This window comes from Rhodococcus sp. WS1, from assembly GCF_003797745.1.
GTDB classification, from domain to species: Bacteria; Actinomycetota; Actinomycetes; order Mycobacteriales; family Mycobacteriaceae; genus Rhodococcus_F; species Rhodococcus_F erythropolis.
This window is the reverse complement of sequence record NZ_RKLZ01000001.1, coordinates 1,150,399-2,073,144: the sequence shown is the minus strand read 5'-3', so window position 1 is coordinate 2,073,144 and position 922,746 is coordinate 1,150,399. Positions and strand designations below refer to the sequence as shown.

The 922,746-nt window shown below is 62.2% G+C and carries 856 protein-coding genes, 5 tRNA genes, 2 pseudogenes and 6 riboswitches (2 of these 869 cut by a window edge); of the genes and pseudogenes, 529 read left to right on the top strand and 334 right to left on the bottom strand.

Going from position 1 to position 922,746, the window contains the following annotated elements:
• On the top strand, positions 1–51 hold the final stretch of the coding sequence (locus EEB12_RS09600) for a DUF4235 domain-containing protein (RefSeq protein ID WP_007734706.1). The gene continues 219 nt to the left of window position 1, outside the view; only the last 51 of its 270 coding nucleotides appear in the window; its start codon lies beyond the left edge, outside the window; its stop codon occupies positions 49–51.
• A gap of 22 nt (positions 52–73) precedes the next feature.
• Here the strand turns inward: EEB12_RS09600 and EEB12_RS09595 are convergent, their stop codons facing one another.
• Complete coding sequence (locus tag EEB12_RS09595) at positions 74–481, bottom strand: RidA family protein (RefSeq protein ID WP_019747226.1); 408 nt, start codon at positions 479–481, stop codon at positions 74–76.
• Positions 482–592: 111 nt separating this feature from the next.
• Between EEB12_RS09595 and EEB12_RS09590 the strand changes: the two genes are divergently transcribed.
• Positions 593–808: a BldC family transcriptional regulator gene (locus EEB12_RS09590; protein WP_021333209.1), complete on the top strand. Its 216-nt coding sequence runs from the start codon at positions 593–595 to the stop codon at positions 806–808.
• A 72-nt stretch (positions 809–880) separates the two neighbouring features.
• Here the strand turns inward: EEB12_RS09590 and EEB12_RS09585 are convergent, their stop codons facing one another.
• From EEB12_RS09585 to EEB12_RS09575, 3 genes are read right to left on the bottom strand one after another with little or no spacing between them, the layout of a single operon-like run.
• Complete coding sequence (locus EEB12_RS09585) at positions 881–2,080, bottom strand: acetyl-CoA C-acetyltransferase (RefSeq protein ID WP_141487686.1); 1,200 nt, start codon at positions 2,078–2,080, stop codon at positions 881–883.
• Positions 2,077–2,739 carry a 3-oxoacid CoA-transferase subunit B gene (locus EEB12_RS09580; RefSeq protein WP_020906493.1) on the bottom strand — a complete coding sequence of 221 codons (663 nt, stop codon included), beginning with the start codon at positions 2,737–2,739 and terminating at the stop codon, positions 2,077–2,079. Before EEB12_RS09580 ends, EEB12_RS09585 begins: the two co-directional genes overlap by 4 nt.
• Positions 2,736–3,503 (bottom strand): CoA transferase subunit A, encoded by a 768-nt coding sequence (locus tag EEB12_RS09575; RefSeq protein WP_153211317.1) that lies wholly within the window; start codon positions 3,501–3,503, stop codon positions 2,736–2,738. Before EEB12_RS09575 ends, EEB12_RS09580 begins: the two co-directional genes overlap by 4 nt.
• Positions 3,504–3,670: 167 nt before the next feature.
• On the opposite strand from EEB12_RS09575, the gene EEB12_RS09570 reads away from it, so the two are divergent.
• A complete protein-coding gene (locus tag EEB12_RS09570) occupies positions 3,671–4,450 on the top strand; it encodes an IclR family transcriptional regulator (RefSeq protein WP_141487685.1) in 780 nt (259 codons plus the stop codon).
• Here EEB12_RS09570 and EEB12_RS09565 read toward each other — a convergent pair.
• The gene (locus tag EEB12_RS09565) at positions 4,447–5,049 is read right to left on the bottom strand and encodes a helix-turn-helix domain-containing protein (RefSeq protein ID WP_019747537.1); all 603 of its coding nucleotides are present in this window, start codon (positions 5,047–5,049) and stop codon (positions 4,447–4,449) included. The genes EEB12_RS09570 and EEB12_RS09565 overlap by 4 nt on opposite strands.
• 110 nt (positions 5,050–5,159) lie before the next feature.
• Between EEB12_RS09565 and EEB12_RS09560 the strand changes: the two genes are divergently transcribed.
• From EEB12_RS09560 to EEB12_RS09515, 10 genes are all read left to right on the top strand, one after another.
• Positions 5,160–6,566, top strand: coding sequence for an MFS transporter (locus EEB12_RS09560; RefSeq protein ID WP_141487684.1), 1,407 nt, complete (start codon positions 5,160–5,162; stop codon positions 6,564–6,566).
• Positions 6,567–6,662: 96 nt separating this feature from the next.
• Complete coding sequence (locus EEB12_RS09555; protein ID WP_141487683.1) at positions 6,663–8,570, top strand: alkyl/aryl-sulfatase; 1,908 nt, start codon at positions 6,663–6,665, stop codon at positions 8,568–8,570.
• A gap of 17 nt (positions 8,571–8,587) precedes the next feature.
• Positions 8,588–9,568: a linear amide C-N hydrolase gene (locus EEB12_RS09550; RefSeq protein WP_141487682.1), complete on the top strand. Its 981-nt coding sequence runs from the start codon at positions 8,588–8,590 to the stop codon at positions 9,566–9,568.
• A 104-nt stretch (positions 9,569–9,672) separates the two neighbouring features.
• Complete coding sequence (locus EEB12_RS09545; RefSeq protein WP_019747533.1) at positions 9,673–11,004, top strand: MFS transporter; 1,332 nt, start codon at positions 9,673–9,675, stop codon at positions 11,002–11,004.
• 46 nt (positions 11,005–11,050) lie between these two features.
• Positions 11,051–12,244, top strand: a complete 1,194-nt coding sequence (locus EEB12_RS09540; protein ID WP_020906499.1) for an anhydro-N-acetylmuramic acid kinase — start codon at positions 11,051–11,053, stop codon at positions 12,242–12,244.
• The gene (locus tag EEB12_RS09535; RefSeq protein ID WP_019747531.1) at positions 12,241–13,116 is read left to right on the top strand and encodes a MurR/RpiR family transcriptional regulator; all 876 of its coding nucleotides are present in this window, start codon (positions 12,241–12,243) and stop codon (positions 13,114–13,116) included. The genes EEB12_RS09540 and EEB12_RS09535 overlap by 4 nt, the downstream gene beginning before the upstream one ends.
• Before the next feature lie 71 nt (positions 13,117–13,187).
• Positions 13,188–14,105 (top strand): N-acetylmuramic acid 6-phosphate etherase, encoded by a 918-nt coding sequence (murQ, locus tag EEB12_RS09530; RefSeq protein ID WP_181447618.1) that lies wholly within the window; start codon positions 13,188–13,190, stop codon positions 14,103–14,105.
• Positions 14,106–14,885 carry a glucosamine-6-phosphate deaminase gene (nagB, locus tag EEB12_RS09525; protein WP_141487680.1) on the top strand — a complete coding sequence of 260 codons (780 nt, stop codon included), beginning with the start codon at positions 14,106–14,108 and terminating at the stop codon, positions 14,883–14,885.
• Positions 14,886–14,961: 76 nt separating this feature from the next.
• Positions 14,962–16,377 (top strand): FAD-dependent oxidoreductase, encoded by a 1,416-nt coding sequence (locus EEB12_RS09520; protein WP_141487679.1) that lies wholly within the window; start codon positions 14,962–14,964, stop codon positions 16,375–16,377.
• Positions 16,378–16,461: 84 nt separating this feature from the next.
• Positions 16,462–18,759: a serine/threonine-protein kinase gene (locus EEB12_RS09515; protein ID WP_141487678.1), complete on the top strand. Its 2,298-nt coding sequence runs from the start codon at positions 16,462–16,464 to the stop codon at positions 18,757–18,759.
• A gap of 27 nt (positions 18,760–18,786) precedes the next feature.
• Here EEB12_RS09515 and EEB12_RS09510 read toward each other — a convergent pair whose 3' ends face one another.
• A complete protein-coding gene (locus tag EEB12_RS09510; RefSeq protein ID WP_141487677.1) occupies positions 18,787–19,095 on the bottom strand; it encodes an amphi-Trp domain-containing protein in 309 nt (102 codons plus the stop codon).
• Positions 19,096–19,168: 73 nt separating this feature from the next.
• Here EEB12_RS09510 and EEB12_RS09505 point away from each other — a divergent pair, with 73 nt between their 5' ends.
• From EEB12_RS09505 to EEB12_RS09490, 4 genes are all read left to right on the top strand, one after another.
• A complete protein-coding gene (locus EEB12_RS09505) occupies positions 19,169–19,501 on the top strand; it encodes a hypothetical protein (RefSeq protein ID WP_181447617.1) in 333 nt (110 codons plus the stop codon).
• Positions 19,502–19,617: 116 nt separating this feature from the next.
• Complete coding sequence (locus tag EEB12_RS09500; protein WP_020906505.1) at positions 19,618–20,061, top strand: Fur family transcriptional regulator; 444 nt, start codon at positions 19,618–19,620, stop codon at positions 20,059–20,061.
• A 36-nt stretch (positions 20,062–20,097) separates the two neighbouring features.
• The gene (gene katG, locus EEB12_RS09495; protein WP_141487675.1) at positions 20,098–22,320 is read left to right on the top strand and encodes a catalase/peroxidase HPI; all 2,223 of its coding nucleotides are present in this window, start codon (positions 20,098–20,100) and stop codon (positions 22,318–22,320) included.
• A 79-nt stretch (positions 22,321–22,399) separates the two neighbouring features.
• Complete coding sequence (locus EEB12_RS09490; protein ID WP_020906507.1) at positions 22,400–22,873, top strand: NUDIX domain-containing protein; 474 nt, start codon at positions 22,400–22,402, stop codon at positions 22,871–22,873.
• A gap of 17 nt (positions 22,874–22,890) precedes the next feature.
• On the opposite strand, the gene EEB12_RS09485 is transcribed toward EEB12_RS09490, so the two are convergent.
• On the bottom strand, positions 22,891–23,742 hold the full coding sequence (locus EEB12_RS09485; RefSeq protein WP_046378072.1) for a universal stress protein: 852 nt from the start codon (positions 23,740–23,742) through the stop codon (positions 22,891–22,893).
• Positions 23,743–23,975: 233 nt separating this feature from the next.
• A complete protein-coding gene (gene ctaD / locus EEB12_RS09475) occupies positions 23,976–25,718 on the bottom strand; it encodes a cytochrome c oxidase subunit I (RefSeq protein WP_020906509.1) in 1,743 nt (580 codons plus the stop codon).
• A gap of 198 nt (positions 25,719–25,916) precedes the next feature.
• Between ctaD and EEB12_RS09470 the strand changes: the two genes are divergently transcribed.
• Positions 25,917–26,297, top strand: coding sequence for a VOC family protein (locus EEB12_RS09470; protein ID WP_020906510.1), 381 nt, complete (start codon positions 25,917–25,919; stop codon positions 26,295–26,297).
• Between the two features lie 3 nt (positions 26,298–26,300).
• Here the strand turns inward: EEB12_RS09470 and EEB12_RS09465 are convergent, their stop codons facing one another.
• The 3 genes from EEB12_RS09465 to EEB12_RS09455 all read right to left on the bottom strand — a co-directional run bounded on the left by EEB12_RS09465 (position 26,301) and on the right by EEB12_RS09455 (position 29,301).
• A complete protein-coding gene (locus EEB12_RS09465; RefSeq protein WP_046378073.1) occupies positions 26,301–28,001 on the bottom strand; it encodes a GAF domain-containing protein in 1,701 nt (566 codons plus the stop codon).
• Positions 27,991–28,722 (bottom strand): response regulator transcription factor, encoded by a 732-nt coding sequence (locus EEB12_RS09460; protein ID WP_141487674.1) that lies wholly within the window; start codon positions 28,720–28,722, stop codon positions 27,991–27,993. Before EEB12_RS09460 ends, EEB12_RS09465 begins: the two co-directional genes overlap by 11 nt.
• Before the next feature lie 234 nt (positions 28,723–28,956).
• Positions 28,957–29,301 (bottom strand): nitroreductase/quinone reductase family protein, encoded by a 345-nt coding sequence (locus tag EEB12_RS09455; protein ID WP_019747516.1) that lies wholly within the window; start codon positions 29,299–29,301, stop codon positions 28,957–28,959.
• On the opposite strand from EEB12_RS09455, the gene EEB12_RS31035 reads away from it, so the two are divergent.
• On the top strand, positions 29,198–29,761 hold the full coding sequence (locus tag EEB12_RS31035; protein ID WP_306305299.1) for an RGCVC family protein: 564 nt from the start codon (positions 29,198–29,200) through the stop codon (positions 29,759–29,761). The genes EEB12_RS09455 and EEB12_RS31035 overlap by 104 nt on opposite strands.
• A 122-nt stretch (positions 29,762–29,883) precedes the next feature.
• Complete coding sequence (locus EEB12_RS09445) at positions 29,884–31,497, top strand: amidohydrolase (protein WP_141487673.1); 1,614 nt, start codon at positions 29,884–29,886, stop codon at positions 31,495–31,497.
• A gap of 23 nt (positions 31,498–31,520) precedes the next feature.
• Here EEB12_RS09445 and EEB12_RS09440 read toward each other — a convergent pair whose 3' ends face one another.
• Positions 31,521–32,141 carry a TetR/AcrR family transcriptional regulator gene (locus tag EEB12_RS09440; protein ID WP_029254655.1) on the bottom strand — a complete coding sequence of 207 codons (621 nt, stop codon included), beginning with the start codon at positions 32,139–32,141 and terminating at the stop codon, positions 31,521–31,523.
• Between the two features lie 156 nt (positions 32,142–32,297).
• Between EEB12_RS09440 and EEB12_RS09435 the strand changes: the two genes are divergently transcribed.
• On the top strand, positions 32,298–33,749 hold the full coding sequence (locus tag EEB12_RS09435) for an APC family permease (RefSeq protein ID WP_141487672.1): 1,452 nt from the start codon (positions 32,298–32,300) through the stop codon (positions 33,747–33,749).
• Positions 33,750–33,779: 30 nt separating this feature from the next.
• On the opposite strand, the gene EEB12_RS09430 is transcribed toward EEB12_RS09435, so the two are convergent.
• The 10 genes from EEB12_RS09430 to EEB12_RS09385 form a co-directional block, all read right to left on the bottom strand.
• A complete protein-coding gene (locus tag EEB12_RS09430) occupies positions 33,780–34,757 on the bottom strand; it encodes an ABC transporter substrate-binding protein (RefSeq protein WP_141487671.1) in 978 nt (325 codons plus the stop codon).
• A gap of 59 nt (positions 34,758–34,816) precedes the next feature.
• Positions 34,817–36,427 carry an ABC transporter substrate-binding protein gene (locus tag EEB12_RS09425; protein ID WP_181447616.1) on the bottom strand — a complete coding sequence of 537 codons (1,611 nt, stop codon included), beginning with the start codon at positions 36,425–36,427 and terminating at the stop codon, positions 34,817–34,819.
• A 14-nt stretch (positions 36,428–36,441) separates the two neighbouring features.
• Positions 36,442–37,746: an NtaA/DmoA family FMN-dependent monooxygenase gene (locus EEB12_RS09420; protein WP_141487669.1), complete on the bottom strand. Its 1,305-nt coding sequence runs from the start codon at positions 37,744–37,746 to the stop codon at positions 36,442–36,444.
• Complete coding sequence (locus EEB12_RS09415) at positions 37,743–38,573, bottom strand: sulfurtransferase (protein ID WP_141487668.1); 831 nt, start codon at positions 38,571–38,573, stop codon at positions 37,743–37,745. Before EEB12_RS09415 ends, EEB12_RS09420 begins: the two co-directional genes overlap by 4 nt.
• 61 nt (positions 38,574–38,634) lie before the next feature.
• A complete protein-coding gene (locus tag EEB12_RS09410) occupies positions 38,635–40,602 on the bottom strand; it encodes an acetyl/propionyl/methylcrotonyl-CoA carboxylase subunit alpha (protein WP_029254660.1) in 1,968 nt (655 codons plus the stop codon).
• Between the two features lie 4 nt (positions 40,603–40,606).
• Positions 40,607–42,208 (bottom strand): carboxyl transferase domain-containing protein, encoded by a 1,602-nt coding sequence (locus EEB12_RS09405; RefSeq protein ID WP_029254661.1) that lies wholly within the window; start codon positions 42,206–42,208, stop codon positions 40,607–40,609.
• Positions 42,195–43,394, bottom strand: a complete 1,200-nt coding sequence (locus tag EEB12_RS09400) for an MFS transporter (protein ID WP_029254662.1) — start codon at positions 43,392–43,394, stop codon at positions 42,195–42,197. The genes EEB12_RS09405 and EEB12_RS09400 overlap by 14 nt, the downstream gene beginning before the upstream one ends.
• Positions 43,391–44,617, bottom strand: a complete 1,227-nt coding sequence (locus EEB12_RS09395) for an aminotransferase class I/II-fold pyridoxal phosphate-dependent enzyme (RefSeq protein WP_141487881.1) — start codon at positions 44,615–44,617, stop codon at positions 43,391–43,393. The genes EEB12_RS09400 and EEB12_RS09395 overlap by 4 nt, the downstream gene beginning before the upstream one ends.
• Before the next feature lie 493 nt (positions 44,618–45,110).
• Complete coding sequence (locus EEB12_RS09390) at positions 45,111–45,713, bottom strand: hypothetical protein (protein ID WP_113682254.1); 603 nt, start codon at positions 45,711–45,713, stop codon at positions 45,111–45,113.
• 23 nt (positions 45,714–45,736) lie between these two features.
• Positions 45,737–46,186, bottom strand: coding sequence for a winged helix-turn-helix transcriptional regulator (locus EEB12_RS09385; RefSeq protein ID WP_020968694.1), 450 nt, complete (start codon positions 46,184–46,186; stop codon positions 45,737–45,739).
• Between the two features lie 49 nt (positions 46,187–46,235).
• Here EEB12_RS09385 and EEB12_RS09380 point away from each other — a divergent pair.
• Positions 46,236–47,420 (top strand): annotated as a pseudogene (locus tag EEB12_RS09380) (MFS transporter); the annotation flags it as partial.
• A 57-nt stretch (positions 47,421–47,477) separates the two neighbouring features.
• Here EEB12_RS09380 and EEB12_RS09375 read toward each other — a convergent pair.
• From EEB12_RS09375 to EEB12_RS09355, 5 genes are all read right to left on the bottom strand, one after another.
• Positions 47,478–48,728 (bottom strand): amidohydrolase, encoded by a 1,251-nt coding sequence (locus EEB12_RS09375; RefSeq protein ID WP_141487667.1) that lies wholly within the window; start codon positions 48,726–48,728, stop codon positions 47,478–47,480.
• 98 nt (positions 48,729–48,826) lie between these two features.
• Positions 48,827–49,249, bottom strand: a complete 423-nt coding sequence (locus tag EEB12_RS09370; RefSeq protein ID WP_029537826.1) for a hypothetical protein — start codon at positions 49,247–49,249, stop codon at positions 48,827–48,829.
• A gap of 164 nt (positions 49,250–49,413) precedes the next feature.
• Complete coding sequence (locus tag EEB12_RS09365) at positions 49,414–50,808, bottom strand: FAD-binding oxidoreductase (RefSeq protein WP_020906518.1); 1,395 nt, start codon at positions 50,806–50,808, stop codon at positions 49,414–49,416.
• Positions 50,809–50,930: 122 nt separating this feature from the next.
• Positions 50,931–51,479: a hypothetical protein gene (locus EEB12_RS09360; protein WP_020968698.1), complete on the bottom strand. Its 549-nt coding sequence runs from the start codon at positions 51,477–51,479 to the stop codon at positions 50,931–50,933.
• Between the two features lie 15 nt (positions 51,480–51,494).
• Positions 51,495–51,887 (bottom strand): hypothetical protein, encoded by a 393-nt coding sequence (locus EEB12_RS09355; protein WP_020968699.1) that lies wholly within the window; start codon positions 51,885–51,887, stop codon positions 51,495–51,497.
• A gap of 187 nt (positions 51,888–52,074) precedes the next feature.
• Between EEB12_RS09355 and EEB12_RS09350 the strand changes: the two genes are divergently transcribed.
• From EEB12_RS09350 to EEB12_RS09335, 4 genes are all read left to right on the top strand, one after another.
• A complete protein-coding gene (locus tag EEB12_RS09350) occupies positions 52,075–53,772 on the top strand; it encodes a 3-ketosteroid-delta-1-dehydrogenase (protein ID WP_020906521.1) in 1,698 nt (565 codons plus the stop codon).
• Between the two features lie 697 nt (positions 53,773–54,469).
• Positions 54,470–55,288, top strand: coding sequence for a peptidoglycan DD-metalloendopeptidase family protein (locus EEB12_RS09345; RefSeq protein WP_225320302.1), 819 nt, complete (start codon positions 54,470–54,472; stop codon positions 55,286–55,288).
• A 243-nt stretch (positions 55,289–55,531) separates the two neighbouring features.
• Positions 55,532–56,293: a pentapeptide repeat-containing protein gene (locus EEB12_RS09340; RefSeq protein ID WP_021333876.1), complete on the top strand. Its 762-nt coding sequence runs from the start codon at positions 55,532–55,534 to the stop codon at positions 56,291–56,293.
• Between the two features lie 13 nt (positions 56,294–56,306).
• Entirely contained in the window at positions 56,307–56,723 is a 417-nt protein-coding gene (locus tag EEB12_RS09335; RefSeq protein ID WP_030535916.1) for a hypothetical protein, read from the top strand.
• A 77-nt stretch (positions 56,724–56,800) separates the two neighbouring features.
• On the opposite strand, the gene EEB12_RS09330 is transcribed toward EEB12_RS09335, so the two are convergent.
• The 4 genes from EEB12_RS09330 to EEB12_RS09315 form a co-directional block, all read right to left on the bottom strand.
• Positions 56,801–57,142, bottom strand: coding sequence for a hypothetical protein (locus tag EEB12_RS09330; RefSeq protein WP_019747502.1), 342 nt, complete (start codon positions 57,140–57,142; stop codon positions 56,801–56,803).
• Positions 57,139–58,290: an alkane 1-monooxygenase gene (locus EEB12_RS09325; RefSeq protein ID WP_070385366.1), complete on the bottom strand. Its 1,152-nt coding sequence runs from the start codon at positions 58,288–58,290 to the stop codon at positions 57,139–57,141. The genes EEB12_RS09330 and EEB12_RS09325 overlap by 4 nt, the downstream gene beginning before the upstream one ends.
• A 95-nt stretch (positions 58,291–58,385) precedes the next feature.
• Complete coding sequence (locus EEB12_RS09320; RefSeq protein WP_019747500.1) at positions 58,386–59,039, bottom strand: class F sortase; 654 nt, start codon at positions 59,037–59,039, stop codon at positions 58,386–58,388.
• On the bottom strand, positions 59,040–60,338 hold the full coding sequence (locus tag EEB12_RS09315) for an ice-binding family protein (RefSeq protein ID WP_029537823.1): 1,299 nt from the start codon (positions 60,336–60,338) through the stop codon (positions 59,040–59,042).
• Between the two features lie 224 nt (positions 60,339–60,562).
• On the opposite strand from EEB12_RS09315, the gene EEB12_RS09310 reads away from it, so the two are divergent.
• The gene (locus tag EEB12_RS09310) at positions 60,563–61,279 is read left to right on the top strand and encodes a TetR/AcrR family transcriptional regulator (protein ID WP_019747499.1); all 717 of its coding nucleotides are present in this window, start codon (positions 60,563–60,565) and stop codon (positions 61,277–61,279) included.
• A gap of 361 nt (positions 61,280–61,640) precedes the next feature.
• On the opposite strand, the gene EEB12_RS30445 is transcribed toward EEB12_RS09310, so the two are convergent.
• From EEB12_RS30445 to EEB12_RS09295, 4 genes are all read right to left on the bottom strand, one after another.
• On the bottom strand, positions 61,641–61,784 hold the full coding sequence (locus EEB12_RS30445; RefSeq protein WP_175413820.1) for a hypothetical protein: 144 nt from the start codon (positions 61,782–61,784) through the stop codon (positions 61,641–61,643).
• Positions 61,785–61,842: 58 nt separating this feature from the next.
• Entirely contained in the window at positions 61,843–62,304 is a 462-nt protein-coding gene (locus EEB12_RS09305; protein ID WP_069146275.1) for an Hsp20/alpha crystallin family protein, read from the bottom strand.
• Positions 62,305–62,584: 280 nt separating this feature from the next.
• Entirely contained in the window at positions 62,585–63,862 is a 1,278-nt protein-coding gene (locus tag EEB12_RS09300; RefSeq protein ID WP_069146113.1) for a wax ester/triacylglycerol synthase domain-containing protein, read from the bottom strand.
• A 46-nt stretch (positions 63,863–63,908) separates the two neighbouring features.
• A complete protein-coding gene (locus EEB12_RS09295) occupies positions 63,909–65,573 on the bottom strand; it encodes a hypothetical protein (protein ID WP_019747495.1) in 1,665 nt (554 codons plus the stop codon).
• A gap of 182 nt (positions 65,574–65,755) precedes the next feature.
• Here EEB12_RS09295 and EEB12_RS09290 point away from each other — a divergent pair, with 182 nt between their 5' ends.
• Together EEB12_RS09290 and EEB12_RS09285 are read left to right on the top strand one after the other, a co-directional pair.
• Positions 65,756–66,373 carry a hypothetical protein gene (locus EEB12_RS09290; RefSeq protein WP_029537817.1) on the top strand — a complete coding sequence of 206 codons (618 nt, stop codon included), beginning with the start codon at positions 65,756–65,758 and terminating at the stop codon, positions 66,371–66,373.
• A 225-nt stretch (positions 66,374–66,598) separates the two neighbouring features.
• Positions 66,599–67,090 (top strand): FBP domain-containing protein, encoded by a 492-nt coding sequence (locus EEB12_RS09285; protein WP_019747493.1) that lies wholly within the window; start codon positions 66,599–66,601, stop codon positions 67,088–67,090.
• Positions 67,091–67,232: 142 nt separating this feature from the next.
• Here EEB12_RS09285 and EEB12_RS09280 read toward each other — a convergent pair whose 3' ends face one another.
• The 4 genes from EEB12_RS09280 to EEB12_RS09260 form a co-directional block, all read right to left on the bottom strand.
• On the bottom strand, positions 67,233–67,973 hold the full coding sequence (locus tag EEB12_RS09280; RefSeq protein ID WP_141487666.1) for an ABC transporter permease: 741 nt from the start codon (positions 67,971–67,973) through the stop codon (positions 67,233–67,235).
• Entirely contained in the window at positions 67,970–68,905 is a 936-nt protein-coding gene (locus tag EEB12_RS09275; RefSeq protein WP_141487665.1) for an ABC transporter ATP-binding protein, read from the bottom strand. The genes EEB12_RS09280 and EEB12_RS09275 overlap by 4 nt, the downstream gene beginning before the upstream one ends.
• On the bottom strand, positions 68,902–69,264 hold the full coding sequence (locus EEB12_RS09270) for a GntR family transcriptional regulator (RefSeq protein WP_019747490.1): 363 nt from the start codon (positions 69,262–69,264) through the stop codon (positions 68,902–68,904). The genes EEB12_RS09275 and EEB12_RS09270 overlap by 4 nt, the downstream gene beginning before the upstream one ends.
• Before the next feature lie 2,266 nt (positions 69,265–71,530).
• A tRNA-Gly gene (locus tag EEB12_RS09260) sits at positions 71,531–71,604 on the bottom strand.
• Between the two features lie 305 nt (positions 71,605–71,909).
• On the opposite strand from EEB12_RS09260, the gene dcd reads away from it, so the two are divergent.
• The 4 genes from dcd (at position 71,910) to EEB12_RS09240 (ending at position 74,641) form a co-directional block, all read left to right on the top strand.
• On the top strand, positions 71,910–72,479 hold the full coding sequence (gene dcd, locus EEB12_RS09255) for a dCTP deaminase (protein WP_019747488.1): 570 nt from the start codon (positions 71,910–71,912) through the stop codon (positions 72,477–72,479).
• 25 nt (positions 72,480–72,504) lie between these two features.
• A complete protein-coding gene (locus EEB12_RS09250) occupies positions 72,505–72,789 on the top strand; it encodes a hypothetical protein (RefSeq protein WP_019747487.1) in 285 nt (94 codons plus the stop codon).
• Positions 72,790–72,880: 91 nt separating this feature from the next.
• Entirely contained in the window at positions 72,881–73,087 is a 207-nt protein-coding gene (locus tag EEB12_RS09245) for a hypothetical protein (protein WP_019747486.1), read from the top strand.
• Positions 73,088–73,117: 30 nt separating this feature from the next.
• Positions 73,118–74,641, top strand: coding sequence for a hypothetical protein (locus EEB12_RS09240; RefSeq protein WP_141487664.1), 1,524 nt, complete (start codon positions 73,118–73,120; stop codon positions 74,639–74,641).
• Positions 74,642–74,644: 3 nt separating this feature from the next.
• Here EEB12_RS09240 and EEB12_RS09235 read toward each other — a convergent pair whose 3' ends face one another.
• Together EEB12_RS09235 and EEB12_RS09230 are read right to left on the bottom strand one after the other, a co-directional pair.
• A complete protein-coding gene (locus EEB12_RS09235) occupies positions 74,645–75,397 on the bottom strand; it encodes an IclR family transcriptional regulator (RefSeq protein WP_021333867.1) in 753 nt (250 codons plus the stop codon).
• Positions 75,397–76,908 carry an APC family permease gene (locus EEB12_RS09230; protein WP_141487663.1) on the bottom strand — a complete coding sequence of 504 codons (1,512 nt, stop codon included), beginning with the start codon at positions 76,906–76,908 and terminating at the stop codon, positions 75,397–75,399. The genes EEB12_RS09235 and EEB12_RS09230 overlap by 1 nt, the downstream gene beginning before the upstream one ends.
• A gap of 238 nt (positions 76,909–77,146) precedes the next feature.
• On the opposite strand from EEB12_RS09230, the gene EEB12_RS09225 reads away from it, so the two are divergent.
• Genes EEB12_RS09225 through tatA form a run of 3 tightly spaced genes read left to right on the top strand, consistent with a single transcriptional unit; the run spans position 77,147 to position 79,614 of the window.
• Positions 77,147–78,727, top strand: coding sequence for a flavin monoamine oxidase family protein (locus EEB12_RS09225; protein WP_041814722.1), 1,581 nt, complete (start codon positions 77,147–77,149; stop codon positions 78,725–78,727).
• 39 nt (positions 78,728–78,766) lie between these two features.
• A complete protein-coding gene (locus tag EEB12_RS09220; RefSeq protein WP_020968713.1) occupies positions 78,767–79,438 on the top strand; it encodes a Rid family hydrolase in 672 nt (223 codons plus the stop codon).
• Positions 79,438–79,614: a Sec-independent protein translocase subunit TatA gene (gene tatA, locus EEB12_RS09215; RefSeq protein ID WP_019747480.1), complete on the top strand. Its 177-nt coding sequence runs from the start codon at positions 79,438–79,440 to the stop codon at positions 79,612–79,614. Before EEB12_RS09220 ends, tatA begins: the two co-directional genes overlap by 1 nt.
• Positions 79,615–79,666: 52 nt before the next feature.
• Here tatA and EEB12_RS09210 read toward each other — a convergent pair whose 3' ends face one another.
• The 5 genes from EEB12_RS09210 to EEB12_RS09190 all read right to left on the bottom strand — a co-directional run bounded on the left by EEB12_RS09210 (position 79,667) and on the right by EEB12_RS09190 (position 83,670).
• The gene (locus tag EEB12_RS09210) at positions 79,667–80,281 is read right to left on the bottom strand and encodes a class I SAM-dependent methyltransferase (RefSeq protein WP_141487662.1); all 615 of its coding nucleotides are present in this window, start codon (positions 80,279–80,281) and stop codon (positions 79,667–79,669) included.
• Positions 80,278–81,036: a PIG-L deacetylase family protein gene (locus EEB12_RS09205; protein ID WP_030535919.1), complete on the bottom strand. Its 759-nt coding sequence runs from the start codon at positions 81,034–81,036 to the stop codon at positions 80,278–80,280. Before EEB12_RS09205 ends, EEB12_RS09210 begins: the two co-directional genes overlap by 4 nt.
• Positions 81,030–81,968 carry an acyl-CoA dehydrogenase gene (locus EEB12_RS09200; RefSeq protein WP_019747477.1) on the bottom strand — a complete coding sequence of 313 codons (939 nt, stop codon included), beginning with the start codon at positions 81,966–81,968 and terminating at the stop codon, positions 81,030–81,032. The genes EEB12_RS09205 and EEB12_RS09200 overlap by 7 nt, the downstream gene beginning before the upstream one ends.
• Entirely contained in the window at positions 81,965–82,669 is a 705-nt protein-coding gene (locus EEB12_RS09195; RefSeq protein WP_021343174.1) for a glycosyltransferase, read from the bottom strand. Before EEB12_RS09195 ends, EEB12_RS09200 begins: the two co-directional genes overlap by 4 nt.
• A 233-nt stretch (positions 82,670–82,902) precedes the next feature.
• On the bottom strand, positions 82,903–83,670 hold the full coding sequence (locus EEB12_RS09190; protein ID WP_020906539.1) for a GAF and ANTAR domain-containing protein: 768 nt from the start codon (positions 83,668–83,670) through the stop codon (positions 82,903–82,905).
• A 110-nt stretch (positions 83,671–83,780) separates the two neighbouring features.
• Here EEB12_RS09190 and EEB12_RS09185 point away from each other — a divergent pair, with 110 nt between their 5' ends.
• The gene (locus EEB12_RS09185) at positions 83,781–84,479 is read left to right on the top strand and encodes a HemK2/MTQ2 family protein methyltransferase (protein ID WP_037277350.1); all 699 of its coding nucleotides are present in this window, start codon (positions 83,781–83,783) and stop codon (positions 84,477–84,479) included.
• On the opposite strand, the gene EEB12_RS09180 is transcribed toward EEB12_RS09185, so the two are convergent.
• Positions 84,436–85,485 (bottom strand): iron-containing redox enzyme family protein, encoded by a 1,050-nt coding sequence (locus tag EEB12_RS09180; RefSeq protein ID WP_020968719.1) that lies wholly within the window; start codon positions 85,483–85,485, stop codon positions 84,436–84,438. The genes EEB12_RS09185 and EEB12_RS09180 overlap by 44 nt on opposite strands.
• On the opposite strand from EEB12_RS09180, the gene EEB12_RS09175 reads away from it, so the two are divergent.
• On the top strand, positions 85,486–85,725 hold the full coding sequence (locus EEB12_RS09175) for a CDGSH iron-sulfur domain-containing protein (protein WP_019747472.1): 240 nt from the start codon (positions 85,486–85,488) through the stop codon (positions 85,723–85,725).
• Between the two features lie 128 nt (positions 85,726–85,853).
• Here EEB12_RS09175 and EEB12_RS09170 read toward each other — a convergent pair whose 3' ends face one another.
• From EEB12_RS09170 to EEB12_RS09160, 3 genes are all read right to left on the bottom strand, one after another.
• Complete coding sequence (locus EEB12_RS09170; protein ID WP_003943666.1) at positions 85,854–86,057, bottom strand: cold-shock protein; 204 nt, start codon at positions 86,055–86,057, stop codon at positions 85,854–85,856.
• A 316-nt stretch (positions 86,058–86,373) separates the two neighbouring features.
• A complete protein-coding gene (locus tag EEB12_RS09165) occupies positions 86,374–87,351 on the bottom strand; it encodes a YihY/virulence factor BrkB family protein (RefSeq protein ID WP_020968720.1) in 978 nt (325 codons plus the stop codon).
• Positions 87,352–87,437: 86 nt separating this feature from the next.
• Positions 87,438–87,875: an STAS domain-containing protein gene (locus EEB12_RS09160; RefSeq protein WP_141487661.1), complete on the bottom strand. Its 438-nt coding sequence runs from the start codon at positions 87,873–87,875 to the stop codon at positions 87,438–87,440.
• Between the two features lie 317 nt (positions 87,876–88,192).
• Here EEB12_RS09160 and EEB12_RS09155 point away from each other — a divergent pair, with 317 nt between their 5' ends.
• Positions 88,193–88,441 (top strand): hypothetical protein, encoded by a 249-nt coding sequence (locus EEB12_RS09155; RefSeq protein ID WP_020968722.1) that lies wholly within the window; start codon positions 88,193–88,195, stop codon positions 88,439–88,441.
• A gap of 15 nt (positions 88,442–88,456) precedes the next feature.
• On the opposite strand, the gene EEB12_RS09150 is transcribed toward EEB12_RS09155, so the two are convergent.
• Positions 88,457–89,176, bottom strand: coding sequence for a SigB/SigF/SigG family RNA polymerase sigma factor (locus EEB12_RS09150; protein WP_223258034.1), 720 nt, complete (start codon positions 89,174–89,176; stop codon positions 88,457–88,459).
• A 95-nt stretch (positions 89,177–89,271) separates the two neighbouring features.
• Positions 89,272–89,706 (bottom strand): ATP-binding protein, encoded by a 435-nt coding sequence (locus EEB12_RS09145; RefSeq protein ID WP_141487660.1) that lies wholly within the window; start codon positions 89,704–89,706, stop codon positions 89,272–89,274.
• 236 nt (positions 89,707–89,942) lie between these two features.
• Here EEB12_RS09145 and EEB12_RS09140 point away from each other — a divergent pair, with 236 nt between their 5' ends.
• On the top strand, positions 89,943–90,380 hold the full coding sequence (locus tag EEB12_RS09140; protein ID WP_029254688.1) for a hypothetical protein: 438 nt from the start codon (positions 89,943–89,945) through the stop codon (positions 90,378–90,380).
• A 9-nt stretch (positions 90,381–90,389) separates the two neighbouring features.
• Here the strand turns inward: EEB12_RS09140 and EEB12_RS09135 are convergent, their stop codons facing one another.
• From EEB12_RS09135 to EEB12_RS30440, 5 genes are all read right to left on the bottom strand, one after another.
• Positions 90,390–90,701, bottom strand: coding sequence for a WhiB family transcriptional regulator (locus EEB12_RS09135; protein WP_037120154.1), 312 nt, complete (start codon positions 90,699–90,701; stop codon positions 90,390–90,392).
• 191 nt (positions 90,702–90,892) lie between these two features.
• Entirely contained in the window at positions 90,893–91,564 is a 672-nt protein-coding gene (locus EEB12_RS09130; RefSeq protein WP_020968724.1) for an ANTAR domain-containing protein, read from the bottom strand.
• Positions 91,565–91,612: 48 nt separating this feature from the next.
• Complete coding sequence (locus EEB12_RS30795; RefSeq protein ID WP_020968725.1) at positions 91,613–91,747, bottom strand: hypothetical protein; 135 nt, start codon at positions 91,745–91,747, stop codon at positions 91,613–91,615.
• Positions 91,748–91,820: 73 nt separating this feature from the next.
• Positions 91,821–92,366, bottom strand: a complete 546-nt coding sequence (locus tag EEB12_RS09120) for a Dps family protein (RefSeq protein WP_019747464.1) — start codon at positions 92,364–92,366, stop codon at positions 91,821–91,823.
• 84 nt (positions 92,367–92,450) lie between these two features.
• Positions 92,451–92,609, bottom strand: coding sequence for a hypothetical protein (locus EEB12_RS30440; RefSeq protein ID WP_003943664.1), 159 nt, complete (start codon positions 92,607–92,609; stop codon positions 92,451–92,453).
• A gap of 358 nt (positions 92,610–92,967) precedes the next feature.
• Between EEB12_RS30440 and EEB12_RS09115 the strand changes: the two genes are divergently transcribed.
• The gene (locus EEB12_RS09115) at positions 92,968–93,270 is read left to right on the top strand and encodes a MerR family transcriptional regulator (protein WP_084325759.1); all 303 of its coding nucleotides are present in this window, start codon (positions 92,968–92,970) and stop codon (positions 93,268–93,270) included.
• A gap of 24 nt (positions 93,271–93,294) precedes the next feature.
• Here the strand turns inward: EEB12_RS09115 and EEB12_RS09110 are convergent, their stop codons facing one another.
• The 4 genes from EEB12_RS09110 to EEB12_RS09095 form a co-directional block, all read right to left on the bottom strand.
• Positions 93,295–93,672, bottom strand: coding sequence for a hypothetical protein (locus EEB12_RS09110; protein ID WP_084325758.1), 378 nt, complete (start codon positions 93,670–93,672; stop codon positions 93,295–93,297).
• A 136-nt stretch (positions 93,673–93,808) separates the two neighbouring features.
• Complete coding sequence (locus EEB12_RS09105) at positions 93,809–95,296, bottom strand: trehalose-6-phosphate synthase (protein ID WP_019747461.1); 1,488 nt, start codon at positions 95,294–95,296, stop codon at positions 93,809–93,811.
• Positions 95,293–95,712, bottom strand: a complete 420-nt coding sequence (locus EEB12_RS09100; RefSeq protein ID WP_019747460.1) for an STAS domain-containing protein — start codon at positions 95,710–95,712, stop codon at positions 95,293–95,295. The genes EEB12_RS09105 and EEB12_RS09100 overlap by 4 nt, the downstream gene beginning before the upstream one ends.
• 259 nt (positions 95,713–95,971) lie before the next feature.
• On the bottom strand, positions 95,972–96,160 hold the full coding sequence (locus EEB12_RS09095; protein ID WP_258537466.1) for a PI-type proteinase: 189 nt from the start codon (positions 96,158–96,160) through the stop codon (positions 95,972–95,974).
• Between the two features lie 165 nt (positions 96,161–96,325).
• Between EEB12_RS09095 and EEB12_RS09090 the strand changes: the two genes are divergently transcribed.
• Complete coding sequence (locus EEB12_RS09090) at positions 96,326–96,574, top strand: hypothetical protein (RefSeq protein ID WP_019747457.1); 249 nt, start codon at positions 96,326–96,328, stop codon at positions 96,572–96,574.
• A 220-nt stretch (positions 96,575–96,794) separates the two neighbouring features.
• Here EEB12_RS09090 and EEB12_RS09080 read toward each other — a convergent pair whose 3' ends face one another.
• Together EEB12_RS09080 and EEB12_RS09075 are read right to left on the bottom strand one after the other, a co-directional pair.
• A complete protein-coding gene (locus EEB12_RS09080) occupies positions 96,795–97,286 on the bottom strand; it encodes a hypothetical protein (protein ID WP_225989303.1) in 492 nt (163 codons plus the stop codon).
• Positions 97,283–97,861, bottom strand: coding sequence for an RNA polymerase sigma factor (locus EEB12_RS09075; RefSeq protein ID WP_141487658.1), 579 nt, complete (start codon positions 97,859–97,861; stop codon positions 97,283–97,285). The genes EEB12_RS09080 and EEB12_RS09075 overlap by 4 nt, the downstream gene beginning before the upstream one ends.
• A gap of 186 nt (positions 97,862–98,047) precedes the next feature.
• Here EEB12_RS09075 and EEB12_RS09070 point away from each other — a divergent pair, with 186 nt between their 5' ends.
• From EEB12_RS09070 to EEB12_RS09030, 9 genes are all read left to right on the top strand, one after another.
• Complete coding sequence (locus EEB12_RS09070; RefSeq protein ID WP_003943699.1) at positions 98,048–98,512, top strand: Asp23/Gls24 family envelope stress response protein; 465 nt, start codon at positions 98,048–98,050, stop codon at positions 98,510–98,512.
• Positions 98,509–98,793, top strand: a complete 285-nt coding sequence (locus EEB12_RS09065; RefSeq protein ID WP_141487657.1) for a hypothetical protein — start codon at positions 98,509–98,511, stop codon at positions 98,791–98,793. Before EEB12_RS09070 ends, EEB12_RS09065 begins: the two co-directional genes overlap by 4 nt.
• Before the next feature lie 70 nt (positions 98,794–98,863).
• Positions 98,864–99,052, top strand: a complete 189-nt coding sequence (locus EEB12_RS09060; RefSeq protein WP_223258031.1) for a hypothetical protein — start codon at positions 98,864–98,866, stop codon at positions 99,050–99,052.
• 38 nt (positions 99,053–99,090) lie between these two features.
• On the top strand, positions 99,091–99,270 hold the full coding sequence (locus tag EEB12_RS09055; RefSeq protein WP_003943629.1) for a hypothetical protein: 180 nt from the start codon (positions 99,091–99,093) through the stop codon (positions 99,268–99,270).
• A complete protein-coding gene (locus tag EEB12_RS09050; RefSeq protein WP_019747452.1) occupies positions 99,263–99,655 on the top strand; it encodes an Asp23/Gls24 family envelope stress response protein in 393 nt (130 codons plus the stop codon). The genes EEB12_RS09055 and EEB12_RS09050 overlap by 8 nt, the downstream gene beginning before the upstream one ends.
• On the top strand, positions 99,652–100,221 hold the full coding sequence (locus EEB12_RS09045) for a DUF6286 domain-containing protein (protein ID WP_020968731.1): 570 nt from the start codon (positions 99,652–99,654) through the stop codon (positions 100,219–100,221). The genes EEB12_RS09050 and EEB12_RS09045 overlap by 4 nt, the downstream gene beginning before the upstream one ends.
• Positions 100,218–100,802 carry a hypothetical protein gene (locus tag EEB12_RS09040; protein ID WP_141487656.1) on the top strand — a complete coding sequence of 195 codons (585 nt, stop codon included), beginning with the start codon at positions 100,218–100,220 and terminating at the stop codon, positions 100,800–100,802. The genes EEB12_RS09045 and EEB12_RS09040 overlap by 4 nt, the downstream gene beginning before the upstream one ends.
• A 406-nt stretch (positions 100,803–101,208) precedes the next feature.
• Positions 101,209–101,472 carry a GlsB/YeaQ/YmgE family stress response membrane protein gene (locus tag EEB12_RS09035; protein WP_047890188.1) on the top strand — a complete coding sequence of 88 codons (264 nt, stop codon included), beginning with the start codon at positions 101,209–101,211 and terminating at the stop codon, positions 101,470–101,472.
• A 113-nt stretch (positions 101,473–101,585) separates the two neighbouring features.
• Positions 101,586–101,783, top strand: coding sequence for a CsbD family protein (locus tag EEB12_RS09030; RefSeq protein ID WP_019747449.1), 198 nt, complete (start codon positions 101,586–101,588; stop codon positions 101,781–101,783).
• Positions 101,784–101,816: 33 nt separating this feature from the next.
• Here the strand turns inward: EEB12_RS09030 and EEB12_RS09025 are convergent, their stop codons facing one another.
• Entirely contained in the window at positions 101,817–102,539 is a 723-nt protein-coding gene (locus EEB12_RS09025) for a hypothetical protein (RefSeq protein ID WP_084325756.1), read from the bottom strand.
• Positions 102,540–102,845: 306 nt separating this feature from the next.
• Here EEB12_RS09025 and EEB12_RS09020 point away from each other — a divergent pair, with 306 nt between their 5' ends.
• From EEB12_RS09020 to EEB12_RS09005, 4 genes are all read left to right on the top strand, one after another.
• Positions 102,846–104,807, top strand: a complete 1,962-nt coding sequence (locus EEB12_RS09020; RefSeq protein ID WP_141487655.1) for a hypothetical protein — start codon at positions 102,846–102,848, stop codon at positions 104,805–104,807.
• Complete coding sequence (locus EEB12_RS09015) at positions 104,804–106,537, top strand: glycosyltransferase family 39 protein (RefSeq protein ID WP_046378102.1); 1,734 nt, start codon at positions 104,804–104,806, stop codon at positions 106,535–106,537. Before EEB12_RS09020 ends, EEB12_RS09015 begins: the two co-directional genes overlap by 4 nt.
• Positions 106,538–106,583: 46 nt before the next feature.
• Positions 106,584–107,732, top strand: a complete 1,149-nt coding sequence (locus tag EEB12_RS09010) for a beta-mannosidase (protein WP_141487654.1) — start codon at positions 106,584–106,586, stop codon at positions 107,730–107,732.
• Positions 107,733–108,303: 571 nt separating this feature from the next.
• Positions 108,304–109,227 carry a UTP--glucose-1-phosphate uridylyltransferase gene (locus EEB12_RS09005; protein WP_019747444.1) on the top strand — a complete coding sequence of 308 codons (924 nt, stop codon included), beginning with the start codon at positions 108,304–108,306 and terminating at the stop codon, positions 109,225–109,227.
• Here the strand turns inward: EEB12_RS09005 and EEB12_RS09000 are convergent.
• The 3 genes from EEB12_RS09000 to EEB12_RS08990 all read right to left on the bottom strand — a co-directional run bounded on the left by EEB12_RS09000 (position 109,221) and on the right by EEB12_RS08990 (position 112,745).
• A complete protein-coding gene (locus EEB12_RS09000) occupies positions 109,221–109,547 on the bottom strand; it encodes a helix-turn-helix domain-containing protein (protein ID WP_223258030.1) in 327 nt (108 codons plus the stop codon). The genes EEB12_RS09005 and EEB12_RS09000 overlap by 7 nt on opposite strands.
• Before the next feature lie 262 nt (positions 109,548–109,809).
• A complete protein-coding gene (locus EEB12_RS08995; RefSeq protein ID WP_141487653.1) occupies positions 109,810–111,282 on the bottom strand; it encodes a glycosyltransferase in 1,473 nt (490 codons plus the stop codon).
• Positions 111,276–112,745, bottom strand: a complete 1,470-nt coding sequence (locus tag EEB12_RS08990; protein WP_258537465.1) for a hypothetical protein — start codon at positions 112,743–112,745, stop codon at positions 111,276–111,278. Before EEB12_RS08990 ends, EEB12_RS08995 begins: the two co-directional genes overlap by 7 nt.
• Before the next feature lie 872 nt (positions 112,746–113,617).
• Between EEB12_RS08990 and EEB12_RS08985 the strand changes: the two genes are divergently transcribed.
• The 20 genes from EEB12_RS08985 (at position 113,618) to EEB12_RS08890 (ending at position 139,319) form a co-directional block, all read left to right on the top strand.
• The gene (locus tag EEB12_RS08985) at positions 113,618–115,138 is read left to right on the top strand and encodes a sugar transferase (protein WP_020906564.1); all 1,521 of its coding nucleotides are present in this window, start codon (positions 113,618–113,620) and stop codon (positions 115,136–115,138) included.
• Positions 115,139–115,226: 88 nt separating this feature from the next.
• Entirely contained in the window at positions 115,227–116,519 is a 1,293-nt protein-coding gene (locus EEB12_RS08980) for an O-antigen ligase family protein (RefSeq protein WP_020906565.1), read from the top strand.
• Positions 116,520–117,275, top strand: coding sequence for a WecB/TagA/CpsF family glycosyltransferase (locus EEB12_RS08975; protein ID WP_020906566.1), 756 nt, complete (start codon positions 116,520–116,522; stop codon positions 117,273–117,275).
• Positions 117,272–118,168, top strand: coding sequence for a glycosyltransferase family 2 protein (locus EEB12_RS08970; RefSeq protein WP_020906567.1), 897 nt, complete (start codon positions 117,272–117,274; stop codon positions 118,166–118,168). Before EEB12_RS08975 ends, EEB12_RS08970 begins: the two co-directional genes overlap by 4 nt.
• Entirely contained in the window at positions 118,165–119,256 is a 1,092-nt protein-coding gene (locus tag EEB12_RS08965) for a glycosyltransferase (RefSeq protein WP_141487651.1), read from the top strand. Before EEB12_RS08970 ends, EEB12_RS08965 begins: the two co-directional genes overlap by 4 nt.
• Before the next feature lie 37 nt (positions 119,257–119,293).
• On the top strand, positions 119,294–120,037 hold the full coding sequence (locus EEB12_RS08960) for a polysaccharide pyruvyl transferase family protein (RefSeq protein WP_047890205.1): 744 nt from the start codon (positions 119,294–119,296) through the stop codon (positions 120,035–120,037).
• Between the two features lie 9 nt (positions 120,038–120,046).
• Positions 120,047–121,489: a lipopolysaccharide biosynthesis protein gene (locus EEB12_RS08955; protein WP_141487650.1), complete on the top strand. Its 1,443-nt coding sequence runs from the start codon at positions 120,047–120,049 to the stop codon at positions 121,487–121,489.
• A 99-nt stretch (positions 121,490–121,588) separates the two neighbouring features.
• Positions 121,589–122,941, top strand: coding sequence for a UDP-glucose dehydrogenase family protein (locus tag EEB12_RS08950; protein ID WP_020906571.1), 1,353 nt, complete (start codon positions 121,589–121,591; stop codon positions 122,939–122,941).
• Positions 122,942–123,653: 712 nt separating this feature from the next.
• Entirely contained in the window at positions 123,654–125,099 is a 1,446-nt protein-coding gene (locus tag EEB12_RS08945; protein WP_020906572.1) for a polysaccharide biosynthesis tyrosine autokinase, read from the top strand.
• Between the two features lie 1,091 nt (positions 125,100–126,190).
• Positions 126,191–127,714 (top strand): sugar transferase, encoded by a 1,524-nt coding sequence (locus EEB12_RS08940; protein ID WP_047890204.1) that lies wholly within the window; start codon positions 126,191–126,193, stop codon positions 127,712–127,714.
• Complete coding sequence (locus tag EEB12_RS08935) at positions 127,701–129,011, top strand: O-antigen ligase family protein (RefSeq protein ID WP_021343202.1); 1,311 nt, start codon at positions 127,701–127,703, stop codon at positions 129,009–129,011. The genes EEB12_RS08940 and EEB12_RS08935 overlap by 14 nt, the downstream gene beginning before the upstream one ends.
• Before the next feature lies 1 nt (position 129,012).
• A complete protein-coding gene (locus EEB12_RS08930) occupies positions 129,013–130,224 on the top strand; it encodes a glycosyltransferase family 4 protein (protein WP_047890203.1) in 1,212 nt (403 codons plus the stop codon).
• Positions 130,221–131,432 carry a membrane protein gene (locus EEB12_RS08925; RefSeq protein ID WP_047890184.1) on the top strand — a complete coding sequence of 404 codons (1,212 nt, stop codon included), beginning with the start codon at positions 130,221–130,223 and terminating at the stop codon, positions 131,430–131,432. The genes EEB12_RS08930 and EEB12_RS08925 overlap by 4 nt, the downstream gene beginning before the upstream one ends.
• Positions 131,429–132,325 carry a glycosyltransferase family 2 protein gene (locus EEB12_RS08920; protein ID WP_141487648.1) on the top strand — a complete coding sequence of 299 codons (897 nt, stop codon included), beginning with the start codon at positions 131,429–131,431 and terminating at the stop codon, positions 132,323–132,325. The genes EEB12_RS08925 and EEB12_RS08920 overlap by 4 nt, the downstream gene beginning before the upstream one ends.
• Positions 132,322–133,488, top strand: a complete 1,167-nt coding sequence (locus EEB12_RS08915; protein ID WP_021343206.1) for a glycosyltransferase family 4 protein — start codon at positions 132,322–132,324, stop codon at positions 133,486–133,488. Before EEB12_RS08920 ends, EEB12_RS08915 begins: the two co-directional genes overlap by 4 nt.
• 5 nt (positions 133,489–133,493) lie before the next feature.
• Positions 133,494–134,291 carry a WecB/TagA/CpsF family glycosyltransferase gene (locus tag EEB12_RS08910; RefSeq protein WP_019747422.1) on the top strand — a complete coding sequence of 266 codons (798 nt, stop codon included), beginning with the start codon at positions 133,494–133,496 and terminating at the stop codon, positions 134,289–134,291.
• 97 nt (positions 134,292–134,388) lie between these two features.
• Entirely contained in the window at positions 134,389–135,420 is a 1,032-nt protein-coding gene (gene gmd, locus EEB12_RS08905) for a GDP-mannose 4,6-dehydratase (protein WP_019747421.1), read from the top strand.
• A complete protein-coding gene (locus EEB12_RS08900) occupies positions 135,417–136,385 on the top strand; it encodes a GDP-L-fucose synthase family protein (protein WP_181447615.1) in 969 nt (322 codons plus the stop codon). Before gmd ends, EEB12_RS08900 begins: the two co-directional genes overlap by 4 nt.
• A gap of 53 nt (positions 136,386–136,438) precedes the next feature.
• Complete coding sequence (locus EEB12_RS08895) at positions 136,439–137,764, top strand: UDP-glucose dehydrogenase family protein (RefSeq protein ID WP_020968758.1); 1,326 nt, start codon at positions 136,439–136,441, stop codon at positions 137,762–137,764.
• A 130-nt stretch (positions 137,765–137,894) separates the two neighbouring features.
• Positions 137,895–139,319: a polysaccharide biosynthesis tyrosine autokinase gene (locus EEB12_RS08890; RefSeq protein WP_021333832.1), complete on the top strand. Its 1,425-nt coding sequence runs from the start codon at positions 137,895–137,897 to the stop codon at positions 139,317–139,319.
• Here EEB12_RS08890 and EEB12_RS08885 read toward each other — a convergent pair.
• A complete protein-coding gene (locus EEB12_RS08885) occupies positions 139,291–139,815 on the bottom strand; it encodes a protein-tyrosine-phosphatase (RefSeq protein ID WP_029254712.1) in 525 nt (174 codons plus the stop codon). The genes EEB12_RS08890 and EEB12_RS08885 overlap by 29 nt on opposite strands.
• Positions 139,816–139,923: 108 nt before the next feature.
• Here EEB12_RS08885 and EEB12_RS08880 point away from each other — a divergent pair, with 108 nt between their 5' ends.
• A complete protein-coding gene (locus EEB12_RS08880; protein WP_019747416.1) occupies positions 139,924–141,243 on the top strand; it encodes a UDP-glucose dehydrogenase family protein in 1,320 nt (439 codons plus the stop codon).
• Between the two features lie 149 nt (positions 141,244–141,392).
• Entirely contained in the window at positions 141,393–143,069 is a 1,677-nt protein-coding gene (locus tag EEB12_RS08875) for an Hsp70 family protein (protein WP_256064925.1), read from the top strand.
• 9 nt (positions 143,070–143,078) lie between these two features.
• Here EEB12_RS08875 and EEB12_RS08870 read toward each other — a convergent pair whose 3' ends face one another.
• Complete coding sequence (locus EEB12_RS08870) at positions 143,079–144,341, bottom strand: YibE/F family protein (protein WP_019747414.1); 1,263 nt, start codon at positions 144,339–144,341, stop codon at positions 143,079–143,081.
• Between the two features lie 488 nt (positions 144,342–144,829).
• Positions 144,830–146,083, bottom strand: coding sequence for a pyridoxal phosphate-dependent aminotransferase (locus EEB12_RS08865; RefSeq protein WP_019747413.1), 1,254 nt, complete (start codon positions 146,081–146,083; stop codon positions 144,830–144,832).
• 76 nt (positions 146,084–146,159) lie between these two features.
• On the opposite strand from EEB12_RS08865, the gene EEB12_RS08860 reads away from it, so the two are divergent.
• Entirely contained in the window at positions 146,160–148,100 is a 1,941-nt protein-coding gene (locus EEB12_RS08860; protein ID WP_141487645.1) for a prolyl oligopeptidase family serine peptidase, read from the top strand.
• On the opposite strand, the gene EEB12_RS08855 is transcribed toward EEB12_RS08860, so the two are convergent.
• Positions 148,090–149,022, bottom strand: coding sequence for a hypothetical protein (locus EEB12_RS08855; RefSeq protein WP_141487644.1), 933 nt, complete (start codon positions 149,020–149,022; stop codon positions 148,090–148,092). The genes EEB12_RS08860 and EEB12_RS08855 overlap by 11 nt on opposite strands.
• 245 nt (positions 149,023–149,267) lie before the next feature.
• On the opposite strand from EEB12_RS08855, the gene EEB12_RS08850 reads away from it, so the two are divergent.
• A complete protein-coding gene (locus EEB12_RS08850; protein ID WP_141487643.1) occupies positions 149,268–150,560 on the top strand; it encodes a DUF6745 domain-containing protein in 1,293 nt (430 codons plus the stop codon).
• Between the two features lie 60 nt (positions 150,561–150,620).
• Positions 150,621–151,076, top strand: coding sequence for a hypothetical protein (locus EEB12_RS08845; protein ID WP_141487642.1), 456 nt, complete (start codon positions 150,621–150,623; stop codon positions 151,074–151,076).
• 177 nt (positions 151,077–151,253) lie between these two features.
• On the opposite strand, the gene EEB12_RS08840 is transcribed toward EEB12_RS08845, so the two are convergent.
• Positions 151,254–154,436: a (Fe-S)-binding protein gene (locus EEB12_RS08840; RefSeq protein WP_141487641.1), complete on the bottom strand. Its 3,183-nt coding sequence runs from the start codon at positions 154,434–154,436 to the stop codon at positions 151,254–151,256.
• Between the two features lie 359 nt (positions 154,437–154,795).
• Here EEB12_RS08840 and EEB12_RS08835 point away from each other — a divergent pair, with 359 nt between their 5' ends.
• Positions 154,796–155,446 (top strand): glycine zipper family protein, encoded by a 651-nt coding sequence (locus EEB12_RS08835; protein WP_020968768.1) that lies wholly within the window; start codon positions 154,796–154,798, stop codon positions 155,444–155,446.
• A gap of 95 nt (positions 155,447–155,541) precedes the next feature.
• Here EEB12_RS08835 and EEB12_RS08830 read toward each other — a convergent pair whose 3' ends face one another.
• The 5 genes from EEB12_RS08830 to EEB12_RS08810 form a co-directional block, all read right to left on the bottom strand.
• On the bottom strand, positions 155,542–156,852 hold the full coding sequence (locus tag EEB12_RS08830; protein ID WP_029538548.1) for a S1 family peptidase: 1,311 nt from the start codon (positions 156,850–156,852) through the stop codon (positions 155,542–155,544).
• 223 nt (positions 156,853–157,075) lie between these two features.
• The gene (locus EEB12_RS08825; protein ID WP_141487640.1) at positions 157,076–158,416 is read right to left on the bottom strand and encodes a S1 family peptidase; all 1,341 of its coding nucleotides are present in this window, start codon (positions 158,414–158,416) and stop codon (positions 157,076–157,078) included.
• A gap of 109 nt (positions 158,417–158,525) precedes the next feature.
• Positions 158,526–159,773, bottom strand: a complete 1,248-nt coding sequence (locus EEB12_RS08820) for a hypothetical protein (RefSeq protein ID WP_141487639.1) — start codon at positions 159,771–159,773, stop codon at positions 158,526–158,528.
• 111 nt (positions 159,774–159,884) lie between these two features.
• Positions 159,885–162,320 carry a LuxR C-terminal-related transcriptional regulator gene (locus EEB12_RS08815; protein WP_141487638.1) on the bottom strand — a complete coding sequence of 812 codons (2,436 nt, stop codon included), beginning with the start codon at positions 162,318–162,320 and terminating at the stop codon, positions 159,885–159,887.
• A gap of 14 nt (positions 162,321–162,334) precedes the next feature.
• Positions 162,335–164,062 (bottom strand): Hsp70 family protein, encoded by a 1,728-nt coding sequence (locus EEB12_RS08810; RefSeq protein ID WP_141487637.1) that lies wholly within the window; start codon positions 164,060–164,062, stop codon positions 162,335–162,337.
• Positions 164,063–164,397: 335 nt separating this feature from the next.
• Between EEB12_RS08810 and EEB12_RS08805 the strand changes: the two genes are divergently transcribed.
• The 5 genes from EEB12_RS08805 to EEB12_RS08785 all read left to right on the top strand — a co-directional run bounded on the left by EEB12_RS08805 (position 164,398) and on the right by EEB12_RS08785 (position 172,488).
• Complete coding sequence (locus EEB12_RS08805) at positions 164,398–166,659, top strand: IniB N-terminal domain-containing protein (RefSeq protein ID WP_141487636.1); 2,262 nt, start codon at positions 164,398–164,400, stop codon at positions 166,657–166,659.
• 123 nt (positions 166,660–166,782) lie between these two features.
• The gene (locus EEB12_RS08800) at positions 166,783–168,651 is read left to right on the top strand and encodes a dynamin family protein (RefSeq protein WP_069146139.1); all 1,869 of its coding nucleotides are present in this window, start codon (positions 166,783–166,785) and stop codon (positions 168,649–168,651) included.
• The gene (locus EEB12_RS08795) at positions 168,648–170,132 is read left to right on the top strand and encodes a dynamin family protein (RefSeq protein WP_141487635.1); all 1,485 of its coding nucleotides are present in this window, start codon (positions 168,648–168,650) and stop codon (positions 170,130–170,132) included. The genes EEB12_RS08800 and EEB12_RS08795 overlap by 4 nt, the downstream gene beginning before the upstream one ends.
• A 104-nt stretch (positions 170,133–170,236) precedes the next feature.
• Positions 170,237–171,820 carry an MFS transporter gene (locus EEB12_RS08790; RefSeq protein WP_141487634.1) on the top strand — a complete coding sequence of 528 codons (1,584 nt, stop codon included), beginning with the start codon at positions 170,237–170,239 and terminating at the stop codon, positions 171,818–171,820.
• Positions 171,821–171,843: 23 nt separating this feature from the next.
• Complete coding sequence (locus EEB12_RS08785; protein ID WP_019749381.1) at positions 171,844–172,488, top strand: FMN-dependent NADH-azoreductase; 645 nt, start codon at positions 171,844–171,846, stop codon at positions 172,486–172,488.
• Positions 172,489–172,507: 19 nt separating this feature from the next.
• On the opposite strand, the gene EEB12_RS08780 is transcribed toward EEB12_RS08785, so the two are convergent.
• Positions 172,508–173,512 carry a TIGR03617 family F420-dependent LLM class oxidoreductase gene (locus EEB12_RS08780; RefSeq protein ID WP_019749382.1) on the bottom strand — a complete coding sequence of 335 codons (1,005 nt, stop codon included), beginning with the start codon at positions 173,510–173,512 and terminating at the stop codon, positions 172,508–172,510.
• Entirely contained in the window at positions 173,509–174,090 is a 582-nt protein-coding gene (locus EEB12_RS08775; protein ID WP_257209884.1) for a hypothetical protein, read from the bottom strand. Before EEB12_RS08775 ends, EEB12_RS08780 begins: the two co-directional genes overlap by 4 nt.
• Positions 174,091–174,352: 262 nt before the next feature.
• Here EEB12_RS08775 and dnaK point away from each other — a divergent pair, with 262 nt between their 5' ends.
• From dnaK to EEB12_RS08730, 9 genes are all read left to right on the top strand, one after another.
• Positions 174,353–176,206: a molecular chaperone DnaK gene (gene dnaK, locus EEB12_RS08770; RefSeq protein ID WP_141487633.1), complete on the top strand. Its 1,854-nt coding sequence runs from the start codon at positions 174,353–174,355 to the stop codon at positions 176,204–176,206.
• Positions 176,203–176,799 carry a nucleotide exchange factor GrpE gene (gene grpE / locus EEB12_RS08765; RefSeq protein WP_019749385.1) on the top strand — a complete coding sequence of 199 codons (597 nt, stop codon included), beginning with the start codon at positions 176,203–176,205 and terminating at the stop codon, positions 176,797–176,799. Before dnaK ends, grpE begins: the two co-directional genes overlap by 4 nt.
• A 22-nt stretch (positions 176,800–176,821) precedes the next feature.
• On the top strand, positions 176,822–177,994 hold the full coding sequence (dnaJ, locus tag EEB12_RS08760; protein WP_141487632.1) for a molecular chaperone DnaJ: 1,173 nt from the start codon (positions 176,822–176,824) through the stop codon (positions 177,992–177,994).
• Complete coding sequence (locus EEB12_RS08755) at positions 177,991–178,401, top strand: heat shock protein transcriptional repressor HspR (protein ID WP_003944355.1); 411 nt, start codon at positions 177,991–177,993, stop codon at positions 178,399–178,401. The genes dnaJ and EEB12_RS08755 overlap by 4 nt, the downstream gene beginning before the upstream one ends.
• Before the next feature lie 334 nt (positions 178,402–178,735).
• The gene (locus tag EEB12_RS08750) at positions 178,736–179,950 is read left to right on the top strand and encodes an ABC transporter substrate-binding protein (protein WP_019749387.1); all 1,215 of its coding nucleotides are present in this window, start codon (positions 178,736–178,738) and stop codon (positions 179,948–179,950) included.
• Positions 179,947–180,804 (top strand): branched-chain amino acid ABC transporter permease, encoded by an 858-nt coding sequence (locus EEB12_RS08745; RefSeq protein ID WP_019749388.1) that lies wholly within the window; start codon positions 179,947–179,949, stop codon positions 180,802–180,804. Before EEB12_RS08750 ends, EEB12_RS08745 begins: the two co-directional genes overlap by 4 nt.
• Position 180,805: 1 nt before the next feature.
• Positions 180,806–182,656 (top strand): ABC transporter permease subunit, encoded by a 1,851-nt coding sequence (locus EEB12_RS08740; RefSeq protein ID WP_019749389.1) that lies wholly within the window; start codon positions 180,806–180,808, stop codon positions 182,654–182,656.
• Positions 182,656–183,375: an ABC transporter ATP-binding protein gene (locus EEB12_RS08735; RefSeq protein WP_020723665.1), complete on the top strand. Its 720-nt coding sequence runs from the start codon at positions 182,656–182,658 to the stop codon at positions 183,373–183,375. The genes EEB12_RS08740 and EEB12_RS08735 overlap by 1 nt, the downstream gene beginning before the upstream one ends.
• 132 nt (positions 183,376–183,507) lie before the next feature.
• Positions 183,508–184,683 (top strand): NADH:flavin oxidoreductase, encoded by a 1,176-nt coding sequence (locus EEB12_RS08730; protein WP_024487410.1) that lies wholly within the window; start codon positions 183,508–183,510, stop codon positions 184,681–184,683.
• A 91-nt stretch (positions 184,684–184,774) separates the two neighbouring features.
• Here the strand turns inward: EEB12_RS08730 and EEB12_RS08725 are convergent, their stop codons facing one another.
• A complete protein-coding gene (locus EEB12_RS08725) occupies positions 184,775–185,236 on the bottom strand; it encodes a hypothetical protein (protein ID WP_019749392.1) in 462 nt (153 codons plus the stop codon).
• 176 nt (positions 185,237–185,412) lie between these two features.
• On the opposite strand from EEB12_RS08725, the gene EEB12_RS08720 reads away from it, so the two are divergent.
• A complete protein-coding gene (locus EEB12_RS08720) occupies positions 185,413–186,072 on the top strand; it encodes a response regulator (RefSeq protein WP_019749393.1) in 660 nt (219 codons plus the stop codon).
• A 7-nt stretch (positions 186,073–186,079) separates the two neighbouring features.
• On the opposite strand, the gene EEB12_RS08715 is transcribed toward EEB12_RS08720, so the two are convergent.
• Entirely contained in the window at positions 186,080–186,520 is a 441-nt protein-coding gene (locus EEB12_RS08715) for a hypothetical protein (RefSeq protein ID WP_019749394.1), read from the bottom strand.
• Between the two features lie 212 nt (positions 186,521–186,732).
• On the opposite strand from EEB12_RS08715, the gene EEB12_RS08710 reads away from it, so the two are divergent.
• The 4 genes from EEB12_RS08710 to EEB12_RS08695 all read left to right on the top strand — a co-directional run bounded on the left by EEB12_RS08710 (position 186,733) and on the right by EEB12_RS08695 (position 190,372).
• Positions 186,733–188,358, top strand: a complete 1,626-nt coding sequence (locus EEB12_RS08710; RefSeq protein WP_031332015.1) for a flavin-containing monooxygenase — start codon at positions 186,733–186,735, stop codon at positions 188,356–188,358.
• Positions 188,355–189,152 carry a mycofactocin-coupled SDR family oxidoreductase gene (locus EEB12_RS08705; RefSeq protein WP_141487631.1) on the top strand — a complete coding sequence of 266 codons (798 nt, stop codon included), beginning with the start codon at positions 188,355–188,357 and terminating at the stop codon, positions 189,150–189,152. Before EEB12_RS08710 ends, EEB12_RS08705 begins: the two co-directional genes overlap by 4 nt.
• Before the next feature lie 4 nt (positions 189,153–189,156).
• A complete protein-coding gene (locus tag EEB12_RS08700) occupies positions 189,157–189,987 on the top strand; it encodes a mycofactocin-coupled SDR family oxidoreductase (RefSeq protein ID WP_030535958.1) in 831 nt (276 codons plus the stop codon).
• 82 nt (positions 189,988–190,069) lie between these two features.
• Positions 190,070–190,372: a hypothetical protein gene (locus EEB12_RS08695; protein ID WP_060939123.1), complete on the top strand. Its 303-nt coding sequence runs from the start codon at positions 190,070–190,072 to the stop codon at positions 190,370–190,372.
• A 1-nt stretch (position 190,373) separates the two neighbouring features.
• On the opposite strand, the gene EEB12_RS08690 is transcribed toward EEB12_RS08695, so the two are convergent.
• From EEB12_RS08690 to EEB12_RS08675, 3 genes are all read right to left on the bottom strand, one after another.
• Positions 190,374–191,816: an FAD-dependent oxidoreductase gene (locus tag EEB12_RS08690; protein WP_141487630.1), complete on the bottom strand. Its 1,443-nt coding sequence runs from the start codon at positions 191,814–191,816 to the stop codon at positions 190,374–190,376.
• Between the two features lie 404 nt (positions 191,817–192,220).
• A complete protein-coding gene (locus EEB12_RS08680; protein ID WP_141487629.1) occupies positions 192,221–192,832 on the bottom strand; it encodes an AAA family ATPase in 612 nt (203 codons plus the stop codon).
• Entirely contained in the window at positions 192,829–193,263 is a 435-nt protein-coding gene (locus EEB12_RS08675) for a nucleotidyltransferase domain-containing protein (RefSeq protein WP_141487628.1), read from the bottom strand. Before EEB12_RS08675 ends, EEB12_RS08680 begins: the two co-directional genes overlap by 4 nt.
• Before the next feature lie 92 nt (positions 193,264–193,355).
• Here EEB12_RS08675 and EEB12_RS08670 point away from each other — a divergent pair, with 92 nt between their 5' ends.
• Positions 193,356–193,556, top strand: a complete 201-nt coding sequence (locus tag EEB12_RS08670; RefSeq protein ID WP_020968788.1) for a hypothetical protein — start codon at positions 193,356–193,358, stop codon at positions 193,554–193,556.
• Positions 193,553–194,038, top strand: coding sequence for a flavodoxin family protein (locus EEB12_RS08665; protein WP_020906614.1), 486 nt, complete (start codon positions 193,553–193,555; stop codon positions 194,036–194,038). Before EEB12_RS08670 ends, EEB12_RS08665 begins: the two co-directional genes overlap by 4 nt.
• Here EEB12_RS08665 and EEB12_RS08660 read toward each other — a convergent pair.
• From EEB12_RS08660 to EEB12_RS08650, 3 genes are all read right to left on the bottom strand, one after another.
• Positions 194,011–194,256, bottom strand: coding sequence for a hypothetical protein (locus EEB12_RS08660; RefSeq protein WP_020906615.1), 246 nt, complete (start codon positions 194,254–194,256; stop codon positions 194,011–194,013). The genes EEB12_RS08665 and EEB12_RS08660 overlap by 28 nt on opposite strands.
• Positions 194,256–194,642, bottom strand: coding sequence for a nuclear transport factor 2 family protein (locus tag EEB12_RS08655; RefSeq protein WP_020906616.1), 387 nt, complete (start codon positions 194,640–194,642; stop codon positions 194,256–194,258). The genes EEB12_RS08660 and EEB12_RS08655 overlap by 1 nt, the downstream gene beginning before the upstream one ends.
• A 115-nt stretch (positions 194,643–194,757) precedes the next feature.
• On the bottom strand, positions 194,758–195,258 hold the full coding sequence (locus EEB12_RS08650) for a flavin reductase family protein (RefSeq protein WP_020906617.1): 501 nt from the start codon (positions 195,256–195,258) through the stop codon (positions 194,758–194,760).
• Between the two features lie 239 nt (positions 195,259–195,497).
• Between EEB12_RS08650 and EEB12_RS08645 the strand changes: the two genes are divergently transcribed.
• Positions 195,498–196,199, top strand: coding sequence for a PadR family transcriptional regulator (locus EEB12_RS08645; RefSeq protein WP_020968789.1), 702 nt, complete (start codon positions 195,498–195,500; stop codon positions 196,197–196,199).
• 1 nt (position 196,200) lies between these two features.
• Here EEB12_RS08645 and EEB12_RS08640 read toward each other — a convergent pair whose 3' ends face one another.
• From EEB12_RS08640 to EEB12_RS08620, 5 genes are all read right to left on the bottom strand, one after another.
• Entirely contained in the window at positions 196,201–196,983 is a 783-nt protein-coding gene (locus EEB12_RS08640; protein WP_020968790.1) for an IclR family transcriptional regulator, read from the bottom strand.
• 210 nt (positions 196,984–197,193) lie between these two features.
• Positions 197,194–198,105, bottom strand: coding sequence for a biphenyl-2,3-diol 1,2-dioxygenase (gene bphC, locus EEB12_RS08635; protein ID WP_020968791.1), 912 nt, complete (start codon positions 198,103–198,105; stop codon positions 197,194–197,196).
• 39 nt (positions 198,106–198,144) lie between these two features.
• The gene (locus EEB12_RS08630; protein WP_019749417.1) at positions 198,145–199,326 is read right to left on the bottom strand and encodes an acyl-CoA dehydrogenase family protein; all 1,182 of its coding nucleotides are present in this window, start codon (positions 199,324–199,326) and stop codon (positions 198,145–198,147) included.
• Between the two features lie 51 nt (positions 199,327–199,377).
• The gene (locus EEB12_RS08625) at positions 199,378–200,574 is read right to left on the bottom strand and encodes a Rieske 2Fe-2S domain-containing protein (RefSeq protein ID WP_141487627.1); all 1,197 of its coding nucleotides are present in this window, start codon (positions 200,572–200,574) and stop codon (positions 199,378–199,380) included.
• A 126-nt stretch (positions 200,575–200,700) separates the two neighbouring features.
• Positions 200,701–201,246, bottom strand: coding sequence for a hypothetical protein (locus EEB12_RS08620; protein ID WP_141487626.1), 546 nt, complete (start codon positions 201,244–201,246; stop codon positions 200,701–200,703).
• A gap of 222 nt (positions 201,247–201,468) precedes the next feature.
• On the opposite strand from EEB12_RS08620, the gene EEB12_RS08615 reads away from it, so the two are divergent.
• Complete coding sequence (locus tag EEB12_RS08615) at positions 201,469–203,043, top strand: AMP-binding protein (protein ID WP_141487880.1); 1,575 nt, start codon at positions 201,469–201,471, stop codon at positions 203,041–203,043.
• 24 nt (positions 203,044–203,067) lie between these two features.
• Here the strand turns inward: EEB12_RS08615 and EEB12_RS08610 are convergent, their stop codons facing one another.
• Both EEB12_RS08610 and EEB12_RS08605 read right to left on the bottom strand, forming a co-directional pair.
• Positions 203,068–203,751: a response regulator gene (locus tag EEB12_RS08610; RefSeq protein WP_021343236.1), complete on the bottom strand. Its 684-nt coding sequence runs from the start codon at positions 203,749–203,751 to the stop codon at positions 203,068–203,070.
• On the bottom strand, positions 203,748–205,400 hold the full coding sequence (locus tag EEB12_RS08605) for a sensor histidine kinase (protein WP_258537464.1): 1,653 nt from the start codon (positions 205,398–205,400) through the stop codon (positions 203,748–203,750). The genes EEB12_RS08610 and EEB12_RS08605 overlap by 4 nt, the downstream gene beginning before the upstream one ends.
• A gap of 190 nt (positions 205,401–205,590) precedes the next feature.
• On the opposite strand from EEB12_RS08605, the gene EEB12_RS08600 reads away from it, so the two are divergent.
• On the top strand, positions 205,591–206,598 hold the full coding sequence (locus tag EEB12_RS08600) for a Bug family tripartite tricarboxylate transporter substrate binding protein (RefSeq protein ID WP_258537463.1): 1,008 nt from the start codon (positions 205,591–205,593) through the stop codon (positions 206,596–206,598).
• Between the two features lie 93 nt (positions 206,599–206,691).
• Positions 206,692–208,077 (top strand): CitMHS family transporter, encoded by a 1,386-nt coding sequence (locus tag EEB12_RS08595; protein ID WP_003944372.1) that lies wholly within the window; start codon positions 206,692–206,694, stop codon positions 208,075–208,077.
• A gap of 6 nt (positions 208,078–208,083) precedes the next feature.
• Here EEB12_RS08595 and EEB12_RS08590 read toward each other — a convergent pair whose 3' ends face one another.
• Complete coding sequence (locus EEB12_RS08590; protein WP_020906627.1) at positions 208,084–209,271, bottom strand: nitric oxide synthase oxygenase; 1,188 nt, start codon at positions 209,269–209,271, stop codon at positions 208,084–208,086.
• 235 nt (positions 209,272–209,506) lie between these two features.
• Between EEB12_RS08590 and EEB12_RS08585 the strand changes: the two genes are divergently transcribed.
• The gene (locus EEB12_RS08585; protein WP_029254742.1) at positions 209,507–210,667 is read left to right on the top strand and encodes a globin domain-containing protein; all 1,161 of its coding nucleotides are present in this window, start codon (positions 209,507–209,509) and stop codon (positions 210,665–210,667) included.
• Positions 210,668–210,670: 3 nt separating this feature from the next.
• Here EEB12_RS08585 and EEB12_RS08580 read toward each other — a convergent pair whose 3' ends face one another.
• Entirely contained in the window at positions 210,671–211,417 is a 747-nt protein-coding gene (locus EEB12_RS08580; protein WP_003944435.1) for an FAD-binding oxidoreductase, read from the bottom strand.
• Between the two features lie 16 nt (positions 211,418–211,433).
• Positions 211,434–212,630 (bottom strand): FAD-binding oxidoreductase, encoded by a 1,197-nt coding sequence (locus tag EEB12_RS08575; RefSeq protein WP_046379818.1) that lies wholly within the window; start codon positions 212,628–212,630, stop codon positions 211,434–211,436.
• A gap of 182 nt (positions 212,631–212,812) precedes the next feature.
• Here EEB12_RS08575 and clpB point away from each other — a divergent pair, with 182 nt between their 5' ends.
• The 5 genes from clpB (at position 212,813) to pyrE (ending at position 218,924) form a co-directional block, all read left to right on the top strand.
• Positions 212,813–215,365 carry an ATP-dependent chaperone ClpB gene (gene clpB, locus EEB12_RS08570; protein WP_020906630.1) on the top strand — a complete coding sequence of 851 codons (2,553 nt, stop codon included), beginning with the start codon at positions 212,813–212,815 and terminating at the stop codon, positions 215,363–215,365.
• Positions 215,366–215,523: 158 nt separating this feature from the next.
• Positions 215,524–216,495 (top strand): hypothetical protein, encoded by a 972-nt coding sequence (locus tag EEB12_RS08565; RefSeq protein ID WP_029254744.1) that lies wholly within the window; start codon positions 215,524–215,526, stop codon positions 216,493–216,495.
• An 86-nt stretch (positions 216,496–216,581) separates the two neighbouring features.
• The gene (locus tag EEB12_RS08560; protein ID WP_020968800.1) at positions 216,582–217,469 is read left to right on the top strand and encodes a hypothetical protein; all 888 of its coding nucleotides are present in this window, start codon (positions 216,582–216,584) and stop codon (positions 217,467–217,469) included.
• Between the two features lie 46 nt (positions 217,470–217,515).
• The gene (locus tag EEB12_RS08555; protein WP_029254745.1) at positions 217,516–218,316 is read left to right on the top strand and encodes an SDR family NAD(P)-dependent oxidoreductase; all 801 of its coding nucleotides are present in this window, start codon (positions 217,516–217,518) and stop codon (positions 218,314–218,316) included.
• Positions 218,317–218,390: 74 nt separating this feature from the next.
• Entirely contained in the window at positions 218,391–218,924 is a 534-nt protein-coding gene (gene pyrE / locus EEB12_RS08550; RefSeq protein WP_019749433.1) for an orotate phosphoribosyltransferase, read from the top strand.
• A 51-nt stretch (positions 218,925–218,975) separates the two neighbouring features.
• Here pyrE and EEB12_RS08545 read toward each other — a convergent pair whose 3' ends face one another.
• From EEB12_RS08545 to EEB12_RS08535, 3 genes are read right to left on the bottom strand one after another with little or no spacing between them, the layout of a single operon-like run.
• Positions 218,976–220,232, bottom strand: a complete 1,257-nt coding sequence (locus EEB12_RS08545) for an MFS transporter (RefSeq protein WP_020906634.1) — start codon at positions 220,230–220,232, stop codon at positions 218,976–218,978.
• Positions 220,233–220,255: 23 nt separating this feature from the next.
• Complete coding sequence (locus tag EEB12_RS08540; RefSeq protein WP_020906635.1) at positions 220,256–220,699, bottom strand: MarR family winged helix-turn-helix transcriptional regulator; 444 nt, start codon at positions 220,697–220,699, stop codon at positions 220,256–220,258.
• Positions 220,700–220,732: 33 nt separating this feature from the next.
• On the bottom strand, positions 220,733–221,296 hold the full coding sequence (locus EEB12_RS08535) for a TetR/AcrR family transcriptional regulator (RefSeq protein WP_020968802.1): 564 nt from the start codon (positions 221,294–221,296) through the stop codon (positions 220,733–220,735).
• Positions 221,297–221,359: 63 nt separating this feature from the next.
• On the opposite strand from EEB12_RS08535, the gene EEB12_RS08530 reads away from it, so the two are divergent.
• Both EEB12_RS08530 and EEB12_RS08525 read left to right on the top strand, forming a co-directional pair.
• Positions 221,360–222,040, top strand: a complete 681-nt coding sequence (locus tag EEB12_RS08530; RefSeq protein ID WP_019749437.1) for a lysophospholipid acyltransferase family protein — start codon at positions 221,360–221,362, stop codon at positions 222,038–222,040.
• A 49-nt stretch (positions 222,041–222,089) separates the two neighbouring features.
• Positions 222,090–222,803: a lysoplasmalogenase gene (locus tag EEB12_RS08525; RefSeq protein WP_020968803.1), complete on the top strand. Its 714-nt coding sequence runs from the start codon at positions 222,090–222,092 to the stop codon at positions 222,801–222,803.
• Positions 222,804–222,807: 4 nt separating this feature from the next.
• Here the strand turns inward: EEB12_RS08525 and EEB12_RS08520 are convergent, their stop codons facing one another.
• Positions 222,808–223,251, bottom strand: coding sequence for a hypothetical protein (locus tag EEB12_RS08520; RefSeq protein ID WP_020906637.1), 444 nt, complete (start codon positions 223,249–223,251; stop codon positions 222,808–222,810).
• A gap of 34 nt (positions 223,252–223,285) precedes the next feature.
• Here EEB12_RS08520 and EEB12_RS08515 point away from each other — a divergent pair, with 34 nt between their 5' ends.
• From EEB12_RS08515 to EEB12_RS08495, 5 genes are all read left to right on the top strand, one after another.
• Entirely contained in the window at positions 223,286–224,068 is a 783-nt protein-coding gene (locus EEB12_RS08515) for an SDR family oxidoreductase (RefSeq protein ID WP_020906638.1), read from the top strand.
• A gap of 67 nt (positions 224,069–224,135) precedes the next feature.
• Positions 224,136–224,735 (top strand): DUF6636 domain-containing protein, encoded by a 600-nt coding sequence (locus EEB12_RS08510; protein ID WP_031332000.1) that lies wholly within the window; start codon positions 224,136–224,138, stop codon positions 224,733–224,735.
• A complete protein-coding gene (locus tag EEB12_RS08505; RefSeq protein ID WP_133728359.1) occupies positions 224,735–225,427 on the top strand; it encodes a TrmH family RNA methyltransferase in 693 nt (230 codons plus the stop codon). Before EEB12_RS08510 ends, EEB12_RS08505 begins: the two co-directional genes overlap by 1 nt.
• 57 nt (positions 225,428–225,484) lie before the next feature.
• The gene (locus EEB12_RS08500) at positions 225,485–226,606 is read left to right on the top strand and encodes a glycoside hydrolase family 76 protein (protein WP_003944321.1); all 1,122 of its coding nucleotides are present in this window, start codon (positions 225,485–225,487) and stop codon (positions 226,604–226,606) included.
• An 11-nt stretch (positions 226,607–226,617) separates the two neighbouring features.
• Positions 226,618–227,325, top strand: coding sequence for an alpha/beta fold hydrolase (locus EEB12_RS08495; protein WP_020968806.1), 708 nt, complete (start codon positions 226,618–226,620; stop codon positions 227,323–227,325).
• Here the strand turns inward: EEB12_RS08495 and EEB12_RS08490 are convergent.
• Complete coding sequence (locus EEB12_RS08490) at positions 227,288–228,286, bottom strand: GNAT family N-acetyltransferase (protein WP_258537462.1); 999 nt, start codon at positions 228,284–228,286, stop codon at positions 227,288–227,290. The genes EEB12_RS08495 and EEB12_RS08490 overlap by 38 nt on opposite strands.
• 91 nt (positions 228,287–228,377) lie before the next feature.
• Between EEB12_RS08490 and EEB12_RS08485 the strand changes: the two genes are divergently transcribed.
• Entirely contained in the window at positions 228,378–229,730 is a 1,353-nt protein-coding gene (locus EEB12_RS08485) for an LLM class flavin-dependent oxidoreductase (protein WP_141487623.1), read from the top strand.
• 44 nt (positions 229,731–229,774) lie between these two features.
• Positions 229,775–230,902 (top strand): GTP-binding protein, encoded by a 1,128-nt coding sequence (locus tag EEB12_RS08480; protein ID WP_141487622.1) that lies wholly within the window; start codon positions 229,775–229,777, stop codon positions 230,900–230,902.
• A gap of 11 nt (positions 230,903–230,913) precedes the next feature.
• On the opposite strand, the gene EEB12_RS08475 is transcribed toward EEB12_RS08480, so the two are convergent.
• The gene (locus EEB12_RS08475; protein ID WP_019749448.1) at positions 230,914–231,576 is read right to left on the bottom strand and encodes a DedA family protein; all 663 of its coding nucleotides are present in this window, start codon (positions 231,574–231,576) and stop codon (positions 230,914–230,916) included.
• 29 nt (positions 231,577–231,605) lie between these two features.
• Positions 231,606–232,343, bottom strand: coding sequence for a VTT domain-containing protein (locus tag EEB12_RS08470; protein WP_029254751.1), 738 nt, complete (start codon positions 232,341–232,343; stop codon positions 231,606–231,608).
• A 180-nt stretch (positions 232,344–232,523) separates the two neighbouring features.
• On the opposite strand from EEB12_RS08470, the gene fbaA reads away from it, so the two are divergent.
• Positions 232,524–233,561 carry a class II fructose-bisphosphate aldolase gene (fbaA, locus tag EEB12_RS08465; protein WP_021343256.1) on the top strand — a complete coding sequence of 346 codons (1,038 nt, stop codon included), beginning with the start codon at positions 232,524–232,526 and terminating at the stop codon, positions 233,559–233,561.
• Positions 233,562–233,640: 79 nt separating this feature from the next.
• On the opposite strand, the gene EEB12_RS08460 is transcribed toward fbaA, so the two are convergent.
• Positions 233,641–234,546 (bottom strand): nuclear transport factor 2 family protein, encoded by a 906-nt coding sequence (locus tag EEB12_RS08460; RefSeq protein WP_141487621.1) that lies wholly within the window; start codon positions 234,544–234,546, stop codon positions 233,641–233,643.
• 125 nt (positions 234,547–234,671) lie between these two features.
• Between EEB12_RS08460 and EEB12_RS08455 the strand changes: the two genes are divergently transcribed.
• The 3 genes from EEB12_RS08455 (at position 234,672) to EEB12_RS08445 (ending at position 237,241) form a co-directional block, all read left to right on the top strand.
• Positions 234,672–235,088, top strand: coding sequence for a DUF3151 domain-containing protein (locus EEB12_RS08455; RefSeq protein WP_003944361.1), 417 nt, complete (start codon positions 234,672–234,674; stop codon positions 235,086–235,088).
• Positions 235,075–236,220, top strand: coding sequence for an FUSC family protein (locus tag EEB12_RS08450; protein ID WP_019749453.1), 1,146 nt, complete (start codon positions 235,075–235,077; stop codon positions 236,218–236,220). Before EEB12_RS08455 ends, EEB12_RS08450 begins: the two co-directional genes overlap by 14 nt.
• 91 nt (positions 236,221–236,311) lie before the next feature.
• Positions 236,312–237,241 (top strand): cation diffusion facilitator family transporter, encoded by a 930-nt coding sequence (locus EEB12_RS08445; protein ID WP_019749454.1) that lies wholly within the window; start codon positions 236,312–236,314, stop codon positions 237,239–237,241.
• On the opposite strand, the gene EEB12_RS08440 is transcribed toward EEB12_RS08445, so the two are convergent.
• Entirely contained in the window at positions 237,231–237,695 is a 465-nt protein-coding gene (locus EEB12_RS08440; protein WP_029538588.1) for a pyridoxamine 5'-phosphate oxidase family protein, read from the bottom strand. The genes EEB12_RS08445 and EEB12_RS08440 overlap by 11 nt on opposite strands.
• Positions 237,696–237,759: 64 nt before the next feature.
• On the opposite strand from EEB12_RS08440, the gene EEB12_RS08435 reads away from it, so the two are divergent.
• Complete coding sequence (locus EEB12_RS08435; protein ID WP_029538591.1) at positions 237,760–238,710, top strand: helix-turn-helix transcriptional regulator; 951 nt, start codon at positions 237,760–237,762, stop codon at positions 238,708–238,710.
• Here the strand turns inward: EEB12_RS08435 and EEB12_RS08430 are convergent, their stop codons facing one another.
• Complete coding sequence (locus EEB12_RS08430) at positions 238,711–239,652, bottom strand: DUF808 domain-containing protein (RefSeq protein ID WP_020968812.1); 942 nt, start codon at positions 239,650–239,652, stop codon at positions 238,711–238,713.
• Positions 239,653–239,892: 240 nt separating this feature from the next.
• On the opposite strand from EEB12_RS08430, the gene EEB12_RS08425 reads away from it, so the two are divergent.
• Entirely contained in the window at positions 239,893–240,549 is a 657-nt protein-coding gene (locus tag EEB12_RS08425; RefSeq protein WP_003944335.1) for a class I SAM-dependent methyltransferase, read from the top strand.
• Positions 240,550–240,577: 28 nt separating this feature from the next.
• On the opposite strand, the gene EEB12_RS08420 is transcribed toward EEB12_RS08425, so the two are convergent.
• The gene (locus EEB12_RS08420; RefSeq protein ID WP_099697972.1) at positions 240,578–241,747 is read right to left on the bottom strand and encodes a thiolase family protein; all 1,170 of its coding nucleotides are present in this window, start codon (positions 241,745–241,747) and stop codon (positions 240,578–240,580) included.
• Positions 241,744–243,159, bottom strand: a complete 1,416-nt coding sequence (locus tag EEB12_RS08415) for an MFS transporter (protein ID WP_029254758.1) — start codon at positions 243,157–243,159, stop codon at positions 241,744–241,746. Before EEB12_RS08415 ends, EEB12_RS08420 begins: the two co-directional genes overlap by 4 nt.
• A gap of 58 nt (positions 243,160–243,217) precedes the next feature.
• Between EEB12_RS08415 and EEB12_RS08410 the strand changes: the two genes are divergently transcribed.
• The gene (locus EEB12_RS08410) at positions 243,218–243,715 is read left to right on the top strand and encodes a winged helix-turn-helix transcriptional regulator (protein WP_031333093.1); all 498 of its coding nucleotides are present in this window, start codon (positions 243,218–243,220) and stop codon (positions 243,713–243,715) included.
• A 92-nt stretch (positions 243,716–243,807) separates the two neighbouring features.
• Positions 243,808–245,046: an HNH endonuclease signature motif containing protein gene (locus tag EEB12_RS08405; RefSeq protein WP_141487620.1), complete on the top strand. Its 1,239-nt coding sequence runs from the start codon at positions 243,808–243,810 to the stop codon at positions 245,044–245,046.
• Positions 245,047–245,143: 97 nt separating this feature from the next.
• On the opposite strand, the gene EEB12_RS08400 is transcribed toward EEB12_RS08405, so the two are convergent.
• The 3 genes from EEB12_RS08400 to EEB12_RS08390 form a co-directional block, all read right to left on the bottom strand.
• A complete protein-coding gene (locus tag EEB12_RS08400; RefSeq protein ID WP_007726792.1) occupies positions 245,144–245,632 on the bottom strand; it encodes a GNAT family N-acetyltransferase in 489 nt (162 codons plus the stop codon).
• A 70-nt stretch (positions 245,633–245,702) separates the two neighbouring features.
• On the bottom strand, positions 245,703–246,473 hold the full coding sequence (locus EEB12_RS08395; RefSeq protein WP_141487619.1) for a site-2 protease family protein: 771 nt from the start codon (positions 246,471–246,473) through the stop codon (positions 245,703–245,705).
• Positions 246,470–247,144 carry a hypothetical protein gene (locus tag EEB12_RS08390; RefSeq protein WP_081341462.1) on the bottom strand — a complete coding sequence of 225 codons (675 nt, stop codon included), beginning with the start codon at positions 247,142–247,144 and terminating at the stop codon, positions 246,470–246,472. The genes EEB12_RS08395 and EEB12_RS08390 overlap by 4 nt, the downstream gene beginning before the upstream one ends.
• 283 nt (positions 247,145–247,427) lie before the next feature.
• Here EEB12_RS08390 and EEB12_RS08385 point away from each other — a divergent pair, with 283 nt between their 5' ends.
• Complete coding sequence (locus tag EEB12_RS08385) at positions 247,428–248,717, top strand: adenylosuccinate synthase (protein WP_003944351.1); 1,290 nt, start codon at positions 247,428–247,430, stop codon at positions 248,715–248,717.
• A gap of 51 nt (positions 248,718–248,768) precedes the next feature.
• Here EEB12_RS08385 and EEB12_RS08380 read toward each other — a convergent pair whose 3' ends face one another.
• Positions 248,769–249,239: a 5' nucleotidase, NT5C type gene (locus tag EEB12_RS08380; protein ID WP_019749470.1), complete on the bottom strand. Its 471-nt coding sequence runs from the start codon at positions 249,237–249,239 to the stop codon at positions 248,769–248,771.
• A gap of 45 nt (positions 249,240–249,284) precedes the next feature.
• Complete coding sequence (locus EEB12_RS08375; protein WP_003944349.1) at positions 249,285–249,515, bottom strand: hypothetical protein; 231 nt, start codon at positions 249,513–249,515, stop codon at positions 249,285–249,287.
• 61 nt (positions 249,516–249,576) lie between these two features.
• On the opposite strand from EEB12_RS08375, the gene EEB12_RS08370 reads away from it, so the two are divergent.
• Entirely contained in the window at positions 249,577–251,052 is a 1,476-nt protein-coding gene (locus tag EEB12_RS08370; protein ID WP_141487618.1) for a PLP-dependent aminotransferase family protein, read from the top strand.
• A gap of 47 nt (positions 251,053–251,099) precedes the next feature.
• Positions 251,100–252,203 carry a class I SAM-dependent methyltransferase gene (locus EEB12_RS08365; protein ID WP_141487617.1) on the top strand — a complete coding sequence of 368 codons (1,104 nt, stop codon included), beginning with the start codon at positions 251,100–251,102 and terminating at the stop codon, positions 252,201–252,203.
• A 59-nt stretch (positions 252,204–252,262) separates the two neighbouring features.
• Here EEB12_RS08365 and EEB12_RS08360 read toward each other — a convergent pair whose 3' ends face one another.
• The 3 genes from EEB12_RS08360 to EEB12_RS08350 all read right to left on the bottom strand — a co-directional run bounded on the left by EEB12_RS08360 (position 252,263) and on the right by EEB12_RS08350 (position 257,267).
• On the bottom strand, positions 252,263–253,363 hold the full coding sequence (locus EEB12_RS08360) for a CaiB/BaiF CoA transferase family protein (protein ID WP_080910225.1): 1,101 nt from the start codon (positions 253,361–253,363) through the stop codon (positions 252,263–252,265).
• A 107-nt stretch (positions 253,364–253,470) separates the two neighbouring features.
• Positions 253,471–255,537, bottom strand: a complete 2,067-nt coding sequence (locus EEB12_RS08355) for an ABC transporter ATP-binding protein (protein WP_019749474.1) — start codon at positions 255,535–255,537, stop codon at positions 253,471–253,473.
• A complete protein-coding gene (locus EEB12_RS08350; RefSeq protein ID WP_141487616.1) occupies positions 255,534–257,267 on the bottom strand; it encodes an ABC transporter ATP-binding protein in 1,734 nt (577 codons plus the stop codon). Before EEB12_RS08350 ends, EEB12_RS08355 begins: the two co-directional genes overlap by 4 nt.
• Positions 257,268–257,587: 320 nt before the next feature.
• On the opposite strand from EEB12_RS08350, the gene EEB12_RS30790 reads away from it, so the two are divergent.
• The 6 genes from EEB12_RS30790 to EEB12_RS08330 all read left to right on the top strand — a co-directional run bounded on the left by EEB12_RS30790 (position 257,588) and on the right by EEB12_RS08330 (position 262,053).
• Positions 257,588–257,710, top strand: a complete 123-nt coding sequence (locus EEB12_RS30790; protein ID WP_003944443.1) for a hypothetical protein — start codon at positions 257,588–257,590, stop codon at positions 257,708–257,710.
• A gap of 210 nt (positions 257,711–257,920) precedes the next feature.
• On the top strand, positions 257,921–258,043 hold the full coding sequence (locus tag EEB12_RS30785; RefSeq protein ID WP_258537339.1) for a hypothetical protein: 123 nt from the start codon (positions 257,921–257,923) through the stop codon (positions 258,041–258,043).
• A gap of 362 nt (positions 258,044–258,405) precedes the next feature.
• Positions 258,406–258,552 (top strand): hypothetical protein, encoded by a 147-nt coding sequence (locus tag EEB12_RS08345; protein ID WP_003944356.1) that lies wholly within the window; start codon positions 258,406–258,408, stop codon positions 258,550–258,552.
• 240 nt (positions 258,553–258,792) lie between these two features.
• Positions 258,793–260,298 carry a GGDEF domain-containing protein gene (locus tag EEB12_RS08340; RefSeq protein ID WP_020906657.1) on the top strand — a complete coding sequence of 502 codons (1,506 nt, stop codon included), beginning with the start codon at positions 258,793–258,795 and terminating at the stop codon, positions 260,296–260,298.
• 40 nt (positions 260,299–260,338) lie between these two features.
• Positions 260,339–261,574: a formate-dependent phosphoribosylglycinamide formyltransferase gene (purT, locus tag EEB12_RS08335; RefSeq protein ID WP_020906658.1), complete on the top strand. Its 1,236-nt coding sequence runs from the start codon at positions 260,339–260,341 to the stop codon at positions 261,572–261,574.
• Complete coding sequence (locus tag EEB12_RS08330) at positions 261,571–262,053, top strand: DUF456 domain-containing protein (protein WP_019749482.1); 483 nt, start codon at positions 261,571–261,573, stop codon at positions 262,051–262,053. The genes purT and EEB12_RS08330 overlap by 4 nt, the downstream gene beginning before the upstream one ends.
• On the opposite strand, the gene EEB12_RS08325 is transcribed toward EEB12_RS08330, so the two are convergent.
• Both EEB12_RS08325 and EEB12_RS08320 read right to left on the bottom strand, forming a co-directional pair.
• Positions 261,957–262,796 carry an amidohydrolase family protein gene (locus tag EEB12_RS08325; protein WP_024487914.1) on the bottom strand — a complete coding sequence of 280 codons (840 nt, stop codon included), beginning with the start codon at positions 262,794–262,796 and terminating at the stop codon, positions 261,957–261,959. The genes EEB12_RS08330 and EEB12_RS08325 overlap by 97 nt on opposite strands.
• A 109-nt stretch (positions 262,797–262,905) precedes the next feature.
• Positions 262,906–264,303, bottom strand: a complete 1,398-nt coding sequence (locus EEB12_RS08320; protein ID WP_019749484.1) for an FAD-dependent oxidoreductase — start codon at positions 264,301–264,303, stop codon at positions 262,906–262,908.
• 230 nt (positions 264,304–264,533) lie between these two features.
• Here EEB12_RS08320 and EEB12_RS08315 point away from each other — a divergent pair, with 230 nt between their 5' ends.
• Genes EEB12_RS08315 through EEB12_RS08305 form a run of 3 tightly spaced genes read left to right on the top strand, consistent with a single transcriptional unit; the run spans position 264,534 to position 266,654 of the window.
• Positions 264,534–264,959, top strand: coding sequence for a hypothetical protein (locus tag EEB12_RS08315; RefSeq protein WP_080910202.1), 426 nt, complete (start codon positions 264,534–264,536; stop codon positions 264,957–264,959).
• Positions 264,960–265,005: 46 nt separating this feature from the next.
• Positions 265,006–265,434, top strand: a complete 429-nt coding sequence (locus EEB12_RS08310) for a rhodanese-like domain-containing protein (protein WP_007726822.1) — start codon at positions 265,006–265,008, stop codon at positions 265,432–265,434.
• Positions 265,431–266,654: an O-succinylhomoserine sulfhydrylase gene (locus EEB12_RS08305; protein ID WP_172436668.1), complete on the top strand. Its 1,224-nt coding sequence runs from the start codon at positions 265,431–265,433 to the stop codon at positions 266,652–266,654. The genes EEB12_RS08310 and EEB12_RS08305 overlap by 4 nt, the downstream gene beginning before the upstream one ends.
• A gap of 43 nt (positions 266,655–266,697) precedes the next feature.
• Here the strand turns inward: EEB12_RS08305 and EEB12_RS08300 are convergent, their stop codons facing one another.
• Positions 266,698–267,294: an alternate-type signal peptide domain-containing protein gene (locus tag EEB12_RS08300; protein WP_141487614.1), complete on the bottom strand. Its 597-nt coding sequence runs from the start codon at positions 267,292–267,294 to the stop codon at positions 266,698–266,700.
• On the bottom strand, positions 267,294–267,452 hold the full coding sequence (locus EEB12_RS30780; protein WP_258537377.1) for a hypothetical protein: 159 nt from the start codon (positions 267,450–267,452) through the stop codon (positions 267,294–267,296). The genes EEB12_RS08300 and EEB12_RS30780 overlap by 1 nt, the downstream gene beginning before the upstream one ends.
• A gap of 19 nt (positions 267,453–267,471) precedes the next feature.
• Between EEB12_RS30780 and EEB12_RS30775 the strand changes: the two genes are divergently transcribed.
• Positions 267,472–267,894, top strand: a complete 423-nt coding sequence (locus EEB12_RS30775; RefSeq protein WP_258537378.1) for a hypothetical protein — start codon at positions 267,472–267,474, stop codon at positions 267,892–267,894.
• Between the two features lie 677 nt (positions 267,895–268,571).
• Here EEB12_RS30775 and EEB12_RS30770 read toward each other — a convergent pair.
• The 7 genes and pseudogenes from EEB12_RS30770 to EEB12_RS08265 all read right to left on the bottom strand — a co-directional run.
• A pseudogene (locus tag EEB12_RS30770) lies at positions 268,572–268,718 on the bottom strand (S24/S26 family peptidase); the annotation flags it as partial.
• Positions 268,719–268,888: 170 nt separating this feature from the next.
• Entirely contained in the window at positions 268,889–269,500 is a 612-nt protein-coding gene (locus tag EEB12_RS08290) for a SipW-dependent-type signal peptide-containing protein (RefSeq protein ID WP_051720827.1), read from the bottom strand.
• Positions 269,484–270,125, bottom strand: a complete 642-nt coding sequence (locus EEB12_RS08285; RefSeq protein ID WP_141487612.1) for a signal peptidase I — start codon at positions 270,123–270,125, stop codon at positions 269,484–269,486. The genes EEB12_RS08290 and EEB12_RS08285 overlap by 17 nt, the downstream gene beginning before the upstream one ends.
• On the bottom strand, positions 270,122–270,691 hold the full coding sequence (locus tag EEB12_RS08280) for a hypothetical protein (protein WP_070386601.1): 570 nt from the start codon (positions 270,689–270,691) through the stop codon (positions 270,122–270,124). Before EEB12_RS08280 ends, EEB12_RS08285 begins: the two co-directional genes overlap by 4 nt.
• 4 nt (positions 270,692–270,695) lie before the next feature.
• The gene (locus tag EEB12_RS08275; protein WP_020968830.1) at positions 270,696–271,253 is read right to left on the bottom strand and encodes an alternate-type signal peptide domain-containing protein; all 558 of its coding nucleotides are present in this window, start codon (positions 271,251–271,253) and stop codon (positions 270,696–270,698) included.
• A gap of 287 nt (positions 271,254–271,540) precedes the next feature.
• Positions 271,541–272,356, bottom strand: coding sequence for an HAD-IIA family hydrolase (locus EEB12_RS08270; RefSeq protein ID WP_020906668.1), 816 nt, complete (start codon positions 272,354–272,356; stop codon positions 271,541–271,543).
• A 37-nt stretch (positions 272,357–272,393) separates the two neighbouring features.
• On the bottom strand, positions 272,394–273,161 hold the full coding sequence (locus EEB12_RS08265; RefSeq protein ID WP_003944404.1) for a sulfite exporter TauE/SafE family protein: 768 nt from the start codon (positions 273,159–273,161) through the stop codon (positions 272,394–272,396).
• A 199-nt stretch (positions 273,162–273,360) separates the two neighbouring features.
• Positions 273,361–273,455: riboswitch (SAM riboswitch) on the top strand.
• 191 nt (positions 273,456–273,646) lie between these two features.
• On the opposite strand from EEB12_RS08265, the gene EEB12_RS08255 reads away from it, so the two are divergent.
• From EEB12_RS08255 to EEB12_RS08190, 15 genes are all read left to right on the top strand, one after another.
• A complete protein-coding gene (locus EEB12_RS08255) occupies positions 273,647–274,621 on the top strand; it encodes an amino acid ABC transporter permease (protein WP_020906669.1) in 975 nt (324 codons plus the stop codon).
• Positions 274,618–275,403, top strand: a complete 786-nt coding sequence (locus EEB12_RS08250) for an amino acid ABC transporter ATP-binding protein (RefSeq protein WP_046378154.1) — start codon at positions 274,618–274,620, stop codon at positions 275,401–275,403. Before EEB12_RS08255 ends, EEB12_RS08250 begins: the two co-directional genes overlap by 4 nt.
• Before the next feature lie 34 nt (positions 275,404–275,437).
• A complete protein-coding gene (locus EEB12_RS08245) occupies positions 275,438–276,409 on the top strand; it encodes an ABC transporter substrate-binding protein (protein WP_020968834.1) in 972 nt (323 codons plus the stop codon).
• A 10-nt stretch (positions 276,410–276,419) separates the two neighbouring features.
• Positions 276,420–277,529 carry an FAD-dependent oxidoreductase gene (locus EEB12_RS08240; protein WP_141487611.1) on the top strand — a complete coding sequence of 370 codons (1,110 nt, stop codon included), beginning with the start codon at positions 276,420–276,422 and terminating at the stop codon, positions 277,527–277,529.
• An 8-nt stretch (positions 277,530–277,537) separates the two neighbouring features.
• Positions 277,538–278,128, top strand: a complete 591-nt coding sequence (locus tag EEB12_RS08235) for a GNAT family N-acetyltransferase (protein WP_019749497.1) — start codon at positions 277,538–277,540, stop codon at positions 278,126–278,128.
• 17 nt (positions 278,129–278,145) lie between these two features.
• A riboswitch (SAM riboswitch) is annotated at positions 278,146–278,240 on the top strand.
• Positions 278,234–278,338, top strand: a complete 105-nt coding sequence (locus EEB12_RS31130; protein ID WP_019749498.1) for a putative leader peptide — start codon at positions 278,234–278,236, stop codon at positions 278,336–278,338. Its footprint overlaps the riboswitch before it by 7 nt.
• 137 nt (positions 278,339–278,475) lie before the next feature.
• Positions 278,476–280,113, top strand: coding sequence for an ABC transporter substrate-binding protein (locus EEB12_RS08230; protein WP_003944291.1), 1,638 nt, complete (start codon positions 278,476–278,478; stop codon positions 280,111–280,113).
• 2 nt (positions 280,114–280,115) lie between these two features.
• The gene (locus tag EEB12_RS08225) at positions 280,116–281,114 is read left to right on the top strand and encodes an ABC transporter permease (RefSeq protein WP_003944382.1); all 999 of its coding nucleotides are present in this window, start codon (positions 280,116–280,118) and stop codon (positions 281,112–281,114) included.
• A complete protein-coding gene (locus EEB12_RS08220; RefSeq protein WP_007726838.1) occupies positions 281,107–281,997 on the top strand; it encodes an ABC transporter permease in 891 nt (296 codons plus the stop codon). The genes EEB12_RS08225 and EEB12_RS08220 overlap by 8 nt, the downstream gene beginning before the upstream one ends.
• Entirely contained in the window at positions 281,994–283,616 is a 1,623-nt protein-coding gene (locus tag EEB12_RS08215) for a dipeptide ABC transporter ATP-binding protein (protein WP_113682317.1), read from the top strand. Before EEB12_RS08220 ends, EEB12_RS08215 begins: the two co-directional genes overlap by 4 nt.
• Positions 283,603–284,721, top strand: coding sequence for an LLM class flavin-dependent oxidoreductase (locus EEB12_RS08210; protein WP_019749502.1), 1,119 nt, complete (start codon positions 283,603–283,605; stop codon positions 284,719–284,721). The genes EEB12_RS08215 and EEB12_RS08210 overlap by 14 nt, the downstream gene beginning before the upstream one ends.
• Positions 284,722–284,745: 24 nt before the next feature.
• Complete coding sequence (locus tag EEB12_RS08205; RefSeq protein WP_092765801.1) at positions 284,746–286,116, top strand: NtaA/DmoA family FMN-dependent monooxygenase; 1,371 nt, start codon at positions 284,746–284,748, stop codon at positions 286,114–286,116.
• Positions 286,113–286,937, top strand: a complete 825-nt coding sequence (locus EEB12_RS08200) for a DUF1684 domain-containing protein (RefSeq protein WP_019749504.1) — start codon at positions 286,113–286,115, stop codon at positions 286,935–286,937. Before EEB12_RS08205 ends, EEB12_RS08200 begins: the two co-directional genes overlap by 4 nt.
• Positions 286,934–288,076: an LLM class flavin-dependent oxidoreductase gene (locus EEB12_RS08195; protein WP_141487610.1), complete on the top strand. Its 1,143-nt coding sequence runs from the start codon at positions 286,934–286,936 to the stop codon at positions 288,074–288,076. Before EEB12_RS08200 ends, EEB12_RS08195 begins: the two co-directional genes overlap by 4 nt.
• Positions 288,077–288,104: 28 nt before the next feature.
• Entirely contained in the window at positions 288,105–288,602 is a 498-nt protein-coding gene (locus tag EEB12_RS08190; protein WP_181447575.1) for a nucleoside deaminase, read from the top strand.
• 30 nt (positions 288,603–288,632) lie between these two features.
• Here the strand turns inward: EEB12_RS08190 and EEB12_RS08185 are convergent, their stop codons facing one another.
• A complete protein-coding gene (locus tag EEB12_RS08185) occupies positions 288,633–289,574 on the bottom strand; it encodes an alpha/beta hydrolase (protein ID WP_029538606.1) in 942 nt (313 codons plus the stop codon).
• Between the two features lie 115 nt (positions 289,575–289,689).
• On the opposite strand from EEB12_RS08185, the gene EEB12_RS08180 reads away from it, so the two are divergent.
• The 6 genes from EEB12_RS08180 to EEB12_RS08155 all read left to right on the top strand — a co-directional run bounded on the left by EEB12_RS08180 (position 289,690) and on the right by EEB12_RS08155 (position 295,763).
• A complete protein-coding gene (locus tag EEB12_RS08180; RefSeq protein ID WP_019749508.1) occupies positions 289,690–290,397 on the top strand; it encodes a hypothetical protein in 708 nt (235 codons plus the stop codon).
• The gene (locus EEB12_RS08175; protein ID WP_019749509.1) at positions 290,397–290,870 is read left to right on the top strand and encodes an RDD family protein; all 474 of its coding nucleotides are present in this window, start codon (positions 290,397–290,399) and stop codon (positions 290,868–290,870) included. Before EEB12_RS08180 ends, EEB12_RS08175 begins: the two co-directional genes overlap by 1 nt.
• Positions 290,867–291,214, top strand: a complete 348-nt coding sequence (locus EEB12_RS08170) for a YidH family protein (protein ID WP_019749510.1) — start codon at positions 290,867–290,869, stop codon at positions 291,212–291,214. The genes EEB12_RS08175 and EEB12_RS08170 overlap by 4 nt, the downstream gene beginning before the upstream one ends.
• Positions 291,215–291,322: 108 nt before the next feature.
• The gene (gene fgd, locus EEB12_RS08165; protein WP_003944371.1) at positions 291,323–292,336 is read left to right on the top strand and encodes a glucose-6-phosphate dehydrogenase (coenzyme-F420); all 1,014 of its coding nucleotides are present in this window, start codon (positions 291,323–291,325) and stop codon (positions 292,334–292,336) included.
• A 146-nt stretch (positions 292,337–292,482) separates the two neighbouring features.
• On the top strand, positions 292,483–294,561 hold the full coding sequence (gene pta / locus EEB12_RS08160) for a phosphate acetyltransferase (RefSeq protein WP_141487608.1): 2,079 nt from the start codon (positions 292,483–292,485) through the stop codon (positions 294,559–294,561).
• Positions 294,562–294,563: 2 nt separating this feature from the next.
• Positions 294,564–295,763, top strand: a complete 1,200-nt coding sequence (locus EEB12_RS08155; protein WP_019749511.1) for an acetate kinase — start codon at positions 294,564–294,566, stop codon at positions 295,761–295,763.
• Between the two features lie 15 nt (positions 295,764–295,778).
• Here the strand turns inward: EEB12_RS08155 and EEB12_RS08150 are convergent, their stop codons facing one another.
• Genes EEB12_RS08150 through EEB12_RS08140 form a run of 3 tightly spaced genes read right to left on the bottom strand, consistent with a single transcriptional unit; the run spans position 295,779 to position 300,500 of the window.
• Positions 295,779–298,130 carry a serine/threonine-protein kinase gene (locus EEB12_RS08150; RefSeq protein WP_141487607.1) on the bottom strand — a complete coding sequence of 784 codons (2,352 nt, stop codon included), beginning with the start codon at positions 298,128–298,130 and terminating at the stop codon, positions 295,779–295,781.
• 7 nt (positions 298,131–298,137) lie between these two features.
• Positions 298,138–299,124 (bottom strand): glutamate ABC transporter substrate-binding protein, encoded by a 987-nt coding sequence (locus EEB12_RS08145; RefSeq protein ID WP_020968847.1) that lies wholly within the window; start codon positions 299,122–299,124, stop codon positions 298,138–298,140.
• A gap of 14 nt (positions 299,125–299,138) precedes the next feature.
• Positions 299,139–300,500: a hypothetical protein gene (locus tag EEB12_RS08140; RefSeq protein WP_029254777.1), complete on the bottom strand. Its 1,362-nt coding sequence runs from the start codon at positions 300,498–300,500 to the stop codon at positions 299,139–299,141.
• Between the two features lie 158 nt (positions 300,501–300,658).
• Between EEB12_RS08140 and EEB12_RS08135 the strand changes: the two genes are divergently transcribed.
• Positions 300,659–301,348, top strand: a complete 690-nt coding sequence (locus EEB12_RS08135; protein ID WP_141487606.1) for an NUDIX hydrolase — start codon at positions 300,659–300,661, stop codon at positions 301,346–301,348.
• 79 nt (positions 301,349–301,427) lie between these two features.
• Here EEB12_RS08135 and EEB12_RS30765 read toward each other — a convergent pair whose 3' ends face one another.
• Both EEB12_RS30765 and thiE read right to left on the bottom strand, forming a co-directional pair.
• Positions 301,428–301,559: a hypothetical protein gene (locus tag EEB12_RS30765; protein ID WP_003944354.1), complete on the bottom strand. Its 132-nt coding sequence runs from the start codon at positions 301,557–301,559 to the stop codon at positions 301,428–301,430.
• Positions 301,560–301,807: 248 nt separating this feature from the next.
• Positions 301,808–302,503, bottom strand: a complete 696-nt coding sequence (gene thiE, locus EEB12_RS08130; protein WP_019749516.1) for a thiamine phosphate synthase — start codon at positions 302,501–302,503, stop codon at positions 301,808–301,810.
• 26 nt (positions 302,504–302,529) lie between these two features.
• Positions 302,530–302,676: riboswitch (TPP riboswitch) on the top strand.
• Here thiE and thiO point away from each other — a divergent pair.
• From thiO to EEB12_RS08095, 7 genes are all read left to right on the top strand, one after another.
• Positions 302,676–303,755, top strand: coding sequence for a glycine oxidase ThiO (gene thiO / locus EEB12_RS08125; protein WP_141487605.1), 1,080 nt, complete (start codon positions 302,676–302,678; stop codon positions 303,753–303,755). Its footprint overlaps the riboswitch before it by 1 nt.
• Positions 303,752–303,967 (top strand): sulfur carrier protein ThiS, encoded by a 216-nt coding sequence (thiS, locus tag EEB12_RS08120; protein ID WP_003944402.1) that lies wholly within the window; start codon positions 303,752–303,754, stop codon positions 303,965–303,967. Before thiO ends, thiS begins: the two co-directional genes overlap by 4 nt.
• Entirely contained in the window at positions 303,960–304,712 is a 753-nt protein-coding gene (locus EEB12_RS08115; protein WP_007726857.1) for a thiazole synthase, read from the top strand. Before thiS ends, EEB12_RS08115 begins: the two co-directional genes overlap by 8 nt.
• A 129-nt stretch (positions 304,713–304,841) precedes the next feature.
• Positions 304,842–305,831: an ABC transporter ATP-binding protein gene (locus EEB12_RS08110; protein ID WP_141487604.1), complete on the top strand. Its 990-nt coding sequence runs from the start codon at positions 304,842–304,844 to the stop codon at positions 305,829–305,831.
• Positions 305,831–306,601 (top strand): ABC transporter permease, encoded by a 771-nt coding sequence (locus EEB12_RS08105; protein WP_019744508.1) that lies wholly within the window; start codon positions 305,831–305,833, stop codon positions 306,599–306,601. The genes EEB12_RS08110 and EEB12_RS08105 overlap by 1 nt, the downstream gene beginning before the upstream one ends.
• Before the next feature lie 132 nt (positions 306,602–306,733).
• Positions 306,734–308,188, top strand: coding sequence for a M20/M25/M40 family metallo-hydrolase (locus EEB12_RS08100; protein ID WP_019744507.1), 1,455 nt, complete (start codon positions 306,734–306,736; stop codon positions 308,186–308,188).
• A 97-nt stretch (positions 308,189–308,285) separates the two neighbouring features.
• Entirely contained in the window at positions 308,286–309,137 is an 852-nt protein-coding gene (locus EEB12_RS08095; protein ID WP_019744506.1) for an adenylate/guanylate cyclase domain-containing protein, read from the top strand.
• A 4-nt stretch (positions 309,138–309,141) separates the two neighbouring features.
• On the opposite strand, the gene thiD is transcribed toward EEB12_RS08095, so the two are convergent.
• A complete protein-coding gene (gene thiD / locus EEB12_RS08090; RefSeq protein ID WP_141487603.1) occupies positions 309,142–309,984 on the bottom strand; it encodes a bifunctional hydroxymethylpyrimidine kinase/phosphomethylpyrimidine kinase in 843 nt (280 codons plus the stop codon).
• Complete coding sequence (gene thiC, locus EEB12_RS08085; RefSeq protein WP_019744505.1) at positions 309,981–311,612, bottom strand: phosphomethylpyrimidine synthase ThiC; 1,632 nt, start codon at positions 311,610–311,612, stop codon at positions 309,981–309,983. The genes thiD and thiC overlap by 4 nt, the downstream gene beginning before the upstream one ends.
• A riboswitch (TPP riboswitch) is annotated at positions 311,603–311,711 on the bottom strand. It overlaps the preceding gene by 10 nt.
• Positions 311,712–311,860: 149 nt before the next feature.
• On the opposite strand from thiC, the gene EEB12_RS08080 reads away from it, so the two are divergent.
• Positions 311,861–312,292, top strand: a complete 432-nt coding sequence (locus tag EEB12_RS08080; protein WP_223257849.1) for a GNAT family N-acetyltransferase — start codon at positions 311,861–311,863, stop codon at positions 312,290–312,292.
• Positions 312,293–312,336: 44 nt separating this feature from the next.
• Here the strand turns inward: EEB12_RS08080 and EEB12_RS08075 are convergent, their stop codons facing one another.
• The 3 genes from EEB12_RS08075 to EEB12_RS08065 are packed head-to-tail and all read right to left on the bottom strand — an operon-like array spanning position 312,337 to position 314,705.
• On the bottom strand, positions 312,337–313,137 hold the full coding sequence (locus EEB12_RS08075; protein ID WP_019744503.1) for an exodeoxyribonuclease III: 801 nt from the start codon (positions 313,135–313,137) through the stop codon (positions 312,337–312,339).
• Positions 313,138–313,153: 16 nt separating this feature from the next.
• Positions 313,154–314,065 (bottom strand): GNAT family N-acetyltransferase, encoded by a 912-nt coding sequence (locus EEB12_RS08070; protein WP_080712835.1) that lies wholly within the window; start codon positions 314,063–314,065, stop codon positions 313,154–313,156.
• 40 nt (positions 314,066–314,105) lie between these two features.
• A complete protein-coding gene (locus EEB12_RS08065) occupies positions 314,106–314,705 on the bottom strand; it encodes a peptide deformylase (protein WP_019744501.1) in 600 nt (199 codons plus the stop codon).
• 244 nt (positions 314,706–314,949) lie between these two features.
• On the opposite strand from EEB12_RS08065, the gene EEB12_RS08060 reads away from it, so the two are divergent.
• From EEB12_RS08060 to EEB12_RS08040, 5 genes are all read left to right on the top strand, one after another.
• Complete coding sequence (locus tag EEB12_RS08060) at positions 314,950–315,300, top strand: DUF3263 domain-containing protein (RefSeq protein WP_007730120.1); 351 nt, start codon at positions 314,950–314,952, stop codon at positions 315,298–315,300.
• A 53-nt stretch (positions 315,301–315,353) separates the two neighbouring features.
• Positions 315,354–315,950 carry a LytR C-terminal domain-containing protein gene (locus tag EEB12_RS08055; RefSeq protein ID WP_021333972.1) on the top strand — a complete coding sequence of 199 codons (597 nt, stop codon included), beginning with the start codon at positions 315,354–315,356 and terminating at the stop codon, positions 315,948–315,950.
• 95 nt (positions 315,951–316,045) lie between these two features.
• Entirely contained in the window at positions 316,046–316,747 is a 702-nt protein-coding gene (sodC, locus tag EEB12_RS08050) for a superoxide dismutase[Cu-Zn] (RefSeq protein WP_007730117.1), read from the top strand.
• A 90-nt stretch (positions 316,748–316,837) separates the two neighbouring features.
• A complete protein-coding gene (locus EEB12_RS08045; RefSeq protein WP_003945034.1) occupies positions 316,838–317,962 on the top strand; it encodes a glutamate--cysteine ligase in 1,125 nt (374 codons plus the stop codon).
• 105 nt (positions 317,963–318,067) lie between these two features.
• The gene (locus EEB12_RS08040; RefSeq protein ID WP_021333973.1) at positions 318,068–319,435 is read left to right on the top strand and encodes a phosphatase PAP2 family protein; all 1,368 of its coding nucleotides are present in this window, start codon (positions 318,068–318,070) and stop codon (positions 319,433–319,435) included.
• On the opposite strand, the gene mnhG is transcribed toward EEB12_RS08040, so the two are convergent.
• From mnhG to EEB12_RS08010, 6 genes are read right to left on the bottom strand one after another with little or no spacing between them, the layout of a single operon-like run.
• On the bottom strand, positions 319,401–319,745 hold the full coding sequence (mnhG, locus tag EEB12_RS08035; protein WP_003945045.1) for a monovalent cation/H(+) antiporter subunit G: 345 nt from the start codon (positions 319,743–319,745) through the stop codon (positions 319,401–319,403). The two genes, EEB12_RS08040 and mnhG, sit on opposite strands and share 35 nt — an antisense overlap.
• Complete coding sequence (locus tag EEB12_RS08030) at positions 319,742–320,011, bottom strand: monovalent cation/H+ antiporter complex subunit F (protein ID WP_003945061.1); 270 nt, start codon at positions 320,009–320,011, stop codon at positions 319,742–319,744. The genes mnhG and EEB12_RS08030 overlap by 4 nt, the downstream gene beginning before the upstream one ends.
• The gene (locus tag EEB12_RS08025) at positions 320,008–320,580 is read right to left on the bottom strand and encodes a Na+/H+ antiporter subunit E (protein ID WP_003945063.1); all 573 of its coding nucleotides are present in this window, start codon (positions 320,578–320,580) and stop codon (positions 320,008–320,010) included. The genes EEB12_RS08030 and EEB12_RS08025 overlap by 4 nt, the downstream gene beginning before the upstream one ends.
• The gene (locus EEB12_RS08020; RefSeq protein WP_019744496.1) at positions 320,577–322,292 is read right to left on the bottom strand and encodes a Na+/H+ antiporter subunit D; all 1,716 of its coding nucleotides are present in this window, start codon (positions 322,290–322,292) and stop codon (positions 320,577–320,579) included. Before EEB12_RS08020 ends, EEB12_RS08025 begins: the two co-directional genes overlap by 4 nt.
• Complete coding sequence (locus EEB12_RS08015) at positions 322,289–322,921, bottom strand: Na(+)/H(+) antiporter subunit C (RefSeq protein ID WP_019744495.1); 633 nt, start codon at positions 322,919–322,921, stop codon at positions 322,289–322,291. The genes EEB12_RS08020 and EEB12_RS08015 overlap by 4 nt, the downstream gene beginning before the upstream one ends.
• The gene (locus EEB12_RS08010) at positions 322,918–325,755 is read right to left on the bottom strand and encodes a Na+/H+ antiporter subunit A (RefSeq protein ID WP_141487602.1); all 2,838 of its coding nucleotides are present in this window, start codon (positions 325,753–325,755) and stop codon (positions 322,918–322,920) included. The genes EEB12_RS08015 and EEB12_RS08010 overlap by 4 nt, the downstream gene beginning before the upstream one ends.
• Positions 325,756–325,945: 190 nt before the next feature.
• Here EEB12_RS08010 and EEB12_RS08005 point away from each other — a divergent pair, with 190 nt between their 5' ends.
• A complete protein-coding gene (locus EEB12_RS08005) occupies positions 325,946–326,371 on the top strand; it encodes an NUDIX hydrolase (protein ID WP_007730102.1) in 426 nt (141 codons plus the stop codon).
• Here EEB12_RS08005 and EEB12_RS08000 read toward each other — a convergent pair.
• From EEB12_RS08000 to EEB12_RS07980, 4 genes are read right to left on the bottom strand one after another with little or no spacing between them, the layout of a single operon-like run.
• Positions 326,328–327,707: a hypothetical protein gene (locus EEB12_RS08000; RefSeq protein ID WP_258537342.1), complete on the bottom strand. Its 1,380-nt coding sequence runs from the start codon at positions 327,705–327,707 to the stop codon at positions 326,328–326,330. The genes EEB12_RS08005 and EEB12_RS08000 overlap by 44 nt on opposite strands.
• Positions 327,708–327,755: 48 nt before the next feature.
• A complete protein-coding gene (locus EEB12_RS07990) occupies positions 327,756–329,168 on the bottom strand; it encodes a hypothetical protein (RefSeq protein WP_141487600.1) in 1,413 nt (470 codons plus the stop codon).
• Between the two features lie 13 nt (positions 329,169–329,181).
• Positions 329,182–330,594, bottom strand: coding sequence for a hypothetical protein (locus EEB12_RS07985; RefSeq protein ID WP_141487599.1), 1,413 nt, complete (start codon positions 330,592–330,594; stop codon positions 329,182–329,184).
• A gap of 9 nt (positions 330,595–330,603) precedes the next feature.
• A complete protein-coding gene (locus EEB12_RS07980; RefSeq protein ID WP_020968862.1) occupies positions 330,604–331,239 on the bottom strand; it encodes a TetR/AcrR family transcriptional regulator in 636 nt (211 codons plus the stop codon).
• Positions 331,240–331,367: 128 nt separating this feature from the next.
• On the opposite strand from EEB12_RS07980, the gene EEB12_RS07975 reads away from it, so the two are divergent.
• Genes EEB12_RS07975 through EEB12_RS07965 form a run of 3 tightly spaced genes read left to right on the top strand, consistent with a single transcriptional unit; the run spans position 331,368 to position 334,457 of the window.
• On the top strand, positions 331,368–332,636 hold the full coding sequence (locus EEB12_RS07975; RefSeq protein ID WP_019744488.1) for a cytochrome P450: 1,269 nt from the start codon (positions 331,368–331,370) through the stop codon (positions 332,634–332,636).
• Between the two features lie 46 nt (positions 332,637–332,682).
• Positions 332,683–333,435: an isocitrate lyase/phosphoenolpyruvate mutase family protein gene (locus tag EEB12_RS07970; protein ID WP_141487598.1), complete on the top strand. Its 753-nt coding sequence runs from the start codon at positions 332,683–332,685 to the stop codon at positions 333,433–333,435.
• 2 nt (positions 333,436–333,437) lie between these two features.
• On the top strand, positions 333,438–334,457 hold the full coding sequence (locus EEB12_RS07965) for a DUF2804 domain-containing protein (protein ID WP_141487597.1): 1,020 nt from the start codon (positions 333,438–333,440) through the stop codon (positions 334,455–334,457).
• A gap of 88 nt (positions 334,458–334,545) precedes the next feature.
• Here EEB12_RS07965 and EEB12_RS07960 read toward each other — a convergent pair whose 3' ends face one another.
• Entirely contained in the window at positions 334,546–335,784 is a 1,239-nt protein-coding gene (locus EEB12_RS07960; RefSeq protein WP_141487596.1) for an HNH endonuclease signature motif containing protein, read from the bottom strand.
• Positions 335,785–336,056: 272 nt separating this feature from the next.
• On the opposite strand from EEB12_RS07960, the gene EEB12_RS07955 reads away from it, so the two are divergent.
• Positions 336,057–336,944 (top strand): aminoglycoside phosphotransferase family protein, encoded by an 888-nt coding sequence (locus tag EEB12_RS07955; RefSeq protein WP_187326676.1) that lies wholly within the window; start codon positions 336,057–336,059, stop codon positions 336,942–336,944.
• Between the two features lie 90 nt (positions 336,945–337,034).
• Here EEB12_RS07955 and EEB12_RS07950 read toward each other — a convergent pair whose 3' ends face one another.
• The 7 genes from EEB12_RS07950 to EEB12_RS07920 form a co-directional block, all read right to left on the bottom strand.
• Complete coding sequence (locus EEB12_RS07950; protein WP_141487594.1) at positions 337,035–338,657, bottom strand: amidohydrolase; 1,623 nt, start codon at positions 338,655–338,657, stop codon at positions 337,035–337,037.
• 9 nt (positions 338,658–338,666) lie between these two features.
• Positions 338,667–340,844, bottom strand: a complete 2,178-nt coding sequence (locus EEB12_RS07945; protein ID WP_141487593.1) for an AAA family ATPase — start codon at positions 340,842–340,844, stop codon at positions 338,667–338,669.
• A gap of 21 nt (positions 340,845–340,865) precedes the next feature.
• Positions 340,866–341,696 carry a CDP-alcohol phosphatidyltransferase family protein gene (locus tag EEB12_RS07940; RefSeq protein WP_029254795.1) on the bottom strand — a complete coding sequence of 277 codons (831 nt, stop codon included), beginning with the start codon at positions 341,694–341,696 and terminating at the stop codon, positions 340,866–340,868.
• Between the two features lie 59 nt (positions 341,697–341,755).
• Positions 341,756–342,469 (bottom strand): phosphatidylserine decarboxylase, encoded by a 714-nt coding sequence (locus tag EEB12_RS07935; RefSeq protein WP_003941540.1) that lies wholly within the window; start codon positions 342,467–342,469, stop codon positions 341,756–341,758.
• 72 nt (positions 342,470–342,541) lie between these two features.
• Positions 342,542–343,561 (bottom strand): MerR family DNA-binding transcriptional regulator, encoded by a 1,020-nt coding sequence (locus EEB12_RS07930; RefSeq protein ID WP_021333984.1) that lies wholly within the window; start codon positions 343,559–343,561, stop codon positions 342,542–342,544.
• The gene (locus tag EEB12_RS07925; RefSeq protein ID WP_019744481.1) at positions 343,551–344,003 is read right to left on the bottom strand and encodes a hypothetical protein; all 453 of its coding nucleotides are present in this window, start codon (positions 344,001–344,003) and stop codon (positions 343,551–343,553) included. Before EEB12_RS07925 ends, EEB12_RS07930 begins: the two co-directional genes overlap by 11 nt.
• A gap of 34 nt (positions 344,004–344,037) precedes the next feature.
• A complete protein-coding gene (locus EEB12_RS07920) occupies positions 344,038–344,508 on the bottom strand; it encodes an SRPBCC family protein (RefSeq protein WP_003941500.1) in 471 nt (156 codons plus the stop codon).
• 189 nt (positions 344,509–344,697) lie between these two features.
• On the opposite strand from EEB12_RS07920, the gene EEB12_RS07915 reads away from it, so the two are divergent.
• A complete protein-coding gene (locus tag EEB12_RS07915; protein WP_019744479.1) occupies positions 344,698–346,089 on the top strand; it encodes an amino acid permease in 1,392 nt (463 codons plus the stop codon).
• Here EEB12_RS07915 and EEB12_RS07910 read toward each other — a convergent pair.
• Together EEB12_RS07910 and EEB12_RS07905 are read right to left on the bottom strand one after the other, a co-directional pair.
• Positions 346,061–347,314, bottom strand: coding sequence for an NAD(P)/FAD-dependent oxidoreductase (locus EEB12_RS07910; RefSeq protein ID WP_007733715.1), 1,254 nt, complete (start codon positions 347,312–347,314; stop codon positions 346,061–346,063). The genes EEB12_RS07915 and EEB12_RS07910 overlap by 29 nt on opposite strands.
• A gap of 156 nt (positions 347,315–347,470) precedes the next feature.
• Positions 347,471–348,616, bottom strand: a complete 1,146-nt coding sequence (locus EEB12_RS07905; RefSeq protein WP_019744477.1) for a PucR family transcriptional regulator — start codon at positions 348,614–348,616, stop codon at positions 347,471–347,473.
• Positions 348,617–348,698: 82 nt separating this feature from the next.
• Between EEB12_RS07905 and EEB12_RS07900 the strand changes: the two genes are divergently transcribed.
• From EEB12_RS07900 to EEB12_RS30435, 9 genes are all read left to right on the top strand, one after another.
• A complete protein-coding gene (locus tag EEB12_RS07900; protein ID WP_019744476.1) occupies positions 348,699–349,484 on the top strand; it encodes an HAD-IIA family hydrolase in 786 nt (261 codons plus the stop codon).
• A gap of 81 nt (positions 349,485–349,565) precedes the next feature.
• On the top strand, positions 349,566–350,123 hold the full coding sequence (locus EEB12_RS07895) for a DUF6764 family protein (protein WP_019744475.1): 558 nt from the start codon (positions 349,566–349,568) through the stop codon (positions 350,121–350,123).
• A 273-nt stretch (positions 350,124–350,396) separates the two neighbouring features.
• Positions 350,397–352,022: a chaperonin GroEL gene (gene groL / locus EEB12_RS07890; RefSeq protein ID WP_003941476.1), complete on the top strand. Its 1,626-nt coding sequence runs from the start codon at positions 350,397–350,399 to the stop codon at positions 352,020–352,022.
• 744 nt (positions 352,023–352,766) lie between these two features.
• Positions 352,767–353,465, top strand: coding sequence for a hypothetical protein (locus EEB12_RS07885; RefSeq protein WP_042951134.1), 699 nt, complete (start codon positions 352,767–352,769; stop codon positions 353,463–353,465).
• Positions 353,466–354,179: 714 nt separating this feature from the next.
• Positions 354,180–354,311 (top strand): hypothetical protein, encoded by a 132-nt coding sequence (locus EEB12_RS30760; protein WP_255246887.1) that lies wholly within the window; start codon positions 354,180–354,182, stop codon positions 354,309–354,311.
• 867 nt (positions 354,312–355,178) lie between these two features.
• Positions 355,179–356,639: a wax ester/triacylglycerol synthase domain-containing protein gene (locus EEB12_RS07875; protein ID WP_141487592.1), complete on the top strand. Its 1,461-nt coding sequence runs from the start codon at positions 355,179–355,181 to the stop codon at positions 356,637–356,639.
• Positions 356,640–356,775: 136 nt separating this feature from the next.
• On the top strand, positions 356,776–358,221 hold the full coding sequence (locus EEB12_RS07870) for a wax ester/triacylglycerol synthase domain-containing protein (RefSeq protein ID WP_141487591.1): 1,446 nt from the start codon (positions 356,776–356,778) through the stop codon (positions 358,219–358,221).
• Positions 358,222–358,433: 212 nt separating this feature from the next.
• Positions 358,434–358,619, top strand: a complete 186-nt coding sequence (locus EEB12_RS07865) for a hypothetical protein (RefSeq protein WP_223304379.1) — start codon at positions 358,434–358,436, stop codon at positions 358,617–358,619.
• 63 nt (positions 358,620–358,682) lie between these two features.
• Positions 358,683–358,826 carry a hypothetical protein gene (locus EEB12_RS30435; protein WP_003941503.1) on the top strand — a complete coding sequence of 48 codons (144 nt, stop codon included), beginning with the start codon at positions 358,683–358,685 and terminating at the stop codon, positions 358,824–358,826.
• Positions 358,827–358,919: 93 nt separating this feature from the next.
• Here the strand turns inward: EEB12_RS30435 and EEB12_RS07860 are convergent, their stop codons facing one another.
• A complete protein-coding gene (locus tag EEB12_RS07860) occupies positions 358,920–359,123 on the bottom strand; it encodes a PspC domain-containing protein (RefSeq protein WP_003941534.1) in 204 nt (67 codons plus the stop codon).
• Between the two features lie 145 nt (positions 359,124–359,268).
• Between EEB12_RS07860 and ppk2 the strand changes: the two genes are divergently transcribed.
• On the top strand, positions 359,269–360,183 hold the full coding sequence (ppk2, locus tag EEB12_RS07855; RefSeq protein ID WP_037129644.1) for a polyphosphate kinase 2: 915 nt from the start codon (positions 359,269–359,271) through the stop codon (positions 360,181–360,183).
• A 51-nt stretch (positions 360,184–360,234) separates the two neighbouring features.
• Positions 360,235–361,068 carry an alpha/beta fold hydrolase gene (locus EEB12_RS07850; RefSeq protein ID WP_020906717.1) on the top strand — a complete coding sequence of 278 codons (834 nt, stop codon included), beginning with the start codon at positions 360,235–360,237 and terminating at the stop codon, positions 361,066–361,068.
• Between the two features lie 4 nt (positions 361,069–361,072).
• On the opposite strand, the gene EEB12_RS07845 is transcribed toward EEB12_RS07850, so the two are convergent.
• The 3 genes from EEB12_RS07845 to EEB12_RS07835 all read right to left on the bottom strand — a co-directional run bounded on the left by EEB12_RS07845 (position 361,073) and on the right by EEB12_RS07835 (position 365,530).
• On the bottom strand, positions 361,073–363,124 hold the full coding sequence (locus tag EEB12_RS07845) for a prolyl oligopeptidase family serine peptidase (protein WP_141487590.1): 2,052 nt from the start codon (positions 363,122–363,124) through the stop codon (positions 361,073–361,075).
• A gap of 84 nt (positions 363,125–363,208) precedes the next feature.
• The gene (locus EEB12_RS07840; protein ID WP_046378180.1) at positions 363,209–364,225 is read right to left on the bottom strand and encodes an alpha/beta hydrolase; all 1,017 of its coding nucleotides are present in this window, start codon (positions 364,223–364,225) and stop codon (positions 363,209–363,211) included.
• Between the two features lie 255 nt (positions 364,226–364,480).
• Positions 364,481–365,530 (bottom strand): alpha/beta hydrolase, encoded by a 1,050-nt coding sequence (locus tag EEB12_RS07835; RefSeq protein ID WP_021343370.1) that lies wholly within the window; start codon positions 365,528–365,530, stop codon positions 364,481–364,483.
• 233 nt (positions 365,531–365,763) lie between these two features.
• Between EEB12_RS07835 and EEB12_RS07830 the strand changes: the two genes are divergently transcribed.
• The 3 genes from EEB12_RS07830 (at position 365,764) to EEB12_RS07820 (ending at position 369,379) form a co-directional block, all read left to right on the top strand.
• Positions 365,764–366,750 carry a dipeptidase gene (locus EEB12_RS07830; protein WP_141487589.1) on the top strand — a complete coding sequence of 329 codons (987 nt, stop codon included), beginning with the start codon at positions 365,764–365,766 and terminating at the stop codon, positions 366,748–366,750.
• Positions 366,751–366,799: 49 nt separating this feature from the next.
• Positions 366,800–368,203, top strand: coding sequence for a dihydrolipoyl dehydrogenase (gene lpdA, locus EEB12_RS07825; protein ID WP_141487588.1), 1,404 nt, complete (start codon positions 366,800–366,802; stop codon positions 368,201–368,203).
• 183 nt (positions 368,204–368,386) lie between these two features.
• Positions 368,387–369,379: an iron-siderophore ABC transporter substrate-binding protein gene (locus EEB12_RS07820; protein ID WP_019744462.1), complete on the top strand. Its 993-nt coding sequence runs from the start codon at positions 368,387–368,389 to the stop codon at positions 369,377–369,379.
• Here the strand turns inward: EEB12_RS07820 and EEB12_RS07815 are convergent.
• Positions 369,355–369,804 (bottom strand): winged helix-turn-helix transcriptional regulator, encoded by a 450-nt coding sequence (locus EEB12_RS07815; protein ID WP_007735410.1) that lies wholly within the window; start codon positions 369,802–369,804, stop codon positions 369,355–369,357. The genes EEB12_RS07820 and EEB12_RS07815 overlap by 25 nt on opposite strands.
• 118 nt (positions 369,805–369,922) lie before the next feature.
• Here EEB12_RS07815 and EEB12_RS07810 point away from each other — a divergent pair, with 118 nt between their 5' ends.
• Positions 369,923–370,774: an SDR family oxidoreductase gene (locus EEB12_RS07810; protein ID WP_141487587.1), complete on the top strand. Its 852-nt coding sequence runs from the start codon at positions 369,923–369,925 to the stop codon at positions 370,772–370,774.
• A 52-nt stretch (positions 370,775–370,826) separates the two neighbouring features.
• Here EEB12_RS07810 and EEB12_RS07805 read toward each other — a convergent pair whose 3' ends face one another.
• On the bottom strand, positions 370,827–372,428 hold the full coding sequence (locus EEB12_RS07805) for an MFS transporter (RefSeq protein ID WP_003941517.1): 1,602 nt from the start codon (positions 372,426–372,428) through the stop codon (positions 370,827–370,829).
• A 68-nt stretch (positions 372,429–372,496) separates the two neighbouring features.
• On the opposite strand from EEB12_RS07805, the gene EEB12_RS07800 reads away from it, so the two are divergent.
• A complete protein-coding gene (locus EEB12_RS07800; RefSeq protein ID WP_019744460.1) occupies positions 372,497–373,072 on the top strand; it encodes a TetR family transcriptional regulator in 576 nt (191 codons plus the stop codon).
• Positions 373,073–373,075: 3 nt separating this feature from the next.
• Here EEB12_RS07800 and atzF read toward each other — a convergent pair whose 3' ends face one another.
• From atzF to EEB12_RS07770, 6 genes are all read right to left on the bottom strand, one after another.
• The gene (atzF, locus tag EEB12_RS07795; RefSeq protein WP_141487586.1) at positions 373,076–374,785 is read right to left on the bottom strand and encodes an allophanate hydrolase; all 1,710 of its coding nucleotides are present in this window, start codon (positions 374,783–374,785) and stop codon (positions 373,076–373,078) included.
• Positions 374,786–374,802: 17 nt separating this feature from the next.
• Positions 374,803–375,504 carry a GntR family transcriptional regulator gene (locus EEB12_RS07790; protein WP_024487732.1) on the bottom strand — a complete coding sequence of 234 codons (702 nt, stop codon included), beginning with the start codon at positions 375,502–375,504 and terminating at the stop codon, positions 374,803–374,805.
• 76 nt (positions 375,505–375,580) lie between these two features.
• A complete protein-coding gene (locus tag EEB12_RS07785; protein ID WP_019744457.1) occupies positions 375,581–376,114 on the bottom strand; it encodes a carboxymuconolactone decarboxylase family protein in 534 nt (177 codons plus the stop codon).
• Positions 376,111–376,917 carry an SDR family NAD(P)-dependent oxidoreductase gene (locus tag EEB12_RS07780; RefSeq protein ID WP_069146196.1) on the bottom strand — a complete coding sequence of 269 codons (807 nt, stop codon included), beginning with the start codon at positions 376,915–376,917 and terminating at the stop codon, positions 376,111–376,113. The genes EEB12_RS07785 and EEB12_RS07780 overlap by 4 nt, the downstream gene beginning before the upstream one ends.
• Positions 376,918–377,014: 97 nt before the next feature.
• A complete protein-coding gene (locus EEB12_RS07775) occupies positions 377,015–378,211 on the bottom strand; it encodes an MFS transporter (protein ID WP_141487585.1) in 1,197 nt (398 codons plus the stop codon).
• A 9-nt stretch (positions 378,212–378,220) separates the two neighbouring features.
• Positions 378,221–379,210, bottom strand: coding sequence for an LLM class flavin-dependent oxidoreductase (locus tag EEB12_RS07770; RefSeq protein ID WP_020906723.1), 990 nt, complete (start codon positions 379,208–379,210; stop codon positions 378,221–378,223).
• 227 nt (positions 379,211–379,437) lie between these two features.
• Between EEB12_RS07770 and EEB12_RS07765 the strand changes: the two genes are divergently transcribed.
• Genes EEB12_RS07765 through EEB12_RS30430 form a run of 4 tightly spaced genes read left to right on the top strand, consistent with a single transcriptional unit; the run spans position 379,438 to position 382,705 of the window.
• Positions 379,438–380,067, top strand: a complete 630-nt coding sequence (locus EEB12_RS07765) for a SipW-dependent-type signal peptide-containing protein (protein WP_141487584.1) — start codon at positions 379,438–379,440, stop codon at positions 380,065–380,067.
• Between the two features lie 7 nt (positions 380,068–380,074).
• Entirely contained in the window at positions 380,075–380,692 is a 618-nt protein-coding gene (locus EEB12_RS07760; RefSeq protein WP_020906724.1) for a hypothetical protein, read from the top strand.
• Positions 380,693–380,702: 10 nt separating this feature from the next.
• Positions 380,703–381,311 carry a signal peptidase I gene (locus EEB12_RS07755; protein WP_030535532.1) on the top strand — a complete coding sequence of 203 codons (609 nt, stop codon included), beginning with the start codon at positions 380,703–380,705 and terminating at the stop codon, positions 381,309–381,311.
• On the top strand, positions 381,308–382,705 hold the full coding sequence (locus tag EEB12_RS30430; RefSeq protein ID WP_181447576.1) for a hypothetical protein: 1,398 nt from the start codon (positions 381,308–381,310) through the stop codon (positions 382,703–382,705). The genes EEB12_RS07755 and EEB12_RS30430 overlap by 4 nt, the downstream gene beginning before the upstream one ends.
• Here EEB12_RS30430 and EEB12_RS07745 read toward each other — a convergent pair whose 3' ends face one another.
• Genes EEB12_RS07745 through urtA form a run of 6 tightly spaced genes read right to left on the bottom strand, consistent with a single transcriptional unit; the run spans position 382,706 to position 388,224 of the window.
• Complete coding sequence (locus EEB12_RS07745; RefSeq protein WP_141487583.1) at positions 382,706–383,395, bottom strand: GntR family transcriptional regulator; 690 nt, start codon at positions 383,393–383,395, stop codon at positions 382,706–382,708.
• A gap of 1 nt (position 383,396) precedes the next feature.
• On the bottom strand, positions 383,397–384,089 hold the full coding sequence (urtE, locus tag EEB12_RS07740) for an urea ABC transporter ATP-binding subunit UrtE (RefSeq protein ID WP_003941544.1): 693 nt from the start codon (positions 384,087–384,089) through the stop codon (positions 383,397–383,399).
• 3 nt (positions 384,090–384,092) lie between these two features.
• Positions 384,093–384,929, bottom strand: a complete 837-nt coding sequence (gene urtD, locus EEB12_RS07735) for an urea ABC transporter ATP-binding protein UrtD (protein WP_019744448.1) — start codon at positions 384,927–384,929, stop codon at positions 384,093–384,095.
• Positions 384,926–386,032 carry an urea ABC transporter permease subunit UrtC gene (gene urtC, locus EEB12_RS07730; RefSeq protein WP_021333894.1) on the bottom strand — a complete coding sequence of 369 codons (1,107 nt, stop codon included), beginning with the start codon at positions 386,030–386,032 and terminating at the stop codon, positions 384,926–384,928. Before urtC ends, urtD begins: the two co-directional genes overlap by 4 nt.
• On the bottom strand, positions 386,029–386,913 hold the full coding sequence (urtB, locus tag EEB12_RS07725) for an urea ABC transporter permease subunit UrtB (protein ID WP_003941514.1): 885 nt from the start codon (positions 386,911–386,913) through the stop codon (positions 386,029–386,031). The genes urtC and urtB overlap by 4 nt, the downstream gene beginning before the upstream one ends.
• 54 nt (positions 386,914–386,967) lie before the next feature.
• Entirely contained in the window at positions 386,968–388,224 is a 1,257-nt protein-coding gene (gene urtA / locus EEB12_RS07720) for an urea ABC transporter substrate-binding protein (RefSeq protein WP_030535530.1), read from the bottom strand.
• Between the two features lie 267 nt (positions 388,225–388,491).
• Between urtA and EEB12_RS07715 the strand changes: the two genes are divergently transcribed.
• From EEB12_RS07715 to EEB12_RS07675, 9 genes are all read left to right on the top strand, one after another.
• Complete coding sequence (locus EEB12_RS07715; RefSeq protein WP_141487582.1) at positions 388,492–389,259, top strand: TetR/AcrR family transcriptional regulator; 768 nt, start codon at positions 388,492–388,494, stop codon at positions 389,257–389,259.
• Between the two features lie 126 nt (positions 389,260–389,385).
• A complete protein-coding gene (locus EEB12_RS07710) occupies positions 389,386–390,570 on the top strand; it encodes an ABC transporter substrate-binding protein (RefSeq protein ID WP_019744444.1) in 1,185 nt (394 codons plus the stop codon).
• Between the two features lie 15 nt (positions 390,571–390,585).
• Positions 390,586–391,461 carry a branched-chain amino acid ABC transporter permease gene (locus EEB12_RS07705; protein ID WP_021333897.1) on the top strand — a complete coding sequence of 292 codons (876 nt, stop codon included), beginning with the start codon at positions 390,586–390,588 and terminating at the stop codon, positions 391,459–391,461.
• The gene (locus EEB12_RS07700; RefSeq protein ID WP_021333898.1) at positions 391,461–392,489 is read left to right on the top strand and encodes a branched-chain amino acid ABC transporter permease; all 1,029 of its coding nucleotides are present in this window, start codon (positions 391,461–391,463) and stop codon (positions 392,487–392,489) included. Before EEB12_RS07705 ends, EEB12_RS07700 begins: the two co-directional genes overlap by 1 nt.
• Complete coding sequence (locus EEB12_RS07695; protein ID WP_029254813.1) at positions 392,486–393,259, top strand: ABC transporter ATP-binding protein; 774 nt, start codon at positions 392,486–392,488, stop codon at positions 393,257–393,259. Before EEB12_RS07700 ends, EEB12_RS07695 begins: the two co-directional genes overlap by 4 nt.
• Before the next feature lies 1 nt (position 393,260).
• A complete protein-coding gene (locus EEB12_RS07690) occupies positions 393,261–393,965 on the top strand; it encodes an ABC transporter ATP-binding protein (protein WP_042951161.1) in 705 nt (234 codons plus the stop codon).
• 9 nt (positions 393,966–393,974) lie between these two features.
• Positions 393,975–395,615 (top strand): class I adenylate-forming enzyme family protein, encoded by a 1,641-nt coding sequence (locus EEB12_RS07685; RefSeq protein ID WP_141487581.1) that lies wholly within the window; start codon positions 393,975–393,977, stop codon positions 395,613–395,615.
• Positions 395,616–395,683: 68 nt separating this feature from the next.
• Positions 395,684–396,703, top strand: coding sequence for an alpha/beta hydrolase (locus EEB12_RS07680; protein ID WP_084325135.1), 1,020 nt, complete (start codon positions 395,684–395,686; stop codon positions 396,701–396,703).
• Positions 396,704–396,834: 131 nt separating this feature from the next.
• The gene (locus EEB12_RS07675; RefSeq protein WP_070796602.1) at positions 396,835–397,857 is read left to right on the top strand and encodes an alpha/beta hydrolase; all 1,023 of its coding nucleotides are present in this window, start codon (positions 396,835–396,837) and stop codon (positions 397,855–397,857) included.
• 5 nt (positions 397,858–397,862) lie between these two features.
• On the opposite strand, the gene ramB is transcribed toward EEB12_RS07675, so the two are convergent.
• The 4 genes from ramB to EEB12_RS07655 form a co-directional block, all read right to left on the bottom strand.
• Positions 397,863–399,275 carry an acetate metabolism transcriptional regulator RamB gene (gene ramB, locus EEB12_RS07670; RefSeq protein ID WP_019744436.1) on the bottom strand — a complete coding sequence of 471 codons (1,413 nt, stop codon included), beginning with the start codon at positions 399,273–399,275 and terminating at the stop codon, positions 397,863–397,865.
• A gap of 121 nt (positions 399,276–399,396) precedes the next feature.
• A complete protein-coding gene (fmdA, locus tag EEB12_RS07665) occupies positions 399,397–400,656 on the bottom strand; it encodes a formamidase (RefSeq protein WP_019744435.1) in 1,260 nt (419 codons plus the stop codon).
• Positions 400,657–400,750: 94 nt separating this feature from the next.
• Positions 400,751–401,038: an FmdB family zinc ribbon protein gene (locus EEB12_RS07660; RefSeq protein ID WP_019744434.1), complete on the bottom strand. Its 288-nt coding sequence runs from the start codon at positions 401,036–401,038 to the stop codon at positions 400,751–400,753.
• Positions 401,039–401,117: 79 nt separating this feature from the next.
• A complete protein-coding gene (locus EEB12_RS07655; protein WP_020906738.1) occupies positions 401,118–401,741 on the bottom strand; it encodes a hypothetical protein in 624 nt (207 codons plus the stop codon).
• 504 nt (positions 401,742–402,245) lie between these two features.
• Here EEB12_RS07655 and aceA point away from each other — a divergent pair.
• The 4 genes from aceA (at position 402,246) to EEB12_RS07630 (ending at position 408,127) form a co-directional block, all read left to right on the top strand.
• Entirely contained in the window at positions 402,246–403,535 is a 1,290-nt protein-coding gene (aceA, locus tag EEB12_RS07645; protein WP_003941533.1) for an isocitrate lyase, read from the top strand.
• Positions 403,536–403,719: 184 nt separating this feature from the next.
• Positions 403,720–404,616: a 3-hydroxybutyryl-CoA dehydrogenase gene (locus EEB12_RS07640; RefSeq protein ID WP_003941541.1), complete on the top strand. Its 897-nt coding sequence runs from the start codon at positions 403,720–403,722 to the stop codon at positions 404,614–404,616.
• Between the two features lie 91 nt (positions 404,617–404,707).
• Positions 404,708–407,014 carry a 5-methyltetrahydropteroyltriglutamate--homocysteine S-methyltransferase gene (gene metE / locus EEB12_RS07635; protein WP_019744430.1) on the top strand — a complete coding sequence of 769 codons (2,307 nt, stop codon included), beginning with the start codon at positions 404,708–404,710 and terminating at the stop codon, positions 407,012–407,014.
• Between the two features lie 72 nt (positions 407,015–407,086).
• On the top strand, positions 407,087–408,127 hold the full coding sequence (locus EEB12_RS07630) for an NAD(P)-dependent alcohol dehydrogenase (RefSeq protein WP_019744429.1): 1,041 nt from the start codon (positions 407,087–407,089) through the stop codon (positions 408,125–408,127).
• Positions 408,128–408,142: 15 nt separating this feature from the next.
• On the opposite strand, the gene EEB12_RS07625 is transcribed toward EEB12_RS07630, so the two are convergent.
• Both EEB12_RS07625 and EEB12_RS07620 read right to left on the bottom strand, forming a co-directional pair.
• Positions 408,143–408,937 carry an RNA polymerase sigma factor SigF gene (locus EEB12_RS07625; RefSeq protein ID WP_020906739.1) on the bottom strand — a complete coding sequence of 265 codons (795 nt, stop codon included), beginning with the start codon at positions 408,935–408,937 and terminating at the stop codon, positions 408,143–408,145.
• Positions 408,934–409,365: an ATP-binding protein gene (locus EEB12_RS07620; RefSeq protein WP_020968899.1), complete on the bottom strand. Its 432-nt coding sequence runs from the start codon at positions 409,363–409,365 to the stop codon at positions 408,934–408,936. Before EEB12_RS07620 ends, EEB12_RS07625 begins: the two co-directional genes overlap by 4 nt.
• Positions 409,366–409,756: 391 nt before the next feature.
• On the opposite strand from EEB12_RS07620, the gene EEB12_RS07610 reads away from it, so the two are divergent.
• Positions 409,757–410,200: an STAS domain-containing protein gene (locus tag EEB12_RS07610; RefSeq protein WP_020968900.1), complete on the top strand. Its 444-nt coding sequence runs from the start codon at positions 409,757–409,759 to the stop codon at positions 410,198–410,200.
• Between the two features lie 81 nt (positions 410,201–410,281).
• Here the strand turns inward: EEB12_RS07610 and EEB12_RS07605 are convergent, their stop codons facing one another.
• Positions 410,282–411,559, bottom strand: a complete 1,278-nt coding sequence (locus EEB12_RS07605) for a glycosyltransferase (RefSeq protein WP_141487580.1) — start codon at positions 411,557–411,559, stop codon at positions 410,282–410,284.
• Positions 411,560–411,679: 120 nt separating this feature from the next.
• Between EEB12_RS07605 and EEB12_RS07600 the strand changes: the two genes are divergently transcribed.
• Positions 411,680–412,093 (top strand): DUF6292 family protein, encoded by a 414-nt coding sequence (locus EEB12_RS07600; protein WP_003941464.1) that lies wholly within the window; start codon positions 411,680–411,682, stop codon positions 412,091–412,093.
• A 22-nt stretch (positions 412,094–412,115) separates the two neighbouring features.
• On the opposite strand, the gene EEB12_RS07595 is transcribed toward EEB12_RS07600, so the two are convergent.
• Positions 412,116–412,685, bottom strand: coding sequence for a DUF2231 domain-containing protein (locus EEB12_RS07595; protein WP_020968903.1), 570 nt, complete (start codon positions 412,683–412,685; stop codon positions 412,116–412,118).
• Between the two features lie 114 nt (positions 412,686–412,799).
• Here EEB12_RS07595 and EEB12_RS07590 point away from each other — a divergent pair, with 114 nt between their 5' ends.
• Complete coding sequence (locus EEB12_RS07590) at positions 412,800–413,021, top strand: hypothetical protein (RefSeq protein ID WP_020968904.1); 222 nt, start codon at positions 412,800–412,802, stop codon at positions 413,019–413,021.
• 16 nt (positions 413,022–413,037) lie between these two features.
• On the opposite strand, the gene EEB12_RS07585 is transcribed toward EEB12_RS07590, so the two are convergent.
• Both EEB12_RS07585 and EEB12_RS07580 read right to left on the bottom strand, forming a co-directional pair.
• Entirely contained in the window at positions 413,038–413,892 is an 855-nt protein-coding gene (locus EEB12_RS07585; protein WP_019744420.1) for a polyphosphate kinase 2 family protein, read from the bottom strand.
• A gap of 57 nt (positions 413,893–413,949) precedes the next feature.
• A complete protein-coding gene (locus EEB12_RS07580; RefSeq protein WP_003941527.1) occupies positions 413,950–414,684 on the bottom strand; it encodes a TetR/AcrR family transcriptional regulator in 735 nt (244 codons plus the stop codon).
• Positions 414,685–414,854: 170 nt separating this feature from the next.
• Here EEB12_RS07580 and EEB12_RS07575 point away from each other — a divergent pair, with 170 nt between their 5' ends.
• The 5 genes from EEB12_RS07575 (at position 414,855) to EEB12_RS07555 (ending at position 419,173) form a co-directional block, all read left to right on the top strand.
• Positions 414,855–416,135, top strand: coding sequence for a DUF445 domain-containing protein (locus tag EEB12_RS07575; RefSeq protein WP_046378191.1), 1,281 nt, complete (start codon positions 414,855–414,857; stop codon positions 416,133–416,135).
• Positions 416,136–416,238: 103 nt separating this feature from the next.
• Positions 416,239–416,745, top strand: coding sequence for a helix-turn-helix domain-containing protein (locus EEB12_RS07570; RefSeq protein WP_141487579.1), 507 nt, complete (start codon positions 416,239–416,241; stop codon positions 416,743–416,745).
• Positions 416,738–417,580 (top strand): heparin-binding hemagglutinin, encoded by an 843-nt coding sequence (locus EEB12_RS07565; protein WP_141487578.1) that lies wholly within the window; start codon positions 416,738–416,740, stop codon positions 417,578–417,580. The genes EEB12_RS07570 and EEB12_RS07565 overlap by 8 nt, the downstream gene beginning before the upstream one ends.
• A gap of 96 nt (positions 417,581–417,676) precedes the next feature.
• The gene (locus EEB12_RS07560) at positions 417,677–417,973 is read left to right on the top strand and encodes a DUF2516 family protein (protein ID WP_003941505.1); all 297 of its coding nucleotides are present in this window, start codon (positions 417,677–417,679) and stop codon (positions 417,971–417,973) included.
• A gap of 168 nt (positions 417,974–418,141) precedes the next feature.
• Positions 418,142–419,173, top strand: coding sequence for an alpha/beta fold hydrolase (locus EEB12_RS07555; protein WP_021333908.1), 1,032 nt, complete (start codon positions 418,142–418,144; stop codon positions 419,171–419,173).
• 12 nt (positions 419,174–419,185) lie between these two features.
• Here the strand turns inward: EEB12_RS07555 and purU are convergent, their stop codons facing one another.
• The gene (gene purU, locus EEB12_RS07550; protein ID WP_003941509.1) at positions 419,186–420,073 is read right to left on the bottom strand and encodes a formyltetrahydrofolate deformylase; all 888 of its coding nucleotides are present in this window, start codon (positions 420,071–420,073) and stop codon (positions 419,186–419,188) included.
• A gap of 63 nt (positions 420,074–420,136) precedes the next feature.
• Between purU and deoC the strand changes: the two genes are divergently transcribed.
• On the top strand, positions 420,137–420,802 hold the full coding sequence (gene deoC, locus EEB12_RS07545; protein WP_020906748.1) for a deoxyribose-phosphate aldolase: 666 nt from the start codon (positions 420,137–420,139) through the stop codon (positions 420,800–420,802).
• On the opposite strand, the gene EEB12_RS07540 is transcribed toward deoC, so the two are convergent.
• On the bottom strand, positions 420,799–421,569 hold the full coding sequence (locus EEB12_RS07540; protein WP_141487577.1) for a DUF2993 domain-containing protein: 771 nt from the start codon (positions 421,567–421,569) through the stop codon (positions 420,799–420,801). The two genes, deoC and EEB12_RS07540, sit on opposite strands and share 4 nt — an antisense overlap.
• Before the next feature lie 127 nt (positions 421,570–421,696).
• Between EEB12_RS07540 and EEB12_RS07535 the strand changes: the two genes are divergently transcribed.
• The 3 genes from EEB12_RS07535 (at position 421,697) to EEB12_RS07525 (ending at position 426,141) form a co-directional block, all read left to right on the top strand.
• Entirely contained in the window at positions 421,697–422,275 is a 579-nt protein-coding gene (locus EEB12_RS07535) for a hypothetical protein (RefSeq protein WP_020906750.1), read from the top strand.
• A gap of 311 nt (positions 422,276–422,586) precedes the next feature.
• On the top strand, positions 422,587–424,017 hold the full coding sequence (locus tag EEB12_RS07530; RefSeq protein WP_258537345.1) for an Ig-like domain-containing protein: 1,431 nt from the start codon (positions 422,587–422,589) through the stop codon (positions 424,015–424,017).
• Between the two features lie 81 nt (positions 424,018–424,098).
• A complete protein-coding gene (locus EEB12_RS07525; RefSeq protein WP_141487575.1) occupies positions 424,099–426,141 on the top strand; it encodes an Ig-like domain-containing protein in 2,043 nt (680 codons plus the stop codon).
• Positions 426,142–426,211: 70 nt separating this feature from the next.
• On the opposite strand, the gene EEB12_RS07520 is transcribed toward EEB12_RS07525, so the two are convergent.
• From EEB12_RS07520 to EEB12_RS07510, 3 genes are all read right to left on the bottom strand, one after another.
• Positions 426,212–427,000 (bottom strand): hypothetical protein, encoded by a 789-nt coding sequence (locus EEB12_RS07520; RefSeq protein WP_020968914.1) that lies wholly within the window; start codon positions 426,998–427,000, stop codon positions 426,212–426,214.
• Positions 427,001–427,007: 7 nt separating this feature from the next.
• Positions 427,008–427,508 (bottom strand): DUF2505 domain-containing protein, encoded by a 501-nt coding sequence (locus EEB12_RS07515; RefSeq protein WP_019744409.1) that lies wholly within the window; start codon positions 427,506–427,508, stop codon positions 427,008–427,010.
• Positions 427,509–427,584: 76 nt separating this feature from the next.
• Positions 427,585–428,082 (bottom strand): DUF2505 domain-containing protein, encoded by a 498-nt coding sequence (locus tag EEB12_RS07510; RefSeq protein ID WP_019744408.1) that lies wholly within the window; start codon positions 428,080–428,082, stop codon positions 427,585–427,587.
• A gap of 74 nt (positions 428,083–428,156) precedes the next feature.
• Here EEB12_RS07510 and EEB12_RS07505 point away from each other — a divergent pair, with 74 nt between their 5' ends.
• The 4 genes from EEB12_RS07505 to EEB12_RS07490 all read left to right on the top strand — a co-directional run bounded on the left by EEB12_RS07505 (position 428,157) and on the right by EEB12_RS07490 (position 432,850).
• Entirely contained in the window at positions 428,157–429,200 is a 1,044-nt protein-coding gene (locus EEB12_RS07505; RefSeq protein WP_020906754.1) for a UDP-N-acetylmuramate dehydrogenase, read from the top strand.
• Positions 429,201–429,232: 32 nt separating this feature from the next.
• Positions 429,233–430,429 carry an Ig-like domain-containing protein gene (locus EEB12_RS07500; RefSeq protein ID WP_021333914.1) on the top strand — a complete coding sequence of 399 codons (1,197 nt, stop codon included), beginning with the start codon at positions 429,233–429,235 and terminating at the stop codon, positions 430,427–430,429.
• Positions 430,430–430,556: 127 nt separating this feature from the next.
• Positions 430,557–432,092: a hypothetical protein gene (locus EEB12_RS07495; RefSeq protein ID WP_141487574.1), complete on the top strand. Its 1,536-nt coding sequence runs from the start codon at positions 430,557–430,559 to the stop codon at positions 432,090–432,092.
• On the top strand, positions 432,089–432,850 hold the full coding sequence (locus EEB12_RS07490) for an ESX secretion-associated protein EspG (RefSeq protein WP_029254829.1): 762 nt from the start codon (positions 432,089–432,091) through the stop codon (positions 432,848–432,850). The genes EEB12_RS07495 and EEB12_RS07490 overlap by 4 nt, the downstream gene beginning before the upstream one ends.
• Positions 432,851–432,869: 19 nt before the next feature.
• Here EEB12_RS07490 and EEB12_RS07485 read toward each other — a convergent pair whose 3' ends face one another.
• The 3 genes from EEB12_RS07485 to EEB12_RS07475 are packed head-to-tail and all read right to left on the bottom strand — an operon-like array spanning position 432,870 to position 436,948.
• Positions 432,870–433,619 carry an SDR family NAD(P)-dependent oxidoreductase gene (locus EEB12_RS07485; protein WP_003942076.1) on the bottom strand — a complete coding sequence of 250 codons (750 nt, stop codon included), beginning with the start codon at positions 433,617–433,619 and terminating at the stop codon, positions 432,870–432,872.
• Between the two features lie 15 nt (positions 433,620–433,634).
• Entirely contained in the window at positions 433,635–435,956 is a 2,322-nt protein-coding gene (locus EEB12_RS07480; protein ID WP_141487573.1) for an arylsulfatase, read from the bottom strand.
• The gene (locus EEB12_RS07475; protein WP_141487572.1) at positions 435,953–436,948 is read right to left on the bottom strand and encodes a TauD/TfdA dioxygenase family protein; all 996 of its coding nucleotides are present in this window, start codon (positions 436,946–436,948) and stop codon (positions 435,953–435,955) included. Before EEB12_RS07475 ends, EEB12_RS07480 begins: the two co-directional genes overlap by 4 nt.
• Positions 436,949–437,290: 342 nt before the next feature.
• Between EEB12_RS07475 and EEB12_RS07470 the strand changes: the two genes are divergently transcribed.
• A complete protein-coding gene (locus EEB12_RS07470; RefSeq protein ID WP_020906761.1) occupies positions 437,291–438,562 on the top strand; it encodes an ROK family transcriptional regulator in 1,272 nt (423 codons plus the stop codon).
• Positions 438,563–438,577: 15 nt separating this feature from the next.
• On the opposite strand, the gene EEB12_RS07465 is transcribed toward EEB12_RS07470, so the two are convergent.
• On the bottom strand, positions 438,578–438,937 hold the full coding sequence (locus tag EEB12_RS07465) for a YybH family protein (RefSeq protein WP_020968921.1): 360 nt from the start codon (positions 438,935–438,937) through the stop codon (positions 438,578–438,580).
• 70 nt (positions 438,938–439,007) lie between these two features.
• Here EEB12_RS07465 and EEB12_RS07460 point away from each other — a divergent pair, with 70 nt between their 5' ends.
• Positions 439,008–439,877 (top strand): LysR family transcriptional regulator, encoded by an 870-nt coding sequence (locus tag EEB12_RS07460; protein WP_141487571.1) that lies wholly within the window; start codon positions 439,008–439,010, stop codon positions 439,875–439,877.
• On the opposite strand, the gene EEB12_RS07455 is transcribed toward EEB12_RS07460, so the two are convergent.
• The 3 genes from EEB12_RS07455 to EEB12_RS07445 all read right to left on the bottom strand — a co-directional run bounded on the left by EEB12_RS07455 (position 439,843) and on the right by EEB12_RS07445 (position 442,075).
• The gene (locus EEB12_RS07455) at positions 439,843–440,847 is read right to left on the bottom strand and encodes a tocopherol cyclase family protein (protein WP_019744398.1); all 1,005 of its coding nucleotides are present in this window, start codon (positions 440,845–440,847) and stop codon (positions 439,843–439,845) included. The genes EEB12_RS07460 and EEB12_RS07455 overlap by 35 nt on opposite strands.
• Positions 440,844–441,236, bottom strand: coding sequence for a PaaI family thioesterase (locus tag EEB12_RS07450; protein ID WP_003942017.1), 393 nt, complete (start codon positions 441,234–441,236; stop codon positions 440,844–440,846). The genes EEB12_RS07455 and EEB12_RS07450 overlap by 4 nt, the downstream gene beginning before the upstream one ends.
• A gap of 65 nt (positions 441,237–441,301) precedes the next feature.
• Entirely contained in the window at positions 441,302–442,075 is a 774-nt protein-coding gene (locus EEB12_RS07445; protein WP_019744397.1) for a PIG-L family deacetylase, read from the bottom strand.
• Positions 442,076–442,186: 111 nt separating this feature from the next.
• On the opposite strand from EEB12_RS07445, the gene EEB12_RS07440 reads away from it, so the two are divergent.
• The 8 genes from EEB12_RS07440 to EEB12_RS07405 all read left to right on the top strand — a co-directional run bounded on the left by EEB12_RS07440 (position 442,187) and on the right by EEB12_RS07405 (position 450,678).
• Positions 442,187–443,413: an MFS transporter gene (locus tag EEB12_RS07440; protein WP_020968925.1), complete on the top strand. Its 1,227-nt coding sequence runs from the start codon at positions 442,187–442,189 to the stop codon at positions 443,411–443,413.
• Complete coding sequence (locus EEB12_RS07435) at positions 443,359–444,186, top strand: alpha/beta fold hydrolase (RefSeq protein ID WP_258537346.1); 828 nt, start codon at positions 443,359–443,361, stop codon at positions 444,184–444,186. The genes EEB12_RS07440 and EEB12_RS07435 overlap by 55 nt, the downstream gene beginning before the upstream one ends.
• A 42-nt stretch (positions 444,187–444,228) precedes the next feature.
• Entirely contained in the window at positions 444,229–445,557 is a 1,329-nt protein-coding gene (mshA, locus tag EEB12_RS07430) for a D-inositol-3-phosphate glycosyltransferase (RefSeq protein WP_020906764.1), read from the top strand.
• Positions 445,554–446,051 carry a YbjN domain-containing protein gene (locus EEB12_RS07425; RefSeq protein WP_003941943.1) on the top strand — a complete coding sequence of 166 codons (498 nt, stop codon included), beginning with the start codon at positions 445,554–445,556 and terminating at the stop codon, positions 446,049–446,051. Before mshA ends, EEB12_RS07425 begins: the two co-directional genes overlap by 4 nt.
• A gap of 139 nt (positions 446,052–446,190) precedes the next feature.
• Positions 446,191–447,792 (top strand): AMP-binding protein, encoded by a 1,602-nt coding sequence (locus tag EEB12_RS07420; protein WP_029254834.1) that lies wholly within the window; start codon positions 446,191–446,193, stop codon positions 447,790–447,792.
• Between the two features lie 46 nt (positions 447,793–447,838).
• Positions 447,839–448,594, top strand: coding sequence for a phosphoglyceromutase (locus EEB12_RS07415; RefSeq protein ID WP_003941992.1), 756 nt, complete (start codon positions 447,839–447,841; stop codon positions 448,592–448,594).
• A 162-nt stretch (positions 448,595–448,756) separates the two neighbouring features.
• Complete coding sequence (locus EEB12_RS07410) at positions 448,757–449,992, top strand: sensor histidine kinase (RefSeq protein WP_019744391.1); 1,236 nt, start codon at positions 448,757–448,759, stop codon at positions 449,990–449,992.
• Positions 449,989–450,678 carry a response regulator transcription factor gene (locus EEB12_RS07405; RefSeq protein WP_003942020.1) on the top strand — a complete coding sequence of 230 codons (690 nt, stop codon included), beginning with the start codon at positions 449,989–449,991 and terminating at the stop codon, positions 450,676–450,678. Before EEB12_RS07410 ends, EEB12_RS07405 begins: the two co-directional genes overlap by 4 nt.
• Positions 450,679–450,749: 71 nt before the next feature.
• Here the strand turns inward: EEB12_RS07405 and EEB12_RS07400 are convergent, their stop codons facing one another.
• Complete coding sequence (locus tag EEB12_RS07400) at positions 450,750–451,535, bottom strand: hypothetical protein (protein ID WP_003941928.1); 786 nt, start codon at positions 451,533–451,535, stop codon at positions 450,750–450,752.
• A 66-nt stretch (positions 451,536–451,601) separates the two neighbouring features.
• Here EEB12_RS07400 and EEB12_RS07395 point away from each other — a divergent pair, with 66 nt between their 5' ends.
• The 3 genes from EEB12_RS07395 to EEB12_RS07385 are packed head-to-tail and all read left to right on the top strand — an operon-like array spanning position 451,602 to position 454,562.
• Entirely contained in the window at positions 451,602–452,552 is a 951-nt protein-coding gene (locus tag EEB12_RS07395) for a Ppx/GppA phosphatase family protein (RefSeq protein ID WP_003941975.1), read from the top strand.
• Positions 452,552–453,670, top strand: a complete 1,119-nt coding sequence (locus tag EEB12_RS07390) for a hypothetical protein (protein ID WP_042951192.1) — start codon at positions 452,552–452,554, stop codon at positions 453,668–453,670. Before EEB12_RS07395 ends, EEB12_RS07390 begins: the two co-directional genes overlap by 1 nt.
• A 7-nt stretch (positions 453,671–453,677) precedes the next feature.
• Positions 453,678–454,562, top strand: a complete 885-nt coding sequence (locus EEB12_RS07385) for a sugar phosphate isomerase/epimerase family protein (RefSeq protein WP_019744388.1) — start codon at positions 453,678–453,680, stop codon at positions 454,560–454,562.
• Here EEB12_RS07385 and EEB12_RS07380 read toward each other — a convergent pair.
• The 4 genes from EEB12_RS07380 to EEB12_RS07365 form a co-directional block, all read right to left on the bottom strand.
• Positions 454,542–455,975, bottom strand: coding sequence for an HAD-IB family hydrolase (locus tag EEB12_RS07380; protein WP_141487570.1), 1,434 nt, complete (start codon positions 455,973–455,975; stop codon positions 454,542–454,544). The genes EEB12_RS07385 and EEB12_RS07380 overlap by 21 nt on opposite strands.
• Positions 455,972–458,308 (bottom strand): glycerol-3-phosphate 1-O-acyltransferase, encoded by a 2,337-nt coding sequence (locus EEB12_RS07375; RefSeq protein WP_019744386.1) that lies wholly within the window; start codon positions 458,306–458,308, stop codon positions 455,972–455,974. Before EEB12_RS07375 ends, EEB12_RS07380 begins: the two co-directional genes overlap by 4 nt.
• Before the next feature lie 3 nt (positions 458,309–458,311).
• Entirely contained in the window at positions 458,312–459,778 is a 1,467-nt protein-coding gene (locus EEB12_RS07370) for a wax ester/triacylglycerol synthase domain-containing protein (protein WP_030535507.1), read from the bottom strand.
• Between the two features lie 159 nt (positions 459,779–459,937).
• Complete coding sequence (locus tag EEB12_RS07365) at positions 459,938–460,561, bottom strand: TetR/AcrR family transcriptional regulator (RefSeq protein WP_019744384.1); 624 nt, start codon at positions 460,559–460,561, stop codon at positions 459,938–459,940.
• A gap of 150 nt (positions 460,562–460,711) precedes the next feature.
• Here EEB12_RS07365 and EEB12_RS07360 point away from each other — a divergent pair, with 150 nt between their 5' ends.
• The 7 genes from EEB12_RS07360 to EEB12_RS07330 all read left to right on the top strand — a co-directional run bounded on the left by EEB12_RS07360 (position 460,712) and on the right by EEB12_RS07330 (position 466,186).
• Positions 460,712–461,380 (top strand): MerR family transcriptional regulator, encoded by a 669-nt coding sequence (locus EEB12_RS07360; RefSeq protein ID WP_141487569.1) that lies wholly within the window; start codon positions 460,712–460,714, stop codon positions 461,378–461,380.
• Positions 461,377–462,222 (top strand): thioesterase family protein, encoded by an 846-nt coding sequence (locus tag EEB12_RS07355; protein WP_042951191.1) that lies wholly within the window; start codon positions 461,377–461,379, stop codon positions 462,220–462,222. The genes EEB12_RS07360 and EEB12_RS07355 overlap by 4 nt, the downstream gene beginning before the upstream one ends.
• A 34-nt stretch (positions 462,223–462,256) precedes the next feature.
• Positions 462,257–463,072 carry a pyrroline-5-carboxylate reductase gene (gene proC, locus EEB12_RS07350; RefSeq protein ID WP_019744381.1) on the top strand — a complete coding sequence of 272 codons (816 nt, stop codon included), beginning with the start codon at positions 462,257–462,259 and terminating at the stop codon, positions 463,070–463,072.
• Between the two features lie 126 nt (positions 463,073–463,198).
• Complete coding sequence (locus tag EEB12_RS07345) at positions 463,199–463,435, top strand: helix-turn-helix domain-containing protein (protein ID WP_003941845.1); 237 nt, start codon at positions 463,199–463,201, stop codon at positions 463,433–463,435.
• Between the two features lie 244 nt (positions 463,436–463,679).
• Positions 463,680–463,781, top strand: coding sequence for a 30S ribosomal protein bS22 (locus tag EEB12_RS07340; RefSeq protein WP_003402602.1), 102 nt, complete (start codon positions 463,680–463,682; stop codon positions 463,779–463,781).
• A 237-nt stretch (positions 463,782–464,018) separates the two neighbouring features.
• Complete coding sequence (locus tag EEB12_RS07335; protein WP_020906773.1) at positions 464,019–465,152, top strand: NAD-dependent epimerase/dehydratase family protein; 1,134 nt, start codon at positions 464,019–464,021, stop codon at positions 465,150–465,152.
• Positions 465,149–466,186, top strand: a complete 1,038-nt coding sequence (locus EEB12_RS07330) for a lysophospholipid acyltransferase family protein (protein ID WP_029254841.1) — start codon at positions 465,149–465,151, stop codon at positions 466,184–466,186. The genes EEB12_RS07335 and EEB12_RS07330 overlap by 4 nt, the downstream gene beginning before the upstream one ends.
• A gap of 39 nt (positions 466,187–466,225) precedes the next feature.
• Here EEB12_RS07330 and EEB12_RS07325 read toward each other — a convergent pair whose 3' ends face one another.
• Positions 466,226–467,221, bottom strand: coding sequence for an HAD family hydrolase (locus tag EEB12_RS07325; protein ID WP_020968932.1), 996 nt, complete (start codon positions 467,219–467,221; stop codon positions 466,226–466,228).
• A gap of 200 nt (positions 467,222–467,421) precedes the next feature.
• On the opposite strand from EEB12_RS07325, the gene EEB12_RS07320 reads away from it, so the two are divergent.
• From EEB12_RS07320 to EEB12_RS07270, 12 genes are all read left to right on the top strand, one after another.
• Positions 467,422–467,682 carry a glutaredoxin family protein gene (locus tag EEB12_RS07320; protein ID WP_003941953.1) on the top strand — a complete coding sequence of 87 codons (261 nt, stop codon included), beginning with the start codon at positions 467,422–467,424 and terminating at the stop codon, positions 467,680–467,682.
• 140 nt (positions 467,683–467,822) lie between these two features.
• Positions 467,823–468,686 carry a redox-sensing transcriptional repressor Rex gene (locus tag EEB12_RS07315; RefSeq protein WP_019744376.1) on the top strand — a complete coding sequence of 288 codons (864 nt, stop codon included), beginning with the start codon at positions 467,823–467,825 and terminating at the stop codon, positions 468,684–468,686.
• Complete coding sequence (locus EEB12_RS07310) at positions 468,683–470,044, top strand: glutamyl-tRNA reductase (RefSeq protein ID WP_141487568.1); 1,362 nt, start codon at positions 468,683–468,685, stop codon at positions 470,042–470,044. The genes EEB12_RS07315 and EEB12_RS07310 overlap by 4 nt, the downstream gene beginning before the upstream one ends.
• Positions 470,041–471,015, top strand: coding sequence for a hydroxymethylbilane synthase (gene hemC, locus EEB12_RS07305; RefSeq protein ID WP_019744374.1), 975 nt, complete (start codon positions 470,041–470,043; stop codon positions 471,013–471,015). The genes EEB12_RS07310 and hemC overlap by 4 nt, the downstream gene beginning before the upstream one ends.
• Positions 471,016–471,075: 60 nt before the next feature.
• Positions 471,076–472,638, top strand: coding sequence for a uroporphyrinogen-III synthase (locus tag EEB12_RS07300; protein ID WP_003941969.1), 1,563 nt, complete (start codon positions 471,076–471,078; stop codon positions 472,636–472,638).
• A 75-nt stretch (positions 472,639–472,713) separates the two neighbouring features.
• Positions 472,714–473,688, top strand: a complete 975-nt coding sequence (gene hemB, locus EEB12_RS07295) for a porphobilinogen synthase (protein WP_020968934.1) — start codon at positions 472,714–472,716, stop codon at positions 473,686–473,688.
• Between the two features lie 49 nt (positions 473,689–473,737).
• Entirely contained in the window at positions 473,738–474,400 is a 663-nt protein-coding gene (locus EEB12_RS07290) for a hypothetical protein (protein ID WP_141487567.1), read from the top strand.
• Between the two features lie 57 nt (positions 474,401–474,457).
• Complete coding sequence (locus tag EEB12_RS30425) at positions 474,458–474,613, top strand: hypothetical protein (protein WP_019744371.1); 156 nt, start codon at positions 474,458–474,460, stop codon at positions 474,611–474,613.
• Between the two features lie 15 nt (positions 474,614–474,628).
• Positions 474,629–475,066, top strand: coding sequence for a hypothetical protein (locus tag EEB12_RS07285; RefSeq protein ID WP_019744370.1), 438 nt, complete (start codon positions 474,629–474,631; stop codon positions 475,064–475,066).
• Positions 475,059–475,574 (top strand): hypothetical protein, encoded by a 516-nt coding sequence (locus EEB12_RS07280; RefSeq protein WP_019744369.1) that lies wholly within the window; start codon positions 475,059–475,061, stop codon positions 475,572–475,574. The genes EEB12_RS07285 and EEB12_RS07280 overlap by 8 nt, the downstream gene beginning before the upstream one ends.
• Positions 475,567–475,839: a hypothetical protein gene (locus EEB12_RS07275; RefSeq protein ID WP_141487566.1), complete on the top strand. Its 273-nt coding sequence runs from the start codon at positions 475,567–475,569 to the stop codon at positions 475,837–475,839. The genes EEB12_RS07280 and EEB12_RS07275 overlap by 8 nt, the downstream gene beginning before the upstream one ends.
• A 31-nt stretch (positions 475,840–475,870) precedes the next feature.
• Entirely contained in the window at positions 475,871–476,152 is a 282-nt protein-coding gene (locus EEB12_RS07270; RefSeq protein WP_003942012.1) for a metal-sensitive transcriptional regulator, read from the top strand.
• Positions 476,153–476,164: 12 nt separating this feature from the next.
• Here the strand turns inward: EEB12_RS07270 and EEB12_RS07265 are convergent, their stop codons facing one another.
• On the bottom strand, positions 476,165–476,776 hold the full coding sequence (locus tag EEB12_RS07265; protein ID WP_141487565.1) for a TetR/AcrR family transcriptional regulator: 612 nt from the start codon (positions 476,774–476,776) through the stop codon (positions 476,165–476,167).
• 254 nt (positions 476,777–477,030) lie between these two features.
• On the opposite strand from EEB12_RS07265, the gene EEB12_RS07260 reads away from it, so the two are divergent.
• The 9 genes from EEB12_RS07260 (at position 477,031) to EEB12_RS07220 (ending at position 486,622) form a co-directional block, all read left to right on the top strand.
• Positions 477,031–477,777: a 3'(2'),5'-bisphosphate nucleotidase CysQ gene (locus tag EEB12_RS07260; RefSeq protein ID WP_141487564.1), complete on the top strand. Its 747-nt coding sequence runs from the start codon at positions 477,031–477,033 to the stop codon at positions 477,775–477,777.
• The gene (cysD, locus tag EEB12_RS07255) at positions 477,774–478,679 is read left to right on the top strand and encodes a sulfate adenylyltransferase subunit CysD (RefSeq protein ID WP_020906780.1); all 906 of its coding nucleotides are present in this window, start codon (positions 477,774–477,776) and stop codon (positions 478,677–478,679) included. The genes EEB12_RS07260 and cysD overlap by 4 nt, the downstream gene beginning before the upstream one ends.
• Entirely contained in the window at positions 478,679–480,580 is a 1,902-nt protein-coding gene (cysN, locus tag EEB12_RS07250) for a sulfate adenylyltransferase subunit CysN (protein WP_141487563.1), read from the top strand. The genes cysD and cysN overlap by 1 nt, the downstream gene beginning before the upstream one ends.
• A gap of 24 nt (positions 480,581–480,604) precedes the next feature.
• On the top strand, positions 480,605–480,964 hold the full coding sequence (locus EEB12_RS07245; protein WP_021333930.1) for a nuclear transport factor 2 family protein: 360 nt from the start codon (positions 480,605–480,607) through the stop codon (positions 480,962–480,964).
• Positions 480,958–481,749: an SDR family oxidoreductase gene (locus EEB12_RS07240; RefSeq protein ID WP_070384599.1), complete on the top strand. Its 792-nt coding sequence runs from the start codon at positions 480,958–480,960 to the stop codon at positions 481,747–481,749. The genes EEB12_RS07245 and EEB12_RS07240 overlap by 7 nt, the downstream gene beginning before the upstream one ends.
• A 22-nt stretch (positions 481,750–481,771) precedes the next feature.
• Positions 481,772–482,917 (top strand): sulfotransferase family protein, encoded by a 1,146-nt coding sequence (locus EEB12_RS07235; protein ID WP_060939072.1) that lies wholly within the window; start codon positions 481,772–481,774, stop codon positions 482,915–482,917.
• 88 nt (positions 482,918–483,005) lie between these two features.
• Complete coding sequence (locus EEB12_RS07230) at positions 483,006–484,067, top strand: DUF1214 domain-containing protein (protein WP_021333931.1); 1,062 nt, start codon at positions 483,006–483,008, stop codon at positions 484,065–484,067.
• 24 nt (positions 484,068–484,091) lie between these two features.
• Positions 484,092–485,750 carry an ABC transporter substrate-binding protein gene (locus EEB12_RS07225; protein WP_141487562.1) on the top strand — a complete coding sequence of 553 codons (1,659 nt, stop codon included), beginning with the start codon at positions 484,092–484,094 and terminating at the stop codon, positions 485,748–485,750.
• On the top strand, positions 485,747–486,622 hold the full coding sequence (locus tag EEB12_RS07220; RefSeq protein ID WP_141487561.1) for a TIGR03619 family F420-dependent LLM class oxidoreductase: 876 nt from the start codon (positions 485,747–485,749) through the stop codon (positions 486,620–486,622). The genes EEB12_RS07225 and EEB12_RS07220 overlap by 4 nt, the downstream gene beginning before the upstream one ends.
• On the opposite strand, the gene EEB12_RS07215 is transcribed toward EEB12_RS07220, so the two are convergent.
• Positions 486,613–487,173, bottom strand: coding sequence for a TetR family transcriptional regulator (locus tag EEB12_RS07215; RefSeq protein ID WP_020968944.1), 561 nt, complete (start codon positions 487,171–487,173; stop codon positions 486,613–486,615). The two genes, EEB12_RS07220 and EEB12_RS07215, sit on opposite strands and share 10 nt — an antisense overlap.
• Positions 487,174–487,304: 131 nt before the next feature.
• Between EEB12_RS07215 and EEB12_RS07210 the strand changes: the two genes are divergently transcribed.
• The gene (locus tag EEB12_RS07210; protein ID WP_141487560.1) at positions 487,305–488,321 is read left to right on the top strand and encodes an ABC transporter permease; all 1,017 of its coding nucleotides are present in this window, start codon (positions 487,305–487,307) and stop codon (positions 488,319–488,321) included.
• A 40-nt stretch (positions 488,322–488,361) separates the two neighbouring features.
• On the opposite strand, the gene EEB12_RS07205 is transcribed toward EEB12_RS07210, so the two are convergent.
• A complete protein-coding gene (locus EEB12_RS07205) occupies positions 488,362–490,293 on the bottom strand; it encodes an acyl-CoA dehydrogenase (RefSeq protein ID WP_024487810.1) in 1,932 nt (643 codons plus the stop codon).
• Between the two features lie 59 nt (positions 490,294–490,352).
• Complete coding sequence (locus EEB12_RS07200; protein WP_141487559.1) at positions 490,353–490,700, bottom strand: hypothetical protein; 348 nt, start codon at positions 490,698–490,700, stop codon at positions 490,353–490,355.
• A 110-nt stretch (positions 490,701–490,810) separates the two neighbouring features.
• Here EEB12_RS07200 and hemL point away from each other — a divergent pair, with 110 nt between their 5' ends.
• The 7 genes from hemL (at position 490,811) to EEB12_RS07165 (ending at position 498,752) form a co-directional block, all read left to right on the top strand.
• A complete protein-coding gene (gene hemL, locus EEB12_RS07195) occupies positions 490,811–492,136 on the top strand; it encodes a glutamate-1-semialdehyde 2,1-aminomutase (protein ID WP_141487558.1) in 1,326 nt (441 codons plus the stop codon).
• A 67-nt stretch (positions 492,137–492,203) separates the two neighbouring features.
• Positions 492,204–492,863 (top strand): histidine phosphatase family protein, encoded by a 660-nt coding sequence (locus tag EEB12_RS07190; protein ID WP_003941868.1) that lies wholly within the window; start codon positions 492,204–492,206, stop codon positions 492,861–492,863.
• A complete protein-coding gene (locus EEB12_RS07185; RefSeq protein WP_141487557.1) occupies positions 492,860–493,465 on the top strand; it encodes a TlpA disulfide reductase family protein in 606 nt (201 codons plus the stop codon). The genes EEB12_RS07190 and EEB12_RS07185 overlap by 4 nt, the downstream gene beginning before the upstream one ends.
• Positions 493,466–493,467: 2 nt before the next feature.
• Positions 493,468–494,316, top strand: coding sequence for a cytochrome c biogenesis CcdA family protein (locus tag EEB12_RS07180; protein ID WP_003941906.1), 849 nt, complete (start codon positions 493,468–493,470; stop codon positions 494,314–494,316).
• The gene (locus EEB12_RS07175; RefSeq protein WP_021333939.1) at positions 494,313–495,977 is read left to right on the top strand and encodes a cytochrome c biogenesis protein ResB; all 1,665 of its coding nucleotides are present in this window, start codon (positions 494,313–494,315) and stop codon (positions 495,975–495,977) included. The genes EEB12_RS07180 and EEB12_RS07175 overlap by 4 nt, the downstream gene beginning before the upstream one ends.
• Complete coding sequence (gene ccsB, locus EEB12_RS07170; RefSeq protein ID WP_019744351.1) at positions 495,974–496,936, top strand: c-type cytochrome biogenesis protein CcsB; 963 nt, start codon at positions 495,974–495,976, stop codon at positions 496,934–496,936. Before EEB12_RS07175 ends, ccsB begins: the two co-directional genes overlap by 4 nt.
• Before the next feature lie 472 nt (positions 496,937–497,408).
• The gene (locus EEB12_RS07165) at positions 497,409–498,752 is read left to right on the top strand and encodes an AAA family ATPase (protein ID WP_410055706.1); all 1,344 of its coding nucleotides are present in this window, start codon (positions 497,409–497,411) and stop codon (positions 498,750–498,752) included.
• Between the two features lie 25 nt (positions 498,753–498,777).
• Here the strand turns inward: EEB12_RS07165 and EEB12_RS07160 are convergent, their stop codons facing one another.
• Together EEB12_RS07160 and EEB12_RS07155 are read right to left on the bottom strand one after the other, a co-directional pair.
• Positions 498,778–498,984 carry a hypothetical protein gene (locus EEB12_RS07160; protein ID WP_019744349.1) on the bottom strand — a complete coding sequence of 69 codons (207 nt, stop codon included), beginning with the start codon at positions 498,982–498,984 and terminating at the stop codon, positions 498,778–498,780.
• Positions 498,985–499,148: 164 nt separating this feature from the next.
• Positions 499,149–499,361, bottom strand: coding sequence for a BldC family transcriptional regulator (locus EEB12_RS07155; protein ID WP_003942029.1), 213 nt, complete (start codon positions 499,359–499,361; stop codon positions 499,149–499,151).
• 291 nt (positions 499,362–499,652) lie between these two features.
• Here EEB12_RS07155 and EEB12_RS07150 point away from each other — a divergent pair, with 291 nt between their 5' ends.
• Both EEB12_RS07150 and EEB12_RS07145 read left to right on the top strand, forming a co-directional pair.
• Positions 499,653–500,039, top strand: coding sequence for a DUF4229 domain-containing protein (locus EEB12_RS07150; protein WP_019744347.1), 387 nt, complete (start codon positions 499,653–499,655; stop codon positions 500,037–500,039).
• A complete protein-coding gene (locus EEB12_RS07145) occupies positions 500,036–501,139 on the top strand; it encodes a PLP-dependent cysteine synthase family protein (protein WP_019744346.1) in 1,104 nt (367 codons plus the stop codon). The genes EEB12_RS07150 and EEB12_RS07145 overlap by 4 nt, the downstream gene beginning before the upstream one ends.
• Here EEB12_RS07145 and EEB12_RS07140 read toward each other — a convergent pair.
• Positions 501,037–501,660 carry a GNAT family N-acetyltransferase gene (locus EEB12_RS07140; protein WP_019744345.1) on the bottom strand — a complete coding sequence of 208 codons (624 nt, stop codon included), beginning with the start codon at positions 501,658–501,660 and terminating at the stop codon, positions 501,037–501,039. The genes EEB12_RS07145 and EEB12_RS07140 overlap by 103 nt on opposite strands.
• Before the next feature lie 122 nt (positions 501,661–501,782).
• On the opposite strand from EEB12_RS07140, the gene EEB12_RS07135 reads away from it, so the two are divergent.
• The 4 genes from EEB12_RS07135 to EEB12_RS07120 are packed head-to-tail and all read left to right on the top strand — an operon-like array spanning position 501,783 to position 503,828.
• Positions 501,783–502,520 (top strand): lysophospholipid acyltransferase family protein, encoded by a 738-nt coding sequence (locus EEB12_RS07135; RefSeq protein ID WP_003941959.1) that lies wholly within the window; start codon positions 501,783–501,785, stop codon positions 502,518–502,520.
• Between the two features lie 54 nt (positions 502,521–502,574).
• On the top strand, positions 502,575–502,826 hold the full coding sequence (locus tag EEB12_RS07130; RefSeq protein ID WP_003941869.1) for an HTH domain-containing protein: 252 nt from the start codon (positions 502,575–502,577) through the stop codon (positions 502,824–502,826).
• Positions 502,827–502,831: 5 nt separating this feature from the next.
• A complete protein-coding gene (locus tag EEB12_RS07125; protein ID WP_020906798.1) occupies positions 502,832–503,398 on the top strand; it encodes a Clp protease N-terminal domain-containing protein in 567 nt (188 codons plus the stop codon).
• Between the two features lie 49 nt (positions 503,399–503,447).
• Positions 503,448–503,828: a phage holin family protein gene (locus EEB12_RS07120; protein ID WP_003941998.1), complete on the top strand. Its 381-nt coding sequence runs from the start codon at positions 503,448–503,450 to the stop codon at positions 503,826–503,828.
• A 12-nt stretch (positions 503,829–503,840) separates the two neighbouring features.
• Here EEB12_RS07120 and EEB12_RS07115 read toward each other — a convergent pair whose 3' ends face one another.
• Positions 503,841–504,710, bottom strand: coding sequence for a 1,4-dihydroxy-2-naphthoate polyprenyltransferase (locus tag EEB12_RS07115; protein ID WP_019744341.1), 870 nt, complete (start codon positions 504,708–504,710; stop codon positions 503,841–503,843).
• 49 nt (positions 504,711–504,759) lie between these two features.
• On the opposite strand from EEB12_RS07115, the gene EEB12_RS07110 reads away from it, so the two are divergent.
• The gene (locus EEB12_RS07110) at positions 504,760–508,008 is read left to right on the top strand and encodes a BTAD domain-containing putative transcriptional regulator (protein ID WP_141487555.1); all 3,249 of its coding nucleotides are present in this window, start codon (positions 504,760–504,762) and stop codon (positions 508,006–508,008) included.
• A 21-nt stretch (positions 508,009–508,029) separates the two neighbouring features.
• On the opposite strand, the gene EEB12_RS07105 is transcribed toward EEB12_RS07110, so the two are convergent.
• A complete protein-coding gene (locus tag EEB12_RS07105; RefSeq protein WP_003941848.1) occupies positions 508,030–508,857 on the bottom strand; it encodes an ABC transporter permease in 828 nt (275 codons plus the stop codon).
• Positions 508,854–509,861 (bottom strand): daunorubicin resistance protein DrrA family ABC transporter ATP-binding protein, encoded by a 1,008-nt coding sequence (locus EEB12_RS07100; protein ID WP_003941960.1) that lies wholly within the window; start codon positions 509,859–509,861, stop codon positions 508,854–508,856. The genes EEB12_RS07105 and EEB12_RS07100 overlap by 4 nt, the downstream gene beginning before the upstream one ends.
• 154 nt (positions 509,862–510,015) lie before the next feature.
• Between EEB12_RS07100 and EEB12_RS07095 the strand changes: the two genes are divergently transcribed.
• Complete coding sequence (locus EEB12_RS07095) at positions 510,016–510,909, top strand: hypothetical protein (RefSeq protein WP_220095786.1); 894 nt, start codon at positions 510,016–510,018, stop codon at positions 510,907–510,909.
• 54 nt (positions 510,910–510,963) lie between these two features.
• On the opposite strand, the gene menE is transcribed toward EEB12_RS07095, so the two are convergent.
• The 5 genes from menE to EEB12_RS07070 are packed head-to-tail and all read right to left on the bottom strand — an operon-like array spanning position 510,964 to position 514,275.
• On the bottom strand, positions 510,964–512,103 hold the full coding sequence (menE, locus tag EEB12_RS07090) for an o-succinylbenzoate--CoA ligase (RefSeq protein ID WP_141487554.1): 1,140 nt from the start codon (positions 512,101–512,103) through the stop codon (positions 510,964–510,966).
• Entirely contained in the window at positions 512,100–512,402 is a 303-nt protein-coding gene (locus EEB12_RS07085; protein ID WP_019744336.1) for a DUF3349 domain-containing protein, read from the bottom strand. The genes menE and EEB12_RS07085 overlap by 4 nt, the downstream gene beginning before the upstream one ends.
• Positions 512,403–512,406: 4 nt before the next feature.
• On the bottom strand, positions 512,407–512,742 hold the full coding sequence (locus EEB12_RS07080) for a DUF3349 domain-containing protein (RefSeq protein ID WP_019744335.1): 336 nt from the start codon (positions 512,740–512,742) through the stop codon (positions 512,407–512,409).
• Positions 512,743–512,796: 54 nt separating this feature from the next.
• Entirely contained in the window at positions 512,797–513,060 is a 264-nt protein-coding gene (locus EEB12_RS07075) for a membrane protein (protein WP_019744334.1), read from the bottom strand.
• Positions 513,061–513,075: 15 nt separating this feature from the next.
• Positions 513,076–514,275, bottom strand: a complete 1,200-nt coding sequence (locus tag EEB12_RS07070) for an inorganic phosphate transporter (protein ID WP_141487553.1) — start codon at positions 514,273–514,275, stop codon at positions 513,076–513,078.
• 284 nt (positions 514,276–514,559) lie between these two features.
• On the opposite strand from EEB12_RS07070, the gene EEB12_RS07065 reads away from it, so the two are divergent.
• Genes EEB12_RS07065 through EEB12_RS07045 form a run of 5 tightly spaced genes read left to right on the top strand, consistent with a single transcriptional unit; the run spans position 514,560 to position 520,156 of the window.
• Positions 514,560–515,984 (top strand): ABC transporter substrate-binding protein, encoded by a 1,425-nt coding sequence (locus EEB12_RS07065; RefSeq protein WP_020968953.1) that lies wholly within the window; start codon positions 514,560–514,562, stop codon positions 515,982–515,984.
• A 60-nt stretch (positions 515,985–516,044) separates the two neighbouring features.
• Positions 516,045–518,303: an ABC transporter permease gene (locus tag EEB12_RS07060; RefSeq protein ID WP_141487552.1), complete on the top strand. Its 2,259-nt coding sequence runs from the start codon at positions 516,045–516,047 to the stop codon at positions 518,301–518,303.
• The gene (locus EEB12_RS07055; protein WP_020968954.1) at positions 518,296–519,039 is read left to right on the top strand and encodes an ABC transporter ATP-binding protein; all 744 of its coding nucleotides are present in this window, start codon (positions 518,296–518,298) and stop codon (positions 519,037–519,039) included. The genes EEB12_RS07060 and EEB12_RS07055 overlap by 8 nt, the downstream gene beginning before the upstream one ends.
• Positions 519,036–519,794 carry an ABC transporter ATP-binding protein gene (locus EEB12_RS07050; protein ID WP_141487551.1) on the top strand — a complete coding sequence of 253 codons (759 nt, stop codon included), beginning with the start codon at positions 519,036–519,038 and terminating at the stop codon, positions 519,792–519,794. The genes EEB12_RS07055 and EEB12_RS07050 overlap by 4 nt, the downstream gene beginning before the upstream one ends.
• Positions 519,795–519,796: 2 nt before the next feature.
• The gene (locus EEB12_RS07045) at positions 519,797–520,156 is read left to right on the top strand and encodes a hypothetical protein (protein ID WP_003942018.1); all 360 of its coding nucleotides are present in this window, start codon (positions 519,797–519,799) and stop codon (positions 520,154–520,156) included.
• A gap of 80 nt (positions 520,157–520,236) precedes the next feature.
• Here EEB12_RS07045 and EEB12_RS07040 read toward each other — a convergent pair whose 3' ends face one another.
• Together EEB12_RS07040 and EEB12_RS07035 are read right to left on the bottom strand one after the other, a co-directional pair.
• Positions 520,237–520,626, bottom strand: a complete 390-nt coding sequence (locus EEB12_RS07040; protein WP_019744328.1) for a VOC family protein — start codon at positions 520,624–520,626, stop codon at positions 520,237–520,239.
• 28 nt (positions 520,627–520,654) lie between these two features.
• Positions 520,655–521,548 carry a 1,4-dihydroxy-2-naphthoyl-CoA synthase gene (locus tag EEB12_RS07035; RefSeq protein ID WP_029536747.1) on the bottom strand — a complete coding sequence of 298 codons (894 nt, stop codon included), beginning with the start codon at positions 521,546–521,548 and terminating at the stop codon, positions 520,655–520,657.
• 83 nt (positions 521,549–521,631) lie between these two features.
• On the opposite strand from EEB12_RS07035, the gene EEB12_RS07030 reads away from it, so the two are divergent.
• From EEB12_RS07030 to EEB12_RS07020, 3 genes are read left to right on the top strand one after another with little or no spacing between them, the layout of a single operon-like run.
• Entirely contained in the window at positions 521,632–522,276 is a 645-nt protein-coding gene (locus EEB12_RS07030; RefSeq protein WP_024487302.1) for a PaaI family thioesterase, read from the top strand.
• 1 nt (position 522,277) lies between these two features.
• Positions 522,278–523,273 (top strand): o-succinylbenzoate synthase, encoded by a 996-nt coding sequence (locus tag EEB12_RS07025; RefSeq protein WP_084325108.1) that lies wholly within the window; start codon positions 522,278–522,280, stop codon positions 523,271–523,273.
• 48 nt (positions 523,274–523,321) lie between these two features.
• Positions 523,322–523,768, top strand: a complete 447-nt coding sequence (locus tag EEB12_RS07020) for a DUF6918 family protein (RefSeq protein ID WP_003941973.1) — start codon at positions 523,322–523,324, stop codon at positions 523,766–523,768.
• A gap of 66 nt (positions 523,769–523,834) precedes the next feature.
• Here the strand turns inward: EEB12_RS07020 and EEB12_RS07015 are convergent, their stop codons facing one another.
• The gene (locus EEB12_RS07015; RefSeq protein ID WP_070796627.1) at positions 523,835–524,662 is read right to left on the bottom strand and encodes a siderophore-interacting protein; all 828 of its coding nucleotides are present in this window, start codon (positions 524,660–524,662) and stop codon (positions 523,835–523,837) included.
• Positions 524,663–524,720: 58 nt separating this feature from the next.
• Positions 524,721–525,323, bottom strand: a complete 603-nt coding sequence (locus EEB12_RS07010; RefSeq protein WP_021343457.1) for a flavin reductase family protein — start codon at positions 525,321–525,323, stop codon at positions 524,721–524,723.
• Between the two features lie 68 nt (positions 525,324–525,391).
• On the opposite strand from EEB12_RS07010, the gene menD reads away from it, so the two are divergent.
• The 4 genes from menD to EEB12_RS06990 all read left to right on the top strand — a co-directional run bounded on the left by menD (position 525,392) and on the right by EEB12_RS06990 (position 529,395).
• The gene (menD, locus tag EEB12_RS07005; RefSeq protein ID WP_099697445.1) at positions 525,392–527,005 is read left to right on the top strand and encodes a 2-succinyl-5-enolpyruvyl-6-hydroxy-3-cyclohexene-1-carboxylic-acid synthase; all 1,614 of its coding nucleotides are present in this window, start codon (positions 525,392–525,394) and stop codon (positions 527,003–527,005) included.
• A complete protein-coding gene (locus tag EEB12_RS07000; RefSeq protein WP_019744321.1) occupies positions 527,002–527,445 on the top strand; it encodes a DUF3592 domain-containing protein in 444 nt (147 codons plus the stop codon). The genes menD and EEB12_RS07000 overlap by 4 nt, the downstream gene beginning before the upstream one ends.
• A gap of 68 nt (positions 527,446–527,513) precedes the next feature.
• A complete protein-coding gene (locus tag EEB12_RS06995) occupies positions 527,514–528,659 on the top strand; it encodes a glycosyltransferase family 4 protein (protein ID WP_029536746.1) in 1,146 nt (381 codons plus the stop codon).
• Between the two features lie 37 nt (positions 528,660–528,696).
• Complete coding sequence (locus EEB12_RS06990; RefSeq protein ID WP_003941879.1) at positions 528,697–529,395, top strand: demethylmenaquinone methyltransferase; 699 nt, start codon at positions 528,697–528,699, stop codon at positions 529,393–529,395.
• A gap of 56 nt (positions 529,396–529,451) precedes the next feature.
• Here the strand turns inward: EEB12_RS06990 and EEB12_RS06985 are convergent, their stop codons facing one another.
• A complete protein-coding gene (locus EEB12_RS06985; RefSeq protein WP_410055705.1) occupies positions 529,452–530,714 on the bottom strand; it encodes a geranylgeranyl reductase family protein in 1,263 nt (420 codons plus the stop codon).
• Between the two features lie 104 nt (positions 530,715–530,818).
• On the opposite strand from EEB12_RS06985, the gene EEB12_RS06980 reads away from it, so the two are divergent.
• Together EEB12_RS06980 and htpX are read left to right on the top strand one after the other, a co-directional pair.
• Complete coding sequence (locus tag EEB12_RS06980) at positions 530,819–531,868, top strand: polyprenyl synthetase family protein (RefSeq protein WP_024487304.1); 1,050 nt, start codon at positions 530,819–530,821, stop codon at positions 531,866–531,868.
• Between the two features lie 135 nt (positions 531,869–532,003).
• Positions 532,004–532,867, top strand: coding sequence for a zinc metalloprotease HtpX (gene htpX, locus EEB12_RS06975; RefSeq protein WP_029254860.1), 864 nt, complete (start codon positions 532,004–532,006; stop codon positions 532,865–532,867).
• A 70-nt stretch (positions 532,868–532,937) separates the two neighbouring features.
• Here the strand turns inward: htpX and EEB12_RS06970 are convergent, their stop codons facing one another.
• Complete coding sequence (locus EEB12_RS06970) at positions 532,938–533,429, bottom strand: YajQ family cyclic di-GMP-binding protein (protein WP_003941854.1); 492 nt, start codon at positions 533,427–533,429, stop codon at positions 532,938–532,940.
• A gap of 224 nt (positions 533,430–533,653) precedes the next feature.
• On the opposite strand from EEB12_RS06970, the gene EEB12_RS06965 reads away from it, so the two are divergent.
• The 27 genes from EEB12_RS06965 to EEB12_RS06835 all read left to right on the top strand — a co-directional run bounded on the left by EEB12_RS06965 (position 533,654) and on the right by EEB12_RS06835 (position 560,897).
• Positions 533,654–533,736 (top strand) — tRNA-Tyr (locus EEB12_RS06965).
• A gap of 312 nt (positions 533,737–534,048) precedes the next feature.
• Positions 534,049–534,121 (top strand) — tRNA-Thr (locus tag EEB12_RS06960).
• A gap of 45 nt (positions 534,122–534,166) precedes the next feature.
• Positions 534,167–534,239, top strand: a tRNA-Met gene (locus EEB12_RS06955).
• A 61-nt stretch (positions 534,240–534,300) separates the two neighbouring features.
• Complete coding sequence (rpmG, locus tag EEB12_RS06950; RefSeq protein ID WP_003941903.1) at positions 534,301–534,468, top strand: 50S ribosomal protein L33; 168 nt, start codon at positions 534,301–534,303, stop codon at positions 534,466–534,468.
• 86 nt (positions 534,469–534,554) lie between these two features.
• Positions 534,555–535,109, top strand: coding sequence for a (3R)-hydroxyacyl-ACP dehydratase subunit HadA (hadA, locus tag EEB12_RS06945; protein ID WP_019744315.1), 555 nt, complete (start codon positions 534,555–534,557; stop codon positions 535,107–535,109).
• Positions 535,096–535,521 carry a (3R)-hydroxyacyl-ACP dehydratase subunit HadB gene (gene hadB / locus EEB12_RS06940; RefSeq protein WP_003941909.1) on the top strand — a complete coding sequence of 142 codons (426 nt, stop codon included), beginning with the start codon at positions 535,096–535,098 and terminating at the stop codon, positions 535,519–535,521. The genes hadA and hadB overlap by 14 nt, the downstream gene beginning before the upstream one ends.
• Before the next feature lie 173 nt (positions 535,522–535,694).
• A tRNA-Trp gene (locus EEB12_RS06935) sits at positions 535,695–535,767 on the top strand.
• Positions 535,768–535,798: 31 nt separating this feature from the next.
• On the top strand, positions 535,799–536,302 hold the full coding sequence (gene secE, locus EEB12_RS06930; RefSeq protein ID WP_003942030.1) for a preprotein translocase subunit SecE: 504 nt from the start codon (positions 535,799–535,801) through the stop codon (positions 536,300–536,302).
• Positions 536,303–536,386: 84 nt separating this feature from the next.
• Positions 536,387–537,223 (top strand): transcription termination/antitermination protein NusG, encoded by an 837-nt coding sequence (gene nusG / locus EEB12_RS06925; RefSeq protein WP_141487549.1) that lies wholly within the window; start codon positions 536,387–536,389, stop codon positions 537,221–537,223.
• A 66-nt stretch (positions 537,224–537,289) separates the two neighbouring features.
• Positions 537,290–537,724 (top strand): 50S ribosomal protein L11, encoded by a 435-nt coding sequence (rplK, locus tag EEB12_RS06920; RefSeq protein ID WP_003941896.1) that lies wholly within the window; start codon positions 537,290–537,292, stop codon positions 537,722–537,724.
• A gap of 109 nt (positions 537,725–537,833) precedes the next feature.
• Complete coding sequence (gene rplA / locus EEB12_RS06915; RefSeq protein WP_003941982.1) at positions 537,834–538,553, top strand: 50S ribosomal protein L1; 720 nt, start codon at positions 537,834–537,836, stop codon at positions 538,551–538,553.
• Between the two features lie 151 nt (positions 538,554–538,704).
• Positions 538,705–539,397, top strand: a complete 693-nt coding sequence (locus EEB12_RS06910; RefSeq protein ID WP_042453090.1) for a hypothetical protein — start codon at positions 538,705–538,707, stop codon at positions 539,395–539,397.
• Positions 539,398–539,816: 419 nt separating this feature from the next.
• Complete coding sequence (rplJ, locus tag EEB12_RS06905; protein ID WP_003942074.1) at positions 539,817–540,401, top strand: 50S ribosomal protein L10; 585 nt, start codon at positions 539,817–539,819, stop codon at positions 540,399–540,401.
• Between the two features lie 78 nt (positions 540,402–540,479).
• On the top strand, positions 540,480–540,866 hold the full coding sequence (rplL, locus tag EEB12_RS06900) for a 50S ribosomal protein L7/L12 (RefSeq protein ID WP_003941857.1): 387 nt from the start codon (positions 540,480–540,482) through the stop codon (positions 540,864–540,866).
• A 259-nt stretch (positions 540,867–541,125) separates the two neighbouring features.
• Positions 541,126–542,247 (top strand): ABC transporter ATP-binding protein, encoded by a 1,122-nt coding sequence (locus EEB12_RS06895; RefSeq protein WP_024487305.1) that lies wholly within the window; start codon positions 541,126–541,128, stop codon positions 542,245–542,247.
• 9 nt (positions 542,248–542,256) lie between these two features.
• Positions 542,257–543,051 carry an MlaE family ABC transporter permease gene (locus EEB12_RS06890; RefSeq protein WP_003942038.1) on the top strand — a complete coding sequence of 265 codons (795 nt, stop codon included), beginning with the start codon at positions 542,257–542,259 and terminating at the stop codon, positions 543,049–543,051.
• Between the two features lie 5 nt (positions 543,052–543,056).
• On the top strand, positions 543,057–543,917 hold the full coding sequence (locus EEB12_RS06885) for an MlaE family ABC transporter permease (RefSeq protein WP_003941894.1): 861 nt from the start codon (positions 543,057–543,059) through the stop codon (positions 543,915–543,917).
• On the top strand, positions 543,914–545,275 hold the full coding sequence (locus tag EEB12_RS06880; protein WP_133728542.1) for an MCE family protein: 1,362 nt from the start codon (positions 543,914–543,916) through the stop codon (positions 545,273–545,275). Before EEB12_RS06885 ends, EEB12_RS06880 begins: the two co-directional genes overlap by 4 nt.
• Complete coding sequence (locus tag EEB12_RS06875) at positions 545,272–546,351, top strand: MCE family protein (protein ID WP_019744310.1); 1,080 nt, start codon at positions 545,272–545,274, stop codon at positions 546,349–546,351. The genes EEB12_RS06880 and EEB12_RS06875 overlap by 4 nt, the downstream gene beginning before the upstream one ends.
• Positions 546,348–547,343, top strand: a complete 996-nt coding sequence (locus EEB12_RS06870) for an MCE family protein (protein WP_069146240.1) — start codon at positions 546,348–546,350, stop codon at positions 547,341–547,343. Before EEB12_RS06875 ends, EEB12_RS06870 begins: the two co-directional genes overlap by 4 nt.
• The gene (locus tag EEB12_RS06865) at positions 547,343–548,596 is read left to right on the top strand and encodes an MCE family protein (protein ID WP_003941941.1); all 1,254 of its coding nucleotides are present in this window, start codon (positions 547,343–547,345) and stop codon (positions 548,594–548,596) included. Before EEB12_RS06870 ends, EEB12_RS06865 begins: the two co-directional genes overlap by 1 nt.
• The gene (locus EEB12_RS06860; RefSeq protein ID WP_020906821.1) at positions 548,593–549,870 is read left to right on the top strand and encodes an MCE family protein; all 1,278 of its coding nucleotides are present in this window, start codon (positions 548,593–548,595) and stop codon (positions 549,868–549,870) included. Before EEB12_RS06865 ends, EEB12_RS06860 begins: the two co-directional genes overlap by 4 nt.
• Positions 549,867–551,114 carry an MCE family protein gene (locus EEB12_RS06855; RefSeq protein ID WP_019744308.1) on the top strand — a complete coding sequence of 416 codons (1,248 nt, stop codon included), beginning with the start codon at positions 549,867–549,869 and terminating at the stop codon, positions 551,112–551,114. The genes EEB12_RS06860 and EEB12_RS06855 overlap by 4 nt, the downstream gene beginning before the upstream one ends.
• Before the next feature lie 99 nt (positions 551,115–551,213).
• A complete protein-coding gene (locus EEB12_RS06850) occupies positions 551,214–551,942 on the top strand; it encodes a hypothetical protein (RefSeq protein ID WP_019744307.1) in 729 nt (242 codons plus the stop codon).
• Between the two features lie 45 nt (positions 551,943–551,987).
• Entirely contained in the window at positions 551,988–552,866 is an 879-nt protein-coding gene (locus EEB12_RS06845) for a hypothetical protein (RefSeq protein WP_069146241.1), read from the top strand.
• A 450-nt stretch (positions 552,867–553,316) separates the two neighbouring features.
• Complete coding sequence (gene rpoB, locus EEB12_RS06840) at positions 553,317–556,823, top strand: DNA-directed RNA polymerase subunit beta (RefSeq protein WP_019744305.1); 3,507 nt, start codon at positions 553,317–553,319, stop codon at positions 556,821–556,823.
• A gap of 117 nt (positions 556,824–556,940) precedes the next feature.
• Positions 556,941–560,897: a DNA-directed RNA polymerase subunit beta' gene (locus EEB12_RS06835; RefSeq protein WP_019744304.1), complete on the top strand. Its 3,957-nt coding sequence runs from the start codon at positions 556,941–556,943 to the stop codon at positions 560,895–560,897.
• Positions 560,898–560,961: 64 nt separating this feature from the next.
• On the opposite strand, the gene EEB12_RS06830 is transcribed toward EEB12_RS06835, so the two are convergent.
• Entirely contained in the window at positions 560,962–561,348 is a 387-nt protein-coding gene (locus EEB12_RS06830) for a glyoxalase superfamily protein (RefSeq protein WP_003942070.1), read from the bottom strand.
• Between the two features lie 88 nt (positions 561,349–561,436).
• Here EEB12_RS06830 and EEB12_RS06825 point away from each other — a divergent pair, with 88 nt between their 5' ends.
• A complete protein-coding gene (locus EEB12_RS06825) occupies positions 561,437–562,444 on the top strand; it encodes an LLM class flavin-dependent oxidoreductase (RefSeq protein ID WP_141487548.1) in 1,008 nt (335 codons plus the stop codon).
• A gap of 13 nt (positions 562,445–562,457) precedes the next feature.
• Here EEB12_RS06825 and EEB12_RS06820 read toward each other — a convergent pair whose 3' ends face one another.
• The gene (locus EEB12_RS06820; protein ID WP_141487547.1) at positions 562,458–562,955 is read right to left on the bottom strand and encodes a SixA phosphatase family protein; all 498 of its coding nucleotides are present in this window, start codon (positions 562,953–562,955) and stop codon (positions 562,458–562,460) included.
• A gap of 73 nt (positions 562,956–563,028) precedes the next feature.
• On the opposite strand from EEB12_RS06820, the gene EEB12_RS06815 reads away from it, so the two are divergent.
• Entirely contained in the window at positions 563,029–563,229 is a 201-nt protein-coding gene (locus EEB12_RS06815; RefSeq protein ID WP_003941897.1) for a hypothetical protein, read from the top strand.
• On the opposite strand, the gene EEB12_RS06810 is transcribed toward EEB12_RS06815, so the two are convergent.
• Positions 563,226–563,984, bottom strand: a complete 759-nt coding sequence (locus tag EEB12_RS06810; RefSeq protein ID WP_020906825.1) for an acyl-[acyl-carrier-protein] thioesterase — start codon at positions 563,982–563,984, stop codon at positions 563,226–563,228. The genes EEB12_RS06815 and EEB12_RS06810 overlap by 4 nt on opposite strands.
• A 44-nt stretch (positions 563,985–564,028) precedes the next feature.
• Positions 564,029–565,018, bottom strand: coding sequence for an NAD(P)-dependent alcohol dehydrogenase (locus EEB12_RS06805; RefSeq protein ID WP_141487546.1), 990 nt, complete (start codon positions 565,016–565,018; stop codon positions 564,029–564,031).
• 65 nt (positions 565,019–565,083) lie between these two features.
• On the opposite strand from EEB12_RS06805, the gene EEB12_RS06800 reads away from it, so the two are divergent.
• From EEB12_RS06800 to EEB12_RS06770, 7 genes are all read left to right on the top strand, one after another.
• Positions 565,084–565,740, top strand: a complete 657-nt coding sequence (locus EEB12_RS06800) for a TetR/AcrR family transcriptional regulator (protein WP_019744300.1) — start codon at positions 565,084–565,086, stop codon at positions 565,738–565,740.
• A 79-nt stretch (positions 565,741–565,819) separates the two neighbouring features.
• Complete coding sequence (locus EEB12_RS06795; RefSeq protein WP_019744299.1) at positions 565,820–566,785, top strand: NADPH:quinone oxidoreductase family protein; 966 nt, start codon at positions 565,820–565,822, stop codon at positions 566,783–566,785.
• A gap of 89 nt (positions 566,786–566,874) precedes the next feature.
• Entirely contained in the window at positions 566,875–567,345 is a 471-nt protein-coding gene (locus tag EEB12_RS06790) for a MarR family winged helix-turn-helix transcriptional regulator (protein WP_003941890.1), read from the top strand.
• Positions 567,342–568,874, top strand: coding sequence for a DHA2 family efflux MFS transporter permease subunit (locus EEB12_RS06785; protein WP_003942006.1), 1,533 nt, complete (start codon positions 567,342–567,344; stop codon positions 568,872–568,874). Before EEB12_RS06790 ends, EEB12_RS06785 begins: the two co-directional genes overlap by 4 nt.
• Before the next feature lie 147 nt (positions 568,875–569,021).
• Positions 569,022–570,116, top strand: coding sequence for an LLM class flavin-dependent oxidoreductase (locus EEB12_RS06780; protein WP_020906827.1), 1,095 nt, complete (start codon positions 569,022–569,024; stop codon positions 570,114–570,116).
• On the top strand, positions 570,103–570,576 hold the full coding sequence (locus EEB12_RS06775; RefSeq protein WP_019744297.1) for a MarR family winged helix-turn-helix transcriptional regulator: 474 nt from the start codon (positions 570,103–570,105) through the stop codon (positions 570,574–570,576). The genes EEB12_RS06780 and EEB12_RS06775 overlap by 14 nt, the downstream gene beginning before the upstream one ends.
• 20 nt (positions 570,577–570,596) lie before the next feature.
• Positions 570,597–571,583, top strand: coding sequence for a pirin family protein (locus EEB12_RS06770; protein WP_029254865.1), 987 nt, complete (start codon positions 570,597–570,599; stop codon positions 571,581–571,583).
• A 40-nt stretch (positions 571,584–571,623) separates the two neighbouring features.
• On the opposite strand, the gene EEB12_RS06765 is transcribed toward EEB12_RS06770, so the two are convergent.
• From EEB12_RS06765 to EEB12_RS06755, 3 genes are read right to left on the bottom strand one after another with little or no spacing between them, the layout of a single operon-like run.
• The gene (locus EEB12_RS06765) at positions 571,624–572,151 is read right to left on the bottom strand and encodes a gamma carbonic anhydrase family protein (RefSeq protein WP_003941993.1); all 528 of its coding nucleotides are present in this window, start codon (positions 572,149–572,151) and stop codon (positions 571,624–571,626) included.
• 44 nt (positions 572,152–572,195) lie between these two features.
• Positions 572,196–573,056 carry an EamA family transporter gene (locus EEB12_RS06760; protein WP_099697442.1) on the bottom strand — a complete coding sequence of 287 codons (861 nt, stop codon included), beginning with the start codon at positions 573,054–573,056 and terminating at the stop codon, positions 572,196–572,198.
• Positions 573,053–573,853 (bottom strand): crotonase/enoyl-CoA hydratase family protein, encoded by an 801-nt coding sequence (locus EEB12_RS06755; protein ID WP_020906831.1) that lies wholly within the window; start codon positions 573,851–573,853, stop codon positions 573,053–573,055. The genes EEB12_RS06760 and EEB12_RS06755 overlap by 4 nt, the downstream gene beginning before the upstream one ends.
• Before the next feature lie 109 nt (positions 573,854–573,962).
• On the opposite strand from EEB12_RS06755, the gene EEB12_RS06750 reads away from it, so the two are divergent.
• From EEB12_RS06750 to tuf, 14 genes are all read left to right on the top strand, one after another.
• Positions 573,963–574,763 (top strand): TIGR03084 family metal-binding protein, encoded by an 801-nt coding sequence (locus EEB12_RS06750; protein ID WP_031331858.1) that lies wholly within the window; start codon positions 573,963–573,965, stop codon positions 574,761–574,763.
• Entirely contained in the window at positions 574,760–576,481 is a 1,722-nt protein-coding gene (locus EEB12_RS06745; RefSeq protein WP_060939053.1) for an acyclic terpene utilization AtuA family protein, read from the top strand. Before EEB12_RS06750 ends, EEB12_RS06745 begins: the two co-directional genes overlap by 4 nt.
• A complete protein-coding gene (locus EEB12_RS06740) occupies positions 576,478–577,626 on the top strand; it encodes an acyl-CoA dehydrogenase family protein (protein ID WP_084326722.1) in 1,149 nt (382 codons plus the stop codon). Before EEB12_RS06745 ends, EEB12_RS06740 begins: the two co-directional genes overlap by 4 nt.
• On the top strand, positions 577,623–579,221 hold the full coding sequence (locus EEB12_RS06735; RefSeq protein ID WP_019744291.1) for an acyl-CoA carboxylase subunit beta: 1,599 nt from the start codon (positions 577,623–577,625) through the stop codon (positions 579,219–579,221). Before EEB12_RS06740 ends, EEB12_RS06735 begins: the two co-directional genes overlap by 4 nt.
• A gap of 8 nt (positions 579,222–579,229) precedes the next feature.
• Complete coding sequence (locus EEB12_RS06730; protein ID WP_141487545.1) at positions 579,230–581,215, top strand: biotin carboxylase N-terminal domain-containing protein; 1,986 nt, start codon at positions 579,230–579,232, stop codon at positions 581,213–581,215.
• The gene (locus EEB12_RS06725) at positions 581,215–582,375 is read left to right on the top strand and encodes an acyl-CoA dehydrogenase family protein (RefSeq protein WP_031333072.1); all 1,161 of its coding nucleotides are present in this window, start codon (positions 581,215–581,217) and stop codon (positions 582,373–582,375) included. Before EEB12_RS06730 ends, EEB12_RS06725 begins: the two co-directional genes overlap by 1 nt.
• Before the next feature lie 24 nt (positions 582,376–582,399).
• Positions 582,400–583,185 (top strand): enoyl-CoA hydratase family protein, encoded by a 786-nt coding sequence (locus tag EEB12_RS06720; RefSeq protein ID WP_020906835.1) that lies wholly within the window; start codon positions 582,400–582,402, stop codon positions 583,183–583,185.
• Positions 583,186–583,227: 42 nt separating this feature from the next.
• Complete coding sequence (locus EEB12_RS06715) at positions 583,228–583,839, top strand: TetR/AcrR family transcriptional regulator (protein WP_019744287.1); 612 nt, start codon at positions 583,228–583,230, stop codon at positions 583,837–583,839.
• An 83-nt stretch (positions 583,840–583,922) separates the two neighbouring features.
• On the top strand, positions 583,923–584,471 hold the full coding sequence (locus EEB12_RS06710) for a DUF3558 domain-containing protein (protein ID WP_021334054.1): 549 nt from the start codon (positions 583,923–583,925) through the stop codon (positions 584,469–584,471).
• Positions 584,468–585,013: a DUF3558 domain-containing protein gene (locus EEB12_RS06705; RefSeq protein WP_141487544.1), complete on the top strand. Its 546-nt coding sequence runs from the start codon at positions 584,468–584,470 to the stop codon at positions 585,011–585,013. The genes EEB12_RS06710 and EEB12_RS06705 overlap by 4 nt, the downstream gene beginning before the upstream one ends.
• Positions 585,014–585,422: 409 nt before the next feature.
• A complete protein-coding gene (rpsL, locus tag EEB12_RS06700) occupies positions 585,423–585,797 on the top strand; it encodes a 30S ribosomal protein S12 (RefSeq protein ID WP_003941908.1) in 375 nt (124 codons plus the stop codon).
• Complete coding sequence (rpsG, locus tag EEB12_RS06695) at positions 585,797–586,267, top strand: 30S ribosomal protein S7 (protein WP_003941856.1); 471 nt, start codon at positions 585,797–585,799, stop codon at positions 586,265–586,267. The genes rpsL and rpsG overlap by 1 nt, the downstream gene beginning before the upstream one ends.
• A gap of 201 nt (positions 586,268–586,468) precedes the next feature.
• Positions 586,469–588,571, top strand: a complete 2,103-nt coding sequence (gene fusA, locus EEB12_RS06690) for an elongation factor G (RefSeq protein ID WP_003942073.1) — start codon at positions 586,469–586,471, stop codon at positions 588,569–588,571.
• 125 nt (positions 588,572–588,696) lie between these two features.
• Positions 588,697–589,887 carry an elongation factor Tu gene (tuf, locus tag EEB12_RS06685; RefSeq protein WP_019744283.1) on the top strand — a complete coding sequence of 397 codons (1,191 nt, stop codon included), beginning with the start codon at positions 588,697–588,699 and terminating at the stop codon, positions 589,885–589,887.
• 118 nt (positions 589,888–590,005) lie between these two features.
• Here the strand turns inward: tuf and EEB12_RS06680 are convergent, their stop codons facing one another.
• The 5 genes from EEB12_RS06680 to EEB12_RS06660 are packed head-to-tail and all read right to left on the bottom strand — an operon-like array spanning position 590,006 to position 592,549.
• A complete protein-coding gene (locus EEB12_RS06680) occupies positions 590,006–590,569 on the bottom strand; it encodes a hypothetical protein (protein WP_021334053.1) in 564 nt (187 codons plus the stop codon).
• Positions 590,566–591,540 (bottom strand): DUF6286 domain-containing Asp23/Gls24 family envelope stress response protein, encoded by a 975-nt coding sequence (locus EEB12_RS06675; RefSeq protein ID WP_134999288.1) that lies wholly within the window; start codon positions 591,538–591,540, stop codon positions 590,566–590,568. The genes EEB12_RS06680 and EEB12_RS06675 overlap by 4 nt, the downstream gene beginning before the upstream one ends.
• A complete protein-coding gene (locus EEB12_RS06670) occupies positions 591,527–591,706 on the bottom strand; it encodes a hypothetical protein (RefSeq protein WP_003942043.1) in 180 nt (59 codons plus the stop codon). The genes EEB12_RS06675 and EEB12_RS06670 overlap by 14 nt, the downstream gene beginning before the upstream one ends.
• A 1-nt stretch (position 591,707) precedes the next feature.
• A complete protein-coding gene (locus tag EEB12_RS06665; protein WP_020906840.1) occupies positions 591,708–592,085 on the bottom strand; it encodes a hypothetical protein in 378 nt (125 codons plus the stop codon).
• A complete protein-coding gene (locus EEB12_RS06660; RefSeq protein ID WP_003941912.1) occupies positions 592,082–592,549 on the bottom strand; it encodes an Asp23/Gls24 family envelope stress response protein in 468 nt (155 codons plus the stop codon). The genes EEB12_RS06665 and EEB12_RS06660 overlap by 4 nt, the downstream gene beginning before the upstream one ends.
• Positions 592,550–592,745: 196 nt before the next feature.
• Here EEB12_RS06660 and EEB12_RS06655 point away from each other — a divergent pair, with 196 nt between their 5' ends.
• Positions 592,746–593,912: an NAD(P)/FAD-dependent oxidoreductase gene (locus tag EEB12_RS06655; RefSeq protein WP_047889737.1), complete on the top strand. Its 1,167-nt coding sequence runs from the start codon at positions 592,746–592,748 to the stop codon at positions 593,910–593,912.
• A 42-nt stretch (positions 593,913–593,954) separates the two neighbouring features.
• Positions 593,955–594,719, top strand: coding sequence for a glutamate racemase (locus tag EEB12_RS06650; RefSeq protein ID WP_029254872.1), 765 nt, complete (start codon positions 593,955–593,957; stop codon positions 594,717–594,719).
• A 71-nt stretch (positions 594,720–594,790) separates the two neighbouring features.
• On the opposite strand, the gene EEB12_RS06645 is transcribed toward EEB12_RS06650, so the two are convergent.
• The gene (locus EEB12_RS06645; protein ID WP_029254873.1) at positions 594,791–595,159 is read right to left on the bottom strand and encodes an SPW repeat protein; all 369 of its coding nucleotides are present in this window, start codon (positions 595,157–595,159) and stop codon (positions 594,791–594,793) included.
• A gap of 361 nt (positions 595,160–595,520) precedes the next feature.
• On the opposite strand from EEB12_RS06645, the gene EEB12_RS06640 reads away from it, so the two are divergent.
• The gene (locus EEB12_RS06640; protein ID WP_097387635.1) at positions 595,521–596,258 is read left to right on the top strand and encodes a DNA alkylation repair protein; all 738 of its coding nucleotides are present in this window, start codon (positions 595,521–595,523) and stop codon (positions 596,256–596,258) included.
• 38 nt (positions 596,259–596,296) lie between these two features.
• A complete protein-coding gene (locus EEB12_RS06635) occupies positions 596,297–597,616 on the top strand; it encodes a glycosyltransferase 87 family protein (RefSeq protein WP_141487543.1) in 1,320 nt (439 codons plus the stop codon).
• On the opposite strand, the gene EEB12_RS06630 is transcribed toward EEB12_RS06635, so the two are convergent.
• Positions 597,588–598,643, bottom strand: coding sequence for a ferredoxin--NADP reductase (locus EEB12_RS06630; protein ID WP_020906844.1), 1,056 nt, complete (start codon positions 598,641–598,643; stop codon positions 597,588–597,590). The genes EEB12_RS06635 and EEB12_RS06630 overlap by 29 nt on opposite strands.
• 361 nt (positions 598,644–599,004) lie before the next feature.
• Between EEB12_RS06630 and mdo the strand changes: the two genes are divergently transcribed.
• The 4 genes from mdo to EEB12_RS06605 all read left to right on the top strand — a co-directional run bounded on the left by mdo (position 599,005) and on the right by EEB12_RS06605 (position 603,372).
• A complete protein-coding gene (gene mdo / locus EEB12_RS06620) occupies positions 599,005–600,279 on the top strand; it encodes an NDMA-dependent methanol dehydrogenase (RefSeq protein ID WP_003942095.1) in 1,275 nt (424 codons plus the stop codon).
• Between the two features lie 86 nt (positions 600,280–600,365).
• Complete coding sequence (locus EEB12_RS06615; RefSeq protein WP_029254875.1) at positions 600,366–601,448, top strand: MadB family AAA-type ATPase; 1,083 nt, start codon at positions 600,366–600,368, stop codon at positions 601,446–601,448.
• The gene (gene madC / locus EEB12_RS06610; RefSeq protein ID WP_141487541.1) at positions 601,445–602,968 is read left to right on the top strand and encodes a MadC family VWA domain-containing protein; all 1,524 of its coding nucleotides are present in this window, start codon (positions 601,445–601,447) and stop codon (positions 602,966–602,968) included. The genes EEB12_RS06615 and madC overlap by 4 nt, the downstream gene beginning before the upstream one ends.
• 56 nt (positions 602,969–603,024) lie before the next feature.
• Complete coding sequence (locus EEB12_RS06605; RefSeq protein ID WP_020968992.1) at positions 603,025–603,372, top strand: hypothetical protein; 348 nt, start codon at positions 603,025–603,027, stop codon at positions 603,370–603,372.
• Here EEB12_RS06605 and EEB12_RS06600 read toward each other — a convergent pair.
• On the bottom strand, positions 603,361–603,780 hold the full coding sequence (locus tag EEB12_RS06600) for an RNHCP domain-containing protein (protein WP_113682390.1): 420 nt from the start codon (positions 603,778–603,780) through the stop codon (positions 603,361–603,363). The genes EEB12_RS06605 and EEB12_RS06600 overlap by 12 nt on opposite strands.
• Positions 603,781–603,795: 15 nt before the next feature.
• Entirely contained in the window at positions 603,796–604,158 is a 363-nt protein-coding gene (locus tag EEB12_RS06595; protein WP_020906849.1) for an RNHCP domain-containing protein, read from the bottom strand.
• Between the two features lie 420 nt (positions 604,159–604,578).
• Between EEB12_RS06595 and EEB12_RS06590 the strand changes: the two genes are divergently transcribed.
• Genes EEB12_RS06590 through EEB12_RS06580 form a run of 3 tightly spaced genes read left to right on the top strand, consistent with a single transcriptional unit; the run spans position 604,579 to position 607,914 of the window.
• Positions 604,579–605,784: an iron-containing alcohol dehydrogenase gene (locus tag EEB12_RS06590; protein ID WP_020968994.1), complete on the top strand. Its 1,206-nt coding sequence runs from the start codon at positions 604,579–604,581 to the stop codon at positions 605,782–605,784.
• Between the two features lie 58 nt (positions 605,785–605,842).
• Positions 605,843–607,234, top strand: a complete 1,392-nt coding sequence (locus EEB12_RS06585; protein WP_037249337.1) for a MadS family sensor histidine kinase — start codon at positions 605,843–605,845, stop codon at positions 607,232–607,234.
• Positions 607,231–607,914: a MadR family response regulator transcription factor gene (locus EEB12_RS06580; RefSeq protein ID WP_019744264.1), complete on the top strand. Its 684-nt coding sequence runs from the start codon at positions 607,231–607,233 to the stop codon at positions 607,912–607,914. The genes EEB12_RS06585 and EEB12_RS06580 overlap by 4 nt, the downstream gene beginning before the upstream one ends.
• Here the strand turns inward: EEB12_RS06580 and EEB12_RS06575 are convergent.
• Together EEB12_RS06575 and EEB12_RS06570 are read right to left on the bottom strand one after the other, a co-directional pair.
• The gene (locus EEB12_RS06575) at positions 607,911–608,450 is read right to left on the bottom strand and encodes an RNA polymerase subunit sigma (RefSeq protein ID WP_031333086.1); all 540 of its coding nucleotides are present in this window, start codon (positions 608,448–608,450) and stop codon (positions 607,911–607,913) included. The genes EEB12_RS06580 and EEB12_RS06575 overlap by 4 nt on opposite strands.
• 83 nt (positions 608,451–608,533) lie before the next feature.
• Positions 608,534–609,028, bottom strand: coding sequence for a GbsR/MarR family transcriptional regulator (locus EEB12_RS06570; RefSeq protein WP_021343498.1), 495 nt, complete (start codon positions 609,026–609,028; stop codon positions 608,534–608,536).
• 68 nt (positions 609,029–609,096) lie between these two features.
• Here EEB12_RS06570 and EEB12_RS06565 point away from each other — a divergent pair, with 68 nt between their 5' ends.
• Entirely contained in the window at positions 609,097–610,032 is a 936-nt protein-coding gene (locus tag EEB12_RS06565) for an ATP-binding cassette domain-containing protein (RefSeq protein ID WP_021343499.1), read from the top strand.
• The gene (locus EEB12_RS06560; protein ID WP_070796644.1) at positions 610,029–611,699 is read left to right on the top strand and encodes an ABC transporter permease; all 1,671 of its coding nucleotides are present in this window, start codon (positions 610,029–610,031) and stop codon (positions 611,697–611,699) included. Before EEB12_RS06565 ends, EEB12_RS06560 begins: the two co-directional genes overlap by 4 nt.
• Positions 611,700–611,722: 23 nt before the next feature.
• Here EEB12_RS06560 and EEB12_RS06555 read toward each other — a convergent pair whose 3' ends face one another.
• Together EEB12_RS06555 and EEB12_RS06550 are read right to left on the bottom strand one after the other, a co-directional pair.
• Positions 611,723–612,511 (bottom strand): thioesterase family protein, encoded by a 789-nt coding sequence (locus tag EEB12_RS06555; protein WP_141487540.1) that lies wholly within the window; start codon positions 612,509–612,511, stop codon positions 611,723–611,725.
• Positions 612,512–612,744: 233 nt separating this feature from the next.
• Positions 612,745–613,221, bottom strand: coding sequence for a MaoC/PaaZ C-terminal domain-containing protein (locus tag EEB12_RS06550; protein ID WP_020906857.1), 477 nt, complete (start codon positions 613,219–613,221; stop codon positions 612,745–612,747).
• Between the two features lie 104 nt (positions 613,222–613,325).
• Between EEB12_RS06550 and EEB12_RS06545 the strand changes: the two genes are divergently transcribed.
• A complete protein-coding gene (locus tag EEB12_RS06545) occupies positions 613,326–613,751 on the top strand; it encodes a DUF6314 family protein (RefSeq protein WP_019744256.1) in 426 nt (141 codons plus the stop codon).
• A 16-nt stretch (positions 613,752–613,767) separates the two neighbouring features.
• On the opposite strand, the gene EEB12_RS06540 is transcribed toward EEB12_RS06545, so the two are convergent.
• Entirely contained in the window at positions 613,768–613,980 is a 213-nt protein-coding gene (locus EEB12_RS06540; RefSeq protein WP_003942061.1) for a molybdopterin-binding protein, read from the bottom strand.
• A 142-nt stretch (positions 613,981–614,122) separates the two neighbouring features.
• Between EEB12_RS06540 and EEB12_RS06535 the strand changes: the two genes are divergently transcribed.
• Complete coding sequence (locus tag EEB12_RS06535) at positions 614,123–614,326, top strand: DUF4287 domain-containing protein (RefSeq protein ID WP_141487539.1); 204 nt, start codon at positions 614,123–614,125, stop codon at positions 614,324–614,326.
• 6 nt (positions 614,327–614,332) lie between these two features.
• Here EEB12_RS06535 and mftM read toward each other — a convergent pair whose 3' ends face one another.
• Both mftM and mftR read right to left on the bottom strand, forming a co-directional pair.
• A complete protein-coding gene (mftM, locus tag EEB12_RS06530; protein WP_141487538.1) occupies positions 614,333–615,166 on the bottom strand; it encodes a mycofactocin oligosaccharide methyltransferase MftM in 834 nt (277 codons plus the stop codon).
• 11 nt (positions 615,167–615,177) lie between these two features.
• Positions 615,178–615,777 carry a mycofactocin system transcriptional regulator gene (gene mftR, locus EEB12_RS06525; RefSeq protein WP_019744253.1) on the bottom strand — a complete coding sequence of 200 codons (600 nt, stop codon included), beginning with the start codon at positions 615,775–615,777 and terminating at the stop codon, positions 615,178–615,180.
• A gap of 150 nt (positions 615,778–615,927) precedes the next feature.
• On the opposite strand from mftR, the gene mftA reads away from it, so the two are divergent.
• The 24 genes from mftA to EEB12_RS06405 all read left to right on the top strand — a co-directional run bounded on the left by mftA (position 615,928) and on the right by EEB12_RS06405 (position 646,133).
• Complete coding sequence (mftA, locus tag EEB12_RS06520; RefSeq protein ID WP_063836238.1) at positions 615,928–616,023, top strand: mycofactocin precursor MftA; 96 nt, start codon at positions 615,928–615,930, stop codon at positions 616,021–616,023.
• Positions 616,008–616,295, top strand: a complete 288-nt coding sequence (mftB, locus tag EEB12_RS06515) for a mycofactocin biosynthesis chaperone MftB (RefSeq protein ID WP_007728309.1) — start codon at positions 616,008–616,010, stop codon at positions 616,293–616,295. The genes mftA and mftB overlap by 16 nt, the downstream gene beginning before the upstream one ends.
• 76 nt (positions 616,296–616,371) lie before the next feature.
• Entirely contained in the window at positions 616,372–617,589 is a 1,218-nt protein-coding gene (gene mftC, locus EEB12_RS06510) for a mycofactocin radical SAM maturase (RefSeq protein WP_003942089.1), read from the top strand.
• A 55-nt stretch (positions 617,590–617,644) separates the two neighbouring features.
• Positions 617,645–618,823 (top strand): pre-mycofactocin synthase MftD, encoded by a 1,179-nt coding sequence (gene mftD, locus EEB12_RS06505; RefSeq protein WP_020906858.1) that lies wholly within the window; start codon positions 617,645–617,647, stop codon positions 618,821–618,823.
• Between the two features lie 26 nt (positions 618,824–618,849).
• Entirely contained in the window at positions 618,850–620,781 is a 1,932-nt protein-coding gene (locus EEB12_RS06500) for a mycofactocin system FadH/OYE family oxidoreductase 1 (RefSeq protein WP_141487537.1), read from the top strand.
• Positions 620,778–621,605 (top strand): mycofactocin-coupled SDR family oxidoreductase, encoded by an 828-nt coding sequence (locus EEB12_RS06495; RefSeq protein ID WP_003941966.1) that lies wholly within the window; start codon positions 620,778–620,780, stop codon positions 621,603–621,605. Before EEB12_RS06500 ends, EEB12_RS06495 begins: the two co-directional genes overlap by 4 nt.
• Positions 621,605–623,554 carry a mycofactocin system FadH/OYE family oxidoreductase 2 gene (locus EEB12_RS06490; RefSeq protein ID WP_029254886.1) on the top strand — a complete coding sequence of 650 codons (1,950 nt, stop codon included), beginning with the start codon at positions 621,605–621,607 and terminating at the stop codon, positions 623,552–623,554. Before EEB12_RS06495 ends, EEB12_RS06490 begins: the two co-directional genes overlap by 1 nt.
• Before the next feature lie 52 nt (positions 623,555–623,606).
• Entirely contained in the window at positions 623,607–624,845 is a 1,239-nt protein-coding gene (locus EEB12_RS06485) for an HNH endonuclease signature motif containing protein (protein ID WP_141487536.1), read from the top strand.
• A 100-nt stretch (positions 624,846–624,945) separates the two neighbouring features.
• Entirely contained in the window at positions 624,946–625,638 is a 693-nt protein-coding gene (gene mftE / locus EEB12_RS06480; protein WP_141487535.1) for a mycofactocin biosynthesis peptidyl-dipeptidase MftE, read from the top strand.
• 97 nt (positions 625,639–625,735) lie between these two features.
• Positions 625,736–627,133 carry a mycofactocin biosynthesis glycosyltransferase MftF gene (gene mftF, locus EEB12_RS06475; protein WP_141487534.1) on the top strand — a complete coding sequence of 466 codons (1,398 nt, stop codon included), beginning with the start codon at positions 625,736–625,738 and terminating at the stop codon, positions 627,131–627,133.
• On the top strand, positions 627,130–628,611 hold the full coding sequence (gene mftG, locus EEB12_RS06470; RefSeq protein WP_141487533.1) for a mycofactocin system GMC family oxidoreductase MftG: 1,482 nt from the start codon (positions 627,130–627,132) through the stop codon (positions 628,609–628,611). Before mftF ends, mftG begins: the two co-directional genes overlap by 4 nt.
• Positions 628,612–628,716: 105 nt before the next feature.
• Positions 628,717–630,030, top strand: a complete 1,314-nt coding sequence (locus EEB12_RS06465) for a helix-turn-helix domain-containing protein (RefSeq protein WP_019744245.1) — start codon at positions 628,717–628,719, stop codon at positions 630,028–630,030.
• A 143-nt stretch (positions 630,031–630,173) separates the two neighbouring features.
• Complete coding sequence (gene adh / locus EEB12_RS06460) at positions 630,174–631,697, top strand: aldehyde dehydrogenase (protein WP_007730158.1); 1,524 nt, start codon at positions 630,174–630,176, stop codon at positions 631,695–631,697.
• Positions 631,698–631,788: 91 nt separating this feature from the next.
• Positions 631,789–632,349 (top strand): DUF779 domain-containing protein, encoded by a 561-nt coding sequence (locus EEB12_RS06455; protein ID WP_099698337.1) that lies wholly within the window; start codon positions 631,789–631,791, stop codon positions 632,347–632,349.
• Positions 632,350–632,514: 165 nt separating this feature from the next.
• A complete protein-coding gene (gene eat / locus EEB12_RS06450; RefSeq protein WP_003941913.1) occupies positions 632,515–633,987 on the top strand; it encodes an ethanolamine permease in 1,473 nt (490 codons plus the stop codon).
• Positions 633,984–635,408 (top strand): ethanolamine ammonia-lyase subunit EutB, encoded by a 1,425-nt coding sequence (locus EEB12_RS06445; RefSeq protein WP_019744243.1) that lies wholly within the window; start codon positions 633,984–633,986, stop codon positions 635,406–635,408. The genes eat and EEB12_RS06445 overlap by 4 nt, the downstream gene beginning before the upstream one ends.
• Positions 635,405–636,178 carry an ethanolamine ammonia-lyase subunit EutC gene (gene eutC, locus EEB12_RS06440; protein ID WP_141487532.1) on the top strand — a complete coding sequence of 258 codons (774 nt, stop codon included), beginning with the start codon at positions 635,405–635,407 and terminating at the stop codon, positions 636,176–636,178. The genes EEB12_RS06445 and eutC overlap by 4 nt, the downstream gene beginning before the upstream one ends.
• A gap of 82 nt (positions 636,179–636,260) precedes the next feature.
• Positions 636,261–637,559, top strand: a complete 1,299-nt coding sequence (locus EEB12_RS06435) for an HAD-IB family phosphatase (RefSeq protein ID WP_141487531.1) — start codon at positions 636,261–636,263, stop codon at positions 637,557–637,559.
• Between the two features lie 142 nt (positions 637,560–637,701).
• Positions 637,702–638,241: a hypothetical protein gene (locus EEB12_RS06430; RefSeq protein ID WP_019744240.1), complete on the top strand. Its 540-nt coding sequence runs from the start codon at positions 637,702–637,704 to the stop codon at positions 638,239–638,241.
• Positions 638,242–638,476: 235 nt separating this feature from the next.
• Positions 638,477–639,847, top strand: a complete 1,371-nt coding sequence (locus EEB12_RS06425; RefSeq protein WP_019744239.1) for an MFS transporter — start codon at positions 638,477–638,479, stop codon at positions 639,845–639,847.
• Positions 639,848–640,054: 207 nt separating this feature from the next.
• A complete protein-coding gene (locus EEB12_RS06420; RefSeq protein ID WP_020969014.1) occupies positions 640,055–641,692 on the top strand; it encodes an AMP-binding protein in 1,638 nt (545 codons plus the stop codon).
• A 4-nt stretch (positions 641,693–641,696) separates the two neighbouring features.
• On the top strand, positions 641,697–643,364 hold the full coding sequence (locus tag EEB12_RS06415) for a sigma-54-dependent Fis family transcriptional regulator (protein WP_020969015.1): 1,668 nt from the start codon (positions 641,697–641,699) through the stop codon (positions 643,362–643,364).
• 108 nt (positions 643,365–643,472) lie between these two features.
• Entirely contained in the window at positions 643,473–644,972 is a 1,500-nt protein-coding gene (locus EEB12_RS06410; RefSeq protein ID WP_019744236.1) for an aldehyde dehydrogenase family protein, read from the top strand.
• 48 nt (positions 644,973–645,020) lie between these two features.
• A complete protein-coding gene (locus EEB12_RS06405; RefSeq protein ID WP_019744235.1) occupies positions 645,021–646,133 on the top strand; it encodes an NDMA-dependent alcohol dehydrogenase in 1,113 nt (370 codons plus the stop codon).
• A gap of 54 nt (positions 646,134–646,187) precedes the next feature.
• Here EEB12_RS06405 and EEB12_RS06400 read toward each other — a convergent pair whose 3' ends face one another.
• Positions 646,188–647,636 carry a hypothetical protein gene (locus tag EEB12_RS06400; protein WP_141487530.1) on the bottom strand — a complete coding sequence of 483 codons (1,449 nt, stop codon included), beginning with the start codon at positions 647,634–647,636 and terminating at the stop codon, positions 646,188–646,190.
• 224 nt (positions 647,637–647,860) lie between these two features.
• On the opposite strand from EEB12_RS06400, the gene EEB12_RS06395 reads away from it, so the two are divergent.
• The 3 genes from EEB12_RS06395 (at position 647,861) to EEB12_RS06385 (ending at position 653,043) form a co-directional block, all read left to right on the top strand.
• Entirely contained in the window at positions 647,861–650,107 is a 2,247-nt protein-coding gene (locus EEB12_RS06395) for an MMPL family transporter (protein WP_070387076.1), read from the top strand.
• A gap of 183 nt (positions 650,108–650,290) precedes the next feature.
• A complete protein-coding gene (locus tag EEB12_RS06390) occupies positions 650,291–651,682 on the top strand; it encodes a hypothetical protein (RefSeq protein ID WP_020969018.1) in 1,392 nt (463 codons plus the stop codon).
• A complete protein-coding gene (locus tag EEB12_RS06385) occupies positions 651,679–653,043 on the top strand; it encodes a PQQ-binding-like beta-propeller repeat protein (RefSeq protein WP_021343539.1) in 1,365 nt (454 codons plus the stop codon). The genes EEB12_RS06390 and EEB12_RS06385 overlap by 4 nt, the downstream gene beginning before the upstream one ends.
• A 45-nt stretch (positions 653,044–653,088) precedes the next feature.
• Here the strand turns inward: EEB12_RS06385 and EEB12_RS06380 are convergent, their stop codons facing one another.
• Positions 653,089–653,943 carry a glycosyltransferase gene (locus EEB12_RS06380; RefSeq protein ID WP_024487831.1) on the bottom strand — a complete coding sequence of 285 codons (855 nt, stop codon included), beginning with the start codon at positions 653,941–653,943 and terminating at the stop codon, positions 653,089–653,091.
• Between the two features lie 550 nt (positions 653,944–654,493).
• Complete coding sequence (dctA, locus tag EEB12_RS06375) at positions 654,494–655,891, bottom strand: C4-dicarboxylate transporter DctA (protein WP_021343541.1); 1,398 nt, start codon at positions 655,889–655,891, stop codon at positions 654,494–654,496.
• Positions 655,892–656,079: 188 nt separating this feature from the next.
• On the opposite strand from dctA, the gene EEB12_RS06370 reads away from it, so the two are divergent.
• Complete coding sequence (locus tag EEB12_RS06370) at positions 656,080–656,340, top strand: GlsB/YeaQ/YmgE family stress response membrane protein (protein WP_019744228.1); 261 nt, start codon at positions 656,080–656,082, stop codon at positions 656,338–656,340.
• Between the two features lie 158 nt (positions 656,341–656,498).
• On the opposite strand, the gene EEB12_RS06365 is transcribed toward EEB12_RS06370, so the two are convergent.
• Positions 656,499–657,245, bottom strand: coding sequence for a GTP pyrophosphokinase family protein (locus EEB12_RS06365; RefSeq protein WP_019744227.1), 747 nt, complete (start codon positions 657,243–657,245; stop codon positions 656,499–656,501).
• 48 nt (positions 657,246–657,293) lie between these two features.
• On the bottom strand, positions 657,294–657,893 hold the full coding sequence (locus tag EEB12_RS06360; RefSeq protein ID WP_003941968.1) for a TetR/AcrR family transcriptional regulator: 600 nt from the start codon (positions 657,891–657,893) through the stop codon (positions 657,294–657,296).
• Positions 657,894–657,991: 98 nt separating this feature from the next.
• Here EEB12_RS06360 and EEB12_RS06355 point away from each other — a divergent pair, with 98 nt between their 5' ends.
• From EEB12_RS06355 to EEB12_RS06305, 11 genes are all read left to right on the top strand, one after another.
• Positions 657,992–659,581, top strand: a complete 1,590-nt coding sequence (locus tag EEB12_RS06355; RefSeq protein WP_021334316.1) for a carboxyl transferase domain-containing protein — start codon at positions 657,992–657,994, stop codon at positions 659,579–659,581.
• A gap of 5 nt (positions 659,582–659,586) precedes the next feature.
• Positions 659,587–661,626: an acetyl/propionyl/methylcrotonyl-CoA carboxylase subunit alpha gene (locus EEB12_RS06350; protein WP_031332055.1), complete on the top strand. Its 2,040-nt coding sequence runs from the start codon at positions 659,587–659,589 to the stop codon at positions 661,624–661,626.
• Positions 661,626–662,789 (top strand): acyl-CoA dehydrogenase family protein, encoded by a 1,164-nt coding sequence (locus tag EEB12_RS06345; protein WP_020906879.1) that lies wholly within the window; start codon positions 661,626–661,628, stop codon positions 662,787–662,789. Before EEB12_RS06350 ends, EEB12_RS06345 begins: the two co-directional genes overlap by 1 nt.
• A complete protein-coding gene (locus EEB12_RS06340) occupies positions 662,786–663,274 on the top strand; it encodes a MaoC family dehydratase (RefSeq protein WP_020969025.1) in 489 nt (162 codons plus the stop codon). The genes EEB12_RS06345 and EEB12_RS06340 overlap by 4 nt, the downstream gene beginning before the upstream one ends.
• Positions 663,271–664,098, top strand: coding sequence for an HpcH/HpaI aldolase/citrate lyase family protein (locus tag EEB12_RS06335; protein WP_020969026.1), 828 nt, complete (start codon positions 663,271–663,273; stop codon positions 664,096–664,098). Before EEB12_RS06340 ends, EEB12_RS06335 begins: the two co-directional genes overlap by 4 nt.
• Before the next feature lie 3 nt (positions 664,099–664,101).
• Complete coding sequence (locus EEB12_RS06330) at positions 664,102–664,857, top strand: CoA transferase subunit A (protein ID WP_141487529.1); 756 nt, start codon at positions 664,102–664,104, stop codon at positions 664,855–664,857.
• A gap of 41 nt (positions 664,858–664,898) precedes the next feature.
• Positions 664,899–665,504, top strand: a complete 606-nt coding sequence (locus EEB12_RS06325) for a 3-oxoacid CoA-transferase subunit B (protein ID WP_174531772.1) — start codon at positions 664,899–664,901, stop codon at positions 665,502–665,504.
• 459 nt (positions 665,505–665,963) lie between these two features.
• Positions 665,964–694,709 carry a non-ribosomal peptide synthase/polyketide synthase gene (locus tag EEB12_RS06320; RefSeq protein ID WP_141487528.1) on the top strand — a complete coding sequence of 9,582 codons (28,746 nt, stop codon included), beginning with the start codon at positions 665,964–665,966 and terminating at the stop codon, positions 694,707–694,709.
• A 93-nt stretch (positions 694,710–694,802) separates the two neighbouring features.
• Positions 694,803–708,710 carry a non-ribosomal peptide synthetase gene (locus tag EEB12_RS06315; RefSeq protein ID WP_141487527.1) on the top strand — a complete coding sequence of 4,636 codons (13,908 nt, stop codon included), beginning with the start codon at positions 694,803–694,805 and terminating at the stop codon, positions 708,708–708,710.
• Between the two features lie 273 nt (positions 708,711–708,983).
• Positions 708,984–721,163: a non-ribosomal peptide synthetase gene (locus EEB12_RS06310; RefSeq protein ID WP_141487526.1), complete on the top strand. Its 12,180-nt coding sequence runs from the start codon at positions 708,984–708,986 to the stop codon at positions 721,161–721,163.
• Positions 721,147–724,407 carry a non-ribosomal peptide synthetase gene (locus EEB12_RS06305; RefSeq protein ID WP_261989818.1) on the top strand — a complete coding sequence of 1,087 codons (3,261 nt, stop codon included), beginning with the start codon at positions 721,147–721,149 and terminating at the stop codon, positions 724,405–724,407. Before EEB12_RS06310 ends, EEB12_RS06305 begins: the two co-directional genes overlap by 17 nt.
• Before the next feature lie 173 nt (positions 724,408–724,580).
• On the opposite strand, the gene EEB12_RS06300 is transcribed toward EEB12_RS06305, so the two are convergent.
• The 5 genes from EEB12_RS06300 to EEB12_RS06280 all read right to left on the bottom strand — a co-directional run bounded on the left by EEB12_RS06300 (position 724,581) and on the right by EEB12_RS06280 (position 729,416).
• Entirely contained in the window at positions 724,581–725,324 is a 744-nt protein-coding gene (locus tag EEB12_RS06300) for an esterase/lipase family protein (RefSeq protein ID WP_258537511.1), read from the bottom strand.
• A 247-nt stretch (positions 725,325–725,571) separates the two neighbouring features.
• On the bottom strand, positions 725,572–726,609 hold the full coding sequence (locus EEB12_RS06295) for an alpha/beta hydrolase (protein ID WP_256063626.1): 1,038 nt from the start codon (positions 726,607–726,609) through the stop codon (positions 725,572–725,574).
• Positions 726,610–726,727: 118 nt separating this feature from the next.
• Positions 726,728–727,588: an ABC transporter permease gene (locus tag EEB12_RS06290; protein WP_141487525.1), complete on the bottom strand. Its 861-nt coding sequence runs from the start codon at positions 727,586–727,588 to the stop codon at positions 726,728–726,730.
• Positions 727,585–728,448, bottom strand: coding sequence for an ABC transporter permease (locus EEB12_RS06285; RefSeq protein ID WP_141487524.1), 864 nt, complete (start codon positions 728,446–728,448; stop codon positions 727,585–727,587). Before EEB12_RS06285 ends, EEB12_RS06290 begins: the two co-directional genes overlap by 4 nt.
• On the bottom strand, positions 728,445–729,416 hold the full coding sequence (locus EEB12_RS06280; RefSeq protein WP_029254910.1) for an ATP-binding cassette domain-containing protein: 972 nt from the start codon (positions 729,414–729,416) through the stop codon (positions 728,445–728,447). Before EEB12_RS06280 ends, EEB12_RS06285 begins: the two co-directional genes overlap by 4 nt.
• Positions 729,417–729,820: 404 nt before the next feature.
• On the opposite strand from EEB12_RS06280, the gene EEB12_RS06275 reads away from it, so the two are divergent.
• Positions 729,821–730,678 carry a glycosyltransferase gene (locus EEB12_RS06275; RefSeq protein ID WP_141487523.1) on the top strand — a complete coding sequence of 286 codons (858 nt, stop codon included), beginning with the start codon at positions 729,821–729,823 and terminating at the stop codon, positions 730,676–730,678.
• 121 nt (positions 730,679–730,799) lie between these two features.
• Here the strand turns inward: EEB12_RS06275 and EEB12_RS06270 are convergent, their stop codons facing one another.
• The 5 genes from EEB12_RS06270 to EEB12_RS06250 all read right to left on the bottom strand — a co-directional run bounded on the left by EEB12_RS06270 (position 730,800) and on the right by EEB12_RS06250 (position 735,838).
• The gene (locus tag EEB12_RS06270; protein WP_029254911.1) at positions 730,800–731,777 is read right to left on the bottom strand and encodes a diiron oxygenase; all 978 of its coding nucleotides are present in this window, start codon (positions 731,775–731,777) and stop codon (positions 730,800–730,802) included.
• A 6-nt stretch (positions 731,778–731,783) separates the two neighbouring features.
• Positions 731,784–732,662, bottom strand: coding sequence for a prephenate dehydrogenase dimerization domain-containing protein (locus tag EEB12_RS06265; RefSeq protein WP_141487522.1), 879 nt, complete (start codon positions 732,660–732,662; stop codon positions 731,784–731,786).
• An 8-nt stretch (positions 732,663–732,670) separates the two neighbouring features.
• The gene (gene pabB, locus EEB12_RS06260; protein WP_141487521.1) at positions 732,671–734,755 is read right to left on the bottom strand and encodes an aminodeoxychorismate synthase component I; all 2,085 of its coding nucleotides are present in this window, start codon (positions 734,753–734,755) and stop codon (positions 732,671–732,673) included.
• On the bottom strand, positions 734,752–735,276 hold the full coding sequence (locus EEB12_RS06255) for a chorismate mutase family protein (RefSeq protein ID WP_141487520.1): 525 nt from the start codon (positions 735,274–735,276) through the stop codon (positions 734,752–734,754). The genes pabB and EEB12_RS06255 overlap by 4 nt, the downstream gene beginning before the upstream one ends.
• 85 nt (positions 735,277–735,361) lie before the next feature.
• Positions 735,362–735,838: a hotdog fold domain-containing protein gene (locus EEB12_RS06250; protein WP_003940943.1), complete on the bottom strand. Its 477-nt coding sequence runs from the start codon at positions 735,836–735,838 to the stop codon at positions 735,362–735,364.
• 575 nt (positions 735,839–736,413) lie between these two features.
• Between EEB12_RS06250 and rpsJ the strand changes: the two genes are divergently transcribed.
• From rpsJ to truA, 32 genes are all read left to right on the top strand, one after another.
• Positions 736,414–736,719: a 30S ribosomal protein S10 gene (gene rpsJ, locus EEB12_RS06245; RefSeq protein ID WP_003938093.1), complete on the top strand. Its 306-nt coding sequence runs from the start codon at positions 736,414–736,416 to the stop codon at positions 736,717–736,719.
• Between the two features lie 17 nt (positions 736,720–736,736).
• Positions 736,737–737,393, top strand: a complete 657-nt coding sequence (rplC, locus tag EEB12_RS06240; RefSeq protein WP_003940826.1) for a 50S ribosomal protein L3 — start codon at positions 736,737–736,739, stop codon at positions 737,391–737,393.
• On the top strand, positions 737,390–738,064 hold the full coding sequence (gene rplD / locus EEB12_RS06235; RefSeq protein WP_003940723.1) for a 50S ribosomal protein L4: 675 nt from the start codon (positions 737,390–737,392) through the stop codon (positions 738,062–738,064). The genes rplC and rplD overlap by 4 nt, the downstream gene beginning before the upstream one ends.
• Complete coding sequence (gene rplW / locus EEB12_RS06230; RefSeq protein WP_003940990.1) at positions 738,061–738,366, top strand: 50S ribosomal protein L23; 306 nt, start codon at positions 738,061–738,063, stop codon at positions 738,364–738,366. The genes rplD and rplW overlap by 4 nt, the downstream gene beginning before the upstream one ends.
• Before the next feature lie 39 nt (positions 738,367–738,405).
• Positions 738,406–739,242, top strand: a complete 837-nt coding sequence (gene rplB / locus EEB12_RS06225; RefSeq protein WP_003940895.1) for a 50S ribosomal protein L2 — start codon at positions 738,406–738,408, stop codon at positions 739,240–739,242.
• 13 nt (positions 739,243–739,255) lie between these two features.
• On the top strand, positions 739,256–739,537 hold the full coding sequence (gene rpsS / locus EEB12_RS06220) for a 30S ribosomal protein S19 (RefSeq protein WP_003940820.1): 282 nt from the start codon (positions 739,256–739,258) through the stop codon (positions 739,535–739,537).
• Positions 739,534–739,938 (top strand): 50S ribosomal protein L22, encoded by a 405-nt coding sequence (rplV, locus tag EEB12_RS06215; RefSeq protein ID WP_003940717.1) that lies wholly within the window; start codon positions 739,534–739,536, stop codon positions 739,936–739,938. The genes rpsS and rplV overlap by 4 nt, the downstream gene beginning before the upstream one ends.
• Positions 739,938–740,744 (top strand): 30S ribosomal protein S3, encoded by an 807-nt coding sequence (gene rpsC, locus EEB12_RS06210; RefSeq protein WP_003941003.1) that lies wholly within the window; start codon positions 739,938–739,940, stop codon positions 740,742–740,744. The genes rplV and rpsC overlap by 1 nt, the downstream gene beginning before the upstream one ends.
• Positions 740,745–740,747: 3 nt before the next feature.
• Positions 740,748–741,164, top strand: coding sequence for a 50S ribosomal protein L16 (rplP, locus tag EEB12_RS06205; RefSeq protein WP_003940899.1), 417 nt, complete (start codon positions 740,748–740,750; stop codon positions 741,162–741,164).
• Complete coding sequence (gene rpmC / locus EEB12_RS06200; protein WP_003940734.1) at positions 741,164–741,400, top strand: 50S ribosomal protein L29; 237 nt, start codon at positions 741,164–741,166, stop codon at positions 741,398–741,400. The genes rplP and rpmC overlap by 1 nt, the downstream gene beginning before the upstream one ends.
• A complete protein-coding gene (rpsQ, locus tag EEB12_RS06195) occupies positions 741,397–741,678 on the top strand; it encodes a 30S ribosomal protein S17 (RefSeq protein WP_003941020.1) in 282 nt (93 codons plus the stop codon). The genes rpmC and rpsQ overlap by 4 nt, the downstream gene beginning before the upstream one ends.
• Positions 741,679–742,035: 357 nt before the next feature.
• Positions 742,036–742,404 carry a 50S ribosomal protein L14 gene (gene rplN, locus EEB12_RS06190; protein WP_003940951.1) on the top strand — a complete coding sequence of 123 codons (369 nt, stop codon included), beginning with the start codon at positions 742,036–742,038 and terminating at the stop codon, positions 742,402–742,404.
• Positions 742,404–742,721, top strand: a complete 318-nt coding sequence (gene rplX / locus EEB12_RS06185; RefSeq protein WP_003941019.1) for a 50S ribosomal protein L24 — start codon at positions 742,404–742,406, stop codon at positions 742,719–742,721. The genes rplN and rplX overlap by 1 nt, the downstream gene beginning before the upstream one ends.
• A gap of 1 nt (position 742,722) precedes the next feature.
• Positions 742,723–743,289, top strand: a complete 567-nt coding sequence (rplE, locus tag EEB12_RS06180) for a 50S ribosomal protein L5 (RefSeq protein WP_003940924.1) — start codon at positions 742,723–742,725, stop codon at positions 743,287–743,289.
• Between the two features lie 4 nt (positions 743,290–743,293).
• Positions 743,294–743,479, top strand: a complete 186-nt coding sequence (locus tag EEB12_RS06175) for a type Z 30S ribosomal protein S14 (RefSeq protein ID WP_003940698.1) — start codon at positions 743,294–743,296, stop codon at positions 743,477–743,479.
• A gap of 452 nt (positions 743,480–743,931) precedes the next feature.
• Complete coding sequence (gene rpsH, locus EEB12_RS06170; RefSeq protein WP_003940873.1) at positions 743,932–744,330, top strand: 30S ribosomal protein S8; 399 nt, start codon at positions 743,932–743,934, stop codon at positions 744,328–744,330.
• A 14-nt stretch (positions 744,331–744,344) separates the two neighbouring features.
• Positions 744,345–744,884 carry a 50S ribosomal protein L6 gene (gene rplF / locus EEB12_RS06165; protein WP_003940970.1) on the top strand — a complete coding sequence of 180 codons (540 nt, stop codon included), beginning with the start codon at positions 744,345–744,347 and terminating at the stop codon, positions 744,882–744,884.
• A 1-nt stretch (position 744,885) separates the two neighbouring features.
• Positions 744,886–745,293 carry a 50S ribosomal protein L18 gene (gene rplR, locus EEB12_RS06160; protein ID WP_003940996.1) on the top strand — a complete coding sequence of 136 codons (408 nt, stop codon included), beginning with the start codon at positions 744,886–744,888 and terminating at the stop codon, positions 745,291–745,293.
• A 31-nt stretch (positions 745,294–745,324) separates the two neighbouring features.
• Positions 745,325–745,996: a 30S ribosomal protein S5 gene (rpsE, locus tag EEB12_RS06155; protein WP_003940718.1), complete on the top strand. Its 672-nt coding sequence runs from the start codon at positions 745,325–745,327 to the stop codon at positions 745,994–745,996.
• A complete protein-coding gene (rpmD, locus tag EEB12_RS06150) occupies positions 745,996–746,175 on the top strand; it encodes a 50S ribosomal protein L30 (RefSeq protein WP_003940751.1) in 180 nt (59 codons plus the stop codon). The genes rpsE and rpmD overlap by 1 nt, the downstream gene beginning before the upstream one ends.
• A 2-nt stretch (positions 746,176–746,177) precedes the next feature.
• Positions 746,178–746,621, top strand: a complete 444-nt coding sequence (gene rplO, locus EEB12_RS06145) for a 50S ribosomal protein L15 (protein ID WP_019747555.1) — start codon at positions 746,178–746,180, stop codon at positions 746,619–746,621.
• Between the two features lie 257 nt (positions 746,622–746,878).
• On the top strand, positions 746,879–748,198 hold the full coding sequence (gene secY, locus EEB12_RS06140) for a preprotein translocase subunit SecY (RefSeq protein ID WP_020906895.1): 1,320 nt from the start codon (positions 746,879–746,881) through the stop codon (positions 748,196–748,198).
• Entirely contained in the window at positions 748,195–748,740 is a 546-nt protein-coding gene (locus EEB12_RS06135; protein ID WP_003940868.1) for an adenylate kinase, read from the top strand. Before secY ends, EEB12_RS06135 begins: the two co-directional genes overlap by 4 nt.
• Positions 748,740–749,537, top strand: coding sequence for a type I methionyl aminopeptidase (gene map / locus EEB12_RS06130; RefSeq protein WP_003940806.1), 798 nt, complete (start codon positions 748,740–748,742; stop codon positions 749,535–749,537). Before EEB12_RS06135 ends, map begins: the two co-directional genes overlap by 1 nt.
• A gap of 313 nt (positions 749,538–749,850) precedes the next feature.
• Positions 749,851–750,072, top strand: a complete 222-nt coding sequence (gene infA, locus EEB12_RS06125; protein ID WP_003418601.1) for a translation initiation factor IF-1 — start codon at positions 749,851–749,853, stop codon at positions 750,070–750,072.
• Between the two features lie 90 nt (positions 750,073–750,162).
• Positions 750,163–750,276, top strand: coding sequence for a 50S ribosomal protein L36 (gene rpmJ / locus EEB12_RS06120; RefSeq protein WP_003938068.1), 114 nt, complete (start codon positions 750,163–750,165; stop codon positions 750,274–750,276).
• 250 nt (positions 750,277–750,526) lie between these two features.
• Positions 750,527–750,901: a 30S ribosomal protein S13 gene (rpsM, locus tag EEB12_RS06115; protein WP_003940834.1), complete on the top strand. Its 375-nt coding sequence runs from the start codon at positions 750,527–750,529 to the stop codon at positions 750,899–750,901.
• Positions 750,901–751,314 (top strand): 30S ribosomal protein S11, encoded by a 414-nt coding sequence (rpsK, locus tag EEB12_RS06110; protein WP_003940683.1) that lies wholly within the window; start codon positions 750,901–750,903, stop codon positions 751,312–751,314. Before rpsM ends, rpsK begins: the two co-directional genes overlap by 1 nt.
• Positions 751,315–751,336: 22 nt before the next feature.
• A complete protein-coding gene (gene rpsD / locus EEB12_RS06105) occupies positions 751,337–751,942 on the top strand; it encodes a 30S ribosomal protein S4 (RefSeq protein ID WP_003940769.1) in 606 nt (201 codons plus the stop codon).
• A gap of 120 nt (positions 751,943–752,062) precedes the next feature.
• Positions 752,063–753,124, top strand: a complete 1,062-nt coding sequence (locus EEB12_RS06100; RefSeq protein WP_003941016.1) for a DNA-directed RNA polymerase subunit alpha — start codon at positions 752,063–752,065, stop codon at positions 753,122–753,124.
• A gap of 29 nt (positions 753,125–753,153) precedes the next feature.
• Complete coding sequence (gene rplQ, locus EEB12_RS06095; RefSeq protein ID WP_020906897.1) at positions 753,154–753,711, top strand: 50S ribosomal protein L17; 558 nt, start codon at positions 753,154–753,156, stop codon at positions 753,709–753,711.
• 6 nt (positions 753,712–753,717) lie between these two features.
• Complete coding sequence (gene truA, locus EEB12_RS06090; RefSeq protein WP_020969044.1) at positions 753,718–754,602, top strand: tRNA pseudouridine(38-40) synthase TruA; 885 nt, start codon at positions 753,718–753,720, stop codon at positions 754,600–754,602.
• A 57-nt stretch (positions 754,603–754,659) separates the two neighbouring features.
• On the opposite strand, the gene EEB12_RS06085 is transcribed toward truA, so the two are convergent.
• Positions 754,660–755,802, bottom strand: coding sequence for an acyl-CoA dehydrogenase family protein (locus EEB12_RS06085; protein ID WP_020906899.1), 1,143 nt, complete (start codon positions 755,800–755,802; stop codon positions 754,660–754,662).
• Between the two features lie 57 nt (positions 755,803–755,859).
• Between EEB12_RS06085 and EEB12_RS06080 the strand changes: the two genes are divergently transcribed.
• Positions 755,860–756,438, top strand: coding sequence for a TetR/AcrR family transcriptional regulator (locus tag EEB12_RS06080; RefSeq protein WP_141487519.1), 579 nt, complete (start codon positions 755,860–755,862; stop codon positions 756,436–756,438).
• Between the two features lie 22 nt (positions 756,439–756,460).
• Positions 756,461–757,018, top strand: coding sequence for an NADPH-dependent FMN reductase (locus EEB12_RS06075; protein WP_020906901.1), 558 nt, complete (start codon positions 756,461–756,463; stop codon positions 757,016–757,018).
• 16 nt (positions 757,019–757,034) lie between these two features.
• Here EEB12_RS06075 and eccE read toward each other — a convergent pair whose 3' ends face one another.
• Positions 757,035–758,675, bottom strand: coding sequence for a type VII secretion protein EccE (eccE, locus tag EEB12_RS06070; RefSeq protein WP_092763847.1), 1,641 nt, complete (start codon positions 758,673–758,675; stop codon positions 757,035–757,037).
• Positions 758,676–758,772: 97 nt separating this feature from the next.
• On the opposite strand from eccE, the gene eccB reads away from it, so the two are divergent.
• The gene (gene eccB, locus EEB12_RS06065; protein ID WP_092763845.1) at positions 758,773–760,239 is read left to right on the top strand and encodes a type VII secretion protein EccB; all 1,467 of its coding nucleotides are present in this window, start codon (positions 758,773–758,775) and stop codon (positions 760,237–760,239) included.
• Between the two features lie 14 nt (positions 760,240–760,253).
• On the opposite strand, the gene mycP is transcribed toward eccB, so the two are convergent.
• Both mycP and eccD read right to left on the bottom strand, forming a co-directional pair.
• Positions 760,254–761,666 carry a type VII secretion-associated serine protease mycosin gene (gene mycP, locus EEB12_RS06060; protein WP_020906904.1) on the bottom strand — a complete coding sequence of 471 codons (1,413 nt, stop codon included), beginning with the start codon at positions 761,664–761,666 and terminating at the stop codon, positions 760,254–760,256.
• A gap of 14 nt (positions 761,667–761,680) precedes the next feature.
• The gene (gene eccD / locus EEB12_RS06055) at positions 761,681–763,147 is read right to left on the bottom strand and encodes a type VII secretion integral membrane protein EccD (protein WP_030535145.1); all 1,467 of its coding nucleotides are present in this window, start codon (positions 763,145–763,147) and stop codon (positions 761,681–761,683) included.
• Positions 763,148–763,371: 224 nt separating this feature from the next.
• Between eccD and eccCa the strand changes: the two genes are divergently transcribed.
• The 9 genes from eccCa to EEB12_RS06010 all read left to right on the top strand — a co-directional run bounded on the left by eccCa (position 763,372) and on the right by EEB12_RS06010 (position 774,055).
• Positions 763,372–767,391, top strand: coding sequence for a type VII secretion protein EccCa (eccCa, locus tag EEB12_RS06050; protein WP_258537539.1), 4,020 nt, complete (start codon positions 763,372–763,374; stop codon positions 767,389–767,391).
• Positions 767,388–768,890 carry a type VII secretion-associated protein gene (locus EEB12_RS06045; protein WP_092763920.1) on the top strand — a complete coding sequence of 501 codons (1,503 nt, stop codon included), beginning with the start codon at positions 767,388–767,390 and terminating at the stop codon, positions 768,888–768,890. Before eccCa ends, EEB12_RS06045 begins: the two co-directional genes overlap by 4 nt.
• 182 nt (positions 768,891–769,072) lie before the next feature.
• Entirely contained in the window at positions 769,073–769,378 is a 306-nt protein-coding gene (locus EEB12_RS06040) for a WXG100 family type VII secretion target (protein ID WP_003940986.1), read from the top strand.
• Between the two features lie 87 nt (positions 769,379–769,465).
• The gene (locus EEB12_RS06035; protein WP_003940975.1) at positions 769,466–769,759 is read left to right on the top strand and encodes a WXG100 family type VII secretion target; all 294 of its coding nucleotides are present in this window, start codon (positions 769,466–769,468) and stop codon (positions 769,757–769,759) included.
• A gap of 289 nt (positions 769,760–770,048) precedes the next feature.
• Positions 770,049–770,492 carry a 50S ribosomal protein L13 gene (rplM, locus tag EEB12_RS06030; RefSeq protein WP_019747566.1) on the top strand — a complete coding sequence of 148 codons (444 nt, stop codon included), beginning with the start codon at positions 770,049–770,051 and terminating at the stop codon, positions 770,490–770,492.
• Positions 770,489–771,001 (top strand): 30S ribosomal protein S9, encoded by a 513-nt coding sequence (gene rpsI / locus EEB12_RS06025; RefSeq protein WP_019747567.1) that lies wholly within the window; start codon positions 770,489–770,491, stop codon positions 770,999–771,001. Before rplM ends, rpsI begins: the two co-directional genes overlap by 4 nt.
• A 154-nt stretch (positions 771,002–771,155) precedes the next feature.
• Positions 771,156–772,493: a phosphoglucosamine mutase gene (glmM, locus tag EEB12_RS06020; RefSeq protein ID WP_020906918.1), complete on the top strand. Its 1,338-nt coding sequence runs from the start codon at positions 771,156–771,158 to the stop codon at positions 772,491–772,493.
• A gap of 111 nt (positions 772,494–772,604) precedes the next feature.
• Entirely contained in the window at positions 772,605–772,910 is a 306-nt protein-coding gene (locus EEB12_RS06015; RefSeq protein ID WP_019747569.1) for a hypothetical protein, read from the top strand.
• Positions 772,911–773,086: 176 nt separating this feature from the next.
• A complete protein-coding gene (locus tag EEB12_RS06010; protein ID WP_258537534.1) occupies positions 773,087–774,055 on the top strand; it encodes a hypothetical protein in 969 nt (322 codons plus the stop codon).
• A 46-nt stretch (positions 774,056–774,101) separates the two neighbouring features.
• Here EEB12_RS06010 and EEB12_RS30420 read toward each other — a convergent pair whose 3' ends face one another.
• Positions 774,102–774,296 (bottom strand): hypothetical protein, encoded by a 195-nt coding sequence (locus EEB12_RS30420; protein ID WP_181447636.1) that lies wholly within the window; start codon positions 774,294–774,296, stop codon positions 774,102–774,104.
• Between the two features lie 6 nt (positions 774,297–774,302).
• The gene (locus EEB12_RS06000; RefSeq protein ID WP_019747572.1) at positions 774,303–775,142 is read right to left on the bottom strand and encodes a chlorophyllase/cutinase-like alpha/beta fold protein; all 840 of its coding nucleotides are present in this window, start codon (positions 775,140–775,142) and stop codon (positions 774,303–774,305) included.
• Between the two features lie 122 nt (positions 775,143–775,264).
• Between EEB12_RS06000 and glmS the strand changes: the two genes are divergently transcribed.
• The gene (gene glmS / locus EEB12_RS05995) at positions 775,265–777,127 is read left to right on the top strand and encodes a glutamine--fructose-6-phosphate transaminase (isomerizing) (protein ID WP_092763811.1); all 1,863 of its coding nucleotides are present in this window, start codon (positions 775,265–775,267) and stop codon (positions 777,125–777,127) included.
• Positions 777,128–777,181: 54 nt separating this feature from the next.
• Here glmS and EEB12_RS05990 read toward each other — a convergent pair whose 3' ends face one another.
• Positions 777,182–777,553: a cupredoxin family copper-binding protein gene (locus tag EEB12_RS05990; RefSeq protein WP_019747573.1), complete on the bottom strand. Its 372-nt coding sequence runs from the start codon at positions 777,551–777,553 to the stop codon at positions 777,182–777,184.
• A 38-nt stretch (positions 777,554–777,591) separates the two neighbouring features.
• Here EEB12_RS05990 and EEB12_RS05985 point away from each other — a divergent pair, with 38 nt between their 5' ends.
• The 7 genes from EEB12_RS05985 to tsaD all read left to right on the top strand — a co-directional run bounded on the left by EEB12_RS05985 (position 777,592) and on the right by tsaD (position 784,186).
• A complete protein-coding gene (locus EEB12_RS05985; RefSeq protein ID WP_141487516.1) occupies positions 777,592–779,025 on the top strand; it encodes an NAD(P)H-hydrate dehydratase in 1,434 nt (477 codons plus the stop codon).
• Between the two features lie 55 nt (positions 779,026–779,080).
• Positions 779,081–780,283 (top strand): alanine racemase, encoded by a 1,203-nt coding sequence (gene alr, locus EEB12_RS05980; protein ID WP_019747575.1) that lies wholly within the window; start codon positions 779,081–779,083, stop codon positions 780,281–780,283.
• Positions 780,280–781,332: an alpha/beta fold hydrolase gene (locus EEB12_RS05975; protein ID WP_003940782.1), complete on the top strand. Its 1,053-nt coding sequence runs from the start codon at positions 780,280–780,282 to the stop codon at positions 781,330–781,332. The genes alr and EEB12_RS05975 overlap by 4 nt, the downstream gene beginning before the upstream one ends.
• Positions 781,322–781,813, top strand: coding sequence for a tRNA (adenosine(37)-N6)-threonylcarbamoyltransferase complex ATPase subunit type 1 TsaE (gene tsaE / locus EEB12_RS05970; protein ID WP_019747576.1), 492 nt, complete (start codon positions 781,322–781,324; stop codon positions 781,811–781,813). The genes EEB12_RS05975 and tsaE overlap by 11 nt, the downstream gene beginning before the upstream one ends.
• A gap of 135 nt (positions 781,814–781,948) precedes the next feature.
• On the top strand, positions 781,949–782,647 hold the full coding sequence (tsaB, locus tag EEB12_RS05965) for a tRNA (adenosine(37)-N6)-threonylcarbamoyltransferase complex dimerization subunit type 1 TsaB (RefSeq protein WP_141487515.1): 699 nt from the start codon (positions 781,949–781,951) through the stop codon (positions 782,645–782,647).
• A gap of 10 nt (positions 782,648–782,657) precedes the next feature.
• On the top strand, positions 782,658–783,152 hold the full coding sequence (gene rimI / locus EEB12_RS05960) for a ribosomal protein S18-alanine N-acetyltransferase (protein ID WP_047888624.1): 495 nt from the start codon (positions 782,658–782,660) through the stop codon (positions 783,150–783,152).
• Positions 783,149–784,186, top strand: coding sequence for a tRNA (adenosine(37)-N6)-threonylcarbamoyltransferase complex transferase subunit TsaD (gene tsaD, locus EEB12_RS05955; RefSeq protein WP_029254929.1), 1,038 nt, complete (start codon positions 783,149–783,151; stop codon positions 784,184–784,186). Before rimI ends, tsaD begins: the two co-directional genes overlap by 4 nt.
• An 18-nt stretch (positions 784,187–784,204) precedes the next feature.
• Here the strand turns inward: tsaD and EEB12_RS05950 are convergent, their stop codons facing one another.
• Entirely contained in the window at positions 784,205–785,791 is a 1,587-nt protein-coding gene (locus tag EEB12_RS05950) for an Hsp70 family protein (RefSeq protein WP_141487514.1), read from the bottom strand.
• Positions 785,792–785,952: 161 nt separating this feature from the next.
• On the opposite strand from EEB12_RS05950, the gene EEB12_RS05945 reads away from it, so the two are divergent.
• A complete protein-coding gene (locus EEB12_RS05945; RefSeq protein ID WP_024487371.1) occupies positions 785,953–786,513 on the top strand; it encodes a potassium channel family protein in 561 nt (186 codons plus the stop codon).
• Between the two features lie 19 nt (positions 786,514–786,532).
• Here the strand turns inward: EEB12_RS05945 and EEB12_RS05940 are convergent, their stop codons facing one another.
• Positions 786,533–788,248 carry a TIGR03767 family metallophosphoesterase gene (locus EEB12_RS05940; protein ID WP_019747582.1) on the bottom strand — a complete coding sequence of 572 codons (1,716 nt, stop codon included), beginning with the start codon at positions 788,246–788,248 and terminating at the stop codon, positions 786,533–786,535.
• Positions 788,249–788,481: 233 nt separating this feature from the next.
• On the opposite strand from EEB12_RS05940, the gene groES reads away from it, so the two are divergent.
• On the top strand, positions 788,482–788,781 hold the full coding sequence (gene groES, locus EEB12_RS05935) for a co-chaperone GroES (RefSeq protein WP_003940763.1): 300 nt from the start codon (positions 788,482–788,484) through the stop codon (positions 788,779–788,781).
• 86 nt (positions 788,782–788,867) lie between these two features.
• Positions 788,868–790,478 carry a chaperonin GroEL gene (groL, locus tag EEB12_RS05930; RefSeq protein WP_019747583.1) on the top strand — a complete coding sequence of 537 codons (1,611 nt, stop codon included), beginning with the start codon at positions 788,868–788,870 and terminating at the stop codon, positions 790,476–790,478.
• A gap of 76 nt (positions 790,479–790,554) precedes the next feature.
• Here the strand turns inward: groL (EEB12_RS05930) and EEB12_RS05925 are convergent, their stop codons facing one another.
• The 4 genes from EEB12_RS05925 to EEB12_RS05910 all read right to left on the bottom strand — a co-directional run bounded on the left by EEB12_RS05925 (position 790,555) and on the right by EEB12_RS05910 (position 793,178).
• Positions 790,555–791,292: an anti-sigma factor domain-containing protein gene (locus EEB12_RS05925; RefSeq protein WP_141487513.1), complete on the bottom strand. Its 738-nt coding sequence runs from the start codon at positions 791,290–791,292 to the stop codon at positions 790,555–790,557.
• Position 791,293: 1 nt separating this feature from the next.
• Positions 791,294–791,962: a sigma-70 family RNA polymerase sigma factor gene (locus tag EEB12_RS05920; protein ID WP_007728615.1), complete on the bottom strand. Its 669-nt coding sequence runs from the start codon at positions 791,960–791,962 to the stop codon at positions 791,294–791,296.
• Positions 791,963–792,050: 88 nt separating this feature from the next.
• Positions 792,051–792,716: a fasciclin domain-containing protein gene (locus EEB12_RS05915; protein WP_007728616.1), complete on the bottom strand. Its 666-nt coding sequence runs from the start codon at positions 792,714–792,716 to the stop codon at positions 792,051–792,053.
• A gap of 165 nt (positions 792,717–792,881) precedes the next feature.
• Positions 792,882–793,178 (bottom strand): WhiB family transcriptional regulator, encoded by a 297-nt coding sequence (locus EEB12_RS05910; RefSeq protein WP_003940939.1) that lies wholly within the window; start codon positions 793,176–793,178, stop codon positions 792,882–792,884.
• Between the two features lie 755 nt (positions 793,179–793,933).
• On the opposite strand from EEB12_RS05910, the gene EEB12_RS05905 reads away from it, so the two are divergent.
• From EEB12_RS05905 to EEB12_RS05895, 3 genes are all read left to right on the top strand, one after another.
• A complete protein-coding gene (locus EEB12_RS05905) occupies positions 793,934–794,632 on the top strand; it encodes a hypothetical protein (RefSeq protein ID WP_029537856.1) in 699 nt (232 codons plus the stop codon).
• Positions 794,633–794,808: 176 nt separating this feature from the next.
• A complete protein-coding gene (locus tag EEB12_RS05900) occupies positions 794,809–795,387 on the top strand; it encodes a sigma-70 family RNA polymerase sigma factor (RefSeq protein ID WP_003940953.1) in 579 nt (192 codons plus the stop codon).
• Positions 795,371–796,309 (top strand): anti-sigma-D factor RsdA, encoded by a 939-nt coding sequence (locus tag EEB12_RS05895; RefSeq protein WP_306461784.1) that lies wholly within the window; start codon positions 795,371–795,373, stop codon positions 796,307–796,309. The genes EEB12_RS05900 and EEB12_RS05895 overlap by 17 nt, the downstream gene beginning before the upstream one ends.
• A gap of 89 nt (positions 796,310–796,398) precedes the next feature.
• Here EEB12_RS05895 and EEB12_RS05890 read toward each other — a convergent pair whose 3' ends face one another.
• Entirely contained in the window at positions 796,399–796,803 is a 405-nt protein-coding gene (locus tag EEB12_RS05890; RefSeq protein WP_003940777.1) for a DUF5319 domain-containing protein, read from the bottom strand.
• A gap of 243 nt (positions 796,804–797,046) precedes the next feature.
• Here EEB12_RS05890 and guaB point away from each other — a divergent pair, with 243 nt between their 5' ends.
• From guaB to EEB12_RS05875, 3 genes are all read left to right on the top strand, one after another.
• Positions 797,047–798,570: an IMP dehydrogenase gene (guaB, locus tag EEB12_RS05885; RefSeq protein WP_020723641.1), complete on the top strand. Its 1,524-nt coding sequence runs from the start codon at positions 797,047–797,049 to the stop codon at positions 798,568–798,570.
• A 27-nt stretch (positions 798,571–798,597) separates the two neighbouring features.
• Complete coding sequence (locus EEB12_RS05880; RefSeq protein WP_003940976.1) at positions 798,598–799,737, top strand: GuaB3 family IMP dehydrogenase-related protein; 1,140 nt, start codon at positions 798,598–798,600, stop codon at positions 799,735–799,737.
• Between the two features lie 173 nt (positions 799,738–799,910).
• Complete coding sequence (locus EEB12_RS05875; protein WP_020906934.1) at positions 799,911–801,665, top strand: GMC oxidoreductase; 1,755 nt, start codon at positions 799,911–799,913, stop codon at positions 801,663–801,665.
• 83 nt (positions 801,666–801,748) lie between these two features.
• Here EEB12_RS05875 and EEB12_RS05870 read toward each other — a convergent pair whose 3' ends face one another.
• Together EEB12_RS05870 and EEB12_RS05865 are read right to left on the bottom strand one after the other, a co-directional pair.
• Positions 801,749–803,506 (bottom strand): Ig-like domain-containing protein, encoded by a 1,758-nt coding sequence (locus tag EEB12_RS05870; protein WP_021332463.1) that lies wholly within the window; start codon positions 803,504–803,506, stop codon positions 801,749–801,751.
• Positions 803,507–803,557: 51 nt separating this feature from the next.
• Complete coding sequence (locus tag EEB12_RS05865) at positions 803,558–805,327, bottom strand: Ig-like domain-containing protein (protein ID WP_141487512.1); 1,770 nt, start codon at positions 805,325–805,327, stop codon at positions 803,558–803,560.
• 367 nt (positions 805,328–805,694) lie between these two features.
• Between EEB12_RS05865 and guaA the strand changes: the two genes are divergently transcribed.
• Positions 805,695–807,266 (top strand): glutamine-hydrolyzing GMP synthase, encoded by a 1,572-nt coding sequence (gene guaA, locus EEB12_RS05860; RefSeq protein ID WP_019747593.1) that lies wholly within the window; start codon positions 805,695–805,697, stop codon positions 807,264–807,266.
• Positions 807,267–807,322: 56 nt separating this feature from the next.
• On the opposite strand, the gene EEB12_RS05855 is transcribed toward guaA, so the two are convergent.
• Positions 807,323–807,556 carry a hypothetical protein gene (locus EEB12_RS05855; RefSeq protein ID WP_020906937.1) on the bottom strand — a complete coding sequence of 78 codons (234 nt, stop codon included), beginning with the start codon at positions 807,554–807,556 and terminating at the stop codon, positions 807,323–807,325.
• Positions 807,553–808,947 carry a PspC domain-containing protein gene (locus EEB12_RS05850; RefSeq protein ID WP_141487511.1) on the bottom strand — a complete coding sequence of 465 codons (1,395 nt, stop codon included), beginning with the start codon at positions 808,945–808,947 and terminating at the stop codon, positions 807,553–807,555. The genes EEB12_RS05855 and EEB12_RS05850 overlap by 4 nt, the downstream gene beginning before the upstream one ends.
• Positions 808,948–809,183: 236 nt before the next feature.
• Here EEB12_RS05850 and EEB12_RS05845 point away from each other — a divergent pair, with 236 nt between their 5' ends.
• Genes EEB12_RS05845 through EEB12_RS05835 form a run of 3 tightly spaced genes read left to right on the top strand, consistent with a single transcriptional unit; the run spans position 809,184 to position 812,624 of the window.
• A complete protein-coding gene (locus EEB12_RS05845) occupies positions 809,184–810,464 on the top strand; it encodes an ATP-binding protein (RefSeq protein ID WP_037136870.1) in 1,281 nt (426 codons plus the stop codon).
• Positions 810,461–811,120 (top strand): response regulator, encoded by a 660-nt coding sequence (locus EEB12_RS05840; RefSeq protein ID WP_020969075.1) that lies wholly within the window; start codon positions 810,461–810,463, stop codon positions 811,118–811,120. Before EEB12_RS05845 ends, EEB12_RS05840 begins: the two co-directional genes overlap by 4 nt.
• A gap of 49 nt (positions 811,121–811,169) precedes the next feature.
• Positions 811,170–812,624, top strand: coding sequence for an MFS transporter (locus EEB12_RS05835; RefSeq protein WP_020906941.1), 1,455 nt, complete (start codon positions 811,170–811,172; stop codon positions 812,622–812,624).
• On the opposite strand, the gene EEB12_RS05830 is transcribed toward EEB12_RS05835, so the two are convergent.
• The 6 genes from EEB12_RS05830 to EEB12_RS05805 all read right to left on the bottom strand — a co-directional run bounded on the left by EEB12_RS05830 (position 812,621) and on the right by EEB12_RS05805 (position 818,199).
• On the bottom strand, positions 812,621–813,829 hold the full coding sequence (locus tag EEB12_RS05830) for an MFS transporter (protein WP_020906942.1): 1,209 nt from the start codon (positions 813,827–813,829) through the stop codon (positions 812,621–812,623). The genes EEB12_RS05835 and EEB12_RS05830 overlap by 4 nt on opposite strands.
• 188 nt (positions 813,830–814,017) lie before the next feature.
• On the bottom strand, positions 814,018–815,412 hold the full coding sequence (locus EEB12_RS05825) for a sensor histidine kinase (protein ID WP_042951320.1): 1,395 nt from the start codon (positions 815,410–815,412) through the stop codon (positions 814,018–814,020).
• Positions 815,409–816,107: a response regulator transcription factor gene (locus EEB12_RS05820; protein WP_020969076.1), complete on the bottom strand. Its 699-nt coding sequence runs from the start codon at positions 816,105–816,107 to the stop codon at positions 815,409–815,411. Before EEB12_RS05820 ends, EEB12_RS05825 begins: the two co-directional genes overlap by 4 nt.
• Before the next feature lie 75 nt (positions 816,108–816,182).
• On the bottom strand, positions 816,183–816,824 hold the full coding sequence (locus tag EEB12_RS05815) for a phosphatase PAP2 family protein (RefSeq protein WP_019747602.1): 642 nt from the start codon (positions 816,822–816,824) through the stop codon (positions 816,183–816,185).
• A gap of 2 nt (positions 816,825–816,826) precedes the next feature.
• A complete protein-coding gene (locus tag EEB12_RS05810) occupies positions 816,827–817,411 on the bottom strand; it encodes a M15 family metallopeptidase (protein ID WP_019747603.1) in 585 nt (194 codons plus the stop codon).
• A 110-nt stretch (positions 817,412–817,521) separates the two neighbouring features.
• Positions 817,522–818,199 (bottom strand): winged helix-turn-helix transcriptional regulator, encoded by a 678-nt coding sequence (locus EEB12_RS05805; protein ID WP_141487510.1) that lies wholly within the window; start codon positions 818,197–818,199, stop codon positions 817,522–817,524.
• A 151-nt stretch (positions 818,200–818,350) separates the two neighbouring features.
• Here EEB12_RS05805 and EEB12_RS05800 point away from each other — a divergent pair, with 151 nt between their 5' ends.
• Both EEB12_RS05800 and EEB12_RS05795 read left to right on the top strand, forming a co-directional pair.
• Positions 818,351–819,187 carry a class I SAM-dependent methyltransferase gene (locus EEB12_RS05800; protein ID WP_021343600.1) on the top strand — a complete coding sequence of 279 codons (837 nt, stop codon included), beginning with the start codon at positions 818,351–818,353 and terminating at the stop codon, positions 819,185–819,187.
• Positions 819,187–820,575, top strand: coding sequence for an FAD-binding oxidoreductase (locus EEB12_RS05795; protein WP_021343601.1), 1,389 nt, complete (start codon positions 819,187–819,189; stop codon positions 820,573–820,575). Before EEB12_RS05800 ends, EEB12_RS05795 begins: the two co-directional genes overlap by 1 nt.
• A gap of 27 nt (positions 820,576–820,602) precedes the next feature.
• Here EEB12_RS05795 and EEB12_RS05790 read toward each other — a convergent pair whose 3' ends face one another.
• Complete coding sequence (locus tag EEB12_RS05790) at positions 820,603–821,802, bottom strand: serine/threonine-protein kinase (protein ID WP_020906948.1); 1,200 nt, start codon at positions 821,800–821,802, stop codon at positions 820,603–820,605.
• Positions 821,803–822,029: 227 nt separating this feature from the next.
• Between EEB12_RS05790 and EEB12_RS05785 the strand changes: the two genes are divergently transcribed.
• The 7 genes from EEB12_RS05785 (at position 822,030) to EEB12_RS05755 (ending at position 829,373) form a co-directional block, all read left to right on the top strand.
• Entirely contained in the window at positions 822,030–822,935 is a 906-nt protein-coding gene (locus EEB12_RS05785) for a hypothetical protein (protein ID WP_099697294.1), read from the top strand.
• Positions 822,932–824,485 (top strand): DNA polymerase Y family protein, encoded by a 1,554-nt coding sequence (locus EEB12_RS05780; RefSeq protein ID WP_141487509.1) that lies wholly within the window; start codon positions 822,932–822,934, stop codon positions 824,483–824,485. Before EEB12_RS05785 ends, EEB12_RS05780 begins: the two co-directional genes overlap by 4 nt.
• Before the next feature lie 164 nt (positions 824,486–824,649).
• Complete coding sequence (locus tag EEB12_RS05775; RefSeq protein WP_141487508.1) at positions 824,650–825,495, top strand: alpha/beta hydrolase; 846 nt, start codon at positions 824,650–824,652, stop codon at positions 825,493–825,495.
• Positions 825,482–826,237 (top strand): alpha/beta fold hydrolase, encoded by a 756-nt coding sequence (locus EEB12_RS05770; RefSeq protein WP_020906952.1) that lies wholly within the window; start codon positions 825,482–825,484, stop codon positions 826,235–826,237. The genes EEB12_RS05775 and EEB12_RS05770 overlap by 14 nt, the downstream gene beginning before the upstream one ends.
• Positions 826,238–826,304: 67 nt before the next feature.
• A complete protein-coding gene (locus EEB12_RS05765; RefSeq protein ID WP_020906953.1) occupies positions 826,305–826,646 on the top strand; it encodes a DUF6292 family protein in 342 nt (113 codons plus the stop codon).
• A 45-nt stretch (positions 826,647–826,691) separates the two neighbouring features.
• The gene (locus EEB12_RS05760) at positions 826,692–828,329 is read left to right on the top strand and encodes a sulfatase-like hydrolase/transferase (protein WP_141487507.1); all 1,638 of its coding nucleotides are present in this window, start codon (positions 826,692–826,694) and stop codon (positions 828,327–828,329) included.
• 87 nt (positions 828,330–828,416) lie between these two features.
• A complete protein-coding gene (locus tag EEB12_RS05755) occupies positions 828,417–829,373 on the top strand; it encodes a R2-like ligand-binding oxidase (protein WP_019747614.1) in 957 nt (318 codons plus the stop codon).
• Positions 829,374–829,382: 9 nt separating this feature from the next.
• Here EEB12_RS05755 and EEB12_RS05750 read toward each other — a convergent pair whose 3' ends face one another.
• Complete coding sequence (locus tag EEB12_RS05750) at positions 829,383–830,021, bottom strand: HD domain-containing protein (protein ID WP_019747615.1); 639 nt, start codon at positions 830,019–830,021, stop codon at positions 829,383–829,385.
• Positions 830,022–830,147: 126 nt separating this feature from the next.
• Between EEB12_RS05750 and EEB12_RS05745 the strand changes: the two genes are divergently transcribed.
• Positions 830,148–831,104, top strand: coding sequence for a GlxA family transcriptional regulator (locus EEB12_RS05745; protein WP_024487375.1), 957 nt, complete (start codon positions 830,148–830,150; stop codon positions 831,102–831,104).
• Here EEB12_RS05745 and EEB12_RS05740 read toward each other — a convergent pair.
• Entirely contained in the window at positions 831,101–831,934 is an 834-nt protein-coding gene (locus tag EEB12_RS05740) for an alpha/beta hydrolase (protein WP_019747617.1), read from the bottom strand. The two genes, EEB12_RS05745 and EEB12_RS05740, sit on opposite strands and share 4 nt — an antisense overlap.
• Positions 831,935–832,061: 127 nt before the next feature.
• On the opposite strand from EEB12_RS05740, the gene EEB12_RS05735 reads away from it, so the two are divergent.
• From EEB12_RS05735 to EEB12_RS05715, 4 genes are all read left to right on the top strand, one after another.
• Positions 832,062–832,565 carry a hypothetical protein gene (locus EEB12_RS05735; RefSeq protein ID WP_141487506.1) on the top strand — a complete coding sequence of 168 codons (504 nt, stop codon included), beginning with the start codon at positions 832,062–832,064 and terminating at the stop codon, positions 832,563–832,565.
• A gap of 9 nt (positions 832,566–832,574) precedes the next feature.
• A complete protein-coding gene (locus EEB12_RS05730; protein WP_070796130.1) occupies positions 832,575–833,147 on the top strand; it encodes a YdeI/OmpD-associated family protein in 573 nt (190 codons plus the stop codon).
• Between the two features lie 30 nt (positions 833,148–833,177).
• Positions 833,178–834,080 carry a sucrase ferredoxin gene (locus EEB12_RS05725; protein ID WP_372436777.1) on the top strand — a complete coding sequence of 301 codons (903 nt, stop codon included), beginning with the start codon at positions 833,178–833,180 and terminating at the stop codon, positions 834,078–834,080.
• Between the two features lie 184 nt (positions 834,081–834,264).
• A complete protein-coding gene (locus EEB12_RS05715; RefSeq protein ID WP_021332472.1) occupies positions 834,265–834,846 on the top strand; it encodes a GNAT family N-acetyltransferase in 582 nt (193 codons plus the stop codon).
• 14 nt (positions 834,847–834,860) lie between these two features.
• On the opposite strand, the gene EEB12_RS05710 is transcribed toward EEB12_RS05715, so the two are convergent.
• Positions 834,861–835,475, bottom strand: a complete 615-nt coding sequence (locus EEB12_RS05710) for an NAD(P)H-dependent oxidoreductase (protein WP_141487504.1) — start codon at positions 835,473–835,475, stop codon at positions 834,861–834,863.
• A 77-nt stretch (positions 835,476–835,552) separates the two neighbouring features.
• On the opposite strand from EEB12_RS05710, the gene EEB12_RS05705 reads away from it, so the two are divergent.
• The gene (locus tag EEB12_RS05705) at positions 835,553–836,137 is read left to right on the top strand and encodes a TetR/AcrR family transcriptional regulator (RefSeq protein ID WP_141487503.1); all 585 of its coding nucleotides are present in this window, start codon (positions 835,553–835,555) and stop codon (positions 836,135–836,137) included.
• A 25-nt stretch (positions 836,138–836,162) separates the two neighbouring features.
• On the opposite strand, the gene EEB12_RS05700 is transcribed toward EEB12_RS05705, so the two are convergent.
• Complete coding sequence (locus tag EEB12_RS05700) at positions 836,163–837,077, bottom strand: LysR family transcriptional regulator (RefSeq protein ID WP_141487502.1); 915 nt, start codon at positions 837,075–837,077, stop codon at positions 836,163–836,165.
• Between the two features lie 81 nt (positions 837,078–837,158).
• Between EEB12_RS05700 and EEB12_RS05695 the strand changes: the two genes are divergently transcribed.
• Positions 837,159–838,148, top strand: coding sequence for a threonine/serine dehydratase (locus EEB12_RS05695; RefSeq protein WP_181447637.1), 990 nt, complete (start codon positions 837,159–837,161; stop codon positions 838,146–838,148).
• A 380-nt stretch (positions 838,149–838,528) separates the two neighbouring features.
• Here the strand turns inward: EEB12_RS05695 and EEB12_RS05690 are convergent, their stop codons facing one another.
• From EEB12_RS05690 to EEB12_RS05680, 4 genes are all read right to left on the bottom strand, one after another.
• Positions 838,529–838,852, bottom strand: coding sequence for a hypothetical protein (locus EEB12_RS05690; protein WP_019747627.1), 324 nt, complete (start codon positions 838,850–838,852; stop codon positions 838,529–838,531).
• 169 nt (positions 838,853–839,021) lie between these two features.
• Positions 839,022–841,016 carry an SDR family oxidoreductase gene (locus EEB12_RS05685; protein ID WP_141487501.1) on the bottom strand — a complete coding sequence of 665 codons (1,995 nt, stop codon included), beginning with the start codon at positions 841,014–841,016 and terminating at the stop codon, positions 839,022–839,024.
• 50 nt (positions 841,017–841,066) lie between these two features.
• The gene (locus EEB12_RS30755; protein ID WP_019747629.1) at positions 841,067–841,189 is read right to left on the bottom strand and encodes a hypothetical protein; all 123 of its coding nucleotides are present in this window, start codon (positions 841,187–841,189) and stop codon (positions 841,067–841,069) included.
• 129 nt (positions 841,190–841,318) lie between these two features.
• The gene (locus EEB12_RS05680; RefSeq protein ID WP_019747630.1) at positions 841,319–843,439 is read right to left on the bottom strand and encodes an MMPL family transporter; all 2,121 of its coding nucleotides are present in this window, start codon (positions 843,437–843,439) and stop codon (positions 841,319–841,321) included.
• Between the two features lie 71 nt (positions 843,440–843,510).
• Positions 843,511–843,657, top strand: a riboswitch (cobalamin riboswitch).
• 115 nt (positions 843,658–843,772) lie between these two features.
• Between EEB12_RS05680 and EEB12_RS05675 the strand changes: the two genes are divergently transcribed.
• Genes EEB12_RS05675 through EEB12_RS05660 form a run of 4 tightly spaced genes read left to right on the top strand, consistent with a single transcriptional unit; the run spans position 843,773 to position 847,420 of the window.
• The gene (locus tag EEB12_RS05675) at positions 843,773–844,768 is read left to right on the top strand and encodes an ABC transporter substrate-binding protein (protein WP_141487874.1); all 996 of its coding nucleotides are present in this window, start codon (positions 843,773–843,775) and stop codon (positions 844,766–844,768) included.
• On the top strand, positions 844,765–845,805 hold the full coding sequence (locus tag EEB12_RS05670) for a FecCD family ABC transporter permease (RefSeq protein WP_020969106.1): 1,041 nt from the start codon (positions 844,765–844,767) through the stop codon (positions 845,803–845,805). Before EEB12_RS05675 ends, EEB12_RS05670 begins: the two co-directional genes overlap by 4 nt.
• Before the next feature lie 50 nt (positions 845,806–845,855).
• A complete protein-coding gene (locus EEB12_RS05665) occupies positions 845,856–846,653 on the top strand; it encodes an ABC transporter ATP-binding protein (protein ID WP_181447638.1) in 798 nt (265 codons plus the stop codon).
• Complete coding sequence (locus EEB12_RS05660) at positions 846,650–847,420, top strand: (2Fe-2S)-binding protein (protein ID WP_141487500.1); 771 nt, start codon at positions 846,650–846,652, stop codon at positions 847,418–847,420. The genes EEB12_RS05665 and EEB12_RS05660 overlap by 4 nt, the downstream gene beginning before the upstream one ends.
• Positions 847,421–847,457: 37 nt before the next feature.
• On the opposite strand, the gene phoA is transcribed toward EEB12_RS05660, so the two are convergent.
• A complete protein-coding gene (gene phoA, locus EEB12_RS05655) occupies positions 847,458–848,990 on the bottom strand; it encodes an alkaline phosphatase (protein WP_021343627.1) in 1,533 nt (510 codons plus the stop codon).
• Positions 848,991–849,259: 269 nt separating this feature from the next.
• Between phoA and EEB12_RS05650 the strand changes: the two genes are divergently transcribed.
• From EEB12_RS05650 to EEB12_RS05635, 4 genes are all read left to right on the top strand, one after another.
• A complete protein-coding gene (locus EEB12_RS05650) occupies positions 849,260–852,547 on the top strand; it encodes an error-prone DNA polymerase (RefSeq protein ID WP_141487499.1) in 3,288 nt (1,095 codons plus the stop codon).
• Positions 852,548–852,763: 216 nt separating this feature from the next.
• Entirely contained in the window at positions 852,764–853,111 is a 348-nt protein-coding gene (locus EEB12_RS05645) for a hypothetical protein (protein ID WP_007727425.1), read from the top strand.
• A 14-nt stretch (positions 853,112–853,125) separates the two neighbouring features.
• Complete coding sequence (locus EEB12_RS05640; RefSeq protein ID WP_141487498.1) at positions 853,126–853,896, top strand: glucose 1-dehydrogenase; 771 nt, start codon at positions 853,126–853,128, stop codon at positions 853,894–853,896.
• 58 nt (positions 853,897–853,954) lie between these two features.
• On the top strand, positions 853,955–854,962 hold the full coding sequence (locus tag EEB12_RS05635; protein ID WP_047888593.1) for a zinc-dependent alcohol dehydrogenase family protein: 1,008 nt from the start codon (positions 853,955–853,957) through the stop codon (positions 854,960–854,962).
• On the opposite strand, the gene EEB12_RS05630 is transcribed toward EEB12_RS05635, so the two are convergent.
• Together EEB12_RS05630 and EEB12_RS05625 are read right to left on the bottom strand one after the other, a co-directional pair.
• Positions 854,949–855,839 (bottom strand): alpha/beta hydrolase, encoded by an 891-nt coding sequence (locus EEB12_RS05630; RefSeq protein WP_060938826.1) that lies wholly within the window; start codon positions 855,837–855,839, stop codon positions 854,949–854,951. The two genes, EEB12_RS05635 and EEB12_RS05630, sit on opposite strands and share 14 nt — an antisense overlap.
• Before the next feature lie 33 nt (positions 855,840–855,872).
• The gene (locus EEB12_RS05625) at positions 855,873–856,712 is read right to left on the bottom strand and encodes a CPBP family intramembrane glutamic endopeptidase (RefSeq protein ID WP_031330946.1); all 840 of its coding nucleotides are present in this window, start codon (positions 856,710–856,712) and stop codon (positions 855,873–855,875) included.
• 85 nt (positions 856,713–856,797) lie between these two features.
• On the opposite strand from EEB12_RS05625, the gene EEB12_RS05620 reads away from it, so the two are divergent.
• A complete protein-coding gene (locus EEB12_RS05620) occupies positions 856,798–857,106 on the top strand; it encodes a rhodanese-like domain-containing protein (protein WP_141487497.1) in 309 nt (102 codons plus the stop codon).
• A 49-nt stretch (positions 857,107–857,155) separates the two neighbouring features.
• Here EEB12_RS05620 and EEB12_RS05615 read toward each other — a convergent pair whose 3' ends face one another.
• Complete coding sequence (locus EEB12_RS05615) at positions 857,156–857,797, bottom strand: dihydrofolate reductase family protein (protein WP_029254966.1); 642 nt, start codon at positions 857,795–857,797, stop codon at positions 857,156–857,158.
• Positions 857,798–857,871: 74 nt separating this feature from the next.
• Entirely contained in the window at positions 857,872–858,957 is a 1,086-nt protein-coding gene (locus EEB12_RS05610) for a TDT family transporter (protein ID WP_044480105.1), read from the bottom strand.
• A gap of 90 nt (positions 858,958–859,047) precedes the next feature.
• On the opposite strand from EEB12_RS05610, the gene EEB12_RS05605 reads away from it, so the two are divergent.
• The gene (locus EEB12_RS05605) at positions 859,048–859,959 is read left to right on the top strand and encodes a LysR family transcriptional regulator (protein WP_019747644.1); all 912 of its coding nucleotides are present in this window, start codon (positions 859,048–859,050) and stop codon (positions 859,957–859,959) included.
• A 25-nt stretch (positions 859,960–859,984) separates the two neighbouring features.
• On the opposite strand, the gene EEB12_RS05600 is transcribed toward EEB12_RS05605, so the two are convergent.
• Entirely contained in the window at positions 859,985–860,665 is a 681-nt protein-coding gene (locus tag EEB12_RS05600) for a TetR/AcrR family transcriptional regulator (protein ID WP_141487872.1), read from the bottom strand.
• Between the two features lie 75 nt (positions 860,666–860,740).
• Here EEB12_RS05600 and EEB12_RS05595 point away from each other — a divergent pair, with 75 nt between their 5' ends.
• From EEB12_RS05595 to EEB12_RS05585, 3 genes are all read left to right on the top strand, one after another.
• Positions 860,741–861,904, top strand: coding sequence for an FAD-dependent oxidoreductase (locus tag EEB12_RS05595; RefSeq protein WP_141487496.1), 1,164 nt, complete (start codon positions 860,741–860,743; stop codon positions 861,902–861,904).
• Positions 861,905–861,911: 7 nt separating this feature from the next.
• A complete protein-coding gene (locus EEB12_RS05590; protein ID WP_141487495.1) occupies positions 861,912–862,745 on the top strand; it encodes a DUF3626 domain-containing protein in 834 nt (277 codons plus the stop codon).
• Positions 862,746–862,925: 180 nt separating this feature from the next.
• Positions 862,926–867,110 carry a bifunctional nitrate reductase/sulfite reductase flavoprotein subunit alpha gene (locus EEB12_RS05585; protein WP_141487494.1) on the top strand — a complete coding sequence of 1,395 codons (4,185 nt, stop codon included), beginning with the start codon at positions 862,926–862,928 and terminating at the stop codon, positions 867,108–867,110.
• A 6-nt stretch (positions 867,111–867,116) separates the two neighbouring features.
• Here the strand turns inward: EEB12_RS05585 and EEB12_RS05580 are convergent, their stop codons facing one another.
• Positions 867,117–867,581: a tRNA (cytidine(34)-2'-O)-methyltransferase gene (locus tag EEB12_RS05580; RefSeq protein WP_019747649.1), complete on the bottom strand. Its 465-nt coding sequence runs from the start codon at positions 867,579–867,581 to the stop codon at positions 867,117–867,119.
• A 136-nt stretch (positions 867,582–867,717) separates the two neighbouring features.
• Between EEB12_RS05580 and EEB12_RS05575 the strand changes: the two genes are divergently transcribed.
• Positions 867,718–868,395 (top strand): excalibur calcium-binding domain-containing protein, encoded by a 678-nt coding sequence (locus EEB12_RS05575; RefSeq protein ID WP_060938829.1) that lies wholly within the window; start codon positions 867,718–867,720, stop codon positions 868,393–868,395.
• A gap of 33 nt (positions 868,396–868,428) precedes the next feature.
• Positions 868,429–869,049, top strand: a complete 621-nt coding sequence (locus EEB12_RS05570; protein ID WP_003940770.1) for a pentapeptide repeat-containing protein — start codon at positions 868,429–868,431, stop codon at positions 869,047–869,049.
• Positions 869,050–869,055: 6 nt separating this feature from the next.
• On the opposite strand, the gene EEB12_RS05565 is transcribed toward EEB12_RS05570, so the two are convergent.
• Entirely contained in the window at positions 869,056–869,331 is a 276-nt protein-coding gene (locus tag EEB12_RS05565) for a DUF1905 domain-containing protein (RefSeq protein WP_020969121.1), read from the bottom strand.
• A gap of 31 nt (positions 869,332–869,362) precedes the next feature.
• Complete coding sequence (locus EEB12_RS05560; protein WP_081328952.1) at positions 869,363–869,842, bottom strand: GNAT family N-acetyltransferase; 480 nt, start codon at positions 869,840–869,842, stop codon at positions 869,363–869,365.
• 64 nt (positions 869,843–869,906) lie between these two features.
• Here EEB12_RS05560 and EEB12_RS05555 point away from each other — a divergent pair, with 64 nt between their 5' ends.
• Both EEB12_RS05555 and EEB12_RS05550 read left to right on the top strand, forming a co-directional pair.
• Positions 869,907–870,764: a bifunctional methylenetetrahydrofolate dehydrogenase/methenyltetrahydrofolate cyclohydrolase gene (locus EEB12_RS05555; protein ID WP_007727401.1), complete on the top strand. Its 858-nt coding sequence runs from the start codon at positions 869,907–869,909 to the stop codon at positions 870,762–870,764.
• Positions 870,765–870,769: 5 nt separating this feature from the next.
• The gene (locus tag EEB12_RS05550) at positions 870,770–871,054 is read left to right on the top strand and encodes a DUF3017 domain-containing protein (protein ID WP_003940740.1); all 285 of its coding nucleotides are present in this window, start codon (positions 870,770–870,772) and stop codon (positions 871,052–871,054) included.
• Between the two features lie 5 nt (positions 871,055–871,059).
• Here the strand turns inward: EEB12_RS05550 and EEB12_RS30750 are convergent, their stop codons facing one another.
• The 5 genes from EEB12_RS30750 to EEB12_RS05530 form a co-directional block, all read right to left on the bottom strand.
• Positions 871,060–871,398: an SWIM zinc finger family protein gene (locus EEB12_RS30750; RefSeq protein ID WP_258537536.1), complete on the bottom strand. Its 339-nt coding sequence runs from the start codon at positions 871,396–871,398 to the stop codon at positions 871,060–871,062.
• The gene (locus EEB12_RS30745) at positions 871,395–871,634 is read right to left on the bottom strand and encodes a hypothetical protein (RefSeq protein WP_258537537.1); all 240 of its coding nucleotides are present in this window, start codon (positions 871,632–871,634) and stop codon (positions 871,395–871,397) included. The genes EEB12_RS30750 and EEB12_RS30745 overlap by 4 nt, the downstream gene beginning before the upstream one ends.
• The gene (locus EEB12_RS05540; RefSeq protein WP_141487871.1) at positions 871,634–873,412 is read right to left on the bottom strand and encodes a DEAD/DEAH box helicase; all 1,779 of its coding nucleotides are present in this window, start codon (positions 873,410–873,412) and stop codon (positions 871,634–871,636) included. The genes EEB12_RS30745 and EEB12_RS05540 overlap by 1 nt, the downstream gene beginning before the upstream one ends.
• Before the next feature lie 169 nt (positions 873,413–873,581).
• Complete coding sequence (locus EEB12_RS05535; protein ID WP_020969125.1) at positions 873,582–874,718, bottom strand: homoserine O-acetyltransferase; 1,137 nt, start codon at positions 874,716–874,718, stop codon at positions 873,582–873,584.
• Complete coding sequence (locus EEB12_RS05530; protein WP_080909702.1) at positions 874,715–876,040, bottom strand: bifunctional o-acetylhomoserine/o-acetylserine sulfhydrylase; 1,326 nt, start codon at positions 876,038–876,040, stop codon at positions 874,715–874,717. Before EEB12_RS05530 ends, EEB12_RS05535 begins: the two co-directional genes overlap by 4 nt.
• A gap of 143 nt (positions 876,041–876,183) precedes the next feature.
• Positions 876,184–876,324: riboswitch (SAM riboswitch) on the bottom strand.
• A gap of 305 nt (positions 876,325–876,629) precedes the next feature.
• On the opposite strand from EEB12_RS05530, the gene EEB12_RS05525 reads away from it, so the two are divergent.
• From EEB12_RS05525 to yhjD, 7 genes are all read left to right on the top strand, one after another.
• Positions 876,630–877,853: an NADP-dependent isocitrate dehydrogenase gene (locus EEB12_RS05525; protein WP_019747659.1), complete on the top strand. Its 1,224-nt coding sequence runs from the start codon at positions 876,630–876,632 to the stop codon at positions 877,851–877,853.
• 129 nt (positions 877,854–877,982) lie between these two features.
• Positions 877,983–879,191 (top strand): MFS transporter, encoded by a 1,209-nt coding sequence (locus EEB12_RS05520; protein WP_021332495.1) that lies wholly within the window; start codon positions 877,983–877,985, stop codon positions 879,189–879,191.
• 36 nt (positions 879,192–879,227) lie between these two features.
• On the top strand, positions 879,228–880,073 hold the full coding sequence (locus tag EEB12_RS05515; protein WP_141487869.1) for an exodeoxyribonuclease III: 846 nt from the start codon (positions 879,228–879,230) through the stop codon (positions 880,071–880,073).
• Positions 880,074–880,099: 26 nt separating this feature from the next.
• Positions 880,100–880,639, top strand: a complete 540-nt coding sequence (locus EEB12_RS05510; RefSeq protein ID WP_141487870.1) for a ribonuclease domain-containing protein — start codon at positions 880,100–880,102, stop codon at positions 880,637–880,639.
• Positions 880,639–881,133 (top strand): barstar family protein, encoded by a 495-nt coding sequence (locus EEB12_RS05505; protein ID WP_092763762.1) that lies wholly within the window; start codon positions 880,639–880,641, stop codon positions 881,131–881,133. The genes EEB12_RS05510 and EEB12_RS05505 overlap by 1 nt, the downstream gene beginning before the upstream one ends.
• Positions 881,134–881,159: 26 nt before the next feature.
• Positions 881,160–882,194, top strand: a complete 1,035-nt coding sequence (gene trpS, locus EEB12_RS05500) for a tryptophan--tRNA ligase (RefSeq protein ID WP_141487493.1) — start codon at positions 881,160–881,162, stop codon at positions 882,192–882,194.
• Between the two features lie 51 nt (positions 882,195–882,245).
• Positions 882,246–883,280, top strand: a complete 1,035-nt coding sequence (gene yhjD / locus EEB12_RS05495; protein ID WP_020969131.1) for an inner membrane protein YhjD — start codon at positions 882,246–882,248, stop codon at positions 883,278–883,280.
• Here the strand turns inward: yhjD and EEB12_RS05490 are convergent.
• The gene (locus EEB12_RS05490) at positions 883,277–884,596 is read right to left on the bottom strand and encodes a D-alanyl-D-alanine carboxypeptidase family protein (RefSeq protein WP_187326675.1); all 1,320 of its coding nucleotides are present in this window, start codon (positions 884,594–884,596) and stop codon (positions 883,277–883,279) included. The genes yhjD and EEB12_RS05490 overlap by 4 nt on opposite strands.
• 103 nt (positions 884,597–884,699) lie before the next feature.
• Between EEB12_RS05490 and EEB12_RS05485 the strand changes: the two genes are divergently transcribed.
• Together EEB12_RS05485 and EEB12_RS05480 are read left to right on the top strand one after the other, a co-directional pair.
• Complete coding sequence (locus EEB12_RS05485; protein WP_141487491.1) at positions 884,700–885,098, top strand: hypothetical protein; 399 nt, start codon at positions 884,700–884,702, stop codon at positions 885,096–885,098.
• Between the two features lie 121 nt (positions 885,099–885,219).
• Positions 885,220–885,792 carry a dihydrofolate reductase family protein gene (locus EEB12_RS05480; RefSeq protein ID WP_029254981.1) on the top strand — a complete coding sequence of 191 codons (573 nt, stop codon included), beginning with the start codon at positions 885,220–885,222 and terminating at the stop codon, positions 885,790–885,792.
• A 62-nt stretch (positions 885,793–885,854) separates the two neighbouring features.
• Here the strand turns inward: EEB12_RS05480 and EEB12_RS05475 are convergent, their stop codons facing one another.
• Genes EEB12_RS05475 through iolC form a run of 8 tightly spaced genes read right to left on the bottom strand, consistent with a single transcriptional unit; the run spans position 885,855 to position 895,057 of the window.
• Entirely contained in the window at positions 885,855–887,360 is a 1,506-nt protein-coding gene (locus EEB12_RS05475; protein ID WP_019747667.1) for a CoA-acylating methylmalonate-semialdehyde dehydrogenase, read from the bottom strand.
• Between the two features lie 24 nt (positions 887,361–887,384).
• The gene (locus EEB12_RS05470; RefSeq protein WP_097387573.1) at positions 887,385–888,269 is read right to left on the bottom strand and encodes a sugar phosphate isomerase/epimerase family protein; all 885 of its coding nucleotides are present in this window, start codon (positions 888,267–888,269) and stop codon (positions 887,385–887,387) included.
• A 2-nt stretch (positions 888,270–888,271) separates the two neighbouring features.
• Positions 888,272–889,312, bottom strand: a complete 1,041-nt coding sequence (locus EEB12_RS05465) for a Gfo/Idh/MocA family protein (protein ID WP_019747669.1) — start codon at positions 889,310–889,312, stop codon at positions 888,272–888,274.
• Positions 889,313–889,338: 26 nt separating this feature from the next.
• On the bottom strand, positions 889,339–890,244 hold the full coding sequence (locus EEB12_RS05460) for a sugar phosphate isomerase/epimerase family protein (protein ID WP_019747670.1): 906 nt from the start codon (positions 890,242–890,244) through the stop codon (positions 889,339–889,341).
• Between the two features lie 52 nt (positions 890,245–890,296).
• Complete coding sequence (gene iolD, locus EEB12_RS05455) at positions 890,297–892,252, bottom strand: 3D-(3,5/4)-trihydroxycyclohexane-1,2-dione acylhydrolase (decyclizing) (protein WP_141487490.1); 1,956 nt, start codon at positions 892,250–892,252, stop codon at positions 890,297–890,299.
• A 14-nt stretch (positions 892,253–892,266) separates the two neighbouring features.
• Positions 892,267–893,139, bottom strand: a complete 873-nt coding sequence (gene iolB, locus EEB12_RS05450; RefSeq protein WP_134998745.1) for a 5-deoxy-glucuronate isomerase — start codon at positions 893,137–893,139, stop codon at positions 892,267–892,269.
• Between the two features lie 21 nt (positions 893,140–893,160).
• The gene (locus tag EEB12_RS05445) at positions 893,161–894,060 is read right to left on the bottom strand and encodes an aldolase (RefSeq protein ID WP_141487489.1); all 900 of its coding nucleotides are present in this window, start codon (positions 894,058–894,060) and stop codon (positions 893,161–893,163) included.
• Complete coding sequence (iolC, locus tag EEB12_RS05440) at positions 894,053–895,057, bottom strand: 5-dehydro-2-deoxygluconokinase (RefSeq protein ID WP_174531769.1); 1,005 nt, start codon at positions 895,055–895,057, stop codon at positions 894,053–894,055. The genes EEB12_RS05445 and iolC overlap by 8 nt, the downstream gene beginning before the upstream one ends.
• A 199-nt stretch (positions 895,058–895,256) precedes the next feature.
• On the opposite strand from iolC, the gene EEB12_RS05435 reads away from it, so the two are divergent.
• The 5 genes from EEB12_RS05435 to EEB12_RS05415 all read left to right on the top strand — a co-directional run bounded on the left by EEB12_RS05435 (position 895,257) and on the right by EEB12_RS05415 (position 900,707).
• Positions 895,257–895,994 carry a GntR family transcriptional regulator gene (locus EEB12_RS05435; RefSeq protein WP_060938836.1) on the top strand — a complete coding sequence of 246 codons (738 nt, stop codon included), beginning with the start codon at positions 895,257–895,259 and terminating at the stop codon, positions 895,992–895,994.
• Positions 895,995–896,100: 106 nt separating this feature from the next.
• Positions 896,101–897,249 carry a Gfo/Idh/MocA family protein gene (locus tag EEB12_RS05430; protein WP_141487488.1) on the top strand — a complete coding sequence of 383 codons (1,149 nt, stop codon included), beginning with the start codon at positions 896,101–896,103 and terminating at the stop codon, positions 897,247–897,249.
• A 30-nt stretch (positions 897,250–897,279) separates the two neighbouring features.
• Positions 897,280–898,665: an MFS transporter gene (locus EEB12_RS05425; protein ID WP_141487487.1), complete on the top strand. Its 1,386-nt coding sequence runs from the start codon at positions 897,280–897,282 to the stop codon at positions 898,663–898,665.
• A 121-nt stretch (positions 898,666–898,786) separates the two neighbouring features.
• Positions 898,787–900,223 carry a rifampin monooxygenase Iri gene (iri, locus tag EEB12_RS05420; RefSeq protein ID WP_141487486.1) on the top strand — a complete coding sequence of 479 codons (1,437 nt, stop codon included), beginning with the start codon at positions 898,787–898,789 and terminating at the stop codon, positions 900,221–900,223.
• Positions 900,224–900,281: 58 nt separating this feature from the next.
• The gene (locus tag EEB12_RS05415) at positions 900,282–900,707 is read left to right on the top strand and encodes a hypothetical protein (protein WP_029254990.1); all 426 of its coding nucleotides are present in this window, start codon (positions 900,282–900,284) and stop codon (positions 900,705–900,707) included.
• Between the two features lie 98 nt (positions 900,708–900,805).
• On the opposite strand, the gene EEB12_RS05410 is transcribed toward EEB12_RS05415, so the two are convergent.
• From EEB12_RS05410 to EEB12_RS05400, 3 genes are all read right to left on the bottom strand, one after another.
• Positions 900,806–901,117: a hypothetical protein gene (locus EEB12_RS05410; protein WP_258537541.1), complete on the bottom strand. Its 312-nt coding sequence runs from the start codon at positions 901,115–901,117 to the stop codon at positions 900,806–900,808.
• 66 nt (positions 901,118–901,183) lie between these two features.
• Entirely contained in the window at positions 901,184–902,368 is a 1,185-nt protein-coding gene (locus tag EEB12_RS05405) for a phytanoyl-CoA dioxygenase family protein (protein WP_141487485.1), read from the bottom strand.
• Positions 902,369–902,463: 95 nt separating this feature from the next.
• Positions 902,464–903,459 (bottom strand): Gfo/Idh/MocA family oxidoreductase, encoded by a 996-nt coding sequence (locus EEB12_RS05400; RefSeq protein WP_141487484.1) that lies wholly within the window; start codon positions 903,457–903,459, stop codon positions 902,464–902,466.
• Between the two features lie 80 nt (positions 903,460–903,539).
• Between EEB12_RS05400 and EEB12_RS05395 the strand changes: the two genes are divergently transcribed.
• Positions 903,540–904,580 (top strand): Gfo/Idh/MocA family protein, encoded by a 1,041-nt coding sequence (locus EEB12_RS05395; RefSeq protein WP_141487483.1) that lies wholly within the window; start codon positions 903,540–903,542, stop codon positions 904,578–904,580.
• Here EEB12_RS05395 and EEB12_RS05390 read toward each other — a convergent pair.
• Entirely contained in the window at positions 904,577–905,353 is a 777-nt protein-coding gene (locus EEB12_RS05390; protein WP_081098366.1) for a TIM barrel protein, read from the bottom strand. The two genes, EEB12_RS05395 and EEB12_RS05390, sit on opposite strands and share 4 nt — an antisense overlap.
• A complete protein-coding gene (locus EEB12_RS05385) occupies positions 905,350–906,375 on the bottom strand; it encodes a Gfo/Idh/MocA family oxidoreductase (RefSeq protein ID WP_141487482.1) in 1,026 nt (341 codons plus the stop codon). Before EEB12_RS05385 ends, EEB12_RS05390 begins: the two co-directional genes overlap by 4 nt.
• Before the next feature lie 116 nt (positions 906,376–906,491).
• On the opposite strand from EEB12_RS05385, the gene EEB12_RS05380 reads away from it, so the two are divergent.
• From EEB12_RS05380 to EEB12_RS05365, 4 genes are all read left to right on the top strand, one after another.
• A complete protein-coding gene (locus EEB12_RS05380; RefSeq protein ID WP_019747686.1) occupies positions 906,492–907,493 on the top strand; it encodes a LacI family DNA-binding transcriptional regulator in 1,002 nt (333 codons plus the stop codon).
• Positions 907,494–907,653: 160 nt separating this feature from the next.
• Positions 907,654–908,655 (top strand): substrate-binding domain-containing protein, encoded by a 1,002-nt coding sequence (locus EEB12_RS05375; protein WP_141487481.1) that lies wholly within the window; start codon positions 907,654–907,656, stop codon positions 908,653–908,655.
• Between the two features lie 63 nt (positions 908,656–908,718).
• Positions 908,719–909,777, top strand: a complete 1,059-nt coding sequence (locus EEB12_RS05370) for an ABC transporter permease (RefSeq protein WP_003940759.1) — start codon at positions 908,719–908,721, stop codon at positions 909,775–909,777.
• Between the two features lie 3 nt (positions 909,778–909,780).
• On the top strand, positions 909,781–910,593 hold the full coding sequence (locus EEB12_RS05365; RefSeq protein WP_007727336.1) for an ATP-binding cassette domain-containing protein: 813 nt from the start codon (positions 909,781–909,783) through the stop codon (positions 910,591–910,593).
• 58 nt (positions 910,594–910,651) lie between these two features.
• Here EEB12_RS05365 and EEB12_RS05360 read toward each other — a convergent pair whose 3' ends face one another.
• From EEB12_RS05360 to EEB12_RS05345, 4 genes are read right to left on the bottom strand one after another with little or no spacing between them, the layout of a single operon-like run.
• Complete coding sequence (locus tag EEB12_RS05360; protein WP_141487480.1) at positions 910,652–911,653, bottom strand: Gfo/Idh/MocA family protein; 1,002 nt, start codon at positions 911,651–911,653, stop codon at positions 910,652–910,654.
• Positions 911,650–912,516, bottom strand: a complete 867-nt coding sequence (locus EEB12_RS05355) for a TIM barrel protein (protein ID WP_141487479.1) — start codon at positions 912,514–912,516, stop codon at positions 911,650–911,652. The genes EEB12_RS05360 and EEB12_RS05355 overlap by 4 nt, the downstream gene beginning before the upstream one ends.
• Positions 912,513–913,553 carry a Gfo/Idh/MocA family oxidoreductase gene (locus EEB12_RS05350; protein WP_080909718.1) on the bottom strand — a complete coding sequence of 347 codons (1,041 nt, stop codon included), beginning with the start codon at positions 913,551–913,553 and terminating at the stop codon, positions 912,513–912,515. The genes EEB12_RS05355 and EEB12_RS05350 overlap by 4 nt, the downstream gene beginning before the upstream one ends.
• Positions 913,553–914,344 (bottom strand): SDR family oxidoreductase, encoded by a 792-nt coding sequence (locus EEB12_RS05345; protein ID WP_141487478.1) that lies wholly within the window; start codon positions 914,342–914,344, stop codon positions 913,553–913,555. The genes EEB12_RS05350 and EEB12_RS05345 overlap by 1 nt, the downstream gene beginning before the upstream one ends.
• 75 nt (positions 914,345–914,419) lie before the next feature.
• Here EEB12_RS05345 and EEB12_RS05340 point away from each other — a divergent pair, with 75 nt between their 5' ends.
• Positions 914,420–915,442: a LacI family DNA-binding transcriptional regulator gene (locus EEB12_RS05340; RefSeq protein WP_064443402.1), complete on the top strand. Its 1,023-nt coding sequence runs from the start codon at positions 914,420–914,422 to the stop codon at positions 915,440–915,442.
• 58 nt (positions 915,443–915,500) lie between these two features.
• On the opposite strand, the gene EEB12_RS05335 is transcribed toward EEB12_RS05340, so the two are convergent.
• The 4 genes from EEB12_RS05335 to sdhC are packed head-to-tail and all read right to left on the bottom strand — an operon-like array spanning position 915,501 to position 918,896.
• Positions 915,501–916,268 (bottom strand): succinate dehydrogenase iron-sulfur subunit, encoded by a 768-nt coding sequence (locus EEB12_RS05335; RefSeq protein WP_003940925.1) that lies wholly within the window; start codon positions 916,266–916,268, stop codon positions 915,501–915,503.
• Positions 916,268–918,019 (bottom strand): succinate dehydrogenase flavoprotein subunit, encoded by a 1,752-nt coding sequence (sdhA, locus tag EEB12_RS05330; RefSeq protein ID WP_019747692.1) that lies wholly within the window; start codon positions 918,017–918,019, stop codon positions 916,268–916,270. Before sdhA ends, EEB12_RS05335 begins: the two co-directional genes overlap by 1 nt.
• A gap of 15 nt (positions 918,020–918,034) precedes the next feature.
• Positions 918,035–918,490: a succinate dehydrogenase hydrophobic membrane anchor subunit gene (locus EEB12_RS05325; RefSeq protein WP_003940699.1), complete on the bottom strand. Its 456-nt coding sequence runs from the start codon at positions 918,488–918,490 to the stop codon at positions 918,035–918,037.
• 1 nt (position 918,491) lies between these two features.
• Complete coding sequence (gene sdhC / locus EEB12_RS05320) at positions 918,492–918,896, bottom strand: succinate dehydrogenase, cytochrome b556 subunit (RefSeq protein WP_020969155.1); 405 nt, start codon at positions 918,894–918,896, stop codon at positions 918,492–918,494.
• A 253-nt stretch (positions 918,897–919,149) separates the two neighbouring features.
• Here sdhC and EEB12_RS05315 point away from each other — a divergent pair, with 253 nt between their 5' ends.
• From EEB12_RS05315 to EEB12_RS05305, 3 genes are read left to right on the top strand one after another with little or no spacing between them, the layout of a single operon-like run.
• A complete protein-coding gene (locus EEB12_RS05315) occupies positions 919,150–919,554 on the top strand; it encodes a cytidine deaminase (RefSeq protein WP_019747693.1) in 405 nt (134 codons plus the stop codon).
• Complete coding sequence (locus tag EEB12_RS05310; protein ID WP_019747694.1) at positions 919,547–920,842, top strand: thymidine phosphorylase; 1,296 nt, start codon at positions 919,547–919,549, stop codon at positions 920,840–920,842. The genes EEB12_RS05315 and EEB12_RS05310 overlap by 8 nt, the downstream gene beginning before the upstream one ends.
• 9 nt (positions 920,843–920,851) lie before the next feature.
• Complete coding sequence (locus EEB12_RS05305; protein WP_020907018.1) at positions 920,852–921,937, top strand: adenosine deaminase; 1,086 nt, start codon at positions 920,852–920,854, stop codon at positions 921,935–921,937.
• 15 nt (positions 921,938–921,952) lie between these two features.
• On the opposite strand, the gene EEB12_RS05300 is transcribed toward EEB12_RS05305, so the two are convergent.
• A protein-coding gene (locus EEB12_RS05300; RefSeq protein ID WP_020969158.1) for a hypothetical protein crosses the window boundary here: on the bottom strand, positions 921,953–922,746 show its 3' portion. The gene runs 445 nt beyond the window's last position; the window shows 794 of its 1,239 coding nt (coding positions 446–1,239); the start codon falls outside the window, past its right edge — the gene reads right to left on this strand; the stop codon is at positions 921,953–921,955.

Sequence of the window (922,746 nt, the reverse complement as noted above, 5' to 3'; positions counted from 1 at the left end):
CGTGCGGGGGCAAAGGGCTACCAGGCCCTTGCTCACGAAGATCCCCGGTAGGAACGCCCGGTTCGGTTCGAGTTCAGTCGACGACGGCCGCGATTGCCTCGATCTCGACCAGTTGATCGTCGTAACCGAGAACGGTCACACCCATCAGAGTGCTTGGGGCGTCGTGATCACCGAACGCGTCGCGGACTACCTCCCACGCCGCAACGAGGTCGGCTTGATTGCTCGACGCCACCAGGACGCGGGTGTTGATCACGTCGGTGATGGACGCGCCCGCGTCCGAGAGAGCTGTTCTCAGGTTGTCGACGGCCTTGGCTGCCTGTCCTGCGTAGTCGCCGATGGCGGCAGTGGAGCCGTCCTCGTTCAACGGGCAGGATCCGGCCAGGAAGATCAGTCGAGCCTCGGCGGGAGCCGTTGCTGCATAGGCGTATTCAGCGACCGATGAGAGTGATGTGGAACGGATCAGAGTTACCGACTTCGACATATTTTCCCCAAGGAATAGTAAAGTTTTGCAGCGAGTCTTTCACAGCGCGCCAGGGGTTGCCAATTCATTGTCGGACCCATCCATCCACGCTACGGCTACGAATCACTGTCAATGAGCCGAGAAGAAGAGCACGCAGCATCTGTCGACGAATGGCTGACAACCAAACAGGTTGCCGCACTGTTCCATGTCGACAGGACCACGGTGTCCAGGTGGGCGAGGGAGGGCAAGGTCGGCACTCTGAGAACGCTTGGCGGACATCGGAGATACCGAAGATCGGAGATCGAGAAGTTGTTGCGCAACCGTTTGACGACGCTTGATCCGAACTAGCCTCCGACATGAAACAGACAGGTCGCCGAGCACGATGAGGGCTCGGCGACCTGTCTGGTCAGGATGAAGTAATTACGCCTTGGGGACGCGGATGATGAGTGCGTCGCCTTGTCCGCCGCCGCCGCAGAGTGCGGCTGCGCCGATACCGCCGCCGCGGCGTTGCAGTTCGAGGGCGAGGTGCAGGGCGATGCGGGCGCCGGACATGCCGAGGGGGTGTCCGACGGCGATGGCGCCGCCGTTGACGTTGACCTTGGCGGGGTCGAGGCCGAGTTCGCGGGTGGAGGCGATCCCGACGGCGGCGAACGCTTCGTTGATTTCGACGAGGTCGAGGTCGGTGGGGTCGATGCCTTCCTTCGCGCAGGCCTTGGCGATGGCGCGGGCGGGTTGGGACTGGAGGGTGGAGTCGGGTCCGGCGACGACGCCGTGGGCGCCGATTTCCGCGATCCAGGTCAGGCCGAGTTCTTCGGCTTTGGTTTTGCTCATCACGATCACGGCGGCGGCGCCGTCGGAGATCGGGGAGGCGGAGCCGGCGGTGATGGTGCCGTCCTTGCTGAACGCGGGACGCAGTTTGCCGAGGGATTCGGTGGTGGTGTCGGCGCGGATGCCTTCGTCCTGCGCGAAGACGATCGGGTCGCCCTTGCGTTGGGGGATGGAGACGGGGACTACTTCGTTGTCGAAGTAGCCGTCTTTCCAGGCGCGGGCCGCGTTCTGGTGTGAGGCGGCGGCGAAGGCGTCCTGCTCGGCGCGGGTGATGTGGGCGGTTTCTTGTTGGTTGACTTGTTCGGTGAGCAGGCCCATGGCCTGGTCGGTGAAGATGTCGTGGAGGCCGTCGTAGGCCATGTGGTCGCGGAGGGTGACGTCGCCGTATTTGAAGCCTTCGCGGCTTTTTTCGAGCATGTGGGGTGCGCGGGACATCGATTCCTGCCCGCCGGCGACGACGATGTCGAATTCGCCGGCGCGGATGAGTTGGTCGGCGAGGGCGATGGCGTCGATGCCGGAGAGGCACACTTTGTTGATGCTCAGGGCGGGGACGTTCATGGGGAGGCCGGCGGCGACGGCGGCTTGGCGGGCGGGCATCTGGCCGGCGCCGGCGGTGAGGACCTGTCCCATGATGACGTAGTCGACTTGTTCGGGGGCGACTCCGGACTTGTCGAGGGCGCCTTTGATGGCGATGCCGCCGAGGTCGGACCCGGAGAGGTCTTTCAACGATCCGAGGAGTCGACCCATCGGGGTACGAGCTCCCGCAACAATCACAGTGGTCGTGTCGGTCATGCCAGTTCAACTTTCAGTTCGGTGCCGGTCGCGGCGACAACGTCTTCGACGCTGACATCGGGGGCGAGTTCACGCAGGACGAGTGGGCCTTCGTCGCTCACATCGATGACGGCGAGGTTGGTGATGATCCGATTCACCACGCCCTGGCCGGTCAGGGGCAGGGTGCATGCGTCGACGATCTTGGGGTTGCCGTCGCGGTCGTTGTGCTCCATGACGACGATGACACGCCGGGCACCGTGGACGAGGTCCATTGCGCCGCCCATGCCCTTGACCATCTTGCCGGGGACCATCCAGTTTGCGAGGTCACCCGTCTTCGACACCTGCATGCCGCCGAGAACGGCGGTGTCGATGTGGCCGCCGCGGATCATCCCGAACGAGAGGGCCGAATCAAAATATGCCGCACCGGGATTGACGGTCACGGTCTCCTTGCCGGCGTTGATGAGGTCAGGATCGACGTTGTCCTCGGTGGGATACGGTCCGGTACCGAGAATTCCGTTCTCCGAGTGCAGGACCACACGAACGTCCGACCCCAGGTATCCGGGAATCAGTGTGGGAAGACCGATTCCGAGATTGACGTACTCGCCGTCGATCATCTCTGCAGCCGCCCGCGCTGCCATCTGCTGGCGCGTCCAACCCGTCACTGTCACTGGTGCGGTCATCGTGAGGTTCCTTCCGAAGCGCTGACGGTTCGCTTTTCGATTCGCTTGTTCTGAGGGCCGGTGTGCACAATTCTCTGTACGAAGACTCCGGGCAGGTGTACCGATGCCGGGTCGATTTCACCGGGCTCGACCAGACGTTCCACCTGAGCAATGGTGACCCGTCCCGCCATCGCGGCGAGCGGGTTGAAGTTCATCGCGGTCTTGTCGAACACGAGGTTGCCGTCGGTGTCACCGAGAACAGCGTGCACGAGTGCGTAGTCGGCGTTGATCGCCTCTTCCATCACGTAACGCTTGGTTCCGAAGACGCGAGTCTCCTTCGGAGGCGATGCAATAGCGATCGAGCCGTCGGCGTCGTAGCGCCAGGGCATTCCGCCGTCGGAGATGGGGCTACCCACTCCGGCCGGTGTGAAGAATGCGGGGATTCCGGTTCCGCCGGCGCGCAGACGCTCGGCGAGCGTGCCCTGCGGCGTCAGTTCCACTTCGAGTTCGCCGGCCAGATACTGCCGGGCGAACTCCTTGTTCTCACCGACGTACGACGCTGTCACCCGTCGGATACGTCCGGCGCTCAGCAAGATTCCGAGACCGTGATCGTCGACGCCGCAGTTGTTGGAGAACACCTCGAGGTCGGTTGCACTCGTTGCTGCGATCGCGTCGATCAATACGTCGGGGATGCCGCACAAACCGAATCCGCCGACGGCCAGCGTTGCTCCGTCGACGATGTCGGCGACCGCGTCCGCCGCGGACTCGTACACCTTTGCTGTCATGTTTTCTCCCTGCCAAGCGTTCATTGAGTAGACACTCACTCACTTCGCTATCCAGTGAACTATCTCCAGTTCACAGGTTCAAGGGATCTTGAATATCAACACAGAACTGATCGACTGCTGACCATCTGAAGAAAATTCGTTCACTGAATGGACGCTAGGATGAACTCATGCCTACTCACGAGCAGTCACCGGCCATGGTCGCGCGGGTGGCGGCACTTCTGCGAGCCCTCGGCGCCTCTGAGCCAACGGGCATTTCCACCACGGAATTGGGCAAGGTCACCGGCCTCGCTCGGCCCACCGCGCACCGACTGCTCACGTCTTTGGCTGCCGAAGGACTGGTCGACCGTGACGCACGAACCGGTCGGTGGTCTCTCGGCCCGGAGTTGTACCTCCTGGGCGCCGCGGCCGGAAATCGGTACGACATCACCGACCGCGCTCGCGACATCGTCGACGACCTCGCCCGGGTCACGGGGGAGAGTGCATTCCTCTCGGCACGTCGCGGCGACGAGACCGTCTGCATCTTGAGTCAGGAAGGCAGTTTTCCGCTGCGATCTCACGTGCTGCACGAGGGGAAGCGATTCCCGTTGGGGGTCGCGTCGGCGGGGCTTGCCATCTTGAGCCACCTGCCGACGCGGGACGTCGACGACTATTTCGCCCGAGTGAATCTGGAGTCGGAGTGGGGTGAGATCCACAGTGAGGTATCAATCCGCGAGCGAATCGAGTCGACGCGTGTCACCGGCTATGCCGTCAATCCAGCCCTCATCGTCGAGGGAAGCTGGGGGATGGGTGCCGCGGTGTTCGATCGCAACGGGCGCCCGGACTGGGCGCTGAGCCTGACCGGAGTGGAAACCCGCTTTCGGCCCACACGTCATGCCGAGTTGGGAACGCTACTTCTCCAGTACGCTCATACGCTGTCGAACCGACTGAAAACGCATGCAGTGATCTAACTTTCGGGTACCGGTTCGTGCGCAGTAGTAGTTTTTGCCTTCGTGCGTACGTGCGCCTTTTCGCCCTGCGGGCCGAACAGATGCAAGATCTCCACGACCTGTTCATCGGCGGGCCCGAACCAATGGGGCTCGGCGGTGTCGAATTCCGCGACTTCACCGGGGTGCAGGACAACCTCGTTCGTACCCAGAATGAGACGCAGATCCCCAGCGAGCACGTAGAGCCATTCGTAGCCGGCGTGGGTGACGAGCTTCGGTGGACGTGGACCGATCACCTGTTTGAACACCTGCACCCGGCCCGGATAGCGCGTCAACGGAACGACGGCACTGCCGTTCTTGCGTCGGCTCGGGGTGAGATGGACCCGAGGATCGCCCGTGGCGGGAGCGCCGACGAGTTGGTCCAGCGCGACCCGGTGAGCACGCGCGAGCGGTAACAGCAGATCGAGGGTGGGACGACGCTTACCCGATTCGAGTCGCGACAGTGCGCTGACGGAGATGCCGGTGGCGTCGGACAGGGCCTCGAGGGTCAAATCGCGATCCCGACGAAGCGTTCGCAGTCTCGGCCCGATATCGGTAAGCAACTGCTCGAGTTCGGCGTCCATGCGCTCATCTTTGCAGTTTCTGCAAATTTCTTACCGGCTTCGCGGGCCGGGTTGCGACGATCCTTTCGACTGGCGAGCACGGCAGAACACTTCGAGAGATGGAGTCCGACATGAAACCTTCGAGCGGGATCGACGAACCGCAAGTGATCGGACTTGACGCACGCCGCCGGTGGGGCATTCTGGCCATCTGCTGCACGAGCTTGTTCGTTGTCGGGTTGGACACGACCATCGTCAACGTCGCTCTCCCCGCGATCGGGGAGGGATTCGGCGTCGGAACCGTTGGTCTCGAATGGATCGTCAACGCGTACACACTCGTCTTGGCGAGCTTGCTGATCTCGTCCGGCGCCCTGGCCGACAGGTTCGGTAGAAGGCGGATCTTCCAGATCGGACTGGTCGTTTTCGGGGTGGCGTCGATCGTCTGCGCGCTGGCCCCGTCGGTGGGAGTTCTGATTGCGGCGAGGATCGCGCAGGGAGTCGGTGGGTCGATGCTCAGTCCGGTGGCCCTGGCGATCGTCGTCAACGTGATGACCGACCCGAAGGAGCGAGCCAAGGCGATCGGCGTGTGGGCTGCGGTCTTCGGTCTGAGCATGGCAGCAGGACCGATAGTCGGCGGAGTCCTCATCGAGAGCTTCGGCTGGCGATCCGTTTTCTGGATCAACGTGCCCGTCATCGCAGTCGTTCTCGTGCTGACCGCGGTGTTCGTGCCGCAGTCCCGGGCTGAACAACCTCGACGTCTCGACTTACCGGGGCAGGTGCTTCTGATGGTCGTCGTGGGCGGATCCGTGGCTCTGCTCATCGAAGGCCCACGAATCGGGTGGCTGGCCTCCGGTGCAATCGCGGGTTACGTCGCCGTCGCTGCCGCGCTGGCAGCGTTCGTCCGGGTCGAATCGCGAAAGAGCGAGCCGCTCATGGACCCTTCGCTGTTTCGGCACCGACCGTTCACCGGGGCCGTACTCGGCGCGATCGTGGTGTTCGTGGCACTCAACGCGACGCTGCTTCTGGGCACCTTCTACCTTCAACAGGCGCGTGAAATGACTCCCGCTGCCGCGGGCGCGATGACCCTTCCGATGGCTGTCGCCGCAACCATCTGTGCGCCGTTGTCGGGGATTCTCGTCGGACGCTTCGGTGCACGACTGCCGTTGCTGATCGCCGGAAGCTTCACCGCGCTCGGCGGACTGTGCCTGGTCTCTCTCGACAACAGCACAGGCGCTGCGACGTTGCTCGTCGCGTACCTGTTCCTCGGTATCGGCTTCGGCTTCTCGAATGCTCCGATCACCAACACCGCCGTCAACGGACTACCGAGATCGCAGGCAGGACTTGCCGGCGGGATCACCTCGAGTGCAAGGCAGTTCGGCGCTGCTCTCGGTGTGGCGCTGGCCGGCGGCATGATCGCCGGCAGCGCACAATCAGACATCGCCGAGGCATCGAGAGCGGGTTGGATCCTTGTCGTCGCGTGCGGGCTCGTGGTTCTTGTCATCGCCCTGGCGTCGGGAGGTTCCGAGAAGACGAAGGGGTGAGGAGTGTGAGTTCACCCTGCGCGGGTGATTCCAACGCCGCTGCCGCCGGATAGAGATTATGGGGTATCTGATCGTCGTATCCGAGCGGGGAGAGCCATGTGCCAGACACCTAAGGACGCAACACCGGCCACCGTGGCGGTGAACCGCGAATCAGTCGCGCGGTACGCCATGGATGACCGGCAAGATTTTGTCGACGCGGATCGTGGCTTGATCGCACCGTTGCCTGGCAATGTTCTCGGCGACGACGGGCATGTGGTCTTCGACCCCGAGGCATTGGCGTACATCGGTGACGACGTTGCGGCGCCGGACACCGTCAATCCCAGTTTGTGGCGCCAGAGTCAGGTAATTCGCCGGGGTGGGCTCTACCAGGTGACGGATCGCCTCTACCAGGTGAGAAACAACGACATCGCAAACCTGACGGTCGTCGAGGGTGACGAAGGCCTGATCATCATCGACTGCATGGCGGGAGTCGAATCAGCGCGCCAGGGCATGAAGATGATTCGCGAGCACGTCAGCGACAAGCCGGTTGCAGCGATCATCTACACGCACACCCATATCGACCACTACGGCGGAGTCAAAGGCATCATCGACGTCGAGGACGTTGCGTCTGGAAAGGTGCCGATCATCGCGCCGGGGACGATCGCATCGTTCGACAAGTTCGCAATCGGCGAGAATGTTGTCGCCGGCAATGCCATGGCGAGGCGGTCGTTCTATGCCTTCGGCGGATTGCTCGACCTCGGTCCGAAAGGGGCGGTCTCGTGCGGGATCGGCGTGCTCAGCACCAAAGGCCCTCAGATCTCGTATATTTCCCCCACCGACGGCATCACCGAAACCGGAACGAAGCGAGAAATTGCGGGTCTGGAGTTCGAATTCCTCTATGCACCCGATACCGAGGCTCCGGAGGAGATGCACATCTGGATCCCCGAACTCGCCGCACTGACGTGTGCGGAGAACGCCAATCATTCACTCCACAACATCCAGACCCTGCGCGGTGCGCGTACCCGCGATGCCCGCAATTTCGCGCGATACCTGGACGAGACTTTGGAACGGTGGGGCGACGACGCGGCGGTTCACTACGGACCGCACACCTGGCCGGTGTGGGGCAACGAGAATCTGGTTCCCTTCCTCGAATCGCAGAGGGACACATACAAGTACATTCACGACCAGGCGCTGCGCCTGGCCAACAAGGGATACACACCGCTCGAAGCCGCCGAGGTGATCGAGCTACCCGAGGAACTCGGCCGCAAGTGGCACAACCGCGGGTACCACGGAACTCTGCATCATGACGTGCGTGCCGTGTACACCAAGGAACTGGGAATGTGGGACGGCGATCCGGTGACGCTTCATCCACATCCACCGGTCGAGTCGGCGAAGAGGTTCGTCGACCTCCTTGGGGCGCAGAAGATTCTGGACGAAGGCAAGCGGGCTTTCGATGCCGCTGACTATCGTTGGGCTGCCGAAATCCTGCACAAGCTGGTGTTCGCGCAACCGGAGAACACCGAGGCGAAGAACCTTCAGGCTGACGTCTACGAGCAGATGGGATATCAAGCCGAGGGGCCTCAGTGGCGAGGAATCTACCTGACGGCGGCCCTGGAATTGCGAGAAGGATCGCAACCCCCGCCGTACATCACTGCGAGCGAAGACAGCGTCCTCGCAATGCCCATCGATATCTTGTTCGACTTCGTTGCAATACATCTCATCGGAGACAAGGCAACTGACGTCGACCTCCACATCGATTTCGTGTTCACCGATCACGACGACGAGACATGGACGGCGTGGGTCAAGCGCGGTGTCCTCAATGCCCGACGGGGAGCGGCGTCGAACACGCAACTGACGGTGTCCGGGCCGAAAGCTGCACTGATCGGCGCGCTTCTGCAACCGGGCGCAGCGTCCCAACTGGCTGGTGCGGGGAAGATTTCGCTCACCGGAGACGAATCGGCGCTGGAGACACTGGGAGGGTTGCTGGATACCTTCGATCCCAGTTTCAATATCGTCACGCCGTGAGGAAGGGATAGTTTTCGATGTGTACAAGGTTGGTCTACCTGGGGCCCAACGACACTGTGATCACTGCTCGATCGATGGATTGGAAGGTCGATCTCGGAACCAATCTCTGGGCATTTCCGCGGGGTATGACGCGAGAGGGTTGCGCGGGTCCGAACTCGATTCAGTGGACGTCGAAATACGGAAGTGTTGTCGCAACGGCCTACGACATGTGCACAACCGATGGGGTCAACGAGGCAGGACTGTCTGCAAATCTCTTGTGGTTGGTCGAGTCGGAGTACCCGGCATACGACGGCTCGACGCCGGGTCTGTCCATCGCAGCGTGGGCGCAGTATGTTCTGGATTGTTTTGCGACAGTTCAGGAAGCAGTCGAGGTGTTGGCAGCGGAACCGTTCACCGTCGTGACTGCCGCTGTTCCCGGTGAAGACCGTCTCGCTACCCTTCACATGTCACTCTCGGACGCCAGGGGAGACAGTGCGATCATCGAATACGTCGGTGGACGCGCGACTATTCATCACAGTCGTGAGTACCAGGTGATGACAAATTCCCCGATCTTCGATCAGCAACTCGCGGTCAACGAGTACTGGAAGCAGATCAACGGGACTATGATGCTGCCCGGAACGAACCGTGCCGCTGACAGATTCGCCCGCGCGTCATTTTACGTGGATGCGATACCGCAGACTGACGATCCGCGGTCCGCGTTGGCGTCGACGTTCAGTGTTATTCGCAATGTCTCCGTGCCGCTGGGTATTTCGACTCCAGACGAGCCCAACATCTCGTCGACCCGCTGGCGTACGGTGGTCGATCACAAACGCACGCTCTATTTCTTCGAGTCCGCGATGACCCCGAATACGTTCTGGGTGGATGTGGCGTCGATGGATCTCGGGGAGGGGACGCCCGTCCGCAAGCTCGGGCTGGGCCCGAACGAGAGCACGGTCTACTCCGGAGACTCCACCGACCAGTTCGAACGGGCGGAGGCGTTCACGTTCGCAGGAGCGTAGGGATTCGGGGACCCACGAAAACCCAATTGTGAAACTTCTTGACATTTCTACTCCGTTCAGATGAAACTTTGTTGCATATTCGGGTTTCGTCAACGGAGGACGGCATGGGCATCACAGTGCAGACACGGAACGATGGTGCGCAGCTCAAACGGCGCAGGGCGCTCGTCGCCGGCTCCGTCGGAAATTTCATCGAGTGGTACGAGTTCGGTGTGTACGGGTTCTTCGCGACGATCATCGCGTCGAACTTCTTCAGCGCCGACGGCTCCGGCGACCTCGAAAGCCTGATCAAGACCTACGCGTCGTTTGCGCTGGCCTTCTTCTTCCGGCCAGTGGGGGCCGCACTCTTCGGTCGACTCGGTGACCGCATCGGCCGACGCCCCACCTTGGTGATCGTTCTTCTGCTGATGTCGGGTGCGACGACCCTGATCGGTGTGCTCCCCACCTACGAGAGTGTCGGAATTCTGGCACCGCTGCTCTTGACGGTCCTTCGGATCCTCCAGGGATTGTCGGCCGGAGGCGAGTTCGGCGGCGCGGTGTCGGTGATGACCGAGTTTGCGCCCCCGGGACGACGCGGACTGTACGGGTCGTGGCAATCGTTCACGGTCGCGCTCGGATTGCTCGCCGGTGCCGGAATCGCGGCGCTCCTCGCGACAGTTCTCGACTCCGGTCAGCTCAACGACTGGGGCTGGCGCATCCCGTTCCTCCTTGCACTTCCGATGGGCCTGGTCGCCCTGTGGCTCAGGCTCCGACTCGAAGAAACGCCGTCGTTCGAGCGTGCCCGCGCAGTCCAGTCCGAACCGACAGTTGATGCAGCGACGCCGGTAGTGCAGCCGACTGTCGGCGAGACCGCCAGGGCGATCCTGCTCGGCATCGGTCGGTTGATGGGTTGGTCTGCGGCGGGTTACACGTTCCTCGTCGTGATGCCGACTTATCTTCAGAGTTCACTGAACGCGACATTCCATCAGGCACTGGTTGCTTCGGTACTTGCCAATGCCGGCTTCGCAGTGACGATTCCGCTTGCGGGCGGGCTCAGTGATCGCATCGGGAGACGCGCGGTCATGCTCACCGGCACCGTTTTGATCTTGGTCCTTGCGTTGCCGCTGCTCAACGTCCTGCAGAACGAGCAGACGTCTCTGACAGCCAAGGGATTTGCAGTGTTTGCCGCCGGCGCCGCAGTAGGACTTGTTGCCGGACCCGGACCCGCCATGCTCTCCGAGATGTTCCCCACCTCGGTCCGGTACACCGGATTGGGACTCGCATACTCCCTGTCCAACGCGGTCTTTTCGGGCTGCGCCGGTCTGATAATCACATGGCTGATCAAGGAAACTTCCAATCTCGATATTCCGGCCTACTTCGTGATGGCAACGTGCGCCGTCAGCGCGATCGCTTTGAGTACCTTGCGAGGAAATGCCCACAAGCGGGCACTCGTCGACTGACCGCAGCTTGCCCGAATGCCGAAACGATCCGAGTAAGGGAAATTTCATGAGAGTCATCGGCCTGATGTCCGGTACTTCGTACGACGCTATCGATGCTGCCGCAGCAGATATCCGGATCGACGGGGACACTCTTGTGCTGACCCCACTGGGAATGGTCAGCGAACCATATTCCGGTGAGTTGCGGGCAGCGGTGGCCGCTGCGGTACCGCCTGCGTCCACCACTGTCGGTCAGATCTGCCAACTCGACACCGAGATCGGGCAGGCATTCGCGGCCGTGGCTGCGCGGGCGAACGCGGAACTGTGCGGCGGCAGTGCGGAATTGATCTCCTCACATGGGCAGACGATGTTCCACTGGGTCGAAGGAGCGCAAGTAAAGGGCACTCTCCAACTCGGGCAGCCGGCCTGGATAGCCGAGAAGACCGGATGCACCGTCGTGTCAGACCTGCGCTCTCGCGACGTGGCGACGGGTGGTCAGGGTGCACCATTGGTCAGCGCGTTCGACGTATTGTGGCTCAACGGAAGAACTTCGGGTTCCGTCGCGCTCAATCTCGGTGGCATCGCGAACGTCACTGCTCCGGGTGGCGGCGGTACGACGGCAGATGGTCCCGCAGTACCGATTGCCTTCGACACCGGCCCGGCAAATGCGCTGATCGACGCGGCGGTAAGCGAATTCACTGCGGGGGAGCAGTGGTTCGACCTCGGTGGCGCTCTGGGTGCAGCCGGCACGCCGAACGTCGATCTGCTCGCACATCTACTGAGCGAACCGTATTACACGCAGCCCGCTCCCAAGAGCACGGGCAAAGAATTGTTTCATCGGGACTATCTGCTCGCCGCTCTGCGGGGCTACGAGTCGTTGTCTCTGGCAGACATCGTCGCGACTCTGACTGCACTTACGGCCCGGACCGTCGCCGATTCCGTCAAAGCACTCGCGGCCACCGAAGTGGTGGTGTCAGGTGGTGGCACCAAGAATCCGACATTGATGGCGATGCTCCGTGACGAACTGGGCGACATCGCGCTTGTCTCTTCGGACGAACTCGGAGTCACCTCCGACATCAAGGAAGCATTGGCTTTCGCGGTTCTCGGCTTCCTCACCGCACACGGATTGCCCGGCAGTATTGCGTCGTGCACCGGTGCGCGTCACGCCAGTGTGCTCGGATCTTTGACGCCAGGAAGCCGTGGGCTGCCTAGAATCACATCGGTGCCGTCAGCTCCGAAAACGATGCGAATCGAGGCGTTATGACTTTGGACCGGAGTGCTCCGGCGTCCGTCGACCTGCTTGCTCGTATTCGCGCATCACTGAGCAGCCTCTCACCTGCCGAGCTGCGGATCGCCGAAATCATCGAAGCCGACCCCAGCCTGGCGTCCACACTGACGGTCAACGATCTTGCCGAACGAGCGTCGACAAGCACGGCGACAGTGGTCCGCACAGCCAAAAGGCTCGGATTCGAGGGGTATCCCCAGCTTCGTCTGGCATTGGCGGCCATCAGCGGTTCCGCGTCAAGTGATTCGATTCCACTCGGTGTGGACATCGTTGCCGCCGACTCTGCCAGTGAAGTCATGGCCAAACTCGCCGAGTTCGAATCCGAACAACTCAAGGGCACAGCACAATTGACTGACCCTGTTGCACTCGAAGCAGTGGTGTCGCGGATTCGATCCGCCCGCCGGGTCGAGGTGTACGGCATCGGCGCGTCAGGCATCGTCGCGCAAGACCTCACGTTGAAGCTCTCGCGTATCGACGTCAACTGCCGGGTTCATCTCGACCGAGACGCGGCGATGGTCAGCGCCAGTTTGCTCGGACCGGACGACATAGCAGTGGGAATCTCGCATTCCGGCGAGACTTCTGATGTGGTCGAACCGCTTGCCCTTGCCCGTCGTACCGGGGCGTCGACGGCCGCGATCACCGGCGGGGCGCGGTCGACGCTCGCTGTGCAGTCACACCACGTTCTACTCACTGCCGGTAGAGAATTCGGTTTCCGGTCGGCAGCAATGGCAAGCCGCACCGGCCAGCTGTTGGTAGTCGACACAATTTTTGCGATGGTCGCGCACTCGCTGCCGAGCGCCCTGTCTGCGCTGCAACGAAGTCATGATGCCATTGCTTCGAAGCGTCACTGACGAGGAGTCGTCGCTGTGATTACTGACGAGGAGTCGTCGTAGTGAAATTTGATCGAGGAGGACTCGCCACAATGCAATTGGACATGCTGTCTACCGAGAGACCGAACCCTCTCACCCGCGATCTCGACGTCATGTCGGTGTCGGATCTGCTGACGGTGATGAACCAGCAGGACGCAATCGTGGCCGACGCGGTCGCGGCGGTGTTACCGGCCATCGAAGCCGCAGTCGATTCGATCGTCAACGCTCGGGCACAAGGTGGTCGGCTGATCTACCTGGGAGCTGGGACCAGTGGGCGTCTGGGAGTGCTCGACGCGGTGGAATGCCCTCCGACTTTCGGGACCGATCCAGGCGAGGTGATCGGAATCATCGCCGGTGGCCCGGGAGCGTTTCTCAACGCCGTCGAGGGAGCAGAGGACGATCCGCGAGCGGCTGGGGCCGACCTCGACGCAATCTCGTTGAACGCCACGGACGTCGTGGTGGGTCTGGCGGCGAGTGGTCGTACTCCCTATGTCATCGGGGGACTCGACCATGCCCGCGCACTCGGCGCCGCAACAGTGGCAGTCTCGTGCAACCGAAATGCGGCAATGAGTTCGCACGCCGGAGTGGCCATCGAAGTGGAGACCGGCCCCGAGATCCTCACCGGATCGACGAGGCTCAAGGCCGGGACTGCACAGAAGATGGTGTGCAACATGCTTTCGACGGCAAGCATGGTCCGTTCCGGCAAGGCGTTTCACAACCTGATGGTCGACCTTCGGCCTACCAACGCCAAACTGGTCGATCGTGCAAACCGGATCGTCGCGGCAGCCACCGGAGTGGATACCGAGATCGCTTCGGAGACCATCGAGAATGCCGACGGTCATGTGAAGGCAGCGGTCGTCATGTTGTTGGCCGAATGCGACTTCGCCGAAGCAACCGAATTGTTGGATCGCGCTTCGGGTTCCGTACGCGAGGCCATCGTCGGAGCCGGCAAGAGCAGAGAGGAAGCCTGAATGGAAATCGTCATAGTTCCCAGCCCGAAAGACGGCGGGCGAATCGCTGCCGACATCGTTTGCGGCGCAATCGAAAAAGGAGCCCGGACGCTCGGCCTCGCGACGGGATCGTCACCGCTGCACACGTATCGGGAGCTGATCAAGCGGCATCGAGAATCGGGAGTGTCGTTCGCGGCGATGAGCGCGTATCTTCTCGACGAGTACGTAGGTCTCACGCCCGATCAGCCGCAGTCCTACGCGCACACCATCCGCACGGAACTCGTCGATCACCTCGACATCGACAATGCGCGAGTGTTCAGCCCCGATGGGGGAGCCGCGGATCCCAGTGAAGCTGCACGGCGTTACGACGCTGCCATCGTCGACAACGGTCCCATCGACGTGCAGATTCTCGGCATCGGTCTCAACGGGCACATCGGCTTCAACGAGCCGTCCTCCTCACTCACATCGCGTACCCGAGTGAAGACCTTGACCGAGAGGACCCGCGCCGACAACGCGCGGTTCTTCGCAGATCCAGCCGATGTGCCGCATCACGTGATCACGCAGGGTCTCGGAACCATCAGTGATGCAAAGCATCTTGTGCTGATTGCGGAGGGGGCGCGCAAAGCCCCCGCGGTCCGGGCTGCGATTGAAGGTCCGGTGTCGGCGTTCTGCCCGGCATCGGTACTTCAGTTGCATCCGCACGTGACGGTCGTCGTCGACGAGGCAGCGGCCGGTGAACTCCAACTAGCGGACTTCTACCGCTACACAACCGAGCACAAGCCGGCCGAGCAGGGCTACTGAAAAGCGGGTTACTGAAAAGCGGGCTACTGAAAAGCGGACTTGATCTCCAGCGCAGTTGAGGTCCTAGCCTCGGGGCATGATCAACGCTAGAGGTTCAGCGGTATCCCCGCCGGCGGCGCCCCGGATTTTCTCACCACCGCTCAGGGTCGCGATCGTCGGAGCAGGGCCGGCGGGAATCCACGCTGCCGGCGCTCTCGCTGAACTGGCTCCTGGCACCAACATAGACATGTTCGAGCGTCTACCGACGCCGTACGGACTCGTGCGCTACGGTCTCGCCCCAGGGCACGCCGAGTCCGAAAAGTTCGTCGATTCTCTGCACACCGTGCTGGTCGCCAGTGACTTCCGGCTGTTCTGCAACGTAGAGATCGGAAAGGACCTTTCCGTCGAGGACCTACGTTCTTCCTACGACGCGGTGATCATTGCAACCGGTGCGCCGCGGGATGCACTACTCGAAATTCCAGGCGTCGAGCTTCCCGGTTCATTCGGGGCCGCCGATTTTGTCGGTTGGTACAACGATCACCCCGACGCCCCGCAACATTGGCCCCTGCACGCCGAGTCGGTGGCAGTGATCGGCGGCGGCAATGTCGCGCTCGATGTCACGCGGATGCTCCTCGTAGAGGCGCAATCGCTGCAGGCCACGGACGTCTCCGACGAAGTTCGGGAAGGGATCGCAGGCAGTCGCGTTCGTGAAGTACACATCTTTGTCCGGCGCGGACCCGCCGACGCTCGATTCTCCCCGAACGAGTTGCGCGCTCTCGGTGAACTACCCGGCGTAGATGTTGTCGTCGATGCTGCCGATGTCGCGCCGGACCGGCATATCGAGCGGATGACAAAACAGTTGGTGCACGCCCGACTGGCAGTCGAGACACTCCGTGGTTTCGCGGACACTGCACCTGCCGACCGAACTGCCCAGCGTCGAGTTCACCTGCACTTCTACCGACAGCCCGTGGAGATTCTCGGTAACGGGAAAGTCGAGGCACTCCGCGTCGAGCGGACTGACCCCGACGGCTACGGTCACGTCACCGCTTCGGGTGTCTGTACCGACTATCCGGTTCAAGCTGTGTACCGGGCAATCGGATTCCTCGGCACGCCACTTGCCGGGGTGCCCTTCGATCACGGGCGCGGCATAGTTTCGCACCGGAGCGGCGCGGTGGTCGACGAGAGCGGTCTACCGATCGCGGGCTTGTTCGTGACCGGTTGGATGAAGCGCGGTGCCGCGGGGCTGATCGGTGCGGCGCGGCCAGACGCCCGCCAAACAGTCGAAACGATGCTGCGCCAACTTGATTCGTTCGGCGGGCGCCGAGCAGATCGCAGCCGGATCGAGGAGGTCCTCGCGGCCGGCGATCTGTTTCCCGTCGATTGGGAAGGATGGCTTCGTATCGATGCCGCCGAAAAGGACCTCGGTGTCGAGCACGGACGTCCACGCGTCAAGATCGGTGACCGCGAAGAACTCATTCGTATCGGCACGAAGTCGGCAGTTCACGCCGAATAGATTCGCTGGGGTCAGAGGTACCGCCGGGGTTACGCTGAAATGAGTCGCCTCGATTCATCGTGCTCGAGGTGCGGAGCAGAACTCATGAATGAACGTGGTGCGCAGGCCAGTGACGCGACAGTCGCGAGCGGGCCCCTGACCGAACGGGGCACCGTCACCGAGTTGCGCCTGTCCGCACTGCCAGTAGTACGCGGCGAATCGAACGATGCCGACGGTCTCGGGCGCCTGGTCGGGGACTGGGAGGCGGGACGAACGCCGTCCGACCTGAGTGAATATCTGCCCGATCCAGCCAAGATTCGTCGGGGCGCGCTGATCGAACTGGTCGGAATCGACATGGAGTACCGCTGGCTGAAGAATGACGGTCCGAAACGACTCACGGAGTATTGCGCCGAGTACCCGGAATTGCTCGAAGAGCCACTACCGGCCGAGCTTCTGTACGAGGAGTTCCGGCTGCGGAAGCAGGGCGGGGAGGACGTCGTAGCGGCCGAGTACCTCAGCGAGTTCCCTTTGCAGGCAGAGGGTTTCGAGCGGTTGTTCGACCGTGATTCGATGGCCGGCCGCGAAGACGTGATGATGTTGGGGCTCTCGGGTTTCGACGAGTTCGAGATCGGGCAGCGCCTCGATGATTTCGAACTGGTGTTGGAACTCGGGCACGGTGCATTCGCCCGAGTGTTCCTGGCACGGCAACTGTCGATGCAGCGGTGGGTTGCGTTGAAAATCTCGCGCAACGTCGGGGTCGAGCCGCAGACTCTCGCCCAACTCGACCATCCCAACATCGTTCGTGTCTTCGATCAACGGCTGCTCGAGGAACGCGCACTGCGAGTTCTGTTCATGGAATACGTGCCAGGCGGGACCTTGCTCGACGTGGTCAAACTTGTCCGCGTGACACCGCAGGCTCAGCGGTCCGGACAACTACTTCTCGACGCCATCGATCAGACCCTGGCGAAGAAGGGGGAGATGAAACCGAGCGAGACGAGTTTACGGAGCGAGATCGCAGCGATGTCGTGGCCGGAGACCGTGGCCTGGATGGGAATGAGACTGGCCGACGCCCTCGAGTACGCGCGTGAGCACGGCGTACTACATCGGGACATCAAGCCGGCGAACGTACTTCTCAGTGTCGAAGGCATTCCCAAACTCGCCGATTTCAACGTCAGTTCGAGCGAGGAGGTTTCGACCGAGGATGCTGCCTGCTTTGTCGGAGGCTCGCTTGCCTACATGTCTCCAGAGCAGTTGGAGGCCTGTGCCGTGGGGGCTCCCGGCACACTCGACACCCGTAGCGACATCTATGCACTCGGCGTGATGCTGTGGGAACTCCTAACCGGGAGTAGGCCTTTCACGGACGACGGCACGGGGGAGAACCCACCGTCGCCCAAGAAGGCGCTCGAGGCACGTCGGCGTGGGGTGGATCCCGCGGCCGAGGCCCGGTTACCGGACGACTGTCCGCCGGCGCTGCGCCGAGTGCTGGTGAAGTCTCTTTCGCCCGAGAGGGACGGAAGGTGGTCTGGCGGACGAAAGCTTGCCCGTCAGTTCGCACTGTGTCTGGACCGGTCTGCCCGGAACCTGGTGGACCCGCCGGAAGGGAGCCCGCGTTCGACGTTGTGGAAATGGGCACTGCCGATTCTTCTGGCCGCGATCGGAATTCCGAATCTCCTGGCGGCAGGCTACAACTACTACTACAACAAGATGCTGATCATCTCGGGACTCTCGCCCCAGGCTCAGCAGCACCTCGAGCAGGTTCATCTGGTCATCGGGGTGGCCGCGTTCTCGCTCGGTGCCGCGGCGATCCTGTATTGGTGCCGGCTTGCGCTCACTGTGCCTCACGGACTGCGTCACGGTCAGACGTACAGCGCGGAGGTCTTGAACAAAGCGCGTACCGCGACGCTGAACGTCGGACACCGCGCGGTGGTGATCGCATTCGGTCTGTGGGTCCTGGCCGGTATCGCATATCCAGTTGCGTTGCAGATTGCCGCCGGAGGTATTCCGCAACGAGCATACGTGCACCTGATGTCGTCGCTGGCGGTGTGCGGCGCCGTCGCAGTCGCGTATCCGTTCTTCATTCTGACGTACTACTCGGTTCGATGTCTGTATCCGATCTTGTTGTCACACGGCGAGTTACGAAGCGACGACGGACGCGATATTCGCTCGTTGGGTCGGAGCAGCACGCGTTACCTCGCAGTCGCGGCGTCGGTTCCGCTGGTGGGAATCGCGGGACTCAGTTTTGTCGGTTCCGGGGCCGGGGAGGAACTCAACGCAACCGTCCGTGCGCTGTGTCTGGGCGGGATCGCGGGCTTCATCGTTGTGTATCAACTGTTTCGACGGATCGAAAGTGATCTTCGAGCACTGCTGCGCGTTGTGTCTCTCGAGGTGTCGGCGTCTCCGTAATTGCCTGACAACCGCATCCGGGTTGGCCTATTTGGCAGTGCTCTTGCGCGGTCGGCTGCGACGCACTGCTTTGGTGGGCGGCGGGGACTTCTCTTCTGATTCTTCCTGAGGGTCGTCGCGCCAGTGAATCTCGATTTCTACCTCGACCTCGTTGCCGTCGACTTCGATCTCGAGTTCCCACCGAACCTGTTCCGGAACACTGATTTCGATCGAGTCCCCACCCGACCCCAGTTCCACTTCCGATCCACTGGCGAGGGCCTGGCCGAGGGCGATGAGTCGGTCGGCGACTTCCTGCCGTGAGAGTTGTGACTTCCTCTTGATCTCCAATTTGGGCACGATCACTCCTGACCTCGGCGGATTCTCCCCTTCACCGTAGTTGGAACAAACGGAAGATTGTTACCTTTGGACGATGTCGACCTGCTACCACGTCACCTCCGCCTTGAACCGTGCGTCGATCCAGCGGTATGGATTGGACTGGCGCCGAATGGGCTCAGCTCGCGGAATCGCAGGAAGTCTACGAGCAGAGCAGGAGGGATGCTTCCTCGCCAGCGACGGGGGCGAACGGGACTGGTTTGTCAGAATGAACAACACCGGCGGCGCGGTTGACGTATGGGAAGTCGACGGTATCGACGCTGCATCTCTTGTTCAGTCGCCGGAGGGGCACTACTACTTCCCCGGCGTCATCGCCGCCGCTGAACTGCGACTGGCGCAACAAGACCTACCCCCAGTTCATCTCCCATGATTCCCGGGCCCGTTCGTCCTGTTCGGAGCGCTGACGAATCGGTCGGCAAATCCGCGTAGGCGAGGATTTTCGCGAAAGTCTGGGTTCAGTCCAGAAGATTGCGCAATAGTGGAAAGGTGCCTTCGACGCCGGATTATGCAGCCCAACTGCGTAACGCTGAGCTTCGCGTGACTCGTCCCAGAGTCACGGTGCTCGAGGTTGTGCATGCACGCCCACACGCAGCCACCGAGACTGTCTTCGATGCTGTGCGGGCTGTTCTGCCAGGGGTGTCGCGGCAGGCGGTCTACGACGTGTTGCACGCTCTCACCGACGCCGGGCTGATCAGGCGGATCCAACCGTCCGGATCGGTGGCGCTGTACGAGTCTCGCGTCGGTGACAACCACCATCACGTCGTCTGCCGGTCCTGCGGGGTCGTTGCAGATGTCGACTGTGCAGTCGGAGAGGCACCGTGCTTGACGCCGTCGGCGCACAACGGCTTCGTCCTCGATGAAGCTGAGGTCATCTACTGGGGCCTGTGTGCCGACTGTTCGACAACTCAGAGTTTGCGATCACACCCGTGATCGAAGTCCGTTCTACTCGCTCATGGAGGGATTACCGTGTCCGATAGTTGCCCGGTTGCTCACGATGGAAACACCGCGAGCACCAGCGAAAGTGAAAACCCCGCGATCCCGTCTCCGACACCGTCCGGGAATCGTCCGAGAACCAACCGGGACTGGTGGCCGAATCAGCCGGATCTCTCTGTCTTGCATTCACATTCGTCGAAGTCGAATCCCATGGGTGCCGACTTCGACTACGCCCAGGAATTCGCCAAACTCGATGTCGAGGCGCTCAAGCGCGACGTCATCGCGCTGATGACGGCGTCGCAGGATTGGTGGCCGGCCGACTACGGACACTACGGCGGACTCTTCGTGCGTATGAGCTGGCATGCTGCCGGCACCTATCGCATCGCAGACGGCCGTGGCGGTGGCGGTCAGGGCGCTCAGCGTTTCGCCCCGCTCAACAGTTGGCCGGACAACGCCAGCCTCGACAAGGCACGTCGCCTGCTCTGGCCGGTCAAGCAGAAGTATGGAAAGCAGGTTTCCTGGGCCGACCTGCTGGTGTTCGCAGGCAACTGCGCTCTGGAGTCGATGGGGTTCACGACCTTCGGCTTCGGCTTCGGCCGAGAAGACATCTGGGAGCCCGAGGAGATCTACTGGGGTCCTGAGGACACCTGGCTCGGCGACGAGCGCTACAGCGGAGACCGTGAGCTGTCCGGACCGCTCGGCGCAGTTCAGATGGGCCTGATCTACGTCAATCCCGAAGGACCCAACGGACAACCGGACCCGGTAGCGGCCGCCCGCGACATCCGAGAAACCTTCGCTCGCATGGCGATGAACGACGTGGAAACGGCCGCGCTGATCGCCGGCGGCCACACCTTCGGCAAGACACACGGTGCCGGTCCGGCCGACCTCGTCGGACCCGAACCGGAAGGCGCACCCGTCGAGCAACAGGGACTGGGCTGGAAGAGCGCCTTCGGTACGGGCGTGGGTAAGGACGCGATCACCAGTGGTCTCGAGGTCGTGTGGACTCCCACTCCGACGAAGTGGGACAACACTTTCCTGGAGATTCTGTACGGATACGACTGGGAGCTGACCAAGAGCCCGGCGGGTGCGTGGCAGTGGATCCCGAAGGATGGCGCGGGGGCCGGCACGATCCCGGATCCGTTCGATTCGTCGGCCGGACGTACTCCGACGATGCTGACCACCGACCTCTCCCTACGCCTGGATCCGACGTACGAGAAAATCACACGGCGTTGGCTCGATCATCCTGAAGAATTCGCTGAAGAGTTCGCCAAGGCTTGGTACAAGCTCCTGCATCGCGACATGGGACCGGTCACGCGCTACCTGGGACCGTGGGTTCCCGAACCGCAGTTGTGGCAGGACCCGGTTCCCTCGGCCGATGATCACCTGATCGGGGACGCGGACATCGCGATCCTCAAGAGTCGACTTCTCGATTCCGGGCTGTCCGTCTCACAGTTGGTGTCGACCGCGTGGGCGTCGGCCGCGAGCTTCCGCAGCACTGACATGCGCGGCGGCGCCAACGGTGCTCGAATTCGCCTGGAGCCGCAGAAGAACTGGGAAGTCAACGAGCCCGCAGCCCTCTCCGCGGTGCTTCAGACCCTCGAGCGAGTTCAGCAGGAATTCAACCAGGCTGGTGGAGCCAAGGTTTCACTTGCCGACCTGATCGTTCTGGGTGGTACAGCGGCAGTCGAGCAGGCCGCGAAGAACGCCGGACAAGACATCACGGTCTCGTTCACGCCGGGACGTACGGATGCGACTCAGGAGCAGACAGACGTCGATTCGTTCGAGGTACTCGAACCCCGGGCCGACGGATTCCGGAACTACCTCAAGGGAGGGGAGAAGATTCCGGCAGAGATTCTGTTGGTCGACCGCGCGTACATGCTGTCGCTGACCCCGCCCGAGGTGACAGTTCTGGTCGGCGGACTTCGCGCGCTGAACGCGAACTTCGGCAAGACCGGCCACGGGGTGTTCACCGACCGTCCCGAGACGTTGACCAACGATTTCTTCGTCAACCTTCTCGACATGGGTACCGAGTGGAAGCCGTCGAAGACGGAAGAGAACGTCTACGACGGGGTTGATCGGGCGACTGGAGATCCGAAGTACACGGCAACTGCGGTCGACCTTGCTTTCGGATCGAATTCGCAACTGCGCGCACTCTCCGAGGTGTACGCCAGCGAAGACGCGAAGCAGAAGTTCGCCGAGGACTTCGCTGCCGCCTGGACCAAGGTGATGGACCTCGACAGGTTCGACGTCAACTGATTCAGCAGATTAGCCGACGGCGCCCCGCGAGCTTTGTTCTCGCGGGGCGCCGCCGTTTCCCGCACGATAGCGTGGTCATGTGGCCGATCAATTTGCGCTGGTACCAGCGGTGTACGTGATGTTTCGTCGAAGCAACCCGGCGCAACGGCCGGAGGTGCTGTTGCAGTTGCGTGAGGGCACCGGTTTCATGGACGGATACTGGGCTCACGCTGCTGCGGGACACGTCGAACTGGGGGAGTCGGCACTCGATGCGGCTGTCAGGGAGGCCGCGGAAGAACTTGGCGTGGAGCTGCTTTCCTCGGAACTGAAGCCACTCACCGTGTTGCATCGCCGACATGCGGAAGGGGTCGACCCGGTGGATCATCGAGTGGACTTCTTCTACGAATGCCGCACGTGGTCGGGTGAACCACGCCGGATGGAGCCGTTGAAATCTGCAGATCTGCGGTGGTGGCCGGTTGACGAACTCCCGGAGAAGTTGGTCGACCACGAGCGTTTCGTGATCGAAGCCCACCACGCCGGTCAGCTCGCACCCATCCACAGTTACGGGTTCTGACCGAGCGAGGATCCAATTCAGGCTTCGCTCGCAACGATGACCGGGCAGTGAGCTTTTCGAATCATTGCACTGCTCGTGGTGCCGAGAGCGGTGTCGTCGAACGAACCTCGGCCGCGCCGGCCCACGACGAGAAGCCGTGCCTCGGTGGAGAGTTGTTCCAGAATGGCAACCGAAGGGCCGTCGTACTCGATCTGTCGGATGGTGACGCCTGGGTAGAGCGTGGCCCAACCTGACAGTTGCCACGTCAGCGGCGTCGAATGCTGGGGCGCGTGCCCGGCTGCGAAGTTTCGACTCAGCTCGGCCTCCGGCGGGGCAGCGTGCACGACGACCAGTTCGGTGCTCGCCGCCTCGGCTTCCTTGAATGCAATGGCCAAAGCGCTTTCGCTGTAGGCGCTTCCGTCCAAACCGACGACAACGGGAAGATCAGCCGTAGCCTGGCTTTCACACGAAGTTCCGACTGTTGCGAATGAACATGCCGGGGCGGGTGCAGTGAGATCGTCCTGTGGTGTGACGATCAGCGGGTTGACGATCAAGGCAGCCTCGGACGTCAACGCGGTGAGAATTGCGGTGTTCTCCCCGGAGATCAGATCGGTCCGGATCCGAAGATCTGGCGACACCGACTCTGCGATCTGAATGGCTTCCATGAACAGGCCGGTCGGTGATGCCGAGGTATTCGGATCGCCGGTGTTCGGATCTGCGGAGTTCGGAGCTACGAAAACTATTCGCATCCAGAGACTGTGGCGATGCGCGAACTCGGCCGCCCACGTGATCACGTCGGTGCGCAGCGGGGATCCATCGATGCACACGACGACCGCTCCGTCTGCGGACCACTCCGAGGTGAAGACGTCAGTCGAAAGTTGGGAGGTCATTCCGAGCTCCTCGCGTTATGTCTGTCGAAGGTTCTGTTGAATGCGAACTGGCTTGCAGGACAGTGCCGAACAGCAATCCTGCAACCACCATCGAGCAAGCGGCAGTTGTCAGAGGCAACCACACGAGCGTCGTGACTGCGAACATGAGGACGAGCAACGGCATCAGGAGATGGCCGGGTTTCGCTCGGCGTTCAACTTGCTGACTTTCTGCCCAAGCTCGATACTTCGTGCCGTCATTCATGTCGTTTCACCTCTGTGCTTACCGTGGAAACCGGCTTGTGGCCAAGCAGTCCGACGTGCGCCTCGTCGCGCATCCTCTCGACCATGTGGGGGTAGTGCAGTTCGAATGCCGGCCGTTCACTGCGGATTCGGGGGAGTTCGGTGAAGTTGTGTCGTGGTGGAGGGCAGGACGTCGCCCATTCGAGTGAGTTTCCGAATCCCCAGGGATCGTCGACCGTCACGATCCGTCCGTACCGATAGCTCTTGAAAACGTTCCAGATGAACGGAATCGTCGAGGCTCCGAGCACAAACGCGCCGACGGTCGAGATCGTGTTGAGAAGAGTGAAATTGTCCGACGGCAGGTAATCCGCGTACCGCCGAGGCATACCCTGAGCGCCGAGCCAATGCTGGACGAGAAATGTCGCGTGAAAGCCGATCAGAGTCAACCAGAAATGGATCTTGGCGAGCTTCTCGTCCAACATCCGGCCGGTCATTTTCGGGAACCAGAAATAAATTCCGGCGTATGTCGCGAACGCGATTGTTCCGAAGAGGACGTAGTGGAAATGCGCGACAACAAAGTACGAGTCGGTGACATGAAAGTCCAGGGGCGGGCTTGCGAGAATTACGCCGGAGAGTCCGCCGAACAGGAATGTGACCAGGAAGCCGACGGAGAACAGCATCGGCGATTCGAAAGTCAACTGCCCCTTCCACATCGTGCCGATCCAGTTGAAGAACTTGACTCCGGTGGGAACTGCGATCAAGAAGGTCATGAACGAGAAGTAGGGGAGGAGAACGGCGCCGGTTGCGTACATGTGGTGCGCCCACACAGCGATCGACAGAGCTGCAATTCCCAGTGTTGCGTAGACCAATCCGGTGTATCCGAAGATCGGCTTGCGGCTGAAGACAGGGAAGATCTCGGAGACTATGCCAAAGAACGGAAGCGCCAGAATGTAGACCTCGGGATGGCCGAAGAACCAGAACAGGTGCTGCCACAACATGACTCCACCTGTCGCGGGGTCGAACAAATGCGCTCCCAGGTGCCGGTCCACCCACAGCCCGATCAAGGCAGCAGCGAGCAGCGGAAAAACGAGGAGGATCAGCATGCTGGCGACCAGCGCATTCCACGTGAAGATCGGCATGCGGAACATCGTCATCCCGGGGGCCCGTAGGCAGACGATCGTCGAAACGATGTTGACTGCGCCGAGGATGGTGCCGACGCCGCCGAGAGTAAGCCCGATGATCCACAGGTCGGCACCCATACCGGGGGAGTGGAGTTCGCTGGTGAGTGGCACGTAAGCGGTCCAGCCGAAATCTGCTGCACCACCGGGTGTTACGAACCCGGCGGAGGCGATCAGGCCGCCGAAGAGATACAACCAGTAGCTGAACGCATTGAGCCGCGGGAAACACACGTCCGGCGAGCCGATCTGCAGCGGCATGAGGTAGTTGGCGAATCCGAAGAAGACCGGGGTCGCGTACAGCAAGAGCATGATCGTGCCGTGCATGGTGAACAACTGGTTGTACTGCTCGTTTGACAGGAATTGCATTCCCGGGACAGTCAATTCCATGCGCATGAGCAGCGCCATCAGTCCGCCGATCAGGAAGAAGGCAAACGATGTCACGATGTACATCAGCCCGATCATCTTGTGATCGGTGGTCCTCAGGATCTCGACCAGTTTCGAACCCTTCGGAGCGGTCCGGGGAGTTGCGCCGACGTGGATATCGACCTCGTCGACCGGCCGGGGCGCGAGATCAACCACGACGGCCGCCTGTGCGCATCGACGTGACGAAATACCGAGAATTCTTGGGACTGTGGAACATAAACGCAATGATCGCGGCGGCCACGACCTCGGACGAGGGGAAAAGGTCCCGAGGATCGGACAGGGCGGCATGGCGTAGATCACGTGGTCCGGTACGGTCGAAAGACAATTGTCCTTGCGGATGGAAAGCGAGTTGTCATGGCATGTCGTATCAGTGAATTGGTGCTCGGTTGCCGGGATCCTGAGGTTCTGGGGCGGTTCTGGTGCGAGGTCCTGGACTTCGTCGTGCTCGATCGAATGCACGACGGTTCTCTGGAGATCGGCCCGCGCGAAGGGTTCGGCGGTCCGCAGCCGACGATCATCCTCAGTCGCAGAGACGAACCGGAGAAGGGTAAGCCCCGCCTGCATATCGACGTCAACGCCACCGACCGCGATCAGGAAGCCGAACTGGAACGCCTATTGGGTCTTGGTGCGCGGCCGGCCGACATCGGCCAGACGGGGCAGGAACAATGGCATGTCCTGGCCGATCCAGAAGGTAACGAGTTCTGCCTGCTCAAGGCCCAACTGGATCCGCTCTGACGCTCAACCGTGCTGGATTGACAACGGACTTCGCCTGGGGCTCAGCGGAACTCGCCACACCAATTCGGTGACGCCGTTCTCGCTGGTGATGTTGCTCGAGCCGCCGCACTGACGAGCGCGGGTCGCCAGGTTGTCGAGACCGTGGATTCTGGTTGCCTGGTCGATTCCCACACCGTCGTCGACGATGCTGATGACAAGATCTTCCGTTGCCCGGATGGTGACGTCGATGGCGTTGGCATGGGCGTGCCGCAGAGCATTGCTCAACCCTTCTCGCACAACGGCTTCGGCGTGCGGGGCGAGTCGAGCCGGGACGGAACTGTCGATGGTCCCCTCGAAAGTGACGCTGGGAGTGATCGACGAGTGACCGGACAGACCGTTGACGGCGTCGAGTAATCGGCGTCGCAGGCTTGTGGGAGTCGACATCTCACTCGTGTGGAGGTCGAAGACTGCGGTGCGGATTTCGCGGACCGTTCGATCGAGTTGATCAACGGAGTTGTCCAACACCGTGCGAATGGTTTCCTCGTCGCCGGGACGTTGCAATGCCCCCTGCAAACTCAATCCGGTGGCGAACAACTGCTGAATGACGTGGTCGTGAAGATCACGCGCGATTCGGTCTCGATCTTCGAGGACGTCGACCAGTCGCTCTTTTCGTTGCTGTTCGGCGAATTCGACAGTGACAGCGGCGATGTCGGCCATTGCCGTCAGCTGCTCGATCTCGTCGACGCCCCACGGACGATCGCTGCGGCGTGACGCGAAGAGGACGCCGCCGCCGAACGAGGTTCCCGACAATGGGAGTGCGACGACGGATTCCTCGCTGGAAACATGCAGTGCCGGAACAGCACTGGCGCTGGGGGCGGAAATCGTTCGCCGGCTGCGGGCAGCTTCGTCGATCACGGTTCCGGAAAGATCGAGAACTGTGCCGTCCGAGACGGTCATCCCGCGAGTCCGGGATTCTGCGACGTGAACACCCGGCCCTTCGCCGAGGTCGTAGCGAACTATGCACACCAGATTGCCGTCGGTGAGACGGCGCGTCGTGCGAACCAGTTCGGCCAGTGTCTCGTCGCGAGATCCTCCACTGAGCAGGCGTGCGTTTACGGCGGCGACGGCCTTGAGCCACGCTTCCCGCGTTTGGGATTCCTCGAACAGACGCGCATTGTCGATGGCGATGCTCGCAGCGTTTGCCAGAATCTGGAGTACGGCCTCGTCACGGTCGTCGAATGCAGTCCGTTCCGAGCTGTCCGCGAGGTAGATGCTGCCGAACACCTCGCCCCTGACGAAGATCGGAACACCGAGAAACGTGTCCATCGGTGGGTGATTGGTTGGAAACCCCGCCGAGGACGGGTGTGAGGCGATTCGGTCGGTTCGAACCGGACAAGGTTCTTGAACGACCAGGCCCAGCAGTCCGTGACCTTCGGGAAGATGCCCGATCTTGGCAACCTGCCCCTGATTCAAACCGGAATGGATGAAGCGGGACAAGCGGCCGTCGGGAGACTTCACGCCGAGCGCACCGTAGTCCGCTTCGAGCACATGTCTTGCGACGTCGACTATCTGTTGCAGCGTTTCGTCGAGTTGGAGGGTGGACCCGACAGTCAATACGGCACTGAGCAGCTTGGGAATTGCAGTCGGGTTTAGGGCAGTCAGCTCTGCGCTTCCGGCGATGTCGCCGAAAAGGCTGAGCATGAGCGCGTCGCGGCTACCTGGCATGGTGTGTGCCTGTAGTGGCGGAGAATGGTGAACCGGACGGCGTCAGTAGGTGTGTGGTCGCCTGTCCTGACGGATCCGGGTAAGCAGTGCCCGCACGAAGCTTTGTCGCCAGTACTGCAGCCTGCGTTCGACGTTCGAGACCTAATTTTTCGAGGATGCGTGAGACGTAGTTCTTGACTGTTTTCTCCGAGAGTTCCGCGTGCGTGCTGATCTCTCGATTGCTCAGCCCCTTGCCGATCAACTCGAAGATCAACAGTTCCTGATCGGTCAACAGTGCTGCCGCAGTGCCCGACTCCTGCTCGGATCGGATGCGCCGGACCAAACCGACCACCGCCTGAGTGTTCAACAGCGATTTGCCGGTGGCGACCGTATGGATCGCGGATACCAGGTCGTGGCCGCGGATGTTCTTGAGGACGAATCCGCGTGCGCCGGCGATCAGGGCGTCGAGTAGGGCGTCGTCGTCGGAGTACGACGTGAGCATCAACGTGGCCGCTTCCGGACAGGTCGACGCCAGTTCCCGGCACAGTTCCACACCGTTGCCGTCGGGAAGTCTGACGTCCATGACGACCACGTCGGGTCGGCATTCGGGTATTCCGTCCGAAGCTTCGCGAACACACGACGCCTCGCCCACAACGTTGAATCCCGATACCTGATTCAACAGGTCTGCCAATCCACGACGGACGATCTCGTGGTCGTCGACCAGATAGATGCCGATCGTCACGGTGGTCACCTCTTCCAGCTCGCGCCTGCCATCGATGTTACCGGACGGTAATGTACTGGCAAGGACGGGTTGTTCGTCAAACGGTCGACAAAAAACCCGCGTCGAACGGTGCGAGACCGAGTGTCGATTGCACAGAGTCAAAGGTCCCGATCGCGACGAGATATGGATCACCGAGGTACGGCTCGGCGATCAGCGAGGAGTGAATGTGATTGCGCCGGTGCCGTTTCGATCGTTTCAGTCTGTAGGCGCGAGTTCGACCGAAACGTAAACTCCCTTGCCTTTTCGATGTGCGAGGGCTTCGCCAGGACGATCGATACCGTCCAGTTGGAGAACGATGGGGCCTTGTTCCGGATAGAAATTGCGCCACCAGCTTTTCTTGTCCGGCATGGCAACTCCGATCGTCACATGGTCGCCTTTTCTTTTGTAGGACACGGGCGCGCTGAAGGTACGTCCCGATTTGCGGCCGACGTAGGTGATGACGGTCATTGAACGGCCGAGTAATTTGCCCACGATCGGAGCGCCGATCAGTGGTTGGACCACTACGTTGACGGCGGCGGATACACGTTGGAAAGTGTTCACAAGAAGCCCTTTCGCTTCGGATGCTGCACGGATTCGAACGCTGCACGGAAATGGTGCGTGCTGTAGTTCTATCCTGCTCGACGGTGATTGTCGCGTGGCAGAAATTGGTACAAACCGGTGCGCCGAAGCGAGTAGCGTGGGGGTACGTCGAGGGTCATTCGTATATGCGCGGTCAAGCCATGTCGTCCTCGACGCCAACCCGGTCTGTGGTCGAACGGCCGAGAACTGGAGCGCCTGTATGGCGTCGAACCCGTCCGATGTGTCGAATGCACCAGGGCAAGCCGAGTCGACAGACGCGGATCAGAAAACGCCGTCCATCTGCCCTGCGTGTCAGCACAGTATGGAATCCCACGATCCGCTCGGCGTTCGGTTCTGCGCAGTGACAGCCGACCGCGGTCTCGATCGAAAGTGCATCTGCGCTGCCGATCGTGAGGAGATGCAGCACTATTCGCGATACTGAGCTTTCGGGCTGAACAGCGCCCGAGATCCTTCAATTCGCAACGCCTGAACCGCTATTGACGGCGGTACAAACGCGGTCTAGATTAATCGAATCAAATTCGATTAATTGCGGAGGTGCTGGAAGTGGAGGCCGAACTTCTGTTCGTCGGAGGCACGATTCGTACGGGGGATTCGGCCCGCGGTGTCAGTGACGCATTGGCCGTTGCAGGCGGCAGAGTTGTTGCTTTGAGGGATGCGGCCAGGGCGTTGGAGTCGGCCCGTACGGAAGTTGTCGACTTGGCAGGGGGAGTGCTTCTACCGTCGTTCGGCGACGGCCATGTTCACCCGTTGATGGCTGGCCTGGAAATGCGCGGCGCCAAGATTCGTGATTGCGACAGCATCGACGAGGTAGTGCGGGAAGTGCGTCGCTGGGCGGACGCGAATCCGGACGCCGAGTGCATCTTCGGAGAGGGCGTCTCTCCCACTCTGGCGCCGGGCGGACTGTTCGACGCCCACTGGCTCGACGATGTAGTGCAGGACAGGCCCGTCGTCTTGCGCACGATGGACTATCACACCGCGTGGGTCAACAGCGCCGCGCTTCGGAGCGCCGGTCTGACGCGCGATACCCCGGATCCGGTCGGCGGGGAAATTGTGCGAACAGCTGACGGCGAGTTGCTGGGGACGCTGCGTGAATGGGGAGCGATCAACCCGGTACTGGCTCTTCTTCCCGAAGTAACACTTCACGACGGAGTCGATTCGCTTGCTGCGGCATCGAAAATGCTTGCGGCAGCGGGTATCACTTGGGTTCAGGATGCATGGACCGAGTTGGACGATGTCGAGATCTGGCTGGCCACCGCTGAAAGCGGGCGCCTGTCGACGCGAGTGAATCTGGCCTTCCGAGCAACACCCGAGAGCTGGAAAGCCGACCTACCGGCGTTTGTCGAGGCTCGGCAGAAAGTTGCAGAACGGGGCGGCGACACAGTCAGAGCCGAAACGGTGAAATTCTTCGCCGACGGTGTCATCGAGGCCGGCACGGCAGCGCTCCTTGCGCCGTACTCGGACTGCCCGCATTCGCACGGAATCAGTAACTGGACGACGGATGAACTCGGTCGGGTTGCAGCTGAAGTGGACCGGTTGGGCTTTCAGATCCATATCCATGCCATCGGTGATGCAGGTGTACGCATGGCGCTCGACGCGATCGAATACGTCGATCGATGTAATGGCCCGCGTGATCGGCGCGCCACGATCGCGCATCTGCAATTGGTTGACGGCGACGACCTTGACCGGTTCGAATCATTGGGCGTGATTGCCAATTTCCAGCCGCTCTGGGCTCAGCTCGATCCTCTGATGACGGAACTGACCATTCCGCGTATCGGCGTCGACCGCGGTGAGCTGCAATATCGCATCGGAAGTCTCGCCGAGCGAGGCGCGCGAGTGGCATTCGGCAGCGATTGGCCCATCACGGCCCACGAACCGATCAAGGGAATTGCCACCGCAATTCACCGCCAGACGTCTACAGGAGTTCCGAGCGAAGGATGGCTGCCTCGTGAACGCGTCGGCCTCGACTGGGCCCTCGCGACATATTCGGCCGGTATCGCCTATCAAGGGTTCGAAGAGAACTCGTGGGGTCGCCTCCTTCCGGGCATGCGAGCCGACATGATCCAGCTGCCCGTCGATCCCCGCCACCTTGCTTCGTCCAAGGAGCTCAGTGACCTGGTCGTGTCCCGAACCTGGTTGGCGGGTAAGCGCGTTCATTGACCTCCCGGCCGGATTCGCGACGGCTACTCGTGCACCTCATGCAAGAGGCGTCGAAAACCTGAAAGCAATGCCGTCCAGCCGAGTTCGAAGGCTTGCTCGGCCCTGGCCGGTCCCCTCGGTGCCGCGGCAAGTGCCCGAGTCAGGGCGTCGTCGGGTGTTGTCGCGTCCGCTTCGATCATGACCTCCGGTGCGGCCGCATCCAGTGCCGCTCCGAGCAGAAAATTCTCCGATGCAGTGATGACGGCCAAGATGTGGTCGTCCGGGAATCCCGCCTCGCACAGACCCGCAGCGGGAGCGCGGTACACCGACAGTGACGTGGGGTCGCGCACCGTCTCCGTGGCGAGGAGGCGGATGGAAGTGGGGTGGCGACTGAACGCGGCTCGATACGACCTCGCCCACTCGGAGAACGCTTCGTCCCATGGCAAGCGCTCAAACGACGACCCGTCGATTTCACGTACGACGCGATCACGAACCAGGTCTACGACCGCGGCGCGGCCCTTGGCGTGGTGATAGATCGACGAGACTTGAACATTCAGGTGTTTCGCCAGGTCAGGCATCGTGAAGTCGCCGTCGCGGTCGACTAGTTCCAGTGCAGCCTTTGCGATCCGTTCGCGGTCCAGGCGTGCGATACGAGGTCTACCCACGGTCCCACCTCTCTAATCGAAGTTGATTCGATTATGCCCTTGTGGCGCCGGTCACAAGGATCTATCATAATCGAAACTGATTCGATTAATCCGGTCGGTGATTCCCGTTCCTGTTTTCTCCTCGTCATGCCCCTTCCTTCACTGGAGAAGTGCCTCATGAAGAAATCTGAAACCTCGCCCACCGTGCAGCTGCAAGGAGGCGTCCTGGGCACTGCCGGGATCGTCTTCTTCGTCGTGGCCGCCGCGGCTCCATTGCTGGTGATGGCAGGGGTCGCGCCGCTGGCCTTGAACATTGCAGGCATCGGGGCTCCGGGCGGATACATCTTGGCGGGGCTCGCGTTGGGAGTGTTCGCAATCGGTTTCACTGCGATGAGCAAGTACATCCACAATGCAGGCGCCTTCTACGCCTACATTTCAGTTGGACTCGGGCCTCGCTGGGGGCTCGACGCAGCAGTACTCGCGTTGGTGTCCTACAACGCTCTCGAGATCGGAATCTTCGGGGCTCTAGGATATTTCGCCCAAACCACTATGGCGGACCTGGTCGGGGTAGATCTGCCGTGGGGATTGTGGTCGCTGTTGGGTGTTGGAGTGGTGTGGTTCCTCGGATCTCGATCGGTACACCTCGGGGCGCGATTTTTGATCCTTTTGCTGACCGCGGAGACAGGGATTCTGGTTCTGCTCGCAGGAGCGGTCCTCTTTCAAGGCGGAGCCGTCGGAATCGATGTCGAATCCTTTGCTCCTTCCAATGTTTTCAGTCCAGGCCTCGGCGGGGTGTTGACTCTGGCCTTCGCTGCGTTCATCGGATTCGAAGCCACCGCCCTGTATCGGGAGGAAGCTAAAGATCCCGCTCGGACGGTTCCGCGGGCAACGTACATTGCCGTCGCGTTCCTCGGACTCTTCTACGCATTCATGGTGTGGATCATCATTCAGGCGTACGGCCCGGATCAGGCTCTCGCGCTTGCTGCTTCCGATCCCGCCGGCATGTACTTCAACGCGATCGAGCAGTACGTCGGCGGTTGGGCGAGCACCTTGATGGAACTGTTGATCATCACGAGCATTCTCGCCAGTCTGCTCGCGTTCCACAACGCGATCACCCGCTACGTCTTTGCGCTCTCGCGTGAACGCGTGCTGCCCCGAGCGTTGGGCAAACTACATCCGGTCTACAAGTCGCCCTACGTTGCCAGCGCAGTCCAGAGTTTCCTCGCGATGGTGGTGATCGTCGTGTTCGTGATCATCGGCGCAGACCCGTACCTCGAACTCCTGCTGTGGGTGAACTCGCCAGGCATTGTCGGCATCGTCGTGCTTCAGGTCATGGCGGCCGCGGCTGTCATCGCTTTCTTCTGGAAAGATCGCCGTGGGCATTCGGTGTGGAGAGTCTTGATCGCGCCCGCATCCGCTCTCCTGATGTTGGTCTACGCAACGTATTTGATCGTTGATCAGATGGAGCTGATCACTGCCGCCGGCACGGCAGTGAACGTGGTGCTCGTTGCCGTCACACCGGTCAGCTTGGCTGTCGGCTGGCTACTCGGCTCCCGACTCGAACGACGTGACCCGGCGCAGTTCGCCCGGCTGGGAACTACCGACGTCGACGCCGGTCCTTCGGCCTGACTCGGCTTTTACTCCACCAGTGGTGTTCTCCTATTTGTTCGTCTTCGGGAGGCCAGGGGGATTGACCAGCGACTTGTCGACTGCCTCGTTGGTGATCTTCCATCGCTCGAGAACTTGCTCGTATGTGCCGTTTTCGATGAGATGATCTATCGCTTCGCTGATCGGTTGTACCAAGCCGTTGTCTTTCTTGACCAGTACACCGATCTGGCCCAACGCGGCCTCACCGGCCCCGGAGAACTGGCCGATCACTTCGCTCTCGCCAGTCTGTGCAGCGTGAAACTGCGATGACGGGTTGGGGCCGAAGTAAGCATCGATTCGACCGGAAGACAGCGGCAGGTAGTAGTCAGTGGTCTTCTGGTACACGGTGATTTCAGCGGGAGCACGCCCGGCCGCGACGTTGTCCTCGTTCCACTTCACAAGCAATGCCTCCTGATTGGTGGCAGCGCCGACTCCGATCTTCAGTCCGGCGATGTCTTCCGGCTTCTCGAGTGAGAGATTCTTGTCCCTTCTGACTTCGAATGCGAGAGTGTCGAGGCGGTACGTCGCGAAGTCGTACTTCTCTTTACGCTCTTCGGTGACCGTCACGTTGGAGATGAACGCATCTGCATCTCCCGAATCGATCCGCACTGAATTCTGCGCCCAATCCGCGACCTGAAGGTCGATTTTCAACCCGAGCACCTCTGCAATCAAATACGCGAAGTCGGTCTCGGAACCGATGACCGTCTTGTCGTCGTCGGCATAGAAGCGCAACGGCGGCGCGGTTCCAGCGTTGCCGGTGATTCGGATCGTGCCCCGGTCGCGGAACTCCTGAGGGACCTTCGCTGCGATCGAATCAACCTTGTCGGTACTGATGCGGTTCTGCTCGGCCGACAAGTTGATACCGGATGTTGTTGCACCGGAGTGTTGCTCGGTCGATTCTTCATCTGGGCTTCCGCAAGCGGTACCAAGGAGGGCAACTGTGGCCAGGGCAGAGATCAGAAGCGTCGCGGTGCGAGGACGGGTGAACATCGGGTTCCTTCCGAGAAAAGGGTTTGTCGAAGCAGGTTGTCGAGTTGAGGAAGTGTGAACTAGCTCTTCCACGCATCCACGAAGTCCACCGAGTAGAGATCGGCTTGGATGCGCAGGTCGTGAACCGCGGGAGTCGTCGCGTAGATCAACGAAGAGGCGTGCAACGGGATCGCCAGTGCCTGATCGGCAATCAGCTCCTGAATCTCCTTCAACACTTCGTTTCTCGCATCGATGTCAACGGTCTGAGATTGTTTGACCAGCAACGCATTCAGCTCGGGAGTCGAGGCGATGCCTTTGGTCGAGCCGAGAGTGGGACTGAACACCAGCAGTACGTCACCGTCGGCGCGCAAGCTCTGGAAGTAGATCGATTCCCACGTGCCGTCGGTTCTCGCGGCGTTGTCCTCGGCAGTCGAGCGAGGTTGCAAGTTCACCGCGACTCCGATGTCGCGCAGCTGAGATTGGATCAGTTCGAACTGCGATTGTGGGAGGTGGTTGCGGTAGGCCAATTCAACGGTCAGTTTCTCACCATCCTTGGTTCGGAATCCGTCACCGCCGACTGTCCATCCACTGGCGTCCAGCAGTGACTTCGCACCCGACGGATCATAGGTGTACTCGGACGAGAGATCGGTGTAGCCGGGCGCTTTCACAGACAGGATGCTGCGTGCTTTCTCGTCACTCGGTGTGTAGGTGGTATCGATGATCTGTTGGGTATCGATGCCCTTCACCAAGGCACGCCGCACGTTCAGGTCCGCAAGTACCGGCGCGAACGTGGGGTTGAGCAAGAGCGAGTCGTTGATGCCGGCAGCAATGGACGGGATGACAGTGAGTCCGGCGCTTTGTGCGCGGTCGACGTCTGTGCTCGGAATGTCGATCGCGGCGTCCAGTTGTCCTGACGTCAAACCGCCGATTCGCACCGAGGATTCGGGGACCACCAAAAAGGTGATCGAATCCAGATATGCCTCTCCCTTGTTCTTGTTGAGTGAGGATCCCCAGTGGTACCCGTCCCGACGGGCGAGTACGACCTTCGCGTTGGTCTCCAGTTCTTTCTGTACGAATGGACCTGAAGCGATAACGCCCTGGGCGCAGCGTTCTTCGGGCGTCTTCTTCAAGGATTCCGGTGCGATGATGGCGAGCGTGTCGGAGCGGGCGGCTTGAAGGAATCCTGCCGATGGTTCCGAGAAATCGAGTGCGACGGTCGAGGGGTCGAGTACCTCGGCCCCGATGAAGGTCGCGAGATGAGATTTCGCAGTGGTTGCGAAACCGCTGTCTCCCAGTCTTTTCTGGCTCTCGAAGTTATCTGCCACGACCTGTGCATCCAGACGTTCGCCGTTGCTGAAGGTAACTCCGTCCTGGAGAGTGAAGACGAATCGTCGACCGTCGTTCTGGACCTCCCAGGACGTCGCCAACCAAGGAACGATCTCCCCGGTGTCGAGATTCTGGTCGACGAGTTTGTCGTAGAGGGGATGGAACGCCGTAGCGGTTTGACCGTTCAGGGTCTTGTCGATGCACGGTGGAAACGTATTGATGGCAAAGGTCAGATCGCCCCCGGACGCGGGCTCGGAGTCCGCGCTGGCAGATGGTGTTGCAGTGCTGCAACCAGCCGCAACTGCAAGCGTCGACGCCAGGATGGCGACTCGGATCGGTGTGGATGAAAGCCGCGACGTCGTCATGGACTGAGTTCCGTTCATCGTGTGGAAGTGCGAGTGGAATCGAAGATGTTGGACCGCAAGGTCGTTCCGGTGTATTCGCGCCGGAACACGCCCCGATCTTGCAGAAGTGGCACAACGGAACTGGCGAAGTCGTCGAGCCCCCTGGGGAAGTGGGTAGCCGTCAGGATGAAACCGTCAGTTGCTCCCGATTCGAAGAGATGTGTCAACTCGTCCGCTACCTCTTGCGGCGAGCCGACAATCTCGGGAGTGAGATCGTTACGCGCGAACAACTGTGCGGCTTCGGCGATAGTGAGATCCTGGGCGTCGATCAGCCGCGCCAGACGACGCGACGGACCTTTTCCCTGATCGACGACGTCGTTGATCGGAGTTGTCGGGTCGAACTGCGACAGATCGAGTCCGGCGGAGTGGGAGACCCACTCGATTGCTGCATCCGGATGGATCAGGGATCGCAGATACTCCTGCCGTTCCTTCGCGATGCTCGTCGTCTCGCCGACTATCGGTTGCACGGCGGCGACGAGGCGCACCGAATCAGGGTCGCGTCCAGCCTCTTCCGCGTAGCCGCGAATTGCCTGGCGCTTCGCTCGAAGATCTTCCTCCAACGGGTCGATCGCAAAGACCAGATCTGCCCACCGCCCACCGAACTCGCGCCCTCGCGCCGATTCACCTGCCTGGATGAAGACCGGGCGGCCCTGAGGTGATTGTGGCAAGGTGAGTGGACCCTGCACCGACAAGTATTTGCCCTTGTAGTCGGCCGCGTGAATCTTGCTTGTGTCTGCGTATATTCCGCTGTCGCGATCGGCCAATACGGCGTCGCCGTCCCACGATGACCAGAGTGCGGTGGTCGCTTCGAGAACCTCGTCGCCGCGCTCGTACAGTTCTTCTCTCGGAAGCCGATCGACTTCGGGAAAGTTGTCGTTTGCCGGACCGGGCGCCGTCATCACGATGTTCCAGGCCGCGCGCCCACCGCTGAGTATGTCGAGGCTGCCCAGAGTTCGCGCCAGGTTGTACGGGCTGTTGAAGCTTGCCGAAAGGGTTACGCCGAGACCGATACGATTTGTTACGCCGGCCACCACTGCAGCCAACTGCGTCGGATCATGTTGAAAGCCGGTCAGCAGACCGTATTTGGTGTGGCCGTCGACGTAGTGCACACGCTCAGGTATCAGTATCAGGTCGAATTTCGCTCGTTCCGCGGCTTGCGCGTATCGCTCGTAGAGCACTCTGTCCTCGAAGGCATTCTCCGAGTACGAATGTCGCCACATTCCCGCACTGTGCATACTCGGAAACACCATGTAGGCGCCGAGGATCATCTGTCGTGTCATCGCTGGTCCGGATTCCTTGGTGTGTGATGGATGTCAGTGGAGACGGGTCGTTCGGGGTCGGCGCTCCACCCCGACCACGACGCGACGTAGACCGCGGAGCTGATGCCGACCGCTGCAAGCGCCAGTGCGTTGTGCGACGCGGCAACTCCGCCGCCGCAATAGGACACGACGGTGCCACCACGCTCTATTCCGAACTGGTGGAAGTATTCTCGTAACTCGCGGTCGGGAAGTAGGAAGCCGTTGTCGTCGAGTAGGTCAGTTGCCGGCGCTGAGATAGATCCGGGGATGTGGCCGGCGCGGAAACTGCTCGATCCTCGGGCGTCGAGCAATCTGCCGGCCGATGCCGCGCGCAGGGCGCCTTCTGCGTCGGCGAGAGTCGTGCTAGCGGTGGAAGGTGGTACGGGCATCGAATCGTTTGTCGATATGGGTTTTCGGGATGAAGCCCATGCGGACGATCCGCCGTCCAAGTACCGCACTGAACGTCCCGCCCAGCGAAGCGTGAACCACGCGCGGGCCGCAAGCAGGGGGCTGTCCGAACTGTAGACCACGATGTGAGCATCGGCGGATACTTTCAGATCGTTCAGTGTTCTTCCGAATGCGTCGAGATCGGGCAGTGGTCGATTCCCTTCAGTCCCGCCACCACTGCTTTGAAAGTCGTTGATCGACAATGTGATGGACTGCGGCGCAGTAATGATTCCGGCTCCGCCCTCGCTGTTGTCTCGTACCACGTTGACGACGACGAGCGTCCGATCGAAACGAATGAGTTCGCGGAGTTCGGTTGCGGAAACAATGACTGCGCGACGCTCGATTCCCCCTGCTTCTGGCATGAAAGATATTGTGTAACAATTGCTTCAGTCAAGAAAGAGATAAGATCGAGGCAATCTTTACTCATGGCGCCACGGCTGCCAGCACTTGTCCGGCATCGATGACATCTCCCACCGTTACTGTCACCGCCGAGACGATTCCGGGTGAGGAAGCACGAAGGGCAGTCTCCATCTTCATGGCTTCTACGACCGCGACGACATCACCTTCCGACACCCGCGTTCCAGTCTGCAGCACTGCCAGCACGGTTCCCGGCATCTTCGATGTGATCTCTCCGTCGCTGAGATCGGAATCCTTTGCTGTATAGACTTTCTCGATCACCTTCACGGTCCAGCCACCAACGCACACCCATGTACCGGTGCCGACTCCGAGGCGTCCAGCGGTGGTTGTCAAACCATCGGCGACCAGGCTGAGTGTCACTTCGTCGGTTCCGCCCCTGACGACCACCGAAATGTTCCGGCCGTCGGCGGCGACAATCCAGTGGTTGCTTCGTTGTGAGATGACCGTTGTCGGCACGACGCGGCCGTCGGCAATGAGTTCGCGTCCGATCGGGTCGGATCCCACCTTGCGCAATGTCTCTCGATGTAGTCCGTGGGGGCCGGTCCATGACGACCCGGTGACCGGCGATTGTTCCTCGACGGAAGTCCACACCATCGCAACAGCAGCGGCGGTGGCCTGGAGCTCTGCAGAATCCGGGATCAACCGAGTGAGGTGCTCGTCGACAAAGGAAGTGTGAATGTCATCCGCGCGCACAGCCGGTGTCGCCAAGAGCAGTCGGAGGAAACCGATATTCGAGGTTCCACCGAAGTAACTGGAGTCGGCCAAAGCTCGGTCCAATGATTCCAGTGCGGTTGACCGCGTCGGACCGCTTGCTATGACCTTTGCGATCATCGGATCGTAGAACGGCGCAATGCTGCCGGCACCCTCGAAAGCACTGTCGATGCGAACCGTCGACGGCCAGGCTACGTCCACGGAATGTGAAGGTGCGGGCCGAAATCCGTTCGACGGATCCTCGGCGTAGATTCTGGCTTGCACCGCGAAACCCCGCAGCGCGATATCGCGCTGCTGTAACGGCAAACGGGCGCCGAGGGCGATGTCGAGTTGCAGTTCGACGAGATCGACGCCGGTCACTTCCTCGGTGACCGTGTGTTCGACTTGCAGGCGCGTGTTGACTTCGAGGAAGTAGTAGCGGTTTTCGGCGTCAACCAGAAATTCGACGGTTGCCGCATTCACGTAGCCGACGCCTCCGAGTAGTCGCAGAGCGTCGTGCTGCATGGCTCCCAGGACCGATTCGGGGACAGAACTTGCCGGTGCCTGCTCGATGATCTTCTGGTGCCGACGCTGTAGGGAGCATTCACGGGTGAAGAAGTGAACTCCTGTACCGAAGGAATCGAAGAGGACCTGAACTTCGATGTGACGCGGACGCTCCACCAGCGTTTCGATCATCAGGTCGCCGCGGCCGAAGTTCCTTTCGTTCAAACCGATTGCAGAGGTGATGACCTCTCGTGCGTCATCACCCGGATGTAGTCGAACCATCCCCTTGCCGCCGCCCCCGAACACCGGTTTCAGCAGCACCGGCACGTCGAGAGATCGAACGTGACCGAGGACGGTATCGGGATCGGCGCTTGCCTCGCCCCACGCGGTGAGAGTCGGGATGCCGGCGTCAGCGGCGGCCTTCTTCGCTCTTGCCTTGTCTCCGAGTAGAGCGATGGATTCAGCGGCCGGACCGACGAATGTCAGACCTGCAGCGACGACGGCTTCAGCGAAATCGGAGTCTTCGGAGAGGAATCCGTAACCCGGGTGCACGGCATCGCAATCCGCGGCCAGCGCGGCCGCAATGATTTGATCCGAATTGGTGTAGGACTCCGAGGGGATGTCTCCGTCCAGAACCACGGTGTGATCGGCGAGGCGATGCCACTGTGCGTGTGAATCGACGGGGGAGGAGATCGTCACTACCGACATGCCGAGACGACGGGCCGTGCGCGCGATGCGCGTGACGATTTCACCCCGATTGGCGATGAGAAGTCGAGTCATGTTCTCACATCCTGAAGACGCCGAAGCGCGTTGTTCCGTGATTGCGGGGAAGCATGGACAGCGCGAGTGAAACCCAGGATCGCGTGTCGACCGGGTCGACGATCGCGTCCACCCACAGCCTGGATGCGACGTACACCGACTCGCCCTGCCGGTCGTAACCTTCGCGTATCGGCCGTTTGATTTCCTCGATTTCCTCTTCCGTGAGCGGAGTTCCGCGTGTGCGCGCAGATTCGATCTTCATCAATGCCATCACCGACGCTGCTTGCTCGGAGCCGACCACGGTGGTCTTCGCGTTCGGCCACACGGCCATGAAGTCAGGACCTATCGAGCGTCCGCACATCGCGAGGTTTCCCGCCCCATAGCTTCCGCCGATGACGATGCTGAGCTTGGGAACCCTGGCGCAGGCAACGGCATTGACCAGTTTCGCTCCGTGTTTGGCGATACCTTCCGCTTCGTACTGCTTCCCGACCATGAATCCGTTGACGTTGTGCAGGAACAACAATGGGATGTCTCGTTGTGAGCACAGTTCGACGAAGTTCGCGGCCTTGAGGGAGTCCTCCGAAAAGAGCACACCGTCGTTCATGATGACCCCGACGGTGTACCCCTCGATGTGGCCGGTCCCGCAGACGATGGTTCGGCCGTAATTCGCTCGGTACTCGACTAATTCGCTGGCATCGAGCAGGTGGGCCAGAACGTCGCGCGCGACGATCGGGGTTTTCGAGGAAGCCGGGATCACCGTGTCGAGCGATTCGGGGGAGTGAAGAGGTGGTCGCGGAGATCGTGACGGCGCCCGTACCTCTCGTCGATCACCGCGGGCGACGATGTCGGCGATCATGCTCAGAGCCTCGATGTCGTCGTTGGCGATGTGATCGACGACGCCGCTGATCACCCCGTGCACGTCGGCGCCGCCGAGCTCTTGCGGTTCGACGTCGACACCGGTTGCAGCCTTGACCAACTGAGGGCCGCCCAGATAGACGGTGCCGGTACCGCGGACGATGACGGTCTCGTCGCACATCGCTGGGATGTATGCACCTCCAGCCGTGCAGGAACCCATGACCGCTGCGATCTGAACGATGCCGTCCGCCGACATTTCGGCGATGTTCTTGAACATCTCGCCGAAATGGTGCTCGTCGGGGAAGATCTCGTCCTGCATCGGAAGGAAAACACCTCCGGAATCGACGAGATAGACACACGGCAGCCTCAGCCGACGAGCGACGGATTGCAATCGCAGTTGCTTCTTGACGGTCAGCGGGTAGTAGGTGCCGCCCTTGACGGTGGCGTCGTTCGCGAAGATGGCGCAGAGTGAGCCGCGGATGAGCCCTACGCCCGTGACCAGACCAGCCGACGGGAGTTGCTCCTCGTACACCTCGAATCCGGCCAGTTGTCCGATCTCGAAGAACGGGGACTGCACGTCGAGAAGAGCATCGATGCGTTCGCGAGCGGGCAATTTGCCGCGAGCCCGGTGCTTGGCGACCGACCGCTCGGGTGCCCCGTGAACGGACAAGTGTTGCGCGTCCGCAACTCGATCGCGAATTTGCTTGTATGCCAGTAAGTTCTGCTCGCGGGTACCGGGGTCGAGTTGTGCGGTGCGTTCAATGACGGGCATGGGACGTACCTACTGTCGGTTCGGAGGAAGCTGTGCGGAGGGAGAATACGAGCGCAGTCGCTGCTGCAGTGATCAGTGCGACGATTGCCGACCACACGCGTTCATCGGATGCGAGAGGTCCGACTACAGAGGCGATGCCGGCAATCCCCTGCTGTACGAGTCCGCAGTACGCGACGGCGATGGCTCCGCCTTCAGCAAAATGCGTCACTGCTGATGCTGCCGAGTTCGGGAAGAGAAGTGATTGCCCAAATGTCAGTGCGATGTATCCGAGCAGGAAGACCGCGAGCAACGGCGTGGAACCGAGTGGGGGATACCAGCAGAGCATGAGGACGAGGCCGGCAAGCAGCATGCACAGCGCACCTCGACGCATCAACTTCTCTGAACCGACGGTTGTGGCCCTTCGATTGACGTAAAGCGCGCCGCTGAAGTAGGCGGTTCCGTAGAGGATTCCGAAGGCTCCGAATGCCCACGGTTGCAGGTCGAATCGATCGCTGAACAGGAAGGGACTCGATTGCTGCACCAGCACTATCGCGCCGAAACCCAGGCCCCCCGCAATGGCTGGTTTGTAGAACTGGGGTGTCAGGACTATGGCATTCCACCGAACAACGCGTTCGTTGTTGTCGCGGACTGTGGTGTTCTCGGTCCTCAGTGCCACCGCAGCGAGTGCTGCTCCGAGTACTCCGAGCACGCCGAAGCCGGTTCGCCACGAGGTGAACGACGCGAGAGCGCCGCCGATCAGTTGGCCACCGCCCAGTGCCACCACAAATGCCATCGACAACAGCGACAATCGACTAGCCAACTCCGAACCGGTGAACTTGTCCTTCACCATCATTCGCACGATGATGGCCGCACCCCCTGCTCCGATGCCTTGAACGATCCGGCCGATCAGTAGTACGGCGGCGCTCTGGACCAAAGCCAATGCAACGCAGGCGATCACGAACAATACCAAGCTGGACAACAGTGCCGTCCTGCGTCCGAGTCGATCTGCCAACCGCCCCCACACGACCACTGGAAGTGCGGCACTGATCACGAAGAGTGTCACAGACCACTTCACCACGGAATCTTCGATGCCCAGATCCGTCGCGATCTTCGGCAGTGAAGGGAGGTAGATGGTCGTGGCCATTTGTGCTGTCAACACGACGGCACAAGCCAGAGGTGTCACTGCGACAGTGCGGTCGTCGCTCATTCCGTGACTCTTCGTAGGACGTCGGCGAAGCGCTCGATCGTTGCATGTGGAAGGTCCGCCCGAAGCATCAGTCTCAGCCCGGCTTTGCCCCGGCCGATGACAGGGAAGAAGACCGCCGATGTGTAGAAACCGCTAGCCAGCAGTTTCTGTGCTGCGGTGATGGTTTGTTCTTCCTCGTGGAGCGTGACGAAGCGGATCGGGAGTCCATCGCCCGATGCCGGCGTGTCGACGAGCGAATCGAACAGTTCGACAACCGTGCGGAGTTGCCGCTGCCGCTTGTCGACCTCTCCGCTGCGGTGGAGCTCCACGGACGCCGCAATAGCACCCAGCCCGGCTACGTTCACACGCTGCGACCACGTCAACGGGCCGCCGTAGCGAAGTGCGAGATCACGATTTCGACTGCCCCCGTTCCGACCGAGTGCGATCGCGCCGCCGGAAGCACCGAATCCCTTGTTCAGTGATGTCAGCAAGAATGTTCGATCATTGAGGCTGCCGATGAGATCCAGGACCGCGCCACGCCCGTTGTGTCCGATGGCCGAGGTGCTGTGCGCCTCGTCGAGAACGAGAATCAGTCCGTATTTGGCCTGTAATGCAAACAGTTCGTTCAGCGGCGCCTTCCCGCCTGTGCTGTAGACGGTGTCCGCCACGTATGCCACCTGAGAATTTGTTCGGCAAAGACTTTCGAGTTCATCGACGTCGTCGTGCCGAATGGTCACGATCGTCGTTTCGTCGGCGACGCTCGCCTTCATGGCATTGAGGCAGAAGTGTGCGTTCTTGTCGAACACCATGAGGGGAGGTTCACCGCCGGTGAGCAACCCGGACGCGACGAGGGGGAGCAAACTCCACGCAGCGTTTGCGGCGGATCCGAGGGTGAGCACATGTGCGTCAAGCAGTTCGCTCAACGCGGCCTCTGTGTCGTCGAGAAGGCTGGAGTGGACTCTCATCCGCGAGATGGAACTGTTCAACGTTCGTTCGCGCTCGAGAGCGGCGATCGCACCCGAACGAATTCGGTCGTCGGTGTCGAGCCCCAGATACGAGTACGTGGAGAAGTTCTCGAATTCGTATCCTTGGATCGTCCGGTGTTCGAAACCTGCGACGCGATCGGCGGTGATATCGGCCAGACCCTCACTGACTGCGCGATCCCAGAATGGGTTGCTCAAATCAGCAGCACGCCTGAGGTTGGAGTACAGATTCCTATCTTTCAAGCTCTCGGCAACCGTCATTTCGCGGCTGGTCCCTTCACTGGATTCGATAGCGGAATTACTGCGTTGATGCACTGAGATGCATCATCGTCAGTTGACATCGCTCATTGAGAACGAAAGACAATTCGATGTCAAGCATTACGGAATCGAGACGCCGAGAAAAAGGAAGAAACCCCATGGTTTGGAACTAGTTGAATCTGTAACTTAAGGCGTTGTTGCAGTTCAGTGACGGTGATGATTTATCACGATTTCCCGTGATAAATCGGATAATGCCGTGAGTCACAGACTTGTGTGCGCTTCCGCGTGATGTTCGAAGAATATTATGATCCGCATGCGTCAAAGGGTTGGCACGGAAGCGATAAGGCTTCTGTCTCATATTTTTCGAGGATCTCGTGGAGGTTCGGCAATCAGGCGATCCTGTTTCTGGAATCGATTTTCTTCTTAGTGAATTTCAAAACGTGTTAGGCCCGCTTATCGAATTCTTTACTCGTTGTATGGATGATCCGGCAATGATTCATCCTCGTCGTGACCACTTGCCGCGCAGAAGCATCAGTGCGGTAAGGGTGAGGCCCCATCCGATCGTGGACAGTGCGACGCCCACGCCTGCCTGTCCGGTGACATCAGTACTGGCGTCGATACTGAATGCTGTGGTGAATCCCGCAGCCGTGCCGGCAGCTGCAGTCAGGCCGCCTGCCTTCATCCATCGCGACCGATGTGCGGAAACGAAACACGCGAGGATCACCGTTAATCCGCAGGCAAACACCTGCCAGGGAGGAAACTGCGTCGGGGCAGGCAGGCCGGGGCCGCGGAATCCGCCTTTGTAGTCGGCTGACCAGCTGAGCCAGCCCACACAAGACAGAAAGCCCAGCGCAAAGGCCAACAGACCGGTGCGCCACAGTCCGAGTGGGCCCGATCCCGTGCGCCCGGCGTCGAGGGCGGTCGTGGAGTGCTCCACGCCAGTTCGTTCCGAACGCCAGATTGTCCAGATGATGCTTGCGCCGATAGTTGTGGGTACGCCGACGAAGATGAATGCAATCCAGAGAAACTGCGGCCAGGAAAACTCGAGATCGACAGTCATGATCGGAGTATGCGCGAACTTCGAATCCTGTGCGCCCATCTACCGATCTGGCGAGTTGCGGGTCAACCTTCCTCGACCTTCTCCACATGTGTACTTGCCGGGTCCAGGTCGATATTCCGTGCGTTGATCAGTCGAAGCCTGGGCACCGGATCGCCCGTGGTGTCGTCGATCAAGATCGAGTGTGGCTCACCGTCATCGAAGGCGTGGCGCTCTCCCCATTGCCGCAGGCTCGTGATCACGATGAACAGATCCATACCGCGTCCGGTCAAGACGTACTCGTTGCGGGTCCCTTGTTCGTTCGGTCGGACTTCGAAAATTCCTTGCTCGACAAGGGTTTTCAGCCTGTCCGTCAAGATATTCTTTGCGATGCCCAGGTTTCGCTGAAACTGACTGAACCTCGACGACCCGTCGAAGGCGTCTCGCACGATCAACAGCGACCATCTGTCGCCGATGATGTCGGCCGCTCGGGCCGTCGGGCAGTGTGGGTCCGTCCATTGCGTGCGATCAGGCATCGGGTTCCTCATTGGTTGCGTTTTGAAACTGTATTGACATAGTCTTCAAATGGTATCAAAACGCAACCAAATTGAGGTGGAAGTGACTGCACGTCAATCTGTCGAGAACGCACGGGACAAGTTCAAAATGCCGCGTGGACTTCGCCTGTTGCTCGCGGTGCTCTGCGGTGTCTCGGTAGCCAATATCTACTACGCACAGCCGCTCCTCGGGCAAATCGGTTCAGATCTTTCCATCCCTCCGGCCGGCCTCGGCTTCGTAGTCGCGCTCGCCCAAATGGGTTACGTGGTGGGGTTGATCGTGTTGGTGCCACTGAGCGATCTCGTGAATCGCAAAAAATTGATCGCAATCCAGATCGTCTCTGCTGCAACAGGAACGATGCTTGTTGCTGTGGCCGCCACGAATCTGCAACTGCTGATCGGGATGGCCGTCGCAGGCACCTTCTCGGTCGTCGTTCAAGTCGTAGTCGCCTACGCTGCGGCAATCAGCGACCCAGATGAGCGCGGCGCAAACATCGGTGTGATCACCAGCGGCGTTGTCGTCGGCATCATCCTCGCTCGAACTGTCGCCGGCGCAGTTGCGGATCTGGCAGGCTGGCGGGCGGTCTACGCCGGATCCACCTTGATTTCGGTCCTCATCGCGGCTCTCGCGTTGACGATGCTGCCGAAAGACCTTCGTTCGCAATCGGATCGGGGTTCGTATGCGCGTGCCATGGGATCGGTCGTGACATTGACTCTTACGAACCGACTATTTCGCACGAGGGCTCTGATCACCCTGTTCCTGTTCGCGTCCTTCGGTGCGCTCTGGAGCGGTATGGCATTACCACTGAGCGAGGAGCCATGGCGATTGTCGACCACACAGATCGGGCTCTTCGGAATCGCCGGATTGGTCGGAGCATTGGGCGCGGTCGGTGCCGGACGTTGGGCCGATCAAGGCAAAGCCCAACGCGTCACCGGGGCGTCGTTGGTCGTTCTCTTGCTGTCGTGGGTTTTCAACGCGCAGGCGACGCACTCGCTGGTGTTACTCGTAGTCGGTGTTGTTGCTTTGGACTTCGCCGTGCAGGCTGTTCATGTCTCGAGCCAGAACCTGATCGTCGCGGATGAACCGGAATCGGCCGGGCGGACCATCGGTAGTTACATGGTGTTCTATTCGTTGGGCAGCGCGGCTGGGGCGGTTTCCACCACTATGGTTTTCGACGCGGCAGGGTGGGGCGCTGCAAGTATTCTCGGCGGCGCCTACGCGTTTGCAGCCTTGATCGTGTGGACGGTCGATCGATTGCGGACCCGCAACACCCTAGGGAGCTGGGAGCCACGTCCTGGCCGCGACGACCAAGGCGTTCACACCGATGGTCAGGGTCGGCTCGATCACGGGAGCGTAGTGCGGGGAGTGGTTCGACGGCACGGTTCGCAAAGCCGGATCGGTCATGTCACCTGTCGTGAACAGTGAAGGGTCGGTACCGCCCAACAACCAGTATGAGAGTGGCGCACCGGCACTGGTCGCGAGAATGCCGACGTCTTCACTACCTGCTCCCGCACCGGGATCGAGAATCTTGTTCGTCCCCAACCATTCGGCGAAGGCATCGAGTGTCTTGTCCAGCGCCGCCGGGTCATTGACGACGATCGGAAAGTGCTCCGTCTCGGTGATGGTCGGTGGGGTGGGAGCGCCGGCGGTGGCCGCTTCGCCCTGGACGATGCGGTCGACGCTATCCAGGATGCGCTGACGCACAACTGCGTCGTAGCTGCGGATGTTGAGTTGCAGTTCTGCTTCGCCGGGAATGACGTTGGCGGCATCTCCAGCATGGATGGAGCCGACGGTGAGGACAGCTGTTGCAGTACTCGGGACCTCGCGTGAGATGACAGTTTGCAAACGCAACACGGTTTCGGCCGCCATGACCACGGGATCGACCGAGTTCTCCGGCATAGATCCGTGGGCGCCCTTTCCGACCAGTCTCACACGAAGTGAGTCCGATCCCGCATACGAGGGGCCGGCGTGCCCGGCGATCGTGCCTGCCGGTAGCGGCGATACGTGTTGGCCGAGAACGATGTCGGGCTTCGGGAATCGCTCGAACAGTCCGTCGTCGACCATGGCTTGCGCACCCGCGCCAAGTTCCTCCGCCGGTTGGAAGACGAGGACAAGAGTGCCGGACCAGGTCGTCGTGTCCTGCGAGAGGATCCGGGCTGCACCGAGTAAGCAGGTCGTATGCAGGTCATGGCCGCACGCGTGGCTGACCGAGACGGTCTTCCCCTGGTCGTCGGTCGTTGTCACGGTGCTGGCGTAGTCCAATCCGGTTTCTTCCCGAACCGGGAGGGCGTCCATGTCCGCACGCAGCAGCGCTGTGGGGCCCGCTCCGTTCTTCAGGACTCCGACGACTCCGGTTGTCCCGACGCCGGTAGTCGTGTCGAATCCCAGTGCTGTCAAATGTCCTTCCACCAGACTGGATGTTCGATGCTCGTGAAATCCAAGTTCCGGGTTGCCGTGGAGGTCTTTGTACAGGTCGATCAAATCCAGATCCACTGCGATCGTTTCGTGCACTGACGAGGTCATGAGAGTCCTCTCGGTAGCGTCTTTTCAGGCTAACCGGGATGACGGGTCGGTAAACAGGACCTTAGGCCCCACCACGTCCGCGATGCGGAGTTCTGGTGCTACGGCACGTAGAACGATGCGACACCTGGGGTGATGATGGATCCGGCCACAGACGTCACGGCGACAGCGACTTGACCGGTCCCGGTCTGCACGATCGCCCCTGCCGGGACTCCGTTCAGACCGTCCGAGAGACGAGCGGAGCCGGAGACCCCGGTCGAAAGGTTCAGCCAGCGCACTTCGGACGAGAGCAGGCATCCCCAGCGGTCTTCCTTGCCCCCGGTGATCGTCACCGTGCCGGGTAGTTCGCCGACTACAGCTACGCAGCGGACCGCCGGCGCATCGAAGCTGCCGTTCGGGTTGCCGTACGGCGCAGGGTTGATCTGGAATGGAATGGTCACCGCAGCGGATGCGAGCGCTACCGACGTCAGAGCCGACGTGATCACGACGGATGTGCAGACGCTCAGTCGGCGAACGAGATTCATCACGGAGGCCTCCAGCCATATCCAGGCGATTTGCTTATTCCCCGACATAACGTCTTGGTCGTAACTTCCCTTCTTGCACCGCCGCATTGAAGACGACAGCCTCACCATATCCGGTTGCACAGGAGAATTCAGGTACTCGTCGCTATTCGATACCTGTAGCGGCCTCAGATGCCGTCCGTCGAACCGCTCGAGGGGATCAGAACGCGCGGATTCAAGATGTTGTTGGGGTCGACAGCGTTCTTGATGGTCCTGTTCAGTTTGCTGACGACGGGATCGAGCGAGTTCGACAAGCGATCTCGTTTATCTTGTCCTACACCATATTCTGTTGCTGCGAATCCGCCCAGAGTGCTCACGAGTTGATAGATTTCTTGTCGTGCCGCGGAGGCGGATTCAGCGGCGGCCACGTCTCCGATGGGGTAGTTGAGGACTGGGTGCGTGAGCTCGTCGGCTGCGTGGGTGTAGCTGACGATGGTGGTGCTGTAGCGCTTCGCGATGTCGGCTATACCGTCGGTGAGCTCGGGCAGTCTGTCGATGGGTACCGCGACGTCGTCGCCGATGACCACCCCTTTCTGCTCGAAGGCTTCGTAAACGGCATAGCGGGGGCGGATGAACAGTTCGCCTTCGTGAGGGTCGTCGGTAGCGTATGTAGCTGTGGCTCGATGCTTTTCGCAGAGAGTGCTCATCAAATTCATCTCTGTCTCTGCGCCGTTACCGGCGTCGGATCGCCCGATCAGGAGTGCTCCGGCATCGGTGTCCAGTTCCATGTTGAGGAATTCTTCCGCCACCTTGATGGCTGCGTTGTCGAGGATTTCGAGTTCTGAAGGGCGTATAGAACTTGTGATATCTCGGGCAGCGGCAACTGCGTCGGCCATGAGTGGAAAGAAGGCCACCAATGTGTGGGGAGTCGGAGGCTGAGGGATGAGTCGCAGCGACAGTTCGGTTATCACACCGAGCGTTCCTTCACTGCCGACGAATAGCTTGGTCAACGCAAGCCCTGGGGTGTCTTTGATCCGTTTTCCGCCCAGTTCGGCGACGGATCCATCAGGCAGCACAACCGTCATACCCAGGATGTAATCACTGGTGACGCCGTATTTTATGCAGCACGGTCCGCCTGCGTTGGTGGCGGCATTACCGCCGATGGAACAGATTTCATAAGACGACGGGTCTGGTGGATAGTACAAACCTTCGCGCGCGGCAACAGCCTTGACGTCATTGGTGATTGCCCCTGATTCGACGATCGCGGTTCGTGACGAGACGTCCACTCGAATAGATTTCATTCGCTCGAGGCTGAGGGTGATAGCGCCGTCGACGGCGGTGGATCCGCCGACGACGCTCGTGCCGGCGCCCCGTGGAATGACCGGGACATTGTGACTGTTGGCGAAGCGCAAGGTCTCCTGGACATCTGCCGTCGTCGAAGCACGTACGACGGCGATCGGAGTGCCGGCTGCGGGATCAAAACTCCAGTCCTGCCGATAGGACTGGAGTAGATCTGGATCTGTGATCATCGCACCCGGCGACAATCGTCGGGCGAGCGTGTTCAAAGCGTCGACATTGACCATGATCTGGCTTCAGCCTTCCGATCCGAGATGTGAAACTCATTGTGTCCAGGGCATGTCCGTGGACCTAAGAGTTGAAAGTTAGTATCTCGAGTGCGGTTGAGATCCACCGAATGTGGCGTACGTCATATGTTGCTGAGGTCGGTCAGTACCTGATCGAAGGCACCGGTACGTCCAGGTGTCACTACCTTCTGAAACAGTGTCAGGACACATTCGTCAAGGGCGTCGGTTGCCGTGAGGGTTCTTCTGGTGACGATACTTCTACCGGACCATCGCCCACGTTCCATGTGTGCCAATACGATTCCGTCACGCCGGGCTGTTGCCTTTCGGCCCGAGGAATGAACGAAGAGGTATCTTCTGCCCGCGATATCGACTTCGCACAGCTTGTTCTTGCGGCGCATGGCCTTGGGTCTCTGGTCGATCAGAGTCCCGATCGTTCCGTCGGACAACCGAAGTGATGCAGGTCGGCCTTTGCGGAATGTGAGCCTTGGTCGATCCTGCTCGGCTGTTGACGATTTCCTCTTCCGCCCGCCGGAAACGCTTACTAATTCGTCGTCTGGTGCGGGAATCAGTTCGCCTTGGACGCTCCCCGACGGATCGAATATCGATACGGCCGAACCACCTTCGGCAAGGTTCACGAACCAGCCGGTCTCTGTAGGGGTGTTCCATTTCATGTAGATGATTATTCTTCATCGGTGCCGAGGAACGTCAGCAGATAGTCCGAGACGAGGATCGCAGTTGTCGGGAAAGACCTCGACGGACTCGAGCACCAAATCGCGCAGTGCATCGATCACTTCGCCTCGTGACGGAGCTTCTTCGCTGAATTCGTTGACAATCGCTTCGACGGCCAGACGATGAAGAGCCTGGTGCTGGTCGACGACGTGGCGTAGGCGGGGAAGCATGCCGCGTACGGTGTCAGGCTCGAGTGAGTGGGCGATAAATCCGACGGCTCGCCCGTCGAGGTTGCAGGTCAGGCTGTAGTAGTCGTCGTCCAATCGCTCACCGTCGGACAAGATGTAGTGCCCGCGGACAAGGGTGCCGAGCGCTTCGTCAGTGATGCCGAAGCCGGAGTCTGTCGTCACGAGAGCAGCCTAAAGGTCGACGAGGGCAAGGCGTAGTTCTGCTGAGACGGCCACAACGTCCGAACCGTGGCAGGAGCTGTTTTTCGCCAATCCACTCGCAATGTCCCGCTGACTGGGCATCCGGAACCTTCTGCGCCGCGACTGCCTTAGCGTTCTACGTCGATAACCACGTGAAGGGATTTGTTCAATGGCTAAGAATCAGGCACCCCCCGCGACACAAGCCAAGGACATCGTTGTCGATCTATTGGTGATCGGGTCCGGTACCGGCATGGCTGCCGCCCTCACCGCGAACGAACTCGGCTTGTCCACGCTGATCGTGGAGAAGACGCAGTACGTCGGCGGTTCGACGGCGCGGTCCGGTGGGGCGTTCTGGATGCCTGCCAACCCGATCTTGGCGAAAGCCGGTGCGGGCGACACCGTTGAGCGAGCGAAGACATACGTGCGTTCGGTGGTCGGTGATACTGCCCCTGCCCAACGAGGAGAAGCATTCGTCGACAACGGTGCGGCCACTGTCGACATGCTCTACCGCACGACGCCCATGAAGTTCTTCTGGGCCAAGGAATACTCCGATTACCACCCCGAACTGCCGGGCGGTAGCGCCGCCGGACGTACCTGCGAGTGCCTGCCGTTCGACGCGTCGGTACTGGGAGCGGAACGCGGTCGCCTGCGCCCCGGTTTGATGGAAGCCGGACTGCCGATGCCGGTGACGGGTGCGGATTACAAGTGGATGAACCTGATGGTGAAGAAGCCGAGCAAGGCTTTTCCCCGCATCATCCGCCGCCTGGCGCAAGGCGTTTACGGCAAGTACGTCCTCAAGCGTGAATACATCGCGGGCGGTCAGGCGCTCGCCGCCGGACTGTTCGCCGGTGTGGTCCAGGCCGGTATCCCGGTGTGGACGGAAACGTCGTTGGTTCGGCTCATCACCGAAGATGGCCGCGTAACGGGTGCAGTTGTGGTGCAAGACGGACGTGAAGTGACGGTGACCGCTCGGCGCGGTGTCGTCCTGGCAGCCGGCGGGTTCGACCACAACATGGAGTGGCGCCACAAGTACCAGTCGGAGAGCCTCGGTGAGCATGAGAGCCTGGGCGCAGAGGGCAACACCGGCGAAGCGATCGAGGCAGCACAAGAGCTCGGTGCAGGTATCGGATCGATGGATCAGTCCTGGTGGTTCCCCGCGGTGGCAAGCATCAAGGGCCGCCCGCCGATGGTGATGCTCGCAGAGCGTGCGCTGCCCGGCTCTTTCATCGTCGACCAGACCGGTCGTCGATTCGTGAACGAGGCGACGGACTACATGTCGTTCGGCCAGCGCGTGCTCGAACGGGAAAAGGCTGGCGATCCGGCCGAGTCGATGTGGTTTGTTTTCGACCAGGAGTACCGCAACAGCTACGTGTTCGCAGGCGGTATCTTCCCCCGCCAGCCGCTTCCGCAGGCGTTCTTCGAGTCGGGCATCGCGCACCAGGCGAGCAGTCCGGCCGAACTCGCCCGAAAGGTCGGTCTCCCCGAGGATGCGTTTGCCGAGTCCTTCCAGAAGTTCAACGAGGCCGCTGCTGCAGGTAGCGATGCGGAGTTCGGTCGCGGCGGCAGTGCATACGATCGGTACTACGGCGACCCGACAGTGTCTCCGAACCCGAATCTGCGCCAGCTCGACAAGAGCGCCCTCTATGCGGTGAAGATGACGCTCAGCGACCTGGGCACCTGCGGCGGTGTGCAGGCGGACGAGCATGCACGCGTGCTTCGTGAGGACGGCAGCGTCATCGACGGCCTGTACGCGATCGGCAATACCGCGGCCAACGCATTCGGTCACACCTACCCAGGCGCCGGCGCGACGATCGGCCAGGGGCTGGTTTACGGATACATCGCGGCCCATCACGCAGCAGAGAAGTAGCTCAAACCGTAGATGCACTAGCTAGTAGATCGACCTGACGGGAGATCAGCGCGCGTTTCCGATGCCGGACGTGCACTGGTCTCCCGTTCGGCGTGTAGCAGCAATGCCAGCTGTATGTCCCATCTCGGTAACGCTGACGTGCCGGGTGACCGAGGCGCGGTATCGTCTCCAGAAGTGATGTGAGGCACTGATTTTTTCACCAGATGCCGTGGAATGAAGTGGCGCCTGATATCGACCGGTCGGGTCGAAAGCGCAAAAACAGGTACGTACCCAGGTAATTCAACCGTGGCGTGGAGCGTCGTGAAGCGACAGCGTATGAGGTGATTCCTCATCCGCAACGCAAGGATCTCCATGTTCCACCCCATTTCCGACCATCCGGGTAGACACCCACCCTGTCGATCTTCGAACGAAATGCCCTCAGTTCGGTCCGGCATTCGTAGTCCTCGATCAACGATCGATTCAGGCACTGCCTCGATGTAAAACCCGTATCTCCTGTGCTGTCACCAGGAGATACAGACCTGCGGGTCTATGCGCGCGATCGCGTTCGAGAGTGGTCACCGTACTTCTCTCCATGGCGCAATCCGAAAATTTCACTCCAACGGAGTCTCGGTGCGATGCACCGCGTAGCTCAGCACGTACTGAGTGCTGTCTGGCGGTAGAGCCTGCGCCGGCTCCGAGCACATCAGTCAAGGAAAATATGAGTAAGCACAGAAAACACAAGCCTTCCAGCACAAAACGATTCATCGCCGTAACTGCAGGACTGGGCGCCCTTGTGGGGGCCGGAGCAGTTGTCAATGCAGGTACCGCCGGTGCGCAGGGCTGGTCGGCGAGTTGCAGTTGGGAGTGGCCGGTAAGCGGATCACTTTCGCAGGGGTACCACGCGGGACATGACGGAGTCGACTTCGCTGTCAACGTCGGCACCGCGCTTCACGCGCCGACATCGGGCACGATTTCTGTTGCCGGACCCAATGATCCGGGTGGATACGGAACGTACATCCAGTTGGAAGCGGACAGTGGCGAGCAGATTCAGATGGGCCACCTCTCCGAAACCTGGGTCGGTGTGGGGCAGCACGTCGAGGTAGGCGACCAGATCGGGGCAACGGGTAACACCGGTAGCTCCACCGGTCCACATCTGCACCTCCGCATTCACAGTGGTGGCGCCGTCGATCCCATGTCCTTCCTGAGTTCGATCGGGGCGTGCGATACCGGGTCGAGTATCGTGCCCGCACCCGCACCCGCACCCGCACCCGTGCCGGCACCGGAAGTAGCACCCGAATCCGCACCGGAACCGGCGCCAGTTCCCGTTGTCTACTCTGAGGCAGCCGAATCTGCACCGGTAGAGAGCATTCCGGAGTCGAAGGCTCCAGTGTCTGGCGAAGAGGTAGTCGTTGCGGCCGGTGATACGTTGTTCGACCTCGCTGCAGAGCGAGGTCTCACCTGGCAGCAGCTGTGGGACATCAATCCACAGATCGCCGATCCCGACCAGATCTTTGTGGGCGACGTAATCAATCTGTGAGAGTGGATAATTCGATACTGATCCTGGGATGAGTCAACGATTCGTATACGACCGGTTCCAGTACCCGAGTTAACTCCGAGTTCCAGTTGGTGCGCGTGAGCGCTGCAGCCGGGCCGTGCATTTCACGGTCCGGCTGTTTGCGCGCTCCGAGAAGTGATTCCTACCGAAGTGCTGATGCGTGGCGGTTCGCTTCTTGGGCAGCCACGGCCAATCGCGGGGGATCTTGCCGATACTATTGAGCCCGTGAACCGGTCCGCGATCACCTCCCTACGTCGACGTTGGTCAGATGAGGGCGTCGACAATTTACGGGCGCAGCTGCTCGATCAGTCGCGGATCGTCAAGCCGCCCCACACTCTCGTCTCCCCATGGGCGGAGACCGATGACGGGCTGATCGACGTGCGTGGCCTGACAGCGGGTAGCGGTGGATTGGACATCCGGTATCTCACGTTGGAACGGATTGATCTGAGTTTCGCTCGGGGTGCGATCTCCGTCTTCGAATCCGAACTATTCGACTGCCGTTTCGATTTCGTTGCACTGACCGGACAACCCCGTTTCAATCGCCGATTCGAACGGTGCAGTTTCCGGGGTGCCACGCTCTCGCGTCTGGCGCTCGGACCGAGGGTGGTCGATTGCGATTTCACTGGAGCCAAAGCACGCGGGCTCCGCTCCGTGCCCAATACTGTGTTCGAACGATGTGCATTCGACGACACAGACCTGCCTGGTGCGCAGTTCGCCGATACCTCTTTCGTGGAGTGCACTTTCGGCGGCGCACGATTCTCGGCGGCCACGAGTTTTGTGCGGTGTTCCTTCACCCGGACCGCTGTCGAGTTCTCCGAGGCGCGAGTGTCGCGAACAACATGTGACGGCACCGCGATTCCGGATCAATGGGCAGGTGAGGCTGATTCAGCAGTCGCACTGGAGCGGTATGCCGGTCGATATGCCCGAGCACTCGGCGTGGGGGACACAGAGGGTATGGCCCTCGATCCTGAAATGGATGATTCGTAAAGGGGGCAGATCGATGACTCGCGGGGTCACGTTCAGAACAGTATTCGGTGGACCGTCGGTGCCGCTCGACTTCATTGAGGAGTTGACTCGGCTCAGACACCGGCTGAGGGGCATCGCGATGCAGTACGACTTCGATCTGTTTGTTGTCGTTGGTGGCGACATCACCGTGGTGACCGATCCGACCGGGATCCGGCTTCCACGTGTGTTTCTGGGCAGGCGTACCGCTACGGCGCAGGTTCAGATGAACACTGACGACGTGATGGGGGTGTCCGATCCCCGCACATTTCTGTACACGACGATCCATGCGGCACTGACGGAACTGATCGCGCGTGTCTCAGACCGCGACAACGTCTTCGATGCGGACGGGGAGCGGGCGAAGATCGAGTTCTTGATCCTCGATGACAGTGGCGAGTGCGAATCAAAGCTGTGAAGGCAATGACAAATGCTGCGCTCCCAAATTCGTCAGGCTGTTGTCACTTTCTGGCATCAAACACTGCGGTGACCACTTCACAGAAAATCGCCGGGTGCCGGTAATGGACGAACCTCACTATGAGTTCTGCGGTGCGCGGTAGCGGTGACAAGTAGGTAGCGTTCAGCTGCGGCGTAGTCGGTGATCCGTGTGCCGTCGGGCCCGGAGGTCTGGGTGATCAGATCGAGGTATCGGCGGCGATAGAGGTATGCGTCGGGCTGGGTCAAAAGGTACTCCGCGGCGGCGACGACGTCCGGGCTCGGTGCAGCTCGCATGAGTCGGGTATGCGCCGGCTGGTACTCGGTTCTGGTGTGCTGGGCCGGTCCGATGGCTGTGTAGCGCCCGTCGTTGCGATCGTCATTTCGGGCAGTGCTATTCATATGATGGCCTTGGTGTGAATGAGCTCGACGTTGCCGTTGTAGTAGCCGAGGACACGGTGATCCATGATCCGCCGCCACAGTGGTGGTACGGCAGCGCAGACGATCATCACCGCGTATCCGGCAGGGAGTTGCGGAGCGGTTGGAGCGCTGCGCAGAGATTGGTAGCGCAGACGCGGATTCGCGTGATGGTCACTGTGTCGTTGTAATTGGTACAGGAACAAATTGGACACGAGATGATCACTGTTCCAACTGTCTTCGGGCCGGGCTTTGACAAAGCTGCCGTCTTGTCTTCGCACACGGAGCAATCCGTAGTGTTCGAGGTAGTTTGCGGCCTCGAGGAACGTGATCCCGGCCAAGGTTTGCAGGAGCAGCCAGGGCAGTATCTGCCACCCGAATAGGGTGATCAACGTCCCGAACAGTGCGGCGCTCAGCGACCATGCCTGCACGATGTTGTTTCGAGGCGACAGTGCGGGTGAACCCTGTCGGCGCAGGCGTGCTGATTCGATCCGCCAGCCCGATTTCAGACCTCCGAATACGCTGCGGGGCAAGAATATCCAGAACGATTCCCCGAAACGAGCACTGGCGGGATCACGCGGTGTCGCAACGTTGACGTGGTGCCCGTAATTGTGCTCGATGTAGAAGTGCCCGTAGAACGATTGAGCGAGCACAATTTTTGCCAACCGCCGCTCGAGGCGGCTGCTCTTGTGGCCTAGTTCGTGTGCGGCATTGATACCGACTCCCGCAACGACGCCGACGGTCATCGCCAGTGCGATCTTCTCTCCGGTTGCCATCGGGGCGTACACCCAACACCATGCGGCGAAGACGAGGCCAGCGTATTGAAGTGGCACGAACAGGTAGGTACACCATCGGTAGTAGCGGTCGTCCTGCAATGCCGCGATCACGTTGTCGGGTGGGCTGCGGCCGTCTGCGCCGACTGCGACGTCGACGATCGGGATGACGAGAATCAGGATCCAGGCACCGGTCGCCCAGAACAGGCCGAGGTGCAAATATTCGACCAGCAGCCAGGACAGGAAGGGACTCAGCGGGATCAGCAATCCCAACGGCCACCAGTAACGCTTCCGATCCCGCCATGCAGGAGCGTCGACACCTGCTTCGGCGCTCGCTCGAATGTCGTCGGTGTCTGTCATCGAAACTTCTCGAGCACGGGAAAGTGGAATACGGTCATTGCTCTCCAACGGTTCGTGCGGACTTTCGAAGTGGTGTGCTGCGGCGTCTCAGGCGGTTAGGCCAGGTCGGCGAATGCGATGATGTTGTCGTTGTAACTGCGTGCGGTTTCGTCGAAGGATCCACCGCACGTGATGATCCGGAGTCCAGGGTGGTCGATGTCGCCATATACGACCTCGGTGGGAAAGTCCTCTTTGGGGAAGTGTTCGACACTGGTAGCGGTGAACACTGCGCGACTTCCGTCTTCGCGGGTGACGATGATGTCGGCTCCTGTTTCGAGATTCCGCAGATCGAAGAAGACCCCGTCGGTGCCTTGCCAGTCGACGTGGCCGGCGATGATTGCCGGTCCGACCTCACCGGGGGCGGGAGCGCCGGTGTACCACCCTGCGTCCTTCCCATCCGGTGGGACCTCGAGTGCTCCATCGGTATCGAGTCCGAGATCGATGATGTCGGTATCGACGCCGATGGACGGGATTTCGAGTCGAGCGGGGCGGTGGTCAGCAGTTACCGGTGCCCTTTCGGGCAGTGCAGAGTCAGTGGCGCGCGGCGCGGATGTGGTGTCTTGTCGAAGCGACGAGTGTGGTTGTGAATTTCCGCTGTCGGATTGTCCACCGGCGCATCCGACCACCGTTACGAGTACTGAAACAGTGAGGGCGAGAGCCGTGATGGCTCGGCGAGATCGCGGAGCCATCACGGAGTTCTTGTCTTTCATCTATCGACTTGTCCGACGGATGACGAGGGCCGATATAGCCACGACGCCGAAGGTGGCGACCAGCAAGGCTGTCCACGCTCCACCCGACTGGCCGGAACGTTGGGATTGTGTGCTTCCGTCACCGGTGTCGACCGACCCTCGTGGTACCTGCTGCACCTGAGGGGCTCGAACATTCGGGGATTCCGGGACTGTCGGTTGAGTGGTCGGGGCACCCGTTCGAGAAGCCGACGTCGTCGGCACCTGAGACGGGACGGTTACCGTCCCGGGCACGGTGGGAGGTATTACCGGCAGTGTTGGGAGACCGGGAATCTCGGGTATGGACGGAATGTTTCGGCTGGTCGTGATGATCGGCGGTACGCCCGCAGTGGTTGTAGTCGTGCCGTTCGGCCCTGGTGTGGTGGTCGTCGCTTCCACCGGTGTACCAGTCGTGGTTGTAGTCACCTCCGGCGGGACGACCGTCGTGGTTGTAGTCACCACCGGCGGGACCACAGTCGTGGTGGTAGTTATCGCGGTGTCAGGCGGGACGGTCGTCGTCGTAGTGGTCGGGGTCGTAGTCGTGACAGGAGGCGCACAGGTCGGGATCGTAACGGTGTTCGTATCCAGAGTGACTGCGCCATTGATCGCCAACAGTCGACCCTCGACGGTTGCCTCGGTTGTGGCAGTAATGTCTGTCAGCGCCAAGAGGTTTCCTCGGAAGACGGAGTTGGTGCCGAGGGTGGCGGAACTTCCAACCTGCCAGAAAACATTGCATGCCTGCGTTCCGTTGATCAGTGCGACGGTGCTCGAAGACGATGTGATCAGCGTTGATCCCGCTTGGAAGACGAAGACTGCATCGGGGTCACCTTGCGCGTCGAGGGTGACGGTTCCCGACAGCGCGATCGACGAACCGGAGTTGTAGACACCCGAAACCAGTGTCCGACCGGTCAAGTCGGCTCCGGTCGGTTGTGTGGGTCCCTGACCGGCGAGAGTGTTGTACGCAGTCAACACATCGGGCTTCGCTCCCTGCGATACCGCGTCGCCGCCATGGTTGGTGCCGGTAATCGTCAGATCCGATACACCGGTGATGGTAGGCGTCGGATATGTGCCGATGTCGCCGCCGAGCGTCGTCGGCCCAGTGTTGGTGATTCCTGCTCCGGCAAGGACTGCAAAGGGCTCAGCGGTACCGAGTCCGACGGCAGTCGCTTCGGCGCCCGCAGTGCCGGCCGGCAGGACGAGAATGCCGACTGAGAATACGGAAATCGTTGCAATGCCGGAAAATTGAAAGAACCGCGAGCGTCGTGTTGCGGTGGGTGCTGTCATGTTCTGTTCATCTTCGATCCTTTGAAGAAGGGACTCATGCGACGAAAGTGAGTCCGTACGTTCCGCGCCGGCTTCGGCGCCAGGGACGTATCGATGAGCGCCCAATGAATCCGGACATTCCGGCTATACGATGTGTGTATACGTTGTATAGGTAGGGCGTCCCCGAACAGTAAACCAGCCGTGCGGTTCTGTCAATGCGTAGGCATACGATGTATGTTCTGTGAATGACCGGACACTCGCGAGATCGCAATGATGGTTTGGTTCCAGTCGCGGACCGCGAGGAACCTCTCACCAGGGCGCTCGTGCTTTCGACGGCATTGGCGATCATCGACGAGGAAGGCGCCGAAGGCCTTTCCATGCGGCGGCTGGGGAAAGCGCTCGATAGAAATCCGATGACCCTCTACAGATATGCGGCAAACAAGGCGGCGCTGTTGGACGGGGTCGTAGAGACCGTGCTCGAACAACTGGCCGTCGATCCGTCCGATCGCGACTGGAGAGGGCAACTGCACGCGGTTGCCTACGGGTATCGCCGACTCGCACTCGAGCACCCTAACGTGGTTCCTTTGCTGGTCACTCGGCCGTTGTCGACGCCGCTCGGATTGCGTCCCCCGGGAACGCTGCGCTACCTCGAGGCGATACTCGAACTGCTGATACGCGCCGGTTTCACCTCTGAAGACGCATTGCACATCTACCGGGCGGTGTTCGGTTTCCTCAATGGGCACATTCTCAACGAGCTTCAGGAAATAGTCGAAAATCCGGAGGAGACCGACGATCTCCTGCGACTCGGCCTGCATCGGCTTCCGCTTGCCGAGTTCCCCAGACTGCGATCGATGGCTACGATCATGGCTCACTACGACGGGCAGGACGAACTCGAGCGCGGTCTGGCAATTCTTCTGGAGGGCCTGGCGACAGCTTCCCCGCCCTCGAGTGCAGAAGGCTGACCACTTTCAGGTTGGGCATCGAGATGAGACGACCTCGACGGCCACACAATTCAGGGGACCGACGAGGCCGGTAAACATCAGTGGGGTCACTGATCGTTTACATTTTAACCGTACGTGTCACGGGTGGCCGGTGTCGGCGCGCTTCGTCCTTGTTGTGTGAGTGTTTCGTCCCGCTCCGCCCATTTCGGGCGATTCTTCATCTAGCTGAGGTTGGTGAATCTTCGGCTTGCGTCGTGGAACGATCCTCAGGCTTCGCCCGGGCTTGACGACTGAATACGGCCTTCCGTCCGCCCGAATAGGCGGACGGAAGACCTCAATTCAGTTGCGGGTGAACGCACTCGGCGATCGCGATCGGGTCTTGTCAGGGTTGAAATTCGTCGTTGGATGAATTCTCCGGCGAGCCGGCCGCGAGTATGCGCGTCCACCACCTTTGTCGCTGCGGATCTTCGTTCCAGACGACCGGTTCAGCCAGAGCTGCGGTGGGGGCCATGATTGGCGCGGGCATAGTGGACCTCCTGGATGAAAGGTTCTTGTACAGTCGATTTCGTGCCAAGCCGTTCAGGTCAGGCTTCGATCTGTCCATGAGTTTCTGCCTCGGAGTTGGCAGTGCTGGACGGCGGCCCCGACGAGATTTCGATCCGCCGCGGTTTCGCCTTCTCTGCGATCGGCAAGCTCACGGTCAACACGCCGTTGTCGTACGAGGCGACGATCCGCTCGGAGTCGATGTCCTCACTGATGGACAGCTGCCTTCTATACGTTCCCGTGAAACGCTCACTGGCCAGCCACGTCACTCCATCTTCGGAGAGAGCACTGCGGTGCGCGGTCAAGGTCAGGGTCGAGCCATCTACCTGTACGTCCACCGATCCCGGGTCGACGCCGGGAAGATCGGCGTGAAGGACGTAGTGATCATCGATCTTGTAGAGGTCCATCGGCATGAAACGTGGACTTCGGTTGCTGCCGGTTCCGGTAGCAAGCAAGGACTTGGTGATCGCGTCGATGTCGGTGAAGGGATCGAAACGAAGCACAGCAACACACCTCCCGTATCGTCTAAGAAAGGCCACCGTCACCTCGACGGCGACCGAACTCACTGTGCGAGAACATGATAACCAACCGATCTGGCACTCTGCAACCTTGAGTGCCAGATTCTTCGACTGAACTTCGGCTAGATTTTCGGGAGCATCTGGGGGGCGTGGCTGTTCGGTGATCACGCGATCACTCGAGTCCTGCTGGATCAGGACACCTGGGTTCAAGAATCCGCAGATGCCTCGGTTCGATCCGCCTCGAACGAGTGTGATGAAGTACCAGTCAGCTTGTGGTGCTAGCTATTTCGTCGAGAGCTCGTTCTACGGCTTGTGCGATCTTGCTTGCCGGAGGGAGATGCTCGGCATCGGTCTGGATTCCGATCCAGAATTTGTCGTTGTAGGACGCTGCTGTGAAGCCGATTCGAACATTGCCCGCCAACGGGCCGAGCGGCCAGAGTTGGACGAGCGCTGCCCCGTCGAGCGTGAGCGGACCGCGTGGTCCGTGAACATTGGACACCACTGCACCGATCATGTGCTGTCGCTTCGCGAATTTGTCGAAGATGCCGGCTACACGCGGCGACCGAAATGTTGTTCCTGCCGCACGTGCGGACGGTTTTGCGGCCGCAGTTTGCTTCGCGACGATTGCGACGGCACGTTCCAGGTCTGTTTCTTGAAGTGGGAGGTCGATGATCATGAATCCGACGGCGTTGCGTGCGTCTCCGATTGCTGTGACTGCGACGGGGACCGATACGGCGATCGTTTTCGGAATGGACTCGCCACGATCTTCGAGGATGAATCGCAGTCCGGTGCTCGCTGCAACGAGGTAGGCATCGTTCAATGTGCCTCCCACACTTTGCGCACCGCGCACGACCGGAGCGGTCCGGGTGCTGACGGAAGCGATGGATCTCGTGGTGCCGATTGTGCCGAGCAGTACCCGTGATCGGATCGGCCGATGTAGGAACGTCCCGATTCGAAATCGGAGGAGGTCCAGGGAACTGGCCTTCTGGGGGATGTGTGGCTCGGGGGAGTGGCCGGTTTTCGCCGTTGGTGGCGCCCCTGGGTCGGGTTTTTTCGAATCAGGCGAGGCGAACAAGCGCTCGAAAAGGTCGCTGGCACCGGCGCCGTCGAGAACCGCATGATGCACTCGAATGACGATGCCGCACTGACCAGTTCGAGCTACAGGAATCAATGCGATGTGCCACAACGGTCGGGTGGTGTCAAGGGGTTGCATCACAAGTCGACCACAAACCGCTTCGAAGTCGGGTTCGGTGGGACCGCGTTCCTCCAGTGAGACATGGAGGTCGACCTCTATGTTGCTTTCCGTCCACCACCATGACCCATGCCGCACAATCGGTCGTTGCCGCAACAACGGTTCCTGCGCGATCTGCGCGGCGAGTGTTCGGTGAAGATGCGCTAGATCCGGTCGACCGTCGCTGTCGACAAAGCCGCCCGGAGAGAGCAGACCGGCAATAGTGACCAGGTACGGCTGGACATCCACACCGAGCTGGAAGCTCGCAGCGTCGACGGGTGATATCGGCACGTCGGGTGTGGTGTCGACCATCTGCTGAGCCTAATCGAGGCGACACGGTGGACGGCGCTGGTTTCGGCTAGCGGATCACCAAGTCGTGGTCGGTGGCGCTGAGCGTGATCGCGGCAATGTGGTTTCCGCGCATCCAGTCCTGCACGAACGCGTTCAGAGCGGGGTTCGATGCCCGATCCGCGTACGCGTCCGACGGGATCTCGATTGCCCCGACGAGGTGGCGCGGATCGGCATCGAGGCCGGATGCGCGGGGAGTCATCCGTAGTCCGTCGGCGGTGTGCAGGACGACCGGAAGAACCGTGCCATCCGGTGCAGTCACGGTCGCGGTCCGGGTGGTGGCGACCGGGTCGAAATGGTCCACGTCCAGTCGGTATCCGGACGGTTGTGCGTACTGGCCGATCGCGTCGAGCATGCGCGGATCCACCACAGAGTACGGAAACCCGATGTCGATCAGAGTCTGGCCGTCGATGGCGCCGTCGCGGGCGGGCAAGGTCGTGGACAAGTGCCAGGGGGCAGCGGGGGACAGGGTATCCGTCGACCGGTCTGTCGGCGCGTTTTCGATCAGTGTGCCGAGGAGGGACGCGCCAGTCGGCGTGAACTCCCAAGCATCCCCGACGAGATCCTTGTGCCAGAAACCGGATTCGGCGCCGCGGCGGCCCTCGACACGCAACTCCCGCCGGTTCGGGCCGGGGCCGAGTGAGTGCACACTGATCGCGGATGTGACTTCACCGGGAATCTTGGGCTGGTGCACCCAGTCCGGTGCCGGAAGTTGGATCGCGGCGGTGCTGCGGTCCAGCGTTTCGGCCACGAGGTTGGGTGCCGACGGCTTGTCCGACTGATCTTCCCAGCTGTAGCGGAAGAAGATCGAGTCCGATCCCGAAGAATCGAAATCAAATGTGCGGGTGTACATGTCGCCGTACTTGTTCATCACGAAAGTGGTTGATCCGGCCGCCGACAGCGAGTCCGCCTGGAATCGCCCGCCGAGCGGGCCGCCGATCTCGTAGCTGTCGTCGTTGGGCAGCCACGGGTCTGCGTAAGTTATTCGGCTGCCGTCCGCGGTCAGCGTGGGGATCATCGTCATCTTGGCGAGTCCGACGAAGTGAATCCGTCCTGCGATGTCGGTGAAAGTTTGATTGTCCCAAGGCGACGAGACGCTCAGCGCCCACCCGTTCGGCCGGTCTCCCGGAAGTTGTCGGCCTGGACCACTCCAGAGGGGCGCGCCCCACGCGGAAGTCCAGTTCCACACGAGCGGGTCCTGGGAGGCGTTGTCCATCGTGTAAACCCAGCCGTTGTCGTCGACTGCGACGAGTTCGTCGTCGTCCAGTGATATCCCGACCAGTCGTCCACGTAGGCATTCGGGCATCGGCACGAAACGCCATGGCTCGGTCGTTGGTTCGCCGGGTGCCCGCGGACGAGCGAGTAAGTCGTGGTCGACCAGTGCAAAGTCCCAGAATCGATTGAATTGGGTTGTTGGCGTGCGCATCTCGATGGAAGACGGGGTGGCCGTGCCGTTGAACAACGGAAGGTTTTCCAACCCGACTCGTCCGCCTCCCGAGGGTGCGCCGGGTGGCAGTTGGGCGGTTCCGAATGGTACGCAACTGGCCGGCCCGGTTTCGGTGGGCGTGGCTGCGGAGAGGGGAGTGGACCACAGCAGGCCGGCGGCGAAGAGGATGCCGACGGTCGACAGTCGCGATCGGTACGGGTGCGAAACTCCACTCGCGGTCTCGTTCACCGTCCGATTGTCGCATGATCGGCACGTTGAATCTGCGGATTGTGAGGTTTGTCCATCTGTGTCGGTTGCGGCGAGAGTGCCGATCGCTGCGTTGGTTGTTGTGAGTGGAACGAGAGTGCTTGTACTGCAAAAGTATTCGCCGTGTATCTGAGTTTGCCATGACCTGCAGATACGGTGGGGTGATGAGAAGGCCGAAGTCGCTGGGTGAATGGTTGGTAGCTGACCCTCCGGAGTCGTCCAAGCCACCGGGGCCGATTCTTTTGGCGTTCACCGTTGTTCCGCTTATTGCGTTGGTCTGCCGGCATTACGGATGGTGGCCTTCGCCATTCGGTGACTTCAGGTGGTTCGATCCTCTCCTCGTCAGCGCTGCGGCTCTGCTCACCTTGATCGTTGTTGGTCTGGTGTGGGCGGTTCGTACGCTCTACGTTCTCGGCCAGGACCGACGGTGGTCGTGGTGGATCCTGCCCTCTCCGGTTGCCGTTATCGCCGCGGTCGCTGCGGTGTTGTTGATGCCGCCGGCAACTTTCCTCGACAAGAGCGGAGAGTTCGAGACCATCGCGATTGCTCTCCTGGAGCAGCCTGGATCGACTGTGGAAGAGCTCGAGATCGGCCAGTTCGAGATCAGCAGTGCCCATGTCGTACGTCCCGATGAGGTCTACTTCATCGACAACGACAGCATGTTCACCACCACGAGTGGATGGGTGTACTCGCCCAGCGGCGCACCTACGGGGTTCGACGATTTCTCCGCAAAGCACCTCGGCGGACCTTGGTACGAGTTCACGGCGGTCTGGCGTGACTGATTCGCGCCATTTCACGCATGAAGTGCGTCGATAAATCGAGTGGCCCGTGTCGAGGACCTGTGGCTACCATCGGGGTGTGGACATCGTGATGCCCCATGGGCGTGAGGGGGTTGTCGGCGTCGTCTTCGCCGGCAGCAGATAGCGCATTTCGGACCCGACAGCACTAGGTGCTGGTCGGGCCATGAGCTGTACCCACCTTCACCGATCCACGATTGGCATACACCCATGATCATTTTGACCGATACATCTACCCGTTCCAGCCTCGTCAACGCGAGCCGTAAGGAGAAGACTGATCTCACGTTGCCGGATGGCTTCGACACCATCGACTTCGACGCTCTCGACTATCTGGGCTGGCGAGATCCCAAAATGGGCCGACGCGCCTACGCGATCGTCCCGACACTCGACGGGGAGATCATCGGAGTCTTGCTCGTTCAAGCGCAAGCCACTCCACGGTCGCGCGCCCAGTGTTCCTGGTGCCGTGACACGCGCCTTCCCAACGAGGTCGTCTTCTACGGCGCCAAGTTGGCCGGCCCGGCCGGTCGACGCGGCAGCACAGTCGGAACACTGATCTGCCGAGATTTCCAGTGCTCGGCCAATGTTCGTAACGACCCCCCGCTCCCATACGCCGGCTACGATGCCGCCGCTGCGCGCCAGGACCGGAAAGATGAACTGGTGCTGCGTGCTTCGAGTTTTGTCGAGCGAGTGGCTCGGCAGTAGAGGGGACCCCGGGGACGCGATATCCCTGTTGTGAAGTTCGGCCCCTCCCTGGGCTGAGGAAGGGGCCGAACTGCCTGGACGGTGTCGATCCGAGGGGCACTCGGACACGGTGCGACATCTGGCGTCGCACATGATTACTCGGTCAGGGCGTTGCTCGACGTAAAGTGACCCAGGCTCCGGCTATGCAGGCGATGGCCAGGGCCAATGGAAGTAGTGCCATCGGCACCACTCGGGAAGTATCGGCAAACCACGAACCGATCGCCGGCCACCAGCTGGCCCAGGTGATTACGATCGCTGACAGGCCGAGCACACCGAAGAGACCGGTGAGAGAGGCGAGCAGACCGGTGGTCCTCCATCGCTGGTAGATCGCACCTGTCAGCATTGCGATCGAACTGGTCAGCAGCAGCGTCGCGAACAGCGCGAGCAACTGAACGGCTGCGCTGTCGGTGAAATAGCGTGCGATGCCGAACATGCGCATGTGCACACCCCAGCCGTTGGTGGCGGACTCCACCACTGACAGCAGTTGTAGCGCGATTGCGAAGATTGCGGACTGTGTCAACGCCATTATCGTGGTGGCAGTGAAGAACTCGCGGCGAGTCACGCTCAGCCCGAGCGCGAACGGGAACGTCTGGGTCATCGACTGGAGGTAGAACGCCAGCACGAAACCGTAAACGGAGAACACACTGCCGGTGAATCCCTCACCCTGCTCGTTTCCGACGATCGCGTAGATGGTGAAGCTGATGAGGAAAGAGATCCAAAGGATGCCCACCGGCCAGGCGATCAGCAACGGCCACGCGACCGTGTGCAGTTGGAGGACGGAACCGATCCTGGACCGGGTGGGCGCCTTCGGGACCGTCCGGGGCGCTGTCGTTGCGATGCTCATGCGGTGATCTCCTTGCGCTGCGTCGAAGTCGCGATGACAAGTTCCTGCAAAGATGCCGGTTCCACTTGGACTCCCGCCTCCCGCAGTCGGATTCGCTCGGTCTCGGTCACATCGGCCTGCAACATGATTCGGCTGTGGGAGCCTAGTGTCTCCCGGCGCAGGACCCTGCCGGACGCGGCAACAGCATCCACCGCATCAAGGGGGCCGGATACCACTACGGCGCGACCTCGCAGTGCGTCTGCGTCCTCGTCGACGACAATCCGGCCGCTGTCTACGACGATCACGTGCTCGAGCAGATTGGCTACCTCGTCGATAAGGTGAGTCGAAAGCACTACAGTGCGAGGATGTTCGGCATAATCGGCAAGCAGACGATCGTAGAAGAGTTGGCGTGCAACGGCATCGAGGCCGAGATACGGCTCGTCGAAGAGCGTGAGCGGTGCACGGGAGGCAAGTCCGATGATCACTCCCAACGCTGACCGCATGCCGCGCGAGAGCTTCTTCACCTTGCGGCACAGTGGAAGTTGGAAATCGTCGAGCAGTGTCTCGGCGAACGCGTGGTCCCAATTCGGGAGCAGATGGCCGGCGGCGACGAGTACATGCTTGACCTTGAGGTCCTCGGGGTACGTCTGGCTTTCCTTGACGAAGCACACGTTCGCCAAGACGTCGGCATTTTCGAAAGGGGCAGCGCCGAATACCTCGACGTCGCCGCTGGTGTGCAGGTCCTGTCCGGTCAGTATCTGCATGATCGTGGTCTTGCCTGCGCCGTTACGTCCGAGCAGGCCGTAGATTTTGTTCTGGCCGATCTCGAACGAGACGTCCGAGAGCGCATCGACGTCCCCGTAGCTTCTGTTCACTGCTCGCATCGAGGCGACGAGTTCAGTTTCGTCGAAACGCCTGACGTGCGACATGGTCGTTGTCGTGCTTGAGTTCATCGGTCCGCCTTCCTGTCGTCCAGCATGGATTTGAGTTCGTCGAGGGAAATCTGAAGGCGGTCGGCCTCCATGACCAACGGCTCGATGTATTGGCGCGCGAACGCTTCTCGTCGTCTGAACCTGAGTGCGTCGCGGGCGCCGACGGTGACGAACATTCCGATTCCCCGTTTCTTGTAGAGGAGCCCCTCGCCTACGAGTTGATTGAGGCCCTTGGCTGCCGTCGCCGGATTGATTCGGTGGAACGCCGCCAGTTCGTTGGTTGAGGGCACCTGCCCGTCTTCCGGCAGTGAGCCGTCGATGATCGAGCCTTCGATCTGCTCGGCGATCTGCTGGAACAGTGGTCGTCCGTCGTCGATCACGATGATCGACGCCCGGTGTTCACTGGTTCATTACTCATGTAATGAACCATAGAACGTCGTGGGGCATGTTGGCAATGAGATCGCGGAATCTGGCACCGATGCCTTGGGTCTCCGAGCGCTACCCATCGGGATATTCATCGCAGAGGCTGATGGAACAGCTTGGATGCAGACCAGCTACGACTCCCAGATCCCCGGGGCGCTGCGCACAGGCATTGAGCTTCTGCGGAACCGTGGAACCGCCGATCTAGGTGGTCGACCACGGGACGGGGTTGACCGAAACACCCGTCAGCATCGGCAATTCGCCACCCAACGTGAACAGACGAAACCGCGGCCTCGGCTTCGGGGCGTAACCCGGAGTCGTAGAACAGAAGCCGGACCGCACGCCGCGGTCGGGCTGTTTTTCGTCAACCCAAAGACGGAATCGCATCCACCGCAAGTAGGGACTTAGCGCCTCGTTTTGGTGTTTCTGTACTGATTCGCGATCCCGATACGTACGCTTCCGGCCAGGGAATCGGACACTCGACCAACAGGGGTATCAATGCCGAATGTGACAGTGAAGTTCGGGGGTTCAGACCCGGAAACAGCAGACCTCGCACGCCGGGCACTGCAACCAGTACTCGACAGCATCTACCGCACATACCGCAGGAAACCGCTCCCATTCGTCGAAGCCGCACTGAAACGCGCAGGCCGAGGGAGCTTCTCACAAGCAGGAATTGAGCGATTCGCCAATTACATTTCAAGAGGCGACCGACCGATTCTCACCAAATAGTGCGGCCGCCCGTGATCAGGCCGAAGACCGAAGCGCTTCCACCGGCTACCTGGTCGACGACTTAAAGTGGTCTGTGCCAACTAGGTTCTGTGCCAACTAGGTACAGGTCCATCGTGGTCAACATCGGAGACAGCTCCCGCTCGCGTCCGAGATCGGTAGCTGCCTCACCGTGGCATGGGACCTGTCAAACACAATCTCCCCTTCCTGGACAGGTAGGGGAGATTGTGTTTGTGACCACCGCACGATCCACGCATCTGCTGATATGCAGGTTTCAGGCAGAGCTGAAACTGTCATTCACATGCGGTCGGCCGATCTTCTCTACAAGTCGGGTGCGGTTAGTGGCCCTGCGCCTTCTAATGAGAAGGGGATCGTGGAACCGTTCGCCATCGCCACGATCACGTTGACGATAGCAAAGAGGACGTTATTCATTTCAAATTCACCTCCTCTCTCCGTCTAGAGCCCGGCAGCATTCGCTATTGCATACAGGGCAGAGGCCCTGCTATCGAAATTGGGACTGCAATGTAAGCGGGCGAGCCTGGACCGAATGAGGTGACTGTCCTGATATATCCGAGGCCATTCGAGGAGTTGTAGTCCACCAACCAAGGTCCACCAGAATCGCCTCCGCCAAAGTTGCCCGGTTTGGGAGTTGCGTGAGAAGCCGTAGCTCCGAACGTCATAACCAGGGAAGGCGCCGCAATGCTTGCGAGGAATAAGGTTTCGACTCTGGACACCTACGGCCCTCTATCGAATTGGGGCCAACCTGCCGGTTTTTTAAGATCTTCGGGAAGGTAGCGCGACGCTAAGGTGACAGTCCTCCAAACTGGGGTATTTCTTCGAGATTTATCCGGCTCTTCCGGATCCGGAGTGTATGAGTCGAACCACGGATGATCCGAGCAGGCACAAGATGTAGGTCGGTGAGGGTTTTTAATGTGCAGACCGATGGTCGTGCATTGGGACTTACGGTTAGGGCTGTCCGATACTGAGGAAGAATACGTACTTGATGCTTTTCGAAGGTGATTTTTGACGGACTTGGGTATTTTCACAGTTGTGATTGTGAGAAGACCTGCATTCTTGCGTGAGTTGTGGTCCCCGGTGTCCGGGTGCGCTACGGCAGATCGGTTTTAAAAACTGATAAGCGCGCGGTGCCCGAGCAGAGACAGTTTCCAACCCCATCGGTTGGTAGTCGCGCTCGAATCACTGATGGACGGCAAACGAACCGAGGTACCGGCGACCATCGGCTTCGAGGTCGACAGCACTCTCCTGACAGTGCGCGCAATGGACACCGATTTAGGCCGGGGCACGACCAGTCGGACGGCATCGATGAACTGCAGAATTCCGAGATCCGGTCCTCTAGCACCCCCATTTGCGTTGGATACACGTTAACTGATCACTGAATGGAGGAGGTTGTGTACCTGCCGTGTACCTGTCACAGGATTTGGGACCCAAACAAGCGAAGTTCGTCTGCCCCAAAAAGGACTCTGAACTGCGGAGAATCTGTGGAGCCGATGACGGGAATCGAACCCGCGTATTCAGCTTGGGAAGCTGATGTTCTACCATTGAACTACATCGGCGTCGCAGCCGACCGGACGTGTTTTCACCGCCGATCAACGTGCTTTCCGAACATTATCAGACGAGCATTCGAGCAGACGTATCACTGGCCGTCGTTGAAGAGAAGGCGCGTGTCGAAGTCGGCACAATTGGTGGATCTTCGTCTAAAAGTTATGCGCGGGAAAGCCTGTCGGGATGGAGAACTCGCGACATGTGGGGCTGGGCTCTGCCGTGGGAGTCCAGAACCCGCGCATCGTGTTCGGTAGCCACAGTGTGATCGCACCCATCGATGGGTCGGTACTGCCCGCAGAACCGGTAACCTCTACCTGTGCTGCTCTCCGATCGTGACATCCGTGCCGAAATCTCCGTTGGACGTCTGGGTATCGACCCTTTCGACGATTCCATGGTGCAACCGTCGAGCGTCGACGTGCGCCTGGATGGTCTGTTTCGGGTGTTCAACAACACGCGGTACACGCACATCGACCCGGCACTGCGCCAGGACGAGCTGACCAGCCTGGTCGAACCAGCAGAGGGCGAGCCGTTTGTGCTTCATCCCGGCGAGTTCGTTCTCGGTTCGACTCTCGAAGTGTGCTCACTGCCGAACGACCTGGCCGGCCGCCTCGAAGGTAAGTCGAGCCTCGGGCGCCTGGGCCTTTTGACGCACTCCACTGCCGGCTTCATCGACCCGGGTTTCAGTGGCCACATCACACTGGAGCTGTCCAACGTCGCAAACCTGCCGATCACGCTGTGGCCGGGAATGAAGATCGGGCAGCTCTGCCTGCTCAAGCTGTCGAGCGCTGCAGAGTTCCCCTACGGAAGCTCCGAGGCCGGATCCAAGTACCAGGGTCAGCGCGGCCCGACTCCGTCGAAGGCGTACCTGAACTTCAACCGCAGCTGAACGAACCAACTTCGGGGGGAGTCGCATGATCGGAATTTTCTACGGTCTGGTGTTCATGAACTTGTTGTTCGTGACCAGCACCGTGTGCTTGATGAAGCCGTCGAAGGCCAGTGTTGTTGCGACCGTCTGCGCAGGAGTGGCGTGGCTCTTCTTCAACGGCCCGCTGGAAGGTCAGGTCTTGTGGTCGTTGAATCGAGAACACGGTCTGACGGTCTCGGATCTGATGTCGCTTGTTGCCTTCGGCATCGCCGCTCGTGGTTGGAATCAGGTCCGTAAGGTCCGCGAAACCGTCGACGCCGATCGTTACTGACCTGCGAGCTCACCTCAATTGAACGCCACGATTCGGGCAGAAGTTTCGACCTGGAGCACAACGGTCGGCGAATCGGGCACAATTACTGAGTATGTGGTGGATTGTCGGAGGCGTACTACTCGTATGGGTCGTGTGTTCCATTCCGATTGCCATCCTGGTCGGACGCGGTATCGCGCGCCGGGACCGCGCAGAATTCGACGGCCGAAATCAACAGTGGGCCGACGAGGTTGTCAGGTCGATAGAGAAGCAATCGGATCAGGACAATGCCGATCGGCGTAAGCCACCACTGATCAGCTGACCAGCTGAACTTTTCCGGAGGTGAGTGGGCGTGGAACTTCCATCCGATACTCCCGACGACGTCGTGGCCGCAGCCGCCGGAGGACCCAGGATTCCGCAGTTCGATCCCACAGTCGGGATTCCGGTAGTTCCGCCTGCGGGAGATGCTCCACACCGGTTGGTGGTCATCGGCGACTCGCTGTCGCAGGGATTTCAGAGCGGGGCGGTCTTCAATACCGATCTGTCGTATCCGTCGATCATTGCTCACCAGTTGGGCTGGCTCGAGCGGTTCCGCTTTCCCCGATACGGCGGTCCGGGCGGGCTCCCACTCAACATCGAACTGCTGCTCCGCACCCTCGAAGAGCGCTTCGGCCCACGGCTCGACCTCTGGGAGGTTCCGCTCGCACTCTTTGCTGCACGCGGGTTCATGGATCAGGTGGAGGACTACTGGGAGCGTGGGCCGGGCAGCGTGGCGCCGACGTTCTCGGCGATCAATCACAACCTTTCGGTCTACGGGTGGGATCTTCGTGACGCTCTGACCAAGACCGCGCATGGGTGTGAGGCAGCCCTGCACGAACCGCACGACGACCTGATCAGCCAGATCGTCGAGAACAACGGCGAACGCGCCGCACTGAGAGTTCTGCCGCGAGGCTCCGAGGCAGAGAAGCGCATGACGGCGTTCGACGCGGCAGCGGAACTGGGCAAGGAAGGCATCGAAACTCTGATCGTCTTTCTCGGGGCCAACAATGCGCTCCGCACCGTCACCGAACTCCGAGTCGAGTGGAGCGGCAACAACTTCCGTGACCCGGACGGCAAGCGCGAATACACGGTGTGGCAGCCCGAGCACTTCGCGTCGGAGTACGCCGAGGTGCTGGCCGCGATCCGCAAGATCAACGCCCAGCACGTCATCCTCTGCACCGTCCCACACGTGACCATCGCACCGATCGCCCACGGGCTCGGCGGCAAGATCGAAATCGGATCCCGCTATTTCCCGTACTACGCGCGACCGTGGGTGCGCGACACAGACTTCGACCCACAGCGCGATCAACACATCACCGGCGCGCAGGCGTGGGCCGTCGATACCGCAATCGATGTGTACAACGACGGAATCGAGCAAGCCGTCGCGAATGCCCGTCGGGTGGGGAAGGACTGGTACCTCTGCGATATTGCCGGGTTGCTCGAGCGCGTGGCCTCACGGCGCTACGTCACCGACGTCAATGCGCGGCCGTCATGGTGGACGCCGTACCCCCTCCCCAAAGCACTGACCGACTTGCAACCCGTGCCGGACTCGCTGTTCCTCTCCGCCGACGGTCGCGGCGGCCGCGCATCGGGCGGCCTCTTCTCGCTCGACGGCGTTCATCCCACGACAGTCGCGTACGGGGTGATGGCGCAAGAACTGGCGAACATCATGGTCACGGCCGGGGTCCAGTTCGACCGCGCCCAGGTCGATTTCGACCGACTCGTCCGACGCGACACCTTGGTGCGCACTCCGCCGCAGAATCTCGATTCCACGCTCGGCGTCATCGGCTGGGCCGACGAGCATCTCGGCTTTGCCAAACGTGTGTTCGGCCTCTGATTTTCAGCTTGCCTTCGACATCGTCGGTGCAACGATGCGTTCCGCGTACTCCCGCAACAGCACGACCAGGTCTACGTCGTCGACGGAAAGTCTGCCGGTCGGACCTATCGCAGCCAAGGCACCGACGACACACCTTTCCGCGTCGTGGATCGGGACGGCGACGGCGGAGCGTCCGACACGAATCTCGTCGACCTCACGGGCGGGCTCGCCGCGCCGGATCCGAGAGAGTTCGAGTTCCAACTGGTCGCCGTCGGTGATGGTGTGTGCAGTGACCTTTCGCAATGGGGCCTCGGCCAATTCGGGTCGGCTGGCGAGGAGCAGCTTCCCGATAGCCGACGCGTGAACGGCTGTGACCAGCGTCCGTTCGCCGCTGAGCTCGTGGTCTGGATCGCGATCGACCAGTCGAATTCTGTTTTCTGCAAACGACGCGAGGTAGACGCCGAACCGTAGCTGTTCGCGAAGTTCTTCGAGGAGCACCGAATTGTCGACGGGGGTGGGTTCGGCGGCAGCCCCGGCCAATTCACGGGTGCGTCGGCCCAGCGCGAAGCCGGAGAGGTCGGCGATCCGAACCAGGTAACCGTCGGCGACAAGGATGTTGAGCAACCGATACGCAGTGGCAGGTGGGATGTCGGCCAGGGCTGCAATGTCTTTGGCGGTGGCTCCCGATCCGAGCCTGGCCGCCGACTCGAGGAGGGCAAGGGCGCGCTGAACCGCTCGGGGTTCGTGCCCACCGAGGTCGCGTGGTCGGCCCACCATCAGCGGGCGCCGGCAGTCGGCTCGCCCACCAGCACGATGTTTCCGGCTGCGTCGGTGGCGAACACCCCAGCTCCTGGTAGTACGTCCTCGGTTTCGGGACTGTCGAACGCGCCGACGTGCAGCAGGCTCTTGGGGCTTCGGCGTCGCAGGTAGAACTGCCAGAGCGTGCCCGAGGTCAGGATCACGAGCACAGCGATCGGTGCAACGTACGCATGGTCGATCGTGTTGGCGTAAACGAGGTAACCGAGAACTATCGCACCGGCACCACTTCCACACGACGCGGCTGCGAGAACGCCGGGAGTGTGCTCTCCGATACGCGTCAGGAAGACAACCGATGCGATCGCCACCAGTGCATAGGCAACGATGACGGCACCGCGAACCGTCAGTCGAACGTCGTCGAAAATCTCTCCGCGCCCGAGAACGGCAAAGGTTCCGCCGCCCAGCAGGACGGTGCAGACCACGGTAGTCAATGCGAAGTAGGGCGTACGGAAGGCACTGTGAACCGAGGCGAACCGGCGGGGGAGTAGGCGTTCGACGCCGAACGAGTAGACCAGTCGCGACGCAGCATTGGACGACGCCATCGACGACGCCAGCCACGAGCACCCCAGACCGACGTTGAGCGCGATGACGACACCTGGACTCACACCCGTCGCTGTTCCGTGGAGATAGGCGTTGACGAGGGTGTCGCTACGTCCCGACCAAGCGGCCCAGCCCGCAAAGATGAAGAGCGATCCACAGATGATCGGGGTGAGAAGGACTGTGCGGGTGACGGTTACCAGCGGACGACGAGCTTCGGGGCCGAAGAAGGCCGCGCTCTCGAATCCGGCGAGAGCGAACACGGCAGCCAGGGCGGTGAGTAACAGCCCGTGGCCGGAGGTGGGCGGAACGATCTGTGCTTGTTGGCTTCCGGAACCGCCTAGAATCATGAGCCCGACGATGAACAGAAGTGAACAGCTTTCGACGACGAGGATCGCGAGAGCAGCAAATCTGACACTTCGAACGAGGGCACCGAGAATCAGCAGGGCTATCCCCAGATAGAGCGCGATGACGTGAAAAGTCCTGTCCACGTGCACACCCGCGAAGCCGAGCAAAGCGATTGCGGCCTGTCCTCCGTGATAGAGCGTCATCACCGCGCTGCCGACGTACTTGACCAGCATGGCGATGCCGGTGGTCAATGCTGCCCGGGTGCCCAGGCCACGAAAGACGAAGCTGTGCAGCCCGCCCGATGCTGCCATTCGGCGCGTGAACTGCGAAACGCAGAAAGCGATGAGCGTCACCAGCACGGTGGCCGCGATGATGGTGATCATCCCGCTCAACAATCGGCCGTGTGTCAGCATGGTGACGGGCAGAACGACCATCGACACAGCAGGGGCGGTGGTTGCCACCGACTGGGCCAGCACTTCGGCGCCCGAGAGTTGCCGACGGCCCAACGCGCGCAGCGGTGATCGCGCCGGGGGCTGCTTCTCGCGCGTGGTGAAGGACCGCGCGATAGCTTCGGTGAGAGCGGACATGTCGCGTCACGCTAGTCCGGTTCTGTAACGCGGATATTGCGGACATGCTTCCGCTGATCGCACTCGGGTGAGAGAGCCCGATGCTGATGCTCGCAGGTTTCTCACTCGGTCCCCACTGACTGTTTCCTGCGCGTCAAGTTCCGGACCCAACGCTCCTGAAGTCTGTGTTCAACACCAACCACCCGGGTCACCGGGAGCACACTGGGGAGCTCGAATGCCATACACACGTAGATCTTTCATGCGCAGTCTGGGAATCACCGGCGGCGCCGGCCTGGCACTCGGTGCTATGTCGTCCATCGGCCTGGCGCCGGCGGTGGCGTCGACGCCGAGGCGATTTCAGGCACCTGCCGCGGGTGACCTGATCGGAAAGGTCAAGGGAAATCACTCCGTCGTGATCCTCGGCGGTGGACCGTCCGGTCTGTGCTCCGCCTACGAACTGCAGAAGGCCGGATACAAGGTCACTGTCCTCGAAGCGCGCAACCGGCCGGGTGGTCGGGTGTGGTCGATCCGCAACGGCACCGAAGAAACCGACCTGAACGGTGAGACACAGACCTGTACGTTCTCCGAGGGGCACTTCTACAACCTCGGTGCGACGCGTATTCCGCAAAATCACAACACCATCGACTACTGCCGCGAACTGGGCGTCGAACTGCAGATGTTCGGAAACCAGAATGCGAACACCTTCGTCAACTACACCGGCAACAAGCCGCTGGCGAATCAGTCGATCACCTACCGAGCAGCCAAAGCCGACACCTACGGATACATGTCCGAGCTGCTGCAGAAGGCCACCAATCAGGGCGCTCTCGACCAGGTCTTGAGCAAGGAAGACAAAGAAGCACTCTCGTCCTTCCTCACCGACTTCGGTGATCTCTCCAGCGACGGCCGCTACGTCGGATCCTCGCGTCGAGGACACTCCGCCGAGCCGGGCGCCGGCCTCAACTTCGGAACCGAGATCGAACCATTCGGGATGAGCGATGTCATCCAGGGCGGCATCGGACGTGCATTCTCCTTCGAGTTCGGTTACGACCAGGCCATGACGATGATGACCCCCGTCGGCGGCATGGACCGGATCTACTACAAGTTCCAGGACGCGATCGGGATGGACAACATCGAGTTCGGCGCCGAGGTCAGCGGCATGAAGAACGTGCCGGAAGGCGTCACCGTCGACTACGTCGTCGATGGCAAAACCAAGTCGATCACCGCCGACTACGCAATCTGCACGATCCCACCGCACCTGATCAAGCGGCTGAACAACAACCTGCCCTCCGACATCCTGCTCGCGTTGGATGCAGCCAAGCCGTCGTCGTCGGGCAAGCTCGGTATCGAATACTCGCGTCGGTGGTGGGAGACGGAGGACCGCATCTACGGAGGCGCGTCGAACACCGACCGCGACATCTCCCAGATCATGTTCCCCTACGACCACTACAACTCCGACCGCGGCGTCGTGGTCGCGTACTACAGCTCGGGTAAGCGTCAACAGGCTTTCGAATCGCTCACCCACCGTCAGCGGCTGGCAAAGGCCATCGCCGAAGGCGCAGAAATCCACGGCGACAAATACACTCGCGACATCTCGTCGTCCTTCTCCGGAAGCTGGCGTCGCACCAAGTATTCGGAATCCGCCTGGGCATCATGGGCCGGCGCGGGAGATTCCCACGGCGGCATGGCAACTCCCGAGTACACCAAGCTGCTCGAACCCGTCGACCGGATCTACTTCGCCGGCGATCACCTCTCCAACGCCATCGCCTGGCAGCACGGGGCCTTCACGTCCGCGCAGGACGTCGTCACCCATCTGCATCAGCGTGTTGCGCAAACTGCCTGACGTGCTTCGTTTTCCATCACTTTCTCTGGAGGTCACATCATGAAATCTCGCAGCACCAAGGTCCTTGCAGCGGCATTCGCCGCCACCGCGCTACTGGGCTTCGCCACGGCCTGCTCGTCCGATGAGGCGGACGCCGAGACCACATCGAGTTCGTTCGTCTCCAAATCGATTCTCGAAGCGGGGCAGGCAAACCCGATGATCGCTCAGGGTGTCGCGATCGGCGGCGACACCGCGATCTACAAGACCAGCGGCATCGGCCCGTCGGCAGGAAACAAGGCGGCGCCGGAAGGTTCGCCGGAGTCGTACATCGACGGCCAGTTCTCCGGCGGAGTTCTGCCTGCCGGGGTCACCGTCACCGAGGCGCAGGGCATCAACGTACTCAAGAAGATCCGCGACAACCTCGAAGCCCAGGGATTGAGTCTCGAAGACGTCGTGACGATGCGCGTCTTCCTGGACAACGCGCCGGGGTCGGACAAGGCCGACTACACAGGATGGAATCGCGCGTACCGTCAGTTCTTCGCCAATACCAATCTCGACACCGGTGATACGGAGCTGGTGCCGATGGGCACTGCCGAGCCGATCGCTCCGATCGAGCGCAACAGCGCTCGGCCCACCCGCTTCGCCCTCGAGGTTGCCGGACTGCCCGTTGCCGGTTGGCTCGTCGAGGTAGAGGTCGACGCGGTGTACCCCGATGGCAAGGAACCCGCCTGATGGGCGCGCTCAGCCCGACCCACTGGGCAATCGTCGCAGTAGTGCTCGTGGTGCTGTTCGGTTCGAAGAAGCTGCCCGACGCGGCCCGCGGCCTTGGCAGGTCGATGCGGATCCTCAAGACCGAAGTCGGTGAACTGCACTCGGATACGGACCTCGCGTTGGAGAAGCGAGACTGACCCCTGTGCGCGGTTGAGGAGTCCCCACACTCCTCAACCGCGCACAGGTCTTCTAGATCAGACCTTCGGAACGCGCTACCGATGGTGGTGACGGCGGACCCTTCACGAAGACATCGATCAGCACGTCCTCGTCCTGGTACGACGCGAACTGCGCCAACCCCGGTGTCTGGCGCACAGCCGAATGAACGGCGTCACCGTTCTGCGGATACTCCGGTACGACGTGACGCCAATGGGCGCACAGCAGCGTTCCACCAGTCTCGAGATGCTCGACGACGTGCAGCATTGCCTCGATCAGCTTTTCGAAGGTCAGGTAGTAGCCGACCTCGCTGATGACGACGAGGTCGAAAGTCTCGTCGGGCCAGTCGTCACCCAACGCCCACAGACGAAATTCGGCATCACGTCCGGTAAGCCGCGCACGGGCGCTCTCGAGTGCGGCCGGGACGATGTCGGTGGCGAGAACGCTGTCGCAGCGCTCTGCCAACTTCTCGGTGAGAACCCCGATCGAGCATCCTGGTTCGAATGCGCGACGGTATCGAGGTTTGGGGAGCATCGCGGCGCTGAGCGCGTACTTTCGCTGCTCGTACCACCGGGATTCGAAGTCCCACGGATCGGATTGCGCCGCATACATCTTGGCGAAGTAGTCCGCGGGAAGCTCACGATCGGTCATACGAACACCGTTTCGTACGGTCGCAGTAGTCGTTCCATCGCATGTCGGGGGAGGATGGGTGCATCCGCGGGATGGTCGGAAAGCGGGGCGATCTGTGAAGTGAACTCATTGGCAGCAGCGGATTTTGCAGCCTGAACGTCGGAGGGCAAGGCCACTCTTCTGGCCCTTTCCCACGGGACTGCTGCATGATCCGGCTCAGCCCAATGCCACGCCCAGATGGGGTACTCGATCAATCGTGATCCAGTGTCCGCGCAGGCCTTCGCCGCTGCCTCCCCGGTGGCTTCATGGTCGGGGTGGCCGTCCCCGCGCCATGTCGAGGCGCACCAGGTACCCGTCGAGGAATCACCGAGAATCGAGCTGAGACGGTCGGTCAACTCCTGTCGGTTCTCCCTGATCTTCCCGTCGGGAAGGCTCAATCGAACCGGTGCGGGAATTCCGAGTACACGCGCTGCTCGATCCGACTCGGACCGCCTGAGATGTTCCATCTCAGGCTGAGTCACTGTTGGTGAATCGGGATGTGAGGCTCCACCGTCGGTGACAGACACCACGTGAACGTCGATGCCGGAAAGCGTTGCGAGAAGAGCAGTTCCACCCAGTCCGAGTATTTCGTCGTCGGGATGGGGAGCGACGACGATCAATCGCGAGCACCCGGTGAGATCCAGTTCCGGAAAGCTGCGTCCCCACTCCTGCCATGTCGATTCGGGAGTGCCGCCATCGTCGACAGGCTTCTGCGCGAACAGTTTCGAGTTCACCACGGCCGTTTCCCCTTGGCCGCAATCCGGCCCAGTTCGGCGAGATCCTTCTCGGCGTGGCTCTGCCGCAAGTAGACGGTGAGGTCGGCTACCCGCGCGGCATGCTCGGCGTCCATGCAGAGCGGTGCGGCGCCGAGAGCGCGTCCCACCCGATCCAGGGTCTCGGTGGCGGCGCGCTCGACAATTGCCCGCACACGGAGTGCCCGCTGCATGGCCTCGGCATTTTCGTCGAAAGGATCGGCGTCGATCTCCGCCGCCGCGACTGCGAGCGCGTTGCGCGCTGCGGCCAGCGCCGCATCGACCGCGCCGAGGTGGGCGAGTAGGTAGGGATCGTCGCTGCTTGCAGCCTTGTCGTACAACGGATCTGCAACGCCGCAGGCACCGCCGTACCAACATGCAGCCACGCCTATCGCGCCGTGCCAGAACCCCGGCCTACTCAGGTAGTCGCCTGCCGTCCCGACCGGTATCGCCGGAACCATGTCGAAGTCGACCGCGCTGGAGTCGCTTTCGGCCATACCGACGGCCTTCCACGAATCGGGAACGGGATGCACCCCAGGTAGTCCGAGCTCAACTGCGAAGAGTGAGGGTACTCCGTCGACCAAGGCGGTGATCAGTGCATGCGTGCAGGTGTTGGCACCGGAACACCACAATTTGCGGCCGGTGAGCGTCCAGATCCCTACGTGCTCAGACGCATTCACCACAGGTTCGGGTGGCTCGGCCGCCCACACTCCCCACAGCTGCCCGGGTTCGGGATCCGGCCCGTCGAGTTCGGTGAGTATCGCGACGGCATCGGTGTGAGCCTCAGCCATCCGCCCGAGAACCACATTCTCGCGCGTGAGCTCTGCCAGGGAGGTCCACCGCGCGGCTGTCGCGCCGCCGCCGGGAAGCGGCAAGTACAGTCCACCTGCGTCCAGGAGTGTGTGTAGTCGTTTCATCGTGCCAGCTCCGCTTCTTCGTTATCGGCGGTCGTACAACCCAGGTTACGGATATGACCGGCAAAGCCGCCCGGAGTTCGGCCGTCGAGACGCGCAGACGTGGTGACCGCAATGTCCTCTGCCCACGCGATACAGGCGCCAGCCTCGCTCAACCGCCGGACGAGATCGACGTCCTCGTCTTCTTCGAGATCGGAGAATCCTCCGACGCTCCAGTACATATCCGCGCGGACACCGAGGTTGGCCCCGTGGACGTGACCGTGTCGACCATATGGATGTGCGTGGTACATACGTTCGTATCGTTCACGAACGGAGTGTGGATGGCCTTCCCAATCCGCGATGCGTACGGTTCCCGCGACGACGTCCGCAGTACGCGCATACTCCAATTGGCGCGCAATCCAGGTGGGGCCGACCACCGAATCTGCATCGGTGGTGGTGAACCACGCCGAAGCTCCCAACTCTCGGCCGAACTCGGAAAAGCCCGTCGCTCGCGAACGTCCGACGTTCTGGTGCTCGACGCGGAGTACTTCGACCCCGTCGGGGATGACACCGGCGGTTCCGTCCGAACAGTTGTCGAGGACGGCAACCAGTCGGACGGGGACAACGCAAGCCGACGCCGCTGTTGCGAGTGCGCGAAGGCAATTGGGGAGGTCTTCGGCTTCGTTGTGGGCGGGAACTACGACAAGAACCTGGTCGATTGGCACAGTGACGATCCTTTCCTCACCCTGGTACGGTCGGGTCTTCTTTCGTCCCGGTTCTCAACAGATAACCACATTTCGGACGAGTGCCGCCGCTCGACCGCCAGCAGTCACGCAGGTCGAAAACTGTTTCGGTGAAACATCTCTGGATGCGTTTGGGAACTGTGACTTCGGGGTACAAGACGAGGTTTTGCGACTGTGCTTTAAGGTGCAAAACGGGGTTTTGCACCGAAGAATCTTCAGAGCCGGCGGTGGCGCACCGAATCGATGAGCATCCGGGCAACCTCGTGCAGTTTCACGTTGGTGTTCTGCGATTGCTGCACAAGACGGCTGAATGCTTCCTCGGCGTCGATGCCGTGGACGGCGATCAGGACACCTTTGGCTTGTTCGATCTCGGCCCGAGATTCCATGGCGCAGTGCAACTGTTCGATGTGCTCGTGTGCTTGACGCCAGCGTCGTGAATCTGCGATCGCCGCGCCCGCACCGGCGGTGAACAATTTCATCAACTCTTCGTCGAAGGCCTTGAACTCTGTCGAGGCGAATCCGTAGACGTTGAAAGCACCGAGCAGTTCGGTGTTCCCTTCGCCCATGGTGATCGGCACGGACAAGTAGGACCGGACGCCTTGTTTGCGGGCTTCGTCGGTGAATTCCGGCCATTCGTCGACGTGATCACCCACCTTTGCCCGAACCGAGGACACCGTGCGCGCGGCGTCAACGCACGGACCACGATCAGCGGAGTGCTGGGCGTCATCTATCTCGGAAAGGTAGTCCGCGGTGGACGCAGCAGTTCGTGGGCCATCGGTGGACAACACAGTCACGCTGACAGCATCGGCGTCAGGCAGTGCTTTGACCGCGGTCTCGGCCAGACGTTGGAGCATGGAGTCGAGATGCTCGTCCGTGTTCAGATTGGACCGGAGTCCGGCAATCGCTTCGGCGAGTGTGTCGAGCGAATCTGCCGCGGAAGCAAACGCCGCGGCTACCTGAGGAGCGTCCGCATTGCCTGTCATGACTCAGGTCTACTCCGCAATCTGCGACGATGTAACCGTTCCGGGCAGTCGATGCTGCGATGTTCGCATGAAATCCGAGGTTCCTGGGTAGCCGCACGCAGCGATGTGCGATGTCGCCTGAAAAAGAGGAGCCGATGATGATCCTGCGTCTACCTGGTGTGTATCGACCGCAACACGACACGTCGTTACTGGCGGATGCGTTGCTGTTCGAGCACCTCACCGCTCGCAGCCGGGTCCTGGATCTGTGCACGGGGACCGGCGCCCTCGCCGTCGCGGCATCGGCGGCTGGTGCAGGCCACGTCGTCGCGGTCGACATATCTCGCCGAGCGTGCGCCAATGCTCGTCTCAACGGAATCCTCAACGGAACCCTTATCGATTCCCGTCGCGGCGACCTCACCGAGGCGGTACACGGCGAACTCTTCGATCTGGTGATCTCCAACCCGCCGTACGTCCCTGCACTGGCAGACGATCTACCTACCACTGGAATCGAACGGGCTTGGGACGCAGGCAAGGACGGACGCGCCCTCATCGACAGGATCGCGGCCACCGTTCACGAAGTACTCGTCCCCGGCGGCACACTACTTCTTCTGCAGTCGGTACTGTGTGGGGTCGACAAGACCGAGGCGATACTCGAGGAACACGGTATGGCCGTGGAGATCTCGGCCCGGAAGTACATTCCCTTCGGGCCCGTGATGCGCGAGAGGCGCACCATGCTCGAGGCACGAGGGTTGATCACCACCGGTCAGGAAATCGAACAACTCGTGATCATTCGCGCAACGAAGTCTCGCCCTTCTCCCAACTCGATGTGAGGTGATCGCCGAGAAGGTCGTCGAACGCGAGGCATGTTGCAGCGCCGAACAAGATGTCATCGGTGCGGTGCGGCTGCGAAGAAGCAAGACCGCCGGCAAGTTCCCGAACGGCGATCTGTTCGTGAACGGAATCCGCTTCCACGTGCTCGTCGTAGAACAGTGTCGCGTCCGAACCGAATCCGAGTCGGCGCAAGCCGGCACTGTACCGTTTGCTCGGCAGCGCCGACGTGGTCTCGACGGCGCACAGGTGCCCGACCAGCGCTCCGAGATGTCGGCGATGAAAACCGAAGAGCGAGAGAGCATTCAACGACGCCAAGGTTACCGCGGGAACTGCGTCGATGTAGTGGCCGTAGCGGTCCGAAAGGCCGACAGCCCGCATGGTGTCGGCAAAAAGACGCGAATGCATTCGCTCTGCGCTGCCCCCTCCGTACTCGTCGCTCTGCACTTCGACGAGGGCTGCTTTGACGGCACCGGAGAGGCGCGAAATTCCAAGGGTGTGCACATCCGCTTCGCGCAGCTGATTGAGCGAACGGTGAATCAGCACCTCCGCGAACTGATCGATTGTGGCGTCCTTCGCCATAAAGGACGCCAGCCCGGGGCCTGCACTGGGAGCCGTCATCGCCCACAAATCGGCTACGACGTCACCGGACGACGGAACCTTTCCCACGAGTTCCACGATGGCGGCCTCGAAATGCGTCTCGAGACGCGACCTCGCCGCGAGCAGGTCCAGATTCCACTCCCACGCGTCCGAGACGTTCTCGATTCCCTGCAAATGAAGCTCGTAGAGGAGCGTCAGAGTCAACTGAGCGTCGTCGTCTCGAAGAATGTCGTAGGTGGGGTCGATGGACTGTGCAACCTCGTACGCGTCAGCGGCAGCCGTAAGCTCCCTCGGATCGGCCGAGGAGCGCAGAATGGAAACGAGAGTGGCGCTCAGTGGGCCGCGAGCCTGTGGAACAGGCATGGAAGTGGGCACGCCAGTGGCCGAATCGAGAAGTGAAGAGGACATATGACCGCGTTTCCCGAATCGTCATCTGCCGAAACACCGAGTGTTGCCGGTAACAACACCACCATAACCGCCTGCTCGGACGGCCCGCTGCTGGTGCGTGGTGACTTCGAGTTGCTCCGTGACGACGGCACTCCGATAGAGAACAAGCGCTCTACGGTTGCTTTGTGTCGATGCGGGCGGACCGGCATTGCGCCGTTCTGCGACAGCTCCCACAAGAAGAAGCGGGCGCGAGCGACGTAACCGGGGCCAACTCGGAACGAGCCGGACCCGTAAACCAAGACGGCCCTGAAACCAAGAAAAGGCTGGATGCCGGCACCGTGCGGTGCAGCGTCCAGCCTTTTCAGTCTGAAGTCAGACTGGGATCGAACTCAGATGGCGCGAACGTTCTGAGCCTGGGGGCCCTTCTGGCCCTGTCCGATCTCGAACTCGACCTTCTGGCCCTCGTCGAGGGACTTGTAGCCGCTGCCCTGGATCTCCGAGTAGTGAACGAACACATCCGGTCCGCCACCTTCCTGCTCGATGAATCCGAAGCCCTTTTCACCGTTGAACCACTTGACACTGCCCTGAGCCATAACCAAATTCTCCTGGATCCATCGAGCCGAGCCCTCCCATCGAGAGTCCGGTCTCACACCTGATCCTGCCATGCTCTTCTTTTTCTGTCTCCAATTACATGCATGGCGAGTTGCAGTATTTGACGGGTTTGTCCCGTTCCGGGACCACGTCGGAAGCAGGTGATTGTTCAACTATGCGCGTTTACCTGCTGTGATGTATTCGTCGCTTCGATGTAGCGCGAAATGACAACACCTGTGTTAAATCTGGATTCGCGGCGCAGAATGCCACCCCGATACCCAGGAGGGGACCAAATACCCAACTCGATCGGGGTCGAGATCAGTCCGAATCGTCGGGTTTGGTGTGCCCGTCGAACGTCACATGGATGTTCTCGTGGGGAACCGCGCGTTGGGCTTTTGCTTGATCGGCGAAGGTACGCCGATCGCCTTCGATGAGTTCGGTGTTGTCGGTGAACGGAGCCAACAACGCCCGCGGATGGAGTTTGTCGACTCGCACGACGTTGATTTCCGCGCACATGACGATCGCGGCGGCAGCGAGGAACAAGAAGGCCAACAAACCCAGAACGATGGCAAAGACGCCATTGGTGGTCGAGGCACCCCGCACCACGGAGGTCACGTAGAGGGCACCGAAGGACTGAAGTGCTTGCCAGAGAACAGCAGCGGCGATCGCTCCAGGCGCCACATCGGCTACCGAGAGCGGGCGGGCGCAGGTGAGCCGGAAAGCGACGATGAAGATGCCTGCATTCAAGACGACTACCGCAAGGGTCAACAGGAAGCTGAACGAACCGCCCAGATGAAGCGCACCGCCGATGTTGGAGACAGCGGTGGTCCCCAAGATCGCGAGACCGATGGTGCCCAGGAGCAGTAACCCTTGAAGACGCCCGCGGATGGGATCCGGTCGCATGTTTCGGGGCACCGACCACACCGTGTTCATCGCATTCTGGCAAGCCAGAGCGACACCGAGGCCACCGTAGAGACCACCGACGATTCCGATCACCAGCCCTGTGACACCGCCGCCGATCTGTTGCGCATTGCCCAGATCGTCACCGATCACCGGAAACTGATGCAGAGCGGAGTCCAAGATCTGTTGCTGAAGCTCGGGGTTGCCAGAGAGCACGAAGCCGAGAATGGTCGAGAGCAACAGAAGAAGAGGGAAGAGCGAGACGAAGCCGTAGTACGCGATCAGCGCGGCGAGATAAACACCTTGATCGTCGAGGAACTTGTAGAGGACCGCTATCGGGAACCCCAGGGCCGGATGCTTCTGTTGCAAGGCATCGAGGCGCTTGGCGATTGTCATTCTCGGTCTCTCTCAGCTCGTCGGACAGCCCGACGAACCTTAGTCGCTGCGAGCGCGCGGCGCTCGACGCCGGTGCAGGCTTGGCGTCAGGAGGCTTCGAGTGACTTTTCTGCTTCGGCGAGCGCGCGCATTGCTCCCTCGACAGAGTTGGCGACCGGAAATTCCTCTTCCGCCCGTGCGGCCCGAAGCAAGCGTCGAAGCGGGTGTGACCCGATGACGGACCACTGGAAGTCGTGCGCTCGTGAACGGGAGTTCAGTTCGGCGAACAGTTCGAGACAGACCGCACCGACGAACAGTGAGTTGGACAGGTCGAGAATGACGCGGGACCACTCCGCAGCGTACGAGTTGAGAAGTTCTCTCAGTTCTGGGGCGGACAGTTTATCGAGGTCGACGTCGACCTGGATCAGGACTGTCGAGGGTGCTATCCGCCAGGCCGCGAAGCCTTGTGTGTCCACGATCGGACCCAATTGTGTTGAGGGATCGACGAAATCGATCGCTGTGTGGTCGAGTTCATTCAGATTCATGGCAGATCCGGTCTGTGTGCTTTTCGTCGAAAGGCTGACGACCGACCTGGCGGCACGGAAAGTGGAAGAGTCCAGGTGTGGAAAGCATTGAGCCCAATGGATGTACGCAGGAAGTTGTGACCTGAATCCAGAGTCCTGATGCGAACCGAGCGCCAGCGGCTTCAGCCCCGGCTGTATTCTCAACCTCGGTATCGCTCAGTGTAGCTCGAGGGCTTGGATCGGTCCAGGCTTGTAGTCGAACATTAAGCGGTGCAATGTTTTTGGCTCGACACTTCGGTATGGTTGGGGATCAGCGCCACCTGACGAAGGGATTTCAGATGAACGACCGCGATGCACTCACGGCCATCTCGACCAAGCTCGACACACTGATCGGCGCGGAGACCAACGGTCTGCAGGACGAGGTTCCGCCCGGTTCCAGTGTTCAGCGCACCGAGCAGGACGGCGAGCACGGCCGGTGGGGGCACGATTACCGCCTCGCCAACAAGTATCTCGAGGCTCTCGACATCGGCCAGCCCGGGCTCATTGACCGAGACGAGATGGAACGTCTTGCGCAGGAATACATCTGATCCTGGGGACCTACTTCAGAAGATTTCACCCATCTCGGTGCGCAGCTGCTTCAGTGTCTGAGTGAGGATTCTGGATACATGCATCTGAGAGATGCCGATCTTTTCGGCAATCTGGGACTGGGTGAGATGACCGAAGAATCTGAGAACCACGATCGTGCGCTCGCGCTCCGGTAGTGCAAGGAGCGCGGGTCGCAGGGTTTCGTGATTGTCGATCCGACTGATCGCTTCGTCGTACTGTCCCAAAGTATCGATCAGAGTCAGTCCGCTCCCGTCGCCGGCTGACGCGGTGTCGAGCGGTGTGGTTCGATATGAATTTCCGGCGGTCAACCCCTGTTCGACCTCGTCCGGCTCGATGTCGAGCTCCGTCGCAAGTTCCGCTACCGTCGGTGCACGGCCGAGCGTCTGCGACAACGACGTGAGCGCCCGGTTGAGGGCGAGATGCCGTTCCTGAAGGCTGCGAGGTACGCGTACGGACCAGCCGTGATCGCGAAAATGCTTGCGCACCTCACCCATTACGGTGGGGACTGCGAACGACAGGAAATCCGATCCTTTGTCTACGTCGAATCGCTGCACAGCCTGTACCAACCCCACGCGCGCAACTTGTTCCAAGTCCTCGAAAGGCTGGCCGCGCCCCTGGTAGCGACGTGCAACGTGGGTGGCGAGCGGTAGGCACAGTTCGATGATCGAGTTGGTGATCTTTTCTCGGGTCGGGTCATCCGGCGGAAGCGAGGCCATCGAGACGAACAATTCGACAGCTAGTTCGTACTGGTCCTTCTTGTCCGGTGGTACAGCCTTGTCCGGTGGGACAGTATCGTCCGGTGGGACAGCGGTCACGCACGCTCCTGGAGCAAGCCCTTTTCAAGCGTCATCGTCAGGGTGATGTGACCGTCCGCGTCGATTTCCGATTGCTCCAAACGGACCGAGTCGACCAGTGCTTCGAGAACGAACCATCCGAAGCTGTGGAACTTGTCGGGTATTTCGGAGTGCGCGATCACCGACACGACGATCCGAAGAGTGCGACCGTAGGTCTCGAATCGGCAGGTCAAGTCGCTGGACGGTATCGCATGGCCGATGAGGATGCTCGCGACTTCGTCCATCGCCAGAGCAAGGTCGGCTGTCCCGTCGACGTCCAATCCGGTGTTGTTGGCAACCGTGCGGGTGATTCCGCGCAGAGTCGGCAGTTGGGAGTACGACGCTCGGACGCGGAGCGAGGCAATGGAGTCGTGAGTAAGTTCGGCTTCGGTCGGACTCGACAGAGGAATCAAGGGGCTTCCTGTAGGTAGATGTGGCGTAATTCCGGCGGACCGAGGCAAGGAACGGTACCGGCCATGCGTGCCAGCCATCTCTACCCCGGAAGTATTCATGGCCTTCGATTACCCTTCGCCCGGCGAAGTAATCCTCTTTACCCGAACTAGAGGATGAATTGTGAGACACATCACCTGTGGTGCGCTCGTACCGAATCCCATCTTTCATTTGTGACCCGTTCGGGTACGTCCGTTTCATGGGCACTCAGGCGGACAGGCAAATCCCCGTACACGCACGACCGGAAGGCGTCACGGACGACGAGGTGAAGGCAGCGGGGGTGTTGTCGAACGCCCTCGAAACGGTGGAGCGGGCGCGAGGCGCTCTGTACGACTTCCATCAGCTGATCGGACATGCAGATCTGATGCTCGACGAGGTCGTAGAGCTACTGCGAACCAGCGGTAACGACGAGCTGGCCGATCAGGTCGAGAAAGAGTTGATGGGCCGGAACGTGGTCGAAGGGCGCTGGACCTTCCAGCTGGTCGAGGAGTTCGACGAAAACTACTGGTCCTTCTTTCGCGAATGCGAACAGGTGGTGCGTGACAAGCTGGCCGGTGGAGTGCCGCACCTCTTCGAAGCCGAGATGAAGGAGCGACGCCGCACGCACGGTTTACGACATCACGAGGCCAGGCCCTGAGGTTGCCACCTACTCCGGTGAGTTCGCAGCGGCACTGATCAGTGGTTCAGTTCGACCTTTACGCAACGATTCTCGTTCGGTCGCGGTCATGCCGCCCCAGATACCGTGGGGTTCCCCGGTCTGGATGGCGTGCACGAGGCATCTCTGAACGACAGGACACCTGGCGCACACCAGCTTCGCCGAACTCTCGCGTTTCGCTCGCCTGGAGCCGCGCTCGTTCGTGTCGTCGTAGAACAGGGCGGGGTCGGTGTCGCGGCAGGTGCCGGACAGCTGCCAATCCCACTCGTCGGCAAGGGGCCTGGGAGATGTGTAGGAGCGCATGAACATGGACGTTCCCTTCGCTGCGTGACGAACTCGACTCGGATCGGGGATCCAGGTCGGGTACTAAGGCAAAGCTCGGTCCCGCCGGCCTGAACCGGCGGGACCTTCGAGGCTCCTCCCTCGAGGGGGAAGATTTCGGGGGTACCTCTGGTCGGTCATTACCCAGCCGTACAACCTTTGAATCCCGGTCGTCAGGAATTCTTTTGATCGACGGCACGTCTCTCTGCTGCGGCGACAAGACCACCGGCGATGTCGCGCACCTTGACGTTCCATTCCTGCGACATCTCGACCAGAAGGTCGAAGGCTTGGTCGGCCGAGCACTCGCGCTCGGCCATCAGTAATCCCTTGGCCTGCTCGATCACGGGCCGAGAATCCAAAGCTCTTCTCAGTTCGTCGTTTTCCGCGCGAAGGCGGGTGAGGACGTCTGACGCTGAACTGGACTGCTGAGCCTGGGGTCGTTGAACCTCGTACACACGATGAAGCACTCCGATCACCCTGCCGTCATCATCGGTGACGGCGGAATTGACCGTATTCCAATAGCGCGTGACAAACAGCCCACTACCTCGCTCATCGCGCACGTCGTAACGCTGAGTCGGCAGTGCGTCCCGAGTTCTGGAGTGCATCGTGCGCTCGAATGACGCTGTCAACGAGAAGATTCCGTCGGCAAACGAGTCGTCGGGATTGTCGGGGAAGGCTTCGAACACTTCCACTCCGTGCAACTGATCGAGGCTGCGGCCGGACACGGCAAGGTATTCGTCGTTTGCGCCCTGGATACGGAAATCGCTGTCCACGAGCAGAAGAGAAGAAGTGCTTGCCGCAAATCGATCGCTTCGAACGATCGAGCGGAGAGTGCTCGAACTCATGATTGTGTCGTTTCTGTCCTGTCTTCGACGGCTGCGGCCCCTGATATTTCAGAAGTAATTGATCGCGAGAACTCCAAGGGCGGTGCCTGCCACGATCGATCCGAACAACAAACGCTGTTGCAACACGAACATCTGATACTCGCGACGCGTTTGTGCCGACGTGCCGCGCGAGTCCGCAGACATGCTCTTGCCCTTTCCTGTTGTGGGGATCGCGATTTCGGCCGACCCCCGATCGGCCGAAATCGCGGACGGAGCGTCAGTTCTGACGCGCCTCGTTTGCGGCATCCTGCTCGGTGGACGCGCCTTCGTGTACGAGGCTGCCGCCGGAGTTCTCGAGGTGCGCACGAACGAACCACTGGAACTTCTCCAACTGTGCCGTTTGGCCGATCAGCATGTCTTCTGTGATCGGATCGATCTTGCCGACGTTGTCGATTGCAGTGCGGCTGTCGGTGATGACCCCGGTGTAGACGAGGTCGAGCGCAGCCAGATGGGCGCGAGCGTCGTCGCGGCCGACGGAGTAGTCGTCCCAAGTCCGATCGCGCTCGATCGCTCCCGCTGTGCCCTTGGGGGAGTTGCCCAGTGCCGCGATACGTTCCGCCACATCATCGGCGTAGCCGCGAACCAGCTCTACCTGTGGGTCGATCATCTCGTGCACGCCGATGAAGTTGGGTCCGACGACGTTCCAGTGGACGTGCTTGAGCGTCAGATGAAGGTCGTTGTAGGCGCTGAGGCGTTCCTGCAGAATATCGGCGACGGACGAACCGTCTGCGCTGCTCAGTCCCGGTACGGTGAACTCGGACATATGTTTTCCTCTCGTCTTGATGGGGATCGCCCGCGAACGGGGCGGTCTCGCGCCATCGTCAATCGGATCGCGTGTCGGTCAGGTTCAGTGCGCGAGTGCTACTGGCTCCTCTGTCACCGGGTCGCCGTACATCATCGCGATTCGGCGCTTGACCTCTTCGGTTGTCAAAGTCGCGCTTGCAACAGTGATTCCGATGCCGGTGGTGCTCTCGCCCTGTGTGGGCGGGATGTCGATCGTCGTCATCTTGCTCCCGGTGAAGAGTGTGCCGTGAGGGAGTCGGCTGAACCACCGACTCCGACGTCTGGGTGTTCTACACCTTCGAGTGCCGGTTATGGCGCTTTCAAGTGCTACAAAATCTATATCAGCCGATGTAGATAATTGGCAAGGCTACTTCGATTCGACAGCTAAAGGAAGCTCGCTGTGCGATCTTGTCGAAATCGGCTTTGATCTGCCATTACATGCCTTCTCGGCTCGACGATTTTTGTCATGAGTGGCCCTGGACACGCTTGAATCTATGTCCTGGGCGTCAGATTCACTGCGTGATGATGCTAAGGTCGGATGACGCCGATTGAGACAGCCGACACCGAACTAGGAGGTTCCAGTGACGTCGGAATCCCAGACCCGGGCGCTGCGCGGCGTATACGGGATCTCAGTGATGTCAGAACTGTCCGGGGTAGGACCTCAGACGCTGCGCCTTTACGAGCGAAGGGGCCTGCTCACACCAACCCGCACGGATGGCGGTACACGCCGGTACAGCGAGGCCGACCTGGATACGCTCGGACGAATCACCGCGCTGATCGACGACGGAGTCAATCTTGTCGGTATCCGTCTGATTCTGTCCCTGGAGGCCGAGAATGCAGTCTTAGCGGCTCGAATCAGCCAGTTGACCGACGAGGGTGACTAGTAGCGTTGCTCCATACGATGCCGTTCAGGATGGAGTTTCGGTACGGGTAGGGTCGCCGAAGTCCGCGTCGGCGGAGATCTTGTTGCCTGCCGCTTCGATCTGTTCGAGCACGGCGTCCAAAGCATCGACCAACCATTGATGCGACGCTTCCGCGAGGAGGCGATCCGGTGTGTCGGTGTTTTCGGATTGGAAGAACCGCACCAGCCACGATTCTCCGTTGTCGGGTCGATCGGAGAGTCCGGCCGCGGTATTGGTCGCCAGAAGATAACGGTTGTATTCGAGATCGACACGAATGGCGTACTCGCCGAACAGGTTCACCACATTGGCCGGCCGATGAGTAGCAGCAGCGAGCGCGATGAGAGCGTCGTTGTAGGTTTCGGAGTACTTCACCGTGAGGGGCATGGTCGGCCTGTCTTTCTGGGCCGATGCAGCATTGCACGGCTATGTTGAGGAGATCAGTTCGCAGCCGCTGCTTGACGATGAACTGAAACCAATCCTAGCTCGAGTCTCCGCTCACCCTTGACGCAAGCCCACGGGGTCAGTTGTTGCGTGCAAAGTCAGACTCGCGCTCCGTGACGAACTGATTGTCCGGGCGCGGTTCGGGCGGCGAAAGTGCAGTCAGGAACGACTCGGCCCACTGATGCACATCATGCGTCATGACCTGGCGATGCAGCGCAGCCATACGGCGACGGCCCTCTTTCGGATCCTGATGAACTGCGGTCAGGATTGTATTCTTCACGCCGTCCAAATCGTGCGGGTTGACCAGGTATGACTGTCGTAATTCCATTGCAGCACCGGTGAACTCGCTGAGAACGAGAGCGCCTCCGAGGTCGCCTCGGCAGGCCACGTACTCCTTGGCCACCAGATTCATCCCGTCACGCATCGGCGTCACGAGCATGACGTCGGCAGCGACGAACAGTGCGATCAGTTCTTCGCGGTCGACCGGCTGATACAGGTAGTGAACTACGGGGCGGCCGATCTGACTGTGGTCGCCGTTGATGCGGCCCACCTGTTCCTCGATGACACTGCGAAGGTCGATATAGTGTTGCACGCGTTCACGACTGGGCGTGGCGAGCTGCACCATCGTGTACTTCTCCGGATCCAAGCGGCCCTCGTCGAGGAGTTCCTTGAGGGCTTGCAGTCGCAGGTCGATGCCCTTGGTGTAGTCCAGGCGGTCGACTCCCAGCAGGATTTTTTCGGGATTTCCGAGCTCTTCCTTCAATTCGCGTGCGCGGCGCAGGACCGATTCGCTCTTCGACTGGCGCTCCAGCTCGGCCGAATCGACGGAGATGGGAAATGCCCCCACCTTGACGACGCGAGAGTCGAAATCCACATGCCCGAGCGCACTTCGAACACCGACGCCCGCGGTCGTTGTCTTGAGTCCGAGTAGTTTTCGGGCCAAAAACAGGAAATTGTTTGCGCCACCAGGCAAGTGGAAGCCGATCAGATCGGCGCCCAGCATTCCCTTGACGATCTCCTTGCGCCACGGAAGCTGCATGAAGAGCTCGACCGGAGGAAACGGAATGTGAAGGAAGAACCCGATCGTCAGGTCCGGGCGCAGTTCGCGCAGCATTGCCGGCACGAGTTGCAATTGATAGTCCTGCACCCAGACGGTGGCTCCGTCCGCGGCGCAACGGGCGGTTTCCTCGGCGAACCGCTGGTTGACCGCGACGTACGTGTGCCACCACGACCGTTCGAACGTCGGTGCCACCAGGACGTCGTGGTAGAGCGGCCACAGCGTGTCGTTGGAGAACCCCTCGTAGTACTCGGCGAGGTCCTGAGAGGTCAGCTCGACGGGAAACAGACGAAGGCCGTCAACCACTATGGGATCTACCTTCTCGTCCGCGACGCCCGGCCAGCCGACCCAAGCGCCGTCTCGCTGTCGCAGGATGGGTTCGAGAGCAGTGACGAGTCCACCCGGACTTCGCTTCCAGTTCTTGCCACCGTCCTCGTCGGTTTCGAGATCGACGGGTAGTCGGTTTGCGACGACGACGAATTCGGAGAGCTTTTCGAGATCGGTACTCACGCCGACATCGGCTCCGCCAGGGTCTCGTCCAGCACGGTGGTCGAGGACAGGTATGTGACCGCCTCGGCTGTCGAGTCGGTGAACACGATGTCTGCGTCCATCTTCAGAAGAGACAGCGGGCGCCTGACGGGGTGCGCTGCGACGAGCGTCCAAGGAACGCCGAGCCTTCGTGCCTTGGCCGACAGAGTCTCGATGATGGAAAGACCTCCGACGGAGATGAACTGGACGTCCGAGCAGTCGAGTACGAACGGGTGACGCTCACCGATCAGGTCGTCGACGCAGGCAGCGAAATCAGCTCGGGACCGGACGTCGATCTCGCCGCTGACCACGAGTGATTGAATGTTTTCCGCACACGTCGTGGTGAATGTGGGGGGACTGTCCGTACGCTCATCTGTAGTTCTCGAAAACTCGTTCATCGAAACTCCTGACGGATTGCTCGAAACGGTTCGTTCGAACGGTCTGGTTCGAAACGGTTTCGTTCGAAACCGGGAAACGGCACGGGAAGCAACGCACGAACCGTGCTCGTCTTCAACGGCTGGGTACTCAACCGTGCTGAGTGCCTACCTTACCGCATCGCGAAAACCCAGGTGAAAAGCGTTAGATCCGTAAGGATTTCAAGGACCCGTGAGCGTCGGCCCACGGGACCTTGGTCCCGATGACTGAGCTCTTGCGCGATCAGTCGGTGTCGGTTGCCGGGCCGGTACTCGAGGCTCCACCCTCGTCGGCCCACGTACGCTCGCCCGACGGATCGGTCTGAACGTCCTTGTGTGCGGCATCGGCCCCGGTTCCGGGACCGTGGTCGGTGCCGGTGGTCTGCGGCTCGTCCGTCTGATCAGTGCGGTCGGTGGAATTTCGTTCAGTCATGGTGGCTGCGTCTCTCTGAAGGTTGGTGTTCATGTACTTGTCGTTTCTTGCTCACCCGCGAGGGGTACTCAATAGGGGTAGTACGTCACGTCGAGTCAGTACGTCACGTCGAGCCATACCGGCAAAGTCAGCTGTCACCGAAGCAGGAGATTTCACGTGAACCATATGACCGTGACGACCGAACACCTGCGTGCACTGCTGGGCAGCGGGCCCCATTCGGAATTGGTAGCGGTTGGGGGTGAGATCGAGATCTACGTCCCCGATGAAGAAGGGTTCGGCCTCGATGGTATCTCGCTTGTCACTCGCGAGCAGTTGGCCGAGCGCCTACCGTCCTCGCCCGACAACCCCGACGAAGGTGAACTACGTATCGCCGCAGAATCGTTGAGCGAGATGATCGCCGAACTCGGCGGCTGAAGTCTGAAGTTCGGGGCAGCTGACTTCAGATCTGCGGGATCGGATCCGGGGGATACGGGTTCGGTGGCGTCGGAGTCGGTGGCACGGGCGGGGGATTCAGCGGATCGGGTGGTGCCGGCGCGGGTGGTGTCGGCGACCCCGGGTCGGGGACGGGGCCCGGATCCGGTGGTGGGGGCGTGGTCATGAGTGCCGGGTTCCCAAACACTTGCCGAACAAACACCTAGTGCTCGGAGTGGCTTTTGGTGTTCTCCTCGGCAGGTAGATCATCCACGATGTCGACTACGGCGATGTGGACGCTCTCTGCAGAGACGGGTGGGTCCATGTCACCGAGGATCAGGTGAACGACATCGACGACGGTGAATCGAACCCGGTCCGACAGTTCGGCCAGATCCACTCCGTATGGCGCTGCCAGTTCGATACGTAGTGAACGTATTTCGTGGCCGTCGACGAAGAACTCGATACTGCTCGGCGAGCAGTGGTGTCGAGAACGTATCTCGGCGGCCAAATGGGTGCGGAGTACGTGATCGCTCACCGACACCGTGCCTAGACGTGGACCTTCGGACGCGTGTGCGTCGAGCGGCCAACCGGACGCCGAGGTCGACCGTAGCGCCCGGATCACCTTGTCGCTGATTCGATCCCAGCCTGGCTCGGGAGCGTTCCGCAGGACGTCGGATGCGTGCGCCATCAATGCGTCGGTTCGTGATTCAGTCATCGCCACCTCGTCATTCGTTCACTCAGGTTAGCCCGTGCACGATGGTGATGCCCTCGCACTGCATCCGGAGTGAGTCTCAGAATCTTGCCGATTTGAACGAACGTGAGCATCTCCACCTCTCGCAGCGTCCAGGCCGCACGCTGGCGATAAGGCAATTCACCCAACGCTTCTTCCAGTGCCTCCAGGAACGCGGCGTTCGAGGTCGTGTCGAACGGGCCGGCCTCGGGAGACGGCACGAGAGGATCCAGCAGCTTGTCGTCGATCGGTTGCGCTCTCTTGATTCGATAGCTGTCCACGATCTTTCGGGAACAGATCGCGAAAAGCCATGTTCGCATCGACGATTCGCCACGAAATGAATCGAGTCGGCGCCACGCGGCCACGAAGGTGTCCTGGACTACCTCGAGAATGTCGCCTTCATCTGCGAGCATTCGACGCGAATAGCGGTGAAGTGCAGGTCCGTAGTAGTGCACCAGTGACTCGAATGCTTCTCGGTCGCCGAGTATCGCAGCGTCCACCGTTGCGGTGTCCAAGCCGTCAGGTGCTTCGGTGAGCCCCTGTGTGTGCGGTAACGCCACAGTCGCTCCTCTCGCGGAAATGCGGAAAACTCGGCTGCGTTCGAAGATTGTTCGCCCGGCCGGGGCGTTGAATGTTACGGACAGTAACTAACAAGTGTCAGTGATGCACGTCACCTGACTGGGGCATTCGGTTTTGCCTTCGAGTGACGACTACACAGGTAGATCGATCAACAGGAGGAGATGACAATGGTCAGCACACAGGTTGCGACAGCATCTACGAAGGATGTTGCATCATCGAACGACTCGGCTCTCGTGAGCTCTCAAGGAAAGACGTCGATCGCCGACACCGTTGTCTCGAAGATTGCCGGCATCGCCACGCGAGAGGTGAGCGGTGTGTACGACGTCGGCGGCGGAGCGTCCCGGGTTGTCGGGGCACTGCGCGAGCGGATCCCCGGCGCGAGTGTCAACCACTCCCAGGGAGTATCGGTCGAGGTCGGCGAAAAGCAGGCAGCGGTCGACATCGACATCGTGGCCGAGTACGGCGTATCGCTCGCCGATCTGGCCACCGGCATTCGCCGCAACGTCATTGCGGCGCTCGAACGGATGACGGGTCTCGAAGTGACCGAGGTGAACATCACAGTTCACGACGTCCACCTCGACGAGGGCAGCGACGACGAAACCGGCGAGCCCAAGACTGCACGGGTGCAGTGAGTTCCGAAATCGCTGACACCATCGCGGCGGCTGTGACGGGGGTACCTGGGGTCGCCTCGCTTCATGCCGGAATGTTCGGCGAGGTTGGCACGTACCTCCCCGGTCGCCGCGTCGTCGGCGTGCGGATGACGGAGTCGTCGACAGACATCCATGTGTGCATCTTCGCCGACGCCGCCGTTCGAGACACGGCTTTACGTATCCGCCAAGCGGTTTCAGGACTCGTTACAGGCCCCGTGAACGTGACAGTGGAAGACGTAGTCGGTCGTGGACGCGATGCCTGAGCACTCTCGGGGTTCAGTTCCCGATCGACGATCCGCACGCCGAGAGGCGATCAGGAACTACCACCCCGACGTGGGCGGATCTGCCGACGCGCTCAATCGAGCACTCGAACGCGTCGACCGGGACTTCGCATCCCCGATCGGTGTGGTTGTGCGCACGTCGCTGCGCGGCACGATGCGACAGATAGCCAAACCCGTTCGGGCCCAGTACACGCGGGTGCGCGCTCGGTTTCCGGGTGCAAAGACCTACACCGAGATCTGACAGGCACCATCGAACATCATCCACAACGGAGGATTCACATGACCACCTCGACTGTCGGCCTACTGGCAGGACTACTTCTCGGAGTCGCAGCTGCTGCAGGCGGTTTCACCGGATTCCTCATCGCTCTGGTTCTCGGTGTGATCGGATACCTCGTCGGTGGTCAGCGTGACGGCGAGTTCGATCTCGGTGTGATGCTGAAGGGTCGCGGACGTGGCTGAGACAGCTCGACCGGAGTCGTCTGTGCTTGGTGAGCCGGGCGATCGCGGAACCCTGACGATTCGAGACAGAGTCGCGCAGAAGTTGGTTCTCGAGGCGACGCGCGGAACCCCGGGGGTGCGCCATCACGCCGCCGGCATGGACAAACTGACCGGGCGCGAATTGCCGAGGGCGCGAGTGCTGGTATCCGGCAAGCGGGTACGGGCCAAGGTGGACATCGCGATCGAGTGGCCCGGATCCTTGTCGGTCATCGGTACCGCGGTGCGAGAGAACGTGACAACCCAGTTGCAGTCTGTATCGGGCCTGGACGTAGACGGCGTGGACGTGGCGATCGTGAGCGTTCTCCCGGCATCGACCAAGCGTGACGCGGGAAGGAAAGTGCGATGACCGCCGACAAGGTCGCACCACCCACTGCCTCGAGGGCTGCTGCTCCTGTTCCCCTTGCGGCGCCCGGATCGGCCGTCACGGGATTCCTCATCGCCGCGGCGCTACTTGCGCTCGGCGTGGTCGGCGTCCGCGACGCACTGGTGGACACCGGCGTGATCACCGGGTCGCAGTGGATACCAAGTGCTGCCGCATATGTGGACGGGCTCGCGTACCAGGGTTGGATGTTGCCGGCGGGGATCGCAGCCGTCGTTCTCGGCCTGTGGTTCGTCATCCTCGGACTCAAACCGCGCCGAAAGACTGCCAATGCCTTGGTCGGAGTCGCGAATACATGGATCGATCCCGCCGATGTAGCGGCGATAGCGTCTGTTCGCGTCGAGTCACTGGCCCAGGTTCGATCCGCTTCGTCACACGCGACCCGGCGCAAGCTGGAAGTGAAGGCCTCGGTCACGCCCGATGGAGCCGCGACCGCTGAATCGGAGATCCGTGCGGTGCTGGGGGACTTGGCCGGGTCGCTGTCACCATCGCCGCGAATCAAGGTTCGTATCCAGACGGGATCGATGTCATGACTCGGACGGCGACGGCGATGGATCGCGTGGCGACATGCGTGGTGGGGATGCTCGCGGTAGCGCTGGGAGTTGCAGCGATCCTGTGGAATCTCGACGCGATCAAGGATTTCCCGGCGCGTATCGAGATCCCGTGGGCTGAAGATCTTGTCGATCACTCGTGGTGGCCATGGGCTGTCGGAGCTGGGGGAGTATTGCTAGTCCTCCTCGCGTTGCGGTGGTTGATCGCGCATGTGCCGCTGCGTCGGGTGAAGGAGATCACGGTCCCTGGGTCGAACTCACACAATTCCATCACCGCGGATCTGGGTGCGGTGGCGGAAGGGGCGAGCGCATCACTGGAGGACTTCGACGAAGTGTCGCGTGTCCGAGGAAAAGCGTTGCTCGATCGTGGAGTTCGCACGATCGATTTGCGAGTGACATTGAGACGTAGCGTCGTATCCGGATCGGAAACGTTGTCCGAGTTGATTTCTCGCGTCACTGACACGGGGGATCAAGTCGAGTCGATGTTCGGTGATCCATCCGTCGCGACCAGAACTCATATCGCCGTGGAAAGCGCGAAACGCGATGAGCCGAGAACTCTCTGATCAATCGAGGTTTGAGCCTCCCGGTGACCGGGTATTGGTAGACCTCCCGATCGTGCACAGAGTCATGGATGTTGCTGTGGCACTGTGTGTCACGGTGCTCCTTGCGACCGTCACTTCGATGGCGATCGCGATCGTAGTGACGCTGATCATGTGCGCGTCGGTGAGTGTCGTTTCTCGTATGTGGTGAATCGCCAGTCATTTTGGTTCTGTCGTGAACACCTGATAGAAAGGTAAGCAGACAATGTGGCTGCTACTGAGTGCACGATCCCCCGCGTCGTGCGGCGGAGAGTCCGGTTGTGTGCAAACACAACCCGCGATCACGGTCTAGTTGCGCGGGCCGATCGCTCGGAACTCTCCCTTCACCGGCAGTCTCTCATTGCGCCGTCCCTTACCTCAAGGAGTCACAATGCTCTCACTCGGAATCATCGCCTGGATCATCATCGGTGGACTAGCGGGTTGGATCGGCAGCAAGATCATGAAAACCGATGCGCAGCAGGGGATCTTCCTCAACATCGTTGTCGGTGTGATCGGCGGCCTGATCGGTGGTTTCCTGCTTCGAGTTTTCGGCGTCGATGTCGAGGGTGCAGGCTGGATCTTCAGCTTCCTCACTTGCCTCCTCGGCGCCGTCATCTTGCTGTTCCTGGTCAAGGCAGTCACCGGAAAACGCTGACACATTTGTCCACGCAGTTCGAGTTCGACTGAATCCCACGGCCGAATCCCACGGCCGAATCCCACGGCCGAACGCACGACCGAATCCACACCGAATTCAAGAAGGAGAAACACATGTCTGACTTCATCGACAAGGCAAAGCACCGCGCTGAGGATCTCATCGGCGAAGCCAAGGAAAAGATCGGAAATGCCACGGGCAATGACGATCTGGCTGCCGAAGGTGTTGCCGATCAGGGTGAGGCAAAGGTCAAGAAGGCCGGAGACACTGTCAGTGACAAGGTCTCGGATATCAAGGACAAGTTCACAAGCTGAATGAGTTTCGGCGCGGTTGACCGGCATGTCCGGTCAACCGCGCTTTTGTGTGTCTCCTCGGCCGTTGCGGCTACCGCGATACGCGAACTTGCGCGTTTCCGCGAGCCACTCCGGAAGCATGCGCATGTGGGCCGGCCTGTTCAGAACCGGATCGAAGGACGGCTGGAGGCAATCCGGGTGGTCCTCGACCTCGTCGAGACAGAGATGCCCGATCGGTATCAACTGAAGTTGAATTCTCGCGAGGTACACGGAGAAGTGCAGAGGGGAATGATCGACCGCCGTTTTCAATGCCGACAAAGAAGTGCCGGTCGGGTGGACGCCGCGCGGTGTCACGATCAGCCACGCCGCGGCCCCGCCCGCGCGTGAGTAAGGGACCAGTGTGCTGTATCTCGCGCCGTTCCACGAGAAAGCCGGAGCTGGAAACATTTTCGAGAAGGTAGAAAGTCCTGATGTTGCGAGAAGAATGTCCCACGGGTTTTCATCTGCGCCGACATCGTGCAACCGAAGCGCCAGGCCAAGTATGTCGGGTAGGTCTCCCGGAATTCCGAGTGCTTTCGACATTCGAGCGGTGACGGTAATCGTCGACGACTCCGTTACCGGCCACCATGGGGTGGCCGGCTTCAATGTTCCCTTCAGTTCGATCCCGTGCGGGTGAAAAACCCTGGCCATGCGCAGCGATGATGCGAAGTGGAATGGTGCGCCGACCAGCTTTCCGATCGCGCTCTTGCCGGCGGGGATGATCGAATTGAGCGTCACAGCTTCCTTATCTGAGAATTCTCCGCCCCCCGAAGCGCCCAGACTGGACGGACGTTCAGGCGTGTTGACGGGCTTGCGGACGGTTTCTTTCGGCTTCCCAGCGGCAGCGATTGCTAATCATGTGACGCGCCGTAACAAAAGTCTCGCCGGTCGGGATAATTAGCCAAACGCACAAATTGGTCGTTATGGTTCGTTTGTCCGTAACGGTGCGATCGGACCTGCGACCGTCGCGAACTGGCGAGATTGCTACTCGTGATTTGTGTTTGGTGATTGCGCGGAAACAAGAAATGTCGAGGAGACACGCTGATGGGCCACTCTCGAACCTGGCTGACGCGCGCGCTGGCAATGCCGGTGGCTGTCGCGGTGACTTTGTTGCTTCCTCTCGGCAGTGTCGCGTCGGCCCAGGATTTCGAGGACGACGCAGATACTTCGGTGGTCGCCGCAGCCACAACTCCGATCTCCTTCACCGAACTCGGCCGAGGAACGGACATCGTGTTCTCTTCCGATGACGCACCAGTGTTGGTGACCGTGCCGGTGCCGGACGGACTCACCGCAACAGCCGTGACCGGAATCCTGACCGCCCCGACCGACTTCAGTAGGGGCTGGCTCGAAGTGACTTCGGACGGCAGATTGGTGAGCCGCGTCGACTTCGACGCCGGGCAGGCCGGGACCGGGTTACCGATTTCGGTTCCCTTGCAAGGTCTCGAAGTGGTCGACCGTAGCGTGACCGTGTCGATGATCGCTCACCTCGTTCCCGTCGACGACCGCTGCTACGACCGAACGAGATACCAGCCCCTCGCGCTCCGGGATGCCTTTGTCGCCTACGACGGTGCAGAGCGGCAGCCCACAACTGTTGCAACCTTCTTCCCGCCGATTTTGAGGAAGGCAACCATCTACGTCACGGATGGTTCGTCAGGGGCGCAGCAGAGTGCGGCTTTGCAACTGAGTGCAGCGATTGTCAACAAGTACGGAAGTCAGCCTGATGTCGTGGTGGTGGAGCAGCTGCCGAACGGTCAGAGTCTGCCCTCCGCTGAGCCGGGACTGTTCGAGAGAGCTGTAGTGCTCGGTAACAGTGGGGACGCCGGCATCGATCTCGCGACGGCGCCGAATGGTTCACCCGTGCTGCGGATTTCAGGGGATGACAAGACTCTCGTTCCTCAGGTCAGTCTCTTGGCGGCGAACTTCGACGGCTACTGGGCGGCGAGCAGAGCGCTGGCGTCACCGGACAACACGGTTGCCCAGATTTCCCAGGACGCCATCACCGTCGGTGAGCTCAAGCTCGGAACGCTGACGACTTCCGGTCTCAATCACATCGAGGTCGACGTCCCGTTCAGTCAGTCGCAACTGGGGCGCCCGATGAAGGATGTCTCGGTGCGAATGATTGGTTCCTATGTCCCGCTACCGAATTCGCGTAACGGAGAACTGTCGATCTCACTCGGGGATAGACGACTCGCCTCGCAGACGGTTAACGAGACAGGGCGCTTCGACATCGGCGTCGATGTTCCGAACGAACTCCTGCGTCGCGACTTGACGTTCGAGGTCTCGATGGATGTGACCGGCGACTTCCAGTGCGGCACCAGTAGCCCTTCTTCGCTCACTGTCGATCCGGCCAGCACCATCACGTCCACTACCGGATTCCCGCCGACGCCTGGAGGATTCCAGTCATTGCCTCAGTCGATGCTGCCCACACTCGATGTCGGTTTGAGTCACGGTGATTTCGCAGATCTCGTTCGAGCCCAGCGCCTCGTTGTCGCGATGCAGCGGTTGAGCTATCTGCCGCTGCAACCGCGCGTGCTCCCGTTCGGCGACGCGGCGACCAGTTCGCTGCCGGCGTTGTTGATCGCAGCGGACGGGACGCTGCCCACTCCGGTGGCTCTACCCATGGACACGGCAGATCAAGGACTCCTGCGCTTGCAGGGTCTGGAATTCGGTGGACAATACGGTGCCTTGCAGGTGGTTTCGGGTTCGCACAACGAAGTAGTGGCGCTGACGTCTGAGGGTGATGCGGCCGATGCCGACGGTCTGCTCAACTGGTTGGAAGGTGGGAAAGACCGGTTCGCAGAACTGACCGGCGATCTACTGGTCGCACCTCGCGGAGGTGAGCCGTTCGACGTCGGAGTCGACGTCGCCCCGTTGGGCACTGCGACCTCGGCCGAAGAAGAGACCGGACTGAGCGCGGTCACGATCGGCTGGATCGGATTCGGGACCGTGGTTCTGATCGCTGTTGCCGTCGGTGGTGTGCTCGTGGCTCGGCGTCGCGGACAGTGACCGTCACCGATCGCCCGGCCCTGTCCGTCGCGGTCCACGATCTACCGGGCCGGAAGCCATGGCGGATGTTCGTCGTGCTCTTCGCGATCTACACCGCGTTGGGCGTGTGGATGAACGCGGGTATCGGGTTCATCTTCACCGATTCGCTCAGTCGTGTCGCCGCGGTGTCGGCGATGCTGCTCAGCCGTGATCCGCACTTCGCGGCGATCGGATTCGTGTTCACCCCGTTGACGGCGGCAGTCCAGATTCCGATGGGCCTGATGGGTCACTGGTGGCCGGATCTGCTGCGGTGGAACATCACTGCGGTCGTGATGTCCGCGGCCTTCATGGCTGGCGCGGTGATTCAGATACGCGGGATCAGCCGCGACCGTGGGTGTCCGCGATGGGTCACCGTCGTCCTTACCGTGCTGTTCGCTGTCAATCCGATGATCGTCATGTACGCGGCGAGCGGAATGAGCGAAGCTCCGTTCCTCTTCTTCGTTCTGTGGGCGACACGTCGACTGATTCGGTGGATGCGCAGCGACGACGTACACGACCTCATCGGTGCGGGCCTCGCGTTCGCTCTGGCGTACCTCACTCGATACGACGCATTGGCACCTCTGTCTGTCGCGGTGGTGCTGGTGACCGTGGTGAGTTGGCTTCGTTTTCAACCGACAGCGGAGGAGCGGGGCGAGGGCGCGGGACCTGGCTTGCGGCTCTGGGCAGCGGCGCTCGACGGCGCCGTCGTGCTGATGCCGGGTTTCCTTGCCTTCGCCTTGTGGTCGTTTGCCAGTTGGCTCATCACGGGTCAAGCGTTCCAACAGTTCTCGTCGGTGTACGGGAACAGTTCCATCCTGGAACAGGCTGGTGCCGGAACCGACTCACCGGTTGCCCGCCTTGCGTTCTCGATTACCGAAATGGCCGTACTCGGGCCGGCGCTCCCGGTGTTCGTGGTTCTGGCAGTCATCTACGCACTTCGGCGGCGCGACACCGAAGTGGTGGTGCCTCTTGTGCTGTTCGGCGCCATCCTTGGAGCGCAGACGTTGCTCTACCTGATGGGATCGACGTTTCCTCTTCTGCGCTTCTACATTTCGATCATTCCGCTGTGTTTCGTATTGGTCGTCCTGATCGCTCCTCGCGGAGCGCCGGTCATCACGCGTCGACCAGGGGCTGCTGCGTCGCGCTCGGTGTCGACGTACCCCGAGCAGGCGGGACCGTCTCTACCTCTTGTGATCTCCCTGTGCTTGCTGGTCGGGTCGACGCTGGTCACGTTTGTCGCGATGGGTAGTGCGCGGATCGCAGTGCTCGAGCATTCCATTGCCAGCGCGATCATTCCGGGCCGCCAGAACCTGGAGGAGCAGACGAATCTACGCACGTTTGCGGCCGAGCGTCGCATCGCCAGGTACCTGGACGACTTGGCTCTGCCGGAGGGGTCGGTTCTGCTCGACACCGTGCAGAGCTATGCCGTCGTGGCGTCGTCGAACAACCCTCGGCAATTCGTCGTGCCTTCCGATGCGGACTTCGTGCGCGTACTGAACAACCCGGCCGAACATCACGTCGAGTACATCCTGTCGGTTCCGAACACCGGTCGCGGTGTGTCGGACGCGGTCAATCGGCGTTATCCGACGATGTACGACACCGGTGCCGGCGGTGTGGGAGCACTGGTGCTCGAGGTGCCCAACGACGGCGGCATGGACCCTTCGGCCTGGCGTTTGTATCGCGTGACCGGTGAACGTCAAACGGGTCGATGAGGGAATTCGTGTGGGAGGATTGTCCGTATGACGTGGATGGTTGTAGATGTCTTCTGAAGAAGCGCGTCCGCGTGTGCGTGGCACAGTGCGTCGCCGTATCGCTGCCGCTGTAGTCAGCTTTGCAACCGTCGCGGTCGTGACAGGAATGTTCACGACGCCGGTGGTTGCCGATTCGCCCAAGACGGTTCGGGTCGGAGCGTCGTCGAGCGGACTGACACTCGACGGACAGCCGTGGTGGCCCACCGGGCTCAATGCTTATCAACTGGCCACTGATTGGTCGGTGAACTTCGGCTGTGGCGCGATGGTCGATCTCGATGCCTACTTCGGTTCTCTGCCACCGAATTCCGTCACGCGTTTCAACGCCTTCCAAGCGCTCGCGGTGAACAAGGTGTCCGGGCAGATGGATTTCGGACCGATGGACGCGGTGTTCGACGCTGCGGCGCGACACAACCAGTTCACGATTCCGGTGCTCTCACCACAGGACAGCGGGTGTGATGACGGGCTGTTCAAATCCAGGGACTGGTACACCGACGACTGGAAGGTTGCGAACCTGATCCCAGGTCGAGCCACCATGAGCTTTCAGGACTGGATGCACACCGCCGTCGGCCGTTGGAAGAACGAGCCTTCCGTCGCGGCGTGGGAATTGGTGGGGGAGCCGGAACCGAGCCTGTGTACCGACGCCGCCTGCAATTGGTGGACAAGAACGTGCCCGTCTGATTCCGCGCAGGTGTTGCGGGAGTTCTTCGACACGGCAGGCGCCGAACTTCGGGCGATCGATCCGAACACCCCGATCACGGCCGGATACGTCGGGGGCGGTCAGTGCGGCACTGCTGGTGACGACTACCAATACGTGAGCGAGTCCGACTTCGTCGACATTCTGCAGTATCACGACTACGGAGCAGACGGGGTTCCGCTTCCGGGCGACCAGTGGAACGGACTGGCGCGTCGCATCGAACAGGCCACGAACGTCTCGAAGCCGTTGTTGGTCGCTGAGACAGGCGAATTGGCGGGCAGTTGTGAATCATTGGCAACCCGAGCCACGAATATCGAGACGAAGCTGACGGGGCAGAAGGCGGCCGGCACGGCCGGAGCTCTCCTGTGGGCCTTCGTACCGGATCCGCGGCCGAACGAGTGCACAATGGACATCGGGCCCGACGATCCACTCTTCGACGTGATCGCTTCACTGGCAAGTTAGGACACTGCTGGTAGTCCACTAGGAGTTCCGCCCAGTGGGAGTATGGTCACGATCTGATAACAACCTGAACCTGGCGTTGTGACGTGATGACCGTATTTCGTTTGCATCCAATGGTATTCAGTGGCATTCACCTGCGGATAACCGAACTTGAAGGCTTGTGGAGTCGCACGGGACCATCGATGCGACGCCTCCAGGACCTACGTCCGGGTCGGCTGGGGACGGTCCGGTTGAGGTCCTGAGTTCGGAAGTTGTGTCGTACCTGTCTCTTTGGCCAGTTGCTACGTCCCGCCGTGGTCAACGTCGAAAAAGGATCTCAACCGTTCGCTGCGGTAACGGGTAGTGCGCGGAGTGCCGTGTGCCCTTCGTGGAAGTGACATCGAGGGGTGCTGTGTAGCTCTCGCGCGCAACGAATTCCGAGTTCGGGTCAACTTGCGACGGCGTCGGTCGCCCGGTAGACCTTGTGCGCAGGCTGTACATGCGGTGTGAGCTTCGGTCGTCGGAATGAGGGGACGATCGCTGCATGCGCGTAACGGTAATTGTGTAAAACATCGCGTGAGCGGAGAGGTGAACGATGACTGGGTGCGCTGAACGGGCTTTCAAGACTGCTGTGGTGCCGGCTGCCGGGATGGGGACTCGCTTCCTCCCGGCCACCAAGACGGTTCCGAAAGAGTTGCTCCCCGTGGTCGATACACCCGGGATCGAGCTGGTCGCAAGCGAAGCGGCGCAAGCAGGCGCGGAACGTCTGGTGATCGTCACTGCGCCGGGCAAGGCATCGGTCGTCGGGCATTTCGTCGAGGATCTGGTGCTCGAGGGCAAGCTCGCCGCCAGCGGGAAGCATCATCTACTCGAGCGTGTGCGTCGGGCTCCAGGCCTGATCTCGGTGGAGCCGGTTGTGCAGGAGTCTCCGCTGGGATTGGGACACGCTGTCGGTCTTGTCGAATCGGTGCTGGATGCGGACGAGGACTCGTTCGCGGTGCTGCTTCCGGACGATCTGGTCCACCCCTGCGGTGTTCTCGACGCGATGGCGAAGGTGCGTGCCGAGCGAGGCGGTTCCGTGTTGTGCGCGTTCGACGTCGCGCCGGATCGTGTTGGTGCTTACGGAGTATTCGACGTCCAAGCGCCTGTGGAGGGCGGTGATCCCGATGTGCTTGCCGTCGTCGGCATGGTCGAGAAGCCCGCACCAGCGGATGCTCCATCCACTCTCGCTGCGGCCGGACGCTACCTTCTCGATCGCGCCGTGTTCGACGCGCTCAGACGAATCTCGCCAGGGCAGGGTGGCGAGCTGCAACTGACGGATGCGATAGCGCTGCTGATTGCAGAGGGGCATCCGGTTCATGTCGTCGTCCATCACGGAACGCGTCACGATCTGGGAAACCCGGGCGGATTTTTGCGGGCCTCTCTCGATCATGCGCTCAGTCGCACCGAGTACGGACCGGAATTGAGAGTCTGGCTCAAGGAACGACTGGATCAGCCGGATCCGCAGCTGACCTACTGACTTGCGAGGCTATGCGACGCGGAGCGTCTCGCCAGTTCATCGAGGAGATCTCGGGTGCTGAGTGACGACAGTGAAATCGGCTTGTCGTCCAGACCCGACTCGTCGGGTGTCATGTAGCCCGCCGCGACAAGAATTTCCTGTACGTGGACGTCGAAGACGCGGCAAGCAGTTCTGATCGTGTCCTGCGTGGGAGGGCGTTTCGCGGACAGCCACCGACCGAGCTCGGAGGGGCGTATTCCCAGCGCACGCGCAGCATCGGCTACGTCTGTTTCTTGGCGAAGTTCCAGTTGATGCTTCACCCATTCCGAAAAACCGCTCATACCGGTCATAGTGCCTGAGTGCTGCCCGGTAAGCCAGTGCCGTCTCGGCACTTAAGGCGCTCGACGGCCGATCTGTGATCATTCGGCAACCAATCACCGCGGTTCTCGCGTACCGGTAGTTAAGTTTTGTGACTGGATTGTGTGTTTACCGCGACCATCTAGCTGTGTGTTTTCCGTTGAAACCCGAAATCGGGTGAAATTGTGGGTGAGGCGGACCAGTAGACATAACTCACACCTGTGTAGAACGTGAAGGATCGCGTTGTCACGTGTTCAGACCGTGGAAGGTTTTTTCCCAGTAGGACGGGTTGCGAATCAATTGGTAGGTCCCCTTGATCGCCGCGATGCTCATCAGCACCCAGTACAACGGAGCAGTCAGGCAGGCGAGGAGGAGCATCGCGTTTCGCGTTTCTCGGCACGCCACGAGGTTCATGTAGAGAACAGCGGCGTTACCGAATGCCAGAGAGATCAACGCGGGGAAATAGACGTAGTTGGGGAAGACCTGGTGGATCACTTCAGGTTGTCCGAGAATCCAGTCCAGACTGATGAGCCAGAACACCATGTTCAAAGTGGCGACCAAAGGTGTGCCGGCCATGAGAATCGTGAAGCGGAGAAATCCGATCGGGCCCAATCTTCGCCATAATTTCACGGGTTGGCGCATATGGACGAGCCACGTCTGCAAATAGCCCTTGTACCAACGCGAGCGCTGTCTGATCCAGTTGATCGTGTCACTGTTGGCTTCTTCGAGCGTGGTGGAATTCAACACCGCGGTGCGGTAGCCGCTCTCGGCAATCCGTACCCCGAGGTCCGCATCCTCCGTGACATTGAAGGGATCCCACGCACCGATCTCGTCGAGGACGCTACGTCGTAGGTGATTCGAGGTACCGCCGAGAGGAATCGGTGAATTGCTCCGCATCAATCCAGGGAGGATGAAGTTGAACCACAGCGCGTAATCGGCGGTGAACCACGCGGTCAACAGGTTCTGAGTTCCGTTGTGGAATGCAAGTTTGGCCTGAACACAAGCAGTGTTCTCGGGAAGTTTCGCGAAAGTTGCAACTACTCGCCGTAATTGGAGTGGGTCGGGGGAATCCTCGGCGTCGTAGATCGTGACGATCTCGCCCGTCGAGAAATGCAGACCGTAGTTGCATGCTTTCGGTTTGGTTCGTGGATCGGCCGCGGGCACCTTCAGAATGCTGACGACCTCGTCCACGCCGGCGGCAAGAGCGGCTTCGATAGTGACGGCGTCATCTTCCTCCAATAGGAGAAGGACTTGCATCTTGTCTTCCGGATAATCGATCGCTCGCATGGCTGCGATGAGGTCGCCGACGACTTCAGGCTCGTTGTATGCGGGGACCAGAATGGTGTACGTGGGAAGGTCGTCGTATGAAAGAGCCAGTGCCTCTTCGTCACTGATCGTCATGATCGAGGACGCATCGAGACCCCTCGTGAACAAGATCAGACGGTCGACCATCGCCCAGATGTATCCAATGGTGCAGATCAGTGTCAGCGCGATGAGAGTTGGGACGAGGAAGAACACGAGGCTGACGACGACTAGTGCGAAGCCTGCCAACAACGTATTTCGCTGCCACGGATAGAAGGCCACGGAGGCGGACGAGATCGGATGGCGCTCGCGTAGACCGTTCACTGCATCGTGCAGGGCGGCCTCGCGGTACTCCGCTGTATCCGGGTCGCCGCTGACCACAACACTGTTGGACTGGCTTCGGTTTTCGTTCACCACGTCTGAGCCTCCACGAGTAGTCGAGCGAGTGCTTCGAGCATGTCCAGGTCCTTGTACTCGGATTCGGTGTCTTCGGTCGAGGTTTCACCACGCAGTAGAACGGCGAGGGTATTGCTACCGTTGGACGCCATCGACGGCTTCGGTTCGGGGAAGTAGGCGTCGGGGTCGTGATTGTCGACGCTGATCAGGCTGACTCGCTGCGCGGCTCCGTCGCCCCGCGTCCAGACGAAATTGAGATTGCTCCATGTGAGAAGGAGAGCGTCGTCGACGATCGTGTACATCTCGGCGACGATCCCGTGCGGCAACTCCACCGTGACCGTCGGGCTGACTCTCGCGTTCTCCAGGTCGTAGGTGGTCTTGCTGGGGTACACGGCGAGCGTGGAGGGCCGCCGGGCCTGGACGACGTCAAGCTGTACCGTGCGAGGCCGCATCTGCGCGTCCCAAGCGGGATTCGGAGTGTCGGCCCGAATTGTCTGACGGCTCAGTTCGGAGGTGCTGCCGAAGTACCGACGGGGCCAGTCGTATTCGGATGCTGCAATCTGATGCCAGCCCAGTGGAACGACAAGTCGAGGATCGGCCGTAGCCGGAGGCGGACCGACGTTGACGGTCAAACTTGTCGGTGGCAGCGGTGTGAAGAACATCAGCACTGCGGCGGCAAACACCGCAAGGATGGTCCAGTTGCTCGTGGCTGTCGAAGGCTTTCGGAGTGGTCGATCGAACGGTTTGAGCGACTTTCCCCGGCGTTCGTACAGATAGAAGGCGCCACCGACGACGATTGCGGTTCCGAGCGCCGGAAACAACTGCACGGCGAAAAGCGGAGCAGTGGGATACTTCTGAATCGTGACGTAGAGAACCACCACACCGAGCACCGTTGCGGCGACAAAGGCGATCGCCCCTCGCCTCCACGTTCTACTGACGGCGATCGTGGTCGCGGCAGACGCGACCAGCACCATGAGGACGCTGTAGTCGAAACGGGTCCCGCCCATTTCGGTCGCGATGGCGCGGTAATGTAGCGGCGCCAAGATGACCGGGACCACCCAGATTGCCCAATACCGGTTGACCGGACGGAGGCCGAACATCAGAACCGCTGCGCTCCAGACGAATACCCACGCTGCGATCACGTCGATATGCATCAATTCGTAGGTCTCGGCAAAACGCGGCAGCAGGAGCGCTTGGAGTCCCAATGCGACGAAGAGGCCGATGCAGCCGACTATCTTGTCGGTCTCGCGATCGTGAATAGGAAGCTCCGGGCCGCGCCTCAAGTCTGTTCCGACGGCGGCAACCAAACACAAGAGCGGTAGAGCGAAGACGTAGCCGATGGCAGTTCCGCTGGCCGTGCTCTGCCAAAGCTTGGTCCAGGTGGGCCAGAATGCAAAGATCGTGGCGAGCGCGATCATCAACCACCGCACTGCGAGTCGAGGAATGATCCCGGACTCGGAGCGGATCTCACGAATCTTCAACATTTCCAGTTCCATTCGCTTGCTACCCGACATCTGCGTGCGATTCGAGGCTGCGCACCGCTAGGGACTGCCGACCATCGCCGTCGGTCCGGCGCCACATGCAGACATTACTTGATCAAGACATATCGCCCTCGCCACGTCGAGGCGCCGGTCTCTGAGCAGTCCGGCCGGAGGTCTCACGCGCTCGAATCTCACATAGTGGGAAGTTTGAAATCTTTTTTTCGCTTCCCAGTGCGGGCCTTGGCCGGCCGGATGGCATGACAAGATTTTCGGTCTGCCGAATTACTCCGTATCGAAGGGTAATTCACTTTCGGATTGCAGAAAGTTCAATCAAGTTCCGCGGATTCGACCTACGGGGACATAGGTCCCCAGCGTGCAGGGACGGTTCTCGGTTGCGTGGATGTGGGTCCAGTTACCCATGCGAAAGAACTGTGGTCAGCAGTGAGAGGCAATGTCCGCTTTGTGAGCTATTGCGGTCGTCGGGACCTAAGCCCTGGAGGTTTCCGTGCATTCGCTGAATAGCTGAATTATAGCTACCAATTGGTAACTACATCGCAAATGGCACCGTGGCTTTACGGCGATCGAACGTGAACGATCGTCCAACATTCTTCGGGTGTCTGCTGGGAAGAAGAATTGCCGGTTAGAGTCTTGACCTGCAACATTATTCGAATTGAACTCCGGCCTTCGAGATGTTCTCATAGTACTCACGCGGCACGTGCAATGCCTCCGGATTATCGAGTTGCAACGTTGCCGACACCTAAGCGGAACATTTGCTCTTCTCCATCTTTTTAGTTGCGCCTGGGGCTTTCGGGTGCAAACCGGAATTCCGAAGAACGGTCGGGGCCTGGCGGCTCGCAAACGGGAAGGTTGGTCAGATGTCGGCATTGGACATGTCCATGGCGCCGTCGCTCGGGTATCGGCGTCCGCGCATCGTGCCGGACTCCCGTGCGGAGTTTTCCTCGCGTGCAGCGTGGCAGCATCGATACATACGTGCTCTGACAGTGACGGATTCGCTGATTGTCGTTGGTGCGGTTTCGGCCGCTCAGTGGCTTCGATTCGGCGCAGCGCCGACCGCCGTCGACGCTCGTGAGCTCGGGCAGTTCAGCTACACCGGTTTGTCCATCGGTGTGGTGGTCGCGTGGCTGGCGACGTTGCAGATATTCAGGACGAGATCTGCGAGTGTGATCGGAAGCGGTCCGGAGGAGTATCGACGAATCCTGGTGTCCGCGATGAGATTGTTCGGCGTCATTGCGATCGTAAGCCTTCTGCTCCGTCTCGATATCGCCCGGCTTTACCTTGCATTCGCGTTTCCTGTCGGCCTTCTCGCGCTGCTATTGAGCCGTTGGCTCTGGCGCGGGGTGATCGTGCGGAGGCGTACTCGTGGTGAGTGCCTCACATCTGTACTGGTGGTGGGCAGCAAGGATGCCGGCGCTGAACTCGCACGAAACTTCGAGCGAGGTAGCGCAGACGGTTTCCGTGTGGTCGGAGTGTGTGTGCCGGGGTTCCTTCGGCGCGCGGACGAGTCCATCGCGGTCGACGGGCGTGACATACCGCTCCTCGGCGGTGAGACATCGGTAGTCGAAGCGCTGGAACTTGTCGGCGCAGACACCGTTGCCGTGACGGCAACCGAGCATCTCGGCTCGGATGGCATCCGTGCGCTCGCCTGGGATCTGGAATCGCGGGACGTAGATCTGGTCGTTGCGCCCAGCATCGTCGATGTGTCGGGGCCGCGCCTGTCGATGCGGCCGGTGGCTGGTCAGCCTCTGATACGCGTCGAGCGTCCGAAATATCATGGTGCGCAACGCTTTGCGAAATCATCGTTCGATGTGATTTTTGCTTCGCTTATCTTGGTCGCCATCGCACCTGTTCTCCTGGTGGCAGCTGTGGCGGTCAAGATCTCGAGCCCGGGCCCGGTGTTGTATCGAGCGGAACGAATGGGGCTGGACGGGAAACCGTTCCCGATGCTCAAGTTCCGTTCGATGGTCCAGAACGCAGACTCGCAGGTGGCATCGTTGATGGCCCAGAACGACGGCGCGGGTGTGCTCTTCAAGATGCGCGACGACCCGCGCGTTACACCGGTCGGGCGCTTCTTGCGCCGTTACTCGATTGACGAGCTGCCCCAGTTCGTCAATGTTCTTCGGCGCGAGATGAGCGTTGTCGGCCCCAGGCCGCCGCTGCGTCGCGAGGTCGAGGCCTACGACGGAACTGTCAGTCGCCGACTTCTTGTCAAGCCGGGGATCACAGGGCTGTGGCAGGTCAGTGGGCGCTCGGACCTTTCTTGGGAAGAGACTGTACGACTGGATCTTTCGTACGTCGACAACTGGTCGCTCATGGGTGATGTCTTGATCGTCGGCAAAACGTTGAAAGCGGTATTGGCCAGTGACGGCGCCTACTAGTTTCCCGCTTACCGATGCCCGCAACGAAATGACTGGCGCGTCGGCGCTTCGCGCTCCGAGCGAATCGACGAACGATCACAGCCGGAAGATGTCGAGCGCCTCCTGGGTAGGCATCGTTGCCGGTGCTGCCGCGGCTCTTACCGGAGTTTCTCTGCCTGGCCTGCCCTCGACGGTCAATGCATCACTGCCAGTCGCAGCGCTGGCTCTGGTCATTGCATGCCTGGCATCGCCGCGGGGAAGCATGGTTCGGTTTCGCTTGCGGGCGTTGGATGCATTCCTCCTGCTGTACGTGACGGCCATCGCGTTGGTCGAGTATTTCGACGTAACCTATTCGGACGCCGCCTTTTCGCTGTCGACGATCCTGAACCTGGTCGGTGTGCTTGCTGTGTACTTCGCGTGCCGACTGGTCGTGACGAGCGCAAACGACGGTCTCCGTGTGCTCCAGGGCGTGTTCATTGCAGCGATTCCGGTTGCAGTGCTGGGAATCTCCCAGATGCTCGGCGGCCGTCAGGTCAGCGAACTTCTGGTGAGATTCACCATTGCACCGGGATTGCAGGGCAGGCTTGATCTCGGATGGCCATTGCGCGCCACGAGCACCCTTGGCCACTGGACGGCGCTGGGTGGATACCTGGCCATCGCAATCGCCATCGGCTGTTATCTGATTGTAGAGAAATCGGGTTCGCAGCTGATCCCCAAGCCTTTGGTTCTCGGCGTTGGCATCCTCTTCGTCGCTCAAGTGTCGACATTCACGTTTGCGCCGATCTTGGTCGCGATCGTGACGATGCTCTACACGGCAGTGCAGGTCAAGATTCGATTCATCGGCCTTCTCTCTCTGGTCAGTATCGGGGGCGCGGCATATTTGCTGTTCGACGAGCAAGTTGGCGATCGACTGACCTCGCAACTGAGCAGCCCGTCCAAAGATGGTCTCCCTCCCTGGATTCCAGAGACCATCAGATACCGCGTCGGGATCTGGAATAACGAGACCGTCCCGGCCATCCTGGACAGTCCGCTGTTCGGGCACGGGGCGAATGTCTACAACCGCATTTCCACAGGGACGGCACCTTCGACGTTGCGATGGCCGTCTCCTGAATCCGAGTGGATGAGAACGGCTGTTGCCAGTGGTGTTGTGTTGGCTGTGCTGGAGGTGGCACTTCTCGTCTACGCCGTCCGTAAGGTATGGACGGCCTCGGACCTACTGGGCGTCACCAGTTTTCGCACAATCGGAATCGCACTCGTCGGGATTCTCGTCATTTCTTCCTTTCATTCGCATTTCAGTAGCGGGTCGGTGGCGATGATGTTCTGGATGGTCGTCGCCGTTGTTCTGAGTACGCAGGATTCTTTGACTATGTCGGGCAAGAACAACTATGGGCGGGTCAGTTGAATGGATACCATCGATCTGTGGGGAATACGCGTGAAACCCTGTGCGCCCGATGATGTCATCGAATGGATCAGGAACAATCAGGGTGAAAAGAAGGTCTTGCTGAACCATAATCTGCACAGCACGTATCTCCACCTCACGAATGAAAAGTTTCGCAGTCTCTATTCCAGTTCGGATCTGACTCTGATCGACGGGATGCCGATACTGGCGGCCTTGGCAATTCGCAGATTTCGGAGACAACAACCGTCGCTGAGCGTGTCGCAACGCTGTGGTTCGACGGACTGGATTCCGCTGGTCGGTGACATCGACGATGGGATTCGTATCGCGGTCATCGGTGCCAGCCCGAGTTCCAATTCATCTGCTGTGGATGCGATTTCAAGAATGGCGGAGCATGGCGAAGTTCGAGGGTGGAGCGGATACGCGGGCAAGGAAGCGCTGATTTCCGAAGGCTTCGAGTCCCTGCGCACATTTCGACCAGATCTCGTATTGATCGGATTGGGTATGCCGATCCAAGAAGAGTTCTTGCTCGATCACTGGGATGCATTGCCCACCGCCGTTTTTGCAACTGTAGGCGGGGCCATAGATCAACTGTCCGGACAGCAGCGCCTGGCTCCTCGGTGGACAGGCAAGTTGGGTATCGAATGGCTGTGGAGGCTGGCTTCGGACCCGAAGAGGCTTGCGTCGAGGTATCTGGTGGAGCCTTTCAAGCTGATGCGTGTGACTGTCGAGTTTCAGTTCGAGAGACGAGGAATTCTGTGACCGATGGAGTAAACGACCAACTGGTCACCGTCGTAATTCCGTCGCTGGGGCGGAGTGAACTGGTTCGCACGATCGAGAGTGTTCGGAACCAGACGCACCGCGATATCGAAATCATCGTCGTGCTGGATACCGCCATGGACGAGGGTGGCACTGCAACCGGTGCGGACATCGTGCTGACCACCGGGGGCGGTCGAGGTGCAGCAGTGGGAAGAAACATGGGAGTCGCAGCGGCTTCCGGACGCTTCGTCGCGTTTCTCGACGACGACGACTGGTGGGAAGCAACCAAGATCGAGAAGCAGATCGCCAGTATGACTCGACAATCAACCGAGTTCTCCTACACCGCAACCTACTTCCACTCAGGAAACACAGTGCGTACTCTTCCGATCACTCGGTACGGTGCGGGCTCGTCGATGGGCGACTACCTGGTCTTGCGGCCTGGGTTGCGGCACGGGCACGGATACGTGCAGTCGAGTTCGATCATGCTGACTCGTCGACTCGCCCAGCACGTCGCCTGGGACGAATCACTTTCCAAGCATCAGGATTGGGACCTGGTGGTTCGGCTCGAGGAAGAAGTAGGCGAGAAGGTGTCGTATGTGGACGAGCCTCTCGTTCACGTCCAGCAGGCCAGCAAGAGTTCAATTTCGACTGTGCGGAATTGGAGGCGAAGCGTCCCGTTCTACGACAAGCACGCATCGTCGTTGGGGAAGACGGCGAGGGGCGACTTCATCGCCACGCAAATACTGAGATCTGCACTGGCTGCCGGCGACGGACAGGGAATCGTGTACGCAGCATCCGGGCTTTCGAAGGCCCGTGTTCATCCGGCGGCACTGATCGTCTCGCTCTACGGTGCGGTCGAGTTCGGGAAGCGACTTCGTCAGCGGGTGGCGTCGTGAGTCGGAAAATCGTGGTGTGGGATCCCAATCCCTTCAATCCCTACGGGGTGGAAGTCGCCCGAGTGATTGCGGATACGCATGAGTCGGTGCTTCGCTTCGGCCGGCGCGGTCAGGGGATCACTCACGATCTGGTCAGATCCGTCGGTCTGCTCCCTCCGCCTGCAGCAGGCTCTCGCAACATCTGGGTGCTGGTGCAGTACCTGGCGGGGCTTGCGGCATTTGTCGTATACGGAATCGTTCGACGGCCACTCGTTGTGGTCTGTTGGATGAATTCCGAATTGGAACGACGAATCATTCGTGGGCTTCAGTTTTCGGGATGCCGGACGCTCGTAGTAGTGCACAATCCCGTCAAGAGTCGGGACGATGCGGACGATCACCCGATCATCCGTTCCATTCGTTCGGGCGCGAGCGGCTTGTTGGTTCACGACTCTTCGCTCCGTGCGGGAGTCGGAGAGTATGCGAACGTCCTGGTCGCCGCGCACCCCGCCTACCTTGCGTGGTCGGAGTCCACGGAAGGAGCGATGCGCCTTCCTCGAGATAGTTCGTCGGCAGCCCTCTATCTCGGAAGTGCTCGCGCAGACAAGGGATTCGACGTGTTGCCGAAGCTGGCGGAGGATCTGGCGCATCTGAACATCAGGCTGCAGTGTGCAATCGGAAGGCTGACATCTGGGGAGAACGACCTTCTCCGTCGATCCGAGAACATCGATGTTCTGGCCGAACCGTCTACACATATGTCGGATGTGGACGTACGCCGATACATGGAGTCCTCATCCGTGTTGGTGGCGCCATACCGGGATGTCACTGCATCCGGAACCATCTTGATGGCACTCACAGTGGGATTGCCCGTGGCCGCCTTCACATCGGACGTTCTCCTGGAAACTCTTTCCACCGACAGCCTCGCAGATACCGGAGACACGAAGATGCTCGCTGATTGTGCTGTCCGCGCAAGCGAGGCGGACCGCGCTGTTGTTGCAGAAAGCGCTCGCAATCATGACATCCGCGCGACGAGGGAGTGGGCGCTTGCCGTCCGCGCGGTGCTCGACGAGACGATTCCTCATGTTCCCTCGACTAGGGTCGCGAATGTCTGAGGTCGAGGTTGTCAACTGGAATCCCAGGAACCAAGTCGTGATCCCAGGTATTTCGCGAAAGCTGCGAATCGGGCGACGAATCAACAACTTCGGCGACCTTCTAGGTCCGGTCGTGGTCGCATGGATGTCGAAGCAGAGTGCCAGACGGGCGCGCAGCAAACGCGACCAGCGGCTGCTGGCGGTCGGGTCCATCATGCACATGGCGAGAACTGGAGACTGCATCTGGGGAACGGGGGTCAACGGCAAGATAACTCCGGACGAGTATCGCTTCGATGCGCTCGACGTCCGGGCAGTTCGTGGACCGCTTTCGCGTGAGTTCCTGGAAATGCGGGGAATTCACACTCCGCCTACGTACGGCGACCCGGGATTGCTCATTCCTTCCGTCTTTCCTGATCTTGTCGAACTCACGAAGAACCCTTCGCGCGACGTCGTAGTCGTTCCGAATCTGAACGACCTGCCGCGGTGGTTCGACACACCGTCGGTTCTCGACCCAACCGAGGATTTGCAGACTTGCCTCCGAACTATTGCGAGCAGTCGACTCGTCGTCGGCAGTTCGCTTCACGCCGTGATCGTTGCCGACGCGCTGGGCGTTCCAGCGCGATTGATTCCCTCAGGTTCGGAAGCGGAATTCAAGTATGCGGACTACTACCTCGGCACCGGCCGCGAATTGTCCACCGCACCAACTGTGAAAGCTGCTATTTCAATGGGTGGCGCGCCGGGCCTGGCGTGGAATGACGGACCGCTTCGCGAAGCGTTTCCCCACGATCTCTTCGGAAAGTAGGCGCACGCGGTGGGATTGGGTACAACCGCTGCACGCGGCTCCGCAATCACGTTGGGGGGACAATGGGTCAAGTTTCTCATTCAGTTCACCTCGATCGCCGTACTTGCGAGGGTCCTGAGCCCGGACGACTTCGGCAAGATGGCGATGGTCATGGCGGTGGTCGGAGCTGCAACGGTGATCGGCGATTTCGGGCTTTCCCTTGCCTCCGTACAAGCGTCGGAGATATCGGAGAGTCAGCGTTCGAATCTCTTCTGGATCAACACGGCAATAGGATTGCTGCTGACGCTCCTGGTCTTCGCCGCAGCGCCATTGTTCGACCGGTTCTACGACGTCGACGGGCTTTCCGACATTGTCAGGGCGGTATCGGTGATCTTCGTGCTGAACGGGCTCACCGTACAGTTGCGAGCGGATCTGACCCGGAATTTGAAGTTCGTGAAACTGACGGTGACCGAAATTGCCGCGCAGGGGATCGCGTTGGCCGTAACGATTCCGCTTGCCCTGTTGCACTACGGAGTTTGGTCACTCGTTGCTCAGCAAATCATCGTTTCGACGGTACTCCTGGGCAGTTCCGCGTTGCTGCTGCGCTGGATTCCGAATCGCCCGACACGCAATGCAGACATGCGGTCCTTGCTGTCGTTCGGGACCAACACCATGCTGACGCAATTGGTCACCTACTCGAGTGCGAACGCGGATTCCGTTGCACTCGGAAAACTGCACGGCAGCACCGAAGTCGGTGTTTACGATCGGGCATATCAGCTCTTCAAGATACCGATTGCGCAATTGGCCACGCCGATGACACGTGTTGCGTTGCCGGTGCTTTCGCGAATTACCGATCCTGCTGTCTATATGGCATATCTGGTCCGAGCTCAGACCGTACTGTGTTACGTCATGCTCGGTGCGTTTGCCTACGCGGCAGCCGTGGCGAACCCGTTGATGGATCTCGTGCTCGGAAGTGGTTGGGATGCTGCGGCACCGATCTTCCGGATCCTCGCTGTAGGTGGTGCATTTCAAGCTTTGTCATACATCTATTACTGGGTGTTCCTTTCCACTGGCCGAGTCGATGTGCACCTTCGGTACAGCCTTGTGGGGCGCGGATTGATGATCGTTGCAGTCTGTGTCGGTGCGATCTTCGGAAGCTTGGGCACGGCGATCGGGAGCAGCGTCGGCTTTGTTGCAGTCTGGCTGATCTACTCGTTTGTCGCCATTCCACGGATCGGAATCGGGACAGGGCCCTTGGTCCGAAGCGCTGTGCGGCCGATGATGCTCTTCGGTGCGATGTTCGGCGTCGCCTCACTTTCTCTCACCCTTTTTCAACAGGTTCCGAGTTTCGTAGCGCTCGCACTTGCGGGAATGGTCTGTGTCGTCTTCGTGGGAGTTGTTGCCCTGACTTCCAAGTCGGTGCGTTCGGACTTGAATGCACTGGTGGACACGTGCAGAAAGGTGGTCGGTTGACAGTGCCGTTCAACGACCTCCGAAAACGGAGTACTCGGCCACACGGGAGTGGATGCCCCGACGACCTCGTCCACATGAACTTCGACCGAAAGGTTTTCAATGACTGAGCTCCGCCCGACTGAATCGATTTCGCGCCGGATGACTGTATTCGGTACCGGTTATCTCGGGGCGACCCATGCGGCGTGCATGGCCGAGTTGGGCCACGAAGTCCTTGGCGTCGACGTCGACCCGAGCAAGCTTGCCATGCTCGAAGCCGGAGAAGTTCCCTTCTACGAACCAGGCCTCGAGGAGGTGCTGCGGCGCAATATCGCGGCAGGTCGTCTCCGATTCACATCGTCGTACGAAGAGGCCGCAGAATTTGCCGACATTCACTTTCTCGGTGTGGGTACTCCTCAGAAGAAGGGGGAATTCGCGGCGGACATGCGGTTCGTCGATTCTGTCGTCGACAGTCTCGCACCGCTACTGACGCGGCCTGCCGTGATTTTCGGAAAATCCACCGTACCGGTCGGCACCGCGGAGAGGCTTGGTGTCCGAGCACGAGAATTGTCACCGGCTGGTCAGGACGTCGAGGTGGCTTGGAACCCGGAATTTCTCCGAGAAGGATTTGCAGTCAAGGACACCCTGCACCCGGACCGATTGGTACTGGGCGTGGACCGCAACCGCCCGGGGCGTGCCGAATCCGTCGCTCGCGAGGTCTACGGGAAGATCCTGGACGAGGGTACGCCCTTTGTCGTCACGGATCTTGCAACGTCGGAGTTGGTGAAAGCGTCAGCCAATGCATTTCTGGCAACCAAGATCTCGTTCATCAATGCGATTTCGGAAGTATGCGAAGCATCGGGTGCCGACGTGACGGTACTGGCGGACGCAATCGGGCACGACGAGAGAATCGGTCGAAAATTCCTCAACGCCGGAATCGGTTTCGGCGGCGGTTGCCTACCCAAGGACATTCGCGCATTCATGGCGCGTGCAGGCGAATTGGGTGCAGATCAAGCTCTCACATTCTTGCGCGAGGTAGACAACATCAACATGCGTCGTCGGACACGGATGGTCGAGTTGGCGCGCGAGGCTTGTGGATCGTTGTTGGGAGCCCGAGTAGCTGTGCTGGGAGCTGCGTTCAAGCCGGACTCCGACGATGTTCGAGACTCACCGGCCTTGAATGTCGCCGGCCAGATTCAACTTCAAGGTGCGGCTGTCAGCGTGTACGACCCGAAGGCGATGGGAAATTCTCGATCGTTATTTCCGACGTTGACCTATTCGGCGAACACGGAGGAAGCCTGCGCGGGTGCAGATGTCGTCCTGATCTTGACGGAATGGGCGGAGTTTCGTAAGTTGCTGCCATCGGATCTCGACGACATTGTTCGAAAGAAGGTTGTCATCGACGGGCGGAATTGTCTCGAACCGGCAATCTGGCGAGATGCCGGGTGGACCTACCGAGGGCTCGGACGACCCTAGGGCTCAGTTCAATCGGCTCGAACCTCAACTCTGTTTGGAAAGTCGGGACCAAGGTCTGTTGGTTGATTGTCCAGTCGTCACCGGAGATTCCGATCGGATATCCAGTAACGCATCGGCATTCGTGTGGTGTCGAACGGCAACTGCCGGCGAGTGCACCGTTTGCAACCCACCGCACCGCGGTGGTCGACGATTCCCTCGCTGATTGTCGATTCGACGCACTGATCGGATGAGATAAGCGTCATGTCTCGGACGTTCCCTTCGGGTGTTGTGGATTCATCGTTGACATTCGTTGTCGGACTTAGGTCCCGAGCGCAGCGCGTGATGAGTGGCCTACGTTGATCATCGGTGCGACGAGATGCGAAGCCGCGGGGTGTATACGGTGGTTGGAGTGGTGAAAAGTGTGATGAGACAGTAAGGTTCAGTTCGGCCCTTCGTGGTGTTCGCTCCCTTGGATTCACGGGATCAGCCGCAGTTCAAGACCTGACAGACCGGGCCGGTGAGGGCGAGGAGTGAGTTGTTCTCACCCTGCATTGTCTTCCGTTCAATGGGATCGTCGTGTCTTTACTCCGCCAGCTTGTTGCCGCGATACGTGGAAGAACGTCAATACGGATGGCTGTCCTGTTCAGACAAGAGCGGGGGTAGTGGCTCGACCGACGGCCGGTGATTACTGCTCGGATGCGCGATACGTATTCGAGCCGAAGGAGATTCGACGATGGATGTACGGGACTACCTGAAGACTTTGCAGGCACGGTGGAAGATAGTCGCTGTCGTTACTGTGGTCGTGATCTTGGGTGCATTAGGTGCCTCGTTGATTGCCACGCCGGTGTACAAGGCGTCTACTCGCCTGTTCGTGTCTACTTCGACCGGAACGACTGTGAACGAGGCATTCCAAGGCAATCAGCTCTCGCAACAGTTGGTCACTTCGTACGCGAGACTCCTCACCGGGGAGACGCTCGCCCAGCGAACAATCGATTCAGTGGGACCAGATCGCCTCGGAGGCCTTTCTGCCGCGGAGCTTTCATCGAAGGTGACGGCCACATCGGCACCGGATACGGTACTTCTCGACCTGAGCGTGCAAGATACGTCGCCAGAGTTGGCCCGCGATATCGCCAATGCGCTCTCGGACGAATTTGTCTTCATGGTCAAGGATCTGAGCACGCCCGTTAACGGCGGCACTGCGCCTGCGCGCGTAGTTGTCGAGCAGCGAGCCCAAACCCCGGTAGAACCGGTATCTCCGAAAACCACGAGGAACGTCGCTCTCGGAGCAGTGATCGGTCTACTGCTGGGGATCGGTCTGGCCGTGTTGCGTGACCGCTTGGACAACACTGTCAAAGAACGCAAGACAGTCGAAGACATCGTTGGTGCTGCGATGGTGGGAACCATTCCGTTCGACAAGGAACGTGAAGTTCATCAAGCGATCAACTTCCACGAGGGCAACTCCGCCAGTGCCGAGGCATACCGTGAACTACGAACCAATCTGCAGTTCTTGGCCGTGGATCGCCCCCCGAGCGTCATCGTCGTCACGAGTTCTCTTCCCTCGGAGGGCAAGACTACGACCGCCGTCAACATTGCACTCGTGCTGGCCGAGGCGGGCAAGAAGGTATGTCTCGTTGAAGGCGACCTTCGCAAGCCGCGTGTTTCGAAGTACCTCGGACTAATCGGAAGTGTCGGCCTGAGTTCGGTCCTGGCCGGGCAAGCAGACCTGGACGATGTGCTTCAAGTGACGAGCAATGCGGACCTGACGGTTCTTGCCTCGGGCCCGATTCCTCCGAACCCGAGCGAATTGCTGGGGACCGACACGGCTCATGCGGTCTTTGCCGATCTGCGCCGAAGGTTCGACTACGTCATCATCGACGCCTCGCCGCTGCTTCCGGTTACGGATGCTGCAGTTCTGTCTGCTCTGGCTGACGGCGCTCTCGTTATTGCTCGTCATGGTTCGACGAAGAGGGAACAGTTGAGCAGGGCGGTGGGCAACCTCCACAGCGTAGGTGCAACGATTCTCGGCACTGTCATCACGATGACTCCGCTGAACGGTCGCGGCGTTTACGAGTACAAGTACTACTACGACTCCGATCCTGTTGTGGCTGATGTAGCTGCGGAAAGTTCAGTCGGTGCCAGGGCACTCAGCGAAGTGCGGGCGCCGTCGACAGTCAACTGAACGGGTCAAGTACTGACCTTTGTTACACCAGCGTCCGCGCTGACGGGCCCCCGAGCAATGCTCGGGGGCCCGTTCTCGTTACAGCGCATCCGCTGGTCTCGGCGGAATTGAGCCGAGCCGAGTTACATCCAACCGATTCGATGTTTCGGAACCTGCCCATGGATGCGGTGAGTGCCCGGCCTGTCAACGTCTGATTCGGTCTGGGTGAGCTGGATCGATTGGGATTCAGCAGTTTACGAACTCAGTCGACGTGCTCTCCTTCCCATAAGTGCCGATGATCATCGGGCCAGTGACATGCGGCAGCAGTCTCCGCGCACTACAGCTTCGGGCCGGCGCTCGGCTCAATTTACGATTAATCCGGTACTGCAATCATTTTCAACTTGCAGATCAACCTATGGTGGGTCTGGCCCAATTCGCTGAATAGTTCGTCTTCAACTATCGCATGACGCTCTCATCGGCGAAGCATCGGACGATTGTCCAGAATTGCCAATCGGCCGGAATGGTGTTGGTTCTATTTGCAGAGCGTTCACCAACTGCGTGCTGGTTTCCGTCCAAACGCGGAGTCCAATTGGCCAAGTCAATGAAAACTATAGGTACGCAATAGTAATGACGATGAATGATCTTACCTTCCTGATTGGAGGGTTAATAACTGACCTCAATGCTGGCGACCGGAAGAAGTTCGGAAAACGCTATTGCCACACTGTCCGGAATGTGGCAAACTCCTCACTGGTACTGACCAGCTAGCCGAAAAATTGCCAAGACGTGAGTCCTGACAATATCGAGGCTGGCGACGTCAGCGGGCGAGGAGAAATCGCCGATCGTCCTGTGTTTGGGTCGTTAATGGACTCTGCTTCAATCATGGGGTGTGAGCTGCGGCAATGCCGCAATAATCGACAGTTGGGCCGAGGCCTGACAACAGTCGCCGGGTTAACTGCAAGGCGCACGTAATGCGACCATTCGCACTGAACGCAGCAATGCGGAGCAGTTGCTTCGCTGTCGAAGTTTCGGGATTCGGCAAGGCGGTCCGATGGACCTCGGCCGGCGAACACCTTCAGGCCGAATTTTGTGCATGGGGAAAGGTTTCTGAACACATGACGGTTCTCGAGATGGCCGCGCCCACGAAAGAACGGCCACAACAACACCGACGAGTAGCGCCGGAGAGGGCTGGTGGAGTTTCCGCACGCAGGAAATGGCAATCTGCGTATCTTCGTCGTCTGGCGATCACCGACACGATCATTGTTGCGGCAGTTGTGTTTCTGGCTCAATGGTGGCGATTCGGTAGCGACGCGGATGTCGTCGACGGTGAAGCATTCGGCCATTTCAGCTACACCGCACTGTCCTTCGCCTTGATTATCGGCTGGTTCGCCGTATTGAGAGTATTTCGCACCAGATCTCCTCGCGTGATCGGAAGCGGCCCTGAAGAGTACCGATTGATCGCTGTCGGAACGCTCCGCCTGTTCGGACTGATTGCGATTGCCAGCCTTCTCCTTCACCTGGAGATCGCGCGCCTGTACCTGGCCGTGGCGTTTCCGATGGGATTGACCGCCTTGATCGCGAGTCGTTGGATCTGGCGACGGGTGATTGCTCGTGAGCGAGCCCGAGGTGAATTTCGAACTGCCGTACTTGTGGTCGGTGTGCGAGGGGCGGTTGTCGATCTTGCACGCAACCTCGAGCGCGACGATGCCCATGGATACCGAGTCGTCGGAGTCTGCGTACCTGGCTACGGAGGAGACGTGGGCGAAGTTGTCACAGTGAACGGTCGGGACATCCCGGTGCTCGGAGATGAGCACAGTGTCACGAACGCAATCGAACAGGTCGGTGCCGACACGGTGGCAGTGACGGCGTCGGAGCGATTCGGACCGGAAAGGCTGCGCACGTTGGCCTGGGATCTCGAGCGCGATCATGTGGACCTTGTTGTTGCACCAGGGATTCTGGATGTGTCCGGACCGAGGCTGTCGATGCGCCCGGTCGCTGGATTTCCGCTGATCCATGTCGAGCGTCCGCGCTATCACGGCGCGCAGAAGTTCACGAAGACGACCTTCGACATCGTCTTCTCGACCGTGGTACTCGCCGTGATCAGTCCGGTGCTTCTGGCGGCTGCGATCGCAGTCAAGCTCACGAGCAAGGGGCCGGTTCTGTACAAGTCCGAGCGGATGGGGTTGGACGGGCAGCCGTTCCCCATGCTCAAGTTCCGCTCGATGGTCCAGAATGCGGATTCTCAAGTCACGGCACTGATGAAGGAGAACGAAGGCGCCGGAGTGCTTTTCAAGATGCGAGATGATCCGCGTGTGACGACGGTCGGTCGCTTCATGCGTCGGTACTCGATCGACGAGTTGCCCCAGTTCGTCAATGTTCTTCGGCGCGAGATGAGCGTCGTCGGACCTCGGCCACCGCTTCGGCGCGAGGTGGAGATGTACGACGGTGCGGTCAGTCGCCGGCTACTGGTCAAGCCCGGTGTCACCGGCCTGTGGCAAGTCAGCGGACGTTCTGATCTTTCGTGGGAAGACACTGTCCGCCTTGATCTTTCCTACGTCGACAACTGGTCGATGATGGGTGACGTCATGATCGTCGCGAAGACGCTCAAGGCGGTGGTGGGAAGTGATGGCGCCTACTGACAAGAATGCGGCACCGGCGCCTTGCGAAAATGAGGCACCGAACAATCCGCTGATCTTGCGAACGGCATTGGTGATCGCGGTCATCGGCGCGAGCGGAGCCTTTCAGGCCTACACGCAGAAGACAGCGCTCGGATCGTTGCTCGTACACGGTTCGGCCGTTCTCTCGGCGACACTCGCGTTGGTCTACTTCCTCGACCGGCGATACTCACGCAACGCGTCCTGGCCTGTCTTCACGCTTCTGATCGCGGCCGGCGTTCCGGCAACCAGCTGGTACTGGTCGACGTTGCCCCGGAACTCCGCCGTCGCCGGCATCGTCATCGTGTGCCTGGCGATCACGGGAATCATGGTCGCCCGCGAGTTGACCTTCCCGGTGCGAGTGCGGACTGTGGCCGTCACCTTGCTGGTACTACTGGTGCTGTCGCTGATGGTCGTGGTCCTCGATCCTTCGACCGGCATCGATGTGGATACCCGCGCTGTTGCCTACCGCGGAATCTTCACGCACAAGAATACTTTGGGCCGAATGGCTGCGATCGAAGTTGTCCTTGTTGCTGTCATGCTCATGCTTCCCGACGTCAAGCGTATTCCGTGGGTGGCGGCACTGGCTGTCGCCGGCATCGTGTTGTTCGAAGCCCGGAGCCAGACCAGTCTCGTCGCTGCAGGGATTGCGCTGGCGACAGTGCTTGCTCTGAAGTGCCTTCGACGGACACCTAACGCTCGCCTTGCCTCGACGGTGATCATCGGGCTGTACATCGGGGTATCCGGCGCGATGAAGGTGCTCGGACCCGATGTCGCAGCGCTACTCTCGCGAGATGTCACGTTGACCGGCCGGCTACATCTCTGGACGGTATCCGAGTACTACGCCGAACAGCGGCCCCTGCTCGGTTGGGGCTTCGGCTCGGTCTGGGCACCTGACAGCGTTGTCGGACAGATGATCCGGTCCAAGCTGTCCTTTCCGGCGACCAGCGCGCACAACGGAATGCTCGACATTCGTCTCCAGATCGGTTGGATCGGATTCCTGCTGCTGTTGGCCGGCTATTACCTGCTTCTGAACACGGCGCTCGGGCGAGCTCGCAGCAGAACGGAGTACATCGCCGTCGTCGCGATCATGGTTCTCGTCTTCTCGATGGACTTGACGGAGTCGACGCTCTTCTTCGGCGCCATGTGGCTGATCGCATGGGTCTTCCTGGCGCCGTACGGACCCTCGACGCACCGCTCTCACAGTGCAGGCAACGCCGAATTGTCGATCCGTAGGGGTCGTGCGTACGGGTTCGCTCCGGAGCGAAGAGGAGGTCAGTGAGATGTACAAGTCGTTCGATGTAGCGCGTTCGAAGCCTGAAGTGAACCCGACGTCCGCCGGTGGATCCACGCCGCCGAAAGCCTTGATGTTCCATGCGATCTATCGGAATCCGGGTGGTGAGGAGCAGAGCTTCGCGAACGAATCCAAGCTCCTCGAATCGATCGGATACGAGACGGTTCAGTGCACTTCCGAGAATTCCAAGATCTCCCGGGGACCGTGGGCGGCAGTCACCGCAGTGTTCAGTCCTCGAGTACTCGTCGATGCATTGCGCATCATTCGTTCGGAGCGACCGGACATCGTCTACGTGAACAATCTCTGGCCGGCGTTCTCGGCTTCGTTGCTCGTGGCCGCACGAGCCGCCGCAATTCCTACGTTGCAGGCGGTTCGGAACTATCGCCTCGCCACACCGTCAGCAAAGTTGCGCGCAGATGGCACGTGCACCGAATGCGGTTCCACCAACTACTTCACGAGTTGTGTCCGCAACGGATGCTACGGAAACAGCCGACTGCAGAGCCTTGTCTGCTACCTGAGCGCTGCGGCGGTCAAGATCAGCGTCTTGGGGTGGAAGCAGCACAGGTTTGTCGCAACGAGCGCGATGACAGCACGTCTGGTCGAGGGACGACTGATCGATTCTGGCCGCGTCGTGGTTCGTCCGAACTTCGGATTCGAAGAAAATGAACCCGAGTTCCGGAGCACTGATTCGGTCGTGTGCGTCAGCCGACTGACACCGGAGAAGGGCGTCCTGGACTTGGTGCGCAACTGGCCGCAGGGCGCTGGAAGTCCCTCGCTCACAGTTCTCGGTGACGGACCGCAGTACGGCGAGATCTCCAGCATAAGCGCAGCTCTCGACAACGTCACGCTGGCCGGATTCACTTCACACGAAGATGTGATCGAGATACTCCGCGACAGTGCGGCGTCCGTGGTGCCGTCTCAGTGGGCAGAACCGTTCGGACGCGTTGCGATCGAGTCGATGTCGGTTGGCACCCCGGTCATCTACGCAACCAGCGGTGCACTCGCGGACATCGTCGGACCGGGCGGAACGCCTCTCCATACCTTGGAAGAGTCGTCGATACGCGAGGCCCTCGACCGAATCTTCGGAGCGGACGACCGATCGGCGATACGCAGATCCGCTTATCGTCACTACTCGAATCGCTTCACATCGCGCAAGGCGGCGACGTCGATGCGTGAGCTCATCAACGAGGTGAGATCGTGAACGATCGCACTCGGTATGTGACATTCATGGCCGATCAAGGGCTTTCGAGCGTCCTCACTTTTGTCGTTCTCACCTCGGTGGCACGACTCGGTGGTCCGATCGAAGTCGGCCAGGTTGCCGTGATTCAATCGGCGGGTCTGTTGGCACTGGCACTGGGGAGAGCGATCGGCGTCGACGTCTGGCTGTCGCGAGGGGCGGTGTCCGACGAGCGTGGACCGGCGTTGGCACCCACGATCGTGCTGGCGGCGGTATCGGTGACATCGGTGTGGGCACTGTTCCTGATCGCCGGCTCGGACTCGATGAATCTCACGGTATACGCCTTGGCTGCAGCTGGTTTCGTGGTGTTGGACGTGATACGCACGATGCTGATGCACGACGGAGCGAGTTGGATCTCTGCGTCGATACAGATCGTGACACTCTCGTTCGTCCTAATTGCAGCTTTCCTGGTCGAGAATCTGACACTTGCACTCGTGACCTATACGGTCGGTGTCTTCGTCGCGCTCGCGCTCGGTCACGCATCCATGCGTCTGGTACCGCCGGTGCCGTCGGTCAGGTACTCGCGCACTCACCGATATAGATCCGTGCCGTTTGCGATCGAGATATTGATGGGATCAGCTGCGCAGCAGGCGATGTTCTTGATACTCACGGTGGTGGCGTCGATCTCGATGATCGGTGAGATCAGAACTGCCCAGACACTGCTCGGTCCACTGTCCTTGATGTTCGCGGGCATCTCGCCAATTCTGATGCGTAAGTTCGGCAGTGGTGTCGAAGCGATGAGCGCGAGCGAGTGCATGGCACTCGGCCGCCGAGTGGGCTTGCAGATCTTCTGGATTTCGATCATCTGCGTTTCGCTGATCTGTCTCACACTCGAGATTCGACTCTCGGGAGTGCGATTGATGGATCATCTGGTCGGACCGCACTTTCCGAACTTGATACCGGTCATTCTGCTCTGCGGGTTGGCGGTGGCGTTCAACGGGATTCTGCTGGGAGTCGGCACGTCGATCCGCGTCATGGACAAGACGGGAAACCTCAACAGATTTCGCGCCTTGCTGTTGCCTCTGCAGTTTCTGATCGTTCTCGGGGCAGGACTGACCGACAGCGCCGTACACGTCGCAGGAGCATTGGCCGCGTCGGCGTGCGTCAGCGCGAGCGTCGCACTCCTGGTCTCGATGAACCGTGGCGCCCGACCGAAAGTTGACCTCTCATGAAGAATCCCAGCGGCGTCATAGTGGCGATTCTGACCTTCCGTCGCGAATCGGAACTGGCTGTATGCATCGACAGCGCCCGGGCATCGATCCAGGCTTCCGGTGTCTCCGCCCAGGTCGTAGTAGGCGACAATGATCCGGAATCCACCACACCGACGTATGTTGCCGACGGGATCGAACGACTGCATCTCGGATTTGGCGGGGTATCTCCGGCGCGACGTGCGCTGGTCGATCTCGCCCGTGCACGAGATCGTCGTTACATCGTCTTCGTCGACGACGACGAGTACGTCGATGTCGACTGGCTGTCGAATCTCCTCACCTGCGCCGCAGATTTCGACGCAGGTGCTGTGGCCGGTCCTGTGATTCCGGTGGGTCTGCCTGCCTCAGAACTTCCATTGCACACTCGCGTTCGCCATTCGACCGGCACCCCGGTTGCGTCTGCAGGCGCCGGAAATCTGTTGTTGGACCTGAAGACTTTGAACGGCTTGAACTTCAGTGACGACTGGGATCTACCTGGCGGCGAGGACACCGAGTTCACGCTCAGGATGAGCGCCGGCGGTGTCCGGTTGTTGTGGTGCGACGAGGCGCTTGCGTACGAACCCGTCGACGAGGATCGGCGTCGGGACTCCTGGCTCTTCGCCCGGTATGTCAACAACGGACGAATCCTCGCGGTCTGTCAAGGACAGCTCGACCTGCCACTGTTGACGGCTCAGAGTGCCAAACGCGCTCTGCTCGTACTCGCGTCGGCGACGTTGATCCCCGTTGCCCTGATCAGTCCACGGATCAAACGCGTGGTTCTCGACCACGGTGCACGCAACATCGGTTGGTTCTCAGAGCGATTCAGCCGCCGCGATTCTCGGAAGCCGCGCGCACAGAGGCTGGTGGTAGCGCGATGACACGGTTGTTGATGACGGCATACGCCTGCGATCCGAATCAGGGGAGTGAATCCGGTGCGGGTTGGGCGCTTCTCTCGGCGGCTTCCGAACTGTGTGAGTCGATCACGGTGGTGACTCGCTCCGGTGAGGCTCCTGCTTTGGAATCGGAGTGTGAAAAGCTCGGTTGCGAAGTTCGTGTCGTGCGAATAGCGACTTTGACCGCGGAAGAAGCCGGATCGTACGGTCGATACCTCCGATGGCTCTGGCACACTTCACTGTTCGTTCGGCGTGAAGCGGCAAACTTCGACGTCCTGCACCATGCAACTTTCGCCTCCGACTGGCTGCCACCACCGGTGCTGTTCGGTGGAGCCGGCGGCGCACGACTCGTATGGGGGCCTGCCGGGGGCAACACCTACCCGCCGATGCCGCTCGCCAAGCGCATCGGTATGCGGTATCTGGCAACCACGGCAGTTCGAACCTGCTCGACGAAAGCCGTTCGGTCACTGACACATGTCTTCATGGCCGGACGAGTCGACACTTTCATCGCGATGAACTCCGACAGCGGGCGTGGCGCACCGCGGGCACGCAACGTCGTCATCCAACCCAATTGTGTTCTGGACTACGACGGAATCGAGAAGCAAGCGGTACCCAGGCCGAAACGAAGGCTCTTGTTCGTAGGAAGACTGTTGCAGTACAAAGGAATCGACCTGATTCTGGACGCGCTCGAGCATTTGGGCGCCGAGTGGTCCATGACCTTTGTCGGGGAGGGACCCGCCCGCGGGCGGATCGAGAAGTCGCTTCCGTATCGGCGCGGTCAGGTCACGCTTCGCGGGTGGCTCGACAGATCGGAAGTGGTGGGCGAGATGGGGGCCTCCTCCGTTCTGCTCTTCCCGAGCATGCACGATTCGGGCGGCTGGGTGGCGGCCGAAGCGGCTGCGGTGGGCCTCCCGGTGGTCTGTTTGGATCTCGGCGGTGTGCCGACACTGGCCGGTAGTAACGCCGTGGCGATCCCGGTTGCTCCGGCCTCGACTCTCGCCTCTCGTATCGCTCGATCGGTTGTCGAGACAGAACTTTCTTTCTTTGAACCACAGCGTGATTGGACTCGATCTCGGTTGACATCGGTCTTGTCGCGCAGTTACGGCCAGTGCAATGAACGTCAACAAACGAACTCGAAGAAGTGGTGAGACAGATGAGCAGTCCGTTCGAGGTCATCGAGGTGGGTGGCATTCCGTTTGCCGCGACCAATCTCGAGGGAGCTACCGATTGGGTAGTCAACGACAGACGAGAGGGAGCGGGAACCGGAGTCTCCGTGAGGTTGTCGAATTCCTACTGCGTGTCGGCGGCGCACAGCGATCGCGACTACTCCGCGGTTTTGAAGGGTCCCGGTGTGAACTTCGCAGACGGAACCCCGGTCAACTGGGTGATGCGCCTGATCGGCGGCACCGCTTCCGATCACGTCGGTGTTCGACCAGTCCGGGGTCCGTCGTTCTTCGAGGCCACCCTGGACAAGGGGCGCCGCTACGGCCTCCGTCACCACTTTGTCGGCACGACAGAAGAGACGTTGAGCCTCTTGACGGATCGAGTCGAGGAGTTATACCCGGGCATCGAGGTGGCTGGCACTTATGCCCCGCCGTTTGCCGCGTTCAGCAAGGAGTTCGTCGATGACATCATCACGAAGGTCGGTCCGTCGGCCCCGGACATCGTGTGGGTCGGCTTGGGAGCTCCGAAGCAGGATTTTGTCACGAAGGCGATAGCGGATCGAACCGACTACGTGGCCGTCGGTGTCGGCGCGGCCTTCGACTTCTTGGCCGGAACTGTCTCGGAGGCACCATCTTTCGTCCAGAACTCGGGTTTCGAGTGGCTGTATCGACTTGCATCGGAACCCAAACGTCTGTGGCGGCGCTACCTGTTCGGTAACTCGACATTCGTTCGGTTGGCATCGCGTGACATTCGAAAGTTCCTCGGCCGTTCGGGGGGACGCACATGAGCGAGATCAAGACTCCCGGGCGATTCGGAGGAATACGGACCACAACCGTGGTTTCGCAACTATCAGGCGGGCTGTCCCGCAACGGAAGGAACGCAGGATGAAACGCGCACTGATTACCGGAATCACGGGACAGGACGGCTCTTACCTCGCCGAGTTGCTGCTCTCCAAAGGCTACGAGGTTCACGGACTGATCCGTCGATCGTCGACGTTCAATACTTCGAGGATCAACCACATTTATGTGGACCCCCACCATGCGGATGCACGGCTTTTCCTTCACTACGGTGACCTCAGTGACGGAGCGCGCCTGGTGACGCTGCTCGCGCAGATCAAACCGGACGAGGTATACAACCTCGCTGCGCAGTCTCACGTCAGAGTCAGCTTCGACGAACCCGAACACACGGGGAACACGACAGGTGTGGGGTCGATCCGACTACTGGAGGCGGTTCGGATGGCCGGACTCGACTGCCGGTTCTACCAGGCGTCGAGCTCTGAGATGTTCGGTGCCACACCACCACCGCAGAACGAGGAGACACCGTTCTATCCACGCTCGCCCTACGGTGCGGCGAAGGTGTACTCGTACTGGATCACCAAGAACTACCGTGAGGCGTACGGAATCTTCGCGGTGAACGGAATTCTGTTCAATCACGAGTCCCCCAGGCGCGGCGAGACGTTCGTGACGCGCAAGATCACGCGGGCAGTCGCACGTATCAAGGCCGGGATCGAGGATCATCTGTACATGGGTAATCTCGATGCGATACGCGATTGGGGGTACGCGCCGGAGTATGTCGAGGGAATGTGGCGCATGCTGCAGGTCGACGAGCCTGAGGATTTTGTGCTGGCCACCGGTGGCAACTACTCGGTGCGTGACTTCCTCACAGTCGCTTTCGAACACGCAGGTCTGAACTGGGAGAACCACGTTCGATTCGACGAACGGTATCTTCGGCCGACCGAGGTGGACGCACTGATCGGGGATCCGAGCCATGCCGAGCGCAAACTCGGTTGGAAGGCCGGCGTGCACACACCCGAACTGGCTCGGATCATGGTCGAGGCAGACATCGAAGCGCTCGAACATGAAGGGCGCCCGTGGATCGACACTCCGGCACTTCCCGACTGGTTGGCGACGCGATGAGTGATTCATTCGCAGCGCGACCACTCGATCGAGGCGCACCGTTCTACGTGGCTGGACACCGAGGTTTGGTCGGCTCTTCGGTGTGGCGAAAACTGGAATCTGCCGGCTTCTCACGGTTGCTCGGACAGACCTCCGCCGAACTCGATCTGCGTGAGCGGGAAGCTGTTTTCGATTTTTTCGCCCGCGAAAAGCCGACCAACGTGATCCTTGCAGCAGCAAAAGTTGGTGGGATTGCGGCGAACAGCACGTTCCTCGTCGACTTCCTGTCGGAGAATCTTCGTATCCAGGTGAACGTGCTCGACGCTGCCCTTGCATACGGCGTCGAGCGTCTCCTGTTCCTCGGATCATCGTGCATCTACCCGAAATTGGCGCCGCAGCCGATCAAGGAGGAATACCTGCTCACCGGGCATCTCGAGCCGACCAACGACGCCTATGCAATAGCAAAGATTGCGGGAATACTCCATGTTCAAGCTGCCAGGCGGCAGCATGGTCGATCGTGGATCTCGGCGATGCCCACCAACCTGTACGGCCCGGGAGACAATTTCTCGCCGCGTGGATCGCATGTACTTCCCGCCCTCGTTCGGCGCTACGACGAGGCGCAGTCATCCGCAGTGCCGTTGGTTGTCAACTGGGGGAGTGGCAATCCTCGACGTGAATTTCTGCATGTCGACGATCTGGCGTCGGCGTGTCTGCATCTGCTCGACAACTACGACGGTGCATCGCACGTCAACGTGGGAACCGGCGAGGACCACACAATTCGTGAGATCGCTTCGATGGTCGCCGACGAGGTCGGATACACCGGCGAGACGCGGTGGGACACCTCGAAGCCTGACGGAACAATGCAGAAACTTCTGGACGTGAGCATGATTCGTGAACTCGGATGGCGGCCGACAATCGGATTGCGCGAAGGAATCGCGTCGACGGTCTCGTGGTACCGAGACAACATCGGTGCCGTGGGCACCTGAATTACCCATCCCATCAACACTTCACACACTGTCGAGAAAGCAGATCGAGCAACATGAGCACTCGCATAGCAGTTTTCGGCACGGGATACCTGGGCGCGACACACGCGGCGTGTATGGCCGAACTCGGTCACGAGGTCCTCGGAGTGGATGTCGACGCGGCCAAGCTGGAGAAACTGGCAGCAGGGGAAGTTCCTTTCTACGAGCCAGGTTTGGGCGAGGTCCTACGACGAAACATCGATCGAGGAAGGCTGAAGTTCACGTCGTCTTACGAGGAAGCCGCTGAATTTGCGGACGTGTTCTTCCTCGGGGTCGGTACGCCGCAGAAGAAGGGTGAGTTCGCCGCTGACATGGTCTACGTGGATGCCGTGATCGAAACTTTGGCACCGCTGCTCACCAAACCCGCGGTCATCTTCGGGAAGTCCACGGTGCCGGTGGGAACCGCGGAACGGCTCGGTAAGCGCGCGCGGGAACTGGCACCGGTTGGTGACGGCGTCGAAGTCGCGTGGAATCCCGAGTTTCTGCGCGAGGGGTTTGCCGTCCAGGACACATTGCATCCAGATCGTCTGGTGCTCGGGGTCGACCGCGGTCGACACGGTCGCGCGGAATCTGCTGCGCGCGAGGTTTATGCAGACCTCCTCGATGAGGGAATTCCCTTTCTCGTCACGGACCTCGCTACGGCCGAGTTGGTCAAAGCGTCAGCGAATGCATTCCTGGCCACGAAGATCTCGTTCATCAACGCCATTTCCGAAGTGTGCGAGGCTGCTGGCGCCGACGTCACAGTGCTCGCCGACGCGATCGGGTACGACGTTCGGATCGGACGTCGATTCCTCAACGCGGGAATTGGTTTCGGCGGCGGTTGCCTACCCAAGGACATCCGTGCCTTCATGGCTCGCGCCGGTGAACTCGGTGCCGACCAAGCACTGACGTTCCTGCGCGAAGTCGACAACATCAACATGCGCAGACGGACACGCATGGTCGAACTGGCGCGGGAGGCATGCGGATCGCTTCTCGGTGCGAGAGTCGCAGTTCTGGGTGCCGCGTTCAAACCGGACTCGGACGACGTTCGTGATTCGCCGGCGCTCAACGTCGCGGGTCAGATTCAGCTTCAAGGCGCAGCAGTGAACGTGTACGACCCGAAGGCCATGGACAATTCGCGTGCGCTGTTCCCGACGTTGACCTATTCGGCAAATGCGTTGGAGGCGTGCGAAGGCGCCGATGTCGTCCTGGTGTTGACCGAGTGGCCCGAATTTTTGAAGTTGCAGCCGTCCGATCTCGATGCAGTCGTTCGCAAGAAAGTGATCGTCGACGGGCGCAATTGCCTTTCCCCCGACGAGTGGCGAGGCGCAGGTTGGAACTACCGCGGACTGGGACGCCCGTGAGCACAGGACGTTTCGTCCGTCGCAGCTGATCGATATCGAAATTGAGAAAGCCCGGTTCGCCCTCGCGGTCTGACCGGCAAAGACCGCTCAGACCCGCAGTGGACATGCGTGAGCCGAAGGAGACATCAAGATGGAAATTGTCGACTACCTGAAGATATTGCAAGCCAGATGGCGAATAGTCGCTGCTGTAACCGTGCTCGGAATCCTGGGAGCCCTTTGCGCTTCTCTTCTTTCGACGCCCGTTTACCAGGCCTCGACGAGGCTGTTCGTTTCGACGTCGGCGGGTACCTCGGTCAACGAGGCACTGCAGGGCAGTCAACTTTCACAGCAGCGAGTTCTGTCCTATACAAAACTCCTGACCGGCCGGACACTTGCGCAGCGGACGATCGACGAACTGGGACCGAGGGTGGTCGGCGGGATGTCGGCTGAAGAGTTGGCCTCCAAGGTCACTGCGACGTCGGCGCCCGACACTGTGTTGATCGACCTCGGAGTCAAGGATCCTTCACCGGAGCTCGCGCGAGAGATCGCAAATACTCTGTCGTCCGAATTCGTCGCACTGGCAAAGGAACTGGAGACACCCGAGAACGGCGGAACGCCGCCTGCACGTGTGGTCGTCGAGCAACAGGCCCAAGAGCCGTCTGTTCCCGTTTCGCCCAAGACTTCGCGCAATCTCGCTCTCGGAGCAGTGGCGGGACTGGTGTCGGGAATCGCGCTTGCGTTGATTCGCGATCGACTCGACAACACGGTGAAGGATCGTCGAACGGTGGAAGAGATTGCGGGTGCGGCGATGGTGGGCACGATCCCGTTCGACAAAGTCGTCGAAGTCAACCATGCGATCACTTTCAGTGACGGAAATTCCGTGAGTGCCGAAGCCTTCCGTGAATTGCGCACCAACCTTCAGTTCCTCGAGGTGGATCATCCACCGCGTGTCATTGTCGTCACGAGTTCGCTTCCCTCCGAGGGTAAGACGACGACCGCCGTGAACATCGCTCTTGTCTTGGCGGAGGCCGGTAAGTCAGTGTGCCTGATGGAAGGCGACCTCCGGAAGCCGCGAGTGTCGAAGTATCTGGGGTTGATCGGAAGCGTCGGCGTCAGTTCGGTGCTCTCCGGTCAAGCGACGCTGGACGATGTGCTTCAGCCGACCGAATTCGACGGGCTGACAGTGCTCGCCTCCGGACCGATCCCGCCGAACCCGAGCGAACTACTCGGCACGGACACGGCCAAACATGTTCTCGATGAACTGCGGGCGCGATACGACTACGTCATCATCGACGCCTCGCCGTTGCTACCCGTCACGGATGCCGCGGTCCTGGCCGCGATGTCGGACGGTGCCCTGGTGATCGCCCGACACGGCTCCACGAAGCGCGATCAACTGGCGCGCGCGGTCGGAAACCTACAGAGTGTGGGTGCACACGTCCTGGGCACTGTCATCACGATGACGCCGTCTCGCGGACGCAATGCGTACGAGTACAGCTACTACTACGAGTCGGACAAGTCGCTACCGCAGTTGACCGCGGTGCCCGCGCTCAGCGCTCACCGAAGCGAAGTCGGCTGAGCAGCGGGCCGAGGAGATCGGCGATCTCAAGTCCGATCTCGTGAAACACGTTCTCTTCCTTACCCATCGGATCCATGACATTCTCGGGTTCGGCGGCACGAAATCGGGGCCTGGCGGCGGCGAGGTCCTCGACAGTTCGTGCATCTGCGAGCGAGCTCAACCGTGCGGCTTCTCGAAGTGTGAACGTGCGCTTGAGCCGCGCCGGAGCCATCGCCAGGACTTTGTCTCGCTGACTTTCGGTCATCGTGAGAATGAGGTCGGCGTCCGAGGCCAGCGCTGTTGTCATGCGTCGGGCTTGAAACTCCGTGGGGTCGCCGCCGAGCCCCGCGAGAACCCTCGCAGCAGTCGGCTCGATCGGGTGTCCGACCATCGCCCGGGTTCCGGCACTCGACGCGGTGAATCCGGAAACTCCGGCTTCGGCGGCATAAGCACGTGCAAGGCGTTCGCCAGTGGGTGATCGGCAGATGTTTCCCGTACAAACGAAGAGAACGTGCATGCCAGAAGCATAGGTTGCACGCGCGACGCACTCGTCGTACGCCCGATGTTGGTTTCGCGCCCACCTGGCGTACGCGTTTCGGAAAGTTCGGACGCATACCAACAACACATGAAGATGACCGTGTTCGGAACGGGATACCTGGGGGCGACCCACGCAGTGTGTATGGCCGAACTTGGTCACGACGTGCTGGGAGTCGACATCGACCAGTCCAAGGTCGACAAGTTGTCTCGTGGGGAGGTCCCGTTCTTCGAGCCGGGTCTGACCGACATGCTCGAGAAGAATCTGGCGTCGGGTCGGCTGCAGTTCACGACTTCCTACGCCGATGCCGCGGATTTTGCCGACATCCATTTTGTCGGTGTGGGGACGCCCCAGAAGAAGGGGGAGTACGCCGCAGATCTCAGTCATGTTCATTCGGTGATCGACATGTTGGCGCCGTTGTTGCGAAAGCCTTCGCTGATAGTCGGGAAGTCGACGGTGCCGGTAGGCACGGCAGCGGCTCTCGGCGAGCGACTCCGAGCGACTGCGCCGGCGGGTGGCTCGGTAGAGGTGGCCTGGAATCCGGAGTTCCTGCGTGAAGGACACGCGATCGCGGATACCTTGAGCCCTGACCGGTTGGTTCTGGGGATCGATCGTGACCGGCCGGGAAACGCCGAAGGCGTTCTTCGCGAGGTTTATGCCGAGATACTGGGCGCGGGGGTGCCGTTCCTCGTGACCGATCTGGCGACGTCCGAGTTGGTCAAGGGATCTGCGAACGCGTTTCTCGCGACCAAGGTGTCCTTCATCAATGCGATTGCGGAGGTGTGCGAGGCGACCGGCGCCGACGTCACGATGTTGGCCGACGCTCTCGGGTACGACGCTCGGATCGGTAGACGGTTCCTCAATGCGGGCTTGGGGTTCGGCGGTGGGTGCCTGCCGAAGGACATTCGGGCGTTCATGGCACGCGCCGGGGAATTGGGTGTCGACCAGGCTCTGTACTTCCTCCGCGAGGTAGACAGCATCAACATGCGACGACGCACAAAAGCTGTGGAACTGGTGACGGCAGCCTGCGATGGCAGTTTGCTGGGAGCTAACGTCTCGGTTCTGGGGGCCGCGTTCAAGCCCGAATCCGACGATGTGCGTGATTCGCCTGCGCTCAACGTTGCAGGAATGATGCAGTTGCACGGGGCAGCGGTCACCGTTTTCGATCCGAAGGCCATGGACAATTCTCGCCGACTGTTTCCCACCCTTCACTATGCAACCTCCACGTCAGAAGCTTGCAGAAATGCTGATGTGGTCTTGATCGCCACGGAATGGGACGAGTTCGCCTCACTCGTGCCCGGCGATTTGGAACCACTCGTTCGGCGACGGGTGATCGTTGACGCCAGAAATTGCCTCGATCCGGACCTGTGGCGCGGCGCCGGTTGGAACTACCGCGGATTGGGGCGGTAGGTCGACCGTCCAGGTTGCGAAAAAATAGCTGCGAGAAGGCCTTAGGTGAGATGCGCGAACCTCGCAGACCATGCCCAGTGGGTAGACTTCCGGCCGGGGAATGACGGGGTCTGCTGACGGAACCCGTCGCCGGTCGACGAAGGTGGATCATGAACTTGGTTTTGGGTGTGACGGTGGGAGCCAGCGCTGTGCGTTTGGCGCGCCCGGGGACGCCCGACCACAGTGGTCCGGTGTTCCGATCCAGAGCCGTCGATCGCGGTCGTGAGATTCCGGAGGAAGTCGCAGCGGAGGCAACCGGCGTGGCCTTGACCGAGAATGCCGATCTCGGCAGCAATACGGTCGTCGCCTACCGGGATCAAGCGCAGGCCGGAGCACTCCAAACAGCGTTCGAACAGAAAGGCATCGACAACTTCGAGCTGGTTCCCGAAGTAGTCGCGACGCTTCGAATGCTCGAGGAGTCCGGTGCGCTGACCGACCAGAGCACACTCGTCGTCGTCGACATCGGTAGTTCTGGATCGACGATCAGCATTGTGGACAGGCAGATGCGGTCTACCGTCGTCACCGCCCGGTCGACGCGGGTCAGCGGAGATCACTTCGACGAGCTCGTTTACTCGGATCAGACCGTGCGTCGCCGTATAGCTACGCCGGCCGACCCGGGTGGCGATGCCGAACTGCAGGCGCGATGCCGACTCGCGAAGGAACAGCTGTCCTCACGAAGTGCGGTGTGCCTGCCCGGGCCCGGCGGGCTTCTCCTGCTGTCGCGGGAAGTTTTCGATTCGTTGGTCGTCACGTCGGTGGAGGCCTTCGCACGCGAGATACGAGAGGTCATCGCAACGTCCGGCCGTAACCCCGACGCGATTCTCCTGATCGGTGGCGGTGCACGCATTCCGATCGTGCGGGCGACCCTCGCCGCGTGGCTGGAGTGCCCCCTCATCGCGCCCGAGCAGCCGGAACTCGTGACTGCGCAAGGCGCTGCGCTGATCGCGGAGTCGTCGATGACGCCATCGGCGCGCGCGGTATCTGCCCCGGTTCAGGTTCCGGCTGTAGCGCCGATCTTTGCGCCGTATCCGATCCACACCCCGGCGGAGGTACCCGTTCCGGTTCAGGCGTTCAGCCACGGAGGGGTGGCAACGCTCGCGGAATCGGAGCGGCCGAATGCCTTGTCCGAAGCCGCTTCCGGCACGAAGTCCGTTCCGCAGGAACAGGTGCCGAGCCCTTACGCGGCGGAACTGCCTCAGCCGCGACCGAACCGACACGAGCAACGATTCGATCCGGCCGCAGATCTCGCGGTCGCCGACAGCGACCAGACCACGGACGGATTCGGCACAGAACATGACGCCGACACCGAGGCTGTGATGGTTGACGCCCAGGCGTACTCGGCGATGTACGAAGGCGAGGCACCCGGGGCAGGAACCGCACACCCGTCCTGGCTCGCCGGGACACAACCCGTCGAATCGACATCCAAAGAGCCGAGAAACCCGCTACGGTTCGCTGGCCTCGGCGCCGGTGTGATCGCGGCGATCGTGATCGTGGGGTTGGGATTGGGCTACGGAGGAAAGGTCTTCGATTCCGAGGATGCCGGACCCGTGGCAACCGAGGTGACTACGCCGCCGTCGACGACCACGACTACCCCGCCGCCTACGACCACAACGACCCCGCCCCCGACGACGACGGAGGAAGCCCCTCCGGTCGTCGAGGCTCCGCCAGTCGTGCAGGACACTTACGTGCCGCCAGCGCCCGCTCCCGCGCCGCCACCGCCCGCGATCTACATCCCGGGGCTTCCGCCGATTCTGTTACCGGTTCTCCCACCGATTCCCGGACTCTGAGGCTCGTTTTCAGCGTTTGGAGTGTCGGCCACCTGACGTGGGGCCGGCCTTGACCGCACTACCGGGTGGCCGAGCCAGAATCACAGCGATAGCAGTAGTGAGCGGAACAGATAGAGCCAGAGCAATCCCGCCGACCGCGGACCGTACGATTTCGATCGCTACAGCGTCACCGACCAGGACGTCCTGAAGAGGGCGCCCGCTGACGCTGAAAAGCAGAAGCAGTGGCAACGCCCCGCCGGCGTACGCGAGAACCAAGGTGTAGACCGTGCTGGCGATGTGATCGCGTCCGACCCGCATCGCCCCGCTGAACACCTTTCGGCGGGGTGCGTGCTTGTCGAGTTCGGCCAACTCGAATGCCGAAGATGCCTGGGTGATGGTGACGTCGTTGAGAACACCGAGCGATCCGATGATGAAGCCCGCCAGCAGCAGGCCCGTGATGTCGATGTGCTCGATGTAGGTCTGCACATTGGTGTTCTGCTCTTCGGACAGTCCGGTGAGGTGCGTCAGTTCGATACAGAGGTAGGAGAGAACGGCAGCGAGCACCATCGCGGCAAGGGTGCCGAGCAAAGCCGAACTGGTCTTGAGTGAGACACCGTGCGCCAGATAGAGAACCGCGTACAAGATCACCGCGCCGGCGACCAGTGCAACCGGTATCGCAGGCTTACCGTCGAGCAATGCGGGCAGGAGAAACCCGACGACGACGCCGAAGGCGATCACCAGACCGACGAGTGCGCGCAGTCCGCGCCACCGCGCAACGGCGATGATGACGACGGCAAACGCGATGACGATCAGCGCCAGTGGGAGTCCACGCGAATAGTCTTCGAAGGAGTACTGCGTGTTTCCGTTCGGGTCGGTCTGACGCACCAGGCGAATGTGGTCACCGACCCGTAGATCCGGTTGTCCGGCACCCGGGATGATCTCGAGGAGTGTCTTCGTTCCGGCATTCGGCCCGGACTCGATATCGACGATACTGCGCTGGCACTGATAGGCGGAGGTGGGTGGCGGTTGCGGTGCACCGACGAATACCCTTCCAGCGGAGGAACTTCCGCAGTCGCCGAGATCCTGCATCGTGACGGTGCCCGCCTCGGTCTCCACCGAACTGCCGTCGGCATTCTGAAAGGGGAGCGGGACGGGAATGGTGTTCTTGTCCGGCCACAGCGCGATAGCTGCCGCGACGACAACCATGCCGATGACGACGAGCAAGCCGATGACGACGCGTGATGCGGTGGGGCCGATCTGGATGGGGCCACCGTGGCCGTGGCCGTGACTCATCGGAAACTGAGTGTCGGACTGGGGATTTGCACCGGTGCAATGTTATCGGCTCAGATGCGAATGGTCAGCTTCTGCGGATAGTGTCGATCGACGACAGCGTCGGCACAGGTGATTTCCGGGAAAGAGGCGAAACTGGGATTGGTCGAGCTGGGTGGCGGGGAACAGGGGGGGTTGTCCCCGCCACCAACCTGGTATCCACAGGGGGGGGAGGGATACCAGGTGCTCGCGGCACCGAAGTGCTGATAACCAATGTACCCAATTTCAATCGGGTTTGGCGCGTTGTCCAACTACCAATTTCACGACGAATCACGTACCGGTTGGACCGTTTTCGCATCAGGGCAGGTCACTAAATAGTTAAAGTGTCAATCAAACCGCCTGGTATGCGAATGTTATGACGAAGGTCTCACAAATACCTCGCACTTTTACGTTTACGGGGTATTTGTACAACGAATTGTTTACCTGATTTTGCCCGATTCGACGGGCCGAAATCACTGCTTGTAACTGGTGAGGAAGTTGCCGAATCGCTCGATGGCCACGGCGAGATCCCGGGCCCACGGAAGGGTGACGATCCGAAGGTGATCGTGGTTCGGCCAGTTGAACCCGGTGCCTTGAACCATCAGGATCTTCTCCTGGAGAAGCAGGTCCTGAACCAACTTCTCGTCGTCGTGGATCTCGTAGACGTTCGGATCCAGACGAGGGAACGCGTAGAGCGCGCCGCGGGGTTTCACACACGAAACACCCGGAATCATGTTCAATCGCTCCCACGCGACGTCGCGCTGCTCGAGCAGGCGGCCGCCGGGCAGGATCAGGTCTTCGATGCTCTGGTGTCCGCCGAGGGCGACCTGAATGGCGTGCTGTCCGGGGACGTTGGGGCACAGGCGGGTCGACGCCAAGAGGTCGAGTCCCTCGAGGAAGCCGGCGGCGTGATCCTTCGGGCCCGTGATCGCCACCCAGCCGGAGCGGTAGCCGGCGACGCGGTAGGCCTTCGAGAGGCCGTTGAACGTCAGGCACAGCAGATCAGGGGCAAGCGTTGCCAGCGAGATGTGCTTTGCGTCGTCGTAGAGGATCTTGTCGTAGATCTCGTCGGCGAGCAGCAGAAGCTGATGCTTGCGTGCCAGATCGACCAACTGCTGCAGAACCTCCATGGAGTACACCGCACCCGTGGGGTTGTTCGGGTTGATGACGAGGAGAGCCTTGGTCTTGTCGGTGATCTTGGATTCGATATCGGCGATATCGGGATTCCAGTCGTTGGCCTCGTCGCAGAGATAGTGGACGGGCGTGCCTCCGGACAAGCTCGTCATCGCAGTCCACAGCGGGTAGTCGGGCGCTGGGATCAGAACCTCGTCGCCGTTGTTGAGGAGGGCCTGCATGGTCATCGTGATCAGCTCGGAAACACCGTTACCGAGGTAGATGTTGTCGACGTCGAGCTCGGGGAAGCCGGGAACCAGCTCGTAACGCGTCACGATTGCGCGCCGCGCCGACAGAATGCCCTTCGACTCCGAATAGCCCTGCGCATAGGGCAGGGCGGCGATCATGTCGCGCATGATCACATCGGGAGCATCGAATCCGAACGGTGCCGGGTTGCCGATGTTGAGCTTGAGGATCCGGTGTCCTTCCGCCTCCAACCGGGCGGCATGCGCGTGCACCGGCCCACGGATTTCGTACAGGACGTTCTGGAGCTTCGACGACTGCTCCAGCTCGCGCTGCGGCTGACGATGGCGGACGGGTTCTGGTGTGCTCACGAGTTACATGATTCCACCACTGTGCAAGTGCATTGTCGGGGACCGTGTCGCGCGACCAGTTGGCTATTGTCGAGCGATGACCCCCAGCGAGCAGATTGCAGCCCCGTACGGATCGTGGACTTCTCCGATCGGAGCAGCGGATCTGGCTGCAGGTGGCCACCCTGTCGAGGGTGGACGATACGTCGGTGACGAGATCTGGTGGGCTGAACTTCGTCCGACCGAGGGTGGTCGGACATCGATCCGTCGATCCGGTCTCGACAACCAACCCGTCGACATCCTCCCTGCGCCGTGGAACGCCCGGACCAGGGTTCACGAGTACGGCGGTGGCGCCTGGACCGTCACCGAGTCCGGAAAACTGGTCTTCAGTGAATTCTCCGATCAACGGGTGTACATCCTCGAAGGAGTCACTCCGCGGGCTCTGACGCCTGAACCCGCGTCGCCGGCCGCGTTGCGATACGCAGACCTGCAGATCGTGAACGGTGAGGTGTGGGCGGTTCGGGAAGCGCACGCGGAGGACGGGGCGATCACTCGCGATATCTGCGCGATTCCGCTGGACGGTTCCGGCAAGATTCGCTCGATCGTCGGCGGCTCGGACTTCCTCTCGTCACCGAGGCTTTCGCCGAGTGGAACCAAAATAGCCTGGATCGCGTGGAACCATCCGCAAATGCCCTGGGACGGTACCGAACTGCGGGTAGCTCCACTCGTCGACGGCGTCGCTCAGAACTACTCCGTGCTGATCGGCGGACTTGAAGAGTCCGTCCTGCAACCGGAGTGGATCACCGACGACGAACTCTACGCAATCAGTGATCGCAGCGGCTGGTGGAACATCTATCGCGTCGGCGGCAAGATCACCCCGATCTGCCCGGTGGATGCGGATTTCGGTGGCCCACAGTGGCGCTTCGGTGCGCGCTGGTTCGTCGAACTCGACAACGGGCACCTTCTCACCGCACGCACGGTGGGAACCGACACGCTGGCGGTACTCGATCCGGCGTCGGGGGAACTGCGCGACATCGCGATCCCGGGTGTCACCAGCATCGGCCTCATGCAGGTTCGCGGCGATCGGTTGCTGCTCACCTCGGGAGGCGCGAAACTGGCGGGCGCGCTACGCGAGTTCGACCTCGGTACCGGCGAACTCACCGAAATCCGTTCGTCGGTAGAAGAATTGCCCGAGTCTGCATACCTTCCGGAAGCGCGAGCTGTCGTGGCTCACGGACACGGGCGAGAAGTTCACGCCGTTGCGTATCCGCCGCGCAGTCCGCGATACAAAGGACTCGACGGCGAACTGCCGCCATACGTTGCGTTTGTTCACGGTGGGCCGACGGCGCACGTCGCCCCGGCCCTCAACCTCGTCTACGCCTTCTTCACCAGCCGCGGAATCGGCGTCGTCGATGTGAATTACGGCGGGTCGACCGGCTACGGACGTGAGTACCGCAACCGGCTGCGCGGACAGTGGGGTGTCGTCGACGTGCAGGACGTCGTCACCGCCGTCACCGGGTTGGCTGAGCAAGGGCTTGCCGATCCGGCCCGCCTTGCCATCGAAGGCGGATCTGCCGGTGGATGGACCGTTCTGGCCGCACTGACGACGTCCGACGTGTTCGCTTGTGGTGCTTCCTATTTCGGCGTGGCCGAACTGGACCTGTTCGTGCAGGAAACTCACGATTTCGAATCGCGCTATGTCGACGGTTTGATCGGCCCGCTGCCGGAATCTGCCGACCTGTACGCGGAACGTGCTCCGCTCAACAACGTCGACGGGTTGAACTGCCCGGTGTTGCTGCTCCAGGGTCTCGACGATCCGATCGTGCCACCTTCGCAGGCGGAGCGATTCCGGGATGCTCTGGTGACCAAGGGTATTCCGCATGCCTACCTGGCCTACGAGGGTGAATCTCACGGATTCCGCAAGCAGTCGACCATCATCAGCTCACGCAACGCCGAGCTGTCCTTCTACGGGCAGGTGCTCGGATTCACCCCACCCGGCATTGCGACGCTCGAGCTGTGGAAGCCTGCGATCAGTAGCTGACGGCCCCGCGGCTGCGCGCAAAGGCCGCGAGGACCCGACCTGCCACCAGTGACGGGGTCGACAGGTCGGCCCACGTCCACCTCGCGACTTCCCACCCCGCGTCACGGAGTCGGTCTTCGCGGAGCTTCTCGTTCCAGAGCACGTCCTCGGCGCTGCGCCCGGCGGGCACCAGTCGGCCGTATTTGATGCGGCCGTCGAACTCTCCGATGGTGCGCTGCTCACGCCACAGGAAGTCGACGCGGCCGGCCAACCCTCGAGCGTCGTGGATTTCGACCTGGGGTTCGGGGAGTGGTAAGTGCTCCTGCAGGAATAATGCGAGGCTCCGTGATTCACCGACGCTTTCGATGCGCGAGTCCATCGCGGTGAGCGCGTGGAGCGCATGTCGATGGCGCGGATGGTTCGGGCTGAGTGCAAGCGAGGCCGCAACTGCATCTTTGGTCAACGCTGAACGGTGCAATGCTGAATTGCCCACCACGAGAGCCGGTTCGAAAGGGAGGGTCCTCGCGAGATCCGCAACAGTTCGTGCCGGAGTCGTGACGCGCAGGCCGTCGACGTGGGTGACCTCGTCGTCGGTGAACGATACCGAGTGCACGTGTCGTCGAGCGGATTTACGGCCGCCGCCTCGTCGGTCCCGAGAGAGGTGCACAACTTCGAGCGGAGTGTTCCAGAGTTCGAAGCCGTGCACCACCGCTGCCGAGATGTGGCTGACCGCTGCATGTGCCGAAGCGGTACCGGCCACAGCCTCGACGCGCAATCGATGTAGCCCGTAGGCGTCGAGGCGAGACAGGTGGTCGCTGGGTACGTAGGCACCGCGATGGATTCTGGACCAGTTTCCACTCGCGCAGGCCTGCCGGATCTCGGAATCGGTACGACCTGTCGACAGTTGCTCTGGCCGACGGATGATGTGTATTTGATCCCCCATACCGATCGATCTTGCTGCGCCCGGCGCTGGAAAGGAAGCCGTGAACCCGGGGCTGTGGATAGCCGGGAGTGAACACCACTTGTCCACAGTTCGAACCGGTTTCGCGTCGCTGGAGAGGGTGTTGGGTGTGGGGAAACGGTGGCAGGTTCTCGGTGTCGCACTCTAGGCAACCCTTGCGTCCGGAGCGTTTGCGTGCCAGGCTGTTGAACTATGACTACAGGAAAGGCGGACACCGCCACCGTCGCGTGAGCGCCGCACCGTTTCGCTCGTCGACGTCACGTCGAGCGACATCGACCGAGAACATCGATATCTTCGATGAAGACAATCAGGCCTTGGAAGCAGTCCGCGACGTATGGCTCGAACGCGGTCTGTGTACACGTCCGGCCGATCGATCCACGGCAGAATCTGCTGTCGCGCAACTATACCGACGATCCAGGCTCCCGAAACCGGAGTTCGTCTGGGTTCAGTCGCCCTCTGCTGGATCGGATCTGATCGCCGCCGAAGGTCTGTCGAACAAGATGTCCTTCGACGGCACTGGACTCGACTGCGCTTGCGGGCACATCGCGAGCATGTTTTCGGCGTCGCGCCGACGTATGAACGCGCGTATCGAACGTCGGAGCATTGACTGGCAGATAGAACGCTGGGAGATGGAACGTCGCGCGTTCGGGGGCGTTGGTGCCAGCGTGTCCGAGGGGTCGGACCAGCGGGGGTCGACTCAGCGGGGGTCGACTCAGCGGGGTTCGACTCAGCGCCGCGTCAATCCAGCGCGGATCATCAGATCCGCAATCTGGGAATCGTTGCACACCACACTGTTCGACGGCGTCGCAGCTGCGATACGAACGATGTCGACCCCGGTGGCGGGTGGAGTGACCTGGTACGGGCAGCAGGACGCCCATCGAATCGCGTACTACGACACATGCCATCGATACGGTCTTGCGACCTTCCGCTCGGAAGACCGTGAACTTCTCGATGTGCAGACCGCACTGGCTGACTCGACCGGGTGGTGGTGGGCGTTCGACGACGTGTGCATCATGGCGGAACGACCCAGGGTCTTGCACTCGGAGTGGATACCGGGTAGTGCGCGGGGAGAACGCCGACTCCACCACTCTGATTCCCCGGCACTCGAATTCGCAGACGGAACAAAGGCGTTCGTTCTGCACGGAGCGATCGTTCCTGACTGGGTAGTGCTCGACCCGACCGCCGAACGCATCGCACACGAGCGCAATGTAGAGATCCGTCGATGTGCAATCGAGCGGATCGGGTGGGATTCCTACATCGAGCTGGCCGGCCTGACACTGGTCGACCAAGCCGACGATCCAGGTAATGCCGGTTGCCTGCTGCAGCTCTACGCGTCACCGGAGGGCTGGGGCCGAAGTGGACGCATTCTCCTCGCGGTCAACGGTTCTTTCGAACGCGACGGGCATCGGCGTCGATACGGCCTTCACGTACCCGGATGGTTTACCTCCGCGTTGGATGCCGCCGGTTGGACTTACGGCATCACCGGCGCCGATTACTCCCGTCTCGTTCGTCGAACCTGAATCTCGACCTCTCAAGCCCCAATCCTCAAACCCTCAATCCTCAAACCCTTGGTGATACTTATGAACTCGAACATGACCTTGTCCGCTCTCACCACCCTCACCGGCCTCGATGTCTTCGACTACCTGGACCAGGAAGTGTCCATTCCTGTGATCGACGGACTTCAGGCGCAGGGCGATCTCATCGTGATCCCGTTTTCGCTGCTCGCAAATATCGTGGCGCCTCTGCCGTGGGCACGCTCTGTGAGAGTGCCGCTCTCGGGAGTGGAGTTGCTGCGAAGCGCGGCGGGCGGTAACCCCCACAGTCTGGTTGCAGACGAAGGGGAGTGCACGTGGTCGACGCCGGTGAAAGATGCTCGGGGCCTTGCGCTCGGCATGCTCGACACCCGAGTGACCGCGTACCTGATCCATCCGGAGCACGGCGCGACCGGAATCGCTCCGGGGCGATACGTCATCGGACGGCAGCAGGAAAGGGGCGTCGGGCGTGCGCGCGGTGCGGTGATGCTTGTCGCAGATTGACAGGGCGACCTCGATTTGGCAGCGGGGGAGTGAGCACCACTTGTCCACGGCGAGCACCGCTTTCCGCGTAGAGCAAGGTGTGTTGAGTCGAGGGAAAGGGTGCTCGGTCGGGAGTGGCTCCCCATACAAACACGAATGCCCTCACCGTGACGGTGAGGGCATTCGCGTGTGGAGCGGTTACTTCTTGCGGCCGGGAGCCTTTGCGCCGGCCTTGAATCCGAGCCCACCTGCCTTGGGGGCGGGCGGCGCGGCAGCAGGCGTCGGAGCTTCCGCGGGTGCGGACGCTTCAGCAGGTGCTTCGGCGGCGGGTTCTGCCTTCACAGGTTCGGCGGCGGGTTCTGCCTTCACAGGTTCGGCCTCGGGAGCCGGTGCCGCAGCTGGCGCCGGGGCTGCAGCAGGAGCAGCCTTCCGAGCGCCGGGAGCCTTTGCGCCCGACTTGAATCCGAGTCCGCCGGCCTTGGCGACCGGTGGAGCCTTCGGGGCTTCCGCCTCGGCGGCGGGGGCCTCTGCGGGAGCCTCGGCGGGTGCAGCCGGAGCAGCGGCAGGTGCTTCAGCAGCAGGTGCAGCCTTCGCACCAGGAGCCTTGGCCCCGCCCTTCATCTGCAGTCCCTTGCCGCCGGGAGCCTTGGCGCCGGACGCCAGGCCCAGACCCTTCGGCTTGGCGACGGGTGCAGCAGCTTCGGGTGCAGCAGCCTCAGCTGCCGGTGCTTCCGCTGCCGGTGCGGCAGCGGCCTTTGCTCCGGGTGCCTTGGCGGCGCCCTTCATCTGCAGTCCCTTGCCGCCGGGAGCCTTGGCTCCGCCCGCAAGACCGAGACCCTTGGGCTTTGCCACAGGTGTGGCCGGTGCAGCAGCTTCGGCGGCGGGAGCTTCCGCGCTTGCAGCGGGAGCTGCCTTCTTGGCGCCGGGAGCCTTTGCCCCGCCGGCCATTCCGAGGCCCTTGCCTGGTGCCTTGGCGCCGGGAGCTTTTGCGCCTGGTGCTTTGGCGAGGCCCTTCATGGCCAGACCCTTGCCTGCCGGTGCAGCCTTGGCTTCCGGAGTCGCGGCGGCTTCCTCGACTTCGGCGACCCGATCCTGCTCGACGGTCTCAGCCTTTGCCTCAGCAGCGACCGGGGCCTTCTCACGCGGGATCACCTTGATGTTCTCGCCGAGCTGGGCGGGATCGAGGCGGGTGACGGAGTTCAGCATCAACTGCGCGACGTCGACGACCTCGACGCCTTCGCCCTGGCCTTGCTCCTGGCGGGCAGTGACGCCGTCGGTGAGCATGACGCGGCAGAACGGGCAACCCGTGGCGATCTTCTTGGGGTTGGTGGAGAGCGCTTCGTCGACGCGGTCGACGTTGATGCGCTTACCGATGTTCTCTTCCATCCACATGCGAGCACCACCGGCACCACAGCACATGGAACGTTCGCCGTGACGCGGCATTTCGACCAGCTTGGAGCCTGAGGCTTCCATGAGTTCACGGGGAGCGTCGTAAACCTTGTTGTGGCGTCCGAGGAAGCACGGGTCGTGGTAGGTGACGTCTTCGCTCACGGACGCAACCGGGATCAGCTTCTTCTGGCGCACCAGACGGTTGAGCAGCTGAGTGTGGTGCACGACCTCGTAGTCGCCGCCCACCTCCGGGTACTCGTTGCCGAGGGCGTTGAAGCAGTGCGCACAGGTGACGACGATCTTGCGCTTCTTCTGCTCGATACCGTCGAAGACCGAGTTGAGCATCTCGATGTTCTGCATTGCGAGCTGCTGGAACAAGAACTCGTTGCCGGCACGACGTGCGGAGTCGCCGGTGCAGGTTTCGTCGGCGCCGAGGACCATGAACTTCACTCCCGCGGTGGCAAGGAGTTCGGCGACGGCCTTGGTGGTCTTCTTGGCACGGTCTTCGTAGGCGCCGGCGCAGCCGACCCAGAAGAGGTACTCGTAGTCCTCGAAGCTGTCGGCGTCCTTGCCGAAGACGGGGATCTCGAAGTCCATCTCGTTGATCCAGTTGAGACGGTCCTTGGAGTTCTGGCCCCAGGGGTTGCCCTTGTTCTCGAGGTTCTTGAACAGGCCGGCGAGCTCGGAGGGGAACTCCGATTCGATCAGGACCTGGTAGCGACGCATGTCGATGATGTGGTCGACGTGTTCGATGTCGACGGGGCACTGTTCGACGCAGGCACCGCAGTTGGTGCAGCTCCACAAGGTTTCGGCGTCGATGACCGGGGCCATCTCACCTTCGACGGTTTCACCGACGAGCTTGCGGTCGGCCTCGAGGCGTGCGGCCTCGGGGATTGCTGCGAGTGCGGCTTCCTTGACGTTGCCTTCGCTGTCGACGAGTCCGATCTCGTCGCCGCCCATGTCCTTGCGTCCACCAGCGAGCAGGTACGGGGCCTTGGCGTAGCCGTGGTCACGCAGCGACATGATGAGCAGCTTGGGGGAGAGCGGCTTTCCGGTGTTCCAAGCAGGGCACTGGGACTGGCAACGCCCGCACTCGGTGCAGGTGGTGAAGTCCAGCCAGCCCTTCCAGGAGAAGTCTTCGATGTTTCCGGCGCCGAGAGTGTCGGTGTCGGGGTCGACGTTCTCCATCGTCAGGACTTTGCCCTTGGACATCATGGGCTTTGCCGCGCCGAGCGCGACGGTGCCGTCGTCTTCACGCTTGAAATAGATGTTGAAGAACGCGGAGAAGCGGTGCCAGGCGACGCCCCAGGTGATGTTGCGGCCCACGATCGCGAGCCAGATCATGCCGGTCATCAGCTTGACGAACGCGAACACCGAGATCATGACGGGGCTGGCGGGAAGCAGTTTGGCGACCTGCATGGTGAAGAAGTCGGTCCACGGGTTGGCGTGACCGTAGGTCGCGATCTTGCCGGCCTTGACCATGATCATGCCCAGGCCCTCGAGCAGGACGATGCCCTCGATGACGTAGGCGGCCTTGAAGTTGGAGCCGCCGAACCGGGACAGGCGTGCAGGCAGACGCGGGTGGTTGAGCTGACGGATCACGATCAGCGTGGTGATACCGATGACGGTGCCGAGGCCCAGGATCTCGTCCCACAGGTGCCACGCCCACGTGTTACCGAAGATGGGCCAGTGGAACTCGGGGTTGAACGTCTGGCCGTAAGCCTCGAACCAGAGCAGGAATCCGCCGAGGAAGCCGACCATGACGAGCCAGTGGGCCCAGCCGACGCTGCGGAACTTGTTCATGCGCGTGTGCGCGATGAACTCGATGATCATCTGCTTGAAGCGAGGGAAGAACGGGCGCCATCGATCGGGTGCCGACTGGCCGATGCGCACGGTGTTGAACATCCTCAGCGCGCCTGAGAGGAAGATGTACCAACACACCAAGCTCAGCAGAGCACCAATCGTGCCCAACGTAATCGTCAGGGCATTCATGTCGCGGCCTTTCGTTTCAGGGCGACGCGTCGGCCACCTCGGGACAGCCCACTGATACTAACCTGCGTTATGTTACCCGCCAGTAACTAGCATTACCAGCCTGTAGATACCGACTGGTAACCGCTCGTGGCCTGGAGAGATCAATCTTCTGCGTCGGACGGGCTTGGTCAAACGCAGACATGTCTGGTCGTCACGTTAGGCGGTGGCCGTCGGGCTCCTTTCTGTCAGGCAGCCCTAACTCGGTTTCCGGGCAGGTGAGGACAACCGACCGGCTGTTATCGTTACGCCCGTCACGCACAGGGGAAACGGGTGGTGTGAGTCATCGACTTGCGCCCGCTCGCTCCCGGGGAGGATCAAAAATGTTCATTCGTAAAGCTGCGGCCATCGCAGCGATGACCATTGCCGCTACGGGCATCGCTGCAGGTACTTCTTACGCAGCTCCGGAGACGTCACCCGACGTTTCGTACACCGCCGAGGTCGTCGACCAGGCTGTTGTCACCACCATCGATGCCGGGGCATTCCGGGTATCGGGTGACGGCACACACGTCGACTTGCAGAACAGCCAGGGCGCAACTCTCGTGAGCCTGCCGCTCGCGTTCAACCTCGGGGACGTTCAGTTCCCGTTCGACGAGACCGTCAGTGAGGACGGCAAGACCCTCACCCTCAAGCCGAACTTGGACCCGGCCAGCTCCAAGCCGAAGCCGGTCGCTGCCGAGTTCACCCCGGTTGCTTCGCCTGACGAGGATCAGAAGGCAATCGAGAAGTTCCAGTCACAGCTCGGGCTTGCCACGCAGATCGGTAGCCTCACCGGCACGATCGTCGGAGCAGTCATCGGTTGCATCGTGGGTCTGCCCGGCCTGGTTATCGGCTGCCTCCCCGGCATGGTCACCGGTGCCGGTATCGGTGGAGTCGCCGGTACGATCCTCGCCGGCGGCGGAACCGCAATCGTCGCGGGCATGGACCTGATCAAGGTCCTGAACGCTCCGGCCGGAACAACTCTCTTCCAGTAAGCAGCTCTACCGGTTAGACGTCACGAACGCCGAAACGGGCGCCACACCTTCGAAAGGTGTGGCGCCCGTTTTGCTGTCTCGGGGAATGCGTGCGATCAGTAGTCGCGAACCTTCAGGCCTGGATTGGCGGCGAGGATGTCGTTGATCGGCGTCGCGTACTGCGTCGGTGCTTCTTGTCCGAACAACGTCTCGGCCTGAGCGATCTCGCACAGGGGAGAGGTGGCGACGTTGGACGCACTCGTGATGCCCACTGCCAACGTTCCGGAGACGATGGGGCCACCGCTGTCACCCTGCAGGACGCAGATGTTGGTGGTGAAGCCGTTGTCGAGGGTGTGATCCAAGACCTTGGCGACGCGGTTGACGCCGGTGACGACGCCGCAGCTGAAGCCGGTGGTCGATCCCGCCTTGCAGACCGGGGCGCCCACAATGGGATCGGCGGTACCGGTGATATTGACCGAACGGTTGAACGGGACCCGCACGCTGTTGTTCTCGAAGCGGTACTTCGCGTTGTCGTCGATGTTGATGATCGAGTAGTCACGCCCGTCGAAGCTGCTCTTGGCGAAGTATCCGACGCGGGGCCCGGTCTGGTTGTTCACCATCGGGAAGACCTGGCTGGAGTTCGAGGTGCCGGCAGCGGCACGGTTGGGATCGCAGTGACCGGCGCTGATGTTGACCGTGCGTCCTGAACCGTCGGTGCCGTTGAAGCCGAATGAACAACGCAGTCCGGTGTTACCGGAGGTTGCGCCGAAGGCGTCTCCGCCCAGTGCAGCGTCGCCGGTTGCGGATCCGGTTGCGGGAATGAGGTCCGCGACGATCGGGGGAACCAGTAGCGGCGCAGCGGTGTGGACGACGGTCCGCTTCAGGAACTCAGGCAATTCGATGCCGGCGGCAGGATCGGCGGTGAGGGCGACTCCGTTGCCGACCACGTCGACGGCGATGCCACGCACGAGGTCTGCGACCTCGGCAGGCTGCGAATCGAGCCAGGTGTTGAGTGCCGAGAGTTGACCTTGCAGAGCCTGCTCGCTCTGCGCGACGTCCTTGACCTCGAAGCCGGCCTTCTCGGCGGCCTCGCGGGCAGCATCCTTGTCGCGACCGTCAGCGAGAGCGACGATGCCCTTGCCGAGGTCGTCGAGCCACACGCCGGCAAAAGAGTCGGGAAACTGGACGCGCGCGATGGCGGCGAACTCTGCGAGCTTCTGCGCGAGTTCGGAACGCGAGACGAACTGGTCGGGCGTCAGCGCCAAGTCGTGCTGTAGGGCTTCGGCGAGTTCGACGGGCAGATGGGCTGCCTGATCGGATACACCGGGTTCATTCGGTTCTGCGTTCGCGACCGCGGTAATCGGTCCGAGGAGCAGCAGCGCGGCCGAACCGAACACTGCGGCGCGACGTGCGATGGAGCTTCGCATGTGGGCCTTTCCACTTCGTTGACCGCGTACCACCCCCCTGGGAGCACACGGATACGGCTCACGGACTTGTGGTGAGCCGATCACAGTCGACCATGACTATATGGGTTCGAACGCGCTATTCCCACCCGTTACATGAGCAAACAGCGCTGACCCCGACCGACAACAGCACTGTGCCCGCCGATCAGAACAGATCGGCGGGCACAGTGCGTGAATCAGGCGTTGGTCAACCCGCAGTGCGAACGCGGATTCCGGAACCGACACCGCCGCCGGATGCGCGATCTACAGCGTCGAGGATGTCTCCGACCGGGATACCCAGATTCGAGGTTCCACCGGAGGTCGCGAGTACCAGGTTCGCTTCGTTGCAACTGGGTGCGCCGCTGCTGTTGGAACCGCTGGTGATGCCCAGCGCCAGGGTTCCGGAGACGATGGCGCCGCCACTGTCCCCGGCGAGGGTGCACGCGGTACCGGCGAACCCGCGGACGGTTCGTGAATCGCCGTCAGCCATGACCAGTTGTGTTTCGACGCGATCGGCTGCCACGACGCCACAGGTGAAGGACGACGTCTGACCCGACTTGCAGATGGGAGCGCCGATCACGGGACGTGCTGTTCCGGTGATCGCGAGGGTGGTCCCGTTGGCACCGCGGACGGCAGCGTGGTCGAGGCCCGCGTCGATGCCCGACTGGTCGAACTTGATGACCGAGTAATCGAGATCACCGGCGTTGTTGCCGACGGAAGACTGTGAGAAGGCGCCGATCAACTGACTGTCGTCGACGTTCGCGTGATTCGGCAGGTAGACCGGCGACTTCGAGCCCTCGGCCGGATTGCAGTGTCCGGCACTGATATTGAGTGCATTGTTCTGATCGTCGACGGCGTTGAACCCGAACGAGCAGACCGAGATGTTCTCGGTCGGCGTCTCGCGAATGGGACCTGTCGACGTGATGTAGGTGTCGCCGCCGAGCGCTCCGGGATCAACCGATCCGCCGCCGTCCGGGCTGAGAACGATCTTGGTGTTCTCGAGCAGGGTCGGAAGATTGAGTGCCTGCCCGACGGGGCTGTTCGCAACGTCGATGACGACCTGGTTGTTCAAGACGTCGATAGTCGCCGAATTGACTGCGCGTGATATTTCCTTGGGAAGCCCGGCGATCCATCCGTTGACGTCGGCCAGCGTCTTCTCGAGGGTGTCGGCGGAGACGGGGGCGACGTGGGTGCGGTATCCGTCGTCGGCAGCGATTCGAGCAGCTTCGGTGGTGGTGACGGCTACGACGGGTTGACCGTCGAGTCCCATCCACGATCCGGCGTAGTCGCCGGGGCGCTCGGACTTGAATTCCTGGGCGTACGCGCCGAGTTCCTGAGCTTTGGCAGCGCGGTCGAGATACTCCTGTGGGGAGATCTTCAGATCGCGTGTGATCGCCTCGACCAGCTCAGCCGGAAGCTGGTCGGCTTCGAGCTGTTCGACATGCGTGTCGGAGGCGGGCTCTGCCGATGCCGTCGTGGTGAATGGAGCTGCGAGCAGTAGTGCCGAGGCGCCGACCACAGCGGTGCGGATCGCCAACGAGTTACGCATGAAATCCCTTCAAGTCCCCGGCACCGAGCCGGTAGGTACCGCACCCACCATAGGGGAAAAGTTTCGACGAGGAATATGCGCCTCCTGTCTGGCTGTTCAATCTTTCTGTCTAACTTGGCATTCCGGGTCTCGGGGCCAATGGCATGACGGGCATGTCGAGATTCGGCACCACCGGATCGGTTGTGTCGGTCGGGTTGGAGGGCTGCGTCGGCGTTGTCTGTGTATCAGTGGGGTCGGTCACGGCGGGAGTGTCCGGGGTACCCGGATCGACCGGATTCAGCGGTCCGACGACCGGCGGCAGGTTCTCGATCCGAAGGGGGTCGAGCTGGATGGTGATCGGCGATCCCTGTTGCGCGGGGACGTTCGCCGTAGTGGATTTCTCGGTACCGGTGCCCGGACTCGCCGGGATGGGCTGGGATTCGGGTGAGGTCGATTCCGCTTCGGATGACCACGACTGCGCCGTCGGCTGCGCGCCGAGAGCGGGTACTTCCGACGGGAGCGAGGTCGCTGAGTGCGAAACCGTGCCGGACGGACTCGCCGCAGTGGCGGGCGTGGTGCCGGTGGGCAGGGGAGATTGTGCGTCGAGAATCCCGGGCGCTGAAATGGTCGGAGTGTGTCCGATGATGACCGCGGCCGCACACCCCGACACCGTCAGAAAGACTGCGGCGGCGGCTGCGGCGATGATCGGTCGGCGCTCCGATCGCCACTGACGATTCAGCCAACCGTCGACGCTCGGTGCTTTCGTGCCCGGTACTTCCACGCCGGATTCCGGCTCCGGTTCGATCAGGACGAACGGCGGAAACTCCTCGATGGTGTCCTCTGGCTCGGCAAGATCGGTTGGCTCGGGTTCGGAACAGGTAGAGGTGATCGAGTAAGGCGCGGCCAACGCTGCGGCTCCGCGGGCTGCACTGTCGTCGGCATCCGGATCCGCGAGCCAGGCCGCAGAGGCTTTCTCTTCCGGAATCAGTTCGACGCCGTCGAGATCCATGCTGTCGAGTGCGCCGCGCAGTGCGTCGACGGAATCGCTCGACCAACCTGCCGGGATCACCGCAGAGATGTTCAGGTTCTGATCAGTGAGTGTTCGGACCTCCTTGACCAGGCAATACATTGCTGTCGCTACGAGTTCCTCTCCTCGCGTCATGTGCTCGGAGAAGTTGTCGGTATCGTCAGTTCCGACCCTGTCGAGGAACCCGCGCAAGCCGGTTGACCCCAACGCGGTTTCACCTAGCTGCACGGTGCCGTCAGGAGCGTGGTGCAGCACCGATTCGCGTTCGAGGATCACTGGTTCCGAGTCGGGTTTCGCGATCGCAGCAATGCTTCGTTTATTGCCGACGGCGAGTTCGACTCCCCACTTCATAGCGATCCCCGTTTCACAGTTACCGAACTTTGCTCGGCATGCATGTCCTGATTCCTGTGAAAACTATCACTTAAACGGATATACGCAACCCTCCGGACAATATGCAGCTAACTATTTGTTCGGCGGTGTCATGCTGCGAAGGATGGTGAGTAGTTCCGAACGAGACTGCGCCCCGACGCGCCGCTTGATGCGTGCGACATGGTGCTCGACGGTTTTTGCGGAGATGTAGAGGCGTTCGCCGATTTCCCGATAGGTCAGGCCGACGACGACGAGTTCGGCAACTTCTTGTTCGCGCTCGGTCAGTACCGACGGTGGTGCCGCGCTGTCGGTCGAATCGGTTGCATTCGTCTCGGCCGTCGACGTTGTGCGTAGCGAGCGCGCAACGTGGAGCAATGCGGTGGCCGATTTGGTGTCCGGTGTGCGCAATGCTGCTTCGCCCGCCAAGCGGGCCGCGTCCCAGGGCAGCCCGATGCGGTTGAGTGTTCGCGCTGCAGCTTCCACGTCGTCTGCGTCGACGCTGCCCTGCATGAGTAGGAGCCATTGGCGTCCGGCGGTCGCCAAACCGGCTGCGTAAGTGTGGGTTTTGGCTGATTCCGCGAGTGTATGGGCGTGTGGAAGGAGATCGGCCGGTGACTGCGAGAGGATCGACGCCTGGACGCCGTACCAATGCAGCGGCGAAGACCACAGCGGAGGCTCGCCGAGTGCTCGGAGGAGCGTGCGTGCGTCGTCGACCAGATGCTCGACCTGCTCGGCCTCGTCGAGTCGTACTGCCGCAAGCCACAGTTCGCCGATGGGAAGCAAATTGAAGAGATCCACGCTGCAGGACGAGAGGGTGCCGGCTGCGCCCGACCAGGCTCGCCGCAGCTGGGCGAGATCGCCGGAGCGTCGAGCGAGACCCACGATCATGGCATGCAGAAACAGTGCGTCACGCTCACGGAGGGGGCCGCGGACTACCTCCTCCGGTAGATCTTCGACAGCAGTGTCGTGCCCACGGGTCATCGCGATCCACGCGTCGAGAAGGTGAAGCCGCGCCCACGTGTGACTGCTTGCGTCGTCGGCGGCGATCGCGGCCGCGACGACAGCGGCGGCCCGTTCATGGGCGCCGTTGTGCAGGAGTGCAAGAGCTACCAGCGCCGGGGCGGAATCAGGCTGGAATTCAGATGTGCCGGAGCCGCCGGGGAGCGAAAGTGCGCGCGACATCGTGTTGAGCGCACTCGGTGCACTCCCCGTGACCGATTGCATCAGTCCATTGGCCAGTGTGGCAGCGCCGACCGTGGAGCTCGACGGTGATCCAGTATGCCCGGCGAGCGCCGCGTTCGCGTCATCGACGTTGCCGATGCCGAGGAAGGTGATTGCGGCGAAGGGGGATTCGGTTTCGGTGCGCCCTGGCCCGAGCCAGGTGTAGAGATCTGCGGCGGCGCGGAGTTGGCCGCATGCTGCGGACGAAGCTGCGCGGATTCGCACCGCCGCAGCCAGTCTCGCGTTGTCGAGATCGGGTTCGGCGATGACGGAATCGGCCAGGCGGCAGGCAGTGTCGAGGTCACCACTCCGAGCCGAGACCTGGGCGTACAGCAGCGTGTCCGCCACGCCGAGAGGCTCGATCGAATTCACACGACGAAAAAGATCTGCCGCGACCGCCGGCGTGCTCGCGTCGACTGCGTCTCGTAGTACAGCCGTGAGATCGCGGTGTCGGATGCCGGAGTCGAAAAGTCTTCGTGCTGTACCGATATCGAGGGTTCTCGCGTGCGCGCGTGATTCGACGATTCTGATCAGCTCGCTGCGAATACGTCCTGTGCTGGTCGACTCTGCCACAACGCTCGCGACGAGAGGTGATCGCGAACCGAACAGTCCGGTGGCCAGTGCTCGGTCGAATGCCGCTGTGAGGCTGAACTTCTCCTGTCCCAGATCGAGCTCGAAAGCGTCGATGTCCGGGACGGCGAATGAAACCTCGAGGATCTCACGCTCGATCGGATGCAGAGCGGTGACCTGATGGAGGATGTGTGTGCGTACGGCTGTCGCCATTTCCGGGCGGCCCGCCGAGGCGGCGGCGAAATACGCTTCGACGGCCCCGAAGGAACCACCGGCCAGATGCTCGAGCGTCAGCACGGCACGATCGTCGAGCGGAACTCTTCGCTCCGCGGCGATCTTCCGAATATCTGACCGGTTCAACGGGTTCAGATGTAGGACGGTACCGAAACTCGAGATGTTCGAGTAGATCGGTGCGAGTGGAGGATCGATCCGATCGGAGGCGATGACTACTCCGAGGTCGTCACGTTGAACCAGCTCGTTCAGAGCACGGATTTCGTCGGAGGTCAGAGCCTGCGCGTCCGCGATCACCACAATCGCATCGGCCGGGGCGTCATGCGTGACGACGGTGACCACGGGTCTGTCACCAGATTCGATCCTCTTGCGCACCGCCCTCGTCACTTGGGGCCGAGCGCTGGCGTCGGTCCCGGTGACGAACAGGCGCAGTGGCGATGCAGTCAGGTCGATGCCGCGCAAAAGTCCTGCAATGTAAGACGATTCGGTGCCGCTGTCACGGTTCATCGAAAGCCCGCCGGTCAGCGGATCGGCGCGGTGACGCCGCCGACGACACCACCGACCACGTTTCCGACACCACCGACGACGTTACCGAGACCTCCGACCACGCCGCCGACACCGTCCCCGACGCCGTTGACCAAACCGCCGACACCGTTGCCGATGCCGGTCGCAGCATCACCGATACCGGTTCCGACGCCTGCTCCGGGCGCGGGCGCTGGTGCCGGTGCCGGGGCGGGAGCCGGTGCGGGCGCCGGGGCGCCGGGTGCGGCAGGTGCAGGCGCCGACTGGGCGGTCTCACCTGGTGCGGGAGCAGATCCAGCTGGTGCGCCGGCAACCGGAACTGCCCCTGGTACCGTCGTCGAACCGCCTGCGGCAGCAGGAGAGCCGGGCTGATTGTTCTGAGTAACGTTGTTCGCAGTCGTGGATCCGTTACCTGCTGCTTCGGCTGCCGTGGTGCTGCCGGGGGTAGAGCCCGGCGTGGTCGAAGCGGTGGACGAGGTGGACTCACTGGTGGTGTCCGCCGAACTGGACGGAACGTTGATCTTGTCCATGGCCGTTCCGATTCCGAGTCCGCCTGCGGCGAGCACGATGAACGCTCCTACCACCGCAGCAACGACGCCCACCCTCGACGAGCGTCGAGTCGCCGTGTTCTCTTCCTCTGTCGGCTCGGCAAGCAACGGAGTGGAGAAGGCAGGAACCGGTGCGGGCTTGCGCGACGGCTCGGCGGGAATCACCGCAGTGGCGGCGGCCGGCACTTGCGAGTCTCGGGCGTCGAGGGCGAGTGCCGCGGCGCCGGACGCCGCGCACGACGCGGGATCGGCGTCGGCGATCACCGGAACACGAAGCTCCGCGGACAGTAGTTCGGCGACAAGGGGAATGGACGAGCTTCCGCCGGCCAGAACAACCTGATTGACATCACTGGACTCGACGCCGGCAGATCGCAGGCTTTCACGCACCAAGGCCACCGATTCGGTGAGGGCGGGCCTGATCAGATCCTCGAGCTCGGAACGAACCAGTCGAATGTCGCTGACGGCGCCGGGAAGCGTCACGCGAGCAACGGTTTCCGTCTCGGTGGAAAGTTCCTCCTTGGCTGCGCGGGCTTGCTCGCGCAGAGTTTCCAGCGCTGCAATCGTCTCGGGAGCAAAGGGATCAAGGGTTGCGAAGTGGTCGGAAACCGCATCGAGCAGGTGCACGGTGACGAGGTGATCGAATTCGTCGCCGCCGATGTCCTCGCTGCGCAGTGGCTTTCCGAAGATCTCGCTTCGTCCGCCGGTCGTGGACATCATCGTGACGTCGAGCGAGCGAGCGCCGAGGTCGTAGACGACGGTCAGACCGTCGTTGGCAGCGTTTCCGGAAGCGGCGAGCCACGCCATGACGGCCACGGGTTCGGCGACGAGAGTAGCCCCGTGAACCCCGGCGTCGTCCAGCGCGGACTCCATGGTGCGTGCTGTGTGACGATTCCACCCCACCGGGTGAGCCAGGACAACAGCTGGACCTTCTTCGCCGCCAGCCTGGCCGACGAGCGCGCCTACCGCTGTCGCTGCGAGAGACTCGCCGCGGTACTCGGTACCGTCGGCGGCAAGTATCGGGATCGGGTCTCCGACGCGCTCGACAAATCCGGTGATGACGGTTCCGTCGTCCAATTGCAGCGCACTGGGTAAGCGGACCTGTTGCGTTTCACCGGTCGAGCCGTCGGTGACAGCTACGAGAGTGGCCGAACCGATGCTGATGCCGAGCCCTGCCGCCATGAACGAACTCCCCTGGTCGTGGGCGACAGAAGGACTGTCGCGGTTGTCTGCGATGTCGGTTTCAGGACCTAGATCGTTACCGGATCGGAGGCGTCGCGGCGAAGTAGGGGACCGATCCCCTAATCGGAGCAAATCCCCCTATTCCGAGCGGGCGTACCCCGTAGGGGGCTTCCCCGTCTGTCCACGCAGAAGAGGGGGGTGCTCCCCGTTGGCCCCAGTCGCAAAAGTTCTTAGCGTTGATTCCACTCGCTACCTCTGGCAGCGCACCAGTTTCCGGATCACCGGCAACAACCCACCGGCAACAACCCGGTCAACGAACTTCAGGAGAACCCGCCATGGCAACGAACGCCGTACTCGAATTCATCCTCGGGCTACTTCGTGACGACGAGGCAGCTGCCAACTACTGCGCCAACCCGACCGCGGCACTCAATGCTGCCGGTCTGTGCGACGTCAGCCCCGCCGACATCGTCGCCGTCGCTCCGCTGGTTGCCGAGTCCGGACTGTTTGCCGGTGGCGGCGCCGACCTGTCCGCGATCGTCAACGCCGGCGCGTCCGCTGCGGGTGCCATCGGCGGCGGTCTCGGAATCGGTGGTGGTCTCACCGGTGGACTGGGTGGCGGCCTCGGCGGCAGCCTGGGTCTCGGTGCCGGTGCAGGCCTCGGAGTCGGAGGCGCCCTCGGCGGCCAGTTCGACCTGGTCGGCGACTTCGCAGCAGCCCTCAGCGCTGCGCTTGCCATCGGCGGCGAGATCAGTGCCGACCTCGGCGCAGCCTTCGGCGCCGTCATCGAAGCCGGCCTGGGCCTCGGCGGTGCACTCGATCTCGAAGGAGCTCTCGATCTGGGCGCACAGCTCAGCGCGGCTCTGGGCGGCGCCCTCGGAGTGACCGGCGGTCTGACCGCGGAACTGGGCGCAGCCCTCGACGCCGCCATCGGCGCGGTCGGCGGACTCGACCTGACGGCGGGGCTCAGCGGAGCCCTCGCACCCGTCTTTGCCATCGGTGGCGACCTCGGAGCCGACCTCGGACTGGCTCTCGGTGGACTCCTCGGCGGCGCAGCAGACCTCAGCGGTCTCCTCGACATCGGCGGCGAACTGGGCGCGAGCCTGACCGGCGCACTGGAATCCGCCCTTGCACTGGGCGGCGGCCTCGATCTGGCCGGCGCTCTGACGGGCGACCTCAGCACGGCGTTGTCCGGCGCGCTCTCCGGTGTCCTGGGAGCCGGCGGCACGATCGGCGCCGATCTGGGTGCATCACTCGGCGGCGTCCTCGGAGCGATCACGGATGTCAGCGTTCTCACCGATATCGCGGGCGGCCTCGATCTCGGTGCTGCACTGAGCGGCGCACTCGGCGGAGCTCTCGGAGTCGGCGGCGGCTTGGAAACTGCACTCGGCGGCGCACTCGACGCAGCACTGGGCCTCGGCGGAGGACTCGACCTCGACGCCGTACTCGGCGGGGGTGCAGACCTGGGCGCGCAGCTCAGCGCGGCACTCTCCGGCGCCCTCGGTGCCGGCGGAACGGTCGGAGCCGACCTGGGCGGCGCACTCGGTGGACTGCTCGGGGGAGCACTCGACCTCGAAGGCGGTCTCGGCGCAGACCTCGCAGCGGCTCTGGGCGGCGGTGCGAATCTGTCGACGGCCCTCGAAGGTGTCCTCGGTTCGGCACTCGGCATCGATGCCGGGCTGGCGGGCGGTCTCGGCGGCGCACTCGACGCAGCGCTGGGCGCAGGCGGACTTACCGGAATCGACCTCGGTGGTGCACTCGGGCTGGGCGGCGAAGCAGGCTTGGCAGCCGGTGTGGCTGCGGCTCTCGACACCGCTCTCGCAGGTGCAGGCGGCTTGGGTGCTGTCGGTTCCGTGGGCACGGACCTCACCGGCGCGCTGGACGGTGCGCTGGGAGCCGGCCTCGGGCTGGGGGGCTCTCTCGACAGCGTTCTCGGTGCCGAAGGCGCACTCGGTGGAGCGCTGGACACGGCACTGAACCTCGGCGGAATCGACACCGGTTCGATCGGTGCCGACTTGCCCTCCGTCGACCTCGGCGCAGTGAACCTTGGCCCGATCTCCGCTGAACTGCCTTCCGTCGACCTCGGAAGCATCGCGGCAGACGGCCTGAACCTCGGCGGTGTGACCGGCGACCTCGGAGCAACTGTGGGCGGTGCTCTGGACGCAACAGCAGGTCTCGACGCCGCCACGAACGCTGCGGCTGGTTTGGGTGGGTCGCTCGGCGGAGCACTGAACGGCGTCACCGATCTCGGTGGATCGCTCGGCGGGGCTGTCGGAGCAGTCACCGACGGGACAGGTTCGATCGGTGCCGACGCAGCCGCGGCTGCCGGTGGCACCGTCGACGGTAGCGTTGGCGGCGGCGGAGTCGCTGACCTGGGTGGATCCCTCGGTGGAGCAGTCAGCGGCGTGTCCGACCTGACAAGTTCCTTGACCGGTGCGCTGAACCCGTGGTCGTCGATCGATGCGACCGACGCTTTCGGTGCGGGCTCCGATTCGGGACTGAGCGCCGATACCGGACACTCGCTCTTCGCCGAGGATTCGGTTGCAGCACCGGTCGATCACATCGACCCGGTTGCGGTTGTCGACCACCTGCATCCCTGATCTGCTGACGCAGGAACTGAAATCGGTCAAAATGACCTGATGTAACAAATCCGGCCCTGCGTGCGCTATGCGTTCGCAGGGCCGGATATTCGAGTCGGGAAGAATTGCGGGTCAACGTAGCTCATGAGTGATTCAGCGAGTCAGGTAAGCAGTCGGAAGGCGCGCGTCGCGTCGTCGACGGCGTCGTTGCTCGAACGAACAGCCGTCGTGGCGAAGGATTTCGGGCGCACGGATCTGGTGCGCCGACTCGAGAATGCTCAGGTCAGAGTCAATGATCCACGTATTCGTATCGTGGTGGTCGGTCCCCTCAAACAGGGCAAGAGCCAGTTCGTCAATTCTCTGCTCGGCATCGACGTGTGTTCGGTCGGTGACGACGAGACCACTGCCGTGGCGACGGTCGTGCAGTACGCGGAGACCTCGGTCGCCGAATTGATTCTCGCCGATCCGGGTGCGGCGCCCATCCGGGTGCCCCTCCCGCTCGAGGAACTGATGGGGATCACCCCGGCCACGCCTCGCGCCGAAGGGCGTGAAGTTCTGCGTGTGGAAGTGGGTGTTCCCAGTCCGCTGTTGGCCGACGGTTTGGTTCTGATCGACACCCCCGGTGTCGGTGGTCATGGAAATCCGCATGCTGCAGGAACATTGGGATTGATCACTGCGGCCGATGCCGTGTTGGTTCTGTCGGACTCCAGTCAGGAGTTCACCGAACCCGAGCTGGGATTCATCCGCCAGGTCGTCAATCTGTGTCCTGCGGTGGCCGGTCTGATCAGCAAGACCGATCTGTACCCGCACTGGCGACAGATCCTCGACGCCGATCGCGGACATCTCCAGCGCGCCGGGTTGGACCTGCCGCTCATTCCGATCTCCTCGGTACTGCGGTCGCACGCACTGAGGCTGGGGGACAAGGAACTCGAGGCGGAATCCGGATTTCTGGACCTCTATCAGTTCCTGCGGGACAACGTGGTTGCGCGTGCCGAGTCGAACACGCGACGCGCAGTTGCGATGGACGTGCGTTCCTCGGCAGCACATCTGACGTTGGAGATGGGCAGTGAGCTTGCGGCGCTGAAGGATCCGTCCACCGCTCAAGCGGCGGTCGCCGGCCTGCGGCGTGCCCGGGCAGCGGCCGAGGAACTGCACAAGAAGACCTCGCTCTGGCAACAGAGCCTCGGCGACGGCATTGCAGACCTCGCCGCCGACATCGATCACGACCTCCGGGACCGGTTGCGCCGGGTCACCCGCCAGGCCGAAGAGACGGTCGACGAAGGCGATCCAGGTAAGGACTGGGACGTAGTGGGGGAGTGGCTCGAACAGGAGATCGCCACCGCTATCGGTGACAACTTCGTGTGGGCTCACGATCGAGCTCAATGGTTGGCAGAAGTTGTGGCGCAGCACTTCGCGGAGACCGGCGACGTCGCGCTCCCGCATCTCGACGTCGCCGACACCGACGGTTTCCTGGAACCGGTTGGCGCGTTGTCGGACCTCGAATCCGGCCGTATCGGCATCACTCAGAAGGTCCTGGTCGGCATGCGCGGCTCGTACGGCGGCGTCCTGATGTTCGGCTTGATCACCACGATGATGGGCATGGCACTGGTCAACCCGATCTCCATCGGAGCCGGGGTTCTGCTGGGTACCAAGGCTTATCGCGAAGACAAACAAGCACAGGTGCTCAAGCGTCGGGCCGAGGCGAAAGCGGCTATCCGACGGTTTGCCGACGACGTCAGCTTCCAGGTGGGCAAGGAGTCGAAGGACCGCCTCCGCCTGGTGCAGCGGCTTCTGCGGGATCATTTCACCGACATCGCCGAGCAGGCGCTGCGCTCGATCAACGAATCCCTCCGCGCCACGCAGGAAGCTGCGCAGTTGGAGTCGAGCGAACACGCCGCTCGTATCAAGCGTCTGGAGACCGACATGCGCGTCGTCGCAGAGCTTGACACCGTTGCCGGAACGCTGATCGGCGAAACTCCGGCTCCTGCTTCGGCAAAGGTGACCAACGCATGAGTGCCACGACCGCCGTGACCGCTGTGGAGTCGGCACATGCTCTGATCGACCAGGCCAGACGGGTCTACGCGGACCAGCCGCAGACGCGAGCCCAGTTGGACGAATGCGCTGCCCGACTCGGCGAGCCACTCCGGGTGGCGCTCGCCGGCTCCCTCAAGGCGGGGAAGTCGACGCTGCTCAATTCGCTTGTCGGACAGGATATAGCGCCTACCGACGCGACGGAGTGCACGCGCGTCGTCACCTGGTATCGGAACGGGACAACGCCCCAGGTGACTGCGACGGCCGAGAACGGTGCCGAGTTCAACGTGCCGGTGACGCGCCGCGACGGCAGGCTCACGTTCGATCTGGGGGAGTACACCGCAGACTCGGTGGACCGCATCGACGTCGACTGGCCGTCTTCGGCATTGGCTCGTACGACGATCATCGACACCCCAGGTACGTCGTCGCTCTCGACCGAGGTTTCGGCCCGAACCTGGGACATGCTGGTTCCCGATGGTGGTGCGCCCGGCGCGGACGCGGTGGTCTACCTGCTGCGCGCCCTGAACGCCAGTGACATGCAGTTCCTCGGGAAGATCGCTGATCATGTCGGCGGAGAATCCGGCCCGCTCGGAGTGATCGGTGTTCTCTCGCGTGCCGACGAGGTCGGCGCAGGCAGGCTCGACGCGTTGTCTTCGGCGAAGGACGTCGCGGCACGATTTGCCGAGGAATTGGAGCGAACCGGCCTGTGCCAGTCGGTGGTTCCCGTGGCAGGTCTGCTGGCACTCGCCGCACGGACGATGCGGCAGAGCGAGTTCGCTGCCTTCTCGGCGCTCGCGCAGGTTCCATCCGAGGATCTGAGCCTGGCCTTGCTCTCCGCGGATCGTTTTGCCAGGCAGGACAGTCCGCTCCCGGTCGACGCGGCGATGCGGGCGCAATTGGCCGATCGGTTCGGGCTCTTCGGAATTCGCCTCGCCGTGACGTCGATCAAGCTGGGGGCCACTGATTCACCGTCTCTGGCCGCGGAATTGCTGGAGCGAAGCGGACTGGACGAACTTCGTCAGGTGATCGACGTTCAGTTCGGGCAGCGCGCGGATCAACTGAAATCGCACACCGCGCTGGTGACGTTGGGCCGAATCCTCGAAGCCGATCCGAGTGAGGAAGGCGATCAGATCGCGGCGGAGGCACAACGGTTGCTCGCCGACGTTCACGGTTTCCACGAACTTCGCCTGCTCGGGCGACTTCGTTCGGTACACACAGATCTGCCACCCGACGACCTGGCACAACTGCAAAGGCTGATCGGTGGCTACGGAATCCGGGCCAGTGACCGGTTGGGCTGCGAACCGGAAGAATCGCCGGAGGTGCAGCGTGCGCGGGCTACCGCGGCTGTCCGGCGATGGCGCGAGTTGTCCAGGCATCCGCTCTTCGACAGGTTCACCTCCCGCGCCTGCCTGGTTGCTGCCCGCAGCGCCGAGGGCGTCTTGGCTGAAATTGTGCCCGAATAGGGACCCGTTCACTGTGCGAGCGCTTGGAGAGGGTTCTATCTTGAGTTCGGGATGACCCGGACATAACTCCCAGGTTCGGGTCCCACCTCGATGGGAGCACGCGCATGGCGAGTGACATCAAGTCCGCTTCACCGGATCGAGCCACCCTCGTCCTGGGGACGCTCATCCTGGTCGCTGCGGTCGCGAATCTCAATCTCTCGGTCGCGAATGTCGCGCTGCCGGACATCGGGCGGGCCTTCGACGCCAGCCAGACGCAACTGAACCTGATCGCGGTCGGGTACTCGTTGGGCCTGGCCGGAACGGTGCTCTACCTTGGGGCGTTGGGAGACCGATACGGCCGCAAGATGCTGCTGGTCACCGGCATGGCGCTGTCTATTCCGGCGTCGATCGTGGCTGGATTCGCCGGGAACTTCGAAGTGCTGTTCCTTGCTCGGATAGTCGGAGGCGTCTCGGCAGGTCTTGCATTCCCGACCACGCTGGCGATCATCACGGCGCTGTGGGCCGGACCGGCACGGACCAAGGCGATTGCCATGTGGTCCGCAATCGGTGGCGCGATTTCAGCACTCGGTCCGATCGTCTCGGGGGCGCTGCTCGAGCAGTTTCACTGGGGTTCGGTCTTCTTCGTCACCCTTCCGTTGGCTCTCGTGGCACTGATCTGTTCGCTGGTGTTGGTGCCCGCGCACGTCAACGAGACGACCGAGCGAGTTGATCACCTCGGCGGCATAGTGTCGATCGTCTTCATCGGGGCGCTGGTGCTGTCCATCAACTTTGCGCCGGTAAAGGGTTCGGGCACGTTGGCTCTGGTGCTCGGGGCGATAGCGGTCGTCGCGGGTATCGGGTTCTTCCTGCAACAGCGACGCGCGGTCAATCCGCTGTTCGATCTTCACGTAGCTGCGCGCCCGACCTTCTGGGTCGCGGCGGTGGGCGGGTTGGTCGTGTTCGGTTCGCTCATGGGCGCGATGTTCATCGGCCAGCAGTTCCTGCAGAACGTCCTCGGCTACTCGACGCTGGCAGCCGGTGCGGCCATCATTCCGGCTGCGCTGGCGATGGTGATCGTTGCGCCGCGCTCGGCGACCATGATCGAAAGGTACGGCGCCCGCGTCACGCTGCTCTCCGGCTACCTGTTCGTGGTTCTCGGGTTGTTTGTCGCGCTTTTCCTGTGGAACGAAAGCACACAGTATTGGCAGGTCGCGCTGGCCTATGCGCTTGTCGGGATCGGGGTCGGCCTGGCAGGCACACCGGCATCGCGTTCGCTGACCGGATCCGTTCCCGTGCACCGCGCTGGTATGGCGTCGGGAACCTCGGACCTGCAACGCGACCTGGGCGGCGCCATCATGCAGTCGATTCTCGGCGGAATACTCACGGCCGGGTACGCAAAATCGTTGGGGAATGCGATCTCGTCCTCGCCGAACGCATCCGAGGTGACTCCCGAAACTCAGGCCGCGCTCACCAAATCTTTCTCCAGCGCCGAAGTTCTCGCGGAACGCTACCCGCAATACGCGGACCAAATCATGACCGCCGCCAAAAGCGCCTTCCTGGAAGGGGATACAAACGCCTACATCGCGGCGATCATCATCGTGTGTGCCGGTGCCGCGGTGGTGACGTTCTTCTATCCGCGCCGCGAGCGCGAACGTGTCCTGCTGGCGCAGTACGCGGCAGAATCCGATCTCGCCGCGGAGAAGAGTTGAGCGCGCTCTGGTACTGATGAAGGATGCCACAGCTACTTCACATCGATTCGTCTGCCGAACTCCACAACTCGACCTCTCGTGATCTCACCGCCCTGTTCGCTCAGCAGTGGTCGAACAACAGTCCGGATCACACGACGGTGACGGTGGACCTGCACCGGGATCCCTTGCCGCACCTCGCGGACGCGGCCTTGCACTATGCACCACGCTTGCGGGTCGAGGGAGAGATTCCGGATCCCGCCGCGGAAGCACTACAGGCTCGGGTTATCGAGCAACTTACCGCTGCAGACGTAGTCGTGATCGGCGCGCCGATGTACAACTGGTCGATCCCGTCCACGTTGAAGGCGTGGATAGATTACGTGCACGTCCTGGGGACTACGGTGCCTTTCGACACGCGCACTCAGCCGCTCGCAGGTAAGCCCGTGGTGATCGTGTCCAGCCGTGGGAACACCTATGCGCCGGGCTCGGGGAACGAGGCCAACGATCACACCGTCCCGCCACTCGTTCAGGTGCTCGGGGTGTCGATGGGAATGGATGTCTCCGTCATCACCGCGGAACTGACTTTGGCGCAGCGTATTCCGGCGATGGCACCGCTGATCGAGCAGGGTGACGCGAGCCTGCGTGCTGCCCGGGAGTCGTTGACCGAGCTGGCCCGTACCTTGGGGGCCTGATCAGGAAGTTCGACCAGGTTCAGGTGAGAAGCGAGATCATCGACGCCACGTCTGACGGTTCTACGTCGTAACCCGGGAAGTAGCAGCACACTTCGTCGGCATGCTCGCCGAACCGGCGCCGAATCTCGGCGGCACACTCTTCGGGGGTGCCGACGACGGCGAGTGTGGTCAGCATCGGATCGGTGATCAGTGATGCCATGTCGGCGTAACCACCTCGCTTCGACAGGGCATTGAGTTCCGGTTGGACCTCGCCCCACCCTTCGACGTCGAGCACCGGACGGTATGCGGGCGTCGAACCGTAGAACGAGAGCAGGGCTCGGACGCCTCGGGCGGCCGCGGCAAGTTGATCGTCGCCGCGGCCGACGCCGACGATGACCTGCGGGATGATCGTGAATTCGTCTCGGGTGCGGCCGGATTCACGGAGGCCGGCATCGACGGCCGGAAGTGTTCGTTCGAGGAAATGGCGTTGCGTGTGGAACGGCATGACCAGGAGTCCGTCGGCCACCTCCGCCGCCGTCCGGGTCATCACCGGTCCGAGCGCACCCATCAGGATGGGCGGCGGTCCATAGGGATTGGGGCCTGGATCGAACGTCGGGGGCATCAGAGTGTGGGTGAAGAACTCGCCGCGGAAGTTCAGCGTCGAGGTGTTCTCCCACGCCGTGAAGATCGCCTTGACCGCTGCGACCGTCTCCTTCATGCGGGCCGCTGGACGCGACCACGTTGCGCTGTAGCGTTTTTCGATGTGTGGTTTGATCTGCGATCCGAGACCGAGGCGAAAGTGGCCGCGACTGAGCAACTGTAGGTCGTTGGCCGAATGCGCCAGATGCATGGGACTGCGGGGGAATGCGATGGCGACGTTGGTCATCAGGTCGAGGTCGACGGCCGATGCCGCTTCGACGAGCGGGAAGAACACGTCGTGTGGTCCCTCGAAGGTGAACAGGCCACCGGCGCCGGTCTCCGCGAGTTCGCGGCTGCGAGCAGCGCCTGCGCCCGGCGCGGAGTCGAGTTGTACGTGAACCTTCATCGGCGTACTCGCAGCCAGGTGCTGACACCGGGAGCAAACGGAGCGATCGCCGCCACTGCTACAAGGACGCAGTAGAGAATCGGACCCCATCTCAGAACTCCGGCGCCGATATCCGCGGCGCCGTCGACCAGAGACATGAAGCCGAGTCCGGCCGCGATGCTGAGGGCTCCGACGATCGCCGTCATCACCCGCCCGGCGTTCTTGCGGGCACGGAGGAGTTGAAGGCTCATGAGTGCGAGCAGGATCAGGACGAGAGCGCCGCCGCCACTGCCGGCCAGGACGACCGTCACGGCATCGGAGATGTCGGTGGACGAGTATCCGGGATTGTCGCGCGCAGTCGATTCTTCGAGGGCTGACCGGACGTCGTCGAGGCTGGTGACTACCACTCCGGCGATACCGGCCAGGACGACGAACGAGCCGAACCAGGCAGAGGTGGACAAGGTCACGGCCTTGGGTATCTCGTCGTTCGCTGCAGGTCGGAGCGGCCGAACCGAGACGTCGGGTCGCTCGGGTGCTGGGCGCGCCGGCGCCGGCGCCGGTCGAGCAGGTCGAACGGGAGAATTGTCGGGATCGGTCACCGGCCGATCGTAGCCATTCGGAGAGATTCGGAAGTGATGTGGCGCACTTTTTCGGCTTTTCGGGGAAGGTGGGAACAAATCTACGTGGGCTGTAGTTGACCATTTCGACAAGCTTGAGCGCCCTCGGCTCAACTTCAAGTTGACTCCCGGCCACGGTCGGAGGCAAACTTGAGCGGAGGACGCTCACCAAGCGCAAAACTCGCGGTCATGTTCGAGATCAACCACTCGGGCAGAGAACCGCAGAACGAAAGGTAGGAACACTATGGCTCGTGCAGTCGGTATCGATCTCGGTACGACCAACTCGGTAGTTGCAGTGCTGGAGGGCGGCGAGCCCGTAGTGGTCGCCAACGCCGAAGGCTCACGTACCACCCCCTCGGTGGTCGCATTTGCCAAGAACGGCGAGGTTCTCGTCGGTCAGCCCGCGAAGAACCAGGCAGTCACGAACGTCGACCGCACCCTCCGCTCCGTCAAGCGCCACATCGGCACTGACTGGAACGTGGAAATCGACGGCAAGAAGTACACGCCGCAGGAAATCAGCGCCCGCACGCTCATGAAGCTCAAGCGTGACGCGGAGGCTTACCTCGGCGAAGACATCACCGACGCCGTCATCACCGTCCCCGCATACTTCGAGGACGCACAGCGTCAGGCAACCAAGGAAGCCGGCCAGATCGCCGGCCTCAACGTCCTTCGTATCGTCAACGAGCCCACCGCGGCTGCACTGGCATACGGACTGGACAAGGGTGACACCGAGCAGACCATTCTGGTCTTCGACCTCGGTGGCGGCACCTTCGACGTCTCCCTGCTCGAAATCGGCGACGGCGTCGTCGAGGTTCGCGCAACCTCCGGTGACAACCACCTCGGTGGCGACGACTGGGACGAGCGCGTCGTCGCTTGGCTGGTCGACAAGTTCAAGGCTCAGAACGGCATCGATCTGACCAAGGACAAGATGGCCCTGCAGCGTCTGCGTGAGGCTGCGGAGAAGGCGAAGATCGAGCTCTCCAGCTCGCAGAGCACCTCCATCAACCTCCCGTACATCACGGTCGACGCGGACAAGAACCCGCTCTTCCTGGACGAGCAGCTCTCCCGCAGCGAGTTCCAGAAGATCACCTCGGACCTGCTCGATCGCACCCGTGCGCCGTTCCAGGCAGTGATCAAGGACAGCGGAATCGCCGTCAAGGACATCGACCATGTCGTGCTCGTCGGTGGCTCCACCCGTATGCCGGCAGTCTCCGATCTGGTTCGTGAACTGACCGGTGGCCGTGAGCCCAACAAGGGTGTCAACCCGGACGAGGTCGTCGCAGTCGGCGCCGCACTCCAGGCCGGCGTGCTCAAAGGCGAGGTCAAGGACGTTCTGCTCCTCGACGTCACGCCGCTTTCCCTCGGTATCGAAACCAAGGGTGGCGTGATGACCAAGCTCATCGAGCGCAACACCACCATCCCCACGAAGCGTTCCGAGACCTTCACCACCGCTGACGACAATCAGCCTTCGGTGCAGATCCAGGTCTTCCAGGGTGAGCGCGAAATCGCTTCGCACAACAAGCTGCTCGGCTCCTTCGAGCTCACCGATCTGCCGCCCGCCCCGCGTGGCGTTCCGCAGATCGAGGTCACCTTCGACATCGACGCCAACGGCATCGTGCACGTGACGGCGAAGGACAAGGGCACCGGCAAGGAAAACACGATCAAGATCCAGGACGGCTCCGGTCTGTCCAAGGAAGAGATCGAGCGCATGGTCAAGGACGCCGAGGCTCACGCCGAGGAAGACAAGGCACGTCGCGAAGAGGCAGAGGTCCGCAACCAGGCCGAGTCGCTGGTCCACCAGACGGAGAAGTTCGTCAAGGAGCAGCGTGAAGGTGAGAACGCGGGCAAGGTCTCCGAGGAGATCCTGACCAAGGTCGAGGCAGCGGTCAAGGACGTCAACGACGCCCTGACAGGCACCGACATCGCTGCAGTGAAGACCGCAGTGGAGAAGCTGGGCACCGAGTCGCAGGCTCTGGGCCAGGCCATCTACGAGGCTTCCGCTGCAAACGAGGCCGGAAACACCGACGGCGCAGGCAATGACGACGACGTCGTCGACGCCGAGGTTGTCGACGAGCCCACCGACTCGGACAAGAAGTGACCTCGGACAACTCCGAGAACAACCCGGTCGACCCCGAGACCGGTGCACAGGGAGAGGCGGCGGGGGAATCCCTGCCGCCGCTCGACTCGGAAGACACAGGGGTAGTTCAGGAAGCAGAGTCGATCGTGGAGGAAGCATCCGCCACCGATCAGCTCGCCGAACGAACTGCGGATCTGCAGCGACTTCAGGCGGAGTTCACCAACTACCGTCGTCGCGTCGAGCGTGACAAGCAGGTCATCAAGGAAACCGCGCGCGCTTCGGTCATCACCGAACTCATCGGAATCCTCGACGACCTGGATCGCGCTCGGGCACACGGTGACCTCGAATCAGGTCCACTGCGTGCACTCGCGGACAAGCTCAACACGACCCTGACGGGTCTGGGTTTGACCGACTTCGGTAACGAGGGCGACGATTTCGATCCCGCACTCCACGAAGCGGTGCAGCATGAAGGCGAAGGCCACGACCCCGTACTCGGGACGGTCATGCGCAAGGGTTACAAGCTCGGCGACCGGGTCCTTCGGACCGCAATGGTGGCCGTGACGGACCGGGTAGGCGACAAGCCTGCAGACGGTTCAGAACAAGAAGCGAAGTAAGAGTGAGAGGAGGAGACGCCCAGTGAGTCAACGGGAGTGGATCGAGAAGGACTTCTACAAGGAGCTGGGCGTCTCGTCCACCGCGACGGCCGACGAAATCAAGAAGGCGTATCGCAAGCTGGCCCGGGATCTTCATCCCGACGCCAACCCTGACGATGCGAAGGCCGAAGAGCGTTTTAAGTCCGTCAGTGAAGCTCATGCCGTTCTGTCTGATCCGGACAAGCGCAAGGAGTACGACGAGGCCAGGCGTCTCTTTGCCAGCGGAGGCTTCGGTCCCCGTGCGCAAGGTGGCGGTGGATTCAACCCCGGCGCTGGTGGTTTCGACATGAACGACCTGTTCGGCGGCGGTGCCGGCGGGCAGGACTCGGGTCTCGGAGACATCTTCGGCGGATTGTTCAATCGCGGGGGAGCGGGCCAGCGCACCGCTGCGCCCAACCGCCCGCGTCGAGGCAAGGACCTCGAGACCGAGACGACGCTCGCCTTCCGCGAAGCGGCGCTCGGTGTCACCGTCCCACTTCGTCTGACCAGCCCGACGTCGTGCACCACGTGTCACGGCAGCGGCGCAAAGCCGGGCACCAGCCCGCGAGTGTGCCCGCATTGCAACGGAACCGGCGTGGTCAGCCGCAACCAGGGCGCATTCGGATTCAGTGAGCCGTGTGACGACTGCCGGGGAACCGGCTCGATCATCGACTCGCCTTGCGAGGACTGCCACGGTAGCGGCGTCACCAACCGGACACGGACCATCACGGTTCGCGTGCCGGCAGGCGTGAGCGACGGTCAGAAAATCAGACTCAAGGGCAAGGGCGAAGCGGGTCTCCGCGGAGCTCCGGCGGGTGACCTGTTCGTCAACATCCGCGTCAAGCCGGACAATGTCTTCGGCCGTAACGGCGACGATCTGACGCTGACGGTTCCGGTGAGCTACGGCGAACTGGTGCTCGGGACGACACTGTCCGTGCCGACCCTGGACGGCCGTGTCGGAGTGAAGGTTCCGGCCGGAACGGTGGACGGACGCATTCTGCGAGTTCGCGGACGCGGCATCCCCAAGCGTCCCGAGGGGGCAGGCGACCTTCTGGTCACCGTCAAGGTATCCGTCCCGCAGAAGTTGGACGACCCGGCGATCGAAGCGCTGAAGACCTATCTCGAAGCCGAGAAGGCGAGCGGGTTCGATCCACGGGCCGGGTGGGCCGGTGCATGATGACCGAACGACCGCAGAATCAATGGGATGCGACGGTCGATCCTGACGCCCAGATCTTCGTGATCTCGGTGGCAGCCGAGTTGGCCGGAATGCATGCGCAGACCTTGCGTAACTACGATCGACTCGGTTTGGTCACCCCTCACCGAACCACTGGTGGCGGACGACGCTACTCCCCGCGTGATGTTGCGCTTCTGCGTGAAGTGCAACGGCTTTCGCAGGACGAGGGCGTCAACCTCGCCGGAATCAAACGGATCATCGAACTGACCAACCAGGTCGAGGCTCTGCAGCATCGCGTCCGCGAACTGGCCGAGGAAATCGCGAAAGTCCATGCGGGCTATCGCCGGGACCTCGTTCCGATTCCACGCAACAATGCGTTGGTGGTTTGGAAGCCACGAAACCAGCGATAGTTCAGACCTTTACGCAAACGGCTCCACGCCCTGCTCGGATTCACCTCATCGAATCCCGCAGGGCGTGGGGCCGTTTTGGCGTTTCCACCCAGCGGGAATCGGTCTGTCGAGGCCGCCCGAATATGCATAGCGTCCGCTTCCATGACTCCTCTTTTGTGCGTTTGACGTTATCCAGATCACATTCTATGCTCCAACCCAAGCAACTGCTTGCTAGATCATCAAGCGGGTGCTTGGTTGGCTGGTGCTCGAAATCAGGCGTTCCCACCGGCCGATCCTTCTTTCGTCAGGTATTCGCCTGACGTTCGGTGCATACATGTGTTCTAGGAGTGCAGACATGAATCGTCGGCCCATTCTTGTTGCGGCAGTTGCCGTGACGGCTCTGGCTCTCGCGGGGTGTAGTGGTTCTTCGGAGTCCGAAGGTGGCGCGGATTCGCCGTACCGCGTCCTGCTGACCGGCGGGATCAGTGCGCAGGGTGTTCTCGCGGCGAACTCGCAGACTTCCCTGCTGGCCACGAAGGCCGGCGTTCAGGTCCAGAACGAGGCCGGGGGCATCGGCGGCCGTCAGATCGAGCTCACCACTGTCGATGACGCGGGTGATGCAACCATCGCCGTCACCAAGCTGCGCGAAGCCATCAACTCGGGGAACAAGCCTGACCTCTACCTCAACTCGGGTCCTTCGTCGATCGCGGCTGCGGTTCTCCCGATCCTCAAGCAGAACAACATCCTCTCGCTGAGCATGGCGCCTTCTCCCGATTCCACGGACCCCTCGAAGTTCCCGCTGAACTTCGACCTGGCTCCGGGCGCGACCGACACCGCTCGCGGCATCTCCGAGTATGCAAAGACCAAGGGCTACAGCAGCGTCGGAGTCCTGCACGGTAGTACCGCTTACGGTGAACTCTTCGGCGAGGAGATGACCGGTGCGCTCGAGAAGGTCGGTCTGAAGGCTGCCGGCAACGAAGAGTACGACGCCGCTGCTCTGGACATGACGGCGCAGTTGCAGTCCCTCAAGAATGCCGGTGCAACGGCAATCGCGTTGGACGCGTACGGCGCCCCGCTCGGATACGTGTTGCAGAGCCTGGAGCGACTCGGCTGGGACGTGCCGTTGATCGGCAACACGTCGGTCTCTGCCACTAACCTCATCGCCAATGATCCGCCCGCCGGTGTGCTCGGCACCCCGCAGGTGAAGAACCTGGTGACGCAGGTGTTCACCAGCACGGTGTTCGATCCGAACAACGCGCTCGTCAACACGATGGTGGACACGATGGCGTCGCTGGGCTCGATCCCGTCGACGCTGATCCTCGCGGACAACTACGACGCATTCCCCCTCGTCGCGGCAGCAGCGGAGAAGGTCGGCAGTTCGACCGATCCGAAGAAACTCGCCGAAGCACTGGAAACCGCAGAGGTTCAGGAGAATGCCAAGACCGCATTCCTCTCGCGCTACAACTTCAGCTCTGACAACCACGGCCCGAACCCGGATACCAGTGAGCTGAAGTTCATCAGCCCGACGAAGATCCTCAACGGTCAGTTCGGAAACCCGGCTGCGTCATGACCATTCTGTGGTCCGGATTGGCGCTCGGCGCGGTCTACGTGCTGGTTGCCATCGGGTACAACATCGTTTTCGTTTCCTCCAACACGTTCAACTTCGCTCAAGCTCAGCTGATGATGGTGGGCACTTTCGTCGCCTACACGGGTCTCGTGACCCTGAAACTTCCCGTTCTCGTGGTGGCCGTCATGGCAACCGTGACCGTGATGCTCCTCGCCTCGGTCGAGGAGATCGTCGCGATCAGACCGGTGGCCGATCACCAGAACCAGCTGGTCACCACGCTTGGCGTTGCCACTCTGCTCAATGGTGCAACTCAATTGATTTGGGGTAGTGAACCTCTCACGGTTCCGTTCTTCGGATCGAACGAACCGATCACCCTACTCGGCGGCCGTACCTACCCGGTAGAGATCGCTCTGCTTGTTGCGGCTATTGCACTGGTCATCGGGTTGAGTTACGTCTCGAAGAAGACCATGACGGGTCTGGCTCTGATCGGCATCTCCGAGGATCGTGAAGCGGCGATGCTGCGAGGAGTCAATGTACGACGGTTGGCGCTGGGTGCGTTTGCCTTCTCGGGTGCATTGGCCGGTGTCCTCGGACTCCTTGTCGGCCCCAAGACGTTTGCAGTTGCGACGTTGGGTGCCGCGCTGGCCCTCAAGGGATTCGTGGCGTTGGCGATCGGCGGGTTCGGCTCTCTGCCAGGCGCTTTGATCGGCGGCCTGACCGTCGGCCTGGTGGAATCGTTCACCGCCCTGTGGGCGGGAAGTCAGTACAGCAATATCGCCGTCTTCACGGTGCTGATCATCATCTTGATGGTCAAACCTGCCGGCTTGTTCGGCAACGTCCGAGAACGGGTGGTGTGAAATGGTAAGCGCGTGGCGGACTTTCCGTTCCCTTCCGAGTTGGATCATCCCGCTGGTCCTGGCGGTAGTGATCTTGCTGCTGCCCGTGATGGGGCTCGACCTGTCGACATCACGGCAGATTCAATTGGCCTGCATCCTGGCACTTGTGGTCAGCGGCCTGAACCTGAGCCTCGGCTTTGCCGGTGAACTGGCGCTCGGCCAGGCCGCGATGTACGCGGCGGGTGCATACACCGCGGGTCTGATGTCCCAGGCCGGTCACACCGACATCCTGGTCCAGCTCGCTGCGGCCGGTGCCGTGGCATTGGGCGTCGGCATCTTGACCGGCGTTCCCGGTCTGCGACTGGGCAACTGGTCCCTGGCGATGACGTCGTTCTTCCTGGTGCTGCTCGTGCCGGACGTACTGGCGATCTTCGGCGGCAAGACCGGCGGCCGAAACGGCCTCACCGGTATGGAGCCGCCGACGCTCTTCGGCTCCGAACTCGACACCCAGCAGTACTACATGGTGGTTGTCGTGGTGACCGTCCTCTGGTTCGCGGTGATGCGCAACCTGGTGGTCTCGCGCCACGGCATCGCGTTCCGCACGCTCAAGCAGTCGCCGGTGCTGGCGTCGTCGCAGGGTGTGTCGGTGTTCCGGATGAAACTGCTCGGCTATGCGATCGGTGCCTTCCCGGCCGGTCTGGCGGGTGCGTTGTTCGCCAATACCGACCTGTTCATCTCGCCGGAAGCCTTCGGGTTCACCTTTGCGACAGCGGTTCTGGCGGCATCCATCCTGGGCGGTGCGGCAAGTGTGTACGGCGCCGTAGTCGGTGCCGCGATCATGCAGCTCGGTCCCAACCAGTCGACGGCATTTCAGGAATACTCGCTGATCTTCTACGGAGGCTTCCTGATCATCGGCGGTGTGCTGCTCTCCGGTGGGCTGACCAAGGTCGGGCGAGCGATCGTCTCGAAACTCGATCGCAGGGCCGGCCTGGGCGTAGTCACCGCAAAGGAGAACAGCGGCGGAACACCGGAACTGGCGCCGATCAACGGCGCACGGTTGGTGGTCGACGGAGTGTCCAAGGCATTCGGTGGCAACCAGGCTCTCAATGCGGCAACCCTGACCGCAGAGGCAGGTAAGGTCACCGCGTTGATCGGGCCAAACGGTTCGGGTAAGACGACCATGCTCAACATGATCTGCGGGTTCTACACCGCGGACGCCGGCGTGATCACAATCGGTGACACGGTGGTCTCGCAGTCGTCGCCGCACAAGGTGGCGCGCGTGGGTGTGGCGCGCACGTTCCAAACTCCGACGATTCCGGAGAACATCACGGTTCTGGAAGCTGTTGCATCCGGACGTTATTCGGTGCACCGCGCGTCGATGGCGTCGGCTGTGCTTCGCCTGCCCAGCTTCCGCAGGATCGCGAAGGCCGACATCGTCGAGGCCGAGCGTGTTCTCGAGCTCGTGGGGATGTCGCACCTGCGCAACGAGATCGCGACGTCGCTGCCCCTGGGGATGCGTCGCATGCTCGAAGTTGCTCGCGCCGTCATCGCCGAGCCGAGGGTCGTACTCTTCGACGAGGTTGCGTCCGGACTCGACGAGGACGAACTCGAACGCCTGGCGGACCTGATCCGGGTACTGCGTGATGCCGGGGCCACAGTGGTGTTGGTGGAGCACAACTTCCGCCTCGTGCTCTCGCTGGCCGACGAGATCGTGGTGCTGGCGCAGGGGCAGGTGATCGCCACCGGCGATGCGGCGACGATCGAACATCACCCGCGCGTGTTGAGCGAATACCTCGGAGTCAAGTCCGGTGATGAGGATGCGCTGCTCGAAGAAATCGGCGCGGTAGACCATCAGACCAGCGAGGTGAAGTGATGGAACCGATTCTGAAGGTCCGTAACCTGCAGACCGGGTACGGCGATCTGCGCGTCGTCTGGGATGTCTCGTTCGACGTCTATCCCGGTCAGGTGACAGCCCTGCTCGGGCGCAACGGTGCAGGCAAGACGAGCACGCTCCGTGCTCTGTCCGGCCTCAACAAGGTGGCCTCTGGAACCGTCGAAATGGACGGTGCCGACATCACCGGAGTTCCCGCGCACAAGCGGGTGCGGCAGGGTATGGCGTACGTGCAGGAGGGTAAGCGGGTCTTTCACAAGCAGACCGTCGAGCAGAACCTTCTGCTGGGCGGGTACACCCGCAAGGCAAAGCGCGGCGAGCTGATGGAATCCGTCGAGTCCATGTACGAGATGTTCCCGATCCTGGGGGAGAAGCGTGCGCTTCCCGCCGGTTCCATGTCGGGCGGTCAGCAGCAGATGCTCGCGATCGGCGCAGCGCTGATGGCGCAGCCGCGGTTGCTCCTTCTCGACGAACCGTCGGGCGGGCTGGCTCCGGTGATCGTCGGTGAGGTGATGGACCGCGTCCAGCAGCTCAAGGAAACCGGCCTGGCTGTTCTGCTGGTGGAGCAGGCAGTGGAGGCCGCGATGAGCGTCGCCGATCACGTGACGGTCCTCGACATCGGCAAGGTGGTCCTCGATGCCGACGCCAAGGACATCGACGACCTGGCAGTGCTCAAGGACGCGTACTTCGGACGCATCTGATCTGCACCGATGTCACTTCAGCCCGGCCACCTCGGCCGGGCTGAAGTTGTTTTCCCGCTCCGTGGCACGGGGGCTGGCCAGCTCTGGACCATCGATCTACCGTCCAGCAAACAACCCCTGTGAGAGGCAAACTTGATGACTGCTCCCGACGTGCTCGCCCCGGCAAAGCTGGGCCCGGTGACCTTGCGAAATCGAATCATCAAGTCCGCGACATTCGAAGGCAAAACTCCCGACGCCCTGGTCACCGACGAGCTGATCGAGTTCCATCGCCGCCCGGCAGCCGGCGGAGTCGGGATGTCCACCGTCGCGTATTGCGCCGTCGCACCGGAAGGGCGCACCGAATACGGCCAGCTGTGGATGCGGCCCGATGCCCTCCCCGGACTGCGACGACTCACCGATGCCATTCACGCCGAAGGGGCAGCAGCATCGGCGCAGCTCGGGCACGCCGGCCCCGTCGCGAATCAGAAGTCGACCGGACTGCCTGCGCTGGCACCGTCGAGTTCGTTCAATCCGTTGAGCATGAGGATGATTCGCACTGCCACCACAGCGGACATCACCAGAATTGCGGCGGCGCACGGGAGCGCTGCGCGACTTGCCGTCGAAGCAGGATTCGACGCCGTCGAGATCCACTTCGGTCACAACTATTTCGCGAGCTCGTTCCTGAGTCCGAAACTCAACCGTCGTAAGGACTCCTACGGCGGATCGCTCGAGAACCGGGCTCGCGTCGTACTCGAAACTGCGCGCAGTGTGCGCGACGCCGTCGGTGACAAGATCGCGATCTTGGCCAAGCTGAACATGGATGACGGTGTGCCAGGTGGATTCTGGGTGGACGAAGCAATCCAGGTGGCGCAGTGGCTCGAGGCATCCGGAAGTGTCGATGCGCTCGAGTTGACGATGGGTAGCTCACTGCTCAACCCGATGTACCTGTTCAAGGGCGATGCGCCGATCCGCGAGTTTGCCGCCGCGATGCCGCAACCTGTTCGACTCGGCGTGCAGTTGGTGGGCAAGAGCATGTTGCATGCCTATCCGTACAAGCCGCTGTTCATGCTGGAAGAGGCTCGGCAGATCCGTGCTGCGGTGAAGTTGCCGCTCGTGCTGCTCGGCGGTGTCACGGACAAAGCGGGCATGGATACCGCAATGGCGGAAGGGTTCGAGTTCGTCGCCATGGCACGGGCACTGCTCAGAGAACCGGATCTGATCAATCGGATCGCAGCCGAATCCGATACCCAATCACTGTGCATCCACTGCAACAAGTGCATGCCTACGATCTTCAGTGGTGCCCGCTGCGTGTTGGTCGAACGCGTCTGAGTTGGTCAGCGCACACCACGTCCCGACATCCATGCGGATACCGGGTCGTGGGCCGTAGCGGATCAAGTTCGTGGTTGCTTCAACGCTCGGTTCAGTTCTGCGTGAAGACGTCGTAGGAGGCGTTCATCGTGGGGTAGCCGGTGGCCATGTAGTCGGTGAGGATGACGTGCGTCGGGTCACCGATGATGCGGGTCCCGTCGAGGGTGGGGTTGCCGGCGTAGTTGTTGGCCGCCATGACGGTCTGGACTCCGTCGGCCACGTTGTAGGTGACGTCGACACCGATGCCGCGCGGATCGCTGCTGTAGGCGGTGACGATTTCGGTCGTGTGCGGAGCCAGGTAGGAGCGGGGGCCGTTGATCCACTGTCCGTAGGGGTTGGACGCGCTGTCCAGCAGCATCGGGTTGTCGGTGTTGTTGGTGATGGTCATGGCAACCGTCGGGCCGTCGGTCGGCATGGTGCCGGCGTTGGCGACCGCCGCGGTTCCCAGTGCGGTTCCGCCGAGAGCGAGGGCGATCGCGGTGACTGCTACGAAGCGAGTGGTGTTGGTACGCATGATGTCTGCTCCTGGGCTGGTGTGTGGTTGCCGTTCTCGGCGATGAATCAATCTTGTCGCGAATCAGGGCTGCTGTATGTCCGCCGACGGGGCCGTGGCGGGGTTGAATCGCGTGTCCCCCGATCGGGGGAGGCGCAAGTGCTCGCATTGCTGGTACGGGCGTGAGAAAGTGAGCAATGCGAGAAGGCACGAAGCCGGTGGTCGGCAAGGTTTCCGTGGTGGTCGGCGACGATCACCCGTTGTTTCGTGAGGGCGTGGTTCGGGCCCTGACCGGCAGTGACCGCATCGACGTTCTGGGCGAGGCCGACGACGGCGCAGCTGCGCTCGCAATGATTCGGGAATTACGCCCGAAGGTGGCGCTGATCGATTTCCGGATGCCGCACCTGGACGGGACCCAGGTGGCAGCAGCAGTGGTTCGAGACGAGTTGCCGACCAGGGTGCTCCTGCTCAGTGCTCACGACGAATCGTCCGTCGTGTATCAGGCTCTGCAGGCGGGTGCTGCCGGATTCCTGCCGAAGGAATCCACCCGGGCCGAGATCGTGAGCGCCGTGCTCGACTGCGCCGCGGGCCGAGATGTGTTGCCGCCCAGCATCGCTGCCGGACTGGTGGGGGAGGTGCGTCGCCGTAGCGAGCCGTCCGGCCCGACTCTCAGCGCCCGTGAGCGTGAAGTTCTCGGATTGATCGCACAGGGCGCCAGTATCCCCACCATCGCCTCCCAGCTCTTTCTTGCGCCTTCGACCGTCAAAACCCACGTGCAGCGCCTCTACGAGAAACTCGGAGTCAACGATCGAGGTGCCGCCGTCGCCGCCGCGATGCGGCAGGGTCTGTTGGAGTGAACGGGAGTCACCGCAGTACGTACGTGACGTTCATGGCCGGGTAACCCGAGGTCATCGTCACCGTGACGTCGTGGCCGTCGGGGGCGTACGTTCCGCCGGCATCTGCCCTGGTCTTCGAGTTGGTGGCGCTGAAGACAAACACTCCACCGTCGTCGGAGCGGTACGTCAGCACGACGGGAAAGTCGTTCTGATTCTTGCTCGTGGCGACCACGTTGACGTTCATGTTCGGCAGGATGTAGTCGGCCGGCGGGACGATCCAGTCACCGTTCGGATTGGATGCGTCGACCAGATACAGGGCCCCGAAGCCCGAATTGCTGATCATCGCCGTCGTGACGGAAGTGTCGGTTATCGACTTCACCGCGTTCGCCCCGGCGGCGCGGGCGACCAGAGCTGCCATGCTGAGGCCGGAGAAGGAAATTGCTTCGGGTCGAATTGTGTTGGTAGCCATGATGTTTCTCCTCGATTTGTCGGTCTCGGTGACCGTGTGTTTCGGTGATGAGACAACTATGGCCCCGAAATCCCTTCGGGTCTGTCCACCTACGGGTCCGAGTGCTGGATGACATCGGTGTCCCCCGATCGGCGGACAAACCCGTCCGGGCCCGCCCACCCAGCGGGAGAACCCGTTCCTCTACCAACCAGTCCACTCGTAGCGTGACCACCATGACCGATCCTGACTTCTCCACCGCACCACTCGACGTCGTAGTCATCGGCGCCGGCGTCGCTGGCATGTACGCCATGCACCGACTTCGCGAGCAGGGGCTGCGTGTCCACGGCTTCGAGGCGGGCTCCGGAGTGGGCGGCACGTGGTATTTCAACCGCTACCCCGGCGCACGCTGTGACGTCGAGAGTTTCGACTACTCCTACTCGTTCTCCGAAGAGCTGCAACAGGATTGGGACTGGAGCGAGAAGTACGCCGCGCAACCGGAGATCCTCTCGTACCTCGATCACGTGGCTGATCGCTTCGACCTACGCACTGGCTTCACCTTCGACACACGCGTTCTGAGCGCACAGTTCGACGAGGGTACTGCCACGTGGCGAGTACAGACCGACGGCGGTCACGACGTCACCTCACGCTTCGTCGTGTGCGCTACCGGTAGCCTCTCGACCGCAAACGTTCCGAACATTGCGGGCCGTGAGACCTTCGGTGGCGAGGTGTTCCACACCGGTTTCTGGCCGCACGAGGGCGTCGACTTCACCGGCAAACGAGTCGGCGTGATCGGCACCGGATCCTCGGGCATCCAATCCATTCCGCTGATCGCCGAGCAGGCCGATCATCTCTACGTTTTCCAGCGGTCCGCGAATTACAGTGTGCCGGCAGGAAACACGCCTCTCGATGACAAGCGCCGCGCCGAGATCAAGGCCGGCTACGCAGAGCGTCGAGCGCTGTCCAAGCGCAGTGGCGGTGGATCGCCGTTCGTTTCAGATCCTCGCAGCGCCCTCGAGGTCTCGGAGGCCGAGAGAATCGCGGCATACGAGGAGCGGTGGAAGCTCGGCGGTGTCCTGTTCGCCAAGACCTTCGCAGACCAGACGAGCAACATCGAGGCCAACGGGACAGCGGCAGCGTTTGCCGAACGCAAGATTCGCTCGGAAGTCCAGGATCAGGCGATCGCCGACCTGCTCATTCCGAACGACCACCCCATCGGAACCAAGCGGATTGTCACGGACACGAACTACTACCAGAGCTACAACCGTGACAACGTCAGCCTGGTAGATCTCAAGTCCGCACCGATCGAGGCGATCGACGAGGCTGGAATCAAGACGGCCGATGCGCACTACGAACTGGATGCGCTGGTGTTTGCCACCGGGTTCGACGCGATGACGGGAGCGCTCGATCGCATCGACATCCGCGGCCGCAATGGCGAGACGTTGCGCGAGAACTGGCATGCGGGTCCAAGGACGTATCTAGGCCTCGGAGTACACGGGTTCCCCAACCTGTTCATCGTCACCGGGCCGGGTAGCCCGAGTGTGCTGTCCAACATGATTCTCGCTGCCGAGCAGCACGTGGACTGGATCGCGGGCGCGATCAACCACCTCGATTCGGCGGGCATCGACACCATCGAACCGAGTGCCGAAGCCGTGGACAACTGGCTCGACGAATGCTCACGCCGGGCGTCGGCGACGCTGTTTCCATCCGCGAACTCCTGGTACATGGGAGCCAACATTCCGGGAAAGCCGAGGATATTCATGCCATTCATCGGAGGATTCGGTGTCTACTCCGACATCTGTGCAGACGTGGCAGCAGCGGGATACCGAGGCTTCGAACTGAACAGTGCGGTGCACGCATGAGTCGCCTCGAGGGTCTTCGTGTACTGGTGACAGGTGCGGCCGGCGGGATGGGCCGCTCACACTGCGAGCGTCTCGCCGACGAAGGCGCGTCCGTGATCGCGTTGGATGTCGTGCAGGCAAAGTCCGAGCTGGAGGAGACCGCCCAGGCGGTACGCGAGCGTGGAGGCGTGGCGGTCACCGGCGTCGCGGACATTCGTGACTTCGAAGATCTCGCCGCAGTAGTCGCCGATTGTGTCGCCGGACTCGGCGGGTTGGACGTCGTGGTCGCGAATGCAGGCGTGTACGACACGCCGGGACCGTCGTGGACCGTCGATCCTGCAGTGTGGAACCGCTCGCTCGACGTCAATCTGACCGGGGCGTGGCACACCGTCAAGGCCTGTGTTCCGCACTTCGGCGACGGTGGATCCGTCGTTCTGGTCAGCTCGACAGCGGGAATCAAAGGTATTGCCGGAGCGAGTCATTACAGCGCCGCCAAGCACGCCGTGGTGGGCCTGGCCAGAACGCTGGCCAACGAGTTGGGCGCGGAGGGTATTCGCGTCAACTCCGTGCATCCGGGTTCGGTACGTACCCCGATGATCATCAACGAGCGAGTGTTCGCGAACCTGTGCCCGGACATCGAGAATCCCACGGAAGCAGACGCCGCTGCAGTACTGAGCGCACGCAACCTGCTGCCTGTTCCCTGGGTCGATCCGGTGGATGTCAGCAATGCCGTCCTGTTTCTCGCATCCGCGGAGTCCCGCTACATGACCGGCTGTCAGTTGGTGGTCGACGCCGGCCTGACCCAGAAAGTGTGAATTGATGACTTCTCGATTGGAAGGCAAGATCGCGCTGATCACGGGTGCGGCACGAGGAATCGGCAGGGCTCAGGCCGTGCGATTCGCCGAAGAGGGTGCGGACATCATCGCGATCGACGTGTGCGCGTCGGTGGAAACGACAGTCACCCCGCCCGCGTCGGAATCCGATCTCGCCGAGACGGTAGCCCAGATCGAGGCACTGGGGCGAAAGGTCGAATCTGCGGTAGTGGACGTTCGGGATCTCGAGGCACTACGCAGCGCGGTGGACTCGGGGGTCGAAGCGCTCGGCGGACTCGACATCGTGTGCGCTACAGCTGGTATCACGTCTTCCGACGGGGCTCTGACGATGTCGGAAACGATGTGGCAGACCATGCTGGACGTGAACCTGACCGGGGTGTGGCACACCACGACGGTTGCGGCGCCGCACTTGATCGCGCGAGGTGGGGGATCGATGACACTCACCAGTTCCATCGCCGGACTGCGGGGGCTGGTCGGAGTTGCGCACTACACCGCAGCCAAGCATGGAGTCGTTGGTCTGATGCGTTCGCTGGCAAAGGAATTGGCGCCGCACAACGTGCGGGTCAACACCGTTCATCCCACCAACGTCGACACTCCGATGATTCAGAACCCGTTGGTGCGCGGCAAGTTCCGCCCCGATCTCGAGAACCCGACGCGGGAGGAATTCGCTGCGGCGGCGATGACGATGAACATGCTTGCCATTCCGTGGATCGAACCGGTGGACGTAGCGAATGCGGCACTGTTCCTGTCCTCCGACGAGGCCCGTTACATCACGTCGGTCGCCCTGCCGGTGGATGCGGGGAGTTCGTCCCGCTGAAGTTTGGAATAGCTGAGGTTTGTCGCGCTGGGTTCCGCCACGGTGTGTAGCGTCGGTTTCACCTAACCGAAAGGCGCACACCGTGGCGGAACGACGCTATCTGGAAGTCACCGTCGGGACCAACGTCGTCATGGTCCTCGACCACCGCACGGTGGAGGTCTTCGACCGCACCGCCGCGAGCACGAGCGAAGTGGCTCGCTGGCATGTCGAACACATTGCAGTGAAGGCGAAACCGTCGAAATCGGGATTGAAGCTCACCATTGGAAACCGGCTCGCCGACGACTCCATCGCGGTAGCGGGTCCACGGGCATCGCTCACCGTTCCGCCGGAGAATGAAGCCGCCGTCGTCGCGTTCTTCGACGAGGTCAAGGCCGCTCGGATGTGACTCAGTCGCCCGCTGTCGCGCGCGCGGCAGCATGGGCGCCGGCAACACGACCGAACGCGAAGGCGTCGGCAATATGGAATCCACCGTCCTTCGCCGCGCTGTAGGTGGAACTCACTGCGCCCGCCGCATACAGCCCCGGAATCGGGCTACCGGCGGTGTCGAGGACGCGGGAATGACCGTCGCGGCGCGGCCCACCGCTACTCCATCCCAGCAGTGGCGGCCCGGAGACGGCGTAGAACGGAGCGGTTGCCACCGGGGCCAAAGTTTCCGGGTTGCGGCCGAAGGAATGGTCTACGCCGTCCGCGCACGCCTCGTTGTAGCGGTGCACGCTCGTTTCCACGACGGTGGGGTCCAAGCCGAGCTTCCCGGCGAGTTCGGCAAGCGTGTCCGCTTTGACGATCCAACCCTTGTCGATCTCGGCTTGATTGTCCGAACTCCACTCGTACCCTTCGTCGAGGACCATGTGTCCGACGGGCAGTACGTCGCGACCGGGGCTCAGCTGCCCGGCCAACCTCATCGTCTCGTCGAACACAATGTTCATCGGTTGCACCGGAAAGTGTTGGTAGGAACCCTCTCTGAACACATGACCGTGCCGCATTTCGGCTGACTCGTCGGTGAAGCGTCGACCTTCCCGGCTGAGGAACACATAGTTGTGCGCGTTCCACAGTGCGAGGAAGAATCCAGTCGGATTTTCGAGGTCGCCGGGGATTCCCGTAATGGTCATCATGTTGTTCATGTGCCACAGATCCGCGCCCACTGCCTGTGCCATCCGGTGGCCGTCGCCTGTTGCCGAAGGTGAGCCCCAGATCTTCGGATTCTCCAGGCGTAGGTAATCGCGCACCATGGCCGGATTTGCTTCGAAACCTCCGGTGGCAAGGATGACACCTCGGCGCGCATGGATCTGCGAAGTTTGTTCACCCGAACGGATCTCGACTCCGGTCACCGCTCCGGATTCATCCGTCAAGAGTCTGGTGGCCTCGGTGTCGAAAAGGGTTGTGATGTCGCGTTCAGCGAGGGCGGAAACGAGGAAGCGGTAGAGAAGTTCATTGCCCATCTTCCCTTCGATGGTATCCATCCCCGCGTAACAAGAACTTCCGTCGAGTTCGCCGTACTCCGCCGTGGAATGGAAATCGCCGGTCATCGCTACAGTTGCACCCAGACTGCGGAGCCAGTCGGACAGTCCTTGCGTATTCTCTGCCCAGGCGTCGATGACGTCGTCGGCAACGGTGAACGATCCGTTCAACGAACGCAGGAAGGTGCGGGCGGCAGCAGGGTCCTGGTTGACGAACCATCCACTGCCGGACAGTCGAGTGTTGCCACCCGCGGCATCGCGTCCACTCTTCTCCAGAATCACCACCGACGCGCCGTCAGCGTGTGCTTGGAGTGCTGCGGCGGATCCGGCAGCGCCCGATCCGATGACAATGACATCGACGTTGTTGTCCATGTCACAAAGCTATGGTCGGACGGTGGCGCCTCATACGTGCCTTCCCGGTGAGCGAGAGAAGGCCTGTTCCGGACAGTCGCCTGAGGATCAGTGGGTGCACATCAAGTACTCAGCTGTTGGACCTCGACTTGAATAGCTGGACCGCACTGAGTGTTGCGACAATCGGCCAACACACAACGGCGATCCATACACTGGTTGAACGCTCGCCTTGAACGAGATCGTAAATTGCGAGGGCAGTCAGCAGAATCCCGATCCCGAATGCGATCCAGTTCAGAGTTCTGATGCGGGAGGCAGTTGGTGACGTCATTGAGAAAACCTACTCGACTTCTCGCGACCGTTCGGGAGAATTCCCAGGCCGGGAGGGATGGCGGAATACGAGTATCGCTCGCGATCTCGACGCGATATCAGGAGTGGATGCGCGGCATGCCCGGGTCGGAGTTGTCGATGACGCAGTCGGCTCGGGTCCAGGGTTTTGCAGCGGCGAAGTAAAGCCGTTGCCCGCCCACATATCTGTTCATCGAAGGATGATCCGGATCCGCGTTCGTTCCGTCGCGAAGGTTCATGCGCCGCGCGGTCTCCTCGAAGGGCGCATCGAGGAAGATCGAATAGTCCCATCGTTCGGCGAGTTCGTCTCGATGCAGGAAGAGTCCTTCGACAAGGACTATCGCTCCATCGGCTGCATGCAGGTACGGGTCGCTGTCCCGCCGTTGTCGGTACCTTCTGCTCCCGCCCCGTCCCAACGGATCGAGAACATGTCGTTCGAGCGCGTCGTAGTCGTAGCTGTCGAGCCAGAAGCCTTCCGGCGATTGCCGACCTCTGCGATGACGAATCTCCGGCGGATTGAGGAAGTCGTCGACGTGAATGACGATGACGGGGCGTGCATTCAGCTGCGCTGTAAGGCTTTTAGCGAAGGTTGTCTTGCCGCTCCCATCGACACCGTCGATCGAGACGAGAGGCGAGCCGCGCAACGCGGATATTTCGGCGGCTAAGGTTTCGAAGACCGACGCGGTGCTCATCGATCAATTCCTACAGCACTCGCAGCGACACGAAGAGGCCCAGTGTCGTACAGGATTCGGTGACCGTCTTCGAGAACACGTCGAGTACCCGCGTCGAGCGGAACGTCCGCCCAGCTCTCGCTCGCGAAATTCAGCTCGACGAGGAGGCCGGACCGTAGGCGGAAGCGTCGTTCTCGAACTGGCCCCCAGTTTGCGACTCCGATGAATCGCGCGTCGGGGCGGAGCCGCACGAACCAGTCTTCATTTGCGAGCGCGTTCGCGTCGTCGGCCAGGATCATCAGATCAAGATCACTCGCCATACGCTCCGCGCCGCGCGCGTAGGACCCGACCAGCGCTAGAGCCTTGACTCCGTCGTGTTCATCGGCCCATTGTTCGACGTCGACGAGCAAAGCGTTGACCGCGCGCCTACGTCCTTTCAATCGTGCTGACATACCGGCATCATTCCCCACCGTCACGGCTGTCCGTAGCTTCGCTGGTACCTCTATCCTGGAACTGTCAGTGATGAACCAGGGGAGGGATGCGTATGTCCAAGGAAGTATCGGCAGGTCTGGCTGTTGGTGCGATGGTCCTTGTTGCAGGCTTGATCTGGACTGGGCTTCCGCTCGACGCATATTCGGTTGTCGCCGTGATTTTTGCAATCTGCGGGGGATTCATCACCTGGATCTACCTGCGCGAGAACGTAGATGGCGTCCCACACACAGCGACGAAAGAAGGCAGTCGATGAAGGCAATCATCGTGTGTACCTCTGTCTCCCATGGCAATACGAAGCGTATCGCCGACGTCATCGGAGAAGTTCTCGATGCTCGCGTGGTCGAGCCCGGTGACATCGACGCCGCGCAGCTCGCCGACTACGACCTCGTGGGCTTCGGCTCCGGCATCTACCTACGCTCGTACCACGAAGACCTACGCTCGTTCATCGAGGCACTCCCCGAAGAACGGCGATCCAAGGCTTTTGTCTTCGCCACCAGTGGTTTTCCCGACAAGGGGATTCATCGCTTCTCGCGTCCACTGGTTCAGCTGCTCGAGCAGAAGGGCTTCGATGTGGTCGCAGCCTTCTCGTCCCGCGCGTGGGATACGTATTTTCCGTTCAAGCCGTTCGGAGGTATCCGGAAGGGGCGGCCGAACGCCGACGACTTGGAATCGGCGCGCACGTTCGCCGAAGTCCTACGCGGTAGCGTTCAGGACAGCTTGCCCGGCACCGGGTAGCTGCGCAGGCTCATCTCCAGCTCACCGGCATCGGCAAGGTCGTTGATCGTCTGACGCAGAGCGCCACACGTCCGCTGAGCGTTGGCTCGACCGTTCTCACGCCCCAGTTCCGGGCACACCACTTGCGACTCTTCGAGCCATTGAACGCTGGTGTGCGCTTCGCTGTATTTCTCGACCAGAACGCGGTTTCCGCAGTTCCGACAGCTGACCTGACGCATCAGCGTGCAATCAGATCGGCCGGTGACCAGAACGCGCGCATGCTCGTGATCTTGGCGTCCGCGTCGAAAGTCATGACGTCGATCGGTTCGACCTCGTAGACCTGATCGCCCACCGGTGTGACGACGCGGAAGTGGAAGGCCGCGCTGGATCCGCTCACCCGCAAGGTGAGAAGCTCCGTCTCTTGCGAACCGCCCTCGAGAGCGCCGTAGAACTCGGTGATCGCCGCTTTGCCGACACGGGGTTCGCTGCCGACCGGGTCTTCGAGTGTCGCGTTCTCGGCGTAGAGGGCGGCGATGTCCGCTGACGATCCGCGAGCCACGGCGTCGAGGTAGGTGGTAACCGTCGCCGTGATCGCGGCCGTGGTGTCTGGTTCGAGAGTGGTCATCGAGTTAGTCCGATCAGTCGAGAAGTTCAGGGTCTGACAACTACTTCGGACGCTATCGGTGCCGTCTCGATTCGGCGTCGCAATCTCCCACGCAGCGGGACGGCCCGCAAGAAATTCAGGCGTCGAAGCGTCCGAAGCCGCCGCGGTAGAACAGAAGCGGACCATCGTGGCGCAGCACGTTCAGATCGGTGATTCGTGCGACGACGATGGTGTGATCACCGGCGTCGTGCTCCTGCTCGACGGTGGCCTCGATGCGAGCGAGTGCGCCGCTGAGCGCCGGAGCACCGTTGCCGGCCGCGTCCCACTCGACGCCGAGGAACTTGTCGGTCCCGCCGCGAGCGAACGCCGAACACATGTCCTGCTGATCGTGGGCGAGAACATTGATGCAGAGAGTTCCGGATTCGCGAAGCTTCGGCCAACTTGTCGACGTCTTCGCCGGGCAGAACGAAAGCAAGGGGGGATCGAGCGATACCGAGACCAGAGACTGGCAGGTGAAGCCGAGGGGTGAGTCTCCATCGTGAGCGGTGATGACGGTGACGCCAGTGCAGAAATTGCTCATCACGTTGCGAAGTGTGCGTCCGTCCAGAACTGGCGGCTCGGCGTTTTCCACGGTCATGTCGTCTCCTTGTTCAAATCTCTGTTCAAAACTCTGCAAACAGCTTCAGAAGCAACGATGTGTGGCGCCGCGGTCGTAATCCAGCGGCAGTCCCACTCAATGGCAGCAATGGCTTCTCGCCACGTGTTCGGACCGACCGAGTGTCAGGTGGAGGGGTCTCGGGCAAATTTGATCCCGCTCAGCGGTCCGTTCGGATTCTACGAAACCAGCAAATCACCAGTGATTGTTAGACTTCGGGCATGTCCGAACCTGATGACGTGTCCCGAGGACTTCCCGCTACCAGCTGGGCAGTGCTCGGGATGCTGACGTTCGGGGAGGAACTGACCGGAAACGATTTGAAGAAGTGGGCCGACTGGAGTGTCGGCTTCTTCTACTGGAGCCCGTCCATCAGCCAGGTCTACGCAGAGCTGAAGAAGCTCGAAAGCATCGGATTCGTGGAGTCCCGGGTCGTCTCCGAGCCCGGGGTGCGGGGCAAGCGCCTCTACTCGATCACCCAATCAGGAACCGACGCAGTCCGGACGTGGTCACGGGAGGCGCCGGTGGAAGTCCCGGTGCTCAAGCACGGCGTCATGTTGCGTCTGTGGATGGGACACCTCAACGAACCCGAGCGACTGAAGGCACTGGTCGAAGCCCATATCGCCAACGTCGAAGAGCAAATTCGACGCGCGAAACTTCACGCAGATCATGCCGAGAACGAGCCGGCCTGGTCGTTCCCGGTCATGACACTGCGCTGGTCGGAACGGTACTTCCGAGCCGAGATCGACCTTGCTCGCGAACTACTCGAAGACATCGATCGTGCATCCGCCGAGTTCGCGAACGTCGCCGAGCACGACCGACTGGGATCGCCGTTGCCCTCGACGCCCGGCAGATGGAAGAACGTCGAGGAATACGTGTTGGCACTCGAGCAAGCCGGGCTCACCGGCAACGGCTCGAATATCTGAGTCAGGCCCCGGCTGCGGTCGGCATGTTGCGCAACAGGTGACGACGCTGCAACGTCGGAGTGACGCTCAGCGATCCGCCGTCGATGCCGCGCCAAATGGCAGCGGCCGCCATCCGAACCGGCGCTGCGCTGACGTGGTCGAGTCGGAGAGCCTTCGACGGCGCGCAGATGGATACCGCGGCAACAGCGCGGCCGATGGGGCCGATCGGTGCCGCGAGACAGCTGAATCCCGGTAGGCCGTTTCCGGTTTCGAATGCCACCCCTGATTCGCGAATCCTGGCGAGGTGGGGCAGTGCGTAGCCCGAGGACTTCGGCGAACCGAATGCAAGCAGTGCCTGACCGATCGCGGTGGTCTCGGCCCGGCGTCGACCACCCACACGCGTCGGCACCGCGGCAGCGAGGCGTCCGCCGATCTTCTCCATGTAGACCACATCGGGCCCGTCGAGGATGCCGAGGTGAACCACGAAGCCGGTAACGCGGTAGAGCTCGTGGAGGAGCGGCATGGCTGCAGCGTGGAGGCGGTCTTGATGAACCGCGAGCGATCCCAGTTCGACGAGGCGCATACCGAGTTCGTAGTCGCGGCCGTCGCGGCGCAGCCAACGCATCGAGACGAGACGTTCGAGCATGCGGTGGGCAGACGAGCGTGGCAGGCCCGTGCTCCGAACGACCTGAGCGAGCGTCAACCTGCCGGGACCGTCGAAGGCGTCGAGAACCAGCGAGACGCGATCGAGAATTGCTGTCGGGGCCGAATCGGCGCCTAAAGCATCCACAGCCTGCAGTGTCATCGTGTACCTCACTTCTCTTAGAGCTCCACAACCAGTGAACTGGCTATTTCAATTAGAAATAGTGTCATAGAGTTCCGGATTTGTGAAGTGGATCACCGGTCTGTTTTCGGGCGCGTCACGGTGGAAACGACGAAGGGGCTTGCGCGAATGCTCGCGCAAGCCCCTTCGTCTGTTTACTACCGGCGGGTACTACATCGTCACCGGCAGGTACTACATAGCTGCCAGCGGTTCGCTTCCGGACCAGTCGTGGCCCCAGTAGCTGTCAGCGGTGATCTCCTCGGAGGAGTACGAGTCCTGATCCACCTTCGCGCCCTCGGTGCCGAACTCGATGTCCCAGCCGCCGGGTGCGCGGACGTAGAAGGAGATCATCTTGTCGTTGGTGTGGCGACCCAAGGTCGACGACACGGAGAATCCGTCCTTCATCACTCGGTCGAGAGCCTGGCCGACAGCGTCGAGGGTGTCGACCTCGACCATGATGTGAATCAGGCCGGGTGCGCCGCCGTGCGGTGCCGGGCACAGGGCCAAGCTGTGGTGACGCTCGTTGACGCCCATGAAACGGATTCGCAGCGGCCCGAATTCGGGCGGGGCCGGCAGGCGGAAGGCGCCGCGCGGGTAGAAGCCGAGCACCTCGGTGTAGAAGTCGAAGCTCGCAGCACTGTCCATCACCGGGAGCACGACGTGGCCGAGACCCTGTGCGCCGGTGACGAATCGAGCGCCGAAGGGCGTCACCACGGGGCTGTGGTCGAGGATCGCGCCGTGGAAGACCTCGATGGCTGCTCCACCGGGATCGGTGAAGGCGATGACCTCTTCGACCCGTCGAGCATCCGCTTCGGCGAGCGAAAGCTGCTCCACCTCGGTGCCGTTCTTTTCGAGGGACTCCTGAACGCGGCGCAGTGCGGCGTGATCGGCGACCTCCCAACCGATGTTGACGATCTCGTCGCGCTCACCCTCGACGACGACGATGCGAGCAGCACGCTCGTCGAGTCGTAGGTAGAGAGCGTTCTCGTCCGGCCCACTGCCCTTGGCGAATCCGAGAACATCGAAAGCGAAAGTGCGCCAACGTGCCATGTCGTTGGTCGAGATCTTGACGTAGCCAAGTCCCTTGATGTCAGTGTGTGTCATCGTGTTCTGTTCCTGTCGATTTCTTGTGTCGAAGTCTGATCAGATCATCGCCCGCAGCGGACCCTGCGGATCTGCGCCGAGACGGCTCAGCGAGGCGGCGTGGAATACGGTGCCCGGCACGTGAATTGCATGGTGCTGTCCCGCGTGAGCGTCGCGCCAGAATCGCTGAAGTGGCTTGTCCATCCGCAGTGCGTTGCCGCCGCAGCGCGGGTAGACCTGATCGATTGCATTGATTGCGCGCCAGGCGGCCTGCACCTGAGTCTGGCGTCCCTCGGCGCGCTGCTCGAAGGTCACTTCCTTGCCAGCGTCCACTCGATCCCACATGCGGTCGACGTTGGCCAGCAGGGTGTCGCGGGCCGCCCGGATGTCGGCAGTTGCCTGACCGATGGCGAACAAGGTGTAGGGGTCGTCCTTGACCGCCGTGCCCTGTGCGTTGATGCGATCGGCCTGGTACTCGTTGGCGTGGAAGAGCATTCCCTCGCAGATGCCGATGGTGGCGGCGGTGATACCGAGGGGGAACATGTTCGACCACGGCATCAGGTACAGCGTCTCGGTGCGACCGTACTTGCGCACCGCCGTTCCGTCGATGACCTCGTCGCAGTCCATGACGCGGTAATCGGGGACGTACGCATCCTTGACCACGAGGTCCTTGGAGCCGGTGCCGCGAAGTCCCATGACATCCCACGAGTCTTCGATGATCTCGTAGTCGGTGCGCGGAATGATCACATGGAGCATGCGCGGCGGCATCTCCATGTTGCCGTCCTTGTCGCACGCCATCGCACCGAGGAATGCCCAGTCGCAATGGTCGGTGCCGGAAGAGAACTGCCAGCGGCCGGAGAACTTGTAGCCGCCGTCGGTGGGGATACACATTCCGCCGGGCATGTACGGCGATGCCATCCAGGTGTCGGGATCCGATCCCCAGATCTCCTGCTGCACCTTGGGATCGGCGAACGCGAGCTGCCACGGGTGAACTCCGACGATCCCGTGTACCCAGCCGGCCGAGGGATTGAGCGAAGCCATGCGCATCACGGTCTCGGCGAACTCGCGAGGATGCGCCTCCATTCCGCCGTGTTCCTTGGGTTGGAGCATGCGGATGGAACCGATTGCCTTCATCTTCTTGGCGGTGTCGTCGGCCACCCGGCCGATCCGCTCGGCCTCGATGCCTTCGGCGAAGATGTCGTCGGCCATCGCGTTGATCTGTTCGAGCACTTCGTACGTCATGTTGTTCCTTGCGTTCAGTCAGGTTGTCTCAGCAGTATTTTCGACTGCGAATCAGGAGGTTGTCTCGAGCGCCTGGGCGTCACGTGCGGCAACGTTTTCGGCGACTTCCCGCTTCCAGCTCTCCACTGCGCGGGTAGTGTCGATCTCGAATTCGAAGCGCTTCGTCATGTCTTCCGTGACGTTCTCGACATCGGTGTAGAACTGGTTGTACCAGCGCCGCAACTGGTAAACCGGGCCGTCCTCCTCCGAGAGCAGCGGGTTGTCGATCGGGGCCTTGTTCTTCCAGATCTCCACGTCCTGAAGGAATCCCATCTCGACGCCCTCGGTGAACTGCGCGGCCATCGCGGCAGTGGACTCGTCGTCCATACCGGGAAGCTTCTTGACCATCGCGCCGTACTGCAACACGAAGGCATTGTTCGAAATGGGGTAGTGGCAGTTGATCAATACAGTTTCGATGATCTGCCCGTTGGCTTCGCTCTTGATCCAGTCGATCATGTACGACGGACCGAAATACGAAGCATCCGAACGAAGAACAGCGTTGGGATCGCCGTAGTTGGTGCCGCTGATGATGTCCTCACGTCCCACCGATTCCATGTACTGGCTCGCTACGTGACCTTCGAAGATGTTCTTGAAGTACTTGGGGAACGAGTAGTGAACGTAGAAGAAGTGGGCCATGTCCACGACGTTGTCCACGATCTCGCGGCAATGAGAGCCTTCGATGGTGAGCGTGTTCCAGCTCCAGTCGCTCCACTCATCGCTTCCGAAGCCCTCGATGTCGGGAATCGTGACCTCGGCGGGCGGGGGATTTCCCTGGGGATCGTGCCAGACGAACAGCTGACCGTTCTTCTCGAGTGTGGTCCACGCCCGCGTCTTGGCCAGCGGCGGAACGCGTCGTGCGTAGGGGATCGCCGTACATTTTCCGTTACCGCCCCAACGCCAGTCGTGGAACGGGCAGGCGATCGAATCGCCCTTGACGGTTCCGTGAGCGAGGTTGCCACCCATGTGGCGGCAGTAGGCGTCGAGAATCTTGATGTCGCCCTTGCTGTCGGCGAAGACGACAAGGCTGGTGCCGAATGCCTCGATCTGGTGGGGCTGACCGTCGCGATAGGTATTGCTCAGTCCGAGGCAGTGCCATCCACGTGCGAACCGCGCGGGAGGCGCTGCCGCTTCGATTTCTCGAATTTCCTCGCCGGCGCCCGACTGCGTCGGGGCGTCCGTAGTGGTGAGTGGGCCGGTTCCGAGTGCCATGTCTTCCTCCGAGCCGCGTCTTGCGACGCTCCAGTGATGTGATCCGTCTCATACAACGACGAAGCGTCCGCTGGAGATACGGCAGTTCCCGCTGGATGGAACACCCGCTCGGTGACCTGCAGAGATTCAGCTCGCGAGTGTCGCCACATCGTCGATCGCGTAAGTCGCCCAGGCCCGAGCGGTGACGACCCCGGTGGGATCGGTGGCGACCAGAGCTACGTCGGCGACGCTCTCGTGGTCCTTCTCGTACGTAGCGAGCACCGTCACGGAGCAGTTCAGATCTGCTCCCGCGGAAGTTGCGGTGCAACGTCCGCGGAACCGTCGTAGCGACGCCGAGCCGTAACGACGAGCGGCGAAATCGGCAAGGGCAGCAACGGAATCGGTTCCGGTGCCCGCTGTCGGGGCTTCCCGGACGAAGACCTCGGCAACCAGATGCCCGGTCTGGTCGTGGTATTCGGTGATCCGCTCGAGAGTCGAGCCCAGCGGCCTCACGGATCCGGTGAGCAGTGCGCCCGGGTCAGGGCGCCCGAAGAACACGACGTCCTGTTCGACGACGGACCCGTCGGGTGCCGAGCGCACGGTGCGGTACAGCGAGTCGAAATCCGAGAGGAGCGTGGTGGACGTACGGGGAGCAGATGCCGTGAAGTGGGCGGTACCGAGGTTGGTAGTCATGACACTCTCCGTTGGACGCGACCGAGACGCTGTCGTCTCGGTGGGTACATCGACGCTAACCACCGCTCTCGTGGGTGACGACAGGCTTCCCGCTGATCGGGAGCATTCTCGGATTCGATCGAAGAGGTGGAACCTGTTCCAGTTTTGTGCAATTCTGGATATCGTATCCGTGACCGGGAGCACATCTCGATGACTGCACGCGCCGAGCAGAAGGAAGACCAGATGACAGACGAGTTCGCTGACCTGCACCGACCGGTATACGGTCCGGACCTGCTCATCACCGCTCTGGAACGCAATCACGACAAGCCTGCGCTGTACCTCGGAGACGTGATCCTTACCGGAGGGCAGATGCGCGATCAGATCAGCTGCTTCGCCCAGGCTCTCGTGTCGCTGGGAATCACTCAGGGCACCAGCACCGCGATGCTGTCGAAGAACCGCCCCGAGGTGCTGATCAGCATGGGCGCGACCATGATCACCGGCTGCCGGGCGAGTGCCCTGAACCCGATGGGATCGCTCGACGACCACAAGTACATCGTCGACGACGCCGAGATCGAGACCCTCATCTTCGATCCCAACGCCTTCGAAGAGCGTGCCGCCGAGTTGAAGGCGTCGTCGCCTTCGCTGACCAACGTGCTCTCGATGGGCCCGTCCGAAGTGGGGATCGACATCCTCGCGCTGGCTGCCACATTCGAGCCTGCGCCGCTGAAGGCAGCGCACGTCGATGCCGAAGACGCCAGCAGCATGGTCTACACCGGTGGAACGACCGGAAAGCCCAAAGGTGTTGTGGGATCGTTCCGTTCGGGTGCAGCGCTCAATCAGATCCAGATGTCGGAGTGGCAGTGGCCCGAGGACAACCGCTTTCTCATCTGCACGCCACTCTCACATGCAGGCGCGGCGTTCTTCATCCCGACTTTGCTGCGCGGCGGCGCTCTGATCGTCCTGCCCGCCTTCGAACCGGGGGCCGTGCTCGAGGCGATCGAGAAGCACAAGATCACGGCAACCATGTTGGTGCCCACCATGATCTACATGCTCATGGACCACCCCGATCTGCCCAAGCGTGACGTATCGAGTTTGCAGACGCTGTTCTACGGAGCGTCCGCGATGTCCCCGGCCAGATTGCAAGAGGGCATCAAGAAGTTCGGGCAGATCTTCTTCCAGTTCTACGGTCAGACCGAGTGCGGCATGACAATCTCGGTGCTGCGCAAGGAAGAACACGTCGCCGACGATCCGGCCCGCCTCGCTACCTGTGGGCGGCCCGTGCCATGGCTCGACGTCCGGTTGCTCGACGACGACCTCAACGAGGTGCCGCAGGGAGAACTCGGTGAGATCTGCGTGCGCGGCCCGCTGATCATGAAGGGCTACTGGAAGAAGCCGGCCGAAACCGCCGAGGCGTTCCGTGGGGGTTGGCTGCACACCGGCGACATCGCACGTAAGGACAAGGACGGGTTCATGTCCATCGTCGATCGCAAGAAGGACATGATCGTGACCGGTGGTTTCAACGTGTTCCCGCGCGAGATCGAAGACGTGATCTCGGCGCACCCGTCCGTCGCATCGGTGGCGGTAGTCGGTGTGCCGGACGACAAGTGGGGCGAAGCCGTCAAGGCCTGCGTGGTGCTTCGTGCCGGACTGACCGTGGACACCGAGGAACTGGTCGACAAGGTGAAGGCAGCCAAGGGTTCGGTTCACGCTCCCAAGAGCATCGACTTCGTGGATTCACTCCCGTTGACGCCGTTGGGCAAGCTGGACAAGAAGGCACTGCGCGCGCGGTACTGGGAGACCAGCGCCCGCGCAGTCTAGGAACCAGCGTCGTGTAGCGAAGGGTCAGCGTTTCCAGACGTAACGACGCTCCGGGCGGCCCACCACTCCGTATTTCAGTGAGGTGGTGGACCGCCCGGACTCGTAGAGGTACTCGAGGTAACGCCTCGCGCTCGCGCGTGAGATACCGACCCTCTCGGAAATGTCTGTTGCCGAGGCGGGTTCGGTGTCGTCTCGCAGAGCTGTCTCGACCAACTGAAGGGTCTCGGGACTGAGTCCCTTGGGCAAACCTTTGTGGGACGACGCCCCGGGCGCGCCACCTGCCACACCGAAGGCCTCGTCCACTGCTGTCTGTTCTGCTTCGCCGGAGCTGTCGAGATTCGCGTATGTCGATCGGTAACGCTCGAGACGCTCACGGAGAACCTCGAACGTGAATGGCTTCATCAGGTAATGCACGACGCCGCTGCGCAGCGCCTTCTTGACCGAGCCGGCCTCGCGCTCACTCGTGATGACAAGAACATCCAGCTCCGGTGCCAGCTCGCGAAACGGGGCGATCAGATCGAGTCCGGTGGTGCCCGGCAGGTGGACGTCGAGAAGCACCAGGTCGGGTTGGAACTCACCGACTGCGGCCAGCGCGGCCTCGGCCGAATGGGCGACGCCACACACTTCGAAACCGTCTATCCGCGAGACGAATCCGCTGTGCACCTTCGCCACCATGAAGTCGTCGTCGACCACCAGTACCCGGATCATGCGCCCTCTCCGTCGTGTAGGACTGCGGTGAAGACAGTCCATTCGATGCCCTCTGTCGAACGACTACTCACGGTGACGTCGCCACCGCGTCGACGACACGTCAGGCGTACCAGTGCCAAGCCGAAACCGTGTCCGTCGCTCGATTGTCCCTTGGTGCTCCAGCCCTGGCCGAAAACCCTGTCGCGATTCTCCGGCGCGATACCGGGGCCGGCGTCCTCGACCCGCACTTCGACGGCGGTGCCACGGCCCCGAATCGACAATCGAACCTTGCGGCGCGACGCTTCCGGCATCTCACCGACAGCGTCGACGGCATTGTCGACGAGGTTTCCGACCACCGTCACGAGGTCTCGGCCGAGTCGGCGATCAACCGAGTCAAGGTGCGTGTCCGAGGTCAGTTCCACGGTGACCAATCCCTTTGCAGCGGCACCTATCTTGGCGATCACGAGTGCGGCGGTGCCGACGTCGGCGATCTTGTCGGTCACGGCCGCACTGACCTGTGCGCGCTCCATGGTCAGGCCCTCGACGTAGCCGACCACCTCGTCGTACTCGCCGAGCTGGATGAGGCCGGAAATGGTGTGCAACTGATTGTCGAACTCGTGGATGTGGGCGCGTAGCGCGTCCGTGCTGGTTTTGGTCACGTCGAGTTCTTCTTCCACGGAGCGCAATTCGGTGCGGTCGCGGAAGGTGGTGACCGACCCGATGGTGCGGCCTTTCGATTCGATCAAGACGGTGTTGAGGACGAGTAGTCGATCTCCGACAAGAACCAACTGATCGGATTCGGTTGTGCCGGAGGTCAGTACACTCTGGAGTCGGTCGTCGAGACCGAGGTCCCGCACAGATCTACCGGCACTCCCGCGTGGGATGTCGAGGAGTTGGTGGGCACTGTCGCTCATCAGCACCACTTTTCCCTGCGCGTCGAATGCGATGACACCTTCCTTGAGGCCACGCAGCATCGCCTCACGTTGGCGAACCAGGTCCAGGATCTCGCGGGCCTCCATGCCGAGGGTCTGCCGTTTGACCCTGCGGGCCAACAGGATCGAACCGACGCCCCCGAGAAGCGAGGCCACGGCGAGGTATACCAGGAGGTTCGGTGCAGATTGCAGCAGTCGCGTCCAGATCGAGGGGTACTCGATGCCGACGATCGCGGTTCCGGTGATCCCTCCTTCACTGCCGAGAATCGGAACGTGCGCTTCCACTGCCTTGCCGGAGGAGGTGTCGACCAAACCCGTCCATGACCGATCCTGTGTCTGACGTGCGTCGACGCCGACATCGCCGGGACGCGTCGAAATGACGACACTGCCGTCGGCGTCGGCAAGCGAGACGTAGGTGACGCCCGAGATGGCGCGCACCGAGTCGACCGAACCTTGTAGTCCGGAGCGGAGACGAGTCTGCGCCTGGGGGAGTAGTTCACGTACCGCTGGATTGGCTGCGAGTGATTCCGCTGCCGAGAGTGCGCGACGTCCCTCCTCGCGTTGGAAACTCGCAGACGACTGAGCGAGGGAGAGGGCGGTGACACACACGAGAACTGCGACGACGATCAGAAGTTGCAGTTCGAGAAGTTGGGTCGCCAGAGTGTGCCGGCGCCGAAACAGGCGCGCACGCAGAGGCGACTTGCGCTCTCGCTCGGCCTGCTCGTTTCCTGAGGACACCAGCCAGACCCTAGCCTTCAGTTCGATGCCGGGAAAGCAGCTGTTCGTGAGCACAATGAGCACAAATCAATTTGCTTTCCCAATGGTGACCCCAGTCACAAAGTGCGTCAGTATGAAACCTGTTCACACAGCGGTACCAGCAGACAGCCAGTAGACAGCCAGTAGACAGCCAGCAGACAAGGACAAGGCCATGAGGACATCGAAGCTACTGAGCAGGCATATCGCCCTGCTCGGTGCTTGCGTGATGGCTCTTGTGCTCTCGACCGGATGCACTCCGGTCGAGTCCTTCTTCGCCGGTGGTCGAGCGGGTGAGAGTTCCGAAGAACTGCGTGTACTGGTGCCCTCGGTGGCCGGTGGTGGTTACGACCTGACCGCCCGGACCATGGTGCAGGCACTGGCCGACGAAGGGACCGTCGACGCCGACGTCGTTGTTCTGCCCGGATCGGGTGGCATCGTCGGACTCAACCGGTTGGCTCTCGAACGCGGAAATCCCGATCTACTCATGGTCATGGGACTCGGCGTTCTCGGTTCGCTCGAGATACTGCCGTCCGAGCACACCCTTTCCGACGTGACACCGATCGCGAGACTGGTCGAAGAACCGGAAGCTGTACTGGTCCCGGCAGATTCGCCGTACAAAACTCTGGCAGATCTGACGCAGGCCTGGGTGGCGGATCCGTCGTCGATCTCGATCGGTGGTGGTTCGAGTGAAGGCGGACCGGACGGGCTGTTCCGCCTTCTGTTCGCACGGGCGGTCGGCGTCGATCCGTCGCTGTCCCCTTACCGAATCTACGACGGCGGCGGAGAACTACTTCCGGCGCTGCTGACCAGGCAGGTCGACGTCGCCGCCACCGGTATCGGGGAGTACCTGGATCAGATTGCGGCAGGCACGGTTCGGGTCCTTGCGGTCAGTTCGCCGGAGCGCACTCCGGCGGTGGATGCACCGACCATGGCGGAGTCGGGCGTCGACGTCACGTTCACCAACTGGCGGGGTCTCATGGCGCCCCCCGGATTGAGTGACGACCAGCGTCAGCATTTACAGAATTTAGTGCGGGATCTGGCGGCAAGTCCACGGTGGAACGAGCTGTCCGACCGAAATGGTTGGAACAGCGCAGTTCTCACCGAACCCGAGTTCTCTGCCTTCCTCGCCGAACAATCCCGGTTCGTCGACGCGACACTCGTTCCGCCCGGCACCAACTGAGCACAACCGAAGTTTCGTTTCATCTCCACGAAGGCCACCGGCTCGATTTGCCGTGCCGTTTTTCTCGGCAACTCAGCACAAAAGGAGTTCATCATGCTCGTCACACTCGGCTTCCTCATGGTTGCGGTGTTCATGTTCCTGATCCTCACCAAACGCGCGACCCCGGTGGTGGGACTGACCCTGGTGCCGGTGGCCTTCGGGCTACTCGCCGGAGCGGGCCTCGGCATCGGCGACATGATCACCGACGGCATCAAGTCGCTCGCACCCACCGCGGCGCTGTTGTTCTTCGCGATCATCTTCTTCGGAATCATGATCGACGTCGGCCTCTTCGATCCGCTGGTCAAACTCATCTTGCGGATGGTGCGAGACGATCCGATGCGGCTCGTGGTCGGCACCGCGGTGCTCGCGATGGTGGTTTCGCTGGACGGAGACGGTTCGACGACCTTCATCATCGTGACCTCCGCGCTGCTGCCGCTCTACCTCAAACTCGGTGTCAGTCCCGTTGTACTGACGGTGATCGCCGGCTTGTCCAACGCGACGATGAACATCATTCCGTGGGGTGGCCCGACCGTGCGGGCGGCTAGCGCGCTGGGACTCTCGCCCTCCGACGTGTTCGTCCCGATGGTGCCGTCGTTGATCGTCGGCCTGATCATGGTGCTCGGATTCGCGATTCACCTCGGGATCATGGAGCGTCGCAGGATCGGGACTTTGGTCCTGACTTCTGAGCGCATCCTCGAAAAGGTCGGAAACGGTGGAAGTTCCAGCACCGGTAGCGCCGGCACCGGCGGCTCGAACGACTCCGAAGACGACGGCGGCGACACCGGACGATTCATCGACGGCCTCGACCCCAAGCGGGACACCTTGCGACCGAAGCTGCTCTGGTTCAACGCCGCGCTGACGACGATCCTTCTCGTCGTGCTCGTGATGGACATCCTGCCCATCCCGGTGCTGTTCATGATTGCGTCGTCGATCGCTCTCGCGGTCAACTTCCCGGCGGTCAAGGATCAGGGCGAAGCAATCGCACGCCATTCGTCGAGCATCGTCTCCGTTGTCGCGATGGTCCTGGCAGCAGCGGTGCTGACCGGCGTTTTCCAGGGAACCGGCATGGTCGAGGCGATGGCAGAGTGGCTGCTCCAGGTCATTCCCGACGCGATGGGCCCGCATCTGGCCGTCATCACGGGCGTCCTGAGCATTCCGCTCACGTTCTTCATGACCAACGACGCGTTCTACTTCGGTGTGCTGCCGGTGCTGTCCGAGACGGCAGCCCAGTACGGCATCGAACCGGTGGAGATGGCGCGCGCTTCGATCACCGGGCAGGCCGTGCACATGCAGAGTCCGCTGGTCCCGGCGATCCTGCTGCTGGTCACGCTCGCCGGTGTTTCTCTGGCGGATCACCACAAGAAGGTCCTGTGGCGAGCAGGCCTGATCTCGATCACGATGCTCGTGGTCGGTGTCGGATTGGGGCAGATCCCCTTCTGAGTGCGATCAGTTGTGGAAGGGGCACCGGCCTTGGTCGGTGCCCTTCTTCTTTTTTGTCACGAAGTTGGGCCGGATGTCGAGATCGGGCTCGTCGTACAGGCGGTGGAACGTCGGCGTGAGCGAGCTGGACATGGGCGGGTTCACCCATGACCAGTCGGTCGGGCACTTGCGCCCGGCCTTGTCCTCACGCGCGATGTGATCGATGAATTGCTTTGCGACAGTGTGATGGTCGACCATGATGACGCCGGCCTTGCGGTAGCTGTGGATAACTGCACGGTTCAGTTCGACCAGTGCACGGTCCTTCCAGAGCGTGCGGTCGTGGCTCATGTCGAGCTCCATCATCGCCCCGATGGTCGGCAACATGTTGTAGCGATCGGTGTCGCTGAAGTTGCGTGCACCGACCTCGGTGCTGACGTACCAACCGCTGAACGGTGTGCAGGGATAAACGATTCCGCCGATGTCGAGGTTCATGTCCGAGACCGCAGGAACGGCATGCCATTTAAGCCCCAGATCAGCGAACCAGCTGTATTCGGGATGCTCGATCTCGACCTCGAGAACGAGGTCGGTCGGGACGTCGAAGTACTGCAGGGGTTCGTCGGGAACCGAAATCAGCACGGGGAGAACGTCGAACGCCGTGCCGGCGCCCTTCCATCCCATCGCGGTGACCTGAGCGGTGAGATCGACGTGCCACGGGTCGCCCAGGATGGTGCCGTCCGGTTGCCGGTAGCCGGCGTAGCGGATCAGTTGCGGGCTGAGGATGCGGTACTCCTGGCCGTCCTCGCGGGGAAGCGGCCCGACCGTCACGACGGACTGCAGAGCGCCGCCGTTGGTCGACAGTCGCAGGTGCTCCCAGCACGCTTCTGCGAGAGCGGAAGCCGTGACGGCATCGCGCGCGTCGATGAGTTTGAGGGTCCGCCAATGCGCGCGACCGACGCACCTGGCGTGGTTTCGCCAGGCGAGTTTGGCGCCGACGAGCAATTCCTCCGCTGTGTGCGTGTAGGTACCGGTCCGGTGGAGCTCACGCAAGGCCTCGCGCCGGCGAGACGTCGGGAGGTGGCCCAGTTCCGGAGAGTCGAAAAATTCGACGCACTCGAGTTCCCGACGTTGAAGCTCGGTCAGCGTCGGGGTGGTGGAGGCGATCTGGGACGTAAGCCCGCTATCGGTGGGCAATTCGTCCTGTCGAACAAAATCCACGGCACGACTCCTGTTTGGCTGGTTGAGATTTCGCTGAACGTTAGCTCGGCGATTGAGAGTGTCGAAGCTCTTGTTTATCTTGCACGCAAGAATAAGAAAGGGACGGTCACACCGCGAAATGGGGTCGCATTGTGACACTTGTCCAGAATGATTTACGAGTCAGACATTTGTGACATAAGCTGCAGACGAAATTCCGCGGCGGGTCTTGCCGCGTCTAGTCGGGACGAGGATGAGCGTGGATTCGCAAGCAATCTCTCTGGTCCGGTCGAGCTTCAAATCCGTCGCTGCGGTAGAAGATGGTCCGGAACGGCTCGCCCGTACCTTCTATTCGATCCTGTTCGCTCGATCGCCCGAAACCCGGGAGTTCTTTCCGGCAGCGATGGATGTGCAGCGGGACCGGCTTGTCGGCGCTATCGCTCACGTCGTCGAACGCCTCGACGAGTCCGACGCGATACTCGAGTACCTCGCGCAACTCGGCCGCGATCACCGCAAGTACGGCGTCACCGACGAGCACTACACGGCAGTCGGCAATGCCCTGATCGAAGCACTCGAGACTTTCGGTGGCGCCGAAATGTGGACCGACGAGGTCGACAGCGCATGGCGCAACGCGCTCGCGATCATCTCGGCAGCGATGATGGACGCCGCCAACGCGGAGGACGGCCCGCCCGCCTGGAGTGCCACCGTCATCGAATGCCGCCCGGTCATCAAGGGCGTCGCCGTCGTCAGGCTGCAACTCGACCAGACTATGCAATACCGCGCCGGTCAGTACGTCAGCGTGCAGGTCGCCGCGAGGCCGCGGATGTGGCGCTACCTCTCACCGGCCACGCCGTACGACGGGACTGGAGTCCTCGAGTTCCACGTTCGTCAGGTCACCGGCGGGTGGGTCAGCCCGGTCATGGTGAACCAAACCGCTGTCGGTGACACCTGGGTGGTCGGTTCGCCCATCGGCGCCCTGGGGATTCCGGAGAACTCCAAGGACCTTTTGATGATCGCGTCGGGAACAGGTGTCGCGCCTCTTCGTGCTCAGATCCTCGAACTGATCCGACGCGGCAACACTCGCAAGGTCCAACTGTTCTACTCCGGACAGCATCCGTGCGATCTCTACGACCTTCCGCATCTGTGGAAGCTGGCCGAGAAGCACCCGTGGCTCACGATCATCCCGGTCTCGGAAGAAGACGAGAATCCGTGGTGGCACACCGAGCCGGAACCGCTGCCGCCGATCGGCATGGCAAGGCGCATCGTCGGCAAGGTCGGAAAGGTCGTGACCTCGTTCGGGGACTGGGCGGGCTACGACATCCAGGTCGTCGGCAGCGAATCCATGGTCAACAGCACCAAATTCAGGCTTCGCGCGGTGGGCATCGACGTCGACACCGTTCGCAATGATCCGACGTACTGACCGTCAGTACGGATCGAACTGAATGACTTCGGCCGGCGTTCCGGCCTCGATCAATCGATCACGCGTCGATCGAACCATGGCCGCTGATCCGCACACCAAGACCTGATGTTCGGTGAACGCACCGTACGACGCGACGACGTCGGCGAGCGTGCCTTCGATGAGATGGTCGTCGCCGAATCCGATGTCGACGTTCAAACGGTCGAACCACCCGTCGGGCGGGCCGCCGTCGGAGAGATCTTCGACGACGGGAATGGGCTGCAACCACGGAAACTGATCGGCGAGCAGCCACAACATGTCCGCTGCGTAAAGATCGCGAAGCGTTCGGCCACCGAAGAAGAGGTACACCTGCGGCGGGTTCGGGGTCTGAGCCAGATCGAGAATGATCGACCGGAGTGGGGCCAAGCCGGTTCCGCCCGCGACCATGATGACGGTGGGGCCGTTCTCGTCGACGGACAGGTTGCCGCGCGGGTCGAGGATCTGCCAGACGTCACCGGGCTGGGTGTCCTTGACTATCGAACCGCTGACCCAACCGCCGGGAACCGTCTTGACGTGAAACTCCAACTTCCCGTCGTGTGAGGGAGGCAGTGCGGGGGAGAGTCGACGGAGCAACCGCGAATTCTGCGGGACGCTGACGTCGACGTACTGGCCGGGTCGGAACGGGACGACGTCGCCGACAAGACGAACAACCGCCAGATCCTCACGGAGACGGTGATGTTCGACGACTGTGCTCGACCAGGTTCGCTGGGCCATGAAAGTTCTCCTGTAGTCAGTAGAGCGGGTCGTGCCGGATCTGGTCGAGCGGAGTTCCGCCGGCACGCAAGGCGTAGACGGTGGTCTTGATCATCGACGGTGACCCCGAGATCTGCACCTGACGGTCGGCCCACGAGCCGAACTGCGAGACCACTTTTCCGATCGGTCCGATCAGTCGGCTGTGCATTCCGAAGGGTGGCTCCAGCACCGGTCCGTTGTGCCACCAAGGGTTTTCGGGTTCTTCGGAAACCGGTACGACGGTCAACCACGGATTACTGAGTGAGATGTGCCAGAGCGTTTCGAGGTCGTAGAGGTCGCACGGATACCGGCCGCCGACGAACAGGTGCACGCGCGGATTGTGCGCACGTTGGGACATTTCCATCACCTGTGCCCGCAGTGGGGCGATGCCGGTGCCGGATCCGATCATGAGAACGTCACGGTCGCTGGTGAAGTCGACCTCGAGACCGCCGAGGGGAGTGGACATGACCCAGCGGTCACCGACGTTGGTCTCGCTGACGATCGCGGGGCTGACCCATCCTCCCGACACCTTGCGGATGTGGAACTCGAGCTGACCGAAAGGGTTGGTCGGAATCGCCGGTGAGTAGTACCGCCACATTTTCGGACGCTGCGGAATCTGAACGCCGACGTACTGTCCCGCCCCGTACGGAATGGGTGGGTCGGCTTCGAGGCGCACTATCGCCAGATCGTCGAGGACTCGTTCGTGGCTGACCACGGTTGCGCCCCAGAGTGCCGGGGTCGTATCGGACTCGGCGCCGTCGGCCATCGTGCTCACGACGAGGTCGGTGAACTGAGACCAGGCGTCCTCCAGTTCCGGCGTCCACTTGTAGCGACTGTGCGCGCTGGTTCCGTACATCGACCGAACCGCGCGCTCGAGTGCAACACCGGCAGCCTCGTAGTGCTCACGCTCGACGCCGTAGCGGCGATGATCGCGGCCGAGTTGGGTGAGGAACTTCCGGATCCGACGATGCTGGGGAAGGTTCTTGACGACGAACTCGATCGCTCTGAAGAAACGGTGCCCCTGCGATTCCATCCCGGCCGGGAACAATGAGCGGTACAGAGGATGTTCCGCAAAGAGGCCGGTGTAGAACACTGCCGAGAAGTGCGCACGGCTCTCTTCGTCGTCGGTCAGAGAATCGAGGCTGGATTGCAGACGGGCGATCACTGTCGGATCCAATCCATCCCCCTTTCGCACCAGCTGCAACTCTCGCCACAATTCTAGTACGGCTGAAAATGTGACCTACGAAACCAACTCGGCCTGGCGAAAACAAACTTGAGCGGAATAGACTCAAGTTTGTCCGCGTTGAGCATATTGACACAGTCGCAATACCAACCGGTCGCGGCTCTTCCCGTTCGACTTCGCCAGAAAGGTGACAAGTGGACTCGTTCACACCAACAACCAAGACCCAGGCTGCGATGACGGCTGCACTGCAGTCGGCGTCGTCGGCGGGTAATCCCGATATCCGGCCTGCCCATCTGCTGGTCGCATTGCTCGACCAGACCGACGGCATCGCTGCCCCACTACTCAAAGCTGTAGGCGTCGACCCCACGGTCGTACACCGTGAAGCACAGGCAATCGTCGATCGCCTGCCCAAGACAACCGGCGCAAGCTCCACCCCGCAACTCGGGCGTGAGGCACTCGCGGCACTCACTGCTGCTCAGCACCTCGCCACCGAGATGGACGACGAATACGTCTCCACCGAGCACGTCCTCTACGGACTGGCCGGCGGCGACTCCGACGTCGCGCAGTTGCTCGTACGTCATGGCGCTACCCAGGACGCATTGCGTGAAGCCTTCACCACCGTCCGCGGCAGCGCTCGCGTCACCAGCCCGGAGCCCGAAGGCACCTACCAAGCGCTGGAAAAGTACTCCACCGACCTCACCGAAGCTGCACGTAGCGGCAAGCTCGACCCGGTGATCGGTCGCGACACCGAGATTCGCCGTGTCGTGCAGGTGCTCTCGCGTCGTACCAAGAACAACCCGGTACTCATCGGTGAGCCCGGCGTCGGCAAGACCGCGATCGTGGAGGGCCTTGCCCAACGCATCGTCGCGGGTGACGTCCCGGAATCGCTTCGAGGCAAGACCGTCGTGTCCCTGGACCTCGGGTCCATGGTCGCCGGTGCCAAGTTCCGCGGTGAATTCGAGGAACGCCTCAAGGCAGTTCTCGACGACATCAAGAACAGTGCCGGACAGGTCATCACCTTCATCGACGAGTTGCACACCATCGTCGGCGCCGGAGCCACCGGTGAATCCGCGATGGACGCAGGCAACATGATCAAGCCGATGCTCGCCCGCGGTGAGCTGCGACTGGTCGGTGCCACCACGCTCGAGGAGTACCGCAAGTACATCGAGAAGGACGCAGCACTCGAGCGTCGTTTCCAGCAGGTGCTCGTCGGTGAGCCCTCGGTCGAGGACACCATCGGCATCCTGCGCGGTCTCAAGGAGCGCTACGAGGTGCACCACGGCGTACGCATCACCGACTCCGCGTTGGTGGCTGCTGCCGCGCTGTCGGACCGGTACATCACCTCGCGGTTCCTGCCGGACAAGGCCATCGACCTCGTGGACGAAGCCGCATCGCGACTTCGTATGGAGATCGACTCGCGACCCGTCGAGATCGACGAGGTGGAACGCACTGTTCGCCGACTCGAAATCGAAGAAGTGGCACTCGAGAAGGAAACCGACGACGCGTCCAAGGCTCGGCTCGAGAAGCTGCGTCAGGAACTCGCCGACGATCGCGAAAAGCTCAATCAGCTCAGCACCCGCTGGCAGAACGAAAAGCAGGCCATCGACTCGGTGCGCGTGCTGAAGGAACAGCTCGAAACCCTGCGAGGAGAGTCCGAACGCGCTGAGCGTGACGGCGATCTGGGCAAGGCAGCCGAGTTGCGCTACGGCCGCATCCCGGCGCTGGAGAAGGAACTGGAAGAGGCAGCAGTCGCTTCCGGAGCCGCCTCCGACGGTGACGTGATGCTCAAGGAAGAGGTCGGGCCGGACGACGTCGCAGACGTGGTCGCAGCCTGGACCGGCATTCCGGCGGGCCGGATGATGGAAGGCGAGACCGAGAAACTGCTCCGCATGGAGTCCGAACTCGGCAAGCGCGTCGTCGGCCAGACCGACGCCGTCGTCGCCGTCTCGGATGCGGTTCGCCGCGCCCGAGCAGGTGTCGCCGACCCCAATCGGCCCACCGGTTCCTTCCTGTTCCTCGGCCCGACCGGCGTCGGTAAGACGGAGCTCGCCAAAGCCTTGGCGGACTTCCTCTTCGACGACGAGCGCGCGATGATCCGTATCGACATGAGCGAATACGGTGAGAAGCACTCGGTGGCCCGACTCGTCGGTGCCCCTCCGGGCTACGTCGGCTACGAAGCCGGTGGCCAGCTCACCGAAGCAGTTCGGCGACGCCCGTACTCGGTGGTCCTCTTCGACGAGGTCGAGAAGGCACACCCCGACGTGTTCGACGTCCTGCTCGCAGTGCTCGACGAAGGCCGACTCACCGACGGTCAAGGCCGCACGGTGGACTTCCGCAACACCATCCTGATCCTGACCTCCAACCTGGGATCCGGTGGCACGCGGGAGCAGGTCATGGACGCGGTACGCCACGCGTTCAAGCCCGAGTTCATCAACCGTCTCGACGACGTGGTCGTCTTCGACTCGCTCTCCGAAGAGCAGTTGGAGCACATCGTGGACATCCAGCTCGAGCAGCTGCAGAAGCGTCTGGCTGCGCGTCGTCTCACCCTCGAGGTGAACGGTGCTGCCCGGATGTGGCTCGCGGTGCGCGGCTACGACCCGCTGTACGGCGCTCGGCCATTGCGTCGACTCGTTCAGCAGTCGATCGGCGACCAGCTCGCCAAGCTGCTCCTGGCCGGCAAGGTCCAGGACGGCGACACCGTGCACGTCGGTGTCAGCGAGGACGCGGATCAGTTGGTTCTCTCCTGATTCGGTAAGCGGAATGCCCCGTCGATCCACTTGGATCGGCGGGGCATTCGCATTTTGTTCTACCCTGGATGGCTGGATGCTCGAACCGGGGATGTCTGCACCCGCGCCTCTCCGAACGACTTCGACGCTCTTTCGTCCCAACCGAAGGTGAGCCAGGCATGACCGATCAGAACGATCCGCGTAACTCGGGTGGGCCGCGCCGTGAGGATCCCGAGGCCACCGAGGTCTGGGGGCGTACACCCGACCAGCCGACAGAGCAGTACGGGACGGTGTCCGGCCAGAATCCGAACCAGCCGACGGAGTACTTCGGTCAGCAGCCGGGGGCGGGGCAGTTTCCGGGGGCGCAGCAGTATCCCTACGGTGGCCCGGATCAGAACACGGAGTACTTGGGGCAGCAGGGGCAGCAGCCGAATCCCACGCAGGCCTTCCCCGCCTACAACCCGCAGTTCGATCCGCAGGCCCCGCCGCCGGGTGCGACGCAGGCCTATCCGCCGTACACGGCCCAGCAGTACGGGAACCCGGATCAGTACGGGAATACACAGCAGTACGGAAATACACAGCAGTATCCGGTTGCCGGTGGTGGCGGGGGAGTTCCGCCGGAACAGCCGTTCATCGAAGACGGGTCGTCGGGCGGCGGCAAGAAGCGCAAGCTCGCGACGTGGGTGGCTGCCGGTGTGGTCGGGATCCTGGTCGCCGTGATCGCGATCGTCGCGTTCTCGGCGTTCGGTTCGAACGACAAGGGAACCCAGACCGCTTTCGTTCCGCCGACCACTACGACGCAGGCGCCGACCACCACACCGCCGAAGGCCAGCACCACGGCGCCGACTCCGACGACGGATTCCCCGCTCAGCCAGCTCCCGGGCGGGCTCGGCGAAGTCATCGGCGACGCCGGAGGAGCCGTCGGCACCGTCAAGTCGAACGACGGCGGCACGTTGGTCATCGATTCGATCGGTGGATCGCAGGTGACGGTTCTGACCACAGCCGACACCACCCTCATCGCGCTCAACCGCGCCACGATCGCCGATCTGCAACCGGGAGACAACATCGTCGTCGACGGAACTCCGGTGGAGAACGGCACGATGACCGCCAACACGATTCTGAGTACGTCGTTGCCGAAGTTCGGCAACTGAGTCGTTCACGACACATCAGGCGAGTCCACCAGGGTGTCGCGGGAGGTTGAGGCCGCGAGTCGCTACCCTGGAGGGTGATGACTGGAATGTGGTTCGGACTGGCAGCAATTGCACTCGCAGGCGCGGGTGCGCTCCTGTACGTCGACAGGACGAGGCGAGATCAATCCGGGCGAGTGCGTCAGATCTGGGCCAAGGCGCAGGGATACACGTACACGGCCACTGACGATCAGCTGGCGGGCGAATGGCATCGCGCGGTCATGGCGAAGCAGGACTACCTGACTGCCACCGACGTCGTCCGAGGCCGTCGTCGCGGAGAGCAGTTCGTGCTGTTCGACCTGGAAGAGACCGCAACCATCGTCGCCGTTCGCCGCGAGATCGGGTCGGACGTCGACATCGATCTTCGGTTGAAATCGACGGCTCCGCCCAAGGACGGCGACCTGAACCTGCTGGGTGCGATCGGTTCACGAGTCGTCTTCGCGACCGATCTCGAGATCGCACGTCGTGTCTGTGATCAGCGCATGGTGGCGTTCACCGAATCGGTTCCGCCGTCGATCAGCATGCTGTGGAGCGAAGGCCAGTGGACTCTCGGCTCGCTCCCCGTAACCAGCAACGGTCGGGATTGGGACGCTGCAATCGAGTCGGTTGCGCGCCTGTCCGGCATTCTGCATGTCCTGCCTCCCGTCACCGATCCCAACGAACTCGAGGTCGATCACGATCCGAGCCGCCCGCGGCCGGGCGCCGAGAAGTCTCGCCCAACTCCGGATCCGGTAGAACAGCCCCGTTCGCGTCAAGAGCAGCCGCCCCGTGAAGCTCCGCCGCGTGAATTTGCCCCGCGTGAGTCCGCACCGCGTGAGCCTGCACCGCGGGAATCTGCGCCACGTCCGGATCAATCGCTGCGCAAGCCCGAGGCGGCTGACAAGCCGGCTCAGCGTCCGGCGTCGCAGCGCTCGGGCACAATTCGCCCGGTCGACTGACCTTTAAGGTTCCCGTCCAGCCGCGATAACCACTAGCGTGGCCGGTATGTCGACTTCCCACTCGGATCGCCCTGTGCGTCCCGTTGCCCTGGTGACCGGACCTACCTCTGGTCTCGGCGCCGGTTTCGCCAAGAAATACGCCTCCCTCGGATACGACCTGGTTCTCGTCGCACGTGACGAGGTCAGATTGCACGACCTCGCGTCCGAGTTGAAGACGATGTTCGGCACCGAGTCGGAGATTCTGGTTGCCGATCTCGCATCGGAGGCTGGACGCGACACCGTCGCGCTTCGTCTGGAGAAGGGCGTCGAGGTGTTGGTGAACAACGCCGGATTCGGTACCTCCGGCGAGTTCTGGACTGCAGATCCGGCGCTTCTTCAGTCTCAACTCGACGTCAACGTCACCGCCGTGATGCGGCTGACCCGTGCGGCGCTGCCCAGCATGATCGCGTCGGCGCACGGAACGATTGTCAACGTGGCGAGCGTCGCGGGCCTGCTGTCCGGACGGGGTTCGACGTATTCGGCAAGCAAGGCCTATGTCATCTCGTTCACCGAAGGGCTTTCCGGCGGGTTGGCCGGGACGGGAGTGCGCGTTCAGGCGCTGTGCCCGGGCTTCATCCGCACCGAGTTCCACGAGCGTGCGGGCATCGAGATGTCCACGATCCCCAAGCCGATGTGGTTGAGCGTCGACCAGGTGGTTGCGGCGTCGATGAAGGATCTCGGTGACGACAAGGTCATCAGCATTCCGGGAATTCAGTACAAGGTCCTCACGACGGCTGGGCGTCTGGTTCCCAAGGGGCTGGTTCGCCGGTTGACCAACATCGTTGGACGAGGCCGCGGGCGAACGTAGTCCAGAGGCAGTAGCCGAACGTAGCCCAGAGGCAGAAGCCGAGCATAAGCCGGTGGTCGGTAGGCTGAGCACTCATGAGCGATCGTGAGGATTTGGCTGCGCTGGTGCGCGAATTGGCTGTTGTACACGGAAAGGTGACGCTGTCTTCGGGCAAGGAAGCCGACTACTACGTCGACCTTCGCCGCGCGACACTTCACCACAAGGCGGCGCCGCTGATCGGCTCGCTGCTGCGTGAACTGGTCGCGGACTGGGATTTCGACGCCGTCGGAGGTTTGACGATGGGCGCCGATCCGGTTGCGATGGCGGTGATGCACGCTCCCGGACGCCCGATCGACGCGTTTGTCGTTCGCAAGGCTGCGAAGGCTCACGGGATGCAGCGTCAGATCGAGGGCCCGGACATCGTGGGCAAGCGTGTCCTGGTTGTCGAGGACACGACCACGACGGGCAATTCTCCGTTGACAGCAGTGAAGGCTCTGCGCGAGGCAGGGGCCACAGTGGTCGGAGTCGCTACCGTCGTCGATCGCGCGACGGGTGCGGACGCGATTATCGGTGCCGAGGGCGTCGAGTACCGATCGCTGCTGGGCCTGGAAGATCTGAACCTGAGCTGACGCCCCGTGAGTGGTTAAGGAGTCCCTGCACTCCTCAACCACTCACAGGGGTCAGTCGCCTACGGTGACGGCGAGTGCTTCGTCGACGCTGTGCGGCGCGGGATCGTGGTCGTCGACGTGTGCGAGGACCTTGCGTCCGCTCGACAGGACGAACACGGCGGCGAGGGTGAGCACCGCGCCGACCCAGAACGGCATGTGGACGTTGGACTCGCCGAGCTTGCCGGCTACCCACGGAGCTGCGGCGCCGCCGACGAATCGAACGAAGCTGTAAGCAGCCGAGGCGGTCGACCGTTCCACGGGAGCCGAGATCATGACGGTTTCGGTGATGAGTGTGTTGTTCACGCCGAGGAACAACCCGGCGAGGACGACACCCACGATCAAGACGATCTTGTTCTCGGTGAAGAGCGCCATCATGCCGAGGTCGAGTGCGAACAGTGTCAGCGCCAGCATCATCATCGGTAGTGTGCCGAAGCGTCGTTGCAGTCGAGGGGCGAGGAAGACCGACGAGATCGCCAGCATCAGGCCCCATCCGAAGAAGATGAAACCGATCGGGTACGCCCCCATGTCGAGGGGGAACGGTGTGTACGCGAGCAGTGTGAAGAATCCGTAGTTGTAGAGCAGCGCGGTGATGGCAACGGTGAGTAGCCCGCGGTGTCGCAGCGCCTGGAAGGGCGCAGCGATGGATGTGTGGTGTTCGGGCTTGGGTGCGCTCGGAAGCATCACGACGATGAGAATGAAGGCAACCGCCATCAGGGCTGCGACGCCGAAGAACGGTGCGCGCCAGCTGATGTCACCGAGAACGCCGCCGACCAACGGTCCGACTGCGATACCGATGCCCAGTGCAGCCTCGTACAGGATGATCGCCCGTGCGACGCCGCCGCTGGCCGCGCCGACGATGGCCGCCAATGCCGTTGCGATGAAGAGTGCATTGCCCAGTCCCCAGCCGGCACGGAATCCGACGATCTGGCCGATGGTGCTGGAAGCGCCTGCCAGAGAGGCGAACACGATGATGATGGCAAGGCCTACAAGAAGTGTTTTCTTGGCGCCGATGCGGCTGGACACCACACCGGTGATGAGCATGGCCACGCCGGTGACGAGCATGTAGCTGGTGAACAGGAGCGAAACCTGCGACGGTGTGGCGTCGAGTTGTTCGCCGATCGGCTTGAGGATCGGATCGACCAATCCGATGCCCATGAAGGCGATGACGCTGGCAAAGGCTACCGCCCACACCGCTTTCGGTTGTTTCAGGAGGCTCGGCGGAGCCTCGTTCTGGTGCGTTGATGTCGCGGTCGTGTTGCTCACGGCCACCTCCTTTTTCAGTGGTGGGTATTTCAGCTGGGGTCGGAAGTCTTGATGATGGACCGCAATTCGGCCAATCCGTCGGCCAGTTTCTTGATCTGCTCGGGCCCGAGTTCGACGAAGTGGGGGACTAGAGCGTCGGCGATCTCGTTTCGGCCGTCGTTCAGGATCTTTCGACCCTTCTCGGTCATGGCGACGCGCACTGCGCGGGCGTCCTCCGGGTCGGCGCGGCGTTCGACGTAACCGTTCTCGCCGAGTTTGCGCAGTAGGGCAGTGGCAGAGGGCTGCGAGCTTCTGTCGAGTCGAGCGAAATCGCTGATCCGCATTTCGCCGTATTCCTCGAGGAGTGAGAGCGCGCGCAGCCAGGCGCGTGGGTACTGATCGGACGCGAAAGAACCTGCCAGCTTCGCGAAGCGGTGCGTGTTGCTCACGAGGTCGACGAGTAGTTCGTGCAGTTGCTGCTCTTCATCTGTCACGAAAAATATTATTGCATAGGGTAACTATGTAAATCAACGAGTCCGTAAAAGGTGGTCCGTCACACTTGTGGTGACCAGTGCCGCGATGTCGAGGCCGGGTGCAACGAGCGCGAGGCTTCGATTTGCCGCCAGCACTGCGATGCCGTGGGTTCCGGTCCAGATGTTCACCGCAGAAGTGGTGGGATCGGACGCGTCGGCCTCTTCGGTCACGGCTTGCAGGGCGGCGAAGAGCGGGAGTGACGACTCTCGGAGGTTGCTGCCGGCGGCTTCGAGGAGGTCGTGGCGAAATATCAACTCGAACATCGCCGGCCGCTCCTGGGCGAATGACACGTATTCGATTGCTGCCGAGATCAATCGGCTACGAGCGGGTTGTTTGCCGACAAGTGCCGGTTGGAGTCTTTCGGTGAGATCGCGCAGGCCGTGTGAGGCAATTGCGGCAAGCAGGCTGTTGTGGGTCGGAAAGTATCTCCGCGGGGCGCCGTGCGACACGCCCGCCCGGCGCGCGATCTCCCGTAGCGTCAGTTCTGTGGCGCCGTCGGCATCGAGAATCTCGACGCCGGTGGCGACGAGTGTTTCGCGAAGGCTGCTGACAGTCATGGAAGACAGTGTCTATTATTCTGGACGTAGACACTGTCTACTAGACGGAAAAGGTGATGCCCTGTGCTCTATTGGCTGTTCAAATACGTTCTGATCGGCCCGGTCCTCTGGCTGTTCGGGCGGCCGACGATCGAGGGGCAGCACCACATCCCCAAGAAAGGGCCGGTGATTCTCGCCGGAAACCATCGGGCAGTCGTCGACTCGTTCTTCCTGGTTCTCATGGTGCGCCGGCGCATCACCTTCGTCGCGAAGAGTGAATATTTCACCGGGACCGGTGTGAAGGGCGCGATGCAGCGCTGGTTCTTCGGTGGGGCGGGTCAGGTGCCGATCGACCGTAGTGGCGCCGATGCCTCCCGTGCGGCATTGGACACGGCCATCGGAATTCTCGACAAAGGCGGAGTCTGGGGGATCTATCCCGAGGGAACGCGATCGCCCGACGGATGCCTGTACAAGGGAAAGACCGGAGCGATTCGTGTCGCCTTGGAAACCGGGGCGCCGGTCATTCCCGTCGTCGTGCACGGCGGCGACGCAGTCAACCCGCCGGGTACGCGGATGTGGCGCTTCAGCAAGGTCCGGATCACGGTAGGGGAGCCGATCGACTTCTCTCGGTACCGCGAACTTCGTGGCTACCAGGCCGTCGTGCGCGCGGCGACGGACGAATTGATGTCAGTGCTCTGTGACCAGTCGGGGCAGGAATACGTCGATGTCTACGGCGCGGACGTCAAATCCGGCGATGCTGCCTGAGTGACCCAGTACGGTCGCTGTTGGACGTGTAACCAACAGGAGGATTGTGATGGCGGGCAAGTGGGGCATCGAGCACGCAGTTTTTGCGGCGGCGACGGCAGCGACGGTGGTCGGGGCAGTGGTCGGTAACGAGCGGGTTCAGCAGATCGCGAAGCCGCTGATTGCACCTGCCTTGGCGGCCCGAGTGCTGCGCAAGCGCTCGGAGACGGAAACAGCCGATACCGCACTGCTTCTCGCCGGCCTCGCCGCTGCGACCGTCGGCGACGTGTTCATGATCGACCCGGACAACGATGCTCGTCTGATCAAGGGCGCGTCCTCGTTCGCGGTGATGCAGGCCAGTTACTCGGCTCTTCTCCTGCGCCGCGGGGCACGGCCGACCCGTGCTGCCCTCAAACCCCGCATGAGCGGTTGGTCGACGGCGTCCGGTCTGCTCCGTGCCAAGGCACCGAGCGTGTCGACGCCGCTCACCGGATACGGATTGATGTTGGGAACCACCTCGACGTTGTCGGCGGACCCCGCTCTGGCACCGCAGTCCAAGGCCGTGCTCGACGTTGTCGTCCCGAACAAGGATCGACGCTCCTGGCTCGGATTGGGCGGAGTGCTCTTCACCGCGTCCGACGGGCTGATCGTGGTGCGTCGACTGTTCATCCGCGGGACCGCCGGCCGTGCCGCTGCCGAGGGTGTGATCCTGGCGTCGTACGCGGGAGCGCAACTGATGCTGGTGGAGGGCATGTTGGCGCTGGGACGCAAGAAGAGCGTCTAGTTTTTCACGGGCACAGCATGATTCGGTCTCGGTTCTTCGGGTCCACCATGACGGTGACCGTGGATCCGGGAGTGATCTTGTCTTTGAACTCGGGTCGGATCTCGTACTCGATCCGGCCCGAGTACGAATCGGAACCTGGAACCGTGAGGCGGAGTGCGAGCTTGGCCAACTCGCCGTCGACGGTTCGACGCAGGGGTGTGACCTTGTCGATTCGTGCCCACCCTTCGAGGCCGTGCTTTTCGAGCTTGCGCTCGGCGCGGGTCGGTCGATTGGCCCAGGCCATTCCGAATCCGAGTACCGAGCCGAAAGCGGCGAGTAGCCCGCCGATCTGATAGGGCAGAGTGCCAGGTGGGGTGTGCTCGACCAGCCATCCGAGCCACACCGCGAGCACGATCAGATATCCCACCGCGATGAAACATACGGTGTGTACGACGCGACGGTGATTCATCAGATTTCCTCCACATCCAGGATAGCCTGACCGGATGAGCGAACCGAACGTCTTCATCACCGGTGCTGCGGCTGGAATCGGGCGGGAGACGTCGCTGTTGTTCGCGCGCAACGGATACCGCGTCGGCGCGTTCGACATCGACGACGCCGGCCTTGCCTCGTTGAAGGCCGAGATCGACGGTTTCGGTGGGAGCGTCGTGACGGGTGTCCTGGACGTCACCGATCCGGTGGGATGGGCGCAGTGTCTGGCCGATTTTGCCGGGGAGTCCGGGCGTCTGGACATCCTGATCAACAATGCGGGCGTGCTCTCCTCGGGACGGTTCGAGGATATTTCTCTTGCGGCGCATCGCCGAATGGTCGACATCAACATCACCGGCACCCTCAACGGCACGCACACGGCTTTCCCGTACCTCCGCGATACCGTCGGCGCTCAGGTGGTCAATCTGTGCTCCGCTTCGGCGATCTACGGCCAGCCCGAACTGGCGACGTACGGTGCAACCAAGTTCGCGATCCGCGGCCTGACCGAGGCGCTCGATCTGGAATGGGCACAGCACGACATCCGTGTTCTCGCGCTCTGGCCGTTGTTCGTCCAGACCGCGATGGTCACTGGAATGGACACCGGAGCCACCAGATCGTTGGGTATCAAGCTGACTGCCACCGACGTCGCGAAGGAGCTGTGGGCGGCCACACGCGGCGCCGGACGCGTACACAAGGTTCACTACCCGGTCGGAACTCAGGCAAAGCTCTTTCTCAGTGCGTCGCGGTTCTCGCCCGCGTGGCTCTCACGGCTGATGAACAAGCGCGTCACCAGCACTTAGTCGACCACACGATAGAGTGCACTGTCGGCTGTTGCTGGGCCAAGATGACGTGTGTGGAGGTAGTCGGGTGGTTCGTGTTCGGGTGGGGTTCGTCTTGTTGGGCGTCGGGTCGGCGCTCGTGCTCGCAGGGTGCGGCGGGGAGGCGGATTCAGCGCCGACCGTAGCGGCGCAGCCAAGTTCGACCACCACTACCGCAGTGCCGACGACAACCACCACCGTCGCGCCCGTCGTCCCCACGACCACCGAACCACCGACCACGACGCTGCCACCGACGACGACGCTCACGGACGTGCAGTTCGAGCGCAACGAGTCGTACTACTTCACCACTCCCGACGGGAACTTCCAGTGCGGCATCATCAAGTTGCCCACCAGAATCGAAGCCGGGTGCGAGGGAACGACCACCCCGGTTCCGCCGCGGCCGGAGAGCTGCATGGTCAACTGGGGCAACGGCATTCGCGTCACCGACGAGGGTGACGGTGCTTTCATGTGTTCGGGCGGAGAGGTGTACACCTCGGGCGGCCCCGACGCCGATCCGGTGTTGGCGGCCGGTCAACCGCTGAGCAAACTGGGTTTCACCTGTACGACCACCGCGACAGACGTCTCGTGTGTCAACGATCAGACCACGCACGGCTTCACGGTGGCTGCAGATTCCAACGAGGTGTACTGATGACCGAAGTCGCAGCCGACGACGTCTCCGGTGGGGCCGGTGAACCGGGACCCACCGAGTGGGGCGAGAACCCCAACGGCGTCGGGCCGTGGGCCGAGGAGCACGACACGGAACCGCCGACAGACGAGCGCTACGACCCCGTACTCCTCGCCGAGGGTGATCGTCGAAACGTCTTGGACGAGTACCGGTACTGGACGCGGGAAGCGATAGTCGAGGACATCGACTCGCGCCGTCACACGATGCATGTCGCCATCGAAAACTTCGCGCACGACGCCAATATCGGCACGGTGGTCCGCACGGCAAACGCGTTTGCTGCGGCCGCGGTCCACATCGTGGGGCGTCGGCGCTGGAATCGGCGGGGCGCCATGGTGACCGATCGATACCAACACATCGTTCACCACGCCGATATCAGCGAGCTCGTCGAGTACGCCCGTGAGAATTCACTCACGATCGTTGCCGTCGACAACACCCCGGGGTCGGTGCCGCTGGAAACGGCAAGCCTGCCGCGAGAGTGCATCCTGCTGTTCGGTCAAGAAGGGCCCGGAGTGACCGAACATGCGAAAGAGGTTGCGTCCATGACGGTCTCGATCGCGCAATTCGGGTCGACTCGCAGCATCAACGCCGGCGTCGCGGCCGGCATTGCGATGCACGCGTGGGTACGTGAGCATGCCGATCTCGCCGATTCCCGCTGATCTCGCTCGCGAATTCCGGCTAGCGCGTAGCGCCTCGACCAGACAGGATAGGTAGTTATGCAGGAAGTGTGGGCAGAGCGAGCCGATGCGGCTGAGGGCGCGATAGTCAGTCGTCACCTTCGGCGCCTGTGGGGAATGCCCCGGACAGCACTCGGCGTGGTTGCCTGGCCCGCTGTTCGGCGCGAGCGGATGTTCAAGCCGTGGCACTACTGGTGGCAAGCACACCTGCTCGACACTGCAATCGACGCGCTCGAACGTGACCCGACGCCCAAGCGTCGTCGCCGGGTGGCGAAGGTTGCCCGCAGTGTGCGGGTCCGCAACGTCTCGGCGTGGACCAACAACTATTACGACGACATGGCGTGGCTGGGCCTCTCGCTCGAACGTGCTCAACGTATGTTCTCGGTCGATCACCGGACCGCGGTCCAGGCGCTCGAATCGCAACTCTTCGATTCGTGGTCCCCGGCCGACGGCGGCGGTATTCCGTGGTGCAAAGGTTCCGATTTCTACAACACCCCGGCAAACGGACCCGCCGGAATCATGCTGGCGCGCACCGGAAAACTCTGGCGCGCGCAGGCAACGGCCGACTGGATCGACGAGACGCTGCGGGATCCGGACTCCGGACTGATCTTCGACGGTATCCGCCGCGACGGCACCCTCGAGCGCGCGATCTATTCGTACTGTCAGGGCGTCACGCTGGGGTTGGAAACCGAGTTGTCGACGCGATTGGGCGAACCGCGCCACCGCGAGCGAGTCCACAAACTCGTCGACGCGGTGTACGACGGAATGACCGAGTACGGAGTCATCACGGGCGGTGGCGGAGGCGACGGCGGACTGTTCAACGCAATCCTGGCTCGCTACCTCGCGTTCGTGGTGGTGAACTTGTCCTGGGAGACTCACGAGGACCTGCGAGCGCGCGAACTCGCAGCGCAGATCGTTCTGTCCTCCGCGGAAGCGGCCTGGAACAACAGACTGCAGATCGAAGGTCTGCCGCTGTTCGGGCATGACTGGACCAAGGATGCTCAGTTGCCGAGTCTGTCCGGCGACATCGCCACCTTCGCCGCCGGAACGGTGCGCTCGTCGAGCGTGCCCGAGCGAGACCTCTCGGTGCAGGTAGGTGGGTGGATGCTCATGGAGGCGGCATTTGTCGTCTCGGCGGCTGGATACCCGCGTAAGCGTTAGGCTTTTCCCTCATGGAATCCCGGCACGTGGTCGACACGGACGGCGTACGTCTTCACATCGATGTCGGTGGGGCAGGGGCGGACGTTCTGGTTCTCTCCGGCGGCCCGGGATGCGTTCACTATCTTGCTCACGACGAGCTGGTTCCGGAAGGAATGCGCGCGTGGTGCCCTGAGCCACGCGGAGTCGGCCGGTCCGGTGGCGGCGCTCATACGATGGCGCAGGCGGTTGCGGACCTCGAACTCGTCCGACGCACGTTCGAGATCGACAGCTGGGTCGTGCTGGGGCACTCGTGGGGATCCGACTTGGCGGTGCGGTACGCACTCGACTGTCCGGAATCGGTGTCCGGCGTCGTCGGCATCGCGGGGCACGGCCTCCACAAGGACCGGACCTGGTCGAAGCAGTACGAAGCGGGAATCGAGCCGGACCCGCAGATACCTTGGGAACCTGTTGTCTGGCAATCGCTTCAAGAATCGTTCATCGAATGGATCCATGAACCACAGCTGTTTCGGCAGTTGGCCGACTCACCCGTGCCCATGACATTTCTCGCGGCGGCCGACGATATTCGCCCGTCGTGGCCGTTGCAGCAACTGGCCGAGCTCGTGCCTAACGGTAGTTTCGAGGTCGTCGACGGTGTCGCGCACAACTTCTGGCAGTCTCACCCGCTCCTGTGGAGGAAGATCGTCACCGAGGCTTGTGCGACGCACTCTCGACTCTCCTGATCTCCACCAGGATCCGCTCCGCAACGGTCTGGTATCCCAGGCTCCGATTGACGGTCAGCATCGGGTGGTTTTCCGCGTTCACCGTTGTGTAAATCTTTTGCAGCGAGGGAAATTCAGCTGCCAACACAGACGCTTGTTGCTCCTTGACCCACCGAGCGAGACCGTGTCCGCGGTGCTGGGGAAGTACCACGGTGTCGTGCTGTGATGCGTGGGTGCTGTCATGTTCGTCCACCGTCACCACTGTCGCTGCGGCTACTTCGCCGACGCTGTCGTCGACCGCGCAGCACACCAGGAGTACTTGAGAGCCACCCGTCATCTTCTGTTCCCACGATCTGACCTCGTCGGCTCCCCAATTACGTTCGGGCATCTGCAGTTCGGCGCCCGGCGCGTCGAGGAGTCGGTTCAATGCCTCCGAGAAGGAGTGGACCAGCTCGTCCGGGGTTCGGTTGCGCCAACTGACGATTCGATAGCCGGGGCGGGCACTGTGTGCGGTGGGAGGGCTGAGGTGCTGAACCTGGTTGGCCAACCGAAGCAACACGCGGTGGCCGTCGAACGATCCCAGGAAATGCTCGGCTGAGCTTCCGACGAGCGCCGTCACTCTGATTCTTCGCACGCCGAACCCGGCGATGTCGACTTCGGCGAGTTCGGCAAGCGCTCGTCCTACCCCTCGTCGCTGCGCGTGGGGTGTCACGTACATCCGAAACTCTGCGAGATCAGGTTCCGCCGAGTTGCGTCGCGCCTGGGCGATACCGAGGACCTCGTCCGTTCCGCCGTCGCGTGCGATCCAACGCCATACATCGGCCGAATTGTCCTCGGCCTCGATCATTTCCATCAGCGCCGTCGCTGTCGGCGCAGTTCCGGACAGGTGACGCTGGCCTTCGGCGAAGACCTCACACCACTGGTGAAGAACCGATGCTGTCGATCCGGACGGTACGAACTCGGCTACAACTACGCGGCTCACCCATGTGACGATACCGAGCTGCCAACCCCGAGTTGGAATCACGCGAACCCTAACCCTGTCGGACTGCGGCGGCAGTTGCCAGCATTCAGGCATGTCTGATTCTCCGCGCCAACTGAGCCTCAACGCGTTCATCCACCCCGCCGGTCATCACGAAGCGGCGTGGCGTCATCCGTGGACAACACCGGAACGTCTGTTCGACGTCACGTATTTCCAGGAGATCGCTCGCACTGCTGAGGCGGCGAAGTTCGACGGAATCTTCTTCGCCGACGGTCCCGCGTTGCGCAGCGACGTCGAGCACGGTCCCGCAGGGACGTTGGAGCCGATCACCTTGTTGACGGCCATTGCAGTGGCAACCGAGCGGATCGGATTGATCGCGACGGCGTCGACCACGTACTACGAGCCGTACAACCTGGCTCGGCTGTTCGCCTCACTCGACCACATCTCGAACGGACGCGCTGGGTGGAACATCGTCACCACGGGTACGGATCTGGCTGCCGCCAACTTCGGGCTGGCCAAGCATCCGGACCACGGCGACCGGTATTCGCGTGCAAGGGAATTCGTCGACGCGGTGGTGCGGTTGTGGGACAGCTGGGAGGACGACGCGATCAGTCTGGACCGGGAGAACGGAATCTACGCGGACAGAAACAAGATTCACGAGATCAACTACGTCGGCCGGCATCTTCGGGTGCGGGGACCGTTCAACGCACCGCGAACGCCGCAGGGATACCCGGTGCTGGTGCAGGCCGGGGCGTCCAACGACGGTCGCGCGTTTGCCGGTCAGTATGCGGAGGCGATTTTCACAGCGCACCAGAGACTTTCCGATGCGCAGGCGTTCTACACCGACATCAAGTCGAGGGCTGCTCAGTTCGGGCGCAACCCCGATCATGTCAAGATCCTGCCCGGAATCAGCCCGTTCATCGGTGACACCGAGGAACAAGCCAAGGCGCTCGAGCGAGAATTCAACGAGTTGACTTCGCCGGAGTACGGGCTCGCGCAGCTCGGTGCACTCACCGGGACCGATGTTCGGAATCTGGAACTGGATGCACCGGTTCCTGTCGAATTGTTCGCGGCGGCAGGTGATGTCACCGACAACAAGCAAAGCAGATTGCAGGTGATCGCCGGCATAGTCGAGCGTGAGCGTCCGACGGTTCGGGGCCTGCTTCATCGTTTGGCGGGTGCGCGCGGACACCGGGTGTTTGCCGGAACCGCCGAGCAGGTGGCCGACACGATCGAGGAATGGTTCACCAGCGGTGCTGCTGACGGATTCAACGTCATGCCGCCGTACTACCCGGGTGGACTCGAAATCTTCACCGAGCGTGTGGTCCCGATCCTGCAGGATCGCGGTCTGTTCCGCACCGAATACACGGGTACGACGCTTCGTGATCATTTCGGGTTGCCGAGGCCCGAGAGCCAGTTCTCGGGTAGTACGTCTGCAGTGCAGTAGGCCCGCCTCCCGTTGTCGATAATGACAATGGTTACCATTAAGGAATGAAGCAGCTACCGGTAACCGTGCTGTCCGGATTTCTGGGCGCAGGCAAGACCACACTCCTCAACCACATCCTCGCCAATCGAGACGGCCGTCGGGTCGCCGTCATCGTCAACGACATGAGCGAGATCAACATCGACGCGGCCCTCGTCACGGGCCAGGGCCACCTCGATCGCACGGAGGAGAAGTTGGTCGAGCTGACCAACGGATGCATCTGCTGCACGCTGCGCGAGGATCTGATCGACGCCGTCGGCGCGCTGGCCCGCGAGGGGCGGTTCGATCAGTTGGTGATCGAATCCACCGGCATCTCCGAACCGATGCCGGTGGCGGCCACCTTCGACTGGGAATTCGAGGACGGCTTCAGCCTCGGCTCGCTCGCGAAGCTCGACACCATGGTGACCGTGGTGGACGCGTCGACTTTTCTCGGCGAACTGGCAAAAGGCGAACGACTGGACGAGCGCAACCTCGAAGCCGGGGAGGGGGACGGACGCAGCATCTCCGATCTCCTGGTTGATCAGGTGGAGTTCGCCGACGTCATCTTGCTGAACAAAACCGACCTGGTGAGCCCGCGGGCGGCGGGAACCGTCGAGGCGACGCTTCGTAGGCTCAACCCCACTGCTCAACTGATTCGGACCGACCACGGAAAAGTCACCCTCGATCGCGTCCTCGAAACCGGTCTCTACAACCCGGAACTGGCTGCGCAAGTACCCGGTTGGGACGAGGAGCTGGCCGGCGGGCACACCCCGGAAACCGAGGAATACGGAATACGCAGCGTCACGTATCGAGCCTCGCGACCCTTCCATCCGGCGCGACTCGAGGCTGCGCTCGGTCAGTTCGCGGGACTCTTGCGAAGCAAAGGCTTCTGCTGGATCGCCAGTAGGCCCGAGTTCGCCGCTATCTGGTCGCAGGCAGGCCCCAACCTCGTCATCGAACCGGCGCAACTGTGGGCGTCGGCAGCGGAGGTGCCAGGGCAGGAGATCGTGTTCATCGGAGTGAAACTCGACCCGGCGACGCCGTCGCGAATCCTCGATCCGGCTCTGCTGACCGATGACGAACTACGCGAAGGACCGCGGGCCTGGACTCGCTACGAGGACCCGCTTCCGGCGTGGGACCAGAGCCACCTGCACTGAGCAGACAGCTTCTAGTCGAGAACTTCTTCGACCTCGACGTCTTCGGCCGGTCGGGCCATTTCCTTGCGGTACTGCCAGATTCCCAAAGCGGTGCCGATGACCAAGCTGACCATCATCACGATCAGCACGGCGGGCAGCAACCACGGAACGCGATCGAGGAACGAGCCACCGTAGAAACCGAGCAGCAGGAGCACCGGTGCCCAGATGATCGCGCCGATGGTGCTCGCGATGGTGTAGCGCGTGTGGTTCATCTTGGCTGCGCCTGCGACCATCGGGCACAAGGTGCGAACCCACGGAACCCAGCGGGCGATCAGGACGGCCCAGAACCCGTGTCTCTCCAACAGGATGTTGACGCGGTGCAGATTTTTCTCGGTGAAGTACTTGCCGCCCTTACGGGCTTTGATGTGGTTGCCCGTCCGGTGGCCGATGACGTACCCGACCTGGTTGCCGGCAATGGCAGCGATCATCGCGCCCACCGACAGCGCCCACACGTGGCCTGCACCGGATTCGTGACCGGCAAGCACGATTCCGGCTGTGATCAGCAGTGAGTCGCCGGGGAGAAACAACCCGAGGATGATCGCGCACTCGATGAAGACGAACGTGACGACGATAATCCAGACCAACAGGGGCCCGGCAGTCTCGAGTGGGGAGAAACTGCCGGATGCGAGCGTCATCGTGGTCAGTTCTTCGCCTCGTTCTGCAATCAGGGGGTGGGGTCTTCGGGGACTGTCACCGTCGAATTGTCCGTAGTGGAAGTATTCGCCGATTCACCACGTCTCGACGCCAGAATTCGCTTTCCGATTTCGAAGACGATCGGCAGAACCGACACCAGGACGATCAAGATGAAGATGTAGTCGACATTGTCGCGGATGAATTCGATCTGCCCCAGGAGGTAGCCGAGCAAAGTCACACCGGCACCCCACAGGATGCCGCCGACGATGTTGTAGGTCAGGAACAGTGAGTACTTCATCTTCGAGGCGCCCGCGACAACCGGTGCAAAAGTACGCACGATCGGCACGAACCTCGCCAGGATAATGGTGATCGGGCCGTGCTTTTCGAAGAAGGCATGCGACTCGTCGATGTACTTCTTCTTGAAGAACCGCGCGTCGTCCGTCTTGAACAGGGCAGTTCCGCCCTTGGCGCCGATGTAGAACCCGACTTGGTCACCCAGAATCGCGGCGATCGGAATCGTCACCAGGAGCACCCACAGCGGCGCGAACGGTTCGATCTCGGTGGACTTGGAAGCCGCGATCAGCCCTGCGGTGAAGAGCAGAGAATCGCCGGGCAAGAGCGGAAACAGCAGCCCTGATTCGATGAAGACCACCAGAAGCAGTCCCACCAGAACCCACGTTCCGAAGGAATTCAAGAGGTTCACGGGATCGAGGAAGCCGGGCAGCAAGGCCAGGTTCGTCACGGATTCAGTTGCTGCCTGCACATTCACGGGGGCCAGAGTACCGGCCGAATCTGAGTGTTTCCCACCACCGCAGGTCATCGCGTCGGTGGCGGCGGCCGAGACCGCAAAGAGACGTGACGAGTCGGACTTGCCATACTGCTAGGACCACACGAAGCGCTTTCACATCGCCGAGCGCTCCGAACGACACGTATATGGAGGACTCCCGCCGTGCCTATCGCAACTCCCGAGGTCTATGCCGAGATGCTTGGTCGGGCCAAGGAGCATTCCTTTGCCTTCCCCGCCATCAACTGTGTCGGCTCCGAATCCATCAACGCAGCCATCAAGGGCTTCGCGGACGCCGGCAGTGACGGCATCATCCAGTTCTCGACGGGCGGCGCCGAGTTCGGTTCCGGTTTGGGCGTCAAGGACATGGTCACCGGCGCTGTTGCGCTCGCCGAGTTCGCACACGTGATCGCGGCAAAGTACGACGTCACCATCGCGCTGCACACCGACCACTGCCCGAAGGACAAGCTGGACACCTACGTGCGTCCGCTGCTCGCGATCTCGCAGGAGCGCGTCGACGCCGGTCGTAACCCGCTGTTCCAGTCGCACATGTGGGACGGCTCGGCTATCCCGATCGACGAGAACCTGGCAATCGCCAAGGAACTGCTCGCCCTCTCCAAGGCTGCACGCATCATCCTCGAGGTCGAGATCGGTGTCGTCGGCGGCGAAGAAGACGGCGTCGAGGCCGAGATCAACGACAAGCTCTACACTTCGAGTGAAGACTTCGAGAAGACGGTCGATGCTCTGGGCATCGGCGAACAGGGCAAGTACCTGCTCGCAGCCACCTTCGGCAACGTCCACGGCGTCTACAAGCCGGGCAACGTCAAGCTCAAGCCCGAGGTTCTCGAAGAGGGCCAGAAGGTCGCCGCTGCCAAGCTCGGCCTGGCCGCAGGCTCGCAGCCCTTCGATTTCGTCTTCCACGGTGGATCGGGATCGCTGAAGTCCGAGATCGAGGATTCGCTGAACTTCGGCGTCGTCAAGATGAACGTCGACACCGACACCCAGTACGCGTTCTCCCGTCCGATCGCCGGACACTTCTTCTCCAACTACGACGGCGTCCTCAAGATCGACGGCGAGGTCGGAAACAAGAAGGCATACGACCCGCGCAGCTACCTCAAGAAGGCCGAAGCAGGCATGACGGCTCGCGTCGTCGAGGCGTGCAACGACCTGAAGTCGGCCGGACGCTCGGTGTCCGCAGGCTGATCGGCTTCACAACTGCGCTTCACAGAACAAAATGCGCGCCGACGAATTTCTCGTCGGCGCGCATTTTCTGTTCAGGTGCTTACTTGCTGGGATCGCAGACCTTCCACGTGCCGTCCTGGCGCTCGAGGTCGAACGTGCGCCACGACTGTTCGCCGGTGCTCGGCAAACTTGCCTGGACCTGAGCGATCGCGGTGTCGTCGGTGATGCGCACCGCATCGACGGCTCCGACCTGCGGGATCGTCTTCTGAGCGACGGCATTGTCGTGGACCTGAGCGAACGCCGCGTCCGGAATGGTGCGGTAGTACTCACCCAACGCCCCACAGGTCGACGTTCGTAGAGTCGCCAGATCACCGGTCTGAAGAGCATCGACGTACGTCGAGATGGCGGTCTGAACCTGGGCTTCAGGTGAGCTTTCGCCGCTACCGCTGGTGGACGAGACGAAGACTGCGATGCCGATTGCCGCGAGGACGGCGACGCCGGCCGCTGCTGCCGCGATGTACCAGCCCTTGCCGCTGCGCTTGGTTTTTTCCGGCGCGGCAGGCTCGATGCGAGTCGGCATCGGCTGGGCCGGCGGTGGGGTCGCTGCGACACCCACACGTTGAGGTGCGGCGCGCTGCTGCGGTTGAGGCGCGGAGCGCTGTGGCGGTTGAGGCGCGGAGCGTTGTGGCGGTGGCGGCGGGGTTGGAGCTTGCCGGGGTGGCGGTGTCGGCTGCGCGGCTTTCGGAATCGCGACGGTGGCGGGCTCCGGCTTGGGCTGGGGTGTCGGTGCTGCTGCCGGTGTTTCTGCTGGTGTTGCTGTGGGTGCCTGAGTTGCCTTGGGGATCGCGACGGTTGGCGCGCTGGCGGCTTTGGCGTCGCCGTCCGCCTTCGAGTTCTTGTCTGCCTTCTGGATCGCCACAGTCGCAGGTTCGGTCGGGGCCGACTTCTCGGGCGCACCGTTCGGGGCTGCGCTCTTTTTCGAGTTGTCGTCTTTCGAGTCCGGCACGGGTAACCCTTCGGTCTTATGCGGCAATGACCATGTCAGGGTAACGACCGGTATGTACCGGGCATAACTCCGACCGTCGGCGAGGCGGTCCTGTGGCAGAAAGGCGTAGCGGGCACAATGAGCGCATGACCCAATTCGGTGACCTGCTCGGACCCAAGCCCACTCTGCTTCCCGGCGACGACGAGGCGGAATCGGCACTGCTCAACCACGCTGACCCGGCCCAGGTCGCGGCCGACCATCCCACTGCCTCCATCGCGTGGGCCTACCTCGCCGAGGCTGCCCTGGACAAGGGCGAAACCATCACTGCCTACGCCTACGCGCGTACCGGCTACCACCGCGGACTCGACCAACTGCGTCGTAACGGTTGGAAGGGTTTCGGTCCTGTGCCCTACAGCCATGAACCGAACCGCGGATTCCTCCGTTGCGTCGCTGTCTTGGCCAAGGCCGCGAAGACGATCGGTGAGGCCGACGAGTACGCGCGTTGCCTAGATCTGCTCGAAGACTGCGATCCCAACGCCGCCGAAGCGCTTGGCCTCGGTTAGCAGTTTCCGTCCGAGCCGGGCCGGTATCAAGGACCGGGCTCGCAAATCGGTGCGTCGGCTTCAGACGTCGGCGCTACCGATCATTCAATGTGCCTTGGCGGCCGGATTGGCGTGGTGGGTTGCCACCACGGTGATCGGGCACCATGCGCCGTTCTTCGCGCCGATTGCCGCCGTGGTCTCGCTCGGTCTGTCGTTGGGCGCCCGACTACGACGTTCGTTCGAGTTGGTTGCGGGTGTCACGGTCGGTATCGGAATCGGTGACCTGATCATCTCCGGCATCGGGAGCGGACCCTGGCAGATCAGTTTGGTTGTCGTGCTGGCGATGTCCGTCGCGGTGCTACTGAACAGTGGGCCGATCTTCTCCATGCAGGCCGGAAACTCGGCCGTGCTGGTGGCGACGCTGATCCCACCGGGCGGCAGTGGCGGGCCCGATCGCATGATCGACGCCCTTGTCGGTGGTTTGGTGGGCATCGCGGTGGTCGCGATCATCCCCACGCACCCGGTACGACGCGCACGCAAGGACGCTGCATCGATTCTCGGAACAGCGTCAGAGGTACTGCAATTGGTGGCAGACGGCCTCGTCGCGAACGACCCGGACCCGATCGTGAAGGCGCTGCAGAAGGCGCGCGCAACTCAGGGTGCCATCGACGGATTGCGCAGCAACCTCCTCGGCGGGCGCGAGATCAGCCGAATCTCCCCGCTGTACTGGAACAGTCGACCGCGCCTCGAAAGGCTCATGGCGACAGCCGATCCCATCGACAACGCGATGCGCAACATTCGAGTGCTCGCGCGTCGTTCGTTGACGTTGGTCAGGGACGACGAGATCCTCGATCCTCGTCTGGTGGCTCAGGTCGAGCGCTTGTCGAAAGCCGTCGAAGTTCTCAAGGACATGATCCTGGCGGAGCCGGGGGAGCAGCCTGATCAGGCCGAGGCAGCGCGCGTCCTGCGCTCGGTGGCGAAGGAACTGAAACCGGCGATAGTCGAGAACGCAGGCCTGTCCTCGACGGTGGTGTTTGCCCAGATTCGATCGCTGGTGGTCGACCTCTTGCAGGTAGCAGGCATGAAGCGCATCTCGTCGATCGCCACTCTGCCGCCCACTGTGCCGCACCCGGCGTACGAGCCGGATCACTGACCTCTGCCTTTTCCCGCTCACTGAGCAACTCATTGTATGTATGCGAATGTATGCATATGCTCTGAGAAGGACTTGGGAGGGAACAGGACAAATGGGAGCAGGGCACGGCCATTCACACGGCCACTCGGCAGCAGATTCGGTCGGAGTAGGGCCGTCACCGCAACGCATCAAGAAAATGGCGATCGCGCTTGCGATCCTCGTTGCATTTCTCGTACTCGAAGCCACGGTCGGCATTCTGATCAACTCGCTGGCGCTGCTTGCCGACGCCGGCCACATGCTCACCGACGTGGTGGGCATGGCCATGGGATTGACGGCTTTGCTGCTCGCGAAGAAGGGCAGCACCACCGCGGCCAGGACCTTCGGTTGGCACCGCGCCGAAGTGCTGACCGCCATGGCCAATGCCGTGATGCTGCTGGCCGTCGCCGCCTGGGTCTTCTACGAGGCAATCGGCCGCATCGGTAACGAACCCGAGATCCCGGGCGGCGCCCTGATCATCACTGCGGCCGCCGGTCTGGCCGCGAACATCGTCGTGATGCTGATGCTGCGCGGCGATTCCAAGGACAGCCTCGCGGTGCGTGGCGCCTACCTCGAAGTGCTTGCAGACGCCGTCGGTAGCGTGGGTGTTCTGATTGCCGGTGGCCTTGTCCTGCTGTTCAACTGGACGTGGGCGGACGTCGTCGTCGGTGTTCTCATCTCGCTCTGGGTGGTGCCGCGTGCGATCAAACTGGCCGCAGCATCGCTGCGCATTCTGACGCAGGCGTCGCCGGCCGACGTCGACGTCGAAGCGGTCGAGGCCGACCTGGCGGCGCTGCCGAGCGTGATGGGTGTTCACGACCTACACGTCTGGACGCTCACCACCGGCATGGATGTCGCGACGGTCCACCTGACCAGTGACGCGAATTCGTCGAACGTTCTGGAATCCGCGCGCACCGTCCTCGAGAGTCACGGTCTTTCCCACGCCACCGTTCAGGTGGAATCGTGTGCCAACGGCGAGCATTGCGAGAAGAACGTCACTTGGTGAAGCGGGTGATCTCCTTGCCCGGCTTCCAGAGATCGACGTACATGTGCTCGTCGTCGACCGTCGTGTGCACCACCTCGTCGATGTCGAGGACAAAGAGGTGCAGAGGTTTCGGAACCTCGTAGGTGTAGCTTGCGAGCACGGCTTCGAACTCGTCGCCGGTCACCTCGCGTGCGATTCCGGCGATCTTCGCATCGCCGCCCTCCATGGTGTGCTCACCGGGATTGCTGTGTAGGGCGTAGCGCCCGTCACGGATGAGATCCTTCGCCTTGAGTGCGCCGAACATCGAACCGAGCACCAGACGCCCGTCGAGGATTTCGACTTCGGTGCCGCTGACCCGCGGTGAACCGTCCTTGCGCAGCGTTGCGAGGACGTGATGCTTGTGGGCTTTGAATCGTGCTTGGACCGCGACGGCAAGAGCGGGTACTTCTTCGGAGAACTGCTTCCAAGTGACCATGACGGTCATTGTGCACCCCTATTCCTGACAACTTCTGTCAGTGATTCTCGGTAATGTTCGGTCCATGAGATCCGCGCGGTTGCTCCAACTCATGCTGCGTTTGCAGGGGAGTCGCGGCGTTATCGCCGATCAGTTGGCCGAAGAGTTCGGCGTTTCGGTGCGGACGATCTACCGCGACGTGGCCTCGTTGTCGGCTGCCGGCGTGCCGATCTGGACCGAGAGCGGCCCCGGTGGTGGCATCCGTCTGCTCGACGGTTGGCAGTCCAAGCTGTCCGGCATGACGGACGACGAGACGTCCGCACTCATGCTGTTGGGGGTGCCGTCCATCGCTGCAGATCTCGGGCGATCCGACGCCGTCGGTTCGGCGGGGGCAAAACTGCTCCGCTCCCTGCCCGGTCCCCTGCGCGAGAGTGCACGACTGTGGCAGGACCGCATTCTCGTGGACGTTCCGGGTTGGTTCGGCGGCGTCGACGACATCTCTGCGCTTCCGATCGTCACATCCGCTGTGCTGGACTCGCGTCGACTGCGCTTCGTCTATCGCGATCGCGAGCGGACGGTCGATCCGCTGGGTCTGGTCATCAAAGCCGGTGTTTGGTATCTGGTGGCGGGGATGAACGGTCGAACGCTGTCGTTTCGAGTCGGGCGCATCAAAAATGCCGTGGTAGAAGATGATTCGTTCACTCGGCCGGTGGATTTCGATCTGCCGTCGTGGTGGACGGCGTCGATGGCCGAGTTCGACCGTTCGCTGCTTCGCTTCGAGTGTCGCGTGCGGTTGTCACCAGAGGGCAGGCGCCGGCTCCCCGATGTGGTGGGCGAGCTTGCCGCTGCCGTCGAAGTGGGGCCAGAGGACAACGACGGATGGGTGAGTGCCGAGCTGAAACTCGAGAGCGAAGCTGTCGCGCTCTCGCAGTTGATCGGTCTGGGAGCGGACGTCGAAGCGCTCGAGCCACGGTCGTTGCGTGAAGGACTGCGCGCTATGGCGGAGCAGATGGTGCTCCGCCACAACTCGCAGTGACTAGGCCGTTGCAGAACGCTTTGCGAGCAGGCGAGTGATACCCAGTTGAGCTGCGACGATGATGGCGCCGACCACCAGTCCCAGTGCCGCCGACGCAAGGGTGTTGACGATCCACGCCAGTACCCCGCCGACTCCGGCGATGTCACTGACTGCTTCTTCGCCGTGATGAACGGCGTCGTACAGCGGGTGGAAGCCCAGTTCGTCGATGCCGACCAACAGGATGTGGCCACCGACCCACAGCATCGCGGCGGTACCCACCACCGAGAGCACCGACATCACGTGAGGCATGCCGCGAACGAGGCCTCGGCCGACCTTGTGGGTGAAGCCAGACGACGTCTCGGCGATCTTCAATCCGATGTCGTCCATCTTCACGATCAGTCCGACGACGCCGTAGACGACCACGGTGATGACGACCGCCACGACGGCAAGGATCACCAACCGGCTCCAGAAACCTTCGCCCGCGATGGTGTTGAGTGCGATCACCATGATCTCGGCGGACAGGATCAGGTCGGTGCGGACGGCGCCGGAAACCACTGCTTCTTCGTCGCGAGGATGCTCGTCAGCGGCCTCGTGGTGGTCACCGTGGCCGAAAATTGCACCCCAGATCTTGTGAACCGCTTCGTAGCTGAGGTAACAGCCGCCGACCATCAACAGTGGCGTCAGCAGCCAGGGGAGGAACTGACTCAGCAGCAGAGCGATCGGAAGAATGATCAGCAGCTTGTTGCGCAGCGACCCGATGGCGATGCGCTTGATGATGGGCAACTCGCGTTCGGCCGCGAGCCCACGGACGTACTGCGGCGTGACGGCTGCGTCGTCGATAACGACGCCTGCAGCTTTGGCGGTCGCCTTACCGGTTGCGGCGGCGACGTCGTCGATCGAGGCGGCAGCCATACGAGCCAGGGCTGCGACGTCGTCGAGCAGGGCGAAGAGTCCTCCGGCCATCACAGACCTCCAGTGGAATCAGTGGAAAAAGGTGGCCGGACCGATCCGGTGACGCAGTTACTTGATCGCACGAGGTCTCTATCCATGATGGTCGTTGGTGAGGTCAGGTCACCTGGAACGATACCGGGGGCATCCGTCAGGGACGACCTCGCTCGGCCGGTCGCTCTTCGTCACGAAAGGTCTTCCCGACCCGGTGCTCGCGTGTAAGACTGCACAGAAGATCGATCGAAACGGGGCACTATGCGTGAACCAGACACTGCACAGGTCGCCAAGACTTTCGACGCAATGGCGGCGCACTACGACCGACAGATCGGGCGCTTCGAGCGCTTTGTGCTCGGTGACGCCCGGAAATGGGCTGTAGATCAGGCGCATGGGCGCGTGGTCGAAATTGCCGTGGGCACCGGGCTGAACCTGCCTCTCTACGGGGACGACGTCGACTACGTCATCGGCGTGGACATCTCGACTGCGATGCTCGATCAGGCCAGGGTCAAGGTCTCCGAGGGAGTGAAGACCGAAGTCGACCTACGACTCGGAGACGTGCAAGCACTCGATGTTCCTGACGAATGCGTGGACACATTGGTCTCCACCTACGCGTTCTGCACGATCCCCGATCCGGACCGAGTTGCCAGCGAAGCATTTCGAGTGCTGGTGCCTGGTGGTCGATTCGTGCTCGCTGAGCACGGGCCGAGCACCAACACGGTTGTACGGGCGCTGATGAAGGCCGTCGAACCGCTTTCTGTACGGTTCGGTGCCGATCACCTCACCCGCGAACCGGTCGGATACCTCGAAAACGCAGGCTTCCTGATCGACGAGGTGCAGCGCAGTGGACGGGGTGGAATCGTGTTCCGGGTCGTTGCGCGCAAGCCGGATCCCGAATGGACGGCACTCGGTCACTAGTGTCCGAGTGCCGTCCAGCGGTGACCGCTCAGCCCAAGCGCTCCAGGATGGTTGCGTTGGCCAGCCCACCTGCCTCACACATGGTTTGGAGTCCGTAGCGCGCGCCGCGCTGCTCCATCGCGTTGACCAGGGTGGTCATGATCCGCGTTCCGCTGCCACCTAGTGGGTGGCCGAGCGCGATGGCGCCGCCGTGGACGTTCACCTTGGACAGGTCGACGCCGGTGTCCGCTGCCCACGAGAGGACGACGGGAGCAAAGGCCTCGTTGACCTCGAACAGATCGATGTCCGAGATCGTCAACCCCGCACGGGCCAAGACCTTCTCGGTGGCCGGGATGACCGCCGTGAGCATGTACAGCGGATCGTCGCCGGCGACAGCGAAGCTGTGCAGCCGTGCCTTCGGGGTGAGGCCGAGTTTCGCGGCGATCTCACTGGTCGTGATCATCACCGCCGAACTGCCGTCCGAAAGCGGGCTGCTGTTGCCCGCGGTGATGGACCAGTCGATCTGTGGGAATCGCTGGGCGTAGTAGTCGGATTCGAAGGCGGTCCGTAGGCCGGCAAGGGTCTCGACCGTGGTGCCGGGGCGGACGGCCTCGTCGACCGACAGTTGCGGGAGCGTGGCGAGTTCCTTGGTGAAGTAACCACTCTCGGTTGCCAGCGCGGCTTTCCGATGACTCGACGCCGAGAATTCGTCGAGTTGGGTGCGGCTCAGTCCCCACTTGGCAGCGATCAATTCGGCGCTGATGCCCTGCGGTACCAGACCGTCCGGATAGCGCTCTTCGAAACCTACACCGAGTGACTCGCGCCCGACGCTACTCGAGCCCATCGGCACTCGGCTCATCGACTCGACTCCGGCAGCAACAACGATGTCGTACGCACCGGCAATAACGCCCTGAGCAGCAAAATGAACTGCTTGTTGGCTACTTCCACACTGTCGGTCGACGGTGGTTCCCGGTACCGACTCAGGGTAGCCGGCGGCGAGAAGGGCAGTGCGAGTGACATTCTGGCTCTGTTCGCCGATTTGACTGACCGCGCCGCCGATGACGTCGTCGATCAGCGCGGCATCGATCCCGGTGCGCTCGACTACCGCTTTGAGGCTGTGGGCGAGGAGGTCGACGGCGTTGATGCCGTGCAGGGCGCCGTTCGCCTTTCCCTTGCCGATCGGAGTGCGAACGGCTTCGACGATAACTGCGTCTCTCATGACAAATTCCTTTCAGGGATGGCGGATTCAGCAGGGACAACTGGGGTGGGTGTGGTCGCAGGCGTCATTCCCAGCGATGCCAGGGCAGACACAAGCGCGACGGCAAAGATCACCCACCAGGCCTGGCGGAAGGTGTCGGGGTCGACGGAGGAGCCGAGAACCGCGATCAGAACACTCACGCCGAGAACGGTTCCGATCTGTCGGCTCATGCTGACGATAGCGCTACCGGTGGCCGATCGGGCCGGTGCAAGATCCGCCGTGGCCTGCGACAGAATGGTCGGCAGGGCAAGGCCGACACCAATTCCGGCGATGATCCAGCCCGGCAGGAGTCCGGTCGCGTAGTTGGGCGTCGAATCAACCGAGACGAGAACGAGTACGGTTCCGACTGCCCACAGAAGGCTGCCGAGTGCGGCGACGCGTCCCGCCGAGTACTTGCGCGAAAGCGATCCACCGGCGATCGCGAACAGCGGAACCAGAAGCGGACCCGGCGAGACGGCGAAGCCGGTGCGCAATGCCGAGTATCCCCAAACTTCTTGCAGCCAGAGGATATTCGAGAGCAGTCCGGCAGCAAATGCCGCGCTGAACAAGATGGCGGTGACGTTGGACCAGGCAAAGGAGCGGATCTTCAGAAGATCGGGAGCAATCAACGGAGTGCGATGGCGAGAGTTGCTCCACCAGAACGAAAGTAGGGTCGCGACGGCGACGGCGAAGGCGATCAGAACGCGGTTGTCGGTCCATCCCCAATCAGGTCCCTGGACGAGTGCCAGCGCGAGAGAGCCGATTCCGACGGTGAGGAGGGCGGCGCCGACGAAGTCGATCCCGGCATCGGAGTCCTTGTGTGTTGTATCCGGGACGAGTCGGACTGCGAAGTAGAGCAATACGATCCCGACTGGAACATTGATCAGGAAGACCCAGCGCCACGACGCCTCGACGAGAATGCCGCCCACGACGGGGCCGAATGCCGCAGCGGCCGCGCCGGCTGCCGCCCAGATGCGTACGCCGGATTGACGTTTCGCAGCCGGGAGTGCACTGATCAGGAGGCCGAGGCTGGCCGGGGTGAGTGCTGCGGCGCCGACTGCCTGAACGATGCGGAATGCCACCAGTGCCCACAATGACGGACTGAAAGCGCAGGCGGCGCTGGCGAGGGTGAACAGTGCGAGGCCGGCGATGAAGGCGCGCTTGTGCCCGATCCGGTCCGCCCAGCGTCCGAGGGGGATCAAAAGCGCGGCGTAGACGATCGCGTAGCTGTTGAGGATCCAACTGAACTCGCCGAGTGAGTGGCCCGGGTAGCTCTTGGCGATGTCGCCGAAGGCCACGTTGACCACAAAAAGATCGAGGCTGGCGACAAACGGCGCTCCCGACAGAATTGCGAGGAGCGGCCCAGTCCGCACTGGCTGGCTATGAAGTTCCATAGTCAGAAATCTAGACTCTGGCTATGGTTATGGCAAGCCAGGGGGTATGGTGAATTGCATGGACGCTGTACGACTGACCGGAGTGCTCGAAGATCGCGACGCCTGGCGGGCCACGCACTGTTCGATCGGGCGGGCGATGGAAGTGGTCGGCACCCGGTCCGCGATGCTCATTCTGCGAGAGGCCTATTACGGCACAACGCGTTTCGACGACTTCGCGTCGCGAGTCGGCATTACCGAGGCGGTTGCGTCGTCAAGGCTGAAAGAACTCACGGAGGCGGGACTGTTCGAGCGTGTGCCGTACAAGGAGCCTGGAAAGCGGACGCGGCACGAGTACGTGCTCACCGAGAAGGGTCGTGACCTGCTGCCGGCGGTTCTTGCGCTGATGCAGTGGGGAGACAAGTATCTGCACGGCGGAAAAGGCGGACCGTTGGAGGTGGCTGACGACGCTACTGGTGAGCGTGTTCGTGTCGAGGTGCGCAGTGAGTCGGGTCGTGAAGTGCCTTTGGGGGAGTTGCGAGTCTCTGTCAACGAATCGCGTCGGCGGTTGCGCGAATAGCAATGCATCTCAACAGCTCTCGAGTGTAGGTCTTCTTGAAGTTGTCCGTTATGTCCCTGGTTATCGAAAGTATGTTCGATTAAGATTTCGGTATGGACAGTCGGGAAGCGTGGCAGCTGGATGGCGAGGGCCTTAAGAGTGAGGTTCTGGATCTGGTGCGTGTCCGGCACGAGTTGCAGTCGCGGATGGTGTTGCTGATCGTGGAGATGTTTTCCCGTGAGGTTCTCGGCGGGAAGGGTTTTCGGGCGATCGCGCAGTGGTTGCACGGTTCGACGAATTTGGAGATCGGTGAGTGCAGCTTGCTGGTCGGGTTGGCGCGGTTGTTGATGCTCGAACCTGTTGTGGCGGATGCGTTTCACCGGGGTGATGTGGATGCGTTGAAAGCCCGTCAGGTGGCGTCGTTTTGTCAGCATCCGCCCAAGAACATGACCCTGGCGGATGTGGACAAGGCTCGCGGGATTCTGCTTGGTCTGGCGTCGAAGAACATCGCGGATTGTGATGCGGTGCGGGCAGCGATTCGGCGGATCGAGAAGCAGTACGGAAAACGCGAGGATGGCGTCCCGGTCGGCGAGGATTCCGAACGTAACGGGTTCTACGCCTCGAAAGGCTTGTACGGGCGGGTCACGGTGAAGGGCGATCTGGATGCTGTGAACGGGGCCCGTCTGATCACCTTGTTGTCGAGGCTGTCGGCGCCGACGCCGGAGAAGGACGGTGTCAAGGACACCCGCACGCCGGCATTACGACGGGCGGACGGGTTTTGCGAGTTGTTGCGCCGGTACGAGCGGGCGGGGTTGGGTCCGATCGAAGGCGGCGTGAAACCACACATCACGGTCACCGCCAGCGCGAAAGACATGACGGACCTTAAAGTTCTGAAAGACCTCCTGCCGTCCACCGATGAACTCGGATTCGCGTGGACCGATTGGGTAGGCCCCATCAGTATCGACACCGCCCGGATGCTCGCCTGCGACTGCACCGTCACCCGGATCCTCCTGGATGAGAATGGTGTTCCGCTCGAGTGCGGTAAGGAAGCGAGAACGGCGACGGTGCCGCAGCGGCGGGCGTTGGCGGTTCGTGATGGTGGGTGTGCGTTTCCGGGGTGCGGGACTCCGTCGGGGTGGTGCGATGCTCATCATATTGTTCACTGGAACGATGGTGGCCCAACAGATCTCGACAACCTGATCTTGTTGTGCGGTCATCACCATCGGACGATGCACCACACGGAGTGGCGTGTCGAGATCGGCCCGGATCGGAAGACGGTGTTCTATCCGCCGATGTCGATCGATCCGTATCAGCAGCCGATCGGCGGGAACAGCCCACCGACAGCAGCCTGAAGTGAAACAACTCGAGACTCGAGCACCGGGGCACAACCATGCCCCGGTGCTCGAGCCCGCGTTTGGGAGTCTGGGTGGTTGGCTGGGTGGCTGTGTGTCAGCTCAGCGACTTCTTGAACCCGACGTGGGAGGCGACAAATCCGAGTCGCTCGTAGAAGTCGTGGGCTTCCTTGCGAGTTTGATCCGAGGTGAGCTGCGCCAGGAACGCGCCGCGCCGGGCACCTTCTTCGCAGGCCCAACGGATCATCGAACTGCCGATGCCCTTGCTCCGGTAATCCTCGTGGACGCGAACAGCTTCGATCTGCAGTCGTGTCGCCCCCATTCGGCTCATACCCGGAATGAAGGTCAATTGCATGGTGCCGATTACCGCGTCACCGACCAGAACGGTGACGAGGAGTTGCGCCGGATCCTCGTCGATTCGCTTGAATGCGTCCTCGTAGATCGTTCGGGCCTCGGGGTTGGTCGTCTCCCGGGTGCTCCCGATCGGGTCGTCGGCGAGCAAGTCGATCAGTGCTTCCACGTGTCGAATCTCGGCCCGCGTGAGGGTGTACTCCACTCCGCCGGACTGAAATGACGTCGCAATCATCGATGCTCTCCTGAAGAAGAATGAATGTCTGAAATGTCAGACTCTCACGAGTCTCCTCCAGTGCACTCGATCACGTCCAAAAACGCATGAGGGCGTTACCGAGCATGGCGTAGTAGTCGGACACACCGCTCAGTTCGAAGATCCAGTAGATCGCATCGAAGAAGACGACATTGATCTGCGGGACGAACAGGAGCGCAACCAGCAAGAGCAGTCCGTACGGCTTGAACTGGTCGAGCTGGTGTCGTGTGTTGGGCGCGAGGTAGGGCTCCAGCGCGTTGTAACCGTCCAGACCGGGGACTGGAAGTAGGTTCAAAACTGTTGCCATGACCTGCAAGAAGGCCAGGAAACTGAGGCCGGCCCAGAACGTCAGATGCTCGGCCGATGAGCCGTACGTACGTATGACGACGAGGAGGATCACGGCGGCGACGGCGTTCGTGAACGGACCGGCGAGCGATATTCGCGCCTGCACCTTGGGCGGGAACATCCCGGTGCGCAGGTACACGGCGCCGCCGGGAAGCCCGATGCCGCCCAAGGCGATGAACAGCACCGGCAGCCCGATCGAGAGCATCGGATGGCTGTACTTGAGCGGGTTGAGCGTCAGATAACCACGAGCCTCGACGTCGGTGTCTCCGTGACGCCACGCCAGATATGCATGGGCGAACTCGTGCAAGCACAGCGTGACCACCCAGCCGGCGACCACGAGGACAAAAACACCCGCACGGCCCGCGATGGAACCCCACGTCGAGTTCCAGGCGACAACTCCGGCGACGACGGTGATCGCAACGACGCCCAGGAAGACAGGGCTCGGACGAACCGCCGACCGTGCTGCTCCGGTTCTCACCTGACCAACAACCAAGTCTTGTCGTGCCGGTAGAAGGTCGAACGCTTGAGATCGCGTGGGTTGGCCACCCCGTCGCGAACCAGATGCGCTGCCGGCGAGCCCAGCTGAATGGCTCGGCCTTCCAGCCAGCGTCGCCCGCTCCAGCGGCTCTTGCGGTCGACCGATGCCTTGATCCCGGGGAGCTTGGGGCTCGGCACAATCCGGATACCGGGGACTGTGCCGGAGAACAGCTTGTTGTCGTCGACGTACGCCTCGCCGATCAATTCGGCGGCATCGGCCGGACCCGTGACAGTTGCCGCACCGACCAGCGCGATTCCGGCGTCGTCGCGAATGAGCGGCACGGTGTGGACTGTGCCTTTCAACGCCGTGCGCGCCGCCCGGGCACCGGTTGCGAGTTTGTACGCGTCGGTTGCGTCGGACCTGTTCTCGGTGACGTAGGCGAGTTCGACGTTGAGTCGCTCCAGTCGCATCAACCGTGTCAATGCCGCGGCAAACGCGCCGTCGTTACCCACGACGATCAAGCGAGGCTCCGTGACGACCTGCAGTTGGGACAGGGCCTCGTCGAAGTCCTGCTTCTCCGGAAGTTCAGGGACAGTGAACGACGTGAGTTCACCCAGGGGGAGTGGAACCGGCGAATCGCCACATTTGAGCACCACAGGGGTCAAAGCCACTCCTAGCTCGATCAAGACTTCTTCTCGGGTAGTGGGACCTCGCCACCCTTCCCCGAAATGGCCGTCCGAATCACTGCCGACGATCTTAGTGCGAGTCTCTGTGTCGACTCGCAATCGTGATGGTCACCGGCCAAATTCTGGACCGTCAGGTCTGGTCTGGTGCTCTGGGCTAGACTGCTCCTTCGGTCACTGCAACAGTTCGGCGCTGCATCATGTGCGCGGAAGCCAGGCAGTACCAATGCGGCGGGACAACTGCTGCACGTCGACCGTAGGAGACAACGTCATGCCGGCAATCGTCCTGATCGGCGCCCAGTGGGGCGACGAAGGTAAGGGCAAAGCTACAGATCTACTGGGCGAGCAGCTTCAGTGGGTCGTGCGATACCAGGGCGGTAACAACGCCGGACACACCGTGGTTCTGCCGAACGGTGACAAGTTCGCACTGCACCTCATCCCGTCCGGAATCCTCACCCCCGCCGTCAACAACGTCATCGGTAACGGTGTCGTCGTCGACCCGGGTGTGTTGCTGACTGAATTGGCAGGCTTGGAAGAGCGCGGTGTGGACACGTCCCGCCTGCTGCTTTCTGCTGATGCGCACCTGATCATGCCGTACCACGTGGCCATCGACAAGGTCACCGAACGCTTCCTGGGAGCGAAGAAGATCGGCACGACCGGCCGCGGTATCGGCCCGTGCTACCAGGACAAGATCGCCCGTGTCGGTGTCCGTGCTGCGGACGTCCTGGACGAGAAGATCCTGACCCAGAAGGTCGAAGCAGCACTCGAATTCAAGAACCAGGTGCTGGTCAAGATCTACAACCGCAAGGCACTCGACCCGCAGCAGGTCGTCGAAGAGGTACTGACGCAGGCCGAGGGTTTCAAGCACCGCATCTCGGACACGCGCCTGGAGCTCAACCTCGCCCTCGAGCGCGGCGAGACCGTCTTGCTCGAAGGTTCGCAGGGCACTCTGCTGGACGTCGACCACGGCACGTACCCGTACGTGACCTCGTCCAACCCCACCTCAGGTGGTGCGGCGGTCGGTTCGGGCATCGGTCCCACCAAGATCACCACGGTGCTCGGAATCCTCAAGGCGTACACGACGCGTGTCGGTTCCGGTCCGTTCCCGACGGAGCTGTTCGACGATCACGGCGCATACCTGGCGAAGCAGGGCGGCGAGGTCGGTGTCACCACCGGACGCGCTCGTCGTACGGGATGGTTCGACGCTGTCATCGCGCGTTACGCGACGCGCGTCAACGGCATCACCGACTACTTCCTCACCAAGCTGGACGTGTTGAGCAGCCTCGACACCGTGCCGATCTGTGTCGCGTACGAGGTGGACGGTGTCCGCCACGACGAAATGCCGATGTCGCAGAGCGACATTCACCACGCCAAGCCCATCTACGAAGAGATGCCTGGCTGGTGGGAAGACATCTCGGAGGCTCGCACCTTCGAGGAACTGCCGCAGAATGCGCAGAACTACGTGCTTCGGCTCGAAGAGCTTTCGGGTGCGTTCATCTCCTGCATCGGTGTCGGTCCCGGCCGCGACGAGACGATCGTCCGGCGCGAGATCGTCCGATAGTTCGTTCCCTCGAAATCCCCGCTCCTGCAAGCAGGAGCGGGGATTCGTGTTTCAAGCCAGCTTCGACAAGTGTGCGGTGACGGTCTTCCAGTCGGGAAACTCGGTGCTGCCGAACTTGATCCACTCGCCCTCGAAACGATCTGCGCCGTTTGCTCCGCGGTCGTCGACGAGGTAATCGCCTCGATTGAGGTGCTTGTGGTGCGAGAGGATCAGACGTTTGTACGCGACGCTGCCCTCCTCCATGCCGAGGTGCTCTTGGACCCACAGAACCTTGTCGTGCCAGGCTGTGGCGTTCTTCCACGGCGCTGTCGAGAGGATGTAGGTGTCGAACTGCTGCGCCAGTTGGTGGTAGGCGTCGATAGCACCGTCGAGAGGATCCATGCGAGAGAAGATGTGTGGCGCTTCGTCGAGGTCGTTCTTGTACTTCTCCCGGACGCCGTCGGTCAGGCGATCGATGCCCGACTGGAAGTTGACCAAGGTGTTGTCGAGATCGATGTAGAGGATCTTTTTGGAAGCCGGCATGCAATCCCTCTCTGGAGACTTTCTGAGTGCGAAAAGAGTCCAGTTTTACGCAACTGGACTGAGATCAGTGAATTCTTCCCCCTGATCACAATCGCACGGGGGTCTGACAGCGTCGTTTTCGCGGTCTGAAGTCTTGTCGTGGAAGATGCCGCCGAGGGGTGCTGCCAGGCGAAACTGCTCCAAACGAATGTATGTACCTTCACCTTCAGCGGGCGCGAAGAAGTAGACGAGTGCCACGAAGAGTCCGATGCCGATCAGGGTTGCGAAGGTAGTCATGGACATATGATCAACTCGACTGGTATTGAGTTACATAGCCAAGTTGTCGATACTGGACTGCATGATGACTCGAGTTCTCGGTGCCCGTTCGCTTGCGCGCGATCTGGGGTCCTGGCAGGAAGAGTCTGGGCGCAGGCCCGCGTACCGTGCGCTTGCCGACGGTATCCGCCTGCTCGTGCACGACGGTCGCGTTCCGCTGGGGGTCGCACTGCCGAGTGAGCGTGAACTCGCGGCGGTGCTCGAACTCAGTCGGACCACGATCACGTCGTCGTACTCGGTGCTGCGAGACGAGGGGTATCTGATCAGCCGGCAGGGTTCGCGAAGCACCGTGGCTTTGCCCGCCGGCGCGCGGCCGAACGGGTTGATGTTCCGCTCCCATCAACCGGGGCCGAGTGGGCCCGTCGTCGACCTCAGTTACGCGGCGATGGCAGCTCCCGCCGCTCAGGTCGAACTGGCGTATGCTTCTGCGCTGCAGGAACTTCCGAGCTTCCTGCCCACGCACGGGATGGAACCGGTCGGGATCGCCGACTTGCGTGACGTGATCGCGCAGCGCTACACGGCGCGGGGTCTTCCCACCACCGCCGAACAGATCATGGTGACCTCGGGTGCGCAGCACGCGCTTCGGTTGTTGCTGTCGGTGCTCACCTCACCCGGCGAGCGAGTGCTGGTCGATCATCCGACGTACCCCAATGCGCTGGAAGCGATTCGGCGAAACGGTGCTCGGCCCGTGCCGGTTCCGGTCCGACCGGAGTTCGCGGCGGCCGGAGCCTGGGATCTCGACGGGATTCGAAGTGCAGCAAGGCAAACCGCTGCCAGAATGGCATACCTGATTCCCGACTTTCACAACCCGACCGGCCTCTGCATGGACTCTTCCGGCCGCGCCGAGCTTGCGAAGATTGCGCACGAAACGCGAATGACTCTGGTCGTCGACGAGACGATGGTGGACCTGTGGCTCGACGCACCGCCGCCGGCGCCGGTCGCCTCACATGGGCGAGGCGCGGCGAAAACCGAAGTGGTGACGCTCGGTTCGACCGCGAAGTCGTTGTGGGGCGGGCTACGTGTCGGTTGGATTCGCGCCGATGCCGCGCTCATCACCCAGTTGGTGGGGGCGCGTGCCGCGGTCGACCTCGGTACTCCCGTCATGGATCAGTTGGCAGCCGCTTACTTGCTCGCCGACGACCGCTCGTTGCTCGAACAGCGTCGCGAAGTTCTGCGAGAACAGCGTGCGGTACTCCTCGGCGCAGTGGCAGAGCATCTGCCGGACTGGCGTCCCACCATCGGCTCCGGCGGAATGTCGGTCTGGATGCGAATGTCCGCGCCAGTCTCGACGGCGTTGGCGGCGGTGGCACCCAACTTCGGTGTACTCCTTGCCGCCGGCCCCCGTTTCGGCGTCGAAGGTGCGTTCGAACGATTCATCCGCGTGCCGTACGCACGTTCTCCCGAGGACCTCATTCGCGGCGTCGCGTCCATCGCCGCTGCGTACGACACCCTCGCGACGGATCGCGACACGGCAGACCAACGAATGGTCGTCGTCTGAGAACTGGGTACACACCCTGAAAGTGGTGTGAAACCAGGAGGTAGGGCATGACGGAGGTAGACGGTACAGGCGCAGCGGGAACAAGTGCGGCGGACGCGCTCGCAGAACGATTGTTCGCGGCCACGCTCGGGGCGTCGGAGCTGCAGGCTGTGTATCTGGGCGACCGGTTGGGCTGGTACCGCGCGCTGAGCGATCACGGCCCGCTCACGTCGACGGAGCTGGCGGACCGGACAGGGACCGTCGAAAGGTATGCGCGGGAGTGGCTCGAGCAGCAGGCCGTCGCCGGTTATGTGGACGTCAATTCGGATGCCGATCGCCGGTACAGCCTGCCGCAGGCCCACGCCGATGTTCTGGTCGACGGCGAGAACCTGCTTTTCCTGGCGCCGTTGGCGAGGCTGTTCGTCGCGACGACGTCGTCGATGCCGCGTCTACTCGACGCTTATCGTCACGGCGGGGGAGTCACGTGGGAATCGATGGGCCCCGATGCTCGCGAGGGCCAGGCGCTGCTGAACCGGCCGATGTATCTCCAGCAGCTCTGTCAGCAGTTCCTGCCGGTAGTCACCGACCTGCACGCCATACTTGTCGGCGGCGGGCAGGTCGCTGATCTCGGGATGGGGGAGGGCTGGTCGTCGATCGCGCTCGCCCTCGGATACCCGAAGATCGAAGTGCACGGCTTCGACGTCGACGCGGCATCGGTGAACGCTGCCCGTCGTAACGCCCACGATCGTGGGGTGGACGACCGAGTACATTTCTCGTTGGTCGACGTCGCCGGACAGGCTCCTGAGGCCGGGCGAGTCGATGCCGGGACCTACGATGCCGTCTTCGCTTTCGAATGCCTTCACGACGTTCCGGATCCGGTGGGATTTCTGTCCACGGCTCGGGCGATTGCCCAGCCGGGCGCTCCGGTGATCGTCATGGACGAACGAACGGCAGATGTGTTCGATCCCGAGGCGGGTCCGATCGAGCAATTGCTGTACGGATTTTCGCTGACCTGCTGCTTACCGGACAGCCTGTCGCATCCGGGGAGCGTTGCCACCGGGACGGTGATGAGGCACTCGACACTCGAAAGCTATGCCAAGGCCGCCGGTTTCGAGCGGGTTGACGTGCTCCCGATCGAGCACGAGATGTTCAGGTTCTACAGGTTGGGCTGACGCCCCGTGCGTGGTTAGAGAGTCCTGAGGCTCCTTAACCGCGCACGGGGCCGAAGGCCCTAGGTCCAGACCGTGTCGATATCCGTCGCCTCACGCGCCGGCGCAGCAGGCGTCGTGGTGGGCGTGCGCGAGAAGCGCGGTGCGGGAGCATGCTGAGTGACGCCGTCGAGTTCGATGAGCGAACCGCGGGCCGCGATGTGTTCGTTGGACGGAGCCTCGGCGAAAGTCAGGACAGGGGAGACGCAGGCGTCGGTGCCGAGGAAGATCTTGGCCCACTCGTCGCGAGTCTTGGACAAGAACTTTTCGGTGAAGAGCGTCTTCATGTCGTCCCACTTGGACGTGTCCATCTGGTGAGGGAGCGTCGCGGGATCGAGTTCGAGGCCCTCGAGCAACAATGCGTAGAACTGCGGTTCGATGGATCCGACGGCCATGTACTTGCCGTCGGAGGTCTCGTAGGTGTCGTAGAACGGAGCGCCGGTGTCGAGGAGGTTGACGCCGCGCTCGTCGGACCAGACGCCGCGACCGCGGAATGCCCACATCATGTGCGAGAGCGCGAGGGTTCCGTCGACCATCGCCGCGTCGACGACCTGGCCCTTACCGGACGTCGAGCGCTCGACGAGAGCCGACAGAATGCCGAAGATCAGGAACATGGAACCGCCGCCGAAATCGCCGACCATGTTGAGCGGCGGGACGGGGCGTTCACCCTTGCGTCCGATGGCGTTGAGGACACCGGTCAGTGAGATGTAGTTGATGTCGTGACCGGCGGCGTTGGCGAGCGGTCCTTCCTGTCCCCAGCCCGTCATACGGGCGTAAACGAGGCGCGGATTGCGCTCCGACACCACGTCGGGTCCGAGTCCCATGCGTTCCATGACGCCGGGGCGGAAGCCCTCGATGAGGACGTCGGCGCGGCCCAGGAGATCGAGAACCTTGGCGACGTCGGCCGGATCCTTCAGGTTGGCCTCGACGATGCGGCGGCCGCGCTTGATCTGGTCGGTTGCGTTCGAGTCCTGCGGAATCTGCCCTGCGCGCTGCACGATGACGATGTCGGCGCCCATGTCCGCCAAAAGCGTCGCGGCGTGCGGGCCCGGTCCCAATCCAGCGAATTCCACGATCCGAATGCCCGCGAGCGGGCCCTTCTTCTCCACAGCTTCTGCAGACACACGCACTCCCAATTCAGACGGTGACAACACTCCTGACTCGACGGTAACGTGTCGAATCGGTCAGGTGTGCTCCGGGGCACTGTGTCCGCCGAGGGAGGCGCCGATCACTAGACGGCGGCACCCTCGAACTGAGCGTTGTAGAGACGGAAGTACGCGCCCGCAGCTGCGATGAGTTCGTCGTGTGTGCCCTGCTCGACGATCTTGCCCGCCTCCATCACGACGATCAGATCGGCGTTACGGATGGTGGAGAGCCGGTGCGCGATGATGAAGCTGGTGCGCCCGACGCGCAACGCGGACATTGCTTGCTGCACAAGCTGTTCCGTACGTGTGTCGACCGAGCTGGTCGCCTCGTCGAGAATCAGCAGCGACGGCTCCGACAGGAATGCTCGGGCAATCGTGATGAGCTGCTTCTCGCCGGAGCTGATGTTCGATGCCTCCTCGTCCAGCACGGTGTCGTACCCGTCCGGGAGCGTGTGGATGAAGCGGTCGACGAAGGCAGCGCGTGCGGCTTCGTGGATCTCGTATTCACTGGCGTCGAGCCGGCCGTACGCGATGTTGTCGCGGATCGTTCCGCCGAAGAGCCAGGTGTCCTGCAGGACCATGCCGACGTGCTTGCGCAAGTCGGAGCGGCGCATCTGCGAGATGTCGACGTCGTCAAGAGTGATTCGGCCCGAGTCGACTTCGTAGAAGCGCATGAGCAGGTTGACCAAGGTGGTCTTGCCGGCACCGGTGGGTCCGACGATGGCGACCATCTGCCCGGGCCGAGCCGTCAGGTACACGTTCTCGATCAACGGCTTGTCCGGCTCGTAGCGGAACGAGACGTTCTCGAACTCGATGTGTCCGACGTTGCGATGGCGTCCGGCAGGCTCGGGCATTAGTGGCACGTCGATGTCGGGCGACTGCTCGGGTTCGTCGAGAAGCTCGAAGACCCGCTCGGCCGACGCTGCTCCGGACTGCAGGCTCGTCGACATGGACGCGATCTGCGTGAGTGGTTGGCTGAACTGGCGCGAATAGACGATGAACGCCTGAACGTCACCGAGTGACATGTTGCCGCTGGCGACCTTGAGTGCGCCGACCACAGCGAGCAGCACGTAGGTGATGTTTCCGACGAAGTTCATGACCGGCATGATCAGGCTGGAGAGGAACTGTGCGCCGAAGGACGCGTCGAGGAGTTTCTTGTTCTGCTCGGCGAATTCACGCTCGGCTTCGGCCTGATGCCCGTACACGCGTACCAGGTCGCGACCGCTGTAGTTCTCCTCGATCTGTGCGTTGATCTTGCCCGTCTCGGTCCACTGAGCCTTGTACAACACCTGTGCACGCTTGGCGACCCTGGCAACGAGGAGCACCGATACCGGCACCGCGATCAGTGCGATCAGGGCGAGCATCGGAGAGATGACGAACATCATCGTCAGGACGCCGAGGACGGTGAGCACCGACGTCAGGAGCGAGGTCAACGTCGACGACAACGTCGACGAGATGTTGTCGATGTCGTTGGTGACGCGGCTGAGGATCTCGCCGCGCGGCGTCTTGTCGAAGTATGGAAGGGGTAGACGGTGAAGCTTCGCCTCGACCGATGCACGCAGGTTGTAGATGGTCTTCTGGACGATGATGTTGAGGAGGAATGCTTCCAACCAGGCAAGTAGCGACGAGAGCAAGTACACGACGATCGCGAGCATGACGACTTTGCCGATGGCGTCGAAGTTCAGACCTACACCGGGAACGACGTCGGTCGAGTTGGCGACGAGGTCGGCGAACGTCGAATTTCCTGATGCGCGGATCGCCTCTGCTGCCTGATCGCGGGTCAGTCCGGCGGGCAGGCTCTTGCCGATGAACCCGGCGAAGATGAGGTCTGTCGCGTGACCGAGGATCTTCGGCACCGCGACGGAGAGCGCGATGCTGGCGATCGTCGCAACGACGACACAGACGACCGCAAACTTGTGTGGCTGCAGAAGCGAGAGAAGCCGCTTCATCGTCGCCTTGAAGTGGCGAGGTTTGGTGTCCGTCGCGGTCAGCGCGGGCTTCGGCTCTTTGTCGGGGTTCTCGGGGTTACTCGACTTCGCATCCCCGTCCGCGGATTCAGGTTCGCTCGGGATCTTGGCGAACACCACCGTCGGGGCATCGTCGAAGTACTGGCTGTTGGGGCTGCCCCACGTCGGGTCCTGCGGGCTGGTCATGCGCTCATCTCCGCGGGAATCTGGGAAGCCACGATCTCTTGGTACGTAGGACAGTTGGCCAGGAGGAACTGATGGTCGCCGAGACCGACCGGAGCGCCGTCTTCGAGGACCATGATCTGGTCGGCATCGATGATGGACGCGACGCGCTGCGCGACGATGATGACCGTCGAATGAGTCGAGACCGTGCTGAGTTCGCGTCGGACCGCGGCGTCGGTGTGCATGTCGAGTGCGGAGAACGAATCGTCGAAGACGAAGATCCGGGGTCTGCGGACCACAGCTCTGGCGATGGCGAGACGTTGTTTCTGTCCGCCCGAGAGATTGCCGCCGCCCTGCGCGATCGGAGACTCGAGACCGTCGGACAGTTCCCGGACGAAGTCGTCTGCCTGGGCGATGGTGAGGGCTGCCCAGATGTCGTCGTCGGTGGCGGTCGGGTTTCCGTAGCGGATGTTGCTCGCGATCGTGCCGGCGAACAGGTACGCCTTCTGGGGCACGTATCCGAAGTTGGCGAAGAGTTCGTCTTGATCCCAGCCACGCACGTCCAAGCCGTCGACCAGGACGGCGCCGGCCGTGACGTCGAACAGTCGGGGGATGAGTGAGACGAGGGTCGATTTGCCACTACCGGTACTGCCAACGATCGCGGTGACCGTTCCTGGCATGCATCGCATTGAGACATTCGACAGGACCGGCGTTTCGGCTCCCGGATACGTGAATCCGGCTCCACCGAACTCGACAACGCCGTAGGGGCTGGTCGGGCGAAGGGGCTGGGCCGGTGCGGGCACGGTCGGCTCGGTGTCGAGTACCTCGGTGATGCGGTCGGCACACACGGCCGCGCGGGGGATCACGACGGCCAACATGGTCGCCATGACCACGGACATCAGGATCTGCATGACGTAGGCGAGGAAGGCGCTGATCTGGCCGATCTGCATGTCTCCGGTATCGACCAGATGCGCGCCGAACCACAGCACCGCGACGCTCGACAGGTTGGCGATCAACATGACGGTGGGCAGCAGAACCGCCTGGTAGCGACCGATGAGGAGCGAGGTGTCGGTCAGTTCCTTGTTGGCTTTGTCGAAGCGGATCGTCTCGTCGGGTTCTCGAACGAAGGCGCGAATGACACGCATACCGGTGAGCTGTTCGCGCAGTGATCGATTGATGTTGTCGATCCGCGTCTGCATCGTCCGGAAATGCGGGATCAGCTTGGCCACCACGACCGAGACGGTGATGCCGAGCAGTGGTACCGAAATCGTCAGGAGCCAGGACATCTGCAGGTTCTCGCGCAGCGCCATGATGATGCCGCCGATACACATCAGTGGGGCGCTGACGAGCATCGAGGACGTCAGCATGACCAGGGCCTGGATCTGCAGGACGTCGTTGGTGTTCCGTGTGATCAGCGTCGGCGCACCGAAACTGTTGAATTCGCGATCAGAGAAGCTGCCGACGGCCTTGTAAAAGGCGCCTCGAACGTCGTGGCCGAAGCCCATCGACGATTTTGCCGCCAGATAGGTCGACGCGACCGACGCGATGATCGACGCAAGCGAGACCAGCAGCATGATCCCGCCGGTGGACATGATGAATCCGGTGTCGCCTCGGGCGACACCGTCGTCGATGATCCGAGCGTTGAGCGTGGGGAGGACTAACGACGCGATGGCCCCGAAGAGTTGAAGTGCGAGGACCCCGGCAAGCAACCAGCGGTACGGCGGCAGGTACGCCTTGAGGAGTTTTGCTAGCACGACGGTTCCCGGTGAGTTGCTTCGGTTGCCGCTCGTTCGCGATTGATCACAAGCACACGGTATGACAGATCGTGGTCGAGGTTGGCACCGACTCTGACGATTGCGACCATTTGTCCAAATCGAATGTGATGTCCAACACACTTGAATTCGATATTGGTTTCAGGTCACAGGGCCTGAACTGCCGGTTTACACATTGCTCCAATATGTCACGGTTTTACTTGCATCGAAACAAACTGGACGTACGTATTTAGCTTGGCTACAAAGGGGCGGAGCGAACAAAACGTGCGCCGCGTCATAGATATTCATGCAAGGAGTCACACATGGGATCCCTCGGAAACCTTCTCAAGGCCAACGGCATGGGCTGGGGCATTCTCCAGCTTCTTCCCCTGGTCAACATGCTCAAGACCCTTCAGGGGCTGGACACCGCGAGCTCGAACTCCTGACGTTCGACCACAACAATTCTTCCGAAACAACACAGGAGTAGTCGCATGACCTCGATTCAGAATCTCGACGCCTTCCTCAAGAGCGTTCTCGCGTTCGTGACCAAGTTGAACGCGGGATCGGCAGACGGCTCGGGTTCGGCCGGTTCCACTGCCGAGTAGTTCTCGGTCCCCACTTCATTTCAACTGCATCCCGACATAAGGAGACCCGACATGGGTTCGTTCGAAGACTTCAGCGGCGTCGTCAAGACGTTCATTCCGGTACTCAAGGACCTGTTCACGGCACTCGATGGTGGCTCGCTCACCCCGGGTACCGGATCGGCGGCTGACAAGTAAGTCCCGTTTGTCCGAAAGTGTGGCTCGCGGTTGTCTGCGGGCCACACTTTCTGCATTTCAATTGTGAGCTAAATCACATTATCGGATATTTCGAACTGTCTATTTGGGCTCTGAACTGCAATTATGCCAGAAGGTGTTACCGACAGTTCACGTTGGTAGCTATTCGGTAGCTAGACAAGTGTGAGCAGTCGGTCTATAAATGCAGGCAGCGCCAAGGTAGTGCGCTACATCACAGCTCGGGATGTTGTTCGGGGGGCGGTTCAGCCATCCGCGCGGCAGAAGTTCCCGAACCATCTCGGCCACCGCCTGCGGCCGGAATGGCGCTGGAACATCACACCACCTCACAAACAGGAGAACCTCCTATGTTCGGATCACTCAGCACCCTCGGACCCCTGCTCACCGCGCTCGGAGCTTTCCTCAAGTCCGTTCCCACCGAATCGCTGTCCGGTGAGGGCGAGGGCTCGTCCACCGGTTCACTCTCGGGTCTGTCCAGCGGATCCGCCGAGTAGTCATCCCTTCCGGCAGGTCCATTCGGCTCTGCCAATCGGATTGCATGCAGGTGCCCTCTGTCCACTGTCGTGGCCGGAGGGCACCCGCGTTTGCGGAGATTTTCGTAGTTGCCGTTTTGGCAAGTGAACACAGAACTGTGAGTGGCAGCACCTGCGTACGATGGTTCGACGACATCGGCATACGGTCACCGCGACGTCCGGTGCTCCCGAATTCAGTGGTAGCCGACCGCGAGGTGACGCATGGTAGGGACGAGTCGCTTTCTGCGCCTTCTCCTAGTGCTGGCCGTTGTACTTGCGGCTTCGTTGATCGGCATCCTCACGCGCCCACCAGGGTTGCTCGCGACATTCTGGTGCGCCAACGCCATTCTGCTGGGAATGATGGTCAGATGGCCGGTCCTGATCGAGTGGCCGACGTGGATCGCTGCGGCTGTCGGATACGTCTGCGCTGACCTGATCACCGGCAACTCGCTCTCGCTTGCGGTGCAGTTGAACGGGGCGAACCTCGCCGGAGTCACAGTCGGTGTTCTTGTTCTGTACTACTTGAAGCGCACACCGTTCCGATTGGTCGATTCGCAGTCGCTGGTGTGGATGGTCTTCGTCTCGTTCGTCGCGGCGACTGGTACCGCGGCCACTGCCGGCGCCTTGGACCGGCTCTTACGCGGTCAGTCATTTACCGACACGTTTTTCCACTGGGGCGCCACCGAGGTCATGGCGTACCTGCTGGTCCTTCCTCTCATTCTCACTCTCACCATCCCGTCGAGCCTTGCCGAGTTCCGCAGCAAACTGACTGCCAAAACTGTCGCCGCTATGAGCGTTCCGCTACTCGCCACTGCAGCCTGCGTGCCGATCGCCCTGAGTATCGAAGGGCCGATCGCGCTGGTCCTTCCGATTCCGGCTCTCCTGTGGTGCGCCACTCGCATCTCGGTTCCGAGCACTGCCTTCGTTTCCGTGGTCTGGTCGGTGTGGTCGCTCATGATGGCGGGTAGCGGTCGACTCGATATCGGAGATCAAGCCGCCTCGACGTGGAACGAGGACGTCATCACGTCCATTGCCGTCACGCTGATCGCGTTGGGGCCGATCGCGGTTGCCTGTGCGACCGAGGAACGTCGCGCTGCCGAGCGTGAGCTCTTCCTTGCTGTCGAATTCGACCATCTGACCGGGGTCCTCTCGCGTGGTGCGTTTCTCGGGCATGCGGAATCGGAGCTTGCCGCCGCGGCCCGCACACAATCCCCGGTCGGCCTGCTGATGCTCGACCTGGACCACTTCAAGAGCATCAACGACACGCATGGACATATGACCGGTGACAGCGTTCTCGCGAACTTCGCCGAACGGGCCGCTGACCGATTGTCGGACGGCGATTTGATCGGAAGGCTCGGCGGCGAGGAGTTCGCCATTCTGCTTCCGGACTGCAGCTACGCGCGAGCAGTCGATGTGGCCGAGGCGGTCCGCGGCGCGCAAGTCGAGTACTCGGCCGAATCAGAAGTGACGAGCACCGTCAGTGTCGGCGTCGCGTGGGTCGATCATGCGACGCCGACGTTGACCACCCTTATGAGCGTCGCGGACGAGGCTCTGTACGAAGCCAAGCGCGCCGGGCGCAACCTCGTGAAAGTGCGCCGGCTCGGCAACGATGCATTGCCGCAACGGAATTCCGAGCCGGATATGGCCACCCGCACCTATCGCAAACCTGACATACCACGAACGATCAGGCGGGGATTTGGCCGCGAAGGTGTGGTGGACGGCCGATAACTGCGCTGACCTGCATCGGGATTGGCATATAGTCGCACCCATGCAGCTTGATTCGACGCCTTCGCCCCTGCCGACGCTTCCGCTCCGATTCGGAACTCCCCTGACCGAGAACTCCATCCGCGTGATGATGTTGGGATCAGGCGAGTTGGGTAAGGAAGTTGTCATCGCGTTGCAGCGTCTGGGCGTCGAAGTGATTGCGGTGGATCGGTATCCCGATGCCCCTGGGCACCAGGTGGCTCATCGTGCGCATACCGTCGACATGACCGATCCGGAAGCGCTGCTTGCCGTCATCGAGTTGGAAAAGCCTCACTTCGTGGTTCCCGAGATCGAGGCCATTGCGACGGATGCGCTTGCACTCGTTGAAGAACGCGGGGCCGCGGTGGTAATTCCGACCGCCCGCGCCACCCAGCTCACGATGAACCGTGAGGGGATCCGTCGGCTCGCGGCCGAGGAGTTGGGCCTGCCCACTTCGCCGTACGCTTTCGCGGACTCGCTTGCCGAAGTGCAGGCAGCGACAGACCGAATCGGTTTCCCGTGCGTCATCAAGCCCGTCATGTCCTCGTCGGGGAAGGGACAGTCGACGGTTCGATCCGCCGAAGATCTCGACGCCGCATGGGATTACGCGATGGCCGGAGGTCGTGTGAATCACGGCCGGGTGATCGTCGAGGGTTTTGTCGATTTCGATTACGAGATAACTCAATTGACGGTTCGCGCCGTCGGCGAGAGCGGTCAGGTCGAGACGTCGTTCTGCGAGCCGATCGGGCACCTGCAGGAAGCCGGTGACTACATCGAATCGTGGCAGCCGCAGCAGATGTCCGCAGTTGCCCTCGCCTCGGCCCGAGACGTCGCCGAGAAGGTGACCACGGCTCTGGGCGGGCGAGGCATCTTCGGCGTCGAGCTATTCGTGAAGGGTGACGACGTCTTCTTCTCCGAAGTGAGCCCACGGCCGCACGACACCGGATTGGTGACTCTGCGGACGCAGCGACTTTCGGAGTTCGAGCTGCATGCCCGCGCGATCCTGGGATTGCCGGTCGACACGACGCTCACGGTTCCGGGAGCATCGGCGGTGATCTACGGCGGAATGGAGGCCAAGGGGATCGGATTCGACGGCGTCGCCGAGGCACTCTCGGTTCCCGAGACGGACCTGCGGCTCTTCGGCAAGCCCGAGAGCTTCACGCGTCGTCGCATGGGTGTTGCAGTGTCGACGGCCGCCGATGTGCCGACTGCACGCGCCCGTGCTCGCGAGGCCGCGTCGAAGGTGCGTCCCGTCGGATGAGTCCTGTGGCCGAGGTCCTCGTCGGGCTGGTCATCCTGGTCGGTCTGATCGGTGTCGTCGTTCCGATTCTTCCGGGGACACTTCTCGTTTTCGGTGCAATTCTGGTGTGGGCGATCATGACCGGCGGCGCGACAGCGTGGACGGTGTTCGCGCTGTCCACGCTGGCGCTGGTGGTCACCGGGATCGTGAAGTACACCTGGCCCGGCAAGCGGATGAAGTCCGGGGGAGTGCCCAACCTGTCGGTGGTGGTCGGCGGCGTCGTCGGCATCATCGGGTTCTTCGTGATTCCGGTCGTGGGCTTGTTCCTCGGATTCATCGTCGGAACGTATTTCGCCGAACTAGCGCGGCTGCGCCGTTACGACATCGCCTGGTCGTCGACGCTTCACGCGGTGAAGGCAGTCGGATTGTCCATGCTGGTGGAACTGTTCGGAGCGCTGATCGCGGCGGGGCTGTGGCTGGGAGCCGTCGCGTTCACTTGAGCGCAGCGGTACCAGGAGCGGGCGTTGTCGCACATGACCGCGGACAGGTCGTCGCCGACAGCTTCGGCGATCACGTCCAGGTCGTGGACCTCGAACGCTCGACGTGCCCGTGTGCCGGGTAGATCGGTGCCGAACATCAGCGCAGCAGGGTTGACCGCGTGGATCTGGCGAAGCACGTCGCCGACGTCGGAGATGGTGGTGCGTCCGAACCCGGTGGCTTTGACGCGTACCCCGCGGTCGACGAGGTTGAGGAGATACGGCAGTCCGCGGGTGGACATTCCCAAGTGGTCGATGCTCACCGCCGGCAATTTGGCGAAGACGGGTTCCAGCGACAGCAACAGCGTGGCATCGACGTAGAACTCGGCGTGCCAGCCGACCAGATCGAATGCGCGGTTGGCGAGATCGGCGAGTAGACGCAGGTCGGTGGCGCCTCGGCGCAGATTGAATCGGACGGCGCGCACTCCCAGCGCGTCCAGCGCAACGATGTCTTCGTCTGTCGCATCGAGCGGCAAAGCAGTGACGCCCACCCAGCCTTCGCCGAGCTCGGACAAGGCGGCTTTCAGGTATTCCTGGTCATTGCCCTGGTACGACGCGGTCACCACCGCGCCGCCGTCAACACTCAGGCCCTTCAGTGAGGCAAGCCGGGCCCGGTAATCGGCCACGGTGAAGGGCTCAGGCAGGTACCCGTGATTCTCGACCAGCGGGAAGCGCGGGTCGATGATATGCACGTGGGCGTCAAACACGGGGTCTATTTTGCCCTGTTGCCTTGGGTTCCCGCACACACCACCGGCCCGATGTGACCTGGGTCGCGTCGGGCCGGTGGAGGGCTTCTGTTCAGTTACTTCTGCGCACTCAGTTCGCGCGGTCGGGCTCGGATGCCTTCAGCATGTCGTGACGCTCGACGACCTTGATGCGCTCACGGCCTTCGGGTTCGCCCAGGCTGCGCTCGTGCGCGTCGAGGCGGTACCAGCCCTGCCAGGTCGTGTACGGCACCTGCTTGCCTTCGAGGAACTCGATGACGGCGTTCTCGTCGGGGTTCGCGGCGCCGGCGAAGCCGACGGAATCCTCGAGAAGATTCGCGACGGTTTCGTTGGCGTCACCCTTCGTGTGGCCGATGAGGCCGACGGGGCCGCGCTTGATCCAGCCGGTGACGTAGGTGGCCGGCATGAACCGGGCTGCGCCCTCGGCGTTGTCGTCGGCGACGACGCGTCCGGCGTCGTTGGGGACGGTGCCCGCCTGGTCGTCGAACGGCAGCTGCGTGACGTTCTGCGAGAGGTAACCGACGGCGCGGTACACGGCCTGGACATCCCAGTCCTTGTACGTGCCGGTGCCCTTGACGTTGCCGGTGCCGTCGAGCTGAGTGCGCTCGGTGCGCAGGCCGACGACCTTGCCGTCTTCACCGAGGATCTCCGTGGGAGATTCGAAGAAGTGCAGGAACAGCTTGTGGGGGCGGGCTCCGACGTCGCGGATTGCCCAGTCCTGCAGCGTGTTCGCGACCATGTCGACCTGCTTGGAGTTGCGGCGAGCCTGCTCGGAGCCCTCGTCGTAGTCGATGTCCTCGGGGTCGACGATGACCTCGATGGTCGGGGAATGGTCGAGCTCACGCAGTTCGAGAGGCGTGAACTTGGCCTGGGCCGGGCCACGGCGTCCGAAGACGTGAACCTCGACGGCCTTGTTGTTCTTGAGGCCCTCGTAGACGTTGGCGGGGATCTCGGTCGGCAGCAGTTCGTCGCCGGTCTTGGCGAGGACGCGGGCGATGTCGAGCGCAACGTTGCCCACGCCGAGGACAGCGACCTTCTCGGCTTCGAGCGGCCACGTACGCGGTACGTCGGGGTGGCCGTCGTACCAGGAGACGAAGTCGGCCGCGCCATAGCTGCCGTCGAGTTCGATACCCGGGATGCCGAGCGCGCGGTCGGCGTTGGCGCCGGTCGAGAAGATGACCGCGTCGTAGAACGACTGCAGGTCGTCGAGGGTGATGTCGGTGCCGTAGTCGATGTTGCCGAGCAGGCGGACCTGAGGCTTGTCGAGCACCTTGTGCAGAGCGGTGATGATGCCCTTGATGCGCGGATGATCAGGCGCGACGCCGTAACGAATCAGGCCGAAGGGCGCGGGCATGCGCTCGAAGAGGTCGATGCTGACGCCGCGGCCGGAGACTGCGGTGTCGGATTTCATGAGGGCGTCGGCGGCGTAGATGCCGGCGGGGCCGGCGCCGACGATCGCGACCCGGAGTGGGCGGTTGGAGTCAGTCATCGTGAGGACAGCTACCTTCTTCGAAGTTCGGACAACATATCGACAAGTATCCAATTTAGCCGAACCTAAGCACAGTGCCTCGGTTGCGGCCGAACGGATCCACACTCTCACTCGATCGGTTGTGGGTAAACCTATTCTTTCTTCCCATTCTCCCGTTGTCTCGGGTATTCGGGGTAGGGGCCTGGTCCTTGACGGGCCACAAATTCAAGTTGTGGGGGAGTATTGGCGTTATGAGTGACGAGCTTCGCGAATCCGACAACATCGATGGCAAGAAGGCGTCTGCGGGGCCGTTCCTCTTGGCTGTTGCCATCGTCGCCTTGATCCTGGGTGGAATCTTCGTCGCATCGTGGATCTCGCCGGCCGAGGAGAACGTCACCGAGTCGGACCGCGTGAGCCGCTCCGTCACCGACTACGTCGATGCCGAGAATCGAAATGACGCGGAGACGGTCAAGACCCTGACCTGCGCGAGCTTCAATTCGAGCACTGGTCCGATGGCCGGAGTCGACGGGACGGTCGAACTGAAGGGTGTGGACGGGGTCGTGGTCAACGGCGATCGCGCCAGGGCCGACGTGACGATCACCGGCGGCGGAGCGGGCGAGCGGGTCTCGGCCTGGGCCCTGACCCGTGACGGCAACCGTTGGGTCGTCTGTAACTGACGGCCCGCTCAGGCGCTCACGGCAGTCTTGTGAAAACATGGACTACGTGAGTTACGCAGGCGATCTGACGCCGGAGCAAGCCTGGGAGCTGCTCCGCGAAAACCCCGACGCCGTGCTGGTCGACGTGCGGACCGATGCGGAGTGGAAGTACGTCGGTGTTCCCGATGTTTCCTCCCTCGGCAAGCAGGCCGCACTGATCGAATGGGTGAGCCACCCGACCGGCGCGCGCAATGACAACTTCGTCGACCAGTTGAAGGAAGCCGGCATCACCGCCGATTCCTCCGGGTCGGAGCGTCCGGTGATCTTCCTGTGTCGATCCGGACAACGTTCCATCGGTGCGGCGGAAGCTGCGACTGCGGCGGGCATCGGCCCGTCGTACAACGTGCTCGACGGGTTCGAAGGCGCATTGGGTGCCGACGGACATCGCGGACTTGTAGGTTGGCGGGCCATCGGCTTGCCATGGAGGCAGCAGTGAGCGGAATTCCCCAGGGTGGCGCATTTCAACGAGCGCTGCCGGACGACGTCGGTCTCGGCACTCTCGGTGTTCGCGGCGGACTGATGCGTACCGGGTTCGAGGAGACTTCCGAAGCGTTGTTCCTCAACTCCGGATTCGTCTACGAGAGTGCAGAAGCCGCCGAACAAGCCTTCACCGGCGAGGTGGATCATTTTGTCTACTCCCGCTACGGCAATCCGACGGTCAAGATGTTCGAAGAGCGTTTGCGTCTCATCGAAGGCGCAGAAGCGTGCTTTGCGACGGCCAGCGGAATGTCGGCAGTCTTCACGGCGTTGGGCGCACTGTTGGCCAACGGCGACCGATTGGTTGCCGCGCGCAGCCTCTTCGGATCCTGCTTCGTGGTGTGCAACGAGATCCTTCCGCGCTGGGGCGTCGAGGTTGTTTTCGTCGACGGTGAGGACAACGCGCAGTGGGAAGAGGCGCTGTCCGTGCCGACGACTGCCGTGTTCTTCGAGACGCCGTCCAACCCGATGCAGTCCCTCGTCGACGTTCGGCGGGTGTCGGAGCTTGCTCATGCTGCCGGTGCAAAGGTAGTGCTGGACAACGTCTTCGCGACGCCGCTTCTGCAGCGCAGCCTCGATCTGGGCGCCGACGTCGTGGTGTACTCCGGTACCAAGCACATCGACGGTCAAGGCCGCGTGCTCGGCGGCGCGATCCTCGGCACCGAGGAATACATCAGCGGTCCCGTCCGAGAACTGATGCGGCACACCGGTCCTGCGCTCAGCCCGTTCAATGCGTGGACTCTGCTCAAGGGTCTCGAGACCATGCCGGTCCGTATTCGGCATTCCGTGGCTTCGGCACTCGAGATCGCCGAATTCCTCGAAGGGCACTCCGGCGTCAAGTGGGTCAAGTATCCGTACCTGACTTCGCACCCGCAGCACGAGCTCGCGAAGTCTCAAATGAGCGGCGGCGGAACTGTAGTCACGTTCGAGCTCAATGCGCCTGACGGCGAGGGCAAGAAGCGGGCGTTCGAGGTTCTCAACGGCCTGCGCGTCATCGACATCTCCAACAACTTGGGTGATTCCAAGTCGTTGATCACCCACCCCGCAACCACGACCCACCGGGCCATGGGTCCGGAAGGTCGTGCAGCAGTGGGTATTACCGACGGCGTTGTGCGTCTGTCCGTCGGGCTCGAAGACACGGCTGATCTGTTGGCTGATCTGAAGCGAGCTCTCGGCTGAATCGCTAGAGCGCCTTGCCCCGAACTTCAGTCGGCAAGGCCTTCTACGGGGCGGGCGTGAGACCCAGTTGTTTGACGTCGATCGTCAACGCCGTCGTATTCAGTGTGAGACCTGAGCTTGTCGTGTCGGCGGGGTAGATCGTGAACAGCACCTGCGCGGTCAGGTTGGTGTTGTTCAACGCCGATGTGACCGGGATGAGGTTCGGCGTCGGTGCCGTGCTGTCGTACAGAAGATTGTTGCTCTGATCCGTGACGTACGTGCGGAGATCGACACTGGCGGTCGCGAGCCCGCCACTCAACTTGGTCTTGTCGACCGTCACGTTCGCTTTCAGACGTGGGCCGGTGGCCATCACCTTCGAATCGCAGAAATACGTGTAGTTGAATCCGGGCTTGAGTCGGTAGGTAGTGATGTCCGGGATATATACGAGTGGATTCGGATTGGTGGGCGCGTTGACGTAGACCTGCGAATACCAGCCCCCGCCGCTCGTGGTCACGCATGCTCCCAGATCCAGGGTCCCGGACTGGACAGCGGCGCTCGTCAGGGTCGTACTGTCCGTCCATTTCGCCAATGTGCCCGAGCCGCCGAGCAATACAGCTCCGGCCGCGGCGACTGCCATTGCAGCCTTCGTCGTCTTCTTCATCACGGCACCAGCGCCTTGACTTCGTCCGGAAGTTCGCTCGGGGCAGGAGATTCGGCCCAGACTCCCGTTGATGTGTCGATGACGGTGACTCCGGACGTGGTGATCACGTACAACTGATCGGTACCGGTGAGCCAATGCAGTACAGCGTCATTGTCCACGGCACCCCGATACACCTCGGTGCCCGATGAATTCGACACGGATACAACGGTTCCACTGGCAGTCGAGAGCTTCTGTGCGCTGAAGCCGGTCGTGGCCGCCGGGGTGCCGATGGGAACCTCGCTCGGTGTGGTCGTGATTGGTGGCACGGTCGTCGTAGTGGTCGCGGTGGTTGTCGTTGTTGGGGGCGCCGTAGTTGTAGACGGTGTCGATGTGGTCGTCGAGATCACCGCTGTGCTGGAGGTTGCCGTATTCGGCGTTGCCGGCGATGAGGTCGGCGCAGTCATCGACGTGGTTGTGGTCGACGTCGGGTCGGTTACGGCAGGCGCTGGTGCCGCCAATGCTTTTGGACTCGAGGCATTTACAAACGTCGAACTGCCGTTGCACGTGAGCGAGGAAAAGAGAATGACGGTTGTGGTGCTGGTGATCTTAAAGGCTGCATAGGACGTGGTTACAACATCTCCAGACAGTCCATGCACTTCGACGCTGTACTGAGTGGAGCCCAGAAGCAGTCCACCACTTGGTAGATCAATAGGGGTTAATGTGACCTGCCCAGCAGCAACGTCCATTGAATTGGGAAGTGTTGCGCCGGTTGCAACATTTTTGAAGATTATGCGATAACTTTGGCCAGCGACAGCCGTCCACGTGAGAGTCGCGTTGGTACTTGAAGTGCACCCAAGTGTTGATGGTGAAGTGGGGACCGTCGCGGGAGCTGAAAAGGCGATGCTCGAAGCCGTCGCCGCATCTGCGAAGAGCGCGGTCGTTCCGCCGGCACTCAGAGCCCCGAATGAGACGATTCCGACAGCTCCGAGCGTTGAGATTGTGAGAAAGGAACCTGGTGACTTGCTCGTCGGATCTGTCGCGGAACGCGCACCGGTTACATCGTTGGAGGGTCCATCCGAGTCGGATGGCGAACCAGGGCGGCGCGGGTGGAACGCGATGTACAGAAGACCTCCAGCAGCGAGTATGCCAAGAACCAATCCGCTAGGACCAGAGAGCCACGACGCAATATAGCCGAGTTTGTTGACGCTGAACAAGATTCGGTCGGCTTCGCCGAACGCGTATGGGGTCGAATCAGCGACAGGGTTGGCATCACCCCTCAGTATGGCTACTGCTTGCCCATCGGCAGCGACCGTTATCGACTCGACGCGGTGTGTGATGCGGGTGCCGCCATCGGTGAGAACGCTGACGACGTCGCCGGATCGGATTTCGTCGGCGGGGACAGTCCGAGCGAAGGCCAGCGCCCCAGTCTCGATCGTGGGCGCCATCGAACCCGAGGTGAACACGAGGGGAGTGATGCCGAAGATGATCCCGGCGGCAAAAAGTCCCAGCGCGAGGACACCGCCGATCGCGCCCACCGTGAGCAATGTTTCTCGGATTCGATTCGCCAGATGCGGCACTGTCGAGCCGCGGGTTTCGGAGTGTCGTGACATGGCTCTCATACCACCGCTTTGAAATTGAGGGTCATGTTTGCAGACACAGTGGGTGTGAGTGCTGATGGCTTGACCGGCATTTGGACCGAGATGCACAGGGGTTCCGAACCACCTACAGGAATGGACCGAGTCTGACCAGCGGGGGTAATGGGCTGGTCCGGCGTGGTGGTCAATGTCAGGGCGGTGGCTATTTGTATTCCGCCAGTGCAGTTGGCCGCCGTGGTACCCGTCGCAACAGTAACTTTCAAGAATCGTGCGAGTTCACCCGTGGTGGTTGAAGTCAGTGTGTACTTGAGGGGGAGGCCGGTCGCTGCCGACACATTGTTCTTCACATTGACTGTCGTTCGCTTCGAATTCCCAGCGGCCATACCCGTCATGCCCAGTTCGCTGAGGTTGAGTGTTTTGGTCATCGTCGTTTGCCCGGTGCTCGTCAGCTGCAGGTCAATGGTGCCGGTCACGATGTCTCCGGACTTGGCCGTGGCGGAGCCCGACCAGGCCGCAAGAGTGCTGACACCCCCGACCCCGAGGACCATTCCCAGAGCGAGCAGCGCGCGAAAGCGCGTGCTGGTCAACAGGTGACGAATCCGATGGGCCGGACGGTCAGGGCGCGAGGGCATCGTGCTGGCCTTTCTCGATCTGGTCGGAGTCTGTGGGCTCGAGAAGTGCAGGGGCAGGAGCCAACCGGGCGCGAGCTCGATCCTTGCGGCCGTCACGGATGCCGCTGATCATCATGTAGGCCGCGTACAGCAGTAGAGCGGTCACTACGATCACCACAATTACGGTGCGCTGCTCTCCCGTCAGCCAGGTGTTCACGTGACCGAGATAAGGCAGGCTGTACCAGACCTTCCCCCGGATCTGCACCGGCCGTACTTCTTTCTCGTCAGGTTCCCCGTTCGCGTCACCCTGGGTGATGAAAGTTCTTTCACCCTTCTGGTTTTCACTTGTGGCGATGATCCGGTGCGTGACGACGGTCGGCTGACCCGATTCGAGCTGGTACGTAATAGGTGTACCGATCCCCAGTTCGGACGGATCGACAGGTTTGACGACGACCAGTGATCCAGGGTCGTACGTCGGGCGCATCGAACCGGTCAGAATCGTGAAGCGCTGCGCTCCCGCGAAGAAGGGGACGACAATGGTTGCGACGATGACTGCCGAAATTGCCAGCAGCAGTGTCCAACTGATGACGGAGCTGATCCACCACAGTGGGCCGGTGCGAGCTTCGCGGGTGTGGTTTCCGGTCATACGATCTCCGCCTGGAATGTGAACGTGACTGATGTCGTTTGTCCCGAGGGCACATCCGGATTTGCAGTGAAGCGAGCACACAGAATCGTGCTTGAGTTACTCGCGAGCGTGGCCATCGTCCAGAGTGGTGCCACGGGATATTGGAGAGAACCACCGGCAGGCAAATTTTGCATGGCTGCGCTGCCCACAGGCACGGCCTGATTTGCGCCGGCGGGGCAGTTTCCTTCGGATCCAACGGTGTACGTGGCAAGCGAGTAGCCAGGCATCGGAGACGTGCCTTGCATTCGCCACTTCAGGGTGTTGGTCCCGGAATTCTTGATAGTGATCGGTCCTTGAACCGTCATGCCCGGTACCAATCGAGTCGAACCTGTCGCCAACGTCAGAAATTCGTATGCGGTGGAAGTGGCAGTTTGTGAGCCGACGGTGAGATTGACGCTGTCGGCAGTCGCCGTACCGCCATTCGCGCTCGCCGAATCGGACCACAGCGCGAGCGACTGCTGCGACGATGCGAACACCGCTACAGCAGCCACCGCGACTGCGATCGCTCCCCAGACCTTTTTCCTCATGAAATTACGGGGCCGGTGTCAGTGCTGTCTGAGTGACGACCAGCTTCATCGCTGACAAGTTCAGCGACTGATTCTGCGCGACCTGATTGGCCACCTCGGTGAAGTTCAGACGGACTCCGACGTGCACGATCGTGCCGTTCTGTACCTTGGTGATCTGTGAAATCGGGTTGCCACCCGCGTCCTTGATGGTCGTTACGGGCACTACAGCGGCGGCAAGTTCGGCGCTGTTGGCACCCGGAACGATGCCGGCCGTATCAGCGGTCAGAACAGCCGCGAGACGATCGCCCACTGCGGTCACGGTGACGTCGCAGGTGTATTCGATGCTCTCGGTGGTGACGATGCGGTAAGCCGAGATGTTGGTGATCGCGGTCTTCGTCGGGTTGAGGGAGTTCCAACCGCCGCCGACTGGCGCGCAGGCGCTCAGGTCGAGTGCACCGGACGTGACGGGTCCGCCGCCACTGACGTCGGCCGAGTCGCTCCACACAGCGAGCGAGCCCGCACCACCGAGGAGGAGGGCGCCGGCCGCCGCAGCAGCGATCGCACCCTTGGTCTGCTTCTTCATGAAAATCTCATTTCATGTCTGGGACCCGAAATGGGTCGTTCAGACATGAGTATCAGCCACGGCAAACGATTCGTTACTACTTTTTCGAAATTTATTTTTCGACTGTGATCCACCTTTCTCTGTCGAACAAATTGCCTTCTGACCTGCAGATAACTATCAGTATGTAATTTTGGAGTGAAGAAAACCGATTGTTTGTCCAGTTGGACAAAGCGGACGAGTCGGATCCTGGCAAATCTGGCGTTTTTTACCAGTTAATTACCGACTCGCGGTTTTGTTTTGCAATTGAATCAATTGTTTGCGGTGCGACGGAATGGATCGGTTGTCATTCCTACAAGATCGGCGACCGACTCGAGAACGACTGTGGGTCGGTACGGGAAGAGCTCGACCGAGGCTCGGGTCGAGATCCCGGTCATGACCAGAATCGTCTGCAGTCCGGCTTCGAGGCCACAGACGATGTCGGTGTCCATCCGGTCGCCGATCATCAACGTGTTAGCCGAATGAGCGCCGATGGACCGCAGGGCAGAGCGCATCATCAAGGCGTTGGGCTTGCCGACGTAGTAGGGATCGCGTCCGGTTGCCTTGGTGATGAGAGCGGCGACCGAGCCGGTGGCCGGCAGCGAGCCGTCACGCGACGGCCCAGTGGCGTCGGGGTTGGTGGCGATGAACCGCGAACCACGCTCGACCAGGCGAATGGCGGTGGTGATCGCCTCGAACGAGTACGTGCGCGTCTCGCCGAGGACGACGTAGTCGGGGTCACTGTCAGTCAGGACGTAACCGATGTCGTGCAGGGCAGTGGTCAGGCCCGATTCGCCGACCACGTAGGCGCTGCCGCCTGGCCGCTGGTTGGCCAGGAACGTCGCGGTAGCGAGCGCTGACGTCCAGATCGACTTCTCCGGGATGTCGAGTCCCGAATTGAGCAGGCGTGCTCGCAGGTCACGCGGGGTTCGGATGGAGTTGTTGGTGAGCACCATGTACGGGATGTCGTTCGACGCCAGCTCTGCCAGGAACGTGTCCGCTCCAGGTATCAAGTGCTCCTCGTGGACGAGAACCCCGTCCATGTCCATGAGGTAGGTCCAACCGGTCTGATCTTCTGTACTGGTCATGACTCCAGTATGTGCGGGTGCCGCCCGATGTGGGCGATCAAGCGAGAAGGCGCCACAGCCCGATCAGGCCGACGACGACAATCGTGTAGCGCAATGCAGTGGGGGACAGGCGCCGTCCGTAGCGGGCGCCCAGGACGCCACCGCCGAGCGAGCCGACAGCGATCAAACCTGCTGCTGCCCAATTGATCTGATCGAACGCCAGAGTGATGTACATCCCCGCTGCAACGATGTTGACGAGCAGTGAGAGCAGGTTCTTCGCGCCGTTCATGCGTTGGAGGGTTTCAGGGAGGATGGCACCCATCACACCGATGAGAAGGATGCCCTGCGCGGCAGTGAAGTATCCGCCGTAGATGCCGACCGCAAAGGTGCCGGCGGTCAGGAGCATCAGCCTCTTGGTGGACAGCGTCGTTTCTTCGGTGGAACGCTTCTTGGCCCACGCCTGGATGCGTGGTTGGAGGAGGACGAGTGCGAGGGCGAGGACCAACAGCACCGGAACGATGGTTTCGAACAGTTTCTCGGGTAGATGCATGAGCAACCAGGAACCGAGTAGTGCCCCGGCGAGTGACGCCGGAATCTGCCACTTCAGTCGATCCCACTGTCCGGACAGCTCGCGTCGGTAGCCCCAGGTGCCGGAAACTCCGCCGGCGACGAGCCCGACCGCGTTGGACATGGTCGCGGTCACGGGCGGCATGCCGAAGGCGACCAGCGTCGGGAACGTGATCAGCGTTCCACTGCCGACCACGGCGTTGATCGCGCCCGCACCGATGCCGGCCAGCAATATGAAGAAAGCGTCGAGTCCACTCACTCCGCAGACGGTACGGCAGAGGAAAAGTCAGTCCGGACGGCGGTCCCGGTCTTCATTCGAACGCTCCATTCAACACGCCGAACGCGGCTTCGGACACCGTTGGAATCAATGCGATTTCAACATCGTGGACCCTTCATTTCCCTTGCAGTGCAGGGAAATACAACATTTGACGACTCGGCATTTCGCGTCTAGTCTTTGCTCACCATCCAGAGCGACCGAGAGACCTGGCTCGTCGACGTCGCAGCAACCCCCCGAGTGATCGGGAGCGGGTGCTACCGCCAGGACCGATGGAAGGCATCACATGGGTACCACTTCGCACGCTCCGCACAGGCGCCGCCATATCGATCTGTGCCGCACCGCTTCGTGTCACTGTCGCTGACCGAACCGTCGTCTTCGCAACTCGAGCTCACCAACTCGAGACCACAGCTGCGTTCCCATTCCCCGAAAGGTCTATTCGTCATGTCCACTCCGTCAGGTAGCGCGCCGTGAGCGCGCCCACCGATGTCCGCCCCGAAAAGTCGGTGTCCGAGCCGCAACTTCCGGACTCGGAGCTTGTCGTTGCTCGCACCTGGCACCCGCTGCGCTGGGTGATCAGTGCGGTCGTGCTGGTACTGCTTGCTCAGTTCATCCACGGACTCGTCGTCAACCCCGGCTGGGACTGGCCGACCTTCGCGCAGTACTTCACCGCGAAATCAGTGCTCGCCGCGCTGTGGATGACGATCAAACTGACGCTGTGGGGGACGATCCTCGGATTCGGTCTCGGTGTTTTCCTGGCACTCGGTCGGTTGTCGAAAAACCCGGTCCTGCAGGTGATCGCGTGGACCTACATCTGGGCCTTCCGCTCGATTCCACTCATCGTGCAGCTGCTATTCTGGTTCAACATCACATACCTGTACCAGACGCTTTCTCTCGGAATACCTTTCGGGCCCGAGTTCTTCACCTTCCAGGTCAGCGGTGTGATCGGCGGATTCACCGCGGCAGTCATCGGTTTGGCGCTGCACCAGGCTGCATACTCGGCCGAGATCATCCGCTCCGGAATCATCTCGGTGGATCACGGTCAGATCGAAGCTGCTCACTCGCTCGGTATTCCGCGCAGTCGCCAGTTCTTCAAGATCGTTCTCCCGCAGGCAATGCGAGCGATCCTCCCCAACGCCGCCAACGAGGTCATCGGACTCTTCAAGGGAACGTCGATCGTCTCCACCATGGCAATCGCCGAACTGTTCTACCAGGTGCAGGTCATCTTCGGCCGCAACGGACGAGTCGTGCCCCTGCTGATGGTCGCCACGATCTGGTACATCATCCTCACGACGTTGCTCTCGATCGGTCAGTACTACGTGGAGCGCCACTATGCACGAGGATCCGCCCGTGCGCTTCCGTTGACTCCGGTACAGAAGGCGCGCAAGAAGTTCGAAGAGATTCGCGATGCGCGTCTCGATATTCCGAGAGGTGCGACCCGATGACCGCAGAACTGACCGAAGAGACGGTGTATGCCGTCGAAGCGCGCGGAATTCACAAGTCGTTCGGCACGCTGGAAGTACTTGCAGGCGTTGATCTCCTGGTCCGCAAGGGTGAAGTGACCGTCATTCTCGGTCCGTCTGGTTCCGGTAAGTCCACCTTGCTGCGCACCCTCAATCACCTCGAGAAGGTCGACCGCGGGACCGTGCGGATCGACGGAGAACTGATCGGGTACCGGCGCAAGGGAAATCGGCTCCACGAACTGCGTGACCGCGAGATCCTGAAACAGCGTTCGCACATCGGATTCGTGTTCCAGAACTTCAATCTGTTTCCGCACCTGACCGCGCTGGAAAACGTGGTGGAAGCGCCGCTCTCGGCCCAGAAGCGTGATCGTGACGAGGTATACCGCGAGGCCCGCGCACTGCTCGAGCGAGTGGGAGTGGGGGACAAGGCGGACGAGTATCCCCGCCAACTCTCCGGTGGCCAGCAACAGCGCGTCGCGATAGCGCGAGCGCTGGCACTGCGGCCGGCGGTCATTCTCTTCGACGAGCCGACGTCGGCGCTCGACCCGGAACTGGTCGGCGAGGTTCTCGAAGTCCTCGCTCAGCTGGCCCGTGACGGCGCCACCTTGGTGATCGTCACACACGAGGTCGGATTTGCTCGGGAAGTGGCGGACACTGCGGTCTTCATGGACGGCGGCGTCATCGTCGAACAGGGCCCACCTTCGCAGGTGATCGACAATCCGGTCCACGAACGGACCAAAGCTTTTCTCTCCCGCGTCCTCTGACGCGACCCAGACTCATTCCCGGAAGGAAAAATTGATGTTCTCCCCATCCCGTCGCGCGACTTTTCTGATCTCGGCTCTTGCCACAGTCGGACTGCTCAGCGCTGCATGCAGCAGTGCGGACGCCGAGTCCGACGGCGCCCAGGTCACCGCTGCTGCGGGTTACAACCTCACGGCCGATCAGAACCGCATTACCACCGACAAGGTGGATTCCATCGCCGCCGAGCTACCTCAGGACATCCGCGATCGTGGCACGCTGCGCGTCACCGGCAGTGCCGGTTCCGCTCCGCCGCTCCGCTTCTACGCCGACGACGACACCACTCTCATCGGTTCCGAGACCGACTTCGCCTACTTGATCGGTGACGTTCTCGGTTTGAAGGTCGACCTGCAGACCGCAGACTGGGCACAGAACTTCGTTCGCGTCGATTCCGGCGAGGCTGATGCATTCCTGTCCAATGTGACTGTGACGGAAGAGCGTAAGGAGAAGTACGACTTCGCCACCTACCGACTCGACACCCTCGCCTTCGAAGCCAAGAAGGGAGCCGGGATCTCCATCAAGGAGCCCAAGGACGTCGCGGGTAAGAAGATCGCCGTCTCCTCGGGCACCAATCAGGAAGCGCTGCTGGTCAAATGGAGTGAGCAGAACGTCGCGGCCGGCCTGGCGCCCACCGACATCTCCTACTACCAGAACACCACCGACTACTACCTGCCGCTGCAGTCCGGCCGGATCGACGCCTACTTCGGACCGAACCCGTCGTCGCAGTTCCATGCCAAGCAGTCGGGTGAAACCGAAGTTGTCGGTGAGTTCTCCGGTGCAGGCGACACGCTGCAGGGTCAGATCGCGGTTCTGGTGAAGAAGGACAATGGCCTGATCAAGGCAATCAACGACGCGATCAACCACACGATCGAGAACGGCACGTACCAGCAGATCCTCGAGCGCTGGAACATCACGAGTGAAGCTGTCGACACGTCCCTGATCAACCCGCCCGGCCTTCCGAAGACCAAGTGAGCTCTCGTCCATGAGTGAGATTTTCGATGCGATCGTCATCGGTGGAGGACTCGTCGGGTCCTCCGCCGCCTGGCGGCTCGCGGCGCGCGGACGTAGCGTCGTTCAGCTGGAACAGTTCGGGCCGGGGCACAAGCACGGTGCGTCGCACGGTACTTCGCGCATCTACCGTCAGGCGTACGACAATCACCTGTACACCGGGTTGGCGGCCGACGCGCTGCCGCTGTGGCGGGAGTTGGAGACCACGACGGACATCGGGTTCCTGGAACTCACCGGTGCCGTTGATCACGGCCTGCCGCAGGCAGTGCAGTCCAAGGCGAAGATACTTCTCGAGGCGGGCATCAAGGGCGAGATCCTCACCCCTGCCGAGGCGTCCGCCCGTTGGCCGGGGCTGCGATTCGACACCACGGTGCTCCATCACCCCGATGCAGGCCGGTTGCACGCGGACCGCGCCGTGACCGCTCTGAAGGCGGGAGCGGTGTTTGCCGGCGCCGAGGTCCGTCACGATGTTCGGGTGTTGGCACTCGCGCGGGCGTCCTACGGCGTGGACGTGGTGACGGACAGTGGAACGCTCGCAGCTCGTCAGGTAGTGATCGCGGCCGGTGCGTGGACTGCGGATCTGATCGCAGACAGCGGTCTCGGCTCCGAGATCGTATTGCCGACGCTGCGCACGACGCAGGAACAACCGGCCCACTTTGCACCGCTCGATCCCGGAGTCGAGTGGCCGAGTTTCGTCCACCACACCGGCGCAGAATTGGAGACCGCGGGGATCTACGGGCTCGGTTCCGAGGACGGGATCAAGATCGGCGAACACGCGACCGGGCCGGTGGTGACTCCGCAGACCCGTGACTACACCCCTGATGTCGACGGAGAGCAGCGATTGGTGGAGTACGCCGAGTCGTGGTTGCCCGGTGTCGATTCCACCCGTGTCGAGTCGCTCACCTGCCTGTACACGAGCACGCCGGACAGTAACTTCGTCATCGACCGAGTCGGCGCCGTCACAGTGGCGGCGGGGTTCTCGGGGCATGGGTTCAAGTTCGGTCCGGCCTTGGGTGAACTTGTGGCGGACCTCGTCGACGGAACCACCATCGCTCCGGAAGTTTTCAGGCTGGGGGAGCGTTGACCAGATTCATGGAGGAAAGTGTTGTGGCACTGGAGCTCGGAACTCGACAGCTCGAGGGTGTCGGAGCGGTAGAGGTCTATTCGGTATCGCAGGACGATCCCTTGGCAGCTCCACTGATCGCGGAGTTGGCACTCGAATACAGTTCGCGTTACGGCGGGACTCGCGAAGCGATGCTCGAGGATCTCACGACGTATCCGGCAGAAGAATTTGCCTACCCGCAGGGTGCGCTTCTGGTGCTCACCCACGACGGTCTGCCGATCGCCGGTGGTGCGTTTCGTCAATTCGATTCCACCACTGCCGAACTGAAGAGAATCTGGACATCGGTCGACTATCGGAAGCGCGGCCTCGGCAAGGCCGTCGTTCGCGAGTTGGAACGAGAGATCGAACTTCGTGGATACAACCGGGTGTTTCTCACGACGGGTCCTCGGCAACCCGAGGCCGTCGCGCTGTATCTGTCCAGTGGATACACACCGCTTTACGACGCGTCACTCTCGCCCGAAGAGGTGGGCATCCACCCGTTCGAGAAACAACTTCGGGTCCTCGAAAATGTGACTCGAGCAGCAATTCCTACCGACCGGGTTGACAACACCCGGGTTTAACCTCGTACACTTGCGAACGACCATCCAGAGCGACCGAGAGACCTGGCTCATTGAAGTCGCAGCAACCCCCCGAGTGATCGGGTGCGGGTGCTACCGCCAGGACCGATGGAGGAACACGAAATGAAGGCAGTCGAAGGCGGTTTCGATACCGCCTGGTCGCGTCGTCACGTAGACCTGTGCCGCACCGCGGGATCTTTCTGTACCAACTGACCTCGGTCAGTCATTCACACTCAGGCGAGTCGTCGACAAGTCTGTTTTCTCTTCTCTCACAAGTGATTCGTGCTCGATCGCCTTTCTCGTCTCAGGCGACGGGTGCGCTCTTCGGCATGCCTCTTTAGGAGTTCTTGGTGTCTTCGCCCTCATTCGGTGCCCGCAAACGCGCGACCGTAATCGCCGGTATCGGTGCTGTCTCGGTTCTCGGCACCGTCCTCGCCGGCTGCAGCAGCGGGAGTGACAGTGCTGCCGACGCAGGCCCCGCCCAGTCCGGCGGAACCCTTCGCTACGGTCTGTCGCAGGCGCCGACGTGCGCCGATCCGGCCCAGGCCGGCAGTAACCAGACCGTGTATGTCACTCGGACCGTGGTGGATTCGCTGACCGATCAAAATCCCGACACCGGAGAGATCACCCCGTGGCTCGCCAAGAGCTGGGAGATCAGCCCCGACGCCGCTAGCTTCACGTTCGTCCTTCGCGACGACGCCACCTTCAGCGACGGCACCCCGGTGACGGCGGATTCGGTGAAGAAGACCTTCGACTCGGTCAAGAATCTCGGACCGAACGCGTCGTTGGCGAAGAGTTACCTGTCCTCGTACACCGGTACCGACGTCGTAGATGCTCACACGGCGAAGATCAATTTCTCCGGACCCAATGTTCAGTTCCTGCAGGCAACTTCGACGCCACAGCTCGGAATCCTCGCCGATTCCACCACCGCGCTGGCATCCGAGCAGCGCTGCCCCGGTGCAGCGGTGATCGCCTCCGGACCGTTCGTGTACACCGACTGGCAGCAGGACAAGAGCGTCAAGATCGCCAAGCGTGCGGGATACAACTGGGCGTCGGACGCGGTCGCGCATCAGGGCGAGGCCTACCTCGACGGCGTCGACTTCACGGTGGTCCCCGAATCCGGTGTGCGGGCAGGCAGCGTGGCCTCCGGCCAGCTCGATGCGGTCAGCGATGCGCTTCCGCAGGATGCGCCGCAGATCGAGGGCGCAGGCGGACGAATCCTCACAAGGCCGAACCCGGGTGTGAGCTTCTTCTTCCAGCCCAACGTCAGTCGCGGCGTTCTCGCCGATCAGGCTGTTCGCCAGGCCATCATTCCCGCAATCAACCGCCAAGAACTCGTCGACACCGTTCTGGATCCGTCGTTCTTCCCGGCCACGAGCCCGTTGGCTCACACCACTCCGCTCTACAGCGACGAATCCAGTGTCGTGACGTACGACGCCGACAAGTCGGCGAAACTCCTCGACGCGGCTGGTTGGAAGACCGGCAGCGACGGTATCCGCGAGAAGGACGGGCAGAAGCTCACTTTCAGCGTCACCTTCAGTCCGGTGTTCTCGGGTAACCAGGCCATCCTCGAGCTGGTGCAGCAGCAGCTCAAGAAGGTCGGCGTCGACCTGCAGCTCAACCTGGTCTCGAACGGTGAATGGACCGAGAAGGGAGTATCGGGTGATTACGATTCGCTGTATTACAACAGCACTCGCGCGGACGCCGACATCTTGCGGGCATCGTTCAGCACCGAAGGCCGCAACCTGAACCGTCGCGGCGCAGATCCGGAGCTCGACAAGGTACTCACAGACCAGCTTGCAGCCACGGACAACGGCCAACGCGGCGAACTGGTATCCACCGCACAGGAATTGATCCTCGACCGTGGACTCTCCATCCCCACCATCGAGCTCTCGCAGGCCATCGGCGCCGGATCGAGTGTGCAGGACCTGAACTTCGAAGCCTCCTCGCGCCTGCAGTTCTACGACGCATGGTTGTCGGGTAAGTAATCATGACTCGATACGTACTCACCCGACTGGGTCAGGCCGCAGTGGTTCTGTGGGCCGCCTTCACCATCTCGTTCGTGATTCTGTTCCTCCTGCCCAGTGATCCCGTCAGCATGGCTGCCGACTCGTCCGGTCAGGGTGTTGCAGTGGATCAGGCTGCGCTCGATCAGCTTCGTGCACGGTACGGCTTGGACCAGTCGGTGTGGGTGCAGTACTGGACGTCGCTGACGAATGCTCTTCGCGGCGATTTCGGTACATCGATCTCCACCGGTCAGTCGGTGACGGATGCCATCTTCTCGGCGCTGCCCAGCACTCTGGTGCTGGCAACCACCGCTTTGGTTCTGGCCGTGTTGTTCGGAGTGGCGATCGCGTTCTTCGCTACCTACACCCGCAAGCGGTGGCTCGCGAACCTGTTGTTCTCTCTGCCGCCGCTGGGTGTGGCAGTGCCTACTTTCTGGGTGGGCCTGATTCTTCTGCAACTCTTCTCGTTCCGTCTGCACATCTTCCCGGCATTCGGAGACAAGGGATTCGCAACGGTGATTCTTCCGGCGATCACCTTGGCGATCCCGACCGGCGCGGTGATCGCGCAGGTGCTCACGACCAGCCTGCAGTCGACGCTACGTTCGCCGCACGTGGAGACTGCGTACGCCAAGGGCGCAAGCCGTTGGCGCGTGCAGACCCGTCACGCGTTGCGACTGGCGAGCATTCCGGCATTCACCATTGCCGGTGTGCTGGTCGGCACGCTGCTGGCGGGCTCGGTGGTTGTGGAAACGGTGTTCTCTCGCGCGGGCGTCGGCCGTCTGACACAGACGTCGGTGATGGCGCAGGACATCCCGGTGGTGCAGGGAGTCGTTGTGTTCGCCTCTCTCGTGTTCGTGCTCGTCAACCTCGCGGTCGACCTCTTCTACCCCTTGATAGATCCACGGATCATCCAGACGAAGAAGAGTCACACCGAAAAGTCGAATACCGAAAGCTCGACTGATCTGGAGCCGGCTCATGTCTGACACATTGATCGAACCCCTACTCCTCGATCCGAGCGTCGAGGCGAAGGCACCTGTTGTTTCGCGCCGAAAGTCCACGGCCATCGGCTGGATCCGAAAGCCCGGCTTGGTGATTCCGGTGTTGATCGTGTTGCTTGCCATCGGCTTTGCCGTCGCACCCGGATTTTTCGCCAGCGGCGATCCGTTGTCCGGTGTCCCGGCGGACAAACTGCAGGGCCCGAGCCTGGCTCACTGGTTCGGAACCGACAATCTCGGACGTGACCTGTACACACGGTTCGTGCACGGCGCCGCGCTGTCGCTGACCGCAACCTTGGTGGCGGTCGGAATCGCATTGGTGGCGGGATCGATAATCGGATTGCTCGCGGGCTTTGTCGGTGGCGTCGTCGACGCCGTGCTGATGCGCATCGTCGACGTGCTGCTGTCCATTCCGGCACTGCTGCTCTCGTTGGCCCTTGTCACCGCACTCGGCTTCGGCACCATCAACGTCGCCATTGCTGTCGGCGTCAGTATGGTCGCCAATTTCGCGCGAGTGATGCGTGCCGAAGTGATGCGGGTGCGCGGAGCTCAGTACGTCGAGGCTGCGTTCAGTTCAGGTGTGCAGTGGCTCGGTGTCCTGCGTCGGCACGTGCTTCCCAACTCCTACGCGCCGGTGGTCGCGCTGTCCGCTGTCGAGTTCGGGCAGGCAGTACTGGCCGTGTCGGCTCTGAGCTTCTTGGGATTCGGCGCCGTTCCGCCTACCCCGGAATGGGGATCGCTGGTATCCGAGGGACGCAATTTCCTCGCCAATGCCTGGTGGATGACAACACTTCCCGGTCTCGCGATTGTCGCCGTGGTCATCTCGGCACACCGTATCGGCCACGAGATCGAAAGGAACAACCGGCGATGAGCACGACTGAGGACCAGTTGCTTTCCGTCACCGACTTACAGATCGCCTACGGCGCCGAGCCCGCGGTATCCGGCGTGAGCTTCACCGTCGGTCGGGGCGAAGTAGTTGCGGTGGTCGGGGAATCGGGTTCCGGTAAGTCGACCACGGCGCACGCGATATTGGGTCTGCTCGCCGGCAGTGGCCACGTCACCGGCGGGACCGTCGAGTTCGAGGGTGAACAGATCGACTCGTATTCCGACCGTGCGTGGCAGCGAATCCGCGGCGCGCGTATCGGTTTGGTACCGCAGGATCCGACGACCTCGCTCAACCCGGTGACGAGGATCGGCGACCAGGTTGCAGAAGTCCTCCGGATCCACGGCCTCGCAGACCGTCGCAAAGCCCGGTTGGACGCCGTCGAGGTGCTCGAGCGCGCGGGTATCGACCGGCCGGAAATCCGAGCACGCCAGTACCCACACGAGCTCTCCGGCGGTATGCGGCAACGAGTTCTGATCGGTATCGCGCTTGTCGCGAACCCCGCCCTCATCATCGCCGACGAGCCGACCAGTGCTCTGGACGTCACGGTTCAACGACGCATCCTCGACCACTTGGACGAGCGAATCGCCGAATCCGGTGCCGCCGTGCTCCTGATCACGCACGACCTGGGAGTGGCCGCAGACCGCGCGGACCGGATCCTGGTGATGCAGGGCGGCAGGATCGTCGAATCCGGCCGCACCGCAGATATTCTGGACAACCCGCGACACGAGTACACGAAGAAGCTGCTCGACTCGGCTCCGAGCCTGTCCTCGGGACCGGTCGATCGGCCGGTCCGTCAGGATACGAGCCCGCTGCTGACGTTGACCGGAATCACCAAGCGTTTCAACGTCGGACGCGGGAGTTCGATCACCGCGGTGAACGAGGTATCGCTGACTGTTCCGCGTGGTCAGACGGTGTCATTGGTGGGGGAGTCCGGCTCCGGCAAGTCGACCACGGCGCGCATCGCCGTGCGGTTGGAGCAGGCGGATGCCGGCACCATCTCCTTCGACGGACACGACATCACGAAGGTCAAGGGCAGCGATCTGCGCGAGCTGCGCCGAAAGATCCAGCTCGTGTACCAGAACCCCTATGCATCACTCGACCCGAAATTGTCCGTCCAGGACATCGTTGCGGAGCCGCTGCGGGCCTTCAAGGTTGGTGGACGCAGCCAGCAACAGAGTCGTGCAGCAGAGTTGCTCGATCAGGTTGCACTTCCCGAGCAGTTCCTGAGCCGCAAACCGGCCGAACTCTCGGGCGGCCAGCGTCAACGGGTGGCGATCGCTCGTGCGCTTGCGTTGAAGCCGGACCTGCTCGTTCTCGACGAACCTGTGTCCGCTCTCGACGTCTCGGTGCAAGCGCAGATTCTGGCGCTACTCGACGAGTTGCAGCGCGAACTGGGCCTGACCTATCTCTTCATCTCCCACGATCTTGCGGTTGTTCGCCAGATCAGCGACGTCGTCGGCGTCATGCAGGCCGGGCGATTGCTCGAAATCGGCACTACCACCGAGATTTTCGACAATCCCCGAAACGAGTACACACGCACACTTCTCGACGCGATCCCCGGGCGGGATCATTCGACACGAAAGGCCGAACATGTCCGAGCGTAGTTCCGGAGCATTCCTGGTCGGCCTCGAATTCGAGGGAACCGGAGCTCATCCGTACTCCTGGCGACGCGAGGATTCGCGCGCCGAAGATCTGTTCACGCCCTCGTACTGGGTGGACCTGGTGACCGCCGCGGATCGGGGTGGGGTGGATCTGGCGTTCCTCCCTGACTCGTTCGGATTGCAATCCGAGGGCCAGCACGCAGTGCGGGGCAGATTGGAGGCGGTTGCAACTGCGGCGCGGCTGAGTGCTGTGACCTCGCGTATCGGCCTGATCCCCACTGCGACAGTCACGCACACCGAGCCGTTCCACATCTCCAAGGCCGTCGCGAGTATCGACTACTCCTCAGCGGGGCGGGCCGGCTGGCAGGTCGCGGTGTCCGACACCGCTGAGCAGGCGTCATTGTTCGGCCGAAAGGCAGTGCAGGGCCCCGAGTCCGCGTGGGAGGAAGCGTCCGAGGCTGTCGAGGTGGTCAGTCGGCTGTGGGACAGCTGGGAGGACGACGCCGAGATACGGGACGCTGCGAGCGGACGATTCATCGATCGAGACAAGCTGCACTACATCGACTTCGAGGGAAAGAACTTTTCCGTCAAGGGGCCGTCCATCACGCCGCGCTCCCCGCAGGGGCAGCCGCTGATCGCCGTCGACGCGAGCAGGCCGGAGGCACGCGAGCTCGCTGTTGCGCGCGGAGATCTGATTCGGATCTCGGCAACCGACCTCGGCGAGGCCAACGCCACGGCCAAGCTGGTCCACGCGAATGCCGCTGCCCTCGGGCGCAGCGTCAGGGTTCTCCTCGACGTCGACGTGCTTCTCGGCGCTGATCGCGGAGCCGCCGACGACGCTCTGGCCGAACTCGAGGAATGGGCGGGAGCGCCGTACGCCCCGCACTCGCTGTTCTATCGCGGTGACAGCGCCGGCCTGACTGTCCTCCTTCGCGAGATCGGTGGGCTGGCCGGGGTCGACGGTGTTGTCCTGCGTCCCTTGGCTTTGGCTGCCGCAGTGGAGAAGATCGCGGCGGACGTGGTGCCGACTCTCAATCCGCGACCGACTACCGGCCCGACTCTGCGCGAGCGGTTGGGTTTCGAGTTGCCCGTCAATCAGTTCGCGTAGCGCGAACAGAGAACAGGAACACCGATGACACAGAACAGGATTCGCAAGCAAGTTCACCTGGGTGCTCACTTCCCCGGCGTGAACAACACCACGGTGTGGACCGATCCGGCGTCCAAGAGCCAGATCGAGTTCAGCTCGTTCGAGCATCTCGCCCGCAGTGCCGAACGCGGATTGTTCGACTTCTTCTTCCTCGCAGAGGGTTTGCGCCTGCGCGAGCATCAGGGCAAGATTCACGACCTCGACGTGGTCGGTCGCCCGGATACGTTCAGTATTCTCAACGCGGTTGCCGGTGTGACAACGCATCTCGGCCTGGCCGGGACGATCAACACCACGTTCAACGAGCCATACGAGTTGGCCAAGCAGTTCTCGACGCTCGATCATCTCTCCGACGGCCGCGCCGCGTGGAACCTGGTCACCTCTTCGGATGCCTTTACCGGTGAGAACTTTCGCCGCGGTGGGTATCTGGAGCATTCCGAGCGGTACGCACGCGCAAACGAGTTGGTCGACGCAGTACGGACGCTGTGGGACAGTTGGAGCATCGATCGTCCGATCGTCGACCGTGAGCGCGGCGTTTTTGCCACCGACCAGCAGGTCGGTCAGTTCCAACACTCTGGTAAGCAGTTCGACATCTCCGGACGCTTCGAAGTACCTCGGAGTCCCCAAGGACACCCAGTCCTGCTGCAGGCAGGTGACTCCGACGAAGGACGCGAGTTCGGCGCCGCCAAGGCAGACGCCATCTTCACCGGGCACGGAACGCTCGAAGCAGGCAAGACGTTCTACGCCGACGTAAAGGGACGCTTGGCCAAGTACGGACGCACGCACGCAGACCTCAAGATTCTCCCCGCCGCCACCTTCGTGCTCGGTGACAACGCCGCGGACGCACAGGAGAAGGCGTATCACATCCGGCGGCAGCAGGTCGGACCCCAGACTGCCATCGCTTTTCTCGAACAAGTCTGGGGCAGAGACCTTTCCCAGTACGACGCCGACGGCCCGTTGCCGAAGGAAGATCCGTCGGACGACGTCAACATCACCCGCGGACGCGTCCGCCACGTCAAGGATCCGCGAGCGGTCGCAGATCAGTGGCGCGCCAAGGCCGAGGCCGAAAACCTCAGCATCCGTGAACTCATCATCGAAGTAACTGCCCGCCAACAGTTCGTGGGTAGTGCAGCGGAGGTGGCTGCCGAGATCGACACCTACGTCCAGGGCGACGCGAGCGACGGATTCATCCTCGTTCCCCACATCACCCCCGCGGGCCTCGACGAGTTCATCGACACCGTCGTACCAGAACTACAGGACCGCGGCAGTTTCCGGACCGAATACTCAGGAACCACCCTGCGCAGCCATCTCGGGCTGCGCCACCCGTACGAGCAGGCTGAAGGAGTCCGCGCATCATGACCGTTACCGACACTTCCACCAGCACCTTCACCGGCGAGTGGAATGCTTGGCATGCCTCGCGCGACGCCACCTTCAGTGAACCACTCGGCTGGCTGAGCCTGACTGCGTTGCATTGGCTGGTTGACACCGATTCCACCTTCGCGGACCTGCCCGGTGCGTGGCGCGCCGACGCGAATGCCGTTGTCGTCACCGCGACGCCGGCCGACGACCTCTCGATCGACGGCGTCGCAGTGGACGGTTCAGTCACTCTGAATCCGATCGAGGGTGCGCCGGGACTGATCGTCAAGCAGGGCGCGCGGTTGGTCGAGGTCATCCGCCGCACCGGCGAGGTGGCTCTGCGGATCCACGATTCGTCGGCCCCGGCATTGGCGCAGTTCAGTGGTATCCCGACCTTCGAGCCGAACCCGCAGTGGCGCATCGAGGGTGTCTTCACAGCTTTCGAGGAGGCTCGCACGGTGACGACAGGTGCGGTCGTCGAGCGCCTCGAGCATCATCACGACGCCCGCGGAACCATCAGCTTCGAACACGATGGTGCAACGCATACGCTGATTGCGTTCGCGGGCAAGGACAACGGCTTTCACATCCTGTTCACCGACGCGACCAGTGGTGTATCCACCTACCCGGCCGCACGCTCGCTGCACGTGAGCGCACCGGAGCCCGGTGGTGCGGTAGCCCTCGATTTCAATCGGGCGTCGAACCTGCCCTGCGCCTTCACCGATTACGCGACGTGCCCCGTCGCCCCCGCCGAGAATCGTTTGCCGTTCGCGGTGGAAGCCGGCGAGAAGACACCGAATACCCGCGACGGAAGCGCACCGAGGTGAGCGCGCCCCTGTCCGTACTCGATCTCTCTCCGATCAGTGAGGGTGAAACGGCCCGCCAGGCCTTGCGGAACTCGCTGGACCTCGCTCGTTCTGCCGAAGCGTGGGGATACAAGAGGTACTGGGTCGCCGAACACCACTTTGTCGGCGTAGCCAGCTCGTCACCGGCCGTTCTGGTCGGACTGATTGCGGCCGCGACCAACACCATTCGCGTCGGCTCGGCCGCCGTGCTGCTGGGCAACAACACGGCAGCTCAGGTGGTCGAGGCCTTCGGTACCGTCGAAGCGTTGTATCCGGGTCGTATCGATCTCGGTATCGGGCGCAGCGGGCAGCGTCGGGTGGAGGCACTTCGTGCCGTCGCTGCCGGAACGCCTGCCCCGGCAGAATCGAAGCGGGAGACCGTCGTACGCGACGGCGTCGTGATCCCGGCGCCCTTCGATCCAAGCGGTCTTCTCACGTCACCGAGATTGCAGGCGTCGTTCGAGGCATTGGCGTTTCCGGGTGCGCAGGCGCCGGATTTCGAGCAGCAGGTCGACGACATACTCTCGCTCCTGAACGGCACCCACCGCACCCGCGACGGCATCGAATTGCACGCCAGTCCCGGTGAGGACGCCGACGTCGAATTGTGGGTTTTCGGAAGCAGCGCAGGCCCCAGTGCCGAACTCGCCGGACGACTCGGATTGCCGTTCGGCGCGAATTACCATGTGGCGCCCTCGAGTACGCTCGATGCCGTCGAGGCATACCGTGCAGCATTCCGACCGTCGGCAGTTCTGTTGGAGCCGTATGTCGTCGTCTCCGCGGATGTTGTTGCCGCAGAGGACGATGCGACGGCGAGAGAGTTGGCGTCGACGTTCGCGCACTGGACACACAGCATTCGCAGCGGGCACGGCGCCATCCCGTACCCCGATCCGGCCACAGCGCTCCCACTTTCCGATGCCGACAAAGCAGTAGTGGAGGATCGGCTGATCACGCAGTTCGTCGGTTCACCCACCACCGTCGCCGACAGACTCGACAGTTTGCAGAAGCTGACCGGAGCGGACGAATTGGTGATCACCGGGGTGACCCATCGACACGAGGATCGCCTGCGCTCGTACGAGCTGCTTGCCAAGGAATGGGGACTACCCGCACTACTGGCGGCATGAGCTTGCCTTTGTCCATTAGTGTCGAGTGATGTTTTCGCCCCGAGATGCGCTTTCGCTTGCTCTTGACGTAGCGCGTGAGGGCATGGAACTCGGGGAGATGCCGATCGGGGCAGTCGTGTTCGACGACGACCGTGTGCTCGGGCGGGCGTATACGCAAGAACGGGCACTCGGCCGACGGGTAGTCCATGCGGACCTTCAAGCGCTCTTGCAGGCCGACGAGGCTCTCGGGTTCACTCGAGCGTCAGGAGAATTGACATTGGCGGTCAATCTCGAACCATGCCTGATGTGCATGGGTGCCGCGATCACACTCGGTGTGTCCCGGGTGTGGTTCGCTCTCGAATCCCCGAACGACGGTGCAAAGGAACTCGTGGAGCTTTGGGCGCCGCCCGTGGAGCTTCCGTTTTTCCGTAAACCGCGTGAAGTGCTCGGCGGAATTCGCCGTGACGAATCGCGAAGGTTGTTCGCTGAATACGCCACTGGCACTGGCCCCGCCGGGATGCGGGACTGGGCGCGCAGTCTCACCTGACGCCATGGCTTGAAAGGCGGGCCGTGAGGCTTACGCCCCGATCGCGCCCGCGATCATCGGCCACGACGCACGCATGTCGGCTTCGAAGAGTCCCCAGGTGTGGGTGCCTTCAGGTCGGAAGCTGAACGTCGCGGGAATGCCGAGCTGACCGAATCGACCCTGTAGGGCAGCGGTGCACATGTTGGTGATGCCTTCGAGCACAGCGCCGGGAACGACTCCGGCAGCCATCGCCAATGAGTTGATTCCGTCCACCGGACCGGGAAGGCCGTTGCCGGTGGAGATGAACAGCGCTGTGCCGCGTAGTTTCTCGGCATTGATCAGCGGGTCGTGAGCAGCCCACTGCGGGCTACCCCACGGCCCCCACATGTTGGCTGCGTTTCCTCCGCCGAGTATCTCGACCATCGAGCGCACCGCAGCCTGGCCGAGCGGGTCGCCGGCGCGCGGGCAGCCGCTGTACGAGCCGACGGCGCGGTAGGTGCCCGGCGACTGGATCGCGAGGTCCAGAACCGGTCCACCGGCCATCGACACGCCGCCGAGTGCGTTGACGCCGGTCGTGTTGTATCGAGCGTTGACCGCTGCCGGTAGTTCCTTGGTGAGGTACGTCTGCCATTTGTTGCGGCCGAGCACCGGATCGTCGGCGTTCCAGTCGGTGTACATGCTGAACTTGCCGCCGACCGGCATGACCACGTTGACGTGCTTGTCGTCGAAGAAGTCACGGACTCCGGTGTTGTTGAACCAAGAGATCCCGTCCTCACCGCCGCCGACGCCGGTCAAAAGGTAGAAGGTCGGGGCGGGGCCACCGCCGGCCGGGGAAATCACGTCGTTGGCGATCCAGCGGTCCATGGAGGGGGAGTAGACATCGATGCGGCTGACCACTGAATCCGCGCTCGCGGTCGGCGCGCTGAGGCCGAGAAAGCCGGCAGCCATGGCCACCGCCATCGTCAAGCGGACCGTGAATCGACGTGCCTTCATTATTTCCCCCTGGCGCAAGCCGGACAGCGTATTTGTGCCTACCAACAGTGGCACAATGCGAAGGAGAGTGACGAATGTCCGGATAACAGTCCGGTAAGAAGATGGAGACAATTGCGTGGGATCGCAGTCGCATCACCCCGAATCCGACGTGATTCGGCTGGCCTTCGGGCTGGCCGCGATCACGGCTGGTGCGGCGCGCAGAACCGCTGGTCTCGCCATTGATTCGGTGCAGCGGATCCCCGTTGTCGGTGACGCACTCGACGACGCGATCACCCAGGTCGCCACCCGCGGCACGGAAGCGATTCGCTCGACAGCGGAATTTGCCGATTCCACGTTGAGAACGGTGATCAAAGCTGTCGTCGACGCTGCTCTTGCCGAAGTCGACATCACGAAGATCGTCGTGGACCACGTGGACATCGACAAGATCGCCGAGAACATCGACGTGGACAAGATTGCCGAACGGGTCTCGCTCGAACCGATCATCGATCGCGTCGACGTCGATGCGATCGCGAGCCGACTCGACGTCAAAGCAGTGATCGATCGCCTCGACCTCGACGGCATCGTCGACAGCGTCGACCTCGAGCGCCAGATCGACCGCGTCGACCTCCTCAAGATCGCCGACCAGGTCATCGAGGGTGTCGACCTCCCACAGATGATTCGTGAATCGACCGGTTCACTCTCCACCGAAGCCGTGCACGGGGCGCGCGTGCAGGGGATGCAGGCGGACGACGCTGTCGCCGGGTTCGTCGGACGATTGTTCGGCCGCGACAACGCACCACCCTCACACGAGCCGCATCCGGACACGAACGCAGGTGAACGCTAGTGGCCCAGGAGAATTCCGGCCCGGCCGGAATCGTCACCCGTGGCCTCGCCGGACTGATCGACCTGGGCGTCGTGCTGATCCTGATGGGTTCCGTGTACGTGGCCTTGGCCTTTGTTCGATTGCTCTTCTCGCCGCAGAGTTTCACGTTCTCGGAACCGGGAATCTTCCTGTCCACGACGGCATTTCTCGGCGTCTCGGTGGCCTACCTGACTGCCTGCTGGGCGACCACCGGCCGAACTGTCGGTTCCCTCGTGATGGGGTTGCGGGTGATCACGTCGGGTCACCGGTTGGTCCGTTGGCCGCTCGCCTTCATCCGTGCGGTGCTCTGTGTGCTCTTCGCCTTCGGATTGCTGTGGTCGGCGGTCGATCGACGGCGACGATCGTTGCAGGACATCGTTCTGCGCACCGAGGTCGTCTACGACTGGCGTCAGGACCCGGATCTGGTGGCACCCCACGGAGGCGAGCACGCATGAGTGAACCGAACCGCCCGGACGAGCGATTCACCCTTGCCAGCGAGCGCACCTTCCTCGCGTGGATGCGTAGCTCGCTTGCCCTGCTGGCGGGCGGCATTGCCGTCGTCCAGTTGGTCCCCGAGTGGAGTACAGGGTGGGTTCGCACGGCGCTCGGTCTGACGTTGATCGCACTCTCGGCAGCAGCCGCCCTCGTCGGTATGCGACGCTGGCTACAGGTGAAGAAGGCGCTCGAGGACGGAGCGGCGATGCCGGAACCGCATGCGCTGTGGCTGTTCGCACTGGCATTGGCCGGGGTTGCCGTCGCGGCCGGCGTGGCAACGGTGGTTACCAGCCTCGCTCGCTGAGATACCTCGCTGAGATACGCAGAGAAGTCCGAGCGGTGTCTGGATAGTCTGCAAAGAACGAGAAGCACGTCAGAGAAGTAAACGAAACAGACGACAAGGGAGTGCACGGTGGCGCAGGAACTCAAGCTCGGATACAAGGCATCGGCTGAGCAATTCGGCCCTCGCGAACTGGTAGAGCTGGCAGTTCTGGCAGAGCAGCACGGCATGGATTCCGTTGCGGTGAGCGATCATTTCCAGCCGTGGCGCCACAACGGTGGACACGCGCCGTTCTCGCTCGCCTGGATGACGGCCGTCGGTGAGCGCACCGAGCGCGTGCAGATCGGCACGTCCGTGATGACGCCGACGTTCCGCTACAACCCGGCGGTCATCGCTCAGGCGTTCGCGACGATGGGATGTCTCTACCCGGGGCGCATCATGCTCGGCGTCGGCAGCGGTGAGGCTCTCAACGAGATCGCCACCGGCTTCCAGGGCGAGTGGCCCGAGTTCAAGGAACGCTTCGCGCGCCTGCGTGAGTCGGTGCGGCTGATGCGTGAGCTGTGGCTGGGCGATCGTGTCGACTTCGAAGGCGAGTACTTCACCACTCGTGGCGCGTCGATCTACGACGTCCCCGAGGGTGGGATTCCCGTGTACATCGCGGCCGGTGGACCCGTTGTCGCCCGGTACGCGGGACGTGCCGGTGACGGCTTCATCTGCACTTCCGGCAAGGGCATGGAGCTCTACACCGAGAAGTTGCTTCCGGCGGTTGCCGAGGGCGCGGCCAAGGCCGAGCGCGACGTCGCCGACATCGACAAGATGATCGAGATCAAGATCAGCTACGACACCGATCCGGAGGCTGCACTCGAGAACACGCGTTTCTGGGCGCCGCTTTCCCTGACGCCGGAGCAGAAGCACAGCATCGAGGATCCGATCGAAATGGAAGCAGCTGCCGACGCTCTGCCCATCGAGCAGGTGGCCAAGCGCTGGATCGTCGCTTCCGATCCCGACGACGCCGTCGAGCAGGTCAAGGCCTACGTCGACGCCGGTCTCAATCACCTGGTGTTCCACGCACCGGGCCACGATCAGCGCCGCTTCCTCGAACTGTTCGAGCGTGACCTCGCGCCCCGCCTGCGTGCTCTGGGCTGATCCTCGAGATCAACTGAACGGTGTCTGCCACTCGACGTGTGGCAGGCACCGTTCGTCTTTCTCGTAGCGGCCGGTTGTCGGCTGCACCGTGAGCGTGACCACGATCAGTGGCAAGGTGGGCGGCGGCCCACACTAGGCTGTTGGGCATGCCAGAAGCGCCCGCTGCCGTGTCGAGTGTCTACGTCGCCTCCCCTGAAGGTGACACCGGAAAATCCACCATCGCGCTTGGCGTGCTGCAGATGTTGTGCGCGACTGTCGCCCGGGTCGGTGTCTTCCGCCCGATCGCCCGCTCGACCGAGGAAACCGACTACATCCTCGAACTGCTGCTAGAGCACACCACTGCCGATCTCTCCTACGCCGACGCACTCGGCGTCACCTACGAGCAAGTTCACGCCGATCCCGAAGCCGCACTGGCCGACATCGTCGCGAAGTACCACACCGTGGCCGAGCAGTGCGACGCCGTCGTGATCATCGGAAGTGACTACACCGACGTCGCAAGCCCCAGCGAATTGAGCTTCAACGCCCGCATCGCCGTGAACCTGGGAGCGCCGGTCCTGTTGGCGGTTCGAGGCGCTCGGCGCAGCGTCGAGGAGGTTGCTCAGCTCGCGCACCTGTGCGCCGCCGAGTTGGCCGCCAACCACGCTCACCTGCTCGCGGTCGTCGCCAATCGCTGCGATCCCGACAAGCTCGACGAGGTCACCGCAGCCCTGTCCGACATCGGAGTTCCGACGTGGAGCCTGCCGGAGATTCCGTTGCTCGTCTCACCCACGATGGCCGAGTTGATGGAGGCCACCGGCGGCGAGTTGTACTCGGGTGACCCGGAACTGCTGCACCGCGAGGCACTGAAGGTGATGGTGGGAGGCATGACCGCCGAGCACATCCTCGAGCGTCTGGTCGAGGGCATGGTCGTCATCGCCCCGGGTGACCGCTCGGATGTGCTGCTCGCGTTGCTCAATGCGCATGAGGCGGAAGGATTTCCGTCGCTCGCGGGCATCATCATGAATGGCGGGATCACGCCGCACCCGGCCATCGCGGCGTTGATGGCCGGCCTCAAACAGCGTCTTCCGATCCTCACGACAACCCTCGGCACTTTCGACACCGCAAGCGCTGCAGCCCAAACCCGCGGACGCGTGGCAGTCGGTTCGCAGCGAAAGGTCGACACTGCGCTGAGCTTGATGGAACAGCACGTCGACGCCGACGTCCTGATGGACCGACTGGCACTGCCGATTCCGTCGGTCGTGACCCCACAGATGTTCGAGTACAAGCTCATCGACCGCGCTCGACGCGATCGCAAGCACATCGTCCTCCCGGAGGGTGACGACGACCGGATCCTGCGCGCGGCCGGCCGGCTGCTGCAGCGCCAGGTTGCCGACCTGACGATCCTCGGCGACGAACCCAGTGTGCGTCGACGCGCAGCGGAACTCGGCGTGGACATCAGCGGCGCGCAGGTCCTCGCGCCCGCGCAGTCCGAGTACACCGAGCGCTTCGCACAGGAATACACCGCGCTGCGGGCGCACAAGGGCATGACCATCGAGCGGGCACGCGAGGTGATCGCCGACATCTCGTACTTCGGAACGATGATGGTGCACTTGGGTATTGCCGACGGCATGGTCTCCGGTGCCGCCCACACCACCGCTCACACGATCCGGCCCTCGTTCGAGATCATCAAGACGGCCCCCGGAGTTTCGACGGTTTCGAGCATCTTCCTGATGTGCCTGGCCGACCGCGTTCTCTCCTACGGTGACTGCGCCGTGGTTCCGGACCCGACGTCGGAGCAGTTGGCGGACATCGCGATCTCGTCCGCTCAGACGGCGTCGCAGTTCGGTATCGATCCGCGCATTGCGATGCTCTCGTACTCCACCGGCGATTCGGGCAGTGGAGCCGACGTCGACAAGGTTCGCACCGCGACCGCTTTGGTGCGCGAGCGCCGACCGGACCTGTTGGTGGAAGGGCCCATTCAGTACGACGCGGCCGTCGAGCAGAGTGTCGCTGACAAGAAGATGCCGGATTCTCTGGTGGCGGGCAAGGCCACGGTGTTCGTGTTCCCGGACTTGAACACCGGCAACAACACCTACAAGGCAGTGCAGCGTAGCGCCGGCGCTATCGCCGTCGGCCCGGTTCTGCAGGGACTGAACAAGCCGGTCAACGATCTCTCGCGTGGAGCGTTGGTCCAGGACATCGTCAACACCGTGGCTATCACGGCAATACAGGCACAGGGAGCGTAAGCGTGAGCGACGGCACCGTACTGGTCATCAATTCCGGCTCGTCATCGATCAAATTTCAACTCGTGCATCCGGATACAGCGGAATCGGTAGCGCACGGCCTCATCGAGCGCATCGGTGAACCCGACGGCCACATCGTCTACAACCACCGCACCGGAGTCGAAGACCGCAGCCTCCCCATCGCCGATCACCGTGCGGGACTGAAGATGGTGCTCGACATCGTCGCCGAGGTCGGACGGCCGCTGAGCGAGGCAGGAATCATCGCCGTCGGTCACCGAGTCGTGCACGGTGGTGACATCTTCTACTCGCCGACGCTCATCGACGACGGCGTCGTGAAAGCCATCGAGGATTTGTCGAACCTTGCGCCGCTGCACAATCCCGCCAACGTGATCGGTATCGAGGTGGCGCGCGAAGAACTGCCAGACGTTCCGCACGTAGCAGTGTTCGACACTGCCTTCTTTCACACGCTGCCCGCCGCAGCGTCGACCTACGCGATCGATCGGGATGTGGCCAAGGCCAACCAGATTCGTCGATACGGCTTCCACGGGACCTCACACGAATACGTGTCGGGACGAGTCGCGGACTTCCTCGGCAAGGATCCGGCCGAGCTGAATCAGATCGTTCTGCACCTCGGAAACGGCGCTTCGGCCTCGGCAATCAAGGGCGGCAAGGCTATCGACACCACGATGGGCCTCACCCCGCTCGAGGGTCTTGTCATGGGCACCCGCAGCGGCGACATCGACCCAGGCATCATCTTGCACCTCAATCGCAACTCGGGAATGAAGGTCGACGAGATCGACGACCTCCTCAACCGTCGTTCCGGTTTGAAGGGACTGTCGGGAGTCAACGATTTCCGTGCCCTGCTCGCACTGATCGAGGGCGGCGACGAAGACGCACAACTTGCCTACGACGTCTACGTACACATGCTCCGTAAGTACATCGGCGCCTTCATCGTTCAACTCGGTGGCGTCGACGTCATCACCTTCACCGGCGGTGTTGGCGAGAACAACATCGACGTACGACGCGACAGCCTGGCCGGCCTCTCCCGTCTCGGAATCGAGGTCGACCCGGCTCTCAACGAGGCGAAGAGCCGCGACGAGCGTCGTATCTCCGCATCCACGTCGGCCGTCGAGGTGCTGGTGGTCCCCACCAACGAGGAGTTGGCGATCGCCCGCGCGGCGAAGGCTTTGGTGGCCGCGCTGTAAATCTCGGGGAGCGCGTCAGAAATTGCTGCGCGGACGCACCGCGTTCGCCCGGTCCACGAGGGCGTAGCGGTGCGTGCGGGAGGTCGTGGCGCGGGCGAGGGCGCGAAGGCAGGCTTCGGCTCCGGTGCGCAGACCCTGCTCGGTGAATGGCAGGTCGAGGATGGGTTCGAGTTCGGTGTGCGAGCGGTTTCCGTAGCGAATCCAATCGAGTGCCGTACCCAACACCAGGGTTCGCATCTGCAGACTTCGGCTCTCCTCGGCCGGTAGCGCGCGAACGCGACGGGCGGCTTCCCTCAGAGTCGATTCGTCGAGTTCGGCGATCGGAACGCCGGACAGCATCGTCAGAGCGCTCGACATCCGTGCGACGTTGTAGTGCCGGGAAGACGTGGGAACTTCGTCGAGGGCGGCGATGGCTGCCTTCTTGTTGCCGTGATCGGCGAGTTGTCTGGCGAGCCCGAATGCTGCGCTGACGTAGTTCCGTTCGGTCCGCCAGACGGTGCGGTAGTACTTCTCCGAGAAGCGGCACCATTGGTCCGGGTCGTCGCTCTCCCAATGCTGGAGGATCAGTTCTGCTGTCGCCGCCAACGCGAGTTTGGGTGCAGCCTCGCCCGGCAGAGCCGTCAGGACGGTCTCGAAATGACTGAAGGCGGGCTCGAATCGGTCCAGTTGCAACGCTGCAAGCCCTCGATACCACTCGATCTTCCAGTGATCACCGATGCTCTGCTGGAGTTCGTCCAGAACACTCAGCGCGGTCTCCGGATCGCCGAGATCGAGATGAGCCTTGGCCTCGGCCAGTCGGACCTCGCCGGAGATGGCGGCCGCCGGTGTGCCTGACGTTCGGTCGATTCCGTTCTCGCGGGCGTGTTTCAACGCATCGAGAGTCTGAGACGGTTCGCTGTGCACCGCTGCCGCCAGCAACGGCGCGCTGGGATCGGTGGGGTCGACCAACGGGATGGGAAGTGCGTGCGCAACTTCGCGCGGATCGAGAGCAGCGTCGTGGCTGATACCGTCGACGTACACATCGGTTTGCCCGACCAATTCGTCGGTGCCGAAAGACGTTCGCTGCCTGCTGAACACGAGCGAGAGCCCAGGATTCTCCTGCCCGGTCTGCTCCGCGAGGATTTCTCGCAGAACGCCGGTGAGTTGGCCCGCGATCTCCTCGGCCGACTGGAAACGCTTTTTCGGATCCGGGTCGGTGGCGCGCAGCAGCAGGCGGTGGAAGAACTCGTTGTCGCGCAGTAGTGGCTCGTCCTCGGGTTCGGGAAGGCCGTCGAGGTACCGTCCGTGCTTCGAGGGCATGTCGAGGGTGAGAACCGCGAGTGTTCTTCCGACGGTGAAGATGTCGGAGGCGATGGTCGGGCCGGTCTCGATGATCTCCGGCGCTTGATAGCCGGCAGTGCCGTACAGGTATCCGTAGTCTTCGATCCCGGATACGGCGCCGAGGTCGATCAGCTTCAGTTGGTCCTCGGTGACCATCACGTTCTCGGGTTTGAGGTCGTTGTACGCCAGGCCGGTGGAATGCAGATAGCTCAACGCCGGAAGGATTTCCAGTACGTAGCCGATTGCCTGCTCGATCGGCATGTGCTTGCCGTCCGGGAATTCGGCCAGCACCTCGCGCAATGATCGCCCGCCCACGTACTCCATGACGATGTACCCCATGGGTGTCCCGTCCGGGCGCGGATGCTCGACGAAGTTGAAGATCTTGACGATGCTGGGGTTGGCGACCTCGGCGAGGAACTGACGCTCGGCCACCGCAACGGCTTGCGCTTCGGAATCACCGAAATGCAAGAGTCCCTTGAGAACTACCCACCTGTCGCTGACATTACGATCGATCGCGAGGTAGATCCATCCGAGGCCGCCGTGCGCGATGGGCCCTTGAACCTCGTACTGACCTGATACCAATTCGCCCTCTTCGAGGAGTGGGCGGAAGTCGAAAGTGGAACCGCACTTGGGGCAGATGCCGTGCTGAGTTGCCTTGGTGCTTGCGCTCTTACGGCCGACCGGTTCGTTGCATTTCCAACAGAACCGTTTGCGCTCGGGGACCGTCGGGTCACTCATCACCGCAGATGCGGGGTCGATCTGCGGGACGGGGGGAACTTCGACCAGGCCGCCGCCGAGGCGCAGCTTTCGTCCCGACCGGCTGCGGCGGGATCGAGTGGAGCGGCCGGTAGGGGAGGAGGATGCGGACGGCGTGGTTCCTCGTATCTGGGCCGAGGTCGGTTCGAGGCGCTCGTAGGCGCCGGTGGCTTCGGGGCGTACGGAGGCTTGCGTGGAGTCAGGCTCGCGGTGAACCGCCTGCGTGGAGTCAGGCTCGGGGCGTACGGAGGCTTGCGTGGCGTCGGGCTCGGGGCCGGATTCTTCGGTCATGTCAGCCTCAATCCCGGTAGACGGCCGGCGGGGGACCGGGTGACGGACCGAGGACGCTGAGCCAACGGTCGTAGATACGGTTCCAGGTCCCGTCACCCCGGATTCGCTCGAGGGTTCCGTTGACGAATCGGACCAAGTCGGGGTTGTCCTTGTTCACTCCGATTCCGTAGGGTTCGACGCCCAGTGAACCACCGACCATCATGAGATACGGGTCTTGCGAGGCGAGGCCCGCGAGGATCGTGTCGTCGGTGCTGATCGCGTCCACCTGCCCCTGCTGGAGGACGACGAGGCAGTCGGACCACATCGGGACGGTCACGACGGTGGCTTCGGGTTGGAGCTCCTGGATTCGCGTAGCCGACGTCGTTCCCCGGGCAGCGCAGACTCGCTTGCCTGCGAGATCGGCGATGCCGCGTACCGGTGAACCCTGCAGGACCTGAATTCGTTGCTCGGCGGAGAAGTACTGCGTCGAGAAGTCGACCTTCTCGCGCCGCTCGCACGTGATGGTCATGGTTTTGACGACCACGTCGACCATGGATTCCTGGAGTGCGGCGATCCGATCGTCCGAGGTCAGGATTCGGTACTCGATCTTCTCCGGGTCGCCGAGCAGATCGCGGGCGATCTCGCGGGCGATGTCCACGTCGAAGCCTTCGAGGCGTCCGGTCGCCGGATCGCGAAAGCTCATGAGGTTGGAACCGGTGTCCAGGCCCACGATCAGCCGCCCGCGGGCGCGGATGGCGTCGAGGCTCGGCGTGGGTGGCTGCGGAGATGCGTCTGCGGGTGTGGGGCGCAGGCTCGCAGTGAGGTTGGTGCACGACGCGGTAGTCGTCGGTGTCGGACTGGGCGCGATGGTGGCCTCGGCCGGCAGCGGCGGTTCCGTGTACGACGTGGCGGCCGCGTTGTTCAGGTCTTCGGCTCGATCTGCACCGCAACCGGCGAGCGCCAGCACGGACGCTGCCAGAACCGCGACGCACACGGCCGGGAGCTTCCTCCGCATCTCCGGTACTCCCGTCACTGATACTCCCGCAGTCGGGGCCAGAACCCGATGAAGATTCCGGCAACTCCGAGAACTGCCAATACAGTCATGCCCGGTGCAGAGGCAGCCAACACACGTGAGGCGTACGAGACGTCGGACCGAAGATTTGTGCGCGAATCCACGATTCCTTGCCAGAGTTCGTGATCGAGCTTTCCGTATTCCGCGGCCGAATCCTGTTCTCCGGAGCCGATGGTGATGGCGGCAGCGGAAGTGAAGTCGCCGGTCCCGAGACGGTCGTACATGCGCGTGTGCGCAGCCACCCATTGCTCGCGCGAATCCAGTGCGGCGGTCAGCACCTCGTTGTTCACTCGGGCGCGTTCGTCGCTGCGTAGGCCCTCGAGGATGTCGCGCAGGGCGTCGACCTTGCGAGTGAACGTCACGTTGTCCTCGGCAGTTGAATCCCGTCTCGCCAACGTGAGGGTTTCGACGGTACGTGCCTGCTGTGCCATGATCCGGGCCTCGGTCAGTTCGTGCAGTGGCTCGGCGCCCGCGTCGAGTGCACGTCCGGTGGCAAGTGCGGACACCAGTCCGACGGTGAGCAGCCACAGCAGCGCAGCCGCGACGGCGAGCGAGGCAAGGATCAACCCGAGATTGAAGCGTCGGCGACTCTTGCGGGAGAAGTACACCTGTGTTGCCACCAGCGCGCACAACACGAGGACGAATGCCACGATCGGCCACCACGGTGGAGTCTCGAAATCGCGCTGTACCTGCGAGACCAGGGTCTCCTGCGAGGCGTGCAGTTGCTGAGCCATCGGCAGCAGCGAGGTCTGCATCAACTGCGAGGCCTCGCTCAAATATGCTGCCCCGACCGGGTTTCCGACGCGATTGTTCGCCCGTGCAGTTTCGACCAGCCCGGTGTAGACGGAGAGGTCGGTCGAGATGGTGGTCAACGCGCTGTGCCCGGCAAGATCAGTCGAGTCGAGACCGGCCGACGCCTGGACGATCTCCGCCGACGCCTCACCGATCGACTGCGTGTATCGGTCGCGTACTTCGGCGGGTTCGAGGCCGCCGGAGATGAAGGCGGTGGCCGCGGCGGCGTCTGCCAAAGACAACGCGCTGTAGAGGTTCTGGGCCGAGTTGGCGAGAGGTTCGGTTTCGACGAGGAGGAGGTCGAGGTTCGCCTGTCGGTTCTCGATCGCTGCGGTGGCGAGGAGTCCGGCGATCAAGGTGATCGCAATCAAGATCACTCCGACGACGGTCAACCGGCCAGGCGTCGAGGACATGAATGCCTGGAGTTCGCGCCGCAGAAGTGCTCGCTCGTCCTCCGCCGATACCGAAGTGCCCTCGGAGGGCGGCAGCGACCGGGGTTCGATGGACGGGACGACACGGTCGACCATCGAGCACCTCACTTCGCTGTAGGCGGGCTACCGAGAAATGATGCCGCCGAGAAATGATTCAGGGCATCTTCGCGAGCATATAAGCATCACCTACACCTGGAGCAGTTTGAAACGGTTAGTGTGGGACAACGGCGAGAGCAGGCGGAGCGAGGTAGTCGATGCGTGGTGACGGTGACGGTTGGTCGATCGGACCGGACGGTACTCGGCATTGGGGTAAACACGGAGCCGCTGGACTGCTTCTGCGCGCCCCCGATTCGGACGGATCGCCCCTGGTCTTGCTGCAGCATCGTGCGGCGTGGAGCCATCAAGGTGGTACCTGGGCATTGCCCGGTGGAGCACGGGACTCACACGAAAGCACGACGCACGCCGCTGTCCGGGAGGCACACGAAGAAGCCGGAATCGCCGAAGACGCCGTTCGCGTCCGCGGTGAGGTAGTGACGATGCACGCGGAGAGCGGGTGGACCTACACCACCGTCGTGGCTGATGCGGCACATCCACTGTCGACGGTTGCCAACGGTGAGAGCACCGAGTTGCGGTGGGTGCGTGAAGCCGACGTCGATTCGCTGCCATTGCATCCGGGATTCGGTTCCTCGTGGCCCGAGCTCCGGACTGCGCCTGTACCAGCCGAGACTGAAGACCTACAGGCCGGCGACCCACACACCGTCGTACTCGAAGACGGTGGCTTCGGATGGTTGTCGGTCAGCTCGCACCAAGGCAGTTCCCACCAAGGCAGTTCCCACCAAGGCAGTTCCCACCAAGGCAGTTCCCACCAAGGCAGTTCCCACCAAGGCAGTGAGCAGTCAGGCAGTGACCAGAACCTGTCCGAGGCGTCGAGTACGCAGTCTTAACAGGGCATATACAGCAGAAGGGCCGGACTCCTCAGGAGTCCGGCCCTTCTGTGTTTCGGTCTCCCGACCGAAACGAGGCTCAGCTGAGCGAGTTCAGCGCCGTGATGAAGCTGACCGCGGTGATACCGAGCTTGAGCAGCTCGCTGATCTTGCCGAGGTTCAGGTCTTCGAGCGATTCGGTGCTGAGCGAGCCGGTGTCGAGGGATCCCATTTAGTGCTCCTAGGTTCAGTTAGTAACTGGAGGTAAACTACAACAAACCGAATGGGATGTGACACGCAATCGAAACAACTGTGATCAAGATCACGTAATCCGACTTTTCGGACATCCAATCGCACCTAGGAACTGGGGGTTTGTTGTCTGATCGGACAACTTCCGTTCATGTTTCGAGTCGGGCGTGCTGACCCGTAACTGTGTGGAAATCGCCCGGCAAACAGTTGACGGTCGCCAGTTACCGGTTTTCAGCGTCCAGCGACGGCCGCGGCGAGGCGCTGCGCAGCCGCCTGCGGATCCGACGCCTGCGTGATTGCACGCACGACGACGATGCGCGTGGCACCGGCATCGAGCAGCTCCGGCAGGCGTTCCTCGTCGATGCCGCCGATTGCGAACCAGGGGCGCGGCGGTGCGGCGTCGGCGGTCGATCGAACCAGTTCCAGACCGGACGCACTTCGATTCGGTTTGGTCGGTGTCGCCCAGACCGGCCCGGTGCAGAAGTAGTCGACGCCCTCTTCGATTGCGGCCAGACTCGCCTGCGCGCGACTACTCGTCGAACGCCCGATGACGACGTCTTCACCGACAACGGTTCGTGCGTAGGGGACGGGAATGTCGTTCTGCCCGAGGTGGAGGATGTCGGCACCGGAAGCCATCGCGAGATCCGCGCGATCGTTCACGGCCAACAATGCGCCGTGGCGTCGCGCTGCGGCCGCGAGAATGCCCAGTGCTACCAGTTCGTCCTTGGCCTCGAGCGGGCCGAACTCGCGCTCACCGGCAGAGCCCTTGTCACGCAATTGAATGATGTCGACTCCGCCGGACAATGCTGCCTCGGCGAACTGCGCGAGGTCGCCTTTCTCGCGGCGCGCGTCGGTGCACAGGTACAGCCGTGCTGCTGCCAGGCGCTCGCGCCGGTCGATGACGTTACTGGGATGTGTGGGGTGCACGGAGCAAACGGTAGCCTCTAGGGAGCAAGGTTCGACACGGGAGTCCTGAAACGTCGCCGTCACTTTTTGTCGTGACTGCGAGGTTCGTGGGGCTGAGAGGGGATCGCGACCAGATCCCGACCGTCAGACCTGACCCGGATCATGCCGGCGCAGGAAGTGGAGGTGGAGTTTCGTGAGTACACACGCTCGTACGGTGTCGGTTGTCGGTGGCGGTGTCATCGGTCTCGCCATTGCGTGGCGAGCAGCCCGCGACGGGTGGTCCGTTCGGTTGTACGACCCGTCCATTGGATCAGGTGCTTCGTGGGTGGCAGGCGGAATGCTCGCCCCGCTTTCCGAAGGCTGGCCGGGTGAAGAGACAGCGTTGACGGTTGGTGCAGCGTCCCTGGAACGGTGGCCGACGTTCGGTGAGGAGCTCGGAGAGTTCGGGCCATCGGTCTTCACCGCGGACAGTTCGCTGACGGTTGCACTCGATGCGGCCGACGCGCAGGACCTGCAGACCATCGCCGAGTGGGTGACCGCGCAGGGCCATGAACTCGAAGTTCTCGGTCGCGCCCGCATCCGCGAACTCGAACCGATGCTCGGCCGGGGCATCCGGTCGGGACTGATGGCTGTCGGTGAGTCCGCCGTCGACAACAGACTTCTGCTGGACGCGTTGCAGAAGGCCTGTGCGGAATCCGGCGTCGAATTGATCGCGCGTGCCGTCAACGACCTCGCCGAACTCGATACCGATCAGATCGTGCTCACCGCCGGTATCGCGTCACCCAAGCTGTGGCCCGGGTTACCGGTACGCCCGGTCAAGGGCGAAATCCTTCGCCTGCGGAGTAGGCCTGGAGTCACCCCGGCGCCCAGCCGCACCATCCGCGGAAGCGTCCACGGGCGGCCCGCCTACCTCGTCCCGCGCGGTGACGGAATCGTCGTCGGCGCAACACAATACGAGTCCGGTGAGGACACACAGGTCACGATGGCCGGAGTACGGGACCTGATCAACGACGCCGAGGCACTGATGCCGGCGATCGGCGAATACGAACTGTACGAATGCGCGGCAGGCCTGCGTCCCATGACGCCGGACAACCTGCCCTTGATCGGGCGCGTGTCCGATCGTGTTGTCGTCTCCACCGGACACGGACGCAACGGTGTCCTGCTGACGCCCGTCACCGCCGATGCGACGGTCGCGTTGCTGAACGGCACATCTTTGGTCGAGGTAAAAGGAACCGAACCCGAGCGGTTCGCAGTAGTTAAGGAAAATTCATGAGTGAGCAGGTCCCGATCGGGATCACCGTCAACGGCGAAGATCTCGAGTTCGATCGAGCAGTCACGGTGACCGAGCTACTGACGCACCTCGAGTTGCCGAGCAAGGGTATCGCCGTCGCCGTCGACGGTGCGCTCTTTCCTCGCGGGCGTTGGGACGAATCCGTCGGACGTGGTTGGGAAATCGAGATCCTCACGGCGGTGCAGGGTGGCTGAGCAGGACCTTCTCACTATCGCTGGCCGCAGCTTCGGTTCCCGGCTCATCACCGGAACAGGCGGCGCCGCCAACCTTGCGGTGCTCGAGGAAGCGCTCGTCGCCTCCGGCACCGAACTGACCACCGTCGCGATGCGGCGAGTCGACGCGGCCGGCGGCACCGGCGTTCTGGACCTGCTTCGTCGCCTCGGAATCGAACCGTTGCCGAACACCGCCGGGTGTCGGGGCGCCGCCGAAGCGGTCCTGACGGCGCAGTTGGCACGCGAAGCGCTCGAGACGAACTGGGTCAAACTCGAAGTCATAGCCGACGAGCGGACACTGCTGCCCGACGCAATCGAACTCGTCTCCGCCGCAGAACAATTGGTGGACGACGGATTCACCGTTCTGCCGTACACGACGGACGATCCGGTGCTGGCGCTTCGCCTCGAAGAGGTCGGCTGCGCCGCGGTCATGCCGCTCGGTTCACCCATCGGCACCGGGCTTGGTATCGCGAATCCGCACAACATCGAGATGATCGTCGAGCGCGCCGGGGTGCCCGTCATCCTCGACGCCGGGATCGGAACGGCCAGCGACGCCACCCTTGCCATGGAGTTGGGCTGCGACGCGGTCCTACTTGCGACAGCGGTGACGCGGGCCAAGAATCCCGCGCTGATGGCGTCGGCGATGCGTCACGCTGTCGTGGCAGGTTTCGAGGCGCGGCACGCCGGCCGGATCCCCAAGCGATTCTGGGCTCAAGCGTCGTCCTGAGGGACGAGATCCGGGTGATTTCTCGGGGTTCTGCCCAAATTGCCCGGACTCATGTCCTACCTGAGTACCACTCGGAACTAGACCTGTGGCCGATGTGCTGGTCATTGTCGGTAGGGCAGAGTTCTCCTCATGATTGAACTGAGGGGATTGACCAAGGTTTACGGACCGACGAAAGCGGTGGACGATTTGTCGTTCACGGTCAAACCGGGCATCGTAACGGGCTTCCTGGGCCCGAACGGTGCGGGTAAGTCGACGACGATGCGGATGATCCTGGGTTTGGATCAGCCGACGTCGGGTGCGGCGTTGATCGACGGCAAGCCGTACCGCGAGCTCAAGACGCCGCTGCGGACTGTCGGCGCGTTGTTGGATGCGAAGTGGGTGCACCCCAATCGCAGTGCGCGGGCGCATCTGCAGTGGATGGCCGCTTCGAACGGGATCCCGAAGTCCCGCGTCGACGAGGTGCTCGGGTTGGTCGGATTGTCCGAGGTGGCGGGCAAGAAGGCCGGCGGGTTCTCGCTCGGTATGTCGCAGCGTCTCGGGTTGGCGGGTGCGTTGTTGGGCGATCCGAAGGTGCTGTTGTTCGACGAGCCGGTCAACGGTCTCGATCCGGAGGGCATCGTCTGGATTCGTAAGTTCATGCAGCGGTTGGCGGCCGAGGGCCGCACGGTGCTGGTGTCGAGTCACCTTCTCTCGGAGATGGCGTTGACGGCGGAGCAGTTGGTGGTGATCGGCCGGGGTCGGTTGATCTCGGATTCGACGGTCGCGGAGTTCGTGGATCGCTCGTCGGAGTCGACGGTGCGGGTGCGCAGTCCTCAGCTCGATGCGTTGCGCAGTGTGTTGCTCTCGCAGGGGTTGACGGTGCGTGAGGACGGTTCCGGTGTTGCGCCGGCGTTGGTGGTCGTGGATTCGACCACTGATGTGATCGGTGGTTTGGCTGGTTCGCAGGGAATCGTGTTGCACGAGTTGGCGTCCCAGCAGGGTTCGCTCGAGGATGCGTTCATGAAGTTGACCGGAGACGATGTCCAGTACCACGCGTCCGGTATCGATCCGGGTGCTGGTGCACACCATGCAAATACGCAGCAGGCAAACACACAGCAGGCTATGGGAGGTGCACTGTAATGGCTGTTCTCAGTGCTGAACGTATCAAGATCACCACGACCAAGTCGCCGCTCTGGTGCTCGGTCATCATCGTGGTGCTCGCACTCGGCTTCGCGGCCATCATGGGCGCGGTTGCCAAGTCGGCTTTGACGTCCTCCGATGTCCAGGGAGCACCGGACCTCGACACCGCCGTTGCCACGGCCGGCATCTCGGGTTTCGGAATCATGGTTCTCATGATCATGGCGGCCCTCGCGGTCACCAGTGAGTACCGCTTCGGGACCATCCGCACCACGTTCCAGGCAGTTCCGAACCGTGCCTCGGTTCTCATCGCCAAAGCCGGCCTCATCGGTGCCTTCGGCGCGGTGCTGACGTTTGTCCTCGCTTTCGGGTCCTATGCGGTGGCCAAAGCCATGGCCGGTACCGAGGCCAGCACGGGCCTGACCCTGTCGACCGGCGATGACTGGCGTGCGATTTACGGCATCCCGGTGTACGCCTTCCTCTGCGTGATTCTTGCTGTCGGCGTCGGATCGATCATCCGCCAGTCGGCGGGCGCTATTGCGTTGCTCCTGCTCTGGCCGCTGCTCATCGAGAGCCTGTTCGGACTGTTCGGCAGTGTCGGCGAGAAGATCACCCCGTTCCTGCCGTTCGCGAATGCAAACCACTTCCTCAGCCCTGGCGGCGGAAGCCTTGATTTCCACTGGGGACCCTGGGGCAGCCTGATCTACTTCGCGGCCTTCGTTCTGGTGATTTTCGGAGCAAGTATTGTCATCGTGAATCGTCGCGACGCCTGATCTTGTCGCTCCCTCGGTAGGTGTTGTCGGGAGACCTACCGAGAACGCGGAGTGACAGCAGAGTAGGGACCCAGTACGAAAAACCATTCGTACTGGGTCCCTTTCCTGTGCTCCGGCCGATATCCTCCGAAGATGAGACTCTTCGGTGTGGTTGTGGTCGGAATGGCTGGAGCACTCGTGGTGAGTGGATGCTCGTCGTCGGGAAGTGAAGCAGCCGTCCCGGCAGATCCGGTGGCATTCGCCGAGACCGTCACGGTCGACGCCGTGACCGGGCATCTGGAGCAACTCGAGAAGATCGCCGGTAACAACGACGGCAATCGATCGGCCGGAACCCCCGGCTACGACGCCAGTGTCGACTACGTGGCAAACCTGCTCGAAGACAAGGGCTTCGACGTCAGTACCCCGGAATTCGACTTCAGCTCCTTCGATCCCGGCACCGAATCCCTGAAAGCTACTGACGGCTCCGATGTTCCGGTGCGGGCGTTGACATATTCCCCCTCCACGGGACCGACCGGAATCACGGCACGCCTGGTGGTGATTCCCGCCGACGAGACACCAGGTTGCGAGGCCACCGACTACGACGGCCGTGACGTGAATGGTGCAATCGTGCTGGTCACCCGCGGAGTGTGCCCGTTCGGCGACAAGCAGAAGATCGCCGCTGACCGCGGCGCGGCAGCGTTGTTGGTTGCCAACAACGAGGACGCGATGCTGGGCGGGGCAACCTTGGGTGAACCCGAAGACGCCCGCATCCCGACCGGCGGGGTGAGCAAGGCGTCGGGCGAGGCTCTTGCCGTAGCGCCCGGAGACCTCACGCTGATTCTCGACACGTCGACGGAAACGACGAAGTCGCGCAACGTGATTGCACAGACCAAGACCGGCGCGACCGACAACGTGGTTGTCGTGGGCGCCCACCTGGACAGTGTGCCGGAAGGTCCCGGAATCAACGACAACGGAAGCGGCACCGCAGCCGTGCTGGAAACCGCGCTGCAGATGGGAAGCTCACCGAGCATCGAGAATGCCGTGCGTTTCGCGTTCTGGGGAGCGGAAGAAGTGGGATTGGTCGGCTCCACCCGCTACGTGGAAGGTCTGAGCGATCAGGAACGGGCCGACATCGCCCTGTATCTGAATTTCGACATGCTCGGTTCGCCCAATGCCGGATACCTGGCTTACGACGGTGACAACTCGGATGCCGTCGGGGAGGGGCCAGGGCCCGAGGGGTCGGCGGGCATCGAGCGCACCTTCGTCGATTTTCTCGCCGGGCGAGGGATTGCGGCGGACGGAACGGACTTCGACGGGCGTTCCGACTACGGCCCGTTCATCGAGATCGGAATCCCGGCGGGCGGAGTGTTCAGCGGCGCGGACGAACGCAAGACGCCGGCTCAGGCCGAGAAGTGGGGCGGCGAAGCGGAGGAGACCTTCGACCCGAACTACCACAGTGCCCAGGACAACCTCGCGAACATCGATCGCGAAGCGCTCGCGGCCAACGCTTCTGCAGTAGCCTTCGGAGTTGCGACGTATGCCCAGGATTTGAGCGGGCCGAACGGCGTTCCCGTCGGCGATGCTCGAACGCAGGCCAGAACCGAATGATCGACTGACCGAATGATCGACTGTGCGAGCGACCAGGAGGCCACTGTGCGAGAACGGCGGCAGCACACTGTCTGTAACTCTGAGTTACGCTTGAGTTATGGCTGATCTGTCCCCGGAGGGCACCGACACGACAGGTGCTCCTTCCTCCTCGGTTCGAGGCGTCGTCGACGTCGTCTTGAACTCTGCGGCAGAACTGAACCGTCGGCAGCAGCTCATCGACGCGCTACGACGGCTGAGGCGGGCACTACCCGGTGATCCCGGGTTCGGAGACCCGCTCTCGCTGGCAGGTCCTGGCGGTGCTCGTGCCGTGGCCCGCGTCGCTGACAGATTGCTCGATCAGAAGCCGGCAGCCACTCGCGAAGTGAGCCTCGGAGCACTGCAGGTGTGGCAGGCGGCGCTGGAAAAGATGGGCCGCGGCCGCGGTGATCAAGAACTGACCATCGTCTTCACCGATCTGGTTGGCTTCTCCACCTGGTCACTCGAAGCCGGTGACGGCGCCACGCTGACGCTCCTGCGTGCCGTGGCGCAGGCCGTGGAAACCCCGATCACCGACAACGGCGGACACGTCGTCAAACGGATGGGCGACGGTCTGATGGCCGTGTTCATTCGCCCGGATGCGGCTTTGAAGGCGGTGTTCACCGCGCAGGACGCACTCGCGGAAGTCGACCTCGACGGATACACCCCACGAATGCGCGTCGGCCTCCACACGGGTACTCCGCGCCAGATCGGCGACGACTGGCTCGGCGTCGACGTGACCATCGCCGCCCGGATGATGGGCTTGGGCGGCGACGGCAACGTCATGATGTCGGCGACAACTCTCGAGGAACTCGAAGCCGGCACCCTGGAGGATCTCGATCTCACGATCCGGCCATGGCGACGAGGGTTCTTCGCGACCACTCCCAACGGAGTTCCCGTCGACCTGGGAATCTGGCGCGTACGCCGGAACTAGCGCACTAGACCTGGAGCCGCCAAAGCGGGGACACCGGACCATGTCCTGCGCCGAGGTCGTACGACGCCTCGAGACACTTGGTCACCCACTCTTTGCCGAACGCCACCGCGTCCGGAACGGAATAGCCATGTGCGAGAGCGCAAGTGATCGCAGCGGCCAGCGTGTCTCCGCCGCCGTGATCGTTGCCGGTGTCGATCCGGGCACTGCTGAATTCGAGGAAACGGTCGCCGTCGAACAACAGATCGGTGGACAACTCCGAAGTACGAAGGTGGCCGCCCTTGACGATGGACCATTGAGCGCCGAGCGCATGCAACGCTTCTGCCGCTTGGCGGGCGCTCTTGTCGTCGACGACCTCGATGCCGGTGATCAACCGAACCTCGTCGAGGTTCGGAGTGACCACCGTGGCAGCCGGAATCAAGGTGTTGCGGACCGCGTCGAGAGCTTCTTCGTGCAACAGCGGATCGCCATGCATCGACGCGCACACGGGGTCGACCACCAGCGGGATCGGTCGGTCGCGGCCGATCCCCACCTCGGCGGAAACTGCGGCTACCGCTTCTATGATCGTCGTCGAGGCCAGCATTCCCGTCTTCGCTGCGCCGACGCCGATGTCCGAGACCACGACGCGCACCTGGTCGGCGACGATCTCCGGCGGAATCTCGTGGAATCCGCTGACGCCCACCGAATTCTGGACCGTCACAGCGGCGACGGCCACACAGGCGTGTACTCCGCACATCGCCATCGTGCGGGAATCGGCTTGAATGCCGGCTCCGCCGCCGGAGTCGGTTCCGGCGATGGTCAATGCCCGAATCGGGGTCTGTCCGGCGGGGGTCAGGGGCAGCAGCTTCACGACGACGAGCCTACCGACCGGACCTGGGGAAACGGCAGCTCGGTCCGGATGGACTCGGTTTCCGGAATTTCCGCTTCCAGGATTTCCGCGTACTGACGTACGTCCGCCGAGATCCGCATCGAGCAGAACTTCGGCCCGCACATCGAGCAGAAATGTGCGGTCTTGGCGGGCTCGGCCGGCAGTGTCTCGTCGTGGAACTCCCTGGCGGTGTCCGGGTCGAGTGACAAAGCGAACTGGTCCAACCAGCGAAATTCGAAGCGCGCCTTGGACAGTGCGTCGTCGCGGGCCTGTGCATTCGGGTGCCCTTTTGCCAGGTCTGCTGCATGGGCAGCGATCTTGTAGGTGATCACACCGGTTTTCACGTCGTCTCGGTTGGGCAGGCCGAGGTGTTCCTTGGGTGTGACGTAACAGAGCATCGCCGTTCCCGCCCGTGCGATCATCGCCGCACCGATGGCGGAGGTGATGTGGTCGTACGCCGGCGCGATATCGGTAGCGAGCGGTCCGAGGGTGTAGAACGGTGCCTCGTCGCAGAGCTCTTCTTCCAGGCGGACGTTTTCCTCGATCTTGTCCATGGGAACGTGTCCGGGGCCCTCGATCATGACCTGGACTCCTGCGGATTTCGCAATCTGCGTGAGTTCTCCCAGAGTGCGAAGCTCCGCGAATTGGGCGGCGTCGTTGGCGTCGGCGATCGATCCCGGTCGAAGCCCGTCACCGAGGGAGAACGTGACGTCGTATCGGCGCAAGATCTCGCACAGTTCGTCGAAGTGGGTGTAGAGGAACGATTCCTGCCTGTGGTGCATGCACCACGCGGCCATGATCGCGCCGCCGCGCGAGACGATTCCCGTGACGCGACCAGCAGTCAGAGCGATGTAACCGATTCGTACACCGGCATGCACGGTCATGTAGTCGACGCCCTGCTCGCACTGCTCGATTACCGTGTCGCGGTAGATTTCCCATGTCAGAGCAGTGGGATCTCCGTTGACTTTCTCGAGTGCCTGGTAGATCGGTACCGTGCCGACCGGTACGGGTGAGTTGCGCAGAATCCATTCACGGGTCAGGTGGATGTCCTTGCCGGTGGACAGGTCCATGATGGTGTCGGCGCCCCAGCGGATCGCCCACACCATCTTTTCGACTTCCTCTGCAACAGAGGAGGTTACGGCCGAGTTCCCGATATTCGCGTTGATCTTGACGGCGAACTTCTTGCCGATGATCATCGGCTCCAGCTCGCCGTGGCGATGGTTCGCGGGAATTACCGCCCGCCCGCGAGCCACCTCGGAACGCACCAGTTCGGCTGAAACGCCCTCGCGTGCAGCGCAATAGCGCATCTCCGGGGTGATCACACCGTCTCGGGCGCATTCCAGTTGCGTCCGATTGCTTTCCGGGCGTTCCCAGGTGTCCCTGGTCGTCGGGAGCCCTGCATCGAGGTCGATGTCGGCGTCCGTGTCGGTGTAAGGACCTGACGTGTCGTACAGGTCCAGATGCTCACCATTGGTGAGAGTGACGCGTCGAAGTGGGATCCGGAGAGAATCCGATTCGACGTAATGCTTGCTACTGCCCTCGATCGGGCCGGTTGTCACAGCGGTGTGGACAGTCGCGTGAACAGCCGTACGGACAGACTTCTCCTGCATGGTGCGCTCCCTACGCCGGCATTATCCGGTCAGGTTCATCCGGTCGACGGCCCTAGCCGTCCTCTCAGCCCGCTGGTGCGAGCCCCCGTGGTGGTTGTATGAAATTTGTGCCCGCTGTCACAGCGGCACCGGGCGACTCTATCTCAACCCCGAAAAAGCGTTTCACTGCGATTGCGGTGGAGTCGTTCGCGGTGCAAAAATTGGTCGAACCCGGGACAGCGTCGTCGGTAGCTGATTCTATGAGTGGCATGGATCACAGTTATGGAGAGCGTGCGAACGCAGCAGTCGCAGATCGCGCAGTTGCAGATCGTGCCGTGGAGGTCGCCGCAATGAACGACATCGAAAACTCGAGAACCGGAACCTCACCGGAAGTCACGCTCGTGGACAATCCGTCGCACGAACGATTCGAACTGCTCTCCGACGACGAGTTGGTCGGCATCCTCGGATACCGCGACGAGGACGAGATTTCGGGGAGCGGAGCCGAAGCGGGCGACGTGGTTGCGTACATGCATACCGTCGTCAAGGAGGAGTACGGCGGGCAGGGACTGGCAGCCGTACTCGTGCAGTTCGCGATGGACTGCGCCCGTGAACGTGAATGGTCGGTGCGGCCTGTGTGCACCTATGTTCAGCGGTACCTCGGCGAGCATCCCGAGTATCTGGAACTGCTCGTCGAGGACTAGCCGCCGGAGGTTGCAAACAGACGATCAGGCTCCGAGCTTTACAACTACCCGAGATTCACGATCACCGGAGCGTGATCGCTGGCGCCCTTGCCTTTTCGCTCGTTTCGATCGATCTCGGCCGCCTCGACGCGCGCTGCGAATGCCGGAGAGCCGAGGATGAAGTCGATTCGCATGCCCTGCTTCTTCGGGAAGCGAAGCTGCGTGTAGTCCCAGTACGTGTACACACCGGGGCCGGGGGTGTACGGGCGAACGACGTCCGCGAACCCGGACTCGGCGAAGGCGGTGAACGCAGCTCGTTCCGGCTCCGACGTGTGGGTCTTGCCCTCGAAGAAAGCGGGATCCCACACGTCGTCGTCCGTAGGAGCGACGTTCCAGTCACCGACCAGGGCGATCTGCGCGTCGGGATCCTGCTTGAGCCAGCCCTCCGCGTCGTCGCGCAGTTTGGCCAGCCAATCCAGCTTGTAGGCGTAATGCGGGTCTTCCAGCTCACGGCCGTTGGGGACGTACAGGCTCCACACCCGCACACCACCGCAGGTGGCACCGATCGCACGGGCCTCACGGACCGGGTCTGCCTCGGGATCCTTGTCGAACCCTGGCTGATCCTCGAATCCGATCTGCACGTCGTCCAAGCCGACGCGGGAAGCGATGGCGACACCGTTCCACTGGCTCAACCCGACGTGGGCGACCTCGTAGCCGATTTCCTTGAAGCGTTCGTACGGAAACTGCTCGTCCTTGCACTTGGTTTCCTGCATTGCCAGGACGTCGACGTCGGATCGACCGAGCCAGTCGATGATCCTGTCGGTACGGGCACGGACGGAGTTGACGTTCCAAGTAGCGATGCGCACGAGGGCAAGCCTAGCGTCAGCCGCCGACAGGATCGGTGGCGTATCGGTAGCGGTGGTGTTCGACGAATCCGAGCCGCTCGTAGAGCGCGATCGCCGCGGAGTTCTCCGCCGAAACCTGGAGGTACGCGTGCGTCGCACCGTTCTGACGACCCCAGGAGAGTAGATCTCCGCAGATCAGCGACCCGATTCCGTGACGACGGTGTTCAGGGGCGACGTGAATGCCGGTCAGTCCTACCCAGCGCTTGCCATCGGGTGCCTCGGTGAGCGCAGCGCGCCCGATGGCAAGCGTCGTGTCGGTGTTTCCGATCGCGCCGAAAGTTGCACTGCCCACGACAGCCGTGAGGACCGCCTCGACGTACGCCGGATCTCCGTGGGCGTCGTACGTCGACAGCCAGTTGTGGTCGGGGCGGTCGGCGAACGAGGTGACCGGAGGACCGAGAGGCAGCGTGACATTGCCCAGATCGGCGGCCATCACGATGGTTTCCTTCTCGCTGGTCCACCCGTCCGGAGCGGTGCCGAGTCGATCGGGGAGGAGCAGCAGGGTCGGCAGGCCGCGGTCACCGAACCACTGGCGTATCCGTTCGAGAGTGCTCGCGTCGAAGCCGGCAACCGTCCCCGCACCACCGAGCGGCAAAGCCGAATTGGCGCGGCCGGTGAAACCGTGACCGGCGCGCAGCAACCAACCGTCGATCCACGCCTGCTCGACCCCCGGCCACGCCGCAGCAGCAGCCGTTTCGAGGTTTCGAATCTCGCCGATGCGAATCGGACGGGCCGAGAGAGTCTTGAGTGCAATCACCTGATCGGCGGAGACCTGGACCAGCCGACCGTCGCCGCTGCGGACGGCGATGGGATCGGCACCCTCGAGGATGCCGATGACGTCGGTCATGGGATGCGAATAGCCGGGTGGGAGCTTGTATCGCAAAACCACCCGGCTACCGATCGAAATGTTGCCGTTCAGAGCGGAATTCTCAGTCTTCGTAATCGTCGTCGTCGTGACCGAACGGATCGTCGACGGTGCCCGGCGTCCAGGTCAGACCGGGCTTGCCCCAACCGGAACGCTTGATGATCTTCTTGGCGGCGCGCGCGTTGCGGCCGATCAGCACGTCCGTGTAGAGGAAACCGTCGAGATGCCCGGTCTCGTGCTGGAGCATCCGTGCGAAGAATCCGGTGCCCTCGACCTCGATCGGGTTGCCGTCGGCGTCGGTGCCGGTGACCTTCGCCCAATCGGCGCGGCCCGTCGGGAACTGCTCGCCGGGAACGGAAAGGCAACCCTCGAAGTCTTCTTCCGGGTCGGGCATCGTCTGGGGGATTTCGGACGTCTCGAGTACCGGGTTCACGACGACGCCGCGACGACGCTCGCTGCTGCGGTCGTCACCGGGGCAGTCGTAGACGAAGACTCGGAGTGAAACGCCGACCTGATTGGCCGCCAGACCGACGCCGTTGGCGGCGTCCATCGTCTCGTACATGTCTGCGATCAGTTCGGCGATCTCGGCCGGAGACTGAGTGACCGGCTCTGTCGCCTTGTGCAGTACCGGGTCGCCGACGATTCGGATGGGGAGGATAGCCATGCGGACAAGGATAGTGCGGCGCGCCCGCGTAGTTATCACGGCCCGCACACTCGATCATGGTTCAATGGTTGCTGAAGAACAGCGATGTAATTCGTTGCTCGGTCGGAACGTGGGCCGCGGGGGAAATTGTGAGTTACCTTCGGGCCAGGGGACCGGGAAACTCACGGCCGCGAGAATATCGGTCGGAAAAGAACACCGGGCATACGAGTCTCGCTGACGCCGAGCACAGCAGTCGAGGAGTGACATGGACGGCGCAACCGCGCGTAGTCGGAACCAGTCCGAAGGCACTGGCGCCGACGATTCGGTAGTAGATACAGCAGGCATGCACGAGGTGGGCGAAGACGGCCTCACCCGCCGGGAGCACGACATCCTCTCCTTCGAACGCCAGTGGTGGAAGTACGCCGGTGCGAAGGAAGAAGCCATCAAGGAGTTGTTCGACATGTCGGCAACCCGCTACTACCAGGTTCTCAATGCCTTGGTCGATCGCCCCGAATCCTTGGCGGCTGATCCCATGCTGGTCAAGCGCCTGCGTCGTCTGCGTGCCAGCCGTCAGAAGGCCAGGGCCGCCCGTCGCCTCGGCTTCGAGGTCACCTGAATCACGCGTACATATGATCGGGCTGTCCACACACTGGCGATAAGGTCGACATCGTGAGTACCCCGAAAGAGCAGCCGTCCGGACCTCCGCTTCGCGCAATCGCCATGGTGTTGATCGCGTTGGCGATCGTGTTCATCGGTCTCGGAGCAGCCTCACTGGGTGGATCGAGCGACGGTGGATCGGGCGACGAGAACACCGCAGCAGAGCAGACCGAATCCTCGGCATCTGCCACGACGAGCGCCACCGCACCGGCATCTGCCACTTCCAAGCCGGCAGCGACGACGCAACCCGCTTCGGGCGATACCACCACTACGTCGCGCCCCTCGGGAACTGCGACGACCACGACTTCCAGCTCCGCGAGCGGCGTCGACACGTCGAATATCAGCGTTCGAGTTCTCAACAACAGCACCGTCTCGGGTCTGGCAGCAGGCACTGCCGAGGAATTGACGGCTGCAGGTTGGAACGTCGAGGAGACGGGTAACTACAGCGAGGGCACCGTCAGTACGACGACGGTGTACTACGGATCGTCCGCGGCGGAGAAGGCAGCGGCGCAGAAGATCGCAGCTGAACTCGGAGTCACCGCAGAACCTCGATTCGCCGGCATCGCGAACGCGTCACCTGGCGTGATCGTGATCGTGACCTCCAACTGACCGGTCGTGAAGGTGGAACTGACCCGTCGGTTCCAGCTACTACACGCGCCGTTATGATCAGAAGCACTTTCTCGCCACCTCAAAGGAGCGGTTCGATGGCCCCCAGCAGCACCCGGCGTATGTCCTGGCGCGTCGTTGCCCCTGTAGTCGCGATTGCCGCTTTCGGCTTGACCGCTTGCAGTAACAGCGAAGAGCCCAGCAGCGTCCCCGGCACGACTCCTCCGGTGTGGACCGGTGCAGCCGATCCCAGCGCGCACGAAAGCGCGGGCGGCCACGGTTCCGAGACGGCTCACGCCGGCGCTTCTGCCGAGACTGTCACCGCAACGCTGAACGGCACCGACGGCGCCAAGGTCGGAACGGTCACGTTCGCGCAGGAAGGTAGCGACGTCAAGGTCACCCTCGACGCCAAGGGCCTGACCCCCGGCTTCCACGGATTCCACGTTCACCAGGTCGCCAAGTGCGAGACCAATTCCGTAGCCCCCAGCGGCGGAGAGCCGGGTAACTTCCTCTCGGCAGGCGGACACTTCCAGGCCGAGGGTCACACGGGCCACCCGGCGAGCGGTGACCTCACTTCGGTTCAGGTCCTCGAAGACGGCACCGCCACGCTGGTCACCACAACCGACGCGTTCACCGTCGACGAACTGGTCGCAAACGGTGGAACATCCGTCATGATCCACGCCGGTGCGGACAACTTCGGCAACATCCCGACGCGTTACGCGCCGGCACCGGATCAGCAGACGCTCGACACCGGTGACGCCGGCGGACGCGTCGCTTGCGGTGTCATCACCAAGAGCTGACAAACTCACCTGAGTTTTGCATCACTTCCGGCGACTACCACGCAGTAGCCAGCACGGTGTTTTTACCGACACTGTGATTGGATTCTCTGCGTGGTAGTTCCATTTCCAGGTTCGCCGCGCCCGACGCTGGGCGTGGAGTGGGAGATCGCGCTGGTCGATCGCAAGACCAGAGATCTCTCCAACACAGCAGCCGAGGTGTTTTCGGCGGTCGAAGAGCTTGCCGGCTCCGAAACCCCGCACATCACCAAGGAACTACTGCGAAATACCGTCGAACTCGTCACGGGTATTCACTCGACGGTCGGCGAGGCGATGAGTGATCTCGACAGGTCACTGGATCTGCTTCGCCGCGCTGCGAATCCGCTCGGCGTCGACCTCATCAGCGCGGGCACGCACCCGTTCGCGCAATGGTCGACGCAGCTGGTCACCCGGACACCCGACTACGACGAACTCATCGAACGCACGCAGTGGTGGGGTCGGCAGATGCTGATCTGGGGCGTGCACGTTCACGTGGGTGTCTCGTCCGCGGATCGCGTTTTCCCGATCATCAACGCACTGCTGCAGCGCTATCCGCACCTGTTGGCGCTGTCGGCGTCCTCGCCGATGTGGGCCGGTGTGGACACCGGCTATGCGTCCAATCGCGCGTTGATGTTCCAGCAGCTGCCAACCGCCGGCCTTCCGTACCAGTTCGAGAACTGGGCCGAATACGAGTCGTTCATCGACGACCAGATGAAGACCGGTGTGATCACCAAGATCGGTGGCATGCACTGGGACATCCGTCCCGCGCCGAAGTGGGGAACCATCGAGGTCCGGGTGTTCGACGGCGTCTCGACACGCGCCGAACTGGGTGCTCTCGTTGCTCTGGTCCACTGCCTCATCGTCGATCTGGACCGCAGACTGAGTGCCGGTGAGACTCTGCCGAACATGCAGCCGTGGCACGTCAAGGAAAACAAGTGGCGCGCAGCGAGATACGGACTGGACGCCGAGATCATCCTCGACTCCGACGCAAACGAGTGCCTCGTCACTGACGATCTGGATCGCCTGCTCGACGACTTGGCGCCGATTGCGGTCTCACTCGGCTGCGCGGACGAGTTGGCGTCGGTGGCGGACATTCCCCGTCGCGGTGCCTCCTACCAGCGTCAACGCCGTGTCGCGGAAGCGACGGGCGGCGATCTGGTTGCGGTAGTCGACGCATTGGTCGCGGAGTTGGGTACTTAGAGCACTCCGTGTTGCCGATGGTTTCGTAGGGTCGAAATACGGGCATACAGACCGATTGTCCAGTCTGCGTCCATATTCGGTTCACACGGCGTTTACTATTGTCCGGTGTTGATAGACAGTTGGTCCCAACGAGGGGGCGTACCCGGACAGTCGGATCGTTCGTGGTCGAGTTCTCATCGACTCCTTCTGATCGGCACAGCAGCATTGACCGTGCTGGTCCTGGGTGTGCAGGCGTTCGCGTCGTACAAGGGCTATCTCGGTCCGGTGGAAAGCCTGTTCGGCGACTACTTCCTCGTTCCTCGCTCGGCGACCATGCCCTGGGTGGGTCTCGCTCTCGCGCTGGTTGGACTGAACAACAAAGAACGCATCTACGCGGTATCCGCGGCAGTCGTGATCGACGTGGTCGTCGGGGCAATTCGCTGGTTCTCGGGTGGGCCGCTGACTATGGGCACCGGCGGCACCTGGGTACTGACGGCCATCGCGGTGTACGCGGTGTGGAAGTTGTCCGGCGAGCGTCGACTCAGCGTTCTGCACGGCGTCGCTCTCGGCGCGTTGCTCATCATCGCGGCCAAGGTTGCCGAGACGTGGCTGGAGATCACCATTCTCGTCGGCACCGACGTGTGGGACGAGTACGTGTTCCTCGCCGACCAGGCTCTCGGGAATCCGTCGTGGGTGATGGGCCAGATCGTCGACGCCATGGGCCCCGTCGGTGCAGCAGCCCTCGACTGGATCTACGTCGAACTGCCGGTCGCGGTGATCGTGGTTGCTCTCTATCAAGTACGTAAGGGATGGCCGTCGCATCACCTGCTGCGCACGTTCCTGCTCATCGGGCTGATCGGCCCGATCTTCTACGTCCTGTTCCCGGTGGTCGGCCCGGTGTTCGCCTTCGGTCCGCGTGGGTTCGGATTCCAGATCGGTGACTACTGGCCGAACATCGTGCCCAACTTCGACTTCGCATCACCGTCGTCGCTGCCGTTCGACGACGCCGCACCGCGAAACTGCATGCCGAGCCTGCACACCGCGTGGGCGGTCGCATTGTTCATCCACTCGCGCAGCGGGCCGTGGTGGATTCGCAGCCTGGGATCGTTCTGGCTCGTTGCGACCCTGACCGCGACGCTCGGTTTCGGATTCCACTACGGCGTCGACCTCATTGCCGGTGCCGTCCTGTGCTTGACCCTCGATGCGGCGCTACGGGATCCTGAGCGAGGCTGGGGGTGGTTCCGAGTGCGTCTGTTGATCGGTGGCTCGGCACTACTCGCGGGGTTGTTGCTCTCGTACCGGTTCGCTGCGGTGCAGATGGCCGAGTACCCGGCGATCTTCGGGCCGCTGCTGATGGCTGTCCTGGTTCTCATGTCGGTCGCGTACTTCGCCACCTTCTTCGCCCGCCCCGGCACTGCACTTGCGGTGTGGGGCGAGCGCGACGGCGAGTGGGATGCCGCTACAGGAGAGAGTCCGGGTCTTCCAGCTCGTTGATCTTCATGAGGTCGTCCTCTTCGCGCTGTTCGCGGTAGGCGACTCGGCCGACGCTGTGCGCGATCACGGGCGCGGTCAGCAGCGTGAAGATGCCCACCAGGACCAACATCCAGATGTCGACGCTCCCACGAAGCAGGAACACGGCGCCCATCAGCACCAGGATCAGTCCGACCACCTGAGGTTTCGTGGCCGCGTGCATACGACGCAGGGTGTCGGGGAAGCGAACGATTCCCACCGCGGCGGTCAGCGCGAGCAGCGCGCCGAGGAAGATGGAGATGGCCCCGATCGTGTCGAGGATGTTGCCGATCACTGGTCACTCACCCGGAAGCGCGCGACGGACACGGAACCGATGAAGCCGACCAGTGCCAGCGCCACGATCGCGGGAACGATCGTGGTGTCTTTGCTGTACGCGGCCCAGACAGCGAGTCCACACATCGAGACCGCGATGATCGTGTCCAGAGCGACGAGGCGGTCGAGTGAGCTCGGACCGTCGAGCAATCGGAACGTGGTCAGTACGGCGGCGATCAGCAGAATCACTCCGGAAATGATCAAGATCGTGGTGATGAACCCGTTCATGGTTGGTCCTCCTGCCGGGGTGCATCGAATTCGTAGTCGCGCTGGTGCCATGGGCTGGGTTGCCAGTCCGAGTCACGTTCGAACGACGCGATGAACAACCGTTCGAGATCCTCCACCGAGCGGTAGAACGCGCTGACGGCTTTCTGCGAGCCGACGTCGAGCACGTGGACGTAGACGATGCGCCGGTTCTGGTCGATCTCGAGAACCATGGTGCCCGGGATCAGGTTCAGTACGTCGATGCACAGCGTGAGAACCAGGTCGGACTTGATCCCGAGTTGGTACCGCAGAACTCCGGTGACCGGCGGCGGCGACGGACGGATCGCCAGCCACGCGACCTGGATACTCGACTGGATCGCGTAGTACACGATCATCCACAGCAGACGCAGAATCGACAGCAGATGTACCCGACCCTCGACCGGTACACGGGGGAGGGGAAGCAGGACCATGATGATCAGGCCGACGGCGAGTCCGCCGAAGATGTTGCCGAAACTGATGTTGCCCCACAACAGGATCCATACGACCATCAGCCACAGCAGGATCCCGACGCGGAGTACCTGTTCGCGTTTCATCGCGGAGCCTCCTCGGTGTTCGGGGCGTCGGTGTTCGGGACATCGCTGTTCGGGGCATCGGTACTGGGAGCTACAGCAGGGTCGTCTGCAGCGACGGGAGCTTCGTCGACCGGCACGGGTCGGTGGTTGCCGAGAACCGCGTCGATGTAGATGGACCGGTCTTGCAGATCCTTCGCCGCTCTGTCGCTGATGTCGATGATCCGGCCCGCGAACACCGTCAGTGCCAGACCGACGATGACGAGCCCGACCGTCGGAATCAGCATGAAGACCGGGATCTTGCCGACGTCCTCGCGGTCGACGAACGCGATGTCCTCTTCGGACTCGTCGATCAGTGCTGACGGGCTGACGTCGGCGAGGTCACCTTCGGGCGCGTCGGCGCGGGCTCGCCAGAAGGCCTTGGTCCACACGCGGGCGACCGCGTAGAGCGTCAGCAAGCTGGTGATCGTGCCGCCGGCGACGAGGATCCAGGCCAGCGCGCTGGCGTCGGCCGCACCGGCCTGCAGGAGCGCGACCTTGCCGATGAAGCCCGAGAACGGCGGGATACCACCGAGATTCAGTGCCGGGATCAGGAAGACGATCGCGAGGATCGGGCTGGCCGCAGCCAGACCGCCGAGTCGGCGCAGCGACGACGACCCGGCTTGTCGTTCGATCAGACCCACGACGAGGAAGAGCGTCGTCTGCACGATGATGTGGTGGGCGACGTAGTAGATCGCGCCGGACAGCCCGGACGTCGTGGACAGTGCGATACCGAAGATCATGTAGCCGATATGGCTGACCAGTGTGAACGAGAGCAGACGTTTGATGTCGCTCTGCGCGATGGCACCCATGATGCCGACCACCATCGTGAGCAGACCGCACACCATCAGTACGTTGTCGAGTTCTCCTTGCGGGAACAGCAACGAGTGCGCGCGGATGATCGCGTACACACCGACCTTGGTGAGCAACCCGGCGAAGACGGCGGTGATCGGTGCGGGCGCGGTCGGATACGAGTCCGGTAGCCACGCCGACAGCGGGAAGACCGCAGCCTTGATGCCGAACGCCACGAGCAGGACAGCGAAGATGGCGGTTCGTGTGCCCGGCGGAATGTTGTCGAAGCGCAGGGCCATGTCGGCCATGTTGAGGGTGCCGGTCGCCGCATAGGCGAAGGCGATGCCCGCCAGGAAGATCAGCGAAGACACCATCGAGACCATCACGTACGAGACACCGGCCCGAACGCGGTCGGCGCTGGCACCGAGCGTCAGGAGCACGAAACTCGCGGCGAGCAGAACCTCGAATCCGACGTACAGGTTGAAGAGGTCACCGGCGAGGAACGCGTTGGAGATACCGGCGGTCAATGCGAGATAGGTCGGCAGGAAGATCGAGACCGGCTGGGCCTCGCTGCCGTCGCGAATACCCTGACCGATCGCGTAGATCATGACGGCGAGCAACACCACCGACGAGACCACGAGCATCATCGCCGAGAGACGGTCGACGACGAGTGTGATGCCGATGGGGGAGTCCCAGCCGCCGACCTGAACGGCCGTCGTACCGTCGCGGTCGGCGAGGTAGAGCAGCAATCCAGACACCGCGACGACGCCGATGAGCGCGATCAGTGTGATGACACGCTGGAAACGCGGACGTCGGCCGACAACCAGCGTCGCAGCTGCGGCCAGCATCGGGATCAGGACGGGCAGGGGCGCAAGGGCTCCCATCAGGTTGTCCGAGATGGTCATGCGCCGCCACCTCCCTCGATCTTGGTCTGGCGAGCGTCTTTGCGCCGCTTCTCGGATTCCTTCTTACGAGCAAGGTCGGTGGCCCAGTCGGGTACCGGTTCGTCCTCGAAGTCGCCGTCGTGGAGGTCGTCGTAGCATTCGATGTCCTCGAGGTTGACCAGTTGTTCGAGGGGAATAGGGTTGCCGTCCTTGTCGAATGCGTCGCCGCCGATGCTCGGGGCACCGGTGACCGGGTCGTCGGAGCGGTCGTGGTCGGGAGCGTCGGCAGGCAGGCGACGCTTGAGGATCTTGGTGTCCTCGGGATCGTCCTCGACGGCGTCGGCGGTGTTGATCTTGTAAGACCGGTACGCCAGTGCCAGAACGAAGCCGGCGATACCCATCGTGATCACGATGGCCGTCAGGATCATGCCCTGGGCGAGCGGATCCGCTATCTCCTCGTGGACCGAATCTCGGCCGACGATGGGCGGATTCCCGTCCGATCCACCTACGGTCAGGATCAAGAGGTTGATGGCGTTACCGAATAGAAGTAGACCGAGGAGCATCCGGGTGATGCTTCGTTCGATCAGCAGGTAGACACCGGCCGACGTGAGGACGCCGATCAGGATCAGCATTCCGATATTTGCGCTCATGGTGCTTTCACCTCGATTTCTGCGTCGAGGCGGGCGCCGAGACTTCGGAGTACGTCCAGGACCAGGCCGACCACGATGAGGTAGACGCCCAGGTCGAAGAACAGTGCGGTGACCAGTTTGACGTGGCCGATGAGCGGGAGCGTGAACTCGAAGACAGCCGACGAGAGTGCCGGAGCGCCGAGGAACAGCGACACCAGGGCGGTGCCCGCGGCTAGCGCCAAACCGAGGCCGAGAATCTTGCCCGCGTCGATGGGTACGGCTTCACCGAGTTCGTAGCGGCCACCGGCGAGGTAACGCAGCACGAGGGCGAGGCCCGCCGTCAGGCCTCCGGCGAAACCGCCGCCGGGGGCATTGTGACCGGAGAAGAAGAAGTAGATCGACAACACCATGATGGTCGGGAAGATTAATCTCGTGGTGACCTCGAGAACCAGCGAACGGTGTCGAGGATCGATGAGGTCTCCGCCGCGCAACCACGTCGTGTCCGAGTTGGCCGCTGCCTTGTCGACGATGACGGAGGGGGCGTCCGCGACTCGCGGCGCGATACCGAAGCGGCGGTTGCGGAACACGAGGCTGGCGACGCCGGTTGCCGCGACCAGCAGGACCGAGATCTCACCGAGCGTGTCCCATGCGCGGATGTCGACGAGTAGGACGTTGACGACGTTCTTGCCGTTGCCCAGGTCGTAGGCCGCGTCGGGAAGCAGTTCGTAGATCGGACGAGTGTTTCTCGCATTGGTCGCGTAGGCCGCGATGGTGGTGACGGTGATACCGACCGCGACGGCGAGTGCGGCACGCGGCCACTTGAAGCCGATTGCCTTGCTCTCGTCGACCTCTGCGGGGAACTTCCGGAGTACCAGCACGAAGATCACGAGGGTCAAGGTTTCGACGAGGAACTGGGTCAGCGCGAGGTCGGGTGCGCCGTGCAGCGCGAACAACACGCCACAGCCGTAGCCGGTGAGTCCGACGAGGATGACGCTGGCGAGTCGGTTGCGCATCAGCGTCGCGGCGATGGCGGCCGAAATCATCATCAGCGCGATAGTGAACTGGATGGGTGAATCCCACATCCGAAGGTCGACTCCGCCGCCATCGGTGTCGATGATCAGCAGGAACAGTGGCACCACGACCAGCGTCGCAAGAATCGTCGACTGCGTGCGGGGGAGCGAACCACGCTGAGTGGCACCGGTCAGGCGCATCGAGATGGTGTCCATGCCGCGCAGGGTCGCGTCGTAGATGCGGTCGGCGTTGCCGAGCGGCGGGTGCTCGAAGTGCAGGCGGCTGATCTGACGCTGCGCGATGTAGAGCGCGATGCCGCCGGCGATGACGATGCAGGTGAGCAGCAGCGGAGTGTTGAATCCGTGCCACAGTGCGAGGTGGTAGTCGGCGTGCGGTCCGGGGGCCAGCGTGGTGGAGTACGGCGTCAGCAGCTTCTCGAGTTGGGGCGAGAGAATGCCGGCGGCCAGACCGAGAACCGCGAGTAGGCCGGGCGCGAACAGGAACAGCCAACCCGGCTTGTGCATCTTGCTCACGGCCGGACTCGGCTTGCTCAAGGTCTTGCGTCCGAAGGCTCCCCAGATGAACCGGACGCTGTAGCCGACGGTCAGGATCGAGCCCAACACGATCACCGTGACGACGGCGATCGACGACCAGTGGCCGAGCGCGTTCGTTTCGAGAACTGATTCGAGTGCGGCTTCCTTGCCGACGAATCCGAGTAGCGGTGGTAGACCGGCCATGCTGGCGGCAGCGAGGCTCGCGATGATCGCGAGAGCGGGTGCCGCTTTACCCAGGTGAGCAAGTTTGCGCAGGTCACGGGTGCCGGTGGTGTGATCGATGATGCCAACGACCATGAAGAGTGCGGCCTTGAACATCGCGTGCGCCACGACCATCGTCATGCCGGCCAGGGCGGCGTCACGCGTGCCGATGCCGACCAGGACCATCATGAAGCCGAGTTGGCTGACGGTTCCGAAGGCGAGGACGAGTTTGAGGTCGTAAGCGCGCATGGCTCGCCAACCGGCGAGGATCATCGACAGCAGACCCAAACTGATGATGGTGATGCGCCACGGCGGCGAATCGGCATACCCGGGAGCCAGGCGCGCGACGAGGTAGATACCGGCCTTGACCATTGCTGCCGCGTGAAGATAACCGCTGACAGGGGTGGGCGCGGCCATCGCACCTGGCAGCCAGAAGTGCAGGGGCACGATTGCCGATTTGGAGAGCGCACCGATCAGGATCAAGACGATCGCGACGGACGGGAGCCACCCCGTCGGCGGGTTCGCGACCAGTTCGGACAGGTTGTAGCTGCCGCCGACCTGGCCGAGGATGATCATGCCGACCAACATCGCCAGACCACCGGCGGTGGTGACCAGCAGTGCCTGGGTCGCGGCGCGGCGGCTGGTGGCGCGTTCGGCGTAGTGACCCACGAGCAGGAACGACAAGACCGTCGTCAGTTCCCAGAAAACGTAGAGAAGCAGCATGTTGTCGCTGGTCACGAGTCCGAACATGGCACCCGCGAAGGCGACCATCTCGGCGGCGAAGATGCCGAGTCGAGGTTCGTCGTCGTTGAAGTAGCGGGCGCAGTAGATCAGAATCAGCGTGCCGACGCCCAGGACGAGCACGGCCATGATGGCCGAAAGCGCGTCGAACCTGAAGTCGATGTCCATCGACAGGCCGGGAACCCAGGTGATGTGCAGCGTCTCGACGGTGCCCCATTTGTCGATGACCCAGCCGAGGCTGGCGAGGGGGACTATCGCGAGGGGGAAGAAGCCGTTTCGCCCTAACCTGCGCACCACAAGCGGAGCCAAGAGGGCGGCAACGGCATGGGCAAGCAAGATAGCGAGCAAAAGGCACTCCGTCGTGTTGTCAGCGGGCGGCGGGGTGTCCGAACAAAATCGAACCTATCGGATTAACGAGACAATTCACCTAGTCGGAGAGGTTGTCTTTGCGTACATATTACCGGGCGTGGCAGTTTCGATGTGCAGCGAGTCGATTCGGACATCATCGGCACTCGCTGATACACGTAGGTTGGACGACGTGAATTCGTCGACTCCCACCACGATCATCCGTACCGCCGCCCTTGCGCACATTCGTGACCGCAAGCTGATCCAGACCCGCTCCGTGGGCAAGACCGCGTTCTACATGGCCGGCGGAAAGATCGACCCGGGTGAGACGCCCGAGCAGGCACTGCACCGCGAAATTCGGGAGGAACTCGACGTCGATCTGGTCGACGGGACGGTCACGTTCCTCGACGTCTTCGAGGCTCACGCTTTCGGACATTCCGCGGACACGGGCCTGCACATGAGTTGTTATCTGGCGGAGATGGCCGGAGACCCGCACCCGACCAGCGAGATCGCCGAGTTCCGCTATTTCACGCTCGCCGAGTACGCAGCGATGGACGAGGTGGCGCCGGGATCGCTCAAAGTGTTCCATCGCCTGGCGTCGATGGATCTGATCGACTGATCGGCGGAGGTCCGGATCGATTGACTCGCCCCAAGCGCAGACTTGCATAGGCGCAGACGGCCACGATGATCAGTGCCACGGCGTCGAGTATCAGGATGTCGGTCGAGATTTCGAACGGGCCGACCGTCGTGATGCCGTTGAACGGCTTGTTCTCGTCGAGCGGCGTGTACGCCGTCCATCCGTAGTCGAACTGCGGATAGACGAGCAGGGCCAGCGCCGTCGGGCCGAAGATGACACCGAGTCCGACGAGGGCTCGTGACGCTCCGGTCCGCGGCGGCTCTCGGTACATCGCGCTGGCGATCGCGTAGGTGACGACCGCAGAGGTGAAGGCGACAAGAAGATCGCTGATCGTGAGAACGTCACCGATCTTCGGCGACGGCGACGTGGCGTAGCTGACGATCCCGGCGACCGTCACCGTCAGGAGCAATCCGTAGCCGACGACCCGCGAGGGAGCGATCGCGCCGATTGCTGCCGCGGCGACGATGACGACGCCGATCAACACGGCGGTCGAGGCGGGGGTTTTCGACCATTCCATGGCTTCGGTTGCGGGACGGTTCGCCGAAACCGCCGCCAGAGTTGCGACGGCGGCGGTACACATCAGCAGGATTCGACCGCCGTCGCCCAGCACCCGCGCGCAGATCACCGTGATTACGAGCGCGACGAGTAGAAGGGGTACGGCCGCCGTGACGGTGGTGATCTCGAACCACCAATTTGCCGCGACCCCGAAGAGAGTGAGCACCGCCGCGATAGTCACCGGCCGAACGGCCATCCGTTCCTTGGGGTGGTCCTTGTCGAAATCGTGGAACCAGAACGCGGCGACGCAGGCGGCGGCCAAAGCGAGCGCGAGCAGTGTTGCCCCCAACACCGGTGGTTGAAACTGGTTGGTGTTGTCGGCGATGTAGTCCGCGTACCGCCGAGGAATTGCGTCTTCGTCCAGGAGTGAATCCGAGACATGCACGGCCACAATCGTTCCCGCGACCGAGGCAGCTCGAACCCGGGGAGCGGCAGCAACCGTCACCGCGCCGACAGCGACTCCCGCACCGACGGGCGAGAGTGCCTCGAAGTTGTGATCGTAGAGCCCGGGCAGTTCGAGGAGGAGCCCACCGAAGACCGTCATGGCCGCGGTCCGCAATCGGCAACGGGCCATCATCGCGGCTGTCCCGACCGCGACGACAGCCAAGACGCCGGCGCCGATGGTCGAGATGGACCAGAATCGGTCGCCCGTCGAAATCGACGTCGACTGGCTGTTCACGAACGGTGCCAAAGCGACGACGGTGACGACGAATGCAGTCACACCACTCAGTGCGACGAGCAGCGTCCTGCGGGCGATGGGCACTGCTCCAAAATAGTCAATCCGGTACCAGTTGCACCGCAATAGGAGGTCTCAGTCCGGTGACGGTGTGTCAACGGGGCTGCGGCGGCGGAGCGCGATCCCGGTGGCGACGACGACTACACACATCAGGAGTGCCGCGCCGTCGGAGCGTGGCGGCGCCTCGTACGCGTAGGCAATGGTCGCGGCCTCGGCCCGGAAGGCTGCGTCGGGCTCGCTCGCGTCGACGTAGGCTCGCAATTCAGAGTTGTACTCGACGTACGTCGAGGGCGGATCGTGCCGGACGTACGTTGACGACACTGTCTCGATCTCGTGCTGCCCGATCGACATGAAGACCAGGGCAGTGAAAGGAATCGTCAACCCCAGCGTCGCTGCGACGGGATTCGACGGCAGAACGGATCCGAGCAGCAATCCCGACCCGACGCCCAGCGCGACAATGCGGAGCAGTAGAGCAAGTTCGTGTTCGCCGTCGAAGATCCACTCCGACAACGGGATCGCAGCCAGCAGAGTCAGACCTGCGATCGTGCGATCCCGGTGTCGGGAACGCGACAAGCCGAAGACGACCGCGATGATCGCGAGGGCAGCGATCACCAACGGCGAGGTTCGGTCACCGTCGAGAAAGAAGCGGTCGGTCAGATCCGCGAACACCGTCGTGGCGGCGGCTCCAACAGCGGTTGCAGCCCAAAGGAATCCGCCACTGCCTGAAGTTGTGTCCAGTCTCCTCACACAGAACCAGGTCAGGGTGAGGACGGCGACGGTCGACGCGACCATGACCAGCCAACCCGAAAACGTCGGTGGGTTCTCTTGCCGGTCGACGACCGAACTCAGAATCCGTTGGGTGACGGCGAGGCCGGTGACAACTGCGAGAGCGGCTGCGGCGACGCCCGGTTGGGTTTCACTTATCCGCGATTCGGAGTCGTCTGTCACTGCGCTCGCCACTGCGCAGATCAGGGTCAGCAACAGAAGTGCCCAGGCAGGTTCGCCGATGGACGACGTGCTGACGGGTATCAAATCGCCGGTGGACGATTGCGCGGCCAACCACGTCGACACCACGCCAATGATCAGCAGGTTGCGTCCGAGGCGGCTGTCCCACGATGCGGCGACAGCGCCGCCCAGGATGAGTCCGGCTGCAATGGTTTTGGCGAAACCCAGAACGCTCAGCAGATCAAGACCGACTTCTTCGGCGACGAGGAATCTGATCAGAATCAACACGACGACGCCCGTGTACACAAACGCCCACGCACGCCTGCGAGAACGGCGGTGCTGGAGATACGCGCAGGCCCCTACGGCGACGATGGCACCCACCACGACGCTGGTGGATTGGCTGCTGATCCATTGGTCGATCTTCGACTGCGGTTCGGTAACAGGCCATCTCATTCGCGCTGGGTTCGTCAGCGCCAGGGCGGCAAGGATTCCCGAGAGAAAGGCCGCGAGGGCGCCGGTGCATGACCGGAGGTCGATGGTCATCGGTCTGTCCCGATCAGGCGGTCTCGGTGGGTTCCGATACCTCGACGGGTGGGTGGGATCGTCGAAGGATCGCCGCACCACAGAATCCGATGATCAGGGCGAAGAGGATTGCAGTGCCGACAGTCTGAGCGGTGACGTAGTCGACGGTGATTCCGATGCCGCGTCCGAATAATCCTCCGTCGCCGTGGGGAGAGACCGCATCGATGTCGAGCTGGCCTTGGATGTATATCGACGTCATCATCGGTGGGAAAGAGAGCTGATCGGTGAGAATGGCGATCGACGAGAAGGTCATCGCGGCAAAGGGAATGGCGAGTCCGAGTGTGGCGTCGACCAGGCTGCCGGGAGCAAGGGAACCGAACAGTAAACCGGCGGCGAGGCCCAGCGCGGCGATCTTCAGCGCGATTGACCAGACGCCGTGCGCGGAGTCGAAGGGCAGTAGTTCCGACAGCGGAACCGCAACGAGGACGACGATGGGCACTAGGTTTGGCACCTGCTTGTGCAGCCTCAATCCGACGGCAACCGGCAGGGCCGCGAAAAGCACCAGTACCCAAGGGGACTTCAGGTCTCCCCAGTGGCCGGAACCCTTCGCGATGTCGACGAAGAGCGGGGCCGACGCAGCGGCCAGTGCGGTTGCCGCCCAGAGGAACTTGCCACCAGCACCGGAGGTGTCGCCGAGGCGGTAAGCGGCGATCCACGTCAAGGCGAGCGCAGCGCCTGCCGCCAAAACCATGACGATCCAGGCGGTCGCCTCGGACGCGTATTGCTGGCGGTCGATCACGGCGCCGAGCACTCGATGCCCGATCGCCAGCGCGGTGATCACCACGAGAGCGATGCGGATTTCACCCGAGTCCGGCTTGCGAATCCGGAAGCCGGCTTGCGCGGTCACTGCACAGGCGATTGCTGCTGCGGCCGTGGCGCCGATCAGCCACCACGACGGCTCACCCACCGAAGACGTCGTCATCCTGGCTGTCCCACCAGCGAACGTGCGGATCGCGAGGAAGGTGGCGAGCACGCCGAGGAGTGTCGCGTTCTTCGTGGCAGTGCGGTCCCAACTGACGGCAACCACGCAGCCCAGAATGGTGCCGGCTGCAACACTTTTGACGATGATCAATGCGATCAGCAGGTCCAGTGACGCAACCTCGGGTACGACTGCCCGAACGATCGCGATGACGGCGACGCCGACGGCGATCGCGATCCACGCCGCCCGACGGGACCCGCGACGCTGTGAGATGGCGCAGGCAAGCACGGCGATCACGGCGCCGAGGCCGACAGCAGTCGGTCCGCTGCTGATCCAGCGATCTACTTCCGACGGGGAGGCCACGATGGCCCAGTCGCGAAGAACGGGATTGGTCAGGGCCAGCGCCGCGAGTATCCCGGACAGGAGTGCAGCGACGGTAGTGAGGATCGCTCGAAGGTCGAGTGGCATCGGGCCAACCTATCGCGGCGCCGCAACATCGGTCGTGGGCGGCGTGAGTGCCGGAAACCAGATGTCGGTGAGTACGTCTGCTGCGACGTCCGCACCCGCGGTGATCGCGCCCTGTTCCGCCCACCGAATGAAGAAGCGCTCGATCTGTGTCAGCAGGAGCTCGACCCGGAGTTTCGCCTCGTCGTGTCGGCTCTGCGGCCAGCGTGCCAGGTACGACGGCATCGCGTTGGGCAGTGCGGAGATGCCTTCACGTGCCAGTGTTCGGAATTCGGGTTCGAGGACCATGGCCTCGTCCCACGCCCGCATCATGTGGTGGTGATCGCGGCACCAGTCGAGAGCGCGGTTGATCCAGCCGGCGAATTCTTCGCGCGAACCGGAATCGAGTACGTGGTCGAGATCCTGGAATATCGCGAGCGTGCTGGATACGACCGTGTTCGAGCCGAGGGCCTTGAGTATGTCGATCTTGCCGGGGAAGTGCAGGTAGAAGGTGGCGCGGCTGCAACCGACCCGGCCGGCGATGTCCTCGACGGTGACAGCCGCGTATCCGCGTTCGGTGAAGAGCGCGCCGGCGGCATCCACGAGGTCTGCGCGGGTTCGCTGCTTCTGCTTCTCTCGCAGCGTCAGTCTGCCGGAGGTATCTGTCATTACCGGGATCCTAGTGCCGCGGGGGCTCGCACGGGTCAGTTGCACGAGACTCTCCGTCTTTCACTTGACAGCCCGTTAGTGAAAGCTACTCTGTGGTGTAGCGCACAATCGACCGATCAGAGGACGCCATGACCATCTCGGACACAACTCGCACGCCTGACCTACCGGCCGGATTCGACGTCACCGATCCTGCTGTCCTCGGGGAGCGGATCCCTTTCGAGGAATTCGCCGAACTGCGTCGAAGCGCGCCCGTGTGGTGGTGTGAGCAGCCGCCGACCGTTGGTGGATTCCAGGACGAGGGCTACTGGGTGGTCTCGCGTCACGCTGACGTCAAAGAGGTCAGCCAGCGCAGCGATGTGTTCTCGAGCTGGGAGAACACCGCGATCGCGCGTTTCGCCGACGACATGCCACGTGAGGCCGTCGAGATGCTCCGGCATCTTCTGCTCAACAAGGATGCGCCGGAGCACACCAAGCTCCGCAAGCTGATTTCGAAGCTGTTCACGCCGCGCGCGATCAACGGCATGCGCGACGAATTGGATCGTCGTGCGCGCAGCATCGTCGACACCGCTGTGAGCGAAGGCCCGGGCGACTTCGTGAAGCAGGTCGCCAGCGAGCTGCCGCTCCAGGCGATCGCGGATCTGATCGGTGTACCGCAGGACGATCGGGACAAGCTGTTCAAGTGGTCCAACGAGATGATGGGCTACGACGACCCGGAATACCAGGGTGATCCGGCAGTCGCGTCCACCGAGGTCCTCGGATACGCGTACCAAATGGCAGACGCGCGTCGTACCTGTCCGGCAGATGACATCGTCACCACACTGGTCCAAGCCGACATCGACGGCGACGCTTTGAGCCCGGAGGAGTTCGGGTTCTTCGTGCTCATCCTGGCGGTCGCAGGGAACGAGACCACCCGCAACGCCATCACGCACGGAATGATCGCGTTCCTGGACAACCCCGAGCAGTGGGAGCTGTACAAGAAGGAACGTCCCAAGACGACGGCCGACGAAATCGTCCGGTGGGCGACACCGGTCACCGCCTTCCAGCGCACCGCGCTCGAGGACACCGAGCTGGCAGGAGTGTCGATCAAGAAGGGGCAGCGCGTGGTGATGCTGTACAGCTCCGCGAACTTCGACGAGGACGTGTTCGAGAACCCGATGACGTTCGACATCACTCGTAACCCCAATCCGCACTTGGGCTTCGGCGGAACGGGCGCGCACTTCTGCATCGGTGCCAACCTCGCTCGCATGGAGATCGACTTGATGTTCAACGCGATCGCCGACAACGTCCCGGACATCACCAAGATCGGTGATCCGCGCCGTCTGCGCTCGGGTTGGATCAACGGCATCAAGGAGTTCCAGGTCGATTACAAGAGCACAGGCTGCCCGGTCGCTCACTAGAGTCGGTAGGTGAGAGGTACACCCCACGATCGCGAGGAGCCACCGCATGACTTCGATCAACGACAAGGCAACTGCTCTATTGGCGTTGCACCAGCCAGGTAACCCGGTCATTCTCCCGACGGTCTGGGACGCGTGGTCGGCGAATCTTGCGGTGGCTGCCGGTTTTGCAGCCCTGACGGTGGGCAGCCACCCGGTTTCCGATTCCATCGGCAAGCCGGACAACGAGGGCATCACCTTCGACGAACTTCTGCACCGGATCAAGCAGATCACCGGTGCGGTCGACGCCCCGATCTCGGTGGACATCGAGGGTGGTTACGGGCTCGAGCCGGCAGTTCTCATCGACGGGTTGATCGATGCCGGCGCTGTCGGACTCAACATCGAGGACACCGTCCACAGTGAAGGCGGACGCTTGCGTGAGGCGCAGGAGCACGCAGACTTCGTGGGTGGGCTTCGTCAGGCCGCCGACGCAGCCGGAGTTCACGTTGTCGTCAACGCGCGCACCGACCTGTTCGTGAAGCAGGTCGGTGAAGAGTCCGATCGTGTCGATCGCGCCATCGCACGCCTCAAGCTGGCGGCCGACGCCGGCGCCGACGTTCTTTACCCCGTCGGGCGGCATGACGACGCGACCCAGCGCCGCCTGACGTCCGAACTTCCACTTCCGATCAATGCGATCGGAATCCCGGACCAGGACGATCCGGCAAATTTCGGTCCGCTCGGAGTGGCGCGCGTGAGCTTCGGTCCGTTCTTCCAGATGGCATTGGCCAACCGTGCGAACGAGATCTTGGGACGCTGGAAGTAAGAATGCAGACACTGATGTCGCCCGGCCCGCTTCTCGACGATCGCGGACATTTGGTCGAGACGGGTTGGGCCCCATCGGAAATTCGCAAGTATCGACGCTCTGCGATCACCGCTCCCAAGTTCCGGATCAAGGAGTGGGACTACTACTGCATTCTCACTTCGGATTACGGCATCGCGTTGACCGTCGCCGACAACGGGTACATGGGCTTGTTCGGAGTCTCCTGGCTCGATTTCCGAACACCACACGAGATCACCGAAAACGTGATGCTGCCGTTCCCGATGGGAAGGCTCGGTCTGCCCGAAAGCGCGGACGACGGTGATGTGGTGGTGTCGAAAGGTAAAGCTCGCTTCGAGTTTCGCCACGTGGACGGTGGGCGCCACTTGATTGTCGACTACCCGGCTTTCGACGGTGGACGAGGCCTTCATGCCGATTTGTTCCTGGCGAGTCCTGCCGATGACCGGATGGTGATCGCCACACCGTTTCCGAAGGCGTCCCGATCGTTTTACTACAACCAGAAGATCAACTGCCTGCCCGCTGCCGGGACCGTGCGAATCGGGAGCGACGACTTCACATTTCGCTCGGAAGACTCGTTCGGCGTTCTCGATTGGGGCAGGGGAGTCTGGACTTACGACAACATCTGGTACTGGGGTTCTGCATCCGGACTGGTGAACGGCGAGCGGTTCGGATTCAACACCGGTTACGGCTTCGGCGACACTACGGCGGCCAGCGAGAACATCGTGTTTGTCGGCGGTCGGGCACACAAACTGGACAGGATCGACTTCGGCATCCCGCAGGGAAAGTACGACGGCGCGCCGTGGAACTTCTCGAGCAACGATGGTCGCTTCGAGATGACTTTCGAGCCGATCATCGACCGTGCCGCGACTTTCGATGTCGGGGTGCTGCGTTCGATTCAGCATCAGGTGTTCGGAAAGTTCTCCGGCACAGTAATCCTCGACGACGGTACCTCCGTGGTGGTTCGAGATCTCCTCGGATTTGCCGAGGAGGTTCGGAACCGCTGGTAGGCCGTACGTCTCCGCGAAGATGACGGAACGCAGCATGAGCACCGAGGCATGGTTGTGCCCCGGTGTATGAGTTTTTAGTTGTCGCGGTTCACGCCGCTGTCGGTGGACTGTTCCCGCCGATCGGCTGCTGATACGGATCAACCGACATCGGCGGATAGAACACCGTCTTCCGATCCGGGCCGATCTCGACCCGCCATTCGGTGTGGTGCAGTGTCCGATGGTGATGACCGCACAACAAGATCAGATTGTCGAGATCTGTTGGGCCACCATCGTTCCAGTGAACAATATGATGAGCATCGCACCACCCCGACGGCGTCCCGCACCCCGGAAACGCACACCCACCATCACGAACCGCCAACGCCCGCCGCTGCGGCACCGTTGCTGTTCTCGCTTCCTTGCCGCAGTCGAGCGGAACACCATTCTCGTCCAACAAGATCCGGGTGACGGTGCAGTCACAGGCCAGCATCCGGGCAGTGTCGAGGCTGATCGGACCCACCCAATCCGTCCACGCGAACCCGAGTTCCTCCGTGGACGGCAGCAAGTCCTTCAAGGCCTGCAGATCCGTCATGTCCTTCGCCGATGCGGTGACCGTGATGTGTGGTTTCACTCCGCCTTCGATCGGACCCAACCCCGCCCGCTCATACCGGCGCAACAACTCGCAAAACCCGTCCGCCCGCCGTAATGCCGGAGTACGCGTGTCTTTGACGCCGTCTTTCTCCGGTGTCGGAGCGGACAGGCTCGACAGCAACGTGATCAACCGTGCCCCGTTCAAAGCATCCAGATCACCCTTCACAGTGACCCGCCCGTACAGGCCTTTCGAGGCGTAGAACTCGTTGCGCTCCGAATCTTCCCCGACCGGAACACCATCCTCGCGTTTTCCGTACTGCTTCTCGATTCGGCGGATCGCTGCCCGCACCGCATCACAATCCGCGATGTTCTTCGACGCCAACCCGAGCAGAATCCCGCGGGCCTTGTCCACGTCCGCCAGGGTCATGTTCTTCGGTGGATGCTGACAAAACGACGCCACCTGACGGGCTTTCAACGCATCCACGTCACCCCGGTGAAACGCATCGCCCACAACGGGTTCGAGCATCAACAACCGCGCCAACCCGACCAGCAGACTGCACTCACCGATCTCCAGATTCGTCGAACCATGCAACCACTGCGCGATCGCCCGAAAACCCTTCCCACCGAGAACCTCACGGGAAAACATCTCCACGATCAACAACACCATCCGCGACTGCAACTCGTGCCGGACACGCACCAGATCCAGAACCTCACCCTTGAGGCCCTCACCATCCAGCTGCCACGCTTCCCGACTGTCCATTCCCAAAGTTTAATCGAACAAAGTTTCGAACACAAGACTTGTATCTCGAAAACTGTTCCTATGCAATAATTTTCGACAATTCCGATTTTTGGGACTTTTCGGATGTTCATTCGATCTGCGGCAGTCACGGCGAAGGAGGTCTGGATGTGTCGCAGTCGGTGATGCGGACGGACATTGTCGGCACTGTGCGGCTGCTGTCTTCTTCATGACTTCTTGATCGCCGGAATGTGCGGGAGTGGTTTGCTCATGTCATGCAGATTCGGAAGTTGCACATGGAGGAACCAGACATCGATGTTGCGTTGGTGCGGCGATTGCTCTCGAGTCAGATGCCACAGTGGGCCAATCTGCCGTTGCGCTTGGTCGAGTCGATCGGCACCGACAACGTCATGATCCGAGTAGGCGATTCACTCGTAATCCGTATGCCCCGCACCCCAGGTGCGGCAGAGGGAATCACAAAGGAGCAACAGTTGGTGCCGCATCTGGCTCCACACCTACCGGTCCCCGTGCCCGTTCCGGTAGGTGTGGGTGAGGCGGCCTTCGGATACCCGTGGCAATGGTCGGTGCACCCGTGGGTGCCAGGGCGAAACCCTGTGCCCGGCATGGTCGATGACCACCTGGCCATCCAACTCGCAGACTTCGTGAACAGTCTACGTCGGATCGACACACTCGGATTGCGCCCACAGGGATCGCTGCATTCCTACCGGGCCGATCCGATTGAGCGACGAGATTCAGCGACTCGAGCGAGTATTGCAGCGTGTGGCGACCTGCTGAACGGAGCGCTGACGGAGGCGGCGTGGGAAAAGGCGCGCCACGTCATCGACTACGCAGGCCCAGCGGTGTGGATGCACTCGGATCTGCACCCGGGAAACATCCTGGTGAGCGACCGCAGCCTTTCGGCCGTGATCGATTGGGGTGGACTCGCTCTCGGAGACCCGGCAATCGACTGCCTTATTGCATGGACTCTGCTGACGCCGAGCACTCGGCGTACATTCCGGCTTCGTGTTGACGTGGACGAGGGCACTTGGACGCGTGGCCGCGCATGGGCTCTGTCAATTGCATTGGTTGCCTTGCCGTACTACCGCGACACGAACGAGCAGATCACGGCCTGGGCGAAACATGCGATTGCCCAGGTCATTGACGACATCCGCACTGAACCCTGAGGCCACTTGCGCCGTCTCCGTTCTCGCAACGATCCTTGGAAATCGAGCAGAGAAGGTTTACGGCCTTTGTCCACGGCGTTCGGCGAGCGATCAGCCGATCGCGCTCAGGTCTCCGTACACCGTCCGACCCTCCAGGATGGTGGCGAGCACCGTGATGTCGGCCAGCCTGGTCGGCTCGACGTCGAGGGGATTTGCCGACAGCACAACAAGATCCGCGTAGGCGCCGGGAAAGATGGACCCGATGTGATCTTCGCTGAACAGCTGCCACGCGGCGTTGACCGTATGGGCGCGCACGGCGGCGTCCACGGGGATCCGTTCCTGGGGTGCCACGACGCGGCCGCTGGGCGAAAGCCTGGTGACGGCGTCCTGCATATTCCGTAGCGGATTGGCAGGGGTGACGGGTCCGTCGTTGTGGAAGGTGAACCGCTGTCCGGCTGCGAGTGCAGATCCTGCTGCGGCCCAGACGGATCCGTATTCGGGGCCGAACAGGTCATCCACCAGAACGTCACCCCAGTAGTGCAAGTGGTCGATGAAGATGCTGACCGTGACGCCCAGTTCCGCTGCGCGGGCGAACTGATCCGGACGCATCGCGCCGACGTGTTCGAGACGCAACCGGTGATCGGGCCGCGGATGCTCCTTCAGAAGCTGCTCCCACGCGTCGAGAACCATGGTGATCGCGTCGTCACCGTGGGCGTGGCACGCCATCTGCCACCCTTTGGCGAAGTAGGCGGAACTGATGTCGTGGATCTGTTCGCCGGTGTAGTTGGCGTGCCCGTGCGTGCAGGCGATCCCGAGCGCGCGGGTGGCTTCGGTATCGAGATACGGGAAGCTGGTGGCGATGTTGCCGACCCACGGTGAACCGTCGGACCAGACCTTGATGCCGATCTGGCGCACCAGGTCGTTTCCGTCGCCCGGTGACGCCTCGGTTGTGCGCGCGTCGTTGGACATCTCGTAGAGCCGCAGGCGGGTGGTGAGCAGTCCGGCGTCGGCTATCGCTGCCAGGGCGGGCCGCATCTTGGGGTCGAACGACAATTCGGCGATGGTGGTGATTCCCGCGGCGTTCAGCCGGGCGCATTCGGCCGCCACCAGTGCGGGGAAGTCGTCACCGATGGTGACTGCGTGGCCCGCGACTGCGAATACCGCGGGCATTTCGTACGCGGATCCGTCGAGTGCGCCCGTCGCGTCGTGGCCGTACGATCCGCCGATCGGATCGGGGGTATCGCGGGTGATGCCGGCCTGCACTGCTGCCGCCGTGTTGAAATACGCGACGTGTCCCGAGTTGTGCATGATCACGAGGGGGTACTCCGGCGCTACGGAGTCCAGCCAGTCGATGGTCGGATCGGGTAGGCCCTTCTGCAGCAACGGGTCCCAACCGTTCAAAGAAGCGCCGGCAGCACCTCGCGAACGAACAGTGTCGACGACGGCAGCAACTACGGCATCCGCCTCGGCGATCGTGACAGGCCGAATATCGACGACGTCAGGCCCGAGAACGATGGCTTCTTCCAGGGGGTGACCGTGCGGTTCGATGAACCCCGGCAGAACAGCGGCACCTCCGACGTCGACGACGCGGGTATCCGGCCCCACCAGTTTCTCGACGTCCGTGCGCGCGCCGACGGCCGTGATCCGGCCGCCCGTCACGGCGAGCGCCTGGGCGCGTGGTGATTCCTCGTGCATGGTCACGATGTCGCCGTACAGAACCAGATCAGCAGCCATGGTCAGTCCTTATCGGTTGTCCGCGTACGCCTGTAGGTGTGCCACCTGCTCGGGATCGAGTGAGGGACGTACCTTCTCACGGGCGGTTGCCACGTCCGCGGCCGTCACGTCGGCCGCGTCCATGCTCCGACGCATGGCGGCGAGTGCAGCCTCACGCAGGAGAGCCGAGCAGTCTGCTGCCGAGTATCCCTCGAGATCGACGGCCAGAATGTCCAAATCGACATCTTCGGCGAGCGGTACCGACTTGCCGGAAGCACGCAGAATCGCTTTGCGAGCCTCCGCATCCGGCGGCGGTACGAATACGAGACGTTCGAGTCTGCCGGGGCGCAGGAGAGCCGGGTCGATCAGATCCGGTCGATTGGTGGCGCCCAACACCACGACGTCGCGTAGCGGTTCGACGCCGTCGAGTTCGGTCAGCAACGCGGCTACGACGCGATCTGACACCCCGGAGTCGGAACTTTGACCACGACGCGGGGCAAGGGCGTCGATCTCGTCGAGGAAGATCAGCGAGGGCGCCGAATCGCGTGCGCGCTGGAACAACTCGCGCACGGCCTTTTCGGAGGCGCCGACCCACTTGTCCATCAGCTCCGCACCTTTGACGGCGTGGACGCTGAGGTGACCTGAGCTGGCAAGGGCACGAACGAGATACGTCTTACCGCAGCCGGGAGGGCCGTAGAGGAGCACGCCGCGAGGTGGGTCGACACCGAGGCGCGCGAAGGAGTCGGGGTGCTGCAGCGGCCACAACACCGCTTCGGTGAGGGCCTGTTTGGTTTCGACCATGTCGCCGACGTCGTCGAGGGTGACGCTGCCGATCGACAGTTCTTCGGTACTCGAACGGGACAGTGGCCGAATCACTTCGAGGGCCCCGACAAGATCTTCCTGCGTGATCTCCGGAGAATCACCGGATTTGGACGCCCGCGTCGCCGCTCGCAAGGCAGCTTCACGGCAGAGCGCCGCGAGGTCGGCGACCACGAATCCGGGTGCGCGCGAGGCGATGGCGTCGAGTTCGAGGGTTCCGGTGGGCACGCGGCGGAGCAGGAGTTCGAGCAACGCCTTGCGAGTTGCGCCGTCCGGCAGGGTAAGTGCGAGTTCTCGATCGCAGAGATCCTGGCCGCGAAGGCGCGCGTCGACGGTCTCCGGATGGGCGGAGGTCGCGACGAATGCCACGCCCGGGGTTGCGACGGCGCTGCGCAGTTGTTCGAGGATCAGTGCGGACACCGGTTCCGCGGTGGCCGGAAGCAGAGCGTCGATGTCACTGATCAGCAGTACACCACCGCCGCGCACGGCAGCAACGGCGTCGACGATTCGCTGCAGGCGGGTATTCGCCTCGGTGGCACCGACTCCCGGGCCGTCGATTTCGACCAGTTTGCGCGAGGACAGGACCGAGCGGGCCAACGTGGCTTTGCCCACGCCGGCGGGGCCCGTGATGAGGACGCCGAGGTGCGGGGAGGCGCCGAGCGTACGGAGCAGTTCTGGTTCGTCGAGTGCCAGGCCGAGCCACTCGGTCAGCTTGGCTGCCTGCGCTTGCGCGCCGACAAGGTGATCCAGCGGAACCGACGGCGCAGGCTCGATCGCGACGGCGGCCGGACTGGAAACAAGCGCACTCGGTGTCAGTGTGCCCGCCGAGCCGGAACCCCAGTTGACCGCCGAATTCGGCTGGACGCTGACCGGACCACCGGCAGGCTCGACGGCCGTGACGGTGAGCAGTTCGGATGTCCACGCGACGCCGAAGGTGCGGGAAAGCGCTTGGGTGGCTTCGGAAGTGCTCGTACCCGGACCGAGATCGCGGGGGAGGAGCGAGACCGTGTCGCCGACGCTGACGACCTTGCCCAGAAGGGCTTGTCGCAGAACCGTCGAGCTGATCGAATTTGTCGCCATGGACGAGCCGGTGACGGAGACGGATCGCGCTCCGTACACCGTCACCGGACCGACCACGACGGAAGAGTTCTCGGTCAGGCCGACGTTCGACATGGTGACGTCGTCGAGAAGGATCGTGCCTGCCGGGGTTCCGGTGGGCGCACGGCCCGCGACGGTCGCGGTGCCGCGGGCTCCCATGAGTGCGATGGCATCCCATTCGCGGATGCCCAACGCCGCCAACGCTTCGGGGTGCAAGCGCACTACCCCGCGGCGTAGGTCGGCGGCAGAGGTGTTGAGTCGAACGGTGAGGGCGAGTTCCGGCGAAGTCACCTCTCGAGAGTACGTCGTGGACTAGCGGGGTCGCCGCAATCCGAGACGAGCGGCCGAGCGGCGGCCACCGACGTTGGGTTGACGTCGGATCGCGCGGCGTTCGGAAGGCTTGATGTCCCAGGTTTCGGGACGTGCTGCCACCCACCGCTTCGAGTGCACGGCAAACGGGATGTGCACCAGGTAGATCGCGATGAGAACGATCAGCAGGATGTACGGGTAGGTGATGAGTGCGGCCGCAGCCAACGTCACCAGGACGAGCAGGCCGGCCGCCATGTGCGGCGGCACGGATACCGACTTCATCGCCAGCGTCGGGATGCGGCTGACGATCAGTGCAGCCGAGAAGAGCGTCCACACGATGACGACGAAGTGCGAAGACCACCAGCCGTCACCCCACTGAGCCGTCGCGGCCAGGGGAGTGAGGGCGATGAGTGCGCCGGCCGGAGCCGGAACGCCGACGAAGTACTCACGTGCATACGCGGGGACGTCGTCGTCGTCGAGCAGGGTGTTGAAACGTGCGAGTCGCAACACGATGCTGACCGCGTAGATCAACGCGATGATCCAGCCGATGCTGGTGCCGTCCAGCAAGGTCACGTACAGGACCAGGGCCGGGGCGACGCCGAAGGAGATGGAGTCGGCCAGTGAGTCGAGTTCGGCGCCGATCTTGCTGGTGGCGTCGAGCAGTCGCGCGATGCGGCCGTCGAGTGAATCGAGGACGGCAGCGGCGCCGATCATCGCGAGCGAGGTACCGGGTTGTCCGTCGAGAGCGAATTTGACGGCGGACAGCCCGGCGCACAGCGCCAGGATGGTGATGACGGACGGCAGCAACCGCACAGCCTGGGTGCGTTTGGGCATCTTCGCGCCGGGTTGGGCTGCTCCCGGCTTCTTCACGGCTGACTTCATCTTCGGCGTCTTCACGGCAGTTGCGCGATAACTGTTTCAGCACCGATCGTGCGTTGTCCCGGCTCGACCAGGAGTGTGGTTCCGGCGGGGAAATACGTGTCGACGCGTGAGCCGAAACGGATCAGTCCGTACGTGTCGCCGATCGGCAGGACGTCACCGACACCGGCGTAGCAGACGATGCGGCGCGCGAGCAGTCCCGCGATCTGGACAACCGCAACGTCGTGACCATCGGCGGTTTCGATCAGCATGCTGTTGCGCTCGTTGACCTCGCTGGCGTCGGCGAGATCTGCGGAGAGGAACTTGCCTGCCTGGTGAACGACCTCTTTGACCGTTCCACCGACAGGGCTGCGCTGGACATGCACGTCGAGAACAGACAGGAAGATGCTGACGCGCGGGCGCGGCTCGCTTCCGAGATTGAGCTCGGCGGGCGGAACGGCGTTGTCGACCAACGCCACCTCGCCGTCGGCGGGCGCGACGACGACGCCGATGCGGTTGGGCGGCACCCGGTGCGGGTGACGGAAGAACGTGGCGCATGCGGCGGCGGTGGTCAGACCGGCTCGGCGCACCCACTTACGGTTGCGGCCTAGAGCTGCAACTCCCAGCGGGGCCAGCACGAACGGCAGGCCGGCGGGATGAAGTGGCGGAATCGCATGGCGAACCAGATCGACGATATGTCCGATCCCGGTGGGTTGCGGGGTTCCGGGGGGTGTGGGTCGGCGTGCCACAGGCTCCTCTAACTACTCGGTAGGTCTTCTGCTGGTCGCACTGACAGTACGGGGTGGTAGAGCATCCATAGATTACGTGAACGCCTTCTCTCCTACAGGCTGTAGTGGCATCAAGTACGAGTAGGACCCGACACAGTCGCCGGTGCGTATCGCCAGCGGGAGCGTCGCGCCGCTTACTCGGATCACCAGTTGCCGCCCCGGTTGGGCTGCGGCGGCGTCGCGCAGTCGCTGCCGGTCGACCAGTACGCGGAACCTCTCACGGGGATCCATTCCACCCGGATCCACCCGGGCACCACCGTCTTCGCCGATGCTGACGACGGCTCCGTGTCCGGTGCCGTTGAGCAGGGCGGCAAGTTGGTCGCCGCTCAGTTCGACCGCGTCGTGGTGCTCGCGCAGGATTCGGTGATCGGGGAACTCGCCGTCCTCGATCAGCGGGCTGGACACCTCACCTCCCGGATACGACGCAGTCACCGTGCGCGCGGAGAAAGTCAGCGTCACGACGCCGGCGACATCGCGCAACAATCGCGCGAAGGCCACGGGAACGACAGCGGACACCGTCAGAGCAGAGTGAACTTTCACCTCTGCGACCGCGAGCCGGAACTGATCAGTGGTGACAAACGCAGCGACGCCGTCGTGAATGTCGAGGTGGACGCCGCGAAGTATCGGGAACTCCGATTCCTCGTTCACGGCGAACAGCACGGCGTCGAGTGCGCGTCGTAGATCCCACGAGTCGATGTCCACGCCGCCGGAGGCAGGTAGCGAATCGATCAGCCGGTGAATTCGCCCCAGTTCGGCGCGGGCGTCGGCGAGACCGTCCTCGAGGTTGCGCAGATGGGCGTCCAGGCACGAATGCGGTTCCGGCCCGGTCAGGACGGCCATCATGTCGCGGATCGGAACACCGACGCGTCGCATACCGGCGATCATGCGGGCGTCGCGGAGCTGATCGTCGGTGTACCAGCGGTAACCGGTGTGCGGATCGACGGAATGCGGGACGAGCACGCCTTCCTTGTCGTAGAACCGCAGAGCGCTGATCGGGAGCGCCGACGCCCGGGACATCTCGCCGATCGTCAAGAGGGCGGAACTAGTGGTCACGGATCAATTCTGCCCGCAGTCGCTCGATAGCGCCCCTGATCATCCGGCCGTAACCGTCGTCGGCGAGTGTGCCGACCGACGCCTCGGCCTTCGTCAGATGCTCGACGGCCTCGGTGTCGCGTCCGAGTTTGCGGTAGTCGGCAGCCAGGTTGAGGTGCAGCGATGGATAGAAACCGGCGACCTGCAGCGATGCGTGGTGTTCCTGGGCTCGCGCGTCGGTCAACGAATCGGCAGCGTCGAGGGCGCGCAGGTCCCAGCAGAGCTCCTGAGCCGGATCGTCTTGAACGTCGGCCATGTAGTGCGCGAGGGAGACGATGTGGAGCGCATCGGGGGCGGCGCTGATCTCTTCCCACATCTTCTCGAACGCAGAGCGAGCCCCGGCTCGATCGCCGGAGCTCGCCAATTCTTGTGCCTGCGCTATCTGTGTCATCACCGGATCCATGGAACGGATCCTGATGCCTCGACCAGGTCGAGGGTCAAGCAGAGGTGCGTGCAGCCGCCTCGGCCTCGCTCTTCACACGCTTCAATGTGGCATTCATGCCTTCGACGAGCTCGACCTCGAAGTCGGCGTTTCCGCCCAGGACGGTCTTGACGAGGAACTGCGAGACCTTCGACGTTCCGGTGGGAGCCTCGCGACGCTCGGTCACTTTGGTGCCGGTAGCGGTCGGCTCGAGTTCGTAGGACCAGATCGTGCGGTTCTCCGCGATGCGGAACGCCACCGACTTGTTGGGCTCGAAGCGAACGACCTTCGACGACGTCGGCCAGACCAGCAGGCCCTTGCGGTTGACGTTGATCGTCTTGGCGCCCTCACGCACGGTCCCGCCGATTACCTTCATCACCTTGCACTGGGGGCTCCATTCGCCCATGCGCTGCAGGTCGGCGACGATTGCCCACACGTCCTGCGGTGATGCGTCGATGTCGATGCTTGCTTCGAGGGTGTTGGACACAGTCTCTCCAGTCGAGTTGATGCTACGTAAAGTTACAAACACTTTTGTCGATCGTAAGCGATCCGTCAATGGACCATGTGTGTCAGGTCACTGTACGGCCGTCCAACAGGGTCGTGCGGGAACACGCGCGGTGGTAGCGGACAATGGTTCGCGCACGTATGACGATCCATCCGACTGGAGTACCGAGAAGTGAACAGCGACGCCGCGACGCAGGATGGCCTCAAGCGAGGGCTGACAGCGCGCCATATCCGCTTCATCGCCCTCGGATCAGCCATCGGAACCGGACTGTTCTACGGCAGCGCCGAGGCCATCAAACGAGCCGGCCCGTCGGTGCTCCTGGCCTACCTGATCGGCGGTATCGCGGTCTACCTGGTGTTGCGAGCGCTCGGCGAGATGGCGGTCCGTAACCCGGTTTCCGGTTCGTTCAGCGAGTACGCGAACAAGCACCTCGGACCACTCGCCGGTTTCATGACCGGGTGGACGTACACGTTCGAGATGGTGATCGTGTGCCTCGCCGACGTCACCGCCTTCGGGCTGTACATGCAGTTCTGGTTCCCGGACGTACCGAGATGGATCTGGGTTCTGGCTGTCGTCTTCTTCATCGGCGCGATAAACCTGTTGAGCGTCAAGGTGTTCGGCGAACTGGAATTCTGGTTCACGCTCGTGAAGATCACCGCCATCATCGCGATGATCGCCGGCGGCATCGCGATCATCGTGTTCGGATTCGGCGTTCACGACACCGATGCCGGAATCAGCCACCTCTGGTCGGACGGCGGGTTCTTCGCGACGGGCTTCGGCGGATTCGTCGCGTGTTTCGCGATCGTCATGTTCGCGTTCGGTGGCACCGAGATCATCGGTATCACCGCGGGCGAAGCCGAGGATCCGGCGCAGACCATCAGGAAAGCCGTCAACACGGTCCCGGTGCGCATCATTCTCTTCTACATCTGCACCCTCGCCGTCATCATGGCGATCATTCCGTGGCAGACCATCAACTCCGACAACAGCCCGTTCGTCCAGATCTTCGAGAACCTCGGATTGGGAACGGCCGCATCGATCCTCAACATCGTTGTCATCACCGCGGCCCTGTCCGCCATCAACAGCGACGTTTTCGGTGCGGGTCGCATGATGTTCGGAATGTCGCATGCCGGTCAGGCCCCGCAGGTGATGAAGAGAGTCTCCGCCAACGGTGTTCCGTGGATGACCGTTGTCATCATGACCGGTGCCCTGTTGGTGGGAGTACTGCTCAACTACCTGATCCCGGACCAGGTGTTCCTCGTCATCGCCTCGCTGGCCACCTTTGCCACGATTTTCGTCTGGATCATGATCCTGCTCTCGCAGTTCCGTTCCCGCGCTCAGATGAGTGCAGACGAAACAGCGGCACTGAAGTTTCCAGTGCCGCTGTGGCCGTACGGTCAGATCTTCGCGATCGTGTTCCTGGCTTTTGTCATCGTGTTGCTCGGCGTCATCGCCGATACCCGAGTTGCGCTGCTCGTCGGTGCCGGATGGCTGGTTCTGCTGACGGGCGCGTACTACAAGTGGGTGAAACCGGCTGTCAGCGCAGCGGATCGAAGTGGCGCATGACGGTCGGCGTCTGAGCGCCGGTCATCGAGTCGGCCACCATCTTTCCGGTCAACGGACCCAGGGCGATTCCCCACATCCCGTGACCACCGGCGACGTGCACCCGCGGCGACTTCGTGGCTCCGATCAACGGCAAGCCGTCGGTAGTGCACGGTCGTGATCCCACCCATTCCTCTTCCCGCGCAGTCCAGTCGATGCCGCTGAGCATCGGCTTGGCCGCATCGATGATCGCCTGCACGCGGCGCGGATCCAGCGGCGCGTCAGGGCTGCGGAATTCCATCATTCCGGCCACTCGGAAGCGATCGTGCAACGGAGTGCATGCGACGCGCTGGGTGGGGAAATACACAGGGTTCTTGGGGAGGTGCTCGGGCTTGACACTGAAGCTGTATCCGCGTCCGGCCTGCACCAGTTTGCGCACACCGAACGGTGCTGCGAGCTTGTTCAAGCGGGCACCGCTCGATATGACCACGGCGTCACCGTCGCGTGAATCACCGTGTGCACTGCGAACAGTGACTCCGCCGACCCGATCGTCGATCTGCGTGACGTCGAAACCGCTGACGATTTCTCCACCACGTTCACGAACCGCGTCCGCCAACGAGTTCACGAACAACGGGGGATCGATGAAACGCTGATTACGCAGACGCAAACCGGCTTTCACACCCTGACCGAGTGAAGGCTCGAGCGAGTGAATCGCGTCGTAGTCGAGGAGGTCGAAGTCGACCTCGCCGCCCGCGGCCTCGACGTGATGGAACTCGTCCACCAAAGTCTGTCGGTCCTTCTCGGACGCAAACGCGGCGAGGAAAGGATCGGCCAGGCGGGTCAGCTCTTTGACGCCACCGTCGGCGAGTTCGTCGTACGCGCCCAAGGCTGTTCGGTTGACCTCGGTGTAGACCGACATCGCTTCCTGCCACTTCGACGGCGTGCAGTGGCGCGCGAACCCGACCAGGAACCGAATCAGCTTCAGATCGGTGGTCAGTGGCACGTACACCGGGGACGACGGGCTGAGCATCGCGCGCAAGCCGTATTGGAGCACTGCGGGTTCGGGCAGCGGAAGCGTCAATGCGGGGGCAAGCCAACCGGCGTTGCCCCAGCTCGCGTCGGCTGCGACGCCGTCGCGATCGACGACGGTGACCTCGACTCCACGTTCCTGCAAGAACCAGGCCGTCGACAATCCGACAACACCCGCACCGACCACGACCACACGATCGGGGCTCTGACGAGTTCCCATGACGCACTCCTTCTACAGACTCTGCTCGAACCGAGACGCCGGTCACATCCGGCTCTTCTCTCAAGCATGAATCGCGGGGGCGGCAAAAGGACTGGCCGTTCGGCCATCGTCGGAGCTGCCGCGTTGTGGATTCGCACAACGCGCCGCCACGCCTGCTCAGCGAGCGAGTTTGAACTGCAACATGAGAATGAGGCGGGTGTCGGCATCGGTGAGATCGACGCCGCACATCTCCTTGCCTCGACGCAGGCGGTTGCGGAGCGTGTTGGGGTGAACATGCAGTGCGGCAGAAGAATTCGCCACGTCACCGCCGTGCTCGAGAAAGGCCTTTGCCGTCGCGACCAGATCGCTGCCGTGCTGAGAGTCGTGACGTTCGAGGCTTCCGAGTGGTGTGGAGTCGCCGAGTCCGTCGATGATGTCGGCGACGTGCAGGGCGAGTACGGAGGCCAACGTGTCCCTCATTCCCGCGACGGTTCCGCCGGACCGGCCATGACGAAGCGCTCCGAGAACATGGTCGGCGTCCGAGCGCGAAAGATGTGATTCGCTTGCAGACTTCACGGTCCGGCCGACGGCCACTGCCAGGAATTCGCGGCCACGGGCGCGGGTGAGGAAGTCGGCGGACAATCGGCGAGCGTTGGTCTCGTCTGTCGCGATGACAAGGTAGATGGTCTCGGACAGTTGAGCGGCAACGGCGTCGACGGCCAGAGTGTCGAGGTACAAGCTCAAGGACGCGACCAACCCCGCCGGCAGTGGTCCCGCAACGGTTCCGACGGCGACGACGGTGAGCGGGCCTGCCAACCGCAAGTCGTCTGCGGCGCGGAATGCGGGTTCGCCACCACCGATCAGAGCCTGGACGCGCTGGGATTGACGACGGCGTGTGCTGTCGACCCGGTCACGCTCCGAGGCGATTCTCTCGGCCACGACAGATACCGCGGATCGAAGTATCGATTCCTGTGTGGGCGTCGGTGTTCCAGCGAGTGCGACCCAGATCGAGCCGACGGGGTGATCGTTCTCGCGAACTGCGATGACCAGTCGCGGCGTGATCGCAGGGTCTTCGAGATCGACGTAGATGGGGTCGCTCTCTCGGTGGAGGCGATCGAATACTCCTGCATCGGAGAGTAATTGGCGGAATCGGCTGGGTACCTGCCGGCCGAGGATCGTGCCGATGCGAGCTTCGTCCACGGCCTGCTCGCCGCCGGAGTACGCGAGGACAGTCGAGTTCTCGTCCTCGATCGTGACGGGAGCGCCGAGCAATTCGGCCAGAGAACCGGCAACGGAGAAGAGGTCGTCGTCGCGCAGGTCCATGGGTGGGAGCCTACTGAGCGATCGACGGATTTCGGGTTACGACGCCTCGGCAGGACCTCGATGGCGAATATAGGCTGGTGCAATGGCCGACATCGAAGGTGTTCTGTTCGATATCGACGGAGTCCTGCTCACGTCCTGGCAGCCGATCGAGGGAGCAGGGGAAGCAGTACGCGAAGTTCGGCGGCGCGGATTGGCCTGTGGATTTCTGACCAACACAACCTCGCGCAGTTCGACGCTCATCGCGCAGGGGTTGTGCGACGCCGGTATCGAGGTCGAGGCGAGCCAGATAGTTACTGCCGCCAGGCTCACAGGGGAGTACGTGCGGGCGACCTACCCGGACGCGCGGGCGTGGGTCCTCAATCACGGTGACGTGTCTGCCGATCTCGAGGGAATCGAATTCGACGACGCCGATCCGGAGGTCGTGATTCTCGGCGGCGCCGGCCCGGAGTTCAGCCACGAGGCGCTGAGCCGAGTGCTCGAACTTCTGCTCGCCGGTGTGCCCGTCGTCGCGATGCACCGCGGGATGATGTGGGAGACCGTAGACGGCCTTCGGATCGACACCGGAACGTACTTGCCGGGCTTCGAGGAAGTGGCAGGTGTAAATATCGCCGCAGTGGGTAAACCGTCTCTCACGGGGTTCCTGACAGCCACGGAGCTGATGCATGTCGAACCTGAGGCGACGGTGATGGTCGGCGACGACCTGATCGGGGACGTCCTCTCCTCACAGCGGGTCGGCCTGACCGGAGTTCTGGTGCGCACAGGCAAGTTTCGGCAAACAGTGCTCGACCTGTCGGTTCAGAAGCCTGATCATGTCATCGATTCGGTCGCGGATCTTCCGGCCCTTCTCGGGGTCGTCCTCGAGGCTTGACCAGGCGGGGGTGACGGACTTCACTCGAGCGGGTACTCTCGCGCCCGAATCCAATGAACTTGTTCCACGAAGGAGTTTTCTATGCCCTTGATCTCGTCAGTCTGGTTCCGTCGCTCATCCTCTCGAGTCAGCGGAATTTCCAGTAGTCGGTTGGGGGGCCGCCTGGCGAGAACAGGGGCTGTGATGACTGTAGGTATGGGGCTCGCCGCCGGGCTGGCGCTGACCGGTGCGGGAGCTGCTTCGGCAGCCCCCGTCACGTGTGTCTCGCCGCCGTCGGCCAATGACATCCAGGTCTCCGAGACCGCGAGCTGCGGCGCGCAGTCCGTCGGAGCCGGCCGTTCGCAGGCCGGTGCTGCCGAGAGCGGTACCGCTGTGAGCGTCGCCGCCGACAACGGCTACTCCAATTCATATGCAAACGGCTTCGGAACCGCGCTGGGGGCTTCTCGCGGTAACGGTCAGGCGCAGGCATTTGCGCTCGGCGGCGGTATCGCGCGGGCCGGGGCGGCTGACGGCAACGTCACCTTCGCCATCGCCGGTTACGGAGCGGGCGCTACGGCCGATGCCAACGGCGTCGACTGCGTCGGAGTGCTCTCGTTTGCGGTCAATTTGAGTAACGGACAGTTCTGCATCGCGGGCTGAGGCTCAACCTTGCACTCGGCACGCTCGAGTGCTAAAAATGCAGTTGGCACTCGCGAACCGTGAGTGCCAGGTCGAGGCAGTGAGACCGGGAACCATAGACACCCCCGGTCGTCCGTCGCGGGCACTGACTAGACCACAGGCGTAGATGGGTGACCAGGCAAATCGGTCGCCCGTGTAATGAGGTGACTGGTCAAACGGTCGCCTTGTGCCGATGAGGTGACCCGACGAGCGGTCACCTTGTGTGTCACCCCCTATCCGGAGGATCACTTCGCAATGGCAAAGATCATCGCGTTCGACGAAGAGGCACGTCGTGGCCTCGAGCGAGGCCTCAACGCCCTCGCCGACGCTGTCAAGGTGACGTTGGGCCCCAAGGGTCGCAACGTCGTTCTCGAAAAGAAGTGGGGCGCCCCCACGATCACCAACGATGGTGTTTCCATCGCCAAGGAGATCGAACTCGACGACCCGTACGAGAAGATCGGCGCCGAGCTCGTCAAGGAGGTCGCCAAGAAGACTGACGACGTCGCTGGCGACGGCACCACCACCGCTACCGTTCTCGCACAGGCTCTGGTCCGTGAAGGCCTGCGCAACGTCGCAGCCGGCGCGAACCCGCTCGGCCTCAAGCGCGGCATCGAGAAGGCTGTCGAGGCTGTCACAGCTCGCCTGCTCGAGACCGCCAAGGAGATCGACACCAAGGAGCAGATCGCTGCTACCGCCGGTATTTCCGCCGGCGACCCGTCCATCGGTGAGCTCATCGCCGAGGCTATGGACAAGGTCGGCAAGGAAGGCGTCATCACGGTCGAGGAGTCCAACACCTTCGGCCTGCAGCTCGAGCTCACCGAGGGCATGCGCTTCGACAAGGGCTACATCTCGGCGTACTTCGCCACCGATGCAGAGCGTCAGGAAGCCGTCCTCGAAGACGCGTACATCCTGCTCGTCAGCTCCAAGATCTCCACGGTCAAGGACCTGCTGCCCCTGCTGGAGAAGGTCATCCAGTCCGGCAAGCCGCTCCTGATCATCGCCGAGGACGTCGAGGGCGAAGCTCTCTCCACCCTCGTGGTCAACAAGATCCGTGGCACCTTCAAGTCTGTTGCCGTCAAGGCTCCCGGCTTCGGTGACCGTCGTAAGGCTCAGCTCGCCGACATCGCCATCCTCACCGGTGGCGAGGTCATCAGCGAAGAGGTCGGACTCTCCTTGGAGACCGCAGGCCTCGAGCTCCTCGGCCAGGCACGCAAGGTCGTCATCACCAAGGACGAGACCACCATCGTCGAGGGTGCCGGCGACGCCGACGCAATCGCCGGTCGTGTCAGCCAGATCCGCGCCGAGATCGAGAACAGCGACTCGGATTACGACCGTGAGAAGCTGCAGGAACGTCTGGCCAAGCTGGCCGGCGGCGTTGCAGTCATCAAGGCCGGCGCTGCTACCGAGGTCGAGCTCAAGGAGCGCAAGCACCGCATCGAAGATGCAGTGCGTAACGCAAAGGCAGCCGTCGAAGAGGGCATCGTCGCCGGTGGTGGCGTTGCACTTCTCCAGGCAGCTCCCGCACTGGACGACCTCAAGCTCGAAGGTGACGAGGCAACCGGCGCGAACATCGTTCGCGTTGCACTGTCCGCTCCGCTCAAGCAGATCGCATTCAACGCAGGCCTCGAGCCCGGCGTTGTTGCGGACAAGGTCTCCAACCTGCCCGCAGGTCACGGCCTCAACGCTGCGACCAACGAGTACGGCGACCTGCTCGCTGCAGGCATCAACGACCCGGTCAAGGTCACCCGCTCGGCATTGCAGAACGCAGCGTCCATCGCGGCTCTGTTCCTGACGACCGAAGCCGTTGTCGCTGACAAGCCCGAGAAGGCCGGAGCGCCTGCAGGCGATCCGACCGGCGGCATGGGCGGCATGGACTTCTGAGTCCATCTCCACCTAGCTCCTAGAGCCCGGCCCACCATTCGGTGGGCCGGGCTTTTGCTTGTCTGGAGACGGCATCCTAACAGCGGTCAATCGCATCGGTTCACGACCGTTGGACAAGTTCTTTAGTGCTAAAACTTTAGTGCCAACATATCCAACAAATGATTGAATTAAGTAAGGCTTTAGTGTGAAATTAACTAGTTCTTTTGGTGGAAAAATGCAACTAAAATAGAATATTTCCGACAATCTTCACAAAACTGATACATGTTGCAGTGATCTGGGTTACAGTATTGCGCATCGAGGAGGAAAGTTCCGGTCTGAAGCAATTGAAATGTATCGAAGCAGATGGCTTCATGTCTACGCCTTTTGGTGTATACAAGTACTATTCGCTACGGGTTGCAAATTTCAATTTCCCGAAATCGTGATTGAAATATTTGCGGGAACGATTCGTTGCTCAGCGCATATAATGGAATATTTATCTCTGGCGTCTTCGGCCGGATGGTGAAGCTTATCTAATATTGTTGTTAAATTCTTCACGATACAGGTGAGTTTAATGAATGGATCCACTGCGTGTTGATTAAAGGCTCGGAGTGGGTGACTGCATCTGTTGCCATTTCCGACTCGGCTATGAGTCGATGACTTCCACCCGGGATATCCGCGGGTAGGGGGAACTGACGACACGGAACGCTGCGAGCGTAACCGCGTCGGACAGGCAGTTCGATCAAACCGCCTTACGAGGAAATAGGAGTGAAGAACATGACTGTATCACTGGCGCGACGTACTACGATTGGTCTCGCAGCGGTAGCTGCATCAGCAGGTTTGGTGTTCGCGGCCGTTGCTCCGGCGTCGGCAACAGCGGGGCCCACGACAACAAGCTTTAAGAACGCGTGTTGGGCCGGTTCACCTGGAAATGTTGCGCAGTTGGAAAACCTTTCTGTCACCGTTGACCATACGGTCGTTGCGCCGGCCGGTCAGCCGAATACCTACACAATCCAATTCGGGGACCAGACTACGCCGAGCTCGTTCCCGGGTTATACTTTCAAGGGATTGAGTGATATTCAGTACAAGCTCTCGTACAATACCGCGACGTTGACAAGTGCGACCAAGACGAGTTCGGGTACGAATATCAGTTCGGGTAGTCCTACTGTTTCGGCTTCAGGCGGAATTATTACTCTTGGGAAGTTTGGAGTCGGCCCGAGCACGACATTCAAGGCACCTCAGATCACCGTTGTGACGACGTCTCCGGTGTTCGATGTAAAACTCTCTACTTCGGGAACCGCGGCCGAGTTCGGTAACTTTGCGAATAACTACTTCAGCTTCAAGGCGAACGGAGTAGCCGTTGTGATTCCAGTCAGTGCATCTACCTCTTGCGTTCCGTCTGACGACATCACGGGGGCGGTTGGAAGTTACCCGGCACTCAATGCGGGCGCCGGCACGCTTCACTAACATTGGATGCTCTGTCTCCGTCGTGAATTAGTCTAATTGGTCGCGGCGGTGATATGCGGCGAGAACGTGGCCGTCCGTGCAAATTGGCACAGGCGGTCACGTCTCTCGGTCAGCTGTGGTGCGCGGCTGTGGACTTGGTTTCCTCCACAGACATTCCTGTGCTCAGATCATTTGGTGATCCAGCAACGTGGATTCAATCTTATTGGCAGTCATAGCCGTTCGGACTCGGATGGTTGAGAGCTAGCACTTTTGTCGGTGCGTCGGAGTTGAAACGTCCTCTAGTACTAGTACTTTCGCGGGACGTTTTCACCTTCGGATTGCGTAGTCGAACGGTATTGGTAGACAGATCGATTGCACTCGTCGGCAGATACGTTGCAGTGTGTAGTGCCGCGTTGCCGAAGCTATTGAGTGCGGTGTGTTGATGGATTTCAGTAGAAATTGTGGCCGGCTCGGGCCCGCGACCTGCAAAAATGGAACAGGTTTCAGAAAGCTTCAAAATGTTTAGCCGAAAGTTCCCCAAATCGGGCTCTTCTGCACTACCTTGATGTCACCCCACAGCCGCGAAAGGGCGCGTACGCCCCGAAGAATATCGGTTACCTGGTTTGCAAAATCTTTCTCTCTGCTGCTCGGACCAGTTCTTTGTGGGCTACTGCAAGCGGTCCGATGTAAACGTCCTATGAGTAATCCAAGACCTACGAAAGGGTGGGAATCAGTATGATCGTCATGTTCCTCCAAGCGACTGCGCAATTGTTCACCGATCTGCTGGCCAACACATGGAGCGGGTCGATGCTGCCGGGCGTAGAGGCCGGCACAGGCTCGTTGGTATCCGCTATCGAACTCAGCTGATCGATAGTTTCAATTTCCGAGGATCTTTCTGACAGTGGGAGTGAATGATGGGTAGTTTGGGATCGGTCGCTGATGTGCTCGAAGGCGAAATGGGAGGGTTGATCAAGTCGGTCATTGCGGGCATCATTTTCGCGCCGATAATGTCGTCGATCGACCTGGGGTGGCAGGTTCCCCCTCTGCCGTAATTCGGAATCGTCAAGACCCGCGTGTTTGGATAACGGCCACGCAGATCTGATGGACTCCGCTGTTTTCTTTTCGAAACCCGAACGAACGAATTCCAAGGAGTGTGGAAGTACAGTGGATACAGCAAGTTTGATCGACGCGGTCGGCAGTATTGACGCGAACTCGGTCCAGTTGCCTTTGGCGGCTCTCAAGGGAATTATCGAGGGAGTTTTCGCAGCTATCTCTTCTTTCATTGAACTGGGTGTCACAGGATCCGCTGCGTCAGCCGGATCGATCCAATCCGGCCTCGGCTCCATAGCCGGCACCTAATCCGAAGAGGAGAAAGAAATGTTGAACGGATCATTGACGTACCTGTCCGATCTCGTCAGTTTCGGGTCGGTTGATCTCGTGGGCACGATCGGGAAATACCTGAACGCGCTTTCGTCCTTCCCAGTGTGATGAAAGGAAATGCACAATGCTTGAAAGATACCTGACTTCGATCGTGCAATGGGTTATCGACACAGCGGGCCTCACCTCCGCCGGAAGCAAGATGCTTCAGAATCCGAAGTAGGAAATTCTTGGTGGAGTCTGAATTGGAATACGCCACCGAGTCCGAATGATCCCCGAGGCTGACGTACGCCTCGGGGATCATTCGGTTTCGAGTTCCAGTCACGATTACCGATGCAGTGAGACGAGGTAGTGTCGATGCGATTGCCCAGCAAATTTGCGGTGCAGTTGGCGCGGTTGAGCCCGCGTGATACCGATTTCATCTACAACGAGGCGGACGGCCATCTGGGGCATTTGATAGGGGTGTATTTCTTCGATACTTCTCAGCGCCCTGAGTCGGAGTTCTCGCGCGAGCAAGCAGTCGAATGGGTGACCGCACGGCTCGGCCACCATCGCATGTTCACCCACAAGGTAGGTCGTATCCCGCTCGGACTCGATCATCCGTACTGGATGCCAGTCAATGACTTCGACATCCGTGACCACGTACACGTCACAGACCTCACGGAGCCTGGTTGGGCGTCACTCGAGAAGCCTTTGAGTGCTTTGATGACTTCACGGATGGACTTGACCCGTCCGCCATGGGAGTTGCACTTCTTCAACGGAATCGAAGGTCTCGACGATCTGGACGGGAGGCTGACCGCCGTAGTGCTCAAGTCCCACCACAGCGCAGCGGATGGGATAGCAATCCGGATGTTGGGTGAATCCATCTTCTCGGGCGAAGAGCGAGCCGCCCGACACGTTCCAGCACCTCGACTATTGAAGGTGCGTGTACTCCTCGAATCGTTGGCGAGCATTCCCAGCCAGATGTTCAGATTCGCCTTGAGCGTTCCAGGGAATCGCGCTGCTCAACGAAGTGCGAACGCGGCCCAATCGGCCGGTGAATGGGTCGAGAGCCTCAACGAACGTCCGGCTACCAGGTTCAACGGCAAAGTCAGCGGATCGGGAACGCTGCAGCAATTAACCCTTCCCGGTGCCGTAATCGGTGGGGTCAAACACGCGGTTCCAGGCGCCACTGTCAACGATGTTCTCCTGGCGATCGTCGGTGGTGCGCTGTCGCGGTATCTGACAGAAAATGGTGAGCCGCCAGGGGGATCCTTGGTGGCAATGGTGCCTCGCTCGATGCGCAAGGTCGAGGAGTGGCAGTCTGCCAATCAACTGGTGACCTTGTCAGTCGATATGCACACGTCCGTTGCGGCGCCGCTGGAACGATTGGCACTCATCGCGCAATCCTCGCGTTCGGAGAAGGTACGCACTTCCCACCCTGCCACGCGCCGTGTGGACGCCGCGATCGAAACGGCGCCGGCATTCCTGCTGAGATTCATTGCTTTTGCGCGAAGTAGGAATTCCCACGATGTCACTCGTCCCCGCTACCAGCACACAATGGTGAGCAATATTCCGCTCTCTGTTGAAGGGCTGACGTTGAACGGTGCACCGGGTGCAGCCGTGCTGGCAACCCAGCCCCCGGTTGACGGCGACGGGCTACGGCATTTCATGGTCGCCGCAGCAGGTGGGGGACTGACCCTCAACGTCATCGCGGATACCGCGACCATGCCCGATCTCCACCATTACATCGAACTACTGCGAGCAAGTTTCGATGATTTGGCGGCGGCAGCCGCGATGCATACTGCGGATTCACCTGACCAAGAGGTTGCCTCCTGATCGATCGGAATCGCAGGCACCTTCTCTGATTGCTGGATCCGGTGATACCCAACGATTCCGAGCAGAACCCAGAGGATATGCATGTCGGCTCGCTACAATTCGGACATTCGTTCAGCGTCGGAATTGAGGGGCATGCATGATCTTTCGGAACTCGTTGCCAGCCGCGGTATCTCAGATGGGACCGCGAGACGCGGAGTTCGTCTACAACGAGTCCGGCGGACATCTGAGCCACATGGTCTGCGCCTACTTCTTCGACACGACGGGCCATCCGCTCGCAGAGATGACGCACGACGACGCGGTTCGGTGGATCACCGAAAGATTCGGGTACTGGCCACTGTTCACGAGTCGACTCCAGCGAGTTCCGCTGGATCTGGACTATCCCTATTGGGTCCCGGCCGATTTCGACGTCGATGATCACGTGCACGTCCATCGTGCCCCTGTTGCCGGGTGGGCGCCGGTTCGTGAATTGCTCGGGCGCTCGCTCGGGGAGCCGATGGACCTGTCCCGGCCGCCCTGGGAGTTGCACGTCATGACCGGAGTGCACGGGATCGACGAGCTGCCGGGCAATCTGACGCTGATCATGCTCAAGACCCACCACGGGGCCGGTGACGGTCTGGCGATCCGCGATCTGACCAACCTTCTGTTCTCCGGTCCGCCGAAACCGGAGACGAAGCGTGCCGGCTCAGGGCTTTCGTCGCTGGATTTGATCGGGCGCACGGTCGTCGGTTTGCCCGGCCAGGCGATCCGCTTCGGCCGGGGTCTGTCCGTGACAAAGGTTGCGGCCGAGACGGTTCGGGAGGCGGAAGAGACCGGAGAGCTGCCTACGTACTCGGCCGACCGCCTACCGACCCGATTCAACGGCGTGCTGGGTGGAGACATCACGATCGATTTCCTGACGCTGGACGGCGCAGACATCAAAGCGATCCGAGCGGCCGTTCCGGACGTGACGGTCAACGACATCTTCCTGACCGTCGTCGCCGGTGCTCTCGACGCATACCTGTCGGAAAAGGGCGAGAAGTCGGCCAGTGGGTTGGCGGCGATGGTTCCCCGATCGATGCGGCAGATAGCCGAATGGGAATCGGCCAACCAACTGGCGCTGTTGACGGTCGATCTGCACACGGACGTCGAAGATCCGGTCGAGCGGCTGACACTGATCAGGGATTCGGCGCTGATGGCAAAGGGGCGGAGTTCACACCCAGCCATCCGTCGTTACGGCACGCGCATCGAAACCTCGCCTGCGGCTCTGCTCAGACTCACCGGTCTCTCGCGCCGGCTCAACAAGCTGGACCCTTCGCACAAGGTCATTCAGAACACGACGATCAGCAATGTCCCGGTATCGGTCGACGGCAATGTCTTCGAGGGTGCGCCGGCGGTGGCAGTTCTCGGCGGGCAGGCGCCGGTCGACGGAGACATTCTGCGCCACTTCCTCATTGCCGCGCGTGGAGGTTCTCTGACGCTCAATGTCATCGTCTCGCAAGAGACGATGCCGGATATCGAGCACTACGTCGAATTGTTGCGGGTGGGGTTCACGACGCTTTTGCAGGCAGTTTCTGACCAAAATCGTGAGGTAGTCGAACGATAAAGTGCAACTTGCGTCGGAACTTGTGGTGAATCGACGATTTGTGTTCGGGAAATTTCTGTCGAATTCATCCTAATTAAGGTAATTGTCCGTAGTGGTGTCGAGTCGTTATCTCGCGGATTAATGTGACTGTCGACACGTCGAGTGTCTACCGCCGGACTGGTTCGATAATCGTCACCGACGGTAAAAAGAATCACCTACGCGAGGAGCTGAACATGGGTTCGTTGATGGATATTCTCGGTGGTCCGAATGGGGACGGTGCACCGATGCAGGCTTTGCTGACAATGCTGCTGGGATTGGACAATGTCGGTGCAAACCTCTTCGGTTCACTGGCTGACACCGCCGGTGGAATCTTCGGATCTCTCGACACCCTCAGCTTTACGCCGCCTGTCGTTCCCTGAGTTTTCTGATCGGCGTCATTTGCTCGTCCCAAGTGAACCACTGAACATCTAAAGGAGAACGTCATGCTTGAAGGATCTGTCATGGACGCTGCCGGCTCAGTCGGTGCGATCATCGGTCAGGGGTTGGGCAGCGTCAGTGGCCTGGCCGTCAAGGGTCTCGAGGCCCTCGCTGCGCTCAGCGGTGGAGAGTTGAAGGCCGCCAAGTAGATTGTCGATTTCGGGGCCTGCTCGTGTTGGCGCGTAGGCCCCGAAATACCTTTTGTCGGCGCGTAATTCTCGCCATGTCAGGTGCCGGAATTCTCAACCTAACGGCATGAGCATCCAGGCGGCGAGATATACCAAAGCCGCGGTTCCGCCCGTGCAAATAGCGGCGATAACGGCGAGTAGACGGACAAGATTGACGTCGGCGCCGAAGTAATCTGCAATTCCGCCGCACACTCCGGCGAACATTTTCTTGTCGTTGGAACGGGTGAAGGGGCGAGGTGTGTTGCTTTCAAATGTCATGCTTCAATTCTGAAGCGAGATGACGCCGCGCACCATCGGGGACGACCCCCATCTGCACCCTGATCTTTTGAGGCCGCCGTGTCATACCCCGGTAGTTCATCCCAGCTTCACCGAACAGTTGCTGCGGGATACTAACTTGTCGGCGGTGACCGATTTAGCAGAACGCCGACCGTTCCTCAGCGCCTTCGCGGATCTCTCGACCGCCGTCGATCTGGCCGACACCGCCGCCTTCACCGTCGACGACAATGACGACGACGATCCGGTGCTGCTGACGTCGCCGGACGGTTTCGAGGTCGACACCTGGCGGGAGGGCTACCCGTACGAGGCACGGATGCCTCGGGACGAGTACGAAATGTCCAAGCGTCTGCTGCAGATCGAACTCCTCAAGCTGCAGAACTGGTCGAAGGAAACCGGCGCACGGCACGCCATCGTGTTCGAAGGACGCGACGCTGCCGGCAAGGGCGGAACGATCAAACGATTCATGGAGCACCTCAATCCTCGAGGCGCTCGCGTCGTGGCGCTGGAGAAGCCGTCGGCCCGCGAGTCGACGCAGTGGTACTTCCAGCGCTATGTGCAGCACCTTCCCGCCGCTGGGGAACTGGTGATGTTCGATCGGTCTTGGTACAACCGGGCCGGGGTCGAGCGGGTCATGGGCTTCTGCACCGACGAGGAGCACGAGCGTTTTCTGCGCCAGGTGCCGTTGTTCGAGCAGATGCTCGTCGACGACGGCATCAGCTTGATCAAGTTCTGGTTCTCGGTTTCACCGCTGGAGCAGCGCACGCGGTTCGCGATCAGACAGGTCGATCCCGTTCGGCAGTGGAAGCTTTCGCCGATGGACATCGCTTCTCTGGACAAGTGGGATGCGTACACGGCGGCGAAGGAAGAGATGATTCGGTTCACCGATACCGACACCGCTCCGTGGACCGTCATCAAGAGCAATGACAAGAAACGCGCGCGGATAAACGCGATGCGTCACGTGCTCAGTCAGTTCGATTACGACAACAAGGATTACGAGATCGTGGGTACTCCGGATCCGCTGATCGTGGGAAGCCTCGAATAGTCGGCGCGTGGGCTCTGCCCATCCGCGGCGTGGGTGGTTAGTGTGAGTTGAATGGAGACCGTACCGATCCAACTCCCCGACGGCACCGTGACCCCGATCCGTCTGTTTCCCGGACCGAACGACGACGCACCCGTGGTGGTGATGTTGCCCGGGCTCGGAGTTCCCGCCGGGTTCTACGATCCGGTGGCGCAGGCCCTGGTCGAAGCCGGCTTCAATGCGGCCATCGGTGAACTGCGTGGCCAAGGTGACAGCAAACCGCGCCCGAGCGCGTCGAGTGTTTTCGGATATCAGGAACTGGTCTCGATCGATTGTCCGGCGACGTTCGAGGTGGTGCGTGAGCGGTTTCCGGCCAGCACACCATTTCTGATGGGGCACAGCATGGGCGGCCAGATCGGGGTCATGTACGCGTCCAGGATTCGGGGCCGGCTCGGCGGACTGATCCTGGTTGCCTCCGGATCGCCGTATCACCGCGGATTCCCCGGAATCCGTGCGCCCGGACTCTATCTGGGTTCGTCCGCGATGTCGGTGACAGCCAACATCGCCGGCTTCTGGCCGGGAGACCGGGTCAACGTCGGCGGCTTCGGTCGACAGTCGAAAGTTCTGATCACCGATTGGGCCCGGTTCGCCAGGACCGGTCGCATGGAACCCGTCGGTGCGGATATCGACTACGAGGAGCGGATCGCCCGCCTGACCTTGCCGGTTCTGTCGATCACGATCGAAGGGGACGATCTCGCTCCACGCCGGTCGGCAAAGAACCTGGTGGACAAGCTCTCCGGGGCCCAAGTGACGATGACGCACATCGACGAACCACTCGGTCACAACGGTTGGATACGCAATCCCACCGCTGTGAGCGAGCGCGTCGTCGCGTGGTTGCGCGACCGCTGAAAGATCAGCCGAGTTTCTGCCAGAGGAACTCGTAGGTCAGCGCAGTTTTGAAGGCCAGCTGAGCATTGTCCGCGGCGCCGCCGTGGCCACCCTCGATGTTCTCGAAATACAGCACCGGCTTGCCCAGCTCTTCCAGCCGTGCGGCCATCTTGCGGGCATGCGCGGGGTGGACGCGGTCGTCGCGGGTGGACGTCGCGATCAGGATCGGTGGGTACGACGCGGCGGCGTCGATGTTCTGATACGGCGAGTACTCCGAGATGAATGCCCACTCCTCCGGGACATCGGGGTCACCGTATTCGGCCATCCAGGACGCGCCGGCCAGCAGGAGATGGAATCGGCGCATGTCCAGCAGCGGGACCTGGCAGACGATGGCGCCGAAGAGTTCGGGGTACTTGGTCAGCATGATGCCCATCAGCAGGCCGCCGTTGCTTCCGCCCTGAGCTGCCAGAAGATCCGGGGTCGTGATTCCGCGATCGACGAGGTCTCTCGCGACGGCAGCAAAGTCTTCGTGCACCTTGTGGCGCCCGGCCTTGAGAACCTGTGTGTGCCAACCGGGTCCGTACTCGCCGCCACCACGAATGTTCGCAACCACATAGGTGCCGCCCTGCGTCAGCCAGGCACGGCCCAGAGAACCGCTGTACGACGGTGTCAGCGAGATCTCGAATCCGCCGTACCCGTAGAGCAGGGTAGGGCCGGGCTCGCTACGCGGACTGCGCACCACGAAGTACGGAACTTGGGTGTCGTCGGCAGAGGTGGCGAAGAACTGCTCCGTGGTGATGCCCTCGGCGTCGAAGAACGCGGGAGCCTGCTTGAGGGCAGTGGGTTCGGTTTCGCCGATCACGCCGTGCAAAAGAGTTGCAGGGGAGGTGTATCCGCTCGAGTTGACGAAGTATTCATTGCTGACATCGGGGTCGGTGTCGAGAATTTCGATACTGGTCAGTTCTGGAAGCCCTTCGAAAGGTCGATCCTCCCAGCCGTTTTCGCCCGGCGTCAGGATTTGCAGCGTCGTGCGCACGTCGGTCAGGACCACCAGAATCAGATGATCGCGTGTCCAGGTGTAGTGCTCGAGCGAGGAATGTGCGTCGGGTTCGAAGATCGATGTCAGTGCTCGTGAGCCGGCAAGGAAATCGTCGTAACGGATGGCAAGCAGTGCGCCGGTCGGATATTCGGTGTCCTCGACGGCCCACACGGACTTGGTGCGGATCAACAACCACTCGTGGTGAATCGAGATCCCGGCGTCCTCGGGGACGTCCACGAGCACCAGTTCACCGTCGGGGCGAACTTCGAAATGCTGAGAGTTGTAGAAATCGACCGAGCGAGTGACGAAGTCTCGTTCGAACCCGGGCGTCGGATCGTGCGAAGCCGAGATGGCCACGTCCGTGGCCTGGCCCTCGTAGACGGTCTCGGCGCTGGAGAGGGGAGTGCCGCGCTTCCACCGCTGGGCCAGACGGGGATATCCGGAATCGGTGAGCGACCCTGGTCCGATATCCGTTCCGACGTAGACGGTATCGATGTCGATCCAGTCGATGTCGGTCTTGGCCTCGGGAAGGTAGAAGCCGGGGTTCTCGCCCTCGGGAGCGAGGAACTCGCGCTTGTCGATATCGAACTCGCGAACGACCGCCGCGTCTGCCCCGCCGCGGGAGAGGCTGATCAATGCACGGTTGCGGTGTGGCCGTAGAAGTTGCGTGCCCTTCCAGACCCAGTTCTCGCCCTCGGCCTCGGCCAGGGCGTCGAGGTCGACGAGGACGTCCCATTCCGGGTCGTCGGTGACGTACTGATCGAACGTCGTGCGTCGCCACAATCCGCGAACGTGGGTGCTGTCGCGCCAGAAGTTGTAGAGGAACTCACCTCGACGGCGGACGTAGGGGATTCGCGCGTCGGTATCGAGGATCTCGCGCACGTCGCTCTGCAGTCGATCGAAGCGCTCGTTGTCGGTGAGCTGCTCCTCGGTCACGGCATTGTGCTGACGGACCCAATCGAGTGCAGACTCACCGGTCACGTCTTCGAGCCAGAGGTAGGGGTCGTCGCCGGTGGTGGGCTGCTGATCGGAAGTCATACGTCCATTCTTACTGCTCGCTCCCGACAGCACTCGACCCCGCTCCCGAAACACTGGAGCCGGGTCGAGTGAGAACGAATCGGGTCAGACGCCCAGGGAGTGAGCGAGCATCGGCCAGGAGTTGTGGAGATCGTCCTGCCAGTAGCCCCACGAGTGGGTGCCGGTCGGCTTGAAGTCGAAGGTGGCCGGGATCTTCAGATCGCTCAGGCGGTAGGCGAGGTTGTGGGTGCAGTAGTTGACCGCTGCCTCGATGACGCCGCCGACGATCGCCTGGTTGGCGAGCGCACCGACCTGACCGTTGATCGCGGGGTTGGCGAGAGTGTCGTGTGGGCCGGGGAGTCCCGAGCCGGTGGAGACGTAGAGCTCGGTGCCGCGGAGCTTCTCGGCGTTGAGGACCGGATCGTTGTCCTTCCAGCCCTGACCGTCGAGCGGGCCCCACATGTTGGTGATGTCAGCTCCGCCGCGGGTACCTGTGACAAGTTCGATCGCACTCTGACCGACGGGGGTGCTGGTCTCAGCGCATCCGCTGTACGCGCCGACGCCCTTGTAGAGGCCGGGAGCCGCGATGGCGAGGTTGAGGACCGAGGTCGCGGTCATGGAGATCGCGGAGATCGACTGGACCTTGTTGGTATTGAACTCGGCGTCGATGACGGGCGGGAGTTCCTGGGTCAGGAACGTCTGCCACTTCTGGCGACCGAGAACCGGATCGTCGTTCACCCAGTCGGTGTAGTAGCTGAATGCGCCTTCGAGTGGAGTGACGACGTTGACGTTCTTGTCTTGGAAGAAGTTCATGACGTCGGTCTTGCGTTGCCAGGTCGCCGAGTCTTCGCCGCCGCCTGCACCGTTGAGCAGGTAGAGCGTCGGGCGGGGTTCGCTGCCATCTGCTGGGAGGATGACCTCGAGCGGGATGTTGCGATCCATCGCCGGGGAGAAGACCGAGATGGTGACCTTGCGGTCGCCGGTCTTGGTGTTGCTCACGACGTGCGATCCGGACGTGTCACCGCCCGCAGAAGCTGTCGCCGGACTGATCAGCATCGGCAGCACCGTGGCCACTGCGAGAGCTGCGATCACACTGCCACGCTTGAAAATTCGAGCACGCATACGTTCGGATCCTCCACCTGAATGTCTTCGGATCCGGAACGGATCGAAGTGCCTGTGAGCCCTTACTGGAACAGGTTCACTTTTTGTTATGTGTCAGTAAAGCAGAGCGGGCGCAGAAAGTGACGCGATTCGATTGCCTGACAATTGAATTGGCCCCGGAATTAACCCCCGAATTAACCCCCGAATCGGCCCAGACAAGCACTCGACCCCGCTCCAGGAAGTGCAGGGAGCGGGGTCGAGTCGGAACGATTTCGGTCAGATGCCCATCGAACGAGCGAGCATCGGCCAGGAGTTGTGGAGATCGTCTTCCCAGTAGCCCCACGAGTGGGTGCCGGTCGGCTTGAAGTCGAAGGTGGCCGGGATCTTGAGATCGTTGAGGCGGTAGGCGAGGTTGTGGGTGCAGTAGTTGACTGCTGCCTCGATGACGCCGCCGACGATCACCTGGTTGGCGAGTGTGCCGACCTGTCCGTTGATCGCCTCGTTGTTCAGGGTGTCGTGCGGGCCGGGGAGTCCGGAGCCGGTGGAGATGAAGAGCTCGGTGCCGCGGAGCTTCTCGGCGTTGACGACGGGGTCGTTGTCGATCCAGCCCTGGCCGTCGAGGGGGCCCCACATGTTGGTCACGTCAGCGTCGCCGCGCATGCCCACAACCAGTTCGATGGATGACTGGCCGACCGGTGTGCTGGTCTCGGCGCATCCGCTGTATGCACCGACGCCCTTGTAGAGGCCCGGAGCTGCGATGGCGAGGTTGAGGACCGAGGTCGCGGTCATCGAGATCGCGGAGATCGACTGGACGCCGTTGGTGTTGAACTCGGCGTCGATGACGGGCGGGAGTTCCTGGGTCAGGAACGTCTGCCACTTCTGACGGCCGAGGGACGGGTCGTCGTTCACCCAGTCGGTGTAGTAACTGAATGCACCTTCGAGCGGGGTGACGACGTTGACGTTCTTGTCAGCGAAGAACTCGTTGACGTCGGTCTGGCGCTGCCACGTCGCCCGGTCTTCGCCGCCGCCTGCACCGTTGAGCAGGTAGAGCGTCGGGCGGGGTTCGCTGCCGTCTGCTGGGAGGATGACCTCGAGCGGAATGTCGCGTCCCATGGAAGGTGAGTACACCTTGATGGTGGCGATGCGCCCGTTGTCCGTGCGGCTCGAGAGCTTGGAACCCGTTGTGTTTGCCTTGGCAACAGTTGCCGTGGTGGTCGACGGATCTCCGCCTGCGGACGACACTGCAGGGCTGATCAGCATCGGCAGCACGGATACTGCGGCTACAGCGGCGACCAGACGGCCACGCTTGAAAGTGCGAGCACGCATACGTTCAGAAACCTCCACCTAAAATTCCTTCGAATCCGCCCAGGAGTGAACGGTCCTTTGTTGCTGTTCCCGTACGGGAATTCATGCTGGGTACATGCTCTGTCGATAGGTACAGGGCGTGTGAGTCTTGTAAGTTCTACCGCATCGGTGCGTTATCCGCCAGTGAACCAGAGATTTGCTGAACGTACGACCAGTTTCAGGTGAATTTCCCTGATCATCGACGGGATTAGTGAGTGAACCGGACATATCCACTATGGGAACAACATTGTTGCCTACCTCTGCAGTCGAACGCGTCTGTAGAAGATCTTCTCCGATATCAGCGCCCAGCGGGGAGTTACGTTTCGGTGAACGTCGGTTACTCGCCGCAGACTCGCGCGGACTCGACGGCAATCGCCAAGAGTTTCGCGTGGCAGGCGCGGGTCGAGTTCCCGGAGATAACCCCTGTCTTCACCGTCGACGGCGTCGTCGAGATTCAGGAGTCCGGCGGAATCGCCCTGGCCTTCGACCTGGAGGACTCGAATCCGCTGGAGGGAGACCTGGCCAACGTCTCGTACTTCTACGACCTCGGAGTCCGCTCGATGTTGCCGACGTATAACTACATGAACGCTGCCGGCTGCGGCTGCTTGGACCTGGCGGACACGGGGTTGAGTGGATACCGCCGTGACCTGGTTGCCGAGATGAATCGCGTCGGAATGACGGTCGACGGCTCACATTGTTCGGTACAGACGGGGTTGGACATCTCAGCTATCACCCAGCGAGCAATGATCTACAGCCACTCGAACCTCCGAAGGTTGTGGGAGCATCCGCGCAACATCACCGACGATCAGGCCAGAGCGTGTGCGGAGACCGGCGGCGTCATCGGGATCAACGGCGTGGGCATATTCCTCGGCGTCAACGGACCGGATGACGACCAGGCTCGGCTGTCCGCGATGGCCGACCACATCGAAGAGGCTGTGGGACTCGTCGGCATCGATCACGTCGGGATCGGCTCCGACTTCTCCTTCGACGCCGACGACTTCCGCGAAGAGATCGAGCAGAACCCGTCGTCGTTCTCCGAGGCGTACACCGCGTGGGGGCCACTGCAGTGGACTCCTCCGGAGGACGTGCTGACACTTGATCAGGTATTGCGTGAGCGGGGCTTCGACGAGCCGTCGATCGAGGCCGTGTACGGCGGAAATTTCGCCCGAGTTGCCCGAGAAGTGTGGGCTACCGACGGGTAATGCGACCATCTGGGGACAGCGAAACGATGCAGGACTACCCTGGTGAATCGTGACCTCACACTATGACGTCGTTGTCCTCGGAGCCGGCCCCGGTGGGTACGTCGCTGCTATCCGCGCGGCACAACTGGGCCTGAGCACCGCCATCATCGAGCAGAAGTACTGGGGCGGTGTATGCCTGAATGTCGGCTGCATTCCGTCCAAGGCGCTTCTCCGTAACGCCGAACTCGCGCACATCTTCACGAAAGAAGCGAAGACGTTCGGCATGTCCGGAGACGTGTCCTTCGATTTCGGCTCCGCTTTCGATCGCAGCCGCAAGGTCGCGGACGGGCGAGTCAAGGGCATTCACTTCTTGATGAAGAAGAACAAGATCCCGGAGTACGACGGCAAGGGCACGTTCGTCGACGCCAACACCATCAGCGTGGAGCTGAGCAAGGGTGGCACCGAGACGATCACGTTCGACAACGCGATCATCGCGACCGGTTCGTACACCAAGCTGCTGCCCGGCACCTCGCTGAGCGGGAACGTCGTGACCTACGAAGAGCAGATCCTCACCCGTGACCTTCCGGGTTCGATCCTCATCGTCGGTGCCGGCGCGATCGGCATGGAGTTCGGTTACGTCCTCAAGAACTACGGCGTCGACGTCACCATCGTCGAGTTCCTCGATCGTGCACTGCCCAACGAGGACGCCGACGTCTCGAAGGAAATCGCCAAGCAGTACAAGAAGCTCGGCGTCACCATCAAGACCGGTGCCGCTGTGCAGTCCATCAGCGACGACGGCAGCAAGGTCACCGTCTCGATCAAGGACAACAAGTCCGGCGAGATCGAGACCGTGGTCGTAGACAAGGTTCTGCAGTCCGTCGGCTTCGCACCGCGTGTGGAGGGCTTCGGTCTCGAGAACACCGGTGTCGCGTTGACCGATCGCGGCGCCATCGCGATCGACGACTACATGCGCACCAACGTCCCGCACATCTTCGCCATCGGTGACGTCACCGCCAAGCTGCAGCTCGCGCACGTCGCAGAAGCTCAGGCTGTCGTCGCTGCCGAGACCATCGGCGGCGCGGAGACGCAGACACTCGGTGACTACCGGATGATGCCGCGTGCGACGTTCTGCCAGCCGCAGGTCGCCTCGTTCGGTTTGACCGAGGAGCAGGCCAAGGCCGAGGGCTACGACGTCAAGGTCGCGAACTTCCCGTTCGCCGCCAACGGCAAGGCACACGGTCTCGGTGACCCGACCGGTTTCGTCAAGCTGATCGCCGACAAGAAGTACGGCGAACTGCTCGGCGGGCACCTCATCGGACCGGACGTTTCGGAACTGCTGCCCGAGCTGACCTTGGCCCAGAAGTGGGACCTCACGGTCAACGAGTTGGCACGCAACGTCCACACCCACCCCACACTCAGTGAGGCACTGCAGGAAGCGATCCACGGCCTCGCAGGCCACATGATCAACTTCTGACGGCAGGGCCTTCGGCCCCGTGCGCCTTTTCGGTAGTTCGCACTACCGGAAAGACGCACGGGGTTTTTCGTCTTTTGTGTCGAGTTGTGTTGCGAAACCGCCATCTGAGGCCTTCGAGTCGGGGTGTAGGCGCGCAACGCATTAGCGTCCCGAGTCGACCATCCGGCTTTCGAAGGACCACTCATGAAAACTCGTTCCGTACTGCTCGCGGCTTGCGTCGCGCTGACGCTCTCCGCCTGTGGAACCTCAGGTGACTCCGGATCGGACACCGAAGCTTCGGGTGCCGCCGAGGCGGGGGCGTTCCCCGTGACCGTCGACCACGCCTACGGTTCGACGACGATCGACGCGGAGCCTATGCGCATCGTGACCATCGGATGGAGTGGCCAGGATGCGGTGATCGCACTGAACAAGGTTCCGGTCGCCATGGAGAGCTTCTCCGGCGACGGCATCGAGAACAACATCCTGCCCTGGGACGCTTCGCGTCTGAACGGTGCCAAGCCCGTTCTCATGACGACCAATCCCGATATCCCGTTCGAGCAGATCCTCGGGCTCGATCCCGACGTGATCCTCGCCGTCTACTCCGGCATCGACGAGGGCGAGTACAAGCGCCTCAGTGACATCGCGCCGACCGTCGCGTTCCCCGACCAGCCGTGGGATACGGCGTGGGACAAGCAGATGAGCATGATCGGTGCAGCGCTCGGACAGCCGGAGCAGGCTCAGACGCTGATCGACGAGACCGGGGCGTACTTTGAGAAGCAGGCCGCTGATCACCCACAGTTCCAGGGCAAAACCGCAACGTATGCAATGCGCACCGACGAGGGCCTGATCGTCTTCTGCGGCACCGACCCGCGGATCCGTCTTCTCGGCCAGCTCGGGGTGAAGACCTCGCCCGGTGTCGACGCAGTGTGCACTTCCGGCGACAGTTCGGTGTCCGTGGGCATGGAATCCATCGACACACTCGACGCCGACGTCTTCATTCTCGTCGACGCCGACGGCACCAACCTGGACAAGCTGATGTCCTTCGGTCCGTTCGCGAACATGACCTCGGTGTCGAACGGCCGTCTGGTTCGTCTGGTCGGAATGGACTACGCGATGGCTACGTCCGCTCCGACGGTGCTGAGCGTTCCCTACGCATTCGACGAGTTCATCGCTCAGCTTTCGGACAAGTTGAGCTGATTCCGAGCGTCGTACGACGCTTGTGACGCAACGATTTTCGGAACCTGCGACTCGAGTAGTTCGATCAGGGCCGTGATCTTTGCGGCGACGTCGGCGCCGAGTTCTGTCAGGCTGTATTCCACTTTGGGCGGGATGGTTTCGAGTACCTCACGGTGCACGAGGCCATCCCGCTCGAGTGTTTGCAGGGTCTGCGAGAGCATGCGCTCGCTGACTCCGTCGACGCGTCGGCGCAGGGCACTGAACCGGTACGGGCCCTCGTTCAATGCCGCCAGCGCGAGTGCGCCCCAGCGTCCGGTTGCATTCTGCAATGCCGCCCGAGAGTTGCACCCGCGAGCGAAAACGTCAGCCTCGAGCGTTGGGTCCACGACGTCGGCATTCGGATCAGGGGTCTGGGCAGCACGTGAAGGTGAGTCGGTGCTGGTCATGAACCCAGGCTACTACTGCACGATCCCATAGCGCTAACTCGACGTGTTGCACTTACGAAAAATAAGTGCATGATGGTTGCAGAACGCATTTACTCTTCAACCTGGATCGGGAGTTCGCATGAGCATTGCAGTCACCGGCGCAACCGGAAACCTCGGACAACTGGTAGTCGAGTCGTTGATCGAGCGGGGAACCGCCGCGTCCGACATCGTCGCAGTCGTCCGCAATCCACAGAAGGCGGAAAGCCTCGCCGCCCGCGGAGTAGTTGTACGTCAAGCGGACTATGCCGATGCCTCGGCGTTGGAAACCGCATTGGCGGGCGTCGACAAGCTGGTGCTGATCTCGGGAAGTGAAGTGGGGTCACGGCTCGCGCAACACACCAACATCATCGACGCGGCGAAGGCTGCCGGCGTCGGATTCATCGCCTACACGAGCATCTTGAATGCTCAGGACACGCCGATGAAGCTTGCTGCCGAGCACAAGGCGACCGAGGACGTGCTCACTCGGAGCGGTATTCCGTACGCGCTGTTGCGCAACGGTTGGTACTGGGAGAACTTCACCAACGACCTGGCCGGTGTGATCGAACGCGGCGCACTGGTCGGTGCGGGAGCGGAAGGCAAGATCGCGGCTGCGGCGCGTGCGGATTACGCCGACGCCGCAGCAGTAGTCGCGACCACCGATGGTCACGAAGGCGCAGTGTACGAGTTGGGCGGTGACGAGAGGCTCACCTACGCCGAATTGGCCGAGAAGATCAGCGAGTTTGCCGGCAAGCCTGTCACGTACCAGTTCGTGAGCGAGGACGCATACAAGGGGATTCTCGAGAGCGTCGGCCTGCCTGCCCCGGTCGCAGAGATTCTCGCGGATTCCGATGCTGCAATTGCCAAGGGGGCGTTGGACACCGAGTCGGGTGACCTGCAGAAGTTGATCGGCCGCAGCAGCACTCCGGTGGCTGAGGTGTTGAGGAAGGCCTGACCTGCTGTGCGCCTTTATTAACCGCGGGCGGTTAATAAAGGCGCACAGGGGGCTACCCCATGTGGACTGCACCCTCGGCGGGCAGATCACCCTTCTTGGCGCGGACCAGAACCAGCACTACCGGTGCGATGATCGCCAACAGGATTGCCGCCCAACCGAATGCGGCCGAGTATCCGGATACCTCGGCGCCGAAGAAGTAGTCCGTCATCGAGGCGACGAAGTCCTGCACCGGCTGGGGGAGTAGCGCCAATTGGTCCCCGGTCGGGATGGTCGCATTCGACATGTCGACAGGAATGCCTTCCGGCGGGATCGGCGCCGCGTTGTCGGCGGTGAAGGCCGACTTGGCCGAAGCGTAGATCGTGGTGAACAGTGCGGTTCCGAGTGCGCCGCCGATCTGCAGGGTGGCGTTGACCAGGGCGCTGGCAGCGCCGGCGTCGTGGTCGGGAACGCCGATCAGTGCGAGGTTCTGCATCGGCACCATCAATAGACCGAGTCCGAAGCCGAAGATCGCGAGGCCGGGGAACACGTGCGTCCAGTAGGAGCTGTGTACCTCGATCTGGGTCAGCATGAGCAGTCCTACTGCTGCCACCAGCGGGCCGGCGACCATGAGCGGCTTGGGGCCGATCTTGGTGGACAACTGCGCTGCGATGGTCGACGCCAAGACGATGAAGAATGCCATCGGCAGCGATCCGACGCCGGCCATGACCGGGCTGAATCCGAGCACGATCTGCAGGTAGAACGTCAGGTACAACGTGCCGCCGAGCAGGGCGGCGCCCACCAGCATGGAGCCGATCAGAGCAGCGCCGCGATCACGATGCCACGGAACGCTCAGCGGTAGAAGCGGATTCTTGCTGCGGCTCTCGACGACCACGAAGATCGCGAGGAAGACCAGACCCAGTGCGATGAACAGCAAAGTGTCCGCCTGACCCCAGCCGTGCTCGGCGCGTGTGAATCCGTAGACCAGTGAGCCGAGCCCCAGGGCGATGAGGACAGCGCCGGGAAGGTCGTAGCTCGTGTCGCCGTGCGCTTTGGTTTCCTTGACAATCGGGACGGCTGCAGCGATGGCGATCAGCGCGATCGGGATGTTGACGAGCAGGCACCAACGCCAGTCGACGTACTGCGTCAGCACTCCACCGAGGAGCAGGCCGATGGCAGCGCCACCGCCGGAGATCGCGCCGTAGACGGCAAAAGCCTTGGCGCGCTCCTTCTCTCCGATGAAGGTGGTGGTGAGCATCGACAGCGCAGCGGGCGCGAGCAATGCTGCGAAGACGCCCTGGCCGGCGCGGGCGATGAACAGTTCGATACCGCTCTGCGCGATGCCGCCGATGCCGGAGGCAACCGCGAAGCCCGCCATGCCGACGATGAAGGATCGCTTTCGGCCCCAGTAGTCTGCGATACGTCCGCCGAGGAGCAGCAGCGCACCGAACGCCAAGGCGTACGACGTGACCACCCACGCGCGGTCAAGGTCGCTGATGCCCAGTTCCTCCTGGGCTGCCGGTAGGGCGATGGAGACGATGGTGCCGTCGAGCACCACCATGAGTTGAGCGAACGCGACGATGCAGAGCACCAGCCAGCGACGTTGATGATTCGGATTCTCGGAGACAGCCGGGATCGGTGGCAGAGTGCCGCCGTCGACGTGGGACGTGGTGGTCATTGGAAAAAGGTATTCCAGCCTTCTCAGGTGAGTCAAACGAAATAGTTCGTTCGGTTACCATCATCACTATGGCTCCCACTGACGTGACCGCGACGAAACAGCGAATCCTCGACGCTGCGCAAGAAGAATTCGGTACCTACGGGCTTGCCGGTGCGCGCATCGATCGGATTGCGAAGAACGGAAACGCCAGTAAGGAGCGCCTCTACGCCTATTTCGGTGACAAGGTCGCGTTGTTCCACGCGGTGCTCGACGTCGACTTCGAGCAGGCGATGGAGTCTGTCGAGTTCACCGGTGAAGACATGCCCGCGCATGCCGTCGAACTGTTCGACGCAATGCTCGCCAAACCACAGATTCAACGGATGATGATCTGGGGTCAATTGCAGGGTGAGGCACCACGGATGAAGAAGCTGGCCGAGGAACATTCCAGCTGGGTTCCGCGAATGGCCACGATCCGCAAGGCTCAAGAAGACGGCCTCATCTCGAAGCACTGGGATCCCCAGGACCTGATCACGATGCTGTTCGGCCTCGTGTTCGGTTGGGTAGTGGCCCCCGGTGTGGCCGACAACCAGAACGTCGACGCCGACGAGATCGCGCGCCGCCGTGAAGTGGTGCGCGAGGCCGTCACTCGAATCTGCAAGCCGTGACTGTCAGCGAGAGAGGTACGCGGCCCAACCGCCGTAGTCGGTGATGTCAGCTGCGCCGTTTACGGCGTCATGAGTGCAGCTGAAACCGACTGTCGTTCTGCCGTCGGATAACTCGACGCTCGTGAGCGCCATCGGTGCAGGCAAGGCGGCGAGGAACGTTCCCAGGCCAGCCGGTGAGATCCGGAAGATCTCGCCGACGACCGGTGCCCCGAGGCCGGGTCCACGGCGGACCAGGCCGGGCTTCGGGGGCGTCGTGTCGAGAGCGAAGAGCCGGTAGGCATCCGAGGTCGTGACGGTTTCGACGTACCGCGCGCCGAGGTCGACCAACTGTGTGTTGAGCGGTTGCCCGCGCAGGTGAGCGCCGAATACTGCGAGGTCGATTCCGGTATTGACGAGGGCGGGTGAAGGCACACCACCGAGTCGCGCAGCGAGGTCGATGGCGATCTGGTCGTCGAAAGCGGGTACGACGAACATGACGCCGAACGGGTGATCTTCGGCAGTGCGGTGTCCGGGCGCCGCGACGGCCGCCATGTCGAGCAGGTTGCAGAAGTTGGTGAAAGTTCCCATCCGGCGGTTGATTCCGAATGGATCCTCGGTCACGGCAGCGATGGTCGGATGTTCGGTGGTGGTGGGAAGCAGTAGGGCGTCGAACCCGGCGAGGAGTTCCCGGGCGGCAGCCTTGGCGTGGGTGAGAGCGTCGAGATCGTCGACTAGCTGGTATCCGGTGGGGTGCTTCGCGCCGAGCACGATGTCGGACACCGCGGGATCTGCTCCGGCAGGACGAGTTTCGAGGAACTCGCCGGCAGCGGCGTACCGCTGCGCCACCACGGCGCCGTCGTAGAGCAATCGGGCCGCGTCGAGCAGCCCGGAGATGTCGACGGTCTCGGTCTCGGCGCCGCCGGCTACCAGAGCTGTCACAGTGTCCTGAAATGCTGCCAGATACGACGGGCTAAGTTGAGCGAGATCCTCGATTCGGGGGACCGCGACGCGGGGATTCGGCGCCGCCGCGAGACGAACGTCGGAAGGCCAGACGCGGCTGCGGGGATCTCGAGGTTCGTGGCCGACCATGATTGCCGCTGCCGCGGTTGCCGATTCGAGGTCGCCGGCGAACACCGTCAGAGCGTCGTAGTCGATGCAGGCGGGCACTACTCCGTGGACGGGAATGACACCGAGCGAGAGCTTGAGTCCGTAGATCCCGTGAAATGCCGCCGGTACCCGGCCGGAACCGGCGGTGTCGGTGCCGATTCCGATGTCTGCAATCCCCAGCGCGACAGCGACGGCGGATCCGGAGCTACTACCGCCCGAGATCAACTCTTCGTTCCAGGCGCAGCGAACGGCTCCGTACGGACTACGCGTTCCGACCAGCCCGGTGGCGAACTGGTCCAGGTTGGTCTTCCCCAGAACAACAGCTCCGTGCTCGATCAACCGTGCAACGGCACTGGCAGTTTCGTCCGGCGCATACGCGAATTCGGGGCACGCCGCTGTGGTCGGCAGACCGGCGACGTCGACGTTGTCCTTGACGGCGACCAGACGCCCAGCCAGGGGAAGATGCTCGCCCGCGGCGATTCTGGCTTCGACCGAGGCGGCATCGGCAAGCACATCTTCCTTGCGGCGCAACGTGATCCAGACTTCGGGGCGATCTACTTCCTCGATCCGCTGGAATGCCTGCTCGACCCGGGCTGTCGGGGTGAAAACTTCTGCTGCGATGGTCATGGTGTGTACTGCTCCGATCAGTCCGTGATGGTGGCGAGTGAGAGCGCGGTGATCGCGCGGGTCACCCGGTCGAGGACGACGTCGAGAGACTCGCCGATGTGCTGGTGCAAAAGCGTGCGGGCCTCGGGCAGATTGCCGGCACGTAGTTCTTCGAGGATTCGAATGTGCTCCGCGATCGAGGTGTCGATGCGGCCGTTGACCATGAAGTCGTACATCCGAACGTGCCGGATACGGGAATTCACCGACAGCAGCGACGCGACCAGTTCATTGTTTCCCGACGCCCTCAGTACGGCGACGTGGAATTCCTCGTCCAGTTCGACGAACCCCGGTTCCTGAGCGGGCGGATCGAGAGCCAGGGCACGCCACCGCACCAATTCGTCGTCGAGGATTGTTCGGTCGTGCCGGATCGTCGGATCTGCGATCGCCCGGGTAATTCCTTGTAGTTCCAGAGTGATTCGGAGCTCGTACAGGTCTCGGATCCGCGGGATGCTCGGGCGCACGGCGGAGAACCCGTATTCTTCCCGGCGCAGGAGTCCATCGGCGCACAGCATCGTCAACGCTTCCCGTACTGGTGTGCGAGAAATGCCGAAACGCGTGGAGAGTTTCGGTTCCGTCAGGCGTTGATCGAACCCGATGGTCCCGTTGACCAGTTCGGTGCGTAGTTCCCGGTAGACCACCTCACGCAGTGGCTCCGGCGCCGTATTCATCCCTGTCGACATACCTGTATACGCTATTGATCAGGTGTTTCGTCCAGATGTCTTCGGGTAAGAGCTGAGTTACGGCCGCCGCGGAACTTCAGGAGAAGTCGCGCTGAACCCGCAAGGTTCCGATCGTGGTGGCCAGGCCGTCGTACTGAGTGACCAGCAAGGTGAATTCGATCAACCGACGATCGTCGAGATGCTGCGAGAGCGTTCCCCACGTGTTGTCGGTGATGTCCTTGGTGGTGACCAACTCGTCGACCGCAGTCAAGATCGCACGGTGACGCGGACTCAACTCGGAAGCGCCAGGGCCCTCGATGATTCGGGCCAGTTCTTCTGCGTCGATTCCGGCTTTGCGGCCGAGCCTGATGTGGTGATCCATCTCGTAACCGCAGTCCCGCAGGTGCGCGACCCGCAGGATGATCAGTTCGGTGTCGTGGCGAGAGATCTTGCCGCCGGGCATGAGTGAGCCGGAGTAGTGCAGCCAACCGCGGAAGAGTCCACCCGTGCGCCCCAAGGTGCTGAACAGATGCGCATCGGGTGCCCCGGCAGCCTTCGACAGGACACGCCAGATTCCCCAGTTGATCGGACCGAGGTCCTTGAATCGGCCGGGCGGGATGCGGGGGTTCATGCGACTCCACGGATGTGAGAGGGACGGAGGTCGATAGCTCGTTGCGCGATGTGGCGAACCGCAGCGCTGCGGCGGGGCGCGTGTACGCGTGACTTCCGGCCGACGATACCGCGCTCGAACGCGTCGACGGCGTCAGCGACGGTCGTGGTGCCGGCGCTGGCGAGGGTTCCGCGAGCGCCGTCGAAAGAGAGTGCGGTGGTATCGGTGTCGATGTCTCCGATATACGCGACGCCCACCTTGGTACCAAGGTGTTTCATTTCCAGGCGCAACGCGTCGCCCAACGCTTCGACACCGGCGCGCGAAGCACCGAACGGTCCGCGGAACGGGTGCTTCGCCGCGCCGTGGGCCGACGCGACCACCAGGGCGTAACCATCTTCGTGACTGATGTGGGGACCCGCTGCGCGCAGGGTGTAGTACGTGCCCATGAGGTTGACTTCGACTGCGCGACGCATGTCTTCGACGTCTCCGTCGAGGATCGACGAGTTCGCCTCGACGCCGGCATTGGCCACGACGACGTCGATGCCTCCCAACTTCTCAGCGATGTAGTCGACGCCGCGAGATACCTGCTCGGGGTCGGCGACATCGCACAACTGCCAGGGTGCGCGGCCGCAGGAAGTGGCGACTTGCTCGAGAAGTTCCGGCTCGAGGCCGAGCAGTCCCACGGACGCACCACGGTCGTACAGGCGTCTGGCCAGCGAAGAACCGATATTGCGGGCAGCGCCGGTGATCAGGATGCGCCGACCCGTCAGATCGTCGCCACTGCTCTTGGCCGATTCGGCCTTGCCCGCCTCGCTCTTGCCCATGTGCTGTGTCCCTACGCAGTTACCTTCTGGTCCTCCGACGCTAACACCGCCGGGTAGCTGCGACTGCAAGTACCGCCAACTCCGTCCGAACGGGTGTTCAGACCGATGCGGCTTCGAGACGCGGATGTGGCGTGGAAGCCTGGGGCGACCGCAATCGACGGAATCGGACCACGGCAACGACGGCGGCAACAGCGGCGAGGATCACCAACGGCAGTGACGGACCCATCGTGGGTTCGATGACAACCAGTAGCACCGGCAGTCCGAATCCGAGATAGGTGCCGACGTAGAAGATCCCGGTCAAAGCGCCCCGCGAGGCCTGGGGAGCCAGCGACTCGAGGTCGAGCAGTCCCTCACGTAGACACAGTCCGTAGGCCGTACCGAGGACGAGCGCGCAGACGATGAACAACCCGAGCGCGGGGTGCGCGCCGCCGACTGCGACCAGGCAGTATCCGAGTGCCGCCAGTGCGGCGCCGACCGTGCCGGCCTGAGGACCCCAATTGCGATGGCGCGCAGCGGTTTGAACCAGGATTCCAGCACCCAGAGTCAGCGCCGCGGCGAAACCCGGAAGGAGAGGACCTGAGTAGCGGTCGCCGAGCCTGGCCGTCATGGTCACGAAAGACACTGTTGCGCTGGCGAACACCCATGGCGCCAACGGAAGTGCCCAGAGCAGTGCGACCTTCACACCGGTTCCCGACCGCTCTGCGCGGTCGGGAATCTGTGTGAACATCGCAGCTTTGGTGGGAGCAGGAGTACGACTCCACACAGCTGCCGCGGCAACCGAACCCACCGACAAGACGGCCGAGACGACAAAGGGCGTAGCGAGTGGGAAGGCGGCAAATTGTGCCAACAGACCCGAAAACAGTGGTCCCAGTGCAAAACCCGAGGTGAGTGCGACACCCGCCATCACGGTTCCGGACTTGCCGCGAAGGTCAGCCGCCCACGCGGTACCGGCGCCGATTGCCAGACCGGCACCGATACCGACTACGAGGCGCCCGACCATGAGCCCGGGCGCGTCGTGCCAGAGAAGAAGAATCAAGGTTCCGAGCGAGGCTATGAGTGCTCCGGGAAGGACGAGTACAGCTCGGCCGACGCGGTCCGACACTGCTCCACCGGTCAACAGGCCGGGTAGGAGTCCGAGCGCATAGATACCGAAAACACCGTCGAGCACGATATGCGAAAGGCCCTCGTCCACCCGGAGAACCGGGATGAGCGAAGCAAAGTGGTTGGCGGCCCAACCCGTCGAAAGTAGTACGGCCAGTACCGAGATGAACCCGCGACGGGATGGATCGCCCATACCGGCAGCTTAGGCGGGCACCAGATCGCTCACGTCGGCGAGGAGTTCGAACGTGCGCAACCATGCCTCGCGGTTGGTGCCGGTCGACACCGTGATCAGCTCGTCGGCCTGCGCATGCTCGGTGAATTCGTCGAGGTACGCACGCACCTCGGCGGGCGTGCCGATGGCGCTGTACTTGGTCATTTGCAGAACCTGCTGACCGGCGGGGGAGTCGAGCAGCATGTCCGCTTCGTCGTCCGTGAATTTGCGTCCACGCCCGAGAAGAAGACTGACGCGCGAACGCTTGGCCGCGAGGAAGTCCTGCTGAGCCTGCTCATGGGTGTCGGCGGCGATGACGTTGACGCCGGCGATGACGTACGGCTCCGCCAACTGCTCCGACGGCTTGAACTCGCGTCGGTAGATTGCGACGGCGTCGCGCAGGGCGTTGGGGGCGAAGTGCGAGGCAAATGCATACGGCAGGCCGAGCATCGCGGCGAGCTTGGCGCCGAACAGTGACGATCCGAGAATGTAGAGCGGAACGTGAGTGCCCTTACCTGGAACGGCATTGATTCCGGGGACGCGCGAGGTGTCGCCGAGGTAGCCCTGAAGCTCGAGTACGTCCTGCGGGAAGCTGTCCGAAGAACTCGGGTCGCGTCGCAAAGCCTGCATCGTCTTCTGATCACTACCGGGCGCGCGGCCGAGACCGAGATCGATTCGACCGGGGTGCAAAGTCTCGAGGGTGCCGAACTGCTCGGCGATCGTCAGCGGTGCGTGATTGGGCAGCATGATGCCGCCGGCGCCGAGGCGAATTTTGCTGGTGTTCGCGGCGACGTGGCTGATCAGAACGCTGGTTGCCGAAGACGCGATGGAACCCATGTTGTGGTGCTCGGCGTACCAGATTCGCTTGTAGCCCCACTCCTCGGCACGCTGCGCCAAGGTCACGCTGGCGTCGAAGCTGTCTTTGGCGGTTTCGTCGTCCCCGATGTGGGCGAGGTCGAGGATGGAAAGTGGTACGGCCATGGAGGTGGAGCCTTTCTCAGCGAATAGAACGCAAGCGTCGTTGGAAGGTGCAACCATCTGGCCGGCTTTCCTATTTCCCCCTGGTCAACGCCCACAGATGGCGGCGAGGAGGAGAAGGCGTCAAGTCTTTGTCTCAATTTCGGTCATTTCGGATATTTCGGGTGAAAGTGGGGGCTAGATTTCCCGAATCGGAGGTTCTTTCGCATTCCAAGTGAATCGAGACCAGCATGGCCACTGATCGGAAGGCTGTAAACAAGCGCAAAGTACGTGCATTACTAGCCGGAGGACTTGTCCTCGGTATCGGCGCCGCTGTCACCTTGGCAGCGTGGACAGACAATGTTTTCGGCGACACGCAGTTCAAGACGGGAAGTTGGAATCTCCAGGGCAGTTTCGACGGACTGACGACCTGGGGTGAGTATCAAGTCGACGCTTCCGCCGGCCACTTCCAATTCAGCACGGGATTCAACACACTCGCACCCGGAACGACGGTATATGCGCCGGTAGCGCTACGGATCGGTCCCACGGCCAGCGCTTTCGGCGCGACGGTACAACTACTCGGTGCGACGGGCGGTGATGCCGATCTCAAACCCGCCCTGCGGTACTCGGTGTATCGAGGTGTCTCCTCCACGGCCTGCACGGCGGCGGGAATTGGAGCAGGCACAGCATGGGTGGGCACGACAGCTAGTCCGGTGGCCTTGACGGCAGGTTCGGGTTCGGATGTCGCCTTGCTAGGCACGGGTGTGCCGGTCGAACTGTGCTTCGCGGTCACGCTGCCCGCCGGAGTCGACCCCTCGATCGTGTCGGGCAAGGACACCGGGCGCTTGCTCTGGCAGTTCACCGGCCAGTCCACCCCCTGACGCCTGCGTGGTCACACGGCGAATGCGTCAGGTGTACGCACTGGCGGCCTCGGGACTCGTCCTGGGTATCGGTGCAACCACCGTGGCTGCCAGTTGGGTGGACAGCACGATGGGCGATGCATCGTTTCGCACCGGAACCTTCGGAATCGAGTCGAACGTCGGCGGTGGATGGTCGTCGCATGCATCCAGTGCCCCTGGCATTTTCACGTACACACCCTCGGCGCTCCTGATTCGCCCCGGTGCGTTCTCGTACGGCCCGATATCTCTTCGAACAGTGCCGGTCTCGCCGGCAGCATCCGTCACTCTGCAGGCGGCCACGGTTGCCGGCGACTCCACTCTGGCGTCGGCGCTTCGGTATCGGGTGGTCAAGTCGACGACCTGTGATGCGTCAGCCTTCTCCACGGGAACACCACAATTCGTGGTGGGAAGCGCGACGGTGTTTCCGTCGCTCTCAACTGGTTCCGCAGTCGGGGCCATCGCGCTACCCGCCGGTGGAGCGTCCCCGGGCGCCGCGGTGGCGCTGTGCTTCGAGATTTCGCTGCCCGGAACCTCGGCTAATTGGAGTAACTCGGCGTTGATCGGTAAAACGGCAACTCCCACTTGGCAGTTCAGTGCAACACCCTGAAGGAGCTGCAATGCCAACACATGCCCGGGCAACACATGCCCGGACGAAGAAGCGTTCGGTCCCCACGATCATCGGGGACTGCATCCTTCAGGTTCTCGCTGCCGGTGGGGTTGTTTGTATCGCTTTGGTGATCTGTGCCGTCGCCTTCGACATCACACTGATCATGTTCAAGACCGGATCGATGTCGCCGACCATTCCGACCGGATCTCTGGCAGTTGTACGGGAAGTACCGGCAGATTCCGTCGAGGTGGGCGACGTCGTCACCGTCGATCGGGGAGTGTCCGAACTGCCGGTGACCCACCGGGTCGTCTCCGCTCGTACCCAGGACAACGGCATCACGATTCTCGATCTCAAGGGTGATGCCAACGCTTCGGCTGATCCCGCGGTATACGAGGTCACCACGGTCCGAAAGGTGCTCTGGCACGTTCCGGGATTGGCGCGGGTGATCGTCTACTTCTCGAATCCTCTTGTTCTGGGGGCGATCACGCTGACCATGGCCGCTTTGGTGGTTGCGGTATTCTGGCCGCGCAATACCGATGACGACGATGATGCCGAATTGGCCGAACCGAAAACCGAACCCATTCAGGTTCTTCTACCGCCGGACGGCGGGAGGCAATGAAGCGTCGCCACCTGTTCTCAGTCATCGTATTGGCAGTTGCGGTTGTTCTGGGCTCCGGTTTCTCGTCTCACCCACTGTTCGGAGAGACCGAAGCGGCGTGGACAGACTCCGAATACGTGACCGGTCCGATTTCCACCGGTTCATGGACGACGAGTGGGTACGGCAGAGGCGCCGGCGGGCTCGGGTTGTCCAGTGGCGGAATCGTGATAGATCTTTTCGGCAGTTCGATGTTCGAAGGTGTCTCACAACAGAACACGATTGGAAAGGACCTGGACACAACCAATCTGGTGGTTGCAAAGCTGCTGGGTGTCAACTCGTTGTCCCGGACCGGATCGATCTCGTCGTGCGCTGCCTACTCGGTCGGGCAGCCTGCGAGCGGCCGCTGCCAGTCGGCAATTGTTTCGGATACCGATGCGACGTCGACACTCACCTCGATGACCGTGACAGTGAACTTGCTGTCTCTACTGGGGATTGATCTGGTAAGTGCGCCGATAGTCACTGTGGCATCGCCGATTACGGCAGGGGCTGCGTGCGATACCTCGAACAGGGCATCGGTATCGGCGAGTAGCCCCACGAATCAGGTGACGGTGGGATCTCGCGTCCTCACGATTCCACAGCCTGCCGAGAACGGATCGGTGACGGTGACAGGGGCGGACGCCACTGTGAACGCCGCTGGCTTGGCGACGATTCAATACACGAACATCAAGCTCGTGAGCACGCGAACGTCCACGGCAACAACGGCGCAATCGACGCTGAGCGTGAGTCTTTCGATGGCAGCTTTTGCGATTCTGGGGGCGCAGATACTGGGCACCACAAACGTGACGTTCAATCTTGTAACGGCTCAATGCGGAATTGGCACCGCGACATACCCGGTCACGCCGCTGAGCCTCCCAACCGGATTTGCTGCGCGTGCGGTCAGCCCGACGCCTACTTCGGTGAGCGAACCCCCGTCATCGACGACTTCTTCGACCACAGCAGCTGAGACCACGGCAGCTGAGAACACGGCAGGGATGACGACCACCGCGTCTGTGCCGACACCGACAGCAATCCCGACATCGACAGCAACGCCGACATCGACAGCAACGCCGACAACGACGGCTACACCAACCACGAGTACACCGGCTCCGGCGGACCCAATCGGGACAGTAATCCAGGGGCCCGTCGGTTCGAGTATCTCCGCCTTCACCACGGATGACGGACTCACCTGCGACGTTGCGCCTGATGCGGACTACACGAGCGAAGTTGCAGTCGAATGCTCGGACGGCACAACGGGTACGGTCCCCGGTTCTGAACTCGGCCCGAAGCCAACCGCACCGGGGGAGTACCTCAGGATCCCCCTGACGAGAGACCACGTCACCGAAGTCGTCACCCTGAAGTCAGCGACACGACGCTGATCAGTTACGCACGGCATTGGCCATGGCGGCCAACGAGAGGGCCTGACGAGCACGGTCGAGGACAACCGCACGAGAGATGTCGATGTGCGATACCAGTGCCTCGTGTGCTTGCGGAATCTTGCCGTCCAGAACCAGTTCGACGACGGAGATATGTTCCTCCACGGTGGCCTTCATACGATCGGGAGTCAGGTAGTCGAACATCCTCACGGGGCGCAGCTTCGAGTTGACGGCCTGCAAGGCGTCGACCAACGCGTGGTTTCCGGACGAGGCGAGGAGCGCGATGTGGAACTCCTCGTCGAGCGTCACGAAACCGGCGTCCGGTACCGGCATCTGTTTGAGAAATGCGTACCACTTGTCGAGTTCGGAACCGAGCGCGTCTCGATCATGAGCGGGGGCCTCACCGTCGAGTACCCGACGAAGCCCGTGCACCTCGAGGAGTATGCGCAGCTCGTAGAGTCCACCCAACTCGTCGAGGTGCGGTCGGTACGGAAAGAGTCCATGTTCGTCGCGCTCGACCAGCCCGTCGGATTCCAACTTTGCGAGCGCTTCGCGCACCGGTGTTCGCGAGACACCGTAGAGATGGGCCAGGCGTTCCTCGCCCAGTCGTTCCGAGGGCGCGATCTGACCGGACATCAGATCGTTTCGGATCGACCGGTAAACCAGTTCGCGCAGCGGCGGCCGCACACTCATGTCAGATTGCCATCGCTCGACGAACCGCCTCGGTGGACGTGGTGCCGCCCTCACCGGTCGAGGTCACGTGTCCGGCCGCGAGAATGCTGTAATGCTGAGCAGATTGGAGCGCGAAACCGATGTGCTGCTCGACAAGGAGGACACCGAGATCGCCGCGCTCGGTGAGTTCCATGACGGTTCTTTCGATTTCGGCGACCACGTTGGGCTGAATGCCCTCGGTTGGTTCGTCGAGGATGAGGATCTTGGGCTCGGTGATCAAGGCGCGGGCGATGGCAAGTTGTTGTCGCTGCCCACCGGAGAGAAGTCCTGCGCGACGGTCGAGGAGTGTGGTGAGCGCGGGAAACAGATCCAATGCCTCTGCGATGAGTGCCTTTCCGCGTTTGCGCCCGTCGGCGACCACCCGAAGATTCTCGGCAGTTGTCAGTTGTCCGAACGACTGCTGACCCTGCGGTACGTAGGCAAGTCCGCGAGCGACGCGGGCGCTCGGTCGTAGTCCGGTGATGTCCTCTCCGTTCAGAAGTACCTTTCCGCGTGTGGGTTTGATCAGACCGACGGCGGCGCGCAGCAAGGTGGTCTTGCCTGCTCCGTTGTGACCCATGACTGCCGCAACCCCGTCGCTGGGAACCAGCAGGGAAACGCCGTGGATCACTTCGGTGCGTCCGTAGCCGGCGCGGATGTCGACGAGCTCGAGCATGATTCAGTCCTCCGGGGTCGGTTCGGTGTCGGCGCCGAGATCGGTTCCGGCAGCGGCTGTGCCGAGATAGACCTCTTGCACCTTGGGGTCGGCTTGAACCTCCGCCACAGTTCCTTCGGCGAGTACTTTCCCAGCGGCGAGCACTGTGACGGACGTGGCGAACGATCGCATGAAGTCCATGTCGTGCTCGACCACGACGACGGTTCGTGCACCGCCGATGCGCCGTAGAAGGTTTCCGGTTTCCTCGCGCTCCTCCAGGCTCATCCCAGCGACGGGCTCGTCGAGTAGTAGCACGGAACAGTTCTGCACCAACAACATTCCGATTTCGAGCCACTGTTTCTGCCCGTGCGCCAGAATGCCCGCGGGAGTGTCTCTGAGGTGCTCCAAGCCGGTTGTCTCCAGAGCCTCCTCGATCTCGGGGAGCACACCTTTGCGCCTTCGGAGCAGGTTCCACGCCGAGCGACCGGCTCCCGCCGCGATGTCGAGATTCTGCAGCACCGAGAGTTCTTCGAAGACGCTTGCCGTCTGGAAGGTTCGCCCGACGCCGAGGCGGGCGATCTTGTGAACCTTCTTGCCGAGTAGTTGCTCGCCGGACTTCGTGATCGAACCCGTCGCGGGAACGAGTCCGGTGATGGCGTCGACCAGCGTTGTCTTTCCAGCCCCGTTCGGGCCGATGAGAAACCTGAGGTCGCCCTGCATGAGGGTCAAGTCGACGCCGTCGACGGCCTTGAAACCGTCGAAGCTGACCGAAAGGTTCCGTACTTCGAGGTACTCGGACGACATTCCGGCGTTGCCGCCCAGTGCCGGTGTGGGTTCGCTGGTGGCGGTTGTGTTGGTCATGACGACACCTCCACTGGTTCGGGTTGGGAGACCTTGACCGGCGGGTCGGCCGGGGTCTCACGCTTCTTGCGGTGGCGCATCAGGGCGAACAATCCGGCCACACCTGCCGGGAAGAACCCGACCACGACGATGAACATCAACCCTTGTGCGTAGATCCATCCCGAAGGGAGTTTCTCCGAGAATGTCGACTGCGCCCAAGCGACGCCGATCGCACCGAGTACCGGACCCAGAAGCGTTGCGCGGCCACCGATCGCGACCCCGATGAGGAAGGCGATTGACGGAACGATCCCGACGTCGGCGGGGGAGATGATGCCCACGATCGGAACGAAAAGCGCACCGGCGATACCGGCGAGGAACGCCGCGGTCACGTAGGCGACCAGTTTGATGTTCGCCGGATCGTATCCGAGGAAACGTACGCGCTCCTCTTGATCGCGGACGGCGACGAGGAGTTCGCCGTATCGGGAGTTCATCAGCTGGCGAATCAGAGCGACCGATGCGAGAAGAACTCCGGCGGCGATGAAGAACAACATCTGCTTGTTCGCCGGATCGTTGAGGTTGAAACCGAAGAACGTGCGAAAGCGGTTGAGGCCGTTGCTGCCACCGATCGACTGCTGGCCGATCAAGAGGATCGCGAAAGCCGCGGCGAGTGCTTGCGAGAGGATCGCGAAGTATGCGCCCTTGACTCTCCGCTTGAACACACCGAGTCCGAGGAGAAAGGCAACAGCGGCCGGCAGGAAAAGGATGGCGAAGATCGCCACGAATGGCGAGGCGAACGGTTGCCAGTATCCCGGAAGTTCGGTCTTGCCCGCGATGGACATGAAGTCCGGTACCGCGTCGCCCTTGAGTTCGGCATCGGCGATCTTGAGGTGCATCGCCATCACATATGCGCCGATTCCGAAGAAGACGCCCTGGCCGAGCGTGAGCATTCCGCCTCTGCCCCAAGCCAAGCCGATGCCGACAGCGACTATGGCGAAGCACAGGAATTTGGCCAACAGTGACAGCCTGAAGTCCGAGAGCACAGCCGGAGCGATGGCGAACAGCACGATCGCGGCAAGTGCAAAACCGCCCCACACCCGAATTCGGGAATTGTTCAGGATGCTCATACGAGGCTCCTCGTCTTGACTGCGAACAGGCCCTGCGGCCGAACTTGAAGGAAGACGACGATAATGACGAACACGATCACCTTCGCGATCGACGCTGTCGTCGAGTACTCGATGAACGAGTTCAAGATGCCGAGGGCGAAGGCTGCGATCACGGCTCCCTTCATCTGACCGAGACCGCCGACGACGACAACAAGGAAGGCGTCGATCAGATACGACTGGCCGATGGTCGGGCTGGTGGAACCGATGAGTGTCAACGCGACACCCGCGACGCCGGCGAGTCCGGAACCGAGGAAGAAGGTCGTGATGTCCGTACGACGAGAAGAGATTCCGCTCGTCTCGGCCAGATCGCGATTTTGGACGACGGCCCGGATGCGTCGACCCATCGACGACTGCTTCAGTGCGACCGAAAGCGCGATCACCGCTGCGATCGCCAACACCAGAATGAAGATGCGGGTTTTCGGTACCACGGCGCCGAAAATATCGACCCCGCCCGAAAGCCAGCTCGGCGCCGAAACATTGACTGCGGGCGCGCCGAAGATGTCGCGCGCCAACTGCTGAAGAATCAATCCGACGCCGAATGTCACCAACAGGGTATCGAGGGGTCGGTGGTACATCCGCGATACCAGTACCACTTCGAGCACGACACCCATCAGTCCGCCGACGACAAAACCGACGAGCAGAGAAATGATCAACGATCCCGTTGCATTCGAGATCACCTGCTGCACTACGTATGCGGTGTACGAGCCGGCCATGATGAACTCGCCGTGTGCCATGTTGATGACACCCATCTGCCCGAACGTGAGAGACAATCCCAACGCTGCCAACAGGAGAATCGATCCGATACTCAAACCCGTGAACAACTGTCCGATCACAACATCCATGACAGACGCTCCACCTCTCTACTCGTCGATTCCGTCAATTCCGCCTTTCGTCGATCAGCTCCCGAGTCCCTCGGCCCAGGGGTAGTTCTTCAGGTACGGATCCGGCTCGATCGGCTGTCCCGAATCCCAGACCGTGTAGATCAGTCCATCGGAACGGATTTCGCCGATTCGGGCAGTCTTGGTGATGTGGTGGTTGTCGCCGTCGATGGTGACGAGTCCTTCGGGTGCCTGGAAGGTCACACCGTCGGCGTTGTCCTGAATATCCTTGACCGCAAACGAGTTGGCCTTCTCGACTGTGTTCTTCCAGAGGTAGACGGAGGTGTATGCCGCTTCCATCGGATCGGACGTGGGCTTGTCCTGGCCGAACTTCGCCTTGTACGCCTCGACGAACTTCTTGTTCTCGGGGGAATCGATGGTCTGGTAGTAGTTCCACGCCGTCAGCTGGCCTTCGACGTTCTGGACTCCGATACCGCCGACCTCTTCCTCCGCAATGGAGACGGAGACGACGGGCATTTCGGCGGGCTTCAGGCCGACATTCGAGTATTCACGGAAGAACGCGACGTTGGAATCACCGTTGAGTGTGTTGAACACGGCATCGGCGTCGGCTGTGCGGACCTTGTTCACGATGGTGGAGAAATCGGTCGAGCCCAATGGCGTGTAATCCTCGCCCTTGATCTCGATGCCGTTCGCTGCCGCGTAGGCCTTGATGATGCGGTTGGCGGTCTGCGGGAACACGTAGTCGCTGCCGACCAGATACAGCGACTTGACGCCCTTCTCCTTCAGGTAATCCAGAGCCGGGATGATCTGCTGGTTGGTCGTTGCACCCGTGTAGAAGATGTTCTTCGAATCTTCCAGTCCCTCGTACTGGACCGGGTAGTAGAGCAAGGAGTTGTTGTCCTCGAACACCGGCAGCATGGCCTTGCGGCTCGAGGAAGTCCAGCCACCGAAAACTGCTGCGACGCAATCGCTGCTGATCAGTTTCTCGGCCTTCTCGGCGAACACTGTCGGCTCCGACGCGCCGTCCTCTGCCACGATCTGGATCTTCTTGCCCAGCACACCGCCGGAATCGTTGATCTCCTGCACCGCCAACGAGATGGAGTCGCGGACCGTCACTTCACTGATGGCCATGGTGCCCGAGAGTGAATTCAGAGAACCGACCTTGATCGTGTCCCCCGAGGTGTCGACGCACGACGTAGCCGTCGAATCTCCCGATGCGGTGTCTGTCGCCTTGCTTCCGCAGCCGGTGAGAACCAAGCCCAGTGCGGCGAGAGCGGCCGGCGCGGCAAGGGTGCGCTTCGAGAAGGTTCGCATGTACGGGCCTTTCGTGTCGATGGCTCTGGCAGACAATGGCTCTGACAGATCTGTATCCGGAGTGCGTATACAACGCTGTATTCGTCGAGTGCACAGAGTAGGTGGAAGTTGTTGCGGTGGAATGACTGTCGGTGACAAGTGTGTGTCCGGTGTTTCGATTGGATGTCCAGGACCTCACACCGCAGGTCAGCGAGGGTGCGGTGTTAGCATCGACGAGAAATTGATCAAGCACTCGCTTGACGATCGGAACGTCGGAAGGATCTTCTCGTGCGCTCGACCCGACGGGACGAAATACGCGCTCATGCGGCCAAGCTGTTCAGTGAGCGGGGAATCGCCGCGACGACGGTACGCGACATCGCCGACGAAGTCGGGATTCTCTCCGGCAGCCTCTACCACTACTTCGACTCCAAGGATGCGATAGCCAACGAGATCGTCGTCCGGTTTCTCGAAGACCTCAACGTCAGGTACGAAGACTCGATCGAGCCGGGAGGTTCGGCCCGAGATCGCCTGGCAACGATGGTCTCGGTGTCTTTTGCCTCGGCGGTGGATCACCCGTATGCGACGGAGGTCTATCAGGGAGAAGCCATACTTTCGTCGCAACCGGCGGACGCGCCCATCACCATCCTGGTTCAGAAGGCACACAGCTACTGGCGATCGGCTATCGCTCGCGGAATTGCCGACGCGGAGTTTCGGGAAGACATCGATCCCGAACAGTTTCACCGTCTCCTGCGTGAATCCGTCTGGTCCACCGTCGCGCAGTATCGCCCGCAGCTTTCCGAGTTGGCGGATGATCTGCAGCGCAATCTGATTTCGGTTTTCCTGGACGGCTTCGCCGCACGTTCCGTCGACGGCGAGCCGGTGGCACGCATTGCGCGGCGCACGGCGAAGAAGGAAGCGCAGACCGTATCTCCAGCCTCCGAATTTGCCGAACTCCGTTCGGACTCCCAAATGGCCGAACTCCGTTCGGACGTCGACGAATTGAAGTCCGTCATTCGCGAACTCAGCTCCTCGATCCGGCAGCTGCAGAAGCCGTAACACCGCAGTTCCTGTGCGTGTAGTTCGAATTTTGACTATCGGTGTGACCCAGTGCATACTTCTGTCCACACTCGTAAATCAAGCGCTTGTTTGATTTACCAAGCAGAGTTTGGACGGGAGATTGATGTGAGACTCGGAAAGGCGATTGCCGTCTGCGCGGCAGTGGTCCTCGGGGCGAGCGCGTGCGCATCTGCCGGTGTCATTCCCGAAGACACCATCGTCATCGGTTTGGACGAGGACTCCACCGGGCCCGGTGCGTCGTACAGCACGATCGCCGGCAAGACCGTGCGTATGACTGTCGACCTGATCAACCAGGCCGGCGGAATCAACGGCAAGCAGGTCGAATTGGTTGTCGAGAATGACGAGAGCAGTCCCACCAAGACCCCGTCGATCATTCGGAAGTTGGTCGATCACGGATCAAGTGCGGTCATCCTCGCCACCGGCAGCGGGTCGGTGCTGCAGGCCAAGTCGATTCTCCAGCAGTCGAAGATTCCCGCGATAGCTCCGGTCGTTCTCAGCGACGCCTTTGCCTCGGCGCCCGACAACGACTTCTCGTTCATGATTCCGAACTCGTTGAAGCAGTACGCCCAGGTGTACTGCGGGGCTTTCGAGAAGATGGGGTACAAGTCCCTGGGAATTCTCGGTGACGCGAGTGCGTCCATCGACGGAATCATCAAGACCCTGCGGCCGGCGCTCGAGAAGTGCGCGAGAGTGACGGGCGTCGAAAAGGCGCCGGTCGATGCCGCGGACATCACCGCACAGGTCTCACGTCTCGCGGAAACCGAACCGGACGCGATTCTGGTCGCCAGTATCGGCGGGCACTTCGAAATCCTCGCGCACAACACCTTGTCGAAGATCACCCCGCAGACGCAACGCTTCTCACTCGCTTCCATCGGGAACCAGCCCGCATCTTGGGCTTTGGCGGACCCGAAGGCGTTGAGCGGCATGGTGTACATGGGCTCGCTCAGTGAGAACAACCCGAGAACCGCCGAACTGCGTCGCAAGGTCCAGGCGGTTAAGGGGCCTGATTATCAACTGACTGCCTACGACGCACAGGCGTACGACGCCGTCATGATGTTGGCCGAGGCAATCGAAATTGCCGGCGACCACCGAGATCGGACGGCCGTTCGTGATGCTCTTCAACAGGTTTCGGCACTTCCCGCCAGCTTCGGCCAGGACGGATTGACACTGTCGTTCTCCTCGCAGGATCACCTGGCTCCGGACAGCCTCTGCGGACTGGTGCTCGTCGAATTCGGTGAGGACAACAAGCCGGCCCATCCGTGGGATTCCTACCAACCCCCGTGTGGATAACCGAGGAGCCTTGACATGACAGACGCACAACTGTGGCTCGCTGCCATCGAGATCGGTGCATTCTTTTCACTGATAGCCCTCGGAATGTATCTCGTGGTGGTCGGCGCCGATTTCTTCAATTTTGCGATGGGTCCGTATGCGATGGCTGCGGCCATGGCGTCGAGTTGGGTCGCGATCAAATACGGGCTCGCTCTCTGGATTGCCATGCCGCTAGGGATCGCGGTAGCGGTGGCGCTGTCGATCCTGACGGAAAAGCTTGTGGTCAAACAGGTTCAGAAGCGATCGGGTCGTGGGGAACTACCGGCGTTGGTGGCTGTGACCGCAGTACTGTTCGGGATCCAGCAGCTCGCCGGCACTGTCTTCGGCCGAACACCACTTCCCGGGCAGAAGATCTTCGACTTCGATCCGATATCGGTGCTCGGTGCCACCGTCGACAGTTCGACCGTTGTACTCGTCGTCGGAACTGCAGTGATCTTCGTCGGTATCGGACTGTGGCTGAACCGGTCCACCTCGGGCCGTCTGCTTCGCGCCGTCGGCGACAGTCCGGATGCCGCCCGCGTCCTGGGCTTGCCGGTGGATCGGGTACGCCTCATCGCGTTCACCCTCGCGGGTGTGATCGCCGCCGTCGCCGGACTTCTGTTCGCTCCCAAGGCCGGTGTTCAGTTCACGAGCGGTCTGTCATGGACGCTGACGGCATTCATCGCACTCGTCATCGGTGGTACCGGCCGGAGTTGGGCTCCACTGATCGGCGGAATGGTGTTGGGCGTCGTCCAGGTATTCGCCCCGTACTACTTCGGTGCGAGTGCTGCTCAAACCGCGATTCTGCTGATTGCCCTGGTGTTCTTCGCTTTCCGTCCGGAAGGCTTGCTCTCGAGGAAGGTTCGCGTCTGATGGCCTCGCTTTCTACCAGTCCGCTGACGTCAAATCCGCCCGCTACATCCGGCGGTTCCCGGACGAGGATGCTCGCCCTGTCACGAGAAGCGCTGATCACCGTGGTCGTGGTTGCTGCCGTGCTGCTGTGGATGGGGCCGAGTCTGTACCGGCAGGATCTGGTGTTCCTCGCTGCGACGTATTCGCTGATCGCACTCGGCATGTACGTGCCATTCGTGCTCGCGGGATCACTGTCGATGGCGTACAGCGCGTATGCGGCGATCGGCGCGTATGCCGTTGCGCTGATCTCGGTTCGGACCGGGTTGTCGATGTGGTGGGGATGGATTCTCGGCGCCCTCGCCGCTGCAGCGGTTGCAGTACTTCTCAGCTTGGCAACGCAGAAACTCTCCGGCTTCTACCTTGCCGCGGTGACCTTGTTGTTCGGTATCGCTTTCGAGCACTGGTTGATCGACGGACCGAGTTTCACCGGCGGATCGGCCGGGATCTCGGGTGTCGAGACTGTGACGATGTTCGGCTGGGAGCCACCGCGCTACGCATTGGTCGTGTTCGCGATCTTGTTCGTGTGTCTGATCGCGGTCGCTGTCGATCGACTCCGGAAATCGGTGTGGGGGCTGATGTTGCAAGCTGCCCGCGACAATCGTAATGTCGCACGGTCTTCCGGCGTCAATCCTGCGCACCTGACCGTCGTGGCGCTGGCGATCGGTGCTGCGATCGCGTCGACCGGCGGATCGCTGTTCACTGTGTCGGTGCAAGCTGTCACTCCTGAAACCTTCACTCTCAGTATTGTTTTCCTTGCGATCTTCATGCCGATCATCGGCGGTCGAGGTTCGGCATGGGGTGCGCCGCTCGGTGCATTGATCGTGGTGATCGTGACGCTGAACATGCCCGGGTACCAGGGGAGCGGCGAACTCCTGCTTGCCGGAGCCGTCCTGGTGATCCTCATCGTCGCGCCTGGTGGGGTGATCGGGTGGAGTCAGAACGTTCTGGGTCGAATGAACCGTCTGTACAAGGAGCGTGGCAATCGATGACGCGGTTACTCGAAGTGAGCGGGCTCCACAAGTCCTACGGCGGCGTCCGCGCTGTCGACGATGTCTCGTTCAGCGTCGGACCGGGAGAGGTGATCGGCCTGGTCGGCCCGAACGGGGCAGGCAAGACCACACTGGTGGACTGCATCTTCGGCACACAGCAAGCAGACTCCGGAACCGTCGCGCTCGCCGGTGCTCCCTTGACCGGGCCGTCGGAGCGCCGTGCACGGCAAGGGCTCTCGCGCACGTTTCAACATCCGCAGCTCGCGGCGGAACTCGACGCCGTCGACAACATCATCCCGGGACTGTACGGGCACAAGATCACCTCACCTCTGCACTCGCTGTGGTGGGCGATCAAAGGACCTTTCGAGAACTGGGACCGGACAGCACAGCGGGCCCGGGAGATTGCTGCGCGATACTCGGTCACCGACGTCGAGAGTGCTTGCGGGGATCTCAGTTTGGGGGCGCAGCGTCTGGTCGAGGTGGCGCGGGCGATGGCGACCGAACCCGATGTTCTCCTGTTGGACGAACCGTTTGCCGGCGCGGATCACGACGGCATCGCTGCCATCTCCGGTGCCGTGCGATCGATTGCCGCGCAGGGCAAAGGAGTAGTCCTGGTCGATCACAACGTCGATCTCATCGCGGCGCTCGCCACCAAGATCGTGCTGCTCAATTTCGGATCAGTGGCGTTCTACGGACCACCGCAGGAGTGCTTGGCCAGCGACGCGATGCGAGAAGTCTATTTCGGTTCCGAATACGAGGAAGGCGCCTGACATGCTCGAACTCGACAGAGTCACAGTTCGATACGGATCCGCTGTCGCCGTCCGGGAAGTCTCCCTTGTCGCCCCCGCCGGTGAAGTGACAGCGATCGTCGGGCCGAACGGTGCAGGCAAGACCAGCTTGGCGGGATCCATCTACGGCTCGGTTCCCGCCACCGGGACAATCAAATTCGATGGTCGAGAGATCCAGAAATTATCGGCACTGGATCGTGTCCGCAGCGGATTTGCCTACGTACCCCAAGGCAGGCAACTGTTCATGCGAATGTCCGTTCGCGAGAACCTACGCGTCGGCGCAGACCTGCTGGGATTGAAAGCCGAAGCCGTGGAAACAGCTTTCGAGAGGTTCCCGATCCTGCATGAACGCTCCGAGAGTTATGCCGGGGTCCTCAGCGGTGGTGAGCAGCAGATGTTGGTTCTGGGGCGGGCCCTTCTGGAAACCCCGAAGGTGTTGCTCCTCGACGAGATGATGACAGGACTGGCACCGAAAATCGTCGCGGAGCTGCGAGCGCTGGTCGGGGGTCTGGCCGCCGAGGGTGTGACCGTCATCGTGACGGAACCGGCACTTACTGCACTGAAATCGGTTGTCGACCGCGGATATGTCATGCAGCGCGGCGAACTCGTCCGCGAATGCGATTCCGCAGCGACACTGGACAACGCGTACAAACAATCGATGGGCGTACTCAGCGCCGACGGGAGATGATCGACGATCATGCTTGAAACGAAGACACTCGACTTCACCGTCGGTGAATTCGCCACGAATCCGGACCGGTTCGCCGGCGTCAGCATCAGCGAAATGGTCAGGCATTGGTCTGAGACCATCCCGGACGAAACCGCCTTTGTCACTCCGGAATCGAGGGTGTCGTGGAAACAGTACGACGCGGCTGCCGATGCGATCGCGTCGGCGCTGGATCTAGCTGGTGAGGGATACGGACATGTAGCCGTGTTGCTCCCCGACACCGCTGTATTCCATGCGGCTCTCTGCGCAGCATTTCGTACCGGCCGCGTCGCGGTCGGAATCGGTTCGCGCTCGGGCATTCGCGAGATCTCTCATCTGATCGCCCGCTCGGAAGCCTCCGTACTCGTCACCACTCGCACGCTGCGCGGCGTCGATACCGCCGAACTCGTGGCGAGTCTGCGGGCAGAGCATCCCGGACTGGACGTCGTCTTCGCCGACGAACGCGCCGACGTGAGTTTCGAACGCGTGAGTGCAAACGGCGAACTCACCTCGTTGCCGGTCGAGCTAAAGCAGTTCCCCGCAACCAGTCCGTGTTTTGTCACGTCAGCCGTTTCGATGCTGAACTCGACGTCCGGCACAACGGGCCTACCCAAACTGGTCACACAAACCGAGGATCGTTGGGTTGGTTTCTCCGAGATTGCCGCCGAGGCGGCGGCGATCGGTCCGGATGAGGTGTTCTTCGGCGCGGTTCCGGCACCTTTCGGATTCGGCCTCTGGACTTCGCATTTCCTGCCGGCGCTACTCGGTGCTCGCAATGTCGTCATGGAACGCTTCGACGTTTCGGTGATGATCGAGTTGATCGAGCGCGAACGGGTGACTGCTTTGAATTGTGTGAGTACACAATTCAAGATGCTGTTGCGTTCGGAGGCCGCGGAATCGGCCGATCTCTCGTCACTTCGTTTCATGTTCACCGGTGGTGAAGCCGTGCCGTATTCGGAGGCACTGGCCTTCGAACAACGTACCGGAGCGGCTGTCCTGCAGTTCTACGGATCAAACGAAACCGGCGCCGTCTCGGTGACGACGGTTTCGGACGGTTCCGATACCCGACTGAAGACGTGCGGCCACGTCATCGATCGCATGCAAGTTCGTGTATTCGACGATGCGGCAATGGAAGTGACCGGCTCCGTCCGTCGCGGTCAGCCTGCGGTCAACGGCCCGCTGATGTGCCAGGGTTATTGGGGCGACGTCGATGCAAACGACGAGTTGTACACCGACGACGGTTGGATGCTTCTCGGCGACATCGTCGAGATCGACGAGACCGGGCGGGTGCGTGTGGTCGGGCGCAAAGCCGACATCATCATTCGAGGCGGCAAGAACATTTCCGCGGTCGAGGTCGAGGAGTACGTGCGCGCGCATCCTTCGGTGGAACTGGTCGCCGTGGTCGGAGTCGACGATCCGCTGTTCGGTGAGAAGGTCTGTGCGGTCGTCGTGTCCGCCGATGACGATCTGAGTTCGGTGGACCTGACCGCCTGGCTGCAGAGCCGAGGAGTGACCCGCGAGTACATACCCGAGTACGTGATGACGGTCGCCGAATTGCCGATGGCGGCAGGCGGCAAAGTAGCCAAGGGCGAAGTCAAGGCACTCGCGCAGCGGCGGATCGCTGAACTCGGCTGATCGCGCCTGACAGTACCGGCGTCGCGTTACGCTGATCCGGACATTTTGCCGAGAGTGAAGGAAACCCGATGACGAACCCTTCACCGCATCGGTGGCGCAGGCGCTTGCTGTGGGCTCTGGCAATTGTGTTCGTTCTGGTCGGAGCCGTGGTTCTGGCCTTCGTTCTGAGCCCGAGACCTGGCGCACTCACCGTACGATGGGTCTTCGATCGTGATGCCGTGAAAGTCACCGAGGCGCTCGAGAAGCACGCGCCCGAAGGCGTCGACTCGATCAAGGACCAGCAGTACCGCGCCGATGACGACGACGCATACCTGGATGTCTACTTTCCCGCAGCGACGACGACCGCATTGCCTACGGTGATCTGGACTCATGGCGGTGCCTGGATCTCGGGAAGCAAGTCCAACTACGCGCCGTACTACGAGTTGCTGGCCTCTCGTGGCTACACCGTTGTGTCCCTGGACTACTCACTCGGACCTGAGCACCACTATCCGACAGCGGTGCGGCAGCTCAACGACGCTCACGCGTACGTCGTCGCGAATGCGGAACGGCTGCATGTTGATCCGACGACGGTCGTTCTCGCCGGTGATTCTGCGGGAGCGCAACTCTCGAGTCAGCTCGCCACTCTCGTCACTGATCCCGCGTATGCGAACCGTGTGGGCGTGGTCCCGTCGCTGCGGCCGGATCAGTTACGTGGAGTAATCCTGAACTGTGGAATCTACGACGTCGGGAACATGGTCGGCGGACCCGGCATCATCGGTTGGGGGGTTGATCGGTCCCTCTGGGCGTATACCGGCGTGCGTGACTTCATGAGTACCGACGCAGCGGATCAGATGTCGACCTTGAACTACGTCAGCGCTCAATTTCCGCCTGCCTACATCAGCGGCGGCAACGCGGATCCTTTGACAGATTCTCAGTCGAAACCGTTGGCTGACAAATTGACGGGGTTGGGAGTTGCGGTCGACACACTGTTCTATCCGGCCGATCACGTTCCGGCGCTCGGTCACGAGTATCAGTTCGATCTGGACAATGCCGACGGTCTCACTGCCCTCGATCGCACGGTTCAGTTTCTCGACGCACACACCCGCTAGTTGTCGGATGATGCTGAGACGCTGAAGAAATGGTCATTTCAGACAAAGCGCCGCGGGTGTGTTGCCGGGGAATTCTCGACTAGTCCTTTTGGTCTAGCCTGGGTGAATCCGATCCGACCCCAGGAGTTGTTGTGCGCGCGTCTTCCCCCGACAGACGGCGAAGGCGCATTGGCGGAATCGCGGCGGTATTCGTCGTCATTCTGCTGTCCGGGGTAACCGCGGCAATCGTCAGTCCGTGGCCAGGAGTTCTCCTCGTACGGTGGATGTCAGCGGGTGGCTCCGAAGCGACTCACGCACAACTCGACAGGCATGCACCGTCAGGAATCGTCTCGATTCTCGATCAGTCGTACCGCGACGGCGACGACGATGCACAACTGGACGTTTACTACCCGTCGGTGTCCTCTTCGGCGCTACCCACGGTGGTCTGGGTGCACGGGGGTGGCTGGATATCAGGATCGAGAACTGATGCCGACGGTTACTACAAACTGTTGGCAAATCAAGGCTTCACAGTGATTTCGGTGGACTACTCACTGGGACCAGATGCGTATTACCCCACCGCAGTGAATCAACTGAACGACGCGTATCGATTTATCGTGAGCAATGCGGACAGGTTGCATGTCGATTCGAACAATCTCTTTCTTGCGGGAGATTCGGCAGGCGCGCAGTTGTCCAGTCAGTTGGCGACGGTCATGACCAGCCCTGATTACGCGTCGGAAATGGGTGTGGAGCCGGCATTACGTCCCGAGCAGATACGCGGAGTTGTCCTCGACTGTGGGGTCTTCGATCTGAAACCGCTGCTGTCACAGGGGAAGTACTTCGGTTGGGGCGTCGACAAGCAGTCGCTGTGGGGGTATCTCGGAACGAGGGACTTCGATGGGTCGACTGCAGTGGGTCAGATGTCGACACTGGGCCATGTGACCTCGGACTTTCCAGCGACGTTCATCACCGGCGGAAATGTCGACCCACTGACCGCCAGCCAGTCGAAACCCATGGCAGAACGGCTCGCCGATCTGGGCGTCGAAGTAGACGCACTGTTCTACCCCGAAGATCACGAGCCTGCGCTGGACCACGAATATCAGTTCGACCTCGATACCGTGGACGGGATGATCGCGTTCGATCGCACAGTCGCGTTCCTGCGCAACTACGTGCGTTAGCGCGGTCAGCGAATCACGTAAGGCGAAATCGAACTCCGGTGCTCGCTGATGTCGAGGTCTTTACCCAACGGCGGGAAGGCACGCTGCGGACAGTTGAGGCGTTCGCAGACACGGCAGCCCGAGCCGATCGGCGTTCCCGGATTCGACTCGTCCAGATCCAGACCGTCGCTGTAGACGAGTCGGTGGGCGTGTCGAATCTCGCATCCCAATCCGATGGCGAAGATCTTTGCGGGCTGTCCGTATCGAGCCGCTCGACGTTCGACCGTGCGAGCAACCCAGAGGTATCGGCGGCCGTCGGGCATCTGTGCGATCTGGGGCATGATCTTGCCCGGATACGAGAACGTCTCGTAGACGTTCCACAGCGGGCACGTACCGCCGCTGGTGGAGAAGTGGAATCCGGTGGCGGACTGACGCTTCGACATGTTTCCGGCACGGTCGACACGGACGAACATGAACGGAACCCCGCGAAGTTTGGGGCGCTGCAGGGTCGAGAGGCGGTGGCAGATCGTCTCGTAGCTCGCGGAATAGAAGGCGGACATGCGCTCGATGTCGTACCGGAAGTCCTCGGCGACGTCGTGGAACTGGCTGTATGGGAGCACGGTGGCCGCCGCGAAGTAGTTGGCCAATCCAAGTCGCGCCAAAGAGACCGACGCTTCGCTGGTGAAGTTGCCTTCGGCCACCAACGAGTCGAGCAGATCGCCGTGCTCGAGGTACGCGAGTTCTGTCGCGAACTTGAAGACCTGTTGCCCGCCGGAGAGCCGTGCGGAGATTTCCAGGACTCTGGTATCCGGGTCGTAACGATGAAGTATGTTCTCGCCCAGGTCGACTCGTCGAACGATCTGCACGCCGTGGACGGTTTCGAGGCGTCTGGCGATCTCGCCGGCGACGTCGCCGCGATGAAAGCGCATTCGGGCAGTGAGTTCTTCGGCTGCGGTGTCGAGATCGTGAATGTAGTTCTGCCGCTGATAGAAGTAGTCGCGCACTTCCTCGTGCGGCATGGTGATCGAACCGCTGCCGCTGCCGTCCGAGAAGCGGTCTTCCGTCGCTGCGGCGAGTTGCGCCGTGGTGTTGCGGAAGCGGCGATGCATGTTGACCATCGCCTTGGCCAGGCCCGGGTGCGTGGAGACCATCTCCGCGATTTCGTGGGCGTCGGCGTCGATGCCCATCTCCTGATCGAGGGCAACTTCACGCATTTCCGCGATCAGGCGCGTGTCGTCCTGTGGGGAGAAGAAGGTGGTGTCGACGCCGAAGACTTCACTGATTCGCAGGAGGACCGGCACGGTGAGTGGCCGGACGTCGTGCTCGATCTGATTGAGATAGCTTGCCGAGATCTCCAGCGTCTTGGCCAGCGAAGCCTGACTCAACCCGCGCTCGGTCCGCAGTTGGCGGAGCCGGACACCGACAAAGGTTTTCGACATTTTCCCAGGATACGAGTGACAGTCCGGCTTCGCAAAGGTGGGTTTGCAGAATTCGCACCGGCACCCCCTGTGAGTGGTTAAGGAGTCCTCACACTCCTCAACCACTCACGGGGCCGGAGGCCTAGACCCTGTTCTCCGAACGCGGAGCGCCGATTCCGGGATCGATCTGGAACGGTCCGCTCGACGAGGGTGCGAGGGGGAAGTCGAAGATCGCAGTCGGGAGATACACCGTCGAACACGAGTTGGGGATATCCACGACGCCAGACAGGCGGCCCTCGATCGGTGCCGCACCCAGCAGCAGGTACGCCTGCTCCGGCGCGTACCCGAACTTGGTCAGGTACTCGATCGCATGCAGGCACGCACGCTGGTAGGACAGATGTGAATCCAGGTACTTCTGTTCGCCGTCCAACGTGACGGAAGTGCCCGAGAACGCAAGCCACTCGGAATACTGCGGATCCGTGTTGCCCGGCATGAAGATGGCGTTCTCGGAAACGCCGTAGGTATCCATTCCGCCCTTGATGATGTCCACACGAAGATCGATGAAGCCGCCCATCTCGATGGCACCGCAGAAAGTGATCTCACCGTCGCCCTGGGAGAAGTGAAGATCGCCGACCGACAGATTCGCACCGTCCACGAACACCGGATAGAAGATTCGGCTGCCCTTGGTGAGGTTCTTGATGTCCTGGTTTCCGCCGTTCTCACGCGGGGGAGCGGTGCGCGCCGCCTCGCCGGCCACGCGGGTGTACTCGTCACCGGTCAAGGTTCCCAGTACTGCATCGCGGGGCTCGGGCGGAAGTGCAAGCGGGGGAACCCGATTGGGATCGGTGGCAATGAGGGCGCCCTCGCGGGCATTCCACTTGGCGAGCAAGGCTGCCGACGGAGCCGTGCCCATGAGTCCCGGGTGGACGATGCCCGTGAACGAGACGTGCGGAATGTGACGCGACGTCGCCGTTTGGCCGGAGAAATCCCAGACGGCCTTGTACGCGTCGGGGAACTGTTCGGTGAGGAAGCCGCCGCCGTTGTTCCGAGGGAAGATGCCCGTGTACCCCCAGCCTTGGCCGGCCAACGGACCCGAATCTTCTTGGGGGATAGGCCCGATATCCAAGATGTCGACGATCAAGAGGTCGCCGGGCTTCGCGCCTTCGACGGAAAAGGGGCCGGACAGCGTGTGGACCGTGGTCAGTGGTGCATTGAGAATGTCGTCGGCTGAGTCGTCGTTGTGTATTGCGCCGTCGAACCATTCGCGGCAATGGACACGAAACGCATCACCGGGTTTCACCGTCACCGCCGCCGGGATGTCCGGGTGCCACCGATTGTGGCCGACGATCGCCTGGTCGGTGAATTTCTTGGCGGAATCGAGTGGAAACAGCAGTTCAGGCATATGCACTCCTCATTCTCGAAGAAACGGAAAACTCGTGGCGGCAGGACTTTCGTGTCGGATCGGGACGCGCGGTGAGGACGCGCGGTGAGGACGGTCAGGGGCGAGGTAGCTTGCGGTGCAACGGATTGGACGTCGTCGGGGCAGATTGTCTGCCACGGCCCGGAAGTGACCCACTGACCACGGCAGGCTCGTGAGCTGATCGGGCAGTGCTGTCCAGCAGACCCATCGCGGTTGACGAGCTGTGACTCAAACGGGGAGACGAGACAACACGCTTCGATTCGAGACTGCACTGGGGACAGCTGATCGACTGGGGCACTTCGGCCATCGCGAACGACCGCTCGAGCGGGCCGCAGCCGGTACAGCGAAACTCGTACAGAGGCATGCGGTCACGCTATCGGAGGATCCGTAAGTGCGACACTGGAACGACACGCACCGGGTTGCCGATGCCGCAATTGCGCCCGTCAGCGCAAGTACACAACCGCGTTGTCGCCGCCGGTACAGGTGACGATGCCGGAGGTCACCTTGCATGCCATCGTGTACTCCTTGCCGGTCACCGGACTACGTGCGGACACGGTGCTGGAGGCACCGGTGGCACCGGAGTTTCCGTAGGCGATCCGAACTGCCTCGGCAAACTCGCACGAAGTTTTGCCCCCACTTGTCGCGGACTCCTTGTAACTTCCGGCCGGCTGCCCGCCGGGGCAGGCGGACGCACCGGCCGGGAAGTTCGCGGCGCGTGTGGTCGTCGGGGATGTCGTGCTGGGAGCGGTTGTCGTGGTGCCGGGTGTGTTCGCGGCGGTGATGGTGGTCTGGGCCGCGCCACCGGCGGCCGAGTTGGGGACGTCCTTCGGCCAGAGGACCCAGGCAAGCCCGCCGAAGAGAGCCAACACAGTGATGACTCCGATTACGGATACCGGAATCACCCAGCCGGGCCGACGCGGCGGCGGATTTCCACGTGGCGGTGCAGGCGGGAATCCCTGGGGCGGGGGATACGACTGCGGCGCGGCCCGGTAGCCCAACTGCGGCGGCTGTGGACCGGATTGCGACCATGCCTGGTTGTTCGGTGGCCGCTGATAGTTGTCCGGCACCGCTTTATCGCCCGGTCGGGGGCGTCGAACGACAAGTCATGGTTCGACAGCATATGGCCGGCGAATGGGTTGTCTGTGGCTTTCCGACGGGTGGATCCCTGGAATTGCCCGAGCGAAGCCTGTTGCCACGAAGTGATTGCGGTCACTTGCGAGTCGTGAAGTTGGCTCCGAAGTAGCGGATGGGCCTGTTCCGAGTGCCGCGCGAACTGCCGGAATTTGCAAGTGGCGGAGTTGAGTGCATTTCGTTCACAGCCTGCGGTTTCTTTGCTACTCGCCAGTACGGAACCTGTCCGATTGGGTAGTACCAGCCGTGTAGGAATCTTCACAGACTTAGCAAAGTGTGTTGAAAAGGTAGCGAAGATTGGCATTAGCAACAGGTAGACGGCACTTTTTCGATGTGCCATTCTCGGTAAGTACACAAGAAGGGCCTGGCAAGTATGTGAAGTAGTACGCACGTACTGCTCACAACAGGCCGGACCAGCAGATCAAAGAGATGGAGTCTTGATGTCGACCACCGGCACCCCGAAGACCGCAGCTGAGCTCCAGCAGGATTGGGACACCAACCCTCGCTGGAAGGGCGTTACTCGTAACTACACGGCCGATCAGGTCGTCAAGCTCCAGGGCACCGTCGTCGAGGAGCAGACCCTCGCTCGTCGCGGATCCGAGATCCTGTGGGATCTCGTGAACAACGAGGACTACATCAACTCCCTCGGTGCACTTACCGGCAACATGGCTGTGCAGCAGGTTCGCGCCGGCCTGAAGGCCATCTACCTCTCCGGTTGGCAGGTTGCCGGCGACGCTAACCTCTCGGGCCACACGTACCCGGACCAGAGCCTCTACCCGGCCAACTCGGTTCCGACCGTCGTTCGTCGCATCAACAACGCACTGCTGCGCGCCGACGAGATCGCCAAGACCGAGGGTGACACCTCCGTCAGCAACTGGCTCGCTCCGATCGTTGCCGACGCCGAAGCCGGCTTCGGTGGCGCTCTCAACGCTTACGAGCTGCAGAAGGCCATGATCGGCGCCGGCGCTGCCGGTGTCCACTGGGAGGATCAGCTCGCTTCGGAGAAGAAGTGCGGCCACCTCGGTGGCAAGGTGCTCATCCCCACGCAGCAGCACATCCGCACCCTGACCTCGGCTCGTCTGGCTTCCGACGTTGCGGACGTTCCGTCCGTCATCATCGCCCGCACCGACGCTGAGGCTGCAACCCTCATCACCTCCGACGTGGACGAGCGTGACCGCCCGTTCCTCGACGGAACCCGCACGGCTGAAGGCTTCTACGGCGTCAAGAACGGCATCGAGCCCTGCATCGCTCGCGCCAAGGCTTACGCACCGTACGCAGACCTCATCTGGATGGAGACCGGCGTGCCGGATCTCGAGGTTGCAAAGAAGTTCGCCGAGTCCGTTCGCAGCGAATTCCCGGACCAGCTCCTGGCCTACAACTGCTCCCCTTCCTTCAACTGGAAGGCGCACCTGGACGACGCGACCATCGCGAAGTTCCAGAAGGAGCTCGGCGCGATGGGCTTCAAGTTCCAGTTCATCACGCTGGCCGGCTTCCACTCGCTCAACTACGGCATGTTCGACCTGGCCTACGGCTACGCCCGCGAAGGCATGACGGCATTCGTCGACCTGCAGGAGCGCGAGTTCAAGGCTGCCGAAGAGCGTGGCTTCACCGCCATCAAGCACCAGCGTGAGGTTGGCGCCGGCTACTTCGACACCATCGCCACCACCGTTGACCCCAACACCTCGACGGCAGCTCTCAAGGGTTCCACCGAAGAGGGCCAGTTCCACTAAGAACTGACTTCGGGTGGGGGAGAGGCTCGGCTTCGGGTCTCTCCCCTGCTTGTATCACCGCACTACTTTCTCTCGTCTTCAAGGCAGTTCCGATTGCGTCGGCCACCAGCGTCGACGCAGTTCGAAGTGCTTCTTTTACAACACCTTCACCAGACAAACTCCACGAGACAAACAAGGAGCTGACGTGACCAGCGAAAAAATTCAGCGCGTCGGCGTTATCGGCGCCGGAATCATGGGTGCCGGAATCGCCGAGGTGTGCGCCCGCGCACATGTCGATGTTCTGGTCTTCGAGCAGACTCGCGAGCTTGCAGCAGCCGGGCGTTCACGCATCCTGCGTTCGCTCGACCGCGGCGTGAGCAGCGGAAAGATCACAGAACGTGAGCGTGAGCAGGCCGCATGGCGTCTGCGTTTCACCTCCGATCTGGGAGATTTCGCGGACCGCCAGCTCGTCGTGGAGGCCGTCGTCGAAGACGAGAAGATCAAGAGCGAAATCTTCGCCGAGCTCGACGCGGTCGTGACGGACCCGGATGCGGTTCTCGCATCCAACACGTCGTCGATCCCGATCATGAAGCTCGGCATCTCGACCAAGCGTCCCGAGCGAGTCATCGGTATGCACTTCTTCAACCCGGTTCCGGTCCTGCCGCTCGTCGAATTGGTGACGACGCTCAAGACCAGTGCCTCCGTCTCGCAGCGCGCCGAGGCTTTTGCCAGCGACATCCTCGGCAAGCAGGTCGTCCGCAGTGCCGACCGCTCCGGCTTCGTCGTCAACGCACTCCTGGTGCCGTACCTGCTCTCGGCGATCCGCATGGTCGAGTCTGGCTTCGCGACCAAGGAAGACATCGACAAGGCAACGGTTCTCGGCCTCGCGCACCCCATGGGTCCGCTGGCTCTGACGGACCTGGTCGGACTCGACACCGTCAAGTCCATCGCCGACTCCATGTACGAAGAGTTCAAGGAGCCGCTGTACTCCGCTCCACCGCTGCTCCTGCGTATGGTCGAAGCCGGATTGACCGGCAAGAAGTCCGGCGCGGGCTTCTACGAATACGCCGACAACGGTCGCTCCACCAAGCAGGCAAGCTAAGGCCCAAAGCCCCTGTGCGCGTTTGTGGAGTGTAGAGACTCCATAAACGCGCACAGGGCGCTCGCGCCCCTCGGTTAGAAAGGTCGACCGCATGTCCAGCAGCACTGCAGCATTCGGCTCCAGCGTCCTGGGGTATCCGCGCATCGGGCCGCGCCGTGAGCTCAAGCGCGCCCTCGAGTCCTACTGGCACGGCACTTCGGACAAGGACGCACTTCTCGCGGTCGCCAAGGAACTCCAGGAATCGACCTGGAGCGAATTGGCTGCGACGGGACTGAGCCAGGTTCCGGGCAACACCTTCTCCTTCTACGATCACGTGCTCGACAATGCGCTGCTCTTCGGCGCAGTGCCGGAGCGGTTCAAGCCGCTCGAGGGCGCCCTCGATCCGCTCGATTTCTACTTCACGATGGCCCGCGGTCGCCCGGACTTCCCGCCTCTCGAGCTGGTGCGCTTCTTCGGCACGAACTATTACTACCGTCAGCCCGAGATCGACGCGAACACGGTGTTCTCGCTCAACTCGGAGGCACTTCTCGACGAGTTCGAACGCGCTAAGGCGCGCGGCATAGAATTGCGCCCCGTCATCATGGGGCCCGTCTCGCTGCTTCTGCTCTCGAAGGTCGGACCTGCCACCGAGAAGTCCGATCCCAACTTCACCCCGCTCGACTTGTTGGACGCGCTCCTGCCCGAGTACGAGAAGCTCTTCGAGCAGCTCGCCAAGGCCGGCGCCACCTGTGTTCAGTTGGACGAGCCTTCGGTGACCGAGGACCGCACCCCCGAGGAGCTAGCCGCTCTGGGACGTGCGTACGAGAAGCTGTCGACGGCTCCGCTCCGCCCGCGCCTGTTGGTGACGGGTCCGTACGGCAAGTTCGGCGAAGCCCTCAACATCTTGGCGCCCACCAAGATCGAAGCCTTCGGTCTGGACTTGGTGCACGGCAAGATCACGGCCGAGGAACTGGCCGCGGTGCCGAACATCAAGCGCAAGCGCATCTACGCGGGCGTCGTCGACGGTCGCAACGTCTGGCGCGTCGACCGGTTCAACACCTTGACGTACCTGAACGAACTCAAGGACGTTGTGCCCGACCTCGTCGTCTCCACGTCGTCGTCGCTGCTGCACGTGCCGTACGACGTGCTCTCCGAGTACGACATTCCGGGAGACGTCGCAGACCGTCTGGCTTTTGCGAAGCAGAAGGTCGGCGAGGTCGTCTCCCTGGCGAAGGCGCTCACCGAAGGTCCTTCGGACAAGTGGCGTAAGCGTCCGACGAAGGTGCACTTCAAGCTCAAGCACGCTGTCCGTGCTCGGGTCAACGCGATCAAGCCCGAAGATCGTGTGCGTGCACCGTACGAGGAGCGTCGTAAAGCTCAGCAGGAACGGTTGAACCTGCCCTTGGTTCCGGCCCAGACATTGGGTTCGTTCCCGCAGACCGACGCGATTCGCCAGGCTCGTTACGAACTCGGCCAGGGGCGTTTGGAGTGGGACGACTACTACAAGCGCATCCAGGAAGAGATCGAGCGCACAATCCGTCTGCAAGAGGACATCGGTCTCGATGTCTTCGTGCACGGCGAGCACGAGCGCAACGACATGGTCCAGTACTTCGCCGAACTGCTCGAGGGCTATGCCTTCACGCACAACGGTTGGGTTCAGGCCTACGGATCTCGTTGCACGCGTCCGCCGATTCTCTACGGCGACATCGCACGTCCGAAGCCGATGACGGTCGAATGGATTGCGTACGCGCAGTCGCTGACCGACAAGCCGGTCAAGGGCATGCTGACGGGTCCGGTCACCATGATCGCCCGTTCGTTCGTTCGTCAGGATCAGCCGCTCTACGAAACGGCAGAGCAACTGGCACTTGTCATTCGAGACGAAATCGCGGATCTCGAAGCTGCCGGAATCGCCATCATCCAGGTGGACGAGCCGGCAATTCGTGAACTGCTGCCACTGCGTGAGGACGGCCGGGAGGCCTACCTGGAGTGGGCCGTCGACGCGTTCCGTCTGGCAACAGGTGGAGCGAAGCCGGAAACACAGATCCACACACATCTGACGTACTCCGCTCGGTCGTCGGTGGTCGACGCCATCGAACGGTTGGACGCCGATGTGACGGCTATCGTCGCGACCCGCTCCATCACGTGGGTTCTCGAAGCACTCAAGGAAGGTGCGCTCACGCACGGCGTCGGCCCCGGTGTGTACGAATCTCGTTCGGCTCGGATTCCCGACATCGACGAGCTCGACGAATTGCTCACCGAGGCAAGCGAATCGATCTCTCTCGATCGTTTGTGGGCCAACCCGGACGGTGGCCTCAAGACCCGCCATCCATGGCAGCTCGAGCCTTCGCTGCGCAACATGGTTGCGGCCGCGAGGCGCCTGCGTCGTCGCGCCGAACAAGCGGAGCGCGACGCCGGGTAAGTCACGTCAAGAACACGTCATGGAGGGGCCTGCGATTTGCAGGTCCCTCCATGCACGGGTAGGCATGTGTGCATGGTTACTGCTGCTGCTTACGCCGCGACGTCCGCTGACGGTCCGCTCGAGAAGACCACCGTCGAACGCCGCGAGCTCGGTCCACTGGACATTCTCATCGACATCAAATTTGCCGGCATCTGCCACTCCGACATCCACACCGCTCGCAACGAGTGGGGCGGAGCCAAGTACCCGATCGTCCCCGGACACGAAATCGCCGGCGTCGTCGCCGCGGTGGGTTCGGATGTCACCAAGCACAAAGTCGGCGACCGCGTGGGCGTCGGCTGCTTCGTCGACTCCTGCGGGGAGTGCGACGCCTGCCTGGCCGGCGAAGAGCAGTACTGCCGCAAGGGTGTGACCGGTACATACAACGCCACCGGACGCGACGGCGAGCGCACTCAGGGTGGCTACTCGACGCACATCGTCGTCACCGAGCATTTTGTTCTCTCGATCCCCGAGGGCATCGAACTCGACGTTGCCGCGCCGCTGCTGTGCGCCGGCATCACCTTGTACTCACCGCTGCGGCACTGGAATGCCGGCCCCGGCAAGAAGGTCGCCATCATCGGGTTCGGCGGCCTCGGTCACGTCGGTGTGAAGATCGCCAAGGCGCTCGGCGCGGAAGTTACCGTCCTGAGCCAGACGCTCGGCAAGAAGGAAGACGGCCTTCGTCTCGGTGCCGATCACTACTACGCGACCAATGACCGTGAGACGTTCAAGGCTCTTCGCGGCGAGTTCGACCTGATCCTCAACACGGTCTCGGTCAATCTCGATATCGACGCCTACATGTCCTTGCTCGCCATCAACGGCACTCTCGTCGAACTGGGCCTGCCGGAGAAGCCGATCGAAGTTCGAGCATTCTCGCTCGCCGCAAACCGTCGTAGCCTCGCCGGCTCCATGGTGGGCGGCATCCCGCAGACACAGGAGATGCTCGACTTCTGCGCCGAGCACGGCATCGGCGCAGAAATCGAACTGATTCCGGCGAGCGACATCAACGACGCTTACGAGCGCGTGATCAAGAGCGACGTTCGATACCGATTCGTGATCGACACCGCAACAATCTGACCACCTCAGTCACGTTCAGTCGAGTTGCTCGCGAAGATTACTCAATGTCTTCGCGAGCAATCTCGACACGTGCATCTGGGACACACCGACCTTCTCGGCGATCTGTGTCTGCGTCAGGTTTCCGAAGAATCTGAGCATCAACACCGTCCTCTCTCGCTCGGGAAGCTTGTCGAGAAGTGGACGTAATGCCTCGTGATTCTCGACGTTCTCGAGTGCGGCGTCGTAGTCACCGAGTGTTTCCACGAGTGGAAGATCGTCGGTGTGATTGGACGCGGCACCATCGACCGAGACGGTCTGGTACGCGTTGCCGGCGATCAGCGCCTGGGCAACTTCTTCACGTTCGATCCCCAACGTCTCGGCCAACTCGTCGACGGTCGGCGCGTGCCCGAGTTGTTGTGACAGCTCGCTGATGGCTTGCCCGAGTTGGAAGTGCAACTCCTTCATCCGGCGTGGAACTCGCAATGCCCAACCGGTGTCGCGGAAGTGTCGTCGAACTTCGCCCATCACGGTGGGAACCGCGAACGAGACGAAATCGGATCCCCGCGTGGAATCGAAACGGTCGACGGCGTTGACCAGACCGAGGCGCGCCACCTGAACCAGATCGTCGTGTGCCTCGCCGCGCCCGTCGAATCGTCTGGCGATGTGTTCGGCCAACGGTAGGCACCTGGTGATCAGTGCGGTGCGCACTCGTTCGTACTCCGGACTGTGGGGCTCGAGGGTCCGCATTTCCTCGAAAACGGGTATGACGTCCCGATATTCGTCGGTGGACCGCCGGCGCGGGCGTGACGGGCCGTCTGCGGAAGCGGTCACAGGCGCCCGCTGAGGGCCTTGGTGAACTTCATGGTCGTGATGTAGCCGACGCCGCCCAGGTTCTCTTCCTGGTCGAGCGAAATCGAATCGGTGAGTTCGGTGAGGATGTGCCACCCGAACGATCGCTGAGTGCTGTCCTCGTACTCCGTGGTTGTCGTCGATACGGATACGTGCAGTTGCGGGGGAGTGAACACGAACCGACACACCAGAACCGAATCAGGCGCAGCACGAACAATCAGATGCGTACAGATTTCGTCCATGGCCAGTTTGATGTCGGCGATGGCGTCGAGGTCGAAGTTTTCCTGAATGGCAACAGTGGCGGCCAGTGCACGCAAAATCGACAGCTGATCGAGAGTCGCTTGAATCCTCAACTCCACAACTGGCTGAGTCTGATCCTGATCGGGCTCGAGTGCGCTGAGGTGTGCCATAAGTTCTCCGGATCGTCGTACCAGGGGTCGCGGTGAAGTCTGGTGCCGAGAACGATACCCATCTCGACCTTCACAGTGACCCCCGAACACGAAATTTGGTCGATGGTGGTGCCGGGGTAAACGACACGATTCTGCTCACGACCGTTGGCGATCGCAACATCGGATTACCTCGCGGAACCGCAGACCAAACCACATTTTTGTTCGGAACACCGAAACGAATGGTCGCAACGCACTTGTGACGCCGGTCATGCTGGCGTACTGTTTCAAACCGAGGTTGAGCACACAGCCGATGAGGGATTTATCCGTAATTCTGGAGACCCGTTCATCGTGCGGCTCCTTCGGAGGTCCCTTCTCTTTTGCAGAGTGTAAACCGTTGCGGGATGGGAGAACCATGACTGTTGTTCCAGGATCATCTATTTCAGGCTTTACGAACGCGGCGAAGGGATCGGTAGATTACGGACCTCCCGCGACCGGGACAGCGACCGCATCGTTTCACGCGCACCGCATCAGTGCACATACCGCTGTGATCCACGTTCGTGGCGAGATCGACCTGATGAGCGCCAATGCTTTTCGTGACTTCTTGACGTACCACGTTGCCGCGGACCGGACGCTGGTTGTCGATCTCTCCGAACTCGAATTCATGGGGACGTGCGGCTTGTCCGTGCTGTCGGTCCTGTCGACGCGATCACGCGACGTGGGCGGCACACTCGCGCTCGTCTGCGCCCGCCCGGTTCAGAGGCTACTCAAAGCAGCTGGTCAGGAGTCGATGTTTGCCTGCTACGAGTCGCTGGATCATGCAATCGGACTCGAAGAGACCCGACGTTTCCCGGCTTGATACCGCCCTTTCGCCGATAGTTTCGAGTCACCTACAGTTTCGAGAAATCAGCTTCGTAGAGCCCGTCAGCGTCAGTGCACTTCACTTCGGTGAGTGCCCTTGTGTTGGGTGAGTGCCCTTGTGTTGGCGGGCTCTCGGCGGTGCTGTGACGCAGCGGCCGTAGGTTCGGACCACCTCGGTGGCGACGTGATCCCATGAATACGATTCGCACGCTCGGGCCCGACTCTGCCGTGCAAACGCCGCGCCCTCGTCTTCGTCGTCCAGAAGATGCCGGACCGCGCGCGCGGTTTCCACGGGGCTGTTCACCGGCACCCGACGCCCCGTGAGTCCGTCGATCACCGTATCCCGCAGTCCGCCAACAGGAGTCGCGACTACAGGAACTCCGCATGCCATCGCTTCCAGCGCCGCGATTCCGAAAGGTTCGTATCTGGGGGTGCATACGAGGGCGTCGGCCGACCGCATCAGTTTCGGTAGTTGGCGGTGCGGAACCCGTCCCAGTAATTGGACTCGATCTGCGACGCCGAGCCGCTCGGCGAGCTTGACCAAGCGGATCGCAACCTCGTCGGTGCTCAGTTGCGCGACGGGTGGCCCGCCGATCACCACCAACTCCGTGTCCGGCAGTGAAGCCAGCGCGGAGACGGCAACATCGAAGCCCTTCTGCTCCACCAGCCTTCCGACGCAGATCAATCGATGCGGCGCGGTCTTCTTCGCGGCGGGTCCCTCCGGGGTGAACGCTTCGGTATCGACGCCCGAGGGCACCATCGTGGTCCGTGATCGTGGTGATCCCTGCCGAACCAGATCGAAGATTTCGTCCGAACTCGTCGCGATGACATGGGTTGCGCCCCTGGCGATCAACGGTTCCAGGTGAGTCCGCTCCGATGGGCTGTCGTCGGCTGCTCCGAGGTATCGGTGCGCCGCAGATCCCAGGGAATGGAATGTCTGAAGTACGGGGATGCCGAGTGAGCGGGTCGCGAGTTCCGTTGCCACACCAGACATCCAGAAGTGCGAGTGCACCACATCGGGTCGGTCGGTACTCCACTGAGCGCGCAGAATGCTGGCAAAGGTGCCCAGGTGGGGGAGTATTTCGGCGTCCGGGAGAGCGTGTGTCGGGCCGGCTTCGAGATAGTCGACGGAGTACCCGGCGCGGGCGCGAACGCGGTCCGGTCCACCGACGTGTGCCCGCCTGGTGAAGACGGTGACATCGTGTCCGGCGCGAACCAGGGCCGCGGACAGTTCGTCGACGTGCAGGTTCTGTGCACCGGCTGCCGAGCAGCCCACCGGTGCGAGTGGATCGGCGTTCACCGACACCATGGAGATCTTCAGCATTCGTCCGGGAGCCATAGCGGGCGAGTACTTCATCGGGTCCCCTCTCCACTTGATCGGTTCGTCTGGGGATACCCGGAGTCCGTGATCTGAACCGGGTTTCGGCGCGGTCAGCGCTGGGCACATTCCAAACACGATGGCGAGGAGTGAGGTTCGATGACAGAACAAATGCTGGTCGACGCAACCGTCGGACTCGGGTTCGAGCGGTACGTACAACGGGTGGCGGTCGGCGTGGGGGCCGGCATAGAGCAATGGTGTTGCAGGCGCGAGCATCCTCTGGAGGCCTACATCGCGTTGGATCGAACTGTGCCGCGTTTCCCTGGGCGTGAGGTGGCGTTGCTGTGGGAGGAGACGTGCGGTTGGGCCCTGGCCGTGGAGACTCGTTCAGGGGAGGACCTCATCGTTCTCGGATATCTGGGCGAACACGCAGTGCCGACCCCGGACGCCGTCGCCGACTTTGCCGCGACACTGGGCACGCGCAGCCCGCACTGGGTCATGAACAGGCCACTGGCGGATTCGGACGAGACCGCGCGAGAACTACGGAGCTACTCCGGAAGTGCTTACGCCTGAATAGTATTGAGGTCCGATCAGCTCAGTTGACCACGTCCAGGATGGGATCGAGAACCGGAGTCGCTGCAGCCTCGACGGCAGGATCGTCCATGAGTTTGAAAACGATGTGACCGCCGAGCGCGCCACCGACACCGACCGCGGTGAGCCCCAGCACCGACAGAACTCGCGCCAGCGCGAGTGAATCCTTGCCGCGTAGCCTGTACGACGCGGCAAAAGACCAGATCCCCACAGCATTCGACGCGGCGTGTACCAGCCCCACACGGCGTGCGACGTCGCCACGTTCGGACCAGTCCAGCCAGCCTGTCAGCAAAGCCGGCGGCGTCGAGACCAGCCCGAGCCCGATCAACCGTCGTGCAGTCTGCGGATCGCCTGACACGTCGAAGATCAGCGAAGCCGTCCACGCGCCCGCGGGAATGGTCACGAGGGCGGGATGGATGGGATGCCCGACGAGGGCGCCGCGCAGAAGTGCGGCGACAGTACGCGATCTGTCGGATCGCTCGGTGATCTCGAGGATTCTGCGTCTGATGCCAGTGGACGGACCGTCCAGTCCGCGCGCCGATTCGATTCCGCGGTAAAGAGTTCCGATGTCCATGCAATTCGGCTACCCGGCGTAGACGTCGGGAAACCTCACGACAGGAGTGTCTTGTCGACCGTCATGCTCCGGCGTACGGTCGAAACGAAAGAGATCCGACCGGAGGAGCGAACGATGAAGCTCAATCTCTTTGCAGCGTGGGCGTCGTATTTCCTGGTGCTGGCCACAGTTGTCTGTCTCGGCAGCTTTCTCGTGGCCGCCGGTTCAGGGCACGGTGGTTGGGCGTTGATTGCCGGGCTCGCCGGCGTCGCGTCCATCGGACTGGCGGTTGCCCTGTACACCAGCACCGTTCATCACGACCACAAAGTGCACCGCGAATCCCCACACCTGTTCTGATCAGGACTGCTTCTGATCAGGACTGTGCCAGTCGCGCTTTTTCCGCCTCGATGTCGAAGTTGGCAGGCGGCCAGTCGAGATCGAGTTTTTCCAGAGCGTCGATCAGTAGCTCCGTGACCGCAATTCGGCTGTACCACTTCCGATCACACGGCACGACGTACCACGGCGCGTGCTCGGTCGACGTCTTGTCGAGCATTGCCTGATACGCCTGTTGATAGGCAGGCCACAAACCGCGTTCGGTGACGTCACCCGGGTTGTACTTCCAGTACTTGTCCGGGCGGTCGAGCCGCTCTTCGAGCCGCTTCTTCTGCTCGTCGAGCGAGACGAACATCGCCACCTTCACGATGGTGGTTCCGGCGTCGACGAGTTCCTTCTCGAACTGGTTGATCTCGTCGTAGCGCGCGCTCCAGACATCCTCAGGGACAAGATCGTGGACGCGCACGACCAGGACGTCTTCGTAGTGGGAGCGATCGAACACACCGAGATAGCCGCCGCGGGGGAGTTCCTTCTTGATCCGCCAGAGGTAGTGATGTTGCTTTTCCTCTTCGGTCGGGACGCCGAAGGCCGCGTGCTGAACTCCCGAAGGATCCACGTGACCGATCACGTGTCGGACCATGCCACCCTTGCCTGCGGTGTCCATTCCTTGCAGGACCAGCAGGATGGAACGGCTGTCCCCGGACCTGCCGTTGGCGTAGAGCAACTCCTGCAGGTCGGACAGGACCGCGCCGCGCTCCTCGAGCAGACGTTCGCCGTCAGCTTTGTTTCCGGTGAATCCCGGAGTGCTGTTGCGATCGAGTTGATCGAGTTCGAACCCGGGCTCCGCCCGCAGTGTCTTGGCGGCCGGTGTTTCCCACAGCGAGTCTTGTGCCATGCCGAAAGAGTGCCACAGGATCGACCCCTGTGGCTCGAAAGTTCGGTCTCGGGCGAGTCAGTCCTCGGCAGGCTTGACGAGGGGATGCGGAACCGACTTGAACTTGGCCGGTGATCCGTTGACCGCAGCAATGCCGGTGATGCCGCCCCACGTCATCATGGTGAGGTAGTCGATCAGCGATTCTGCGGACATCGACTTGTTGGAGATCCACCAGTGCGTCGCGAGCTGAATTCCGCCGACGATCCCGAACGCCCACGGCAGGGAACCGCCGGAATCCATCTCCATCTCGCGAAGACGATTGCCCAACACCGTGGAGAGCAATTCGGCGATCATGCGCTCGGAATCGGCAACGACGTCGCGGTTGGCGCCGGCGCCGTTGGCCATGACGTAGAGATAGATGTCGGGGTCGGACGCCACCGTCTCGACGTACGCGGTGATGCTGGCCTGGGTGAGTTCGAAATCGTCGAGATCACCGCTGATCGCTTCGTAGATACGCGGCGACAGGATGGTCTCGACGTACCGCATCATCGTGGCGGTAGTGAGGTCGCTCTTGTCGGCGAAGTACCGGTAGAGCACGGTCTTGGACACACCGATCTCGGACGCGATCTCGTCCATGCCGATCTCACGGCCGCGTGCCCGGATAGCGGCAATGGTGCCGTCGACGAGTTCCTCGCGGCGAGCGATCTTGTGTTCGCGCCACCGACGCTTGCGACCGTCGGATTTCTCGGGCTTCGCATCAGCAACGACTGGGCCGTCTACCTGCTCGTTGTCCTGCACGGCATTCTTGGCCACGAGTCATCTCATATCTGTGGTGCGAGCCACGTCCGATCGGTCTACTTTCTGGACCAGCTTAATGTCCGTGCCTTTATCTCGGGCACTCACATCCGCAGTTCGGGGGATTAAGTCCTAGCGAATCGGACATCGTGTCGCTCGCGCTACGCCGCGTCACACCTTTCGGCACAATGGCGAGGGTGCAGCAACTGAGCCTCTCCGCCTTCGACGACGCCGCCAAGCGTCGGGACCTTCGCAAGATGAAAGTCTTCGCCACTGGCCTCCTCGGCTTCGCGACGGTGGTCTACATCTTCTGCCGGTGGCAGGAATCCCGCGGCGCCGGAGAGTGGGTCGGGTACGTCCGGGCTGCGTCCGAGGCGGGCATGGTCGGCGCGCTTGCCGACTGGTTTGCCGTCACCGCGCTCTTCCGTCATCCGATGGGGCTTCCCATCCCGCACACTGCCATCATCAAGCGTAAGAAAGACCAGCTCGGAGCCAGTTTGAGCTCGTTCGTCGGTCAGAACTTCCTGGCTCCCGAGGTTGTGTCGGCCAAGGTGCAGCAGGCGCAGATTCCGCTCCGCCTCGGTACGTGGATGGCTGAACCTGCCAATGCCGCTCGCGTCGCTGCCGAGACGTCGACGGTATTGCGCGGGATGGTCGAGGTTCTTCGCGACGAGGACATTGCCCAGATCATCGACAACACGATCGTGAAGCGGCTGGCCGAGCCCATGTGGGGACCGCCGATCGGCCGAGTGCTCGGGGAGTTGCTCAAGGACAACAAGCAACTGCCGATCATCGAATTGCTTGCCGAGCGCGCGCATCAGTGGGCACTCGGCAGCCAGGAGACGATCGACCGTGTGATCGTTCGCGATTCGCCGGCGTGGTCGCCGAAATTCGTCGACGCGATGCTGGGGGAGAAGATATACAAGGAACTCGTCGAGTTCACCTGGAAGGTCCGTTCCAACCCGGAACACGAGGTACGTCTCGCCGCCAACCGCTTCCTGATCGATTTCGCCGATGATCTGCAGAACGACCCGGAGACCATCAAGAAGGCCGAAGGGATCAAGGCGGAGATCATGGGCCGCGAGGAAGTGACGGGTCTGGCGTCCTCGACGTGGCAGGTCGCCAAGCGCCTCATCATGGAGTCGGTCGACGATCCGAACAGCACCCTGCGGACCAAGGTCGCCGAGAACGTGGCCGGCTTCGGAATCAGGCTGCGAGACGACGAATCCATGCGTGAGAAGGTCGACGGCTGGCTGGTGCAGGGCACCAAGTACATCGCGGAGAACTACACCGACGAGATCACCGGAGTCATCAGTGACACGGTCGAGCGGTGGGATGCCGACGAAGCGAGCCAGAAGATCGAGCTGCAGGTCGGTCGAGATCTTCAGTTCATCCGTATCAACGGCACCGTTGTCGGATCTATCGCCGGGCTGCTGATCTACACGATTTCGACGCTCATCTTCGGCTGAGCTGTCCGGTATGTGACGTCCACCACGAGTGCTAGCAGTAGTGCTTGCAATAGTTAGCACCCTCTCCTATCCTGGGAAATGTCCACTGGAAAGGGAGGACGCAATGCCAGCGAAGTCGACGAACTCCGATGACGGAGATCGTGAATTATCCGGTGCCGCAGCCGGAGCAAGCGACTTGGCAGCTCGCGTCGTCAGCTCTGCGGCACACGACATCGGGGGGTTCATTCGTGCACAGCGGGAAGCCGCCCAAGTTTCGATGCGCCAACTTGCTCAACTCGCCGGCGTCAGCAATCCGTATCTGAGTCAGATCGAACGCGGATTGCGTAAACCGTCGGCAGACGTACTGGCGCAAATCGCCAAGGGTCTTCGAGTCTCATCAGAAGTCCTGTACGTCCAAGCGGGATATCTCGAACAACGCCCGCACAGTCCCATCAGGGACGCGGTGTTGGCCGAGACGGCCATCAACGAACGGCAGAAGCAAGTACTGCTCGAAATCTACGACTCGTTCTGTCGCGAGAACGAGTCGTCCAGACCAGCCGCAGCGCCCGATTTCGCTGAATCGGCCGCAATTCCAGACACCGAGACTTCACTAGGAGAAAAAGATGACTGACAAGAACGCCATCGACAGCGTCAAGACCTCGCTCTACGCCGCTGTCGGCGCAGGCGACCTGGTTGTCCAGGCCGTGGCCGATGTAGTCGCTCAGGTTCGTGAGCGCGCCGAGAACACCCAGGGTGACGTCAACGGCCGTGTCGACGGTGCCCGCGAGAAGCTCGCTTCCGTTCAGGGTGACGTTGCCGAGAGCGTCGAGGCACTGCGCGAGCGTCTCGCCGGCCTGCCGTCCGAGCTGCCCGAAGAGCTCGCCGAGCTGCGAGAGAAGTTCGCACCCGAGGAACTCCGCAAGGTCGCCGAGGCATACCTCAAGGTTGCCGGCGATCTGTACAACTCCCTCGCAGAGCGCGGCGAAGACGCAGTCGAGCGCATCCGCAAGCAGCCCGCAGTCGAAGAGGGCATCGCTGCTGCAGAGTCGGCACTCGGCGACGCCGTCGAGCTGACCGAAGACGCACTCGGAACCGTTGCTCGTCAGACGCGCGCCGTGGGCGAGCAGGCTGCCAAGCTGGCCGGCCGCGCTGCCGGACGCATCTCCGACACCGCAGAAGAGGTCGGCGAGAAGATCGCTGACGCCGGCGAGAAGATCGCCGACGCAGGCGACGAGGCTGCACTGAAGGTCCTCGACCTCGGTGACCAGGCAGACGAGGCTTCCAAGGAAGCTGCCGCTCGCGTGACCGCTGCCGCTTCCGACGTCCAGGAGCGCGCGACCACCGCCGCCAAGAAGGCTGCTCCGGCCAAGGTTGCTCCGGCCAAGGCTGCTCCGGCCAAGGCTGCTCCGGCCAAGGCCACCGCGCCGGCTCCGGCCAAGAAGGCTGCTCCGGCCAAGAAGGCCTGATTTTGCCCAGCTCCACCTGACGAAGGCTCCCGCGCTCAGCCGAGTGTGGGAGCCTTCGTGTTCGTCGGGAACCGGATGAGAACTTAGGATGTAGTTGTGACTCAAGTCGATGGGCTAGTCGGTCTGATCTTTCTCGCACTGAAAGTGCTCGCGTTGGTGGGTGCTGTCTACGCGATCGTTCATGCCGTCAGGCAGCGTCCGGACGCCTTTACCGCGGTCAACAAATTGACCAAGCCGATCTGGCTCGGAATTCTGATCGTTGCGGCGTTGATCCTGCTGGCGACATCCCCTGTCGGTCTCCTGGGCATCATCGCGGTTGTTGCAGTGTGTGTATATCTCGTCGACGTTCGACCGCGCGTGGACGACATCCAGCATGGCGGTTCCCGCTGGTAGTGGGCCGCGGTTTCTGCTCATCCGGTGACGCGGTTCCAGGTCACCGTGTGTTGCCCCACTCTTCGCTCCAACGCTGACAACGCGCGTTGTTCGAGTGATAGTGTCGGTTAACGGCAGTCACACATAGATTGCATCCGTCTGTCGTCAGCAGCAGTCAGGGGTAAATGCATGTCCAGTCGTTCGCGCACCACAGAGCTTCGAGTACTGGCAGGCGCCGTCGGAGTGGGAGCACTCGTCGCGGCAGTCGCTGGGATCCGTCATCGGCGATCCACGCGCGGGTTGACTCTTTCGAGCGACGTCGAGCCCAACGCACTCCTGAAGACTCCGACGCTCAAAGCTGATATCAGCGAACTGACCACCGACGACGGTGCGATCATCAATGTCCGGGCTTACGGTCCCGTCGACGGCGATCCGATCGTTCTCAGCCACGGCTGGACGTGCTCAACCGAATTCTGGTACCCGCAGGTCAATGCGCTTGCCGGTGAATATCGCGTCATCACCTACGATCAGCGCGGTCACGGACGCAGCACCGTCGGTAATCTGCCGCTCGGCCCGGACGTCCTCGCCGACGACCTTTCTGCCGTGCTGGCAGCCACGGTTCGCGAGGACAAGAAGGCGGTCATCGTCGGTCACAGCATGGGCGGGATGAGCATCATCGCCTGGGCTGGTCGTCACCCCGACGAGGTCAAGAAGTACGCGTCGGCGGTCATGCTCGCGAGCACCGCGAGTGAAAGGTTGATCGCCGAGACCACGGTCATCCCACTGCCCAATCGCTTTCCTCGGGTGCCTGTCCCCGTGGGCCGCGCCATCCTCAGTTCGCCCGTTCCGTTTGTCTCCTCGGGCGCCATGACGAAGGCGATCCAGTACGTCTCGATGTCACCGAACGCGACCAAGGCCGAGATTCAGTTCTGCGAGAACATCGTTCGTGAGTGCAAGCCGCGTATTCGTGGCGGTTGGGGAGCAGCGCTGAGCACCCTCGACATTCACGAGGGACTCGACAATCTCGAAGTGCCGACCACCGTGCTCGTCGGTTCGCTCGATCGGCTCACTCCGCCGGTCCATGCGCGCAAGCTTGCGCAGGTCCTCGACGACGCCGGCAACCTCGAACGGTTGATCGTGTTGCCGGGCGTCGGTCACATGTCGTCGATCGAGAACATCGACGAGTTCGACAAGGAAATCGTGCGACTGCGCAATCTCTAGCGCAACGCAGCTCTAGCTGAAGACGACCGTCTTGCGCCCGTGGACCAGAACCCGATCCTCGAGGTGCCAGCGCAGTCCGCGTGAGAGCACGAGCTTTTCGATGTCTCGACCCTGGCGGACCATGTCGGCGACATCGTCGGCGTGGTCGACGCGGATCACGTCCTGCTCGATGATCGGACCGGCATCGAGTTCGGCGGTCACGTAGTGGCAGGTGGCGCCGATCAACTTCACGCCGCGGGCGAACGCCTGGTGATAGGGGCGGGCACCGATGAACGACGGCAAGAAGCTGTGGTGGATGTTGATCGCGCGGCCGGCCCAGTGCTCGCACAGTGATTCGGGAAGCACCTGCATGAAGCGTGCAAGAACCACGGCGTCGGGGTTGTGGGCGTCGACCAGGGCGCGGACCTTCTCGAAGGACGGTCCCCGTTCGGCCGGGTCCTTGGCGAACGGAACGTGGTGGAAGTCGATCCCGTGGCGCTCGGTGACACTGCGCAGGTCTTCGTGATTTCCGATGACGGCGCTGATCTCTGCCGGAAGTTCTCCGCCCGCGGCGCGGCCCAGGAGGTCATGCAAGCAGTGACCTTCCTTGCTCACGAGCAGCACGATCTTCTTGGGTGCGCCGGAGTCGTGAAGAGTCCACTCGGTTTCCGGACCGATCTCGGCCGCAACAGCTTTGAACCGTTCACGAAGCTCGTCGATGCTCATGCTCACAGACGACGCACGGACCGCCTGACGCGTGAAGAACCATCCGGTGTCGGCATCGGCGTGGTATGCGGCCTCCACGATCCATCCACCGACGTCGGTGAGAAAGGTCGAGATGCGTGCGACGATGCCCGTGGTGTCGGGGCAGCCGAGGGAAAGAACATAGCGACGATCGTCGATCGAAGGTGCAGCGGTCATGCGGCCTAGTCTCTCAGGTGCGGCTGCGGCGACGGTCGCGTGGTGGTGTGCCAAGCTTCCATCATGTCTGAAGCTGCACTCACTCGTTCCCAGGTTGCCGCGATGGTGGACCACACTCTCCTCAAACCCGAAGCCACCGCGGCCGATGTGACCGCCCTGATCGACGAGGCACGCAGCCTCGGTGTGCTGGCCGTCTGTGTCTCGCCGTCGATGTTGCCGATTCGCGCCGACGGACTGGTGACGGCGGCCGTCGTCGGATTCCCGTCGGGGAAGCATCATTCACTGGTCAAGGGTGCCGAAGCGCGACTAGCCGTCGATCAGGGCGCTACCGAGATCGACATGGTCATCGACGTGGGAGCGGCGGTCGCCGGCGACTACAGCGCTGTGCTCGCAGACATCCTCACCGTCCGTGAGGCGATGGGGGAGAGCGCGATCCTCAAAGTGATTCTCGAAACCGCTGCTCTGTCCGACGAGGCCATCGTCGAATGCTGCCGCGCGGCCGTGCGTGCCGGGGCGAACTTCGTCAAGACCTCCACCGGCTTCCACCCCGCGGGTGGGGCGACGGTCGAGGCCGTCGAACTGATGGCACGGACGGTCGGCCCGGGCGTGGGAGTCAAAGCCAGTGGCGGAATACGTACGACGCAGGCCGCACTCGACATGATCGCGGCCGGCGCGACCCGTCTCGGATTGTCCGGAACCCGAGCAGTATTGGACGGTCTGACCGACTAGGTCAGCAGGCCGCAGCTGTCCGGCACCGCCGAGGCGTTCTGGTTGTTCGCGTCGGCGACGGGCATGGCGTAAGCGCCGCCCTCCAGTGAGATCTGGATTGCGTCGTCGGTGACGGTCAGCTTGGTGGGCTTCATGTCCAGCGGGTACGTCTGCAGGCTGTCGGTGAGTGTCTGGACGATGCCGTCGACCAGGTCTGTCGGCAGACCCAATCCGAGAATCTCGGCGCCGACGGTCTGAACGTCGACCACGCCGTTGGTGACGGTGGGCTTGACCGTGAGCTTGGCGAGCCCGACCGGTCCGACGTCGAACGCGAGTGTTCCGGCGCTCGAGTCGGCGGTGACGCCGGAGACGAGGCCACCGAAGGTCTGCTCCTGCAAGGTGGCGAGAATGCCTGCGGTAGACCAGCTGACGTCGGCGCTGGAGCTGCCGATGGTGCCGCTGTTACCCGCCGAGGGCTGCAAGTTGATGTCGTTCACCTTCGCATGAACCTGCATTCCCGTTGCGGGGCCGAACGAAGAGTCGTCACTGTCGATGCTGATGTACGGCACCTTCTTGTCGACTGCCTGCAGGAGTACGGGCTTCCAGCTCAACCCGACGTCGACCTGGGATCCCAGTTCGCTCTGGAACTGATCGGCCATGCAGGTCTTCACCTGGTTGCGTACGTACAGTTCTCCACCGACGAGCGCCGCCACGAGCACGGCGATCACCACGAGAAGGATGACGAGCACTCGGTTGCGCGGACGAGGGTTGTTCGCTGCGACAGTCATTCGCCAGATTCTTCCCGACGAGTCTGAACGAACTCTGTGAATACGCACTTCCTCATTCCTGTGATGCGCGCCACAGTCGCCCGTAGTCTGTTCGAAACGGCGTTTTCGACGGTCACCGGAGGTGGTCATGGCTTCGGACTACGAATCACTCGAGCTGCTGGCGCTGCGACAGTGTGGATTTGTCACGGCTCTCCAAGCGTCCGAACTGGGTTTCGGTCTGGCGTCGATGGAGGAGATGACGGAATCCGGAACATGGACATGTGAGTGCCGGGGACTCTTTCGCCTCGAACGCGTCAGACATACTGCCTTGGACGAATTTGCGAAGTGGTGCACGTGGTTCGCCGGTAGCGCCACCGTCTCGCATTACAGCGCCGCAGATCTACATGGCCTCGGGCACCTGCAACCTCGCTTCATTCATCTCTCGACAGCGCACCCACTCGCGGCGCCGACCCGCCAAGTCGCCCTGCACCGACTGCCGCTCGCGGACGACGAGTGCGAACAGATTGGACCCATCCGCATCACCACGCCTTTGCGCACCGTGCACGACCTCGCATCCGGTGGAATTTCTCAAGTTCTGCTCAACGAAGTAGTCGCCGATGCGGTAGCGATAGGTCGACTGGACGCGCACGAGTTGTATCTCTCGTGTGAAAACGCGAGCATCGACGTTGCCGTCCGAGTGGAGTTGGCGCTCGCCGCAAGCCTGTAGTCGAGATTGATTTTCTATGCTTCTGCGACCTTCTGGCATCACGTTCGAAATCGAATATGGCACCAATATCAGAGATTTGAAATGCGCTACTTCGGGGCGAATATTCTGACTTCAGTCCAGGTGGAGCGATATCTGCACCAGTACTTCGGGACTTTCGACCCATGATCGCTGCAGCTTGGTGATGTCGGCGATGAACTAATTCGGCGAAAAGCGTAGTTACTTTACAGTCAATGGGATAACGTCACGGCATCAAAAGCAGACGGACGCTTGTCCTGGACGGCTGTCTGCTCCCGTGTGCGAGAGGGATGTGGATGTCCGTGAGTGGTGCTCGTCGTGTTGTCGGTGGTTTGAGTGTGTTTGCTATTTCTGCGGGTTTTGCCGTGGTTGCGGGTGTCGGGGTTGCTGGTGCGGCTCCGGTGACGGCGGAGTTCAATTCCGATGGGTACAAGGTGACTCGGACGATCAGTAACGGCACGCCGTCCGAGGGTGATGTGATCACGTCGAAGACGGTGTTCAAGCGAACTGCCGCGGTTCACAATCTGTATGCGGTGCGCGATTTTCATCCGGCGTGTATGACGTATGTCGATGGTTCGGCGACGGTGAACGGTAGTGCGTTCCGTGTCAACGAGGTGGCTGCTGATTCTGTTCGGTTGAGTGCAGGTGCTACGGAGTGGCCGATGTGGGGCGGTGACGTCAAGACGTTCGAATTCCAGTATCGCGTCGGTGCGGATTGTGTTCGTGGTACCAATTTGTCGACGACGGTGCATTTCGACGGGACGGTGTTCGTTGACGACACGACGAATGGTCGTGGTCCGTCGATCAATGTTCAGAAGAACGTCTCGACGACGGCCGTGTCACCGGTCAGTGGAGCTCAGGTGGGGCAGCCGGTGACGTTGAGTGCGACGGTGACCGGTGGTGCCGACGGTGATTCGGTGGAGTTCTTCGACGCAGGTTCCAAGATCGGTGCGGGCGCGCTCGCCAATGGTGTTGCAACACTTGCCTGGACACCGACGACCCGTGGAGACCACTCGATCACAGCGAAGTTCGCCGACACGGCGCGTGCCGTCGGTTCCGCTTCGGCAGCGCTGATCGTGAACGTTTCGCAGGCCGATGCTCAGTCCAGTACGACGCTGGCGCCGATCTCGGGCGCGCAGGTCGGCAAGTCGACCACTCTCAAAGCGACTGTGTCCGCGTCGGGCACCGGTGGAACGGTCACGTTCAAGGTCGGCGGAACGGTGCTCGCTTCGGTGCCGGTGGCAGGCAACGGTGAAGCGACCTACGCCTGGGTTCCGACGGTTGCCGGTGCGCAGACCGTCGAGGCTGTGTTCGCCGGCAGATCCGGCGTCACCGGGTCGAGTACCACCGCGAATGTGACAGTCGCCGAACAGCCCGCCGGAACAACAAGCTCCACAACAGATCTCAGCGTAGTAGCGGGGCAGGTCGGCGTTGCACAGACGATCTCCGCTCAGATCAGTCCTGCAAATGCCGGTGGCACAGTCACCTTCAAGGACGGTGAGTCGGTCATCGGCACGGCTACGGTCGATTCATCCGGAAAGGCCAGCCTTTCGTGGAAGCCCGCAACTCAGGGTCAGCGAATTGTCGCGGCGGAGTACTCGGGCGCCGGCACGGTGACGGCATCCTCCGATCAGGTCTCCGTCCAGATCGCCGCACCGGTCGACGGTGAAGAACCAGGCAACGGCACCGGTTCGCTCGGCAGCCTCGGCAACATCTTCGGCTCCTAGCAATCGATACCCGGTGATGCCCCGCCCGCTTCAGGTGGTGGGGCATCACCCATATCCCTCACTTCTCGAGAAGGAAAATCTATGTCTGTAGGTTCTGCACGTCGTGCAGTTGCAGGTTTGAGTGTGTTTGCTGTTGCTGCGGGTTTCGCGGCGGTTACGGGTCTCGGGGTTGCGGGAGCTGCGCCGGAGACACCGGGTTCGTTGACGTGGAATGCGAACAACTACGAATACACGCGGACGATCAGCAATGTGACTCCGTCCGAGGGCGAGACGATCACCGTGAAGACTGTGTTCAAGCGGAAGAACATCGTCGTGGATTACCTGTATGCGATCAAGGATGTTCATCCGACATGTCTGACGTACGTCGAGGGTTCGGCGAAGGTGAATGGTTCGACGCGGAGTGTCGAGTCCAAGGGTGCTGATTTTGTTCGTGTGAAGGGGTCACTGACAGAGTGGCCGCTGTACAACAACGACTCGAAGACTTTCGAGTTCAAGTACACGGTGGGCGCGGATTGTGCGCGTGAGGTGCCGTTGGATACTTCGGTGCATTACAACGCGTCAGTGACGAGTTCCGATTTCCAGAACAAGGGCCCGGCGGTGACGGTGTCGAAGAACATTTCGACGACGACGCTGTCACCGGCCAGTGGCGTGAAGTTGGGACAACCTGTTCCGCTGAGTGCGACGGTGACCGGTGGTGCCGACGGTGATTCGGTGGAGTTCTTCGACGGTGCCACCAAGATCGGTGCGGGCGCGCTCGCCAATGGTGTTGCAACACTTGCCTGGACACCGGCTGACGTCCGAACCCACAGCGTGACGGCCAAGTACCTCGGTAATGCAAAGGTGGCGACCTCCACGTCGTCAGCTGTCGACGTCGTCGTGTCCGAAGCGGACAAGAGCACTGCAACCGCGATCACCGGTCCCGCAAGTGCAGTTGCAGGTGAGTCCGTGACCGTCGAGGCTACGGTGTCGCCTACTCCGGCGGGTGGCACGGTGCAGTTCAAAGACGGTGCAACCGACCTCGGCGGCGCTGTTGCGGTCGACGCCAACGGCAAGGCGTCACTGGCGAATTCCTATGCAGAAGGCGCACATTCGATCGTGGCGGTGTACTCCGGTTCCGGTGTCTACCAGACTTCGACGTCGGCGCCGCATGCGCTGACAGTCGCTCCGGTGGTGGTCGAGGAGAACACAACGACCACCCTCGTCGGCCCGTCGACGGCGTCGACCGGTGAGGCATTGTCGTTCACTGCCTCTGTCTCGACCGGTGTTGCAGGTGGCACCGTGCAGTTCAAGGAAAGTGGCAGGGATCTGGGCTCCCCGGTTCCCGTGGACGCAACCGGAAAAGCGACAACCACGCCGATCTTCAACGTGGCGGGTGAGTACAGCATCACCGCAGTGTTCTCGGGTTCGGGTAACTACCTGGGCTCGACATCGAACGCCCAGACCGTGAACGTCAAGGCGCCGGCTCCCACCGACCAGCAGACCCAGACGGTCTTGACCGTTCCGGCGGATGCAAAAACCGGTACGGCAGTTGGTCTGTCCGTAACCGTCACGCCGACGCCGGTGGGCGGCACAGTGCAGTTCAAGGACGGCTCGGGCAATCTCGGCTCGCCGGTGCCGGTCGTCGAGGGCAAGGCGTCGATCATGCACGAGTTCGCGAGCGTCGGTACTCACGACATCACGGCCGTCTACTCGGGTGCAACAGGATTCCTCACCTCTACCTCGGCCGCTCACTCGGTTTCGGTCACGGCTCCGGCCGCGGAGGATCAGGAAACGTCCATCACCGTGAGCGCTCCGGCGTCAGCGGTCAAGGGCGCGAAGGTTGATCTCGTTGCGGCAGTGGCACCTACGCTCAGCGCAGGAACCGTTCAGTTCATGGACGGAACCACCCCGATCGGTGGACCGGTTGCGGTAGTGAACGGTAAGGCCACGCTCTCGCACACCTTCACCGAACTCGGAGATCGCCGAATCACCGCGGTGTTCAGCGGAACTGACGGCTACCTCGGTTCCGAGACCCAGGCCGCAGTTACCGTCAAGGTCACGGCAGAGCCCGACGGCGGCGATCCCGGCAACGGCGGCAGTTCGACAGGTTCGCTGGGAAGCCTGGAAAACATCTTCGGGTCCTAGCCCGACGCCTGCACACGGACGCCTCGCCGCGGAGACCTCCTCCGCGGCGAGGCGTTTCTCGTCGGCGAGTTCAGGGGTTCGGCGCTACGACATGCCATGGCACCGTCAGGATGCAGTCGCGAAGACGTCGTCGCGCGGGTTGCACGGGAATTCCTTGCGCCCGAAGAATTTCCAATGCGGCAGCCCATCGATGTCGAGGTCCGAACGAGGCGTGTGGCGCAGCGGTGGCCCAGGCTCGATCGGCCGCGCTGAGCAGCGCGTGGATCGGCTCACCTGGAACGTTGCGGTGAATGAGAGCCTTCGGGAGACGTTCTGCGATGTCGGAAGGACGCTCGATGTCGAAGGGGTCCCAGGCCAGTGTCAGGGTCAATGGACGATCGGCGTCGAGAAGCACCCAGGCGCAACGCCTTCCGAGCTCGTCGCAGGTTCCGTCGAGTAGCAGTCCGCCGGGGGCGAGGCCGGACTGAATGTGCGCCCACGCAGAGTCCACGGCGTCTTCCGGATACTGCCGGAGGACGTTGAAGGCGCGTACGAAAACGGGTGTGAGACCGGCCAGTTCGAATCCGCCACGGGCGAAGCTGACACCGTCACGACTCTCGACCACGCGGGCGGGGTCGATCTCGAGCCCGATGACGCGTCGATCCCGCCGGACAGCGGTGAGGCGGCTTGCCATCTCGAAGGTGGTGTCCGGCCTCGCCCCGTACCCGAGGTCGACGATCAACGGATCGGCCGCGTTGTTCAGGGCGTGCGCGATAGTGCGGTTGTGGACGATCCACCGGTCACTTCGTCGCAGTCTGTTGATCCCCGTCGTGCCACGGGTGATGACCCCCTCGATCTTCGGGGGTGGAGCCTTCTTCACGCCGGATTCAGCGTGCGGCGAGCCAGGTCGCCGTGACCTGGGCTTCGGTGCGGAACAGATCGACGAGGTTGATGAGCATGAGCTGTTCCAACTTCGCGCCGATGAACGGTATGAAGACCTTCGCCTCGGACGTGGTTCGCAGCGTGGACCCGGTATCGGTCGCGAACAATTCCATGGTCCCGGACAGATTCCCCGGCCCGGCCGGGATGGACGCTTCGTACGTTCCGGTCACGGTGTCACCGAAGGCGCCGTACGACTCCTTGCGCGTGATGACCAGATCCTTCTTCATCACCGTCTGAGCAATGTCCGGCAAATCGGTGCGCGGAAGAATGTGGTGCAGTACGAGATCGATTCCGGAATCGGTGACCTCGAAATGTTCCACATGGTTCTCGGAATGCTTGCGCATCTCCTCGACGCGGGCCTCCCAGTACGAGCGGTCCGCCAGTGCCGCGTAGACCTGCTCGGGGGAGTGCTGATAGCGGGCGGAGTAGTCGATGCGGCGAGCCATGATCGGAAAGAATACCTGTTACGCGCTGTGACAAGCCAAATTGGCCGTATCCACAACTATCGCCGCCCGCAGGATTTTACTTCGCGATCCACTCCCGGGTGAAGTCCTGTTCGGCCTGGATGAGCCGGACAACCTCGTCGACGATCGCGCTTTCGATCTTTCCGCCGAGGAACGGGATCTTGACCTCGACCTCACCCTCGATTTCGAGAGTGGCGGAGTTCTCGTCGCCAGTCAGGACCTGCGTGCCCTCGATACGGGCGGGAACACCGTCGACGTGGGCGGAGAAGGTGCCAGTGGCCTTGCCGTCCTTGAAAGGAGCCATCGTCTCACTGCGCTTGATGACGATGTCGCCGTTGACGACCTTCGACACCATGCTCGGGAGATGCTCGGCAGCAATGATCTGCGACATCGTGACCGCGACGGTCTCGTCGCGAACGGTCAGCTCTTCGATCGCCGCGCCGGGACCACCGACAGCGACGATTCGGTCGCGCCAGTACTGCTCGGAGGTCACCGCCTCATGGACCTTCTCGGCGGGGACTGTGTACTTCGACGAATGCTCGATGCGACGGCTCACGATTGTGGAGGCTACCGTTTATCGATGTGTGGGACGTAACCATTGGCAGACGCGTCGTGGAATCAGGCGCTTTCGTGTCCGAGAACGTTGACTTGTCGGGATTGACGACGCTCCGAATCGGAGGACCGGCGCGGCTGCTCGCCGAATGCCCGACGACGCAGTCGTTGATCGACGTCGTGACGCTGCTCGATCGCGAGCAGATCCCGACGCTGATTCTCGCCGGCGGATCGAATCTCGTGATCTCGGACGCGGGATTCGACGGAGTTGTCGTTCGTGTGGCCAACACCACCGTGAGCCTCGACACGGACCGCGTCATTGCCGAAGCGGGCGCAGTGTGGGACGAAGTAGTCGGCCAATCCGTCGCCGCGGAACTGGGCGGCCTCGAATGCCTGTCCGGGATTCCGGGCTCGACCGGTGCGACGCCGGTGCAGAACGTCGGCGCGTACGGCGTCGAGGTGGGCTCGCGGCTCCGGCAGGTTCAATTGCTCGACCGACGCAGCGGCGAAGTGTCGTGGGTCGAACCGTCGAAACTCGAGTTGGGCTACCGGTCGAGCGTTCTCAAGCATTCCGATGCAGCAGTGGTTCTCGCCGTCGAATTCGATGCGTCGACCGACGGATTGAGCGCCCCGCTCGCGTACCGCGAACTGTTCACTGCACTCGGGGCCGAGGAAGGCGAGCGGTTGCCTGCGTCGCAGGTCCGCGAGGCGGTTCTGGGATTGCGGACCGGCAAGGCGATGGTGCTCGATCCGTACGACCACGACACGTGGAGCGCGGGTTCATTCTTCACCAACCCCGTGGTGCCGGACGACAAGCTGCCCGCTGTGCTCGGAGCAATAACCGAACAGCTCGGAGACGTCACCGTGCCGCAGTTCCCGGGCAGTGGTGGAACCAAGCTCTCGGCCGGATGGTTGATCGAACGGGCCGGATTCTCCAAGGGGTATCCCGGTGAAGATGCACCGGCCAGGCTGTCGACGAAACACACCTTGGCGTTGACCAACAGAGGGTCGGCAACGAGCGCGGATGTGGTCTCGCTCGCGCGGACGGTTCGCGACGGCGTCGAAGCCGCGTTCGGTGTCCACCTGGAACCGGAACCGGTAACTGTGGGCTTCACCATCTGATTCCTGACGGAGCCCGCAGGTAGCCTGTTGAAGTGCATGAGCTGGGTGGTCGGAGAAGTCGTTCGCGTCTTGTTGCGTTGGTAGCTGTAATGCTCGCTGTGATGGTGGCCGCTGTCGGCTGCACGATCGGTGGCAAGGACGGACAGGGCGGTGCGGCGGCCGCCGAACCAGCACCTGTTGCGACCGTGGTGTCGACGCCGGCACCCGGTACCAAAGACGTCAGCCCGGTCGCGCCCGTCTCGGTTGCGGTGACCCAGGGAACACTGGCCGACGTCAATCTCAGCAACGCGGCCGGTAAGGCCGTCGCCGGACAACTCTCGCCTGACAAGACGACGTTCACCGTCAGTGAGGCACTCGGCTACGGCACCACGTATTCGTGGTCGGGCTCGGCAACCGGAACCGACGGCAAATCCGTGCCAGTGCAGGGGAGCTTTACGACGGTCGCCCCGGAGTCGACCACCGGCGCCACCCTCAACATCGCCGACGGCCAGGAAGTTGGAATCGCGGCACCGATCACGTTGCAGTTCGACAACTCCGTCGTCGACAAGGCGGCCGTCGAGAAGGCGCTTGTCGTGACCACCGTGCCGCCCACCGCCGGATCGTGGGCATGGCTGGCCGACGACAACGGCGGGTCACGGGCCCATTGGCGTCCGGCCGATTACTGGGTGCCGGGCACAACTGTCCATCTGGACGCCAAGCTCTACGGCTTGAACTACGGCGGTGGCGCTTACGGCGACCAGGATCTCACGCTCGACTTCACGATCGGTCGTAGCCAGATCGTGAAGGCGAACGCGCCGAGCCACCGCATGCAGGTGGTGCGTGACGGTCAGACGATCATGGACATTCCCGTCAGCTACGGCGAGGGAAACGAACCTCGAAACGTCACGCGCAGCGGCATTCACATGGTGACGGAGAAGTACGAAGACTTCATGATGTCCAATCCGCCGTTCTACGAGAACGTGCGTGAGCGTTGGGCGGTGCGCATCTCCAACAACGGCGAATTCATCCACGCCAATCCTGAGACCACCGGGGTGCAGGGCTCGTCGAACGTCACGAACGGTTGCATCAACCTGTCGACATCCGACGCGCAGGAATACTTCGGAACCGCCCTCTACGGTGACCCCGTCGAGGTGACCGGCACGTCGATCGACCTGTCGCCTGCGGACGGCGACATCTACGACTGGGCGATCGATTTGCCGACCTGGAAGTCGATGTCTGCACTGGCGTAAGTCTGTACTGCTGTGAACCGAGAAATCCGTCGACGAGCGGAACCATCCGGGCGTTGCTTGCGTCAATACAGGTAAGCGCTGTCGGCTCGGGGGAGTCTGACGGGGATTTCGACGTCAGGGGGCAGCGGTGGGCATTCCATTTCTGGAAGATGTGCTTGGCAGGATCTCCGAAGCGACGCATGCCGTCCCGTCCGGCGTGGCGGCGTTGCCAGTTGTCGGCGCTCCCATCGCGAGCGCAATCGCTACATCTGCTCTGGTGCAATCCGTAACCGACGACCGCGGCGCGTTCGACGACGAGATGGCTGTTGCGACCGCCGACGCCGATGCAGAGCGCGCACGAGCCTGGGGTGAGCGCGATGCCCTCACGGCCCAGACGTCATCGCTCGAGTACAGCGAACATGCAATCGTGGACGACGATCCTTTCGATGCGATGTCACACTCCGAAATCTTCGACCACGTCAACGAGATGAATCCGGCAACCCTGAGTGCAATCGGTGAGGCCTGGAAGGCCATTGCCGGCCGGGTGGAATCTGGCATCGGGAAGTTCCAGAACGATGTGAACGGTGCAATCACCGAAGGCTGGCAGGGGCGCGGCGGCTCGGCTGCGTTGGAAGCAGTGCTGGCCTACTCGGCCGATGCTGGTGAGCTGAAGGTGCGGGTCGATCTGATCTCGAACAAGATCGAGGAGGCGAAGATCGCACTCGACGAGGCCAAACGCTCGATTCCGGCACCCGACGGCGCCTCGACGGTCGAGAGGTTTCTCAGCCTGGTTCCCGGGGCTACGTGGAAGCAGGCCCAATACGAAGCGGAAGAAGCCGAACGTCAAGCGCGCCAGGTGATGAAGGACGTGTATCTGCCGTACATGAAGCGTGCGGACGACCAGGTGCCGATCCTCCCGGCCGCTTTCAATCCGGTCACCGGCAGTGGCGGGGCTGGAAGTGGCGGGGCTGGAAGTGGCGGCGCATTGGGTGGTGGTGGTTCCGGCGGAGGTATGGCCTCGGGAACGGGGAACGGGCTCGGCGCGCCATCGGCGTCGGGTGGCGGAGTTGGTGGAGGAGTGGACGGTGGAAACTCCGGCGGTGCAAATCCGGCCGGAGACGGTTCCGGTCAGAACCCTTTAGGCCCCAATTCCGGAAATGGTGACAACCGTAGTGGTGTTGACGCCCAAGGGAATTCCGGTGCCGACGCCGCCCGGTCCGCAAACGATTCCGGCCCGGCCGGGACCACCGCGGCACATGCCGGTCCACTGTCCGCCGGTGCAGCGCCGGATGGCCTTGCCCGTGCAACTCCGAATGGTGCTCAGCTCGGTTCCGGCGTGCCGTCAGGCCTGGTGGGTAGCGGTTCGGGTGGAGGTTCTGCCGGTGGAATCGGTACCGGCGGCTTCGGGCCAGGTGGAGCCCTCGGACCTGGCGGCCCTGGCGGCGGCGGTGGCCTCGCCGGTGGCGGACGTGGGGGAGTCAACGGAACTGGCGGTACTTCGGCGACGGGCGCGCAGAGCGGTCGGGGCGCGATGGGTGGCGTCGGCGGCATGGCACCGGGACGAGGGCAAGGGCAAGACGAAGACAACGTTCACGACACCCCTGGCTACCTCGTCACCGTCGAGAACGGTAACGCCCTGATCGGCGACCTACCCATGGTCTCCCCGGCGGTACTGGGCGAATGACCACCATGCAATGGCAGTTCACCGGCCTCGAATTCCAGATTCTCTGGGAAGCGGTCGGACGTGACCGACTCCCGTACCCGCTGCGGTTTCGTCCGGCGGCCGACACCATGATCGAGTTGACAGCGGCGCGACGTCGAGCGGGAGCGCACCTGTCTGCCGTGCTCGACGATCGGCTGCATCACGTTCTCGGTGCTCTTGCGAATCCTGATGCTCGTGTGGAGGTTTCCGGTTTCCATGGGCAGAAGATGAGTACGGTGACGCGATTGCACGGTGTTGTTGCCGGCGACCTGGGTGTGCTCCTGACTCAACTGCCCGGCAGGACTGTCGACTGTGGCTCCGACGTGGTTTTCACCGTGGCACGCCCATCGGCAATTCCGCGGATGCTCGTCGATCACCTGCCGACCTGCCCCGCTGGATCGGAGCGTGGCCTGAACATCGAAAGGCCGAAAACTGCCGGGAGGCAGAGCTTTCTGAGCAGCGCAGCCGGTGCGCGCGGGAGCGAGGAAGTGAGCAGATTCTTCGGCCGAGAGCGGACCTCGATCGGTGAAGTCACCGCATACCCGGGAGGAGCCGTCGACAGCAGGCCGACAGACGACGGAATAACATTCCACTGGTACGACTATGCCGGCGACGGTCGGTACATCATCACCGCGGGTGAAACCGTGAGTGCCCGCGGCGCTTCCGCGGAAGTGACGGAGGCCGAGATTGCACGCAATCTCGACTCCGTCCTCCGTCAGTCGATTCGCCCGAGGCTCTAGCTGCTCGGTGCGATTCGAACTAGCTGGTGGTGCGATGGAACCGACCGGGGCTTGCCTGATCCCGCGGCTTGACGATGATCTGATCGAGGTTCACGTGTGACGGCCGCGACGCGACAAACCCGATGATCTCGGCGATGTCCTGCGCCACCAACGGTGTGATTCCCTCGTACACCTTGTCGGCCTTGTCCTGATCACCCTCGAACCGGACGAGTGAGAACTCCGTCTCGACGGCTCCCGGCGCGATTTCGGTCAGTCGAACGGGCTTGCCCAACAGTTCACCGCGCAATGTCCGATGAAGGACGGCTTGAGCGTGTTTGGCGGTGGTGTAGCCCGAGCCGTTGTCGTATGCCTCCAGCGCGGCCACCGAGGTGATGGTCACGACCAGACCGTCACCCGAATCGATCAGCTTGGGCAGCAGTGCCTTCGTCACACGTAATGTGCCCAGGACATTGGTCTCCCACATCCACCGCCAGTCGTCCAGATCGGCGTCCAGGACTGTTGCCAGACCCTTCGCGCCACCCGCATTGTTGACCAACACGTCGACACGGGGGACCACGGCCGCGAACGCGTCGACGGAATCCTCGTCGGTGACGTCGAGTTCGAGAGCGGTACCACCGATTTCCTCGGCGATCTTCTCGAGACGATCGACGCGGCGAGCACCGATCACGACGTGGAATCCCTGAGCTGCCAGGGTGCGGGCGGTGGCCTCACCGATTCCGGAGCTGGCTCCGGTGACTACGGCGATGCGGGCATCGGAAGAAATGGTCATGATGCAATCGTAGGGCTAGTCGGCGGCATACTCTGCTTCCCGTTCGATGGATTCGATGTGACGACGCGGTACCTTGACCGGGCCAGGGGTGTAGGTGACGGCGCGCAGCGCGCCGCTGTACCGGAATGGTCCGTGGCGTCGTCGTACTTCCCACGACACAGGTCCTCTGGCGTCGACCCCGACCGAGATGCCGGTCCACGGCGCCATCCCGACCAGTTGTACTTGCCCGAGCAGTTGGCCCGCGTGAATGCCGTCGACGCTGACGTGGAGATCCCAACGCAACCGCGGTAACACCGCCACGGACACGTCGATTCGCTTGGTGCCGAACGGCAATGGCCCCGCATCGACCACGGAGTAGGAACCGAAGGCGTTGTATCCGAGATGCAGGTTGCCGTCCTCGACGTAGAGAAGATATCCACCTTGTGGATCCCCATGGGCGACAAGGACGCCGGCGTCGCCTTCGCGGTAACCGTCGAGTTCGATCGTGATGTCGAAGTCACGGAACCCGATCAGTTTGGATGAGCGGTAGCGCTCCAGTGGGGGCGTTCCCGCAAGTAGTCGCACCGGGCGTGAGAGTGCCTCCTCCTCCGGACGGCGAACCGCGCCGACGGTATTGCCCAGTAGAGGAAACACGGTGTTCGCCCACGCCGAGTGGTCCCAGGCCTCGGCGAGTTCGCGAACCTTGTCGGGAAACCGTGATGCGAGGTCGTCGAGCTCGGTCGGGTCGGCTCGGACGTCGAACAATTGCCAGTGCGGTTTGTCGATGTCAGCTGGAGCGAGCGCCAGCAGTTTCCATCCGTCCTTGTAGTAGCCGCGGATTCCGGTCACCTCGGTGTACTGCTCGGTGTGGGTACTCGGAGCGGTGGGTGAACGCAGAACCGGCGCGCTCGACGCGCCGTCGAACTCCTTGACAGGCAGCCCGTTTCGCACGGTGGGGGTTTCGATTCCGGCCAGTTCGAGAAGCGTCGGCGTCAGGTCGGTGACATACGCGAACTGGTCGCGGATCCCGTTGTCGCCCGCTTCGGGTTTCAATCCCGCGGGCCAGGACAGGAGGAAGGGAACACGGATCCCGCCGGCAAAGGATTGCCCTTTGTAGAACCGGAAGGGGGTGTTGGACGTCTGCCCCCATCCACGTGGATAGTGCACGCCCAACTCAGGTCCGCCGATGAGGGATTCGTCGTGTGGGACATCGCCCACCCAGTCCGGATCCTGAATATGCGCGAACTGCGCGAAGTAGCTTCGAGTCCCGTCCGAACCGCCCTCGGCGGTGCCGCCGTTGTCCGAGGTGAAGACGATGATCGTGTTGTCGAGTTCGCCCAGCTCGTCCAGGGTGTCGACGATGCGTCCGACGCTCTGATCGATCGAGTCGACCATCGCCGCGTACACCTCCATGTAGCGGGCGAACCGAGACTGCACCTCCGGCGTGAGCGAATCCCATTCGGGCACGTCGAATCCGGGTTCGGAGTTACGCGGCGCCTGTCGTGTCCCCTCCGGAAAGAGTCCCTGCAGTAGCTGAGAGGCGAACCGCGACTCGCGGATTCGATCCCAGCCCTCGTCGTAGCGACCGCGGTATTTCGCCTGATCGGCGGGCTTGGCCTGTAAGGGTCCGTGCATGGCGACGTGTGCGAAGTAGAGAAAGAACGGCTTGTCCTGATCGTGGGCGCGAAGGTCCTTGATGTACCCGACGGCCTTGTCGGTCAGATCGTCGGTGAGGTAGTAGCCCTCGGGATACTCGTCGACGTCGACCACAGAATTGTCGGAGATCAATTGATTGGGGTAATAGAAGGAATTGAGTCCTTCGAGTGAGCCGTAGTAGCGATCGAATCCACGCTGTGTCGGCCAGGAATCACGACTTCGTCCCGGGGCGAGGTTTGCGTCGCGCACGAGATGCCACTTGCCCACCGCATAGGTCGCATAGCCTGCGCCGCGGAGGATTTCGGGGAGTGTCTGGACGTCGTCGGCCAATTCCAGACGCAGTCCGGGGTATCCCGGATCGGCGTTGGCAACAAATCCGTACCCGGCGCGGTGCGGATTGAGGCCGGTGAGAAGCGCGGCGCGCGACGGCGAGCAGAGGGGCGTCGTGTGATAGTTGGTCATTCGAATGCCCTGCGAGGCAAGGCGGTCGAGGGTGGGAGTCTCGATCTCGGAGCCGAACGGTCCGATGTCGCTGTATCCCATGTCGTCGATCAGAACCACGACGATGTTGGGTGACCCGAGAGCCGGGGTCGTGGCTGTGGGCCACGCCGGGGTCGAATCGGCTGCGGTTCGGCCGATTCGACCCTCGAAGCCTTCGTAACCGCGCGCGTGCGGCGGAAGGGCGGAATCTGCGTGAGTCATGAGTTGTTCGAGGCACCTTCTGCCGCAACTGCACCTTCGATAACCGAATACTCGGAAGCGTCGCCGGCGATACTGCGGCTTCGTTCCCCATGGATGTTGACCGGGATGTCGCCGGCAAGTGTGATGCGCTCCAGACGCCGGTACTGGTTGTCGTAGTCTGCGATCGCGTAATGCTGGGTGGCCCGGTTGTCCCAGATCGCGACGTCACCCGCTTCCCAGTTCCAGCCCGTCGTGTACTCGAGCTTGATGGCGTGATCCTGCAAGAGCTTGAACACACCGTTCGACTGTTCGGTGCTCAACCCGACGAAGTTCTTGACAAAATGTCCGAGGACGAGCGTGCGTTCTCCGGTTTCGGGGTGGACACGCACCACGGGGTGCTCCGTCTCGAAGTACGTGGACTGGAACTCCTCGCGGTAGGCGGCCGTGCGATCTTCGGTGAGACGCTCGGCGCTGGTGGCCGCGTAATCGTAGACGTTCGTGTGGCGAGCCCAGAGGTTCTCCGCGAGCGCCTTGAGTGGATCCGGCAGTCCGTTGTACGCGGCCACCCCCGACGCCCACGTCGTCGAACCGCCGTATTCGGGCAGCTGCACCGCGCGCAGGATCGAAGCTTTGGGGATGCGATCGACGAAGGTGACGTCGGTGTGCCAACTGTTGGCCTTGCCCAGGTCCGAATCGATGGGCAGAACTTTTGCGCCGTGCGACTTCACCGTGGGGTGGGCAGTGGTCGGGGTGCCCAACAGCTGGGCGAACTCGTACTGCGAATCGTTGTCGAGGTGGTTCTGTCCGCGGAAGAAGATCACCTTGTGTTCGAGAAGCGCCTGTCGGATGAGTGAGATCGTCGCCGGATCGAGGTGCTCGCCGAGAGTGATTCCGTCGATTCGGGCGCCGATATGCGCGCCGAGGGGGGTGACAGTGCCGCGAGCGGCGCCGGCAGCCGCCCCGTTCGTTGATGCCGCGTCCGTGAGGGTCGGCTTGGCGAAAGCTGTAGACATGGTGCACCTTTCGTGGGGAGTGCACCCACCCAAACACGCGAGAATCCGCCTCGACAGGGTTGTGGTCAGTGTGATCGTTACCGCACCTGATTTGTGAATCTCGGTGAAGCTGCTACTTTTGGAGCCATGTCGACCGACCAGCCTGCCGCTTTGCGGGTCACCTATGTGACCGCTGCGCTTGGTTCGCGTCTGCCCTTGGCGCGAGAGCTGTGTTGTCGCCGCCGTTCTTTCTGCAGCTAATTTCTGCGCCTTTCCTGTCTTTCTCTTCGCTTGACCAGCGCAAAAGCTGATTTCGCGGTCGACAGAGATATGCGCCTTCTCCTCCTTCTGCAAGGGACAGCCATGTCGACACCCACCATCTCCGCCATTCCGAACATCCGATCGCGAACCGCGCTCTCGGGAACGCGGACCCGTACCCAGATCGTCGTGCCCGAACTGCGCATTGCCGACGGACCGTCCGCGACGGTGTTGCGCATTGCTCGGTCCCGCGGACCGCTCTCTCGCGATACCGCGGCGAAAGCGTCCGGACTGAGTATTGCCACCGTGAACCGGCAGGTCACGAGCCTGCTGGACCTCGGGATCCTGCGCGAACGCGCAGACTTGACAGCCTCCGGCGCCATCGGGCGTCCGCGGGTTCCGTTCGAGGTCAATCACGAGCCGTACTTGACCGTGGGCATTCATATCGGTGCCGTCGTCACCAGCATCATCGCAAGCGACATTCGTGGCAAGGTGCTCGGCGCCGTCGAGATTCCGACTCCCGCCACCAATTCTGCTGTCGCGCTTGCCACCATTGCGCGCTCGGCCAAATCGTTTGCCTCACGGTGGCACAAGCGTCGTCCACTCGCCGTCGGCGTGGCCATCGGCGGTCGCGTCGATTCGGCGACCGGAGTAGTCGATCACCCGCGCCTGGGGTGGAAGGGCGCCAAAGTCGGATCCATCATCGGAGCCGGCTTGGATCTCCCCGTCTCAGTCGCAGCCCACGTCGAGGCGATGGCTGCGTCGGAACTTCTGCTCAGCACCGACCGTGCCGAAGCCCCGACGCCGGGTACTACCGGGCTGTACTTCTACGCCCGTGAAACTGCCGGTATCGCAATCACTTTCGAAGGTCGAGTGCACACGCCGTCCAGCGGACCCGGTTCGATCGCGCACCTTCCGACGGGTTCGTCCGCACGGTGCACCTGCGGCGCCGTGGGTTGCCTTGAAGCAACGATCAGTGACCGCGCTGTAGTTGCGCAGGCTTTGTCTTCGGGCGCAGTGATCCAGGGCAGTGAGCGAGTCACGATCGCGGACGTCTACCGGGCTGCGTCGTCGGGTTCCATTCCGGCACACGAACTTCTGGTTGATCGAGCACGCGTCCTCGGCCGGACAGTGGCAATGCTGCGTGACCTGTTCAACCCGGATCGTGTGATTCTGGGTGGTCAGGCATTCACCGACTATCCCGCCGGAGTGCCCCATGTCGCCGAGGCTTTCTCGACGGCATCCTCGTTGGAGCGTAAGGACATTCGAATCACCGGTTTCGGTAATCGGGTTCAGGAATACGCTTCCACGGTCGTGTCACTGAGTTCACTGTTTGCTGATCCCGCTGCGGCCATGCGTCGCGCGTCGGCCGTCTGACTGCGAAGAGGGTAGTCAGAGTTCCGGTCGATCCAAGACTCGCAACCATGATCCGTCGGACTGGCGGCGCGCGACCTGCGTGCGCCCGCCGGTTCCGTCGGAAGGTTTGGTCGAGGTCATGGCGAGGTCGCCGCTGATCACCGTCGGTAGAGATTCCTCGACGGTGAATCTCGGTGCAGCTGCCAGCATCTGAGAGATCACCTCGCGGATGGCTTGGCGGCCCACCGTGAGGGATCCGGGCGGGAAGGCCATCACCGCATCCTCCTCGTAGAGTGCGGCGACGGCGTCTGCGTCACCAGCGTTGGCGAACTGCACAAAAAGCTTTGCGATGTCTTCCGGGGTTCCGGCCTTCTGAACGTCATCTTTTGTTGTCATGCTTCCATCGTTCTAGCCCGCCGTCGATAAGTCCAAGATCTAGTTTGTCTCGCAGCTAGAATCAGGAGTTATGGAACTTCGGCAGCTCGAATACTTTGTCACGGTAGTGGAGGAAGCCAACTTCACTCGCGCCGCCGAGCGGCTTCACGTAGCCCAACCAGGTGTGAGTGCGCAGGTCAAACGGCTGGAACGTGAGTTGGGGCAGGAATTGCTCGATCGTAGTGGTCGAACCGTTTGTCTGACCGACGCCGGGCGAGCTGTCCTCCCGCACGCCTACGCTGCACTTGCTTCCGTTCAGAGCACCCGCGACGCTGTCGATGCCTTGAACGGACTGGTTCGGGGTTCCGTTTCGGTCGGGATGGTTACCGCCTGCGCTTCCGCCGACCTCACAGATCTGCTCAGTCGGTTGCACAACAAACACCCCGGACTGGACATTTCGCTGGCCGAGGACGATTCGCGCAGTTTGCTTGCCGGAGTGTTGGACGGAACCTTCGACATAGCCGTCATCGGGGTGGCGGGCAAGCTGCCGGAAGGGCTCGAATCGAGGGTGATCACCGACGAACGACTGGTGGCCGGAGTGGCGGCGGATCATCCGCTGGCCGAGGTGTCGTCTCTGCCGTTTGCCGAACTCGCGACGCAATCGGTCATCTGTCTGCCGGAGGGAACCGGCATCAGAACGTGTCTGGACTTCGCGTGCGCCGCAGCCGGCACCAAGCCGACGGTTGCGCTCGAGGCAAGCAACCTCGGCATCATCGTTTCATTGGCAGCGCAGGGGCTGGGAATGGCCGTGCTTCCGGAGTCGACAGTGGGGGAGTTGCATCGGATCGATCTCGAACCGGAAGCACGATCTCGGCTGGAATTGGTCTGGCGTTCGTCGGGCGGCAAGAATCCGGCGGCCTCCGCTCTCATCGATCTTGCGAGAGCTGTTCCCGTCGAGTGAGTTCGGCCTGCGCCCGATCCAATCCGCCGTGCTCGAGAGCAGCCAACCGTGACCTGTCCTTCCAGACTATGGTGCCGCGCCGGCGGACGATGACCGACATGGTTCCACCGAGATGCTCGAGCGCTCCTGGCACGTTTCGACGCTCGGCAGGTATCGGAACAGGAAGAATATGTGCGTCGGCGATGGGCGCGGTCCCGTCGATGTCGACGCTCCACTTCCGGCTGTAGCCGCGAAGAGTCCAGCGATCGTCGGACACCGTCGTCTCCACCTGTGACGTCAGCGGATTACCCAGCCGCAATACCGTTCCGTCCGGTAGCGCGGCAACGACGGCGGTGACTTCGGTGCGCAGAGGTCCGGCGCTGACCTGGCCGCCGGCAAACGCCACGCAGGCTCGAGGATCGGTGAACCCCTGTGCCTGTCCCCACCACCAGGATTCCGGGAATCCTCCCTTTCCCCAGTTCTTCTCGCCGTACACCTGTGCCCCGGTGAGATCCCAGTTCTGCCCGTCGATGACGGCGCTTCCCTCGACCCGGCCGCCGAGCAGCCACGGATGCCAGTATTGATTGAGTGCGGGAACTGATTGGAAGTAGCTCGATCCCCCGAAGCGTCGATGCGGCCAGAATCGCTGATTGCTGATCCGCACGTCGAGATGGCTGTCGCCGAAATCGACCTGCAGTCGATCGGCATTGCCGCGGAAAGCGTTGTCGGCGTAGGCCCCCAGGATCCGTGGATCGGCCGATCCGCTCGGATGTTCGGCGGTACGGAGGAATCCGCCTGGATGCGCCGCGAGACCGAGCGTCGACCAGTTGCCGCCGTCGGACTTGTTGATTCCGGCGAGCGCGATCACCACCCGTCCGCTGCCTGGCATCGTGAATCGCCAGAAGTAACCCTCCATCGCAACATCATGGGAGGCAAGCAGATTGCCGTACGGCAGGGTGGCACCCGAGGCGCGGTACGCGGGACGCTTCACGGTCCCAATACTGCCTGTGATGCGGTGACCTGAGCGACGAGGCGGCCTTCGTCGTCGCGAATCTCGGTCACGACCGCGACGGTGCTGCGCCCCGCATGCAATGGCCGGGCGGTTGCGGTGACCGTGCCCTTGCGCACCCCGCGAGTGAACACGGTCGACGAACTGGTGGTGGAAGTGCTTGCACCGGGCGGAAGATTGAGGAATGCACAGACGGCGCCGACGCTGTCTGCCAGCGTCATCAAGGCGCCGCCGTGCATTCCGTTGCCGGCGGTGGTGCGGTGGCTGTCCCAATCCAGATGGCCGACAACCTGTTCGGGTGCCGCGCTGTCCAACTGAATTCCGGTGTGAACTGCAAAAGGCATGCTCGCGACAAGTTGTTCGAGGTCCATGCCTACCGATGGTAACGAGCCGCCGAAACCTCCGTCGGGACTTCGGTTTATCGAGGGCGGTGACTTCAGAGGGGAAGGGCGGTTTCGGACAGACCTTCCGGCGCGTTGCGGCGACGGAACCACTCGGTGCCGAATGCCGCGGCGAGCTGCTCCGTCGGCATTTCGAGGAACGGGCCGAAATCGCCGACCTGCGTCGCGTGTGCGTACATGGCCGCGCGCTTGGACGAGATCACCGAACTGACATCGACGGCGGTGGTGAGTTGGTCTGCCGGAAGCCCGAACGATTCGATGTCCGGCGGCTGCGCCTCTTCGGTCCACTCGGGGTTGGCCTGCATCAGCATCTTCATGTGATCGCGGTTGGTGGACGCCTCGTAGACGAACGGCGTGCCTGCGAGTTCTGCGGCCCGGACGCCGACATGGTGGACCTGGATGTGATCCGGGTGCCCGTATCCGCCGTTGGGGTCGTAGATGGTCAGGACATCGGCGTTCTCTTCACGAAGAACCTCGGCAAGACGCTCGGCGGCCTTCTCGACGTCGACGTTGCAGAACGCTTCCGGATTCTCGTTCTCGGGCGTACCCACCATCCCCGAATCCGGGTAATGCAGGGACACGACGCGATTGGCGCCCAACGCGTCGGTGGACGCCTCGAGTTCACGGCTGCGGCGCTGAGCCAACGTCTCGTATTCGTCCAACAGGCCGTCGGGGAATTCACCGAGAGCACCGTCGGTAGCGGTGACGACTACGACGCGGTGACCTGCGTCGGCGGCCATTCTCATCACGCCACCCGTAGTGAAAACTTCGTCATCGGGATGGGCGTGGAAACACACCAGGACACTCATTCGCGCAATCGTAAGGCAAGTTACCGACAGGTCAACCCGAGCGCACAGTGAAAACGATTTGTCGAGTCGGCCTCGGCTCTGTGAACCTTGTTCAGTGCACGAGAAGCTGACATGAGCGAATCCACCAACAAAGGCCTGCTGAGCGCCTACCGCGAGATCTTTGCCGCCCCCGGATCGGTCGCCTTCTCAGCCGCCGGATTTGTCGCAAGGCTGCCGATCGCCATGATCGGCATCGGAATCGTGACGATGATCTCGCAACTTCGTGGTGACTACGCGCTCGCCGGCGCGCTCGCCGCGGTTTTTGCGCTCTCGTCGGCGATCATCGCGCCCGCGGTCTCACGTGCGGTCGACCGCTTCGGCCAGCGTGCGGTCCTGCCGATTGCCGCAGCCGTGAGCGTCACGGCGATCGGGGCGCTCTTGCTCGCAGTGCGGATGGAAGCTCCCGATTGGCTGCTTTTCGTTCTGGTCGTCCCCGGCGGCGCCACCCCGACGATCGGCGCGATGATCCGCGCCAGGTGGGTGGCGATCTATGTCGGAAAACCTCAGCTGCGCACCGCCTTCGCCTTCGAATCCGTGGTGGACGAACTCTGTTTCGTGGCGGGCCCCGTCATTTCGGTCGGCCTGAGCATCGGGCTCTTTCCCGAGGCGGGACCCCTGGCGGGACTGATTCTGCTGGTCACCGGAACCCTGCTGCTGGTCATACAGCGCGGAACCGAACCGAAGGTGCATCCGCGCCGACCCGGCCGCGGACGGTCGGTTCTCGGTAATCACGTGATGTGGATCGTCATCGTGATCATGGTGATGCTCGGAACGATCTTCGGCGTCATCGACGTCGGCGCCATCGCGTTCACCCAGGAACAGAATTCGCCGGGATCCGCGACGCTGGTCCTCGCGCTGTTCGCCGGCGGCTCGGGAATCGCGGGACTGATCTTCGGGTCGATGCACCCGGCGCGATCGCTGCGCGGTCAACTGATGATCGCGTCCTCCGCGGTCGCCGTTCTCAGCGTCCCGCTTCTCCTGGTCGGAAACGTGGCCGCACTCGCGGGCGCATACGTGCTGGCGGGCGCGACCGTCGCACCGACGCTCATCATCGCGACAGCCCTGGTCGAACAGATCGTCCCCCCGGAAAAGCTCACGGAGGGAATGACCCTGACGGTCACCGGCCTCGGCGTCGGCGTGGCGCTCGGGTCTGCGCTGGCCGGGCAACTGATCGACCGCTACGGCGTCCCGTCGGCGTACATGCTCGCGGTCGGCGCTGCAGTCGCAGCCTCTATCGTGACGGCATGTCTATTCGTGAAGCCGTCAGCGTCGACGGCACGTCCATCGTCTATCGAGTAACCGGAAATTCGGCGGGGACCCCGCTGGTGCTGCTGCACGGCTGGGCTCAGTCGTCGCAGTGCTGGGGCGAGCAGGTCCTCGCGGACCTGGCTGCGGACTACCGCCTGATCGCTGTCGATCTGCGCGGCCACGGTTACTCCGATGCTCCCGAAACCGGATACGACGACTCCGCGAACTGGGCCGGCGACGTCGCGGCTGTTCTCGCGGCAGAAGGCGCTACCGAGAACGCGATACTGCTCGGCTGGTCGTACGGAGGTCTGGTGATCTGCGATTATCTGGCAGCGCACGGAACCGGTGCGGTGGCGGGTGCGGTTCTGGTCGGTGCGATCACCAGCATCGGCCGCGGTGAGAAGGGCGGCAAGGTCGGCTCGGCGATGCGTAGCGCGGTTCCCGGCGCGATGTCCGAAGATCCCCGCGAGGCGATCAGGGCACTCGGCGCTTTCGGCAACGCTCTCACCGGCCCACCCGAGGGCAAGGGCGCAGCGTCGCAGGCCTTGTTCGGGTACAGCCTCTCGACCCGTCCGCGGGTACGAGCAGCATTGTTCAACCGTGCTGTCGGTCACGACGACTTGCTTCGCAACCTGGATATCCCCGTTCTCGTTCTGCACGGAACCGAGGACTCCGTCGTCGACGTGAGTGCAGGTAAGCACGCCGAGGAACTGATTCCCAAGTCCCAGGCGTCGTACTGGGAAGGCTGCAATCACGGCCCGTTCGTGGAGGATCCGACACGATTCGTGTCCGAAGTGCGAACCTTCATCTCGAGCCTCGGTTAGAGTTCGCGCCCGGTGAGGGGGCAGTATGGAGTCGTGACGCCCATGCACATTTCGCGCCCTCGCCGGGTGGCCGTTCTCTCGGTCCACACCTCGCCATTGGCGCAACCCGGCACCGGTGACGCGGGTGGGATGAACGTCTACGTTCTGCAATCCGCGATTCAGCTCGCCAAACGTGGCGTCGAGGTGGAGATATTCACCCGCGCGACGTCCTCGGCCGACGCACCCGTGGTGGACGCCGCTCCCGGAGTGCGGGTTCGGAACATTGCAGCTGGTCCCTTCGAAGGGCTGGACAAGGCGGATCTGCCGACTCAACTGTGTGCCTTCGTCGCGGGCGTTCTACGGGAGGAAGCGCGACACGAGCCCGGGTACTACAGCCTGATCCACTCGCACTACTGGTTGTCCGGGCAGGTCGGCTGGCTGGCTCGCGACCGTTGGGGCGTTCCCCTCGTACACACTGCACACACCCTCGCGGCGGTGAAGAATCTTTCGCTTGCCGAGGGAGACACCCCGGAGCCGGCAGCACGTCAGATCGGCGAGCAGCAAGTAGTCGCCGAGTCCGATCGCCTGGTCGCCAACACCACCGACGAAGCCAAGGCGCTGCACGAGTTGTACGGCGCAGATCCCACGCGTATCGACGTCGTGGCTCCCGGCGCCGATCTCACCCGCTATCGACCGGGCGATCGCGATTCAGCCCGCGCGTCGTTGGGGTTGGACCCGGGCGAGATCGTCGTGACTTTCGTCGGCCGCATCCAACCGCTCAAAGCGCCGGACGTTCTGCTGCGTGCTGCCGCCGAAGTGATCAGCCGCAGCCCCGGGTTGCCGCTGCGCATCCTCGTCGTCGGTGGCCCGTCCGGAACCGGCCTCGCGCGGCCGGACGTGCTGATCGAACTTGCACGATCACTCGGTATCACCGCGCAGGTGACGTTCTTGCCACCGCAGGCACCGGAGCGTCTCGCCGATGTCTACCGTGCCTCGGATCTGGTTGCGGTGCCGAGCTATTCGGAGTCCTTCGGGTTGGTCGCCATCGAAGCTCAAGCCTGCGGAACTCCCGTGATCGCCGCCGACGTCGGCGGACTGGGAGTAGCCGTACGCAACGGGGAGACAGGCCTGCTGGTTCAAGGACACCGCACCGAAGACTGGGCCGGCGCCCTCGAATCTTTGGTGACAGCGCCGACGCGCTTGGCCGAACTCGCCGCGCAGGCACCGCGTCACGCCGAGAATTTCTCGTGGGAACACACCGCGGACGGTTTGCTCGAGAGCTATCGCAAAGCCGCAGTCAACTACAACAACGGAACCGGTCCAAGCGACTTCTCGCCCCGCCGTGCGCGGGGTCTGTGGCGTCTGCGCCGGACCGGGGGAGTGCGTACATGAGCAGCATTTCGGACACCATCGAGCAGGCCCTCACCGAGCGCGAACTCGAATTCACCAGAAAAGACGACGCGCATTTCATCGTCGAACTTCCCGGTGAACACAAACTCAAGACGTCGACTCTGCTCACCGTCGGCAATCACGGTGTGCGGGTCGAGGCCTTCGTGTGCCGCAAGGTGGACGAGAACTTCGAAGGCGTCTACAAGTTCCTGCTCAAGCGCAACCGCCGTCTGTACGGGGTGGCGTACACACTCGACAAGGTCGGGGACATCTACCTGGTCGGCAAGATCGCGGAGCATGCCGTGACCGGCGATGAACTCGACCGAGTGCTCGGTCAGGTTCTCGAAGCCGCCGACGGCGATTTCAACGTCATCCTCGAACTCGGCTTTTCCTCTTCCATCAAGCGTGAGTGGGCGTGGCGGGTGTCGCGAGGCGAGTCGCTGGCGAATCTCGAACCGTTCAAGCACCTCATCGAGGAAGAGCCCGCGCAGAGCTGATCGAGCGGGGTGAGACACATCGCGGATGTGTCACGTAAAGTGGCCTTTACTTGTGACTGTCGTCACGGAATAATACTGTTCCCGTGAGTCACAGTAAGTTGGTCACACCACCCCGCCGCGCAACTTTTCGAGGAGCACAGTGAGCTTCAAGAGTCCGTTCCCCGACGTTGAAATCCCCAACCTCAGCGTCTACGACTTCCTGTTCGGAAATACCGACCCCGCAGACCTCGACAAGACGGCATTCGTCGAGGGCAGTTCGGGCGCAGTCACCACATACGCTTCGCTGATCGCACAGATCAACGGCGTTGCAGGCGCTCTCGCAGCGCGCGGACTCGCCGTCGGCGACGTGGTCGGGCTGCATTCGCCCAACGTCCCGGCCTTCGGTTCCGTCTTCCACGGCATCCTTCGTGCCGGTGGCGTCGCGACCACGATCAACGCGCTCTACACCGCCGAGGACATCGCCAAGCAGCTCACCGATTCCAAGGCCAAGTTCCTCTTCACCGTCTCGCCGCTCCTGCCTCAGGCAAAGGCAGCTGCTGACCTGGTCGGTATCCCGGCTGAGAACGTCTTCGTGCTCGACGGTGCCGAAGGCCATCTGTCGCTGCGAGATCTGCTCGGCGAGGGCGCAGCGGCGCCCGAGGTCTCCTTCGATCCGGCCACCCAGCTCGCGGTGCTGCCGTACTCGTCTGGCACCACCGGCCGACCCAAGGGGGTCATGCTGACCCATCGGAACCTCGTGGCCAACGTCTGCCAGATCATTCCGCGGATGGGCATCGAGACCGACGACAAGATTCTCGCGGTCCTGCCGTTCTTCCACATCTACGGCATGACTGTCCTGCTCAACGCTGCGCTCTACCGCCGCGCGAGCCTCATCACGATGCCGAAGTTCGATCTCGTCGAGTTCCTGCGGATCGTCGCCGAGCAGAAGTCGACGTACATCTTCGTCGCACCGCCCGTTGCCGTCGCGCTGGCAAAGCACCCGCTCGTCGATCAGTACGACCTCTCGAGCGTGCACACCATCTTCTCCGGTGCGGCCCCGCTCGACGCGGCACTCGGCAAGGCCGTCGCCGACCGGTTGAACTGCCACGTCCGCCAGGGCTACGGCATGTCCGAGATGAGCCCGGTCTCGCACGCGATCCCCTTCGATCGTGACGACATCGCCCTCGACACGTGCGGTCCGACCATCGCCAACATGGAATGCAAGCTCGTCGACCCCGGAACGGGCGAAGAGGTCGCGTACCCGGCTCTCGGCTCGGACGGCGTCAGCGAGCCCGGCGAACTGTGGTGCAAGGGCCCGAACATCATGCTCGGCTACCTCGGCAACGACCAGGCCACCAAGGACACCCTCGACGACGACGGTTACCTGCACACCGGTGACATTGCGACCGTCGACGGCGACGGCGTCGTCAAGATCGTCGACCGCCTCAAGGAACTGATCAAGTACAAGGGCTACCAGGTTCCCCCGGCGGAACTCGAGGCCTTGCTGCTGACCCACCCGCAGATCGCCGACGCCGCCGTGATCGGCGTGCTCGACGCAGAGGGCGAAGAGGTCCCGAAGGCATTCGTCGTGCTCCAGGACGGCGCCGAGTTGACCGAAGCCGACGTGATCTCGTTCGTCGCCGAGCGCGTCTCGCCGCACAAGAAGGTTCGCCAGGTTTCGTTCATCAGTACCGTGCCGAAATCCGCGGCCGGAAAGATCCTCCGCAAGGATCTGCGAACTGCGGAAGTAGCCCCGAGCTGATTTCCGGACAGGGTTGATCAAGAAGGGTTCCGGTACTCGTGCCAGGATGAACGCCATGAGTATCGGAACCCTGGTCCTGCTCCGCCACGGCGAGAGCGAATGGAATGCACTCAATCTGTTCACCGGCTGGGTGGACGTACACCTGACAGACAAGGGCATGGCCGAGGGCAAGCGCGCCGGCGAACTGCTCGCCGAGCACAACCTGTTGCCCGACGTTCTCTACACGTCTCTGCTGCGCCGCGCGATCAGCACGGCCAACCTCGCACTCGACGCCGCCGATCGCCACTGGATCCCGGTAGTGCGCGACTGGCGTCTCAACGAGCGCCACTACGGCGCTCTGCAGGGCAAGAACAAGGCGCAGACCAAGGAAGAGTACGGAAACGAGCAGTTCATGCTCTGGCGTCGTAGCTACGACACCCCGCCGCCCGCCATCGAAGCCGGCAGCGAGTACAGCCAGGACACCGATCCCCGGTACGCGAACCTCGACGAGGTTCCCTTGACCGAGTGCCTGCTCGACGTCGTCAAGCGTCTGATCCCGTACTGGGAGGACACCATCTCCCAGGAGCTGCTCGCCGGCCGGAACGTGCTGGTCACCGCACACGGCAACTCGCTGCGTGCATTGGTCAAGCACCTCGACGGCATCTCGGACGAGGACATCGCGGGCCTGAACATCCCGACCGGAATCCCGCTGCGCTACGACCTCGACGAGAACCTGAAGCCGCTCAATCCCGGCGGCACCTACCTGGATCCGGAGGCCGCAGCTGCCGGCGCCGCCGCGGTGGCGAATCAGGGCGGAAAGTAGCAACCCGATGATGTGCGTCGAGGCCCCCCGAACAGTGTTTTCGGGGGGCCTCGGCCAACAACAGATGAACGACGAACCAACGCCGTCCACCTGGCGGATTACGCGGGCGGGAACGTCCGAACCCGCCGTAACCGACACTTCGCGCGAACGTACGATTGCGCCGTGAGTGTCGTGATTGCAGTGCTGCTGGTCGTGGTCGCCGGTTTGGTCGGCTACCTCGTCGGCGGGGTGCTGGTACCCAGGCTGTCGTCGCGCCAGAGTCAGCGCTCGGACGAACAGACCGGGCTGACGATGTCTCAGGTTCTCGACCTCATCGTGTTGGCTTCGGAAAGCGGTATCGCCGTCGTCGACGGTTTCCACGACGTCGTGCTCTTCAACCCTCGCGCCGAGGAACTCGGCCTTGTCAAGAATCGTCTGGTCGACGAGAGAGCATGGCGGGCTGCTCAGGAAGTTCTGCGGACGGGCCAAGCCGTCGAGGTCGATCTGACGGCGCAGACCGCTCAGCGCGGCCGCGACAAGATCGCGGTACGTGGCACGGCCCGGTTGCTCAGCAAGGACGATCGCAATTTCGTGGTCCTGTTCGCCGACGACGATTCCGAGCAGGTCCGCATGGAGGCGACGCGACGCGATTTCGTCGCGAACGTCAGCCACGAACTGAAGACGCCGGTCGGTGCGATGAGTTTGCTCGCGGAGGCACTGCTCGAATCTGCTGACGACCCGGAATCGGTGCGGCACTTCGGCGAACGGGTGCTGGGCGAGTCGATTCGTCTGGGCAAGATGGTCACCGAGTTGATCGCACTCTCGCGCCTCCAGGGCGCCGAGAAGCTGCCGGATCTCGACGTGGTCGACGTCGACACCGTGGTGTCCGAGGCACTGTCGAGGTCGAATCTGTCGGCCGAGGCCGCCGGGATCACCGTCACCACAGACCATCCGAGTGGGCTGGAAGTACTCGGGGATCAGACTCTCCTCGTCACAGCATTGTCCAACCTCATCGAGAACGCTATTGCATACTCGCCCAAGGGTTCTCCGGTGTCCGTCAGTCGGTCGGTACGCGGCGACAATGTCGCGATCGCGGTCACCGACCGAGGAGAAGGCATCGCGAAAGCGGACCAGGAGCGAGTGTTCGAGAGATTCTTCCGCGTGGACAAGGCGCGGTCACGGCAGACCGGCGGAACCGGTCTGGGGCTGGCGATCGTCAAACACGTCGCGGCCAATCACAACGGCTCCATCGAACTGTGGAGCAAACCGGGAACAGGGTCTACCTTCACGTTGCAGATACCGGCACACGTGGAGTCGGACGACGACATCGACTCTGACGACGCGGGAACCGCCGGTTCCACGCGGATCGGCAGACGAGAACAAGGCAGTAGAGAAAACGGCATGGAGGCCAAACGATGACGAGTGTGCTGATCGTGGAGGACGAGGAGTCCTTGGCGGACCCGCTGGCGTTCCTGCTCCGCAAGGAGGGCTTCGAGACCACCATCGTCAACGACGGACCGTCGGCGTTGGCGGAATTCGATCGCTCCGGAGCGGACATCGTCCTGCTCGACCTCATGCTGCCCGGCATGAGTGGCACGGACGTCTGCAAGGCGCTGCGGTCGCGCTCCGGGGTTCCCGTCATCATGGTGACGGCGCGTGACAGTGAGATCGACAAGGTCGTCGGCCTGGAACTCGGCGCGGACGACTATGTGACCAAACCGTATTCGGCGCGCGAGCTGATTGCCCGCATCCGTGCGGTGCTGCGTCGCGGGGTGGAGAACGAGGCGGATCTCGCCTCCGACAACGGGGTGCTCGAGGCCGGACCGGTGCGGATGGACGTCGAGCGCCACGTCGTACAGGTTGCCGGTAACCCGGTGACGTTGCCGCTCAAGGAGTTCGACCTCCTCGAGTACCTGCTCCGCAACTCCGGCCGGGTGCTGACCCGTGGACAGTTGATCGACCGCGTCTGGGGCGCCGACTACGTCGGTGACACCAAAACTCTTGACGTACACGTGAAGCGGTTGCGTTCGAAGATCGAATCGGATCCGGCCAAGCCCGAACACCTGGTCACGGTCCGAGGATTGGGCTACAAGCTCGAAGCGTGATCGAACCTCGAGACGAATTCAGCCGCTCACACGATCGTGTGAGCGGCTGAATTCTTTTTGTCTACGTGGAGTCAGCCCTGAGCTTTGTTCTGAGCGATCGTGGTCGCCGGATGGACTGCTATGAGGCCGAGGCCGGCGCGACGCCTGCAGAGGCGAGCCAGCTCGTCGTACGCACGCTTTCCGAGAAGCTCTGTCAGTTCCGGCCCGTAGGACTGCCAGACCTGCCGCTCCCCGACATGAGCGTCGGGGGAGCCGGAGCAGTACCAGGCGAGGTCGTCGCCGCCCTCACCCCAGCCGCGGCGGTCGTACTCGGTGATCGTGGTCTTGAGGATCTGAACGCCGTCCGGCCGGTCGACCCAGTCCTGGGTGCGGCGGATGGGTAGCTGCCAGCACACGTCCGGCTTCACCTCGAGCGGCTCGATGCCCTTCTTGAGCGCCATGGAATGCAGTGCGCAGCCCTCGCCGCCGGCAAAACCCGGCCGGTTGAGGAAGATGCATGCACCTTTGTAGCGGCGGGTGCGCAGCGCGGGCTCGTCCTCGAGGTCGTCTTCTTCGACGTAGCCCTTCTTGCCGAGACCCTTTTCCATGAACTGCCAGTCTTCGGCTGTGAGCATTTTCACTGACGCATCGAGCTTGTCCTGATCCTCCTGATCGGAGAGGAAAGCGCCGTGCGAGCAGCAGCCGTCGTCCGGGCGGTCGCCGATGATGCCCTGACACGCCGGCGTGCCGAACACGCAGGTCCAATGCGAGAGCAACCATGTCATATCAGCGGAAATGAGGTGCTCGGAGTTGTCCGGATCGACAAATTCGACCCATTCGCGCGGGAAATCGAGATCGACCTCGGGGCTCGGAGTCATCTTGTGGGACCGGTCTGGGTTACCTGCTGTCACAAGGGCCGACGGTAGACCCAGTAACGTGGCGATGTGCGACTAGGGGTACTCGACGTCGGAAGCAATACCGTCCATCTATTGGTTGTGGACGCCCATCGGGGCGGCCACCCAACACCCATGAGCTCGACCAAGTCCACGTTGAGGCTGGCAGAAAACACTGACGACCGCGGCGATATCACCACGTCAGGGGCCGATCGCTTGGTGTCGACGGTCTCCGAATTCGCCGGTATCGCCAAGACGTCCGGATGCGAGGAAATGATGGCTTTTGCCACTTCCGCCGTCCGTGACGCCAATAATTCCGAAGCTGTGCTCGCCCGCGTCCGCGCCGAGACCGGAGTAAATCTCGAGGTTCTCTCCGGGGTCGACGAAGCCCGCCTGACCTTTCTGGCCGTGCGCCGCTGGTACGGCTGGAGCGCCGGACGCATCCTGAACCTGGACATCGGCGGCGGCTCGCTCGAACTCACCGCAGGTGGTGACGAGGATCCGGACGTCGCCTTCTCACTGCAACTCGGTGCGGGACGGTTGACGCGCGACTGGCTACAGGCTGATCCGCCGGGCAAGCGCCGGGTCGCTGTATTGCGCGACTGGCTGGACGCGGAGTTGGTCGGACCAGCCAAGGAACTGCGCGCCGCCGGCGACTGGGACCGCACGGTCGGGACCTCGAAGACCTTCCGATCGTTGGCTCGGCTCACCGGCGCGGCCCCTTCTGCCGCAGGCCCCCGGGCAAAACGGACCCTGACTTCCAGCGGACTCAGGCAACTCATAGCCTTCATATCCAGGATGACGGCAGCGGACCGTGCAGAATTGGAAGGAGTGAGCTCGGATCGGTCACAGCAGATTGTGGCCGGCGCGCTCATCGCAGAGGCAACCATGCGGGCGCTCGGAGTGGACGAACTGGAAATTTGTCCCTGGGCACTGCGTGAGGGTCTGATTCTGCGAAAGCTCGACACAGAAATGGGCGGTGAATTGGTGGTGAGTGCTTGATGACCGAGGACAGTCAGCAGATTTCCGTAGCGGAACTGCTCAAGCGGAACGGTCAGAGCGTCGAATCCCGAGGTGGACGACGCCGGCGCGGCGTAGCCGGTGGCATCTCCGTCGCCGAACTGACGGGTGAGATCCCGATCGTTCGCCAGTCGGGATCGCGCGCGGCCGCCGAGCCAGAGTCGGACGAACCAGCAGCCCAGCCTGAAGCAGCTGCGCCAGAAAACGCTGCACCTTCTGCGCCGGCCGAGGCTGTCGCGGAAACCGCCAAGTCAGCCGAACCGGCACCGAAGGTTCCCGCCGACCGCACCGCCGCCTTCGCCGTCTCGTTCGACGACGACGATGACGATGACGAGCCGCAGGCACCCAAGGCCGAGTCGAAGCCGGTTGCCACACCGCCGGTCACCACTCCGAAGCCGACTTCCACACCTTCGCCGGGACAGACCTCGAAGTCCTCGCCCGGACAGTGGGTGAGCCGGGCACCGCTCAACTCCTCGTCACCGACGCAGGTAACGCAGGAACCAGCACTGCTGTCGGGTCAGACCCTGGCGGGCGACTTGATGCGTCAGGAGCGCGCCGCAACCCAGTCGCCGTCGTTGCGTCCGCCGATCCTGCCGCCGCGTGTCCCCACTCCCGTCGTGAAGGCACCTGCACCGACTGCTCCTGCTCCGGCCGCGCCGGAAGAGAGCACCGAACTGATCGACAAGATCGCAGACGCGGATGCCGGCGAGGCCGAATCGACCGCCGTGGTCGATCTGGTCAAGGCGCCGGCAGTCGATGACGGTGCAAAAAAGTCCAGTGCCGTCGCGGAGTCCGATGTCGAAGCCGAACCGGCAGCGGAAGAGGCAGGCGAGCGTAACTCGATCCGTGAATGGGCAGTGCTTGCCGGTCAGGTGGTTGTTGCACTGATCGTCGGCGGCGCGATGTTCAAGGGCTTCGAGAAGCTGTGGGACATGCTGCCGTGGGTGGCGTTGGTGCTCGCGCTGATCGTGATCGTCGGCTTGGTGGCCGTCGTGCGAGTTCTGCGCAAGACGGACGACATCACGAGTTTCGTGATCGCGGTGGTCGTCGGCATGATCGTGACGCTCGGTCCACTGGCGTTCTTGTTGACCTCGGGTTGATCGGACGATGATCGGGGGATCGCAGCGCATGGTTCGTCGGCCGATCGCTGTCGGCTTGTCGACGGCTTCGGTATATCCGGAGAACACGGAAGCAGCATTTCGCTACGCCGCTGATCTCGGATACGACGGTGTCGAACTGATGGTGTGGGCCGAATCCGTGAGTCAGGACATCGGTGCTGTGGCTGCCCTCGTTCGCAAGTATGCGATTCCGGTGCAGGCCGTGCATGCGCCGTGTCTGCTGATTTCGCAGCGCGTGTGGGGTTCCGATCCGGTCGAGAAGCTCGAGCGTTCGGTACGCACTGCCGAAACCTTGGGAGCGACGACGGTGGTCGTCCACCCGCCGTTCCGGTGGCAGCGCAAGTACGCCGAAGGCTTCGCGGAACAGGTTGTCGATCTCGAATCGAAGAGCAGCGTCGTGGTGGCGGTGGAGAACATGTTCCCCATGCGCGCCGACAGCTTCTTCGGCGGCAAGGACAAATCCGCGGAGCGTCTGCGTAAGCGTGGTGGTCCGGGGGCAGCGTTGTCCGCGTTCAGTCCGTCGTACGACCCGACCGATTCCGATCACGCTCACTACACACTCGACCTTTCGCACACCGCGACGGCGGGCATGGATGCCTTGGAGTTGGCCTCCCGTATGGGCAAGGGGCTCGAGCACCTGCACCTGGCCGACGGTCGCGGGGCGTCGATGGACGAGCACCTGATTCCGGGGCATGGCTCACAGCCGTGCGCGGAGTTGTGTCAGCAATTGGCTGCGAGCGAATTCAGCGGCCAGGCTGTCATCGAGATCAACACGCAGAACGCGCGCACCCGGCGGGAGCGGTCGTCGATGCTGGCGCAGGCGCTCGCGTTTGCACGCGAGCACCTGGCACGCTCAGCGGTGGCCGGCAAGTAGCGCAGCTTCGAACTGCGCGCGTACCTTCTCGACGTGTGCGTCGAGGTCTTTGGTCTCCCAGCCTTCGGTCGAGATGGGATCGAGCACCGAGACGTAGACCGGGCCTGGATGGGCGACAAGCGAATTGCGCCACATCCGTTCACCCGCATTGTGAATCACCACGGGCACGATCGGCACACCGGCTTGGATCGCCAAGTGAAATCCGCCCTTCTTGAAAGGGCCCAGGCGTGGCGTCGGAGAACGGGTGCCCTCCGGAGCTATGACTATCGAGACACCATTCTTGAGCTTGTCGACTGCCGGTTGCAGTGCAGCCTTCGCTTTTGTGGTGTCGGTGCGGTCGATGTAGGCGACGTCGAGCAGTGCGCCGACGGGCATGAACCGCGGATCGCTTGCCGCTTCCTTCTTCGCGACCCCGGTCACGTCACGCTTGATCACGGTTCCCAGGACCAACATGTCCAGGGAACTCTGATGGTTGAACATGAACACCGCCGGGCGGTGGTCCCACACGTTGTGTTCGCCGTCGATCTGGACGTCGATGCCGAGCAGTGAGAGCGAGATGTCGGGGCCGTAGGTGCCGACCAGGTTCGCACCCAGTTGACGGTTGCCGGTGACGATGCCCGCCGACGCGCCGAGGGCGGCGGTGGCAGCAAGAGCGCCCATGGCGGTCGCCGTTCGGATCGTCGAGATCGGCGTTGCGCCTCGTTGCGGTTTACGCAGGCTGACCGAAGGCCAGTGATTGCGCAACGCGATCCTGGCCAGACCACGATCGGGATTCAACGCGACAGGTCGCCCGACGGCCTCGAGCATGAAGACGTCTTCGACACCGTTGGAGTACGCAAACGCGTTCCTCAAGTCGGCGCCCATCTTCTCGGCATAGCCCGCAAGGGCATTGGCCTTGGCCGGCCCCCACAGAGCGGGCGAGGACAGTTCGCCGGTGAGCATGCCGTCGACGACTTCGGGTTCGGTGCACAGCACGTCTTCGATGTCGAGATCTTCGGCGACGTACTTGGCCTGGAACGGAGTCGCCGACGTGGCCATCACGATCGTGTGGCCGGCTCGCCGGTGCGCCGCCAGTAGCCCACGGGCTTCCGGGTAGATCATCGCGGCGATCTCCTGCTTGAACAGCCGCCGCCCCCAGTCGTTGAGTTCGTCGACGGTACGGCCGCCCAGGGCGCGAACGCCGATGTCCATCAGCGCTCCGACATCAGCGCCACGGAACTGGGTGTCGATCGCGGCGCCGGTGGTGCGCAACAATTCGCCGACGCTGATATCCAAGCGCCGCAGGCGGTCTCGGTACACAACGCTGGCTGAGTACCCGCTGATCAACGTGCCGTCGAGGTCGAAGGCGGCGATCGTTCCGGGCCCGGGAGGCGCGGCTTCGATGGCGGAGTGCAGACGCTCGAGTCCGGTCACAGTCCTACTTCCTCGTTCTCGGCGGGTGCTCGGTTTGCTTCTGGAATGGTCACTACTGCTGCGGCGTCGGGCACGGGCATGGCCACCTGATCGAGCCGTGCGTGCGCGAGTGCTCGGATATGGCGCAGACGTTCGACCTGGACCTTGATCTCCGCGGCAAACGCCAGGCGCCTGGCCCGGACTCCGTCGTCGTCGACTTCGATCAAGTTACGGTTGCGCGCCAAATTCAGTGCAGTGGCAAACAACTCACCGGAGACCGATTCGTTGCTGGCGATCTGCTGCCGCAGGCGACGCTGATGTGCGACGTCGATGCAGTTGCTGATGAAGGACTTTTCGTCGAACGACGTCGAAATCGGCGCGAGCACAAGCTGATCGGCGACAACCTGGTACGCCTCGAGGAACGGTTGCAGCACTCGGTGCGCGAGGTACGGCCGCACCGTCTCGATCATGTGCTCGGTTCGTTTGTCGGCGGCCATGACGGTTTCCCACTCGGGATCGATCAGGGTCAGCTCGGTTCGCATCTCCTGCTCGAACGTGTCCCGGTCGCTGAAGAAGAACTCGAACTTCATCAGGTCGCGGATGCGCTTGGCCTCGGCCCAACCGTCTCCGACGGGATCCTCGAACCGCTCTTCGACGGCTGCCTGGAGCACGAGTTCGGTGATGGCGCGCACGACGAGAAAGTGAATTGTGTTGTTGCGGTAGAAGGCAGCAACAAGATGCTGGTCCTTGCCGAGGTAGAAGACCTGCTCGCCGCCGCGATCGAAGCGCTCGAGAACACCGGAATCGACGTGTGTCTGCAACGCCTTCTCGATGACACGCGGATCGGACAGTTCGACGTCGCCGGCGATCGGAAGATTTCGCGCGGTGATGTATCCGAACAGCGGCGTGAGAATCGCGGTGAGTTCACGAACTGTCAACGCCCGGTCTTCGATTCCGAGGAACGCCAACATCGCCAGTGAAGACACGGTCACCGGTGTGACCTCGTTGATGCGGTGGCACACCTCGATGCCGGCCTTTTGAATGGCGAGGCGCTGATCGGTTTCCTGGCTGAGTGCGTCCGCGAGTGAGAGCGGCCGGCCGATGGTCACGTGCGCGACGCCGTTGCGTTTTCCCTGTGCGCGTACGTAACCCACCATCCAGCGCAGGCCTTCCGGTGTCTTCTCGGCGCCGAGTGCCTCGGCAGCCATTGCCCCGACCTCGTAGAGCTGGTCGTAGCTCAGCGCGACGGGGACGAGGTACACGTCGGATGCGCCGCTGACCTGAAAGGCCTTGGTCAGGTAGGTCAGGAGACCGAAGCGCGGTGGGCGTAGTTTCCCGGTACGCCCGCGTCCACCTTCGATGTACCACTCCAGATTGAAGCGTTTGGTGAGCAGGTAGCGCATGTACTCGTGCATCGACCACTTGTAGACCTCGTCGTTGCCGATGCTTCGACGAATGAAAACGGTGCCGCTGCGCTTGAGGATCGAGCCCATGGGCCAGAAGCTGATGTTGAGGCCGCCCATGACGTGATTGAGCGGCAAGCCGTTCGCGATCAACGCCGGACGCAGGACGAGGGGATCGAGGTACGAACGGTGACTGGGGAGGAAGACCAGTGAGTGTTCCTTGTTCAGCTCACGGAGTTCCTCGAAGCGGCTCGTGTCCACGTCCAGCTTGTAGGCGCGAGCGAAGTAGCGGCCCAGGCGATCCCACACCGCGATGGCTTGGCGACTCTGGGTGGCAACCATTTCTTCGAGAGCTTCACGGGCGCGGCGGTCGACTTCGGCGACGGCGATGTTCAACCGGTCGGCCAAAGCCATCACCTCGGTGGTGAACCGGCGGGTGTCGGTGATCTCGTCGACGACGAACCGCGACACCTTGTACTGGCCACCCAGAAGGCCCAATTCGGCGCGCTCGAGTGCGAGGGCGGCCTGCCGTCGGATGAACTCGGGTAGTGAACCGCCACCGCTCTTTTCGAGGCGACGCTCGAGATCGCTCAGTGGTGCTGGTTCACCTTCGATGACCTGGCACCGTGAGGGGTCGGTGCGCAGGGTTCTGCGTTGCGCACCGCGTCCGGGGTGGAGGGGATCGCGTGGTGCCAGCGCATCACGCAGTCGCACCGCGACATTGTGTTTGGTATGGGTGTCCGGAATCCACACCACGCGAAGCGGTGCGAGCATCGGGTCGTCGGTCCGTGCCGCCAGTTCTGCAAGGGTCTTGTCGGTGATGTTCACGGTGACCGGCCGAGTTTCGGATGAGGTTGCCTTGTCGGCAAGCCACTTTCGCAGCACGCCGGCTTCGGCCTCTGTCATGGTTTCGGTGAGGTACACGCGCGGGTTGGTCGTGTTCTCGCTCATGACTCACGCACCTTCCGTTGTGACTCCGAGAGCCACGATCTCGTCCAGGCTCTCCTGCAAGCACTGCATCAGCAGCGCGGGCTTCGTGATCGCGGCGGTGTCGAGATTGATTCCGATGCAGCACACCCCGACGTGGGAGACCAGTGTCGCCATCGCCGCGCAACCGGGCGCCGGGCCGAATGGGAACATCCGCTCGATCTTCGCTCCGGCGAGATAGACCGGTACCGGTACGCCGGCGACGTTGCTAGCCTGCAGGTCCAGTCCTGTCGACTGGGACAGATACCAGTTCGCGAGTAGATAATTCGGCAGGCGAGCGAGGATCGGGGCGGCGACGTCGAGAGCGTCCAACGCGGGTTCCTCACGCAGACCCAGTACGATTTCTCGCACCTGCCTGATGCGTTTGGCCGGATCTGTTTCGGCGACCGGGCCGTTGAAGCGAACGGCTGCAAACCGGTTGCCGCCGTTGGCATCCGCGCCGGTGCGCATGCTGATCGGCATACCCATCGGGATGCTCTCGACAGATTGTCCGAAGGCTTCGTGGTAGCGATGGAAGCCGCCGAGCAAAGCGGCGACGTAAGCGTCGTTGAGTGAGCCGCCGGCAGCTTTTGCTCCGGCCTTGAGCTCGGGAACACCCACTTCGAGAGTTCCGAACCACCGTCCGAGACCACGATCGTGGAGCAGGGGGGAACCGGAACGAGCTGGGGGAGTGACGATCTTGCGGAGTGAATTGGCGTACCCGAGGACCTCGGAAGCCGTGCTGAACGGACTCGAGATCGCCGTGGTCGCAACATTGGTGGCGCCGCGAACCAGCTTGGCGATACGGGATGGCGCACGCCGGATCTCGCTGACGACCTCCTCGCCGAATGCACCTACCGACGACAGGTGCTCCGGAGCCGGCGGTGTGCGGTCGGGCTTGTTCGGAGTGGGATCCGGGCGCCTGCTGTGCAGCAGCGTCATCATCTGGATGCCGCCCATGCCGTCGGTGATGGAGTGGTGAGTCTTGACCACGAACACGGCACGACCGTCGTCGAGACCTTCGATGAGCAGCGCGCTCCACGGCGGCCGAGCCTTGTCGAAAGGTTCGGTCGCAAGGTGACGACACATGCGCAGCGCGTGATCGAAGTCCGCCGGTGCAGGCAAGCGGACGCGTCGTAGGTGGTAGCCGATGTCGAACTCGGGATCAACCGACCACACCGGATTGCCCAGTTGCATTGCCGGTTCCACCGCGCGCATACGAATACGCGGAACCACGTGTGATGCCCACTCGACTGCGTCGAGAAGTCGATCCCAGTCCGGAGCTCGATCGAGAACCTCTACCGCAACGATCGGCGAGCGCAGTTGCGGCTGCGCCTCTTCCATCCGCCACATGCCCGTCTCGAAGTCGGACATCGTGCGGTTCGCCCCCCAGGCAACCGCGGAAAGGTCGACGTCGACCGCGCTCGGAGGAACAAATGGATTGCTGTTGGCCATACGTCAAGAACTCCCTCGGTCTGCGGATCCACCCCGCGCATCTCTGCTTCTAAGTGTGGACCCGTGACAGTGGGCGCGTCCCGGTTTCGGTGTCAGCCGACAGGTGTGACGTTCGTCAGTTAAGGGCTAATCGGACATGCCTGGAAATTCGACCAGCGTTCACGAAGTGACGCCGACGGCTTTCAGAGCTATCTCGCGGTAGAGAACACTGACTTCGCGCGGAGTCTGCGGTCCGTCGAGTCGATACCAGAGGACGACGGACTGACACATGCCCAGCAGTGCGCGGCCCGTTCCGGTGATGTCCGGGACCGTGAACTCACCGCTGTCGACGCCTGCCGTCAAAACGTCGACGAGTAGATTCTCGAGCTTCTTTCGTTTGGCGGCGTAGCTCTTTCGTTCGGCGTCCTCGAGGTACCGCAGTTCGGAATCGAGGAACGCGATGTCGGAGCGACTGGTCATGTGCAGAACACACGCCTCGACTAGATTGCCGAACTGTGCCGTCGGCGACGGTCCGGCAGCGTCGACCGCAGCGCTCGCGCGTGCGGTGACGTTCTCGATGCCCGGTTCCATCAGCGCGACGAGGATGCCTTGTTTGTTGCCGTGGTGGTAGTACAGCGTCGGCACGGTGACACCGGCACGTTTTGCGATGTCACGAACCGACGCTCCGTGGTAACCGAGTTCGTGGAACACCTCGAGTGCGGCGGTGAGCAGGGGAGTCAGCGTCAGTGGTTCGACGATGCGCCACTGTTCGTCGGGTTGAGCCCCCGACTGCAAATCCGTCATTCCGCCTGTTCGCTCCGTTCGGAAATTTCTGGTGGTGTGCGCAGAGAAGGTTCAACCCTAGCGCAAGGCGTGTCCTGCGTACCGATGCTCGGCCACCATTGGATAGCATCACTATCCAGTGGTGGCCCGAGCGAGTTGGACGGAGGAGCGGTGAAGGTTTCCGAATTGGCCGCACAGTCCGGCGTTGCGTTGGCCACGATCAAGTACTACCTCCGCGAAGGTCTGCTGATGCCTGGTGAACCGACCAGCGCGACGGGAGCGAGGTACGGCGAACAGCACGTCCGGCGACTCGCGTTGATCAGGGCGCTGGCCGGGGCGGGACTCGCGCTTCCACGGATTCGTGCGGTGCTCGAATTGGTGGACAGTGACGAGCGATCCGAATTCGAGACTTTCGGTCGCGCGATCGCGCAACTACCGCCCTACGTCGATCCGGTGCCGGATCAACAGTTCCCCAGAGCTCGCAAGGTTCTGGAGTTTCTCGGTCAGGTCTACGAGCCGAGGTACGTGGCGGTTGCTCACCTCGAGCGTGCACTGATCGGTCTCGAGGATGCCGGACTGAGCCTCTCGGACGAGCGATTGCGCGCCTACGGCGACCACATCCGAGGAATTGCCGAAGTGGAAATCGAGCTGATGCCCACCCGCACGACGAAGGAGGGCGTTCGCCATGCCGCTTCGACCGAGGACGGCATTCGCTATGCAGTCCTCGGAACCGCCATGTACGAACCTGTCCTGACAGCTTTGCGACGCTTGGCGCACCAAGACCTTGCCGCACGACATTTCCCGCAACACCGAGAAAGCACCGAACAGGAAAATCGATGAGCACCAGTCCCTTTCAAGATCTCAATCGCCTCACCTCGCTCGGCGACGGGCGATACACCGCAACGATCGATCCGATCTGGACCATCGGGCCGAAAGTGCACGGCGGCTCCATGATGGCTGTGTGCGCCGCTGCCGCGCGTCGATGTCTGCGAGACGGCGCAGGTGAGAACGACTCGCTTCTGAAGATGCAGCCACTCGCGGTGAGCGCCAACTATCTGTCCGCCCCCGACCCCGGTGAAGTCGAATTGGAGGTGATCGTCCGAAAGCAGGGACGCCAGGTCGCGTTGTTCGACGTCGAGTTGAGCCAGGCGGGACGCAGCGCTGTTCGCGCGGCGGTCACGCTCGGGTTCCCCGATGACGGCGACCCCACCTTCGTCACTGCCTCGTCGATCGACGACATGTCACCGGAACCGCCGGAGAGTGCGGTGGCCGTCATCGGCGATCACCCGATGGCGCAGGTCGTGCACGTCGGGCAGGGCTGCGACATGCGAATCGACACCACCTCGGCGCACTTCCTGACCGGCAGCCAAGGCGAGGCCGAGGTCAGGATGTGGGTTCGTCCTCGACCCGAGGACGAGAACGACATCGACACCGCTGTGCTGTTCGCGATCATGGCGGGCGACATCAGCGCGCCCGTGACGATGAACCGCGGCCTGTTCGGGTGGGCGCCGACCGTGCAGTTGACGACGTACCTGCGCCGACTGCCGACGCCGGGATGGCTTCGCGTGCGGGCAAGCTCGGATGTTCTGGGCAGCACGTGGTTCGAAGAGGATCATGCTGTTCTCGATTCGACGGGCGCAGTCGTCGTACAGAGTCGTCAATTGGCGATGATGCCCCGCTAGGGCCGATCGCTGCGGTCGTGGCAGGCTGTTCGCCATGACAAGAATTGCGATTATCGGTGGCGGCAAGATCGGCGAGGCGCTGATCTCCGGGCTGTTGCAGGCCGGCCACGCCATCAAGGATCTGGTTGTCGCCGAGCAGTATCAACCTCGCGCAGACGAATTGATCGCCGAATACTCCATCCGCGTCAGCACGATCGCCGACGCCGCCGAGGGCGCAGACGTCATCGTCATCGCGGTCAAGCCCGGCGACGTCGAATCAGCGCTCACCGCGTTGACGAAGGTCGATCTGGACGGCGACCTCGAGCAATTGATCGTTTCCCTTGCTGCGGGTATCCCGACCGGGTTCTTCGAAACGCGTCTGCCCGCAGGGTTCCCGGTCATCCGCGTCATGCCGAACACCCCCATGCTGGTCGGGGAGGGCGTGAGCGTTCTCTCGCCCGGACGGCACGTCAAGGCCGAGCATCTCGAGCTCGTACGCGGCATCCTCGGCAGCGTCGGCAAGGTGGTCACGGTTCCCGAATCGCAGATCGACGCGGTCACTGCTGTCTCCGGTTCCGGCCCGGCCTACTTCTTCTTGGTTGCCGAAGCGATGATCGATGCGGGAGTCGGTCTCGGCCTGACGCGCCCGGTCGCTACCGAATTAGTGGTGCAGACGATGGTCGGCTCCGCAGCGATGCTCGATCGCACCGGCGACAGCGCGACGGATCTTCGCGCCGCGGTGACGTCACCGGGTGGAACGACGGCTGCGGCACTGCGTCAGCTCGAAGCGGGCGGCCTGCGGACGGCGTTCTTCGATGCCTTGGATGCCGCCAAGTCGCGCTCGGCCGCGATGGGTTCAGCTGCGGAATAGTCGTCCGTTTAGCCACACCCGTCGCTTTAACCCCACCAGTACAGCTAAGCTCGACTTAGTACGTACGTGTCTGTTCCGCCGGAGGGGAAGCCGGCGGCGCGAGTCGTGCTGGAGGTATGTGGATTAATGGTGTCTGCAAACAAGCCGTCCATGGGTTCGTCCCACGACGGAAAGCCGGCAGTGGCCGGCACGCAATTCCTCACTGTTGCTGAGGTAGCAACTTTGATGAGGGTGTCGAAAATGACTGTGTACCGGTTGGTACACAGTGGCGAATTGCCCGCTGTACGAGTGGGCCGTTCGTTCCGTGTACACGCGAAGGCGGTACACGATTACCTCGAAACCTCGTACTTCGATGCCGGCTGACCAGCCGGTTCGAAGAGGATGACCTCGGCGTGAGCCGAGTCGCGGGCACAGCGGTTGCTGCGCCGGAGGCTCGGTTTATGCCGAGTGAGACCACACCGGTACGATGAGTCACTGTCGTACCAGCAAGCTGGTGTCGTAAGGCGCTGAGCTAGTTAAAACGAGGGCCAGGCGCCAATTGCTTGGCGCAGGCGTACGTGACCGGCGTGCGCAGGAACGCTAGAGAAGAACGTGAGGGACACCCGCTATGGGTTCAGTGATCAAGAAGCGTCGCAAGCGCATGTCGAAGAAGAAGCACCGCAAGCTGCTTCGTCGTACCCGAGTACAGCGCAGGAAACTCGGTAAATAAGCAGTACCTGTTGATGCCCGCCGCCCCTTCCGGGGTGGCGGGCATCGATGTATTTCAGGGGAGGGGCGACGTATCTCAGGGGAGAGATGTGTCGGCCGTCTCATTGTCTGGGCGGTTTGTCTTGAATGGCCGAATTTTGGGTAGTCAGCGCGGGACCCCCTCTGCCCGTAAAGTGGGGGAAAATCGCGGGAGGAACGCTTCGGCAGAGCGCGTTTCTACTGGATATGGGGGTACTTGGTGGTTGAAGGTGACAACACTTCAGGGGGCACGGCGCCTCGCGTCGTACTGGTGACCGGGGCGAGCAGATTCCTCGGCGGCTACCTGGTTACCAGGCTTGCGCAGAATCCGTCGATCGAGCGTGTCATCGCCGTCGACGCCGTCAGTCCGAGCAAGGACATGATGCGCAGAATGGGCCGCGCGGAATTCGTGCGAGCAGACATCCGCAATCCGCTGATCGGCAAAGTGATCCGAAACGCCGAGGTCGACACCGTCGTGCACGCGTCGACGCTTCAGAAAGCCCCCAAAGCCGGCAGCCGCGCCGCGATGAAGGACATGAACGTCATCGGCGCCATGCAACTGTTCGCGGTCTGCCAGAAAGCTCCGACGGTTCGCAAGGTGGTCCTGCGCTCGGCTTCGGTCGTCTACGGGTGCAGTGCCAAGGATCCCGCTCAGTTCACCGAAGAAATGAGTGCGCGCCGCCGGCCGCCGGGCGGATATGCCCGCGACAGCCTCGAGATCGAGGGATACCTCCGCGGGATGGGGCGTCGGCGCCCGGACATCTCGGTCGGGATTCTGCGGTTGGCGCCGTTGATCGGACCTCAGCTGACTGCAACTGTCGGGCACTACGTCACCGCCCCACTCGTGCCCACCATCGTCGGGCGCAACGCGCGCCTGCAATTGCTCCACGTCGAGGATGCCCTCGCGGCGCTGGAGAAGGCGACCATCGGACACGCCTCGGGTACGTACAACATCGCCGGCGACGGAGTGGTCATGATGTCGCAGGCGATCCGCCGGGCAGGCAGGGTGGAAGTTCCGATGCCGCTCGCTCTGTTCCGTAGTGTCGGCAGCGCGTTGGTGGGGTCCTCCATGAGGCTCTACACCGACGAGCAACTCGAGTATTTCCGGTTCGGCTGCGGACTCGACACCACTCGCATGCGCAGCGAGTTGGGGTTCGAGCCGCGATGGACCACCATGCAGGCACTCGACGATTTCATGCGTGCGATGCAGACGCGCCGGATCATCAAGTCCGAGTGGATCGATCGGGCAGAGAATGCGTTGACCACCATCCTCGGCGGTGACACTGCCGAGGCGAGCGCAAGTGCAGACGTGATGCATATGCCGTTGTCGGGACGAAGTGCGGTGAAGGGGTGACTGACGTGGCGAAGGTAATTCCCCTGCGGCCCAGCGCAACTCACACCGGAAAGTCGGAAGCTTCTCGTTCGCGTGAGTCCGTCACCGGCGCGGAGCGTGACGTCCGTGAACAAAGTCAGCGTCGGCATCCGTCCGGAGTGCCGTCGGCGGCCGACCATGGTGGTGAGAGCACGTTCGTCGATGCGGCCAGGTCGGCGATCGTCGACCAGGTCGCCTCGGCAGCAGAATTTTTCCGACGTCGGGTGTCCGGAGACTACGAGGTCGACGAGTTCGGATTCGACCCGCATTTTGCGGACAACGTCGTCATGCCCGTGCTGCGGCCGTTGTTCGAGAAATGGTTCCGCGTCGAGGTCAGCGGGATCGAGAACATTCCCCTCACCGGGGGAGCGTTGGTGGTTGCCAATCACGCCGGTGTCATCCCACTCGACGGGCTGATGACGTCGGTTGCCGTGCACGATCATCATCCGGCGCATCGTCCACTGCGAATGTTGGCTGCGGACATGGCTTTCGAAATGCCGGTGGTGGGCGGACTGGCGCGCAAAGCCGGCCATACGTTGGCGTGCAACCCCGACGCCGAGCGTCTGCTCAACGACGGTGAAGTCGCGGCCGTGTTCCCGGAAGGATTCAAGGGCATCGGGAAACCGTTCAGTGAGCGGTACAAGTTGCAGCGGTTCGGGCGCGGTGGCTTCGTGTCGGCCGCAATGCGAACCGGTGTTCCGATCATTCCGTGCTCGATCGTGGGCTCGGAGGAGATCTATCCGAAGATCGGTGATCTCACCACACTCGCACGCGTTCTCGGTTTGCCGTATTTCCCGGTCACACCTTTGTTTCCGCACCTCGGGCCACTCGGCCTGGTTCCATTGCCGTCGAAGTGGTACATCGAGTTCGGAAAGCCGATCGTCACCGACACCTTCGAGAGCGGTGCAGCCGACGATCCGATGGTCCTGTTCGAGGTCACGGACCACGTCCGGGAAACGATTCAGCAGACGCTTTATCGGTTGTTGGCCAAGCGGCGCAACATCTTTCTCGGCTGAGTTCGGTCCGGATCGCTTCTCGATCCGGACCGAACCCGCTCAGGCGTTCTGTTCTTTGCGCCTGGCGAGAATCGCCGCGAGCGCACCGCCGACCGCTCCGAGCACCAGCGCTGTGGGAACGCCGATCTTGGCGGCCTTTCGTCCGGTGCGGAAATCACGAACTTCCCAACCGCGGTTCTTCGCGAGTTCACGAAGGTCTGCGTCGGGATTGATCGCCACCGGTGTCCCCACCAACGAGAGCATCGGTACGTCGTTGTGGCTGTCGGAGTAGGCGGAACAGCGCTTGAGATTGAGTCCTTCACGCACCGCCAACGTCCGTACGGCGTGTGCCTTGCCCATTCCGTGCAGGATGTCGCCGACGAGTCGGCCGGTGAAGACTCCGTCCTCACTTTCGGCGACGGTGCCCAACGCGCCGGTCAGTCCCAGTTTCTCGGCGATGACCTGAGCCAGTTCGACCGGAGTTGCCGTCACCAACCACACCTGTTGTCCGGCGTCGAGGTGCATCTGGGCCAACGCCCTCGTGCCTGGCCATATCTTGTCGGCGATGACCTCGTCGTAGATCTCCTCGCCGAGGCGGGCGAGTTCGGCGGTGGATCGACCGGCCACGAAGGACAGTGCTTTCTCGCGGCCTTCGGCGACGTCGTCGCTACTTTCTCGGCCGGTGACTCGGAACTTGATCTGCTTCCACGCGAAATCCACCAGATCCGAGGTCTTGAGATACTTTCGTGCAGCGAGACCACGGGCGAAGTGGATGATCGACGCACCCTGCACCATGGTGTTGTCGACGTCGAAGAATGCGGCGGCCGTGAGGTCGCGCGGAACGGCCGGGGGCTCTTCGCCGGTTTCCGGTTCTGTGGGGTTGGCAGCTTCGTGCAATGCCAGAGCTGCATCAGCGCTCGCCTCGCCGGCGAGATTGGCTCGAACTTCCGACTCACTCGGGCCCAGCGGATTCTTCACATGGCGACGTCCGGGGAGAATGACCCCGGCAAGCCCTGATCCGAATCCGGAGCCGTTCGGTAGTGATCGCGCAGGCACCCGCACCTCCCGTGTTGCATTCTCGAGCAGAGAACTCTTCGAGTCAGCCTATCCTCCGCGATGAGGCCCGATGGGTTGGATGGTGACCTTCCCTGTGGTGTGTGACGTTCCTCTCCGCCGATTTGGTGCCGAGTGGGGCTCCGGAGGCACACTCGACCGATCAAGTAGATGGCGTCCCAGTAGAAGAAAGGTATGCGTCGATGACTGCAGCTACGCATGAAGTGACCCTGTTGACACGCGCAGGATGCGCGTCCTGTGTCGGCGCGGCGGAGGTACTACGGCGGGTCTGTTCCGAGTTCGAGCTGGAATTGACGTGCATCGACGTAGACGAAGCTGCCGCGACGGATCCAGAGCTGAGAGCGGAGTACGGAGACAGATTGCCGGTCATTCTTCTCGACGGACGCGAGCACGGTTACTGGGAAGTTGACGAAGAGCGCCTTCGTGACGATTTACGCAAGTAAGGCAACCCTCAAAGTTGTCCGCGGAGCCGCTTTGCAGGTGAACGGCACATCGAACCCGTCTCGAGCAACTTTGTGCATGGGTTCACAAGCGGTTACCGTGGTGTGAACATTCCCCCGGAGCATCGTGGAGGTCGACAGTCGTGTCGACCGGACGAGGAGCCAGCGACGTGACCGAACCGCACCAGACGCATGAGCCTGTGGCTCAGCGCGTCACCGGCGCTGCGGGCTCTTCTGTCACCGACTCGATCGCTCAGGATCGCGTCATCCCCCAGGCTACGGTGACGCGCTTGGCCGCATACCTGCGGGTCCTCGGAGTGATGTCCGACCGGGGTACCTCCATCGTCTCGAGCGAGGAACTTGCGCAGGCGTCCGGTGTCGGATCAGCGAAGTTGCGCAAGGATCTGTCATTCCTCGGACCCAACGGCGTCCGCGGCGTCGGATACGACGTCAACAGGCTCCGCATCCGCATCGAGCGTGCACTCGGACTCGATCGTGGGCACAAGGTCGTTCTCGTCGGAGTCGGAAACCTCGGCAAGGCGCTGGTCGGCTACGGCGGATTCAGCCGCCGCGGTTTCGAGATGGTCGGACTCTTCGACAGTGACGCAGATCGAATCGGAAGCACAGTCGGCGACCTTGTGGTGCGCAGCACCGAGGAACTGACCGTCGCCTGCCGCGAATTGAACGCGACCATCGGCGTCATCTCCACACCGGACGAGGCCGCGCAGGGCGTGTGCGACCAGTTCGTCAGCGCCGGACTGCGCTGCATCATGAGTTTCTCGCCGATCGCCCTCGACGTTCCCGACCACGTGGAACTGCGACGCGTCGATCTAGCCGTCGAGATGCAGGTTCTCTCCTTCAACAGTGCGCGCAACGCCGATCAGGCATCCAGTGCGCCGCGAGTACGAGTGGCTCACGCCGCATCCGCTTCGTCAGTCCCATCCACCAGTTCACCCGCTCCGGTCGGAGCAGGTTCGACAAGAAACGGATCAGTGATCGCGCCGTGAGTGTTCTGCTTGTCGGGGTCTCGCATCGAACCGCGCCCGTCCCGGTGCTCGAGCGAGTAGCTGTCACCGACACCGATCGTCCGAAGCTGATCGACAAGCTTCTGGCGTCTTCGCACATCTCCGAAGCGATGATCGTCTCCACCTGTAACCGGGTGGAGGTCTACGCGGTGGTGGACGCGTTCCACGGTGCGCTCACCGAGGTCGGTGAAATCCTCGCCGACCATTCAGGTCTCGACCTGACGGCGCTGCACGCTCACGCCTACGTCCGCTACAGCGAAGCAGCGGTCGAACATCTCTTCGCCGTGGCCAGTGGCCTCGATTCGATGGTGATCGGCGAACAGCAGATTCTCGGCCAGATCCGTTCGGCCTACGCATCTTCGGATGCGCAGCAGGCAGCCGGACGCGTCGTCCACGAACTGGCTCAGCAGGCACTGCGCGTCGGCAAGCGAGTGCATTCCGAAACCGGAATCGACTCAGCGGGAGCATCAGTCGTATCCGTGGCTCTTGATCGTGCAGCGGGCATCATCGGTGAGGGCGGCCTCGTCGGCCGCACTGCCGTGGTTGTCGGAGCAGGCTCGATGGGCGGTCTGTCGGTTGCGCATCTCACTCGCGCCGGAATCGAACGCATCGTCGTCGTCAACCGGACACAGGAACGCGCCGAGCACCTGGCAGAGACGGCACGCTCCAACGGCGTCGACGCCGACGGTGTTGCCTTCGATCAGCTTTCGGCCGCGATGGCGCAGGCAGATGTCATGGTCACCTGTACCGGCGCGGTCGGGGCAGTGGTCACCCTGGCGGATGTGCACTGCGCACTCGCCGAGCCCGATCGCGACAACACCAAGCATCTGGTCATCTGCGACCTCGGGTTGCCGCGCGACATCGATCCCGCCGTCGCCGGCCTGCCGGGTGTCACCGTTCTCGACATGGAGACGCTGCAGCGTGATCCGGCGGCAGGCGCAGCCGCTTCCGACGCAGATGCCGCACGCACCATCGTCGCCGGCGAACTTGCGACCTACCTTGCCGGACAGCGCCTCGCCGAGGTCACTCCGACCGTGACGGCTTTGCGTCAGCGCGCCGCCGACGTCGTCGAAGCCGAACTGATGCGGCTCGATTCGCGTCTGCCCGGCCTGGACGATCCGCAGCGCGACGAGGTTGCACGCACCGTGCGACGCGTCGTGGACAAGCTTCTCCACGCCCCGACCGTGCGCGTCAAGCAACTGGCGTCGGCCCCCGGCGGCGACTCCTACGCAGCAGCGCTGCGCGAACTCTTCGAACTCAGCCCCGGATCTCCCGCGGCCGTGGCCACACCCACCGACCTGGTGGACGGCGACCGCACTGGAAGGGACCTGCAGGCATGAGCGTCACCACCCCTCGATCGGGGAGCCCGCTGCGGATCGGCACTCGCGGAAGTCTTCTCGCGACCACGCAGGCCGGTACCGTGCGCGATGCCCTCATTGCAGCGGGACATCCCGCCGAGTTGGTCATCATCAAGACCAAGGGCGACCAGTCCACCGATCCCGTCCAGAAGATCGGCGTCGGAGTGTTCACCGCAGAGCTTCGAGAAGCTTTGCTGGACAACCGCGTCGACGTTGCTGTGCATTCCTACAAGGACTTACCGACCGCGCAGGATCCGCGATTCGTCATCGCGGCGATTCCGCCACGCGAAGATCCGCGTGACGCGCTCGTCGCCCGCGACGGTCTGGTCCTCGGGGAGCTTCCGGCCGGTTCCAAGGTGGGAACCTCGGCGCCCCGCCGTGTTTCGCAGCTCAAGGCACTCGGGCTCGGCCTCGACATCGTGCCGTTGCGGGGCAACCTGCAACGCCGTCTCGGCAAGGTCGAATCCGGTGAACTCGACGCCGTGATCCTCGCTCGCGCCGGCTTGTCCCGTATCGGTCTGCTCGATCTCATCACCGAGAACATCGAGCCCGTCCAGATGCTCCCCGCTCCGGCGCAGGGCGCTCTGGCCGTCGAATGCCTTTCTGCCAATGCGGAATTGGCGGCAATCCTGGCTGAGCACGATGACGCCGGTACCAGGGCGGCAGTCACTGCCGAGCGTGCACTTCTCGCCGAGCTGGAAGCGGGCTGCACCGCTCCGGTCGGAGCGATCGCGGAGATCGTCGAATCCCTCGACGACGACGGCAGAATCTTCGACGAACTGTCGGTACGCGGCTGCGCAGCCGCCATCGACGGTTCGGACGTCATCCGTACCGGCGCAGTCGGTGCGCCGGACAAGGCCGAGGAACTCGGCCGAGCGGTAGCGCGCGAGTTACTCGAACTCGGCGCCCGAGAGTTGATGAACGTGACTACAGGCGAGGCAGCCGATGTTTGACGCCCCACTTTGCACTTGCACCAAGTTCCCATTTCGATACAGCGCACTGGAGAATCACCGATGACCCGAGTCCGAAAGAACACTCCCGGACGGATCCTGTTCGTGGGATCGGGACCGGGCGACCCCGCCCTGCTCACCGTTCGCGCACGTGACGTCCTCACCGGCGCCGCAATGGCATTCACGGATCCGGACGTCGACAAGGGCGTCGTCGCGCTCGTCGGCATCGACATGGGCCGCGACGAGGAGACCGGCGAGCTGATCGCGGACGTGCGTCCGGCACTCGGTGAGCCTGCCGAGGTTGCAAAGACATTGGTGCACGAGGCCAAGAACGGCCACGACGTCGTGCGTCTGGTCTCCGGCGACCCGCTGACCACGGATTCCGTGATCGCAGAGGTCACCGCAGTCGCCCGCACGCAGGTTCAGTTCGAGGTTCTCCCGGGTCTGCCTTCCGGTTCGGCTGTGCCGAGCTACGCCGGCATGGCGCTCGGCTCGGGTCACACCGAGGCCGACGTTCGCGGTGAAGTCGACTGGGCTGCTCTGGCCGCTGCACCGGGACCGCTTGTCCTGCACGCGACGTCCGGACATCTCGCCGAGACCGCCAGCGCGCTGGTCGAGAACGGCTTGGCCCCGCAGACGCCTGCTGCCATCACCGTCCGCGGCACCACTCGTCAGCAGCGAACCGTCGAGGCAACTCTCGCGACGCTCAACGAAGCCGGATCGGAACTGGTGGGTTCGCTCATCGTCACCGTCGGCAAGGTTGTCGCGCAGCGCAACAAGATGTCGTGGTGGGAATCGCGCGCACTGTACGGCTGGACCGTCCTCGTGCCGCGCACCAAGGATCAGGCCGGCGAGATGAGCGACCGTCTGGTCACTCACGGAGCGATCCCGATCGAGGTTCCGACCATCGCCGTCGAGCCGCCTCGCAGCCCGGCTCAGATGGAGCGTTCGGTCAAGGGCCTCGTCGACGGTCGTTACCAGTGGGTCGTCTTCACTTCCACCAATGCTGTTCGCGCAGTGTGGGAGAAGTTCGAGGAGTTCGGTCTCGACGCTCGCGCCTTCTCCGGCGTGAAGATCGCCTGTATCGGCGAAGCAACCGCAGCCAAGGTCCGCTCGTTCGGCATCAACCCCGAGCTGATCCCGACCGGTGAGCAGTCCAGCGAAGGCCTGCTGGCCGAATTCGCCCCGTACGACGACGTTTTCGATCCGGTCAACCGGGTTCTGTTGCCGCGCGCGGACATTGCAACCGAAACCCTCGCCGAGGGCCTGCGCGAACGCGGTTGGGAGATCGACGACGTCACCGCCTACCGCACCGTCCGGGCGGCGCCGCCGCCGGCCGAGACCCGCGAGATGATCAAGACCGGTGGATTCGACGCCGTCTGCTTCACCTCGTCCTCGACCGTGCGCAACCTCGTCGGCATCGCCGGCAAGCCGCACGCCCGCACGTTGGTCGCGTGCATCGGCCCGAAGACGGCCGAAACCGCTATCGAGTTCGGTCTGCGCGTCGACGTGCAGCCCGAGACCTCGCAGGTGGGACCGCTGGTGGAGGCTCTCGCCGAGCACGCAGCTCGGCTGCGCGCTGAAGGTGCTTTGCCGCCGCCGCGTAAGAAGTCCCGCAGGCGCTAGCGCACCCGTGAGCGGTTGAGGAGTCTGTGGACTCCTCAACCACTCACAGGTTCCGACGAAGGAGGGCTACTTCTCGTGTTTCCCACTCATCGCCCTCGCCGGCTCCGGCGCACCCCAGCGCTCCGGCGACTCGTGGCAGAGACCTCGCTCGAACCCCGGCACCTCGTGTTGCCGATGTTCGTTGCAGACGGCATCGATGCGCCGCGTGAGATCAGTTCCATGCCAGGCGTTTTCCAGCACACGCTCGATTCGCTGCGGTCCGCCGCGGTGGAAGCAGTGGAAGCCGGCGTCGGTGGTCTGATGCTCTTCGGCGTCCCCAAGGCGGAGGACAAGGACCCTCAGGGCTCCGGTGCCTCCGATCCCGACGGCATCCTCAACGTCGGATTGCGCGCTCTGGCAGAAGAACTCGGCGATTCGACGGTCATCATGGCCGATACCTGCCTCGACGAGTTCACCGATCACGGCCACTGCGGCGTGCTTAACGCCACCGGCGCCGTCGACAACGACGCAACCTTGATCCGGTACGTCGAAATGGCTCTCGCGCAAGCTGAATCGGGTGCGCACCTGCTCGGCCCCAGCGGCATGATGGACGGTCAGGTGGCTGCGATCCGCGGCGCGCTCGATGCATCCGGGTATGTCGAGGTCGGTCAGCTCGCCTATGCCGCGAAATATGCGTCAGCGTTCTACGGGCCGTTCCGTGAAGCCGTCGGATCCTCACTGCAAGGCGACCGTCGTACTTATCAGCAGGACGGCGCCAACCGCCGCGAGTCGATGCGCGAGGTAGACCTCGACATCGCGGAGGGCGCTGACATGGTGATGGTCAAGCCTGCAATGTCCTACCTCGACATTCTGCGTGAGACCGCCGACCGGTCTCCGGTTCCGGTCGCGGCGTACCAGATCTCGGGTGAGTACTCGATGATCACCGCGGCCGCGCAGAACGGGTGGATCGATCGGGACGCGGCGATTCTCGAATCGCTCACCAGCATTCGCCGCGCCGGTGCCGACGTGGTCCTCACGTACTGGGCGTCGGAAGTTGCCGGATGGCTGTGACGGAGTCACGCATGGTGGCTGCACCGGTATCGACCGATACGCTGGTGTCATGACCGAGCAGTGGCCGCCGTCGCGCCAGGAACCGCCCCGCCGGGAACCTCCCTACGAGAACCAGCCGTTCGAGAATCAGCCGTACCGCGAACTCGGACCGATGCCGACGGGTCAGATCCCGGGATACGGCCCCGGTTACAACGGATACCCGGGCCCCCAACCGAAACCCGAGCCGCCGACGGACGTCGTGACTGCGATTCAGTTGTGGTGGGCTGTGACGGCGCTTGGATTGGTCCAGGGCGGCGCGATGATCTGGATGCTGCTCGGGCAGAAGTCGATGTTCGTCGACGAGATGCTCAGGAACCAGGCGGCTGTCGACGCCGGTCTGACACGCTCCGACGTGGAGGGCATGTTCCCACTGGTCATCGTGTTCTCCGCTGTCCTGGTGGTGATCGTCACCGCGGTGTTCCTTTTGTTCGTGCGCTCGATGAGTCGTGGCAAGAACTGGGCTCGAATGTTGCTGACGTTCTGTGGAGTCTTCATGTTGGTCTCTGCGATCCCCGTGATCTTCGGGCTCGGCGGCGACGGCGGCGCGGCCACTCTGCTGTTCGGCGGAGCGGAAATCCTGCAGGCAGTTGCTGCTGTCGGGGCGATCGTGATGATGCACCGAAAAGAGTCCAATCCGTTCTTTCTTCGTTTCCCCCCGGCGGGGAACCGATAGGTAGCTCGGGGTACTGTGAAACGGGTCACTGCAGTAGTAGGGGAGAGGTCGTAGACAATGAGTTCTCAGGAAGCCCTGCGCACGGAAAGCACCCACGACGCTCCACTGCGCCAACGTGGTTCACGGACCGAAGTGATCTTGTTCGCGATCCTTGGAGCCTCTGTTCTGGTGACACTCCTGGTGCTCATGATTCCGGGCATCGTCAGCGGATAGCGCACACTTGAACCCGTGAGTATCTCTACGAAGGTCAGGCGCCCGACGGCCGTCGAGGCAGCATTCTGGCTGTGGATCGCCAGCGCGTTCCTACTCATACTCTTCGGCCTGATCAATGTCACCAGCGCCTCGTATTCGCTGCGTGAGCAATTCACCGATCAAGGCGTATCGGCCGGAAACATCGACATCTACGTCACCTTCGTGCGGGTGTCCGGGCTGGTTCTGCTGTTGACCGGCCTTGCGATCGGCGGCCTCGCCGGTCCCACTCGCGCCGGAAAACCTCTCTGCCGACGGATCCTGGTGATCGTGTCCGGGGTGTTCGCGGTGCTGCAGATCGCGCTGGTCGTCGCCGGGATCAGTACCGTGCTCGCGCTCGTCGTCCCCGTCATGCTGATCTGTGCCTGCGTCGCGATCTACCGCGACACCACCCGAAGTTGGTTCGCCCGTGGCTGACCGTGCTCCTGAAATCGGCCCGGACGTTCTGTACTACGAACCGGGATCCCGGTGGTGGGCCATCGCGTTCGGTCCGATCTTCTGCCTGATCGCCTTGGTCATCGAGCTGTTCACCGGCCCGGTGGTGCATTGGTTCGGTCTGGCGATGTTCGCCGTGATCCTCACCGGCTTGGTGTACGTGCAGGTGATTGCCGCGCGCCGGCATGCGAGCGTGCTTCTGACCGCGACCACGTTGCGTCAGGGAACCGAAGAGGTGCCGATCACCGAGATCGCCGAGGTGTTCCCGGAGTCCGACGACGCCGCCTATGAAGACGAAATGGAGCCGTGGGAAACGGCACGCGCGCTGGGTGAGCTGTCCGGAGTGCCCCGGCGTCGGCACGGTATCGGCTTGCGTCTGACCACCGGGGGATTGGTGCGAGCGTGGGCGAAAGACGATCGGGCACTTCGCGAGGCGTTGAGCCAGGTTGTCACGGTCGGTGTGGAACCGGACGGGTCTGCCGATGATTGAGGCGCAGCCAACTCCGCTCGTCGACGTGAAGACGTGGATCGGTGTACTCGGTATCGTCGCCGCCACGATTCTGGCGGTCGTGTGCTGGCGAGCGGGTACGACGACGTCCGACTTCGGACCGATATTGGAGGGCGCTCCGCCGTTCGAGAGCACGCACTACGACGGTCTCTGGATCTCGGGCGCCGGGTTGTCGATTCTGGTTGCGGGGCTGATGGCCATGGATGTCGTGCGCCGCGTCCGGGTGGGCTTCGTCGCATCGCGGTAGCCCTCATACGGGTAGGGGGTATAGTTGCGGTATGAGTAGTTACAGCCCTGAGCAGGACGATCTGCTCAAACGCCTTCGTCGTATCGAAGGTCAGGTAGCCGGAATTTCACGCATGGTCGCAGACGACCGGTACTGCATCGACGTGCTCACCCAGGTGTCCGCCGCGACGAGCGCGTTGCAGTCCGTATCCCTGAAGCTTCTCGACGCGCACCTTGCGGGCTGCGTCGTCGAAGCTGCCAAGCAGGGTGGTCCGGAAGCGGACGTCAAGATCAAGGAAGCTCAGGCGGCCATCGCTCGCCTCGTTCGTTCGTAAGGTGCCGGTCCGTCACTCCGTGATGGACCGCGCGAGCGCCCTGGCGGAGAAGCTCACGAAGTGCTCGGGTGTGACTTCTTTGGCGATGTTGATGACGATGGTGTCCGACAGGCCTTTGAGTCCGGAGAGCACGAGATGGATCAACGCGGGGTCGTCGATCAACCGGCTCCCTTCGGCTGCAGCAGATTCGGTGAGCGCTCGAATCAATGCCGAGTTGTAGATCGCTACGGATGCGTGAAGTTCCCGCATGCTTTCTCGGTCGGACCCGGCCATGCCTTCGATGTCGCGCCAAGTGGTGGTGAGTCGTCCCACCCGTGCCCAGTGCCGAGCAAACTCGGAAATCATGGACTCGAGTAAGGCACTCAGTCCCTGCTCGCGGGGGAGCGAGTTCACGAAGTCCGCCATTTCCAGCTGACTTTCGCTGAGGAGGGCGGCGAAGATGTCCTGCTTGTCGACGAAGTACTGGTAGATCAGGCCAGTACTGGTGCCGGCTCGTTTGGCGACAGCGCGGATCGTGAGCGCGGAGTAGCCTCCTTCGTCCAGAAGCGAGATCGCCGCGTCGAGAGTTCGGCGTCGACGCACTTCGGCGTCGCCGTAGATCGACTTGCTGCTGATACTGCTCATTTGATCACCGTAGTCGCGGTGGTCGGCATCCTCAATTCACATCGAACACTGTTCGTTGTCGAACGCCGCCCAGAATTCTATGTGACTCAGATCATAGAATGAACATAGTTCGAAATAGAATGAACATCGTTCATTCTGGTGTTACGGTATGGCGCAGACCACATCGAGGCCAGTGCAAAGTGCTGGACACTCTGCGGTCGGCCTGACCTTTCTTCCCGTATCGATCGGGAGGTCTACACAGTTGTGGAGTACCTATGACACGCACTAACGATGAACGCGCGGCGATCGACATCGCCGCGGCGGCTGGAGAACTTCTGCTCGACCATCGGAAATCCCTCGGCGAAAACGACGGTGATGTCGCGACTTTCAAGAACGCGGCCGATCGGCTCAGTCATGAATTCATCGTCGCCGAACTCGCCCGACGCTTTCCTGCGGATGCAGTGCTGTCGGAGGAAGGGGCTGACGACCTCGCGAGGCTGGCTGCGGATCGGGTGTGGATCGTCGACCCTCTCGACGGCACCCGTGAGTACGGCGAGGCCGGACGATCGGACTGGGCCGTTCATGTTGCGCTGACCGAAAACGGTGTCCTCACAACAGGTGCGGTCGCAATGCCTGCCCTTGGCGTCACCTATTCGAGCAGCGATGATCGAACCGAACGGGATGCCGCGACGCCGGTTCGAGTCGTCGTATCGCGGACGCGTCGTCCGGAACGGGTCATGCGCATGGCCGACTCGATGGGCGCGGAGTTGATCGAAATGGGATCCGCCGGAGCCAAAGCAATGGCGGTCGTCTCGGGTGAGGCAGACATCTACGCACATGCGGGCGGACAGTACGAGTGGGATTCGGCGGCGCCCGTTGCCGTCGCACGCGCTGCGGGACTGCATGTTTCGCGTATCGATGGCAGCGAACTGCGCTACAACCAGGAAAACCCGTGGTTGCCGGATCTGCTGATCTGCCGACCCGAACTCGCCCCGAAAGCACTGGAGGAACTGGGCCGATGACCGCGACACTGACGCACCTCGAACGACTCGAAGCCGAGAGCATTCACATCATGCGTGAAGCTGTTGCCCAGAGCGAGAACCCGGTGATGTTGTACTCGGTGGGCAAGGACTCCGCCGTGATGCTGCATCTGGCGCGCAAGGCCTTCTATCCGTCGAAGCTGCCGTTTCCGCTTCTGCACGTCGATACCACGTGGAAGTTCCGTGAAATGTACAAACTTCGTGACAGTACCGCTGCTGCAGGCGATCTCGATCTGATCGTCCACACCAACCCGGACTGCGTGAAGCAGGGGATCAACCCGTTCACTCACGGCAGCGCTGTCCATACCGATATGTGGAAGACCGAAGGCCTCAAACAAGCCCTCGATCACTACAAGTTCGACGCTGCATTCGGCGGCGCCCGCCGTGACGAAGAAAAATCCCGCGCCAAGGAACGCATCTTCTCGATCCGATCAGCTGCGCACCGTTGGGATCCCAAGCAGCAGCGACCGGAACTGTGGCGGATGTACAACGTCCGCAAAGCGCCGGGCGAGAGCCTGCGCGTCTTCCCTCTCTCGAACTGGACCGAGCTGGATGTGTGGGAATACATACGCCAGGAAGAGATTCCGATCGTTCCGCTGTATTTTGCCGACAAGCGGCCCGTCGTCGAGCGGGGCGGTGCGCTGATCATGGTCGACGACGACCGGATGCCGTTGCTGCCGGGAGAGACTCCGGAACTCAAGAGCGTTCGTTTCCGCACCCTCGGCTGCTACCCGCTGACCGGAGCCGTCGAATCGACCGCAACGAGCCTGACCGAGATCATCTCGGAAATGTTGCTCACCACCACTTCCGAACGCCAGGGACGGGTCATCGACCACGACTCCAGTGCGTCGATGGAAAAGAAGAAGCAAGAGGGGTACTTCTGATGACTGTTTCCTCGGATCTGATCGCTGACGACATCGAGGCGTACCTCGAACGTCATGCGAACAAGAGCATGCTGCGATTCATCACGTGCGGCAGCGTCGACGACGGCAAGAGCACCTTGATCGGCCGTCTGCTCTACGAATCGAAACTCGTCTTCGACGACCAGTTGACGGCGCTCGAAGCCGATTCGCGCAAGAGCGGAACCCAGGGGGAGGGGCTCGATTTCGCGCTCCTGGTCGACGGTCTCGCCGCCGAACGTGAGCAGGGCATCACGATCGACGTCGCCTACCGCTACTTCACGACCGAGCGACGCAAGTTCGTCGTCGCCGATACTCCGGGGCACGAGCAGTACACCCGAAACATGGTGACGGGCGCGTCGACCGCCGATCTTGCGGTGATCCTTGTCGATTCCCGCAAGGGGATACTGACTCAGACCCGCCGGCACTCGTATCTGGTGTCGTTGCTGGGGATCAAGCACGTGGTGCTTGCCGTGAACAAGCTCGACCTCGTCGACTACTCGCAAGAGGTCTTCGATGCCATTACCGCGGATTACGCAGGGTTCGCTCACGAGATCGGTCTGGACGGGTTCGTCGCCATCCCGCTCTCGGCATACATGGGTGACAATCTCACCGAGCGCAGTGCGAATACCCCGTGGTACTCCGGACCAAGCCTGATCGAGCATCTCGAAAGCGTGGACATCGACGATGCTGCCGCCGCGGCTCCGTTCCGGATGCCGGTGCAGTGGGTCAACCGGCCGGACCTCGACTTCCGCGGATTCTCCGGCCAGATCGTTTCAGGCACCGTATCTCCCGGAGATCCCATCCGCGTGCTCCCCAGTGGAAAGACGTCCACAGTCGAGCGCATCGTGACCATGGGTGGTGACCTCGACGTTGCCGGTGCGGGCCGCTCGGTCACCATCACGCTCGCAGACGAGATCGACATCAGTCGCGGTGATGTGCTGTCCATCGGCGACAATCCGCCGGCCGTAGCCGATCAGTTCGAGGCCTGCATCGTCTGGATGGGTGAGGCTCCCATGCTGCCCGAACGGCCGTTCCTGTGCCAGATCGGTACCGTCACAGTCACTGCGCGCATCACCAAACCGAAACACAAGATCAACGTCAACACTCTCGAGAAGACCGCAACGACTACTCTCGCGCTCAACGAAATCGGTGTCTGCAACCTCAGTTTCGATCGACCGGTCCCGTTCGACCCGTACGTCGGCAACCGTGACACCGGTAGCTTCATCCTCATCGACCGCCTTACCAACGGCACTGTCGGTGCGGGCATGATCACGCACTCGCTGCGTCGATCGGACAACATTCACTGGCAATCCGTCGACGTCGACGAGGCCGCGCACACCAGGCTCAAGGGACACCAACCCGCAGTTCTGTGGTTCACCGGTCTCTCCGGTTCGGGAAAGTCGACCATCGCGAACGATGTCGAGCGTCAACTGCACGCACTCGGCGCACACACCTACCTCCTCGACGGAGACAACGTCCGTCACGGGCTGAATCGAGACCTCGGATTCACCGAAGCCGACCGCGTCGAGAACATCCGTCGCGTCACCGAGGTCACCCGACTGATGGCGGACGCCGGTCTGATCGTGCTCGCGTCCTTCATTTCACCGTTCGAGGCGGAGCGTCATGCCGCCCGTGAATTGATCGGCGACGAACAGTTCGTCGAAATCTTCGTCGACACCGCTCTTGCCGTCGCAGAGGAGCGAGATCCCAAGGGGCTGTACAAGAAGGCTCGACGTGGCGAGTTGGTGAACTTCACCGGAATCGATTCGCCGTACGAACCGCCGCAGAACCCTGACATTCACATCGACACCAGTGTCACGACGACTGAGGACGCTGCGATCGCGATCGTCGACCATCTTCGCGCCCGCGGAACCATTTCTTGATCCGCCTGAACATGAGGAGCATCCATGCCTGACAGGGCTGAAATAGTTTCTGCCGTAGAAGATTACGTCAAGTGTCTCGGAAGTCACGACGTCGACGGCCTGGTTGCGCTGTTTGCGCCCGACGCAGTTCAACACGAACCGCTGGGGGTCCAGACCTACCGCGGAATCGACGAGATTCGCGAATTCGACACCGCGAACGCGCAGGTCGATTTCACAGTCAGCCTGCTCGGCCCGATTTCGGTGACGGGAAAATACGCAGCAATGCAGCTTCGGGTACAGCGCGTCGGGATGGCCGACTTCGCTGCCTCCGACCTGTTCGAGTTCGACGAGAACGGCAAGATCGTTTCTCTGAGTGTTGTTCTCGATCCGCAGGCACTGTGCTGACCCATCAGGGCCTGCTGGCAGGCAAGGTTGTCGTCGTCTCGGGAGTGGGCCCGGCGCTGGGTCGTTCGATTGCGGTGCAGAGTGCGGCGGCCGGAGCAAAAGTTGTTCTGGCCGCCCGCACACCCGAGCGTTTGGAATCTGTGGCAACCGAGATCCGAGACCGCGGCGGAATTGCACTGGCCATTCCGACCGATCTCACCGACGTCGATTCGATCTCCTCGTTGGCTGAGACTGCGCTCGCAGAGTTCGGCGGCGTGGACTGCCTCGTGAACAACGCCTTTGTCCAACCGGCGCAGGTCTCGCTCCTGGACGCCGACATGGCGTCCATCCAGTCGGGTATCGACATCAACCTGCTTGCGGCGTTGAACGTGACACGCGCGTTTGTGCCGGCATTGACCGAGGCGGAGGGCTCCGTCGTGATGGTGACGTCCATGGTGCTGCGTAATCAGCTTCCCGGGTTCGGGGCCTACCGCATCATGAAATCCGGGCTCCTGGCAATGGCACGCAGTTTGTCGATCGATCTCGGTCCCAAGGGCGTTCGAGTCAATTCGGTTGCTCCCGGCTATATCTGGGCGGACTCGGTCAAGAACATGTTCGAGAAAAAGGCGGCGGCAGCTGGGGTCGACCCCAAGGTCATTTACGACGAGGTTGCAGCGGGCGCCGATCTGCGCCGGCTACCCGAACCTGACGACATCGCCAATGCCGTCGTCTTCCTCTTGTCCGATTCGGCCAGAGCCATCGCCGGGCAATGTCTCGACGTCAACTGCGGTCACACCCACCACTGAACAACCCCACAAGGAATTACAGATGACACAGGATTACGACGGCATCGGTTCCATCGACGACTTGCACCAGGTCGCGCGTGAGGAGACCGGGTACAAAAACTTCGGCAGCGACAGCTATCTCGAAGGGCTTCGAGTTCTGCTCGAGTCGTTCCAGAACGAAGCCGACCTCACTCCGCACGGCAAGGTGATCGCTCGCAAGATGATCGTCGGAGCGCTCGCGGGACGCCTGACCAGTGAGGCCGGATTCGCGAAATACCCCGAGCACATCGACGTTCCGATCGAACGCCCGATCTTCGTGGTCGGGTTGACCCGCACCGGCAGCACCGCGCTGCACCGCTTGCTCGGTGCCGACCCAGCGCATCAGGGCGCCGAGATGTGGCTCGCCGAGACGCCGCAGCCGCGCCCCGAGCGCGACAAGTGGTCGGAGAACGAAGATTACGTTCGCTCCGACGCCTTCTACCGTGCTCGCCAGCGCAACGAAGCGGACCTGATGAAGGTGCATTTCATGGGGGCGGAGGAGGTCGAGGAATGTTGGCGTCTGCTGCAGCAGACGCTGCTCTCCACCGCGTTCGAAACTGTTGCGTACGTGCCGAGTTACACGCAGTGGCTGGCGGAGCAGGATTGGACCGAAACATATGCGCGGCACAAGAAGAACCTGCAGTTGATCGGGCTGCACGACCAGGACAGACGGTGGGTGCTCAAAAGCCCGAGCCATGTCTTCGCGATCGACGAGATCATGGCGGTCTATCCCGACGCGTTGTTCGTTCGCACGTTCCGTGACCCGTTGACATCGATGGCGTCCACCTTCAGCCTCGTCGAGCAGGGCGGACACGACATGTCGAAGGCATTCGACCGTCCCGCCATCGGGCGCACGCAACTGGACCTGTGGGCGCGAGGGAACGCGAACTTCAACAATGCCCGTAGCCGTTACAACCCCGATCAGTTCATCGACGTCGACTACAAAGACTTCATCGCCGATGCGGTCGGCACCGTCGAGAAGATCTACGCGCAGTTCGACCTGCCATTCACTGACGAGGCTCGCGCAGCGGTGGAGGCGTCGCATCAGGCGAGCCTGGCCGAGCACCGCCGTCCGTCGCATCACTATTCGCTCGAGGAGTTTGGCGTGAGCGCCGCCGACGTCGAAGCGAAGTTCGCGACCACACCCTGAAGCCCTCCGGCCCTGTGCGCCTTTTTGGTAGTGCCGACTACCAAAAAGGCGCACAGGGCGAAGCCCCAACTGAAACAAGGAGATTCACATGAATGCTGTTTGGGAAAAGTTCTGCGCAGATCTGCTCGAGGTCGGAAAGGTCCTGGAGGACGAGATCGTCCCTCAGGATCCGCTGACTCAAGCCGAGGGCATCCGCTACCTGAGTCGGTTGCTTCGGTACGGCACGATCAACTGTGTCGAGTACACCGATCCACGGTGGCCGCAGTTCTCGTCGGCTCCGAACCCGAACATGATGACGAAGATCGGTGCCGACAACCCGGACAACGTCTACATGCGCGCCAACATTTCCGGTAAGTACAACTACCGGATCATCGGCACCCGAGGCACCGTCCCGCTGATCACCTTCGGCTCGCGCGTCAATCGATACCACATCGACGGCACCATGCTGCAGACCGGAGATCTGCATATCCACGACCTCGAGGTCGACGAGAACGGCCGTTTCGAGTTCATCGCGAGCGTCGACAAGCCCGCTGAAGGCGCATGGCTGCCTTTGGCGCCCGACAGCAACCTCATCTCCGTTCGGCAAACTCACCAGGATCGGCGCAACGAGGTCATCGGTGATCTGACCATCGAATGCCTGAACCCGGACGGCGAGTTCGTCCCGCTGAGTCCGGAAGAGATCGGCGAACGCCTCACCAAGTCCGTCGGGATCGTGAAGGGGATGGCGGAGACCTTCCTGGAGTGGTCGCGCAAATTCCAGCCGCACACCAACGAGATCTTCGACTGGGGACAGGACTACTTCCAGGACGCCGGCGGCGATCCGACGATTTTCTACTTCCACGGTTACTGGAAGCTCGCCGAGGACGAGGCGTGGGTCATCGAGACCGAGGTTCCGAACTGCGAGTACTTCAACTTCGTGCTGCAGAACTTCTGGGTCGAGTCTCTCGACTACAACCGCACGAACATCTACATCAACAATCACACCGCGAAGCTCAACGACGACGGCACCATGACAATCGTCGTGGCGGCGAAGGATCCGGGTTACGGCAACTGGATCGACACCGATTCGCATGCCGAGGGCACATGGGCGCTGCGCTGGATCAAGGCGGACTCGCACCCGATCCCGACGTCCAAGGTAGTCAAGATCTGACACGCCGACGGAGATTGGGAACGTATGTACACCAGGAAGATTAGGTTCGACCCTCGCTTTGTCGCGCTCGGGCTCGCCGGTGCATTGATGTTGGCCGGGTGTGCCTCCAGTAGTGGGGGCACCTCGGGATCGGTTTCACCGAGCAGTAGTGGCGCAGCTGGTTTTGTGGGCGCCCCAGATGTGGGGGAGCGGATCGACGGCGGTGTTCTCACCTTCGGGTCCTATTCGTTCCCTTCCTCGTTGGACCCCACGAGAACGCAAGCCGCCGGTTCGACCGGCGGAACCGAAATGGCCGCGATTTACGACACGCTGGTACGCAGCGACTCCACAAACGGGAGCTTCGTCCCACAACTCGCGAAGACACTGTCGAACAACAGCGACTTCACTTCGTACACCGTCACTTTGGCTGATGGCCTCACCTTCAGTGACGGAAGCCCGCTCGACGCGGAAGCGGTGAAGTGGAGTATCGATCGATTCGTGGCAGGCAAAGGTGATGTATCGCAGACCTGGCTCAACATCGTGGACCGGATAGAGACGCCCGACGCCACCACAGTCGAATTCGTGCTCGAGCGGCCCTGGCGTCAATTCCCGGCGCTGTTGTCGCTCGGCCCCGGAATGATCGTTGCGCGAAGTTCAGGGGGAAAGGCAGGTTCGGTTTCAGGAACCGGGGAGGGAGCGTTCACACCGATCGGGGCGGGTCCGTTCACCTTGGCCAAGTTCGCCCCGCACGAAGAACTGGTACTCGCCGCACGCACGGATTATCAGGGCGGTAAACCGCCACTGGACACAGTGCGGTTTGTTCCCACGTCGGGTGCGCAGTCTCAGTACGAATCGTTGAAGAGCGGCCAGATCGACATGACGTACATCCTCCGCGACGAGGCCGTGATCGAACAAGCTCTCGACGACGGATACTCGGGTTACCTCAGTCCGACCGGACAGAACGGGATCGGCACGATCAACAATCGCGAGGGCAAGCCCGGGGCCGATGTACGCGTCCGTCAGGCGATCGCCTACGGGGTGGATCCGGAGGCGGTCAATACTCGTGCGAACAACGGATTGGGCACCGCCAGTTCCGAACTGGTCCCGCAGACGTCACGTTGGTTCAACAACACAGCAGGTATTCCGTTCGATCAGGTGAAGGCAAAGGCGCTGCTGGATCAAGCGAAGTCCGACGGGTACGACGGGAAACTCCGCTACCTCACCACCCCGGAGCCCAGCCAACAGGCGACGGCACTGACGGTTCAGGCGTCGCTGAACGCGATCGGTTTCGACGTCATCATCGACTACGCGACCGATGTGACCGATCTGGTTCGACGGGTATACAAGGACCACGATTTCGACATGACCAGAGGTGGCGCTCCGGTCGGAGAAGAAGCGCCGTACCTCAACTTGTACAACAGTATGGCCAGTGATTCGAAGAACAACCCGTCCGGCTTCGCGGACCCGGAGATGGACGCGATGATCACAGCTGTGCAGACGGCATCGACGGACGATGCTGTCCGTGAGGCGATCAGCAAGGTGCAGGAGTACGCCAACGCGACTGTGCCTTACGTGATCTGGGGGCCGGCGTCGGTGTTGACCGCATGGGCCGGCAATGTTCACGGCGTCGTACGCAACATCACCGACATCATGTTCTTGGGCGGCGCTTGGATCTCGCCTAACGGCGAAACGGTGGAACGATGAAGTGGTCCTTGGCGGGTGCGATGATCGACGCCCTGGAACTGTGCGAGTTGGCGCAGGTCGCCGAAGAGGTGGGATTTGACGGAATCGCGATGCCGGATTCCGTGTTCTATCCCGAGCAGGTGTCGGCTCCGTATCCGTACACCGCTGACGGCAAGCGGATGTGGGCACCCGAGACGCCGATGCCCGATCCGTTCATTGCGATGACGGCAATGGCAGTCGTCACGTCGCGAATTCGGTTCTACACCAATGTGTTCAAACTTCCACTGCGCGATCCGCTGTTGACGGCCAAGCAGGTATCGACCATGGCCGTGATGTCGCGAAACCGCGTCGCTCTCGGCGTCGGTTTGTCCTGGATTCCCGAGGAATTCACCTTCACCGGGACCGAGATGCGCACCCGCGGTGCGCGTACCGACGAAGCCATCGAGATCATCAAGGCGGTGTGTGCGGGGCGTGGACCGGAATGGGTCGAGTACCACGGCAAGCACTACGATTTCGACGCTCTGATGATCAGTCCGGCTCCGGAGATTCCGGTTCCGATCTACATCGGTGGGCACAGCGAACCGGGGTTGCGTCGTGCAGCCAGGCTGGCTGACGGTTGGATGTCGGTGAACACGACCAAAGCCGAATTAGCCTGCGCTATCGATCGCCTCACGGAATTGCGGGTCGAGTACGGTCGTGCCGATGTTCCTTTCGGCGTCAACGTCTCGCCGACGGATGTTCGTGATCTGGACGAATATCGCGAACTCGAGACTCTCGGAGTCACGGAAATCAGAGTGTTGCCCTGGTATCGCTACGGAGTTGACGCCGGTGATCGTCAGGGGCGACTCGACTCCATTCGGCGGTTTGCCGAGGAGGTCATCACTCAGTACTGATCGATCAGCGTCTGCATCGCCCGGCCGTAGAGTTTTGCCAACTCGTCGCGATCTGCGGACTGGGGGATGCTCTCGTCGCTGAGGACGCTCAACAGGCCGGACACCTGGGCGGAGACCAGGAGTGCGCGGGTGTACGCGTCTTCACCGTCGAGGCGAGCGGCGAGATTGGTGGCAAACGTGCCTGTCATCTCGCGCAGTCGCTCCCGGATGCGTGGACTGTCCGACGCTCGCATGAGCGCTGTGTACACCGACAGCATCCGGGCGTCGGCCTTGCCCAGGACGAAGACTGCGATCCGCTCACCGAGGGTGTCGAGTGGGCCGTCGAACTGACCTTCGAAGTAGTCCGCAACCGGAGTGGTTTCCAGGAACAGCGCTTCCTTCGACCCGAAATGCCGGATGACCAGGGCCGGATCGATTCCGGCAACTTTGGCGATGGCGCGAACTGACGTGCCGCCGAACCCGTGCTCACCGAATAGTTGGAACGCTGCGGCGCGAATCGCCTCGGACGTCGAGGGCTGTTCCTGCTCTGGTGTGTGCTTCGTGGATGTCACGACATCGACCTCTGTGCTCGCTCGCCGACCTCGTTGTCAACGGCGTTGACTCTAACGTGTCAACAGTGTTGACTGTTGAGTCTGTCAACGGTGTTGACAGCTAGATGTGGTTAGTGAAGAGAGTGTGAAATATGACAGATACCGATGTCCGCGTTCCCAGTGAAGAGGTCGTCGATCCGCCGACCAACTGGAAGATGGTGGGCAGTGGACTCGCGTTTCCGCTGTTCTTCGTCATCATGTTCTGCCTGTGTTACGTCAGCGCGTTCCACTCGCCGATGCCGAACCAGGCACCGATCGTGGTGGTTGGTCCAGCATCTGTGACGGCGTCGTTGATCGAGGGAATCGAAGCCACGTCTGGCGACAAATTCGACCTCGTCGCCACAGAGAACTCGGCTGACGCGATCTCGCGCATCGACAACCGTGACGCTATCGGCGCCGTCGAGATCGGTGACACCGTGACCGCACATATCGCCACCGGTGCGGGCGCCTCGACGGTTTCCGTGGTGAGCAGCTTGGCGCATTCCGTCGCGGAGCAGACGGGGCAGCAGGTCACGGTGATCGACTCGGCGCCCGTCACGGCGCGCGACTCCTCGACCGTCGGGCTCTTCTACTTCCTGATCGTCTGCACCCTCGGTGGCTACTTGACCATCACGGTGCTCAGTCAGGTTGCGCCGAGAATGCGGCTGCGAGAGCAGTATTCGATCCTGGCCGGTGCGGCGATACTCACCCCGCTCATAGCCTTCGGAATCACCAGCATCTTCATGCACGCCTTCGGGGCGTCGGTCGGTCAGATCCTACAACTGCTGGGAATCTCGATGGTCTACACGTTCACCGTCGGTGCGGTGAGCATCCTGCTCAATCGACTGCTCGGCCAAGCCGCGATCTTCGCGGTGCTGACGGTGCTCGTCTTCATCAACTTCCCGAGTTCGGGCGGTGCGATCCCGGTGTCGTTCCTGCCCGGATTCTGGCAGCACATCCATTCGTTCTGGCTCGGATCAGCGGCCATGGAGCCCATCCGCTCCGTCATCTACTTCGATGGGAACGGCGCCGGACCGCGCCTGCTCGTTCTGGGGATCTGGCTGGTCGCGGCACTCGGCCTGACCGGACTGCTTGCCTCTCGGCAGTCGAAGAAGGCAGCAGCGCACTGAGCGTGGTGGGGCCGGCGATTGCCGACCCCACCCGAACTGTTTACTTCAGCCGTACGGCGTCCGTGCCCGGCCCGTCCAACATCGCCGACCCCAGCAGGATGTCCGGGATGCCGAAGCCGTCGATCAGCGTCTCGACGTGCGGGCGCAGGGTGCGGCACCGCTCGTTGATCCCGCGCGTCACGGCCTTCGAACGCTCCACCGACAGATGCCGGTGCTCCATGAACCAGGCCTTGTCCTCCTCGATGACGGACAGTGCGTAGAGGTCGCACACCTCGCCGAAGAGTTCCTTCGCGGTCTCGTCCTCACACGAGTCGATGCCGGCGACGAATGCTTCCAGGATGACGCGCTCGATGTGCGCCTGAGCGGCTTTGAGCACGTGGTCCTGCACGAAGTTGAACGCGTCGAACGGGTTCTCCTCGCGTTTCTGCGCTGCCTGCAATCGCCTTGCCGCAGTGGCGAGTAGGTACTCCTCGCGGTCTTCGAACATCTTCATCTGGGTGCCGCGGTTGAAGAGGCTGCCGTCCTCTTCGTTGTCCTGGCGAGTGTCGACGATCGTCTGCAGGATCTGCTGCGCTGCCGTGCGCTTCTTGACCACGTCGGAGACCGTCGTAGCCGCGAAGCGCATCCAGTCGACCGGGCTCATGCCGCGGACTTCGTCGGCGTACGAGGTGAGGAGTTCTTTTGCGACCAACTGCGTCAGAACGTGGTTGTCACCCTCGAACGTGGTGAAGACGTCAGTGTCAGCCTTGAGCGCGGTGAGGCGGTTCTCCGCGAGATAGCCTGCGCCACCACAGGCTTCGCGTGCTTCCTGGATTGCCCGAGTGGCATGCCACGTGTTGGCGGCCTTGAGTCCGGCGGCGCGACCCTCGAGTTCGCGCTGCTCCTGCGGGTCCGGGTCGTCGCTGCTCTGAATGTCGTGCATCGCGGCGACCAGTTCGTTCTGTGCGAACTGCAGAGCGTACGAGCGGGCGATCAACGGCAGCAGACGCTTCTGATGGACGAGGTAGTCCATGATCAGGACCTCGTCGTCACTCTTCGGAGCACTGAACTGCCTGCGCTGCAGGGCATATCGACCGGCAATGGCCAATCCCACGCGGGCGGCCGCTGCCGCCGAACCACCGACGGTGACACGTCCACGAACCAATGTGCCGACCATCGTGAAGAACCGACGGTTCGGGTTCTCGATCGCCGAGCTGTACGTGCCGTCCTCGGCGACGTCGGCGTAACGGTTGAGCAGGTTCTCACGCGGGATGCGGACCTGGTCGAAGACGATGCGGCCGTTGTCGACTCCGGGCAGTCCACCCTTGAGCCCGCAGTCGGACGTCGTCACTCCGGGGAGGTCGTTGCCGGCGTCGTCACGAATCGGCACGACAAAGCAGTGGACGCCCTGGCTTTCGCCTCCGGTGATCAGCTGTGCGAACACTGCCGCGACAGTGGCGTGCTGGGCAGCGCCGCCGATGTAGTCCTTGCGAGAAGACGGGGTGGGGGAGTTGACGACGAACTCGCCCGTCTCGACGTCGTAGGTTGCCGTGGTTTCGAGTTCCTGGACGTCGCTGCCGTGACCGGTCTCGGTCATCGCAAAGCAACCGAGCAGGTCCAGGTCGATCAGCGGCTTGACGTACGCCTGGTGGTGACGCTCGGTGCCGAGGTTTTCGATGGCGCCGCCGAACAGTCCCCACTGCACGCCGGCCTTGACCATCAGTGAGAGGTCGGACATCGCGAGCATCTCGATGCTGGTGACGGCGCCACCCGCGTCGCCCGTTCCGCCGTGAGAGACCGCGAAACCGTTTGCGGCGTAGCCGAGATCGGCGAGGACCCGCATCTGTTCGAGAGCCTTGGAGCGCGCAATGGCGGTGTTGGGTGTGTAGTGCGGAGCAAAACGTTCGTCGTTCAATTCGCCGCGAACGCGCTCACGCACCTCCCGCCAGCGTCCGTCGAGTGTTGTCCTGAGGTGGTCCGCTGTGGTGGCCATGGAACCGACGATAGCGCGTAGCGCACCGCGGGCAACCCGGTTCGATCCCAACCTCACATTCAGCAGGAGCCCGCGGCACCCGCTTCGATTCCTTGGCGGAAGAGTTCCTTCTCGCTCTCGGACATAGCCTGGTACGAAGGGTCGTTCTCGACGATCTTCAGGAAGTCGGCGCCCGCCGTCTGTGTCGACGTGTCGCCGCTCTGAACACGCTGCTGAACGTAGACGGACACTGCCGAACACCCGCCGAGAAACGCCGGGTCGGTGCTCGTTGCCACGGTGGTTCGAGCCGAGTCTGTGGCGCTCGGCGGCGACGAAACTGTCGCCTTGTCGTCGTTCGAAGCGTCCGAACCACACGATGTGAGAAGAATCGCAGCCGAGACCATCAGCGTCGTCAACAGTCGCTTCATGCTCGGAATCGTCTCACGCGGGGCCCGGTTCGACCGGAAAACTCGCCTCGAGCACCGAAGTCCTACACCCTGTCGTTGTCAGATTCGACAGAACTGGGACACTGGAAGCCGTGACTGTGTCTTCCGGTGATCCCGACGTGCATGCAACGAACTCCGCTCGGCTCTTCGAACGTGCCGGCAACGTGATTCCGGGTGGCGTCAACTCGCCCGTCCGCGCGTTCGGTTCGGTCGGTGGAACACCGCGATTCATTCGCGAAGCATCCGGCTACACCCTCACCGACGTCGACGGGAACAATTACGTCGACCTGGTGTCGTCCTGGGGTCCGATGATTCTCGGGCACGCTCACCCGGCAGTCGTCGAAGCCGTTCGCGAAGCAGCGCTCGGCGGTCTCTCCTTCGGTGCGCCGACCGAAGGCGAAGTTGCCCTCGCCGAGGAAATCGTCGCCCGCGTCGCGCCCGTGGAAAAGGTTCGCCTGGTCAACTCCGGAACCGAAGCCACGATGAGCGCAGTCCGCCTCGCCCGCGGATTCACCGGACGCACCAAGATCATCAAGTTCTCCGGTTGCTACCACGGCCACGTCGACGCCCTTCTCGCCGACGCCGGATCGGGCCTCGCGACGTTCGGGCTGCCGACCTCGCCCGGCGTGACCGGCGCTCAAGCCGAAGACACCATCGTCGTCCGCTACAACGATCTCGATGCAGTCGCCGCGGCGTTCGCCGCCAACCCCGGCGCCATCGCGTGCGTCATCACCGAAGCTGCCGCCGGAAACATGGGCGCCGTCGCACCGCTTCCCGGTTTCAACGAGGGTCTGCGTCGTCTCACCCGTGAGCACGGCGCACTCCTGATCATGGACGAAGTGATGACGGGATTCCGCGTCAGCGCCTCGGGTTGGTACGGCATCGACAACGTCGCCGGCGACCTCTACACCTTCGGCAAGGTCATGAGCGGCGGCCTGCCTGCCGCAGCCTTCGGCGGCCGCGCCGACATCATGGGCCACCTCGCGCCGGACGGTCCCGTGTACCAGGCCGGCACCCTCTCGGGTAACCCCGTGGCCGTCGCCGCCGGACTCGCGAGTCTGCGCGCCGCCGACGCCGAGGTGTACGCCAAGCTCGGCCGGAACGCGACCGCCCTCGGCGACCTCATGACCGAAGCACTCACCGCCGAAGGCGTCGAACACCGTGTGCAGTACGCCGGCACCTTGGTGAGCGTGTTCTTCACCGAGAACACGGTGACCAACTACGACGAAGCCAAAGCCGCGCAGACCTGGCGATTCCCCGCCTTCTTCCACGCGTTGCTCTCCCGCGGCGTGTACCCGCCGCCGAGCGCGTTCGAAGCGTGGTTCGTCTCCGCTGCACTCGACGATCGAGCATTCTCGATCATCGCCGACGCCATGCCGCACGCCGCCAAGGCCGCAGCTGCTGCCGTCAAGCCCTGACACGTTCAAGCTCGAGCAACAACCGCACGCTTCCGACATCCATCTTCTTCAGCGAGGACCCTCGACTGTGACCGACGCCGATCACCCCGACCACACGTCCACCCGCACCATCGTCCACGTCCTTCGCCACGGCGAAGTTCACAACCCGCGCGGGATCCTCTACGGACGGCTCCCGGGCTTCCGGTTGTCGGTGGCGGGCGAAGCCCAGGCTCGTGCGGTCGCGTCGGTGCTCGCCGATCACGACATCACCCACGTGGTCGCGTCGCCGCTGCAGCGCGCACAAGAGACCGCAACGCCGATCGCCGAGGCACACAAGCTCGACATCGTCACAGACGAAAACCTCATCGAGGCAGGCAACGAGTTCGAGGGTCTCAAGGTTGCCGTCGGGGACGGTGCGCTCTCACGTCCGCGTCACTGGTGGAAATTGCGTGACCCGTTCACCCCGTCCTGGGGCGAGCCCTACCTGCAGATCGCTCATCGCATGCTCGCAGCCGTCAACGCCGCACGCGTCGCGGCAGTCGGACACGAAGCCGTCGTCGTCAGCCATCAGCTTCCGGTCTGGACACTGCGTCGATTCCTGCAGGGCGAGCGTCTCTGGCACGATCCCCGTCACCGTCAGTGTGGACTGGCCTCGTTGACCTCACTGGTCTACGAAGGCGACACCCTGGTCGACATCGTCTACTCCGAACCTGCCGGTGCCTCAGACCCGAGAGTGACAGGAGCATGATTTCGCGCCGCATCGCCGCAGCATTCGCAGCCGCTGCGTCGGCGATGCTTCTTCTCTCGTCCTGCGCGACCGGCGACGACGCCGTCGCACAGGGCGGAACTTTCGACTTCGTCTCACCGGGCGGGCAGACCAAGATCTTCTACGATCCACCGTCCGACCGAGGCACCATCGGCAAGCTCTCCGGGCCCGATCTGATGAACGAAGGTAAGAAGGTCGGCCTCGACGACTTCGAGGGCAAGGTCGTCGTCCTCAACGTCTGGGGTCAGTGGTGCGGGCCGTGCCGCGCCGAAGCCGACGACCTGGAACAGGTCTACGAGCAGACCAAGGATTCGGGCGTGCAGTTCCTCGGCATCAACGTCCGCGACGACACCAAGAACAAAGCGCAAGACTTCGTGGTCGACAACAAGGTCTCGTACCCGTCGATCTACGACCCGTCGATGCGTTCGCTGATCGCCCTCGGTGACGGCTACCCCACGTCGGTCATTCCGACGACGATCGTCCTGGACCGCCAGCATCGCGTTGCCGCGGTGTTCCTCCAAGAACTTCTCGCCGAGGATTTGCTGCCCGTCGTCCAGCGAGTAGCTCAGGAAGACGCGCAGTAAAGATGACAACCACGACCACCACGCTGCTGGCAGGCAGCGACACACTGAGTGCCGGTGTGGGCGAAGCGTTTCAGAACGCGGCGTCGTCCGGTCCGCTTCTGCTGGCCCTCGGCGCCTGTGTGCTCGCCGGTCTGGTGTCGTTCGCTTCACCGTGCGTCGTGCCGCTCGTCCCCGGCTACCTGTCCTACCTGGCCGGCGTCGTCGGCGCCGACGCCCCCGCGATCACCGCGGACGAGGCGAGGACCCGGACGATCACCCGGAGCAGTCGCCTGAGGGTGGCCGGTGCGGCCGGACTGTTCGTCGCCGGCTTCACCGTCGTCTTCGTTCTCGCGACCGCGTCGGTGTTCGGCGTGATCTCGACTCTGCTCGTCAACCGCGAGGTCCTGATGCGCGTGGGCGGTGTGGTCACGATCGCGATGGGTCTGGTGTTCATCGGACTGATCCCGGCGCTGCAGAAAGACGTCCGTTTCGAACCGCGTCGTGTGTCGTCGCTGGTGGGGGCGCCGCTGCTCGGGGGAGTGTTCGCGCTGGGGTGGACGCCATGCCTCGGGCCGACATTGGCAGGCGTGATGTCCGTAGCCGCGGGAACCGACGGGATGACCGCCGCGCGCGGTGTCACCTTGATCGTCGCGTACTGCATCGGACTCGGCCTGCCGTTCATCATCTTGGCGCTGGGATCGGCGCGTGCGCTGACCGGCGTCGGCTGGTTGCGTCGTAATGCACGCACCATTCAAATTTTCGGCGGAATCATGTTGGTGGCAGTGGGAATCGCCCTCGTCACAGGCGCGTGGGACCAGTTCGTCGGCTGGGTTCGCGACGCATTTATCTCGGAGGTGACGCTGCCGATATGACAGCTGACGACAATAACGACAACCCGACACCCGTGCTGCCGAAGCAGTCGGTGATCGGTCGAGTCGTTGCACTCGGGCGCAACACCTGGCGCGGGCTCACCTCGATGCGGACCGCGCTGGTTCTGCTGTTCCTCCTCGCACTCGCGGCGATCCCCGGCGCCCTGCTGCCACAACGAACCCTCAACGAGGGCAAGGTCGCCGACTACATCGCCGCGCGTCCGACGCTCGGTCCGTGGATGGACCGCCTCGAACTGTTCGACGTGTTCAGCAGCTTCTGGTTCACCGCGATCTACGCTTTGCTCTTCATCTCGCTGGTCGGCTGCATCCTGCCGCGTTGCGTGGAGCACGCGAAGGCGCTGCGCACCCGTCCGGTGAATGCGCCGCGCAATCTTGCTCGCCTGCCGCACCACACCAAGAGCGTCGTCGACGGCGAGACTCCCGACGAACTTGCTGCCCGTGTGTCGAAAGAACTACGCGGGTGGCGCGTTGAAACGCGTCGCGGCGATACGAAATCACGACGCGAAGGCGAGATCACCATCTCGGCGGAGAAGGGATACCTCCGCGAATTCGGCAACCTCGTGTTCCACCTGTCCCTGGTCGGATTGTTGATCGCGATTGCCGCGGGCAAGTTGTTCGGCTACGAGGGCAATCGCATCGTCATCGCCAACGACGGCCCCGGATTCTGCACGACTTCGCCGGCAGTGTTCGACTCGTTCGTCGCGGGCCTGAGCCTCGACGGCACCGGCATGACTCCGCTGTGTGTCCGTGTGAAGAATTTCCAGGCCGACTACCTCGAGACCGGTCAGGCCGAGATGTTCACCTCGGACATCTCGTACCAGGCAGGCGACGACCTCGAGTCCGATACCTGGCGGGACACGACCATCCAGGTGAACCACCCGCTGCGGATCGCCGGCGATCGTGTGTACCTGCAGGGACACGGATACGCGCCGACATTCACCGTCACGTTCCCGAACGGTGAGACCCGCACCGAGACGCTCCAGTGGCGTCCGGACGACGCCACGACGTTCCTGAGTAGTGGCGCGATGCGTTTCGACCCGCCGGGCGGCATGTATCCCGATACGGACGAGCGCCGGAAGAACCAGATTGCCATCGAAGGATTGTTCGCGCCCACAGCGCTGTTCCACGGCAACCTGCTGTCGTCGAGTTACCCGGCGATGAACGATCCGGCAGTCGCCATCGACATCTACAAGGGTGATACCGGACTCGATACCGGTAACCCGCAATCGCTGTTCGAGCTCAACACCGAACTGATCAATCAGGGCCGGCTGGTCAAGCAGGACCGAGTCAATCTGTTCCCGGGTGAGAGCGCGACGCTTGCCGACGGAACTCAGGTGCGATTCGATGGTGCCGTCGACTTCGTCAACCTGCAGGTCTCCCACGATCCCGCTCAGGTGTGGGTACTGGTTTCAGCGTTGACGATGATGGCGGGGCTACTCGTCTCGCTCGTGATCAAGCGTCGCCGCGTCTGGGCACGTATCTATCCAGATGACGAACGACGTACTGTAGTAGAACTTGGTGGGCTTGCCCGCACCGACCACGCAGGCTGGGGCGACGAGTTCGACCGCCTCGCCGACCGCTTGCTGAAAAGCAATCCGACCACCGCGGTGAACCAACCGCACGCGCAGGAGAACGCCCGATGACAACCAACGAGACACTCGCGCAGTACAGCGACTGGGCCTTCAAGTCCGCCTTCACCGTGCTTGTGCTGGCGTTTGTGCTGCTCATCGTGCAGTACGCGTCGGCCAGAGCAAAGGCGGTTCAGGACAAGGAACTGGTCTCTGCCGGCGGAGTCGACGCGTCCGTGCCTGGCAGGGTCGCGGAGACTCCGACCAAGTCGCTCTCGGAGCGATTCGGCGGAATGGGCCGAGCTGTCTTGGTTGTCGGAACGGTACTGATCATCGCGTCGATCGTGCTCCGCGGATTTGCGACGGAACGATTCCCACTCGGCAACATGTACGAATTCGTGGCGATGGCGTGTGCGGCGTCGTTGCTGGTCGGGCACGTCCTGCTGATCAAGCCGGCGTACCGTCCGATGTGGGTCTTCCTGCTGGTACCGGTTCTGATCTTGATGTTCCTCGCCGGCACGGTTCTCTACGCCGACGCGGCTCCCGTGGTTCCGGCGCTGCGCTCGTACTGGCTGCCGATTCACGTGACGATCGTCAGCGTCGGCTCCGGCATCTTCATGATCGGCGGTATCGCCAGCCTCCTGTTCCTGTTGCGACTGAAGTTCCCGCCCGGTGACGAAGGCACGAGCATCGGCGGCCGGATCGCGGAGCGACTGCCGGACGCCCAGACGCTCGACCGCTTGGCATACAAGAGCACGATCATCGCATTTCCGCTGTTCGGCGCAGGTGTGATCCTCGGTGCGATCTGGGCGGAAGCTGCATGGGGACGCTTCTGGGGTTGGGACCCCAAAGAGACGATGTCCTTCATCGCCTGGGTGATCTACGCGGCCTACCTGCACGCGAGGGCAACGTCTGGTTGGCGGGAGACGAAGGCTGCCTGGATCAACATCGCCGGATTCGTTGCGATGCTGTTCAATCTCTTCATCATCAACATGGTCGTGTCCGGCTTGCACTCCTACGCGGGACTCAACTGATCCTCTCGAGGTACCGTGGGTGGCTGCCGACCGGTCTGTAGGTATTACCGGTGGGTAAGTCAGGGGCGGCGCCAGCTACGATGCAGCTTGGTGAATTACTAGCTGTCTGGTAGCTGCGGGATCGACGAGGGGGAACTGCGAGATGGCCGACAAGATCGAAGACGCCGGAGCAGGATTGTGGGAGCCGGTGCGTCCTGCCGAGCCGACGCGGCGCGAGCTGCGCACATCCGCGCCCGAGCCGTCATCCGACTCGGTTCCCAGTGATGTTCGCAGTCTCTTCGTGGCCCCGGTCGACTCCGGCCCGCTCCAGCAAGTCGCCGGCCAGGCGCCCGGTGCACCTGCCGCTCCGCCGCCGACGACGACGACCCCAGCGACTCCGGCGGCGCCGGTACCAGGTCCCAAGACTCCGGTCATCCAGTATCCGGCAGCACAGCCCGGCCCGATCAACGGCCAGTTCTCGACCTCGCCCGCGATGCCGATGCAGACCTACGAACCTACGAATCGTGCAGGGTCGGTTCCGGATTCGCGAACTGGAGCTCCGCAGCCTGTCCAGAATTCGCAGCCTGTCCAGAATCCGCTGCCTGTCCAGAATCCGCTGCCTGTCCAGAATTCGCAGCCCAGTCCGACCGCGCATGGATCCGCGAGACCGCTCCAGCACCCGCAGGCACCTTTTGCGCCCGGCGTGCATCCGCCAAATCCCGTGATTCGGCAGTTCGGGCACCCCGGCGCTGCGCCGGTGCAGAACGGCCACGCCCTCCAGAATGGTCAGGCCATGCCGATGGCCCCGCCGACAGCGCCACCTACTCGCGCTCCGATGCCGCAGACCGGATTCAACTCGGCTCCGGACAGTCGCTTCGAGTCGGCTCTCCCGATGACTGCGCAAGATCTCTCGGCTGCGCTCCTCGTCAAGCGGCCTGTCCGGCCTGCCCCGGTGGGTGGCTGGCGCAAGGCGCTGTACACGTTGTCCGGCCGATCGGTGAACCTCGGAAACGGTGCAAAGGAGCAGCACCTCGTCGAGTTGACGCGCCAGATCAACCAGCCGCTGCAGGGCTGCTACAAGGTTGCGGTGCTCAGTCTCAAAGGTGGCGTCGGAAAGACCACGACCACTGCGACACTTGGGTCGATGTTCGGCTCGATCCGCGGCGATCGCGTCGTCGCTGTCGATGCAAACCCCGACCGGGGAACGCTGAGCCAGAAGATCCCGCTCGAAACTCCGGCAACAGTGCGAAACCTGTTGCGCGACGAGAACAGTATCGAGAAGTACAGCGACGTCCGCGGCTACACATCGCAGAATCGCCACCGTCTCGAAGTGCTTGCATCCGACAGCGATCCAGCAGTTTCAGAGGCCTTCAGCGGCGGGGACTACACGCGCACGGTCGACATGCTCGAGAAGTTCTACAGCATAGTTCTGACCGACTGCGGCACCGGATTGATGCACTCGGCGATGCAGGCCATTCTCGAAGGTGCAGATTCGTTGATCGTCGTCAGTTCCGGATCTGTCGACGGTGCACGTAGCGCCTCCGCGACACTTGATTGGCTCGACGCTCACGGTTACAGCAGGCTGGTCGCCACGTCCGTAGCGGTCATCAACGCGGTACGGCCTCGCTCGGGCAAGGTTGATCTGCCCCGGGTCGTCGAGCATTTCGAGCAGCGCTGTCGAGCGGTGAGACTGATTCCGTTCGATCCGCATTTGGAAGAGGGCGCCGAAATCGATCTGGACCGGCTGCGTCCAGGTACTCGGGAAGCGGTGCTGGAGTTGGCTGCGGTGGTTGCGCAGGACTTTCCGGCCTCCCCGTTCGCGTTGCCGGGGCGGTAATCGGATAGCCGGGTGAGCCCGGACGCTACGTCGACGTGTCAGTCGGCGGTACGTCCGGCCCTTCCGTGCGCTTGCGTCGTGTTTGCTGGTTCACATTCCACAGGAATTCGGGATCGTCGTCCGGCCCGCGTACGCCGCTCACCGGGGTACGCGTCGACGGATCGGGGCCGAACGCCTTCCACATCAGAACGATCAATGTCACCAAACCCACCAACGCCAACAGATACAACACGGCGCACCTCCTCAGGGAACTGAAGTCGAGCCTACTCAGTCTCCGGCCCGCTTCACCAGAAGTGGTGCGGACAAGCGTTTCGGCTCAGTGCGCTAGTGCTGTATCTGTCGGGTACTGCAAGATCTGTCGGGTACTACAAGTACTTCGACGTGAGCGAAAGTTGCTCAGTTGTTGTCCGCTTCGGTGGTCAGCGAGCGCAGAAGCTGCATGACCTCGGTCTCACGGAATCGACGATGTCCTCCTGGTGTGCGAAGCGAGCCCAGTCGTCCTGCGTGTGCCCAGCGGGTCACGGTCTTGGGATCGACATGAAACAATGCCGCTACCTGTCCGGGCGTCATGAGTGCGTCTGCGGCGGTATTGAAGGTTGGTGCGCTCATTGTGAGGTCCTCCATGTTGATGTCGAACGTTTGACGAACAGTGATTCCGAACCGAGCAGTGATTCCGAACTTTGGTTCCGAACCGTTGTGTCGACCAGTTGCCAAAAACCTGCGTCGAGTTTGTTTCGAAGTCCTTCGCACACATTCGACCGTTTTCTGAGTGGTAGCGCAATGTTTGCACAGATATAGCCGGGTAGTCGATCTTTCAAGATAAAGTAATGTTTAAGTAAAGGACAAAATGGATATAGCGGGCTCAGTCCCACCCGTATTCGGAATGGGTAACCTGAGAGGGTGAGTCAGTTGTCTGAAAACCCCGAAAATGTTCCTTCTGAGCCGGTCAAGGCCAGTAAACCCTCCGCAAACTCTGGGCAAGCAAAGTCGGCTGCCGGGCCGGTGACCAAGGGTCAACTGGCCCGCGACGTGGTGCTGTACTCGGTCGCTCGGCTGCTGCTTGTCGTCGTGATCGGTGCCGTCATCATCGGTGGCGGAAAGCTCGCCGGCACCGACGTTCCCTTGATCGTCGCGGCACTTTTCGCAGTTCTGATCGCGCTGCCGCTGTCGCTGCTGCTCTTCGCGAAACTGCGCAAGCGTGTCAATGCGGGCATCGCGGCGGTCGACGCCCAGCGTCGGTCCGATCGTGACGATCTTCGCTCCAAGCTGCGCGGAGACGGGCGGTGACCACGGAGTCGCTCGACGTCGACCGTCGGACCTCGCGCCAGTGGGTCGACAACGCGGTGCGGCTGATCGAAGCCGACGCGCAACGCAGCGCGGACACTCACCTACTGCGCTATCCGCTGCCGAGTAACTGGACCGTCCAGCTCTATCTGAAGGACGAGTCGACCCACATCACGGGAAGTCTCAAGCATCGACTCGCACGGTCGCTTTTCCTCTACGCGATCTGCAACGGCTGGGTTACCGAAGAGACCACCGTCATCGAAGCGTCGTCAGGTTCGACGGCTGTCAGCGAGGCGTATTTCGCGAAGTTGCTCGGCCTGGATTTTGTCGCGGTGATGCCCGCGAGCACGAGTCCCGCCAAGATCGCACTGATCGAGGCGCAGGGTGGACGTTGTCATTTCGTGAGCGATCCGTCCTCGATCTACTCGGAATCACATCGGCTCGCGAGTGAGTTGAACGGTCACTACATGGACCAGTTCACTCACGCCGAGCGCGCGACGGACTGGCGTGGAAACAACAACATCGCCGAATCGATCTTCACTCAGCTCGAGCACGAGGAACATCCGATTCCCGACTGGGTGGTCGTCGGAGCCGGGACGGGCGGAACCGGCGCCACGATCGGCCGCTTTCTTCGCTATCGGAAATTCGACACGGGGCTGTGCGTGGTAGATCCGGAGCACTCCGTGTTCTTCGACGCGTGGCGAGCGAGCGATCCGTCGATCGTCGGTACACGGGGTTCCCGGATCGAGGGCATCGGCCGTCCGCGCGTCGAACCGTCGTTTGTCGGTCAGGTGGTCGACCGAATGATCAAGGTGCCGGACGCAGGCTCGATCGCGGCCGCCCGGCACGCCAGCACAGCCCTGGGGCGCAAAGTAGGTGGCTCGACGGGGACGAACCTGTGGGGAGCTTTTGCGTTGATTGCCGAGATGATGGCAGCCGGGCGCAGCGGCAGCGTCGTCACGCTGCTGTGCGACGGCGGAGAGCGTTACTCGGGCACGTACTACAACGACGAATGGGTGGCGTCGGAAGGGATCGACCTGCTCGGTCCGACGGCAGTGTTGGACGAGTTCGTACGTTCCGGTGCGTGGACCGCCAGTTCCTGAATCGCCGGCGCCGGACCGTGTGACGGGCGGCTCATCGTCACGCGCGGCCAGGCGTCCAGCCCGGACGCCTGCTCGTCCGTTCTGATGCGTATCAGGCCGGGAGAGAGCGTGTTCTCGGCCAGGCGCACGAACCCGAGTCGCTCGTAGTACGGCGCGTTCCACGGAACGTCGACGAACGTCGTCAGAGTCACGAGATCGTGGTGGTGGTCCGCCGCCCATTCGGTGACGGCGTCGATCAGCTGAGCTCCGAGGCCTTTGCGGGCATGATCGGGGTGAACGGAGACCTGTTCGATATGTGCACCGCCGTCCACGATCTCGACGAGCGCGTACGCAACGGGTACGTCGTTTGCGTCGGTCTGAACCCAGATGTGCTCGGCTGCGAGAAAATCGTTCAACTCGTCGAGCGTCGGCGGTGGATCGTCTGCGATGGCGTCCATCCCGATGTCTCGGAACGGTTCGCCCGCGGCGATCTCGATCTGTTGCAGTGCGGGTAGGTCGGTGGATATGGCCGAGCGGATCACAGAAACCGTTTTACCTCGAGAGTGGAGTTTCTCCCAGCGCTACGCCTTCTGTAACGCAAACCTACGCAACCGTAGGTTGTGTATCGTTTGGTCAAGGGGCACTTCTCCAGCGAGGGCGGATCATGGGCAATCCTGAAGTTTCACTCGACAATTACGAGGCTGTGTACGAGTACTACCGCAGTCATCAGCAGAACCGATTTGTGGCGAAGCTCGCTTATGCCGCATTGGCGCTGAAGTACCGCCCGCGAGTGAGGTACGCGCCGGGTGCGGAAGCGGCGCTGAAGACTCTGCTGGAACGAAAGACGCAGTTGGTCGTGGCAGTCAATCATCTGACCGAGAGCGACCAGTTCACGCTCGCGGCGACCGCGTGGCGTACTCCGTTGCGTCGAGTGATCGGACGGACCCGGGTCCTCGCCAAAGACGAACTCTTCGTTGATCCTTCACAGCGCAAGAAGGTCGACATGATGGGCAGCATCCCGGTTTTTCGCAGCAAGAACTACGGCCTCCGGGCTGTTTCGGATGCCGGCCGAGTGATGATGGACGTCGCGGCCGAGCGGCTGGGCAACGGGGACTGTCTGGCGATTTTCCCGGAAGGGACGTGCAACACCGAAGACCCGACGCGGCTGCAGCACGTCAACAGCGGAATCGGCCACATCGTCGCGCGCGCCGAGAAGTTGGGCTGCTCACCGGCCCTGGTGTCGATCGGCATCAATTACGGTCCGGTGGCCGGCGACGTCAAGGCTGCGAGTGTCTTTGTCGGAATGCCGGTGACCGAACTTCCGGACAAGCCGATGGATATCGCCCGAACTGTGCAGGCCGACTTGCAGGTGGCAGTGAACGGAGCCGTCGCCGGATACTAGGCGTGCCTGTCAATTTTGGTTGACAGATTTCGGTTGTCAACCTAAATTGACATCATGACCGAAGCAACCTCTCTCGCTGCTGCCGCCGGTAGCCCGGATCCCACCGAGGGATTGCGTGCTGTTCGAGCGCTGCGTCGTCTACTCGAAAAACTCGAGGCCATTCAGGTCGCCAACGCGCGCCGTCACGGATGGTCCTGGCAGGCGATCGCGGAAGCTCTCGAGGTCAGCCGTCAAGCCGTCCACAAGAAATACGCGTCCGCGCAGTCGGAATCGATGCTGCGTTCACTGCGCGAGAAGGGCAGGTAATTGCCATGTTCGAAAGGTTCTCCGCACAGGCTCGTGGCGTCGTTGTCGATGCTGTCGCCGGATCCGGTCCGGTCACGCCGATGGAACTTCTGACCGCGCTGCTCACCTCTGATCGGGGCATCGCCACCGAGGTGCTCACCGAGTCCGGTGTCTCCCTCGACGTGATCCACCACGCCGGCGCCGGATCGAACGAAGGTAGCTCGAACAATTTCGACGACGACGCCGAGATACTCAAGTCGATCGGCATCGATCTCGATGCGGTTCGGGAGAGTCTCGAGCAGTCCTTCGGCGAAGGTGTGCTGGACGAGACTCCTGTGCCGGACGGCGTCGACACTTCTCGCAAGAGTCGATTTGGGTTCCCTCGTTCACGATTCGAGAAGGACTCCAAGAAGGTGTTGGAACTCTCGCTTCGTGAAGCGCTCGCGCACAAGGACAATCGAATCGGTGCCGAACACATCCTGCTCGGCATCCTGCGTGTCGCCGACGGGCCTACCCGTCAGGCCCTCGAAACGCAGGTCACGATGTCGGTGATCCGTGAGCGCTTGGAAGCGAAGATGAATCGCGCCGCCTAGATTCGGTACGGCTCCGCATGCACGGGGCGGGATGTGCCAGCATTCAGACATGACATTTCTGGCACGTCTCATCATCAACGGCATAGCCATCTGGCTGGCGTCGGCGTGGGTCACCGGCATCACGATCGCCAACCACGACAACGGCACCTGGGGCACGGTTCTCGTGATCGCGGTGATCGCTTTGATCTTCACGGTGGTCAACGCCTTCATCAAGCCGGTAGTGCAGCTTCTCTCACTACCGCTGCTCATCCTGACCCTCGGACTGTTCACGCTGGTGATCAACGCCCTGATGCTGATGCTGACGGCGTGGATCTCGTCCGGAACGTCCTACGGCTTGACGGTCGACGGCTTCTGGACGGCAGTCTGGGGCGCGCTGATCATCTCGATCGTGAACTTTCTGCTCAGCGCGTTCGTCCCCGACAACCGTTGAGTACGTCGACGTTCAGGCGAGACTGAGCGCAACTGCGGTCGCGGCACCCCAGACGAGCATGGCGAGTCCGGTGTCGCGCAACGCGGGGATCAGGGCCATACCCTGACCGCCGGAACGCAGTGGGGCGTTGGCTCGGATTGCCAGTGGCAACGCCAGCAATCCGAGCAGGGCCCACGGAGTACGCAGGATCAGCAGCAAGGTCGCGACGAACGGGACGGCCAGCAGGATCACGTGCAGCGTGCGGGTCTTCGCGTCGCCGAGCCGGACTGCGAGAGTGATCTTTCCGGACTCGGTGTCGGTCGGGATGTCTCGAAGATTGTTGGCAACGAGCACCGCGCTCGAGAACGAGCCGATGGCGATCGCGCCGGCCAGCCCGGCCAGATCCACCCGTTCGGCCTGTACGAATTGAGTTCCCAGCACTGCGATCAGCCCGAAGAAGATGAACACGGCGATCTCGCCGAACCCGCTGTATCCGTACGGCTTCTTGCCGCCGGTGTAGAACCAGGCACCGATGATGCAGAACACGCCGACCGCAACCAGCCACCAGGCTGTGGTCGCCGCCAGAACGAACCCGGCTACCGCGGCAACGGTGAAGCAGCTGATCGCTGCGGCCTTCACAGCTCCGGGACTGACCAACTTCGATCCGACCAAGCGCAGTGGCCCGACGCGGTCGTCGTCCGTTCCGCGGATTCCGTCGGAGTAGTCGTTCGCGAAATTCACCCCGACGATCAAGGCCAAGGAGACGATCAGTGCCAGGAGCGCCTTCCACCACACTGCGAGGTCCAGGGACGCCGCGGCTCCGGTGCCGACCAGCACGGGCGCAATCGCGTTCGGGAGTGTGCGCGGCCTCGCGCCTTCGATCCATTGAGCAGCTGTTGCCATACAACGATCTTTGCACTGTGCAATACGATCGAACGCGGTGGATCAGCACATGACTCGAGACGTGAGTGAGCGCGCCAGGTACGCGCAGTCGGGCGAAGACCCGGCAGACATTGCCTTGCTCGGACCCATTTCGACCAAAGTGGGCGATCGTCTGGTTCCGTTGCCGGGTCCGCGAGCTCGAACTCTGCTGGTTGCGCTGGCTCGCAATCCGGGTGAGCCCCGTACCGCGCAGAGCCTGATCGACGACGTCTGGGGGCTGGAGCCGCCGCGCTCACCGATGAACGCCCTCCACACTCAGGTCTCGCGCCTGCGATCTGCACTTCCGGACGGGGCGCTCGAAGTCACGGCGGCCGGATACCGGCTCACTCTCGCTCGGGAGCGTGTCGACCTGGCCCGGGCAGCGGACGCCGTCCGTCGTCTGCGCGCCGGCGGCGCTGACGCGTCCGAGGCACTCGCCGTCACGACCGCGGCGCTGCGCCTGTGGCGCGGTACCCCCGGGAGCGACGTGGTCGGCGACGTCGCAGATCGTCTGGCGCTCGACGCGGGCCGCGTGTACGACGAACTGGAGTCCGCGCAGATCGACGCGTTGCTCACGTTGGGGGAGTACGCGGCCGCCATTCCACTGGTGCGCGGACGCCATCTGTCGAGCCCGTTCGACGACACAGCGGCCGAAGCGTTGATGCGTGCGCTCGCCGGAGCCGGCCGAGTCAACGAGGCACTCGAAGTATTCGCGGAGTTCCGCAACCACCTCGCCAATCGCCTGGGCGCTGATCCGTCACCCGCACTGGTGACTCTGAACACGGAACTTCTCGGGGCACCTGCGGCAACACCGCGAGCTGCGCGGGCGATCGGTCTACGCGCTGCCCCCAACACCTTGCTCGGTCGCGACAGCGACATCGACCAGATCGAATCCTTGCTGGCTCGCTCACGTGTGGTCACCATTCTCGGACCTGGTGGCGCCGGAAAAACCCGTCTCGCACACGAATTGGGCCTACGCGGATCCGTGAACCAGCCTGGCGTCGCGGTGGTACTCGTGGAGTTGGCGTCGTTGCGCAGCAGCGAAGATGTCATCGCGGCCATCGGCGGCACCCTCGGAATCAGCGAATCCGATCTGGCGCCAGGCAAATTGACCGTCGGCCGGACGCATTCGGCGCGAGAGCGACTCAAAGAGGCGCTGTCCGCCGGCCCGATGTTGCTCATCCTCGACAATTGTGAGCACGTGATCGGCGCGTGTTCGGAGATCGTGGCCGAGATGATCGCGGCCGGTCGTCAGCTGACGGTACTGACCACCAGTCGTTCGCCGCTCATGATCAGTGCCGAGGCGGTGTACCCGTTGCCGCCGTTGGCGATCGACGACGGAACCGGCTCGGCAGTCGAACTCTTCTCGGCGAGAGCACGTGCGGTGCGGCCGTCCGTTCATCTGGACGTCGACGCGGTCGTCAAGCTGTGTACGACGCTCGACGGACTCCCGTTGGCGATCGAACTCGCGGCTGCCCGGGTCCGCACGATGAGCGTCGACGAGATCGGTTCGAGACTGCGAGATCGGTTCGCGTTGTTGCGCTCCGATGATCCGACGTCTCCGGATCGGCATCGCACTCTGCACGCGGTGATCGACTGGAGCTGGAATCTGTTGGGCAGCGGGGATCAGATTGCGCTGCGTCGATTGTGCCGATTCCCGGCAGGTTTCACTCTTTCCTCGGCGCAGGCCGTTGCCGGGTGGGGAGAGTTGAACGATGTGGCCGGCGCTGTCGAAGCGCTGGTCAATCAGTCACTTCTTTCCGTCAGCGACGGGCAGGGTGAGCTTCGGTACTACATGCTCGAGACGGTCCGTGAATACGGCGAGGAGCAGCTCGCCGCGTCCGGAGAGGGGCCGGAAGTGATCCGGCGCCTGGATGTCTGGGCAATCGCGATCGCAGAGGACGCCGTCGTGCGTGCACGCACGGATCAGTTGCGTCTGATTGCCGACCTCGACGCCGAGCACGACAACCTTCTGGCTGTTCTTCGCTGGGCTGTCGAGCGCGGCGACGCGGTGACCGTAGCCAACGTCTTTCCCGTCCTCGCGATTCTGTGGGCCGTACGAGGATCGAATTCGGAAGTCTCGAACTGGGCGTCGAAGATCGTCGGGGCGACCGCGGACAACGATCTACGCGATGTAAATGCAGAATTGGTGGGCGCGACGTTCATCCTGGTGGCGATGCATCTGTTTTTCGCGGAGACCGATCGAAACCATGCCCGCGCGCGGGTTCGTCTTCGAAAGCTGTTGCGTGAGCGCGATGATCTCGGTCCGTTGTTCGCATTTCTGATCAAGCTGACCACGAGTGGGATCGCCAACCACAGACTTGCGCGTTTGGTTGCGGAAGGCGTTCGCAGTTCCGACCCCGAGACCCGAATGGCTGCGCTGTCCGCGCGTTCGAATATGCGCGAGAACATCGGGGATCTGCGGGGCGCTTTGCTGGACGGGGAAGCGTTGTTCGACTACGCGACCAATGCCGGTGACGAGTGGGGCCTTGCGATGGCGGCCCAGCATGTCGGGTCGGTCCACAGCCAATCCGCGCGATATGGCGAAGCCATCGAGTTCTACGCGATTGCGGCGGCGTCGATGGAACGCCTCGGTGCACGTGACGAGGCGATGCAGCTCATCTGCTTTCAAGCCGGAGCAATGATCGCATCCGGTGACACCGCCGGCGGGCGAACACTTCTCGATCGGGCACGTCCGGCCTTGGCGCACTCGGGTGGGACCGGTGCCATCGAAACCGATCAACGGCGCGCGGCGCTGATGGCGAGCATCGCCGAGGCGGATCTCGCGGACGGCCGAGTCGAAGAAGGGTTGGCCAGGTATCGAGAAGCACTGGAGTTGTTGGGCTCTGCGATCGAGAACATCTTCGGTGATCCCTTCGTCGTTCTGCTCGGTGCTGCGGCCGTGTGTGCTCACGTCGTTCACGGCCGACATGAACTCGTGGCAAGTCGTGTTCTGCAGATGAAGGATTCGAGTGCTCTCAAGTTCGATCCCAAGGGTTATGCGGACCTGCCGCTCGCGGGTTCCTTGGCGTCGGCGATCGGGTCGTTCGATCTTGTCACGGGCAACATCGATCGAGGGGTCGAACTGATGGCTCTGTCGTTGAAAATGCCAGGGAGACAGGACTTCGTCTCGCTCCACCATGCGCGCCTCTCCGACTTCGCGGTTGGTGTGGTCGGAGCCGACAGGTGGTCTGTTGAAACCGAGAAGGTGTCGGGCTACTCACGCAGAGCGGTCCGCGAAGCAGTGTTGGCTGCGCTTCGCGGACCGGTGCTGGATTAGGTCTGGACGATGTTGCGGGACTTAGGTCTTGCGCATGTACATCCGCACGGTCAGGGGCGCCATGACGGCAACGATCACCGCGGCGCCGACCAACGACCACACGACGTGGATACCGAAGTGACCGTCGTTGGCCAGCTCGCGAACCGCGGTCACCAAGTGTGAGACCGGATTGACGTTCACGAACTTCTGAAGCCAACTCGGCATGGTGGCAGGATCGACGAACGCATTCGACAGGAACGTCAGCGGGAACAGCACGAGCATCGAAACACCCTGCACCGTAGACGCTTTGTTCATCAGCACGCCCATGAGGGCGAAGATCCAGCTGATGGAGAACGCGCACACCATGACCAGGATCGCGGCGGACAGAATGCCGACCACGCCGCCTGCGGGGCGGTATCCCATCGCGAAACCGACGATGAACGTGATGGTCGTTGCGATGCCGTAGCGCACGACGTCGGCGAGCAATGCGCCGGACAGCGGGGCGATACGAGCGATGGGAAGGGATTTGAAGCGGTCGAACACGCCCTTGTCCATGTCCTCACGAAGCTGAGTGCCCGTGACGATGGAACCGGTGATGACGGTCTGGACGAGGATGCCGGGGATGATCGTCGGCAGATATGCCGTCACGTCACCGGCGATCGCGCCGCCGAAGATGTACGTGAACATCAACGTGAAGATGATCGGCTGGATGACGACGTCGAACAGTTGCTCCGGGTTGTGCTTGATCTTGAGAATTCCGCGGTACGCCATCGTGAACGTGTTCGCGAAGCTCTGCTGCAGGCTGATACGGCGGGGTGCGGCATCCGGCTGGGCTATCGGCGACCGGGGTTTTGTGAGGGTGGTTGTCATGCGACGCTCCGATCGGAGTCGTTGTCGGACTGGGCGTCGTTGCGTCCACCGTCTTCGGGCTGGTGCCCGGTAATGGTCAGGAACACTTCGTCCAGGCTGGGTTTCTGTACGTTGATCTCGTCGACGGCAATTCCTTGCTCACGCAGACGGATCAACAGGTCCGCAGTGATCGACGGGTCGCTCAGTGGTGCGGTGATCCGCCCGACTTCGGGGGTGACACCCACCTCGACGCTCAGCGCAGCCGCGATGAGCGAGCGAGCTTCCTCGGTTCGGTCACGGTCGACCAACTTGAGCTGGAGGGAGGAGATCCCGACCGAAGCCTTGAGTTCGTCGGCGGTGCCGTTGGCGATCACGCGACCGCGGTCGATCACCGCGATGCGATCGGCCAACTGATCGGCCTCGTCGAGGTACTGCGTGGTGAGCAACACTGTCGAGCCCTCGGCGACGAGTCGCCGGATGGTCACCCACATCTGGGCGCGGGTGCGCGGATCCAGTCCGGTGGTGGGCTCGTCGAGGAACAGGAGCGGCGGGCGAGCGATCAGGCTGGCCGCCAGATCCAGGCGCCGACGCATACCACCGGAGAAGTTCTTCAGCGGTTTGGTCGCGGCCTCGACCAGGTCGAACTCCTCGAGGAGTTCGAGGGACTTGGTGCGCGCATCGCGGCGGCTCAGGCCGAGCAACCGGGAGAAGATCACGAGGTTCTCGGTCGCGGTCAGATCCTCGTCGACGGAGGCGTACTGCCCGGTGACGCCGATCAGGGAGCGGACCGCGGTGGGTTCACGGCTGACGTCGTGACCGAAGATGCGCGCCTCACCGCCGTCGGGGCGAAGGAGGGTGGCGAGCATGCGGACAGTGGTGGTCTTGCCGGCGCCGTTCGGCCCGAGGACGCCGAACACCGAGCCGGTGGGGACGGTGAGGCTGACGCCGTCGACCGCGCGGTGCTCGCCGAACTTCTTGACGAGTCCGTCGGCCTCGATGGCAAGAGGCGAAGCTGTGTGGTTCATGGGATGAAGCTTGGCAGATCGATCTTGCATGGACCTTGCGTGGAACTTGCGGTTACTTGCACAGCGCGCGAGGTCGGTGCTCCACAACCGGCAAACAATCCCCAGACGGATCTTGCTTGTCGGTGTGCGGGCGCGGCGGCATCACGCTCGCTGCATGGAGATTCTCACGCGGGCACAGGCTCACCGCGACGGCACCAGCGACGCGCAGTTGCAGCGAGCGGTCAGGCGCGGCGAGCTGCACCGAATCGCAGCGGGGATCTACATGCGCGCCGATCACTTCCGCGAACTCGATGCGAGAGCACGCCACCGCTGCGCTGTCATGGTAGCCACCGAAAGCTGTGGACCAGGCGCAATCGTGAGCCACGCTTCGGCAGCGGTCATGCACGGATTGGATTGCGGCGGATTGCGATTGGGCACCGTGCACATGACGCGTAACCGGTGCTCGGGTGGGCGGAAGAGTCAAACCTTGCATCTTCATCCGGCAGTGGTCCCGGCCGAGGAGGTCGTGCTGATCGACGGCGTCGCAACCACGTCGCTTGCGCGAACGTTCGTCGACCTCGCACGGACGACGCCGTTCGAGACCGCCGTGGTGATCGGTGATTGCGCCCTGCGACGTGGGATGAGGCGTGAGAACGTCGACGCTTCGCTCGATCATGCGCGCGGACGGCTGGGAATGAGTCGCGCTCGAGTGGCGGCGACGTTCATCGAACCAGGTGCCGAGAGTCCGGGGGAGTCCATCAGCCGCGTACGCATGCGCGACGACGGTTGGCCGATGCCGACCCTGCAGCACGAGATCCGTCACGGTGGCCGGTTCATCGGGAGAGTCGATTTCTTCTGGAAAGAGCACGGTGTGGTGGGCGAGTTCGACGGGATGGTCAAGTATCGCGGCGACAATCCGGGGAGGGCGGTAGAGCGCGAGAAACTGCGGGAGGACGCGATCCGGGACGCGGGGTTCGAGGTGTTCCGGTGGGTATGGGCGGATCTTCGCGACTTCGAACGTGTCCGCGAAAGGTTCGAGCGGGCTTGCCTCCGCGGAGCCGCGCGCTGATTGTGCAGCCGCGGCGCTGATCAGGCCTGCGGCTGAACAATCGGGCTGCGGCTGCTAGCTGAACCGAGCCACCAGAGCGGCGCGGTCGAGCTTGCCCGGCCCCCGGAGCGGCAGTGCGTCCACGACGAACAGCTCGCGCGGCGCCGCGGTCACGTCGAGTGTCCGCTGAGCATGTGCGCGTAGTTCCTCGAGCGTCGGAGCTTCGCCCTCGGGTACGACCACGGCCACCACCCGCTGCCCCAGCCGCTGGTCCTCGACGCCGATCACCGCGCACTCGCGAACGGCGGGGTGATCGGCCAACGCGGCCTCGACCACCTGCGGTACGACGGTCAGCCCGCCGGTGGAGATTGCCTCGTCCAACCGGCCGCTGATGCGCAGGACTCCGTCGACCACTGCTCCGGCGTCGTCGGTCCGGAACCAACCGGGTTCGGCGAAAGCGGGGTGGTCGGGAAGCCCGCGGTACCCGGACGCGAGCATCGGTCCGCCCAGCAGCACTCGCCCGTCGTCGATACGAATCTGCGCTCCGGACAACGGGATTCCGTCGTAGACGCAACCGCCGGAGGTTTCACTCATCCCGTAGGTACGGACGACGGTGATGCCCGCTTCGGTTGCCTGCGCGAGTACCGGCGCGGGAGTCGCAGCGCCGCCGAGCAGAACCGCGTCGAGTGAAGCCAGCGCCTCGACCGCGGCGCGATCACCGAGCGCCTTGACCAACTGCGTCGGCACCAAGGAGGTGTAGCGGCGCGGTCCGCTCATCGCGGCGACGGCGCCCGGAAGCGCTGCCGGGTCGAAACCCGCACTGACGTCGACGATCACCGGTTGCGTTCCGGCGAGAACACTGCGGAGCAGAACCTGCATGCCGGCGATGTGGTGCGGAGGGAGAACGAGCAACCAGGATCCTGTGCCGCCGAGGCGTTCGTGGGTCGCGTCGCCGCTGGCCCGCAGGGCATCAGCACCGAGCATCGCGCCCTTCGGCGTTCCCGTGGTTCCCGACGTGGCGACTACCAGCGAGACGCCGTCGTCGATGGGCTGATCGGGGTGCAGAGCGTCGCTCAGTCGGGCCGTCTCGCGTGCGTCGGCAGCCGGGACGGGGAGCACGGCGTCGTGCTCGCCGCCCAGGATCTGCGCGACGGCAGGTAATACCTCGAAAGCCGCCTCGCCCTGCGGAACCGCGAGTGTGCGAAGAACGTTCACCGGATGTCCGGCCCGGCAAGGGGCCAACCGCCGTCAGCCAGATGGCTTCGCACGCGGTCGACATCGGTTTCGAGAGGCATCTCGTTGGTGATCTTCGTGATGAGGACCTGGATGTCGGTCTTCTCGATGGGCAGATCGCCGTCCTCGATCAACGCGTCGGCGACGGCGTCGACCTCGGCCTCGGAGAGTCTGCGAGTGAGGAGTGCGAAGAGCGGGATGTAGTCCTGTTCGGGGACGCCATTGGGATAGCCGGCCCGCAACCAGCCGACTATCGACGTGAGGAAGGGCGGAAGAGCCATGACGTCAGCTCACATCTCGAACTTCGTTGTCGGCGTCCACGTCTTCGATAACCGGCCACCCACCTGCGCGCAGTCTTTCGGTGACACGATCGACGTCGTCCTCGGACGGCTCCTCGTTGAGGATCCCCTCGATGATGGCGCGAATCGTGTCGTAGTCGACGTGGCGGTCCGGTACCTCGTGCGCGGACTCGATGGACATCGAAACGACCTGCTCGATCTCCTCGTCGGTCAGACGTCGACGGAGAACCGCGAGCAGGGCGAAATGATCCTTGTCCGGGATGCCCTCGGGGTACCCGGCGCGTAGCCAGTCGAGCACGCTGCGCAATGAATACTTGCTCAAATCCTCGGCCTCATTTTCGTTTCGGTGGTTTCAGTGGTGTGCCGCGACGACCACTCAGAAGACGTGGATTCCGAACGTGCTGGCCAAGAAGTTCTTCATCAACAACAGAATTCCGGCGAAGATCGTGACGAGCACGATCGCAAAACAGAGGTACGCACCCATTTTACCCAGGGTGGTCGGTCCTTCGGTGCCGTCGGGATTCGGCAGGCTCAGCGACTTGAGGCCGAATGCGAAGATCGCCGGCAGTCCCGCTCCGAAGAGCAGTCCTACTGCCACTACCTGCCAGAGCGAATCGAGGGTATCGGTGAGTAGATGCATTCTCTTGCGCCCCTTTCAGGAGTTGCGGGTGGCTTCGGTGGACGGAGTGGGTTCGGCTGCCGGGATGTCGGCAATTGCCGCATCTGAATTCTCGTCCCATTCGGCGGTGACGTTCGCCGCGTCCACGGGTTCCTTACGCGAGCGTATGTACATGAAGATCGCGAAGGCGATGAGCGCGGCGAAGACGACGAGCACGCCGGCGAGTCCGCCGACCAGATGTGCAAGAGCCCAGCAGATAGCTCCGACGACAGCAGCCGACGGCAATGTGATCAGCCAGGCTGCGGCCATCCGGCCGGCGACACCCCAACGGACCTCGGCGCCCTTGCGACCGATACCCGTACCGAGGATCGATCCGGTGGCTACGTGGGTGGTCGAGAGGGGGAGTCCGAGGTGGCTCGACGTGAGGATGATGGCGGCGGACGACGCTTCGGCTGCCAGACCCTGCGGCGCGGCAATCTCGACAAGACCCTTGCCCAGGGTGCGGATGATGCGCCAACCACCGAGGTAGGTGCCGAGGGCGATCGCGACGGCACAGGTGAACTTCACCCAGAACGGCATCTCGGTCTCGGCGGTGATGGTGCCGTGAGCGACCAGGGCCAAAAAGATGACGCCCATCGTCTTCTGGGCGTCATTGGTGCCGTGTGCAAGTGAGATCAGGGAGGCGGTGCCGATCTGGCCGAAACGGAAACCGCGCTCGCGCTCGTCTTCCTTGACGGATGCGGTGATGCGGTACACGAGCTTGGTGCCGACGCCCGCGACCAGAGCAGCGACGACCGGCGCGAGGATTGCGGGGACGACGACCTTGGTCAGCACTCCGCCCCACTCGACTCCGCCCATACCGATGGAGGCGATCGCGGCGCCGATCAATCCGCCGAACAGAGCGTGCGAGGAGCTCGACGGCAATCCGAGCAGCCAGGTCGCCAGGTTCCAGATGATTCCGCCGACAAGACCGGCGAACACGATCAGCAGCAGATCCTGCCCACTGACCGCGCCGAGGTTGACGACACCTTTGGCTACCGTCGCGGCGACCTCGACGGACAGGAACGCACCGACCAGGTTCAGGATCGCGGAAAGTGTGACCGCAACTTTGGGCTTGAGTGCACCGGTCGCGATGGAGGTGGCCATTGCGTTACCCGTGTCGTGAAAACCATTCGTGAAATCGAACGCGAGGGCGGTGACAACTACCACCAGGAGGATTACGAGCTCTGCGGTCACAACGTGAATTGTGCGTATCGAACGCGTAAAAGTACAGCGAACGGGATGCGAACAGGGCCTCCGTGGAGTACGTCCCCGCGCGTGGGCTGCGGCGCTGCCGTTCGCGATGTGTTCAGCGCCACGAAATCCGAACCCTGTGTGGGACCTCACTTTTTGGTCTCACTCACCGGGAAGGCACATTCGGACCGTTTTAAACGCTGATTACCTACGGGCACCGAGCGCACCGGAACAGGGGTTTCACCTCTGTATCTCGGTGTCTGTCAGTGAGAAGGAGAGCTCCGACCGTGAAGCCCAACAAGTCCACGAAGCTGATCGTGGCACTCGCAGCGACCGCCGTTCTGGCATCAGCCTGCGCATCGAATCGTGGTGACGATCCCTACGCCGTCGCTGTCGGCGGATCAGGCGTCAGCGCCGATCTTGCGTCGAGCACATCCGACGCGAAGTTCGGCACCCTCGATTCGCCGTGTGGCGAAGGCGATGCCACCGGCGCAACCGATCAAGGCGTCAGCGACACCGAGATCAAGATCGGGTTCGGTGACGACCGCGGGTACGTGAAGTCTCCCGGGCTGAACAAGGAAATGAGCGATGCGGTGAACGCGCTCATCTCGTGGTGCAACGATCAAGGCGGTATCAACGGCCGCAAGGTCGTCGGTACCGACTACGACGCCGCGATGACGCAGGCCAACTCGGTCATGCAGGAAGCGTGCGCGAGTCAGTTCATGATGGTCGGCTACGGCTTCGCGATGGATCAGACCGCGGAGCAGACGCGTGTCGCGTGCAACCTGGTGTCAGTGCCAGGCTTCACCGTCTCGCCGGACGCCGCGAACGGACCCATGACGTTCCAGGGAGTTCCGTTCCCCGTCGACTACGCGAACGGTTCGCAGTGGTTCCAGATGGCCGAGATGCATCCCGATCTGGTGAACGACTTCGACGTCGTCAACAGCACGATGCCCACGATCATCAGCTCCACCACGAAGATTCGTTCGATCGCCGAGGCAGCGGGCTTCAAGCTCAAGGATTGCGGCGTCACACTCAACTACGAGGGCGAATCGAGCTACGTGCCGTTTGCCGAGAAGTACAAGGAGTGCGGTGCGAAGGGTATCTGGACGTCACGATCGGCAAGCCCGTCGGAGCTGAACTTCGTGAAGGCCCTCGACCAGGTCGGGATCGATCCCATCTTCTTCGGTGAAGCCACCTGGTACGGCGCGACCGTCTCCGATTGGAACAAGGACACCGGACTGCTCGACAACCTCAACGCGGGCATGACCTTCCAGATGCTCGAGAACGCGGACAAGGTGCCCGCAGTGAAGAAGTACGTGGATCTGGTTTCCGAGCAGGGTGGCAAGACTGCGCTTCTCGGTATGCAGGCGGCGTCGTCGTTCCTGCTGTGGGCGGCCGCCGCGGACGAGTGCGGCAGCGATCTGACGCGTCAGTGCATGGTCGACGAACTCTCGAACATTCACGAGTGGGACGGCGGCGGATTGCATGCCGTCACCGATCCCGGCAAGAACATGCCGGCCACCTGCGGACTCATGACCTCGCTGAAGGGCAGTACCTACTCGCAGGCCTTCCCGTCCACCGCGGGCGAATTCAAGTGCGACCCCAAGTACCTCGTCGCGACCGACAAGAGCACCTGGGGAACCGAGCTCGGCGCTGACCGCGTTTCGACGAAGTACCAGAACGCCAACGTCATCAAGCCGCAGTCCTGATTCTTCCGACTCGGGCGGCGAGCGCCAACCGCCGCCCGAGTCCCTAACGAGGGTTCAGCCATGAACACTTTTGTCACTTTCACGATCCTGGGCCTGGTCCTGGGGTCGGTGTACGCGATCGCTGCCTCCGGGCTGGTGCTCACGTACAACACGTCAGGCATCTTCAACTTCGCGCACGGTGCACAGGCAATGCTCGGTGCGTTCATCTACTGGCAGTTGCGCTACGGCTGGGAACTTCCCACGGTTGTCGCCTTGCTGATCTCGTTGGTCCTGGTCGGTCCGCTGATGGGTCTCGGCCTCTACGTCCTGATCATGAAGGGGCTACGCGATACCGCCGAGGTCACCAAAATCGTTGTGACGGTATCGATCCTGCTCGGAATGCTCTCGATCTCGCACTGGTTCTGGCATCCCGAGACCGCCCGAACGATGCAGATGTTCTTCGGTGACCAGTCCAAGATCACGGTGTTCGGCGCGAGCATCCGCTACCACGAGCTGATCTGCATCCTCGTCGCGATCGCGATCGCCGTCGGCCTGCGTATTCTTTTCACGCGCACCCGTGCCGGTGTTGCGATGCGCGGTGTCGTCGACGATCCGGAACTACTGCGCCTCAACGGCCACAATCCGGAGCGTCTCGCGGCACTGTCCTGGGCGATGGGTTCGACGCTCGCAGTCCTGGCCGGCATCCTGATCACCCCGATCAGTGGCGGCACACTCGAGGCGAACATGTTGACGCTCTTGGTGATCGACGCGTTTGCCGCGGCCATGTTCGGTCGGTTGCGCAGCATCCCACGCACGTTCGTCGGCGCCGTGGTTCTCGGGCTTGCCGGTACGTACGTATTGGCGTACTTTCCGACCAGTTGGAGTTGGACGTCGAATTTCCGTGTCTCCCTACCGATGATCGCGCTGTTCGTCGTACTCATCGTCCTACCTCAGGACCGCCTGCGCGGCGCGGTCACTCGTACTCGTGAGCGGTACCACGTTCCGAGCGTGCGCAAGGCCGTCGTCTGGGGCGTAGCACTGATCGTCATCGTGTACCTGATCCGTCTGCTGATGGTGACGTCGGCGGTCACGACACTGACCATCGGAATGACTTTCGCGATCATCGCGCTCTCGCTCACACTCCTCACCGGCTACGCGGGTGAATTGAACTTGGCGCCGGTATCTTTCGGCGCTATCGCGACCATCGTGGCCTTCCACTTCGGGATCTCAGGTTCCGGGTTGGCTGCGCACCTCAACCTGTGGGGCATCGTCGTCGGAGTCCTCGTCACCGCAGTGATCGGTGGCCTCGTCGCCCTGCCGGCGCTGCGACTTCGAGGGCTGTATCTCGCGCTTGCGACCATGGCCTTCGGAGTGTTCCTCTCCAACATGGTCCTTCGCGACACCACCGAACACGAGATGTTCGGCATGAAGTATTCGCTGTTCAAAGACGGCAACATCGCCCTCCCGCCGCTGAAGATCGGCCCGCTCGATCTGAGCAACGAGACGGTGTTCCTGATGACCGTGACCGCCCTGTTCTCGGTACTCGGCGTCGGCGTCATCGCGTTGCGTAACAGCGGCTACGGGCGCCGTCTCGCTGCGATGAAGGACAGCCCGGCCGGTTCGGCCATGCTCGGCCAGAGCCTGGTTCGGCTCAAGCTGAGCGTCTTCATGATCTCTTCGGGGATCGCCGGTCTCGGCGGCATTCTGATGTCGAGCGCGATGGGTTCGGTCTCGGGCGAGAGCTTTGCCATCATGGTCAGCCTCTCGCTGCTCATGCTGACCGTCGTCGCGGGCATCGGATACGTCACCGGCGCGCTGTTCGGTGGGCTCATGGCCGGAATCGGCTTTGCCGTCATCATGGTCTCGTTCGCCAATCTGGCTTCGGCGCAACCGGAGTTGGAGGGAATGTGGCTGCTGCTGGGCAACATCGCGGCCGTCAGCCCGGCCCTGATCGGCATCGGTGTCGGCGCGAACCCCAGTGGCACCGTGCACAGCGTGATCGAGGGATACCGTCGACTCTCCGATGCCAGGCCGGTTCTGATCGGCGGCGCCGCAGTCGTTCTGCTGACCTACGTCCTTGCTCTGACCGGCGTACTCGGCAACTGGTGGTTCGCATCCATCACGATCGCGGTGGTGTTCATGCTGCCCGTGATCGGCGAGATGGTCATGCCCCGTGCGGTTCTCACTCCGGAAGAATTGGCAGCCAAGGCGACAGTCGTTCCCGAAGACGTCGGGATCGACGTCCCGTACAGCCCCGAGATCCGTGACGAGATCGACCGCGAACTGGGGATTCCTCAGTACCAGGGCGGCTCGCCGAAGGAGTTGACCGCCCATGTCTGATGCACCTCTTCTCGAAACACGCGGTGTGAGCGTTCGTTTCGGTGGGCACGTCGCGGTCAAGGACGTTTCGCTCACCGTGCAACCCGGAACCGTGACGGGACTGATCGGACCGAATGGTGCGGGCAAGACGACGCTCTTCAACACCATCACCGGGCTGCAGAAACCCACGTCCGGTCAGGTGTTCCTCGGCGGCGTCGACGTGACGAAGCTGCCGCCGCACAAGCGGGCAGGTCGCGGGCTTGCGCGTACCTTCCAGCGGCTCGAACTGTTCGTCTCGCTGTCGGTGCGTGACAACCTGCGTGTCGCGGGAGACATCCACAAGGCGAACGGCCGCAACAAGATCGACGTGGACAGCGAGACGGATCGTCTGCTGGAGCTGACCGGGCTGACGGATGTCGCGGACAAGGACGTCGCGGACATCCCCACCGGACGCGCCCGCGTCGTCGAAGTTGCACGAGCCCTCATGACCGACCCGCGAGTGCTGCTGCTCGACGAACCGGCCTCGGGCCAGACCGAGCAGGAAACCGAGGTCTTTGCCGAGATGCTCACCGAGCTGGCGGCGGGTGGACTCGGAATCTGTCTGGTGGAGCACGACATTCCGCTGGTGATGAAGGTGTGCTCGACCATTCACGTGCTCGACTACGGCGCAGTCCTCGCATCGGGCGATCCGGAGAAGATCCGGACGGATCCGGAAGTGATCGCGGCCTACATCGGGACCGAGGAGGAGGCGGTATGACTTCAGCGAAAATTGGCGAGGCGAAAATCGACGAGGGCATACGGAGCCCCGACCGCTCCGAACCGTTGCTCGAACTGTCTGGTGTCCGTGCCGGTTACGGATCCATCGAGGTTCTGCACGGGGTGGATCTGGTACTCGAACCGGGCGCAGTGGTGGCGCTGCTCGGACCCAACGGCGGCGGCAAGACGTCGACGCTCAAGATCTGCTCAGGCGTCCTGCCGGTCACCCGCGGCGAGTTCCGGCTCGCGGGCCAGGTCGTGAACGGCGTCGAGCCTTCGGAGTTGGCGAGGCTGGGCGTCTGCTCCATCCCCGAGGGGCGCGGGATCTTCGCAAACCTGACCGTGCGCGAAAATCTGTGGATCGCCACCGGAACGGGCGTCGGGTTGGCCGAACTCGAAGAGGTTGCGTACAGCAGGTTCCCGATCCTGGGGGAGCGGCGCGGGCAGTTGGCCGGATCGATGTCCGGCGGCGAGCAGCAGATGCTGGCGCTGTCACGGGCGCTCGGCACTCACCCGACGGTGCTCCTGCTCGACGAGCTGTCGATGGGTCTCGCACCTCGAATCGTCTCGCAGATGTACGACGTCGTCGGCTCGCTTGCAGCCGAAGGCATTTCCATTCTCGTCGCCGAGCAGTTCGCACGAGCGGTGCTGCCCATCGCGACCTCGGCCGCACTCATGTTGCAGGGACGCGTCGTGAAGACCGGCGATCCACACGACATCGAAAACGAACTTTCTACCAGTTATCTAGGAGGATGACGATGACTACTCTCGCCGAAGATCGCCGTGAGGAATTCAAGAAGAACATCGCAGAGTTGAAGCTGGACAAGAAGCAGGCAGGCGGCGACGCTGCGACGCGCATCGCCGGCCTGGTGCTCATGGTCGTCGGAGTCGTCGGCGCCTTCGTCGTCTACATCTCTTCGCTGACGCTCTCGGACCTGCGGGATCTGGTGTCGTACCAGATCCTCACCGTGGTTTTCCTCGCCCTGACAGTGGTCGGTGCCGCACTCTTCCTGGCCGCATCGGTGGCAAAGGTGCTGCGGCTGTGGTTGGTTCGCCAACTGCTCGAGGGTCAGGCCCAGACAGATCAGATCTCTCAGGCGCTGAGCACGCGCAACTGATCTCTGCGAAGAACCGACAGATGCCCGCCACGAAAGTCGTGGCGGGCATCTGTCACTGCTCGGCTACAGCTGTGTCTCGACTACGCGGACGGTGGCCGGGAATCGCGTCGGATCGGATGGTCCTCCGGGATCTGCACCATCACGATCGGTGTCCCGTCGGGGTCGGCGATCCACATCTCGTGCAGACCCCACGGTTCTTGCCTGGCCTCGCGGGCGATCTTGACTCCGGCGAGAACCAGTTCGGTCTGAGCGGCAGTGAGGTCACGGACCTGCAGCCAGATCGCGCCGCGAAAGCCACCTTCGCCGGTGCCGCCGTGCGCTGCGACTTCGATCAGCCCTTGGCCGGCGAAGAAGACTGTGCCGCCGGGATATTCACGAGCGATCGCCAGACCGAGGGTGTCTCGGTAGAAGCTCAGCGTTCGTTCGTACTCGCTCGGGCGCAATATCGTACGGCTACTCAGAATCTCCACGTCCGACCTCCCTCTCGCACCTACTGTCTCAGAAGTACCAGGGATATGGTGACCAATCGGGATCACGCTTTTCGAGGAACGAGTCGCGACCCTCGACGGCCTCGTCGGTCATGTACGCCAAACGTGTTGCCTCACCGGCGAACAGCTGCTGGCCGACCAACCCGTCGTCCTGCAGGTTGAACGCGTACTTGAGCATCCGCTGTGCCTGCGGCGACTTGCCGTTGATCTTGCCTGCCCAGTCGATCGCGACGTTTTCGAGTTCCGCGTGGTCGACAACCTTGTTGACCGCGCCCATCTGATGCATTTCCTCGGCGGTGTACGTCTCACCCAGGAAGAAGATCTCGCGAGCGAACTTCTGGCCCACCATCTTTGCCAGATAGGCGCTGCCGTAGCCGCCGTCGAAGCTTCCGACGTCGGCGTCGGTCTGCTTGAACCGTGCGTGCTCGCGGCTGGCGAGCGTCAGGTCGCACACCACGTGCAGGCTGTGACCGCCGCCCGCAGCCCAACCGTTGACCAGGCAGATCACGACCTTCGGCATGAAGCGGATCAGGCGCTGGACCTCGAGGATGTGAAGGCGTCCGGCGCGTGCTTTGTCGACGGTGTCCGCCGTTTCACCTTCGGCGTACTGGTAGCCGCTGCGGCCACGGATGCGCTGGTCTCCGCCCGAGCAGAACGCCCAGCCGCCGTCCTTCTCGCTCGGTCCGTTGCCGGTGAGTAGGACCGCTCCCACGTCGGAGGTCATACGGGCGTGATCGAGCGCGCGGTACAACTCGTCGACGGTGTGCGGGCGGAACGCATTACGTACTTCCGGTCGGTCGAAGGCGACGCGAACGGTGCCTTGACTGACGTGCCGGTGGTACGTGATGTCGGTGAGGTTCTCGAATCCGGGAACAGGGCGCCAGAGATGCGGGTTGAAGGTCACCTCAGTCACGATAGAGGCACGCCTTGCGTGTCTAACGGATGCCTGAGGTAGAACACGTTCCCGGGCGCGCTAACGTGCAGGTCATGAGCGAACAAACCGCAGACGGCACGGAGATCGTCACAGACGGTGAGAAGCGGGGCGGATTTCCACGGTTCCGGCACACTCCCGCAGGTCCGGACTTCGGCCGCTTCGTCGAAGCGATGCGCAGGTTGCAGGACCTTGCCGTCTCGACCAATGTTCCCGACGACGTACTCGCAGACATTGCTACGCAGGCCGAGGAGCTTGCCGATCGGTTGACTCCGTACGAGGTGCCGGAGGGCAAGTCGCCCGCGGGCTCGAACATCCAACTGCCCGGACGTGGCAGCCTCCTCATGCTCCCGTGGATGGTCGAGAAGTTCGACACCGAAGGAGTCCGCAGTACCGGCGTCTTCCGCCGCTACCACCTGGGCGGCAACGGTGCCGCTCACGGCGGCGTCCTGCCCTTGCTGTTCGACGACGTCTTCGGGATGACGGTCCACGCGGGTGGCCGTCCGATTTCCCGGACCGGCTACCTCCACATCAACTACCGTGCGATCACTCCGCTCAACACGCAACTGGTGATCGAAGGGAAGGTGGATCGGGTCGAGGGTCGCAAGACCTTTGTCAGCGCACGCCTGACCGACCTCGACGGCAAGCTCCTCGCCGACGGTGAGGCGCTCATGATCGAACTGCTTCCAGGACAGCCCTGACATGTTCCCCTCGTTCGACGATCTGATCTCGGACGCCGTGGTGCTCGCGCTGCCGATGCGAGTTCGCTTTCGCGGCATCACGACTCGTGAGGCTCTGCTCGTTCGTGGCCCGGCCGGGTGGGGAGAATTCGCACCCTTCGTCGAGTACGACGACGACGAGGCGTCGCAGTGGTTGCTCGCCGGGATCGAGGCGGCGTGGCTGGGTCCGCCGCCTGCGCTTCGTCACGCCGTTCCCGTCAACGCCACCGTGCCGGCGATCGACGCCTCTGCCGTTCCGCAATTGTTGGAGCGCTTCCCCGGGGCCCGGACCGCCAAGGTCAAGGTCGCCGAGAAGGGGCAGTCGTTGGCGCAGGACGTCGCCCGGGTGAACGAGGTGCGTCGGCACATCCCGAACGTGCGCGTCGACGCCAACGGCGGTTGGAGTGTGGACGAGGCGATCACGGCTTTGCGAGCGATCACCGAAGACGGTGAACTCGAATACGCCGAGCAGCCGTGTGCAAGCGTCGAGGAACTGGTCAGCGTCCGCGCCGCGGGGACCGGTGTGCGGATCGCTGCCGACGAGAGCATTCGCCGTGCGGAGGACCCGTTGCGCGTCGTACGAGCCGGGGGAGCGGACGTAGCCGTCGTGAAGGTGCCGCCGCTGGGCGGAATGCGTGCTGTGGTGGCGCTGTCGGCGCAGCTGGCGGACTACGGGGTGCCGGTGGTGGTCTCGAGTGCGCTGGACACGGCTGTGGGGATGTCCGCGGGACTGGCGGCCGCGGCAGCCTTGCCCACGCTTCCGTTTGCCTGCGGCCTCGGCACGGGCGGCTTGTTCGTCCGGGATATCGCGGTCACCGGAGCAGCCGTCGACGGCGCTTTGTCCGTTGGTGCCGTCGAGCCTGATCCGGTTCTGCTCGAGACGCTGGCCGCGCCCGCGGACCGGCGCGACTGGTGGTTGGAGAGGGCCAGGCGCTGCCATCGGATACTCGGCAGTAGAGACCTGCCGAATTTCGTATAGTCTCGGGCGCGACCTGATGAACATCAGTGAAGAATGAAGGGATCGAAAGTGGTTGCAGCTCTGAACGAAACCCTGCTCGAGGAATCACGGGTTCCCGCGGTCGTCGCGGACGTGCAGACCTTGATCGACGCAGAGGTTTCGGATAAGTCGGGGGCCTCAGGGCTGGCTCTCAAGGGTGGCTACGGCGCGGTCAAGAAGGTGAGCCCGTCCATCGTGCCGGACGCCGTCACCGCGCTTCTGCCGGCTTTCGTGGCAAAGCTCGAGCCGTACTGGCAGGAATTCTCGGCTTCCGGTGAAGGCAGCTTCGCCGATTTCATCAGCGCCCGCGGTGACGCGGTTGCCGATTCCCTCCTCGAGGTGACGGACGAGCGTATCGAAGGTAGCGACAAGGCCGTCGTCAAGTCGATGTACTCGAAGCTGCGCGGTTCGGCCAAGAAGCATGTGACTGCAGCTCTGCCGCGTCTGGGCGATGTGATCCAGAAGCACGCTGCATAAGCGAACGTAAGACAACGAGCGGCCCGGGAGTTTCTCCCGGGCCGCTCGTTTTTTTGCATTCGTTTGTCAGTGAGCCGAATGTCCGTGGCGCCAGAAGCCGGTGAAGGTGATGTCGGTCTTGGCGAACTTTCGGTCGTTCACGAGATGCCGACGCAGCCCGGTGGTGAGTGCCTGTTCGCCGGCGACAAACGTGTAGGACGGCCCCTCGGGCAGTTCGGCGGCGCGGACGGTCTCGAGGGTCAGAACACCCGGCGTTGCGTGTTCGTCCTCGCGAACGAGCCAATGCACGTTGACGTTCGCCAACTCCGGAATGTCTTGCTTGTCTTCGATGTTCGGAATCTCGACGAAGACCTCGGCACGCAGGTCTGCCGGCGCGGTTTCCAGAATGCCGATGATCGCCGGAAGTGCGCTTTCGTCGCCGACGAGCAGTTGCCACTTGGCCTCGGGTGTGGGGTTGTAGATGCAGCCTTCGTCGAGGAGGGCGACATTGTCGCCGGTCGACGCGGTGTCCGCCCACGCGGATGCCGGGCCGATGTCACCGTGATAGGCGAAGTCGATGTCGATCTCCGTGGTCTCGCCGAAGAGACCGGTTCCGGCAGCACGGTAGGCGCGAATCGTGTAGTTGCGCACGACCGGTCGCGTGTCCTTGGACATCATCAGGTACTGCGCGTACCAGAGATTGCTTGCCGCGCTCGGCAACCGGAGTTCGCTCTGGCCGACCTGCGGGATGAACATGCGGAACCACTGATCGGCACCCATCGGTGCGATGGTGGACAGCTCTTCGCCGGCAATGGTCACCCGGATGAAGCTCGGGCTGATTCGTTTGTTCGCCACGACCTGCGCCGACACGATGCTGCGTGAGGCCGGTTTCACGAACTTGGCGCGCTTGGCCATGACTGGTTGCTCCCTGATTAGCTGTTACTCGTACCTAATCAGGTAACCCTAACCTGATTTACGGCCGGTGTGGAGTGGTGGGTCTGTCCTTTTCGACGACTTCGGGAGGAAGACCCCACTGCGCTCGGCCAAGTCGGCTCATCGGTGCGATTGCCGCGAAGTCCGGTAACCCGTCGTCGGCGACAGCCTCGGGACGTACTGCGACCGCGACCACATTTCCCATCACGACAAATGAATTACCGACCTCGATGACCTGGTGGAGCGTGCATTCGATGGCGATCGGGGAGTCGGCGACCCGGACAGGGCGAACCCGCTCGCTCGGTTCGCTACGGATGTTCAACTCGAGAAATTCGTCGGCCTCGGCGTCGTAGAAGGCGGAACTCTTGTTCACCACGTCTGCGAGCGTGGCGGTCGCCAGGTTGATCACGAATTCGCCGGTCGCTTCGATGTTGCGCAGACTGTCCTTGCGTCCGACCGACGTGAACTGCACGATCGGCGGCGCCGAACTTGCCACGGTGAAAAAGCTGTACGGAGCCAGATTGCCGACGCCGTCCGCCGACAGGGTGGACACCCAGGCAATCGGCCGGGGGACCACCGAAGCGGTGAGTAACTGATAGAACCGGCGGGGTTCGAGCTCGGCTGGATCGAAGAGTGTGCGCACCCACACATAATGCCGCTGTCCCCGCCCCTGGGCATGCTTGCACCCGAACATCTGACACTCTTGAAGGCGTGAATCCGTCCACTGCACAAGCCACAGCCGTCGTCGACGAACTGGTTCGTGGTGGCGTGCGTGAAGTCGTGCTGTGTCCAGGCTCTCGCAACGCGCCCCTCGCATTTGCCCTCCAGGCCGCCGATCTCGACGGCCGGTTGCGTCTGCACATGCGGATCGACGAGCGGACAGCAGGCTTTCTGGCACTCGGACTGGCAATCGCCGGGAAACGACCGGTCCCCATCGTGATGACCTCCGGGACCGCCGTCGCAAACCTCGGACCTGCTGTCCTCGAGGCCAACTACGCGCGAGTGCCGCTGGTGGTCCTGAGCGCCAACCGGCCTTACGAGATGCTCGGCACCGGCGCCAACCAGACCGTCGAGCAGCTCGGGCTCTTCGGCAGTCAAGTTCGCGCAACCATCAGCCTGGGCTTGGCCGAGGACGATTCGACGCAGAACAGCCAGTGGCGCTCGGCGGTCTGCCGGGTCCTCGCCGCTGCCCGCGGAACCAGATCCGGAAACGCGGGTCCGGTGCATTTCGATATCCCGCTCCGTGAGCCGCTGGTGCCGGACGTGCACGTCCATGGCCCGGTTCCGGAGGGCCGTCCAGGCGGTGCAGCCTGGACCACCACCCAGAACGCGACGCTCGATGTTCCGGTCGATCTGGACCTCACCGCAGATACGGTGGTCATTTCCGGACACGGCAGCGCACTTCGGCCTGAGCTGGCCGGCCTGCCGACGGTGGCCGAACCGACGGCTCCGATGCACGGGATCGCAGTGCATCCACTCGCGCTCTCGCAACTCAAGCCCAAGCAGGCGATCATCACCGGCCGCCCGACGTTGCATCGTCAGGTCTCGAAGGTGTTGGCCGATCCGAGCGTCGACGTCTACGCGCTGACCACCGGGCCGCGCTGGCCCGACGTATCCGGCAACGTGCTCGCCACCGGAACCAGGGCAGTGGTCACCGGGACGCCCGATCCCGCCTGGATTGCTCGATGCGCCGCGCTGACCGAACACGCCGAAACTGCCGTCCGCAAGCAACTCGACGCCCACCCCAAGGCCACCGGCCTGCACGTGGCAGCTGCCGTGATGGATGCACTCGCGGACGGCGACCAGCTTCTGCTCGGCGCGTCCAACCCCGTTCGCGACGCGGCCCTCGTGAGCTATCCCAAGCCCGCTGTCCGGGTGCTGTCCAATCGCGGGGTCGCAGGTATCGACGGCACCGTCTCGGCGGCGGTCGGTGCCGCACTGGCATACGAGGGCGGCCGGACCGTCGCTCTCATGGGCGACCTGACCTTCCTGCACGACGCGTCCGGGCTGCTGATCGGGACCGGTGAGCCGAGGCCGAGCGACCTCACCATCGTCGTGGCCAACGACGACGGCGGCGGCATCTTCGAACTCCTCGAACAAGGCGACCCGCAGTACGCCGGCGTCTTCGAGCGAGTGTTCGGAACACCGCACGGCATGGACCTCGCTGCGCTGTGCGCGGCCTACCGCGTGCCGCACGCAGCCGTCACCGTCGACGCCCTGGCAACGACGCTGGCGCAACCCGCAAACGGCATTCGTGTGCTCGAAGTCGCGACAGATCGCAGTGGACTGCGCGAACTCCACGCTTCCGTGCGAGCACAGTTGTGACGCAAACGGTTCTGCGGCGCTTCCGCATCGGCGTACTCGTGGTTGCGGTCGGCATTTCGGTGCTCGCGGTGATCCTGGTTCTCGGTGCCTGGCGCAACGATCGGACCATCGAATCGAACATGGGGACCGCAACCGCCGAGGTGCTCTCGGCAGGCTCGCTACGTTCGGCGATCAGCTTCGTGACACCAGACGGCGCGAATCACAACCCTGAACTCGGCGTGCTCTACCCCACCAATCTGACTGTGGGACAACGCATCGAGGTGGAGTACTCCAAAGCCGACCCTGATTTGGTCCGGGTAGCGGGACGCAACGCGACGGTGGCGCTGATCCCGGCGGGATCGGTGATCGTCGTGACGTGGCTCCTGGCTGGACCGTCGATCTGGTACCTGCGCAAGCGGGAAGCGGGAGCTCCGGGATCGGCGTCGGTCGCTTCGAGTTAGTTCGCGCTTCGCCGGAACTTCACACGAACATGACGTGGACTTTTCCTGGCCCTGTCACCGTTCTCGGTGTGAGAGTAGCCATCGTTGCGGAGTCATTCCTGCCCAACATGAACGGCGTCACCAACTCGGTACTACGCGTGCTCGAACACCTCGATCGCACTGGCCACGACGCCATGGTCATTGCGCCGGACACTGTCGGATCCGACACCTCTGCCGCCACCGAACACGAAGGTGTTCAGGTGGTTCGGGTGCCCGCCGTCATGGTGCCCAAAGTCAGTTCACTCCCCGTCGGCCTGCCACAACCGCGTCTGACGACGGCCGTGCGGACCTTCGCGCCCGACGTCGTCCATCTGGCGTCGCCGTTCCTGCTCGGCGCCGGGGGAGTGGCCGTCGCCAAGCGGCTCGCGATACCCACCGTCGCGGTTTACCAGACCGACGTCGCCGGATTTGCCGAAAGCTACGGTCTCGGCGTCACCAGTCGCGCCGCGTGGGCGTGGACCCGTCGAATCCACAAGAGCTGCAACAGGACCCTTGCACCCTCCACGTCGGCAGTCGACGCCCTCGAAGAGCACGGCATTCCGCGCGTGCACCGGTGGGCCCGCGGCGTCGACGCACAACGATTCGCGCCTTCGCGTCGTAGCTCGGCGTTGCGGCAGTCCTGGATCGGCGACAGCGACAGGTTGGTGGTCGGCTTCGTCGGTCGCCTCGCGCCCGAAAAGCACGTCGAGCGACTGGCCGTGCTGGCGGCCGATCCCAGCGTGCAGATCGTGATCGTCGGAGACGGCCCGGATCGCGAGAACCTACGACGACTGATGCCGGATGCGATTTTCACCGGACAACTCGGCGGTACCGCGCTGGCCGACGCCTATGCGAGCCTGGACGTATTCGTTCACCCCGGCGAGCACGAGACCTTCTGCCAGGCGGTTCAGGAAGCCCTCGCGAGCGGTGTACCTGTCGTCGGACCGGACGCCGGTGGACCACGTGACCTGATCTCGCATTGCCGCAACGGCTACCTCCTGCCGACGGACAGGTTCACCGAACTCCTGCCAAGCGCAGTCGACGCACTTCGTCAGCGTGATCTGCGGGTGCAGTTCGGCTCCGCAGCGAGGCGCTCGGTGCTGCACCGGACCTGGCCGGCAATCTGCGAAGAGTTGCTCCGTCACTACGAGGACGTGCAGGGCCTCGGGCGGCGAACGGGTGCCAGAGCAGCCTGAACGCCTTCGCTGCCCGAGGGTTGGTAGCGTTTCGGGTGTGGCCACTACACACGGAACCCGAGCAACTCTCGAGAAGCAACCGCACGAAGTCGCGTCGATGTTCGACGACGTCGCGGAGCGATACGACCTCACCAACACCGTGCTGTCCTTCGGCCAGGACAAGGGTTGGCGCAAGGCCACCCGCGAAGCCCTCGACCTCAAGCCGGGCGAGAAGGTACTCGACCTCGCCGCCGGAACCGGAGTCTCGACCGTCGAACTGGGGCGCTCCGGTGCCTGGTGCGTCGCCACCGACTTCTCCAAGGGAATGCTCAAGGCCGGAATATCGCGCAAAGTTCCGATGGTCGCAGGTGACGCGATGTACCTGCCCTATGCCGACAACGTGTTCGATGCCGCGACGATTTCCTTCGGCCTGCGCAACGTCTCCGACTTCGAAGCCGGACTGCGCGAGATCGCCCGCGTCACCAAGCCGGGCGGACGTCTCGTCGTCAGCGAGTTCTCGACGCCCGTCTTCGGGCCCTTCCGCACGGTCTACATGGAGTACCTCATGAAGGCGCTCCCGCAGGTCGCACGCACCGTCAGCAGCAACCCCGACGCCTACGTCTACCTCGCCGAATCGATCCGTGCCTGGCCGACCCAGGAAGAGCTGGCACGCAAGATCGAGGCTGCCGGGTGGAAGAACGTCAAGTGGCGCAACCTCACCGGCGGCATCGTGGCGCTGCATTACGCCACTGCCTGACCCTGCTGTGCGCCTTTATTAACCCCCGGCGGTTAATAAAGGCGCACAGCACTTGCTCAACCGAACAACGGCCGGGAGTCGATCTTTCTCGACGCGGCCCCCGACGCACGCCATGCCTTCGCCGTCAGATCGGCGTCGGCGTCGGTGACGAGGTTTCCCATCACCCGAACGGCGACCGTCATCAGTGCCCGTGAGCGCATCGCGATCGGGCCCGAGGCGGGCAGGAATTGCGGAACCGTCAGCAGGCCTGCGAGCCGGCGCGCGACCGAGAACGCCTGCCCGTAATGCTCCCGAAGCACGGTCGGCCACAGCTCCGTGAGGTCGTCGGCGCCGAGCTGTTCGACCACCAGACGTCCGCCTTCGAGGCCGTAGTCGATGCCCTCACCGTTGAGCGGGTTCACACACGCTGCGGCGTCGCCGATCACGGCCCAGTTGCGTCCGGCGATGTTGGAGACGGCGCCGCCCATGGGTAGCAAAGCCGAAGCGACGGAATGAATTTCGCTGCTCCACTGCCACTCGGTTCGGCGCTGGTCGGTGTACAAGTCGAGCAAGGGACGCAGGGCACCCGGCGCCGGGCGCTTGGACGTCGCCAGTGTCCCGACGCCGATGTTCACCTCGCCGGTGCCGAGCGGGAAGATCCAGCCGTACCCCGCCTGCAACGTGCCCTCGGCGTCCCGCAGTTCCAGATGCGAGGTGATCCACGGGTCGGCGCTGCGCGGCGTCGCGACGTAAGCGCGTGCCGCGACGCCGTACGCGGTGTCCCGGTGCCACTGCCGTCCCAGCTTCTTGCCGAGCGTCGAGCGAACGCCGTCGGCGATGATCAGCGTCCGGCAACGAAGAGTGCTGCGTCCCGAGGGGCCGGCGAGTACGACGGCGGCTACTCGATCACCGTCGAGTTCGACGTCGACAGCCTTGGTGCCGTCGACCATGACCGCGCCGGATTCGACGGCGCACCGGCGAATGGCGTCGTCGAGTTCGGTCCGGGGGATCGCACTGCCGATCGGCGGGAACGACGTCCCTGGCCACTCGAGTTCGAGTTCTTGGCCGAAGCCGGACAACCGTAGTCCCTTGTTCGTCGTATGTGACCGAACCCACTCGCCGAGGCCGAGGAGATCCAGTTCGGCTACGGCGCGCGGAGTGAGTCCATCACCACAAGTCTTGTCTCGCGGGAACACGGCAGCGTCCACCAGCACGACGTCTCGGCCGCTGCGGGCGGCCCAAGCCGCGGCCGAAGAACCCGCGGGACCTGCGCCGATGACCACAATGTCGGTTTCGGTCGGAAGCGAATCGACGACGGGGGACTGCTCTTCTACGGACACACTCACATCTTCCCAGGCTCGCGATCGCCACCGTGGCGAGGCCGTCCCGAGTGCGAACCGCTAGGTTCACTACCGTGGGAACCGAGCCGTCACTGACGACAGGAATGGGTACTGACATCGTGAGCACCGAAAAGACTGCTGCCGACGCAACCGCATCGAGCACCGTCGTTGCAGGCATCGACCTGGGCGACGAACAGCTCGCCGCAGTAGTGCGTGGTGGACTCTCCGATGTCGAGGAGTTGTTGGTCAGCGAGCTGTCCGACGGCGAAGACTTCCTCACCGAGGCCGCGCTGCATCTCGCGCGAGCCGGGGGAAAGCGCTTCCGTCCGTTGTTCACGATCCTGACCGCGCAACTCGGACCGGTGCCGAACGATCCGTCGATCATCACCGCAGCGACTGTCACCGAACTCGTTCACCTGGCGACGCTCTATCACGACGACGTCATGGACGAGGCGTCCATGCGGCGCGGAGCACCCAGCGCCAACGCCCGCTGGGGGAACAGCGTGGCGATCCTGGCCGGCGACTATCTGTTCGCGCACGCATCACGCCTGGTATCGACGCTCGGACCTGAAGCCGTTCGGATCATCGCCGAAACCTTTGCAGAGCTGGTCACCGGCCAGATGCGCGAGACGATCGGCGTCAAGAAGGAACAGGATCCGGTCGAGCATTACCTCAAGGTCGTGTGGGAGAAGACCGGTTCGCTCATCGCTGCATCCGGACGATTCGGCGGCACCTTCTCCGGCGCCGGCGCAGCTCACATCGAGCGCCTCGAGCGCCTGGGTGACGCCGTCGGCACCGCGTTTCAGATCTCCGACGACATCATCGACATCTCCTCCGTATCGGCGCAGTCCGGCAAGACTCCGGGCACCGACCTGCGCGAGGGTGTCCACACCCTGCCCGTCCTGTACGCGTTCCGCGAAGAAGGAGCCGACGCAGATCGCCTGCGGGAGCTGCTCGCGGGCCCGGTCACCGAAGACGCTTTGGTAGAAGAAGCTCTCGAACTGCTCGAGCGTTCGCCGGGCATGGTCAAGGCGAAGGCAAAGCTGGGCGAGTACGCAGTCTCGGCAAAGGCCCAGTTGGCCGAGCTCCCGCAGGGACCGGCGAACGAAGCGCTCGTGCGCCTCGTGGACTACACGATCGAACGAGTCGGCTGACACACCTGGGGTGAAACCCTGACGACCTTGGGTGGGAACCCTGATGACCCTGTCCTTCGTTGACTGAACAGAACCGGTGCATACGCCGGGAGTTCGGGTGAGCCTTCGGCTCCAGCGAGGCAAGAGGTGAGCAGTTTGCACGGCTACGCGAACGGTGCGAAGACATTCGGGTTGTTGGTGGGGATGTCAGCGCTGATCGTCTTCATCGGCTCGCTGTTCAACAGCCCGTTCCTTCTGTGGGGATCCGTTCTGTTTGCCGTCGGCATGAATGCCTACGTGTACTTCAACAGCGACAAGTTGGCGCTTCGATCGATGCGCGCCCAGCCCATCACCGAGGTCGAGGCACCGGCGATCTACCGGATCGTGCGCGAACTCGCCACGACGGCGCACCAACCGATGCCCAGGCTGTACATCAGCCCCACGAACGCCCCGAACGCGTTTGCCACCGGTCGTAGCCCTCGGCACGCCGCGGTGTGCGTGACCAGCGGCATCATGCAGATCCTGAACGAACGGGAACTGCGCGCCGTACTCGGGCACGAACTCTCTCACGTCTACAACCGGGACATTTTGATCTCGTCCGTGGCCGGCGCGATGGCCAGCGTCATCTCGGGCCTGGCCAACTTCGCGATGTACGCGAGCATCTTCGGTGGCCGAGGGAACGGGCAGGGAAGTAATCCGATCGCGCTGCTGCTCGTCTCCCTACTGGGACCGATCGCGGCAACCGTGGTCAAGCTGGCCGTTTCGCGCTCTCGCGAGTATCAGGCTGATCAATCGGGAGCCGAGCTCACCGGTGACCCATTGGCGTTGGCGTCGGCGCTGCGCAAGCTCGAGTCGGGCGTGGCAGCCGCGCCGTTGCCGCCTGAGCCCAAGCTCGCGGCGCAGTCCCACCTGATGATTGCCAACCCCTTCAGAGCGGGGGACAAGGTGAGCAAGCTGTTCTCGACGCATCCGCCCATGGCGGACCGGATCGAGCGTTTGGAGAAGATGGCCGGGATGTAGGGCCTTCGGCCCCTGTGCGCGGTTAGGTAGTCCCAGGACTGCTTAACCGCGCACAGGGGCGTAGCCCCTACTACCGGTAGTTCACGAACTGCAGGGCGATCCCGAAGTCCTCACCCTTGAGCAGGGAGATGACACCCTGGAGGTCGTCGCGCTTCTTGCTGCTCACACGAAGTTCCTCTCCCTGGATCTGCGCCTTGACGCCCTTGGGGCCCTCGTCGCGAATCTTCTTGGTGATCTTCTTCGCGTTCTCGCTGCTGATGCCCTGGACCAAGGTTCCGGACAGCTTGTAGATCTTTCCGGACTGCGCCGGCTCGCCGGCATCGAATGCCTTCAGCGAGATGTCACGACGGATCAACTTCTCCTTGAACACGTCGAGGGCGGCAAGCAGTCGCTCCTCGGTGTCGGCGTTCAACGTGATCGTCTCTTCACCAGACCACTCGATCGACGCTCCCGTGTTTCGGAAGTCGAAACGCGTGGTCAACTCCTTGGCAGCCTGATGCAGGGCGTTGTCCACCTCTTGACGGTCAACCTTGCTCACCACGTCGAAGGACGAATCAGCCACTTCACACTCCCGCTTTCCGGTAGTTCACGAACATCGAGTTCTGCCCACCTTCCATACCGGTGGACACCTCGACGTTATCGGGTCGGCACCGCCCGTTACCACCCGGTTTGCAAAATGGGGGTGTGTTCGTTGTATTCTTCTCACCGCACCGAGGAAGCCGTTTTCGGCCGCCGCACGCCGCGATATACTTGCGAATGCGCCGGATCGAAGCCTGGTGCAAGCACGGCAGATTGCCCGAGCGGCCAATGGGAGCGGACTGTAAATCCGTCGGCTTATGCCTACGTAGGTTCGAATCCTACATCTGCCACACCAAGTCAGCCCCGATTCTCTTTACGAGAGTCGGGGCTGACTTTTTTGTGCTTGTTCCGAGGTCGGGTGGGCGTTGGTGACGCCGGCGTCGGCTGCGGCTCAGGGGGCCTCGGGAGTGCTTCTGGGGATGGCTTCGGGGGAGTGCGGGGTCAAGTTGGTTCCCGCAAAGCCCTCGCCAGCGGCCCCGATCGGTGCAACAATGGGCTCCGGCACCATTTTTGCCCCGATGACCAGCGGATTTGGTGCTGGCGCTCGTTCGTGTGTAATCTTTCGGAGGCTTCAAGAGAGCGGCAACGCACTCCTGAGCCACGCCCCCTTAGCTCAGTCGGTAGAGCGTTTCCATGGTAAGGAAAAGGTCAACGGTTCGATTCCGTTAGGGGGCTCGCTGGATTGTGGTGCCGTGCTTTCCGCGCGACACTCGACACCGAGGCGGTGTAGCTCAGTTGGTAGAGCAAACGACTCATAATCGTTGCGTCGCCGGTTCAAGTCCGGTCACCGCTACACAATATGCATGATCCACCCTGATTGCTCGTAATCAGATACACCCGAAAGAAGGCATCCCGTGGCCTCCTCGACCGACGTTCGGCCCAAGATCACCTTGGCCTGCGAGGTATGCAAGCACCGCAACTACATCACCAAGAAGAATCGGCGCAACGACCCCGATCGCCTGGAGCTCAAGAAGTTCTGCCCCAACTGCGGAACCCACCAGTCGCATCGCGAGTCGAAGTAGTAAGTCCTTAACAGGACGACGATTTTCGCGGAAGACCCTCTCTGGGCCTGCGTCTTCGGGTCCTAGCTAGAAGAGAGTCTCACCGCGTGACAGATTTGCAAGAGAACCAGGCAGCGGCCGAGGTCCCTACGGACCCGGCCGCTCATGCCGTCCAGATGGTCGGTCACCACTATCGTGTCGAAGACTTCTACGAGGTCGGACGCGAGAAGGTGCGCGAGTTCGCTCGCGCCGTCCAGGACGCGCATCCTGCGCACTACGACGAATCGGCAGCCAAAGGCCTCGGATACGACGGCCTGATTGCTCCCATTACGTTCGTCGCCATTGTAGGTGCCATTGCTCAGCGACGTCTGTTCGAAGAGATCGTCACAGGCTACGACTTGAGTCAGATTCTTCAGACCGATCAGCGACTGGTGCTGCACAAGCCCATGCAGGTCGGTGACCGACTCTTCTGCGACGTTTTCCTGGATTCGTTCAGGCAGGCCGCAGGTAGCGACATCATCGTGACCAAGAACATCATCACCGATCAGAACGACGAAGCAGTTGTCACCACGTGGACAACGCTCGTTGCTCGAACGGGTGGGGAAGTGGACGAGAACATCGCCCACGCAGTCAAGGACGTGATGATGCATGTCGCTTCGTAAATTTTCCGACGTGAGTGTCGGCGAACTTCTCCCCGAGAAGTCCGTCACCCTGACGCGTGGAAACCTCGCCAACTACGCGGGTGTTTCGGGAGATCCCAATCCGATTCACTTCAGTGACGAGGTCGCACGACTTGCCGGCTTGCCGGACGTCGTCGCGCACGGCATGCTCTCCATGGGCATCGGTGCCGGCTACGTCACCGAATGGCTGGGGGATCCGGGCGCAGTGACCGAGTACAACGTACGGTTCACGAGCCCGGTGATCGTGGCAGCCGACAAGGCTGCCGAGATCGAGTTCACCGCCAAGGTGAAGTCGATCGACGAAGAAAGCAAGACCGCAGTACTGGCAATCGTGGCCAAGTCCGAAGGTAAGAAGATCTTCGGTCGTGCCACCGCCACGGTCCGTCTAGCCTGATCGCAGGGCGGATTGTGTTTGTTCCGGGGCTTTGAAGTACACTGAGATTTCTGGGATTCCTCAGCGCTGCGCGCTGCCCTGAATGTTGCAAGACATTCACCTCGGGTAGCGCGTATGTTGTGTGATCGCAGAACGGTTGATTCAGGCAGGGTCCACCTGTCGATGTCAACCAAAGGGGCGTAGCTCAACTGGCAGAGCAGCGGTCTCCAAAACCGCAGGTTGCAGGTTCAAGTCCTGTCGCCCCTGCCCCCGGATGCCAGCGACTGAGAGGAACGACGTGAGCGAGGAGCGCGCCAAGCGCGACGCCGACACTTCGGATGCGGAGACTTCACCGTCTGCCGATTCGACCGGTGTCGACGACACTGCAGCTGACGCGACTACGCGTTCCGATCTTTCGTTGGACAAGGACGGTGCCGAGAAGGCTCCCTCCGCATCCAGTGGGGTTTCCAACAAGCCGACCGGCAAGCGCGCTGCACGCGGCGCCTCGGTCAGCGCGTCCACCGTGAAGACTCCGGCCCGGACGGCATCCCGGACATCTTCGGCCAAGCCGACTGCAACGAACCCCGGCAAGAAGCCCAAGGCGAAGAAGGACAACATCTTCAAGCGCCTGCGCAAATTCTTCCGCGAGGTCATCGCAGAACTCCGTAAGGTCATCTGGCCGAACCGCAAGCAGATGATCACCTACACCAGCGTCGTGCTGACGTTCGTGGTCTTCATGGTCGCTTTCATCAGCGGCGTCGATATCGCTGTGATCAAGGGTGTCACCTGGCTGTTCGGCTGATCGCCGTAGCAGTCGGGCGTCTTTGCCTGCGAGCGCGACAAGACCCGACCCGGGTCCGAGTAACGAGAGGAAGCGAGTGCCCCAGTGAGCACCCCCGAGAACGACACGAATGAGGCTTTGGCCGAAGAGCGTGTTTCTGCCGAGGCGGCAGCCGAAGTAGACGTCGTGGTTGCCGAAGGCACCGATGCAGACGTTGCCGAAGGCACTGATGCAGACGCTGCAGCGACCGAGGACGTCATCTCCGACGATGCCGAGAACTCCGACGAGGCCGCTCCCGCCGCCGAGCTCGAGGTCGAGGATCCCGTTGCCGAACTCAAGGCTGCGCTGCGCCGCGCCCCGGGTGACTGGTACGTCATCCACTCGTACGCCGGTTACGAGAACAAGGTCAAAGCCAACCTCGAGACTCGCGTTCAGAACCTCGATGTCGGCGACTACATCTTCCAGGTGGAAGTTCCCACCGAAGAGGTCACCGAGATCAAGAACGGCCAGCGCAAGCAGGTCAACCGCAAGGTTCTGCCCGGATACATCCTCGTTCGCATGGAGCTCAACGACGAGTCGTGGGGCGCCGTGCGCAACACGCCTGGTGTCACCGGTTTTGTCGGTGCCACGTCGCGTCCCTCGCCGCTGACCCTCAACGAGGTCGTCAAGTTCCTGCTCCCGCAGCAGGAGCAGAAGAAGCAGCAGGCTGCAGCGGCCGCCGTCGCAGCAGGCGAGGCACCGTCCGAGTCCTTCGGCAAGCCCCTCATCGAGGTCGACTTCGAGGTCGGCGAGTCGGTCACCGTCATGGACGGCCCGTTCGCAACCCTTCCGGCCAGCATCAGCGAGGTCAACGGCGAGCAGCAGAAGCTCAAGGTTCTCGTGTCGATCTTCGGTCGTGAAACCCCGGTTGAGCTCAACTTCAACCAGGTCGCGAAGATCTGACCACCCCAAAACTTGCAATTTGTTCGACGCAAGACACACACCCAAGCTAGAAACTAGGAACTAGAGATGCCCCCAAAGAAGAAGAAGCTCGCCGGGCTCATCAAGCTGCAGATCCAGGCAGGTCAGGCTAACCCTGCACCTCCCGTGGGTCCCGCGCTCGGTCAGCACGGCGTGAACATCATGGAGTTCTGCAAGGCCTACAACGCGGCGACTGAGTCCCAGCGCGGCAACGTTGTGCCGGTCGAGATCTCGGTCTACGAAGACCGGACCTTCGATTTCAAGCTGAAGACCCCTCCCGCCGCCAAGCTGCTCCTCAAGGCAGCCGGCGTCGCCAAGGGCTCCGGCGAACCGCACAAGACCAAGGTTGCCTCGGTGACCATGGATCAGGTGCGCGAAATCGCGAAGACCAAGGCTGAAGACCTCAATGCCAATGACATCGAGCAGGCCGCGAAGATCATCGCCGGCACCGCTCGTTCCATGGGCATCACGGTCCAGGGCTGATAGTCCGCTCCACAGCATTACGTGGGAGGGCCGGCCAGGCCCCGACCACAACTGAACCATTCACCACTGCACAGGTAATTCGCTGCAGTGACAAGTAAGGACAGAACAAATGGCAAAGCGCAGCAAGGCGTACCTCGCCGCCGCTGAGAAGATCGACGCAGACAAGCTCTACAGCCCGCTTCAGGCTGCAAAGCTCGCCAAGGAGACGTCGTCCACCAAGATGGATGCAACCGTTGAGGTTGCAGTTCGTCTGGGCGTCGACCCCCGTAAGGCTGACCAGATGGTCCGCGGAACGGTCAACCTGCCCCACGGCACCGGTAAGACCGCTCGCGTCATCGTGTTCGCTGTTGGCGAGAAGGCAGCAGAAGCCGAGGCTGCAGGCGCTGACGTAGTCGGTGCAGAAGACCTGATCGAGCGCATCCAGGGTGGATGGGTCGATTTCGACGCCGCAATCGCGACTCCTGATCAGATGGCCAAGGTCGGCCGCATCGCCCGTGTCCTCGGACCGCGTGGCCTGATGCCGAACCCGAAGACGGGCACCGTCACGGCGGATGTCACCAAGGCTGTCAACGACATCAAGGGCGGAAAGATCAACTTCCGCGTCGACAAGCAGGCCAACCTGCACTTCGTCATCGGCAAGGCATCGTTCGACGATGAGAAGCTGGTGGAGAACTACGGCGCAGCCCTGGACGAGATCCTGCGTGCGAAGCCCTCGTCGGCCAAGGGTCGCTACGTGAAGAAGATCACGGTCTCGACCACCACCGGTCCGGGCATCCCGGTGGATCCGAACCGTACTCGCAACCTCCTCGAGGATGCTGCAGACGCGTAAGCAGTCCGCATACGAACAAGAAGGCCGGCAGGGATCACTCCCTGCCGGCCTTCTTGCCGTTTCGGGAGAGTGTGATCCCTGCCGGTGGTATCGGTCCATCGGTGGTATCGGTCCAACGGTGGTATCGATCTAACGGTGGCATCATCGGGGTATGCACGAAGCGTTCCAGTTCCTCGGAAACTTTTGGTGGCTGATCTTCGTTTTCGGCGGCACCATCGGTGGGGCGCTGAAAGGTGTCGCGGTTGCCAACGAAAGGCGGATCGAGCGCCGGCAAGAGCGCTTCCGGCTCAAGCAGCAGACCAAGGTCGCCATCGCGCAAGCCAACGCACAACATCACGCCGACGAAGAAACACAGCGCCGAGAGCTGGCCAAGGCAATCGAGCAGCACGATGCGGTCGACGCCCGATGGTTCTCGTACGAACTCGATCCGGTCACACTGCTCGACACCCCGATGATGACGGACATGCGCGAGCCTTTGACCGCCGATTTTCATCGAGCCAAATATCGTGCCGATCTGCTTCGCCCAGGCAATCCGGAGACGATGATCGGCAACCAGCAGGCACAAACCGAGTACCGCGAGGCGGTGCACGCTTACTCGATCGCCTTCGAAATCGCGGAAGCTGAGGCGAAGCGCCGCCGACGGAGCGGATTCACCCTCGACGAACAAGAACGCCTGGTAAGGGCGCAACGTCTGCTGCGACTGGCCATGGACGAGGGCGCGACGCCACAGGAACGTCAGAGTGCGTACCGGAAGGCCCACAAGGAACTCGATGGACTGCTGGTGTTGCCGGACCGAGCTCGGGCAGCAATCGAACACAAGATCGCCAGGGCTATCGGTGCTTGAAGGAATCGGGTGCGTGACGAACCCGATTTGGTTATGCAGCGAGTAGTCAGGTAGTCTTCGACGCGGAGTTCAGTGCTGGATATGAACTTCACCCCAAAATCATGTTCTACCCAAGACCGTTGGTGATTGCACTCAGTAATGAGTGTGGTTGAAAGTCCGGGAGTGCCCGGCGGCCCACGTAGGTGAACGAGGTAGGGGGATAGCTTGATGTAGTGGTTCTACAGTTTGCCTGGTTATGCACTGCTTTGCGTTGCATCGTTACGCTGATTCGTAAGCCTCTTCTTCATGTTTCCTCTGTACGCCCCGTGCGCTTGCGCCGGGGCGTTTTGCATGTCGCGGACTGTGTCTTCTCGGGTTCACCCCGATGAGGTGCAGCGGTTCCTGAGTGGGACAACGACTGTCACGAGAGGAGGCGAAGTATGGCAAAGCCTGAGAAGGTTTCCGCAGTTGCGGAAATCACCGAGCAGTTCAAGGGTTCGACCGCCGCTGTGGTCACGGAATACCGTGGCCTTTCGGTTGGCAACATCACGACACTGCGACGCGCTCTCGGAGAAGGTGCCACCTACTCCGTCGCCAAGAACACCCTGGTCAAGCGTGCCGCCGCAGAGGCTGGCATCGAGGGCCTTGATGACCTGTTCGTTGGTCCGACCGCCATTGCATTCATCAAGGGCGAACCGGTCGACGCTGCGAAGGCTCTGAAGAACTTCGCTAAGGACAACAAGGCGCTCATCATCAAGGGCGGCTACATGGACGGCGCTGCGCTGTCCGTGGAAGAGGTCAACAAGATCGCGGATCTCGAATCCCGCGAAATCCTGTTGGCAAAGCTTGCCGGCGCGATGAAGGGCAACTTGGCAAAGGCCGCAGGCCTGTTCAATGCTCCCGCTTCGCAGATGGCCCGTTTGGCCGCTGCCCTGCAGGAGAAGAAGGCCGCAGAAGGCGGAGCCGCAGAGGCCCCCGCAGAGGCTGCCACCGAGGCTCCGGCCGAGGCCGAAGCCGAAAGCTGATCCGCACCCGCGCATCACTGCTATAACCCCGCCCGGTCGCGGATCAGCGACATGGGACTTACAGGAAGGACCGCCACAATGGCGAAGCTCAGCACCGAAGAGTTGTTGGACCAGTTCAAGGAGCTCACCCTCCTCGAGCTCTCGGAGTTCGTTAAGGCATTCGAGGAGACCTTCGAGGTCACCGCTGCTGCTCCCGTCGCCGTCGCCGCTGCAGGCGCACCGGCTGCCGGCGCAGAAGCTGCTGAAGAGCAGGACGAGTTCGACGTCGTCCTCGAGTCGGCTGGCGACAAGAAGATCCAGGTCATCAAGGTCGTCCGTGAGGTCGTTTCCGGCCTCGGCCTGAAGGAAGCCAAGGACCTCGTCGAGAGCGCTCCGAAGGCCATCCTCGAGAAGGTTGCCAAGGACGCCGCAGAGGCTGCCAAGGAAAAGCTCGAAGCTGCCGGCGCAAAGATCGTCATCAAGTAAGACGGTTTTCCCGCTGCTCTTCGCGAGTAGTAACGAAGAGGGCCACTCCCCACGGGGAGTGGCCCTCTTTTTTTGAACTTTTTTCGCGGGTGATATGTCGGAATCCATGCAGGTGGGAGGGGTGCCCGAACTAGGCTGTGACCTGAATTATGCTTCTTCCCTACTCGTTAGTAGTATTCGCAGTCACGGGTACCACTCCCATGCGATAGAGTGACCCAACCCACACGGGTGCATGCATGCAACGGACGTCGCGGAGGTAATGGTGGGAGTCGAGGTAGCGGTACAAGGACTGACAAAGTCTTTCGGGTCGCAGAGGATTTGGCAGGACGTGTCGTTGACACTTCCCGCGGGTGAGGTCAGCGCACTGCTCGGGCCTTCGGGTACCGGTAAGTCGGTGTTCCTGAAGTCCCTGATCGGACTGCTCCGCCCTGAACAAGGCTCCATTGTCATCGACGGCACGGACATCCTGCAGTGCTCCTCCAAGGAGCTCTACGAGATCCGCAAGCTGTTCGGCGTTCTGTTCCAGGACGGCGCACTGTTCGGCTCGATGAACTTGTACGACAACATCGCATTCCCGCTTCGTGAGCACACCAAGAAGTCGGAATCCGATATCCGCAAGATCGTGATGGAGAAGCTCGATCTCACGGGTCTGGTCGGCGCCGAGGACAAGCTTCCCGGTGAGATCTCCGGCGGTATGCGCAAGCGTGCCGGTCTTGCGCGTGCACTCGTTCTCGATCCCGAGATCATCCTCGTCGACGAGCCTGACTCCGGTCTGGATCCGGTGCGTACGACGTACATCAGCCAGACGCTGATCGACATCAACGCCCAGTCGGACGCGACGATTCTGATCGTCTCGCACAACATCAACCTCGCACGCACGGTGCCGGACAACATCGGCATGCTCTTCCGTCGTCAGTTGGTGATGTTCGGTCCTCGTGAGGTGCTGCTCACCTCTGACGAGCCCGTCGTCAAGCAGTTCCTCAACGGAACGATGATCGGTCCGATCGGTATGTCGGAGGAAAAGGACGAGGCTCAGATGGCGCACGAGCAGGCGCTCGTCGACGCCGGTCACCACGCCGGTGGTGTCGACGACGTCGAGGGCATCGTGCCGCAGATGAAGGCCACCCCCGGAAACCCGGAGCGTCAGGCTGTTCGTCGTCGCCAGGAGCGCGTCCGCCAGATCATGCACACCCTCCCAGCTAACGCTCAGGCGGCAATTCAGGACAGCCTCGACGAGGTTGACGGAACTGGGCAGTACGCTCCCCAGTACGCCGACGCGAGCGGCTATCAGGGGGAGTGGAACGACAACTCGCAAGACACGCAGGTCATTCCTGCATACGAGGGCGATCCCTACGGAAACACGACACACGGGCAAGGGTAGGCATATCGGATGGGGGTTACCCGCAACTCGGTTCTGAGTCCGGTCAACGGAGCATTAACTCAGGCCGGAAACATCGTCGAACTGTTTGTCGACGTCGTCAGGAATACGTTCCGGCGTCCATTTCAGTTCCGTGAGTTCATCGAGCAGGCCTGGTTCATCGCCAGCGTGACAATTTTGCCGACGGCATTGGTAGCCATTCCTTTCGGCGCCGTCGTCTCACTGCAGACCGGTTCGCTGATCAAGCAGTTGGGTGCAGAATCGTTCACCGGCGCTGCCAGCGTCCTGGCGGTGATCCAGCAGGGTAGCCCTCTGGTGACAGCATTGTTGGTCGCCGGTGCGGCCGGATCGGCCGTGACGGCCGACCTCGGTTCTCGAACCATTCGCGAAGAGATCGACGCGATGGAAGTCCTCGGAATCAATCCGATTCAGCGCCTGGTGGTTCCGCGTGTACTCGCGATGGTGCTGATCGCTGTGCTGCTCAACGGACTGGTGTCCGTGGTCGGTATCGCGGGTGGTTACTTCTTCAACGTGATCCTGCAGGGCGGTAACCCCGGTGCCTACATCTCCTCGTTCTCAGCTTTTGCGCAGCTACCGGACATTTGGAGCGGTGAGATCAAAGCCGCGGTGTTCGGTGTCATCGCCGGTGTGATCTCCGCGTACAAGGGACTCCACCCATCCGGTGGCCCGAAGGGCGTCGGTGAGGCGGTGAACCAGGCCGTCGTCATCACGTTCCTGCTGTTGTTCTTCGCCAATCTGATTCTGACGATGGTGTACCTCCAGATCGTGCCGGCGAAGGGATCTTGACCTAAATGACCATCGCACGAGGCCGCGGCGATCAGTTCCTGCTGAAGAGCCGCAAAGTTGCCAGAATTCCAGTGAACGCGTTGGACCGCGCGGGCGAGCAGATGTCGTTCTATGCGCGCGCCATCGCATGGACCCCGCGCACCCTGCATCGGTATCGGAAGGAGACGCTTCGGCTGCTCGCCGAAGTGACCTTCGGTAGCGGTGCGCTCGCAGTCATCGGCGGAACGATCGGCGTCATCGCGATGATGTCGGGATTCACCGGTGTTGTCGTCGGTCTGCAGGGCTTCGCCGCTCTGGAGCAGTTGGGTAGCTCGGTCCTGACCGGCTTCCTGTCCGCATACGTCAACACCCGTGAGATCGCTCCGATCGTTGCGGCTCTTGCGCTCTCGGCCACGGTGGGTTGTGGTTTCACCGCTCAACTCGGTGCCATGCGAATCTCCGAAGAGATCGATGCACTGGAGGTCATGGCAGTTCCGTCAGTGCCGTTCCTGGTCACGACCCGCATGATCGCCGGCTTCGTCGCCGTCATCCCGCTGTACATCGTGGGTCTGCTTGCGGCGTACCTCGCGTCGCGAGTGATCAGTACCGTGTTCAACGGGCAGTCGACGGGCTCGTACGACCACTACTTCAATCTGTTCCTGCCACCGCAGGACGTGCTGTATTCGTTTGCGAAAGTCCTGGTCTTCGCCTTCGTGCTGATTCTGATCCACTGCTATTACGGGTTCCATGCCTCGGGTGGTCCCGCAGGCGTCGGCGTGGCCGTCGGCCGCGCTGTTCGCGCCGCAATCGTCACGATCGCCGTTCTCGACTTCTTCCTCAGCCTCGCAATCTGGGGCACCACGACGACAGTGAGGGTGGCCGGATGATCGAGGCTCCGTCAGTCCTGCGCCGCCGTGTGCTCGGACTCGTGTTCTTCGTGGTGTTGGCACTGTTCCTGGCCTTCACCATCGGAACCTTCAACAAGTCGTTCAAGGACGTCGTGAAGATCGACCTCGTCACCGACACCGTCGGAAATGCATTGCCACCCAACGCGGACGTCAAGGTTCGTGGTCTGCTGGTCGGCGAGGTGCGATCCGCGTCGACAAAAGACGGCCAGGTCACCTCGGTCCTCGCGATCGAACCGGACAAGGCTGATCTGATTCCGTCGAACGTGACGGCACGTCTGCTCCCGAAGACGCTTTTCGGTGAGCGATACGTCTCCCTGATCATTCCGGAGGGAACCACCGCTGCGCCGATTTCCGCGGGAACGGTGATCCAGCAGGACAAGAGCGGAAACGCTGTCGAGGTCGGCGACGTTCTGGACGGACTGCTCCCACTTCTGCAGGCGATTCCGCCGCAGGATCTGGCGAACACTCTCGGTTCTCTCGCGCAGGGTCTGACGGGACGCGGCGCTGAGCTCGGTCTGACGGTCGATCGTCTCGAGGAGATCTTCCGCGGCGTCAATACCGAACTGCCCGCGGTTCAAGAGGATCTGCGCAAGTTCGCGGACTTCTCCCAGACGTACTCGGACGCTGCGCCCGATCTGATCAACGCTCTCGACAATCTGCGGACCACGGGTACCACGGTGGTTCAGAAGCAGGACCAGTTGCGGACTCTGCTGGCGTCGCTCACCGTGACATCGTCGGACACCGCAGCCTTCCTCGAAGCGAACTCGTCCTCGATCATCACGCTCGCTGCGGATTCGAAGGAAGCTCTCCAGCTTCTGGCTCAGTACTCACCGACGTTCGGGTGCACGTTCAAGGGCTTCTCGGACACCGCCCCGGAAGCTGCCAAGATCCTGTCCACCGACGCGCCCAATCCTGGTGTGCGTGCGAGTATTCAGATCGTGAACCCCAAGGGTCGCTACCTGCCCAACCAGGACGAGCCACGGCTCGTCGACAACCGCGGCCCGGTTTGCTACGACAACGTCACCGAGCCAGGTCGTCCGTTCCCGCAGTACCCCGGTGGTTCGTACGGTGACGGTTCCTACCAGGTTCCTTCCCGCAATCCCGGTCCCGCCACCATGGAATTCCTGCCTGCACCCGAGGGCTCCGGACCTCAGTTGTTCTCGACCAACAACAGCGGTCCTGCTCAGCAGGCCGGCTACGCGGGCTCGAAACTCGAAGAGGATACGTTGAAGGTGATCTACGGACAGGCCAACGGTGTTGCGCCGGACGATGTTCCGGCGTGGACCACGATGGTCAGTGCTCCGGCATTTTCCGGTGCGGAGGTGAGCGTCCAATGAGAGGACTCGCAGCTCCACTGACAAAGCTCATCATCTTCGTGGTGGTCACCGTCCTGGCGACAGGATTGCTGGCCGCCAGCATCGCCAACCTCGGCGGCGGCGGAGGCACCAAGTTCAACGCCGTCTTCTCCGACGTCACCTCGTTGAACGAGGGTGACGAGGTGCGCATCGCCGGTGTTCGTGTCGGACAGGTCGAGAAGATCGCGATCGTCAACGACAACCAGGCCGAGGTGCAGTTCTCGGTGTCCGACCGTGATTGGTTGCCTGCCAGTTCCATCGCCACGATCCGGTTCCGCAACCTGGTCGGGCAGCGATACATTTCGCTCTCGCAAGGTGAAGGCAGCCAGGGGCAGAAGATCACCGGCGGCGACACCCTGCCGTTGGCGCAGACTCGCCCGGCAGTAAATCTCACGACGCTGTTCAACGGCTTCAAGCCGCTGTTCACCACCCTGAGCGCTGACGACGTCAACAAGCTGTCCTACCAGATCATCCAGGTCTTCCAGGGGGAGTCCGGCACCATCAGCGAACTCGTCCGCAACACAGCGAGTTTGACCAACACCGTCGCGGACAAGGACGCCGTCATCGGGGCGGTGATCAAGAACCTCAACGACGTTCTCGACACAGTCAACGCGAACGACAAGAACCTCGATTCGCTGATCGTCAACACCCAGCAACTCGTCACCGGGTTGGCCAACGAGCGCGGTGTCGTCGGTTCGGCCGTCACCTCACTCGCCGGGTTGACCGATGCGACGGCAGATCTGCTCGAGCCGACGCGGCCGTCGATTCAGGGCTCGATCACGGCGCTCAACACGCTGGCGACCACACTCAACCGTCGCAGTGACGACGTGAACGCGGTGCTCGAGACCTTGCCGGTCAAGCTCGACAAGCTCGCTCGCGTAGCGAGTTACGGTTCCTGGTTCCAGTTCTACCTGTGCGGAATCGACATCGTTGCCGGTCCCGGACAGTCTGCGTCGCTGAATCTGCCCACCGGCCTGCCGACGGTCAATCAGCCGATTTACACCAACGCGGCCACGCGATGCACTCAAGACGGTATGAGGGAGTTGCAAGGTCGATGAGTAAACGTCGCAGTCCGGCAATGGCCGGAGCCATCGGTATCTTCGTGGTGCTGTTGGCCACTTTGTCCGCGTTCTTCCTCGATTCGCTTCCGTTCGTGGGAGCAGGCTCGTCCTACTCCGCCGAGTTCTCCGAAGCTGCGGGTCTCAAGCCTGGTAACGAGGTTCGTATCGCCGGCGTGAAGGTCGGCAAGGTCACTTCCGTCGATCTCGACGGTGACCGTGTTCTCGTCGACTTCAAGGTCAGTGACGCGTGGGTGGGAGATCAAACCTCTGCGTCCATTCAGATCAAGACGATTCTGGGACAGAAGTACCTCGCACTCGATCCGCGCGGAACCGACAACCTCGATCCCAAGGACCGGATTCCGCTCGAGCGCACCACCTCTCCGTACGACGTCGTTCAGGCCTTCTCGGCAGCGGCGGACACCGTCGGCGACATCGACACCGACCAGTTGGCGAAGAGCATGGAGACGTTGTCCCAGGCATTCTCCGAGACACCTGTCGATGTCCGCGCTTCGCTCGACGGTGTCAGTCGGCTGTCGCAGACGATCGCGAGCCGCGATCAGGACCTGCAGAAGCTCTTCGCCGCCACCGGGAAGACGTCGCAGATTCTTGCGGATCGCAACAAGGAATTCACCCAGCTGATCCGTGACGGCGGACTTCTGGTGCAGGAGCTCAACAATCGCCAGCAAGCGATTTCGCAGCTGCTCACCGGAACTCAGCGCGTCTCTCAGCAGCTCACCGGTCTCGTTCGTGACAACGAGGCGGCAATCGGGCCGGCGCTGACGCAGCTCAACGGCGTCATCGACATCTTGAAGGCCAACAACGAGAACTTGGACAAGGCACTGAAGCTCTACGAACCCTTCATTCGCTTGTACGCCAACGTGGTCGGCAACGGCCGTTGGTTCGACCAGGTCGTCGTGAACCTCCTTCCGCCGGGTCTGCCGGATATTCCGGGCTACCGTGACCCCGTTCGTACGTTGGGAGGCAACTGATGGCTGATACTGCCGAAGCCGGAAGCGGCTCCAAGAAGCGCTCGGTCGCGATCATCGCCGCTGTTCTGATCGGGTTACTCGTAATCGGTGGCGCGCTGTGGTGGGTGTTCACTCGCGCCGGTACCACCAAGATCACCGCCTACTTCGACAAGTCGGTGGGTATCTACGACGGTTCCGACGTTCGTGTTCTCGGTGTCAAGGTCGGCACCGTTGAATCCGTCGAACCTCAGGGAGATCAGGTCAAGGTCGAGTTGCGCGTCGATCGTGGGATCGACATCCCCGCCGGTGCCAGTGCCGCTCAGATCACGCCTTCGGTGGTTGCCGACCGCTACATCCAGCTGACACCGGTCTTCACCGGCGGCGACAAGATGGCCAGCGGTGCAGTCATTCCGATCGAGAAGACTGCGACGCCCGTCGAGGTCGACCAGTTGTACTCCAGCATCGACGAACTCGCGTCGGCGCTCGGTCCCGAAGGTGCCAACAAGAACGGCGCGCTGTCCGATTTCGTCGAGACGGGTGCGGCCAACCTCGAGGGCAACGGTGAAGCGTTGGGAGACAGCATCACCAACCTCTCGGATGCCGCACGGACGCTCAATGATTCGCGTGACAACATCTCGCTCACCATCAAGAACCTGGATACTTTCGTGGGCGCTCTCGCGGCCAACGATCAGCAGGTGCGTCAGTTCAACACCCAGCTGTCGGACCTGACCGGATTCTTGGCAGGTGAGCGCGACGATCTCGGTGCCGCTCTGAACCAGCTCTCGATTGCTCTCGGCGACGTCGCGAAGTTCGTGGCCGACAACCGCGATCAGTTGGTCCAGACAACCGAGGGTCTCGTCGAACCGACACAGACATTGGCGAACAACAAGGAAGCACTGGCCAACACGCTCACCATGCTTCCGCTGGCGATCTCCAACCTGGTCAACTCGTACGACGCCGAATCAGGTGTGCTGGCTTCACGTCTGGCGTTCCCTGATCTTCAGAACCCGGCCGGCGTGCTCTGCAAGTTGATGGACCTCGGCAAGCTGTTGCCCGGTGATCCTCGGTTCGAGGCATTGGGAAGGCAGATGCAACCGGCTATCGACCAGTGCGCAAACGTCGCGGCGATGACCGACGCAGCCAATCAGGCTGCAGGCCTGAACCTTCCCTTCGGCATCCTTGCCGGTTCCGAACGACAGATGCAGGTAGTTCCGGGCACTGTGCCCGGCGTCGTGTCACCGCGACTGACCAGTGGAAACGGGGAGGGCGAGTGAAGCGTTCATTGATAGTCGGCGCCGGACTGTGCGCCGTCCTGATCTCGGCAACAGCCTGCTCGTCCGAGGGAATCTACGCGGTTCCGCTTCCCGGCGGTCCCGATGTGGGTTCCGATCCGATGCACTTGACCATTCAGTTCGACGATGTCTTGGACCTTGTTCCGCAGTCCGCTGTGAAGGTCGACGGTGTTCCGGTCGGTCGAGTCGACGACGTGTCGGTCGGACCGGACGGATGGACCGCGGACGTCGGAATCATCCTCGACTCGTCGGTTGATCTACCCGCCAACGCAATTGCCGCGGTCGAGCAGACCAACCTGCTCGGCGAGAAGTTCATCCAGTTGTCGGCCCCGCCGTCCGGACCGGACTCTGCGAAGCTGGCCGACGGAGACCTGATTCCGCTCGATCGCACTCGCCACGCCACGGAGATCGAGCAGGTTCTCGGCGCATTGTCGCTGCTGCTCAACGGCGGCGGTGTGGGCCAGTTGCAACCCATCGTCGAAGAACTCGGGGCCGCATTCGACGGTCGCGAGGGCAAGACGAGAAGTCTTCTGGAGCAGGCGAACACACTCATCGGTGGGCTCAACGAACAGCGTGACGACATCACCCGCGCGCTCGACGGCCTGGATGTGCTCTCGACCCGCGTCAACGATCAGAACGAGAAGATCGGGAAGATTCTCGAGGAACTCCCCGTTGCGACACAGGTTCTCAACGAGCAGCGCCCGCAGCTGACGCAGATGCTTGCTCAGGTGGATCGACTCGGAACAGTGGGAACCGACGTCCTCACACAGTCCAAGGACGATCTGATCGCTGATCTTCAGGCTCTGCGTCCGACGCTGCAGGCGCTCGCAGACTCTGGTGACGACTTCGTCGGGGCACTTCCATTCCTTCCGACGTTCCCGTTCCCGGACGGTGTCGAGAAGATTGCGCAGGGTGGTTCCGTGAACCTCTTCCTGAGCGTCGACTTGCAGATCGGCAACACTCTCTCGGGTCTCGGTGTCGGACAGGGTGAACCGGAATACCGTCAGCCGAAGTTCGGCAATCCCAAGCCGGTGGTAGATCCGTCCAACCCGTACTACAACGGAAACGGACCGCGGCCGGGTTGGCCGACGGTGTCGCTGCTGCCGATCGCTCCGATCCTGCCGCAGATCCCCGTCGTCGCCGGTCTACCCGCCACCACGGCCGGTGACCCGGCAACACCGGCTCCGGCAGCGGACCCACTCAACCCCATCCAGGGAATGCTGGAACAGTTCGGAATCGGTGGTGATGGACAGTGAGATCAGCTCTGGTCAGATGGCAGCTCGTCGGCTTCGTGGTGGTCGCGCTTCTGGGTCTCATCTACGTCGGCGCCAAGTACGTGCGTCTGGACAACCTCATGGGGTTCGGTCAGTACACGGTCAAGACCGAATTGGCCACGTCCGGTGGAATTTTCACCAACGCCGAAGTGACGTATCGCGGTGTGCCGGTCGGTCGAGTGGGCGACATGTCGTTGACCGAGGACGGAATTCAGGTCGACCTGAAGATCGACAACAGTGCTCCGGAGATTCCCGCGTCGGCCCGTGCAGTCGTGGCCAACCGCTCCGCCATCGGTGAGCAGTACGTCGACCTTCAGCCCGATACAGATCAGGGACCGTTCCTCGCGGACGGCTCGGTGATCGCGGTGGGGGACACCACAACTCCGATCCCGATCGAGGATGTGCTGACCAGTGCCAACGGCTTGGTCAAGTCCGTGCCGGTCGACGCGCTCCACACCGTCGCCGTCGAACTCGGTGCCGCATTCAACGGCAAGGGCGAGGACATTCAGGTCCTGGCCGATTCGCTGTCCGGTCTCTCGCAGTCCGGGCTCGACACTCTGCCTCAGACGCTCGCGCTGATTCGGAACAGTGAGACGGTACTGACGACGCAGTCGGATCAGTCCTCCGCGATCAAGCAGTTCAGTACCGATCTCGATGCTGTCACGGCGCAGTTGAGGACCAGCGATCCGGACATCCGTCGCTTGATCGACAACGGCATCCCGGCCAGCGATCAGATCGGTGCCCTCATCAACGAGGCGGGCCCGAGCCTGACGACTGACCTGACCAATCTTGCCGCGACCACCAAGACGCTTGCACCCCGAACGATCGCGCTGCAGCCGTTCCTGATCTTCCTTCCCGGCCTGGCCGCTGCCGCACCGACGGTTGCTCCCGGCGACGGAACGGTCCATCAGGGCTTGGTGCTCGAGACCAACAATCCGCTCTCGTGCACGGTGGGTTACGAAGGCACCATGGCGATCCTGGACGAGATGAAGCGTCAGAATCCCAACTTCGACGACACCCAGCAGGATTTCCCGCTCAACACCGCGGCGTCGTGTGAGACGCCGCTGGGCAGCGAGACGGGCGTCCGCAGTGCCAACCGCGTGGTGTACGCCGATCCCGACACGATCCAGCCTTGGGACTTCAAGCCGAAGGTCGATCCGGACAAGTTGAACCTCAACCCGATCGCGACGCAGTTGGCGCCGTTGCTCGGAGTGACACCGAAGTAGACCGATCCGAATGTGGTCGAGTTTGTGCAGTTCAGGCTACTGAGTTGTGGCAGTTGACGATTCGCCGCCAGAGGCTGGGCAAAACAGGTAAGTAGGGTAGTGAGTGTGATTCAGAGAAACAGTTCCCCGCAGTCCGGCGGGCCCGAGCAAGTCGAATCGGGAGCGCCGACAACCGGTAGACCGAAGGGGCTGACAGCGTCTCTGATTGCGGTCGGTGTCTTGCTTCTGGCGGCAGTGGTTGCGCTCGGTGTGTTCGGCGTCCCGTACGTTCGGGCGCTCACCACCGACCGCACCACAGCCGAGATGCGTGACGACGCGCTGATCGGTGCGCAGCAAGTCGCGATCAACCTCAATAACGCGGATTCGGCCAATCTCGACCAGTCGATCGAGAACATGCGTTCTTCGGTGACCGGTGACGAGATGACGACGTATCTGCAGACCGTTCAGGATTCCATCACCGACGAGTTGCGTAACTCGGGTTCGAAGGCTGACACCGAAGTTGTGCAGTCCGCGCTGACCGAGCTCAATACCGATGACCGGACCGCCACGGCACTGGTCGTCGTTCGAGTCACCACGACCCAGGGCAACCAGTTCGTCAAGAATCAGCTCGGCATGCGGCTGGGCATGGTCGAGGTCGACGGGGTCTGGAAGGCGCAGTCCGCTGATCCGATCGGATCGCGGCTCGATCTCGGCTCGGGCACTCTGCCGGCTGCCGACGGCTCCACGCCTGCTCCTGACGCAACGCCCGCACCCGGTTCGGGGACCGAAGCACCTGCATCCGGTGCTCCTGCACCGACAACCGAGGGTGGTGATTCCGGTGGCCAGTAGTTCGTCGAACCTGCACACCGACATCCCTCGAAGGAGAAGCGCGTAATGCCACCCAAACGTCGTACCGGCGGACCGTCCTCCCCTCAGAACCGTCGGCCGAAGATCGCTGGAAGCGCTCGTTCGCTCAACGTCCCCGCGGGGACGTCCGATTCGGACCCGGTCGAGCCTACGATCGAACAGCCGGAAGAAGAGACACAGGAGGCTGTGAAGCCGGAGGCTGTGAAGCCAGAGGTTGCGAAGCCGAAGGTTGCGAAGCCGACGCTCACGAAGGCCGAGTCCGGAGACATCGAGCCGCCGAAGACGGAAACCGACGCTCCGGAATCCACACCAGGCCCCGATCTGACCAAACCGGCGAAAACCGTCGCAGACGAGCCCAAGCCCCCTGCTACCCCGGAGACGGGCGCGGCGGAGTCGGCGACAACTGCTACACAATCCAAGGCCGGTTGGCGCCTGGTCGCGATCCTGGGGGCCGCAGCGGTCATCGTCGCGATCCTCGCCGGCATCGCCTTCTTCAAAGTCGGGGCGAAGACGGACGACATCGCCTGGGTGGACGAAGGCGCCACGGCTGAGGTTCTTCGTGTGACGCCGTCGGCGTTGGCTGCAGTCTTCACGTTCTCGCCCGACACGTTCGACGCCGATTTCGACAAGGGTGTCCAGGGCCTGAACCAGTCGATGCGCGATCAGCTGACGCAGTACAAGGACACGCAGAAGGCCGGCGTCGAACAAACTCAGACGGCAACGACCGCTGATGTCCCGCTGATCGGGATCACACGACTCGAGAAGGACCGGGCACAGTTGCTCGCCCAACTGAACGTCAGCTCGACGCAGAACGGCGTGGCGGCAGACTCTCGCTCCGGAATGGTCATCGTGAGTCTGGAGAAGCAGGACGGAAACTGGCTGATCTCGGAGATTCGCGACCAGTAGCTCGGAGATTCGCGACCAGTACCAGCGCGAAGATCTGGACCGACGCACGATGTCGGTCCAGATTTTTCGTATGTGACGCCGTTGCTGGCTACACTTCCGGTGGCAGTGTTCGAATGCGCGTCACGAATGTTCGAATGCTGCGACACGCGCTCTCGCCCTTGACGGAGCGGTCCGCAAGGTCCACTCTGATCGGTGAACATGCACGGACGAGTGATCGGCAGTCTCACGTCAGTATCTGAATTCGACCCTCAGTTACACCCGACTCGACATTTCCAGAGTAAGGGTGTACTTTTGGACGTTGCGCTGGCTGCCTCCTGTCCACCCCTCGTCTCAACCGCTGCGAAGTCAAGTACTTCTTGCTTTCTGCGACGGGTTTCGTTCGGGTTGTAACCAGCGAAATTCGAAGCAGATACAGCGGCGGTCGCAACAGCACGGAGCGGCCCGCGTGAGGTGCTGGAAGGACGCATCTTGGCAGTCTCTAGCCAGACCAAGGCAGTTTCCGGAATCCCCGGAGCCCCGAAGAGGGTTTCGTTCGCGAAAGTTCGCGAACCCCTCGAAGTTCCCGGGCTTCTTGACGTACAGACAGATTCGTTCGAGTGGCTGATCGGCGCGCAGAGTTGGCGTGAACGAGCAGCGGCACTCGGCGACAATGCAGTGTCCGGTGGTCTCGAGGACATCCTCGCGGAGCTTTCTCCGATCGAGGATTTCAACGGCACTATGTCGCTGTCCTTCTCCGACCCTCGATTCGACGAGGTCAAGGCCTCGACGGACGAGTGCAAAGACAAGGACATGACCTACGCGGCGCCGTTGTTCGTCACCGCGGAGTTCATCAACAACAACACTGGTGAGATCAAGAGCCAGACGGTCTTCATGGGAGATTTCCCGATGATGACCGACAAGGGCACCTTCATCATCAACGGCACCGAGCGTGTGGTCGTCTCGCAGCTCGTGCGTTCCCCCGGTGTGTACTTCGACATGAGCGTCGACAAGAGCACCGAGAAGGATCTGCACAGCGTCAAGGTGATCCCGGGTCGCGGCGCATGGCTCGAGTTCGACGTCGACAAGCGCGACACCGTTGGTGTCCGTATCGACCGCAAGCGTCGTCAGCCTGTCACCGTCCTGCTCAAGGCACTCGGCTGGACCACCGAGCAGATCACGGAGCGCTTCGGCTTCTCCGAGATCCTCATGGCCACGCTGGAGAAGGACAACACCGCCGGCACCGATGAGGCGTTGCTCGACATCTACCGCAAGCTGCGTCCGGGCGAGCCCCCCACCAAGGAGAGCGCGCAGACCCTGCTGGAGAACCTGTTCTTCAAGGACAAGCGCTACGACCTCGCTCGCGTGGGTCGTTACAAGATCAACAAGAAGCTCGGCCTGAACGCGGGTCAGCCGATCGTTGCATCCACTCTCACCGAAGAAGACATCGTCGCCACCGTCGAGTACCTCGTGCGTCTGCACGCAGGTGACACCTCGATGACGGCTCCGGGCGGCGTCGAGGTTCCCGTCGAGGTCGACGACATCGACCACTTCGGCAACCGTCGTCTGCGTACCGTCGGCGAGCTCATTCAGAACCAGATCCGCGTGGGCCTGTCCCGCATGGAGCGTGTGGTTCGTGAGCGCATGACCACGCAGGACGTCGAGGCAATCACGCCTCAGACGCTGATCAACATCCGGCCCGTCGTCGCTGCGATCAGGGAGTTCTTCGGAACCTCCCAGCTGTCGCAGTTCATGGACCAGAACAACCCGCTGTCGGGGCTGACGCACAAGCGTCGTCTGTCCGCCCTCGGCCCGGGTGGTCTGTCCCGTGAGCGCGCCGGCCTCGAGGTTCGCGACGTTCACCCGTCGCACTACGGCCGCATGTGCCCGATCGAGACCCCGGAAGGCCCGAACATCGGCCTGATCGGTTCGCTGTCGGTCTACGCCCGCGTCAACCCGTTCGGTTTCATCGAGACCCCGTACCGTCGCGTCGTCGACGGACAGGTGACCGACGAGGTCGACTACCTGACCGCTGACGAAGAAGACCGCCACGTAGTCGCGCAGGCCAACTCGGCCATCGACCGCGAGGGTCGCTTCACCGACTCGAAGATTCTCGTCCGCCGTAAGGGTGGCGAGGTCGAGTTCGTCGCGTCCTCCGACATCGACTACATGGACGTTTCGCCGCGTCAGATGGTGTCCGTCGCAACCGCGATGATTCCGTTCCTCGAGCACGACGATGCAAACCGTGCCCTGATGGGCGCGAACATGCAGCGTCAGGCTGTCCCGCTGGTTCGCAGCGAGGCACCTCTCGTCGGAACCGGCATGGAGCTGCGTGCAGCTGTGGATGCCGGCGACGTCATCATCACCGAGAAGACCGGTGTCGTGGAGGAGATCTCTGCGGACTACGTCACGGTGATGGCTGACGACGGAAGCCGCAAGACGTACCGGATGCGCAAGTTCGCGCGTTCCAACCAGGGCACGTGCGCCAACCAGCGTCCGATCGTGGACGAGGGACAGCGTGTCGAGGCCGGCCAGGTTCTGGCCGACGGTCCTTGCACCGAGAACGGTGAGATGGCGCTGGGCAAGAACTTGCTCGTCGCGATCATGCCGTGGGAAGGCCACAACTACGAGGACGCGATCATTCTGTCGCAGCGTCTCGTGGAAGAGGACGTCCTGACCTCGATTCACATCGAGGAGCACGAGATCGATGCCCGCGACACCAAGCTCGGTGCCGAGGAAATCACTCGCGACATCCCGAACGTCTCCGACGAGGTCCTCGCCGACCTCGACGAGCGCGGCATCATCCGTATCGGTGCCGAGGTTCGTGACGGCGACGTGCTGGTCGGAAAGGTCACGCCGAAGGGCGAGACCGAGCTGACCCCCGAAGAGCGCCTCCTTCGCGCCATCTTCGGTGAGAAGGCTCGCGAGGTTCGTGACACGTCCCTCAAGGTTCCTCACGGTGAGACCGGCAAGGTCATCGGAATCCGCGTGTTCTCACGTGACGAAGACGACGATCTGCCTCCCGGTGTCAACGAGTTGGTCCGCGTCTACGTGGCACAGAAGCGCAAGATCCAGGACGGCGACAAGCTCGCCGGCCGCCACGGTAACAAGGGCGTCATCGGCAAGATCCTGCCGCAGGAAGACATGCCGTTCCTCTCGGACGGCACGCCTGTCGACATCATCTTGAACACGCACGGTGTCCCGCGTCGTATGAACATCGGTCAGGTCTTGGAGACCCACCTCGGGTGGATCGGCAAGACCGGCTGGAACATTCAGATCGCGTCCGACGGCACTCGTCCCGACTGGGCTGCGACCCTGCCGGAAGAGATGCTGTCCGCTCCGGCCGACTCGAACATCGCCACCCCGGTGTTCGACGGTGCGAAGGAAGACGAGCTCACCGGTCTCCTCGGCGCGACGCTGCCGAACCGTGACGGCGAGCAGATGGTCGGACCCGACGGAAAGGCCACCTTGTTCGACGGCCGCTCCGGCGAGCCGTTCCCGTACCCGGTCTCGGTCGGTTACATGTACATCATCAAGCTGCACCACTTGGTCGACGACAAGATCCACGCTCGTTCGACCGGTCCGTACTCGATGATCACGCAGCAGCCTCTCGGTGGTAAGGCCCAGTTCGGTGGCCAGCGCTTCGGTGAGATGGAGTGCTGGGCGATGCAGGCCTACGGCGCGGCTTACACGCTGCAGGAACTGCTGACCATCAAGTCGGACGACGTGGTCGGTCGAGTCAAGGTGTACGAAGCCATCGTCAAGGGCGAGAACATCCCCGAACCCGGCATCCCCGAGTCGTTCAAGGTGCTCCTCAAGGAGCTCCAGTCGCTCTGCCTCAACGTGGAGGTGCTGTCCTCGGACGGCGCGGCCATCACGATGGCGGACGGCGACGACGAGGACTTGGAGCGGGCCGCAGCGAACCTGGGCATCAACCTGTCCAGGAACGAAGCTGCGACGGTCGACGACCTCGCGAACTAGGTTTCGGTCCCCGGGTTGCTCTTGAAAGAGCGGCCCGGGGGCGTAGTTCACATTTGAATTGGCAGTCAGGTTGCCGGGTGACCGGCAACCGTAACCCCAACGGGGAAAGGAAGTTACGTGCTCGACGTCAACTTCTTCGATGAACTCCGCATTGGCTTGGCCAGTGCAGAGGACATCCGCAATTGGTCCTACGGCGAGGTCAAGAAGCCGGAGACCATCAACTACCGCACGCTCAAGCCCGAGAAGGACGGCCTCTTCTGCGAGAAGATCTTCGGCCCCACCCGGGACTGGGAGTGCTACTGCGGTAAGTACAAGCGTGTCCGCTTCAAGGGCATCATCTGTGAGCGCTGTGGCGTCGAGGTCACTCGCGCCAAGGTTCGTCGTGAGCGTATGGGTCACATCGAACTGGCCGCACCGGTCACGCACATCTGGTACTTCAAGGGTGTTCCGAGCCGTCTCGGTTACCTGCTCGACCTGGCTCCGAAGGATCTCGAAAAGATCATCTACTTCGCTGCCTACGTCATCGTCGGCGTCGACGAGGAGCTCCGTCACAACGAGCTGTCCACCCTCGAAGCCGAGATGCAGGTCGAGAAGAAGACCGTCGCAGATCAGCGCGACGCCGATCTCGAGGCACGTGCGCAGAAGCTCGAAGCCGACATCGCCGAGCTCGAGGCAGAGGGCGCGAAGTCCGATGTCCGCCGCAAGGTCAAGGACGGCGGCGAGCGCGAAATGCGTCAGCTCCGTGACCGCGCGCAGCGTGAGCTGGATCGTCTCGACGAGATCTGGACCACCTTCACCAAGCTGAGCGTCAAGCAGCTCATCATCGACGAGCTCCTGTACCGCGAGCTGGTCGACCGTTACGGCGAGTACTTCACGGGTGCGATGGGCGCAGAGTCCATCCAGATCCTGATGCAGAACTTCGACCTCGACGCCGAGGCAGAGTCTCTCCGCGAGACCATCCGCAGCGGCAAGGGCCAGAAGAAGCTGCGTGCACTCAAGCGCCTCAAGGTGGTTGCGGCATTCCAGACCAACGGCAACTCGCCGATGGGCATGGTCCTCAACGCTGTTCCGGTGATCCCGCCGGAGCTTCGCCCGATGGTTCAGCTCGACGGTGGACGTTTCGCGACGTCCGACCTCAACGACCTGTACCGCCGCGTCATCAACCGCAACAACCGCCTCAAGCGACTGATCGACCTCGGTGCTCCCGAGATCATCGTCAACAACGAGAAGCGGATGCTGCAGGAGTCGGTCGACGCCCTGTTCGACAACGGTCGTCGTGGACGTCCGGTCACCGGACCGGGTAACCGCCCGCTGAAGTCCCTGAGCGATCTGCTCAAGGGCAAGCAGGGTCGTTTCCGTCAGAACCTGCTCGGTAAGCGCGTCGACTACTCGGGTCGTTCCGTGATCGTCGTCGGTCCTCAGCTCAAGCTGCACCAGTGTGGTCTGCCCAAGCTGATGGCTCTCGAGCTGTTCAAGCCGTTCGTGATGAAGCGTCTGGTCGATCTCAACCACGCGCAGAACATCAAGTCGGCCAAGCGCATGGTCGAGCGCAAGCGCGTCCAGGTGTGGGACGTCCTCGAAGAGGTCATCGCCGAGCACCCCGTGCTGCTCAACCGTGCACCTACGCTGCACCGTCTGGGTATCCAGGCATTCGAGCCGCAGCTCGTCGAGGGCAAGGCCATTCAGCTCCACCCGCTGGTGTGTGAGGCCTTCAACGCCGACTTCGACGGTGACCAGATGGCTGTTCACCTCCCGCTGTCGGCAGAGGCTCAGGCCGAGGCCCGCATCCTGATGCTGTCCTCGAACAACATCCTCTCGCCTGCTTCGGGTCGCCCGCTCGCCATGCCGCGTCTGGACATGGTCACGGGTCTGTTCCACCTGACCCGTCTCGACGAGGGTGTCACCGGTGAGCTCGTTGCTCCGACCAACGACGAGGCAGAGCAGGGCGTGTACTCCTCGCCCGCCGAGGCTCAGATGGCAGTGGACCGCGGCGCGCTCTCGGTTCAGGCTCAGATCAAGGTGCGTCTGACGCAGCAGCGTCCGCCGCGCGACCTCGAGAACGAACTGTTCCCCGAGGGCTGGAAATACGGTGACGGCTGGACCGCCACCACGACACTCGGCCGTGTGCTCTTCAACGAGCTGCTTCCGGCGGACTACCCGTTCGTCAACGAGCAGATGCCGAAGAAGCGCCAGGCGACGATCATCAACGATCTCGCCGAGCGGTACCCGATGATCGTGGTTGCTCAGACTGTCGACAAGCTCAAGGACGTCGGGTTCTACTGGGCCACCCGTTCGGGTGTCACGGTCTCGATTTCCGACGTGCTCGTGCCGCCGGAGAAGCCTGCCATCATCGAGGACTTCGAGGCTCAGGCCGACAAGATCGAGAAGCAGTACCAGCGTGGTGCTCTGGACAAGAAGGAGCGCAACAGCGCTCTGGTCACCATTTGGCAGGAAGCGACCGACAAGGTCGGCAAGGCCATGGAGGCTCACTTCCCCGACAGCAACCCGATCCCGATGATCGTGAAGTCCGGCGCAGCCGGCAACATGACTCAGGTTCGCTCGCTCGCCGGTATGAAGGGTCTGGTGACAAACCCGAAGGGTGAGTTCATCCCGCGTCCGATCAAGTCTTCCTTCAAGGAAGGCCTGACCGTTCTCGAGTACTTCATCAACACGCACGGTGCTCGTAAGGGTCTGGCCGATACCGCACTCCGCACCGCCGACTCGGGTTACCTGACCCGTCGTCTGGTGGACGTTTCGCAGGACGTCATCGTCCGCGAGGTCGACTGTGGAACAGAGCGCGGCATCGTCACCACGATCGCCGAGAAGCAGGCCGACGGCACGATGATCCGCGATGCTCACGTGGAGACCAGCACGTACGCCCGTACCTTGGCGGCCGATGCAGTCGACGCGAACGGCACCGTCATCGTCGAGCGTGGCCACGATCTCGGTGACCCCGCGATCGATGCTCTGCTCGAAGCCGGCATCACGACGGTCAAGGTCCGCTCGGTCCTGACCTGCACCACCGGCACCGGCGTTTGCGCCACTTGCTACGGCCGTTCGATGGCCACCGGCAAGCTGGTCGACATCGGTGAGGCTGTCGGTATCGTCGCCGCACAGTCGATCGGTGAGCCCGGTACCCAGCTGACCATGCGTACCTTCCACCAGGGTGGTGTCGCAGGAGATGACATCACCGGCGGTCTGCCGCGTGTCCAGGAGCTGTTCGAGGCACGTGTGCCCAAGGGCAAGGCTCCTATCGCGGACGTCACCGGTCGGGTACAGCTCGAAGACGGCGATCGTTTCTACAAGATCACCATCGTTCCGGACGACGGCGGCGAAGAGGTTGTCTACGACAAGCTCAGCAAGCGTCAGCGTCTGCGCGTCTTCAAGCATGCCGATGGTCGCGAAAGCCTCTTGGCTGACGGTGACCACGTCGAGGTCGGACAGCAGCTCATGGAAGGTGCTGCCGATCCCCACGAGGTCCTGCGAGTCATGGGTCCGCGTCAGGTTCAGATCCACTTGGTCAACGAGGTCCAGGAGGTGTACCGGAGCCAGGGTGTGTCGATCCACGACAAGCACATCGAGGTCATCGTGCGCCAGATGCTTCGTCGCGTGACGATCATCGATTCCGGTGCCACCGAGTTCCTGCCCGGTTCGCTCACCGAGCGCGCCGAGTTCGAGTCGGCAAACCGCCGCGTTGTCGCCGAGGGTGGCGAGCCCGCAGCCGGCCGTCCGGTGCTCATGGGTATCACGAAGGCGTCGCTCGCGACGGATTCGTGGCTGTCCGCGGCATCGTTCCAGGAGACCACTCGTGTCTTGACCGACGCGGCTATCAACTGCCGCTCGGACAAGCTGATCGGTCTGAAGGAAAATGTCATCATCGGTAAGCTGATCCCTGCCGGTACCGGTATCAACCGTTACCGCAACATCCAGGTTCAGCCGACCGAAGAGGCACGCGCCGCTGCTTACGCAGTGCCGTCGTACGACGACCAGTACTACAGCCCGGACGGCTTCGGCCAGAACACCGGTGCTGCAGTTCCGCTGGACGACTACGGCTTCAGCAACGACTACCGCTAAGCGTTAGTTCGTAGAAAATCCCCCCACCTCGAAAGAGGTGGGGGGATTTTTCATCTCGCTCGCTTCAGGAGTTGCTGCCGCTGAGGTCCGGGATGACGATCTCCTGGACAGCCCACTTGTTGCCGTCGGGGTCGGCGAAGTAGATGAATCTGCCCCAAGCCTGGTCGTCGATCGGGCTGATGTCGATGCCGCGGCTCTTGAACTCGCGCTCAGCCTCTTCGATGTCCTTGACCACTACCTGCATGCCGACGACGGAACCGGGCTCGGCGTCGGTGATTCCCTTGCCGATGCAGATCGAGCAGGCCGAACCGGGTGGGGTCAGCTGGACGAAGCGCAGGTCCTCGCTGACCGTGTGATCGTGGTCGGCGTTGAAGCCGAGGCGGACGTAGAAGTCCTTGGCGCGGTCGATGTCGGTGACGGGAATGGCGACCAGTTCGAGCTTGATGTCCATGACGTGCCCTTCATGTGATGGTGGATTCCGGCGACAGGTCCAGTGTTGCGGGTATTGCGGTCAGAAACGGTCCTCATTAGGCGTCCGGATGAAACTTTCCGAATTCCTTGTTGCTCCGAGAGTGCTTCTCTCACTGCTCGACCGATCCCGAACCAGGAGCGGATACCCCGACTCCGCAGCTCTGACGCATTCCGTCGAACGCGCCGCGCACGCCGACGGTCTCGGCTACCACCGGTTCTGGGTGGCCGAGCATCACGCGGTGCCCGGGATCGGGAGCGGGTCGCCGGCAGTACTGCTTGCCGCGATCGGCGCGCATACGCGCGATATCAGACTCGGGAGCGGTGGGGTCATGCTGCCGAATCACCAACCGCTGATCGTCGCCGAGCAGTTCTTGATGCTGGAGGCTCTGTACCCGGGGCGAATCGATCTCGGCCTCGGCCGATCGCTGGGATTCACGGAACCTGTTCGTCAGGCACTACGACGGAGCAAGGATGCTCCGGACACGTTTGCGTCCGATCTCGAAGAGGTGAGGCGCTACCTGGACGGATCCGCGGCAGTGACGGCACGGCCGGCGTCGGAGACCGGGGTGCCGATCTTCGTACTCGCGACGCGTACAGGTTTGAAAGTGGCAGCGCAACTGGGGCTTCCGGTGGTCGTGGGTGGGCCGATACTCGGAATCGGGAGCACCGACCGGGTGGATGCATTGGACGAGTACCGCCGAGCTTTCCGGGCCACCGACGCTCATCCCGAACCCTATGTGGTGGTTTCTCTCGAAGTGGCGGTTGCCGATACCACCGACGCGGCGCGTGAGTTGCTGATCCCGGAGGCATACGCGCTCGCAGAATCGTCACGGACGGGGGAGTTTCCGCCGCTCGCGTCGCTGGACGAGATCAGGCGCGCCCCGCGCAGTGATCGAAATGCCAGACGTATCGAGTCGTTCATGGCGTCGGCGCTGCACGGCACACCTGTCGAGGTGAAACAACAGCTTCACGATCTCGCCGAGCGGACCGGTGCCGACGAAGTGCTGGCGTCGACGTCGACGTACGACCGTGACGCGCTTGCACTTTCGGACCGCCTTCTACGTGAGGTGCTTTAGCGGTGTGGTTGATCTAACGGGGCACGTGAAACTCGAGCAAAGTGGCGACGGAGTCGTCGAGTTCGGTCCACGACACCGGTACGGAGAGGACGGCGATCGCCGAAGTGGGGAACTTGTCGCGGATACGTTGGGCCGCTTCGGAGTTTTCGTTCGACGCGAGATCGAGTGCAGTCCAGGGAATTCCGGGTTCGTGTCCGACGATCAGGAGCGTCTTGACGTGGTCGGACGTGGTTCGCGCAGCTGCAATGACGTCTGCGGGTGAGCCGCCGTAGATGGACTTCTCGAATCCGGCGGGAGCTTCGATTCCCGTCGAGGCAAGGGTTTCGACGGTGCGCCGGGAGGTGGAGCACAGAACGGCGTCTACGGGCGGGACGTTTTCGCGGATCCATTCGCCGCCGATGCGGGCCTCGCGCAGGCCCCGTTCGGCGAGCGGACGCTCGTGATCACGGATGCCCTCGGGGTAGCTGGACTTGCCGTGTCGCATGAGGACGAGGGTGCGGTGGTCGGCCATGCGTTCACGGTATCCGCTTTGTGCCCGTCAGTCCGGTTACTCTGGATGGTCAGGACCTTGAAGGAGGTTTTCGATGGCCGGTAAGAAGCTCGATCGAACTAATGCCCGAACTGCACTCGAGGTGGTACGCGAAAGCCCCACCATCGCTTTCATCACCGTTGCCCCGGCAGTGGTCGTGTTCGGCGTGGTGTGGTGGCTCTTCGGTTTCTGGGCCGCGATTCTTCTTGCGTTGGTGTTCGGTGTCGCGGCTGTCGCGACCCAGAAACTGCGTTAGAGGGCGCTCACCTGCGCAACTGCGCGGAGCGCTTCGCCGACCAGGAACCAGACCGTGACGGTCTTGTCGTCGACGCGGCTGCGCAGGACGACGTCGTCGCTGGAGACGATGGGGGAGAGGTACTCGATCAGTGCTCGATGCGGAACTGTACGCAGTTCGGTGCGCGCGCTGAGGACCTCTTCGACTGCCTGCCAGTAGACGGCGTTGTTGACGTGGTCGAACGGGTCGATATCCGTGGCGCGCAGAGCGAACGGCGTGTCCAGAACACCCGCGTCGTCTGCCTCCGGTGCGTTCTCGGCGAGGACACGCTTCCACTTCAGGCGATGCTCGTCGGTGGATTCTTCCAACGGCCGCATGAAGTCGTCGCTCATCCTGGTGGGCATGCCTGACTCGGCGCTGATGTTGATCCAGAAGCCTTCGGTTTCCATCAGCGCGCCGTTGCTGCCGTCGAAGCGCACGCGCATGTTCGCCCATCTCGTGGAGAAGCCGGAGCACCAGCGAGTCATCGTCAGCTCTTCCGGCCAGATCGCCGGGCGTACGACATCGACGACCGTACGACGCACTATCCAGAGCGGATGAGTGTCGATGGCGCCGGCGGCTTCGATGTTGTCGTTGCCGATGTCCTGCAGATAACGGGCGACGGCGTCGAGCCTGACCTGCTTGGCGACGTCGATGTCGCCGGTACGGACCGGGCGGGACTTGACGAAGATCGGTCCTCTGTCTGGCTGCGGCGCGAGCGTGAGATCTGGGTTCACGTGAGATTCCTGTTCGCTGGAGTGAGCCGATTCTGTCAGGCTTTTCAGCGAGTGGCGATTATCTGCTTTCCGCAGCCGGAACCGTCGACCATTCGTGCCACGGCGACGGCGGTGTCGGCAAGGGGATGAACGGAGTCGATCACCGGGGTGACGACACCTGCGTCGATCATTGCCGTCAGCACCTCCAGATCCTCGGCGTTCTCCGAAGCCATCAAAGACCCGAGCTTCTGAGATACGAACGGAGACAAGCACAGTGCGCGGATTTGGCGATCGATTCCGCCGAGCCACCGTCCGCCGTTCTCGCCGCCCACGATCACGAGCCTTCCGGTGCGTGTGAGCGCCCGTCGAAGATCTCGAAGTCGGCGGTTGCCGCCGGTGTCGATGATGACGTCGTACCGATGCGATCCGTCGGTGGCGTCGTCGAAGCGGTAGTCGAGAACCTCGTCGGCACCGAGGGAGCGGACGGTATCGGTTTTCGAGGTGCTGCATACGCCGGTGACGAGCGCGCCCATGGCTTTTGCCACCTGCACCGCGTAGATCCCGACGCCACCGGATGCACCGAGAACGAGGACGGATTGCCCGGCCTGCACGCGGCCGTGGTCGCGCACGGCTTGCAGCGCTGTGAGGCCGGAGACCGGCACCGCTGCTGCTTGTGCGAACGACAACCGGGCAGGTTTTGCAGCAATCTTCGTCTCGAGTGCGCACGCGTACTCCGCGAACGAACCGACCGCGATCCCGTATACCTCCTGGCCGACTGCCACGCGGGTCACCGAACTGCCGACGGCCTCGACTCGGCCGGAAACGTCCAGTCCGCGGACCCGGTTCTCAGGTCTGCGCAGTCCAAATCCCGCGAGGCGCAACGGATATGGCAGTCCGGCCATGAGATGCCATGCCCCGCGGTCGACGGACGCGGCCTCGACGCGAATCAGCACTTCGTTGTCGGCGACAGTGGGGCGCGGAATGTGGTCGAGGTAGAGAACGTCGGCTTCGCCGTAGCGATCCTGTACGACGGCGGTCATCAGTTCCTGCGGCATGCGAGTCTCCGTTCGTCGAATGCTTACACCGTAAGTATTGCACTTACGGTGTAAGTTCTGTCAATGTGGAGAAGCGCACAAGATTGACCCGAGATCACGTTGTACGCGCTGCCGTGGCGCTTGCAGATTCCGTCGGAATCGATTCGATGACCATGCGGAAGCTGGGGACCGAACTTGGCGTCGAGGCGATGTCTCTGTACAACCATGTTTCGGACAAGGGGGATCTGCTCGACGGAATGGTCGACGCGGTCTTTGCGGAGATCGATCTTCCGACGCCGGGACTGCCGTGGCGAACGGAAGTTCACGCGCGAGCGGTATCGACTCGGGAGGTGCTGGGGAGGCACCCGTGGGCAACTCCGTTGATGGAGTCCCGAACGACGCCTGGTCCCGCGACCCTGCGCCACCACGACGCCGTCATCGGAACACTACGCGCTGCCGACTTTCCGGTCGCCCTTGCTGCGCATGCCTTTTCGATCATGGATGCGTACATCTACGGCTTCGTGCTGCAAGAGGTGAGCTTGCCGTTCGAAACAGCGCAGGAAACGACGGAATTGGCGAAGGCGATCATGGGCTCGTTCGAGAGCGGTCAGTATCCGCACCTGGCCGAGCTGACCACCGAGCACGTCCTAGCTCCGGGATACAGCTACGCCGCCGAATTCGCTTTCGGTCTTGATCTGATTCTCGACGGACTCGAACGTCTGCACATCGGGAGCGAACGATGATCTGACGTGAGTACCGGGTTAAAGTCGAGAAAACCGGGTTACCGGTCCAGACTTCAGATGTCCCGAAGAGGAGCTTTCTGTGCGCGCCATGGTGGTTACGGAACTGTCCGGTCCCGAAGGAATTGTCGCGCAGGAGGTTCCCGAGCCCGCAGCCGAAGGTCTTGTTCTCATCGATGTGAAGGCCAGTGGTGTCTGCTTTCCGGACCTACTCATCACCTACGGCAAGTATCAGATCCGCCCGGAACCGCCGTTCATTCCCGGCGCGGAGATCTCGGGCGTCGTGGTCTCCGCGCCGGAAGGGTCGGGTTTCGCTCCGGGCGATCGTGTTCTCGCGGCCGCGTATCTGGGCGGCTATGCAGAGCGGATTGCCGTCAACCCGGCGCAGGTACTCCGAATTCCGGACGGACTCGCCTTCGACGAGGCGGCCTCTCTGATCATCAACTATCAGACGATGGAGTTCGCGCTGGCTCGTCGCGCGAAGATCGTCGCGGGGGAGACGGTCGTCGTGCTCGGCGCTGCGGGCGGAGTCGGAACGGCAACCATCCAGCTGGCGAAGGCGCACGGTGCCCGGGTGATCGCCGTGGTACGACGCGAAGGCGTCGAGGACTTCTTGCGTGAGCTCGGTGCCGACGAGGTTGTCGCGCTGGCTCCGGGATGGGGAGAGCGGATTCGGGAACTGACCGACGGCGTCGGCGCTCAGATCGTGGTAGATCCGGTAGGCGGGGATGCGTTCGACGACGCGGTCCGGGTTCTGGCGCCGGAGGGGCGTCTTGTGGTTATCGGTTTTGCCGGCGGCGGCATTCCTCAGGTCAAGGTGAACCGGGTGCTGTTCCGCAACATCAGCATTGTCGGCGCGGCGTGGGGCGAGTTCACGCGCACCAATCCCGAAGCGGTAGCCGAGGTGCATGCATCGCTGGTAGAACACGTTCGGAACGGCTTGCGTCCGCTGGTCAAGGCACGGTATCCGCTTGCCGACGCAGCAGTTGCCCTGGCTGATCTCGAAAGCGGCAAAGTTCTCGGAAAGGCCATCTTGCTGCAGGAATGATTCTTCGCAACGTGATGGTGCTCACCAAATAATAAGTTGCAACATGTTTTCATTTGGGCAATAGTTGCAACCGCACTACCATTTGCCAGGTGATCGCTTCCGATTCTGATGACCTGTATGGAGCACTCGACGAGTTGTTCACTCGCCTGATGAGCGCCGGTGATTCGGAGTCGATCGATGCGTTGATCGAACTGGATCTCTCGTTCTCTCAGGTGCGTGTGCTGTTCGTACTTGCACAACGTGATGCGGCGATCCCGATCAACGAGGTTGCCGACGAGCTTCGGCTCTCGGTGGCAGCTACGGGGCGGAACATCGATCAGCTCGTGAACATGGGTCTGGTCGATCGCCGTGAAGACGAGCGGGACCGACGCGTCAAGCGGGTTTCCTTGTCGGAGGCCGGTCGTAAGGTGACGACCAACCACATCGAGTGCAAGCGCGGCCAGCTTCGCGAATTCGCGTCGCGTGTTCCTGAGCCAGAGCGGATTCGTTTGTTCGAGGCTCTCAAGCCCATTCTCGCGGGTGACTATCTGCGAGCACTTAACCAGGAGACTTCGCGATGACATCGCCGAACGCGCCGGCACCGGCGTCCGACAAACTTGACGGGGCGGTCCTCAAGATCGCTTCCGTGGTGGTGCTCGGCGCCATCATGTCGATTCTCGACGTAACCGTGGTGAGCGTCGCGCTCACCACTTTTGCCGAGGACTTCGAAACTTCGTACGCCACCGTCGCGTGGACGATGACGGCCTACACGCTCGCCTTGGCGACGGTCATTCCGGTTACCGGTTGGGCTGCCGACCGTTTCGGCACCAAGCGCCTGTACATGACGGCCCTGGTGCTGTTCGTGCTCGGTTCGGTCGCTTGTGCGATGGCGTGGGACATCACCTCGCTCATCGGCTTCCGCGTGCTCCAGGGTCTCGGCGGCGGCATGTTGATGCCGCTCGGTATGACGATCATGACCCGGGCCGCCGGTCCGGACCGTGTCGGTCGTGTCATGGCAGTTCTCGGTATCCCGATGCTGCTCGGTCCCATCGGCGGCCCGATTCTCGGTGGTTGGCTGATCGAGGCCGCGAGCTGGCACTGGATCTTCCTGATCAACTTGCCGATCGGCATCATCGCTCTGGCTGCTGCGTTCATCATTCTGCCGTCCGACAAGGCGAAGCCTTCGGAGTCCTTCGACTTCCTCGGCATGATCCTGCTGTCGCCCGGTCTGGCGCTGTTCCTGTTCGGTGTGTCGTCCATCCCTGAGGTGGGAACCGTTGCGTCGGCTCGAGTTCTGGTGTCGGCCGGTATCGGTCTGGCACTGATCATCGCCTTCGTGTTTCACGCGCTCAACAAGGATCACCCGCTGATCGACCTGCACCTGTTCAAGAACCGTCAGTTGACCACCGCCGTCATCACGACGTCGCTGTTCATCGTCGCGTTCATGGGCGCCGGGTTGCTGTTCCCGAGCTACTTCATTCAGGTCGGCGGGCACACCACGCTCGCGGCCGGATTGTTGATGGCTCCACAGGGGCTGGGCGCTATGGTCACCATGCCGATCGCTGGTCGACTGGTCGACAAGATCGGCCCGGGCAAGATCGTCCTGACCGGTTTGCCGCTGATTCTCATCGGTTTGGGTGTGTTCACACAGGTTGCCTCGGATTCCCCGACGTGGCTGCTGATGGGCGCCTTGTTCGTCATGGGCCTCGGTATGGGTTGCACCATGATGCCGCTGATGACCGCAGCTATCGTGACGCTCTCCAACGAGCAGATCGCTCGCGGTTCCACTCTGATGAACATCGTTCAGCAGACTGCAGGTTCGATCGGTACCGCCGTGATGTCGGTGGTCTTGACCAACCAGCTTCTCGATCGTGGCCTCGATACGACGATGGTCGGTGCGGCGTCGCACATTCCGACCGAGCCGGGAAGTCCGCAGGAGTCTGCTGCGAATTCGATTCTCAGTGCGGCGTCGGACGCTTTCGGCAACACCTTCCTCGTTGCCACTGTGCTGATCGTCCTGACCCTCATCCCGGCGTTCTTCCTGCCGCGGAGCAAGACCACCAGGCCGGTGGCCGAGGGCGAGACGGCAACGCCGATCGTTATGCACTGACCGCTTTTCGGTAGATCGTTTGTCCAGATGAGGGCGGCACACATCTTGTGTGCCGCCCTCATCTTTTTGCCGTGGAATACAGCTGGATGGTTGAATGTTTGATCAGTTACATGCAAACGCATGGATCTAGTTCGCGGAGGAGCAACCATGCAGTTCGGAATCTTCACGGTCGGTGACGTCACCACTGATCCCACGACGGGTAAGACCCCGACAGAGCACGAGCGCATCAAGGCCATGACGACCATCGCCAAGCACGCCGAGGAAGTCGGTCTCGACGTCTTCGCGACCGGCGAGCACCACAACAAGCCGTTCGTGCCGTCATCTCCGACCACGATGCTCGGATACATCGCGGCCCAGACCGAGAAGATCACGCTCTCCACTTCCACGACGCTGATCACCACCAACGACCCGGTGAAGATCGCCGAGGACTACGCGATGCTTCAACACCTCGCTGAGGGGCGTGTCGATCTGATGATGGGACGCGGAAACACCGCGCCGGTGTACCCGTGGTTCGGCAAGGACATTCGCGCCGGTATCCCGTTGGCACTCGAGAACTATCAACTTCTTCGCCGGCTCTGGGACGAGGAGGTCGTGAACTGGCAAGGGGAGTACCGCACACCGCTGCAGGGATTCACGTCCACCCCGCGCCCGCTGGACGGCGTCGCGCCGTTCGTGTGGCACGGTTCGATCCGCAGCCCCGAGATCGCGGAGATCGCGGCCTATCACGGCGATGGATTCTTCGCGAACAACATCTTCTGGCCGAAAGAGCACTACATCGAGCTGATCAATCTCTACCGCCAGCGTTACGAGCATTACGGCCACGGCTCCGCGGATCAGGCGATTGTCGGTCTCGGTGGTCAGGTCTTCATGCGCAAGAACAGTCAGGACGCGGTCAAGGAATTCCGTCCGTATTTCGACAATGCTCCGGTGTACGGCCACGGGCCCTCACTCGAAGAGTTCACCGAGCAGACGCCGCTGACCGTCGGTTCCCCTGAGCAGGTCATCGAGAAGACGTTGGCGTTTGCCGATTTCTTCGGTGACTACCAGCGCCAGCTGTTCCTGATGGATCACGCCGGGTTGCCGCTCAAGACGGTGCTCGAGCAGCTCGATCTGCTCGGTGAGGAAGTTGTTCCGGTTCTGCGCCGTGAGTTCGCGGCCAGGCGGCCAGCACATGTGCCGGACAACCCGCCCACTCACGCGTCGATGAAGGCGGCTCGTGAGGCAAGCAGTGTCACTGCCTGACGAGCAACCGCCTGAGGTTCCGGTCAGTACCACCGAACTCGCCACCGACGCCTGGGAAGCCTTGTTTCGCGCCCAGGTGTCGGTGCTGCGGCGGCTCTCTGCCGACGACGTCTGGGATCAGGTGTCGATGCGCGAGTACGACGTGCTGTTCACATTGAGCCTCACACCGAGTAGTTCACTTCGCCTGCATGACCTGAATCGCGAGATCCTGTTGAGCCAGCCGTCACTCAGCCGCCTGGTAGAACGGTTGGAGGGTGAAGGTCTGGTATCGAGAAGTGTTGATCCACAGGATCGCCGCGGGACGATCGTGCAACTCACCGAAGCGGGTGCAGCGCTGCAGAAATCAGTGGGTCGCCGTCATGCGGCGAGCATTCGTCGCCACGTCGGACCGGCCCTGGACGCGGATGAACTTCGACTGTTGGCCGAATTGTGCACGCGTCTGCGTCTCGCGCAGTCATGACTAGAGGCAGGATGGACGATATGAGCAACCTCGAAGCGCAGCCCGTCGAGCAGGAATGCGAAGGCCATCCGGCGGAGAGCGAGATTCAGATTCTCACCCCGCGCGACGTACCGCTCGGTGGCCCGCGGGCGATGCGAGTGCGTCGCACCCTTCCGCAACGCGAGCGTTCGCTGATCGGGGCATGGTGTTTTGCCGATCATTACGGTCCGGATGACGTCGGCTCAGGACCGGGCATGCATGTGCCGCCGCATCCGCATACCGGATTGCAAACGGTGAGTTGGCTGTTCACCGGAGAGATCGAGCACCGTGACAGCATCGGTTCCCATGCGATGGTGCGGCCGGGTGAACTGAATTTGATGACGGCCGGGAGTGGGATCGCGCACTCCGAAGTGTCGACGCCGAATACGAAGGTTCTGCACGGGATGCAGTTGTGGGTGGCGCTGCCGGATGCGGCACGCGATACCGCACCCGCGTTCGTTCACTATCGACCGGAGCCGGTGACCACCGATGGTGCCACGCTCAGTGTGTTCCTCGGCTCGCTCGCCGGTGACACGTCTCCGGTGTCTACCTTCACCGAATTGCTCGGTGCCGAGGTGATTCTCGATCCTGGGGCCGAGATCGCCCTCGATGTCGATCGTTCACATGAGCACGGCGTGATCGTCGATCAAGGATCGGTTGTTCTGCGTGGTACCACCGTCGGCTGGGCCGAGTTGGGTTATCAAGCACCAGGTTTCGGAAAACTGACTTTGCGCAATCCGGGATCCGAACCGGCTCGACTGCTACTTCTCGGCGGGAAACCGTTGGGCGAGCAGGTCATCATGTGGTGGAACTTCATGGGTCGTACCCACGAAGAGATCGTCGAGTATCGACGCAAGTGGCAGGCCGAGCTGGCCTCCGGATTCGACGGCAGCGTCCCGGACCAGCGTTTCGGCGTCGTGCCGGGATACGACGGCCCGGCGCTCCCGGCACCCGAGTTGCCGAACAGTACGTTGCGGCCCCGAGGCTAGTCGGTGCTCTTGCGGCTACCGTCCGCGAGCATCGTCTCGATCAGGCCTGTTCGATGTCCTGGTGAGCCTTCGCGAGCATGATGTAGCCGGCGCCGTTGGCGGTGATACCGGCCTTTTCGCCTTCGGAGAGTTCACGTTTGACCTTGGCGGGCACGCCGGCGACCAGTGATCCAGGCGGGATTTGCATCCCCTGAGACACGACCGCACCGGCTGCAATCAGTGATCCCGAACCGATGTGTGCGCCGTTGAGCACCACGGCACCCATGCCGACGAGAACGTCGTCTTCGACGGTGCACCCGTGCAGCACTGCGTTGTGGCCGACCGAGATTCGCTCGCCCAGCACTGCGGGGAACGTCGGGTCGGCGTGCACGGTGCAGTTGTCCTGAATGTTGGTGTCAGCGCCGATGGAGATCGATTCGGCGTCGCCGCGGATAACCGCGCCGTACCAGATGCTGGCTCCCGCAGCGATGGTCACAGCGCCGACAACGGTGGCGTTGGGTGCGATGAACGCACTTTCGTCGATCTGCGGGGTGTTACCGAGAACGGTGGCGATGATCGGGTTGGTCATGGTTCTCCTGTGCGTTGGAATGACGTGCTCTGACGGTACCTGGACTATTTCGGTGTGGACTTTCGATTCATGACTACCGTCCCGACACCCGCGGTCACCACCAGTCCGATGGCGACGAGTGTGAAAGCGTCGAGCGTTTGCCCGATCACGAGGACTCCGGCCAGTGCGGCCGCTGCCGGTTCGAGGGCGATGAGGACCGCGAAGACCTTCTTGGCCAAGGAGCGCAGCGCCCACATTTCCAAGCTGTACGGGATGACGGACGAGAGGATGGCGACGGCTGCGCCTGCGGCGAGCATCTTCGGATCCAGCAGTTCACTCCCGCCCGAGATAACGCCGAAGGGGAGCGTCAATACGGCTGCGACGATGCTTGCGCCTGCCAACCCGTCGGCACTCGGGAGCGTCGCGGCCAGGTGGGAACCGGCCACGATGTAGCTGGCCCACGCAGTCGCGGCGATCAACGCGAACATCACCCCGATCGGGTCCAATCCGGATTCGCCGTGATCCCCCAACCCGAGCAGCAACACTCCGCCGAAGGCGAGCAGCACCCACGCTCCGTCGGCCCACCGACGCGACAGAACTGCGGCCAGCGTCAACGGTCCGAGGAACTCGATGGTGACGGCCGTGCCGATGGGCACCGTGTCGAGGGCGAGGTAGAAGGCGCCGTTCATCACGGCGAGGGCGATGCCCAGCGCGAAGATGCCTTTGCGCTGTCGGTTCGACCACCTGCTCCATCGCGGGCGGACGATGACTCCGAGGATGATCGCGGCGATCGTCAGCCGAAGCGTCGTGGCACCGGCCGGCCCGATCTGCGAGAACAGGGTCGTCGCGAATGCCGCTCCGAACTGGAGCGACAGTATCGAGGTGAGGACTGCGCCGACCGGCAGTAGCTGACTGCCGGCCTTCATTCTCCGGTGAACTCAGGACTTCGACGCTCGAGCATCGCGGCGACGGCTTCGTGGTGATCTCGGGTGTGGTGGGCGATCGACTGCATGGCGGCCGAGAGTTCGAGCAGGCTCTCGAGGCTCTGGTGCTGGCCTTCGCGGAGGAGTTTCTTGGTCATGCGGAGTACCTGCGGGGGATTGGCGGCTACTCGCGCTGCCAAAGCGTGCGCTGCGGAAAGCAATTCCTCGGGTTCGGTGATCTGCGAGACCAGACCCCAGTCGAGTGCCTTCGCAGCATCGATCGGTTCGCCGGTGAACGCCATCTCGGCGGCGCGGGCGTTGCCGATCGCGCGGGGGAGCAGCCAGGCTCCGCCGTCGCCGGGGATGAGTCCCACCTTGACGAAGCTCTCGGCGAAGACTGCGGCGGTCGAGGCGATGCGGAGGTCACACATGAGTGAGAGGTCGCAGCCCGCTCCGATGGCCGGGCCGTTGACCGCGGCGATGGTCGGCACCTCACACGTGTACAGCGCGAGCGGAATGCGCTGGATGCCGTGCCGGTAGCCCTGGCGGATCTCGCCGGGAGCACCACCGAACATGCCTTCCTTGTCTCGCATGTGTTTGACGTTGCCGCCGGAGGAGAAAGCCGACCCGGCCCCCGTGAGGATGACCGCGCGCACACTCTGATCTCGGTTGACTGCGGTGACCGCGTCTTCGAGGGCCTCGATCATGTCGATCTCGGAGATCGCGTTGCGGGTGTCCGGGCGATTGAGGGTCCACGTGACCACATCGCCGGTTCGCGAGATCAGTACGGCGTCGCTCATGGGTGCTCCTGGTAGTCGATGGCAGTTGAGCTCAGTCTCTCACCACAAGATTTCTCAATAACAATCATTCGTGCTTGATTTTTATGGACCCGGGTGTGATGCTGGTCGCATGGCCGAACTTCAGACGTTCATCGATGACTTGCGGGCCGAAGGCGAGAGCCTCGACGCCCTGGTTGCGGATCTGCCCGAGGAGAAGTGGGCGACAATGACGCCCGCGGAAGGGTGGAGCGTCGCGCATCAGATCGGGCACCTGCACTGGACGGACAGTGCTGCGATCCTGGCGATCACCGACCCGGACGGGTTTGCGGAGCAGTTGAAGGCGGCGTTCGTGAATCCGGCGGGATTTGTCGACGACGGTGCTGCCGAGCAGGCGGCCCGCCCGCCGGCGGAGTTGCTCGCCGATTGGAGAGCGGGGCGCACCGCTCTCGTCGAGGCTCTCACCGCCGCCCCGTCCGGTACCAAGTTTCCTTGGTACGGCCCGCCCATGGGCGGAGTGTCCATGGCAACTGCGCGATTGATGGAGACGTGGGCGCACGGGCAGGACGTTGCCGACGCACTCGGCGTCGAGCGAGCCCCGACGGCGCGCATCAAGAACATCGCTCATCTGGGTGTCCGTACGCGGAACTTTGCGTACTCGGTCAACGAGAAGACGCCGCCCGCCGACGATTTCCGGGTTGAGTTGACGGCGCCGGACGGTTCGCTCTGGACCTGGGGGCCGGAAGATGCACCGCAGAAGGTGACCGGGCCCGCATTGGACTTCTGTTTGCTGGTCACTCAGCGTGCCAATCGCGCCGATCTCGATCTGGTTGCCGTTGGTGCCGACGCGGACGAGTGGCTCGGGTTCGCGCAGGCATTTGCCGGACCCAGCGGCGAGGGACGAGCCGCACGAGAAGCGAAGGTGGGCAAATGAGTTCGGTACGGATCGGTAACTGCTCCGGGTTCTACGGCGACCGCATCTCGGCGATGCGCGAGATGCTCGAGGGCGGCGACCTCGACTACCTGACCGGCGACTACCTTGCCGAGTTGACGATGTTGATCCTCGGACGGGACAGGATGAAGGACCCGTCGCTCGGCTACGCGAAGACGTTCCTGCGGCAGGTGGAAGACACCCTCGGACTTGCACTCGACAAGGGCGTGAAGATCGTCGCGAATGCCGGCGGTCTCAACCCGGCCGGACTGGCCGACGCGCTGCGCGAGGTCAACACCAGGCTGGGGTTGAACGCGAAGATCGCCCACGTCGAGGGCGACGATCTGGTCTCTCGGGCAGACGAACTCGGACTCGGCTCCCCGCTGACGGCCAACGCATACCTCGGCGCCTGGGGCATCGTCGAAGCATTGTCAGCCGACGCCGATGTCGTGGTCACCGGACGTGTCACCGACGCTTCGGTGATCGTCGGTCCCGCCGCTCACCATTTCGGTTGGAAGCGAGATGATTTCGATCAGCTGGCCGGTGCTGTCGCGGCGGGCCACGTCATCGAGTGCGGAACCCAGGCCACCGGCGGCAACTACGCGTTCTTCACCGAGATTCCGAATCTGGGCCGTCCTGGCTTCCCGATCGCCGAGATCAACGCGGACGGATCTTCGGTCATCACCAAGCATGCCGGTACGGACGGCGAGGTGAGCGTCGGCACCGTGACGGCGCAGCTGCTGTACGAGATCACGGGTGGACGCTACGCAGGCCCGGACGTGACCACCCGCATCGACAACGCGGTGCTCACCCAGGAAGGCCCGGATCGGGTGCTGATCAGCGGAGTCACGGGCGAGGCTCCGCCGCCGCAGTACAAGGTCTCACTCAACACGCTGGCCGGGTTCCGCAACGAGGCCACGTTCATCCTCACGGGTCTCGACATCGAGGCCAAGGCCGATCTGGCGAAGACTCAACTCGAATCCTGGCTGACGAAGAAGCCCGCCGAACTGGTCTGGACTCTCGCTCGCACGGATCACCCGGATTCCGACACCGAGGAAACCGCGAGTGCGTTGCTGCGCTGCGTGGTTCGCGATTCCGATCCCAAGGTGATCGGTCGTCCCTTCTCTGCGGTTGCGGTGGAAATGGCACTCGCCAGTTACCCAGGCTTCTCGCTGACCGCTCCGCCGAGCAACGGCCAGCCGTACGGAGTGTTCACCCCCGGCTACGTCGACGCCGGATCGGTGCCTCACGTGGCCGTACTGCCCGACGGCACTCGCGTGGACATCGCTCCGTCGACGCTGACGCAGGACCTCGAAGCCGTCGATGAACCGGAGCGTCCGGAGCCGTTGCCGCCACAGTCTTCGCTGTCGGTACCACTCGGCACGATCGCCGGTGCCCGTAGTGGCGACAAGGGTGGAAATGCCAACGTCGGCGTCTGGGTTCGCACGGACGATCAGTGGAAGTGGTTGGCGCACACACTGACCGTCGAAATGCTCAAGGAACTGCTACCGGAAGCAGCAGACCTGAACGTCACTCGCTACCAGCTTCCGCACCTTCGTGCCGTCAACTTCGTGATCGAGGGAATCCTCGGTCAGGGTGTTGCCTCGCAGGCCCGGTTCGATCCGCAGGCCAAGGGGATTGGTGAATGGCTGCGTTCGCGCCACATCGACATCCCGATTTCGCTACTCCCCGTAACTGACGAGAAAGAGGATTCACGGTGACCGTGTGGACCACACCGGAAAGGCTTGCGCTTCGCGAGACCGTACGCGGATTCGTGAACCAGGAGATTCTGCCGCATCTGACGCAGTGGGAGCGCGACGGCGAGATTCCGCGCGAATTACACCGCAAGGCAGGCGCTCTCGGGCTGCTCGGCGCCAGTGCTCCCGAATCGGTGGGCGGTGAGGGCGGCGACGCCGTCGACTCCATCGTGATCTGTGAGGAGATGCATCAGGCAGGTGCGTCGGGCGGGCTGTTCGCATCGCTCTTCACCTGCGGCATCGCGGTGCCGCACCTGATTGCGGCCGGCGACGAGGCGCAGATCGAGAAGTGGGTCAAGCCGACCCTGCGCGGCGACAAGATCGGCTCGCTCGCCATCACCGAGCCCGGCGGAGGCAGCGACGTCGGGCACCTGACAACCACAGCCAAGCGCGACGGCGATCATTACGTCGTGAACGGCGCCAAGACGTTCATCACCTCCGGCGTTCGAGCCGACTTCGTCGTTACCGCAGTGCGCACCGGTGGCCCCGGCGCGGGTGGTGTCTCACTGCTCGTGATCGAGAAGGGCACACCGGGATTCACCGTCTCACGCAAACTCGAGAAGATGGGCTGGCGTGCATCCGATACCGCGGAACTGTCCTTTGTCGATGCCCGGGTTCCTGTGGGGAATCTGGTCGGCGCAGAGAACAGCGGCTTCGCGCAGATCGCCCAGGCATTTGTTTCCGAACGTGTCGCGCTCGCCGCGCAGGCGTATGCCAGTGCAGAACGTTGCCTGGAGCTGACCCTCGAATGGTGCCGCGCCCGCGAAACTTTCGGTCGACCTCTCATCAGTCGGCAGGCCGTGCAGAACACCGTCACCGAGATGGCCCGCAAGATCGACGTCGCCAAGGTGTACACCCACTCGGTGATCGAGCGGTACATGGCCGGTGACGGCGACCTGATCGCCGAGGTGTGCTTCGCGAAGAACACGGCAGTCGAGACGGGCGAATGGGTTGCGAACCAAGCCGTTCAGCTGTTCGGCGGCCTCGGATACATGCAGGAAAGTGAAGTGGAGAGGCAGTACCGGGACATGCGAATTCTGGGAATCGGTGGCGGAACCACCGAAATCCTCACCGGTCTCGCGGCCAAGCGATTGGGGTATCAGTCATGAGTGTCATCCGGTCAACGCTGGACACCAATTCCGAGGTGTATCAGACCGCAACATCGACCATGAACACCAAGCTCGCCGAGATCGAGGTCGAGCACGCCAAAGCGCTTGCCGGTGGCGGCGAGAAGTACACCGAGCGGCACCACAAACGGGGAAAGCTTCTGGCGCGCGAGCGGATCGAACTCCTGCTCGATCAGGATTCACCGTTTCTCGAGCTGTGTCCCCTCGCTGCGTGGGGGAGTGACTTCCCGGTCGGCGCCAGCACCGTGGTCGGTATCGGCGTTGTCGAAGGTGTCGAATGCCTGATCGTCGCCAACGATCCCACTGTGCGCGGCGGCACCAGCAATCCTTGGACGCTGCGTAAGGGATTCCGCGCCAACGACATCGCCATGCAGAACCGCCTTCCCGTCATCTCGCTGGTCGAGTCCGGCGGTGCAGACCTGCCGACGCAGAAGGAGGTGTTCATCCCGGGCGGGCGTATGTTCCGTGACCTCACACAGCTTTCCGCAGCCGGTATCCCCACCATTGCACTGGTCTTCGGTAACTCGACTGCCGGCGGCGCGTACATCCCGGGCATGTCCGACCACGTCGTGATGATCAAGGAACGCTCCAAGGTGTTCCTCGCAGGTCCGCCGCTGGTCAAGATGGCCACCGGTGAGGAATCAGATGACGAGGCACTCGGCGGCGCCGAAATGCACGCTCGCAAGTCCGGGTTGGCTGACTACTTCGCAGCCGACGAGCAGGACGCGATCCGCATCGGTCGCTCGATCGTCAAGCGACTCAACTGGACCAAGAAGGGGCCGGCGCCTCGCGCGGAGATCATCGAACCGCTCGAGGATCCGGAAGAGTTGCTCGGCATCGTTCCGGCCGACCTGAAGATTCCGTTCGATCCGCGTGAGGTCATCGCCCGTATCGTCGACGGTTCCGACTTCGACGAGTTCAAGCCGCTCTACGGTTCCTCCCTCGTGACCGGCTGGGCCGAACTCAACGGTTACCCGATCGGCATCCTGGCCAACGCACGTGGAGTTCTCTTCAGCGAAGAGTCCCAGAAGGCAACGCAGTTCATCCAGCTTGCCAACCGCTCCAACACGCCGTTGCTGTTCCTGCACAACACCACCGGCTACATGGTGGGTAAGGAGTACGAGGAGGGCGGCATGATCAAGCACGGATCGATGATGATCAATGCGGTTGCCAACTCCAAGGTTCCGCACATCTCGATCCTGCTCGGAGCGTCGTACGGCGCCGGTCACTACGGCATGTGCGGACGGGCATTCGATCCGAGATTCCTCTTTGCCTGGCCCAGTTCCAAGTCCGCCGTCATGGGCGGTGCGCAGCTCGCCGGCGTCATCTCCATCGTGGGACGCGCTGCTGCCGAGGCCCGCGGCCAGGTTTTCGACGAGCAGGCTGATGCCGGCATGCGCGCGATGATCGAGAACCAGATCGAGGCCGAGTCACTTCCGATGTTCCTGTCCGGGCGTCTGTACGACGACGGCGTCATCGATCCCCGAGACACCCGCACCGTGGTGGGAATGTGCCTGTCGGCCATTGCCACCGCCCCGATCGAAGGCACCGAGAACTTCGGCGTCTTCCGTATGTGAGGCACGCCGTGACAATCACTTCAGTACTGGTCGCCAATCGTGGCGAAATCGCCCGCCGTGTCTTTGCAACCTGCCGCAAGAACGGAATCGGCACGGTTGCGGTTTTTTCCGACGCGGATGCCGACAGCCCTCACGTCGCCGAAGCCGATGCTTCGGTTCGCCTGCCGGGTAACACGCCTGCCGAGACATACCTGCGGGGTGAGCTCATCATCGCCGCCGCCAAGGCTTCAGGCGCCGACGCGATTCACCCCGGCTACGGATTCCTCTCCGAGAACGCGGAGTTCGCGCGCAGCGTCATCGACGCGGGGCTGACGTGGATCGGTCCGCCCGTCGAATCCATCGAGCTCATGGGATCGAAGGTCGAGTCCAAGAAGATCATGGACGCGGCCGGAGTTCCGGTGCTGTCCGAACTCGATCCCGCTGCGGTGACCGACGCTCATTTGCCAGTGCTGATCAAGGCGTCGGCGGGCGGCGGCGGACGCGGAATGCGTGTCGTTCGTGAATTGTCGGCGCTGGAAGGCGAACTGGAAGCGGCGCGGCGTGAGGCGCAGTCCGCCTTCGGCGACCCGACTGTCTTCTGCGAGCGCTACCTCGAGACCGGTCGGCACATCGAGGTCCAGGTCATGGCCGATCGCCACGGTGGGGTGTGGGCGGTGGGGGAGCGCGAGTGCTCGATCCAGCGGCGGCATCAGAAGGTGGTCGAAGAGGCGCCGTCGCCGCTCGTGCAGCGCATCCCCGCCATGCGCGAGAAGCTGTTCGACGCCTCGCGGCTCGCAGCCAACGCCATCGGCTACGAAGGAGCAGGAACCGTTGAATTCCTGGCAGACGAAAAGGGTGACTTCTTTTTTCTGGAGATGAACACTCGCCTGCAGGTGGAGCATCCCGTCACCGAGTGCACCACCGGACTCGATCTGGTGGAACTGCAATTGCAGGTCGCTTCAGGTGAAGCACTTCCGGACGACCAACCGGAGATCCGGGGGCATTCGATCGAGGTGCGACTGTACGCCGAGGACCCCGCCAAGAACTGGCAGCCTCAGAGTGGAACCGTTCACCACATCGAGTTGCCCGGTGACCCGCAAGAATTCAGTGTTCTGCGTGAGCAGGGCGTTCGCCTCGACTCCGGCGTCGTCGACGGCAGTGTTGTCGGCGTCCACTACGACCCGATGTTGGCCAAGATCATCTCGTACGCGCCGACGCGGACAGCAGCTGCCCGGCTGCTCGCGTCGACGCTGGCGCGCACCAGGATTCACGGCCTGCGCACCAACCGCGATCTGCTCGTCAATGTCCTGGCTCACCCCGCCTTCATTGCCGGGGACACCGATACGGCGTTCTTCGAGACCCATGACCTCGAGAAGTTGTCAACGCCTCTGGCCGACACCGACGCCGAAAGGCTTTCGGCGCTAGCGGCGGCACTTGCCGATGCCGCGCACAACCGGGCGTCGGCGCGCGTCATCGGCCGCTTGCCCAGCGGGTGGCGCAACCTGCCGTCGCAGCCGCAGAGCAAGAGCTACTCCACTGCGTCGGGCGACTACGACGTCCGCTACTCCCTGAGTCGAAGCGGCGTGTTGAACGCAGAAGGCTTCGACGACGTGAGCGTGGTATCGGCAACTGCTGCCCGAGTAGTGCTCGAGCAGAGCGGAGTACAGCGCTCGTTCGACGTGGCGGCATACGGGAGTGAGATTTTTGTCGACTCCTCGCTGGGCCCAGTCGCGTTGACGGCAGCACCGCGCTTCGTGGATCCGTCGGCGGAAGTCGCCGCCGGTTCGTTGCTCGCTCCGATGCCGGGATCGGTTATCCGCCTCGGCGCCGCACTCGGTGACACCGTCACTGCCGGCCAGCCGATTCTGTGGCTAGAGGCCATGAAGATGGAACACACCGTCACCGCGCCGACTGCCGGTGTCCTGGTAGAACTTCCGGTCGCCGTCGGCCAGCAGGTCGAAGTCGGATCGGTACTCGCACGTGTGGAAGAACCCGCTACAGAAGAGGAAGCATGATGAGTTTCATCGAAACCGAAGAGCAGAAGGAACTGCGGGCATCCGTTTCCAAACTGGGTGAGCGCTTCAACTACGTCGACTACGTGCTGCCCAAGGCGCGCAAGGGTGAGCCGCTCACCGAATTGTGGAACGAGGCGGGCAAACTCGGATTCCTGGGCGTCAACCTGCCGGAGGAATACGGCGGCGGCGGTGCCGGTATCTACGAACTCGCGCTGGTGCAGGAGGAATTGGCGGCACAGGGTGCCGGTCTGCTCCTGGTTGTCGTATCCCCGGCCATCTGCGGCACCATCATCGGCAAGTACGGCACGGCGGAGCAGAAGCAGCAGTGGCTACCCAGCCTCGCCGACGGCTCCAAGATCATGGCGTTCGGAATCACCGAGGCCGACGCTGGTTCCAACTCTCATCAGATCACCACGACGGCACGCAGGGATGGCGACGACTGGATCCTGAGCGGCAACAAGATCTACATCTCGGGTGTCGATCAGGCTGACGCGGTCCTCATCGTCGCGCGCACCGAGGACTCCAAGACCGGCAAGCTCAAGCCCGCTCTGTTCATCGTCCCCACGGATTCTCCCGGATTCGTGAAGACGCAGATGGAGATGGACATCATCGAGCCGGACCACCAGTTCATCTTGTTCCTCGACGACGTCCGTCTGCCGGCCGACGCTCTGGTCGGCGAAGCCGATGCCGCCTTGATGCAGTTGTTCGCCGGCCTCAACCCCGAGCGCATCCTGGGTGCGTCGATGGCCATCGGCATGGGCCGTTACGCCCTGAACGCTGCGGTGAAGTTCGCCAACGAGCGCACGGTGTGGAAGACGCCGATCGGTGCGCACCAAGGTATTTCGCATCCCCTCGCGCAGGTGAAGATCGAACTCGAGCTCGCCAAGCTGATGATGCAGAAGGCCGCGGTGCTCTACGACAGCGGCGACGATTTCGGTGCTGCCGAAGCCGCGAACATGGCAAAGTACGCCGCCGCCGAAGCCAGCATCAAGGCGCTCGATCAGGCGATCCAGACGCACGGCGGCGCAGGCCTGACGAAGGAATACGGGTTGGCCGCCATGCTCGGTGCGGCCCGTATCGCCCGTGTCGCGCCGGTGAGCCGCGAGATGATCCTCAACTTCGTCTCGCAGCACTCTCTCAGTCTGCCGCGGTCGTACTAAACGGTCCTATTGAAGAGGAGATTCATGACGGATCAGGACAAGCCATACGTACGGTACGAAGTATCGGGCGGTGCTGCCACGATCACTCTCGACTCACCCCACAACCGCAACGCGATTTCGACGCGGTTGGTCACGGAATTACAGGCCGGGTTGACGTCAGCGGCCGCCGATCCGGCAGTTCGAGCGGTGGTGCTCACCCACACCGGTGGAACATTCTGTGCGGGAGCCGATCTCAGCGAGGCTTCCGGATCGTCCGCGTCACCGGAAGAGGCCGTCAAAGAACGAGGGCGGGGAATGCTGACGCTCTTGCGCAGCATTCTCGAGCTTCCCAAGCCGGTGATCGGGCGCATCGACGGTCACGTCCGGGCCGGGGGTATGGGTCTTGTCGGGGCGTGCGACATTGTCGTCGCCGGACCGGCGAGCACCTTCGCGGTGACGGAATCACGGTTGGGTTTGGCAGCGTCCATCATTTCGCTCACGGTCCTACCGAGGCTCGACCAGCGATCTGCGAGCCGATACCTGCTCACCGGAGAGAAGTTCGGCCAGCACGAGGCCGAATCCATCGGACTCGTCACCGCCGCGTCGCAGGACACGGGGGAGTCGATCACCGAACTGCTCGGCACCTTGCGCCAATGTTCACCGCAGGGACTTGCCGAATCGAAGTGGATCACGACGCGTTCGGTCCTGGCCGGATTCGACCGTGACGGCGAGGAGATGATCGCGCAGTCGGCCCGGCTGTTTTCCTCTGACGAGGCTCGTGAGGGCATGATGTCTTTCTTGCAGAAGCGTCCAGCAGCCTGGGCGCAGTAGAACTGCGCACTGGAACACAGCGGTAGAAAGGATGGCGGCGCGATGACTCGAGAACCCAAGCAGGACCGAAGTCGAGTCACGCGCTCCCACCTGCTCGAAGTGACTGTGGAGTGTCTCGCCGAACTCGGATGGAGCGCAACGACGATGAGCGTCGTCGCCCAGCGTGCCGGGGTGTCCCGCGGTGCGATGCAGCATCACTTCCCGACCCGCGAGGACCTCATCACCGCGGCGCTCGAGGTGATGTTCGACGCCAGGATGGATCAGGCACGAAAGGAATCGACCGACCTTCCGGTGGGTGCCGGACGAACCGAGGCGGTCATTTCGCGGTTGGTCGAGTACTACACCGGGACTCTGTTCAAAGCAGCACTGCAGGTGTGGACGGCCGCTGCCTCCGACCCCGACCTGCGGGCCCGCGTGTTGCCCCTCGAGGAACGGTTCGGGCGCATCGCGCACCGCATGGCCGTCGAGAGTCTGGGCGTCGACGACTCCGATCCGGTGACGCACCGTTTGGTACAGGCGACCCTGGACCTGGCCCGCGGGCTGGGGCTGGCAGACGTCTTGACCGACGACTCGCGTCGACGCACCGAGGTGGTCAAACAATGGGCGGCGCAATTGGATTCCACGCTGGTTCGGGTACCGGTCCCAACTCCCTGAATCGGTAGCGGCGTGGCGGCGACCGATGAGCGAGGTGCGTACGTGGCGTGTGTCGGGGGCCACCGAGAAGTACAGTCGGCTCCATGGCCGCACGCACCCTCACTTCGATCGGGACTTCGGTATTGGTCTCGGCTGCCGTGCTTTCGGCGGTGGTCGGCTGCAGCTCCGACGACGGGGCCGTCGATCAGCCGGGCGACGGCGCGGGTTCGCAGGCACTCGCACCCACCGATCCCGGTCCGATGTTCGCCGAATGCGGCTCGGTGACCGACGAAGAAGTTGTCAATGCCTTCAACCTCGGCACTTTTGCGACGACGACGCGCAACGGTGTCGGTTGCCAGTGGGAGGTCGCTGGTTCGAGCGGTCCGAGCGTCAGTTTCTCCTGGTACCGCGGTAGCCCGATCGGCCGCGAACGGGCCGGGTCCGACCTGCTCGGACGTCCTGCCGACGACATCACGATCGGCGGTCATCAAGGCTTCATCGCGTCCACGGCAGGTTCGTTGTGCGAGTTGGGTATCGCGTTCGGCGGAGACTTCGTGCACTGGTCGATCACCTACGGCTTGCTGCCACCGACCGCGGATCCATGCACGGTGGCGCGGGATCTGATGGAAAAAACAGTTTCGAGGGCACAGTGAAGTTCGAGGGCGCCGTGAAGCGCGAAAGGATCGGACTCGCCTTGGCTGGATCGCTGGTTCTACTCACGGGGTGCGGCTCCGTGGTCACCGGGACTCCCCGTGCGGAGGGCAGCTACGGCGGTAGTGACAGCCAGGAATTCGCGAACGTCCTCCAAGAATGCGAAGCCGTCACCGACGAGCAGATCGCCGGTGCCGTGGGTGCCGACGCCGTCGGGCGTGGGTTCTTCGGCGCCATCTGCCGTTGGGACGGCATCGGGGCCGCGGGTCCGATCAAGATCACCTTCAACTGGTTCGAGACGGGCACCCTCGATCACGAGCGCGCTGCATTCGAACATCTGGGATACTTGGTGGCGAAAATCGACATCAACGGCAGTGGCGGTTACGAGGTTCGCCAGCCGGCCGATCCGCAGAGTTGCGGCGTGAGCGCGAGCGCACCGGCCGGGGGAGTGTTCGGGTGGTGGGTCACCGAGCCGCAGGGCGGCGCGGATCCGTGCGAGGCTGCGGCAAAGCTCGGCGCGTTGACGTTGAACCGCAGCATCTGATCGTGACCGGTCCGGCTGCGTGGTCTGAGTTTGCAGCCAGAGTGTCTGGTCAGAGCGTGAGGTCACTATCACCGTGGCCTCGCTTTGACCTCATGGCGCGCCGACAGGTATCGTTATGGGTCGTGTCCGGCATGCCCGGGCCGATCTGTGTGCCTAGCTAGGTATTGCCGTGCGCGCGTTCGAGCAGAAACTGCTGATGAACGAGCATCCGGCTGCCTGTGTGGGGGTATGCGACACGCCCGACCTCGGGGGCAGTGCGCGGCATGAAAGTGCTGAGTACAGACTCTGAGATGGGTGAGGAGCAGCAGCTCTCTTGCTCCAACTGCTAGATCCCTAATTTCAGAACAGCCACGTTTTCGAACGGCCCGAGTTCGCTCGAGCAGTCTGTTCGTCACAAGAAAGCCGGTAAATGCCAACCATCAACCAGCTGGTCCGCAAGGGTCGCCGCGACAAGACCGCCAAGGTCAAGACGGCAGCCCTCAAGGGCAGCCCGCAGCGTCGTGGCGTGTGCACTCGCGTGTACACCACCACCCCCAAGAAGCCGAACTCCGCGCTCCGTAAGGTCGCACGTGTTCGCCTCACGACTTCGGTCGAGGTCACCGCGTACATCCCCGGTGAAGGTCACAACCTTCAGGAGCACTCCATGGTGCTCGTCCGTGGCGGTCGTGTGAAGGACCTCCCGGGTGTCCGTTACAAGATCATCCGCGGCTCCCTGGACACCCAGGGTGTCAAGGGTCGCAAGCAGGCACGCAGCCGCTACGGCGCCAAGAAGGAGAAGAGCTAATGCCACGTAAGGGCCCCGCTCCGAAGCGCCCGCTCATCAACGACCCGGTTTACGGTTCCCCGTTGGTGACGCAGCTCGTCAACAAGATCCTGCTGGACGGCAAGAAGTCCACCGCAGAGCGAATCGTGTACCAGGCTCTCGAGCAGGCACGCGAGAAGACCGGCACCGATCCGGTCGTCACTCTCAAGCGCGCCCTGGACAACGTCAAGCCTGCACTCGAGGTTCGTAGCCGCCGCGTCGGTGGCGCTACCTACCAGGTGCCGGTCGAGGTTCGTCCCGGTCGTTCCACCACGCTGGCACTGCGCTGGCTGGTCACCTTCTCGCGTGCACGTCGTGAGAAGACCATGGTCGAGCGTCTCGCCAACGAGCTCCTCGATGCCAGCAATGGCCTCGGTGCAGCTGTGAAGCGTCGCGAAGACACTCACAAGATGGCCGAAGCCAACAAGGCATTCGCCCACTACCGCTGGTGATGTAAAGCGTCGGAGCAACTGCCATCGGGTGGGGCTCCGACGCTTGTCGCCGTTGGCGACCTGATCATCTCGCCGGTTTCCGGACGCAGGTGGCCAGGTTCGCCTCGGCAGAGACATAATTGAAAGACCATGGCCTTGACGGTGGAACACACCGGATACGGCCGACACCCGAAAACCAAGCAACGAGCGGGGAAGAAACCTGTGGCACAGGAAGTGCTGACTGACCTGAACAAGGTCCGCAACATCGGCATCATGGCGCACATCGATGCCGGCAAGACCACCACCACCGAGCGCATCCTGTTCTACACCGGTGTCAATTACAAGATCGGTGAGACGCACGACGGTGCGTCGACGACGGACTGGATGGAGCAGGAGAAGGAACGCGGCATCACGATCACGTCTGCCGCCGTGACTTGCTTCTGGAACAACAACCAGATCAACATCATCGACACCCCCGGCCACGTCGACTTCACGGTCGAGGTGGAGCGGTCGCTGCGCGTGCTCGACGGCGCAGTTGCTGTCTTCGACGGTAAGGAAGGTGTCGAGCCGCAGTCCGAGCAGGTTTGGCGTCAGGCTGCCAAGTACGACGTTCCGCGCATCTGCTTCGTCAACAAGATGGACAAGATGGGCGCGGACTTCTACTTCACAGTCCAGACCATCATCGACCGTCTCGGCGCGAAGCCGCTCGTTCTCCAGCTGCCCATCGGCGCTGAGGACGACTTCGACGGCGTCGTCGACCTGGTCGAGATGCGTGCCATCACCTGGCGCGGCGTAGTTCCGACCGGTGCACTGCCGACCATCGAAGAGATCCCCGCGGACCTCGTCGAGAAGGCTGCAGAGTACCGCGAGAAGCTGCTCGAAACCGTTGCCGAGTCCGACGAAGCTCTCATGGAGAAGTACTTCGGCGGCGAAGAGCTCACGGTCGAGGAAATCAAGGGCGCCATCCGCAAGATGACGGTCGCTTCCGAGCTGTACCCGGTCATCTGTGGCTCCGCGTTCAAGAACAAGGGCGTTCAGCCCATGCTCGACGCAGTCATCGATTACCTGCCGAACCCGCTGGACATCGGCGAGGTCGTCGGCCACAAGCTCGGTGACGAAGAAGTAGAGATCACTCGCAAGCCGAGCAAGGAAGAGCCGTTCTCGGCTCTCGCCTTCAAGATCGCTGCTCACCCGTTCTTCGGCAAGCTGACCTTCGTCCGCGTGTACTCGGGTCGTATCGATCCGGGCGCTCAGGTGCTCAACGCAACCAAGGGCAAGAAGGAGCGCATCGGAAAGCTCTTCCAGATGCACGCCAACAAGGAGAACCCGGTAGACGAGGCCGTAGCCGGCCACATCTACGCAATGATCGGCCTCAAGGACACCACCACCGGTGACACCTTGTGCGATCAGGCGAGCCCCATCGTCCTCGAGTCGATGTCGTTCCCCGCGCCGGTCATCCAGGTCTCCATCGAGCCCAAGACCAAGTCCGACCAGGAAAAGCTGGGCGTCGCGATCCAGAAGCTGGCCGAAGAGGATCCGACCTTCTCGGTCGAACTCGACGAAGAGACCGGTCAGACCGTCATCGGCGGTATGGGCGAGCTCCACCTCGACATCCTCGTCGACCGCATGCGTCGCGAGTTCAAGGTCGAGGCGAACGTCGGTAAGCCGCAGGTTGCGTACCGCGAGACCATCACCAAGAAGGTCGAGAAGCACGACTACACCCACAAGAAGCAGACGGGTGGCTCGGGCCAGTTCGCAAAGGTCATCATCGCTCTGGAGCCTTTCGTGGGCGAAGACGGTGCTACCTACGAGTTCGAGAACAAGGTCTCCGGCGGACGTATCCCGCGCGAGTACATCCCCTCCGTGGATGCCGGCGCGCAGGACGCGATGCAGTACGGTGTTCTCGCCGGCTACCCGCTCGTGAACCTGAAGCTGTCGCTGCTCGATGGTGCTTACCACGACGTCGACTCCTCGGAAATGGCGTTCAAGGTTGCCGGTTCGCAGGCACTGAAGGAAGCCGCCCGCAAGGCCGGCCCCGTCATTCTCGAGCCGCTCATGGCTGTCGAGGTCACAACGCCCGAGGAGTACATGGGCGACGTGATCGGCGACCTCAACTCCCGCCGTGGCCAGATCCAGGCCATGGAGGAACGCAGTGGTGCCCGTGTCGTGAAGGCGCTGGTTCCGCTCTCGGAGATGTTCGGTTACATCGGTGACCTGCGGTCGAAGACCCAGGGCCGTGCGAACTTCTCCATGGTGTTCGATTCCTACGCAGAGGTTCCCGCGAACGTCTCGAAGGAAATCATCGCCAAGGCGACGGGCGAGTAAGCACAGCGAGCTCCCCAGCCCGCGCCGGCAAGTGACCTCGGTTGCTTCCGGCACGAAGCACGACCAAGTAACAACCAACCGCACTGCTGCATACGGCAAGCAACAACAGTCCAGGAGGACACAAAGTGGCGAAGGCGAAGTTCGAGCGGACGAAGCCGCACGTGAACATCGGCACCATTGGTCACGTCGACCACGGCAAGACCACGACGACGGCGGCCATCACCAAGGTTCTCGCGGATGCATTCCCCGACCTGAACGAGGCTTCGGCCTTCGATCAGATCGACAAGGCTCCCGAGGAAAAGGCTCGTGGCATCACGATCAACATCTCGCATGTTGAGTACCAGACGGAAAAGCGCCACTACGCGCACGTCGATGCACCGGGTCACGCCGACTACATCAAGAACATGATCACCGGCGCAGCTCAGATGGACGGCGCTATCCTCGTCGTCGCAGCTACCGACGGCCCGATGCCCCAGACGCGCGAGCATGTCCTGCTCGCTCGCCAGGTTGGCGTTCCTTACATCCTCGTCGCCCTGAACAAGGCCGACATGGTTGACGATGACGAGATCCTCGAGCTCGTCGAGATGGAGGTCCGCGAACTGCTGGCCGCTCAGGAATTCGACGAGGAAGCCCCCGTCATTCCGATCTCGGCACTCAAGGCACTCGAGGGTGACCCGAAGTGGACGCAGTCCATCCTCGACCTGATGGCTGCAGTCGACGAGTCCATCCCGGACCCGGTCCGCGAGACGGACAAGCCCTTCCTCATGCCCGTCGAGGATGTCTTCACGATCACCGGCCGTGGCACGGTTGTCACCGGTCGTATCGAGCGTGGCTCGGTCAACGTGAACGAGGAGGTGGAGATCGTCGGCATCAAGGAGACCTCCACCAAGACCACCGTCACGGGTATCGAGATGTTCCGCAAGCTGCTCGACTCGGGCCAGGCCGGCGACAACGTCGGACTGCTCGTTCGTGGCATCAAGCGCGAAGATGTCGAGCGTGGACAGGTTGTCGTCAAGCCGGGCACCACGACTCCCCACACGGAGTTCGAGGGCCAGGCATACATCCTGTCGAAGGACGAGGGCGGCCGCCACACCCCGTTCTTCAACAACTACCGCCCGCAGTTCTACTTCCGTACCACGGACGTTACGGGCGTCGTGACGCTGCCTGAGGGCACCGAGATGGTCATGCCCGGTGACAACACCGAGATGTCCGTCAAGCTCATCCAGCCTGTCGCCATGGACGAGGGCCTGCGCTTCGCAATTCGCGAAGGCGGCCGTACGGTCGGCGCCGGCAAGGTTGCCAAGATCATCAAGTGAGACTCTTGTCTCGCTAGCTGATTCACAGCACTAGGAAAGGCGCTCATTCCCTTCGGGGAGTGAGCGCCTTTTCTGTGTCTATGGCCAGGTGGTCTGCGATCGGTTGTTCGGGGTGCTTCTACTTGGAGGCTTCTACCCGGTCGAGATGCAACAGAACCTGTACCGCGACAGGTGAGCCGTCGAGGCTTCGCCTGGTTGCACGGGCGATGTGTTCGGCCGAAGTGGTGAAGCCGGCGACATCGATCGCCGGGTCTGCGGTGACGACAATCGACAGCGTTGGCAGTCCGCGATCGATCGTCGCTTTGCTTCTGGTGCTGCGCACGCCGCTCAGTTGGGCGAGTTCTGCCGCTACGCCGTCGGCGACCGGTCCCAGATCCACACTGACGTCTGTGCCGGACTCGTTGTGCCGCAACGTGACTGCGCTCGTTCGGCGTCGACGAAGGTTCAGGTACAACAGCCCGAAACCGGCGAAGACGCAGAGGACAAAGGTGCCCGACAGCACCCAGTGCCACCAAGGCTCCTCCGGAAGACCGAAGAGGACCTCACGATCGAGTCGTGACACCCAGGTCCTGATCAGTGAGGCACCCGCGTCCCACGCGATGGCGTATGCACCCGCCGCGAGGAGTGCGATTCCGACGATGAGGACGATGGTCCGATCGACCGCGGAGATCCAGCGGTTCACGAGGCGTCCTTTCGTCGTACTGGCGCTTCTCTCACGACTATCGAAAGCTGCAGTGGCTGCTGGAGTATCGCGAGATGAGGCCGAACTGCCGCGTCGACGGCCGCGGCAAGTTCGGTTCGATCGCCGCCGGTGGATTCGATGTGGACCTTGATGTGTTTGCGGTCGACGCTGGTGTGGGCCGAGTCGACGCCGGGAACGACCGCTGCGTGGCTACTGCACAGACGTGCAATGTCCGTCGGCCGCATCCATACCGTCGATGCGCTCGGGTTACCCAACGGCACATGGGTTTTCGCCCGGCGTTTGAGGGCGGACATGATCAGGACAACGCCCGCGACGACGGCAGCGATGGCCACCGGAAGCAGCCACGGTTGCCAGTGCAGACGCGACGTCCACTCCACGGAGTTTCGGATCCAGGGCGCCGAATCGAAGGTTCCGCGGTTGATGAACCATTCGCGCGAGACCACGAAAGCGAGTGCGAGTAGACCGCACGCGATGACGACGGCTGACACCGCGGCGGCGGGGTTCGCGGAGGGAACTCGAGGTGGAATCGGATCCGAGAGTGCCTCCTGTGCGGGGCCTTCCGCGATTTCGACGCCGGAAACACAGGAGTCGTCAGAACCCTCGGTTGCCGCGATCATGACGTTCATGTCGTGGAGGGGCAGGCCGGTCAGCGACTCGACGCTGCGTCCGACTTCTGCCCGCACGCGACCGGTCAGTTCGGTGACCGAACATGGCCAGGACACAGCGAGGAACAGATTGATGGCCACGGCGTCGCTGCCCATCGAGATGTCGGCTCGCGGAAGGTCGCGCCCGGTCAGGCGGGTCAAGCCACCGGACTGGCGGACCACCCCCGGGACGTTCACCGCTGCGGCAGTGGCTATCTTGGCCATCGCCCGGTCCTTGATGACCAGTGAACCTCGTAGGCCGGGATCGTCTGCCGCGTTCGGAGTGGTCGGCTCAGCCACGGCCACGGCTTCGGAGGATCGCGCCGAGATCGAGATGTCCGTCGCGGTGTGCTCCGATCGCCATACCGGCGGCGCCGAGCAGGACGGCGAAGACGAATCCGCTGAATCCGCCCATGATTCCGGCGAGCGCGAGGAGCAGACCGACCAGCAGTCCGACGGTAGTGCTGTTCATGTCAGTTCCCTTCTCGAATGTTCGGTGCGATCTCGGTGACGGTGGAAAGCTCGGTGACTGCATCTTCGGAATTCTCGGGTGGATATCCAGCTGTGGACAAGTCTCCGACGGTCACGTTCACCGGTACGTCGACCAACCGTGCCACCACCGCTCGGACGCGTTCGGCGACGCCGCGAACGTCGGCCGGATAGTGAACGGAAATGTGTACCGCACAAGAGTTTTCGTCGACGACGACGCCGGTGACTCGGCGTCCGGGGAGGTAGGTTCCCACCTCACCGAATTGCCCGCCGTGCAGATCTGCCACTTCCGGGATCGCAAGAACTGCGTCGGCGACGACCTCGGCCGCGTCGATCTCGCGGCCGGCGTCGGCGGTACTCACTGAACCCTCGGCTTGGCTTCCGGATCGGTACTGCCGCCACTCTCTGCATCCTCGAAGAGCATGACGTCGAAGACGGTGATGTTGACCTCGGTGACCTCGAGACCCGTCATGCTTTCGACTGCGGCAATGACGTTTCGGCGGATACCTACCGCCAATTCGTGGAGTGCGACGCCGTATTCGGCGACAATGCCGATGTCGATGGCGGCTTGTTTCTCGCCCACTTCCACCGCCACGCCCTGGGCGTGGTTGACGCGGGCGCCCGGAATGCGGTCGCGAAGTGCCCCCACCGCGCGCGCGGTGCCCCCACCGACGTCGTACACGCCGTTGATCTCGCGAGTCGCGATACCGGCGATCTTGGCGACCACGGCGTCGGCGATGATCGTCTTGCCCTGGGTGCTGACTAGTTCCGCGCCACCGTCGGCGCCGAATCGGACGCTGTTCTTTTCACTGGAATCGCTGGTCATGGGGGCTCCCTGCTCATGTGTCAGTGCGTGCGTCTGAAGTACCTCCAACTGTAGTGACTGGTAGGTGGCCATGCGGGATGCACCACACCTACTCCGGCATTTGGTATGGCAGAGTCGGGGGCAAATAGTGACGGCGTTCATAGTGAGCGCTGCTAGTGACGTGGGTCGGACAGGGTGGTACGTGGTGGCACGGATAGTGATCGTGGGTGCGGGGTTGTCGGGGCTGCGGACCGTCGAGGAACTGCGACGAGCAGGCTTCGAGGGTGAATTGACGCTCGCCGGTGGGGAAACACATCTGCCATACGACCGGCCGCCGCTGTCGAAGGAAGTGATCCGCGGCGACAAGGACGAGACGACGCTGCGTCCGGCAGAGTTCTACGTCGAGAACAAGGTGGATCTCAAGCTCGGTTCGCCCGCGACCTCGGTGGACACTGCCGCAAAGTCGGTGGCGTTCGCGGACGGATCCACCCTGGACTACGACGAGTTGGTCATCGCGACCGGACTGACTCCGCGTCGCATTGCCGGCCTTCCGGAGCTGTCCGGAGTGCACGTTCTGCGCTCCATCGAGGAGGCGCTGGCCCTTCGCGCCGAGCTGGCTCCCGGCAAGCGTGCGCTGATTGTCGGGGCCGGCTTCATCGGCTGCGAACTGGCCGCCAGCATGAAGTCTCACGGCGTCGACGTCGTGTTGCTCGAACCTCAGCCGACACCGCTGGCGTCGGTGCTCGGCCCCACCGTTGGCGCCCTCGTCGAACGTCTGCATCGGAACGAGGGCGTCGATGTCCGCGTCGGCACCGGCTTGACCTCGTTGTCCGGCGACGGAGCGGTTGCCACTGCGACCTTGAGCGACGGTTCGGAGATCCCGGTCGACGTGGTGGCGATCGGAGTCGGTTCGGTGCCGGTCACGGGATGGCTCGACGGTTCGGGAATCGAACTCGACAATGGAGTGCTCTGCGACGGCGTCGGCCGCACCAGTACCGACCACGTCTGGGCCGTCGGCGACGTCGCGTCCTGGCAGATCGGTGATCGACGCAAGCGCGTCGAACACTGGACCAATGCGGGCGACCAGGCCAAGATCCTGGCGGGAGCGCTCACCGGAACGGGTGATCCCGATGCGCCGGCGCAGGTTCCCTACTTCTGGAGCGATCAGTACGACGTCAAGATCCAGGCGTTGGGGACCGTCGCACCCACGGACACCGTTCACATCGTCAAGGACGACGGCCGAAAGTTCGTCGCCTACTACGAGCGCGACGGTGTGCTGGCAGCTGTCGTCGGCGGAGGTAGCGCGGGAGCGGTGATGAAGATGCGCGCCAAGATCGCAGCCGGCACGCCCATCTCTGACGTGTTGGAGTCCACACCGGCCTGAACGGATGAGGCAGGACCGGTTCCGAGGCGATAGATTTGTGCGGTGATCGTTGCACTCATCGACTCGGGACTGGGCCTGCTCCCTACCTCTGCGTGGCTCAGACGCCTGCGCCCGGATCTCGATCTGGTGCTCTCCCTGGATCCGGACGGCGCCCCCTGGGGCCCCAAGCCTGAGCCGTGGGTCGTCGACCGGGTACTCGGTGCCGTGCGGCGGAGCCTCGATCGTGGGGCTCAGGTCATCGTTCTTCCATGCAATACCGCCAGCGTCACCGCGCTGCCACACGTGCGAGAACTGGTCGGGCCGGAAGTACCGGTCATCGGAACGGTGCCCGCGATCAAACCCGCCGCTGCCGCGTGCGATTCAGTGGCGATCTGGGCTACAGCCGCGACGACGGCCAGCCGGTACCAAGCCGATCTGATCGAGCAGTTCGGCAACGGCGCCAAGGTCGTCGGAGTGCCGTGCCACGGCCTGGCTGATTCGATAGATCTCGGTGATCGCGCAGCCGCACTTGCTGCCATCGATTCCGCGGTTGCCCGGACGCCGGACGACGTCAGCGGCGTTGTCCTCGGGTGCACCCACTACCCACTGCTCGCCGATGAGATCGCAGCGCGGCTACCCGCCGGCGTCACACTCTTCGACAGCGCCGAAGCCGTTGCACGACAGACTCTGCGGCGGATCGACGGGCTCGGTGCCGTGGGCGAAGGATCGGGAACCGTCGAGGTGTTCGTGAGCGGTCGTCCGGGCGCACTACCGCCCAGCGCCGAAGCCTTCGACGCCGGGCGGTTGTTGGGCGCGATCAAAGCCTGATCCAGCCTGTATTCAGCGATTCATCAATGGGCAGCTACACCGCTCCGTCAATGGGCGGCTACGCCGCTCCGTCAATGGGCGGCTACGCCGCCGTGACCCCCGTGATGCATCCGCGCACTCATCACCGGCATCGCACTCACCGCGACCACAACGGTCAGAACCCCGACAACCCAGGCCGTCCACGACGCACCGCGCAGAGCGTCGAAGTTCATCACCCAGGGTGAAATGAACATCAAGACGCCGAAAACACCCATCGCGTAATCCGCCATGGTCATGTCCGGACGTGCCATGTGCGCCAGACCCGACAGTGCAACCAGGACACCCAGGACGACGAGTGACCACATTGCCCGATCGGTGGTGTCGAGCCACATCGGCGAGAGAGCCGCAAAGACGCCGAGAACCACCGCGACGGCATCTTGCATTCGATTCCACGACTTCATGACGAGACCTCCAAAGACGAGAGTGTGTCCACCTGTAGTACACGCCCGCGGAAGATCGAGATCAACTCTCCGCCAATTGCATTCGCGTTGCAGTTAGAGGCGATGCGGAGGCTCGAATATCAAGATTTGTGACCATTCGTCCGGATGGCCACGAGCCCGCGCGGCGCGCTTGCCGCGATATGTCCCGAGAGTGCCATGAGGGTGAGAGTGGTGAATGCGATAGCGGCGGTGATCATGGGTGGTCCTTTCACTGACTGTCCTCGAGTGTCGTCTGCCGACCTGTGGCCGAGCAGGGCACACGGTGTGAGGACGCTGAGAGAATCGAAGAGTCCGCACAGACGACCCGTGAGAAGGTTCTGGGGTGACGCAATCGAGTGCCCCGGACGTGATCGAGCAGTTGGCCGACCTCGCGGATCCCGCGGATGCCGTCCACTTGCAGCGGTTCTTCAAGACAGCGCCGGGGGAGTACGGCGAGGGTGACGTATTCATCGGCGTGCGAGTACCGAAGACGCGATCGGTGGTGAAGAAGCACGTCGGACTCGCGTTGCCTCAGATACGTCTCCTTCTCGCCAGTGACGTTCACGAGCACCGATTGGCCGGGCTGCTGATCCTGGTCGCTCAATTCGAAAAAGTCAGTCGCCCAAAATTTTTCGACGGCGAGGGCCGCGCTCGCATCGCAGGCTTCTATCTGACCGCTGTCGAGGACGGGCGGGTCAACAATTGGGATCTGGTGGATTCGTCCGCCGGACAGATCCTCGGCGGCTGGCTGTACGACCGAGATCGCCGGCTGATCTTCGAGCTTTCCGATTCGGGTGACCTGTGGCGACGACGGGTGGCGCTGCTGACGACGTACGGATTCATCACTCGCGGCGACGCGTCGACCACGCTCGAGCTTGCCGCGCAGGTGCTGGGTGATCGACGAGACCTGACCCAGAAAGCGATGGGCTGGATGCTCCGCGAGGTGGGCAAGCGGGTGGATCGGGATTTGTTGACCGGCTTCCTTACTGAGAATGCAGCAGACATGGGACGCACGGCGCTGAGCTACGCGTGCGAACACCTGACCGCAGACGAGCGAGCGCACTTCCGGGCGGCCCGCTAGCGAAGTACCGCTCGGTAGGTTGTGGGACGATTCTCGGTATGCCCGCCACCCGTGTCGAGGCGTCTCGAATTGTGACGATCGGTTCACTGATCGCTGCCGGCGTCGCAGCTCTGTGTTATCTCGTGTACTCCGTTCGGGCCGTCGAACCCGTTGATTTTCTCGTCTACCGCTACGCTGCCCAGGCATTTGCCGCAGGCTCGAACATCTACGAGAGCAACCTTGTCGGCCCGTTGATCGTCGACGAGGGCATGCCGTTCACCTATACCCCGTTCGCCGTGATCTTCCTCTGGCCGACTGTTCTCTTCGACTGGTGGACGGCCTATCTGCTGTGGTCGGCGTTGTGCATCGCGGCGGTGGTGTGGACAGTCGCCAAGTTCACTCCCGCTCGCGTCCCCAAGCGGCCGCTCGTCATGGCGGCATTGGTCCTGGCCGTGTCGGTGACACCCATCGTCAGCGCGCACATCTCCTTCGGCCAGGTGAACCTGGTGCTGATGGTGCTCGTACTGCTCGACGTGACCCGCAGAGGCGATTCGAGATTCGGCCGGTGGTTTCCACGAGGACTTTTGATCGGCGTCGCAGCCGCGATCAAGCTGACGCCGGCGCTGTTCATCGTCTACTTCGTCGTCACGAAGCAGTGGCGACTCGCGATCTGGAGTTCGATCGGATTTGCCGCGGCGACCGCCGTCGCAGCAATGGTGGACCCGGCCGTCAGCTGGACCTTCTGGTCGGACGTCGTCTGGAACCTCAGTGACCGGGTGGACTTGAGCGGGCAGGCGATCGCGAGTGCCGGTAACAGTTCACTGCAGGGCGGACTTGCGGCACTGGGCACATGGACGGCGTCTCTGGCGATGCCGTTGACCGTGCTGTGCGCGGCGGTAGCGCTCTGGGTCGCCCGAGATGTACATCGCGTCGGTCGTGCGGTCGATGCGGCGTTGGTGATCGGATTGAGTGCGCCGATCCTTTCGCCGATCAGCTGGATTCATCACTGGGTGTATCTCGTGCCTGCTGCCGTCACGGTTCTCTTTCGGCTTCGATCGCCGCTGCAGTTCGGTGCGGCCGCTGTGGGGTTGGCCGTCGTCTATTGCGGGCCGAGCATGGGGCAGCAGTTCATCGAGACGTCGCCGCTCCTGCTGCCGCTGGGGTTGGTCCTTCGTGAGGGCTTCCTGATCGTGACCCTGGTGCTGATTCTTGCGCTGTGGCGGTTGCCCACAACGGCGCCGGAGTGGATTACGGGGCGGGACTCGGAAGATAGCGCGGATGATGCCTCGGAAGATGACAAAGCCCCCGATTCCGCAGGGAATCAGGGGCCGTCATGCATCGAAGCAGGGTTCAGAACTCGATCTTCAGGCGATCGGTGATCGGCTTCGCCTGGCAACCGAGGATGTAGCCGTTCGCCACGTCCTCGGCGTCGAGGATCTCGGAGTTGTCCATCTGAACTTCGCCTTCGGTGACGGTGCAGGCACACGACCCGCACTCACCTTCCTGGCAGGAGTACGGAACGTCGAGACCCTTGGCGAGCATGATGTCGACGAGCGTCTGCTTGCGCGGCCAGACGAGGGTGTGGGTTTCACCGTCCAGTTCGACCTCGACGGTTGCGGCGTCGGCAGCTTCCTCGTCGGAGACCTCGGCTACCTCGACGTCACGGAACGGGTCGCCGGCGAGTGAATTGAAGACCTCGGCGTGAACCTGCGTGCGGGGCATGCCCGCTTCTGCCAGTGCCTTGTGGACGGCGTCCATGAAGGGGCCTGGACCGCACATGAAGGCCTCGTACGCGACAAATGGCTTGGCGAGCGTCGCCAGTTGCGAGACAGCGGGGAGTCCCTGCACGGTTTCGATCCAGTGGACCACGGTGAGGCGGCCGGGGTGTTGCGCTGCCAGCTCGCGCAGTTCGGCGCCGAAGATGACGGACTTCTCGTCGCGATTCGCGTAGATCAGCACGACGTTGCCGCTGCCCTGCGTGAGGGCGGACTTGAGGATCGAGATCACCGGAGTGATCCCGCTGCCTGCACCGAAGAGCAGGAAGTCGTGATCGAGCGACTTGGGCGTGAAGACACCTGACGGCGGCAGCACTTCGATGGTGTCGCCGACCTGGAGCTTGTCGCACAGCCAGTTGGAGCCGTAGCCGTCGACGGTTCGCTTGACGGTCACCTTGGGGGCGTCGTCGGTGAAGGGTGAACTGGCCAGGGAGTAGCAGCGTGCGACCGAGCCGGTCTGATCACTCGGGATGCGCAGGGTCAGGAATTGACCTGGTTTGTAGTCGAACTTGTCCTTCAGTTCTGCGGGAATCTCGAACACCAGCGACCGGGCGTCGGAAGTCTCTTCGATGACTCCGGACACGGTGAGTACCGCCGATCGCGAGCTGTGCGGTACCTCGACTGTCGTCATCGCGAAGCTAGTCCTCTCGTGAAGCTGGGTAAAGCGCAGGTCAGTGAAGTGCAACATCTAGAACGTGTTCTAGTTCAATGTTAGCAGTGATGAAAAGCTACTGGGGATCGTAGTCGCCGAGCAACACGTTCCCGATCAGCGGGAACCACGGCAGTCCGATCCGGCCTTCCTGGCGGTCCGGGGTGGCGACGACCTGCCCGAACGGGCGGTTCGCCGGCGGCGTCCGGGCGGTTGAGCTGCCGAAGTCTGTGCACGGGGTGTTTGTCGGTACACAGTGGGAACCAGGTGAGACGCCGGTCACAAAGAATCGGCTCGAATCCCTCCCGCAGTCACATTCGTGCACATCCATGAGGAGATACCGATGGCTATCGAGCTCAACCAGATCTGGGACTTTCCGATCAAGGAGTTCCACCCCTTCCCGCGCGCCCTGATGGGTGTGGGCGCTCACGACATCATCGGTGTGGAGGCCAAGAATCTCGGCTTCAAGCGCACCCTTCTGATGACGACCGGTCTGCGCGGTTCGGGCATCATCGAGGAACTCGTCGGCAAGATCGAGTACCAGGGTGTCGAGGTCGTGCTCTACGACAAGGTCGAGTCGAATCCCAAGGACTACAACGTCATGGAGGCCGCGGCTCTCTATCAGAAGGAGAAGTGCGACTCGATCATCTCGATCGGCGGTGGTTCGAGCCACGACGCCGCCAAGGGTGCTCGCGTCGTGATCGCACACGACGGTCGCAACATCAACGAGTTCGAGGGCTTCGCCAAGTCCACCAACAAGGAGAACCCGCCGCACATCGCCGTATCCACCACGGCTGGAACGGGATCCGAGACGTCGTGGGCATACGTCATCACTGACACCTCGGACATGAACAACCCGCACAAGTGGGTGGGCTTCGACGAGGCGACCATCGTCACGTTGGCGATCGACGATCCGCTGCTCTACTACACCTGCCCTCAGCATTTCACCGCGTACTGCGGCTTCGACGTACTCGCACACGGCAGTGAGCCTTTCGTTTCTCGTCTCGATTTCGCGCCTTCGCTCGGTAATGCGATCTACTCGGTCGAGTTGGTCGCGAAGAACCTGCGGGAGGCCGTCTTCGAGCCGCGTAACCTCAAGGCGCGCGAGGGAATGATGAACGCGCAGTACATTGCCGGACAGGCCTTCAACTCCGGTGGCCTCGGCATCGTTCACTCGATCTCGCACGCGGTCAGTGCATTCTTCGACAGCCACCACGGTTTGAACAACGCCATCGCGTTGCCGCGTGTGTGGGAGTACAACCTGCCTTCGCGCTACGAGCGCTACGCCCAGTTGGCCGGCGCACTCGGTGTCGACACTCGCAACCTCACCACGGTTCAGGCCGCGGATGCTGCCGTCGAGGCTGCCATCCGTCTGGCCAAGGACGTCGGTATCCCCGACAACTTCGGGCAGGTTCGCACAGACTCGTACGCGAAGAACCAGATGAACACCAAGAAGTACGAGGGTCGTGGTGATGTCATCAAGGGTGACGAGAAGACGGTGCGCGCCATCTCCGAGCACATTCAGGACGACTGGTGCACCCCGGGTAACCCCCGTGAGGTCACCGTGGAGTCGATGATCCCGGTTGTCGATCACGCGATCAACAAGTCGTACTTCTAGCAGGGCCTCCGGCCCCGTGCGCCTTTTTGGTAGCCCGCACTACCAAAAAGGCGCACAGGGGCTGTGCCCCTATCGAAAGGTATTCCATGTCCGGTCGCAGTTTCTCCAGCGGAATCGAAGTGAAAGATGCTCTGCGAGAGCAGGACTACATTGCCGATGACGAGTTCGCGGTAGTCGTTCATCTGGCGACGGCGCTGGGGCGTCCGCTCCTGCTCGAAGGGCCGGCTGGTGTCGGCAAGACGGAACTGGCGAAGTCTCTGGCTGCGATCGGGGGCCGCAAACTGGTGCGATTGCAGTGCTACGAAGGGCTCGACGACAATCGGGCCCTGTACGAATGGGACTACGCGAAGCAACTCCTGCACGTGCAGATGCTTCGCGACCGGATCAGTGATCAGGTTTCCGAATTCGACAGCGTCGCCGAAGCGTCGAAGTTTCTGGCCGATCAGGATTTCGGGTTGTACTCCGAGAACTTCCTGTCCGTGCGGCCGCTGCTCGAAGCTATCCTCTCGCCCGATCCGGTAGTGCTTCTGGTCGACGAGGTGGACCGCACCGAGGAATCGATGGAAGCACTGCTCCTGGAGATTCTCGCCGAACAGCAGATCACCATTCCCGAGGTCGGTACGTTCGTGGCCCGCTCGCAGCCCTGGGTCATCCTGACGTCCAACGACACCCGCGAGCTCTCACCCGCGCTCAAGCGTCGTTGTCTGCATTACCATCTCGGCTATCCGACGTCGGAGCGTGAACGCGAGATCGTCACGGCCCGAGCGCCGGAGGTGGATGCGGCGACGGCCACCGAGGTTGTCGAATTGGCTCGCATCTTGCGTGATCTCCCGCTGCGCAAGAGCCCGTCCATCTCGGAGGTCATCGACGCGGCCAGAGCGGCAACAGTGCTCGCCGCCAGCGGATTCGACACCGCTTCCGACGCCAAGGTGCGCGACATCCTGCTCACGGCGTTGCTCAAGTACTCGTCAGATGTGACGCTGGCCAAGGAACGATTCGACGGAAAGCGTCTCGAATCACCGTCGCGTGACGGTGGTGAGCCGATCGAGCGATCCACGGTGGCAAGCAAACCCGCCAACACGACGACTGCCGTGTTCCGGGGGACCGGTGGACGTGACCCCCATCAACAGGGAATCCGCGGCGGCAGCGGAATCCGTTCGACGCGATGACGACGCTCGGTGGCCTCGCCGTGTGGCAACCGTCGTTTGTTCTCGACGTGGTGTCCGCGAGTTTCGGCCGATTGCTGAGGGCGGCCGGAGTTTCCGCGTCACCGGCCGAGGTCATCGAGGTTCGGCGTGTACTCGCGATGGTCGGAGCTTCGGATCGTGAGACGTTGCGCGCATGTCTTCGGGCAGTGTGCGCCAAGTATTCTCACGAACAGGCCGGTTTCGATCGGGCGTTCGACGCGCTGTTCCGGCCTGCCGCAGGCAAAGCGCACGCCGAGCGGATGGCTTCGCGCGCCGAGGTGGCGGACGGTCTGCCCACCGCGCTGGGGATCGACGAGGATCAAGAAGTAGGCCGGTATGCCGAGTACAACGAGCGTGCAGCCGAGGTTGGCGACTACTTCGACACTCCGGAAGCGGAGAAGGGGTTCAACCCGCACAAGGACGACGACGATGTGTCGATGACGTCCAGCGATGCGGAACTGTCGGTGGATACCGGTTCGGAGACCGGTCGACGGGGAGTCAGCTACACGGTCGACGTGGACCGTGCCGCGTCGGCAGTGGTCGGCGACCTGAGCACCAGTGTTGCTGCAGCAGTGACCGGTTCGTTGTCCTGGGACGATCCGACGTCGATCCTCGCCTGGCTGGATGCATACGACCCGAGCAAAGCGTATGCGGACGTCTCCGACGACGGGCCGCTGACGCAGGCGCAACTGAACCGGCTCGTCGAGGCGGTCGAAGCGTTCGTGCAAGCACTCTCGGCCGCTGCACTCGCCGAAAGCGCTCCCGATGCGCCCGACAGCGAATCTGCTGCGGGCGCAACGCACAACGACATCGAACTCGCGTGCCACGAGGTGCTTCGGCGGATGAGAGGACCGTCCAGGCCTCGTCCTCGGGAGCGCTCTCGAGGACATCTCGACATGCGACGCACGGTGCGTTCGAGTCTGCGCACCGACGGAATTCCCTTCCATCTGGTCGTGAAAGCTCCTCGCCCCGATCGTGTTCGACTACTTCTCATCGCAGACGTGTCGTTGTCCGTGCGCCCGATCACCGCGTTCACTCTGCGGTTGGCTCAGGCAATGCATCGCCGGGCAGATCGTTGTGAAGTCCTCGCATTCGTCGATCGTCCGGTCGACGTGACCGACACCCTTCTCGCCAGTAGCGGTGACGGCGCACTGGCTGCGGTACTTGCGCACCCGGGTCTGGATCTGGAAGCCAGCAGCGATTACGGTCGAGTGCTCACAGAATTGTTGGACGAGCACGGAAACAGCTTGAACTCACGGACGTCCGTCATCATCGTGGGCGACGGTCGGTGCAACGGGTTGCCCCCACAGGTGGACAAGCTCGAGGAACTCCGCCGAAAGGTTCACCGTCTGGCCTGGATCACGCCTGAACCTCAGCGTTACTGGAACCAGGCATCGTGCGCGATGCCGGAGTATTCGGAGATCTGCGACGAGGTTGTTGTTGCCCGAGATGCCGCGCAACTGATGGCAAAGGCCGCTGAACTGGGGCACGCACTTCGCTGATGTCACTGCACTTCACCGATGTCACTGCGCGATCCGTCGTGAACTAGTTTGATCTCATGTCCGAAATCAGGGGATCGATCTGGCGGCCGATCGCGGCGCTGACAGTGCTCGGCGCCGTGTGTGGGCTGGTGGCGCTCGGCGTGTTTCAGTGGTGGTGGAACTCGTTGGCATCACCTCACATTCTCACCGGCGGGTCCTATCGGGAGCCGTTTGCCGAGCCGACATACACCGGGCCCATATTCATGGACCTCTTTCCGGCAGAACCTGCCCCGTGGCTGTATTCGGGACTGGTCCTCGGACCGACGGCGGTCGGCTTGCTTGCCGGGATCGTGTTCGTGGTGTTCGTCCGGCGTAATCGCGCGCAGGACCGCGCGATTACGCCGGACGATCGATCAGAGCGCTAGCAACGCGCGCGAGCCCAGTCGAGGATCCGCCAACGGGCGTAGCGCCAACCGCAGCAAGACCAGGGCGTTGTCGTCGCCGGCGATCCTGTTGACTTTCAACGTATTGCACTCGATGCACTGGTGAACGAGCATCCACTCACCGTCCTGCCGTACCGACAGGGACAGTGCCGCCATGGCACCTCTGCACTGTTGGGCCCGGTCGCCCGGAACGCGACCATCGACGTGGCGGCTTGCCAGACAGTTCGGGCAATGGTTCCGATGTGCGGTACCCGGGGCCGCAGTGGAAATGTCCAAACGGCATGTGAGACAACGGAAGCTCGATCCTTGTTCGCCGCCGATTCCGTGCAATACGTGCTTGGTCCGTTGCGGTGCCCGCCGCGCGCGGGTGCTGGGATTCCTACGTGGCATCTGCTTTCTCACCCCTCACAAGTCGCCGAAGGCTTCGAGCGGGAAGGGTGGTTGTGCGAGCGGCCGCACCGCCATCCTCATCAACAACAACTGGTTGTCGTCACGGCTGACGGGGTTGGAGGTGAGTTCGAGGCACTGTGCGCAGCGGTGGATGATCATCCAATCGCCGCTTCGCAGCACCGCGATCGAAATGGGGGCCATCCGCATTCCGCAGTCCGACGGTCCACCTTCCACCTGGTCGAACAGGTGTCGGGAATGCAGGCAACTGGGGCAGTGGTTTCGGCGATCACCATCGGGGTCGTACGTCATGACGGTGAGTCCGCACTGAATGCACGAGAAGGTGTCGGTTTTCGAGATGGAATTGTGTGATTGAGGCACTGGAGAACTCCTAGCTGAGTGAACAAAGCAGGTAGGAGCAGGCCGAGTGGCCTCGCGGCTGTCAGTCCGTCGTTTCGGGGATCAGCAAGTGACTCTCGAGGTTGCCGGCAGTGCAGGGGCGAGAGGCGCGCTCGGCGCGGGCTGGGTCATAAACACCTTCTGGATCGGTACTGCGGGCCGCTCTGGCCAGAACCGAAAGTACAACGGGACCTGATTGCCGCGCCATCTATTTTCCGGCGACGACTACCTGCCCGAACGGGTAGGTAAGCGCCTCTCCTTCGGTGGGTGTGCCCCGACTGCTGTCCGCGTAGGCTCGGGGCCAGCACTTGTAAGGTGGATCACACCAGTTGGTGCTCGGGCGAGCGAGCTGGGAATTCGCGAAGCGGTGATCTCGGTGCCGCGCGAGAGGAGAGTGGGGTCGTGTCCGTGGCATATCCGGATGCTGTGAACCACGGTGTTCATCGCCGCGGCACTGCTGCTCGACTGGTCAAATTTCACGCCCCCGAGATCGTCTTCGGTATCGGTTCCCTGGTCGAGGCAGCACACGCGACTCTGCGGTTCGGCGGGTTCCGCCCGTTTCTGGTCACCGATCCCGGCTTGATCGACGCGGGGTGGGTCAGCGAACTCGAGGACCATCTCACGGAGCAGGGCTTGACCGCGACAGTGTGGTCAGGGCTGACGCCCAACCCCAAGGACTTCGAGATCGCGGCCGGTTTCGAGGTGTACCAGGAAGGCGAGTGCGACGTCATCATCGCGCTCGGTGGCGGTTCCGTCATCGACGCGGCTAAAGGTGTAGCCGTCCTCGCTGCCAACGGCGGCAACATACTCGACTACGAGGGTGTCGATCAGGCGACAAAACCGATCCCGCCGTTGGTGATGGTTCCCACCACGTCCGGAACGGGCGCTGACGTGTCGCAGTTCTGCATCGTCACGGACACGACCCGCGGCACCAAGATCACCATCATCGGCCGTGCCCTGGTGCCAGATGTGACGGTCATCGATCCGCGGTTGCTCACGACGATGCCCGAGTGGCTCAATGCAGCAACGGGATTGGATGCACTGACGCACGGAATCGAAGCCTTCGTCTCACTGGCGCACAATCCGTTGACCGATCATCACGCGCTCCGCGCGGTCGGCCTCGTGACGGAGAATCTGGTGAACACGATCCAGGACCCGATGGAGATGGAAGCTCGATCGGTGATGGCGCAGGCGAGTCTCGAGGCCGGGTTGGCGTTCACCAACGCGATACTCGGAGCCGCGCACGCCATGAGCCATCAGGTGGGCGGCATGCTTGATCTGCCACATGGCGTCATCAACGGAATTCTGTTGCCCCACGTCATCCGATTCAATTCCACGACGGACGCTGCCCCCTTTGTCGCCATCGCTGCGGCACTGAGCCTTCCTGAACAGCACGGCACCCCGGAGGAAGCAGCGCTGGCGGTGGCCGACCGGGTCGAACGTCTCGCCCGGGAGGTTGGGGTCCCGAAGGGGCTGGGGGAGTTGGGTGTTCGCGAGGGAGACCTCAGTCGACTTGCCAGCTTCGCGTTGCTCGACGCCTGCATGTCCACCAATCCCAGGGAAGCGACGCAGGAGCAGATGGTGGCGTTGTTCCGAGGTGCCTTGTGAAGAGGGACAGTGTGATGTGGTGCAGTGTGATGCGGTGCAGGGTGAAGCGGTGCAGACGATGACCGCGGACCTGTCGCGACTCACCGGTTTACGTTCGGGTAAGAGTTCGTTTTATCCGCAGTACCGCGGCGCTGCCGAGCGTCTCGAACGCGTCGTACATGCGTTGGAATTGATCTCGCGGGCTTTGGTGCGAACCGTCGAGGGGCCGGAAACCCTCGTCTGTGCGGTGGCGGAAGCTGCCCGTGCTCATCTGAGTGCCAACTGGATAGTCTTCGCCTTGGCCGACGGAACATTGCCCGACGCCGGACCACGGCGATTGGTTCTCGGCCCGGACGCCACCCCTTTTCTGGTCGACAACGTGGAGGGGCCACCGCTTCCGGAGGACGTCGTCGAATGCCTCGACGACATCCGGTGCGGAAGAATCGAATCCAACTCGGTGATCGACGCTCACTATGCGTTTGTGCCGATCGTACTCGGCGGCGGTGTGGTCGGCGCCTTTGCTGCCTGGACGCCGGCTAACCGGACACTCGATACGACGGACGGAGCCGTGCTCAGCATTCTGGCCAGCCAGACTGCTGTGGCCCTGCAGAACTCGGCGCTCTACCAGCGCGGACAACTACTGCTCGAACGAGCCGAAGACGCATATGCGGAGGCCAATCGCACTGCAGCCGACCTCGCGGTGCGCAACAGCGAATTGGAGTCCACGCAGCGTCAACTCGGAGTGGCTCACCGGCACCAGGTGGTCGACGACGAACGGCACCGGATCGCCCGCGAACTTCACGACAGCGTGACACAGGCTGTGTTGTCGGCCGGCATGCAGATCGAGGTCTGCCGGAGCGACATCCCGGAGGCGGAACGCAGTGAAAGACTGGACTTGGCAAAGGATTTGACCAGGCGGGCGGTCGAGCAGCTTCGCTCGGCGATCTACGCGCTCAATCATTCCTCGGACGCGGACCGGACGTCGCTGCCCGAGATGCTCGAGCAGCTCGGCGTGGTTCACATGCCGGACGAGTTGGCGGTCAGCGTTCGCGTCGGCGGCACCCCGACCGAGCTTCCAGGCGATGCCGAACACGCTCTTCTGCGGATCGCGGGGGAGGCGCTGTTCAATGCTGCGGTGCATGCCCATGCGAGTCGAGCGGTCCTGCGGTTGACCTATCGAGCGGATACGGTGCTGCTGTCGGTTTCCGACGACGGTGACGGCGACCCTGCGCGGATGCGTCTGATCCTCAAACTCGCAGCCACCAACGACGTCGACGGCCGTCATCGCGGACTGGCGAACATGCAGACACGAACTCTCGAGTTGGGTGGTGCGCTCGAAGTTCGGCGCGCGCGGATCGGTGGAATTCAGATTCTCGTGCGACTGCCACTACCACTGCCACAGGCACTTCCGCTCCAGGCGGATGTCGACAATCTTTGCTCCACCACTGAAATCGAGAGCGAGGAATCATGACCACTGCGCGTCCCGTCATCACCCGCGGAGCATCGCCGGTTCAGGGATTGGTTCGAATCGTCCTGGTCGACGACCATGCAATTTTGCGGCAAGGGCTCCGCTCGGTTCTCGAGCGCGAAAGCGACCTCGAGATCGTGGGGGAGGCTTCGTCTCTCGCCGAGGCGCTTGCCGTGGTCGACAAGGTGGGTCCGGACATCGTCTTGATGGATCTGAAACTCTCCGCCAGTTCCGACTACGAGGGACTGACCCTTTGTGGCCAGTTGTCTACGGCGCATCCCGGGCTCGGACTGTTGGTTCTCACCACCTTTCTCGACGATCAACTGGTGGTGCGAGCGGTACACGCGGGTGCTCGCGGCTATGTCGTCAAAGACGTCGACACCACCGAATTGGTGCGTGCGATCAGGGCGGTCTCGCGGGGTGAGAGTGCGTTCGATTCTCGCAGCGCATCGGCTGTCGTCCGATCGCTCAACGGGCAGTCGTCATCCAAAGAACGATTGACCGATCGTGAACTCGAAGTACTGAGACTGCTCGCAAACGGCTTGTCCAACATCAAGATCGGTGAGCGACTGTTCATCTCGCCGACCACGGTCAAGTTCCACGTCAGCAACATCATGCGCAAACTCGAGGTGAGTCGGCGAGCAGAGGCCGTCTACGCCGCGAGTAAGCAAGGTCTGATCTAGCTCCGCTCGGAGACCGCCCAGGCGCGCAGCGCCTGATGCTGTACGAGGAGCACGCTCGATCGAGTTGTGCGCAGAGTCGACGCGGTCATCTCGGCAGTCAGACCCACTGCGATTCGCAATACCAGGACCTCACGTTGGTCGTCGGTGAGGCGACGTGGGCATTTGAATTGTCCGTCGATGTTGCGTGACTGGGGAATTGACGCAATCCGTTGCGAGGCCAACGCGTAGGCGAAGTTCTCGATTCGTGTGTCGGCCGAGATCGTTTCGGACATTCGTGTGACGACGTCCAGGGTGCATTGATGGGCGAGATCGTCGGCGAATGTTGCGACAGGCGTCCCGAGAAGCCTGGCGCGATAGTAGAGAACTACGCGAGGGTGCAATCGGGCCAGGAGTTTCGACAGTGCGTGATGATCGCCGGCGAATGCCCCGGCGGCGTTGCGGTTCAAGGAAATCGATTGTTCACAGGTTTCGGGTGAAGCGGTTCGTGCGGAGGGTGGCGTCGGTGAAGTCTTCGCGCCCCTGATCGACAGCTTCATCAACAACTCCTCGGGTACAGCGCACCTCATCATGCTGGAACGAGAATTGAGGTACCCCACCGAAAATGCGGGTAAACCTGAAGTTACCTTCCAGGTGTCCGGTCTTTTCGCTGGGAGCGCCAGTCCGCGAGCATGCGCGGCATTTCCGCGGCCATGAAGTCGAAGAAGTCGCGCAGATCTTCCATACGATCGCCGGCCGTAGTGCCTTCACCGAGGACCCGAATGCCCTCGTCCGCAACTGCCGAGACCTGGTAGAGGGACGATTGTTTCGTGACAAACGCGTCGGCCCACATGTCGACGCTGACGCAGTAGTGCTGACGCCTCGATCCGGGGACGGCCACTCGCTCGATCAATCCGACTTGCTGGAGGTATCTGACTGCTCCGGAAATGGCGGCGGGGCTCACTCCCAATCGGGATCCGAGATCTCCTGGCGTGGACGAGGGTGTCTCGCTGGTCATCAACGCGGCCCAGACGCGTGCAGGCATCGGCGGAAAACCCATGTCGCTCAGAACGAGTGAGAGTCGCTCGACAAAATGTCGGCTCTCGTCCGGTGCAACGGTGCGGCTGATGTCGGTCATCGGAACCCTTCGATCTTTTCTTCTTTTCTATCTTCACACATTTGTGAAATCGGCGTACGGTCAAATTCATGGGTGCGGCAATTTCAGCGAAAAGCCTCGTCAAGACCTTCGGTACCACCCGCGCGCTGGACGGCCTCGACCTCGAAGTCTCAGCAGGTGAAGTGCACGGATTCCTGGGACCGAACGGCTCTGGAAAGTCGACCACTATTCGGGTGCTCCTCGGCCTGCTCCGCTCGGACTCCGGAGACGCAACTGTTCTCGGCGGCGATCCGTGGCGAGACGCTGTTACCTTGCATCGACGTCTCGCTTACGTGCCTGGCGACGTGAATCTGTGGCCCAACCTCACCGGCGGGGAGGCTATCGATCTGTTGGCGGGTCTGCGCGGTGGCTTGGACCGAAAACGCCGCAGCGAGTTGCTCGATCGCTTCGAACTTGACCCGACCAAGAAGGCGCGGACGTACTCGAAAGGTAATCGGCAGAAGGTTGCACTCGTGGCGGCGTTTTCGTCCGACGTCGACCTTTACGTACTCGACGAACCGACATCGGGGCTCGACCCGTTGATGGAAGCGGTGTTTCAGGACTGCGTCGAAGAGGTGGCTCACGCCGGAAAGACGGTCCTGCTGTCGAGCCACATCCTCGCCGAGGTCGAAGCGCTGTGCGATCGCGTGAGCATCATCCGCGACGGGCGGACGGTGGAAGAGGGAACGCTGTCCGAACTCAGGCATCTCACGCGCACGTCCATCTCGGCGGAGACACAGCGCCAGATCGGCGGACTCGACGGGCTCGGCGGGGTCCACGACGCGGTGATCGACGGTAACCACGTCACCTGCGAAGTCGACAGCGCGCAACTCGGACCACTCATGACGTACTTGGTCGGATTCGGAATCGTGGCGCTCACTTCCACTCCGCCGACACTCGAAGAACTCTTCTTGCGTCATTACGGTGACGAGCGCGCCAGGGAGACTTCGGTCCACCTGCGAGCCGAGACCGGTGTACGGCCATGACCGTTGTTGTCGAGGCCGCTCCACCGGTACCTGCCTCGGCAAGTCAATTCACCGGCACACGCCGACTGGTCCGGTTGGCTTTGCGACGGGACCGAATTCAGCTTTCCGTGTGGGTCATCTCGATCGTCCTGTTCATGCTGCTCGTCGTCGCCAGTGTGACCGGGCTGTACTCGACACCCGAGGAATTACGAAACATCGCAGTCAGTTCCGCGGTATCGCCGGTGGCGCTGGCGACCAACGGAATCGTGTCCGGCGATTCGCAGGGCGCGATAGTCGCCAGTCAGTCGGTGCTCGTGTTCGCGTTGGTGGCGGCATTGATGAGCACCCTTGCGGTGGTTCGTCATACACGACAGAACGAGGAGACCGGCCGTGCCGAGATGATCGGTGCTGCGGTGGTGGGTCGGCGAGCGCTTCTGACGTCCGCACTGATTGTCACGGTCGGTGCGAACGTGGTTCTGACACTGGGAATTGCCCTGGGATCGATCGCCGTCGGTTTGCCTGTCGTTGGTTCGCTCGCGTTGGGTGCTTCGATAGGTGGGACCGGAATCGCGTTTGCCGGTGTGGCGGCGGTGACTGCGCAGATCACCGACGGTGCTCGTACGGCCAACGGTCTGGCGGGTGCCGCGATCGGTGTTGCCTTCATGCTGCGCGCGATCGGCGACGTGAACAGTACGGTCGTCGACGACGGAACTCGCGTGGTGAGCGGTTGGTTGTCGTGGCTTTCGCCGATCGGATGGGCGCAACAGATCAGACCTTTCGACGACGACGCCTGGTGGATCCTGCTGTTGCTGATCGGATTTGCGGTTGTGCACGTGGTGGTGGCGTTTGTTCTCATCGGCCATCGCGATCAGGGAGCGGGGCTCGTGCAGCCCCGGCCCGGCCCGCCGACCGCAGCATCGTGGTTGCCGTCGGCTTGGGGCCTGGCGTGGCGCATGCAGCGAATGACGATGTTCTGGTGGATCTTTGCCGTTGTCATTCTCGGGTTCGCCTACGGCGCTGTGGGCAACGAGATCGACGCGATGGTGGGATCGTCGCAGCAGACCGCGGAGATGTTCGAGAAACTTGGTGGCGGCGGTACGGATCTGGTGGATTCGTACTTGGCCACTGCTCTCGGTCTCACCTCGATTGTCATCGCGGCATATTCGGTCCAGAGTCTTCTCCGGATGCGGGGTGAGGAAACATCGGGACGGCTCGAACCGTTGCTGGCAACCTCTTTGTCGCGGTGGAGGTGGATGCTTTCCCACCTGGGTGTGGTTGTGGGTGGGGTGATCCTCGCGCACGTCTTGATGGGTGCCTTCACCGGATTTGCCTTCGGGCTCGTCACGGACGACATCGGCGGCAACACACTCCGGATGACTGGCGCCGCCTTGGCCTATCTACCCGCGGTGCTTGTAGTCGTGGGGTTGGTGTCGTTGGCTTTCGGACTGTTTCCGACCTACGCGTCGGCGCTCTCCTGGGGAATCTTGGCGGCATGCATCGTGCTCGGGCAACTCGGAACGTTGCTGAAGCTTCCACAGTTAGTGCTGGATCTGTCACCCTTCACCCACGTGCCGGGTGCCCCCGCCGAGCCAGTGACAGTTCTACCGCTGCTGGCAATGATCGTTGTGGCAGTAGTGCTTTCGACAGCATCGCTTGTTGCGTTCCGTCGTCGCGACCTCCAGGGGTAGTAGGGCTGAACTCAGTTGGGAGTTCAACTCAGAATTCGACGAAGCTGGCGAGCCCGAGCAGCGAGCCGTCCGGTCGAGTCGAATAGTTCGGATTCGTCAACACAGAGAGTGTCTGTCGCCCAGGCGGTCCCGTGGCGTAGGCGATACCACGGTGACAGTGTTCGGGGATCTGCCGTGAGGTGCTCCGGTGTGAAATGCGCGGTGAACTCGATAGTGGGTATAGCCACGGGCATCGTCAGTGTCGCGAACAATCCGGGCGGAAGCGCGTCGAGAAGGACCGCGGCGCGCTCTTGGGCCGTGAAATCGAGGTCTGTGAGCAATCGGATCCAGACGTCGAATTCCGGGGCGTCGCCACCGGCGAACGGCCTGGCGGAATTGATCGGCCGGATGTCGAGGTGCTGGGAGAACGGCACAAAATCCACCGGGATCTCCAGCGGCGGCAGGGTTGACGGGTCGGCCGGAGTCGGTTCGGCGACAGGGGCGGACATCGTTGTGCCTCCTGTGTCGCGGGCTAGCCGAACGAGAGCGGATCCCGAACCGGTCAGCGTGACGTGGCAACTGACGGTCCGCCCGCCCCGCACATCGTCGACAGTCAGCTCGGCCGGCCCCGGAGGGACGGGGCGGTCCAGGTGCGCCGTGACTGCCAGAGGTTCGGCTCCGGACGCGTCGGCAGCCACTCGCAGCATCCGTGCAACGGCGAGTCCGCCCTGAATGCCGTCGAAACTCCGCCAGCTGGAGTCGAATTCGGTGTGATGACACGCTGCGTCGGTCGACGGCGCTACCGTCGCGGACGCCTGACTATTAATTGCCATAGTCAGCACCCTAGATGCTGACTATGGCTATGGCAAGCTAGGGTCTACTCGGGAGTGCTGGACGACCCACCGAAGAGCATGTAGATGAGGATCTGAAGAATGCCGAGAGGATTGATCTCGCCGAGGCTGCTCATGTGTGAGGAACTCCTGTTTGCGGGGATGGGTACTGTTGCGTCGCAACGTCACTGAAAGTACGGCAATTCAGACAATGCGGTGCGGAATTTACCGATAATTCACTGTCCGCGAGTCGGGCGACAGTGCAGGTAGGCGTCAGTGACTACGTCGAGAACGCGATTGCCGTCTGCATCGACCAATTTCGCTGTGATGGTGACCAATCCCCGCGCGCGATTGTCGAACACGACGTTGTCGACGGTGACCTTTCCGCTCAGGGTGTCACCGGGGCGAAGTGGACGTAGGAAGCTCACGTCGCGCATGGACTTTCCGGCGATCACGTTCCACTGGTCGTAGAGACTGGCGACCACCAACTTCTGGCAGATCGACAGGGTGTGCAGCCCGCTGGCGATCAACCCGCCGAAGACCCCGGACCCGGCGGCTTCCTTGTCGATGTGAAACCACTGGGGATCCCACTGGGTTGCGAACTCGACGATCTCCTCTTCGGTCACCGAATACGAGCCCAATGGGATCAGTTGGCCGATCTCGAGATCTTCTGCGAACACTGTGCGTTGGTGAAGGGCGGCCGAATCGTTCATGTCTGTGTGAATCTCCTGCGTGTTCCGGATGTACTCGGAACATACTCCCCGCAGTACGTTCGGCCCCTTCGCAAGTCCTTGTCCAGGGTCACTAGAATCGTCACATGGTTGACGACGCGAAGATCGAGCCGAGGGCGCTGGCAGGAACGTGGCACTTCGAGCGCGACATAGTCGACCGCCTTTCCGGTTCCACCAAGCATGTCTTCGGCGAGACCACTATCTCCGACGCCGGTGACGGTCGGATGCGCTGGTACGAGAGTGGCACTCTGCGTGACGGCGATCTGGAATTGCCAGTGTTCCGGACTCTGTTCATTGCAAAGCGCGGCCTCGAATGGGCCGTGACATTCGAAGACGGCAGAGAGTTCCACGACTGGGCGCCGGGGGAGGAAGTCGAGCACCTGTGCGGTGCGGACACCTACCGCGGGCGAATCGACGTCACTGCAGTAGATGGATCGGCTTGGGCGGTCGTCTGGACCGTGACGGGGCCGAGCAAGAACTACACGATGACCACGCATCTCACCCGGCCCTGATCGCAGCGATCACCAGTTATTCGACGCCGATCGTCACCTCGGTGGACTTCACGAATACCGTTGCAGCTTGGCCTGGTTCGAGGTCGAGATCCAGTGCGGCGTCGCGGGTGATCGACGAAGTCACGATCTGGTTGCCGCCGTCCAACTTCACCTTGACCGTTGCCATGACGGTGCCGAGGTTGACCTCGGTGATGGTGCCGGTGAGTTGATTTCGTGTGGACAGTCGCATCTCTGAAACTCCTGTGCTCTGGGGTGGGTGTACTTCGACCATAATTCGATGGTCGCGTATCTACCCAGCGATTCCGCAGGTGCGGACATGCGGGCACCGCAGGTGCGCGAATATTGTCGGGCGGTGGAGGTAGATTCCGGTCATGACTGAACCCGTGAAAGGCCCGGCGTCGTATTTTCCGTCGATCGAGAAGAAATACGGTCGGCCGATCGGTGAGTGGCGAGAGCTGATCAGAAGCTCAGACCTCACCAAGCACATGGAATTGGTGAATTGGTTGAAGTCGGAGCACGGGATGGGGCATGGGCACGCGAATGCACTTGTCGCCCATACGCTGAAAGAAGGCTAGTTCTTTTCAGGCGGCCGATGCGTCCAGCACCAACCAGCCGCCGTGATGCTCGAATACCTCGAACGGCACACCGGTCTGCCGGCCGACCGCACGCAGTGACTCGAGATCGAACGTACGGATGTGGCCGTGGCACGCGGTGGCTTCGTCTTCGAAGGGGACGGCTATGACGACCCGTTGACGTGCGATTCGGAGTGCCTGCGCGATCACGGCTTCGCCGACCGAATCGTCGACGTGCTCGAGGAGATGAATTGCGGTGACGGTGTCGGCGCTGTTGTCCGGTGCCGGTACTTCACCCGCGTCGCAGATCACCGTGTCGATCGTGATGCCGAGTTCGGGGGCTACCGCGTCGAGCAGGATCATCGTTCCGGGCAGGATGTCCGTGGCGGTCACGTCCATTCCGGCGCGCGCGAGCCGCAGGGGCAGGAAACCGAAGCAGGAACCCAGATCGAGTACGGAACCGCGAACCAGTTCTTCGGCTTTGTCGTGAATCGGCGCGAAATCTGCAGTGCCGTCCAGTAGTTCGGCAAGGGAGTTCCGGTAGTAGGTGGTCCAGGATTCGAGAGCGCCGTCCACGGTGGACCGAACCAGTCCGACCATCGTCAACTCGAATTCGTCCTGACCGAACTCCGCGTCCTGGATCGACGAGGTGACTCCGGCTACGAGTCGCTCGCTCAGATCGGCGGGAGTGAGGGAGTGCCTGACGTGGAGTCGGCCGCCTCGACGATCGAGCGAGATCGGACCAGAATCGACACGTTCGACGGTGACATGCCCCAACGACCACAAGCCCGGCGTCGACGGTGCCAGTGAATCCAGGACCGGTTCGTTCGTGATGGTGGACATGATCGCCTTTCTCAGGTGGTGATGCCGGTCCGCAAGGACTGCGTACCTGTTTTCAAGAGTTCCGGTAGCTCGAGTGAATCGTCGGTGAGCCACTGTTCGTACGCCGACATGGCGACCCCGAGCAGAAGATAGCCGACCGTGCGTGGGCCGTGATCGGTCGGCTCGAGATTCATTCGGCGTGCGACGTAGTCGGCGACCACCTGCCGCCAACCTTCGTACATCACCACAGAGTATGCCTGAAGCGTCGGAACTTCGAGGATCAATTCCATCCGTTTGCGATGTACCGCAGTCTCTTCCGGTGGGAAGGTGTTGAACGTCAACAATGCGGATTCGAGTGCGTCGACCAACGGTATGTCAGCGGGCAGTGAATCCAGGTGCTCGCGCATCTCGTCGAGATGTCCGTCGAAGTCGCCCCAGGGGACGGCGTTCTTGGACGGAAAGTAGCGAAAGAAAGTCCGACGCGCGATGCCGGCGGCGTCGGCTATCTGGTCGACGCTCACCTCGTTGAAGCCGACGGTGGAGAACAGTTCGATGCCGATCGTGCTGATTCCCTCCCTCGTTGTGGAGGGGCGACGACCTATCCGAGCGGACGGTTTCTTGCGGCTACGCATACTTTTTTCGCTCCATGTGTGTCATTCTGCACTCGATGCCATTACAGTGGTGAACCGAGTCACAGTGAAGTCCCACTAGTGACCACCAACTCCCAGGTTGGAAGTCTGATCTACAGACTTCCAGACGGAGTGCGACCGCAGGAGGAATCCATGTCAGATCGTGACAACAAGGCGCTCGAGAACGACCTCGTCGAGGAGTCCCTCGTTGAGGAAGTTTCCATCGACGGCATGTGCGGCGTGTACTGACCGTGTCTGCTTTGGATCTCGATGCGGGGTGGAAACTCCACCCGCAGGTAGCGCTTCGCCCCGAACCTTTCGGGGCGTTGCTCTACCACTTCGGAACGCGCAAGCTGTCGTTCCTGAAGAACACGACCATCGTTGCGGTGGTCAAGGCGTTGCCAGACCATCCTGATGTCAGGTCCGCACTACGTGCGCAAGGCATCGAAGATGACGCGGCTCCCCAATATGCCCGCGCGCTGAGCACTCTCGCCGATTCGCACATGATCGTGCCTGTCTGAGCCAGACGCTCGCCCCCACGTGCGGAACAGCCCTTCTGCACGTTCGCCCGCTTCATTTCTTCGCGAGGACGCAGCCATGACCTCAGTTCTTGAACAGCCCTCTCCGCCCGCCAAGGTGGGTCGCCTCGTCGATCAGTTCGAACTCGGACTCGACGCCCCCATCTGCCTGACGTGGGAACTCACCTACGCCTGCAACCTGTCCTGCGTGCACTGCCTTTCGTCGTCGGGTCGCCGTGACCCCAACGAGCTGAGCACCGAACAGTGCAAGTCCATCATCGACGAGCTGCAACGTATGCAGGTCTTCTACGTCAACATCGGTGGCGGCGAGCCGACGGTACGCTCCGACTTCTGGGAGCTCGTCGATTACGCAACAGACCACCAGGTTGGCGTGAAGTTCTCCACCAACGGCGTGAAGATCGACAAGAAGGTCGCGGCACGGCTTGCGGCCAGTGACTACGTCGACGTGCAGATTTCCATCGACGGTGCCACCGCTGAGGTCAATGACGCTGTGCGCGGGCCTGGTTCGTTCGCAATGGCCGAGCGGGCTCTCGCGAACCTGAAGGAAGCCGGCTTCAAGGACGCCAAGATTTCGGTGGTCGTCACGCGGCACAACGTCAGTCAGCTCGACGAGTTCAAGGCTCTCGCGGACAAGTACGACGCGACCCTGCGCATCACTCGACTGCGCCCTTCGGGCCGCGGCGCCGACGTGTGGGACGATCTGCACCCACGCCCGGAGCAGCAGCGTGAGCTCTACAACTGGTTGGTGGCCAACGGCGAAGGCGTCCTGACGGGCGACTCGTTCTTCCACCTCTCCGCGTTCGGCGATGCACTGCCCGGTCTCAATCTCTGTGGCGCGGGCCGCGTCGTGTGCCTGATCGACCCGGTCGGTGACGTGTACGCATGCCCGTTCGCGATTCACGAGCAGTTCCTCGCCGGAAACATCGTGAAAGACGGTGGATTCCAGGAAGTCTGGCAGCACTCGGACCTGTTCGAGGAGCTGCGCTCGCCGCAGACCGGTGGCGCCTGCAGCAAGTGCAATCACTACGACTCCTGCCGGGGTGGCTGCATGGCAGCCAAGTTCTTCACCGGACTGCCGATGGACGGACCTGACCCCGAATGCGTCATCGGTAACGGTGAAATGGCATTGGCGTCGGCGGGAGAGGTCCCGAAGTCCAGCGTCGACCACTCCCGTTCCGGTCAACGTAAGACCCCACGTGCATCGGTGCCACTGACACTGATGATGCGTCCGCCCGCCAAGATTTGTGACGAAAACCCGCTTGCGGGAATGCAGTAACTACTGCGCGATACCGACAGTGCGGCGAAAGCTGCACCCCAGAGAGGTCAGTTCAATGGCTAAGAATGCTTTCTTCGAGACGGTGGCAGAAGCACAGCGCCGTGCGAAGAAGAGGTTGCCCAAGTCCGTGTACGCGGCGTTGGTGGCGGGATCCGAGAAAGGGCTGACGGTCGACGACAACGTCGCGGCATTCAGCGAACTGGGTTTCGCTCCTCACGCTGCGGGACTGTCGGACAAGCGCGAGATGTCCACCACCATTATGGGCCAGGACATTTCGTTGCCCGTCATGATTTCACCGACCGGTGTGCAGGCAGTGCACCCCGACGGTGAGGTAGCGGTAGCTCGCGCGGCTGCAGCACGGGGAACAGCCATCGGACTGAGTTCTTTCGCCAGCAAGTCCATCGAAGAAGTTGCCGCGGCCAACCCGCAGGTCTTCTTCCAGATGTATTGGGTCGGCAGCCGCGACGTGCTCCTGCAGCGTATGGAGCGCGCTCGCGCTGCCGGTGCCAAGGGCCTGATCATCACCACCGACTGGTCCTTCTCGTACGGTCGCGACTGGGGCAGCCCGTCAATCCCCGAAAAGATGGACCTCAAGGCGATGTTCCAGTTCGCCCCCGAGGGCATCATGCGCCCGAAGTGGTTGCTGGAGTTCGCCAAGACCGGCAAGATCCCCGATCTGACAACACCCAACCTCGCGGCTCCCGGCCAGCCGGCACCGACGTTCTTCGGCGCGTACGGCGAGTGGATGCAGACCCCGCTTCCGACGTGGGAAGACATCGCCTGGCTTCGTGAGCAGTGGGGTGGACCGTTCATGCTCAAGGGCATCATGCGCATCGACGACGCCAAGCGAGCTGTCGACGCCGGTGTCTCCGCTATCTCGGTCTCCAACCACGGTGGTAACAACCTCGACGGCACCCCGGCGCCGATCCGCGTGCTCCCGGGCATTGCCGAGGCCGTGGGCGATCAGGTGGAAGTTGTTCTCGACGGCGGCATTCGACGCGGCGGCGACGTCGTCAAGGCGCTAGCACTCGGAGCCAAGGCCGTCATGCTCGGGCGCGCCTACCTGTGGGGTCTCTCGGCAAACGGCCAGGCCGGTGTCGAGAACGTGCTCGACCTGATGCGGATGGGCATCGACTCGGGGCTGATGGGCCTTGGCCACTCGTCCATCACCGAACTGAGCCCGGCAGACCTGGTGATCCCGGAAGGCTTCACACGCTCACTGGGCGCCAGCTGAGATTGCGGTTCCGATAGAGCTGTGAGTTGACACTCGACGAACACACAACCCTGGCCGGACGCTTCGTCCGGTCCAGGGTTGTTTTCGGTCCGCATGAGACCAATCTTGCTGTGGGAAGATCACTTTCCGATCGGCACCGTGCGTACTACCAGCGCCGCGCCGAGGGTGGAGCCGGAATCGTCGTCACCGAAGTGGCCTCGGTATTGGAGAACGACTGGCCGTACGAGCGGGCACCGCTGGCGTCGGAGTGCGGCCCGGGGTGGCAGTCGATCGCGGCCGCATGTGCTCCGTACGGAACGCTGGTTCTTGCCGGGCTCGGCCATACCGGCATGCAGGGATCGAGCGCATACTCCCAATCGGTGCTGTGGGGACCGTCAAGAGTGGCCGACCCGGTGACGCGTGAGTTGCCGATGGCAATGGGGCAGCCGGAAATCGACCAGCTGATGGCCGGCTTTCGTGAAGCGTCGGCAATGGCCATCGCTTCGGGAATGGACGGAGTGGAACTCGATGCCGGTCCTCGAAGCATTCTGCGACAGTTCCTTTCGGGTCTGACCAACACTCGGCAAGACCGATACGGCACTGATCGCGTTGCCCTTGTTCGCGAGATCATCTCGGCAGTGTGCGAGGAAGTCGGGTCGGACCACGTTGTCTCCCTGCGGTTGTCCTGCGACGAGGAAGCACCATGGGCGGGACTGACACCCGATCTCGCCGCCGGTTTTGCACGCGATCTGTCGCCACTACTCGATCTCCTTGTTGTCGTTCGTGGCGGACTCTATTCATCAGAGGGGTACCGACCCGACTTTCACTGCCCGCCGAACTTCAACCTCGACCTGTGCCGTGAGATCAAGGCCGCGGTGTCGATTCCGGTTGTCGTGCAGGGGAGCGTCGTGGACATCACCGACGCTCACGCAGCGCTGGAAGTGGCCGAGTTCGTCGAGATGACCAGGGCCCAGATCGCGGACCCGGACGTGGTCGTGAAAGCCGCGCGCGGCGATCGTCCACGGCCGTGTGTGCTCTGCAATCAGACGTGCCTCGTGCGTGATCCTCGCAACCCGGTCGTGACGTGCGTGGGGAATCCGAGCGCGGGTTTCGAGACGGTGGACCCCGATGAGCGAGAGCAGATTTCGACACCGGGAGCCGTGCTGGTCGTGGGGGGTGGCCCCGCCGGGATGGAAGCCGCGCGGATCTCGGCGGTGGCGGGGCACTCGGTCACACTCGTCGAGAGTTCATCGCAGTTCGGCGGCATGATCCGAACTTTTGCGCGAGGTGACGGCCGCAGCCGGTTCACACTCCTCGCGCAGTGGCTCGAGGACGAATGCCGTCGTAGCGGCGTGACGATGCGGACCGGGGCGGCGGTCGACGCGCAGGACCTGAGTGATGCACGTAGTCGGGGCGAGCTGGTTGTGGTTGCCACCGGTAGTGCTGCGCGGCCGCCGACGTATCCGGTCGACGACTCGGTTCGGTGGTTGGATGCGTCGGAAGCCTTCGGGAAGTTGACCACCGTGGGGCCGGGTCCGGTCGCGCTGATCGATCCGCTCGGTGGACCGATCGCGGTGGCGCTCGCAGAAGCACTCGCGGTCCAGGGCGTCTCCGTCTCGATTGTGACCCCGGACAGCATCGTCGGTTCGAGGCTCGGTGCGAGTGGGGATCTGGTCGGCGCCAACACGCGCATCCAGCAGGCCGGGGTCACCAGCGTGCTCGCGTCCCGTGTCATCGAAATCGCCTCAGGGGCCGTCTGCGTCGAGCACGTTCATACCGGCGAGCGGTCACAGCTCGAGTGTGAAGTGGTGATCGACTGCTCGCCCCGTCTGCCGAACGAAACGCTGAAGGAAGCGGCCGACATCCCGGTGGGTGACTCGGTTGCCCCGAGAACTGTTCTCGAATCCATCCGCGAAGGGCGCTTTGCAGGGTTTACTACTAGAACGAGTTTCAATTCTGCAGAGAGGGCTATCTCATGACACAGGGTTCAGTTCGTTCGCTCGAAGGTCGCGTTGCTTTCATCACCGGCGCAGCGCGCGGTCAAGGACGTGCGCACGCGGTCAAGATGGCGCGCGAGGGAGCAGCGATCATCGCAGTCGACGTGTGCGCGTCGGTGGCGTCGGACAATTCTTACGACGCAGCAACTTCCGAGGACTTTGCCGAGACGATACGTCTGGTCGAAGCGGAGGGTGGGAAGATCCTCGCCCGCGAGGTAGATGTCCGTGACGGCGCAGCGCTCACCGCGGTGGTCAAGGACGGTGTCGAGCAGTTCGGACGCCTTGACATCGTGGTCGCCAATGCCGGGGTCTGTAACTGGAATCGATTCTGGGAAATGTCGGACGAGCAGTGGGAAACCCTGATCGACATCAACCTGACCGGAGTCTGGAAAACCCTCAAGGCATCGGTGCCGGCGATCATCGAAGGTGGGCGCGGTGGATCGATCATCGTGGTCAGTTCGGTGGCCGGACTCAAGGCGCTGCCCGGACAGGCGCACTACGCGAGCGCCAAGTTCGGTCTCGTCGGTCTGACGCAGGCCGCGGCAAAGGAACTGGGGGAGTACAAGATCAGGGTCAACTCGATCCACCCTTACGGAGTAAATACGCCGATGGGGGTCGACCAGGGCGCGCTCGAGGTATTTGCAAAGTTTCCGCAGTACCTTCCCAACTTCACTCCGATCCTCTCGGACATCGCGTTCGCCGAACCCGACGAGATCGCCGATACCGTTCTGTGGCTCGCGGGTGACGGTTCACGCACCGTCACGGCAAGTCATATCGCTCTCGATCAGGGAAACTCCAAGGTCTGATGACGCCATACCCGCGCCTCTTCGCGCCACTGCGCCTGGGCAACCTGACACTCCGCAATCGGGTCGTGTTCTCCGCACACCTGACCAATTACGCGGAGAACGGGTTGCCGACGGAGCAGCACGCGAGCTACTACGAGGCGCGGGCACGGGGCGGTGCGGGTCTGATCATCACCGAGGAACACTCGACGCATCCTTCGGATCGACCGTACGAGAAGATGATTGCGGGCTATCGGCCGGAAGCGATCGAGGGATACCGGCGGATCACCGACGCCGTTCATGCGCATGGTTCGTCGATTCTCGCGCAGATCAACCACAACGGGGGTCAGGGCGCTGGAACCTATTCGCGATCGCCGCTGTTGGCGCCGAGCGCCGTTGCGGATCCGTTGTTCCGCGAGGTGCCCAAAGCTGTCGACGACGCGGACATTGCCGAGATTCTCGCAGGGTTCGCCCTTGTTGCGCGCAACTGCGTTGCCGGTGGCTTCGACGGGGTGGAATTGCAGGCGTCGCAGTCGTCCATCGTGCGCGCGTTTCTGGCACCCTCGACCAACCTGCGCACCGATCGCTACGGCGGGGGCGTGGCGAATCGTGCTCGTTTCCTTCTCGAAGTGCTCGGGGTCCTGCGTAAGGCCATCGGCCCGGATCGTGTGCTCGGTGTGCGCCTGAGTGGATACGAAGGAACGCGGGGTGGCATCGAACTGTCCGACGCGGTAACCACCGCCCAACTGATCGAAGCTGACGGTCACGTCGACTACATCAACACCACCGTCGGAATGGCCACGGAAACACTGCATCTGGTCGAAGCATCGATGGCTGTACCCACGGGCTACGCCAACTTCGTCCCGTCTGCGATCAGGGAGGTCATCGATCTTCCAGTCGTCGGAGTCGGCCGTTTCAAGACGCCGGAGCAAGCCGAAGCTGCACTCGAGGACGGTGTATGCGATCTGGTGGGCGTAGTTCGCGGGCAGATCGCCGATCCGGATTTTGTGAACAAGGCGCGTGCCGGTCAATCGTCACAGGTGCGAACCTGCCTGTCCTGCAACCAGGAATGCGTCGGGCGGATGGGTCTGGGGCGTTGGTTGGGGTGCACCGAAAATCCGCGCGCCGGTCGGGAATCGGTCCCACTGCCGATGCCGCGGCGACGGGGCCGCACGGTGGTGGTAGTTGGCGGCGGCCCGGCCGGCCTGCAAGCTGCGGCCACCGCGGCCCAGCGAGGTCATGCGGTGACGCTGTTCGAGCGTGAACGAAGACTTGGCGGACAGATTCTTACCGCCTCGGTGGTATCGGTTCGCCGTGAGCTCGCCGACCTCGTGCGAAATCTCGAATCGGAGTGTCGCCGAAGCGGTGTGACGATCGAGCTGGGTGTTGGAGCTGACCTTGCGATTGTGGAGGAACGGGCGCCCGACGTGGTCGTGATCGCAACCGGCGCGCGGCCCGTGCGCCCAACGTGGGCGGGTGGATCAGAGCGTGTCGTAAGTGTTCGAGACGTTCTCGACGGCAGGGTTCTGCCGAGCGGAATGGTGCTCGTATACGACGAGTTGGGATTCCATCAAGGTACGTCGGTGGCGGAATTCCTGGCTGATCGAGGTTGCGCTGTCACGATCGCGACCAACGGCATGGTGGTTGCCCAAGATCTGAGCGTCACCCTGGATTTCGAGGGGTGGAACCGCCGGGCGTTCGAGAAGTCGATCGTGCAACGGACGGATCTGATGGCGACTTCGGTGAGCGCTGGAGCCTCGCCGCTCGTGAGCTTGGTTCACCTTCCGACGGGTGTGGTCGAGGAAGTTGCGGTCGACTGGGTGGTCTTCGCGACACAGCAGGAACCTGTCGACGAGTTGTGGAACACCTTGCAGGGAAGTTCTTTCGAGATATTTCGCATCGGTGACGCCCTGTCCCCGAGACGTTCGCACGCAGCGGTCATCGAGGGGCATCGGGCTGCGTTGGCGATATAAGTCGTCCGTTTTGTCTCTGGTTATCGAAAGTATGTTCGATTAAGCTTTCGGTATGAACAGTCGGGAAGCATGGCAGCTGGATGGTGAGGGCCTCAAGGGTGAGGTTCTGGATCTGGTGCGCGCCCGGCACGAGTTGCAGTCGCGGATGGTGTTGCTGATCGTGGAGATGTTTTCCCGTGAGGTTCTCGGTGGGAAGGGTTTTCGGGCGATCGCGCAGTGGTTGCATGGTTCGACGAATTTGGAGATCGGTGAGTGCAGTCTGCTGGTCGGGTTGGCGCGGTTGTTGATGCTCGAACCCGTGGTGGCGGATGCGTTTCACCGCGGTGATGTGGATGCGTTGAAAGCCCGTCAGGTGGCGTCGTTTTGTCAGCATCCGCCGAAGAACATGACCCTGGCGGATGTGGACAAGGCTCGCGGGATTCTGCTTCGGTTGGCGTCGAAGAACATCGCGGATTGTGATGCGGTGCGGGCGGCGATTCGGCGGATCGAGAAGCAGTACGGCAAGCGTGAGGATGGTGTTCCGGTCGGGGAAGATTCGGAGTGTAATGAGTTCTACGCCTCGAAAGGCCTGTACGGGCGGGTGTCTGTGAAGGGTGATCTGGATGCTGTGAACGGGGCACGGTTGATCACGTTGCTGTCGAGTCTGTCCGCTCCGACACCGGAGAAGGACGGTGTCAAGGACACGCGTACTCCGGCGCTACGGCGGGCGGACGGGTTTTGCGAGTTGTTGCGCCGGTACGAGGGGGCGGGGTTGGGTCCGATCGAAGGTGGGGTGAAACCGCACATCACGGTGACCGCGTCGGCGAAAGACGTGACGGATCTGCAGGCCTTGAAAGACCTCTTGCCGTCCACTGAGGAGTTGGGGTTTGCGTGGACGGATTGGGTGGGTCCGATCAGTATCGACACTGCCCGGATGCTGGCGTGCGACTGCACCGTGACGCGGATCTTATTGGATGAGAATGGTGTTCCGCTCGAGTGCGGTAAGGAAGCGAGAACGGCGACGGTGCCGCAGCGGCGGGCGTTGGCGGTTCGTGATGGTGGGTGTGCGTTTCCGGGGTGCGGGACGCCGTCGGGGTGGTGCGATGCTCATCATATTGTTCACTGGAACGATGGTGGCCCAACAGATCTCGACAATCTGATCTTGTTGTGCGGTCATCACCATCGGACACTGCACCACACGGAGTGGCGGGTGGAGATCGGCCCGGATCGGAAGACGGTGTTCTATCCACCGATGTCCGTTGATCCGTATCAGCAGCCGATCGGCGGGAACAGCCCACCAACAGCGGCGTGACCGCGACAACCGAAAACTGATACACCGGGGCACAACCATGCCCCGGTGTATCCGCATGCTGTGTTGCGGTGGGAGGGGCCGGCACCAATACGATCGGGGGATGAGTTCTCCGCGTGACCTTGCTGCCATCCCGAGTCCTGCGCTCGAAGGCACTGCGCTCACCGTCGTGGTCCCGGTCGGTTCTTTCGAACAACACGGACCGCACCTGCCTCTCGATACCGACACTCGGATCGCGAGAGCAGTCGCACAGGCCATGCCCGACGTCGTCGTGGCCCCGGCCATCGAATACGGGGCGAGCGGCGAACACGAAGGGTTTGCCGGCACGATTTCGATCGGTGCCGAGGCTATGGAAACCCTCGTCGTCGAATACGGAAGGTCGGCGTTCAGATGGACGAAGCGGGTGCTGTTCGTCAACGGCCACGGCGGAAATGGTCCCGCGCTGGCCAAAGCTGTGGCACTTCTTCGATACGAGGGACGTGACGCCGCTTGGGTGCCGTGCGCTGTTGCGGGTGCCGATGCGCACGCGGGACACACTGAAACGAGCCTATTGCTGCACCTTTCGCCCGATTTGGTGCACATGAGCCTTGCTGAGACAGGAAATTTGTCTCCTATCGCGGACCTGATGCCAGGAATGCGTTCGGGCGGTATGGTCGCTGTGTCGCAAAACGGCGTTCTCGGCAATCCAGTCGGGGCTACCGCCGAAGACGGCGCATACATCTTCGGTGAGTTGGTAGGACGCGTGACGGATGGACTGGCCCGGTGGGAGCCTGGTCCAGATGGGAGGCTTCGGTGACGACCACGACCGAGTGGGGGCGGACGGTCCACCTGCGACGGCTTTCGAGGCTGCGACGAGTTGCAGCACGACGGGCTACGTCCCTTACGATCATCTGATGCGACCAGCAAGACTCCCCGACGGCTTCGGCATTCGGTTGGACCCCAAGGTGCGCACGTACTCGGGCGGCCGGGTGCTCATCGGCGGCTCTCCGACACGGATGCTCAAGCTGGCTCCGACGGCTGCGGCGATGATCGGTGACGGCTTCCTCGAGGTGGTCGACCAGCAGAGCGCTGCGGTTGCTCGTCACCTTCTCGATTCAGGCGTCGCGAATCCTCGTCCGATGTCGACACCGTCTGCGGCAGATGTCACCGTCGTGATTCCGGTCAAGGACAACCAGGCCGGCGTCGAACGCCTACTGCCCGTCCTCAAGGATCTGACCGTCATCGTTGTCGACGACGGTTCGGAAGTGCCGGTGGAGCCCCGTCGCGCCTGCCCGGGCACCGGAACCATCACAGTGGTGCGGCACGAGAGCGGCCGCGGACCCTCGGCAGCGAGGAACTCGGGATTGCGTTCGGCCCAAACACGTTTCGTAGCTTTCCTCGACTCCGACGTCATACCGCGTGCCGGTTGGCTCGAGTTGATGTTGGGCCACTTCAGCGATCCAGGGGTTGCCCTTGTTGCGCCCCGCATCGTCGCCCTCGATCCGTACGGGACGGCGCTGGCGCGGTACGAGAACATGCGATCGTCTCTCGACCTCGGACGTAAAGAAGCTGCGGTGAAGTCGGGAAGTCCGGTCGCCTATGTTCCCAGCGCGGCCGTGATCGTCCGGCGCGACGTGGCACTCGAATGCAACGGTTTCGACGAGAGTCTCGAAGTGGCCGAGGACGTCGATTTCTGCTGGCGACTGCAGGCTGCGGGTTGGCGACTGAGGTACGAACCGGTTGCGCATGTCGCCCACGATCATCGAGTTCAGTTCGACAAGTGGTTCGCCAGGAGAGCGTTCTACGGCACGGGCGCGGCGCCGTTGGCTGCAAGACACGAGGGTTCGGTTCCGCCGATGGCGATGTCGTTCTCGACGCTCTTCGCGTGCATCGCCGCCGCAACACTGACCCGTTCCGGTCTTGCGAGTGCGCTGGGCGCTCTGCTCTTCACGGTGTATCGCCTGCGAAAGATGTTCAACGGGCTGAGTCAGCCCACCCGGATCGCAGCGATCCTCACTGCGCAGGGATTTGTCGGAGGATTCTGGCAACTCGCCTCGGCGATGTGTCGTCACTACTGGCCGGTGACTCTTCTGGCGGTGATCGCTTCCCGTCGAATTCGGCGACTGGCCGTCGCTGCGGCAGTCACCGAAGGTTTGGTGGACTGGTATCGCCACCGTGAGCCAGGCGGGCTGGGTCCGGTTCGGTACGTCTTCTTCAAACGAGCAGATGACATCGCGTATGGAGCCGGACTCTGGCGGGGCGCGTTCGACGCTCGCGACTGGGCGGCGCTGAAACCTCGAATCACCAAGTGACAGAAGCCGACTACGCAGACTTCCTGATTGTCGGTGGTGGCACGTGTGGCTGCGTCGTCGCAGCCAGGCTCAGTGAAGATCCATCCGCCACGGTGATGCTCCTCGAATCGGGAAGCGGATATCGTTCGGCGCTCGAACTTCCGGACGTCCTGGGTGATCCGTACCGACTGCCGGTCGGACCTGCGAGCGAATACACGTGGACGTATCCGGTCGAACTGACACCGCGTCGGGCGTCCACGATTGCGCGCGGGCGGACACTCGGTGGGTCCGGGGCCGTCAACGGTGCGTACTTCACGCGCGCGACCCGCGCAGATTTCGAGAACTGGCCGAGTGCTTGGCGATACGACGACATCTTGCCGTACTTCAAGAAGTCTGAGACGGATCGTGATTTCGAGGGCGAGTTCCACGGGACCGCCGGTCCGATCCCGGTCGAGCGTCGAGCGTGGGACCAACTGCATCCACTGAGCGGTGAGTTTCATGCGGCAGCGCTCGGAGCAGGTTTTCCCGACGACGTCGACAAGAATGCGCCGGACTCGTTCGGCGTCGGCCGAGTGCCACTGAACGTGGCGGATCATCGTCGGATCAGTACTGCGATCGGGTATCTGATGCCGGCGTTGCACCGCCCGAATTTGCGGGTGGAATCCGGAGTGAACGTCATTCGCATCGTATTCTCGGGAACCCGTGCGGTCGGCGTCGACGTTCTCGACGACGGCAACGTCCGACGCATTCATGCCGACCACGTGATCGTGTGTTCGGGTGCGGTGGCGACGCCGCACATTCTCTTGAATTCCGGTGTTGGTTCGGCGGAACAACTTGCAGAGCAAGGAGTTTCCGTCATTCTCGATCGGCCTGGCGTCGGCCAGAACTTCGTCGACCATCCGGAAGTGCTGCTGCCGTACCATTTTTCGACGCCTCGTACGATTCGCTCGCAGACACCGGTGCTGGAGACTGCGCTCAATCTCGCCGAGCTTGAAATCCGTCCGTACACCGCATCTTTCACAGACTTGGTTCCCGGTGTGCCTCGCATGGATCACGGCGTCGGGGTGGTCCTCATGGCGCCGCGCAGTCGTGGGAGCATCGAACTGGCATCGGGGGATCCCGCTGGGGCACCGCGTATTCGATACAACTACGTCGCGTCGACGCACGATCGAGCAGCCATTCGGGAAGGAATGCAGATCGCCGAGAACCTTCTCGAGTCGATCGCCGACACCGGGTTGATCGATCGCCCCGTCGTGGAGTACACCGACGAGTGGATCGAATCTCGCCTCGGTACGTCCTTGCACATGTCCGGTAGCTGCGTGATGGGCGCCGAATCGGACCTGTTCGCAGTCGTCGATGATCGGTGCCGTGTGATCGGCGCGGCAGGACTCAGTATTGTTGACACGTCAATCCTGCCGACGATCCCGACCCGCGGCCCACACGCGACCGCGGTGATGGTCGCGGAACGAGCAAGCGCCATCCTGCTCGGTGACGAGTGACCGCGAGTGGCGGCAGGCTAGGTCGACAGTCATACCGAATGGTCGTTCTCGCCTACGGGCTGTGATCGGCGTTACAGTGGTCCACGGAGCGGAGGAACGCAAAATATGGCACGTGAACAGGCTGTGTCCGGCAACCCGTGGGTGGCGGTCAGGCCAGGGGATGACGTCGCGTTACTCGCGCGGCGACTTTCGTCTGCCCATCAGTCGTTCATCGATGCCCGCGGCGTGCCCGGCCAAGGGCTGACCGACGACTCCCATGTCCGTTCGGTCGTGCTCGAGTCCTGGATGCGGAGCCGCAACAAGGGAGTAAATCCTGATGTTGTCGGCAATCCTGAGATGCTCGAGGGGTTGGAACTCGAAAAATATCGGTCCGCGCATCCCATGTCATTGATCCGTCCGGTGATTCGGAAACTCCTGGTGGAAGATGCTGCCGAGACCGGATTGCTGATCGCGATCAGTGACGCACACGGTCGACTGCTCTGGGTGGAGGGTGACAACTCGGCCAAGGACAAAGCGTTGTCCATGAACTTCGTCGAAGGCGCCGACTGGAGCGAAGATCGTGTCGGCACCAATGCGCCGGGAACGGCGCTTGCTCTCGATCACTCCGTCCAGATTTTCGGATCCGAGCATTTCAACCGAACCGTGCACGACTGGAGTTGTTCGGCCGCACCCGTCCACGATCCCACCACTGGGCAAATCCTTGGTGCCATCGACATCACCGGTGGTCCCAGGGTCGCGGTTCCCGAAGTGCTGTCGCTGATCCGTGCAACTGTTGCGGCCGCCGAATCGGAATTGCGATTCCACCTCTTGAACTCGCCTATCCCGCTCAGCGCCACGGCTCCGCGCCTCGAAACATTCGGTGCCGGCCGGCCGACGCTGGTTCGCGGCGGTGACCGCATCCCGATTTCGCAGCGTCACGCCGAGATTCTCCTTCTGCTCTCCGAACATCCGGAGGGTCTCAGCTCCGACCACCTTGCGGTCCTGCTCGACGAGGGGGAGCTCGACGCAGTGACCATTCGCGCGGAAATGTCGCGGCTTCGTAAGGTTTTCGGCGCCGACCGGCTGGCTTCGCGTCCTTATCGGATCATCACGGAGTTCACGACAGACGTCGGCGACGTGCGGGCAGCGTTGGATCGCGGAGACGCGGCGACGGCGATGAAACTGTATTCGGGCCCGGTACTGGCAGGCTCGGCCTCCCCGGGAATCGAAGAGGTGCGGGAAGAACTACGCACCAGGGTTCAGGCGGCTCTGCTGCGTGGAGGTGACGCCAACCTTCTGGCCCGGTGGACTACGTCCGTACATGGGCGCGAAGACTCCGTCGTGTGGGAGGCCTACCTGTCCACGTTGGATCCTCAATCTCCGCTGTATTCGCAGGTCCAGGCAAGAATTGATCTCCTCGACCGCCAATTGGGCATCTGAGAATCATCTGCGTTTCTCGCACGCAACGTACTTGCAACGTTGCAACTCCTAGTGTTGTGAATCACACCCCACCGGGGGGTGGGATTGCAGTCACCGATTTGGTGGGTGCGCCCAGGAAGATCACGTTTACATAGGAGCTTGCAATGACCGTGTACGCCCGTCCAGGTACCGCCGACGCGATCATGTCCTTCCAGTCTCGATACGACAACTGGATCGGCAACGAATGGGTTGCTCCGGTCAAGGGTCAGTACTTCGAGAACCCGACACCGGTGACCGGACAGAATTTCTGTGATGTGGCTCGTTCCACCGCAGAAGACATCGAGCTCGCTCTCGACGCAGCGCACGCAGCAGCTCCGGCCTGGGGCAAGACCTCGGTCGCCGAGCGCGCGATCATCTTGAACAAGATCGCTGATCGTATGGAGGAGAACCTCGAATCCATCGCACTCGCCGAGTCGTGGGACAACGGCAAGCCGATCCGCGAGACCCTCAACGCCGACATTCCGCTCGCCATCGATCACTTCCGCTACTTCGCGGGAGCTATTCGCGCACAGGAAGGTTCGCTTTCGGAGATCAACTCCGACACCGTGGCGTACCACTTCCACGAGCCGCTCGGCGTAGTCGGCCAGATCATTCCGTGGAACTTCCCGATCCTCATGGCCGTGTGGAAGCTCGCACCCGCCCTTGCTGCCGGCAATGCCATCGTGCTCAAGCCTGCCGAGCAGACACCCGTCTCGATCCTGCACCTCATCGGCATCATCGGTGACCTGCTGCCTGCCGGTGTGCTCAACATCGTCAACGGCTTCGGCGTCGAGGCCGGAAAGCCGCTCGCGTCGAGCCCGCGTATCAAGAAGATCGCGTTCACCGGTGAAACCACCACAGGTCGCCTGATCATGCAGTACGCGTCGCAGAACCTCATCCCCGTGACCCTCGAACTCGGTGGCAAGAGCCCCAACATCTTCTTCTCCGACGTCCTCGCCTCCAACGACGACTACCAGGACAAGGCACTCGAGGGCTTCACGATGTTCGCCCTCAACCAGGGCGAGGTCTGCACCTGCCCGTCACGTTCGCTGATCCAGGAAGACATCTTCGACGAGTTCCTCGCGATGGCCGCCATTCGCACCAAGGCTGTGCGCCAAGGGGATCCGCTCGACACCGACACCATGATCGGTGCCCAGGCCAGCAACGATCAGCTCGAGAAGATCCTCTCGTACATCGAGATCGGCAAGGCCGAAGGCGCCAAGGTCATCACCGGTGGTGAGCGGGCCGAACTCGGCGGAGACCTGTCCGGCGGCTACTACGTCCAGCCGACGGTGTTCACCGGCAACAACAAGATGCGCATCTTCCAGGAAGAGATCTTCGGACCCGTCGTCTCGGTCACCTCGTTCAAGGACTACGACGAGGCCATCGAAATCGCCAACGACACGCTCTACGGTTTGGGCGCCGGTGTCTGGTCCCGCGACGGCGGAGTCGCGTACCGCGCAGGCCGCGACATCCAGGCCGGTCGCGTCTGGACCAACACGTACCACCAGTACCCGGCACACGCCGCTTTCGGTGGATACAAGCAGTCCGGCATCGGCCGCGAGAACCACCTGATGATGCTCTCGCACTACCAGCAGACCAAGAACCTCCTGGTCAGCTACGCCCAGAAGGCTCAGGGCTTCTTCTGATCGACCCACCGGCACCCGTGAGCCCCTCGCTGCGGGTGCCGGTGCGAGGGACTGCAACACGCGAAACCTGCACAAACACACGGAGGTTGGAATGAGCGCCACGGACACACCCGATACCGGCGCCGTTCCACCCCGGTTGGTGACCACCGCTGGGGCGGCTGACCTGCTACGCCGCCTCAGCGGGACTCACGGCGAACTGATGATGCATCAATCCGGCGGATGCTGCGACGGCTCGGCCCCGATGTGTTATCCCTCAGGCGAATTCATCATCGGGGACCGTGACGTACTACTCGGAATCGTCGATCTCCGACTTGCTGTCGGAGAGATTCCCGAAGACCTTCCCACCGGAACCGACGCTGTACAGGTCTGGATTTCCGGATCACAGTTCGAAGCCTGGAAGCACACCCAGTTGGTGCTGGACGTCGTGCCCGGCCGCGGCAGCGGATTCAGCCTGGAGTCTCCTGAAGGATTCAGATTCCTCAGTCGAGCAAGGGCATTCACACCGGACGAAAACGAAGCACTCGGCGCGTCGAGCATTCTCGTAGGCGCTGATTGGGAAGCGGGCGTGCGTCCTTCGCCCCCGACGGCTCCCCAGGTGGTCGCCGAGGCCGTCGATGCCTGCCCGGTGCCGGGCGCGGCCGCCCGATCGTGAGAACGGCCGCCTGAAGAAGATCTGAACAGACTCGGGGCCGCTCACATGACAGCCAGTTAACAGCACGGTCATCTCCAGGCGACCTTCTCCGTACATCGCCCACATACCGTTCATTTCACGCGACGCATCCACCGTGCGTCGTCTCATTCTTGACCGATTAAGAGGATGGACATGTCTCTTTCCGACCACGCAACCGGCAAAAACGCCGGTGCCGCGGGTGCACACCACGACGGCGCAGACTTCCATGCGGAAGACAATTCGTATCTGGAGAAACGAACACTCCGAAAGGGAACAGCAGGGTGGGTGCTGCTTGCGGGGTTGGGTGTCAGCTATGTGATTTCCGGTGACTACGCCGGCTGGAACAACGGTCTGGCCGAAGGTGGTTTCGGTGGCCTTCTCATCGCGGCCGTCGTCATCGCGGGGATGTACCTGGCGATGGTGCTCGGTATGGCCGAGATGTCGTCGGCACTTCCTGCCGCTGGTGGTGGATACACGTTTGCCAGACGGGCCATGGGGCCCTGGGGCGGATTTGCCACCGGCACAGCAATTCTCATCGAGTACTCGATAGCACCCGCAGCGATCGCGACCTTCATCGGTGCGTACGTCGAGTCCCTGAACCTGTTCGGGATCACCGACGGGTGGTGGGTGTACCTCGCGGTGTACGCGATCTTCATCGGCATTCACCTCACCGGCGCCGGTGAGGCACTCAAGGCGATGTTCATCATCACCGCCATTGCACTCGTCGGCCTGGTCGTGTTCGCGGTTTCGGCTGTCGGCCTTTTCGATTCGTCCAACCTCACCGATATCGCCGTCGACACCAGCGCAGTCGGATCCTCGTCGTTCCTGCCATTCGGTCTGCTCGGAATCTGGGCCGCCGTGCCCTTCGCGATCTGGTTCTTCCTTGCCGTCGAAGGTGTGCCGCTGGCCGCCGAGGAAGCGCGTGAACCGGAGAAGAACGTCCCCCGCGGCATCATCATCAGCATGTTGATCCTGATCGTCACAGGCGCAACGGTTCTCTTCCTCGCCACCGGTGCGCTCGGCGCCGATGCCCTGTCCACCTCCGGAAATCCGCTCGTCGAGGCTCTGGGGGACAGCGGAGCGGCAAAGGCCGTCAACTACATCGGACTTGCCGGTCTGGTCGCGAGCTTCTTCTCGATCATGTACGCCTACTCACGTCAGACGTTTGCTCTCTCCCGCGCCGGCTACCTGCCGAAGAACCTGTCGGTGACCAACAAGCGCAAGGCCCCCACTCTCGCGCTCGTCGTTCCCGGAATCATCGGCTTCGCGCTCTCACTCACCGGTGAAGGTGCCATGTTGCTCAACATGGCGGTGTTCGGCGCGGCAGTCAGCTACGTCCTGATGATGGTGAGTCACATCGTTCTTCGTAAGCGTGAGCCGAACATGCCGCGCCCGTACCGCACGCCCGGCGGTATCGCCACCACCTCGTTTGCGCTCGTGATCGCGGCAGTGTCGGTGGTGGCCACCTTCCTGGTCGATCCCGTTGCGGCATTGCTGACGTTGGTTGCCTTCGGAGTTCTGATGGCGTACTTCGGTCTCTACAGTCGTCACCACCTTGTTGCCAACTCGCCGGACGAGGAGTTTGCTGTACTTGCACAGGCGGAAGAAGAATTGGGATGAGTCGCGGGATGGCCAAGTATCACCAGCAGGTATCCGGAACCAACTACTCGTTCGACGGTCTCGTCGATCTGATGGCAAAAGCGACACCACTGCGGTCGGGTGACGAACTAGCCGGTTGCGCGGCAAGCTCCGACGCCGAACGTGCTGCTGCCCAATGGGTTCTGGCTGATCTTCCGTTGACTGTGTTCCTCGAAGATCTGTTGGTTCCGTACGAGGACGACGAGGTCACCCGGCTCATCATCGACAGCCACGATCGCCTCGCATTTGCGCCGGTGGCCCACCTGACTGTTGGCGGATTACGGGACTGGCTGCTCGAGACTGCGTCGGCGCCGGAAGCTTCAGCACGCTTGTCCGCCGTGAGTCCCGGTCTGACCCCCGAGATGGTTGCCGCGGTCAGCAAGATCATGCGCAATCAGGACCTGATCGCCGTCGCCAAGGCCATCACGGTCACCGCGGGGTTCCGCACCACCATCGGACTGCCTGGGCGGCTGAGCACCCGACTCCAGCCAAACCACCCGACGGACGATCCACGCGGCATTGCGGCGGCCACATTGGACGGTCTCCTGATGGGATGTGGCGACGCCGTCATCGGCATCAACCCCGCGACGGATTCACCCCAGGCCACCTCGGATCTGCTCCACCTGCTCGACGACATCCGTCAGCGATTCGAGATCCCGACTCAGTCGTGCGTGCTCTCTCACGTGACCACCACGATCGGACTGATCGAATCGGGGGTGCCGGTCGATCTTGTCTTCCAATCGATTGCCGGTACCGAAGGCGCCAATTCCGGTTTCGGAGTGAACATTCCGCTACTGCGCGAGGGTAACGAGGCCGGACGCTCCTTGAACCGCGGAACGGTCGGCAACAACGTCATGTACCTCGAGACAGGGCAGGGGTCCGCCCTCAGTTCAGGTGCCCACTACGGCACCGGCGGAGCCCCGGTCGATCAGCAGACACTCGAGACCAGGGCATACGCCGTGGCTCGAGATCTCGAGCCGCTGCTGGTCAACACGGTGGTCGGTTTCATCGGTCCCGAGTACCTCTACGACGGCAAGCAGATCATTCGCGCGGGCTTGGAAGATCACTTCTGCGGAAAACTCCTCGGGCTGCCGATGGGAGTGGACGTCTGCTACACCAACCACGCCGAAGCCGATCAAGACGACATGGACAACCTCCTCACCTTGCTGGGCGTCGCCGGCGCGGCGTTCGTGATCGCGGTGCCCGGCGCCGACGACGTGATGCTCGGCTATCAAAGTCTGGCGTTTCACGACGCGTTGTACGTGCGTAAGGTCCTCGGTTTGCAGCCCGCCCCGGAGTTCGAGACCTGGCTCCACAACTTGGGGATGACCGACGCAAACGGTCGGGTTCTTCCGATCGACGCCGAAATGTCGCCGCTGAGGGCTTTGACGGTGAACTCATGACCGAAGATCAGGCACCGATCCTCGATTTCTGGGGTCCACTGCGCAAGACCACACAATCGCGTATCGGGCTGGGGCGTGCCGGAGATTCGTTGCCCACCAAGCGGGTTCTCGAATTCAAGGCAGCACACGCCGCAGCCCGCGACGCAGTGCACGAGCCACTCGATTCCGAGACTCTCGCCAGTCGGGTCGACGGGGTGGGTATCGGGGCACCGGTGGTGGTCGCGAGCAGCGTCTCCACTCGCAGCGAGTATCTCCGGAGACCTGACCTGGGGCGCCAGCCTGCTGACCTGAGCGCGATCAAGAGCTCCGACAAGGAAATCGGGTTCATCCTCGCCGACGGACTCTCCCCGCGAGCACTGATGGACCACGGCGAGCAACTACTGTCCGCGTTGGTCACGGTGTTGGGGGAGCGGTACTCGATTGCGCCGCCGGTGATCGCCACGAATGCCCGTGTGGCACTGGGTGATCACATCGCCGCCGCGATGGGAGTGCAGACGGCGATCGTCCTGATCGGCGAACGTCCAGGGCTCTCCGTTGCGGACAGCGTCGGGATCTATCTGACTCATCTTCCGCGCGTCGGTCGTACCGACGCGGATCGAAACTGCATTTCCAATGTCCACCCACCCGAGGGCCTCGGATACGAGCAGGCTGCTCGTGTCGTCCTGGGGTTGGTGACGGGAGCGCGCCAATTGGGCCGCTCCGGCGTCGACCTCAAGGACACCTCTCGCACCGACGCCGTTGCGTCGGGAGAAGTGCTGACGCTCGACTAGTTGACAGCTGCACGGCATACCCGGGTCGATCGACACTTGGGTATGCCGTCGTACCCGAATCACGACGAAAATGAGGGAATCGATGTTCCGTTCGCTGCATGCCCGCGCCCTGTGTGCGTTGGCCGTAGGTAGTGTCCTGTTGAGTGCAACTGCATGTAGTTCGGCCGAGAGTACCACGAAAGAGGATGCGGCGCAGGGTAGTTCATCCTGCGCGGCGTTGGATCCCAGTCTGGCGTGGTACGGCGACAACCGTGTGAGGTTGGATGCCATGATGACGGAGTTCGGAACGTGTGGAGCTGCAGGTGATGTCGATGACGGCGCACCGTTGGCGCTCTTCGACTGGGACAACACAGTTGTCAAGAACGACATCGGAAGCGCCACTGCATTCTGGATGATCAAGAACAACAAGGTGTTACAGCCCGCCGGAGCGGACTGGGCAACCACCAGTCGCTTCATGACTCCAGCCGGCGCTGCCGCACTTTCCGTCGCGTGTGGCTCGGAGACCGCCCCGGGTCAACCCTTGGTAACCAGTACCGACTTGGACTGCGCTGACGAGATCGTTGCGGTACTCGAGGAGAAGACTCGCGACGGACAGGTTGCATTCGACGGCTACGATCACCGCCGGACCAAGGCCGCATACGCGTGGGCGGTGCAGTTGATGGCAGGGCACACCGAGGACGAGATCACCGAGTACGCCCGCGCAGCGCGTGCTGAGAATCTCGCTGCTGCAGAAGGATCCGATCAGACCGTCGGTACCACGGAAGTCGACGGCTCGGTGCGTTACTACGCGCAAATCGAAGATTTGGTGAAAACCCTCGGCGCTCATGGATTCGACGTGCGGATCATCTCCGCGTCGGCCGAACCGGTCGTTCGAGTCTGGTCGGAGCAGCTGGGATTGGATGCCGATCACGTGATGGGAGTTCGGCCGATCGTCGAGGGCGGCGTTCTGACGGGGCGCCTGCGGGGATGTGGTGGGGTTGCGGACGGTGACGACTCGGTCATTCCGTACATCGATGGGAAGCGGTGTCAGGTCAACGAGGTTGTCTACGGGGTCCAAGGGCCTACGGCGTTCGAGCAGTTGCCTGCCGATCGGCGTCAGGTGTTTGCTGCCGGTGATTCTGTCACCGACGTGACGTTCCTCGGAGATGCGACCGGTGCGCGCCTGGTGATCAACCGCAACAATCCCGAACTGATGTGCAATGCCTACGACAACAGTGACGGAAAATGGCTGGTCAACCCCATGTTCATCGAACCGAAAGCACAGGCGGATGCTCCCTATCACTGCTCGACCGATGCCTACACCGACGCGGCCGGGGCCAAAGGCGCCGTAACTCGTGCGGACGGCAGCGTGATCCCCGATCAGGTCGATACCGTCGCGTGACAGTCGGCTTGCTGCGGTGACTTCACAACGATCGATCGGCGTGTGATCTGATTCTTTCGAGCCCTTTGTCGGGCTGCGGAAACCCACGGGTGTCCGCTGTGATGCTGGAGCCGCAGAGGCGGCACGTGAGTAGGAGAAATCGATGGCCTTCGCTGGCAATGTGGACGAGTTGGCACTGCTCCAAGCAGTACGTCTCAAGGAGCGGGTCGGAGCGGTTGTACTGGCCGAGCACTTGGGCGTCAGCGCAGCGTCCGGTCAAGCTGCGTACGACGCACTTGTCGCGCAGGGTAAAGCGGCCGAAGCAGAAGGTGCCATCAGCCTGACCGAGAAAGGCCTCGCGGAACTCGAAGATCAGTTGGACGCTGAGCGGGTCTCGATCGACGAGGACTCCATCGGCGAGGTGTACGAGGCTTTCGTTCCGCTGGACGAGGAGTTCGTTGCACTTATCGACGACGCGGACGCGAATTCCCTTGCCGAGCTGGACCGCCGGGCTGCAAACCTGTTCGACGATTTGTCGGCATTCGTTCCGCGGTTGTCCCGCTACCAGGATCTCTTCTCGGATGCTCTCGCGAAAGTTCAAGCGGGGGAGTCCAAGTGGATTTCAGAACCGATCATCGACTCCTACGCCACGGTGTGGGGAGAGATCCGTCAGGAGCTTTTCGGGGCTGCCGGAAAGGCTTGATTCGTAGAGCTGGACCCTGACGCAGTTCAGCGTGGGCCGTCCGATTCGTGTGAACGAATCGGACGGCCCACGGCATGTGGAGAGCGGTGAAACTCGTTACCGTTGCATACAAGTCGTGACCGAGATCACTCCTACCCCCTTTCGGGGGTAGTGCAGGGGTGAGCCACATCACTACCTTTCCTCCTATCGACGGTGATGCCCACAGGGCGACACCACGGGACCACGGAGGAATCGAGTGACCACAGTCTCTCCCACAGGCGGCAACAGCGCCGCCGGCGCCGGGGGTGCGAGTGCCGCAGGCGCGACACAACCCCCGCAGACCACCAGTGTGCGGCGCGTCGCGATCGCGAGCTGCATCGGCACGACCATCGAGTTCTACGACTTCTTCATCTACGGAACTGCTGCGGCACTTGTCTTTCCGACGGTATTCTTCCCCGCGCTCGGTGCCACCGCGGGAACCGTCGCATCGTTTGCGACCTTCGCAGTCGCATTCATCGCCCGGCCCGTCGGCGCAATGCTGTTCGGACACTTCGGTGATCGCATCGGTCGCAAGAAGACTCTGATCTCGACGCTCCTGCTCATGGGTATCTCGACGCTCCTGATCGGCTTGCTGCCCGGTGCGGCAACCATCGGTGTTGCGGCTCCGATCATCCTGGTGCTCTTGCGATTCGGCCAAGGCTTCGCGGTCGGTGGTGAATGGGCAGGCGCAACTCTGCTCACCGCGGAATACGCCCCACCGGGCAAACGTGGTCTGTATGCGATGTTCCCGCAGCTCGGCCCCGCAATCGCCTTCGTGCTCTCGAGCAGTACATTCCTCATCACCGGCGCTGTTCTCGGCGATACCAACCAAGCCTTCCTCGACTACGGCTGGCGTATCCCGTTCTTGTTCTCCATCGTGTTGGTCGGCATCGGCCTCTACATGCGACTCGCTATCGAGGAGACCCCGGTCTTCAAGGCGGAGCAGGCAGAGCGCGTTGCAGAGCAGAAGAACGAAGCACCTCGCACCCTCCCGTTCCTGGATGCCTGGCGGTTCCAGACCAAGGAAATCCTGCTCTCGGCCGGCGCCCTCGCTTGCCTGTTCGCGTTCTTCTACATGGGCACGGCGTTCCTCACGAGCTACGGAACCAAGACCCTCGGCTTCTCCCGCCCGTTCGTCCTGTCGGTCGGTATCGCGTCCGCCTTCGTCTTCGGTGCGGCGATCATCGTCTCCGCCTTGTACTCGGACCGCATCGGGCGTCGCAAGGTCATCATGATCTCTTGTGGTCTGGCTGTGGTGTGGGCGCTCATTCTGTTCCCGCTCCTGGACACCGGAACACCGATCGCGTTCATCCTCGGAATGTTCGGCACGCTGATGATCTTCGGAATCGCGTACGGCCCCTGCGGTGCGCTGCTTCCGGAAATGTTCCAGACCCGCTACCGCTACACCGGTGCCGGCCTCGGCTACAACCTCGCCGGAGTGCTCGGCGGCGCGGTGCCGCCGCTGATCGCCGCACCGCTGGCCTCGGCCTACGGGAGTATGGCCATCGGAATCATGTTGGCAATCCTCGGCGTGGTGAGTCTGGTCTGCACCTGGGCGCTCGTCGAGACCAAGGATCACGCCCTGTAAACACTGTGCGCCTTTATTAACCGCCGGCGGTTAATAAAGGCGCACAGCAGGCGGGTGGGGTGTCCGGACTCTGAACAGTTACGGCCACCCCGCACCGGGAAGTATGTCGTGCATCACACCGAATCGAGTAAATTCGTAGATGAGAGGGTCCGCTGCGGCGGCCCCTCTCATAGGTGCCTGAACAGGCAACCGGAGAGGACAGAACACATGAGTACGCCGCTGCCCAGCTATACGTCCGGAGTATGGGACGGTCCGATGCTGGGCGACACCATCGGAGACAACCTCGATCGCACGGTTGCCGCACACGGTGACCGCGATGCGTTGATCGACCATGCCAGCGGTCGACGATGGACGTACCGGGAGTTCGCCGAGCAGGTGAACGGGCTCGCTGCCGGACTACTTTCCCGTGGTGTGGGGAAGGGCGATCGGGTGGGGATCTGGGCTCCCAACTGTCCGGAATGGACGTTCACGCAGTACGCGACGGCAAAGATCGGCGCGATCCTGGTCAACATCAATCCGGCCTACCGCTCGCACGAGTTGCAGTACGTGCTCGAGCAGGCCGGAATCTCGACGCTGCTGTCTGCGGCCAGCTTCAAGACCTCGGACTACGCGTCGATGATCGAGACGGTGCGGCCGCAGTGCCCGGATCTGACTTCAGTGCTCCTGCTCGGTTCACCCGAGTGGGACGCGGTGCTTGCCGACGGGTTGGCGGCCCAGGCAAGCGATCCGGCTCCGCTCGGAGCTGCCCAAGCCGCGTTGTCGGCCGACGACGCGATCAACATCCAATACACCTCGGGCACTACCGGTTTCCCGAAGGGCGCGACGCTCAGCCACCACAACATTCTCAACAACGGCTACTTCGTCGGCGAGTTGTGCCACTACAGCGAGGTCGATCGGGTGTGCATCCCGGTGCCGTTCTATCACTGCTTCGGCATGGTGATGGGCAACCTTGCGTGCACCAGTCACGGTGCTGCCATGGTCATTCCGGGCCCGGCATTCGATCCGCGCGCTTCGCTCGAAGCCGTCCAGGCCGAAAAGTGCACGTCCCTCTACGGCGTTCCGACGATGTTCATTGCAGAATTGGCGCTGCCGGACTTCGACAGCTTCGATCTGTCGTCCCTTCGCACCGGCATCATGGCGGGTTCGCCCTGCCCGGTCGAAGTGATGAAGCAGGTCATCGATCGCATGGGTATGGCAGAGGTGTCCATCTGCTACGGCATGACGGAGACGTCGCCGGTGTCGCTGCAGACCCGCTCGGACGATTCGATCGAGCAGCGCACCGAAACCGTCGGTCGGGTGGGACCGCACCTCGAGATCAAGATCGTCGATCCGGCAACCGGACTGACGGTGCCGCGCGGCGAGCCGGGCGAACTGTGCACGCGTGGTTACTCGGTCATGCTCGGCTACTGGGAGAACCCGGAGAAGACCGCCGAGGCTATCGACGCTGCCCGGTGGATGCACACCGGAGACATCGGAGTCATGGACGAGGCCGGATACGTCGCTATCACGGGACGCATCAAGGACATGGTCATCCGCGGTGGCGAGAACGTCTATCCGCGTGAGATCGAGGAGTTCCTCTACACCCATCCCGACATTCTCGACGCGCAGGTCATCGGTGTGCCGGACGCAAAGTACGGCGAGGAATTGATGGTGTGGATCCAGATGCGCGAAGGTGCAGACGATCTGGACGCCGATTCGGTCCGTGCCTTCTGTACCGGCAAGCTCGCGCACTACAAGATTCCGCGGTACGTCCATGTCGTGGACGAGTTCCCGATGACAGTCACGGGCAAGGTCCGCAAGATCGCGATGCGAGAACAGGCGATCGAATTGATCGGTCAGGCCTGAGCATATGTCCGCGAACCCAGGGGAGCGTGAGCCGGTACGTCCCGAGATCGCGCTCTCCTGGAAGCGTTCTCGACTGAGTGGCCTCGATCCGTCGTCGGCAATCGCCGTGGACACCGAGGAGCAAGACGGCGAATCTCGTCTGCTCCGGGCCGCCGCGCCCGTGCTCGACGAGGTGTCGCAACAGATCGCGGGCACCGGTTTCTGTGTGCTGCTTGCTGATCGAGAATGCCGCGTGGTCGCTTCGGTGTACTCCGACAGCCGCGTCGAGCGGACAATCGAGCGGTTGGGCGTCGTCAACGGTTCACGCTTCGGTGAAGAGCACGCCGGTACCAATGCACTCGGTACTCCGCTCGAGGTAGGTCGAAGCGTGGTGATCCACGGGGACGAGCATTTCCTCGACAGCCTCAAGGGATTGAGCTGCTACGGCCAGCCGATCCTGCATCCCGTCACACGTCGCGTCGAGGGTATTCTCGACATGACCGGCGTTGTCTCGCAGGCTAACCCGCTGTTCGCGCCCTTCCTTGCGCGTGCTGCAGCGGATATCGAGAAACGACTGCTCGAAGGCTCCAAGGCGTCGGAGCAGCGGCTGGTCGACGCATTCCAGCGAGTGTCACATCAGCGCCACATTGCCGTCGCGGCCATCGGCGACGACATCCTGCTGAGCAACCGAACGGCCTTGGATCTGCTCGACACCGCCGACCACGTATCACTCCGGTCCTTGATCGCCGATCTCAATCCTGATCAATCGAGGCTTGTGACAGTCGAATTGGCGTCCGGTGCGCTGGCGCGAGTTCAAGCCGACCGGATTTCCGGGGCCGACGGCGGTGCACTCTTCCTGGTCGAACCACTCCAACGGGAACGGGCGCCCATCCGCAGAACCCACGAGCGGGCACCATCTCCGGGGGAACGACTGCGCCGAGACCTCATGCGAGCGCGGGCCTCGTCGTCCGCAGTTGCCATCTCTGGTGAAGCGGGTTCCGGTCGAACTTCGGCAGCATCGGACGTGGTCGGGAGCGTCGACGCCAGTTGGCACGATGCCACGCGGATCGCGTTCGACGGCCGTGAGCAGTGGATCACCGATCTTGTGCGAGCAGCCCGTAAGCGTTCGGGCGTGGTCGTGATCGAACAGGTGCAGCTCCTTCCCGATTCGGTGTTGCCGCTGGTCGCAGACCTGATCGATGCCAGCGCCGAGGGGCCGAAGATCGTACTGACCAGCGGGGCGGCAGTTGATCTTCCGCCGACCATCGCGGCGCTGCTTTCACGATGCGCCTCCAGGGTTGTCATCACCCCTCTGCGCGAGCGACAGGCTGAGATCGCCGAGTTGGCTCAGGTGATGTTGGAGGGGATCTCGCCCGAGTTGAGGTTGACCGCCAGCGCTGCCGAAGCGCTCGCTGCGGCCAGTTGGCCGGGCAACCTGGCCGAATTGCGCGTCGTGTTGAATCGGGCCTCAGGTGAACGCTCGAGTAATCGCATCGACGTCGTCGATCTGCCCGAGGACTATCGCACCACGGCCAAGGTGTCGCGGTTGGCAGGGCGGGAGAAGGCCGAGCGCCAGGCGATCATCGGAGCGTTGAAAGACTGCGGCGGCAACAAGGTTCACGCGTCGGCGCAACTCGGAATCAGCCGAAGCACTCTCTACACACGGATGCGGGCGCTCGACATCACTGTGTAGTTTGCTGTCCGAATTGAGTTGTACAAAGTTCGGACAGTTAGCACCCCCGGAAGCGCGGAAGTATGGCGTGCATCACATTCGCACCTCACTACTTCAGGGGAGTTTCCGATGACGGCAGTAGCCGAACACACCATCAGTTCCGCGGTACAGGGTTTCCTGAACGGACCGAAGAAGCTCTACATCGGCGGCGAATTCGTCGACGCCGCTTCGGGTCAGACCTTCGCGACGTACAACCCGGCTGACGGACAGAAGCTCGCAGACGTGGCACACGGCCAGGCCGAAGACATCGACCGCGCGGTACGCGCCGCCCGAACGGCTTTCGAGGACGGCCCCTGGTCTCGGATGAAGGCAAACGAGCGCGAGCGGATGATCTGGCGCGTCGGCGACATTCTCAGTGCTCGTGCCGAGGAATTCGGTCAGCTCGAAGCTCTCGACAACGGCAAGTCCGTTGCCATCGCCACCGCCGTCGACGTGGCTTGGGCCGCAGACGTTTTCCGCTACTACGCGGGTTGGGCCACCAAGATCGAAGGCAGCACCGTCAACGTGTCGATGCCCTTCTCTCCGGGCGGCGAGTTCCACGCCTACACCCTGCGTGAGGCAATCGGCGTCTGTGGACTGATCGTGCCGTGGAACTTCCCGCTGCTGATGTCGTCGTGGAAGCTCGCCCCCGCGCTCGCCGCCGGCAACACGGTGATCCTCAAGCCCGCTGAGCAGACCCCGCTCACCGCACTGCTTCTCGCGGAGGTCTTCGAAGAAGCAGGCTTCCCGCCCGGCGTCGTCAACATCGTTCCCGGCTTCGGCGATGCAGGTGCTGCACTGTCCGGCCACGACGACGTGGACAAGGTCGCGTTCACCGGTTCCACCGAGGTGGGTAAGAAGATCGTCGACGCCGCCAAGGGCAACCTGAAGAAGGTTACGCTCGAGCTCGGTGGCAAGAGCCCCAACATCGTATTCGCCGACGCGGATTTCGATTCCGCGGTGGAGGGTTCACTCAACGCCTGGCTGTTCAACCACGGTCAGTGCTGCGTTGCGGGTACCCGTCTGTACGTCGAGGACACCATCTTCGAGAAGTTCACCGAGGCCGTCGCGCACGCAGCGAGCCAGGTCAAGATCGGACCCGGCCTCGATCCCACCACCCAGCTCGGACCGCTGGTCTCGCAGGAGCAGTTCGACAAGGTCACCGGTTACCTCCGTGAGGGAATCGCCGACGGCGCACGTGCACTCACCGGCGGTAACCGCTGGGGCGATCAGGGCTACTTCGTCGAGCCGACTGTCTTCGTCGACGTCAAGCCCGAATTCTCCATCGTTCAGGAGGAGATCTTCGGACCCGTCGTGGCAGCGCTGCCGTTCAACGCGGACGACGGACCCATCACTGCCGCAAACGATTCCATCTACGGACTTGCCGCCGGCATCTGGACCCGTGACATTTCCAAGGCCCACCGCACGGCCAAGCGTCTCAAGGCTGGCTCGGTGTGGATCAACCAGTACAACGGCTTCGACACCGCAATGCCTTTCGGCGGATACAAGCAGTCCGGTTGGGGCCGCGAGCTCGGCGCTTCGGCTATCGATCTCTACACCCAGACCAAGGCCGTCAACATCGCCCTCTGACCGACCCCCATCGCTCATTCTCTCGTCCGACAATCAAGGAGATCACCAGTGAAGACCAAAGCTGCTGTACTGCTCGAGCCCGGAAAGCCTTTCGAGATCATGGAACTCGACCTCGACGGCCCGGGGGTGGGTGAGGTACTGATCAAGTACACCGCTGCCGGACTGTGCCATTCGGATCTGCACCTGACCGACGGTGATCTCCCGCCGCGTTACCCGATTGTCGGCGGACACGAAGGCTCGGGCATCATCGAAGAGGTCGGACCCGGCGTCACGAAGGTCAAGCCGGGCGACCACGTCGTGTGTAGCTTCATCCCCAACTGCGGCACCTGTCGCTACTGCTCGACCGGTCGCCAGAACCTTTGTGACATGGGTGCCACCATCCTCGAAGGTTCGATGACGGACGGTTCCTTCCGTTTCCACGGCAACGGAATGGATTTCGGCGGAATGTGCATGCTCGGAACATTCTCCGAGCGCGCCACCATTTCTCAGCACTCGGTGGTCAAGATCGACGATTGGCTTCCCTTGGAGACAGCGGTGGTCGTCGGCTGCGGCGTACCTTCGGGTTGGGGAACGGCAGTAAATGCCGGTAACCTTCGCGCCGGCGACACCGCGGTGATCTACGGCATCGGTGGCCTCGGCATCAACGCCGTCCAGGGCGCCGTTTCGGCCGGTTGCAAGTATGTCGTGGTGGTCGACCCGGTTGCTCTCAAGCGTGAGACCGCACTGAAGTTCGGTGCAACCCATGCCTTTGCAGACGCCGAGAGCGCTGCTGCCAAGGTCAACGAGCTGACCTGGGGACAGGGCGCCGACGCGGCGCTCATCCTTGTCGGCACCGTCGACGAGGACGTGGTCAGTGCAGCGACAGCAGTGATCGGCAAGGGCGGCACCGTGGTGATCACGGGTCTCGCCGATCCGGCCAAGCTGACCGTGCACGTGTCGGGAACCGATCTGACGCTGAACCAGAAGACGATCAAGGGCACATTGTTCGGATCAATGAACCCGCAGTACGACATCGTGCGACTGCTTCGTCTCTACGATGCGGGTCAGCTCAAGCTCGACGAACTGATCACCAACACCTACAGCCTCGAAGACGTCAACCAGGGCTACCAGGATCTGCGTGATGGCAAGAACATCCGTGGCGTGATCATTCACGACAAGTAGGACAACTGCTGTGCGCCTTTATTAACCGCGGGCGGTTAATAAAGGCGCACAGCACTATTTCTTGGCTTTCGACAAAATCTGCATCAACTGAAGTAGTGCCGAGAACTTCGCGAATACCGAGCGCGAGACCACCGGACCGAAAGCCGCGGTGTCGGTTGCATCGAACGCGTCGAGCAGATCGCGGAAGCTTTCGACCTGTTTGACCATCGCGTCGAGATCGACGTGAGTGGCGGCGTCGGCATCACGCAGAGCGAGTAGGTACTGCGGCGCCGTCACCAAGGCGACTGCCGGGATCTTCCGCTCGAACAGTGGTTCACCCTCGCCGAAATGAATGACCGGTCCTGGCGCCACGATTCGGCGATCGCCTGCCCCGATGTCGCGCCACAGCGGTGCAACGATGTCGTGTACTTCTCGGCTCGTCGCGTAGAGCAGTTCCGGTTCCGGAGTGGTCACCAACGCATAGCTGCCGGTCGAGGTGTCCTCGGTATCACCCAGCGCGCCGAGGTGTTCGATCGCGATCCCGGCTACTGCGCGCGCCTGACCGGCTTCGCCCTTCCACATCTCGGGGTGCGCTTCGAGCCAGGTGGAGGTTGCCTGTCCGTGCTTGGACACCGCTGGAATTCGCAGGTGGCCAGTCGTCAGCACAAAAACGTACGACCGTCGATGCGGCTGCGCGACGGCGTGCCGCGCCAAGGCCAACATTCCCAGATGCCCGTTCTCCTCGACGCCGTTGGTTCCGTCGCTGTGAGTGATGAGCAGAATCGTCTCTTCCGGTGATGTCCCCGGGGATACCGCCCACACCGTGTCGGTCCGGGTGTCCGGATGCAGAGTTGCATCCAGAACCAGAGTCGCCCGCTGACCGGAACGAGCTGCAGCGACAACCTTCTTGCCCTCGTCGCCGGCCACCCAGACGGCGGGGATGTCGTGGTACGGCTGCGTGAACGGAAGATATTGTCCCAGTGCGTTGTCCGGAGCGATGTCACGCCACGCCGCGATCACGCCGAGCACTCCGGCCTTGCGGGCCTTGTCGAGTTTCGGGCCAAGAAGGGTCGCGGAGAGAACCGGATTTCGAAGAGTCTCGTCGGTGGCGATCGGACCCCACTCGCTGACCAGTAGCTTGCGGGGAAGATCGACGTGCGGGACTTCGATCACCGCGATCGCGCCCTTGGCCAAGGACCACTTGGGGCGTCGCGCGCTGACGTAGACCAGGGGAGCGGAGATTCCCTGAGGCCCGGTCAATCCCGAGTAGGGGAATGCGGACGAAACATTGATCGGTCCCGTCGGCAATTCGATGCGAAGCCCCTCAGATGTGTCCGGTAGATCCCAGCGTTCGAAAGTGTGTGAATCACGCCGGACTTCGAGGCCCAGTTCGGTCAGTTCGTTCGCGACTTCTTCCACCACAGCGTGGTGTGAAGGTGATCCTGTCAATCGTGGCCCCAGCGCGTCGAGTCGCTGTTGGCCGGCAAGGAGGAGATCGCGATCGACGGCCTGGCCGTGATTCATGGGATTGCCTTTCGTACTACGCGACGTCTGCTCTGGTGAGGCGCCTGCCCGTGTCGTGTCCACGGTACCGAGCGGTCTGAAAAGGAGACGGAGAGCGCGCCGGATATGCCGTTTTCGCAGATATACCGGGTGCCAATGGGCCGATCGGTCCGTACCGTATGACCTCGGCACCGAAAGACTCCGTGTTCTTCGGACAGACCAGTCCACGGCGAGAGAGGCCTACGTTGGCTACGTATCTTTACAGGTTGGGGAAGTTCGCTTTCCGCCACAAGTATCTTGTGGTGGCCGCGTGGATTATCGTGATCGCGGTGGTAGGGGGCGCTATCAGCGCCACAAATCCGACGTTCTCCAAAGAATTCAATCTTCCGGGCACCGATTCACAGCGTGCGACCGAGTTGATGAACGAGAACTTTGCAGCTGCCGCGGAGCAGCAAACTCAGGCGTCGACCAGCATTCTCATCGCGGCAGACGACGGGCTTGCCGCGCACAGCGATCAGATCGACCAGTTGATCGCACAGGCGAAGACGTTGCCGGACATCGTCGATCCCGAGAAGATCGTCAATCCGGTCACGCTCGCGGAGGCCAATCCGGCGGTGGCATCCGCCGTTCTCGGCGACAACGGCAAGGTCGGGCTGATCCAGCTCAATCAGTCGATTCGCATCGAGGATCAGACGCAGGCGAACAAGACGGCGTTCCTCGATTTGATGGCAAAATTCCGCACCGGTGGCCTGCAAGTCGAAGGCACCGGTTCGATGATGCAGGTGCAGGCCGCTGGCGGTCTGTCGGAGATGCTCGGCTTCGCGGTGGCGTTCATCGTGATGATCGTGGCGTTCGGCGCACTCATCGCGGCGTTCATCCCGTTGTTCACTGCAATTCTGGGAATTGCGCTGGCCACTCTGACGGTCACACTCGGCTCGGGCTTCTTCGACATCAACGAAGGTGTCACGGGAATCGTCACGATGATCGGCATCGCAGTCTCGATCGACTATGCGTTGTTCATCGTCTCGCGCTACCGCAGTGAGCTCAATCTGGGCGGAACCAGGGAAGCTGCTGCCGGACGCGCAGTAGGTACAGCCGGTTCGTCGGTCGTATTCGCAGGCCTGACAGTGGTGGTTGCGCTGGCAGCCCTGGCGGTCGTCGGGGTCCCGATGATCACGCAGATGGGAATCTCGGCAGCGGTTGCCGTCATCATCGCCGTACTCGGCGCAATCACGTTGATCCCAGCCGTTCTGGGTATCTTCGGCCGCTTTGCGTTCTCGCCTCGTATTCCCGGGCTTCGCCACGGTGACGAGCCCGAGACGATGGAATCCAACGGACATCGCTGGGCCAAGATAGTCACCAAGTACCCGTGGCCGATCGCGGGTGCTGCTCTGGTCCTCCTGGTGATCGCGGCTATTCCGATGACGAAGCTCGAACTCGGACTCTCGTTCACTCAAGACGAAGAGCGACCGGCACTGGCCCTCCTGCAACGAGGATTCGGTGAAGGCGTCAACGGTGAATTGTTCGTCGTGCTCGACGCGCCCGACGGCACCGACATCACCGCGATTGCCGAAGGCACTGTCGCGCACATCAAGGGCCTCGACAACGTCGCAACGCCGGATCAGTTGATGTGGGTCGGAAACGGACCGGACGCGGCAAACCCGATGGCGGGCGCAAACTCTGCGCTCATCGCGGTCACCCCGCAGATGTCTCCGAGCGGCCCCGAAACCCACGAGCTGATGAATCAGATCCGGGACTACGGATCGACGGTGAAGTCGGAAGGCGCAGAACTCGGTGTAGCGGGTCAAACCGCGATCGTTGCAGACATGTCGTCGAAGCTCAGTTCCGCGCTCATCCCGTATCTCATCGTGGTTGTGGGGCTGGCGTTCATCATCATGATGGTCGTCTTCCGCTCGATCTTGGTGCCGCTGACCGCAACTCTCGGATTCCTGTTTTCCGTCTGTGCGACCTTCGGCGCCACGGTGGCCATTTTCCAGTTGGGCGACTTCGGGCTGATCGAGCACACACAACCCATCATCTCGTTCCTGCCGATCTTCATGATCGGTGTGGTCTTCGGGTTGGCGATGGACTATCAAGTGTTCCTCGTGACGCGAATGCGCGAGGAATACGTGCACGGATTGTCGGCCAAGGACGCCATCATCTCCGGCTACACCCATGGTGCTCGCGTGGTCGCGTCGGCGGCCATCATCATGATCTCCGTGTTCGGGGCATTCATGCTGTCCTCGGAGACGACAAGCAAGATGATGGGCTTCGGTCTCGCGGCGGCAGTCTTCTTCGACGCCTTCATCATCCGCATGATCGTGATCCCTGCGGTCATGTCGATTCTCGGTGATTCGGCGTGGAAGTTGCCGGCGTGGCTCGACAAGATCCTGCCGAACGTCGACATCGAGGGTGAAGCGATTCGACGGATTCCGATCGAGCAGGATCCGGATTCCGATCCAGACCCGAATCAGGTGCCTGTGAGGGTTTAAGCACTCAGGTCGTCAGGACGGGGTGCCGGTTGCACAGCAACTGGCACCCCGTTCTTCTGTCTTCATGCGGCGCTCGCGCGATAGGAAACCATCCGGTTGGTAACAGAAATCGCTGTGATCGCGACAGGACTTCCAGAGGCGACGCGCATCGGGAGCGAGCCGTGACAGTGACTGCGAGGGTACGTGTCGAAGGAGCAAACCGATTCGAAGCGGGCCGAGAAGTGGGCCTTCGCGCTGACGGTCGTCTCCCTGATCGCCGGTGGGACAGTGGTTGCCGGGCTGGTGGATCGGTGGAGCAGCTCGCCGTCCGATGACATCTCGGTAGCTGCGTCATCGTCGGTCACCATAACGTCCACACCGGACGAGATTTCGGCGGAGGACGTGCCTGAATTCTCGTACGTCACGCCGAGCGCGGTGTACCCGACAACGATTCCGGGTTGTGAAAGCGTCGCAGCGCCAGAAGAGGATTCGTTCTTCTCCTATATTCTGGACGGATCTGACACGTACGACGATCCACGCTTTCCGTGGTTCTCGAGCGCCAAGGCAGCCGCGATGTCGGAAGCGGTCAAGCAGGCGCTCCCGAAAGATGTCGAGCTGAAGTTCGCCAGCCCGGGTAATTCGCTGCAGTTCGGGCCGATCTCTGCACCTTCGAACACAGATGGGCTGCCCGAGGGATTCTCGCTCGAGGAGTTGGCGTCCACCACTGCGTCCGGGACGCTGATTCGGGACGGGAAGATCGGCGCGCTCAGCCTGATGCTGCACTCGAGTTCTGATCCGATCCCATCGTGTGTTGCGGGGTCGCTCGTCGAACGTCGGGTGCTGGCCGACCAGTCTGTGGTGGATCTGCAGGATACGTGGAGCGAAACCAATGGTGTACGCACCCTTAATCGGTCGGCAATGTTGTACGGAGTCGACGGGACCCGTATTCAGGCGTATGTCAACGACACGAACAACGACGGAGGTCCGGACGCCGAGAGTTCCGGCGTGGTGCCACTGACGCTCGACGAACTTGTAACCCTTGTCGAAATGCCACAGTTGCGAATCACCGCGCCTGTTCCACCAGGCACTGCTCCGCTTCAGATTGATTGCGGCGGTTGGACGGACGAGTCATCAGGGCGGGAACTGGATCGAGGAATCGTCGACGCGCTCGGTGAAGCGCTCCGATCGGGTTGGCGCGCAGCACCGTCAGAAGCGCCTGACCTCGGCAGCCAGCTGGGTGATCTGGTTCTGGCCGAAAACGACACCACCACTGCGTGCCAGGATGTCGTTGCACGGTCGGGCGGCAACGAGTCGCGTCTGAGTATCTCGATTACCAGTGGGCAGCCGCTTCCTACGCCTCCGAACAAGTACGACCCTTCTTACGACGGACACCCGCTCTCGATGGTGACCGCCGAGGACGGGTCCGTGATCGAACGTGATGAGAGTCGCTGGGAGAATGTCCACAGGTCTGTAGTAGTTACCCACCCCGGTGGGACGCAAGTAACGGTGAGCTCTTCGGCAGAGGCACCGAACGTGCCGATGACGTTCGAGCAGTTGGAGTTTCTCGCGACGATCGACGGGCTGGAGATTCGATGACCGCCAGGTATTCGCCCAAGGCCCGCCTTCGGATCGCAGCCGCCGTAGCCGTAGTCACGGTCACCGCCGCCATCGCCACGGTGGTCACGTCGACGAGTTCCGGACCGACAGCGATCTCGTCGCCGCCATGGAGCGTCGAGGCCTCCGAGATTCTCGGGCGCGAGTTCGCGATATTTCGGAGCCCACTTGTTGGAACCGAATTCAACATGGACATGGGCGGATTCATCGACGCCGGATCACTCGTGGTCACGATGGTCGGCATGCCGGACCGCCAGGCGTATTCGTTGGACGACGCGGAATTGGTCGGATTGGACGCTGAGGACGGCGCGGTCCGTTGGCGCACGTCGGCGGTCGACATCGGTGGTTGCTCCGAGACTTTGCTCGGCAGTTCGGTGCTGTGTTTCTCCGGGCCGTACGTATCCGGTGGTTCGTACTCACTTTTCGATATCGAGACAGGAGAGCGTCGAGACATCAAGACGCCGTGGGCACCGATCATCGCGGTTGTCTCGGGTGACACGGTCCTCGCGCTCGAGGGTGATATCGAGAGCAACGACGTTCGCGTGCACAGCGGAACCGTCGACGATCCGGAAGCGAACTGGTCCAAAGCGTTCGACGTCGGTGGATCGTGGGAAGCCGGATACGTCGATCCGGTGATGTCGGTGCACGGCGATCTGGGTGTGATCGCTCTCGACGAGTCTCTGGGATTCGATCTGAAGACGGGCGAACAGCGGTGGGTACACGGTTACTCCACCTGTTCGACCGCGCATACATCGTCGGACGGCGTGACATTGGTGTCGGATGGCGGTTGCGAAGGCGATGGCCGTCCGACAAGTGAGTACGCGCTCGATCAGAACGGGCGCGAGTTCGCCAGGACGGACGAACTGCCCTCGGAGTCCTCGTACTACGGCGGGCGATACAGCCGAGATGATCCCGCGGGAAGATCGACTCCGATCATTCTGGGACACAGCGGTTTCGACCGGACTTCCGGCGAGAAATTGTGGTCGAACAGTGAACTCTTCGACACCGCACAGTCGTTGGCGGTGATCGGCGACGTGGTTGCCGTGACCCGTTCCGGTTCCGAGCCCGAGGTCCAGTTCGTGGACCTCTTCACCGGTGAGGTCCTGTGGCGATCGAACGCCGAGCGCGCCGGGGAGGTTGTCTGGCACGGCGATGTCGTTATCGACGAGGGAAACGTCTACGGAACGGACGTCCGTACGGGCCAACGGAGTTGGGAGGTTCGGGTGGACCAGGACGGGGACGACGAGTTCACCCCCTGGGCGATGCCGCGGGAGCTGTGGGCGGGGGACAAGGTGCTGTTGCGTTCCAGTGAAGACCGCATCACGGCGTTGAAACTGTCGTGAAATTCGGGGCCTGCGAATCTTCGGTGATCAGCGAAACTCGATGGGCTACTGGTGAACCGGCATGATTCGACCTTGCGATCTGGAAAACAAGCATCTGAATTCCAAGCGCTCCTGCTCGAAGTTGTAGAGGCGGTAGACGGGCCACGCCAGTGCGTGGAGCATCGAGTCGCCCCAGATAGTTAGTTTGAGGCGCCAATTCATGATGTTGTGAAGGTGCAGAACCGACTCGGAAGCCTGGTTGTATTTCAAGTACTCCAACGGAGGGGTTTCGCCGCGTCGGCCGGACGTTTCCGCTCGCATGTCCGCGATCTGTCCGATCGTCATTCCACCCTCCCGAAGGCACAGTGAAAGGTCGATATCTTCGTGAATGTCCGGCCGGTCACTGACTTGCTCGCGGACGGACAGCCATGCGCTCTTTCTGATCGCCATGTTCGCTCCGGCGACAGCGAGTACTTGACGTTCGCAATCGAACTTCCCCTGCTTCACCTGCCTGTCCAGTGCGTATCGGTGGATTCGAGCAAACGGCGATTCGAAGAGATAGGTGAGTCCGGCGACCGCTGAATGAGCGGTGCTGCGCTGGAAAAATGCTTTGACGGCACTAGCCCAGCCTGGTTGGACCCGAGTATCTGCGTCGATCCGACCGATGATGTTGCCGGTCGAGGCGTCGAAGCCCGCGTTCCGTGCGTGTACGACGCCTTGGCGGGCCTCGAAGACGTATCTGACTTTGTCGTACTTCCGGGCGAACTCCTGGATGATCGATGCAGTGCCGTCTGTCGAGTTGTTGTCGACAATTAGAATCTCATCGATTTCCGGCTGGGTCAGAAGACGCTCGATGCAGTCGGAAACCGCGTCTTCTTCGTTGAATACCGGAACAACCACCGAGAGTCGATTAGTGGACAAGTGTTCAATATCCTGCATGGATGCGGTCACTGTATTCCTTTGCTGGGCAATCGGGTCCAGTCCTTCGCAAAGGTTACGATAGCAATAGGTGACCATTCGGACAATTTGAACCTATGGGCATATGGTCAATCCCGCAATAGCTCATCGCGTGAAATAATCTACATAAGACCAGGTGGGAAGGCTTAACTGTATGCACGAGAGTGCTTTCAGAGCTGATTGATTTTTACCCACTCAAGTCTCTTCGTCGGTTGAACACCGGACTTTAGTCCTTGTAATTCCGGCAAACATAATGCTGGCAGTTCGCTGATTTTTTAATCACCGCCGAGGCAACCGCGTAGCAATATCGAGATATCGCGAGTCGCTTTTCAGTGATGTCGAGTCAGTGCAGCGCAAGCGTCGTATTTGTAGATTCAACGGTCCCTCGTCGGCCGGGTTGTCGCCATCTGCAAATATTTGCTTTTGTACTTGCCGGTCTGGATTTTCCAGCAAAGTACGCCCCCGCGACTCGTCAGCACCGATTCCCCACGTGCAACGAGTAGCCGGCACTTACCTAACGGGTCAGGATGCCTTCGGTTTCGGGTGCCGGAACAGTTTTCCCGGTGATCGGATCGACTTCCTCGAGCGGTGGAACGTCTTCTCCGTCGAGCACTCGGCGCATGCGCTCCTTGTCGAGCTGTCCCTCCCAATTGGCGACCACGAAGGTTGCGACACAATTCCCGAGCAGGTTCACCGAGACTCGCATCGAGTCCATGATTCGATCGGCGCCCAGTAGGAGGGCGACTGCGGCAACCGGAATTGCGCCGTGACCGATTGCGGCCACGGTGGCGGACAGTGCCAGGAATGACGATCCCGGCACGCCGGCCATTCCCTTCGACGTGAGCATCAGTACCAGGACGGCAGTGATCTGTTCACCGAGTGTCAGGTCCACGCCGAGTGCCTGAGCCAGAAACAGCATGCAGATCGACAGGTACAGCGTCGCGCCGTCGAGATTGAACGAGTAGCCGGTAGGCACCACCAATCCTGTTGTAGTGCGCGAGCATCCGGCGTTGGTGAGCTTGACCATGATTCGGGGCAGAACTACTTCGGTCGACGCCGTTCCCAACGCGAGGAAGAGTTCGTCCTTGATGTACTTGACGAACTTCCACAGGTTCACGCCCGCGAAGTACCTGACTATCGCGGCCAGGATGAGGATGAACAGGACGGCGGCGAGATAGCATGCGGCGATCAGCTTTCCGTAACTTCCGAGCGAAGCGATCCCGTACTGGCCGACGATGTACGCCATCGCGCCCAAAGCGCCCAACGGCGCCAGTCTCATGATCCAGCCGATGATCGTGAAGAACAGATGACTCAGACGATCGACTAGTTCGAACACGATCGGTGGTCCACTCTCGCCTGCCTTGGCCAAGGCGAGCCCGAACAGTACGGCGAAGAAGAGGACTTGGAGGAGTGCGTTCTCGGCGAAGGCCGAAACTATCGACACCGGAATGATATTGAGCAGGAATTCGACGGTGTGGGGAAGCTCGCCGCTTCCAGTCTTGGCGGCCACGGCGTCCGCACCGTTCGCCAGCGTCTCCGGATCGATGTTGAATCCCGCACCCGGCTTCATCAGATTTCCGATGAGCAGCCCGAACAACAGGGCGAAGGTGGTCACGACCTCGAAGTAGATGAGTGCTTTGACGCCGATACGCCCCACCGCTTTCAGATCCCCGACGTGGGCGATCCCGATTACGACGGTGCAGAAGATGATCGGCGCGATCAGCATTTTGATCAGCTTGATGAAGCCGTCGGCGAGGGGCTTGAGATTCGCGCCGAATTCCGGCCACAACCAGCCGATGAGAACGCCGATGACGATAGCGGCGATCAATTGCACGAACAGTGATCGGTACCAGGGCGGCTTGTTGGCGAGTCGCGCGAGCTCGCTGTTCGGCAGTTTTACGGAAGTTGGCATGGATGGGAACGGTAGGTCTGCTTGATTGCGAAAAAATAACTCGCGAATGTCGTGGATGTAACACGTCGAGGTTGCATCTCGGACAACAATTCGGTCAACAAGCGACAGTTGTGTGTGACTGTGGTTATTGTTTCCCTGAGCGGTGATCTTCCGTCCGCGTGCATGCACGACGTGTGAGAGGGGCTGTCATGGGGCAAATTATCGGAACCATCATTTTCGGCGCAGTCATCGGAATCCTGGCTCGTCTCGTACTGCCAGGTAAGCAGCAGTACGGCATGATCATCACCGTCGTCCTCGGTGTCGCCGGAGCGCTTATCGGGTACTGGGTCTGGGGAGCGATCTCGGACGAGGGCGACACGGGTGGAATCGACTGGATCCGCTGGATCATCAGCATCGCCGCGGCGGCCGTGCTCTCGATCGGCTACAGCGCCGTCACTGGCAAGAAATAGCAAGCCAACGCAATTCGCGAAGTGCGCCCTCCCGAAGTTCGGGAGGGCGCACTTTTGGTTTGCCCTAGTTGTCCGACCCCAGTTGTGAGCGAACGGCACTCTCGTCGCCTCAGATGCGCCGAAAGGCGCGTTCGCTCAGGGGGAGGGTCGCCGTAAATTCAGAGCGCTCGTCGCTGAAGATGCAGCGCCTCGAGGAACTGCGCCGGCAGATCCTGCTCGAGGATTTCGTCATCGGGATGCGGTAGCGCTTTGATTTTCGCGAACTCGTCGTTGAGGCGTTCCATCTTGACGTCGAGGCGGTGTGCCGCGGCAGCAGCCTCGGTGAGTTCGTCGAGGAGCTCGACAGGAACCTCGCGGTTGTACTTGTAATAGATCTTGTGCTCGAGGCTCGCCCAGAAATCCATCGCGATGGTGCGGATCTGAAGTTCGATCGGTACGTGCCTGACGCGGTCGCTCATGAAAACCGGGACCTCGACGATCAGGTGCAAGCTCTTGTAGCCGTTGGGTTTCGGATCGGCGATGTAGTCCTCTCGCTCGATCACCCGAAGGTCCGTCTGGCTGGTGAGCATCTCGGCGATCCGGTACGTGTCGGAAATGAAGCTGCAGGTGATGCGCACGCCGGCGATGTCGAAGATGTTCTTCGAGATGTCGTCGATCGTGAGCGGGATGTTCAGGCGTTGAGCCTTACGCAGGATGCTGTCCGGCGACTTGACCCGTGACGTCACGTGTTCGATGGGGCTGTACTGATTGATGTGAGTGAACTCGTCCTTGAGAATGTTCACCTTGGTCATCAGTTCGGAGATTCCGAATTGGTACAACATCATGAAGCGGGAGAACTCGGTCCGCAGTTCGGCGAAATCGGCTCTGCTGACCCCACTGCTGTCTTCCACGTTCGGCACCCTCATCTGTTAGCTGGTGTAACCAGTCTGCCACCGATTGTGCCGTGTCCGGTTTCAGTGGGTGCGCAGTGCGGCGAGCGTCATATCCCGCAGGACGCGACGTGCGCGTGCCGGCGAAGCTGGGTTGGCGCTGTGAGGGGTCGAGTTGATCAGTCCGAAAGTGGCATGAGCTTTGATGCGGGCATCCGCCTGATCGAGCTGGGGATCGAGTTGCTCGAGGACTCCGACCCACACCTCGACGTACTTGCGCTGCGTTTGGCGCACCTGTCGACGCGCGTCGGCCGGCAGGCTTTCGAGGTCGCGGTCCTGGATGCGGATCAGGTCCGGCTCGCCGAGCGCGAAGTCGAGGTGGAACTCCACCAGTGCGTCGAGAGCGGCGCTCGGTGAGTCCGCTGCCTCCGCTGCCGCAGAACCGCCTTCGTGCAGGCGCGTGCTGATGCCGACGAGAAGTTCCACGAGGACGGCATCCTTGTTGGGGAAATGCCGGTACACGGCCGGGCCGCTGATACCGACGGCCGCGCCGAGGTCTTCGAGTCGCACACTCACGAATCCGCGTTCGGCGATCAACCGTGCGGCGGCATCCAAGAGCTGACGACGACGGTCGGCCTTCATCTGATCGCGTCGCGTCGGAGCTGCTACCTGCTCAGAGGTCATTCTCTCGATCTTTCTTCGCTTGTGTTCTGGACAACTCAGTTAATCATAGTTAATCTAGTTTCAGTTATCGAGCATTAACTCATGGCGAAGGCGGCGGGATGACTCCCAGTGGAATCACGCAAGGATCGGGCTACCGGTCCGATCACACCGTTCTGGTGGACGAACTGAAGAAGAAACTGGCGCAAGCAGCGCTGGGTGGCAACGAGCGCTCTCGCGAGCGCCACGTGAGCAGAGGGAAGCTGCTGCCGCGAGATCGCGTCGACTCGCTACTTGATCAGGGCAGCCCGTTCCTCGAGTTGTCCCCGCTGGCGGCCAACGGCCTGTACGACGACGAGTGCCCGGGCGCCGGCGTCATCACCGGTATCGGCCGTGTGTCGGGCCGCGAGTGCGTCATCGTCGCCAACGACGCGACGGTCAAGGGCGGCACCTACTACCCGATGACGGTGAAGAAGCACCTGCGCGCGCAGGAAGTTGCGTTGCAGAACAACCTTCCCTGCATCTACCTCGTCGACTCCGGCGGCGCTTTCCTGCCGCGCCAGGACGAAGTCTTCCCGGACCGCGAGCACTTCGGCCGGATCTTCTACAACCAGGCGACCATGAGCGCCAAGGGGATTCCCCAGATCGCCGCAGTTCTCGGTTCGTGCACCGCGGGCGGCGCCTACGTGCCCGCGATGAGTGACGAAGCAGTGATCGTCCGCAACCAGGGCACGATCTTCCTCGGTGGTCCGCCGCTGGTGAAGGCGGCCACCGGTGAGATCGTCACCGCCGAAGAACTCGGCGGCGGCGACCTGCACTCCAAGGTTTCCGGCGTCACCGATCACCTGGCCGAGGATGACCGCGACGCACTTCGTATCGTGCGCAACATCATTGCCACGCTCGGCCCCCGCTCCGAGCGCCCGTGGGACGTCATCTCCACGGTTCCGCCTGTCGCAGATCAAAGCGAACTCTACGACGTCGTCCCGACCGATCCTCGGACTCCGTACGACGTGCACGAGGTGATCACCAAGCTCGTCGACGGTGGCGCGTTCCAGGAGTTCAAGGCTGAATACGGCAAGACGCTCGTCACCGGTTTCGCCCACATCGAGGGCCACCCGGTCGGCATCATCGCGAACAACGGCGTGCTCTTCGGCGAATCCGCCATGAAGGGAGCACATTTCATCGAACTGTGCGACAAGCGCAGTGTGCCGCTGCTGTTCCTGCAGAACATCGCGGGCTTCATGGTGGGACGCGACTACGAGGCCGGCGGCATCGCCAAGCACGGCGCCAAGATGGTCACGGCAGTTGCGTGTGCACGGGTCCCCAAGCTGACAGTTGTCATCGGCGGCTCGTACGGCGCCGGCAACTACTCCATGTGTGGACGCGCGTATTCGCCTCGCTTCCTGTGGATGTGGCCGAACGCGCGCATCTCGGTCATGGGCGGCGAGCAGGCAGCTTCGGTGCTCTCGACGGTTCGTAGCGAGCAGCTCGACAGCGCGGGCAATCCGTGGTCGGCCGAGGACGAAGAGTCCTTCAAGGCGCCGATCCGTGAGCAGTACGAGGCTCAGGGCAATCCGTACTACTCCACTGCGCGGCTGTGGGATGACGGTGTCATCGATCCCGCAGATACCAGAACTGTTCTCGGCCTGGCCCTTTCGGTGTGCGCAAACGCACCGATCGAGCCGGTCTCCTACGGCGTCTTCCGGATGTGAGCGAAATGACTGAGTTGCGCACTATCGATACTGTTCTCGTGGCCAACCGCGGTGAGATCGCGGTTCGCGTGATCCGCACGTTGCGTGAGTTGGGAATTCGCAGCGTCGCCGTCTACAGCGACGCCGACGCGAATGCTCGCCACGTCCGCGAGGCCGACACTGCCGTCAACATCGGACCGGCCGCGGCGCGTGAAAGCTACCTCGTCATCGACAAGGTCATCGACGCTGCCAAGTCCACCGGTGCTCAGGGTATTCACCCCGGTTACGGCTTCCTGTCGGAGAACTCGGCGTTCTCGGCTGCCTGTGCGGCTGCCGGAATCGCCTTCCTCGGCCCCTCCGAGCGGGCTATCGAGGTGATGGGTGACAAGATCACTGCGAAGAACGCCGTTGCCGCGTTCGACGTACCGGTGGTCCCGGGTATCGCTCGCCCCAATCTGACCGACGAAGAACTGATCGCAGCGGCCGAGGACATCGGCTACCCGGTGTTGGTCAAGCCTTCGGCCGGCGGAGGCGGCAAGGGAATGCGTCTGGTCGAGGATCCGGCCAATCTGGCCGAGGCTCTTCGCAGTGCCCGCCGTGAGGCCGCGTCGTCGTTCGGCGACGACACCCTGTTCCTCGAGCGATTCGTCCTGCGGCCCCGGCACATCGAGGTCCAGGTTCTCGCCGACCAGCACGGCAACGTCGTTCACCTGGGTGAGCGCGAATGCAGCCTGCAGCGGCGTCACCAGAAGGTCATCGAAGAGGCTCCGTCGCCGCTGCTCGATCAGGTGACCCGTGACCGGATCGGCGCGGCAGCCTGCAACACCGCTCGAAGCGTCGATTACACCGGCGCCGGCACTGTCGAGTTCATCGTCTCCGCCGACAAGCCGGACGAGTTCTTCTTCATGGAGATGAACACCCGCCTGCAGGTCGAGCACCCCGTCACCGAAATGGTGACCGGACTGGATCTGGTCGAATGGCAGGTTCGTGTGGCAGCAGGGGAGAAGTTGGCCTTCTCCCAAAGCGACATCACACTGACCGGGCACGCTATCGAAGCTCGTGTTTACGCGGAGGATCCGGGCCGTGGATTCCTGCCGACGGGCGGACGCGTCGTCGATCTGGTCGAGCCGTCAGGTTCCGGCGTGCGCGTCGATTCCGGACTGCTCGCGGGCACCGTCGTCGGCAGTGACTACGACCCGATGCTCAGCAAAGTCATCGCCCATGCTCCCGACCGCGCAGGCGCACTGCGCAAGCTCGATCGCGCACTCGGTGACACCGCAGTGCTCGGAGTCGTGACCAACATCGAATTCGCACGGTTCCTCCTCGCTGATCCGGATGTGATCGCGGGCAACCTCGACACCGGTCTGCTCGATCGTCGCGTCGAAGACTTTGTCGCGGCCGATGCCTCCGACGAGGTTCTCATTGCTGCCGCGGCGTATCGCTGGCTCTCGCGATGGACAACTTCGGAATCCGTTGATCCCTGGGACGTCCCGAGTGGATGGCGCGTCGGAACTCCCGCTCCGACCAGCATCAGGCTCGCCGCCGGCACCCGAACGTCGCACGTTGCGATCGTCGGCGTTCCCGCCGATGCAAAGGTCGAGGTCGAAGGTTCACAGCCGCGCGCATTCAGCGCGACCCTGACGGGATCCGAACTGGCGGTAGTCATCGACGGACGCCGACGCAGGTTTGTCGTCGCCGAGACCGATGGTGGTCTGTGGCTGGCGGGCGGCGGAACCTGGCACGTGCGCGAGGTTGCCGAAGTCAGCGTTCGCGGTGAGGACAAGCATGCCGGTGACGCCGAAATCGCCAGCCCCATGCCCGGTGCCGTCATCGCAGTCAACGTCGAGAACGGCGCGGCAGTGAGCGCGGGACAACCACTCGTCGTTGTCGAGGCCATGAAGATGGAGCACTCCTTGACGTCCCCGATCGACGGGATCGTGGAAGTGCTTGTCCGTCAGGGCGATCAGGTGATGGTGGATCAGGTTCTGGCCCGCGTGGTACCTGTCGCGGACGAAGAGGCTGCAGAAGAAAAGACCGAGAACACGACGCAGAAGGAAGACGCCTGATGTCCGATTACCTTGCCACCGGAGCGCTTCCGGACGAATACCAGCAGCTCGCCAAGACTGTTGCGGATTTCGCGAAGACCGTCGTGGCACCGGTTGCTGCCGAGCACGACGCCAACCACACCTTCCCGTACGAGGTAGTGGCCGGGATGGCCGACATGGGACTGTTCGGCCTGCCGTTCCCCGAGGAGTACGGCGGAATGGGCGGCGACTACTTCGCACTCTGCCTGGCGCTCGAAGAGCTGGGCAAGGTCGACCAGAGCGTCGCGATCACTCTCGAAGCTGGTGTGTCCCTCGGCGCCATGCCGATCTACCGTTTCGGTAACGAGGCGCAGAAGGAAGAGTGGCTCCCGCAGCTCACCAGCGGAAAGTCGTTGGCTGCTTTCGGCCTGACCGAGCCGGGTGCGGGTAGCGACGCCGGCGGCACAAAGACCACCGCGAAGTTCGACAGCGGTGAGTGGATCATCAACGGCAACAAGCAGTTCATCACCAACTCGGGCACCGACATCACCAAGCTCGTGACGGTCACCGCGGTCACGGGTGTCAAGGACGGTGGCAAGAAGGAGATCTCGACCATCCTGGTACCGACAACGACCCCCGGCTTCACGGCCGAGCCCGCGTACAACAAGGTCGGCTGGAACGCATCCGACACCCATCCCCTCACGTTCGCCGATGTTCGTGTCCCCGAAGAGAATCTGCTCGGTGAGCGTGGCCGCGGCTACGCGAACTTCCTGCGCATCCTCGACGAAGGCCGCATCGCCATTTCCGCGTTGAGCGTCGGTGCCGCCCAGGGCTGCGTCGACGAGTCGATCAAGTACGCCAAGGAGCGCGAGGCGTTCGGTCGGCCCATCGGACACAACCAGGCGATCGCGTTCAAGATCGCGCGCATGGAGGCTCGCGCCCACGTGGCCCGCACCGCGTACTACGACGCGGCCGCACTCATGTTGTCGGGCAAGCCGTTCAAGAAGCAGGCGTCCATCGCCAAGCTCATCTCCTCCGAAGCTGCCATGGACAACGCTCGCGACGCCACCCAGATCCACGGCGGATACGGCTTCATGAACGAGTACGCCGTCGCGCGCCACTACCGTGACAGCAAGATCCTCGAAATCGGTGAGGGAACCACCGAGGTGCAGTTGATGCTCATCGCCCGTGAGGCAGGGTTGTGACGAACCCCAAGAAGATCACTCAGCGCGGGCTCTGGTTCGAGGAGTTCGAGGTCGGCGCGATCTACGAGCATCGCCCAGGCCGAACGGTGACCGAGGCTGACAACGTACTGTTCACGACTCTGACGATGAACACGCAGGCGCTGCATCTTGATGCTGCGTACAGCGAAGGCACTCAATTCGGTGTGCGGCTGGTCAATTCGATGTTCACCCTGTCGACCATCGTCGGCCTCTCGGTCGCGCAGTTGACGCAGGGCACCATCGTCGCGAACCTCGGTTTCTCCGAGATCAGCTTCCCGAAGCCGCTCTTTCACGGGGACACCCTGTACGCCGAGACGCTCATCGCGGACAAACGTGAGTCGAAGAGTCGTCCAGGTGAAGGCATCGTGACGCTCGTGCACACCGGGCGTAACCAGCACGGCGACGTCGTCGCACTGGCCACGCGCAAGACCCTGGTGCAACTGCGTCCGGCAGAGGTGTCCTCATGACGTGGACACCGCCGGGGCCGGCCTGGTTGTTCTGCCCGGCGGATCGTCCCGAGCGCTACGCGAAGGCGGCCGCCGTTGCCGACGTCGTGATCCTCGATCTCGAAGACGGGGTGGCTCCGGCCGACAAAGAAGCCGCACGTGCAGCCCTGATCGACACTCCTCTCGATCCGGACCGGACGATTGTGCGCGTCAATCCGGTCGGTACGCCTGATCACGAACTCGATCTGATCGCGCTGGACGGCACACACTATTCGCGTCTTATGCTGTCCAAGTGCGAATCGGCCGAGGACGTCCTCTCGCTCGCACCGGCGGACGTGGTTGCACTCGTCGAGTCCCCGCGAGGAGCCCTCGCCGTGGCCGACATCGCGCTTGCTGCGAACGCCATCGGTGTCATGTGGGGAGCCGAGGATCTTGTGGCCGGTCTCGGCGGTAACTCGAGCAGGCACCCGAACGGTTCGTATCGCGACGTTGCCAAGCACGTCCGATCGACGTCTCTCCTGGCTGCGAAGAGCTACGGCCGGTTGGCTGTCGATTCCGTGTATCTCGACATCAAGGACCTCGTCGGCCTGGGCGTCGAGTCCGCTGATGCTGTCGCAGTCGGCTTCGACGTGAAGGTTGCGATCCACCCGATTCAGGTCGAGGTCATCCGTGGTGCCTTCGCACCTTCGGAAAAAGAGATCGACTGGGCCACACGAGTGCTTGCCGCGGTGTCTACTGAACGTGGTGTGTTCGCGTTCGAGGGCAAGATGGTCGACGCTCCCGTTCTTCGTCACGCCGAGAAGCTTCTTCACCGAGCCGGAATCTTTCAGCAGAAGGAGAACTAACGGATGAGCAAAGTCGTGAATACGGCAGCTGAGGCAGTTGCCGACATCGCGAGCGGATCCAGGCTCGCAGTGGGCGGCTTCGGGCTGTGCGGTATTCCCGACGCACTGATCGCGGCGATCGCCGACGGCTACGCCACCGATCTCGAGGTGTTCTCCAACAACTGCGGTGTCGACGACTACGGTCTCGGCATTCTGCTCGGCGCGCACCGGATCGCCAGGGTGACGGCGTCGTACGTGGGGGAGAACAAGGAGTTCGCGCGCCAGTATCTCGCCGGTGAGCTCGAAGTGGAGTTGACGCCGCAGGGGACGCTGGCCGAGCGGCTGCGAGCAGGCGGTACCGGCATTCCGGCGTTCTACACTCCGGCCGGGGTCGGCACCCCGATCGCCGAGGGCGGCTTGCCGTGGCGATACAACCCGGACGGTTCGATCGCCTTGGCGTCGCCACCGAAGGCGACGGCAGTGTTCGGTGGCCGCACATATGTATTGGAAGAGGCGATCACCGCTGACTTCGCGCTCGTGCACGCGGACTACGGCGACACCGAAGGAAATCTCGTCTTCAACAAGACGGCGATGAACTTCAACCCGCTTGCTGCCATGGCCGGCCGGATCACCATCGCGCAGGTGGAGAACCTCGTCGAGCCGGGCGACATCGACCCCGCGCACGTGCACCTACCTGGGGTGTTCGTCGCGCGGGTCGTGCACACAGGTCCACAGGAGAAGCGGATCGAGAAGCGGACCGTCTCAGGAGGTACCAAGTGAGTAGCGCAGAGGAAACTCGTATCGGTTGGACCCGCCACGAGATGGCCGCTCGCGCTGCTGCCGAGATGCGGCCGGGTGAGTACGTCAACCTCGGTATCGGCCTGCCGACGCTGATCCCCAGTTACTTGCCCGAGGGTGTCAAGGTGGTCCTGCACAGCGAGAACGGCATCCTCGGTACCGGACCGTATCCGACCGATGATCAGGTCGATGCCGACCTCATCAATGCAGGTAAAGAGACCGTCACTGTCAATCCTGGTGCCGCGTTCTTCGACTCGGCCCTCTCGTTCGGGATGATCCGCGGCGGCCACATCGACACCGCGGTGCTCGGCGGGATGCAGGTGTCGAAGACGGGTGACCTCGCCAACTGGATGGTGCCGGGCAAGATGGTGAAGGGTATGGGCGGGGCGATGGACCTGGTCCACGGTGCCCGCCGCGTCATCGTCGTGATGGAGCACACCGATCGCGACGGAAACCCCAAGATCGTCGAGGCGTGCACCCTGCCGCTTACCGGGCAGGGCGTCGTCCACCGGATCATCACCGACCTGGCAGTGCTGGACGTCACCGCGGACGGGCTGGAGCTTGTGGAGCTGGCTCCAGGTGTCACCAGTGAACACCTGAAGAGTGTGACTGGTGTGGGTTTTTCCTGAAGCTTCGTACCTTCAATCGAAAGAACGCGCCGACCGCTGGTCGGCGCGTTCTTTCGTCGGTCTGTCGGCGTGTACCGATAGTCTCGATCAGCGACTGTCGAATCTCGTTCGAGCTCGGGCACCAAGTAGCTGACGGGCCTGTAAATTGTCCGAGGTGACTGAAGTGGATGGGGGTGCAGATCGTCGGCTGCAAATTGATTGTTCCAGGGGTGGAGATGTCGCGCACAGCGTCTGAACCGTGCGTTTCGGCAATGCGATCGGGGGGTAGATGAGCTGGGCGATTTGTAACGAATTGCAGCAAAACCGTCGATACACCGGGGTATGGATTTCTCTTGTCACCTATGTATCGGAGACAATGGGTGGTTCTGGCTCGTCGAGGTTGGATGAGGTCGGTAGCTGCTGCGAATCGGACGTTCGGCTCGCACGGGTGCGCAATGGTGTGGAAGAGAGGCTGTGGGCGTGAATTCGCTGGGTAACGGAGAACTGGGGAGCGGCAAGCCGGAGGTCGGCAGCTCGCCGGAAGACGTTCAGCGATCAGACGCATTCCCACTTTCGGCGGCCCAGCTCGGTATGTGGTTCGCGCAGCACCTAGATCCCGCAGTACCGGTCAACATCGCCCAGTACGTCGAACTCCGTGGTGCTCTGGAGCTTGACGCCCTTCGCCAGGCCTGTGCAGACGCCGGTCGCGAAATCGGGTCGGCCTTCGTCCGGATCTTCGAGATCGATGCCCAGCCGTACCAGATCATCGACCCCACACTCGATGATTCAGTCGGCTACGTAGACCTTCGTAGTGAAGACGACTCGCACGACGCCGCCATGCGGTGGATGCGAGCAGATCGCAGCCGGCCGATCGACATGCTTACGGACCGACTGATCTCTGCCACGATCCTGCGCCTCGGCGAGAACCGCTACTACTGGTACACGCGGGTCCACCACACAATTCTCGACGGTTTCGGTGCGTCGACGTTCGTCACTCGCGTGGCGGAGCTGTACTCAGCGCGCGTGGAGGGCCGGGATCCGGAGCCGAGTGAGGCCTCCGATCTCCGGAACGTCTACGAGGTGGACAACAAGTACCGCCAGTCGAGTCGTTTCGAAACCGATCGCAAGTACTGGGCAGACAAGATCGAGAATCTCGACGAGATCTCGAGCCTCGCGGGTCGAAGTGCCGCGCCTGCTCCAGTCAGTCGGATCGACAGTGCAGCGCTGTCCAACCACGTCGAGGCTCTGCTCGGGCGGTTCCTCGAGCGCGTAGAGAAGACCACTGTTGCCGGCACTGTCGTCGCGGCGTTTGCGGCGTACCTCGCTCAGATGACCGGGCGAGAGGACGTGTCGCTGAGTCTGCCCGTTTCCGGTCGAACGACAGCCGTGCTGCGTCGATCCGGAGGCATGGTCTCCAACGTCGTGCCGCTGCGACTGACCGTCACTGCGGACACCACCGTCCAGGAGCTTCTGGACGACGTCAGGAACGAAATGTCCGGCGCGCTGCGCCACCAGCGATACCGACACGAGGACATGGTTCGCGGCGGTGACGGGCCGGGCCGGGGCGGATTCTTCGGCCCGTGGATCAACATCATGATGTTTTCCACCGAGTTGGCGTTCGGGCCCCTCGTCGGCGAGCTTCACATCCTGTCCACGGGTTTGATCGAAGACCTCGGTGTCAACCTGTACCAGAGCGTCGGCGATACCCGCACACACATCGACTTCGAGTCGAATCCCAATCTGTATGCGCCCGCGGACGCCCAGCGAAATCACTCGCGGTTCGTGGAGTTTCTCGAGAAGTTCGTCTCGGCCGAAACGAGCCGCAAGGTCTGGGATCTTCCTGTCGCCACCGACGAGGAGCGAAACAAGGTTGCCTTGTGGAACCGCACCGGCTTCCACGTTGCCTCGCAGACCATCACCGAAGCATTCGAGCGTCAGGTCGAGAGAACTCCCGATGCGACCGCTGTCGTTTTCGAAGGCGCCAGCCTCACATACGCCGAATTCGACTCTCGCGCAAATGGTTTGGCTCGTCAACTCATCGCCATGGGTGTTGGGCCCGAATCGCTTGTAGGACTGTCGATCCGCAGATCTTTGGACTTGATGGTCGGTCTGTACGCGATTGCCAAGGCCGGCGGAGCCTGGGTGCCGGTGGATCCCGACCACCCAGCGGAACGCACCGCCTACATTCTCGAGTCGGCGCAGCCCACGTGTGTTGTGACCACTGCGCGGGACGACGTGGATCTGCCCTCGGGCACACGGGTCATCGAGATCGACACACTGGACTATGGGCAGCTCGACAGCAGGCCGATCGTCAACGCAGATCGCCTGTCTCCCTTGCATTTCTCGAACACTGCGTACGTGATCTACACCTCGGGTTCGACCGGTCGACCCAAGGGTGTCGCGGTCACTCACGCGGCGATCAACAATCAGCTTCAGTGGATGAACGCCGAGTACGAGCTTTCGGCGTCGGACATCTACCTGCAGAAGACCGCTACGACATTCGACGTGTCCCTGTGGGGATTCTTCATGCCGTTGCAGGTCGGCGCCACGCTCGTCGTCGCGACTCCGGACGGTCATCGAGACCCGATCTACGTGGCGAACAAGATCGCGGAGCTCGGCGTCACGATCACCGACTTCGTGCCATCCATGCTCACGCTGTTCACTGCGAATGCACCTGCCGGATCTTGTGATTCGTTGCGCCACGTGTTCGTCATCGGCGAGGCGCTCCCGCCCGAGACGTCTTCCGCCTTCCGCGAACTCTGTGGAGCCGGACTGCACAACCTGTACGGTCCGACCGAAGCCGCGGTATCGGTCACGTACTACGAGGCCGTGGCCACGGATACTACTTCCGTGCCGATCGGTATGCCGCAGTGGAACACTCAGGCGCACGTACTGGACGGACAACTTCGCCCGACCCCCATCGGGCAGCCGGGTGAGCTCTATCTCGCCGGCGTTCAACTCGCGCGCGGATACGTTGGTCGACCGGACCTGAGCTCGGATCGGTTCGTAGCCAATCCGTACGGCACGGCCGGTGAGCGTATGTACCGGACCGGCGACCTCGTCCGCCGCCGTGAGGACGGAAACCTCGACTACATCGGGCGTACCGACTTCCAGGTGAAGTTCCGTGGGCAGCGCATCGAGCTCGGCGAAATCGAGACCGTCCTTCTGGCACACCCCGACGTTTCCCAGGCTGTTGTCTTGGTGACCGTCACCCCGACCGGTGATCAATTGGTCGGCTACGTAGTGCCGGGCCCGGGCCGAAACATCGATGCTGCGGTGCTCAGTGAGTTCGCCGGTCGAAGCCTCCCTTCGTACATGGTTCCGGCCGCGTTGATGGTGCTCGATGCGTTGCCGCTCAATACGAGTGGCAAATTGGATCGTGCCGGGTTGCCCGAGCCGGTGTTCGCGAGTGCGAAGCAGTACCGCGAGCCCCGCACCGAAATCGAGCGGGTTGTCGCTGACGTCTTTGCCGACGTTCTCGGTGTCGAGCGCGTCGGTATCGACGACGACTTCTTCGAACTCGGTGGAAACTCGCTGGTTGCAACACAGTTGGTGACCCGCGTGGGTTCCGCCTTGGGAGTGCAACTCGGCGTTCGAGAGCTTTTCGAGTCCACCACGGTCGCTACCTTGGCGGCCCGCGCCGAGTCTGTGGCGGGTAACGCGCGGCAGCTCACCCCGCTGATCGCCAAGCCTCGTCCCCAGGTTGTCCCGCTCTCGCTTGCACAGCAGCGCATGTGGTTCATCAACCGTCTCGAGCCGTCGACGCCGGCGTACAACCTTCCGTTCACGGTCCGGCTCACCGGTTCGGTGGACCCGTCCGCCCTGCATGCCGCGGTGATGGATCTTCTCGAGCGACACGAGTCCTTGCGGACGATCTACCCTGATGTCGACGGAACCGCGCAACAGATGGTTCTGCCGGTCGACCGGGCCGCGGTGGAGTTGAATCCGGTCAAGATTCGGAATTCGCATCTCGACGCGGCGCTGTTCGACGTGGCGTCTCGCGGCTTCGACGTGACGCTCGAAATCCCGGTACGGGTTGCCCTCTTCGAGGTGTCTCCGACGGACTACGTCCTGGTGATGGTTCTCCATCACATCGCTGCAGACGGACTGTCGTTCCGTCCGCTCGCACGTGACCTTCTCGTCGCATACTCGGCGCGAAGTGAGAAGTCTGCGCCGGCGTGGACGCCGCTGCCGATTCAGTATGCCGATTACGCCCTGTGGCAGCGCGAAGCACTGGGATCCGACGAAGACCCGCGCTCGGAGTCGTCTCGCCAGATCAACTTCTGGCGCCGGGCACTTGCCGATTTGCCGGATCAGTTGGATCTGCCGACCGACCGACCTCGTCCTGCCATCGCGTCCAATCACGGTGCCAAGCACCATTTTCAGATCAGCGAACGCACGACGCGCAAGTTGAACGAGTTGGCGCGCTCGAGGAGCGTCTCGCTGTTCATGGTGTTGCAGGCGGCATATGCAACGCTGTTGAGCCGGCTCAGTGGTACCTCCGACATCGCGATCGGTGCCCCGATCGGCGGGCGAGGCGATCAAGCGCTCAACGACGTGATCGGCATGTTCGTGAACACCCTGGTGCTTCGCACCGAGGTCGATCCGAACGAACGATTCGAAGAGTTGCTCGCTCGGGTAAGGGAATCGGGCTTGTCTGCCTACGGGCATGCCGATGTGCCGTTCGAGCGGTTGGTCGAAGTCCTGAGTCCGGCGCGTTCGCAGGCTCGTCACCCGCTGTTCCAGGTTGCGCTCACTGCGGAGATCAGTGGACGACGCGAACTGGAATTCTCAGGTGTCAAAGCAGTTGCAGCTGAACTGGAAGTACCGGTCGCCAAATTCGATCTCGAGCTCATGGTGTCCGAGAATCCTGAAAGCAGCGAAGACTCGGACGTCTTGAGCGCCACCTTCACCTATGCCACGGACCTGTTCGATCCGGCCACGGTGAACACTTTCGCTACTCGGTTCGTGCGCATCCTCGATGCCGTGGCTACCCGACCTGAAACGATCGTCGGCGATATCGACCTGCTCTCACGCCCCGAGCGCACCGATCTGACGGTCGTAGCCGCGGATTACACGATGCCCCGGCAGAGTCTCGTCGACATCTTCCTGTCCGGCACGGCTGAGGCGGATTCGGTTGCTGTGCGCTTCGAGGGTCGATCGATCACCTACCGCGAGCTCGATGAGCAGTCGTCGAAGCTCGCACGGGTTCTGATCGGACGTGGCGCCGGCCCCGAGACCATTGTTGCTCTCGCCTTTCCTCGCTCGTACGAGATGGTCTGTGCAGTATGGGCGGTGGCGAAGTCAGGGGCGGCATACGTCCCAGTCGACCCGAGCTATCCGGAAGATCGTGTCCGGCACATGCTGGCCGATTCTTCGGCCGCGATCGGACTCACGTCGGGACAGTTCGTAGATAAGCTTCCTGCGGTCACAGAATGGTTGGTCCTTGACGGCCAGGCGCTGAACGGAGAACTGTCGACGCAATCTTCAGCGCCGGTCACGGACGAGGACCGAATCGCTCCGATTCACAGTTCTCACGTTGCATATGTCATTTACACATCCGGTTCCACGGGAAAACCGAAGGGTGTCAGCGTCACTCACGGTGGTCTCCGTGGGGTCAGAGACGCAGCACAGCGTCGCTACGAGGTGGAACAGTCCTCGCGCTTCCTCCATATCTGTTCGCCGAGCTTCGACCCGTCGGTACTCGAATGGATGGTCGCCTTCTCTGCGGGTGCAACTTTGGTGATCGTTCCCTCGACAATTATCGGTGGACACGAGTTGTCGGATCTTCTTCATTCCGAGAAGGTCACACACGCGATCATCACTCCCGCAGTACTCGGGACCATGGAGCCGGCAGAGCTGCCTGAATTGCGAGTCGTCTCCGTCGGCGGTGACGTGACCACTCCCGAGTTGCTGGCGAAATGGGCCCCAGGGCGCGCCTACTTCAATGGGTACGGTCCGACCGAGACCACTATCATCTCGTCGTTCGGCGATCTCGCGATCGGCCGATCGATCGACATCGGGCGTCCCGTCGAGGGCATGTCGGCACTGGTACTCGACGAGCGTCTGCATCCTGTTCCAGTCGGTACCAGGGGAGAGCTCTACTTTGCGGGCGCTGCATTGGCTCGCGGCTACCACGAGCGGCGAGGTCTTTCTGCGGAACGGTTTGTTGCCAACCCGTATTCGCCGGATGGCGAGCGAATGTACCGGACCGGCGATGTCGTGCGCTGGACCGGCGGAGACGCGCGCGGTGACGCGGGGGTTCTCGAATACGTCGGCCGCAGTGACTTCCAGGTCAAGGTTCGCGGATTCCGTATCGAACTCGGTGAGATCGACGCAGTTCTGTCCTCGCACGAGTCTGTGCGCTTCGCGGTGACGGTCGGAAGCGAAGGCGCGGCGGGTGTCACAACCCTCGTTTCCTACGTCGAACTGGCTGACGGGTCGAGTTTCGATCGGGACGTGCTCGCCTCGTTCGTGGCGGAGGCTCTGCCGAGCTACATGGTTCCGTCCGTCATCATGGAACTCGCCGAGGTTCCGTTGACTCCGGTGGGCAAATTGGATCGCCGGGCTTTGCCGGAGCCTGTTTTCGAGGTCCGCGAGTTTCGTGCACCCACCACGCCGGTGGAAGAGATTGTCGCGCAGGTGATTGCGGATGTTCTCGGAGTGGAACGAGTCGGCCTCGACGACGACTTCTTTGAACTCGGTGGCAACTCCCTGGTGGCTACTCAGGTCACCTCCCGATTGGGGCGGGCGCTCGACACTACGGTGCCGGTGCGAACGCTATTCGACGTTTCCACCGTCGAGGCGCTCGCCGCACACATCGAGTCGCACGTAGGTAGCGGCGGGCAGAAGGCGCTCGTCGCACAGGTGCGTCCCGCGGAAATTCCGTTGTCGCTGGCGCAGCAGCGCATGTGGTTCCTGAACCGCTTCGACACCGATTCAGCTGCTTACAACATCACTTTTGCTCTGCACCTGACTGGCCATCTCGATACTGCCGCGATGGAAACTGCGCTCGAGGACGTACTGGCCCGGCATGAAGTGCTCCGAACGGTATATCCGGACGGGGCTTCCGGACCGAAGCAGTCGATTCTGTCGCTTTCGGAGGCGTTCGGTGGACTGACCGTGGAGTCGGTTTCGGATCCGGACGAGCTCGAAAGTCGAGTCGCTGCAATCGGATCCTCAGCGATCGACGTCACTGTCGACGTGCCGATCCGTGTCCGCCTGTTGACGGTCAGCGACACCGAGCACACCCTCGCGATCGTGGTTCATCACATCGCCGCTGACGGTTGGTCGATGGCGCCCCTGGCTCGCGATGTCATGATTGCCTACTCGGCACGCAAGGATGGGACCGCGCCGGCGTGGCAGCCGTTGACTGTGCAGTACGCCGACTATTCGTTGTGGCAGCGTGAGGTTCTGGGGTCGGAAGACGACTCGGAATCACTGATCTCGCAGCAGATCTCGTACTGGACCGAGACTCTGGCAGACCTACCGGATGTGATCGAGCTTCCGTCGGACCGGTCTCGGCCTGATGTGGCGTCGATGCGCGGCGAGCGATTCGCGTTCGAGATCTCCGGGGATGTGCACCGTCGATTGGACGCGCTGGCACGGGAGAACAACGCGACGCTCTTCATGGCGTTGCACTCGGCGCTTGCCGTTCTGATGGCCCGACTGAGCGGAACCTCGGACATCGCCGTGGGCACTCCCGTTGCCGGTCGTGGCGACGAGGCGCTCGACGATCTCGTCGGCATGTTCGTCAACACGCTTGTTCTGCGGACCGAGGTCGACCCGGCCCAGGCATTCACGGATCTGCTGGCTGCGGCGAGTGATTCTGCGCTCGGAGCGTTCGCTCACTCGGACGTGCCCTTCGAGCGGTTGGTGGACGTCTTGGCTCCCGCCCGGTCGCAGGCCAGACATCCGCTGTTCCAGGTCGTGCTGTCCTTGCAGAATCTCGCGCAAACGGCATTGGAACTGCCGGGACTGGCGATCAAGGCCGCCGAAATCGACACGACCACTGCCAAGTTCGACCTCGAACTCGCAGTAACCGAGTCGATCGGCGAAGACGGGATCCAGCAAGGGCTCTCGGCCGAATTCACGTTTGCTGCAGATCTGTTCGACGTTTCGACGGTCGAAGGGTTTGCTCGGCGTCTGGTTCGTATCCTCGAGACTGTCGTGTCGGTTCCTTCGATTGTCGTCGGTGACATCGATATTCTCGATGCGGCCGAGCGGGGTGTGCTGGCCGATGTTCATGGAGGTCAGTCGGTCTCGGGAACCCTGGTCGAGATTCTCACAGCGGCGGCCGCTTTGGATCCGTCGGCGGATGCGATTCGCTTCGACGGTCAGTCGATCAGCTACCGCGAACTCGACGAGCGGTCGTCGCAACTCGCTCGTGTTCTGATTGCGAAGGGCGTCGGGCCGGAGGATCGGGTCGCGATCGCGATTCCGCGTTCGGCCGATTCGGTTCTCGCTCTGTGGGCAGTGGCGAAAACGGGTGCTGCGTTCGTGCCCGTCGACCCGACGTATCCGGTTGACCGTATCGCCCATATGATCTCCGATTCCGGTGCGGTGCTGGGTCTTGCGCTCAGTGACGTCGAGGCAGGATTGCCGTCGGCGTTGACGTGGGTTGTTCTCGACGACGAGAAGACAGTGGCGGCGTGCGCGGCAGAATCCTGCGCGCCGGTGAGTGATTCGGATCGACGTAGTGCGATCGACGAGCGGCAGCCTGCGTACGTCATCTACACGTCCGGCACCACAGGTCTGCCCAAGGGCGTTGTGGTCACCAACGCCGGTGTGGCGAATTTCTGTGCCGAGCAGGTCGAGCGCTATGCGCTGACCGCGGATGCTCGGACGCTGCATTTCGCCTCGCCGAGTTTCGATGCGTCTGTCCTCGAGTTGCTGATGGCATTCGGCTCCGCGTCGACGATGGTGATTGCGCCGACGACGGTGTACGGCGGTGCGGAACTGGCCGAGATCTTGCGTTCGGAGGGCGTGACGCATGCGTTCGTGACGCCCGCTGCGCTGGCATCAGTGGATCCGAGCGGGCTTGACGCGTTGCGGGTGGTTGTCGTCGGTGGCGAAGCCAGTTCGCGGTCTCTCGTTGCCAAGTGGGCGGTGCCGCTTCCGGATGGCGGTGTGCGTGGATTCTTCAATGCGTACGGTCCGACGGAGTCGACGGTCGCCTCGAACATCAGCGATACGCTGACCGCGTTTGATCGCATGAACATCGGCGGCCCGATTCGGGGTATGGCCGCGCGGATCTTGGACGGCCGCTTGCAGCCTGTGCCGGTTGGTGTCGCAGGTGAGTTGTACGTGTCGGGTGTTCAGGTCGCTCGTGGATACCTGGGACAGCCGGCATTGACGGCGGGTCGTTTTGTCGCAGACCCGTTCGGGGCGCCGGGTGAGCGGTTGTACCGCACGGGTGACGTGGTCCGGTGGATCGACGGTGGCGCAGTGGAGTACGTGGGCCGCAGTGACTTCCAGGTCAAGATCCGTGGGTTTCGTATCGAACTCGGCGAGATCGAGGCCGCGCTGACCCGTTGCGCGGGCGTTGCGCAAGCTGTTGCTCTTGTTCGCTCCGACGATCACTTCGGAGATCGTCTCGTTGCATACGTGGTGCCACAGGCCGGCGCCGAGGTGGATCCCGCACAGGTCATCGAGTCGGTGTCGACGTTCCTGACCGGCTACATGGTCCCCGACTCGGTACTGGTACTCGATTCGATTCCGTTGACCACCGCGGGCAAGACGGACATCAAAGCTCTGCCATCGCCCGTGTTCGAGTCGAAGGTGTATCAGGCGCCGATCACGACCGTCGAAGAGACTGTCGCGCAGGTGTTCTCCGAAGTTCTCGGAGTCGCACAGGTTGGCCGCGACGACGACTTCTTCGAGCTCGGAGGCAACTCGCTGATCGCGACCCGTGTCGCCGCACGGCTGGGGGAGGCGCTTGACACAAGCGTTCCGGTTCGTGCGCTCTTCGAAGCGTCGACCGTGCAGTCACTCGCCCTCCGGCTCGAGCTGCACGCCGGTTCGGGTGCCACGGCCCCACTGGTCCCGCAGTCCCGGCCCGCTCGGATCCCACTTTCGTTGGCGCAGCAGCGCATGTGGTTCCTGAACAGGTTCGAACCCGCGTCGGCAGTGAACAACGTTCCGGCGGCGATCAGGATTTCGGGCGCCCTCGACGTGGCAGCTCTCAACGCTGCCGTGCTCGATGTCGTGGGCCGACACGAATCACTGCGGACGCTGTATCCGGACGTCGACGGCGTCGGGTACCAGGAAATCCGTGACGTTCGAGACGTTGTTGTCGATCTAAGCCCCGTGTCGATCACGGAAGATCGCCTGGCTGCAGGCGTCGCAGAGCTGGCGACGGTCGGCTTCGACGTGACGTCTGAAGTCCCGTTGCGCGCCAAGCTCTTCAAAGTCGGCGACAGCGAATACGTCCTGGTGTTCGTGGTGCATCACATCTCGACCGATGGTTTCTCGATGGGCCCGTTGACCCGCGACGTGATGGTTGCCTACGAAGCACGTACACGAGCGTCCGTGCCGGCTTGGACGCCGTTGCCGGTGCAGTACGCCGATTACTCGTTGTGGCAGCGTGAGGTTCTCGGGTCCGAGGAGGATCCGCAGTCCGTGATCGCGAAGCAGATTGCGTTCTGGTCGGATGCGTTGGCTGATCTTCCGGAGCAGTTGGATCTGCCTGGCGATCGTCCGCGTCCCGAGGTCGCTTCAGGGCGCGGAGCCGAGGTCGAGTTCGATATCGACGCCACTCTGCACGAAGCTGTCAATTCGATTGCGCACAGCAGTAACTCGACACCGTTCATGGTTGTTCACGCAGCGCTCGCCGTCGTACTTTCTCGTTTGTCCGCAACGACCGACATCGCGATCGGTACACCGATCGCGGGTCGCGGTGAGGCGCAGCTCGACGATCTGATCGGTATGTTCGTCAACACTTTGGTGCTGCGTACCGAGGTTGATCCGTCGATGTCGTTCGCGGATCTGTTGGCTTCGGCGCGTGAAGTGGATCTACAGGCGTTCGCGCATGCGGATGTTCCGTTCGAGCGTGTGGTGGAGGTTCTCGATCCGGTTCGTTCGCAGGCTCGTCATCCGCTGTTTCAGGTGGCGTTGAGTTTCCAGAACCACGAACAGGCAACGCTCGAATTGGGCGACCTCGAAGTGTCGATCGAAAGTGCCGATCTTGCGTTGGCGAAATTCGACCTCCAGTTGACCCTGACCGAACGAACCGACGAGGCCGGCGCACCCGCCGGAATGTCCGCCTCGTTGGCGTATGCGACGGATCTGTTCGACGAGTCGACCGTTGTGGAATTCGGTGATCGGTTGGTACGGACCTTCCGTGCGGTGACTGCTGATCCCACCGTAGCGGTGGGTGACGTTGACATCTTGGTCGATGGTGAACGAAACCTGCTGTCCCGCTTCAGTGCTGGCAAGATCGATCGTGGTGTGGATTCGACGTTGTCGGCGTGGTTCGATGATGCTGCTGCGCGGTTTGGTGATCGGACCGCGGTGCGGTTCGGTGGCGAGTCGTTGTCGTATGCGGAGTTGTCGGTTCGGTCGAATCGGTTGGCGCGCAGGTTGATTGCTCAGGGTTGTGGTCCGGAGTCGTTGGTGGCGGTGGCGTTGCCGCGGTCGGCTGATCTTGTGGTGGCGTTGTTGGCGGTGGTGAAGTCCGGTGCGGGGTATTTGCCGGTGGATCCGTCGTATCCGGCTGATCGTGTCGAGTTCATGCTGGCCGATGCTGCTCCGGTGGCTGCGATTTCGTGGTCCGGGCGTGAGTTGGTGTTGCCCGCTGGTTTGCCGGTGGTTGATATCGACGCGGTGGATGTGTCGGAGTTCGAGGGTTCGGTGGTGACGGATGCGGATCGTGTTGCGCCGTTGCGGTCGTCGAATGTTGCGTATGTGATTTACACGTCGGGTTCGACGGGTCGCCCGAAGGGTGTGCAGGTTCCGCACATCACGGTGGCGAAGTTGTTTGCGAATACCGAGAGTGTGTACGGGTTCGACGAGTCGGATGTGTGGACGATGTTCCACAGTTATGCGTTCGACTTCTCGGTGTGGGAGTTGTGGGGTCCGCTGTTGTACGGCGGCACGTTGGTCGTCGTGGACTATGTGACGTCGCGGTCGCCGGAGCAGTTCCTGGAGTTGCTTGCTGCTGAGCGGGTGACGGTGCTCAATCAGACGCCGTCGGCGTTCTATCAGTTGGCCGAGGCTGATCGGTTGGCGTCGGAATCCGGTCAGGCCGCCGAGTTGTCGTTGCGGTGGGTTGTTTTCGGTGGCGAGGCGCTCGAGCTGCGTCGCTTGTCGGATTGGTACGGCCGCCGCGGTGACTCTGCGCCGACGTTGGTGAACATGTACGGCATCACGGAGACGACGGTGCATGTGAGCCATCGTGTGTTGGATGCTGCGTTGGCGGCGGATGCGTCGGCGAGTGTTGTGGGTCAGGCTATTTCGGGTCTGCAGGTGTTCGTGCTCGATACGCGTTTGGCTCCGGTGCCGGTTGGTGTCGCGGGTGAGATGTATGTCTCGGGTGTGCAGTTGGCTCGGGGTTATCTGGGTCAGGCGGGGTTGACGTCGACGCGGTTTGTGGCGAGTCCTTTTGCTGCTGGTGAGGTGTTGTACCGCACGGGTGATGTGGCGTCGTGGAACTGTGCTGGTGATTTGGAGTATCTGGGTCGCGCGGATGATCAGGTGAAGATCCGTGGGTTCCGGATCGAGATCGGTGAGATCGAGTCTGCGGTGTTGGCGGATGTGTCGGTGGCGCAGACGGCGGTGGTTGTTCGTGAGGATTCTCCGGGTGATCAGCGGTTGGTGGCGTATGTGGTTTCGGCTGCGGGTGTGAGCGTTTCGGTCGACGATCTTCGGGTGTCGGTGGGTTCGTTGTTGCCGGAGTACATGGTGCCGTCGGCGTTTGTGGTGTTGGATTCGATTCCGTTGACGGTGAACGGGAAGTTGGATCGTCGGGCGTTGCCGGTTCCGTCGTTGCAGGTTGCGGTGTTCCGGGCTCCGACGTCGGTGGTGGAAGAGGTTGTGGCGCAGACGTTTGCGGATGTTCTGGGCGTTGAGCGTGTTGGTTTGGATGATGATTTCTTCGCGCTCGGTGGTAATTCGCTGATTGCGACGCAGGTGACGTCTCGGTTGGGTCAGGCGTTGGATGCTTCGGTGTCGGTGCGGGAGTTGTTCGAGGCGTCGACCGTTGAAGGGCTTGCTGCCCGACTCGGTTCTCGTGTTGGTGGTGGTTCGCGTGCGGCGTTGACTGCGCAGGTGCGTCCGGCGCAGGTTCCGTTGTCGTTGGCGCAGCAGCGCATGTGGTTCCTCAACCGATTCGACACGGCATCGGCTGTCAACAATGTCCCTGTTGCCGTTCGGCTCACGGGTGCGCTCGATCTGGCCGCCCTGAATTCGGCAGTTCACGATGTTATCGGTCGCCACGAGGTTCTGCGCACGGTCTACCCCGAGGTCGACGGAATCGGCTACCAGAAGATCCTCTCGGCTGGAGATGTCTCGATCGATCTCGGTGCAGAACGCGTCACCGACGACCGAATCCAGGCGGAGCTGTATTCGTTCTTCGCCCAGGGCTTCGATGTCACCGTCGAGGTTCCGTTGCGCGCCAAGCTGTTCCAGGTCGCCGATGATGACTTCGTGTTGTCGTTCGTGGTGCATCACATCTCGACCGACGGCTTCTCGATGAGCCCGTTGACCCGCGACGTGATGACCGCCTACTACGCCAGAACCAACGGCCAGGCTCCGACCTGGACGCCGTTGTCGGTGCAGTATGCCGACTACGCGTTGTGGCAGCGTGAGGTTCTCGGGTCCGAGGACGATCCGGAGTCAATCATCGCGCAGCAGATCAACTACTGGTCCGATGCCCTGGCCGACCTGCCCGAGCAGCTGGACCTTCCCAGTGATCGCACCCGCCCCGAGATCGCAACGGGACAAGGAGCGAACCACACCTTCACCATCGACCCGCAACTGTGGGCCGATGTGGAAGCAACAGGTCAGGCGACGGGCGCAACCCCGTTCATGGTCGTCCACTCTGCGCTGGCCGTGCTGCTGGCACGGTTGTCCGCGACCACCGACATCGCAATCGGCGCTCCTGTCGCGGGTCGCGGTGAGGCGCAGCTCGACGATCTGATCGGTATGTTCGTCAACACTTTGGTGCTGCGTACCGAGGTTGATCCGTCGATGTCGTTCGCGGATCTGTTGGCTTCTGCGCGGGAAGTGGATCTGCAGGCGTTTGCCCACGCTGACGTTCCGTTCGAGCGGATCGTTGAAGCGCTCGATCCGGTGCGTTCGCAGGCACACCACCCGCTGTTCCAGGTGGCATTGACCTTCCAGAACCTTGGCCAGAGTGCTCTCGAACTGCCCGGACTCACCGCCGCTGCTGTGGAATTCGACGCAGCACTGGCCAAGTTCGATCTGCAATTCACTCTTGAAGACGCCGCTGACGCCGGTATGTCCGGCACTCTGACCTACACGACGGATCTGTTCGACGCGTCGACAGCGGCCGAGTTCGCTGATCGCTTCGTGTCCGTCCTCCGTGGCGTTGTCGCGAATCCGACTGCTGCCGTTGGCGACGTGGATGTTCTGACCGCCGGTGAGTTGGATCGCGTTCTGTCATGGAGCGACACGGGTGTCGATCGTGGTGTGGATTCGACGTTGTCGGCGTGGTTCGATGATGCTGCTGCGCGGTTTGGTGATCGGACCGCGGTGCGGTTCGGTGGCGAGTCGTTGTCGTATGCGGAGTTGTCGGTTCGGTCGAATCGGTTGGCGCGCAGGTTGATTGCTCAGGGTTGTGGTCCGGAGTCGTTGGTGGCGGTGGCGTTGCCGCGGTCGGCTGATCTTGTGGTGGCGTTGTTGGCGGTGGTGAAGTCCGGTGCGGGGTATTTGCCGGTGGATCCGTCGTATCCGGCTGATCGTGTCGAGTTCATGCTGGCCGATGCTGCTCCGGTGGCTGCGATTTCGTGGTCCGGGCGTGAGTTGGTGTTGCCCGCTGGTTTGCCGGTGGTTGATATCGACGCGGTGGATGTGTCGGAGTTCGAGGGTTCGGTGGTGACGGATGCGGATCGTGTTGCGCCGTTGCGGTCGTCGAATGTTGCGTATGTGATTTACACGTCGGGTTCGACGGGTCGCCCGAAGGGTGTGCAGGTTCCGCACATCACGGTGGCGAAGTTGTTTGCGAATACCGAGAGTGTGTACGGGTTCGACGAGTCGGATGTGTGGACGATGTTCCACAGTTATGCGTTCGACTTCTCGGTGTGGGAGTTGTGGGGTCCGCTGTTGTACGGCGGCACGTTGGTCGTCGTGGACTATGTGACGTCGCGGTCGCCGGAGCAGTTCCTGGAGTTGCTTGCTGCTGAGCGGGTGACGGTGCTCAATCAGACGCCGTCGGCGTTCTATCAGTTGGCCGAGGCTGATCGGTTGGCGTCGGAATCCGGTCAGGCCGCCGAGTTGTCGTTGCGGTGGGTTGTTTTCGGTGGCGAGGCGCTCGAGCTGCGTCGCTTGTCGGATTGGTACGGCCGCCGCGGTGACTCTGCGCCGACGTTGGTGAACATGTACGGCATCACGGAGACGACGGTGCATGTGAGCCATCGTGTGTTGGATGCTGCGTTGGCGGCGGATGCGTCGGCGAGTGTTGTGGGTCAGGCTATTTCGGGTCTGCAGGTGTTCGTGCTCGATACGCGTTTGGCTCCGGTGCCGGTTGGTGTCGCGGGTGAGATGTATGTCTCGGGTGTGCAGTTGGCTCGGGGTTATCTGGGTCAGGCGGGGTTGACGTCGACGCGGTTTGTGGCGAGTCCTTTTGCTGCTGGTGAGGTGTTGTACCGCACGGGTGATGTGGCGTCGTGGAACTGTGCTGGTGATTTGGAGTATCTGGGTCGCGCGGATGATCAGGTGAAGATCCGTGGGTTCCGGATCGAGATCGGTGAGATCGAGTCTGCGGTGTTGGCGGATGTGTCGGTGGCGCAGACGGCGGTGGTTGTTCGTGAGGATTCTCCGGGTGATCAGCGGTTGGTGGCGTATGTGGTTTCGGCTGCGGGTGTGAGCGTTTCGGTCGACGATCTTCGGGTGTCGGTGGGTTCGTTGTTGCCGGAGTACATGGTGCCGTCGGCGTTTGTGGTGTTGGATTCGATTCCGTTGACGGTGAACGGGAAGTTGGATCGTCGGGCGTTGCCGGTTCCGTCGTTGCAGGTTGCGGTGTTCCGGGCTCCGACGTCGGTGGTGGAAGAGGTTGTGGCGCAGACGTTTGCGGATGTTCTGGGCGTTGAGCGTGTTGGTTTGGATGATGATTTCTTCGCGCTCGGTGGTAATTCGCTGATTGCGACGCAGGTGACGTCTCGGTTGGGTCAGGCGTTGGATGCTTCGGTGTCGGTGCGGGAGTTGTTCGAGGCGTCGACCGTTGAAGGGCTTGCTGCCCGACTCGGTTCTCGTGTTGGTGGTGGTTCGCGTGCGGCGTTGACTGCGCAGGTGCGTCCGGCGCAGGTTCCGTTGTCGTTGGCGCAGCAGCGCATGTGGTTCCTCAACCAGTTGGATACGAACTCGGCAGGGAACAATGTTCCGGTTGCGATCACGCTCACCGGAAAACTGGACGTGTCGGGGCTGGAACAGGCTGTCTCGGACGTTGTCGGCCGCCATGAGGTTCTCCGCACGGTCTACCCCGAGGTCGACGGAATCGGCTACCAGAAGATCGTTGCACCGGCTGATGTCGGCGTGAACCTCGCTGCAACCTTGGTCTCGGATTCAGAGATTGTTTCCGAGGTAACGAACTTCGTGGCGACGGGTTTCGACGTGACAACCGAGGTTCCGTTGCGCGCCAGGCTTTTCCAGACCAAGGCCGACGAGCACGTTCTCGTATTCGTGGTGCATCACATCTCGACCGACGGTTTCTCGATGGGCCCGCTGACCCGCGACATCATGACCGCCTACTACGCCAGAACCAACGGCCAGGCTCCGACCTGGACGCCGTTGCCGGTGCAGTATGCCGATTACTCGTTGTGGCAGCGTGAGGTTCTCGGGTCCGAGGACGATCCGCAGTCAATCATCGCGCAGCAGATCACTTACTGGGCGCAAGCATTGGACGGCGTGCCCGAACAGTTGAATCTTCCCGGGGATCGGGCCCGGCCGGCGGTATTCTCCGGTCAGGGAGCAACATTCGAATTCTCGATCGGTCAGGAACTGCATGAGCGGCTGATCGGTGTCGGTCGTGAGCACAATGCGTCGATGTTCATGGTGGTCCATTCGGCGCTGGCATCACTTCTCGCACGTCTGTCGGGAACAACGGACATCACCATCGGCGCGCCGATGGCAGGACGAGGTGAATCCGAACTCGACGATCTGATCGGAATGTTCGTCAACACCTTGGTGCTACGTACCGAGGTTGATCCTTCGGCCCCGTTTACCACACTTCTGTCGTCGGCTCGAGAGACCGATCTTCAGGCGTTCGCGCACTCGGACCTTCCCTTCGAGCGGCTCGTGGAAGTGCTGGATCCCGTTCGGTCGAGGGCACACCACCCGCTGTTCCAGGTGGCATTGGCGTTCCAGAACCTGGGGCAGAATTCGTTGGCTCTGCCGGGTCTGACGGCCGCCGAGTTCGCAATCGACGAGACTGTGGCCAAGTTCGACCTGCAGCTCACGATCAGTGAGGTATCAGAAGGGCTGTCGGCGACGTTCACGTACGCGACGGATCTGTTCGACGAATCGACCGTCCGCGGATTCGCCGCACGATTGATGCGCATCCTGAACGGAATTGCGACGGACCCCGCAACTTCAGTGGGTGACATCGAAATCCTCGACTCGTCCGAGCGTGAGGTTCTGACGAGTCAAAGGGCTTCGTCAGGAGTAGCGCAGGCGCCGTTGGCCGAGATTCTTGCCGACGCTGCTGCGCGTTACCCGGACAACGTCGCATTGCGCTACCCCGGCACGGCGCAGGCCGTTGCCGGTAGGTCCATGACGTATCGCGAGGTCGACGAGTGGTCGTCGAAGCTGGCCCGCGTTTTGATCAACCGTGGTCTCGGGGCTGAAGATCTTGTGGCGGTGTCGATTCCGAGATCCGTCGAATCGGTACTCGCGGTCTGGGCAGTGTCGAAGACCGGGGCAGCGGTCGTTCCGATCGATCCGCACTATCCGGCAGACCGTATCGCGCACATGCTCAGCGACTCTGGTGCAAAGGTAGGCCTGACCCTCGACGTCGAACGTCCGAACCTCACCGACGACGTCGAGTGGTTGGTCGTGGACGGACCACGTGGCGAACAGATGACCGCCGGAGTGTCCGGAGCGCCAATCGATGCCGAGGAACGTGTCCGTCCACTGACGACTGCTCATCCTGCCTGGGTGATCTACACTTCCGGCACGACCGGACTGCCGAAGGGCGTTGTCGCGACCAACGCCGGTCTGGCGAGCTTCAGTGTCACTCAGGCCGCGCATTACCTCGTGAAGCCCACCTCGCGGACACTGCACTTCGCGTCACCGAGTTTCGACGCGTCGATGCTCGAGTTGTTCCTCGCGGTGGCCACCGGCGCGACGATGGTCATCGTCCCGCCTGGCGTGTACGGCGGCGACGAACTGGCTGAGGTGTTCCGTAGCGAACGAGTCACGCATGCGTTCATCACACCAGCGGCTCTGGCGTCGATGGACCCGAGCGGCCTGGACGACCTGACGGTCGTAGGCGTGGGTGGCGAAGCGTATTCGCCGGAACTGATCAGCAAGTGGACGACAGGTGACGGCTCGACCGCATCGGCTTCGGCTCCCAGGACGTTCTTGAATGTCTACGGCCCGACCGAGACGACGATCGTGACGAACGTCAGCGTTCCGCTTCTGCCGGGTGACCGAATGGACATCGGCGCCACGATCGGTGACATGGCCGCTTTCGTTCTGGACACACGACTCAATCCAGTTCCACTCGGAGTCTCGGGCGAGCTGTATCTGTCCGGTCCTCAGGTGACCCGCGGCTATCATCGTCGCCCGGGCTTGAGCGCCGATCGATTCGTGGCAAACCCGCACGGTAATCCGGGCGAGCGAATGTACCGAACCGGTGACGTGGTGCGCTGGGTCGCTGGAACCGCACCCTCCACCTACGCCGTGGAATACGTGGGCCGCAACGATTTCCAGGTCAAGATTCGCGGTTTCCGTATCGAACTCGGTGAGATCGATGCGTCATTGACCGCACACCCCGAGGTCGAGTTCGCTGCGACGATGGGTACGACCCTGCCGTCGGGTGCTCCGGCACTGGTGTCGTACGTGTTCACCGGAAAGAACGCTTCGGTCACTTCGGCGGAATTGATCGAATTCGTCTCCAGAACCCTTCCGGCTCACATGGTTCCGGCTTCGATAATGGTCTCCTCGGACATGCCACTGAGCCCGGCCGGCAAGCTGGACCGAAAAGCGCTCCCAGCGCCGGTCTTCGAGACCAAGGAATTCCGCGCCCCGGTTACCGAGATGGAACAAGTCCTGAGCGAGATCTTCGCGGACGTTCTCGGTCTGGATCGAATCGGAACGGACGACTCGTTCTTCGCGCAGGGCGGCGACTCGATCATGTCGATCCAGCTCGTCTCGCGGGCGAAGGCACGTGGGGTCGTATTCGCACCCAGTGACGTCTTCGAGAGCAAGACTGTCGCGGCATTGGCCGAAGTGGCGAAGTATGCCGCCGACGTCGAGGCCGCGGTGGTGCTCGAGGAGTTGCCGGGCGGTGGAGTCGGCTGGATGCCGTTGACGCCGATCGAACGATTCATGGTCGAGCGCGGTGGCAGCTACAACCGATTCACACAGACGATGACTCTCGAGCTTCCACTCGGAGCGCAGCGAACCGACATCGTGCGAACCCTCGCCGCCGTCATCGACCACCATGACATGTTCCGATCGCGGTTGATCTCCGACGGTCGCGGCTGGGGAATGTCGGTCTCCGAGCCGGGAACCGTGGACGTCGAGGATCTACTCAGCCGGGTGGATGTTGATGCGTCCTCGGACGAGTCGACAATTGTTCTCACGGCTTCCAAGGGCCTCGACGAGGCTCTCGGCCGGTTGAATCCGGCAGGCGGCGTGATGGTTCAGTTCGTGTGGGTCGACTTCGGTCCCACTCGCACCGGGCGCTTGATCATTGCTGCGCATCACTTGATCGTCGACGGGGTTTCCTGGCGAATCATTGTTCCGGATCTGGTGTCGGCTGCGGCTCAGATGGCCGGGGCGAGCGGAGCGACGGGGGATGTGGCTCTCGAACCTACGGGTACGTCGATGCGACGCTGGGCTCATGCTTTGTCCGAAGAGGCCCATCGGGATTCGCGTGTGGCCGAGCTGGATACGTGGCGGAAGGTGTTGCAGACACCGGACCCGGTGCTGGGTAAGAGGGCGTACGACTCTGCCGTCGACGTTGCGGCAACGGTTCAGCGGATAAGCGTGACGGTCCCCACTCAGGTGACGGAGACTCTGTTGACCACGCTGCCGGAGGTTTTCAACGGCGGCGCCAACGACGGCCTGCTCGCTGGACTGGCACTCGCGCTGATCGAGTGGCGTCGCCGAGCCGGAATCGACTCGACGTCTGCCTTGCTGCAACTCGAGGGCCACGGTCGCGAAGAAGCCGTGATTCCTGGCGCGGATCTGTCAAGGACCGTTGGCTGGTTCACCGCTGCCTTCCCGATCAGTCTCGATCTTTCCGAGGTAGATCTGGGTGACGCTTTCGCCGGAGGTGATTCGGCGGGACGCGCGATCAAAGCAGTGAAGGAACAGCTGCTGGCGATCCCGGACAAGGGCGTCGGGTACGGACTGCTGCGCTACCTGAACGAAGACACGCGCGCAGTGCTTTCTCGCTTCGCCGGGGGACAGGTCAGCTTCAACTACCTGGGACGAGTTGTCGCCGAGGATCTTCCGGCAGGCGTCGAGGGACTCGGGTGGCTGCCGGCCGGCGATTTCGCCAAGGTGTCGGCACCCGAAGACGTCGACATGCCCGCAAACAAGGTCGTCGACATCAATGCGATCGTCAACGACGGCGCAGACGGTGCTGTTCTGGAGGCCTCTTTCGCATACCCCGTCGGTGCCATCGACGGCGAGAGTGTCGAGACATTTGCACAGATTTGGGTCGAAGCACTGACTGCCCTGGTGGAGCATTCTCGCTCCGTCGGAGCCGGTGGACTCACACCGTCCGACGTGCCGCTTGTCTCCGTGAGCCAACGAGATATCGACGGGTTCGAGAATCGATTCGGTACGGTGACCGACATCTGGCCCCTGGCACCGCTGCAGTCCGGTTTGCTCTTCCACGCGATGTTGGCGGAATCCAGCGTCGACCTCTACTCGGTGCAGATGATTCTCACTCTGTCCGGGAAGGTGGATTCCGACCGATTGCGCACTGCAGCACAGGGAATCATCGACCGTTATGCGAACCTGCGAACGGCATTCACGGCCGACGACGACGGAACGCCGGTCCAGATAGTCCTCGAAGATGTTGCCGTCCCGTGGCGGAACATCGATCTCAGCGATATCGCGGCGGTCGACCGTGAGGCAGCCCTGGACGAAGTTTTGACAGCTGACCAGGCGACACACTTCGACATGGCATCACCGCCGTTGATTCGGTTCACCTTCGTCACCATGGCGGAGGGGGACTATCGCTTGGTGGTGGCGAATCACCACATTATTCTCGACGGTTGGTCGGTGCCACTGCTCTTGCAGAACCTGTTGGCGCTGTACGCGACGCGTGGTGACGACTCGGTTCTTCCGCGTGTGCGTAGCTATCGCAATTACCTGGCGTGGCTTGTCGATCAGGATCGTGATCGATCACTCACGGCCTGGGCGGATGCGCTTTCCGGCGTCGAAGAGCCGACGCTGCTTGCTCAGGTCACAGGCGGACAGGAATTCACCGCGCTGTCACAGAAGCTGAACGTGTCGATGTCGTCGGAGACAACCGCGGCGCTCACCGCTCTGGCCGCACGACTCGGGGTCACCGCCAACACGATCGTGCAGAGCGCGTGGGCGGTCCTGCTCGGTGCGTTGACCGGAACCGACGACGTTGTCTTCGGTGCAACAGTGTCCGGCCGGCCACCGGCGCTCACCGGCGTCGAATCGATGGTCGGGTTGTTCATCAACACCCTTCCCGTGCGGGTGCGCCTCGACGCCGCGGAGTCCGTCGAAGAATTGGTTGCCAGGGTCCAGATCGAGCAGGCGAGAATGCTTGATCATCACTATCTCGGTTTGACCGATGTCCAGAAAGCAGCGGACGTCGGAACACTGTTCGACACGTTGGTTGTATTCGAGTCGTACCCGGTCGACCGTGAGGGCCTCGCCGCACAGGCGGATGTTCTCGACGGAATGATGATCGACGACATCGCCTCGGACGATTCCACGAACTACCCGTTGACCCTGCTGATCGCACTCGACGAGCAGTTGCACTTGACGCTGCGGTACCTACCGGACTTCTTCGATGCCGACTACGCAACTGCGTTGCTGGACAGAGTTCTTCGACTGCTCTCCTCCGTAGCCACCGATCCTTCGGTGCGTGTTGGTGACGTTGATATTTTGGATTCTGTTGAGCGTTCGTTGGTGCTCGAGGGGTGGAATGACACGGCTCGGGTTGTGTCGGGTGTGTCGGTGTTGGATGGGTTCGATGCGCAGGTGGCGGCGTCTCCGGGTGCGGTGGCGCTCTCGTTCGAGGGTCAGTCTCTGTCGTATGCGGAGTTCGATGCTCGGGTGAATCGTTTTGCCAGGTATTTGGTTTCGGTGGGTGTGGGGCCGGAGTCGTTGGTGGGTGTTGCGGTTCGTCGGTCGGTTGATTTGTTGGTTGCGGTTTACGGTGTGCTCAGGGCTGGTGGTGGGTATGTTCCGGTGGATCCGGATCAGCCTGCGGAGCGTAATGGGTATGTGTTGGAGTCGGCGTCGCCGGTGTGTGTGGTCAGTACGTCTGATGTTGGTTTCGATGCTGGTGTTGTGCCGGTGGTCGAGGTTGATGTTGTTGATGTGTCTGGTTTTTCGGGTGCGCCTGTCTCTGATGTGGATCGGGTTGCGCCGTTGCGGTCGGGGAATACGGCGTATGTGATTTTCACGTCGGGGTCGACGGGTCGGCCGAAGGGGGTGGCGGTCAGTCATCGCAGTGTGGTCAATCAGGTGTCGTGGTTGGCGGAGCGTTATGCGGTGTCGGGTTCTGATGTGGTGTTGTTCAAGACTCCGGTGACGTTCGATGTGTCGGTGTGGGAGTTGTTTGTTCCGTTGGCGGTGGGTGCTCGGTTGGTGGTGGCTACTCATGACGGTCATCGGGATCCGGGGTATTTGGCGTCGGTGGTGGCGGCGGAGTCGGTGTCGATGGTGTCGTTTGTGCCGTCGATGTTGGAGGTGTTCGTCGATCAGGTTGTCGAGACGTCGGAGGCGACGATCTCGCGCCTCGGTGGTGGTGGGTTGGGTTCGTTGCGGGTGATTTTCGCGGCGGGTGAGGCGTTGCCGGCGTCGGTGGTGCGTCGGGTGTTGTCGGTGTTGCCGTCGGTTGAGGTTCATAATTTGTATGGTCCGACGGAGTTCACGGTGCATGCGACGGCGGCGGGTCCGCTCGATGGTGTGGGTGTGGTGGTGCCGATGGGTGCTCCGGTGTGGAATTCGTCGGTGTTGGTGTTGGATTCGCGGTTGCGTCCGGTGCCGGTGGGTGTTGCGGGTGAGTTGTATTTGTCGGGTGTGCAGGTCGCTCGTGGGTATTTCGGGCGGGTGGATTTGTCGGCGGAGCGGTTTGTGGCGAATCCGTTCGGCGTGTCGGGTTCGCGGATGTATCGCACGGGGGATGTGGTGCGGTGGATCGGTGTGTCGGGTGAGCTCGAGTATGTCGGTCGTAGTGATTTTCAGGTGAAGTTGCGTGGTCAGCGGATCGAGTTGGGGGAGATCGAGTCTGCGGTTCGGGATCAGGTGGGTGTGGGTTCTGTGGTGGTGGTGGTGTGGCGTGATCAGTTGGTTGCGTATGTCACTGCTGCGGTGGGATCTTCGGTTGATGTTGATGTGGTGAAGGTGGGTGTGGGGGAGCGGTTGGCGTCGTATATGGTGCCGTCGCAGTTTGTGGTGTTGGATGCGTTTCCGCTCAATGCTTCGGGGAAGTTGGATCGGAAGTTGTTGCCGGAGCCGGTGTTCGAGGCCGCGGTGTTCAGGGCTCCGGTGACGGCGGTGGAGGAGATCGTCGCGTCGGTGTTCGCTGAGGTGTTGGGTGTTGATCGGGTGGGTCTCGATGACGATTTCTTCGAGCTCGGCGGCAACTCCCTCAACGCCACTCGCACGATCAAGCGAATCGCCGATGCTCTCGATACCGAACTTTCGGTTCGAGTTCTGTTCGAAGCGTCCACGGTGCAGGATCTCGCGGCACATGCCGAAAGCCGGACCGGTTCGGGTGGGCGAGTCGCGCTGACCGCTGTCGAACGGCCAGAGCGGATTCCGCTTTCGTTGGCGCAGCAGCGTATGTGGTTCCTCAACCGATTCGACGGGAGCGCTGCTGCATACAACATCCCGATGGCGCTGCGCCTTCAGGGTGATCTCGATGTCTCGGCGCTGAGCGCGGCCATCTCTGATGTGATCGGGCGGCACGAATCACTTCGAACCGTCTACCCGGAAATCGGAGACGGTCCGGTGCAGGTCGTCAAGCCCGTGTCGAGTTGGTCGGACGAAATCGTCGCAGAACCGACCGGCGTGGACGAACTCGAAGGTGAGTTGGTCGCGCTGGCGTCGACGCGCTTCGACGTCACACGCGAGATCCCGATTCGTATCCGGTTGTTCCAGTTGGCTTCCGACGAATACGTACTCGGTGTCGCGATTCATCATATTTCCGCCGACGGTTCCTCGATGGCACCGTTCGCTCGAGATGTCGTGACCGCATACGCCTCGCGGGTTGCCGGGTACACACCGTCCTGGGCTCCTCTCGACGTTCAGTACGCCGACTACAGCCTGTGGCAGCGAGAGGTGCTGGGCCGTGAGGAAGACCCGGGATCTATCGCTTCGCAGCAGATTGCGTACTGGAGCGATGCTCTCGCCGGGCTGCCTGATCAGCTTGCACTTCCAGCTGACCGGCCGCGCCCCGCGACGCAGTCCTTCCGCGGCGGTTACCTGCACTTCGATATCAATGCAGAGTTGCATGCTCGGCTGAGCGGTCTTGCCAGGGCAAACAATTCGACGCTGTTCATGCTCACGCACACTGCGTTCGCGATGCTGTTGGCTCGACTGTCCGGAACCGAGGACATCGCGGTGGGTACGCCCATTGCCGGACGCGGTGAGCGGGCACTCGACGATCTCATCGGCATGTTCGTGAACACCTTGGTGTTCCGTACGCAGATCGACAGCGGTGCGCCGTTCCTCGACCTGCTCGGACGTGTCAGGGAGACCGACCTTCAAGCGTTCGCACATTCGGACGTTCCGTTCGAGCGACTCGTGGAGGTGCTCAACCCTCCGCGTTCGACCGCTCGTCATCCGCTCTATCAGGTCGGCTTCCTGTTCCAGAACATGGAAACCGGAGGGCTCGAGCTTCCGGGACTCACCGTCAAGGGCGTCGATATCGACAATGGGGTCGCGCAGTTCGATCTTCAGTTGATCGTCAGTGATCGTTACGACGCCGACGGATCTGCAGCCGGCATCACGTCGATGTTCAGCTACGCGCATGATCTGTTCGACGAGTCGACCGTGCAGGACTTCGCCGATCGATTCGTGCGATTGCTCGGGGAGATCGCGTCGGATCCGTCGTTGACCGTCGGCGACTTCGCGCTGATGGATTCGTCCGAGAGCGACCGGATCCTGAACCGCTGGAACGACACCGATCACCCCGTCCCGGGAGCCACTCTGGTCGAACTGTTCGACGAGCAGGTCGGTTCGAACCCAGGTGCGGTGGCATTGGTCGCCGGGAACACGTCGCTGACCTACGCCGAGTTCGATGCACGTGTCAACCGTCTCGCACGCCATCTGATTGCAACCGGTGTCGGTCCGGAGTCGTTGGTCGCGTTGGCAATCGAGCGATCGGTCGAACTGTTGGTCGCCATGTACGCGGTGGTGAAGGCAGGTGGTGGATACGTACCGATCGATCCGAACCACCCGGCCGATCGCATCGAGTACGTGTTGACCATGGCAGATCCGGTCTGCGTCCTCACTACCTCGACCACTGCGAAGAATCCGGCGTTCGGTGATTCTGTGATCGAGATGGACACGATCGATCTCGCGTCCTACGCGGACGCGATGGTTACCGATAGGGATCGCAGTGCTCCACTGCGAGCGGACAACACCGCCTATGTGATCTTCACGTCGGGATCGACGGGGCGGCCGAAGGGCGTCGCGATCTCGCATCGGGCGGTGGTCAACCAGATTCTCTGGAAGCGCGATCAGTACGGCCTGGACCGATCCGATGCGATGGTGCTCAAGACGGCGGCAACCTTCGACCTCTCGGTCTGGGAGTTCTGGTCGGCACTGACTTCCGGTGCACGACTGGTGATCGCCGAACCTGAAGGTCACAAGGACCCGAGCTACCTGCTCGACCTGATGACGCGGGAGAAGGTCACGACGCTCCACGTGGTGCCGTCGATGCTCGCGATGTTGCAGTCGGCGTCGGAAAATAGTCTTCCGGAATCGCTTCGTCAGGTGCTCGCGATCGGTGAAGCGTTGCCGGCCGCGACGGCCACCGAGTTTGCAGAACTCAGCGACGCGCAGTTGGTGAATCTGTACGGTCCGACCGAGGCCGCGGTCTCGGTGACAGCGCACGTCGTCGGTTCGGACGATACGACGTCGGTGCCGATCGGTGCCCCCGAATGGAACACGCAGGTGTTCGTGCTCGACACGCGTTTGCATCCGGTCCCCGTCGGAGTCACCGGGGAGCTTTACCTCGCCGGTGCTCAGCTTGCTCGCGGCTATCACGGGCGCGCGGATCTGACGTCGGAACGATTTGTGGCCAACGTCTTCGGTGACGCGGGTTCGCGGTTGTACCGCACGGGCGACCTCGTCCGGTGGACGCAGAACGGCGAACTCGACTACGTGGAGCGCGCCGACTTCCAGGTCAAGATCCGTGGCTACCGCATCGAACTCGGTGAGATCGAAGCGCTTCTTCGCAAGCAGGCCAGCGTGGACTCCGCTGTGGTGGTGGCCAAGTCGGATGCGCGTACCGGTGATCGACTTGTCGGCTACGTCGTTCCTCAAAGCGGGGAAAGCATCGATGTCGAAACCTTGAAGCGGACTCTTGTGGCTGAGTTGCCGAGTTACATGGTGCCGGCGGCATTGATGGTCTTGGACGAACTACCGCTCAACATCAACGGCAAGGTCGATCGCAAAGCCCTGCCCGACCCCGAATTCGAGGCGACCGAATTCCGTGCGCCGACCAACCCCGTCGAAGAGATCGTGGCGGGTGTGTTCGCTGACGTACTCGGTGTGGCGAGGGTCGGCCTCGACGACGACTTCTTCGAGCTCGGCGGAAACTCTCTCGTCGCGACGCAGGTCGTGTCGAGGCTGGGTGAGGCGTTGGACGCGCAGATTCCGGTCCGTGTGATCTTCGAGGCCTCGACTGTCGGGGCATTGGCGTCGAGGGTTCTCGAACACGCGGGATCGGGTGGCCGCCCACCGTTGGTGGCCCAGGTGCGTCCGCACGAGATCCCGCTGTCGTTGGCGCAGCAACGTATGTGGGTGCTCAATCAGTTCGACAAGACCTCGGGTGCGTACAACATCCCGGTCGCGATCCGGTTGTCCGGCGCTCTCGATGTCGACGCACTTCACTCCGCGGTGTCGGATCTGATCGAGCGTCACGAAGTGCTCCGGACGGTATACCCGGACCAGGGCAACGGACCGGTTCAGATGATCCTGCCTCGCTCCGCAGCGACGGTGGGACTGGAAGTGATCGCAACCGACGAAGCGTCGGTCGCCGAGCAGGTGGCTGACACAGTTCGCGAGAGCTTCGATGTCACGACAGCCGTTCCGTTGCGAATCCGTCTCTTCGAGGTCGACGAATCCGAGCGGGTCCTCGTCGTTGTCATTCACCACATCAGCGGTGACGGCTTCTCGATGGCTCCGTTGATCAGAGACACCATGGTTGCGTACACCGCACGTACCGGCGGGGAGACGCCGGAGTGGGCTCCGCTCGAGGTGCAGTACGCCGACTACACGCTGTGGCAGCGTGATGTCCTCGGATCGCCGGAGGACGCGGACAGTCAGCTGGGCCGTCAACTCGCGTACTGGGTGAACGAGCTCAAGGGCACTCCGGAGCTTCTGGAACTGCCGACCGACCGGCCGCGGCCGGCGCGCGCGAGCATGCGCGGTGCGGAATTCGAGTTTGCCGTCGATTCCGAGACCACGGACCGGCTCGCGACGATCGCACGGGAGCAGAACTCGACAGTCTTCATGGTGGTTCACACTGCCCTGTCCGTGCTGCTGGCGAAGATGAGTGGATCGAACGACATCGCAATCGGTACGCCGATCGCGGGTCGAGGTGAGCGGGCTCTCGACGATCTTGTCGGGATGTTCGTCAACACCTTGGTCCTGCGAACGGAGATCGCTCCTGCTTCGACTTTCGTCGACCTTCTGGGGCACGTGAAGGACAAGGACTTGTCGGCATTCGCCAATGCCGACGTACCGTTCGAGCGGTTGGTCGACGAATTGGGGCGAGAGCGCTCTCACGCATACTCGCCGCTCTTCCAGGTCATGCTCACATTCCAGAACATGGCTCTTGGTACGTTCCAACTCCCAGGCCTGGAACTCTCTGCGGTCGACAGCGGTTTCGATCAGGCGATGTTCGATCTGCAGCTCACCGGTATCGAGCAATTCGACGATGCCGGGGTGCTGTCCGGGCTGAGGATGCGTTTCACCTATGCGACCGACCTGTTCGACGAATCGACCATCGCTCTTTTCGCGGCGCGATTCGGGCGGGTGCTCGAAGAACTGGTGACCGATCCCGGGGTCGTGATTCGTACGATCGACATCGTGACCGATCAGGAACGCGAGGAAGCGAGCGCTGCCGAGCCGAAGTCCGCGGCAGATCTGCCCGAACTGGCAGCCGCGGCGGCGGCCGCCGATCCTGAGGCAATTGCGTTCACCCACGGTGATCAGGCGGTCACCTTCGGTGAGTTGTCGACCAAACTCGTTGCCATGCGTACCGCCATGGGCGCTGCTCTGGCTCCCGATGCACTGGTTTCGGTGTCGCTCGCCGGCCTTGTTCCGGGCATCCTGCCGGCACTTGGCGTCGACGGTCTCGCCACACTTGTGAGCTCGGTGATAGCTGACGCACAGTCGGTGTCAGCGGGCCGTGGGGGTACGGCCGGGTAACATTCAGTATTTGCCCAGTGAACGCCTCCGGCCGAGCAGAACGCTGTGCTCGGCCGGGGCGCACTTCACGAAAGTCAGTTGGAGGAAGTGTAGATGTCCGTCGGTATTCCGGGACCGCAGTCGCTGACGATCGAAGATCTGCCGAAGTTGGTAGCTGCAGTTGCGGCGGTAGATCCTGATCGTGTGGCCCTGAGCCACGGTGGAACCGAAATCAGCTACGGACGACTCAATGACGAGTTGGTCACTCTCGACACCGCGATGGGTGGGGCATTGGGGGCGGATGCCCTGGTTCCTGTTGTCGTTTCCACGGTGCTGCCGGAGCTGATCGCCAGCGAGGCCGACGGTCTCGGCGCGGTGGTCGACCGGCTCATCGCCGACGGCACTTCGATCGTCGAGGTCGCGTCCGAGGCCGACGCACACGTGACCCTAGCCGGACTCTTCGACGAGCAGGTCGAGCGGACGCCGGATGCGCTCGCGCTGGATTACGCCGGAACGCAGCTCACTTACGCGCAGTTCGACGCGCGAGCGAACCGCCTGGCCCGTGAACTCGTCGCGGCAGGTGTCGGACCGGACAGCCTCGTCGGTCTCGCGATGCGTCGATCGATCGATCTCCTCGTCTCGATGTACGCGATCGTCAAGGCCGGCGGCGCGTACGTTCCACTCGACCCGGATCATCCTGCCGACCGTCTCGCTTACGTACTCGAGATCGCGAAGCCCACGGCTGTGCTCACACGTACGTCCGATGCCGTGGTGCTGCCGCACGGTACGCCCACGCTCGACGTCGACACCCTCGACTTGTCGGGTCGTGCCGAGACAACTGTCACCGACGCCGACCGGTTGGCGCCGCTGCGCGCGGACAACACTGCGTATGTCATCTTCACGTCCGGATCGACCGGACGCCCCAAAGGCGTTGCAGTCTCTCACCGTGCCATCGTCGCGAACCTGCAATGGCGTCAGACCGAGTACGGATTCACTGCCGACGACGTGATCTTGCAGAAGACGCCCTTCACTTTCGATGTGTCCGTGTGGGAGTTCTTCTGGCCGCTGCAGGTCGGTGCATCGCTGGTGATCGCGGAACCCGACGGACATCGTGATCCGGTGTACGTGGCTCGCACGATGATCGAGCGCGGAGTGACGGCGGTGCACTTCGTGCCGTCGATGCTCGCCGTGTTCGTCGCCGAACCCCTTGTTGCGCAGGTCAAAACCCTTCGCTACGTGTTCGCTTCCGGTGAGGCGTTGCCGGCTCGAACCGCGGCACGTCTGCGCGAGGTCAGCAGTGCTGGACTCCACAATCTGTACGGCCCGACCGAGGCTGCCGTCGACGTGACTTATTACGAAACCGGTGAGCGAGATCAGGTGTCCGTGCCGATCGGCGCGGCCGTGGCAGACACCGAACTCCTGGTGCTCGACGACGCGCTCCGGCCGTCGCCTTCAGGAGTGGCAGGAGAGCTCTATCTTGCCGGGATTCAGCTGGCCAGGGGATACGTGTCGCGTCCCGATCTCACGGCAGACCGTTTCGTGGCTCGGCCGGGCACTACCGACGGATCGCGGATGTATCGAACCGGAGACCTGGTGCGTTGGCGCGGCGTCGGAGCGAACCGCCAGCTCGAATACATCGGTCGCACTGACTTTCAGGTCAAGCTCCGCGGTCTGCGCATCGAACTCGGTGAGATCGAGGCGGCACTGCTCGATTGTGAAGGTGTTTCCCAAGCCGTGGTGATCGTCCATTCGGACGAAACGATCGGTGACAACTTGGTCGCGTACATCGTCGGCGAGGGCATCGATTCAGAGATTCTGACGTCGTCGCTGGGTGAACGGCTACCCGACTACATGGTCCCTGCCATGTTCGTCGAACTGGACGAGTTTCCGCTCAATGCCAGCGGCAAGCTGGATCGAAAAGCCTTGCCCGCACCCGAATTCGTGTCGAAGACGGTCGAGTACCGCGAGCCTGCGACACCCACCGAAGCCGGCGTGGTCGCGATCTTTGCCGATCTACTCGGGCAGGATCGGGTAGGGGCAGACGACGGCTTCTTCGAGCTGGGCGGCAACTCGTTGCTCGCCACTCGCGTGGTTGCGCGGATCAATGCCGAACACGGCATCTCCATCGACATGCGCAACTTCTTCGACGCACCCACCGCCGCAGAACTTGCCGTCTTCATCGACGAAGCGAAAATCTCAGAAGACCGCAAGGCTCACGTTCCCCTGATCCCTCGCGAGCGCCCCGAGTTGGTTCCGCTGTCTTTGGCGCAGCAGCGCATGTGGTTCCTCAACCGATTCGAACCAGAATCGGCAGTCGACCACATTCCGGTCGCGCTGCGTCTCAGCGGAGCGCTCGATGTCGATGCCTTGCAGGGCGCGCTCGAAGATTTGATCGAGCGGCACGAGATCCTTCGAACCGTGTACCCGGAGGTCGACGGCGTCGGATATCAGCGCTTGGTCGACCTTGCAGCCGTGGTACCGAACCTGACTCCCATACGGGTAGACGAGTCGGCGATCGTCGAGCGCGTGACCGACTTCGTTACCCCGGGGTTCGACGTGACCACCGAGGTTCCGATTCGGGCGGCACTCTTCCAACCCACCGCCGACGAATTTGTCCTCGTGTTCGTCGTCCATCACATCAGCGGTGACGGGTTCTCCATGGGACCGTTGACCAAGGACATCGTTTCGTCCTATGTGTCTCGGACACAGGGAATTGCGCATGATCTGGCTCCGCTGCCCGTACAGTTCGCCGACTTTGCACTGTGGCAGCGCGAAGTTCTCGGCAGTGAGGACGACCCGGATTCTCTGATCACTCGCCAGGTCGACTACTGGCGCCACGCGTTGGCCGGTATCCCCGATCAGCTCGATCTTCCGTCGGACCGCCCGCGCCCGCGCGTCGCGTCGAACCGGGGAGCCGGGCACACATTCACGATCGAGCCTGACCTTCACCAGGCTCTCAATCGAATTGCGCTGGACAACAACGCATCCCTGTTCATGGTGTTGCACAGTGCCGTGGCGATTCTGCTGGCGCGGTTGTCCGGGACTTCGGACATTGCGATCGGCACTCCGGTCGCCGGTCGAGGCGATCAAGCTCTCGATGACCTCATCGGGATGTTCGTCAATACGCTCGTGCTCCGCACAGATGTTGACGTCAACATGTCTTTCATCGACTTGATCGCCCGGGTTCGAGATATCGATCTCGATGGATTCGGTAACTCGGACGTTCCGTTCGAGCGGTTGGTGGAGGTGCTCAATCCCTCGCGATCGCAGTCGAGGAATCCGCTGTTTCAAGTGATGCTCTCTATGCAGAATCTTGGGCAGAGCACGCAAAGCAGCCTCGAGGTACCGGGATTGACCATCTCTGGGCTTGATGTCGATTCGGCGACAGCCAAATTCGACTTGCAGTTCACGATCTGGGAGTCCGACGCGACTGCTGCGTCAGGGGGCCTGAGCGTGGCACTCGTTTATGCGACGGATTTGTTCGACGAGGCGTCGGTGAAATCTTTTGCCGGTCGGTTGACTGTGATTCTCGAAGCGATCGCTGCGGATGCCGCGGTAGTGGTCGGTGATATCGATTTGCTCGATGCTGCCGAGCGTTCGGATGTTTTGGATTCTTGGATGGTTCCTGGTGTCGAGGTTGAGCCAGGCACGACGTTGGTGTCGATGTTCGATGCGAGGGTTGCGGGTGAGGCTTCGTCGACCGCTGTGGTGTTCGAGGATCGCCGGTTGTCGTTCGGTGAACTGGATGCGGCGGCAAATCGGTTGGCGCGCAAGCTGATCGAGTCGGGTGTTGGTCCGGAGTCGTTGGTGGCGGTTATTTTGCCGCGGTCGGTCGAGTTGGTTGTCACGTTGTTGGCTGTGGTGAAGGCCGGGGGTGGCTATCTGCCGATTGATCCGACGTATCCGGCGGAGCGTATCGCTTTCACGTTGGGGGACGCGCGTCCTGTGTGCGTCGTCGCTGCGGGTGATGTCGTCGATGTCGAGGTGCCAGTTCTTGATGTGATGGCGTTGGACTTGGCGAATTACGACGGTTCGCCGGTGTCGGACGGTGATCGTCGTTCTGCGTTGCGTGCCGATGATATTGCCTACGTGATCTATACGTCCGGTTCGACTGGGAAGCCGAAGGGTGTGGCGGTCAGTCATCGGAATGTGGTGGAGTTGTTTGCGAATGCTCAGCCGCGGTTCGGTTTCGATGGTTCGGACGTGTGGACGTTGTTCCACAGTTACGCGTTCGATTTCTCGGTGTGGGAGTTGTGGGGCCCGCTGTTGTACGGCGGCACTGTTGTGGTGGTGGATTACCTGACTTCTCGCTCGCCGGAGCAGTTCCGTGAGTTGGTTGTGCGGGAGCGGGTGACGGTGCTCAATCAGACTCCTTCGGCGTTCTATCAGTTCGCCGAGGCGGATCGGATGGCTGGTGATTCGGCCGGTTCGTTGTCGTTGCGTCATGTGATCTTCGGCGGTGAGGCGCTGGATTTGTCTCAATTGGTGCGTTGGTATGACCGTCATGACGATAGTTCTCCGCGATTGGTGAACATGTACGGGATTACCGAGACCACTGTGCATGTGTCGTTCTCGGCACTCGACTCGGTGATGGTTCGGAAGGCGACCGGTTCGGTTATCGGCCGTGGCCTTGGTGGGTTGTCGGTGTTCGTACTCGACGATCGGCTTCGCCCTGTGCCGGTAGGTGTTCGAGGAGAAATGTATGTCGCTGGTGGACAGCTTTCGCGTGGGTATGTGGGCCAGCCCGGGCTGACTGCTGGTCGTTTTGTTGCGAACCCGTTCGGACGCAGCGGTTCCGGTGATCAGATGTACCGGACAGGTGATATTGCGCGGTGGAATGCCGACGGGGTGCTCGAGTATGCGGGCCGAAGTGATTCGCAGATTCAGTTGCGTGGGTTCCGGATTGAACTCGGCGAGGTCGAGGCTGCGTTGTTGCGTGTGCCTGGGGTGGCTGGCGCTGTGGCGGTTGTGCGCTCGGATGTTGCGCTCGGTGATCGTCTTGTGGGGTATGTGATCCCCGAGGCTGGCATGGATCTTGCTGCTTCCGTTGTGTCGACGAGGGTGAGCGAGTTCTTGACCGGGTACATGGTTCCGGATGCTGTGGTGGTGCTCGAGGAGCTTCCGCTGACGGTGAACGGTAAGTTGGATCGGAAGGCGTTGCCGGAGCCAGTATTCGAGGTGCGGGAGTATCGAACACCCGCGACTGATACGGAGTTGGCGGTAGCGGCCGTCTTTGCCGACGTTCTGGGGGTCGAGCGTGTCGGGTTGGATGATGATTTCTTTGCTTTGGGTGGCAATTCGCTCGTAGCCACACGATTGGTCGCCAGGCTCGGGCGAGCGCTCGAGACGACGATCCCCGTGAGGGTCCTGTTCGAAAATTCGAATGTAGAGTCGCTGGCGGCGGCGATCTCGTCACACGTCAGTTCCGGGAACATTCCGGCACTAGTTGCAGGACCTCGCCCCACGACGATTCCGTTGTCACTTGCTCAGCAGCGCATGTGGTTCCTGAGCCGCTTCGACCCCGAATCGGCCGTCAACAATATTCCGATTGCGCTGCGTTTGAGTGGCCAGTTGAACCTGTCGGCACTGCAGTTGGCCGTATCGGATGTGGTGGATCGGCACGAATCGCTACGGACGATCTACCCCGAGGCGGGTGGGCAAGGTCAGCAGGTGATTCTGCCTGCCTCAGAGGTATCTTTTGATCTCACCCCAGTCACTCTGGGCGGAACTCGGGTCGAAGAGGCACTGCTGACGCTCGCTCTGGCAGGGTTCGATGTGACAACGTCGGTACCGTTCCGTGTGCAGTTGTTCGAGGTGGGGGCGGACGCATTTGTTCTCGCCTTCGTTGTGCACCACATCGCAGCGGACGGGTTCTCGATGCGTCCGCTGACTCGGGATGTCATGGTTGCCTACGCCGCTCGGGTTTCGAACGGCGTTCCGAATTGGACTCCGCTCGAGGTGCAGTACGCCGATTATGCACTCTGGCAGCGGGAGGTCCTCGGCGACGAGGACGACCCGAATTCGTTGATCTCGGCTCAGCTGGACCACTGGCGCTCCGTCCTCCGTGATTCTCCGGAAGTGCTTGCGTTACCAGCTGACCGCCCCCGCCCGGTCGTCGCCTCGAATCGTGGCGCTACGTATCGCTTCTCCGTCAGCGAAGAGCTTCGGTCGAGCTTGGACTCACTCGCACGCGAGCGGAACGCGTCGCTGTTCATGGTGATGCATTCGGCCCTCGCCGTGCTTCTCGCAAGGTTGTCCGGTACCAGTGACATCGTGATCGGTACTCCGGTTGCCGGGCGAGGCGAAAAGGCGCTCGACGATGTGATCGGTATGTTCGTGAATACGCTGGTCCTGCGGACTCCTGTCGACCTCGCCAGTCCGTTCAGTGCACTCGTCTCGGCAACGCGGAGGACGGACCTTCAGGCGCTCGGCAACGGCGATGTTCCGTTCGAGCGATTGGTCGAGGTACTGGACCCCACCCGATCGCAGGCACATCACCCGCTGTTCCAGGTCGCGCTGTTCTTTCAGAACATGTCCCAGGATGCGTTGGAGCTTTCGGGGTTGGAGGTGTCGGGCCTCGAGTTCGATGCCGGTATCGCGAAATTCGATCTTCAACTTACTCTCGCTCCCCGTGTCGAAGATGCGCTCGAAGACGGCATGTTCGCCGAGTTCGCATACGCCACAGATCTGTTCGACGAGTCGACGATTCGTGGATTCGCCGATCGGTTCACCAGGATCCTCGAGCAGGTGGTCGTGGATCCGTCGATCACTGTGGGTGACATCGATCTGTTGGAGGAGACCGAGCGCGAGTCGCTGTTGACTGCGCGCAACTCCACCGCGCGTGACGTCGGGAACAGTGAGACATTGGCTTCGCTGTTCGACACTCGCGTTGCGTTGGCGCCCGATGCTGTTGCCGTGGTGTTCGACGGCCAGTCGCTGACCTATGGCGAGGTGTCCGATCGTGTGAACAAATTGGCACGCAAGCTGATCGACGATGGTGTTGGGCCCGAGTCGTTGGTGGCCTTGGCGATGCGTCGGTCGCTCGATCTCGTAGTGGGTATGTACGCGGTGATCGCCGCGGGCGGAGCCTACGTGCCATTGGATCCCGATCACCCCGCCGAGCGGATCGGGCACATCCTCACGACGGCCGATCCAGTCTGTGTGCTGTCGACGACGAGGGACGCTTTCGTAGCGCCGAACGGCGCCGACGTGCTGTTGATCGATGCTGCTGACCTCTCGAGCTATTCGCCTTCCGTCGTTTCCGATGCTGATCGTCGTGGTCGACTGCGTGATGTGAATGCCGCCTACGTGATCTTCACCTCGGGTTCCACGGGCAAGCCCAAGGGCGTTGCGGTCTCGCATCACGCCATCGTGAACCAGGTCCTGTGGATGCAGGATCAGTACGCCATCGGCACAGAAGATGTCTATCTGCAAAAGACTGCAACGACATTCGACGTCTCGTTGTGGGGATACTTCACCGCGCTTCTGTCCGGTACGAGAGTGGTGCTGGCATCTCACGACGGACATCGAGATCCCGCGTATCTGGCTGGTCTGATCGAAGATCATCGGGTGACGTTGACGGACTTCGTTCCGTCGATGTTGACCGTCTTCGCGACGTCGGTTCCGGAACACGCATTGGTGTCGCTGAGGGACGTATTCGTGATCGGTGAGGCATTGCCGCTCGAGACGGTGCGTGCATTCGCTCGGGTGTCCTCTGCAGGTTTGCACAATGTGTACGGCCCTACCGAGGCTGCGGTCTCGATCACCTACTACGAGGTCGACGGATCGGAGTCGACAGGTACTCCGATCGGTGTGCCCGAGTGGAACTCGCAGGTCTACGTGTTGGATAGTCGGTTGCATCCGGTGCCGGTAGGCGTTGCAGGTGAGCTGTATCTGGCCGGTGATCAACTTGCGCGCGGTTATGTCGCGCGACCCGATCTCACCAGTGATCGCTTTGTCGCGAACCCATTTGTGGAGGCGAGCGACACGAACGGTGAAGTAAATGCCGGTGGCAGTCGGATGTATCGCACCGGGGACCTGGTGTGGTGGAACACCGCAGGCGAGCTCGAGTATGTCGGGCGTACCGATTTTCAGGTCAAGTTCCGTGGTCAGAGGATCGAACTGGGTGAGATTGAGTCAGCTCTTCTGGCGCACTCGACGGTAGCTCAGTGTGTGGTCACTGTGGCATCCACCGATATGGGCGATCAGTTGGTCGCGTATGTGATCGCTGTCCCGGATTCTGTGGTCGACGTAGAAGCCCTGAGGAATGCGCTTCCTGAATCGCTACCTGTCTACATGATTCCGAACGTGATCATGATCTTGGACGAGTTTCCTCTGAACTCCTCTGGGAAGTTGGATCGGAAGTTGTTGCCGGAGCCGGTATTCGAGGCTGCGGTCTTCCGGGCCCCGGTCACGCCGGTAGAGCAAATTGTCGCTTCTGTTTTCTCGGCGGTACTCGGGGTCGAGCGAGTGGGTCTCGATGACGACTTCTTCGCACTCGGCGGAAACTCTTTGATCGCTACTCGAATGGCAGCTCGGTTGGGGCAGGCGCTCGATGCGCAGGTTCCGGTGCGGGTGTTGTTCGAGGCGTCGTCGGTGGAGTTGTTGGCCGCACGGATGGAGTCGGAGATCGGTTCGGGTGCGCGGGCGGCGTTGACGGCTCGGGTGCGTCCGGAGCGGGTGCCGTTGTCGTTGGCGCAGCAGCGGATGTGGTTCTTGAACCGTTTCGATACGTTGTCGTCGGCGAACAATATTCCGGTGGCGATTCGGTTGTCGGGGTTGTTGGATGTGGCGGCGTTGGATGCTGCTGTGTCGGATGTTGTTGCGCGGCATGAGATTTTGCGGACGGTGTATCCGGAGGTCGACGGTGTCGGCTTCCAGGAGGTGTTGTCGGCGGATCGGGTGCGGTTGGATTTGTCGCCGGTTGTGGTGTCGGAGTCCGATGTCGTTGGTGCGGTGACGGAGTTTTTGTCGACCGGTTTCGATGTGGCGGTGGAGGTTCCGGTTCGGGCGCGGTTGTTCGCGGTGTCGGAGTCGGAGTTCGTGTTGGCGTTGGTGGTTCATCACATCAGTGGTGATGGTGTGTCGATGGGGCCGTTGACGCGTGATGTGATGGTGGCGTACGAGGCTCGTTCTCGGGGTGAGGTTCCGGGGTGGGCGCCGTTGGCGGTGCAGTATGCGGATTACGCGTTGTGGCAGCGGGAGACTCTTGGTTCGGAAGATGATGCGGGGTCGTTGATTTCGCGTCAGATCGGGTTCTGGGAGTCGGCGTTGGCGGGGTTGCCGGATCAGTTGGATTTGCCGGCTGATCGTCCGCGGCCTGCGGTGGCGTCCAATCGTGGGGCCAAGCATGCGTTCGTCATCGGAGAAATTGAGCATTCGTCTCTGAAAAAGATAGCGCGTGAGTCGAATTCGTCGTTGTTCATGGTGGTGCATGCGGCGTTGGCGGTGTTGTTGGCGCGGTTGTCGAGTACGTCCGATATTGCGATCGGTACTCCGGTGGCGGGTCGTGGTGAGCAGGTTCTCGATGATTTGATCGGGATGTTCGTCAATACGTTGGTGTTGCGAACGGAGGTGGATTCTTCGGAGTCGTTCTCGGAGTTGTTGGGCCGGGTTCGTGAGGGTGATCTGGGTGCGTTTGCGCATGTAGATCTCCCATTCGAGCGTTTGGTGGAGGTGCTTAATCCGGCGCGGTCGCAGGCTCGTAATCCGTTGTTCCAGGTGATGCTGTCGTTCCAGAACATGGAGCAGTCGGTGCTTCGACTTGGTGATCTGACAGTTGCGGGCGTCGACGCCAACACCGTGGCGGCGAAGTTCGATCTGCAGTTGACCATGGTCGAGCAGTTCGACGAGTCCGGTGCGCCGGCGGGGATGGCGGCGCAATTCACGTATGCGACGGATTTGTTCGACGAGTCGACTGTGGCTGGCTTTGCCGACAGGTTCGGGCGCATCCTTGCTGCGATCACCGTCGATCCGTCAGTTCGGTTGGGTGATATCGACGTACTTACTGCTGCTGAGCGCAGCAACCTTCTCAGCTGGTCCACTGGTGGGCGCACAGCGTTGGCAGGGGCCTCCCTGACTGCGATGTTCGACGAACAGGTTGGGCAGACCCCTGATTCTCTTGCCGTCGAGTGCGATGGCGAGGCGCTGACCTACGGGCAACTCGACGCCTACGCAAACGTGGTGGCCGAGCGATTGACGGCGGCCGGCGTCGGTCCGGATGACGTCGTCGCGTTGATCGTGCCGAGGTCGGTCGAGTGGGTCGTAGGTATGTTGGCGGCGTGGAAGGCGGGTGCTGCGTACGGGCCGATCGATCCGTCGTACCCACAGGATCGGATCGAAGCGATAATTGCCGACACTGGCGCCCGATGTGCGGTGAGTACGACGACTCTCGATCTGGCGGTGGACGTCATCGTCCTCGACAGCATCATTCGCGATTCGCCGATTGTGGAGGGGCCGACGGATCGATGGCGTGAGCTCGCTGCGGGGGACCGCTTGGGGTATGTCATTTCGACATCCGGTTCGACTGGTCGTCCGAAGCCGACGTTGGTGCCGATGGCGGGCATCGAGAATACGGTGGCCTGGTATCGCAGCGAGTTGCCCGAAACTGGTGCTCTTTTGATCGCGTCTTCACCCAGTTTCGACCTGACGCAGAAGAACGTCTGGGCAGCGCTGAGCAGCGGTCGGACCGCAGTGCTTGCCTCAGACGGTTTCGATCCGGATGCGATCGTCGCTCGCGTCGGGCACGGTGACGTCGCAGTGGCGAACATGTCGCCGAGCGCATTCGAAGCCGTGGTGGATTCCGATGAGGAGTCTGCTCTGAGCGTTCTCGATGTTGTGTTCCTTGGAGGCGAGTCGATCCGGCTCAATCGTCTTGGCAGTTTGTTGTCAGGCGGCGTACGCCTGGTGAACAGTTACGGCCCGACGGAAGCGTCGGACGTGGTCTCGTTCCACGTAGTGACTGCGCATGACACCGTCAGCGTTCCGATCGGTGCACCGGTGCCGAACATGGATCTGTTCGTTCTGGATCGGTCGTTGGGTATCGTGCCGCCGGGCGTGATCGGCGAGTTGTATGTCGGTGGTGTCGGTGTCGGTCGCGGATACGGAAACCGAGCAGCGTTGACGGCGGAGCGTTTCGTCGCCAACCCCTTTGCGGGCGGGGAAAGGGGCGCCTCAGATGGCGGCAGCAGGTTGTATCGAACCGGCGACCTCGTCAGGTGGAACGGTCGGGGCGAGCTCGAGTACATCGGCCGATCGGATTTCCAGGTCAAACTGCGGGGGCAGCGTATCGAACTCGGCGAGATCGAATCTGCTCTGATCTCGCACGAGGCGGTTTCAGATGCGGTGGTCGTCCTGCACAGCGATGCGACGTTCGGCGACAGCCTGGTCGGGTATGTCGTGGGAACTTCAGTAGATGCGTCCGAAGTTCTGGAGTCTGCCCGGGCCGTGCTTCCGACGTACATGGTGCCCTCGAAGGTTCTTGTCCTCGACGAGCTTCCTCTCAATGCTTCGGGCAAATTGGATCGAAAGGCTCTCCCGTCACCGGTATTCGAGGCAGCAGAGTTTCGGGCGCCGGTCACAGCGGTGCAGGAAATTGTTGCGTCGGTGTTCGGAGATGTGTTGGGCGCGGAGCGGGTCGGTCTGGATGACGATTTCTTTGCGCTGGGTGGTAATTCGTTGATCGCTACCAGGTTGGCAGCAAGATTGGGACAGGCGCTCGATGCGCAGGTCCCGGTGCGCGTGCTGTTCGAGAACTCGACAGTGGAAGGTTTGGCTGCAGTAGCGCAAAAGACCGCAGGTTCCGGTGCGAGGATGGAGTTGGAGGCGCGGGAACGTCCAGAACGTCTTCCTCTGTCCTTGGCCCAGCAGCGAATGTGGTTGGTAAACCAGATGGATCCCGGTTCTGCGGTATACAACATTCCGTTGGCTCTGCGATTGACAGGGAACTTGGATGTCGCGGCTTTGCGCCAGGCTCTTCACGACGTTTTGGTTCGACATGAGTCGCTCCGGACCAGCTACCCGAGTGACATCGAAGGGCCGGTTCAGAAAATCGTCGCGATCGACGAACTCCTTTCGCCTCTCGAAACGATTCAGGTGGACGACGAGGCCGCGGCGTTCAATCGCGTCGTGGAGTTGGTGACGACCGGATTCGACGTAGCTCAGGAAGTACCTGTACGCACTGGGTTGCTCGAGTTGGGGCCGGCAGACTTCATATTCGTCTTGGTCGCTCATCACATCGCCGCTGACGGTGAATCGATGGGACCTCTGGCCCGAGACATGATGGTCGCCTATGAGGCCCGCATGCGCGGTACCGCGCCGTCGTGGACGCCGTTGACTGTTCAGTACGCGGACTTCGCGATCTGGCAGCGCGAAGTGCTCGGTAGCATCGACGAGATCGGCTCGCAGGCTGCACAGCAACTCGACTTCTGGCGCCGGACGTTGAACGGTGTGTCGTCGACGCCCGGATTGCCTTCCGACCGTCAGCGACCCGCGCATATGTCTGCAAAGGCCGGTGTCTCGGAGTTCTCCGTCAGTGCGGACACGGCGACGCGGCTCAACGAGATTGCGCGCGAACACAACGCCACATTGTTCATGGTTGTGCATGCCGCGCTTGCAGTTCTCATCTCACGGTTGAGCGGAAGCCGAGATTTCGCGATCGGAACAGTTGTAGCCGGGCGAGGTGAGCAGCAACTGGACGACATAGTCGGAATGTTCGTCAACACGCTCGCACTCAGGACCGCTCCGGACCTCGGAGCAGGATTCGGCGAATTGGTCTCGCTGGTTCGAAATGTCGATCTCGAGGCATTTGCGAACGGCGACATACCGTTCGAGGAAGTTACCGGCGCGTTGTCGGCGTCAGCGAACGAGCTTTTCCAGGTTGCACTGTCGGTCGAACCGATGGCAGGAGCCGAGTTCAGTCTGCCGGATCTGAAGATCTCGGCAGTCGAGGGTGTGGAGGCGACTGCGAAGTTCGACCTCCAACTCAATCTCAGTTCTGATCCGATCACAGGAGGACTGATTGGCCATTTGGTTTTCGCCGCCGATCTTTTCGACCAAGCGACCGCCGACGCACATGTCGAGCGATTCGTACGCGTTCTCGATCGGGTGTCCTCGGATCCTTCACGTCCGATCGGTGACATCGAACTGCTCACCGACTCCGAACGAGCAGAAGTCCTCGGCTCCGTGGACACAACGCCACCCCCGGCCGTTGGCGCTTCGACGGGCCGACTCGTGCCACAGCGATTGGCGAACTCCGTTGAGGCTGATCCTGACGCCGTAGCAGTCGTGTGCGATGAAGAGGAAGTGACATACCACGAGGTCGATGCACGATCATCTCGCCTTGCGCGCCACCTCATCAGTCTTGGGATCGGCCCGGGTGACGCAGTTGCGATGACAGGGCTGCGTGGCATCGAACTGGTAGTGGCGATCTGGGCGCTGTCCAAAGCAGGCGCGGCAGTACTCGTGGGAACTACAACAGGAGCAGCGCGTACGCCTGGAAGAGGAACAAACCCGAGTGTGGCCTTGACGCTGACTTCGGGCAGTGCAGATTCTGATGTCGCGCTGGATACGATCCTCGACGTGAACGAGTCCGAGGTTGTCGAATTGGTGGCGTCGTATTCGAGTCGTTCCATGAACTACACGGATCGGCTTCGTCCGCTGAGTGGGGACGACGTCGCGGTCGTGGTTACCGGATCACACTCTGACCAGATCACCCATGGAGAGCTCGCAGCGAAGTTGGATGCTATGTCGCAAAAGCACGACGTCGACTACGAATCGCGTTTGATGTACTTCGGTCCCGACGACGATGAAACATCGGTTCTGACGATTCTGCTTGGCGGGGCGGTCGGTGGCGTCGTACTTCTTTCCTCGGAAGAGGCGAAGGACGCAGAGGTACACGAGCTCCTTGAAGAGGAGTGGGTTTCGCACGCGGTTGGTCCGACAGACGTCTTCACAGATGTCGTCGAAGGAGGTCTGCCTGATCTACGCCTGGCCTGTGATCCCGCGACGTGGACTCTGAGCTGACGCCGCCGTTCAGGAAGTCGATGGACTCCCATATCCCGAACAGTCCGATGATGTCCACTCCGCGACAGCTGTAACAATGGTTCGGTGTGTCCGATCAACTATTGGGGCTTTACCGGGACGTCGAACGCGATTTGCCCAGGTCAAGGGTAGAACCTCGGAAGTGATCGGATTCCTGCGAATACTGATCGAACTGCAGTACCAAAGCGAAGGTGAAATTGTCTTGACGCAGCACGTGTTCCTCCAGCATGCCGTTCGAGTGCAGGTCGTGACCGCATGAGCTCCGATGGTGTGACGCCAGGGACGTCGGTAGCTCGCAAGGCACGTCGAGAGCGTCCGGCACGCGGCCGTCGTGCCAGCACATCGTTGCTTCCGCAACTGCTGGCGGCGGCCGTCGAGCTGGGGCCCGAGCGGGAGGCGTTGCGGTTCGAAGGACGTTCGCTGTCATACGCAGAGTTGGACGAGCAATCGTCTCGTTTGGCGAGATTGTTGATCGCCGGCGGCATGGGGCCAGAGGATCGGGTTGCAATTTCGATACCGCGGTCCATCGAGTCCGTTCTGGCACTGTGGGCAGTCGCCAAGTCCGGCGCCGCCTTCGTCCCGGTTGATCCGAACTATCCAGCCGATCGCGTGGCCTACATGATCAGCGATTCTGGAGTTTCGGTCGGGTTGACCACTGAGGGTGCACGCGCCGGGTTAACTGACTCGGTCGGGTGGATCTCGATCGATGCTTCGGACACTGTCGAGTCGTTGGCCGCTGTCTCCGGCGCGCCAGTGACGTATGACGAGCGGGTAAGAACACTGCGTGAGCAGCACGCCGCGTACGTCATCTACACATCCGGCTCCACAGGGCGACCCAAGGGTGTTGTTGTTTCGCATTCGGGGCTAGCCGTCCTGCAGCGAGAGCAAATTCGCATGCTGTCGCTCGACGGCAATTCACGGGTTTTGCACTTCACGACTCCAAGCTTCGACGTATCGATCTTCGAACTACTCGAGACGATCGGAGCAGGCGCCGTCATGGTGATTGCCCCATCGAGCATCTACGGTGGGCCCGAGCTAGCCGAGCTGATCAAGACAGAGCGAGTGACGCATGTCGGCGCTACTCCTTCGGTGCTCGCATCGGTGGATCCATCTGGACTCGACGATGTTGCTGTCGTCGTGGTCGCGGGTGAGGCGTGTCCGCCAGAGTTGGTCGCGAAGTGGGCGCCCGGACGCCACTTTTTCAACGCGTACGGCCCGACCGAGATGACGATCGTCACGAACATGACGGAACTCGGCGCGGGTGATCCCGTCACGATCGGTGGTCCGATTCGTGGTGCAGCGTCTTTGGTATTGGATGCTCGCTTGCAGCCTGTACCGACGGGGACTACGGGTGAGCTCTATCTTGCAGGGCCGCAGGTTGCGCGCGGATACCACAATTTGGCAGGAATGACGGCCGATCGATTCATCGCGAATCCCTTTGGGGCCCAGGGTGAACGAATGTACCGCACGGGGGACGTGGTGCGGTGGACGGAAAGTGCTGCCGGCGATCGTAGCGTCGAATACGTCGGACGGTCCGATTCCCAGGTCAAGATCCGTGGCTTCCGCATCGAGTTGACTGAAATTGACGCGGTCATCGCACTCGACGAACGGGTCGAGTTTGTGACAACTCTCGGGCGAGTGTTGCCCAGCGGTGAAACGGCTCTAATCTCTTATGTGCTTCCTGCAGTTGGAGCCGTGTTGTCCGGGGATGACGTCCTGGCAGTGGTCAAGACGGATCTTCCCCGTCACATGATTCCGGCGGCTGTCGTTGTCATCGACGAGATCCCCTTGACGCCGGTAGGAAAGCTGGATTCGGCAGCACTTCCTGATCCCGTATTCGAGGCCCGAGAGTTTGTAGCGCCATCCTCCGCTGGTGAGGTCCTGGTCGCGCGCGTATTCGAAGAACTCTTGGGGGTGGACCGAGTCGGCGCTGACGACGACTTCTTCGAACTCGGCGGCAACTCGTTGATTGCTGCGAAATTGGCCGGGCGTCTCAGTGCGGCTTTCGATGTGCGGGTTCAGGTCAAAACGCTGTTCGAGTACTCGACAGTCTCCGGACTTGCATCTGTTCTGTCAGATTCAGCGGGGCATGTGCGAATTGCCTTGGCCCCTCGCTCTCGTCCGGAGCGGATACCTCTTTCCCTTGCACAGTCGCGGATGTGGTTCTTGTCGAGATTCGACTCTGTGTCTGGTGTGAACAACATTCCGATCGTGTTGCGGTTGTCCGGTGCCGTCGATGTTTCGGCACTGTCCGCAGCGCTGTCGGATGTTGTTGCGCGGCACGAGGTGTTGCGGACCGTCTACCCGGAATTCGAGGGCATCGGGTTCCAACAAGTACTTCCGGTGGACGAATTCGTGGGAACTGTATTGCCCGAAACTGTCGACGCGGCCGACTTGCTCGGTGTGCTGACGCCAGTGGTGGCAGAGGGGTTCGATGTCACGGTCGAGGTGCCATTGCGGGTTCGTTTGTTCCAGACGGGCTCGTCGGAGTTTGTATTGGCGTTGGTGATTCACCATATTGCTGCTGATGGCGTGTCGTTGGGGCCATTGGTGCGTGATGTGTCGGTGGCGTACGTGGCGCGTGCGGGTGGTCAGGTTCCGCAGTGGGCGCCGCTGGCGGTGCAGTACGCGGACTTCGCGTTGTGGCAGCGTGAGGTGTTGGGGTCCGAGGGCGATCCGTCGTCGTTGATGTCCGAGCAGTTGGGGTATTGGACGTCGGTGTTGGCGGGGTTGCCGGAGCGGATCGAGCTGCCGGCGGATCGCCCGCGGCCGTTGGTGGCATCCAATCAGGGGGCGAGTTACCAGTTTTCGATAGAGGCGCGGTTACATCGAGCGCTCGAGCAGTTGGCGCTTGATCGTAATGTGTCGTTGTTCATGGTGGTGCATGCGGCGTTGGCGGTGTTGTTGGCGCGGCTGAGCGGTAGTGACGACGTTGTGGTGGGCTCTCCGATCGCAGGGCGGGGTGAGCCGGAGCTGGACGATCTGATCGGTATGTTCGTCAATACGTTGGTGTTGCGGACCGAGGTGGATTCTTCGGAGTCTTTTTCGGCGTTGTTGGGTCGGGTTCGTGAGGTCGATCTCGGGGCGTTCGGCAACGAGGACGTGCCGTTCGAGCGTTTGGTGGAAGTGCTTGATCCGGCGCGGTCGCAGGCCCATCATCCGTTGTTCCAGGTTGCGCTGTTCTTTCAGAACATGGCGCAGGATGTCGTGGAGTTGCCGGGACTGTCGATTGCCGGTTTCGACGCCGGTGTCGAGATCGCGAAGTTCGATCTGCAGTTGACGGTGACGCCGTTGGAGGAGGACGGCGTCGGTGTGGGGATGCCGATGTCGTTGACGTATGCGACGGATCTGTTCGACGCGTCGACAGTTGTTTCGTTTGCGGAGCGGTTGGTGCGTGTTCTGGAAGCGATGGTGGCGGAGCCTGATTCGGTTGTTGGGGATGTGGAGTTGCTCGGTGAGGACGAGCGATCGCAGGTCTTGGTGACGGTCAATGACACCGTTCACGAGTTGACTGACGACGCTTTGTTGCTCGACGGGTTTGTTGCGCAGGTGGCGGCGACGCCGGGTGCGGTGGCGGTGATGTTCCAGGGACAGTCTCTGTCGTATGCGGAGTTCGGGTCTCGGGTGAACCGTCTTGCGCGGTATCTGATTTCGGTGGGTGTGGGGCCGGAGTCGTTGGTGGCGTTGGCGATGCGTCGGTCGGTTGATCTTGTTGTGGGTATGTATGCGGTGGTTGCTGCGGGTGGGGCGTATGTGCCGTTGGATCCGGATCATCCGGTCGAGCGCAATGGTCATATTCTCGGGACCGCGGCGCCGGTGTGTGTGTTGTCCACTGCTGGTGACGGTGTGGTGTTGCCGGGTGAGTTCGATGTGGTGTTGATTGACGAGTTGGATGTGTCCGGGTTCTCGGATGCGCCTGTGTTGGATGTGGATCGTGTTGCGCCGCTGCGTGGTTCGAATGCTGCGTATGTGATTTTCACGTCGGGGTCGACGGGGAAGCCGAAGGGTGTGGCGGTTTCGCATGAGGCGATCGTCAATCAGATGGCGTGGATGCAGGGTCAGTATGTTCTGACTGGGTCGGATGTGTATTTGCAGAAGACTGCGACGACGTTCGATGTGTCGTTGTGGGGCTTCTTCTTGCCGTTGGCGGTGGGTGCTCGGTTGGTGGTGGCCACTCATGACGGTCATCGGGATCCGGGGTATTTGGCGTCGGTGATCGCTGATCAGCGTGTGACGGTGACGGACTTCGTGCCGACGATGCTGTCGGTGTTCGCGGGGGAAGTCTCTGCCAGCCAGTTGGATTCGCTGCGTGATGTGTTCGTCATCGGCGAGGCGTTGCCGGCGCAGACGGTGCGCGATTTCGGTGTTGTTTCAAGCGCGCGGGTTCACAACTTGTATGGTCCGACCGAGGCCGCGGTGTCGATCACGTTCGCGGATGTGACGGATGCTGTCCACGGTGGTGTGGCTTCTATTGGTGTGCCGCAGTGGAATTCGCAGGTTTTCGTCTTGGATTCGCGATTGCGTCCGGTGCCGGCGGGTGTTGCGGGTGAGTTGTATCTTGCGGGTGATCAGTTGGCTCGTGGGTATGTTTCTCGTCCGGATTTGTCGGCGGATCGCTTCGTGGCGAATCCGTTCACTCATGGCAGTGTCGGCGATCGGATGTACCGCACGGGGGACTTGGTGCGGTGGGGCTGGTCGGGGGAGCTCGAGTACATCGGGCGCACCGATTTCCAGGTGAAGTTCCGGGGTCAGCGGATCGAGTTGGGGGAGATCGAGTCGGCCCTGGTGGCCGATGTGTCGGTGTCGGTGTCGTCGGTGGCGGTGGTGTCGACCAAGACCGGTGATCAGTTGGTGGGGTATGTGGTGCCGACGTCGGGAGCGGTGGTTGATGTTGCGGCGCTTGTGGATTCGTTGGGGTCGGTGTTGCCGTCGTATATGGTGCCGTCGCAGATCATGGTGTTGGATGCGTTCCCGCTGAATGCTTCGGGGAAGTTGGATCGGAAGCTGTTGCCGAAGCCGGTGTTCGAGGCTGCGGCGTTCCGGGCTCCGGTGACTCCGGTGGAGGAGTCGGTTGCCTCGGTTTTCGCCGAGGTGTTGGGTGTGGATCGGGTCGGGCTTGATGATGATTTCTTTGCTTTGGGTGGCAATTCGCTGATTGCGACTCGGATGGTTGCCCGCCTTGGGCAGGCGCTCGATACGCAGGTTCCGGTACGGGTGCTGTTCGAGGTGTCCTCGGTCGAGGGCGTGGCTGCCCGAGTTCAGACCAGGATCGGTTCGGGTGCTCGGGCGGCATTGACTGCTCGGGTGCGCCCGGAGCGGGTGCCGTTGTCCCTTGCACAGCAACGGATGTGGTTTCTGAACCAACTCGACCCAGAGTCGCCGGTCTACAATGTTCCTCTCGCGATCCGGCTTTCAGGGAAGCTGGACGTGGCGGGGCTGAAAGCTGCTGTTTCCGATGTCCTGGCACGGCACGAGTCGCTCAGAACATTGTACCCAAGCGATACAGATGGACCAATGCAGGTAATTGTTCCACCCGAAGATGTCGTGCTGGACTTGAGTCCAGTCGAGGTCGACGCCGAGTCTGTAATGCTGCGCGTAGCAGAGGTTGTCGGACAGGGATTCGACGTCGGTGCTGAGGTCCCCGTTCGAGCGAAACTGTTCAGCCTTGGCTCTGACAACTACGTGTTGGTTGTCGTGATCCACCACGTTGCCGGAGACGGTTCCTCGGTCGGTCCACTCGGGCGCGATGTCATGGTCGCGTATGAGGCCCGATCTCGGGGCGTAGTTCCGGGGTGGGCGCCTCTCGGAGTGCAGTATGCGGACTATGCGTTGTGGCAACGCGAGATGTTGGGCTCGGACGGCGACCCGGATTCGATCGCGTCGAAGCAGATTGCATACTGGCACGCGCAGCTGGCTGACGTTCCGCCGGTCCTGAATCTCCCCTTGGATCGTGCCAGGCCGGCGATTCAGTCATTGCGCGGAGCGACAGTCGATTTCACGGTCGATGCACGCCTTCATTCAGGCTTGTCGAGGCTCGCAGAGGGCCACAACGTGACTGTCTTCATGGTCATTCACGCGGCGGTGGCTGTTTTGATGTCCAGACTGAGCAGTTCTCCGGACGTGGTCCTTGGTACTCCTGTCGCAGGACGCGGCGAGGCCGAACTCGACGATCTGATTGGTATGTTCGTCAACACGCTGGTCTTACGCACGAACGTCGAAGCGTCGGAAGGATTCGGTTCGTTCCTGGAGCAGGTGCGTGAAATCGATCTATCGGCGTTTGCCAATGCGGATGTGCCGTTCGAGTGGTTGGTGGATGAGATCGACCCCGTGCGTTCTACTGCGCATTCACCGCTGTTCCAGGTTTTGTTGGTGTTCCAGAACTTTGCGCAAACGCAGTTCGTGTTGCCAGAACTCACGATTTCCGGGATCGAAGCGGACTCGGGAACGGCGAAATACGACCTTCAGATCACTCTGTCCGAGGTCATCAGCGAGTCGGGAGAACCCTCGGGGATGCACGGGTCGTTCAACTACGCAACCGACCTGTTCGACGAATCAACGGTGTTGGAATTCGTCGATCGTCTGTTGCGAATTCTGAACACAGTGTCCGCAACTCCGGACGTACTGGTGGGTGATATTCCCGTACTCTCACAGAGCGAGAGTGAACAGGTACTGGCGCAAGCTGTTTCGGCCGGTTCTTTGTGCTCGGACAATGCGACGCTGGTCTCGTTGTTCGACGAGCAGGTTGCGCGGACGCCTAACTCTGTCGCGTTGGCCATGGACGCAATTGAACTTACGTATGCGGAGTTCGATGCCAAGGTCAATCAACTCGCGCGTCACCTCATTTCCGAAGGAGTCGGACCTGAGCAGTTGGTCGGTGTGGCGATGCGTCGGAGCATTGACCTCGTGGTTGCGATCTACGCCGTTCTGAAGGCTGGGGGCGCCTACGTTCCTATCGATCCAGATCATCCAGCAGAACGCACCGAGTACGTCGTAGAGGCGGCGGATCCGGTACTGATTCTGACTACCGCTCGCGATCAGTTCGCGTCGACGGGTCGACGGATGGTGACTGTCGAGGCTCTGAACTTGGACGGGTTCCCATCTCGCCGGATAGCCGACTCTGAACGCAATTCGCCTTTGCGATCGGAAAACACGGCGTATCTGATCTTCACTTCAGGTTCGACAGGTCGCCCCAAGGGCGTTGCGATTACACACAGCGCAACGGTGAACCAGTTGGTGTGGGCTCAGGCGACCTACAGGCTTGATCGCTCGGATGTGGTACTGCAGAAAACGCCGATCACCTTCGACATTTCGGTCTGGGAATTGTTCTGGACTCTCCAAACTGGAGCGAAACTGGTCATCGCGGTTCCCGACGGACACCGGGACGCAGATTATCTTGCGAAAACCATTGCGCAAGAGCGGGTCACGACTGTGCATTTCGTTCCGTCGATGTTGAACGCATTCATGTCCGCGGTGCCCGCGCCGCTGCCGGAGTCGGTGCGTCGCGTCTTTGTCGCAGGAGAGGCGTTGAGCGCCGACACCGTACGCCGATTCAGCGGGTACGCGTCAGCGAGCCTGCACAACTGGTACGGGCCTGCCGAGGTCGAGGTGGTAACAGCTTGGGAGGCGACTCCTGAGGCGTTGGTCGTCCCGATCGGTTCGCCCGTCGCTAACACGTCCACTGTTGTGCTTGACGGCCGGTTGGCGCCAGTGCCGGTGGGTGTGGCCGGTGAACTGTATTTGGGTGGACCGCAGGTGGCTCGTGCATATCACGGTGAGCCTGCTATGACGGCGCTGCGATTTGTCGCCGATCCATTCGGATCAGCCGGCGCCAGGTTGTACCGCACCGGAGATTTGGTTCGATGGACCAAATCGGGGGAGCTGGAGTACATCGGCCGTAGCGATTTCCAGGTGAAGTTGCGTGGTCAGCGGATCGAACTGGGTGAGATCGAATCAGCCCTGCTCACACATGAGAACGTCAACGACGCCGTCGTCGTGATGCACTCTGACTCCAAGTCGGGTGACAGCTTGGTTGGGTATGTGGTGCCGGCGTCGGGTGCGGTGGTTGATGTTGTGGCGCTTACGGATTCGCTGCGTGCGGTGTTGCCGTCGTACATGGTTCCGTCGTTGATCATGGTGTTGGATGCGTTGCCGCTGAATGCGTCGGGGAAGTTGGATCGGAAGTTGTTGCCGGAGCCGGTGTTCGAGGTTGCGGTGTTCCGGGCTCCGGTGACGGCGGTGGAGGAGATCGTTGCGTCGGTGTTTGCGGATCTGCTGGGTGTGGATCGGGTGGGTCTCGATGATGATTTCTTTGCTTTGGGTGGTAATTCGCTGATTGCGACGCGGGTGGCGGCTCGGTTGGGTCAGGCGCTTGATGCGCAGGTTCCGGTGCGGGTGTTGTTCGAGGCGTCGTCGGTGGAGTTGTTGGCTGCGCGGGTGGAGTCGGAGGTCGGTTCGGGTGCGCGGGCGGCGTTGACGGCGATGGTGCGTCCGGAGCGGATTCCGTTGTCGTTGGCGCAGCAGCGGATGTGGTTCTTGAACCGGTTCGAGCCGGGGTCTGCGGTGAACAATATTCCGGTGGCGATTCGGTTGTCGGGGTCGTTGGACGTGGCGGCTTTGCAGGCTGCTGTGTCGGATGTTGTTGCGCGGCACGAGATTTTGCGGACGGTGTATCCGGAGGTCGACGGTGTCGGGTTCCAGGAGATCCTTTCGGCGGATCGGGTCGAGCTGGATTTGTCTCCGGTTGCGGTGTCGGAGTCCGATGTCGTTGGTGCGGTGTCGGAGTTCTTGTCTGCTGGTTTCGATGTGGCGGTCAAGGTTCCGGTTCGGGCGCGGTTGTTTGCGGTGTCGGAGTCGGAGTTCGTGTTGGCGATGGTGGTTCATCACATCAGTGGGGACGGGTTCTCGATGGGTCCGCTCACGCGTGATGTGATGGTTGCGTACGAGGCTCGTTCTCGGGGTGAGGTTCCGGGGTGGGCGCCGTTGGCGGTGCAGTATGCGGATTACGCGTTGTGGCAGCGTGAGGTGTTGGGTTCGGAAGATGATGCGGCGTCGTTGATTTCGCGTCAGGTCGAGTTCTGGTCTCGGGCGTTGGCGGGGTTGCCGGATCAGTTGGATCTGCCGGCGGATCGTCCGCGGCCTGTGGTGGCGTCCAATCGTGGTGCGGATCATTCGTTCGTGGTGGGTGCGGATGTTCATGCTGGTTTGAATGATGTTGCTCGTGAGTCGAATTCGTCGTTGTTCATGGTGGTTCATGCGGCGTTGGCGGTGTTGTTGGCCCGGTTGTCGGGTACCTCCGATATTGCGATCGGTACTCCGGTGGCGGGTCGTGGTGAGCAGGTTCTCGATGATGTGATCGGGATGTTCGTCAATACGTTGGTGTTGCGGACCGAGGTCGAGGGTGCTGCTCGTTTCGTCGATCTGCTGGCAAGTGTGCGGGAGGCTGATCTTCAGGCGTTCGGCCATGCGGATGTTCCGTTCGAGCGGTTGGTGGAGGTGCTCAATCCGGAGCGCTCGCAGGCACGGAATCCGTTGTTCCAGGTGATGTTGGTGTTCCAGAACATGGAGCAGTCAGTCCTCGAACTCGGTGATCTGACTGTTGCTGGTGTCGATGCCGGGTCGGTGGCGGCGAAGTTCGACCTGCAGCTGACGGTGATCGAGCAGTTCGACGACGCGGGTGCTGCGGCGGGGATGGCGGCAACGTTCACGTACGCGACGGATCTGTTCGACGAGTCGACAGTTGCCTCATTTGCCGAACGCTTCGGACGAATCCTCACCGCAACAGCGGTGGATTCGTCGGTTTGTGTCGGTGATGTGGAGTTGTTGGATCCTGTCGAGCGTTCGTTGGTGCTTGAAGGCTGGAACGATCAGGTTCGGGTGAAGTCCGAAGTAGAAACGACGTTGGTCTCGATGTTCGACGCGCAAGTGCTGGCTCGGGGCATGTCGACTGCGGTGGTGTTCGAAGATCGCAGAGTGTCGTATGTCGACTTGGACGCTGCAGCGAATCGTTTGGCCCGCAAACTGATTGAGTCAGGTGTGGGGCCGGAGTCGTTGGTGGCTGTCCTACTGCCTCGATCGGTTGACTTGGTCGTGTCGTTGTTGGCGGTGCTGAAGGCAGGTGGTGCCTATCTGCCGATCGATCCGAGCTATCCCGCTGAGCGGATCGCATTCACGCTCGACGCGGCGCGGCCGGTGTGTGTTTTGGGTGGGACCGAACTCGATCTCGACATTCCTGTGTTCGACGTCGCGTCCATGGATGTGTCGAAGTACGACGGATCTTCACTCACTGATCATGATCGCGTTGCTCCGCTACGTGATTCGAATAGTGCGTATGTGATCTACACCTCGGGATCGACGGGTCGACCGAAGGGTGTTGCGGTGTCGCATCGCAACGTCGTCGAGTTGTTTGCCAACAGTCAGAGCCGGTTCGAGTTTGACGACTCCGACGTATGGACGTTGTTCCACAGCTACGCATTCGATTTCTCGGTGTGGGAATTGTGGGGGGCGTTGTCATTTGGTGGCACGGTTGTGGTGGTCGATTTCCTCACGTCGCGTTCGCCCGAACAGTTCCGGGAGTTGGTTGCTCGCGAGCGAGTGACGGTACTCAATCAGACTCCGTCCGCGTTCTATCAATTTGCTGAGGCCGATCGAGTAGCGGGTCAAGCGGCGACACCGCTGTCGTTGCGGTACGTGATATTCGGTGGCGAGGCACTGGACTTTGCGCAGTTGGAACGGTGGTTCGAGCGCCACGACGATCGGTCCCCGCGGTTGGTCAACATGTACGGCATCACGGAGACAACTGTTCACGTGTCGTTCCTCGAGGTGGATGCGGTATGGGCGCGCGAGGCGACAGCGTCTGTGATCGGACGCGGGTTGGGCGGACTCTCGGTGTTCGTGCTCGATGATCGATTGCGTCCGGCTCCGGTGGGAGTTCGCGGCGAGATGTATATCGCGGGAGAGCAGCTTTCGCGCGGGTATGTAGGACAGCCAGGTCTGACGGCTGGCCGCTTTGTGGCGAATCCTTTTGCGCACACGAGTTCCGGCGCGGTGATGTATCGCACCGGTGACGTTGGGCGGTGGAGTGTCGACGGGCAACTCGAGTATGCAGGCCGCAGTGATTTCCAGGTCCAGTTGCGTGGATTCCGGATCGAGCTCGGCGAGATCGAAGCTGCGTTGTTGCGTGTTCAAGGTGTGGCGCGTGCGGTCGTGCTTGTGCGTTCGGATGCTGCCCTTGGAGATCGTCTCGTGGGATACGTGGTGCCGGAGTCCGGTGTCGACCTGGTGGTTGCTGATGTCTTGTCATCGGTGGCGCAGTTCCTGACCGGGTACATGGTGCCGGATTCTGTGATGGTGCTCGAAGAATTGCCGCTGACAGTCAATGGCAAGTTGGATCGGAAGTTGTTGCCGGAGCCGGTGTTCGAGAAGGCTGTGTTCCGGGCTCCGGTAACGGCGGTGGAGGAGATTGTCGCGTCGGTGTTCGGGGATGTTCTCGGGGTCGAGCGTGTCGGGTTGGATGATGATTTCTTTGCTTTGGGTGGTAATTCTTTGATTGCTACTCGGGTGGCGGCGAGGTTGGGGCAGGCGTTGGATGCGCAGGTTCCCGTGCGGGTGTTGTTCGAGGCGTCGTCGGTGGAGTTGTTGGCTGCTCGGGTGGAGTCGGGGGTTGGTTCGGGTGCGCGGGCGGCGTTGACGGCTCGGGTGCGTCCGGAGCGGGTGCCGTTGTCGTTGGCGCAGCAGCGGATGTGGTTCTTGAACCGATTCGACCCGGGATCCAATGTTGACAATATTCCGGTGGCGATTCGGTTGTCGGGGTTGTTGGATGTGGCGGCGTTGGATGCTGCGGTGTCGGATGTTGTTGGTCGGCATGAGATTTTGCGGACGGTGTATCCGGAGGTCGACGGTGTCGGGTTCCAGGAGGTGTTGTCGGCGGATCGGGTGCGGTTGGATTTGTCGCCGGTTGTGGTGTCGGAGTCCGATGTCGTTGGTGCGGTGACGGAGTTCTTGTCGGCTGGTTTCGATGTGGCGGTGGAGGTTCCGGTTCGGGCGCGGTTGTTCGCGGTGTCGGAGTCGGAGTTCGTGTTGGCGTTGGTGGTTCATCACATCAGTGGTGATGGTGTGTCGATGGGGCCGTTGACGCGTGATGTGATGGTGGCGTACGAGGCTCGTTCTCGGGGTGAGGTTCCGGGGTGGGCGCCGTTGGCGGTGCAGTATGCGGATTACGCGTTGTGGCAGCGGGAGACTCTTGGTTCGGAAGATGATGCGGGGTCGTTGATTTCGCGTCAGATCGGGTTCTGGGAGTCGGCGTTGGCGGGGTTGCCGGATCAGTTGGATTTGCCGGCTGATCGTCCGCGGCCGGCGGTGGCGTCCAATCGTGGTGCTGCGTATTCGTTCGTGATTGATCGTGATGTGCATGTGTCGTTGAGTGACGCTGGCGCGTGAGTCGAATTCGTCGTTGTTCATGGTGGTGCATGCGGCGTTGGCGGTGTTGTTGTCGCGGTTGTCGGGGACGTCCGATATTGCGATCGGTACTCCGGTGGCGGGTCGTGGTGAGCAGGTTCTCGATGATTTGATCGGGATGTTCGTCAATACGTTGGTGTTGCGGACGGAGGTGGATTCTTCGGAGTCGTTCTCGGGGTTGTTGGGTCGGGTTCGTGAGGGTGATCTGGGCGCGTTTGCGCATGCGGATGTGCCGTTCGAGCGGTTGGTGGAGGTGCTCAATCCGGCGCGGTCGCAGGCGCGTAATCCGTTGTTCCAGGTGATGCTCTCGTTCCAGAGCGCACGCCAGACCGCTTTGCAGTTGGGCGATCTGACGGTTGCGGGCGTCGATACCGGCGCGGTTGCGGCGAAGTTCGATCTGCAGTTGACCATGGTCGAGCAGTTCGACGAGTCCGGTGCCCCGGCCGGGATGGCGGCGACGTTCACGTACGCGACGGATCTGTTCGACGAGTCGACGGTGGCCTCGATGGCAACCCGATTCGAACGCATCCTGGCTGCCGTCGTTGCTGATCGGTCAACCATTGTTGGTGACGTTGATATCTTGGATTCTGTTGAGCGTTCGTTGGTGCTCGAGGGGTGGAATGACACGGCTCGTGAGGTTGCGGGCGTGTCGGTGTTGGACGGGTTCGATGCGCAGGTGGCGGCGTCTCCGGGTGCGGTGGCGCTCTCGTTCGAGGGTCAGTCTCTGTCGTATGCGGAGTTCGATGCTCGGGTGAATCGTTTTGCCAGGTATTTGGTTTCGGTGGGTGTGGGGCCGGAGTCGTTGGTGGGTGTTGCGGTTCGTCGGTCGGTTGATTTGTTGGTTGCGGTTTACGGTGTGCTCAGGGCTGGTGGTGGGTATGTTCCGGTGGATCCGGATCAGCCTGCGGAGCGTAATGGGTATGTGTTGGAGTCGGCGTCGCCGGTGTGTGTGGTCAGTACGTCTGATGTTGGTTTCGATGCTGGTGTTGTGCCGGTGGTCGAGGTTGATGTTGTTGATGTGTCTGGTTTTTCGGGTGCGCCTGTCTCTGATGTGGATCGGGTTGCGCCGTTGCGGTCGGGGAATACGGCGTATGTGATTTTCACGTCGGGGTCGACGGGTCGGCCGAAGGGGGTGGCGGTCAGTCATCGCAGTGTGGTCAATCAGGTGTCGTGGTTGGCGGAGCGTTATGCGGTGTCGGGTTCTGATGTGGTGTTGTTCAAGACTCCGGTGACGTTCGATGTGTCGGTGTGGGAGTTGTTTGTTCCGTTGGCGGTGGGTGCTCGGTTGGTGGTGGCTACTCATGACGGTCATCGGGATCCGGGGTATTTGGCGTCGGTGGTGGCGGCGGAGTCGGTGTCGATGGTGTCGTTTGTGCCGTCGATGTTGGAGGTGTTCGTCGATCAGGTTGTCGAGACGTCGGAGGCGACGATCTCGCGCCTCGGTGGTGGTGGGTTGGGTTCGTTGCGGGTGATTTTCGCGGCGGGTGAGGCGTTGCCGGCGTCGGTGGTGCGTCGGGTGTTGTCGGTGTTGCCGTCGGTTGAGGTTCATAATTTGTATGGTCCGACGGAGTTCACGGTGCATGCGACGGCGGCGGGTCCGCTCGATGGTGTGGGTGTGGTGGTGCCGATGGGTGCTCCGGTGTGGAATTCGTCGGTGTTGGTGTTGGATTCGCGGTTGCGTCCGGTGCCGGTGGGTGTTGCGGGTGAGTTGTATTTGTCGGGTGTGCAGGTCGCTCGTGGGTATTTCGGGCGGGTGGATTTGTCGGCGGAGCGGTTTGTGGCGAATCCGTTCGGCGTGTCGGGTTCGCGGATGTATCGCACGGGGGATGTGGTGCGGTGGATCGGTGTGTCGGGTGAGCTCGAGTATGTCGGTCGTAGTGATTTTCAGGTGAAGTTGCGTGGTCAGCGGATCGAGTTGGGGGAGATCGAGTCTGCGGTTCGGGATCAGGTGGGTGTGGGTTCTGTGGTGGTGGTGGTGTGGCGTGATCAGTTGGTTGCGTATGTCACTGCTGCGGTGGGATCTTCGGTTGATGTTGATGTGGTGAAGGTGGGTGTGGGGGAGCGGTTGGCGTCGTATATGGTGCCGTCGCAGTTTGTGGTGTTGGATGCGTTTCCGCTCAATGCTTCGGGGAAGTTGGATCGGAAGTTGTTGCCGGAGCCGGTGTTCGAGGCCGCGGTGTTCCGAGCTCCCACTACCGAAGCTGAACTACTTGTCGCAAGCGTCTTTTCAGAGATTCTCGGTGTTGAGCACATCGGGGCGGACGACAGCTTCTTCGAGTTGGGTGGCAACTCACTGGTCGCTGCTAGGGTCGCGGCTCGGCTGAGCGCAGCAGTTTCAGCGGAGATCCCACTGCGACTCATCTTCACAACTTCGACGGTCAGCGAACTCGCAGAACGGATTGCACTTGGAATTCGAGTGGGCTTCGATGCGAAAACCGATGATGCACTACGAACGCTTCTGCCGCTGAGAACGACAGGGAGCGATGTCCCGTTGTTCTGTGTTCATCCACTTGTCGGACTGGCGTGGCCTTTTGCACCGTTGGCGGCAGTTGTGGACCGTTCGATTCCGCTCTATGGGTTGCAGAGCCCAGTTCTGACTGATGAGGCATTCCAGGGACGATCCCTTGACGATTACGCAGATCGCTACGTGGACGAGATCACCCGGGTTCAGCAGTCAGGCCCGTACCGAATTCTCGGTTGGTCGCTCGGCGCGATCATTGCTCAAGCGGTTGCGGCGAAGATGGAGGAGCGAGGCGAGATCGTTGAGGCGTTGATCTTGCTGGACGGTTCGCCGGAGACACGCGACGAATCAGAGCATGCTGTCCAGGTGCGCGCTGAGTTGGCTGCAATGGGGATTGTCTTCGGCGAGAACGAAAGTCTCGATGAATTGTCGGTCGAGAGGTCTGCAGAGATCTTGGCGGCTGTCGACGGAGAGAGAATCGGACTCGATGCGTCTGCGATCAAACGGTTGCTCACAAGCATTGCGATTTCGGCGAAGCTGATCAACGCCCATCGGCCGCAGTCGTTCGGGGGGCCGATCACTTTCGTGAGTTCGTTGGATCGTTCGGGCGCAAAGCAAGCCGATAAGGTTTGGGGTCCGTACGCGCACGGAGGACTGACGGATGAATTGGTCGACGTTCACCACCTGGAAATGATGTCTCCTGAAGGCGTTCGCGCTATCGGGCTGATTATTGAGCGTGTGTTGCGCGGTGGCGCCGCTGATTGATCAGCCGGCGCATACGAGCCTGGTCGGGCAATGGCCAGGCTCGTATGCTTCGCTCTTCCCGGATTGGCCTTGTAGGAGGTCATGTTCGGCCGTGACAGCACACGCTTGTCGATCGGAGGTTGTCGAGTGTGCGATTTCAACTTCTGCGGCGACCTTCGCGACGTCTGAGTCAGCTATGCGCAGGGGATCGGCGTGAATTCCGGATCGAGCGCGGATTTTACGAGGTCCAACGAATGCGCATCACGGACCAGACCCGCATGCGAGGCAGGGTTGCCTGGGCAGCCATCCTGGACCCAGATGTTGTTGACAACGGAATTGGGGCCTGCGGTAAGGAACGAAGCTTCCGGAGGGGTTGAAATCTGGTCGTGAGCGGTCGCGATCACGGTATACGTAACTCCCGGTTGGGTTTCCGAGCCCGCATTGAGCTCAGCCAACAGTGGTGTCCCTTGAAGTTGTTGAACACCGGCTGGTCCCCAGATCGCCTGAACCAAGAGGTCTCCAGGAAGTCCCATATCTGACAGTTGTTTAGCGTTCGCTTGCAAGCCGCCGAAGGTCGTGCCGTGGTTGGTAGCGCCGAGGGTGACCAGAGTATGGACGGCGTTTTTCGACGGATCTTCCGGAGTCGAACCACCGTCGAACTTCAGGTACTGGCGAGCGACGACTCCCCCTTGGGAGTGGCCTACGAGATCCACCTGGCTTGCACCCGTAGAACGGCGAACTGAATCAACGAAGGTTGCAAGCTCTTTCGCTGAAGTCGCAATGTCCCTGATACCCCATTGGAGAGCATTGGGATTGAAGATTTCCCGTGCGCCTCCATAATTGAGAGCAAATACGCAATAGCCGAGATCAGCAAGTTGCGGGGAAAGTTCAGCCCATGTATCAACCATGTTCGCGGTTGTTCCGTGGATGAGAACCACCGGACGAGGATGCTCGACGCTCGGAACGCAATTCCAGTTGTTCGAACCGGCCGGCGATGGACCCATAGTGGCGAAACCGGGGGTGGGCTCTTGATCATCCGCTAGGGCGCTGACGGAGGTGCCTGACAGCAGGAAGCAAGTTCCCAGTACGACCAGCGTGATCCGAATGAACCGCACCGCTACATTCCTCCCATGATGCTAAAGGGTGCCTCGCGCTGGAGTTGAAGCCAGCACGAGGCACTTGAAATCAGACGCCTAGAGACTGTGCGATGAATGGCCAGGACTTGTGTAGATCGTCCTGCCAGTAGCCCCATGAATGGGTACCTGTTGGACGGAAATCCACTACTGCCGGAATATTCAGTTCGAAGAGCCGCTTCGCCATGTTGGAGGTACACAGATTGGTTGCAAGCTCGATCGGGCTGCCGACAACGATCTGGTCGAACATCGCAGCGCGACCGTCCTGGATGCGCGGATTTGCAGGGGTGTCATTGGGGAAACCGGGGAGCCCGCTGCCGGTGCTCATGTAAATCTGTGTGCCACGCAGCTTCTCAGCGTTCACAAGGGGGTCGTGTTCCCGCCAACCGGGGCCGTCGAACGGACCCCACATGTTCTGTACGTCGTCAACGCCGCCGATCCACTCCGTGGTGGTCTTGACGAACTGCTGGCCAAGCGGATCGCTGGTCTGGGCACATCCGCTGAATGCGGCAACGGAGTTGTAAAAGCCTGGGTACTCGATCGCCAGGTTGAGCACAGAAGTGCCCGACATCGAGATTGCGGCAATGGACTGTTCGCCATTGCTGCCAAGTTGCTTGTTCAGCAACGGAGGGAGCTCCTTACCCAGAAAAGTGCTCCACATGTTCTTACCAAGTTTCGGGTCTTCCTTCTCCCAGTCGGTGTAGTACGACAGGCGGCCACCAACTGGCGTCGCGACGTTGACGTTCTTGTCCTGGAAGAAGTCGACGACGTCGGTCTGGTACTCCCAAGTAGCCGAATCTTGTCCACCACCGGCGCCGTTGAGCAAGTACAGGATGGGACGGGGTGCGGAGTCATCGGAAGGAGTGATGACCTGAATTGGAACAACGCGATCCATCGACGCCGCGTATACATTCACGATCTTTTGGCGATCGTTCACTTGCTCGACTGAGACGACGTAAGAACCACTCGTGACGGACTCCACCGAATCTCCGCCGCCCTGGTGAGCGACAGGTGACGCAGTTGCGATACCGGCCGGAACCAGAGCGCACACCATCGTCACCGCGGCGACACCGGTAGCGCGCCTCCACATGGACTGCCTTGTACGCGTCAAGTTAGATACCTCTCGTTGCGTGGCACGGGTACATCGATGCTCATCCCTGGTGCCACTTGTTTCTCGAATTGTGAAGTCGGTTTGCGGTCTGTATTCGTTACGACATCGCCGCGGCGCGTCGGTATCCCCGAATCGCTGGGTAGACGAAGACGAGAATCATGCCGAAGGACCAGAGCAGCGTCTTGACGAGGGGTTCCGCCACAGGACCCCCTAGCGACAGCCCTCTCATCGTGTCGATCGCGACGGACATCGGTTGCTCTGCCACCACCGGTTGAAGCCACTTCGGGTAGGCCATCACAGGGACGAAGCCGGAATTGAAGAACATCAACAGTGTGCACGAGATGGATACGATTTCGACGAGCGGCAAGTTGTCGGAAACCGTGGCCAGGGCCGTCACCATCATGGCAAAACCGACGCCGAAAATGACGGGCAACGCCAAGATCGCAAAGGCCGCGAGCGGGCCCTGATTGAATCGGAACCCCAACAGGTAGCCGACGCCGAGAATCACGATTGACGTGAGGAGAACTCGGACTGCTTCTGCGATCATGCGTCCGACGAGGCCAGACGCGCGGTGCGCAGGCAACGTCCAGAATCGACTCAGTAGTCCGGACGCGCGTTCACCTTTGAGACCGACCGCACTTGCAATCGACCCGAACATTGCGCCGACGAGGATGATCAGTGGAACGGTCCCGAAAATACTCGACTGGCCGGTTGCTGCCGTAATCGAATTGCCCAATACGACCCGGAACATCAGCAGCATGAATGCTGGGTAAATGAGGGCCTGAATAGCGGTCGATGGATCGCGCAGCCAGGTGAGCAACAGGCGTTTGGCCTGAATTCCACTGTGAACGACCAGGGCCTTGAAAGAGCTTTCGGGGAGCGCATTGTCTGGGTAAGGGAAGTTGAACCCCTCGACCGGGCGGACTACAGCCATGAATCGATCTGTCGGCTCGCTCATGACCGCCTCATACTTGCCCAGAACGCGAGTGGCGCGAACACGACGATCAAGCCGATAGTCCAGGCAACGACGGGAAAGAGGACGCTCCAGGTGACCCCGCCTTGCGCAAGATCACGCATGGCGAATGAAAACTGCGATACCGGTTGATTGCGTACAAACGGCCGAATCCATTCGGGAAAGCCAGTCTCGGGCGCAAAACCGCAGGACAACATCCCCAGAATCAACTGGGGCAATGTCAGCGCTTGACTGGTGGCCTGCGGGCTCTTCGACAGTGAGCCGATCGCATCACCGGCGAAGGACAAGCAGGTGCTGAACGCCAAGGCGACCGCGCAAAACAGGATGGCCTGTCCGATTCCTGCTGAGAATCGAAAACCGATCAAGTGGCCGAACGCCAATGCGGCAGCAAGCGAGACTGTTGATCTGACGAACCCACTGGATTGACGGGACAGCAGCGGAATCGGGCCGACGACGGGCATGGTTTTCATCCGGTTGCTGAATCCGGTGATTGATTCGGTTGACGACATCTGAGCAGCCGAGATCGATGTGAATGCCATGGCTTGCAGCACGATGATCGGCATCAAGAACTGCGCGTAGTTGATCCCTTGAAGTTGCATGACGAACTTCAGAGGAAGGTAGAACCCGATCGTGAAAATGAGCGGTGCGATGACTGCAACGAGCAGTTCATAGCGCTTCACCATCGATTTGACGGTGCGTGCCGTCAACACCCACCACTGATTGATCGCTGACGGATGTGGTCGGCGGTGCTTGCCAACGCTCAAGGCTTCAGGGACTGCAATCTTGCTGCGCGTGTCTCCACGGACAGCCACCTGATCGACCCCGAATTTGGTTGTTGTCGTCACTTTGTCCCACTTACATGCTGTTCGCCAGTGAGTGCGAGGAAGACATCATCGAGTGACGGGCGGCGAAGTGCGATGTCGGCAAGCGGTATCCGAGCATGATCGAGACGGCGCAGTGCTTCAGAGAGCGTTCCGGCGCCGACGGGCGCGGGGATAGCGATTCGGCCGCTCTCTTGTGCCAGGTCGAAGCGGAAGTCTCGGGGCACCAGATTTCCTAGAGCGTGGACCGCGTGGGCCAACTGCTTGAGGTCTGAAGGCACGATCTCGCAAAAGCTCGCGCCAGTCCGAGCCTTCAATTGGTCAGCAGTCCCCTCGGCAATGACCGCGCCTTTGTCGATGACGATGATGTTGTCGCTCAGTAAATCTGCTTCTTCGAGGTACTGAGTTGTCAGGAGCACGGTGATTCCCTGCTCCTTCAGTGATTGAACCAGCGACCAGACGCTCTGCCGACTGCGCGGATCCAAGCCGGTGGTCGGCTCGTCGAGGAAAACGACCTCGGGGCGGACAACCAGGCCACACGCAATATCGATTCGTCGGCGCATACCGCCGGAGTAGTTCCGGACTACTCGGGATCCTGCTTCGACGAGGTCGAATTGAGAGAGCAGGTCGGCAGCGCGCACCTTCGCGGACATTCGGTCGAGCCCCATCAACCTGCCGAACAGTTCGATGTTCTCGCGGCCGGTGAGTGAATCGTCCAGGGCGGCGAACTGCCCGGTCATCATGATGGAGCGTCGAACCTCTGGAGCGTTGCGCACGACGTCATAGCCGGCCACCATCGCGCGTCCACTGGTGGGACGAATGAGCGTGGAGAGGACCTTCACCGTCGTTGTCTTGCCTGCGCCGTTGGGACCTAAGATGCCGAGCACTGTCCCACGTGGGGCGGTGAAGTTGATCCCTCGCAGCGCGTGCACGTTCTTGAAGGACTTGTGTACGTCCTCCACTAGTACCGCTGCGTCCGTGGAAAAGGGCATCAACACTCCGCTGTCTGCATTGTCGGAACGGGCACGCGCTCCCGACGGGCGCACAGATGCCTTCTGTCTTCTATCCGTGATCTCCGCTCAGATGTTACCGGAGGGTCAAACCGACACTCGGGCAATCGGACGCGTGAGAGGGGGTATTTGGCTCCTGCCAGCAACTCTCACCTTCGATTTCACCTTGTGGCAAGAATCACAAATATTCTTTGTAACGTAAAGATCTCCTCTAATTGAACGAATGACCAAATGGATTTTCAACGCATCTGCGCAGGTGGGTATTCGGTTGCGCGGACCGGAGGTCTTTGATTTGACCGGTGACGAAAGTCCCCCGATTCCTTCCGGTTGGTCCTCTGGGCCCGCTGCTCAATGTCTTGTGGGGAGATTCGCGATACCGTTGGGAAATGGCGAACGCGACGTTGTCGGTGGTTGTTCCGGCTTTTAATGAATCTGAATACATCGAAACGTGCATCGAAGCGCTCATTGCTCAAGGTGAATATGTCGACGAAATCATCGTCGTTGACAATAATTCCTCGGACAACACTTCCGAGTTGATCAAGAAGTATCAAAGTAGTTGTCCCAAGGTTCGGCTTCTCAAAGAATCCCGACCCGGGGTGGTGCATGCGAGAAACAAAGGGTTTGACGCGGCTAGTGGAGAAATTATCGGACGTATCGACGCGGATACGATCGTGGGGGAAAACTGGGCCGTTGCGGTTCACGAATTCTTCGAGCGTCGCGACGATTTCTCGGGCGTAACTGGCCTGACTTACCTTTATGAATCTCCGATCGCCGGCCTTCAGCGCCGATGGACGAATTGGCGACTCGGTCGCGGGGCCCAGGGGGCGGTTCGGCCCGTTGTTGCAGTTCCAGGCAGTAACATGGCGATGCGTCGGTCGGCTTGGTTGGCCGTTAGGGATGCGGTCAGCGATCGAACCGACATTCACGAGGATATCGATCTATCCCTCTGCATGGCGCATGTTCGTTGCGCAGTGGGGCAGATCTCGAGCATGGCCGCAAAGGTTTCGGGTAGGCGTGGAGTTAGTTCGCCGCGCGTGTATACGCGATATAATCGAGCATCGAAGAAAACCCTCGAGCATCATGGTGTATCGAATTGGAAGTTAACATTCTTGATCGCAGCGGACAGTATTCTGCATGCAATCTTGTGGCCTCTTTATCGAATGTATGACAAGAATTCCGGACAACTCTCTTCTCGGGTCTTGGGTCGGAGGCAGCGGGCGCGGGATCTTCCCGTCTTTTCTTGATAAATCCGTCCGGTATTTATTCGAGAATGCTCGTGTTTAGCTGAATAATCGGGAGTGCCCGATAATTGCGGACAATTACTGGTTCGGGTTCGTTGCGAACTATTTCTTTTATTGCACGGGATTAACTGGCAGAATATTTTTCTGCTGCGATTGTTACTTCCGGTGCAACTTGTAGCTTTTGGAGCAGGGACGTTATTCCACTGTAGTCCTGCACGAACAGTTCGTTGCGCGGTTCCAATGCGACATCATCGAGCATCTTCCGTCCTCCAGGTATGGCTTCAATTTCCATGATTGCTCGCCACGCGCCGAAGTCGGTCCCGCTGAACGCACGCATCGCGTCCTCGAAACCTTCCAATAAATAGCTGCGATCTCCACGATCCAGGGAATCCCAGACCAACACGGCTAGTTCCCCGGCAATCGAGGCATGGCAGTACTCGTCGCGAGCGTGCAACCGAATCGTCGCGCGGTTGATCGACTGCACGCCCGGGTCATCCGAGATCAGGTCGAGGTATGCGGTGATCGACACCTCGGCGACGGTCATGAACGCCAACTGTGTCAGAGCGATCTTGCGAGACCCCTCGGCTGCGTCGAGGGCTTGCGCCCGCGTGTGGACCGTCAGGACGTCTGGCAGTGCCTTGGCCGGAAGCGCCCAGCCCCTGCCTCGACGGGTCGCTGAACTGGCATTGAAGTGCATGAGCGTGTGATATTGCTCGTCGACCATCGCCTGATTGACGGCCACTGCAGCCCAATCTCCGAGTCCGACGCCGAGTCGGTCTTCGGCGAGAACGTCGAAGCCGGGATTGACGACGTACTTCTCGATGTCCATGACGTTCTTGTTGAACGCGATCCATGCCCAGGCTTGCAGGCGTTGCTTCTGCTCGGGACTCAATGCCAGGTAGGTCGGATGCTCCGCGAACGGGAGAAGTGCTTCGGGGTAGTCGGACAACGACGAATCGAAGAGATCGTCCAGTTCCGGCTCCGCCTTCTTCACGGTTGCCCGGCGCGCCCAATTGCTCGCAAGCCGACTGACGATTGCACTCTCGACCGGATCCGAGGCGTCGTACTCCGGGAGGCTGGGCGGACTCACTCCAGGTCTCATCGTTCCCTACTCTCTGTGCCCTTCGGCAATGCGATCGAACAAGCTCTGGCACTCCGCGTTCAATTCGCCGGAGTGATCGTCGAGCGCTGCCTCGGCGGTTTTCATCAGCGTCGTGAAGTCGCCGAGCGTCTCGGCCGCCGTGTCCACCTGTGAGGTGGCATCAAACAGTGCTTTTCGTGTCGCACCTGCATGCGGATTGCCCGCTTGTACGTCCCAGTACACCTCCGGTTCGCCGCCGGCTATCCGCGCCAGGAGCGCGAGCAAGGTCCGATGCGGGGGAGGGGCGACCGCGAGGAGTTCGTCCGCAGAAACTCCGAGTTCGGCCAGGGCAACGCCGAAAGCCAGCACCGACGCGTGTGTCAGAACCTGGGTAGCCGCGGCCAACCGGTCGTGACGATCGGCGTCCATCACCGCGACCGACGCTCCCCACGAGCGCACGACGTCGAGGAATCTGGCGGACTGCGGACCGTCGACGTACGGCACTGCGATGACGGCCCGACCGCGCGGTCCGAGCGACGGACGGAACATGGGGTTGAGTCCGAGGAACTCCCCTTCTCGGCCGGCGTCGGCGATTGCTGCGTCCATCCGCGATTTGACCGACAGTGTGTCCACAACGAGAGCACCGGATGTTCGAAGGCTCGGTAGTGCGGCTAGAGCGACCTGTTCGGGAACCGCGAGCACGATGACGCTCGAGGACTCCACGTGTGCGAGGACCCGGTCACTGGGTTTCGTGATGTCTCCGACGACTACATCTCCGTCAGGATCGCTGCCTGCTGGCTCGACGACGGTGACCGTCGACCCCCCGGCGCGAAGCAGTTCGACGAACATGGATCCGACGGCACCCAGGCCGCCGACAACCGTCGCGGTGCCTGATGCCGCCGTCATGGCTGGATCTACCCGCCGTACTCGAGGACCCGCGAGGAAACCGCATCGAGCGCACGGAGCAGCGTGGACGCCTTGACCGTGGTCTCGTCGAATTCTTCTTCCGGGTCGGACAACGCTGTAATGGCACCACCGATTCCGAAGGTCACGCCGCTCTCGGTGCAGACCAGCGACCGGATCACGATCGAGAGGTCTGCGGCGCCACCGAGGGCGAAGTACCCGATCGATCCCGAGTAGACCCCACGTGGGCCGGATTCGAGGCGGTCGATGATCTCCATCGTTCGTACCTTCGGAGCACCTGTCATCGATCCGCCGGGGAACGCGGCGCGGACACAGTCCACCGCCGACGACCCCGGGCTCAGATGTCCACGCACCGTCGACACCATTTGGTGAACGGACGAGTACGACTCGATCGCGAACAGCCTCGGAACGTGGACACTTCCCGGAACGCAGACCTTGGTGAGGTCGTTGCGAGTGAGGTCCACGATCATCAGGTTCTCGGCGCGGTCCTTCTCGCTGTCGAGCAGGTCCTGCCGTAGCGCAGCATCACGCGCTCGGGTGACGCCGCGCGGACGGGTCCCTTTGATCGGCTTGGACTCGACGTTGCCGTCCGAGTCGACACGAAGGAACCGCTCAGGCGAGGCCGAGACCACCGAGATGCCGGTGAAGTCGAGAAGTGCGCTGTACGGCGTCGGATTGATCGAGCGCAGATACTCGAACGCCTGCTGTGCATCGATCGTCTCGTCGACGCTCGCCATGTTGGTCAGACACACCTCGTAGGACTCACCTGCCCGGATCTCCGAGAGGGCCGTTCCGATCAACGACAGGTACTGATCGCGATCATGCCGCAGGCGAGCCTGCGTCCAGACGGTGTCGCTGATCAGCGGAACCGGGGTGCGTTCCGGAAGGTCCGCGCCGATCCGCGCCAAGGTGTCGACGGTCGATTCGAGCCAATCGTCATAGCCGGCGTCCCGGACTTTCTCGCGCAACCTCAAAACGTGAGTGCGGCCGACGGTGTGATCGATGACGACGGCGCGATCGGCAAACACCAGAGCGGCATCAGGAGTGGGTGCCGGATGGACTGCCCTTCCTCCGGTCTGTGCTTTCAGTTCGTAGCCGAGGTAGCCCACGTAGCCGAGGTTGAAGTCGAGTTCCGGATGCGAGGGCACGAAGCGCGTCGCGAGTTGTGCGTCCAAGTAATCGAAGAACGGAACTCGAATGTGCTCGTCGGACAAGCCTTTTCGGCTGACAGTCAGTACCTCGGCTTGCACGTCGTACGTGATGAACTCGGCCAGCGGCCCCGACGAATCGCTGAGTATCGAAAAGCGCGCACTCGGCTCTGCGGTTGCCGCGCGGTCCAGCCAGAACGCGTTCGGCCCGTCGGCGAACAGTGCTGCATAGGCCGCCGACGGGTCCACTGCAAAATCGAGAATCACGTCGTCGACGTCGTAGTTGATCGCCGGCCGCAGGTCGGGTGTTTGCGAAGTCGGTTCGGGTCGGATCACCGAATCCAGAGTGCGTCCGACGGACAGATCGCGGAAGTTCGCGAGCAAATCTATGCCGAACTCGGTACTGATGGACTCCGGATGGAACTGAACGCCCCACATCGGCTTGGTCCGGTGCCGGACACCCATGAGCAGTCCGTCGGACGTCCACGCGGTGCGAACGAAGGCGTTCGGCAGATTCTCGACGGTCAACGAGTGGTAGCGAACAGCTCGGAACGGCGACGGAAGTCCGGCAAAGATGCCCGAGCCGTCGTGATCGATCAGTGAAATTCGGCCGTGCATCGGTACGGGCGCAACGACCACGTCCGCGCCGAACAACTCGCACAGGCCCTGGTGGCCGAGACAGACACCGAGAAGTGGGAGAGGCGCTTCTTCGATGAAACGGCGGCTGATTCCGAAATCACGGTCGCGATCCGGCCGGCCGGGACCTGGGGAGATGACCACGTTGTCGTACGACGCGAGATCGAGGGAATCCCAATCCGCGTCGTTGCGGACCACGGTCGGCACAACCCCGTTGACCTCGGTCAACAGGGTGAACAGGTTGTAGGTGAACGAGTCGTAATTGTCCACCAGAAGGGTGCGGGAACTCATGTCGATGATCCTGATCTCGGTCCGACGGATTCCCGAACAGTGTCCTCCTCCTCAACAGGTGCGTTGATCACCAGGTCTTCGAGTCGACAGGTCTCGGCAATCATCAGCTCGTACAGGGCGTTGAAGAAGTCAGGAGAGAGGTCGTGTCTACGAGCGAATTCACGCGCCCGCTCCTTCACGACGCGCACGCGGCCGGGTTGCATCATCGGAACCTCGCGGGAGCGCTTCCACTCACCGATACGCAGGCAGAGTTCCAGCCGCTGCCGCACCGTCTCGAGAAGTAGAGCGTCGATGGCGTCGAGGTCGCGCCGGAAGCTGTCCAATCCCTCGGCCTCGTCCGGATACGACGAGGTCTGCGTGCCTGCTTCGGAACTCGTTGTGGTCAAGAACTCTTCCACGAGGCCTCCCGGTGCTCGGCGTGACGCGAGGTCGACAATGTGGTGCCCGGAACGCAACCCACCTCCGGACACCGGCACCCCGACCGACCATCGCCGTTCGGGGAGGTGTTCCACGATCGTCATTCGCCGAAACCTGCGGTGGTGCCTAATTCTGCGAAACCTGTTTGGCGGGCGAATCAGGTTGCGATGCAGGCGGGTTCGTGAGTGCCTACTTGGGGGAGACCCAGGTGGTGATTTCGGCGTGGACTACTTCCTTGCCGCCCCGGTCGAAGATCGAGATGGGAACGAGAAGTTCCGTGCCACTCTCGATCGCCGCGAAGTCCGGCAAAGTCTCGAGTCGGGCGACCGCCCGCAGGCCGGTCTCGGCCTTGGCGAGGTAGTCGACCTTCATCGACTTGGGGATCCAGCGGTGCGAGTTCGGAACCGTCGCTTCGCTCAGCATGCCCATCGCGACCTCCGCGAGGTTGCAGGCTGCGATCGCGTGAAAAGTGCCGAGATGGTTGTGGACGCCCCACCATTTGGGGGAGCGGACCTCGCAGAGCCCTGGTTCCAACTTGGTCACCCGGGGGAGAACGGAGGCGAAGTAGGGCACGCGAATGGACATCGCCGCCGAGAAAACTGCATGTCCGAGGGCGTTGTCCGGCAATTTCTGCCATCCGCGATAGGTGGGGCTGGAAGTAGTCATCGGCCTATCTTACTTCTGAGTAAGGTTGTTGTCGCGCAGCTCACTCGGAAAGGCTGGTTCGGGGGAGTTGAGGAATCGGGCCAGGTACGGCATACTGGTCGGGTTGCCTTGTCCGGGACGCGGTCGTTTGCGGCCGTGATCGGGTAAGGGTAAGACGTCACAGACGATCGATCGCAGATCCCGTCAGGGTAATCGGGTCAACGACTGTGACCATGCAAGACATGCAAGACGAGAAGTAATGCAGGACGGAAGCAGTACCTACTTTGTGTTCGACATCGAACACATCCGGTACGCATCACGCGCCAGATGATCGAAAGATTGTCCGGCGCAGGATGAGTGAGAAGGCGACACGCCCGACCGCGTGTACCGGAGAACAATGACAAACGAACAGCGGCAGCAGATCCTGATCTGATCCGATGCTCGGTTTACCGCTAACACGGTCTTCCGAACTTTCGGACTTGGTCCCGATCGCTTCAGTGTTCGTCGTGTCATCGTCCAGGCAAGGACTGTGCAGACGAGGTAGCTCGAGCCTGACCAGGCGGGCTACGAAACGCGGCAAGAAAAGGACACTAAGCGTGGCGGGACAAAAGATCCGCATCAGGCTCAAGGCCTACGACCACGAGGCGATCGACGCGTCAGCGCGCAAGATCGTCGAGACGGTAACCCGTACGGGTGCCCGCGTCGTTGGACCTGTGCCGTTGCCGACCGAGAAGAACGTATATTGCGTCATCCGCTCGCCGCACAAGTACAAGGACTCGCGCGAGCACTTCGAGATGCGTACTCACAAGCGGCTGATCGACATTCTCGACCCGACGCCGAAGACGGTTGACGCGCTCATGCGCATCGACCTTCCGGCCAGTGTCGACGTGAACATTCAGTGACGGCGGAGACAAAAACAATGACTGATACCAAGATCAAGGGAATCCTGGGCACCAAGCTCGGCATGACCCAGGTCTTCGACGAGAACAACCGGGTTGTCCCGGTCACCGTCGTGAAGGCTGGGCCGAACGTCGTAACCCAGATCCGTACCGAAGAGCGTGACGGCTACAGCGCCGTTCAGCTCGCGTTCGGCGCCATCGACCCGCGCAAGGTGAACAAGCCGACTTCCGGCCAGTTCACCAAGGCTGGTGTGACCCCGCGTCGCCACGTAGTGGAGCTCCGCGTTGCGGACACCTCCGACTACGAGGTCGGCCAGGAGCTCACCGCCGAGGTCTTCGAGGACGGCGCATACGTCGACGTCACCGGAACCAGCAAGGGCAAGGGCTTCGCCGGAACCATGAAGCGTCACGGCTTCAAGGGACAGGGCGCGTCGCACGGTACCCAGGCTGTTCACCGCCGCCCGGGCTCCATCGGTGGCTGTGCAACTCCCGGCCGCGTGTTCAAGGGCATGCGCATGTCCGGACGCATGGGTAGCGACCGCATCACGACGCAGAACCTCTCGGTCCACAAGGTGGATGCCGAGAACGGCCTGCTGCTGATCAAGGGTGCGATCCCCGGCCGCAAGGGCGGCCTCGTGATCGTCAAGAGTGCAGTGAAGGGTGGTGCACGGGCATGACCAGCACCGAGACCAAGTTGACCCTGGACGTCAAGGTCGCCGGCGGCAAGACCAACGGCACCGTCGATCTCCCCGCTGAGATCTTCGACGCTCCGGCCAACATCGCGCTTCTCCATCAGGTTGTCGTCGCGCAGCTCGCAGCTGCTCGTCAGGGAACCCACTCCACCAAGACCCGCGGCGACGTCCGCGGCGGTGGCAAGAAGCCGTATCGCCAGAAGGGCACCGGCCGCGCACGCCAGGGCTCGACTCGCGCACCGCAGTTCGTCGGCGGCGGAACCGTTCACGGCCCGCAGCCGCGTGACTACAGCCAGCGCACCCCCAAGAAGATGAAGGCAGCCGCTCTTCGCGGAGCCCTCTCTGACCGCGCACGCAACGAGCGCATCCACGTCATCACCGAACTGGTTGCAGGGCAGACGCCTTCGACCAAGGGCGCAATCGCGTTCCTCGGCGAGATTTCGGATCGCAAGAAGCTGCTGCTCGTCGTGGGTCGCCAGGATGTAGCCGCTTGGAAGAGCGTGCAGAACCTGGAAGGCGTGCATCCCATTGCACCCGACCAGCTCAACACCTACGACGTGCTCAATGCAGACGATGTCGTGTTCAGCGTCGAGGCACTCAACGCGTTCATCCACGGGCCCGCAGAGAGCGCTCAGAACAAGGAGGACGCCAAGTGAGCACCATCGCTGACCCCCGCGACATCCTGCTCGCTCCGGTCATCTCCGAGAAGTCCTACGGACTGATCGAGGAAGGCACCTACACCTTCCTGGTGCACCCGGACTCGAACAAGACGCAGATCAAGATTGCCGTCGAGAAGGTCTTCGGCGTCAAGGTGACCAGCGTCAACACCGCCAACCGTCAGGGCAAGCGTAAGCGGACCCGATTCGGTTACGGCAAGCGCAAGGACACCAAGCGCGCGCTCGTGACCCTGTCCGCTGACAGCAAGCCCATCGAGATCTTCGGAGGACCGGTCGCGTAAGCGCCGGGACTTGACGAGACATAGAGGACGAGAAGACTCATGGCAATCCGTAAGTACAAGCCGACAACACCGGGCCGTCGTGGCTCGAGCGTCTCGGACTTCGCCGAGATCACTCGGTCAACCCCCGAGAAGTCGCTGGTTCGCCCGCTGCACGGTCGCGGTGGACGTAACGCACACGGTCGTATCACCACCCGTCACAAGGGTGGCGGACACAAGCGTGCATACCGACTGATCGATTTCCGTCGCAACGACAAGGACGGCATCCCGGCAAAGGTCGCTCACATCGAGTACGACCCCAACCGCACAGCAAACATCGCACTCCTGCATTACGCAGACGGTGAGAAGCGCTACATCATCGCCCCCAAGGGCCTGGTGCAGGGTTCACCGGTCGAGTCCGGTGCAGGCGCCGACATCAAGCCGGGCAACAACCTGCCGCTGCGCAACATCCCGACTGGTACCACCATCCACGGTGTGGAACTGCGTCCCGGCGGCGGAGCCAAGATGGCTCGTTCCGCAGGCGCCAGCATCCAGCTCCTCGGTAAGGAAGGCAGCTACGCCACGCTGCGTATGCCTTCCGGTGAAATCCGTCGCGTCGACGTGCGCTGCCGCGCATCCGTCGGCGAGGTCGGCAACGCCGAGCAGTCGAACATCAACTGGGGCAAGGCCGGCCGTATGCGTTGGAAGGGCAAGCGCCCGACCGTTCGTGGTGTCGTGATGAACCCGGTCGACCACCCGCACGGTGGCGGCGAGGGCAAGACCTCAGGTGGACGCCACCCGGTCAGCCCGTGGGGTAAGCCTGAAGGCCGTACCCGCAAGAACAAGGCAAGCGACAAGATGATCGTCCGTCGCCGCCGCACCGGCAAGAACAAGCGCTAGGAGGGAGTGAAGGATGCCACGCAGCCTTAAGAAGGGCCCGTTCGTCGATGACCACCTCCTCGCGAAGGTGGATGTACAGAACGAAAAGGGAACCAAGCAGGTCATCAAGACCTGGTCCCGTCGTTCGACAATCATCCCGGACTTCATCGGCCACACGTTTGCAGTTCACGACGGCCGCAAGCACGTCCCCGTGTTCGTTTCCGACTCCATGGTCGGACACAAGCTCGGAGAGTTTGCACCGACCCGCACGTTCAAGGGTCACATCAAGGATGATCGGAAGGCGAAGAGGCGATGAGCAACACCGAAACCGCCAACCCGACTGCCAAGGCTGTAGCGAAGCACGTTCGCGTTACGCCGATGAAGGCACGTCGAGTTGTGGACCTGGTCCGCGGGCGCTCGGTTGAAGACGCCCTGAACATCCTGAAGTTCGCGCCGCAGGCAGCGAGCGAGCCGGTCGCCAAGGTGATCGCCTCCGCAGCAGCCAACGCCGAGAACAACCTCGACCTCGACCCCAGCACGCTTGTCGTTGCTACGGCGTTCGTGGACGAGGGCGCGACCCTCAAGCGGTTCCAGCCGCGTGCACAGGGACGTGCGTTCCGTATTCGCAAGCGCACCAGTCACATCACCGTGATCGTGGAGAGCCTGCCGAAGACCGGAACATCGACCCGTAATCGCCGGAAGGGAAGTGCTCAGTAGTGGGCCAGAAAATCAACCCGCACGGCTTCCGTCTCGGCATCACCACCGACTGGAAGTCTCGCTGGTACGCAGACAAGCAGTACGCGGAGTACGTCAAGGAAGACGTCGCGATCCGTAAGCTCCTCGCCACCGGCATGGAGCGCGCAGGAATCGCGAAGGTCGAAATCGAGCGCACCCGTGACCGTGTTCGCGTGGACATCCACACTGCACGTCCGGGCATCGTCATCGGCCGCCGCGGCGCCGAAGCCGATCGCATCCGCTCCGAGCTCGAGAAGCTGACCGGCAAGCAGGTTCAGCTGAACATCCTCGAGGTCAAGAACGCAGAAGCTGAAGCACAGCTCGTCGCACAGGGTGTGGCCGAGCAGCTCTCGAACCGCGTTGCCTTCCGTCGTGCAATGCGCAAGGCCATCCAGTCGGCCATGCGTCAGCCCAACGTCAAGGGAATCCGCGTTCAGTGCTCCGGTCGTCTCGGCGGCGCCGAGATGTCCCGGTCGGAGTTCTACCGCGAAGGCCGTGTGCCGCTGCACACGCTTCGTGCGGACATCGACTACGGCCTCTACGAGGCCAAGACCACCTTCGGTCGCATCGGCGTCAAGGTCTGGATCTACAAGGGCGACATCGTCGGTGGCAAGCGTGAGCTCGCCGCCAACACGGCCGCACCGGCCGGGGATCGCCCGCGTCGTGAGCGTCCGAGCCGTCCGCGTCGTTCCGGTGCCACCGGTACCACTGCGACCAGCACCGAGGCCGGCCGCGCAGCGACCGCAACCGCCGATGCTCCCGCAACTGAACAGAATCAGGAGGGCTGACGCATGTTGATCCCACGGCGGGTCAAGCACCGCAAGCAGCACCACCCGAGCCGTTCGGGTGCCGCCAAGGGCGGTACCCAGGTGACCTTCGGTGACTACGGCATCCAGGCTCTCGAGCCTGCCTACATCACCAACCGGCAGATCGAGTCCGCTCGTATCGCCATGACTCGGCACATCAAGCGTGGCGGCAAGATCTGGATCAACATCTTCCCGGATCGCCCCCTCACGAAGAAGCCGGCCGAAACCCGAATGGGTTCCGGTAAGGGTTCGCCCGAGTGGTGGATTGCCAACGTCAAGCCCGGACGCGTTCTGTTCGAGATGACATACCCCAACGAGGAGATTGCTCGTGAGGCCCTGCGCCGCGCGATGCACAAGCTCCCGTGCAAGTGCCGGATCGTGACCAGAGAGGAGCAGTTCTGATGGCTACTGGAACCCCAGCAGCAGAGCTCCGCGAGCTCAGTGAAGACGAGCTGGTCACCCGGCTCCGTGAGTCGAAGGAAGAGCTTTTCAACCTTCGTTTCCAGATGGCTACCGGCCAGATGGACAACAACCGACGACTGCGCACCGTTCGTCACGAGATCGCGCGCATCTACACCGTCCTGCGTGAGCGTGAGCTCGGACTCGCTGTGGGTCCGGATGCAGGTGACGCGGCATGAGTGAGGAAAAAGCAGTGAGCACAGAAGAGCGCGCGAGCCGTAAGGTCCGTGTCGGATACGTCGTGTCCGACAAGATGGAAAAGACGATCGTGGTCGAGCTCGAAGACCGCGTCAAGCACAAGCTCTACGGCAAGATCATCCGCCGTACGACCAAGGTGAAGGCGCACGACGAGAACGGCGTTGCCGGCGTCGGCGACCGCGTTCAGCTGATGGAAACCCGTCCGCTGTCCGCGACGAAGCACTGGCGTCTGGTCGAGGTCCTCGAAAAGGCCAAGTAAGCCTGATCGAATCCTCGAGCTGATCGAGTATCACCGAATGGCCCGCTTCCCCTTGGGGGAGTGGGCCATTCGGCTTTCCGGGAGCTTTCCGGGGGCTTTCGGGGCTTTCCGGGCGAAGGGTTCGAGTTGCGTCGAGTACGGCTGATTTGGTATTCGGTGAACCCTTCCCTACAATAGAACGGTTGCCTGTGGCAGAGGTGTGTCTTCACGTGCGCAGCTCGAACGGTGCTTGCAGTGATCGTCTCCCGACGTCAGTCGGTGGGACTGCAGCTCAGACACGACGCAGGTGGCAACAATGACCGCGCGCACCGGGTCGGTAATCCGTTGCGCACGAAATTCCAGGTCTAGGGAGATCAAGTGATTCAGCAGGAGTCGCGAGTTCGCGTCGCTGATAACACGGGTGCCAAGGAAATCCTTTGCATCCGCGTTCTCGGCGGTTCGTCACGTCGCTACGCCGGGATCGGTGACGTCATCGTCGCCACCGTCAAGGACGCAATCCCCGGTGGAAACATCAAGAAGGGTGAGGTCGTCAAGGCCGTCATCGTTCGCACGACCAAGGAGCGCCGTCGTCCGGACGGTTCCTACATCAAGTTCGACGAGAACGCTGCAGTGCTCATCAAGGCTGACAGTGATCCCCGTGGAACCCGCATCTTCGGACCCGTCGGCCGTGAGCTGCGCGAGAAGAAGTTCATGAAGATCGTTTCGCTTGCCCCGGAGGTGCTGTGATGAAGGTGCACAAGGGTGACACCGTTCTGGTCATCGCCGGCAAGGACAAGGGCGCGAAGGGCAAGGTCATTCAGGCCTACCCCGCGACCGACAAGGTCCTCGTCGAAGGCGTGAACCGAATCAAGAAGCACACCGCGGTTTCCGCGAACGAGCGCGGAGCATCCTCCGGCGGCATCGTCACGCAGGAAGCCCCGATCCACGTTTCCAACGTTGCAGTCGTCGACTCGGACGGAAACCCCACCCGCGTGGGCTACCGCACCGACGAAGAGTCCGGCAAGCGCGTTCGGATTTCCCGGAAGAACGGGAAGGACATCTGACATGACCTCCACCGAAAACAAGGTCCAGCCGCGCCTCAAGGCACGCTACCGCGCTGAGATCAAGGACGCGCTCAACAGCGAGTTCGACTACTCGAACGTCATGCAGATCCCCGGCGTCGTCAAGGTTGTCGTCAACATGGGCGTCGGCGACGCTGCCCGTGACGCCAAGCTGATCAACGGCGCTGTCCATGACCTGTCGCTGATCACGGGCCAGAAGCCCGAGATCCGCAAGGCACGTAAGTCCATCGCGCAGTTCAAGCTCCGCGAAGGTATGCCCATCGGCGCACGCGTCACCCTCCGTGGTGACCGCATGTGGGAGTTCCTGGACCGCCTCGTGTCTGTCGCTCTGCCCCGTATCCGCGACTTCCGCGGTCTCTCGGGCAACCAGTTCGACGGCAACGGCAACTACACGTTCGGCCTCAACGAGCAGTCGATGTTCCACGAGATCGACGTGGACAAGATCGATCGCCCCCGCGGTATGGACATCACCGTCGTGACCACCGCAACCAACAACGAAGAAGGCCGTGCACTGCTCAAGCACCTCGGCTTCCCGTTCAAGGAGAACTGAGCGCATGGCTAAGAAGGCATTGGTCAACAAGGCCAACAAGAAGCCCAAGTTCGCGGTTCGCGCCTACACCCGCTGCCAGCGGTGCGGTCGCCCGCACTCGGTGTTCCGCAAGTTCGGCTTGTGCCGTATCTGCGTTCGCGAGATGGCTCACGCCGGCGAGCTTCCCGGAGTTCGCAAGAGCTCTTGGTGATCTGAGGCCCTCGGGCTTCGTCACACCACGCATGTGAATGGACGTGGGTTCCTATGGAACCCACGTCCATTCGTGGTTTCCATTGAGTTGTGTATCGCGCCGATCCTGAAAAGAACTGTCGCGCTGCGACTCTGGTTGAAAGCGATCATCGTTCGTCGATGTCGTTCTTCGGTGCCGAACGAGCAGTTCAGATTTCGGGGTGCGTCGATACCTTCCCGATCAGCGACCTTCGGGTGGCGGTGGGGGAGCCGACGTGGCATCCCGGTGGACACCTGCGCCAAAGTTCCCTACACTAGAGCGGTTGCCGTGGCTGACGCATGCGTTCAGCTCGGTGCGGTAACTTACGCCGTCTGACACAAGTCGGACGGCCCAGCCGAATTGCTGGAGGCCCACGATCGGATTCGTCCGGTGTTGCATGGGAACCACAGCGAGAAAGGTGTCGAGGTCGACCTATGACCATGACTGACCCCATCGCAGACTTCTTGACGCGTCTGCGCAACGCCAACACGGCGTACCACGATGAGGTGAAGCTTCCCCACTCGAAGATCAAGGCGAACATCGCCGAGATCCTCAAGCGCGAGGGCTACATCTCCGATTTCCGTACCGAAGACGCAGAGGTCGGCAAGACCCTCATCGTCGATCTGAAGTACGGTCCCAGCCGCGAGCGTAGCCTCGCCGGCGTGCGTCGCGTTTCCAAGCCCGGTCTCCGGGTTTACGCGAAGTCCACCAACCTGCCCAAGGTCCTCGGAGGCCTCGGCGTGGCCATCATCTCCACGTCGTCCGGTCTGCTCACCGATCGCCAGGCGGCCAATCAAGGAGTAGGCGGGGAAGTCCTCGCCTACGTCTGGTAAGGGAGGCCACCACAATGTCGCGTATTGGAAAGATTCCGGTCACCGTCCCCGCGGGCGTTGACGTCACGATCAGCGGCCAGGATGTCACCGTCAAGGGTCCCAAGGGCACCCTCGCGCTGACCATCTCCGAGCCCATCGCAATCGAAAAGGCAGAGGACGGCTCGCTGAGCGTCACGCGCCCCGACGACGAGCGTCGTAGCCGCGCGCTGCACGGTCTGTCGCGGACCCTGGTTGCGAACATCATCACCGGTGTCACCGAGGGTTACACGAAGAAGATGGAGATCCACGGTGTTGGTTACCGTGTGGCACTGAAGGGCAAGGACCTCGAGTTCGCGCTCGGCTTCAGCCACCCGGTGCCGATCGAGGCTCCTGAAGGCATCACCTTCGTCGTCGAGTCGCCCACCCGGTTCTCGGTGTCCGGCATCGACAAGCAGAAGGTCGGGCAGATCTCGGCCAACATCCGTCGTCTCCGTCGTCCGGACCCGTACAAGGGTAAGGGCGTGCGTTACGAGGGTGAGCAGATCCGCCGCAAGGTCGGAAAGACGGGTAAGTGATATGAGCCAGACTGCAAACCAGAAAGCCAAGCGGATTCCGCTGGGCAAGGATGCGTCCACCAAGCGTCGTCTCTCGAAGACGCGTCGTCACTTCCGTCTCCGCAAGAAGGTCTCCGGCACGCCCGAGCGTCCCCGCTTGGTCGTCAACCGGTCCTCGCGCCACATCCACGTCCAGCTCGTGGACGACCTGGCCGGCCACACCCTGGCCTCCGCGTCGACCATCGAAGCAGACGTGCGCGTGGCAGAAGGCGACAAGAAGGCTGCGAGCGCGAAGGTCGGTCAGCTGATCGCCGAGCGCGCCAAGGCTGCCGGCGTGGAAGCAGTTGTCTTCGACCACGGCGGACACGGCTACCACGGTCGCATCGCGGCCCTGGCAGACGCGGCTCGCGAAGGCGGGTTGAAGTTCTGATGACCAACATTTTCAACGGAAGGACAGCCTGATGCCGGGACGTCAAAGGCGTGACGGCGGAAGCGGACCCGCCGGACAGAATGGCCCCAACAGCGGTGACAACAGCAACGCTCGTGGGGACAACCGTGGTGGCGGCCGTGACCGTCGCGACGGTGGCCGTGGCGGAAACGCTGCGGAGAAGTCACAGTTCATCGAGCGCGTTGTCACGATCAACCGCGTTTCCAAGGTCGTCAAGGGTGGTCGTCGCTTCAGCTTCACCGCTCTGGTGATCGTCGGAGACGGCAACGGACTGGTCGGCGTCGGCTACGGAAAGGCCAAGGAAGTTCCCGCGGCCATCCAGAAGGGTGTCGAGGAGGCTCGCAAGAGCTTCTTCCGCGTCCCGATGATCGCCAACACCATCACTCACCCCGTTCAGGGTGAGGCTGCTGCCGGCATCGTCATGCTTCGCCCGGCAAGCCCCGGTACCGGTGTTATCGCCGGTGGCGCTGTGCGCGCCGTGCTGGAGTGCGCTGGTATCGCGGACATCCTGTCGAAGTCGCTCGGTAGCGACAACGCCATCAACGTCGTGCATGCGACCGTTGCTGCGCTCAAGGGTCTGCAGCGTCCCGAGGAAGTTGCGGCTCGCCGCGGCCTCACCCTCGAAGAGGTTGCACCCGCCGGCATGCTTCGCGCTCGCGCACAGGCTGCTGGGAGTGTGAAGTAATGGCAGATCTCAAGGTCACTCAGATCAAGAGCATCATCGGGACCAAGCAGAACCAGAAGGATTCTCTGCGCACGCTCGGTCTCAAGGGCATCCGTCAGACCGTTGTTCGTGAGGACAACGCACAGAACCGCGGTCTGATCAACGTGGTGCGCCACCTCGTAACAGTTGAGGAGGTCTAACCATGACCATCAAACTGCACCACCTGCGCCCCGCTCCGGGATCCAAGTCCAACAAGATTCGTGTTGGACGCGGTGAGGGCGGCAAGCGTGGTAAGACCGCAGGTCGCGGTACCAAGGGCACCAAGGCACGTAACACCGTGCGCGTGGGCTTCGAGGGTGGACAGATGCCGCTTCACATGCGTCTGCCCAAGCTCAAGGGCTTCACGAACCCGTTCCGCACCGAGTACCAGGTCGTCAATGTCGGCGACATCGCCCGTCTGTTCCCCGAAGGTGGAGCAATCACGGTCGAGGATCTCGTTGCCAAGGGCGCAGTCCGCAAGAACCAGCTCGTCAAGGTTCTGGGCGACGGCGAACTGACAGTTGCCGTTCAGGTGACCGTCGACAAGTTCACCGGTTCCGCCAAGGAAAAGATTGCTGCTGCCGGTGGTTCCGCCACCGAGCTGTGAGTAATCACGCGTAGCTAGTCCGATGGCCGCAGCGCAGCGTTTGCTGCGCTGCGGCCATCGGCGTCTACCAGGTCTTGTCACAGATTGGTCGTGCATGCCTCGGATGGGCCAGTATTCTGGTCACCGAGTGGCAAATGTATCTTCGGCTTACCCGGTTTTCGTGGTCTGCCCGCTTAGTTCCCAAATGCTCACTGTTAGAGTTCAAAAGTTCGACAGGTCAAACGATCTGTCTCCCTACCGTCGTGCCAGGAGGATCTTTGCTTTCCGCCTTCGTCTCGGCCCTCAGGACCCCAGACCTGAGGCGGAAGATCCTCTTCACCCTCGGCTTGGTGGCTCTGTATCGGGTCGGCGCTCTCATTCCGTCCCCAGGTGTCGACTACGGCCGCGTGCGTCAGTGCATCGATATCGCCAACTCCGGTGACTCAGCAGGTATCTACTCGCTGATCAACCTGTTCTCCGGTGGCGCCCTGCTGCAGATGTCGATCTTTGCGATCGGCATCATGCCGTACATCACGGCAAGCATCATCGTGCAGCTGCTGACCGTGGTGATCCCGAAGTTCGAGGAACTTCGAAAAGAAGGCCAGTCCGGTCAGGCCAAGATGACGCAATACACGCGTTACCTGTCCATCGCTCTGGCAATCCTGCAGTCGACCGGCATCGTCGCTCTTGCGGCACGCGGACAGTTGCTCCAGGGCTGTGACGACATCATCGCCGACAAGTCGATCTTCGGTCTTGCCATCATCGTGCTGGTCATGACTGCCGGTGCTGCCATGGTCATGTGGTTCGGCGAGGTCATCACCGAACGTGGCGTGGGTAACGGTATGTCGCTCCTCATCTTCGCCGGTATCGCATCGCGTATCCCGAGCGAGGGCAAGTCGATTCTCGACAGCCGCGGTCCACTGGTCTTCGCCTTCGTCTGCCTCGCAGCGCTGTTGATCATCGCCGGTGTCGTCTTCGTCGAGCAGGGTCAGCGCCGGATCCCGGTTCAGTACGCAAAGCGGATGGTCGGACGCAAGATGTACGGCGGATCCTCGACGTACCTGCCTCTGAAGGTGAACCAGGCCGGCGTCATCCCGGTGATCTTCGCGTCTTCACTGCTGTACCTCCCGAACTTGATCGCACAGCTGACTTCGGCCAGCACAGCAGTCGACCCCAGTTGGTGGCAGCGCCTCATCAACACCTACCTGGTGAACCCGGCCAACCCGGTGTACATCGCGATCTACTTCGGCCTGATCGTCTTCTTCACGTATTTCTACGTCGCCATCACCTTCAATCCCGAAGAGCGCGCCGACGAGATGAAGAAGTTCGGCGGCTTCATCCCCGGTATCCGACCAGGTCAGCCGACCGCGGACTACCTCAACTACGTGCTGAGTCGCATCACCCTTCCGGGTGCGATTTACCTCGGCACCATTGCTGTTCTGCCCAACCTGTTCCTCGACATCGGGAATGGCGGCGGCGCGCAGAACCTGCCGTTCGGTGGCACCGCGGTGCTGATCATGGTCAGCGTCGGCCTGGACACCGTGAAGCAGATCGAGAGTCAGCTAATGCAGCGTAACTATGAAGGGTTCCTCAAGTGAGACTTGTCCTCCTTGGTCCTCCCGGTGCCGGCAAGGGCACCCAGGCCGCTATCTTGTCCGAGAAGTTCGGCGTTCCCCATATCTCGACGGGTGATCTCTTCCGCGCGAACATCGGTCAGGCCACCGCTCTCGGTGTGGAAGCAAAGAAGTACATCGACGCCGGCGAACTCGTACCGAGTTCGATCACCAACGACATGGTGAAGGCTCGCGTCGCAGAACCGGACGCAGCAAACGGTTTCCTTCTCGACGGATTTCCGCGCTCGGTCGAACAGGCTCAGGCACTCGAGGGAATCTTGAAGGATCTTGACACCAAGCTCGACGGTGTCCTCTCTTTTGTTGTCGACGAGGACATCGTGGTCGAGCGCATGCTCGCCCGCGGTCGTGCAGACGACACCGAGGACGTCATTCGCAACCGACTCCGGGTCTACCGCGACGAGACGTCACCGCTGTTCGATTACTACAAGGACAGCATCGTCTCCGTCGACGCGATCGGCGAGGTCGAAGAGGTCAACGCACGCGCACTGGCAGCGTTGGGTAAGTAATGGTCTTCGGGCGTAAACGCAAGGTTGTTCCGTTCCGCTCCGCGGGCGAACTCGACGCGATGGCTGCTGCCGGTGCGATCGTGGGTTCGGCGCTGGTGGCGGTGCGCGCTGCGGCAAAGCCCGGTGTCAGCACTTTGGAATTGAACGCGGTCGCAGAATCGGTCATTCGTGACGCCGGCGCCGTGCCCTCGTTCCTCGGGTACCACGGCTTCACCGGTTCGATCTGCTCTTCGGTCAACGATCGCGTCGTTCACGGGATCCCTTCAGCTCAGGACATCCTGGCTGAAGGCGACCTCGTTTCCATCGACTGTGGCGCGATCCTCGACGGTTGGCACGGTGACTCTGCCTGGACGTTCGGAGTCGGTGAGATCAGCGTCGCCGATCAGGAACTCAGCGAAGCTACTCGGCTTTCGATGGAAGCCGGGATCGCGGCGATGATCGCCGGTAACCGTCTGACGGATGTTTCGCACGCGATCGAGGTCGGTACTCATGCCGCCGAGAAGTTGCACGGTCGTTCCTACGGCATCGTCGACGGATACGGTGGACACGGAATCGGTCGGGAAATGCACATGGATCCGTTCCTCGCCAATGAAGGTGCCCCGGGTAAGGGTCCTGAATTGGTTGTCGGATCGTGCCTCGCGATCGAGCCGATGCTCACGCTCGGCACCACCGACACGGTGATTCTCGACGATGACTGGACCGTTGTGACGACCGACGGGTCCCGGGCGGCGCACTGGGAACACACTGTCGCTGTGACCGAGGACGGTCCGCGGATTCTGACACTCCGGCCGGAGTAGTTGACGCCGTCGCTGACAAGTGTTGGCAGCGAGCATGATTCACGTTCGAGAAGTCCCAGCCTCATGTCGAGGCTGGGACTTTTTCGATGGGGGAGCGGTGTGCGTCGTCACCCTGACCGGAGGCGCATTTGGCCTGGTCGTTTACATCGCGTAACATGGCTAGGCGGTGCGCTATGCGCGTCGATAGTTCGTGTGCCTAAGCCCGGATCGCTCCGGGATCGGGCCCCCGAAGTGCCGACGATCTTTCCATTGCGTGCCAATGTAACGGAAGCCGATGCACGAAGCATGCCAAACCAAACGGATCGCGGAGGATATGGCTAAGAAAGACGGGGCCATCGAGGTCGAAGGACGAGTAGTCGAGCCGCTGCCCAATGCGATGTTCCGCATTGAGCTCGAGAATGGCCACAAGGTCCTCGCCCACATCAGCGGAAAGATGCGTCAGCACTACATTCGCATCCTCCCGGAAGATCGCGTTGTCGTGGAGCTCTCGCCCTACGATTTGTCGCGCGGACGCATCGTTTACCGCTACAAGTAACGAACTTCCCGGACCTGACCTGGGTCAGGGAGAAGTATGTCTGCCGCGGTTCATCGCGGCGGGCTGCGACAAAACAGGAGATCAGAAGACGTGAAGGTTCAGCCGAGCGTCAAGAAGATCTGCGAGAAGTGCAAAGTGATTCGCCGTAACGGTCGAGTCATGGTGATCTGCGAGAACCTGCGTCACAAGCAGCGTCAGGGCTAGATCTAGCTTTTCGAAGATCTGCTTGGCAACAAGCAAAGAAGACCTCCCAGTACCAGCCATTGTTGACGAGACCCCACGCGATCGTTCACCGATCGCCAAGGTCGGACAATGGTTCACCCCCGGCACGGAGGCCGGGGCCCCACTGAGTTAGTTGATGAGATCATCTGCGCCTTCGGGCGTCGGTACTCGGCAAGAGGCACAGGGGAAGGGCTGGGAGCAGACCTCCGCACACCGATAAGGAAATGCCACCATGGCACGTCTCTCTGGTGTTGATCTTCCTCGCGAAAAGCGTATGGAGATCGCACTGACATACATCTACGGCATCGGCCGTACCCGCTCCAAGGAAATCCTTGACGCCACCGGCGTCAGCCCGGATCTCCGGAGCAAGGACCTCTCGGACGAGGACCTGGCAAAGCTCCGCGAGTACATCGAGGAGTCGCTCAAGGTCGAGGGTGACCTTCGCCGCGAGGTTCAGGCCGACATCCGTCGCAAGATCGAGATCGGCTGCTACCAGGGCCTGCGCCACCGTCGTGGTCTGCCCGTGCGTGGTCAGCGCACCAAGACCAACGCCCGTACCCGTAAGGGTCCGAAGCGCACCATTGCCGGCAAGAAGAAGGCGAAGTAATGCCCCCGAAGTCACGTAGCACCGGTCCGAAGAAGACCCAGAAGACGCGTCGCAGGGATAAGAAGAACATCCCGCACGGCGCCGCTCACATCAAGAGCACCTTCAACAACACCATCGTGTCCATCACGGACCCCGCCGGAAATGTCATTTCCTGGGCGTCTTCGGGACACGTCGGCTTCAAGGGTTCGCGTAAGTCGACTCCCTTCGCCGCTCAGCTTGCTGCTGAGAGCGCTGCCCGTAAGGCGCAGGAGCACGGTGTCAAGAAGGTTGACGTCTTCGTCAAGGGACCGGGATCCGGTCGCGAGACCGCAATCCGTTCCCTCCAGGCTGCTGGCCTCGAGGTCGGCACCATTTCCGATGTAACCCCCCAGCCGCACAACGGCTGCCGTCCGCCCAAGCGGCGTCGGGTATAGCGGGAAGGATAGGTAGAAGAAAATGGCACGTTATACCGGACCCATCACCCGCAAGTCGCGTCGTCTGCGCGTCGACCTCGTTGGAGGCGACCAGGCATTCGAGCGTCGCCCGTACCCGCCCGGACAGCACGGCCGCGCGCGTATCAAGGAGAGCGAGTACCTGCTCCAGCTGCAGGAGAAGCAGAAGGCTCGCTTCACCTACGGCGTCATGGAGAAGCAGTTCCGCCTGTACTACAAGGAGGCGAACAACCGCCCCGGCAAGACCGGCGAGAACCTGCTTCGCATCCTCGAGTCGCGTCTCGACAACGTCGTGTACCGCGCAGGCCTCGCTCGCACGCGCCGTCAGGCACGTCAGCTGGTCACGCACGGTCACCTTCTCGTGAACAACAAGAAGGTCGACATCCCGAGCTACCGCGTCTCGCAGTACGACATCATCGATGTCAAGGAGAAGTCGCTCTCCACGCTTCCGTTCCAGGTTGCGCGTGAGACCGTCGGCGATCGCCCGGTTCCCGGGTGGCTGCAGGTTGTCGGCTCGCGTCTGCGGATCCTGGTTCACCAGCTTCCCGAGCGCGCGCAGATCGACATCGCTCTGCAGGAACAGCTCATCGTCGAGTACTACTCGAAGTAAGGCGCTTCGCACCCCGTGAGTGGTTGAGGAGTCTCCGGACTCCTCAACCACTCACAGGGCCGCAGGCCCTTTCCCATCGTGGGCGTCAAATAGTGGACGTCCGTACAGGAGGAAATACCAATGCTCATTTCTCAGCGACCCACGCTGACCGAAGAGGTCATCGCTGATAACCGCTCGAAGTTCGTCATCGAGCCCCTGGAGCCAGGTTTCGGGTACACGCTCGGCAATTCGCTGCGCCGCACGCTGCTCTCGTCGATCCCCGGCGCTGCTGTCACCAGCATCCGTATCGACGGCGTTCTCCACGAGTTCACCACCGTCCCGGGAGTGAAGGAAGATGTCACCGACATCATCCTGAACCTCAAGGGCCTCGTCGTGAACTCCGAAGAGGACGAGCCGGTCACCATGTACGTCCGCAAGCAGGGCCCCGGCGCTGTTACTGCAGGCGACATCGTGCCCCCGGCAGGCGTCACCGTGAACAACCCTGATCTGCACATCGCCACCCTGAACGACAAGGGAAAGCTGGAGATCGAGCTCGTTGTCGAGCGCGGTCGTGGCTACGTCCCCGCCGTCCAGAACAAGGCGTCCGGCGCAGAGATCGGCCGTATCCCGGTCGACTCGATCTACTCGCCGGTGCTCAAGGTCACCTACAAGGTGGAGGCCACTCGCGTCGAACAGCGCACCGACTTCGATCGGCTCGTTCTCGACGTGGAAACGAAGAACTCCATCACCGCACGGGACGCGCTCGCTTCGGCGGGCAAGACCCTGGTTGAGCTCTTCGGCCTGGCCCGTGAGCTGAACGTCGAAGCAGAAGGAATCGAGATCGGACCCTCGCCCGCCGAGGCCGATCACATCGCTTCCTTCGGACTCCCCATCGAGGATCTGGACCTCACGGTCCGCTCCTACAACTGCCTCAAGCGCGAAGGTGTTCACACCGTCGGTGAGCTTGTCGGCCGTACCGAGTCCGATCTGCTCGACATCCGCAACTTCGGACAGAAGTCCATCGACGAGGTCAAGGTCAAGCTGCATTCGCTCGGCCTGTCCCTCAAGGACAGCCCCGCATCCTTCGATCCCACCACCGTTGCCGGCTACGACGCCGCCACCGGAACGTGGAGTGACACTGATGCCGGTTCCTTCGGCGATGCCGAAGGTACCGAGGACTACGCCGAGACCGAACAGCTGTAGCAGCTCAGGTCCTTTACTAGGAGATCATCATGCCCAAGCCCAAGAAGGGTGCCCGCTTCGGCGGGTCGGCTTCCCACCAGAAGGCGATTTTCGCCAATCTGGCTACCGCGCTCTTCGAGCACGGTCGCATCACCACCACCGAGTCCAAGGCCAAGGCACTGCGCCCCTACGCCGAGAAGCTCGTCACGCACGCGAAGGCCGGCACGCTGGCTCACCGTCGTGAGGTGCTGAAGGTCATCCGCAACAAGGATGTCGTTCACACCCTGTTCGCCGAGATCGGCCCGTTCTACGCGGACCGTAACGGTGGATACACCCGCATCATCAAGACGATCCCCCGCAAGGGCGACAACGCTCCGATGGCAATCATCGAGCTCGTCAAGGAAAAGACCGTCACCTCCGAGGCTGACCGCGCTCGTCGCGTCAAGTCCTCGCAGGAAGCTCCCGCCGCAGAGAACGTCGTCGAGGCCGTAGAGGCCGACGCGACCGAGGCTGAGGTCGAGAACGCTGACGCAGTCGTCGAGGCCATCGAGGACGAGACCGCAACTGCGGCCGACGCTCCCGAGGCCGAAGAGGCCAAGAAGGACTAGTCCCCCTTGGTTTCGGCACACGCTGAATCGAACGAGCCCGCCGCCCCCATCGGGGACGGCGGGCTCGTTCGATTGCGGCTGGACATCTCCTACGACGGCACCGACTTCTCGGGCTGGGCCCGTCAAACCGATCTGCGCACCGTGTGCGGTGAGATCGAAGACAAGTTGGGAACGGTACTACGGCAACCGGTTCAGCTGACTGTTGCCGGTCGCACGGACGCCGGCGTTCACGCCACGGGGCAGGTAGCGCACGTCGACGTCCCGAGCGAGTTGCTCCCCGACGATCCGTCGCGACTCGTGCGCAGACTTGCACGCTTCCTGCCCAAGGACGTTCGGGTCAAACAGATCTCGGTGGTTCCGGGTGACTTCGATGCGCGCTTCTCGGCGATGCGACGCTACTACGAGTACCGGGTGACCAACGCGGCATTCGGAGTGGAACCCCTACGCGCGCGCGATACGGTGTCGTACCCCAAACCACTCGATCTCACAGCGATGCAAGAAGCGTCGAATCGGCTTCTGGGCCTGCACAACTTCGCGGCATTCTGCAAGCGTCGAGAAGGCGCTACGACGGTGCGGGAGCTGCAACGCTTCGACTGGGCGCAGGAGGGCACGGTGTTCACGGCGTACGTGAATGCCGATGCGTTCTGCTGGTCGATGGTCCGGAGTCTTGTCGGGGCAGTCCTCTCGGTCGGTGAGGGACGCCGCACCGCCGACTGGGTGGCAGGTTTGCTCGACGAAACGTCGCGGTCGAGTTCGATCCTCGTTGCGCCGGCGCACGGACTTTCGTTGGTTCGCGTGGACTACCCCGACTACTCGGAACTGGCTGCCCGCAACGCGATTACCCGTGAAACCCGCGAGATTCCGTCTTCGGGCGGGTGCTGCGGCGACTGACCGCCTCGATACAAAATGCCCTCCCACTCTGCGTGGGAGGGCATTTCATGTAGACGACTATCCCGCCAATTGGCGCGCGATGACCAGACGCTGAATCTGATTGGTGCCCTCGAAGATCTGCGTGATCTTGGCCTCGCGCATGTAGCGCTCGACGGGGAAGTCCTGGGTGTAGCCGTACCCGCCGAACACTTGAACGGCGTCGGTGGTGACCTTCATTGCTGCGTCGGTGGCAACGAGTTTGGCGACGCTGGCGTTGCGCGAGTACGGAACTCCGGCGTCGCGGCGGCGGGCTGCATCGAGGTAAGTGGCACGAGCGGAGTCAACTGCGGCCGCCATGTCCGCGAGCACGAATCCGAGTCCCTGGTGATCGATGATCCGCTTGCCGAATGCCTTGCGCTCCTTCGCGTAGGCGACCGCGTCGTCGAGTGCGCCCTGAGCGATTCCGACGGCAACAGCAGCGATTCCGAGTCGGCCGGAGTCGAGCGCGCTGAAGGCGATCGGCAATCCCTGGCCGCGCTGACCGATCAACCGCTCGTCAGGGACGAAGGCGTCGTCGTAATTCGCGGATGCAGTGGGGACCGCGCGCAGTCCCATCTTCTCCTCGGGCTTGCCGAAGCTGAGGCCTTCGGTGTCCTTGTCCACCAGGAGGCAGGAGATGCCGCGAGAGCCGTCGTCACTGGTGCGGGCGAAGAGGTTGTAGAAGTCTGCCTTGCCGCCGTTGGTGATCCAGGCCTTCGAGCCGTTGATGCGGTAGCCACCGTCGGTGGCCGTCGCCTTGCACGACAATGCGGCGGCGTCGGATCCGGCCTGCGCTTCGGAAAGGCTGTATGCGCCGATGGTGTTGCCGCCCAGCATGTCCGGCAGCCAGCGGGCCTTTTGTTCGTCGGTGCCGAAGGTGAACAGTGGGAAGCACGAGAGGCTGTGCACGCTCACCGCCACTGCAACCGCTGCCCAGCGCGAGGCGATCTCTTCGAGGACTTGGAGGTACACCTCGTACGGCTGATCGCCGCCACCGAATTCCTCGGGATACGGAAGGCTCAGCAGGCCTGCCTGTCCGAGTGCGGGGAACACGCCTTCGGGATACTTCTCGGCCTTCTCGTATTCGTTGACCTTGGGCGCGAGTACCTTGTCCGCGACATCACGCGTCAGTTCGATGAGATCGCGAGCTTCTTGGCTGGGCATCAGGCGTTCGACGGGCACGGTCGGCTCCTAGCTAGGTAGTAGTACTGGGAACGATACTGCAGTACTGTCTTGCGTATGGCAAGGCTGGTTCACAAGACGACTGCGCGCAGGGCAGAGTTGTTCGATCAATTGGTCGAACTGTTCTTGAGCGAGGGTTTCGCCCACCTCACGCTCGACGAGATCTCAGCTCGTCTGCACTGCTCCAAGAGCACCTTGTACACCGTGGCGGCCGGCAAAGCGGATCTGGTGCGGGCTGTGACGGTGCACTTCTTCCGTGCGGCGACCGATGCGGTGGAGAGTGCCGTCGCTGCCGAAGCGGCACCGACTCGTCGAGTCGCGGTGTATCTCGAAGCAGTCGGTGATCAACTGACCGCGGCGTCCCGTCAATTCATGGAAGACCTGGCTGAATCGGTGTCGGCGAGTCAGGTTTACGAGAAGAACACGTCGATCGCCGCGGATCGTGTGCGAGCGCTCATCGTCGAGGGAGTGGATTCGGGCGCATTCCGGCGGGTACACGCGTCATTTGTCGCTGATGCGGCCGCAGCGACAATGGTTCGGATCCAGCAACGCGCGGTCTATCGGGCAACTGGTTTGGACGATGCCAGCGCGTATCGGGAACTGGCCGCACTCATCACGGACGGGATCACTGCGTGACGAGTCGCTAGCATCGACGTTCATGGCACCTTTGAAGGTCGAAGTCATCGTAGGTTCGGTCCGCGAGGGGCGAATAGGACGAGCAGTGGCGGATTGGTTTGTCGAGCGCGCAACGGCGAACCCGTCGTGGAACGTATCGGTGATCGACCTCAGAGAGCTGTCGTTGCCCCAGGATTTCTCGGATTCACCTGCCACGGAGGTTTTCCGCCAGCGAATCGGACGAGCCGACGCTGTTGTTGCTGTGACCTCCGAATACAACCACGGGTACCCGGCTGCCCTCAAGACCGCATTCGATTCCGTGAAACACGAGTGGCGTGCCAAGCCGATCGGATTCGTGTCCTACGGCGGGATTTCAGGTGGTGTTCGGGCCGTCGAACAGCTGAGGCAGGTAGTGGCGGAGCTGCACATGGTCTCGGTGCGTCAAAGCGTGACCATTCACCGGGTACGCAAGCAATTCGGACACGAGCCGTACGGCGTCGATTCGATCGCGATCGATGCCAGCGAGAAGATGATTCGTGAATTGCATTGGTGGGGGAGTGGATTGCGGATGCAGCGTGCGAGTGATCCCTATCCTGGCTGATCTTGGACATGCGCGATCACGCCATCTGGTGAGCGTCGCCGGCTCGAGGACGGCCGATGAACGAGGTCTCGGAAGCAATGGTTACCAGAGTCAGTTCGACGCGCGTGCGGCCGGTTTCGACTGTGATCTTGTCACCGAGTGCGAATGGCTGGACTATCGAGATTTCAGGGTCGATCCGAGGCCATTGGCGTGGATGTCCGTACACGTAGATCGCGGTCACGCCGGCACGCGGCGGTAACCCCTCGACTCCGTCGAACACGACAGTGTTGAAAGCGCCCTCGAGCCCACCACCCTGCCCGGACACGCGGAGTCGGTCAGGCACTCCCATGGAGTCGGTGAGCGCGGTCCATGCTTCCGGTCGATCGGTGTGGATGAGTACCAGTGCGCCGGTCGCGATGGCTCGAAAGATCAATTGCTGAGCCAGATAGAGTTCGCCGGCGACAAAAACGGTGTTGACGCCCGGCCCCGAAATTCTGGCCGCGACACCGTGCCCGTTTCGGTCCGAGCCGATGAGCTGGCCACACCCGGCAAGAGGTAGAGCGAGTGAGTCGAGTGTGCCCCCGTCCATGCGAATGTGCGGCGTGATGCGGTCCAGCGCGGCCAATGCGGTTGGCAGGTTGGTCAGCAATCCGTCGCGCTGGCGCCCACGTAGCGAGACCAAACCGGCCAGCGGTGCGTTCTCAGGTGGATTGCGCGTGGTGAAGCGACATGTCGCACTGACCTTCGCCTCTCCGCGTTCGCCCGTGGGGCGCAACCGAATTGTCACGGACGTCCCGACCGTTGCCACTGCCCATACTCGGGTCAGGGTCGAGGTGGTGATGAAACGGGGTTCGATTCCGTATCCGACGTTGGACACACCAGGCAAGGGGGTACTTCGCCACGTTTCGGTGACCTCGTGGCTGGCGACTCCTCTTGCGACCTGGACAGTGGACGACGCGATCTCCGGTGCGGTCAGGATCCGCGCCTTGCATCCCGCCGAATCGAGCACCCGGATGACACGATTGGCGGCAACAGCGATCGCGCGGCCCGCGCCCTGTTCGCCCCCGCCTCGGCGTTCGACTGCTGCACGACCCTCCAAAGCGTCGAAACGTAGTGCAAGCCAAACACTTCTGGTGGCGGTGGCTGGTAGTGGCCCGATGAGACGTTCGTAGACTTCGGTGGCCGGCGTTCCTGATGCGGCGCGGTATCCATGACTGACAATGTCGATGCCGGTGAGTGAGATGTCGTGCTGATACAGACAATTGACCAGGGCTGCTGTGGGCAGAAGGTGGGAAGCGTCGAATGAATGACGCCCGATCCTGGTCAGGTAGTCGCGTGGGGGAGCGATCTCGACGACAGCGACGAGTGAAGATCCGTCCACTCGGAGCCCGATCGACTGTTCGGAGGGAGTGTGAAAACTGACGATCGTGCTGACGTCGACGTCCTTGCGGCGCAAATAGCGAAAGTACTTGACAATCCAGGACATTACCGACCAACCGCCCACATGGAGGAGCATTGATCCGGCAACCACACAACCGATTGCCAGCGCCCAGAGCCAATCCAGCCCACTGGCCATCGCGATTCCGCCTGCGCTGATTCCGAGAATCTGTGCCGAGACGAATTCGTGCGTCGAAATCCTGTGTGACGACGGCCAATGCTTCAACCGCGATCGGTCCACGGTTCCTCCCCGATACCTGACCTGCGAACTACCCGAAAATTTCCGCCCCAGCCAAACTGTACTGTGTCTTCGCAAGGGGATGTAAGGCACGGGGGGAATGATGGCTGCAACACCTACCACGCGCTGGCAGGTCAATGGGTACCGATTCTTGGTCAGGCGGATGGAACATGCGCTGGTCAGACGAGACGTGCGGATGCTTCACGATCCGATGCGGTCACAGTCCCGCGCCTTCACCGTCGGAATAGTCCTCGCTGCACTGGGATTGGCGGGTTGCGCGGTACTTGCTCTGTTTCGGCCACAGGACAAGATCGGCGATGCAGAAATCGTTGTTGCAAAGGAATCTGGCGCAATGTTCGTCGCCATGGAGGGTACTTTTCGCCCGGTGCTGAACTTGGCCTCCGCCCGACTGATTCTGGGTTCGCCAGGAAAACCGGCAATTGTCAAGGCGTCTGAGGTCGAGGCGAAACCGAGGGGCGCGCTCGTCGGCATTCCCGGCGCACCGTCCGCGCTGCCGGAATCAGCCGACCCGAGCAACGCCTTGTGGACGGTATGCGATTCCGTCGGATCCGACGGGAGGAAATCGTTGACGACTTCGGTCCTGGTCGGCTCGTCCAATGTCGGTAAAAACACGACATATCTGACGAGGGACCGTGCATTCCTGGTGAAGTCGGGTTCCGATCACTTTCTCGTATACGACGGGAAGCGAGCGGAAATCGATGTGGACAATCCGGCGATCATGCGGGCTTTGGGGCTGGAAGGAGCACAGGCGCGACCGATCAGTGCCGGATTTCTCAATTCGATCCCCGAAGTTCCGCGCATCGAGGCTCCGCGAATCCGCGAACTGGGATCAGCGCCCCGGTTCCCGCTGCAGAACAAGACTGTCGGCTCCGTCGTTCAGGTTTCGGTGGGCGCGGACCTGCAGTACTACGTGGTGCTCGAGAACGGTATCCAGAAGGTCGGTGCGGCGCTCGCCCAACTGATCTACTTCTCGGATTCGCAGGGCGCCACCGGGATCGCGAGCGTCACCCCTGATGCCATCAGTCGTATTCCCTCGGTGAGGGAGCTGGCCGTCGACTCTTTGCCGCAGGTGGTTCCGGAGATCGTCGATGATCATGGCGCACCGGTCGGCTGTCTGGAATGGGCTCCCTCACGTGCAGTCGACGGCGGCGAAAGTAGTTCTGCAACATTGAAACTCGTCGCAGGATTGCAGGTTCCGATCCCGGAGGGTGGCAAGTTGGTGGCCTTGGCGCAGGCGGACGGATCGGGCGACAATCTCGACAGCGTCCACGTCGAACAGGGCTTCGGTGGGTTTGTTCAAGCGACCGGAATCGAGACGAACAGCACCAGGCACGACGGAGTGTTCTACGTAGCGGATACCGGTGTGAAATACGGAGTACCGGACGAAACCTCCGCTCGCGCGCTCGGATTGACGCGAACGCCTGATCGCGCGCCTTGGCAGATACTCGATCTACTTGCATCAGGTCCGGCGCTCGAGAAGAGCAATGCACTGATAGCTCACGACGGAGTCGCCCCCGATGCAACGCCGGCCGCTCCAGTGAACTGAACACCGTTGACGGTTCAGAGATCGACGTCCCGTCGTTCGGGAAGTCTCCGACGAATTACTCGACGAATGGGCATCGACGCCAACAGCGTCAGTAGGGCTAGGGTGCCGACCGTTCCGGCTCCGACGAGTGCCGCGTCGCGAGATCGGTTGTCGGGGGCCGGCGGCGTGGGTAGGGGATCGATCGTTACCGACTGATGATTGACCTTGACGCGTTCCCCCGGTGCCAATTCGCCCGTTACCGCGGCGAGTGGATCGATGACGCCGTGACCGACGTAGGGATTCCAACCCTGCGCCGGAGCGTGGGCGGTGGCTTCGATACGTTGCATGACCTGAAGTGCAGTCAGTTCCGGGTGAACCGACCGGACCAGCGCGGCGGTTGCCGCGACATAGGGCGCAGCGAAACTGGTCCCGTTGAACGACTGTACGGCGCCGTCGGAGCCGTAGACTCCGTTGGTCAGACCAGGCGACGTCGGGTGAAGTGAGATGATTCCGGTGCCGGGCGCCGCAACGTCGACCCATGGACCGCCGAGGCTGAAGGAGCTGGCGGTGCCATTGGGGTCGACCGACCCGACGGTGAGGACATAGTCGTCGTACCAGGCAGGACTGGCAATCGTCGTAACCGAGTTCCATGGATCGGCTTGTGGATCGAGGGGATCCGGCGGTGGATTCTGGTTCTTGCAACCTCCGGATCCGACGTTCCCTGCAGCAGCGACGACTACGGCGTTCTTCGCGATCGTGGCGTATTCGATTGCAGCGCCCAGTCGTTGGTCGTTGATCCCGTCCCCGGCAGGCTTGCAAGCGACCTCGGAGATGTTGATAACGCTTGCACCCAAGTCAGCAGCGTGACGTACGGCCAGTGCCATGGTGTCGACGTTTCCGTAGCCAGACGAATTCTCGGCTACGGCAGGGTCTTCGCGTTGGCCGGCCACCGAGAAAGCGGCACTGGACTGCCTGATCGAGATGATCTGTGCGTCCGGCGCAGCTCCGGAAAATCCGGAACCGTCGACCTGCTCGGCGGCGATGAGACCGGCGACGACTGTTCCGTGTGAGTCACAATCGTCGGTGCCGTCGGAGGTCCCGACATAGTCACCGCCGCCTTCGAGGGCCGGTAGCCGCGGATGTCTGCTGACGCCGGTGTCGATGACAGCAATTCGCTGCCCCGCCCCTCGGGTGATCGACCACACCGAATCGAATCCGAGATCCTGTTGAGAACGTGGAATATCCGCGCCGTCACCACCCGCTACGGCGGGGACGCACAGGGTTCGTTGTTCGGTGGGTTGGGGAGGCGCGGGTGGACCGTCCTCCGGCAGCATTGCAGGATCGATGGGGGAAGGAACCGCACTCGATGCGCCACCCGCCCCGGCGAGGACTGTTAAGACAACGATCACGAGTGCGGCACAGATGTTCGTCGCGCGTCGAATCACCATCGAGATCCGATCGCTCAGAGACCGCGCATGAGCGCGAAGAGCCCACTGACCCAGCAGATCAGCGGAACGATTGCTGCAATCGCAGCGAGGTCCAACAGTTCGGCCGCGCGTCGCATCACGGGGCTGAATGTGTTCTGGGGGGCGAGGATTCCCAGAATCAGTGACAGGAGGAGAACAGTCATCGTGATGGCGAAGACGACCAATGCATGGTCGCGATGGGTCCATGCCATGCCGCCCAGGAGAGCGAGAACCACCGAGATGCCTGCCGAGATGAGTGGGACCGCCTGATGTGCGCCCGCGTAGGTGCGCCCGCGAAACATCAGCACGACGGCCGTCGCGAATGCGAGAGCAAGGTTCGGCCAGACGATTCCCTGACCGGGCCAGGACCACGCGAGCGCGACTGCGGCAGTGAGCGCGACCACTGACGTGGCCACGATCAGTCCGGTCAGGTAGCTACGAGCCCGCCCTGCCCTTTCAGTCAACTCGGTCAGCCCGGGCAGTTCGGGCTCGGGCAGTCCGTCGCGATCGTCGTCGAGGGGATTACTCGGCGTCGGAACCGGGGGAAGCGGTAATCGCGCGAACAGCATCGACAGTCGAGCGGTGAACGTGAGAACGATCAATGCTGCGGCAATCACCGCGCTGCTGACGGTTGCGGTGCGCGCCTCGGGAAGCGTCGTCGCGACGGCGAAGGTGCCCACCGCAGCAAGGAGGACGACGAGAAGTGCGGTGAAGACGGCTAATCCGGCACCGCACAAGCGGAGGCAGATCAGAGTCACCGCGGCTGCGAATGCCGAACCGAGAAGGAGATGAGCAGAAAGAACAGTGCCGGGTACGCAGAGGGCGCCGGAGACGAACGCCAGTGGCACCGCTGTGCATCCGAGCGTGATGGAGCTTGCAGTGTCTCCGTACACCCGCGCTGCCACGACGGCGGCGACGGTGAGCACCAAAGACGTCACTCCACCGCAGACAGCGCCGATCAGACCTGTATCGCCGAGGACCAGGGCGAGGGCCGCGACGAGCGCAGCGACGAGGGCGGCGGACGAGCCGACAATGCGCGCGGTGATCGGAGTCCAGCGTCGGTAGATGTCTGCATCCGTCGCCGCGACGGTGTACATGATGTCGTCGAAGAGTGGGGGCGGGGCAGCGGTGTCCGCGGCCGCGAGTACGAGCAATTCCCCATCGCGGATTCCATGCTCGTGCAGCGACAGCGTCGGTGCCAGCGGTGCCCTGCCGACTTTCGACAGAGTCCAGTCGACGGGCTCGAATTGTTCGGCGCTGTGGTCGAACTCGTTGAAATTGCTGTGGTTGACAATTGTGTCCACAATGCCCGGAATGACCACCGCGAGTGGAACACGAAGCGGCACCGCAAGATCCACCTGCGAATGGGCTGAAAGTACCGTCAACCTGCACAGTTCGGCAGAATGGGTCGCGCGTCGTCCGTTTGCGGTGTGCGCAGCGCTGGTTTCAGTGGTGCTGGTCAAGATCTGTCCCCTCCCATGACGCGATTCCCCTGTCACGTCACCCCAGTTCACCCGAACAATACGACATGAACTGTGCGCCTGTGTCGGCGACAGCGCAGACAACAGGTGGCACCGACCCGAGTGTCGGTGTTGTGATCTACTCTCTTGCAATTGCGTGACTACGCCTTGGGGGGCGGGCCGGCGGTAGTCGGACGAGGCGCGTGGCGGCAACAGCTGCAGCACCGATGGGGGTGGGTGAATTGAGCACTGTCAGATTTGCGCGTCGAGCGCGCCGTGAATCGCCGCGTACACCGGGCGGCGAGGTGACGCTTCAGGCCCCACCGGAGATTCCTCGCGTCACGCCGGGAAACCTACTGACCAAACTACTTCCGGTGATCATGGTGGTTGCCATGATCGGCATGGTGGCGCTGATGTTCTCTTCCGGCATGGCGCGCAATCCGATGTCTCTGCTGTTTCCGGTCATGATGATGGTGTCGATGCTCGGGATGCTCGCCGGGGGCGGTCGTAGCGGTGGGGCACGAGCGTCCGAAGCGAACGAGGACCGCAAGGACTACCTGCGGTACCTGGATCAGATACGCAGCGATGTTGCTGCGACGTCTGGTGCGCAGCGTGCTGCTCTCGAGTGGAGCAATCCCGAGCCGTCGCAGCTTTGGACACTGGCCGGGACTGTGCGGATGTGGGAACGTCAGATCACCGACTCGGACTACTGCCACGTTCGGGTCGGTCTGGGTACACAGCGATTGGCCACCAGGCTTGTATCTCCGGAGACGGGGCCGGTCGAGGATCTCGAACCCGTCGCTGCTGTCTCACTTCGGCGATTCGTCCGTGCGCATTCGGTTGTAAAAGACCTGCCGACCGCCGTCTCGCTTCGCGGATTTGCTGCGATGTCCATTGAGGGGCAGAGGGATTCCGCTCGAGCGCTCGTCCGCTCGATGTTGATGCAGCTGTGCACTTTTCACGGTCCGGACACCGTCCAAGTTGCAGTGGTGTGCGGTCCCGATACCGAAGCCGAGTGGGAGTGGGTCAAGTGGCTCCCACACGTACAACACCCGGAGTCTCAGGACGGCGCCGGCACTTCACGCATGGTGTTCGGTTCGTATCTCGAGTTCGAAAGTTCCCTCGGGGAAACGCTTTCGATGCGTGCTCGATTTGCTCGCAACACTCCAGCGAGTGCGGGCGTTCCGCATCTCGTGTTGGTCGTGGACGGTGGATTGCTCGAAGGTGACACCGGCCTGTTGTCCGAATCCGGGCTCGACTCGGTGACCGTCCTCGACCTGTGCGGGTTCTGCCCGCGGCTGGCGGCGGCGCGTGGTTTGCGACTGGTCGTCGGTAGCGATCAGATCGGCGCGGTGAGCAGCGCAGGAGTCGAGAACTTTGCGACGCCTGACGCCGCGACGACGAGCCTGGCGCAGTCGTTCGGACGTCGCATCGCACCGTTCCGTGCGGCATCGCAGAACGGCGTGGACGCAACTGACGACGACCGATCCCTTCGGACCTGGAGCCAGATGTTGGGGATAGGAAATGTTGCGAGGTTCAATCCTGAGCATGGCTGGCTGCCACGTCAGGGGCGCGACCGACTCCGCGTGCCGATCGGTGTCGGACAAGATGGAAACCCTGTCGAACTGGATCTGAAGGAGTCGGCCGAGAACGGTATGGGTCCGCACGGGCTGTGTATCGGAGCCACCGGTTCTGGTAAGTCGGAGTTCCTGCGAACCTTGGTACTCGGCCTGATCGCGACGCACTCACCCAACGCACTGAACCTCGTCCTGATCGACTTCAAAGGTGGTGCAACCTTTCTCGGCCTGGAGGAGGCGCCGCACGTTGCTGCGATCATCACCAACCTTGCCGAGGAATTGGCGATGGTCGATCGTATGAAGGACGCGCTCGCCGGCGAAATGAATCGTCGACAAGAACTGCTGCGTGCGGCAGGAAACTTCGCAAACGTGTCCGATTACGAGAAGGCGAGGCTGGCCGGCGCTGCACTCGATCCGTTGCCTGCACTCTTCGTCGTTGTCGACGAGTTTTCCGAACTGCTCAGTCAACAGCCGGAATTTGCCGAATTGTTCGTGGCCATCGGGCGATTGGGCAGGTCACTTCATATTCACCTGCTGCTGGCCAGTCAGCGGCTCGACGAAGGAAAGCTTCGGGGTCTCGACAGCCATCTTTCGTATCGCGTCGGTTTGAAAACGTTCTCGGCGAACGAGTCTCGTTCCGTTCTCGGCGTTCCCGATGCTTATCACCTGCCGGGCACACCCGGTGCGGGATACCTGAAGTCCGATTCTGCGGAGATCGTTCGCTTCCAAGGTGCATACGTGTCAGGCCCGTACGAGGGCGAGCGGATAGTACCCACTCGATTCTCGGTAGATTCCCCCGTCGAACTCGCGCCGCTGCCGTTTACCGCGACGCCCGTGGTCGGGCCAGAGGCTGTTGTCGTTCCCGTCGAGCCCGATGTCATCGACATGGGTGAAATCGGTGACGATGCACGTACTCTCATGGGGGTCCTCGTCGACCGCATGCGCGCTCACGGTCCACGCGCGCACGAGGTGTGGCTACCGCCGCTCGAGGCATCCCCGACGCTTGACCAGTTGTTGCCGCGGTGGGCGGCCGGTGATCAACCTCGCGGAAATCTGAGCGCACCCTTCGGCGTAGTCGACAGGCCGTTCGATCAGCGCCGCGATCTTCTCGTCGCCGATCTGAACGGATCAACGGGCAACCTCGCGATCGTCGGCGGCCCGCAGTCGGGAAAGTCGACGGCCTTGCGCACGTTGATCTTGTCTCTGAGCATGACGCACACGCCGGAACAGATTCAGTTCTACTGCCTCGACTTCGGTGGTGGAACGCTCCTCGGATTGAAAGATCTGCCGCACGTCGGATCGGTGGCAAACCGCTTGGATTCCGACCGCGTCCGCCGCACGGTCGCCGAGGTACTCGGTGTGGTCGCGAAACGGGAGCGGCTGTTTCGTGACCTCGGCATCGACTCCATGGCCGATTTCCGAGGATTGCGAACAGCTGATCCCGCCGGGGAAGGTGTGGCGGCGGGACTCCGAGATGACCCGTACGGTGACGTCTTCCTCGTCGTCGATGGTTGGCCCAGCGTTCGTTCGGATTTCGAATCACTCGAGCCTCAGATCAACATGCTCGCCGGTCAAGGTTTGTCCTTCGGTGTGCACGTGATCGTCACGACGTCGAGGTGGGCCGAGATCCGGCCGGCACTCAAGGATCAACTGGGTACTCGCATCGAACTTCGATTGGGTGATCCGGGAGATTCGGATGCGGGTCGCCAGAAAGCCAGCCTGGTGCCGGAAGGTCGACCGGGTCGTGGCATCACGCGCGACGGGCTTCACCTTCTCACCGGACTACCTCGAATCGGCGGTTCGCCAGGTAGTGAGAATTCCGGTGGTTCTGTGGCGTCGACGGTCGAACATATTGCAGCCATGTCGAATTCGCGCCCGGCGCCCACCGTGCGGATGCTTCCGGATTCGTACTCGCGGGCAGAACTTCTCGAAGCTGTCGGGACCCGGTGGCCCTCACCGAGTGCGGCCGACGGTCGGTGCCTCACCGCGCCGATCGGGCTCGGTGAGACCGACCTCGCCCCGGTGTACATGGACTTCCGGGAACACGCGCACCTCTTGATATTCGGCGACACCGCGTGTGGCAAGACATCTCTTCTGCGCGGAATAGCGGAAGGGATCATCGCGTCGAACACACCGGCGCAGGCCAAGCTGATTATCGGTGACTATCGGCATTCCCTACTCGGAGTGGTCGAAGGGAATCACCTCGGCGGGTACTCGGCGTCGTCGACGACCTTCGGTGAGTTGATGGTCGACTTGGCTCGGATCGTCGCCGCCAGAATGCCGAACGCCGAAACAACACAGCAGCAATTGCGGGAAAGGTCGTGGTGGAGTGGGCCGGAGATTTATGTACTGATCGACGACTACGACCTGGTGGCCACACCGAGTGGTAATCCGGTGGCGCCGTTGCTCGAATACATTCCGCATTCCAAGGACATCGGTTTGCACCTGGTGATTGCCCGCCGTTCCGGTGGCGCGGCCAGAGCACTCTACGAGCCGGTCATTGCGAGAATTCGCGACATGGCACCGGCCGGATTGATCATGAGCGGAAGTCGCGACGAGGGAAATCTCGTCGGCACCGTCCGCGCGTCGGCATTGCCGGAAGGTCGTGGGGTCTACGTTTCTCGATCGCAAACCCAACTTGTCCAAGTTCCGTGGATGCCACCGCTGTGACCGTTCCGTCCTTGGTGTCGGTCTCGCTACATTGGGGTGCATCCAATATCTGGGTCGTCTCGGGTCAACGCGAATTCTGTTGCAGTGCAGACATCAGACGCGAACCGGCGTCGGGTCCCGGTACGACCGGTGAAAATGCGATCGATTACGTCGACGACGATTATGTCGACGTAGATGGTCGGATTGTCCCCACCGTCCTGGAGCTGGCCAGGCTGATCTCCAGTGCGATGGACGGGTGCGGAATCGTCGATGCAGACATCCTCTATCTCAGTCATCCCTCGGACTGGGGTGCCCCACGCAGGCGGCGATTGCTCGATGCCGCACGGCGAGTGGCGCACGACGTCGTCCTCGTTACGACGTCGGTCGCGGCGGCGAGGTCGGCTCGTACAGCCTGGCGATCACGGTGTGTCGTCCTCGAACTGCGTGGCGGAATGGTGGTCGCTTCTGTTGTCGTTGAGGTCGACGGTGAACTCCGAATCGACGGGGCACAAAGCTCGGCGATCGCAGACGTTGCGGGGTTGTTTTCCGGAATCGGGGACTTGTCGGTTCGGGACGCTGTGGTGTTGGTCGGGCCGCGCTCCCATGCCGTTGCGGCTTCGCTCGAACGTGGGTCGACGAATGCCCACGGCCATGCGAGCATTCGAATTCTGGACGAGAGTCGGGTGGCGTCGTCTCTGGTGGATCCTCGGACGCTCGTTCGCCAGACAACTGCGCGGGACAGTTCCGGTCGAATCGTCGACAATTCAGCTTTTGGTGCCGGGTGGGTAGGCGATCCGGATGGCGCGATGTCGATTCCTTCCGTGGACTCGACTGCCTCCTCGCCCCGTCGAGTCGGCGGGTGGCACGGAGGCCGTCGATGGTTCGCGGCGGCGCTTGCGGTGCTCGCCGTCGTCGCTGCGGTCGCGGCAACGGTCGTGGTGTCCACTCGCGATCGAGGCGATTCTCGGTTGGCGGACTCGGTCGCAGCTGCAACGGAAGACAAAGTCGAGATCGTGGAGGCGTCGAAAGAGCAGGAAAAGCCTGCGCCGAAGACTTCGATTCCGTCGATCGAGTCCGGTGTCACGCCGGAGCTCACGCGTGTGGAGGTGGGGAGCGTTGCAGCAGAGCTGCCTTCCGATTGGAAGCTTCTGTCACGAGGGACCTCGAGCGGGCGCACCGATTTGATACCCAGTTCCGGCGCTGATCGCAAGATCGTGGTCATCGAGAAACGTCTTGCGGAAGGTGCTGGATTCGATTCCGTCGAAGCCGCTTTGCGTCAGCAGTTTTCGGCGTTCGAGGACCCATTGCGGTTCGGAGAGTTTTCTGTGATCGACGATGCCGCAGGAAAACAGGCAGTGGTGTACGTCGAGTTTCCGGACGATTTCTCCGAGGTGCGTTGGCGCGTGTACGTCGACAACGGTCGGCAAGTGAGTATCGGCTGCCAGTATCTGGTCGGTGAGTGGGACAGTCTCGAAGCGGACTGCCTGCGGATGTGGCAGTCACTCGAATTCACGCCCTGACCGGATCGGTCGGTTCTGCAAACATTCTTCGATCGGGCCGGAACCGTTGGCACGGAGGTCGCGTCAAAGTATGTGTAGCGCACATCAGGGAGTTCCGCTCGACCCCGGTGCACATCCGACGGACAAGCCGTCGTGGGTGGTCGCCGATACCGAACGGTACTCACCGAATCCAGGGGGACGACATGGGCTTTACCGCAACTACCGCTGAATTGATCGATTCGGCGGGGACCATCGACGGACATCTCGGTGACATCAGGGGACTGGTCAACGCTGTTCGGTCGGAGGCCGACGCTTCGCACAATTCGTGGAACGGTGCGGCGCAGGTCGAATACGCAGGAATCATGGAGCGATACAACAGCGCGGCCCTGAAGTTGGACACTGCTCTGACCGACATCTGCGAGCAGATCAAACAGGCTGCGGGAACCTTCGACTCGACCGAAGACGACAACGTCAGCTCGCTTCGCGGCGCGACGGTGAACATGTCCTGACCGTCAGTTCTTCGCCGTTCGATCAAGCAGTCCTCAGCCAGTAGTTCTCACAAAGTTCTCTCCAGTCACACCGAACCGGGAGCAGTTATGTCCGACAGGATCAAGTACGACTTCGGCGGCCTCGCAATGCTGTCCGATCAGATGAAACAGCAGGCAAAAGCGATCAACGACAAGCAGGGCGACATCAAGGTTGTCGTCGACAAGCTGCAAGCAGGCTGGGAAGGGGCAGGTTCCGAAGCCTGGAACGACGCACAGCGCCGCTGGGCCCAGGCGTCCGAAGAACTGAACATGGTTCTCGCGCAGATCGCCGGAGCGACGGCGAGCGGCTCGGAGAAGATGCAGGAAGCTGACCGGATCGCCGCAAACGGGTTCGGTCGCTGACAACATTCATGTCGTGACGACACCCCGACTGCCCCGGTACCGTCAGGTTGCCGGGGCAGTCGCATGTTGATCGCTTACCTGCTGGTTCCGGACGAGGGCATTGTCGGCGGAGATGGCTGCGCTTTGACCTGGCAGCGGGTAGACCGGTATCGTCTATCGGTGGCGTGCCGTAGGGCTCCGGCAGAAATGCGTGGAGACCGGCGGTTCTCGGGTCTCAACTGGCCGCCGAGGATCGTTTACGCGATACGCACATGGTCAGCAGTGGAATGAATTAAGACGAGGAAGATCTGTGTCTACGTACACCCCGAAGGCCGGAGATGTGACCCACTCGTGGCACGTCATCGACGCCACTGACGTGGTGCTCGGCCGTCTTGCCGTTCAGGCAGCGAACTTGCTGCGTGGCAAGCACAAGCCCACCTACGCGCCGCACATCGACGGTGGTGACTTCGTTGTCATCATCAACGCTGAGAAGGTTGCCATCAGCGGCAACAAGCTGCAGGGCAAGAACGTTTACCACCACTCCGGATTCCCGGGTGGCCTGAAGTCCCGCACTGTCGGTGAGGTCCTCGACAGGACTCCCGATCGTCTCGTCGAGAAGGCCATTGTCGGCATGCTCCCCAAGACGAAGCTCGGCCGCGCAATGAGCAGCAAGCTCAAGGTCTACGCGGGCCCGAATCACCCCCACACCGCGCAGCAGCCGGTGCCGTTCGAGATCAAGCAGGTCGCACAGTGACATCGCCGGAAGAGCAGAACGTGTCCGAAGAGAACATCGAAGCAGTGGAAGAGCTTGTCGCCGCTGACGCAGTCGAGGTCGTCGAAGAGGTTGCTGCAGCTACGCTCGCACCGATCGTCCTCGATCGCCCGGTCCAGACCGTCGGTCGCCGCAAGGAGGCTGTCGTTCGCGTCCGGATGACTCCCGGTACCGGTCAGTTCAAGCTCAACGGCCGTACGTTGGAGGATTACTTCCCCAACAAGGTTCACCAGCAGCTGATCAAGGCTCCGCTGGTGCTCGTCGAACGTCCCGAGTCTTTCGACATCATTGCACTGCTGCACGGTGGCGGCCCGTCCGGTCAGGCAGGCGCACTGCGTCTGGCTATCGCGCGCGCACTCATCGAGGTAACCCCTGATGATCGTCCGGCCCTCAAGCGTGCAGGCTTCCTGACGCGTGACGCCCGCGCGGTCGAGCGTAAGAAGTACGGCCTGAAGAAGGCCCGTAAGGCATCGCAGTACTCCAAGCGCTGATGCTTTGCCGAGGTTGACCCGACGGGTCTGCTTCGGCACCTGTTCACCACAAGAGCGGGCGTCCATCGTTACCGGACGCTCGCTCTTGTGTTTCTCGGAGAAATTCCATTCTCGAGTTTCATTCTCGAGGTTCACAGGATTCAGGAGTCGTTCTATGGGTCGGTTGTTCGGTACTGACGGTGTTCGTGGACTTGCCAATTCGGATCTGACTGCAGATCTTGCATTGAGATTGGCAGTTGCCGCGGCGAGCGTACTGACAGCCGGCACTTCGGATGCCCGTCCGACCGCCGTGATCGGCCGCGATCCTCGCGCCAGCGGTGAGATGCTTCAAGCCGCGGTGACGGCCGGGTTGAGTTCCGCAGGCGTCGACGTGCTCGACGTGGGTATCCTTCCGACTCCGGCAGTTGCATACTTGACGGCAAAGCTCGAAGCCAGTCTCGGTGTCATGATTTCTGCATCGCATAATCCCATGCCGGACAACGGAATCAAGATTTTCGCGGCCGGTGGGCACAAGTTGGATGACGCTGTCGAGGTGGCGATCGAGGACGCACTCGACGGCACTGCGCCGCCGGTCCTTCCGACAGGTGCCGGGATAGGCCGAGTCCGTGCGGTCGACGACGCCGCGCAGCTGTACCTTGCACATCTGGCGAGCGCGGCGAGCGAGCCGCTCGCTGGACTTACCGTTGTCGTCGACTGCGCCAACGGCGCTGCTTCCGCGCTCGCACCGGTTGCCTACGCAGCAGCGGGCGCTCGCGTCATCGCGATCAGCGCAGATCCCGACGGCCTCAACATCAACGACGGCTGCGGATCGACGCACCTGGAGAATCTTCAGAAAGCCGTAGTCGATCACGGGGCGGACCTAGGCCTCGCGCACGACGGCGACGCCGACCGTTGCTTGGCCGTCGACGAGACCGGCGCGGTGGTCGACGGTGACGCGATCATGGCTGTTCTGGCGATCGCGATGAACGAGGCCGGGGAGTTGGTCGAGAACACTCTCGTCGCGACTGTCATGAGCAATCTCGGTTTGCACATCGCGATGCGCGAGGCAGGCATCAACATCGTGACTGCTGCGGTAGGCGACCGCTACGTCTTGGAGGAATTGCGCGCGGGCGGGTACAGCCTCGGTGGCGAGCAGTCAGGCCATGTTGTGTTGCCGGCGTTCGGCACCACGGGCGACGGAATTCTCACCGGTCTCAGGCTGCTCGGACGCATGGCTCGTACGCGTAAGTCGGCATCCGTACTGGCTGCAACGATGACCACCCTCCCGCAAGTGCTGATCAACGTGAAGGTCGGGGACAAGGCGGCAGTCGCAGCGTCGCCGTCGGTACTTGCAGCAGTCGCGGACGCCGAGCGCGTTCTCGGTGACGGTGGTCGAGTGCTCCTGCGCCCGTCCGGGACAGAGCAACTGGTCCGCGTCATGGTCGAGGCCACTGAACTTCCGCTCGCGCAGAAGCTGGCTGACGAGTTGGCCGAGATCGTCGGTTCGGTGTAGCCCCCTCATTACGCGTTCGCGTTTAGAGGGAACGCAATTGCGCCCCGCTGCGTCCAAGGAGTCAAAGGCCGCTCGACGTGCGAGTGGTTCCGTTGAAACTTGGGGGCGCTCGTGGATGTCGACCGCGCTGGAACAGATGAATTGGCACGTCATGCGGTGTCGGTGGCCCAGGGTCTGCGCGATTCTGCCGAGCCGATCAAGCGTTTGCGATGGGGCGGTGCCGCTTCGGGCCGTGACTACGCCGAGCACGGAGCCGCGTTGGCGTCGGCATTGGCGGTCCTGAATTCTCGCTTGACTGGCCGTGCGGATCTTCTCGATACGTTGGCGCGCCGGCTTTCCTCTTCGGCTGAGGCAATCACTGAGGCGGATCGCGAGGGTGCGCGGCGGGTGCGGGACTCCGGCGGGTCGGCCTCGTGATACCGAACAGTCTTACAGCCCAGGCAGTACCGAACGGCCCGTGTTCTTTCGAAGATATTCTTGCACTGCGTGATTCACATGCTCATCCCGACGAAATTCTGGAAGCGGGCGCTAGCGGACTGCAGTTCTTCGGCCGATTTCACGACCTGGCCACTCGGTTGGGTTTCGAAGAACGGATGCTTACCTCCTATGAGGATGCATATCGCGCAGAGGCGGGCATCGATATCGCGGCACTGACGCGAGACATGTCGGACATGGCTGCGGCGGTGGACGGTTCGGTCGCGGAGATCGCGATGCTGACGGTCCTGGCCGAGAATCTTCCCGCAGTGTGGAATGTTTCCGGCGTGGATGCGGTCGTCGATCAGGTCTTCGCCGCGCGGCGCGAAGCTCGGTCCGATGCGGATTCGGCGCCACTGTTGATCACGCTAGCCGACGAACTTGCGCGGACTGTTCGAACGGCTTTGGCAGACAAAGCTTTCAAGGTGGCCAGCCTCGACCGGGCGACCATCGGCGGTCTGGGTGCGGGGGAGATCGATCAGCTGGCTCACGTCGCTCCCAGCGGTCGTGGCGCGGCGCCATGGTTGGACACCGTTTTTCGCTCGGCGTATCTGGATGCCCGCGACGAATTCGACAGGGCGTGCGCGCAGTGTGCGAGCGCGGTAGGCGATGCTTTTGATGCCGCGACTCAGTGGGTGACAGACGCCTTCCCGTCGACCTTGCCGGTCGCCGAGACGATCGAATCCGCTGCCGCGGCTGCGCCGATCTCTTTCTCGATCGACGGCAACACGTGGGGCTTCTCGATTGCGCCCGACGGTCGTGGGGTGAGTCTCGATGTCGCCGGCGCCGACGGGAACTCTGTGTCTGTCACCGTGGATTTGGACGAAAATGGTTGGCCGAGAATAGTTTTTGATGCCGATCAGGAGGCGGTCATGCAGGAGACATACCCGCAAGAAGCGTCCCAGCCCGCGACACTTCAACCCGAAATTCCCCAGCCCGATATTCCCCAGCCCGAGGTGCCGGTTGAAACCACCGCCGAAGTCTCGCCCGCGCCGGACCCGGAACCGCCTGTCACAGTCCCGGACGAGTCGATCGCCGGCCCCGACGGAGAGACGGGCGCTGAGCTGGCCGGAGCTGGTCCGCTGTGAAGTCCGTTCACGCGCCCTTCGAAGAGATCCGTCGAACTCTCGATTCTCAACTCGACGACTTCCGTGAGCGCAGAGCGGCAGTAGCGAGCGAGGAATCGCGCCAGGAGCCGCCGTCCGAAACGACGTCTGTCGATAACGACACGGAAGGGTCGGTCAGATCCGGCCCGTATCTGCGATCCGCGTCAGAGCCGACGACGACGCCGACGAAGCCGTGCTCGCCGCCGGAGTCGGGGGCGGGCACGGACTCCTACTTACGCAACAGCTGGCTGGCCCGCGCGTCGGAGTGAGGTTCAACCGGGAGCAACGGCGCCGTGTGTGGAATCTCGACGTCAGGATCAGCAAAGTCCTGGTACTTCTTGTCGCCGGTCAGATGGAACAACAGGAAGCCCGTGAGCAGGCACCGTGTGGCGGACTGTGTCTTGCGCTCGGATCCACCGAGGCCCAGGGCTCCGAGGAGTCGGCGGCCTTCGATCAGTCCGGCGTCTTGGCCGTCGTTCACGGTGCGTGCGACGACGGGACCGCCCCACTCCACGCTCAGCGGGCGCGCATTGCTGGTCAAGGAATCGACGTCGTCTTCGCCGGCAAGGATCAATCCGGGCGCTGTGATCTTCGACGCGTAGTTCTCCGCCTTGGGTGCTGTCGGGGCCGGGAACAGCGCGGCTACCGCACCGACATCCCCGCGCTGCGCTGCGGCCAGTACCGCCGCGCCAGCGCCCATGCCGTGACCGGCAAAGGCGACTCGATCGGGGTGGACGCTGATCTGGCCAGGGCCGAGTCGTACGCCGACGCAGATGTCGAGCGTCGCTCGAAGATCTGCAGCCAAGCCGAGATGGGACGGGACCGGACCGCGTTCGCTGTCGGGCGCCGCTGCGACAATTCCCCAGGAAGCGAGGTGCTGGAGTGTCTGCTCGTACTTGTGGGACCCGACCATCCACCCGTGCGCGAAGGCAACGGCGGGGAGATTGAAACCGGTTTCCGGCGTGTACACGACACCCGGCTGTCCGGCCAGGGCGAGGTTGCCGCGGAGAACTCGGTGCGGGCCGCGCTTGGACAGCTCACGGGTCAGTGTCTTCAGTTTCGGTGCCACGGTTGAAGACGTTATCCGATGAGCCGTCTCGTGTATGCGGAGCCGACGCTGCAACCGGCTGGGGGATGTCTGGGGAACCGCAAAATGCGCCCACCGCCGATGTCCAAGTACCCTGAGTCACCATGTGCGGAATCGTGGGATACGTCGGCCACCGCCCAGCTCTGGGCGTTGTGGTGGAGGCTTTACGGCGAATGGAGTATCGCGGGTACGACTCGTCGGGAATCGCGATTCTCGACGGAACCGGTGGGGTCGAGATCGAGCGTAAGGCCGGTAAGTTGGCCAACCTCGAGGCGGAGCTCGGCGAGTACGGCGCGGATCACTTTGTCGGTACGTCGGGCATGGGTCATACCCGGTGGGCGACGCATGGGCGACCGACCGACCGTAATGCGCATCCGCATTGTGATGCGTCGGGCAAACTGGCTGTCGTTCACAACGGAATCATCGAGAATTTCGCCCCGCTGCGTGCGGAGCTCGAGGCTGCAGGCGTCGAGCTTCAGAGCGACACGGATTCCGAGGTGGCAGTTCACCTGGTAGCCCGGGCGTACTCCCACGGACCGACGGCAGGTGATTTCATCGAGAGTGCGCTGTCGGTGGTTCGTCGGTTGGAAGGTGCGTTCACGCTCGTCTTCACGCACGCCGACCACGCGGACACGATTGTCGCCGCCCGCCGATCGACGCCGCTCGTCGTCGGTGTCGGTGAGGGCGAGATGTTCCTCGGCTCCGACGTCGCTGCGTTCATCGAGCACACACGCGATGCGGTTGAACTCGGACAGGATCAGGCAGTGGTGATCACTGCCGACAGCTATCGGATCTCCGACTTCGCGGGCAACGAGGCAGAGGGGCGCCCGTTCCGCATCGACTGGGATCTCGCGGCCGCCGAAAAGGGTGGTCACGACTACTTCATGCTCAAGGAGATCGAAGAGCAGCCGACCGCTGTCGCCGACACGCTCCTCGGCCACTTCGAGAACGGGAAGATCGTCCTCGACGAGCAGCGGTTGTCCGATCAGGAACTGCGCGACGTCGACAAGGTGTTTGTCGTCGCCTGCGGTAGTGCCTACCACTCCGGACTGTTGGCGAAGTACGCGATCGAGCATTGGACGCGTCTACCTGTCGAGGTCGAACTCGCCAGCGAATTCCGTTACCGCGACCCGGTTCTGGATCGCTCGACGCTTGTTGTCGCGATCTCGCAGTCGGGGGAGACGGCGGACACACTCGAAGCTGTCAAGCACGCCAAGGACCAGAAGGCACGCGTCCTGGCGATCTGCAACACCAACGGTGCACAGATCCCGCGCGAAGCCGACGCCGTTCTCTACACGCGGGCAGGACCGGAAATCGCGGTTGCGTCGACCAAGGCCTTCCTGGCGCAGGTGACCGCGAACTACCTCGTCGGTTTGGCTTTGGCGCAGGCTCGCGGCACCAAGTATCCGGACGAGGTTGCGCGCGAGTACGCCGACCTCGAAGCTATGCCCGCATTGGTCAGCAAGGTGCTCGAGACGGCAGAACCGGTGCGCGCGTTGGCACGCCAGTTCGCGCACGCGTCGACCGTGCTGTTCCTGGGGCGCCACGTCGGCTACCCGGTGGCGCTCGAGGGTGCGCTCAAGCTCAAGGAGCTTGCGTACATGCACGCCGAGGGCTTTGCCGCCGGTGAGCTCAAGCACGGCCCGATCGCGCTGATCGAGGAGGACCTTCCGGTCATCATCGTCATGCCGTCGCCGCAGGGTCGCGCTGTCCTGCACTCGAAGTTGGTGTCCAACATTCAGGAGATCAAGGCGCGCGGGGCAACGACTATCGTCATCGCGGAGGAAGGCGACACCGTCGCCGCGGCGCACGCGGATCACCTGATCGAGATTCCCGCGTCACCGACTCTGCTGCAGCCGTTGCTGTCCACGGTTCCGTTGCAGATCTTTGCGGCCGAGGTTGCCGCGGCACGCGGATACGACGTCGACAAGCCGCGTAACCTGGCGAAATCGGTTACGGTCGAATAGTTTTCGTAGGGAAATTCGGGCCCCGCAGTCGAAAGACTGTGGGGCCCGAGTGCGTTACGGCGTCTCGACGACGACGGTTCCGCGCATCTCGGGATGCGGTGTACAGGTGTAGTCGTAGGTTCCGGGTTCGGTGAACGTGTAGGTGTAAGTTCCCGATTTCTTGAGTGGGCTGCGGAGTTTGCCCTTGGCGTCTCCGAGGCCGTTGACGTCGTGGGCCATTCCGTTGTCGTCGAATACCCACGTGACGGTGTCGCCGACGTTCACGGTGATGGAAGCGGGGGAGTACGCCATCCCGGAGATGGTCACCACGGGTCCGCTCGCCGTCGTTTCGGCCGCAGATGGTGTGGAGTCGGTGCCGGAACTGCACCCGACCAGGCCGAGAGCGAGGACGAGTCCCGCGATTGCCGGGCGAAGACGTGATTTCATGGTTCCGAGGGTAGCGACGGCAACTGAAGGGTTCCGACATGCGTGGGTACTACACAGCCGATCAGGTGCGAGCAGCGGAGGCGCCGCTGCTCGACAAGCTGCCCGACGGAGTGCTGATGCGTCGAGCGGCGTACGGTCTCGCGCGAGTCGTCGCGGACGAATTACGTTCCCGTACAGGATCGGTCGCGCATCGGTCGGTGACGCTTCTGGTCGGTACCGGCGACAACGGCGGTGATGCCCTGTGGGCGGGTGCGTTGCTCCGCAAACGAGGTGTGAGTGTTCGGGCCGTGTTGCTCGATCCGGCGCGCGCTCATCGGTCGGGCCTCGACGCTCTCCTGAAGGCCGGTGGCCGACTCGCTGCCGAAGTCGGGTCGCCGGATCTGGTGATCGACGGCATCGTCGGGATTTCCGGGCACGGCGGTCTGAGGCCTGACGCAGCCGAGCTCGTCGGCCATGTGGATGCACCGATCGTGGCGGTCGATCTTCCGAGCGGCGTCGACGCGAACACCGGCGCAGTGGACGGCCCGTCGGTGACCGCTGACGTGACGGTCACATTCGGCGCGCTCAAGCCCGTACACGTACTCGCGGCTCCGTTGTGTGGTCGTGTCGAACTCGTGGACATCGGATTGAACGTCGGCGAACCCGAGTTCGGTTCACTCGATCCGGCGGAAGTCGGTGCGCTGTGGCCGGTGCCCGGCCCGGGGGACGACAAGTATTCGCAGGGTGTGGTGGGCATCGTTGCGGGAAGTGAGCAGTATGCCGGCGCGGGCGTGCTCTGTACCGGCGCCGCGGTGACCGCCACTTCCGGCCTGGTCCGCTACGCCGGGCACGGCTCCGCCGAGGTGCTCGCCCGGTTCCCGGAGGTGATTGCGAGTGAGACGTTCCAAGCCGCCGGGCGGGTTCAGGCCTGGGTGGTCGGACCCGGTATGGGTACCGACGACGACGCCGCGCGGCTTCTGGCGTCGGTACTGGCTACCGATGTACCCGTTGTCGTCGATGCGGACGGACTTACCCTCCTCGCTCAACGTCCCGAACTTGTCGCAGCCCGGACCGCGCCGACTCTTCTGACGCCCCACGCCGGCGAGTTCGCACGATTCACACCACTCGGCGACGACAGAATCGCGGCCACGCGTGCTCTCGCCGAACGCCTCGGAGTCACGATTCTGCTGAAAGGCCATACGACGGTGATCTCGGATCCCGGCGGTGAGGTCCTGGCCAACGACGCCGGCGGCTCCTGGGCGTCGACCGCAGGCTCGGGTGACATCCTCTCCGGTGTGATCGGCGCGTTGCTGGCGGCGGGTCTGAGCCCTCTCGAAGCCGGGGCCGTCGGGGCGCGGGCGCACGCGTTGGCTGCGAACATCGCCGCTGCCGGCGGTCAGAGCGATGTCGCCGGAGCACCGATTTCGGCTTCGCCGCTGCTGGGAGGTCTGCGCGAGTCGGTGCGTGTGCTTCGCTCTTTTGCCCTTGATTGAGGGTGTTCAAACCCGAACACGTGTCCGATTCTGCGCGGGTGGCAGGATTGTCGCCATGACGCTTGCCCAGGGAAGAGCACCGAAGGAGCCTGCGGAGGGGAAGGCGAGCCGACTCGACGACGCAGTAGGGCCGCAGACGGAGGCAGTCGTCGATCTGGACGCGATCGCGCACAACGTGCGTGTCCTGCGTGAATTTGCCGGTGATGCAGCGTTGATGGCGGTCATCAAGGCGGACGGATACAACCACGGCGCAGTTGCGGTTGCGCGGACGGCACTGTCGGCCGGAGCCCGGGAACTCGGCGTCACCACCATCGCGGAGGCACTGGTCCTTCGCGAGGCAGGCATCACCGCTCCCGTCCTGGCCTGGCTGCACGGCCTCGACGCCGATTTCTCCTCGGCGATCCGGTCCGACGTCGAGATCGGCGTGTCCTCGCCGCGGCACCTGGCTGCTGTCGTCGACGCGGCACGGGTTCTGGGACAACAGGCGACCGTGACACTCAAGGTGGACACCGGTCTCAATCGCAACGGCGTCTCGAGAACCGAGTGGCCGCAGATGCTCGACGACCTCGCCACGGCCCGGGACGAGGGCACGATCAGGCTGCGCGGAGTGTTTTCCCATCTTGCGCACTCGGACGAACCGCATCACGACGTCATCGACATGCAGAAGCAGCGTTTGATCGAAGCGGTTGCCGACGTCCGCGCTCGCGGATTCGAACCCGAAGTTGTTCATCTTTCCAACTCCGCCGCTACAGTCACCCGTCCTGACCTGCAATTTGACATGGTTCGACCCGGAATCGCGATATATGGATTGTCTCCGGTGCCCGAACTCGGAGATTTCGGTTTACGACCGGCGATGACGCTGCGAGCGAAGGTGATTCTGGTGAAGAAGGTGGCCGCCGGAGAGGGCGTCTCCTACGGGCATCAGTGGGTCGCACCGCACGACACCACTCTTGCGCTGCTTCCCGTCGGCTACGCCGACGGTCTGACTCGTTCATTGAGCGGCAAGTTCGAAGTGCAGTTGGGCGGCAAGCGTCGCCAGGCCGTCGGGCGGATCTGCATGGACCAGGTGTTGGTGGACCTGGGGCCGGACGGCGACGGAGTTCGCGAAGGCGACACCGCGATCTTCTTCGGCAACGGCGATCACGGCGAACCCAACGCGCAGGCCTGGGCCGACGTACTCGACACCATTCACTACGAGGTCGTGACCGGAATACGTGGACGCACTGTGCGTACGTACATCGGGGGAGAGACGTCATGAAGACTGCAGGAAAGATGAGCATTCTCGGTGGCCTGCTCAGCGCTGTGGCGCTCGGCTCGATGGCCGGCGTGAATGCATTCAAGACCGCGACGCGTCCGGGCCGGGAAATCTACGCGGACGAGGACTTCGACCTCATGACGCGCGACCGCAAGAGCACGGTGCGCACCGAGGACGGCGTCGAGCTGGCAGTTCGCGAAGTGGGGCCGGATGACGCTCCGCTGACAGTCGTTTTCGTGCACGGGTACTGCCTGAGTGCGCTGTCCTGGCATTTCCAGCGCCGCCAGCTCGAAGAGCGATGGGGCAACAAGGTTCGCATGGTGTTCTACGACCAGCGCGGACACGGAGATTCAGGTATGCCGCGTTCGAAGAGTTGCACGGTCTCGCAGCTGGGCCGCGACCTCGCGACTGTCGTCGAGGCCAAAGTGCCCAAGGGACCGATAGTTCTCGTCGGCCACTCGATGGGCGGCATGACGGTGCTCGCGCTTGCCGGTCAGCGACCCGAATGGTTCGAGGGCCGAGTCATCGGCGTCGGGCTGGTCGCGACGACGGCGGCAGGGCTGGCCGAGACCGGTCTGACCCGCAATCTGCAGAATCCGATCATCGACGGGTTCCGGTTGGCAGTGCGCACCTCGCCAGGAGTGGTTCAGCACGCCCGGGGCGCTGCGCGAGTACTGATCACGCCGATCCTGCGTGCAGCGTCGTACGGCACCGATGTCAGCCCACGACTGCATGAGCTGTCGGACGGCATGCTCGACCGGACCTCGGTCGTGACCATCGTCAATTTCTTGCGGACGTTGGAACTGCACGACGAGTCCGCGTCCCTCGAGGTGCTCGCGCACACACCGGCAGTCGTGATCTGCGGCGATCAAGACATGATGATTCCGTTCATCAGCTCCAAGCGTCTCGCTGCCGATCTCCCCGAGTCTGAACTCGTGAGAGTTCACGGGGCCGGCCATCTGGTGCAGCTCGAGTTCCCGGCGATCGTGACGGACGCAATCGACAAGCTGGTGCAGCGTGCACAGGTAGAAGAGCGGTCCGATGTCGGCTGAGAACGCCACGGGACTTCCCGAATCCGGACAGATCACGTTGGAAACGGCCGAGGATACCGAGGCTTTCGGCCGACGGTTGGCGGCGGGACTTGTTGCCGGCGACCTGGTGGTGCTGGACGGGCCACTCGGGGCGGGCAAGACCGCGTTGACGCGCGGAATCGGCGCCGGGCTCGGAGTGCAGGGCCGGGTGACGTCCCCGACGTTTGTCATCGCTCGTGAGCATCGTCCGGGCACCCGCCCCGGCGGCGGAGTTCCCGTCGGCATGATCCACGTCGACGCATACCGGCTGGGAGACAGCGGACCGCATGCGCTCGACGAACTCGATGCCCTCGACCTCGACACCGATCTCACCGATGCAGTGGTGGTGGTCGAATGGGGTGGTGACGTCGTGGAAAGGCTCGTCGAACGACACTTGCGCGTGCAGCTTCATCGGGAACCTGAATCGGATGTGCGGACTGCGAGTTGGTCCTGGACGTCGTGAAACGGCGTTTTGTGTCGCAGACGTCGTGAAACGGCGTTTTGTGTCGCAGACGTCGTGAAACGGCGTTTGGTGTTTGGACGGCGTGACCCTCCCGGGCCGGAAGTAGTTCTTCACGTGCGGGTACCCTGAGAAATCGTGCTTGTTCTCGCAATTGACACCTCCACTCCGGCAGTCACTGCCGGTGTCGTCTCCCTGTCTGCTCCGTCACCGGACGCAGAGTCACCGGGCACCGAGTCGCCGGGCACCGAGTCACCGGGCACAGTGGAGACGCTTGCCGTGCGTGTCACGGTCAATCCTCGTGCGCACGCCGAGGTCTTGACCCCTCACGTCCTCGAATGCCTCGCCGAGGCCGGGCTCACGCCGGCAGAGTTGAACGCCGTCGTCGTGGGTGTCGGGCCGGGGCCTTACACCGGACTGCGTGTCGGCATGGCGACAGGCGCTGCCTTCGGTGATGCACTCGGTGTTCCCGTGTACGGCGTGTGCAGCCTCGACGCCATCGCGGCTGCGGTACCGACCACACAGAGCCTGCTCGTCGTGACTGACGCGAGGCGTCGCGAGATCTACTGGGCGCGCTATGCCGGCGGAGTGCGCGTCGAAGGACCGGCTGTGAATTCCGCCGGCGACGTTGATCCTTCGCCTTCGACGCTGATTGCCGGATCTGCTTCGCACGTGGACTTCTTCGATCTGCCCGTCGACCCGGCGGAGACACCCTCACCGGCCGGCTTGGTCACAGTCGCTGCTCGCGAGATTCTGGCCGGATCGGTTCCGGCCCCGCTCGAGCCGCTGTACCTCCGACGCCCGGACGCGAAGACCCTCGCAGAACGTGGCAAGTGAGACCGAGCAGATGAAGTACAGCATCGAGCCGATGAACGTCGATGACGCCGAACGGTGCGGGGAGTTGGAGCGTGTGTTGTTCGCGGGCGACGGACCCTGGAGCGCGCAAGCGTTCGTCTCGGAACTTGCGGGCGCGCATAATCATTACTTCGTTGCCAGGGAACCCGACGGTCACGTCCTCGGCTACGCCGGAGTCGCGTTGTTGGGCGCGTCGCCGAACATGGAGGCCGAGGTTCACACCATCGGTACCGATCCCTCGGCTCAGCGACTGGGAATCGGCGGCGCGTTGCTCGATGCGCTTCTGACCCTGGCGGATTCACGGCAGTGTCCGGTGTTCCTGGAAGTGCGCACCGACAACGACCCTGCCATCGCGCTGTACCGGCGCGAAGGATTCGAGATCGTCGGAACACGAAAGAAGTACTACCAGCCCAGTGGGGCAGATGCGTACACGATGAGACGGCCCGCCGTGCTCGGTGTCCGCGAAATTGAGGAGCAGCAAGCATGATCGTCATGGGTGTCGAAAGCTCTTGCGACGAAACAGGTGTCGGTATCGTTCGCTGGAACGGTGACGGAACCTGCGACCTGTTGGCCGACGAGGTGGCATCGAGCGTGGATCAGCACGCCAGGTACGGGGGAGTGGTTCCCGAAGTAGCCTCGCGGGCTCACCTCGAGGCGATAGTGCCGACGATGCGCCGTGCCCTTGCTGCCGCCGGTATCGAGAAGCCCGACGCACTTGCCGTCACCATCGGACCCGGCCTGGCCGGTGCGCTACTGGTCGGTGTCGCCGCCGCGAAAGCCTATGCCGCAGCCTGGAACATCCCGTTCTATGCGGTCAATCATCTCGGTGGTCACGTCTCGGTTGACACTCTCGAGCACGGTCCGTTGCCCTCGTGCGTCGCATTGCTGGTCTCCGGCGGTCACACGCACCTGCTTCACGTCGAAGATCTGGGCAAGCCCATTGTCGAACTGGGCACGACTGTCGACGACGCCGCCGGTGAGGCCTTCGACAAGGTGGCCAGACTGCTCGGGCTCGGCTTTCCCGGCGGACCGGCACTCGATGCTGCTGCGCAAGAGGGAGATCGGAACGCGATCGCCTTCCCTCGCGGCATGACCGGTCCGCGCGATTCGCGGCACGACTTCTCGTTCTCGGGACTCAAGACGTCCGTCGCCCGCTATGTCGAATCGAAAGAGCGCGCAGGCGAGGCCTTTTCGATCCCGGACATCGCTGCCTCGTTCCAGGAAGCGGTTGCCGACGTCCTGACGATGAAGGCAGTGCGTGCAGCCAAGGACGTCGGGGTCGACACGTTGGTTCTCGGCGGCGGCGCCACGGCCAATTCACGTATCCGTTCACTCGCCGAGCAGCGCTGCGCCGAAGCCGGCATCACGTTGCGCATTCCGAAACCTCGACTGTGCACGGACAACGGCGTGATGATCGCTTCGTTGGCTGCCCACCTGATCGGAAATGGTGCAGGCCCTTCGGAATTGAGTGTTGCCACGGACCCGGGGCTGTCGGTCTCGGTCAGCCAGTTGATGCGCTGAGAATCAACCGACTGAGAATCAACCGACTGGGACCGGTTCCCGATCCGGTGTGGTCGCGGGGCCGGTTTCGGGCGTCGAGGTATTCGGTTCACCGGGTTTTGTCGTCGGATCACCACCGGGCGTGGTGAGTTCGGTTTCGGTGGAACCGGATCCAGGATTTTCCGGCGTCGTCGGGTTTTCGCCGCCGCTCTCACCCGGGCCGAGACCGCCGCCGGGGTTTGCCTCGGTCGGATCGACAGGGGGAGTCGCCTCGGTGTCCGGAAGCGTCGGCCACCACGCCGGTGGATCGGGCAGCGTGATTCCGGGGATGGTCGGCCAATTCGGGGTGGTCGTTGTCGTCGTCGGCGGTGTGGTTGTCGTCGACGTGTCCGGTATCGGCGCCGGCGGAAGCGTGTACTGATGCGTTGTGTACGAGTGAGTGTCGAACGGCTGTGAGTCGAACGGCGTTGTGGGATAGCCGTACTGCGGGAACGTGCTGCCCACTACCGAAGGCAGAGGATCATGCGAGGGGATGATCGTCGATCCGGTGCTCGGCGTCGCTTCGGGGCTCACCGTCGTCGTGGTCGAACCGGTTCCGACAGGAGAGACCGCGGTGTCGTCGGTCGGCACCAATTCCTTTGCGCCGTAGCCGAGTACCAGTCCGCCGACCACGAGCGCACCGATCAAAGCTCCCGAGACCTTGGCGGTGGATCCCGAGCGCTGGTCACTTCCGGAGCCCAGCGAGGGGAAACGAATTGCGGTGATCGAATCTGCCAGGAGTGCAGCACCTTTGGTTGCCGCAGTCTCGGGCTCGACGATCTCGACCAAGGGGAGGTCGACGGCAGCGGCGACGGCGGACCGCACGGCCGGAATGTGTGCGCCACCGCCGATGAGCACAACGGCACCGACCGGCCGCGGTGAGCCGTTCACGACTTCACGGATGAAGGTGACGGCGCGCTCGATATCCGGGGCGATGATGGCTTCGAACTCGTCGCGCGTGATCGCCATTGCGTCGACGGGAAGGTCGATGGTCACCTTGGCGGCGGTGGACAGTTGCTCTTTCGCGACGTGGCACCGGGCAGCAAGAAGCTCCGCGTCGGTGTACCGGCGCAGGTGCCCTGGCGCCTTCTCCGTCACGAAGTCGACCAATGCCCGGTCGATTCCGGCCCCTGCGAGGGCGTCGATACGGTCGGAATGCAGAACCTCACCGGTGTGGTCGACGACGGACACCGTCAGACCCTGATCGCCGACGTCCACCTGAGCTGTCGTGTCGTACCGCTCGGTTTTCCCGGTCTCGGCGAGATACGCGTGTACTGCGGCAGGTTCGGGGATGGCACGGACCTGCTTCGGCGAGCGCGAGAGAGATGACCTGATGCTCGCGAGCTGGTCGTCCGTGCGATAGCTGACACCGATCGAGCGCGGCGCTTCAGATCCGTCCGTTACCTGCGTCGTCATCAGCTTGATGGACGCCCGGACGAGGTCACCGACGTTGGAATTGGCCTGATCCGCCGAGACGAAGCGAGTCTCGGCAGGTACCGCTCCTGGCGCGTTTGTGCTGGTATCGGTGTCGACGAGTGCTGAATAGACACCGGAAGATCCAGTGGAAATTCCCAGTGAACAACTCATCGCGCACCTCCTCACAGTCAATACCGGTCAATGTTCAATCGACCGCCGTTATATGAACGTTACAGAAGGTTCGTGAGGATTGCTCAGTGCTTTTTGTCTCCATGACACCCTTTTCGGACCGAAAGGGTGGTTTTACCTGCGAAATTGTCGATCATTGATTCATGCGGAAAAAAGGCGATTCTCCCCACATCGACCGGGATCGACGACGCGCGCTGATCCGGGGTGCGGTGCTTCGACCCACGCTGACGATGATCGCCTTCGGATGCGCGTACTTCTTCCTGCCGTGGGTCGATGTCCACACAGTGGGTGCGATTTTCCTCTTGATCGGTGGAGGGGCAGCGGTGCTTGCCGTGACGACCTGGCAGGTGCGTCGAATTCTGCGTTCCGATGTGCCTTCTCTGCAGGCGGTCGAAGCAGTGGCGGTCGTGATGCCGACCTACTTGCTGTTGGTGTCCATCACTTATTTTTCGGTCGAGCATGCGAGTGCCGGCAGTTTCACCGAACCGCTGTCGCGTATGGCGGCCCTGTACTTTTCGCTGTCGGTGTTCTCGACCGTCGGCTTCGGCGACATCGCTGCACAGACGGACCTTGCCAGGGGACTCGTGAGCCTTCAGATCGTCTGCAATCTGGTGTTGATCGGATTCGGCGTTCGATTTGTGGTTGCCGCAGTGTCGTGGGCGAAAGCGCACCGCTCGCCTTCGAGCGGACCTGAAATCACCTAGGACACTGCGGCAATCGGAGTCATCGTCCGGTGTGGACCAACAATTCGACGTTCTGGTCGACGCCGGTACCCGTCAACTTCGGGTCGCGGTGGATGTCGTTGAACGACAGTTCGCGGTACAGCGAGGCGAGCCCGGCCGCCGACTTGTCGCTGTACTCGACTGAATTGGGACTTTCCGCTTCGAAGAGCGTCGCAAGCAACGACACCGTTCCGTCGTGATTGTCCGCGATCTCGATGATGCGCCCGAGCTGTGGGTAGTCGATGTGAGAGGCGGTGTTGATCTCCCAGAAGCCCTGCTCGGGGGTCGCGCCGGGCCACGGGGTGATCTTGTTCTCGTGGGTGTGTCCGTTCACCCAGGCAAGTACGTTCGGGAAACGATGCAGCAAGTCCAGAAGCTGTGAACCGCGCAGGCGCGGCTCGAGGACGTTCTCGGGGTCGGGAATGAGATTGTCCATCGTGTCGCTCGTGTGGTGACTGAACAGCACGAAATAGGTGTCACTGCGCGACTCGGTGACGCGAGAGCCCGCGGCGTCGTAGTAGGTGCTGCTGCCGGCGCGCAGGGTGTTCTCGATCCACTGGAACTGAGCGGCGCCCAGCGAACCGTCGACAAGGCCTGCGCGGTTGGTGGAGTCCATGCTGATGCCGACGACGCCCGGTGCGATCTGGAACGAGTAGTAGCCGATACCGGTTTCGCCGGCGTCGGGGGCGAAACCGTGCCCGACAGGGCCGGGGCCGGTGTGCGCGGGATCAAGGTGTGCGGCGATGAACTGCCGGGGTGTGAACGGTGCGCGCGACGGGTCGGGGGTGACCTGGCGCGGCGGCGTCGTGAAGGCGGACAGGATTCCGGGAATCGCGCTGGGATCGAACTTGGTGGCGATGTCGATCTGCTTGGCCTGCTCCGGTGAACCGGGCACCTCGAATTTGAGAGATCCCGTGTACATCGCTTCGAGCGGTGGGATGCCGCTGGGCACCGTGCCCGACACCGAATCGTCGTGGTTGCCGAACACGCAGTACCACGGGGTGTTCAGGCCGGGGCTCGACACGGGAGTGAACGCGGCCCCGAAGAAGTCCGGAATCTCCGGGAAGCCGGCCTTCTTGTACATGTCGAGCATCGGCGATTCAGGGTTCCAGTACAGATCGGCACCCGAGTTCTGCACACCCTCGTAGCGGTCCTTGGCGCCGGTGTTGGCGACGACGGTTCCGCCGTTGAGTGAGGTGAGGAACCAGTCGAGTTCGGCGAATTCCTTGTTGTCCGTGTTGTCGCCGGTGGTGACCACGGCATCGAAGGGGCGCGAGGTGTGCGGGCCGCTCCCGATCGAATTGACGCGTCGGACAAGCGAAATCAACCCGTGCGCCGTCAAGGTCTCCTGGGGGCGGAACGCCGAGCCGGTGATCTGATGGACGTATTCGAAGCGCATGGGGGACTGGGCGTCGACGATGTGGACGTCGGTCAACTGCACGAGTGAGGCGAGCGCGGTGCGTCGGTCCTCGCGTCCTGACTTCGGCTCGGCCAACTCGCTGCGCACGATGTTCGCCCAACCGGGACCGGCGGTGAGCCTGGTGTAGCCGCTGCTGCTGACGGGCGTGGACACGGACTCGAGAGTGGTGCCGGGACCTGACGTCGGAATGGTCGACGCGCCTGCGTATTGCAGGCCCCACGGCTTGCCAAGGCTGACCGCGCCGACGGCGCCGAGTCCGGCGAAGGTCAGAAAACTACGGCGATTGATGTTCGTCACGAAGTGAACAATAGGTGAACGTGGTGGACGGCTGTCCTGTTTCGCTCTGGACGAAGAGAAAAATGCGCCCAGTCCTTGAGGGTTGGCACTCTCACGTATAGAGTGCCAATTGGCGCTGATCGAGTTCCGGCACCCGCGACGACGGGACTGCAGTGACGCGCCGTAAACGGCATACCCAAACAGCTGTCCGAGGATCGCCTCGGACGCACATACCCCAAAGTGGAGGGCTCATCGTGGCGAGCGTCAACATCAAGCCGCTCGAGGACAAGATCCTCGTCCAGGCCAACGAGGCTGAAACGACGACGGCTTCCGGCCTGGTCATTCCTGACACAGCCAAGGAAAAGCCCCAGGAGGGCACCGTCGTTGCAGTCGGCGAAGGCCGCGTCAACGAGCAGGGCAACCGCATCCCGGTCGACGTCAAGGAGGGTGACACGGTCATCTACTCCAAGTACGGCGGAACCGAGATCAAGTACGCCGGCCAGGAATACCTGATCCTGTCGGCACGCGACGTGCTGGCTGTCGTCTCCAAGTAAGACACACGTGATCCGCCCCGGAGTCCACACAGGATCCCGGGGCGGAATGCGTTCACGCCCCGAAGATTCAGGAGCTGACAGAACAGATGTCCAAGCAAATTGCGTTCAACGAGACCGCACGCCGCGCTCTCGAAGCCGGAGTCGACAAGCTTGCCGACGCCGTCAAGGTGACCTTGGGCCCGCGTGGACGCCACGTCGTGCTCGCCAAGGCATTCGGCGGCCCCACCGTTACCAACGACGGTGTGAGCATCGCCCGTGAGATCGAACTCGAAGATCCCTTCGAGAACCTCGGCGCACAGCTCGTCAAGAGCGTCGCCACCAAGACCAACGATGTTGCCGGCGACGGCACCACCACCGCGACCGTTCTGGCCCAGGCCATCGTCCGCGGCGGACTCAAGAACATCGCAGCGGGCGCGAACCCGATGGCGCTCGGCGTCGGCATCAACGCCGCAGCCGACAAGGTCGTCGAGGAACTGCTCGCCGCGGCCACCCCGGTCGAGGGCGAGAAGTCGATCGCCCAGGTCGCCACCGTCTCCTCGCGTGACGAAGAGATCGGCAAGCTCGTCGGCGAGGCACTCACCCGTGTCGGAACCGACGGCGTCGTGACGGTCGAGGAATCCTCCACCGTTGCAACCGAACTCGTTGTCACCGAAGGCGTTCAGTTCGACAAGGGCTACCTCTCGCCCTACTTCGTCACCGACATCGATGCGCAGAAGGCCGTCTACGAAGACGCGTTGATCCTGCTCTTCCGCGAGAAGATCAGCTCACTTCCCGACTTCCTGCCGCTGCTCGAGAAGGTTGCCGAATCCGGCAAGCCGCTCTTGATCATCGCCGAGGACGTCGAGGGTGAAGTTCTCTCCACCCTGGTGGTCAACTCCATCCGCAAGACCATCAAGGCCGTCGCCGTCAAGGCGCCGTTCTTCGGTGATCGTCGCAAGGCATTCCTCGACGACCTCGCAGTCGTCACGGCAGGCACCGTCATTAACACCGACGTCGGCCTCTCCCTGAAGGAAGCCGGCCTCGACCTGCTCGGCAGCGCTCGCCGCGTTGTCGTCACCAAGGACGAGACGGTCATCGTCGACGGTGCAGGCACCGCTGACGACATCGCGACCCGCGTCGCGCAGTTGCGTCGCGAGATCGAGAACACCGATTCGGATTGGGACCGCGAGAAGCTCGAAGAGCGTCTGGCGAAGCTGTCCGGCGGCGTGGCCGTCATCAAGGTCGGCGCAGCCACCGAAACCGATCTGAAGGAACGCAAGTTCCGCGTCGAGGATGCGGTCAACGCAGCCAAGGCAGCAGTTGCCGAGGGCATCGTCCCCGGTGGCGGATCGGCTCTCGTTCAGGCCGGTACGGCTCTGATCGGGAATCTCGGCCTGTCGGGTGACGAGGCCACCGGCGTTGCCGTGGTCCGTGAAGCCCTCAACGCTCCGTTGTTCTGGATCTCCAGCAACGCAGGCATCGACGGATCCGTCGTTGTCAGCAAGGTCGCCGAGATGACCAAGGGCGAAGGCTTCAACGCTGCCACCCTCACCTACGGCAACCTGCTTGCCGACGGCGTCGTCGACCCGGTCAAGGTCACTCGCTCGGCAGTGGTCAACGCCGCTTCCGTCGCGCGCATGATCCTCACGACCGAGAGCGCTGTCGTCGAGAAGCCGACCGAGGCAGTTGCCGACACCGGACACGGTCACAGCCACTAGCTCGCTGCTCGTAGTTTCGACAAAGAAGAGATCCCCCACCGGATTCCGGTGGGGGATCTCTTCTTTCGTCTGGCGATCAGATGAGCGGGATCGTTGCGAACGGCTCGCTGGTGGGCTGCTGCGATCCGCCGGGCGGTTCGACCGTGAACGCCAACTTCGTGTTCGGGCCGATGCCGTCGAGCACCACCTGGGTAGTGGGTTTGACGTCGCTCGGAGCCATCGTCCCCATCGGGATCATCGTGGTGTCGTCGGTGTCGCCCGGCACCAGCCACATCTGGTAGACGGTATCCGGACTCGGGGGAGTGACATCGTTCATCACGAGGACTGCGGCGTCTTCGGAGGGCGAGAACAGCGTCGTGGCACTACCGCCGCCCGGAATGTCACGCGTCGTGGCATGAACGTCGGGTGCTGCCATGATTTCGGATGCGGGGTTCTGCGGCGGCGTGTTGTCGGACAGCGTGCGTCCGATTCCGATGCCGCCGACCAGGATTGCGACTGCGGCGGCCGCCGCAAGTGCCATGGTCCACGGGCGTCGACGGTTACGACGCTCGGCCAGCGAAACCAGGGCGTTGGGAGCCGCGGTCTGTTCTGCGATCGAGGCGAGGACGCTGCTGCGCAGCGACGGCGGGGGCTCGACGGCGTCGACGACGGTCATCGCGGCCATGGTTTCGGCGGTGAGTCGGACCTGGGCGTCGAATTCGGCGCGGGTCGCGGAGTCCGAAGCGGCAAGTCGTCTGTCGACCTCACGGCGCTCGTCGAGGTCCAACGCATCGATCGCGTAGGCGTACGCGTAGTCGATCAGCTCTTCGTCCATCTCACATCACCCCCAAACATCCACGTAGGCGCAGTAGTCCGTCGCGAATTCGCGACTTGATCGTGGGAATCGCCACGCCGAGATCTTCGGCCACCTCGCGGTACGTTCGGCCGCCGTAATAGGCGAGAGTCACCGATTGGCGCTGAGTGTCCGTCAGCGTTTCGAGACAGTCGGTGACAGCACGATGCTCGTCTCTTCGTGTCACTTCGTCGCTGACGACGTCGAACTCGGGAGTGGCATTGGTGGTGTCGTAGAGAGCCTGTCGATCCGAACTCGACTGTTCGGAGCGCACGCGATCCACCGCGCGGCGGTGGGCAAGCGTCAGAAGCCAGGAGAGTGCGGACCCCTTGGCAGGATCGAAGCTGTCGGCCGATTTCCAGGCTTGGAGGTAGACCTCTTGGACCGCTTCCTCGGAGAAGCCTGGATCGCGGAGTACACGGAGAACCATGCCGTAGACGCGGGAGCTGGTTCGGTCGTAGAACTCGGCAAAGGCGCTCTGGTCGCCACCGGCCACGTTCGCGAGGATCACTGCCAGCTCGCGTGATTCCGCGATTCGCGCGGTGCGGGCCGCAGAATTGTCCGTCGGGCATGCGTCGGCCGCATCCGACGCATGGTCTGGCTCGCTCACGAAGAGTTGTCTCGCTTCATCGCGTACAACCGTAGCGTGCATGTCCGGTTCTTTTCTCTCGGCCCGCCGTTGGCCGCTGTGCGCCTTTATTAACCGCGGGGGGTTAATAAAGGCGCACAGCAGGTGGGGACTACTGCGGCATCAGCACCGAATCGATGAGGTAGACGGTGGCGTTTGCGGTCTTGACTCCACCGCAGACGACAGTTGCGTCGTTGACCTTGATGTTGTCACCGGATCCGGTGACGGTGACCGTTCCGCCCTCGGCGGTGGGGTGCGTTCCGTCGATCGCGTCAGGAGCGATCTGGCCGGGAACCACGTGGTAGGTGAGGATCTTGGTGAGCGTGGCGCTGTCCGTCTTGAGGCTGTCGATCGTCGCGGGGTCGATCTTGGCGAATGCCGAGTCGATCGGCGCGAAGACGGTGAACTCGCCGCCGTTGAGAGTGTCGACCAGGTTGACGTCCGGGTTGAGCTGTCCGGAGACTGCCGCGGTCAAGGTGGTGAGCAAAGGATTGTTGGATGCCGCTGTGGCAACCGGATCCTGGGCCATTCCGCTGACCGATCCGGCGCCGCTCGGCACTGCGGCTGCATAGTCGGCACAACCGGCACCGACCAGATCAGAAGCAGGCTCCGCCATCGCGCTGCTGGGAGACATGCTCGATCCCATGGCAGAAGACGTCATGGCGGCGCTGGACGTGTCGGTCGACGAATCGTTGTCGTCGGAGGAGCAACCGACGACGCCGAAGACGGCGAAAGAGGCTGCTGCGGTGACTGCCAGAACTCGAGTAGAGGTGTTCATGGGTCTGCCTTCCTGAAGGGATGTGCTGAGGTGCACTGTCAGAAGGCATTCGGAGTCGGTTGTCGACAGGATGGGTCGGAGTCGGAAATTCTTTTCAGGAGCTGGTGTACACAAGCAAAAGCCCCCGAAAACTCTCGGGGGCCTTGTGCACTCGACCTACGTGTATCAGGAAGCTATGCGGGTGGTGCGACGGTGGCGCGCATGTAGTTCACGTTCGGTTTCCGACATTCCTCCCCAGATGCCGTACGGCTCGGCGACGGTCAGCGCGTGGCTGCGGCACTGCATCAGTACCGGGCACTGACGGCACATCTCTTTTGCGCGGGTTTCGCGCTGGGCACGTGCTCTACCGCGTTCGCCATCGGGATGGAAGAACATGGAGGAGTCGACTCCGCGGCACAGACCGTGCATCTGCCAGTCCCAGATGTCTGCGTTGGGGCCTGGAAGGTGATTCGGTGCAGGCATGTTGACTCCTTACTGCAAGCTCGCGTTGATCAACGAGCGGACCAAGTTGCCCGGAGGTTATCCGGGCCTTCTGAATCGTTCACGCTTGCTAACCGTAAGGGTGCTGAGTAAATCGCGTCAATAGGCTCGTTCAGTGGCGATCGGCATATATCGAAATGCGAGAGTTAACGAAGTATATATTTACATTTCGGGTCTCTCATGCGTTGCGCTGCGTCGATGTTGAAATCGGGTCGATCGAGGTGGTGGCAGGCAAGCCTGGCTGCTCGAGATGCGAAACCCACAGATCAGGGATATGTTTGGTGCTGATCGCCTGGCGAAAAGACTCAGTCGTTCGGCTCGGTTTGCGTCATTTGTCCGATATTGCACGGGCAGGGTCGTACTCCATTTCGGGACTTAGTGCCCAAGTTTCAACTAGGACATCTGTCCAATAAGTAATGCGCAGTTAACGTCACGGATATATGCCCGTTAAATATCATTACGAGTACATTCGGCAAATCTCAGTTGAATATCTGATTAACTCCGACAAACTTGCCTTTTCGTCTTCCCGTGCGGCAAACGGCATCGGTCAGGCGCTTGTCTGTTGGCGCTGCTGCGATGATCTACCTGTGTCGACACTTGAGCCCCCTGAATCGCCTTCGTTCACTGAGTCACCTGGCCTTCCCGGGACTCTCGAATCCGCCGCATTCGGTGCGGATCCGGACCTTGACCGTCTCCCTGCGCCTTGCTCTACCCGGGATTGGTGGACAACGGCAGTAATACTGGGTGGTCAGGGGCACTACGCCAGGGCGCGGGCAGCATTGGATGTCCTCGATCGGCTCACGACGGGGTCCTCGACGCACTCGGATCGAGTTCTTGCCTCTCTCTCTGCCAGCACGAGGGCGTCGTTTCTTCGCCAGAGTGGACGTCATGCACTCGCGTCGACGTGGGACGGGCGCGCACTGGCGATTGTCGGCGGTCTGCCAGTCGATCCAGAGGCTGCCTGTGACGCTCTGACCGGTCTGGCCGCGGACGCCCTCGGTTGTGGCCGGCTCCCGCTCGGCTGGCGCCTGCTGGGGGAGTGTCGGACCCGTCTGGGCGGCGAGGGCGGGCTGTGGCGGCAGGAAATTCGGATCGAATGGGTCTCGGCGGAACTGGCTCTGGCAGGAGGTGACTTCGCGCGCGCCCGCAGACACGCAGAACGCGCCGTCGAATTGTCGGGGAAATCGGAGTCCGTCCGGCACCGCGTGAAGTCGGATCTACTGCGCAGCGCCGCGCTGACCGGAACAGACCCGAGCTCGGCGGTGGAGTCGGCAGCGGAAGTGCTGGCGCGGTGTCAGCAATACGGCCTGCTGCCCCTGGCCTGGGCGTCGTCGCTGCTGATCGAGGGCGTGAGCGGCGGGAGGACCTCGCCGAGTGCCCGTGAGATCGGCGATCTGATTGCGATGCGCGGTGGATCACTCCTACCTTTGTCGTAATCGATCCACCCGAAGTCTCTCGCGAACGATTCCCACAGGGCTGTTTCGATATCGCGACTGCTGGGCGGGCATGCGGAGACCAGCCGGTCCGGATGGTTACTCTTAGAGGGTTCCGCTGAGAGCGGGAGCACACCCGCTCGGGAGGTGCCACTGTAACGCCAGGATTTTCGCTGACGATGACAAATACGAGCGATGAGTTGGACACCGCGGTCGCCGCTGCTGCGCAGGGCGACCGTACAGCTCTAGCTTTGGTTCTGGAGAACATCCGACCGATGGTGGTGCGCTACTGCCGCGGTCGAGTGGGTGCGGCCGAGCGGGGACACCTGTCCGCTGACGACGTCGCGCAGGAAGTGTGTCTGGCCGTGATGACCGCGCTGCCGCGTTATCAGGACCAGGGACGCCCGTTCATGGCCTTTGTGTACGGAATTGCCGCGCACAAGGTTGCGGACGCACATAGAAGTTCCGCCCGTAACAAGTCGGAGCCCGTTTCCGAAGTACCGGATGTAATAGCACTGGATGATGGTCCCGAACAGCGAGCACTCGATTCGGAGTCCAGCAGACAGATGCATGAACTTCTCGGCACACTTCCGGAGAAGCATCGAGAAATCTTGATACTTCGCCTGGTGGTCGGGATGTCGGCTGAGGAAACGGCCGTCGCCGTCGGTAGTACCGCCGGAGCTGTACGAGTCGCTCAGCACAGGGCGATCGCGAAACTGAAAAAAGAAGTAACGAAAGCAGGTGAGAGCTTTGGCTAGAGACGAGGGGCGTGACGCTTCGAATCTCGGTGATCTCGCCGACGACGGTACGCCAGTGGACTTGGCTGCGGTTCGGCGTGACGATGCGCTGATCGAGTCCATTTCGAGTGGCGGGCCGGTAGCAACCGATAGCACCGAACAGTACGAACTTGCGTTGATTCTCTCGCAATGGCGTGACGATGTCGTTGCGACTCCGATGCCCGAGGGTCCGTTGTTGGACGATGTCATCGCTGCAATCACAGCGACGCCGTCCGGCTTCTCCGATCGTCAGCGTTCACGTTCCCGTTCCCGATTGCGTGTGGTCCGCCCGATCGCCGCCGCAGCAGCTGTTGCAGCAGTGGTCTTCGGTGGTGCCACAGCGATGGCGTACGACGCCCAGCCCGGCGATGCCCTCTGGGGCGTCAAGCAGGTCGTCTTCGCCGACGAGGCCAACTCGACGGTCGCGAAGATCGACACGACATCCGAGCTGGAAAAGGCCGAGCGTCTGTTGGCCGCCGGGGACATTCCCGCGGCAAAGATGGTGCTGGACAACGCAGCTCACCGTGCCGATGCGGTCAAGGACTCGCAGGACAAGACGGATCTCGTCGAGCGTTGGGGCAAGTTGATGACGCAGGTCCAGGAGACCACGTCACCCGCAGCGCCGCCGCCGACGAGTGGTCAGCCGGCCGGCCCGACGACTTCGATCACGGCAATTCCGGGCTCCTCGGTCAAACCGCTCAATCCTCAGGGACCTGGCGAACCGACGAGTTCGACCAAACCGGATCCGGGAGTACAGCTGCAATTGCCGCCGACGTCGGCTTCCTCGACACCTCCGACCTCGTTGCCGACGACAACCACGACGACAACGACCACCACCACAACAACGACGTCTCTGGCGCCTGCCTCGTCGCCGTCCGGTGATTTCTCGTCACCCCCACCCTGATCGGCGTCGTTCCGATCTGAATTCATACGAAAGTGGCCGACAAGCAATTGCTTGTCGGCCACTTTCGTATGAACTTGGTGGGGTTTCGCTCAGCTGTCGAAACCGTCGCCGTGCATCGCCTCGTTCATCGACGCGTCGGCGTATCCACGGCAGTAGTCCCACGTGACATATGCCTCAGGCATCGGGTCGTAGGCCGGCTCGTGGGGGCGGACGGTTCCGTCCACGAGGAGCTGCAGCAGGTTTGCGCGCAGCATGTCCCAGTCGTGGTAGTGATCTTGTTGGCAGTCCTCGCAGCACACTACGAGACCGCGGATGCCGCGGTGAGCGAGGAGCGCCTCGTAAACGGCGAGGTCAGCGAGATCCTCCTCGACCGCTTGGCGTTCGTGGGGGTCGAGTGGTTGGCCCGGCTCGATGGCATCGAGAGCCGCGGAGGGGTCAGCTGGGTCGCCGGCGAAGGGATCTGGCGGCAGACCGGGGGGCAGTTGATCACGCACAGCACCACGGTACGCAGGTCAGGGGGGTCAGCGCCACTTGTTACGCGTACCCGCAGCGTGGGTGGGATGGTTCGGACCTTTGAGTGAGCCGATACCATGGTGTGCAACGCCGGGAAAAGGTGCCAGGAATTTCTTTCCGTGCAGGCGCCTTCTATCCGATATCCAGCTTTCGTAATCCGTTTCGAGGCGGCTGCTACAGCGGTCGCCCTGGGCGAATCTAGGTCCATGGAGGGTCCTGACCGCATGAGTAGTTCTGCAGGACATGTACACACCGGAGGAGACGACCCCAACAAGGTCGCAATGCTGGGACTGACTTACGACGACGTGCTGCTGTTGCCTGCTGCGTCCGACGTCATCCCGAGCCAGGTCGACACGTCCAGTCAACTGACCCGCGACATCCGTCTGCGGATTCCGTTGGTCAGTTCTGCGATGGACACCGTCACCGAGTCGCGCATGGCAATTGCGATGGCACGCGCCGGCGGCATGGGTGTTCTGCACCGCAACTCGTCCGTCGAGGTTCAGGCAGGACAGGTCGAGACCGTCAAGCGCTCCGAGGCCGGCATGGTGACCGATCCCGTCACGTGTAAGCCGACCGACACGATGGGTGAGGTCGACGCGAAGTGCGCTCGCTTCCGCATCTCGGGTCTGCCGGTCACCGACGACGCCGGCCAGCTGGTCGGCATCGTCACGAACCGTGACATGCGTTTCGAGGTCGACCAGAATCGTCCGGTCGTCGAGATCATGACCAAGATGCCGCTGATCACCGCTCAGGAAGGCGTCACCGCAGACGTGGCACTGGGCCTTCTTCGTCGGCACAAGATCGAGAAGCTGCCGATCGTCGACGGCAACGGCAAGCTCACCGGTCTGATCACGGTCAAGGACTTCGTCAAGACCGAGCAGCATCCGGACGCTACCAAGGACCGTGACGGTCGACTGCTCGTCGGCGCTGCAGTCGGTGCAGGCGACGACGCCTTCCAGCGTGCGATGGCGCTCACCGATGCCGGTGTGGACGTACTCGTGGTGGACAGTGCGCACGGTCATTCGTCCAACGTTCTCGACATGATCGCCAAGCTCAAGCGTGAACTGGGTGAGCGGGTTCAGATCATCGGTGGCAACGTCGCTACGCGCGCGGGTGCTCTGGCACTGGTCGAAGCCGGCGTCGATGCCGTCAAGGTCGGAGTCGGCCCTGGTTCCATCTGCACCACCCGCGTCATCGCCGGTGTCGGTGCCCCTCAGGTCACGGCCATCCTGGAAGCGGTTGCCGCGTGCAAGCCTCTGGGTGTGCCCGTCATCGCTGACGGTGGACTCCAGTTCTCCGGTGACATCGCGAAGGCTCTTGCCGCGGGTGCGTCGACGGCCATGCTGGGTTCGCTCCTGGCCGGTACCGCTGAATCGCCCGGAGAACTGATCCTGGTCGGCGGCAAGCAGTTCAAGAGCTACCGCGGAATGGGTTCGCTCGGCGCGATGCAATCGCGTGGCGAGGCCAAGTCGTACTCCAAGGACCGGTACTTCCAGGACGACGTACTTTCCGAGGACAAGTTGGTTCCGGAAGGCATCGAAGGACGTGTTCCGTTCCGTGGCCCGCTTTCCCAGGTGACGCACCAGCTCACCGGTGGTCTGCGCGCTGCCATGGGTTACACGGGGTCGGCGACGATCGAGCACCTGCAGAACGCTCAGTTCGTCCAGATCACGGCGGCCGGTTTGAAGGAAAGCCATCCGCACGACATCACGATGACTGTCGAAGCACCCAACTACACCGCTCGTTAGCAACCAGTACACGAGAAAGGGGCGCGCGTGCGCGACCTCGTTGAGATCGGCATGGGTCGAACGGCCCGACGTACCTACGAGTTGGACGATGTGAACATCGTTCCCTCCCGGCGAACCCGTTCGTCGAAGGAGGTGTCGACTGCTTGGCAGCTCGACGCTTACAGGTTCGACATCCCAGTCCTCGCACATCCCACCGACGCGTTGGTCTCGCCGACCTTCGCGATCGAGCTGGGTAAGCGCGGCGGCCTCGGTGTCATCAACGGTGAAGGCCTGTGGGGCCGTCACCCCGATGTCGAGGAGAAGCTCCGGCGTCTCGTCGAGATCGCCGAGAAGGACGGTGGCGTCGACGCGGCCATCCGCTACTTGCAGGAGCTGCACGCGGCACCGCTGCAGGCGGGTCTTCTGGCTGCTGCGGTGGCGCAGGTCCGTGATTCGGGGGTCACCACTGCCGTTCGGGTCAGTCCGCAGAATGCGCGCGCACTGACGCCCGAGCTGATCAAGGCCGGAATCGACCTGCTGGTCGTCCACGGCACCATCATCTCGGCGGAGCACGTCGTGCACACCGAGCAGGAACCGCTCAACCTCAAGACGTTCATCTCGGAACTCGACGTTCCGGTTGTCGCGGGTGGGGTCAGTGACCACCGCACCGCGCTGCACCTGATGCGTACCGGCGCTGCCGGTGTCATCGTCGGGTACGGCTCCACCGAGGGTGCAACCACCACCGGTGAGGTCCTGGGTATCGGCGTTCCGATGGCCACGGCCATTGCCGACGCTGCAGCAGCCAGGCGCGACTACCTCGACGAGACGGGTGGACGCTACGTCCACGTCATCGCCGACGGTGACATCGCAACTTCGGGTGATCTGGCGAAGGCCATCGCCTGCGGTGCCGACGCTGCCGTTCTGGGCACGCCGCTGGCCGTGTCCGCCGAGGCGCCGGGTGGCGGCTGGTACTGGCCGTCCGCTGCGGCTCATCCTTCGGTTCCGCGTGGAGCGCTTCTTCCGGTTTCCTACGGCGAGCGTCCGAGCCTGGATCAGGTCCTGAGCGGTCCTTCGGACGATCCGTACGGTTCTCTGAACTTCGTCGGCGGTCTTCGTCGGTCGATGGCCAAGGCCGGGTACTCCGACCTCAAGGAGTTCCAGAAGGTCGGACTGACGGTCCGCGCGTAGTTTGTACCTTTCTGTGGCCCCGGTTCTTCGTGAACCGGGGCCACAGTTCGTTGTGCAGGACTTTCTTCCGTTCCTGATACTTGCGGTTACGCTTATGGGGCCCCTTGTGGTGGTAGTCACAAGGGATAGGTGCATACTGGCGGGTAACTACGGTTCACGGTGGAGGTGTCCTGATGGGCAAGCAACGGGCAACGGACTACGACGTACTGATCGTCGGATCCGGGTTCGGCGGAAGCGTGAGCGCGCTTCGTCTCGTGGAGAAGGGCTACAAGGTCGGCGTCATCGAAGCCGGCCGACGGTATGCCGACGAAGATTTCGCGAAGACCAGCTGGGATCTCAAGAAGTTCCTCTGGGCTCCGAAGCTGGGTTGCTTCGGCATTCAGCGCGTGCATCTGCTGCGCGACTGCCTCATCCTCGCGGGCGCAGGCGTCGGCGGCGGGTCGTTGAACTACGCCAACACGCTGTACCAGCCACCGGAGCCGTTCTTCCAGGACAAGCAGTGGGCGCACATCACCGACTGGCGAAGTGAGCTCACCCCGTACTACGAGCAGGCTCAGAAGATGCTCGGCGTCGTGCAGAATCCGCACATGACGCCCGCTGACGAGATCATGAAGTCGGTCGCCGACGACATGGGCGTCGGCGACACGTTCATCCAGACGCCCGTCGGCGTCTACTTCGGTGAGCCGGGCAAGAAGGCGAAGGACCCGTACTTCGGCGGCGTCGGACCCGAGCGCACCGGTTGCATCGAGTGCGGCGAGTGCATGACGGGCTGCCGTCACGGCGCGAAGAACACTCTCCTCAAGAACTACCTGGGCCTTGCCGAGACAGCCGGCGCCGAGATCATTCCGATGACCACCGTGTCCGGACTTCGTGAGGCTCGCGACGGTTCGTGGGACGTGTTCACCGAGCGAACCGGTGCATTCGGACGCAAGAACCGCCGCACCTACACGGCTGCGAACGTGATTCTCGCGGCCGGAACGTGGGGCACTCAGCATCTGCTCTTCGACATGAAGGACACCGGAGCGCTGCCCAAGCTCTCCGACAAGCTCGGCGAGCTGACTCGAACAAACTCCGAATCCATCGTCGGCGCAGGCAAGTACAAGGTCGATCCCGCACTCGACCTGACCCGCGGAGTGGCGATCACGTCGTCGTTCCACCCGAGCAGCGACACCCACATCGAGCCGGTCCGCTACGGCAAGGGTTCCAACGCGATGGGACTGCTGCAGACCTTGATGACGGATGGCGGTGGCTCGACACCGCGGTGGATCAAGTTCCTCGGTGTGGTCGCGAAGAACCCGTACCAGATGCTGCGCATGCTGACTGTCAAGGACTGGAGCGAGCGCACGATCATCGCGTTGGTCATGCAGAACCTCGACAACTCGATCACCACGTACACGAAGAAGGGCCTGTTCGGTCGACGCAAGGTCACCAGCAAGCAGGGCCACGGTCAGCCGAATCCGACGTGGATTCCCGAGGGCAACGAGGCGACGCGTCGAGTTGCCGCGAAGATCGACGGCGTCGCAGGCGGCACGTGGGGCGAGATCTTCAACGTTCCTTTGACCGCGCACTTCCTGGGCGGTTGCGCTATCGCGTCGGATTCCGATCACGGCGTCATCGATCCGTACCACCGCGTGTACGGCTACCCGACGCTCAGCGTCGTCGACGGTGCAGCGGTCTCGGCCAATCTCGGCGTGAATCCGTCGCTGACCATCGCCGCTCAGGCCGAGCGCTCGGCCTCGCTGTGGCCGAACAAGGGGGAGACGGACCTGCGTCCCGCCCAGGGCAGCGGCTACGAGCGTTTGGCTCCGATTGCACCCAAGTCGCCCGTGGTGCCGGCGTCGGCTCCGGCAGCGCTGGTTCTGCCGATCGTGAAGATCACCGGCGGCAAGACGGCTACGGCTGTTCCGGCGGAGCCTGCTGCCGGATAGTTCACCGCGAACCGAAAAGGGGCGTGTCGTCGAGGATTCGACGGCACGCCCCTTTTGCAGTTTCAGATCGTCAGCCCACCTTGTCAGCCGCCCAGCGACCCGAAGAGGGTGCCGAGGTCGAGGCTGCCGGTTCCGCCACCGGGTCCGCCGTCGGTATCACCGGGGACGGTCAGGGTCTGCGGCGCGGAGGCCGAGGACGTGTAGCCCGAACCACCCACGAATTCGGCGGTGACACTGTAGGTCCCGGAGTTGTAGAAGGTGGCCGGTACCGTTGCGACACCGTTGACCACGTCGACAGGTCCACCGATGAGGGTGTCACCGACCTTGAACTGGACCTTGCCCGTGGCACCGGCCGGATCGACCGTTGCCTTGAGTGTCACCGGGGTGTTCTTCTGAACAGTTCCGACGGCGTCGAGAACCGTGGACGTCTCGACGTCAGCGGGAGCCGGAGTCGTGACACTGACCGGGAATGCCGGGGCAGCGGACGGCGCGAATCCTGGTGAACCCGTGAACTTCGCGACAACCTTGTGCGTTCCTGTCGAGGTGAAGGTGTACGGAGCGATGGCAACCCCGTCTGTTCCGACCGTGGCAGTCAGCGTTTCGGTGCCGTCGACGATGAAGTCGACGGTGCCGCCGGTGCCCTGCGGATCGACCTTGGCGGTGAGGTTGACGTCCTGACCGACCTTCGCGGTAGACGGCGAAACCGTTGCGGTAGTGGTCACGGCGTCAGGCGGCGCATCGGTCGTGACGGTCACGATCTTGGCCGACGCCGACGTCGACGCCAGGAATCCGGGTGCACCGCTGTAGCTCGCGGTGATGGAGTGCGGTCCGTCCTCGGTGAAGGTCGGGGAGATGCTTGCCGACCCTCCGGTGACCGGCACCGCGTCCCCGAGGGGGTTGTCGCCGTCGAAGAACTGGACGGTTCCACCGTTTGCGCCGCCGCTCACGTTGGCCGACAGAGTGACAGGAGTTCCGTTCTTGGCGTTGGCCGGTCCGACGACAGTGGTGGTGGTTGCCTTGTCCGCCTCGATGATCCGTGTCGTGGCGAGGGGGCCTGCGCCGCTGTTGAGCGGACCGTTCTCGGCGTCACGCGGGGTGCATCGCGTGGGTGCCCAGGCGGTGATGACCAGGGTGGCCTTGGGGAGGAACGTGAGGAAGTTGCGATCGTTGTTCCATGCTCCTGCGCTGCCGCCGGTGCGTACCTTCATCGCGACGTCCCCTGAATCGCCGGCCTTGAGAATTGCCTTGACCTGGGGGAGTTGGAACTGGGTGTAGCCGTCGGCATTGTTGGAGCCGTCGACGTTCTTGCCGGTCGCCTTGACGACTATCCCGCCCTCGGAGTTGATGCTCGAGCTGGGGCTGTTGCCGATGACCTGGTTGTTTCCGGAGAGACGCAGAATCGTTCCGTTGGGATCGACGTTGCCGTTCTCGTTGACACGCAGGATGTTCGGCGCGACACCGCTGAGCCCTGCCGAAGTTCCGGGAACGATGGTGGCTTCCACCAGGGTGGCGTTCGCGGGAACGTCGACGTCGACCTTGATGCGGGAGACGTTCTGGACGGTCGCCCCCGAAGCCGATCCGGGGAAGGCGATGGGACCGGGTTGGATGGTGACCTCGAAGGTCTCACCCGCTCCGACGCTCTCCGGTGCGTCGACGATGACCGAACCGGACTGGGACTGCGTGGTCGGACCGGCGACGGCGGACGGGGTTGCGAGGCAACTCGTTCCGAAAGTTGTTGTCACCGGGGCCGCTGATGCGGGGATTCCCGCGAGGATGACGCCACTGGCGAGTGCCGTGGCGGCGATCGGCGCCGCGATGCGACGTCTGGAGTACACGAACATGGATTCTCCTGAGCTGGGTACGGGAGTGGTGTCCAAAGCTGATGTGGGGGACTAGCTTCCGAAGAGCGGGATGAGGCCGCTGAGTGAACCGGTGTCCACGCTTCCGGTGCCGCCGCCGTCTGTCGGTGCGGTGCCGACCTGCACGACCGTCGGGCCGGAGACGGAGTTCTTCCAGCCGGCGTCGCCGACGAAGTTGGCAGTGAGGCCGAACGTTCCCTCGTCGTCGAAGGTGTGCGTGAGCGTCGCGACGCCGTTGACGACGGCAACGGGGGCGCCGATGGGCGTCGTGCCGGACTTGAACTGGATCATTCCGTTTGCTGTTCCGGGTGCAACGGTGGCCTTGAGTTGCAATGCCTTTCCGACCTGAGCGGAGCCGCTGACAGTCAGGACTGTCGTGGTGTCCGCGCGGGCGGGCTCGGGATCGGTCACGTTCACCGTGAACGATGTGGACGTGGAGCCGATGAATCCGGTTCCGCCGGAGAACTCGGCAACCACGGCTGCGGCACCGGCTGATGCGAAGGTGTGCGGGAGGATCGCGACGCCGTCACCCGTGCCGACGGGTGCGGACCCGACCTCGGCGCCGTCGACCTTGAACGTCACGGTTCCGCTGCTCGGGATGGGGGAGACGGTGGCCGAGAGGTTGGTCGGTTCACCGACGACTGCTGTGAGCGGTTCGACAACTGTGGTGGTGGTTCCCCAGTCGGGATCGCTGACGTCGAGTTGGGTTGCGGTGGACACTGAATCGCCGTAGCCGGCCTCGCCGGTGAACACTGCGGTGAAGCTGTGCGTGCCGGAAGCGTCGTAGCTGCGGGTCAGGGAAGCCGTTCCGTCGACCACGGCCACCGGTGCGCCGAGGTTGGTGTCGCCGTCCTTGAACTGCACCGTGCCCACGGCGTTGGCCGGTGTGACGACGGCGCTCACGGTGATGCTGTCACCGACCAATGCGGCGTTCGGAGCCGAGATCGTGGTGGTGGTGTCCGCGGAGACGTCGACGGTCTGGACTCCGGAGGTCGAGCTGTGGAATCCCGGACCGGCGTTGTACGCGGCGGTGATGTCGTGGGCGCCGACGCTGTCGAAGGTGTGGGAGAGGGTGGCGCTACCGCCCGAGACCGGGACGGGTGCGCCGATGTCGTTGCCGCCGTCCTTGAACTGGACGGTGCCGCTCGCGTCGGACGGCGCAACCGTCGCGGTCAGGTCGACCGGCGTGCCGACCTTCGCCGTTGCCGGTGCAACCAGAGTGGTACCGGTGGCGACAGACGGGTCGACGACCTGGACGTTGACGTTGATCGGGTTGAGGCCCTGCTGCGTGCTGAAGGCGTTGACGTCGAAGAGCATGCCGCTGTCGTACGTCCCGAACGCTGTGCCGACAGGGACCGTGTAGGTCGCTTCGAGCGTGACGGGTTGGTTCTTCTTGACGACGAATCCACCGACGAGGAAGGTGCAGCCGCTCGAGCACTTCGCTGAGACTCCGCCATCTGATTCGTTGCTGATCGTCGCCCGGTTGGTCACACCCAGGTAGGTGGCCTTGGCGCTGCCCGGCACGAGGACGAATCCTGCGGGCGGGATGTCACGGATCTTTGCGATCGACCGTTCGATGCCGCTTTCGTTGTGCTTGATCTCGGTCTTGTACGTGACGGTGTCACCCGGGTGAACTGCCGCGTTCCCGATGACACTCTTCGTGAAGATCAGATTGTCGGTCGTGCCGGTGAAGGTGGTCGGCGGGGCTTCGTCAGCAGTGGCCGGCGTGCCGAGGGCTAGAAGTCCGGCGGCAGCCGTCACAGCCGCGACAGGTATGGCGAGTCGTCGTATGAATCGACGCACAGGTCCTCCTCGAGGTGAGCGCCGTTCGGCGGCGCCGGCCGTTTGCGATCGTGATCCTGATCACTTGACGGGCGAGATTACCTTTACTGGACGTTTGGTTCAGGCGAATCGGTCAAACGTCCAGAAAATTCACCCTCCGTCCATTTCGGGCTCTGGCCTGCGATGATGTCGCCGATTTGATTGCCGAAGCTAAGGTGCGGGTGATTGGGGCATCGTTAACCTGGACGGTGGTCTAGTTCGCCCCGAGGTCGCCGCGCAGTCCGGAGGGTCGGCCTTTGTAGTGACGTACCTCGCGCTCACTCGGCCGAGGAGCGGGCTGAGTCCATGCATGCGCAGAAGCGCTGGCTGCGGCGATTAGACTGCACCTGTGGCAGATATCGAGCAGCAGAGACCAGTTCTTGTCGTCGACTTCGGAGCGCAGTACGCGCAGTTGATCGCACGGCGAGTTCGCGAAGCCAAGGTCTACTCGGAGGTGATTCCGCACACCACGACCGTCGAGGAGATCGTGGCCAAGAACCCCTTGGCTGTTGTGCTCTCGGGTGGGCCCTCGAGTGTCTACGCAGACGGTGCTCCCAAGCTCGATCCCGCACTTTTTGATCACGACATCCCGGTTTTCGGAATCTGCTACGGATTCCAGGCAATGGCAGGCGCCCTCGGCGGCACCGTTGCCGAGACCGGCACCCGCGAATACGGTCGTACCGACATCGCGGTATCCGGTGGGTTGCTGCACGACGGACTTCCCGCGACGCAGCCGGTGTGGATGAGCCACGGTGACGCCGTCACCGAAGCGCCGTCCGGCTTCGAGGTGACCGCGACCAGCGATGGCGCTCCCGTCGCAGCGTTCGAAGATCGCGCCCGCAAGCTCGCCGGCGTGCAGTACCACCCCGAGGTTCTGCATTCCCCACACGGTCAGCAGGTCCTGAGCCGCTTCCTGCACGAGATCGCCGGTATTCCGGCAGCGTGGACGGCGTCCAACATCGCCGATGCGCTGATCGAGCAGGTTCGCGAGCAGGTCGGCGACGGACACGCCATCTGCGGTCTGTCCGGTGGTGTCGACTCGGCTGTCGCTGCGGCTTTGGTTCAGCGGGCAATCGGCGACCGGTTGACGTGTGTCTTCGTCGATCACGGTTTGATGCGAGCCGGTGAGCGCACGCAGGTCGAGCAGGACTTCGTCGCGGCAACCGGTGCGCGTCTGATCACCGTGGATGCTGCGGACACCTTCATCGGTGAGCTGGCTGGGGTCACCGATCCCGAGACCAAGCGCAAGATCATCGGCCGCGAGTTCATCCGCAGCTTCGAAGGCGCAGTCAGTGATGTTCTGGGCGAGAACGCATCTCACGGTGCGACCGTCGACTTCCTCGTGCAGGGCACCCTGTACCCGGATGTCGTGGAGTCCGGCGGCGGCACGGGAACTGCAAACATCAAGAGCCATCACAATGTCGGCGGGCTGCCCGAAGACCTGCAGTTCAAGTTGGTCGAACCGCTGCGTCTGCTGTTCAAGGACGAGGTCCGTGCAGTGGGCCGCGAACTCGGTCTGCCGGAAGAGATCGTCGGACGCCAGCCGTTCCCCGGTCCCGGACTCGGTATCCGCATCATCGGTGAGGTCACCCGCGATCGCCTCGAGATCCTGCGTCATGCAGATTCCATTGCGCGCGAAGAGCTTACGTCTGCAGGCTTGGACGGAACGATTTGGCAGTGCCCGGTGGTTCTCCTCGCCGACGTCCGCAGCGTGGGCGTGCAGGGTGACGGCCGGACGTACGGTCATCCGATCGTGCTGCGTCCGGTCTCGAGTGAAGACGCGATGACCGCGGACTGGACGCGTCTGCCGTACGAGACCCTCGAGCGCATCTCGACTCGAATCACCAACGAGGTTGCGGACGTGAACCGCGTAGTCCTCGACGTGACGAGCAAGCCGCCGGGAACTATTGAGTGGGAGTAAAAAACAACTGTGCGCCTTTATTAACCCCCCGCGGTTAATAAAGGCGCACAGCAGTTTTACTTGCGGTTGCGCCGATTCGGCAGAATCACCAGCAGTAGTCCTGCCACGACGGCGGCACCGACGAACAGCCAACGGAATTGAATGTTCGCTGCCGGCGCCAGGGAGAACGGCCCGACCAACGCCCACACGCTGACCAGTAGTGCGGCCAGTCCGGCGATCAGCAGAAGTGCCGAGGGGCGCTTGGATTCTCGGGTCTCGTCCTGGTCTGTCGTCTCGTCGTACTCGCTCATGATTGCGTCACCTTCAGGCTGCCGAACGTGGCTTTGGCGTTGATGGTCAGGGTGGGCGAATCCGGTGTCGCATCGCGGCCCGGGTGTATTCCGCCGTCGAGGCAACCGGATCCGTCACCCATGACGACGGTGCAGCTGTTCTTGACGTTGACGGTTGGTGGCACCATGACGGTGAACTCGCCGAACGACGCCGCGACGTCGATGGTCTCGTCCTCGGTGAACTTGACCCCGTTGAGGTCGAGAGTGAAGCTTCCGAAGGCTCCTGAATACGACGGCTCCAACTCGGAAGCTGTTGCCGGAGTCCATCTTTGCTCACCCGAGGCGTCGAACTCGATCGGGTAGACCAACGAGGCGAGAAGCACGAAACCCACGAGTGGTCCGGTGACGACCAGCAGGCCGTACCCCTTGCGGAAGAATGCCCCGAGGATCAGGCCGAGTGCGATGACGGCGAGTCCGACAGCACCGACTCGGCCGGGAGTGAACCACTCGTTGCCGGTTGCGGCGCCCGCTGCCCCGGTGACTGCGGCGACGATGATTGCGAGTCCGAGGACCGTCAGCGTCCAACGCGAGCGACGCTTACGTGGCGGCAACGGGAGCAGCGGTGTGGCCTTGGCTGCCGGATCCGGAAGATCCCAGGCGAACGGAGCGACACCGAGCGGATCCCAGGACGGCGGTGTGATGGCGGCCTCACCGATCACCTCGGTCGGATTGGCGCTGACCGAAGCGCTCGGGTCCTTCGACAGGTTGATCGTCGGATGAGCGGCCTGAGATTGTGGTGACTGCTGCGGCTGGTCGGCCGGTCGTGCCTCGGGCACATAGCTGTCGGGGAGTTTGGTGTACGGCGTGTACACGGGAGGCTGATTGGGCGCGAAGTATCCGGGGGTGAACGGCCCAGGTGTGAATCCGGTGCCTGGATACGCGGTACCTGCGCCGACATACGGCGACGTGTTCTGCGGCAGTGCGGGCGGGATGGGCGCTCGTTGGTAGAGCAGCCACAGGCCACCGACCATCAGGATCAGCCCGATCAGTCCGGAACCACCCAGACCGACGCCGACGGGGCCGACAGTCGTAGCCGCGATGGCGAGGGCCACCAGCAAGACGATGGTCTTGGTACTGGAATCGGAACTGTGTCCGCGGCCCATCAACGACTGCGCGGGGGACGATCCGTCACCGGCACGGGCAAGTACCAACCAGCCGGCGAGGTAGAGAAGGATGCCTGAGCCACCGAAAATGGTGGACGCGACAAACGCCACGCGTACGAGAACGGGGTCGATGCCGTACCGGTATCCGATTCCGGCGCATACCCCAGCCACGTGACCTTGTGCCGGCAGACGCACGGGGCGGGTCCGCCACAGATCCTGGATCTGTTCTTGGAAAGTCGGATTGTTCATGAATCAATCCTGGCTTCCGAGGCAGCCTCCGCGCATCAGGGCCAACCCTGATCTTTGTGGTGATCGCGGGTGAGGGTGGCGCCCTGATTCAGGGTTGGACCCTGATGTGTGTCCGCGTGGTTCGTGCCAGTATCGACTATGTGCAATATCTGTCAGATCCGCCGTTCGTGAGCGGTCCCGCTCCCGGGTTTGCGGGAGGCCCGCCCGTCAACGGGGTACCGGTGCATCCCGTACCCATGAAGAAGGGCGTGCCCATTCCGGGTGCCGTGCCACTGCGAAAGCTGGAGCGGCGCTCCGGCGGTCGCATCGTCGCCGGAGTTGCGGGCGGTATCGCCGATCATCTCGGTATCGACGTCCTGAAAGTGCGCGTCGCCTTCACGATTCTTGCGGCGATGGCCGGATCCGGCATCGTCATTTACGGCGCCCTGTGGATCTTCACCTCCGCCGGCACGGACACGCAGAAGCCGTCCGCGGCCGAGCGGCAGCGGGCGTACGGCTTGATCGCACTCGGATTGGGCGGCGCAGCCGCGTTGTCCTGGTTGTTCAGCGGCACGGCGGGTTCGGTGCTCGCGCCGTTCTTCGTCGTCGCGATCGGTGCAGCCTTGGTGTGGCGCGAGTTCGACTCCGACGGTCCCCGTACTGTGATCGGCTTGCCGCAGCGGCCTACCGTTCTGACGTGGGCGCGGGTGGTCGGGGGAGCCACCTTGATCATCTTGGGTCTTGGCGTTGTCGTCCTTGCTCAGGTCGACCTCGAAGCACTGCGCTCGTCTCTCTTGGCGGTGGTCGTGACGCTGATCGGTGTCGGTTTGTTGACGGTGCCGCTGTGGCTGCGGATGTGGCGTGCTCTCGGCGCCGAGCGTGCGGCCCGAATTCGCAACGACGAACGTGAAGAGATTGCGTCGCATCTACACGACTCCGTCCTTCAGACGTTGGCTCTGATTCAGAAGCAGTCCGACAACCCACAAGAGGTGGCGCGCCTGGCCCGCGGTCAGGAACGCGAGCTGCGCAAGTGGTTGTTCAGCGGCGGCGACATCGACCACACGAGCCTGACGGAAGGCCTGAAGATCATCGCCGGTGAAGTGGAAGACCAGCACGGTGTCACGGTCCGTCCCGTCACTGTCGGCGACGTACAACTCGAAGGCGAAGGCGTAGAGAACGGCCTGCCCAAGGAAGCGTTCACCGCGCTCCTCGGTGCGACGCGTGAAGCTCTCGTGAACTCGGCAAAGCACTCGGGGGAGAAGGAAATCAATCTGTTCGCCGAGGTCGAGGGTGATCAGGTCAGTGTGTTCGTTCGTGATCGCGGCGTCGGATTCGACGTCGACGCGGTGCCGGAGGATCGCCAGGGGCTGGCCAAGTCGATTCGTGGTCGAATCGAGCGGCGCGGTGGCCGCGTCGTGGTTCGATCCGACATCGGAAAGGGCACCGAGATCCGCGTGCACATGCCGCTCGGTGACTCTGCTCTAAGGTGGGACCAGACTGCTGACCGTGTCGACAACCCCGAGGAACAGCCCCAGTGACTTCGCTTGCGCCGCCCCCGTACCGCGTATTTCTTGTCGACGATCATGCAGTGTTCCGCTCCGGGGTGAGGGCCGAGCTCTCGCGCGAGACGGATATGGATGTCGTCGGTGAGGCAGGCGGCGTCGCGGAGGCAATCGCCGGTATCAACTCGACGAAGCCGCACGTCGTTCTGCTCGATGTCCACATGCCCGACGGTGGTGGAGTGGCAGTTCTGCGCGGAATCGATTCCGGCCCGGTGTGCCTGGCGCTCAGCGTTTCCGATGCCGCCGAAGACGTGATCGCGGTGATCCGCGGCGGTGCGCGCGGGTATGTGACGAAGACGATCTCGGGATCCGAACTTGCCGAGGGCGTACGACGCGTTGCCGGTGGTGACGCGGTGTTCGGGCCGCGCCTGGCAGGTTTCGTGTTGGACTCCTTCACCGGACGCTCCAATGCACCCGAGCCACAACTCGATCCGGAACTCGATTCTCTTACTCCGCGGGAACTCGAAGTGCTCAGATTGCTGGCACGTGGGTACACCTACCGTGAAATTGCCGAGGACCTGGTGATTTCCGTGAAGACGGTCGAGACTCACGCATCGAACGTTCTGCGAAAGACTCAGCAGTCCAATCGCAATGCGCTGACACGTTGGGCACATCGCCGACAGATCGACTGAATTTCCGCGCACCCTTTCGCGATTGCGAGTGAAGGCGCACCATGGACCGATGACGGAACCACTGGCGCTCGCGTCGAGACGTGGGCGTTGGGTTGTCGCCGCCACCGTTCTCGGCTCGAGCATGGCTCTCCTCGACGGCACCGTCGTCAACATTGCTCTGCCGCACATCGGCGAGGACTTGAATTCCGGTGTCGCCGGGCTGCAGTGGACTCTCAGCGGATACACCTTGGCATTGGCGTCGCTGATACTGCTCGGCGGAGCCCTCGGCGATCGTTGGGGTCGGCGGCGGGTATTCGTGTGGGGGACGGTCTGGTTCGCGGTCGCGTCGTTGCTGTGCGGAATTGCACCTGACATCACATTTCTGGTGATTGCGCGGATCCTGCAGGGAGTGGGAGCTGCGCTCTTGACGCCTGGCAGCCTTGCCATCATTTCCGCGTCACTTCGCGAGGAGGACCGCGGTGCGGCCATCGGCTTGTGGTCGGGCTTGGGTGGTGTCGCCGGCGCTATCGGTCCGCTGTTCGGTGGTTGGCTGGTGGAAGTGGCGGGATGGCGATCGGTGTTCCTGCTCAACATTCCGTTGGCGATCGTCGTGGTGTGGGCAGCGGTGCGCCACGTGCCCGAGAGCCGCGATCCGCATCCGCCCGAGCACCTGGACGTGGTCGGATCTGCCTGCGCAGTAGTCGGTCTCGGGGCGCTTACGTACGGGCTGATCGAAGTCAACCCGATAGTCGGGCTGGTCGGGGTGCTCGCGCTGTGCCTGTTCGTTGTGGTGGAACGTCGATCGCCGAGTGCGTTGGTGCCGCCGTCCCTGTTTCGTTCGCGGATGTTCGTCGCGGCCAATCTGGTGACTCTCGCGGTCTATGCGGCTCTTGGCGGTGTGTTCTTCCTGCTCGTGCTGCAATTGCAGTTGGTCGCGGGGTACTCGCCGGTGGCTGCCGGCGTCGCAACGGTACCGATCACCTTGGCATTGTTGCTGTTGTCTTCGCGCGCGGGCAGTTACGCGCAGACGCACGGACCGCGATTGCCGATGACGGTCGGGCCCGCCGTGGCCGCGGTGGGGTTGGTGTTGATGACGCGGATCGGCCCGGATGCGTCGTACCTGACCGTCGTGCTGCCGGGAGTTCTGGTCTTCGGGCTCGGCCTGGCGGTGATGGTGGCGCCGTTGACTGCGGCGGTGCTCGGCTCGGTGCCGGTGGAGCAGTCCGGGATCGCGTCAGGTGTGAACAATGCCGTTGCTCGCACGAGCCAGCTTCTTGCGGTTGCGGCCTTGCCTGCCCTGGTGGGTATCGATGCCGAGAGCCTGGTCGATCCGTCGAGTTTCTCCGACGGTTTCCGGTATGCGATGTACATCTGTGTGGCGCTGCTGTTGATCGGTGCGGCCATCGCCGCGACGCTGATCCGTACTCCGACTGTCGAGCCTGTTCAGGAATCGGATTCGGTTGCGTGCAAGCCGCATTGTGATCTGACGGGACCTGCAGTGCAACCGAATCCGATGAGGGACTAGACGCTGATGTCGCGATCTCGGCTGGGCACCAAGGGGATTGCCGCGGCTGGAAATGCCGCGACTATCGCGAAAGCGAGCGGGTAGCCGACCGCGCCGATCAGCGCACCGACCACCGGGCCCACTGCTGACGCGGCAATGAACTGGCCGGTGTTCTGTGCGCCCAACGCTTTTCCTTGCCATTTCGGCCCGGCCGCTTCGGCGACGGATGTGAACGCCAAACCGTTGTCGGCGACGCTGACGGTGGTTGCCAGCAGCAGGATCAGGGCCGGAACGCCCCAAGGCGCTGCGCCGGCTGCTGCCATTGCCAACATGACCGCGGATGCGGAGACGGCAACCAACCTCAGCGGGCCTACTCTGCTTCCGGCGCGATCACTCCAGATGCCGACGACGATGCGGCCGAGCGCACCCACGAACTGGGAGATCCCGATCAGGAGTCCAGCGGGCGCCGCGTCCCAGCCTTGCTCGCTGATCAGCCAGACCAGACCGAACGTCGAGAGGGTGAACTGCGGAAACACCAGCAGTGCCGAGACGACGTGAATGCGCCAGAGGAACCAGTTCGAGCGATAGGGGTTGATCGTTTCGACCGGGATATCTGTGGGCCGCGCCGCCGGTCGCGGGGGATTGACCAATGCGACGGCACAGATCAGGGCGAGGACGCCGTTGAGCGCCACCGACAGTCCGACGGCCGAACCGATTCCTACGTTCGCGGCGAGAGTCGGGATGGTCAACGACGCAATGGTCACGCCCAGTGGCTGTGACATCTGCCTGATGCCCATCGCAAGGCCGCGCCGATCCTTGGGAAACCAGCCGACCACAACACGCCCACTGGCGGCGTTGGTGCTCGCCGCAGCCATTCCGCCCAGCAGAAATGCGATCCCGAGGAGGGCGTAGTTGTCGGTGGTGGTCGCAGCCAGTGCGGCGATCGCCGTCAGCGCGAGTCCGATGGAGATGACCCATTTCTCACCGAATCTGTCGGCCATCGCTCCCCACGCCACCAAGGTGAGAACCATGCCGAAAGTGGGTGCAGCGGCCAGGGTTCCGGCTTGCGTCAACGAGAGACCGTGCTCGGAATGCAGCAGGGGGATCAAAAAGGCGGGGGTGCTGACGAAGACGGTGCCTGCGGCCTGGGCTGCGACGCCGATTCCGAGCATCGTCCACGCCTTCGGGGAGACGGCCGTCTTTTCCAACCGCGACGCCTGCGTCATGGTGCCCTCCGATTTCTACGCTGTTCGACGATGCCGACGCTACTCGCGTAGTTTCACATGTTGAAACCAGAATCCCATTATTTGGTCAAACTTGGGCGGCCCAGGGTGCGAAGTGCCCACCCCTTTTCGAGCGAACGGTACGACGATCGCCTTGGGTGCGCCGAAAGGTACGTTCGCTCGGGAAGGGGTCAGCGATGGGGCAGGCGAACCGTGAAGATCGTGCGCCCGTCCACCTGGTCGACGCCGATGGTGCCGCCGTGCAAGTGCACGTTTTCGACGGCGAGGGAGAGTCCGAGTCCGCTGCCCTCGCTGCGTCCGCGCGCGGTGTCGACCTTGTAGAACCGCCGAAAAATCGCCTGCCGGTCTTCGGGTGAGATGCCGGGGCCGTGGTCGACGACGGTGATGACGGAGAAACCGGGTTCTGCGCTCAACTCGACGCGAACCGGAGGCGCTCCGTGGCGCAGTGCGTTGCCGACGAGGTTGGCGACGACTATGTCGATTCGACGCGAATCCACTCTGGTGCTGACGTTTTCGGGTGCACGGAGTTCGACGGTTTCTGTCCAACCTCGGCTCTCGAGTGTGCGCTCGGTCAATTCGACGAGGTCGACGTCGTCGAGGACGAGACGCGCCTGTTGTGAGTCGTGGCGCGACATTTCGATCAGATCTTCGACAAGTCGAGTGAGCTTGCCGATCTCACTGCTCACGATGCGCGCTGCAGCGGCGGCGTCCGGCGGAAGATTAGGGATCTCTTCGCGGAGGATTTCGCTGACCGGAACCAATGCCGCCAGCGGCGTTCGAAGCTCGTGGGAGACGTCGGCGACAAATCTTCTCGACTGCTCTTCCGATTCTTCCAGACCTCGGATGACCGCTTCGTTGCGAGCGACCATGTTGTTGAAAGTTGTTGTGACCTGGGCAAGTTCGGCTACTCCGTCTTCGGGGAGCCGGACGCTCAGGTCGCCGTCGGCGGCGCGGGCGGCGGCCTCGTCCAGGCGTTTGAGTGGACGGACCAGCGTCGACGCGATCCAGAGTCCGAGCAGACCGCTCACCAGCACACCCGCCGCGAGGGTGAGACCGACAGCTCGAAGCAGGTCGTCGAACTTGTCCTGCACCCCTACCAGCGGCCGGATGGTGACGGCTTTGACCAGTGTCTCGTTGTCGTAGCCGTCGTCTGCAGTCATGTCCACGACATTGACCGACATTCCCAACATGATGCGCTGGGAGTCGAGTCTCTCGAAGCGGATCAGTTTGGGACTGTCCAAACCCTCTTCGAAGCTGGGTGGGATCGTTGCCGCATCCACTGATCCTTGACGAATGACTTCGCCGTCGACGATCAGAGTCATGTCGGACTGGAAGATCTGTCCGAGGGTGTCAGGTGTCAGCCCGTCTACCGGCGGTCCGTTGCTGTACTGCAGTTCGTCGCGAAATTGTGCCGTTGCCACGTCCTGAGCGTTGGAATAGATCCACGACCGCGCCATGAACGAGACGACGCCTGCGGTTGCCCCGGCGATGATCACGACGATTGCGATGAACACGAGCACGAGCCTGGTCCGAAGACCGTCGACCCGAAGCCAGGTCGGTCTCATCGGGCCGGGCTGGTGTTGAAGCGATACCCGAACCCGCGCACCGTTTCGATCACGGTCGGTGTGGCTGGGTCGTCCTCGATCTTTCCACGCAGCCGCTGCACTGCTGCATCGACGATTCGTGAGTCGCCCAGGTATTCCTGGTCCCAGGCTGCGGACAACAATTGCCTGCGGCTGAGAACCTGTCCGGGGTTTTCGGTCAGCGCCAGTATCAGTCGGAGTTCGGTCGGAGTCAGGGTCAGCAGCGTCCCGGCCTTGCGTACCTGCAATGACGACCGATCCAATTCCAGGTCGCCGAACTTCTCTGCGCCCGGCGCCACATCTGAACGCGATGTTGCGGGGGCCGAGCGCCGCACGACGGCTTTGATCCGAGCATCGAGGACACGCGGACTGGCCGGTTTGACGACGTAGTCGTCGGCACCGGCCTCGAGGCCGGCAACAGTGTCGATGTCGTCGGATCTGGCGGTCAAGATGATGATCGGGATCGAACTGCGCGTACGGATGCGTCTACAGATCTCGTAACCGTCGGCTCCTGGCAGTCCGAGGTCGAGTAGGACGAGGTCGGTGGAGCCGAGGACGTCGTCGAAATCGCCGTTACCGTCGGGGCGATGGCTGACGTTGTGCCCGAGTCGGTTCAGTCCCAACGTGATTGCCTCGGCCACCGCTGGATCGTCTTCTATGAAAAGAATGCTCACCATGAGCTCACCTTGGACTCGCCATGATCAGGGGCCTTCTGCGGTCGGAGGAATCTCGGTCAGCCAAGGGTACAGGGGTCACACTTTCGAGAGCCGTTCGTTGCCTGAGTCCGCCAGTACTGCGTGCCGTGCGACGCTGGTGTTCAACGGAAATGCCGACACGGCGAGGGTGTAGCAGCCGACGAGCAGTAGCGCACCGATCACGTCACTCGGCCGGTGCCATTGCAACACGACTACCGAGATCGCGGTCCCGATGGTGATCAGCGCGCCGTTGACTGCAACGACTGCCCGCCACCTCGAGGGTGTGACGAGCACGATTGCGCAGACCAGAGCAGCGATGGCCGTCAGCGTGCCGCTGGGGAAGGAATTGTGCATCACCAGGCCGTTCAGGTCCGGTCGATCCAACGATTGTTTGAGAACCCAGGCCGTCGTGATGGGACCGAGGGTCACGACGACGACGCGTAGGGCCAGCGCAATCGGGTTGTTGCGCAATGTGATCATGAGTGCCACGAGCACTCCTCCCACTATCAGTATCGGAGTGACGAGGCCGATGAACTCGGTGGAGAACACACTGAGTCCTTCGGAGGTGGCCGCGCCCACCATGAGTTGTTGGTCGACGATCTGACCACCAGTCGTGTTGACTGCCAGTTCGAATTCGACGACTCCGAGGATCAGGAGTGCCAGTGCGGCAATCAGTCTCGCGGGTTTGACTCGAGTCATGATCAGCCTTCCGCTCTCTCGTCCGAAGGGTTGCTCAGTTGGGGCGGGCATTCCCCGCCGGGAGTGGTTGCCAATTCGAAATGCCACATCTCGTTGGCATAGGTCTGACAGAGGCCGTAATCATTGCCGTGCTGGATGAGCCAGTCGTCGGCATCGGTCGGTCCGATGTCGACGGCTTGTCCGCTGACATGCTTCGACAGACTCGGGGAGTGCACCCATTTGGACGCTTCGTTCATGCTGCCGTACTTGACGACGGCTTCGTCGAACAGTCGCTGTTGGTATGCGGCGGACCGCCAACCCGAGGTGACGTGCATGTTCACTCCGGAGGCCTGTGCGTCGGCCGCTGCCGACTGCAGCGCCGCGAGAAGGGCGGAATCGAGACGGGCCAGTGCAGGTACATGGGTATCCTGCACGCTGATGCCGTCCTCGATCTCGCCGCCTGCAGGTCCTGAATCAGGCTGAGTGGCAAGGTAATTACCACTCTTGGGCTTTGCTTCTTCTGTGTACGAGCATGCGCTGAGCGTGAGCGCACCGAGTACGACTGCACCGAGTGCGGCGAGGCGGATTATTCCGCGGTGGCTGGGCATACAACAGAGACTGCTCGGTCAGTGTCACCGTCAGGTGGTCGCCGTTCGTCGACGGTGTCACGGTCTGAAACAGCTCTGTAACAGGACGGAACGGGGCTGGTGAGCGCGCTTTACGCGGGGCGCGGGATCGATGCGAAAGTCGACAGTTCGAACCACGAAGGCAAGCTACGACGCAACGCCGTAGGCCCCGAAATGGTGACGTCACCTGACCGTATGGCGTCCGACCAGGTCAGGTTACCGCGCCAGATCTCGGTCATCGATCGCAAGCCCGCAGAGACCGACACCGCAACGTCGAAACCCGGATCGATATCGCACATGTCCACCTCCCCGGAATTGATGACGAGCCACCAGTTTCGCGAATGTTCACGCACTCCGGAGAAAACGAAGTGCACCACGGTCTTTCCGTCGGGAACCACGGAGTGATCCACGCGTCGATGCATGTCCCACAGCAGCAGTTTCGGATCCAGGTCTTCATCGCCCAGCTCGCCGATCCACCTGGTACCCCAGATTCCGAGAGCTTCGACCACAGGGCGCAGTTCTCGGCCCGCGTCGGTCAATCGGTAACGGACGACGCAGTCGGTTTCTTCTCGCTCCACGATGCCGGCGATCGCGAGTTGGTGCAGCCGCGTGGAGAGCAGAGTCGGTGACATTCGCGGAAGTCCGCGTCGGAGATCGTTGAAATGGTCGCTTCCCATCATCAGTTCGCGCAGGAGAAGCAGCGTCCACCGCTCGTCGAGTAGCTCCATCGCCTTGGCGACGGGGCAGAACTGGTGGTACGAGGACCCCATCATTCGATCGTAGGCCTCTGGAGTGCTCCGGTACAGATTTCGTACTGGAGCGGAGTGAACCGTCGTCGTAGCGTCGAAGTAACGGCATGAATGTTGTCGGGCTCCGAGGTTGTTGGGCTCCGAGTACCAAAAATATTGAAGGAGAACGGTAATGAGTGAATCGACGGAAACGCTCGGGCTGGATCGTGAGCTGAAGGCCAAGCATCGGGCCATGTGGGGTCTCGGTAACTATCCGGCGGTGGCCACGCAGGTCATTGCGGAACTCGGGCCGGTACTGGTCGGCGAGTGCGGTGTGCAGAAGGGTGACCGCGTGCTGGACGTCGCGGCGGGGTCCGGCAATGCCGCCATTCCGGCGGCCGCGCTGGGTGCGCAGGTGATTGCCACTGACCTGGCTCCCGAATTGTTCGTAGCGGGTAAGGAGGCCGCTTCCCTCGCCGGAGTCGAATTGGACTGGCAGGAGGCCGATGCCGAGGCTCTTCCTTTCAGTGACAACGAGTTCGACGTGGTGCTTTCGTGCGTCGGTGTGATGTTCGCACCGCATCATCAGCGCGCCGCGGACGAACTTGTGCGAGTGTGCCGACCCGGCGGAAAGATCGGAGTGCTGAGTTGGACTCCGACGGGATTCATCGGCGAGATGTTCAAAACGATGAAGCCGTACGCACCGCCGCCGCCTCCTGGTTCGCAGCCGGCGCCTTTGTGGGGCGATGAGAACCATGTTCGTGATCTGCTCGGCGATGTGGCCACGAGGAAAGACGTACTTCGTGTGGACACATTCAGCGGGCCGGAAGAGTTCCGTGATTTTTTCAAGAAGAATTACGGGCCGACCATCGCGGTGTACCGGAACATCGCCGGCGATCCTGACCGAACGCAGGCGCTGGACCGCGATCTGCTCGAATTGGCGGAAAGGTACGGCAGCGGAAGCGAACCGTTCACGATGGAGTGGGAGTACCTGCTGGTCACCGTGACGCCCGGTGGGGGAGGTGCGTGATGACGACGGTCGAGTTCGCGCCACTGAAATCGGCGATCACAGGTTCTGTGTTCGGCCCCCGAGATCCGGAGTACGACGACGCCAGATCGATCTGGAACGGGCAGATCGATCATCGTCCGGCGGTGATCGCCAGGTGCCGGTCGGCGTCGGATGTGGCTGTGGCACTTGCATTTGCCAGAGCCCATTCGTTGGAGGTTTCGGTCAGAGGTGGCGGGCATTCCTACCGAGGCACATCGGTGTGTGAAGGCGGCGTGATGATCGATCTCAGTGCGATCAACGTAGTCAGCGTCGCCCCGTCAGCAAAGCGAGCCAGGGTCGGTGGTGGTGCGACGATCGCCGACCTCGACAAGGCGACGCAGGAACACGGGTTGGCGGTGACCGGCGGAGTGATCAGTGATACCGGCGTCGGTGGCCTGACACTCGGTGGTGGCATGGGGTGGTTGACCCGCACGCTCGGCCTGGCGATCGACAATCTGGTGTCGGCAGAGGTGGTGCTCGCCGACGGTTCGATCGTTCGAGCCTCCGAGAACGATCACAGCGACTTGTTCTGGGCACTGCGCGGTGGCGGCGGAAATTTCGGAGTGGTCACAGAGTTCGAGTACCGTCTGAGCGAGATCGGTCCGGAAGTGCATCTGGGACTGTTCTTCTGGGGGATGGAGGACGGACCCGCGGCGCTTCGTCTGTGCCGCGAGGTAGTGCCTGCCCTGCCGAGAAATGCGGGCGCGATGGTTGCCGTCAGTTTGTCCGCGCCGCCGGCGCCGTTTGTCCCGGATCAATTTCACCTTCTGCCCGGATACGCGTTGCTGGTAGCCGGTTTCGGATCGGAAGTAGAACACTCGAACGCGATTGCGCCGATTCGAGAGGGCTTGCCGACGCTTTTCGAGTTCGTCACTCCGATCCCGTACATCGGCTTGCAGTCGATGCTCGACGAATCGGAACCGTGGGGTGCGTACGCCTATGAGAAGGCTTTGGACCTGGTGGATTTCTCCGACGACGTGATCGATGTTCTGACCGAACAAGCGGGCAAGAAATCGTCGCCGATGTCCTTCATGCCGATCTTTCCGCTGCAGGGAGCTTTCACTTCCGTCGGCGAGGACGACACAGCGTTCGGTGGTTCTCGCACACCGCATTACGTGTGCAATATGACGGCGACGGCCACCGATGCCGGGACGCTGGAATTGGATCGATCGTGGGTGCGTGAGACCTGGGAAGCCTTGCGTCCGTTCTCGTCCAACCAAGGCGGGTACGTCAACTTCATGACCGACGTCGACGAGGACCGAGTGCGAGCTTCCTACGGCGCGGGGAAGTACGCGCGGTTGTCCGCAGTCAAGGCGAAGTACGACCCGGACAACGTGTTTCACCTCAATGCAAACATTCTGCCTGCGTGAAGCTCGTGCTCAGACCGTGAACACCAGTCAGGCGGTGAACACCAGGATGACGACGATCAGTGCGGCCAAGACGATGACGGCAACCATGCCGGTCATGGCGAGGGGAGCCCATGCGACTACCTTGTCGCGGGTGCTGGCATCGGCGGGTCCGGTCGGCATCCGCGGCGGCCAGGAGAACATGTCCATCGGACTGGGAACATTTCGCAGTGGCGTGTTCTGTTGCACTGCAGGAAGTCCGGTGACCGTGGAGCCGGTCAGGCGATTGCGGCGGTGTGGGTCGGCGAGTTGTGTGGTGCGGTGAGCCCAGGCCGGCACGGCGCCCTCGGACGAGTAGACGGGAGCGTCGATCAACTGATCGATCGTGCCGCCGCCGGTCGCGGCTGCGGCGAGCGCGTCGCGTGCCTGAGCCATCGTCGGCCGACGGGTCGGGTCCGGCTCGAGGAGCTGAAGGAGAACATCGGTGAGCGGTCCAGACTTGGTGGGTCGGTAGATCTCGGCCTTGGCGACACGATGCAGTAGGGCGATGGCGTCCGAGTCGATGCCGAAGGGCGGTTGGCCCTCGATCACCGTGTAGAGCGTCGACCCGAGTGAGAAGACGTCGCTGGCCTCGGTGGGGTCGTCGCCGCGGGCAACTTCGGGTGCGAAGTACGCGGGAGTGCCGGTGATGACCTCGTCCTGGGTGTCGGACACGTCGCTCTTTGCGCGGGCGATGCCGAAGTCGCTGATCTTGACGGTGCCGAGGGACTTGCCTCGGTCGGCGATCAGGATGTTGCCGGGTTTGATGTCGCGGTGGACGATGCCGGCGGCGTGCGCTTCGGTGAGTGCCGCAGCGATCTGTGCGCCGATCTGCGCGACTTCGAGTGGTGGCAACGTGTCGGCCAGGTTCATGGCCTGGGCGAGGCTGCGGGCCGGGAAGTATTCCATGACCAGCCAGGGTTCGCCGGACTCGATCGCGACGTCGTACATGGCGATGGAGTGGGGATGGGTGAGCTTTGCGGCGTTCCTGCCCTCGCGCAATGTACGTTCGCGGACCTCTTCGGCCGTTTCGGTGTCGAGGCCTTCCGTACTTGTGACCTGTTTCACCGCGACGTCGCGGCTGAGGAGGGTGTCGCGGGCCAGCCAGACGGCGCCCATCCCTCCGTCGCCGATCTTGGAGCGGAGTCGGTACCGCCCCGCCAGCAGGTATTCGGGCCCGATGCCCCTCCCGGTCTGCTCTTGAGCTGTCACATCTCAAGGTTAATGGATTGATGCCACTGTGACGCTCGAGGCTCCTGTGAACTGGGTTTTTGGCTCTGCTTGACGTGTCGGGGGTGACACGGTTTACTGAAAACAGTTCGAAAATATGTTCGAAATTGCTGTTCGTTGGATGCATGTCAGACCCGACTTCCCCGCGGTTTGCCGGCTGGTTATGGATTGCTGCCGAGTGAGTTTTTCCGGTGTTCCGGAGGATGGGGATGACCGAGGTGACCGAGTTGGTAGAGCTGTCGGCAGATGCGGCGGGGTTGTCCCGTCAGGATCGGCTGGCACAGCTCCGCCGACAGATCGCGTCCATTCCCTCGCGAGGCGATACGTCGTTTTCGGGACCGAGTGTTTCCGGGCCCGGTGTTTCTGTGGCTGGTGTTTCCGGGACAAGTGCAGCGGCCTCCGAGAGTGTTGCCGACCGGGACAGGCCGGTCGTGGACCGTGCGCACAAAGCCGGTGTCCTCCCGGTGCCGGAGGGTATCGCCGCATTGTTACCGCAGGGCGGTTTGGTGCGGGGAACCGTGGTGTCCGTCGAGGGTGCAGCGTCCTTGCTTTTGGGATTGGTCGCGTCGGTGACGGCGTCCGGAGGGCATGTTGCAGTCATCGGGCAGCCTCGACTGGGATTGCTGGCGGCGTACGAGATGGGTGCGCAACTGGAACGTCTGGCACTCATTCCGGCGCCTGGGCCGGATCCGGTCGAGATCGCTGCCGTGCTGCTCGACGGTATGGATCTGGTGATTCTGGGATTGGCGGGTGCGTCGGTATCCCCGTCGCGTGCTCGGGCGGTGGTCGCACGTGCTCGGAGCAAGGGCTCGACTCTTGTTGTCACCGAAGGTCACTGGGACGGAGCCGAGGTTCGGTTGGACGCTCGGGTTCATGGCTATGGTGGGTTCGGTCAGGGTCGGGAGTTGGGGCGTGGACGGCTCAGTTCCCTGAGCCTCGCGGTTCGTGCTCGGGGGCGCTCGTTCCAGCCCCGGACCACGCGTCTGGACATCTGCAGTGCAGCCGGGCGGGTCGAGTGGGTACCTTCTCGGCCGGTTGAGGATGTGTCGTCGCAGGTGGTGTCGGAGCAGGTGATGCCGGAGCAGGTGGTGTCGTCGCAGGTGGTGTCACTGTGAGCAGAGTTCTGGCGTTGTGGTGCCCGGACTGGCCGGCGGTGGCAGCGGCAGCGCTTGCCGATCTTCCGGCCACACATCCCGTCGCGGTCACTTCGGGTAATCGGGTGATCGCATGTTCGGCGACGGCTCGTGCGGAGGGAGTGCGACGAGGCCTGCGCCGACGCGAGTCGCAGGCTCGCTGCCCGGAACTGTATGTGGCGATGGCAGATCCGGAACGCGATGCAAGATTGTTCGAGCCGGTGGCCGCGGCCATCGACGCGGTGGCACCGGGCGTCGAGGTACTCCGTCCTGGTTTGTTGGTGCTCAGCGCGCGTGGTGTCAGTCGGTACTTCGGTTCTGAGGAAGCTGCGGCGGAACGATTGGTGGATCAGGCATCTGCTGCGGGTGTCGAGAGTCAGGTGGGGGTGGCAGATCAGCTGTCCACGGCGGTCATTGCCGCGCGCTGGGCAGCGCTGGTGCCGCGGGGGGAGGGGGCACGGTTTCTGGCGCCGCTACCCATGCCGGAGTTGGCGGCCGAACCCAGCCTGTCTGCACCGCATCGCGGGGAGTTGGTGGATCTGCTGCGCAGGCTCGGGATCAGAACCATCGGTGCTTTTGCGGATCTGCCGGCAGTGGACGTCGCTTCGCGTTTCGGTGCCGATGCGGTGCTCGCGCATCGTGCGGCGCGCGGTGAACCCGAACGGCCACCGTCGGCGCGGACACTTCCGCCGGACCTGGAGGTGGAGCAGCATTACGATCCGTCGATCGAGCGGGTGGATGCCGCAGCGTTTGCCGGGCGCGCCTTGGCGAGTCTCCTGCACGACAAGTTGTCTGCTGCCGCGGTGGCGTGCACCCGTCTGTCGATTTCGGCCAGCACGGGTAACGGTGAAAATCTTTCTCGGACTTGGCGTTGCGCCGAACCTCTGACGCCGGAGGGAACGGCCGATCGAGTGCGATGGCAACTGGATGGCTGGCTCACCGGGCGCAGTGAGACCCGGCCAACCGCAGGCATAGCTGTGTTGCGTCTGGAACCGGTGGAGGTGGTCAGTGCCGGCGCTTTGCAGTTGGGGCTGTGGGGCGGTGTCGGCGACGAGGAGGAGCGAGCCAGGCGAGCATTGGTGCGCGTGCAGGGTCTTCTGGGTGGCGAATCGGTTCAGGTCGGTGTCCTGAGCGGAGGTCGAGGGCCCTTGGAGCGAATTACCTTGTTGCCCTTGGGTGACGAGCGGGTAGCTACCCATGATCCGACAGCCCCGTGGCCGGGCCGTCTGCCACAACCGTCTCCGGGGTCGATCTTCGTCGACAATCCCAAGGTGTGGCTGGGGGATGTGGCCGGTAACGCCGTGTACGTCACTGAGCGCGGTGTCTTCAGTTCGCAGCCGGGAAGGCTGAAGTGGGGGAGCAAGGAATGGGCAGTGAAGGGGTGGGCCGGGCCCTGGCCGGTTGACGAGCGATGGTGGGACGCTGCCTCGGCACGCACGGCGGCGCGGGCTCAGGTTCTGTTGGAGGAATCGCGTGCGCTGCTGATGATCTGTGAAGGCGGTGGATGGTCGGTGGAGGGTGTGTACGAATGAGCTCGCAGGTATAGCCAGCTGTACCCGCCTGGTCGAGTCGACTGTACGAACAGTAGGGGCGTTGGCACCATCGTCATGCCGTCGCTCGGCTCCTAGCGTTGATGACATTCAAAAAGTAACCGTTGCAATGATTCTCACCGTTGCAACTCTTTACGAGGAGTGTCATGGCAACGGCGGGTCGACCTGAAGTTTCCGGAACCGATCGACTTCACTACGAGCAGACGGAGCTGCACGACGCACAACTTCTGGCGTACGACGAGTCTGGCGAAGGCCGGATCGTGGAGGTGTTCGGCGATGTCGCCACAGCCGAGCACATCGTCATCTTCGTGCCTGGCAACGACAACGGATTGGGAAACTACTTCGACGAGAACCGTCCGACCGGACCACGAGCGAGCGGATGGACACTGGGAAGAATGCTCCGAACGCTCGGACCGGACGATCAAGTCGCGGTGATCGTGTGGGTCGGCTATCGGACGCCGTGGGGATTTCTCGAGTCGTTCTCGCGGACACTCGCAGAACGCGGTGCGATCGATCTGGCGCGATTTACACGCATCCTGCCGCATTCGGCGCATGTGACGCTCGTCGGACACAGCTACGGGGCCGTGGTGTGCGGACTCGCCCTCCCGTCGGCGCGAGTAGACGATTGTGTGGTGCTTGGTAGCCCGGGGATGGGGACCAGTTCTCGCGAAGACCTGTGCTTTGCCGGAAATCTCTGGGCCGCGCTGGGGCCGTCGGACTGGATTCGGTATTTCCCACGCGTGAAGATCGGTCGCCTCGGGCACGGCCCGTCTCCAGTTCGGGCGCAGCACGGAGCTGTTGTTTTCGACACCGGTGCCATTCGAGGGCATTGTGGATACTTCGCCGATGCAAGCGAGTCGCTGCGCAACATCGCGAGGATCGGGCTCGGTCGCTACGACGAGGTCACGCGGCCAGGGCAGTTGCCGCCTCGGCTGACAGCTTCAGCAATCCACGAGGACAGGTCTATCCTGGGAACTCGTGAGTGTCGCTAACGTACGAAGTGCCGGCGGGGTCCAGATCAGCTACCGCGATTCCGGCTCGCATCCCAGTGTTGCCGATCTGCCTCCGGTAGTCCTCGTGCACGGAATGGGTGGCGACAGCGGTACCTGGGACAAGTTCGCGCGGACCTTGCGATCACGCAACCGGCGAGTTGTCTCGGTCGATCTTCGCGGCCACGGCCGGAGCGCTCGGGCGTCGTCGTATCTGTTCGACGAGTTCGCCGACGACGTCATGGACGTGTGTGATCATCTCGAACTCGATCAGGTGGATCTCGTCGGCCATTCGCTCGGCGGGCACGCGGCGTCGTTGATCGCGCAGAAACGACCCACCGTGGTGCGGAAGTTGGTCATCGAGGAAGCGCCGTTGCCGCTACGCACAGGTGACGCAGAACAGGTATTCGCGAGGAAATTGCCGAGTGTGCCAGAACTGTGGCATGCAACAACAAGTCTGGTTCGGCACCCGCGAGCTGCGCTCACGTTCGATCGCTCGATGACGCGGTCCGCGCTCGAGCAGTTCCGCCGACCGGATCCGCAGTGGTGGGATCGGTTGCCGCTCATCGAAGCTGACATGTTGTTCCTGCGTGGAGGTCTGGGCGGGATGGTGGATCCCGATCGCCTCGACGCTGTTGCAGCCACCGTCGCGCGCTGCGAATTGGTCTCGTTCCGTACCGGCCACAGTGTCCATCGCGACGGCCATCGCCAATTCGAATCCGTTGTGTTGCCGTTCATTTCCTGAAAGCGCAATACTCGATCAGTTCCGGCAAGAACCCATCCGCTACGCGTGCGGCACCGAATGTACTTCCATGCATACCAACGGCAACGACTGGTCCGCACACGAATACGTCGACGCGGTAGCACGATCCGTTCACGGTGAGACCGTCCGATGGCCGCAGGGACCGAGTATGGATGCGGTGATCGTTCTGCCAGTTCATGCCCGAAACCATCCGGGGAAGAATGCGGTTCTGCTCTGGAATCACGACTTCGGTTGGTCGTGGGGTGTCGAGGAGGCTGACGTGCGAAGGACGATTTCGATTGTCGACCCTCTCGGTATCGGCCGGACACCGGATCCGCTGCGCTGCGCGGATCGAGTCATCGAACTGATCAGCGCCGAGGCAGTTTGCTCGCGCATGTGTAGCGAACACTGATTCGGTCAACTCTGGGGCCACAACGCCTCCGAGAGGACGACGCCCGTGAACCCAGAGAACGTTCCTGCATCGCACTGTCATTCATTGCCGCGCCGGACGTTCCTCGGTGGCGTCGGTGCTCTTGTCCTCGCCGGAGTGGCAGACGTGGCAACCGGCGCGGCGAGCGCGGCGCCGACGAAAGCATCGCCCGCCGATCGGTTTCCGCAGAAACCCAACATCGTTGTCATCATCACCGATCAGGAGCGCCGGCCGATGTATTGGCCGCAGGGCTGGGCTGATCAGAATCTGCCCAACCGCAAGAGGATTGCCGATCACGGGCTGACGTTCGACCAGGCAGTGTGCAATACCGCGATGTGCTCGCCCAGTCGTAGTACGTTCTTCACCGGCCTCTTTCCCGCGCAGCACGGGGTCACCAGAACCCTCACCGAAGGCGGCACTGTCTCACCCACCGAGCCACAGTTACAAGTCTCCGAGCAGAACATGGCAAAGCTGCTGGCGTCGGCCGGCTACAACGTTCAGTACCGGGGGAAGTGGCATCTGAGCAAAGGCGTCGAGGGTGGTGATCCGACAAGTGACGATGTAGCGGGATTCGGCTTCGAAGGGTGGATTCCCCCCGACGCGGGTCAGGACACCAATCCTGACCACTTCGGTGGCGGGTGCGCCGACCATGATCGCCGTGTTGCCGAGGAGGCAGTCGATTTCCTCTCCGGATCTGCGGTCGCATCCGGGCAGCCTTGGGCGCTCATCGTCTCGTTCGTGAACCCACACGACGTCCTCGCGTACCCCCAGACCTGGAATGCGATGAACGGAACGTGCGACAACTATGGATCGGACGCGCCAGGTGCCTTCGAGCAGGGGATCGACTTGCCGCCCACTTTCGACGAGATCCTGGCACTCAATCACAAACCGACAGCGCAGGTTCAGTCGGAATTGCTACTCGCAGCCGGGCTCGGGCCGCTGCTCGGGCCTGATCAGGCACGCAACTACATCAACTTCTACGCCTACATGCACAAGGTGGTCGACGAACACATCGGCAGCGTGCTCGACGCGATCGAAGCCACCCCGCAGATGCTCGACGACACGGTGATCGTACGGATGTCCGATCACGGAGAGATGGGGATGAGCCACGGAGGTTTGCGGCAGAAGGTGTTCAACGCCTACGAGGAAACGCTGCGCGTTCCACTGGTCATCAGCAACCCCCTGCTGTTTCCCGAACCCGTTCGCACAGACGCCTTGGCGTCGTTGATCGACGTGATGCCCACTCTCGCCACTCTCGCCCAAGCGCCAGCGCGTGAATCGTGGAACTTCTCGGGTACCGATCTGACACCGGTCATCATCGACGCTGCCGCCTACCCCCACGGTCCCAGCGCGCAGGTTCAGGACACGATTCTGTTCACCTACGACGATCAGAATTGTGCGACGCCCGACGGTCAGAACATCGTCACGCAGCCCAATCACATCCGCTGCATCCGGGAGAGCCGGTGGAAGTACACGATGTACTTCGATCCTGCGGGAGTTGCTGCGCCGCAATACGAACTCTACGACTTACAAGCCGACCCCTTGGAACTGAACAATCTAGCCAATCCGCTCAATATCGGCTCGTATCGGCCGGATCTGGCGGCTCAGATGAACGCCAAGCTCTTCGCAGTGATGGAGACCAAGGGCGTTTCTCTGAAGGAATAGATCGAATTTCGCCAAAACTGATTCACGTTTCAGTTCTGCGGGCATGCTGATGGGGCATCTGTCTTCGGTTCGGGAAGAAGGAATGTCATGACTGTCACCTCGCCGGGGCGAGAAGGTTTCAGTACTCTTCGGTCGGGAGGGTTGAACTGGGATTCGTTCCCACTCCGATTGTTCACCAAGGGAAATGCCAAATTCTGGAACCCAACCGACCTCGATTTTTCCCAGGACGCTCGTGACTGGCAGGAGCTGACCAGCGAGCAGCAGCGCAGCGCCACCTTCCTGTGCGCGCAGTTCATTGCCGGTGAAGAAGCCGTCACCGAAGACATTCAACCGTTCATGAAAGCGATGTCGACTGAGGGGCGATTCGGCGACGAGATGTACTTGACGCAGTTCTGTTTCGAGGAAGCCAAGCACACCCAGGTCTTTCGGCTGTGGATGGACGAAGTGGGATTGACCAGCGATCTGCATTCCTACGTCGCTGACAATCCGTACTACCGGCAACTGTTCTACGAGGAGTTGCCTTCGTCGCTACGCATTCTCGAGACGGATCCGAGTCCGGTCAACCAGGTGCGTGCCAGCGTCACGTACAACCACGTCATCGAGGGCAGTTTGGCGTTGACGGGCTACTACGCCTGGCAGAAAGTCTGTGCGACGCGCGGAATCCTGCCTGGCATGCAGCAATTGGTGCGAAAGATCGGTGACGACGAGCGACGGCACATGGCTTGGGGGACGTTCACCTGCCGAAGGCACGTAGCTGCCGACGATCACAACTGGGACGTCGTCCAGCAGCGGATGGGTGAACTCATGCCCATGGCACTCGGAATGATCAACTGGGTCAACGATCAATTCGAGGTGCAGCCGTTCGGTTTGGACAATCAGGAGTTCCTCGAGTACGCCGCAGACCGTGCGCAGCGCCGACTTTCGGCGATCGAGTCCGCGCGCGGGCGCGACGTCGCCGAGATCGACCTCGACTATTCGCCGGAGACCCTCGAGGAAAAGTTCGGGGCGGAAGATGCCGCTGCGATGAGTGAGGCGGCCAAATGACAGCGAATTCTATTGGGGCCAAGCCGAGTTCTGGATGACCTCGACAAAATCGATGTGCCGAAATCCCGGCACAAAATGTTCGAGTACGTCAGCGTTGACCGTCCCGAATGTACTTTCGGGACGGTGCTTGAAGCCTTCGGTGAAAGCCTTCAAGATCTGATTCTTGAAATCCGGGCGCGGGTGAGCCGCGGTGACGGCGTCAATGTCGGCCTGGTCGAGTTCGCTGTATCCGATTCCGAGTACGTCGGTCTCCACACCCGCTGTCACCAAGGCGATTTCGGGTTCCAATCGGGAGGGGATCTCGGGCGTCGTGTGCAGAGCGATGCCTTCCCACACTGTGCGGATGTCGGTTTCGTCGACTCCGTAGCCGGTGAGGAATCGCCGCGCTTCGTCGGCGCTGTCCAATTCGAAACGTGACGTACTGTCCCGGAATTTCGCGGTGAGCCCCAGGTCGTGGAACATGGCGCCGACGTAGAGCAATTCGGGGTCGGCCTGCAGACCCAGACGCGCTCCTTGAAGCGATCCGAAGAGGAAGACACGTCGCGAGTGGTGAAACAGTAACTCGGACGCCGTATCTCGTACCAGCTCGGTGGCGTCGGCAGCCATCTTCGAATCGGGGATTTTCACACCGGCAATGATCGTGGTCATCGGTACCTGCTCTGCTCGTCGTTGCTGCGAATTTCTCGGTCTATCCCAGTGTCGGTCGAGCACGCCCGCGGGCGCACCCTGATCTCGGCCATACTGTCCACAGATCAGGACGAAGGAGAGCGCATCGTGACCGCAGTGCATCGAGTTGCCGTCCTGGTGTTCGACGGCGTCAAACTGCTCGACGTCGCAGGTCCGAGTGAGGTGTTCGCGGAAGCCAATCGCGGCGGGGCGAACTACGAGTTGGTGATCTGCTCGGTAGGTGGACACGATGTCGACTCGTCGACCGGGATGCGCATTCCGGTCGACCGTGACGTTGTAGATTCCGGTTCTTTCGACACGTTGCTGGTCATGGGTGGAGACGTGTTCCCGTCGACGCCGGTGAGTCCGGAACTGCGCGAGGCAGCAAGCGATCTGGCGGGGCGTTCGGGCCGGGTCGCCTCGATCTGTACCGGGACATTCATTCTTGCGGCGAGTGGATTGCTCGACGGACGCCGCGCAACGACACATTGGCAACACACGGCAACGCTGGCGCGCGCCTATCCACAGATCACGGTGGTTCCTGACGCCATCTTCATTCAGGATGGCGCGGTGTTCTCGTCTGCGGGTGTGACCGCGGGCATCGACCTCGCGCTCGCATTGCTCGAGCGTGATCATGGTGCAGAAATGGCTCGACGCGTCGCACAACTTCTGGTGGTATTTCTCCAGCGTCCAGGCGGACAGTCACAGTTTTCGCCCTCGCTCAGTGGGCCGAGGCCTCGGGTCCCTGCGCTGCGAGAAGTGGTCGACGCCGTCGCGGCCGATCCGGCGGGGGAGTACTCGGTCGAGCAACTGGCTGCCCTGGCGCACCTGAGCCCGCGTCATCTGACGAGGCTCTTTCGCGAAGAATTAGGGACGACGCCGGCCAAATACGTCGAGTTGATCCGTTTCGACTCTGCGAAGGCGCTCCTCGATGCCGGCCACTCGGTGACCGAAGCCGCGCAGTTGGCGGGATTCGGCAGTTCGGAATCCCTACGACGAGCATTTTCGACTCATCTCGGAATCTCGCCCCAGGTGTACCGTCGTCGGTTTCAAGCGTTCGGCTAGGACTGACTTTCGTGCTTGCCTTGTGGCGGGCTCATGCCCTGCTTGTCGAGCCAGGCAAGGCTGTAATCGGCGATCTCACGCCAACCGTGGTCGATGGTCAGCGAGTGACCTCGGTCGCCGAATACCTTGTATTCGTTGATCGTCGGGGCCTTGGCGTACTTCTTGAACGAGCTGTCCGAACTGGCCTTCGGTACTGTGCGATCCTTACCGCCGCCGATCATCAGGAGGGGGCCGCGGCGGGCGTTGAAATCCACTGCAGCGGGGCTGTGGGGCGCGAAGTTGGCGAGTGCTGCCTCGAACAACGGCCGTCCGGGGGCGGGAATTGCATACTGCTCGAACAGGGCGTCGGACTCGTCCTGGGACACGGCGCTGGCGAAGGACTTGTGGAACGATTTTCTGTTGTGTGAGTAGGCCTTCCGGTAGTTGCCGGGGTTGGACAGGACAGGGAACACGCTTCCAAGCTGAACGAGAGGAAGTTTCAACACACCTTTGGGCTGAGCGGGGTCGATGGCAATTGCCGCGGTCGCCAACTTCTGGCCCAGCAGTTTCTGCGCGATCAAACCTCCGAACGAATGCCCGACCACGATCGGTGGTTCGTCGAGATCAGCGATCACCTTGGCGTAGTGGTCCGTCACGTCGTCGATGCCGTGTCCCGCGATGTCCTCCGGGTGTTCGCGCGTCTCACCCACCGTGGACGCATCCCCTGGCCATCCGGGTGCCATCGTGGAGTACCCCTGCGCGTTGAAAACCTGCGCCCAGGGATCCCACGTGGTCGGGTGCATCCAGAGTCCGTGGATGAACAGAACAGTCGGGTTGGACTTGGGCGACATGCGCGCTCCCCGCTATCGGACCGATGATCGATACGGGATGCCCGCTTTTTACAACCTCACGCATATTTTGTGGAGCTTTTCCGTCGGGTCATCCCGTTCTGTTGTTCGAAGATGGCACGATCGTGGCATGGCACCAACCGGCTCCGCGAAGGCGATGGCACTGTGGACCACCGCTTTTGTTGTCTCACAAGCAAACATTGCGCGTTTACTCGGGCCGGTGGCTCCTAAAGTATTGGAAGTGCAGACGGCGTTTTCCGCTCGTCGGTACCTCGAGATCTTGGACTCCATGGATGCGGAGGCCACGGCGCGATTTCGTAGTCACTACTACCCGGACTTCGTACATCCCGCGATCTACGCGATGGCTTTGCGGTCCGCAGGCAAGCGGCTCGGAGAGCGGGTTCCCCTTTCGGCCGCAACTCGGCGTGCGCTTGCCGTAGCGCCGGTGCTGTCGGCGGCGGGCGACTACGTCGAGAACGTGGTCGGCCTCCATTTCCTCGATCATCGCGACAGCATCACCGACTCGAGGGTTCGCGCCGCCTCGACGGTCAGTACTGCCAAATGGGTGCTCGCACTCGGAACTTTCGGATATTTGTCGCAGGGTTTTGTCAGAGTATGGGTATCGCGAAAATGAGGAGCACTGATGGCAGTCGAACTCGGTACCGAATATTTCGCTGACGGAGAAGAGTTCCGTCGATGGCTGTGCGAGAACCACGAGGCGGTCCCCGGGCTTTGGCTGAAAATGGCCAAGAAGACCTCGTCACACAGTTCGATCGACTACGACCAAGCGTTGGACGTTGCCCTGTGCTTCGGCTGGATCGACAGCCTCTCCCGGCGAATCGACGACGATTTTTTCGTGCAGAAGTTTTCGCGTCGCACTGCGCGGAGTCCGTGGTCCAAACGCAACGTCGAGATAGTCGCCCGCCTTGACGCTGCGGGACTTCTCGAGCCATCCGGCATCGCTGAGATAGAGAAGGCCAAGGCCGACGGTCGCTGGGATCGCGCGTACGAGGGAGCAGCCAAGGCCGAGGTCCCGAAGGACTTTCTCGATGCGCTTGCGGAAAACCCGAAGGCTCGCGAGTTCTACGCGACGCTCAATTCCACGAATCGATTCACCATCGCGTACCGACTGCAGGAGGCAAAGCGTCCGGAGACACGCGCCAGGCGGATCGAGAAGTTCGTGAACCAACTCGCGGAGGGCAAGAAGTTCTACTGAGCTGACTGGGATGGCTGATCGACTTTCAACGTGGCTGACACAATAGGGCTCGTGATCGAAGCCGAGACCTGTTCCGCGCTGTCTGCTGTTGACGAACCGTTGGCAGGCAGCGCTGCCGTCGTGCGGGGTTGGGTATGCCTCGAATTCAATGCCGCTTGGGGCCGTGACGTGCTGGACGGTACGGCCTTGGGGGAGGAGCTTGCCGCCGAGCTGAGTCGGCGAGCTGATGCTGCCGACGTACGAATCATGTTCATTCGGCGACCAGGCCGCACCGATCCGCTGACTGATGGGCACACGGTCTTGCTCGCGCGCTCCGATCCGAGCGACTCGTGGTGCGAACGGTTGCGCATCGATTCACCGGCTGATCTGCTCGACATCGATTTCGCGCTACTCGACGGCCCTCCACCAGGATTGGGCGACTCGGTGGACGAGCCAGTCGTCTTGGTTTGTGCGCACGGTAAGCGTGACCAATGCTGCGCTGTGTTCGGCAGGCCGATTGCCGCAGCGCTGATGTCGTCCTTCGGACCCCAGGTGTGGGAGTGTTCGCATACTGGCGGGCACCGATTTGCGCCGTCGATGATCCTGCTGCCGAGCGGCAATACGTACGGCCGTCTGTCCGCTGGTGAGAGTGTCACGGCCGTGGAGGTGGCTTCCCGAGATCAGGTCCATTTGCCAGGCCTGCGTGGACGGAGTTGCTGGTCTCCTGCGGGGCAGGCTTCGGAAATTGCCGTACGACAACAAATCAGCTGCGGAATCGACGATTTGGCTGTCATCGAGCAGGCCAGTGACGGGACATGCGTCGTCGCACAGGTGGACGGACGGCGGTGGATGGTCGAGACGGCGGTCTCCGAACTCGCGCCGCGTCCACCGAGTTGCGGCGCGGCGCCCAAACCGGTCAGGCCAGTTGTCGTCACGTCGATTCGAGAACTGTGATTCCCTCGTCGGTTCCATACGATCAGTCTCGATGAATGCGATCACATGGGCCGGCAGGTGGCGCAGAGGATACGGACTCCATCAGATCCACAGTCTGCTGGCGTGACAAGCGGATTCGGGACTTAGGCAGCGGCGGTTCGGGGGAATAGCGGCACCGTTGCAGGTGCGAAGTAGCATCGCAGCTATGACTGTCGATCTGGTTGCACCTGACGAGGCCTTGTGGGCGTCCTGGTTGGAGTCGCGTGACGAGTGGGGCGGACCGCAGGTGGACCAGCCCGGTTCGGCATTGGGAGTTGCGCAACGTCTAGATCTCGATCTTGCCTCCCGGGATGGATTCGGGCAGTGGGTGCAGGAGTTGTTGGCGCAGCCAGAGGCAGTGCCGGGGCCCGACATTGTCCCGGCAACCAACTGGTGGATCGTTCGAGACGGCAGGTATCTCGGCGCTATCCAGTTGCGGCACAGCTTGAATGAGTTCTTGGCCGATGTCGGTGGTCACATCGGCTATGGGGTCAGGCCGTCGGAACGCCGGAAAGGTTTAGCGTCGGCTGCTCTGCGGGAAGTGCTCACGTATGCAGGCGACCCGGTGGGGCTCAGTCGCGTCCTGATTACCTGCGACGAAACGAACGCGGGTTCACGTAAGGCAATCGAAGGGTGTGGTGGTCTACTCGACAGCGTGCGCCCAGCTGATCAGTTGTCGCGCAACCTCGGTCACACGGGGGATACGCTTCGCTACTGGGCAGTCACGGGCCGGTCAAGCGTCAGTTGACCGATGTCTGACCGTCAACGGGAAGCCACGGTCGCAGGGTAGGCGACACGGGCAGCGATGCTTTCGCTGAGGTCTTGGATTTCTGCGGCGAGGGTATCGCGGCTCTTCGTGTCCGACTCGTGAACGAATGTTGTCGATCCCAGTGTGGCACCGCAGTATTCGATGATGCCGCGCTCGATCTGTGTCTGGAAGGCCTCGTACACACCGTGGCGTTCGAAACTCTCCGCGTCGTCACCCGCGACCGGGATCAGGTGGACCGTGAGTCGGTCCAGTTTCTTCACGAATTCGCTTCCCGGGGTGAACTCGTACGCCCATCCGCTGACGAAGACTCGATCGATCCAACCTTTGAGTAGTGCGGGCATCGACCACCAGTACATCGGAAACACGAGAATCAGATCGTCTGCTCGATCGATTCGGTCCTGCTCGGCTACAACGTCGGCCGGGGGAGTCCCCTTGCCGCGGAACAGGTTCACATCGGCTTTGGAGAATCGGGGATCGAAATTCTCGGCATGTAGGTCCGCGATGTCGACATCGCCACCCAGGTCGCGGATCGCGTCGGCGGTAGAACGGGCGACATGCTGGGTAAGTGACTGTGGATCGGAGTGGGAGACTACGACGAGTGTGGTCATGAGCGTTCCTTCGGTAGATGGTGCGCTTATGTACTAAGAGTAGGTTACTATTGGTATATAGCGCAAGGAGGTGTCCGATGGCACGAACGAGACTGTCGCGGGCCGACAGGTACGAACAACTCGTGGAGGTGTCGTGGGCACTGGTGCGAGAGGAGGGCGCGGATGCGCTGACCCTCGGCCGGTTGGCTGAACGTGCCGGCGTTGCAAAGCCGGTCGTCTACAGCCATTTCGCCTCCCGCGCTGCGCTGTTGGCGGCCCTCTTCAAGGAATTCGACGATCGTCAGACGGTGATGCTCGGGGAATACCTCGAAGCTGCGGAGGAGTCTGTGAACGGGCGGGCGAATGCCATCGCCGACTCCTATGTCGGATGTTCACTGGCACAGGGGCGTGAACTGACGGGAGTGCTTGCAGCGCTGGAGGGCTCGCCCGAGCTGGAGCAGGTCAAGCGCGAGTCGGAACGCGCCTATTCAGAGCGTTGTCGCGAGGTGCTGGCTCCTTTCAGTGCCGACGGGCTTGGACAATCATCGATGACTGCGATATTCGGTGCTGCAGAGGCCCTCTCGCACGCGGCGGTAGTCGGAGTGCTCTCGCCCGAGGACGCCGAAGGTGAACTTGCCGCGCTGATCGTCGCGGTTGTCGGCAGGCCATCACTGACTGGGTAGTGCGGTGCAGCCGTGATCTCATCGCCTACAGGTGCCCATCCAGTTCGAACCGCTCTCGCACGGAGTTGGATGTCGCCGCGAGGGTGCTGACGAACGCGTCGATGGCGGGAGCGAGCGGAGGTTTCCCGTAGGTTGCGACGGAGACAGTGCGTCGCTCGCCGGGAATGCGGTGTGCGCGGATACCCGGGTTCTGATGTGCATGGAGAGCGAGGGCCGGAAGGGTGCTGACTCCGCTTCCGGAGGCGACCAGCGCTTGGACCGCGACGTAGTCGTCGGTCTCGAACTCGATCCGTGGAACGAACCCAGCTCGATTGCAGGCGGTGAGAAGGTGGGCGCGGCAGCTCGGACAGCCTGCAATCCAGGTCTCACCGGCGTAGTCCGTGATCTCGTTGGCGGCATCTGCATTCCGCGCAGAGGTGATCAGGTACAACGGATCGTCCAGCAACGTCGTTAGGGTGACGTGCTTCAGCCCCACATCCGGGGTATCCGCGTGTGCGAAAACGACAGCTACGTCGACGTCGTTGTTACGAAGCATTGCAAGTGCTTTGGGTGGTTCTGCATCAACGAGGCTGATGGACACGTCGGGGTACTGGGATGTGAACGCTGCCATCGCCTGCGGAATCAAACTCGCCAGGGCTGACGGGAATGCGGCAAGTCGTACCCGCCCCGCCCTCAGTCCCGCGTACGTTTCGACTTCGGCTACGGCAGCGTCGACGTGACCGAGAATTTCCGTGGCGCGCCGAACCAGTACCGCACCGGCATCCGTCAGACGAAGCCCACGACCGGCTCGCTGGAACAGCGGAACTCCGACTTCCGATTCGAGCTGTCGAAGGTGGTGACTGATGGAGGGCTGCGCGTAACCGAGCGAATCGGCGGCGGCTGTCACCGATCCTTCCTGCGCGACAGCGACCAAGACCCTAAGTCGAATCAGATCGAGCATGACGAAATCATAGAGGATTTCGATGCTTTCGACGAAAACATGTATTAGACCTATGAATCAGTGTTTGACAGGGTGATCCACATGGCACAGGTACCTGATCTCGCGGCAACAACCGGGCTACAACCACCCACATGGGCGGACATTCAGCGTGCAAGTCAGGTTGTCCGACGCCACCTACCGGTCACGCCCCTGATATCGCACCCGACCTTGGGAGCGGGCTCGTGCAGCCAGTTGTTCGTCAAACATGAGAACGTGCAACCTACAGGTGCGTTCAAGGTTCGCGGTGGACTGAACCTGGTGGCTGGACTCGATGAGCCGACGCGGGCCCGAGGCATCATCGGCTACTCGACGGGAAATCATGCTCAGTCCCTGGCGTATGCCGCAGCGGATGCGGGCGTGCGGTGCGTAATTGTGATGCCGGCTGGGGCGAATCCGGTCAAGGCTCACGCTGTCCGCATGCTTGGGGCCGTGCTCATCGAGCACGGCGCAAACTTCGACGAGGCACGCGCTCACGCAGAGTTCATCAGCGAACGTGACGGCCTGCGTCTCGTCAGCGCCGCCAATGAGCCGGCAATCCTCGCCGGTGTTGCCACGGCGTACGTCGAACTCGTCGAGCAGCAGCCAGATCTGGACGCCGTGGTCGTCCCCGTCGGTGGTGGCAGTGGTGCGGCGGCCGCTTGCCTCGTCGCCAGTGCGCTTGCACCGCACCTGGAGGTGTTCGCGGTGCAGTCGGAGGCCGCACGAGCGGCGCACGACTCGTGGACTTCCGGCACTTGTGTCGAGCGCCCGAACGCCACTCGTGTCGAAGGGCTCGCGACCGGGGCCGGATTCTCATTGACTCAACGTGTCATGCGAGAACGGCTAGGTGGTTTCTTGCTCGTCACGGACGATGACATCACCCTCGCGCAGCGGGCTCTCCTTTTCGACGCACACACTTTGAGTGAGGGCGCCGGTGCGGCCGCACTTGCTGCGGTCTACGCACATCCGAACACCTTCGCGGACAAGCGTGTTGCCGTCGTCTGTACGGGCGCCAATGCGTCCGAGAGTGAGATCCGCAGGGTCGTCAGCTAATTGATCTCGTATTCGGAACAATGTGCAGTGTCAGCGAACTGACGGAAAGCCGAAGTACTGTGTGCCAATGACTTCACCCCGAGAAAAGTCACGTACTCTCAATATTTGCGCACTCATGCTGGTCGTCGGTGTTCTTGGATTGATCGTGAGTTTCGGAGTGACCTCACGTTGGGGGTTCCCAGCGTCCGCATCGGAGCTTTGTAGATCAAGTTCGTATGGAATCGGATTACTCGAAGAAACACGATGGGCCTGGATCCCGTTTCCCGTAGCCTCTTGCAAGGCAGTGGATTTCGATTCTTCCGCAGTTTACTTCGCCCTCGGATGGGAAAACTCGATCACTGCCGCAGTATCGATCGCATTCATCGCCATGGCTCTGAAACTCATTTGGGGTGCAGGAGTTCAGTGATGCTTATGTGCCCGGCCTTGGGTTCGTTCGGAAGGCTGACCGGCACAAGCCCCATGCTTTCCCGACGCTCGTTGACCGAAAAGACGTACTGGGCAAATTCAGGTTTGACGTGCACGTCCGGAAACCGTGCGCGAAGTTCGCCCACAATCCGATAGCCCTCGTCGTACCAGTCGAAAACGTTGATCCCTGGACGCCACCTCGGTCGCATCGCGAAGCCGTCGATCTCAGTCACAAAGAACTTTTGGAAGCGATCAGTCCACGCCAGTATCTTCTCTCCGAGTTCGTCGTCGATCCCCATTTGGCTCGGGAGAACGTATGCCTGCGGGAACCGTTGCGGCGGGACGACAATCAATTCCTTCGACGGCCATAGTGAACTGGGATGGCCATGGTCAGGATAGATTCTGATGACTAGCACTGCAGATCCCTTGCGGTGGCCAACACGCTACGAGGCGAAGTCACACCACCGGTCACCAGTGCGTTCCGGGCACGAGTCGGGCGGCGCGTCGGCCGAGTTTGCGGATGCGTGAGCGTGAATGGCGTTGACGCGACGGTGTTGCCGGAACGTCTGACGGAGTTTCTTTGTCTACCTGCCCCTTTGCCGCCGGGGAGTCTGGGAAGGCCTGGTACATCTGGTTGAGAATCCGGTCCTTGGTGTGCGGTGCGAACAAGGTTCCCAGATCACCCAGAGTGCCCAGTGGCACGTCGATGCGCTTGGGGCGTTCGATCAGCGCGCGGATCACCATTGCCGCAGCCTTTTCCGGGCTGGTGATCGGGCCGTTGTTGTATTCGCCGGTCGGAGCGATCATCGGCGTTTCGACCAGCGGCATGTGGATGGTCGTGAAAGTGATTCCGTCTGCCAGGGTTTCGGAGGCCGCTACGTCGGAGAAACCGTCGAGGGCGGCCTTGCTCGCCACGTAGGCCGAGAATCTAGGCGTTGCCGCTTGGACTCCCGCGCTGCTGATGTTCACGATGTGACCGAAGCGGCGAGAACGCATGGTGGGCAACAATGCGAGAACCAATCGCACAGCGCCGAAGTAGTTCACGGCCATCGTTCGTTCGTAGTCGTGGAAACGATCCGTGGAATGGTAAATGCCGCGCCGAATGGATCGGCCGGCGTTGTTGACCAACATGTCCACGTGATCATGTTCTGTCAGAATGCTTTTGATCGTGTGCTGGACCGACTCGTCGTCGGTGATGTCGCAGGGATAACCGAACGCTTTGCCTCCGCTTGATCGAATCTCCTGTACCGCGGCATCGAGTTCGTCGGTGCGGCGTGCGATCAGGAGAACTGTGGCGCCTTTCTGGGCGGCGGCGATGGCAGAGGCCTTGCCGATTCCGGACGAGCCACCGGTGATCAGGACTATCCGACCGACAAGTGGTCCTTCGGGATGGTTGCGACGTGCGCGATTGGGATCGAGGTTTGCGCGCCAGTACTTCCACAAGACCGTCGAGTAGGAGCCGAACTCGGGGACCGTCAGGCCTGATCCGGCGAGGGCGGCAACGGTTCTCTCGGAGGTGAAGGTCGGCGCCATCGTCATGTTGTCGAGCAACGCCGCAGGCATGCCGATGCGATCGAGGAAGACTTTTCGTGCCGATTCTGCCGAGTCCATCGGCAATGGCGAGACAAAGGGTTTGGCGATCACGCCCGGCAGGCTGAGCGCGGGCCGCGGTGCTCCGGCGGCCTTGGCGAGGCCGGCATAGATTTCGCGTACCGGTTGAGGTTTCGGATTGACGAGATGGAATGCTTCGCCGTCACGGCCGGGCACATGCATCAACTCGACGAGGGCAGCGGCCACATAATCGACCGGCACCACGTTGGTTGCCCCGAGGTTGGGGATCGGGACAGGTAGTGCTGCAGGTAGTTTCGCGAGTAGCGCCAGACCTGGGAACAAGTAATACGGTCCGTCGATCTTGTCCATCTCTCCGGTGACGGAGTTGCCGACCACGGCAGACGGCCGATAAACACGCCAGGTGAGGTCTTCTCGTTCTCGAACGAGCTTCTCGGCCTCGAACTTGGTTCGGTGGTACGGCGTCGGAAAGCCTTGGCCGCAATCGAAATCGGTCTCGCTGAACGTGCCCGGATAGTCGCCTGCGACTGCGACCGATGACACGTGATGAAGGGTGGCTCCCAGTTTCGCAGCAAGTTCGACCACGGAGCGTGTGCCCTCGACATTCGTCGAAGCCTGCTCGTCTCCGGCCGTGATGTCGTAGATCGCGCCGAGGTGAAGGACGTGGTCGGCCGGCGGGGGAGAGTCGATGCCCAGCTCGGGCTCGGTCAGATCGCCAACGAGCGGATGCACTCGATCGCCGCCGGGAATTGCCGACACCTGTGCTTCGAGTTTTGCGACAGAACCCGCTCTGACCAGCACGTGGATCTGAGCAGTTTCATCATGCTCGAGCAGGAGCGGTAGTACAGCTCGTCCGAGGAACCCGGTGCCGCCAGTGACGATGTATGTGGCCATGGTCGGTAACTTACTCCAAAGTAAGATCGACGGCTAGAGGGAACCGGACATCAATGCGTCATGACGCCATCCTCGGTGTCGAAGTCGATGCCCGCAGTGATGATTCCGGAAAACAGGAACGCGACGGCAAGTGCAAGAGCGGGGATTGCAAGGATCCATTCGAAAATTGTCATGCTCCAAGTCTGACGAAATCAGCTTCGGAGAACATCGCCCTGCGGAGCGATTTAGGCGATCGGGCAGTCATCCTCGAGGACGACTGCCCGATCAGGGAAATCCACTAGTGCGTGATCAGTGGCCCGAAATCAGTGGCCGATGCCGACCTTCGCGTGAACTTTTTTCATCCAGGCCGGAGCCCACCAGTTCGCTTCGCCCATCAACTTCACGAGCGAGGGCACGAGCAACATGCGGATGATGGTCGCGTCGACGATCAGCGCGACGATCATGCCGACGCCCAGGAACTTCATCACCGACAACCCGGACATCGCGAATGCCCCCGTCACCACGATCAGGAGTAGGGCGGCGGCCGTCACGATTCGGCCGGTGCGTTCGGTTCCGAACTTGACTGCTTCCTCCGTCGTCGCTCCCGCGTTCTTGGCCTCGACCATCCGGGACATCAGGAAAACCTCGTAGTCCGTGGACAATCCGAACACCACCGCCAGGATGAGCACGACGAACGTCGCCTCCAGCGGAGTTTGACTGACCCCGAGGAGTTCGACGCCGTGACCGTCCTGGAAGACGAAGGTGAGGACACCGAAGGTGGTCGCGAGGCTCAGCGCGGCCATCAGTACCGCCTTGATGGGCAGGACCACCGAACCGAACGCGAGGAACAACAGGATCAAGGTCGATCCGACCATGATGAGGATCATCACCGGCAACCAGTGCAGGACGGCGTTGTTGCCGTCGTCGACCATGGCTTGACCGCCACCGACAAGCAGCACTGTTCCGTCAGGAGCGGAGATCGCACGCAGATCTGTCACTGCGGTGCTCTGTGATTGGGGCGTAGAGCCCTCGCTGTAGAGAGCCTGAACCGCGATGAGTTGATTGGTGCTCGCGACGACGGTCGCCTGACCGATGCCCTCGACCTGACCGGCGGACTCGGCGATCGCTGCACCTTCGGCCGGGGTGAGAGTGTTCCCGTCCTCGGCCTGAAGGATCATCGTCGCGCCGTTGCCGGTCTGTGGGAAGTCGTTGACCAACGTGTCCATTGCGACGCGAGCGGGGTCGTTGTCCGGGAGTGCGGTGTACGAGAGTTCTCCCAAACGGGCACCGAGCAGCGGCGAGGCCATCACGAGCAGCACGGCCACGATCGTCACCGAGACCGCGACCGGACGCTTCATCACCCACGTGACGACGCGGCCCCAGAACTTGCGCGAGCGTTCCTCGCCGCGTTGCGCCGCATCCTTGCGCCACGTCAGGGCGTTGATGCGATGCCCCAGAATGGCAAGCAGCGCAGGCACAGCGGTCAGCGACAGAACTGCCGCGCTCAGTACTGCTGCGATCGCACCGAAACCCAAAGACCGGATGACGGCCTGCGGGAAAACGAGCATGCCGCTGAACGCGCAGATCAGCAGCAGACCCGAGAACATGACGGTGCGACCCGCGGTCAGAACTGTCCGCTGCGCAGCCGCTCCCGGGTCCGAGCCCGAATTCAGTTCTTCACGGAACCGACCGACCACGAACAGTCCGTAGTCGATTGCAAGTCCCAACCCGAGAAGAGAAGCGACGTTGATCGAGAACGAGGACACATCGGTGATCAGCGTGAGGACTCGCAGAACCGCCAAGGCGCTCAAGACACTGAGTACACCCACGAACACCGGAACCGCCGCAGCGACGACGCCGCCGAAGATGAAGACCAGCAGCACCAGAGTGATCGGAATGGCGATGGCTTCGGCGACCACCAGGTCTTTCTCCAGCTTGGTGTTGAACGCGACGCCGACAACGGTATTACCCGCGAATTGTGCCTCGGCACCTTCAACTTCGAGCTTCGGCAAGAGATCGGCGAAAGTAGCAGGTGTGACGCCCGAGTCCGGTGCCAACGTGATCGCAACGGCCGCCATGGATCCGTCGTTCGAGAGCAGACTGGCCTTGGCCGCGGCGTCCGTTCCCCAATACGACTTCACCGACGCGGTCGGCACTTCCGTTTTGAACTGGTCGACGGCGGCCGTCACTGCCGGCCCGATGTCGTCGAGGGTCTTGCCGTCGGTGGGTGAGTAGATCGCGATGATGTCCGGGGTCTGCGGCCCGAGATTGTCTTCGATGATGTCCGCAACCTTCGCGGAGTCGCTGCCCGGATCGATGAAGCCGCCCTGGCTGAGCTTGCCGAACACTCCGAGTCCCCACACCCCACTGATGAGAACTATCAGAACCGCGAGGCTCAGTACCCACCATTTCCGGGCGACGACGGTTTGGGCCCAGCGTGTCATGTATCAACTCCGGTGTGTGGGGGCGTCTGGCCAGATCGACTGTAGTGGGCGTTTGGTCTTGAATCGGAAACGTCATGCATACTGCTCGAAGCACTTGCAAGCCACGCGTGTGGGGGAAGCCGGTCCGAATCCGGCGCTGACCCGCAACGGTAGGTCGATTCTCGGTAGTCACCGAGCGTCGGCAAGCCCGATTACCCACCGCGCGGTGTGCGACATCCATTCGTCGTGGTCTACGAAAAGGAAGTCCAGCAGGAGCTCTGGCCGAGTATCAGTGTGCGGGCGGAGTTGTCTGTCGGATTCTCATTCGTGGCTCAGAGCCCTTACGAGGTCCCCGTGTCACTTCAGTTCTCCCCGTCCCGCGCCGCCGCCGTTCTCATCGCGGTCGCTTTGGTTTCGGCAGGTTGTTCCAAAGGCCAGGAATCAGAGTCCGCGTCTGCTGCGGAATCCTTCGCACAGGCTGTGTCCGTGACCAACTGCGATCGAGAGATGACCTTCGACTCGCCGCCGCAGCGCATCGTGTCTTTGAACGGGCATGTCACCGAGGCGCTCATCGAAATCGGTGCGGGTGACCGGATCGTCGGTCGGGCGTACAGCGACAACCCGCCAACTGCGGAGACCGCCGATCAATTCAACAAGATTCCCAGCCTCTCCGATACGTTCCCCAGCATGGAGCAGGTCCTCGACGTCGATCCGGACTTCGTGGTCGGAGGAATGACCAGTGCCTTCAACGAGAAGCAAGGCCGTTCCCGAGACGCTTTCGGCGAGCGCGGAATCAACACCTTCCTCTTCTCGGAATACTGTGGCACCGGTTTCCCCGACATCGGATTGCTCGAGAACGACTACACGCAACTCGGTCGAGTCCTGGGCGTTGAAGATTCCGCCCGCGAGGTCGCAGAGGAGATCAGCGATGGTCTCGATTCCGTCCGCGCTTCGGTCGGAGACGCGGCGCCGGTACCGACCTTCTTCTACGACAGCGGTGACCAGGTTCCGACGACCATCGGCGGAGTCGGCGTCGGTCAGTTGGTCGCGGAATACTCCGGCGTCTCGAACATCTTCGCCGAAGGGACAAAGCCCTACATCGACGCATCGTGGGAAGCTGTTGCCGAGCGTGCACCCCAGGCGATCGTGGTCATCGACTACGGCGACAAGACGGCCGACCAGAAGATCGACTTCCTCCGTGCCCAGCCGTTGATGGCGACCACCCCTGCTGTGCAGCAGAACCGGTTCGTCGTGGTTCCTCTCGCGGACCTGTTCGAGAGTTCACGGTTGGTGCGTTCGGCACAGACCATCGCGACGGCCTTCCATCCGGGCGCTGACGCGGCGAAGTGACCCGCACGCGTTACGGGTACGGCGCCCTACTTGTCGGCTTGGCGGTCGCCTTGGCGATCGTCCTGGGGTTGGCCGTCTCCTTGGGATCGGTTCGCATTCCCGTCGGTGACGTCTGGGCGATAGTCGGAGCCCGTTTGGCGCCAGGGACTTTCGAAACGTGGTGGACCGCGGCGCGGGAGTCGATCGTGATCGACTCCCGCCTGCCACGTGCACTCACGGCTGCGGTCGTGGGTGCTTCCTTGGCGATGTCGGGTGCTGTTGCTCAGGCTGTCACACGGAATCCTCTTGCCGACCCGTATCTGCTCGGAGTTTCGTCGGGTGCGGGATTCATGGTGGTGCTCGTGTCGGTGCTGGGTTTCGGCGCCGGCCTCCTCGGGGTTTTCACGATTCCGGTCGCAGCATTCGTCGGGGCGATGATCCCGTTGTTTCTCGCACTGCTGATCGGCGGCCGGTATCCGCAGCCGACCGCGATCATTTTGGTGGGTGTAGCGCTCGCCCAGATATTCTCGGCGCTCATCACCTTTTGCATCCTGGTGTTGGCCGATGATCGGCACGTGACGTCGGTGATGCACTGGATTGCCGGCGGATTCGGTGATGCGCGATGGTCGACGCTGATCTTCCCGACGATCACACTGGTCGTCGTCGGCACGGCCCTTCTGTTCAGTTCGCGGTGGATGGACGTCTTGCAGACCGGTGACGACGGGGCTGCAGCACTCGGTATGAACGTCCGACGGTTCCGAGTGTTGTCCTTGCTTGCGGTCTCCGTACTGGCGGGCGCGGCAGTCAGCGTTGCCGGTGGAATCGGATTCATCGGCCTCCTGATCCCACATCTGGCCGGTTTCATCGTCGGCACCAGAGCAATTCGACTGCTCCCTGCTGCAGCCCTTCTGGGCGCCGTCGCGATGGTTGCCGCGGATACCGCTGCGCGCTCGGTGGCACAATCCACCGAAGTTCCGGTCGGAGTGATCACCGCCCTCGTGGGTGCACCGATCTTCGTCTGGATGCTCTACCGGCAGTATCGGAGGCTCGAACAGTGACGCAGACCAGAACAGTGACACAGGCCAGAACAGTGACACAGACCAGAACAGTGACACGCCCGAAGGACGGCGAAGCCGCGCCTCTGCTCGAACTCGTCGAGACCCGGGCGCGGCTTGGCAACCGCGAAGTCCTGCGCGGCATCACTTTCGCGGTGACGTCCGGCGAAATATTGGGCTTGGTCGGACCCAACGGCAGTGGCAAGACGACGGCGCTGCGCTGCTGCTACAACGCTTTGACTCCGACAGGTGGCGCAGTTCTGATCGATCAAGCCGACTCGACGACGCTCTCGCGTAAGGACATCGCCAAAACCATCTCGGCGAGCGTCCAGGAACCTACTGTCTCGGCAGGACTTTCGGTTCGTGAATCGATCGCGCTCGGACGAACTCCGCACCGTAGCTGGTTGGACCGAAACACTGAGCGAGATACCGCCATCGTGGACCGGTGCATCGAGCAGGTTGGTCTGGTCGAGCTTGCCGGACGCGACGTGTCCACCCTGTCGGGTGGTGAGCGGCAACGTGTCTCGATAGCGCGCGCATTGGCTCAGGAGCCCAAGGTTCTGTTGTTGGACGAGCCGACCAATCATCTCGATCTTCGTCACCAGTTGATTGTGATGGAATTGCTCGCCGAACTTGCGTCGGCGGGGCTCGCGGTTGTGGTCACGATGCACGATCTACGGTTGGCAGTCGAGTACTGCGACAACCTTGCCGTGCTCACCGAAGGTGAACTCCGCGCGTGTGGGTCTACGGTCGAGGTGTTGGACGAGCCGTTGTTGGCCGAGGTTTTCGGCATCAAGGCGCGAGTCGAACGCGGAGTACGTCCGCGGATGGAGATATTGGGGCTGGCATGACGGAATCGGTAGCCGGGATCTACGCCCGTATGGCATTAGCGGTGCCGTTCTTCGACAACCTGAGCGCGTATCCGGATACGGTGCCCGCGGTGTTGATGACCGACCCCCAGTGGTTGGCAGCACGTGTCGCCGATACGGCCGAGCGATGGGGGAGTGCGGACAGCCGAGTGAACGGCACGTTGTGGTGGTACTCGGCCAGTTCCACGCTGACTGGCATTCCGATCGGAACCGGAATGGTCACCGGGTTCGCGGCCGATCCATCGTTGAACGGTGGGCGGATCTTCTTGCGTGACAACGGCTATCTGGGTGGGTTTGCTGCCGGATCGGTCATTCCGATCTCGCGGAGTGTGGCGGAGTTGGGCCACGCGATGTTCCGCTCACTCAGTCCCGTGATCGAGGTACTCGCCGAGGTGTCCGGCGTTCGGCAGCAGGCGCTGTGGGCGATCGCGACGGACTCCATCGCCAATCGCAGCCTCGACGCCGCCGGTAGCGCGAGGGAGCGCGGAAGTGCATTTGCTGCCGGCCTGATCGATGGTCTCCGCGGTGAGAACCCGGGCATTCCGGTTCCGCGTTTCGTCGATGTCGGCCGCAATGAAAGTGTTGTGCGCGTTTCTAATCCGTTGACACCGGTGGCATCCGGGCGACGCAGATTCACGCAGCGCGCGTCGTGCTGCCTGATTTACGAGGTGCCCGGTGAAGGTAAGTGCACCAGTTGCCCGAAGCGCGCACCCGAAGATCGGGTGCGCGCCTTGGCTGCTCTGGTGTGACTGGACCCAAGCTTTTACCGGGTCGGGTGTTGTCAGGTCAGTGAGCTGCGACCTTGGAACGGTCGAGTCCCAGCGCGTCGGTCATCGTGAAGAACAGATCGGTCTGGTCCGTGAGGCCGCTGACATTGGCCGCGTGCGGGCCGAAAGCTGCTACGCGCAACTGAGTTCCGGTATGCCCTTCGGATTCGACGGCCGGATCTTCGGACGTTCCGTAGCTGATCGTCATCTCCGAGCCGTCCTTCGTGGTCAGCTTGCGGGTCAGACCGGGGTAGACGATTTCCTGGGCGCGCTCGACCGGGATGTTCTGGTCCTTGGCGATGGTGGCGATGTCGTCTGCGCTGACGTTGGTGACGATCTGGCTGGTGTGAGCGTGGTCGGCTGTGACGATGACCAGGGTTTCTCCGTCGGTCTTCGCAAATTCGAGTGCCTTCTGCACAGCTTCGTCGAGGTCGACGGTTTCACCGATCTGACCGCACGCGTTGGCTGCGTGATCTTGCTTGTCGATCGAGGCACCTTCGACCTGGAGGAAGAATCCGTTGTCGTTGACCTTCAGTAGGTCGATTGCCTTCTGCGTCATGTCCGCGAGCTTCGGTACGTCGGAGGTTCGCTTGGGGTTGTCGATGCAGGTCTCGGCGGGCTGCAGGTAACCGTCGCGGGTGGCGACAGAGCCTTCCCAGCGGACGGGCATGTTGCCGTCGGCGAACAGTCCGAGCACGGGTGCGTCCTGATCGGCCTTGCCGACCTCGTTCATCTCGGCGGCATTCTTCACCAGCTGGTAGCCACGAGCGGCAGCTTGCTCGTTGAGGGTCTTGCCCTGCCAGTCACCGGCTTTCGCGGTTTCAGCGAAGGACTTGGCGCCGCCGGCAAAGGTGACGTCGGCGCGGGTGTCGAGGAGCTGTTCGCTGATCGATCCCTTGCCGCCGTTCTCGATGGCGTTCTCCGGGCAGGACTTGGACGTCGCCTCGGGTCCGTAGCACTTGCGGCCGCTCACGTGCGCGACCTGCACTGCGGGGGTGGCGTCCTGCACCTCGGCGGTGGAGACGTTGCCGGTGGCCTTGCCGTTCGCCTTGGCGATCTCGAGGACGGTCGACTGGGCCTGCCCCTTGATGTCGACGGAAATCGCGCCGTTGTAGGTCTTGGTGCCGGTGGACCATGCCGATCCACTGGCAGCGGAGTCGGTGACGTAGTCGGGCTTGCCGTCCTTGGTCAGTGCGTAGTGCGTGTACTGGCCGGTGATCGGCAGGGCGTCGAGGCCGGCGAAGCTGCCAGCAGCACCCTCGGCGTAGTTGCGCGCGGCGGTGATCTCCGAGTCGCCCATGCCGTCCCCGATCAGGAGGATGACGTTCTTCGCGCCGGAAGCGTTGACGGCGTCACGCACTGCAGCCGACTGATCACCGTCGATGCGGCGAGCACCACCGTTCGAGGACAGTTCGCCGGTCGCGGCGCGATCGACGGTCGTGCCGTTCGAACCTGTTGCCTCGTCGGCACTGCTGCTGCAGCCGGCAGCGGCCAGAACGGCGACGGCGCCGGCGACGGCCGTCAACCTACGTGTGTTGCGCGAGAACGACATACGAGTAGTACTCCTGGAAACAGTATGGATGGAGATTGTGAACGCCGCTAATGATCTGGGGCCAAAGTGAACGGAGTGCAGACATGCGTACATCTGAATGTGACGAGACGGTGAGGGTTGAGATTCGCTCTGTTGACTGCGGGTGAGTGACCTGTCAGACTGAATCTGCATCGAACATCAGTTCGATGCATGTGGTGCGTCTTCCCTTTCGGCATCCTCGAGCAGTCGGTCGTCCCGTGACGGCCGGCTCGATCAGGTGCGAGGTCAGTGTGGGTTGGGGAAATGGGCCGCCGACGTGGTCCGAGATGGAACGGGTGCTGTCCGGACGGCCAGGCCGCGTGGAACACGAGGATTTGTTCCCGGGCGACGGAAGTGACAGTCCCGCCTGGTCACGAAAGCGCGGCGAGTATCACGCAGGCGAACTCACTCGTGGCACCGGCGTGGTTCCTTACGCAGAACTGCACGCTCACTCGGCCTTCAGCTTCCTCGACGGCGCATCACCGCCGGAAGAACTGGTCGAGGAAGCTGTGCGTCTCGGGCTCGAGGCGATTGCCGTCACCGATCACGACGGGTTCTACGGCGTGGTGAGGTTTGCGGAGGCTGCGCGTGAATGGGGAATGCGGACCGTGTTCGGGGCCGAGTTGTCGCTCGATTCGGTACCCAGAACCGGGACGGCAGATCCCGGTGGAACGCATCTTCTGGTACTTGCCCGTGGGCAGGAAGGATATCGCCGTCTTTCGCGGGAGATAGCCGCCGCACATCTGGCGGGCGGTGAGAAGGGCAAACTGCAGTACAACTACGACGTGCTGACCGAAGCCGCCGGTGGGCACTGGCAGATCCTGACCGGATGCCGCAAAGGTCATGTGCGGCAAGCCTTGACGTCGGGTGGTCGCGAAGCCGCGGCGGAGGCCCTGCAGGATCTGGTCGAGCGTTTCGGGGCGGAGCGAGTGTCGGTGGAGCTCACTCATCATGGGTTGGCGGAGGACGACGAGCGCAATGCCGTTCTGGCCGAACTGGCGAGAGGGCATGGACTACGTACGGTGGCGACCACCGCCGCACACTTCGCCGCTCCTCCGCGTCGGCGCCTCGCCATGGCAATGGCAGCTGTGCGGGCGCGTCAAAGCTTGGATGAGGCAGCTGGATGGTTGGCTCCGACCGGCGGAGCACACCTGCGGTCCGGCGCGGAGATGGCGACGCTGTTCTCGCTCTATCCCGAGGCTGTCAGTGGTGCCGCCGATCTTGGTCGTGAGTGCGCTTTCGATCTCAAGCTCATCGCGCCCAAATTGCCACCGTTCGACGTTCCTGCCGGGCATACCGAGGCGTCGTGGTTGCGTGAGCTGACCATGGTCGGGGCGCTGGAACGCTACGGACCCCCGGAAGGTGCACCGAAGGCATACAAACAGCTCGAACATGAACTCGCCATCATCGAGGGATTGAACTTTCCCGGATACTTCCTGGTCGTGCATGACATCGTGTCGTTCTGCAAGAACAACGACATCCTCTGTCAGGGAAGGGGTTCCGCTGCGAACTCTGCGGTGTGTTACGCGATCGGCATCACCAACGTCGATCCGGTTCGCAACAAATTGCTGTTCGAGCGGTTTCTTGCGCCCGAGCGCGACGGCCCACCGGATATCGACGTGGACATCGAGTCGGATCGCCGGGAAGAGGCGATCCAGCACGTGTACGCGAAATACGGGCGTACGTATGCCGCGCAGGTAGCCAATGTCATCACCTATCGAGGAAAGTCGTCGGTGCGGGACATGGCTCGTGCGCTTGGCTTTTCACAGGGCCAGCAAGATGCGTGGAGTAAGCAGGTCGGCCGGTGGGGTGGTATCGACAAGAATGCGGATACCGATATTCCGCGTCCGGTACTCGAGCTGGCGGCGCAGATCGAAGGCTATCCACGGCACCTCGGTATCCACTCCGGCGGAATGGTCATCTGTGATCGTCCCATCGCCGACGTTTGCCCGGTGGAGTGGGCGCGGATGGCCAATCGCAGTGTCCTGCAGTGGGACAAGGACGATTGTGCTGCCGCTGGGTTGGTCAAGTTCGATCTACTCGGGCTCGGCATGCTCTCGGCTTTGCATTACATGATGGATCTGGTGGCCGAACACAAAGGCATCACAGTCGATTTGGCGCAACTCGATCTGTCGGAAACAGCGGTGTACGAGATGTTGCAGCGGGCAGATTCGGTAGGGGTGTTCCAAGTGGAATCACGTGCGCAGATGGCGACACTGCCGCGTCTGAAGCCTCGAAATTTCTACGACCTGGTGGTCGAAGTCGCGCTCATCCGTCCCGGGCCGATTCAAGGCGGATCAGTCCATCCGTACATCCGCCGGCGCAACAAACTCGAACCTGTGTCCTATGACCATCCGTCGCTCGAGAAGGCACTCGAACGCACATTGGGGGTTCCGTTGTTTCAGGAACAGTTGATGCAGATGGCCGTCGACGTTGCGGGTTTCACGCCGTCCGAGGCCGATCAATTGCGTCGGGCAATGGGATCGAAACGTTCCACCGAGAAGATGGAGCAACTGCGAGCGAGGCTGTACCAGGGCATGCGAGACCTACATGGCATCGGCGACGAGGTTGCCGACCGAATCTACGAAAAGCTGTACGCATTCGCTAATTTCGGTTTTCCGGAAAGTCATTCACAGAGTTTTGCCGCACTGGTCTTCTACTCCTCGTGGTTCAAGCTTCATCACCCCGCCGCGTTCTGTGCCGGGCTTCTGCGAGCGCAGCCGATGGGTTTCTACTCACCACAGTCCCTGGTCGCCGATGCGCGCCGGCACGGAGTGCAGGTACACGGTGCAGACATCAATGTCAGCCTCGCGCATGCCACCGTCGAGGCAGGTGGATTCGAGGTTCGGCTGGGACTGGGGGAAGTGCGCAACATCGGCGATGCGCTCGCCGAGAAAATTGTCGAACAGCGCGACCTCGGTGGACCGTTCACGTCGTTTCTCGATCTGACCGGTCGGGTGGAACTGACTACCGCGCAAGCTGAATCGTTGGCGACTGCCGGCGCGCTTGCCAGCTTCGGCATCTCGCGTAGAGAAGCGCTGTGGGCTGCGGGCGCTGCGGCAGGGGAGCGTCCGGACCGCTTGCCCGGTATCGGTGCGTCGGTCACAGCTCCCACCCTTCCCGGCATGAGCGACGTCGAATTGGCGGCAGCGGATGTCTGGGCGACAGGAGTATCTCCCGACACGTATCCGACACAGTTTCTTCGCCCACAGCTCGACGCGCTCGGCGTGGTGCCGGCTTCGAGGCTGCTCGACATCCCGGACGGCGACCGTGTGCTGGTAGGGGGAGCGGTCACACACCGGCAGCGTCCGGCCACAGCTGCGGGCGTCACGTTCATCAACCTCGAAGACGAAACCGGCATGGTCAATGTCGTGTGTTCGGTGGGGTTGTGGGCAAAGTACCGAAAACTGGCAAATACGGCGCCGGCGTTGCTTATTCGAGGAAAGGTGCAAAATGCGGAAGGCGCTGTCACTGTCGTGGCAGACCGGATGCAGCTGATGGATCTGCGAGTCACAGCCAAGTCGCGAGACTTTCGCTAATGCCCGATTCTGCTCGGAGTTTTGTGCCGAGAGGACAAATGTGGAGCTCAACTCTGACCTCCGAGCATATGGTGCGGGTCACAATCCCTACCTAGGGTTGTCGCTTGAGCGGCCATCGAATCGCCTGGCACGGCCACGACCAGTGGCCTCGCTGGTGAATATTGTCGCCTTCCAAACATGCTGAATCCAAAGCACTTCGAGTTGAAGAGGAACTCCATGAGCACAGCGATTCTCGTCGCACACGTACACCCTGCCGATCCGTCTTCGGAGGACGCGTTCAACCGCTGGTACGACGACGTGCATATTCCGCAGGTCGTCGAACGAGTGCCTGGAGTTGTCTCCGCCTCCCGATTCTTCCTGGCGGATGTGCAGTTGCTGCCCGAGGATGCATTGCCCGCGCGCCGCTACCTGAGCATCTATCAACTCGACACGGAAGATCTCGCGGGCACGGCGCAGGCGTTGGGAAGTGCTTTGGGCGACGGGACTCTCGACATGTCCGAGGCCATCGCGACTACCGGCGACACCGGACCCGAATTGCTTTTCTACGTCCCGACCGAGAACTGAAGGGGAACGCTGACATGTCCGATCTTCTCGCGAACAAAGTTGCAATTGTCACCGGCGCAGGTGCCGGAATCGGCGCCGCCATTGCCCGGGCATTCGGGGCGGAGGGCGCGAGCGTCGTAGTCTCCGACATCAACGGTGACGCAGCACAGGCAGTGGCGGACTCGATCGACGGAGCTATCGCTGTCACTACTGATGTCGCCGACGAACAGCAGGTCAAGGATCTCGTCGCCAGGGCGGTCGAAGAGTTCGGCGGACTGAACGTCGTAGTACCCAACGCCGGCATCGCCACCACGACTCCGCTGATCGAGACCTCGTTCGAGGACTGGCGGAAAGTCATGTCGGTCAACCTCGATGGAGTGTTCTTGACCGTCCGTCATTCGCTACCCGCGCTCGTCGCATCCGGAGGCGGTTCGATCGTGAACATCTCGTCGATCTCGTCGACCACCGGGTCGCCCTTGATCGGTAGCTATGCCGCCGCCAAAGCAGCAGTTCGCAATCTCACCGAAACCCTGTCAGCCGAACTTCGCTTCCACGGAATCCGAGCCAATGCCCTGCTACCCGGATTCATCGACACAGACCTGGTCAAGAGTCACCAACAGGATTTCGAGAACGCACTCGGCCTCGAGTCCGGCGGCTTCGACGACCTGATGGTCACGAAGCAAACCCGCTACGGCCGGACCGAGGAAGTCGCCGCCGCCGCAGTGTTCTTTGCGAGCGACCAGTCGTCGTGGTGCAACGGCAGCAGCCTGGTTCTCGACGGAGGGTTCACCGCTTCTCTCCTCTGAGCAGCGGAACCCTTTCCGAACGTCACCCGAAATCGTCAATCGTGCGAGGATCCACACCATGACCAACCGCGCTGTATACGTACTTCCGCCTGGAGGGTTGAACAACCTCGAATCGAGGACGATCGAGACGCCAGGGCCAGGTGCGGGTGAGGTGAAGATCGCGATCCGCGCGAATTCGCTCAACCACCACGACTACCTCGTGGCGACCGGCGAGATACCGACCGACGGCCCTCGCATTCTCTTGTCCGACGCAGCGGGCGAGGTAGTTGCCGTCGGCGACGGCGTCACACAGTTCGGGGTCGGGGACCGTGTGATGAGCACCTATCTGCCGCATTGGCGCAGCGGTGCACCGGATTTCGACGGATTCGGAAATTCACCCGGTGACGGCGTCGACGGGTTCGCCCGTGACACCGTCACCGTGCCGGTATCGGCAGTGACGTCGATGCCGCGAAACTACACGTACGAAGAAGCCGCTACCTTGCCCACTGCGGGCTTGTCCGCGTGGCGTGCATTGTTTGCCGGCGTCCCGATCATCCCAGGTTCGTCGGTGTTGATTCCCGGGACCAGCACGGTAGCGCTGTTTGCCGTCCAGCTTGCCAAAGCTGCTGGAGCTCAGGTGATCGCAACCTCGTCGGCTCCCGACAAGATGGCTCGATTGACCGAGCTAGGTGCCGATCACGTGGTCAACTACCGTGAGCGCCCGGACTGGGGATCGGAAGCGATGCGGCTCAGCGGCGGGATCGACCTTGTGCTCGACGTGGGCGGGCCGTCCACCCTCGGTCAATCTCTGGCGGCAGTCCGACCAGGCGGCCGGATCTGCGCGCTGGGCATCATGAACGGCCCGTCGTCGTCGATCGACCTGACTTCGCTACTGACCAAACAGGTCACCATCGAAGGTGTTCTGGTGGGCAGTCGTGCACATCAGGAGGAGATGGTTGCAGGGCTGGAGAGCCTCGCGCTTCGTCCCGTCATCGATTCGTCGTACCGTCTGGACAATCTTGCCGAGGCGTTCGAGCAGCAGAAATCCGGGCAGGCCTACGGCAAGATCGTCATCACAAACCCTTGATCGCTTGCCGGTCCCAGTGGGGATCGGTGAGGATTTCCGCCGAGTCGCCGACAAACGCACGTCCGGCAGTCTGGTCGCCGCTGAGGGCGAACCTCAGCCACGCGGTCAGGTAACCCCGGAATCCTTCGCCGTCGGCGGCCCAATTGTGGCCGACGCCAAGTAGTCTGCCCCGGACCGCCGGTGCTGCGGTTTTGTCGAAGTACTCAGCTTGTGGATCGGCGGTGGAGACCGGATCGTCGGCGCCGGTCATGAAGAACGTCGGCCCGGTCAACTTCGCCACGTCGACGACATCGACAGGTCGCGAAGCCCACCACGGGTCCGGCAGGTCGAGCACCGCAGTGGCGGTGATCAGATTCGCCGACTGCGTTGCAGCGTTGATCGCGCCACCTGCCCCCTGGGAGTGTCCGACTGAGGCGATGTTGTCGGTATCGATCCTCTGGTGAAAAATGCTCTCAGCGTTGGTGTTCTGATCGACGAGGTACTGAGCGGCACCCAAGATTTCAGTACCGTCGCCGGTCACACTGCTGTCGGCCACCACAACAACAAAACCCCACGACGCAAAGTGTCGGAGGAGGGCCTCGTACTCTTCGAACGTCGCGTAGCTGCCGTTGCCGAACGTGATGACGGGATGCCGCTTGCCATCAGCGGACAAGTCGGCTGGGTAGAACAATTGGTATCCGGGAACCGAGTCGGCCGCCACCTCGTGCGCACCCTGGGCTGCGTACAGATCGCTGATCGACTCCGATGCGATGGATTCGGTAGTCGCGGCTTCGGGAGCGGCCGGAACCCCCGCACTGGCGTGTGTGACGGCGCCCGATAGTGCCAGAACAAAAGATGCGGTCACGACGGTGATCGAATGTGTGGTCCGAGAAGGCATGGGTACAAGTATGTCTTGTACCCATGCGATCAGTCAGGCCGAGACGCGCGTGGGCTGCTCTTCGCCGACCCGGCCGCGGATGAAGAAGATGGCAACTACGCCGAAGGCGACCAGCACGACAGTGAGCAGTGTGGCGATCGTGGTGGCTCCGCTGGCACCCGTCGTCACCGAGGTGTCGAGCCCGCCGGTCGAGAGAATGGTGGTGGGGTCGGTGAGGCCGTGCAACACGATTGCGGCCCAGATCGTGCCCGTCACGCGCATGGTCAAGTACATGCACATTCCGAATCCGAAGGTGTAGACGACGGTGGCAAGGACTGTTGCCAGTTCCATTCCCGCGATGAAGTTCACCGTGTGCATGAGTGCGAACAGTAGGGACGACACAACAGCGACGAAGCGTTCTCGGTGGCCGGCATCACGAAGCATCTTCACTGCAATACCTCGGGTGACCAATTCCTCTGCGAGACCGACACATACACCGAGGGCGATCAACGAGACGATTTCGCCGGCCGACCACGCGCTCCAGTCGGTTCCGGCCAGGTGGGCAGCGATGGCGGCAACGACGATAATCGGCCCGATCCACATCCAGCCGCGTCCGCGTACCGGTTGAGGACCGAAGATACTGCTGAGCCAGCCGACCTTGACCGTGAAGATCAGCAACGCAACTGCACCGATCGCGATGGGCAACATGACGCCGAAGATGATGCTCGAGGCACTCGAGACCACGTTGTCCGTGTCGATCTGGTCGGCGAAAACACGCGAGATCACCTGCCCGGCGGCAAGGTAGAAGACCAAATAGGCAACGATGAGAAGGAGCAACTTCCACAAAGTGGGTCGACTCCAAAAACCCGACTTTTCGGGAACAGTATTGGTCATTGTCAGATCGTAAAGGCAACCACACGAAATCACGCGGTACCGTCTATTCGGACAGCAGCGAACACGAAGGCAGGACGCAGAAGACATGTTGGAAGTCGACTTGAATGCACTGGACACGGCATTGGCGGCAGGTGAGCCGCTGATCGACGTCCGTGAGCCCGACGAGTTCGCTCAGGTCCGAGTTCCCGGTGCGGCGCTCATTCCGCTCAGCGAATTCGTCTCTCGCGTCGGTGAAATTCCGGACGCGGAAATGGTGTACATCATCTGCGCCGTCGGTGGCCGTAGCCTGCAGGCCGCGGAGTATCTGCAGGCCCGTGGCATCAATGCCGTTTCGGTGGCCGGTGGAACAATGGCGTGGTACCAGTCGGGGCGCCAGGTCGAGACCGGAGCCTAAGACACAACTGATGGGGGCAGTTCCCGTTTCGGGAGCCGCCCCCCACCGGTCACTTTCGCCAGAACAGGTGATGCGTCACGCCGCTCGGGCTCGGCACGATTTCGAGGTTGAAGCGGTCGCGCAACTCATCAGGTGTCTCCCACAGGCGTAGACCGGATCCGAATTCGATCGGGCAGACAGCGATGTGCATCGTGTCGACCAGATCGGCGTCGAGGAATTCACGGATAGTGCTGACCCCGCCGCCGAGTCGAACGTCCTTGCCCTGCGCTGCCTCACGTGCCTGCTCGAGGGCCGTCGCCGGGTCAGCGTTGACGAAGTGGAATGTCGTGTCCGATAGCGTGAACGACGGCCGCACGTGGTGGGTCAAGACAAAAACCGGGGTGTGGAACGGTGGCTCGTCGCCCCACCACCCCTGCCACTCGAGATTCTCCCAAGGGCCGCGGTATGGTGCGAATTTGTTGCGGCCCATGATTTCGGCACCGATGTTGTTGGAGAAGTCCCGCGTGAAATAGTCGTCGATGCCTCGGCTGCCGCCGGGATCGGTGCGATTGGGCCAGCTCGCTGTAGCTCCCGCCCACGCAAACATTTCACCGTGGTCCAGGCCGAACGGGCTCTCGAAGCTTTGGTCCGGACCGCAGGCTATTCCGTCACTGGAAACGCTGAAATTCTGTACTCGTAATAACTGACTCACCATGTACTCCCGCTCTCGACAATGGTCTACGTGAGTACAGACCGTACGGCGAGGCAAAACTCATCGGTGCCAATTCATGCAGCCGCGGGAAGAGCTCCACTGCGGATCGATCGGACGGTCCGCACCGCGACGGTTGCCCAGATGGGGATCAGCACGGTCAGCAGGGCAAGTGCGATTCCCAGAATCAGTGTCGAACCGGTGGCGACTCCGAAGGCATTCGCTCCGACTGCACATGCTCCGATGGGGAAGGTGAAGCTCCACCAACCGAGCGAGAAGTCCAAGCCGCGGCGCAGTGCGTGGATAGTCACGGTGGTGACGGTGACAAATGCGATGACGCCGATGATTCCGACGACGGTTCCGTATGCGATTCCGAATTCGTGCAGGGTGTCGGCGTGCTCGGTACTGAGTGCATGCCGTGAGGCGGCGGCCAACAGGTTGGATGCTGCGATCGACTGTCCGATCACGCCCAACGGAATCCACAGCGAGGGAATGGCATTGAACGGGATCACGTCGACGCCGGCCGAGCGGTTGCGTGCGAACTGCCTCGCGACGGCTATCAGAATGCCGATAGCGGCGGTCAGTGCCAGAGCGAACAGGATGTAGCAGAAGATCAGTACCGCGATGCGCGGAGCGCCTTCGGGCATGTGGGTGCTGACCGCTGCGCCGGTGGTGGCCGAGACCATCGGTGGTACGACGGGCATCAGCCAGAACGGCATTGCCGTCGCCATCCCAGCATCTCGAACGAGACGAATCATCATCACGACGTAGGTGACCAGGCCGAGTGCCGTGCCGAGTATCCACAGAGTCAGCGAGACGGTGATCGCCACGTCGTGGCCGAGGAAGTCCGGCCCGGTGATGCCGGTTGCCGATCCCACGGTCAGTAGGGCCATGGCGACGGCTCCGTAGAACGGGAACATCGCGGGACTGTGCAGGTAGGCGAGGGCCTGACATCGATGTTGTGACCAATGGGTGGCAAATGCGCCGATCAAGGCGCACAGTACGAGAACCGCCAGAACCCAGAAGATTTCCGAGACCAGCTTCAAGCCTTCGATCTCCGGTTCGAGCGAAGCTGCGGCCACCGAGACGATTCCCGTTCCCATCGCTGCCGCGAACCAGTTCGGGGTGATGTGGGCGAAGGTGGGACTCGTTGTGGTGGTCATGTATTTCACTGTCGTCTCATCCGGTTCGTACCGGTAGACCGGTTGTCCTTGAATGCCCACAATCTCGCCTTGTGGGTCTAATCTTGGTCTATGTCGTTGTCTCCTCGGGTGCCGGAACTCAGTGCCCTCGACGTCCTGCTTTCCGTAGGGCGTCTAGGCAGCATGGGTGCTGCCGGCCGGGAGCACGGACTCAGTCAGCAAGCGGTCAGCGCCCGGGTGCGTTCGGTCGAACGGCAGCTCGGAATCAAGGTTTTCGATCGAGCGGCGACCGGTGTTCGTCCCACCGCCGAGGGCGGTCTGATTCTCGAGTGGGCAAGTCACATCCTCGTCAGTGCCGAGGAAATGGCATCGGGAGTTGCCGCACTTCGCGGTGAACGCGACGCTGCCGTCACAGTTGCCGCCAGCATGACCATCGCCGAGTATCTGGTTCCCGGATGGACGGTCGCGATGCGGCACAAATTCCCCAACGTCGTGGCGTCGGTGAGCTTGCACAATTCCTCGGATGTCTCTGCTCAAGTGCAGGCAGGCCAGGCCGATATCGGATTCGTCGAAGGTCCGGATGTGCCGTCGGCGCTCGCGTCGTGCGAGGTAGCGCGTGATCACCTCGTCGTGGTTGTGCCGCCGGGACACGACTGGGCCAATGGTGTGCCTGTTCCGGTTGCGGACCTCGCACGCACGCCGCTGATTCAGCGCGAGTCAGGGTCAGGGACGCGTCTGACGCTCGAGAATGCTGTTCCCGATTGTGTGCCGCCGTTGCTCGAGCTCACCTCGTGCACCGCAGTCAAGGCTGCGGTGGTGGCAGGCAACGCGCCCGCCGTTCTGTCGTCGTTGGCCGTTGCTGCCGACCTGACGGACGGCCGACTGGTCGCGGTCAACGTCGACGGCTTGCGGATGCCGAGGCGACTCCAAGCCGTCTGGGATCCCGATCGCGGATTGCGCGGTGCGGCAAGAGATTTCCTCGACATAGCGCTCGGCTCCAACACCGCTGTTCATTCGCGTTGACGGCTGCGGTTGACGGGAACGGCTGCTATCGGACGGTGTCGATCCCCGCGAGGATGAGATCGATGCCTGCCAGAAACTGTTCTCGGTCGTCGTGGTCGCGCAATTGCGCCGTCACCTGATTGAGGAACGGGTACTCCGCGGAATCGAGTTCTTCCCACCGCTGCGCGACGGTGGCGAGGAAGGCGGACCGATCTGTCTCGCGGGGGAGGAGGCGGGCCCCCGCGGCATACTGTCCGGCGAGGCCGAGCACGTAGTTCAGGAGTGCGGACGCACAATCGAACTGTGCCGATTGGGGAACGCCGAGTGCTTGGAGTTGCCCTCCCAGACTCTCGAAGATCTGCATCACCGCTGATTGCCACGGCTCGCGAGAGAGTTGGGTGCCGACCCACGGGTGCGCGTCGATCGCGTCGAACACACCGAGAGTGATGATCCGGATCGCCTCCCGTGGGGTTGCGCTTTCGGTTCCTTCGGTGGTCACGCGGGCGATGACGTCGTCGGTCGCCGCGGCGAGCAGTTCGCTCTTGTTGGCAACGTGCCAGTAAATCGCCCCGCTACCTGTTGCCAGGCGTGCGGAGAGTGCGCGAAATGTCAGCGCAGCTTCGCCCTCGTCGTCGAGGATCTCGATCGCAGCCTCGACGATTCGCTCCTTCGAGAGCGCGTCCGTACGTCGCTCGGTCCGCTGATTCCTGGTCGCCATGCGCACCATCTTGACATATCTGGAACGCCGTTCCAAGATGGTCAGTGGAACGACGTTCCAATAGAAGCCTGAAAGGAAACGAACATGAGCAACTCGATAACGATCATCGGGGCGGGCCTCGGCGGTCTGACCCTCGCGCGCGTCCTCCACGTTCACGGAATTCCGTCGAAGATCTACGAGGCGGAACCGTCGGCAGAAGCTCGCACGCAGGGCGGCCAACTCGACATCCATGAACACAACGGTCAGGCGGCGCTCGACGCTGCCGGCCTCATCGACGAGTTCCGCGCGGTCATCCACGAGGGCGGTGCCGCGTCGCGCGTACTCGATCAACACGCCGCTGTACTCCTCGACGAACCCGATGACGGCACGGGAGTCCGTCCTGAAGTGCTGCGCGGAGACCTCCGACGGATCCTGCTCGAATCCCTTCCGGACGGCACGATCGAATGGGGACGCAAGGTCGACAGTGTCCGCTCGCTCGGCTCACGGAACACTGCCGACGAGCGCGCTGACGGCCGACACGAACTGACCTTTGCCGACGGTTCGACGGTGACTACCGACCTCCTCGTCGGCGCCGACGGTGCCTGGTCGAAGATCCGCCCGTTGCTCTCCGATGCGAAGCCCGAATACGTCGGCACGACGTTCATCGAGACGTATCTGTACGACGTCGACGAAAAGCATTCGGCTGCAGCCGAGGCAGTCGGTGGCGGGGCGATGTACGCGCCCGCACCCGGAAAAGCGATCGCCGCGCATCGAGAGGCGGGGGACATCGTGCACACCTACGTCCAGCTGAACCATACGGCGGAGTGGTTTGCCGGTATCGATTTCACCGACGCCGCTGCTGCGACAGCGCGGGTCGCGGCCGAGTTCGACGGTTGGGCAACGGAACTCACTGCGCTGATCACAGACGGCGAAACCGCGCCGATTCCGCGCGCGATCCATGCACTTCCCGACGAGCACCGATGGGATCGCGTGCCTGGGGTCACGCTCCTCGGTGACGCGGCACATCTGATGGCTCCGTCCGGTGAGGGTGCGAACTTGGCCATGTTCGACGGCGCCGAACTGGGAAGGGCGATCTCCGCGCACCCGGACGACATCGAAGCGGCACTGAGCGGCTACGAGGAAGCGATGTTCGTGCGCAGTGCATCCGAGGCCGCTGACTCGCACGTGATCCTTGATCTTTGCCTCGGTGAAGGCGCACCGTATTCACTGGTCGACTTCTTCACCGGCGCTGCTTCCGTATCCGGATAATGGACGAATGCCTGTTGATTCCACTCCCTCGTCTGCCGCGATTGCGCACGTGCGCGGTCTCTCGAACGGCGACCAGGTGGATCGAAATCACCGGGTGACGTTGCACTTTCATCCGGACCTCCCGTCTGAACGTGGTCTGACACTGGCCTCGATCGCACGTCAAGGCACCTACGTGACCCAGTTCGAGACTCGTACCAGCAACGGCGGACTGACAGCGCATCACGGCGGCGACCGTTGGCTTTGGGAGAGTCGGATATTCGGCGGGGCTTACGACGAGCGAGAGCCGTCGGAACGGCCGAAGTACGGATCGTTGAACTTCTCCGCCGATCCGTACGGGGCATCCCCTCGGTTCGGCTCGTCCTACTTCCGGCTTGCCGAGCACACACTCGACCGCACCACCTTCTGCTTTCCGGACAGCGTCTTCGAGCCTGATCTCTTCGGAACTGCCGAAGCGATGAGCTTGGTCGGCGCCGCCAGAGCCGCCGAGTTCGACGATCCGCTCGACCACTACATCGAGGCGCACGTCCACGGCGTCGTCGACATCGGAACGGACGTCGAGGCACTCGTCCTGGACCCGAGTTACCGCGGCACACGGATCGAAGAGATCGCCCACTCACTCACGTGCCCGGTCCTGTGGCACGACGGTTACGCGGTCGATGTCGAAGAGATAGCCGAACATCCCGAATACCGGGGAGCGACCGTCGTCGACCTTGCCCGAGAAATTGCCCGCGGCAGGCGACTGACGCCTGCCGTACTGGGGCTCGCACGGAGCGCGTCCTTCGATCCGCAGGACGTCAAAAAGGTCTGGCACTACATTGCTCGATTCGGCGGCAGGGCGTAGAACTGGGCATTCGCGTATCGCTGCCCGTCGACGACCGCCGGTTCCGGGACCGCACATCGGTCCGAAGGGCGCGGTGAGGAAAGAGTGATTGATACGCAACATCGAGCATGAACTCCCGAAACAACTGCATCCGAAGATAGAAGTCGACCTTGATCCTCGGTCGAAGGGATGCATGAATCGATGGGCGCTCAACTCACCACCACCAGTGTCGACACACTCTGCGCGTACTGCGGGGTCGGCTGTGGTCTTGTCCTCGACATCATCACCGATCCGGAGACGGGACGCCGGAAGGCTGCGAAGTCTTCCGGTCTGAAGACACATCCCACCAACTTCGGGCGTCTGTGCACCAAAGGGACCACGACCGCAGACATGCTCGCAGGTCCAGGGCGAATGGACTCTGCATATCGCCGTCCGCGCCGAGGGGATGCGATCGAAGCCGCGGACATGGACGCCGTCATCACTGACACCGCCCAGCGTCTACGGGCAATCATCGACGAGCACGGCCCCGACGCATTTGCGTTGTACGTGTCCGGGCAGATGTCCCTCGAAGCCCAGTACTTGTCGAACAAGCTGGCCAAGGGATTCATCGGGACCAATCAGATCGAATCGAATTCCCGGTTGTGCATGGCGAGTGCCGGCACCGGCTACAAACAGTCTCTCGGGGCCGACGGACCGCCCGGTTCCTATCAGGACTTCGAACACGCCGACGTGTTCTTCGTGACCGGCGCGAACATGGCGGACTGCCATCCGATCCTCTTTCTGCGGATTCAGGAGCGGATCAAGGCAGGCGCGAAGTTGATCGTCGTCGACCCTCGACGCAGTGCCACCGCCGACAAGGCGAACTTGTTCCTGCAGATCGCTCCCGGCACCGATCTCGCGCTACTCAACGGACTACTCCACCTGCTCGTGGTGAACGGCCACACCGACCCTGACTTCATCGCCGACTTCACCGAAGGCTGGGAGGTGATGCCCAGTTTCCTCGCGGAGTACACCCCGGAGAAGGTCAGTGAGATCACCGGTATCCCCGAGGCCGACATCCGCACTGCAGCGCAGTGGATCGGTGAGGCTGCAAACTGGATGAGCTGTTGGACAATGGGTTTGAACCAGAGCACCCACGGCACGTGGAACACCAACGCCATCTGCAACCTTCACCTTGCGACCGGTGCGATCTGCAAGCCCGGCAGCGGTCCGTTCTCGCTGACCGGGCAGCCGAACGCCATGGGTGGGCGTGAAATGGGCTACATGGGTCCAGGTTTGCCCGGCCAGCGCGCCGTGATGGTCGACGCCGATCGCGAATTCGTAGAGGAGAGGTGGGGGATCCCGCAAGGCTCGCTGCGCACCGACATCGGCGGTGGCACCATCGACATGTTCTCCCGCATGGCGGCGGGTGACATCAAGGCATGCTGGATCATCTGCACCAATCCCGTTGCAACGGTAGCCAACCGCAAGACCGTCATCGACGGCTTGGAGAAGGCTGACCTCGTCATCACCCAGGATGCGTTCCTGGGCACCGAGACCAACGAATACGCCGATGTTCTGCTGCCCGCGTCACTGTGGACAGAGTCCGACGGAGTGATGATCAATTCCGAACGCAACCTGACGCTCTTTCAGCAGGCACTGGATCCGGTCGGGCAGGCGCTGCCTGATTGGCAGATCATCGCCCGGATCGCCTGCGAGATGGGGTATGCCGAGGCGTTCACCTACACCTGTGCCGAAGAGGTGTTCGAAGAGATCAAGCAGTTCTGGAATCCGAAGACCGGCTACGACTTACGCGGCGTCACCTACGAGCGCCTCCGCAAGACATCAATCCAGTGGCCGTGCCCACCAGACAGTGATCAGGACCGTCATCCCATCCGATACGTCAATGACGGTGTCAGTCAAAGGCTCCTGATCCGCGAGGACGGCAGCACTCCGCGGCTCGCATTTCCCACCGCCACTGGCCGTGCGATGTTCTTCGCACGGCCGCACATGCTTCCCGCCGAAATGCCCGACGACGACTATCCATTCCTGCTCAACACCGGTCGTCTCGCGCACCAGTGGCACACCATGACCAAGACAGGCAAGGTCGCCAAGCTGAACAAACTCAACCCAGGTCCCTTCGTCGAGATCCATCCCGACGACGCCGCCAGGCTCGGCGTCGTCGACCAGGATGCGATCGAGGTTGCCTCACGCCGCGGTCGCGCTGTGCTTCCCGCCGTCATCACCGACCGAGTGCGTCCGGGGAACTGCTTTGCCCCATTTCACTGGAACGACGCCTTCGGCGAATATCTGTCCATCAACGCTGTCACCAACGACGCCATCGATCCAGCCTCGCAGCAACCGGAGTTCAAAGCCTGTGCTGTCACTATGACGAAGGTCGCCGTGAACACACCTGAAACAGTGCTCGCCGAGGCGCCGCTGGTGGCTTCCGCGCCAGCTGATCGGGCTTTGTCGCGAACCGATATCCTCGCGGATGTCATCGGTCAAACAGGAACACCTGCAGTGGTATTCGATGCGCTCCAGCAGAGCTACCTGGCCGGTCTTCTCGCCGCGTTGCGTGCGGACGCCGATCGCACTGCCGGGGTCCCGACGTTGCCGTCGACGGCGCCGTTCGACGCCGAAAAGCGGATGTGGGTCGACGGGGTATTGGCCGGCCTGTACTCGCGAACCTCGCTCCCTGACACCGACGGGCCCGCGTTGTCCTCGGCTCCGGGCATTGCGACAGAACGCGCGCCGATCGTGGTGCTCTGGGCATCGCAGACCGGAAACGCGGAAGAATTTGCCGCCGCCTGCGCTGCTCGCCTTGGGGAAGTTGGCTTGCCCGTGGTGATGCATGCAATGGACGAGTTCCCGGCCGCCGACCTGGCGGCCACCCGAGAGGTCCTGTTGATCACCAGTACCTCCGGTGACGGCGAATCCCCGGACAACGGCAGCGGTTTCTGGGATGCGTTGGCTGCTGACACGGCGCCCCGCATGGCCGAGACACGTTATGCAGTCATCGCTTTCGGTGACTCGAACTATGACGACTTCTGTGGGCATGGACGAAAGCTTGACGCCCGCCTTGGTGAACTGGGGGCCAGTCGTATCGTCGATCGCGCCGACTGCGAGCCCGATTTCGAGGACACCGCTGCTGGTTGGCTGGACTCTGTCACGGCTGAACTTCAGCGCTCGGCGGCTGGTGAGACGGCCGACGTCGTCGTTGCAAAGAAGAATTCTGGGACAACCGTTGCGGCCACGCCGATTTCACCGGCGATGTCGGCGCCGCTGCAGTACAACAAGAAGGCGCCGCTGACCACAGCCTTGACGCGCAATGTCGTGCTCAACCGGCCAGGCTCTTCCAAAGACGTGCGGCAGTTGGGCTTTCACCTTCCGGACGACACGGTCAGTTACGAAGCTGGCGACGCTCTCGGAGTCTGGCCCCGAAACAGCTCTCCGTTTGTCGACGAGTGGCTCACCCTCACCGGCCTCGACGGTGAGGAGGTCGTCGAACTGGGGCAGTACGGCGATATGACCCTGCGTGCCGCGCTCACCGAACGCCTGGAGATCACTCGAATCTCGAGCGAGATGATTCGGTTCGTGCATCAACGAACTCGCGACGCGGACCTCGCCGAGTTGATGAAGCCGGAGAACATCTCCACGCTCAAAGACTGGTCGTGGGGACGACAGTCCGTCGACGTACTTGCGCAGTCACCCGTTCGTGCCTCGACGGACGAATGGCTCTCCCTCCTCAAACCGCTTCAGCCGCGGCTGTATTCGATATCTTCCAGTCCGAAGGAGAACCCACGCGAAGTGCAGCTGACGGTGTCCGCGGTGCGCTACAACGTCGCGGGTGTCCCACGACGTGGGGTGTGCTCGACCTACCTCGCAGACCACGCCCACGATGATGACATCGGCATCTTCGTGCAGAAGTCGACCCATTTCCGGCCACCGTCCGATCCCGAAACCCCGATGATCATGGTCGGTCCGGGAACCGGCATCGCGCCGTTCCGTGCTTTCCTGCATGAGCGTCGGGCATTGGGGCACACGGGCCCGAACTGGCTGTTCTTCGGGGAACAGCACGCCGCGACCGACTTCTACTACCGCGAAGAAATCGAAGAATTGCGGAAAGACGGATTCCTCACCGAACTCGACCTCGCATTTTCCCGGGATCAAGCCGACAAGGTCTACGTGCAGGACCGGATGCGTGAGCGCGGTGCGCTGCTGTGGGAGTGGTTGCAGAAGGGCGCCCACTTCTACGTCTGCGGCGATGCCAACCGGATGGCCAAGGACGTCGACAGTGCCCTCAACGGGGTGGTCGCTCAACACGGAAAACTGGCACCTCGTAGTGCGGAGGCGTACGTGAAGGCTCTCTCGGCCGAGAAGCGGTACGTCCGAGACGTCTACTGACGTCGATCAGACGGCGCCCTTGAACCCGTGCTGACGCCACGCCTCGTACGTCACGAGGGCGGCAGCGTTGGACAGGTTGAGGGACCGGCGTCCGGGAAGCATCGGGATACGCAGGCGCTCGGTGATGTGTTCGTCCGCCAATACCTCTTCGGACAGTCCGGTGGGCTCGGGCCCGAACAGCAGGACGTCGCCGGGTTGGTAGGCGATATCGGCATAGGACGTGGTCGCGTGCGCGGTGAAGGCGAACACGCGCGCGGGCGTGACGGCTTCCCACGCCGCAGCAAGGTTCTCGTGGACCGTGACAGTCGCCAGATCGTGGTAATCCAAGCCTGCGCGCTTGAGTTTCGGCTCCGACAAGTCGAACCCGAGAGGCCCGACCAGGTGGAGTTCGCAACCGGTGCCCGCGACCATGCGGATCGCGTTTCCGGTGTTGGGTGGGATGCGGGGCTCGTGGAACATCACTCGGAACACTCGAGGAACTGTACCGGGCGTCGTATCGGTGCCCGCGTCCGTGAGAAGACCGGTCGGGAAGTGTGGGCGAATTGGTAACAAACCGGCCAGTCCGTGCGAATCTATTTCCGGCACTCTTCGCAGAACGGACATTTTGATGAACCCTCCCGCCGGTTGGAACCCCGACCCCTTCGACCCCACGATCGACCGTTACTGGGACGGTCAGCAGTGGACTGCACAGACACGGCCCAAGGGCGTCGACGCACCCACTCAAGCCTTCGGCACTCCCACCCAGGTCTTCGGTGCTCCCGGATCGCCGGTGCCGGACGCAAACGCCGAGGAAGGCAAGACGCGGCGTAAGTGGCCGTGGATCGCCGGCGCAGCAGTCGTGGGGCTGGTTGCCATCGCCGCGGCGACGGGCGCAGGCAAGTCGGAAGAATCAACGACGCCTGCTGTGACCTCTTCTACGACAGCGGCGACGACAACCAAAAGCACGGTCCCGTCGACGACGAAGACCACGACTTCGTCCCTCTTGCCGACGACGACAACGATCGTGCCGCCACCAACGACGACAACCGTGGCAATCGTGCCGCTGGTTCCGCAGGTTCCGGTAACCACGACTACGCCGTACGTTCCGCCCGCCCCGGCGTACACCCCGCCGAAGACAACGGAACCCGCGTACGTTCCGCCGCCGGCAAAGGTGCCTGATGCAGGGGTGTATTACGCCAACTGCTCAGCGGTGCGAGCGGCTGGTGCTGCCCCGATCTACCGCGGCGATCCCGGCTATTCGTCCAAGCTTGATCGTGACGGTGACGGCGTGGCCTGCGAGACCTAGGCGATCGAAGCGGTGTCGGTGCGGCGGGGCAGTATGGACGGCATGCTCCCCGAAGAATCCGACGACGTCGTCGGCGAAGACTATTCAGACGCGCGGCTGGCCGGGCAGAAGTGGCGTCAGCGCACTTTCACCAATTGCAATTTCCGAGATGCCGACCTCACCGGACTCACGACGGAGTCGGTGGTGTTCACGGATTGTGATTTCACCGGCACCGATCTGGGGGAGTCCGTGCACACGGGAACGGCGTTTCGCTCCTGCAATTTTGCTCGGACCAGCCTGTGGCACAGTACGTTCCGAAACTGCAGTCTGCTCGGGTCGACGTTCGACGGTTGCCGTATCCGGCCGTTGACGCTCGACGAAGTCGACTTCTCGTTGACCTCACTCGGTGGGGCGGACCTGAGGAAGATCGACTTCACCTCATGCCGATTCCGTGAAGCGAACCTGGTTCGGGCCGACATGCGGGGCGCGGTGCTGGCGTCGGCGGATCTGTCCGGTGCTCGTACGGGTGGACTCAAACTCGAAGGTGCAGATCTGCGCGGCGCGCGGATCGATCCGAGCCTGTGGACGTCCGCATCCGTCGGAAACGCGCAGATCGAGTTGATGCAGGCGGTGGCTTATGCGTCGGCGCACGGTCTTGTCGTAGACATGAAGTAGAGGCGCCTAGCTCTCCACGCGCTCCTCGAGGCGCACTGTCACCATCTCGCCGGTCTCCTTGCCGATGGCCTTGCGAAGATCGGCTTTGACCGGCAGCTTGTGGTTGCCGTCTCCCAGCGCCATGAACGAACTCTGGAACGGATGTCCGTCGATCGTCCCGCGTACCTTGACCAGGCCGCGGGTGCCGAAGAACTCGGCGGACTCCGGCCAGATCACGTAGGTCCACCCACCCTTGGCGTCACTCTTCTGCAAGGTGGCCGTGAATTCCTTGTCCAGCAACATGATGACTGTCCCTTCGGGTCGTACCTTGTGATCAGCGGATGAATTCCCGTGCGAGCAGATCCATCAGCAGTCCGTCCTTCCACACACCATGGCGATCTCGCGAGTACTCGCGCATCACCCCGACGTCTTTGAACCCCACCGATCGGTAGCAAGCGATGGCGACGGAGTTGTCGACTTCCGGGTCGATGACCAGACGGTGGAATGCGAGGTCGTCGATCAGGTGGGCACACAGCACCCGAATCGATTCGCGACCGAACCCTTGGCTGTGAAAGTCGGGATCGAGGAACAAGTCGAGCCCGGCGTGGCGGAAGTCGGGGTTGTCCTCCGCCTCGTACCACTGGATGAAGCCGATCAGGCGGTCGCCGTAGAAGATGCTGTAGCGCGTGGTGCCGGCCTCCGGCGCTGCAGGCCAGTCGTCGTCGGGATTTTGCCACCACTGCACGACGTCCGGGTGCAGGTGAATTGCCCGCAGACGGGCGTGATGATCGGGCGCGACGGGGGAGAGGAGCACCCTCGGGCCGCGTAGTTCCGGAGCCGTTGTCACTCATCGACACTAACCTGGAACAATGGTCGCCGTGACTGCAACGATCCTCGACGGCAAAGCTACCCGCGACGAAATCTTCGAAGACCTGAAGGTGCGGGTGAGCGCTCTGAAGGCAGAGGGCATCACACCCGGCTTGGGCACCATCCTGGTGGGCGACGACCCGGGATCCGCGGCTTACGTGCGCGGCAAGCACAACGACTGCGCCAAGGTCGGTATCAATTCTTTGCGACGCGACCTGCCTGCCGACATCACGCAGGAACAGCTCAACGCGACGATCGACGAGCTCAATGCCAATCCCGAGTGCACCGGCTACATCGTGCAGTTGCCGCTTCCCAAGCACCTCGACGAGAACGCGGCCCTCGAGCGTATCGACCCCGACAAGGATGCCGACGGCTTGCATCCGGTCAACCTCGGTCGACTGGTGTTGGGCAAGGAAGCCCCGCTGCCGTGCACCCCACGTGGAATCCTCCACCTTCTGCGTCGCTACGAGGTCCCGATTGCCGGTGCACACGTGGTGGTTGTCGGACGCGGCGTCACGGTCGGTCGTCCCATCGGATTGCTGCTGACGCGTCGTAGCGAGAACGCGACGGTCACGCTCTGCCACACCGGTACCCGCGATCTCGCGGCCGAGGTTCGCCGCGCCGACATCATCGTCGCTGCCGCCGGCGTTCCCGGCCTCATCACCGCAGACATGGTCAAGCCCGGAGCAGCGGTCCTCGACGTCGGCGTCAGTCGCACCGACGACGGCCTGCGCGGCGACGTGGCAGCCGACGTGAACGAGGTCGCCGGCTTCGTCTCACCCAATCCCGGTGGTGTCGGACCGCTGACCCGCGCGTTCCTGATCACCAACGTGGTCGAGCGCGCCGAGCGGGTTCTGGCCGGAGTCTGAGTCCGATGTCCTCACTGGTCGGCCTCGCGAAGAAGAATCTGCCCATGCTCGCGGTCCTCGCCGTGATCGCGGCGGCCGTGGTTCTCGTGCTGGCCGACCGGTGGCGTCGCGGCGCCCTCGTCTTCGGTGTTGCCGTCATCATCGGAGCTGCCGCTCGGTGGTTCGTTCCCGAGAATCGTGTGGGGTTGCTCGCGGTGCGCGGAAGGGTCTTCGACACTGCGGCGATGGGTGTGATGGGTGTGTTGATCGCGACGCTCGCCCTGACCATCGATCCGCTCGGCACCGACTGAGAAGATCAGTCCCCGTAGAACGAGCGAATGTCGATATCACTCAAGGGGATCCACTCCGGTGAATCTGTGGATGTCGACTTCTTTCCAGCCTTGACCGGTGCACTTCGCAGCGTCACCGCAAGTGCAGGTTCCTCGTCGATTCGCCCGGCCAGGGCGTAGATCGCGGCGAGATGGTGAACGCACGGCGAGCGTCGACCTGAGCAGTCGCAGCTGGCAGTGCACTCCGAAAGATCAACGGCTACTGCGATATTTCGAGCCTGCAGTTCGGTGACGATGCTGTCCGGCAGTTCGCCGGTGGAGACGGATCTGTTGGCCTTTCCCGCCGAACGGAGAAGGCTCTTCACTGCGGGATTTCGGATTTGGTCCAGAGCGGGACAGAAATTGTCACCGACGAGGTTTTTGCTTTGGTGCTCACCTCCGCGACGACGGTCCCCGATGAGACCACGGTGAACTCCACGGAACCGTTGCGTGCGAGGGTACGAGCCGTCGGCAGGGACGGGTTCGGACCGGATGCCGCAGTCCGCTCCACCGTGCGCAGCCATGCTCGACCCCAAGCGGTGACACCGAATTCGTTGGCCATCAGATGATCACCGCGCCGTCGAGTTCGAGGAGTTCACGCAGTTCGGTGTCAGGGAGATCGGCCAGGGCGGCCTCGACGTTCCCGGAAACAGCATCGGCCACAGCTCGTTTGGACTCGTGCATCGCTGCGATGTGATCCTCGACGGTACCGCCCGTCACCAAGGTGTGGACGTTGACGGTGCGCTTCTGGCCGATGCGGTGTGCCCGGTCGGTTGCTTGATCCTCGACGGCTGGGTTCCACCACCGGTCGTAGTGCACGACGTGACTTGCGCGCGTGAGGTTGAGGCCGAAGCCGGCGGCGCGCAAGCTCAGAATCAGAACCGGTGGTGAATCCGTGTCGTTCTGGAATGCGTCGACCATCGCGTCGCGCTTGTCGGTGTTCAGGCCGCCGTGAAGGAACGGGATTGCGCCGATTCCCAACTCGGAGCCCAGGTGCCGCGAGAGCATCTCGCCCATCGTCCGGTACTGCGTGAATATCAGCGCGCGATCGCCGTCGTCGACGATCTCGGCGATCATTTCCGTTGCGCGGTCGAGCTTTCCGGATCTTCCGTAGAGGTCATCCGTATCGCCGGTGACCTGCGCCGGATGATTGCATACCTGCTTGAGGGTGGTCAGCAGTGCAAGGATATTGCCGCGCCGGGCAATTCCCGTACCCAAACCGGTGTCGAAAGCATCTGCAACTGCAGACCGATAGATGCGCGCCTGTTCCGACGTCAGAGTGCACGAGACGGTGGAAAATTGCTTGGGCGGAAGATCCTTGGCCACTGTGTCTTTGGTTCTGCGCAGAATGAACGGATCGATGACCGCGGCAAGCCTGGTCGCCGCGGTGGCCGATCGACCGGATTCGATCGGTACGGCAAAGCGTTGACGAAACCGTGCGCGAGTTCCGAGGACTTCGGGATTGGCGACGCGAAAGAGCGACCACAATTCTTCGAGACGGTTCTCCACCGGCGTGCCGGTCATCGCTACCTTGACGTCGGCCGACAACTGCATTGCTGCTTTCGCTGCCAGCGAAGAGGGGTTCTTGATCTGTTGTGCCTCGTCGAAGACCACTGAACTCCAATGGATCGGGGCCAATTGTGCTGCGTCGGAACGCAAGACGCTGTAGCTGGTCAGAACCGTGGTGCCGGCAGGAACACGAGTGGGAAGTGTGCGAGCAGTCCCGTGATGAACGTGTAGTGGCAGATGCGGAGCGAATCGCTCGATCTCGCGGCGCCAGTTTCCTATCACCGAGGTGGGACACACAACCAGGTGCGGACCGTCGTCGGCGCGGATCGCGATCATCGAAATCGCTTGCAGTGTCTTGCCCAAACCCATCTCGTCGGCGAGGATTCCACCGCCCGAACCCGACAGTGCAGTCAGCCAGGCAACTCCGTGCACTTGATACGGGCGCAATGTCGCCTGAATCTTTGCTCGGCGAAGACTCTCGATGGCCGCGCGCGCTTCCGTGAACAATTGCACCGTCGACCGGGCGCTTCTGATTCTCGTGTCGTCGCGCTCGATCGCGGCATGCGCTGCAGTCGGAATGTCATGTGCGCCGGTGTCGATGACGCGCTTCCATGCGAGCAACGACGGTCCGAGGTCGTCGCGACGTGCATCGAGGGTGTGCAAGGCGTCGATCGCGGTGGCGAGGTCGAGCAGTTGCGCTTCGACGTCGGTCGCTGTGATCGACTCGTCGACCGGGATCGCCAGCCGGCAGATGCCCGGCGATCCCGTCGGCATCCCCAGCACCGACAGGCGCGCTGCCGGATCTGTATCACCCCAGAACGCGAAGGACATGTGCTCGGGAATGTACGTAGCCTGCAGGCGCGTCGAGCATGGCTGATTCACGTTCGCCGATGCTAGCCGCGCCGGCTCAGGGACGCCAATGAAAATGTCGGGAAAACCTGCAGATCAGCTGTGGTTTTCCCGACATTGACGGATCCTGAAATTGTGCCTCTGTGCCGGATCAGCGGGCCGTGCGTGCGAACTCCATCGTTCGGCGAAGCAGTCCGGCGACAGCGTCCGCCTCCGTCAGGAAGCCGTCATGGCCGTCTCTGGACTTGAGAATCTCGAGGCCCGTGCACGTCGAAATGCCGTCCGCGATCTCCTCCTGCAAACGAAGGGGATACAGCCGATCCGAGTCCACGCCGCCCACGACGACCGGCGCCGTGATCGATGCCAACGCCGCTGCAACGCCGCCGCGTCCACGACCGATGTCGTGCCGGTTCATGGCTTCGGTCAGGAGGACGTACGTGCTCGGGTCGAAGCGGTCGACCAGCTTGTCTGCCTGATGTTCCAGATAACTCTGGACGGCGTATCGTCCACCGTTCCAAGGATTTTCGTCGTTCTGGGCGGAGTTCTCGAAGCGCGCATCGAGTTCGGACTCGGTGCGGTACGTCAGGTGCGCGATGCGACGGGCGATGCCGAGTCCGGCGCGAGGTACCCGCCCCGTTCCGTGGTAGTCACCGCCCTGCCAATCCGGATCGGAGACGATGGCAGCGATCTGCGTCGTCTGGGTGCCGATCTGATCTGCAGTGGCTCGTGAACCGGTTGCGAGAACCAACGCGGAGCGAATGCTGTCCGGGTAGGTAACTGCCCATTCGAGGGTGCGCATGCCGCCCATGGATCCGCCGACTACCGAGGCCAACTGGTCTATCCCGAGGAGATCGACGAGCTTCTTCTCCGCCGCGATCTGATCCCGGATGGAGATCTCCGGGAACCTGCTGCCCCACGGCTTGCCGTCGTCGGCCAGCGAACTGGGACCGGTCGTGCCGCGACAACCACCGAGGACATTGGTTGCGATGACGCACCATTCGCCGGTGTCGATCGGTTCGCCGGCGCCGACCATCCCGTTCCACCAACCGGGGGAGGGCTGATTTGCGGAGATCGGTCCGGTGACGTGTGAGTCTCCGGTCAGTGCGTGCTCGACGAGTACGACGTTGTCGCGGTTCGGGGACAGCTCACCCCACCGCTGAACGGCGAGCGAAACCGAGGGGAGTACCGCGCCGCTCTCGAGTTCCAGGGCGCCGATGTCGACGAACCCCACCTGGCCGTCGGGCGGGGGAAGGAGGTCGATCCTGGGCTCCAATTCGTTCACGGTCACGAGTTTGCCACCGCAGCCAGGCCGACGGTGATATCGGCGATGATGTCGTCGATTCCTTCGATACCGACCGCGAGGCGAACGAGTCCGGGTGTGACACCGGAGGCGAGCTGCTCTTCGGGGGTGAGCTGCGAGTGTGTCGTCGAGGCGGGGTGGATGACGAGTGAGCGAACGTCGCCGATGTTGGCGACGTGGCTGTGCAGCGTCAGAGCGTTGACGAACGTCTTGCCCGCATCGATACCTCCGGGCAGCTCGAAGGTGACGATGGCGCCGGTTCCCTTGGGCGTCAGCTGCTTTCCGCGTTCGAACCATGGCGAGGAGGGGAGTCCCGCGTAGGAAACGGAGGCCACCTCGCCGTGGCCGTCGAGGAATTCGGCGACCTTCTGTGCATTGGACACGTGACGCTCGATGCGCAGGCTCAAGGTTTCGATGCCCTGCGCGATGAGGAACGCGTTGAACGGCGCCACGGCGGAGCCGAGATCGCGCAGCAGTTGGACGCGCGCCTTGAGTGCAAACGCCGGCGCGCCGAGGTCTGCGAAGGTGACGCCGTGGTAGCTGGGATCAGGCGTCGTGAAGTTCGTGTGGCGACCCTGCGTCCAATCGAAGGTGCCGCCGTCGACGATCACGCCGGCGATCGCGGTGCCGTGTCCGCCAAGGTATTTGGTGGCCGAGTGAACGACGATGTCGGCGCCGTGTTCGAGTGGGCGGAGCAGGTACGGCGTCGCGACTGTGTTGTCCACGATCAACGGAAGACCGTTCTCGTGGGCCAGCGACGAGATGCCGGGGAGGTCGAGGATGTGGTTCTTGGGATTAGCGATCGTCTCGCCGTAGAACGCCTTCGTGTTCGGGCGAATGGCTTCGCGCCACTGCTCGAGATCGTCGGGATCCTCGACGAAGGTGACTTCGATGCCCAGCTTGCGAAGGGTGTAATGCAAGAGGTTGTACGTGCCGCCGTACAGGTACGGGCTCGAGACGATGTGGTCGCCGGCTTCGGCAATGTTGAGGATCGCGATGGTTTCGGCAGCCTGACCCGAGGAGAGGAGGAGTGCGGCGACTCCGCCTTCGAGGGCGGCGATGCGCTGCTCGACGGCGTCCTGTGTGGGATTCATGATCCGCGTGTAGATGTTGCCAGGCTCGGCGAGGCCGAACAGTGCCGCAGCGTGATCGGTGCTGTCGAAAACGTAGCTGGTGGTCTGGTAGATCGGCAGAGCGCGCGCATTGGTGGCGGTGTCCGCTGTCTGCCCGGCGTGCACCTGCTTGGTCTCGAACGACCAGTTCGCGGTCGGATCAGAAGTTGCTGCGCCGTCGGCTGTGTTGTCGGTCATGATTTGTTCACTCCAGTGGTCTGACGGATAGATGTCGGACGGGGGCGAAGGATCGCCGCCCCGTGCTGGGGTCTATCTACAAGTGCGACACATACTGAGTTACCTCCGTGGGGCTCGGCCCGGTCTGGGGTCCGTCCCTGTCGGACCCGCGCTTGTCACCCGAATTGCGGTGGAACTGCGTGAGCAGATCCACGTCGGGAAACCTGGTCATCACCCGGGGCACCCCACCGCGGTTGGAGGGTTGCCGTCCAGCGAGCCGGGGCTTGACGCTGGCACTCATGACCAAGTCGGATTCTACCGGGAAGTGAGCGCAGTCCTGACGCGGGGCGAATTGTGAGCCGCAACCGCACGCGAGACAGAGCGACGCAGCCCACTAGCAGGCAAAAGTTACTCGCGAGTAGAGGCCGATGGGTGGACCTGCCGGTTGCGGCCTCACGGGTTAGCAGTACGCTTGTCTTGTTTGGGACTCATCTCCCGAGATCAGTCCACACCGTCTAGGTTTGATAATCGAACCGTTCGCGGACCCACTCACAAAGTGTGACCGCAACCGTGTAACCAGGGAAACTTCCTAGGAGGACGCGAAGCACCCATGTCCAAAATCAAGGTTGAGGGCACCGTCGTCGAACTCGACGGCGATGAGATGACGCGCATTATCTGGCAGTTCATCAAAGACAAGTTGATCCATCCGTATCTCGATGTGAACCTCGAGTACTACGACCTCGGTATCGAGTACCGCGACGAGACCGACGACCAGGTCACCATCGACGCAGCGCACGCGATCCAGAAGCACGGCGTCGGCGTCAAATGCGCCACGATCACGCCGGACGAGGCACGTGTCGAGGAATTCGGTCTCAAGAAGATGTGGCGTTCCCCGAACGGAACGATCCGCAACATTCTCGGCGGCACGATCTTCCGCGCACCGATCATCATCTCCAACGTTCCGCGACTCGTTCCGGGCTGGACCAAGCCGATCATCATCGGCCGTCACGCATTCGGCGACCAGTACCGCGCCACAGACTTCAAGGTCCCCGGCCCCGGCAAGGTGATGATCACCTACACGCCTGAGGACGGCAGCGCACCGATCGAGCACGAACTGGTCAACTTCCCCGAAGAGGGCGGCGTCGTCCAGGGGCAGTACAACTTCACCACGTCCATCCGTGACTTCGCTCGCGCGTCGCTCACCTACGGACTGCAGCAGAACTACCCGGTGTACCTGTCCACCAAGAACACCATTCTCAAGGCGTACGACGGTGCCTTCAAGGACATCTTCCAGCACGTCTACGAGACCGAGTTCAAGGCTGAGTTCGATGCCGCAGGTCTGACCTACGAGCACCGCCTCATCGACGACATGGTCGCTTCCGCACTCAAGTGGGAGGGTGGATACGTCTGGGCATGCAAGAACTACGACGGCGACGTCCAGTCCGACACCGTGGCCCAGGGCTTCGGCTCGCTCGGCCTCATGACGTCGGTTCTGCTGACACCGGACGGAAGGACCTGTGAGGCAGAGGCTGCTCACGGCACCGTGACGCGTCACTACCGTCAGCACCAGCAGGGCAAGCCCACCTCGACCAACCCGATCGCGTCCATCTTCGCGTGGACCCGCGGACTCGAGCATCGTGGCAAGCTCGACAGCACCCCTGAGGTCATCGGCTTCGCGCAGGCGCTCGAAGACGTTGTCATCAAGACCGTCGAAAGCGGCCAGATGACCAAGGACCTCTCGATGCTGGTCGGCGGCGATCAGGGCTACCTGACCACCGAGGAGTTCCTCGGCGCACTCGACGTGAACCTGCAGAAGGCCATGGCCGCGAAGTAGATTCACTGTTTCACCTTCTGATGGGACGTCCGGGAAACCGGGCGTCCCATTTGTGTTCGCGGTCTCACGTGAGTGAACTCACCCGCTCTCACTTGGAAGTTCAACCAGGTGTGAGACCACAATTGATCAGTGACTTCGTCTACCCTCTCCCGTTCTGACACCTCGACACCCGGGGTTCGTTCCGCCAGAGGTCCAGCGATGCTCGCTCTTGCCCTCGGCGGTTTCGGTATCGGCACAACCGAGTTCGTCGCCATGGGATTGCTCCCGGAAATGGCATCCGGGCTCGGTGTCTCGGAACCCATCGCGGGTCACGTGATCTCGGCGTACGCGCTCGGGGTTGTCGTCGGTGCTCCGCTGATCGCTGCTCTCACCGCACGAGTACCGCGCCGCACCCTGTTGATCGCACTCATGGTCGCATTCACCGTCGGCAATGCCGCTTCGGTCTTTGCGCCCTCGTACACGACGCTGATGATGGCTCGATTCGTCGCCGGATTGCCGCACGGCGCCTACTTCGGAGTCGCCGCACTGGTCGCCGCTCATTTGGCCGAACCAGGTAAACGCGCGAAGGCCGTGGCGATGGTGATGATGGGTCTGTCCGTGGCCAATGTGATCGGGGTGCCGGTCGCGGCCTGGATCGGCCAGGCACTCGGCTGGCGCAGCGCCTTCGCCTTGGTCGCCGTGATCGGGGTGGCAACCGTTGCTTCGCTGTTCGTCTGGATTCCGCGGTTGGACGGTATGCCGGTGACGAATCCGATCACCGAACTCGGGGCGCTAGGCCGCGTTCAGGTGTGGATGACCCTGATCGTGGGAATGGTCGGATTCGGCGGGATGTTTGCCGTCTACACCTACATCAGTACGACGCTCACCGACGTGTCCGGTCTCGGTGCTTCGTTCATTCCTCTGGCGCTCATGCTGTACGGACTGGGCATGGTCGCCGGCAACTTCGTCGGTGGATACCTCGCGGATCGCGCACTGATGAAGGGTTTGTTCCTGTCGATGGGATCCCTCGTGGTGATCCTCGCGGTCTTCGTGATCGCCGTGCGCAATCCGTACACGGCGCTTGTCTTCGTCTTCCTCATCGGGCTTGCCGGGTCTTCGATGGTTCCTGGCCTTCAAACACGGTTGATGGATGTCGCCGAGGACGCTCAGACCTTGGCTGCGTCTCTCAATCACGCCGCGCTGAACATCGCCAATGCCTTCGGAGCGTGGATCGGCGGCGTCGTCATCGCTGCCGGTTACGGGTATACCGCACCGGCAGCGGTTGGGTCGTTGCTGGCCGTCGCGGGTCTCGTCGTGCTGGCGGTTGCGGTGATTCTGCAGCGTAGGGCCGTGCGCTGACCTGGGCGCCCATCCGCGTCGGTGGAATCGGCTACGGTGCTTGCCGTGCCACAAACTGCTGACTCCCACATTCTTGCGCCCCACACCATCACGTCCGTGAACGTCAACGGCGTTCGAGCAGCTGCCCGCAAGGGCATGCTCGATTGGCTGGAGAAGACGTCGGCGGATTTCATCTGCCTTCAGGAAACGCGTGCGTCGGACGATCAGCTTCGCGAGACTCTCGAACCAGCGCTCGGCAACGGATGGTTCCTCGTCTCCGCCGAGCCGTCCGCGAAGGGACGCAACGGAGTCGCGGTGCTCTCACGCACGGAACCTGACGCGGTGCGGATCGGTCACGGGGACGACGAGTTTCTCGACGCCGGTCGATACATCGAAGCCGACTTCGCGGATCTGACCGTCGCGAGCCTGTACCTGCCCTCCGGTGAGGCGCTCACGCCGAAGCAGGAGGAGAAGGAGCGGTTCATGGCGTCCTTCGCAGTTCACCTCGCTACCACCGCTGCGGCGGCCGAGGCTGCCGATCGTCACGTGGTGGTCAGCGGCGACTGGAACATCGCGCACACCGAACTCGACCTCAAGAACTGGAAGACCAACAAGAAGTCTTCGGGATTCCTCCCTGAGGAGCGCGCCTGGATGGATCTCCTGTTCGCCGAAGATTCCGCGTGGGTCGATGTCTTCCGCACCCTCCATCCGGGTGTCGACGGTCCGTACTCGTGGTGGTCGTACCGCGGCAAGGCATTCGACAACGATTCGGGTTGGCGTATCGACTACCAGGTTGCCACCCGCGGATACGCCGAGCGGGCCAAGGTTGCCATCGTGGAACGCGCTGAGTCCTACGACCTCCGTTGGTCGGATCACGCGCCTGTCACCGTCTCGTACCGGTAGGAGCGCTCGTGCCTGAAGGACTGAAAATGCCGAGCGCAAAGACGCGCAACGCCATCATCACCGTCGTGGTGGCGGTGGTGGCGCTCGTACTGGCGGTCACCCTTTCTTCACGTGACTCCGACAGTTCGGCGTCGTCGGTTGCGAAGTCCTCGAGTGCCCAGTCCTCGACTGTTCAAGCCAAGCCGGGTGCTACCACCAAGGCCGCGCCGTCGAGTTCCGCGCCGTCGAGTTCCGCGCCCTCCAGCTCCGCCGTCAAGACAACGCAGCAGACGAACAGCGATGCGCCGACGCGCGTTCTCGCCACGCTCGTGGAGATCGACGCCGGGCGGTGGCCGGATTCCGCCAATGCGCCGGGCACCAAGGGCGGCATCACCTTCCGCAACAGCGAAGGGCGTCTGCCCGCTGTCGGTGCCGGTGCCGGTGGCGGACGTGTCGTCTATCAGGAATGGGACGTCAACGCGAAGAAAAACGGCCAAGGTCGTGATGCCGAGCGAATCGTCACCGGTAACGACGGTTCGGCGTGGTACACCCTCGATCACTACGACACGTTTGTGAGGATTCGCTGATGTCCGACTCGTCTACGGTCAGCGTGGCGCAGTGGCTGGATCCGTCTTCGGATGTGGCTTCAGTGGCCCTGCAGAGCGACCCGGCCGTCGCAGATGATCTTGCACGTGAACTCCGTGGCGAGAATTTTGTCGTTCGGGTGGTTCGCGGCGAGAACATGCGAACAACGGCGCAGGTCTTCGACGAGTTCGCGGCAGCCTTCCAGTTTCCGTCCCACTTCGGGCGCAACAAAGACGCTTTCGACGATGTCATGCGCGATCTCGACGGCGTACTCGGACTCGGCGCCGGATATGTAGTTGTGATCCGAGGTGCGGGTTCTCTACTGTCCGAGCAACAGGATCAGTTGGAGTGGTTCCGCGAAACGATGGACTTCTACACCGAAGAATGGGAACCCGTCGTTTTCCGGACCGTCTACCAGTTCGGTGCGGAGGACCTCACCGCCCACGGTGAAGACCTCGTCGAACTCGACTACCCGGGCACCACGCCACTGCACTGATTTCCACTCGTGAAAAGATCGGAACCATGTCGACCCCTGCAGAACAGAAGCCCACCGCAAAGCCTCGCGTGCTTTCCGGAATCCAGCCGACGTCGGATTCTTTCCACCTCGGCAACTACCTGGGTGCGCTGCAGCAGTGGGTTCCGTTGCAGGACGATTTCGACGCTTTCTACTTCATTCCGGATCTTCACGCCATCACGGTGACGCAGGACCCGAAGGAATTGCGTCGTCGCACCAAGGTTGCGGTGGCTCAGCTCCTTGCGGTGGGTATCGATCCGGATCAGGCGACGCTGTTCGTACAGAGTCAGGTTCCCGAGCACGCACAGTTGGCGTGGGTCCTGAACTGCATCACCGGTTTCGGTGAAGCCAGCCGTATGACGCAGTTCAAGGACAAGTCCGCCAAGCAAGGCAGCGACAACGCCAGTGTCGGTTTGTTCACGTATCCGGTTCTGATGGCCGCGGACATCCTTCTGTACCGCCCGCAGCGAGTTCCGGTGGGTGAGGATCAGCGTCAGCACCTCGAACTCGCACGCGATCTGGCCGGCCGGTTCAACACCCGCTACGGCAAGGCGTTCGTTGTTCCCGAGCCGCAGATCATCAAGGGCACGGCAAAGATCTACGACCTGCAGGATCCGACCGCCAAGATGAGCAAGTCCGCCGCCAGTGCGGCCGGACTGATCAATCTGCTCGACGATCCGAAGGTGTCGGCAAAGAAGATCAAGTCGGCCGTCACCGACAACGAGCGCGAGATTCGTTTCGACCCGCAGGCCAAGCCGGGCGTCAGCAACCTGCTCACCATTCAGTCGGCTCTCTCGGGAGTACCGATCGAGACTCTGGTGGCCGGTTACGAGGGCAAGGGGTACGGCGACCTCAAGACCGATACCGCTGATGTGCTGACCGAGTTCGTCACCCCACTCAAGGCGAAGGTCGACGGTTACCTTGCCGACGAGGCAGAGCTGGATCGCATCATCGCGGCTGGAGCGCACCGCGCCCGTGAGGTGTCTTCACGCACTCTCGCCGCTGTCTATGACAAGGTCGGATTCCTGGCACCGAAGGGCTGACTTACGCGAATTCGGACTCACGACGCCTGACCGAACATGAGGGGGACGGCAATGGCTGACACGGACGACGACGCACCGAGCTTTCTCGAGAAGCAACGAGCAGCGCGACCCTGGCTCGATCATCTGGTTCGCGCCGCAGGACGTTTCCAAGAGCAAAAGGGCGATTACTACGCTGCGGGAATCACGTACTTCAGTGTTCTCGCATTGATTCCGATCATGATGGTCGCGTTTGCAGTGGCCGGTTTCGTATTGGCCGGGCATCCCGAGTACCTGGAGTCGATTCAGGAGCAGATCACCAAGAGCATTCCGGGCAGCTTGGGTGACACCATCAACACGCTGATCGATTCGGCTATCGACTCGCGCGCGAGCGTCGGAATCTTCGGTCTCCTGGGTGCCGCGTACGCGGGTCTCGGTTGGATGGCAAATGTTCGCGACGCGCTGACGGCGATGTGGGAGAGCAAGCGCGAGCCGAAGGGTTTCGTACGCACCAAACTCGGTGACGCAGGGGCCCTCATCGGTCTGGCTCTCGCCATGGTCGTCTCACTGGGAATGTCGGCGCTGAGTAGTGGGCCGGTTGCGACTCAGATCGTGAAATGGCTCAACCTCGAGAACATCACCGGTGTCGGCGTGGGGCTCAGAGTCGTTTCACTGTTGCTCTCACTCCTGGCGACGTGGGCGGTGTTCCTGTGGGTGATTGCCCGGCTGCCGCGCGAGCCTGTCACGCTGCGCAGCGCCGCGCAGGCAGCGCTTATCGCCGCGGTCGTGTTCGAAATCTTCAAGCAGGTAGGTGCGATCTACCTCGCGGCCGTCACCAGTGGCCCGGCGGGCGTGGCATTCGGCCCGATCATCGGTTTGCTCGTGTTCGTGTTCACTGCGTCGAGGATGCTGCTGTTCTGCACGGCGTGGGCGGCGACGACAAAGGAAAGTATGGCTCTCGCCTTCGTTCCGCCGCCGGATCCGGCCGTGATCTCGCCGCGAATCGTTGTCAGTGACGGAGCTTCACCGTCTCGCGTGGCTGCGTTGATCGCCACGGGTGCGGTTGCCGGCCTGGGTCTTTCGGGCTTCATGCGCCGTCGGCCGCGCTAGCGCCTTCGACGGTTCAGGGCAACGGCTCCCGCCACCAGCGCGATCACCACAACTCCGCCGACAGCACCGATGAGGATGCGGTCAGTGGTGTCCGACTCGGTGTCGGTAGCGGTGGGTGCTGCCGAAATCGAGCCTGGTGCAGCGGCAGACGGTGTGCGAGTGACATCGGGCGTGGCATCGTCGGTCGATCGGTCCGTCAACGAGCCGACGGTTGTGCTCGCGGGGAGTGCATATCCGTAGTCGAGTAGACGGGCAGCCTGCTCCCACGGACGGATCGGCTTGGCTTCGCCGCCCATCAATGTCACCAGTAGTTTCCGGCCGTTGCGCTCCGCAGCACCGACGTACGTGTGGCGGGCGTCGTCGGTGAAGCCGGTCTTGCCGCCCAATGCGCCCTCGTAGTTGTAGAGCAACTGATTGTCGTTCGCGAGAGTGAATCCGGGGCGATCCTGATCGTCAGGAATCGTCGGATCTTTGGGGAAGCCGGGAAACTCGACGGTTTCGGTATGGATCAGTCCGGCAAACGTCGGATTCTGGAGGGCTGTATGGAAGATTACGGCCAGGTCGTACGGTGAGCTGCTCATCCCTGGGCCGTCGAGTCCGGATGGAGTTGCCGTGCGGGTGTCGAGGGCGCCGAGTTCGGCCGCGAGCGCGTTCATTTTCGACACGGCTGCAGCGTCACCGCCGAGTTGGCGGGCAAGAGCGTGCGCGGCATCGTTTCCCGATGCCATGACCAGACCCTGCATCAGTTGCCGGTTGGTGTACTTGCCGCCCTTGCCGATGCCGACAGCGCTACCTTCAGCGTCCGCGTCTTCGGCAGTTGCGGTGATTTCGGTGTCGAGATCGAGTTCGTCGAGCGCGACGAGAGCCAACAGCATCTTGATGGTGCTGGCCGGTCGGTAGCGACCGTGCGGATCTTTCGCGGCGAGGACCTCACCGGTTTCGGCGTCCGCGAGTACCCATCCGGATGCCGCGATGTCGGCCGGGAGCGGGGGAGCGCCGTCAGGAAGTACGACGCCACACTCGCCGAGCTTGTCTCCACCGACGGGGCTTTCCGGAATCGGGACAGCAGTCGGGGCCGTGGATCCGGGCGCAGGTGCTTCGGAGAGATCGATCGCCGGCGCCGGGCTACTCGTGAACGGGCAGCTGTCGGTGTTGGGTGTTGTGAACGGTGCCTCGGTGGTGGTGGTGGTGGTGGGCGGCGGCGGGGCCGGTTGGGCGCCGGCCACTCCCGAGGTCCCTACGACACCGGTAAACGCAATGCTCCCTGAGAGCACTGTTCCGGCTACTGCCACTGCACACTTTCGACGCCACATCATCGATATACGAGGGTATGCGAACCTGAGGGAACGTCCGAATCGCCACGCAAGCAGAGGGATCGAAAACAGGCGATTCGGTTTGTACATCGGTCATAGTGGACGGATGAACCTCACAGTCATACGCGGACGCCTGACGCTCGCCGCAATGACACTCATCGGAACGTCAGCCGCTGTCGTGGGATGTTCCGGCGATTCGGAACCGTCGGCCGAGAGCCAAATCTCTGCCGTGGTCGGTCAGAGTTTCGAATTCATGGCCGAAAGGGACTGGGAGGCAGTGGACAGCACTCAATGCAGTTCGATGCGCAGCGAGAGCCCCCGGGCCGAAGAGTCGCCGTTCGACGACACGCTTGCGAGTCTGAGGTTGGACGGAGTGGAGAACATCGTCGTGAACGGGGATTCGGCAACAGCCAACACTCGCCATTACAGCACCGAGGTTCCGTCCGAGATGATGCGCGAGGACATCACGTTGATCAAGGAGAACGGCGCCTGGGTTGTGTGCTGACGTCTTTATGTGGTGACAATCGAAGATCGCCGCCGATGAGTTCCACCACCACGCAGAGTCTGTAACAGTGGGGTAGTCGACTACTCGAATGGCGCACACGCACTGACGACAGGGGATCGGTATGGGCAAGATCGTGGTGACAGAATTCGTGTCTTTGGACATGGTCATGGAAGCGCCCGGTGGCGAACCGGGTTATGCGCACACTGGATGGGTCTTTCCGTACCAGGAGGGCGATCAGATGAAGTTCAAACTCGACGAAACCCTCGCCGCGGACGTGCTTCTACTCGGTCGACGGACCTACGAGAGCTTCGCCGGTGCCTGGCCTGAGCGCGAAGACGACCAAGGCTTTGCGGACAAGATGAACGAGATGCCCAAGTACGTCGTCACGAGTTCGACGGAGCCGCTCGAATGGAACAACTCGACGGCGCTCACCGATCCCATCGAGGAATCCGTTCCGAAGCTGAAGGAACAGATCGACGGCGAAATCCTGGTCGCGGGAAGTCGGACGCTCGTCCACGCGTTGTTGCTGGCCGGTCTGGTCGACGAGTTACGGCTGATGGTCTTCCCGGTCATTCTCGGGTCCGGCGGGAGAGTGTTCCCCGAATCGGCCGACAAGATCGACCTCGAGTTGAAGGACGATCGTCGGTACGAATCCGGAGTTCAGGTGCTGACGTATCACCCCACGGTCGCGTAGACCTCTCGAAAACATCTGTGGCCGAGCCTCTTCGAGAGTCTCGGCCACAGATGTCTTGCCGGCTAACTGTTTTCGGGGAAGCCGAGGTTGATGCCGCCGTGGCTGGGGTCGAGCCAGCGACTGGTGACGGCTTTACCCCGCGTGAAGAAATGAACACCTTCTGTCCCGTGAGCGTGGGTGTCACCGAAGAGGCTGTTCTTCCAGCCGCCGAAGCTGTAGTAGGCCATGGGAACCGGGATGGGGACGTTAATGCCGATCATGCCGACCTCCACCTCGTTCTGGAAGCGTCGGGCAGCGCCGCCGTCGTTGGTGAAGATGGCGGTGCCGTTTCCGTACGGGTTGTTGTTGATCAGTTCGAGGGCTTGGTCGTAGGTATCGACGCGCACGACGGAGAGAACAGGCCCGAAGATTTCGTCGGTGTAGATCGACATGTCGGTGGTGACGTGGTCGATGAGGGTGGGTCCAAGCCAGAAGCCGTCCGGTCCACCATCGGCCTGGACTGTACGTCCGTCGACCACGATGGTGGCGCCGTCCTTCTCGCCTGCATCGACGTATGAGGCGACCTTGTCGCGGTGGGCCTTGGTGACGAGCGGACCCATGTCGGAGTTCTTGGTGCCGTCACCGGTGACGAGGGGAGTGGTGCGCTCGACGATCTTGGCGACCAGTTCGTCGGCGATGTCGCCGACTGCGACCAGGGCGGAGATCGCCATGCATCGTTCGCCCGCGGAGCCGAATCCCGCGTTGACCATTGCGTCGGCGGCGAGGTCGAGGTCGGCGTCCGGCAGAACGATGGCGTGGTTCTTGGCGCCGCCGAGTGCTTGCACGCGTTTGCCATTGGCGGTGCCGGTGGCATAGACGTACTGGGCGATGGGGGTGGATCCGACAAACGAAATCGCTTTGACTGCTTTGTTTTCCAGAAGTTCGTCGACGGCGAGCTTGTCACCTTGGAGGACGTTGAAGACGCCGGGGGGCAGACCGGCTTCGGCCCAGAGTTCGGCGAGCCAGATCGCCGCGGTGGGGTCCTTCTCCGAGGGTTTGAGAATCACGGTGTTCCCGGCGGCGATGGCGACCGGGAAGAACCACATCGGGACCATCGCGGGAAAGTTGAAGGGGGAGATGATGCCTACGGGGCCGAGGGGTTGGCGGATGGAGTAGACGTCGACCTTGGTCGATGCATTCTCGGTGTATCCGCCCTTGAGGAGATGCGGTATTCCGCAGGCGAATTCGACTACTTCTTGTCCGCGGCTGATTTCGCCGAGGGCGTCGGAGAGAACCTTGCCGTGCTCGGCTGTGATGATCTCGGCGAGTTCACCTTTGCGAGCGTTGAGAAGTTCGCGGAAGCTGAACAGTATCTGTGTGCGCCGGGCCAGGGAGGTGTCACGCCAGGCGGGGAAGGCCGCCGCAGCAGCGTCGATGACGGTGCGAGCGTCCTCGAGGTTCGCCAGGGCGAGTCGGCCGGTGATCTGTCCGGTGGCGGGGTTGGTGACGGGGGCGGTGTTCTCGGATGTTCCGGCGAACGACTTGCCGTCCAACCAGTGCGCGATGACACGAGTATCAGTGCTGGTCATGGTATTTCCTAGTGGTCTGGTGGCTCAGGAGTTCGGGGAGGTGTACTTGGCGACATAGTCGTTCATCGTCTCGCGCTGGTACCGGGAAACCTCGTGTGCGTTTTCGTTCTCGGCGAAGACGCTCGACACCATCACGGTGTTGTCACGATCGTAGAAGCCGAGTTTGCCGAGGCCGCCGAAGAATTCGTCCCAGTTGACGTCTCCGTCCCCCATTTTGAGGTGTTGATGCACTCGAACGGCATTGCCTGGCGGATTGGTGATGTAGCGAAGTCCGTGGGAACGGTGATGATCCATGGTGTCTGCCACATGTACGAGACGGACCATGTCGCCGGCGGCCTCCATGATTGCGGGAAGGTCCCCACCCATGTGGAATTGGTGGCACGCCACGATCACCATGCCGAGGTTCTTGGAGTTCACGCCACGGATCGTGCGGATCGCGGCAAGTCCGTCTTCGACAAAATCGTCCGGGTGCGGGTCGATCAGGACGTCGATCCCCTCGCGTTCGATGATCGGAAGCAGTTCCTCCATCGAACGATAGAACGCACGCTCGGACTCTTCGGCCTTCTCGGGGCGGCCGGAGAATTCGGTGTTCATGACGTTGACACCGAGATCGACCGTGATCTGGATGGCCCGCTTCCAGTAACGCACTGCTGCTTCGCGAGCGTCCTCGTCCGGGCCGGACCACCGAAGGACCGGGAGCACCGACGCGATGCCGACTCCCGCACTCGCGCAGGCCTTCCGGAACTCGGCGACGAGCGCGTCGTCGGCTTTCGGGTGATTGAAGAACGGGATCATGTCGACGTGCGGTGTGAGCTGCAGGTACTCGTACCCGAGATCGGCAACAACTCGGGGAAGCTCCAGCAGCGAGTAATCGTGATGGAACGGTGTGGGATCGAGTGCGACCTTCATCGCTACGCTCCGGCCACAGAGTCGCGCGCAACCATGTCCACGACGACGCGTTGACCCGTCTCCAGAGACTTCACGCCAGCGGCGCAGACAGCGGCCGCGGCGTACCCGTCCCAGGCACCTGGTCCGTCGATGTAGTTGCCGGTGCCGGCGCCCGTCTTCACTGCCTTGATCCACCGGGCGAACTCGGTGTCGTATGCCTGCCCGAAGCGTTCGCGGAATCCTGGGGTGATCTGCCCACCCCAGTTTCCGGGCTTGGTCTTTCGGATCAGTCCCACGTCGAGTCCGATCATCGCGCTTCCGAGTTCGCCGACAACTTCGGTGCGCACCTCGTAGGCAACTCCGGTGGTGACAAACACCTCGGCGTCGACGTGTCTACCGGACTCGGTCTCGAATATCGCGATCTGTGGGTCTTGAATGCCCTCGGGAGCAAGCGAATTCGCAGACGGCCGAATTATCTGCACCGAGGTGATCTCTTCGTCGAGCAGGAATCGCGTCACGTCGACCTCGTGGACGAGTGAGTCCTTGACGATCATCGCGCTGTCGAAGCCGTTCGGAACCGCAGGATTGCGGTGCGCGCAGTGCACAACGAGAGGGCGACCGAGATCGCCGCTGTCGATCAAATCCTTGAGCTGGGTGTATTCGTGGTCGAACCGGCGCATGAAACCAACCTGGATCAGTTTCTTTCCCAGCGCTGCTTCGGCTTTGACGATCGCCAGCGAACTGTCCGCGTCGGTGGTCAGCGGCTTCTCGCAGAGAACCGGCTTGCCTGCTTCGAGGCAGGCAAGTACCTGCTTCTCATGGGTCGGGCCCGGGGTTGCGAGCACAACGGCGTCGACGTCCTCGGCTGCGATGGCATCGAACGGATCGACGACGACGCGTGACCCCGGCGTCAATGCTGCGATTTCCTCGGCGCGGGCAAGAGAGTAGTCGTTGACGACAGTGACTCGGGCACCGCCGATTTTGTTGGTGATGCGGTCGACGTGATCGGCCCCCATGATGCCGACGCCGAGCACTGCGATCCGGAGATCCTGGTTGTCAGACATGCGGTGGTACTCCTCGATTGTGTTGCTCAGCTGAAACGGACGGCGGGGACGCCACAGGTGGACAGGTATTTCTGAGTGCGCTGTGCGATGGGCAGCGGTGTGTCGGGATGGCAGGGATACATGTCCTGCTCGACGATCGCGAACACGTCGATGCCGAGCTTCTCGATGGCCTCCAGAAGCGGCGGCATGTCCGGGATTCCACGCGGTGGTTCGATCATCGCGCCGAGTTTGACGGCTTCGCCGAACGGCAGGTCCTCCGCCTCCACCTTGGCGACGATCGCCGGATCCACCTGCTTGAGGTGCAGGTACCCGATGCGCTCCGGATGCTTGTTGATGATGGCCAGGTTGTCGCCGCCGCAGTAGCTGATGTGGCCGGTATCGAGGCACAGGTTCACGAAACGCTCGTCTGTACCTTCGAGGAACTTGTAGACGTTGTCCTCGATGTCGACATGGCTGTCGGCATGAGGGTGGTACTGCGCCATGACGCCGTACTCCTCGAGCATCGCCTTGCCGAGAGCGTTCATGCCGTCGGTTTTCTTGCGCCACTGCTCGGGAGTCAGATTTCGATCTTCGAGTACCACTCCGGTGGAAGGATCGCGCCACATCTCGGGGATGACCACTACGTGCTTGCCGCCGACGGCTGCGGTCAACTTGGCGACGTCCTTGATCTGATTCCAGACGGCATCCCAGGAATCGTCCTGGTGCAGGTGTTCGAAAACGGTACCGGCCGAAAGCTTGAGGCCGCGTGCTCCGAGTTCGTCAGTCAGCTTGGCTGGATCGGTCGGAAGGTATCCGAACGGACCGAGTTCGATCCATTCGTATCCCGACGCGGACACCTCGTCGAGGAATCGCGTGTACGGGGTCTGCTGAGGGTCGTCCGGAAACCACACACCCCAGGAGTCGGGGGCTGATCCGACGCGAATCGCGCTCATGTCTAGATTCCTTTCGCGGGCAAGCTTCTTGGGGTGTGGCTGTGCGGAATTTTCATTCGGATGGACGTAGATACGATCGCTGGATCTTCTTCCAGGACTCGTAGGCTGTCCGGGCGTTCTTGGTCGATTCCAGTTCGGAAGTAGCTGATACCGGTACGTCCCACCATGATTCGCTGTCCGGGGCGCCGATCAGCGGATCGGTTTCGACGTGGATGACCGTGCTGGTGTCGCTTGCTTTGGCGACTTTGATCGCGTCGGCGAACTCGGCGGCGGTGTTGGCGCGGATGACGTCGACACCGAGGCTGGCGGCGTTCGCGGCCAGATCGACCGGGAGAACACCTCCGTCGAGACGTCCGTCATTCGAGCGGTAGCGGTACTGCGTGCCGAAGCGCTGGGAACCCAGCGACTCTGACAGCGAACCGATGGAGGCAAATCCGTGATTCTGCACCAGGACGACGATGACCTTGAGGCGTTCCTGTACGGCGGTGACCAATTCGGTGGCCATCATCAGATAGGAACCGTCGCCGACCATCACGAACACGTCGCGATCGGGGCACGCCATGCGGACGCCTAGACCGCCGGCAACTTCGTATCCCATGCACGAGTACCCGTATTCGACGTGATACCCCTTGGCATCACGGGTTCGCCACAGCTTGTGGAGGTCACCCGGCATGGACCCGGCAGCGCACACCACGACGTCACGTGCATCGGACAACGTGTTGACCAGGCCGATGACCTGATTCTGATTCAGTGAGCCGTCAGCCGCGGGTTCGGCTGGGTTGTAGACGGATTCGACGATCGCATCCCAATTGCGGGCGAGTTCACCGATCCTGGACGCGTATTCGTCGTCCACCCGGTAGTCGTTCAGTGCAAGTGCCAGCGCGTCGAGTGCCTCACGTGCGTCGGCGACAACACTGACTCCGCCCTGCTTCACGGAGTCCAGTGAAGCGACGTTGATGTTGACGAAGCGAACGTCGGGATTGGTGAATGCGGTGCGGGACGCGCTCGTGAAATCGCTGTACCGCGTGCCGATTCCGATGACGACGTCCGCCTCGGTGGCCAGTGCGTTTGCAGCCGTAGTGCCGGTGGACCCCACCGCCCCGACGGATTGTGGATGGTCGTAGACCAATGAACCCTTGCCGGCCTGGCTCTGCCCCACGGGGATTCCGCTCTGCGCGCAGAACGCTGCCAGAGAGTCGGTGGCCTGGCTGTAGATCACGCCGCCGCCGGCGACGATCAGTGGCTTGCGAGCCGAGCGGATGATCGCGGCGGCGCGTTCGATCACCGATCGCTCGGGGAGCGGGCGGGCCACGTGCCACACCCGTTCGGCGAAGAAGGACTCGGGCCAGTCGAATGCCTCGGCCTGCACGTCCTGCGGGATGGCGATGGTGACTGCGCCGGTCTCGACGGGATCAGTGAGAACGCGCATCCCGGCGAGCAGAGCGCTCGGCAACTGCTCCGGGCGCCATACCCGATCGAAGTATCGTGAGACCGGCTTGAAAGCGTCGTTGACTGTGACGTCGCCGCTCGACGGGAGTTCGAGTTCCTGCAAGACGGGGGCACTGGCGCGGGTCGCGAAAGTGTCTGCGGGAAGGAGTAATACAGGTAGACGGTTGATGGTGGCCAGCGCCGCGCCGGTGATCATATTGGTGGCACCTGGGCCGACGCTGGACGAGACTGCCCACGTCTGCAGGCGGTCCTTCATGCGGGCGTGCGCGACAGCCGAGTGCACCATCGCCTGTTCATTGCGGCCGAGCACGTAGGGGAGTGTCGGCTCACGGCCGGCGTCGAGATCCTGGATCTCGGCCTGCAAGAGTGCCTGCCCCAGTCCGGCGACGTTGCCGTGCCCGAAGATTCCGAAGCAGCCGGCGAACAGCTTGGTGCGCTGGCCATCGCGTTCGGTGTACTGGTTGGCGAGGAAGCGGACGACAGCTTGAGAAACGGTGAGGTGTACGGTCGGCTCGTCGCGAGGTAGACGATTGCCGGTTGCGTTGTTGGTGGGTGCCACAGCTTTCACTTCCGTCAGTTGTGGGACTGCAACGGCAGTCGAGGGTCGATGTCCTGGTGATCCCAGCTTCCACGTAGCCAGGTGTGTTGCGGATCGTCACAGATGTTCCACGCCCGGATCTCGCCCGAACCTGCCATGACATTGAGGTAGTACATGTGGTGGCCCGGCGCTGCGATGGACGGGCCGTGATAGCCGTGCGGCACGAGGACGACGTCGCCCGAGCGGACTTCCTCGAGCACCTCGATAGGTCTCTCGGCGGTTCCGTACACGCGGTGGTAGCCGAACCCTTCGGTCCCGGTGGGGCTGCGGTCGATCTCGAAGTAGTAGATCTCTTCCAGGGCCGATTCGACGTCGCTGTTCTCGTCGTGCTTGTGGCTGGGATACGACGACCAGTTCCCGCCGGGGGTGATGACCTCACACGCGATGATGGAGTCTGCCTCGAAAGTGTCTGCGGTGGCGAAGTTGTGAACCTGTCGGCTGCAGTTACCGGCACCGCGGAGTTCGACGGCAACTCCCGACACCGGGCCGTAGCGATGGGGGAGCTTTGCGCCGGCGCGCGCTCCGCACAGGGCGAAGCGGCCTCCACCTGCGCTGGCCACTGTGTAGTCGGAATCCTTTCCTACGTAGGCGAAGTCGCTCGGTCCGTCGAAGACCGACGCGCGGCCGGTCAGGGCGATCTCCGTCCCCTCGGCAACGATCACGGCCGAACCCGACAGTGGAACGACGACTATCTCGTTCTCGCCGGACTGCAGGTGGACGTTAGCGCCGGGGGCGAGTTCGAGTGTCCACAAGCTGGATTCGGCCCACCCGGCGGACTCCGGCGTGACCACTGTCGTGAAATCACCGTCGGCGGACGATCCGGCGGGGACGTAGTACTTGCTGAACATCTTGCTCCTGCCAGGTCGGTTCTAGTGGACGAGCTTGACTGCGGTGTCGACGGCCGCGGTCACGTCGCCGTCCGGTGGGTAGAGCAGCGCGCGCCCGACGATCAGTCCGCGCACGGACGGCAGCTGAAGGGCAGCGCCCCACTTCGCGTACGTTTCTTCCGGCGCGATCTGCGGATCGCCGCCCAGGAGCAGCGTCGGGAGGGTGGTCGCATCCATGACGCGTTCCATCTCGTCGACGACCGGCAGTTTCATCCACGTATACGCCGAGGTGGAGCCGAGACCTTGGGAGATGTGGATGGACTTGATGACGGCGTCGGGGCTGAGATCGTTGACCACCTTGCCGTTGACGCGACTGGAGAGGAACGGCTCGAGCATCGCGATCAGTCCGGCCGCGGCCAGTTCGTCAACGGCCTCGGCACATGCCGTCATGGTGGGCAGGGTGCCCGCGTCGTCGAGGGCGATGCGCAGCAGCATCTTTCCGCCGTTCATTCCGAACTTCGCGGTGCCCGCCGCGGTATATCCGGTCATGCGGTCGTCGAGTTCGAAGCTCGCGCCCGCCAGGCCGCCGCGGTTCATCGACGAGAAGACGACCTTGTCCTCGAGGGTCCCGAGGAGGAGCAGATCGTCGAGAATGTCCGCGGTACCGAGAACGCCGTCGACTCCGGGATTGTCGAGCGCCGTGCGTAATCTGTCGAGCAGATCGGTACGACTGTTCATCGCTGTCGGCTTGCCGCCGACAGACAATGCCCCACGCGCTGGATGATCGGCAGCGACGATCATCAGTCGTCCGTTGCCTCGAACGGTGGCGCGAGGAGTTCTTGCTGCCCAGGACTTTTCGATGATCTGCGGATCGCTCGCACGCAGTTCCGTCACGTCGGCGTAGGTGGTGGCGAGGGGGCGGGCGGCGAGCTTGTCAGACATTGACTGCCTCCGTGGCTGTGGCTTCGGCGAGATCGTGGACTTCTTCAGCGGTTGGCATCGCAGTGGAGCATTCGAGCCGAGATGCGACTATCGCACCGGCCGCGTTGGCATAGCGCAGTACCTTCTCCAGTGGCCACCCGGCCAACAGTCCGTGGCACAGTGATCCGCCGAAGCTGTCGCCAGCACCCAGCCCGTTGACCACGTCGACGGCGTTGGGCGGCACGGTGATCGATTGCTTTCGTGTTTTGCCGAGAACACCCTTCGGGCCCTGCTTCACGATGGCCAGTTCGACTCCGAGGTCGAGAAGCGCGTCGGCGGCCTTGTTCGGATTGGTCTCACCGACCGCGATCTCGCACTCTTCGCGGTTTCCGACGGCTACCGTCACGTGCGCGAGAGCGCGCTGCACCTGAGTGGTCGCTTCTTGGGGTGTCGACCAGAACATCGGGCGGTAGTCCAGATCGAGGACCGTCAGCGGGCGTCGTTCGCGGGCTTCCCAGGCAGCGAAGTGTGCACTGCGACTCGGTTCTTCGGACAGCCCTGTCACAGTCGACCAGTAGAGGGACGCTGTTCGAACGGCGTCGAGGTCGATATCGTCCGGGGTGATCCGAAGATCGGGCGCATGCGGCTTGCGGTAGAAGTACAGCGGGAAGTCGTCAGGGGGGAAGATCTCGCAGAACGTCACCGGTGTCGGGTACTCGGAATTGGTGACGACAAACCTGTTGTCGACGCCCAGACGTGCCAACTCGCGTGTGACGAACTTTCCGAAGGGATCGCTGCCTACGCCGGAGATCAGTGCTGCTCGCCGGCCGAGGCGTGCAGCCGCCACCGAGACGTTTGCCGCGCTGCCGCCGAGAAACTTGCCGAAGGTCTCGACGTCTTCGAGTCCGACACCGGTTTGAAGTGGGTAGATGTCCACCCCCGATCGGCCGATGGCAAGCACGTCGAATGGTGCGTCAGGGATGTGTGACCCGCTCTGGTGAGTGTTGATGCTTGTCAAGACTGACTCCCGAGAGTTCGTGGTGGGCTGCCCGCGCAGGGCACCGTTGTATGACTGAAACTGTGCGCCGCGACACAGCGATTGTCAATAGTTTGTCTGGACATTATGACTTGCGGTCAAGTGAATGTTAGTGTTCGCATACACTGCCGAGAGAAGTAGCGTCGATACGGCGCCTTCCCAAGACAGATCGGAGTTGACCGTGGTCGCAGCACTCGCCGTCGAGTTGGACCGCTCGAGCCCGGTGCCGCTGTATTTTCAGCTGGCCCAGGCAATCGAGGGCGCTATTCTCGGTGGCGAACTTGCCCCAGGTGATCGCTTCGAGAACGAACTGGCGTTGGCCAAACGGCTCAATCTCTCACGTCCGACCACTCGACGTGCGATCCAGGAACTGGTGGACAAGGGCCTACTTGTTCGTAAGCGGGGAGTCGGAACTCAGGTGGTGCAAAGTCCGGTGCACCGCCCGGTCGAGCTCACCAGCCTGTTCGACGACCTTGCGAGGGCCGGCCAGGCGCCGACGACCAAGCTGCTCGAGTTCACGGTGGGAGTTCCCGTCGAGGACGTTGCCGCGGAACTCAACCTCGAACCTGACGCCGAAGTGGCCACCATCAGGCGTCTGCGAAGCACCAACGGCGAACCGCTTGCAGTGATGACCAACTACATTCCGGTGGACATCGCACCCGATCCCGAGGAGTTGGAGACGCAAGGGCTGTACCAAACCTTGCGAACTCGCGGCGTTCACATCCGTGTGGCGCGGCAGCGAATCGGCGCTCGGGCGGCGACTCGCGAAGAAGCAGGATTGCTCGACGAGAAAGTGGGTGCTGCCCTCTTGACCATGAGCCGCACTGCATTTGACGATTCAGGTAGTGCCGTCGAGTACGGCAGCCACTGCTACCGAGCGTCGCGTTACTACTTCGACACCACCGTGGTCGACCGCTAGATCTCGATCCCGGTGACACGAGTACCCGCCTGACCGAGTCAGTGGGGGTGATTTGTGATCCCAGCATTTCTGCGATCCTTCGATCATTTGACCCGAACGGAGCCTCATGACAGGCATTTCAGTAGCAGTTGCCGGATTCGGATGGATGGGCCGCGTCCACACGCAGGCGTATCTGCGTCTACGGCAACACTATCCCCAGCTTCCCGTGATCCGCCTGGCTGCCGTCGCCGACGAGGTGCCGGGCCGAGGGGAGGAAGCGGCGGACCAATTCGGTTTCGAAGCTTTCACCCAGGACTGGCGCGATATCGCAGCCGATCCGGCCATCGACGCGGTGAGCATCACGGCCCCGAACTTCTTGCACCGTGAAATCGGCGTCGCAATGGCAGAGGCCGGCAAACACATCTGGATCGAGAAGCCCGTCGGGTTGTCCACGGAAGACGCCAAAGCTGTTGCCGCAGCAGTCTCGAAGGCCGGTGTGCAGTCGACCGTCGGCTTCAACTACCGAAACGCGCCGGCTGTAGCCCTGGCAAAAAGCCTGATCGACTCAGGGGAGTTGGGCACGATCACGCACTCGCGTTTTCGTTTCCTCAGCGACTATGCGGCCCACCCTGAAGGCGCTTTGAGTTGGCGATACGAGCGTGAGCGCGGCGGCGCCGGCGTCCTGGGCGACTTGGCTTCGCACGGCATCGATCTGATTCGTCATCTTCTCGGTGACATCGACGCTCTCGTTGCTGATACTGCGATCTTCATCCCGGAGCGTGCGCGTCCGTCCGCCGCTACCAGTGGACATGCCCGAGCCAGCGGCGGGGAGATGGGAGCTGTCGAGAACGAAGACTTCGTCAGCGCACTGCTGCGGCTCGGCTCGGGCGACCGCTGCACCCTCGAAGCGTGCCGCGTCGCCGTGGGAGAGCAGAACAACTACGGATTCGAGATTCACGGTACGAAGGGTGCCGTGTTCTGGGATTACCGCCGGATGGGTGAACTGGGCACCAGCCTCGGCTCGAAGTACCAGGACCAATCCGTCACGACGGTTTTGGTCGGCCCCGAGTCGGGAGAGTTCGGCCGCTTCCAACCCGGCGCGGCCAACGCCATGGGTTATGACGACCTGAAGGTCATCGAGGCTCGCAATTTCGTCTCCTCGATCGTGGACGGAGCGCCGCAGGGCGCGACCATCGCTGATGCTGTCGCGTCGGCGCAGGCTCTGGACGCGATGGTTGCCTCGGTCTCCTCCGGTGGCTGGATTTCTCTCGGCTGATCGAGAATTGCTCCGAAAGGCTCTGGCGCAGTGACATTTCCCCGCGGACTGGCGTTGCTGGTGGCAGCAGCACTGTTCATGGAGATGCTCGATGCGACGATTCTCGCAACCGCACTGCCGTCGATCGCCCAATCCTTCGGAGTTGACGCCGTCGACGTCAATGTCGCCGTTTCGTCGTATCTCCTGGTGTTGGCCGTCCTGATCCCGGCGAGCGGATGGATGGCCGACAGGTTCGGAACGCGACGTGTCTTCATCTCTGCCATAGCCGTTTTCACGGTGGCGTCGGTGGGATGTGCACTGAGCACGTCCCTCCCGATGCTGGTGGGAATGCGCGCACTACAAGGGGTAGGCGGCGCCATGATGGTGCCGGTAGGGCGGCTCGCAGTATTGCGGGTGACGTCGAAGGCGGAACTCGTACGGGCTATCGCTTACTTGACGTGGCCGGCGCTCACAGCGCCGGTTCTTGCGCCCGCTGTGGGTGGAGCCATCGTGTCGATCGCTTCGTGGCGCTGGATCTTTCTGATCAACGTTCCGATCGGGATCGTCGGGTTTCTGCTGGCATTGCGCATGGTGCCCGACATTCGGCAAACGCAGAAACGGAGCCTTGACTGGCTGGGATTGGTGGTGATCGGAGCAGGCGTCGCAGTGCTTGTCGTGGCGCTCGACAGCGTGCACAGTGTCGGAACCGACTGGCTACGAGTGGGCCTCGGGATCATTGCGGCTCTGATCTTGTTGAGCTTGGCCGTCATTCACCTCGTCCGGTCGGATCATCCGCTCATCGCGCTCGGCGTCCTCCGACTTCGATCGTTTCGGCTCGTCGCGTCGAGCGGCTCGCTGTACCGGCTCGTGATCATGGGCGTGCCGTTTGTGCTGCCGTTGTTGTTCCAAGTGGGATTCGGAATGTCGGCGTTTAAGGCCGGTCTGCTGGTGATGGCCCTGTTCACGGGGAATATCGCGATCAAACCGCTCACCACTCCGCTCATGCGTAGATTCGGGATCAGACGAGTTCTGGTGGGAAACGGAGTTCTGTCGGTGGTGTGCTTCGGTGCGCTGGTACTGATCTCGTCGACGACACCGGGCGTCGTTATCGCTGTCGCACTGTTTGTCAGTGGCGCGTTGCGATCCATCGGGTTCACCGCGTACAACAGCTTGGCGTTCGCTGACGTCGACTCGGGGGAGCTGACTGATGCCAATACTCTGCATGCAACGCTGCAAGAGTTGGCATCCGGTCTAGGTATTGCACTGTCCGCGTTGGTGATCACGCTCTGCACACCGTTGGCGGAGTCGGGCGATCTGAGCGGCGGAGTGCCGTTTTCTCTGACGCTGGGTGTTCTCGGGGCCATGCTGGTGCCGACGGTGATCGAGAGTTGGCGGCTCCCACGCGATACAGGTGCTGTGGTGTTGGTGCGCCGATGATGAAGCGTCTTCGGCCACCTTCATCATAACGCGGGACCCGGGGCTTGCGGCAAGGCCCCGGTGATGGTGCACACTCGTCTGCTGCGAGCAAGCAAAAGCCTTGCCCGAAGGAGGGGATCGCATGAGTGACGTCATCATTGTCGGTGCTGGACCAACTGGATTGATGCTGGCAGGTGAGCTCCGGCTACAGGGCGTCGATGTCGTCGTCGTGGACAAGGACGAGGAGCCGACTCAGTTCGTCCGTGCCCTCGGCATCCATGTGCGCAGCATCGAAATCATGGAGCAGCGCGGGTTGCTGGACAAGTTCCTCGCGCACGGCCGCAAGTATCCGCTCGGTGGGTTCTTCGCGGGGATCAGCAAACCGGCACCCGCGCACCTCGATACTGCGCACGGGTACGTACTGGGAATACCTCAGCCCGAGATCGACAGGATTCTTGCCGAACATGCCACCGAAGTCGGCGCGGACATTCAGCGAGGGAAGCGCGTCGTCGCGATCCGTCAAGATACCGACAACGTCACAGCGGAATTGTCCGACGGCACAACACTTCACGCGCGTTACCTCGTGGGCTGCGACGGCGGCCGCAGCACTGTTCGGAAGCTGATCGACGTCGGGTTTCCCGGCGAGCCGTCGAGCGCCGACACGTTGATCGGCGAAATGGACGTGACCATGCCCGCTGATGAACTGGCCGCCGTTGTCGCCGAAATCCGGGAAACGCACAAACGATTCGGAGTCGGTCCCGCCGGCAATGGTGCTTTTCGTGTCGTGGTTCCTGCGGCCGAAGTTGCCGACGGCCGCGCAACACCGACCACCCTCGACGACATCAAACAACAGCTACTGGCCATTGCCGGTACCGACTTCGGTGTGCACTCGCCGCGGTGGCTCTCGCGCTTCGGCGACGCCACTCGTCTGGCGGAGCACTACCGGCGCGACCGGGTGTTTCTCGCCGGCGACGCCGCACACATCCACCCACCGATGGGCGGTCAAGGTCTCAATCTCGGTGTGCAGGACGCCTTCAACCTCGGCTGGAAGCTCGCCGCCGAGATCAACGGCTGGGCACCGGAGGGCCTGCTCGACACGTACGAATCGGAACGGCGTCCGGTGGCTGCCGACGTGCTGGACAACACGCGCGCCCAGGCCGAGTTGATCTCCACCGCTGCCGGACCACAAGCGGTGCGGCGCTTGATCTCCAAGCTGATGGAATTCGAAGACGTCAAGCGCTATCTGACCGAGAAGATCACTGCGATCTCGATTCGCTACGATTTCGGCGAAGGCGACGACCTACTCGGTCGGAGGCTGCGGAACATCGCGTTGACCCGCGGCAACCTGTACGACCTGATGCGATCCGGCCGCGGACTTCTTCTCGACCAGTGTGGCCAACTGTCCGTCGATGGTTGGAGCGATCGCGTCGACCATATCGTTGACACAAGCACTGAATTGGACGCTCCGGCTGTCCTGCTTCGGCCGGACGGTCATGTGGCATGGGTCGGGGATACACAGGCGGAGTTGGATACTCAGCTGTCCACATGGTTCGGCCGGTCGGCGAGGGACCGCGCGTGACGCTTCGATTTCGGTAACCGAGCACCGTGACACCTCGGGTGCACTACCGTTGCCGTTTATGGGACAAGGATTGGGGCAGATCGCGCCCGCGGCCTTGATCGCCGTCGGAGTGCTGATACTCACGGGCTGCACGACCAATGTCGATGTGCCGAAGACATTTGCTGCCACATTGACGGTGACCGGTCAGGCAGAGCAAGTCGAGGCCGGCTCTGGAGAGTGCGTGATCGACTCGATCCGTGTCGCTCCGAACGACCAGATTCAAATTTTCGGGGGCAGTGGCGCTGCGTCCGTCAGGTCGACACTCGAGGTCGAGGCAATCGATCAACTTCCTGACGGAATGAGCACGTGCTCCTACACCGCACATTTTGATGCCGTCCCCGCAAACCAGAAAAACTACGAGGTGAGCTTGGGCCGCTTTTCCCCGAAGTCGTTCAGCTCGGACGAGTTGGAAAACGGTGTCACCTATCAACTGCGCCGGCCCTGACCGAACCAGTTCTCCCTCACCCGAATTCTCGAACAGTAGCGATCCCTGTACTGCACGTCGAAAAAACCCCATACAGAATGTTGTATCTGGTGCAACTTTCAGTCAGCGTGCTTGGCGGTCCCTTCGCCTCCACGCTGTCGAGCCCTACCGGGATTGATGTGGAGCCGAACACCCTCATAGGTGACTGTGTACGGCACGTCGTCGTCGTTGTCCGGGTCGCCGGAGTCCGCAGGATCCGGCAGTTCCGCGATCTGTTCGATGACCGTCTGTGCTCGCGCCGCACCAGGATCGAACATTTCCTGAAACGGCCCGACGAAGGAGCCACCGAGTCCGCGGTGCTTCGCCCGAACAGCCGCCCACCCGAACGTCGCCAACGGGCCGATCATGGCGAACAGCACTACAAGTCCCACCCCATGCTTCGAGCGTACCGACCGATCGGCATTAAGCGGCCCAAGTCTCTTCAGTGCTGCCGTCCCTCAGCTCATTCGTCTCTCGGACTGTGCCTTCAGTAGATCGGCCAGTCGACCAGGTGAGATCCGCTCGCGAACCGCTTCCGTCACGAGTTCGGCCTGCGTCTGAGGCGCGAGGCCGTCGATCGGTTGGTCTCGGTCCAGATTGGTCGGGAAGGCGTAGCCCTCGGCCGAGGCGGCGACGGCACACCGAACTGCCTCGTCTGACCCCGCCTCGCTGAGAGCGAGCAGTGCCGGATAGATCGCGTTGACGAGTGCCTCCCGGTCGATGGTTCCGAGGGCTCGACCGAAGGCCGACGACACCTGGAGAAGATTTGCCATACGCAGGACGTCGGCGGACTTGTTGTGGCCTGCCGCGTGGAACAGGGCTGGGTTGAAGAAGACGGCATCTCCCTTCTTCAAAGGTAATTGGACGTAGTTGGCTTCGAAGAACTCCTTGAACTCGGGACGCTCGAACGCGAGGTATCCGGATTCGAATTGCTGCGAGTACGGCAGATACTTCGTCGGCCCCGTCTCGGCCGGCATATCCACGTGGGCGACTGCACCTTGCAAGGTGAGGGCAGGGGTCAAGCGGTGCACATGCGCCCGAAACTTCGCGGCTACGTCGCTCGACATGAAACCGAGGTGGTAGTCGCGATGTGGATTCTGTGCGGCGCCACCGGGATTGACGACGTTGACGTCCGACGTCACCTGATACATGGGGCCGAGCCACGCTTCCGAAGCCAAAGCGACAATGCTGTTTGCGTAGTAGTCGACGTAAGCCTTGGGATCTTCGAGCGCCAACTTCAGTTGTGCGCCCCAGATTCGGTCATTGGCACCAGGTTTGGCGAAGTGATCTCCGGACGCTGCACCGGATTCGTGTTGGCGTGCAATGAGTTCACGGAAGACCGCGCTGGCGCGATCCAGTATCTCCGCGTCGAACGCGCCTTGAAAGACTGTGATGCCGGGGCCGGTGAGTAACGCCCGGGCGATCTCGTCTTGGATCTCGGCCCGGGTTTCAGGATTCGACGATTGCTCTACCAATGCTTCGGAGCGGTACAGAAGAACCCCGTCGGCCACTGAATGGGCGTACGGGTAATCGGCAAGGGCGGTGTCGTGCGCGACCAAAGCGGCGAAGTCGTCGATGTTGCAGTCTTCTCGGTGCAACCTACCTGCGGACGGCACGGTGTGGTCGGTCAGTGATGGAGTCATTCGGGGCCTTTCCTGCGGTGTTCAAGATGCGCTGTACCTCAAAGACTGCCAAGGAGAACCCATCGAAACTACCCCTGAAATCCATCAAAAAGACATCAGAAACTTTCCCCCACGGGCTCGACCGAGACAGTTGCCCCCGCGGAGTGCATCGACTTGATCACGGCAGCTGCCACGAGATTTGCCCGCAGGCCTTCCGCGGCTGTGGCCAACGTCGAGGGTCTTCCGGTGCTCAATGCGTCGATCCACTCTTGAAGTTGGCGCCGATACGACTCGGCAAAACGCGGAATCCAATCCGCCGCATAGCCGTACGAGTGGGATCGATCCGCGTCGGTGTGGATGACCACCGGTTCGGCGAGACGAGCGGCGCCGATTTCGCCCACGACCTCGCACCGAGTGTCGTAGCCGTACCGCGCGTTGAGAAAGACCTCGACCGTGGTGAGAACGCCGTCGGCGGTGCGCAGCATGATTATCTGCGGATCCTGGCGATCGGTCACCAGCGAACTCGAGCGCCCGCAGTGCCAGCTGGCTGCGACGACGGGAGAGTTCAAGATCCACGGCACGATGTCGAGTTCGTGAATCGCGGAGTTGGTCACCGTGGATTCCGAGCTGCCACCCGGGTAGGCGCTGACGGTCCGACTCGAGCAGTGCACGATCAGTGGGTCACCGATACGGCCGGAATGTGTTTCGGCCTTCAGCGCCACGTATCCCGGATCGAAGCGGCGCATGAATCCGACGCTCACAAGGGGGCTTTCGGGGTTCTCGGCCGCAGCGACGCGTCGGCAGTCCTCTGCTGTCACTGCGAGGGGCTTTTCACACAGAACCGGTTTTCCGGCTTCGACAGCAGCAAGCGTGAGGTCGGCATGCGTTGAATCATGGGAAGCGATGACTACGGCGTCCACACCGGCGTCGTTGATCAGTTTCAACGGATCGGTCACCCACCGTGCGCCGACTGCGGACGCTACGGACTTTGCTCGCTCTTGATCGAGGTCTGCAACCACAGAGACCGTTGCCCCGGAGACCGTGGAGTGGAGATTGCGGACGTGGTCGGCGCCCATGACGCCGGTTCCGATCACACCGACCCGAATCGACATGAGGTTCCTACTTCCAGAGGATTGAAACGGACAACCTAATGTCCTTACATATTTCGAGATTCGACTCTACAGTTCGAGGCATGACTTCTTCTACAGTTCTGGAACTCCCTCGCACCCGGGTCCCCGATCCGGTCGACGCTCCGACTTTGCGCTGGGGGATCCTCGGGCCTGGCTGGATTGCACAACGCTTCGTGGAGTCACTGCAGAGAAATGCAGCGCAGGAAGTCACGGCCGTCGCTTCGCGCGGACTCACCCGCGCTCAGGCCTTCGCGGACAATTGGGGGATCCGACGCGCTCACGGTAGCTACGACGCTTTGCTTGCCTCCGAGGATGTGGACGTCGTCTATGTCGCAACACCGCACACTGCCCATTTCGATTGCGCGATGGCGGCATTGGATCACGGCAAGCATGTTGTGATCGAAAAGCCGCTGGCTTTGAACGCAGCGCAGGGACGGGCGATTCAGGAGCGGGCGGCTGCGCTCGGACTGTTTTGCATGGAGGCGATGTGGACGTCGTTTCTGCCCAAGTTCGACGTGATCGACCAGATCCTCGAGGCAGGACTGCTGGGAACCATACGTACGGTTCTGGCCGATCACGGCGAACGGTTCTCGACCGATCATCGTATCTACGATCCGGCGCTTGCGGGTGGGCCACTTCTCGACCTCGGGACCTATCCGGTCAGTCTCGCGTATCGGGTATTGGGTGTTCCTACTGCGGTTGCTGCCCTGGGCGAGCCGGCGAATGACATGGTGAACGGCCAGATCTCAGCGGTTCTGTCCTGGGCAGGCATTGCTCAGGCCAGTCTGAACACCACGATCCTTGCTGACACGCCCAACACGGCCTCGATCTGCGGCGACAAGGGGATGATCGTTCTGGACTCGACGTTCTACCGTCCCGGGTCCTTCACTGTCCGGCTAGGTGACGGAAGATCTGCGCGCTACGACGATCCGGTCGACGGATACGTCGGAGGTCTCGCGTTCGAGGCGGCCGAGGCGGCGCGGCGGATCACCGCCGGGGATATCGAGTCGCCGGTCCATCCGCTCGACGCGGCCATTGCGACGCTCGACATCCTCGACGAGATCCGCCGTCAGGTGGGGATCACGTTCCCGGGTGAGGGCTAGAGCGTAAAGGCCTTCCGGAAAGCAGTGAGTGCGGTGTCACTGTCGCCGGATGCCCAGCCCTCCAAACCGATCGTGCCGGTGTAACCCTGGTCGGCGAGCACGCGTGCGATGGCGGGGTAGTTGATCTCGCCGGTTCCGGGTTCGCATCGGCCGGGTACGTCGGCCACCTGAATCTCGCCGATGTTGTCACCACAACGCCGCACGAGTTCGATGAGGTTTCCTTCGCCGATCTGTGCGTGGTAGAGGTCGAGCATCATCTTGAGGTTGGGGTGTGAGACGGATTCCACCAGTGCCAGAGTGTCTTTGGCGCGGGCCATCGGTACGCCGGGGTGATCGACGATCGTATTGAGATTCTCGAGGCAGAAGACGACTCCGGCTTCTTCGCCCAGTCTCGCGATCTTCTCGAGCGCGCGTTGGGCGGTCAGCCACATCGCTCCCGTAGTTCGATACTGCGGGCGCGCAGCCTGTCCGTCGATGAGCTCGCCGGTATGGAAGTTCAGCCGGGGAACGCCGAGTTTCGCTGCCGGAGCGAGGCATAGCGCCGCTGTGCGTACCAGTTCGGCGCTGCCGGCTTCGTCGAACAAATCGCCGTGGAGATAGCCGGTCATCGAGGAGAACCGAGCTCCGGTGGCGACCAGAGCATCGAGGTCCTTGTCTTGCCAACTCCAGATCTCAGCTGCGAACCCCGCCTCCGAGATCCGCCGAACACGCTCGACGACAGGGAGTTCGGTGAACGTCATCTCGGCAGAGACCGCCAAATCGAAGGGGCTCACTGCGGCACCGCCAGCAATGATACGGGCAGTCCGGTTTCCACGGATTCCTTTGCGGCCAATGCAATTTCCAGCGCATTGCGGGCATCCAGACCGTCGACCGACGGCGCGCTGCCGGAGCGGATGCAGTCTGCGAAGTGCGCCAGTTGGGCGACATAGGCGTCGTGAAACAGTTCGATGTTCACCCGAGGTGTGTCGGCCAGAACGCCCGGTGAGCTGTAATGACGCATCGCGGTCCGCGTGACCTCGCCTGCACTCACCATTCCACCGGAACCGAAAACTTCGCCGCGAACGTCGTAACCGTAGGTGGCTTGGAAGTTGGCCTCGGCCGACGCGAGGGCGCCGTTGTCGAAGCGCAACTGAACCATCGATGTGTCGAGGTACCCCTGCTCCTTGTACTGCGGATGGATGAGAGCATCGGCCTGCGCGAACACCTCGACGACGCGTGCCCCGGGGTTGAGCCAGAGCAGAGCGTCGAAGTCGTGAATCAGTGTCTCGTTGAAGATCGTCCACGGCTTGACTCGGGAGGCGACGTCGGCGGTGATTCCTGGGTCGCGGGTCAGAGAACGAAGTAGCTGTGGGGTTCCGATCTCGCCGGCGGTGATCACGTCGTGGGCCGCGGTGAAGTCGGCGGCGAAGCGCCGGTTGAAACCGACTTGCAGCGCAACGTTGTTCGCGGCACACGCGCCGATCGCGCGATCGGCGTCCTCGAGTGTCAAGGCCATCGGCTTTTCGCAAAAGACATGTTTGCCGGCCTCCGCGGCGGCCACCACGAGATCGGTGTGAGTTGATGCGGGCGTACTGATGAGCACCGCTTCGACGGTCGGATCGGCAATCAGCTCAAGGGCGTCGGTGTACGCGCGGGCGTCGGGACTGACACGTTCGATCAACGACGCCGCAGCGCCGGGCGCAGGATCGGCGACGGCGACGAGACGGGTGCCGGGGATACGCAGCGCGACGGACTCGCCGTGGAAGCGGCCGATCCATCCGGCGCCGATGAGACCGACTGCAACAGAGGCAGACATGGGGGCTCCGTTCGGAGTGAGAATGAGGAACTAGATCGTTCTAGTCCATGCCAGTAAAGCGCCGGATGCGGCGCGCGTCAATGCTTCGGTGCTTATTCGCTGGAACGATCTAGTCTGTGGAGGTGAACAGTCGACGCCCCACCTTGCAAGACGTAGCAGACCTGGCCGGTGTGTCACGCGCTCTGGTGTCCATCGTCATTCGTGATGTCCCAGGTGCCAGCGATGCGACGCGGGTACGGGTCAAGGCGGCCGCGGACGAACTCGGCTATCGACCCGACAACGCGGCGCGACTGCTGCGCCAACATCGCAGCCGCCTGATCGGTGTCAGTTACGTTGCGGCGCAAACATTTCACGCGGAGCTGCTCGACGAAATCTATGTGGCCGCCGAACGGTCGCGCTACGACGTCGTCCTCAGTGCGGTCTCGGAGCGACGGCCGGATTCTCGTGCAACGCGGACCCTGCTCGACGACCGGTGTGAGGCGATCTTGCTGTTGGGTTCACAGGCGCCGGAAGCAGAGATCGTCGACCTGGCCGACAAGGTTCCCGTTGTCGTAATCGCGCGGAAGATGTCGTCAGTGCACGTGGATGTTGTCCGAACAGATGACGAGGCGGGCGCGGTGATGGCCGTGAATCACCTTGTCGAACTCGGGCACCGCTCGATCGCCCACGTCGACGGCGGGCGAGGCCCTGGCGCCCAGGAACGGCGTCAGGGCTACCGCAAGGCCATGCGAGCGGCAGGTCTGGAGCCGAGAATTCTTCCCGGCGGTCTCACGGAGGAGTTCGGCGCAGCTGCCGCCAGGTCGATGGTCGAGGGTGGGTTACCCGGGGCGGTCTTCGCTTTCAACGATCGTTGCGCGCTCGGAGTTCTCGACGTCTTCCTGCGTGCCGGGATCTCGGTGCCTGGCGACGTTTCCGTGATCGGATTCGACAACAGTGCATTGGCAGGCTTGGCGCACATCGATCTGACCAGCGTCGGGCAGGACACGGCGTTTCTGGGCGGCGCCGCGGTGGAGCGGATCTCCGAACGCCTCGACGGCGGAAGTGGGCCATTGGGCAAGGACATTGTCGCGCAGCCACAACTGGTGGTTCGAGGTTCAACTGGACCCGCAGGGCATTGACCTGCAGTTTCGACTTCAATCAGTTTGTTCGGTCTTTGATAAGCAGTCCTAATGTCAGAACAAACTATTGACATTCGACTGTGACGGGTATTACATCTTTCACATACAACCGAGCACCATCCGTTCGCGGGCCGTTGGTTGATGTCGAGAGGGAGTTCACATGTCGTTTCTCACGGGACGCAAGAGCGTTGCCGTACTGGCCGGAGCCTCAGTCGTGGTCTTGGGTCTGGCCGCCTGTTCAAGCACCGGCGGAAAGCCGGATTCCTCCGGATCCGGAATGGGCGCGGGTACGGCGGACACGCCCCGCGCCACCATTGCGATGATCACTCACGAAGTTCCCGGCGACACGTTCTGGGATCTGGTGCGCAAGGGAGCCGAAACCGCAGCGGCCAAGGACAACATCGAGCTCCGGTACTCCGCCGATCCCGAGGCGCCGAATCAGGCCAACTTGGTTCAGAGTGCGATCGACAGCAAGGTCGACGGGATTGCCGTGACCCTCGCGAAGCCTGACGCCATGGTTGCCGCGGTCCAAAGTGCCACCGCTGCGGGCATTCCGGTGGTCGCCCTCAACTCGGGCCTCGAGACCTGGAAGGACATGGGCGTCAAGGAGTACTTCGGTCAGGACGAGTCGATTGCCGGTGAAGCTGCCGGCGAGCGACTCAACACCGAAGGTGCCACCAAGGTGTTGTGCGTCATTCAGGAGCAGGGCAACGTGAGCCTCGAATCACGTTGTGCCGGAGTGAAGAAGTCGTTCAAGGGAACGACGGAGATTCTCAACGTCAACGGCAAGGACATGCCGTCGGTGGAATCGACCATCACCGCGAAACTTCAACAGGACCCGGCAATCGATCGAGTTCTCGCACTCGGTGCTCCATTTGCTTTGACGTCCGTGACGTCGGTCGGCAATGCGGGCAGCAAGGCGAACGTCGTCACCTTCGACACCAACGCGGCGCTCGTCGACGCCATCAAATCCGGTGACGTGCAGTGGGCAGTGGACCAGCAACCCTTCCTGCAGGGCTACCTCGCCATCGATTCGCTGTGGCTTTACCTCAACAACGGCAACGTGATCGGTGGCGGCTTGCCGACCCTGACCGGACCCGCGTTCATCGACAACACCAACATCGACTCGGTCGCCGAGTACGCCAAGAACGGAACTCGCTGATCCAGGCGCACGGAGGGCTGAGAGTCCGCCCTCCGTGCGCCTGTCCAGCACGGAAGGGAAATCATGTCCACTCAGGCAGATCTCGACCTTGCCGCCCACAAAGTCGTGACCGATGAACGGGTGAAGGAGCAAAAGCGCATTCAGCGCCTACTGCTCCGCCCGGAGATGGGTTCACTTGTCGGCGCCATCGCCATCTTCATCTTCTTCTGTATCGTCGCGGCACCGTTCCGTACGCCGGAAGCGCTTGCGACAGTGCTCTACTCCAGCTCCACGATCGGCATCATGGCTTGCGCGGTCGCCCTGCTCATGATCGGCGGCGAGTTCGACCTCTCCGCCGGCGTCGCAGTCACCACGTCCTCGCTCGCCGCGTCGATGATCGCCTACAACCTGCACCTCAATCTGTGGGTGGGTGCGATTCTGGCGCTCGTCGTTTCGCTCGCAGTCGGATTCTTCAACGGCTACCTCGTCATGAAGACGAAGATTCCCAGCTTCCTCATCACCCTGAGCTCGTTCCTGATGCTGACCGGAATCAACCTGGCCGTCACCAAGCTCGTGAGTGGTCAGGTTGCCACACCCAGCGTCTCCGACATGGCCGGATTCGATTCTGCGAAAAAGGTATTCGCGTCGTCGTTCTCGGTCTTCGGGGTGTCCGTCAAGATCACGGTCGTGTGGTGGCTGCTGTTCACCGCGATTGCAACATTTGTTTTGTTCAAGACCAAGATCGGCAACTGGATCTTCGCGGTCGGCGGCAATCAGGACAGCGCCCGCGCGATCGGTGTGCCGGTGACCGCAGTCAAGATCGGTCTGTTCATGACCGTCGGCTTTGCTGCCTGGTTCGTGGGCATGCATCTGCTGTTCTCGTTCAACACCGTTCAGTCCGGTCAGGGTGTCGGTAACGAGTTCCTGTACATCATCGCCGCAGTCATCGGCGGTTGCCTGCTCACCGGTGGTTACGGAACCGCGATCGGTGCTGCGATCGGCGCATTCATCTTCGGTATGACCAACCAGGGCATCGTCTACGCAGGCTGGAACCCGGACTGGTTCAAGTTCTTCCTCGGCGCCATGCTGCTGTTCGCGGTCATCGCCAACAACGCATTCCGCAACTACGCTGCGAAAAGGTGACACATGAGTACCACAGCTGAAGTTCCGGCTCTCTCGAACTCGGGCGGCAACGTGCCACTGATCGAGCTCAAGGACGTCGGTAAGCAATACGGAAACATCATCGCGCTCAAGGGAATCAACCTGCGCGTCGGTGCGGGTGAAGTGACCGGCGTGCTCGGTGACAACGGTGCAGGCAAGTCCACGCTGATCAAGATCATCGCCGGTCTGCACCAGCAGAGCGAAGGTGAACTACTCGTCGACGGCGAACCGACAACGTTCCACTCGCCGAAAGAGGCGCTTGGCAAAGGCATTGCCACGGTCTATCAGGACCTCGCCGTTGTTGCGTTGATGCCGGTGTGGCGCAACTTCTTCCTTGGGCAGGAACTGCGCAAGGGTGGTCTGATCAAGTCGCTCGACGCCAACGCCATGCGCGCGACGACTCTTTCGGAACTGTCGAAGATGGGCATCGAACTGCCTGACGTCGACGCACCGATCGGTAGTCTCTCGGGCGGTCAGCGTCAGTGCGTTGCCATCGCCCGCGCCATCTTCTTCGGTGCCCGCGTGCTGATTCTCGACGAGCCGACAGCAGCGCTCGGCGTCAAGCAGTCGGGAATGGTGTTGCGCTACATCACCGCTGCCAAGGAACAGGGATTCGGCGTCATCTTCATCACGCACAATCCGCACCACGCGTACATGGTCGGCGATCACTTCGTGCTCCTCAACCGAGGCAGGCAGAAGCTCGACGCCAAGTACGACGACATCTCACTCGAAGAACTGACCAAGGAGATGGCGGGCGGTGACGAGCTCGAGACACTGACCCACGAGCTTCGCCGCTAGATCAAAACCTCGCGACTACAGCCTCGGTTCGAATCGAACCGAGGCTGTAGTCGTTTCGTCAGAGGATGGTCGTCGGCCGAACCCCGAGGCCGGAATGCATGTACGCCTCGTCGATCATCGTCATGTTGGCTACCGCGTCGCCCGGTCCGATCGGCAGCGCCGAGACCCCGGACAGATGATCGGCGAACGCTTCGAGTTGCCAGGTGTACGACGACTTCGTGCCCAGCTGCTCGATACTCGTGCGCCCATGGACAGTGACGGAGACACGGTCGTCGACGTCCGGCTGGAGGAAGTTGTGCACCAGGACGTCTCCGTTGGTTCCGAAGACCCGGAAGGTGAAGTGGTACTGCTCGTCCAACATCGTTGTCACAACGGATGCCCGCGCTCCGCCGGGATACTCGAGTTCGATGTCGAACCACGAATCGACCCCCGGAGCGTATTCCTCGTGGCGGGTCCCGGTCACCACTGGCGCACCACCACAGACGTCACTCAGCATCCGGGAAGCATGTAACCCGTAGCAGCCCAGGTCCATCAGTGACCCGCCTGACAAGGCGAGCTCCCACCGCGGGTCGTTCTCGGATGGTTTGGGCATCCGCAGTACGGTTTCCACCCGAGTGACCGCGCCGACTGTGCCGCTCCGAACCACATCCAGCAGGCGCCGGTTCACCGGATGAAAGAGGTAGTGGAACCCCTCGAGCAGCGTCACTCCGCTCACGCGCGCTGCCTCGGCTACAGCACGCGCTTCCACCGCGTTGCTCGAAAACGGTTTCTCCGTCAGCACGTGCTTGCCGGCCTGAACGGCGGCGAGATTCCACGGTCCGTGCAGGCTGTTGGGCAGCGCGTTGTAGACGACGTCCACCTCCGGATCCGAGATCAGCTCGGCGTACGAACCGACCACCCGTTCGATCCCATGCTGGGCTGCATAGGCTCTGGCCCGCTCGGGGCTGCGTGCGGCAACGGCCACCAGGCGGTGCCCGGTGGCCGTTGCAGGTTTGATCATCGCGTTCTCGGCGATGCGTGAGGCTCCCAGAATGCCTATCCGCAGCGGGGCAGGTGTCACAGAACCGACCGCAGATACTCGACGCTCGCTCGCACATCGCGCACCGGTCCCTCGTCGGACGGAGCCTCGGCCAGAATGGTGTCCTGCTCGAGCACGTACCACCCGTCGAAACCGTGGCGCTGCAATATGGCTGTGACACCGGCGATGTCGACGTCGCCGCCACCGAGTGGACGGTACATTCCCGCCTTCACGCCGTCGGTGTAGGTGAGCTCACCACTGCGAACGCGTGATGCGAGGGCATCGTCGACGTCCTTGAGATGCACGTGGGTGATGCGCTCGGGAGCTTGACGCGCCAGGTCGACCGGATCGGTGCCGCCGATCAACAGGTGGCCGGTGTCCAGGCACAGTGGGATGGCCGAGCCGTCGAGCACTCGCAGGACCTCGTCGCGCTGCTCGATCATCGTTCCGACGTGAGGGTGGACAACTGCCCTGATTCCACGCTCGGCCGCGGCGTCGGTGAGGCGATCGAGATTGTGTAGCAGGGTTTTCCAACTCTGCTCGTCCAGTTCTGGGCGTGAATCGTAGCCGTCGGAACCCGTCGCGGCGGCCAGAACCAAAACCTCGGCACCCGAGGCGACAAAACCGTCGAGGATGGGGGAGATGCCGGGTACCGGATCATGATCGTCATCGTGCAGCAGTACTGGTGCAAACCCGCCGACTGCGCTCAGGTCGTGATCCGCGAGCACCTTGGCCATTTCGGCGGGTGCTGTCGGCAGAAAGCCCTCCGGTCCGATTTCCGTTGCCGCCAGACCGACTTCGCGCATTTCCCGGAGGACTTGCGCAGGGTCGATTTGGTAGCCCCAGCCCGGGACTTCGCACACGCCCCAGGAGATCGGTGCGCCGGCGATGCGAGGAGTGCTCATGTGTGTGCCTCATTCTTGTCGTGAAGGAACAGATCTTTGACTTCGGTGATCGTGACGGGCCGACCCTCGCGCAGAGAGTGCGTTGCAGCTTCGGAGATCCACGCCGACTCGACCGCATCTGTGGGCGTGCACGGTGATTCCCGACGCCCGGCGACAACGCCGAGGAATGCTTCGAGTTCCGCACGGTAGGCGGACGTGAAGCGGTCCATGAAGAACGTGTACGGCTCCTTCGAGGGGAACGATGTTTCGGGGTCGAGAGAGCGGAGTGGCAAGCGGTCGTCCAGCCCGGCAACGACGGAGTCCGCCGAGCCGAGTACCTCGAGTCGGCAGTCGTAGCCGCGGCCGTTGTAGCGGGTATTTGACACGACCGCGATGGTTCCGCCTTCGAAAGTGAGAACCGTTGCGGCGGTGTCGACGTCACCGGCATCGGCGATCCCGCGATCACCCTGATTCGAGCCGGTGGCAAAAACCGTGGTGACTTCGCGGCCGCTGACCCACCTGACGATGTCGAAATCGTGGATCGAGCAGTCGCGGAAGATGCCGCCGGAGTGTGCGATGTACGAGATCGGCGGGGGAGCGGGGTCGAGGGTGGTCGATCGGAGAGTGTGGATCCAACCGAGTTCTCCAGATCGAACTGCGTCGTACGCCGCCACAAATGACGGGTCGAATCGGCGCTGAAATCCGATCTGGACTGGTACCGACGTCTGCTCGGCAGTCGCGAGGACACGAACCGAGGATTCGATCGAGTCGGCTACCGGCTTTTCGCAGAACGTCGGGATGTCTCGGCGGACAGCGGCTTCGATCAGGTCGGCGTGCGAACTCGACGACGCGGCGATCAGAACGCCGTCGATGCCTGACGCTAAAAGCGCGTCGGGATCGGCAGCGGACTCCACGTCGAGTTCGCTTGCCACGTCCGAGGTTCGACGTGCGTCGACGTCGGTGACAACCAGTGCGTCGACGCCGTCCGTCGTCAGCAGGTTTCGGGCGTGGTAGCTGCCGATTCGTCCGAGGCCGATGACTCCGATACGAGCGCCCATCAGTCCAGCCCTCCGAAGACGTTCTGGTCCCAGTCGATAATCGAACCTGTCACGACTCCGCTGCGATCGGAGAGCAGGAAGACGACGAAGTCGGCGATTTCGTCGACCTGTCCGAGCTTGCCCATGGGGAGGGTGCTGCCCGCACGTTCCTGCCAGTGGTCACCGGCGTCGTGAAAAGCTCTCTGCGAGAGGTCTTCTCCCTCGGTCTGTGTCCACCCGATGTCGAGACCGTTGATCCGGATGCGATCCCAGCGATGCGCATGGGCGGCGTTGCGGGTCAGCCCCGCCAGCCCGGCCTTCGCTGCCACGTACGGCGCGAGATACGGTTGCCCGCCGAGTTCGGACGTGGAGATGATGTTGACGATGGACCCGGGGACCGCACGCTCGCTCATGTCCTTGACGGCTGCCTGCATCGTGAAGAACGGACCGCGGAGGTTCACCGCGATGTGCTGGTCGAAGAGTTCCTCGGTGGTGTCGAGCAGCGTGCCGCGCGAGGTGAGTCCGGCAGAATTGACGAGGGCATCCACGCGGCCGAAGTGTGAGATCGTCTCGGCCACGCTGGCGAGCGCGGAATCGGTCTGCGCCACATCGGCTTCGATGAAGTGGGTTCCCGGAAGTTCTGCCTCGAGAGCCTTTCCGACGTCCGGGCGTCGGCCGGTGAAAGCCACCTGAGCGCCCTCACGGACTGCGGCGCGAACGACGCCGGCGCCGACGCCTTGCGAGCCGCCACTGACCAGTACGACGGTGTCGGCTAGGAGTGCGGGCCTGGTTACGCCCGGCGGAGAAGTCATGGGTTTAGTCTGGCTGTGACGAAGACCTCGAGCAACAGCGAAAAACCATCAAATATCCATCATCGTGAGGTAGTTGTGGCGCATCGATTCAAAGTACGGGAGATCGCTCAGCAGTCGGGCCTGAGTGAGGCCACCGTCGACCGGGTGCTCAACGACCGTCCTGGAGTTCGGGAGGGCACACGATCGGAGGTTCGCCAGGCGATCACGGACCTGGAACGTCAACGCTCGCAACTGAAACTGGTCGGGCGCACGTTCATCGTCGACGTCGTGTTGCAAACTCCCGCAAGGTTTTCCGACGCAGTCCGTGACGCGCTCGAGGCCGAACTGCCGACCCTTGCGCCTGCTGTTGTTCGTTCTCGGTTCCACTTTCGTGAAACCGGTTCGGTCGAAGCGATGACGTCGACGCTCGACAAGATTCGCCGACGCGGATCCCACGGAGTCATCGTCAAGGCTCCCGACACTCCGGAAGTCGTGGCGGCGATCGACCGGTTGGTGGCGGCCAAGATTCCGGTCGTCACGTTGGTGACCGATGTTCCCGGTAGCAGGCGAGCCGCCTACATCGGCATCGACAACCGAGCCGCCGGAGCCACCGCCGCGTACTTGATAGATCAGTGGCTGGGGGATCGGGACGGCAACGTGCTGGTCAGCATGAGTAGCGGCTTCTTCCGTGGGGAGGAAGAACGGGAGATGGGATTTCGCTCCGCTATGCGCGTCTCGGCTCCGCATCGCCGTTTGATCGACATTCCGAACAGTGACGGTCTGGATCAGACGAGTAGGAAATTGGTGCGAGCGGCACTCGAATCCGATCCGCAGATCCGTGCCGTGTATTCGATCGGTGGTGGCAACCTGGCCACTGTCGACGCGTTCGAAGAACTGAACCGGGAGTGCAGTGTCTTCATCGCTCACGATCTCGACGGTGACAATCGAAAGTTGCTGGGGGAGAGGCGAATATCAGCGGTGCTCCACCACGATCTGCGGGCGGATGTTCGCACTGCCTGTCAGGTGGTCATGAAAGAACACGGCGCCATGGGCGCTCACTTCGGCTTTACGACGTCACCGGTTCAAGTCGTGACACCGCTCAACATGCCCCCGACATAGCTGGGCGCGGTTAAGGAGTCCGGAGACTCCCTAACCGCGCACAGGGCCGAAGGCCTGACTATCGAGCGAAGAGCAGAGCTCGCTTGACTTCCTGAATTGCCTTTGTCACCTGGATGCCGCGGGGGCATGCGTCGGTGCAGTTGAACGTGGTGCGGCAACGCCACACGCCGTCCTTGTCGTTCAGGATGTCGAGACGCTCGGAAGCGGCCTCGTCACGGCTGTCGAAGATGAACCGGTGTGCGTTGACGATGGCAGCGGGACCGAAGTAGCTGCCGTCGCTCCAGTACACGGGGCACGACGTGGTGCAGCATGCGCAGAGGATGCACTTCGTCGTGTCGTCGAAACGAGCACGGTCGTGCTGGCTCTGGATGCGCTCACGAGTGGGCTCGTTGCCACTGGTGATGAGGAACGGCTTCACGGCGCGGAATGCGTCGAAGAAGGGTTCCATGTCGACAACCAGGTCCTTCTCGACGGGCAGGCCCTTGATGGGCTCGACCGTGATGGTGACCGGCTTGCCGTCCTTGGGCAGCATGTCCTTCATCAGCAGCTTGCAGGCCAGACGGTTCACACCGTTGATCCGCATGGCGTCCGATCCACAGACACCGTGTGCGCAGCTGCGACGGAACGTGAGGGTGCCGTCGAGGTAACCCTTCACGTACAGCAGCAGGTTGAGCAGACGGTCGGTGGGCAGTGCCGGGACCTGGAAACTGTCCCAGTGCTGGCCCTCGCCCGATTCGGGGTTCATCCGCGCGATCTTGAGAGTGACCATGACGGCCCCCTCGGGAACAGCGGGGAGTTTGGGTGCATCTACAGCAGGCGCAGACATCAGTACTTACGCTCCATCGGCTCGTAGCGGGTCTGGATCACCGGCTTGTAGTCCAGACGGATGTCGGAGAGCAGACCGTCACCCTCCTTGTACGCCATCGTGTGCTTCATGTACTCGGCGTCGTTGCGATCCGGGAAGTCCTCACGAGCGTGGCCGCCGCGCGATTCCTTGCGGTTGAGGGCGCCGACGACGGTGACCTCTGCCATTTCGAGGAGGAAGCCCAGCTCGATGGCCTCGAGCAGGTCGCTGTTGTAGCGCTTGCCCTTGTCCTGGACCGTGATGTGGTTGTAGCGCTCCTTGAGAGCACGCACATCCTTGAGTGCCTGGGTGAGGCGCTCTTCGGTGCGGAAGACGGAGGCGTTGTTGTCCATCGACTGCTGCAGCTCGGTGCGGATGTCCGCAACGCGCTCGTGGCCGTGATCGGAAAGGATGACGCCGACCCAGTCTTCGACCATCGCAGCCGGGGTTTCCGGCAGGTCGACGAACTCGGTGGAATTCGCGTACTCGGCGGCAGCGATGCCGGCGCGGCGGCCGAACACGTTGATGTCGAGGAGCGAGTTGGTGCCGAGGCGGTTTGCACCGTGCACGGAAACGCAGGCACATTCGCCGGCGGCGTACAGGCCCTTGACGACCTCGTCGTTGTTGCGCAGAACCTCACCGTTGATCTTGGTGGGGATACCGCCCATGACGTAGTGGCACGTCGGGTAGACGGGCACGGGCTCCTTGACGGGGTCCACGCCGAGATAGGTGCGCGAGAACTCCATGATGTCGGGGAGCTTCTCGTCGAGAACTTCCTCGGGGATGTGCGTCACGTCGATGTAGACGTAGTCCTTGTTCGGGCCGGCGCCGCGGCCCTCCAGAACCTCGAGGACCATCGAACGGGCCACGATGTCACGCGGAGCGAGGTCCTTGATGGTGGGGGCGTATCGCTCCATGAAGCGCTCGCCGTCGGCATTACGGAGAATGCCACCTTCACCACGGACGGCTTCCGAGATCAGGATGCCGAGACCGGCGAGTCCTGTCGGGTGGAACTGGTGGAACTCCATGTCCTCGAGGGGCAGGCCCTTGCGGAAGATGATGCCCATGCCGTCACCGGTGAGGGTGTGCGCGTTGGACGTCGTCTTGTACATACGTCCCGAGCCGCCGGTCGCGAAGATGATCGACTTGGCGTGGAAGATGTGCAGCTCGCCGGTCGAGAGCTCGTAGCAGATGACACCGGTGGCAACCGGGCCGTCCTCGGTCTCGGTGATGGCGATGTCGAGCGCATAGAACTCGTTGAAGAACTCGACGTCGTGCTTGACGCAGTTCTGGTACAGCGTCTGCAGGATCATGTGACCGGTGCGGTCGGCTGCGTAACACGCACGGCGGACGGGTGCCTTGCCGTGGTCACGTGTGTGGCCACCGAATCGACGCTGGTCGATCTTGCCTTCGGGCGTGCGGTTGAACGGCAGACCCATCTTCTCGAGGTCGAGCACCGCGTCGATGGCCTCTTTGGCCATGATCTCGACGGCGTCCTGGTCGGCGAGGTAGTCGCCGCCCTTGACGGTGTCGAAGGTGTGCCACTCCCAGTTGTCTTCCTCCACGTTCGCCAGTGCGGCACACATGCCGCCCTGGGCCGCGCCGGTGTGGCTGCGGGTGGGGTAGAGCTTGGTCAGTACGGCCGTGCGGGCACGGGGGCCAGCTTCGATTGCCGCACGCATGCCTGCGCCGCCGGCGCCGACGATGACCACGTCATAACGATGTTCCTGCATGAAGTCTGTGCTCCCCTAGCTCGCCGAGATATTGGGGTCGAAGGTGAAGATGACGTACGTGCCCAGGCCCATGATCAGGATCATCGAGAGAACGAGGATCGTGGTCAGCCAGAAGCGCGTGGAGTCCTTGCGGGAGTAGTCCGCGATGACCGTGCGCAGGCCGTTACCGCCGTGCAGCTGTGCCAGCCACAACATCGTCAGATCCCAGAACTGCCAGAACGGGCTGGACCAGCGACCTGCGACGAATGCGAAGTTCAGACGGTGAACGCCACCGTCGAGCATCAGCATGATGAACATGTGGCCCAGGACCAGAACGATCAGGGCGACGCCGGAGAAGCGCATGAACAGCCATGCGTACAACTCGAAGTTGTTCCGAGCCTTCGCGCGCGGGGACCGCGGGTTGTCCAGGCTTGCGGGACGGTCGTATGAGGTGCCCAGGCTCTTGGCTTCGGGTCCGTGAGTAGTCGCCATGTCAGTGCTCCGCAAACATGTTGATGAGGATGCGTCCGGCGCCTGGGATCATCACCAGGAACCAGATCGTCAGAATGGTCCAGAGCATGACGCGCTGGTACTTCGGGCCCTTCGACCAGAAGTCCACCAACATCACGCGCACGCCGTTGAGGGCGTGGTAGAGGACTACGCCGACGAGGCCGATCTCCATGAGGCCGACGAGGGGGTTCTTGTACGTGTCGATTACGGCGTCGTACGTATCGGGATTGACCCGAACGAGTGCCGTATCGAGAACGTGTACGAATAGGAAGAAGAAAGTAGCGACGCCTGTGATCCGGTGTAGAACCCAGGACCACATTCCGGGGTCGCCCCGGTAAAGCGACCTCGTGCGCTCCTTCTGAGGAGCGGCTTCAGTCGTAGTACTCATCGAGTGCTGTGCCTCCAACGTCATTGGTGGACGCGTCGAGCCTGCAGAGAGCTTCGATGTACCTCAGCCCGGGCTCGACGGGATCCTGAACCGACTTGACTCAGACTCTAAACCTATGTGAAACCGGGAACTAATCAGATGCGGGATTCGTACGCGTACCAAACTCTTTGTAAGGTTTGCCTTTCCAATCTCACCTAGCCGGTTTCGGCGTGGTTTCTGCATCCATTCAGTCGGCGTGATTGGATAACGAACCATGGGTGACATCGACTGGAAGTTGTTGCGGCACAACGCGCAAGTGGTCATGCGGCAGGCTTATGCACCGTACTCGGGCTATGCAGTGGGTGCAGCTGCCCTGGTAGACGATGGTCGGATCGTCTCAGGATGCAATGTGGAAAATGTCTCATACGGTTTGAGCCTGTGTGCCGAATGTGGACTCGTCGGTAACTTAGCCGCCACCGGGGGCGGGCGGCTGGTTGCCTTCACGTGCTGCGACGCGAAGGGCTCGATTCTGATGCCATGCGGCAGGTGTAGACAGCTTCTTCTCGAGCACGGCGGGGGTGAGATGCTTGTCGACACGAGCAGTGGGTTCAAGCCGCTGAGCGAGCTGTTGCCTGATGCTTTCGGGCCGGAACAAGCAGAGGGGCTCCGCCATGTTTGACGCAGTTTCCATCATCGGCGCCAAGCGTGACGGCCGCGAGTTGTCGGGAACCGAGATCGACTGGATAGTTCAGGCGTTCACTGAGGGGGTCGTCGGCGACGAGCAGATGTCGGCGCTCGCAATGGCGATCTATTTCCGAGGAATGTCACGAGCAGAGACCGGCCGATGGACCGAGGCAATGATCGAATCCGGCGGGAGGATGGACTTTTCGGACTTGCCGCTGCCCACCGTCGACAAGCATTCGACCGGTGGTGTTGGGGACAAGATCACCCTTCCGCTCGCGCCCCTCGTCGCGGCATGTGGTCTTGCAGTCCCGCAGTTGTCGGGACGCGGACTCGGCCACACCGGCGGAACTCTCGACAAGCTCGAGGCCATTCCAGGTTGGCGAGCCGAGCTCACGGCGACGGAGATGGTCGACATTCTCGCGGACCCGAAAATCGGCGCGGTGATCTGCGCTGCCGGAGCGAACCTGGCCCCCGCCGACAAGAAGCTCTACGCGCTGCGCGACGTGACGGGAACGGTGGAATCCATTCCGCTGATCGCAAGTTCGATCATGAGCAAGAAGATTGCCGAGGGAACCGGCGCCCTGGTGCTCGACGTCAAAGTCGGTTCCGGAGCGTTCATGAAGGACCTCGGCGACGCTCGAGAGTTGGCACGCACGATGGTCGAGTTGGGCAACGACGCCGGCGTGCGTACAAGTGCTCTCATCACCGGGATGGACACCCCGCTGGGATTGACGGCTGGCAACGCTCTCGAGGTGCGTGAATCCGTCGAGGTGCTGGCAGGCGGCGGGCCGTCCGACGTCGTCGAGCTGACCCTGGTCCTGGCTCGGGAGATGCTGTCCGCGGCTGGGATCGACGGTATCGACCCCGCAGACAGACTGGCCGACGGCACGGCCATGGACCGGTGGCGCGCGATGATCGCCGCACAAGGTGGGGACCCACACGCGACGCTGCCGGTGGCCCGGCACAGCGACGTCGTCACCGCGGACCGAGACGGCGTGCTGACCCGACTCGACGCCATGGCGGTGGGCATCGCGGCCTGGAAGCTCGGAGCCGGACGCGAACGACAGGGCGAAGCCGTTCAGGCCGGTGCCGGCATCGAGATGCACGCGAAGCCCGGCGACGTGGTCCGCGCCGGACAGAAGCTGATGACACTGCACACCGACACTCCCGAGAGATTTGATGCTGCGCGGCGGAGCCTCGGCGGAGGCTGGTCGATCGGGGCCGATTCCGACACCGTTTCGCGACCGTTGCTCATCGAGCGAATTGTGGGTGATTCGCGTTAGCGTTGGCGAATGAACGCACCGGAGTTGACCACGATCCGCAGCGCACCCAAAGTTCTTCTCCACGATCATCTCGACGGAGGACTCAGACCCGAGACTGTCCTCGAACTGGCCGAGCAGTGTGGCTACGACGAGCTGCCGGCGACTACGGCATCCGAACTCGCGCAATGGTTCCGAACTGCCGCTGACAGCGGATCGCTCGAGCTCTACCTTGAAACATTCGCGCACACAGTCGCCGTGATGCAGACTCCCGAAGGGCTCGCGCGGGTCGCGCGCGAGTGCGCCGAGGATCTGGCCGACGACAACGTCGTCTATGCCGAAATCCGTTTTGCGCCCGAGCAGCACCTGGAACAAGGCCTGAGTTTGGACGAGGTCGTCGAGCACGTTCTCGAAGGTTTCCGGGCCGGCGAATCCGCTGCCAGGGTCGCGGGACGGGAGATCCGAATCGGGTGTCTTCTCACGGCGATGAGGCATGCCGCCCGGTCACGAGAGATCGCCGAACTCGCTGTGCGATTCCGGGACCGCGGCGTCGTCGGTTTCGACATCGCCGGTGCCGAGGCCGGTAACCCGCCGAGCCGGCACCTCGACGCCTTCGAATACATGCGTGATGCGAACGCCCACTTCACGATTCACGCGGGTGAGGCGTTCGGGTTGCCGTCGATCCACGAAGCCATCGCCTTCTGCGGAGCGGATCGGTTGGGCCACGGCGTGCGGATCGTGGACGACATCGACGTAGCCGGCCAAGGTGGGGCAGAGCTGGGTCGACTCGCGAACTACGTCCGTGACATGCGCATTCCCCTGGAACTGTGCCCGAGTTCGAACGTGCAGACCGGAGCCGTAGCGGCCCTGTCGGACCATCCGTTCGGACTGTTGGCGGACTTGCGCTTCCGCGTGACCGTCAACACTGACAACAGGCTGATGAGCGACACCAGCATGAGCCGGGAAATGGCCGCGTTGGTCGAGACCTTCGGTTACGGCTGGACCGATCTGGAACGCTTCACCATCAACGCGATGAAGTCGGCCTTCATCCCGTTCGACGAGCGCCTCGCGTTGATCGACGACGTCATCAAGCCGGGTTACGCCGTGCTCATCGGCTAGCTGACGTGCACCCGACTACTCAGATCGCAGCCGGGCCTCGAACTCACGCTCGAGTTCGCGCCAGGCCTCGGATTCCTTGGTGAACGGCGCACTCGGAGCCATCCGCGACGGATCGGGGTTGAGGAGGTACGAGACGTACCAACCCAGCTCGTTCGACGCGGACAGAGCCTCCTCGGTGGAGTCGTCGTCGGCGAAATCCGCTGCATCGGTGAACAATTCGACGGCAAGTTCCAGTTGCTCGGCGTCGACGACATCCGGGCCCTGGGCGAGGTCGTCGGCGATGCCGGGCAGAACGTAGACGTTCTCGTCCGTGACCTCGATTTCGAGTGAACCGTCGACGGCAGCATTCTGAATTTCGCCGTACGTGCTGACCTGCGAGAGATCGTGTTCGTGGTTGTCGGCGAGGTAGCGAGCGAGTGCGCGCTCGCTACGGAAAACGGTGATCAGTCCGTCCTTGCCGAGGAAGATCGCCTGATCGCCCATGTAGCAGCGCAGAGTGTAGAACGTCTCGGCTGAGGTGATGATGCGGATCGGGTCGACACCGACCTCGCCCCAGAAGGTCTCGACTTCGTCTTCCTCCTCGTCGAGGTCGTCTTCGTCGAATTCCTCGTCCTCGCCCTCCTCAGCGACATCGTCGGCGTCGACGGTGTTCTCGGCGGCAGCGAGCAGTTCAGCTTCGGCGACCGCGACGGCAGCTGCATCGACCTTCGGGGAGGTGACCACCTTGTCGATGGCGTCGAGAACGGCGTCCCAGTCCTTGACGATCGCAGCGCCGACCTGGTCCCACAGCTCCAGGCCTTCGCGACCTT

Coding starts and splice junctions, on each gene's coding strand:
- EEB12_RS09595 (WP_019747226.1), bottom strand. CDS start 481: ATGTCGAAGTCGGTAACTCTGATCCGTTCCACATCACTCTCATCGGTC.
- EEB12_RS09590 (WP_021333209.1), top strand. CDS start 593: ATGAGCCGAGAAGAAGAGCACGCAGCATCTGTCGACGAATGGCTGACA.
- EEB12_RS09585 (WP_141487686.1), bottom strand. CDS start 2,080: ATGACCGACACGACCACTGTGATTGTTGCGGGAGCTCGTACCCCGATG.
- EEB12_RS09580 (WP_020906493.1), bottom strand. CDS start 2,739: ATGACCGCACCAGTGACAGTGACGGGTTGGACGCGCCAGCAGATGGCA.
- EEB12_RS09575 (WP_153211317.1), bottom strand. CDS start 3,503: ATGACAGCAAAGGTGTACGAGTCCGCGGCGGACGCGGTCGCCGACATC.
- EEB12_RS09570 (WP_141487685.1), top strand. CDS start 3,671: ATGCCTACTCACGAGCAGTCACCGGCCATGGTCGCGCGGGTGGCGGCA.
- EEB12_RS09565 (WP_019747537.1), bottom strand. CDS start 5,049: ATGGACGCCGAACTCGAGCAGTTGCTTACCGATATCGGGCCGAGACTG.
- EEB12_RS09560 (WP_141487684.1), top strand. CDS start 5,160: ATGAAACCTTCGAGCGGGATCGACGAACCGCAAGTGATCGGACTTGAC.
- EEB12_RS09555 (WP_141487683.1), top strand. CDS start 6,663: ATGTGCCAGACACCTAAGGACGCAACACCGGCCACCGTGGCGGTGAAC.
- EEB12_RS09550 (WP_141487682.1), top strand. CDS start 8,588: ATGTGTACAAGGTTGGTCTACCTGGGGCCCAACGACACTGTGATCACT.
- EEB12_RS09545 (WP_019747533.1), top strand. CDS start 9,673: ATGGGCATCACAGTGCAGACACGGAACGATGGTGCGCAGCTCAAACGG.
- EEB12_RS09540 (WP_020906499.1), top strand. CDS start 11,051: ATGAGAGTCATCGGCCTGATGTCCGGTACTTCGTACGACGCTATCGAT.
- EEB12_RS09535 (WP_019747531.1), top strand. CDS start 12,241: ATGACTTTGGACCGGAGTGCTCCGGCGTCCGTCGACCTGCTTGCTCGT.
- murQ (WP_181447618.1), top strand. CDS start 13,188: ATGCAATTGGACATGCTGTCTACCGAGAGACCGAACCCTCTCACCCGC.
- nagB (WP_141487680.1), top strand. CDS start 14,106: ATGGAAATCGTCATAGTTCCCAGCCCGAAAGACGGCGGGCGAATCGCT.
- EEB12_RS09520 (WP_141487679.1), top strand. CDS start 14,962: ATGATCAACGCTAGAGGTTCAGCGGTATCCCCGCCGGCGGCGCCCCGG.
- EEB12_RS09515 (WP_141487678.1), top strand. CDS start 16,462: ATGAATGAACGTGGTGCGCAGGCCAGTGACGCGACAGTCGCGAGCGGG.
- EEB12_RS09505 (WP_181447617.1), top strand. CDS start 19,169: ATGTCGACCTGCTACCACGTCACCTCCGCCTTGAACCGTGCGTCGATC.
- EEB12_RS09485 (WP_046378072.1), bottom strand. CDS start 23,742: ATGACCTCCCAACTTTCGACTGACGTCTTCACCTCGGAGTGGTCCGCA.
- EEB12_RS09470 (WP_020906510.1), top strand. CDS start 25,917: ATGGCATGTCGTATCAGTGAATTGGTGCTCGGTTGCCGGGATCCTGAG.
- EEB12_RS09465 (WP_046378073.1), bottom strand. CDS start 28,001: ATGCCAGGTAGCCGCGACGCGCTCATGCTCAGCCTTTTCGGCGACATC.
- EEB12_RS31035 (WP_306305299.1), top strand. CDS start 29,198: ATGACGGTCATTGAACGGCCGAGTAATTTGCCCACGATCGGAGCGCCG.
- EEB12_RS09435 (WP_141487672.1), top strand. CDS start 32,298: ATGAAGAAATCTGAAACCTCGCCCACCGTGCAGCTGCAAGGAGGCGTC.
- EEB12_RS09430 (WP_141487671.1), bottom strand. CDS start 34,757: ATGTTCACCCGTCCTCGCACCGCGACGCTTCTGATCTCTGCCCTGGCC.
- EEB12_RS09425 (WP_181447616.1), bottom strand. CDS start 36,427: ATGACGACGTCGCGGCTTTCATCCACACCGATCCGAGTCGCCATCCTG.
- EEB12_RS09420 (WP_141487669.1), bottom strand. CDS start 37,746: ATGACACGACAGATGATCCTCGGCGCCTACATGGTGTTTCCGAGTATG.
- EEB12_RS09415 (WP_141487668.1), bottom strand. CDS start 38,573: ATGCCAGAAGCAGGGGGAATCGAGCGTCGCGCAGTCATTGTTTCCGCA.
- EEB12_RS09410 (WP_029254660.1), bottom strand. CDS start 40,602: ATGACTCGACTTCTCATCGCCAATCGGGGTGAAATCGTCACGCGCATC.
- EEB12_RS09405 (WP_029254661.1), bottom strand. CDS start 42,208: ATGCCCGTCATTGAACGCACCGCACAACTCGACCCCGGTACCCGCGAG.
- EEB12_RS09400 (WP_029254662.1), bottom strand. CDS start 43,394: ATGAGCGACGACCGCACTGTCGCAGTGACACCTCTGGCTTGTGCCGTC.
- EEB12_RS09395 (WP_141487881.1), bottom strand. CDS start 44,617: ATGACGGTTGCCGAGAGCTTGAAAGATAGGAATCTGTACTCCAACCTC.
- EEB12_RS09390 (WP_113682254.1), bottom strand. CDS start 45,713: ATGGGCGCACAGGATTCGAAGTTCGCGCATACTCCGATCATGACTGTC.
- EEB12_RS09385 (WP_020968694.1), bottom strand. CDS start 46,186: ATGCCTGATCGCACGCAATGGACGGACCCACACTGCCCGACGGCCCGA.
- EEB12_RS09375 (WP_141487667.1), bottom strand. CDS start 48,728: ATGACCTCGTCAGTGCACGAAACGATCGCAGTGGATCTGGATTTGATC.
- EEB12_RS09370 (WP_029537826.1), bottom strand. CDS start 49,249: ATGAATCTCGTTCGCCGACTGAGCGTCTGCACATCCGTCGTGATCACG.
- EEB12_RS09365 (WP_020906518.1), bottom strand. CDS start 50,808: ATGGTCAATGTCGACGCTTTGAACACGCTCGCCCGACGATTGTCGCCG.
- EEB12_RS09360 (WP_020968698.1), bottom strand. CDS start 51,479: ATGAAATGGAACACCCCTACAGAGACCGGCTGGTTCGTGAACCTTGCC.
- EEB12_RS09350 (WP_020906521.1), top strand. CDS start 52,075: ATGGCTAAGAATCAGGCACCCCCCGCGACACAAGCCAAGGACATCGTT.
- EEB12_RS09345 (WP_225320302.1), top strand. CDS start 54,470: ATGAGTAAGCACAGAAAACACAAGCCTTCCAGCACAAAACGATTCATC.
- EEB12_RS09335 (WP_030535916.1), top strand. CDS start 56,307: ATGACTCGCGGGGTCACGTTCAGAACAGTATTCGGTGGACCGTCGGTG.
- EEB12_RS09330 (WP_019747502.1), bottom strand. CDS start 57,142: ATGAATAGCACTGCCCGAAATGACGATCGCAACGACGGGCGCTACACA.
- EEB12_RS09325 (WP_070385366.1), bottom strand. CDS start 58,290: ATGACAGACACCGACGACATTCGAGCGAGCGCCGAAGCAGGTGTCGAC.
- EEB12_RS09320 (WP_019747500.1), bottom strand. CDS start 59,039: ATGAAAGACAAGAACTCCGTGATGGCTCCGCGATCTCGCCGAGCCATC.
- EEB12_RS09315 (WP_029537823.1), bottom strand. CDS start 60,338: ATGACAGCACCCACCGCAACACGACGCTCGCGGTTCTTTCAATTTTCC.
- EEB12_RS09310 (WP_019747499.1), top strand. CDS start 60,563: ATGACCGGACACTCGCGAGATCGCAATGATGGTTTGGTTCCAGTCGCG.
- EEB12_RS30445 (WP_175413820.1), bottom strand. CDS start 61,784: ATGCCCGCGCCAATCATGGCCCCCACCGCAGCTCTGGCTGAACCGGTC.
- EEB12_RS09300 (WP_069146113.1), bottom strand. CDS start 63,862: ATGGTCGACACCACACCCGACGTGCCGATATCACCCGTCGACGCTGCG.
- EEB12_RS09290 (WP_029537817.1), top strand. CDS start 65,756: ATGAGAAGGCCGAAGTCGCTGGGTGAATGGTTGGTAGCTGACCCTCCG.
- EEB12_RS09285 (WP_019747493.1), top strand. CDS start 66,599: ATGATCATTTTGACCGATACATCTACCCGTTCCAGCCTCGTCAACGCG.
- EEB12_RS09280 (WP_141487666.1), bottom strand. CDS start 67,973: ATGAGCATCGCAACGACAGCGCCCCGGACGGTCCCGAAGGCGCCCACC.
- EEB12_RS09275 (WP_141487665.1), bottom strand. CDS start 68,905: ATGAACTCAAGCACGACAACGACCATGTCGCACGTCAGGCGTTTCGAC.
- EEB12_RS09250 (WP_019747487.1), top strand. CDS start 72,505: ATGATCGGAATTTTCTACGGTCTGGTGTTCATGAACTTGTTGTTCGTG.
- EEB12_RS09245 (WP_019747486.1), top strand. CDS start 72,881: ATGTGGTGGATTGTCGGAGGCGTACTACTCGTATGGGTCGTGTGTTCC.
- EEB12_RS09235 (WP_021333867.1), bottom strand. CDS start 75,397: ATGGTGGGCCGACCACGCGACCTCGGTGGGCACGAACCCCGAGCGGTT.
- EEB12_RS09230 (WP_141487663.1), bottom strand. CDS start 76,908: ATGTCCGCTCTCACCGAAGCTATCGCGCGGTCCTTCACCACGCGCGAG.
- EEB12_RS09225 (WP_041814722.1), top strand. CDS start 77,147: ATGCGCAGTCTGGGAATCACCGGCGGCGCCGGCCTGGCACTCGGTGCT.
- EEB12_RS09220 (WP_020968713.1), top strand. CDS start 78,767: ATGAAATCTCGCAGCACCAAGGTCCTTGCAGCGGCATTCGCCGCCACC.
- tatA (WP_019747480.1), top strand. CDS start 79,438: ATGGGCGCGCTCAGCCCGACCCACTGGGCAATCGTCGCAGTAGTGCTC.
- EEB12_RS09210 (WP_141487662.1), bottom strand. CDS start 80,281: ATGACCGATCGTGAGCTTCCCGCGGACTACTTCGCCAAGATGTATGCG.
- EEB12_RS09200 (WP_019747477.1), bottom strand. CDS start 81,968: ATGAAACGACTACACACACTCCTGGACGCAGGTGGACTGTACTTGCCG.
- EEB12_RS09190 (WP_020906539.1), bottom strand. CDS start 83,670: ATGACAGGCAATGCGGACGCTCCTCAGGTAGCCGCGGCGTTTGCTTCC.
- EEB12_RS09185 (WP_037277350.1), top strand. CDS start 83,781: ATGTCGCCTGAAAAAGAGGAGCCGATGATGATCCTGCGTCTACCTGGT.
- EEB12_RS09180 (WP_020968719.1), bottom strand. CDS start 85,485: ATGTCCTCTTCACTTCTCGATTCGGCCACTGGCGTGCCCACTTCCATG.
- EEB12_RS09175 (WP_019747472.1), top strand. CDS start 85,486: ATGACCGCGTTTCCCGAATCGTCATCTGCCGAAACACCGAGTGTTGCC.
- EEB12_RS09170 (WP_003943666.1), bottom strand. CDS start 86,057: ATGGCTCAGGGCAGTGTCAAGTGGTTCAACGGTGAAAAGGGCTTCGGA.
- EEB12_RS09165 (WP_020968720.1), bottom strand. CDS start 87,351: ATGACAATCGCCAAGCGCCTCGATGCCTTGCAACAGAAGCATCCGGCC.
- EEB12_RS09160 (WP_141487661.1), bottom strand. CDS start 87,875: ATGAATCTGAATGAACTCGACCACACAGCGATCGATTTCGTCGATCCC.
- EEB12_RS09155 (WP_020968722.1), top strand. CDS start 88,193: ATGAACGACCGCGATGCACTCACGGCCATCTCGACCAAGCTCGACACA.
- EEB12_RS09150 (WP_223258034.1), bottom strand. CDS start 89,176: ATGGCCTCGCTTCCGCCGGATGACCCGACCCGAGAAAAGATCACCAAC.
- EEB12_RS09140 (WP_029254688.1), top strand. CDS start 89,943: ATGGGCACTCAGGCGGACAGGCAAATCCCCGTACACGCACGACCGGAA.
- EEB12_RS09135 (WP_037120154.1), bottom strand. CDS start 90,701: ATGCGCTCCTACACATCTCCCAGGCCCCTTGCCGACGAGTGGGATTGG.
- EEB12_RS09130 (WP_020968724.1), bottom strand. CDS start 91,564: ATGAGTTCGAGCACTCTCCGCTCGATCGTTCGAAGCGATCGATTTGCG.
- EEB12_RS30795 (WP_020968725.1), bottom strand. CDS start 91,747: ATGTCTGCGGACTCGCGCGGCACGTCGGCACAAACGCGTCGCGAGTAT.
- EEB12_RS09120 (WP_019747464.1), bottom strand. CDS start 92,366: ATGTCCGAGTTCACCGTACCGGGACTGAGCAGCGCAGACGGTTCGTCC.
- EEB12_RS30440 (WP_003943664.1), bottom strand. CDS start 92,609: ATGACGACGATCGACATCCCGCCCACACAGGGCGAGAGCACCACCGGC.
- EEB12_RS09110 (WP_084325758.1), bottom strand. CDS start 93,672: ATGCCCCTCACGGTGAAGTACTCCGAAACCTACAACGACGCTCTCATC.
- EEB12_RS09100 (WP_019747460.1), bottom strand. CDS start 95,712: ATGAACGAGTTTTCGAGAACTACAGATGAGCGTACGGACAGTCCCCCC.
- EEB12_RS09095 (WP_258537466.1), bottom strand. CDS start 96,160: ATGACTGAACGAAATTCCACCGACCGCACTGATCAGACGGACGAGCCG.
- EEB12_RS09090 (WP_019747457.1), top strand. CDS start 96,326: ATGACCGTGACGACCGAACACCTGCGTGCACTGCTGGGCAGCGGGCCC.
- EEB12_RS09080 (WP_225989303.1), bottom strand. CDS start 97,286: ATGACTGAATCACGAACCGACGCATTGATGGCGCACGCATCCGACGTC.
- EEB12_RS09070 (WP_003943699.1), top strand. CDS start 98,048: ATGGTCAGCACACAGGTTGCGACAGCATCTACGAAGGATGTTGCATCA.
- EEB12_RS09055 (WP_003943629.1), top strand. CDS start 99,091: ATGACCACCTCGACTGTCGGCCTACTGGCAGGACTACTTCTCGGAGTC.
- EEB12_RS09045 (WP_020968731.1), top strand. CDS start 99,652: ATGACCGCCGACAAGGTCGCACCACCCACTGCCTCGAGGGCTGCTGCT.
- EEB12_RS09040 (WP_141487656.1), top strand. CDS start 100,218: ATGACTCGGACGGCGACGGCGATGGATCGCGTGGCGACATGCGTGGTG.
- EEB12_RS09035 (WP_047890188.1), top strand. CDS start 101,209: ATGCTCTCACTCGGAATCATCGCCTGGATCATCATCGGTGGACTAGCG.
- EEB12_RS09030 (WP_019747449.1), top strand. CDS start 101,586: ATGTCTGACTTCATCGACAAGGCAAAGCACCGCGCTGAGGATCTCATC.
- EEB12_RS09020 (WP_141487655.1), top strand. CDS start 102,846: ATGGGCCACTCTCGAACCTGGCTGACGCGCGCGCTGGCAATGCCGGTG.
- EEB12_RS09010 (WP_141487654.1), top strand. CDS start 106,584: ATGTCTTCTGAAGAAGCGCGTCCGCGTGTGCGTGGCACAGTGCGTCGC.
- EEB12_RS09005 (WP_019747444.1), top strand. CDS start 108,304: ATGACTGGGTGCGCTGAACGGGCTTTCAAGACTGCTGTGGTGCCGGCT.
- EEB12_RS09000 (WP_223258030.1), bottom strand. CDS start 109,547: ATGAGCGGTTTTTCGGAATGGGTGAAGCATCAACTGGAACTTCGCCAA.
- EEB12_RS08990 (WP_258537465.1), bottom strand. CDS start 112,745: ATGTTGAAGATTCGTGAGATCCGCTCCGAGTCCGGGATCATTCCTCGA.
- EEB12_RS08985 (WP_020906564.1), top strand. CDS start 113,618: ATGTCGGCATTGGACATGTCCATGGCGCCGTCGCTCGGGTATCGGCGT.
- EEB12_RS08980 (WP_020906565.1), top strand. CDS start 115,227: ATGTCGAGCGCCTCCTGGGTAGGCATCGTTGCCGGTGCTGCCGCGGCT.
- EEB12_RS08975 (WP_020906566.1), top strand. CDS start 116,520: ATGGATACCATCGATCTGTGGGGAATACGCGTGAAACCCTGTGCGCCC.
- EEB12_RS08950 (WP_020906571.1), top strand. CDS start 121,589: ATGACTGAGCTCCGCCCGACTGAATCGATTTCGCGCCGGATGACTGTA.
- EEB12_RS08945 (WP_020906572.1), top strand. CDS start 123,654: ATGGATGTACGGGACTACCTGAAGACTTTGCAGGCACGGTGGAAGATA.
- EEB12_RS08940 (WP_047890204.1), top strand. CDS start 126,191: ATGACGGTTCTCGAGATGGCCGCGCCCACGAAAGAACGGCCACAACAA.
- EEB12_RS08935 (WP_021343202.1), top strand. CDS start 127,701: ATGGCGCCTACTGACAAGAATGCGGCACCGGCGCCTTGCGAAAATGAG.
- EEB12_RS08930 (WP_047890203.1), top strand. CDS start 129,013: ATGTACAAGTCGTTCGATGTAGCGCGTTCGAAGCCTGAAGTGAACCCG.
- EEB12_RS08920 (WP_141487648.1), top strand. CDS start 131,429: ATGAAGAATCCCAGCGGCGTCATAGTGGCGATTCTGACCTTCCGTCGC.
- EEB12_RS08915 (WP_021343206.1), top strand. CDS start 132,322: ATGACACGGTTGTTGATGACGGCATACGCCTGCGATCCGAATCAGGGG.
- EEB12_RS08910 (WP_019747422.1), top strand. CDS start 133,494: ATGAGCAGTCCGTTCGAGGTCATCGAGGTGGGTGGCATTCCGTTTGCC.
- gmd (WP_019747421.1), top strand. CDS start 134,389: ATGAAACGCGCACTGATTACCGGAATCACGGGACAGGACGGCTCTTAC.
- EEB12_RS08900 (WP_181447615.1), top strand. CDS start 135,417: ATGAGTGATTCATTCGCAGCGCGACCACTCGATCGAGGCGCACCGTTC.
- EEB12_RS08895 (WP_020968758.1), top strand. CDS start 136,439: ATGAGCACTCGCATAGCAGTTTTCGGCACGGGATACCTGGGCGCGACA.
- EEB12_RS08890 (WP_021333832.1), top strand. CDS start 137,895: ATGGAAATTGTCGACTACCTGAAGATATTGCAAGCCAGATGGCGAATA.
- EEB12_RS08885 (WP_029254712.1), bottom strand. CDS start 139,815: ATGCACGTTCTCTTCGTTTGTACGGGAAACATCTGCCGATCACCCACT.
- EEB12_RS08880 (WP_019747416.1), top strand. CDS start 139,924: ATGAAGATGACCGTGTTCGGAACGGGATACCTGGGGGCGACCCACGCA.
- EEB12_RS08875 (WP_256064925.1), top strand. CDS start 141,393: ATGAACTTGGTTTTGGGTGTGACGGTGGGAGCCAGCGCTGTGCGTTTG.
- EEB12_RS08870 (WP_019747414.1), bottom strand. CDS start 144,341: ATGAGTCACGGCCACGGCCACGGTGGCCCCATCCAGATCGGCCCCACC.
- EEB12_RS08860 (WP_141487645.1), top strand. CDS start 146,160: ATGACCCCCAGCGAGCAGATTGCAGCCCCGTACGGATCGTGGACTTCT.
- EEB12_RS08855 (WP_141487644.1), bottom strand. CDS start 149,022: ATGGGGGATCAAATACACATCATCCGTCGGCCAGAGCAACTGTCGACA.
- EEB12_RS08845 (WP_141487642.1), top strand. CDS start 150,621: ATGAACTCGAACATGACCTTGTCCGCTCTCACCACCCTCACCGGCCTC.
- EEB12_RS08840 (WP_141487641.1), bottom strand. CDS start 154,436: ATGAATGCCCTGACGATTACGTTGGGCACGATTGGTGCTCTGCTGAGC.
- EEB12_RS08835 (WP_020968768.1), top strand. CDS start 154,796: ATGTTCATTCGTAAAGCTGCGGCCATCGCAGCGATGACCATTGCCGCT.
- EEB12_RS08830 (WP_029538548.1), bottom strand. CDS start 156,852: ATGCGAAGCTCCATCGCACGTCGCGCCGCAGTGTTCGGTTCGGCCGCG.
- EEB12_RS08825 (WP_141487640.1), bottom strand. CDS start 158,416: ATGCGTAACTCGTTGGCGATCCGCACCGCTGTGGTCGGCGCCTCGGCA.
- EEB12_RS08820 (WP_141487639.1), bottom strand. CDS start 159,773: ATGAAGTGGGGAGTCGAACTCGCCGTCGGCAATAAACGAAGCATTGCT.
- EEB12_RS08815 (WP_141487638.1), bottom strand. CDS start 162,320: ATGAACCGTGACAGCGGCACCGAATCGTCTTACATTGCAGGACTTTTG.
- EEB12_RS08810 (WP_141487637.1), bottom strand. CDS start 164,062: ATGGCGGCAGGGCTCGGCATCAGCATCGGTTCGGCCACTCTCGTAGCT.
- EEB12_RS08805 (WP_141487636.1), top strand. CDS start 164,398: ATGGCAACGAACGCCGTACTCGAATTCATCCTCGGGCTACTTCGTGAC.
- EEB12_RS08800 (WP_069146139.1), top strand. CDS start 166,783: ATGAGTGATTCAGCGAGTCAGGTAAGCAGTCGGAAGGCGCGCGTCGCG.
- EEB12_RS08795 (WP_141487635.1), top strand. CDS start 168,648: ATGAGTGCCACGACCGCCGTGACCGCTGTGGAGTCGGCACATGCTCTG.
- EEB12_RS08790 (WP_141487634.1), top strand. CDS start 170,237: ATGGCGAGTGACATCAAGTCCGCTTCACCGGATCGAGCCACCCTCGTC.
- EEB12_RS08785 (WP_019749381.1), top strand. CDS start 171,844: ATGCCACAGCTACTTCACATCGATTCGTCTGCCGAACTCCACAACTCG.
- EEB12_RS08780 (WP_019749382.1), bottom strand. CDS start 173,512: ATGAAGGTTCACGTACAACTCGACTCCGCGCCGGGCGCAGGCGCTGCT.
- dnaK (WP_141487633.1), top strand. CDS start 174,353: ATGGCTCGTGCAGTCGGTATCGATCTCGGTACGACCAACTCGGTAGTT.
- EEB12_RS08755 (WP_003944355.1), top strand. CDS start 177,991: ATGATGACCGAACGACCGCAGAATCAATGGGATGCGACGGTCGATCCT.
- EEB12_RS08750 (WP_019749387.1), top strand. CDS start 178,736: ATGAATCGTCGGCCCATTCTTGTTGCGGCAGTTGCCGTGACGGCTCTG.
- EEB12_RS08745 (WP_019749388.1), top strand. CDS start 179,947: ATGACCATTCTGTGGTCCGGATTGGCGCTCGGCGCGGTCTACGTGCTG.
- EEB12_RS08740 (WP_019749389.1), top strand. CDS start 180,806: ATGGTAAGCGCGTGGCGGACTTTCCGTTCCCTTCCGAGTTGGATCATC.
- EEB12_RS08735 (WP_020723665.1), top strand. CDS start 182,656: ATGGAACCGATTCTGAAGGTCCGTAACCTGCAGACCGGGTACGGCGAT.
- EEB12_RS08725 (WP_019749392.1), bottom strand. CDS start 185,236: ATGCGTACCAACACCACTCGCTTCGTAGCAGTCACCGCGATCGCCCTC.
- EEB12_RS08720 (WP_019749393.1), top strand. CDS start 185,413: ATGCGAGAAGGCACGAAGCCGGTGGTCGGCAAGGTTTCCGTGGTGGTC.
- EEB12_RS08715 (WP_019749394.1), bottom strand. CDS start 186,520: ATGGCTACCAACACAATTCGACCCGAAGCAATTTCCTTCTCCGGCCTC.
- EEB12_RS08710 (WP_031332015.1), top strand. CDS start 186,733: ATGACCGATCCTGACTTCTCCACCGCACCACTCGACGTCGTAGTCATC.
- EEB12_RS08705 (WP_141487631.1), top strand. CDS start 188,355: ATGAGTCGCCTCGAGGGTCTTCGTGTACTGGTGACAGGTGCGGCCGGC.
- EEB12_RS08700 (WP_030535958.1), top strand. CDS start 189,157: ATGACTTCTCGATTGGAAGGCAAGATCGCGCTGATCACGGGTGCGGCA.
- EEB12_RS08690 (WP_141487630.1), bottom strand. CDS start 191,816: ATGGACAACAACGTCGATGTCATTGTCATCGGATCGGGCGCTGCCGGA.
- EEB12_RS08680 (WP_141487629.1), bottom strand. CDS start 192,832: ATGAGCACCGCGTCGGTCTTCGAAACCTTAGCCGCCGAAATATCCGCG.
- EEB12_RS08675 (WP_141487628.1), bottom strand. CDS start 193,263: ATGTCAGCACGATTGAAAGGACGTAGGCGCGCGGTCAACGCTTTGCTC.
- EEB12_RS08670 (WP_020968788.1), top strand. CDS start 193,356: ATGTCCAAGGAAGTATCGGCAGGTCTGGCTGTTGGTGCGATGGTCCTT.
- EEB12_RS08665 (WP_020906614.1), top strand. CDS start 193,553: ATGAAGGCAATCATCGTGTGTACCTCTGTCTCCCATGGCAATACGAAG.
- EEB12_RS08660 (WP_020906615.1), bottom strand. CDS start 194,256: ATGCGTCAGGTCAGCTGTCGGAACTGCGGAAACCGCGTTCTGGTCGAG.
- EEB12_RS08655 (WP_020906616.1), bottom strand. CDS start 194,642: ATGACCACTCTCGAACCAGACACCACGGCCGCGATCACGGCGACGGTT.
- EEB12_RS08650 (WP_020906617.1), bottom strand. CDS start 195,258: ATGACCGTGGAAAACGCCGAGCCGCCAGTTCTGGACGGACGCACACTT.
- EEB12_RS08645 (WP_020968789.1), top strand. CDS start 195,498: ATGTCCGAACCTGATGACGTGTCCCGAGGACTTCCCGCTACCAGCTGG.
- EEB12_RS08640 (WP_020968790.1), bottom strand. CDS start 196,983: ATGACACTGCAGGCTGTGGATGCTTTAGGCGCCGATTCGGCCCCGACA.
- bphC (WP_020968791.1), bottom strand. CDS start 198,105: ATGACACACACTGACATCAAGGGACTTGGCTACGTCAAGATCTCGACC.
- EEB12_RS08630 (WP_019749417.1), bottom strand. CDS start 199,326: ATGACGTACGAAGTGCTCGAACAGATCAACGCGATGGCCGACGACATC.
- EEB12_RS08625 (WP_141487627.1), bottom strand. CDS start 200,574: ATGGCACTCGGAACCGGCCCACTCACCACTACGGACGCCCCGACGCAG.
- EEB12_RS08620 (WP_141487626.1), bottom strand. CDS start 201,246: ATGACTACCAACCTCGGTACCGCCCACTTCACGGCATCTGCTCCCCGT.
- EEB12_RS08615 (WP_141487880.1), top strand. CDS start 201,469: ATGACAGACGAGTTCGCTGACCTGCACCGACCGGTATACGGTCCGGAC.
- EEB12_RS08610 (WP_021343236.1), bottom strand. CDS start 203,751: ATGATCCGGGTACTGGTGGTCGACGACGACTTCATGGTGGCGAAGGTG.
- EEB12_RS08600 (WP_258537463.1), top strand. CDS start 205,591: ATGAGGACATCGAAGCTACTGAGCAGGCATATCGCCCTGCTCGGTGCT.
- EEB12_RS08595 (WP_003944372.1), top strand. CDS start 206,692: ATGCTCGTCACACTCGGCTTCCTCATGGTTGCGGTGTTCATGTTCCTG.
- EEB12_RS08580 (WP_003944435.1), bottom strand. CDS start 211,417: ATGGCCCAGCGAACCTGGTCGAGCACAGTCGTCGAACATCACCGTCTC.
- EEB12_RS08565 (WP_029254744.1), top strand. CDS start 215,524: ATGACCGATCAGAACGATCCGCGTAACTCGGGTGGGCCGCGCCGTGAG.
- EEB12_RS08560 (WP_020968800.1), top strand. CDS start 216,582: ATGTGGTTCGGACTGGCAGCAATTGCACTCGCAGGCGCGGGTGCGCTC.
- EEB12_RS08555 (WP_029254745.1), top strand. CDS start 217,516: ATGTCGACTTCCCACTCGGATCGCCCTGTGCGTCCCGTTGCCCTGGTG.
- pyrE (WP_019749433.1), top strand. CDS start 218,391: ATGAGCGATCGTGAGGATTTGGCTGCGCTGGTGCGCGAATTGGCTGTT.
- EEB12_RS08535 (WP_020968802.1), bottom strand. CDS start 221,296: ATGACTGTCAGCAGCCTTCGCGAAACACTCGTCGCCACCGGCGTCGAG.
- EEB12_RS08525 (WP_020968803.1), top strand. CDS start 222,090: ATGGCGGGCAAGTGGGGCATCGAGCACGCAGTTTTTGCGGCGGCGACG.
- EEB12_RS08520 (WP_020906637.1), bottom strand. CDS start 223,251: ATGAATCACCGTCGCGTCGTACACACCGTATGTTTCATCGCGGTGGGA.
- EEB12_RS08515 (WP_020906638.1), top strand. CDS start 223,286: ATGAGCGAACCGAACGTCTTCATCACCGGTGCTGCGGCTGGAATCGGG.
- EEB12_RS08505 (WP_133728359.1), top strand. CDS start 224,735: ATGACCGAAGTCGCAGCCGACGACGTCTCCGGTGGGGCCGGTGAACCG.
- EEB12_RS08500 (WP_003944321.1), top strand. CDS start 225,485: ATGCAGGAAGTGTGGGCAGAGCGAGCCGATGCGGCTGAGGGCGCGATA.
- EEB12_RS08495 (WP_020968806.1), top strand. CDS start 226,618: ATGGAATCCCGGCACGTGGTCGACACGGACGGCGTACGTCTTCACATC.
- EEB12_RS08485 (WP_141487623.1), top strand. CDS start 228,378: ATGTCTGATTCTCCGCGCCAACTGAGCCTCAACGCGTTCATCCACCCC.
- EEB12_RS08480 (WP_141487622.1), top strand. CDS start 229,775: ATGAAGCAGCTACCGGTAACCGTGCTGTCCGGATTTCTGGGCGCAGGC.
- EEB12_RS08475 (WP_019749448.1), bottom strand. CDS start 231,576: ATGACGCTCGCATCCGGCAGTTTCTCCCCACTCGAGACTGCCGGGCCC.
- EEB12_RS08455 (WP_003944361.1), top strand. CDS start 234,672: ATGACCCAATTCGGTGACCTGCTCGGACCCAAGCCCACTCTGCTTCCC.
- EEB12_RS08445 (WP_019749454.1), top strand. CDS start 236,312: ATGGGAGCAGGGCACGGCCATTCACACGGCCACTCGGCAGCAGATTCG.
- EEB12_RS08440 (WP_029538588.1), bottom strand. CDS start 237,695: ATGGTCACTTGGAAGCAGTTCTCCGAAGAAGTACCCGCTCTTGCCGTC.
- EEB12_RS08435 (WP_029538591.1), top strand. CDS start 237,760: ATGAGATCCGCGCGGTTGCTCCAACTCATGCTGCGTTTGCAGGGGAGT.
- EEB12_RS08430 (WP_020968812.1), bottom strand. CDS start 239,652: ATGGCCGGAGGACTCTTCGCCCTGCTCGACGACGTCGCAGCCCTGGCT.
- EEB12_RS08425 (WP_003944335.1), top strand. CDS start 239,893: ATGCGTGAACCAGACACTGCACAGGTCGCCAAGACTTTCGACGCAATG.
- EEB12_RS08420 (WP_099697972.1), bottom strand. CDS start 241,747: ATGAGAGACGCAGTTATCGTCGAAGCCGTTCGCACTCCGATCGGCAAG.
- EEB12_RS08415 (WP_029254758.1), bottom strand. CDS start 243,159: ATGGAACTTCATAGCCAGCCAGTGCGGACTGGGCCGCTCCTCGCAATT.
- EEB12_RS08410 (WP_031333093.1), top strand. CDS start 243,218: ATGGACGCTGTACGACTGACCGGAGTGCTCGAAGATCGCGACGCCTGG.
- EEB12_RS08405 (WP_141487620.1), top strand. CDS start 243,808: ATGGACAGTCGGGAAGCGTGGCAGCTGGATGGCGAGGGCCTTAAGAGT.
- EEB12_RS08400 (WP_007726792.1), bottom strand. CDS start 245,632: ATGATTGCGACGTCATTTCAGTCCGGCGGAGTGGAGTACACCCTCACG.
- EEB12_RS08385 (WP_003944351.1), top strand. CDS start 247,428: ATGCCGGCAATCGTCCTGATCGGCGCCCAGTGGGGCGACGAAGGTAAG.
- EEB12_RS08380 (WP_019749470.1), bottom strand. CDS start 249,239: ATGCCGGCTTCCAAAAAGATCCTCTACATCGATCTCGACAACACCTTG.
- EEB12_RS08375 (WP_003944349.1), bottom strand. CDS start 249,515: ATGACTACCTTCGCAACCCTGATCGGCATCGGACTCTTCGTGGCACTC.
- EEB12_RS08370 (WP_141487618.1), top strand. CDS start 249,577: ATGATGACTCGAGTTCTCGGTGCCCGTTCGCTTGCGCGCGATCTGGGG.
- EEB12_RS08365 (WP_141487617.1), top strand. CDS start 251,100: ATGACGGAGGTAGACGGTACAGGCGCAGCGGGAACAAGTGCGGCGGAC.
- EEB12_RS08355 (WP_019749474.1), bottom strand. CDS start 255,537: ATGACCAGCCCGCAGGACCCGACGTGGGGCAGCCCCAACAGCCAGTAC.
- EEB12_RS30790 (WP_003944443.1), top strand. CDS start 257,588: ATGGGATCCCTCGGAAACCTTCTCAAGGCCAACGGCATGGGCTGGGGC.
- EEB12_RS30785 (WP_258537339.1), top strand. CDS start 257,921: ATGGGTTCGTTCGAAGACTTCAGCGGCGTCGTCAAGACGTTCATTCCG.
- EEB12_RS08345 (WP_003944356.1), top strand. CDS start 258,406: ATGTTCGGATCACTCAGCACCCTCGGACCCCTGCTCACCGCGCTCGGA.
- EEB12_RS08340 (WP_020906657.1), top strand. CDS start 258,793: ATGGTAGGGACGAGTCGCTTTCTGCGCCTTCTCCTAGTGCTGGCCGTT.
- purT (WP_020906658.1), top strand. CDS start 260,339: ATGCAGCTTGATTCGACGCCTTCGCCCCTGCCGACGCTTCCGCTCCGA.
- EEB12_RS08330 (WP_019749482.1), top strand. CDS start 261,571: ATGAGTCCTGTGGCCGAGGTCCTCGTCGGGCTGGTCATCCTGGTCGGT.
- EEB12_RS08320 (WP_019749484.1), bottom strand. CDS start 264,303: ATGACTGACTCCAACCGCCCACTCCGGGTCGCGATCGTCGGCGCCGGC.
- EEB12_RS08315 (WP_080910202.1), top strand. CDS start 264,534: ATGAGTGACGAGCTTCGCGAATCCGACAACATCGATGGCAAGAAGGCG.
- EEB12_RS08300 (WP_141487614.1), bottom strand. CDS start 267,294: ATGAAGAAGACGACGAAGGCTGCAATGGCAGTCGCCGCGGCCGGAGCT.
- EEB12_RS08290 (WP_051720827.1), bottom strand. CDS start 269,500: ATGCCCTCGCGCCCTGACCGTCCGGCCCATCGGATTCGTCACCTGTTG.
- EEB12_RS08285 (WP_141487612.1), bottom strand. CDS start 270,125: ATGACCGGAAACCACACCCGCGAAGCTCGCACCGGCCCACTGTGGTGG.
- EEB12_RS08280 (WP_070386601.1), bottom strand. CDS start 270,691: ATGAGGAAAAAGGTCTGGGGAGCGATCGCAGTCGCGGTGGCTGCTGTA.
- EEB12_RS08275 (WP_020968830.1), bottom strand. CDS start 271,253: ATGAAGAAGCAGACCAAGGGTGCGATCGCTGCTGCGGCGGCCGGCGCC.
- EEB12_RS08270 (WP_020906668.1), bottom strand. CDS start 272,356: ATGACCAGTACAGAAGATCAGACCGGTTGGACCTACCTCATGGACATG.
- EEB12_RS08250 (WP_046378154.1), top strand. CDS start 274,618: ATGACCGCAGAACTGACCGAAGAGACGGTGTATGCCGTCGAAGCGCGC.
- EEB12_RS08245 (WP_020968834.1), top strand. CDS start 275,438: ATGTTCTCCCCATCCCGTCGCGCGACTTTTCTGATCTCGGCTCTTGCC.
- EEB12_RS08240 (WP_141487611.1), top strand. CDS start 276,420: ATGAGTGAGATTTTCGATGCGATCGTCATCGGTGGAGGACTCGTCGGG.
- EEB12_RS08235 (WP_019749497.1), top strand. CDS start 277,538: ATGGAGGAAAGTGTTGTGGCACTGGAGCTCGGAACTCGACAGCTCGAG.
- EEB12_RS31130 (WP_019749498.1), top strand. CDS start 278,234: ATGGAGGAACACGAAATGAAGGCAGTCGAAGGCGGTTTCGATACCGCC.
- EEB12_RS08225 (WP_003944382.1), top strand. CDS start 280,116: ATGACTCGATACGTACTCACCCGACTGGGTCAGGCCGCAGTGGTTCTG.
- EEB12_RS08220 (WP_007726838.1), top strand. CDS start 281,107: ATGTCTGACACATTGATCGAACCCCTACTCCTCGATCCGAGCGTCGAG.
- EEB12_RS08215 (WP_113682317.1), top strand. CDS start 281,994: ATGAGCACGACTGAGGACCAGTTGCTTTCCGTCACCGACTTACAGATC.
- EEB12_RS08210 (WP_019749502.1), top strand. CDS start 283,603: ATGTCCGAGCGTAGTTCCGGAGCATTCCTGGTCGGCCTCGAATTCGAG.
- EEB12_RS08205 (WP_092765801.1), top strand. CDS start 284,746: ATGACACAGAACAGGATTCGCAAGCAAGTTCACCTGGGTGCTCACTTC.
- EEB12_RS08200 (WP_019749504.1), top strand. CDS start 286,113: ATGACCGTTACCGACACTTCCACCAGCACCTTCACCGGCGAGTGGAAT.
- EEB12_RS08190 (WP_181447575.1), top strand. CDS start 288,105: ATGTTTTCGCCCCGAGATGCGCTTTCGCTTGCTCTTGACGTAGCGCGT.
- EEB12_RS08185 (WP_029538606.1), bottom strand. CDS start 289,574: ATGAAGGCACGTCGATTCACGGTCCGCTTGACGATGGCGGTGGCCATG.
- EEB12_RS08170 (WP_019749510.1), top strand. CDS start 290,867: ATGAGTGAACCGAACCGCCCGGACGAGCGATTCACCCTTGCCAGCGAG.
- pta (WP_141487608.1), top strand. CDS start 292,483: ATGCCAGAAGCGCCCGCTGCCGTGTCGAGTGTCTACGTCGCCTCCCCT.
- EEB12_RS08150 (WP_141487607.1), bottom strand. CDS start 298,130: ATGACCGAAGAATCCGGCCCCGAGCCCGACGCCACGCAAGCCTCCGTA.
- EEB12_RS08145 (WP_020968847.1), bottom strand. CDS start 299,124: ATGCGGAGGAAGCTCCCGGCCGTGTGCGTCGCGGTTCTGGCAGCGTCC.
- EEB12_RS08140 (WP_029254777.1), bottom strand. CDS start 300,500: ATGGTCGACCGTGTCGTCCCGTCCATCGAACCCCGGTCGCTGCCGCCC.
- EEB12_RS08135 (WP_141487606.1), top strand. CDS start 300,659: ATGCGTGGTGACGGTGACGGTTGGTCGATCGGACCGGACGGTACTCGG.
- EEB12_RS30765 (WP_003944354.1), bottom strand. CDS start 301,559: ATGGGATCCCTCGACACCGGCTCGCTCAGCACCGAATCGCTCGAAGAC.
- thiS (WP_003944402.1), top strand. CDS start 303,752: ATGAGTGAGCAGGTCCCGATCGGGATCACCGTCAACGGCGAAGATCTC.
- EEB12_RS08110 (WP_141487604.1), top strand. CDS start 304,842: ATGATTGAACTGAGGGGATTGACCAAGGTTTACGGACCGACGAAAGCG.
- EEB12_RS08105 (WP_019744508.1), top strand. CDS start 305,831: ATGGCTGTTCTCAGTGCTGAACGTATCAAGATCACCACGACCAAGTCG.
- EEB12_RS08100 (WP_019744507.1), top strand. CDS start 306,734: ATGAGACTCTTCGGTGTGGTTGTGGTCGGAATGGCTGGAGCACTCGTG.
- EEB12_RS08095 (WP_019744506.1), top strand. CDS start 308,286: ATGGCTGATCTGTCCCCGGAGGGCACCGACACGACAGGTGCTCCTTCC.
- thiC (WP_019744505.1), bottom strand. CDS start 311,612: ATGCAGGAGAAGTCTGTCCGTACGGCTGTTCACGCGACTGTCCACACC.
- EEB12_RS08080 (WP_223257849.1), top strand. CDS start 311,861: ATGGATCACAGTTATGGAGAGCGTGCGAACGCAGCAGTCGCAGATCGC.
- EEB12_RS08065 (WP_019744501.1), bottom strand. CDS start 314,705: ATGGCTATCCTCCCCATCCGAATCGTCGGCGACCCGGTACTGCACAAG.
- EEB12_RS08060 (WP_007730120.1), top strand. CDS start 314,950: ATGGACGGCGCAACCGCGCGTAGTCGGAACCAGTCCGAAGGCACTGGC.
- sodC (WP_007730117.1), top strand. CDS start 316,046: ATGGCCCCCAGCAGCACCCGGCGTATGTCCTGGCGCGTCGTTGCCCCT.
- EEB12_RS08030 (WP_003945061.1), bottom strand. CDS start 320,011: ATGAACGGGTTCATCACCACGATCTTGATCATTTCCGGAGTGATTCTG.
- EEB12_RS08025 (WP_003945063.1), bottom strand. CDS start 320,580: ATGAAACGCGAACAGGTACTCCGCGTCGGGATCCTGCTGTGGCTGATG.
- EEB12_RS08020 (WP_019744496.1), bottom strand. CDS start 322,292: ATGACCATCTCGGACAACCTGATGGGAGCCCTTGCGCCCCTGCCCGTC.
- EEB12_RS08015 (WP_019744495.1), bottom strand. CDS start 322,921: ATGAGCGCAAATATCGGAATGCTGATCCTGATCGGCGTCCTCACGTCG.
- EEB12_RS07990 (WP_141487600.1), bottom strand. CDS start 329,168: ATGACCATCGACCTCCGGTCATGCACCGGCGCCCTCGCGGCCTTTCTC.
- EEB12_RS07985 (WP_141487599.1), bottom strand. CDS start 330,594: ATGCCACTCGACCTTCGAGCGATCCTCACTACCGTCGCTGCACTCCTG.
- EEB12_RS07980 (WP_020968862.1), bottom strand. CDS start 331,239: ATGACAGATACCTCCGGCAGACTGACGCTGCGAGAGAAGCAGAAGCAG.
- EEB12_RS07975 (WP_019744488.1), top strand. CDS start 331,368: ATGACCATCTCGGACACAACTCGCACGCCTGACCTACCGGCCGGATTC.
- EEB12_RS07970 (WP_141487598.1), top strand. CDS start 332,683: ATGACTTCGATCAACGACAAGGCAACTGCTCTATTGGCGTTGCACCAG.
- EEB12_RS07965 (WP_141487597.1), top strand. CDS start 333,438: ATGCAGACACTGATGTCGCCCGGCCCGCTTCTCGACGATCGCGGACAT.
- EEB12_RS07960 (WP_141487596.1), bottom strand. CDS start 335,784: ATGGACAGTCGGGAAGCGTGGCAGCTGGATGGTGAGGGCCTCAAGGGT.
- EEB12_RS07955 (WP_187326676.1), top strand. CDS start 336,057: ATGGAGGAACCAGACATCGATGTTGCGTTGGTGCGGCGATTGCTCTCG.
- EEB12_RS07950 (WP_141487594.1), bottom strand. CDS start 338,657: ATGGCTGCTGATCTGGTTCTGTACGGCGACATCGTGACCATGCACGAG.
- EEB12_RS07940 (WP_029254795.1), bottom strand. CDS start 341,696: ATGCCCAAACGCACCCAGGCTGTGCGGTTGCTGCCGTCCGTCATCACC.
- EEB12_RS07925 (WP_019744481.1), bottom strand. CDS start 344,003: ATGGATCCGGTGATGACACAGATAGCGCAGGCACAAGAATTGGCGAGC.
- EEB12_RS07910 (WP_007733715.1), bottom strand. CDS start 347,314: ATGGGAACTCGTCAGAGCCCCGATCGTGTGGTCGTGGTCGGTGCGGGT.
- EEB12_RS07905 (WP_019744477.1), bottom strand. CDS start 348,616: ATGGACCTGCGCGACGACGACCTCTTCTCCGTTGCCGGTTCTCTGGCC.
- EEB12_RS07900 (WP_019744476.1), top strand. CDS start 348,699: ATGGCCGACATCGAAGGTGTTCTGTTCGATATCGACGGAGTCCTGCTC.
- EEB12_RS07895 (WP_019744475.1), top strand. CDS start 349,566: ATGCCCTTGATCTCGTCAGTCTGGTTCCGTCGCTCATCCTCTCGAGTC.
- groL (WP_003941476.1), top strand. CDS start 350,397: ATGGCAAAGATCATCGCGTTCGACGAAGAGGCACGTCGTGGCCTCGAG.
- EEB12_RS30760 (WP_255246887.1), top strand. CDS start 354,180: ATGATCGTCATGTTCCTCCAAGCGACTGCGCAATTGTTCACCGATCTG.
- EEB12_RS07875 (WP_141487592.1), top strand. CDS start 355,179: ATGCGATTGCCCAGCAAATTTGCGGTGCAGTTGGCGCGGTTGAGCCCG.
- EEB12_RS07870 (WP_141487591.1), top strand. CDS start 356,776: ATGATCTTTCGGAACTCGTTGCCAGCCGCGGTATCTCAGATGGGACCG.
- EEB12_RS07865 (WP_223304379.1), top strand. CDS start 358,434: ATGGGTTCGTTGATGGATATTCTCGGTGGTCCGAATGGGGACGGTGCA.
- EEB12_RS30435 (WP_003941503.1), top strand. CDS start 358,683: ATGCTTGAAGGATCTGTCATGGACGCTGCCGGCTCAGTCGGTGCGATC.
- EEB12_RS07860 (WP_003941534.1), bottom strand. CDS start 359,123: ATGACATTTGAAAGCAACACACCTCGCCCCTTCACCCGTTCCAACGAC.
- EEB12_RS07850 (WP_020906717.1), top strand. CDS start 360,235: ATGGAGACCGTACCGATCCAACTCCCCGACGGCACCGTGACCCCGATC.
- EEB12_RS07845 (WP_141487590.1), bottom strand. CDS start 363,124: ATGACTTCCGATCAGCAGCCCACCACCGGCGACGACCCCTACCTCTGG.
- EEB12_RS07840 (WP_046378180.1), bottom strand. CDS start 364,225: ATGCGTGCTCGAATTTTCAAGCGTGGCAGTGTGATCGCAGCTCTCGCA.
- EEB12_RS07835 (WP_021343370.1), bottom strand. CDS start 365,530: ATGCGTGCTCGCACTTTCAAGCGTGGCCGTCTGGTCGCCGCTGTAGCC.
- EEB12_RS07820 (WP_019744462.1), top strand. CDS start 368,387: ATGAAAACTCGTTCCGTACTGCTCGCGGCTTGCGTCGCGCTGACGCTC.
- EEB12_RS07815 (WP_007735410.1), bottom strand. CDS start 369,804: ATGACCAGCACCGACTCACCTTCACGTGCTGCCCAGACCCCTGATCCG.
- EEB12_RS07810 (WP_141487587.1), top strand. CDS start 369,923: ATGAGCATTGCAGTCACCGGCGCAACCGGAAACCTCGGACAACTGGTA.
- EEB12_RS07805 (WP_003941517.1), bottom strand. CDS start 372,428: ATGACCACCACGTCCCACGTCGACGGCGGCACTCTGCCACCGATCCCG.
- EEB12_RS07800 (WP_019744460.1), top strand. CDS start 372,497: ATGGCTCCCACTGACGTGACCGCGACGAAACAGCGAATCCTCGACGCT.
- atzF (WP_141487586.1), bottom strand. CDS start 374,785: ATGACCATCGCAGCAGAAGTTTTCACCCCGACAGCCCGGGTCGAGCAG.
- EEB12_RS07790 (WP_024487732.1), bottom strand. CDS start 375,504: ATGTCGACAGGGATGAATACGGCGCCGGAGCCACTGCGTGAGGTGGTC.
- EEB12_RS07785 (WP_019744457.1), bottom strand. CDS start 376,114: ATGAACCCCCGCATCCCGCCCGGCCGATTCAAGGACCTCGGTCCGATC.
- EEB12_RS07780 (WP_069146196.1), bottom strand. CDS start 376,917: ATGGGCAAGAGCGAGGCGGGCAAGGCCGAATCGGCCAAGAGCAGTGGC.
- EEB12_RS07775 (WP_141487585.1), bottom strand. CDS start 378,211: ATGGGCGATCCATCCCGTCGCGGGTTCATCTCGGTACTGGCCGTACTA.
- EEB12_RS07770 (WP_020906723.1), bottom strand. CDS start 379,210: ATGGCCGTACCACTTTCCATCCTCGACCTCGCCCACATCGGGGACGAC.
- EEB12_RS07765 (WP_141487584.1), top strand. CDS start 379,438: ATGGCCACTGATCGGAAGGCTGTAAACAAGCGCAAAGTACGTGCATTA.
- EEB12_RS07755 (WP_030535532.1), top strand. CDS start 380,703: ATGCCAACACATGCCCGGGCAACACATGCCCGGACGAAGAAGCGTTCG.
- EEB12_RS30430 (WP_181447576.1), top strand. CDS start 381,308: ATGAAGCGTCGCCACCTGTTCTCAGTCATCGTATTGGCAGTTGCGGTT.
- EEB12_RS07745 (WP_141487583.1), bottom strand. CDS start 383,395: ATGAGTGTGCGGCCGCCGCTGCGCGAACTGGTTTACCGGTCGATCCGA.
- urtE (WP_003941544.1), bottom strand. CDS start 384,089: ATGCTCGAGCTCGTCGACATCCGCGCCGGCTACGGACGCACCGAAGTG.
- urtD (WP_019744448.1), bottom strand. CDS start 384,929: ATGACCAACACAACCGCCACCAGCGAACCCACACCGGCACTGGGCGGC.
- urtC (WP_021333894.1), bottom strand. CDS start 386,032: ATGAGCATCCTGAACAATTCCCGAATTCGGGTGTGGGGCGGTTTTGCA.
- urtB (WP_003941514.1), bottom strand. CDS start 386,913: ATGGATGTTGTGATCGGACAGTTGTTCACGGGTTTGAGTATCGGATCG.
- urtA (WP_030535530.1), bottom strand. CDS start 388,224: ATGCGAACCTTCTCGAAGCGCACCCTTGCCGCGCCGGCCGCTCTCGCC.
- EEB12_RS07705 (WP_021333897.1), top strand. CDS start 390,586: ATGACAGACGCACAACTGTGGCTCGCTGCCATCGAGATCGGTGCATTC.
- EEB12_RS07700 (WP_021333898.1), top strand. CDS start 391,461: ATGGCCTCGCTTTCTACCAGTCCGCTGACGTCAAATCCGCCCGCTACA.
- EEB12_RS07695 (WP_029254813.1), top strand. CDS start 392,486: ATGACGCGGTTACTCGAAGTGAGCGGGCTCCACAAGTCCTACGGCGGC.
- EEB12_RS07690 (WP_042951161.1), top strand. CDS start 393,261: ATGCTCGAACTCGACAGAGTCACAGTTCGATACGGATCCGCTGTCGCC.
- EEB12_RS07685 (WP_141487581.1), top strand. CDS start 393,975: ATGCTTGAAACGAAGACACTCGACTTCACCGTCGGTGAATTCGCCACG.
- EEB12_RS07680 (WP_084325135.1), top strand. CDS start 395,684: ATGACGAACCCTTCACCGCATCGGTGGCGCAGGCGCTTGCTGTGGGCT.
- ramB (WP_019744436.1), bottom strand. CDS start 399,275: ATGTCGAAAACCTTTGTCGGTGTCCGGCTCCGCCAACTGCGGACCGAG.
- fmdA (WP_019744435.1), bottom strand. CDS start 400,656: ATGCCTGAACTGCTGTTTCCACTCGATTCCGCCAAGAAATTCACCGAC.
- EEB12_RS07660 (WP_019744434.1), bottom strand. CDS start 401,038: ATGCCTCTGTACGAGTTTCGCTGTACCGGCTGCGGCCCGCTCGAGCGG.
- aceA (WP_003941533.1), top strand. CDS start 402,246: ATGTCGACCACCGGCACCCCGAAGACCGCAGCTGAGCTCCAGCAGGAT.
- metE (WP_019744430.1), top strand. CDS start 404,708: ATGTCCAGCAGCACTGCAGCATTCGGCTCCAGCGTCCTGGGGTATCCG.
- EEB12_RS07630 (WP_019744429.1), top strand. CDS start 407,087: ATGGTTACTGCTGCTGCTTACGCCGCGACGTCCGCTGACGGTCCGCTC.
- EEB12_RS07620 (WP_020968899.1), bottom strand. CDS start 409,365: ATGGCACACCTCAGCGCACTCGAGCCCGATCAGGATCAGACTCAGCCA.
- EEB12_RS07610 (WP_020968900.1), top strand. CDS start 409,757: ATGACTGTTGTTCCAGGATCATCTATTTCAGGCTTTACGAACGCGGCG.
- EEB12_RS07605 (WP_141487580.1), bottom strand. CDS start 411,559: ATGAAGTACTCGCCCGCTATGGCTCCCGGACGAATGCTGAAGATCTCC.
- EEB12_RS07600 (WP_003941464.1), top strand. CDS start 411,680: ATGACAGAACAAATGCTGGTCGACGCAACCGTCGGACTCGGGTTCGAG.
- EEB12_RS07595 (WP_020968903.1), bottom strand. CDS start 412,685: ATGGACATCGGAACTCTTTACCGCGGAATCGAATCGGCGCGCGGACTG.
- EEB12_RS07590 (WP_020968904.1), top strand. CDS start 412,800: ATGAAGCTCAATCTCTTTGCAGCGTGGGCGTCGTATTTCCTGGTGCTG.
- EEB12_RS07585 (WP_019744420.1), bottom strand. CDS start 413,892: ATGGCACAAGACTCGCTGTGGGAAACACCGGCCGCCAAGACACTGCGG.
- EEB12_RS07575 (WP_046378191.1), top strand. CDS start 414,855: ATGGCGAGGGTGCAGCAACTGAGCCTCTCCGCCTTCGACGACGCCGCC.
- EEB12_RS07570 (WP_141487579.1), top strand. CDS start 416,239: ATGCCAGCGAAGTCGACGAACTCCGATGACGGAGATCGTGAATTATCC.
- EEB12_RS07565 (WP_141487578.1), top strand. CDS start 416,738: ATGACTGACAAGAACGCCATCGACAGCGTCAAGACCTCGCTCTACGCC.
- EEB12_RS07555 (WP_021333908.1), top strand. CDS start 418,142: ATGTCCAGTCGTTCGCGCACCACAGAGCTTCGAGTACTGGCAGGCGCC.
- purU (WP_003941509.1), bottom strand. CDS start 420,073: ATGACCGCTGCACCTTCGATCGACGATCGTCGCTATGTTCTTTCCCTC.
- deoC (WP_020906748.1), top strand. CDS start 420,137: ATGTCTGAAGCTGCACTCACTCGTTCCCAGGTTGCCGCGATGGTGGAC.
- EEB12_RS07540 (WP_141487577.1), bottom strand. CDS start 421,569: ATGACTGTCGCAGCGAACAACCCTCGTCCGCGCAACCGAGTGCTCGTC.
- EEB12_RS07535 (WP_020906750.1), top strand. CDS start 421,697: ATGGCTTCGGACTACGAATCACTCGAGCTGCTGGCGCTGCGACAGTGT.
- EEB12_RS07530 (WP_258537345.1), top strand. CDS start 422,587: ATGTCCGTGAGTGGTGCTCGTCGTGTTGTCGGTGGTTTGAGTGTGTTT.
- EEB12_RS07525 (WP_141487575.1), top strand. CDS start 424,099: ATGTCTGTAGGTTCTGCACGTCGTGCAGTTGCAGGTTTGAGTGTGTTT.
- EEB12_RS07515 (WP_019744409.1), bottom strand. CDS start 427,508: ATGGCTCGCCGCATCGACTACTCCGCCCGCTATCAGCACTCCCCCGAG.
- EEB12_RS07490 (WP_029254829.1), top strand. CDS start 432,089: ATGACCACCATGCAATGGCAGTTCACCGGCCTCGAATTCCAGATTCTC.
- EEB12_RS07485 (WP_003942076.1), bottom strand. CDS start 433,619: ATGACCATTTCTTCCGATGCCCGCATCGCCGTAGTCACCGGAGCCAGC.
- EEB12_RS07480 (WP_141487573.1), bottom strand. CDS start 435,956: ATGACTCACGCAGATTCCGCCCTTCCGCCGCACGCGCGCGGTTACGAA.
- EEB12_RS07475 (WP_141487572.1), bottom strand. CDS start 436,948: ATGTCTACAGCTTTCGCCAAGCCGACCCTCACGGACGCGGCATCAACG.
- EEB12_RS07470 (WP_020906761.1), top strand. CDS start 437,291: ATGTCGACACCCACCATCTCCGCCATTCCGAACATCCGATCGCGAACC.
- EEB12_RS07465 (WP_020968921.1), bottom strand. CDS start 438,937: ATGACAACAAAAGATGACGTTCAGAAGGCCGGAACCCCGGAAGACATC.
- EEB12_RS07460 (WP_141487571.1), top strand. CDS start 439,008: ATGGAACTTCGGCAGCTCGAATACTTTGTCACGGTAGTGGAGGAAGCC.
- EEB12_RS07450 (WP_003942017.1), bottom strand. CDS start 441,236: ATGGACCTCGAACAACTTGTCGCGAGCATGCCTTTTGCAGTTCACACC.
- EEB12_RS07445 (WP_019744397.1), bottom strand. CDS start 442,075: ATGAGTGTCCTGGTGTGTTTCCACGCCCATCCCGATGACGAAGTTTTC.
- EEB12_RS07440 (WP_020968925.1), top strand. CDS start 442,187: ATGAGCGAATCCACCAACAAAGGCCTGCTGAGCGCCTACCGCGAGATC.
- EEB12_RS07435 (WP_258537346.1), top strand. CDS start 443,359: ATGTCTATTCGTGAAGCCGTCAGCGTCGACGGCACGTCCATCGTCTAT.
- mshA (WP_020906764.1), top strand. CDS start 444,229: ATGCACATTTCGCGCCCTCGCCGGGTGGCCGTTCTCTCGGTCCACACC.
- EEB12_RS07425 (WP_003941943.1), top strand. CDS start 445,554: ATGAGCAGCATTTCGGACACCATCGAGCAGGCCCTCACCGAGCGCGAA.
- EEB12_RS07415 (WP_003941992.1), top strand. CDS start 447,839: ATGAACGCCATGAGTATCGGAACCCTGGTCCTGCTCCGCCACGGCGAG.
- EEB12_RS07405 (WP_003942020.1), top strand. CDS start 449,989: ATGACGAGTGTGCTGATCGTGGAGGACGAGGAGTCCTTGGCGGACCCG.
- EEB12_RS07400 (WP_003941928.1), bottom strand. CDS start 451,535: ATGACTCCGAGCCCCGAGGTCGATCTCGATTTCCCGCGCGAATGGGTC.
- EEB12_RS07390 (WP_042951192.1), top strand. CDS start 452,552: ATGACCGAGGACAGTCAGCAGATTTCCGTAGCGGAACTGCTCAAGCGG.
- EEB12_RS07385 (WP_019744388.1), top strand. CDS start 453,678: ATGATCGGGGGATCGCAGCGCATGGTTCGTCGGCCGATCGCTGTCGGC.
- EEB12_RS07375 (WP_019744386.1), bottom strand. CDS start 458,308: ATGAGCGAGAACACGACCAACCCGCGCGTGTACCTCACCGAAACCATG.
- EEB12_RS07370 (WP_030535507.1), bottom strand. CDS start 459,778: ATGGCCAACAGCAATCCATTTGTTCCTCCGAGCGCGGTCGACGTCGAC.
- EEB12_RS07365 (WP_019744384.1), bottom strand. CDS start 460,561: ATGACGGATTTGCAGTCGGGGGCTCAACCCGACGAACAGTGGCGCATC.
- EEB12_RS07355 (WP_042951191.1), top strand. CDS start 461,377: ATGAGCACCAGTCCCTTTCAAGATCTCAATCGCCTCACCTCGCTCGGC.
- proC (WP_019744381.1), top strand. CDS start 462,257: ATGACAAGAATTGCGATTATCGGTGGCGGCAAGATCGGCGAGGCGCTG.
- EEB12_RS07345 (WP_003941845.1), top strand. CDS start 463,199: ATGGTGTCTGCAAACAAGCCGTCCATGGGTTCGTCCCACGACGGAAAG.
- EEB12_RS07340 (WP_003402602.1), top strand. CDS start 463,680: ATGGGTTCAGTGATCAAGAAGCGTCGCAAGCGCATGTCGAAGAAGAAG.
- EEB12_RS07320 (WP_003941953.1), top strand. CDS start 467,422: ATGACTGCAGCTACGCATGAAGTGACCCTGTTGACACGCGCAGGATGC.
- hemC (WP_019744374.1), top strand. CDS start 470,041: ATGAGCGTCACCACCCCTCGATCGGGGAGCCCGCTGCGGATCGGCACT.
- EEB12_RS07300 (WP_003941969.1), top strand. CDS start 471,076: ATGACCCGAGTCCGAAAGAACACTCCCGGACGGATCCTGTTCGTGGGA.
- EEB12_RS07290 (WP_141487567.1), top strand. CDS start 473,738: ATGACCGAGCAGTGGCCGCCGTCGCGCCAGGAACCGCCCCGCCGGGAA.
- EEB12_RS30425 (WP_019744371.1), top strand. CDS start 474,458: ATGAGTTCTCAGGAAGCCCTGCGCACGGAAAGCACCCACGACGCTCCA.
- EEB12_RS07275 (WP_141487566.1), top strand. CDS start 475,567: ATGATTGAGGCGCAGCCAACTCCGCTCGTCGACGTGAAGACGTGGATC.
- EEB12_RS07270 (WP_003942012.1), top strand. CDS start 475,871: ATGAGTAGTTACAGCCCTGAGCAGGACGATCTGCTCAAACGCCTTCGT.
- EEB12_RS07265 (WP_141487565.1), bottom strand. CDS start 476,776: ATGAGCAGTATCAGCAGCAAGTCGATCTACGGCGACGCCGAAGTGCGT.
- EEB12_RS07260 (WP_141487564.1), top strand. CDS start 477,031: ATGACACGCACTAACGATGAACGCGCGGCGATCGACATCGCCGCGGCG.
- cysD (WP_020906780.1), top strand. CDS start 477,774: ATGACCGCGACACTGACGCACCTCGAACGACTCGAAGCCGAGAGCATT.
- cysN (WP_141487563.1), top strand. CDS start 478,679: ATGACTGTTTCCTCGGATCTGATCGCTGACGACATCGAGGCGTACCTC.
- EEB12_RS07245 (WP_021333930.1), top strand. CDS start 480,605: ATGCCTGACAGGGCTGAAATAGTTTCTGCCGTAGAAGATTACGTCAAG.
- EEB12_RS07235 (WP_060939072.1), top strand. CDS start 481,772: ATGACACAGGATTACGACGGCATCGGTTCCATCGACGACTTGCACCAG.
- EEB12_RS07230 (WP_021333931.1), top strand. CDS start 483,006: ATGAATGCTGTTTGGGAAAAGTTCTGCGCAGATCTGCTCGAGGTCGGA.
- EEB12_RS07225 (WP_141487562.1), top strand. CDS start 484,092: ATGTACACCAGGAAGATTAGGTTCGACCCTCGCTTTGTCGCGCTCGGG.
- EEB12_RS07220 (WP_141487561.1), top strand. CDS start 485,747: ATGAAGTGGTCCTTGGCGGGTGCGATGATCGACGCCCTGGAACTGTGC.
- EEB12_RS07210 (WP_141487560.1), top strand. CDS start 487,305: ATGACAGATACCGATGTCCGCGTTCCCAGTGAAGAGGTCGTCGATCCG.
- EEB12_RS07205 (WP_024487810.1), bottom strand. CDS start 490,293: ATGGCCACCACAGCGGACCACCTCAGGACAACACTCGACGGACGCTGG.
- EEB12_RS07200 (WP_141487559.1), bottom strand. CDS start 490,700: ATGAAGCGACTGTTGACGACGCTGATGGTCTCGGCTGCGATTCTTCTC.
- EEB12_RS07185 (WP_141487557.1), top strand. CDS start 492,860: ATGATTTCGCGCCGCATCGCCGCAGCATTCGCAGCCGCTGCGTCGGCG.
- EEB12_RS07180 (WP_003941906.1), top strand. CDS start 493,468: ATGACAACCACGACCACCACGCTGCTGGCAGGCAGCGACACACTGAGT.
- EEB12_RS07175 (WP_021333939.1), top strand. CDS start 494,313: ATGACAGCTGACGACAATAACGACAACCCGACACCCGTGCTGCCGAAG.
- ccsB (WP_019744351.1), top strand. CDS start 495,974: ATGACAACCAACGAGACACTCGCGCAGTACAGCGACTGGGCCTTCAAG.
- EEB12_RS07165 (WP_410055706.1), top strand. CDS start 497,409: ATGCCGATGCAGACCTACGAACCTACGAATCGTGCAGGGTCGGTTCCG.
- EEB12_RS07155 (WP_003942029.1), bottom strand. CDS start 499,361: ATGAGCGCACCAACCTTCAATACCGCCGCAGACGCACTCATGACGCCC.
- EEB12_RS07135 (WP_003941959.1), top strand. CDS start 501,783: ATGGGCAATCCTGAAGTTTCACTCGACAATTACGAGGCTGTGTACGAG.
- EEB12_RS07130 (WP_003941869.1), top strand. CDS start 502,575: ATGACCGAAGCAACCTCTCTCGCTGCTGCCGCCGGTAGCCCGGATCCC.
- EEB12_RS07125 (WP_020906798.1), top strand. CDS start 502,832: ATGTTCGAAAGGTTCTCCGCACAGGCTCGTGGCGTCGTTGTCGATGCT.
- EEB12_RS07120 (WP_003941998.1), top strand. CDS start 503,448: ATGACATTTCTGGCACGTCTCATCATCAACGGCATAGCCATCTGGCTG.
- EEB12_RS07115 (WP_019744341.1), bottom strand. CDS start 504,710: ATGGCAACAGCTGCTCAATGGATCGAAGGCGCGAGGCCGCGCACACTC.
- EEB12_RS07110 (WP_141487555.1), top strand. CDS start 504,760: ATGACTCGAGACGTGAGTGAGCGCGCCAGGTACGCGCAGTCGGGCGAA.
- EEB12_RS07105 (WP_003941848.1), bottom strand. CDS start 508,857: ATGACAACCACCCTCACAAAACCCCGGTCGCCGATAGCCCAGCCGGAT.
- EEB12_RS07100 (WP_003941960.1), bottom strand. CDS start 509,861: ATGAACCACACAGCTTCGCCTCTTGCCATCGAGGCCGACGGACTCGTC.
- EEB12_RS07095 (WP_220095786.1), top strand. CDS start 510,016: ATGGAGATTCTCACGCGGGCACAGGCTCACCGCGACGGCACCAGCGAC.
- EEB12_RS07085 (WP_019744336.1), bottom strand. CDS start 512,402: ATGGCTCTTCCGCCCTTCCTCACGTCGATAGTCGGCTGGTTGCGGGCC.
- EEB12_RS07075 (WP_019744334.1), bottom strand. CDS start 513,060: ATGCATCTACTCACCGATACCCTCGATTCGCTCTGGCAGGTAGTGGCA.
- EEB12_RS07060 (WP_141487552.1), top strand. CDS start 516,045: ATGAACACTTTTGTCACTTTCACGATCCTGGGCCTGGTCCTGGGGTCG.
- EEB12_RS07055 (WP_020968954.1), top strand. CDS start 518,296: ATGTCTGATGCACCTCTTCTCGAAACACGCGGTGTGAGCGTTCGTTTC.
- EEB12_RS07050 (WP_141487551.1), top strand. CDS start 519,036: ATGACTTCAGCGAAAATTGGCGAGGCGAAAATCGACGAGGGCATACGG.
- EEB12_RS07045 (WP_003942018.1), top strand. CDS start 519,797: ATGACTACTCTCGCCGAAGATCGCCGTGAGGAATTCAAGAAGAACATC.
- EEB12_RS07030 (WP_024487302.1), top strand. CDS start 521,632: ATGAGCGAACAAACCGCAGACGGCACGGAGATCGTCACAGACGGTGAG.
- EEB12_RS07025 (WP_084325108.1), top strand. CDS start 522,278: ATGTTCCCCTCGTTCGACGATCTGATCTCGGACGCCGTGGTGCTCGCG.
- EEB12_RS07015 (WP_070796627.1), bottom strand. CDS start 524,662: ATGGCCAAGCGCGCCAAGTTCGTGAAACCGGCCTCACGCAGCATCGTG.
- EEB12_RS06980 (WP_024487304.1), top strand. CDS start 530,819: ATGGGTACTGACATCGTGAGCACCGAAAAGACTGCTGCCGACGCAACC.
- hadB (WP_003941909.1), top strand. CDS start 535,096: ATGTCGCTTCGTAAATTTTCCGACGTGAGTGTCGGCGAACTTCTCCCC.
- rplK (WP_003941896.1), top strand. CDS start 537,290: ATGCCCCCAAAGAAGAAGAAGCTCGCCGGGCTCATCAAGCTGCAGATC.
- rplA (WP_003941982.1), top strand. CDS start 537,834: ATGGCAAAGCGCAGCAAGGCGTACCTCGCCGCCGCTGAGAAGATCGAC.
- EEB12_RS06910 (WP_042453090.1), top strand. CDS start 538,705: ATGCACGAAGCGTTCCAGTTCCTCGGAAACTTTTGGTGGCTGATCTTC.
- rplJ (WP_003942074.1), top strand. CDS start 539,817: ATGGCAAAGCCTGAGAAGGTTTCCGCAGTTGCGGAAATCACCGAGCAG.
- rplL (WP_003941857.1), top strand. CDS start 540,480: ATGGCGAAGCTCAGCACCGAAGAGTTGTTGGACCAGTTCAAGGAGCTC.
- EEB12_RS06895 (WP_024487305.1), top strand. CDS start 541,126: ATGGTGGGAGTCGAGGTAGCGGTACAAGGACTGACAAAGTCTTTCGGG.
- EEB12_RS06890 (WP_003942038.1), top strand. CDS start 542,257: ATGGGGGTTACCCGCAACTCGGTTCTGAGTCCGGTCAACGGAGCATTA.
- EEB12_RS06885 (WP_003941894.1), top strand. CDS start 543,057: ATGACCATCGCACGAGGCCGCGGCGATCAGTTCCTGCTGAAGAGCCGC.
- EEB12_RS06880 (WP_133728542.1), top strand. CDS start 543,914: ATGATCGAGGCTCCGTCAGTCCTGCGCCGCCGTGTGCTCGGACTCGTG.
- EEB12_RS06875 (WP_019744310.1), top strand. CDS start 545,272: ATGAGAGGACTCGCAGCTCCACTGACAAAGCTCATCATCTTCGTGGTG.
- EEB12_RS06870 (WP_069146240.1), top strand. CDS start 546,348: ATGAGTAAACGTCGCAGTCCGGCAATGGCCGGAGCCATCGGTATCTTC.
- EEB12_RS06865 (WP_003941941.1), top strand. CDS start 547,343: ATGGCTGATACTGCCGAAGCCGGAAGCGGCTCCAAGAAGCGCTCGGTC.
- EEB12_RS06845 (WP_069146241.1), top strand. CDS start 551,988: ATGCCACCCAAACGTCGTACCGGCGGACCGTCCTCCCCTCAGAACCGT.
- EEB12_RS06830 (WP_003942070.1), bottom strand. CDS start 561,348: ATGGACATCAAGCTCGAACTGGTCGCCATTCCCGTCACCGACATCGAC.
- EEB12_RS06825 (WP_141487548.1), top strand. CDS start 561,437: ATGAAACTTTCCGAATTCCTTGTTGCTCCGAGAGTGCTTCTCTCACTG.
- EEB12_RS06820 (WP_141487547.1), bottom strand. CDS start 562,955: ATGGCCGACCACCGCACCCTCGTCCTCATGCGACACGGCAAGTCCAGC.
- EEB12_RS06815 (WP_003941897.1), top strand. CDS start 563,029: ATGGCCGGTAAGAAGCTCGATCGAACTAATGCCCGAACTGCACTCGAG.
- EEB12_RS06805 (WP_141487546.1), bottom strand. CDS start 565,018: ATGCCGCAGGAACTGATGACCGCCGTCGTACAGGATCGCTACGGCGAA.
- EEB12_RS06785 (WP_003942006.1), top strand. CDS start 567,342: ATGACATCGCCGAACGCGCCGGCACCGGCGTCCGACAAACTTGACGGG.
- EEB12_RS06780 (WP_020906827.1), top strand. CDS start 569,022: ATGCAGTTCGGAATCTTCACGGTCGGTGACGTCACCACTGATCCCACG.
- EEB12_RS06770 (WP_029254865.1), top strand. CDS start 570,597: ATGAGCAACCTCGAAGCGCAGCCCGTCGAGCAGGAATGCGAAGGCCAT.
- EEB12_RS06765 (WP_003941993.1), bottom strand. CDS start 572,151: ATGACCAACCCGATCATCGCCACCGTTCTCGGTAACACCCCGCAGATC.
- EEB12_RS06760 (WP_099697442.1), bottom strand. CDS start 573,056: ATGAAGGCCGGCAGTCAGCTACTGCCGGTCGGCGCAGTCCTCACCTCG.
- EEB12_RS06755 (WP_020906831.1), bottom strand. CDS start 573,853: ATGAGCGACGCCGTACTGATCTCGCGAACCGGCGATGTGGTCACGTGG.
- EEB12_RS06750 (WP_031331858.1), top strand. CDS start 573,963: ATGGCCGAACTTCAGACGTTCATCGATGACTTGCGGGCCGAAGGCGAG.
- EEB12_RS06745 (WP_060939053.1), top strand. CDS start 574,760: ATGAGTTCGGTACGGATCGGTAACTGCTCCGGGTTCTACGGCGACCGC.
- EEB12_RS06735 (WP_019744291.1), top strand. CDS start 577,623: ATGAGTGTCATCCGGTCAACGCTGGACACCAATTCCGAGGTGTATCAG.
- EEB12_RS06725 (WP_031333072.1), top strand. CDS start 581,215: ATGAGTTTCATCGAAACCGAAGAGCAGAAGGAACTGCGGGCATCCGTT.
- EEB12_RS06720 (WP_020906835.1), top strand. CDS start 582,400: ATGACGGATCAGGACAAGCCATACGTACGGTACGAAGTATCGGGCGGT.
- EEB12_RS06715 (WP_019744287.1), top strand. CDS start 583,228: ATGACTCGAGAACCCAAGCAGGACCGAAGTCGAGTCACGCGCTCCCAC.
- EEB12_RS06710 (WP_021334054.1), top strand. CDS start 583,923: ATGGCCGCACGCACCCTCACTTCGATCGGGACTTCGGTATTGGTCTCG.
- rpsL (WP_003941908.1), top strand. CDS start 585,423: ATGCCAACCATCAACCAGCTGGTCCGCAAGGGTCGCCGCGACAAGACC.
- rpsG (WP_003941856.1), top strand. CDS start 585,797: ATGCCACGTAAGGGCCCCGCTCCGAAGCGCCCGCTCATCAACGACCCG.
- EEB12_RS06670 (WP_003942043.1), bottom strand. CDS start 591,706: ATGAACAGCACTACCGTCGGACTGCTGGTCGGTCTGCTCCTCGCGCTC.
- EEB12_RS06660 (WP_003941912.1), bottom strand. CDS start 592,549: ATGACCAGCGATTCCAGTGAAAAGAACAGCGTCCGATTCGGCGCCGAC.
- EEB12_RS06645 (WP_029254873.1), bottom strand. CDS start 595,159: ATGAAGTCGTGGAATCGAATGCAAGATGCCGTCGCGGTGGTTCTCGGC.
- EEB12_RS06635 (WP_141487543.1), top strand. CDS start 596,297: ATGCCCGCCACCCGTGTCGAGGCGTCTCGAATTGTGACGATCGGTTCA.
- EEB12_RS06630 (WP_020906844.1), bottom strand. CDS start 598,643: ATGACGACAGTCGAGGTACCGCACAGCTCGCGATCGGCGGTACTCACC.
- mdo (WP_003942095.1), top strand. CDS start 599,005: ATGGCTATCGAGCTCAACCAGATCTGGGACTTTCCGATCAAGGAGTTC.
- EEB12_RS06615 (WP_029254875.1), top strand. CDS start 600,366: ATGTCCGGTCGCAGTTTCTCCAGCGGAATCGAAGTGAAAGATGCTCTG.
- madC (WP_141487541.1), top strand. CDS start 601,445: ATGACGACGCTCGGTGGCCTCGCCGTGTGGCAACCGTCGTTTGTTCTC.
- EEB12_RS06605 (WP_020968992.1), top strand. CDS start 603,025: ATGTCCGAAATCAGGGGATCGATCTGGCGGCCGATCGCGGCGCTGACA.
- EEB12_RS06600 (WP_113682390.1), bottom strand. CDS start 603,780: ATGCCACGTAGGAATCCCAGCACCCGCGCGCGGCGGGCACCGCAACGG.
- EEB12_RS06585 (WP_037249337.1), top strand. CDS start 605,843: ATGACCGCGGACCTGTCGCGACTCACCGGTTTACGTTCGGGTAAGAGT.
- EEB12_RS06580 (WP_019744264.1), top strand. CDS start 607,231: ATGACCACTGCGCGTCCCGTCATCACCCGCGGAGCATCGCCGGTTCAG.
- EEB12_RS06575 (WP_031333086.1), bottom strand. CDS start 608,450: ATGAAGCTGTCGATCAGGGGCGCGAAGACTTCACCGACGCCACCCTCC.
- EEB12_RS06570 (WP_021343498.1), bottom strand. CDS start 609,028: ATGACCGACATCAGCCGCACCGTTGCACCGGACGAGAGCCGACATTTT.
- EEB12_RS06565 (WP_021343499.1), top strand. CDS start 609,097: ATGGGTGCGGCAATTTCAGCGAAAAGCCTCGTCAAGACCTTCGGTACC.
- EEB12_RS06560 (WP_070796644.1), top strand. CDS start 610,029: ATGACCGTTGTTGTCGAGGCCGCTCCACCGGTACCTGCCTCGGCAAGT.
- EEB12_RS06555 (WP_141487540.1), bottom strand. CDS start 612,511: ATGGCAATTAATAGTCAGGCGTCCGCGACGGTAGCGCCGTCGACCGAC.
- EEB12_RS06550 (WP_020906857.1), bottom strand. CDS start 613,221: ATGAACGATTCGGCCGCCCTTCACCAACGCACAGTGTTCGCAGAAGAT.
- EEB12_RS06545 (WP_019744256.1), top strand. CDS start 613,326: ATGGTTGACGACGCGAAGATCGAGCCGAGGGCGCTGGCAGGAACGTGG.
- EEB12_RS06540 (WP_003942061.1), bottom strand. CDS start 613,980: ATGCGACTGTCCACACGAAATCAACTCACCGGCACCATCACCGAGGTC.
- EEB12_RS06535 (WP_141487539.1), top strand. CDS start 614,123: ATGACTGAACCCGTGAAAGGCCCGGCGTCGTATTTTCCGTCGATCGAG.
- mftM (WP_141487538.1), bottom strand. CDS start 615,166: ATGTCCACCATCACGAACGAACCGGTCCTGGATTCACTGGCACCGTCG.
- mftR (WP_019744253.1), bottom strand. CDS start 615,777: ATGCGTAGCCGCAAGAAACCGTCCGCTCGGATAGGTCGTCGCCCCTCC.
- mftA (WP_063836238.1), top strand. CDS start 615,928: ATGTCAGATCGTGACAACAAGGCGCTCGAGAACGACCTCGTCGAGGAG.
- mftC (WP_003942089.1), top strand. CDS start 616,372: ATGACCTCAGTTCTTGAACAGCCCTCTCCGCCCGCCAAGGTGGGTCGC.
- mftD (WP_020906858.1), top strand. CDS start 617,645: ATGGCTAAGAATGCTTTCTTCGAGACGGTGGCAGAAGCACAGCGCCGT.
- EEB12_RS06495 (WP_003941966.1), top strand. CDS start 620,778: ATGACACAGGGTTCAGTTCGTTCGCTCGAAGGTCGCGTTGCTTTCATC.
- EEB12_RS06490 (WP_029254886.1), top strand. CDS start 621,605: ATGACGCCATACCCGCGCCTCTTCGCGCCACTGCGCCTGGGCAACCTG.
- EEB12_RS06485 (WP_141487536.1), top strand. CDS start 623,607: ATGAACAGTCGGGAAGCATGGCAGCTGGATGGTGAGGGCCTCAAGGGT.
- mftE (WP_141487535.1), top strand. CDS start 624,946: ATGAGTTCTCCGCGTGACCTTGCTGCCATCCCGAGTCCTGCGCTCGAA.
- mftF (WP_141487534.1), top strand. CDS start 625,736: ATGCGACCAGCAAGACTCCCCGACGGCTTCGGCATTCGGTTGGACCCC.
- EEB12_RS06465 (WP_019744245.1), top strand. CDS start 628,717: ATGGCACGTGAACAGGCTGTGTCCGGCAACCCGTGGGTGGCGGTCAGG.
- adh (WP_007730158.1), top strand. CDS start 630,174: ATGACCGTGTACGCCCGTCCAGGTACCGCCGACGCGATCATGTCCTTC.
- EEB12_RS06455 (WP_099698337.1), top strand. CDS start 631,789: ATGAGCGCCACGGACACACCCGATACCGGCGCCGTTCCACCCCGGTTG.
- eat (WP_003941913.1), top strand. CDS start 632,515: ATGGACATGTCTCTTTCCGACCACGCAACCGGCAAAAACGCCGGTGCC.
- EEB12_RS06445 (WP_019744243.1), top strand. CDS start 633,984: ATGAGTCGCGGGATGGCCAAGTATCACCAGCAGGTATCCGGAACCAAC.
- eutC (WP_141487532.1), top strand. CDS start 635,405: ATGACCGAAGATCAGGCACCGATCCTCGATTTCTGGGGTCCACTGCGC.
- EEB12_RS06435 (WP_141487531.1), top strand. CDS start 636,261: ATGTTCCGTTCGCTGCATGCCCGCGCCCTGTGTGCGTTGGCCGTAGGT.
- EEB12_RS06430 (WP_019744240.1), top strand. CDS start 637,702: ATGGCCTTCGCTGGCAATGTGGACGAGTTGGCACTGCTCCAAGCAGTA.
- EEB12_RS06420 (WP_020969014.1), top strand. CDS start 640,055: ATGAGTACGCCGCTGCCCAGCTATACGTCCGGAGTATGGGACGGTCCG.
- EEB12_RS06415 (WP_020969015.1), top strand. CDS start 641,697: ATGTCCGCGAACCCAGGGGAGCGTGAGCCGGTACGTCCCGAGATCGCG.
- EEB12_RS06410 (WP_019744236.1), top strand. CDS start 643,473: ATGACGGCAGTAGCCGAACACACCATCAGTTCCGCGGTACAGGGTTTC.
- EEB12_RS06400 (WP_141487530.1), bottom strand. CDS start 647,636: ATGAATCACGGCCAGGCCGTCGATCGCGATCTCCTCCTTGCCGGCCAA.
- EEB12_RS06385 (WP_021343539.1), top strand. CDS start 651,679: ATGACCGCCAGGTATTCGCCCAAGGCCCGCCTTCGGATCGCAGCCGCC.
- dctA (WP_021343541.1), bottom strand. CDS start 655,891: ATGCCAACTTCCGTAAAACTGCCGAACAGCGAGCTCGCGCGACTCGCC.
- EEB12_RS06370 (WP_019744228.1), top strand. CDS start 656,080: ATGGGGCAAATTATCGGAACCATCATTTTCGGCGCAGTCATCGGAATC.
- EEB12_RS06365 (WP_019744227.1), bottom strand. CDS start 657,245: ATGAGGGTGCCGAACGTGGAAGACAGCAGTGGGGTCAGCAGAGCCGAT.
- EEB12_RS06360 (WP_003941968.1), bottom strand. CDS start 657,893: ATGACCTCTGAGCAGGTAGCAGCTCCGACGCGACGCGATCAGATGAAG.
- EEB12_RS06355 (WP_021334316.1), top strand. CDS start 657,992: ATGACTCCCAGTGGAATCACGCAAGGATCGGGCTACCGGTCCGATCAC.
- EEB12_RS06350 (WP_031332055.1), top strand. CDS start 659,587: ATGACTGAGTTGCGCACTATCGATACTGTTCTCGTGGCCAACCGCGGT.
- EEB12_RS06345 (WP_020906879.1), top strand. CDS start 661,626: ATGTCCGATTACCTTGCCACCGGAGCGCTTCCGGACGAATACCAGCAG.
- EEB12_RS06335 (WP_020969026.1), top strand. CDS start 663,271: ATGACGTGGACACCGCCGGGGCCGGCCTGGTTGTTCTGCCCGGCGGAT.
- EEB12_RS06330 (WP_141487529.1), top strand. CDS start 664,102: ATGAGCAAAGTCGTGAATACGGCAGCTGAGGCAGTTGCCGACATCGCG.
- EEB12_RS06325 (WP_174531772.1), top strand. CDS start 664,899: ATGGCCGCTCGCGCTGCTGCCGAGATGCGGCCGGGTGAGTACGTCAAC.
- EEB12_RS06315 (WP_141487527.1), top strand. CDS start 694,803: ATGTCCGTCGGTATTCCGGGACCGCAGTCGCTGACGATCGAAGATCTG.
- EEB12_RS06310 (WP_141487526.1), top strand. CDS start 708,984: ATGAGCTCCGATGGTGTGACGCCAGGGACGTCGGTAGCTCGCAAGGCA.
- EEB12_RS06295 (WP_256063626.1), bottom strand. CDS start 726,609: ATGTGGAGGCGCGCTACCGGTGTCGCCGCGGTGACGATGGTGTGCGCT.
- EEB12_RS06290 (WP_141487525.1), bottom strand. CDS start 727,588: ATGAGCGAGCCGACAGATCGATTCATGGCTGTAGTCCGCCCGGTCGAG.
- EEB12_RS06280 (WP_029254910.1), bottom strand. CDS start 729,416: ATGCCCTTTTCCACGGACGCAGCGGTACTAGTGGAGGACGTACACAAG.
- EEB12_RS06275 (WP_141487523.1), top strand. CDS start 729,821: ATGGCGAACGCGACGTTGTCGGTGGTTGTTCCGGCTTTTAATGAATCT.
- EEB12_RS06270 (WP_029254911.1), bottom strand. CDS start 731,777: ATGAGACCTGGAGTGAGTCCGCCCAGCCTCCCGGAGTACGACGCCTCG.
- EEB12_RS06265 (WP_141487522.1), bottom strand. CDS start 732,662: ATGACGGCGGCATCAGGCACCGCGACGGTTGTCGGCGGCCTGGGTGCC.
- pabB (WP_141487521.1), bottom strand. CDS start 734,755: ATGAGTTCCCGCACCCTTCTGGTGGACAATTACGACTCGTTCACCTAC.
- EEB12_RS06255 (WP_141487520.1), bottom strand. CDS start 735,276: ATGACGATCGTGGAACACCTCCCCGAACGGCGATGGTCGGTCGGGGTG.
- EEB12_RS06250 (WP_003940943.1), bottom strand. CDS start 735,838: ATGACTACTTCCAGCCCCACCTATCGCGGATGGCAGAAATTGCCGGAC.
- rplC (WP_003940826.1), top strand. CDS start 736,737: ATGACTGATACCAAGATCAAGGGAATCCTGGGCACCAAGCTCGGCATG.
- rplD (WP_003940723.1), top strand. CDS start 737,390: ATGACCAGCACCGAGACCAAGTTGACCCTGGACGTCAAGGTCGCCGGC.
- rplB (WP_003940895.1), top strand. CDS start 738,406: ATGGCAATCCGTAAGTACAAGCCGACAACACCGGGCCGTCGTGGCTCG.
- rpsS (WP_003940820.1), top strand. CDS start 739,256: ATGCCACGCAGCCTTAAGAAGGGCCCGTTCGTCGATGACCACCTCCTC.
- rplV (WP_003940717.1), top strand. CDS start 739,534: ATGAGCAACACCGAAACCGCCAACCCGACTGCCAAGGCTGTAGCGAAG.
- rplP (WP_003940899.1), top strand. CDS start 740,748: ATGTTGATCCCACGGCGGGTCAAGCACCGCAAGCAGCACCACCCGAGC.
- rpmC (WP_003940734.1), top strand. CDS start 741,164: ATGGCTACTGGAACCCCAGCAGCAGAGCTCCGCGAGCTCAGTGAAGAC.
- rpsQ (WP_003941020.1), top strand. CDS start 741,397: ATGAGTGAGGAAAAAGCAGTGAGCACAGAAGAGCGCGCGAGCCGTAAG.
- rplX (WP_003941019.1), top strand. CDS start 742,404: ATGAAGGTGCACAAGGGTGACACCGTTCTGGTCATCGCCGGCAAGGAC.
- rplE (WP_003940924.1), top strand. CDS start 742,723: ATGACCTCCACCGAAAACAAGGTCCAGCCGCGCCTCAAGGCACGCTAC.
- EEB12_RS06175 (WP_003940698.1), top strand. CDS start 743,294: ATGGCTAAGAAGGCATTGGTCAACAAGGCCAACAAGAAGCCCAAGTTC.
- rpsH (WP_003940873.1), top strand. CDS start 743,932: ATGACCATGACTGACCCCATCGCAGACTTCTTGACGCGTCTGCGCAAC.
- rplF (WP_003940970.1), top strand. CDS start 744,345: ATGTCGCGTATTGGAAAGATTCCGGTCACCGTCCCCGCGGGCGTTGAC.
- rplR (WP_003940996.1), top strand. CDS start 744,886: ATGAGCCAGACTGCAAACCAGAAAGCCAAGCGGATTCCGCTGGGCAAG.
- rpsE (WP_003940718.1), top strand. CDS start 745,325: ATGCCGGGACGTCAAAGGCGTGACGGCGGAAGCGGACCCGCCGGACAG.
- rpmD (WP_003940751.1), top strand. CDS start 745,996: ATGGCAGATCTCAAGGTCACTCAGATCAAGAGCATCATCGGGACCAAG.
- rplO (WP_019747555.1), top strand. CDS start 746,178: ATGACCATCAAACTGCACCACCTGCGCCCCGCTCCGGGATCCAAGTCC.
- map (WP_003940806.1), top strand. CDS start 748,740: ATGGTCTTCGGGCGTAAACGCAAGGTTGTTCCGTTCCGCTCCGCGGGC.
- infA (WP_003418601.1), top strand. CDS start 749,851: ATGGCTAAGAAAGACGGGGCCATCGAGGTCGAAGGACGAGTAGTCGAG.
- rpsM (WP_003940834.1), top strand. CDS start 750,527: ATGGCACGTCTCTCTGGTGTTGATCTTCCTCGCGAAAAGCGTATGGAG.
- rpsK (WP_003940683.1), top strand. CDS start 750,901: ATGCCCCCGAAGTCACGTAGCACCGGTCCGAAGAAGACCCAGAAGACG.
- rpsD (WP_003940769.1), top strand. CDS start 751,337: ATGGCACGTTATACCGGACCCATCACCCGCAAGTCGCGTCGTCTGCGC.
- EEB12_RS06100 (WP_003941016.1), top strand. CDS start 752,063: ATGCTCATTTCTCAGCGACCCACGCTGACCGAAGAGGTCATCGCTGAT.
- rplQ (WP_020906897.1), top strand. CDS start 753,154: ATGCCCAAGCCCAAGAAGGGTGCCCGCTTCGGCGGGTCGGCTTCCCAC.
- EEB12_RS06080 (WP_141487519.1), top strand. CDS start 755,860: ATGGCAAGGCTGGTTCACAAGACGACTGCGCGCAGGGCAGAGTTGTTC.
- EEB12_RS06075 (WP_020906901.1), top strand. CDS start 756,461: ATGGCACCTTTGAAGGTCGAAGTCATCGTAGGTTCGGTCCGCGAGGGG.
- eccB (WP_092763845.1), top strand. CDS start 758,773: ATGATGGCTGCAACACCTACCACGCGCTGGCAGGTCAATGGGTACCGA.
- mycP (WP_020906904.1), bottom strand. CDS start 761,666: ATGGTGATTCGACGCGCGACGAACATCTGTGCCGCACTCGTGATCGTT.
- eccCa (WP_258537539.1), top strand. CDS start 763,372: ATGGGGGTGGGTGAATTGAGCACTGTCAGATTTGCGCGTCGAGCGCGC.
- EEB12_RS06040 (WP_003940986.1), top strand. CDS start 769,073: ATGGGCTTTACCGCAACTACCGCTGAATTGATCGATTCGGCGGGGACC.
- EEB12_RS06035 (WP_003940975.1), top strand. CDS start 769,466: ATGTCCGACAGGATCAAGTACGACTTCGGCGGCCTCGCAATGCTGTCC.
- glmM (WP_020906918.1), top strand. CDS start 771,156: ATGGGTCGGTTGTTCGGTACTGACGGTGTTCGTGGACTTGCCAATTCG.
- EEB12_RS06010 (WP_258537534.1), top strand. CDS start 773,087: ATGCTTACCTCCTATGAGGATGCATATCGCGCAGAGGCGGGCATCGAT.
- glmS (WP_092763811.1), top strand. CDS start 775,265: ATGTGCGGAATCGTGGGATACGTCGGCCACCGCCCAGCTCTGGGCGTT.
- EEB12_RS05990 (WP_019747573.1), bottom strand. CDS start 777,553: ATGAAATCACGTCTTCGCCCGGCAATCGCGGGACTCGTCCTCGCTCTC.
- EEB12_RS05985 (WP_141487516.1), top strand. CDS start 777,592: ATGCGTGGGTACTACACAGCCGATCAGGTGCGAGCAGCGGAGGCGCCG.
- alr (WP_019747575.1), top strand. CDS start 779,081: ATGACGCTTGCCCAGGGAAGAGCACCGAAGGAGCCTGCGGAGGGGAAG.
- EEB12_RS05975 (WP_003940782.1), top strand. CDS start 780,280: ATGAAGACTGCAGGAAAGATGAGCATTCTCGGTGGCCTGCTCAGCGCT.
- tsaE (WP_019747576.1), top strand. CDS start 781,322: ATGTCGGCTGAGAACGCCACGGGACTTCCCGAATCCGGACAGATCACG.
- rimI (WP_047888624.1), top strand. CDS start 782,658: ATGAAGTACAGCATCGAGCCGATGAACGTCGATGACGCCGAACGGTGC.
- tsaD (WP_029254929.1), top strand. CDS start 783,149: ATGATCGTCATGGGTGTCGAAAGCTCTTGCGACGAAACAGGTGTCGGT.
- EEB12_RS05950 (WP_141487514.1), bottom strand. CDS start 785,791: ATGAGTTGTTCACTGGGAATTTCCACTGGATCTTCCGGTGTCTATTCA.
- EEB12_RS05945 (WP_024487371.1), top strand. CDS start 785,953: ATGCGGAAAAAAGGCGATTCTCCCCACATCGACCGGGATCGACGACGC.
- groL (WP_019747583.1), top strand. CDS start 788,868: ATGTCCAAGCAAATTGCGTTCAACGAGACCGCACGCCGCGCTCTCGAA.
- EEB12_RS05925 (WP_141487513.1), bottom strand. CDS start 791,292: ATGGACGAAGAGCTGATCGACTACGCGTACGCCTACGCGATCGATGCG.
- EEB12_RS05920 (WP_007728615.1), bottom strand. CDS start 791,962: ATGCACGCTACGGTTGTACGCGATGAAGCGAGACAACTCTTCGTGAGC.
- EEB12_RS05915 (WP_007728616.1), bottom strand. CDS start 792,716: ATGAACACCTCTACTCGAGTTCTGGCAGTCACCGCAGCAGCCTCTTTC.
- EEB12_RS05910 (WP_003940939.1), bottom strand. CDS start 793,178: ATGCCTGCACCGAATCACCTTCCAGGCCCCAACGCAGACATCTGGGAC.
- EEB12_RS05900 (WP_003940953.1), top strand. CDS start 794,809: ATGACAAATACGAGCGATGAGTTGGACACCGCGGTCGCCGCTGCTGCG.
- guaB (WP_020723641.1), top strand. CDS start 797,047: ATGAGTAGTTCTGCAGGACATGTACACACCGGAGGAGACGACCCCAAC.
- EEB12_RS05875 (WP_020906934.1), top strand. CDS start 799,911: ATGGGCAAGCAACGGGCAACGGACTACGACGTACTGATCGTCGGATCC.
- EEB12_RS05870 (WP_021332463.1), bottom strand. CDS start 803,506: ATGTTCGTGTACTCCAGACGTCGCATCGCGGCGCCGATCGCCGCCACG.
- EEB12_RS05855 (WP_020906937.1), bottom strand. CDS start 807,556: ATGAGCGAGTACGACGAGACGACAGACCAGGACGAGACCCGAGAATCC.
- EEB12_RS05850 (WP_141487511.1), bottom strand. CDS start 808,947: ATGAACAATCCGACTTTCCAAGAACAGATCCAGGATCTGTGGCGGACC.
- EEB12_RS05845 (WP_037136870.1), top strand. CDS start 809,184: ATGAAGAAGGGCGTGCCCATTCCGGGTGCCGTGCCACTGCGAAAGCTG.
- EEB12_RS05835 (WP_020906941.1), top strand. CDS start 811,170: ATGACGGAACCACTGGCGCTCGCGTCGAGACGTGGGCGTTGGGTTGTC.
- EEB12_RS05830 (WP_020906942.1), bottom strand. CDS start 813,829: ATGACGCAGGCGTCGCGGTTGGAAAAGACGGCCGTCTCCCCGAAGGCG.
- EEB12_RS05825 (WP_042951320.1), bottom strand. CDS start 815,412: ATGAGACCGACCTGGCTTCGGGTCGACGGTCTTCGGACCAGGCTCGTG.
- EEB12_RS05820 (WP_020969076.1), bottom strand. CDS start 816,107: ATGGTGAGCATTCTTTTCATAGAAGACGATCCAGCGGTGGCCGAGGCA.
- EEB12_RS05815 (WP_019747602.1), bottom strand. CDS start 816,824: ATGACTCGAGTCAAACCCGCGAGACTGATTGCCGCACTGGCACTCCTG.
- EEB12_RS05810 (WP_019747603.1), bottom strand. CDS start 817,411: ATGCCCAGCCACCGCGGAATAATCCGCCTCGCCGCACTCGGTGCAGTC.
- EEB12_RS05805 (WP_141487510.1), bottom strand. CDS start 818,199: ATGGGGTCCTCGTACCACCAGTTCTGCCCCGTCGCCAAGGCGATGGAG.
- EEB12_RS05800 (WP_021343600.1), top strand. CDS start 818,351: ATGAGTGAATCGACGGAAACGCTCGGGCTGGATCGTGAGCTGAAGGCC.
- EEB12_RS05795 (WP_021343601.1), top strand. CDS start 819,187: ATGACGACGGTCGAGTTCGCGCCACTGAAATCGGCGATCACAGGTTCT.
- EEB12_RS05785 (WP_099697294.1), top strand. CDS start 822,030: ATGACCGAGGTGACCGAGTTGGTAGAGCTGTCGGCAGATGCGGCGGGG.
- EEB12_RS05775 (WP_141487508.1), top strand. CDS start 824,650: ATGGCAACGGCGGGTCGACCTGAAGTTTCCGGAACCGATCGACTTCAC.
- EEB12_RS05765 (WP_020906953.1), top strand. CDS start 826,305: ATGCATACCAACGGCAACGACTGGTCCGCACACGAATACGTCGACGCG.
- EEB12_RS05755 (WP_019747614.1), top strand. CDS start 828,417: ATGACTGTCACCTCGCCGGGGCGAGAAGGTTTCAGTACTCTTCGGTCG.
- EEB12_RS05750 (WP_019747615.1), bottom strand. CDS start 830,021: ATGACCACGATCATTGCCGGTGTGAAAATCCCCGATTCGAAGATGGCT.
- EEB12_RS05740 (WP_019747617.1), bottom strand. CDS start 831,934: ATGTCGCCCAAGTCCAACCCGACTGTTCTGTTCATCCACGGACTCTGG.
- EEB12_RS05735 (WP_141487506.1), top strand. CDS start 832,062: ATGGCACCAACCGGCTCCGCGAAGGCGATGGCACTGTGGACCACCGCT.
- EEB12_RS05730 (WP_070796130.1), top strand. CDS start 832,575: ATGGCAGTCGAACTCGGTACCGAATATTTCGCTGACGGAGAAGAGTTC.
- EEB12_RS05715 (WP_021332472.1), top strand. CDS start 834,265: ATGACTGTCGATCTGGTTGCACCTGACGAGGCCTTGTGGGCGTCCTGG.
- EEB12_RS05710 (WP_141487504.1), bottom strand. CDS start 835,475: ATGACCACACTCGTCGTAGTCTCCCACTCCGATCCACAGTCACTTACC.
- EEB12_RS05705 (WP_141487503.1), top strand. CDS start 835,553: ATGGCACGAACGAGACTGTCGCGGGCCGACAGGTACGAACAACTCGTG.
- EEB12_RS05700 (WP_141487502.1), bottom strand. CDS start 837,077: ATGCTCGATCTGATTCGACTTAGGGTCTTGGTCGCTGTCGCGCAGGAA.
- EEB12_RS05695 (WP_181447637.1), top strand. CDS start 837,159: ATGGCACAGGTACCTGATCTCGCGGCAACAACCGGGCTACAACCACCC.
- EEB12_RS05690 (WP_019747627.1), bottom strand. CDS start 838,852: ATGGGGATCGACGACGAACTCGGAGAGAAGATACTGGCGTGGACTGAT.
- EEB12_RS05685 (WP_141487501.1), bottom strand. CDS start 841,016: ATGGCCACATACATCGTCACTGGCGGCACCGGGTTCCTCGGACGAGCT.
- EEB12_RS30755 (WP_019747629.1), bottom strand. CDS start 841,189: ATGACAATTTTCGAATGGATCCTTGCAATCCCCGCTCTTGCACTTGCC.
- EEB12_RS05680 (WP_019747630.1), bottom strand. CDS start 843,439: ATGACACGCTGGGCCCAAACCGTCGTCGCCCGGAAATGGTGGGTACTG.
- EEB12_RS05660 (WP_141487500.1), top strand. CDS start 846,650: ATGACGGAATCGGTAGCCGGGATCTACGCCCGTATGGCATTAGCGGTG.
- phoA (WP_021343627.1), bottom strand. CDS start 848,990: ATGTCGTTCTCGCGCAACACACGTAGGTTGACGGCCGTCGCCGGCGCC.
- EEB12_RS05645 (WP_007727425.1), top strand. CDS start 852,764: ATGAGCACAGCGATTCTCGTCGCACACGTACACCCTGCCGATCCGTCT.
- EEB12_RS05640 (WP_141487498.1), top strand. CDS start 853,126: ATGTCCGATCTTCTCGCGAACAAAGTTGCAATTGTCACCGGCGCAGGT.
- EEB12_RS05635 (WP_047888593.1), top strand. CDS start 853,955: ATGACCAACCGCGCTGTATACGTACTTCCGCCTGGAGGGTTGAACAAC.
- EEB12_RS05630 (WP_060938826.1), bottom strand. CDS start 855,839: ATGCCTTCTCGGACCACACATTCGATCACCGTCGTGACCGCATCTTTT.
- EEB12_RS05625 (WP_031330946.1), bottom strand. CDS start 856,712: ATGACCAATACTGTTCCCGAAAAGTCGGGTTTTTGGAGTCGACCCACT.
- EEB12_RS05620 (WP_141487497.1), top strand. CDS start 856,798: ATGTTGGAAGTCGACTTGAATGCACTGGACACGGCATTGGCGGCAGGT.
- EEB12_RS05610 (WP_044480105.1), bottom strand. CDS start 858,957: ATGACCACCACAACGAGTCCCACCTTCGCCCACATCACCCCGAACTGG.
- EEB12_RS05605 (WP_019747644.1), top strand. CDS start 859,048: ATGTCGTTGTCTCCTCGGGTGCCGGAACTCAGTGCCCTCGACGTCCTG.
- EEB12_RS05600 (WP_141487872.1), bottom strand. CDS start 860,665: ATGGTGCGCATGGCGACCAGGAATCAGCGGACCGAGCGACGTACGGAC.
- EEB12_RS05595 (WP_141487496.1), top strand. CDS start 860,741: ATGAGCAACTCGATAACGATCATCGGGGCGGGCCTCGGCGGTCTGACC.
- EEB12_RS05590 (WP_141487495.1), top strand. CDS start 861,912: ATGCCTGTTGATTCCACTCCCTCGTCTGCCGCGATTGCGCACGTGCGC.
- EEB12_RS05585 (WP_141487494.1), top strand. CDS start 862,926: ATGGGCGCTCAACTCACCACCACCAGTGTCGACACACTCTGCGCGTAC.
- EEB12_RS05575 (WP_060938829.1), top strand. CDS start 867,718: ATGAACCCTCCCGCCGGTTGGAACCCCGACCCCTTCGACCCCACGATC.
- EEB12_RS05570 (WP_003940770.1), top strand. CDS start 868,429: ATGGACGGCATGCTCCCCGAAGAATCCGACGACGTCGTCGGCGAAGAC.
- EEB12_RS05565 (WP_020969121.1), bottom strand. CDS start 869,331: ATGTTGCTGGACAAGGAATTCACGGCCACCTTGCAGAAGAGTGACGCC.
- EEB12_RS05550 (WP_003940740.1), top strand. CDS start 870,770: ATGTCCTCACTGGTCGGCCTCGCGAAGAAGAATCTGCCCATGCTCGCG.
- EEB12_RS30745 (WP_258537537.1), bottom strand. CDS start 871,634: ATGGCCAACGAATTCGGTGTCACCGCTTGGGGTCGAGCATGGCTGCGC.
- EEB12_RS05540 (WP_141487871.1), bottom strand. CDS start 873,412: ATGTCCTTCGCGTTCTGGGGTGATACAGATCCGGCAGCGCGCCTGTCG.
- EEB12_RS05530 (WP_080909702.1), bottom strand. CDS start 876,040: ATGACCGACAACACAGCCGACGGCGCAGCAACTTCTGATCCGACCGCG.
- EEB12_RS05525 (WP_019747659.1), top strand. CDS start 876,630: ATGTCCAAAATCAAGGTTGAGGGCACCGTCGTCGAACTCGACGGCGAT.
- EEB12_RS05510 (WP_141487870.1), top strand. CDS start 880,100: ATGCCGAGCGCAAAGACGCGCAACGCCATCATCACCGTCGTGGTGGCG.
- EEB12_RS05505 (WP_092763762.1), top strand. CDS start 880,639: ATGTCCGACTCGTCTACGGTCAGCGTGGCGCAGTGGCTGGATCCGTCT.
- trpS (WP_141487493.1), top strand. CDS start 881,160: ATGTCGACCCCTGCAGAACAGAAGCCCACCGCAAAGCCTCGCGTGCTT.
- yhjD (WP_020969131.1), top strand. CDS start 882,246: ATGGCTGACACGGACGACGACGCACCGAGCTTTCTCGAGAAGCAACGA.
- EEB12_RS05490 (WP_187326675.1), bottom strand. CDS start 884,596: ATGATGTGGCGTCGAAAGTGTGCAGTGGCAGTAGCCGGAACAGTGCTC.
- EEB12_RS05485 (WP_141487491.1), top strand. CDS start 884,700: ATGAACCTCACAGTCATACGCGGACGCCTGACGCTCGCCGCAATGACA.
- EEB12_RS05480 (WP_029254981.1), top strand. CDS start 885,220: ATGGGCAAGATCGTGGTGACAGAATTCGTGTCTTTGGACATGGTCATG.
- EEB12_RS05475 (WP_019747667.1), bottom strand. CDS start 887,360: ATGACCAGCACTGATACTCGTGTCATCGCGCACTGGTTGGACGGCAAG.
- EEB12_RS05470 (WP_097387573.1), bottom strand. CDS start 888,269: ATGAAGGTCGCACTCGATCCCACACCGTTCCATCACGATTACTCGCTG.
- EEB12_RS05465 (WP_019747669.1), bottom strand. CDS start 889,312: ATGTCTGACAACCAGGATCTCCGGATCGCAGTGCTCGGCGTCGGCATC.
- EEB12_RS05460 (WP_019747670.1), bottom strand. CDS start 890,244: ATGAGCGCGATTCGCGTCGGATCAGCCCCCGACTCCTGGGGTGTGTGG.
- iolB (WP_134998745.1), bottom strand. CDS start 893,139: ATGTTCAGCAAGTACTACGTCCCCGCCGGATCGTCCGCCGACGGTGAT.
- EEB12_RS05445 (WP_141487489.1), bottom strand. CDS start 894,060: ATGTCTGACAAGCTCGCCGCCCGCCCCCTCGCCACCACCTACGCCGAC.
- EEB12_RS05430 (WP_141487488.1), top strand. CDS start 896,101: ATGACAGGCATTTCAGTAGCAGTTGCCGGATTCGGATGGATGGGCCGC.
- iri (WP_141487486.1), top strand. CDS start 898,787: ATGAGTGACGTCATCATTGTCGGTGCTGGACCAACTGGATTGATGCTG.
- EEB12_RS05415 (WP_029254990.1), top strand. CDS start 900,282: ATGGGACAAGGATTGGGGCAGATCGCGCCCGCGGCCTTGATCGCCGTC.
- EEB12_RS05405 (WP_141487485.1), bottom strand. CDS start 902,368: ATGACTCCATCACTGACCGACCACACCGTGCCGTCCGCAGGTAGGTTG.
- EEB12_RS05400 (WP_141487484.1), bottom strand. CDS start 903,459: ATGTCGATTCGGGTCGGTGTGATCGGAACCGGCGTCATGGGCGCCGAC.
- EEB12_RS05395 (WP_141487483.1), top strand. CDS start 903,540: ATGACTTCTTCTACAGTTCTGGAACTCCCTCGCACCCGGGTCCCCGAT.
- EEB12_RS05385 (WP_141487482.1), bottom strand. CDS start 906,375: ATGTCTGCCTCTGTTGCAGTCGGTCTCATCGGCGCCGGATGGATCGGC.
- EEB12_RS05375 (WP_141487481.1), top strand. CDS start 907,654: ATGTCGTTTCTCACGGGACGCAAGAGCGTTGCCGTACTGGCCGGAGCC.
- EEB12_RS05370 (WP_003940759.1), top strand. CDS start 908,719: ATGTCCACTCAGGCAGATCTCGACCTTGCCGCCCACAAAGTCGTGACC.
- EEB12_RS05365 (WP_007727336.1), top strand. CDS start 909,781: ATGAGTACCACAGCTGAAGTTCCGGCTCTCTCGAACTCGGGCGGCAAC.
- EEB12_RS05355 (WP_141487479.1), bottom strand. CDS start 912,516: ATGAGCACTCCTCGCATCGCCGGCGCACCGATCTCCTGGGGCGTGTGC.
- EEB12_RS05350 (WP_080909718.1), bottom strand. CDS start 913,553: ATGGGCGCTCGTATCGGAGTCATCGGCCTCGGACGAATCGGCAGCTAC.
- EEB12_RS05345 (WP_141487478.1), bottom strand. CDS start 914,344: ATGACTTCTCCGCCGGGCGTAACCAGGCCCGCACTCCTAGCCGACACC.
- EEB12_RS05335 (WP_003940925.1), bottom strand. CDS start 916,268: ATGTCTGCGCCTGCTGTAGATGCACCCAAACTCCCCGCTGTTCCCGAG.
- sdhA (WP_019747692.1), bottom strand. CDS start 918,019: ATGCAGGAACATCGTTATGACGTGGTCATCGTCGGCGCCGGCGGCGCA.
- EEB12_RS05325 (WP_003940699.1), bottom strand. CDS start 918,490: ATGGCGACTACTCACGGACCCGAAGCCAAGAGCCTGGGCACCTCATAC.
- sdhC (WP_020969155.1), bottom strand. CDS start 918,896: ATGAGTACTACGACTGAAGCCGCTCCTCAGAAGGAGCGCACGAGGTCG.
- EEB12_RS05315 (WP_019747693.1), top strand. CDS start 919,150: ATGGGTGACATCGACTGGAAGTTGTTGCGGCACAACGCGCAAGTGGTC.
- EEB12_RS05310 (WP_019747694.1), top strand. CDS start 919,547: ATGTTTGACGCAGTTTCCATCATCGGCGCCAAGCGTGACGGCCGCGAG.
- EEB12_RS05305 (WP_020907018.1), top strand. CDS start 920,852: ATGAACGCACCGGAGTTGACCACGATCCGCAGCGCACCCAAAGTTCTT.